826 protein-coding genes, 21 tRNA genes, 6 rRNA genes, 1 other RNA gene, 17 pseudogenes and 2 riboswitches (2 of these 873 running past the window's edge) are annotated in these 897796 nt (G+C 71.5%); of the genes and pseudogenes, 422 read left to right on the top strand and 449 right to left on the bottom strand.

Going from position 1 to position 897796, the window contains the following annotated elements:
* The 4 genes in view from OG509_RS15850 to OG509_RS15865 are tightly spaced (at most 50 nt apart) and all read right to left on the bottom strand, a layout consistent with a single transcriptional unit that may run on beyond the window.
* Positions 1-757, bottom strand: partial view of a serine hydrolase domain-containing protein gene (locus tag OG509_RS15850; protein WP_406183201.1) — the 5' portion only. 413 nt of this gene lie to the left of the window's left edge; the window shows 757 of its 1170 coding nt (coding positions 1-757); the start codon lies at positions 755-757; its stop codon lies off the left edge, out of view.
* Positions 758-807: 50 nt separating this feature from the next.
* On the bottom strand, positions 808-1590 hold the full coding sequence (locus OG509_RS15855) for an energy-coupling factor ABC transporter ATP-binding protein (protein WP_406183202.1): 783 nt from the start codon (positions 1588-1590) through the stop codon (positions 808-810).
* Entirely contained in the window at positions 1578-2339 is a 762-nt protein-coding gene (cbiQ, locus tag OG509_RS15860) for a cobalt ECF transporter T component CbiQ (protein WP_385589369.1), read from the bottom strand. The genes OG509_RS15855 and cbiQ overlap by 13 nt, the downstream gene beginning before the upstream one ends.
* 1 nt (position 2340) lies before the next feature.
* The gene (locus tag OG509_RS15865; protein WP_406183203.1) at positions 2341-3438 is read right to left on the bottom strand and encodes an energy-coupling factor ABC transporter permease; all 1098 of its coding nucleotides are present in this window, start codon (positions 3436-3438) and stop codon (positions 2341-2343) included.
* 181 nt (positions 3439-3619) lie between these two features.
* On the opposite strand from OG509_RS15865, the gene OG509_RS15870 reads away from it, so the two are divergent.
* On the top strand, positions 3620-4051 hold the full coding sequence (locus OG509_RS15870) for an SsgA family sporulation/cell division regulator (RefSeq protein WP_406183204.1): 432 nt from the start codon (positions 3620-3622) through the stop codon (positions 4049-4051).
* Between the two features lie 95 nt (positions 4052-4146).
* On the opposite strand, the gene OG509_RS15875 is transcribed toward OG509_RS15870, so the two are convergent.
* Both OG509_RS15875 and OG509_RS15880 read right to left on the bottom strand, forming a co-directional pair.
* On the bottom strand, positions 4147-6348 hold the full coding sequence (locus tag OG509_RS15875) for an MMPL family transporter (RefSeq protein WP_406183205.1): 2202 nt from the start codon (positions 6346-6348) through the stop codon (positions 4147-4149).
* Between the two features lie 112 nt (positions 6349-6460).
* Positions 6461-7063 (bottom strand): TetR/AcrR family transcriptional regulator, encoded by a 603-nt coding sequence (locus OG509_RS15880; protein ID WP_406183206.1) that lies wholly within the window; start codon positions 7061-7063, stop codon positions 6461-6463.
* Positions 7064-7236: 173 nt separating this feature from the next.
* On the opposite strand from OG509_RS15880, the gene OG509_RS15885 reads away from it, so the two are divergent.
* Positions 7237-10566 carry a S41 family peptidase gene (locus OG509_RS15885; protein ID WP_406183207.1) on the top strand — a complete coding sequence of 1110 codons (3330 nt, stop codon included), beginning with the start codon at positions 7237-7239 and terminating at the stop codon, positions 10564-10566.
* Positions 10567-10660: 94 nt separating this feature from the next.
* Here OG509_RS15885 and OG509_RS15890 read toward each other — a convergent pair whose 3' ends face one another.
* The 4 genes from OG509_RS15890 to OG509_RS15905 all read right to left on the bottom strand — a co-directional run bounded on the left by OG509_RS15890 (position 10661) and on the right by OG509_RS15905 (position 14247).
* Positions 10661-10831 (bottom strand): hypothetical protein, encoded by a 171-nt coding sequence (locus OG509_RS15890; RefSeq protein ID WP_385589380.1) that lies wholly within the window; start codon positions 10829-10831, stop codon positions 10661-10663.
* Between the two features lie 76 nt (positions 10832-10907).
* Complete coding sequence (locus OG509_RS15895; protein WP_406183208.1) at positions 10908-11801, bottom strand: SDR family oxidoreductase; 894 nt, start codon at positions 11799-11801, stop codon at positions 10908-10910.
* Complete coding sequence (locus OG509_RS15900) at positions 11798-12730, bottom strand: alpha/beta fold hydrolase (RefSeq protein WP_406183209.1); 933 nt, start codon at positions 12728-12730, stop codon at positions 11798-11800. Before OG509_RS15900 ends, OG509_RS15895 begins: the two co-directional genes overlap by 4 nt.
* Positions 12727-14247: a flavin-containing monooxygenase gene (locus tag OG509_RS15905; RefSeq protein WP_406187594.1), complete on the bottom strand. Its 1521-nt coding sequence runs from the start codon at positions 14245-14247 to the stop codon at positions 12727-12729. Before OG509_RS15905 ends, OG509_RS15900 begins: the two co-directional genes overlap by 4 nt.
* 148 nt (positions 14248-14395) lie before the next feature.
* Here OG509_RS15905 and OG509_RS15910 point away from each other — a divergent pair, with 148 nt between their 5' ends.
* Positions 14396-15103: a MerR family transcriptional regulator gene (locus tag OG509_RS15910; RefSeq protein ID WP_406183210.1), complete on the top strand. Its 708-nt coding sequence runs from the start codon at positions 14396-14398 to the stop codon at positions 15101-15103.
* Here OG509_RS15910 and OG509_RS15915 read toward each other — a convergent pair.
* A complete protein-coding gene (locus OG509_RS15915) occupies positions 15085-15888 on the bottom strand; it encodes an exodeoxyribonuclease III (RefSeq protein WP_406183211.1) in 804 nt (267 codons plus the stop codon). The genes OG509_RS15910 and OG509_RS15915 overlap by 19 nt on opposite strands.
* A gap of 38 nt (positions 15889-15926) precedes the next feature.
* On the opposite strand from OG509_RS15915, the gene OG509_RS15920 reads away from it, so the two are divergent.
* From OG509_RS15920 to OG509_RS15940, 5 genes are all read left to right on the top strand, one after another.
* The gene (locus tag OG509_RS15920) at positions 15927-16421 is read left to right on the top strand and encodes a GNAT family N-acetyltransferase (protein ID WP_406183212.1); all 495 of its coding nucleotides are present in this window, start codon (positions 15927-15929) and stop codon (positions 16419-16421) included.
* An 88-nt stretch (positions 16422-16509) separates the two neighbouring features.
* Positions 16510-16920, top strand: coding sequence for an SseB family protein (locus OG509_RS15925; RefSeq protein WP_406183213.1), 411 nt, complete (start codon positions 16510-16512; stop codon positions 16918-16920).
* Positions 16920-17483 (top strand): hypothetical protein, encoded by a 564-nt coding sequence (locus OG509_RS15930; protein ID WP_406183214.1) that lies wholly within the window; start codon positions 16920-16922, stop codon positions 17481-17483. The genes OG509_RS15925 and OG509_RS15930 overlap by 1 nt, the downstream gene beginning before the upstream one ends.
* Positions 17483-22132 (top strand): putative T7SS-secreted protein, encoded by a 4650-nt coding sequence (locus OG509_RS15935; protein ID WP_406183215.1) that lies wholly within the window; start codon positions 17483-17485, stop codon positions 22130-22132. The genes OG509_RS15930 and OG509_RS15935 overlap by 1 nt, the downstream gene beginning before the upstream one ends.
* Entirely contained in the window at positions 22125-22856 is a 732-nt protein-coding gene (locus OG509_RS15940) for a hypothetical protein (RefSeq protein ID WP_406183216.1), read from the top strand. The genes OG509_RS15935 and OG509_RS15940 overlap by 8 nt, the downstream gene beginning before the upstream one ends.
* A gap of 144 nt (positions 22857-23000) precedes the next feature.
* Here OG509_RS15940 and OG509_RS15945 read toward each other — a convergent pair.
* The 7 genes from OG509_RS15945 to galU form a co-directional block, all read right to left on the bottom strand.
* Positions 23001-23074 (bottom strand) — tRNA-Ala (locus OG509_RS15945).
* A gap of 76 nt (positions 23075-23150) precedes the next feature.
* Complete coding sequence (locus OG509_RS15950) at positions 23151-24176, bottom strand: hypothetical protein (RefSeq protein ID WP_406183217.1); 1026 nt, start codon at positions 24174-24176, stop codon at positions 23151-23153.
* A 154-nt stretch (positions 24177-24330) separates the two neighbouring features.
* Entirely contained in the window at positions 24331-24921 is a 591-nt protein-coding gene (locus tag OG509_RS15955; RefSeq protein WP_406183218.1) for a GNAT family N-acetyltransferase, read from the bottom strand.
* A gap of 17 nt (positions 24922-24938) precedes the next feature.
* Positions 24939-25460: a molybdenum cofactor biosynthesis protein B gene (locus OG509_RS15960; protein ID WP_406187595.1), complete on the bottom strand. Its 522-nt coding sequence runs from the start codon at positions 25458-25460 to the stop codon at positions 24939-24941.
* 92 nt (positions 25461-25552) lie between these two features.
* On the bottom strand, positions 25553-26065 hold the full coding sequence (gene moaC / locus OG509_RS15965; RefSeq protein WP_387286252.1) for a cyclic pyranopterin monophosphate synthase MoaC: 513 nt from the start codon (positions 26063-26065) through the stop codon (positions 25553-25555).
* A 74-nt stretch (positions 26066-26139) separates the two neighbouring features.
* Complete coding sequence (gene glp / locus OG509_RS15970) at positions 26140-27480, bottom strand: gephyrin-like molybdotransferase Glp (RefSeq protein WP_406183219.1); 1341 nt, start codon at positions 27478-27480, stop codon at positions 26140-26142.
* Positions 27481-27484: 4 nt separating this feature from the next.
* A complete protein-coding gene (gene galU / locus OG509_RS15975; protein ID WP_385589401.1) occupies positions 27485-28387 on the bottom strand; it encodes a UTP--glucose-1-phosphate uridylyltransferase GalU in 903 nt (300 codons plus the stop codon).
* Positions 28388-28483: 96 nt separating this feature from the next.
* Between galU and OG509_RS15980 the strand changes: the two genes are divergently transcribed.
* Complete coding sequence (locus OG509_RS15980) at positions 28484-29098, top strand: 5-formyltetrahydrofolate cyclo-ligase (protein ID WP_406183220.1); 615 nt, start codon at positions 28484-28486, stop codon at positions 29096-29098.
* Here the strand turns inward: OG509_RS15980 and OG509_RS15985 are convergent.
* Positions 29088-31949 carry a penicillin acylase family protein gene (locus tag OG509_RS15985; protein WP_406183221.1) on the bottom strand — a complete coding sequence of 954 codons (2862 nt, stop codon included), beginning with the start codon at positions 31947-31949 and terminating at the stop codon, positions 29088-29090. The two genes, OG509_RS15980 and OG509_RS15985, sit on opposite strands and share 11 nt — an antisense overlap.
* Positions 31950-32238: 289 nt before the next feature.
* Here OG509_RS15985 and OG509_RS15990 point away from each other — a divergent pair, with 289 nt between their 5' ends.
* The 5 genes from OG509_RS15990 to OG509_RS16010 all read left to right on the top strand — a co-directional run bounded on the left by OG509_RS15990 (position 32239) and on the right by OG509_RS16010 (position 36848).
* Positions 32239-33696 carry a potassium/proton antiporter gene (locus OG509_RS15990; RefSeq protein WP_406183222.1) on the top strand — a complete coding sequence of 486 codons (1458 nt, stop codon included), beginning with the start codon at positions 32239-32241 and terminating at the stop codon, positions 33694-33696.
* A gap of 407 nt (positions 33697-34103) precedes the next feature.
* Positions 34104-35438 (top strand): MFS transporter, encoded by a 1335-nt coding sequence (locus OG509_RS15995; protein WP_406183223.1) that lies wholly within the window; start codon positions 34104-34106, stop codon positions 35436-35438.
* A 67-nt stretch (positions 35439-35505) separates the two neighbouring features.
* Entirely contained in the window at positions 35506-35811 is a 306-nt protein-coding gene (locus OG509_RS16000; protein WP_406183224.1) for an FmdB family zinc ribbon protein, read from the top strand.
* A gap of 84 nt (positions 35812-35895) precedes the next feature.
* Entirely contained in the window at positions 35896-36729 is an 834-nt protein-coding gene (locus tag OG509_RS16005; RefSeq protein ID WP_406183225.1) for an S-methyl-5'-thioadenosine phosphorylase, read from the top strand.
* Positions 36726-36848: a hypothetical protein gene (locus OG509_RS16010; protein ID WP_406183226.1), complete on the top strand. Its 123-nt coding sequence runs from the start codon at positions 36726-36728 to the stop codon at positions 36846-36848. Before OG509_RS16005 ends, OG509_RS16010 begins: the two co-directional genes overlap by 4 nt.
* Positions 36849-36873: 25 nt before the next feature.
* Here the strand turns inward: OG509_RS16010 and OG509_RS16015 are convergent, their stop codons facing one another.
* Positions 36874-37854, bottom strand: coding sequence for a zinc-binding alcohol dehydrogenase family protein (locus tag OG509_RS16015; protein WP_406183227.1), 981 nt, complete (start codon positions 37852-37854; stop codon positions 36874-36876).
* 113 nt (positions 37855-37967) lie between these two features.
* Here OG509_RS16015 and OG509_RS16020 point away from each other — a divergent pair, with 113 nt between their 5' ends.
* The 3 genes from OG509_RS16020 to mscL all read left to right on the top strand — a co-directional run bounded on the left by OG509_RS16020 (position 37968) and on the right by mscL (position 39621).
* Entirely contained in the window at positions 37968-38294 is a 327-nt protein-coding gene (locus OG509_RS16020; RefSeq protein ID WP_385589419.1) for an ArsR/SmtB family transcription factor, read from the top strand.
* Between the two features lie 148 nt (positions 38295-38442).
* Entirely contained in the window at positions 38443-38970 is a 528-nt protein-coding gene (locus OG509_RS16025) for a hypothetical protein (protein WP_406183228.1), read from the top strand.
* A 123-nt stretch (positions 38971-39093) separates the two neighbouring features.
* Positions 39094-39621, top strand: coding sequence for a large conductance mechanosensitive channel protein MscL (mscL, locus tag OG509_RS16030; RefSeq protein WP_406183229.1), 528 nt, complete (start codon positions 39094-39096; stop codon positions 39619-39621).
* A 4-nt stretch (positions 39622-39625) separates the two neighbouring features.
* Here the strand turns inward: mscL and OG509_RS16035 are convergent, their stop codons facing one another.
* Positions 39626-39856, bottom strand: coding sequence for a hypothetical protein (locus OG509_RS16035; RefSeq protein ID WP_406183230.1), 231 nt, complete (start codon positions 39854-39856; stop codon positions 39626-39628).
* 399 nt (positions 39857-40255) lie between these two features.
* On the opposite strand from OG509_RS16035, the gene OG509_RS16040 reads away from it, so the two are divergent.
* Both OG509_RS16040 and OG509_RS16045 read left to right on the top strand, forming a co-directional pair.
* The gene (locus OG509_RS16040) at positions 40256-41410 is read left to right on the top strand and encodes a low temperature requirement protein A (RefSeq protein WP_406183231.1); all 1155 of its coding nucleotides are present in this window, start codon (positions 40256-40258) and stop codon (positions 41408-41410) included.
* Positions 41411-41473: 63 nt separating this feature from the next.
* Positions 41474-42754: a cytochrome P450 gene (locus tag OG509_RS16045; RefSeq protein WP_406183232.1), complete on the top strand. Its 1281-nt coding sequence runs from the start codon at positions 41474-41476 to the stop codon at positions 42752-42754.
* 111 nt (positions 42755-42865) lie between these two features.
* On the opposite strand, the gene OG509_RS16050 is transcribed toward OG509_RS16045, so the two are convergent.
* Both OG509_RS16050 and OG509_RS16055 read right to left on the bottom strand, forming a co-directional pair.
* Positions 42866-43357: a DUF5949 family protein gene (locus OG509_RS16050; RefSeq protein WP_406183233.1), complete on the bottom strand. Its 492-nt coding sequence runs from the start codon at positions 43355-43357 to the stop codon at positions 42866-42868.
* Positions 43358-43413: 56 nt separating this feature from the next.
* Positions 43414-44022, bottom strand: coding sequence for a hypothetical protein (locus OG509_RS16055; protein ID WP_406183234.1), 609 nt, complete (start codon positions 44020-44022; stop codon positions 43414-43416).
* A gap of 164 nt (positions 44023-44186) precedes the next feature.
* Between OG509_RS16055 and OG509_RS16060 the strand changes: the two genes are divergently transcribed.
* Positions 44187-44627 (top strand): DUF6299 family protein, encoded by a 441-nt coding sequence (locus OG509_RS16060; protein ID WP_406183235.1) that lies wholly within the window; start codon positions 44187-44189, stop codon positions 44625-44627.
* Positions 44628-44688: 61 nt separating this feature from the next.
* On the opposite strand, the gene OG509_RS16065 is transcribed toward OG509_RS16060, so the two are convergent.
* The 5 genes from OG509_RS16065 to OG509_RS16085 form a co-directional block, all read right to left on the bottom strand.
* On the bottom strand, positions 44689-44910 hold the full coding sequence (locus OG509_RS16065) for a hypothetical protein (RefSeq protein ID WP_406183236.1): 222 nt from the start codon (positions 44908-44910) through the stop codon (positions 44689-44691).
* A gap of 54 nt (positions 44911-44964) precedes the next feature.
* Positions 44965-47052, bottom strand: a complete 2088-nt coding sequence (locus OG509_RS16070) for a SpoIIE family protein phosphatase (RefSeq protein ID WP_406183237.1) — start codon at positions 47050-47052, stop codon at positions 44965-44967.
* A gap of 12 nt (positions 47053-47064) precedes the next feature.
* Complete coding sequence (locus OG509_RS16075) at positions 47065-47367, bottom strand: hypothetical protein (protein WP_406183238.1); 303 nt, start codon at positions 47365-47367, stop codon at positions 47065-47067.
* Positions 47368-47385: 18 nt separating this feature from the next.
* Positions 47386-48660 carry an NAD(P)-binding domain-containing protein gene (locus tag OG509_RS16080; protein ID WP_406183239.1) on the bottom strand — a complete coding sequence of 425 codons (1275 nt, stop codon included), beginning with the start codon at positions 48658-48660 and terminating at the stop codon, positions 47386-47388.
* Between the two features lie 91 nt (positions 48661-48751).
* A complete protein-coding gene (locus tag OG509_RS16085; RefSeq protein WP_406183240.1) occupies positions 48752-50215 on the bottom strand; it encodes an ATP-grasp domain-containing protein in 1464 nt (487 codons plus the stop codon).
* Positions 50216-50365: 150 nt separating this feature from the next.
* Between OG509_RS16085 and OG509_RS16090 the strand changes: the two genes are divergently transcribed.
* Positions 50366-52018, top strand: coding sequence for a glycosyl hydrolase (locus OG509_RS16090; protein WP_406183241.1), 1653 nt, complete (start codon positions 50366-50368; stop codon positions 52016-52018).
* 5 nt (positions 52019-52023) lie between these two features.
* Here OG509_RS16090 and OG509_RS16095 read toward each other — a convergent pair whose 3' ends face one another.
* Genes OG509_RS16095 through OG509_RS16135 form a run of 9 tightly spaced genes read right to left on the bottom strand, consistent with a single transcriptional unit; the run spans position 52024 to position 62932 of the window.
* On the bottom strand, positions 52024-53166 hold the full coding sequence (locus tag OG509_RS16095) for a GNAT family N-acetyltransferase (protein ID WP_406183242.1): 1143 nt from the start codon (positions 53164-53166) through the stop codon (positions 52024-52026).
* Positions 53163-53918 (bottom strand): lipopolysaccharide biosynthesis protein, encoded by a 756-nt coding sequence (locus tag OG509_RS16100; RefSeq protein ID WP_406183243.1) that lies wholly within the window; start codon positions 53916-53918, stop codon positions 53163-53165. The genes OG509_RS16095 and OG509_RS16100 overlap by 4 nt, the downstream gene beginning before the upstream one ends.
* Entirely contained in the window at positions 53911-55140 is a 1230-nt protein-coding gene (locus tag OG509_RS16105) for a glycosyltransferase (protein ID WP_406187596.1), read from the bottom strand. The genes OG509_RS16100 and OG509_RS16105 overlap by 8 nt, the downstream gene beginning before the upstream one ends.
* A gap of 5 nt (positions 55141-55145) precedes the next feature.
* Positions 55146-55922, bottom strand: coding sequence for a polysaccharide deacetylase family protein (locus OG509_RS16110; protein WP_406183244.1), 777 nt, complete (start codon positions 55920-55922; stop codon positions 55146-55148).
* Complete coding sequence (murJ, locus tag OG509_RS16115) at positions 55912-57660, bottom strand: murein biosynthesis integral membrane protein MurJ (RefSeq protein ID WP_406183245.1); 1749 nt, start codon at positions 57658-57660, stop codon at positions 55912-55914. Before murJ (OG509_RS16115) ends, OG509_RS16110 begins: the two co-directional genes overlap by 11 nt.
* Complete coding sequence (locus tag OG509_RS16120) at positions 57657-59069, bottom strand: O-antigen ligase family protein (protein ID WP_406183246.1); 1413 nt, start codon at positions 59067-59069, stop codon at positions 57657-57659. Before OG509_RS16120 ends, murJ (OG509_RS16115) begins: the two co-directional genes overlap by 4 nt.
* Positions 59069-60574 carry an exopolysaccharide biosynthesis polyprenyl glycosylphosphotransferase gene (locus OG509_RS16125; RefSeq protein ID WP_406183247.1) on the bottom strand — a complete coding sequence of 502 codons (1506 nt, stop codon included), beginning with the start codon at positions 60572-60574 and terminating at the stop codon, positions 59069-59071. The genes OG509_RS16120 and OG509_RS16125 overlap by 1 nt, the downstream gene beginning before the upstream one ends.
* Entirely contained in the window at positions 60571-61788 is a 1218-nt protein-coding gene (locus OG509_RS16130) for a glycosyltransferase family 4 protein (RefSeq protein ID WP_406183248.1), read from the bottom strand. Before OG509_RS16130 ends, OG509_RS16125 begins: the two co-directional genes overlap by 4 nt.
* Positions 61789-61807: 19 nt before the next feature.
* Positions 61808-62932 (bottom strand): DUF3344 domain-containing protein, encoded by a 1125-nt coding sequence (locus tag OG509_RS16135; protein WP_406183249.1) that lies wholly within the window; start codon positions 62930-62932, stop codon positions 61808-61810.
* A 189-nt stretch (positions 62933-63121) separates the two neighbouring features.
* Here OG509_RS16135 and OG509_RS16140 point away from each other — a divergent pair, with 189 nt between their 5' ends.
* The 5 genes from OG509_RS16140 to OG509_RS16160 all read left to right on the top strand — a co-directional run bounded on the left by OG509_RS16140 (position 63122) and on the right by OG509_RS16160 (position 66135).
* Positions 63122-63349, top strand: a complete 228-nt coding sequence (locus OG509_RS16140; protein ID WP_406187597.1) for a chaplin family protein — start codon at positions 63122-63124, stop codon at positions 63347-63349.
* A gap of 143 nt (positions 63350-63492) precedes the next feature.
* Positions 63493-63903, top strand: a complete 411-nt coding sequence (locus OG509_RS16145; RefSeq protein WP_048474569.1) for a rodlin — start codon at positions 63493-63495, stop codon at positions 63901-63903.
* A 244-nt stretch (positions 63904-64147) separates the two neighbouring features.
* Positions 64148-64381 (top strand): chaplin, encoded by a 234-nt coding sequence (locus tag OG509_RS16150; protein WP_406183250.1) that lies wholly within the window; start codon positions 64148-64150, stop codon positions 64379-64381.
* A 117-nt stretch (positions 64382-64498) separates the two neighbouring features.
* Positions 64499-65620, top strand: coding sequence for a chaplin (locus OG509_RS16155; protein WP_406183251.1), 1122 nt, complete (start codon positions 64499-64501; stop codon positions 65618-65620).
* A 167-nt stretch (positions 65621-65787) separates the two neighbouring features.
* On the top strand, positions 65788-66135 hold the full coding sequence (locus OG509_RS16160) for a hypothetical protein (RefSeq protein ID WP_406183252.1): 348 nt from the start codon (positions 65788-65790) through the stop codon (positions 66133-66135).
* A gap of 121 nt (positions 66136-66256) precedes the next feature.
* Here the strand turns inward: OG509_RS16160 and OG509_RS16165 are convergent, their stop codons facing one another.
* Both OG509_RS16165 and OG509_RS16170 read right to left on the bottom strand, forming a co-directional pair.
* A complete protein-coding gene (locus OG509_RS16165; protein WP_229338917.1) occupies positions 66257-66496 on the bottom strand; it encodes a chaplin in 240 nt (79 codons plus the stop codon).
* A 167-nt stretch (positions 66497-66663) separates the two neighbouring features.
* Positions 66664-67239, bottom strand: coding sequence for a hypothetical protein (locus OG509_RS16170; protein WP_406183253.1), 576 nt, complete (start codon positions 67237-67239; stop codon positions 66664-66666).
* Between the two features lie 280 nt (positions 67240-67519).
* On the opposite strand from OG509_RS16170, the gene OG509_RS16175 reads away from it, so the two are divergent.
* Positions 67520-67930, top strand: coding sequence for a rodlin (locus tag OG509_RS16175; protein ID WP_406183254.1), 411 nt, complete (start codon positions 67520-67522; stop codon positions 67928-67930).
* 114 nt (positions 67931-68044) lie between these two features.
* Here OG509_RS16175 and OG509_RS16180 read toward each other — a convergent pair whose 3' ends face one another.
* On the bottom strand, positions 68045-68686 hold the full coding sequence (locus OG509_RS16180; RefSeq protein ID WP_406183255.1) for a vitamin K epoxide reductase family protein: 642 nt from the start codon (positions 68684-68686) through the stop codon (positions 68045-68047).
* A 192-nt stretch (positions 68687-68878) separates the two neighbouring features.
* Between OG509_RS16180 and OG509_RS16185 the strand changes: the two genes are divergently transcribed.
* On the top strand, positions 68879-69661 hold the full coding sequence (locus OG509_RS16185; protein WP_406183256.1) for a DUF6227 family protein: 783 nt from the start codon (positions 68879-68881) through the stop codon (positions 69659-69661).
* A gap of 4 nt (positions 69662-69665) precedes the next feature.
* On the opposite strand, the gene pfkB is transcribed toward OG509_RS16185, so the two are convergent.
* The 3 genes from pfkB to OG509_RS16200 form a co-directional block, all read right to left on the bottom strand.
* Positions 69666-70616: a 1-phosphofructokinase gene (gene pfkB / locus OG509_RS16190; protein WP_406183257.1), complete on the bottom strand. Its 951-nt coding sequence runs from the start codon at positions 70614-70616 to the stop codon at positions 69666-69668.
* On the bottom strand, positions 70613-71371 hold the full coding sequence (locus OG509_RS16195; protein WP_406183258.1) for a DeoR/GlpR family DNA-binding transcription regulator: 759 nt from the start codon (positions 71369-71371) through the stop codon (positions 70613-70615). Before OG509_RS16195 ends, pfkB begins: the two co-directional genes overlap by 4 nt.
* A gap of 123 nt (positions 71372-71494) precedes the next feature.
* Positions 71495-72988 carry an MFS transporter gene (locus OG509_RS16200; RefSeq protein ID WP_406183259.1) on the bottom strand — a complete coding sequence of 498 codons (1494 nt, stop codon included), beginning with the start codon at positions 72986-72988 and terminating at the stop codon, positions 71495-71497.
* Between the two features lie 64 nt (positions 72989-73052).
* Between OG509_RS16200 and OG509_RS16205 the strand changes: the two genes are divergently transcribed.
* Positions 73053-74003, top strand: a complete 951-nt coding sequence (locus OG509_RS16205) for a helix-turn-helix transcriptional regulator (RefSeq protein WP_406183260.1) — start codon at positions 73053-73055, stop codon at positions 74001-74003.
* Between the two features lie 105 nt (positions 74004-74108).
* On the opposite strand, the gene OG509_RS16210 is transcribed toward OG509_RS16205, so the two are convergent.
* Positions 74109-75086, bottom strand: coding sequence for a sigma-70 family RNA polymerase sigma factor (locus OG509_RS16210; RefSeq protein ID WP_406183261.1), 978 nt, complete (start codon positions 75084-75086; stop codon positions 74109-74111).
* Between the two features lie 461 nt (positions 75087-75547).
* On the opposite strand from OG509_RS16210, the gene OG509_RS16215 reads away from it, so the two are divergent.
* Positions 75548-76192: a Uma2 family endonuclease gene (locus OG509_RS16215; protein WP_406183262.1), complete on the top strand. Its 645-nt coding sequence runs from the start codon at positions 75548-75550 to the stop codon at positions 76190-76192.
* Between the two features lie 85 nt (positions 76193-76277).
* Here the strand turns inward: OG509_RS16215 and OG509_RS16220 are convergent, their stop codons facing one another.
* Both OG509_RS16220 and OG509_RS16225 read right to left on the bottom strand, forming a co-directional pair.
* Positions 76278-77816, bottom strand: a complete 1539-nt coding sequence (locus OG509_RS16220; protein WP_406183263.1) for an MFS transporter — start codon at positions 77814-77816, stop codon at positions 76278-76280.
* A 92-nt stretch (positions 77817-77908) separates the two neighbouring features.
* Positions 77909-78652 (bottom strand): TetR/AcrR family transcriptional regulator, encoded by a 744-nt coding sequence (locus OG509_RS16225; protein ID WP_406183264.1) that lies wholly within the window; start codon positions 78650-78652, stop codon positions 77909-77911.
* Positions 78653-78896: 244 nt separating this feature from the next.
* Between OG509_RS16225 and OG509_RS16230 the strand changes: the two genes are divergently transcribed.
* Both OG509_RS16230 and OG509_RS16235 read left to right on the top strand, forming a co-directional pair.
* Positions 78897-80174 carry a M6 family metalloprotease domain-containing protein gene (locus tag OG509_RS16230; protein WP_406183265.1) on the top strand — a complete coding sequence of 426 codons (1278 nt, stop codon included), beginning with the start codon at positions 78897-78899 and terminating at the stop codon, positions 80172-80174.
* A gap of 78 nt (positions 80175-80252) precedes the next feature.
* The gene (locus OG509_RS16235; protein ID WP_385582588.1) at positions 80253-80735 is read left to right on the top strand and encodes a RidA family protein; all 483 of its coding nucleotides are present in this window, start codon (positions 80253-80255) and stop codon (positions 80733-80735) included.
* Positions 80736-80744: 9 nt separating this feature from the next.
* On the opposite strand, the gene OG509_RS16240 is transcribed toward OG509_RS16235, so the two are convergent.
* Complete coding sequence (locus tag OG509_RS16240) at positions 80745-81617, bottom strand: FAD binding domain-containing protein (RefSeq protein ID WP_406183266.1); 873 nt, start codon at positions 81615-81617, stop codon at positions 80745-80747.
* A 39-nt stretch (positions 81618-81656) separates the two neighbouring features.
* On the bottom strand, positions 81657-82091 hold the full coding sequence (locus OG509_RS16245; protein WP_406183267.1) for a hypothetical protein: 435 nt from the start codon (positions 82089-82091) through the stop codon (positions 81657-81659).
* Between the two features lie 12 nt (positions 82092-82103).
* Here OG509_RS16245 and OG509_RS16250 point away from each other — a divergent pair, with 12 nt between their 5' ends.
* Positions 82104-83705, top strand: coding sequence for a hypothetical protein (locus OG509_RS16250; protein WP_406183268.1), 1602 nt, complete (start codon positions 82104-82106; stop codon positions 83703-83705).
* Here OG509_RS16250 and OG509_RS16255 read toward each other — a convergent pair.
* The 3 genes from OG509_RS16255 to OG509_RS16265 form a co-directional block, all read right to left on the bottom strand.
* Positions 83634-85703 (bottom strand): tetratricopeptide repeat protein, encoded by a 2070-nt coding sequence (locus tag OG509_RS16255; RefSeq protein WP_406183269.1) that lies wholly within the window; start codon positions 85701-85703, stop codon positions 83634-83636. The genes OG509_RS16250 and OG509_RS16255 overlap by 72 nt on opposite strands.
* Before the next feature lie 326 nt (positions 85704-86029).
* Positions 86030-87118, bottom strand: coding sequence for a helix-turn-helix domain-containing protein (locus OG509_RS16260; RefSeq protein ID WP_406183270.1), 1089 nt, complete (start codon positions 87116-87118; stop codon positions 86030-86032).
* Between the two features lie 72 nt (positions 87119-87190).
* Positions 87191-87823: a hypothetical protein gene (locus OG509_RS16265; RefSeq protein WP_406183271.1), complete on the bottom strand. Its 633-nt coding sequence runs from the start codon at positions 87821-87823 to the stop codon at positions 87191-87193.
* 125 nt (positions 87824-87948) lie between these two features.
* Here OG509_RS16265 and OG509_RS16270 point away from each other — a divergent pair, with 125 nt between their 5' ends.
* On the top strand, positions 87949-88446 hold the full coding sequence (locus tag OG509_RS16270) for an NUDIX domain-containing protein (RefSeq protein ID WP_406183272.1): 498 nt from the start codon (positions 87949-87951) through the stop codon (positions 88444-88446).
* Between the two features lie 127 nt (positions 88447-88573).
* Here OG509_RS16270 and OG509_RS16275 read toward each other — a convergent pair whose 3' ends face one another.
* A complete protein-coding gene (locus tag OG509_RS16275; protein ID WP_406183273.1) occupies positions 88574-89308 on the bottom strand; it encodes an SDR family oxidoreductase in 735 nt (244 codons plus the stop codon).
* A 71-nt stretch (positions 89309-89379) separates the two neighbouring features.
* On the opposite strand from OG509_RS16275, the gene OG509_RS16280 reads away from it, so the two are divergent.
* From OG509_RS16280 to OG509_RS16290, 3 genes and pseudogenes are all read left to right on the top strand, one after another.
* A complete protein-coding gene (locus tag OG509_RS16280; RefSeq protein ID WP_406183274.1) occupies positions 89380-90327 on the top strand; it encodes a LysR family transcriptional regulator in 948 nt (315 codons plus the stop codon).
* A gap of 110 nt (positions 90328-90437) precedes the next feature.
* Positions 90438-90569, top strand: a pseudogene (locus tag OG509_RS16285) (recombinase family protein); the annotation flags it as partial.
* 254 nt (positions 90570-90823) lie between these two features.
* A tRNA-Arg gene (locus tag OG509_RS16290) sits at positions 90824-90896 on the top strand.
* Between the two features lie 75 nt (positions 90897-90971).
* Here OG509_RS16290 and OG509_RS16295 read toward each other — a convergent pair.
* The 4 genes from OG509_RS16295 to OG509_RS16310 form a co-directional block, all read right to left on the bottom strand.
* Complete coding sequence (locus tag OG509_RS16295) at positions 90972-91601, bottom strand: sortase domain-bontaining protein (RefSeq protein WP_406183275.1); 630 nt, start codon at positions 91599-91601, stop codon at positions 90972-90974.
* Between the two features lie 38 nt (positions 91602-91639).
* The gene (locus tag OG509_RS16300; protein WP_406183276.1) at positions 91640-91882 is read right to left on the bottom strand and encodes a hypothetical protein; all 243 of its coding nucleotides are present in this window, start codon (positions 91880-91882) and stop codon (positions 91640-91642) included.
* 536 nt (positions 91883-92418) lie between these two features.
* Complete coding sequence (locus tag OG509_RS16305) at positions 92419-94350, bottom strand: MFS transporter (protein ID WP_406183277.1); 1932 nt, start codon at positions 94348-94350, stop codon at positions 92419-92421.
* Positions 94351-94503: 153 nt separating this feature from the next.
* The gene (locus OG509_RS16310) at positions 94504-97560 is read right to left on the bottom strand and encodes a hypothetical protein (protein ID WP_406183278.1); all 3057 of its coding nucleotides are present in this window, start codon (positions 97558-97560) and stop codon (positions 94504-94506) included.
* Positions 97561-97723: 163 nt separating this feature from the next.
* Between OG509_RS16310 and OG509_RS16315 the strand changes: the two genes are divergently transcribed.
* From OG509_RS16315 to OG509_RS16325, 3 genes are all read left to right on the top strand, one after another.
* Complete coding sequence (locus OG509_RS16315) at positions 97724-98470, top strand: GPP34 family phosphoprotein (protein ID WP_030156705.1); 747 nt, start codon at positions 97724-97726, stop codon at positions 98468-98470.
* Between the two features lie 239 nt (positions 98471-98709).
* Complete coding sequence (locus OG509_RS16320; protein ID WP_385582635.1) at positions 98710-99594, top strand: helix-turn-helix domain-containing protein; 885 nt, start codon at positions 98710-98712, stop codon at positions 99592-99594.
* A 211-nt stretch (positions 99595-99805) separates the two neighbouring features.
* A complete protein-coding gene (locus OG509_RS16325; RefSeq protein ID WP_030156708.1) occupies positions 99806-100018 on the top strand; it encodes a DUF397 domain-containing protein in 213 nt (70 codons plus the stop codon).
* Positions 100019-100175: 157 nt separating this feature from the next.
* Here OG509_RS16325 and OG509_RS16330 read toward each other — a convergent pair whose 3' ends face one another.
* Both OG509_RS16330 and OG509_RS16335 read right to left on the bottom strand, forming a co-directional pair.
* The gene (locus tag OG509_RS16330; protein WP_406183279.1) at positions 100176-101036 is read right to left on the bottom strand and encodes a hypothetical protein; all 861 of its coding nucleotides are present in this window, start codon (positions 101034-101036) and stop codon (positions 100176-100178) included.
* An 85-nt stretch (positions 101037-101121) separates the two neighbouring features.
* Positions 101122-101946, bottom strand: coding sequence for a helix-turn-helix domain-containing protein (locus OG509_RS16335; RefSeq protein ID WP_406183280.1), 825 nt, complete (start codon positions 101944-101946; stop codon positions 101122-101124).
* Between the two features lie 499 nt (positions 101947-102445).
* Here OG509_RS16335 and OG509_RS16340 point away from each other — a divergent pair, with 499 nt between their 5' ends.
* Positions 102446-103228, top strand: coding sequence for an SDR family oxidoreductase (locus tag OG509_RS16340; protein WP_406183281.1), 783 nt, complete (start codon positions 102446-102448; stop codon positions 103226-103228).
* A 49-nt stretch (positions 103229-103277) separates the two neighbouring features.
* Positions 103278-105839 (top strand): bifunctional FO biosynthesis protein CofGH, encoded by a 2562-nt coding sequence (locus OG509_RS16345; RefSeq protein WP_406183282.1) that lies wholly within the window; start codon positions 103278-103280, stop codon positions 105837-105839.
* Positions 105840-105907: 68 nt separating this feature from the next.
* On the opposite strand, the gene OG509_RS16350 is transcribed toward OG509_RS16345, so the two are convergent.
* Entirely contained in the window at positions 105908-107038 is a 1131-nt protein-coding gene (locus OG509_RS16350; RefSeq protein WP_406183283.1) for a tyrosine-protein phosphatase, read from the bottom strand.
* A 254-nt stretch (positions 107039-107292) separates the two neighbouring features.
* Here OG509_RS16350 and OG509_RS16355 point away from each other — a divergent pair, with 254 nt between their 5' ends.
* The 4 genes from OG509_RS16355 to OG509_RS16370 all read left to right on the top strand — a co-directional run bounded on the left by OG509_RS16355 (position 107293) and on the right by OG509_RS16370 (position 110460).
* The gene (locus OG509_RS16355; protein ID WP_406183284.1) at positions 107293-108723 is read left to right on the top strand and encodes an ADP-ribosylglycohydrolase family protein; all 1431 of its coding nucleotides are present in this window, start codon (positions 107293-107295) and stop codon (positions 108721-108723) included.
* 73 nt (positions 108724-108796) lie between these two features.
* Positions 108797-109657, top strand: coding sequence for a TIGR03619 family F420-dependent LLM class oxidoreductase (locus OG509_RS16360; RefSeq protein WP_406183285.1), 861 nt, complete (start codon positions 108797-108799; stop codon positions 109655-109657).
* A 60-nt stretch (positions 109658-109717) separates the two neighbouring features.
* Positions 109718-109978, top strand: coding sequence for a hypothetical protein (locus tag OG509_RS16365; RefSeq protein ID WP_406183286.1), 261 nt, complete (start codon positions 109718-109720; stop codon positions 109976-109978).
* Positions 109975-110460 carry a hypothetical protein gene (locus OG509_RS16370; protein ID WP_406183287.1) on the top strand — a complete coding sequence of 162 codons (486 nt, stop codon included), beginning with the start codon at positions 109975-109977 and terminating at the stop codon, positions 110458-110460. The genes OG509_RS16365 and OG509_RS16370 overlap by 4 nt, the downstream gene beginning before the upstream one ends.
* 32 nt (positions 110461-110492) lie before the next feature.
* On the opposite strand, the gene OG509_RS16375 is transcribed toward OG509_RS16370, so the two are convergent.
* The 5 genes from OG509_RS16375 to OG509_RS16395 all read right to left on the bottom strand — a co-directional run bounded on the left by OG509_RS16375 (position 110493) and on the right by OG509_RS16395 (position 112548).
* Positions 110493-110897, bottom strand: a complete 405-nt coding sequence (locus OG509_RS16375; protein ID WP_406183288.1) for a PIN domain nuclease — start codon at positions 110895-110897, stop codon at positions 110493-110495.
* The gene (locus tag OG509_RS16380) at positions 110894-111139 is read right to left on the bottom strand and encodes a type II toxin-antitoxin system VapB family antitoxin (RefSeq protein WP_406183289.1); all 246 of its coding nucleotides are present in this window, start codon (positions 111137-111139) and stop codon (positions 110894-110896) included. Before OG509_RS16380 ends, OG509_RS16375 begins: the two co-directional genes overlap by 4 nt.
* A 159-nt stretch (positions 111140-111298) precedes the next feature.
* Positions 111299-111604 (bottom strand): hypothetical protein, encoded by a 306-nt coding sequence (locus tag OG509_RS16385; protein WP_406187598.1) that lies wholly within the window; start codon positions 111602-111604, stop codon positions 111299-111301.
* Positions 111601-112080, bottom strand: a complete 480-nt coding sequence (locus tag OG509_RS16390) for a hypothetical protein (RefSeq protein WP_385582661.1) — start codon at positions 112078-112080, stop codon at positions 111601-111603. The genes OG509_RS16385 and OG509_RS16390 overlap by 4 nt, the downstream gene beginning before the upstream one ends.
* Before the next feature lie 36 nt (positions 112081-112116).
* Positions 112117-112548, bottom strand: a complete 432-nt coding sequence (locus OG509_RS16395) for an ATP-binding protein (protein WP_406183290.1) — start codon at positions 112546-112548, stop codon at positions 112117-112119.
* Between the two features lie 127 nt (positions 112549-112675).
* Here OG509_RS16395 and OG509_RS16400 point away from each other — a divergent pair, with 127 nt between their 5' ends.
* Positions 112676-113512 carry a helix-turn-helix domain-containing protein gene (locus OG509_RS16400; RefSeq protein WP_406187599.1) on the top strand — a complete coding sequence of 279 codons (837 nt, stop codon included), beginning with the start codon at positions 112676-112678 and terminating at the stop codon, positions 113510-113512.
* A complete protein-coding gene (locus tag OG509_RS16405) occupies positions 113509-113754 on the top strand; it encodes a DUF397 domain-containing protein (RefSeq protein WP_406183291.1) in 246 nt (81 codons plus the stop codon). Before OG509_RS16400 ends, OG509_RS16405 begins: the two co-directional genes overlap by 4 nt.
* Positions 113755-114039: 285 nt before the next feature.
* Here OG509_RS16405 and OG509_RS16410 read toward each other — a convergent pair whose 3' ends face one another.
* The 3 genes from OG509_RS16410 to OG509_RS16420 all read right to left on the bottom strand — a co-directional run bounded on the left by OG509_RS16410 (position 114040) and on the right by OG509_RS16420 (position 116096).
* Positions 114040-115131 (bottom strand): hypothetical protein, encoded by a 1092-nt coding sequence (locus tag OG509_RS16410; protein WP_406183292.1) that lies wholly within the window; start codon positions 115129-115131, stop codon positions 114040-114042.
* A gap of 77 nt (positions 115132-115208) precedes the next feature.
* Positions 115209-115769: a hypothetical protein gene (locus OG509_RS16415; protein WP_406183293.1), complete on the bottom strand. Its 561-nt coding sequence runs from the start codon at positions 115767-115769 to the stop codon at positions 115209-115211.
* Positions 115770-115802: 33 nt separating this feature from the next.
* On the bottom strand, positions 115803-116096 hold the full coding sequence (locus OG509_RS16420) for a hypothetical protein (RefSeq protein WP_406183294.1): 294 nt from the start codon (positions 116094-116096) through the stop codon (positions 115803-115805).
* Between the two features lie 140 nt (positions 116097-116236).
* Here OG509_RS16420 and OG509_RS16425 point away from each other — a divergent pair, with 140 nt between their 5' ends.
* Both OG509_RS16425 and OG509_RS16430 read left to right on the top strand, forming a co-directional pair.
* The gene (locus tag OG509_RS16425; protein WP_406183295.1) at positions 116237-116608 is read left to right on the top strand and encodes a type II toxin-antitoxin system RelE/ParE family toxin; all 372 of its coding nucleotides are present in this window, start codon (positions 116237-116239) and stop codon (positions 116606-116608) included.
* The gene (locus OG509_RS16430) at positions 116605-116946 is read left to right on the top strand and encodes a helix-turn-helix domain-containing protein (RefSeq protein ID WP_406183296.1); all 342 of its coding nucleotides are present in this window, start codon (positions 116605-116607) and stop codon (positions 116944-116946) included. Before OG509_RS16425 ends, OG509_RS16430 begins: the two co-directional genes overlap by 4 nt.
* An 88-nt stretch (positions 116947-117034) precedes the next feature.
* On the opposite strand, the gene OG509_RS16435 is transcribed toward OG509_RS16430, so the two are convergent.
* The 6 genes from OG509_RS16435 to OG509_RS16460 all read right to left on the bottom strand — a co-directional run bounded on the left by OG509_RS16435 (position 117035) and on the right by OG509_RS16460 (position 125262).
* On the bottom strand, positions 117035-118615 hold the full coding sequence (locus tag OG509_RS16435; RefSeq protein WP_406183297.1) for an APC family permease: 1581 nt from the start codon (positions 118613-118615) through the stop codon (positions 117035-117037).
* A gap of 253 nt (positions 118616-118868) precedes the next feature.
* On the bottom strand, positions 118869-120341 hold the full coding sequence (locus OG509_RS16440) for an aldehyde dehydrogenase family protein (protein ID WP_406183298.1): 1473 nt from the start codon (positions 120339-120341) through the stop codon (positions 118869-118871).
* Positions 120338-122077, bottom strand: a complete 1740-nt coding sequence (locus OG509_RS16445) for an amidohydrolase family protein (protein ID WP_406183299.1) — start codon at positions 122075-122077, stop codon at positions 120338-120340. Before OG509_RS16445 ends, OG509_RS16440 begins: the two co-directional genes overlap by 4 nt.
* Positions 122078-122247: 170 nt before the next feature.
* The gene (locus OG509_RS16450) at positions 122248-123369 is read right to left on the bottom strand and encodes an LLM class flavin-dependent oxidoreductase (protein WP_406183300.1); all 1122 of its coding nucleotides are present in this window, start codon (positions 123367-123369) and stop codon (positions 122248-122250) included.
* A 105-nt stretch (positions 123370-123474) separates the two neighbouring features.
* Positions 123475-124272, bottom strand: a complete 798-nt coding sequence (locus tag OG509_RS16455) for an SDR family NAD(P)-dependent oxidoreductase (RefSeq protein ID WP_406183301.1) — start codon at positions 124270-124272, stop codon at positions 123475-123477.
* A gap of 42 nt (positions 124273-124314) precedes the next feature.
* On the bottom strand, positions 124315-125262 hold the full coding sequence (locus OG509_RS16460; RefSeq protein ID WP_406183302.1) for an LLM class F420-dependent oxidoreductase: 948 nt from the start codon (positions 125260-125262) through the stop codon (positions 124315-124317).
* Positions 125263-125457: 195 nt separating this feature from the next.
* Here OG509_RS16460 and OG509_RS16465 point away from each other — a divergent pair, with 195 nt between their 5' ends.
* The 3 genes from OG509_RS16465 (at position 125458) to OG509_RS16475 (ending at position 126816) form a co-directional block, all read left to right on the top strand.
* Positions 125458-125715, top strand: coding sequence for a hypothetical protein (locus OG509_RS16465; RefSeq protein WP_406183303.1), 258 nt, complete (start codon positions 125458-125460; stop codon positions 125713-125715).
* 5 nt (positions 125716-125720) lie between these two features.
* A complete protein-coding gene (locus OG509_RS16470; protein WP_406187600.1) occupies positions 125721-126089 on the top strand; it encodes a hypothetical protein in 369 nt (122 codons plus the stop codon).
* A gap of 76 nt (positions 126090-126165) precedes the next feature.
* Positions 126166-126816 (top strand): hypothetical protein, encoded by a 651-nt coding sequence (locus tag OG509_RS16475; protein ID WP_406183304.1) that lies wholly within the window; start codon positions 126166-126168, stop codon positions 126814-126816.
* A 12-nt stretch (positions 126817-126828) separates the two neighbouring features.
* On the opposite strand, the gene OG509_RS16480 is transcribed toward OG509_RS16475, so the two are convergent.
* From OG509_RS16480 to OG509_RS16490, 3 genes are read right to left on the bottom strand one after another with little or no spacing between them, the layout of a single operon-like run.
* Positions 126829-127800 (bottom strand): L,D-transpeptidase family protein, encoded by a 972-nt coding sequence (locus OG509_RS16480; protein WP_406183305.1) that lies wholly within the window; start codon positions 127798-127800, stop codon positions 126829-126831.
* A 25-nt stretch (positions 127801-127825) separates the two neighbouring features.
* Positions 127826-129076: a sensor histidine kinase gene (locus OG509_RS16485; protein ID WP_406183306.1), complete on the bottom strand. Its 1251-nt coding sequence runs from the start codon at positions 129074-129076 to the stop codon at positions 127826-127828.
* A complete protein-coding gene (locus OG509_RS16490; RefSeq protein ID WP_406183307.1) occupies positions 129073-129783 on the bottom strand; it encodes a response regulator transcription factor in 711 nt (236 codons plus the stop codon). The genes OG509_RS16485 and OG509_RS16490 overlap by 4 nt, the downstream gene beginning before the upstream one ends.
* Positions 129784-129885: 102 nt before the next feature.
* On the opposite strand from OG509_RS16490, the gene OG509_RS16495 reads away from it, so the two are divergent.
* Genes OG509_RS16495 through OG509_RS16520 form a run of 6 tightly spaced genes read left to right on the top strand, consistent with a single transcriptional unit; the run spans position 129886 to position 134583 of the window.
* Complete coding sequence (locus OG509_RS16495; protein ID WP_406183308.1) at positions 129886-130401, top strand: hypothetical protein; 516 nt, start codon at positions 129886-129888, stop codon at positions 130399-130401.
* The gene (locus OG509_RS16500; protein ID WP_406183309.1) at positions 130398-131519 is read left to right on the top strand and encodes a peptidoglycan-binding protein; all 1122 of its coding nucleotides are present in this window, start codon (positions 130398-130400) and stop codon (positions 131517-131519) included. The genes OG509_RS16495 and OG509_RS16500 overlap by 4 nt, the downstream gene beginning before the upstream one ends.
* Positions 131516-132253: an ABC transporter ATP-binding protein gene (locus OG509_RS16505; RefSeq protein WP_403728944.1), complete on the top strand. Its 738-nt coding sequence runs from the start codon at positions 131516-131518 to the stop codon at positions 132251-132253. Before OG509_RS16500 ends, OG509_RS16505 begins: the two co-directional genes overlap by 4 nt.
* A gap of 8 nt (positions 132254-132261) precedes the next feature.
* On the top strand, positions 132262-133464 hold the full coding sequence (locus OG509_RS16510; RefSeq protein ID WP_406183310.1) for an ABC transporter permease: 1203 nt from the start codon (positions 132262-132264) through the stop codon (positions 133462-133464).
* Between the two features lie 35 nt (positions 133465-133499).
* The gene (locus OG509_RS16515; protein WP_406183311.1) at positions 133500-134135 is read left to right on the top strand and encodes a 2'-5' RNA ligase family protein; all 636 of its coding nucleotides are present in this window, start codon (positions 133500-133502) and stop codon (positions 134133-134135) included.
* 4 nt (positions 134136-134139) lie between these two features.
* Complete coding sequence (locus OG509_RS16520) at positions 134140-134583, top strand: NUDIX hydrolase (protein ID WP_406183312.1); 444 nt, start codon at positions 134140-134142, stop codon at positions 134581-134583.
* 18 nt (positions 134584-134601) lie between these two features.
* Here OG509_RS16520 and OG509_RS16525 read toward each other — a convergent pair whose 3' ends face one another.
* The 7 genes from OG509_RS16525 to OG509_RS16555 all read right to left on the bottom strand — a co-directional run bounded on the left by OG509_RS16525 (position 134602) and on the right by OG509_RS16555 (position 140941).
* On the bottom strand, positions 134602-134916 hold the full coding sequence (locus OG509_RS16525) for a hypothetical protein (RefSeq protein WP_406183313.1): 315 nt from the start codon (positions 134914-134916) through the stop codon (positions 134602-134604).
* 76 nt (positions 134917-134992) lie between these two features.
* Positions 134993-135274, bottom strand: a complete 282-nt coding sequence (locus OG509_RS16530; protein WP_406183314.1) for a hypothetical protein — start codon at positions 135272-135274, stop codon at positions 134993-134995.
* A gap of 346 nt (positions 135275-135620) precedes the next feature.
* A complete protein-coding gene (locus OG509_RS16535; RefSeq protein ID WP_406183315.1) occupies positions 135621-136262 on the bottom strand; it encodes a hypothetical protein in 642 nt (213 codons plus the stop codon).
* Between the two features lie 175 nt (positions 136263-136437).
* On the bottom strand, positions 136438-136815 hold the full coding sequence (locus tag OG509_RS16540; RefSeq protein WP_406183316.1) for a hypothetical protein: 378 nt from the start codon (positions 136813-136815) through the stop codon (positions 136438-136440).
* Positions 136816-137448: 633 nt separating this feature from the next.
* Positions 137449-138306, bottom strand: a complete 858-nt coding sequence (locus OG509_RS16545) for a helix-turn-helix domain-containing protein (RefSeq protein WP_406183317.1) — start codon at positions 138304-138306, stop codon at positions 137449-137451.
* A gap of 506 nt (positions 138307-138812) precedes the next feature.
* Entirely contained in the window at positions 138813-139640 is an 828-nt protein-coding gene (locus OG509_RS16550; RefSeq protein WP_406183318.1) for a trypsin-like serine peptidase, read from the bottom strand.
* 80 nt (positions 139641-139720) lie between these two features.
* Positions 139721-140941, bottom strand: coding sequence for an amidohydrolase family protein (locus OG509_RS16555; RefSeq protein ID WP_406183319.1), 1221 nt, complete (start codon positions 140939-140941; stop codon positions 139721-139723).
* Between the two features lie 132 nt (positions 140942-141073).
* Between OG509_RS16555 and OG509_RS16560 the strand changes: the two genes are divergently transcribed.
* Positions 141074-144232: a BTAD domain-containing putative transcriptional regulator gene (locus OG509_RS16560; RefSeq protein WP_406183320.1), complete on the top strand. Its 3159-nt coding sequence runs from the start codon at positions 141074-141076 to the stop codon at positions 144230-144232.
* 195 nt (positions 144233-144427) lie between these two features.
* On the top strand, positions 144428-144658 hold the full coding sequence (locus tag OG509_RS16565; RefSeq protein ID WP_406183321.1) for a hypothetical protein: 231 nt from the start codon (positions 144428-144430) through the stop codon (positions 144656-144658).
* A gap of 143 nt (positions 144659-144801) precedes the next feature.
* Here OG509_RS16565 and OG509_RS16570 read toward each other — a convergent pair whose 3' ends face one another.
* Positions 144802-145116, bottom strand: a complete 315-nt coding sequence (locus OG509_RS16570) for an IclR family transcriptional regulator C-terminal domain-containing protein (RefSeq protein ID WP_406183322.1) — start codon at positions 145114-145116, stop codon at positions 144802-144804.
* A gap of 86 nt (positions 145117-145202) precedes the next feature.
* Here OG509_RS16570 and OG509_RS16575 point away from each other — a divergent pair, with 86 nt between their 5' ends.
* A complete protein-coding gene (locus OG509_RS16575) occupies positions 145203-145934 on the top strand; it encodes a class I SAM-dependent methyltransferase (RefSeq protein WP_406183323.1) in 732 nt (243 codons plus the stop codon).
* 52 nt (positions 145935-145986) lie between these two features.
* On the opposite strand, the gene OG509_RS16580 is transcribed toward OG509_RS16575, so the two are convergent.
* Together OG509_RS16580 and OG509_RS16585 are read right to left on the bottom strand one after the other, a co-directional pair.
* Positions 145987-148743 (bottom strand): OmpL47-type beta-barrel domain-containing protein, encoded by a 2757-nt coding sequence (locus OG509_RS16580; RefSeq protein WP_406183324.1) that lies wholly within the window; start codon positions 148741-148743, stop codon positions 145987-145989.
* A 203-nt stretch (positions 148744-148946) separates the two neighbouring features.
* Positions 148947-150560, bottom strand: coding sequence for a FadD3 family acyl-CoA ligase (locus OG509_RS16585; protein WP_406183325.1), 1614 nt, complete (start codon positions 150558-150560; stop codon positions 148947-148949).
* Positions 150561-150646: 86 nt separating this feature from the next.
* On the opposite strand from OG509_RS16585, the gene OG509_RS16590 reads away from it, so the two are divergent.
* The 3 genes from OG509_RS16590 to OG509_RS16600 are packed head-to-tail and all read left to right on the top strand — an operon-like array spanning position 150647 to position 153034.
* Positions 150647-151798, top strand: coding sequence for a lipid-transfer protein (locus OG509_RS16590; RefSeq protein WP_383343105.1), 1152 nt, complete (start codon positions 150647-150649; stop codon positions 151796-151798).
* A gap of 4 nt (positions 151799-151802) precedes the next feature.
* Positions 151803-152258, top strand: coding sequence for a Zn-ribbon domain-containing OB-fold protein (locus tag OG509_RS16595; RefSeq protein ID WP_406183326.1), 456 nt, complete (start codon positions 151803-151805; stop codon positions 152256-152258).
* Positions 152255-153034: an enoyl-CoA hydratase/isomerase family protein gene (locus tag OG509_RS16600; RefSeq protein WP_406183327.1), complete on the top strand. Its 780-nt coding sequence runs from the start codon at positions 152255-152257 to the stop codon at positions 153032-153034. Before OG509_RS16595 ends, OG509_RS16600 begins: the two co-directional genes overlap by 4 nt.
* Positions 153035-153042: 8 nt before the next feature.
* On the opposite strand, the gene OG509_RS16605 is transcribed toward OG509_RS16600, so the two are convergent.
* Positions 153043-153543, bottom strand: coding sequence for a hypothetical protein (locus tag OG509_RS16605; RefSeq protein WP_406183328.1), 501 nt, complete (start codon positions 153541-153543; stop codon positions 153043-153045).
* Between the two features lie 188 nt (positions 153544-153731).
* Here OG509_RS16605 and OG509_RS16610 point away from each other — a divergent pair, with 188 nt between their 5' ends.
* From OG509_RS16610 to OG509_RS16620, 3 genes are read left to right on the top strand one after another with little or no spacing between them, the layout of a single operon-like run.
* Positions 153732-155042 carry a hypothetical protein gene (locus tag OG509_RS16610; RefSeq protein WP_406183329.1) on the top strand — a complete coding sequence of 437 codons (1311 nt, stop codon included), beginning with the start codon at positions 153732-153734 and terminating at the stop codon, positions 155040-155042.
* Between the two features lie 38 nt (positions 155043-155080).
* Positions 155081-155578, top strand: coding sequence for a hypothetical protein (locus OG509_RS16615; protein WP_406183330.1), 498 nt, complete (start codon positions 155081-155083; stop codon positions 155576-155578).
* A gap of 26 nt (positions 155579-155604) precedes the next feature.
* Entirely contained in the window at positions 155605-156090 is a 486-nt protein-coding gene (locus tag OG509_RS16620; RefSeq protein ID WP_406183331.1) for a hypothetical protein, read from the top strand.
* 98 nt (positions 156091-156188) lie between these two features.
* Here OG509_RS16620 and OG509_RS16625 read toward each other — a convergent pair whose 3' ends face one another.
* The 3 genes and pseudogenes from OG509_RS16625 to OG509_RS16635 form a co-directional block, all read right to left on the bottom strand.
* On the bottom strand, positions 156189-156683 hold the full coding sequence (locus tag OG509_RS16625; protein ID WP_406183332.1) for a peptidylprolyl isomerase: 495 nt from the start codon (positions 156681-156683) through the stop codon (positions 156189-156191).
* Between the two features lie 56 nt (positions 156684-156739).
* Positions 156740-159165: pseudogene (locus OG509_RS16630) on the bottom strand (serine/threonine-protein kinase).
* 193 nt (positions 159166-159358) lie between these two features.
* On the bottom strand, positions 159359-160162 hold the full coding sequence (locus tag OG509_RS16635) for a VOC family protein (RefSeq protein ID WP_406183333.1): 804 nt from the start codon (positions 160160-160162) through the stop codon (positions 159359-159361).
* Positions 160163-160546: 384 nt separating this feature from the next.
* On the opposite strand from OG509_RS16635, the gene OG509_RS16640 reads away from it, so the two are divergent.
* Complete coding sequence (locus OG509_RS16640; protein ID WP_406183334.1) at positions 160547-161194, top strand: TetR family transcriptional regulator; 648 nt, start codon at positions 160547-160549, stop codon at positions 161192-161194.
* Between the two features lie 138 nt (positions 161195-161332).
* Here the strand turns inward: OG509_RS16640 and OG509_RS16645 are convergent, their stop codons facing one another.
* Together OG509_RS16645 and OG509_RS16650 are read right to left on the bottom strand one after the other, a co-directional pair.
* The gene (locus OG509_RS16645; RefSeq protein WP_406183335.1) at positions 161333-161812 is read right to left on the bottom strand and encodes a nitroreductase family deazaflavin-dependent oxidoreductase; all 480 of its coding nucleotides are present in this window, start codon (positions 161810-161812) and stop codon (positions 161333-161335) included.
* Positions 161812-163011 (bottom strand): acyl-CoA dehydrogenase family protein, encoded by a 1200-nt coding sequence (locus tag OG509_RS16650; protein ID WP_406183336.1) that lies wholly within the window; start codon positions 163009-163011, stop codon positions 161812-161814. Before OG509_RS16650 ends, OG509_RS16645 begins: the two co-directional genes overlap by 1 nt.
* Before the next feature lie 143 nt (positions 163012-163154).
* Between OG509_RS16650 and OG509_RS16655 the strand changes: the two genes are divergently transcribed.
* Positions 163155-164372 carry an acetyl-CoA acetyltransferase gene (locus tag OG509_RS16655; RefSeq protein ID WP_406183337.1) on the top strand — a complete coding sequence of 406 codons (1218 nt, stop codon included), beginning with the start codon at positions 163155-163157 and terminating at the stop codon, positions 164370-164372.
* 865 nt (positions 164373-165237) lie between these two features.
* Here OG509_RS16655 and OG509_RS16660 read toward each other — a convergent pair.
* Positions 165238-165732, bottom strand: a complete 495-nt coding sequence (locus OG509_RS16660; protein WP_406183338.1) for a hypothetical protein — start codon at positions 165730-165732, stop codon at positions 165238-165240.
* Positions 165733-165938: 206 nt separating this feature from the next.
* On the opposite strand from OG509_RS16660, the gene OG509_RS16665 reads away from it, so the two are divergent.
* On the top strand, positions 165939-166619 hold the full coding sequence (locus OG509_RS16665; protein WP_406183339.1) for a pyridoxal 5'-phosphate synthase: 681 nt from the start codon (positions 165939-165941) through the stop codon (positions 166617-166619).
* Between the two features lie 11 nt (positions 166620-166630).
* Here the strand turns inward: OG509_RS16665 and OG509_RS16670 are convergent, their stop codons facing one another.
* Both OG509_RS16670 and OG509_RS16675 read right to left on the bottom strand, forming a co-directional pair.
* Positions 166631-167050 (bottom strand): Zn-ribbon domain-containing OB-fold protein, encoded by a 420-nt coding sequence (locus OG509_RS16670; RefSeq protein ID WP_406183340.1) that lies wholly within the window; start codon positions 167048-167050, stop codon positions 166631-166633.
* Positions 167051-167073: 23 nt separating this feature from the next.
* Positions 167074-167526 carry a DoxX family membrane protein gene (locus OG509_RS16675; RefSeq protein WP_406183341.1) on the bottom strand — a complete coding sequence of 151 codons (453 nt, stop codon included), beginning with the start codon at positions 167524-167526 and terminating at the stop codon, positions 167074-167076.
* A 192-nt stretch (positions 167527-167718) separates the two neighbouring features.
* On the opposite strand from OG509_RS16675, the gene OG509_RS16680 reads away from it, so the two are divergent.
* The 4 genes from OG509_RS16680 (at position 167719) to OG509_RS16695 (ending at position 173004) form a co-directional block, all read left to right on the top strand.
* Entirely contained in the window at positions 167719-168252 is a 534-nt protein-coding gene (locus tag OG509_RS16680; protein ID WP_406183342.1) for a hypothetical protein, read from the top strand.
* A 166-nt stretch (positions 168253-168418) separates the two neighbouring features.
* A complete protein-coding gene (locus tag OG509_RS16685) occupies positions 168419-169633 on the top strand; it encodes a flavin-containing monooxygenase (RefSeq protein ID WP_406183343.1) in 1215 nt (404 codons plus the stop codon).
* A 246-nt stretch (positions 169634-169879) separates the two neighbouring features.
* Positions 169880-172114 carry an acetate--CoA ligase family protein gene (locus OG509_RS16690; protein ID WP_406183344.1) on the top strand — a complete coding sequence of 745 codons (2235 nt, stop codon included), beginning with the start codon at positions 169880-169882 and terminating at the stop codon, positions 172112-172114.
* 98 nt (positions 172115-172212) lie between these two features.
* On the top strand, positions 172213-173004 hold the full coding sequence (locus OG509_RS16695; protein ID WP_406183345.1) for an enoyl-CoA hydratase/isomerase family protein: 792 nt from the start codon (positions 172213-172215) through the stop codon (positions 173002-173004).
* A gap of 15 nt (positions 173005-173019) precedes the next feature.
* Here OG509_RS16695 and OG509_RS16700 read toward each other — a convergent pair whose 3' ends face one another.
* Complete coding sequence (locus OG509_RS16700) at positions 173020-173814, bottom strand: VOC family protein (RefSeq protein WP_406183346.1); 795 nt, start codon at positions 173812-173814, stop codon at positions 173020-173022.
* Between the two features lie 152 nt (positions 173815-173966).
* The gene (locus tag OG509_RS16705) at positions 173967-174869 is read right to left on the bottom strand and encodes a hypothetical protein (protein WP_406183347.1); all 903 of its coding nucleotides are present in this window, start codon (positions 174867-174869) and stop codon (positions 173967-173969) included.
* 139 nt (positions 174870-175008) lie between these two features.
* Between OG509_RS16705 and OG509_RS16710 the strand changes: the two genes are divergently transcribed.
* On the top strand, positions 175009-175635 hold the full coding sequence (locus OG509_RS16710) for a flavin reductase family protein (RefSeq protein WP_406187601.1): 627 nt from the start codon (positions 175009-175011) through the stop codon (positions 175633-175635).
* 61 nt (positions 175636-175696) lie between these two features.
* On the opposite strand, the gene OG509_RS16715 is transcribed toward OG509_RS16710, so the two are convergent.
* The 3 genes from OG509_RS16715 to OG509_RS16725 are packed head-to-tail and all read right to left on the bottom strand — an operon-like array spanning position 175697 to position 178925.
* On the bottom strand, positions 175697-176764 hold the full coding sequence (locus OG509_RS16715; protein WP_406183348.1) for a Zn-dependent alcohol dehydrogenase: 1068 nt from the start codon (positions 176762-176764) through the stop codon (positions 175697-175699).
* Positions 176761-177990 (bottom strand): acyl-CoA dehydrogenase family protein, encoded by a 1230-nt coding sequence (locus tag OG509_RS16720; protein WP_406183349.1) that lies wholly within the window; start codon positions 177988-177990, stop codon positions 176761-176763. Before OG509_RS16720 ends, OG509_RS16715 begins: the two co-directional genes overlap by 4 nt.
* Before the next feature lie 14 nt (positions 177991-178004).
* A complete protein-coding gene (locus OG509_RS16725; protein ID WP_403729059.1) occupies positions 178005-178925 on the bottom strand; it encodes an SDR family NAD(P)-dependent oxidoreductase in 921 nt (306 codons plus the stop codon).
* Positions 178926-179044: 119 nt separating this feature from the next.
* Between OG509_RS16725 and OG509_RS16730 the strand changes: the two genes are divergently transcribed.
* Together OG509_RS16730 and OG509_RS16735 are read left to right on the top strand one after the other, a co-directional pair.
* Positions 179045-179971, top strand: coding sequence for a cyclase family protein (locus OG509_RS16730; protein WP_406187602.1), 927 nt, complete (start codon positions 179045-179047; stop codon positions 179969-179971).
* Positions 179972-180069: 98 nt separating this feature from the next.
* Positions 180070-180867, top strand: coding sequence for a VOC family protein (locus tag OG509_RS16735; RefSeq protein WP_406187603.1), 798 nt, complete (start codon positions 180070-180072; stop codon positions 180865-180867).
* Positions 180868-181030: 163 nt separating this feature from the next.
* Here OG509_RS16735 and OG509_RS16740 read toward each other — a convergent pair whose 3' ends face one another.
* On the bottom strand, positions 181031-182422 hold the full coding sequence (locus tag OG509_RS16740) for a sporulation protein (protein WP_406183350.1): 1392 nt from the start codon (positions 182420-182422) through the stop codon (positions 181031-181033).
* Positions 182423-182664: 242 nt separating this feature from the next.
* On the opposite strand from OG509_RS16740, the gene OG509_RS16745 reads away from it, so the two are divergent.
* Genes OG509_RS16745 through OG509_RS16760 form a run of 4 tightly spaced genes read left to right on the top strand, consistent with a single transcriptional unit; the run spans position 182665 to position 186251 of the window.
* Positions 182665-183687, top strand: coding sequence for a dTDP-glucose 4,6-dehydratase (locus tag OG509_RS16745; RefSeq protein WP_406183351.1), 1023 nt, complete (start codon positions 182665-182667; stop codon positions 183685-183687).
* Positions 183677-184690 (top strand): ATP-grasp domain-containing protein, encoded by a 1014-nt coding sequence (locus tag OG509_RS16750; RefSeq protein WP_406183352.1) that lies wholly within the window; start codon positions 183677-183679, stop codon positions 184688-184690. The genes OG509_RS16745 and OG509_RS16750 overlap by 11 nt, the downstream gene beginning before the upstream one ends.
* On the top strand, positions 184687-185820 hold the full coding sequence (locus tag OG509_RS16755) for a DegT/DnrJ/EryC1/StrS family aminotransferase (protein ID WP_406183353.1): 1134 nt from the start codon (positions 184687-184689) through the stop codon (positions 185818-185820). Before OG509_RS16750 ends, OG509_RS16755 begins: the two co-directional genes overlap by 4 nt.
* Positions 185820-186251 carry a low molecular weight phosphotyrosine protein phosphatase gene (locus OG509_RS16760; RefSeq protein WP_406183354.1) on the top strand — a complete coding sequence of 144 codons (432 nt, stop codon included), beginning with the start codon at positions 185820-185822 and terminating at the stop codon, positions 186249-186251. Before OG509_RS16755 ends, OG509_RS16760 begins: the two co-directional genes overlap by 1 nt.
* 9 nt (positions 186252-186260) lie before the next feature.
* On the opposite strand, the gene OG509_RS16765 is transcribed toward OG509_RS16760, so the two are convergent.
* Both OG509_RS16765 and OG509_RS16770 read right to left on the bottom strand, forming a co-directional pair.
* Positions 186261-187436 carry a UDP-N-acetylglucosamine--N-acetylmuramyl-(pentapeptide) pyrophosphoryl-undecaprenol N-acetylglucosamine transferase gene (locus OG509_RS16765; protein ID WP_406183355.1) on the bottom strand — a complete coding sequence of 392 codons (1176 nt, stop codon included), beginning with the start codon at positions 187434-187436 and terminating at the stop codon, positions 186261-186263.
* Positions 187437-187592: 156 nt separating this feature from the next.
* Entirely contained in the window at positions 187593-188183 is a 591-nt protein-coding gene (locus OG509_RS16770) for a hypothetical protein (protein WP_406183356.1), read from the bottom strand.
* Between the two features lie 149 nt (positions 188184-188332).
* Here OG509_RS16770 and OG509_RS16775 point away from each other — a divergent pair, with 149 nt between their 5' ends.
* Both OG509_RS16775 and OG509_RS16780 read left to right on the top strand, forming a co-directional pair.
* Positions 188333-189547, top strand: coding sequence for a sensor histidine kinase (locus tag OG509_RS16775; protein ID WP_406183357.1), 1215 nt, complete (start codon positions 188333-188335; stop codon positions 189545-189547).
* The gene (locus tag OG509_RS16780; protein WP_385590299.1) at positions 189544-190209 is read left to right on the top strand and encodes a response regulator; all 666 of its coding nucleotides are present in this window, start codon (positions 189544-189546) and stop codon (positions 190207-190209) included. Before OG509_RS16775 ends, OG509_RS16780 begins: the two co-directional genes overlap by 4 nt.
* Positions 190210-190378: 169 nt before the next feature.
* Here OG509_RS16780 and OG509_RS16785 read toward each other — a convergent pair whose 3' ends face one another.
* The 4 genes from OG509_RS16785 to OG509_RS16800 form a co-directional block, all read right to left on the bottom strand.
* Complete coding sequence (locus OG509_RS16785; RefSeq protein WP_385590297.1) at positions 190379-190813, bottom strand: ATP-binding protein; 435 nt, start codon at positions 190811-190813, stop codon at positions 190379-190381.
* A gap of 359 nt (positions 190814-191172) precedes the next feature.
* Positions 191173-192096 carry an acyl-CoA dehydrogenase family protein gene (locus OG509_RS16790; protein ID WP_406183358.1) on the bottom strand — a complete coding sequence of 308 codons (924 nt, stop codon included), beginning with the start codon at positions 192094-192096 and terminating at the stop codon, positions 191173-191175.
* 5 nt (positions 192097-192101) lie between these two features.
* The gene (locus OG509_RS16795) at positions 192102-193265 is read right to left on the bottom strand and encodes an acyl-CoA dehydrogenase family protein (RefSeq protein ID WP_406183359.1); all 1164 of its coding nucleotides are present in this window, start codon (positions 193263-193265) and stop codon (positions 192102-192104) included.
* Positions 193265-194461, bottom strand: coding sequence for an amidohydrolase family protein (locus OG509_RS16800; RefSeq protein ID WP_406183360.1), 1197 nt, complete (start codon positions 194459-194461; stop codon positions 193265-193267). Before OG509_RS16800 ends, OG509_RS16795 begins: the two co-directional genes overlap by 1 nt.
* Positions 194462-194646: 185 nt before the next feature.
* Between OG509_RS16800 and OG509_RS16805 the strand changes: the two genes are divergently transcribed.
* Together OG509_RS16805 and OG509_RS16810 are read left to right on the top strand one after the other, a co-directional pair.
* The gene (locus OG509_RS16805) at positions 194647-196233 is read left to right on the top strand and encodes a class I adenylate-forming enzyme family protein (RefSeq protein ID WP_406183361.1); all 1587 of its coding nucleotides are present in this window, start codon (positions 194647-194649) and stop codon (positions 196231-196233) included.
* A gap of 136 nt (positions 196234-196369) precedes the next feature.
* Complete coding sequence (locus OG509_RS16810; protein WP_406183362.1) at positions 196370-197641, top strand: acyltransferase family protein; 1272 nt, start codon at positions 196370-196372, stop codon at positions 197639-197641.
* A 57-nt stretch (positions 197642-197698) separates the two neighbouring features.
* Here OG509_RS16810 and OG509_RS16815 read toward each other — a convergent pair whose 3' ends face one another.
* Positions 197699-198217: an EF-hand domain-containing protein gene (locus OG509_RS16815; protein WP_385590287.1), complete on the bottom strand. Its 519-nt coding sequence runs from the start codon at positions 198215-198217 to the stop codon at positions 197699-197701.
* 302 nt (positions 198218-198519) lie between these two features.
* On the opposite strand from OG509_RS16815, the gene OG509_RS16820 reads away from it, so the two are divergent.
* Positions 198520-199098, top strand: a complete 579-nt coding sequence (locus OG509_RS16820; protein ID WP_406183363.1) for a sigma-70 family RNA polymerase sigma factor — start codon at positions 198520-198522, stop codon at positions 199096-199098.
* Entirely contained in the window at positions 199095-200354 is a 1260-nt protein-coding gene (locus OG509_RS16825; protein ID WP_406183364.1) for a maleylpyruvate isomerase N-terminal domain-containing protein, read from the top strand. Before OG509_RS16820 ends, OG509_RS16825 begins: the two co-directional genes overlap by 4 nt.
* Before the next feature lie 69 nt (positions 200355-200423).
* Here the strand turns inward: OG509_RS16825 and purU are convergent, their stop codons facing one another.
* On the bottom strand, positions 200424-201299 hold the full coding sequence (purU, locus tag OG509_RS16830) for a formyltetrahydrofolate deformylase (RefSeq protein WP_030156837.1): 876 nt from the start codon (positions 201297-201299) through the stop codon (positions 200424-200426).
* A gap of 28 nt (positions 201300-201327) precedes the next feature.
* Positions 201328-201774: a hypothetical protein gene (locus OG509_RS16835; RefSeq protein WP_406187604.1), complete on the bottom strand. Its 447-nt coding sequence runs from the start codon at positions 201772-201774 to the stop codon at positions 201328-201330.
* Positions 201775-201970: 196 nt separating this feature from the next.
* Here OG509_RS16835 and OG509_RS16840 point away from each other — a divergent pair, with 196 nt between their 5' ends.
* Positions 201971-203248: an ABC transporter substrate-binding protein gene (locus OG509_RS16840; RefSeq protein ID WP_406183365.1), complete on the top strand. Its 1278-nt coding sequence runs from the start codon at positions 201971-201973 to the stop codon at positions 203246-203248.
* 27 nt (positions 203249-203275) lie between these two features.
* On the opposite strand, the gene OG509_RS16845 is transcribed toward OG509_RS16840, so the two are convergent.
* Both OG509_RS16845 and OG509_RS16850 read right to left on the bottom strand, forming a co-directional pair.
* Complete coding sequence (locus tag OG509_RS16845; protein ID WP_406183366.1) at positions 203276-204721, bottom strand: hypothetical protein; 1446 nt, start codon at positions 204719-204721, stop codon at positions 203276-203278.
* Positions 204722-204801: 80 nt separating this feature from the next.
* Complete coding sequence (locus OG509_RS16850; protein ID WP_403729087.1) at positions 204802-206181, bottom strand: transcriptional regulator; 1380 nt, start codon at positions 206179-206181, stop codon at positions 204802-204804.
* Positions 206182-206401: 220 nt separating this feature from the next.
* Here OG509_RS16850 and OG509_RS16855 point away from each other — a divergent pair, with 220 nt between their 5' ends.
* From OG509_RS16855 to OG509_RS16865, 3 genes are all read left to right on the top strand, one after another.
* Entirely contained in the window at positions 206402-207082 is a 681-nt protein-coding gene (locus tag OG509_RS16855; protein WP_406183367.1) for a bifunctional DNA primase/polymerase, read from the top strand.
* Positions 207083-207221: 139 nt separating this feature from the next.
* The gene (locus OG509_RS16860) at positions 207222-208064 is read left to right on the top strand and encodes an ABC transporter ATP-binding protein (RefSeq protein WP_406183368.1); all 843 of its coding nucleotides are present in this window, start codon (positions 207222-207224) and stop codon (positions 208062-208064) included.
* Positions 208061-209731: a transporter gene (locus OG509_RS16865; protein WP_406183369.1), complete on the top strand. Its 1671-nt coding sequence runs from the start codon at positions 208061-208063 to the stop codon at positions 209729-209731. The genes OG509_RS16860 and OG509_RS16865 overlap by 4 nt, the downstream gene beginning before the upstream one ends.
* Before the next feature lie 85 nt (positions 209732-209816).
* Here OG509_RS16865 and OG509_RS16870 read toward each other — a convergent pair whose 3' ends face one another.
* Positions 209817-210701, bottom strand: a complete 885-nt coding sequence (locus OG509_RS16870) for an alpha/beta fold hydrolase (RefSeq protein WP_406183370.1) — start codon at positions 210699-210701, stop codon at positions 209817-209819.
* 304 nt (positions 210702-211005) lie between these two features.
* Complete coding sequence (locus OG509_RS16875; RefSeq protein WP_406183371.1) at positions 211006-211698, bottom strand: metal-dependent transcriptional regulator; 693 nt, start codon at positions 211696-211698, stop codon at positions 211006-211008.
* Between the two features lie 209 nt (positions 211699-211907).
* Here OG509_RS16875 and OG509_RS16880 point away from each other — a divergent pair, with 209 nt between their 5' ends.
* Positions 211908-212663 (top strand): SIS domain-containing protein, encoded by a 756-nt coding sequence (locus OG509_RS16880; protein WP_406183372.1) that lies wholly within the window; start codon positions 211908-211910, stop codon positions 212661-212663.
* 38 nt (positions 212664-212701) lie between these two features.
* Here OG509_RS16880 and OG509_RS16885 read toward each other — a convergent pair whose 3' ends face one another.
* A complete protein-coding gene (locus OG509_RS16885; RefSeq protein WP_406183373.1) occupies positions 212702-214033 on the bottom strand; it encodes a PAS domain-containing protein in 1332 nt (443 codons plus the stop codon).
* 397 nt (positions 214034-214430) lie between these two features.
* Complete coding sequence (gene pdxH / locus OG509_RS16890; protein WP_406183374.1) at positions 214431-215093, bottom strand: pyridoxamine 5'-phosphate oxidase; 663 nt, start codon at positions 215091-215093, stop codon at positions 214431-214433.
* 200 nt (positions 215094-215293) lie between these two features.
* On the opposite strand from pdxH, the gene OG509_RS16895 reads away from it, so the two are divergent.
* Entirely contained in the window at positions 215294-216400 is a 1107-nt protein-coding gene (locus OG509_RS16895) for a citrate synthase 2 (RefSeq protein WP_030156855.1), read from the top strand.
* A 107-nt stretch (positions 216401-216507) separates the two neighbouring features.
* Here OG509_RS16895 and OG509_RS16900 read toward each other — a convergent pair whose 3' ends face one another.
* The 7 genes from OG509_RS16900 to OG509_RS16930 form a co-directional block, all read right to left on the bottom strand.
* On the bottom strand, positions 216508-217143 hold the full coding sequence (locus tag OG509_RS16900; RefSeq protein ID WP_406183375.1) for a TetR/AcrR family transcriptional regulator: 636 nt from the start codon (positions 217141-217143) through the stop codon (positions 216508-216510).
* Positions 217131-217868, bottom strand: a complete 738-nt coding sequence (locus tag OG509_RS16905) for an enoyl-CoA hydratase family protein (protein ID WP_406183376.1) — start codon at positions 217866-217868, stop codon at positions 217131-217133. Before OG509_RS16905 ends, OG509_RS16900 begins: the two co-directional genes overlap by 13 nt.
* Positions 217869-217997: 129 nt before the next feature.
* Entirely contained in the window at positions 217998-219167 is a 1170-nt protein-coding gene (locus OG509_RS16910) for an acyl-CoA dehydrogenase family protein (protein ID WP_406183377.1), read from the bottom strand.
* Positions 219164-221137: a biotin carboxylase N-terminal domain-containing protein gene (locus OG509_RS16915; RefSeq protein WP_406183378.1), complete on the bottom strand. Its 1974-nt coding sequence runs from the start codon at positions 221135-221137 to the stop codon at positions 219164-219166. The genes OG509_RS16910 and OG509_RS16915 overlap by 4 nt, the downstream gene beginning before the upstream one ends.
* 8 nt (positions 221138-221145) lie before the next feature.
* On the bottom strand, positions 221146-222753 hold the full coding sequence (locus OG509_RS16920; RefSeq protein ID WP_406183379.1) for an acyl-CoA carboxylase subunit beta: 1608 nt from the start codon (positions 222751-222753) through the stop codon (positions 221146-221148).
* The gene (locus tag OG509_RS16925; protein WP_406183380.1) at positions 222750-224555 is read right to left on the bottom strand and encodes an acyclic terpene utilization AtuA family protein; all 1806 of its coding nucleotides are present in this window, start codon (positions 224553-224555) and stop codon (positions 222750-222752) included. Before OG509_RS16925 ends, OG509_RS16920 begins: the two co-directional genes overlap by 4 nt.
* Positions 224552-225352, bottom strand: coding sequence for a TIGR03084 family metal-binding protein (locus OG509_RS16930; protein WP_406183381.1), 801 nt, complete (start codon positions 225350-225352; stop codon positions 224552-224554). Before OG509_RS16930 ends, OG509_RS16925 begins: the two co-directional genes overlap by 4 nt.
* Positions 225353-225707: 355 nt before the next feature.
* Here OG509_RS16930 and OG509_RS16935 point away from each other — a divergent pair, with 355 nt between their 5' ends.
* Positions 225708-227321: an alpha/beta fold hydrolase gene (locus OG509_RS16935; RefSeq protein ID WP_406183382.1), complete on the top strand. Its 1614-nt coding sequence runs from the start codon at positions 225708-225710 to the stop codon at positions 227319-227321.
* A gap of 72 nt (positions 227322-227393) precedes the next feature.
* Here OG509_RS16935 and OG509_RS16940 read toward each other — a convergent pair whose 3' ends face one another.
* Positions 227394-227846 (bottom strand): hypothetical protein, encoded by a 453-nt coding sequence (locus OG509_RS16940; protein WP_406183383.1) that lies wholly within the window; start codon positions 227844-227846, stop codon positions 227394-227396.
* Positions 227847-227885: 39 nt separating this feature from the next.
* Between OG509_RS16940 and OG509_RS16945 the strand changes: the two genes are divergently transcribed.
* Positions 227886-228881 carry a helix-turn-helix transcriptional regulator gene (locus OG509_RS16945; protein ID WP_406183384.1) on the top strand — a complete coding sequence of 332 codons (996 nt, stop codon included), beginning with the start codon at positions 227886-227888 and terminating at the stop codon, positions 228879-228881.
* Positions 228882-228890: 9 nt separating this feature from the next.
* On the opposite strand, the gene OG509_RS16950 is transcribed toward OG509_RS16945, so the two are convergent.
* Both OG509_RS16950 and OG509_RS16955 read right to left on the bottom strand, forming a co-directional pair.
* Positions 228891-229850 (bottom strand): EamA family transporter, encoded by a 960-nt coding sequence (locus OG509_RS16950; protein WP_406183385.1) that lies wholly within the window; start codon positions 229848-229850, stop codon positions 228891-228893.
* Positions 229851-229897: 47 nt separating this feature from the next.
* Complete coding sequence (locus OG509_RS16955; RefSeq protein WP_406183386.1) at positions 229898-232669, bottom strand: FAD-binding and (Fe-S)-binding domain-containing protein; 2772 nt, start codon at positions 232667-232669, stop codon at positions 229898-229900.
* Between the two features lie 84 nt (positions 232670-232753).
* Here OG509_RS16955 and serC point away from each other — a divergent pair, with 84 nt between their 5' ends.
* Both serC and OG509_RS16965 read left to right on the top strand, forming a co-directional pair.
* Positions 232754-233875 carry a phosphoserine transaminase gene (serC, locus tag OG509_RS16960; RefSeq protein WP_403729148.1) on the top strand — a complete coding sequence of 374 codons (1122 nt, stop codon included), beginning with the start codon at positions 232754-232756 and terminating at the stop codon, positions 233873-233875.
* 133 nt (positions 233876-234008) lie between these two features.
* Positions 234009-237212, top strand: coding sequence for a sacsin N-terminal ATP-binding-like domain-containing protein (locus OG509_RS16965; RefSeq protein WP_406183387.1), 3204 nt, complete (start codon positions 234009-234011; stop codon positions 237210-237212).
* Here OG509_RS16965 and OG509_RS16970 read toward each other — a convergent pair.
* The 4 genes from OG509_RS16970 to OG509_RS16985 all read right to left on the bottom strand — a co-directional run bounded on the left by OG509_RS16970 (position 237209) and on the right by OG509_RS16985 (position 240868).
* Positions 237209-237652: a PIN domain-containing protein gene (locus OG509_RS16970; protein ID WP_406183388.1), complete on the bottom strand. Its 444-nt coding sequence runs from the start codon at positions 237650-237652 to the stop codon at positions 237209-237211. The two genes, OG509_RS16965 and OG509_RS16970, sit on opposite strands and share 4 nt — an antisense overlap.
* Complete coding sequence (locus tag OG509_RS16975) at positions 237649-237936, bottom strand: hypothetical protein (RefSeq protein ID WP_406183389.1); 288 nt, start codon at positions 237934-237936, stop codon at positions 237649-237651. The genes OG509_RS16970 and OG509_RS16975 overlap by 4 nt, the downstream gene beginning before the upstream one ends.
* 68 nt (positions 237937-238004) lie before the next feature.
* On the bottom strand, positions 238005-240473 hold the full coding sequence (locus OG509_RS16980; RefSeq protein ID WP_406183390.1) for an HAD-IC family P-type ATPase: 2469 nt from the start codon (positions 240471-240473) through the stop codon (positions 238005-238007).
* A gap of 110 nt (positions 240474-240583) precedes the next feature.
* Positions 240584-240868, bottom strand: coding sequence for a DUF2530 domain-containing protein (locus tag OG509_RS16985; RefSeq protein ID WP_385588919.1), 285 nt, complete (start codon positions 240866-240868; stop codon positions 240584-240586).
* Positions 240869-241017: 149 nt separating this feature from the next.
* Between OG509_RS16985 and OG509_RS16990 the strand changes: the two genes are divergently transcribed.
* Positions 241018-242472: an NCS2 family permease gene (locus OG509_RS16990; RefSeq protein ID WP_406183391.1), complete on the top strand. Its 1455-nt coding sequence runs from the start codon at positions 241018-241020 to the stop codon at positions 242470-242472.
* Here OG509_RS16990 and OG509_RS16995 read toward each other — a convergent pair.
* Positions 242465-242647 carry a hypothetical protein gene (locus OG509_RS16995; protein ID WP_030156886.1) on the bottom strand — a complete coding sequence of 61 codons (183 nt, stop codon included), beginning with the start codon at positions 242645-242647 and terminating at the stop codon, positions 242465-242467. The two genes, OG509_RS16990 and OG509_RS16995, sit on opposite strands and share 8 nt — an antisense overlap.
* Before the next feature lie 118 nt (positions 242648-242765).
* Here OG509_RS16995 and OG509_RS17000 point away from each other — a divergent pair, with 118 nt between their 5' ends.
* Together OG509_RS17000 and OG509_RS17005 are read left to right on the top strand one after the other, a co-directional pair.
* Complete coding sequence (locus OG509_RS17000; protein WP_030156888.1) at positions 242766-243203, top strand: MarR family winged helix-turn-helix transcriptional regulator; 438 nt, start codon at positions 242766-242768, stop codon at positions 243201-243203.
* A gap of 137 nt (positions 243204-243340) precedes the next feature.
* Positions 243341-244603, top strand: coding sequence for an MFS transporter (locus tag OG509_RS17005; protein ID WP_406183392.1), 1263 nt, complete (start codon positions 243341-243343; stop codon positions 244601-244603).
* Between the two features lie 10 nt (positions 244604-244613).
* Here OG509_RS17005 and OG509_RS17010 read toward each other — a convergent pair whose 3' ends face one another.
* Positions 244614-245621 carry a WD40 repeat domain-containing protein gene (locus OG509_RS17010; RefSeq protein ID WP_406183393.1) on the bottom strand — a complete coding sequence of 336 codons (1008 nt, stop codon included), beginning with the start codon at positions 245619-245621 and terminating at the stop codon, positions 244614-244616.
* Between the two features lie 76 nt (positions 245622-245697).
* Here OG509_RS17010 and OG509_RS17015 point away from each other — a divergent pair, with 76 nt between their 5' ends.
* Together OG509_RS17015 and OG509_RS17020 are read left to right on the top strand one after the other, a co-directional pair.
* Positions 245698-246381: a GDSL-type esterase/lipase family protein gene (locus OG509_RS17015; RefSeq protein WP_406183394.1), complete on the top strand. Its 684-nt coding sequence runs from the start codon at positions 245698-245700 to the stop codon at positions 246379-246381.
* A 107-nt stretch (positions 246382-246488) separates the two neighbouring features.
* Positions 246489-247076, top strand: a complete 588-nt coding sequence (locus OG509_RS17020; RefSeq protein WP_406183395.1) for a Uma2 family endonuclease — start codon at positions 246489-246491, stop codon at positions 247074-247076.
* 73 nt (positions 247077-247149) lie between these two features.
* On the opposite strand, the gene OG509_RS17025 is transcribed toward OG509_RS17020, so the two are convergent.
* A complete protein-coding gene (locus OG509_RS17025) occupies positions 247150-248004 on the bottom strand; it encodes an aldo/keto reductase (RefSeq protein ID WP_406183396.1) in 855 nt (284 codons plus the stop codon).
* A gap of 38 nt (positions 248005-248042) precedes the next feature.
* Here OG509_RS17025 and OG509_RS17030 point away from each other — a divergent pair, with 38 nt between their 5' ends.
* Together OG509_RS17030 and OG509_RS17035 are read left to right on the top strand one after the other, a co-directional pair.
* Positions 248043-249725, top strand: a complete 1683-nt coding sequence (locus tag OG509_RS17030; protein WP_406183397.1) for a recombinase family protein — start codon at positions 248043-248045, stop codon at positions 249723-249725.
* A gap of 249 nt (positions 249726-249974) precedes the next feature.
* Positions 249975-250325, top strand: coding sequence for a hypothetical protein (locus OG509_RS17035; RefSeq protein ID WP_406183398.1), 351 nt, complete (start codon positions 249975-249977; stop codon positions 250323-250325).
* Positions 250326-250869: 544 nt separating this feature from the next.
* Here the strand turns inward: OG509_RS17035 and OG509_RS17040 are convergent.
* The 6 genes from OG509_RS17040 to OG509_RS17065 all read right to left on the bottom strand — a co-directional run bounded on the left by OG509_RS17040 (position 250870) and on the right by OG509_RS17065 (position 256123).
* Positions 250870-251331 carry a DUF2199 domain-containing protein gene (locus OG509_RS17040; protein WP_406187606.1) on the bottom strand — a complete coding sequence of 154 codons (462 nt, stop codon included), beginning with the start codon at positions 251329-251331 and terminating at the stop codon, positions 250870-250872.
* A 332-nt stretch (positions 251332-251663) separates the two neighbouring features.
* The gene (locus OG509_RS17045) at positions 251664-251867 is read right to left on the bottom strand and encodes a hypothetical protein (protein ID WP_406183399.1); all 204 of its coding nucleotides are present in this window, start codon (positions 251865-251867) and stop codon (positions 251664-251666) included.
* Between the two features lie 63 nt (positions 251868-251930).
* Positions 251931-252761: a helix-turn-helix domain-containing protein gene (locus tag OG509_RS17050; protein WP_406183400.1), complete on the bottom strand. Its 831-nt coding sequence runs from the start codon at positions 252759-252761 to the stop codon at positions 251931-251933.
* Positions 252758-253282 carry a DUF6879 family protein gene (locus OG509_RS17055; protein ID WP_406183401.1) on the bottom strand — a complete coding sequence of 175 codons (525 nt, stop codon included), beginning with the start codon at positions 253280-253282 and terminating at the stop codon, positions 252758-252760. The genes OG509_RS17050 and OG509_RS17055 overlap by 4 nt, the downstream gene beginning before the upstream one ends.
* Positions 253266-253457, bottom strand: coding sequence for a hypothetical protein (locus OG509_RS17060; protein WP_404959443.1), 192 nt, complete (start codon positions 253455-253457; stop codon positions 253266-253268). The genes OG509_RS17055 and OG509_RS17060 overlap by 17 nt, the downstream gene beginning before the upstream one ends.
* 146 nt (positions 253458-253603) lie before the next feature.
* Positions 253604-256123 (bottom strand): NB-ARC domain-containing protein, encoded by a 2520-nt coding sequence (locus OG509_RS17065; protein WP_406183402.1) that lies wholly within the window; start codon positions 256121-256123, stop codon positions 253604-253606.
* Between the two features lie 986 nt (positions 256124-257109).
* Between OG509_RS17065 and OG509_RS17070 the strand changes: the two are divergent.
* Both OG509_RS17070 and OG509_RS17075 read left to right on the top strand, forming a co-directional pair.
* Positions 257110-257193: pseudogene (locus OG509_RS17070) on the top strand (ATP-binding protein); the annotation flags it as partial.
* Between the two features lie 146 nt (positions 257194-257339).
* Positions 257340-258329: an aldo/keto reductase gene (locus tag OG509_RS17075; protein ID WP_406183403.1), complete on the top strand. Its 990-nt coding sequence runs from the start codon at positions 257340-257342 to the stop codon at positions 258327-258329.
* An 87-nt stretch (positions 258330-258416) separates the two neighbouring features.
* Here OG509_RS17075 and OG509_RS17080 read toward each other — a convergent pair.
* The 5 genes and pseudogenes from OG509_RS17080 to OG509_RS17100 form a co-directional block, all read right to left on the bottom strand.
* Positions 258417-258566, bottom strand: a pseudogene (locus OG509_RS17080) (aldo/keto reductase); the annotation flags it as partial.
* Between the two features lie 209 nt (positions 258567-258775).
* Positions 258776-259327: an RNA 2',3'-cyclic phosphodiesterase gene (gene thpR, locus OG509_RS17085; protein ID WP_406183404.1), complete on the bottom strand. Its 552-nt coding sequence runs from the start codon at positions 259325-259327 to the stop codon at positions 258776-258778.
* A gap of 47 nt (positions 259328-259374) precedes the next feature.
* Positions 259375-260856, bottom strand: a complete 1482-nt coding sequence (locus OG509_RS17090; protein ID WP_406183405.1) for a flotillin family protein — start codon at positions 260854-260856, stop codon at positions 259375-259377.
* A gap of 138 nt (positions 260857-260994) precedes the next feature.
* The gene (locus OG509_RS17095; protein WP_385588903.1) at positions 260995-261213 is read right to left on the bottom strand and encodes a hypothetical protein; all 219 of its coding nucleotides are present in this window, start codon (positions 261211-261213) and stop codon (positions 260995-260997) included.
* A 70-nt stretch (positions 261214-261283) separates the two neighbouring features.
* Positions 261284-262192 (bottom strand): DUF3027 domain-containing protein, encoded by a 909-nt coding sequence (locus tag OG509_RS17100; protein WP_387288100.1) that lies wholly within the window; start codon positions 262190-262192, stop codon positions 261284-261286.
* Positions 262193-262572: 380 nt separating this feature from the next.
* Between OG509_RS17100 and OG509_RS17105 the strand changes: the two genes are divergently transcribed.
* The 4 genes from OG509_RS17105 to OG509_RS17120 all read left to right on the top strand — a co-directional run bounded on the left by OG509_RS17105 (position 262573) and on the right by OG509_RS17120 (position 266188).
* Positions 262573-263946, top strand: a complete 1374-nt coding sequence (locus tag OG509_RS17105) for an MFS transporter (protein ID WP_406183406.1) — start codon at positions 262573-262575, stop codon at positions 263944-263946.
* Between the two features lie 134 nt (positions 263947-264080).
* Positions 264081-264566, top strand: coding sequence for a DUF2771 domain-containing protein (locus tag OG509_RS17110; protein ID WP_385588897.1), 486 nt, complete (start codon positions 264081-264083; stop codon positions 264564-264566).
* Positions 264567-264579: 13 nt separating this feature from the next.
* The gene (locus tag OG509_RS17115) at positions 264580-265314 is read left to right on the top strand and encodes a futalosine hydrolase (RefSeq protein ID WP_406183407.1); all 735 of its coding nucleotides are present in this window, start codon (positions 264580-264582) and stop codon (positions 265312-265314) included.
* On the top strand, positions 265301-266188 hold the full coding sequence (locus tag OG509_RS17120) for a 1,4-dihydroxy-6-naphthoate synthase (protein ID WP_406183408.1): 888 nt from the start codon (positions 265301-265303) through the stop codon (positions 266186-266188). The genes OG509_RS17115 and OG509_RS17120 overlap by 14 nt, the downstream gene beginning before the upstream one ends.
* A 70-nt stretch (positions 266189-266258) precedes the next feature.
* On the opposite strand, the gene OG509_RS17125 is transcribed toward OG509_RS17120, so the two are convergent.
* Positions 266259-266642: a cold-shock protein gene (locus tag OG509_RS17125; RefSeq protein ID WP_030012939.1), complete on the bottom strand. Its 384-nt coding sequence runs from the start codon at positions 266640-266642 to the stop codon at positions 266259-266261.
* Positions 266643-266843: 201 nt separating this feature from the next.
* On the opposite strand from OG509_RS17125, the gene OG509_RS17130 reads away from it, so the two are divergent.
* Positions 266844-267095 (top strand): hypothetical protein, encoded by a 252-nt coding sequence (locus OG509_RS17130; RefSeq protein WP_030156909.1) that lies wholly within the window; start codon positions 266844-266846, stop codon positions 267093-267095.
* A 39-nt stretch (positions 267096-267134) separates the two neighbouring features.
* Here the strand turns inward: OG509_RS17130 and OG509_RS17135 are convergent, their stop codons facing one another.
* Together OG509_RS17135 and OG509_RS17140 are read right to left on the bottom strand one after the other, a co-directional pair.
* Complete coding sequence (locus OG509_RS17135) at positions 267135-267788, bottom strand: HAD family hydrolase (protein WP_385588890.1); 654 nt, start codon at positions 267786-267788, stop codon at positions 267135-267137.
* Between the two features lie 109 nt (positions 267789-267897).
* Complete coding sequence (locus tag OG509_RS17140) at positions 267898-268905, bottom strand: hypothetical protein (protein WP_406183409.1); 1008 nt, start codon at positions 268903-268905, stop codon at positions 267898-267900.
* A gap of 107 nt (positions 268906-269012) precedes the next feature.
* Between OG509_RS17140 and OG509_RS17145 the strand changes: the two genes are divergently transcribed.
* The 3 genes from OG509_RS17145 to OG509_RS17155 all read left to right on the top strand — a co-directional run bounded on the left by OG509_RS17145 (position 269013) and on the right by OG509_RS17155 (position 273705).
* Positions 269013-271478: a helicase-associated domain-containing protein gene (locus OG509_RS17145; protein ID WP_406183410.1), complete on the top strand. Its 2466-nt coding sequence runs from the start codon at positions 269013-269015 to the stop codon at positions 271476-271478.
* Between the two features lie 42 nt (positions 271479-271520).
* Positions 271521-272117, top strand: a complete 597-nt coding sequence (locus OG509_RS17150; RefSeq protein WP_406183411.1) for a DUF4291 domain-containing protein — start codon at positions 271521-271523, stop codon at positions 272115-272117.
* Positions 272118-272421: 304 nt separating this feature from the next.
* Positions 272422-273705: a hypothetical protein gene (locus OG509_RS17155; protein ID WP_406183412.1), complete on the top strand. Its 1284-nt coding sequence runs from the start codon at positions 272422-272424 to the stop codon at positions 273703-273705.
* 49 nt (positions 273706-273754) lie between these two features.
* Here OG509_RS17155 and OG509_RS17160 read toward each other — a convergent pair whose 3' ends face one another.
* Positions 273755-274078, bottom strand: coding sequence for an N-acetyltransferase (locus OG509_RS17160; RefSeq protein ID WP_406183413.1), 324 nt, complete (start codon positions 274076-274078; stop codon positions 273755-273757).
* 541 nt (positions 274079-274619) lie between these two features.
* Between OG509_RS17160 and OG509_RS17165 the strand changes: the two genes are divergently transcribed.
* Positions 274620-276275, top strand: coding sequence for a DNA repair helicase XPB (locus tag OG509_RS17165; protein WP_406183414.1), 1656 nt, complete (start codon positions 274620-274622; stop codon positions 276273-276275).
* Here the strand turns inward: OG509_RS17165 and OG509_RS17170 are convergent.
* Both OG509_RS17170 and OG509_RS17175 read right to left on the bottom strand, forming a co-directional pair.
* Positions 276229-277107, bottom strand: a complete 879-nt coding sequence (locus OG509_RS17170; protein ID WP_406183415.1) for a glycosyltransferase family 87 protein — start codon at positions 277105-277107, stop codon at positions 276229-276231. The two genes, OG509_RS17165 and OG509_RS17170, sit on opposite strands and share 47 nt — an antisense overlap.
* A 68-nt stretch (positions 277108-277175) precedes the next feature.
* Positions 277176-277361: a hypothetical protein gene (locus OG509_RS17175; RefSeq protein ID WP_030156930.1), complete on the bottom strand. Its 186-nt coding sequence runs from the start codon at positions 277359-277361 to the stop codon at positions 277176-277178.
* Positions 277362-277675: 314 nt separating this feature from the next.
* On the opposite strand from OG509_RS17175, the gene OG509_RS17180 reads away from it, so the two are divergent.
* Entirely contained in the window at positions 277676-279787 is a 2112-nt protein-coding gene (locus OG509_RS17180; protein WP_406183416.1) for a HelD family protein, read from the top strand.
* A gap of 109 nt (positions 279788-279896) precedes the next feature.
* On the opposite strand, the gene OG509_RS17185 is transcribed toward OG509_RS17180, so the two are convergent.
* On the bottom strand, positions 279897-280601 hold the full coding sequence (locus OG509_RS17185; RefSeq protein ID WP_406183417.1) for a copper homeostasis protein CutC: 705 nt from the start codon (positions 280599-280601) through the stop codon (positions 279897-279899).
* A gap of 117 nt (positions 280602-280718) precedes the next feature.
* Here OG509_RS17185 and OG509_RS17190 point away from each other — a divergent pair, with 117 nt between their 5' ends.
* Together OG509_RS17190 and OG509_RS17195 are read left to right on the top strand one after the other, a co-directional pair.
* Positions 280719-281435: a hypothetical protein gene (locus OG509_RS17190; RefSeq protein ID WP_406183418.1), complete on the top strand. Its 717-nt coding sequence runs from the start codon at positions 280719-280721 to the stop codon at positions 281433-281435.
* Between the two features lie 56 nt (positions 281436-281491).
* Positions 281492-282718: a Cmx/CmrA family chloramphenicol efflux MFS transporter gene (locus OG509_RS17195; protein ID WP_406187607.1), complete on the top strand. Its 1227-nt coding sequence runs from the start codon at positions 281492-281494 to the stop codon at positions 282716-282718.
* A gap of 40 nt (positions 282719-282758) precedes the next feature.
* Here the strand turns inward: OG509_RS17195 and OG509_RS17200 are convergent, their stop codons facing one another.
* Positions 282759-283028, bottom strand: coding sequence for a DUF4031 domain-containing protein (locus OG509_RS17200; protein WP_403729227.1), 270 nt, complete (start codon positions 283026-283028; stop codon positions 282759-282761).
* Between the two features lie 7 nt (positions 283029-283035).
* Positions 283036-283413, bottom strand: a complete 378-nt coding sequence (locus OG509_RS17205) for a hypothetical protein (protein WP_053690615.1) — start codon at positions 283411-283413, stop codon at positions 283036-283038.
* Between the two features lie 101 nt (positions 283414-283514).
* Here OG509_RS17205 and OG509_RS17210 point away from each other — a divergent pair, with 101 nt between their 5' ends.
* The 3 genes from OG509_RS17210 (at position 283515) to OG509_RS17220 (ending at position 286975) form a co-directional block, all read left to right on the top strand.
* Entirely contained in the window at positions 283515-284450 is a 936-nt protein-coding gene (locus OG509_RS17210) for a MurR/RpiR family transcriptional regulator (RefSeq protein WP_406183419.1), read from the top strand.
* Complete coding sequence (gene murQ, locus OG509_RS17215) at positions 284447-285415, top strand: N-acetylmuramic acid 6-phosphate etherase (RefSeq protein WP_406183420.1); 969 nt, start codon at positions 284447-284449, stop codon at positions 285413-285415. Before OG509_RS17210 ends, murQ begins: the two co-directional genes overlap by 4 nt.
* A gap of 69 nt (positions 285416-285484) precedes the next feature.
* Entirely contained in the window at positions 285485-286975 is a 1491-nt protein-coding gene (locus OG509_RS17220; RefSeq protein WP_406183421.1) for a PTS transporter subunit EIIC, read from the top strand.
* 22 nt (positions 286976-286997) lie between these two features.
* Here the strand turns inward: OG509_RS17220 and OG509_RS17225 are convergent, their stop codons facing one another.
* The gene (locus tag OG509_RS17225; protein ID WP_406183422.1) at positions 286998-288311 is read right to left on the bottom strand and encodes a helix-turn-helix domain-containing protein; all 1314 of its coding nucleotides are present in this window, start codon (positions 288309-288311) and stop codon (positions 286998-287000) included.
* A gap of 213 nt (positions 288312-288524) precedes the next feature.
* On the opposite strand from OG509_RS17225, the gene OG509_RS17230 reads away from it, so the two are divergent.
* The 4 genes from OG509_RS17230 (at position 288525) to OG509_RS17245 (ending at position 290734) form a co-directional block, all read left to right on the top strand.
* The gene (locus OG509_RS17230) at positions 288525-289292 is read left to right on the top strand and encodes a DUF4232 domain-containing protein (RefSeq protein ID WP_406183423.1); all 768 of its coding nucleotides are present in this window, start codon (positions 288525-288527) and stop codon (positions 289290-289292) included.
* 26 nt (positions 289293-289318) lie between these two features.
* On the top strand, positions 289319-289909 hold the full coding sequence (locus OG509_RS17235) for a GNAT family N-acetyltransferase (RefSeq protein WP_406183424.1): 591 nt from the start codon (positions 289319-289321) through the stop codon (positions 289907-289909).
* Positions 289910-290051: 142 nt separating this feature from the next.
* The gene (locus OG509_RS17240) at positions 290052-290324 is read left to right on the top strand and encodes a CopG family transcriptional regulator (RefSeq protein WP_406183425.1); all 273 of its coding nucleotides are present in this window, start codon (positions 290052-290054) and stop codon (positions 290322-290324) included.
* Between the two features lie 116 nt (positions 290325-290440).
* Positions 290441-290734, top strand: coding sequence for a PIN domain-containing protein (locus tag OG509_RS17245; protein WP_406183426.1), 294 nt, complete (start codon positions 290441-290443; stop codon positions 290732-290734).
* Here the strand turns inward: OG509_RS17245 and OG509_RS17250 are convergent.
* Together OG509_RS17250 and OG509_RS17255 are read right to left on the bottom strand one after the other, a co-directional pair.
* Positions 290724-291269: a hypothetical protein gene (locus tag OG509_RS17250; protein WP_406183427.1), complete on the bottom strand. Its 546-nt coding sequence runs from the start codon at positions 291267-291269 to the stop codon at positions 290724-290726. The two genes, OG509_RS17245 and OG509_RS17250, sit on opposite strands and share 11 nt — an antisense overlap.
* Positions 291266-291484, bottom strand: a complete 219-nt coding sequence (locus OG509_RS17255; RefSeq protein WP_030156956.1) for a hypothetical protein — start codon at positions 291482-291484, stop codon at positions 291266-291268. Before OG509_RS17255 ends, OG509_RS17250 begins: the two co-directional genes overlap by 4 nt.
* Positions 291485-291599: 115 nt before the next feature.
* On the opposite strand from OG509_RS17255, the gene OG509_RS17260 reads away from it, so the two are divergent.
* The 3 genes from OG509_RS17260 to OG509_RS17270 all read left to right on the top strand — a co-directional run bounded on the left by OG509_RS17260 (position 291600) and on the right by OG509_RS17270 (position 293425).
* Positions 291600-292436 (top strand): Scr1 family TA system antitoxin-like transcriptional regulator, encoded by an 837-nt coding sequence (locus OG509_RS17260; RefSeq protein ID WP_406183428.1) that lies wholly within the window; start codon positions 291600-291602, stop codon positions 292434-292436.
* A complete protein-coding gene (locus OG509_RS17265; RefSeq protein ID WP_406183429.1) occupies positions 292420-292674 on the top strand; it encodes a DUF397 domain-containing protein in 255 nt (84 codons plus the stop codon). Before OG509_RS17260 ends, OG509_RS17265 begins: the two co-directional genes overlap by 17 nt.
* 172 nt (positions 292675-292846) lie before the next feature.
* Positions 292847-293425, top strand: coding sequence for a Uma2 family endonuclease (locus OG509_RS17270; protein ID WP_406183430.1), 579 nt, complete (start codon positions 292847-292849; stop codon positions 293423-293425).
* A 1-nt stretch (position 293426) separates the two neighbouring features.
* Here the strand turns inward: OG509_RS17270 and OG509_RS17275 are convergent, their stop codons facing one another.
* Together OG509_RS17275 and OG509_RS17280 are read right to left on the bottom strand one after the other, a co-directional pair.
* Positions 293427-294824, bottom strand: a complete 1398-nt coding sequence (locus OG509_RS17275) for a PQQ-binding-like beta-propeller repeat protein (protein WP_406183431.1) — start codon at positions 294822-294824, stop codon at positions 293427-293429.
* A 65-nt stretch (positions 294825-294889) separates the two neighbouring features.
* Complete coding sequence (locus tag OG509_RS17280) at positions 294890-296071, bottom strand: S8 family serine peptidase (RefSeq protein WP_406183432.1); 1182 nt, start codon at positions 296069-296071, stop codon at positions 294890-294892.
* Positions 296072-296448: 377 nt separating this feature from the next.
* Here OG509_RS17280 and OG509_RS17285 point away from each other — a divergent pair, with 377 nt between their 5' ends.
* Together OG509_RS17285 and OG509_RS17290 are read left to right on the top strand one after the other, a co-directional pair.
* Positions 296449-296775: a protease inhibitor I9 family protein gene (locus tag OG509_RS17285; protein WP_406183433.1), complete on the top strand. Its 327-nt coding sequence runs from the start codon at positions 296449-296451 to the stop codon at positions 296773-296775.
* 89 nt (positions 296776-296864) lie between these two features.
* Positions 296865-298484 carry a serine/threonine-protein kinase gene (locus OG509_RS17290; RefSeq protein WP_406183434.1) on the top strand — a complete coding sequence of 540 codons (1620 nt, stop codon included), beginning with the start codon at positions 296865-296867 and terminating at the stop codon, positions 298482-298484.
* Between the two features lie 16 nt (positions 298485-298500).
* On the opposite strand, the gene OG509_RS17295 is transcribed toward OG509_RS17290, so the two are convergent.
* Positions 298501-299100 carry a phosphoribosylanthranilate isomerase gene (locus OG509_RS17295; RefSeq protein ID WP_406183435.1) on the bottom strand — a complete coding sequence of 200 codons (600 nt, stop codon included), beginning with the start codon at positions 299098-299100 and terminating at the stop codon, positions 298501-298503.
* Between the two features lie 212 nt (positions 299101-299312).
* On the opposite strand from OG509_RS17295, the gene OG509_RS17300 reads away from it, so the two are divergent.
* A complete protein-coding gene (locus OG509_RS17300) occupies positions 299313-299810 on the top strand; it encodes a Uma2 family endonuclease (protein WP_406183436.1) in 498 nt (165 codons plus the stop codon).
* Positions 299811-299894: 84 nt separating this feature from the next.
* Here OG509_RS17300 and groL read toward each other — a convergent pair whose 3' ends face one another.
* The 4 genes from groL to thrC form a co-directional block, all read right to left on the bottom strand.
* Positions 299895-301517 (bottom strand): chaperonin GroEL, encoded by a 1623-nt coding sequence (groL, locus tag OG509_RS17305; RefSeq protein ID WP_030156971.1) that lies wholly within the window; start codon positions 301515-301517, stop codon positions 299895-299897.
* A gap of 394 nt (positions 301518-301911) precedes the next feature.
* Entirely contained in the window at positions 301912-302115 is a 204-nt protein-coding gene (locus OG509_RS17310; RefSeq protein WP_005315736.1) for a cold-shock protein, read from the bottom strand.
* A 383-nt stretch (positions 302116-302498) separates the two neighbouring features.
* Positions 302499-302777 carry a MoaD/ThiS family protein gene (locus OG509_RS17315; RefSeq protein WP_030156974.1) on the bottom strand — a complete coding sequence of 93 codons (279 nt, stop codon included), beginning with the start codon at positions 302775-302777 and terminating at the stop codon, positions 302499-302501.
* A gap of 33 nt (positions 302778-302810) precedes the next feature.
* Positions 302811-304085: a threonine synthase gene (gene thrC / locus OG509_RS17320; RefSeq protein ID WP_406183437.1), complete on the bottom strand. Its 1275-nt coding sequence runs from the start codon at positions 304083-304085 to the stop codon at positions 302811-302813.
* A gap of 17 nt (positions 304086-304102) precedes the next feature.
* A riboswitch (SAM riboswitch) is annotated at positions 304103-304256 on the bottom strand.
* A 196-nt stretch (positions 304257-304452) separates the two neighbouring features.
* Between thrC and OG509_RS17325 the strand changes: the two genes are divergently transcribed.
* Positions 304453-305403, top strand: coding sequence for a glucosyl-3-phosphoglycerate synthase (locus OG509_RS17325; protein ID WP_406183438.1), 951 nt, complete (start codon positions 304453-304455; stop codon positions 305401-305403).
* A 45-nt stretch (positions 305404-305448) separates the two neighbouring features.
* The gene (locus OG509_RS17330) at positions 305449-306888 is read left to right on the top strand and encodes a trehalose-6-phosphate synthase (protein ID WP_406183439.1); all 1440 of its coding nucleotides are present in this window, start codon (positions 305449-305451) and stop codon (positions 306886-306888) included.
* A 55-nt stretch (positions 306889-306943) separates the two neighbouring features.
* Here the strand turns inward: OG509_RS17330 and otsB are convergent, their stop codons facing one another.
* The 3 genes from otsB to OG509_RS17345 form a co-directional block, all read right to left on the bottom strand.
* Entirely contained in the window at positions 306944-307792 is an 849-nt protein-coding gene (gene otsB / locus OG509_RS17335; RefSeq protein WP_406183440.1) for a trehalose-phosphatase, read from the bottom strand.
* Positions 307793-307882: 90 nt separating this feature from the next.
* Entirely contained in the window at positions 307883-308119 is a 237-nt protein-coding gene (locus OG509_RS17340; protein ID WP_385588825.1) for a DUF3263 domain-containing protein, read from the bottom strand.
* A gap of 103 nt (positions 308120-308222) precedes the next feature.
* Positions 308223-309524 carry an extracellular solute-binding protein gene (locus OG509_RS17345; RefSeq protein WP_406183441.1) on the bottom strand — a complete coding sequence of 434 codons (1302 nt, stop codon included), beginning with the start codon at positions 309522-309524 and terminating at the stop codon, positions 308223-308225.
* 211 nt (positions 309525-309735) lie between these two features.
* On the opposite strand from OG509_RS17345, the gene OG509_RS17350 reads away from it, so the two are divergent.
* The 3 genes from OG509_RS17350 to OG509_RS17360 all read left to right on the top strand — a co-directional run bounded on the left by OG509_RS17350 (position 309736) and on the right by OG509_RS17360 (position 312854).
* Positions 309736-310668, top strand: a complete 933-nt coding sequence (locus OG509_RS17350) for an ROK family protein (protein ID WP_406187608.1) — start codon at positions 309736-309738, stop codon at positions 310666-310668.
* The gene (nagA, locus tag OG509_RS17355; RefSeq protein WP_406183442.1) at positions 310668-311819 is read left to right on the top strand and encodes an N-acetylglucosamine-6-phosphate deacetylase; all 1152 of its coding nucleotides are present in this window, start codon (positions 310668-310670) and stop codon (positions 311817-311819) included. The genes OG509_RS17350 and nagA overlap by 1 nt, the downstream gene beginning before the upstream one ends.
* Before the next feature lie 117 nt (positions 311820-311936).
* Positions 311937-312854 carry a 1-phosphofructokinase family hexose kinase gene (locus tag OG509_RS17360; protein WP_406183443.1) on the top strand — a complete coding sequence of 306 codons (918 nt, stop codon included), beginning with the start codon at positions 311937-311939 and terminating at the stop codon, positions 312852-312854.
* A 25-nt stretch (positions 312855-312879) separates the two neighbouring features.
* Here OG509_RS17360 and OG509_RS17365 read toward each other — a convergent pair whose 3' ends face one another.
* Positions 312880-313896, bottom strand: a complete 1017-nt coding sequence (locus tag OG509_RS17365; RefSeq protein WP_406183444.1) for a CBM35 domain-containing protein — start codon at positions 313894-313896, stop codon at positions 312880-312882.
* Between the two features lie 68 nt (positions 313897-313964).
* Positions 313965-315734, bottom strand: a complete 1770-nt coding sequence (gene cdgB / locus OG509_RS17370; protein ID WP_406183445.1) for a diguanylate cyclase CdgB — start codon at positions 315732-315734, stop codon at positions 313965-313967.
* A 337-nt stretch (positions 315735-316071) separates the two neighbouring features.
* On the opposite strand from cdgB, the gene OG509_RS17375 reads away from it, so the two are divergent.
* Complete coding sequence (locus tag OG509_RS17375) at positions 316072-316617, top strand: flavin reductase family protein (RefSeq protein ID WP_406187609.1); 546 nt, start codon at positions 316072-316074, stop codon at positions 316615-316617.
* Between the two features lie 13 nt (positions 316618-316630).
* Here OG509_RS17375 and arfB read toward each other — a convergent pair whose 3' ends face one another.
* The gene (gene arfB / locus OG509_RS17380) at positions 316631-317056 is read right to left on the bottom strand and encodes an alternative ribosome rescue aminoacyl-tRNA hydrolase ArfB (protein ID WP_403729314.1); all 426 of its coding nucleotides are present in this window, start codon (positions 317054-317056) and stop codon (positions 316631-316633) included.
* 172 nt (positions 317057-317228) lie between these two features.
* On the opposite strand from arfB, the gene OG509_RS17385 reads away from it, so the two are divergent.
* Positions 317229-317804 carry a TerD family protein gene (locus tag OG509_RS17385; protein WP_030156998.1) on the top strand — a complete coding sequence of 192 codons (576 nt, stop codon included), beginning with the start codon at positions 317229-317231 and terminating at the stop codon, positions 317802-317804.
* Between the two features lie 75 nt (positions 317805-317879).
* Positions 317880-318395 (top strand): GNAT family N-acetyltransferase, encoded by a 516-nt coding sequence (locus OG509_RS17390; RefSeq protein ID WP_406183446.1) that lies wholly within the window; start codon positions 317880-317882, stop codon positions 318393-318395.
* A gap of 6 nt (positions 318396-318401) precedes the next feature.
* On the opposite strand, the gene OG509_RS17395 is transcribed toward OG509_RS17390, so the two are convergent.
* Both OG509_RS17395 and OG509_RS17400 read right to left on the bottom strand, forming a co-directional pair.
* Entirely contained in the window at positions 318402-319823 is a 1422-nt protein-coding gene (locus OG509_RS17395; RefSeq protein ID WP_406183447.1) for a M1 family metallopeptidase, read from the bottom strand.
* A gap of 42 nt (positions 319824-319865) precedes the next feature.
* The gene (locus OG509_RS17400) at positions 319866-320432 is read right to left on the bottom strand and encodes a heme-binding protein (RefSeq protein WP_406183448.1); all 567 of its coding nucleotides are present in this window, start codon (positions 320430-320432) and stop codon (positions 319866-319868) included.
* A gap of 304 nt (positions 320433-320736) precedes the next feature.
* Here OG509_RS17400 and OG509_RS17405 point away from each other — a divergent pair, with 304 nt between their 5' ends.
* The 4 genes from OG509_RS17405 to OG509_RS17420 all read left to right on the top strand — a co-directional run bounded on the left by OG509_RS17405 (position 320737) and on the right by OG509_RS17420 (position 324438).
* A complete protein-coding gene (locus OG509_RS17405; protein WP_406187610.1) occupies positions 320737-321915 on the top strand; it encodes a sensor histidine kinase in 1179 nt (392 codons plus the stop codon).
* Entirely contained in the window at positions 321912-322577 is a 666-nt protein-coding gene (locus OG509_RS17410; RefSeq protein ID WP_406183449.1) for a response regulator, read from the top strand. The genes OG509_RS17405 and OG509_RS17410 overlap by 4 nt, the downstream gene beginning before the upstream one ends.
* A gap of 156 nt (positions 322578-322733) precedes the next feature.
* Entirely contained in the window at positions 322734-323882 is a 1149-nt protein-coding gene (locus tag OG509_RS17415; RefSeq protein ID WP_406183450.1) for a M4 family metallopeptidase, read from the top strand.
* 52 nt (positions 323883-323934) lie between these two features.
* Entirely contained in the window at positions 323935-324438 is a 504-nt protein-coding gene (locus OG509_RS17420; RefSeq protein WP_406183451.1) for a hypothetical protein, read from the top strand.
* A gap of 26 nt (positions 324439-324464) precedes the next feature.
* Here OG509_RS17420 and OG509_RS17425 read toward each other — a convergent pair whose 3' ends face one another.
* On the bottom strand, positions 324465-325175 hold the full coding sequence (locus OG509_RS17425; protein WP_406183452.1) for a pentapeptide repeat-containing protein: 711 nt from the start codon (positions 325173-325175) through the stop codon (positions 324465-324467).
* Positions 325176-325264: 89 nt separating this feature from the next.
* Here OG509_RS17425 and OG509_RS17430 point away from each other — a divergent pair, with 89 nt between their 5' ends.
* Positions 325265-326257, top strand: a complete 993-nt coding sequence (locus tag OG509_RS17430) for a zinc-binding dehydrogenase (RefSeq protein ID WP_406187611.1) — start codon at positions 325265-325267, stop codon at positions 326255-326257.
* Between the two features lie 68 nt (positions 326258-326325).
* The gene (locus tag OG509_RS17435; RefSeq protein WP_406183453.1) at positions 326326-326829 is read left to right on the top strand and encodes an FBP domain-containing protein; all 504 of its coding nucleotides are present in this window, start codon (positions 326326-326328) and stop codon (positions 326827-326829) included.
* 27 nt (positions 326830-326856) lie between these two features.
* On the opposite strand, the gene OG509_RS17440 is transcribed toward OG509_RS17435, so the two are convergent.
* Together OG509_RS17440 and OG509_RS17445 are read right to left on the bottom strand one after the other, a co-directional pair.
* A complete protein-coding gene (locus tag OG509_RS17440; protein WP_406183454.1) occupies positions 326857-327336 on the bottom strand; it encodes a GNAT family N-acetyltransferase in 480 nt (159 codons plus the stop codon).
* A 9-nt stretch (positions 327337-327345) separates the two neighbouring features.
* Positions 327346-328053, bottom strand: a complete 708-nt coding sequence (locus OG509_RS17445; RefSeq protein ID WP_406183455.1) for a DsbA family protein — start codon at positions 328051-328053, stop codon at positions 327346-327348.
* Between the two features lie 180 nt (positions 328054-328233).
* Here OG509_RS17445 and OG509_RS17450 point away from each other — a divergent pair, with 180 nt between their 5' ends.
* Positions 328234-329616 carry an NAD(P)/FAD-dependent oxidoreductase gene (locus tag OG509_RS17450; protein ID WP_406183456.1) on the top strand — a complete coding sequence of 461 codons (1383 nt, stop codon included), beginning with the start codon at positions 328234-328236 and terminating at the stop codon, positions 329614-329616.
* A gap of 98 nt (positions 329617-329714) precedes the next feature.
* Here the strand turns inward: OG509_RS17450 and OG509_RS17455 are convergent.
* Both OG509_RS17455 and OG509_RS17460 read right to left on the bottom strand, forming a co-directional pair.
* Positions 329715-329789 (bottom strand) — tRNA-Thr (locus OG509_RS17455).
* 42 nt (positions 329790-329831) lie between these two features.
* On the bottom strand, positions 329832-330500 hold the full coding sequence (locus tag OG509_RS17460) for a hypothetical protein (protein ID WP_406183457.1): 669 nt from the start codon (positions 330498-330500) through the stop codon (positions 329832-329834).
* A 166-nt stretch (positions 330501-330666) separates the two neighbouring features.
* Here OG509_RS17460 and OG509_RS17465 point away from each other — a divergent pair, with 166 nt between their 5' ends.
* From OG509_RS17465 to OG509_RS17475, 3 genes are all read left to right on the top strand, one after another.
* On the top strand, positions 330667-331755 hold the full coding sequence (locus OG509_RS17465) for an ABC transporter ATP-binding protein (protein ID WP_406183458.1): 1089 nt from the start codon (positions 330667-330669) through the stop codon (positions 331753-331755).
* Positions 331756-331980: 225 nt separating this feature from the next.
* Positions 331981-332394: a hypothetical protein gene (locus OG509_RS17470; RefSeq protein ID WP_406183459.1), complete on the top strand. Its 414-nt coding sequence runs from the start codon at positions 331981-331983 to the stop codon at positions 332392-332394.
* Between the two features lie 54 nt (positions 332395-332448).
* Positions 332449-333228: an NDP-sugar synthase gene (locus OG509_RS17475; RefSeq protein ID WP_403729386.1), complete on the top strand. Its 780-nt coding sequence runs from the start codon at positions 332449-332451 to the stop codon at positions 333226-333228.
* A gap of 98 nt (positions 333229-333326) precedes the next feature.
* Here OG509_RS17475 and OG509_RS17480 read toward each other — a convergent pair whose 3' ends face one another.
* From OG509_RS17480 to OG509_RS17505, 6 genes are all read right to left on the bottom strand, one after another.
* Entirely contained in the window at positions 333327-334886 is a 1560-nt protein-coding gene (locus OG509_RS17480; protein WP_406183460.1) for a DoxX family protein, read from the bottom strand.
* 181 nt (positions 334887-335067) lie between these two features.
* Entirely contained in the window at positions 335068-336039 is a 972-nt protein-coding gene (gene rlmB / locus OG509_RS17485; protein WP_406183461.1) for a 23S rRNA (guanosine(2251)-2'-O)-methyltransferase RlmB, read from the bottom strand.
* 101 nt (positions 336040-336140) lie between these two features.
* A complete protein-coding gene (gene cysS / locus OG509_RS17490; RefSeq protein WP_406183462.1) occupies positions 336141-337541 on the bottom strand; it encodes a cysteine--tRNA ligase in 1401 nt (466 codons plus the stop codon).
* An 87-nt stretch (positions 337542-337628) separates the two neighbouring features.
* Positions 337629-338138 (bottom strand): 2-C-methyl-D-erythritol 2,4-cyclodiphosphate synthase, encoded by a 510-nt coding sequence (gene ispF / locus OG509_RS17495; RefSeq protein WP_385582941.1) that lies wholly within the window; start codon positions 338136-338138, stop codon positions 337629-337631.
* Positions 338128-338874, bottom strand: coding sequence for a 2-C-methyl-D-erythritol 4-phosphate cytidylyltransferase (gene ispD / locus OG509_RS17500; protein ID WP_406183463.1), 747 nt, complete (start codon positions 338872-338874; stop codon positions 338128-338130). Before ispD ends, ispF begins: the two co-directional genes overlap by 11 nt.
* A gap of 259 nt (positions 338875-339133) precedes the next feature.
* Positions 339134-339616, bottom strand: coding sequence for a CarD family transcriptional regulator (locus tag OG509_RS17505; protein WP_003953493.1), 483 nt, complete (start codon positions 339614-339616; stop codon positions 339134-339136).
* Between the two features lie 638 nt (positions 339617-340254).
* On the opposite strand from OG509_RS17505, the gene OG509_RS17510 reads away from it, so the two are divergent.
* Positions 340255-340929 carry a DUF461 domain-containing protein gene (locus OG509_RS17510; RefSeq protein ID WP_406183464.1) on the top strand — a complete coding sequence of 225 codons (675 nt, stop codon included), beginning with the start codon at positions 340255-340257 and terminating at the stop codon, positions 340927-340929.
* Positions 340930-341198: 269 nt separating this feature from the next.
* On the opposite strand, the gene OG509_RS17515 is transcribed toward OG509_RS17510, so the two are convergent.
* Both OG509_RS17515 and OG509_RS17520 read right to left on the bottom strand, forming a co-directional pair.
* Positions 341199-341879, bottom strand: a complete 681-nt coding sequence (locus OG509_RS17515) for a response regulator transcription factor (protein ID WP_007265514.1) — start codon at positions 341877-341879, stop codon at positions 341199-341201.
* Positions 341880-341931: 52 nt separating this feature from the next.
* Entirely contained in the window at positions 341932-343158 is a 1227-nt protein-coding gene (locus OG509_RS17520) for a sensor histidine kinase (protein ID WP_406183465.1), read from the bottom strand.
* Between the two features lie 225 nt (positions 343159-343383).
* On the opposite strand from OG509_RS17520, the gene phoU reads away from it, so the two are divergent.
* Positions 343384-344061: a phosphate signaling complex protein PhoU gene (phoU, locus tag OG509_RS17525; RefSeq protein WP_406183466.1), complete on the top strand. Its 678-nt coding sequence runs from the start codon at positions 343384-343386 to the stop codon at positions 344059-344061.
* Between the two features lie 120 nt (positions 344062-344181).
* A complete protein-coding gene (locus tag OG509_RS17530) occupies positions 344182-344334 on the top strand; it encodes a hypothetical protein (RefSeq protein WP_199809224.1) in 153 nt (50 codons plus the stop codon).
* Between the two features lie 153 nt (positions 344335-344487).
* Here OG509_RS17530 and OG509_RS17535 read toward each other — a convergent pair whose 3' ends face one another.
* Together OG509_RS17535 and OG509_RS17540 are read right to left on the bottom strand one after the other, a co-directional pair.
* Positions 344488-345396, bottom strand: coding sequence for a hypothetical protein (locus tag OG509_RS17535; RefSeq protein ID WP_406183467.1), 909 nt, complete (start codon positions 345394-345396; stop codon positions 344488-344490).
* A 263-nt stretch (positions 345397-345659) separates the two neighbouring features.
* Positions 345660-346418, bottom strand: coding sequence for a phosphoglyceromutase (locus OG509_RS17540; protein ID WP_030858623.1), 759 nt, complete (start codon positions 346416-346418; stop codon positions 345660-345662).
* Between the two features lie 152 nt (positions 346419-346570).
* Between OG509_RS17540 and OG509_RS17545 the strand changes: the two genes are divergently transcribed.
* Complete coding sequence (locus OG509_RS17545; protein ID WP_406183468.1) at positions 346571-347905, top strand: MDR family MFS transporter; 1335 nt, start codon at positions 346571-346573, stop codon at positions 347903-347905.
* Here the strand turns inward: OG509_RS17545 and OG509_RS17550 are convergent.
* Together OG509_RS17550 and mshA are read right to left on the bottom strand one after the other, a co-directional pair.
* The gene (locus tag OG509_RS17550) at positions 347902-348399 is read right to left on the bottom strand and encodes a YbjN domain-containing protein (protein ID WP_406183469.1); all 498 of its coding nucleotides are present in this window, start codon (positions 348397-348399) and stop codon (positions 347902-347904) included. The two genes, OG509_RS17545 and OG509_RS17550, sit on opposite strands and share 4 nt — an antisense overlap.
* On the bottom strand, positions 348392-349774 hold the full coding sequence (gene mshA, locus OG509_RS17555; protein WP_387284568.1) for a D-inositol-3-phosphate glycosyltransferase: 1383 nt from the start codon (positions 349772-349774) through the stop codon (positions 348392-348394). The genes OG509_RS17550 and mshA overlap by 8 nt, the downstream gene beginning before the upstream one ends.
* A 196-nt stretch (positions 349775-349970) precedes the next feature.
* Between mshA and OG509_RS17560 the strand changes: the two genes are divergently transcribed.
* From OG509_RS17560 to OG509_RS17570, 3 genes are all read left to right on the top strand, one after another.
* Positions 349971-350783, top strand: coding sequence for a class I SAM-dependent methyltransferase (locus tag OG509_RS17560; protein ID WP_403729416.1), 813 nt, complete (start codon positions 349971-349973; stop codon positions 350781-350783).
* Between the two features lie 281 nt (positions 350784-351064).
* Entirely contained in the window at positions 351065-352126 is a 1062-nt protein-coding gene (locus tag OG509_RS17565) for an NlpC/P60 family protein (protein ID WP_406183470.1), read from the top strand.
* 297 nt (positions 352127-352423) lie between these two features.
* Positions 352424-353746, top strand: coding sequence for a PP2C family protein-serine/threonine phosphatase (locus OG509_RS17570; RefSeq protein ID WP_406183471.1), 1323 nt, complete (start codon positions 352424-352426; stop codon positions 353744-353746).
* Between the two features lie 5 nt (positions 353747-353751).
* Here the strand turns inward: OG509_RS17570 and OG509_RS17575 are convergent, their stop codons facing one another.
* The 8 genes from OG509_RS17575 to OG509_RS17610 all read right to left on the bottom strand — a co-directional run bounded on the left by OG509_RS17575 (position 353752) and on the right by OG509_RS17610 (position 358922).
* Positions 353752-354099: a DUF2516 family protein gene (locus OG509_RS17575; protein WP_030157060.1), complete on the bottom strand. Its 348-nt coding sequence runs from the start codon at positions 354097-354099 to the stop codon at positions 353752-353754.
* A gap of 123 nt (positions 354100-354222) precedes the next feature.
* The gene (locus tag OG509_RS17580; protein ID WP_406183472.1) at positions 354223-354789 is read right to left on the bottom strand and encodes a hypothetical protein; all 567 of its coding nucleotides are present in this window, start codon (positions 354787-354789) and stop codon (positions 354223-354225) included.
* Between the two features lie 26 nt (positions 354790-354815).
* On the bottom strand, positions 354816-355241 hold the full coding sequence (locus OG509_RS17585; protein ID WP_406183473.1) for a helix-turn-helix domain-containing protein: 426 nt from the start codon (positions 355239-355241) through the stop codon (positions 354816-354818).
* Between the two features lie 51 nt (positions 355242-355292).
* Positions 355293-355712 (bottom strand): VOC family protein, encoded by a 420-nt coding sequence (locus tag OG509_RS17590; RefSeq protein WP_406183474.1) that lies wholly within the window; start codon positions 355710-355712, stop codon positions 355293-355295.
* Positions 355713-355722: 10 nt separating this feature from the next.
* Positions 355723-356160, bottom strand: coding sequence for a helix-turn-helix domain-containing protein (locus OG509_RS17595; RefSeq protein ID WP_406183475.1), 438 nt, complete (start codon positions 356158-356160; stop codon positions 355723-355725).
* A gap of 63 nt (positions 356161-356223) precedes the next feature.
* Positions 356224-357000 (bottom strand): putative protein N(5)-glutamine methyltransferase, encoded by a 777-nt coding sequence (locus OG509_RS17600; RefSeq protein WP_406183476.1) that lies wholly within the window; start codon positions 356998-357000, stop codon positions 356224-356226.
* A 5-nt stretch (positions 357001-357005) separates the two neighbouring features.
* Positions 357006-358250, bottom strand: coding sequence for a GNAT family N-acetyltransferase (locus OG509_RS17605; protein WP_406183477.1), 1245 nt, complete (start codon positions 358248-358250; stop codon positions 357006-357008).
* Positions 358251-358313: 63 nt separating this feature from the next.
* Entirely contained in the window at positions 358314-358922 is a 609-nt protein-coding gene (locus OG509_RS17610; protein ID WP_406183478.1) for an AmfC protein, read from the bottom strand.
* Between the two features lie 161 nt (positions 358923-359083).
* Between OG509_RS17610 and dtd the strand changes: the two genes are divergently transcribed.
* Positions 359084-359509 (top strand): D-aminoacyl-tRNA deacylase, encoded by a 426-nt coding sequence (dtd, locus tag OG509_RS17615; RefSeq protein WP_030157071.1) that lies wholly within the window; start codon positions 359084-359086, stop codon positions 359507-359509.
* A 7-nt stretch (positions 359510-359516) separates the two neighbouring features.
* Here the strand turns inward: dtd and OG509_RS17620 are convergent, their stop codons facing one another.
* The 13 genes from OG509_RS17620 to OG509_RS17680 all read right to left on the bottom strand — a co-directional run bounded on the left by OG509_RS17620 (position 359517) and on the right by OG509_RS17680 (position 369610).
* Positions 359517-360485, bottom strand: a complete 969-nt coding sequence (locus OG509_RS17620) for a YgfZ/GcvT domain-containing protein (RefSeq protein WP_406183479.1) — start codon at positions 360483-360485, stop codon at positions 359517-359519.
* Between the two features lie 10 nt (positions 360486-360495).
* Complete coding sequence (locus tag OG509_RS17625) at positions 360496-360951, bottom strand: Fur family transcriptional regulator (RefSeq protein WP_385582881.1); 456 nt, start codon at positions 360949-360951, stop codon at positions 360496-360498.
* 77 nt (positions 360952-361028) lie between these two features.
* Positions 361029-361601, bottom strand: coding sequence for an FABP family protein (locus OG509_RS17630; protein ID WP_030157076.1), 573 nt, complete (start codon positions 361599-361601; stop codon positions 361029-361031).
* Positions 361602-361877: 276 nt separating this feature from the next.
* A complete protein-coding gene (locus tag OG509_RS17635; protein ID WP_406183480.1) occupies positions 361878-362777 on the bottom strand; it encodes a hypothetical protein in 900 nt (299 codons plus the stop codon).
* Positions 362774-363595: a hypothetical protein gene (locus OG509_RS17640; protein ID WP_406183481.1), complete on the bottom strand. Its 822-nt coding sequence runs from the start codon at positions 363593-363595 to the stop codon at positions 362774-362776. The genes OG509_RS17635 and OG509_RS17640 overlap by 4 nt, the downstream gene beginning before the upstream one ends.
* The gene (locus OG509_RS17645) at positions 363592-364422 is read right to left on the bottom strand and encodes a hypothetical protein (protein WP_406183482.1); all 831 of its coding nucleotides are present in this window, start codon (positions 364420-364422) and stop codon (positions 363592-363594) included. Before OG509_RS17645 ends, OG509_RS17640 begins: the two co-directional genes overlap by 4 nt.
* A gap of 113 nt (positions 364423-364535) precedes the next feature.
* Positions 364536-364799 (bottom strand): DUF3099 domain-containing protein, encoded by a 264-nt coding sequence (locus OG509_RS17650; RefSeq protein ID WP_406183483.1) that lies wholly within the window; start codon positions 364797-364799, stop codon positions 364536-364538.
* Positions 364800-364910: 111 nt separating this feature from the next.
* Positions 364911-365201, bottom strand: a complete 291-nt coding sequence (locus tag OG509_RS17655; RefSeq protein ID WP_030030422.1) for a DUF1416 domain-containing protein — start codon at positions 365199-365201, stop codon at positions 364911-364913.
* A gap of 64 nt (positions 365202-365265) precedes the next feature.
* The gene (locus OG509_RS17660) at positions 365266-366111 is read right to left on the bottom strand and encodes a sulfurtransferase (RefSeq protein WP_406183484.1); all 846 of its coding nucleotides are present in this window, start codon (positions 366109-366111) and stop codon (positions 365266-365268) included.
* A 227-nt stretch (positions 366112-366338) separates the two neighbouring features.
* Positions 366339-366428 (bottom strand): Ms5788A family Cys-rich leader peptide, encoded by a 90-nt coding sequence (locus tag OG509_RS17665; RefSeq protein ID WP_350875872.1) that lies wholly within the window; start codon positions 366426-366428, stop codon positions 366339-366341.
* Between the two features lie 155 nt (positions 366429-366583).
* Positions 366584-367294, bottom strand: coding sequence for a DUF2993 domain-containing protein (locus OG509_RS17670; RefSeq protein ID WP_406183485.1), 711 nt, complete (start codon positions 367292-367294; stop codon positions 366584-366586).
* A gap of 137 nt (positions 367295-367431) precedes the next feature.
* Positions 367432-368820: a hypothetical protein gene (locus OG509_RS17675; protein WP_406187612.1), complete on the bottom strand. Its 1389-nt coding sequence runs from the start codon at positions 368818-368820 to the stop codon at positions 367432-367434.
* A gap of 535 nt (positions 368821-369355) precedes the next feature.
* Complete coding sequence (locus tag OG509_RS17680; RefSeq protein WP_030157092.1) at positions 369356-369610, bottom strand: MoaD/ThiS family protein; 255 nt, start codon at positions 369608-369610, stop codon at positions 369356-369358.
* Positions 369611-370075: 465 nt separating this feature from the next.
* On the opposite strand from OG509_RS17680, the gene OG509_RS17685 reads away from it, so the two are divergent.
* From OG509_RS17685 to OG509_RS17705, 5 genes are all read left to right on the top strand, one after another.
* Positions 370076-370903, top strand: a complete 828-nt coding sequence (locus OG509_RS17685) for a response regulator transcription factor (RefSeq protein WP_385582860.1) — start codon at positions 370076-370078, stop codon at positions 370901-370903.
* A 24-nt stretch (positions 370904-370927) separates the two neighbouring features.
* On the top strand, positions 370928-371950 hold the full coding sequence (locus OG509_RS17690; RefSeq protein ID WP_030157095.1) for a LacI family DNA-binding transcriptional regulator: 1023 nt from the start codon (positions 370928-370930) through the stop codon (positions 371948-371950).
* A 236-nt stretch (positions 371951-372186) separates the two neighbouring features.
* Complete coding sequence (locus OG509_RS17695; RefSeq protein WP_406183486.1) at positions 372187-373320, top strand: S1C family serine protease; 1134 nt, start codon at positions 372187-372189, stop codon at positions 373318-373320.
* 63 nt (positions 373321-373383) lie between these two features.
* Positions 373384-374136 (top strand): response regulator transcription factor, encoded by a 753-nt coding sequence (locus OG509_RS17700; protein WP_406183487.1) that lies wholly within the window; start codon positions 373384-373386, stop codon positions 374134-374136.
* A complete protein-coding gene (locus OG509_RS17705) occupies positions 374133-375575 on the top strand; it encodes a sensor histidine kinase (RefSeq protein ID WP_406183488.1) in 1443 nt (480 codons plus the stop codon). Before OG509_RS17700 ends, OG509_RS17705 begins: the two co-directional genes overlap by 4 nt.
* Here OG509_RS17705 and OG509_RS17710 read toward each other — a convergent pair.
* Positions 375555-376430 carry a phosphatidylinositol-specific phospholipase C gene (locus tag OG509_RS17710; RefSeq protein WP_385582848.1) on the bottom strand — a complete coding sequence of 292 codons (876 nt, stop codon included), beginning with the start codon at positions 376428-376430 and terminating at the stop codon, positions 375555-375557. The two genes, OG509_RS17705 and OG509_RS17710, sit on opposite strands and share 21 nt — an antisense overlap.
* A 102-nt stretch (positions 376431-376532) precedes the next feature.
* Positions 376533-377105, bottom strand: a complete 573-nt coding sequence (locus OG509_RS17715; RefSeq protein ID WP_406183489.1) for a TetR/AcrR family transcriptional regulator — start codon at positions 377103-377105, stop codon at positions 376533-376535.
* A 156-nt stretch (positions 377106-377261) separates the two neighbouring features.
* Here OG509_RS17715 and OG509_RS17720 point away from each other — a divergent pair, with 156 nt between their 5' ends.
* Positions 377262-378044: an alpha/beta fold hydrolase gene (locus OG509_RS17720; protein ID WP_406183490.1), complete on the top strand. Its 783-nt coding sequence runs from the start codon at positions 377262-377264 to the stop codon at positions 378042-378044.
* Positions 378045-378140: 96 nt separating this feature from the next.
* Here OG509_RS17720 and OG509_RS17725 read toward each other — a convergent pair whose 3' ends face one another.
* The gene (locus OG509_RS17725; protein WP_406183491.1) at positions 378141-379955 is read right to left on the bottom strand and encodes a bifunctional metallophosphatase/5'-nucleotidase; all 1815 of its coding nucleotides are present in this window, start codon (positions 379953-379955) and stop codon (positions 378141-378143) included.
* A 175-nt stretch (positions 379956-380130) separates the two neighbouring features.
* On the opposite strand from OG509_RS17725, the gene mshD reads away from it, so the two are divergent.
* The 7 genes from mshD to pstB all read left to right on the top strand — a co-directional run bounded on the left by mshD (position 380131) and on the right by pstB (position 389062).
* A complete protein-coding gene (mshD, locus tag OG509_RS17730) occupies positions 380131-381063 on the top strand; it encodes a mycothiol synthase (RefSeq protein WP_385582838.1) in 933 nt (310 codons plus the stop codon).
* A gap of 301 nt (positions 381064-381364) precedes the next feature.
* Positions 381365-383647: an RNA degradosome polyphosphate kinase gene (locus OG509_RS17735; RefSeq protein WP_406183492.1), complete on the top strand. Its 2283-nt coding sequence runs from the start codon at positions 381365-381367 to the stop codon at positions 383645-383647.
* On the top strand, positions 383628-384584 hold the full coding sequence (locus OG509_RS17740; RefSeq protein ID WP_406183493.1) for a CHAD domain-containing protein: 957 nt from the start codon (positions 383628-383630) through the stop codon (positions 384582-384584). Before OG509_RS17735 ends, OG509_RS17740 begins: the two co-directional genes overlap by 20 nt.
* A 332-nt stretch (positions 384585-384916) precedes the next feature.
* Positions 384917-386056: a phosphate ABC transporter substrate-binding protein PstS gene (pstS, locus tag OG509_RS17745; protein ID WP_406183494.1), complete on the top strand. Its 1140-nt coding sequence runs from the start codon at positions 384917-384919 to the stop codon at positions 386054-386056.
* Positions 386057-386183: 127 nt separating this feature from the next.
* A complete protein-coding gene (gene pstC / locus OG509_RS17750) occupies positions 386184-387173 on the top strand; it encodes a phosphate ABC transporter permease subunit PstC (protein WP_406183495.1) in 990 nt (329 codons plus the stop codon).
* Positions 387173-388255, top strand: coding sequence for a phosphate ABC transporter permease PstA (pstA, locus tag OG509_RS17755; RefSeq protein WP_406183496.1), 1083 nt, complete (start codon positions 387173-387175; stop codon positions 388253-388255). Before pstC ends, pstA begins: the two co-directional genes overlap by 1 nt.
* Positions 388256-388285: 30 nt before the next feature.
* Positions 388286-389062, top strand: coding sequence for a phosphate ABC transporter ATP-binding protein PstB (gene pstB / locus OG509_RS17760; RefSeq protein WP_406183497.1), 777 nt, complete (start codon positions 388286-388288; stop codon positions 389060-389062).
* Positions 389063-389198: 136 nt separating this feature from the next.
* On the opposite strand, the gene OG509_RS17765 is transcribed toward pstB, so the two are convergent.
* Positions 389199-390200: an anion permease gene (locus OG509_RS17765; protein ID WP_406183498.1), complete on the bottom strand. Its 1002-nt coding sequence runs from the start codon at positions 390198-390200 to the stop codon at positions 389199-389201.
* Positions 390201-390205: 5 nt separating this feature from the next.
* Positions 390206-390826: a DUF47 domain-containing protein gene (locus tag OG509_RS17770; RefSeq protein WP_030157116.1), complete on the bottom strand. Its 621-nt coding sequence runs from the start codon at positions 390824-390826 to the stop codon at positions 390206-390208.
* A gap of 205 nt (positions 390827-391031) precedes the next feature.
* Here OG509_RS17770 and OG509_RS17775 point away from each other — a divergent pair, with 205 nt between their 5' ends.
* A complete protein-coding gene (locus tag OG509_RS17775; RefSeq protein WP_406183499.1) occupies positions 391032-391418 on the top strand; it encodes a metal-sensitive transcriptional regulator in 387 nt (128 codons plus the stop codon).
* Positions 391419-391433: 15 nt separating this feature from the next.
* On the opposite strand, the gene OG509_RS17780 is transcribed toward OG509_RS17775, so the two are convergent.
* The gene (locus OG509_RS17780) at positions 391434-391586 is read right to left on the bottom strand and encodes a hypothetical protein (protein ID WP_165937309.1); all 153 of its coding nucleotides are present in this window, start codon (positions 391584-391586) and stop codon (positions 391434-391436) included.
* Positions 391587-391727: 141 nt separating this feature from the next.
* Positions 391728-392570: a hypothetical protein gene (locus tag OG509_RS17785; protein ID WP_406183500.1), complete on the bottom strand. Its 843-nt coding sequence runs from the start codon at positions 392568-392570 to the stop codon at positions 391728-391730.
* Between the two features lie 424 nt (positions 392571-392994).
* Here OG509_RS17785 and OG509_RS17790 point away from each other — a divergent pair, with 424 nt between their 5' ends.
* The gene (locus tag OG509_RS17790) at positions 392995-393228 is read left to right on the top strand and encodes a hypothetical protein (RefSeq protein ID WP_406183501.1); all 234 of its coding nucleotides are present in this window, start codon (positions 392995-392997) and stop codon (positions 393226-393228) included.
* A 138-nt stretch (positions 393229-393366) separates the two neighbouring features.
* On the opposite strand, the gene OG509_RS17795 is transcribed toward OG509_RS17790, so the two are convergent.
* The 5 genes from OG509_RS17795 to OG509_RS17815 form a co-directional block, all read right to left on the bottom strand.
* On the bottom strand, positions 393367-394065 hold the full coding sequence (locus OG509_RS17795; RefSeq protein ID WP_406183502.1) for a phosphatase PAP2 family protein: 699 nt from the start codon (positions 394063-394065) through the stop codon (positions 393367-393369).
* Positions 394066-394282: 217 nt separating this feature from the next.
* Positions 394283-395293, bottom strand: a complete 1011-nt coding sequence (locus tag OG509_RS17800; RefSeq protein ID WP_406187613.1) for an NlpC/P60 family protein — start codon at positions 395291-395293, stop codon at positions 394283-394285.
* Positions 395294-395369: 76 nt separating this feature from the next.
* Positions 395370-396887 (bottom strand): serine/threonine-protein kinase, encoded by a 1518-nt coding sequence (locus OG509_RS17805; protein WP_406183503.1) that lies wholly within the window; start codon positions 396885-396887, stop codon positions 395370-395372.
* Positions 396884-397012, bottom strand: coding sequence for a hypothetical protein (locus tag OG509_RS17810; RefSeq protein ID WP_406183504.1), 129 nt, complete (start codon positions 397010-397012; stop codon positions 396884-396886). Before OG509_RS17810 ends, OG509_RS17805 begins: the two co-directional genes overlap by 4 nt.
* A 75-nt stretch (positions 397013-397087) precedes the next feature.
* Positions 397088-397882, bottom strand: a complete 795-nt coding sequence (locus tag OG509_RS17815) for a thioesterase family protein (RefSeq protein ID WP_406183505.1) — start codon at positions 397880-397882, stop codon at positions 397088-397090.
* Positions 397883-397960: 78 nt separating this feature from the next.
* On the opposite strand from OG509_RS17815, the gene OG509_RS17820 reads away from it, so the two are divergent.
* The gene (locus OG509_RS17820; protein ID WP_406183506.1) at positions 397961-398806 is read left to right on the top strand and encodes a pentapeptide repeat-containing protein; all 846 of its coding nucleotides are present in this window, start codon (positions 397961-397963) and stop codon (positions 398804-398806) included.
* 48 nt (positions 398807-398854) lie between these two features.
* On the opposite strand, the gene OG509_RS17825 is transcribed toward OG509_RS17820, so the two are convergent.
* Complete coding sequence (locus OG509_RS17825; protein ID WP_406183507.1) at positions 398855-399481, bottom strand: hypothetical protein; 627 nt, start codon at positions 399479-399481, stop codon at positions 398855-398857.
* A 502-nt stretch (positions 399482-399983) separates the two neighbouring features.
* On the opposite strand from OG509_RS17825, the gene OG509_RS17830 reads away from it, so the two are divergent.
* From OG509_RS17830 to OG509_RS17860, 7 genes are all read left to right on the top strand, one after another.
* Entirely contained in the window at positions 399984-400292 is a 309-nt protein-coding gene (locus OG509_RS17830; protein WP_136213834.1) for a hypothetical protein, read from the top strand.
* A gap of 76 nt (positions 400293-400368) precedes the next feature.
* Positions 400369-401217 (top strand): hypothetical protein, encoded by an 849-nt coding sequence (locus OG509_RS17835; protein WP_406183508.1) that lies wholly within the window; start codon positions 400369-400371, stop codon positions 401215-401217.
* Positions 401207-402532, top strand: a complete 1326-nt coding sequence (locus OG509_RS17840; RefSeq protein WP_406183509.1) for a hypothetical protein — start codon at positions 401207-401209, stop codon at positions 402530-402532. The genes OG509_RS17835 and OG509_RS17840 overlap by 11 nt, the downstream gene beginning before the upstream one ends.
* On the top strand, positions 402529-404091 hold the full coding sequence (locus OG509_RS17845; RefSeq protein WP_030157139.1) for an SCO6880 family protein: 1563 nt from the start codon (positions 402529-402531) through the stop codon (positions 404089-404091). The genes OG509_RS17840 and OG509_RS17845 overlap by 4 nt, the downstream gene beginning before the upstream one ends.
* Before the next feature lie 19 nt (positions 404092-404110).
* On the top strand, positions 404111-405529 hold the full coding sequence (locus OG509_RS17850) for an ATP-binding protein (RefSeq protein WP_030157141.1): 1419 nt from the start codon (positions 404111-404113) through the stop codon (positions 405527-405529).
* Positions 405530-407074, top strand: a complete 1545-nt coding sequence (locus OG509_RS17855; protein ID WP_406183510.1) for a type VI secretion protein — start codon at positions 405530-405532, stop codon at positions 407072-407074. It begins immediately after the preceding gene.
* A gap of 39 nt (positions 407075-407113) precedes the next feature.
* Entirely contained in the window at positions 407114-407581 is a 468-nt protein-coding gene (locus OG509_RS17860) for a hypothetical protein (RefSeq protein ID WP_406183511.1), read from the top strand.
* 9 nt (positions 407582-407590) lie between these two features.
* On the opposite strand, the gene OG509_RS17865 is transcribed toward OG509_RS17860, so the two are convergent.
* The 5 genes and pseudogenes from OG509_RS17865 to OG509_RS17885 form a co-directional block, all read right to left on the bottom strand.
* A complete protein-coding gene (locus OG509_RS17865) occupies positions 407591-408145 on the bottom strand; it encodes a GNAT family N-acetyltransferase (protein WP_406183512.1) in 555 nt (184 codons plus the stop codon).
* A gap of 87 nt (positions 408146-408232) precedes the next feature.
* Positions 408233-408349 (bottom strand): 5S ribosomal RNA (rrf, locus tag OG509_RS17870).
* A gap of 76 nt (positions 408350-408425) precedes the next feature.
* Positions 408426-411548, bottom strand: a 23S ribosomal RNA gene (locus OG509_RS17875).
* Positions 411549-411830: 282 nt separating this feature from the next.
* Positions 411831-413354: ribosomal RNA gene (locus OG509_RS17880) — 16S ribosomal RNA — on the bottom strand.
* Together the 16S, 23S and 5S rRNA genes form the textbook arrangement of a ribosomal RNA operon.
* A 716-nt stretch (positions 413355-414070) precedes the next feature.
* Positions 414071-414426 (bottom strand): annotated as a pseudogene (locus OG509_RS17885) (IS110 family transposase); the annotation flags it as partial.
* A 610-nt stretch (positions 414427-415036) separates the two neighbouring features.
* On the opposite strand from OG509_RS17885, the gene OG509_RS17890 reads away from it, so the two are divergent.
* Positions 415037-415252, top strand: coding sequence for a hypothetical protein (locus OG509_RS17890; protein WP_406183513.1), 216 nt, complete (start codon positions 415037-415039; stop codon positions 415250-415252).
* 77 nt (positions 415253-415329) lie between these two features.
* Positions 415330-415968 (top strand): hypothetical protein, encoded by a 639-nt coding sequence (locus tag OG509_RS17895; RefSeq protein WP_406183514.1) that lies wholly within the window; start codon positions 415330-415332, stop codon positions 415966-415968.
* 461 nt (positions 415969-416429) lie between these two features.
* Here the strand turns inward: OG509_RS17895 and OG509_RS17900 are convergent, their stop codons facing one another.
* The 6 genes from OG509_RS17900 to OG509_RS17925 all read right to left on the bottom strand — a co-directional run bounded on the left by OG509_RS17900 (position 416430) and on the right by OG509_RS17925 (position 423415).
* Positions 416430-416720 (bottom strand): hypothetical protein, encoded by a 291-nt coding sequence (locus OG509_RS17900; protein ID WP_385591788.1) that lies wholly within the window; start codon positions 416718-416720, stop codon positions 416430-416432.
* Positions 416717-417073 (bottom strand): DUF6247 family protein, encoded by a 357-nt coding sequence (locus OG509_RS17905; protein WP_403743254.1) that lies wholly within the window; start codon positions 417071-417073, stop codon positions 416717-416719. The genes OG509_RS17900 and OG509_RS17905 overlap by 4 nt, the downstream gene beginning before the upstream one ends.
* A 109-nt stretch (positions 417074-417182) precedes the next feature.
* Positions 417183-417299, bottom strand: a 5S ribosomal RNA gene (gene rrf, locus OG509_RS17910).
* 76 nt (positions 417300-417375) lie between these two features.
* Positions 417376-420498, bottom strand: a 23S ribosomal RNA gene (locus OG509_RS17915).
* A 283-nt stretch (positions 420499-420781) separates the two neighbouring features.
* Positions 420782-422306: ribosomal RNA gene (locus tag OG509_RS17920) — 16S ribosomal RNA — on the bottom strand.
* Positions 422307-422878: 572 nt separating this feature from the next.
* Positions 422879-423415: a MarR family winged helix-turn-helix transcriptional regulator gene (locus tag OG509_RS17925; protein ID WP_134073164.1), complete on the bottom strand. Its 537-nt coding sequence runs from the start codon at positions 423413-423415 to the stop codon at positions 422879-422881.
* A 113-nt stretch (positions 423416-423528) separates the two neighbouring features.
* Between OG509_RS17925 and OG509_RS17930 the strand changes: the two genes are divergently transcribed.
* On the top strand, positions 423529-424824 hold the full coding sequence (locus tag OG509_RS17930) for an MFS transporter (RefSeq protein ID WP_406183515.1): 1296 nt from the start codon (positions 423529-423531) through the stop codon (positions 424822-424824).
* 65 nt (positions 424825-424889) lie between these two features.
* On the opposite strand, the gene OG509_RS17935 is transcribed toward OG509_RS17930, so the two are convergent.
* Together OG509_RS17935 and OG509_RS17940 are read right to left on the bottom strand one after the other, a co-directional pair.
* Positions 424890-426668 (bottom strand): SpoIIE family protein phosphatase, encoded by a 1779-nt coding sequence (locus OG509_RS17935; protein WP_406187614.1) that lies wholly within the window; start codon positions 426666-426668, stop codon positions 424890-424892.
* Positions 426669-426781: 113 nt separating this feature from the next.
* The gene (locus OG509_RS17940) at positions 426782-428200 is read right to left on the bottom strand and encodes an NAD(P)/FAD-dependent oxidoreductase (protein ID WP_406183516.1); all 1419 of its coding nucleotides are present in this window, start codon (positions 428198-428200) and stop codon (positions 426782-426784) included.
* Positions 428201-428542: 342 nt separating this feature from the next.
* On the opposite strand from OG509_RS17940, the gene OG509_RS17945 reads away from it, so the two are divergent.
* Together OG509_RS17945 and OG509_RS17950 are read left to right on the top strand one after the other, a co-directional pair.
* Entirely contained in the window at positions 428543-429313 is a 771-nt protein-coding gene (locus OG509_RS17945; protein WP_406183517.1) for a TetR/AcrR family transcriptional regulator, read from the top strand.
* Between the two features lie 259 nt (positions 429314-429572).
* Positions 429573-431570, top strand: coding sequence for a sigma-70 family RNA polymerase sigma factor (locus OG509_RS17950; protein ID WP_406183518.1), 1998 nt, complete (start codon positions 429573-429575; stop codon positions 431568-431570).
* Here the strand turns inward: OG509_RS17950 and OG509_RS17955 are convergent.
* Positions 431557-435291 (bottom strand): AfsR/SARP family transcriptional regulator, encoded by a 3735-nt coding sequence (locus OG509_RS17955; protein ID WP_406183519.1) that lies wholly within the window; start codon positions 435289-435291, stop codon positions 431557-431559. The two genes, OG509_RS17950 and OG509_RS17955, sit on opposite strands and share 14 nt — an antisense overlap.
* Positions 435292-435783: 492 nt before the next feature.
* Complete coding sequence (locus OG509_RS17960; RefSeq protein WP_406183520.1) at positions 435784-437982, bottom strand: asparagine synthase-related protein; 2199 nt, start codon at positions 437980-437982, stop codon at positions 435784-435786.
* Between the two features lie 750 nt (positions 437983-438732).
* Here OG509_RS17960 and OG509_RS17965 point away from each other — a divergent pair.
* The 4 genes from OG509_RS17965 (at position 438733) to OG509_RS17980 (ending at position 444174) form a co-directional block, all read left to right on the top strand.
* Positions 438733-440412 carry a sporulation protein gene (locus tag OG509_RS17965; RefSeq protein WP_406183521.1) on the top strand — a complete coding sequence of 560 codons (1680 nt, stop codon included), beginning with the start codon at positions 438733-438735 and terminating at the stop codon, positions 440410-440412.
* A 140-nt stretch (positions 440413-440552) separates the two neighbouring features.
* Entirely contained in the window at positions 440553-441806 is a 1254-nt protein-coding gene (gene lhgO, locus OG509_RS17970; RefSeq protein ID WP_406187616.1) for an L-2-hydroxyglutarate oxidase, read from the top strand.
* 195 nt (positions 441807-442001) lie between these two features.
* Positions 442002-442790, top strand: coding sequence for a tRNA (guanosine(46)-N7)-methyltransferase TrmB (gene trmB / locus OG509_RS17975; RefSeq protein ID WP_406187617.1), 789 nt, complete (start codon positions 442002-442004; stop codon positions 442788-442790).
* Between the two features lie 52 nt (positions 442791-442842).
* Positions 442843-444174, top strand: a complete 1332-nt coding sequence (locus OG509_RS17980) for a PrsW family intramembrane metalloprotease (protein WP_406183522.1) — start codon at positions 442843-442845, stop codon at positions 444172-444174.
* On the opposite strand, the gene OG509_RS17985 is transcribed toward OG509_RS17980, so the two are convergent.
* The 9 genes from OG509_RS17985 to OG509_RS18025 form a co-directional block, all read right to left on the bottom strand.
* Positions 444083-445108 carry a M23 family metallopeptidase gene (locus OG509_RS17985; RefSeq protein ID WP_406183523.1) on the bottom strand — a complete coding sequence of 342 codons (1026 nt, stop codon included), beginning with the start codon at positions 445106-445108 and terminating at the stop codon, positions 444083-444085. The genes OG509_RS17980 and OG509_RS17985 overlap by 92 nt on opposite strands.
* Positions 445109-445401: 293 nt before the next feature.
* Positions 445402-446619 carry a PP2C family protein-serine/threonine phosphatase gene (locus OG509_RS17990; RefSeq protein WP_406183524.1) on the bottom strand — a complete coding sequence of 406 codons (1218 nt, stop codon included), beginning with the start codon at positions 446617-446619 and terminating at the stop codon, positions 445402-445404.
* A gap of 159 nt (positions 446620-446778) precedes the next feature.
* A tRNA-Met gene (locus OG509_RS17995) sits at positions 446779-446852 on the bottom strand.
* A 121-nt stretch (positions 446853-446973) separates the two neighbouring features.
* A complete protein-coding gene (locus OG509_RS18000; protein WP_406183525.1) occupies positions 446974-447300 on the bottom strand; it encodes an AzlD domain-containing protein in 327 nt (108 codons plus the stop codon).
* A complete protein-coding gene (locus OG509_RS18005; protein WP_406183526.1) occupies positions 447297-448172 on the bottom strand; it encodes an AzlC family ABC transporter permease in 876 nt (291 codons plus the stop codon). Before OG509_RS18005 ends, OG509_RS18000 begins: the two co-directional genes overlap by 4 nt.
* Positions 448160-448657: a GNAT family N-acetyltransferase gene (locus OG509_RS18010; protein WP_406183527.1), complete on the bottom strand. Its 498-nt coding sequence runs from the start codon at positions 448655-448657 to the stop codon at positions 448160-448162. The genes OG509_RS18005 and OG509_RS18010 overlap by 13 nt, the downstream gene beginning before the upstream one ends.
* The gene (locus OG509_RS18015) at positions 448657-449433 is read right to left on the bottom strand and encodes a 2OG-Fe dioxygenase family protein (protein ID WP_376089364.1); all 777 of its coding nucleotides are present in this window, start codon (positions 449431-449433) and stop codon (positions 448657-448659) included. The genes OG509_RS18010 and OG509_RS18015 overlap by 1 nt, the downstream gene beginning before the upstream one ends.
* Before the next feature lie 46 nt (positions 449434-449479).
* On the bottom strand, positions 449480-450094 hold the full coding sequence (locus tag OG509_RS18020) for a DinB family protein (protein ID WP_406183528.1): 615 nt from the start codon (positions 450092-450094) through the stop codon (positions 449480-449482).
* A 91-nt stretch (positions 450095-450185) separates the two neighbouring features.
* Entirely contained in the window at positions 450186-451433 is a 1248-nt protein-coding gene (locus OG509_RS18025; protein ID WP_406183529.1) for an MDR family MFS transporter, read from the bottom strand.
* Positions 451434-451655: 222 nt separating this feature from the next.
* Here OG509_RS18025 and OG509_RS18030 point away from each other — a divergent pair, with 222 nt between their 5' ends.
* The 12 genes from OG509_RS18030 to OG509_RS18085 all read left to right on the top strand — a co-directional run bounded on the left by OG509_RS18030 (position 451656) and on the right by OG509_RS18085 (position 465345).
* Positions 451656-452930, top strand: coding sequence for an ATP-grasp domain-containing protein (locus OG509_RS18030; protein ID WP_406183530.1), 1275 nt, complete (start codon positions 451656-451658; stop codon positions 452928-452930).
* Positions 452927-454207, top strand: a complete 1281-nt coding sequence (locus OG509_RS18035; RefSeq protein ID WP_406183531.1) for an acetyl-CoA carboxylase biotin carboxylase subunit family protein — start codon at positions 452927-452929, stop codon at positions 454205-454207. The genes OG509_RS18030 and OG509_RS18035 overlap by 4 nt, the downstream gene beginning before the upstream one ends.
* Positions 454208-454341: 134 nt before the next feature.
* A complete protein-coding gene (locus tag OG509_RS18040; protein ID WP_406183532.1) occupies positions 454342-455877 on the top strand; it encodes an ABC transporter substrate-binding protein in 1536 nt (511 codons plus the stop codon).
* Positions 455874-457217: a lysine N(6)-hydroxylase/L-ornithine N(5)-oxygenase family protein gene (locus OG509_RS18045; protein WP_406183533.1), complete on the top strand. Its 1344-nt coding sequence runs from the start codon at positions 455874-455876 to the stop codon at positions 457215-457217. The genes OG509_RS18040 and OG509_RS18045 overlap by 4 nt, the downstream gene beginning before the upstream one ends.
* A gap of 21 nt (positions 457218-457238) precedes the next feature.
* Positions 457239-458657: a diaminobutyrate--2-oxoglutarate transaminase family protein gene (locus OG509_RS18050; RefSeq protein ID WP_406183534.1), complete on the top strand. Its 1419-nt coding sequence runs from the start codon at positions 457239-457241 to the stop codon at positions 458655-458657.
* A complete protein-coding gene (locus OG509_RS18055) occupies positions 458654-459970 on the top strand; it encodes a SidA/IucD/PvdA family monooxygenase (RefSeq protein WP_406183535.1) in 1317 nt (438 codons plus the stop codon). The genes OG509_RS18050 and OG509_RS18055 overlap by 4 nt, the downstream gene beginning before the upstream one ends.
* A gap of 15 nt (positions 459971-459985) precedes the next feature.
* Positions 459986-460429, top strand: coding sequence for a cupin domain-containing protein (locus OG509_RS18060; protein ID WP_406183536.1), 444 nt, complete (start codon positions 459986-459988; stop codon positions 460427-460429).
* Positions 460426-461634: an NAD(P)/FAD-dependent oxidoreductase gene (locus OG509_RS18065; RefSeq protein WP_406183537.1), complete on the top strand. Its 1209-nt coding sequence runs from the start codon at positions 460426-460428 to the stop codon at positions 461632-461634. The genes OG509_RS18060 and OG509_RS18065 overlap by 4 nt, the downstream gene beginning before the upstream one ends.
* Positions 461621-462259, top strand: coding sequence for a serine O-acetyltransferase EpsC (gene epsC / locus OG509_RS18070; protein WP_406183538.1), 639 nt, complete (start codon positions 461621-461623; stop codon positions 462257-462259). Before OG509_RS18065 ends, epsC begins: the two co-directional genes overlap by 14 nt.
* On the top strand, positions 462256-463899 hold the full coding sequence (locus tag OG509_RS18075; protein ID WP_406183539.1) for a methionine--tRNA ligase: 1644 nt from the start codon (positions 462256-462258) through the stop codon (positions 463897-463899). Before epsC ends, OG509_RS18075 begins: the two co-directional genes overlap by 4 nt.
* Complete coding sequence (locus OG509_RS18080) at positions 463896-464915, top strand: hypothetical protein (protein WP_406183540.1); 1020 nt, start codon at positions 463896-463898, stop codon at positions 464913-464915. The genes OG509_RS18075 and OG509_RS18080 overlap by 4 nt, the downstream gene beginning before the upstream one ends.
* Complete coding sequence (locus OG509_RS18085; protein WP_406183541.1) at positions 464860-465345, top strand: rhodanese-like domain-containing protein; 486 nt, start codon at positions 464860-464862, stop codon at positions 465343-465345. Before OG509_RS18080 ends, OG509_RS18085 begins: the two co-directional genes overlap by 56 nt.
* Before the next feature lie 7 nt (positions 465346-465352).
* Here the strand turns inward: OG509_RS18085 and OG509_RS18090 are convergent, their stop codons facing one another.
* Entirely contained in the window at positions 465353-466336 is a 984-nt protein-coding gene (locus tag OG509_RS18090; RefSeq protein ID WP_406183542.1) for a DUF6879 family protein, read from the bottom strand.
* Between the two features lie 192 nt (positions 466337-466528).
* Between OG509_RS18090 and OG509_RS18095 the strand changes: the two genes are divergently transcribed.
* Entirely contained in the window at positions 466529-466819 is a 291-nt protein-coding gene (locus OG509_RS18095) for a hypothetical protein (RefSeq protein WP_406183543.1), read from the top strand.
* A gap of 49 nt (positions 466820-466868) precedes the next feature.
* Here OG509_RS18095 and OG509_RS18100 read toward each other — a convergent pair.
* The 6 genes from OG509_RS18100 to OG509_RS18125 form a co-directional block, all read right to left on the bottom strand.
* Positions 466869-466941 (bottom strand) — tRNA-Lys (locus OG509_RS18100).
* A 137-nt stretch (positions 466942-467078) separates the two neighbouring features.
* Positions 467079-469358, bottom strand: coding sequence for a DEAD/DEAH box helicase (locus OG509_RS18105; protein ID WP_406183544.1), 2280 nt, complete (start codon positions 469356-469358; stop codon positions 467079-467081).
* A 281-nt stretch (positions 469359-469639) separates the two neighbouring features.
* Positions 469640-470146, bottom strand: a complete 507-nt coding sequence (locus tag OG509_RS18110) for a hypothetical protein (protein ID WP_406183545.1) — start codon at positions 470144-470146, stop codon at positions 469640-469642.
* A 215-nt stretch (positions 470147-470361) separates the two neighbouring features.
* Positions 470362-470736 (bottom strand): fluoride efflux transporter FluC, encoded by a 375-nt coding sequence (locus OG509_RS18115; RefSeq protein WP_406183546.1) that lies wholly within the window; start codon positions 470734-470736, stop codon positions 470362-470364.
* Positions 470733-471233, bottom strand: a complete 501-nt coding sequence (locus OG509_RS18120) for a FluC/FEX family fluoride channel (RefSeq protein ID WP_406183547.1) — start codon at positions 471231-471233, stop codon at positions 470733-470735. The genes OG509_RS18115 and OG509_RS18120 overlap by 4 nt, the downstream gene beginning before the upstream one ends.
* Positions 471230-471580 carry a metallopeptidase family protein gene (locus OG509_RS18125; protein WP_030160118.1) on the bottom strand — a complete coding sequence of 117 codons (351 nt, stop codon included), beginning with the start codon at positions 471578-471580 and terminating at the stop codon, positions 471230-471232. Before OG509_RS18125 ends, OG509_RS18120 begins: the two co-directional genes overlap by 4 nt.
* 128 nt (positions 471581-471708) lie before the next feature.
* Between OG509_RS18125 and OG509_RS18130 the strand changes: the two genes are divergently transcribed.
* The 3 genes from OG509_RS18130 to OG509_RS18140 all read left to right on the top strand — a co-directional run bounded on the left by OG509_RS18130 (position 471709) and on the right by OG509_RS18140 (position 471993).
* A tRNA-Glu gene (locus tag OG509_RS18130) sits at positions 471709-471781 on the top strand.
* A 39-nt stretch (positions 471782-471820) separates the two neighbouring features.
* Positions 471821-471894: transfer RNA gene (locus OG509_RS18135), tRNA-Asp, on the top strand.
* Between the two features lie 22 nt (positions 471895-471916).
* Positions 471917-471993: transfer RNA gene (locus OG509_RS18140), tRNA-Phe, on the top strand.
* A 36-nt stretch (positions 471994-472029) separates the two neighbouring features.
* Here the strand turns inward: OG509_RS18140 and OG509_RS18145 are convergent.
* Positions 472030-472875, bottom strand: coding sequence for a cytochrome c biogenesis CcdA family protein (locus OG509_RS18145; RefSeq protein WP_406183548.1), 846 nt, complete (start codon positions 472873-472875; stop codon positions 472030-472032).
* Positions 472872-473576 (bottom strand): DsbA family protein, encoded by a 705-nt coding sequence (locus OG509_RS18150; protein WP_406187618.1) that lies wholly within the window; start codon positions 473574-473576, stop codon positions 472872-472874. Before OG509_RS18150 ends, OG509_RS18145 begins: the two co-directional genes overlap by 4 nt.
* Between OG509_RS18150 and OG509_RS18155 the strand changes: the two genes are divergently transcribed.
* Entirely contained in the window at positions 473539-473682 is a 144-nt protein-coding gene (locus tag OG509_RS18155) for a hypothetical protein (protein ID WP_406187851.1), read from the top strand. The genes OG509_RS18150 and OG509_RS18155 overlap by 38 nt on opposite strands.
* A gap of 26 nt (positions 473683-473708) precedes the next feature.
* On the opposite strand, the gene OG509_RS18160 is transcribed toward OG509_RS18155, so the two are convergent.
* Positions 473709-474143 (bottom strand): hypothetical protein, encoded by a 435-nt coding sequence (locus OG509_RS18160; protein ID WP_406183549.1) that lies wholly within the window; start codon positions 474141-474143, stop codon positions 473709-473711.
* Between the two features lie 119 nt (positions 474144-474262).
* Here OG509_RS18160 and hrpA point away from each other — a divergent pair, with 119 nt between their 5' ends.
* A complete protein-coding gene (gene hrpA / locus OG509_RS18165; RefSeq protein ID WP_406183550.1) occupies positions 474263-478198 on the top strand; it encodes an ATP-dependent RNA helicase HrpA in 3936 nt (1311 codons plus the stop codon).
* A 69-nt stretch (positions 478199-478267) separates the two neighbouring features.
* Positions 478268-478341, top strand: a tRNA-Asp gene (locus OG509_RS18170).
* Positions 478342-478821: 480 nt separating this feature from the next.
* On the opposite strand, the gene bldC is transcribed toward OG509_RS18170, so the two are convergent.
* Together bldC and OG509_RS18180 are read right to left on the bottom strand one after the other, a co-directional pair.
* Positions 478822-479028: a developmental transcriptional regulator BldC gene (bldC, locus tag OG509_RS18175; RefSeq protein WP_003949541.1), complete on the bottom strand. Its 207-nt coding sequence runs from the start codon at positions 479026-479028 to the stop codon at positions 478822-478824.
* A 499-nt stretch (positions 479029-479527) separates the two neighbouring features.
* Entirely contained in the window at positions 479528-480382 is an 855-nt protein-coding gene (locus tag OG509_RS18180; RefSeq protein ID WP_406183551.1) for a hypothetical protein, read from the bottom strand.
* Between the two features lie 230 nt (positions 480383-480612).
* Here OG509_RS18180 and OG509_RS18185 point away from each other — a divergent pair, with 230 nt between their 5' ends.
* Positions 480613-481737: a Leu/Phe/Val dehydrogenase gene (locus OG509_RS18185; protein ID WP_406183552.1), complete on the top strand. Its 1125-nt coding sequence runs from the start codon at positions 480613-480615 to the stop codon at positions 481735-481737.
* Between the two features lie 282 nt (positions 481738-482019).
* Positions 482020-482286: a DUF3073 domain-containing protein gene (locus OG509_RS18190; protein WP_030292353.1), complete on the top strand. Its 267-nt coding sequence runs from the start codon at positions 482020-482022 to the stop codon at positions 482284-482286.
* A gap of 98 nt (positions 482287-482384) precedes the next feature.
* Here OG509_RS18190 and purM read toward each other — a convergent pair whose 3' ends face one another.
* Together purM and purF are read right to left on the bottom strand one after the other, a co-directional pair.
* A complete protein-coding gene (gene purM, locus OG509_RS18195) occupies positions 482385-483455 on the bottom strand; it encodes a phosphoribosylformylglycinamidine cyclo-ligase (protein ID WP_406183553.1) in 1071 nt (356 codons plus the stop codon).
* A gap of 109 nt (positions 483456-483564) precedes the next feature.
* Positions 483565-485082 carry an amidophosphoribosyltransferase gene (gene purF / locus OG509_RS18200; RefSeq protein ID WP_030160137.1) on the bottom strand — a complete coding sequence of 506 codons (1518 nt, stop codon included), beginning with the start codon at positions 485080-485082 and terminating at the stop codon, positions 483565-483567.
* A 146-nt stretch (positions 485083-485228) separates the two neighbouring features.
* On the opposite strand from purF, the gene OG509_RS18205 reads away from it, so the two are divergent.
* Positions 485229-485324: a putative leader peptide gene (locus OG509_RS18205; protein WP_385588274.1), complete on the top strand. Its 96-nt coding sequence runs from the start codon at positions 485229-485231 to the stop codon at positions 485322-485324.
* Positions 485325-485439: 115 nt separating this feature from the next.
* Positions 485440-486864, top strand: coding sequence for a sulfatase (locus tag OG509_RS18210; RefSeq protein WP_406183554.1), 1425 nt, complete (start codon positions 485440-485442; stop codon positions 486862-486864).
* Positions 486865-486891: 27 nt separating this feature from the next.
* Here OG509_RS18210 and OG509_RS18215 read toward each other — a convergent pair whose 3' ends face one another.
* The 5 genes from OG509_RS18215 to purS all read right to left on the bottom strand — a co-directional run bounded on the left by OG509_RS18215 (position 486892) and on the right by purS (position 491862).
* On the bottom strand, positions 486892-487707 hold the full coding sequence (locus OG509_RS18215; RefSeq protein ID WP_406183555.1) for an META domain-containing protein: 816 nt from the start codon (positions 487705-487707) through the stop codon (positions 486892-486894).
* A 78-nt stretch (positions 487708-487785) separates the two neighbouring features.
* Complete coding sequence (locus OG509_RS18220) at positions 487786-488577, bottom strand: sterol carrier family protein (protein WP_406183556.1); 792 nt, start codon at positions 488575-488577, stop codon at positions 487786-487788.
* A gap of 104 nt (positions 488578-488681) precedes the next feature.
* Complete coding sequence (gene purL, locus OG509_RS18225) at positions 488682-490931, bottom strand: phosphoribosylformylglycinamidine synthase subunit PurL (RefSeq protein ID WP_406183557.1); 2250 nt, start codon at positions 490929-490931, stop codon at positions 488682-488684.
* Entirely contained in the window at positions 490928-491608 is a 681-nt protein-coding gene (gene purQ, locus OG509_RS18230) for a phosphoribosylformylglycinamidine synthase subunit PurQ (RefSeq protein WP_132761431.1), read from the bottom strand. The genes purL and purQ overlap by 4 nt, the downstream gene beginning before the upstream one ends.
* A gap of 2 nt (positions 491609-491610) precedes the next feature.
* Positions 491611-491862 (bottom strand): phosphoribosylformylglycinamidine synthase subunit PurS, encoded by a 252-nt coding sequence (gene purS, locus OG509_RS18235; RefSeq protein WP_008740952.1) that lies wholly within the window; start codon positions 491860-491862, stop codon positions 491611-491613.
* Between the two features lie 358 nt (positions 491863-492220).
* Here purS and OG509_RS18240 point away from each other — a divergent pair, with 358 nt between their 5' ends.
* From OG509_RS18240 to OG509_RS18265, 6 genes are all read left to right on the top strand, one after another.
* Positions 492221-492538, top strand: a complete 318-nt coding sequence (locus OG509_RS18240) for an Lsr2 family protein (RefSeq protein ID WP_406183558.1) — start codon at positions 492221-492223, stop codon at positions 492536-492538.
* Positions 492539-492660: 122 nt separating this feature from the next.
* A tRNA-Gly gene (locus OG509_RS18245) sits at positions 492661-492732 on the top strand.
* 80 nt (positions 492733-492812) lie between these two features.
* Positions 492813-492885: transfer RNA gene (locus OG509_RS18250), tRNA-Gly, on the top strand.
* Between the two features lie 107 nt (positions 492886-492992).
* Complete coding sequence (locus OG509_RS18255) at positions 492993-494219, top strand: sensor histidine kinase (protein ID WP_406183559.1); 1227 nt, start codon at positions 492993-492995, stop codon at positions 494217-494219.
* Entirely contained in the window at positions 494216-494827 is a 612-nt protein-coding gene (locus OG509_RS18260; RefSeq protein ID WP_030160152.1) for a response regulator transcription factor, read from the top strand. The genes OG509_RS18255 and OG509_RS18260 overlap by 4 nt, the downstream gene beginning before the upstream one ends.
* Positions 494828-494851: 24 nt before the next feature.
* Positions 494852-494927: transfer RNA gene (locus OG509_RS18265), tRNA-Gly, on the top strand.
* Between the two features lie 43 nt (positions 494928-494970).
* Here OG509_RS18265 and OG509_RS18270 read toward each other — a convergent pair.
* The 6 genes from OG509_RS18270 to ffs all read right to left on the bottom strand — a co-directional run bounded on the left by OG509_RS18270 (position 494971) and on the right by ffs (position 503311).
* The gene (locus OG509_RS18270; RefSeq protein WP_406183560.1) at positions 494971-495873 is read right to left on the bottom strand and encodes a phosphoribosylaminoimidazolesuccinocarboxamide synthase; all 903 of its coding nucleotides are present in this window, start codon (positions 495871-495873) and stop codon (positions 494971-494973) included.
* 108 nt (positions 495874-495981) lie between these two features.
* Complete coding sequence (locus OG509_RS18275) at positions 495982-497463, bottom strand: N,N-dimethylformamidase beta subunit family domain-containing protein (RefSeq protein WP_030160156.1); 1482 nt, start codon at positions 497461-497463, stop codon at positions 495982-495984.
* A 210-nt stretch (positions 497464-497673) separates the two neighbouring features.
* Positions 497674-499293 carry a hypothetical protein gene (locus OG509_RS18280; RefSeq protein WP_406183561.1) on the bottom strand — a complete coding sequence of 540 codons (1620 nt, stop codon included), beginning with the start codon at positions 499291-499293 and terminating at the stop codon, positions 497674-497676.
* Between the two features lie 298 nt (positions 499294-499591).
* On the bottom strand, positions 499592-500845 hold the full coding sequence (gene purD / locus OG509_RS18285) for a phosphoribosylamine--glycine ligase (protein ID WP_406183562.1): 1254 nt from the start codon (positions 500843-500845) through the stop codon (positions 499592-499594).
* Positions 500846-500905: 60 nt separating this feature from the next.
* On the bottom strand, positions 500906-503146 hold the full coding sequence (locus tag OG509_RS18290; protein ID WP_406183563.1) for a DNA polymerase III subunit gamma and tau: 2241 nt from the start codon (positions 503144-503146) through the stop codon (positions 500906-500908).
* 66 nt (positions 503147-503212) lie between these two features.
* An RNA gene (gene ffs, locus OG509_RS18295) (signal recognition particle sRNA small type) lies at positions 503213-503311 on the bottom strand.
* Positions 503312-503454: 143 nt separating this feature from the next.
* On the opposite strand from ffs, the gene OG509_RS18300 reads away from it, so the two are divergent.
* Positions 503455-503542 (top strand) — tRNA-Ser (locus OG509_RS18300).
* A gap of 79 nt (positions 503543-503621) precedes the next feature.
* Here the strand turns inward: OG509_RS18300 and OG509_RS18305 are convergent.
* Positions 503622-503912 (bottom strand): annotated as a pseudogene (locus OG509_RS18305) (site-specific integrase); the annotation flags it as partial.
* Here OG509_RS18305 and OG509_RS18310 point away from each other — a divergent pair.
* On the top strand, positions 503865-504104 hold the full coding sequence (locus OG509_RS18310) for a hypothetical protein (protein WP_406183564.1): 240 nt from the start codon (positions 503865-503867) through the stop codon (positions 504102-504104). The pseudogene OG509_RS18305 and the gene OG509_RS18310 overlap by 48 nt on opposite strands.
* A 282-nt stretch (positions 504105-504386) precedes the next feature.
* Here OG509_RS18310 and OG509_RS18315 read toward each other — a convergent pair whose 3' ends face one another.
* Genes OG509_RS18315 through OG509_RS18325 form a run of 3 tightly spaced genes read right to left on the bottom strand, consistent with a single transcriptional unit; the run spans position 504387 to position 505694 of the window.
* A complete protein-coding gene (locus OG509_RS18315) occupies positions 504387-504746 on the bottom strand; it encodes a GntR family transcriptional regulator (protein ID WP_406183565.1) in 360 nt (119 codons plus the stop codon).
* 1 nt (position 504747) lies between these two features.
* Positions 504748-505233, bottom strand: a complete 486-nt coding sequence (locus tag OG509_RS18320) for a hypothetical protein (protein ID WP_406183566.1) — start codon at positions 505231-505233, stop codon at positions 504748-504750.
* Positions 505230-505694, bottom strand: a complete 465-nt coding sequence (locus OG509_RS18325; protein WP_406183567.1) for a DUF1648 domain-containing protein — start codon at positions 505692-505694, stop codon at positions 505230-505232. Before OG509_RS18325 ends, OG509_RS18320 begins: the two co-directional genes overlap by 4 nt.
* A 251-nt stretch (positions 505695-505945) precedes the next feature.
* Here OG509_RS18325 and OG509_RS18330 point away from each other — a divergent pair, with 251 nt between their 5' ends.
* The 4 genes from OG509_RS18330 (at position 505946) to OG509_RS18345 (ending at position 508819) form a co-directional block, all read left to right on the top strand.
* Complete coding sequence (locus tag OG509_RS18330) at positions 505946-506608, top strand: sporulation delaying protein family toxin (protein ID WP_406183568.1); 663 nt, start codon at positions 505946-505948, stop codon at positions 506606-506608.
* A gap of 119 nt (positions 506609-506727) precedes the next feature.
* Positions 506728-507327: an SdpA family antimicrobial peptide system protein gene (locus OG509_RS18335; RefSeq protein ID WP_406183569.1), complete on the top strand. Its 600-nt coding sequence runs from the start codon at positions 506728-506730 to the stop codon at positions 507325-507327.
* Positions 507324-508334 carry a sporulation-delaying protein SdpB family protein gene (locus OG509_RS18340; RefSeq protein WP_406183570.1) on the top strand — a complete coding sequence of 337 codons (1011 nt, stop codon included), beginning with the start codon at positions 507324-507326 and terminating at the stop codon, positions 508332-508334. The genes OG509_RS18335 and OG509_RS18340 overlap by 4 nt, the downstream gene beginning before the upstream one ends.
* A 77-nt stretch (positions 508335-508411) precedes the next feature.
* Positions 508412-508819 carry a thiol-disulfide oxidoreductase DCC family protein gene (locus OG509_RS18345; protein WP_406183571.1) on the top strand — a complete coding sequence of 136 codons (408 nt, stop codon included), beginning with the start codon at positions 508412-508414 and terminating at the stop codon, positions 508817-508819.
* Positions 508820-509106: 287 nt separating this feature from the next.
* Here OG509_RS18345 and OG509_RS18350 read toward each other — a convergent pair.
* From OG509_RS18350 to OG509_RS18370, 5 genes and pseudogenes are all read right to left on the bottom strand, one after another.
* Positions 509107-509289 (bottom strand): annotated as a pseudogene (locus OG509_RS18350) (site-specific integrase); the annotation flags it as partial.
* A 70-nt stretch (positions 509290-509359) separates the two neighbouring features.
* Complete coding sequence (locus OG509_RS18355; protein WP_406183572.1) at positions 509360-511951, bottom strand: FtsX-like permease family protein; 2592 nt, start codon at positions 511949-511951, stop codon at positions 509360-509362.
* On the bottom strand, positions 511948-512673 hold the full coding sequence (locus tag OG509_RS18360; RefSeq protein ID WP_053692490.1) for an ABC transporter ATP-binding protein: 726 nt from the start codon (positions 512671-512673) through the stop codon (positions 511948-511950). Before OG509_RS18360 ends, OG509_RS18355 begins: the two co-directional genes overlap by 4 nt.
* An 81-nt stretch (positions 512674-512754) precedes the next feature.
* Positions 512755-513084, bottom strand: coding sequence for a hypothetical protein (locus tag OG509_RS18365; RefSeq protein WP_406183573.1), 330 nt, complete (start codon positions 513082-513084; stop codon positions 512755-512757).
* Positions 513085-513990: 906 nt separating this feature from the next.
* Entirely contained in the window at positions 513991-514416 is a 426-nt protein-coding gene (locus OG509_RS18370) for a hypothetical protein (protein WP_406187619.1), read from the bottom strand.
* 155 nt (positions 514417-514571) lie between these two features.
* On the opposite strand from OG509_RS18370, the gene sigJ reads away from it, so the two are divergent.
* Complete coding sequence (gene sigJ, locus OG509_RS18375; protein ID WP_406183574.1) at positions 514572-515489, top strand: RNA polymerase sigma factor SigJ; 918 nt, start codon at positions 514572-514574, stop codon at positions 515487-515489.
* On the opposite strand, the gene OG509_RS18380 is transcribed toward sigJ, so the two are convergent.
* Complete coding sequence (locus tag OG509_RS18380) at positions 515486-515998, bottom strand: PadR family transcriptional regulator (protein ID WP_406183575.1); 513 nt, start codon at positions 515996-515998, stop codon at positions 515486-515488. The two genes, sigJ and OG509_RS18380, sit on opposite strands and share 4 nt — an antisense overlap.
* A gap of 100 nt (positions 515999-516098) precedes the next feature.
* On the opposite strand from OG509_RS18380, the gene OG509_RS18385 reads away from it, so the two are divergent.
* Positions 516099-516668 (top strand): hypothetical protein, encoded by a 570-nt coding sequence (locus OG509_RS18385; protein ID WP_406183576.1) that lies wholly within the window; start codon positions 516099-516101, stop codon positions 516666-516668.
* A gap of 9 nt (positions 516669-516677) precedes the next feature.
* Complete coding sequence (locus OG509_RS18390; RefSeq protein WP_385591076.1) at positions 516678-517082, top strand: molybdopterin-binding protein; 405 nt, start codon at positions 516678-516680, stop codon at positions 517080-517082.
* Positions 517083-517099: 17 nt separating this feature from the next.
* Here the strand turns inward: OG509_RS18390 and OG509_RS18395 are convergent, their stop codons facing one another.
* Complete coding sequence (locus OG509_RS18395) at positions 517100-518563, bottom strand: PucR family transcriptional regulator (protein WP_406183577.1); 1464 nt, start codon at positions 518561-518563, stop codon at positions 517100-517102.
* A gap of 234 nt (positions 518564-518797) precedes the next feature.
* On the opposite strand from OG509_RS18395, the gene OG509_RS18400 reads away from it, so the two are divergent.
* From OG509_RS18400 to OG509_RS18410, 3 genes are all read left to right on the top strand, one after another.
* The gene (locus OG509_RS18400) at positions 518798-519682 is read left to right on the top strand and encodes an FAD binding domain-containing protein (RefSeq protein ID WP_406183578.1); all 885 of its coding nucleotides are present in this window, start codon (positions 518798-518800) and stop codon (positions 519680-519682) included.
* Entirely contained in the window at positions 519679-522471 is a 2793-nt protein-coding gene (locus OG509_RS18405) for a molybdopterin-dependent oxidoreductase (protein ID WP_406183579.1), read from the top strand. Before OG509_RS18400 ends, OG509_RS18405 begins: the two co-directional genes overlap by 4 nt.
* Before the next feature lie 80 nt (positions 522472-522551).
* On the top strand, positions 522552-522998 hold the full coding sequence (locus OG509_RS18410; RefSeq protein WP_406183580.1) for a molybdopterin-dependent oxidoreductase: 447 nt from the start codon (positions 522552-522554) through the stop codon (positions 522996-522998).
* A 15-nt stretch (positions 522999-523013) separates the two neighbouring features.
* Here OG509_RS18410 and OG509_RS18415 read toward each other — a convergent pair whose 3' ends face one another.
* From OG509_RS18415 to OG509_RS18430, 4 genes are all read right to left on the bottom strand, one after another.
* Positions 523014-523433, bottom strand: coding sequence for a molybdopterin-binding protein (locus tag OG509_RS18415; protein WP_406183581.1), 420 nt, complete (start codon positions 523431-523433; stop codon positions 523014-523016).
* Positions 523434-523584: 151 nt separating this feature from the next.
* The gene (locus OG509_RS18420; protein WP_030160209.1) at positions 523585-523776 is read right to left on the bottom strand and encodes a DUF1059 domain-containing protein; all 192 of its coding nucleotides are present in this window, start codon (positions 523774-523776) and stop codon (positions 523585-523587) included.
* 67 nt (positions 523777-523843) lie between these two features.
* A complete protein-coding gene (locus OG509_RS18425; RefSeq protein WP_406183582.1) occupies positions 523844-524086 on the bottom strand; it encodes a DUF397 domain-containing protein in 243 nt (80 codons plus the stop codon).
* A complete protein-coding gene (locus OG509_RS18430) occupies positions 524083-524940 on the bottom strand; it encodes a helix-turn-helix domain-containing protein (protein WP_385591063.1) in 858 nt (285 codons plus the stop codon). Before OG509_RS18430 ends, OG509_RS18425 begins: the two co-directional genes overlap by 4 nt.
* Positions 524941-525296: 356 nt before the next feature.
* Here OG509_RS18430 and OG509_RS18435 point away from each other — a divergent pair, with 356 nt between their 5' ends.
* Both OG509_RS18435 and OG509_RS18440 read left to right on the top strand, forming a co-directional pair.
* The gene (locus OG509_RS18435) at positions 525297-526151 is read left to right on the top strand and encodes a helix-turn-helix domain-containing protein (RefSeq protein WP_406183583.1); all 855 of its coding nucleotides are present in this window, start codon (positions 525297-525299) and stop codon (positions 526149-526151) included.
* A gap of 55 nt (positions 526152-526206) precedes the next feature.
* Positions 526207-526794 (top strand): Uma2 family endonuclease, encoded by a 588-nt coding sequence (locus OG509_RS18440; RefSeq protein ID WP_406183584.1) that lies wholly within the window; start codon positions 526207-526209, stop codon positions 526792-526794.
* 48 nt (positions 526795-526842) lie between these two features.
* On the opposite strand, the gene OG509_RS18445 is transcribed toward OG509_RS18440, so the two are convergent.
* A complete protein-coding gene (locus OG509_RS18445) occupies positions 526843-527661 on the bottom strand; it encodes a VOC family protein (RefSeq protein WP_406183585.1) in 819 nt (272 codons plus the stop codon).
* A gap of 105 nt (positions 527662-527766) precedes the next feature.
* On the opposite strand from OG509_RS18445, the gene OG509_RS18450 reads away from it, so the two are divergent.
* Positions 527767-528363, top strand: a complete 597-nt coding sequence (locus tag OG509_RS18450; protein ID WP_406183586.1) for an HhH-GPD-type base excision DNA repair protein — start codon at positions 527767-527769, stop codon at positions 528361-528363.
* A 4-nt stretch (positions 528364-528367) separates the two neighbouring features.
* Here the strand turns inward: OG509_RS18450 and opcA are convergent, their stop codons facing one another.
* Both opcA and OG509_RS18460 read right to left on the bottom strand, forming a co-directional pair.
* Positions 528368-529306: a glucose-6-phosphate dehydrogenase assembly protein OpcA gene (gene opcA / locus OG509_RS18455; protein ID WP_406183587.1), complete on the bottom strand. Its 939-nt coding sequence runs from the start codon at positions 529304-529306 to the stop codon at positions 528368-528370.
* A 91-nt stretch (positions 529307-529397) separates the two neighbouring features.
* A complete protein-coding gene (locus OG509_RS18460) occupies positions 529398-530978 on the bottom strand; it encodes a helicase HerA-like domain-containing protein (RefSeq protein WP_406183588.1) in 1581 nt (526 codons plus the stop codon).
* 88 nt (positions 530979-531066) lie between these two features.
* Here OG509_RS18460 and OG509_RS18465 point away from each other — a divergent pair, with 88 nt between their 5' ends.
* Complete coding sequence (locus OG509_RS18465; RefSeq protein WP_030160221.1) at positions 531067-531366, top strand: type II toxin-antitoxin system VapB family antitoxin; 300 nt, start codon at positions 531067-531069, stop codon at positions 531364-531366.
* Positions 531367-531518: 152 nt separating this feature from the next.
* Entirely contained in the window at positions 531519-532181 is a 663-nt protein-coding gene (locus OG509_RS18470; protein ID WP_406183589.1) for a LytR C-terminal domain-containing protein, read from the top strand.
* A 103-nt stretch (positions 532182-532284) separates the two neighbouring features.
* Here the strand turns inward: OG509_RS18470 and upp are convergent, their stop codons facing one another.
* Positions 532285-532920 (bottom strand): uracil phosphoribosyltransferase, encoded by a 636-nt coding sequence (gene upp / locus OG509_RS18475; protein WP_030160225.1) that lies wholly within the window; start codon positions 532918-532920, stop codon positions 532285-532287.
* Between the two features lie 236 nt (positions 532921-533156).
* Between upp and OG509_RS18480 the strand changes: the two genes are divergently transcribed.
* The 10 genes from OG509_RS18480 (at position 533157) to OG509_RS18525 (ending at position 539845) form a co-directional block, all read left to right on the top strand.
* A complete protein-coding gene (locus OG509_RS18480) occupies positions 533157-534101 on the top strand; it encodes a universal stress protein (protein ID WP_406183590.1) in 945 nt (314 codons plus the stop codon).
* 127 nt (positions 534102-534228) lie between these two features.
* Positions 534229-534423, top strand: a complete 195-nt coding sequence (locus tag OG509_RS18485) for a hypothetical protein (RefSeq protein WP_387283583.1) — start codon at positions 534229-534231, stop codon at positions 534421-534423.
* Between the two features lie 347 nt (positions 534424-534770).
* A complete protein-coding gene (locus tag OG509_RS18490; RefSeq protein ID WP_406183591.1) occupies positions 534771-535316 on the top strand; it encodes a hypothetical protein in 546 nt (181 codons plus the stop codon).
* Entirely contained in the window at positions 535316-535807 is a 492-nt protein-coding gene (gene tadA / locus OG509_RS18495) for a tRNA adenosine(34) deaminase TadA (RefSeq protein ID WP_134073040.1), read from the top strand. The genes OG509_RS18490 and tadA overlap by 1 nt, the downstream gene beginning before the upstream one ends.
* 57 nt (positions 535808-535864) lie before the next feature.
* Positions 535865-535949, top strand: a tRNA-Ser gene (locus tag OG509_RS18500).
* A gap of 150 nt (positions 535950-536099) precedes the next feature.
* A complete protein-coding gene (locus tag OG509_RS18505) occupies positions 536100-536387 on the top strand; it encodes a hypothetical protein (protein ID WP_403739296.1) in 288 nt (95 codons plus the stop codon).
* A 373-nt stretch (positions 536388-536760) separates the two neighbouring features.
* A complete protein-coding gene (locus OG509_RS18510) occupies positions 536761-536922 on the top strand; it encodes a hypothetical protein (protein ID WP_159046037.1) in 162 nt (53 codons plus the stop codon).
* 220 nt (positions 536923-537142) lie between these two features.
* Positions 537143-537985: an RNA polymerase sigma factor SigF gene (locus OG509_RS18515; RefSeq protein ID WP_406183592.1), complete on the top strand. Its 843-nt coding sequence runs from the start codon at positions 537143-537145 to the stop codon at positions 537983-537985.
* 220 nt (positions 537986-538205) lie between these two features.
* Positions 538206-539072 (top strand): RNA polymerase sigma factor SigF, encoded by an 867-nt coding sequence (locus OG509_RS18520; RefSeq protein ID WP_053692469.1) that lies wholly within the window; start codon positions 538206-538208, stop codon positions 539070-539072.
* 536 nt (positions 539073-539608) lie between these two features.
* Positions 539609-539845, top strand: coding sequence for a hypothetical protein (locus OG509_RS18525; RefSeq protein ID WP_406183593.1), 237 nt, complete (start codon positions 539609-539611; stop codon positions 539843-539845).
* A gap of 6 nt (positions 539846-539851) precedes the next feature.
* Here OG509_RS18525 and OG509_RS18530 read toward each other — a convergent pair whose 3' ends face one another.
* Positions 539852-540085 carry a hypothetical protein gene (locus OG509_RS18530; RefSeq protein ID WP_385586838.1) on the bottom strand — a complete coding sequence of 78 codons (234 nt, stop codon included), beginning with the start codon at positions 540083-540085 and terminating at the stop codon, positions 539852-539854.
* A 178-nt stretch (positions 540086-540263) separates the two neighbouring features.
* Between OG509_RS18530 and OG509_RS18535 the strand changes: the two genes are divergently transcribed.
* The gene (locus tag OG509_RS18535) at positions 540264-540716 is read left to right on the top strand and encodes a MarR family winged helix-turn-helix transcriptional regulator (protein WP_406187620.1); all 453 of its coding nucleotides are present in this window, start codon (positions 540264-540266) and stop codon (positions 540714-540716) included.
* Positions 540717-540729: 13 nt separating this feature from the next.
* Positions 540730-542406, top strand: coding sequence for an MDR family MFS transporter (locus OG509_RS18540; RefSeq protein WP_406183594.1), 1677 nt, complete (start codon positions 540730-540732; stop codon positions 542404-542406).
* 93 nt (positions 542407-542499) lie between these two features.
* On the opposite strand, the gene OG509_RS18545 is transcribed toward OG509_RS18540, so the two are convergent.
* The 9 genes from OG509_RS18545 to OG509_RS18585 form a co-directional block, all read right to left on the bottom strand.
* Positions 542500-543162: a TetR/AcrR family transcriptional regulator gene (locus OG509_RS18545; RefSeq protein WP_406183595.1), complete on the bottom strand. Its 663-nt coding sequence runs from the start codon at positions 543160-543162 to the stop codon at positions 542500-542502.
* A gap of 90 nt (positions 543163-543252) precedes the next feature.
* The gene (locus tag OG509_RS18550) at positions 543253-545496 is read right to left on the bottom strand and encodes an ArnT family glycosyltransferase (protein ID WP_406183596.1); all 2244 of its coding nucleotides are present in this window, start codon (positions 545494-545496) and stop codon (positions 543253-543255) included.
* Complete coding sequence (locus OG509_RS18555; RefSeq protein WP_406183597.1) at positions 545493-546761, bottom strand: glycosyltransferase; 1269 nt, start codon at positions 546759-546761, stop codon at positions 545493-545495. Before OG509_RS18555 ends, OG509_RS18550 begins: the two co-directional genes overlap by 4 nt.
* Before the next feature lie 25 nt (positions 546762-546786).
* Positions 546787-548409 carry a sensor histidine kinase gene (locus OG509_RS18560; RefSeq protein WP_406187621.1) on the bottom strand — a complete coding sequence of 541 codons (1623 nt, stop codon included), beginning with the start codon at positions 548407-548409 and terminating at the stop codon, positions 546787-546789.
* Between the two features lie 11 nt (positions 548410-548420).
* Positions 548421-549188, bottom strand: coding sequence for a response regulator transcription factor (locus OG509_RS18565; RefSeq protein ID WP_030160256.1), 768 nt, complete (start codon positions 549186-549188; stop codon positions 548421-548423).
* A gap of 86 nt (positions 549189-549274) precedes the next feature.
* Positions 549275-550153, bottom strand: a complete 879-nt coding sequence (locus tag OG509_RS18570; protein WP_406183598.1) for an amidohydrolase family protein — start codon at positions 550151-550153, stop codon at positions 549275-549277.
* Entirely contained in the window at positions 550137-550475 is a 339-nt protein-coding gene (locus OG509_RS18575; protein ID WP_403739268.1) for an antibiotic biosynthesis monooxygenase family protein, read from the bottom strand. Before OG509_RS18575 ends, OG509_RS18570 begins: the two co-directional genes overlap by 17 nt.
* Before the next feature lie 84 nt (positions 550476-550559).
* Positions 550560-551441 (bottom strand): DUF2797 domain-containing protein, encoded by an 882-nt coding sequence (locus tag OG509_RS18580; RefSeq protein WP_406183599.1) that lies wholly within the window; start codon positions 551439-551441, stop codon positions 550560-550562.
* Positions 551438-551872, bottom strand: coding sequence for an Lrp/AsnC family transcriptional regulator (locus tag OG509_RS18585; RefSeq protein WP_053692458.1), 435 nt, complete (start codon positions 551870-551872; stop codon positions 551438-551440). The genes OG509_RS18580 and OG509_RS18585 overlap by 4 nt, the downstream gene beginning before the upstream one ends.
* 109 nt (positions 551873-551981) lie before the next feature.
* Here OG509_RS18585 and OG509_RS18590 point away from each other — a divergent pair, with 109 nt between their 5' ends.
* The gene (locus OG509_RS18590; RefSeq protein ID WP_406183600.1) at positions 551982-552893 is read left to right on the top strand and encodes an SMP-30/gluconolactonase/LRE family protein; all 912 of its coding nucleotides are present in this window, start codon (positions 551982-551984) and stop codon (positions 552891-552893) included.
* A 5-nt stretch (positions 552894-552898) separates the two neighbouring features.
* On the opposite strand, the gene OG509_RS18595 is transcribed toward OG509_RS18590, so the two are convergent.
* The 3 genes from OG509_RS18595 to OG509_RS18605 all read right to left on the bottom strand — a co-directional run bounded on the left by OG509_RS18595 (position 552899) and on the right by OG509_RS18605 (position 553868).
* Entirely contained in the window at positions 552899-553264 is a 366-nt protein-coding gene (locus tag OG509_RS18595) for a PH domain-containing protein (protein ID WP_053692457.1), read from the bottom strand.
* Between the two features lie 188 nt (positions 553265-553452).
* Positions 553453-553525, bottom strand: a tRNA-Arg gene (locus tag OG509_RS18600).
* 252 nt (positions 553526-553777) lie between these two features.
* Positions 553778-553868, bottom strand: a tRNA-Ser gene (locus tag OG509_RS18605).
* Between the two features lie 221 nt (positions 553869-554089).
* Here OG509_RS18605 and OG509_RS18610 point away from each other — a divergent pair.
* The 3 genes from OG509_RS18610 (at position 554090) to OG509_RS18620 (ending at position 558685) form a co-directional block, all read left to right on the top strand.
* Positions 554090-554527, top strand: a complete 438-nt coding sequence (locus tag OG509_RS18610) for an SSI family serine proteinase inhibitor (protein WP_406183601.1) — start codon at positions 554090-554092, stop codon at positions 554525-554527.
* Between the two features lie 119 nt (positions 554528-554646).
* The gene (locus OG509_RS18615; RefSeq protein ID WP_406183602.1) at positions 554647-558087 is read left to right on the top strand and encodes a PAS domain-containing protein; all 3441 of its coding nucleotides are present in this window, start codon (positions 554647-554649) and stop codon (positions 558085-558087) included.
* Between the two features lie 13 nt (positions 558088-558100).
* Positions 558101-558685 (top strand): antibiotic biosynthesis monooxygenase, encoded by a 585-nt coding sequence (locus OG509_RS18620; protein WP_406183603.1) that lies wholly within the window; start codon positions 558101-558103, stop codon positions 558683-558685.
* A 3-nt stretch (positions 558686-558688) separates the two neighbouring features.
* Here the strand turns inward: OG509_RS18620 and OG509_RS18625 are convergent, their stop codons facing one another.
* The 9 genes from OG509_RS18625 to OG509_RS18665 form a co-directional block, all read right to left on the bottom strand.
* Positions 558689-560350, bottom strand: a complete 1662-nt coding sequence (locus OG509_RS18625; protein WP_406183604.1) for a long-chain fatty acid--CoA ligase — start codon at positions 560348-560350, stop codon at positions 558689-558691.
* 161 nt (positions 560351-560511) lie between these two features.
* Complete coding sequence (locus tag OG509_RS18630; protein WP_030153345.1) at positions 560512-561045, bottom strand: SigE family RNA polymerase sigma factor; 534 nt, start codon at positions 561043-561045, stop codon at positions 560512-560514.
* Between the two features lie 169 nt (positions 561046-561214).
* Positions 561215-562381: a lipid-transfer protein gene (locus OG509_RS18635; protein ID WP_406183605.1), complete on the bottom strand. Its 1167-nt coding sequence runs from the start codon at positions 562379-562381 to the stop codon at positions 561215-561217.
* On the bottom strand, positions 562378-562779 hold the full coding sequence (locus OG509_RS18640; protein WP_406183606.1) for a MaoC family dehydratase: 402 nt from the start codon (positions 562777-562779) through the stop codon (positions 562378-562380). Before OG509_RS18640 ends, OG509_RS18635 begins: the two co-directional genes overlap by 4 nt.
* Entirely contained in the window at positions 562776-563825 is a 1050-nt protein-coding gene (locus OG509_RS18645) for an acyl-CoA dehydrogenase family protein (protein ID WP_406183607.1), read from the bottom strand. Before OG509_RS18645 ends, OG509_RS18640 begins: the two co-directional genes overlap by 4 nt.
* Complete coding sequence (locus OG509_RS18650) at positions 563825-564805, bottom strand: bifunctional MaoC family dehydratase N-terminal/OB-fold nucleic acid binding domain-containing protein (RefSeq protein WP_406183608.1); 981 nt, start codon at positions 564803-564805, stop codon at positions 563825-563827. The genes OG509_RS18645 and OG509_RS18650 overlap by 1 nt, the downstream gene beginning before the upstream one ends.
* Positions 564802-565953 carry an acyl-CoA dehydrogenase family protein gene (locus tag OG509_RS18655; protein WP_406183609.1) on the bottom strand — a complete coding sequence of 384 codons (1152 nt, stop codon included), beginning with the start codon at positions 565951-565953 and terminating at the stop codon, positions 564802-564804. Before OG509_RS18655 ends, OG509_RS18650 begins: the two co-directional genes overlap by 4 nt.
* A gap of 184 nt (positions 565954-566137) precedes the next feature.
* Positions 566138-566443, bottom strand: coding sequence for a hypothetical protein (locus OG509_RS18660; RefSeq protein ID WP_406183610.1), 306 nt, complete (start codon positions 566441-566443; stop codon positions 566138-566140).
* Positions 566444-566978: 535 nt separating this feature from the next.
* Complete coding sequence (locus OG509_RS18665; RefSeq protein ID WP_406183611.1) at positions 566979-567335, bottom strand: DUF6344 domain-containing protein; 357 nt, start codon at positions 567333-567335, stop codon at positions 566979-566981.
* A gap of 154 nt (positions 567336-567489) precedes the next feature.
* Between OG509_RS18665 and OG509_RS18670 the strand changes: the two genes are divergently transcribed.
* Positions 567490-567996, top strand: a complete 507-nt coding sequence (locus OG509_RS18670; protein ID WP_406183612.1) for a GNAT family N-acetyltransferase — start codon at positions 567490-567492, stop codon at positions 567994-567996.
* Positions 567997-568064: 68 nt separating this feature from the next.
* On the opposite strand, the gene OG509_RS18675 is transcribed toward OG509_RS18670, so the two are convergent.
* The 6 genes from OG509_RS18675 to OG509_RS18700 form a co-directional block, all read right to left on the bottom strand.
* A tRNA-Ser gene (locus OG509_RS18675) sits at positions 568065-568154 on the bottom strand.
* A gap of 39 nt (positions 568155-568193) precedes the next feature.
* Complete coding sequence (locus tag OG509_RS18680; protein WP_406183613.1) at positions 568194-569153, bottom strand: trypsin-like serine peptidase; 960 nt, start codon at positions 569151-569153, stop codon at positions 568194-568196.
* A 190-nt stretch (positions 569154-569343) separates the two neighbouring features.
* Positions 569344-570402: a YeiH family protein gene (locus OG509_RS18685; protein WP_406183614.1), complete on the bottom strand. Its 1059-nt coding sequence runs from the start codon at positions 570400-570402 to the stop codon at positions 569344-569346.
* Positions 570402-570956, bottom strand: coding sequence for a cysteine dioxygenase (locus OG509_RS18690; protein ID WP_406183615.1), 555 nt, complete (start codon positions 570954-570956; stop codon positions 570402-570404). The genes OG509_RS18685 and OG509_RS18690 overlap by 1 nt, the downstream gene beginning before the upstream one ends.
* A 99-nt stretch (positions 570957-571055) precedes the next feature.
* Positions 571056-571961 (bottom strand): LysR family transcriptional regulator, encoded by a 906-nt coding sequence (locus OG509_RS18695; RefSeq protein WP_389009180.1) that lies wholly within the window; start codon positions 571959-571961, stop codon positions 571056-571058.
* Between the two features lie 115 nt (positions 571962-572076).
* Positions 572077-573576, bottom strand: a complete 1500-nt coding sequence (locus OG509_RS18700) for a S1C family serine protease (protein ID WP_406183616.1) — start codon at positions 573574-573576, stop codon at positions 572077-572079.
* Positions 573577-573800: 224 nt separating this feature from the next.
* Here OG509_RS18700 and OG509_RS18705 point away from each other — a divergent pair, with 224 nt between their 5' ends.
* The 3 genes from OG509_RS18705 (at position 573801) to OG509_RS18715 (ending at position 576432) form a co-directional block, all read left to right on the top strand.
* Positions 573801-574598 carry a glycerophosphodiester phosphodiesterase gene (locus OG509_RS18705; RefSeq protein ID WP_406183617.1) on the top strand — a complete coding sequence of 266 codons (798 nt, stop codon included), beginning with the start codon at positions 573801-573803 and terminating at the stop codon, positions 574596-574598.
* 85 nt (positions 574599-574683) lie between these two features.
* On the top strand, positions 574684-575286 hold the full coding sequence (locus OG509_RS18710) for an ATP-binding protein (protein ID WP_406183618.1): 603 nt from the start codon (positions 574684-574686) through the stop codon (positions 575284-575286).
* Between the two features lie 171 nt (positions 575287-575457).
* Complete coding sequence (locus OG509_RS18715; RefSeq protein ID WP_406183619.1) at positions 575458-576432, top strand: DUF5926 family protein; 975 nt, start codon at positions 575458-575460, stop codon at positions 576430-576432.
* A 181-nt stretch (positions 576433-576613) separates the two neighbouring features.
* Here OG509_RS18715 and OG509_RS18720 read toward each other — a convergent pair whose 3' ends face one another.
* Together OG509_RS18720 and OG509_RS18725 are read right to left on the bottom strand one after the other, a co-directional pair.
* On the bottom strand, positions 576614-577237 hold the full coding sequence (locus OG509_RS18720; protein WP_406183620.1) for a hypothetical protein: 624 nt from the start codon (positions 577235-577237) through the stop codon (positions 576614-576616).
* Positions 577238-577351: 114 nt separating this feature from the next.
* A complete protein-coding gene (locus OG509_RS18725; RefSeq protein ID WP_406183621.1) occupies positions 577352-578050 on the bottom strand; it encodes a bifunctional DNA primase/polymerase in 699 nt (232 codons plus the stop codon).
* Positions 578051-578458: 408 nt separating this feature from the next.
* Here OG509_RS18725 and OG509_RS18730 point away from each other — a divergent pair, with 408 nt between their 5' ends.
* Positions 578459-580108: a PP2C family protein-serine/threonine phosphatase gene (locus tag OG509_RS18730; protein ID WP_406183622.1), complete on the top strand. Its 1650-nt coding sequence runs from the start codon at positions 578459-578461 to the stop codon at positions 580106-580108.
* A 105-nt stretch (positions 580109-580213) separates the two neighbouring features.
* On the top strand, positions 580214-581680 hold the full coding sequence (locus OG509_RS18735; RefSeq protein ID WP_406183623.1) for an aminopeptidase P family protein: 1467 nt from the start codon (positions 580214-580216) through the stop codon (positions 581678-581680).
* A 125-nt stretch (positions 581681-581805) separates the two neighbouring features.
* Here the strand turns inward: OG509_RS18735 and OG509_RS18740 are convergent, their stop codons facing one another.
* Positions 581806-582297 (bottom strand): ATP-binding protein, encoded by a 492-nt coding sequence (locus OG509_RS18740; protein WP_385586743.1) that lies wholly within the window; start codon positions 582295-582297, stop codon positions 581806-581808.
* Between the two features lie 219 nt (positions 582298-582516).
* Here OG509_RS18740 and OG509_RS18745 point away from each other — a divergent pair, with 219 nt between their 5' ends.
* The 9 genes from OG509_RS18745 to OG509_RS18785 all read left to right on the top strand — a co-directional run bounded on the left by OG509_RS18745 (position 582517) and on the right by OG509_RS18785 (position 592278).
* Entirely contained in the window at positions 582517-583341 is an 825-nt protein-coding gene (locus OG509_RS18745) for a hypothetical protein (protein WP_406183624.1), read from the top strand.
* 109 nt (positions 583342-583450) lie between these two features.
* Complete coding sequence (locus OG509_RS18750; protein WP_387283524.1) at positions 583451-584158, top strand: YcnI family protein; 708 nt, start codon at positions 583451-583453, stop codon at positions 584156-584158.
* Positions 584159-584265: 107 nt separating this feature from the next.
* Complete coding sequence (locus tag OG509_RS18755; RefSeq protein WP_406183625.1) at positions 584266-584919, top strand: SCO family protein; 654 nt, start codon at positions 584266-584268, stop codon at positions 584917-584919.
* Complete coding sequence (locus OG509_RS18760; protein WP_406183626.1) at positions 584916-585401, top strand: copper chaperone PCu(A)C; 486 nt, start codon at positions 584916-584918, stop codon at positions 585399-585401. The genes OG509_RS18755 and OG509_RS18760 overlap by 4 nt, the downstream gene beginning before the upstream one ends.
* Positions 585402-585423: 22 nt before the next feature.
* Positions 585424-587406 carry a copper resistance CopC/CopD family protein gene (locus tag OG509_RS18765; protein WP_406183627.1) on the top strand — a complete coding sequence of 661 codons (1983 nt, stop codon included), beginning with the start codon at positions 585424-585426 and terminating at the stop codon, positions 587404-587406.
* Complete coding sequence (efeB, locus tag OG509_RS18770) at positions 587403-588686, top strand: iron uptake transporter deferrochelatase/peroxidase subunit (protein ID WP_406187622.1); 1284 nt, start codon at positions 587403-587405, stop codon at positions 588684-588686. Before OG509_RS18765 ends, efeB begins: the two co-directional genes overlap by 4 nt.
* A gap of 42 nt (positions 588687-588728) precedes the next feature.
* Complete coding sequence (pheA, locus tag OG509_RS18775; RefSeq protein WP_030153292.1) at positions 588729-589664, top strand: prephenate dehydratase; 936 nt, start codon at positions 588729-588731, stop codon at positions 589662-589664.
* 527 nt (positions 589665-590191) lie between these two features.
* Positions 590192-591469 (top strand): serine--tRNA ligase, encoded by a 1278-nt coding sequence (gene serS / locus OG509_RS18780; protein WP_053687894.1) that lies wholly within the window; start codon positions 590192-590194, stop codon positions 591467-591469.
* Entirely contained in the window at positions 591466-592278 is an 813-nt protein-coding gene (locus OG509_RS18785) for an HAD family hydrolase (protein ID WP_406183628.1), read from the top strand. Before serS ends, OG509_RS18785 begins: the two co-directional genes overlap by 4 nt.
* A 142-nt stretch (positions 592279-592420) precedes the next feature.
* Here the strand turns inward: OG509_RS18785 and OG509_RS18790 are convergent, their stop codons facing one another.
* The 5 genes from OG509_RS18790 to OG509_RS18810 all read right to left on the bottom strand — a co-directional run bounded on the left by OG509_RS18790 (position 592421) and on the right by OG509_RS18810 (position 596677).
* On the bottom strand, positions 592421-593089 hold the full coding sequence (locus tag OG509_RS18790; protein WP_406183629.1) for a rhomboid-like protein: 669 nt from the start codon (positions 593087-593089) through the stop codon (positions 592421-592423).
* An 85-nt stretch (positions 593090-593174) separates the two neighbouring features.
* The gene (locus OG509_RS18795; RefSeq protein ID WP_030857813.1) at positions 593175-593894 is read right to left on the bottom strand and encodes an ABC transporter permease; all 720 of its coding nucleotides are present in this window, start codon (positions 593892-593894) and stop codon (positions 593175-593177) included.
* A gap of 14 nt (positions 593895-593908) precedes the next feature.
* A complete protein-coding gene (locus tag OG509_RS18800; protein ID WP_385586716.1) occupies positions 593909-594820 on the bottom strand; it encodes an ABC transporter ATP-binding protein in 912 nt (303 codons plus the stop codon).
* Positions 594817-595704, bottom strand: a complete 888-nt coding sequence (locus OG509_RS18805; protein ID WP_385586713.1) for an ABC transporter permease subunit — start codon at positions 595702-595704, stop codon at positions 594817-594819. The genes OG509_RS18800 and OG509_RS18805 overlap by 4 nt, the downstream gene beginning before the upstream one ends.
* Entirely contained in the window at positions 595694-596677 is a 984-nt protein-coding gene (locus tag OG509_RS18810; RefSeq protein ID WP_406183630.1) for an ABC transporter ATP-binding protein, read from the bottom strand. The genes OG509_RS18805 and OG509_RS18810 overlap by 11 nt, the downstream gene beginning before the upstream one ends.
* Positions 596678-596940: 263 nt before the next feature.
* Between OG509_RS18810 and OG509_RS18815 the strand changes: the two genes are divergently transcribed.
* The 4 genes and pseudogenes from OG509_RS18815 (at position 596941) to OG509_RS18830 (ending at position 600665) form a co-directional block, all read left to right on the top strand.
* Positions 596941-597798, top strand: a complete 858-nt coding sequence (locus OG509_RS18815) for a M24 family metallopeptidase (RefSeq protein WP_406183631.1) — start codon at positions 596941-596943, stop codon at positions 597796-597798.
* Positions 597795-599585, top strand: a complete 1791-nt coding sequence (locus OG509_RS18820; protein ID WP_406183632.1) for an SDR family oxidoreductase — start codon at positions 597795-597797, stop codon at positions 599583-599585. Before OG509_RS18815 ends, OG509_RS18820 begins: the two co-directional genes overlap by 4 nt.
* Before the next feature lie 20 nt (positions 599586-599605).
* A pseudogene (locus tag OG509_RS18825) lies at positions 599606-599740 on the top strand (metal-dependent hydrolase); the annotation flags it as partial.
* 10 nt (positions 599741-599750) lie between these two features.
* Positions 599751-600665, top strand: a complete 915-nt coding sequence (locus tag OG509_RS18830) for a MerR family transcriptional regulator (protein ID WP_385586701.1) — start codon at positions 599751-599753, stop codon at positions 600663-600665.
* A gap of 150 nt (positions 600666-600815) precedes the next feature.
* Here the strand turns inward: OG509_RS18830 and OG509_RS18835 are convergent, their stop codons facing one another.
* Positions 600816-601604 carry an aquaporin gene (locus tag OG509_RS18835; RefSeq protein WP_406183633.1) on the bottom strand — a complete coding sequence of 263 codons (789 nt, stop codon included), beginning with the start codon at positions 601602-601604 and terminating at the stop codon, positions 600816-600818.
* 144 nt (positions 601605-601748) lie between these two features.
* On the opposite strand from OG509_RS18835, the gene OG509_RS18840 reads away from it, so the two are divergent.
* The 3 genes from OG509_RS18840 to OG509_RS18850 all read left to right on the top strand — a co-directional run bounded on the left by OG509_RS18840 (position 601749) and on the right by OG509_RS18850 (position 607332).
* Complete coding sequence (locus tag OG509_RS18840) at positions 601749-602288, top strand: RNA 2'-phosphotransferase (protein ID WP_030153271.1); 540 nt, start codon at positions 601749-601751, stop codon at positions 602286-602288.
* Between the two features lie 119 nt (positions 602289-602407).
* Complete coding sequence (locus OG509_RS18845; RefSeq protein ID WP_406183634.1) at positions 602408-604312, top strand: HSP90 family protein; 1905 nt, start codon at positions 602408-602410, stop codon at positions 604310-604312.
* Positions 604309-607332, top strand: a complete 3024-nt coding sequence (locus OG509_RS18850; RefSeq protein ID WP_406183635.1) for a tetratricopeptide repeat protein — start codon at positions 604309-604311, stop codon at positions 607330-607332. The genes OG509_RS18845 and OG509_RS18850 overlap by 4 nt, the downstream gene beginning before the upstream one ends.
* Before the next feature lie 47 nt (positions 607333-607379).
* On the opposite strand, the gene OG509_RS18855 is transcribed toward OG509_RS18850, so the two are convergent.
* Positions 607380-608285, bottom strand: a complete 906-nt coding sequence (locus tag OG509_RS18855; RefSeq protein WP_406183636.1) for an LLM class flavin-dependent oxidoreductase — start codon at positions 608283-608285, stop codon at positions 607380-607382.
* Between the two features lie 148 nt (positions 608286-608433).
* Between OG509_RS18855 and OG509_RS18860 the strand changes: the two genes are divergently transcribed.
* Positions 608434-609318, top strand: coding sequence for a Cof-type HAD-IIB family hydrolase (locus tag OG509_RS18860; RefSeq protein WP_406183637.1), 885 nt, complete (start codon positions 608434-608436; stop codon positions 609316-609318).
* A gap of 28 nt (positions 609319-609346) precedes the next feature.
* Here OG509_RS18860 and OG509_RS18865 read toward each other — a convergent pair whose 3' ends face one another.
* Genes OG509_RS18865 through OG509_RS18880 form a run of 4 tightly spaced genes read right to left on the bottom strand, consistent with a single transcriptional unit; the run spans position 609347 to position 617237 of the window.
* Positions 609347-611083 (bottom strand): GAF domain-containing sensor histidine kinase, encoded by a 1737-nt coding sequence (locus OG509_RS18865; RefSeq protein ID WP_406183638.1) that lies wholly within the window; start codon positions 611081-611083, stop codon positions 609347-609349.
* Between the two features lie 24 nt (positions 611084-611107).
* Entirely contained in the window at positions 611108-614692 is a 3585-nt protein-coding gene (gene cydD, locus OG509_RS18870; RefSeq protein WP_406183639.1) for a thiol reductant ABC exporter subunit CydD, read from the bottom strand.
* Between the two features lie 21 nt (positions 614693-614713).
* Complete coding sequence (cydB, locus tag OG509_RS18875; RefSeq protein WP_406183640.1) at positions 614714-615715, bottom strand: cytochrome d ubiquinol oxidase subunit II; 1002 nt, start codon at positions 615713-615715, stop codon at positions 614714-614716.
* A gap of 16 nt (positions 615716-615731) precedes the next feature.
* Complete coding sequence (locus OG509_RS18880) at positions 615732-617237, bottom strand: cytochrome ubiquinol oxidase subunit I (RefSeq protein ID WP_406183641.1); 1506 nt, start codon at positions 617235-617237, stop codon at positions 615732-615734.
* A 190-nt stretch (positions 617238-617427) separates the two neighbouring features.
* On the opposite strand from OG509_RS18880, the gene OG509_RS18885 reads away from it, so the two are divergent.
* A complete protein-coding gene (locus tag OG509_RS18885; RefSeq protein WP_385585824.1) occupies positions 617428-617796 on the top strand; it encodes a cyclophilin-like fold protein in 369 nt (122 codons plus the stop codon).
* A 29-nt stretch (positions 617797-617825) separates the two neighbouring features.
* Here OG509_RS18885 and hisC read toward each other — a convergent pair whose 3' ends face one another.
* Positions 617826-618908: a histidinol-phosphate transaminase gene (gene hisC, locus OG509_RS18890; RefSeq protein ID WP_406183642.1), complete on the bottom strand. Its 1083-nt coding sequence runs from the start codon at positions 618906-618908 to the stop codon at positions 617826-617828.
* Between the two features lie 362 nt (positions 618909-619270).
* Here hisC and OG509_RS18895 point away from each other — a divergent pair, with 362 nt between their 5' ends.
* From OG509_RS18895 to OG509_RS18905, 3 genes are all read left to right on the top strand, one after another.
* The gene (locus OG509_RS18895) at positions 619271-620386 is read left to right on the top strand and encodes a LacI family DNA-binding transcriptional regulator (protein ID WP_099890691.1); all 1116 of its coding nucleotides are present in this window, start codon (positions 619271-619273) and stop codon (positions 620384-620386) included.
* Between the two features lie 214 nt (positions 620387-620600).
* Positions 620601-621818, top strand: coding sequence for a metallophosphoesterase (locus OG509_RS18900; protein ID WP_385585849.1), 1218 nt, complete (start codon positions 620601-620603; stop codon positions 621816-621818).
* A 150-nt stretch (positions 621819-621968) separates the two neighbouring features.
* Positions 621969-622790, top strand: coding sequence for a hypothetical protein (locus OG509_RS18905; RefSeq protein WP_406183643.1), 822 nt, complete (start codon positions 621969-621971; stop codon positions 622788-622790).
* A 120-nt stretch (positions 622791-622910) separates the two neighbouring features.
* On the opposite strand, the gene thiC is transcribed toward OG509_RS18905, so the two are convergent.
* Complete coding sequence (gene thiC, locus OG509_RS18910) at positions 622911-624698, bottom strand: phosphomethylpyrimidine synthase ThiC (RefSeq protein WP_406183644.1); 1788 nt, start codon at positions 624696-624698, stop codon at positions 622911-622913.
* A riboswitch (TPP riboswitch) is annotated at positions 624693-624838 on the bottom strand. It overlaps the preceding gene by 6 nt.
* Positions 624839-624910: 72 nt before the next feature.
* Here thiC and OG509_RS18915 point away from each other — a divergent pair.
* A complete protein-coding gene (locus OG509_RS18915; RefSeq protein WP_406183645.1) occupies positions 624911-626320 on the top strand; it encodes a YibE/F family protein in 1410 nt (469 codons plus the stop codon).
* 94 nt (positions 626321-626414) lie between these two features.
* Here the strand turns inward: OG509_RS18915 and OG509_RS18920 are convergent, their stop codons facing one another.
* From OG509_RS18920 to OG509_RS18935, 4 genes are all read right to left on the bottom strand, one after another.
* A complete protein-coding gene (locus OG509_RS18920) occupies positions 626415-626864 on the bottom strand; it encodes an SsgA family sporulation/cell division regulator (RefSeq protein ID WP_385585807.1) in 450 nt (149 codons plus the stop codon).
* A gap of 97 nt (positions 626865-626961) precedes the next feature.
* Entirely contained in the window at positions 626962-627699 is a 738-nt protein-coding gene (locus tag OG509_RS18925) for an IclR family transcriptional regulator (RefSeq protein ID WP_406187623.1), read from the bottom strand.
* 292 nt (positions 627700-627991) lie between these two features.
* Positions 627992-628219, bottom strand: coding sequence for a DUF5326 family protein (locus OG509_RS18930; protein ID WP_403739107.1), 228 nt, complete (start codon positions 628217-628219; stop codon positions 627992-627994).
* A 145-nt stretch (positions 628220-628364) separates the two neighbouring features.
* Positions 628365-628682 carry a cupin domain-containing protein gene (locus tag OG509_RS18935; protein WP_030153240.1) on the bottom strand — a complete coding sequence of 106 codons (318 nt, stop codon included), beginning with the start codon at positions 628680-628682 and terminating at the stop codon, positions 628365-628367.
* An 89-nt stretch (positions 628683-628771) separates the two neighbouring features.
* On the opposite strand from OG509_RS18935, the gene OG509_RS18940 reads away from it, so the two are divergent.
* The 5 genes from OG509_RS18940 to OG509_RS18960 all read left to right on the top strand — a co-directional run bounded on the left by OG509_RS18940 (position 628772) and on the right by OG509_RS18960 (position 632500).
* Positions 628772-629152 (top strand): phage holin family protein, encoded by a 381-nt coding sequence (locus tag OG509_RS18940; protein ID WP_030153238.1) that lies wholly within the window; start codon positions 628772-628774, stop codon positions 629150-629152.
* A 10-nt stretch (positions 629153-629162) separates the two neighbouring features.
* Positions 629163-629654, top strand: a complete 492-nt coding sequence (locus OG509_RS18945; protein ID WP_406183646.1) for a low molecular weight protein-tyrosine-phosphatase — start codon at positions 629163-629165, stop codon at positions 629652-629654.
* Entirely contained in the window at positions 629651-630865 is a 1215-nt protein-coding gene (locus tag OG509_RS18950) for a cystathionine gamma-lyase (protein WP_406183647.1), read from the top strand. Before OG509_RS18945 ends, OG509_RS18950 begins: the two co-directional genes overlap by 4 nt.
* Positions 630866-631040: 175 nt before the next feature.
* On the top strand, positions 631041-631946 hold the full coding sequence (locus OG509_RS18955) for a LysR family transcriptional regulator (RefSeq protein ID WP_406183648.1): 906 nt from the start codon (positions 631041-631043) through the stop codon (positions 631944-631946).
* A 74-nt stretch (positions 631947-632020) separates the two neighbouring features.
* Positions 632021-632500 (top strand): NUDIX domain-containing protein, encoded by a 480-nt coding sequence (locus tag OG509_RS18960; protein WP_030153230.1) that lies wholly within the window; start codon positions 632021-632023, stop codon positions 632498-632500.
* A gap of 69 nt (positions 632501-632569) precedes the next feature.
* Here the strand turns inward: OG509_RS18960 and OG509_RS18965 are convergent, their stop codons facing one another.
* On the bottom strand, positions 632570-633973 hold the full coding sequence (locus OG509_RS18965; protein ID WP_406187624.1) for a globin domain-containing protein: 1404 nt from the start codon (positions 633971-633973) through the stop codon (positions 632570-632572).
* A complete protein-coding gene (locus OG509_RS18970) occupies positions 633895-634545 on the bottom strand; it encodes an HAD family hydrolase (RefSeq protein ID WP_387283454.1) in 651 nt (216 codons plus the stop codon). The genes OG509_RS18965 and OG509_RS18970 overlap by 79 nt, the downstream gene beginning before the upstream one ends.
* A 219-nt stretch (positions 634546-634764) precedes the next feature.
* On the opposite strand from OG509_RS18970, the gene OG509_RS18975 reads away from it, so the two are divergent.
* The 3 genes from OG509_RS18975 to OG509_RS18985 are packed head-to-tail and all read left to right on the top strand — an operon-like array spanning position 634765 to position 637379.
* Positions 634765-635658 carry a GNAT family N-acetyltransferase gene (locus tag OG509_RS18975; protein WP_406183649.1) on the top strand — a complete coding sequence of 298 codons (894 nt, stop codon included), beginning with the start codon at positions 634765-634767 and terminating at the stop codon, positions 635656-635658.
* A gap of 29 nt (positions 635659-635687) precedes the next feature.
* Entirely contained in the window at positions 635688-636149 is a 462-nt protein-coding gene (locus OG509_RS18980) for a GNAT family N-acetyltransferase (protein ID WP_406183650.1), read from the top strand.
* A gap of 54 nt (positions 636150-636203) precedes the next feature.
* The gene (locus OG509_RS18985) at positions 636204-637379 is read left to right on the top strand and encodes a winged helix DNA-binding domain-containing protein (protein WP_406183651.1); all 1176 of its coding nucleotides are present in this window, start codon (positions 636204-636206) and stop codon (positions 637377-637379) included.
* Between the two features lie 34 nt (positions 637380-637413).
* Here OG509_RS18985 and OG509_RS18990 read toward each other — a convergent pair whose 3' ends face one another.
* Together OG509_RS18990 and dnaB are read right to left on the bottom strand one after the other, a co-directional pair.
* Positions 637414-638799 carry a serine hydrolase domain-containing protein gene (locus OG509_RS18990; protein WP_406183652.1) on the bottom strand — a complete coding sequence of 462 codons (1386 nt, stop codon included), beginning with the start codon at positions 638797-638799 and terminating at the stop codon, positions 637414-637416.
* A 9-nt stretch (positions 638800-638808) separates the two neighbouring features.
* Positions 638809-640272, bottom strand: coding sequence for a replicative DNA helicase (gene dnaB / locus OG509_RS18995; RefSeq protein WP_053687861.1), 1464 nt, complete (start codon positions 640270-640272; stop codon positions 638809-638811).
* Between the two features lie 452 nt (positions 640273-640724).
* On the opposite strand from dnaB, the gene OG509_RS19000 reads away from it, so the two are divergent.
* Positions 640725-642062 carry an MATE family efflux transporter gene (locus OG509_RS19000; RefSeq protein WP_406183653.1) on the top strand — a complete coding sequence of 446 codons (1338 nt, stop codon included), beginning with the start codon at positions 640725-640727 and terminating at the stop codon, positions 642060-642062.
* Positions 642063-642192: 130 nt separating this feature from the next.
* Here the strand turns inward: OG509_RS19000 and rplI are convergent, their stop codons facing one another.
* From rplI to rpsF, 4 genes are all read right to left on the bottom strand, one after another.
* Positions 642193-642639, bottom strand: coding sequence for a 50S ribosomal protein L9 (rplI, locus tag OG509_RS19005; protein WP_030153214.1), 447 nt, complete (start codon positions 642637-642639; stop codon positions 642193-642195).
* Between the two features lie 18 nt (positions 642640-642657).
* Positions 642658-642894, bottom strand: a complete 237-nt coding sequence (gene rpsR / locus OG509_RS19010) for a 30S ribosomal protein S18 (protein WP_005315025.1) — start codon at positions 642892-642894, stop codon at positions 642658-642660.
* Between the two features lie 43 nt (positions 642895-642937).
* Positions 642938-643534: a single-stranded DNA-binding protein gene (locus tag OG509_RS19015; protein ID WP_030153211.1), complete on the bottom strand. Its 597-nt coding sequence runs from the start codon at positions 643532-643534 to the stop codon at positions 642938-642940.
* Between the two features lie 72 nt (positions 643535-643606).
* The gene (rpsF, locus tag OG509_RS19020; protein ID WP_004950685.1) at positions 643607-643897 is read right to left on the bottom strand and encodes a 30S ribosomal protein S6; all 291 of its coding nucleotides are present in this window, start codon (positions 643895-643897) and stop codon (positions 643607-643609) included.
* 247 nt (positions 643898-644144) lie between these two features.
* Between rpsF and OG509_RS19025 the strand changes: the two genes are divergently transcribed.
* The 3 genes from OG509_RS19025 (at position 644145) to OG509_RS19035 (ending at position 646810) form a co-directional block, all read left to right on the top strand.
* Entirely contained in the window at positions 644145-644459 is a 315-nt protein-coding gene (locus OG509_RS19025) for a hypothetical protein (RefSeq protein WP_030153201.1), read from the top strand.
* A 130-nt stretch (positions 644460-644589) separates the two neighbouring features.
* Positions 644590-645708, top strand: a complete 1119-nt coding sequence (locus OG509_RS19030) for a peptidoglycan bridge formation glycyltransferase FemA/FemB family protein (protein WP_030153200.1) — start codon at positions 644590-644592, stop codon at positions 645706-645708.
* A gap of 70 nt (positions 645709-645778) precedes the next feature.
* A complete protein-coding gene (locus tag OG509_RS19035) occupies positions 645779-646810 on the top strand; it encodes an alanine racemase (protein ID WP_099890647.1) in 1032 nt (343 codons plus the stop codon).
* Positions 646811-646814: 4 nt separating this feature from the next.
* Here OG509_RS19035 and OG509_RS19040 read toward each other — a convergent pair whose 3' ends face one another.
* Positions 646815-648275: a glycosyltransferase family 87 protein gene (locus tag OG509_RS19040; protein ID WP_406183654.1), complete on the bottom strand. Its 1461-nt coding sequence runs from the start codon at positions 648273-648275 to the stop codon at positions 646815-646817.
* 87 nt (positions 648276-648362) lie between these two features.
* On the bottom strand, positions 648363-650960 hold the full coding sequence (locus OG509_RS19045) for a transglycosylase domain-containing protein (RefSeq protein WP_406183655.1): 2598 nt from the start codon (positions 650958-650960) through the stop codon (positions 648363-648365).
* Positions 650961-651233: 273 nt separating this feature from the next.
* Here OG509_RS19045 and OG509_RS19050 point away from each other — a divergent pair, with 273 nt between their 5' ends.
* The 3 genes from OG509_RS19050 (at position 651234) to OG509_RS19060 (ending at position 654339) form a co-directional block, all read left to right on the top strand.
* Positions 651234-651836 carry a PadR family transcriptional regulator gene (locus OG509_RS19050; RefSeq protein ID WP_030292615.1) on the top strand — a complete coding sequence of 201 codons (603 nt, stop codon included), beginning with the start codon at positions 651234-651236 and terminating at the stop codon, positions 651834-651836.
* A gap of 49 nt (positions 651837-651885) precedes the next feature.
* The gene (locus tag OG509_RS19055; protein WP_406183656.1) at positions 651886-652968 is read left to right on the top strand and encodes an inositol-3-phosphate synthase; all 1083 of its coding nucleotides are present in this window, start codon (positions 651886-651888) and stop codon (positions 652966-652968) included.
* A gap of 105 nt (positions 652969-653073) precedes the next feature.
* On the top strand, positions 653074-654339 hold the full coding sequence (locus tag OG509_RS19060) for an MFS transporter (protein WP_406183657.1): 1266 nt from the start codon (positions 653074-653076) through the stop codon (positions 654337-654339).
* A gap of 71 nt (positions 654340-654410) precedes the next feature.
* Here the strand turns inward: OG509_RS19060 and OG509_RS19065 are convergent, their stop codons facing one another.
* Positions 654411-655853: a CCA tRNA nucleotidyltransferase gene (locus OG509_RS19065; RefSeq protein ID WP_385585752.1), complete on the bottom strand. Its 1443-nt coding sequence runs from the start codon at positions 655851-655853 to the stop codon at positions 654411-654413.
* Between the two features lie 185 nt (positions 655854-656038).
* On the opposite strand from OG509_RS19065, the gene OG509_RS19070 reads away from it, so the two are divergent.
* The 7 genes from OG509_RS19070 (at position 656039) to trxA (ending at position 665583) form a co-directional block, all read left to right on the top strand.
* A complete protein-coding gene (locus OG509_RS19070; protein WP_406183658.1) occupies positions 656039-658306 on the top strand; it encodes a DUF6049 family protein in 2268 nt (755 codons plus the stop codon).
* A 46-nt stretch (positions 658307-658352) separates the two neighbouring features.
* Complete coding sequence (gene murJ, locus OG509_RS19075) at positions 658353-660527, top strand: murein biosynthesis integral membrane protein MurJ (protein ID WP_406183659.1); 2175 nt, start codon at positions 658353-658355, stop codon at positions 660525-660527.
* A gap of 117 nt (positions 660528-660644) precedes the next feature.
* A complete protein-coding gene (locus tag OG509_RS19080) occupies positions 660645-662372 on the top strand; it encodes a protein kinase family protein (protein WP_406183660.1) in 1728 nt (575 codons plus the stop codon).
* Positions 662373-662472: 100 nt separating this feature from the next.
* The gene (gene sigM, locus OG509_RS19085) at positions 662473-663174 is read left to right on the top strand and encodes an RNA polymerase sigma factor SigM (protein ID WP_406183661.1); all 702 of its coding nucleotides are present in this window, start codon (positions 662473-662475) and stop codon (positions 663172-663174) included.
* On the top strand, positions 663171-664100 hold the full coding sequence (locus OG509_RS19090; protein ID WP_406183662.1) for an anti-sigma factor family protein: 930 nt from the start codon (positions 663171-663173) through the stop codon (positions 664098-664100). The genes sigM and OG509_RS19090 overlap by 4 nt, the downstream gene beginning before the upstream one ends.
* A gap of 125 nt (positions 664101-664225) precedes the next feature.
* Complete coding sequence (gene trxB, locus OG509_RS19095; protein WP_359170007.1) at positions 664226-665185, top strand: thioredoxin-disulfide reductase; 960 nt, start codon at positions 664226-664228, stop codon at positions 665183-665185.
* 53 nt (positions 665186-665238) lie between these two features.
* Positions 665239-665583, top strand: coding sequence for a thioredoxin (trxA, locus tag OG509_RS19100; protein ID WP_406183663.1), 345 nt, complete (start codon positions 665239-665241; stop codon positions 665581-665583).
* 84 nt (positions 665584-665667) lie between these two features.
* Here the strand turns inward: trxA and OG509_RS19105 are convergent, their stop codons facing one another.
* The 9 genes from OG509_RS19105 to rpmH all read right to left on the bottom strand — a co-directional run bounded on the left by OG509_RS19105 (position 665668) and on the right by rpmH (position 672134).
* A complete protein-coding gene (locus OG509_RS19105) occupies positions 665668-666285 on the bottom strand; it encodes a GNAT family N-acetyltransferase (RefSeq protein WP_385585731.1) in 618 nt (205 codons plus the stop codon).
* Positions 666286-666390: 105 nt separating this feature from the next.
* The gene (locus OG509_RS19110) at positions 666391-667506 is read right to left on the bottom strand and encodes a ParB/RepB/Spo0J family partition protein (RefSeq protein ID WP_406183664.1); all 1116 of its coding nucleotides are present in this window, start codon (positions 667504-667506) and stop codon (positions 666391-666393) included.
* Positions 667503-668588: an AAA family ATPase gene (locus tag OG509_RS19115; protein ID WP_406183665.1), complete on the bottom strand. Its 1086-nt coding sequence runs from the start codon at positions 668586-668588 to the stop codon at positions 667503-667505. The genes OG509_RS19110 and OG509_RS19115 overlap by 4 nt, the downstream gene beginning before the upstream one ends.
* Before the next feature lie 246 nt (positions 668589-668834).
* Positions 668835-669575: a 16S rRNA (guanine(527)-N(7))-methyltransferase RsmG gene (gene rsmG / locus OG509_RS19120; RefSeq protein ID WP_037835282.1), complete on the bottom strand. Its 741-nt coding sequence runs from the start codon at positions 669573-669575 to the stop codon at positions 668835-668837.
* Positions 669576-669687: 112 nt separating this feature from the next.
* Positions 669688-670200 carry a R3H domain-containing nucleic acid-binding protein gene (locus OG509_RS19125; protein WP_030153171.1) on the bottom strand — a complete coding sequence of 171 codons (513 nt, stop codon included), beginning with the start codon at positions 670198-670200 and terminating at the stop codon, positions 669688-669690.
* 15 nt (positions 670201-670215) lie between these two features.
* Positions 670216-671319, bottom strand: coding sequence for a membrane protein insertase YidC (yidC, locus tag OG509_RS19130; RefSeq protein ID WP_406183666.1), 1104 nt, complete (start codon positions 671317-671319; stop codon positions 670216-670218).
* A gap of 3 nt (positions 671320-671322) precedes the next feature.
* A complete protein-coding gene (gene yidD, locus OG509_RS19135; RefSeq protein ID WP_078613072.1) occupies positions 671323-671604 on the bottom strand; it encodes a membrane protein insertion efficiency factor YidD in 282 nt (93 codons plus the stop codon).
* Complete coding sequence (gene rnpA, locus OG509_RS19140) at positions 671601-671975, bottom strand: ribonuclease P protein component (RefSeq protein ID WP_078621799.1); 375 nt, start codon at positions 671973-671975, stop codon at positions 671601-671603. Before rnpA ends, yidD begins: the two co-directional genes overlap by 4 nt.
* A gap of 21 nt (positions 671976-671996) precedes the next feature.
* The gene (gene rpmH, locus OG509_RS19145) at positions 671997-672134 is read right to left on the bottom strand and encodes a 50S ribosomal protein L34 (RefSeq protein WP_018547628.1); all 138 of its coding nucleotides are present in this window, start codon (positions 672132-672134) and stop codon (positions 671997-671999) included.
* Positions 672135-672531: 397 nt separating this feature from the next.
* On the opposite strand from rpmH, the gene dnaA reads away from it, so the two are divergent.
* The 11 genes from dnaA (at position 672532) to OG509_RS19200 (ending at position 686800) form a co-directional block, all read left to right on the top strand.
* Complete coding sequence (gene dnaA, locus OG509_RS19150) at positions 672532-674283, top strand: chromosomal replication initiator protein DnaA (protein ID WP_406183667.1); 1752 nt, start codon at positions 672532-672534, stop codon at positions 674281-674283.
* Positions 674284-675179: 896 nt separating this feature from the next.
* Positions 675180-676310 (top strand): DNA polymerase III subunit beta, encoded by a 1131-nt coding sequence (gene dnaN / locus OG509_RS19155; RefSeq protein ID WP_030153167.1) that lies wholly within the window; start codon positions 675180-675182, stop codon positions 676308-676310.
* A gap of 253 nt (positions 676311-676563) precedes the next feature.
* Positions 676564-677439, top strand: coding sequence for a phosphogluconate dehydrogenase (NAD(+)-dependent, decarboxylating) (gene gnd, locus OG509_RS19160; RefSeq protein WP_406183668.1), 876 nt, complete (start codon positions 676564-676566; stop codon positions 677437-677439).
* A gap of 94 nt (positions 677440-677533) precedes the next feature.
* Positions 677534-678691, top strand: coding sequence for a DNA replication/repair protein RecF (gene recF / locus OG509_RS19165; RefSeq protein ID WP_406183669.1), 1158 nt, complete (start codon positions 677534-677536; stop codon positions 678689-678691).
* Positions 678688-679245, top strand: a complete 558-nt coding sequence (locus OG509_RS19170; RefSeq protein WP_406183670.1) for a DUF721 domain-containing protein — start codon at positions 678688-678690, stop codon at positions 679243-679245. Before recF ends, OG509_RS19170 begins: the two co-directional genes overlap by 4 nt.
* A gap of 285 nt (positions 679246-679530) precedes the next feature.
* Complete coding sequence (gyrB, locus tag OG509_RS19175; protein WP_406183671.1) at positions 679531-681591, top strand: DNA topoisomerase (ATP-hydrolyzing) subunit B; 2061 nt, start codon at positions 679531-679533, stop codon at positions 681589-681591.
* A 41-nt stretch (positions 681592-681632) separates the two neighbouring features.
* Positions 681633-684227 (top strand): DNA gyrase subunit A, encoded by a 2595-nt coding sequence (gene gyrA / locus OG509_RS19180; protein ID WP_406183672.1) that lies wholly within the window; start codon positions 681633-681635, stop codon positions 684225-684227.
* Positions 684228-684230: 3 nt separating this feature from the next.
* Complete coding sequence (locus tag OG509_RS19185) at positions 684231-684923, top strand: DUF3566 domain-containing protein (RefSeq protein WP_406183673.1); 693 nt, start codon at positions 684231-684233, stop codon at positions 684921-684923.
* A gap of 94 nt (positions 684924-685017) precedes the next feature.
* Positions 685018-685091 (top strand) — tRNA-Ile (locus tag OG509_RS19190).
* Between the two features lie 145 nt (positions 685092-685236).
* The gene (locus tag OG509_RS19195) at positions 685237-685371 is read left to right on the top strand and encodes a DLW-39 family protein (protein WP_208809277.1); all 135 of its coding nucleotides are present in this window, start codon (positions 685237-685239) and stop codon (positions 685369-685371) included.
* 121 nt (positions 685372-685492) lie between these two features.
* The gene (locus OG509_RS19200) at positions 685493-686800 is read left to right on the top strand and encodes a hypothetical protein (RefSeq protein WP_406183674.1); all 1308 of its coding nucleotides are present in this window, start codon (positions 685493-685495) and stop codon (positions 686798-686800) included.
* A 39-nt stretch (positions 686801-686839) separates the two neighbouring features.
* Here the strand turns inward: OG509_RS19200 and OG509_RS19205 are convergent, their stop codons facing one another.
* Entirely contained in the window at positions 686840-688066 is a 1227-nt protein-coding gene (locus OG509_RS19205) for a serine/threonine-protein kinase (RefSeq protein ID WP_406183675.1), read from the bottom strand.
* Positions 688067-688118: 52 nt separating this feature from the next.
* On the bottom strand, positions 688119-688667 hold the full coding sequence (locus tag OG509_RS19210) for a transcriptional regulator (RefSeq protein ID WP_030292665.1): 549 nt from the start codon (positions 688665-688667) through the stop codon (positions 688119-688121).
* 164 nt (positions 688668-688831) lie between these two features.
* Here OG509_RS19210 and OG509_RS19215 point away from each other — a divergent pair.
* Positions 688832-688904 (top strand) — tRNA-Ala (locus tag OG509_RS19215).
* Between the two features lie 82 nt (positions 688905-688986).
* Here the strand turns inward: OG509_RS19215 and OG509_RS19220 are convergent.
* Positions 688987-689511 (bottom strand): GNAT family N-acetyltransferase, encoded by a 525-nt coding sequence (locus tag OG509_RS19220; RefSeq protein ID WP_406183676.1) that lies wholly within the window; start codon positions 689509-689511, stop codon positions 688987-688989.
* Between the two features lie 139 nt (positions 689512-689650).
* Here OG509_RS19220 and OG509_RS19225 point away from each other — a divergent pair, with 139 nt between their 5' ends.
* Positions 689651-690061 (top strand): LysM peptidoglycan-binding domain-containing protein, encoded by a 411-nt coding sequence (locus OG509_RS19225; RefSeq protein WP_387290672.1) that lies wholly within the window; start codon positions 689651-689653, stop codon positions 690059-690061.
* 66 nt (positions 690062-690127) lie between these two features.
* On the opposite strand, the gene OG509_RS19230 is transcribed toward OG509_RS19225, so the two are convergent.
* Entirely contained in the window at positions 690128-690811 is a 684-nt protein-coding gene (locus tag OG509_RS19230; RefSeq protein WP_406183677.1) for a DUF5324 family protein, read from the bottom strand.
* A 174-nt stretch (positions 690812-690985) separates the two neighbouring features.
* Here OG509_RS19230 and OG509_RS19235 point away from each other — a divergent pair, with 174 nt between their 5' ends.
* Positions 690986-691513 (top strand): peptidylprolyl isomerase, encoded by a 528-nt coding sequence (locus OG509_RS19235; RefSeq protein ID WP_406187625.1) that lies wholly within the window; start codon positions 690986-690988, stop codon positions 691511-691513.
* Positions 691514-691641: 128 nt separating this feature from the next.
* Positions 691642-692517 carry a rhomboid family intramembrane serine protease gene (locus OG509_RS19240; RefSeq protein WP_385587046.1) on the top strand — a complete coding sequence of 292 codons (876 nt, stop codon included), beginning with the start codon at positions 691642-691644 and terminating at the stop codon, positions 692515-692517.
* Between the two features lie 142 nt (positions 692518-692659).
* On the opposite strand, the gene crgA is transcribed toward OG509_RS19240, so the two are convergent.
* Positions 692660-692914 (bottom strand): cell division protein CrgA, encoded by a 255-nt coding sequence (gene crgA / locus OG509_RS19245; RefSeq protein ID WP_030153143.1) that lies wholly within the window; start codon positions 692912-692914, stop codon positions 692660-692662.
* 91 nt (positions 692915-693005) lie between these two features.
* On the opposite strand from crgA, the gene OG509_RS19250 reads away from it, so the two are divergent.
* The 6 genes and pseudogenes from OG509_RS19250 (at position 693006) to OG509_RS19275 (ending at position 696943) form a co-directional block, all read left to right on the top strand.
* The gene (locus tag OG509_RS19250; RefSeq protein ID WP_385587049.1) at positions 693006-693794 is read left to right on the top strand and encodes a DUF881 domain-containing protein; all 789 of its coding nucleotides are present in this window, start codon (positions 693006-693008) and stop codon (positions 693792-693794) included.
* Positions 693751-694503 carry a class E sortase gene (locus tag OG509_RS19255; RefSeq protein WP_406183678.1) on the top strand — a complete coding sequence of 251 codons (753 nt, stop codon included), beginning with the start codon at positions 693751-693753 and terminating at the stop codon, positions 694501-694503. The genes OG509_RS19250 and OG509_RS19255 overlap by 44 nt, the downstream gene beginning before the upstream one ends.
* An 89-nt stretch (positions 694504-694592) precedes the next feature.
* A complete protein-coding gene (locus tag OG509_RS19260; protein ID WP_030153138.1) occupies positions 694593-694769 on the top strand; it encodes a hypothetical protein in 177 nt (58 codons plus the stop codon).
* Complete coding sequence (locus OG509_RS19265; RefSeq protein ID WP_403733932.1) at positions 694766-695404, top strand: aminodeoxychorismate/anthranilate synthase component II; 639 nt, start codon at positions 694766-694768, stop codon at positions 695402-695404. The genes OG509_RS19260 and OG509_RS19265 overlap by 4 nt, the downstream gene beginning before the upstream one ends.
* Positions 695386-696213: pseudogene (locus OG509_RS19270) on the top strand (class E sortase); the annotation flags it as partial. The gene OG509_RS19265 and the pseudogene OG509_RS19270, both read left to right, overlap by 19 nt.
* 13 nt (positions 696214-696226) lie before the next feature.
* Positions 696227-696943, top strand: a complete 717-nt coding sequence (locus OG509_RS19275; protein WP_406183679.1) for a class E sortase — start codon at positions 696227-696229, stop codon at positions 696941-696943.
* Between the two features lie 93 nt (positions 696944-697036).
* On the opposite strand, the gene pknB is transcribed toward OG509_RS19275, so the two are convergent.
* From pknB to OG509_RS19305, 6 genes are all read right to left on the bottom strand, one after another.
* A complete protein-coding gene (gene pknB / locus OG509_RS19280; protein ID WP_406183680.1) occupies positions 697037-699067 on the bottom strand; it encodes a Stk1 family PASTA domain-containing Ser/Thr kinase in 2031 nt (676 codons plus the stop codon).
* Positions 699068-699280: 213 nt separating this feature from the next.
* Positions 699281-700756, bottom strand: coding sequence for a peptidoglycan D,D-transpeptidase FtsI family protein (locus OG509_RS19285; RefSeq protein WP_406183681.1), 1476 nt, complete (start codon positions 700754-700756; stop codon positions 699281-699283).
* Positions 700753-702177 (bottom strand): FtsW/RodA/SpoVE family cell cycle protein, encoded by a 1425-nt coding sequence (locus OG509_RS19290; RefSeq protein WP_030153129.1) that lies wholly within the window; start codon positions 702175-702177, stop codon positions 700753-700755. Before OG509_RS19290 ends, OG509_RS19285 begins: the two co-directional genes overlap by 4 nt.
* A gap of 34 nt (positions 702178-702211) precedes the next feature.
* Positions 702212-703672 (bottom strand): PP2C family serine/threonine-protein phosphatase, encoded by a 1461-nt coding sequence (locus OG509_RS19295; RefSeq protein ID WP_030153128.1) that lies wholly within the window; start codon positions 703670-703672, stop codon positions 702212-702214.
* A gap of 141 nt (positions 703673-703813) precedes the next feature.
* The gene (locus OG509_RS19300; protein ID WP_406183682.1) at positions 703814-704323 is read right to left on the bottom strand and encodes an FHA domain-containing protein; all 510 of its coding nucleotides are present in this window, start codon (positions 704321-704323) and stop codon (positions 703814-703816) included.
* A 10-nt stretch (positions 704324-704333) separates the two neighbouring features.
* Entirely contained in the window at positions 704334-705149 is an 816-nt protein-coding gene (locus OG509_RS19305) for an FhaA domain-containing protein (RefSeq protein ID WP_385587076.1), read from the bottom strand.
* Between the two features lie 292 nt (positions 705150-705441).
* Between OG509_RS19305 and OG509_RS19310 the strand changes: the two genes are divergently transcribed.
* From OG509_RS19310 to OG509_RS19335, 6 genes are all read left to right on the top strand, one after another.
* Positions 705442-705524: transfer RNA gene (locus tag OG509_RS19310), tRNA-Leu, on the top strand.
* Between the two features lie 262 nt (positions 705525-705786).
* Positions 705787-707463: a sensor histidine kinase gene (locus OG509_RS19315; protein ID WP_406187626.1), complete on the top strand. Its 1677-nt coding sequence runs from the start codon at positions 705787-705789 to the stop codon at positions 707461-707463.
* 8 nt (positions 707464-707471) lie between these two features.
* Positions 707472-708131: a response regulator gene (locus tag OG509_RS19320; protein ID WP_406183683.1), complete on the top strand. Its 660-nt coding sequence runs from the start codon at positions 707472-707474 to the stop codon at positions 708129-708131.
* A gap of 92 nt (positions 708132-708223) precedes the next feature.
* Positions 708224-709669 carry a DUF2252 domain-containing protein gene (locus tag OG509_RS19325; RefSeq protein ID WP_406183684.1) on the top strand — a complete coding sequence of 482 codons (1446 nt, stop codon included), beginning with the start codon at positions 708224-708226 and terminating at the stop codon, positions 709667-709669.
* A 125-nt stretch (positions 709670-709794) separates the two neighbouring features.
* The gene (locus tag OG509_RS19330) at positions 709795-710604 is read left to right on the top strand and encodes a J domain-containing protein (RefSeq protein WP_385587085.1); all 810 of its coding nucleotides are present in this window, start codon (positions 709795-709797) and stop codon (positions 710602-710604) included.
* 36 nt (positions 710605-710640) lie between these two features.
* A complete protein-coding gene (locus tag OG509_RS19335; protein WP_385587088.1) occupies positions 710641-710985 on the top strand; it encodes a rhodanese-like domain-containing protein in 345 nt (114 codons plus the stop codon).
* A gap of 6 nt (positions 710986-710991) precedes the next feature.
* Here OG509_RS19335 and OG509_RS19340 read toward each other — a convergent pair whose 3' ends face one another.
* From OG509_RS19340 to paaA, 6 genes are all read right to left on the bottom strand, one after another.
* Entirely contained in the window at positions 710992-712134 is a 1143-nt protein-coding gene (locus OG509_RS19340) for an acyl-CoA dehydrogenase family protein (protein WP_406183685.1), read from the bottom strand.
* 114 nt (positions 712135-712248) lie between these two features.
* Positions 712249-713376 carry a 2Fe-2S iron-sulfur cluster-binding protein gene (locus OG509_RS19345; protein WP_406183686.1) on the bottom strand — a complete coding sequence of 376 codons (1128 nt, stop codon included), beginning with the start codon at positions 713374-713376 and terminating at the stop codon, positions 712249-712251.
* Entirely contained in the window at positions 713377-713862 is a 486-nt protein-coding gene (gene paaD, locus OG509_RS19350) for a 1,2-phenylacetyl-CoA epoxidase subunit PaaD (RefSeq protein ID WP_385587195.1), read from the bottom strand.
* A gap of 68 nt (positions 713863-713930) precedes the next feature.
* Complete coding sequence (gene paaC / locus OG509_RS19355; protein ID WP_406183687.1) at positions 713931-714686, bottom strand: 1,2-phenylacetyl-CoA epoxidase subunit PaaC; 756 nt, start codon at positions 714684-714686, stop codon at positions 713931-713933.
* A complete protein-coding gene (gene paaB / locus OG509_RS19360; RefSeq protein ID WP_030153111.1) occupies positions 714683-714967 on the bottom strand; it encodes a 1,2-phenylacetyl-CoA epoxidase subunit PaaB in 285 nt (94 codons plus the stop codon). Before paaB ends, paaC begins: the two co-directional genes overlap by 4 nt.
* On the bottom strand, positions 714964-715983 hold the full coding sequence (gene paaA, locus OG509_RS19365; protein ID WP_385587097.1) for a 1,2-phenylacetyl-CoA epoxidase subunit PaaA: 1020 nt from the start codon (positions 715981-715983) through the stop codon (positions 714964-714966). The genes paaB and paaA overlap by 4 nt, the downstream gene beginning before the upstream one ends.
* Before the next feature lie 137 nt (positions 715984-716120).
* Here paaA and OG509_RS19370 point away from each other — a divergent pair, with 137 nt between their 5' ends.
* The 3 genes from OG509_RS19370 to OG509_RS19380 are packed head-to-tail and all read left to right on the top strand — an operon-like array spanning position 716121 to position 718863.
* Positions 716121-716897: a DUF5819 family protein gene (locus OG509_RS19370; protein WP_406183688.1), complete on the top strand. Its 777-nt coding sequence runs from the start codon at positions 716121-716123 to the stop codon at positions 716895-716897.
* Between the two features lie 11 nt (positions 716898-716908).
* Entirely contained in the window at positions 716909-718090 is a 1182-nt protein-coding gene (locus OG509_RS19375) for an HTTM domain-containing protein (protein ID WP_406183689.1), read from the top strand.
* A gap of 14 nt (positions 718091-718104) precedes the next feature.
* Positions 718105-718863: a TrmH family RNA methyltransferase gene (locus OG509_RS19380; protein WP_406183690.1), complete on the top strand. Its 759-nt coding sequence runs from the start codon at positions 718105-718107 to the stop codon at positions 718861-718863.
* Here the strand turns inward: OG509_RS19380 and OG509_RS19385 are convergent.
* Both OG509_RS19385 and paaN read right to left on the bottom strand, forming a co-directional pair.
* Positions 718847-719890 (bottom strand): MerR family transcriptional regulator, encoded by a 1044-nt coding sequence (locus OG509_RS19385; protein ID WP_406183691.1) that lies wholly within the window; start codon positions 719888-719890, stop codon positions 718847-718849. The two genes, OG509_RS19380 and OG509_RS19385, sit on opposite strands and share 17 nt — an antisense overlap.
* Positions 719891-719970: 80 nt before the next feature.
* Positions 719971-721653, bottom strand: a complete 1683-nt coding sequence (gene paaN, locus OG509_RS19390) for a phenylacetic acid degradation protein PaaN (RefSeq protein WP_406183692.1) — start codon at positions 721651-721653, stop codon at positions 719971-719973.
* Between the two features lie 167 nt (positions 721654-721820).
* On the opposite strand from paaN, the gene OG509_RS19395 reads away from it, so the two are divergent.
* The 3 genes from OG509_RS19395 to OG509_RS19405 all read left to right on the top strand — a co-directional run bounded on the left by OG509_RS19395 (position 721821) and on the right by OG509_RS19405 (position 725755).
* Positions 721821-723353 (top strand): 3-hydroxyacyl-CoA dehydrogenase, encoded by a 1533-nt coding sequence (locus OG509_RS19395; RefSeq protein ID WP_406183693.1) that lies wholly within the window; start codon positions 721821-721823, stop codon positions 723351-723353.
* Positions 723350-723940 carry a TetR/AcrR family transcriptional regulator gene (locus OG509_RS19400; protein ID WP_406183694.1) on the top strand — a complete coding sequence of 197 codons (591 nt, stop codon included), beginning with the start codon at positions 723350-723352 and terminating at the stop codon, positions 723938-723940. Before OG509_RS19395 ends, OG509_RS19400 begins: the two co-directional genes overlap by 4 nt.
* Before the next feature lie 240 nt (positions 723941-724180).
* Entirely contained in the window at positions 724181-725755 is a 1575-nt protein-coding gene (locus OG509_RS19405; RefSeq protein WP_406183695.1) for a PKD domain-containing protein, read from the top strand.
* A gap of 78 nt (positions 725756-725833) precedes the next feature.
* Here the strand turns inward: OG509_RS19405 and OG509_RS19410 are convergent, their stop codons facing one another.
* Positions 725834-726415 carry an Lrp/AsnC family transcriptional regulator gene (locus tag OG509_RS19410; protein WP_406183696.1) on the bottom strand — a complete coding sequence of 194 codons (582 nt, stop codon included), beginning with the start codon at positions 726413-726415 and terminating at the stop codon, positions 725834-725836.
* 176 nt (positions 726416-726591) lie between these two features.
* Here OG509_RS19410 and pdhA (OG509_RS19415) point away from each other — a divergent pair, with 176 nt between their 5' ends.
* The 3 genes from pdhA (OG509_RS19415) to OG509_RS19425 are packed head-to-tail and all read left to right on the top strand — an operon-like array spanning position 726592 to position 730051.
* The gene (gene pdhA / locus OG509_RS19415; RefSeq protein ID WP_385587124.1) at positions 726592-727728 is read left to right on the top strand and encodes a pyruvate dehydrogenase (acetyl-transferring) E1 component subunit alpha; all 1137 of its coding nucleotides are present in this window, start codon (positions 726592-726594) and stop codon (positions 727726-727728) included.
* Complete coding sequence (locus OG509_RS19420; RefSeq protein ID WP_406183697.1) at positions 727725-728723, top strand: alpha-ketoacid dehydrogenase subunit beta; 999 nt, start codon at positions 727725-727727, stop codon at positions 728721-728723. Before pdhA (OG509_RS19415) ends, OG509_RS19420 begins: the two co-directional genes overlap by 4 nt.
* On the top strand, positions 728723-730051 hold the full coding sequence (locus OG509_RS19425) for a dihydrolipoamide acetyltransferase family protein (RefSeq protein WP_406183698.1): 1329 nt from the start codon (positions 728723-728725) through the stop codon (positions 730049-730051). The genes OG509_RS19420 and OG509_RS19425 overlap by 1 nt, the downstream gene beginning before the upstream one ends.
* A 65-nt stretch (positions 730052-730116) precedes the next feature.
* On the opposite strand, the gene OG509_RS19430 is transcribed toward OG509_RS19425, so the two are convergent.
* From OG509_RS19430 to OG509_RS19475, 10 genes are all read right to left on the bottom strand, one after another.
* Complete coding sequence (locus tag OG509_RS19430; RefSeq protein WP_406183699.1) at positions 730117-731094, bottom strand: NAD(P)H-quinone oxidoreductase; 978 nt, start codon at positions 731092-731094, stop codon at positions 730117-730119.
* 35 nt (positions 731095-731129) lie between these two features.
* The gene (locus OG509_RS19435; protein WP_406183700.1) at positions 731130-732230 is read right to left on the bottom strand and encodes a potassium channel family protein; all 1101 of its coding nucleotides are present in this window, start codon (positions 732228-732230) and stop codon (positions 731130-731132) included.
* A complete protein-coding gene (locus OG509_RS19440) occupies positions 732218-733525 on the bottom strand; it encodes a molybdopterin molybdotransferase MoeA (RefSeq protein WP_406183701.1) in 1308 nt (435 codons plus the stop codon). Before OG509_RS19440 ends, OG509_RS19435 begins: the two co-directional genes overlap by 13 nt.
* Complete coding sequence (locus tag OG509_RS19445; protein WP_406183702.1) at positions 733522-734385, bottom strand: NTP transferase domain-containing protein; 864 nt, start codon at positions 734383-734385, stop codon at positions 733522-733524. The genes OG509_RS19440 and OG509_RS19445 overlap by 4 nt, the downstream gene beginning before the upstream one ends.
* Before the next feature lie 120 nt (positions 734386-734505).
* On the bottom strand, positions 734506-735039 hold the full coding sequence (locus OG509_RS19450; RefSeq protein WP_406183703.1) for a bacterial proteasome activator family protein: 534 nt from the start codon (positions 735037-735039) through the stop codon (positions 734506-734508).
* 93 nt (positions 735040-735132) lie between these two features.
* The gene (locus OG509_RS19455; RefSeq protein ID WP_406183704.1) at positions 735133-737955 is read right to left on the bottom strand and encodes an FtsX-like permease family protein; all 2823 of its coding nucleotides are present in this window, start codon (positions 737953-737955) and stop codon (positions 735133-735135) included.
* On the bottom strand, positions 737952-738719 hold the full coding sequence (locus OG509_RS19460) for an ABC transporter ATP-binding protein (RefSeq protein ID WP_406183705.1): 768 nt from the start codon (positions 738717-738719) through the stop codon (positions 737952-737954). Before OG509_RS19460 ends, OG509_RS19455 begins: the two co-directional genes overlap by 4 nt.
* Before the next feature lie 28 nt (positions 738720-738747).
* Complete coding sequence (locus OG509_RS19465; RefSeq protein WP_403733826.1) at positions 738748-739404, bottom strand: PadR family transcriptional regulator; 657 nt, start codon at positions 739402-739404, stop codon at positions 738748-738750.
* 108 nt (positions 739405-739512) lie between these two features.
* Positions 739513-740067 (bottom strand): hypothetical protein, encoded by a 555-nt coding sequence (locus OG509_RS19470; RefSeq protein ID WP_406183706.1) that lies wholly within the window; start codon positions 740065-740067, stop codon positions 739513-739515.
* 185 nt (positions 740068-740252) lie between these two features.
* Positions 740253-741947 (bottom strand): protein kinase domain-containing protein, encoded by a 1695-nt coding sequence (locus tag OG509_RS19475; RefSeq protein WP_406183707.1) that lies wholly within the window; start codon positions 741945-741947, stop codon positions 740253-740255.
* A 229-nt stretch (positions 741948-742176) separates the two neighbouring features.
* Here OG509_RS19475 and OG509_RS19480 point away from each other — a divergent pair, with 229 nt between their 5' ends.
* Positions 742177-743766, top strand: coding sequence for a protein kinase domain-containing protein (locus OG509_RS19480; RefSeq protein WP_406183708.1), 1590 nt, complete (start codon positions 742177-742179; stop codon positions 743764-743766).
* 13 nt (positions 743767-743779) lie between these two features.
* On the opposite strand, the gene OG509_RS19485 is transcribed toward OG509_RS19480, so the two are convergent.
* Together OG509_RS19485 and OG509_RS19490 are read right to left on the bottom strand one after the other, a co-directional pair.
* On the bottom strand, positions 743780-744196 hold the full coding sequence (locus tag OG509_RS19485) for a pyridoxamine 5'-phosphate oxidase family protein (RefSeq protein ID WP_385587160.1): 417 nt from the start codon (positions 744194-744196) through the stop codon (positions 743780-743782).
* Between the two features lie 138 nt (positions 744197-744334).
* Positions 744335-744997: a response regulator gene (locus tag OG509_RS19490; protein WP_406183709.1), complete on the bottom strand. Its 663-nt coding sequence runs from the start codon at positions 744995-744997 to the stop codon at positions 744335-744337.
* Positions 744998-745323: 326 nt separating this feature from the next.
* Here OG509_RS19490 and pdhA (OG509_RS19495) point away from each other — a divergent pair, with 326 nt between their 5' ends.
* The 5 genes from pdhA (OG509_RS19495) to OG509_RS19515 all read left to right on the top strand — a co-directional run bounded on the left by pdhA (OG509_RS19495) (position 745324) and on the right by OG509_RS19515 (position 750888).
* Positions 745324-746538, top strand: a complete 1215-nt coding sequence (gene pdhA, locus OG509_RS19495) for a pyruvate dehydrogenase (acetyl-transferring) E1 component subunit alpha (RefSeq protein ID WP_406183710.1) — start codon at positions 745324-745326, stop codon at positions 746536-746538.
* 5 nt (positions 746539-746543) lie between these two features.
* Positions 746544-747524 (top strand): alpha-ketoacid dehydrogenase subunit beta, encoded by a 981-nt coding sequence (locus tag OG509_RS19500; RefSeq protein WP_385587169.1) that lies wholly within the window; start codon positions 746544-746546, stop codon positions 747522-747524.
* A 34-nt stretch (positions 747525-747558) separates the two neighbouring features.
* Positions 747559-748983 (top strand): dihydrolipoamide acetyltransferase family protein, encoded by a 1425-nt coding sequence (locus tag OG509_RS19505; RefSeq protein WP_406187627.1) that lies wholly within the window; start codon positions 747559-747561, stop codon positions 748981-748983.
* Positions 748984-749113: 130 nt separating this feature from the next.
* Entirely contained in the window at positions 749114-750046 is a 933-nt protein-coding gene (locus OG509_RS19510; protein WP_406183711.1) for a GNAT family N-acetyltransferase, read from the top strand.
* 77 nt (positions 750047-750123) lie between these two features.
* Positions 750124-750888, top strand: a complete 765-nt coding sequence (locus tag OG509_RS19515; RefSeq protein ID WP_406183712.1) for a hypothetical protein — start codon at positions 750124-750126, stop codon at positions 750886-750888.
* Positions 750889-750906: 18 nt separating this feature from the next.
* Here the strand turns inward: OG509_RS19515 and OG509_RS19520 are convergent, their stop codons facing one another.
* Together OG509_RS19520 and OG509_RS19525 are read right to left on the bottom strand one after the other, a co-directional pair.
* The gene (locus OG509_RS19520; protein WP_385587178.1) at positions 750907-751323 is read right to left on the bottom strand and encodes a PPOX class F420-dependent oxidoreductase; all 417 of its coding nucleotides are present in this window, start codon (positions 751321-751323) and stop codon (positions 750907-750909) included.
* A 74-nt stretch (positions 751324-751397) separates the two neighbouring features.
* Complete coding sequence (locus OG509_RS19525; protein ID WP_406183713.1) at positions 751398-752600, bottom strand: DUF1266 domain-containing protein; 1203 nt, start codon at positions 752598-752600, stop codon at positions 751398-751400.
* Positions 752601-752852: 252 nt separating this feature from the next.
* Between OG509_RS19525 and OG509_RS19530 the strand changes: the two genes are divergently transcribed.
* The 3 genes from OG509_RS19530 to OG509_RS19540 all read left to right on the top strand — a co-directional run bounded on the left by OG509_RS19530 (position 752853) and on the right by OG509_RS19540 (position 756383).
* Positions 752853-753977 (top strand): hypothetical protein, encoded by a 1125-nt coding sequence (locus tag OG509_RS19530; RefSeq protein WP_406183714.1) that lies wholly within the window; start codon positions 752853-752855, stop codon positions 753975-753977.
* 165 nt (positions 753978-754142) lie between these two features.
* Complete coding sequence (locus OG509_RS19535) at positions 754143-756032, top strand: C1 family peptidase (RefSeq protein WP_406183715.1); 1890 nt, start codon at positions 754143-754145, stop codon at positions 756030-756032.
* Positions 756033-756050: 18 nt separating this feature from the next.
* On the top strand, positions 756051-756383 hold the full coding sequence (locus tag OG509_RS19540; RefSeq protein ID WP_406183716.1) for a protease inhibitor I42 family protein: 333 nt from the start codon (positions 756051-756053) through the stop codon (positions 756381-756383).
* Here the strand turns inward: OG509_RS19540 and OG509_RS19545 are convergent.
* Positions 756349-757545: a DUF418 domain-containing protein gene (locus OG509_RS19545; protein ID WP_406183717.1), complete on the bottom strand. Its 1197-nt coding sequence runs from the start codon at positions 757543-757545 to the stop codon at positions 756349-756351. The genes OG509_RS19540 and OG509_RS19545 overlap by 35 nt on opposite strands.
* Before the next feature lie 145 nt (positions 757546-757690).
* Here OG509_RS19545 and OG509_RS19550 point away from each other — a divergent pair, with 145 nt between their 5' ends.
* Together OG509_RS19550 and OG509_RS19555 are read left to right on the top strand one after the other, a co-directional pair.
* Positions 757691-758356, top strand: coding sequence for a GntR family transcriptional regulator (locus OG509_RS19550; protein ID WP_406183718.1), 666 nt, complete (start codon positions 757691-757693; stop codon positions 758354-758356).
* A 29-nt stretch (positions 758357-758385) separates the two neighbouring features.
* Positions 758386-759756: a nitrate/nitrite transporter gene (locus tag OG509_RS19555; protein WP_406187628.1), complete on the top strand. Its 1371-nt coding sequence runs from the start codon at positions 758386-758388 to the stop codon at positions 759754-759756.
* 42 nt (positions 759757-759798) lie between these two features.
* On the opposite strand, the gene OG509_RS19560 is transcribed toward OG509_RS19555, so the two are convergent.
* Entirely contained in the window at positions 759799-760959 is a 1161-nt protein-coding gene (locus OG509_RS19560) for a helix-turn-helix domain-containing protein (protein WP_406183719.1), read from the bottom strand.
* Positions 760960-761062: 103 nt separating this feature from the next.
* Complete coding sequence (locus OG509_RS19565; RefSeq protein WP_387285632.1) at positions 761063-761893, bottom strand: maleylpyruvate isomerase family mycothiol-dependent enzyme; 831 nt, start codon at positions 761891-761893, stop codon at positions 761063-761065.
* A 149-nt stretch (positions 761894-762042) separates the two neighbouring features.
* Between OG509_RS19565 and OG509_RS19570 the strand changes: the two genes are divergently transcribed.
* The gene (locus OG509_RS19570) at positions 762043-762822 is read left to right on the top strand and encodes a carbon-nitrogen family hydrolase (protein WP_385587522.1); all 780 of its coding nucleotides are present in this window, start codon (positions 762043-762045) and stop codon (positions 762820-762822) included.
* Between the two features lie 17 nt (positions 762823-762839).
* On the opposite strand, the gene OG509_RS19575 is transcribed toward OG509_RS19570, so the two are convergent.
* Positions 762840-763352 (bottom strand): LURP-one-related/scramblase family protein, encoded by a 513-nt coding sequence (locus tag OG509_RS19575; RefSeq protein ID WP_406183720.1) that lies wholly within the window; start codon positions 763350-763352, stop codon positions 762840-762842.
* 32 nt (positions 763353-763384) lie between these two features.
* Between OG509_RS19575 and OG509_RS19580 the strand changes: the two genes are divergently transcribed.
* From OG509_RS19580 to OG509_RS19615, 8 genes and pseudogenes are all read left to right on the top strand, one after another.
* Entirely contained in the window at positions 763385-764188 is an 804-nt protein-coding gene (locus tag OG509_RS19580; RefSeq protein ID WP_406183721.1) for a hypothetical protein, read from the top strand.
* A gap of 40 nt (positions 764189-764228) precedes the next feature.
* A complete protein-coding gene (locus tag OG509_RS19585; RefSeq protein ID WP_406183722.1) occupies positions 764229-764750 on the top strand; it encodes a DUF4240 domain-containing protein in 522 nt (173 codons plus the stop codon).
* Positions 764751-765005: 255 nt separating this feature from the next.
* Positions 765006-766571 carry a recombinase family protein gene (locus tag OG509_RS19590; RefSeq protein ID WP_406183723.1) on the top strand — a complete coding sequence of 522 codons (1566 nt, stop codon included), beginning with the start codon at positions 765006-765008 and terminating at the stop codon, positions 766569-766571.
* 426 nt (positions 766572-766997) lie between these two features.
* Positions 766998-767225 (top strand): hypothetical protein, encoded by a 228-nt coding sequence (locus OG509_RS19595; protein WP_406183724.1) that lies wholly within the window; start codon positions 766998-767000, stop codon positions 767223-767225.
* A 43-nt stretch (positions 767226-767268) separates the two neighbouring features.
* Entirely contained in the window at positions 767269-767712 is a 444-nt protein-coding gene (locus OG509_RS19600; RefSeq protein ID WP_406187629.1) for a DUF6879 family protein, read from the top strand.
* Between the two features lie 16 nt (positions 767713-767728).
* Positions 767729-768574: pseudogene (locus OG509_RS19605) on the top strand (helix-turn-helix domain-containing protein).
* An 87-nt stretch (positions 768575-768661) separates the two neighbouring features.
* Positions 768662-768862, top strand: coding sequence for a hypothetical protein (locus tag OG509_RS19610; RefSeq protein ID WP_406183725.1), 201 nt, complete (start codon positions 768662-768664; stop codon positions 768860-768862).
* A 293-nt stretch (positions 768863-769155) separates the two neighbouring features.
* Entirely contained in the window at positions 769156-771000 is a 1845-nt protein-coding gene (locus OG509_RS19615; RefSeq protein WP_406183726.1) for an NHL domain-containing thioredoxin family protein, read from the top strand.
* An 86-nt stretch (positions 771001-771086) separates the two neighbouring features.
* On the opposite strand, the gene OG509_RS19620 is transcribed toward OG509_RS19615, so the two are convergent.
* From OG509_RS19620 to OG509_RS19630, 3 genes are all read right to left on the bottom strand, one after another.
* Complete coding sequence (locus tag OG509_RS19620; RefSeq protein WP_406183727.1) at positions 771087-772379, bottom strand: M18 family aminopeptidase; 1293 nt, start codon at positions 772377-772379, stop codon at positions 771087-771089.
* A 101-nt stretch (positions 772380-772480) separates the two neighbouring features.
* Complete coding sequence (locus OG509_RS19625; protein ID WP_406183728.1) at positions 772481-773230, bottom strand: hypothetical protein; 750 nt, start codon at positions 773228-773230, stop codon at positions 772481-772483.
* A gap of 94 nt (positions 773231-773324) precedes the next feature.
* Complete coding sequence (locus OG509_RS19630) at positions 773325-775154, bottom strand: acyl-CoA dehydrogenase (RefSeq protein ID WP_406187630.1); 1830 nt, start codon at positions 775152-775154, stop codon at positions 773325-773327.
* 216 nt (positions 775155-775370) lie between these two features.
* On the opposite strand from OG509_RS19630, the gene OG509_RS19635 reads away from it, so the two are divergent.
* The 4 genes from OG509_RS19635 to OG509_RS19650 all read left to right on the top strand — a co-directional run bounded on the left by OG509_RS19635 (position 775371) and on the right by OG509_RS19650 (position 778427).
* On the top strand, positions 775371-775832 hold the full coding sequence (locus OG509_RS19635; protein WP_099890461.1) for an SseB family protein: 462 nt from the start codon (positions 775371-775373) through the stop codon (positions 775830-775832).
* Positions 775833-775857: 25 nt separating this feature from the next.
* Complete coding sequence (locus OG509_RS19640) at positions 775858-776817, top strand: helix-turn-helix domain-containing protein (RefSeq protein ID WP_406183729.1); 960 nt, start codon at positions 775858-775860, stop codon at positions 776815-776817.
* Positions 776818-776945: 128 nt separating this feature from the next.
* Entirely contained in the window at positions 776946-777314 is a 369-nt protein-coding gene (locus OG509_RS19645; protein WP_406183730.1) for a hypothetical protein, read from the top strand.
* Positions 777315-777440: 126 nt separating this feature from the next.
* Positions 777441-778427, top strand: a complete 987-nt coding sequence (locus OG509_RS19650) for a pirin family protein (protein WP_406183731.1) — start codon at positions 777441-777443, stop codon at positions 778425-778427.
* 4 nt (positions 778428-778431) lie between these two features.
* On the opposite strand, the pseudogene OG509_RS19655 reads toward OG509_RS19650, so the two are convergent.
* The 3 genes and pseudogenes from OG509_RS19655 to OG509_RS19665 all read right to left on the bottom strand — a co-directional run.
* Positions 778432-778572: pseudogene (locus tag OG509_RS19655) on the bottom strand (ABC transporter permease); the annotation flags it as partial.
* Positions 778573-778618: 46 nt separating this feature from the next.
* Positions 778619-779662 carry an AI-2E family transporter gene (locus OG509_RS19660; protein WP_406187631.1) on the bottom strand — a complete coding sequence of 348 codons (1044 nt, stop codon included), beginning with the start codon at positions 779660-779662 and terminating at the stop codon, positions 778619-778621.
* A 71-nt stretch (positions 779663-779733) separates the two neighbouring features.
* Positions 779734-781893: a SpoIIE family protein phosphatase gene (locus tag OG509_RS19665; RefSeq protein WP_406187632.1), complete on the bottom strand. Its 2160-nt coding sequence runs from the start codon at positions 781891-781893 to the stop codon at positions 779734-779736.
* Between the two features lie 136 nt (positions 781894-782029).
* Between OG509_RS19665 and aspS the strand changes: the two genes are divergently transcribed.
* Positions 782030-783847 carry an aspartate--tRNA ligase gene (gene aspS / locus OG509_RS19670; protein ID WP_406183732.1) on the top strand — a complete coding sequence of 606 codons (1818 nt, stop codon included), beginning with the start codon at positions 782030-782032 and terminating at the stop codon, positions 783845-783847.
* 76 nt (positions 783848-783923) lie between these two features.
* On the opposite strand, the gene OG509_RS19675 is transcribed toward aspS, so the two are convergent.
* On the bottom strand, positions 783924-785759 hold the full coding sequence (locus OG509_RS19675; protein ID WP_406183733.1) for a VWA domain-containing protein: 1836 nt from the start codon (positions 785757-785759) through the stop codon (positions 783924-783926).
* Between the two features lie 353 nt (positions 785760-786112).
* Between OG509_RS19675 and OG509_RS19680 the strand changes: the two genes are divergently transcribed.
* On the top strand, positions 786113-788206 hold the full coding sequence (locus tag OG509_RS19680; protein WP_406183734.1) for a PhoX family protein: 2094 nt from the start codon (positions 786113-786115) through the stop codon (positions 788204-788206).
* Between the two features lie 116 nt (positions 788207-788322).
* Here OG509_RS19680 and OG509_RS19685 read toward each other — a convergent pair whose 3' ends face one another.
* The 4 genes from OG509_RS19685 to OG509_RS19700 all read right to left on the bottom strand — a co-directional run bounded on the left by OG509_RS19685 (position 788323) and on the right by OG509_RS19700 (position 793417).
* Positions 788323-789636 (bottom strand): sensor histidine kinase, encoded by a 1314-nt coding sequence (locus OG509_RS19685; RefSeq protein ID WP_406183735.1) that lies wholly within the window; start codon positions 789634-789636, stop codon positions 788323-788325.
* Positions 789637-789652: 16 nt separating this feature from the next.
* A complete protein-coding gene (locus tag OG509_RS19690) occupies positions 789653-790375 on the bottom strand; it encodes a hypothetical protein (RefSeq protein ID WP_406183736.1) in 723 nt (240 codons plus the stop codon).
* A 93-nt stretch (positions 790376-790468) separates the two neighbouring features.
* Positions 790469-792469 carry an FUSC family protein gene (locus OG509_RS19695; RefSeq protein ID WP_406183737.1) on the bottom strand — a complete coding sequence of 667 codons (2001 nt, stop codon included), beginning with the start codon at positions 792467-792469 and terminating at the stop codon, positions 790469-790471.
* Between the two features lie 120 nt (positions 792470-792589).
* Positions 792590-793417, bottom strand: coding sequence for a hypothetical protein (locus tag OG509_RS19700; RefSeq protein ID WP_406183738.1), 828 nt, complete (start codon positions 793415-793417; stop codon positions 792590-792592).
* Positions 793418-793563: 146 nt separating this feature from the next.
* On the opposite strand from OG509_RS19700, the gene OG509_RS19705 reads away from it, so the two are divergent.
* Entirely contained in the window at positions 793564-793977 is a 414-nt protein-coding gene (locus tag OG509_RS19705; protein ID WP_406183739.1) for a hypothetical protein, read from the top strand.
* Between the two features lie 61 nt (positions 793978-794038).
* Here the strand turns inward: OG509_RS19705 and OG509_RS19710 are convergent, their stop codons facing one another.
* The 5 genes from OG509_RS19710 to OG509_RS19730 form a co-directional block, all read right to left on the bottom strand.
* Entirely contained in the window at positions 794039-794215 is a 177-nt protein-coding gene (locus OG509_RS19710) for a hypothetical protein (RefSeq protein WP_406183740.1), read from the bottom strand.
* A gap of 57 nt (positions 794216-794272) precedes the next feature.
* On the bottom strand, positions 794273-794659 hold the full coding sequence (locus tag OG509_RS19715) for a hypothetical protein (RefSeq protein WP_406183741.1): 387 nt from the start codon (positions 794657-794659) through the stop codon (positions 794273-794275).
* A gap of 113 nt (positions 794660-794772) precedes the next feature.
* Positions 794773-795354 carry a hypothetical protein gene (locus tag OG509_RS19720; RefSeq protein ID WP_406183742.1) on the bottom strand — a complete coding sequence of 194 codons (582 nt, stop codon included), beginning with the start codon at positions 795352-795354 and terminating at the stop codon, positions 794773-794775.
* 276 nt (positions 795355-795630) lie between these two features.
* The gene (locus OG509_RS19725) at positions 795631-796386 is read right to left on the bottom strand and encodes a CbtA family protein (protein ID WP_406183743.1); all 756 of its coding nucleotides are present in this window, start codon (positions 796384-796386) and stop codon (positions 795631-795633) included.
* 30 nt (positions 796387-796416) lie between these two features.
* Positions 796417-796629 (bottom strand): CbtB-domain containing protein, encoded by a 213-nt coding sequence (locus tag OG509_RS19730; RefSeq protein ID WP_030857499.1) that lies wholly within the window; start codon positions 796627-796629, stop codon positions 796417-796419.
* Between the two features lie 190 nt (positions 796630-796819).
* On the opposite strand from OG509_RS19730, the gene OG509_RS19735 reads away from it, so the two are divergent.
* The gene (locus OG509_RS19735; protein ID WP_406183744.1) at positions 796820-797272 is read left to right on the top strand and encodes a histidine phosphatase family protein; all 453 of its coding nucleotides are present in this window, start codon (positions 796820-796822) and stop codon (positions 797270-797272) included.
* Between the two features lie 3 nt (positions 797273-797275).
* On the opposite strand, the gene pucL is transcribed toward OG509_RS19735, so the two are convergent.
* Positions 797276-798193 (bottom strand): factor-independent urate hydroxylase, encoded by a 918-nt coding sequence (pucL, locus tag OG509_RS19740; protein ID WP_406183745.1) that lies wholly within the window; start codon positions 798191-798193, stop codon positions 797276-797278.
* 230 nt (positions 798194-798423) lie between these two features.
* A complete protein-coding gene (locus tag OG509_RS19745) occupies positions 798424-799776 on the bottom strand; it encodes an aspartate aminotransferase family protein (protein ID WP_406183746.1) in 1353 nt (450 codons plus the stop codon).
* Positions 799777-799912: 136 nt separating this feature from the next.
* Here OG509_RS19745 and OG509_RS19750 point away from each other — a divergent pair, with 136 nt between their 5' ends.
* Both OG509_RS19750 and OG509_RS19755 read left to right on the top strand, forming a co-directional pair.
* Complete coding sequence (locus tag OG509_RS19750) at positions 799913-800809, top strand: sigma-70 family RNA polymerase sigma factor (protein ID WP_406183747.1); 897 nt, start codon at positions 799913-799915, stop codon at positions 800807-800809.
* 66 nt (positions 800810-800875) lie between these two features.
* Positions 800876-802144 carry an ATP-binding protein gene (locus tag OG509_RS19755; protein ID WP_406183748.1) on the top strand — a complete coding sequence of 423 codons (1269 nt, stop codon included), beginning with the start codon at positions 800876-800878 and terminating at the stop codon, positions 802142-802144.
* Between the two features lie 8 nt (positions 802145-802152).
* Here the strand turns inward: OG509_RS19755 and OG509_RS19760 are convergent, their stop codons facing one another.
* The 4 genes from OG509_RS19760 to OG509_RS19775 form a co-directional block, all read right to left on the bottom strand.
* The gene (locus OG509_RS19760) at positions 802153-802428 is read right to left on the bottom strand and encodes a hypothetical protein (RefSeq protein WP_406183749.1); all 276 of its coding nucleotides are present in this window, start codon (positions 802426-802428) and stop codon (positions 802153-802155) included.
* 55 nt (positions 802429-802483) lie between these two features.
* On the bottom strand, positions 802484-802750 hold the full coding sequence (locus OG509_RS19765) for a hypothetical protein (protein ID WP_406183750.1): 267 nt from the start codon (positions 802748-802750) through the stop codon (positions 802484-802486).
* Between the two features lie 95 nt (positions 802751-802845).
* The gene (locus OG509_RS19770; RefSeq protein ID WP_406183751.1) at positions 802846-803034 is read right to left on the bottom strand and encodes a hypothetical protein; all 189 of its coding nucleotides are present in this window, start codon (positions 803032-803034) and stop codon (positions 802846-802848) included.
* 5 nt (positions 803035-803039) lie between these two features.
* Positions 803040-803615, bottom strand: a complete 576-nt coding sequence (locus OG509_RS19775) for a DUF5994 family protein (RefSeq protein ID WP_406183752.1) — start codon at positions 803613-803615, stop codon at positions 803040-803042.
* A 263-nt stretch (positions 803616-803878) separates the two neighbouring features.
* On the opposite strand from OG509_RS19775, the gene OG509_RS19780 reads away from it, so the two are divergent.
* Entirely contained in the window at positions 803879-804379 is a 501-nt protein-coding gene (locus OG509_RS19780; protein WP_406183753.1) for a DUF5994 family protein, read from the top strand.
* Positions 804380-804406: 27 nt separating this feature from the next.
* Here the strand turns inward: OG509_RS19780 and OG509_RS19785 are convergent, their stop codons facing one another.
* Positions 804407-804607, bottom strand: a complete 201-nt coding sequence (locus OG509_RS19785) for a hypothetical protein (protein WP_406183754.1) — start codon at positions 804605-804607, stop codon at positions 804407-804409.
* A gap of 469 nt (positions 804608-805076) precedes the next feature.
* On the opposite strand from OG509_RS19785, the gene OG509_RS19790 reads away from it, so the two are divergent.
* Positions 805077-805940 carry a helix-turn-helix domain-containing protein gene (locus tag OG509_RS19790; protein ID WP_406183755.1) on the top strand — a complete coding sequence of 288 codons (864 nt, stop codon included), beginning with the start codon at positions 805077-805079 and terminating at the stop codon, positions 805938-805940.
* A gap of 237 nt (positions 805941-806177) precedes the next feature.
* Here OG509_RS19790 and OG509_RS19795 read toward each other — a convergent pair whose 3' ends face one another.
* Positions 806178-807848 (bottom strand): ice-binding family protein, encoded by a 1671-nt coding sequence (locus OG509_RS19795; protein ID WP_406183756.1) that lies wholly within the window; start codon positions 807846-807848, stop codon positions 806178-806180.
* A 1566-nt stretch (positions 807849-809414) separates the two neighbouring features.
* Here OG509_RS19795 and OG509_RS19800 point away from each other — a divergent pair.
* Positions 809415-810146 carry an ANTAR domain-containing protein gene (locus OG509_RS19800; protein ID WP_406183757.1) on the top strand — a complete coding sequence of 244 codons (732 nt, stop codon included), beginning with the start codon at positions 809415-809417 and terminating at the stop codon, positions 810144-810146.
* Between the two features lie 5 nt (positions 810147-810151).
* Positions 810152-810880 (top strand): ANTAR domain-containing protein, encoded by a 729-nt coding sequence (locus OG509_RS19805; RefSeq protein ID WP_406183758.1) that lies wholly within the window; start codon positions 810152-810154, stop codon positions 810878-810880.
* A 66-nt stretch (positions 810881-810946) separates the two neighbouring features.
* Here OG509_RS19805 and OG509_RS19810 read toward each other — a convergent pair whose 3' ends face one another.
* Positions 810947-811663 (bottom strand): maleylpyruvate isomerase family mycothiol-dependent enzyme, encoded by a 717-nt coding sequence (locus OG509_RS19810; RefSeq protein ID WP_406183759.1) that lies wholly within the window; start codon positions 811661-811663, stop codon positions 810947-810949.
* Positions 811664-811734: 71 nt separating this feature from the next.
* On the opposite strand from OG509_RS19810, the gene OG509_RS19815 reads away from it, so the two are divergent.
* Positions 811735-812640, top strand: a complete 906-nt coding sequence (locus OG509_RS19815) for a LysR family transcriptional regulator (protein ID WP_406183760.1) — start codon at positions 811735-811737, stop codon at positions 812638-812640.
* Between the two features lie 130 nt (positions 812641-812770).
* Positions 812771-814408, top strand: coding sequence for a TauD/TfdA family dioxygenase (locus tag OG509_RS19820; protein ID WP_406183761.1), 1638 nt, complete (start codon positions 812771-812773; stop codon positions 814406-814408).
* Between the two features lie 3 nt (positions 814409-814411).
* Here OG509_RS19820 and OG509_RS19825 read toward each other — a convergent pair whose 3' ends face one another.
* Positions 814412-815227, bottom strand: a complete 816-nt coding sequence (locus OG509_RS19825; protein ID WP_406183762.1) for a GntR family transcriptional regulator — start codon at positions 815225-815227, stop codon at positions 814412-814414.
* Positions 815228-815772: 545 nt separating this feature from the next.
* Positions 815773-816753, bottom strand: coding sequence for a LuxR C-terminal-related transcriptional regulator (locus OG509_RS19830; protein WP_406183763.1), 981 nt, complete (start codon positions 816751-816753; stop codon positions 815773-815775).
* 264 nt (positions 816754-817017) lie between these two features.
* Between OG509_RS19830 and OG509_RS19835 the strand changes: the two genes are divergently transcribed.
* Positions 817018-817230, top strand: coding sequence for a hypothetical protein (locus OG509_RS19835; protein WP_406183764.1), 213 nt, complete (start codon positions 817018-817020; stop codon positions 817228-817230).
* 320 nt (positions 817231-817550) lie between these two features.
* The gene (locus tag OG509_RS19840) at positions 817551-818171 is read left to right on the top strand and encodes a DNA-binding response regulator (RefSeq protein WP_406183765.1); all 621 of its coding nucleotides are present in this window, start codon (positions 817551-817553) and stop codon (positions 818169-818171) included.
* 73 nt (positions 818172-818244) lie between these two features.
* Here the strand turns inward: OG509_RS19840 and OG509_RS19845 are convergent, their stop codons facing one another.
* The 4 genes from OG509_RS19845 to OG509_RS19860 all read right to left on the bottom strand — a co-directional run bounded on the left by OG509_RS19845 (position 818245) and on the right by OG509_RS19860 (position 823288).
* On the bottom strand, positions 818245-818847 hold the full coding sequence (locus tag OG509_RS19845) for a hypothetical protein (RefSeq protein ID WP_406183766.1): 603 nt from the start codon (positions 818845-818847) through the stop codon (positions 818245-818247).
* A gap of 90 nt (positions 818848-818937) precedes the next feature.
* Positions 818938-820485: a long-chain-fatty-acid--CoA ligase gene (locus OG509_RS19850; RefSeq protein WP_406183767.1), complete on the bottom strand. Its 1548-nt coding sequence runs from the start codon at positions 820483-820485 to the stop codon at positions 818938-818940.
* Positions 820482-821690: a 5-aminolevulinate synthase gene (gene hemA / locus OG509_RS19855; RefSeq protein ID WP_406187633.1), complete on the bottom strand. Its 1209-nt coding sequence runs from the start codon at positions 821688-821690 to the stop codon at positions 820482-820484. Before hemA ends, OG509_RS19850 begins: the two co-directional genes overlap by 4 nt.
* A gap of 29 nt (positions 821691-821719) precedes the next feature.
* Positions 821720-823288: a class I adenylate-forming enzyme family protein gene (locus OG509_RS19860; protein WP_406183768.1), complete on the bottom strand. Its 1569-nt coding sequence runs from the start codon at positions 823286-823288 to the stop codon at positions 821720-821722.
* A gap of 436 nt (positions 823289-823724) precedes the next feature.
* Between OG509_RS19860 and OG509_RS19865 the strand changes: the two genes are divergently transcribed.
* From OG509_RS19865 to OG509_RS19920, 12 genes are all read left to right on the top strand, one after another.
* Positions 823725-823880 carry a thiazolylpeptide-type bacteriocin gene (locus OG509_RS19865; protein ID WP_266575931.1) on the top strand — a complete coding sequence of 52 codons (156 nt, stop codon included), beginning with the start codon at positions 823725-823727 and terminating at the stop codon, positions 823878-823880.
* A gap of 116 nt (positions 823881-823996) precedes the next feature.
* A complete protein-coding gene (locus tag OG509_RS19870; protein WP_365951120.1) occupies positions 823997-824155 on the top strand; it encodes a thiazolylpeptide-type bacteriocin in 159 nt (52 codons plus the stop codon).
* 138 nt (positions 824156-824293) lie between these two features.
* The gene (locus tag OG509_RS19875; RefSeq protein ID WP_406187634.1) at positions 824294-825310 is read left to right on the top strand and encodes a hypothetical protein; all 1017 of its coding nucleotides are present in this window, start codon (positions 824294-824296) and stop codon (positions 825308-825310) included.
* Positions 825307-826236: an ABC transporter ATP-binding protein gene (locus OG509_RS19880; protein WP_406183769.1), complete on the top strand. Its 930-nt coding sequence runs from the start codon at positions 825307-825309 to the stop codon at positions 826234-826236. The genes OG509_RS19875 and OG509_RS19880 overlap by 4 nt, the downstream gene beginning before the upstream one ends.
* A complete protein-coding gene (locus tag OG509_RS19885; protein WP_406183770.1) occupies positions 826233-827138 on the top strand; it encodes an ABC transporter permease in 906 nt (301 codons plus the stop codon). The genes OG509_RS19880 and OG509_RS19885 overlap by 4 nt, the downstream gene beginning before the upstream one ends.
* Entirely contained in the window at positions 827135-829732 is a 2598-nt protein-coding gene (locus tag OG509_RS19890) for a hypothetical protein (RefSeq protein WP_406183771.1), read from the top strand. The genes OG509_RS19885 and OG509_RS19890 overlap by 4 nt, the downstream gene beginning before the upstream one ends.
* Positions 829723-831447 carry a hypothetical protein gene (locus OG509_RS19895; protein WP_406183772.1) on the top strand — a complete coding sequence of 575 codons (1725 nt, stop codon included), beginning with the start codon at positions 829723-829725 and terminating at the stop codon, positions 831445-831447. Before OG509_RS19890 ends, OG509_RS19895 begins: the two co-directional genes overlap by 10 nt.
* Positions 831444-833363, top strand: a complete 1920-nt coding sequence (locus OG509_RS19900) for a TOMM precursor leader peptide-binding protein (RefSeq protein WP_406183773.1) — start codon at positions 831444-831446, stop codon at positions 833361-833363. Before OG509_RS19895 ends, OG509_RS19900 begins: the two co-directional genes overlap by 4 nt.
* A 17-nt stretch (positions 833364-833380) precedes the next feature.
* Positions 833381-834850 (top strand): hypothetical protein, encoded by a 1470-nt coding sequence (locus OG509_RS19905; RefSeq protein ID WP_406183775.1) that lies wholly within the window; start codon positions 833381-833383, stop codon positions 834848-834850.
* Position 834851: 1 nt separating this feature from the next.
* Positions 834852-835778 carry a thiopeptide-type bacteriocin biosynthesis protein gene (locus OG509_RS19910; RefSeq protein ID WP_406183776.1) on the top strand — a complete coding sequence of 309 codons (927 nt, stop codon included), beginning with the start codon at positions 834852-834854 and terminating at the stop codon, positions 835776-835778.
* Positions 835775-836980: a JmjC domain-containing protein gene (locus OG509_RS19915; protein ID WP_406183778.1), complete on the top strand. Its 1206-nt coding sequence runs from the start codon at positions 835775-835777 to the stop codon at positions 836978-836980. Before OG509_RS19910 ends, OG509_RS19915 begins: the two co-directional genes overlap by 4 nt.
* Before the next feature lie 116 nt (positions 836981-837096).
* The gene (locus OG509_RS19920; protein ID WP_406183780.1) at positions 837097-837285 is read left to right on the top strand and encodes a hypothetical protein; all 189 of its coding nucleotides are present in this window, start codon (positions 837097-837099) and stop codon (positions 837283-837285) included.
* Between the two features lie 315 nt (positions 837286-837600).
* On the opposite strand, the gene OG509_RS19925 is transcribed toward OG509_RS19920, so the two are convergent.
* The 3 genes from OG509_RS19925 to OG509_RS19935 are packed head-to-tail and all read right to left on the bottom strand — an operon-like array spanning position 837601 to position 840174.
* Positions 837601-838368: an FAD:protein FMN transferase gene (locus tag OG509_RS19925; RefSeq protein WP_406183782.1), complete on the bottom strand. Its 768-nt coding sequence runs from the start codon at positions 838366-838368 to the stop codon at positions 837601-837603.
* Positions 838361-838801, bottom strand: coding sequence for an FMN-binding protein (locus OG509_RS19930; protein ID WP_406183783.1), 441 nt, complete (start codon positions 838799-838801; stop codon positions 838361-838363). Before OG509_RS19930 ends, OG509_RS19925 begins: the two co-directional genes overlap by 8 nt.
* 11 nt (positions 838802-838812) lie before the next feature.
* Positions 838813-840174 carry a ferric reductase-like transmembrane domain-containing protein gene (locus OG509_RS19935; RefSeq protein ID WP_406183784.1) on the bottom strand — a complete coding sequence of 454 codons (1362 nt, stop codon included), beginning with the start codon at positions 840172-840174 and terminating at the stop codon, positions 838813-838815.
* A gap of 169 nt (positions 840175-840343) precedes the next feature.
* On the opposite strand from OG509_RS19935, the gene OG509_RS19940 reads away from it, so the two are divergent.
* The 3 genes and pseudogenes from OG509_RS19940 to OG509_RS19950 all read left to right on the top strand — a co-directional run bounded on the left by OG509_RS19940 (position 840344) and on the right by OG509_RS19950 (position 843103).
* A complete protein-coding gene (locus OG509_RS19940) occupies positions 840344-841078 on the top strand; it encodes a response regulator transcription factor (protein WP_406183785.1) in 735 nt (244 codons plus the stop codon).
* Positions 841075-842499, top strand: coding sequence for a sensor histidine kinase (locus tag OG509_RS19945; RefSeq protein WP_406183786.1), 1425 nt, complete (start codon positions 841075-841077; stop codon positions 842497-842499). The genes OG509_RS19940 and OG509_RS19945 overlap by 4 nt, the downstream gene beginning before the upstream one ends.
* A 391-nt stretch (positions 842500-842890) precedes the next feature.
* Positions 842891-843103: pseudogene (locus OG509_RS19950) on the top strand (DUF4287 domain-containing protein).
* 36 nt (positions 843104-843139) lie between these two features.
* Here OG509_RS19950 and OG509_RS19955 read toward each other — a convergent pair.
* The 5 genes and pseudogenes from OG509_RS19955 to OG509_RS19975 all read right to left on the bottom strand — a co-directional run bounded on the left by OG509_RS19955 (position 843140) and on the right by OG509_RS19975 (position 849307).
* Complete coding sequence (locus OG509_RS19955) at positions 843140-843940, bottom strand: alpha/beta fold hydrolase (RefSeq protein ID WP_406183787.1); 801 nt, start codon at positions 843938-843940, stop codon at positions 843140-843142.
* Positions 843937-844796, bottom strand: a pseudogene (locus OG509_RS19960) (RNA polymerase subunit sigma-70). The gene OG509_RS19955 and the pseudogene OG509_RS19960 overlap by 4 nt, the downstream one beginning before the upstream one ends.
* Positions 844797-845096: 300 nt before the next feature.
* Positions 845097-846809 carry a glycerol-3-phosphate dehydrogenase/oxidase gene (locus OG509_RS19965; protein WP_406183788.1) on the bottom strand — a complete coding sequence of 571 codons (1713 nt, stop codon included), beginning with the start codon at positions 846807-846809 and terminating at the stop codon, positions 845097-845099.
* 48 nt (positions 846810-846857) lie between these two features.
* Complete coding sequence (glpK, locus tag OG509_RS19970) at positions 846858-848375, bottom strand: glycerol kinase GlpK (protein WP_406183790.1); 1518 nt, start codon at positions 848373-848375, stop codon at positions 846858-846860.
* A gap of 83 nt (positions 848376-848458) precedes the next feature.
* Positions 848459-849307: an MIP/aquaporin family protein gene (locus tag OG509_RS19975; RefSeq protein ID WP_266671970.1), complete on the bottom strand. Its 849-nt coding sequence runs from the start codon at positions 849305-849307 to the stop codon at positions 848459-848461.
* A gap of 312 nt (positions 849308-849619) precedes the next feature.
* On the opposite strand from OG509_RS19975, the gene dhaK reads away from it, so the two are divergent.
* On the top strand, positions 849620-850624 hold the full coding sequence (gene dhaK / locus OG509_RS19980; protein WP_406183791.1) for a dihydroxyacetone kinase subunit DhaK: 1005 nt from the start codon (positions 849620-849622) through the stop codon (positions 850622-850624).
* 854 nt (positions 850625-851478) lie between these two features.
* Here the strand turns inward: dhaK and OG509_RS19985 are convergent.
* A complete protein-coding gene (locus tag OG509_RS19985) occupies positions 851479-851817 on the bottom strand; it encodes a MerR family transcriptional regulator (protein ID WP_319722718.1) in 339 nt (112 codons plus the stop codon).
* Between the two features lie 821 nt (positions 851818-852638).
* Between OG509_RS19985 and OG509_RS19990 the strand changes: the two are divergent.
* Both OG509_RS19990 and OG509_RS19995 read left to right on the top strand, forming a co-directional pair.
* Positions 852639-852833 (top strand): annotated as a pseudogene (locus tag OG509_RS19990) (ATP-binding protein); the annotation flags it as partial.
* A gap of 28 nt (positions 852834-852861) precedes the next feature.
* Positions 852862-853046, top strand: a pseudogene (locus tag OG509_RS19995) (hypothetical protein); the annotation flags it as partial.
* A gap of 104 nt (positions 853047-853150) precedes the next feature.
* Here the strand turns inward: OG509_RS19995 and OG509_RS20000 are convergent.
* From OG509_RS20000 to OG509_RS20015, 4 genes are all read right to left on the bottom strand, one after another.
* Positions 853151-853465 (bottom strand): SCO5918 family protein, encoded by a 315-nt coding sequence (locus OG509_RS20000; RefSeq protein WP_406183793.1) that lies wholly within the window; start codon positions 853463-853465, stop codon positions 853151-853153.
* 49 nt (positions 853466-853514) lie between these two features.
* Complete coding sequence (locus OG509_RS20005) at positions 853515-853931, bottom strand: CBS domain-containing protein (RefSeq protein ID WP_406183794.1); 417 nt, start codon at positions 853929-853931, stop codon at positions 853515-853517.
* A gap of 46 nt (positions 853932-853977) precedes the next feature.
* Positions 853978-855492, bottom strand: a complete 1515-nt coding sequence (locus tag OG509_RS20010; RefSeq protein WP_406183795.1) for a DEAD/DEAH box helicase — start codon at positions 855490-855492, stop codon at positions 853978-853980.
* Positions 855493-855809: 317 nt separating this feature from the next.
* On the bottom strand, positions 855810-856013 hold the full coding sequence (locus OG509_RS20015; protein WP_403733636.1) for a cold-shock protein: 204 nt from the start codon (positions 856011-856013) through the stop codon (positions 855810-855812).
* 1119 nt (positions 856014-857132) lie between these two features.
* On the opposite strand from OG509_RS20015, the gene OG509_RS20020 reads away from it, so the two are divergent.
* The 4 genes and pseudogenes from OG509_RS20020 to OG509_RS20035 form a co-directional block, all read left to right on the top strand.
* Positions 857133-857873 carry a helix-turn-helix domain-containing protein gene (locus OG509_RS20020; protein WP_406183796.1) on the top strand — a complete coding sequence of 247 codons (741 nt, stop codon included), beginning with the start codon at positions 857133-857135 and terminating at the stop codon, positions 857871-857873.
* Positions 857874-857875: 2 nt separating this feature from the next.
* Positions 857876-858649 (top strand): hypothetical protein, encoded by a 774-nt coding sequence (locus tag OG509_RS20025; RefSeq protein WP_406183798.1) that lies wholly within the window; start codon positions 857876-857878, stop codon positions 858647-858649.
* 730 nt (positions 858650-859379) lie between these two features.
* Entirely contained in the window at positions 859380-861305 is a 1926-nt protein-coding gene (locus tag OG509_RS20030; RefSeq protein WP_406183800.1) for a multicopper oxidase family protein, read from the top strand.
* A 108-nt stretch (positions 861306-861413) separates the two neighbouring features.
* Positions 861414-861624 (top strand): annotated as a pseudogene (locus OG509_RS20035) (site-specific integrase); the annotation flags it as partial.
* 93 nt (positions 861625-861717) lie between these two features.
* On the opposite strand, the gene OG509_RS20040 reads toward OG509_RS20035, so the two are convergent.
* A tRNA-Gly gene (locus OG509_RS20040) sits at positions 861718-861788 on the bottom strand.
* 486 nt (positions 861789-862274) lie between these two features.
* Between OG509_RS20040 and dcd the strand changes: the two genes are divergently transcribed.
* Together dcd and OG509_RS20050 are read left to right on the top strand one after the other, a co-directional pair.
* Positions 862275-862862, top strand: coding sequence for a dCTP deaminase (gene dcd, locus OG509_RS20045; protein WP_030870952.1), 588 nt, complete (start codon positions 862275-862277; stop codon positions 862860-862862).
* Positions 862859-863359 (top strand): phosphoribosyltransferase, encoded by a 501-nt coding sequence (locus tag OG509_RS20050; RefSeq protein ID WP_030152914.1) that lies wholly within the window; start codon positions 862859-862861, stop codon positions 863357-863359. Before dcd ends, OG509_RS20050 begins: the two co-directional genes overlap by 4 nt.
* A 69-nt stretch (positions 863360-863428) precedes the next feature.
* On the opposite strand, the gene OG509_RS20055 is transcribed toward OG509_RS20050, so the two are convergent.
* The gene (locus OG509_RS20055; RefSeq protein WP_406183802.1) at positions 863429-864355 is read right to left on the bottom strand and encodes a Yip1 family protein; all 927 of its coding nucleotides are present in this window, start codon (positions 864353-864355) and stop codon (positions 863429-863431) included.
* A gap of 268 nt (positions 864356-864623) precedes the next feature.
* On the opposite strand from OG509_RS20055, the gene OG509_RS20060 reads away from it, so the two are divergent.
* Positions 864624-865703 carry a hypothetical protein gene (locus OG509_RS20060; protein ID WP_406183803.1) on the top strand — a complete coding sequence of 360 codons (1080 nt, stop codon included), beginning with the start codon at positions 864624-864626 and terminating at the stop codon, positions 865701-865703.
* Positions 865704-866283: 580 nt separating this feature from the next.
* Here the strand turns inward: OG509_RS20060 and OG509_RS20065 are convergent.
* Together OG509_RS20065 and OG509_RS20070 are read right to left on the bottom strand one after the other, a co-directional pair.
* A pseudogene (locus OG509_RS20065) lies at positions 866284-868527 on the bottom strand ((Fe-S)-binding protein); the annotation flags it as partial.
* 110 nt (positions 868528-868637) lie between these two features.
* A complete protein-coding gene (locus OG509_RS20070; RefSeq protein ID WP_406183804.1) occupies positions 868638-869249 on the bottom strand; it encodes a sugar transferase in 612 nt (203 codons plus the stop codon).
* A gap of 257 nt (positions 869250-869506) precedes the next feature.
* Between OG509_RS20070 and dnaK the strand changes: the two genes are divergently transcribed.
* Genes dnaK through OG509_RS20090 form a run of 4 tightly spaced genes read left to right on the top strand, consistent with a single transcriptional unit; the run spans position 869507 to position 873704 of the window.
* A complete protein-coding gene (dnaK, locus tag OG509_RS20075; RefSeq protein WP_385573893.1) occupies positions 869507-871354 on the top strand; it encodes a molecular chaperone DnaK in 1848 nt (615 codons plus the stop codon).
* A complete protein-coding gene (gene grpE / locus OG509_RS20080) occupies positions 871354-872019 on the top strand; it encodes a nucleotide exchange factor GrpE (RefSeq protein WP_406183805.1) in 666 nt (221 codons plus the stop codon). The genes dnaK and grpE overlap by 1 nt, the downstream gene beginning before the upstream one ends.
* A gap of 39 nt (positions 872020-872058) precedes the next feature.
* On the top strand, positions 872059-873249 hold the full coding sequence (dnaJ, locus tag OG509_RS20085; RefSeq protein ID WP_385573889.1) for a molecular chaperone DnaJ: 1191 nt from the start codon (positions 872059-872061) through the stop codon (positions 873247-873249).
* Between the two features lie 2 nt (positions 873250-873251).
* Positions 873252-873704: a heat shock protein transcriptional repressor HspR gene (locus tag OG509_RS20090; RefSeq protein ID WP_385573886.1), complete on the top strand. Its 453-nt coding sequence runs from the start codon at positions 873252-873254 to the stop codon at positions 873702-873704.
* Between the two features lie 91 nt (positions 873705-873795).
* On the opposite strand, the gene OG509_RS20095 is transcribed toward OG509_RS20090, so the two are convergent.
* Positions 873796-874809, bottom strand: a complete 1014-nt coding sequence (locus OG509_RS20095) for a helix-turn-helix transcriptional regulator (protein ID WP_385573883.1) — start codon at positions 874807-874809, stop codon at positions 873796-873798.
* Positions 874810-875135: 326 nt separating this feature from the next.
* Between OG509_RS20095 and OG509_RS20100 the strand changes: the two genes are divergently transcribed.
* A complete protein-coding gene (locus OG509_RS20100) occupies positions 875136-875450 on the top strand; it encodes a hypothetical protein (protein ID WP_030299141.1) in 315 nt (104 codons plus the stop codon).
* Between the two features lie 172 nt (positions 875451-875622).
* Here OG509_RS20100 and OG509_RS20105 read toward each other — a convergent pair whose 3' ends face one another.
* Positions 875623-876036, bottom strand: a complete 414-nt coding sequence (locus OG509_RS20105) for a pyridoxamine 5'-phosphate oxidase family protein (RefSeq protein ID WP_053692745.1) — start codon at positions 876034-876036, stop codon at positions 875623-875625.
* A gap of 128 nt (positions 876037-876164) precedes the next feature.
* Between OG509_RS20105 and clpB the strand changes: the two genes are divergently transcribed.
* Together clpB and OG509_RS20115 are read left to right on the top strand one after the other, a co-directional pair.
* Complete coding sequence (clpB, locus tag OG509_RS20110) at positions 876165-878765, top strand: ATP-dependent chaperone ClpB (RefSeq protein WP_406183806.1); 2601 nt, start codon at positions 876165-876167, stop codon at positions 878763-878765.
* Between the two features lie 140 nt (positions 878766-878905).
* On the top strand, positions 878906-879451 hold the full coding sequence (locus OG509_RS20115) for a YbjN domain-containing protein (RefSeq protein WP_406183808.1): 546 nt from the start codon (positions 878906-878908) through the stop codon (positions 879449-879451).
* A 10-nt stretch (positions 879452-879461) separates the two neighbouring features.
* On the opposite strand, the gene OG509_RS20120 is transcribed toward OG509_RS20115, so the two are convergent.
* Positions 879462-880592: a hypothetical protein gene (locus OG509_RS20120; RefSeq protein ID WP_406183810.1), complete on the bottom strand. Its 1131-nt coding sequence runs from the start codon at positions 880590-880592 to the stop codon at positions 879462-879464.
* 214 nt (positions 880593-880806) lie between these two features.
* Complete coding sequence (locus OG509_RS20125) at positions 880807-881997, bottom strand: pyridoxal phosphate-dependent aminotransferase (RefSeq protein WP_385573873.1); 1191 nt, start codon at positions 881995-881997, stop codon at positions 880807-880809.
* A 617-nt stretch (positions 881998-882614) separates the two neighbouring features.
* Here OG509_RS20125 and OG509_RS20130 point away from each other — a divergent pair.
* From OG509_RS20130 to OG509_RS20175, 10 genes are all read left to right on the top strand, one after another.
* A complete protein-coding gene (locus OG509_RS20130; protein ID WP_406183812.1) occupies positions 882615-883157 on the top strand; it encodes a DUF2617 family protein in 543 nt (180 codons plus the stop codon).
* A gap of 139 nt (positions 883158-883296) precedes the next feature.
* Positions 883297-884937 (top strand): polyamine aminopropyltransferase, encoded by a 1641-nt coding sequence (locus tag OG509_RS20135; RefSeq protein WP_406183814.1) that lies wholly within the window; start codon positions 883297-883299, stop codon positions 884935-884937.
* A gap of 81 nt (positions 884938-885018) precedes the next feature.
* Positions 885019-885903, top strand: a complete 885-nt coding sequence (locus tag OG509_RS20140; protein WP_406183816.1) for an SRPBCC family protein — start codon at positions 885019-885021, stop codon at positions 885901-885903.
* 76 nt (positions 885904-885979) lie between these two features.
* Positions 885980-886765, top strand: a complete 786-nt coding sequence (locus tag OG509_RS20145; protein WP_406183818.1) for an aldose 1-epimerase — start codon at positions 885980-885982, stop codon at positions 886763-886765.
* A gap of 29 nt (positions 886766-886794) precedes the next feature.
* The gene (pyrE, locus tag OG509_RS20150) at positions 886795-887334 is read left to right on the top strand and encodes an orotate phosphoribosyltransferase (protein WP_030152877.1); all 540 of its coding nucleotides are present in this window, start codon (positions 886795-886797) and stop codon (positions 887332-887334) included.
* Between the two features lie 271 nt (positions 887335-887605).
* Positions 887606-888628 (top strand): class II fructose-bisphosphate aldolase, encoded by a 1023-nt coding sequence (gene fbaA / locus OG509_RS20155; RefSeq protein WP_030152875.1) that lies wholly within the window; start codon positions 887606-887608, stop codon positions 888626-888628.
* 112 nt (positions 888629-888740) lie between these two features.
* A complete protein-coding gene (locus OG509_RS20160; RefSeq protein ID WP_229337660.1) occupies positions 888741-889154 on the top strand; it encodes a DUF3151 domain-containing protein in 414 nt (137 codons plus the stop codon).
* A 195-nt stretch (positions 889155-889349) separates the two neighbouring features.
* Positions 889350-890195, top strand: a complete 846-nt coding sequence (locus OG509_RS20165; RefSeq protein ID WP_406183820.1) for a tryptophan 2,3-dioxygenase family protein — start codon at positions 889350-889352, stop codon at positions 890193-890195.
* Positions 890188-891411, top strand: a complete 1224-nt coding sequence (gene kynU, locus OG509_RS20170) for a kynureninase (protein WP_406183821.1) — start codon at positions 890188-890190, stop codon at positions 891409-891411. Before OG509_RS20165 ends, kynU begins: the two co-directional genes overlap by 8 nt.
* A 166-nt stretch (positions 891412-891577) precedes the next feature.
* Positions 891578-892462 carry an alpha/beta hydrolase family protein gene (locus OG509_RS20175; protein WP_406183823.1) on the top strand — a complete coding sequence of 295 codons (885 nt, stop codon included), beginning with the start codon at positions 891578-891580 and terminating at the stop codon, positions 892460-892462.
* Here the strand turns inward: OG509_RS20175 and OG509_RS20180 are convergent.
* Positions 892387-892863: a hypothetical protein gene (locus tag OG509_RS20180; RefSeq protein ID WP_406183824.1), complete on the bottom strand. Its 477-nt coding sequence runs from the start codon at positions 892861-892863 to the stop codon at positions 892387-892389. The two genes, OG509_RS20175 and OG509_RS20180, sit on opposite strands and share 76 nt — an antisense overlap.
* Positions 892864-892988: 125 nt before the next feature.
* Here OG509_RS20180 and OG509_RS20185 point away from each other — a divergent pair, with 125 nt between their 5' ends.
* From OG509_RS20185 to OG509_RS20200, 4 genes are all read left to right on the top strand, one after another.
* The gene (locus OG509_RS20185; protein WP_406183825.1) at positions 892989-893840 is read left to right on the top strand and encodes a Scr1 family TA system antitoxin-like transcriptional regulator; all 852 of its coding nucleotides are present in this window, start codon (positions 892989-892991) and stop codon (positions 893838-893840) included.
* Positions 893837-894022 (top strand): DUF397 domain-containing protein, encoded by a 186-nt coding sequence (locus OG509_RS20190; RefSeq protein ID WP_406183826.1) that lies wholly within the window; start codon positions 893837-893839, stop codon positions 894020-894022. The genes OG509_RS20185 and OG509_RS20190 overlap by 4 nt, the downstream gene beginning before the upstream one ends.
* Positions 894023-894103: 81 nt before the next feature.
* Positions 894104-896878 (top strand): PKD domain-containing protein, encoded by a 2775-nt coding sequence (locus tag OG509_RS20195; protein ID WP_406183828.1) that lies wholly within the window; start codon positions 894104-894106, stop codon positions 896876-896878.
* 239 nt (positions 896879-897117) lie between these two features.
* Positions 897118-897796 carry the 5' end (the start) of a PKD domain-containing protein gene (locus OG509_RS20200; protein WP_406183829.1) on the top strand. Its footprint extends 1016 nt past the window's final position, so only the first 679 of its 1695 coding nucleotides appear in the window; it begins with the start codon at positions 897118-897120; its stop codon lies off the right edge, out of view.

The following is an 897796-nucleotide window of genomic DNA, read 5'->3' on the forward strand; positions in this document are numbered from 1 at the left end:
GCGGAGTGATCGCCGCGAACGCCCGCCGGGTCAGCGAGGACGGGTCCGCCCAGGCATCCGAAACGTTTCTCCGCGGACGCGTCCTGAGCCCGCCCGCCCTCTCCGCAGGCGGCTCCACCGGCCCCACCCGGCCCACGCGCCCCGTCTCCCCCGCCGGCAGGCCGATCCAGAACTCCAGCCCCCGCGGGCCCGTGACCTCCTGCGCCAGCCACTGGCCCAGCGAGGCCCCGGTCACCCGCAGCACCAGCTCCGACAGCAGCCAGCTGTACGTCTGCGCGTGGTAGCCGTGCGCGGAACCCGGCTCCCAGAAGGCCCGCTGCCCGGCGACCGCACGCGCCCCGGAAAGCCCGTCCGCAGCCTCCACCGGCGTCAGCGGAACGTCCAGTGCCGGCACGGCCGCCCGGTGCGCGAGCAGGTCCCGTACCAGCGCCCGCTCCTTGCCGCCCGCCTTGAACTCCGGCCAGTACGCCCCCACCGGGGCGTCCAGGTCCAGCAGCCCCCGCTGGTGCAGCAGCAGCGGTACGACGGCGGCCACGCCCTTGGTGGCCGAGCGCACCACCTGCGCGGTGCCGGCCGCCCAGGGCTCGCCTGCGTCGCCGCCCTCCACGTCCTTCGGGCCCGCCCACAGGTCCACGACCTTCCGGCCGTCCCGGTACACGGCCACCGCCGCGCCCCGGTCCCCGAGCACCTCGAAGTTGCGTACGAAAGCGTCCCGGACGGCCTCGAAGCCCGCCGCCACCTCACCCTGGATCTCCACGAGCGGTCCAACAATCACCTGGTCGGACTTATGCCACCGCCACCGACGGCCTATGCCACCGACACCGAGCGCGGGTCGAACCCGAACGGCAGCTCCAGCCGGTGCGCCCGCATCAGCTCCTCGTCGCACAGCAGGTCCTGCGTGCGCCCGTCGGCCGCGATGACCCCCTCGCTCAGGATCACGGACCTCGGGCACAGCTCCAGCGCGTACGGCAGGTCGTGGGTCACCATCAGCACCGTCACGTCCAGCGAGCGCAGGATGTCGGCGAGCTCGCGCCGCGAGGCCGGGTCCAGGTTGGACGAGGGCTCGTCCAGGACCAGGATCTCCGGCCGCATGGCCAGTACGGTCGCCACCGCGACCCGGCGGCGCTGACCGAACGACAGGTGGTGCGGCGGCCGGTCCGCGAAGGCCTCCATGCCGACCTGCTCCAGCGCCTCGCGGACCCGCGCCTCCAGCTCCGCGCCCCGCATTCCGGCGGCAGCCGGGCCGAAGGCCACGTCCTCCCGCACCGTCGGCATGAACAGCTGGTCGTCCGGGTCCTGGAAGACGATGCCGACCCGGCGCCGGATCTCGGCGAAGTTCCGCTTCTCGACCGGCAGCCCGGCCACCGTCACGGTGCCGACCCCGCCGCCGAGGATGCCGTTGAGGTGCAGCACCAGCGTGGTCTTGCCGGCGCCGTTCGGGCCGAGCAGGGCCACCCGCTCCCCCTGTCCCACGGTCAGGTCCACGCCGAAGAGGGCCTGGTGCCCGTCCGGATAGGCGTACGCGAGGCCGGAGACCTCAAGGGAGGCAGGAAAAGCGGGGGCAGGGGGAGAGGCAGTCACAGGATCCATCCCATCAGACAGACGGCGAGCGCCGCCGCCGGGAGTACGGCCGCGTACGCCCACTGGGCGCGGGTGGCCACGACTTCGTCGATCACCGGCATCGAGCCGGCGTAGCCGCGGCTGACCATTGCGAGGTGGACCCGCTCGCCGCGCTCGTAGGAGCGGATGAACAGGGCTCCGGCGGTCTTGGCCAGCACGCCCCAGTGCCGGATCCCGGCCGCCTCGAACCCGCGCGAGCGCCGGGCGATCGACATCCGCCGCAGCTCGTCGGTGATCACGTCGCCGTACCGGATCATGAAGGAGGCGATCTGCACCAGCAGCGGCGGCAGCTTCAGCCGCTGGAGCCCGAGCAGCAGCGCCCGCAGCTCGGTGGTCGAGGCGAGCAGGACGGACGCGGCGACCCCGAGCGTGCCCTTGGCCAGTACGTTCCAGGCGCCCCACAGGCCCGAGACGCTGAGCGACATGCCGAGCACCTCCACCCGCTCGCCCTGCGCCACGAACGGCATGAGCACGGCGAAGGCCACGAACGGGACCTCGATCAGCAGCCGCCGCAGGAGGAAGCCGGCCGGGATCCGGGCCGCGGCCGTGACCGCTGCGATGAGGACGGCGTACAGGCCGAAGGCCCACACCGCCTCGCGCGGTGTGGAGACGACGACCACGACGAAGGCGAAGGCCGCGGCCAGCTTGCAGTGCGGCGGCAGGGCGTGGATCGGCGAGTGCCCGTGCCGGTAGAGCTTGTGGGCGTGGCCCGCGCCCATCTCAGACCGCCGTGGAAGCGGTCGAGGTGGTGGAGGCGGCCGTCAGGTCCTCCGCGCGCCGGCGGCGTACGGTCCAGAAGATCCCGGTGCCGACGGCGACGGTCGCGCCGACGCCGATGACCCCGGCGAGGCCGCCGGAGAGACGGGCGTCGTCGACGTCCTTGACGCTGTAGTCGGCGAGCGGGGAGTCGGCGGTGGCGTGCTCCTTCACGTTCTGGTCGATGCCCTTGTCGGCGGCGACCTTCTCCAGGCCGTCGGGGCTGCCGGAGGCGTAGAAGGAGACGACGCCGGCCAGGACGAGGGCGGTGACCAGGCCGGTGATCCACACGGGCTTCGTGGAACGGGCGGCGGCGGGCGCCGCGACCGGAGCCGCCACCGGGGCGTCGACCAGCTCGCCGCCGACGCGCAGTTTCAGCGGCGCGGACAGCCCGCGCGCCCCGTGCACCAGGTCCGGCCGTACGGCCAGTACGGCGCCCACGGTCGCGGCGGTGATCGCGGCCTCGCCGATGCCGATCAGCACGTGCACGCCGACCATGGCGGTGAACACCTTGCCGAGCGGGACGTCGGTGGTCCCGCCGAGGGCGTACAGGAGGGTGAACATGACGGCCGCGCCGGGCACCGAGAGCAGTGCTCCGGCGAAGGCGGCGACGGTGACCGAGCGCCGGGTGTCGGGCAGGAGCTTCAACAGCCCGCGGAAGACGGCGTACGCGACGACCACGGTCACGACGGCCATGGTCATGACGTTGACCCCGAGGGCGGTCAGCCCGCCGTCGGCGAACAGGACGCCCTGCATGAGCAGCACCACGGACACGCACAGCACACCCGTGTAGGGGCCCACGAGGATCGCGGCGAGCGCCCCGCCCAGCAGGTGCCCGCTGGTGCCTGCGGCGACCGGGAAGTTCAGCATCTGGACGGCGAAGATGAACGCGGCGACGAGCCCGGCCAGCGGCGCGGCTCTTTCTCCCCCAGAGCCTTCGGCCTGGGAGGTGCCCCCGAGCTCCCGGCGGGCGCCGCGCAGGCTCACGGCCACCGCGCCCGCGGCGGCGACACCTGCGGCGATGGAGACGGGGGCGTCGATGAAGCCGTCGGGCACATGCATGGGGCTGCTCCGCTTCCTGCGGTCTTTGAGCTGGCAAAATCTTTAACCGCTCAAGAATAGTGCCCAATTGCGAACCATTGGCAAGAGCGTCGACGCCACAAGTACCTCCGCGCGGATTCGTGGGAATGTGCGAGGCTGGGGGCAATACGGACTTGTATGTTCCGATTCGAGGAGTCTTGTCGTGTCAGCCACCGCCGAGAATCCCCCCGCGGCCGCAGCCGCCACCGCCGTCGCCACAGCCGTCGCCGCCACCGCAGTCGCCTCCGTCGAGGACCGCGTCACCGCCCGCGTGATCAGCGACGACCCGCTCTTCCGGAAGATCCCGGTCGCCCTGCGCTTCGCCGCCGCGGAGCCGCTCGCCGTACGGATCGTCTTCCCCGCCGGGCTCTCCCCCGAGGGCACCGACAACGAGTGGGTCTTCCCCCGGGCCCTCCTCGAAGCAGGCCTGCAGGCTCCGACCGGCACCGGCGACGTACGCGTCTGGCCCTGCGGCCGCGTCCAGGCGGTCGTCGAGTTCCACTCCCCCGAGGGCGTCGCGGTGATCCAGTTCGACATCGCCGCGCTGCGCCGCTTCCTGCGCCGTACGAACGCCGCCGTCACCCGGCAGGCGTAACGGGCCCGGACGAAACGGGACCTGCGCACAGAACGGGCCCGGCCCCGCACCTGGGATCAGGTGCGGGGCCGGGCCGATGCGGAGCGGGGCCGGGGTCAGGCGTTGACCAGCTCGCGGTCCTTGTCCGGGCCCTCCGAGGAGTCGGCGGAACCTTCGAGGTGCTTGCGCAGGCTCTCGCCCTCCACGTCCACGTTGGGCAGCAGCCGGTCCAGCCAGCGCGGCAGCCACCAGGCCTTGTGGCCGAGCAGCGCGAGCACCGCCGGGACGATCGCCATGCGGACGACGAAGGCGTCGAAGAGGACGGCGATCGCGAGGCCGAAGCCGATCATCTTGATCATCTGCTCGCTGGCGCCGATGAAGCCCGAGAACACCGCGATCATGATGACGGCGGCCGCCACGACCACCCGCGCGCTGTACTGGAAGCCGGTCACGACGGCCTGGCCCGGGCGCTCGCCGTGGACGTACGCCTCACGCATGCGGGTGACGAGGAAGACCTCGTAGTCCATGGCCAGACCGAAGACGACGCCCACCATGAAGATCGGCATCATGCTCATGATCGGACCGGTCTGCTCCACCCCGAAGAGCGAGCCGAGCCAGCCCCACTGGAAGACCGCGACGACGGCGCCGAGGGCGGCGACCACGGAGAGCAGGAAGCCGAGGGCCGCCTTGAGCGGAACCAGGATGGAGCGGAAGACCACCATCAGCAGCAGGAAGGCGAGACCGACCACGAGCGCCAGGTAGGGCAGCAGCGCGTCGTTCATCTTCTGCGAGAAGTCGATGTTCATCGCGGTCGCGCCGGTGACCATGACGTCGTCACCGCTGCCGGCACGGATCGTGTGGACCAGGTCCTCGGTCTGCGTGGAGGACGGACGGTCCTTCGGGATGACGGTGATCATCGAGGCGTCGCCGGCCTCGTTGGGCATCGGCGGCATGACCGCGGCCACGCCCCCCAGGCCCTTGATCCGGTCCACCGTCTTGTCGGCGAGCGCCTTGTCCCCGTCCACGACGACCATCAGCGGGCCGTTGAAGCCCGGGCCGAAGCCGTCGGACAGCAGGTCGTACGCCTTGCGCTGGGTGGTGGAGACGGGCTGGGCGCCGTCGTCCGGAAGGCCCATCTCCAGCTTGCTCGCCGGGATGGCGATGGCGCCGAGGCCGATCACGCCGACCAGCAGCACCATGACCGGGCGGCGCAGGACGAAGCGGGCCCAGCGGGTGCCGCCGTTGGCCTTGGGCTCGGCACCGGCCGGCTTGCCCTTGCCGAACAGCTTGCTCTTCGTACCGGCGGGCAGGACCTTCTTGCCCGCGAAGCCCAGGATGGCCGGGACCAGCGTCAGCGCGACGAGGACGGCGATGACCACGGTGCCAGCGGCCGCGAAGCCCATCTTGGTCAGCATCGGGATGTTGACGACGGCCAGGCCCACGAGGGCGATGACCACGGTGAGACCGGCGAAGACGACGGCGGAGCCGGCGGTTCCGGCGGCCCGGCCCGCGGCCTCGTCCCGCTCCCGGCCCTCGGCGAGCTCCGCGCGGTAGCGGGAGACGATGAAGAGGGCGTAGTCGATGCCGACCGCGAGGCCGATCATCATCGCGAGGGTGGAGGTGGTGGAGCCGAGGTCCAGCACGTTGGCGAGCGCGGTGATGGAGGAGACGCCGATGCCCACGCCGATGAGCGCGGTCAGCAGCGGCAGCCCGGCCGCGATCAGCGAGCCGAAGGTGATGACGAGCACGATCGCCGCGATCAGGATGCCGACGATCTCGCCGGAGCCCGTCTCGGGGGCCGTCATCAGGGCGTCGCCGCCGATCTCGACGGTGAGCCCGGCGGCCTTGGCCGCGGTGCCGGAGTCCTTGAGCGCGTCGCGCGCCTCGTCCTTCAGCTCCATGCCGCTGACGGTGTACTTGACGCTCACGTACGCGGTGGAGCCGTCCTGGCTCACCGCGTGGGCCTCGTACGGATCGGTGACCGAGGCGACCTGGGCCTTGCCCGGACCGTCCTTCAGGTCGGAGACGATCTTCTCGACCTCGGTCTTGTTCTTCCCGTCGTTGACCGAGGAGCCCGCGGGCGCCTTGACCACGATGCGGGCGGTGGCGCCGTCGGCGGCCATGCCCGGGAACTTCTTGTCCAGCACGTCGAAGGCCTTCTGGGCCTCCGTGCCGGGTATCGAGAACGATCCGGAGCTGGGTGCGGACGCCGTCGCCGCGCCGAAGCCGGCGGCGAACAGCAGTGCCACCCAGAGGAGTGCGACCAGGCCGCGGCGCCGGAAGGCGCCCCTGCCGAGTCGGTAGAGGAAGGTAGCCACGGAGGCGGTTCTCCCGTTCAGGTCGTGGTGGATCCGGGACGGATCAGGGCGTGGAGAGCCGGCCCGACGACGAGAGCGGCGTGTCAGGAGCAGCGGGAAGGAGTCGCGGGACTCAGACGCCGAGGGCGGGGAAGACCACGGCGTCGATGAAGTGACCGAGGAAGGCGCGGTCGACGGACCGGTCCTCGATCAGCGGGAGCGCGATGAACGCGCCGATGAGCATGTGCGGTACGAAGGCAAGGGCCGGACAGTCCGGGGCGATCTCTCCCCGGTCGACGGCCCGCTGCAGCATCGCCTGGAGACCGGTGATCTCCGGGTCGACCAGCAGTTCGCGCAGTGCCTTGTGGAGTTCCGGGCTCTCGTGGACCGCATGGGTCAGGCCCCGCATCAGTGCGGTGTCCTTCGCCATCTGCGCGTCGTCGGAGTGCTGGACCATGAGCCCGAAGTCCCCGCGCAGGCTGCCCGTGTCGATCTCCCGCAGGGACATCGGCTGGGTGCAGCGCAGCGCCTTGGCGACCAGCTCGGGCTTGCTCCCCCACTGGCGGTAGAGGGTGGCCTTGCTGGACTTGGTACGGGCGGCGACCGCGTCCATGGTCAGCGCCTCGTAGCCGACCTCGCGCAGGAGGTCGAGGACCGCCTCGTGGAGCTCGGCCTCCCGCTCGGGGGTGATCCGGCTGCGTCGCGACGAGACCTCCGGCGAGACTTCTTCGGACATCTCCGGCACCTCCCATCCGAACGAAACTGTTTCGTACACCGATGACGATACCCCTGCCGCCAACGAAACGAAACCGTTCCGTTTCGTTTCGGCGCGTGGCGTGGGTCACCTGTCGCGGGCATGGATCACCTGTACGAGTTGCCAGGCCCCCTCGGCGCGGAAAGCATTGTGGGGTGAGTCACGACGGCGCGTACCTCCGCTTCCCGCACCTCCACGACGATCTGCTGTGCTTCGCGACCGAGGACGACCTCTGGGTCGCCCCGCTGGTCCCCGAAGACGAAACGCCCGGCCGGGCCTGGCGGATCACCGTCGACCGGACCAGGGTCGGCCACCCCCGGTTCTCCCCCGACGGCCGGCACATCGCCTTCACGAGCTGGCGCAGCCTCGACCCCGAGATCCACCTCGCCCCGGTGGCCGGCGGCCCGGCCCGCCAGCTCACCTACTGGGGCGCCACCGACACCCGGGTCTGCGGCTGGACCCCGCCCGACAAGGACGGCCACAGCGACATCCTCGCCGTGTCCTCGCACGGCCAGCCCTTCTCCTACTACGCCTGGGCCTACAGCGTGCCGACCGACGGCTCGCCCGGCGGCAAGCTCCCCTGGGGCCCGGTCTCCGACATCGCCGTCCACGAGGACGCCCCCGACGGGGAGGGCGCGGGCGAGCGGCGCACCCTGCTGCTGACCGGCAAGCCCCCGCACGAGCCCGCCGCCTGGAAGCGCTACCGCGGCGGCGCCACCGGCCGGCTGTGGCTGCACGGCAAGCGGCTGCTGGAACACATCGAGGGCCACCTCGACGCCCCGATGTTCGTGGACGGCCGGATCGCCTTCCTCTCCGACCACGAGGGCATCGGCAACCTCTACTCCTGCCTGCCCGACGGCACCGACCTGCGCCGGCACACCGACCACGCGGAGTTCTACGCCCGGCACGCCTCCAGCGACGGCTCCCGCGTCGTCTACCAGTGCGGCGGGGACCTCTGGCTCGTCGACTCGCTGGCCCCCGAGGCCGTCCCGCGCCGGCTCCGGATCCGGCTGGGCGGTCCGCGGGCGGGCCGCCGTACGTACCAGGTCCCGGCCGCCAGCCACGTCGACTCGCTCTCCGTCGACGCCACCGGGCGGGCCAGCGCGGTCGTCATCCGCGGCAGCCTGTACTGGCTCACCCACCGCGACGGACCGGCCCGGACCATCGCCGACACCCCGGGCGTACGGGTGCGGCTGCCCGAGATGCTCGGCAGCAGCGGGCGCGTCGCGTACGTGACGGACGCGGAGGGCGAGGACGCGATCGAGATCGCCTACCTCCCGCGGGCCTCCGGGGACCGGGAGCCGCGCCGGCTGGCCTCCGGCGAGCTGGGCCGCGTACTGGAACTGCTCTCCGATCCGGACGGGGAGCGGCTCGCGATCGCCTCCAACGACGGGCGGCTGCTGCTCATCACCGTGTCCGACGACGAGGCGGACGCCGCGGGCAGCGAGGGGTCCGACGCGGAAGTCACCGAGCTGATCCGGTCCATCAACGGGCCCGTCACCGACCTTGCGTTCTCTCCCGACGGGGACTGGCTGGCCTGGTCGCACCCGGGGATCGGGCGCTCGCTGCGGCAGATCAAGATGGCCCGGATCTCCGGCCCCGGTCCGCGCTCCGTCGTGGACGTCACCAACGGCCGCTTCGAGGACGAGAACCCGGTCTTCACCCGCGACGGCCGCTACCTGGCCTTCCTCTCGTGGCGCGGTTTCGACCCGGTGTACGACGTGCACACCGGCGACCTGTCCTTCCCGCTGGGCTGCCGCCCGTACCTGGTGCCGCTGTCCTCGGCGACCCCCTCGCCGTTCGCGTTCACCCCCGACGGGCGCCCGGCGGCGGGCGGACTCGACCCGGGCGAGGGCGAGCCCACCGAGGGCGAGGGCGCGGTCATGGTGGAGGTGGAGGGGCTGGAGAGCCGCGTCACCCCCTTCCCGGTGACGGCGTCGAAGTACTCGGCCCTGTACCCGGTCAGCGGCGGCGGACTGGTGTGGCTGCGCTGGCCGATCTCGGGCGCGCTCGGCGAGACCTTCGCCAACCCGACCGACACCAGCGGCAAGCCCACGCTGGAGCACTTCGAGATCACCAAGGCACGCAAGAGCGAACTGGCCTCCGGGCTGGACTGGTTCGCGGTCAGCGGCGACGGCACCCGGCTCGTCGTCAACGACGACGGCGACCTGCGCGCGGTCCCGTCGACCGAGTCCGGCGACAGCGACTCCACCGTCTACCTGGACCTGCGGCGCATCCTGCACGAGGTGGACCCGGCCGCCGAGTGGCGCCAGGCCTTCGAGGAGGCCGGCCGGCTGATCCGCGCGTACTTCTGGGAGCCGGGCATGTGCAACATCGACTGGGACGGGGTGCTGCGCCAGTACCGCCCCCTGGTCGAACGGGTCGCCTCGCCCGACGAGTTCGCGGACCTGCTGCGCGAGGTGCTCGGCGAGCTCGGCACCTCGCACGCGTACGTCTCCCCCGCGCGCCGCAACGAGGGCCCGCCGCACTACCACCGGCCCATCGGGCTGCTCGGCGCCAACCTCGTCCCGCGCGAGGAGGGCTGGGTGCTCGCGCGGATCCTGCCGGGCGAGTCCTCCGACTCCAAGGCCCGCTCCCCGCTCGCCGGCACCGGCATCCGGGAGGGCGCCGTCCTCACCCACGTCGACGGGCGGCCGGTGGACCCGGTGGCCGGGCCCTATCCGCTGCTCTCGGCGGCCGGCGGCACCACGGTCGAGCTGACCTTCAAGCCCGCCGAGGGCGAGGGCCGGGGCCTGGCCCGGCGGGTGGCGATCGTGCCGCTGATCGACGAGCGGCCGCTGCGCTACCAGGACTGGGTGTCCAAGCGGCGCGCGGTGGTCCGCGAGGTCAGCGGCGGCAAGTGCGGCTACCTGCACATCCCCGACATGGGCGGCTCGGGCTGGGCGCAGTTCAACCGGGACCTGCGGATGGAGATGTCCCGGCCCGCACTGATCGTGGACGTACGCGGCAACGCGGGCGGGCACATCAGCGAGCTGGTGGTGGAGAAGCTGACCCGTTCGATCCTCGGCTGGGACCTGACGCGCAACGCCCAGCCGGTCTCGTACGCCTCCAACGCGCCCCGCGGTCCGATCGTGGCGCTGGCCGACGAGGCGACCTCCTCGGACGGGGACATGATCACGGCGGCCTTCAAGCTGCTCGGGCTCGGGCCGGTGGTCGGCCAGCGCACGTGGGGCGGGGTGGTCGGGATGACCGGCCGGCACACCCTGGGCGACGGCACGGTGATCACGGTGCCGATGAACGCCGCCTGGTTCCCGGAGTACGGGTGGTCGGTGGAGAACCACGGCGTGGAACCGGACCTCGCGATCCTGCGGACCCCGCTCGACTGGGCGGAGGGGCGGCACGCGCAGCTGGACGACGCCGTGTTCCTGGCGCTGGAGCTGCTGGAGCAGGAGCCGGCCGCGGTGCCGCCCGGGTACGCGGACGTACCGGACCTGCGGCGTCCGAAGCTGCCGCCGAGGCCGTAGGGCCGCCGGGGAAGTAGGGGCATCGGGACACGCAGGAGGGGCGCGGTCCGTGGATTCACGGACCGCGCCCCGTCCCGCTCAGGACGTCCGGGCGTCAGAAGTCCCAGTTGTCGTCGAGCTCGTCGTGGACCTTGTCCTTCTTCTTGGCCGGCTCGGAGGCGTGTGCACCGCGCTTGGACGCCTCGTCCTTCGCGCTCCTGCCGGCCTCGTCGGTCTTGTCCTTGAGCTCGCGCGCCTTGTCCTGGAACTGGTCTTTGATGCCCATGCTGTTCACTCCTGGAGGGGTGTAGGGGACCGGGCTGCGACCAGATTTGCACGAGGGGACAAAGCGCGCATTTCGATCAATGACGCTCCGTGCCCAGCGTCCGCTCCTTCTCGTCGGCGGCGCCCCCGGCCCCCACCAGTCCCCGGGAGACGCTCGTCAGCCTGGGCTCGAAGCGCTTCATCTCCCGCTGCCCGACCGTCGCGATGATCCCGGGCAGGTAGCCGCGCACGCCCTGCATCCCGCGCAGCCACCACTGCGCGTACACGTGCGGCGAGCGCCGCTCGATGCCGGCGACGATCCGGTCCACGGCCGGGCCCAGCGGGTACGTGCGGTTCGACGGCCACGGCAGCCGCTGCCGCAGCTCCCGCATGACCTCGTCCTGGTCGGCCCCGCGCACCATGTCGGTGTCGGTCCAGGAGAGGTAGCCGACGCCCACCTCGACGCCCTTGTGGCCGACTTCGGCGCGCAGGCAGTGCGCGAAGGCCTCGACGCCGGACTTGGAGGCGCAGTACGCGCTCATCATCGGCGCCGGCGTGATCGCGGCGAGCGAGGCGATCTGGAGGAAGTAGCCGCGGCTCTCGGCCAGTACGGGGAGGAAGGCGCGGGCGGTGACGGCGCCGCCGATCAGGTTGACCTCGATCACCCGGCGCCAGGCCTCGGGGTCGGAGTCGGCGAACGGACCGCCGGCGGCCACGCCCGCGTTGGCGACGACGATGTCGACCTTGCCGAAGCGCTGCTTGACCTCCTCGGCGACCCGGGCCATGGCCTCGTGGTCGGTGACGTCGGCGTGCCAGTGGTCGCTGTCGGTGTGCAGCCGCTCGGAGACCTCCTTGAGGGCCTCGGGCTCCAGGCCCACCAGCGCCACCTTCGCGCCGCGCGCGGAGAGCTTGCGGGCGAGGAGTTCACCGACCCCGCGTGCCGCACCGGTGACGACGGCGACCTGGCCTTCCAGACTCCTGCTCGCGCTCACGGCGTCTTCTCCTTCAGCTCGTTCGTCGGGGTCGTCAGGTGGACGGTCAGCTCGCGTACGGCGGCGGTGACGGCCTCGGGGGCCTCGATCGGGGTCATGTGCCCCATGCCGGTCAGCTCGGTCAGCCCCACGCAGTGCGGCAGCGCGGCGGCGAGCCCCCGGGCGTGCACGATCGGGGTGAGCCGGTCGTTCTTGCCGCCGATCACGGCGGTGGGCACGGTGAGCGCCGCGAGGTTCGCCTCCAGGTCCAGCCCGGCCAGCACTTCGGACCAGGCGTACCGGACGCCGGTGGGGCAGGCGTGCACGATACGGGCGCAGGCCTCGACCTTGTCGGGCGCGGAACCGGGGCCCATGGTGGCGTACTTCAGCACCCGCTTGGCGACCGGCGTGACGGGCCCGAGGGGGGCGCGTGCTCCGAGGACCGCGCCGGTGATACGGGTCCGTACGCGCCCGGGGCGCAGGGGCACGACCAGCGCCTCCGCGACCAGCCGGGCGCTGCCGGTGCTGCACAGCAGCGCGGCGGCGGTGTGCTCGGCGAACTCCGGCCGCCCGGCGGCGGCCATGATCGTCATCCCGCCCATGGAGTGCCCGGCGACGACCGCCCGCTCTCCGGGGGCCAGGGTGGACCGAAGGACGGCGACGAGGTCGTCGGCGAGGGCGTCGGTGCCGTAGCGGGAGGCGGCGGGGCTGCGCCCGTGCCCGCGCTGGTCGTAGGCGATGACCCGGTGGTCCTTGGCGAGCTCCCGGATCTGCGCGGCCCAGAAGGCGGTGGAGCAGGTCCAGCCGTGCGCCAGCACCACGGCCGGTGCGCCCTCTTCCCCGTGCTCCTCCACGTGCAGCCGCGCCCCGTCGGCGGAGACCGCGACCAGCTCGCGCCGAGCGACGGGCGGGGCGTACCGCCCGGAGGTGACGTACGCGGGCCGGCTCACGCGGCGCCCTCCGCGTGTGCGGCCGCGCCGGGGACGCGCTCGGCGTCCCGGAGCCGGATGACCTCGTACTCGGACAGGTCCACGCTCCGCGTCTCCTTCCGGAACTCGCCGGTCGTGCCCGGCCAGACCGTCGTGTTGCGCCCCTGCGCGTCCAGGTACCAGCTGGTGCAGCCGCCGGTGTTCCACACGGTGCGCTCCATGCGGGTCTGGACCCGCCGGTTCCACTGGTTCACGGCCGAGGGCCGGGGTGCGAGCGCGACCTGCCCACCGAGCACATTGAGCTGACGCAGGTAGTCCGCCATGTAGTTCAGCTGCGACTCGATCATCAGGATCATCGAGCTGTTGCCGAGCCCGGTGTTCGGCCCGATGATCGTCATCCAGTTCGGGAAGCCGGCCGCCGTCGCCCCGCGCAACGACTGCATCCCGTCCTTCCAGTGGTCCGCCAGCGTCCGTCCCTCCGCGCCCACCACCCGGTCCGCGATCGGCATGTCCGTGACGTGGAAGCCGGTGCCGAAGACGATCGCGTCGGCCTCCGTCTCCGTCCCGTCGGCGGCGACCAGCGTGTTGCCCCGGATCTCCCGGAGCCCGGAGGCGACCACGTCCACATTGGGCCGGGCCAGCGCCGGGTAGTAGTCGCTGGAGAGCAGGATCCGCTTGCAGCCGATCCGGTACGAGGGCGTCAGCTTGGCCAGCAGCGCCGGGTCCTTGATCGAGCGCGCCATGTTGGCCTTGGCCAGCGATTCGATGAGCCCGAGCTGGTTCGGCCGCTTGGTGAAGGCGCTGACCTGGAGTTCCCGGATCCCCCACAGCAGCCCCCGGCGGGCCGTCCGGGTGAACGGCAGCTGCCGGTGCAGCCAGCGCTCCGCGCCGCTGATGGCCCGGTCGGTGCGGGGCATCACCCACGGCGGGGTCCGCTGGAACAGCGTGAGCCGCCGTACGTCGGGCGCGATGGCCGGCACGATCTGGATGGCCGAGGCGCCGGTGCCGATCATGGCGACGCGCTTGCCGCGCAGGTCGTAGTCGTGGTCCCAGCGCGCGGAGTGGAAGACCTTGCCGGGGAACTCGGCGAGCCCGGGGATCTCCGGCATCTTCGGGTCGGACAGCGGCCCGGTGGCGGAGACCACGACGTCGGCGGTGAGCTCCCCGGCCGAGGTCTCGATCTCCCACCTCAGCCGGTCGGCGTCCCAGCGCATCAGCCGGACCTCGGAGTTCAGCCGGACGTGCGGGCGCAGCCCGAAGGTGTCGGCGACGTGCTCCAGGTACGCCCGGATGGCCGGCTGCCCGGAGAACGTCCGGGGCCAGTCGGGGTTGGGCGCGAAGGAGAACGAATAGAGATGGGAGGGAACGTCGCACGCGCACCCGGGATAGCTGTTGTCGCGCCAGGTCCCGCCCACGGAATCGGCCCGTTCCAGGACGACGAAGTCCGTGATCCCCTCGCGCCGCAGCCGTACGGCCGCGCCCAGCCCGCCGAACCCGGACCCGATCACCGCCACTCGTACGTGCTCGCGCCCACCCATGCCACCGCTCATGCCCGCCGCCTTCCGCAGCCCCACAGCGCAACACTGCCAGCAATCACTGGCACAATCGGGAGACTAGAGCAGCTCCGTACTCATGGGTAGAGGTCGCGCCCGGAAAGTTACTGTCGGTACGCCATAGGCTGCGCCTGTGGAAGACACGGAAGCGGGGACGACAGTGCGTGAATACCGTACGGAGGAACTGGCCGAGGCGGCCGGCATCCCCGTCCGCACCCTGCGCTTCTACCGCGAACGCAAGCTCCTCCCGCCGCCGCGCCGCGAGGGCCGGATCGCCTGGTACGACGACCACCACCTGGCCCGGCTGCGCACCATCGCCGCCCTGCTGGAGCGCGGCCACACCCTCGGCGGCATCGCCGAGCTGACCGCCGCCTTCGAGAACGGGCGCGACGTCGGCCAGCTCGGCGAACTGCTCGGCATCGGCTGGTCCGAGGAGACCCCCGTACGACTGACGCCGGAGGCCCTCGCCGACTACTTCGAGGGCGAGGTCACCCCGGAGAACCTGGCGGCCTCCCTGGACCTCGGCTACCTCGCCACCGACGGCGACGAGATCGTGCACGTCAGCCGCCGCCTGCTGGACGTCTCCTCGGCGCTGGTCCGCGAGGGGATCCCGCTCTCGGCGGTGCTGGAGACGGGCCGCCGGGTCCGCGAGCACGCCGACGAGATGGCGGTCCTGTTCACGGAGCTGATCTCGACCCACCTGAGCGAGGAGGCACTGGCGCGGCTGCGCCCCCTCGCCAAGAGCGTGGTGGAGGCGGAGCTCACCATGGCGATGGACCGCCTCCTGGCCTCGGGGGCTCCGGCCGGGGCCCCGTCGGGGGCTCAGGACCCCAGCTCGTAGACCACGGTCACGGGCGCGTGGTCGGACCAGCGCTCCGGGTGCGTCTCGGCCCGCTCGACGAACGCCTTCACGGCCCTGGCGGCCAGCCCCGGGGTCGCGACCTGTAGGTCGATGCGCCACCCGGCGTCGTTGTCGAAGGCCCGCCCGCGGTAGGACCACCAGGAGTACGGCCCCTCGGTGTCGGGGTGCAGACTCCGTACGACGTCCACGTACCCGGCAGTGCCGTACACCTCCCCGAGCCACTCCCGCTCCTCCGGCAGGAAGCCGGCGTTCTTCCGGTTGGTCTTCCAGTTCTTGAGGTCGGCTTCCTGGTGACAGATGTTCCAGTCGCCGCAGACGACGACCTCCCGCCCGTCCGCGGCCGCCCGCGCCCGCAAGGCGCTCAGATAGGGGAGGAACTCCCCCATGAACCGGTACTTCTCGTCCTGCTTCTCGGTCCCGGCCTCGCCGGAGGGCAGGTAGAGGCTGGCGACGGTGACACCCGGAAGATCGACCTCCAGGTAGCGCCCGCTCGTGTCGAACTCCTCGCTCCCGAATCCCACCTGCACCCGCTCGGGCTCGCGGCGCGTGTAGAGCGCGACCCCGGCCCGCCCCTTGGCGGCGGCCGGCGCGAACACGGTGTGCCAGCCGTCGGGCGTGCGGACCTCCTCCGGAATCTGCCCCTCCTCGGCCCGCACCTCCTGCAGGCAGACCACGTCGGCGTCCGACCCGGCCAGCCACGGGGAGAACCCCTTCTTGGCGGCGGCACGGATCCCATTCACATTCACGGAGGTCACAGTGAGCATCCCCGCACCATAACGGGAGCGTTCCGTACGATGTTCTGATGTCTCACGGGATCCAGCTCCGCGCCCTGCCGTACGACCACCCGGACGCGCTCGAACTCAACGACCAGGTCCAGCTCGAATACCAGGCGCGCTACGGCGGTGAGGGCGATGTCACACCGCTCGACCCGGCGATGTTCGCCCCGCCGAACGGCCTGTACCTGCTGGCGTACGACGCCACCGGCGCACCGATAGCCAGCGGCGGCTGGCGCGGCCAGGAAGAGAACGACGAGGGCTACTCGGACGGCGACGCCGAGCTCAAGCGCATGTACGTCGTCCCCGAGGCCCGCGGCCTGGGCCTGGCCCGCCGCATCCTGGCCGAACTGGAAGCCGATGCCCGCACGGCCGGCCGCACCCGCATGGTCCTGGAAACGGGAGACCAGCAGCCGGAAGCGATAGCCCTCTACTTCTCCTCGGGCTACGCCCTCACCGGAAAGTTCGGCCACTACCGCACCTACGACTCCAGCCGCTGTATGGCCAAGCCGCTCCAGCCGTAACCCGAGCCCGCCCCGCGCGAGGAACCGGTCAGGGGGCGGGGGACGTGTCCTTCTGCGAGATCCGATCTCGCGAAGGGGGTTGTGCGTCGTGGAACTGACCGCAGAGATTGCCGCGATTCGTGGGGGTGGGGGCGACCCGGCGCGTCTGGTGGGCGAGTTCCGCCGTGCCGCCCTGTTCGTCCCGATCGCGGTGGGCGACGACGGATCCCACGACGGCCTGATGTCGGCCGTCATGGGCGGCATCCGCTGGTTCTACGCCTTCACCGACGAGGATGCCCTGGCCCGGTTCGCGATGGCGCGCGCCGACGCCGACCGCCCGTGGGAGTACCTCTCGATCCTCGGTGCCCGTCTCACCGACGCCGTGGTGCCGATGGTCGACGGACCGGCGGGCGTGGCCGTCAACGTGGCCGACGAGGACGGCTCGATGTTCTTCCCGCCGGTGTCGGGCATCGTCCCCGACGCCTACGCCGTGGACATCGACCGCAAGGGAGCCGCCTGATGGCGGGCGACGGGGACCTCGAAGTCTCCCCCGACGCGGTCAAGGCGGTACAGGACGGCCTGCGCTCGGCGATCTCGGAGCTGCGCGAATCCTCGGACGCCGCGGGCGCCTCCCAGGGCGCGGGCTTCAGCGACCTCGCCATGACGGGGATGGAAGCGGGCCACATGGGCCTGTCCAAGGACTTCGAGGACTTCTGCGAGCGCTGGGAATGGGGCGTGCGGAGCCTCGTGCAGAACGCCAGCACCCTCGCGCAGTCCCTCGGTATCGCGGCCGGCACGGTGTGGGAGGAGGACCAGTACGTCCAGGGCGCCTTCAAGGTCGCCGTGAACGCCGCGTACGGCAACCCGCACGCCACCGACGAGGAGATAGCGCAGAAGGGCTGGGGCGACATCTTCTCGGCCGACGTCTACAAGCCCGACTACAGCGCCGAGTCGTTCGAGAAGGGCGCCGAGGACATCAAGAAGACCTGGTCGGATACGAAGGACACGGTGACCTCCACCGGGAAGATCGGTTCGCTGAAGGACCTGCTGGACCAGGCCGACGGCAAGCGGGGCGACGGCTGATGGGGATCGGCGACTTCATACCCGATCCGGTCGAGGACTGGGTCGAGGACCGCGCCGAGGACGTCGGCGACGCGATCGAGTGGACCGGCGACAAGCTGGCCGGACTCGCCGACGAGGTGGGCCTGGACGAAGCGGGCGACTGGATCCGCGACAAGAGCCGCTCGGCCGCCAACCAGCTGGGAGCGGACGTCTCCGAGCTGGAGCTCGGCCAGACCGACGACCCGAAGAAGCTGGTCTACGGCAGCGTCTCCAAGATCCGGGCGCAGGTCTCGCACCTGAGCGACTTCGAGCGCTCGTTCACGCTGGTCGGCAACGGTCTCAAGGGCATTGCGGAACCCGACGGGCTCAAGGGCAAGACCGCGGACACCTTCCGGGAGAAGGTGGCCAAGGAGCCGCCGCGGTGGTTCAAGGCCGCGGAGGCCTTCGGGAAGGCCGCGGACGCGATGAGCCGGTTCTCGGACACGGTGGAGTGGGCACAGGGCCAGGCCAAGGAGGCCCTGGAGGACTACGAGAAGGCCAAAAAGGTCTCCACAGACGCCCGCAACGCGCACAACGACCAGATCGAGAGCTACAAGGACGCCGTCAAGGCGAAGAAGGACCCGCTGCCGCCGAAGCCGACCGGGGAGTTCCAGGACCCCGGCAAGGCCATGGCCACGGCCGCCCAGGACAAGCTCGACAGCGCGCGCAAGCAGCGCAACGAGGTCGCGCAGACGACCGGTACGGCGGTCCGCGCGGCCCGCGACGCGGCTCCGCCGAAGCCCTCGTACGCCAAGCAGCTCGGCGACGGCCTGGACTATCTGGACCTCGCCCGGACCCACCTCGCGGGCGGTGTCGTCAAGGGCACGGCCGACATGGTCAACTTCGCCCGCGCGCTGAACCCGTACGACATCTACAACATCACCCACCCCGCCGAGTACCTCACCAGCCTGAACTCCACGGCCGCGGGCCTGGTCACCGCCGTCAACGATCCGTGGGGCGCGGGCAAGCAGATGCTCGACGAGTTCATGAAGGACCCCTCCGAGGGCGTCGGCAAGCTGATCCCGCAGCTCCTGGCCGACAAGGGCCTGGGCGAGCTCGGCGCGGGCGCGAAGGGCGTCAGGGACCTCGAACACCTCGACGACGTCAAGAAGGGCCCGGGCCGCACCGGTCTGGGCGAGCACGGCCCGCACCCGGGCGAGCGGCCCGACCTGGAGAAGCCCAGCAAGTACACCGACCCCGTCGACCTCGCCACCGGCCGGATGTTCCTGCCGCAGACGGACGTGGTCCTGCCCGGCGCCCTTCCCCTGGTCTTCACCCGCCGCGCGGAATCCGGCTACACGGCGGGCCGGTGGTTCGGTCCGGCCTGGTCGTCCACGGTCGACCAGCACCTGGAGATCGATGCGGAGGGCGTCGTCCTGGTGACCGAGGACGGCCTCGTCGTCGGCTACCCGCACCCGGCGCCCGGCCTCCCGGTCCTGCCCCTGTCCGCGTCGGCGCCGCACCACCCGCTGGAGCGGACCCCGGACGGCGACTGGACGCTGACCGACCCGGCGACGGGCCACACCCGCCGCTTCGGCCCGCCGGCGGACGGCGCCGAGAACGGCATCGCGCCGATCTCCCAGCTGGAGGACCGCAACGGCAACCTGATCGCCTTCGAGTACGACGCCCACGGCACCCCCCTGGGCATCGCCCACTCCGGCGGCTACCGCCTGCGCTTCGAGACCGCCGGCGGGCGGATCACCGCCCTGCACCTGGGCGGCGGCCCGCGCGTCCTCTCGTACGGCTACACCGACGGCCACCTGACCGAGATCACCAACTCCTCCGGCCTGCCGCTGCGCCTGGCCTATGACGACCGTGCCCGCATCACCTCCTGGACCGACACCAACGGCAGCCGTTACGAGTACGCGTACGACGACCGGGACCGCTGTGTCGCGGAGGCCGGCGAGGCGGGCCACTTCGCCCTCACCTTCGGCTACGACGAGGTGGACACGACGACCGGCCTGCGGGTGACGCGCATGACCACCGCCGACGGCCACACCCGCCGCTACCTCTTCGACGAGCGCTGCCGCGTCCTCGCCGAGACCGACCCGCTCGGCGCGGTCACCCGCTACACGTACGACAGCCGGGGCCGCCAGACGTCGAGCACCGACCCGCTCGGCCTCACCACGCACAGTACGTACGACGACCAGGGCCTGCTCGTCTCGGTCGTCCGCCCGGACGGCCGGGAGGCGCGAGCGGAGTACAACGCGCTGGGCCGCCCGGTGAAGGTGATCGCCCCGGACGGCACCGTGACCCGCCAGACCTTCGACGAGCGCGGCAACCGCACGTCGGTCACCCGGCCCGACGGGTCCGTCACCCGCATCGCGTACGACGAGCGCGGCCACGTCAGCGAGGTCACCGACGCGCTGGGCGCGGTGACCCGGGTCCGCACCGACCGGGCCGGGCTGCCCGTCGAGGTCACCGACCGGCAGGGCGGCACGACGGCGTACGAGCGCGACGCCTTCGGACGCACGACCGCGGTCACCGACCCGCTCGGTGCGGTCACGCGCATGCGGTGGTCGGTGGAGGGGAAGCCGCTGCACCGCAGCACCCCGGACGGCGGCCACCGCTCCTGGACCTACGACGGCGAGGGCAACTGCCTGACCCGTACGGACGGTCAGGGCGGCGGGCCGGTGCGCTTCGAGTACAGCCACTTCGACGTGCTCACCGCCCGTACCGACGCCGACGGCACGCGCCACGAATACACGTACGACGCCGGGCTGCGGCTCACGGGAGTACGCAACCCGCAGGGTCTGACCTGGGAATACGCGTACGACGCGGCGGGGCGGCTCGTCGCGGAGACGGACTTCGACGGCCGCGCGCTCGGGTACGCGTACGACGCCGCCGGCCGGCTGATCGGCCGCAGCGACGGGCTCGGGCAGACGATCGCGTACGAGCGCAACGCGCTGGGCCAGGCCCTCCGCAAGGACGCCGCCGGCGAGGTGACGACGTACGAGTACGACGTCTTCGACCAGCTCGCGGTCGCGGTGCGCGGGGACTCCGTACTGACCCGGCTGCGCGACCGGACGGGCCGGCTGCTGGAGGAGACGGTCGACGGCCGCAGGCTCACCTACGCCTACGACGCCGCGGGCCGCCGCACCGGCCGGACCACACCGACGGGGGCCACCGCCGCCTGGTCGTACGAAGACACGGGCCGCCCGGACGCCCTGACCACCGCGGGGCGGCGGATCGGCTTCACCCACGACGCCGCGGGCCGCGAGCTCACCCGTACCTACGGCGACGTGGTCACCCTGAGCAACGCCTGGGACGGGGCGGGCCGGCTGACGGACCAGCTGCTCACCGGCGCCGGCCGCGGCGTCCTCCAGCGCCGCGGGTACACCTACCGGGCCGACGGGGTCCTGACCGCGATCGACGACCTGCTGGCCGGTCCGCGCACCTTCGGCCTCGACCCGCGCGGCCGGGTGACGGCGGTGCGGGCGGAGAACTGGACCGAGCGCTACGCCTACGACGAGGCGGGCAACCAGTCCTCCGCCTCCTGGCCCGGCTCCCACCCCGGCGGCCAGGACGCCACCGGCCCCCGCTCCTACGAGGGCACCCGGCTGATCACCGCGGGCCGGGTCCGCCACGAGTACGACGCCCTGGGCCGGGTGGTGCTGCGCCGCAAAGCCCGGCTCTCACGCAAGCCCGACACCTGGCGGTACGAGTGGGACGCCGACGACCGCATCACGGCCGTGACCACCCCCGACGGGACCCGCTGGCGGTACACCTACGACGCGCTGGGCCGGCGCACGGCGAAGGAGCGGATGACGGTCGACGGCCTGGGGGTGGCCGAGCGCACGGTCTTCACCTGGGACGGGAACGTACTGTGCGAGCAGGCCACCACCACGGCGGACGGCGCCCACGAGGTCACCGTGACCTGGGACCACCGGGGCCTGCAGCCGCTGGCGCAGACGGAACGGATCCTGACGGCCGCCCAAGAGGTGGTGGACGAACGGTTCTACGCCATCGTCACCGACCTGGTGGGCACGCCCACCGAACTCGTCGACGAGCGGGGCGGGCTGGCCTGGCGCAGCCGGTCGACCCTGTGGGGGTCCACGGCCTGGAACCGGGACGCCACCGCCTACACCCCGCTGCGTTTCCCCGGCCAGTACTTCGACCCCGAATCAGGTCTGCACTACAACTACTTCCGTACGTACGACCCCGAGACCGCCCGCTACCTGAGCCCCGACCCGCTGGGCCTCGCGCCGGCGCAGAACCCTTCGGCGTACGTCTCGAACCCGCACCAGTGGTGCGACCCGTTCGGGCTGGCTCCCTACTCGGACAGCACCCGGACGGCGCAGGGCGTCGACCACCAGCTCAACGAGGCGGAGAGCGGCAAGGAGAACCACTACCTGTCGGGCATCGGGGGTGACGAGGCGAAGCTGGAGAAGTACCTGAAGGGCCAGCTGAGCGCGCCGGCCAACTACGTGGACGATGCGTCGGGGGCCCGGATCATCATCGACCGCGGCCTCAGGGACGGGGACGGCAACCCGGTGGTGATCATCCGCCAGGACCATATGATCCACGCCTACCACGTCGAGGAGAAGGACATCTCGAACTACATCACTCCGCGAGACGGCAAGGACGCGGCGAAGTGGCGAACCCCGAAACCGGATGAGGTCAATGAGTAGCGAAGACCCCACCGGGGCGCAGCAGTGGCCGGGCTACCGCTCGAAGCCGTCCTACGACCCCGGTCAGAGCCTGGTCTTCCCCGCCCCGGTGCCCGCGGAGCTGCGGGCGCTCGGGCAGGAGGTCCGGGCGGCCGACTGGCCGGTGCGGCTGGCCTTCCGCGCCTCGCGGATCGCCCAGCTGGACACCCTGTGCCGCTGGCAGACCCTGCGCGCGCTCGCCTACGTGCACGCGCTGGCCGCCGGGGCGGCGGACGCCCGGCTGCTGAGCGACCTGCGGGTGGTCCCGGGGCCGGAGACGGCCGCCGATCCGGCGCTGTCCGAACTGCCGGCCCGGCTGGAGCGGTACGCCCTGGCCCTCCCGCCGGACCTCGTGGACGCCGTCGTCCGCGACGCCGGCGGGCTGCTCACGGACAACCGGTTCACCGCGTCCGTACTGGCGGCCGGGCTGTCCGCCGATTCCCGTCCGGCCGACACGGACGAGGCGGTCTCCCGCGCCGTGGTGCTGACCAGCTATTGGTACGAGACCCCGGCCCAGCACGGTGCCCTCGCCCTGGCGTGGAGCGCCAACCTGTTCGTCCGCTCCTGGCTGTGGTGGTCGGCGAGCTTCACGTACGGCGATCCGGCGGGCGGCATCGGCATCACGACGGACCCGCGCCCGGCCCGCCCGTCGCCGTCCGCCCTCCCGGCCTGGGCGGCCCCCCTGCTGGACCGGGCGGCCGGCTGATCAACCGGCTGCCGGGCAGGGCCCGTTCGGGCCCTGCCCGGGGCGCGCCCCGCAAACACCCCGCAAACGCCGAGATCCCGCCCGGTCTTTCGACCGGACGGGATCTCGGGACGTTTCCGAGAGCTACTCGGAAACTGTCGTTTGTGGACCTGTGGGGATTTGAACCCCAGACCCCCTCGATGCGAACGAGGTGCGCTACCAGACTGCGCCACAGGCCCTTGCGACGTGTGAAACATTAGCATCCCCGCGCTGGTGCTCCAAAACCGATACCGGGGAGCGTCCGCGCAGGTCCGGTCACTCGTTCGCGGCGCGGGGGCGCTCGTCGCTCTCGTACTGGTCGAACAGCGGCGTGCGGCCGCGGCCCTGGCCGCGGGGGCGGGCGTTGGGGTGCGGCTTCTGGTCCGGCTTCGCCTCGGGCTTCGCGGCCGGCGAGGGCTGGGCCCGCAGCCGGGGGTCCGTCGGCTCGGCCGTGCTGGAGCGGGTCGCGCTCCAGGCGTCCGGGGTCACCGGGCCGGTGGCGCGCGGGGCGACCGGGGCCGTCACGTACGTCGGCAGCGGGACCGGGACCGGCTCCCAGCTGTCACCGCGGGCGGGGCCGCGTTCGCGCTCGCGCTGCTGGTCCACCCACTCGGCGTGGTCGGTCTGCTCGACCAGCGCGCGCCGTCCGGCCTCCTGCGGGGAGACCGGTGGCGCGGGGTCCGGTTCGGATCCCGCGGCCGCCTCGGGCTCGCGGCGGCGCGGACGGTTCTCGCGCAGCTGCCGGGCGGCGGCCTCGGCGCGCCGCCGGTCCATCGTGAACTCGTAGCGGCGCCGCTCCTGGACCCGCAGGTGCACGATGTACGCGCTCAGCAGCAGGGCGGGCACGGCGGGCGCCCAGAGGTAGCCCAGGCCGCCGACCGCGGCGACGATCGCGCCGAGCGTGAAGATCAGGAAGAGGAGCGCGGTGGTGCGCCGGCGGCGCGCGAGCACCTGGAGGCGCTGCTCGCGCCGGTGCCGCTCCGCGACGGCCGACCTCGGCTCCGCCCTGGTCGGGGGTACGGCGACGGCCCGGGCGTCGGCGTCCACGGAATTCACCGTTTCCGTCGCGGCGTCCGGGTCCGCGCGGTGCTGGGGACCGGCCTCTTGGTCGCCGCGTTCACGCAGCCCCTTGGCGTAACGGCGCTCCATTCCCGCCCGGCCGGAAAGCAGCCGAATGGCAGTGGAGAAGCGTTCCGTCGGACGGGCTTCGTTCAGCTCGTCCTGCCTCCGGAGCCACATGGGCACCAAGTAGGCGGCCCAGGCCCCGACAATGACTGCGTAGATGAGGCCGCTGCTGCTCACACCTCACACCGTAGAGGGGCGCGGCCGGGCGGATCCGCCAATTGGGCCGGTGTGTCGCGCGAACCGGCTGATATCACGGACTTTTTTTGTGATTCTTCGGATCAGGTTATGGGCGAATCGGTTCCGCCCCCCGATAATTCGAACAGATATTCGTTTATGCGCGAGCCCGGTGCCAGCGGCGCAGCAGCCCCTCCGGGACCTCCTCCGCCGTCAGCGCGTACACGAGGTGGTCGCGCCACGCGCCGTCGATGTGGAGGTAGCGGGGCCGCAGCCCCTCCTCGCGGAAGCCCAGCTTCTCCACGACCCGCCGGCTCGGCCCGTTCTCCGGGCGGATGCACACCTCGATCCGGTGGAGCCCGACCTTCGTGAAGCAGTGGTCCACGGCGAGCGCGACCGCCGTCGGCATCACGCCCCGGCCCGCCACCTCGTGGTCGACCCAGTAGCCGACGTGGCCCGCGCACATCGAGCCCCAGGTGATCCCGGCGACCGTCAGCTGGCCGACCAGCCGCCCCTGGTACTCGATGACGAAGGGCAGCATCCGCCCCGCGTTCGCCTCGGCCCGCAGATGGCGGACCATCTGGCGGTACGTCGGGCGGTGGATCACCGGCCCCCAGGGCGCGGGCGGCGGAATCGTCGCCTCCCACGGCCGGAGCCAGTCGCGGTTGCGCCGGTTGACCTCGCGCCAGGCGCCCTGGTCCCGCAGTTTTATCGGCCGGAGCGTGACGTCGCCGTCGCTGAGCACCACCGGCCAGGAGGGTCCGTTCAGCTCGCGCTCCCGTAGGGCTGCGCCGGTCTGGGGTGGTCGCCGCCCCGGATCTGGTCCACGGCGTGCGGCAGGATCCGGGCCAGGACGGCCAGGCCGTCGCGCACCCCGCCCGTCGAGCCCGGCAGGTTCACGATCAGGGTGCGCCCGGCCACGCCCGCCAGCCCCCGGGACAGGGCCGCGGTCGGTACCTTCGCCAGGCCCTCGGCGCGGATGGCCTGCGGGATGCCCGGGATCTCGTAGTCCAGCACCCGCGCCGTGGCGTCCGGGGTGCGGTCGGTCGGCGAGATGCCGGTACCGCCGGTGGTCAGGATGACGTCGTACCCGGCGGCCACGCCCTCGCGCAGCGCCCGCTCGACCGGATCCCCGTCGGGGACGACCCGTGGGCCGTCCACCGCGAAGCCGAGCTTCTCCAGCCCCTCGGCCAGCAACGGCCCGCCCCGGTCGGCGTACACGCCCGCCGAGGCACGGTTCGAGGCGGTGACCACGAGCCCGCGCGGGGCGCGCTCGGGCTCCCGCACCCCGCCCGCCGCATCCGGTCCCGCGGCCGCGACTGCCCCGCCCCCGGCCGGTACGGGCACGTGGCTGAAGGCGTCTCCGCCGCGCGGGGCGTTCACGCGCGCGTCCAGTCGCCGGACTTCCCGCCGGTCTTCTCCTCCACCCGGACGTCCGTGATGACGGCGCCCTTGTCGACGGCCTTCACCATGTCGATCACGGTGAGCCCGGCGACCGCGACGGCCGTCAGCGCCTCCATCTCGACGCCCGTACGGTCGGTCGTCCTGACGGTGGCGAGGATCTCGACGGCGTCGTCGGCGACCGACAGGTCCACCTTCACGCCGGACACGGCGAGCGGGTGGCAGAGCGGGATCAGGTCGGGGGTCTTCTTCGCGCCCATGATCCCGGCGATGCGCGCGGTGGCGAGGGCGTCGCCCTTCGGCACGCCCTCGCCGCGCAGCAGCTCGATCACCCGCGCGGAGACGAGCACGCGCCCGCTGGCCCGTGCGGTCCGCGTCGTGACGTCCTTCTCCGAGACGTCCACCATCCGGGCCGCGCCGGCCTCGTCGATGTGCGTCAGCCTGCTGTGCTCAGGGGGTCCGGGGGTCTCCCCCCGGGAAAACGCTGCCATAGGTTCGTGCCGCTCCCGCTCCGGGCCCCGCAAGGGCCTGTGTGGTGCAACACGCTACCCGCACCGGCCGTACTTCAGCCGAGCAGGACCACTTCGAGCTCGGCCCCCGGCTCCACCGAGGTGACGTCCTCCGGTACGACCATCAGGGAGTCGGCGTGGGCCAGTGCCGCGATCAGGTGGGAGCCCGATCCGCCGACCGGGCTGACCGTGCCGCTCTCCGCGTCGTACTTGCCGCGCAGGAACTGGCGGCGGCCGGCCGGGGAGCCCAGCGCCTTGTCGGCCTTCAGGGCGGCCCGCACGCTGGGCCGGCTGACGTCCGCCAGGCCCATGAGCGCGCGGATCGCGGGACGCACGAACAGTTCGAAGGAGACGTACGAGGACACCGGGTTGCCGGGCAGGGCCAGCAGGGGGGTGTGGTCCGGGCCGATCGTGCCGAAGCCCTGCGGCTTGCCGGGCTGCATCGCGAGCTTGCGGAAGTCCATCCGCCCGCCGTCTGCCTCCTCGTCGGTAGCGCCCACCGAGGACAGCGCCTCCTTGACCACGTCGTACGCGCCGACGCTCACGCCGCCCGTGGTGACCAGCAGGTCCGCCCGGATCAGCTGGTCCTCGATGGTGGAGCGCAGGGTCTCGGCGTCGTCGGCCACGGCCCCGACCCGGTAGGAGATCGCCCCGGCGTCGCGCGCGGCCGCGGCCAGCGCGAAGCTGTTCGAGTCGTAGATCGTCCCCGCGGCCAGCGACTCGCCCGGCTGGACCAGCTCGCTTCCGGTGGACAGCACGACCACGCGCGGGCGTGGCCGCACCCGTACGGTGCCCCGCCCGATGGCGGCGAGCAGCGCGATCTGCGGCGGCCCGAGCACCGTGCCCGCGGCCAGCGCGAGGTCCCCGGCCTGGACGTCGCTGCCGCGCGCGCGGACGTGGGCCCGCGCCTCGGCGGCCCGGTGCACCCGCACCTCGCCGCCGGCGCCCTCGGGGGCCGCGCTGGCCGGGGTCATGCCGGCGGCCGCGCCGCCGCCCGTACCGCCGTCGGTCCACTCGACCGGTACGACGGCTTCCGCGCCCGGGGGCAGCGGGGCGCCGGTCATGATGCGGGCGGCCTGGCCGGGGCCGACGGTGGGCAGCTCACCGCTGCCCGCCGCCACGTCCCCGATCACCGTCAGCACCGCGGGGAACTCCTCGCTCGCGCCCTGGACATCGGCCGTGCGGACGGCGTACCCGTCCATGGAGCTGTTGTCGAAGGGCGGGAGGGCGACGGGCACGGTGACGTCCTCGACCAGGACACAGCCCTGGGCGTCGAGCAGCTGGAGCTCGATGGGCTCCAGCGGCCGGATCGCGGCGAGGACGTCCGCGAGGTGCTCGTCGACCGACCACAGGCGCTGGGCGGCCCGGCCGGAGTCCTGCGGTGCGCGGCTGCTCAAGGTCCTACATCTCCTCCGTGACGTAACGGTGAAGCCAGGTGCGGAACTCCGGGCCCAGGTCCTCACGCTCGCACGCGAGGCGGACGATGGCCCGCAGGTAGTCCCCGCGGTCCCCGGTGTCGTAGCGGCGGCCCCGGAAGACCACGCCGTGCACCGGGCCGCCCACGGTCTCGTCGGCGGCCAGCTTCTGCAGGCCGTCGGTGAGCTGGATCTCCCCGCCGCGGCCCGGCTCGGTCTCCCGCAGTATGTCGAAGATCGCGGGGTCGAGGACGTACCGACCGATGACCGCGTAATTGCTGGGCGCGTCCTGCGGGTCGGGCTTCTCGACGAGCCCGGTGATCCTGACGACGTCCTCGTCGTCCGTGGCCTCGACGGCTGCGCAGCCGTACAGGTGGACGTTGGCGGGGTCGACCTCCATGAGGGCGATGACCGTGCCCCCGCTGCGGGCGTGGACGTCGGTCATCTGGCGCAGCAGCGGGTCGCGCGGGTCGATCAGGTCGTCGCCGAGGAGGACGGCGAAGGGCTCGTCGCCGACGTGCGGCTCGGCGCACAGGACGGCGTGGCCGAGGCCGCGCGGGTCGCCCTGGCGGACGTAGTGCATGGTGGCCAGGTCGCTGGACTCCTGGACCTTCTTGAGCCGGTCGTCGTCGCCCTTGGCGATGAGGGCCGATTCCAGCTCGTAGTTGCGGTCGAAGTGGTCTTCGAGTGCGCGCTTGTTACGTCCTGTGATCATCAGGACGTCGTCCAGGCCGGCCGACACGGCCTCCTCGACCACGTACTGGATGGCCGGCTTGTCCACGACCGGGAGCATTTCCTTGGGCGTCGCCTTGGTCGCCGGAAGGAAGCGGGTGCCGAGACCTGCGGCCGGGATCACGGCCTTCTTGATCACAGGGTGCAACTGAGTCATGGGCAGAACGATAGTGGGTCGCGCAGACCACTTCGGGTTTGATTCCGGTAAATAGATCCGGCATTGCCCCGATTTGAAAGGAAATCAGAGTCAGCTGTGGTAGAGAACCCGCCCCACTCGTCCGAAAAGGCCCGGCTGCGCCGGGAACTCCTCGCCGCCCGCCGGGCCCTGTCCCCCGGTTCCTTGCGTACGTCGGCCCGCGCGCTCTCCCGCTCCGCCTGTGAACTGCCCGAGCTGGCCGATGCCCGGACGGTGGCGGCGTACGTCTCCGTCGGATCCGAACCCGGCACCCGCGATCTGCTGGACGCCCTGCGCGCCGCCGGGAAGCGGGTGCTGCTGCCCGTCCTGCTGCCCGACAACGACCTCGACTGGGCCGCGTACGAGGGCCCCGGCAGCCTGGCCGAGGCCGCCCACCCCGGGAAGATGCGGCTGCTGGAGCCGTCCGGGCCCCGGCTCGGGCCGGACGCGGTCACCGGCGCCGACGCCGTCCTGCTGCCCGGGCTGGCCGTCGACGGGCGCGGGATGCGCCTGGGGCGCGGCGGGGGCTCGTACGACCGGGTGCTGGCGCGCCTGGCGCGCGCCGGGGCGCATCCCGCGCTGGTCGTGCTCCTCTACGACGAAGAGGTGGTCGCGCGGGTCCCGGAGGAACCGCACGACCACCCCGTTCAGGCGGTGGCCACCCCGTCGGGGGTGGTCAGATTCACGGCTTGAGCGTCAACGTCTCCGTCGTCGCCTTGTCCACGGCCTCCTTGCCGAACGGCCAGTCCAGCAGCTCGCCCTTGGCCCACATCGTCGTCTGGTCCGTGTAGTTGTCGTGGTACGCGTGGCCCGAGGCGCCGGTCAGGTTGATCCAGCGCGACTTGTCCAGGTCGTTGAGGTTCACGACCATCCGCATCGACGGGACCCAGGTGACCCCGTACCCGCTGGAGGCGTTCCAGCCGGTCGCGTTCACGGTGGCCTCGCCGCCGCCCAGGTTCCACGGGCCGCGGTTGAGGAGCCACTGCATGAAGCCCGGGCCACCGGTGCCGATGGTCTGGTTCTTCAGCGTCAGCTGGTGCAGGCGCCCCCAAGTCCAGGTGGACTGGTCCTTGCCGAGCTTGGCGGTCAGCTCCCAGCGGGCGTCCTTCATGGCCCGCGCGAACAGCTGGTCGCGGGTGGCGGTCGCCGGCTGGTTGCGGGCGGCCGGCGTCTGCCACCACGCCGACTTCTCGTCCTTGACCAGGCGGCGGACCACCTCGAACCAGCGGTCGCCGCCGTCCGGCTGCGCAGAGTCGGCGTCGCGCGCACCGCACTCGCGGACCGTCTTGGCCAGGTCGTCGACCGGACCGCTGCTCTCCTCCTGGACGTTCATGCAGCTGCCCTCGATCCGCAGCTCCTTCGGCATCTTGTCGCCGAAGGACAGCTTGAGGATGTTGCGCCAGACCGCGTTGAAGTACGCGGCCGCCGCCGAGTCGGGCTCCTGCGTGTAGTTCCAGCCCTCCAGCAGCTTCTGCGCGGAGCGCACGTCGGGGTCCGAGACCTCGATCTTGGCCAGCATCGGGGTGAGCAGCGCGGCGATCTCGCTGCTGTTGTCCATCTGCATGGTGCGCATGTCGTCGGTGGAGATCTTGCCGTTGTCCTTGGTCTTCGCCTCGATGAGGTCGTTGATCCGCTGGCTGCGGGCCCCGTAGCCCCAGTCGGTGGTCAGGACGTACGGGTACTTGCCCGCGCCGGTCCCGCTCTCCACGACCGCCTGGTTCGCGGTGACGATGTAGCCGCGCGCCGGGTTGTAGTCGTACGGCATCTCGTCCTGCGGGATGTAGCCCGCGTTGCCGTCATTCCCGCCCTTCCAGGCGTACTTCGAGTCCCAGCCCGGGGCCGGCATGCGGCCGTCGCCGGCGCCGCGGATCGGGATGCGGCCCGGGGCCTGGTAGCCGATGTTGCCCGCGGGGCCCTTGTTGTCGGCGTAGATCAGGTTCTGCGACGGCACCTCGAAGTCGCGGGCGGCGGCGCGGAAGCCCGCGAAGTCCTTGGCCCGGTCGAGCGCGAAGACCGCGTCCATCGACTTGCCGGGGTCCAGGGCGGTCCAGCGCAGGGCGACGGCGTAGCCGTTGCCGCGGTCGGGGGCCGAGCTGGAGACGGGGGCGCGGCTGCCGACCGTGCCGAGCTCGTCGCTGCGGTCGGAGATCAGCGGGCCGTTGTTGGTGGTGCGGACGGTGATCTTCTTGCTCTTGCCGCCCGCGATCTTGATGACCTCTTCACGGGTCGTGAAGGGGACCACCCTGTTGTCGTAGACGTAGCCCTCGGGCTTGACCTGCTCCAGGTAGAGGTCGGTGACGTCGGCGCCGAGGTTGGTCATGCCCCAGGCGATGTCGGCGTTGTGGCCGATGACCACGCCCGGCATGCCGGAGAAGGTGTAGCCGGCGACGTCGTACTTGCACTGGTTGGAGACCGTGCGGCAGTGCAGGCCCATCTGGTACCAGACCGAGGGCAGCTGCGGGGACAGGTGCGGGTCGTTCGCGAGCAGCGGCTTGCCGGTGGTCGTGTACTGGCCGGAGACGACCCAGGAGTTCGAACCGATGCCGCTGCCGTTGGGGCCGAGGATCGCGGGGACCTTGTCCAGGGTCTTGGCGAGGGAGGTCAGCGAGTTGCGCAGGCCCACGCTGGCGCCCTGGGCGGTGGTGTCGTCCGCGAGGCCGGTGGGGTTGGCGGGGGCGGTGGAGCCCTGCGCGCCGGTCGAGGCCTGCGAGCCGGTGGCGGCGGAGCCGCCGGAGCCCTTGCCGGATCCCGAGCCGGTGCCCGTGGAGCCCGCGGCCGCGCCCTGGGGGGCGTACTTTCCGCCGTCGATCTTGCCCGCGTCCACGATCGGCTTGTTGCGGTCGAAGGGGTACGGCGGGTACAGCTCGTCGATCTGCGCCTGCGTGAGCTTGTTGGACATCAGCGCGCGGTCGATCTCGTCCTGCATGTTGCCGCGCAGGTCCCAGGCCATCGCCTTGAGCCAGGCCACCGAGTCCACCGGCGTCCACTGCTCGGGCTGGTAGTCGTCACTGAGCTTGAGGGTGGAGTGCTCGACGGAGAGGTCCTTGCCGGACTTCCCCTTCAGGTACGCGTTGACCCCGTCGGCGTAGGCCTGGAGGTACTTCTTCGTCTCGGGCGAGAGCTTCTTTTCGTACTCCGCCTGCGCGACCTGGCGCCAGCCGAGCGTGCGCAGGAAGGCGTCGGTCTCGACCTGGTCGGGCCCGAACATCTCGGAGAGCCGGCCGGAGGTCATGTGACGGCGGACGTCCATCTCCCAGAAGCGGTCCTGGGCGTGGACGAAGCCCTGCGCGCGGAAGAGGTCGTCGTCGTTGTCGGCGTAGAGCTGGGGAATCCCGTGGGAGTCGCGCTTGACCTCGACGGTGCCGGTCAGGCCGGGGACCTTGAGGGTGCCGGTGGCCTGGGGGAACGAGGCGCGGACGTTGTCCATGCCCCAGTACGTCCCGTAGCCGAAGCCCGTGAGGAGAGCCAGGACCAGCACGAGCACGATCAGACGGGCGCGTCGTCCCCTCTTCTTGGCGGGAGGAGCGGTTTCGTTGGCGGGCATCGCTGTCCTTAGAGGGGCAGGGTGGTCCTGGGAGTGCTGGGAGCAACCATAGGCGCAGGACCGGGTCCGTTGATCCGCCAGGGGTCGAGGTGACGAGGACAGGGCCGAGCAGGGGTTTCACAATGTGGTTATCGCGTAAAGGGCGCGTCAAATATTAGGTAAGGTAACGAAGTACCTGCCGATCTTGCCGGACTTGTCGCCTGGAGGAACGTTCCGCCGGGCGACTTGAGGAAAGGGCCGCCCGCTGACCGTCCACACGCTCAATGAGCTCCTGCTGGTCTGCTCGCTCGTGCTGCTCGTCGCCGTCGCGGCGGTACGCATCTCTTCACGCAGCGGCCTCCCCAGCCTGCTCATCTACCTCGGCATAGGCATAGCGATAGGCCAGGACGGCATAGGCAACGTCGTTTTCGACAATGCCGAGCTGACCCAGGTCATCGGCTACGCCGCGCTCGTCGTGATCCTCGCCGAGGGCGGTCTGGGCACCAAGTGGAAACAGATCAAACCGGCCCTGCCGGCCGCGATCGTGCTGTCGCTGGTCGGCGTCGCGATCAGCGTCGGCGTCACGGCCGCGGGCGCGCACTACCTGGTCGGACTGGACTGGCGGCAGGCGCTGCTGATCGGCGCGGTCGTCTCCTCGACCGACGCCGCGGCCGTCTTCTCCGTCCTGCGCAAGGTGCCGCTGCCCTCCCGGATCACGGGTGTGCTGGAGGCCGAGTCGGGCTTCAACGACGCCCCCGTCGTCATCCTGGTCGTCGCCTTCGCGACGGTCGGCCCGGTGGACCCGTGGTACGTCCTGATCGGCAAGATCGCCCTTGAGCTGGCGATCGGCGTCGCGATCGGCCTGTCGGTCGGCTTCCTGGGGGCGTACGGCCTGCGGCACGTGGCCCTGCCCGCCTCCGGCCTCTACCCGATCGCCGTGATGGCGATCGCGGTGACGGCGTACGCGGCCGGCGCGATGGCGCACGGCTCCGGCTTCCTCGCCGTGTACCTGGCCGCGATGGTGCTGGGGAACGCGAAGCTCCCGCACTGGCCGGCGACCCGGGGATTCGCGGACGGGCTCGGCTGGATCGCCCAGATCGGCATGTTCGTCCTGCTCGGGCTCCTGGTCACCCCGCACGAGCTGGCCCAGGACTTCTGGCCCGCCGTGATCATCGGGCTGGTGCTGACCATGGTGGCGCGGCCACTGGAGGTCTTCGTCAGCCTGCTGCCGTTCCGGCTGCCCTGGCAGGAGCAGGCCCTGATGTCGTGGGCGGGGCTGCGCGGCGCCGTGCCCATCATCCTGGCGACCATCCCGATGGTGACCGGGATCGAGGGCAGCGACCGCGTCTTCAACATCGTCTTCGTGCTGGTCGTCGTCTACACCCTGGTCCAGGGGCCGACCCTGCCCTGGCTCGCGCGCAAGCTGGAGCTCGGCGACTCCGACGCGGGCGCCGCCGATCTGGGGATCGAGTCGGCGCCGCTGGAGAAGCTGCGCGGACACCTGCTGTCCTTCGCCATCCCGGAGGCCTCGCGGATGCACGGCGTCGAGGTGAGCGAGCTGCGGCTGCCGCCGGGGGCGTCGGTGACGCTGGTGGTCCGGGACGCGAAGAGCTTCGTACCGCTGCCGTCGACGGTGCTGCGGCGCGGGGACGAGCTGCTGGTGGTGGCCACGGATCCGGTACGGGACGCGGCGGAGGCCCGGCTGCGGGCGGTGGCGCGGGGCGGCAAGCTGGCCGGATGGCTCGGGACGGGCTCGAACGGGGGCTGAACAGCGCCTTCGCGGCCCGCACCCGACTTCAACAGAGCGTTAGAGTGTCGTTCTAATTCTGTGTTTTCGGGGTTTGCGGGCCGTTTCACCCCGCTTCCATGGGCCCCGGAATGCGAACTTCCAGTTAATCGCAGGTGAAGACACCGGATGTCGCCGGAATCACAGGACACATACCCGGTCTGCCTGTACGATAAAGGCACACCACATCGAACCAACTCTGCCTGACGCAGAGCTGGCGCGACCGCAAAGCGGCCGTGGCTCCCTCCCGCAGTGGGCGCCCAGGTATCACTCGGTTCTGCGCAAGAGGACAGCTCTCGGGGCTCCCACATGTACGGGTGCGGTCGCTCACGAGGCGGCACACCGTCCGCAGACGGGGACGCTCTACCAGGCAGCGGAAAGGCCAGGCCGTGACATCCGCGGTCACGACCGACAAGTCCGCCCGCCCCGGTTACGGGCAGCTCCTGCGCACGCCCGGCGCCATCGGCTTCGTCCTCCCGGGATTCGCCGCACGACTCCCCTTCGGGATGCTGACCATCAGCATCCTGCTCCTCGTCCAGCACACCAGCGGTTCCTACGGCAGCGCCGGCATCGTCGCCGCCGTCACCGGCGTCTCGATGGCGCTGTCCGCCCCGGTGATGGGCAAGCTCACCGACCGCCGCGGCCAGAGCGCCGTCCTGGTCCCCGTCGTCCTCATGCACTCCGCCGCCGTCAGCACCCTCGTGGCGCTCGCGCTGCTGGGCGCTCCGGTGTGGGCGCTGGCCCTGGCCGCCGTCCCGGCCGGCGCCTCCGTCCCGCAGGTCGGACCGATGGTCCGGGCCCGCTGGGCCGCCAAGCTCGAAGGCTCCCCGCTGCTGCCGACGGCCGCCGCGTTCGAGTCCGTCACCGACGAGTTCACCTTCGTCGTCGGCCCGGTGCTGGCCACCGCGCTGTGCACCGGCGTCCACCCGGCCGCCGGCCTGATCACCGAGGCCGCGCTCACGCTGGCCGGCGGTCTGGTCTTCGCCGCCCAGCGCGCCACCCAGCCGAAGGCGCACGCCGCCCCGGCCGGGGGCGAGAAGCACGCCTCCGCGCTGTCCTTCCCGGGCCTGCGCGTCCTGATCGTGGCCTTCCTGGGCATCGGCGCCGTCTTCGGCGGCATGCAGGTGTCGCTGGCCGCCTTCTCGAACGAGATCGGCAACCCGGGCGCGAACGGCCTGCTGTACGGCGTCTTCGCGGCCGGCAACATGACCGCGGGCATCGCCTGCGGCGCCATCGCCTGGAAGATCGGCCCGCGCCGCCGGCTGCTGCTCGGCTACGCCGGCCTCACCGTGGCCGCCTCGGTCCTGTGGACCGCGCACTCGATGATCCTGCTGGGCGCGCTCGGCCTGGTCGTCGGCCTGTTCATCGCCCCGGCCCTGATCACCGGCTACACGATGATCGAGTCCCTGATCCCGGCGAACGCCCGGACCGAGGCCTTCACCTGGCTGACCGGCGCCGTCGCCTTCGGTCAGGCCACCGCCGTGACCCTGGCCGGCCGCCTGACGGACGCGCACGGGTCCTCGTACGGCTTCCTGGTGCCCATGGCGGGCACCGTGCTGGCGCTGGCGACCCTGCTCGCGCTGCGGTCGAGCCTGGCCCCGAAGGCCCCGAGCCGGATCATCAACTCGTCGGCGGCATCGCCTGCCGCCGCTGCTCCGGAGGTCCCTGCTGCGCGGGTGAACGAGCGTGGTGTCGGTCACCGCGTGCCGGTGACGGTGGACTGATCGGCCGGAATACGTCACCATGGAACGTCGTTAGCACTCATCGAGTCAGAGTGCCAGGAGGAAATTCGTGCCGACCTACCAGTACCAGTGCACCGAGTGCGGTGAGGGCCTTGAGGCCGTGCAGAAGTTCACCGATGACGCACTGACCGAGTGCCCGAACTGCCACGGACGCCTGAAGAAGGTGTTCTCCGCGGTCGGCATCGTCTTCAAGGGTTCCGGTTTCTACCGGAACGACAGCCGCGGCGCTTCGTCGAGCAGCAGCCCTGCCGCCTCGAAGCCGTCGACGCCCGCCGCCGCCCCGGCCGCTTCGTCGTCGTCCTCGACGTCGAGCACGAGCACCGGCTCCAGCTCCAGCTCCACGTCGGCTGCCTGATCTCTGATCTCGTCCGCTTTTCGTAAGGCCCCGCAGCCCCTTCCGGGCGGCGGGGCCTTACGCATGCCCGGTTAGGGTGGCCGCATGGCTAACGCAGAGATCGGTGTCATCGGCGGCTCGGGCTTCTACTCCTTCCTGGACGATGTCTCCGAGGTCCAGGTGGACACCCCGTACGGGCCCCCGAGCGACTCCCTCTTCATCGGCGAGCTGGCCGGGCGCCAGGTCGCCTTCCTCCCGCGCCACGGCCGCAGCCACAAGGTCCCGCCCCACAAGATCAACTACCGGGCCAACCTGTGGGCGCTGCGCTCGGTGGGCGTGCGCCAGGTGCTCGGCCCGTGCGCGGTCGGCGGCCTGCGCACCGAGTACGGTCCGGGCACGCTGCTCGTTCCCGACCAGCTGGTCGACCGTACGAAGTCCCGCGCCCAGACCTTCTTCGACGGCGAGCCGCTGCCCGACGGCAGCGTGCCGAACGTCGTGCACACGACCTTCGCCGACCCGTACTGCCCGGTGGGCCGCTCGGCGGCGCTGGCGGCGGCGCGGGGCCGGGAGTGGGAGCCGGTGGACGGCGGCACGATGGTCGTGGTCGAGGGCCCGCGCTTCTCGACCCGCGCCGAGTCGAAGTGGCACGCGGCGATGGGCTGGTCGGTCGTTGGCATGACGGGCCACCCGGAGGCGGTCCTCGCCCGCGAGCTGGGGCTCTGCTACACGTCGATGGCGCTGGTCACCGACCTGGACGCGGGCGCGGAGACGGGTGAGGGCGTGTCCCACACCGAGGTCCTGAAGGTGTTCGGCGAGAACGTCGGCCGCCTGCGCGAGGTCCTCTTCGACGCGGTGTCGGCCCTCCCCGCGACGGAATCCCGCGCCTGCCTGTGCACCCACGCCCACGACGGCTGGGACCTCGGCATCGAACTGCCGTGACCGAGGACGCCTTCGTCTTCGCGAGCGGCGGCGGCGGCGGAACCCTGTACGCCATCGGCCCCGACGGCGGCGTGCACCGCCAGCGGGCCGCCGACCCGGTGCCGCGCTGCGCCGCGTAAGGACCGGCGCGTAGCGACCCGGTGCTCACTCGCCCGCGACCCGCAGCAGCAGCTTGCCGGTGGTGGCGCGTCCGGCCAGCAGCCGGTGCGCCTCGGCCGCCCGGTCGAGCGGGAACTCGGCGGTGACCGGCAGCTCGATCCGGCCGCTCGCGGCGAGGCGGAAGGAATCGGCGGCGAGGGCGCGCAGCGCTTCGGGGTCGTCCTGGGCGAGGGTGAGGACGGAGAAGCCTCCGACGGAGAGCCCGCGCGGGTTGAGCTCGGACTGCCCGATCTGCCACGGGGCGGCTGCGCCGGCGTTCCCGAAGGCGACGAGGCGGCCGAACCGCGCGAGGGAGTCCAGGCTGCGGCGGAAGGTGTCGCCGCCGACGGGGTCGAGGGCGAGGTCGACTCCGCGGCCGCCGGTGGCTCGGCGCACGCCCTCGGTGAACCCGTCGCCGACGAACACCTCGTCGTAGCCGTACTTGAGGGCTTCCTCGGCCTTCTCGGGGCGGGAGACGACCCCGTAGACGGCGCTCGCCCCGGCGAGCCGGGCGAGCTGGCCGGCGACCGTGCCGACGCCGCCCGCCGCGCTCTGGACGAGTACGGTCTCCCCGGCGCGCAGCCGGCCGACCCGGTGCACGAGGCCCTGGGCCGTGGGCAGGACCGTCGGCAGGGTGGCGGCGGTGCGCAGCGAGATGCCTTCGGGAAGCGCGAAGACGGTGGCGGCGGGGGCGACGGCGACCTCGGCGTAGCCGCTGTGCGAGGTGAGGGCGGCGACTTCCAGGCCGGGGCGCAGGCCGTCGACGCCGGGGCCCACGGCCCGGATCCGGCCGGAGATCTCCAGGCCGGGGCGGAAGGGAAGGGCCGGGACGCGGTAGCCGTCGGCCCGGGCCAGGACGTCGGCGAAGTTGACTCCGGCATAGGCGACGTCGATGCTCACCTCGCCCGGGCCCGGCTCCGGTACGGGGACCTCGGCGATGTGGAGCACCTCGGGTCCGCCCGTCTCCTGGAACTCGATTGCGTGCATGGCTGGTACCTCCGGCTAGACTGTTCAATGAAATGCGAACACTGCGCACCACGAATGTACGGTTTTCATCGAACATTCCGCAAGGTCGCGCCGACATCCAGGGAGGGACCGCGATGGGACACCGGGCCGAACCCGAGCACACCCACCCCGACGAGGTACCCGTCCAGACCGCCCTCGCCGCCCTCGCCGACCCGGTGCGGCTGCGGCTGGTACGGGAGCTGGCGGGCGCGGCCGACTGGGAGCGCAGCTGCGGCACCTTCGACGTGCCGGTGGGCAAGGCGGCCCTCAGTCACCACTTCGCGGTGCTCCGCGCGGCGGGGCTGCTGGAACAGCGCGACCAGGGGCGGGGGCGCGTCAACCGGCTGCGGCGCGCGGAGTTCGACGCGCGGTTCCCCGGGCTGCTGGCCCTGGTCCTGCGCGAGGAGATCGCCGGAGCCTGACGGCGGCCCACTCGTGTGGGTGACGAGGTTTTCCACAGGCTGGGGATTGTCCACAGGCGTGAGCGGGGTTTCGCGGGGCGGCGGATCGTGAGGGGTGTCCGGGCGCAGGGTCCGGGCATCGGAACTCGATTCGCCGGTGGTGACCGTCATGTCCAAGACCTCGTGCTTCTCCCCCTCTTCCCCCTCTTCCCTCTCTTCCACGTGTCCCCCCGCGCGCCCCGTACCGGCCTTTCCCCCGCTTCGCTCGGGCCGGGGCGCAGACCGGCTGCGCCGCGCCGTACGGCGTCGGCGGCGGGCCGCGTCGGCCGGCCTGGCCGTCCTGGCGGCCGCGCTGGCGGTGGTGGGCGCGGCCGAGGCCCAGGCTTCGCGGGGCGCCGCGCCGCCGGAGGTGAAACCGGCGCCGGCGGCGGTGCGGTGGGTGTCGGCGCCGGTGCGCATCGCGGACGCGGCGACGGTGCGGCTGTTGCGGCCCGGGGACCGGGTGGACGTGGTCGCGGCGGAGCGCGCGGGCTCGCCCCGGGTGGTGGCCGCGGGCGCCCGCGTGGCCGAAGTGCCCGATCCGGAGAAGGGTGCGGGGGACGCCGGGGCACTGGTGGTCCTGTCGGTGCCCCGGGATACCGCGCGAGCCCTCGTCGGGGCGGGCGCGGTGGCACGACTGGCGGTGACGTTGTGCTGAATCGGACTGAAGTGCAGTCAAGTCACCTCAAGTCAGGCCCCGATTGGACACGCCGTGCCCGGACTGCCGTAGCTTTCGGAACCGTTGGCTCCATGTTCGGCGGATTCGAAGAGAGGCTCAGTGGTGAGCGAGAAGAAGAAGGAGAGCGTCCTGGCAGGCTTCAAGGCCTTCCTGATGCGCGGCAATGTGGTCGACCTGGCGGTGGCGGTCGTCATCGGCGCCGCGTTCACGAACATCGTGAACTCGGTGGTGAAGGGGATCATCAGCCCGCTGGTCGGCGCCGTCGGCACGAAGAGCCTGGACGGTTACACGTCCTGCCTGAAGGGCCCCTGCGGCATCGACGCGAAGGGGGATGCCATCGGCGTGAACATCCTCTGGGGCTCGGTGCTGAACGCCGCCCTGACCTTCCTGATCACCGCCGCGGTCGTCTACTTCCTGATGGTGCTGCCGATGGCCAAGTACCTGGCCAGGATGGAGCAGCGCCGCCGGGCCAAGGAGGGCGTCCAGGAGACCATGGAGATCACCGAGCTGGTGGTCCTCAAGGAGATCCGCGACGAGCTCATCGCCCAGCGCAGCCGGAATGGCCAGGGCGGCCAAGGCGGGTATGGCGGTCAGGGCGGCCCGTACGGCAACCCCGGGCAGGGGTACTAGCAGGTCAGACGTGGTGCGGCGGCTTCTCGTCGAGGAAGCGGGCCAGATCGGCCGCGCTCCCGGCGGAGGCCGGCCGCTCGCCCCACCCGCGGTCGGTGTCGTCCGAGGACTGCTGGTCCAGCGGGTCGTCGAAGACGAGCCGGGGCTTGGGCCGCGCCGCGGGAGCGGCCTCGGGCCGGGGCTCGGGCTGTGAGGCCTGCGGGGGCTGCGGGTCGGAGGCGGGGGCGCTGCTCATACCTCCAGGGTACGGCCGCCCCCACCCGGGCCTGCGACTCCGCTCCCGCCCTGGCCCCGGCCCCGGCCCCGGGTCAGCTGGGAGCCTCGGCGCCCGGCCGGGCGTGGAACCACCGGCACACGGCCAGGCAGGTGGCGTAGGAGCCGATGAAGAACGCCCAGAAGCTGCCAGCTCCTGCGTCGCGGAACTCATGGCATGTCCGGGGGGTTTGAGAAGACTCCTGAGGGTCCTGACCCCTCCAGGCTCCGCCCCGCCCGCCCTCCGGCGTCAGAGGAGAACCTCGCGCGGGCGTCAAGGACAAGTCCCCTCGCCCACAGTCCGTAGGTCAGGGGGGACGCTGCCCCGTCGGCGCCGCGCGCCTCGCCTGCCGACCGGCGTACGGCTGCTGTCCTGTGCGGTATGACCTACGTACCGATGACCTCCCGCAGCCGGGACGAGGGCCACCGGGCCTCGACCCCGCTGGAGCTGTTCTTCGACCTCTGCTTCGTCGTCGCCGTGGCGCAGGCCGGCCGGCAGCTCGTCCACGCGCTCGCCGAGGGCCATGTCGGCGCCGGCATCACCGGCTACCTCTTCGTGTTCTTCGGGGTGTGGTGGGCCTGGATGAACTTCACCTGGTTCGCCTCCGCCTACGACGTCGACGACGTGCCGTACCGGATCGCGACCCTGGTGCAGATCTCCGGTGTGCTCATCTACTCGGCCGGGATCCCGCGCGCCTTCAACGACAACGACTGGACCATCTCCGTCCTCGGCTACGTGGTGATGCGGCTCGCGCTCACCGCGCAGTGGCTGCGCGCCGCTGCCGGGGAGCAGGGCCCGGCCCGGCGCACCGCGCTCACGTACGCGATCGGCCTGCTGGTCTGCCAGGTCGGCTGGGTCGCGCTGCTCTGGGCGCCCGAGCAGTCCCGCAGATGGCTGTTCCTGGTGCTCGTGATGGTGGAGCTGCTGATTCCGCTCCTCGCCGAGCGGAGCTACCAGACCCAGTGGCATCCGCACCACATCGCCGAACGGTACGGCCTGTTCACCATCATCGTGCTCGGCGAGACCATCGCCGCCAGCACGGTCGCGGTCCAGTCGGCGATCGACGAGCACGAGGCGCTGGGCGAGCTGCTGCCGATCGCCGCCGGCGGGCTACTGCTGGTCTTCGCGGCCTGGTGGATCTACTTCGCGGTCCCCGCGCACGACCGGCTGCAGAGCAACCGCGAGGCCATCCCGTGGGGGTACGGGCATTACGTGATCTTCGCGTCGGCCGCGGCCATCGGCGCCGGCATCGAGGTGGCGATCGAGCACGCGGTCGGCGAGGCCCACATCTCGGCCCTGTCCGCGAACCTCTCGGTGTGCATCCCGGCGGCGCTCTTCCTGGCCTTCGTCTGGCTCCTGCACTCCCGCCACTTCAAGCGCGGTATCGCCCAGCAGCTGGTGCTGCCGCTCACGGCGCTGGCGATCCTCGCCTGCGCGTGGACCGGCGCGCACGCGGTGCTGTGGGCCGGGCTGGTCGCCGCGGCCTCCGTCGCGGTGGGCGTGACCTTGGCCCACCGCGAGCGTTCTGGTGCGTGAGGACGGCGGGCTCCGCGGCCGCGGCGGCCACGGCGAGCGCGCCGGCGACAGGGAGAAGAAACGATGAACGTCCCGGTACAGCGGTACGCGGACACGGGCGCGACGGTGGCGGAGTACGGGGAGCTCGCCGACCCGGCGTTCTGGCAGCAGCCCCCGGCGGCGCGGCTCGCGGCGTTCGCCCGGCTGCGGGCCCTGGACTCCCCGGTCTACGTGCCCGAGGGGAAGGGCCGCGGGCACTGGGCCCTCGTACGGCACGCGGACGTGCAGGAGGCGAGCCGGCTACCCAAGGTGTTCGCCAGCGCGCCCGGGGTGACCACGCCCGAGCCGGCCCGGTGGGTGCGGGCGCTGTTCGGGGACTCGATGGTCAACCTGGACGGCGCGGACCACGCCCGGCTGCGCAAGATCGTGCAGCGGGCGTTCACCCCACGGCTGCTGGCGGCGGCCGAGGCGGACATCCACGCGGTGGCCGCCCGGATCGTGGACGACGTACTGGCGCAGGAGCCCGACGAGTTCGTCACGGCCGTGGCCTCCCGGCTGCCGCTGGAGGTCATCTGCAACATGATGGGGATCCCGGAGCGCTACCGCGCCGAGATCGCCGACCGCGTCAACCACGCCTCGGAGAACATCGGCGTCGAGCGGGGCCTGGCCTCGCGGCTGCGGATGCCCGGGCGCGGGCTGCGGGCCCTGGCCAAGATGCAGCGGATGGTCGCGGGCATCGGCCGGGAGCGGCGCAAGAACCCCACCGGTGACCTGATCTCGGCCCTGGTCAGCGCGAACGTCAACGGGGCAGCCGGAGATCAGGCGCTGAACGCCCGCCAGCTCGGCGCGTTCTTCTCGCTGCTGATGGTGGCCGGGGTGGAGACCACGCGCAACGCGATCACCCACGGGCTGACCCTGCTCACCGACCACCCCGCCCAACGGGACCTGCTGCTCGGGGACTTCGAGACGTACGCGGACGGCGCGGTGGACGAGATGATCCGCCACTCGACGCCGATCATCCAGTTCCGCCGGACGGTGGCCGCCGAACACACCCTGGGCGGGCACCTGTTCCGGCCCGGCGACAAGGTGGTGCTGTACTACGCCTCCGCCAACCGCGACGAGGCGCTCTTCCCCGACCCCGACGCCTTCGACATCACCCGCTCGCCCAATCCGCACCTGGGCTTCGGCGGCGGCGGCCCGCACTTCTGCCTGGGCGCGCACCTGGCCCGGGTGGAGATGAAGGCCCTGTTCCGCGAGCTGCTGACCCGGCCGGTGGGGCTGCGGGCGGTGGGGCTGCCGGACCTGGCGGGCTCGAACTTCGACAACCGGGTCCGCTCGCTGAAGTTCGCCTTCGAGCGCCCCTGAGGGGCGCGGCCGGCCACCGGGCGGGCTGGGAGCCCGGCGGCCGGAGCAGGGAGTGGGATCCCCGGGGATCCCGGGAAGCGGACCCCCGGGAGCGGATCCCGGGAAGCGCCCCTACTGGAGGCGCCGCACCGCGAGCACGCAGTGGGCGCTGCCCGTGAGCACGGACTCGTCGCCCGCGAACTCCTGGAGGGTCTTCGGGTCGACCGGCTGGCCCGGGACGGCCTCGGGCCAGGCGCGCGTGGCGAACAGGAAGTACGCCTGGCCGCTCTCGTTGGCCGCAGCGACCCACTCGTCCGGGGCGGTGCAGGTCGCGTTCAGCCCCGGCAGGGTCAGCGCGACCTGGTTGTCCGCGAGCACGATCTGCACGGGGAAGCCGGCCGGGTTGCGGGTGCCGTCCATGACCACGTCACCGATGGGCAGGCCGATCTCCTCCAGCAGCCCGCGGGCGGCCGCCTCGCCGGCCTCGCGCCCCTGCGGCCCGTCACCGAGGGTGTAGGCGAGCAGGTACGGGATGTCGTGGCCCTCGGAGGGGTCACCGATCCAGGCGAGCACGGAAAGGGTGCCGAGATGGGACCGGTCGGTTTCGGCTTGAGTTGAAGTCATGCGCCGCACCCTAGTGCTCTCTCCGCCGCGCCTTTTCGGCCTTTCACCCGGGCGGGCTAGACGACCCAGAATCCTTCTCCGGAATTCGCCTGCACGTTCGCGTCCTGGTACCGGAGCCGCACGATGCGCGCCTTTTCCGGGATTTCGAACACCACCCATCCCTCGGCCCGCTGGCCGACGGCGAGGGAATCGAAGACGAGCGGTTTTCCGGTGGTCAGTTCACCGGTCGGCACCACCCCGTGGCGACCGCCCGCGCTGTCGTAGGCCCACATCTGCCCGAGGTCCCCGTACGAGTCCCCGCCGACGTTGACGAACGACATCGAGGCGGCCACCCAGCGCTTGCCCGCGGGCGGGGCGTAGTCCTTCTCCACGCTGACCGCCGGGTCGACGTACGCGTTGAGCACGGCCTGCAGGTGTCGGCCCACCTGGCGGCCTCGCACCCGTACGGAGTCGCCCACATGGGCATCCTTCGAGGCGGCCGGGGCCGCCCCCGGGGCCCCGGCCGCCGGATCCTCCGCGGCCCCGGGCGCCCCGTCGTCGACCGGGACGGCGGGCGCAGCGGCGGGGGCGAGCGCGGCCCCCTCGGGGGCGCCGGAGCAGGCCGTGGCACCGAACAGCAGCAAGGGCAGGAGAGCGGCGGCGAGGACGGAAGCGGACTGACGCATGCGTGATCCCTTCGGGGACCTTCGGTGAGGTATTCCGGCCAGTCTCACGCGCCCGAGCGGGCAATTGCACACACCGACACGAGTGTGCGGAAGGAGTTGCCCGCCATCTGCCAGCACAATGCGTTTCGGCGCTTTTGTGTCGACCCAGCCCCCATGGAGGATTCATGCGAGTTTCCGCCCGCCGCCTGGCCGTGACGGTGCTTTCCGCACTGACCGCCGCCACCGCATTCACCGCACCGGCCAACGCCCACTCCCACGAAAATCAGATTTCCGTACGGGAAATCGGTCACATTTCCGAAAGCGGCCACGTCACCCTTTTCGGGACCTACAGGTGCGAGCCCTCGTCACCCCGTGGAGTGCAGATCCAGGTCACGCTCACCCAGGACTCGACCCGCCTGGGCTTCGGCGGCGAGGAGGCCGTCTGCGACGGAGTGGAGCACGACTGGTCCGCGTCCGCCTCGCTGGAGCTGGTGAACGTGCACCCGGGCGCGGCCGGCGCGCAGGCCAGGCTCCAGGCGGCGAGCCTGCACTCCGGGTTCAAGCTGAGCGTGGCCTACCTGGCGGAGACCGGGCGGGACATCTGGCTGGAGGAGAAGCACGGCTGAGCCACCGCGGAGCCGCAGCCGAGCCGAGCCGACCCGGCCCACCCGCGGCCGGTAGCCGCCGCTACCGGCAGGCGGGGGCCACGCCGGTCATCGACATGAACGCGACGGTCCGGCAACCGGGATCCGCGTGCGGGCGTCCGGCCGTACGGTGCACGGCCGTCGGTACGCCGACGGCCAGCAGGAGCAGCGTGAGGAGAGCGGTCGTGGCCCCCCTGCCCGGCCGCTTGTTCAGCCGGTGCACGGCGGGATCCCGGTCCGTGTGGTCGTCGGTCGTCCGTTCCATGGACCGCATCATCACTCCGGACCCGACATCCCACAACTCGGGGTGATCGCGCGATCACCCCATGCTGCGCACGCTGCCCGCGACGTCGAATTCGCACCACACCGCCTTGCCGTCGCCCCGGGACTCCACGCCCCAGTGCGTGGCCAGCGCGTCCACCAGCAGCAGCCCGCGCCCGGTGGTCGCGGCCTCCCCCGGGGTGCGCCGGCGCGGCCAGACGCTGGAGCGGTCCTTGACCCACAGCCGGATCCGCCGGACCGGCTCCGGCAGCACCTCCATGGTCAGCACCGCCCCGCCGTCCGTGTGCAGCAGGGCGTTGACCAGCAGTTCCCCGGCGGCCAGTTCCACGTCGTCGGCGAGCTCCGGCATGCCCCAGTCGCGCAGGGCCTGGCGCAGGGCGTAGCGGGCCTCCGAGAGGCCCTCCGGGTCCGCCTGGTGGATGTACTGGTGGATCCGCGGGGCCCGGTGGGTGCCCGGGTCGGGGGCCCGGCGCAGCACCAGCAGGGCCACGTCGTCCCCGGAGCCCCAGCGCTCCCAGAGCCGGTCCGACAGGTGGTCGGCGAGCGCCCCCGCCTCCTGCGGGCCGCTGCGCACGGCGTGGGCGAGGGCCTCCATGCCCTGGGTGATGGCGGTGCCGGGCTCCTCGACCAGGCCGTCGGTGCACAGCACCAGCGTCTCCCCGGGGACCAGGTCGAGCCGGGTCTCGGGGAAGTCCTCCTGTTCGAAGACCGAGGCCAGCCCGAGCGGCAGACCGCCCCGTACGTTGGGCCAGCCCGTACGCCCGTCCGTGTGCCGGATCAGCGGCCCGAGATGGCCCGCGCGGACCGCCCGTACGCCGCCGGTCTCCAGGTCCACCTGTGCGTACATGCAGGTCGCGAAGCGCTCGGTGTCCAGTTCGGCCAGGAAGCGGGAGGCCCGGGCCAGGACGGTGGACGGCGGATGGCCCTCCCCCGCGTACGCCCGCAGCGCGATCCGCAGCTGGCCCATGATCGCCGCCGCGTGCGTGTCGTGGCCCTGTACGTCGCCCACGACGATGCCGACCCGGTCGCGGGGCAGCGCGATCACGTCGTACCAGTCCCCGCCGACCTCCCGCCCGCTCCACGCGGAGTGGTAGCGCACCGCGATCTCCCCGCCGCTGATCTCGGGGATCCGGCGCGGCAGCATCGAGGCCTGCAGGCCCGTGGCGAACTCCCGCTCCTGGTCGAACAGGAGGGCCCGCTGGAGGGACTGCGCCACGATGCCGGCCAGGCCGAGGCACAGGTTGCGCTCCTCCGGGCTGAACTCGCTGCGCCGCCGGTAGAACAGCACCAGCCCGCCGATCGCCTTGGCCTGCGCGATCAGCGGCAGATAGGCGGCGGCGTCGAAGCGGATCCGGCGCAGGTAGTCCGCGAGCAGCGGGAACTCGCCCGCCAGTTCGGTGAGGGAGGTGACGAACCGCGCCTTGCGGGTGAGCACCGCCTGCGACAGCGGCAGCGAGCCGTCCAGCCGGGTGAACTGCCGCTCGCTGAGGATCTCCAGCGACTCCCCGCTCAGCGCGATGATCTTGATTGCGCCGTTCTCGACCAGCCCCAGGGCCAGCCCGTCCGCGCCGAGCCGCTCCAGCGCCCCCGCCCCGGTCAGCGTGGCCGTGACGTCGTCGACCGTCACCGCCCGCGACAGGGCCTCCGTCGTCCGCTGCACGATCGTGGCCTGCTGGGCCCGCGCCGACTCCAGCTTCCGCAACACGGTGGCGTGGGCGAGCTCGGCGGTCGCGTCCCGGACGATCCCGACGATCCGCCGGGGCCGCCCGTCGGCGTCGCGCAGGATCCGGCCCTGCGTGTGCGTCCACTGGTCGACGCCGTCGCGCCGCTGCACGGTGAAGTACGAGCCGTACGTCTCCATGCCGCCGTCCAGGGCCGCCTGCGTGGACTCCGCCAGCCGGGCGCCGTCGTCGGCCGGGATGCGCAGCCCCAGCCCCTCCGGGGTGTCGTCGAACTCCCCCCGCTCCAGGTCGAAGACCACGAGCCCGGACTCGTCGAGCGTCAGCGTCCCGGCGGCCAGGTCCCACTCGAAGCTGCCCATGCCGTTCAGCGCGAGCCGCTCGCCGGGCCCCGTCACCGGGTCCCGGCTGCCCTGCCCGGATCTGTCGCGCTCCGCCGCTGCCACGAGACACACCACCTAACGGCCGGGCCAGCACGGCTGGGAGATCAGCCGCTCCCACTCCTCGTCAGGATGCCCCGGAAGGGTGCGCCCGGCCTCCTGCCAGCGCTTGACGAGGGAGAGGTAGATCGTCGGCTGGTCCGGTGCCGCGTGCCCGGGAGGGGTGTGGGCGGGAGGGGCGTACGGCGAGGCGGCGGCGGCCCTGGCCGAGGGCCTCGGCGCGGGCCTCGCACCGGGCCTGGCCGCGCCGGGCTGCTCCGCCCGGCTCGCGGGAATGCGCACCCAGCCACGGCCGCCCTGTGCTCGCTGCTCCGCACTCATCGCGGTCCCCTCTCGACCTCACCGCAGAGACGTCTTCGGATGCCCGGCACCGGCCCGGTCGGGCCGTACGGTCCCGGTGGAGCCCGCCGGCCCGCCCGGGGAGCCGAGGCGCTTTCGGACTCCTGCGACCAGTCTCCCCGCCGTGAACCCCGCACCGTGCACGAATCGCATGGAAGGGCCGAATGAGGGAGCCGTCAGCAGCCCCGCGAAGAACAGCCCCGGCCACGAGGACTCGAAACCGGCGCTCAGCTCCGGCGTGCCGCCGTCCCCGACAGTGTCCAAGGCGGCCCGCAGCCGGGCGTCCAGCAGCTCCAGGCGCCCCAGGTCCGGGGTGAACCCGGTGGCCGCGACGACGTGCGCGACGTCCAGTACGACGGACTCCCCGGCCGCGGTGGTCAGCCCGAGCCGGGTCCGCTCGCCCACCGCCACCGCCCGGTGCAGCCGGTGCCCCAGCAGCACCGGGACGCTCCGCTCGAAGCGGTCCCGCAGCCACCAGGCCCCGGCGGGCCCGAGCGCGGTCGCCGCGATCCGCTCCCGGGTCGGCGCGGGCAGCCGGCGCACCGCCCAGGGCAGCTCCGACCACACCCAGCTGCGCCAGCCGGTGCCGAGGCCGCTGTGCGGATCGCGCAGGGCGCGCAGCACCGGGCGCTGAAGCGGCTGGGGCGCGGTGTTCCAGTTCAGCCGGGACCGGCGGGCGACCAGGCAGGGCCGGGCCCCGTTCTCCGCCAGCAGGGCGGCGGTCTCCAGGGCCGCCTGCCCGGCCCCGATCACGGCGACCTCCCGGCCGGCGAACCGGGCCAGGTCGCGGTGACCGCTGCTGTGCGAGCAGTGCCCGGGGGGCAGCTCCCGCAGCGGCCCGGGGAGGTGGACGAACGGCATCACCCCGACGGCGAGCGCGACCGTCCGGGCGAGCAGCGGCGGCCCCTCGGCGGTGCGGACCAGGAAGCCGTCGCCCTGCGGGGAGACCTCGGTGACCGTCACCTCCTCCACCTCGGGCACGGCGCGGCGGGCGAACCACATGCCGTACGAGCTGAACACGTCGATCGGCAGCGGGCTGCCGTGCTCGGCCGCCATACCGCGGCCGGCGCAGTACGCGGCGAGGGTGTGCCGGCCGCCGGGCGCGGACAGGTTGGAGGACCAGGGCTCCGATTTCAGGTACATGCCCTCGGGCATGTGGTCCCGCCACGAGGCCATGGGCCGTCCGAGCACCCGTACGCCGAGCCCGGCCGCCGCCGCGTGCGCGGCGATCGACAGCCCGTACGGTCCGGCGCCGACCACGACGAGATCGTCCATCCGCGTCACCGCTGTCCCTCCAGTCTCATGGGCCCCGAGCCCCTGCCCGAGCCTCCAGCGGTGGGCGGGGGCGGAGGCGGGTGGCGGGGCGTCATCGGGTCACCAGCTCGTCCGGTTCGGCGGAGGCGGCCGGGGTCCCCGGGGCGGCCGGGGCGGCCGGCGGGGTCAGATCGCGGGCGCGCTGGCGCGGGGCGCGCACCACGGCGCGTGCCGTGCGCCGGCCGTGCGCCGGGACGCCGCGCAGGGCGCGCGCGCCCTTCCCCGCGCCCCGGCCGAGGAACGCCGCGAGCATCGCGAAGAACGGCATCGGGTCGTCGGCGGCGAACCAGGCCGCCTCCACCCGCCCCCGCTCCGCCCGCGGAGCCACCCGTGCGGGCCCGGGCCGCTCGCCCGCGGTGCGGCCCTGCCCGGCCCCGGCCCCTGCGTCCTCGGCCCGCGCCGGAGCCGGGACGGCGTCCCGGCCGCCCGCCGAGGAGCGCCACGGGAGTTGGCGGCCGCGGACCGCCGCCAGCAGGGCGTAGTTCTCCGCGACGAACACCCGGCCCGGACCGCCCGCGGACTCCGGGACCCGTTGCCCCGTCAGGTCCAGGTACATCGCCTGGACCACGTCCAGCCCGCCCGCATCCGTGAACAGCCGGAACTGCGCGCCCGGCCGGGGGTTGAAGTCCACCAGCCGGAAGCAGCCCTTCTCGTCCCGGCGGAAGTCCAGGTCCAGGATCCCCTGGTAGCCCAGCCGCCGGGCGAGCCGCAGCGCCGCCTCCTCCACCGCCGGATCCGGCAGCCAGCGCCCCACCGCCGTCAGCCCCGTCCGCACCGGCCAGGACAGCTCCTTGCGGCCCGACCCCGCGAGCAGCGGGTGCCCGCCCCGGCCGAACGCGCCGTGGAAGAACCAGTCGGTGTCCGTCCCGGCCGGCAGGAACCGCTGGAGCAGCAGCCGGCTCCCGGCCTCCTCCGTGCGCTCGTACAGCCGGCGCGCCTCGGCGGCGGTGTGCACGAGCGTGGTGCTGCGCAGTCCGGCGCCCGCGGGCAGCAGCCAGGGCCGGCTCCACTTGGCCACCACCGGCAGGCCGAGCCGCCACGCGGCCTCCGCCGCCTCGGCCCCGCTCGCCGGGATCACCGTCTCGGGGTGCGGAACGTCCCAGCGCGCGCACAGCCGCGACAGCTCCGCCTTGTCCGCCACCCGGGCGGGCAGCCCGTCGGGCTGATGGGGGATCCGGAACCGCCCGTCGAGCATCGGCGCGATCCGCGCGACGGCGATGGCGCTCAGGTCGTCCATCGCCACGAGCACCGCCGGCCTGCCGATCCGCTCCGACACGCCGACGAGGCACTCCAGCAGCGTCTCCGGGGCCTCGGGGTCCAACCCCCCGGTCGGCCCGGGATGTACGGCGCGCAGGTAGCGCGAACGCCCCATGGGACCTCCCCCGGCCTCGACGACGGCATGGACCTCCACGCCCCTGCGCCCGAGCGATCTGACGGCGCCGAGGGTTCCGTGGTGGAACGGATTCCGATCGAGTCTGAGCACTACTGCGGGCACATGGCCGTCGAACGCGTGCATGGGAACGGTGTCTTTCACCTAGTCGGACCAAGCGGGGAGGATACGCAGCTGCGAATGGCCTAGGCGGCGGTCACCGGACAGGCCATTCGTCAGATGTGATGCCTAACGTCTTTGACAAGCACACCGATTCAGGAAAGTTCGGGAGACGCCATGCCCAGACCACACCGCCGACTGGCGAGCACCTGCATCGGTACGGTGACGGCCGGACTGCTCGCCACCGGGGCCGCGCTCGCGGCCCCCGAGAAGGAGCAGCCCAAGGGTTCCGACATCGCCATGGGCGCGTTTCTCGACTCCGGCCAGACCGGAGTCGCCCGGATCCCGCAGCTGTCGCGCTGGCTGGGCGGCAAGGAGATCCGGGTCGGGCACACCTATCTGCCCGGAGACCGGTGGGCCCGCATCGAGAACCCCGACTTCCTGGAGGCCTGGGCCCAGTGGCGCCGGGCCAAGCCGGAGCGGCTCTTCGTCCTCAACGTGCCCATGCAGCAGCACAACGAGGACCGCGTCCCCGACCGCGAGGTGGCCCGGCTGATCCGGGCGGGCGCGGAGGGCGAATTCGACCACCACTTCGAGAGGCTCGCCCACCGGCTGGTGGAGCTGGGCGTCCCGGACACGGTGATCGTGCTCGGCTGGGAGATGAACGGCGCCACGTACACGCACCGCTGCGCGCCGGACCCGGAGGGCTGGAAGGAGTACTGGAACCGCATCGTCAACACGATGCGGTCCGTCCCCGGACAGGAGTTCAAGTTCGATTTCGCCCCCAACCGCGGGTCGGACGCGATCGGCTGGACCAAGTGCTACCCCGGCGACGACGTGGTCGACATCGTCGGCATGGATTCGTACGACCAGGCTCCCGGCAAGACCTTCGACGAGATGGTCAGCCAGCCGTACGGGCTCCAGCAGCACGTCGACTTCGCGAAAGCGCACGGCAAAGAGATCTCGTACCCGGAGTGGGGGCTGTTCCGGCACGGGGACAACCCGGTGTACGTACAGCGCATGCTGAAGTGGATCGAGCAGCACAAGCCGCTCTACCACACCATCACCGACTACTGCCCGCACGGCGTGTGGCAGTGCAAGCAGAACCCCCGGTCCGCGAGGGCCTTCCGGGCGGCGCTCGCACCCGAGCGGCCGGGTCCGGTGATCCCGACCCCGGTGGTTCCGACGCCGGTCATCCCGACGCCGGTGGTTCCGACGCCCGTGATCCCGACCCCGGTCGTGCCGACCCCCTCGATCCCGACGCCCGAGATCCCGACCCCCCAAGTCCCCGTGCCCTCGCCGGTGGTCCCGAGCCCGCAGATCCCGGTGCCGGTCCCGTCGCCCGAGACTCCGAGCACGAGCCCCGGCCCGAGCCCCGTGCCCGAGCCCGCCCCGGTGCCCGTCCCCGAGCCGGTGCCCGTGCCCTCGCCGGCCGTACCGTCGCCCGAGGTCCCGGTCCCCGTCCCCGTTCCGGTGTCCCCGGAGCCGGTCGAGCCGAGCCCGCAGGTCCCGGCTCCCGAGAGCCCCTCCCCCGAGCCGGTTCCCGATCCCGTGCCCTCGCCGACGGTCCCGTCGCCGCAGACCCCGCAGGACCCGAGCCCGAGCCCGGACCCCGTCCCGGTCCCCGTCCCCGTCCCGGAGCCTTCGCCGGTGCTGCCGCCGGTCCCGGTCCCGGTCGTGCCGAAGCCCGAGCCGACCGATCCGCCCGCCAACACCACGGAGTGGTGCGTGCCGATCAACTTCGGCGAGTGGCTCTCCAAGCTGGTCGGCAAGCAGTCGGTCTGCATCACGATCGGCTGGGGCAAGGACTCCGGCTTCTGGCCCTGGTAGAACCGTCATCGGACCCGCAGTTCGTTGAGCCGCGCCCGCCAGTCCCTGGCGGCCGGCAGCGCCTCGCGCAGCGCGTCCACCGCCCGCTCGCGCCCCGTCACCTGCGATTCGTGCAGGCGGAGCAGGGGCCCGAGCGCCGTCCTGGCCAGCAGGAACCGCTGGTTGACGACGGTCTCGGGCCGCCAGTGGTTCTTGTACGGCTCGTTGCCGCGCAGGAAGCTCACCACCGGTCGGCCCTCCGCCAGGGCGCGGCCCGCCTCGTAGCGCAGCAGCAGCGTGGCCACGTCCACCTTCCGGGTCCGCAGGTCCGGATCGGCCCCGTACAGGTAGCCGCCGCTCAACGCCCCCGACAGCAGGGTGACGTTGGCGGCCACCACCTTCCCGTCCAGCCAGAACTCGGTCAGCCGGCCCTCGCCGACCCGCACCATCCGCCGGGTGGCCCGGGTCAGGTGCTCGGCGAAACGGGGCCTCAGGTGCTCCGGGGTCACCCCGCGCCCGCGCCACTGCTTCTCGTGGAGCCGCAGCAGCGTCCGTACGGCGCACGGCACTTCCTGCTCGGTGACCTCGCGCTCCTCGATCCCGGCCGCGTCGGTCTTGCGCAGCTTGGCCCGGACCCGCTGGGCCCCGGAGGCCGGCATCCGCTTCACGAGCTCGTCGAAGGGCAGCGCGGGCAGCTCCATGCAGGTGGAGTCGGTGAGCTTGCTCCGGATCCCCGGCCACTGGCCGTACAGCGCCTCGGCGGCGGCCCCGGGCCGTACCTCGCGCAGGTCGACGACCGCGCCGCGGGCGGCCCGGTGCAGGCCGTGGGCCAGCGCCGGGACGACCTGGTCGGCGTACTCGGCCGCCACCAGGACGTCGAAGTAGTCGGTGATGCCGCCGCCGAGCGGCACCAGGAGCGGCAGCGGCCGGTGGACGAGCATCAGCGCGCACGCGCCGACGAGTTCCTCGCCGCGCCGTACGAGCACGATCCGCAGCCGCCCGTCCCGGCCGTACGAGAGCCACCAGGAGTGCAGCCAGGCATGGCTCTGGAAGGGGGTGGCGGTGGGACAGGCCCGGAAGAGCCGGTTCCACGGCTCTTCCAGCGCGGCGAACTGCCGGGGGTCGCGGCACAGCGTCACCGACAGGGCCCCGGTGGAGCCCGTGGTCATCGCACGGACTCCTTCTCCTTGGTCTCGGTGTGGTCGCCCTGCGCGGGCAGGGAGGCGTACTCCTCGACGACGCGCCCGGAAACGGGCTGCTCCTCGGGCCGCCGGGTGCGGCCGGCGGGCCGGGTGAGCAGCCACAGCCCGCCGAGCAGTCCGCCGGCGCACAGCCCGACGGCCCCGCTGATGGCGGCGGACGGCGAGGCGGGCTCGCTCGGCGCGACGGCCTGGTTGAACAGCAGCAGCTGGACGCCGGTGTTCTTGGCGGCCTGATTGCTGCTCAGCGAGAGCGCGTCGGCGACGGCGTTGGCGATGTCGGCGGCCTCGGTCGCGCTCTTCGACATCCCCGTGATGGCGATCATCGGCGATTCGGGGGAGGTCTCGGCGCGAACCTGCGCACGGAGCCGGCCGGCGCTGATGCCCGCGCGCGGCTGGGCGTACGCGAGGGTGGAACTGCTGGTGGCGATGCGGGCGTACGCCTGGGCGAAGCCGAGGGCGGTGGCCGGCTCGGTGGTCTCGTTCGGGACGGCGACGACGTAACTGGTGGCGGCGTACTCGGGGGCCTTCAGCACCCCGTACGCCCCGCCCGCGGCCAGCCCCAGCACGGCGGCGGCGGGCAACGGCCACCACGCGGGCGGCGGCAGCAGCCGCACCTTGCGACGGCGGCGGTCGGACTTCCTCTGATCGGCCTTCCTCTGATCGGCCTTCTTCTGGTCGGCCTTCTTCTCGGCCTTCGTCTGATCGGCGGTGTCAGCCATGTACGTGCCTTCCTGGAGGGATGGGAGTGGTTTCGGGCCCCGGCTCGGGGGACCCCGTCGGTGGTGCGTCGATCAAGGCGCCCCCGGGCGCAGGGGCGGGCCGGGACCCCGACAGGGCCAGGGCGTAGACCGCGAGGAGGCGCTCCGCGCTGCGGGCGATGTCGTAGCGGCGGGCCACCGGGGGCTGGGGCAGGCGCCGCGCGCCCGCCTCCATGTGCCCGCGCAGGGCGGCGACCAGCTCCTCCGTCCCGGTCCCGATCCGCCGCGCCCCCGGCGCCTCCGCGGCCGGGAGGTCGTCGATCGCCGGGCAGGTGACGTGCAGCACCGGCAGCCCCGCGGCCAGCGCCTCCACCACCGCGAGCCCGAACGCCTCCTCCCGCGACGGCGACACGAACACGTCCATGGCGGCCAGCAACGCCGGGATCCCGGGCGTCCGCCCGTCCGCGCTGTCGCCCAGCGGGTCCCGCTCCCCCAGCAGGTGGATCCGGCTCTGCGCGCCCAGCTCCGCGGCCAGCCGCCGCAGCGCCGCCCGCTCCGGTCCTTCCCCGGCCAGCAGCAGGTGCGCCCCGGGCAGCGCCGCCACCGCCCGCACGAGCGAGTCGAACCGCTTGCCCGGCACCAGCCGGCCGACCCCGCCGACCACGAAGGCCCGCTCCGGCAGCCCGGTCCGGGCCCGGGTGGCCCGGCGCACCCCCTCGTCGAAGCGGAAGCGGACGGCCTCGATCCCGTTCGGTACGACGTGCACGCGCGCGGCCGGCACCCCCCACCCCTCCAGCCGCGCCGCCACGGTGTCCGACACGGCCACGGTCGCCGCTCCCAGCCGCTCACTGGCCAGGTACAGCGCCCGAACCCCGCCCGTCAGCGGCCGGCCCTCGATCTCGCCCTCGCCGAGCGAGTGCTCGGTGGCCACGGTCGTCCCGACCCCCGCGAGCCGGGCCGCGAGGCGCCCGTACACGCAGGCCCGGTACAGGTGCGTGTGCACGAGGTCGTACTGCTCGCGCCGGATGAACCGCACCAGCCTCGGCAGCGCCCCCAGATCGCGGTTGCCCCGCATCCCCAGGTGCACCACCCGGATCCCGTCGGCCCGCAATCCCTCGGCCACCGGCCCCGGGTTGGTCAGCGTCAGCACGTCGCAGCGCATGGGCATGTGCCGCAGCAGCAGCCGCAGCTGCTGCTCGGCGCCGCCGACCCCGAGCCCGGTGATGATGTGCAGCGCCCGCAGCGACTTCACGGGCGCACCGCCCGCCGCAGCTCCCGCACCCGGTGCCGCAGCTGCTTGATCCACAGCCGCCCGGGCCCGTCCGCCTGGCTGACGTGGGTGCGCGGCAGGGCGTGCGGCCCGGCCAGCCGGCCGGGGTCGATGGCGCACGCGTACCCGTACCCGGCGGCCCGCGTCGCCTCGACGACCCGCGCGTCGAGGTGCCCGTACGGGTAGCAGAACCCCTCCGGCAGGGTCCCGGTCAGCTCCCGGATCAGCTCCCGGCTGCCCCGCAGCTCCTGCTGGAGCATGTCGTCGGCGGCCGCGGTGAGGTCCTGGTGGAGCAGCCCGTGCGAGCCGATCTCCTGCCCGGCGGCGGCGACCTCGCGGATGCCCTCGGCGGTCAGCAGGGACTTGCGCGGGCCCAGCGGGTCCCACACGTTGTCCACCCCGAGCCGTCCGGGCAGCACGAACAGCGTGGAGGTGCAGTCGTGGCGGCGCAGCAGCGGCAGCGCCCGGGTCAGGTAGTCGGTGTAGCCGTCGTCGAAGGTCAGCCCGACGAGCCCGGCGCCGCGCCCGGCCGCGCAGGCCCGGAGCAGTTCGCCGACGGACACCCCGCGCAGGCCCCGCGAGCGCAGCCACAGCAGCTGCGCCTCCAGCGTGGCCGGGGTGACGGTGATGCCGTACGGGTCCTCGGCGGGGTCGGTGAACTCGGCGACCGAGTGGTACATCAGGACCCACGGCGAGGCGGTCCGGCGGGCGGGGACCGTCGCGGCGGCCTGCGCCGTGCGGGTGTCAGCGGGCATTGCGGAACCTCTGGGTCATCTGGGTCATCTGGGCGGGGAGGGCGGTGATTTCCAGCGCCCGTATGGCCATGCCGCAGGCGCCGAACATGGCGGGGACGAGCAGGCAGCCGAGCGCGGCGCTGAGCAGCGGGTCGGGGATCATCGGCCCGGCGATCCAGCCGGTGCCACAGGCGCCGACGGCGGCGACGGAGAGCCGGCCGATGCTGAGCGCGACCCGGCGGACCTGGATGGCGATGATCCGGGAGCCGAGCCCGGTGAGCAGCAGGGCGGCGGCGGTGGAGATGCCGGCGGCGTTGGCGGCGGCGATGCCGTACGTGCCCCACCAGCGGACGGCGAAGGCTCCGGCCACGATGTTGACGAGGAGTCCGGCGCCCATCGCGAGCGCCGGGAACCAGGTGGGCCGGGCGGTCGAGAAGAAGGGCCGGGACAGCGCCCCGACGAGGCAGTGGCCGAGGAGTCCGAGGGCGTAGACCCGCATGACGGAGGCGGTGGCCAGGGTGTCGCGGTGGGTGAACGCGCCGCGTTCGAAGAGCACCTGGATGATCTGGGGCGCGTACCCGATGACGAGGGCGCTGCCCATGAGGACGGCGAGGGAGGCCAGTGCGAGGTCCTGTTCGACGCGCCGCCGGGCCTTCTCGCGCTCTCCGCCGGCCATGGCCTGGGCGACGACGGGGAAGGTGACGGTGCAGATCATCAGCGACAGCACCATCGGCATCTGCGCGACCTTCTGCGCGTAGTTCAGGTGCGAGATGGCCCCGGGCGGCAGCGAGGCGGCCAGGAACCGCTCGACCAGCACCTGCGACTGCCGGAACACCGCGAAGAAGATCACCGGGGCGATCAGGCCGAACGCGATGAGGGTGGGCCGGTCCCGGTCGCGCTGGCTGCGCGGCGCGCCCTTGGCGCGGGGCGGCCCGAAGCCCACGTTCCGGATGAACGCGGGCAGTTGGACGAGCACCATCAGCAGCCCGCCCGCGGCGACCCCGGCCGCGGCGGCCCGCACCCCCCACACCGCGTGCAGGGTGATCATCGTCCCGATGATGCCGACGTTGTACGACACGTAGATCGCGGCCGGCGGCACGAACGAGCGGTGCGCCCGCAGCGCGGCGCTGAAGTACCCCGCGACCCCGAAGGACAGCACGGTCAGCGCGGTCATCCGGGTGCACTCCACGGCCAGCGCCGGGTCGGGCAGTCCTGGCGCGAGCACGGCTACGACGAGCGGCGCGGCGACGACGAGCAGGGACGCGACGGCGGCCAGGAGCACCGTCAGCCGCGGCAGGGTCGCACCCACGAGGAGCCGTACGGGGTCCTGCGCGCGGGCCTCCTTGCGGGTGAGCCCCGCGCGGGCGGCCGCCCGCCGGGCCAGGGCCTGGCTGAACGCGGGCACCATCAGCAGCGCCATGGCGTCCTCGATGAGCAGCGTCGAGGCCATCTCGGGCACGGTCCAGGCGATCAGGAAGGCGTCGCTGTCGTGCCCGGCCCCGAAGAGGTGCGCGATGGTCTGGTCCCGGAACAGCCCGAACACCGCCCCGGCGGCGGTCAGTCCGGCGGTGACGGCGGCGGCCTTGGCCAGGAACCGCCCCAGCGGAGCCGGCCCCGACCCGCCCTGCGAGGCTCCGCCGGCGAGGGCCCCGGGGAGGCCTGCCGCGCGCGAACGGGCCGGGCGCGGCGGACGGCCCGCAGCCGCGGCGACTTCGGTCGCCGCGGCCGCGGGCCGCCGCCAGGGCGTCGTGTCCGTCACCGGCCGGCCGCACCCGGTACGGCGCGCAGGCCGGCCGCGAGGCCGGTGCGCCCGCCCGCAGCCGGTCCGGAGCCGGCGGCGTCCGGACCCACGTCCCCCCGGGACGGAAGCGCCCACCAGCCCGCGAGGCCGATGATCACCCCGGTCAGGACGGTGGACGGCCCGCCGATGTCCGCGTACAGGAAGTCGGTCAGCTGCCAGACGAACAGCCCGATCGCGACCAGCCCGCAGTCCCGCAGCGCGGAACCGCCGGTGACGCACCGCCGCAGACCCGCGACGAGCAGCGCCGCCCAGCCGCCCGCCAGCGCGGTCAGCCCGATCAGCCCCTGCTCGCTCAGCACCAGCAGGTACATGTTGTGCGGGGAGAGCAGCGGCTGGCGGATGTACGCCTGCCCCGCGCCGGCGGTGTCGCTGCCGGAGGAGAGCCCCAGCGAGGAGTGCCCGTCCCGGTTGGCTGGGAAGCCCTTGAGGCCCACCCCGACCGCCGGCCGCTCGCGCCACATCGACTCGGCGGCGGCCCACATCGTGTAGCGGTCGGTCACCGACTGGTCGGGGGCGCTGGAGACCTGCGTGATCGAGGTCAGCCGCTCCGCGACCATCTCGGAGCCGACCCCGAGCCCGCCCACCAGGACCACCCCGGCCGCGGCCAGCGCGAGCAGCACCTTCAGCGCCCGCCGGATCCCGGCGAGCAGCATCACCAGCACCGCCGCGCCGACCGTGGCGATCCACGCGCCCCGGCTGAACGACAGCACCAGCGGCACCACCAGCACCAGGGCCGCGCCGCCCGCCATCCGCCGTACCCTGCCCGGCAGTCCCGGAGCCAGCGCCGCCGCGGTCGCCACGACCAGCCCGTACGCCACCACCGTGGCCATGCCCATCACGTCGCCCGGCCCGAAGGTGCCGACGGCCCGGATGTCCTCGCCCTGGTACGAGGCCCCCGTGTGGGTCGCGAACTGCACGACCCCCACCGCGCCCTGCACCAGCGCCAGCACCACGAAGCACCCGGCGGCCAGCCGGAACTCCCCGGCGTCGCGCACCAGCAGCACGATCGCCGCCGGGACCAGCACGAACACCTGGAGGTAGCGCACGAACCCGGGCAGCGCCGCGTACGGGTCCCCGGCGGTCGCGGTCGCCACCGCCAGCCCCACGGCGGGCACTCCGAGCACCAGCACGCCCAGCGGGGTCAGCTCCCGCACCCGGCCGCGCAGCGCCTGCACCGCGCAGACCAGGACCAGCAGCAGCGAGGCGGCGTCGGCCGGGCCGACCTTGCCGGAGGTGCTCGCGTCGCCCGCCGCGATGGGGGCGAGGAGCAGCAGGACCGTCGCGGCGAGCGGCAGCAGCGGCCAGTGCCGCCGCAGCAGCCCCGACGCGTCGGGCCGGGCGCCGAACGGCGATACCGCGAGGCTCATCAGCTGCCTCCCAGCCGGAAGCGGAAGAAGGAGGCCGCGGTGCGGGCGAGGATCCACAGGTCCTGCCACAGCGACCAGGTGTCGATGTAGTGGTTGTCGAAGCGGGCCCGGTCCTCGATGGAGGTGTCCCCGCGCAGGCCGTTGATCTGGGCGAGCCCGGTGATGCCGACGGGCATCCGGTGCCGGGCCTCGTAGCCGGGGTGCACGCTGCTGAACTTCGCCACGAAGAACGGCCGTTCCGGCCGCGGTCCGACCAGGCTCATGTCACCCCGTACGACGTTCCACAGCTGCGGCAGCTCGTCCAGCGAGGACTTGCGCAGGAAGGAGCCGATCGGGCTCATCCGGTTGTCGCCCGCGACCGTCCACCGGGTGGCGGACTCGTGCTCGTCGGCGCGCAGGGTGCGGAACTTCAGCAGCGTGAAGGAGCGCCCGTACAGGCCGACGCGCTCCTGCCGGAAGATCACACCGGGCCCGTCGGAGATCCGTACGGCCAGCGCGCACACGCCCATGACGGGCGCGGCGGCGATCAGAGCGAGCGCGGCCAGCAGCCCGTCGATGGCCCGCTTCACCCAGCGCTCCACCGGCCGCGACAGGCGCGGCAGCAGCGGCTGTACGGCATGCCCCCACAGCTGGTCGGCGGGCTGGGCCACCCGCATGCCGGTCACCTTGGCGGTGCCGGCCGGGTCGGCGAGCCAGAGCCGGCAGCCGTGGTCGTGGAAGAGGCGGACCAGGGCGGCGGTGCGCTCGTCGGCCTCCGGCGGGCGGGTGAACACCGCGTGCCGGACCGAGTTCTGGATGACGGCGCGCCGGATGTCCTCGTGCGTGGCGAGCACCGGTACGGCGCCGCCGCCCTCCTCGGGGTCGGCGGTGGCGGCGAGCCCGACGGGCCGCAGCCCGTACTCGGGGCGCCCGTGCAGGGCGGCGGCGACCGCGCTCGCCCCGGCGCCGGGGCCGACGACGAGGGCCGAGGCGGGCCGGCGGCGGGCCGCGCGGCGGCGCAGCCGGTTGGCGAACCCGCGCCCGGCGCAGGCCAGTACGGTCTGCAGACAGACGGCGGCCAGCAGGGCCGGCCAGCTCAGGGCCCGGCCCGGCGCCGCGGCGGCCACGACGGCGGCGAAGGCGCACCACAGGACGGCGGCCCGGCCGGCCAGCGCGGGCAGCTCCAGCAGCGCGGAGGGCGCGAGCCGCGGCCGGTACAGCCCGGCCTGCGCGTGCAGCGCGGCGGCCAGCACCGCCATCGGGGCGGCCGCCCCGGCCGGCACCGCCGTCCCGGGCGCGGACAGGGCCGTCGTGGTGAGTACGGCGGCCAGCGCGTCGGCGGCCAGCAGCGGGAGGATCCCGTCGCGGCGCCGGACCCGCTGTGGCCGCAGCAGGGGCCTGGCCTGGTCGGCCCGGGGCCGGCGTGGGGGGTGGATGGCGGTCACGGACCGTCGGACGGCTGCGGTGCCGGCGGGCCCCGTGCCGCCCTGCCCGGTGTGCCGGGCGGGTGCGCTGTCCATCGTCATCGGCTGATGCGCTCCTGGTTCAAGGGCCGGGGCCTGCCCAGCAGTTCGTGGTACAGGCCGGTGACCGCGTCCGTGGTCCGCCGCACGTCGAAGTCGGTCCGGGCGTGCTGCCCGGCCTGCTCCCCGAGTTCGGCGAGCAGCCGCGGATCGGCGAGCAGCCGCCCCAGGGCCTTGGCCAGGGCCGTCGGATCCTCCGGCGGCACCAGGCAGAGCCGTCCCTGGCCGGGCGGCAGGCTCTCCCGGGCACCGCTGACGTCGGAGACCAGGACCGGTCGACCGCAGGCCATGGCTTCGAGCGGGGCGAGCGCCATGCCCTCCCACCGCGACGGCAGTACAACGAGATCGGCGGCCCGAAGCCACGGTCGGATGTCGGGGGCGGTCCCCGCGAAGAGCACTCCGGGCGGGGCGCTGCGACGCAGCCGCTCGGTGTCGGGGCCGTCGCCGACGAGCGCGAGACGGGCCTCGGGGACGTTGCCGAGCACCTCCCGCCAGGCCCGGAGCAGGATGTCCTGGCCCTTCTGCTGGCAGAGCCGGCCCACGCAGACGGCGAGCGGCCCGTCGCCCACGAAGGCGGCGGGCAACGGGAGTTCGGTACGCGCCCGGGCCCGGTCGGCGTCGCGGTCGGGGTCGCCCGGGCGGAAGTGGTCCAGGTCCACACCGTTGCGGATCACCGACCAGTGGGCGGTGATCCCCTCGGCCTCCCCGGCCCGGCGTTCGGCCTCGCTGACGCAGAGCACCCGATCGGCCCAGCGGGCCCCGAACCGCTCCCAGCGCAGGGCGAGCGCGGCGGTGGCCCCGCCGACGGCGTCGAAGGACCAGGCGTGCGGCTGGAAGACGGTGGGCACGGCCCCGCGCACGGCGAGCCGCCCGGCGAGGCCCGCCTTGGCGCTGTGGGCGTGCAGGACGTCGGGCCCGAACAGGCCGACGACCCGCCGGGCGCCGAGGACTTCGGCGGGCAGGTCGGGACCGGGGGCCCGGCCGGCGCGCCAGGTGAGCACCTCGGCACCGGCCGCGCGGGCGGCGTCGGCGAGCTGTCCGCCGCGCGGGCAGCCGACGGCGGTCCGCAGGCCGGCGGCCGTCTGGGCGCGGACGAGGTCGACGACGACACGGGCGACACCGCCGTCGACGGGCTGGACGAGGTGCAGGACGGACAGGGGGCGGGGAATCGGAGCCTGCGCGGGGGAGGGCTGCGCAGGGGAAGGCTGTGTCGGCACGCGGAGTGGTCTCCTACGTTCAGCGGCGGGCGTCTGTCTGAACGAAGAGCACGCCGAGGAATTGACCCTGGCTTTCGCCCGTGAACCTGAAGCTCAGGCTGTGGGCGCCACCGGACAGGGCGGGACTCAGGTCGAACACGTCCGCGTCATATCCGAGATTATTCATATGTTCGGGCTGTCGCACGAACGAGGGATCCCCGAATTCCGTGATCGTGGAATTCATGACATCATTAAAAGGATTTTCAGCATCGCTGATGTTGACCCGGCGGCCACTGTCGGACGTCACGGTGAGTGAGTCACCGAGGGTCCCGCGGTCCCCGTCGTACGCGACCACGCCGGCCTTCCCGGCCGACCCCGCCGCCACGTCCAGCCCGGCGATCTCGACCGTGTCCCCGGCCCCCGCGCCGGCGCCCGCGGCGATCGACTCGAAGCCGTCCCACAGCGAGATCCGGCGCACCGGCTCCTGCGGGTGCTCGTACGCCACGACCAGCGTCCAGCCGCCCCAGGCACCCACCTCGGAGTGGCCCATCGCGATGTTCAGCTGGGCCACCGTCCACATCCCGGCGCCGCCCTTGCGGACCAGCGGGGTCACGTCGGCCGAGGCCTGGTAGGCATCGCTGCCCGCGTCCGTCCGGTGGCCGATCACCGTGTCGGCGAGGACCTCCTTGTAGGCCCCGCCCGGCTCGGCGAGCAGCACCCGACCGTTGTCCTCCGGCGGCTTCTGCTCGCCCACCCGCAGGTTCCCGCCCCAGTACAGGCGGGCGTACGAGACCTTCGCGCCCTGCGGGACCTTGAGGTCGGCCCGGGTGGAGTTGTAGGTGTCCGGGTCCTTGTCGACCTCGCTGTAGAACATGTCGAAATCGCTGTTGACCCCCGCCGCGCCCCGCTTCACCTCGGCGCACGGCTCGACGTCCGGCGTCTCCTCCCGGAGGCAGGCGATGGAGGAGTTGGAGGCGCGGACCAGTCCGCCGCGCTGCACGGCCTGGTAACGCTGAGCGAAGGGGATCTTGGCCATTTCCCGTGCGGCCGGAGTGGCTGGGCCCGGTGGTGCGGCCGCGGCCTCGGACGCCGCGGGGACGTTCACCGAAAGTACGAGGCAGGACAGCAGACCGAGCACGCCGAGGATTCTGCGGGACGAACCCATGACCCTGTCTCCATTTTCGATCAAGGGGACAAAACAGGAGTGAACTTTGTCAGAAATCGAGCCGGAAATCACGCCGGACTCGCTCGTACGGCCTTTTGGGCGATAACACGCACCCTCGCAGGCGGCGGGTCGTTATGCGGTGCACCATCGTTCGACCCGAAAGGAAAAACGGAGATGAACAAGAGGCTGATGCGCGCCACCACCCTGGCGGTCGCCGGCGCCGCGGCGCTGATGGGCGGCGCGGGCCTCGCCTCCGCGGACTCGGCGGCGGCGGGCATCGCGGCAGGGTCCCCCGGCGTGGCGAGCGGCAACCTGGTCCAGGTCCCGGTCAACGTCCCCGTGAACGTCTGCGCCCTCACGGTCAACGTGGTCGGCGCGCTGAACCCGGCGTTCGGCAACGCCTGCGTCAACGCCTGACCATCCGTCCGACTGTCAGCCCAAACGTCAATCGGATCGCTCGAAACCCAGGCATCCGGGTGAAGCCACGCAACCCGAACGCGGGCCCGGCCGTTGAGCCGGGTGCTCCACTACCGGGCATTCCAGCAAAAATAGGGACGACAATGATCAAGAAGATGATGGCCACTGCGGCTGCCGCAGCCTCGGTCGTGGGCATCGGTGCGGCCATGGCTCCGCAGGCGATGGCGATCGGCAACGACAACGGCATCAACACCGTCAACGGCAACGGCGCCTCGCAGATCTACGGCAATCAGGCCACCTACGGCAACATGAGCCCCCAGATGGCGCTCATCCAGGGCTCGTTCAACAAGCCCTGCATCGCGCTGCCGGCCAAGGTCAACGCCCAGTCGATCCTCGCGCTCGTCAACGTCGGCGTCCAGGACATCCCGATCCTGTCCAACCCGATGAACCAGCAGTGCACCGAGAACTCCACCCAGGCCAAGGGCGACGAGCCGCTCTCGCACATCCTGGACAACATCCCGGTCCTGTCGGGCAACGCCTCCGCCGGCAGCTGACAGCAGCCCGCGCAAGCGAGGCCGCCGCACCCTCCGGGTCGCGGCGGCCTCGCCGCTTGTCCACACGGCTCGGCTGCACGGCTCGGCTGCACCGCGAATAACGCGTAAATCCTCCGAGAATTCCGGGCGGCGTACGCGTGGGTGAATTGCGGAGCCGCCTGCGAAAATCTCCGGTTTCTTTTCCCGGACCCACTCGTTGTTATTTCTGCAGTGGACACGCCCCTGCGGGAAGGATCGAAAACAAATGACGTACAAGAAGGCAGTGGTGCTGGCCGCCGGCGTTCTCATGGCCGCCGGTGCCGCCTCGCCCGCCATGGCCGACTCGGTCGCCGATGGCCAGGCCATCGGCTCCCCCGGCGTGCTCTCCGGCAACCTGGTCCAGGTTCCCGTGCACGTCCCGGTCAACGTCTGCGGCAACACCGTCAACGTGGTCGGCCTGCTGAACCCCGCGTTCGGCAACACCTGCGTCAACGCCTGACGAAGCGCCTGCCCGCCAGGGCAAACCTCCTCGGGGTGGCCTCGGAGTGCACGGCGGTGCACTCCGAGGCCACCTTCGATTCAGCACCGGCGGGAGCCGGTAGACAGGGAAGGACCCATGCGACAGGTACTGAGCCGACAGGTACTGGGCAAGGGGGTGCTCACGGCGGCGGCCGCCTCGAGCCTGCTGTCGATCGTGACCGGCGCGGCCTACGCGCACCCGGGGGCGATGGCCGAGGCCTCGCATTCACCGGGCGTGCTGTCCGGCAACAGCGTCTCGGTACCGATCACCCTCTCGCCGAACGTGTGCGGCAACAGCGTGGACGGCGGTGCGGCGCTCAACCCCGCGATGGGGAACACCTGCGCCACCACGACCGGCTCCGACACCCACCACGCGGGCCAGGACTACGAGCGCTACGTCAGCCCCGAACACGCCGAGGCCTTCGAACGCTACCTCGAAGAGCACCAGGGCGGCCGGCACGCGCTGCCGGAGCAGCGCCGCGAGGAGCCCCGCCACGAGGAGGCCCGCCGCCATGTTCCCAGGCACGCGGCCCCCCGGCACGAGGAGTCGCGGCACGAGGGCGGGTACGGAGGCCCGGACGAGGAGGAGTGCGACGACCATCCGCACGCCCTCCCGGCCCCGGCGCCGGTGGCCCACCACGCTCCCCCGGCGCCCCAGCGGCCGCAGCCGCGGCCCCACCCGGCCCCGAAGCCCATCCCCCACCCGGCCCCGAAGCCCCCGGTCCACGAGGTACCCGCGCCGCCGCAGCCGGCGCCGGCCCCGGCGCCCCTGCCGGCCCCGGTCCACGAGGCGCCCGTACCGCTCCCCGCGCCGGCTCCGGGGCCCGCCCCGGTCGAGGAGGCGCCCCGGCCGCTCCCGGCCCCGGCGCCGGTCGCCGAGGAGGCCCCCGTACCGGCGCCGCCGCACGGCAGCCAGTTCGTGGAGCACCCGGCTCCCGCACCCGCGCCGGCGCCCGAGGCCGTCCGTCCCGCCGACCAGCCGCCGGCCGCCCCCGCCGGTGACACCCCGATCCACCTGGCGCCGGCGCCCGCACCGGCACCCGTCCCGGTGACGCCGGCCGCTCCGGCGCCCGTACCCGCTCCGACGCCCGCCCCCGCGCAGGTGTCGGCGCCGGAGCTCGCCGAGACCGGCGCGGGTCAGCCGGGTGCGGCGGCGGCCCTCGCCTCGGCGCTGATCCTGGGCGGCGCCATTCTGTACCGGAGGTCCCGGGCCGCCTGACGGGCAATACCGGTAATCGGAAGAAATATCGGCCGGAGAATCCCTCGTCGGATTCTCCGGCCGTTGCCGTACGCGTTTCCGGAGCGGCGGGGAATCGTTACGCAGGGCGAAAGCGGCGCGACGGTCGCCGCCGACGCCTCTGTCCACGAAAGAAGAGGATTTCGATAATGAAGCTCACGAAGGTCGCCGCGGTCATCGCCGGCTCCGTTGCCGCGCTCGGTGCCTCCGCCCCCGCCTTCGCGGCCGCCGCGCCGGCCGCGATGCCCCCCATGAGCCTGACGAGTGGGGCCACCGAAACCGTCAACTCGCTCGCCCCGGTCACCGAGTCGCTCCCGCAGACCCTGAGCAACGGGGTGGCCGAACAGGGCGAGACCGTCACCCAGGTCGTGGACACCGCGCAGCGCGTCAACAAGGTCCGCAACGATGCGCCGGGCGAGGTGCTCAAGGTGGCGGACGGGGCCACGCAGGCGTCCCCGCTCCTCGGCGGCGTGAAGCTCAACGGCGGGGCCCGCTGAGCCGGTCGGGTCCCCCGCCCCCGGCGGGATCCGCGGGATTTGCGGGAACCGTGGGAACGAAAAAACCGTGGGCGCCACCGGCGAGGCCGGTGGCGCCCACGGTCAGGTGCGCCGACTGACGTCAGTCGTTGACGCAGACGTTGCCGAACGCGGGGTTCAGCAGGGCGATCACGTTGACGGTGTTGCCGCAGACGTTGACCGGAACGTGAACCGGGACCTGGACCAGGTTGCCCGAGAGGACACCGGGGGAGCCCACGGCCGCGCCCTCGGCCGACGAGTCGGCCATGGCGGAGCCGGCGGCACCAGCCGCAGCGAGACCGGCGGAGGCCAGGACCAGGGCGGCCTTCTTGGCAGAGTTCATGGGAAGTGCACCTTCTGTTCGATGTTCTGCCCCGACGCGGGGCTCACACCGAGCGAAACGGTCCAGCCTCCCGGACGACACGGCCCCGCGCGCAATCAGACCTGTTCAGCTCAATAGTCGTAACCACGCACGGTTTTCGGGCCGTCATCTGCTATTAGGCCCGCCCGCTACGGGAGGCCGGGGACCTCCGGCACGATCTCCACCGGCGTCAGGACCGGGTTGGCCGGCAGTACCGGTGCCGGCTTGACCACTACCGGCTTTGCCGGGACGGCGGGCGCCGCGGGCGCCACCGGCACCGCCGGAACGGGAAGCGCCGGCTTGGAGACCGGGGTGGCCGGCTTGGAGACGGGGATCTCGGGGATCTCGGGGATCTCCGGAATCCCGGGAATCTCCGGGATCTCGGGGACGGAGGGGATCGGCAGTGCCGGGATGTCCGGGATCGCCGGAAGACTCGGCAGGGTCGGCAGCTTGATCGGCGGGAGCGTCACCCCGGGCAGGAGGGTCTGGAGGGACTTGAGGAGTCCGTCCAGGGTCGCGTTGAGCCCCGCGAGGAGGTCGTCCAGCGGGCCGGCAGCCGCCGCGCGGCGGTCGATCTGCTGCTGGGCGGCCGCGATTCGTTTCGTGACGGCGGCGGCCGTGTCACCGTCCGCGGCGCCCGCGGGGGCGGCCGCGCCGGAGAGTATGACGACGGCGAGGGCCGACGGGACGAGGACGCGGATGCGTGACGGCTTCGTGGGGTGCATGGCGGTTCCTTACGGTGGTCGCACAGAGGCGGACCCGAGCGATCCGCTTCCTCACCCACCGTGCGAACACCTCCTACGGAGCGCAACCGGAACGGAGCGGCCCGGCCGTCCCTGGGCGCTTCGTACGGGCTTCGCGCACGCGTCCGCAGAAGACTCACCCGGGGCGGGGAAATCCTCGGACCGAACGGGCCGTTTGAGTGAAGCAGCGGAACCAACCGCCGGGAAGGCAGTTGACCAGGGCGCTCCACTAGCGGGCACTCGTGCGACAAAAGGACCAATGATGCTCAAGAAGATCATGACTGCTGCCGCGGTCACCGCCGCTGCCGTCGGCGCGGGCGCTGCTGTTGCGGCCCCGGCCATGGCCATCGGCAACGACAACGGGATCAACACCGTCAACGGGAACGGTGCCTCGCAGATCTACGGCAACCAGAAGACCGCCGGTGACATGAGCCCGCAGCTCGGCCTGGTCCAGGGCACCCTCAACAAGCCCTGCATCGGCCTGCCGGTCAAGGTCAACGCGCAGTCGATCCTCGCGGCCCTCAACGTCGGCGTCCAGGACATCAATGTCCTGTCCAACCCGATGAACCAGCAGTGCACCGAGAACTCCACCCAGGCCAAGGGCGACGAGTCGCTCTCCCACATCCTGGACAACATCCCGGTCCTGTCGGGCAACGGCTCCATCGGCAGCTGATCTCCGCTCCCCTGCTCTTCCGCGGTCCGGGCCCCTTGCGCCCGTGGAGCGATGTGACGAGGGCCCCGGCAGCCTCCAGCTGCCGGGGCCCTCGGGCGTGCCGGGCGGCCACGGTCACCCGGTCCAGAACTCCCACCACCGCGTGAGGATCAGCATCCCGATCACGCCGATGTGCAGGGCGGGCGGGGCCCAGCCGAACTCGGTGAAGAAGGTCCGTACGGGGCCGGGCGCGGGCAGCGCACCCGTACGGATGTTGTACGCGGTGACCGCCCAGAACATCAGCAGGGTGGCCGCCCAGGTCAGACAGCACCACAGGCAGAGCGCGTTGATCTCGTACAGGGACTGGACCATCAGCCAGGTGCAGAAGCCGACGCCGAAGAGCATCCCGGCATTCAGTCCCAGCCAGAACCAGCCGCGGTAGCGGGCGCCGGCCAGCAGGCCCGCGCCGACGCACACGACGGCCCCGAACGCGACCAGCCCCAGCAGGGGGTTGGGGAAGCCGAAGGCCGCCGCCTGGTCGCTCTTCATGACGCTGCCGCAGGAGACCACGGGGTTCAGACTGCAGGCGGGCTTGAAGTCCGGGTCCTCCAGCAGGAGGAACTTGTCGAGGGTGATCACCCAGGAGGCCAGCACCCCGGCGGCCCCGGTGAGCGCCAGCAGCCAGGCCAACGCCCGCGGGCCGGCCTCCGGTTCGCCCTCGTGTCTGCTGTGGGGCAGCCCCTGCTGGCGGGGAAGGCCCACTGTTTTCGTTGCCATACGGGCCATGTTCCCGCGCTCCGGCACAGACCCGGCCGAACCATGCTCATCCCGGGACAAGTTGACCTGAAGGGGTGGCGGGAACCCCGGATGCTTCCCGGACGTTTTACCGAACCCCGGACGTGATGTCAGAGCCAGGGGCTACGTTGAGCTTCCGCGAAGTCACAAGCTGCGACGGCCTGGAGACCCACCTTGAGCGATCCGTACGAGACAACCGAGGCGCACCTCGAGCGACTCCTGGGCCGCGCCCTCAACTCTTTCGACCTGCCGGACCGGTTGGTCGAGCGCCTCGGCTCGGCGCTCGCCCACAGCTCCTCGCTGTACGCCACCCACCACAGCCCGGCGGCGGGACTGTGGCGGGAGACCCACCGGCACACGTACCTGCTGTCCGACGGCGGTTCGGCGTCGCTGTGGGAGCTGGTGTACCGGCTGGTGGGCGACCGGACGATCCGGCACGAGGTCTTCATGAGCAAGGCGGAGGCCTGCCTGGCCGTGGCCCGACTGTTCGGCGAGGCCCCGGCGGAGGCGGCCTTCGACCCGGCGCTGGATCCGGCGCTCGCCGCCGCCGAGGAGGAGCCGGACACCGATGTGGTGGGGCTGAGCGCGCTGTTCGCGACGACCACGCCGGCGCAGCGGCACCGGGAGTACGCGGTGGAGGAGTCCGCCGACCACGCCCGCCGGGTGCTGCGGCGGGCGGAGAACCCGGACCGTCCCGGCGAGGGGACGGCGCTGCTGCTGAGGTCGGCGTACGCGCACCAGATCACCCAGGCGTTCGGCACCCGGCCGTTCACGGCGGACGGGCGGGGAGCCGGATTCAACCTGTACGAGCACTCGTTCGTACTGCTGGACGGGAGCGAGCTCAGCCTGTGGGAGGTCGAGCACACGGCGACTCCGGACGGGAGACACATGTGCGAGGTGTACGAGAGCGAGGCGGCCGCCCGCGGGGCGATGGAGCTGCGCGCGCGGGTGAGATGACGGCCTAGGGGACGGCGGGAGCGGAGAGACGGAGGTCGGGGGACGGGTTCCCGGTGATGCGGACCGCCTCGGGGCGCAGGTCCGCGGGCGTCGGCATGGCGCTGCCGGGGAGCTGGACCGCGGCCGCGCCGTGGGCCAGGGCCGAGGCGAGGGCCTTGGGGCCGGTCCCGCCCGCGATGAGGAAGCCGGCCAGGGAGGCGTCGCCCGCCCCGACGTCGCTGCGGACGACGGCCACGGGGGCCGTGCCGTGGAAGGTGCCCTCGGCGCTCACCAGGAGCTGGCCGTCCGCGCCGAGCGAGGCCAGCACCGCGGCCGCGCCCCGGGAGCGGAGCTCCTGGGCCGCCCGGGTGACCTCGCCGAGGGTGGCCAGCGGCCGGCCGACCGCTTGGGCGAGCTCCGAGGCGTTGGGCTTGACCAGGTCCGGGCGGGCCGGCAGGGCGGCGGTCAGCGCCGGGCCCGAGGTGTCCAGGGCGACCCGGGCGCCGGCCTCGCGGGCGCTGGCGACGAGCTCGGCGTACCAGTCGGGTGCCAGGCCGCGCGGGAGGCTGCCGCAGGCCGCGATCCAGTCGGGGTGGCCGGCGGCGGTACGGACGGTCTCCAGCAGGAGGGCCGATTCCTCCGCGGTGAGTTCGGGGCCGGGTGCGTTGATCTTGGTGAGGGTGCCGTCCGGTTCGACGAGCGCGATGTTGGAGCGGGTCTGGCCGGCGACCGTCACCGCCGTGACGTCCACGCCCTGTACGCCCAGCAGTTCGGCGATCAGTGCGCCCGGGGTGCCGCCGAGCGGGAGGACCGCCGTCGTGAGGACTCCCGCGGCGGCCACCGCGCGGGAGACGTTGACCCCCTTGCCCCCGGGGTCGACGCGGTCGCCGGTGGCGCGCAGCACCGCGCCGCGCTCCAGCGGGGGGACCTCGTACGTCCGGTCGAGGGAGGGGTTCGGGGTGACGGTGAGGATCATACGAGCACGACTTCCGTACCGGCGGCCTCGATGGCCGCCTGCTGGGCAGGGGCGAGCCCCTGGTCGGTGATCAGGAGGTCCACGTCCGTGAAGGAGCCGAAGCGCGCGAAGTGCTCATGGCCGGCCTTCGAGGAGTCTGCGAGCAGCACCACCCGGCGGGCGGCTGCCATCGCGGCCCGCTTGACGGCGGCTTCCGCGAGGTCGGGGGTGAAGAGGCCGTGCGCCGAGAAGCCGTTCGCGGCGAGGAAGGCGACGTCGGCGCGGATCTCCGCGTAGGCGCGCAGGGCCCAGGCGTCGACGGCGGCCCGGGTGCGGTGGCGGACGCGGCCGCCGACGAGGTGGAGGTCGATGCCTGCGTGGTCGGCGAGGCGGGAGGCTACGGGCAGCGCGTGGGTGACCACGGTGAGGGCGGAGTCGACGGGGACGGCGGCGGCGAGGCGGGCGACGGTGCTGCCCGCGTCGAGGACGATGCTCCCGCCCTCGGGGAGTTCGGCGAGTGCGGCGGCCGCGATGCGGTCCTTCTCGTCGGCTCGGGTGGCCTCGCGTTCGGTGAGGTCCGGTTCGAAGTCGAGGCGGCCGGCCGGGATGGCCCCGCCGTGCACGCGACGGACCAGGCCGGCTCGGTCCAGGGCGTTGAGGTCGCGGCGTACGGTCTCGGCGGTGACCTGGAAGCGGTCGGCGAGGGAGAGGACGTCGATGCGGCCCGCCTCCTGGGCGAGCCGGAGGATCTCCTGTTGGCGTTCCGGTGCGTACATGTGGATTCACGCCCGTTTCTGCGGATTACGCCCCACTGTACGACGCAAACAGCATGAACCAAAGCAAACGGGCATGCCCGCCAACAGAAGCGGACATGCCCGTCGGAAAGGTGCCGGAGCCGGCTAGCCGGCCGGGACCGCCTCGGGCGCGGCCGGGGCGTCCTGCTCGCCGCCCTCGCGCTGGTCCATCGGGATCTGCTTGCGCGGCAGCACGAACATCACCGCGAAGATCGCGACGAGCACCGCCACGACCCACCACAGCGCGCCGCGGAAGGCGTCGACGTACGGTGCGCCGAGGACCCTGTCGTCCTCGATCGACCCGAAGAAGACGACCGAGGTCAGGGCGAGGCCGAGCGCGTTGCCCATCTGGCCGGTGGTGTTGATCAGGCCGGAGGCCGAGCCGGCGTGCTCGCGCGGCACCTGGGACAGGATGGTGTCGTTCAGCGGGGCGACGATCAGACCCATGCCGATGCCCATGACGACCAGCGGGGCGGCCATCTGCCAGGAGCCGATCCCCATGCCGTAGCGCGAGGACTCCCAGATGTAGAGGAGCAGGCCCGCGGCCATGACCAGCGCGCCGGCCTGGAGCACCTTGCGGCCGAACCGCGGGACGAACTTCTCGACCGAGAGGCCGGCGGCGACGGAGACGGCGATGGAGAAGGGGATGCCGGTGCTGCCCGCGTGCAGGGGGGTCCAGCCGAGGCCCATCTGCATGTAGAGCGTCCACACCAGGAAGAAGATGCCGGTGGCCAGGCCGAAGGCCAGCTGGACCGCGATGCCGCCGGCGAAGCTCTTGACCCTGAAGAGGGAGAGCTCGACGAGCGGGGAGCCATCCTTCTTGATCTTGTACTTCTCGTACGCGATGAAGGCGGCGAAGACGAGCGGGGACGCGATCATGCAGACGAAGCCCCACAGCGGCCAGCCGTTCTCCCGGCCCTGGGTGAGCGGGAAGATCAGCAGGACCAGCGCGAGGGTGGCGAGCACGACGCCGACCAGGTCCAGGCGCAGCGCCTGGGGGGCCTTGGACTCGGAGATGAACTTGCGGCCCAGGATGACGGCCGCGATGCCGACGGGCAGGTTGATCAGGAAGATCGTGCGCCATTCGAGGCCGAAGAGGTTCCACTCGGTGAGCAGCGCGCCGAGCATCGGCCCCGAGACCGCGCCGAGGCCGACGATCGCTCCGAACATGCCGAAGACCTTGCCGCGCTCCTGGGGCGGGAAGGTGACGTGGATGATCGCCAGGACCTGCGGGACCATCATCGCCGCCATGCCGCCCTGGAGCAGGCGGGAGGCCACGAGCATGGCGGGGTCGGCCGCGATGCCGCAGAGCAGCGAGGCGGCGGTGAAGCCGGCGACGCCGACGAGGAAGAGGCGCCTGCGGCCGAAGATGTCACCGAGACGGCCGCCGGTGATCAGGCCGGCGGCGAAGGCGAGCGCGTAGCCGGCGGTGATCCACTGGATCGCGCTGGTCGAAGCGCCGAAGTCCTGGCGCATGCTGGGTATCGCGATGTTGACGATCGTGACGTCGACCAGGTCCATGAAGGACGCGGTCATCACGATGGCGAGCGCCAGCCAACGGCGGCGGTCGGCGGTCGGGCTGGGTGTCTCGGTGGTCATGGAGAGAAACTTAGACGGGATCTAGGTCAGATGGTGTCCTATTTCCCATGGCAATGTGGATCGTATGACCGACACCCCGGCACGGCTGCTGACCCTGCTCTCCCTGCTCCAGACCCCGCGCGAATGGCCCGGGAGCGAGCTGGCGGAGCGGCTGCGGGTGAGCCCGCGCACGATCCGGCGCGACATCGAGCGGCTGCGGGAGCTGGGGTACCCGGTGGAGGCCACGCTGGGCGCGGAGGGCGGGTACCGGCTGGTGGCGGGGGCCGCGATGCCTCCGCTGCTGCTGGACGACGAGGAGGCGGTGGCGATCGCGGTGGGGCTGCGGGCGGGCGCCGGGCACGCGATCGAGGGGGTCGAGGAGGCGTCCGTACGGGCCCTCGCGAAGCTGGAACAGGTCCTGCCGGGGCGGCTGCGGCGCCGGGTGGGCGCCCTGCAGTCGGCCACGATCGCGGTGACCCGCGGGGACGGGGCCAGCATCGATCCGCGCACGCTGACCACGATGGCGGCGGCCGTGGCGGGGCCGGAGCGGCTGCGCTTCGCGTACCGGGCACGGGACGGGGCGGACTCCCGGCGGCTGGTGGAGCCGTACCGGCTGGTGAGCACGGGGAGCCGGTGGTACCTGGTGGCGTACGACCTGGACCGGGGGGACTGGCGGACGTTCCGGGTGGACCGGGTGGCGGAGCCGTTCGCCACGGGCGCCCGGTTCACTCCGCGGGAGCTGCCGATGGACGCGGCGGAGTTCGTTCGGCGCGGGCTGCACGGCGGGGAGACGTACGCGGTGGACGTGTCGTTCGCGGCCGCGGCCGAGGTGCTGCCGGGGTGGCTGCGCCAGTACGCCGAGCCCGTGGACGGGGGCTGCCGGGTGCGGTTCTCCAGCGGGGATTCCCCGGAGTGGGTGGCGGCCCGGCTGGCGCTGACCGCACTCCCCTTCACGGTGCACACCCCGGACTTCCTGGCCGCCGCGGCCCGCGCGCTGGCGTCCCGGCTCACCGCGGCCGTGCCCCCGCAGGGGTGAGCGGGGTCGGGTAGGACACGAGGGAGCCCCCGGCGCCTGGGGGGGATAGGCACCGGGGGCTCGTTCAGGGGGCGGCCGCGCCGCGGGGCTCGGCCGCGGGCCGGATCAGGCCACCGCGTCGAAGCCCGTGTCGCGGGCCATCCGCTTCAGCTCCAGCAGGGCGTGCTTCTCGATCTGGCGGATGCGCTCGCGGGTCAGCCCGTGCTGCTTGCCGACCTCCGTCAGGGTCCGCTCGCGGCCGTCGTCGATGCCGTACCGCATCTTGATGATCGAGGCCGTGCGCTGGTCCAGCTTGCCCAGCAGGTCCTCCAGCTCCTCGCTGCGCAGGAGGGACAGGACGGACTGCTCCGGGGAGATCGCGGAGGTGTCCTCCAGGAGGTCGCCGAACTGCGTCTCGCCCTCGTCGTCCACGGACATGTTCAAACTGACCGGGTCGCGCGCCCAGTCCAGTACGTCACCCACGCGCTTCTCCGTCGAGTCCAACTCGGCGGCGATCTCGGCGTGCTCCGGGTCCCGGCCGTTCTCGCGGTTGAACTCGCGCTGGACGCGGCGGATCCGGCCGAGCTCCTCGACCAGGTGGACGGGGAGGCGGATGGTGCGGGACTGGTCGGCGATGGAGCGGGTGATGGCCTGGCGGATCCACCAGGTGGCGTACGTGGAGAACTTGAAGCCCTTGGCGTAGTCGAACTTCTCGACGGCGCGCACCAGGCCGGCGTTGCCCTCCTGGATCAGGTCGAGCAGGGGCAGGCCGCTGCGCGGGTAGCGGCGGGCGACGGCGACGACGAGGCGCAGGTTGGAGCGGATGAAGATCTCCTTGGCCCGCTCCCCTTCCGCTGCCAGCGCTTCCAGCTCCTCGCGCGCCGGGCTCTCGCCCTCGCGTTCCGTCTCGCCGTCGAGGATCTGCTGGGCGTACACGCCCGCCTCGATGATCTGCGAGAGCTCCACTTCCTTGGCCGCGTCGAGCAGTGGGGTGCGCGCGATCTCGTCCAGGTACATGCCCACCAGGTCGCGGTCGGCGATCTCCCCGCCCACAGCGCGGGCGCTGCCCCTGGACTGACGACGGGCGACGGCGCGGGTTGCCATGCGTGCTCCCTTGCAATGAGTTAGGTCGCGGTGCGGCTGCTGGAACGCGGCTCTGCGTCCCTGGACACTCTCCCGAGTGCCCGCTTCCGAAGGAAACAACGACTGGAATCGGGACAGAATTCCCACGCTGGTCCCTCTTTTTGGGGATCTTGCAGTATCCTGCTCCGCCACCGCGCTCACGTGACCGTCATCACACTCCGCGGTACGTGCCGTGACCTGCGCACTCCGCCCTTGAAGACGACCCTCGCCCCCTTCTGGTTGCCTGCCCCGGCCAGCGAATCGCTCGATACGCGACAAGTGACCCATCCAGCCCAAACCCGCACCCGCCCTCGCAGCCTCGCCTCACCCGTCCGAATGAGGGGTGGGCATATCCCTGCGGCATGGTCGGCCGCCTCCTGGCTTCGGAGGGTCGCTTGTGCCGCCCGGTCGGCGACGCCCAGACTGAGAGGAGGTGCTGCACCATGACCGCTCTCGCACACGAGACGCTGGAGGCCGTAATGCCGAAGGTCACGACGTCCCCGTCGGGCCTGGACGACGTCCTGTGGCAGGTATGGAAGGCCATGGAACTCCCCGAGGGCTACCACGCCGAGATCGTCGAGGGGTTCATCGAGGTGTCACCCACGGGTCGCTACTCACACGGCCGGATCGCGAACCGGCTTCGCCGCGCCTTGGACACGTTCCTGCCACGAGGCGAGTTCGCCGCGTACCAGGACATGAACGTCATCCACCACCGCAAGGCGTGGATCCCCGATCTGTTCATCTCCCTGGACGACGCAGAGGAACACGTGACCGAGGACGGCCTCGGGATCGATGCCACCGCGGTCCAGCTGATCGTCGAAGTCGTCTCCCCTGGGAGTGACAACATCACGCGCGACCGCACCCGCAAGCGGCGCGAGTACGCGCGCGCGGGGATCGCGGTCTACGTGCTCATCGACGACTACGACGCCGGCGGCACCGTCACCGTGCTGAGTGCGCCCGACCCCGAGAGCGCCGTCTACCAGGACGAGGTCAGGGCCTCCTACGGAACCGGGACCACCATCCCTTCAGGGCCCGCCAAGGGGTTCACCATCGGCGAGGACGTCACCGGGCCCGGCGGGACGGGCTGAACGCGGACAAAAAAGACCGACCCCGTGCCGTTCGCATGCGAACGGCACGGGGTCGTCAGTCATTCCCGGGGTTCCCCGAGCCGCGTCAGTGGGCGATCACCGGGATCTTCACGTCGGCGTCCGCACCCGCGCCGTCGCCGGAGGCGACCGGACCGCCGGCGCCCGGCCGGCCCGTGGTGATCAGCGTCAGGGCGATGGTCGAGCTGGCGACGAGGATGCCGACCGCCCACCAGATGGCGGAGGAGTAGCCCTCGACCATCGCCTGGGCCTGGATCAGCTTCGCCGCCGGGCCGCCCGCCGCGGCCTCGGCCGCGTGGTCGGTCAGGTACGCGGTGGTCGCCGAGGCGGCGATCGTGTTCAGCAGGGCGGTGCCGATGGCGCCGCCCACCTGCTGCGAGGTGTTGACCATGGCGGAGGCGACACCGGCGTCGGCCGGGTTCACCCCGTGCGTGGCCAGCGACATGGCCGGCATGAACGCCGTACCCATGCCCAGGCCCAGCAGCAGCTGCGCCGGCAGGATCAGCGCCGGGTACGAGGACCCGACCTCCAGCTGGGTCAGCAGCAGCATGCCGGTGGCGGCGAGCAGGAAGCCCGGGCCCATCAGCAGCCGGGGCGCGACCCGGGTCATCAGGCGGGCGCCGATCTGGGTGGAGCCCGTGATCATGCCCGCGATCATCGGCAGGAAGGCGAAGCCGGTCTTGACCGGCGAGAACCCCTTCACGACCTGGAGGTAGTACGTGAGGAAGAGGAACAGGCCGAACATCGCGATGACGGCCAGGCCGAGCGAGAGGTAGACACCGCCGCGGTTGCGCTCCAGCAGGACGCGCAACGGAAGCAGCGGGGACTTCACGCGGGACTCGACGAGCACGAAGGCGGCGAGCAGCACCGCCGAGGCGACGAACATCGTCACGGTGAGGGCGTCCGACCAGCCGGCCGACTCGGCGCGGGTGAAGCCGTAGACCAGCGCGACGAGGCCGGTGGTCGACAGGATCACGCCGGGGATGTCGAGCGGCGCGCGGTTGCGGCCGCCGACGGGCTCACGAATGATCATCCAGGCACCCACGGCCGCGATGATCGCGAACGGGATGTTGACGAAGAAGGTCCAGCGCCAGTTCAGGTACTCGGTGAGGAAGCCGCCGAGGATCAGGCCGACGGCGCCTCCGCCGCCCGCGATCGCACCGTAGATGCCGAAGGCCTTGGCCCGCTCCTTGGCGTCGGTGAACATGACGGCCAGCAGGGAGAGCGCGGCCGGGGCCAGCAGTGCGCCGAAGGCACCCTGGAGGGCGCGGGCGCCCAGCATCATCGCCTCGCCGTTGGCGGCGCCGCCGAGCGCGGAGGCCAGGGCGAAGCCGATGAGGCCGACGATGAAGGCGTTCTTGCGGCCCCACTTGTCGGCGATGCGGCCGCCGAAGAGCAGCAGTCCACCGAAGGCCAGCGCGTACGCGGTGATGACCCACTGCCGGTTGCCGTCGGAGATGCCGAGGTCGGTCTGGGCGGACGGGAGGGCGATGTTCACGATCGTCGCGTCGAGGACGACCATCAGCTGGGCCAGGGCTATGAAGACGAGTGCCTTCCAGCGACTGGGATCGGCAGCCAGCGGCGCGGGCGCGGCTGTTTTCGGCATGGGGGTACCCACTTACTGTGTGGAATGACTGAAACGTGATCTTTGAGACTGTTTAGACGGGTTTACGACGCTAGCGGGCGCGACCCGGGGCGTCACATGGTTTTCTGCCGCAGGTCTTCGAGCGTGGCCGCCTCGCCCGGAAGTTCGGAGCGGGCCGGCGCCCGCAACCCGTCCAGGAACAGCTGGAGATGACGGTGGACGAACCCGTCCACGTCCATGCAGGTGATGCCCGGCAGCGGCCGGCTGAGCTGGGAGAGGGCGATCATCAGGTCGCCGACGCCGATGTCCGTGCGGACCAGCCCGGCCCCCTGCCCCGCGGCCACCAGCTTCTCGACGGCTTCCGCCAAGGCCTCGCGGGCCGCGATGAGTTCGGGGTGCTCGTGGTCGAAGTCCCCTGCGAGCATGGGACACAGGGCGCCGATCCGCTCGTCCGCCGCGGCGTGCGTGAAGCGGCACAGCGCGGCGAAGGCGTCGGCCTCCTCGACGAGGGAGTCCTCGGCCTGGACGGTGACCCGGTCCATGACGAAGAGCACGACGTGGTGCACCAGGGCAGCACGGTCGGGGAAGTGCCGGTAGAGGGTCGCGTTGCCGACTCCCGCCCGGCGGGCGATCTCGTCGAACGGCGCCACCGCGCCCTGCTCCACGAGCACCTCGCGCGCCGCCACCAGGATCCGCTCGCGGTTGCGGACCGCGTCCGCGCGCGGCCGCGGGACCCGGGCGGGTGCCGTGGCCGACGGGTCCGCCCGGTCCACCTGGTCCGCGGACGGGTCCGCCGGCAGGTCCAATGCCGCCGCCGGGGCGGACAGGACCGCCGCCGGGGTGGTGGGGCGCTTCATGCGAGGCCTCCTGGCCTGGGTCTCGTACCCGCTCCCCAAACGGGGAGTCGGTCCCCGCTTTGCGGGACTCACGTACAAACGGGGATTGCGTCCCCGGTTATTTCACTCTCTTGTGTGACCTGGGCCACAGCACGGTTCCCGTTCGGACGTACTCGACGCGCGGGCGCGCCGCAGCCGACGGAGGGTGATCGCACAGAGCGCAGTCCGGGCCCGGCCGGCTGCCGCGGACCCGAAGGCGATCTCCATGCCGCAGACCCGCCACCGGATACGCACACCACGCCGCGCCGGCGCGTACATCGGCCTCACCGTGCTGGCCCTCGGTGTCACGGCCACTGCGAGCACCGGGATATCCAGCCGCAGCCACTCCGCGGCCGGGCCCGTGGCCACGAGCGCCGAGTCCGCTCTGGCGCCCTGCCGGATCACCGGCGCGATGGGCGTCCAGATGTCCGAGGGACTGCCGACCCCGCCCGGGTACTCCCGCTCGACCGGCGAGATCCGCGCGCTGAACCTGATGATCGACTTCCCGGACGCCAAGGGCGAGGGCACCGCGCTGGACCGCATGGCGGAGTTCTTCCCCCAGACCTCCGACTGGTTCCGCGCCAGCTCCTACGGCCGGCTCACGTACCGGGCCGAGGCGCCGATAAGGACCTGGCTGCGGATGCCGATGCCGTTCGCCGCGTACGGGATCGAACGCGGATCCGCGTACGAGCCGGGCTACCGGCAGCTCGTCGAGCACATCGCGAAGGCCGCCGACGCGGAGGTGGACTTCAGCCGCTACGACCTGGTCAACGTCCTGGTCACGCCGAACGCCGGACCGTCCGCCCTGGACACCGTGCTCTCGGTCACCTTCTCCGGCAACGCCGAGGCCCCGATGGCCGACGGCGTACCGCTCGCCAACACGTCCTTCGTCTACAGCCGCCAGGACGACGGCTCGGGCACCTACCGGGAGACCGGCTACCGGGTGCTCCCGCACGAGAACGGGCACGTCTTCGGGCTGCCCGACCTCTACACCACCGACGGCGGAGGCACGGTCGGGCACTGGGACATCATGAGCGAGGACTGGGGAGCCAACAACGACCTCCTGGGCTGGCACAAGTGGAAGCTGGGCTGGCTGGACAGCTCGCAGATCAGCTGCGCCGCGAAATCCGGCGTCAGCGACCACACCCTGACCCCGCTCGCCGTGGAGGGCGGCACGAAGCTGGCCTTCGTACCGCTGTCGGAGACCTCCGGGTACGCGGTGGAGGTGCGCACCCGGGCCGGGAACGACGAGGCCGTCTGCAAGCCCGGCGTACTGATCTACAAGGTGGACTCCCAGGTGGACACCGGGCGCGGGCCCGTCACCGTCTCCGACAGCGCGATCGGCAGCGGCGGCTGCACCCGGCGGCCCAACGTGCACGGGGAGCTGTCGGACGCGCCGTTCCGGCCGGGCGAGACCTTCACCGACGAGCAGGCCGGCGTCAGCATCTCGGTGGTGGGCGAGCTGCGCAACGGCAGCTTCCAGATCCGGATCACCCGCCCCTGAGACCGCCCGGCCCCGCACGACCGCCCATGGCCACACGACGACGAGCCGACCGAGCCGACGAGACCCAGGAGACACAGGATGACGACCGGCACCCCCGAAGAGCGGCTCGCCGCGGCCGGGTTCACCCTCCCGAAGACCCTCGCCCCGCTGGGCGCGTACGTGCCCGCCCTGGTCAACGGGCATTACGTGTACACCTCCGGCCAGCTCCCGATGGCCGACGGCGCGCTGCTGCTGACCGGGAAGGTCGGCGCCGAGGTCACCGAGGAGCAGGCCAAGGCGCTGGCCCGGCAGTGCGCGCTGAACGCGCTCGCCGCCATCGCCTCCGTGGCCGGTGACCTGTCCGCCGTCAAACGGGTGGTCAAGGTGGTCGGCTTCGTGGCCAGCGATCCGCGGTTCACCGGTCAGCCGGGCGTGGTCAACGGGGCCAGCGAGCTGTTCGGCACCGCTTTCGGCGACGCGGGCATCCACGTGCGGAGCGCGGTGGGCGTGGCGGTGCTGCCGCTGGACGCGCCGGTCGAGGTGGAGGTCGTCGTGGAGCTGCACACCCCGATGGGCGTCTGAGGCCTGCCGTTACGCGGTCCTGCCGCGGTACTCCTCCCAGGTCCACAGGAGCTGGCGGCGGGCCAGGACACCCACGGCGTACCGGCGGTACTTGGCGGTGCCGCGTACGTCGTCGATGGGGTTGCAGGCCGCGGCCGCGAGATCACCGAACTGCTTCGCGATCGACGGGGTGATGACCTTGCGGGACTCCCAGAACCCGCCCTCGTCCAGGGCCGCGGCCAGGAACTCCTCGGCCGTCTTCGCCCGGACCGGCGTGGGCGCCGCCGAGCCGATGCCCGTACGGACGCTCCGGGTCGCCGGGTGCAGGGCCAGGCCGAAGGCGCAGACGGCGATGACCATGGCGTTGCGCGTGCCGACCTTGGAGAACTGCTGGGGCCCGTCGGCGGTGGCCACGTGCACGGTCTTGATCAGCTCGTCCGGGGCGAGGGCGTTGCGCTTGACCCCGGTGTAGAAGGCGTCGATCGGGATCAGCCGGGAGCCCCGTACGGACTCCACCTCCACCTGCGCGCCGGCCGCGAGCAGCGCCGGGTGGGCGTCACCCGCCGGGGAGGCCGTACCGAGGTTGCCGCCGACGCTGCCGCGGTTGCGGATCTGCGGGGAGGCGACGGTGTGCGAGGCGAGGGCCAGGCCAGGGAGCGGGATCCGCAGGTGCTCCATGATCTGCGTGTACGGGACGGACGCGCCGAGCCGTACGACGTCCTCGCCGACCTCCCATTCCCGCAGCGGACCGATGCGGTTCAGGTCCATGAGGTACTCCGGCCGGCGGTGGTCGAAGTTGATCTCGACCATCACGTCGGTGCCGCCGGCGATGGGCACGGCGGTGGGGTGCTCGGCCTTGGCGGCGAGCGCCTCCTCCCAGCCGGCGGGGCGAAGGAATTCCATGGGTGTCCCATGGACCGGGGTGTTCGACCTCAAACCGAATCAGGCGGAATTCCCCCGGCCATCGGGCCGTCCGGAGACGTTGATGTTGAAATCCCGGCCGCCCTGGAAGACCTTGTCGTTGAAGGTGCCGCCGCTGATGCTGATCGAGATCGACGGGGCCTGCTCGGCATCCCGCCAGCCCGGGTTCACCTCGTCCAGCAGCTCCGTGAGCTCCCGTACGGCCCCCTGATCGGCCTCCAGGACCGTCCTCAGGCGCTCCCGCCAGCCCTCTTCGAGCTGCTCCACCGCCGCCTCGTCGCCGTCGGCGCGGGCCAGCAGCAGCTCGGCGCGCGAGGAGCGGAGCTCGGTGTCCGTACGCCCGAGGAGGCGGGCCAGTCGCCCGCCCAGGCTAGCCGTAGGCTGGCGGCGGCGGGAACGGATCGGGGAAGTGGGGGCAGGGTGCGGGTGGGGACGGAGCGGGGGCTCCCGGAGCACCGGTGGCTCACGGTGCCGGCCACGCGCACGGTCCTCGGCGTCATCCACAACGTCACCTCGGCGACGCGGCTGCTGGACGTGCTCACCGTCTTCGAGGGCGACCCGCGCGTGCGCGTGGTGTTCACCTGCACCGGGTCATCGCAGCTGGACGGCGGGGTCGCGGAATTCGCCGCCGCGCACGAGCTTTTCCTCATTCCCTGGGAAAGGGCACTGGCGGAGAAATTCGATCTGGCGGTGAGCACCAGTCGCGGTGGAGATCTGGAGGAGATCTCCGCACCACTCATAGGCGCCCCGCACGGGGCCGGATACAATAAAAAGCTCAGCAGGAATCCGGAATCCGAGGCCGTGTTCGGGCTGTCCGCCGAATGGCTGCTCCACGACGGGGAGGTCGTCCCGTCCGCCATCGTCCTCTCGCATGAGGAACAGCACGCCCGCCTGCTCCGCGACTGCCCCGAGGCCGCCCCGTACGCCCACGTCGCCGGCGACCCCTGCGCGGACCAGCTCGACGCCTCCGCGCCCTTCCGTACGGAATACCGCGAAGCCCTCGGAATCCGACCCGGGCAGAAACTCCTCCTGATCACCTCCACCTGGGGGCCGGATTCCGTCCTGGGTGCCGCCGCCGATTCCGTACGCCGGGCCCTCGCCGAATTGCCGTACGACGAATACCGCGTCCTGGCCGCCGTCCATCCCAATGCCTGGTACGGCCACGGCGGCTGGCAGATCCGGAATTGGCTGGAGCCCTGCCTGCGCGCCGGGCTCCTCCTGCCGCCGCCCGCCGGGGACACCTGGAAGGCGGCGATCTGCGCCGCGGACGCCTTCCTCGGCGACCACGGCTCCCTCTCGCTGTACGCTGCCGCCCGCGGGCTGCCGGGGCTGCTCGCCTCCTTCGGCGCGGACACCGTCGCCCCCGGCTCCCCCATGGCCTGGCTCGGCGAGCGGCTCCCCCGCCTGGATCCGGTCACCCCGCTGGCCGCCCAGCTGGACGGGGCCGTCGCCCTGCCGTCGGCGGCGGCCCGCATCACCTCGCGCCCCGGGCGCTCCCTGGCCCTGCTCCGCGCCCTCTGCTACCGCCATCTCGCCCTGCCCGAGCCGGAGTCCGCCTGCGTGCCGCGGCCCGTCGCGGTACCCGAACCCGGGCCGCCGCGCGCGCCGTTGGGTCCCGCGCTGTACGTCGACACCCGGGTCACCGGCCGGGAGGTGGCCGTACGCCGCTACCCGGCCGAGCTGCAACGCGGGGCCGCCGCCCACCTCGGCCCCGACGTGCACGCGGTGGCCGACGCCGCCGAGCCGGATCCCCGGCTGCGCCGCCTCGCCGACGTGCTGGTGGCGCGGGTCGGGACGGATCCGGCGGCGGTGCTCGCCCGGAACCCGGGATGCGCCCTGGTCGCCGGGCCCGGGGCGCGGCTGCTGCTGCGGGACGGGAGGCAGTTCGAGGTGCCGGGCGGGGTGGATCCGGCGCCGGCGGGGTCGGCGCTGCTGGCCCTCCTCGGCGAAGGACTCGACCCGGAGGCGGAGTTCACGCTCCGGGTCGGCGGCGCCGGCTCAGTCCTGCGCCTGCGCCGCGCCCCGGGCGAGGCGGATCCGGGCCTCCTCGGCCCGGATGCTGCGCAGTGACCCGTACAGCTCAAGCGCCTCCTGCCAGTCGGCCCGCGCGGCCGCCGGGTCGCCGAGGGCCGCGCGTACGTCTCCCCGTACGAGCACGGCGTCGGCCCGGTTGAGCGTGGGCGCGGCGAAGGCCTCCAGGGCGGCCGTGAGCGGTTCGACCGCCTCCTCGGGGCGCCCGGCCGCGAGGCGTGCCATGGCCTGGCGCAGCCGGGTCTTCGCCGCGTTCCCGGTGTCCGGCACGGTGAGCGCGAGGAAGCCGCGCAGGGCCTCGGCCAGGTGGGCGGCGGCCTGTTCGTGCCGGCCGGCCGCGCTCGCCGCGTTGCCCTGGTGGTACTCCAACAGGGCTCGGCCGCGCGGGTGTTCCAGGTCTCCGAGGGCCGCCAGGGCCTGCCCGTACAGTTCGGCGGCCGTCTGCGGATCGCCCTGCAGGGCCGCGATCCGGCCGAGCCCCTCCAGGGCGGAGGACTCGGTCCGGGCGTGCCCTCCGGCGCGGCGGGCGCTCTCGCGGGCCGCGTCGTAGTGCGTGCGGGCCTCTTCGAGGTCCTCGGCGGAGCCGCGGTCGGTGAGGGCGAAGGCCAGCTCGAAGTGCATCCGGGCGAGGAGGAGTCCGTCGCCGGTGCGGCCGGCGGCGTCGGCGGCGAGCCGGGCGATGCGGATCCACAGGGCGTGGTGGCCGCGGTCGAGGAACAGCCCGTGGACGGCCTCGGCGAGCAGGCAGAGCTGCACCGGTTCGATCCCGGGCAGTTCGGCGACGGCGAGGAGGTTGTTCCGGTCGGGCTCCAGCGCCTCCAGGGCCTCGCCCTTGTCGCGGAACACGCCGGTGAGCGGGCCGGGTTCGGCGAAGAGGGCGCCGGTCCGCCAGCGCCCGGAGATCCGCAGCTCGGCGGCGACCGCCCGGCGCAGGTACCAGTCGATGACGCGCGGCACGTCGGAGGGATCGGGGGCGGCCAGGATCTGGGCGTGGCCGTGGACGACCCCGTTCAGCCTGGAGCGCCGGGGCCCGGACCGCTCCAGCAGGCCGGCCGCGTACAGGGGGCCTCGTACGCCGGGCGCCAGCTCATCGAGGAGCGCGTCGGCGAACTCGGGACCGGGGTGGACCCCCAGGAGGCGGAATCCGCGCTGCACTTCGGGGTCGAGGGCCTCGTAGGCGAGGTCGAAGAGGCGGCGGGGCATTTCGAGCGCCTCCAGGATGTTCTCCCGTGCGACCCGGGCCGCCAGCCCCTCGACCCCGTCGAACGCCGGATCGGCGGCGCTGGCCGCGGCGATGCGGACGACGTACGGGAGCCCGGCCGAGGCCCGCAGCACCGTACGCAGCGCGTCCCCGGCCGGTACCGGTACGTCCTCCCCCGCGACGGTACGGAACAGCTCGGCGCACGCCTCCTCGTCCAGCTCGGGGACGACGAGCCGCACCGGCAGCCGCCCGCCGAAGGCGCCGAGCCGGAACCTGCTGGTCAGCACCACCATGCTGCCGGGATGGCCGGGCAGCAGCCGGTCCACGTCCACCTGGGCGGCGGAGAGGACCCCGTCTAGGACGACGAGCGAGGGCAGCTCGGCGGTCAGGCTGCGGAAGCGGGCGGCCAAAGTGTCCTCGGTGGCCGGGAGTTCGGCGCGGGGCGTGCCGAGCACCCCGATGAACGATTCGAGCACGGCGGCGGTGTCGGTGGGGGCGGCGAGCCCCCGGGGGCTCATGTCGGCGTAGAACACCCCGCCGGGGAAGGCATCCTTGTGCTGCTGGGCCCAGTGCAGGAGCAGCCCGGTCTTTCCTACGCCGACGGTGCCGTGCAGCAGTACGAGGAGCGGCGCGCCCTGGCCGTCCCGCCCGGCGAGGAGCCCGTCGAGCCGCTCCCGCAGGGCCTCGCGGTCGACGAACCCGTCGGGGCCGAAGGGCAGCATGCGGGGCACGGGCGGGGCCATGGGCCCATGGTGAACCACCTTGACGTCCCGGCCCATGAAGACGGGGCCGTTGAAGGTGCCGCCGGAGATGGTGCTGCTCACCGAGTCGTCCACGCTCGCAGTCTCCCAGCCCGCCCCACCCGGACGCCCCCCTTCCGCCGGATCATGGCCGATAACCACCGCCGCCCGCCCCGGTATCGACGCCCGGCTCGCACCGATCGCCACCTGCGTGGAGGACTGCGGCGCCTTCGTGGGGCTTGACGGAAACCCTGGAAGCCCAGGTCAGAGGCTTAGCGCGGAAGCTACCGAAAACGCTCCGCTCCCCTTCTCGAAACGCTCAGCCCATCGCTGCAGCTCAGAGCCCCATCGTCGACACCGTCGACACCCAGGTCACCGGATGCCCGAGACAGCGCTGTCAGCCCGTCTCGGGCATCGGCCATTCAGGGCACCAGGGACAAGGCACGCCGAGGCTCCGATGCGGCCCGCTGGCCGCCGCCGTCGACCATCGTCATGGTCAGGCCGAAGAGCATCTTGTTCATCTCGTCCGGCGTGAGGCCCAGCTCGGCGGCCACCGCCGCCGGCTTCATTCCCGTGGACCGCAGGCCCTGGAAGACCTTGGTGAGCACCTGGGATGTCTCCCGCTTCTTCATACCTTCTGGCTCCGCCTTGCGGTAGCCCCGCTGACTCAGCTCGGTGCAGGCGGAACGGTACTGCCAATCGGTGAGCAGTCCGAGGTCGTGCATGCGGTAGGTCAGGGCCATCGCGGACACGTTCCAGATGGCCTTTCCCTTGAGGATCTGATCGACGTGGGCCCCGGCCGGCATGTGGCCCAGCACGCTCGAAGCGGGCATGAGGAAGGCGCTGGCGAAGTCGTTCGCCTGCCGCTCGGCCTCAGGACCGGCACACTCTCTGTCGGTGCCGTGCATGACGAGGTGTCCGAGTTCGTGGGCGGCGTCGAAGCGGCTGCGCTCGGCGGACTTCATCGTGTTCAGGAAGACGAAGGGAGTCCTCCCGCGCCAGACGGCGAAGGCGTCGACTTCCGCGTAGTCGGGCGCGAGCGAGAAGACTCGGGCGCCGTGCGCCTCCAGGAGGTGCACCATGTTGGGTGCCGGGGAGCTCCCCAGCCCCCACGTCGTGCGGACCATCTCGGCCGCGGTCTCGGGGTCGGGCTTGCCGAGAGAGGGAATGTCGGCGACCGGCAGACGGAAGCGCTCCTCGATCCAGTCGTAGAGCAGCGCGGCCAGCGTTCCGGCCGCGCGCGCGGCGTCGAGAGTGCGGGCCGGAGTCTTGCTGCGAGCACGCCACGAGATGCCCTCGGCGGGCAGCTCGTCGATCTCCGGACCGGTGAAGAAGTCTCCCGGGAAGTCGAGCGCGCCTGCGAGTCGCTCCACGGTGGTACTTCGGGGTGCCGTCCGGCCGGTCTCATAGTTGGACAGGCTCTGAAGCGAGACCCCCGCGAGTTGAGAAAGCTCGGCGAGCGTCAGGCCCCGGCGCTTTCGGGCCAGCGTGATGCGGGACGGGGTCACCATGGTGAGACTGCCTCGGGATCCGGATGGTGCGGGTGGGGCGGCCAGTATCACGGCCACCCCACGTGATGGGCCTCAGCGAAACTCGACGGAGATGTCGATCTCGTCGGGTCCATCTTCGTCCGACAGTTCGATTTCGTCCATCTCGATGACCGGCAGCAGTATCCGCTGCTCCCACTTCACGACGAACCCGCGATCGACCTGGCCGGGCAGCGACAGCTCGCTGTGGATCCGCACCCCACCCTCGGCCTTCACCCGGTACGAAACCAGGAACCAGGTCTTGAGCTTCAGGGCCTCGTCTTCGTCGAGGAGGACCTCGTTCGGATCGACGGGCGGCGGGAAGAGCCCGAGCTGCACGTTGTGTTCGGCGGCGCGCTCCGTGGCGGCGCCCCTCTTGTGGAGGTTGGTGGGGCGGAGGCTCGCGCTACCGGTGGCCGCGTCGCCGACCATCGTGCCGATGGCGAGCGTCTTCTCCGGGTTGCAGACGAGTTCGAGGTGGTCGTGGAGAAGCCGCTTCCACCCCTGGTGGCGAATATGCGCTTCCCGCAGCATCCGCACGTGCTCCTGATAGGCGCGCGTCCCGGCAGTGTTCGCCGGGTGGTTGGGGGTGGCCGTTCGCCGCGCCGCCTCGCCGGCGTACAGAGCCGGATGCAGGTACTCCAACTTCGTTCCGAGCGCCGCCAGCTGGGCATGGACGCCATAGGACACGGAGCCTCCGGTGACTGGACTGGAAGTTATAAGGAGGCTACCGCAAACGAGGCGTCAGTTTTATAAGTTTCGCTCCACGAGCCTTAAGATGATGCGTAGTTGCTGCACGCCGACGAAGGAACCCTGTGACTCAGCAGACCAACGGCCCCTCCCAGGCCCTCAAGCCGGCGTTCGCCTCGATGACCCTGCTGGTCGCGGCGGTCATCGTCCACGACCGGGCCGCCAATCGCGTCGTACTCCTCCAGCGCGGCGAGAACGCCAAGTTCGGCCACGGCCTGTGGGACCTACCCGTCGGCAAGAGCGAGCCGGGCGAACCCATCACCGAAACCGCGGTCCGCGAGCTCTACGAAGAGACCGGCCTCACGGTGAAGGCCGACTCGCTCAAGGTCGTTCACGTCATCCACGGCGCCTGGGGTGTCGAGGCTCCCAACGGCTACCTCACGGTCGTCTTCGCCACTCATGAATGGACCGGCGAGCCCGAGAACCGCGAACCCCACAAGCACTCCCAGGTCCGCTGGGCCCACGTCGATGACCTGCCGGGCGAATTCGTCCACACGACGGGCAGCGCCCTACTGGCCTTCCTGCACGGCGGCCCCCAGGTCACGCTCAGAGGGTGGTCGTAGCCCCCGGAGGCAGGAGAGAGCCATCTCCGATTCGCCCTGGGACGCCGCTCTCTCGCCCATCCAGCCGTTCCACGCCTTCAACTACGTCGGCGAGCCCGTCGCTCTGCACCCGCGCAAGAGGTCAGTCTCACCAGGGAATCGGCCCGTCCTCGGCCCGAAAGGTGCCCGTCGGGCCGTCCTCGCCCGCCGTCGCCAGGTCAACCGCCACGGTCGCGCCCTCCTCCGCCGTGCGCATCCCGGTGTGGCGGTTGAGGTCGGTCGCGCAGTAGCCGGGACTCACCGCGTTGACCAGGATCCCTTCGGCGCGCAGTTCATTGGCGTAGAGCACGGTGATCGCGTTCAGCGCGCTCTTCGAGGTGCAGTAAGGGAGGAGGATCGAGTAGTAGGCGGACCACGGGCTGCCCGGGTCGGCCATGTGGGTGAGGGAGCCGAGTTCGCTGGACATGTTGACGATGCGTGCGGCGGCGGAGCGGCGGAGCAGGGGGAGCAGGGCGTGGGTCACCGCGATGACGCCGAACACGTTGGTCTCGTAGACCTGCCGGACGGTGGCGGCCGGGGCTTCACTCGGCTTTTGCGGTCCGGCGGCGATCGCGGCGTTGTTGACGAGGATGTCGAGGCGGCCGAACGTGGCGTCGATGTGCTTGGCGGCGGCTTGGACCGAGGTCTCGTCGGTGACGTCCAGCGGAACGAACCGTACGTCGGCGCCGCCCGCGCGAAGCTCCTCGGCCGCCGCCTCGCCACGCTCGGCGTTGCGGGCGCCGATCAGCACGGTGATGCCGAGGGCTGCGAGCCTGCGCGCCGTTTCCTTGCCGATCCCCTTGTTCGCGCCGGTGATCAGAGCAGTCTTCTGCGAAGTCGTCATGGCACCCAGCCTCCCCTCACCCACCGGCGGCAGGGAAAGACCAGAAGACTCTGGATCTATAGTCCACGGATATGAGTGAGCTAGAGGTGCGGGAGCTGAGGTACTTCATCGCGGTCGCCGAGGAACTGAACTTCAGCCGGGCCGCGCAACGCCTGGGGATGGCGCAGCCCCCGCTGTCGAAGGCGATCGCTCAGATGGAGTCCCGGCTCGGGGTACGCCTGCTGGAGCGCACCACCCGGCAGGTGAGGCTGACCAACGCCGGTCAGGTGCTGCTCGACCAGGCCCGGATCGCGGTCGACGCGGTGCACGCGGCGGCCCGGCGAGCACGCCGGGCCGGTCAGCCGACACCCCAGCTCGTCGTGGCGGTCAAACCGGGAGGCGATGCCGGGCTGCTGCGGGAGATCCTCGCCGCCTACCGGGGAACGGGTTCGCATCTGCCGCCGCCTGAAGTCGTCGTCGGCGGCAGCGGAGAGCCGATCGCCATGCTGCGGGACGGCCGTGCCGATGTAGCGCTGCTGCGCAGCCCGTTCGACGGTCAAGGGCTGGATTCCCAGACACTCGTGGTCGAGCCGCGACTGGCCGTCCTCCCCGCCGCGCACCGCCTGGCCGGACGCCGGCGACTGCGGCTGACCGACCTCAAGGGCGAACCGATCCCACGCTGGAAAGGGGCCGCCCCCTCAACCACCGCCTACTACACCGGATGCGACGGAGCGGAAGCAGGCGATGGCCACACAGGCTTGGCGCCGACCGACCCTCCTGAGGGGCCGCTCGTGGCCAGCGTCGAGCAACTCCTGGAGGTGGTCGCGCTGGGCCAGGCGGTGGCGTTCCTGTCACTCTCCACCACCGAGCGGCACCAGCGCCCGGACATCGCGTACCGGCCGGTCACCGGCCTCAGCCCCAGCGCGGTCATGGTCGCCTGGCCGGAGACCTCCCGATGCGCAGCCGTCGCCGCCTTCGTCCAAGCCGCCCACGACGTCGCCGCCCACCACCCCGACCACTTGACCTCACTGGCCTACTGACCGGGGGCACTCACCCCTCGCCAGGACGATCACCGCTGGACCGATTTCAGACAACCACCAGCGCGAAGAAGGGCCAGCACCCCCCTCACCCGCCATCGCCATGCGCATGCCGTCTCGTCTTCCACGTCTTCACCGCCCCCGCCGAGTTCATCCGCGAGCTCATCGTCTCCGGCACCCGCGAAGGCCTGGACGCCGCACGCGCCCGCGGCCGTGTCGGCGGCCGACCCACCGTCGCCACCCACCACCCCAGACGCTCAGAAACCCCAGGTCGCGACCATGCCTTCGTCTCAACCCCGCGACCACGACAATCCATGCGACCACTCCCAGCACGATCCGCTAGGCTGTCAGCGGTCAGACGACTACCAGGCGTGTGCCCGGGAAAGTGTCCGCGAGGGCATCTCCACCTGGGTGTGTGCACGTCATCTGACCAGCATGTTTGTCGAGGCAGTTCGCGCGATCCCTCCGGGATTTCCGGCAACGTTTCCGACAAGCCCCCGCCTTCGTAGCTCAGGGGATAGAGCACGGCTCTCCTAAAGCCGGTGTCGCAGGTTCGAATCCTGCCGAGGGCACATGGGAAAAGGGCACCTACTGGATCAGTAGGTGCCCTTTCGCGTGCCGCGGTGGTGGTGGGGGTCAGGCCACGGTCAGGCCACCAGGTCGGCGTAGAAGATGACGTTGTTGGTGCGGTGGCCGTCCTTGATCTCGCCGCCGCAGGTGAGGAGGCGGAGCTCGGGGCGCCGGGTCTCGCCGTAGACCTTGTCGGTCGGGAAGTCCTTCTTGTTGACGTCCTCGATCTCGCGGATCTTGAACTTCGCGGTCTTGCCGTCCTCGCGCGGCACCTCGATCAGGTCACCGAGCTTGATCTTCTTGACGTCCTTCATCAGCGCCGGGCCGTGCTTGGTGTCGAAGTGGGCGACGAGGACGGAGACGCCCTTCTCGCCCGGGGTCGCGCCCTCGGTCCACCAGCCGGGGTTGTCCGCGTCCGTGTCGGCGTTGGGGACGCCGAGCTCGCCGGTGGCGGGGTCCACCTTGAGGTCGACCATCTTCTTCGCGTCCACGCCCGCCGCGTCGATCTTCATGCCGGTCGGCTTCGACGGAGGTAGGGCGGTTGTCGTGCCGGCCACGGGGGCCGCCGCGGACGCGTTGCCGACCTTGGGGTCCGGCGGGAGCTCGGTGCCGCCGGCACCGCAGGCGGCCAGGGCTCCCGTGACGGACAGCGTCAGGGTCGTCGTCACGATCGCGCGGCACGTGCGGGGCATGAGGGTGCTGGGCATGGTGTTCTCCGGGACGGGGAAGGGCGGTGCGGGCGCGATCAGCCCTCGGTGCGGCGGCGGCGCAGCGTCGAGAAGCCGAGGCCGGCGGCGCCCGCGGCGGCCAGGCCGGCCCCGCCCGCCATCAGCACGACGCCGTCCGCGGAGGGCTTCACCCCTTCCGCGCCGGCAGAGGGACCGGACGGCGCGGCGGGTGCGCCGGCAGCGAAGGCCTGGGCGGTCGGGAGGGCCAGTGCGGTGATGGCACCGGCGGCGACGGCAGCGGTACGGAAGGTGGCGCGCATGGTGGGTTCCCCTCGGGTCGGCGTCGCCCGCGGTCTCGGTCCGGTCCGGTCCGGCCCGGCCCGTCCCGGCGACAAACCCGACGTTGCGAGGGTCATGTTTTGGTCATCCGTCGGCAATGTAACGGTTGTCCGGATACTTGGGCGCGACCCCATGAAGGACCAAAGTCCCTGGTGAAGGGCGTACGAAAGCCCTCCCGGCCGGAACCGGGAGGGCTGGCGACGTGGGTCGTGGGATCAGCTCAGGCCTCTGCTGCGTTCCCCGATGCGGTCACCCTGTGGGGCGCCGGCCCGCTTCAGGGCTGCCTTCGTGTGCGCTCCGCCCTTGACCTTGCTCCGCACGAGACCGTCGAAGCCGTGGCCTGCCGGACGCGGCGGCCGATCCGGCTCCTGGCCCTGGAAGGCCTCTCGGAAATCCTGCCTCTGCTGCTCTTTGCTCATCCCGTCGTCAACTCCCTCGGGAAGCACCCAATCGGACTATTGGGATGGTATGCAGATATGCGGAGCAACGCACCCGGACCGACCGTAAAAACTCCCGATCAAGGACGCGGCGGAGCCGGGCGCTCCAGCGGCCCCGCCAGCCACCGGGTCAGCTCCTCCGGGCACGGCGTCCCCCGCGGCAGCTGGTACTTCGCGGCCACCCGGTACACCCCCGGCCCCGGCGCCAGCAGCTCCGTCCACACGTCGCCCGCCGTGTCCGGAGCCGCCTTGAACAGGCACCCCGCCGTGTTCGCGTACTCCTTCGGCAGCGTGCCCGAGCCGCCGCCCCCGCCCCCGCCGCGCGCCTTCGACGCGAACGTCTCCTGCGGCGGCGGCACCGGCTTGCCCGCCCCGTCCACCAGCCCCAGCCACGGCGAGTGCGGGATCCGCACGAGCACCCGCCCGGCCGCCTTCACGTCCACGACCAGCTGGTCCGCGCCCGCCCGCACCACGGTGGCCGGCCCGGACACCAGGTCCGTCGGCCCGTCGACCTTGTACAGCCGCCAGTTCCGGTCCCCCCACACCTGCTGGAGGTACGGGAGCCCCTCGCTCACCAGCTTCGCCTCGTCCTCGCCGCCCGAATCGGGTTTGTCGGCCGGCAGCACCACGTAGTGCACGGCCCAGCGGTCCAGCCACTCCCGGTAGCTCTCGGCCGTGAGGGTGTCGTCGTAGAAGAGCGGGTTCCGCTCCAGGTCCGCCTGCCGGTTCCAGCCGCGCGCGAGGTTGACGTACGCGGGGAAGGCGGAGGACTCGCGGTGGCTGCTGGCCGGGACCACCTCGACCCGGCCGCGCTCGGCGCCCGCCTTCTTCAGCTGGTCGACCAGCGGGGCCAGCTCCCGGTTCCAGGCGGCCACCGGGGTGGTGCGGACGATGTCCGTGATGCTGTTGGCGGTGATCCAGACGTTGATCCCGATGAACGCGAACAGCACCGCGTACCAGTGCCGGCTGCGCGGGACCGCGTACGGGAGCGCCGCGAGCAGCACGGCCCCGCCGAACAGCATGACCAGCCGGGTGACGTTCGAGCCGACCTGCGAGTCGATCGCCCAGGTCAGCAGTACCCCGAAGGCGTACACGGCGGAGGCGATCCGGACGGTCTTCCACCGCTTCGGTACGAGGAACAGGACCGCCAGCCCGAAGAGGAACGGCGGCGCGGCCGAGCCCAGCTTCATCGGCTGCGTCCCGGAGAACGGGAACAGCCAGGCCGACAGCCCGACGACCGCCACCGGGGCGAGGCCCAGCGCGTACGCCCCCGGGCGCCGCCCGCTCAGGAACAGGGCGGCCGCGATCACCCCGAGGAAGAGCCCCGCGACCGGGCTGGAGGCGGTCGCGAGCCCGGCCAGCGGCGCCGCCACGGCCGCCTTGGCCCAGCGCCGCTCCGCCCATTTGCGGGGCCAGCAGAAGACGGCGGCGACGGCGGCAAGCGCGAACATCGCGCCGAGCCCGAAGGTGACGCGGCCGGACAGGGCGTTGCACAGCAGCCCGTACACCCCGGCCAGAGCCGGCCACAGGGGCTCGCGGACGGTGCCCCGGCTGCGGGTCAGGATCAGCGCGAGCAGCCCGGCCGAGACCGTACCGGCGACCATCATCGTGGTCCGCACGCCGATCATGTGCATCACGTACGGGGACACCACGCTGTACGAGACGGGGTGCATGCCGCCGTACCAGGCGAGGTTGTACGCCGAGTCCGGATGGCGGCCGACGAACTCGGCCCAGGCGTCCTGCGCGGCCAGGTCGCCGCCGCTGTTGGCGAAGCTGAAGAACCAGATCACGTGCAGGAGCGCCGCCACGGCGGTGGCGACCAGCACCGGGTGGTGGCGCAGCCCGCCGAGGGAACGGGAGACGAGGGAGGCCGGGGCGGCCGTCGCGGCCGGGGCCGCCCCTATGCCGCCGGGCGCGGCTTCGGGCAGGTCACCGGCGCCGGACGCACCGGATCCGGCGGCGGCCGCCGGTGTACTCCGGTCGCCCTGGCTCTGCTGCTCGGCGGTGGTCACTGCACTACTCCCCGGATTCCCTGGACTCCCCGGACTCCCCGGGTTCACCGGAGCATCGATCGAACTTCTGCGTACCGTTCCCGGGTCGCTAGACGCGCGGCGGCGCCCCGGGGTTGCCCGGGGCGCCGGAATCACGCGGTATCGCGGGGGCGATCAGCCGACACGGGTCAGTTTGCTGCCGATGCCCGGCGCGGCGAGGTCACTCTGCAGTGCCACCGGCACCTTCACCTGGCTGGCCCCTTCGCCGACGGTCAGCACGCCGATCTCGGTGCCCGCCTTCGCGGTCTGCGGGAGCTTGCCGTCCCCGGCGGTGAGCTTGACGTTGACGGTGAGCGACGGCCAGCCGACCGCCTCCACGTCGGCGGTCGCGACGACCGGGGTGTGGCCGCCGAGACCGTCGTCCACGTACCCGACGACGTCGCCCTTCTTCACGACGGGCGCGTTCACCAGCAACTTCTGCGTGGCCAGCATGACCTGCTTGCTCGCCGCGATCGCCGTGTCGAGGATCGGGACGCCGTACTGGCCGAGCACCGCGCCGACGATCAGCTGCCTGGTGTTGCCGACCTGCTTCTCGGCGGCGAAGAGCAGGTTGCCGCCGGCCTTGGTGGTGGAGCCGGTCTTGATGCCGAGCGCGCCGTTGCCCGGGATGAGGGTGTTGTAGTTGCGCCACTTCTTGCCGTACTGGTCGGTCCATTCCGGCAGCTTGGTGATCGCGACCAGCTCCGGCATCTCCACGACCTTGAGACCGAGCTTGACCTGGTCCTCGGCGGTGCTGACCGTCGTCGCGTCCAGACCCGAGGGGTCGGTGTACGTCGTGTTGGTCATGCCGAGTTCCTTGGCGGCTTCGTTCATCTTCTTGACGAACGCCTCCTGGTCTCCGCCGGAGTCCCAGCGCGCGAGCAGCCGCGCGACGTTGTTGGCCGAAGGGATCATGATCGCGGCGAGGGCGTCGTACTCATTGATCTTGTCGCCCGCCTTGAGCGTGCCGACGGTGGACTCGCCCTCGGAGCTCTTGGCGCCGTCGTCGACCGCCGTCTTGTCGATGTCGATCAGCGGACCCTTCTCCCCCTTCTTGAGGGGGTGGTTCTTCAGGATCACGTACGCCGTCATGGTCTTCGCGACGCTGCCGATGGCGACCGGCTTCTGCTCGCCGAAGCTGCCGACGGTGCCGAGGCCTGCGGCGGCCATGTAGCCCTGGCCCTCCTTCGGCCAGGGCAGGACCGGGTTGCCGCCGTCGAAGGTGTACGAGGACTTCGCGGTCATCGTGAGCTTCGGCTCGGGCATGGGGCGCACGAGCTGGACGACGGCCAGGACGATCACGAGGAGCGCGACGAGCGGGGCGTAGATCTTGACCCGCCGGACGGCCGTGCGCATGGGGCTCGGCGGCGGGGGCGGGTTGTTGGTGAGGTCCGCGAGCATGTCGAGCGGCGGCTTGGGCGGCAGCGGCTGCTGCGTGGTCCGCTCGCTTCGCTCGGGTACGGGTACGGGGGCCGCGGCGGGGGCCGGAGCCGGAGCCGCTGCCGCGGGGGCCGCCGGTGCCGGCTTCGGAGCCTGGCCGTCTTCCTTCCGCAGCGGCACGAACGTGCTGGCCCGCTCCCCGCCGACCGCCTTCGGCGGCACCGGCGGGGAGCCCGCGGGCTTCCGCGACGCCGGGGCAGGGGCCTTGGCGTCGGGCTTCACGGCCCGGAACACGGCAGTGCGCTCGCTGTCCGCGGCCTCGTCGGAACCCTTGCCCGCGCCGCCGGACGCGGACCCGGACCCGGAGTCCACCTTCGGCGCCCGGAACACGGCGGTGCGCTCGCTGTCGTCCGCCGACGGCTTGGCCGACGCGTCGGCCGCGGACGCCGAACCGGAACCCGCGGCCTCGGAGCCGGAACCACCCTTGGCGGGAGCCGAACCCGGCTTCACGGCGCGGAACACGGCAGTGCGCTCGCTGTCGTCCGCCGACGGCTTGGCCGGCGCGTCGGCGGCGGCAGCAGGCTTGCGCGCGGAATCAGAACCTGAACCCGGACCAGGCCTTTCGGCCGATCCGTCACCAGCGGCCGGCTTGCCGGCGCCCGACTCCGAAGCGGAATCCGGGCGTGCGGCTCCGGCCGACGTGGCTGCGGAAGCCGGATCCGGCTCACCCGCCGGGGCATCGGCGGAAGCCGGCTTCGCAGCGGCCGCCGCAGCACCGGAACCGGAACCAGAACCGGAACCTGCGGCGGCAGCACCCGAGCCACCCTGCGCCGAACCGGGCCGCACGGCCCTGAACACGGCGGTGCGCTCACTGTCATGCGCCGGTGACGGCTTGGCCGGCGTATCGGCGGCGACCGGCGCGTCCGCGCCGGAGGGCTTGACGGTGGAGGCCTGATCCGGCCTCCCGGCCGGGCGATCGGAGCCGGCCGAAGCGGCACCGGAACCGGAACCCTTGGCGGTGGTGCCGTCGTTGGCGCCGTCCGAAGCGGAACCTGCTGCGGGGCCTCGCCCGCCGCCGACCGGCTTCCCGGCGGCGGACGCCGGGGCCTGCGTACCGGCCCCCGGCCGCACGGCCCGGAAGACGGCGGTGCGCTCACTGTCGTGCGCCGGCTTCTCGGCCGAAGTCCCGGCAGCGGCGTCCGGCTTCGCGGCCGTCGGCTTCGCAGCGGTCGGCTTCGCAGCGGTCTCGTCGCCCTCGTCGGAGGCCGGAGCCGAGCCCGACTCGGGAGCGGTCGGCGCTGCGGCGTCCGTACCGGCCTTGGCCGGAGCCGAGTCCGGCTTCGGAGCGGCGGCCGGCGCCTGAGTGTCCGTACCGGCCTCGGCCGAGGCCGCAACGGACTCCGGCTCCTCGGCGGCCGGCTCCGGATCCTCGGCTGCAGGCTCCGGCTTCGGCTCCGCGGCAGCAGGCTTCGGCTCGGCCGGCTTCCGCTCGGCCGGCTTCGGGGCGCGGAAGACCGCCGTCCGCTCGTTGTCGGCCGGCGTCGCGTCCGAGTCCACCCTTCCGGAGGACCCGCCGGCCTCGTCCTCGGTCGTGGCCACCCACGCCGCCACCGCCTCGCGCAGCGGATCCCGGCCCTCGGCCGGGGGAGCGGAGGAGGCGGCAGCGGAGGTCCCGGACTCGGGTTCCCGCGGCCGCAACACCGACAGCCTCGGGTCACGCTCCGCGGAGGACCTCGCCGCCCCCGACGCTCCTTCATCAACCGACTTGTCGGGGGACTCGCCCGCCACCAGTTCCTCCTCGATCGCCACCACGTTCGGCTGTCCGAATGTCTAACAGTGTCCCGTCTAGGGGGCATCGCCCCCGTGCTAGACGAGAACGACATAGTTGCCGGTTCCCCCACAAAGCGACCAGGCGCTCTCGACAGATGAATGTGAGAGGCGTCACCCTGTCACTCATCCACGCGGGGAGGCATGGATGGGCAGGAGCCGCAGAACAATTCCGGAGGAGCTTCTGCTGCTCGCTTTGGACCCGACCACGGGTACCACGGCGCAGCCGCAGTCGCTCGACCTCGGCCTGGCCGGGGCACAGCTAGTAGAGCTGGCTCTGGCAGGACGGATAGCCCCTGACGGGGATCGTATCGCCGTGGTGATGCCACGGCCGACAGGAGATCCGACCCTGGACTCCGCACTGGAACTGCTGCGCAGGCGCGGCAGCCCGGTACGGGCCGTCCACTGGATCGGCGGACCCCGGCTGGGGCTCCGCCAGATTTACCTCGCTCATCTGGAGCGTTGCGGCATGGTCCATGCCGTCGCGGGCCAGATGTGCGGAGTGCTGCCGACGACTCGCTACCAGGCGACCGACACGGCGATCAGCCGGGAGATCCGTGCCCGGCTCGACAGTGCGATCCGCACCGGCGTACCGCCGGACCCGCGGACCGCGGCGCTCGCCGCACTGGCCCACGCGGTCGGACTCGGCAAGCACCTGTACCCCGGCAACGAGGGGCGGTCGTCCAGGTCCCGGCTGCGGGATCTGATCCGGCACGACCCGATGGGTGGTCTCGTGGCGCACGCCGTCATGGACGTCCAGAACGGTGTGGCTGCACAGCCGCGCCGTGACCGCGCACCGGCGGCCCCGCCGGCCGCCCGGGCCACGGCGAACGGCGTACCGATGCAGGCGCGCCGGACGGGCGCGATGGCACGCGCCGGTGTGGCCGCGCACTGAACCACGGCTTTACCGATTCACCGCTCCACCGAACCGCCATCGCCGCAACCGGTGTCCCCGATGACCCGGTTCGGAAGCCGCCAGCGCGCGGGATGGCGGGGCCGGTCCGCCGGCCCCGCCATCCCGCGCGTCTGCGTTTCCGTGCCGTTCTCCGGCGCCGCCCCGCCCTTCGGTGGCAGTCTGCTCACCATCAGACACGCAGAGAGACAGAACCAGAAGAAGGCGGAGGTGCCGTTCAAGTGGCGTCCAATGTCAATCCCACCGTCCGACGCCGCCGACTGGGCATGGAGTTGCGCAAGCTCCGCGAGGACAAGGGCATGACGGCCGAGCAGGTCGCCGAACGCCTGCTCGTCTCCCAGTCGAAGATCAGCCGGCTGGAGAACGGCCGCCGTTCCATCAGCCAGCGCGACGTCCGCGACCTGTGCGACGTGTACGAGGTCGAGGACCGCCGGCTCGTCGACTCCCTCATGCAGATGGCCAAGGACTCCCGCCAGCAGGGCTGGTGGCACGCCTTCGGCGACATCCCGTACAGCGTGTACATCGGCCTCGAAACCGATGCCGCCAGCCTGCGCACCTACGAACCCCAGATGGTGCCCGGCCTGCTCCAGACCCCGGAGTACGCCCAGGCCCTCATCCGCGGCGCGCTGCCCGAGACCGCTCCGGCCGATGTCGAGAAGCGCGTCCAGGTGCGCATGCACCGGCAGAAACGGCTCTCCGAAACGGACAACAACAATCCGGAAGTCGGGCCGTTGCGGCTGTGGGCGGTCATCGACGAGGCCGCGCTGCGCCGGCACGTGGGCGATCCCCAGCTGATGATCAAACAGCTTGAGTACTTGATAGAGCAGTCCGAACAGCCTTACATCACCGTGCAGGTGATGCCGTTCTCGATGGGTGCCCACCCGGGCGTGAACGGCCAGTACGCGATCCTCGAATTCCCCGACGCGTCGGACTCCACGGTGGTCTACATCGAGGGCGTGACGAGCGACCTGTACCTGGAGAAGGCCAACGACGTCCAGAAGTACAGCGTCATGTACGAGCACCTGCGCGCGCAGGCCCTCAACGTGGAGCAGACGCGCCAGTTCATCGCGGAGATCATCGGCCAGTACGCGAGCAAGGGGAAGTAGGTAAAAGGGGAGAAAACCGGGCAGGTGGCGAGGGGGGTCGGTACCGTACACCGTCACTCCCCAGCCACAGAAGTCCTGAATGGAATATGCCACTCGGTCGGGTGAATGACCCCTTCACCTGTCGGAAGGTGCCGGTAGCGTCGATCACGTCGGTCAGGGAAGCGAAATGGCCGACACCTCACTGGCACAACTCGCTGAACCGGAGAGAAACATGGCTATTCGTCAGGGCGCCACGGACAACTGGATCAAGTCCTCCTACTCCGGCGGAAACGGCGCTTGCGTCGAGGTCAAGTCCCCCGTCGTGGAGGCCATCGCGGTCCGCGACTCGAAGGTGCAGGACGGTCCGTCCCTCACCTTCGCGCCGGGTTCCTGGACCTCGTTCGTCGCCGACGTCACCGAGGGCCGGCTGGGACGCCTCGTCTGAACGTCACGACGTACGGCCCTGCTGATCCCTCCTCTGCACCACGCGCAAGGACTGCATTACCCGCACCACTGACTGAAGCCCTCTCGACTGGCCCGCCGTCCCGGCCGAGGGGGCTCGGTCATGTCCGGGGCCGGATCCCGCCCGTCCCGGACACCCCCTAGCGGAGCTCCCCCACGTACCGGTCCGTTCCCGGCACCGTCGGGATGAACGGCGCCACCAGCTCCACCCGCCCCACTCCGGCCTCGGCCACCTCGGCGTCCAGGCCCTGGAACCGGTCCCAGCAGGTACGCGGATCCGCCTCCAGGAACCACAGCAGCGTCAGCCGGGTGTCGACCCCCTCGACCTGCTTGACGTACGTCATCCGGTCGCCGGGCAGCGGGGTCGGCCGGAAGACCGTCACCATCGCGGCCGGCGAGCCGTGCAGCCGCTTCGGCAGGGCGCGCGAACGCAGCCACTCCAGCAGCTCCGCCCGCTGCTCGGGCCCGTCGGCGTCGACGACCTGGAGGACCAGACCGGCGTACGGATGGTCGAGGGCGTGGAAGTCCCGGGGGCCCGCCGCCCCGTCGCGGTAGACCGTGGCCTCGTGGTCCTGGAAGGCCGTGAAGACGTGGGTGCGGTCCTGGTAGACGCGGCCGTCGCGACCCAGCCGCTTGTTGATGCCGACCGTCCACTTCATGTGCTCGTCGTAGCGGCCCTCGGTGACCCAGTACGTGGAGATGTAGCACCCGGCGGTGACGGGCTGGGCGACCGCCGATTTCTCCGGGTAGCGCAGCTGCTGGAGCTCGCGGGTGGCGACCCAGCGGCGGCCCGCGTACATCCAGGGCATGGCCATGGCGCCGGCGTAGTAGTGGTCGTCCTCGTACCAGCGGTTGTACGCGTACTCGTGGCCCGGGTGCGGTTCGACCATGGTGATCAGCGCATGGCCGGGGCGGACCCCGTACGGGCCCACCGCCGCCAGGTCGGCATAGGTCTCGGGACGGGTGTCTCGGCTCTGGTGTTCCGTCTGTTCCGTCGTCATGCCGAACGGTCTAGCTGATGTGACGTCAGATAGGGAGGGGGCGTGCGGAGTTCCATCCTTTGACGCATGGGTGCCCCGTGCACCTTCAGGCGGCCTTCGCCTTCGGCGGGTCGACCGCGCAGTCCCGGCAGCGGCCGGGTGCCGGGGCGCGGAAGGCGCGTTCGCAGCCGTCGCAGGTCTGGAAGGGGTACCGGGGGCTGTCGGGGGGCGGCGGGCCGCCGGGTGCCCCGGTGTGCGGGGGCAGCGGGGGCAGTGGGGCCGGGACGCAGGAGCGCAGTCGGTAGGCGACCAGTCCGGCCGGGTTCCGCAGGTCGGACGGCACGTCGGCGGTGAGGGCGCGCCGTACCGCCTCGGGCGCGGCCCCGCGTTCCAGCCACTCCACGACACCGGGCACGAGCCGTTCGACGTCCCGCTCGGCGAGCAGCAGGCGCGGTTCGCGGATCCGCAGTCCGGCCAGCAGCTTCGCGGCCTCCCGCCGGGCCCCCGGGGCGGGCTGCGATTGCCGGACGGGCTCCGGTACCGGCTCCCGTACGCCGTCGCGGTCGCCCGGCGGCCCGACGACGGGCTCCGGGCCGGGCGCGGGCGGTACGGGCGCGGGCGGTACGGGTTCCGGGTCGGGCTCCGGCTCCGGATCCAGCTCCAGCCCCGGCGGGGTCTCGGCCCGCGGGACGTTGTACGACACGGTGCGGGTGACCACCCTGCCGTCGGCCGTCCGCAGCCGCGTGCGGCTCAGGAATCCCGCCGCCTCCAGCTCCCCCAGCGCCCGTCCGATGCGGTACTCGGAATCGGGGAAGCGCTCGGCCAGGGCCCGGATGCTGACCTGGGCGCCCTCGGGGAGCGACTGGATGTGGAGGCCGGCACCCACCGTGAGGAGCGACAACTGCCCGTGCTGGGCGAGCTGGTTGCTCACGACGGTGAAGTTGCCCGGGAGGGGGAGCTTGTCGTGCTTGACGCCGGAAAAGCCACTGGATCGGGCGGTTCCGCGCGGAGTACGGAGTGATGCGGGCATGCCCGCGCTAAGCTTCTGGAAGGCCATCAGGAAGGGATCGCTTCCTCGTGGATCAGGCCCTCGGCCGGGATTCGCTGTCCCGCCGGGGGCCGTCTCATGTCTGGAGTTGTCGCGGCGAGCATATGCCAGCCAACCCCACGTAAATCCAGTCGAGTTGGACAGATTCACCCGACCGAGCGATGGCGCTCGAACGGGGAGGCTGGAGGGGTTTGGTCTGGTTCTTTCCCCCGGTTCTTTGGTCTTTGACCACGAGCGGAACCGGCTCTCGCGCCACCGCGACGCACGTTTCCGGGAGCCGGTCCGAACAGCACGGTTGTGGCGCCCACCCCTTCCCTCCCCCGCGGCAACGCCCTAATCTGACGCAGCGTCAGACAGAGTCGGCCCGCCGGGAGGCACGCGCATGCTGCTGCAAGGGAAGACCGTCCTCGTCTCCGGCGTCGGGGCCGGGCTCGGGCACCAGGTGGCCGCCGCCGTCGTACGGGACGGCGGGAACGCCGTGCTCGGGGCGCGGACCGAGGCCAACCTCGCCAAATCCGCCGCCGAGATCGACCCCGACGGCGCGCACACGGCCCATCTGCCGACCGACATCCGCGACGAGGGGCAGTGCGCGGCGCTCGCCGCCCTCGCGCAGGAGCGGTTCGGGGGGATCGACGCCGTCGTGCACGTGGCCGCCTGGGACTCGTACTTCGGGGGGCTCGAAGACGCCGACTTCGGGACGTGGTCGCAGATCATCGACGTCAATCTGCTGGGGACGCTGCGGATGACCCGGGCCTGCCTGCCCGCGCTCAAGCAGCGGGGCGGATCCGTGGTCATCGTGGGCACGCAGTCCGCGGTGGCCGCGCCCAACGAGGTGCAGCAGGCCGCCTACGCCGCCTCCAAGGGGGCTCTGACCTCCGCCATGTACTCCATGGCCCGCGAGCTCGGGCCGCACCGGATCCGGGTCAACACGGTGCTGCCCGGGTGGATGTGGGGGCCGCCCGTGCAGGCGTTCGTCACCTTCACCGCGCACACCGAGGGGGTTCCCGAGGCCGAGGTGCACGCGCGGCTGACCGAGCGGATGGCGCTGCCCGACCTGGCCACCGACGGGGACGTCGCCGACGCCGCCGTGTTCTTCGCCTCCGACCGGGCACGGGCGATAACCGGCCAGTCCCTGCTGGTCAACGCCGGTGAGCTGATGCGATGACGGCCCGCAGCCCCCTCGGCGGCCTGGCGTCGGATCGTATGCTCACCGCATGACTCCGACCGACAACGCGATGCGCAGGGCGCTCCGCCGGGCCCGCGACGGCGTCGCGCTCGACGCGGCCGAGGCGGCCGTGCTCCTCCAGGCGCGCGGCGAGGACCTCGAAGACCTCGCCGCCTCCGCCGCCCGGGTCCGCGACGCCGGCCTCGCGGCCGCCGGGCGGCCCGGCGTCATCACGTACTCGAAGAGCGTGTTCATCCCGCTGACCCGCCTGTGCCGCGACAAATGCCACTACTGCACCTTCGCCACCGTCCCCGGCAAGCTCCGCCGGGCCGGCCACGGGATGTACATGTCCCCCGACGAGGTGCTCGACATCGCCCGCCGGGGCGCCGCGCTGGGCTGCAAGGAAGCGCTCATCACGCTCGGCGACAAGCCCGAGGACCGCTGGCCCGAGGCGCGGGAGTGGCTGGAGGCCCAGGGCTACAGCGACACGATCTCCTACGTACGGGCCATCTCGATCCTGATCCTGGAGGAGACGGGGCTGCTGCCCCATCTGAACCCGGGTGTGATGTCGTGGGCCGACTTCCAGCGGCTCAAGCCCGTCGCGCCCTCGATGGGCATGATGCTGGAGACCACGGCCACCCGCCTGTGGTCCGAACCCGGCGGCCCCCACTTCGGCTCCCCCGACAAGGAGCCGGCCGTACGCCTGCGGGTGCTGGAGGACGCCGGACGGTCCTCCGTGCCCTTCACCTCCGGGCTGCTCATCGGGATCGGGGAGACGTACGAGGAGCGGGCGGAGTCGCTGTTCGCGCTGCGCCGGGTCGCGCGCTCGTACCACGGCGTGCAGGAGCTGATCATCCAGAACTTCCGCGCCAAGCCGGACACGGCGATGCGCGGCATGCCCGATGCCGAGCTGGACGACCTCGTCGCCACGGTCGCCGTCGCCCGGCACATCATGGGCCCCTCCGGCTGCCTGCAGGCGCCGCCCAACCTGGTCGACGGGGAGTACGCGCGGCTGATCCGGGCCGGCATCGACGACTGGGGCGGCGTCTCGCCGCTGACCCCCGACCACGTGAACCCCGAGCGGCCCTGGCCGCAGATCGACGTACTGGCCGAGCAGTCCGCTGCGGCCGGCTTCGAGCTGCGCGAGCGGCTCTGCGTGTACCCGGAGTTCGTGCAGCGCGGCGAGCCGTGGCTGGACCCGCGGCTGCTGCCGCACGTACGGGCCCTGGCCGATCCCGAGACGGGTCTCGCGAACCCGGACGCCGAGGTCGTCGGCCGTCCCTGGCAGGAGCCGGACGAAGGGTTCGGCTCGTACGGTCGCACCGATCTGCACGCCAGCATCGACACCGAGGGCCGGACCTCCGACCGGCGCGAGGACTTCGACCACGTCTACGGGGACTGGGAGGCGCTGCGCGAGGCGGCGGCCCCCGGCATGGTCCCCGAGCGCATCGACACCGACGTGCGGGCGGCGCTCGCGCAGGCCGCCGACGATCCGACGCGGCTGACCGACGCGCAGGCGCTGGCGCTGCTGCACGCGGACGGCCCGGCGCTGGACGCGCTGTGCCGGATCGCGGACGACCTGCGCAAGTCGGTGGTGGGCGACGACGTCACGTACATCGTCACGCGGAACATCAACTTCACGAACGTCTGCTACACCGGCTGCCGCTTCTGCGCGTTCGCGCAGCGCCGTACGGACGCCGACGCGTACACGCTGTCGCTGGACCAGGTCGCCGACCGGGCGCAGCAGGCGTGGGACGTGGGCGCGGTCGAGGTGTGCATGCAGGGCGGCATCCACCCCGACCTGCCGGGGACGGCGTACTTCGACATCGCGCGGGCGGTGAAGAAGCGGGTGCCGGGGATGCACGTGCACGCGTTCTCGCCGATGGAGGTCGTCAACGGGGCCACGCGGACGGGGATGTCCGTACGGGAGTGGCTGACGGCCGCCAAGGAGGTTGGGCTGGACTCCATCCCGGGCACGGCGGCGGAGATCCTGGACGACGAGGTCCGCTGGGTGCTGACCAAGGGCAAGCTGCCGACGGCGGACTGGATCGACGTGATCACGACGGCGCACGAGCTGGGCATCCGGTCCTCGTCGACCATGATGTACGGGCACGTGGACCAGCCGCGGCACTGGCTCGGGCACTTCCGTACGCTCGCCCGGATCCAGCAACAGACTGGCGGCTTCACGGAGTTCGTGACACTGCCGTTCATCCACACCAACGCGCCGGTGTACCTGGCGGGCATCGCCCGGCCCGGTCCGACGGTCCGCGACAACCGCGCGGTGACGGCGATGGCCAGGATCCTGCTGCACCCGCACATCACCAACATCCAGACGAGCTGGGTGAAGCTGGGCGCGGAGGGCGCGGCCGAGATGCTGCGGTCGGGGGCCAACGACCTCGGCGGCACGCTGATGGAGGAGACCATCTCCCGGATGGCCGGATCGAGTTACGGCTCGTACAAGTCCGTACGGGACCTCATCGCGGTCGCGGAGGCCGCGGGCCGGCCCGCGAAGGCCCGTACGACGCTGTACGGGGAGGTGCCGCAGGAGCGCCAGGAGGCGGCACGCGCCTCGGACGGGCACCTTCCGGAGCTGCTGCCGGTCCTGGAGTAGGAGTGGGGGTGGGGGAAGGGCCCGGTCGGGGGTGATCCCGGCCGGGCCCTCTTCCCGCTCGGATCGGCTCAGCCGACGAGGAGGTCCTTCTTGAGCTGCTTCAGTTCGCGGGCGTCGATGCCGAGCCCGTCCTTCAGGTAGCGGTCGAAGGTGCCGTACTTCGCCTTGACCTCGTCGTAGCCGGAGTTCAGGTACTCGGCGCGCACGTCGAGCATCGGCTTGTAGACGGCGGCCTGCGGGGCCGGCAGGTGCGACAGGACGGCGTCGTTGGCGGCCTTGCGGTAGTCGTTGCTGGCCAGGTAGTCGGCCATGACGGTGTCGCTCGGCACGCCGAGGGCGGTCAGCAGGCTGGCATTCGCCCAGCCCGTACGGTCCTTGCCGGCGGTGCAGTGGAAGAGGACGGCGCGGTCGCGGTCGCGCTCCAGGCCCTCGAAGACCTGGCTGTACGCCTTCTTGCCGCCCTCGCCGCTGACCATCGCCTTTTCGGCGTCGACCATGGCCTTGACGGCCTCGTCGGGGGACTTCGGCAGGGTCTGGAAGGAGCCGGAGCCCGCGAAGACGTCGGCGACGGTGTACTTGGCACCGGCCGGGACCTTGTCGGGGTCGGTGGTGCGCTCGCTCTCCATGCGGAGGTCGAAGACGTTCTTGACGCGCAGGCGCTGGAGCTTGGCCAGGTCGACGGCGGTCAGCCTGTTGAGGGCGTCGGAGCGGTAGACCTCGCCCATCTTGACCCACTGGCCGGTGGTGGTGCGGTAGCCGCCCGCGTCGCGGAAGTTGACCGCTCCGTCGAGCTTGATGAGGCGGTCGGCGAGGCGCAGGCCCTCGCCGCGGTCGGGCTTGAAGTCGAACCACTGGCGGTCGGCGGCGGGCAGCCCCGACACGACGGCGGTGCCCTGGGCGCCACCCTTGGCGACGACCTTGCCGTTCGCCTTGATCTCGACCCGCTTGGTGCCCGGGGCGTTCCACTTCAGCGTGAACCGGCCGTCGGCGCCGGCGGTGACGGTGGCCTCGGTGAAGGGTATGGAGGTGCGGCTGTGGTGGTGGCCGGTCCAGGGGAGGTCCCAACCGGTGGAGGCCGAGGCGGCGGTGGCGGCGGGGGCTGCGACCAGGAAAGCGGTGAGCGCGGAGGCGACGGCGGTCGCGGCGAGGAGTGCCTTCTTCATGCCCTTGAGGCTGTTGGCCGCCGGAGAACTCTGCATGAACGAGACATGGCCTGAACCGACCGGCTCCAAGGCGAGTGGCAAAACGTGCCACTTGTCGATCAAGGGGCACCACCTGGGCATCTGTCGGCCGTTTCGGACCGGATGTGAACGAGATGTCAGGGGAACGCGGTACGGATTCCAGCCGTTCTCCGCGCGCATACGGCCTGCTGGACGCCCTGGTTCCGGATTCGATCAGACGTGTCCATTACAGTGCGCGCCAGAGCATGCCGGGGCGGGGCAGGGGGATCGCGATGGACGACACGACGACCGAGAAGCACTCGATACCGGCCGGCACCGGGACCGGGCTCGGGAACGGGACCGGCACCGGGAGCGGCCCCGGGACCGGGCTCGGCGTCGAGCCCGGAGTCCGGGCCGGGGACGGCACCGGAGCCGGCACCGGCACCGGAGCCGGAGCCGGAGCCGCGGGCGCGGCCCGAGTCGTGGGCGGGGCAGCGGCCGCGGCCGGGATCGCGGCCCGCGTCGGGCGCGGCCCCGAGGCCGTGAGCGGCCGCGCTCCCGGCGGGACGCTCGGGGGGCGGGCCACATTCGCCGGGCTCTGGGGCCGGGCCGAGCAGCAGGACTTCCGCAGCCGCGTCCGCGGCGCGCTCCTCGGCTGCGCCGTCGGCGACGCCCTCGCGGCCCCCGTGGCCAAGCTCCCCCTCGACGCCATCCGCGAAGCCCACGGCCCACAGGGCCTGACCGGACCCGCCCCCGGCCCGTACGGACCCCGCGGCACGGTCACCGCCGCCACCCAGCTCACCCTGTTCACCGTCGACGGGCTGATCCGTGCCCACGTACGCCGGGACACCGGCGCCTGGCACCCGCCGACCGACATCCACCGCGCGTACCTGCGCTGGGCCGCCACCCAGCACGACTGGGGCCCCGACGAGCGCCGCCTGGACAACGGCTGGCTCGCACAGCAGGAGTGGCTCTACGTCCGCCGCGGCCCCGACCGCGCCTGCCTGACCGGCTTCGCCGACGACGCCCTCGGCACCCTCGACCAGCCGAAGAACCCCACCGCCCGCAACGCGGCGGCCGCCGCCCGCTCCGCCCCCTTCGGCCTGCTGGTCGGCTGGGAGCCCGGCCTGGTCCTCCAGCTCTCCACCGAGTGCGCGGCGCAGAGCCACGGCCACCCCGCCGCCTACCTCACCGCCGGTGCCTTCGCCGTCATCGTCCACGGCCTGACCCGCGGCGACTCCCTCGACGCGGCCGTCCAGCGCGCCCTCGGCCTGCTCGGCGCCCGCCCGGGCCACCAGGCCGTCACCGACGCCCTCCAGCGGGCGCTCGCGGCCGTCCCGCAGGGCCCGCCCTCCGCCGACTCCGTCGCCGCCCTGGCCCTTGCCCCCGGCGAGGCCGGGGGCGACGGCCACCGCGCCGAACAGGCCCTCGCCGTCGCCGTCTACTGCGCGCTCGTCGCCGAAGACATCCCGCACGGCCTGCGCCTCGCCGTCAACCACGGCGGCGACTCCACCGCCGCCGGCGCCCTCTGCGGGGCCCTGCTCGGCGCCCTGCACGGCGAGACCGCCCTCCCGGGCGCCTGGCTCGCCGACCTCGAAGGCCGGGCCGCCCTGCTGGAACTCGCCGACGACTTCGCCCTCGAAATGACCCAGGGCCCCTCCCTGCACGGCCCGAAGGTCTCCTCCCCCGGCTGGCAGACCCGTTATCCCGTCGGCAACGACTGACGCCCCCTCAACAATCCGACGCGCAGGCCGTAGCGTGGCCCTCCACCGAAGAGCCACGGAGGTGCCCCCAACCATGCGGATCGCCACGACCGTCTTCCTGACCGACCAGACCGTCTCCCCCGTCCGCCTCGCCCGCGCCCTTGAGGAGCGCGGGTTCGCCGGGCTCTACCTCCCCGAGCACACGCACATCCCGGTCGGCCGCGACACCGCCGCCCCCATGGGCGGCGAACTCCCCGAGATGTACGGACGCACCCTCGACCCCTTCGTCGCCCTCGGCCAGGCCGCCGCCGTCACCGAGCGGCTCGCCCTCGGTACCGGCATCACCCTCGTCACCCAGCACGACCCCATCGCCCTCGCGAAGCAGATCGCCACGCTGGACCACCTCTCCGGCGGCCGCTTCACCCTCGGGATCGGGTACGGCTGGAACGTCGAGGAAGCCTCCGACCACGGCGTCGAGTGGCGCACCCGCCGCGAGCTGGTCCGGGACCGGATGGCCCTGATGCGCGCCCTGTGGGCCCCGGAACCCACCGCGTACGTCGGCGAGTTCTCCTCCGTACAGCCCAGCATGGCCCACCCCAAGCCGGCCCTGCCCCCGCGCGAACTCGGCTCCGGCCACCTCCTCCACGGCCCCCGCACCCTGATCGGCGGCTCGGCCGGCCCGAAGCTCTTCGCGGCCATCGCCGACCACGCCGACGGCTGGCTCCCCATCGGCGGGGGCGGCCTCACCGAATCCCTGCCGGTGCTGCGCCAGGTCTGGGAGACCGCGGGCCGCGACCCGAAGAACCTCCAGGTGGTCCCGTACGCGGTCCACCCGAACCCGGGCAAGCTCGCCCACTACGCGGACCTCGGCATCGAGGAGGTCGTCGTCCAGCTCCCGCCGGCGCAGGAGCCCGAGATCCTGCGCGTACTGGACGACATGGCGCAGTACCTGTAAATCGTTCGACGAGGGCGCGCACCCGGCCCGACGATGGCCCCCGAAAGGGGGCTGATCCACATGCCGGGCCAGCAGAAGCGCAAACGGAGCCGGGAACGCGCCCACCGCCGGGCGAAGGCCGTCCCCGGCCACTGGGAACCGCTGTTCTCGACGCAGGAGCACGCGGAGATGAAGGAGTACATCCACCGCCTCATCGCCGACGGCGAGGTCACCGACCCCGAGACCCTCCGGATCGACCAGTTCTGCGGCCGCCTCACCCACCCGACGTCCTACCGGGTCAGCGTCTTCGTCCCGGACGGCGTCCCGGACGGGTCCGCATGAGCATCCACTGGGAGAGCCTCCCGGCCGGCGTCCGCGAACAGGCCGACGGGTACGTCCTCCAGGACCGGTACATGTACGCGGTCCGGGCGGTCTGGGAGGCCGGCCGCGCTTCGGGGCTCGGCCTCAAGGAGACCCAGGACCTGGTCGGCGCCCGCTACGAGCACTTCGGCGACCGGGTGGCCCGCACCCCCGACTCCCCGGTCGACCTCGACTCCCTGACGGCCCGCGCCGCCGGATTCCCCGGGCGCGTGGTGGCGATCGAGGCCGTATGGGACGGGGACACGGTCCACGACTGGTTCGTGGTCCTGCTGGCCGTCACCGACGCCCCGGCCGGGGAACACCAGCTGGCCACCGTCTACCGGGGCACGGCCGCCGCGGTGGCCACCCGCTCCGGCACGGCCCTCGCCGACCACCTGGGAGTCCCCTTCCACTTCGCGAGCCCGGACCACCCGGACGACACAGCTCCCCGCTGGCGCCCCTGAAGTCGGCGGCACGCATGCGAGCGGCGGCGCTCTCAGTCCGCGATGCGCCGCACGGGCTGCCCCGTGATGCGGGTGATGGTCTCGAAGTCCGCGTCTTGGTGGAGGACGGTCAGTTTGTGATGCTGCGCGGTGACGGCGACGAGCAGGTCGACCGGGCTCGCGCACTGGTGGCAGCCCTCGTCGGCCATCCTCTGCTGGAGTGCCGCGGTCTCCTCCCACACGGAGTCGCGGGCCACGAAGTACGGAAAGGTCTCCCGAAGCAGACCATCGGCCTCGTAGTAGGCCGGGCGACCCCCGACGGCACGCAGGAACTCCTGGCGAACCGGTTCGCACAGCCCCACCACTCCCGAGGTGACCACCTCGTCCCATGCGGGAGCGGCCTGCCGGCGGTAGAAACGGATGAGCGCGCTCGTGTCGATCAGGAAGCTCTCGCTCACGCGGCCGATCGCCGTCCCGGCTCGGGCACGCCGCCCGCGTCGTCGCCGCCCTCGATGCCGGAGAAGTCGATCTCGCCATCGACCACCATCTGCCGCATCCGCTCCACCGCCGCTGCTCTGCGGCGTCGATCGGCGATCTCCCGCAGAGCGGCGTTCACGGTGTCCCGCTTGGTCGTGGTGCCGAGGTGCCGGGCGGCTTCCGCCAGGGCTTCGTCGTCCAGGTCGATCACCGTTCGGGACATCACGGCCTCCAGGCTGGGCGTATATACGATTCCCAAAAAAGATATCACCGTCGCCCGAGCTCGGCCCAGACCGTCTTGCCGATCACGCGGCCCATGGCTGCCGTCCACGATCAGGCCGCCGAGGCCCCGGGCCGGCGGGCCTGAGCGAACCCTGCCCGTTCACCGGGAATCGGTGGCCCGCGGGTGCCCGGTGCCGGCGACCGTGATCCAACAGGTGTCGCGGGCCATGTCCACGAGGTACCAGATTCGTCCGCCACCGGTCACTTCGATCTGCCACTGTTCGCAGGTCTGCTCGGCGAGCGGCATGGGATCCGTGCGCATGAGGATCCAGGCGCGGTATGTGTTCTCGCAGGCCTGCTGGGTCAGGCTCTCCCAGCCCTTGGCCGACGCCGCATCGGCGAAGCGCACTTCCCACTGGCCCAGAGGTGCAGGCGGTGCGGCACGGTCACCACGACCGGCGGTCATGCGCACGCTCGCGGGTCGGGTACCGGGCCGTAGTCGGCGTCATGATCCCGGGTCAGCGCGGCCAGGAGTTCGGGGTCGGAGTAGACCTCGGCCGTATGCTGCCACGCGGTGAGCATCTGCGCGACAGACGCACTGTTGCCGAGGGAATCGGCGGCGCGCATGGTGTCCACGAGCTCGACGGCGAACGCGTGGACGTCGGACTCGGGCAGGAAACGGACCCAAGGAAACGCGTCCGGCAGTATGTCGAGGAGCAGCTCCATACTGCCTGGCTCCCGCCGCGCCATCGCGACCAGCATTCGGGTGGCGGCCGACACCACAGTCTGGTCCTGCTCGGCCCGCGCGGCGGTGGTGAGGACGAGGTCCTCACCATCTCTGCGATGCAGCAGCAGACGCGGCGATTCCTTGAGCCGGGCAAGGGTCTGCTTGTTCTTGTTCACCAGTTCGGAGAAGTTCACGGCAGCGTTCTCGGTGGCCATAACTTTGAAGTTACTTCGAAACTAACGAGACCGCCATCACCCGGAAGAGGTGCGCAGCTCGGCCCAGACCGTCTTGCCGATCACGCGGTCCGTGACCCCCCAGTCGGCGGCGACGGCATCGACGATCCGCAGGCCGTAGCCGCCCTCGGCCTGGTACGCGTGCGGCTGCAGCGCGGGCCGCCGCTCCCGGCGGGCGTCGGACACCTCGATCCGGAGCACGCCCCCGAGGAGCGTCAGCCTGAGCTCGAAGTCCCGGCCGGCGGCGTGCCCGTGGATGACGGCGTTGGCGGTGAACTCGGCGACGATCCGCTCCGCGTCCTCGGAGAGCGGGGTGCGGTGCGGGATCCCCCAGTCGTGCAGCTCGACCATGGCGAGACACCGCGCGAGGCGGGCACCCCGCCGGGTGCTGCTGAAACGCTGAGTGAACACGCGTACGAGAGTCTGGGCGGAGCCCGAGGGTGCGGTCATGGGAGCAACGTGCCGGGTGAGCGGGGCAGTTCCCAGAAAGTCGACCGCTACTTTTCATCTGTACGAGTTCACGATCTGGACAGTAGCGGTCACCGCCCGTGAACCTGGCGTCCGGGAGGTGACCGCGATGGCGAGCCATGAGGACAGCGGTGACGGCGAGGCCGAGCCGGACAGCGACCTGCGGAACTTCGGGGCAACCGTAAAGGCCTTCCGCAAACGCGCGGAACTCACGCAGGAGCAACTGGCCGAGCGAGTCCGGTACTCGGTCCAGTACGTCGGCTCGGTCGAGCAGGGCCGACGACACCCGTCGGTGAAGTTCGTGAACCGGTCGGAGGAGGCCCTGGACGCCTTCGGCGTCATCCTCATCGCCGCGAATCGGCTGAATCGGAAGCGAGGTCTGGCGAAGTGGTTCACGAGGTGGGCGGAGTTGGAGGACGTCGCCGTCGCGCTCAATACGTATGAGTGCCGGTCGATTCCCGGACTGTTACAGACAGAGGCCTACGGCCGCGCCCAGATCGACAACGTCCCTCCGCTGGCCACGTCGGCCGAGGCGGAGGCGCGCATAGCGGCCCGCGCCGACCGACAGAAGCTTCTCCACCGAACCCCGTACATCGCTTTCAGCTTCATCATCGAGCAGGCGGTGATCGAACGGCAGACCGGCGGACCGGATGTCACACGCGAACAGATCGACCACCTGCTGGAGTGCGCGAAGCTGCCCAACGTCGACATCCAGATCATGCCGACGATCCAGCCGTTTCACGCGGGCACCGATGGCCCCTTCCAACTCCTGGAAACCGACGACAACGAGTGGCTGGGCTACAGCGAGGGACAGCAGTCAGGCCTCGTCATCTCATGCCCAAAAGACATCAGCCTCCTCCATCAGCGGTATGCCAAACTTCGTATCCAGGCCCTCAATCCTGCTGACAGCGTGGGCCTGTTGATGCGAATGCGAGGATCCCTGTGAACAGCTCCCCGTTGCGATGGTTCAAGAGCAGCTACAGCGGAAGCCAGGGCGACGACTGCGTGGAGGTCGCCCTCTCCTGGCACAAGTCGACGTACAGCGGTAGTCAGGGCGACAGCTGCGTCGAGGTCGCCGCATGCGCCGACGCCGTCCACGTCCGGGACTCGAAGCTGACCGCGAGCCCGGAGCTGGCCGTACACCCCGCGACCTGGACGGCATTCCTGAGCGGGGTCACCGGAGCCTGAGCTCCGGCCGGACGGCATCAGAGGGAGTCCGGGGGTTTCCCGACAGTCCACTGTCCTTCCGGTGCGGTCCGGCCCGTCAAGGGCGCTCACTTCGTTCGCGTCGCTTCGCGATGTCGCTACGCTCCACCCTTGACTGCCCGGCCCGCCCCGGAATGCCATAAGACTGACGGGACGCCCCCGGACACACCACCGACCCCGAACCAGGGGAGCCCGACCCCGGCATCCCGGTCGACCTCACCCGACCCCGAGCCGCGAAGTCCCGCCCCCGAAGCCCCCACCCAGCCCCTATTTGAGGATCGACTCGTCGAAGGTCGTTTCCGACCAGGCCATCGTGTTCAGGTCCATCGTCCAGGCCCTGCGCTGGAGTCCCGTGGTGGCGGCGGTGTGGAAGTCCTTTCCGTCGATTCGGAACTCCGTCCTGTGTACCTCGCCGTCCTGCCCCCAGACGATCTCCGGGACCCAAACGCAGTCACAGGCGCGGGTGCGGACCCTGAGGTCGATGTGGAGCGTTCTGCCGTCCACCAGTTCCTGGGGCAGCGAATCGCCCTCCGTCACCCTCACGGTGGCGAAATCGGCCGTCCCGTCGAGGTCGGCCGCGGCTTCCAAGGTCGCCGGGCCCTCCCCGCACTGTCCGTTCTGCAGGCCGACCAGTGTCGCCGTGGTGGCGGCAGGCGCCGGGCGCCGCTTGAGGATCTTGACGCGGAGTTCCTTGACCAGCATCGGCCTGCTGTCGACGGGCTGCACATCGATGACCAGGTGCGTGATGCCCGGGTCCGCGGCGGTGCGCTCGTTGATGAGGGCGGGATCGGGCCGATTGTCCTTCCCCACGGGAAGCGTCCCGAAGGCGCTGGGCGGCTTGTTCACCACCCACGCCTGCCACGGGCACAGGTACTCCTGCTGATACGTGATGCCCTGCTTCTCCGCCTCCGGCTGCCCGGCCGACGGCACGGCCGAAGGCGTCGGCGAAGGGGCAGCCGCCGCGGCCGCGGGCGGCGAGGAGGCTGCGGACGGCTGAGTGGCCGGCATGGTGGTGACGGCGGCCAGGGGCGATCGGGTACCCGATACGTACAGGGGCGGTTTCTCGTCCTTGAACAGGTCGCCGATCCAACCGAAGCCGGCGGCTATCCCCAGTCCGATGGCCGCCACCAGCACCGGGGCGACGATGTACGTGGCGGTGAAGTTCCCGTCGCCCAGCGGCAGGAAGCGTCTCCACCGGGCGCCGTCGCCCGATGCCTGCGCGGGGGCGGGCGGGTCCGCCTGCGGGTCCGGACTTTCCGGCGCACCTCCGGATGGTTCCGGTGGCTCCGGTGGCTCAGGTGATTCCGACGGCTCCGACGGCTCCGGTAATCCCGGTGGTGGGGCAGAGTTCTCTGGCATGCGCACCTCCTGGGTGGCCGAGATTACAACCGGCGGCCGGATCGTGGTGGCCGATCGGAGGCACTCGGCCACGCCGTCTACCGCGGCCAGAACTGGGCCAGCGCCGCGACGTCGTTGAGGCGGCCGGCGGCCTCCCCGTAGAAGGTCTCGCTGCGGGCGCCGGTGGGCTCGTACGCCTGGAGCGCCTGGTAGAGCTGGTGCGTCTGCTCGGAGGTCGCGTCGTAGCTGGGCCGGCCTTCCCGCATCATCGGCCACTGGACGTCGACGACGGCGTGTACGTAGTCGCCCACCGCCCGCTCCACGCGGGTGCGTTCGACCGGCGGGAAGGCCTCGGCGCTGCGTACGACGAGGGCGAGGTCGGTGGCCTCGGTGGCGACGACGGTCTGGGTGTTCTCCAGCTGGGTCCAGAGCGTGACGACGACGAAGGCGAGGATGATGCCGTAGATCGCGCCGAACATGCCGAGGGCGACGCCGACCATCTCGTTGTGCTCGCCGCCCGCCAGGTGCGGGAAGCGGCGGCGGGCGGCGAGGCTGCCGGCCACGGCGAGGGCGACGAAGCCGCCGACGAGGAGGACGCCGAGGGTGAACGTGCTGAAGGTGTTGAGCAGCCACAGGATCATGGCCTGCTCTACGATCAACTTCCCCTGAGGGCCCGCCGCGACGGGCCGCTGTCAGCGCACCGACGGGGTCTTCGGGAGCCCGTCGAAGGCGTTGCCCGCGCCCGCGAGGGAAGTGTCGGTGGCGTGGGTGGCGGAGCCGGCGGCGGAGGTGGTCACGGCCAGGGCCGTCTTCGTGTCGTCCACCGCCTGGCCGGGGTGGTTGGCGATTTCGGTGATGCGCTTGGTCACGGGCTGCCCCTCGATGGTGGGGCCCTTCGTGTCTGCGTGGGCGGCGAGGGGACTCAGGGCGAAGGCGGCGCCGCTGGTGAGGACCAGGGCGGCGAGGCGGCGCTTCATGACGTTCATGCAGTACCCAACGACCCGCCGCCACCCCGGGTCACCACCGGGCCCCCCTTTGGGGTGACCGTCCAAGCTTTCCACGCTCCCCCGGTATGACGCTTGCGTAATATGCCACACCCGTCATACTGGAAGGGGATCGTCGGTCCATGGACTGGGAAGTGATCATCGTGGAGCCTGTTCTGTCGTGGCTGCACCAGCTGCGCCAGCACGACCGGCCCACGCTCATTCAGATCAGCAAGGCCATCACTGCCCTGCAGCGGGAAGGCCCTGCTACAGGCCGCCCCCTTGTGGACACCGTCAAGGGGTCCCGGCTGGCCAACCTGAAAGAGCTGCGCCCCGGCTCTGCCGGAGGCAGCGAAGTCAGGCTGCTGTTCGTCTTCGACCCGTTGCGCCGCGCCGTGTTCCTTGTCGGCGGGGACAAAGCCGGGGAGTGGCAGGGTTGGTACCGCGTTGCGATCCCGCAGGCCGAGGCGGCGTACGAGGATTACGTGACACAGCTGGAGGAGGACCCGCAGTGAGCCAGACACCCGACCGACCTTCCAAGGCCGCCCGCTGGGACGATCTCGTCGAGGAGTTCGCCTTCTCCCCCGCCGAGAAGGCCGAGATCGACCGGGGCGCAGCGCAGATGGTCGCCGCTGTCCGCGCGCACCGCCTGGCCGAGGTTCGCAAGCGGCAGCATGCCACGCAGGTCCAGGTCGCGGAAGCCATGGGGGTCACTCAGGCGCGCGTCTCCAGGATCGAGAGCGGCGAGCTCGAACGCAGCGAGGTCGAGACCCTCGCCGCCTATGTGCGGGCACTCGGCGGCAAGCTGAAGATCGTTGCCGAGTTCGGCGACGAGCAGTACGTCTTGGGCTGAGCCGCCGGTCCGCGTTCCTTGGGTCCGCGGCCCGGATCGGGGGGATCGGTCCGGGCCGCGGGGGGGACGACCTCAGTGTGGGGCAGGGTCAGCCCTGGACCACCAGGGCCGGAGTGGACTTTGTCAGGATCTCGCCGCGGAAGAAGGCCGGGCTGCGGCGTTCCGTGACCAGCATGATCACCAGGCCGAGGGCCAGGAGGCCGACGCCGATGACGAAGACGCTGCCGACTCCGAGGACGGTGGAGCCGGAGCCGTACGACGGGTTCCACATGTCGATCAGGGTCTTGAGGAAGACGGCGGCGAGCAGGAGGCCGCCGAGGACCGGGAAGACGCCCTTGAAGAACAGGTCCCGGGTGGAGCGGCGCAGCTCGCCTCGGAAGTACCAGGCGCAGGCGAAGGCCGTCAGCGAGTAGTAGAAGCAGATCATCAGGCCGAGCGCGAAGATCGTGTCGGTCAGGACGTTCTCGCTGACCAGGGTCATCACGGTGTAGAACGCGCCCGTCGCGACGCCCGCCATGACGGTGGCGCGGCCCGGGGTCTTGAAGCGCGGGTGGACCTTGGCGTAGGAGGCCGGCAGGGCCTCGTACGTGGACATGGCGAGGACCGTGCGGGCGACCGGGATGAACGTGGTCTGGAGCGAGGCGGTCGCCGAGGCGAGGACCGCGACGAAGAGCAGGATGCCGAGCATCGGGCCCATGACCGGGCCGGCGAGGGCGGCGAAGACGTTGCCGGAGGTCTCCGGGTTGCCGAGGCCGAGGCCGGCGGTGCCGGAGCCGACGGCCATCTGGGCGGCGATGCCGGTGGCCAGGTACGAGCCGACCAGGACGACCATCGCGATGAGCGAGGCGCGGCCGGGGGTCTTGGCGGAGCCGGTGGTCTCCTCGTTGGTGGCCAGGCAGGCGTCCCAGCCCCAGTACATGAAGATCGAGAGGGATAGTCCGGCGGTGAAGGCGCCCATGGACTCGACCGCGAAGGGGTTCATCCACTGCCAGGAGAAGTCCAGGCCGGTGTCGAAGCTGCCGGCCGAGGCCTTCTGGAAGGCCATCGCGACGAAGATGGCGAGGACCGCGAGCTGGAGTGCGACCAGGGTGTACTGGACGCCCTTGGTGGCGGTCATGCCGCGGTAGCTGATGGCGGTCGCGGCGGCGATCAGGGTGAGACAGGTGGCGATGTGGACGAGTTTGTCGTCGTCCAGGGCCGCGATCGACGGGTTGTTCGTGATCTCGCCCGCGAGCAGCCAGAAGTAGGACGTGGCGACGCCGGCCAGGTTGGAGAGCACGATGATCGTGGCGATCACGAGGCCCCAGCCGCACATCCAGCCGATCCGCGGGCCGAAGGCCTTGACGGTCCAGGTGAAGGAGGTTCCGCAGTCCGGTACGGCCTTGTTGAGCTCGCGGTACGCGAAGGCCACGAGCAGCATCGGCAGGAAGCCGGCCAGGAAGACCGCCGGCATCTGGACGCCGACCTCACCGGCGGTGGAGCCGAGGGTCGAGGTCAGGCAGTAGACGGGGGCGACGGTGGAGATGCCGATGACGGCGCTGCCCACCAGGCCCACGGAGCCCTTGCCGAGGCCCTTGCCGCGTACGTCGTCGCCGGCTTCACCGCCCTCGCCGCCGGCGACGCCGTTCACCGTGTCTCCGACCCGAGGCCGCACGTCCAGCTGTGTCATGGGTCAGGACGTTAGAGGCTGCGGTTTCCATATCCGGAGGGATTGAGTCCGACCCGCTACCGGCGGGAACACCTTGGATTACCGAGGTTGTCGCCGTTAACTGGCATGCAATTCAAGGTTCACATACGCGTCCGCCCCCTGTGTAACAGGGGGCGGACACCGTGTTCCGGAATGCGGAAACCGCAGGTGTACCCCTTTTGTGCCACTTTGAACTTTCCCGTGTGACCCGCGTCTCAGGTCGTCTCAGGCCGTCTCAGGTCGTCCAGACGATCGACTGCATCTCGCTGTACGCGTGCAGCGCGTACGAGCCCACGTCCCGGCCGACCCCCGAACGCTTGAAGCCGCCGAACGGGGCCTCCATGTTCCGGCCGATCGTGTTCACGCCGACCCCGCCCGCCCGCAGCCGCCGCGCCACCCGGAAGGCGCGCGCCGCGTCCCCGGACCACACGTAGCTCAGCAGCCCGAAATCGCTGTCGTTCGCCAGCCGGACCGCTTCTTCCTCATCGCCGTCGAAGGGCACGACCACGACCACCGGGCCGAAGATCTCCTCCCGGACCACCCGCATGTCGTTCGTGCAGTCCACCAGCAGCGTCGGCGCCACGTAGAAACCGCGGCCGTCCCCGACCACCGGCCGCTCGCCGCCGTAGGCGATCCGCGCGCCCTCCTTGCGGCCGAGCTCGACGTACGACTCCACCCGGTCCCGGTGCGCCGCCGAGATCACCGGGCCCACCACCGTGCCCGCCACCGCCGGGTCGCCGACCTTCATGAAGGCCAGGTAGCCGGTCAGCTTCTCCACCAGCCGCTCGTACACCGACCGGTGCACGATCACCCGGGTCGGAGCCGTGCAGATCTGGCCGGAGTAGAAGGAGAAGGTGGTGCCGATCCCCATCACCGCCGCGTCCAGGTCGGCGTCCTCGAAGACGATCGCCGCGCCCTTGCCGCCGAGCTCCATCAGCTGCCGCTTCATCGAACGGCCGCAGACCTCCGCGATGCGCTGCCCGACGCCCGTGGAGCCGGTGAAGGACACCATGTCCACGTACGGGGAGTCCACCGCCGCCTCGCCGACCTCGACCGAGGCACCGCAGACCACGTTCACCACGCCGGCCGGGGCGCCCGCCTCGTGCAGGGCCTCGGCCATCTTGAACACCGACAGCGGATCCTGCGGGGCCGGCTTCACCACGACCGTGTTGCCCATGGCCAGCGCCGGGGCCACCTTGCCCGCCGGGTTCGCCCACGGGTTGTTGTACGAGGTGATGCAGGTGACCACGCCGACCGGCTGGCGCACCTCCAGCGCCCCCAGGATGCTCGCCTTCCCCATCGGCCCGGCCTCGGTGACCTGCGGCGCCAGCCCGCGCTCCACCGGTTCGAGTGCGCCCTTCGCGTACCGCCTGAAGCGCGCGACCCCGACCCCGACCTGCATCCCGCGCGCGATCCCGGTCGGCGCGCCCGTCTCGGCCCGGGCGAGGGCCGACCACGGCTCGTACTCGCGCTGCATGATGTCCGCGGCCCGGTCCAGGACGGCCGCACGCGCCTCGGGAGCCGTACGGGACCAGGTCTCGAAGGCCTCCGCCGCCGCGCGCGCCGCCTCCTCGACCTGGGCGCGCGAGGCCTCGGGCGCGAGCCCGACCACCGTTTCGTCCGCCGGGTTGACCACGTCGTAGTGCCCGCCGGCGGGCTCGACCCACTCTCCGCCGATGTAGAGCTTCTGCTGCCGGGGCTCGCTCAACGGGTGCTCACCGTCCTCGTGTCTCGGCCCGAGCGGAGCACGATCCCGGGGATCGCCCCCGTGACCTGGTCGTCGCGGATGGTCTCCACGCCGTTGACGCGTACGGACGCGATCCCGATCGCGCGGGCGTCCAGCCGCGGGCTGTCGCCGGGCAGGTCGTGGACGAGCGTCGCGGGCCCGGCCTCGATCCGCTCCGGGTCGAAGAGCACCAGGTCCGCGTGGAACCCCTCGGCGATCCGGCCGCGTTCGCGCAGCCCGAACAGCTGCGCCGGGTCGTCGGTGAGCATCTTCACCGCCTGCTCCAGCGGCACCAGCTTGCGGCCGCGCAGGCAGTCCCCGAGGAAGCGGGTCGTGTACGGGGCCCCGCACATGCGGTCCAGGTGCGCGCCGGCGTCGGAGCCGCCGAGCATGACGTCCTCGTGCTGCCAGGTCTCGGCGCGCAGGGCCCAGCTCGCCGGGTCGTTGTCGGTGGGCATGGGCCAGAGCACCGTACGCAGTTCGTCGTTGGCGCAGATCTCGACCAGGCACTGGAAGGGGTCCTGGCCCCGCTCGGCGGCGATGTCGTTCACGACCCGGCCGGACAGGCCCTCGTTCTCCTTGCTGTACGTGTCCCCGATGACGTAGCGGCCGAAGTCGGCCAGGCGCCGGAAGACCCCGGCCTCCTTGCTGTCGGCGCGGCGCAGCATCTGCGCCCGCACGCCGGCGTCGCGCAGCTTCGCGATCCGCTCGGGTACGGGCAGGGCGAGGACCTCGCCCCAGCCCGGGATCAGGTTCAGCGCGCAGAAGGTGCCGAGCGACATGTTCATGGGGGTGAGGATCGGCATGGTCAGCGCGACGATGCGGCCGCCGGCCTTGCGGGCGCGCTCGCTCGGTATGAGCTGGCGCGGGACCCGTTCGGGGACGGCGGCGTCGATGGTGAGGACGTTCCAGTTCAGGGGGCGGCCGGCGGCGGCGCTCATCTCTACGAAGAGGTCGATCTCCTCGTCGGCGAACTGGTCGAGGCAGCCCGCGACGATCGCTTCGAGCTGGGTGCCCTCGTGTTCGGCGACGGCCTTCGACAGCGCGAGGAGCTCGGCGGGCTTGGCGTGGCGGGAGGCGACGGGGGCGCCGTCCCCGTCGGAGTGGGTGGCGGACTGGGTGGTGGACAGGCCCCAGGCGCCGGCGTCCATGGCGTCGTGGAAGAGGTCGAGCATCTGCTGCATCTGCTCGGGGGTGGGCTGTCCGCCGACCGCGTCGGCGCCCATGACGTGCCGGCGCAGCGCGCAGTGGCCGACCATGAAGCCGGCGTTGACGGCGATCCGGCCCTCCAGGGCGTCGAGGTACTCGCCGAAGCCGGACCAGGTCCAGTCGACGCCTTCCTCCAGGGCCTTGAGGGCCATGCCCTCGACCTTGCTCATCATGCGGCGGGTGTAGTCGGCGTCCTCGGGGCGGTCGGGGTGCAGCGGGGCGAGGGTGAACCCGCAGTTGCCGCCGGCGACGGTGGTGACGCCGTGGTTCATGGAGGGGGTCGCGTACGGGTCCCAGAAGAGCTGGGCGTCGTAGTGCGTGTGGGGGTCGACGAAGCCGGGGCACAGGACGAGCCCGGTGGCGTCCTCGGTGGTCCGGGCCTCCTCCGTGAGCGTGCCCGGCTCGGCGATGACGGCGATCCGCCCGTCGCGCAGGCCGACGTCCGCCGCGCGGGCGGGGGCGCCGGTGCCGTCCACGACGGTGGCGCCCTTGATCAGGTGGTCGAGCATGACGTCCCTTCACGCTGTCAGCCCCGCCGGCGGCGGTGCCGCCTGCGGGGCCGGATCTGGTGCCCCGGCCGGGGGCCGCCGGGTCGGCCGCGGCCCGGTTGCCTCCGGCCGGGGCCGGTGTGGGACGGCGGTCCGGGAAGACGCCGTCCCCGTTCGGGTGCCGCCGGAGGTCAGACGGCCTCGCGGAAGCGCGTCGTGCGGTGGACCGGGTCGGTGTCGATCTTCGGGATGACGTGCTCGCCGATGAGCTTGATGGTGGTCATCGTGTCCTCGTACGAGACCCCGGTCGGCAGGCCGAACGACAGCTGGTCGGCCCCCGCCTGCTCCCAGCGCTTGCACTGCGCGAGCACCTCGGAGGGGTCCCCGCAGATCAGCAGCTCCTCGGCTATCAGCAGCTCGATGATCTCCGCGTTGTACTCGGGCAGCGTCTCGGGCCACTGCGGGATCGCCTCGGGCCGCGGGAAGGTGTCGTGGTAGCGGAAGACCAGCGACTGGAAGCGGTTCATGTTCGCGTTGACCGCGATCTCCACCGCCTTGTCGTGCGTCTCGGCGCAGATCGCGGTGGAGGTGACCATCACGTTGTCGTTGACGAACGCGCCGATGGCCTTGGCCTCCTGGATGGCCGTCTTGTACTGCTCCAGCACCCACTCCATGTCGGAGACCTTCTGGACGCTGAAGCCGAGGACGCCGAGGCCCTTCTTCGCGGCCATCGCGTACGAGGAGGGGGAGCCGGCGGCGTACCACATGGCCGGGTGGGCCTTGCCGTACGGCTTGGGGAAGATCTTGCGCGGCGGCAGCGACCAGTGCTTGCCCTGGAACCCCTCGTACTCCTCCTGGAGGAACATCTTGGGGAACTCGGCGATGGTCTCCTCCCAGATCTCCTTGGTGTGGTTCATGTCCGTGATGCCGGGCAGGAACCCGAGGATCTCGTGGCTGCCCGCGCCGCGGCCGGTGCCGAACTCGAAGCGGCCCTTGGAGAGGTGGTCGAGCATCGCGACCTTCTCGGCCACCTTGACGGGGTGGTTGACCGGGGCGAGCGGGTTGAAGATGCCGGAGCCGAGGTGGATGCGCTCGGTGGCGTGGGCGAGGTAGGCGAGGAAGACCTCGTTCGCCGACAGGTGCGAGTACTCCTCCAGGAAGTGGTGCTCGGAGGCCCAGGCGTACTTGAAGCCGGACTTGTCGGCCTGGATGACGTACTCGGTCTCCTCGATCAGCGCCTTGTGCTCTGCCTCGGGGTCGACCTTGGACCGCGCCTCAGGCACGTATCCCTGCACGAAGAGCCCGAATTCCAAGGGGGTTCACCGTCCTTTAATTTCTGACGTGTCGTCAGATTCGATGAGTCGACTGTTCCACCGCGGAAGCGGGAGCGTCAATACCTGACACTCCATCAGATACCTCTAGAGGATGCTGACGCCCGCCATCCAGCCGCCGTCGATGACGAACGGCTGGCCGGTGATGTACGAGGAGTCCTCGCTGCTCAGGAACAGGGCCAGCCTGGCGATCTCGTCGGCCCGGCCCACCCGCCCCATCGGCACGACCCGCCCGTAGAGCTCCGCCATCGCGTCCCGGGCCTCGTCGCTCATGTTCGCCGGGTCCAGCAGGCCGGGATTGGCCATCGGGGTGTCCACCGCGCCCGGGCACATCGCGTTGACCCGGATGCCCTTGGCGGCCAGCTCCAGCGCGGCCACCCGGGTCAGGCCGACGATCGCCGCCTTGGTCGCCGCGTACGCGCCCACGTACGCCATGCCCGTCAGTCCGGTGTACGAGGAGGTGTTGACGATGGTGCCGCCGCCGGCCGCCTCGATCTCGGGGGCGAAGGCCTTGATGCCGAGGAAGGTGCCGACCTGGTTGACCTGGATCAGCTGCTGGAACTCCTCCAGCGGGGTCGAGACCAGCTCGTTGAAGCGCAGGATCCCGGCGTTGTTGACCAGGCCGTCCACCGGGCCGAAGGCCTCCTTCGCGGTGGCGACGGCGGCGGCCCAGTCCTCCTCCCGGCTCACGTCCAGCCGTGCGTACCGGGCGCGGTCCTCGCCCGCCTCCCCGGCTATCTCCTTGGCGACGGCGGCGCCCTGCTCGTCCAGCACGTCGCAGAGGAGCACCTTGGCGCCCTCGGCGGCGAAGAGCCGGGCCTCCTGCTCGCCCTGGCCGCGCGCCGCGCCCGTGATGACGACGACGCGCCCGTCCAGCTTGCCCATGCCCGTACTCCCAGTCGTCGAGGCGTTCAGTCGTTGAGGCGTTCAGTCGTTGAGAAGCGGGGCCACCTCGGCCCCGAAAGCGGTGATCTGGTCGGTCAGTTCGGCGCGGTCGCGGCTGCGGAAGCGGACCTGGATCTGGTCCACGCCGAGGGCCTTGTACGCGCGCAGGGACTCGGCGAGCGCCTCCGCCTTGCCGGTGAGGGTGCGCCGGCCGGTGTCCCAGCCGGGCTCGCCGACGTACAGCGCCTCGGTGATCGCGCCGAACTCGATGGGGTCGGCGACCCCGGCCGCCGCGCGGAGCTCCTTGATCCGGGCGATCTGCGCGGGGAGCTTGTCGCGCGGGTCTCCCTGCGGGAGCCAGCCGTCGCCCCGCACGGCCGCCCGGCGGACGGCGGCGGGCGAGGAGCCGCCGACCCAGACCGGGATGCGGGCCTGGGCCGGGCGGGGCAGCTGGCCGAGGTCCTTGAAGGAGAACAGCTCGCCCTCGAACTCCGGGTACTCCTCGGGCCCGAGGGCGGCGCGCAGCGCGTCCAGGGTCTCGTCGAGGACGGCCCCGCGGCCGGCGAAGTCGACGCCGAGGACCTCGAACTCCTCCTGTACGTGGCCCGCGCCGACGCCGAGGATGAGCCGGCCGCCGCTGAGGTGGTCGACGGTGGCGTACTGCTTGGCGCTGAGGAGGGGGTGGCGCAGGCCGAGGATCGCGACGTGGCTGAGCAGCCGTACGTGCTCGGTGATCCCGGCGAGGAAGGCGAGGGTGGCGACGGGGTCGTACCAGACGGTGCTCATGGGGCCGGCGAGGCGGCGCGGGATGGCCACGTGGTCGCAGGTGGCCAGGTACCCGAAGCCGGCCCGGTCGGCGGCCCGCGCCACCTCGGCGAGGTCGGCGGCGGTGGCCGCGGCCTCCCAGGGCTCGGCGTAGATGGTGCTCTGCGACTGGATCGGGAGCTGCATCCCGTAGACCAGCCGGCCCTCCGCAAACACGCGCGCCATGCCGCCTCCGCTTCGTCTTCCGCCCTCGCCCGCCGAGCGGGCCGCGGCCGCCGGTCCGTCTCCCGCCGGCGCCGGGGGCCATCGTCGTAGCTGACGGACCGTCAGGCAAGGGGTTCGGCGGAGCCCGGGCGCACCACTCGCTTGCGGGTACGGGTACGTACCCGTACCTTGTGGGGTATGGGAAGGAGCACGACCATGCCCGACGCAAACATCCGCATCCCCGAGGAAGCCAAAGACAGACTCGCCGCCATAGCGGCTGCGGAGGGATTGTCCCTGCGGGCCTACCTCGCCCGCCTTGCGGAAACCCTGCTGACCCCGGCCGAGCGGGCGGAGCGCGCCGAGCAGGCCCGTGTCGCGTTGCAGGCCTGGAATGGCTACGCCCCCTCGGACGCCGAGCAACGGGATCTGGACAGCGAGCTCGACCGGCGCCTGGCCGAGGCGAGGAGGCGGTGACGGAAGTGCACATCGTGCTGGACGAGACGGCGATGGTAGCGGCAGGTCAGGGCAACGTGCTGGCATCCCGTCTCATCCACCGCGCGCATGCCGAAGCGGGCTGGTTCCTGTACGCCCCTTCCTGCGCGCTGGTCGAGGCCGACCGTGCCCGGCCGGGCACGGCGGAGCACCTCGCCGCCCTGCCCGGCATCACGATCCTCGACCTCGACCTGCCGGCCGCCCTGGCCGTCGCACGCCAGGAGACCTGGGCAGCAGCCCACAGCCAGTTCGCGGCCCAGCCCACCCCCGACCGCCCGGAAGGAGCGGTCGTCGCCACGACTTCGCCGAAACGTTGGGAAGGCGAGCCGGTGCGCATCCTGGACCTCAACCCATGACCCCGGAAACGGGCTCGGCGAGCGAGTGGTCCGGAGGGGATGTGCCGGGGGCGGCTGGTTGGTTAGGGTGCCGCGGGTGGATCTTTTTCTGACGCTGGTCAGCGGAGTGGCGTGGACCGTCGTGTACGTCGAGGCGATCCGGGTCGGGCTGCGGGACCGGACGTATGCCATGCCGGTGGCCGCGCTCGCGCTGAACTTCGCGTGGGAGGCGACCTACGCCGTGGGCGAGTTCCGCGCCGGGGTGTCCCCCCAGGGCGTGGTCAACGTGGTGTGGGCCCTCGCCGACGTCGTCATCATCTGGACCTACCTGCGCTTCGGGCGCGCCGAGCTGCCCGAGTTCGTGACGCGGCCGCTCTTCGCCGCGTGGAGCCTGCTCGTGTTCGCCAGCGGCTTCGCCGTGCAGTGGCTGTTCCTCGCGCAGTTCGGGACGCACGACGCGACCCGGTACGCGGCGTTCCTGCAGAACCTGCTGATGTCCGGGCTGTTCATCGCCCTCTACGCCGACCGGCGCGGGCCGCGCGGACAGTCCCTCGTCATCGCCGTCGCGAAGTGGCTCGGGACGCTCGCCCCGACCCTGCTGTTCGGGGTCGTCGAGGACTCGCCGTTCATCCTCGGGCTCGGGATCATGTGCAGTGTCTTCGACCTGGCGTACATCGGGCTGCTGCTGCGGGGGCGGCGGGTGGCCGCCGCCCCTGTGCTCCGGCCGGTCGCCGACCGGCCCGTCTGACCGTCATCCGCGTCAGAAGCCCGCCGGGCCCATCACGACGACCGGCTTCGCCGCCGGGTCCAGGGTGGTCAGCAGCTTCTTCATGGCCTCCTTCGAGATGCCGATGCAGCCCTGCGAGGGGCCGTTGTGGTCGACGTGGAGCCAGATGCCGCCGCCCTTGTCCTCGCCCTCCGGCTTGACCAGGTCCAGCGGGGAGAACCCCTTGCGACGGTTGTAGTCGATCGCGATGACGTACTCGAAGGCGCCCGCGAGGGACTCGCCGTTCACGCCCCGGCCGGTGGGGACGAAGAGCCGGTTGTGGTCGTACGGGAACTTGGTGCCCGGCGGCTTCTCCAGCAGACCGCCGGCGTCGCCCAGGGTGAACACGCCCGCGGGAGTGGTGAGGTCCCCGTCCTCGCGCTCGGCGGAGTTCCAGCCGCTGGCGCCGTTGTGCGCGGGCCAGCTCTCGGTGGCCCGGACCCAGTCGGCGCCGGCCGCCGGGCGGCTGTACAGGGTCGCCGTGGACTCCGAGGAGTCCCTCGCCTTGCCGGAGACGAGGAGGAGCTGGCGGGCGTCGGCCGGGATCCGGGCCCGGGTCTCGTCGCTGACCTCGGACAGGCCGTCGTCGGGATCGGAAGCCGCGGGCGCTCCGGACGCTCCGGCTGCTCCGGAGGCCGCGGGTGCTCCTGGGGCGCCAGGTGCCCCGGGGGCGCCGCGGGCCCCGCGGGTGGCGTGCGTGGTTCCGCCGGCCGGGGCGGAGTCGGAGGTGGCGGAGTCGGAGGTGGCGCCCGAGGACGGAGTACGGGCCGCGTCCCCCGGGCGGTCCCCGGTCCGGGCCGAGGCAGTGGCGGCGGGGTCGTCCTCCTGGACCGTGAAGACCCAGCCGGCCCCGAAGGCCAGCAGGCCCACGGCGGCGGCGAGGGCGACGCGCCGGGGCGTACGAAGGCCGCGGAGCGTACGGAGCGAGTGGGGAATGCGGGAGCCGGCGCGGGGGTGCTTGCTCATACCTCCGACGGTACACACGCGATCATCAGGATTCCTGAGGCGACGCCGTCCGGTGCGGCGCAGGTGTGACCGAAAAGCGCACTCGGACCGTCAATCCCCCGCCCTGCCCCCGATTGGCCCGCACGACCAGCTTCGCGCCGTGCGCCCGCGCGATCGAGGCGACGATCGAGAGCCCCAGCCCGGCGCCCTCCCCCGCGGTGTGCTGCCGCTCGGCGCGCCGCCGGAACGGCTCCAGCAGCCTCGGCACGTCGGCGGGCTCGATCACCGGCCCGGTGTTGGACACCGTCAGCGCCCCGTCGGCGGAGGTCTTCACGCTGATCCGCCCGCCCGGCCGGTTGTGCCGTACGGCATTGGCCAGCAGGTTCCGCACCAGATGGCCCAGCAGGGCCCGATCGCCGACCACGCCCAGCGGCTCAAGGCTCCGTACGACGGTCGGCCCGGCGCCCCGATCGCCGGCCAGGCCCGCCTCCGACAGCTCCGCCTCCGCGAGGGCCGCGAGGTCCACCGCGGCGGTGGTCTCCAGGCCCTCCTCCGATACCGCGAGCAGCAGGAGCGACTCGACGAGGTGCTCGCTGGACTCGGCGACGCCGATCAGTTTGGACCGGATCCGGGCCACCTTCTCCGGCGGCGGATCCCCGGCCAGTCCGATCTCGGCGGCCGCCCGCTGCACGGCCAGCGGGGTGCGCAGCTCGTGGGCGGCATTGGCGGCGAACCGGCGCTGCGCGCCGACCAGGCTCTCCATCCGGTCGAGCATGCCGTCGAAGGTGTCGGCCAGCCGCTTGAGTTCGCCGGGCGGGGCCTTGAGGCCGATCCGCTCGTGCAGGTTCTCCCCCGAAAGGCGGCGGGCCGTCTCGGTGATGACACCGACGGGCCGCAGCACGCGGCCCGCCATCCACCAGGCCAGCCAGATCGACGGTACGGCGAACACGGCGAGGGCGATGAGCGAGACGACCAGCAGTTCGTGGAGGGTGGCGGCCTCGACGGCGGTGGAGAGGTTGCGGGTGGCGGCCCACGTCCGGAGCTGCTCCTGGGTGGGCGTTGCGGCGCCGGGCGGGAGCCGCTGGGCGGGGACCGCCTTGAGCGGATGGCCTTCGACGGCGGCGCGCTCGAAGGCGGTGCCGGGGACGGCGGTGGTGACGGCCCCGCTGATGCGGGTGTAGAGGCCGCCCCGCAGCAGGACGTTGATCAGGGCGATCAGCCCGCCACCGGCGAGGACGAGCAGGGAGCCGTAGAGCGCGGTGAGACGGGCGCGCTCGGAATGGAGCACTGCTCTCATCGCGGATCGGTGATCAGATCGGTGCGACCGCCGGTCGGACCAGCGCCCGGACCCGCGATCCGGTAGCCGGCCCCCGGCACCGTCTCGATCAGCTGCGGCTCGCCCAGCTTGGCCCGCAGCTTACTGAGGGTCACCCGTACGGCATTGGTGCTGTACGAGGTGTCCTCCTCCCACACCTGCTCGATCAGGTCGTCGTTGCCGAGCACGGCCCCCTCCGCCCGCAGCAGCGCCTCCAGCACCGCGAACTCCTTGCGCGACAGCGCGAGCCGGTGCCCGTCGCGGCTCGCGCTCCGGCGGGCGGTGTCCACGGCGATCCCGCACCGCTCCAGCACCGGCGGCAGGGCGGGCCGGGTGCGCCGGCCCAGCGCCAGGACGCGGGCGAGGAGCTCGTCGTACGCGAAGGGCTTGGTGAGGTAGTCGTCGGCGCCGAGGCCGAGCCCCTCGACCCGGTCCCGTACGGTCCCGGAGGCGGTCAGCATCAGGACGCGGGTCAGCAGCCGCTCGCGCACCACCTGGCGGCAGACCTCGTCCCCGTGCAGGCCGGGCAGGTCGCGGTCGAGGACGAGGACGTCGTACTCGCCGAGGCGCAGGCGCCGCAGGGCCTCCAGGCCGTCACCTGCCTCGTCGACGGCCAGCGCGTCGCGGCGCAGCCCGTCGGCGATCATCTCCCGGAGGAATTCCTCGTCCTCCACCACCAGAACTCGCATGCCGCCCTCTTTACCGGAATCTCGTATTTCCTCGTCATAAGCAAGATCGGAGAGAGAAGCGAAACCCGCCTCGGGTGGAGGGTCTGGCGCATGAATCGATCCATGACCATGACCACGGCCGCGGCGCTCACCGGCCTGACCCTCTTCGTCACCGCGTGCACGGGCGGTGTCGGCTCGGACGCGGAGGACGGCAAGGACGGGAAGAAGAACGACACGTCCTCGAACGCGTCGAGCGGCAGCGGCGGTGGCGGCGGGCAGGCCGGCGGCGCCGACGCCGACAAGGCGCTCAAGACGCGCAAGTGCCTGCGCGAGCACGGCATGGACGCGCCCGACCCGGAGCCCGGCCAGGACCCGCGCGGGATGACCCTGGGCTCGGGCAGCGAGGACCCGGAGGCGCTGAAGAAGGCCTTCGAGGCGTGCGGGATGCAGGCCCCCGGGACGGGCCAGGTCTCGCAGGAGGACAAGGACAAGGCCCTGAAGTGGGCCAAGTGCATGCGGGACAACGGGGTGAACATCCCCGACCCCGAGTTCAACGGGAGCGCGATGAGCGCGACCAAGATCCCCGAGGGCCAGGAGCAGGCCTTCCAGGACGCCCAGAAGAAGTGCGAAACCGCGTGAGGCGGCGCGGCAGGTGGCTGCTGGGCTCGCTGGCCGTCGTACTCGCCGTCTCGGGCGGCGGGTACGCGGTGACGGCCGCCCAGCCGCGGTCGGACTCCGACGGTTCGAAGGACCGGCGCGCGGACGGGCTGCCGCAGGCGACGGCCCCGGTCACGCGCGGGGACCTCAGCTCGGGCCACACGGTCGAGGGCACGCTCGGCTACGCACAGGAACGCAAGCTCGCCGCGGGCGGCCCCGGCGTGCTGACCTGGGCCGCGGGCGCGGGTACGGCGATCGAGCGGGACGGGAGGCTGTACGAGGTCAACGGCAAGCCGGTGCGGCTCATGTACGGGAGCACGCCCGTGTACCGGCAGATGAAGACCGGGGACAAGGGCGAGGACGTCAAGCAGCTCAAGCGGAACCTCCAGGCCCTCGGGTACGGAACCGGGCTCGACCCGGAGGACGGCACCTTCACGGCGGGTACGGCGACGGCCGTCAAGCGCTGGCAGAAGGCGCACAAGGCGGCGGAGACGGGCGAGGTCGGCAAGGAGGACATCGCCTTCGCGGCCGGGCCGCAGCGGGTGCAGAAGAACGACACGGCGGTCGGCGACGAGCCGGCCCCCGGCAAGCCGGTGATGACGCTGACCGGGACCGAGCGGATGGTCCGCTTCCAGCTGGACGTGGCCAAGGCGGGCGCGGCGAAGACGGGCGACAAGGTGACCGTGAACCTGCCGGGTGGCGGTACGGCCACCGGGAAGATCGACTCGGTGGGCAGCACGGCGAACCCGGACGACCCGGGCGGCGGCGGCCCCGGGGGCGGTGGAGGGGGCGGCGGAGGGGGCGGTGGCGGGAAGCCGAAGGTCGAGGTGAACGTGTCCCTGGACAACGCCTCCGAGATCAAGGGCCCGGACCAGTCCCCGGTGTCGGTCCGGCTCACCGGCGAGACCCGCAAGGGGGTCCTCTCCGTACCGGTCAACGCACTCCTCGCGCTGTCCGGCGGGGGCTTCGGCGTGCAGGTGGTCGAGGGCGGCGCGGTCCGCGAAGTCCCGGTCGAGCTCGGCATGTTCGGGCAGGGCCGCGTCGAGGTCAAGGGGGACGCCCTCAAGGAGGGCATGCAGGTGGGGATCCCGAAGCAATGACGACGGCAGTGGCCACGGCCGAGAACAGGCACGCGCGCGCCGTCGTGGAACTGGCGGGCGTCACCAAGGAGTACCCCGGCGGGGTCAAGGCCCTGCGCGGGGTGGACCTCACCGTCCTGAACGGTGAACTCCTCGCCATCGTCGGCCCGTCCGGCTCCGGGAAGTCCACCCTGCTGCACATCGTCGGCACCCTCGACCGCCCGAGCGCCGGCGCGGTCGCCATCGCCGGGCACGACATCGCGACGCTGTCCGACCGCGCCCTGTCGGCGCTGCGCTCACGCCATGTCGGGTTCGTCTTCCAGTCCTTCCACCTCGTACCGGGCATCAGCGCGCGGGCGAACGTGGCCGAGGGGCTGCTGTACTCCGGCCTCTCGCGGGCCGAGCGCGGCCGGAGGGCGGCGCGGGCCCTGGAGCGGGTGGGCCTCGGCGACCGGATGGAACACCGGCCGCACGAGCTGTCCGGCGGGCAGAAGCAGCGCGTGGCGATCGCGCGGGCGGTGGCCGGGGAACCGGACCTGCTGCTGGCCGACGAGCCGACGGGCGCGCTGGACTCGGCCTCGGGGCAGTCGGTGATGGAGCTGCTGCACGAACTGAACGCGGACGGGGCCACCATCGCCGTGATCACCCACGACCACGAGATCGCGGCGAGCCTGCCGCGGCAGGTGCGGATCCGGGACGGGGAGATCGTGGCGGACGTGTGGAACACGGCGGGGGCGGGGGCGAGGGAGCAGTGAGGGCGTCGGTGAGGGCCTCTCGAAAGCTGACCCCGGCCCGCCTCGGCCCGCGGGACGTACTGCACGTCGGCTCCGCCGGGCTGCGCTCGCGCCCGATGCGGGTGTTCCTGTCCGCGCTCGGGATCGCGATCGGCATCGCGACGATGATCGCGGTGGTCGGGGTGTCCTCGTCCAGCCAGGCCAAGCTGCTGCGCGAGCTCGACAAGCTGGGCACGAACATGCTGGTGGCGACGGAGGGCCAGTCGATGTTCTCGGGGCAGGACACGAAGCTGCCGAAGGAGGCCCCGGGCATGATCTCCCGCATCGAGGGGGTCGAGTCGGTCGGTACGACGGGCGACGTCGCGCAGTCCGTACGGCGGTCGGAGAACATCCCGAAGGAGGAGACGGGCGGCATCGGCCTGAAGGCGGCGAAGGACGACCTGCTGGAGGTCCTGCGCGCCCGGATGCAGAAGGGGACCTGGCTGAACGGGGCCACCGGACGCTACCCGTCGGTGGTGCTCGGGAACGTCTCGGCGCAGCGGCTGGGCATCACGGAGCCGGGGCAGCAAGTGTTCATCGGCGGCCGGTACTTCACGGTCATCGGCATCCTGGACCCGATCCCGCTGGCCCCGGAGATCGAGCGCTCGGCGCTGATCGGCTGGGAGGCGGCGGAGCAGCTGCTCGGCTTCGACGGCCATCCGACGGCGATCTACGAGCGCTCGGCGGACGACCGCGTCGGGGCGGTCCGCGGCCTGATCGCCCCGACGGCCAACCCGCAGTCGCCGAGCACGGTGTCGGTGACGGACCCGTCGGCGGCACTCCAGGCGAAGGCCGCGACGGAAGGGGCCTTCAGCACCCTTCTCCTCGGCCTGGGCGGGATCGCCCTGCTGGTGGGCGGGGTCGGGGTCGCGAACACCATGATCATCTCGGTGCTGGAACGCCGCCACGAGATCGGCCTGCGCCGTTCGCTGGGCGCGACCAAGGGCCAGGTCCGCATCCAGTTCGTGACGGAGTCCCTGCTCCTGTCGGGCCTCGGCGGCCTGGCGGGCATCGCCCTCGGCGCGGCGGCCACGGCGGCCTACGCCCGAGCGGGCGACCTCCCCTGGGTGGTCCCCCTCTGGGCGGTGACGGGCGGCTTCGCCTCAACCCTGGCCATAGGCACCCTGGCCGGCCTCTACCCGGCAGTCCGCGCAGCCCGCCTCTCCCCGACTCTGGCCTTGCAGGCGGCGTAGAGCGGGGCGGGCACCGGATGGCACCATCCCGTGTCATGGCACCCGACACCACCGACACCACGTCCGACACCGGCCGGTACGAGGCGGGCCAGACGGGCCTCATCGTGAAGATCCCCGCGGCCGAACCAGCCGTTCACGCATGGCGCGAACGGCTGGACCCCTCGGCCGCCGCCGGGATCCCGGCACACGTGACGGTGCTCTTCCCGTTCCTCCACGAGCACCTCATCGACGCGACCGTCCAGGCGGCGCTCGCCGAGATCGTGGGCAGCCACCGGGCCTTCGACGTCCGGTTCGCCGAGAGCCGCCGCTTCCCGGACGTGCTGTACCTGGCCCCCGAGCCGGCTACGACGCTGCGGCAGCTCACCCGGGCGATCGCCGACCGCTGGCCGCAGGCCCAGCCGTACGGGGGCCGGTTCCCGGACGTCGTACCGCACCTGACGGTCGCGCAGCGACAGGCGGCGGACGTCCTGGACGAGATCGAAGCCGACCTGGCGCGCTCGCTCCCCCTCAAGACCCGCATCTCGTCGGTCGACCTCATGGTCCACGACGGCGTGGCGTGGCGGGACCGCACGTCGTTCGCACTGCGGGGTCAAGGGACGGGAAGCCCGGGGCGCGGTGGGCCGGGAGAGCCGGTCGGGGTGCCGGGGTCGGCCCCTCCCGTCGTACGCTGAGGTGATGCGAACTCCTCGGCAGGCAGCGCGGATTGTCGTCCTCTCCCCCACCGGGTCGGTGTTCCTCTTCCGGGAGAACAACATCGAGGTCGGGATTCACTGGCTGCCGCCCGGTGGGGGGATCGATCCCGGGGAGACTCCCGAGGAGTGCGTGCGGCGGGAGTTGCGGGAGGAGACCGGGTGGACCGATCTCGTGCCGCAGCGGCTGCTGTGCACCTGGGAGCACGACTTCACCCATCAGGGGATTCCCGTACGGCAGCACGAGCACATCTACGTCACCACCGGCCCGCACCGCGATCCCGTACCCGAGTCGCCCGACGCACACTGGCGGTGGCTCTCGCAGCAGGCCCTGGCTTCGCTCGGGGAGCCCCTGTGGCCGCCGCGGCTCGCCGAGCTGCTGGCCGACGCGCCGGCCGAGCCCGTCCACCTCGGCCTGGTGGGCAACTAGACCGTACGGTGAGGCGAGTCATCGGGCGCAGGAGATCCATCGTCGGACGGCCGCGTTGGTGACGCCGTCCAGTGCGGAGACGACTTCGATGGCGTGAAGGTCTCCGGCGACCGGGGGGATGCCGGCCGCGGTCAGCGCGGCGTGCAGGGCCAGGCGCCGGTGGTGTGCTGCGCTGATTCGGCCGCGAGGCCGCTCCTCCGCATCCGCATCCGGGTCCGGCTCCGTGTCGGGGTCCGGGTCCGGGACGTCATCGAAGTTCCGTACGCCGGGGAAGCGGTAGGGGTCGAGTGCCTCCTGTGGTTTCGGAGTTTGCGAGGAATCTCGCCACTTCATGCAAGGACCTCCTGAAGTCCGCCTGGCAGTGGGGAAGTTGCGGTGGGTCTGTACGAGGCGCGGTGCGGGACCGGACTCACATCCGCTGCTCCTGCAGGGTGTGGGCGCCCGCAGCGATCACCTCGGCGAGTTGGTTGGCGACGTCGACGCTGCATCCGCCGAGCCGGACGAACCCACGGGCCCCCACGGGCCCGTCGTTGGCCAGGGAGGGGAGGACGATTCCTGCCAGCGCGAGGGCTGCCTGGAGATTGGTGACGGCGTCCAGGCCTGCCTGGTAGGCGGCGTCCTGGAGCCGCTTGTACCGGATTCGTTCAGCGTATGAGGGCTCGTACGCCATGGCTGCTGTCCTCTTCTCCATGTGTGTAAGTGAGGTGTCCGGGCGGGCTTTCGCGTGCACGGGACGGTGCTCGAAGGCCGTCGCGACCGGATTGCGGACCGCCCGTGACTTATCGGATTCGGTTGTCGTTCCTCAGGTGTAAACGATCACTACGGCGGGCTCTGGGAAGGACCACGTTGTCCATGCGGTCAGAGACTGTCGCGCGTTCGTTCCCGGCCCCGTACGCCGTAGCGCCGACTCCCTCCCTGTCGGCGCAGACGTCGTCACGGCGTGCACCGTCCTCGACCGCGCCCGGCGACCGTCCGCCAGGCGCGGAACCTCACACGGGCGGCGGACCGATGCCGGCCGGACGTCCCGGACGTGACCGTCATGCCCCGTAGTGGAGTCTGGGAGCGGGGGCGGGCCTGGAGTTGCGGTGCCGCGGCGCCCGCTGGCGGGGCGGTCGGGTGAGCGTGATCTGACGGACGAGCTGTTGGAAGCAGGCGAGCGCGGCGATGGCGGGCAGGGTCGCCGCCGCCTGGGCGGGGAGCGTCCTCGGCGCCTGGGCCACGCACAGGAGCGTGGCCAGGGTCGAGAACAGCAGGACGATCGACCAGGAGTGGACGGCACGGCGCTGATGCAGGGCCGCTCTGAGGATGGACAGAGAGGCGACCATCCAGGGGCCGTAGATCAGCAGCGGCCACCAGCTGACGACGTCGTGGCCGGTGTGAGGTACGGCGCTGTGCCGTAGGGCGTCGCAGATGGCGAGCCCGCTGAAGATGCTCACGACGGCGGCGATGAGCGCGACCAGCACGGATGTGCACAGGCTGCCCGTTCGGATCAGGGCCACGGCCGACGCCTTCGCCCGGGCGGTCCGGCGGTGGTGTCCGCCGGACGCCGCCGCCTCCGTCGACCCGATGCCCTGCGGCCCGATGCCCGGCTGTCCGGCCACCAGCCCGGTGGTGCTCATCGCGTCGTCTACTTCGCCGAAGCCGACCCGGTCGAAGTGCTCCGTCTGGTCGCCGGCCATGCCTCCCTGAAGCAGACAGGCGAGCTCCTCCGCCGGATCCCATGCGCCGTTCTCCTGGGCCGGTCCAAGCGGTGGGTACCCGATGCCGATGTGCTGTTCGGGTTCCGGCCCCGGCCGAAACAGGCGGGCATCCGGCTGGATCGGGAAGGCGTTCCAGCCGAGATGGTCATATGCCTCATACACGGGAGTCCTGCCTAAAACGGTCGTCCGCACACATCCCGGACATCGCCACGCCGTGCGACCGTCGGTTGAACTCGTGGTGGATCGAGCTGATCACTTCCAGGAAATCCTCGAAGATCGAGGACGAGTCATTCAGCTCGATTGTCAGACCTTCATGATGTAGAGCCGCAGTCTCGCTCTGGGTACGGTCCGTTGAAGCCGGTGTGAATGTCCACTTACCCATCCGGGCCGCCACCACGGGACGAACGGCGAGATCATCCCCTTCCGGAAACCGCCGAAAGATTGCACTGAGGTTTGCTGTTGTCATAGTCCAACCAACGCTTCCGGCACCGGGTCGGGTGTGAGCCATGCGGGTGATGATGGCGGAGCGCACGCGTACGGACCGTTTCCTTTTATCACTTCGGCAGTCGCGCCGAACCGTCGGAACCACGATTCGCCGCAGCTCAGGGCAGTGATGACGAGGGTTGGGTCGGGGTGGGGACGGCGACCACGGTGCCGTCGGGCCGCCAGTTTTCCCTCCGGCCCGCCGTCACCGGGCCACCTCATGGAAATAGGAAAGTACTGCAACCCGACAGGGTGCTGCACATGGCTTGAATGAGAGCGCGGGGCATAACTCTGCATATGCCGCTGCGTTATGTGGAGATGTTGCCGAGGGCCCGACCGCGGGCCCCGTTGCGCGAATCCGTCACCGGAAGGGACCCGCTGTGGCAGACATGTTGGTGAAGCTCGTGCTGATCTGTGCAGTACTAGGTGCGTTCTGGAGCGCATTGGCGTCGTCGGGCGTGGGCCGCATGCGACACAAGGACGCCCTCGAACTGAGGCGCCAGCAGCACTTCAGGTACGTCTTGGACCGGAACGCGAATGCCCCCTGGCTCTTCCAGCAGGAAGTCCCGGAGCCTGCCGCACCGGTACGAGAACCCGTCGGCAGCGCGACGTGCACTGCCTGCGGAGCCCTGGCCGGATGGGAAGGCGGGGCTCCTGGCTGAGCGTCGACGCCGCCCGCCGCTCACGAGGGTCGCGCGTAGATCGAGATGGTGTCGCGGATGAAACGGCGGCTCTGTTCGGGACCGAGTGCCTGTGCTTGGAGGTGGTCGTACATCAAGTGGTAGGGCCGGCGGTCCGCGGGCTTCTCCAGGTAGAGATCGCTGGTGAAACGCTCCAGGTACACGACCCCCGCGTCGTCGGGAAACGTGAGGATGGAGAACTGCCCCGAGAGACCGGGGTGGGCTCCCGCGGTGTGCGGGAGGATCTGCACGGTGATGTGCGGCTGGGTGCTGATGCAGTTCAGATGTTCGAGCTGTTCGCGCATGACGTCGGCGGTGCCGACGGTGCGATGTAACGCCGATTCGTCCAGGATGACCCATAACCGAAAGGGGCGGGCGGGGTGGTGGGCGCGATGCTGGCGCCGTAGCCGCACCTCAAGACGGGTGGCGGCCTGCTCGGCCGTGATGTGGGGATTCGTTTCCCCGATGACCGCCGCGGCGTAGGCCGGGGTCTGCAGCAGACCGGGCATCACCAGTGGCTCGTACGAGTGAATGGAGGCGGCCTCCGTCTCCATCCCGACGAACACGCCGTAGGGGACGTCTCCGTAGGCGACCCACCAGCCCTGCCGGCCCGATTCCTTCGCCATCCGCATCAGCGAGGCGACGAACGACTGGTCGGTGACCCCGTAGAGTTCGCACAGGTCGCGCACGTCACGGGGGTTGATGGCGCGACGGCCCGTCTCCAGAAGGCTGATCTTGGACTGGGATACCAGTAACAGACCCGCCACTTGCTGGGACGTCATGCCCGAGGCGCGACGCAGCCGGCGAAGTTCCGCACCCAGGCGGAGCCTTCTGACGGTGGGGCTTCCATTCGCCGCCATGGGCGGTCTTACCTCCAACTGCACGAACTCACACAGAGATTCAGGGCCCACGGCACGCGGCGAACGCCGGGCGGCAAAAGCATTCTGCGTACGCGAACCGGCGAGGAGTACACCCGGATCACGAAGATCACCTATCCGGCTCAACAAGCGACGCCCGGACCGACTCTCTTGATGGCAGGCGGCCGCGTCCCGCCGCCTCGCGGGCGCCGTGCGAGGTGATACCGATCCAGCCCTTCGGGCGGTTGAGTGGCCGATTGTTTACGGCCACGCGCCATCGCACCGAACCCGGTCCTACTTCATCGACGGACCGTCAGTTCCGTGGTGCGGTACGGGTCGTGGCCCCGATGGAGCGAATTTCGAGCTTTCCCCAGGTGGCTGGTCTTGGCCGGTGACCGGGCGCGGCCGAGGGCCGGCCCTCGAAGCGGTGTTGACGGAAGCGGACGTGCATGATGCCGACCGACCCGACCGCATCGCGGTCACCTCCGTCTCAGCGCGTCACGGCCGGCTCAGCGCGTCGCCGTTGTCGCCTTCGCGTACAGCGTCGCCGCGTACTCGCCCAGGATCGTGCTCGTCGAGACGTCGTCCGTGTCGCCGCCCGTCAGGATCCCGATGATCTTGCCGTCCTTCGCGAGCCAGGCGCTGCCGCTCGTACCGCCCGGAAAGTCCGCGCAGTCGAAGCGCTGCTCCGCCGGGGTCTCGCGGATAGCCGACGCCGTGCACGTACGCGGGACCTTGCGGTCCGCCGGGTAGCCGGTGACGGTGATCTCCTCGCCCGAGCGGCCCGAGGTGTCCAGGGTCGCGGCGCCGGTGACGTCCTCGATGTTGCGGCCCGAGGCGTCCGGGGCGAGGCGGGCGAAAGCGAGGTCGTAGTCGTCGTCCGAGCCCTCGGACCAGCGGGGGTCCTCGAAGACCTCCTCGATGGTCCAGGCGCCGTACGGGGCCCCGCCGTTCGCGTACGCGGGTGCGAAGACCGCTCCCCCGCCATCGGGCTTCCCGGCGAGCAGGCAGTGCCCGGCGGTGACGATCATGTTCTTGCCCGGGCTGTGCACGACGGTGGCGGTGCAGAAGTGGTCACCCTGCACGCCGCCTTCGAACAGGGCGCCGGTGAAGGCGGCGGGGCTGCCCGGCCGGGGTGTTCCCGAGGTGTTCAGCTGCGGCTGCTTCGCCGCTTGCGATCGCGAAGGTGCGCTCGGTGAGGGGTTCGCCGGGGCCGCCGCCTTGACGTGCGCCTCCGGCCGGCCCTCCGCAGCCGGCACCACCTTCGTCATGACAGCGGACGCGCCCAGCGCCGCCACCGCGCACAACACCCCGGTCACCACGGTCCGCTTGTCCACCGCCACCGCCCCTCCCACTTTGCTCCGGCGAAGCATGCCTTGATGTTCGCCTTCGCCGCAAGGGGACCCCGGGGTGCCCCCTACGCTCCCGGCCACAGCCCTTCCGGCGTCAGGCCCAGCAGGTCGATCGCGTTGCCGCGGACGATGCGGTCCACCACGGCGGGGTCCAGGTGGGACATCTGGGCTTCTCCCACCTCCCGGGACTTCGGCCACGTCGAGTCCGAGTGCGGGTAGTCGGTCTCGTAGAGGACGTTCGCGACGCCGATCGAGTCCAGGTTCTTCAGGCCGAAGGGGTCGTCGAAGAAGCAGCCGAAGACGTGCTCCGCGAAGAGCTCCGACGGCGGGCGGTGCACCTTGTCCGCGACCCCGCCCCAGGCGCGGTTCTCCTCCCACACCACGTTCGCGCGCTCCAGGATGTACGGGATCCAGCCGATCTGGCCCTCCGCGTACATGATCTTGAGGTTCGGGAAGCGCTCGAACTTGCCGCTCATCAGCCAGTCGACCATCGAGAAGCAGCAGTTGGCGAAGGTGATGGTGGAGCCGACCGCGGGCGGGGCGTCCGCCGAGGTGGACGGCATGCGCGAGGAGGAGCCGATGTGCATCGCGATGACCGTGCCGGTCTCGTCGCACGCCTGGAGGAAGGGGTCCCACTCGTCCGTGTGGATGGACGGGAGGCCCAGGTGCGGCGGTATCTCCGAGAAGGCGACCGCGCGCACGCCGCGCGCCGCGTTGCGGCGCACCTCGGCGGCGGCCAGCCGGGCGTCCCAGAGGGGGATCAGGGTGAGCGGGATCAGGCGGCCGCGGGCGTCCGGGCCGCACCACTCCTCCACCATCCAGTCGTTGTACGCCCGTACGCCGAGCAGCCCGAGCTCGCGGTCCTTGGCCTCGGTGAAGGTCTGGCCGCAGAAGCGGGGGAAGGTCGGGAAGCAGAGGGCCGACTGGACGTGATTGACGTCCATGTCCGCGAGGCGTTCGGGAACCGAGAAGGAGCCCGGGCGCATCTGCTCGTACGTGATGACTTCGAGCTTGATCTCGTCGCGGTCGTAGCCGACGGCGGTGTCGAGGCGGGTGAGGGGTCGGTGAAGATCCTCGTACACCCACCAGTCGCCGATCGGACCGTCGTCACCCTTGGTTCCCATGACGGGAGCGAACTTCCCGCCGAGGAAGGTCATTTCCTTCAGGGGCGCGCGGACGATCCGGGGGCCGGTGTCCTGGTACTTGGACGGGAGCCGGTCCCGCCAGACGTGGGGAGGCTCAACCGTGTGGTCGTCCACCGAGATGATCTTCGGGAAGGTCTCCATGCGGACTACGGTAGCGCCGATCTGACGAACCGTCAGCTAGTTGGCGAGTGATCGGTCCGACACGGGCTGACGGGTAAGCGCAAGACAGGGCAGACTGGCCCTTACACCGACGGAAGGCAGGGGGGACGACAGATGGACGGCATACCGGCCATCCCGCACCAGCGGAACCACCCCGAGGCAGCCCGGCGCCACTCCGCTGCCGCGCCGGACGCCACGACCGGGGTTCGGCCTGGCTTCACGACCACTCGCACCGCGGACGCCCGGGCCGGCACGCAGGCCCCGGACACCCCCGTCGACGCGCCCGTCACCGGCTCCCCGGCAGGCACGCCCGCCGCGCCCACCCCTGCCGACGCACACGCCCCGGCTGCCGACGACTCCGCCGCGCCCGACCCCTGCCGCTTCGCCGTCCTCGGCCCCATCCGCGCCTGGCGCGACGGCGAGGCCCTGCCCTCCGGAACCCCCCAGCAGCGCGCCCTGCTCGCCGCGCTCCTGCTGCGCGGCGGCCGCACCGCCACCGCGCCCGAACTGATCGACGCCATCTGGGGCGAGGACCCCCCGCAGCAGGCCCTCGCCACGATCCGTACGTACGCCTCCCGCCTGCGCAAGGTCCTCGCGCCCGGCATGCTCGTCACCGAGTCCGGCGGCTACGCCATCCACACCCCCGCCGACGCCCTCGACCTCGGCGTCGCCCGCGGCCTCGCCGCCGACGCCGACCAGGCGCGCGGCGCCGGCGACCGCATCCTCGCCCGTACGCTGCTCGGCCGCGCCCTCGACCTGTGGGACGGCGAACCGCTCGCCGGGGTCCCCGGTCCGCACGCCGAGACCGAGCGGACCCGGCTCGCCGAATGGCGCCTCCAGCTGCTGGAGACCCGCCTCGACCTCGACCTGGAGGTCGGCCACCACGCCGAGGCCGTCTCCGAGCTCACCGCCCTCACCGCCGCCCACCCGCTGCGCGAACGGCTGCGCGAGCTCCTCATGCTCGCCCTGTACCGCAGCGGCCGGCAGGCCGAGGCACTCGCCGTGTACGCCGACACCCGCCGGCTCCTCGCCGACGAACTCGGCGTCGACCCCCGGCCCGAACTCTCCGCGCTCCAGCAGCGCATCCTGCGCGCGGACGCCGAACTCGCCTGCGCCGAGGACCCGGCCCCGGCCGCCGCGCCCGCACTCGTAAGGCCCGCCCAATTGCCCGCCACCGTAGCCGACTTCACCGGCCGCGCCACCTTCGTCAGTGAGCTCGGCGAGATCCTGTCCGGCGCCGGTGGCCAGGTCATGGCCGTCTCCGCGCTCGCCGGCATCGGCGGCGTCGGCAAGACCACCCTCGCCGTGCACGTCGCGCACGCCGCCCGCCCGCACTTCCCCGACGGTCAGCTCTACGCCGACCTCCAGGGCACCGAGCCGCGGCCGGCCGAGCCCGTCGCCGTCCTCGGCTCCTTCCTGCGGGCGCTGGGCACCCCCGACACGGCCATCCCGGACTCCGCCGCCGAACGGGCCGCCCTGTACCGCTCCACGCTCGACGGCCGCCGCGTCCTGGTCCTGCTCGACAACGCCCGCGACGCCGCCCAGGTCCGCCCGCTGCTGCCGGGCACCGCCGGCTGCGCCGCGCTCGTCACCAGCCGGGTGCGCATGGCGGGCCTCGCCGGGGCCCATCTCGTCGACCTCGACGTGATGAGTCCCGAGGAGGCCCTCCAGCTGTTCACCCGGATCGTGGGCACGGAGCGCGTCGGCGCCGAACGCCAGGCCGCCCTCGACGTGGTCGGTGCCTGCGGGTTCCTGCCGCTCGCCATCCGCATCGCCGCCTCCCGGCTGGCCGCCCGCCGCACCTGGACCGTGTCCGTCCTCGCCGCGAAGCTGGCCGACGAGCGCCGCCGCCTCGACGAGCTCCAGGCCGGCGACCTCGCCGTCAAGGCCACCTTCGAGCTCGGCTACGGGCAGCTGGAGCCCGAGCAGCAGCGGGCGTTCCGCCTCCTCGGCCTCGCCGACGGGCCCGACATCTCGCTGGCCGCCGCGGCCGCTGTACTCGACCTGCCCGAGTACGACACCGAGGACCTCCTCGAAGCCTTAGTGGACTGCTCCCTCCTCGAATCGGCCGCGCCCGGCCGCTACCGCTTCCACGACCTCGTACGCCTCTACGCGCGCGCCTGCGCCGAACGCGACGAGCAGCCACCGACCGGCCGGGACGCCGCCCTGGACCGGCTGCTGGACTTCTACCTCGCCACCGCCTCCGCGGTGTACGCGGTGGAGCGCCCCGGCGACCGGCTCCCCGCCCACCTGTCCGCCACCCACTACCCCGGGCTGCGCTTCGCCGAACCGCGCGCCGCCCTGGACTGGCTGTACGCCGAGGCGGACCCGCTGCTGGCGTGCGTCCGGCAGGCCTCCGTACGCACGACCGGGCAGGCGGACGTACTGCGCCGGGCCGTCGACCTGCTGTGGGCGGCCAAGGACCTCGCCGAGTCGGGCGCCAACTCCAAGCAGTACGAGTCCGCCGCCGTGGCCCTGCGCGACGCCGCGCACGCCGCGAAGGACCCGCACGCGGAGGGCCGGGCCCGGACCACCCTCACCAACGTCCACCTGGTCGCGGGCCGCTTCGGCGAGGCCGACGAGGAGGCCCGCCAGGCCATGGACCTCGCCCGCGAGGCCGGCGACCCGCTGCCCAGCTGCTGGGCGCCCAACGACCGCGGGATCATCGCCCTCTACCAGGGCCGGCACGCCGACGGCGAGCGCTACCTGCTGGAGGCCATCGAGAACTTCCGCGCCGACGGCAACCACATCGGCGAGGCCAGCGCGCTGTGCAACCTCTCCCGGATCCACGTCGAACTGGGCCGGCTGACCAGCGCCATCGACCTCGCCGAGCAGGGCATCGCCATATACGACCGGATGGGCCTGACGCTGCGCCTGGCCAACGGCCGCTACGCGCTGGGCATCGCCCTCACCGAGGCCGGCCGGCTCGGCGAGGCGCAGGAGCAGCTCACCGAGGCGCTGTCGCTGTTCCACGACAACCGGCAGCCGCTGTGGGAGGGCGTGACTCACTTCCGGCTCGCCGTGGCCCATCTGGCCGCGCACCGGCCCACGCTGGCCGCCGCGCACGCCGAGCAGGCCATCGCGCTGCGCGGGATCGGCGGGGAGTGGCGGCGGGCGACGGTGCTGACGGTGCTGGGCAAGGCGCTGCGCAGGCTGGGGCAGCGGGACCGGGCGCGGGTGTGCTGGCTGGACGCGGAGGTCGTGTTCAAGCAACTGAAGTCGGCGGAACTCGCCGAGGTGCAAGCCCTGTTGGCCGCTGAGATAGCGGCCTGAGCTGCGCCCATCTCCCGCCGATCGACCGCTGATCGGCGGATGAACGAGGCATTCATCGTTCGTTTATCGCCGCCCGCCACGATAGGTACATCGACTCACCGCGTCGGGGGGCGCGAGAGTCGGCTGGAGGACCACCCGTTCGGCGGTCCGCGGGGGAATCGCCGAACGGGCCCGACCCATCCATCAGGAGAACCGATGACGACGAACGAGAACATCCTGCCGAACGACGGCGACATGAGGCCGATGGACAATCACGCGTCCGGCATCGAGATCAAGCCGCTCGACGACAGTCTTGCACCGGGCGTCGACATCACGCCGATGGACAACCACGCCTCCGGCATCGAGATCAAGCCGCAGGAGAAGAAGCCGACTTCGGCCGAGGACATCGTGGCGATGGACAACCACGCGTCGGGTCCGCGTCCGTAAGACGTCCCACGGGGGATAACGGGGGACGGGGGGGCCGGTTCCACGGGGGATACGGGGGACCGGTAGCAACGGGGGAGCACAGGGGCCACGGTGGGATTCGGGGGAACCCGCCGTGGTCTACGGGGGAGCACGACCCGCTGGGGTCACGGGGGACCCACGGGAGCACGACCAACGGGGAAGCACAACAAGGACGGCGGCCGCGGTGGCCCGGAGGGGGAGCCACCGCGGCCGCCGTCGCATGCCCGCGTCCGGGCAGGGGGGCAGGGCGCAGGGGCCGGGGTTCCGGCGGCCCGCAGCAGCGCCTCCGCCTCGTCCGGCGGGAGGTGGGCCAGGACGGACCGGCCGATGGCGGTGGAGTGCAGGGCGGCCCGCGCGCCGATGCGGGCGGGGCTCCGGAAGGACCGGCCGCTCTCGATCTTCCGGATGTATGTGAGGGCCGTGCCGTGCCGCAGCGCCACGTGGACGGCCTGGCCGTGCCCTTGTGCAGGAACTCCAGCAGCTCGGTGATCCGCAGGGTCTTCCCCCCTCTCACTAGGCTGGGCCCGTGTTCACCTCACAGGGACCCACCGTCCGCGAGCTCGCCGTCCAGGCCCTCTCGTCCGTCGAGCGCGGGTACGACCTGCTCTCGCCCAAGTTCGACCAGACCCCGTTCCGCACCCCCGACCGCATGCTCGACGCCGTCGAGGAGACGCTCGCGCAGCGGGAGGGCTCCTTCGGGGCCGGGCTCGACGTGTGCTGCGGGACCGGCGCCGGGCTCGGGATGCTGCGGCGGCTGTGCCGGGGCCGGGTGACCGGGGTGGACCTGAGCGCGGGCATGCTGGCCGGGGCCGCGCGGGCCCATCCCGACGAGCGCGTCGATCTCGTACGGGCCGACGCGCGGGCACTGCCGCCCGAGCTGGCGGACTCGTACGACCTGGCCGTCAGCTTCGGGGCCTTCGGGCACTTCCTGCCGGCCGAGCGGCCCGCCCTCTTCTCCGGCGTCCACACCGCACTGCGCCCGGGCGGCCTCTTCGCGTTCCCGATCGGGGCGCCGATCCCGCCGACCTCCCCCGCGTGGTGGGCGGTGACGGGCTTCGACGCCGCGATGCGGGTGCGCAACGCCGTGTGGCGGCCGCCGTTCGTCATGTACTACCGGACCTTCCCCCTGGGCGGTGTCAGCGCCGACCTGCGCACGGCCGGCTTCACGGTGGAGACCGCCCCCCTGGACCACTTCGGCCGCCGCGCCGACGGCACCCCCCGCTGGCGCCTCCTCCTGGCCCGCAAGCCGGCCGCCTGACGCACGTCGGCCCGGCCACCGCAGCGGGGGCCGGGCCGACGGGTACCGCGGGTCAGCGCAGGGTGAAGGGCGCCACGTGGGTCGTGGTGTCCGCTCCGCTGATGGTGAATTCAAGGTTGTAGTTGCCGTTGGGCAGGCCGTTCGTGCTGACGGGGAGGCTGTAGCCGGAGGCCAGCGGGGAGTAGAGCATCCGGGTTCCGACGGTCCTCGTGACGGGGCCGGTGATCCGGGTGGCCGTCACGGTGATGCCGGAGCTGGAGAGGTTGTTGCCGTTCGCGTCGCAGATCCGCAGGGAGATCACGACCTGGCCGAGCAGGCGGACCGGCCGGGCCGGGTCGTAGAGCAGGCAGATCCGGTACGCGACGGTGTAGTTGACGCTCTTCGTGGCCGGGTTCGTGGCGACGTCCTTCGCGTTCACCGTGAACGTGTGCGAGCCGAGGGTGGAGGTGTCGACCGGGCTGCCGTTGGGGACCGTGCCGACGCAGCTCGCCACGCCGGAGGTGGCGTCCGTGCAGGTGTAGGACGCGGTGACGGACTGCCGGTACAGGTACGTGCCGGCCACCGGACGGACGATGGCGATCGCCGGAGCCACCGTGTCGAGCCGCACCGTGATCGTCTGCGGCGCGGAGGTGTTGCCCGCGTTGTCGGTGGCGGTGTACGTCACGGTGGTCACGCCGTTCACCGTGATCGGGACGGCCGCGTTCGCTGCGGACACGACGGTGGACGCGATGGGCTGAGCGCCGCTCGCGCTGTAGGTGATCTTCTGGATACCGGAGCCGCAGGACCCGTCACCGGCCGTGATGTTGACGGTGGCCGGGCTGGCAGTGTTCCAACCTGCCCCGTTCGGTGCCGGTGAGGTGCTCGCGGAGACGGTCGGCGCGGAGGTGTCCGCGTCGTAGGTGAAGCGGTCGGCGGCGGTGACCGGACTGGTGCCGTTGGGCGTGGTCACGGTGACGTCCACCGTGCCCCGTACCTGCGGGGGCACCTGCGCGGTCAGCTCCTCCGGCCCGGTGACGTTCACGTTCGTGGCGGCCACGGAACCGAAGGCGACGGTGGTGCCGCTCGTCGGGAACTCCGTGCCGCGCACGGTCACGGTGTTCACGCACTGCGCCAGTTCCGGCGCGTGGTTCGGGGTGACGCTCGTGACGGTGGGCGGGGACAGCGTGACGCGGTCCATGGCGGTGCCCCAGTCGCCGCCGAAGATCCCGGTGTTGCCGGTGGCTCCGATCTGCTGGACCGTCCAGACGTCCTTGGGGTTGCTCGGGTCGCGCGCGGTGCCCGAGTAGTCGCCCCAGCGGGGGTCGCCATTGCAGGCGCACGTGTAGGCCTGCGTGCCCGCGGCGTAGAAGTCGCCGAAGGTGGTGGACGGGAAGTTCCCGCCCGGCACTCCGATCGCGACCCCGCCCGCGAAGAGGGTGGACGAGGAGGCGGTGAATCCTGCGAACAGGTCGTCTTCGTCGTTCAGGGTCAGCGAGCCGTAGTAGATGTCTCCGCCCACGAGGCCGAGGTTGAGGTTGGTCGACAGGCTCTGGGTCCCGCCGGTCGCGATCTGGATGAAGCGCTGGCAGGCGTGGACCGCGGTGTCTCCGACGGGGGTGCAGCTGACGTTGAAGACGCCCCAGAGACGGTTGTTCTGCCAGGCGACCGACAACATCCGGTCGTCGTTGGTCTCGATCGTGGCATCCCCACCGGGCGGCTGGGCCGCTGCCGGCGGCGGGTCGGCCGCTCCGATGGCGATGGTGTTCACGGTGCGGTTGACCGCACTGACGCCGGGCACGCCCGTGATCGTGGTCACCATCACGTCGGTGCCCTCGTGCTTCATCGAGAGCTGGTCGTTGATCGCCGACAGCGAGGTGGCCGGTACGGCGTCGTCCAGGGTGGTGTCCTGCGCGAATGTCGTGAAGCTGATCGTGCCGCCGGCCAGCAGGTCCGCCTTGTTGACAACGACGTTCACCGCGCCCAGGAACGGCAGCGGCTCAGGCTGATTGCGGTCGAAGTTGTTCCAGCCCAGCGTGACCTTGTCGTTGGTGTAGCCGAGCAGCGGCCGGTCCTGCAGCACGTTGGAGGTGTTGCTGCCGATGTTGTAGACGGTCCAGTGTCCCCGGGGGTCGGAGGTGTCGCTGACTGCGACGTCGTTCTCGTCTCCGCCGGCCAGGAGCCCCTCGTACGAGGCGAAGAACCGGCCGGATCCCGCGTCGTAGTGCACGCGCGGGTCACCGCCCGTGTCCGCCGCGAACCCGAAGAAGGTGCCCAGGTCGAACGGGGATCCCACCGCGTTGCCGGCCTTGTCGTAGATCTGGCCGGCGCGGTTGACGAACTGGACGATGTACGTCGGTCCGACCGCGAGATTGGTGTCGGAGGGTGCGGTTTGGGACGCGACGTCGTTGTCGCCGTTCCCGAGCGTGGGGAAGGTCTTCAGCCGCTCGACCACGGCCGAGGAAGGCACCGCCTTCGGTGACGTCGCGCCCTTCGGGGTCAGCAGCGCGGTGGTGACCGGCAGACTCGGCTGGCGCATCGGTCCCACGGGCGTCCGCCGCTTCGGAGGCGCGAGGTAGGGCCGCACCTGGGGCTCGGTGGTGCGCCGGGGACGGGGCAGCGCGCTCACGTCCACGCGCTGCTTCACTTCGGCCCGCGACAGCGTCCCTTCGCCCCCCGAAGGCGAGGGGACGCCGACCGAGGCCGGTGCGCTGGGGCGCGGTTCGGCGGGCGCCGCGGCGGCGGCCGGCGCAGCCGCGGTGAGGGTCACGGTCAGTGCGAGCAGGAGCGCACGCGACCAGCCGCGCGCGGTACGCGTCCTGCGCTGCGTCATACATCGGTTCATTCGGAGGATCCGTCTCGTCGACACGGGCTCCCCCCTTCATGCCTTGTCGGAGATACGGTCCCGCCGGCGGATCGGCAGCGGGCGGTCGTGGTCCTGCGGTAGCCGATGATCACGACCGGCTACCTATCGGATGGACCCACCGTGGGACTCCGGTCTGCGGCAGGAATTGCCGGTGTTTTCCCCCGTACGGCCTACTTCGTGGCGCGGAGTTCGCGCTTCACGACCTTTCCGCTCGCGTTGCGCGGGAGTTCGGTGACGAACTCGACCTCGCGCGGGACCTTGTAGTTGGCCATCTCCCGGCGGGACCAGGCGATCAGGTCGTCGGCGGTGAGGGTGGCGCCCGGGCGGCGCACCGCGTACGCCTTGCCGACCTCGCCGAGGCGCGGGTCGGGGACGCCGACGACGGCGATGTCGGCGATGTCCGGGTGCAGGCCGAGGAGTTGCTCTATCTCGGCGGGGTAGGCGTTGAACCCGCCGACGATGAACATGTCCTTGATCCGGTCGGTGATGCGCAGGTTGCCCTCGGCGTCGAGGACCCCGACGTCGCCGGTGCGCAGCCAGCCGTCGGGGGTTACGGCCTCGGCGGTCTCGGCCGGGTCCTCGAAGTAGCCCTGCATGACGTGGTGGCCGCGGACCCACACCTCCCCCGCGGTGCCGGCGGGCGAGGCCTGCCCGTGCTGGTCGGCGACCCTCACCTCGGTGTCCGGGATGGCCCGCCCCGAGGTCGAGGCGATGACCTCGGCCGGGTCGCCGCGGCGGCACATCGTGACGATGCCGCTGGCCTCGGAGAGCCCGTACGCAGTGAGCACGGTGGAGATGTGCAGCTCGCCGCGGAGCCGCTCCACGAGCTGGAGCGGGACGACGGCGGCGCCGGTGACCACCAGGCGCAGCGCCGACAGGTCGTGGTGGTCGCGCTGCGGGTGGTCGAGGAGGGACTGGTGGAGGGTGGGCGGGCCGGGGAGTACGGAGATCCGCTCGGCAGCGATGTTGGCGAGGACGGTGTCCACGTTGAAGACGGGCTGCGGGACCATCGTGGCGCCGCGCATCAGGCAGGCGATGATGCCGGCCTTGTAGCCGAAGGTGTGGAAGAAGGGGTTCACGATCAGGTAGCGGTCGCCCTCGCGCAGGCCGGCGAGCTCGCTCCACACGTCGTAGCAGCGCAGCGACTGGGCGTGGGTGATGACGGCGCCCTTGGGGCTGCCCGTGGTGCCCGAGGTGAAGATGATGTCGGAGGGGGCGTCGGGGCGGATCGACTCGGCGCGCTCGCGCACGGTCGGGGCGCCGACCCCGTCCCCGCCGGCCAGGAACTCCTTCCAGGTGCGGAAGTCGTCCGGGGCGTCCTCGGCGAGCACGACGACCTGTTCGAGGTGCGGCAGCCCGGGCAGCGGCCCGTGCCCCTCCCCTTCGGCGGCGGCGCGGCGCAGGGAGGCCACGTACGAGGTGCCGAGGAAGGTGCCGGTGACGAACAGGAGCCTGGCCCGGCTGCGCCGCAGGACGTACGCGGCTTCGGAGCCTTTGAAACGGGTGTTGAGGGGGACGAGGACGGCGCCCGCCGAGACCGCGCCGAGCGCGGAGACGATCCACTCCAGGGTGTTGGGGGCCCATACGGCGACGCGGTCCCCCGGCTCGACCCCGGCGCCGATCGCGGCGGCCGCGGCCCGCTCCACGCGCTCGCCGAGCTGCGCGTAGCTGATGCGCACGCGCCCGTCGACGACGGCCTCGCGGTCGGCGTACCGTGCGGCCGCCGCGCGTACCAGTCCCGCGATGCTGCCCCAGCGCAGATCCCCCCGCGCGGCTTCGGTCATCGCACACCCCTCCCGATAGCTGACTATCCGTCAGATTAGCTGTAGCCTTCGCGGCTGTCAGTACTGGTGCAGCTCCGGAGGTGGCGATGGCGGCAACACTCAAGGACGCTACGGCGATAGTCGGGATCGGCCAGACCGCCTTTGCCAAACGACTCCCCGAGTCCGAGAAGGAATTGGCCTGCCGCGCCATCCTCGCGGCCCTCGCGGACGCCGGAATAGCGCCCTCCGAGGTCGACGCCTTCTCCTCGTACACGATGGAGGAGACCGACGAGGTCGAGGTCGCCAAGGCCATCGGCGCCGGCGACGTCACCTTCTTCTCCAAGATCGGCTACGGCGGCGGCGGTTCCTGCGCCACCGTCGGCCACCTCGCGGCCGCCGTCGCCACCGGGCAGGCGAGCGTGGGCGTCGCCTGGCGCTCGCGCAAACGCGGCTCCGGCCCGCGCCCCTGGAAGAACACCGCGGTCCAGCTGCCCACCCCCGGCCAGTGGACCCGCCCCTTCGGACTGCTGCGCCCCGCCGACGAGATCGGGATGCTGGCCCGGCGCTACATGCACGAGTACGGGGCCACCCGCGACCACCTCTTCAACGTCGCGATGGCCTGCCGCAACCGGGCCAACGAGAACCCGGCCGCGATGATGTACGAACGCCCGCTGACCCGCGAGATGTACATGACCTCCCGCATGATCAGCGATCCGCTCTGCCTCTTCGACAACTGCCTGGAGACCGACGGGGCGCTGGCCTGCGTGATCGTCTCCGCCGAGCGGGCCCGCGACTGCCGCCGGAAGCCCGTGTACGTCCACTCCGTCGCCCAGGGCCTGCCGGCCCAGCACCACGGCATGGTCAACTACTGGAACGACGACCCGCTGTCCGGACCCGCCTGGACCGCCGCCCGGCACCTGTGGAAGCAGGCCGACTTCGGGCCGCAGGACGTGGACGTGGCCCAGATCTACGACGCCTTCACCCCGCTCATCCCGCTGTCCCTGGAGGGCTACGGCTTCTGCGGGCGCGGCGAGGGCGCCGCGTTCACCGAGGGCGGGGCCCTGGAGATGGGCGGCCGGCTCCCCATCAACACCGGGGGCGGCGGGCTGTCCGAGGCCTACGTACACGGCTTCAACCTGATCAACGAGGGCGTCAAGCAGCTCCGGGGGATCTCCACCGCCCAGGTGCCGGACGCCGCGACCTGCCTGGTGACGGCGGGCGAGGGTGTCCCGACGTCCGCGATCCTGCTGAGGAGCTGACCCCATGACCACCACCTCCGCTTCCGCGGACGAGCTGCTCCTGCCCGTCCCCGACGAGGACGGCGCCCCCTTCTGGGAGTACGCGGCCCGGGGCGAACTCCGCGTCCAGGCCTGCACCGACTGCGGCCGGCTCCGCTTCCCGCCCCGCCCGTGCTGCCCGCACTGCCAGTCGTTCGACTCCGAGTGGCGGCCGATGTCGGGCCGGGGCCGGATCTGGTCGTACGTCCTGCCGCATCCGCCACTGCTGCCCGCGTACGCCGCGCAGGCCCCGTACAACGTGATCCTCGTGGAGCTCGCCGACGCCCCGCACATCCGCCTCGCCGGGAACCTGGTCACCTCGGCCGACGCCCCGCTGAACTCGATGGACCCGGCCCGGCTGCGCATCGGCGCCCGCGTCCAGGTGGCGTTCACCAAGGTCGGCGGGGCGTCCGTGCCGCGCTGGGTCCTGGAGAAGCCGTGACGCTGCGGGTGGAGCGGGACAAGGCGAGCGGGGTCGCGGTCGTCACCCTGGACCGGGAGCGCAAGCACAACGCGATCGACCTGGCGACGGCCGCCGAACTGGGCGCGGTATGGCGGGAGTTCCGGTACGAGGACGACGTACGGGCGGTGGTGCTGACCGGCGCCGGGCGGGCGGCCTTCTGCACGGGCATCGACCGCGGGGTGGAGGTCCCGCAGCCGTCCTCCCCGTACTCGGTGGACGACCCGCTGGTGGCCATCGGCCCGAAGGCGAACGACCTGTGGAAGCCGGTGATCGCCGCCGTCAACGGCATGGCGTGCGGCGGGGCCTTCTACCTGCTGGGCGAATCGGAGTTCATCGTCTCCTCCTCGGCCGCGACGTACTTCGACCCGCACACGACGTACGGGATGGTCAGCGCGTACGAGGCCGTCTACATGGCGCAGCGGATGCCGTTCGGGGAGGCCGCCCGGATGTCCCTGATGGGGACGGCGGAACGGCTCTCCGCGCGGCGGGCGTACGAGATCGGCCTGGTCTCGGAGCTGGCCGAGCCCGGGGAGCTGCTCCCGGCGGCGCTACGGGCGGCGCGGACGCTGGCCGGCTATCCGACGGAGGCCGTGCAGGGCACCGTACGGGCCCTGTGGTCGGCGAAGCAGGCCGCGCTGGCGCAGGCGCTGGCGCAGGCTCCGGCGCTGATCGCGCTGGGGAACCTGCCCCCGGAGCGGCAGGCGGACCTGTTCACGGGGCGCCGGGCGGCGGCGCCGGAGCCACGGGTGCGCTAACGGGTGCGCTAGTTGATCGTGCCGAGGACGCAGCTGGTGACCTCGGCCGCCTTGTCCTTCTGGACCATCGCTGCGGTGACCGTCTGGGTTTCGCGGGCCTTGAGCGAGACCCGGACGGAGGTCCGCTCCACGACTCCGGACGCGCCCTGGAAGACGACGGGGACGTCGATGAGGCGCGAGGTGTCCACGTCCGAGGTGACCTTGAGGACGGCCTTCGGGCTGCCGGGCCCGGCGCAGGTGACGACCTGGGCGTGTGCGGGCGGGCCGGCGCTCTTGCTCGGCGAGGGGGTCGACTTCCCGCCGCCGTTGCTGTTGTTGGTGCTGCTGTTGTTGGTGCTGCTGTTGTTGCTGTTGTAGCTGCTCCGCTTCTTGGAGCTGGAGCAACCACCGCCACTGCCGCTGCCGCTGCTCTTCGAGCCGTGCCCGTGCCCGCTGGACGAAAATCCCGTGAGCGCGAACACGACGGCGACCAGCACCGCGGTGAACCTGATCCGACGTCCAGCCACCATGGCTCGAAACCCCTCCCCTGGACAACGGCGGGCCACGCTATCACCGCTTGCCTCGTTCACAGTTGCCATGCATATGATCAAACCCGGCCAACGGGGAGGCGCACCATGTCCGGTTCCTTGCGGCGCAGTCGATGGTGAAAACACTGTGAAAGCTGTGAGGGGATCCGGTGCTGACCTACTACGAAGTCATGACCACGGACCTGGGCCTGCTGACGACGGCAGCCGGCAAATGGGATGAAATGGCGGGCGAGCTGAAGAAGGTCGAGACCCGCTACGGCGACACCGTCCAGAAGATCGCCGTGGGCGGGGAGACCTGGAACGGAGTCAGCCAGCAGACCGCCCATACGAACTTCGCGGCGACCCGCTACGAGTACACGGCCGCGCAGGCCCAGGCCAAGGCGATCGCGAGCCTGATGCGGGACGCGCACACCCAGTTCGCCGACCTGAAGAAGAAGCTGGAGAGCGCCCGCGACGACGCGATAGCCGCCGGCATGACGGTCTCCGAGCAGGGCCACGTCGCCTTCGACTGGGGCAAGCTCACGCCCTCCGAACGCAGCGCGTACCACCACGACCCCGACGGCCAGAAGACGATCAGCGACGCCGTCACCAAGTGGCAGAAGCACATCGACGACCGCGTGAAGGCCGTCTCCGAGCTCGACACCAACGTCAAGACCGCCCTCAGCGCCGCCGTCATCGACAGCAACCGGGACATCTTCGGCAAGGGCAACGACGAAACGCTCAACGGGTTCAACCGCTACGCCGAGGGCGACCTGGACAAGGCCGCCAAGAAGCTCGACGACGGTACCGGGGACAAGCCCAAGGAAGACGACGGCTTCACCTTCACCGGACCCGACGCGGGCCTGAAGCTCACCGGCACCAAGTACGGCAAGGAGGGGTCGATCAAGCTCTACGCCGACCTCTTCCACATGAATTACAAGGGTGAGTACAACAACGGGTCGCTCACGCTCGCCGGGGTCGACGACATGTACCTGGGAGCCAGGGCGTCCGCGAACTACGGCTTCACCGACAAGGGCCTCGTCGGCAAGGTGGAGGCGTCCGCGGGCATCCGGGCGATGCTGGAGGGGCACGCCAACTACGGGATCGTCGGCGGCTACGGGCGCGCCGAGGGATTCGCGGGCGGCGAGGCCTCCGCCGGCGTCACGCTGGGCAAGACGGGCTTCAACGGCAACTTCAAGGCGTTTGCGGGCGAAAAGGGCAGCGTCGCCACGGGCGGGGAGGTCGCCGGGCTCGGCGCCGGCGCCACGGCCGAGGGCTGGTACGGCGCGGGCGCGGAATTCAAATGGGACTTCGGCAAGGGGGAGGACGGCAAGTACCACTTCGGCGGCAAGGCGGGCCTCGCCCTCGGGCTCGGCGGCGCCGTGGGAGGCGAGTTCACGGTCGACCCGGGCAAGGTCAAGGACGCCGCGGTCGACGCGGCCGACTGGGTGGGTGATACGGCCGGCTCCGTCAAGGACGAAGTCACCAGCTGGTTCGACTGATCGACTGTTGTACTCCCCCTGTGGAAGGAGGGCCTGAAATGCCCACGACCCTGCCGGTGCCGATCGAGTTCAGCCTGCCCGAAGGCTGGCAAGCCGCCCCTCCGGACGAGGTGGGCGCGCCGGGCGTGGCGTTCATCGCGCTGTACGAGCGGCCGGACGACGGGTTCACCGCCAACATCACCATCGACGGGGACTTCCGCCCGGACGAGGCGACGCTGACCGACATGGGCGACGAGTCCGTGGAGCGGCTGCGCCAGGCCGCCGAGTCGGTGGTGGTGACCAGCCGCCGCGAGCTCGGCTCCGAGGCCTCGCCCGGCCTGGCCCAACGGCTGACCCTGTCGGCCGTCGGGGCCGGCGTGCGCCGCGACCTCGTCCAGTCGCACGTCTACCTGGCCGTGCTGGACCGGAAGGACACGCACCGGCGTGCGGTGATCCGGCTGATCCTGACCTCGACCGCGGCGCAGGAGGAAGGCGTCGTGGGCGACTTCCAGGAGTTCCTGCGCACGGTCAGCCTCGACACCGGGACAGGGGCCTAGCGATGGGCCGTCTCTGGGACAGGTACATGGGCACGGTCCGGGCCGACGCGGGAGCCACCGCGATCCCCACCACGGAGCTGCGGGCCGCGCTGCTCGCGCTGAACGGCACCGGTGTGGTGTTCAGCGTCCACGAGGCAGGCAGCGGGGGCGCCGATCTGGTGGCGGACTGGAAGGTCATGGAACCCGCCACCGGCACGGGCCTGAACCGCCGGCAGGTGGAGCGGACCTTCAAGGTCTGGATGCGCCTGCTCCCCGAGGTGCGCGAGGTGCGGGCCATGGACGAGCAGTGGGCGGTGACCCGGGCCGGGGCCCCGCCGGGACGGACCGTGCAGCGCGAGCACGGCCGCGGGCCGATCCGCCACAGGCAGAAGCAGTGGACCTTCGAACGCGGACCCGACGGCCAGCGGCAGAAGGTCGAGTCGTTCCGCCTCGACACCCGCGACCTGAAGGACCCGCTGCGCAAGACGGTCCTCGGGGCGGGCTGGAGCTGGCACGGGGTCCGCAGGCTCTGACGGCCCCGCCCTGTCCGTGTACCCGGACATGGCGGCGGCCCCGACCCCCGGTGAGGGGGCGGGGCCGACCAGCCGGTACGGCGGTGGTGCGGGGTGGATCAGGCCTCGACGACGCCCGAGGCGGCGATCTCGATCTTGCCGCGGGTGGAGCCCGAGGGGGAGCCGAGCTTCTCGATCGCGTCGACGATCTCGGAGCCCTCGACGACCTCGCCGAAGACGACGTGCTTGCCGTCCAGCCACGGGGTGACGACGGTGGTGATGAAGAACTGCGAGCCGTTGGTGTTGCGGCCGGCGTTCGCCATCGACAGCAGGTACTTGCGGTCGTGCTTCAGCTGGAAGTTCTCGTCCTCGAACTTCTCGCCGTAGATGCTCTTGCCACCGGTGCCGTTGTGGTTGGTGAAGTCGCCACCCTGCAGCATGAACTGCGGGATGACGCGGTGGAAGCCGGAGCCCGCGTAGCCGTAGCCGTTCTGGCCGGTGGCCAGCTCACGGAAGTTCCGGGCCGTCTTCGGGACGACCTCGTCGAAGAGGCTGAAGACGATGCGGCCGGCGGGCTGGCCGTCGATGTTGATGTCGAAGTAAACGTTGCTCATGGGGTCCATCCTGTCACTCCCGGTGCCGCACGCGACCCGGAGGGGCCCGAAAACCCTCACCCGGCCGTACGGGTGCCCGTGCCCTTGGCCGCATCCAGGGCGTACACGCAGCGGTCCTTGCTGCACGCGTAGACCACGCCCGCCTCGGCCACCGGGGCGCCCGTGATCTCCCCGCCCGTGGCCAGCTTCCAGCGCAGCTGGCCGCCCGCCGCGTCCAGGGTGTACAGGCAGTGGTCGGCCGAGCCGAAGTGCACCCGGCCGTCGGCGACCGCCGGCAGGCCGGTGATCTCGCCACCCGCGGCGAAGCGCCACTTGGGGGTGCCGGTGACCGCGTCCAGCGTGTAGAGGGCGCTGCCGGCACCCAGGTGGACGTTGCCGTTCGCGACCACCACCGGGTCCGAGGACTGCCGTGCCTCCGTCGCGATCCGCCAGCGGTCCTGGCCGGTGGCCGCGTCGAGGGCGTACACGGTGCCCAGGTAGTCGGCGAGGTAGACCCCGCCGCCCGTGACCGCCGCGCCGGGCGCGAACGCCGGGGCGGCCAGGAAGACCGCCGGGGCCTCGAAGTGCCAGCGGACCCGGCCCGAGGCCCGGTCCACGGACAGCACGCGGGTGCCGGCGGCGATGTAGACGTTGCCGTCCGGGGCCGGGGTGACCCGTACCGGGACGTTGCCGCAGGAGGCCGCGTCGCCGACCGGGTACGACCAGGCCTCGCGGCCGCTGCGGGCGTCCAGGGCCCGCAGCCGCGCGTCCTGCCACACGTACACCGTGCCCTCGTGGAGGACGGGGGCCGCCTCCGGGGTCTCGAAGTCGCTCTGGGCGCCGGTCAGCTCCCACAGCTTCTGGCCGTTGGAGGCCTCCCAGCCCTGTACGCCGCCCCCGCGCGTGGCCGTGACGACGGTGCCCCGGTCGGCGCGCAGCGCGTACACCCAGGCGTCGGTGTTCAGCCGCCAGCGCTCGGAGCCGTCGCCGGCGTCGAGCGCGTAGAGGGAGGGCCCGTCGGAGGCGTGGATGCGGCCGTCCGAGACGGCCATGGACCAGGCGACGTCGCGGGTCTTGAACTGGCGCCGGCCGCTGGCCACGTCCAGCGCGTGCACCTCGAAGGAGGTCACGTACAGCAGGTCTCCGGCGACGGTCGGGGTGCCCCAGACCTCGTTCGACATGCGGAAGCGCCAGGGCCGCCAGCGGCCGCTGTCGGGGCCCGCGCTCGGCGAGGGCACCACGGCCGACGCGGAGGAGGACGCCGGGGCGTGGGCCTGGGAGGAGGCGGCCGCGCCACCGCCCGGCGGGCGGACCCAGCCGGTCGCCGAGTCGGCGGCGGCCGCGTGCGCGGCGGGCGCCGCGGCGGCCGCGCGCGGCCCGGGCCCGATCGGCACCGGGGAGCCCCGATCCGGACCGGCTCGCCGGACGGCGCCGGGGAGACCGGCCGCGGCGGGTGCTGCGGACGCTGGGGCAGGGCCTGGCCGGTGCGCGGGTCGACCCAGGGGTCGGCGGGCCCACCGGCGCCGCCGCGCGGCTCCCGGCGGTGCGTCGCCGCGTCGGAGCCGCGCCCCGGGGAACGGCCGGGCGCCGGGACCGGCGCGGCCGCCGTACGCTGCCCGGCGCGCCGGGCCTCGATCATCGCGACGGCCCGGCCCGGCAGCCACGCCGAGGCGGTACCGCTGTCGTCGCCGCCGTCGAAGAGGTGCGGGGCGAGCTGCGCCTGGAGGTCGGCCGGGGTCGGGCGCTGGGTCGCGTCCATCTGCATGCAGGAGTCGATCAGCGGCCGCAGCTCGTCCGGGAGCCCCTCCAGGTTGGGCTCGTCGCGCAGCAGCATGAACACCGTCTCCACCGGGTTGGCCCCGTGGTACGGCGGATGCCCGGTCGCGGCGAAGACGAGGGTCGAGCCGAGCGAGAAGACGTCGCTGGCGCCCTTGACGCTGCGCGAGTCCTTCGCCTGCTCGGGCGACATGTACGCGGGCGTGCCGACGGCGACGTTCGTCATGGTCAGGCGGGTGTTGGAGACGCCGCTCGCGATGCCGAAGTCGATCACGCGCGGGCCGTCCTCGACGACGAGCACGTTGGACGGCTTCAGGTCGCGGTGGACGAGGCCCGCCCCGTGGATGGACTGCAGGGCCTCGGCGATGCCGGCGGCGAGCCACCGTACGGCCTGGGCGGGCATCGGCCCGCACTCGTTGACGATCTCCTCCAGGGAGGGCGCCGGGACGTACGCGGTCGCCAGCCACGGCACGGCGGCCCGCGGGTCGGCGTCGACCACGGCCGCGGTGTAGAAGCCGGACACGGCGCGCGCCGCCTCCACCTCACGGGTGAAGCGCACCCGGAACAGCTGGTCCTCGGCGAGCTCGGTCCGCACCGTCTTGATCGCCACCCGGCGTCCGGATGCCGACCGTGCGAGATAGACCAGCCCCATGCCGCCGGCGCCGAGCCGTCCCAGCACCTCGAAGGGGCCGATCCGTCTCGGGTCGTGCTGCGTCAGCTGCTCCACCACTCGCCTCACAATCCCCGTACGGGCCTTTGCCGGGCCCGTTCCCACCTGCACGCGCGCCGGCACGGCGGTCGGCCCCGTGCAGCGTCTCACCCCGGGCGCCGCCCGGAGTCGCGCAACCCCGATTCTGTCAGGCCCGCGCGCAGGGCGCGTCGTCACAGTCCAGGAGGACCCGGGAGGACCCGGGAGGGCGTCACTGACCGAGCGGACCGGTACGGGGCTCCGAGAGCAGGGCGAACACCGCGCCCTGGTTGTCGGCGACGACCGCGATCCGCCCGTGCGGCGTGTCGAAGGGGTCGGCGGTGACCCGGCCGCCGAGCCGCTTGACCGTGGCGACGGACTGGTCGACGTCCGGGACGGCGAAGTACACGAGGAAGTGCGCCGGCATGATCTCCGGGAACGCGTCGGTGATCAGGCTGCGCCCCATGACGGCGGTCTCGGCCCCGGGCCGGCTGCCGGGCGGGGACCACAGGCGGTACTCGACGCCGCTGCCCGCGTCGTCCTGGTCCTCGGGGACGTAGCCGAAGACGTTGGCGTAGAAGACGTCGACCGCGTCGCGGGCGCGGGTGTAGAGCTCGCTCCAGCAGTACGTGTACGGCTCCTGCTGGGCCTCGAAGCCGTGGTGGGTGCCGGGCTGCCACAGGCCGAAGACGGCCCCGCCGGGGTCGGCGGCCAGCGCGGCGCCCCCGTACGGGCCCACCGGCTGGGGCTCCATGACCATCTGGCCGCCGGAGGCGCGGATGCGGGCGGCGCAGGCGTAGGCGTCGGAGGTGTAGAGGTAGATCCCCCAGACGGTGGGCATGCGGCCGTCGGGTTTGGGGGCGAGGGCGGCGACGTTGCGGCCGCGGCTGTAGGCCTGGGTGTAGCCGCCGTACTCGGGGCCGGCTCCGGCGGCGAAAGTCCACCCGAAGAGCTCACCGTAGAAGCGCTTGCCGGCCTCGACGTCCGGCAGCGAGGCGTCCACCCAGCAGGGTGTTCCCTCCGCGAATGCGGCCATGGCCCGGTTCCTTCCGTTGTGCCCCTCTGTGTCCCTCAGCCATGATCTGCCCGAAAACTTGTCCACAGCCTGTTGATAAGACTAATCGGGGGATTTCGAGAGGAAGCGGGCGGGGTGGGTCCGAGGCGAATTCGCCTCGGAATCGGCCCGGAACCGGCCCGGAACCGGCCTTGACGACGGCTTCGCCCGCGCGGAATTCGCACCGGATCTGTGCGGGATGAGCCCGGAACCGGCACGTCCATCGCCCGGAACCGGCACGTCCGTGACCCGGAAACCGCCGCCCGCGGCGGCCCGGGGCGCGGCCTTCACCCAGGCCAGGGGTCACGTAACCCCATTTGCAGGCGGCCGAATCGCGCGCAGATCACCCCTCGGTAAGCTGACGGCATGACAGGACAAGTACGCACCGTCGACGGCCGCGTTGCCGGCCGGCGCGGTCAGGCGACGCGGCAGAAGCTGCTCGACTGCCTCAGCGAGATGCTCAGCTCCTCGCCGTACCGCGACGTCAAGGTGATCGACGTCGCCCGCAAGGCCGGCACCTCCCCCGCGACCTTCTACCAGTACTTCCCGGACGTCGAGGGCGCCGTCCTGGAGATCGCCGAGCACATGGCCACGGAGGGCGCGCAGTTGACGGCGCTCGTCGAGGGCCGCAACTGGGTCGGCAAGGCCGGCTGGCAGGCCGCCGAGGAACTCGTCGAGGGATTCCTCGACTTCTGGCGGCGCAACGACGCGATCCTGCGGGTCGTCGACCTCGGCGCGGCCGAGGGCGACAAGCGCTTCTACAAGATCCGCATGAAGATCCTGAACTCCGTCACCAACTCCCTCACGGAGTCGATGAAGGAGCTCCAGGCCAAGGGCAAGGTCGACAAGGACGTCAGCCCGGCGGCGATGGCGGGTTCGCTGGTCGCGATGCTGGCCGCGGTCGCCTCGCACCAGAAGGGCTTCCAGACCTGGGGCGTCAAGCAGGCCGAGCTCAAGCCGAACCTGGCGCTGCTCGTCCACCTGGGCATCACCGGGAAGAAGCCGACCAAGTAACGGCGGACCCTCCCCGGGGTCCGCCGCCCTCCCACCCCTCGCTGTCCCCGCACCTGCCCCTGCCCGCACTTCCCGGTCCCGCGCTACACCCCTTCCCCCGCACCCCTCTTCCGCTCTCTCACCGGCCGCCCGCCGCAATCAGCGACGCTCCAGGCGGAACAGCCGGATCTCGCGCTCGATGCGCGCCTGGTACGTCGCGTACGGCGGCCAGAACCCCAGCACGGCCTGCCACGCCGCCGCGCGCTGCGCCCCCTCCAGCAGCCGGGCCCGTACGGCGATGTCCTGACCCTTCCAACTCACGTCCGCGTCAGGGTGCTTGAGCAGGTTCGCGGTCCACGCCGGGTGTCCGGGGCGGCCGAAGTTGGAGCCGATCAGGAGCCAGCTGACGCCCCCCTCCTCCGGCATGCAGGCGAGCGGCGTGGTGCGCGGTTCGCCCGTCTTGGCGCCCTTGGCGGTCAGGATCACGCCGGGGAGCATCTGGGCGCTGAGGATGACCTTGCCGCGGGTCAGCCTGTGCACCGCCTTGTCCATGGCCGGGATGAAATGCGGAGCGATCTTGGCGAACAGCATGGTCGAGGAGACCTTCTGCATCAGCTTGACGCCGACTGCCACTGCCATCAGACGGCCACCTTCTCTTGTGGGGTGGTGAACAGGCCCGCGCGGTGGGCGGCGTGCGCCCGCAGCCGGTGGACGGGGCCGAACAGCAGCTCGTCGGCCGCCGCCCGCTTGAAGTACAGGTGCGCGTCGTGCTCCCAGGTGAAGCCGATGCCGCCGTGCAGCTGGATCGCCTCGCCCGCCGTGATCCGCAGGGCCTCCAGGGCCTGGGCGAGGGCGAGGCCGCCCTGCTGCGGGTCCCAGGCGGCGTAGTAGGCCGCCGAGCGGGCCGCCTGGACGTGTACGTAGAGGTCGGCGAGCCGGTGTTTGACCGCCTGGAACGAGCCGATGGGCCGTCCGAACTGCTCGCGCTGGCGTACGTACTCCACCGTGCGGGCCAGCGCCTGCCCGGCCGCGCCGACCGCCTCGGCGGCGAGGACGGCGGCGGCGGTGCGCCCGGTGGACGCCAGCGCGGCGAGGACTGCCTCGTCGGTGGCGTTGTCGGTGTCGGCGCCGAGCAACTCGGCCGGGGTGTCGCGGAGTTGGACGCGGCCCTGCGACCGGGTCTCGTCCAGGGTGGTCTGCCGCGACCGGGCCAGTCCGGCCGCGTCCTCCCGTACGAGGAACAGCAGGGTCCGGCTCCGGGCGAACCCTCCGGTGTGCGCGGCGACCAGCAGCAGGGAGGCGCTGTGCCCGTCGAGCACCTGGGCGGCCTCCCCGTACAGCCTCCATCCGCCGTCTTCGCCGGGCCGGGCCTGAACCCCGCCTGCGCGTCCCCCGCCGGCCCACTCCCCGGGGGCGTTGTCGCCGGTCAGCGCGAGGGCGGTGGACAGCGCCGGGCCGGGGACGGCGAGGGCGGCGGTGAGCCCGCCGGCGGCGAGCGCCGGGAGCAGCGCGGAGCGCTGGGCGGCGGTGCCGAGGGCGGTGATCAGCGGTACGGCGAGCGCGGCGGTGGCCAGCAGCGGCGAGGGCAGCAGCGCCCGGCCGGTCTCCTCGCAGGCCAGCGCCAGGTCGGCGGGGGTGCAGCCGACGCCCCCGTACTCCTCGGCGACGGCGATGCCGGGCAGGCCGAGCTGCTGCGCGAGCTGCTGCCAGAGCTCTCGGTCGTGTCCGGCGGCGGTGCGGACGGCGGCCTTGACCTCGTCCGGGCCGCAGCGTTTGCCCAGGATCTCGCGCAGGGTGCGGCGCATCTCGTCCTGCTCCGCGGTGAAGGCGGCATCCATCGTCGGGCTCCTCCCCGTATCTGACGGGCCGTCATGTTAGGGCGGGCGGCGGCAGATGCACAGGGGGCGGGGCGCGCGGGTATCGCGAGGGGTGTGCGGCGCGGCCTAGAAACTGACGCTATGTCAGATGTACGGTCTGACGCATGCCTGGACCCACGCCTGGACCCACGACCGGACCCCGCACCGGACCCCGCACCGGACGCCGCCGGGTCGCCGTCGTCGGCGTCGCCCTCTCCGACTGCGGCCGGGTGGACGGCCCCACCCCGTACGCGCTGCACGCGCAGGCAGCCCGCCGCGCCCTGGCCGACTCCGGCCTGGACCGCTCCGTCATCGACGGCTTCGCCTCGGCCGGCCTCGGCGTCCTCGCGCCGGTCGAGGTGGCCGAGTACCTGGGGCTGCGCCCCACCTGGGTCGACTCCACCTCGGTGGGCGGCTCGACCTGGGAGGTCATGGCGGCGCACGCGGCGGACGCGATAGCGGCGGGCCACGCCAACGCCGTGCTGCTGGTCTACGGCTCGACGGCCCGGGCCGACATCAAGGCGCGGCGGCGCACCTCGAACCTGTCGTTCGGGGCCCGGGGGCCGCTGCAGTTCGAGGTGCCGTACGGGCACACGCTGGTCTCGAAGTACGCGATGGCCGCGCGACGCCACATGCACGAGTACGGGACGACGCTGGAGCAGCTCGCCTCGGTGGCGGTCCAGGCGCGGGCGAACGCGGCGACCAACCCGGACGCGATGTTCCGCGACCCGATCACGGTGGAGGACGTCCTGTCCGGCGAGATGATCGCGGACCCGTTCACGAAGCTGCACTGCTGCATCCGCTCGGACGGCGGCTGCGCGGTGCTGCTGGCGGCGGCGGACTACGTACCGGACACGGCGAAGGAGCCGGTCTGGATCCTGGGCTCGGGCACGTCGGTCTCCCACACGACGATGTCGGAGTGGGAGGACTTCACGGTGTCCCCGGCGGCGGTCTCGGGCCGCACGGCGTTCGAGCGGGCGGGGGTGACCCCGGCGGATGTCGACGTCGCGCAGATCTACGACGCGTTCACGTACATGACCCTGGTCACGCTGGAGGACCTCGGCTTCTGTGCGAAGGGCGAGGGCGGGGCCTTCGTGGAGAAGGGCCGCCTGCTCCGCGACGGCGAACTCCCGGTCAACACCGACGGCGGCGGCCTGTCGGCCTGCCACCCGGGCATGCGCGGCCTGTTCCTGATCGTCGAGGCGGTCCGCCAACTCCGCGGCGAGGCCGGCCCGGACCGCCAGGTCAGCAAACCGGGGGGCCGACGCCCCGAGGTGGCCCTGGCGTCGGGCACGGGGGGCTGGTTCTGCTCGTCGGGGACGCTGATCCTGGGGCGGGGGTAGGGGGGAACCGGGCGGGGTGGGGTCGGGTGGGCGGGGGCTGTCGGCTCGGGGTCGGGTGAGGTCGACCGGATGCCGGGGTCGGGACCCCTGATTCGGGGTCGGGTGAGGTCGACCGGGACGCCAAGGGCCGGGCTCCTGTCATTCGGGGTCGGTGGCGTGTCCGGGGGCGTCCCGTCAGTCCACTGTCCTTCCGTGTCGGGTCGTTCCGTGGGCGGGTTTTCGGGCGTCTGCACGCTCTCTGGGCTGGAAAGAGAGCGAGAGGGGGCGGAAAAGGGGGTGTGAGGGAGTCTGATGCCGGATTTCTCAACCTCCCACTCCGACAAGGCCCTTTGAGGGTCCGGATTGGCCACCAAAAGGGACAAATGACCTGCTGTCGCAGGCCAACGGCCCTCCATGCCGGCCGTGGGCGGCTTATGTCCAGCCACAGGCGGTCGTCGGACGCTATGCCGGGCGAAGCGCGTAGCGATTTGATGCGCATCCCGCCCGACCGGGACGGGATGGGCATCTCGTCGCTGTCTGGTGCAGGTTGGGCTGCCGGGGTGCGGGAAGGGGTGCACGGTGCCCCTTGGAGAGGACGGCTGAACCGGGTGGTGAGATCGGCATCCCTGAGGGACCCGAACCTGGACCTGCCCCCCTGACCGTTCCTTCGGGGGCTTCCCGACAGTCTTATGGCATTCCGGGGCGGGCCGGGCAGTCAAGGGTGGCCGAAGGCCATCGCGAAGCGACGCGAACGAAGTGAGCGCCCTTGACGGCCCGGACCGCACCGGAAGGACAGTGGACTGTCGGGAAACCCCCGGACTCCCTCTGATGCCGGTTGCCGGGACCCCGCCCCTCCCGACCCCGGCCAACAGACCGCCCCCGCCGCTCAGTACTGCCAGCGCGGCTGGCTTCCATCCAGGCGGCAGTAGATCAGGCGCCCGTTCTCGGCGTGGGTCGAGCGGCCCAGGTCTGCCTTGCGACAGAACTGGCCCGCCTTGTAGCAGTTCCCGGCGTTCGAGACGATCTCGCACGTGCCGCTCGCCGGATGGCTCGCCTCCTTCGTCGGCGCCTGCGTCGGCGCCTTCGTGGCGGGCGGCTTCGGCGTGCTGCCGGTCGAGCCGGAGGAGAGCGTACGGGTCGGAGCCGGCTTGGCGTCCGCCGTCTGCGCGGCGGGAGTGGGCGTGGGGGTCGGGGTCGGTGTCGCGGTCGGGGACGGTGTGGCCGTCACGGCCGGGGACGGCGTCGGTGTCGACGTAGGCGAGGCCGACACGCTCGCCGATGGTCTCGGCGGCAGCGACACCGCCGGGCCCCCGCCCTCAGCCGGGCCGCAGGCCGCCGCCGTGCAGGCGACCAGGAGGGCCACCACGGTGCGCCGGAGCACCCCGCCGCGCCCCCTCCCACCTATCCCGCTCGCCCCGCTCGTACCGCTCGCCCCGCTCGCCCCGCTCGCCCCGCTCGCTCTACCACTACCGCCGTTGCGCATGATGGGCCCCCACCTCAAGTCGTTGAAGGCTGCACATCATAGGAAGAGCGGAGGCTCCGAATCCGGCGAATGCCGAAGCTGGTCCCCATGGTTCGATGGGCGGTATGACCAGTGAGACCAGCAGCAGCGACGACTTCCACGCCACCCTGCACTCGCTGCGGGTGTGGGACGGCCCGCTGCCCGGCTTCGATCCGGACGCCGCGCCCGCCGAGCCGCTGGCACTGTTCCGGGAGTGGTTCCTGCACGCCGCCGCGGCCGGGCAGCCGGAGCCGCACACGATGAGCCTGGCCACCGTGGACGCCGACGGGCGGCCCGACGTACGCACCCTGATGCTGCACGACGCCGACGGGCACGGCTGGCACTTCGCCTCGCACGCCACCAGCGCCAAGGGCCGGCAGCTCGCCGGGCACCCGGACGCCGCGCTCGGGTTCTACTGGCCGGCCGTGGCCCGGCAGGTCCGGATCCGCGGCCGGGTCACCGCCCGCGGGCCGCAGGAGAGCCGGGCGGACCTGGCGGTCCGCTCGCGGGGCGCGCTCGCGGCGGCGCTGACCGGCCGGCAGAGCGAGGTGCTCGACAGCGTGGACGAGCTGCGGCGCGTCTCCGAGGCGGCCTGGGAGCGGGCCGGGTCGGAGCCGGACGCTCCGGCCCCGACCTGGACCCGGTACGTACTCGACCCGACCGAGGTCGAGTTCTTCCAGGGCGACCCGGCCCGCCGCCACATCCGGCTGCGCTACCGCCGCTCGCCGGGCGCCACCGCCTGGACCCGCGAGCTGCTCTGGCCCTGAAGGCGACTGCGTCAGGCGGCGTCCGGGCGGAACACCGCCACCCACACGCCCTCCGCCGCCTCGCGGAAGGCCACTTCGAGCGGCATGCCGATCCGCAGTTCCGCCGGGTCGCAGTCGACGACCTCCGTCATCATGCGCGGGCCCTCGGCCAGGTCCACCACGGCCGCGGTGTACGGGACGCGCGTCCCGAACGGCGGGAGGTCGTTGCGGTGGATCACCGACCACGTGTAGAGGGTGGCGCGGCCGCTCGCGGGCTCCCAGGCCACCCGCTCCTCGCCGGCCCAGCAGTACGGGCAGAACTCGCGCGGGTAGTGGTGCACCCGCCCGCAGTCCGCGCAGCGGCGCAGCAGGAGCCGGCCCTCGGCGGCCGCGTCCCAGTAGGGGCGGGTGAAGTCGTCGGTCTCGGGGAGGTCGTAACGCGGCGCGGCCACAGGACTCACAGCACTCACAGAACTCACAGGAACAGTCCGATCGCCGCATCCACGGACCACGTCTGCCACGCCATCGCGAAGAGCGCGACGAGCGAGATCAGGGCCATCATCGCGTTCTGCCCCTGCTCGGCCCAGTCGTGGATCATCAGCACCAGATACAGCAGGTTCAGCAGCAGCCCGCCGACGAGCGCGATCGGGGTCAGGAATCCGATCACCAGCCCCAGCCCGAGGGCGAGTTCCGCGTAGACGACGACGTACGCCATCAGCCGCGGGCGCGGCTGGACGACCTTCTCGAAGCCGCCCTTCACGAACGGCCAGCGGTGCTTGCCGGCGACGTCCGCGGCCCAGGCGATGCCGGTGCCGCGTTCGAACCAGCCCTTCTTGTCCTTGTGCCGCCAGCTCTCCAGCCACCACAGGCCGAGCCCTATCCGGAGCACGGCGAGCCACTCGGCCCCACTGAGCCAGATGGTCTGCATCGGCCCACCCCTTCCTCGATCTGACGGTACGTCAGTTCACCGGATCCCCGCCGATCCCGCAAGGCCCCGAACCGGAACCACGCGGAAGCGCGCGCAACCACGCGGCACCACCCGGAACCACCCGGAACCACCCACCCCTTCGTGGGCGTCCCCGACGTTGAACGTGTTCGAAATTTCGAGGAGAGTCGCACGATGAGCCACGACGCCCGACAGACCACGGGGCAGCAGCCCGCCTGGGGCGCCCACGTACCGCCGTCGCCCCCGATGCGGCGGAGCACGAAGCGGCTGATCGGTCTCGCCCTGCTCTCGGGCCTCGGGCCCCCGCTCGTCTGGTTCGGGGTGTTCCTGTGGGCGTTCGCCGGCGGCGGCACCTGGGGAACGCAACCCGCCCCCTGCTCCGAAGCGGTGTCGCAGTTCGGCGCCGCCCTGCCGTCCGGGACGGCCGGGGAGGCCTGCATCGAGATACTCGAAGGCGGCTACATCAGCCAGTGGGAAGGTTCGTTCGACATGCCGCGGAGCGAGGCCCGGGCGTGGCTGGTCTCGCTCCCGGGGGACCGGTGCAACCCTGCCTGCCGGCCCAGCCCCGACGGCGTGACGGAGGATTCGTACGGGCTCCAGCTCAACACCTACCGCCCCGACCGGCGCGGGCACGACTCCCTGGACGTGCGCGTCCTGTGGACGGACGAGCAGCGCGCCAAGGTCACGTTCCGGACGTACCCCATGTGAGGCGCGCCGCCGGCAGCCACCCCGGGGCCGCCCGCCCCTCTCCCCCGGCCCGCCGTCCAACCGCCCCGTGATCGATCCGCAATCGATTCCCTCCTTGTCCGAGACCCATCAACGCTGTGTGTCGATACGCTCACTCCTCATGCCCGGAGTCCCCACACCCCCCGACATGTCCTCCACCCAGCCCCGCCCGGTCTACGTGATCGGCGCCGGGCCCGGCGGCCTCGCCGCGGCCGCCGCGCTGCGCGCCCGCGGGGTGCGCGCGGTGGTCGTCGAGAAGTCCGATGCGGTCGGCGCCTCCTGGCGGGGGCACTACGACCGGCTCCACCTGCACACCACCCGCCGGCTTTCCGCCCTCCCCGGGCTGGCCATGCCGCGCCGGTTCGGGCGGTGGGTGTCGCGGGACAACGTGGTGCGGTACCTGGAGAGGTACGCCGAGTTCCACGGGCTGGAGGTCGTCACCGGCGTCGAGGTGACCCGGATCGACCCCGCCCCCGGCGGGGACGGCTGGCTGCTGCACGCCACCGGCGGGCGGGTGCTCGACGCCCGGGCCGTCGTCGTCGCCACCGGGTTCAACCACACGCCCGCGCTCCCCGACTGGCCGGGCCGGGGCACGTACACCGGGCAGCTGCTGCACGCCCGCGAGTACCGCAACGCCACCCCGTACGAGGGCCGGGACGTGCTCGTCGTCGGCACCGGCAACACCGGCGCCGAGATAGCCGTCGACCTGGTCGAGGGCGGGGCCGCCCGGGTGCGGCTCGCCGTGCGCACCGCCCCGCACATCGTGCGCCGCTCCACCGCGGGCTGGCCCGCGCAGCGCAGCGGGATCCTGGTGCGGCGGCTGCCGGTACGGCTCGTGGACCGGCTCTGCGCGCTCATCGCCAAGGCCTCCGTCCCCGACCTGACGGCGTACGGACTCCCCCGCCCCGGCACCGGCCTCTACAGCAGGGTCAAGGAGGGCGCGGTCCCGGTCCAGGACGTCGGCCTGATCGACGCCGTACGCGCGGGCCGGGTCGAACCGGTCGCCGCCGTGGCCTCGTTCGACGGCGCGGACGTGGTTCTCGCCGACGGCTCCCGCATCACCCCGGACGCGGTGGTCGCGGCCACCGGATACCGCCGCGGCCTGGAGGGCCTGGTCGGGCATCTGGACGTACTCGACGGGCACGGCCGCCCCCGTACGCACGGCACCCGCTCCCCCGCGCAGGCCCCAGGCCTCTACTTCACCGGCTTCACCAACCCCATCAGCGGCATGTTCCGCGAGATGGCCCTGGACGCGGAGAAGATCGCCAAGGTGGCCTCCCGCCGCCTCGGCCCCCGGACCGGGCTGCCGCCGGTCACCCCCCTCCCGGACACGGGCCTGCGCCCGGTCGACCCCCTCGCCTGACCGTCCGGGGCCGTCCGGGACCGCCCAGGCTCAGGCCCGGGCGGCCCCGGCCCGTACTTCACCGGCTTCACCGACCCCGTCAGCGGCCGAAAACGCGCCCTGGACCCCTCCCGGCGGGATCTGTCACCGTTCCACACACCACCTCCACCAGCTTTCCTGCGCAGCACTGTTCCTGACGGCACGTCAGTTCAGTAATCTGACTACGCGTCAGTTATTGAGGTTCATCGAGCAGGAGCGGGCGGAACGATGCTTGGATCTACTCACGGCACCCTCACCACCGACTTCCGCGCACGTGTCGAGGCCTGCGGGGAGACCCCCAGGACGGCCGTCCACTCCACGGCGGCGCCGTCCGCCGCGGACGCGGTCGCGGTGGACGTCAGCGGACGGCCCCTGCACGCCGATGTCCCCGACCTCGACCGGTTCTTCCGGCCCGGGTCCGTGGCCGTCATCGGCGCCTCCGACGCAGAAGGCAGACCGAACACCGGGATCACCCGCCAGCTCATCGCCTGGGCGGAGCGCGTCGGCGCCCGGATCCACCCCGTGCACCCCACCCGCCCCACCGTCTTCGGGCTGGCCTGCCACGCCTCCGTGGCCGAGCTGCCCGAGCAGGTGGACCTCGCCGTCCTCCTGGTCGGCGATCCGCTGCCCGTGATCGAGGAACTGGCCGAGGCCAAGGTGAAGTTCGCCGTCGCCTTCGCCTCCGGCTTCGCCGAGACCGGCGACGCGGGCGCCGCCGCACAGGAGCGGCTCGCCGCCGCCGTCCGGCGGTCGGGCCTGCGCCTCCTCGGCCCCAACACCAACCTCAACGCCTTCGAGAAGTTCCGCGAGGACCTCGACGGCCCGGCGATCGCGCTGATCACCCAGTCCGGCCACCAGGGCCGGCCCGTCTACACCCTCCAGGAGCTGGGCATCCGGCTCTCCCACTGGGCCCCCACGGGCAACGAGGCCGACCTCGAAACCTCCGACTTCATCTCCTACTTCGCCGAGCAGCCCGAGGTCGGCGCCATCGCCTGCTACGTCGAGGGCCTCAAGGACGGCCGCCAGTTCCTCCTGGCCGCCGACCGGGCCGCCCGCAACGGCGTCCCCGTCGTCGCCGTCAAAGTCGGCCGCACCGAGACCGGCGCCCGGATGGCCGCCTCCCACACCGGGAAGCTGACCGGCGCCGACACCGTCGTCGACGCCGCGATGCGCCAGTTCGGCGTCATCCGCGTCGACGGGCTGGACGAGCTCCAGGACACCGCCGCCCTCCTCGCCCGGGCCCGCAGACCGCTGGCCGACGGGGTCGTCGTGTACTCCATCTCCGGTGGCACCGGAGCCCACTTCTCCGACCTGGCGACCGAGGCCGGGCTCAGCCTGCCCACCCTCTCCCGGGCCAAGCAGGACGAGCTGCACCAGTGGATACCGCCGTACCTGAACGTCGACAACCCCGTCGACAACGGCGGTCACCCGGTCGGCGACTGGCGCGGCCGCAAGATCATCGACGCCATCCTCGCCGACCCGGCGGTGGGCGTGCTGATCTGCCCGATCACCGGCCCCTTCCCCCCGATGAGCGACAAGCTCGCCCAGGACCTGGTGGACGCGGCGGAAGCCACGGACAAGCTCGTCTGCGTGATCTGGGGCTCCCCGGTCGGCACCGAGGAGGCATACCGCACCACCCTGCTCGGCTCCTCCCGCGTGGCCACGTTCCGTACGTTCGGCAACTGCATCACCGCCGTCCGCGCCTACCTCGGCCACCACCGGTTCACGGCCGCGTACCGCTCCCCCTTCGAGGACGCGCCGCGGACCCCGTCCCCCTCGTACCGCAAGGCGCAGGCACTCATGCGCCCGGGCCAGCAGCTCAGCGAGCACGCGGCGAAGCAGCTGCTGCGGGCGTACGGGATACGGGTCCCCCGCGAGCAGCTCGTGACCAGCGCGGCGGCCGCGGTACGGGCGGCGGGGCTGGTCGGCTACCCGGTGGTGATGAAGGCCTCGGGACCGCAGCTCGCGCACAAGACGGAGCTGGGCCTGGTCAAGATCGGCCTGACCTCGGCGAGCCAGATCCGGGACGCGTACCGGGAGCTGACGGACATCGCCCGCTACGAGAACGTCCCGCTGGACGGCATCCTCGTCTGCCAGATGGTGGAGCGGGGGGTCGAGATGGTCGTCGGCGTCACCCAGGACGACCTCTTCGGCCCGACGGTGACGGTGGGCCTGGGCGGGGTCCTGGTGGAGGTCCTGCACGACGCGGCGGTACGCGTCCCGCCGTTCGGCGAGGACCAGGCGCGGGCGATGCTGACCGAACTGCGCGGGCACGCGCTGCTGGAGGGGGTGCGGGGGGCGCCGCCGGCGGACGTGGACGCGCTGGTGGAGGTCGTGCTGCGGGTGCAGCGGATGGCGCTGGAGCTGGGGGGTGTGCTCTCGGAACTGGACATCAACCCGTTGATGGTGCTTCCGCGGGGGCAGGGGGCGGTGGCGCTGGACGCGCTCGCCATCTGCCGCTGAGCCGCCGCCGCCGTTTCAGCCCCGCCGGCGTTCGAGGCGCGGCTCCGCGCAGCGGTTGCCCGTACTCGCCCCATCACCACCGAACGGGAGTGCAACCCATGTCCGACGAAGTCCTGCACCGCATCGAGAGCGGCGTCTCGTGGATCACCCTCAACCGGCCCGAGGCCATGAACGCCGTCACCTGGGACCAGCGCGAGCGCGTCATCGGGCTGCTCGGCGAGGCCTCCGCCGACCCCGGCGTGCGGGCCGTCGTCGTCACCGCCACCGGCAAGGGCTTCTGCGCGGGTGCAGACCTCCGCGGCGCCCCCGCGACGCCGGGCGAACGCATCGCCGGCGACGTCGCCCGCATGATCCGGCTCGGCGCGCAGCGCCTGATCACCGCCGTGCTCGACTGCGAGAAGCCGGTCCTCGCCGCCGTCAACGGCACGGCCGCCGGCATCGGCGCCCACCTCGCCCTCGCCTGCGACCTCGTCATCGCCGCCGAATCGGCTCGCTTCATCGAGGTGTTCGTACGCCGCGGCCTGGTCCCCGACGGCGGCGGCGCCTACCTGCTCCCGCGCCTCGTCGGCCCGCAGAAGGCCAAGGAGTTGATGTTCTTCGGCGACGCCGTCCCGGCGGCCGAGGCCGAGCGGCTCGGCCTGGTCAACCGGGTGGTCCCGGCCGAGGAGTTGGAGGCCACCGCCCGGGAGTGGGCGGAGCGTCTCGCGCAGGGCCCGACCCGCGCCCTCGCCCTGACCAAGCAGCTGGTCAACGCCTCCCTGGACGGTGGCCGGGCGGCCGCGCTGGCCGCCGAGGCCACCGCTCAGGAGATCAACATGTCCACCGCCGACGCGAACGAGGGTGTGGCGAGCTTCGTTGAGCGCCGCTCGCCCAAGTACCTCGGACGTTGACGGTCAACCGACGCCTCACATCTGGGGGTTCGGCTTCAGCAGGGCGAACACGGCGCCGGACGGGTCCGCCGCCCACGCGATCCGGCCGACGTCGGGCACGTCCGCGGCCGGCATGAGCACCGACCCGCCGTTCCCGCTCGCCGCGGAGACGGTGGCGTCGACGTCCGCGACGTTGAAGTACGGCACCCAGCGCGGCTTCTCGACCCCTTCGCCGCCCGCGCCGTCGCCCATCGGCGCGACCCCGCCGAACGAGGTCTGCTGCTGGTCGCCGTCCTTCAGGCTCAGCACGCGGTACGTCATCCCGGGCGCCTCCATGTCCTGGCTGCGCCAGCCGAAGACGCCGTTGTAAAAGGTGACGGCCGTGGCCGGGTCGGGTACGTGCAGCTCCGCCCAGACCAGGGTGTTCTCCTCGGAGACCATCCCCAGCCCGGCGGTCTTCCCGGGCTGCCAGAGCGCGAACTCGGCGCCCTGCGGGTCGGTGGCCTGCGCGAGCCAGCCCTCGCCCATGACGTCCATGGGCTCCATGCGGATCTTCCCGCCGCCGGACTTCACGGCCGAGACGGTGGCCTGGATGTCGTCGGCCTTGAAGTGGATCATCCAGGCGGAACGCGCGCCCTCCTCGGTAAGCGGCCCGAGCGCGGCGACGGTCTTCCCGTCCGCGTGGAAGAACCCGTAGCCGCCGGCGTCAGGCCCGGCGGAGACGAACTGCCAGCCGAAGACGGCGCCGTAGAACGCGGCGGCTCCGTCGGTGTCGGGGCTGCCGAGGTCGAGCCAGACGGGCGATCCGAGACGGAAGTCGGTGCCGAGCATGGGAGTCCTCCTGGGGGACGGGTGGATCGGGCCGGGGGCCACGATGCCCACCTCCCGCGGGGCTGTCCGCCGTACGGGTCCCGGCGGGGCGACGGATTCACCCGTACGGGCGAACGGCGCGACCCCGGCCCGGGCCGCCCGGCCCGCCATCGCTATACGCGGTGCAGGGTGACGGCGTAGCGGGGGTGGAGGTCGTCCGGATCGCCGATGACGCAGAACAGCTCGGGCCGTTCGGCCGTGCCGGCCACCTGCCAGGCGTCGAGGCGGCCACAGCCCGGGATCGTGAGCGTGACCCGGTCCCGCGGCCCGCGGTGGAAGAGGCCGCCGGACTCGCGCTTCGGCTCGAACTTCCACGTCCCGGTCCCCGAGCACATGTCCCACGGCCCGGCGTTCGGATCGGCCAGCGGCATGTTGTCGGCCACCGCCTCGCCGTTCTCGCTCAGCCGCAGCTTTCGCGCGCCCCCGTCGCCGATCCATTGGCCCACGTACCGGTCCCGCTCCAGCCGGGGCGGCTCGTACGCGGCGAACCCGGTCCGCTCCTGGAGGAACGCGCCGACCCCACAGACGAGCAGGGCGATCCCGGTGACGGCGCCGACCCGGGCCGCCATCCCGGTCCACCCCAGCGACCGGTGGTGCGCGTACGAGGCCGCCGCCACGGGGAGCACCCCGGGGCCGGCGATCCAGAGCGCCGTCCAGCCGTACGGCAGGTCCAGGCCCGAACCGGCCCACAGCGTGTAGCCCGCGGTGATCACGGCGGCCCAGGGCACCGCCCACCACGGGCTGCCCAGGGGCCGCGTCAGCGCCATCACCGGCAGTACGAACAGCACCCGGTGCAGGTACGCGGCGAGGACCACTGCGAGCAGCATCAAAGGGATCGCGGCGAAGACGGCGGAGCCGATGCCGAGGCCGTGGTCGTCACGCATGCCGGAGGTGGCGAGGAAGACCGCCCCCGCCACGATGAACTGCGCCGCGAAGGCCAGCTCCGACCCGGTCGACAGGCGCGTCCGGGTCCCGCCCCGCGCGTCCGGTGCGCCCTGCACCTCTGGCATCGCCATGACCCCCACCCCCACAAGAATTGAACATGTTCAATCGATGGGGACGATACACCCTTCCCATTTCCGAGTCACCCGCCCACACCCCTTCCCATCTGACGGACCGTCAGCTTCAATCGTTGACGTGATGGGACACGCAGGGATGGCGGCCACCGTCGTCCGATACCTCAGGTCAGTCGGCTCCCCCACCTCCGCCCCGTCGGAGCAGGACCCGGACGCCGGCCACGTCGACGCGCTGCCGCGCCCCGATCTGCGGGCGGTCGGCGACGACGAGCGTGCACCCGTCAGCCCCGCCGAGTTCCGGGCCGTGCTCGGGAACTTCGCCAGCGGGGTCACCGTCATCACCGCCCCGGCCGCGGAGGGCGAGGACGGCCCGGCCGGATTCGCCTGCCAGTCCTTCGCCTCGCTGTCGCTCGACCCGCCGCTGGTCACGTTCATGGTGGCCCGTACGTCGACCACCTGGCCGCGGATCGCCCGCGCCGGGGTGTTCTGCGTCAATGTCCTGGGCGCCGAGCAGGGCGAGCTGTGCCGGGCCTTCGCCGTCAGCGGCGCCGACAAGTTCGCCGGGGTCGCGCACACCCCCGCCCCCGTGACGGGGTCACCTCAGCTCGACGCCGTTCCCGCCTGGATCGACTGCCGCATCCACGCCGTGCACACCGGCGGGGACCACCTGATCGTGGTCGGCCGGGTGGAGGCCATGGGCGCCGCCGGGGAGGACGGCCCGCTCCTCTTCCACAAGGGCCGCTTCGGCCGCCTCACCACCGAGTAGCCCCGCGTACGACGGGAAGGCCCCGCCTCCGGCCGGAGGCGGGGCCTTCCCGTCGTACGCGTCAGAACGTGAGCACTCCGCGCGCCACCCGGCCGTGCCGGGCGTCGTCCACGGCCTTCGCGAAGTCCTCGATCGGATAGGTCTCCGTGACGAGTTCGTCGAGCAGCAGCTTGCCCTGCCGGTAGAGCTCCGCGTACAGGGCGATGTCCCGCTGCGGGCGGGAGGAGCCGTACCGGCAGCCCATGATGGTCTTGTCCAGGTACATGGACGAGACCATGAACGACGCCTCCTCCTTGAACCCCGGGACCCCGAGCAGGATCGCCTGCCCGTGCCGGTCCAGCAGGTCGATGGCCTGGCGGATCAGCTTGACGTTGCCCACGCACTCGAAGGCGTGGTCCGCGCCCGTCGGGAGGACCTCGCGCACCGCCGCCGAGGAGTCGGGTACGGCTGACGCGTCGATGAAGTGCGTGGCCCCGAACTGCCGGGCCACGGCCTCCTTCGCCGGGTTCGCGTCCACCGCCACGATGGTGCCCGCGCCCGCGATCCGCGCGCCCTGGATCACGTTCAGCCCGATGCCGCCCGTGCCGATGACGACCACCGACTCGCCGTGGTCGACCCGGGCCCGGTTCAGCACGGCCCCCACGCCGGTCAGGACACCGCAGCCGATGAGCGCCGCCGACGTCAGCGGGATGTCGGCCGGGATCTTCACCGCCTGGACGGCCTTGACAATGGTCCGCTCGGCGAAGGCCGAGTTGGACGCGAACTGGAACAGCGGCTTCCCGCCCCGCGAGAACGGCTGCCCAGGCATTCCGATCGCCTTGCGGCACATGGTCGGCCGGCCCCGGTCGCAGTCCGCGCAGGCCCCGCAGTTCGCGAGGGTGGACAGGGAGACGTGATCGCCCGGCGCCACATGCGTCACACCGGCCCCGACCGCCTCCACCACCCCCGCGCCCTCGTGGCCCAGGACCACCGGCGGCGGAAACGGTATCGTCCCGTCGATCACCGACAGGTCGCTGTGGCACAGCCCGGCCGCCGTGATCGCGACCAGCACCTCCCCCGGCCCCGGATCGCGGATCTCCAGATCCTCGACCACCTGGGCCTGCTTGCCGTCGAACACGACGCCTCTCACCTGGACTCCTTAGGCAGGCCGAGCACGCGCTCGGCGATGATGTTCCGCTGGATCTCGTCCGAACCGCCGTAGATCGTGTCGGCGCGGGTGAACAGGAACAGGCGCTGCTCCTCGTCGAGTCCGAGTTCGTACGGGGTCCCGGGCGCCCAGTCCGCCGGCCCGGCGCAGGCCCCGGCTCCGCGGACCGCCACCGCCAGCTCGCCGAGCCGGCGGTGCCAGCCGCCCCACAGCAGCTTGGCCACGCTCGGCGCGCCCGGGTCGCCGGTGGAGCCGAGGGTCCGCAGGGCGTTCCAGCGCATCGTGCGCAGCTCGGCCCACTGCCGTACGAGGCGTTCGCGCAGTACGGGGTCCGGTGTGCCCGAAGCCGCGTACGCGCCCCCCGAGGAGACGTACGCCCCCACCACCCGCTCCAGCTCCGCCGCGAACCCGATCTGCTGGACGAGCGTCGAGACCCCGCGTTCCAGGGCGAGCAGCCCCATGGCCACGGTCCAGCCGTTGCCCTCCCCGCCGACGACCTCCGCCGCCACCGCCCCGTCGAAGAACACCTCGTTGAACTCGCTCGTCCCCGACATCTGGCGGATCGGCCGGACCTCGACCCGCCCCGGCTGGTCCATCCGTACGAGCAGGAACGACAGTCCGCGGTGGCGCCGCGAGCCGGGCTCGGTCCGGGCCAGGACGAAGCACCAGTCGGCGTCCTGGGCCAGCGAGGTCCAGATCTTCTGCCCGGTGACCCGCAGCAGGCCGTCCGTTTCAGGACGATGTTCCCGTACCGCCGTCGTACGGATCCCCGCGAGGTCCGAGCCGGCTCCCGGCTCGCTGTACCCCTGGCACCACAGCTCCTCGCCGCGCGCGATGCCCGGCAGGAAGCGGTCCCGCTGCTCCTGGGACCCGTACGCGATCAGGGTCGGCGCGAGGAGGTTCTCGCCGATGTGGCCGACCCGGCCGGGTGCGCGCAGCGCCGCGTACTCCTCGGCCCAGACGACCTGGCCGGTCAGCGAGAGCCGCTGCTGCCCGTACGCCCCGGACGGCAGCTCCCAGCCCTGGCCGATCCAGCCGCCCCGGCCCAGCTCGCGCTCCCACGCGCGCCGGGCTTCGACCCCCTCGTGCTCGCTGCCGGGCCCGCCCAGGCCGAGGGCGTCCGCGTACGGACCCACCAGGTGCCCGGTGAGCCATGCGTGGGCGCGGGCGCGGAGCTCCTCGTCCCCGGCCCCGAAGCTGAAGTCCATGTCGTCCGGGCTCCCTACGCGTTGGGGCGGTCCTTGGCGGCCGCCGCCTTGGCCATGGCCTCCAGCTGCGCGAGCATCGGCATCGGGTCGGTGCCCACCGTCCCGGGCAGGAAGTCGGCGATCTTCTCGGGGGTCCAGGAGCCCTCGGCGTAGCCGGCGCGCAGCTCGCGCGGCTGCGCCCAGACGGCGATCTTCGGGCCGGCGATCGTGTAGACCTGCCCGGTGATCTTCTCGCCGCCGACGGCGACGGCCTTGTCGGAGAGCAGGTAGGTGACGAGCGCCGCGACGTCCTCGGGCTCGCCGATCTCCTTCAGCTCCATGGGCACGTTGGCCGACATCCGGGTACGGGCGACGGGTGCGACGGCGTTGGCGGTGACCCCGTACTTGGCCAGCCCGAGCGCGGCGGAGCGGACGAGGGAGATGATCCCGCCCTTGGCGGCGCTGTAGTTGGCCTGGGCGACGGACCCCTGGTGATTGCCGCTGGTGAAGCCGATGAGGGTGCCGGAGCCCTGGCGGCGCATGACGGCGGAGGCTGCGCGGAAGACGGTGAAGGTGCCCTTGAGGTGGGTGGCGACGACCGGGTCCCATTCCTCCTCGGACATGTTGAACAGCATCCGCTCGCGCAGGATGCCGGCGACGCACACGACGCCGTCGATACGGCCGTACCGGGCGAGGGCGGTGTCGACGATGCGCTGGCCGCCCGCCATGGTCGAAATGTCGTCGGCGACGGCGACGGCCTCGCCGCCGGCGGCCTGGATCTCCTTCACCACGCCGTCGGCTATCTCGCTCGTCGGCTCCCCGCCCTCGATGCCGACGCCGTAGTCGTTGACGACGACCTTGGCGCCCTCGGCGGCCGCCGCGAGTGCCACGGCCCGCCCGATGCCCCGGCCCGCGCCGGTGACGGCCACGACCTTGCCGGCCAAGAAGTTCCCCACGCCCGACCCCTTCCCGCGTTTTCTGACGGTCCGTTAGATTCTATGACCAGTCAGATGCCCAGGCACAAGCCCTAGTTGCCGTTAGTTGCCCCAGCGCACCCCAGGAGCTGATGGAAGCCATGACCCTGCCCGCCGAGTTCCACGACATCGCCAAGCGCATCAACAACTGGGGGCGCTGGGGCGCCGACGACGAGATCGGCACCCTGAACCTGATCACGGCGGAGGTGGTGCGGGCGGCTGCCGCCGAGGTCCGCACCGGTCTGCGGATCCCGCTTGCGCTCCCCCTGAAGGAGGACGGGGTGCAGGCGGGTCTGATCCCCGGGCGGGTCAACCCGCTGCACACGATGGTGCAGATCAACCAGGAGCTCTTCGGGCCGGGCACGGTGGCGTGCAGCGACGACGCCGTGACGATGGGCCTCCAGTCGGCCACCCACTGGGACGCCCTGACGCACGTCTCGCACTCGGGCCGCATCTACAACGGCCGTCCCGCGTCCACGATCACCGCGCACGCGCGCGCCGAGTTCAGCGGCATCGACAAGGCCACCCCCATCGTCTCGCGGGGGGTCCTGCTGGACGTGGCCCGCGCGAAGGGCCTGGACCGGCTGCCGGGGAGCCACGCGGTGACCCCCGAGGACCTGGCGGAGGCGGAGGAGTTCGGCGGGGTCACCGTCCGGGCGGGCGACGTCGTCCTGGTCCGCACCGGCCAGATCCAGGTCTACCTGGCGGGAGACAAGCACGGCTACGGCTTCCCCTCGCCCGGGCTGTCCGTCCGTACGCCGGAGTGGTTCCACGCGCGGGACGTGGCGGCCGTCGCCAATGACACCCTGACCTTCGAGATCTTCCCGCCGGAGATCGAGAACCTGTGGCTGCCCGTGCACGCGCTGGACCTGGTGGAGATGGGCATGCACCAGGGCCAGAACTGGAACCTCGAAAGGTTGTCCACAGCCTGTGCAGAAGAGAACCGTTACAGCTTCCTGCTGTCGGCCATGGCGGAGCCCTTCGTCGGCGGCGTGGGCACCCCGGTCGCCCCGGTGGCCGTCCTCTGAACACATTCAGCCGTACGGCCCGATTCGGCCGCCGGGGGCAGGGTAGGGAGGGGCCGTCCAACCCCTCATCGCCAGCCCCGGAGGCATCCGTGCCCGAAATGAACGGCCCCTATACGTCCGGCACCCCCTGCTGGATCGACCTGATGGTCCCCGACCAGCAGGCCGCCCTCGACTTCTACCGCGACCTCTTCGGCTGGCAGGGGGAGGTCGGTCCGGCGGAGACCGGCGGCTACTCCGTCTGCACCCTCAAGGGCAAGCCGGTGGCCGGGATCATGCGCGCCTCCAACCCGGACGGGACGGTGCCGGACCCGATGCCGCCGACCGTGTGGACCACGTACCTGGCCACCGACGCCATCGACTCCACCCTCAAGTCGGTCACCGACGCGGGCGGCACCGTGATGATGGGCCCGATGGACGTCATGGACCTCGGGCGGATGGCCGTCATCACCGACCCGACCGGCGCCGCCGTCGGCCTCTGGCAGTACGGCACGTTCGCGGGCGCGGGCATCGTCAACGAGCACGGCGCGCTGATCTGGAACGAACTGAGCACCGGCGACACCGAGGCCGCCGCCGCGTTCTACTCCGCCGTGCTGCCGATCAGCACGGAGAAGTCGCAGATGCCGGGCGCCGAGGGGTACACGGAGTTCAAGGTCGGCGGTCGCGCGGTCGGCGGGATGATGGACCTCGCCGCGCTGCCGGCCGAGGTTCCGCCGCACTGGCTTCCGTACTTCCACGTCGACGACGTGGACAGCGTCCAGGCGGCCCTGGTCCGGGCCGGCGGCAGCGTCAGGGCCCCGGCGTTCGACATGGCGGCCGGCCGGATGGCGGTCCTCGCCGACCCCCAGGGCGGCACCTTCGCGGTGATCACCGCAACCACACCGGAGCAGCCCGCGTAAGCGAGCCCGCCCGTCGCCCCGGCCCCCGGCCGGGGCAACGGCCCCGAACCCGCGCCCGCTCGACCAGCCCCTCCAGCCTCGCCGCCCGCAGGACCAACCGCTGGCGGCAGCGCCACGGACACCTGCCGTGCGCTGTGATCCACCCAGCGGTCGTCCGCCGGAATCATGCTGCGGCGGGCAGCCCGGTGCGGGTGCGCTGGATGAGGTCGGCAACCTCGGGGTGCCCCTTCCAGGGTGTGAGGGCGCGGGTGACGTCGTGGAGGTAGCTGTGGGCGCGGGAGGAGTGGACGTTGCTGAGGATGCGCAGCGAGGTGTTCGCGGCGGTGAGGCCGCGTTCGAGTTCGCGGTTCTGGAGGTGGCTGGTGGCCAGGACGGCCATGCGGATGCCGGTGGCGCGGGTGAAGCGGTCCGCCGGCATGGGCTCGGCGAGCTCGTTCCAGGCGAAGGCGCCCTTGGGGTCGGCGAGGTCGCGGTGTACTTCTGTGGCGTCGGCGGCGAGCCGGGCGTGGGTCATGTAGGCGAGCTGCTCCGGGTCGTGACTGCCCGGTCGGATGGAGTCGAGTAGCTCCTCGGTCCGGCCGAGTGCGGCTTTGGCCGCTTTGGCGTTTCCGGTTCGCCCGTGAGCGCGGGCCTCGGCCAGCTTCGCGAAGGCCAGCACTCTGGGTGCGGCGTGTCCGAGACCGCGCTCGTAGGCGCCTTCGGCCATGTCAGCGGCTTGGTCGGGGTAGCCTCGCAGGAAGGTCTGCAGGGCCATGGTGGCCAGCACGTAGCAGCCGCTCTCCACGTTGCCGCCGACCCGTGCCAGGCGCAGGGCCTGGACGAAGTGGCGCTGGGCGACATCGTGGTGGCCGGTGTCGACCGCTGACCAGCCCACGACCCGGGACAGCTCAGCGGTCGCCGCGAACAGCTCACGCCCGATAGTCTCGGTGTAGGTGCCGGTCAGCAGCGGTGCGGCGTTCAGGCGCAGGCATTCGGTGACGGAGCTGGCCTTCCAGTTCCCGCCGCCGAAGCGAGAGTCCCACAGCCGGGCTTCATCGGCTGCCTTCCACAGCTCAGCGAGGTCGCTGCGTCCGACCTGTCGGCCGCCTTCGTGCGCGGTCGCGGCGTCGGTCGGCTTGGCCAGCCAGCGGGTGACCGGGGTGGCAAAGGCGGCGATGGCGAAGCCGTTGCTGATGAGCTGACGGCGGGAGCGGTCCACGGTTCTCCAGTAGGTCGCGGCGACACGGATCGCATCGACGGGGTCGCGGGCGAAATCCAACCCCACGTCAGGGTTTCCGCCCGACCTGCTGTACATGCCGATCTCGGTCACGCTCACCGCTCTGCCGAGGCGTTCGCCCAGCGCAGCGGCCAGGAACTCCGGCGTCCGGCCGCGCGGAATCATTCCGAGATTCACCCATCTGGCGACACTGGTGTGTTCGTACTTGAGCGGTACACCGGCCGCGGCTCCGAGCTTGTTGACCTGCGCGGCCAGGGACTTGTGGCTCGCTCCCGCCTGTTTGACGAGCCGGGCCAGATCCTCGTTCGGATGGCCCTGGCGGTCCTTCGTGGGCGCCACCGAGCCCCCTCATGCCAGCCGGTGTCCTGCGGCGTGGATGCCGCGGGTGCGGGATCCGAGCGTAGGACGCGAGGGCGACGCGCGGGAACCGGATGTGCGTTGTTCGCCCCCCTAGTTCGCCTCCCGCGCACCTGAGGTCCGGCGGTTCTCTGGATGCAGGCGGCGGCTCGCCGAAAGGCACGCACCCCGCAGTCGCGGGGATCCGCCGTCCCTTCCCGGTCCACGACCAAAGTGGGTGTCAGATGTACGAAGTCCTCGTCACCGGCGGTGCCGGCTTCATCGGTTCGCACTTCGTCCGGCGGATACTGCGCCGGGACGACGTGTCCCGGGTGACCGTGCTGGACGCGCTCACCTATGCGGGGCACACCGAGAACCTGGGGGAGGCCTTCCTCGACCCGAGGCTGGCATTCGTCCATGGCAACATCCTCGACGGGCCGCTCGTGGACGAGCTCATGGCCCGGCACACGGCCGTCGTCCACCTCGCCGCCGAGTCCCACGTCGACCGCTCTCTCACCACGGCCGCCAACTTCCTCACGACGAACGTCTTGGGCACGCAGACCCTCGCCGCCTCCGCCGGACGCCACGGGATCGAGAAATTCGTGCACGTCTCGACGGACGAGGTGTACGGATCACTTCCCGAAGGCTCGGCGAGCGAGGACAACCTCGTACAGCCCAGCGTCCCGTACGCCGCGTCGAAGGCTGCCAGCGACCTCGTGGCCCTGAGCCACTTCCAGACGTACGGCCTGCCGGTCTGCGTGACGCGCAGCTCGAACAACTACGGGCCCCACCAGTTCCCCGAGAAGATCATCCCCCTCTTCATCACCCGACTCCTGCGGGGCGAGAAGGTGACCCTGCACGGCCAGGGTCAACACGTACGGAACTGGCTGCACGTCGAGGACAACTGCGCGGGCGTCGAACTCGTGCTGTGCGAAGGGGAGCCGGGCGAGATCTACAACCTGGGCGGCGGCACGGACCTCACGGGTCGGGACCTGACCGCCAAACTCCTGGCCCTGTGCGGCAAGGACTGGGACTCGGTGACCTACATTCCCGATCGGCAGGCCAACGATCTGCGGTACTCGATGCTCTGGGACAAAGTCGCCCTTCTCGGCTTCCGGCCGGCCCGCGACCTCGACGAGGGTCTGGCCGAAACCGTCGACTGGTACCGGCGCAACCCCGACCGCTGGGCCCCGATGACGCGCACCCCGTACGCCGCCCGAGCCACGGACACGGCCGCACCCGCAGGCGAGGAAGCCCATGCCCACTGACCGGCACATCCCGCGCAGGATCCTGGTGACCGGTGTCGGCGCCAACCCGGGCTTCGGGCTGACCCGCAGCCTCATGCGCCTGGGCCACACGGTCGTCGCGGCCGACGCGAACCCGCTGGCCCCCGGGTTCCTGCTGCCCTCCGCAGTACCCCGGGTCATCCCTCTCGCCAGTGACCCCGACTACCCCGGCGTCATGGCCCGCCTGTGCCGGGAGCTTGCGGTGGAGGCAGTGGTGGCCGGTATCGAGCCGGACCTGGCGCCTTTGACCAGCATGGTGGACCAACTGGACGCCCAGGGCGTACGCCTATGGCTCCCGGATGCCTGGTCGGTGAGCGCCTGTACGGACAAGGCCCTCTTCCACGAGGTGCTGAACGAGCACGGCATCGCGACCCCGCGCACCTGGCGGCCGCAGGAGATCGACCAGGTTCCGGACGGCACCCAGCTGGTCGTCAAGCCCCGGCACGGCCATGGCGCGCAAAACGTCCACTTCGTCCGTCGCCGGGAGCACGCGCGCGTTCTGTGCGAGCTCGTCCCCGAGCCCATCGTGCAGGAGCGGATCTACGGCTGCGAGTTCACGGCGGACTGCCTGGTGGACCGGACAGGACGCGCCTCGGTCATTCTGCGCCGCCGGGATCTGGTCAAGGCGGGCCTCGCCGCGGTGTCCACCACGTTCGATGACCTGAACGTGCGCGACCTCGTGGTGCAGACGCTGAGCGCCGTCGACGCCTCAGGGGTCTGCTGCGTCCAGGGATTCGTCTGCGGCGACGGCACGATCACGATCACCGAGCTGAACCTGCGTATCGCCGGCGGCTTCCCCCTGACCGAGGCAGCCGGAGCGGACCTCGTCGGACAGATGGTCAACGGCCTGTTCGGCTTGCCGGTCGACCACAGCCGCCTCACCTACCGGGCCGGCGTGTTCCTGACCAACTACATCGAGACCCTGGCCGTCGGCGACGTCGCCGAGCTTGAGCGCACGACCGCAGTGAAGGGAGAAGCACGATGACCGCATCAGCGAGGCCCGATGCCCGGCGCAATGCCAGCCCGCACCTGTACGGGCGGGAGACCGCAGCGATCGCGGGCGTCTTGGAAGGTGGGCAGTACGGACACAGCGACGTCACCGAGGAGTTCGAGCGGCGGATCGCCGACTTCCTGGGCGTCCCCGAGGCCGTGGCCGTCGCCTCCGGCACCGCAGCCCTCCACACCGCCCTGCTCGCCTCCGGGATCGGCCCCGGCCGCGAGGTGATCGTGCCGTCCATGACGTTCTGCGCGACCGTGCAGGCCATCCTGGCCGTCGGGGCCACCCCGCGGTTCGTCGACATCGATCCCGCCACCCTGTGTGTCAGTGACCAGCTCCTCATGGATGCCGTCACCGACAAGACGGCCGCCGTCCTCCCGGTCCTGTTCGGCGGCCGACCCATCGACCTCCGCGTCATCCGGGAGGAGCTCGATGAACGAGGCGTCGTCGTCATCGAGGACGCGGCGCACGCCTTCGGCTCCCGACACGGCACACGCCGTGTCGGGGCGGACGGGGCGCTGACCTGCTTCTCGTTCGGGCCTGTCAAGAACCTCACCTGCGGCCAGGGCGGCATGGTCATCCCCCGCACGCCCGCGGAAGCCGACACGATCCGGCGGATCCGGCTCCTGGGCGTGGTCCAGTCCCAGGGCGAGCGCGCGAACACCACCAGCTACCGCGTGGACGGCTTCGGCCTGCGCTACCAGCTCTCAGCCATCAACGCCGCCGTCGGCCTGGTCCAGCTCGACGGCTTCCAGGCCACCGAGGACGCCCGCCGGCACTTGTGGCGTACCTACCGGGACGCACTCGCCCCGCTGGACGGCGTGACGCTCGTCGATGTCGACGTGGAACACGCCGTGCCGCACCTGTGCCAGGTCCGTGTGCCCAACCGGGACGAGGTGTTCGCCAACCTCCGGGGCCGGGACATCGGAGTGGGTGTCCACTACCCGCCCAACCACCTCCAGCCCGCGTTCGCCGCCTGGCACCGCTGCCTGCCGGCCACCGAGCAAGCCGGTGAGGAGATCCTCAGCCTGCCGTTCCACCAGCACCTCACCGAGACGGACATCGACCGTGTGGTGACCTCGCTCGAACAGGCCCTCAAGTCCGTCGGAGGATCGTGATGCGCAAGATCCTGACCGTATGTCTGGGGAACCACTGCCGAAGCCCGTTCGCTCAGGTCGCGCTCACCCGCAGGGGCGGGGCGGCGGTAACCGTCCGTTCCGCCGGGCTGATCGGCAAATGGCAGGACCAGCCCGCCAACCCGTCCATGATCAACGCCGCCCGCCGGTTCGGGCACGACCTCACCCACCACCGCGGACAGCAGATCACCCTGGAGGACCTGGACTGGGCGGATGACGTCCTGGCGATGGACGCCGCCGTCCTCGGCACGCTCCGCGCCATCGACGGCGGCCAGAACACCCACAAACTCCGCCTCTACCTCCCCGGCCGCGACGTTCCCGACCCGATGAGCCAGGACGAGGACACGTTCAACGACTGCGCCGTGATGATCGAGGCCGGCACAGCCCTGCACATCGGACGACGCCGCCCGTAATGCGGATGATCAGCCGGATGCGGCGGACAGCACCACGTCCACGAGCCTGTCCGCCGCATCCGGCCGCCCATGCGCCCGAGCCCGCTCCGCCATCGCCGCCCGCAGGGCGGGGTCGGTCAGGAGCGGGCCCACCGCGTTCTGCAGAGCCTGTCCGGTGACCTCGCCGAGCAAAGCGAGTGCCGCACCCGCGTCGGCCAGATGACGGGCATTGTGCGCCTGCTCATTGCCGGCCGACGTGGCGAGCGGGACGAACACCGCCGCCTTGCCGAGTGCGGTCAGCTCAGCCAAAGTTCCGGCCCCGCTGCGGGACACCACGATGTCGGCCAGCGCCAGCACGTCCGGCAGCTCCGGACCGACGAACCCGGTCAAGTGATACCGGCCCGCGAGAACCGGGTCCAGCCCGGCAGAGGCCACCCGCAGCTCATCGACGTTCCCCGGACCACACTGGTGGATCACGTTCGCGTGACTCAGCAGCCAAGGCAGCACGTCCCGGATCACAGCATTGATCTGCTGCGCGCCCTGCGCCCCACCGGTGACGTAGACCGTCGGCAGACGCCGGTCGAACCCGTACAGGTTCAGTGCCTCGACCGCCTTGTCCGCCTGGCCGCCCAGCACTTCCGGCCGCACCGGGTTCCCGGTGACGATCGCACGCTCGCGCACGTTGGCAGGCAACACCGCCAGCGAGGACTCCGAGGACACCGCGATACGCGTCGCTGAACTCGCGAGCTTGCGGTTGGCCAGGCCCAGCCGGACGGTCTGCTCGTGCAGGACCAGCGGACGGCGGCACAGCCGCGCGGCCAGCCCGGCCGGGACCGCAACGTACCCACCCGTCGCGAGAACGACGTCCGGCTGGAATTCGGACACGATCGTCCGGGCCTGGGCCACACCGAGCGGCACCCGGGCCATGTCCTTCACATTCGAGGCGGACATCATCTTGAGCGGGTTCGCCGAACGACGGATCTTCCCCGTGGCCACCGTCCTGAACGCGATCCCCTCCGCCGGAGCGACACGCGCCTCAAGACCCTCCGCAGTTCCGATCCACAGGACGTCCAGCGTGCTGCCCGCATCCGCGAGGCGGCCCTGCAAAGTCCGGATCGCCGTAAGGGCCGGGTAGGTGTGACCGCCAGTCCCACCGCCCGTCACGAGGAGACGGAACGAACGCGGCAGCGCGGAGGAAGTGTTCACCCCACGCACCCTACTGGCTGCCCAGCCGCTCACTCTGAAGGGTGCAGCGTCGTGCTCCGCGACGGGCTCCACCCCGAATGGCGCGTACTGCTCGTACGCCACCTCCACCTAGCCCCCCCTGCGGCACCCGGCCACCCCCAGCCCGTAGCCGGCGTCTCAGCGGTAGCGGGCGGCGGCGGCTGCGAAGGCGGGGGCCTCGGCGGGAGTCTGGGCCACTACGGCGACCCAGGAGAGGTCGGCGAACTCGATGTGCATGCGGCCCTTCTGGTGCAGGCCCGTCGCGTTCGCGCGGACGACGGTGACCGCCGACCGCGGGACCTCCCAGAACTGCTTCATCGTGGGCGTCGACTGCCACAGCGGCGAGACGTCCGTCAGGCCGAACCAGCGCCGGTCCGTCACGACGAGGACGTCCGTCGCCGCGCCCCGCGCGTTGGCCCGGCCGATCAGGAACCGGCCGGCCGCGCTCTGCCAGCCACCCTCCATACCGGGGCCGTCCGCCGGGTCCGGGCGCCGGTCGGCCGCCGGGTCGTCCCGGCGTTCGTCGTGCGCGCGGGCCTTGAAGAACTGCTGGAGGGGGCGCGGGAGCTTCTCCTCGATCCGCCGGCCGAGCGCCGCCGGCTCCGGCGGCGCGAGCAGGTCCTCCGGCGGGCTCGGCACGCCCGGACCCGGTTCGCAGGCACATACGGCGATCAACCGCTCGTCCGGCTGCAGGAAGTCCTCGGCCTGGCGGCGCCTGTCCTGGTTCAACGCGCTTGCTCCTACTGCTCAGTAACGTCGAGTGCGTCCCCAATTGTCCTCGAAGCGGAATGCCGCGTTACCACCGGCCCCCACACCCCCCTGCGGGATGCATCCCGCAGGCCGATGTCCGTACCCGGAGCGGCCGTTAGGGTCGCGGCATGGACATCTCATCAGGGCAGGTGGGCGGGGGTCGGCCGGCCTTTCGGTGGCGGGTCGCGGCCCTGTGGACGGGCGCCGCGCTCGGCACCCTCGTACTGTGGAACCTCGCATTCCGCGTCCCCCTCGGCGTCGGGGACCGGATCTTCGAAGTGGGGCCGCTCCTCGCGATCGCCTTCGCGCTGACCGGCGCCCTCCTGGTGCGGCGGACGCCGCTCACCGCCCTCTCCCTGATGCTCCTCGGCACGTACCTGGTGCTCTTCCTCGGCCGGAGCCCCGAGCTCACCCTCGTCACGGTGCTGCCCGCCGCCGTGGCGCTCGGCGCGGTCGCGGCCACCCGCTCGCGCCGGGTGACCCTGTCGGCCGTGAGCATCACCGTCCTGCTGCTGCTCACCGCCCAGTTCGCGCTGCCCGCGACCGGCTCCGCCGGCGTCCTCACCCAGAGCCAGCTGCCGATCGTCGTCCTCGCCTGGCTGATGGGCGACTCCGTACGGCGCGGCCGCGAGGCCGCCGCGCAGGCGCAGGCCCGGGCCACCGAACAGGCCCTGACCGACGAGCGGCTGCGCATCGCCCGCGAGTTGCACGACATGGTCGCCCACAGCATCGGCGTCATCGCCATCCAGGCCGGGGTCGGCAGCCGGGTCATCGAGACGCAGCCCGCACAGGCCCGCGAGGCGCTCCGGGCCATCGAGGCCACCAGCCGCGAGACCCTCGCGGGGCTGCGCCGCACGCTGGTCGCCCTGCGCCGCAGCGAGCCCGCGTCACCGGAGCCCGCGTCGCTGGCGCCCGCGCCGGGCCTGGACGGCGTCGACCGGCTCGCCGCGGCCACCGCGGGCGATACGGGCGTACGGGTGGACGTGGTGTGGTCGGGGGAGCGGCGGCCGCTGCCCGGCGACATCGAGCTGGCCGCGTTCCGCATCGTGCAGGAGGCACTGACCAACGTGGTCCGGCACGCGCGCGCCGACGGCTGCCGGGTGGAGATCGCGTACGGACGGGACGAACTGGCCCTGGAGATCACCGACGACGGGCGCGGCCTCCCGGAAGGCGCCGCACCCGGCCCCGGGTTCGGCCTCACGGGCATGCGGGAGCGCACCGCCCTGCTGAACGGCCGCTTCGAGGCCGGAGCCCGCGACGGCGGAGGTTTCCGCGTCACGGCGGCCCTCCCCCTCCCGCAGCCGGAACGACCCGCACCGCAGGAACGGAAGGAGAAGGCATGAGCGGCATCGGCAACGTCCGGGTACTGCTCGCCGATGACCAGCCCCTGGTCCGCTCGGGGCTGCGCGTCCTGATGGCCGACACCCCGGACCTGGAGGTGGTGGGCGAGGCCGCGAACGGCGCCGAGGCGGTCCGCATGAGCGCCGAGCTCGCCCCCGACGTGGTGGTGATGGACATACGGATGCCGGAGATGGACGGCATCGAGGCCACCCGCCGGCTCACGGCCGCCGACCCCGGCGGCGCCCGCGTGCTGATCCTGACCACCTTCGACGAGGACGAGCACGTGTACGGGGCGCTGCGCGCCGGCGCCAGCGGTTTCGCCGTGAAGGACATGGCGCTGGACGACATCCTCGCCGCCGTCCGCGTGGTCGCGGCGGGCGACGCCCTCATCGCGCCGGGCGTCACCCGCCGCCTGATAGCCGACTTCGTCGCGGGCCCGGCGCCCGCTCCCGAGCGCGTCCCGGCGATCACGGGGCGGGAGCAGGAGGTGCTGACCCTGGTGGGGCGGGGCCGGTCGAACGGCGAGATCGCGCAGGACCTGTTCATCACGGTGGCCACGACGAAATCGCACGTGGCCCGGCTGCTGACGAAGCTGGACGCCCGGGACCGGGTGCAACTGGTGATCAAGGCCTACGAAATGGGCCTGGTCGCGCCGCCCCGGTAGGGCCGCACGAGAACCAGTGGGTGGCGGCGTACGGTCGTGCACGCCCCGAGCGCGGCACGGCAGCCGCCACCCCACGACCCGCACTCGTCAAGGTCTGCCCTTGGCGTCCCCTCGCGACGAATCGCTCAGTACAAGGGTGATCAACAGTTGACGAACCGTCAACACCTCGTTAGAGGTACACGCGCGGTTCCCACGTCGACCGGCAGTCCGCGGGCTTGTCGGCGCGGTCGATCTCGCACCAGATCCGTTTGCCCGCTCCCTCGCGCTGCCACCCCCAGCGGTCGGCCAGTCCGTCCACCAGCTCCAGCCCGCGCCCGCCCGTGTCGTCCCCGGCGGCCTGCCTGCGGGCCGGACCGCGGGCGCTGGCGTCGGCGACCTCGACCCGAACGCCCGGCTCCCCGAAGAGCATCCGCAGGACGGCCGGACAGCCGGTGTGCACGACCGCGTTGGTGACCAGCTCGGAGATCAGCAGGATCAGCGTCTCGGCGAGCGGTTCGTCGTCCCCTATGCCCGACCCCGCCAGCCGGGACCGCGCCCAGCGGCGGGCCCGGCCGACCTCGGCGGGGTCCGGTCCTACCTCCAGCTGTACCTGAAGCACCTGCACCGCTCACACCATCCGAACCGGCGGACACTTCGCCTCGCGACAGGATGGGATCACCGAGTGTGATCCCCTTACGAAGCAGCATGGTTGACATACAGTCACCACAACAAGCGCTTCGGGCATATTCCAGCGCGAAGGAGTAGGCGTGGTGCATACTGCGCGTCGCTCGCGCTGCTGGGCCGCTCGCATTCCCGGGAGCGTACCGGAGCAGGCCCCGGAGTCCGGGCCGCAATGAGCCGGGCCAAGGACACAAACCGATATCAACTCTCCGTAATCGGACATGCGTCCCGGGCTGTCCCGACCGTGCCCCACCCCGCTCCCGTCCCGCGCCATTTCGTGACAGGGAGCTACATGCCAGGGAGCTACATCGAAGCCGCCGCCGGCTCCGCCCCCGGCCCCGCCGCCAGTTCGGCCGCCAGCAGCTCCTCCGCCTCCCCCGCCGTCCGCCACTGCTCGGCGCGCACCCAGGCCCGCTTGAGGTGCAGGTGCACGTCCGCCTCCCACGTGAACCCCATCCCGCCGTGCACCTGGAGGCAGTCGCGGGCGTTGCGTACGGCGGCCTCGTCGGCCAGCAGCTTGGCCCCGGCCACCTCCGCCGGGTCCGCCGTCACCGCCGCCGCGTAGACCGCCGTACGGGCCACCTCGGCCCGCACCAGCATCTGCGCGCACAGGTGCTTGACCGCCTGGAACGCCCCGATCGGCTGCCCGAACTGCTCGCGCTCGCGCCCGTACCGCACCGCCAGCTCCACCGTGCGCAGTGCGCTGCCGACCTGGAGGGCGGCCGTCAGCAGCGCGCCCTCGTCGCGGTACGCCTCCCCGCCGGCCGCCCGCGAAGCCACCCTGTACAGCGGGGTGAGCGGGTCCGCCGAGGGCACCGGCTCACCCGAAAGGAGCAACGGCGCGGCGAGCACCGCGTCCGCCTCACCGAGGTGGGCCACCAGCGACCCGCCCAGGTCGAACGCCGTGACCACCGCCCGCCCTTCGGCCGCCCCCGCGACCGTCCCCGCCGCCAGGTGCGTGGCGACCAGCGGCCCCGGCAGCAGCGACCGGCCCGCCTCCTCGAAGACGAGGACCGCCTCGGGCAGCCCCAGCCCGACCCCGCCCCGCTCCTCCGGGAGCCGCAGCGCGAAGAACCCGGCCTCGCCGAGCTCCCGCCACAGCCCCCGGTCCAGGGCCCCGCCCGCGTCCACCGAGGCCCGCAGCGCCTCGCGCCCGTACCGGCCCGCCAGCAGCTCCCGTACACCGGCCCGCAGGTCGCGCTGCTCGTCCGTCAACCGGAAGTCCACGGCCCTCACCGGCCCTTCGGGAGGCCGAGGATCCGCTCGGCGACGATGTTCCGCTGGATCTGCGAGGTGCCCGCCGCGATCGTGTACGAGAGGGACGAGAGCCGGTCCAGGGCCCATTCCCCGTCCAGCGCGAGGGAGTCCGCCCCCAGCACCTCGGCGGCGGCGTCGTACAGCTCCTGGCGCGCGTGCGAGTAGGCGAGCTTGAAGACGGAGCCGCCGACGCCCGGCACCCCGCCCGAGGCTTCGGACTCGCTGACGTTCCACTGGGTGAGCCGCCACAGCGCGCCGAACTCCCCGTACAGCCGCCCGAGCCGGCGCCGCAGCACCGGATCGTCCCAGCGGCCGTTCGCCTTCGCGGTGCGCGCGAGCTCGCCCAGGGTGCGGCGGCAGGCCACGACCTCGCCGACGAAGGCCGTCCCCCGCTCGAAGGAGAGGGTGACCATGGTGACGCGCCAGCCGTCGTTCTCCTCCCCGACCCGGTTCGCGACGGGCACCCGGACCTCGTCGAGGAACACCTCCGCGAACTCGGTCGATCCGGCGAGGGTGCGCAGCGGCCGGACGGTGATCCCGGGCGCGTCCATGGGCATGGCCAGCCAGGAGATCCCGCGGTGCTTGGGGGTCTCCGCACTGATGGGATCCGTCCGTACGAGCAGCTCGCACCAGTCGGCGGCCTCCGCGTGCGAGGTCCAGATCTTCGAGCCGGTGATCACGTAGTCCTCGCCGTCGCGCACGGCGCGCGTGCGCAGCGCGGCCAGGTCGGAGCCCGCGTCGGGCTCGCTGAACCCCTGGCACCACACCTCGTCCCCGCGCAGTACGGGCGGCAGCCAGCGCGCCCGCTGCGCGGCCGTGCCCTCGGCGGCGATGGTCGGGCCGGCGTGCAGGAGTCCGACGAAGTTGGCGCCGACGTACGGGGCGCCGGCGCGCTCGGTCTCCTCCAGGAAGATCAGGTGCTGGGTGGGGGTGGCCCCGCGCCCGCCCGCGTCCGCGGGCCAGTGCAAGCCGGCGTACCCGGCGTCGTACAGCCTGCGCTGCCAGCCGCAGTCGTAGGCGCGCCGGCCGGGCCAGTCGTCGGGGGACGGCTTGGCGGGCAGCTCGGGCAGGGTCTTGCCGAGCCACTCGCGCAGCCGGGCCCGGAAGTCCTGCTCCTCCTGCGTGTACGTCAGATCCATCAGCGGTTCTCGTCCATGGACAGGCCGAGCATGCGGATGGCGTTCCCGCGCATCAGCTTGTAGACGGTTTCCTCGTCGAGGCCCTTCACGTGGTCGAGGGCGACCTCCTTGGTGTGCGGGAAGGTCGAGTCCACGTGCGGGTAGTCGGTCTCGAAGGTGGCGTTGTCGCGGCCGACGACGTCGAGCGAGGCGATGCCGTGCTTGTCGCGGAAGAAGCAGCAGAACATCTGCCGGTAGTAGTACGTGGACGGCGGCTCGGGGATGAGGTCGCGGACCCCGCCCCAGGCGCGGTGCTCCTGCCAGACGTCGTCGGCGCGTTCGAGGGCGTACGGGATCCAGCCCATCTGACCCTCGCTGTACGCCAGCTTCAGCGTCGGGAACTTCACCAGTACCCCGCTGAACAGGAAGTCCATCATCGAGGCCATGGCGTTGTTGAAGCTGAGCGAGGCCTGGACGGCGGGCGGGGCGTCGGGCGAGGCGGCGGGCATCTGGGAGCTGGACCCGATGTGCATGTTGACGACCGTGCCCGTCTCCTGGCAGACGGCGAAGAAGGGGTCCCAGTAGCCGGAGTGGATGGAGGGCAGCCCCAGGTACGTCGGGATCTCGGAGAAGGTCACGGCGCGCACCCCGCGGGCGGCGTTGCGCCGGATCTCGGCGACGGCGAGGTCGATGTCCCAGAGCGGGATGATGCAGAGCGGGATGAGCCGGCCGCCGCTGTCGCCGCACCACTCCTCGACCATCCAGTCGTTGTACGCGCGCACGCAGGCGAGGGCGACCTCCTTGTCGTGGGCCTCCGCGAAGGTCTGGCCGCAGAAGCGCGGGAAGGTCGGGAAGCAGAGCGAGGCCTCGACGTGGTTGAGGTCCATGTCGGCGAGGCGCGCCTTCGGATCCCAGCAGCCGCGCCGCATCTCCTCGCGGGTGATCCCCTCCAGGGTCATGTCGTCGCGGTCGAAGCCGACGGCGGCGATGTTGCGCTTGTACGGGAACTTCAGGTCCTCGTAGATCCACCAGTCGGTCGGCGGGCCGTCGGGGTCCATGGAGATCACGTACTTGCCGCCGGTGTACTGGAGCTCGCCGATCCCGGCGGTGAGCGCCTTGGGTCCGCGGTCGCGGTACTTGGCCGGCAGCCAGACGTCGAAGAGGTGCGCGGGTTCGATGACGTGGTCGTCGACGCTGATGATCCGAGGCAGTTCCATGGTTTCCCCTCGCCGCAAGCCGGATGAGTGCCTGAGTGGATCCTGAGTGGATCCGAGCGTGAATCTGATGGATCGTCAGAAACGATTTCGCCTCCAAGCTAGCTCCGCCACCCCTGGACCGACAAGCGCCGGAGGCCTACGCTCTGCGCTGCATCTGACGACACGTCAGTTACGGGAGGCTGGGGATGGCGGACACCAAGGACACGGCGATACGGCTGAGCCACTCCCCCACCCTGTGGGAGCTGGTCGCGGCGCGGGCCGCGCTGAGCCCCGGCGCCACCGTGCTGATCGAGGCGGCCGACGACCCAGCCGACGACCCCGCCCACGCCTCCGCCGACGACGACCGCAAGCTCACCTTCGCCGAGCTCCGCGACCGCTCCGAGCAGGTCGCGGCGGGGCTGTACGAGATGGGCGTACGCCCCGGCACCGTCGTCGCCTGGCAGCTGCCCACCCGGATCGAGACGGTGCTGCTCTGCCTCGCCCTGGCCCGGATCGGGGCCGTCCAGACCCCGGTGATCCCCTTCTACCGCGACCGTGAGGTGGGCTTCGCGCTGCGCGAGTCCAAGGCCGAGTTCTTCGCCGTCCCGGGCGTCTGGCGGGGCTTCGACCACACCGCGATGGCCGAACGCCTCGGCGCGCGCGGCGTCTTCGAGGCCTACGACTCCCTCCCGGCCGCGGACCCCGCCGTACTTCCCGCACCCCCGTCCGAAGGCACGTCCGTCCGCTGGATCTACTGGACCTCCGGGACCACCTCCGACCCCAAGGGCGTCCTGCACACCGACCGCTCACTGATCGCGGGCGGCTCCTGCCTGGCCCACGCCCTGCACCTGGGCCCGGCCGACGTCGGCTCGATGGCCTTCCCGTACGCGCACATAGGCGGCCCGGACTACCTGGTGATGCTGCTCCTGTACGGCTTCCCCGCGGTCCTCTTCGAGAAGTTCGCGATGCCGGACGCGCTGGCCGGCTACCGGCGCCACGGGGTCACGGTGGCCGGCGGCTCGACGGCCTTCTACTCGATGTTCCTGACGGAGCAGCGCAAGGAACCGGGGTCCAAGCTCATCCCCACCCTGCGCCTGCTCGCGGGCGGCGGCGCCCCGAAGCCGCCGGAGATCTACCACGCGGTCGTCCGCGAACTGGGCTGCCAGCTCACCCACGGCTACGGCATGACCGAGGTCCCGATGATCACCATGGGCGCCCCGGACGACACCCCGGAGCACCTGGCCACGACGGAGGGTCGCCCCCCGGCCGGCATGTCGATCCGCATCACGACGCCCGACGGCGAACCCCTGCCCCCGGACACGGACGGCGAGGTCCGGCTGCGCGGCGAGGCGGTCTGCCGGGGCTACCTGAACCGGGAGGCCCGCCCGGCGGAGGTCTTCGACGCCGACGGCTACCTGATCACCGGCGACCTCGGCCACCTGACACCGGACGGCTACCTCGTCCTCACCGGCCGCAGCAAGGACGTGATCATCCGCAAGGGCGAGAACATCTCCGCGAAGGAGATCGAGGACCTCCTGCACCTGCTCCCGGGCATCGGCGACGTGGCCGTGATCGGCCTCCCGGACCCGGAGCGCGGCGAACGCGTCTGCGCGGTCGTGGAACAGCCACCGGGCGCGACCCCCCTGACCCTCCCCCACCTGACGGCCCACCTCCGCGCCCAGGGCCTGTCCCCCCACAAGCTCCCGGAACAACTGGAACTGGTCGAAGCCCTCCCCCGCAACGAAGCCCTCCGCAAAGTCCTCAAATACAAACTCCGCGAGCGCTTCGCGTAGGACACCCCCTGGACCGTCAGTGGCGGATGTCTCATTCAGGACGACCCATCGGTGCGCACACGGGCCGCGTGTCACAATTATTTGTCCTTTTCACACAAGCAGAGCGCCCCTCCGGGTCCCGTTCGCGAGAGGCGTCATGCGAGTCCGCGATACCCCCCTGAGCCGTGTCCGGTGGTCTCACGGCACCGTCGCCGAACTGTTCTCCGGCCGGGACAACAGCCTGGGGCTGCTGCGGCTGCTCCTCGCGTCCGCCGTCGTCCTGTCCCACGCGCGCATCCTCGGATTCGGGTCCCGCGAGTTCGGCTACAGCTTCGCCTCCGGACAGACCGACCTGGGCAAGATGTCCGTCTTCGGCTTCTTCATCCTGTCCGGCATCCTCGTCACCCGCAGCGGCAACCGGCTTCCGATCGGGCGCTTCCTGTGGCACCGGGCACTGCGGCTGCTGCCGGGCCTGTGGGTATGCCTGCTGGTGACGGCCTTCGCCGTGGCGCCGTTCCTGTACTGGCGCCAGCACGGCGGCCTGACGGACTTCTGGAACCACGGCGAGAGCCCCTTCGACTACATCCGGGCCAACTTCGCCATCCGGGTGCACCAGTGGGGCATATCGGGTGTGCTGGACGGCGCCATGAACAAGGGGCTGACCCACAACCGCAGCTTCGACGGTGCACTGTGGTCGCTGGAGTACGAGGTCCTCTGCTACCTCGGCGTCGCCCTGCTCGTCCTCGCCGGGGCGCGGGCCGGCGGAGTGGTCCGAGCACGGCGCGCCGTCCTCGCGGTCGCGGCGGTGCTGGGCTGGTTCGTCCTGACCGAGGCGCTCACGGACCCCCTGACCAACGCGACGGAGATCCCGATGCGCAACGGGATGCCCGACGTGCCGATCGTCGGCGGCTTCGTCGTCAACTGGGTCTTCTACCTCGGCTTCGCCTTCGTCCTCGGAGCGCTCATCGAGGGGTACAAGGAGCGGATCCCGGTCAGCGACCCACTGGGCGTCCTCGCCGGCCTGACCCTGCTGGCCACCCTGCACTACGGCTGGTTCTACGTAGTCGGCGTGCCGGCATTCGCCTACCTGCTGCTGTGGCTCGCGATCCGGCTGCCCAAGCCGTTCCGGCGGGTCGGCAGCAAGCACGACTACTCGTACGGGATCTACATCTACGGCTTCGTCGTGGAGCAGGCGGTGGCCGCGCTCGGCGGTGCCCGCTGGGGCTTCGGCGTCTACCTCGCACTGGCCGCGGGCGGCACCCTGATCGCGGCGGTGCTCTCCTGGCACCTGGTCGAACGCCCGGCCATGCGGCTGAAGGACATCGGCCGCGCCCGCCCGGCTCCGCCGCTGCACTCGGGCGGAGCCGCGGGAGCCCCGGCGGCGGCCGCGGACCAGGATCTGGCCCGCGCGGGCACGGCGGCCCCGTAACGCGCGGCCCCGCAGCGCCGGCGGGGCCGCGGCTGCGGACTACGGCTCCGGCCGCGGTTATGCGTCGGGGGCTTCTACGCCGCAGTACGCGGCGAAGGCCGTCAGGATCTCGTCCTCCGTGATGCGGCCGTCGGCGTCGGCGTCCAGGGTCGTGGCGATCTGGGCGGCCAGTTCGGGCGGGGTGCCCAAGACGCGCAGGACGCGGGCCGCCGCCGTCGGGGTCGTGCCGCGGCCGTCCTCGTCCGCCACCGCGATCACCCCGTGCAGGAACGGCCGCGCGATCTCCGCGAACCTCTGCGGGTTGTCCCGCAGCCGCTTCGCCGCCCCGGTGATGAACTCCTCGCGGGTCACCCGCTGGTCCCCGTCGACGTCCGCGATGCCGGCCATCCCCTGCCAGAAGGCCTCCGCCCCCGCGAAGAGGCCCTGGCCCCTGTCCGACCGCGCGGCGGTGCCGAATTCGGCGAGCACGGCCCTCGCGGCCGCGCTGAAGTCCTCGCGGTCGATGTATCCGTTCCCGTCCTGGTCGAACGTGGCAAACCGGGCGGCGATCTTGCGCTCGTATTCTGCGCTGTCCATATGCGGCGTTCCGCCTTCACATGTGCGGTGGAGTTCAGTTCAAGACAAGGCAGGAGCGTAAGGCCTACGTGGCCTGCTCGTTAAGCGAAGTCGGCAAGCAGGTGGCCGCATCGAACCCGCGCACGGGAAGCGTGGCGGGGCGCGCACACCTGTGCCCATGTGCCGCACCCGGCCCCACCGTTCACACCCCGCACCGCGCCTATCACGCAGAGCGCTCTTCCAGGGCCGCGTTCCCCCAAAACGGGCGCGAACCCGCCTCCGGCGACTACATTCGAGGCGTCGACACACGGCTGGGGGCAGTTATGCCGAAGGACGTACCACCTCGCTGGGACCGCCGTATGCAGCAGCGCCTCGCCCGCGGCGAGGCCGCCGCGCTCGGAGAGCTGTACGACCGCTTCGCCTCGCTCGTGCACAGCCTGGCGAACCGGGTCCTCGGCGACGAGACGGCGGCGGACCGGATCACCCGCGAAGTGTTCGGCTACATCTGGGAGAACCCCGACGCCTACGACCCCAAGCAGGGCTCCATGCGCTCCTGGGTCGCCCGGATCACCCAGGGCCAGGCGGTGGCCCGGCTGCGCCAGGCCGAACTCGGCCGCGGCTCGCGCGAGGAACTCGAACAGAAGGTGCGCAGTGCCAGCGCCGCCGCCCGCGCGGACTACATCGTCACGTCCATGCCCGCGCCGCTGCGCGCCGCGCTGGAGCTCGCGTACTTCAAGCGCCGCGACTACCGGCAGGCCGCCGCCGACCTCCGCATCAGCGAGGACGAGGCCCGGCGCCGGCTGCGCCTTGGCCTCCAACTGCTGTCGACCGCCAACGTCCTCCCGCAGGAGGACACCGCTCCGCCCGGATACGGCCCGCCAGGATATGGAACGCCCCGATGAACGGCCCCGCAGACCCGCCCCACGAGGGATACGAGGAGCAGCGCCGCGGCGGTCCGGCGCGCATACCGGGTCCGCGCGGGGCCGCCGACGACCTCGATCCGCGGCACGCACCGGAGCCGCTGCCCGAGCCTCCCGCCGTACCCGAGCCGCCCCAGCCGCCGCGCACCCACGCCGTACTGAAGTCCCTGCTCGGCGCCTGGGCCCTCGCGGCCTGCTCCGCCGAGGAGACCCAGGCCGTCGAGGACCACCTCACCGAGTGCGCGCAGTGCGCCGAGGAGGCGCTGCGGCTGCGCGACGCCGTGGGCCTGCTGCACCCCGAGGACAACCTGGACCTCAAGCCGCTGCTGCGCTCGCGGGTGCTGGAGGACTGCCTCGGCAGGCGGCCCGCCCGCATCCCGGTGCCGGCGTGGGCGAACCCGTACGACACGGAGACCGCGCGGCTCGACGCGCTGCTGCGCGACTTCGGCGACTCGGAGTGGCAGACCCCCGTACGGCTGAAGTGGTTCGAGGAGGAGCGGCGGCAGTCGCGCCGGACGACGGTGGCCGGCGTGATCGGGCACCTGCTGACGGTGGACGGGCTGGTCGCGACGGCGCTGGGCCTGGACGACCCGCTGGGCCCGGAGGCACCGTCGGGCGCGACGGGCCGCACCGAGCACTTCTGGAGCTCCGCCGAGCAGCCCATCACCCGCCAGATCCGCGAGCCGTGGCGGGAGCAGGGCCACACGCTCGTGCGGACGGTGTCGTTCGCGGGCCGGGGCGTCGGGGAACTGTCGGTGGACTACGGGCCCTTCGCCCTGCCGCTCGGGGACGCGTTCCTGGAGCGGGCCTTCGAGTGCTGGGTGCACGCGTGGGACATCGCCGAGGCGGTGGACTACCCGTACGACCCGCCGTCCGGGCCCCACCTGAACCGGATGATCGACCTGGCGGCGCGGCTGCTGCCGAGCGCGCTGGCCCACCGGCGCCGGGCGGGCCTGGCGGCACCGGCCCGCGGGCTGGTCGCGGCGGGCGCACCGGGGCGGACCCTGCACCTGGAGATCGAGGGGGCGGGCGGCGGCAGCTGGGACATCGCCCTGGACTCCCCGGCGGCGAAGCCGTCGCCGGAGCACACGGTGGCGCAGATCGCGCTGGACGGCGCCGAGTTCTGCCAGCTGGCCGCCGGGCACATCTCCCCGGAGGAGGCGGCCGTGGGCCAGCACGGCGACCGCGAGGCCATCCGCGACGTCCTCTTCGCGGCGGCCTCCCTGAGCCACCTCTAGGCCGCGTCGGCAAGGTCCCGCACGGCTCCGCCGGTTCAACCCGGCGGAGCCCCGGGGCCTAGGGGCCCCCTACGCGAAGACGACCGTACGGGTGCCGTTCAGCAGCACGCGGTGCTCGCTGTGCCACTTCACGGCCCGCGCCAGCGCCTGGCACTCCACGTCGCGCCCGATCGCCACCAGCTGGTCCGGCGTCACCTCGTGGCCCACCCGCTCGACCTCCTGCTCGATGATCGGGCCCTCGTCCAGGTCGGCCGTCACGTAGTGCGCGGTGGCACCGATCAGCTTCACACCGCGCGCGTGCGCCTGGTGGTACGGCTTCGCACCCTTGAAGCTCGGCAGGAAGGAGTGGTGGATGTTGATGATCCGCCCGCTCAGCTCCTTGCACAGGGTGTCCGACAGCACCTGCATGTACCGGGCCAGCACCACGAGCTCGACGTTCTCGGCCCGGACCAGTGCCAGCAGCTGCGCCTCCGCGTCCGCCTTCGTCTCCTTCGTCACCGCGATGTGGTGGAAGGGGACGCCGTACGAGCGCACCAGCTCGGCGAAGTCGGTGTGGTTCGAGACCACCGCCGCGATCTCGACCGGGAGCGCTCCGATGCTGGAACGGAACAGCAGGTCGTTCAGGCAGTGCCCGAACTTCGACACCATCAGCACGATCCGCATGCGCTCGTCGGAGCGGTGCAGCTGCCAGTCCATCCGGAACGAGTCGCCGATCGCGGCGAAGCTGGCCCGCAGCTTGTCGAGCGTCACCGGAGCGTCGGCGGAGAAGTGGACCCGCATGAAGAAGAGGCCGGTGTCGTGGTCGCCGAACTGCCGGCTGTCCTCGATGTTGCATCCGGTCATGAACAGGTAACTGGACACGGCGTGCACGATGCCCTGCTTGTCCGGGCATGACAGGGTCAATACGTACTGCTGGGGGGCCTGGGCCTGCGGGTCGTCGCTCATGACCCCACAGCCTTTCACACCCCGCGGCTCACGCCGCGCGGGTCAGGATCCTCAGCACTTCCAGCGAAGTCGGCGGCTCGTCCGGTTCGTCCCCGTCCGCCGTCGCCAGCCGTACGTGCGCCTCGCGCGCGGCACGTACCGCCTCGGGCCAGGCGTGGTGCTCCAGGTAGGCGGAGACGGGGGCGTCGGGCCCGACCTGGTGCAGGATCCGCAGCACCCGCAGCACCGCGAGGTCCACGAGCGTGGCCTCCTGGGGGTCGCGGAATATCGTGCCGACGTACTTGTCGGCCGACCAGCTGTCGAGCCACGTGTCCTCGACGAGGCGGTACACGGCGTCGGTGACGTCCCCGTACCCCTCGACACCGGCGAGCCAGGTCTCCTCGTGGAAGACCGGGTCGGAAAGCATGTGAAGCGCCGAGCGCACGTTGCTGCGCCAGCGCCACCACGGCATGTCGTTCAGGGGCATGCCGCCCATGGTGGAGGAGCGGCCACCGCGGCGGGAAGAGTTCTTCGAACCTTGGGCGAATGTCACGCTTGCGATGTTACGTTCACGGCTTGCGCGATCTTGAAGCACCTGTGCGCAATCCATCCCCGGCAATTCACCTTCCCGTCACCCCGCGTTGTGTCCATCTCACTCTCCAGTTACCCCTGGGGCGGAAGCGTGCGTGGACATGACCGAATGGCGACGCACGGCTTCCCTGACCCGCACCTTGGCGGCAACGGCGATGGGCACCTGTCTCGTCGCCGGATGCGGGGTACTCCCCGGGGGCTCGGGGGGCTCCGGAAGCACCATCACGGTCATGACCTTCGCGCCACAGGACACCAAGGCGACCAATATGCCCGGAATGCCGGGAATGGCCAAGGCCTATGAGGCCTGGGTCAATTCCAAGGGCGGTATCAACGGGCACAAACTGCGCGTACTGACCTGCAACGAGAAGAACACCCCGAACGGCGCCGCCGACTGCGCCCGCAAGGCCATCGACGAGAAGGCCGTCGCGGTCGTCGGCTCGTACAGCCAGCACGGACGCGCCTTCATGGCCCCGCTGGAGGCGGAGGGCATCCCCTTCATAGGCGGGTACGGAGTCTCCTCCGAGGAGTTCCAGAGCACCCTCTCCTACCCGGTCAACGGCGGCCAGCCCGTCCTCCTCGCCGGTGCCGGACACCAGCTGGGCAAGGCGTGCAGCCAGGTGGCCATCGTCCGCCCGGACACCCTCGCGGGCGACTCCATGCCCATCCTTCTCAACGCCGGCCTGAAGCTCAACAAGGCGCCCGAGGCCAACGACATCCGGGCCGCCGAGGACTCCGCGGACTACATCGCACAGGCCCGCGAGGCCCTGGCCAACTCCTCCGGCGGCAAGGACCGGGGCTGCGTGACCGCCGTGCTCGGCGAGCGCACGGAGACGTTCTTCGACGCGTTCCGGCGCGAGGACAGCAAGCACAAGAACCCGCAGATCTCCTCGGTCCTCGGCAGCGTCAGCCAGGCCGTGGTCGACCGCACCGGCGGCAGGGAGAGCCCGTTCGAGGGCGCGTACGTCACGAGCTGGTACCCGGTGTCCACGGACGCGCTGTGGGAGCCGATGCGGAAGGTGATCTCCGACCACGCCTTCGGCAACGACGCCGTGGACCCGGACGACAGCGGGACGCAGACCACCTGGATCGCGTACACCGTCCTCAGCGAGACCCTGAAGCGGTTCAAGCCCGACGAGGACATCACGGCGCGCAAGATGTCGCGCATGCTGAACCAGGCGGAGCCGGTCAGGACCGGCGGGCTGACCCCGGACCTGAGCTGGCGCTACGGGGACATGCGCGCCGTCGCCGGCTTCCCGCGCATGGTGAACGGGCGCGTCAACTTCCAGGTCGTCCAGTCGGGCCGGCTGGTCGCCCAGCAGGGCGGCGAGCAGTCGATGGACATGACGGAGACCCTGGAGCAGGCGCCCCGCGCGGCGTGACGCCGCCGCGGAACGCCCTGCGTCCGACTACAGCTGGGACTTGTCCCGCTTGGTGAGGCCGTACTTGGCCGCGATCGCGTTCCACAGGCCCGCGGACGACTCCTTCGCCCTGGTCGCCTCGCCGCTCGCCTTGTTGCCCTCGTTGGCGTTGCCGGTGCCCTTGGCCTGCCCGTCCTTGCAGCCCTTCTTGTCGCCGGCGGTGTCGTCCGCCCAGGCCGCGTAGCTGTTGTCGGCGGCCGCGGAGGACTGCCAGGCCTTGGTGAGCGAGGCGGCCAGCTTCACGTTGTCGGGGAGCTGGTCCATCTTCAGGTCCTGGAGGCGGGTGACGAGCTCCTCGCGCTGGCGGGCGGCGTCGCGCAGGTCGGACGCCGCCTGGCCGAGGTTGCGGCAGCCCTTGATGTCGTCGACGGCGCGGATCACGGCGGCGCGGCTGTCGTTGCTGTCCGCGAGGAGCTTGTCCAGCTGGACGGCCTGGGAGCGGGCCGGATCCACGGGTGCCTCGGCGCCCGCCGCGGCCGAGCTTCCGGCGCTGGGGGTCGCGGCCGCGGCCGCGGGATCGTTGTTCTGCTTCTTGCCGTCGCTGAGCAGTGCGCCGACGCCGAGCCCGACGACGGCCAGGCCGATGACGACGGCGGCGATCACCCAGGCCGGCACCCGCCGGGTCGCCTCCGGCGGGGGCGGGGGCGGGGGCGGGGCGTACTGCGGCTGCTGCTGCGGTTGCTGGGCCTGCGGCTGGGGCGGTCCGGGCCGCTGCCCGCGCGGCGGGTACCCCCGCGGCGGCGGCTGCCGGAGCACCGGCTCCTGCACGGGCGGCAACTGCCGCGTGTGCCCGGCATCGGCGCCGCCCTCCTCGCGGAACAGCGCGTCGAACCCGTCGGTGACGGGCGGGATGTACTGCGTGGCGGCCTCATGGTGCGCGGCCCCGCCCGGTACGGGCGGAATGTACTGGGTCGCACCCTCGTCCGGCCCGGGTCCGGCCGGTACGGGCGGAATGTACTGAGTCGCACCCTCGTCCGGCCCGGGTCCGGCCGGTACGGGCGGAATGTACTGCGTGGCGGCTTCGCCATGCGCGGGCGCAGCCGGTACCGGCGGGATGTACTGGGTCGCGCCTTCGTCCTGCCCGGGCCCGGCCGGGACCGGCGGGATGTACTGGGTGACCGCCTCGGGCAGCGGCGGGTAGCCGTGCCCGTGCGGATCCCCCGGTCCCTCGTAGCCGGGTCCCACCACGTGCCCGGGCACCGCCTCGCCCGACACGGGCGGATACCCGTACGCGGGCCGGCCCGGCCCGCCCGGCTGGGCCTGGTCCGGATGCGGCTGCCCCGGCGCGGGCGGGTAGCCGTACGCCGGCGCGGGTGGCGGGGGGTAGCCGTCTGCGGGCGGCGGCGGGTAGCCGTCTGCGGGCTGCGGGTACGCCGGGTCGGGGCCCCATGGCGTACCCGCCTGCGGGCCGCCGCCCTGTCCGCTCTCCGTCACCGGGACTCCTTCGCCGACTACTCCGGTATTCCGAATCGTCGGCTCACGCTACCCGGTCACCCCCCGCCACCGGAGGTCACCTACGCCACCACCTCCAAGCGAGCGGTGAATTCGCGGGCCGCCGGCTCGTCGCGGTACGGGGCGAGCCGGCTCCGGAAGTCGTCCAGGTACTCCGCGCCCCGGTTCGAGCGGAGCCCCGACAGCAGGTCGGCCGCCTTCGCGGCCGTCTGGCACGCCTGCTCCACCTCACGCTGCTGCACCTGCGCCACCGCCAGCAGCAGCAGCCCGATCGCCCGGCGCCGCGCCTTGCCCGCCGGGAGCCCCCGCAGCGCCTCCTCCGCCTGCCGGGCCGCCGCGTCCGCCTGCCCCAGGTCCCGGTGGCAGTGCGCCAGCTCGTCCGCGAGGTACGCCGCGTCGAAGTGCCGGATCCACACCGGGTCGTCGCCCGACTCCGGCTCCGCCCGCTCCAGGGCGGTCACCGCCCGCGAGGACAGCACCGCCGTCGCCCGGGTGTCGCCCAGCAGCGCGTGCCCGCGCGCCTCGGCGGCGTAGAACATCGCCTCCACCCGCGGCGTGACCTGCCCGCGGGTCCCCTCCTGCGCGGCCCGCGCGAGCTGCGCGATCTCCCGCGGATTGCCCAGTTCCGCAGCGAGGTGGCTCATGGACGCCGCGAGCACGTAGCCCCCGTACGCCCGGTCCCCCGCCGCCTGCGCCAGTCGTAGCGCCTGGATGTAATAGCGCTGCGCCAGGCCCGGCTGGCCGGTGTCCACCGCCATGTAGCCGGCCAGCTCGGTCAGTCTCGCCACCGCCGCGAACAGCGCCCGCCCGACCGGCTCCCGGTACGAGCCGCCGATCAGCCCGGACACCACGGAGTTGAGGTAGTGCACGACGACGGGCCGCACGTGCCCGCTGCCGAAGCGGTGGTCGAGGTCCTTGAGGGCGTCGGTGGTCGCCCGTACCGCCTCCACGTCCGGCATCCCGACGCGCGAGCCGCCGCTGCGCGCCACCTGCGCGTCGGCGCCGGTGATCAGCCAGTCGCGGCTCGGCTCGACGAGCGCCGAGGCCGCCACGCTGGAGCCCGAGAGGAAGTCGCGCCGGCCGACGTCGCTCCGCCACAACTCGCTGACCTGCTCGATGGCGCCGATGACGGTCGGGGAGAACTGCAGGCCGATGCCGGAGGCGAGGTTCTTGCCGTTGGCCATGCCGATCTCGTCGATGGTGACGGTCCGGCCGAGTTTGCGCCCCAGCGCCTCGGCGATGATGCCGGGCGCCCGGCCGCGCGGCTGCTGGCCGCGCAGCCACCGGGCCACGGATGTCTTGTCGTAGCGGAGATCGAGGCCGTGTTCGGCCCCGCACATGTTGACGCGCCGGGCGAGCCCGGCGTTCGAGCACCCGGCTTCCTGGATGAGCGCCTGAAGCCGTTCATTCGGCTGGCGCGCGACGAGAGGCCTGGCTGCCATGAAAACCCCCAGTAGCCGCGGGTGATCGTTGGAATGATCACTTCCCGCCTGAGTTGCGGAGAATCATCCGCTCTGCGTCGTATCGCTACCCAACTGCGGCGCCTCGACCTCCTACGCGCCCCCATGCGTGCTCCAGTGCGCCCCGTATGCAGGATCGATGCTCCGCCCACCGGCCGGTTTACGCCCGTAACCCCGAGTGACGCCGGGAGTTGTGATGGGCGTGGAAGAGACCATCGGAGTCACGGAGACCGCACCCATCCCCAAGCAGCGCGGCGAGCAGCTGCTGGACCATGCCGTGCGGTACGCGGAAGAACGGCACTGGGACGTCTTCGCCGGCACCTGGCTGGAGTCCGCGGACGGGCGGGAGGTGTGCTCCTGCGGGGCACAGGACTGCCCGGCGCCCGGCGCGCACCCCACGGTGAAGGACTGGGCGGCGCTGGCCACGGGCAGCGCGGTACAGGTGCGGCGGATCTGGGCGAAGCGGCCCGAGGCCTCGATCCTGCTGCCGACGGGCCGGACGTTCGACGCGCTGGACGTGCCGGACTCGGCCGGGTTCCTGGCGCTGGCGCGCCTGGAGCGGATGGAGCGCACCCTGGGACCGGTCGCCCTGACGCCCGACCACCGGATGCTGTTCTTCGTCCTGCCGGGCGCCGGGGCGAAGGTGCCGGACCTGGTGCACAAGCTCGGCTGGTCGCCGGCCTCGATCGATCTGGCCGCGCGGGGCGAGGGCGAGTACGTGGCCGCCCCGCCCACCCGCTTCGGCGGCCGGGGCTCGGTCCAGTGGGCGCGTCGGCCCACCCCCGCCAACCGGTGGCTGCCGGACACGGAGGAGCTGATCGCGGCGCTGGCGTACGCCTGCGGGCGCGAGGCGGCGGCGGACCGGGACCGGCGGGGCGCCTGACCGACATCCCCGGGATCGCAGGTCAGGGCCGGGACGTTCATGCCCGGAAACTCATGACATAAGTAACTGCCCAGCCTCTCCCCGCCCTCCTATCGTGAGGAGGGCAAGACCACGGGGACAGGACGAGAGGCAGGCGCACATGCCGGACCAGGCAGTTGCGACGGGTGGGGCGGACGGACCGGGCGGCGCGCGATCCGCGCCGGCCGCCGGACGGGCGGCGGTACGGGTCGAAGGCCTGTGGAAGCGCTTCGGCGACCAGGTCGCGGTCGCGGGGATCGATCTGGAGCTGCCCGCCGGCCAGTTCATCGGCCTGGTCGGGCCGAACGGCGCGGGCAAGACGACGACGCTGTCGATGGTGACCGGGCTGCTGCGCCCGGACATGGGGCGGGTCCTCGTCGCCGGGCACGACGTGTGGAGCGACCCGGTCGAGGTGAAGTCGCGGATCGGCGTGCTGCCGGAGGGCCTGCGGCTCTTCGAGCGGCTGTCGGGCCGCGAGCTGCTCGGCTACATGGGCCGGCTGCGGGGGCTGCCGGGCGATGAGACGGACAAGCGGGCCACGCAGCTGCTGGACGTCCTGGACCTCGCGGGCTCGCAGCACAAGCTGGTCGTGGACTACTCGACGGGCATGCGGAAGAAGATCGGCCTGGCCGCCGCCCTGCTGCACAACCCCGAAGTCCTCTTCCTGGACGAGCCGTTCGAGGGTGTGGACCCGGTGTCGGCGCAGACCATCCGCGGGGTGCTGGAGCGGTACACCTCTTCGGGCGCCACGGTCGTCTTCTCCTCCCACGTGATGGAGCTGGTCGAGTCGCTGTGCGACTGGGTGGCCGTGATGGCCGCCGGCCGGATCCGCGCCGCGGGCCCGCTGGCCGACGTACGGGGCGACGCGCCCTCGCTGCAGGCCGCGTTCCTGGAGCTGGTCGGTGCGGGCGGGCGCGACGCGGGCGACTCCCTGGACTGGCTCGGCGGGCAGGCGGCCCGATGAGCGCCGCATCCGCCTCCGCCTCCGCCCCGGCGGACGGGCACGCCCCGGCAGCGGCCCCGGCCGCCGCTCCCGCGGTCGACCTGACCTCGGTCTTCGTCCGCCTCAAGCTCTCGCTGATCCGCAACGGGCTCAAGGGCTCGTCGAAGCGCAAGGCCGCGTACTTCACCTCGCTGGCGCTGTCGCTGGCGGTGGCCTGCCTCGCGATGATCGGCCTGGCCGTGCTGCACGGGAACGCGCACGCGGGCACGGTCGTCGTGCTGCTCGCGGCGATCCTGGCGCTGGGCTGGACGTTCATGCCGCTGTTCTTCCCCAGCGGGGACGAGACCCTCGACCCGAGCCGGCTGGTCATGCTGCCGCTGCGGCCGCGGCCGCTCGTACGGGCCCTGCTGGCCTCCTCGCTGGTCGGCATCGGCCCGCTGTTCACGGTCTGCCTGGCGGTGGGCTCGGTGGTGGCCGTCGCGCGGGGCGCGGCGGGCATCGTGGCGGCCGTGGCGGCCGTGCCGCTGCTGGTGCTGGGCTGCGTCGCGCTGGCCCGCGCGGTGGCCACGGCCAACGTCCGGCTGCTGACCAGCCGCAAGGGGCGCGACCTCGCACTGCTCAGCGGTCTGCTGATCGCGATCGGCGCGCAGCTGGCGAACTTCGCCAGCCAGCGCCTGTTCCAGTCGGGCGGGCTGGCGCAGCTGGAGCCGGCCGAGGCCGTGGTGCGGTGGCTGCCGCCCGCGACGGCCGTCGGCATGGTGGACTCGGCGAGCAAGGGCGCGTACGGGGTGGCCGCGGGCCAGCTGGCCCTGACCGTCCTCGCGCTGGTCCTGCTGCTGCGGTTCTGGGAGCGGAGCCTGACCACGCTGATGGTCACCCCGGACGGGTCGACGATCGCGGCGGCGAAGCCGGCGGGGAAGCGGGAGTCCGCGTCGGGCGCCGGTGCCTGGGCGTTCCTGCCGGGCGGGCGGACGGGCGCGGTCATGCAGCGCACGCTGCGGTACGTGGTGCGCGACCCGAAGACGAAGTCGGCGTGGGTGACGGCCCTGGCGGTCGGCGTGATCGTGCCGGTCTTCAACGCCCTCCAGGGCACGGGCTCGCTGTACCTGGCCTGCTTCGGCGCGGGCATGCTCGGCATGCAGATGTACAACCAGTTCGGGCAGGACACCTCGGCGTTCTGGATGGTCGCGCAGACCATCTCGACCCCGCGGGAGGCGTTCGAGGAGCTGCGGGCCCGCGCGTACGCCCTGGCCCTGGTGACCGTCCCCTACACGGTCGTTCTCATGGCGGTCACGGCGGCACTCGTGCACGACTGGAGCGGCTTCCCGGCGGCTCTCGGGGTGGCTCTGGGGCTGCTCGGCTCGATGCTGTGCACGGGCGCGCTGGCCTCGGTCCGGTTCCCGTACTCGATCCCGACGGACGGCGCGTTCAAGAACGTGGTGCCGGGTCAGGCCGGGCTCGCCTGGGCGGGCATCTTCGGCGGCATGCTCGCGTCGGCGGTGATCTGCTCGCCGGTGATCGCGCTGACGGTCTTCCTCAACGTGACGGACCAGCAGTCCCTGACCTGGATCCTGCTGCCGCTGGGCGCGGCCTGGGGCACGTTCGCGGCGTGGGCGGGCCTGCGCCTGGCGGCGCCGACGGTGGCCAGGACCCTTCCGGAGATCCTGCTGGCGGTCAGCAAGGGCTGAGCGGCGTGGGCTGAGCGGCGGGCGTGCGTGATCCGCGTACGGGAGGGGGTGACGGGCTGCTGCCCGCCACTCCCTCCCGCGTTATTCAGCGGGCGGCGCTCCTGATCCGGTCCAGGAAGGGTTCCAGGGCGGCGCGCCAGGCGGCCGGCTGGTCGTAGTGGAGGTAGTGGCCGGCGTCGGGGATCTCGGCGTACTGGCCCGCCGGGAGGACGCGGACCATCTCCTGGGCCTCGGCGCGGCCCAGTTCGCCGTCGAGGCCGCGGACGACCAGGGTCGGGCAGCGGACCTGGGCCAGCTCCTCCCAGTGCGCGTCGTGGACCCAGGTCTCGCGGGCGGTCAGCATCTGGCGGCGGGAGAACAGGGGGCGCCAGCCGTCGGGGGCCTGGTGCATCACCTCGGCGAAGAAGGAGCCGCGGCCGGGGTCGGGGCGTTCCACCCGGGGGTCGTCCTCGCCGAACCAGCGGCGGGCGGCGTCCTGGGTGGGGAAGGGGAGGGGCCAGCGGCGGAACCATTCCTCCCATTCCTGCTGGGAGGCCTCGCCGAGGGCGGAGGCGCGCATATCGCAGATGACCAGGGCCTCGACCAGGTCGGGGCGGCGGGCGGCGAGCTGCCAGCCGGTGAGGGCGCCCATGGAGTGGCCGATCAGCGTCACGGGGCCCAGGCCGAGCTGCTCGATGACGGCCTCGGCATCGGCCACGAAGGCGTCGCGCCCCAGGGGGGTCGAGGCGCCCGGGCCGGCGGCGGGGCGCTCGCTCTGGCCGTGGCCGCGCTGGTCGAGGGCGACGACGCGGCGGTGCTCGGAGAGCCAGCGGGCGGTGCCCGCCCAGTGGAAGGCGCGGCCCATCAGACCGTGGAGTAACAGCACCCGGGGCACGTCGGGATCCGGGGGCGCGGTGGGGGGCGATTCCCGGAACTCCCAGGCGGCCAGGCGCACACCGTCGGCCCCTGTCACATCGATGCGCTGTACCACGGCAGATGCACCCCCTTCGCTCGCGGTCAGACTATCGAACCCGTATTCGAAAACGGGGTTCTCGTCTTCAACACCGCTCTTTCGAGTGACCTTGCTCAAGGATTGGCCCCCGCCGCCGATGGAGATCCTTTCAACAGGGAGGCGGGCCGCTCGGGGAAGACGGTCCGAGGGGATGACCTTGAGAGCTCGGGGCTCCAGGTCAGCAAAGGGGAGGATCGGTCCCGGCGCCGCAAGGCGCCGGGACCGCCCACTTCCACCCCCGTCTACCACCGACAGTGCCGCGTGACGGCCTGCGCGCAGGCCGTCAGCGCTTGGCCACGAACACGTGCGAGGCGATCTCCGTATCCAGCTCGGCGGCCTCGCCACCGCTGCCGACCAGCACCCCGCCCGGCGACTCGGTCACGCTGACCACCGAGCCGGGCTGCACGCCCGCCCGCCGCAGCGTGTACATCAGCTGGGCGTCCGTCTGGATCGGCTCCCCGATCCGGCGCACGACCACCGTCTTGCCGTCCGCACCCGGGTCCAGCTCCGACAGGCTGACCATGCCGTCCTCCAGGAACGGGTCCGCCTCGGCCTTCTCGCCCAGCTCCTCCAGCCCCGGGATCGGGTTCCCGTACGGCGACTCCGTCGGGTGGCGCAGCAGCTCCAGCACCCGCCGCTCCACCGCTTCGCTCATCACGTGCTCCCAGCGGCAGGCCTCGGCGTGCACCTGCTCCCACTCCAGGCCGATGACGTCGACGAGGAGGCATTCCGCGAGCCGGTGCTTGCGCATCACGCGCGTCGCCAGCCGCCGCCCCTCCTCCGTCAGCTCCAGGTGGCGGTCGCTCGCCACGGCCACCAGGCCGTCGCGCTCCATGCGCGCCACGGTCTGGCTCACCGTCGGACCGCTCTGGTCGAGCCGCTCGGCGATGCGGGCGCGCATGGGGACCACGCCTTCCTCTTCCAGCTCGAGGATGGTGCGGAGATACATCTCCGTGGTATCGATCAGTCCGGACATTCGTGCCCCTCGGATATCGTGCGCTGGCCCTGGACCCAATTCTGACGCATCGCGCCGACAACCGTCCCGTGCCGGACGTCAAGCCCGCCCAGGACATCCCCGGGCGGCCCGGCCCCAGGATTGACGTTCGTATTGACACGCCCTTGGTCCAGACCGCACGGTGAGCGGCGGACACGGACGAACCCCACCTCTGGAAGGGCCATCGGCGTATGAGCGAGAGCAAGCTGGCCGGTCAGTTCCTCGACGCCGCGATCGGACTCCTGGAGCGGGTGCGGGACGAGGAGGCCGCGCACATCGCCGAGGCCGGCGCCGTCATCGCCGAGGCCGTCGCCGCCGGGAACCGGCTCTTCGCCTTCGGCGCCGGACACTCCTCGCTTCCGGCGCAGGACGTGGTCTACCGGGCCGGCGGGCTCGCGCTGGTGAACTTCCTCGCCGTCCCCGGCACCGTAGGGATCGACGTCATGCCGGCCACCCTGGGCAGCGCCCTGGAGCGCGTCGACGGCCTCGCCGGCGCCGTCCTCGACAGCAGCCCGGCCACCGAAGGCGACGTGCTCGTGATCATCTCCCTCTCCGGGCGCAACGCGCTGCCGGTCGAGATGGCCATGAACGCCCGCGCCATCGGCCTCAAGGTGATCGGCGTGACCTCCGTGGCGTACGCGACGGGGACCAAGTCGCGGCACGTCTCCGGCACCTTCCTCAAGGACCACTGCGACATCGTCCTCGACAGCAAGATCGCGGTCGGCGACGCCGAGCTGAGCCTCGACGGCATCGACGCGCCGTTCGCGCCCGCCTCCACCGTCGTGACCAGCGCGATCATGCAGGCCGTGATGGCGGCGGCGGCCGGCGAGCTCGCCGCCCGCGGCATGGAGCCCCCGCTGCTGCGCTCGGGCAACGTGGACGGCGGCCACGAATGGAACGGCCGCGTCCTCAAGGAGTACGGCGACCGGATCTTCTTCCGCCACTGAGCGACACCTCCCACGGGCGTCCGGGGCGTCCGGGGCTCTTACGGGGTGTCCTCGTCCCGGCCCGGCCTCGGCCGGGCCGCCAGGTCGAGGTCGGCCGCCACCCGGGCCGCGACCTCCTCCGCGTACGCCGCGTCCGCCTGCTCGAAGGCCGCCCGCGAGGCGGCCCGTACGAAGGTCAGCGCCCCCACGGTCCGCCCGCGGCTGCGCAGCACCGTACACAGCACGTGCGCCGCGTCCTGCGGCCACTGCCGCTCCCGCGCCCAGCTCCCGGCCGCCTCACCGCGCGGAGCGCTCGTACGGACCGAGCCGATCCGGTCCAGCGCCTGGAGCGCCGGGTGCCCGGGCGCGTACCGGGCCGGAATCGCCTCCGCCCCCGGCAGCAGCGGCGGCGACGCCGCCATCCGTACGAGCCTGCGCCGGTCCGGGTCGCCCGACTGCTCCAGTACGTCGAGCAGCGCGTGCTCGGCGAATCCGGCGAGCGCGAAGTCCAGCCGTACGGCGGCCGCCTCGGCCGGGTCCTCGCACTCGGCGGCCGCCCGGCCCGAGCGGTGCAGCTGGCCGGCGCGGAACCGCAGCTGCGCCGTGTCCAGCGCGGCCTGGCGGGCCTCGGTGATGTCCTGGAACAGCCAGCCGACCCCGAGCGGCACCGGCTCCTCCGCCAGCGGGGAGCCCAGCCGCAGGAACCCGGACCGCCAGCACCGCCGCCGCACCCCCTCCGGCGTGCGGACCGACACCCACAGCTCCATGGGCGCCGGCGGCGAGCCCTCGGCGAGCACGTGCTGCAGCGCCCCCTCCAGCTCCTCGACGCCCTGGGCCAGCAGCTCCCCCAGGGGCCGGCCGAGCAGGGCGGTGCGCCCCGAGCCGAAGGCCCGGGCGGCGTGCGCGTTGACCACGGCGGGCCGCAGGTCCACGTCGACGAGGACGACACCCCAGGAGGCGTCGTCCATCAGCGCCTCGCTCAGCGCGATGGACCGCTCCAGGTCGATCTGGGCGTGCACCTCGCTGAAGGCGCAGTACACCCCGGCGGGCTTCCCGTCCGCCCCCGGCACCCCGGCGGACTGGGTCCGTACGAGCACCCGCCCGCCCTCCTTGGTCAGCAGCGCGAACTCGTGCACCTGCCGCCCGGGCACGTCCTGGGCGGCCATGAGCCGCTCCTCCACGTCCTGCGCATCGGCGGCGCGCACGGCCCATCCGGCGAAGCCCTTGCGCCCGACCGCCTCGGCGGCGCTCCAGCCGAGGATCCGCTCGGCCTCGCGGTTCCAGTGCGTGATCACGCCGTCGGAGTCGAACGCGCACAGGGCGGCGTCCATCCCGTCGAGCAGCGCTGCGAGCAGATCGTCGGTGGTCTCACCACGTCCGGAAGCACTCACCTGGCACCCCCTGCAGGTGTTCGCGTGTGCGGCACGTCAGATCATTCAACTGGAACGTGACGCAGCCCACACCGCATTCCCTGAATCGCCCCGAAATAAATCACTTGAGGACCTCGGGGAGCGGTTCTAGGCTCTGCTGTACACGAGAAGGGAGGTGGTTCCCGAAATGTACGGAAACCGGACGCGTGAGGTGGCTGCGGGCTAAGGGCCCGTCGTCGCACGCACCCAGTGCGGTGCCCGGCGGGTAGCCAGGCGCCAATCCCAAGCAGTCACCCGACCCGCGAGCTCGCCGGTACGTCCGGCCGGCTTCTCTCACTGCAGGAGAGAAACCCGAGCTCGCGGGTCGTCTGCGTTTTCTGCGCGTCTCTGCGCGTTTCAGCGCGGGTGACGGCGGCCGCTACGGGCAGAGGCGCTCCAGGCGCCACTTCCCGTCCTCCAGGACGTAGCGGAGCCGGTCGTGGAGGCGGTTCTCGTGGCCCTGCCAGAACTCGATCCCGTCGGGGACGACCCGGATGCCGCCCCACTCGGGCGGGACCGGGACCTGCTCGCCCTCGGGATAGCGCTCCGCGAGCTCGGCGTAGCGGCGGTCGAGCTCGGCGCGGGAGCCGATCACCCGGGACTGCTCGCTCGCCCAGGCGCCCAGCTGCGAGCCGTGCGGGCGGGAGCGGAAGTACGCCGCCGTCTCGTCGCGGCCGATCCGCGAGGCCGTGCCGGTGACGATGACCTGGCGGGAGATGGGGTGCCAGGGGAAGAGCAGCGCGACGTGCGGGTTCGCGTCGATCTCGCGGCCCTTGCGCGAGCCGTAGTTGGTGTAGAAGGCGAATCCCCGCTCGTCGAACTGCTTCAGCAGCACCGTGCGGGAACTTGGGCGGCCGTCGGGGGTTGCGGTCGAGACCACCATCGCGTTGGGTTCGAAGAGGTGCGAGTCGGCGGCCTGCTGGAACCACTCGGCGAACTGCCGCATGGGGTCCTCGGCGAGGCCGTCCTCGTGGACGATCTCCGAGCGGTACTGCTTGCGCATCGTGGCGGGGTCAATGTCCTGGTCGGTCACGCGTGCCATCCTGCCGCAGGAGGGCTCGCGGCAGTGTGCCGTATGTCACGCTTCCGCCTGCCATCCGGAACAGCCAAAATCTTGGGGCCGGTCCGGAGGTCCCCATGCGGGTGACCGACGGCCGTGCCGGGCATCAACGGGGATGACCGCGCCGGACCGCGAGTCACGCCGGGAGCCGCGCGTGTTCGCACTATCTGAGGAGCCGCCTGATGTCCGACTTCGTACCCGGGCTCGAAGGGGTCGTCGCGTTCGAGACCGAGATCGCCGAACCGGACAAGGAAGGCGGATCGCTCCGCTACCGCGGGGTCGACATCGAGGATCTCGTCGGGCACGTCTCGTTCGGCAATGTCTGGGGCCTGCTGGTCGACGGGGCGTTCAACCCCGGCCTGCCCGCCGCCGAGCCCTTCCCCATCCCCGTGCACTCCGGTGACATCCGCGTCGACGTGCAGTCCGCCCTCGCCATGCTCGCCCCCGTGTGGGGTCTGAAACCGCTGCTCGACATCGACGAGCGGACCGCCCGCGACAACCTCGCGCGCGCCGCCGTGATGGCCCTGTCGTACGTCGCCCAGTCCGCGCGCGGGCAGGGCCGGCCGATGGTGCCGCAGAGCGAGATCGACAAGGCCGAGTCCGTGGTCGAGCGGTTCATGATCCGCTGGCGCGGCGAGCCCGACCCGAAGCACGTCAAGGCCGTCGACGCGTACTGGACCTCGGCCGCCGAACACGGCATGAACGCCTCGACGTTCACCGCGCGCGTGATCGCCTCGACCGGTGCGGACGTGGCCGCCGCGCTGTCCGGCGCCGTCGGCGCCATGTCCGGGCCGCTGCACGGCGGTGCGCCCTCCCGCGTCCTCGGCATGATCGAGGAGATCGAGCGCACCGGCGACGCCGTGGCGTACGTGAAGAAGGCCCTGGACAAGGGCGAGCGGCTGATGGGCTTCGGGCACCGCGTGTACCGGGCCGAGGACCCGCGCGCCCGGGTGCTGCGGCGTACCGCCAAGGAGCTGGACGCGCCGCGCTACGAGGTGGCCGCCGCACTGGAGAAGGCCGCGCTGGAGGAGCTGCACGCGCGCCGCCCCGACCGGGTGCTGGCGACGAACGTGGAGTTCTGGGCCGCGATCATGCTGGACTTCGCGGAGGTCCCGGCGCACATGTTCACCTCGATGTTCACCTGCGCCCGGACCGCCGGCTGGTCGGCGCACATCCTGGAGCAGAAGCGCACGGGCCGCCTGGTGCGGCCGTCGGCGCGCTACATCGGCCCGGGGCGGCGCGACCCGCGCGAGATCGAGGGGTACGCCGACATCGCCGACACGGCCTGAGTCTTCCTCGTACGCCAGGTACACCTCGTACGCCACGTACGCCGGTCAGGGCGTCGCCTCCCGTATGCGCGGGAGGCGACGCCCTCGTTGTTCCGGGGGTCCCGGCCTCAGCCGAGGGCGGCGTCCAGGATCCGGGACCACTGGGCGACCACGCGGGCGCGGCGGGCCGTGTCGTCGGTGAGGACGTTGGCCAGACCGAGGCCCCGGGCCATGTCGAGGAGGCCCTGCACGGTCTCGCGCACGCCGGGGACGGACTCGTCCGCGCCGAGGAGTTCCACGGCGATGCGGTGGGTCTCGCGGCCCACGCGGGCCTCCAGTTCGGTGACCTGGGGGCGCAGCTGTTCCTCGTTGGAGGCGGCGACCCACAGCTGGAGGGCGGCGCGGAAGAGGGCTCCGGTGTAGAGGTCGACGAGGGCCTCGACCACGGCGGGGCGGGCGGCGGGGCCGGCCTGGAAGAGATCGCGCAGGGCGGCGGAGCGCTCCTCGGAGACGTACGCGACGGCGGCGGTGAACAGGTCCTCGCGCGTCGGGAAGTGGTACTGGGCCGCGCCGCGGGAGACCCCGGCGCGTTCGGCGACGACGGCGACGGTGGAGCCGGCCCAGCCCTGTTCGGCGAGGCAGGCGACTGCCGCCTCCAGGAGGTGGCGGCGGGTGACGCGGCTGCGGGCCTGCTTGGGGCCGGGCTGGGACTCGGCCGCGGGCCGGTCGTCCTCGGTGGACCGCGCGTCGGTCACAGGGCCCATGACGGGTCCCGGCGCTCGAAGCGGGCGGTGATGCCCTCGCGGGCCTCGGCGGAGCCGAAGTGGTGTGCGGACAGCTCGGTGAGCGCGGCGCCGTCGGCCGCCAGGACGGCCCGTACCGGGGCGGTGAGCAGTTCCTTGGTCGCGGTGAGGGCCTCCGGGCCGGCCTTGCGCAGGCCCGTGAGCACGGGGGCGAGGACCTGGTCCACGTCCTCGCCGTGCAGGGTGAGCAGGCCGATCCGGGCGGCTTCGGCGGCGTCGAAGGCCTCGGCGGTCAGGAAGTACCGGGCCGCGGCGCGCGGGTCCAGGCGCGGGAGCAGCGGCGCGGAGATCACGGCCGGGACCACGCCCAGGTGGGTCTCGGTGAAGGCGTAGGTGGAGGCGGGCCCGGCGGCGGCGATGTCGCAGATGCCGAGGAGGCCGAGGCCGCCGGCCCGGACGTGTCCGGTGACGCGGGCCACGACCGGCTTGGGCAGCTCGGCGATCTCGCGGAGCAGGGCGAGGAAGTCGGCCGGGTCGCAGGGGGACTTCAGGTCGGCGCCGGCGCAGAACGTGTTGCCGGTGTGGGTGAGGACGATCGCCCGCGTCTGCGGGTCCGCCGCCGCCGCGGCGAGGGCCGCGCGCAGCTCGCCGACGAGGTCCGCGGAGAGCGCGTTGCGGTTGGCCGGGGAGTCGAGCGTGAGGGTGGTGATGCCGAGCGCTCGCGCGGCGCCGACGGGGCGGGTCATGCCATGTCCTCCGGAGGTTGTGCGGATCGTGGGCGCCCCCGGCGGCCCGGCGGGCTACCCGGGTGCCGGGGGCGGGGCCGACGGGGTCGGGCGGCCGGGGGCGGTGCCGGGGAGCTTCGGCCGCCCAGGTTAGTAAGACTTGGGTAGGCCCAGGGTTTGGTGCGAGACGAAGTTGAGGATCATCTCGCGGCTTACGGGGGCGATGCGGGAGACGCGGGAAGCTGTGATGAGGGAGGCCAGTCCGTACTCGCGGGTGAGGCCGTTGCCGCCCAGGGTGTGGACGGACTGGTCCACGGCCTTCACACAGGCCTCGGCGGCAGCGTACTTGGCCATGTTCGCGGCCTCGCCGGCGCCCATGTCGTCTCCCGCGTCGTACAGGTGGGCAGCCTTCTGCATCATCAGGCGGGCGAGTTCGAGGTCGATGTGGGCCGCCGCGAGGGGGTGGGCGATGGCCTGGTGGGCACCGATCGCCTCCTTCCAGACCTGGCGGGTCTTCGCGTAGTCGACGGCCTTGGCGAGGGCGTAGCGGCCCATCCCGATGGCGAAGGCGGCGGTCATGATGCGCTCCGGGTTGAGTCCCGCGAAGAGCTGGAGCAGGCCCGCGTCCTCGTCGCCCACCAGCGCGGATGAGGGCAGTCGTACTTCGTCCAGGGTTAGTTCGAACTGCTTTTCCGCTGCTTGGAGTTCCATGTCGATTACAGAGCGGGAGAAGCCGGGGGTGTCGCGCGGAACGATGAACAGGCAGGGTTTGAGGCTTCCGGTCCTGGCGTCTTCGGTGCGTCCGACGATGAGCGTCGCGTCGGCGATGTCCACGCCGGAGATGAAGACCTTGCGCCCGGTCAGCACCCACTCGTCACCGTCGCGGCGGGCGGTGGTGGTGATGCGGTGGGAGTTGGAGCCGGCGTCGGGTTCGGTGATGCCGAAGGCCATGGTGCGGCTGCCGTCGGCGAGTCCGGGGAGCCAGGCCTGCTTCTGGGCCTCGGTGCCGAAGCGGGAGATGACCGTGCCGCAGATGGCGGGCGAGACGACCATCATCAGCAGGGGGCAGCCCGCGGCGCCCAGCTCCTCCAGGACGATGGAGAGTTCGGCGATGCCGCCGCCTCCGCCGCCGTACTCCTCGGGGAGGCTGACGCCGAGGTAGCCGAGCTTGGCGGCGTCGGCCCACAGCTCGTCGGGGTGGCCGCCCTCGCGGGCTACGCGGGAGAGGTACTCGCGTCCGTACCGCTGCCCGAGTGCCGCGACGGCGGCGCGCAGGGCCCTGTGTTCCTCGGTCTCGACGGTGCTGGTGGCGGGGCTCATGCTGGCGATTCCTCCTGGACTACGGCGAGCAGGGCGCCGAACTCGACCTGGTGGCCGAGGGTGGCGTGGAGCGCGGTGAGCGTGCCGGAGGCGGGCGAGACGATGCGGTGCTCCATCTTCATGGCCTCCAGCCAGAGCAGGGGCTGCCCGGCGGTGACGGCGGCGCCGGGGGCGAGGCCCTCTGCGACGCGGACGACGGTGCCGGGCATGGGGGCGAGCAGGGAGCCGGGTTCGGTGCGGTCCTGGGGATCGGCGAACCGGGGGACGGGGGTGAGGGTGAAGGCGCCGAGCGGCGAATCGACGTAGATCTCCGCGCCGTTCGATTTTTGTTTCACGTGGAACCGGCGCCGGATCCCGTCGACTTCGAGGGTGACCAGGTGCCGTTCGGCGGACAGGACCCGGGTGCCGGGGTGGTTCACGGGGTGGTACTGGACCTCGTACTCGGTGCCGGCCACCGTGTAGCGGCGGGTCTGGGGCTGTGAGCGGACGTTGCGCCAGCCGCCGAGGCGGGCGGCGAGTGGTGCGCCCGGTGCCGGGGCGGCTTCGGCGAGGGCCGCGGCCAGGGTGGCGAGGGTGGCGTCCGGGGTGTGCTCGGTCAGGGCGGCGAGGTGGCGCTCGTAGAACCCGGTGTCGAGCCGTGCCTCGGCGAACTCCGGGTGCCGCAGGGAGCGTACGAGGAGCTCGCGGTTGGTGGTGAGCCCGTGGATGCGGGCTCCGGCCAGGGCGTGGGCGAGGGCGCGGACGGCCTCGGCCCGGGTGGGGGCGTGGGCGACGACCTTGGCGAGCATCGGGTCGTAGTGGACACCGACGGTGTCCCCGTCGGCGAAGCCGGTGTCCACGCGGATCTTCCCCCTGGCTTCGCCGGGGGGACCCCCACCGGGCACGGCGAGGGTGTGCAGGACACCGGTCTGGGGACGCCAGTCCTGGGCGGGGTCCTCGGCGTACAGGCGGGCCTCGACGGCGTGCCCGGCGGGCTCGGGGGGCGTCAGCGGCAGGGCCGCGCCCTCGGCGATGCGCAGTTGCAGGGCGACGAGGTCGAGGCCGAAGACGGCCTCGGTGACGGGGTGTTCCACCTGGAGCCGGGTGTTCATCTCCAGGAAGTAGGGGCGTCCGTCGGCGGCGACGAGGAACTCGACGGTGCCCGCGCCCTCGTAGGAGACCGCGCGGGCGGCCGCCACCGCGGCCGCGTGGAGACTCTCGCGCAGGCTGTCCGGCAGGGCGGGTGCCGGGGCCTCCTCGATGACCTTCTGGTGGCGCCGCTGGAGGGAGCAGTCGCGGGTGCCGAGCGCCCAGACGGTGCCGTGGGAGTCGGCGAGGATCTGGACCTCGACGTGGCGGCCGCGCTCGACGTAGGGCTCGGCGAAGACCTCGCCGTCGCCGAAGGCGGAGGCCGCCTCGGCACAGGCGGCGTCGAGGGACTCCTTGAGGGTGTCGAGGTCACGTACGACGCGCATGCCGCGCCCGCCGCCGCCCGCGGCGGCCTTGAGCAGGAGGGGCAGGTCGGCGACGGTGGCGGCCGCGGGATCGATGGGGTCGAGGAGCGGGACCCCGGCGGCGCGCATCAGCTCCTTGGCCCGGGTCTTGGAGGCCATGGCCTCGATGGCCTCGGGCGGCGGGCCGATCCAGGCGAGTCCGGCGGCGGCGACCTGGCGGGCGAAGCCGGCGTTCTCGGAGAGGAACCCGTAGCCGGGGTGGACGGCGTCCGCGCCGGCGGCGAGGGCGGCCTCGATGACGAGGTCGCCGCGCAGGTAGGTGTCGGCGGGGGCGGCGCCGGGAAGGCGCACGGCCGCGTCGGCCTCCCGTACGTGCAGGGCGTCCGCGTCGGGGTCGGAGTGGACGGCGACGGTGGCGAGGCCGAGGGCGCGGGCGGTACGGAAGATCCGTACGGCGATCTCGCCGCGGTTGGCGACGAGGAGGGAGGTCAGCGGCCGCGGGGTCAGGGGCTGCTGGTTCAAGGGCTGCTGGGTCATGTGCGGGCTCACATCCGGAAGACGCCGAAGCCGCCACGGGCGCCCTCGACCGGGGCGTTGTGGACGGCCGACAGGCACAGGCCGAGGACGGTGCGGGTGTCGCGCGGGTCGATGACGCCGTCGTCGTACAGCCGCCCGGACAGGAACATCGGCAGGGACTCCGACTCGATCTGCGCCTCCACGAAGGCGCGCATTTTGGCGTCGGCCTCAGCAGCGCTTTCGTCGTATGGCTGCCCCTTCGCGGCGGCGGACTGCCGGGCCACGATGGAGAGCACCCCGGCGAGCTGGGCCGGTCCCATGACGGCGGATTTGGCGCTGGGCCAGGCGAAGAGGAAACGGGGCTCGTAGGCGCGGCCGCACATTCCGTAGTGGCCGGCTCCGTAACTGGCGCCGATGAGGACGGAGAGGTGGGGGACGCGGGAGTTGGAGACCGCGTTGATCATCATCGAGCCGTGCTTGATGATGCCGCCCTGCTCGTACTCCTTGCCGACCATGTAGCCGGTGGTGTTGTGGAGGAAGAGGAGCGGGATGTCGCGCTGGTTGGCGAGCTGGATGAACTGGGCGGCCTTCTGCGACTCGGCGCTGAACAGCACGCCTTGGGCGTTGGCGAGGATGCCGACCGGGTAGCCGTGGAGGGTGGCCCAGCCGGTGACCAGGCTGGTGCCGTAGAGGGGCTTGAACTCGTCGAAGTCGGAGCCGTCGACGATGCGGGCGATGACCTCGCGGGGGTCGAAGGGGGTCTTGAGGTCGGCGGGGACGATGCCGAGGAGTTCTTCCGGGTCGTACTTCGGCTCCTCGGCGGGCTGCGGATCGGGGTGGGGCTTGCAGTGGTTCAGGCGGGCGACGACGCGGCGGGCCTGGCGGATCGCGTCGTGCTCGTCGAGGGCGTAGTAGTCGGCGAGTCCGGAGGTGCGGGCGTGCATGTCGGCACCGCCGAGGGACTCGTCGTCGCTCTCCTCGCCGGTGGCCATCTTGACGAGCGGCGGACCGCCGAGGAACACCTTGGAGCGGTCCTTGATCATGATGGTGTGGTCGGACATCCCCGGGATGTACGCGCCTCCTGCGGTGGAGTTGCCGAAGACGACGGCGACGGTGGGGATGCCGGCGGCCGAGAGCCGGGTCAGGTCGCGGAAGATCGCGCCGCCCGGGATGAAGATCTCCTTCTGGGAGGGGAGATCGGCGCCGCCGGACTCGACGAGGCTGATGCAGGGGAGGTTGTTCTGCCGGGCGATCTCGTTGGCCCGCAGGGCCTTCTTGAGGGTCCAGGGGTTGGAGGCGCCGCCGCGGACGGTGGGGTCGTTGGCGGTGACCAGGCACTCGACGCCCTCCACCGTGCCGATGCCGGTGACCATGGAGGCGCCGACGGGGTAGTCACTGCCCCAGGCTGCGAGCGGGGACAGCTCCAGGAACGGGGTGTCCGGGTCGAGGAGCAGCTCGATGCGCTCGCGGGCGAGCAGCTTGCCGCGGTCCTTGTGGCGGGCCGTGTACTTCTCGCCGCCGCCGAGTAGGGCCTTGGCGTGCTCGGCGTCCAGCTCGGCGAGGCGTTCCAGCGCGGCGGTACGGGCCTGCGCGTGCTCGGGGGCGTGCGGGTCGACGGTGGTGCGGAGGCGGGTCATGGGCCGGTCCCCTCCGGGGCGGACAGTAGGTGCGTCGGGATGTCGAGGTGGCGGGCGCGGAGCCATTCGCCGAGTGCCTTGGCCTGGGGGTCGAAGCGGTGGGCGGAGGCGACGCCGTCGCCGAGGATTCCGGTGATGGTGAAGTTCAGGGCGCGGAGGTTGGGGAGTGCGTGCCGGGTGACGGGGAGACCTGCGGTCTCGGGGAGCAGCGCCTTCAGGGTGTCCACCGTGAGGGTGGCGTGGAGCCACTCCCACGCCCCGTCGGATTCCACCCACACCCCGATGTTGGCGTCGCCGCCCTTGTCGCCGCTGCGGGCGCCGATCAGCGTGCCGAGGGGGACCCGGCGGGTGGCCTGCCCTGCCGGTGCCTCCGGCGGTGTGGTGCGGGTGAGCACGGCCTCCGCCCCCGGACCCCCGTCCCCGGGCTCCGCCCCGGACCCGGCCGGGGCCCCGCCCCCGAACCCATGCGCCTCGGACGCCGACGGGGCTGACGAGACCGGGGGGACCGGTTGGCGGGTGCCGTTGGGGAGGACCGCCACATGGGGGACCGCCGTCGACGGGATGGTCGACGAGGTGAAGACCCCGTACGGCTGGGCCGGGCCCGGCGGGGACGTCACGTGGAAGCCCGGATAGCTGGCCAGGGCCAGTTCGATGGCCTCCGAGGTGAGGGTGCGGCCCACCCGGTCCGGCGACGGGTCGCGGACCACCAGGCGCAGCAGCGCGCTCGCCGTCTCCTCCGTCCCTGCGTCCTCGTGGTCCGTGCGGGCCAGCGTCCAGTCCGCCGTGGCCACTTGGGAGAGGGCGTCCGCCAACTGCGCCTGGACCAGCGCCGCCTTCTCCTCGATGTCCAGGCCCGTCAGGACGAAGACCACCTCGTTGCGCCAGCCGCCGATGCGGGTCACCCCCACCTTGAGGGTGGGCGGCGGGGGCTCCCCCACGACGCCCGTGATCGCCACCCGGTCGGCGCCGAGGTCCGACAGCCGGACCGTGTCCAGGCGGGCCGTGACGTCCGGGCCGAGGTAGCGGGGACCCTGGGTCTCGTACAGGAGTTGGGCCGTCACGGTGCCCGCCGAGACGACCCCGCCCGTGCCCGGGTGCTTCGTGATCACCGACGAGCCGTCCTCCGCGATCTCCGCCAGCGGGAACCCGGGGCGGCGGACGTCGTGCGCCGTGAAGAAGGCGTAGTTGCCGCCGGTGGCCTGGGTTCCGCACTCCAGGACGTGCCCCGCCACCACCGCCCCCGCCAGCCGGTCGTGCTCGTCCGGCGCCCAGTCGAACCACCAGGCCGCCGACCCGCTGACCAGGGCCGCGTCGGTGACCCGCCCGGTGACGACCACGTCCGCGCCCGCCCGCAGGCAGGCCGTGATGCCGGCGCCGCCCAGGTAGGCGTTCGCAGTCAGCGCGCCCTCCGCGAACGGCATCAGATCGTCGCCCTCGACATGGGCGACCGACACCGCCAGCCCGGCCTTGGCGGCGAGCAGGCGGATCGCGTCGGCCAGTCCCGCCGGGTTCAGGCCGCCCGCGTTGGCGACGATCCGTACGCCCCGCTCGCGCGCGAGGCCCAGGCCCTCCTCCAACTGCCGCAGGAAGGTCTTGGCGTAGCCGAGGTCCGGGGACTTCAGCCGGTCGCGGCCCAGGATCAGCATGGTCAGCTCGGCGAGGTAGTCGCCGGTCAGCACGTCCAGCGGCCCGCCGGTCAGCATCTCCTCGAAGGCGCTGAAGCGGTCCCCGTAGAACCCCGAGGCGTTGCCGATGCGCAGCGGCCGCCGGGTGCCCGCGCCCGCGCCGCGGCCGCCGCTCATCGAGCCGCCCCCGGTGCGCGGCCGGGGCCCGCCGGTCCGGCGAAGGCCTGGGCGATGTCGAGCCAGCGGTCGGCGTCCGGGCCGGTGGCGGTCAGGGCCAGGTCGGCGCGGTGGGCCCGCTGGGTCACCAGCAGGCAGAAGTCGAGTGCCGGGCCGGTGATCCGGTCCGCCGCGCCCTGCGGCCCGTAGGTCCAGGGCTCCCCGCCGTCCGGCGCTTCGAGTTCCACCCTGAACTCCCCGGCGGGCGCGGGCAGTCCCCGTACCGCGAAGGCGTAGTCGCGGGCCCGTACGCCGATCCGCGCCACGTGCCGCAGCCGCGCGGTCGGGGTGCGGCGTACACCGAGGGCGTCGGCGACGTCCTGGCCGTGCGCCCAGGTCTCCATGAGGCGGGCGCTGGCCATGGAGGCGGCCTTCATCGGCGGCCCGTACCAGGGGAAGCGGGCGTCGGGCGAGGCCGCGGCGAGCGCCTCGTCGAGGGCGCTGCGCCCGGCCCGCCAGCGGGTCAGCAGCTCGGCGGGCGGCAGCGCGGCGCCCTCCGCCGCGCCCTCGTCCACGAAGGAGTCGGGGGCCTTGACCGCCTCCTCGACCAGGGCGGCGAAGCCCTCGGGGTCGGTGAGGGAGACCAGCGCGGCCCGGTCGGTCCAGTGCAGGTGGGCGATCTGGTGGGCGATGGTCCAGCCGGGTGCGGGGGTGGGCTCGGCCCAGCCGGCGCCGGGCAGGTCCCGTACCAGGGTTTCGAGCGCGAGGCCTTCCTCGCGCAGATCGGCGAAGACGGCGACAGCTGACGGATCGAGCACGGCGGGCTCCCCTTTCGGCGTGAGGGGAAGACTGGCAGCCGCGCGCAAAACAATCAAGCATGCTTGCATGATTTGGCCGGGGAGCGTCCCCTTCGCGCCACCGCCGCCAACCGGCGCGGAGGGAAGGCGATTTGGCGTTCGCCGCCGGCCCGGCGCTGGTCGGCGGGCAGAACCGCCGCGGGCCCGGAGGGGGCGATTCAGGCCGTATGCCGGAAAGCGGCGGAACCCGGCCGATGTCGCCTCGATACTGAACGCTTCGTCCCCCGCGAAGTCCCCCCGCGCCGAAGGCACTCGCGAAGCAGGCACTCGAAGAAGTCACTCGCCGAACGTCACTCGACGAAGAGGATGAACCGACGTGATCTCAGCCGCTTTCTCGCTCTATCCCGAACTCGACGCGACCGCCCTCACCGCATTCGTCGCCGCCCTGGAGACCGGCGACGTCACCGGCCTCGCCCCCGCCCGCGCCGCGGAGGTCGCCGACACCCGCTCCGTCGCCGTCTTCGGCCGGATCAAGGTCGCCGGCTCCGACGGGGACCTGCTCGACGCCGCGCTGTGGCGGCACAACGGGGTCCAGCCGCGGCCGGTGATCGTGATGCCCTCGCCGTGGACGAACCACGGCTGGCTCCCGTACGCCGTCCAGGCCAGCGTCTTCGCGGCCCGCGGCTACAACGTCCTCGCGTACAGCGCCCGCGGTTTCGCCGGCTCCGAGGGGCAGGTCGACGTGGCCGGCCCGCTCGACGTCGCCGACGGCAGCCGGGCCCTGGACCACCTCATCGAGCGCACCGCGGGCCCGGTCACGAAGATCGGCTTCCTGGGGGACTCGTACGGCTCCGGCATCGGCCAGCTCGTCGCCGCGCACGACACGCGCGTGGACGCGGTGGTCGCGCTCAGCACCTGGGGCGACCTCGGCGAGGCCTTCTACGAGAACCGGACCCGGCACGTGGCCGCCGTCGAGGCGCTGCTCAAGGCGGCCTCGAAGGCCCGGCTGAGCCCGCAGACCCAGAGCGTGTTCGAGAACGTCCTCGCCAACCGCGACATCCAGGGCACCCTGCGCTGGGCCGAGCAACGCTCGCCGTTCACCCACATCAAGGAGCTCAACCGGCGCCAGGTTCCCGTCTACTTCTCGCACGCCTGGCACGAGACGCTCTTCCCGGGCAACCAGACGCTGAGGCTGTTCAACGAGCTCACCGGCCCCAAGCGCCTCGACCTCTCCATCGGCGACCACTCCGGGCCCGAGATGACGGGCATGATCGGGCTGCCCAACCGGATCTGGACCAACGCCCACCGCTGGTTCGACCACCATCTGAGGGGGATCGACAACGGCATCGCCGACGAGGGCCAGGTGCTCAGCGAGGTCATGTGGGGACAGACCCTGGAACCCCGCCCCACCTGGGACTCCGTCACCGAACAGGTGCGCCGGCTGCACCTGGTGAGCGGCGGGGAGCTCACCGAGCGGCCCGAGGCCGGCTGGAGCGCGGGCGTGCTGTGCGGGGTGGACACCCCGGCGACCGTCGCCGACGAGATCGTGCGCTCCGGGTACGACGAGATCGCGGGCCGCCCGAAGGCGTACCGGACCGGCGACATCGACCGCACCGTCGCCGCGGTCTGGACGGCGGACCCGGAGGCGGAGACCGCCCGGCTGCGCGGCACGCCGCGGCTGCGCGTCACGTACCGGGCCGCGAACCCCGACTCGTCGTTCGTCGCGTACCTGCTCGCGGTGGCGCCCGACGGTACGGCGCACATCGTCACGCACGCCCCGTACGCGGACCTCGACTCGCCGCCGGACAGTCTGGTCAGCGCGGACATCGAGCTCCAGGCGACGGCGTACGACGTCCCGCGCGGGCACCGGCTGATGCTGGTGATCGACGCCCGCGACCCCTTCTACGGGGACGCCAACCTGCCGCGCTCGACGCTGGCCTTCACCTCCCCGGAGGCCACGCCGTCCTACCTGGACCTGCCGCTGGGCTGAGCGCCGGGCGCGCGCCAGCCCCACGCCCGCCCCGCCGAGCACCCCCGTGGCCGGCGGGGCGGGCGTGCGAGGTCACGCGTGACGGGCGAAGTCCATCGTCCAGTTGAGGAGCCAGGTCGCGCCCTCGTCGAGCGAGAAGAACTGCTCCCAGCTGGGGGAGCCGGAGGCGGTCCCCGACCACACGAACCGGACGCGGACCGTCTTGCCGGCATGCGTGTCCTCGCCCTCGAAGACGCCGGCGCCGTCCGCGAAACGGCCCGTGACCGGCGGGAAGAGGGTTCCGGTGCGGCGGCTCGCCCAGTACAGCGACCACTGCTCGCTCGCCGGGTCGTACAGGCGCAGGGTCAGACCGGCGAAACCCTTGGTCGGGAACTCGATCTCGTCGAAGCTCGCGGCGCCGTCGAAATGGCGGGAAGCCCGGGACACGGCCGGGAACTCCTCCCACTCGCCGTCCGGGTCGAGGAAGTCGGTGCGCCATCGGTTGGTGACGTCCCAGGTGCCGAGGAGAAAGTCGAAGTCGTTCATGCGAGGACCGTAGGACCGCTTCACTGACATCCTGTGTCAGTGAAGTCGAGCCGCTTGCTGTCGATCCTGCTGCTGCTCCAGACCCGGGGACGGATGACCGCCGCCGAGCTCGCGGAGGAACTGGAGGTGTCCGTACGCACGGTCTACCGCGACGCGGAGGCGCTGGCCGCGGCGGGCGTCCCGCTGTACGGGGACGCCGGGCACAGCGGCGGCTACCAGCTGCTGGCCGGCTACCGGACCCGGCTGACCGGGCTGAGCACGGGCGAGGCGGAGGCGCTGTTCCTGACCGGAATGCCGGGGCCCGCGGCGGAACTCGGGCTCGGGCGCGCCCTGTCGGCGGCGCAGCTGAAGCTGCGGGCGGCGCTGCCGGCGGAGTTGCGGGAGCAGGCGGACCGGATGAGGCTGCGGTTCCACCTGGACGCGCCGGGGTGGTACGCGGAGCACGAGGAGACCCCGTACCTGGCGCAGGTCGCGGACGCGGTGTGGCGGGGGCGGGTGATCGAGGTCCGCTACCGGCGGTGGCAGGAGCCGCGGGAGGTGGACCGCCGGCTGGAGCCGTACGGGCTGGTGCTGAAGGCGGGGCGCTGGTACCTGGTGGCGGGGGCGCAGCGGCCCGAGGGCGCGGCGGAGCCGCGGACGTACCGGGTGGACCAGATCCTGTCGGTACGGGAGACGGCGCGGGAGTGCCGGCTGCCGGAGGGCTTCGAGCTGGCGGAGCACTGGCGCAGGACGCAGGAGGAGTTCCATGCGCGGCTCCGTCCGGAGGAGGCGCTGGTACGTCTCTCCCCGCGGGGCGCGGCGCGGCTGACGGGGGTCCAGGCGCGGGCCCTGGCCGCCGGGGGCGCACCGGATCCGGACCTGGCGGGGTGGACCCGGGCGGTACTGCCGATCGAGTCGCACGCCCAGGCGGAGGAACAGTTCCTGGCCCTGGGCGCGGAAGCGGAGGTCCTCTCCCCACCACCCCTGCGGACCCGCATCCGGAACACGCTGGAGGCGATGTCGGCCCGGTACGGAGCCGGGGACCTCCACCCCTAGGGAGTGTCCCTAGACGGCGGCGGCCTTTCGGGTCTGGGAGCGGACCGCGCCCATGCTCGCCGCGATGACCAGCGCTATCGCCAGTGCGTCGATCGGCGACATCGCCTGGTTCAGGACCAGGAACCCGGCCGTGGCCGCGATCGCCGGTTCCAGGCTCATCAGGATCGCGAACGTCGGGGCGGGCAGGCGGCGCAGCGCCAGGAGTTCCAGGGTGTACGGGAGGACGGAGGACAGGACGGCGACGCCGAGGCCGAGCGCCATCGTGCTCGGCACCAGGAGCGCGGAGCCGGCCTCGATCACGCCCAGCGGGAGCGAGAGCACCGCCGCCACCGCCATGGCCAGGGCCAGCCCGTCCGCCTGCGGGAAGCGGCGGCCCGTGCGCGCGCTGAACACGATGTACGCCGCCCACATCGCGCCCGCTCCGAGCGCGAAGGCCGCGCCGAGGAGGTCGAGGCCGCCGAAGCCGCTGCCGCCGCCGTGGCCGGCGAGCAGGACGACACCGCCGAGGGCCAGGGCGGCCCACAGCAGGCTGACCAGGCGGCGCGAGACGACGACCGACAGGACGAGGGGGCCGAGCACTTCGAGGGTGACGGCCGGGCCGAGCGGGATCCGGTCGATGGACTGGTAGAAGAGCCCGTTCATGCCGGCCATGGCGATGCCGAAGGCGACGACCGTGCCCCAGTCGGCGCGCGAGTACCCGCGGACCTTCGGGCGGCACACGAGCAGCAGCACCAGCGCGGCGGCCGCGAGCCGCAGCGTGACCACGCCCGCGGCGCCCGCTCCCGGCATGATCATGACGGCGAGGGCGGCGCCGAACTGCACCGAGACGCCCGCGGCGATGACCAGTGCGACGGGGCCGAAACGGGACGAGCCCAGACGGGACGTACCGGCGGTCGTCGGGAGTGCCGGGGCCGTCGTGAGGTCGGCGGGCGCCGGGGCGTGGTCGGACTTGGGCGAGGTTGCGGGCATTCATCCAGACTAAGGGGTGCGTAAGGGCCACGGCGGCGTGTGTTGGCTTACAGGCCCTCCGCGAGGAGCTCGGCGAGGTGGCGGGCCCGGCTCCCGTCGGGAACCCCGGCGAGCTGGGCGATCTGCGTACGGCACGAGAACCCGTCCGCCAGGATCGCGGCCCCGGGCGGGGCCGCGCGCAGGGCGGGGAGCAGCTGTTCCTCGGCGCAGGCCTCGGACACCTCCTCGTGGCCCGGCTCGAAGCCGAAGTTCCCGGCGAGGCCGCAGCAGCCGCCGCTGAGCTCGCCGCCGAGGCCGGCCCGCTCGCGGAGCCGGCGGTCGGCGGCGTCGCCCAGGACGGCGTGCTGGTGGCAGTGCGTCTGGCCGACGGCGGGTCGGTCCAGGCGGGGCGGCTGCCACTGCGGGGCGCACTCCTCCAGGGTCTCGGCGAAGGTGCGGACGGCTGCCGCGAGGCGCTCCGCGCGGGGGTCGTCGGGGAGGAGGGCGGGCAGGTCGGTACGGAGGGCGGCGGCGCAGCTGGGTTCGAGGACCGTTACGGATCCTCGTACGTCTCCCACGGCGTCGAGGGTGCGGCGCAGGACGGTACGGGCTCGGTCGAGGCGGCCGGTGGAGATGTAGGTCAGCCCGCAGCAGACCCCCTTCGGGGGGAGGGACACGGTGAGGCCTGCGTCCCGCAGGACCGCGACGGCCGCTCGTCCCACCTCGGGAGCGAGGTGCTCGGTGAAGGTGTCCGGCCAGAGCGTGACGCGGGCGCATCCAGCCCCGCCGGCGTTTGAGGCGCGGGGGCTCGGGGGCAGAGCCCCCGACAACGGCGCCGCACCATGGCGACCCGTTCGGCGCCACCAGCGGGTGAAAGGTTCGCCTGCCAGCGGAGGCAGCGGGCGTTCCCTCGTCAGGCCCGGGACCGGGAAGCGGCGGGCGGCCGCGTTCACAACGGGAGGCAGCCGCAGCGCCGCGATCAGGCGGAGCCACGCAGGCAGTCCGCCCAGGGTGTAGTGGGCCAGGGGGCGGATCCGGCCCGCCCAGTGGCGGTGGAGGAACTCCGCCTTGTACGAAGCCATGTCCACGCCCACCGGGCAGTCGCTGCGACAGCCCTTGCAGGCCAGGCAGAGGTCGAGCGCCTCCGCGACCTCCCGCGAGCGCCAGCCGTCCGTCACGATCTCCCCGGCCAGCATTTCGTGCAGCAGCCTCGCCCGGCCGCGCGTGGAGTGCCGCTCCTCCCCCGTGACCCGGTACGAGGGGCACATCACCTGCGGACCGGCCGCCGCGGTCGACCGGCATTTCGCCACGCCCACGCAGCGGGCCACCTCCCCCGCGAAGGGCGTCGCCGGCAGCACCGCGAAGCGGAGGTTCTCGTCCGACCGGTCCGGGCGGACCAGCATCCCGGGGTTCATCCCGCCCGCCGGGTCCCACACGTCCTTGTACGCGCCGAAGAGCCGGATGACCTCCGCCCCGTACATCCTCGGCAGGAACTCCGCCCGCGCCTGCCCGTCCCCGTGCTCCCCGGAGAGCGAGCCGCCGTGGGAGACCACCAGGTCCGCCAGGTCCGAGGAGAACGCCCGGAAGCGGGCCACCCCCGCCCCCGACGCCAGGTCGAAGTCGATCCGTACGTGGACGCAGCCCTCGCCGAAGTGCCCGTACGGAGTCCCCCGCAGTCCGTGCTCGGCCAGCAGCGCCCGGAACTCCCGCAGGTACGCCCCCAGCCGTGCCGGCGGCACCGCGCAGTCCTCCCAGCCCGGCCACGCCATCGAACCGTCCGGCATCCGCGTCGCCGTGCCGGCCGCGTCCTCGCGGATCCGCCACAGCGCCCGCTGCCCCGCCGGGTCCGTGATCACGACCGAGTCCACCGCGTCGGCGGCCCGTACGAGCGAGCGCGCCGCCCCCTCGTCCCGCATCTCGACGAACAGCCACCCCCCGCCCCGGGGGAGCCCGCGAGCCGAGCCCACCAGGTCGGCCGCCATGCCCTCCACCGTCAGCGGCCCGAACCCCAGCAGCCCGGCCGCCGCGTCCGCCGCCGCGCTCTCGTCGGCGTACCCGAGGACCGCGAGCGCCGGGGCGCGCGGCGCCTCCACCAGGCGTACGACGGCCTCGGTCACCACCCCGAGCGTGCCCTCGCTCCCGCAGAAGGCCCGGGCCACCTCCACGCCCCGCTCGGGCAGCAGCGCGTCCAGCCCGCCGTATCCGGAGATCCGCCGCGAGAAACCTCCCGCCATCCCCGTACGGAGCACCGCCAGGTTCCCCGACACCAGCTCCCGCAGACCCGCCGGGGCTCCCGCCCAGCCCGTCCCGAGCCGGTACGCCGCGCCCCCGTACGCCGTGACCGCGAGCTCCGCCACGTTGTCCGCGGTGGTCCCCCAGGCCACCGAGTGGGCCCCACACGCGTTGTTGCCGATCATCCCGCCCAGCGTGCAGCGGGAGTGCGTGGAGGGGTCCGGGCCGAAGGTCAGCCCGTACGGGCGGGCCGCCTCGCGCAGCCGGTCGAGCACCAGCCCCGGCTGGACCACGGCGGTCTTGGCGGCCGGGTCCAGCGACACCAGGGCGTTCATGTGCCGGGTCAGGTCCAGCACCACGCCGATGCCCGTGGCCTGTCCGGCGATCGAGGTCCCGCCGCCGCGCGGGACGACCGGTACGCCGGCCTCCGCGCAGATCCGCAGCGCGGCCGCCACGTCCTCGGCGTCGCGCGGCCGGGCCACCCCCACCGGCACCCGCCGGTAGTTCGAGGCGTCCATCGTCACGAGGGCGCGGGCCGCGGCCCCGAAGTCCACCTCCCCGCGCAGGTTCTCCCGCAATGACCGTTCGAGTTCCCCGGGTGACGTCACGGCCCCACCCTGCCACCGGCCGGACTCGTCTCATCGGGTGGACGCGCCTCCAAGGCGTGGACCGGGACCGGATACGCTCCGCTCGTGGCCGAGATCCAGATTCCCGCTGACATCAAGCCCGCCGACGGACGCTTCGGCGCGGGCCCCTCCAAGGTGCGGACCGAGGCGCTGGACGCCCTCGCCGCCACCGGTACCTCCCTGCTCGGAACCTCCCACCGCCAGGCCCCGGTCAAGAACCTGGTCGGCTCGGTGCGGGACGGCATCCGGGACCTCTTCTCCCTCCCCGAGGGCTACGAGGTGATCCTGGGCAACGGCGGCTCCACCGCCTTCTGGGACATCGCGACCGCCGGGCTCATCGAGCAGAAGTCCCAGCACCTCACGTTCGGCGAGTTCTCCTCCAAGTTCGCCAAGGCAGCGAAGCTCGCGCCGTGGCTGGACGAGCCGACCGTGATCTCCTCCGAGCCGGGCACGCACCCCGAGCCGGTGGCCGAAGCGGGCGTCGACGTGTACGCGTACACGCACAACGAGACCTCGACGGGTGTGGCGGCGCCGGTCAAGCGCGTCGCGGGCGCCGACGCCGGTTCACTCGTACTGGTGGATGCGACCTCGGGCGCCGGCGGTCTGCCGGTGGACATCACCGAGAGCGACGTCTACTACTTCGCCCCGCAGAAGTCCTTCGCCTCCGACGGCGGCCTGTGGCTGGCGGCGTTCTCCCCGGCGGCCCTGGAGCGGGCGGCGCGCGTGCACGCCTCCGGCAGCCGGCACATCCCGGAGTTCTTCTCGCTGCCGACGGCGATCGACAACTCGCTGAAGAACCAGACGTACAACACCCCTGCCCTGTCCACCCTCTTCCTGCTGAACCAGCAGCTGGAGTGGATGAACAGCCAGGGCGGCCTGGAGTTCACGACCGGCCGTACGGCGGCCAGCGCGCGCCACCTGTACGGCTGGGCGGAGGCGTCGAAGTACGCCAACCCGTTCGTCGTGGACGCCGACAAGCGCTCCGCCGTCATCGGCACGATCGACTTCTCGGACGACATCGACGCGGCCGCCGTCGCCAAGGTGCTGCGCGCCAACGGCATCGTGGACACCGAGCCGTACCGCAAGCTCGGCCGCAACCAGCTCCGTATCGCGATGTTCCCGGCGATCGACCCGGCGGACGTGCAGGCGCTGACCGCGTGCATCGACTACGTGATCGAGCAGCTCTGATCACGCCCTGACCGGCAGCGTACGAGCCCCTGGCGACCCCGCGTCGCCAGGGGCTCCGCCGTGGGCCCGGCCGCCCCGACCGCCGGGACCCGCACGCGATACCTTCAGGGCCTCGGCATTCGGCACTCGGCGAATGCGGTGCGGTGCAGGACAGCATGGAGGCAGCGGCGTGAGCGTGCGAGTGACGGCGGCCCAGGGCGGCGCGGACCCCTTCGGCACGGCCCGGCTGCGGCGCGGGGTGCTCGACTCCTGGGGCGCGGGCCCGGCCCGCTTCCGCGAGGACGCCAACGCCGAGGAGGACCTGGCCCTCGGCGGCTACCGCGACCGGCTCGTCGTCGAACTGGCGCAGAACGCCGCCGACGCCGCGGCCCGGGCCCAGGTGCCCGGCCGGCTGCGGCTCACCCTGCACTCCGGCGAGGGCGGGCACGGCGTGCTGGCCGTCGCCAACACCGGTGCCCCGCTGGACGCGACGGGCGTGGAGTCGCTGAGCACCCTGCGGGCCTCCGCGAAGCGGGAGCCCGCGGCTTCGACCGGCGCGAGCGGCTCCGCCGACACCGTGGGCCGCTTCGGCGTCGGCTTCGCGGCCGTCCTCGCGGTGTCCGACGAGCCCGCCGTACTCGGCCGCCACGGCGGGGTCCGCTGGTCCCTGGCCGAGGCCCGCGAGCTGGCCCGCGACGCCGCCAACGGCAGCCCCGGCCTCGGCGACGAACTGCGCCGCCGCGACGGGCACGTCCCGCTGCTGCGGCTGCCGCTGCCCGCCGAGGGCACCGCCCCCGAGGGCTACGACACCGTGGTCGTCCTCCCGCTGCGCGACGCCGCCGCCGGGGACCTGGTGCAGCGGCTGCTGGCCGGCATCGACGACGCGTTGCTGCTGACCCTGCCGGGGCTCGCCGAGATCGTCGTGGAGACCCCGCAGGAGGGCACCCGTACGCTCCGCCGCCGCGACGAGGGCCCGTACACCGTCATCGAGGACGCGGCGGGAGGCGCCGGAGTGGCGGGCGCCAAGGGCGAGACCCGCCGCTGGCGCACCGTCCGCCACAGCGGCCCCATCGAGCGGGCGCTGCTCGCCGACCGACCGGTGGAGGAGCGGCTGCGGCCGGTCTGGACGGTGTCCTGGGCCGTTCCCGTGGACACCGAGGGCGCTCCCGTACGGCCGGCCACCGCGAGCGTGGTGCACGCGCCGACCCCGACCGACGAGCCGCTGGGCATTCCGGCCCTGCTCATCGCGACGCTGCCGCTGGACACCGCGCGCCGGCACCCCGCGCCGGGGCCGCTGACCGACTTCCTGGTGGAGCGCGCGGCCGACGCGTACGCCGAACTGCTGGGCGTCTGGGACCCGGTGGGCACCGAGCTGGTGGCCCTCGTACCCGGGCCGCTCGGCAAGGGCCCGCTGGACGGGGCGCTGCGCGCGGCCGTGCTGCAGCGGCTGCCGCGTACGGCGTTCCTCGCCCCGGCGGCCCCCGCCGAGCACGCCGAGGAGCGCTCCGCCCTGCGCCCCTTCGAGGCCGAGGTGGTGGAGGGCGCGGGCGCCGACACCGTACGGGTCCTCGCCGAGGTGCTGCCGACCCTGCTGCCCGCCGGGCTGGAGCGCCGGCCCGAGCTGCGCACGCTGGGCGTGGGCCGGCTGCCGCTGGGCGACGCCATCGAGCGGATCGCGGGCATCGAGCGCACCCCCGAGTGGTGGCACCGGCTGTACGACACCCTGGCGGGGGTGGATCCGGACCGGCTCTCGGGCCTGCCGGTGCCGCTGGCCGACGGGCGGACCACGATCGGCCCCCGGCACGTACTGCTGCCCGACGCGGACACCCCGAAGGACCTGGCCCGGATGGGGCTGAAGGTGGCCCACCCGGACGCCGCGCACCCGCTGCTGGAGCGCCTCGGTGCGCTCCCGGCCACGCCGCGCGCCGTTCTGACGACCCCGCAGGTGCGGGCCGCGGTGGCCGCCTCCCTCGACGCCGGGGAGATCTGGGACGAGGACGCCCTCGACGCCGACGAGCTGGCGGAGGTGGTCCTGGGCCTGGTCCGCGACGCCGACCTGGCGCCGGGCGACGAACCGTGGCTGGGCGCGCTGGCCCTGCCGGACGAGGACGGCGAGCTCACGCCCGCGGGCGAGCTGCTGCTGCCGGGCTCGCCGCTGGCCTCGGTGATCCGTGAGGACGAAGTCCCGTACGTGGACGGCGAGCTGGCGGGGAAGTGGGGCGCGCAGCCGCTGACCGCCTGCGGGGTGCTGGCCACCTTCCAGCTGGTCCGCGCCACGGACGTGGTCCTCGACCCGGACGAACTGGAGCCGCGCGACGGGGACTTCGCCGAGCCGGACGACGCGGGGCTGCTGGACGCGGTGGACGTGTGGTGCGAGGACGTACTGGACCAGCTCCCGGACACCCCGCTGCCGCCCGTGGCCACGGAACTCGTGGCGGTCCGCGACCTCGACCTGGTCGACGACGACTGCTGGCCCCAGGCCCTGGCCATGCTCGCGCAGCCGCCGCTGCGCGACGCGCTGACCCAGCCCGTACGGGTGCTGCTGCCGGACGGCACCACGCAGTCGGTGCGCCCGTACACCGCCTGGTGGCTGCGCGACCACCCCGTGCTCGACGGCCGCCGCCCGGCCGGCCTGCGCGCGGCGGGCGGCGACCCGCTGCTGGCGGGCCTCTACACCCCGGCGGACGCGACAGGCTTCGAGGACGAGCAGGTCCTGCGGGCGCTCGGCGTACGCACGACCGTGCCGGCCCTGCTGGACGAACCCGGCGGCGCCGCCGAGCTCCTGGGCCGGCTCGCCGACCCGGACCGCGAGGTGTCGGACCGCCAGCTGCACGCCCTGTACGGGGCCCTGGCCGAGCTGGACCCCGAGCAGGTCACGCTCCCGGACGAGCTGCGCGCGGTGGTGGACGGCGAGGCCGTCGTGGTCGACGCGACGGACGCCGTGATCGCGGACGCCCCGGACCTCCTGCCCCTGACCGAGGGGCTCCCCCTGCTCCCGGTGGCCCCGGCCCGCGCGGCCGACCTGGCGGAGCTGCTCCAGGTCCGCCGCCTCTCGGAGACGGTCCCGGCGGAGGTCACGACGCCGGGCGAGGAGCACGAGGTCCCGGAGTCGGTACGGATCCTCCTGGGCCCCTCGACCCCGGCGACCTACCTGGAGCACGAGGAGCTGATCGCGGGCGGCGTGGAACTCGACTGGCGCCGCACCCCGGACGGCACCCTGCACGCCGCCACCCTGGAGGGCGTGGCCGCGGGTCTCGCCTGGTCGGCGGCCCAGTGGCCCCGCCGCTTCGAGGTGGCCGCCCTCCTGGAAGACCCCTCCCGCACCCCGGAACTGGCCCGCGACCGCTGGTTCGACTAGACGGGTGCAACGACGACGGGATGCCCCGCCAGGAGCCGCTCCAGGTCGTCCACGTCCGAGGTGAGGACAGTCACCTGGCCGCCCCTCCTGGCTTGGGCCAGGGCGACGGCGGCCAGCACCGCATCGATGGCGTACTTGTGGCCGTGCAGGCCCGCTCCCTTCAGGAGGGAGCGGGCCTCCGCGATGATCGTCTCGTCGGTGTGGACGACCGCGATACGGGACATCGCCCGCTCCCAGAGCCGCGCCATCCTGGCCTGTCGTGGGTCCCAGGCCTCCAAGGTCGTCAGTGCCGACGTGACGACAGGGGACTTGGACTGCCAGGCCTTGTTGATGCGGGCAAGCATGACCCGGTCCCCGCCAACAGCCTTGGACAGAGCCTCGGAGTCAAGGACGAACAACCTGCGCTCATGAAGCACCTCGGGTCGGGGGCGTGGCGTCATGCTGCTGCCTTCCCCTGACCGCGGGCCTCCTCGCCTCCGGATCTCAGCGCCTCGTGCTTGGCGTCCATCTCGTCGAGCCACGCGTCTGCGGCGCGCAGCTCTTCTGCGGTCAGAGGCCCGTACTCCTCTTCCAATGCGGCCGACAGTTCGCCGAGCTTGTCCATCGCATCCGCGTGCGCTGCGGCTTCCGCGATGTAGGCCGACACCCCGCGCGAGTCGACCCGGGTCCGGATGGACTCCAGGAGCTCCTCGGGCACGGTAATCGTGATCTTCTTTGTAGCCATATAAACAGTATGGTCAGCATGGGGAGCGCCCGCCCATCCCTCGCAAGCGTGAAGCCGCGCCCCGCGCGCTACGCCGGGAACCTGTGGTTGACCCAGCGGAAGGTGAACTCGATCAGGGCCGAGGCGGCGACCGCGATGGCGACCGCGGTCCAGGGGAGTTCCGTGCCCACGAGCTTCAGCTGGAAGAAGTCCTGGAGCCAGGGGACGACCAGGACGATCAGGAAGGCGCCGCCCATCGCGCCGACCAGGGCCACCCGCCACCACGTGTACGGGCGGGCGATGATCACCAGGACCCACATCGAGGTCAGGAACAGCGTCAGCGTCGCCGCGCTCGTCTCGGCCTGGAGGGCCTCCGGGCCCGTGTAGTGGTGGCGGGCGATCATGTACGTCACGAAGGTGGCCGCCGCCGCGATCACGCCGCCCGGGATCGCGTACCGCATCACCCGTTTCACGAAGTGCGGCTTCGCGCGCTCCTTGTTCGGCGCCAGGGCCAGGAAGAAGGCCGGGATGCCGATGGTGAGGGTGGACAGCAGAGTCAGGTGCCGGGGCAGGAAGGGGTACTCGACCTGGAAGCAGACCACCAGGATCGCCAGCAGCACCGAGTAGACGGTCTTCGTGAGGAAGAGGGTGGCGACGCGGGTGATGTTGCCGATGACCCGGCGGCCCTCGGCGACCACCGAGGGGAGGGTGGCGAAGCTGTTGTTCAGGAGGACGATCTGGGCGACCGCGCGGGTGGCCTCCGAGCCCGAGCCCATGCTCACGCCGATGTCGGCGTCCTTGAGGGCCAGGACGTCGTTGACGCCGTCGCCCGTCATCGCGACCGTGTGGCCGTTGGACTGCAGCGCGCCGACCATGTCGCGCTTCTGCTGCGGGGTGACCCGCCCGAAGACGGCGTTCTCGTCGAGGACCTTGGCCATCTCGGCCCGCTCGGCGGGCAGCCTGCGTGCGTCGACCGTGTTCTCGGCGCCCGGCAGGCCCAGCTTGCCGGCCACCGCGCCCACCGAGACCGCGTTGTCTCCGGAGATGACCTTCGCGTGGACCTTCTGGTCCTCGAAGTAGCGCAGGGTGTCGGCCGCGTCGGGGCGCAGCCGCTGTTCCAGGACGATCAGGGCGGTCGGCTTGACCCCGTCGCCTACGGCCGGGTCGTCGAGCTCGCGCGCGGCCCGGGCGAGCAGCAGGACGCGCAGGCCCTGCTCGTTGAGGCCGTTGATCTCGTCGAGGGCCGGGTCGCCGGCCGGGAGGAGCACGTCGGGGGCGCCGAGCAGCCAGGTGTTGTTCTCGCCGTCGCCCTCGCTGAAGCTGGCGCCGCTGTACTTGCGGGCGGAGGAGAACGGCAGGGACTCGGTGCAGCGCCACTCGGCGCTGTCCGGGTAGGCGTCGATGATCGCCTGGAGGCTGGCGTTGGGGCGGGGGTCGGACTCGCCTAGCGCGCCGAGCACCCTCTTGACGTACGCGGGCTCCGCGCCGCCGAGCGGTCGGAGCTCGGTGACGTCCATGCCGCCCTCGGTGAGGGTGCCGGTCTTGTCGAGGCAGACCACGTCGACGCGGGCGAGGCCCTCGATGGCCGGCAGCTCCTGCACGAGGCACTGCTGGCGGCCGAGCCGGATGACGCCGATCGCGAAGGCGACGGAGGTCAGCAGGACGAGGCCCTCGGGGATCATCGGGACGATGCCGCCGACCGTGCGGGCGATGGCGTCCTTGAGGTTGTTGTCCTTGACGACGAGCTGGCTGATGATCAGGCCGATCGAGGTCGGGATCATCATCCAGGTGACGTACTTGAGGATGGTGGAGATGCCGGAGCGCAGTTCGGAGTGGACGAGCGTGAAGCGGGTGGCCTCTTCGGCCAACTGGGCGGCGTAGGCCTCGCGGCCGACCTTGGTGGCGGTGAACGCGCCCCCGCCGGCGACGACGAAGGACCCGGACATGACGGGGTCGCCGGGCTTCTTCAGGACGGGGTCGGCCTCGCCGGTGAGCAGGGACTCGTCGATCTCCAGGCCCTCGGCCTCGCCGACCGAGCCGTCGACGACGACCTTGTCGCCGGGACCGAGCTCGATGACGTCGTCGAGGACGATCTCGGAGGTCGAGATCTCGGCGGTCCGGCCGTCGCGGCGGACGCTGGGTTTGGCCTCGCCGATGACGGCGAGGCCGTCCAGGGTCTTCTTGGCCCGCATCTCCTGGATGATGCCGATGCCGGTGTTCGCGATGATCACGTAGCCGAACAGGCTGTCCTGGAACGGCGCGACGATGAGCATGACCACCCAGAGCACGCCGATGATGGCGTTGAACCGGGTGAAGACGTTGGCGCGGACGATGTCTGCGGTGGAGCGGCTGCTGCGCACGGGCACGTCGTTGACGGCTCCGCGGGCGACGCGCTCGGCGACTTCGGCGGTGGTCAGGCCGGCGGGCTTGAACCGGGGTGCGGGCGGCCGGACCGGGTGTACCGGATCCAGCTCGGCTCCCGCGTCGATGGCCGCGCCGCCGGGCCCGCCGGCTCCCGGCTCGGAACCGCCCGGTTCGATGTCTGCCCGCTGCGTCATGCTTTCGACGGTAAAGGGGGTTCTAGCGCTTCACCCGCCGAGAAGTCCGAAGATCCGACTTCGGGATGACCCGAATCGTCCCCTGGTCCCTCTGGTCACCCCGGGCCCCCTCAGTCGGAGGTGCCGCTCTCCTCGTCCTGCGCGGCCAGTGCGGCGGCGTGCCGCTTGAGCGCGGCGTCGCGGCCCCGGACGTACCAGAGGCCGATCAGGCCGAGGAACCCGCCGGCCGCGCAGCACCAGACCCACCACAGCAGGTCCCGGTCGGCGAACCAGCCGTAGAACGGGAGCTGGACCAGGAACATGACGAACCACAGGATCGTGCCGCCGGTGACGGTCGCGACGATCGGGCCCTCAAGGGGCGCGGGCGCCTCGTGCTTCGCAATCCATTTCGCCATGCCCCCAAGTCTAGGTGCGCCGAAACGGGGTCTACGCGCGGAGATGGACGGGCTTTCGTTCATGTGTTCATACTGAAACGGTGTGGGCATGGCCCATTTTCTTCGTATGAATCACCCAATGCCCCCGCGATGAAGACCCAGAGGACCGCATGAGCACGTCGGCCCCCGCCCCCGCGCCCACCCTCCCGGACCCCGCCCCCCGCGGCGGGTCCGCCCTGGACCGCCACTTCAAGATCTCCGAGCGCGGCTCCACGATCGCCCGCGAGGTCCGAGGCGGTTTCGCCACCTTCTTCGCGATGGCCTACATCATCGTGCTGAACCCGATCATCCTGGGCAGCGCGAAGGACATGTACGGGCACCAGCTCGACAGCGGCCAGCTCGTGACCGCCACCGTCCTGACGGCGGCCTTCACCACGCTCCTCATGGGCGTCATCGGCAACGTCCCGATCGCGCTCGCCGCCGGCCTCGGCGTGAACACCGTCGTCGCCCTCCAGCTCGCCCCGCGCATGAGCTGGCCCGACGCCATGGGCATGGTGGTCCTGGCCGGGTTCGTCGTGATGCTGCTGGTCGCGACCGGCCTGCGCGAGCGGGTCATGAACGCCGTCCCGATCGGCCTGCGCAAGGGCATCGCGATCGGCATCGGCCTGTTCATCATGCTGATCGGCCTGGTCGACTCGGGCTTCGTCACCCGCATCCCGGACGCCGCGCACACCACCGTGCCGCTCACCCTCGGCACCGGCGGCCACCTGCACGGCTGGCCCGTCCTGATCTTCATCGTCGGCGTCCTGCTGACCCTCGCCCTGCTGATCCGCAAGACGCCCGGCGCGATCCTGATCTCCATCGTGGTCATGACCGTCGTCGCCGTCGCCGTCCAGCTGATCGCCGGGCTGCCCGACTCGGGCTGGGGCCTGACCGTCCCCGAGTGGCCGGGCAACCCGGTGGCCGCGCCCGACTTCGGGCTCGTCGGCCAGGTCAGCCTGTTCGGCGGCTTCGGCAAGGTCGGGATGCTGACCGGCATCCTCTTCGTCTTCACCGTGCTGCTGTCCTGCTTCTTCGACGCGATGGGCACGATCCTCGGCGTCGGCGACGAGGCCAAGCTGATCGACAAGGACGGCAACTTCCCCGGCATCAACAAGGTGCTGCTCATCGACGGCCTGGCCGTCGCCTCCGGCGGCGCCACCTCGTCCTCGGCCACCACCTGCTTCGTGGAGTCCACGGCCGGCGTCGGCGAAGGCGCCCGTACGGGCCTGGCGAACGTCGTGACCGGCGGCCTCTTCACCGTGGCGCTGTTCCTGACCCCGCTCGCCACCATGGTCCCGTCCCAGGCGGCCACCCCCGCCCTCGTGGCGGTCGGCTTCCTGATCCTGGCGGGCTCGGTCAGGGACATCGACTGGAGCGACTTCACCATCGCCGTCCCGGCCTTCCTGGCCATGGTGATGATGCCGTTCACGTACTCGATCACCAACGGCATCGGCTTCGGCTTCATCGCCTTCTGCGTGCTGCGGCTGGCGACCGGCCGGGGCCGTGAGGTCCCGGCGGCCCTGTACGTCGTGTCTGCGGTGTTCGTCTTCTACTACGCGATGCCGGCGCTCGGCCTCACGTAAGCCCGTAGAACTTCTCCGTCTCGTCGACGGCCGCCTTGAAGCGCTCGTCGAAGTCATCGCGAATGAGCGTCCGGACGACATAGTCCTGGACGCTCATTCCGCGTTTCGCGGCATGAGTCCGGAGGCGGTCGAGCAGCTCCCCGTCTATGCGCATGCTCAGCACGTGTGTCCCCATGCCGAAAGGGTCGTGGCACAGGACGTGGACGCGTGTCACTTTCCGCCGCCGACTCACCCGTACGAGTGACACGCTTCAGTGGCGTTCCTTAGAGAGAGTAATGAGGTAGTCTAAAGAGATGCTCGACCTTACCCATGGCGACGACGCTGCCGCCGTGAACGACCTCCGCTCCGCCGTCATGCGGCTGGGCCGGCGCCTCAAGCACCAGCGCGTCGACGAATCGCTGAGCCCGACCGAGATGTCGGTCCTCGGCACCCTCGCCCGCTGCGGCCAGGCCACCCCCGGTGAGCTGGCCCGGCGCGAGCACGTCCAGCCGCCGTCGATGACGCGCATCGTGGCGCTGCTGGAGGCCAAGGGTCTGGTCAGGCTGCAGCCGCACCCGGACGACCGCCGCCAGAAGGTGGTCACCCAGACCGAGGAGGCCGAAGCGATGCTCGAAGAGAGCCGTCGCAAGCGCAACGCCTTCCTGGCCGGGCTCGCGGCCGAGCTCACCGAGGACGAATGGGCCAAGCTGCGCGAGGCCGCGCCCGTCCTGGAGAAGCTCGCGCACTTGTAAGGAACGACGCCAGGAGGCGAACGCTTTTGAGTACGGGAAACGGAGCAGATTCCGCACCCGGCCATACATCCACCACTACCACCGGGCGCGCCGCGCGCTCCACATGCTCCACACGCTCCACGGGCAAGAACAACTCGATGTTCAGCTCTCTGAAGATCCGGAACTACCGGCTCTTCGCCACGGGACAGGCCGTATCCAACACCGGCACCTGGATGCAGCGCATCGCCCAGGACTGGCTGGTCCTGTCCCTGACCGGCTCGGCTTCAGCCGTCGGCATCACGATCGCGCTGCAGTTCCTGCCGATGATGGTGTTCGGCCTCTACGGAGGCGTACTCGCGGACCGGCTGCCCAAGCGGCCGCTGCTGATCGCCACGCAGACCCTGATGGGCCTGACCGGTGTCGCCCTGGCCGCGCTCACCCTCGCCGGACACGTCCAGGTCTGGCACGTGTACCTCGCGGCCTTCCTGCTCGGCCTCGTCACCGTCGTGGACAACCCCGCACGGCAGACGTTCGTCTCCGAGATGGTCGGCAAGGAGCAGCTCGCCAACGCCGTCAGCCTGAACTCGGCGAACTTCCAGTCCGCGCGGCTGGTCGGCCCGGCGATCGCCGGTGTGCTGATCACCGCCGTCGGCGTCGGCTGGGCCTTCCTGCTGAACGGGCTGTCCTTCGCCGCGCCCGTCGCCGGCCTGCTGCTGATGCGGACCCGCGAACTGCACCCGGTCGAGCCGCGGCCGCGCGCCAAGGGGCAGCTGCGGGAGGGTCTGCGGTACGTCGCCGGGCGCCCCGAGCTGATCTGGCCGATCGTGCTGGTGGGCTTCATCGGCACCTTCGGGTTCAACTTCCCGATCTGGCTGTCGGCGTTCGTCAGCGACGTGTTCCACGGGGACGCGGGCACGTACGGGCTCTTCAACACGCTGATCGCAGCGGGCTCCCTGGCGGGTGCGCTGCTGGCGGCCCGGCGCGGGCACTCGCGGCTGCGGCTGCTGGTCGCGGCGGCGGTCCTGTTCTCCGTACTGGAGGTCGTGACGGCCTTCGCGCCCGGGTTCTGGCTGTTCGCGGCGCTGCTGGTGCCGATCGGGATGTTCGGCCTGACGGTCAACGTCACCGCGAACGCGAGCGTCCAGATGGCCACCGATCCCGAGATGCGGGGACGGGTGATGGCGCTGTACATGATGGTGTTCACGGGCGGCACCCCGATCGGTGCGCCGGTCGTCGGCTGGGTGACGGACACGTACGGGGCCCGGGTCGGCATGGCCGCGGGCGGCCTCGTCTCCCTGGCCGCCGCCGCGACGATCGCGGTGATCCTGTCCCGGGTCGGCAACCTCCGCCTGAGCGTGAGCCGCAACGGGGTCACGTTCGTCCCGTCGCCCCGCCCCCGCGAGCTGGTGACGGCGGCCTGAGGCCCTGTCGTCAGTCGCGCGGCCTGCGGCGCAGGAGCCGTTTGGCTCCGAGGACCAGGACCGTGCCCACGGCCAGGACGGCCGCGCCCTTCGTGAAGCCGCCCCCGCCCTGCTCACCCGCAGGGCCGGGGGCCCCGGCGGCCGGGGTCGCGCCCGGCTTCGCCGGGGCGGGGGTACCGGAACCACCGGACGCGGGCTTCACCGGGACCGCGACCACCCGGCTCGACTCCCCCTCCGATCCGAACAGCAGCGTCGAGCCGTCCGCGGAGTACGTCACCGACTCGGCCTGGCCCTGCCACGGGGCGTCCACCCGCTCGCCCTCGCCCTCCGGCTTCCCGTCCTTCCAGGGATAGGTCTTCGCGAAGAAGTAGCCGCGCAGCGTCAGCCGGCCGCCGTCCGGGGAGAAGGCCCCGTCCGTCACCCACGGCAGGTCCGCGACCCGCCGGAAGACGTTCGTCCCCGAAGCCGACAGCTTCTCCGGCCCCTCGTACAGCCCGCCCTTGTCCTCGCTCTTGCTCGCGATGTACACCCGGCCCGTCACCGGATGCACCATCAGCGCCTCCGCGTTGCGCGCCCCGTCCGCGTACTTCACCGTGAACTGCTCGGCCTTGACCGTGACATCGGCCAGCTGCTTCGGCTCCGGGAAGCGGTAGATCCAGACGTGGTCCCAGGTCCCGTTCAGGTTGTCCCCGATGTCGCCGACGTACAGCTGCCCGTCCGGGCCCAGCGAGATCGCCTCGACGTCGCGCGGGGTGCCGATGCCCGTCAGCGTCACCCGGGCCACGGTCCTGCCGGTCGCCGAGTCCACCGCGTAGACGTACGGGCCGTCGTCGCTGTCGTTGTGCGTCCAGTACACGCCCGGGTGGATCCGGCTCGCCGCCAGCCCGCTCGACTCCTTGATCCGCGGATCGGTGATCGTGAACCCGGAGGCGCCGGCGGGCGCCGACTCGGCGGCCGCGGCGGCCGAACCCGGCAGCACGACAAGGGCAATGACGGCGGTCAACGGCAGCAGGCGCATACCCCAAGCGTGCCAGCCCGCCCCGCGTGTCCGGCATCACAGGGGCTCCCGGCGCGTGATCCGCGATGATGACCGGATGCGTTTCATGTTCGTCGGCGATTCCATGACCATCGGACGCGCCGGCGACTACACCTGGCGCTACCGGATGTGGCAGCACCTGGGTGCCGTCCCGGGCGGCCCGTACGAGATCGTCGGCCCGCGCACCGCGCTCTTCGACACCGGCTCGAACGAGCCGACCAGCCACGCGTACGCCGACCCCGGCTTCCCGGAGCCGGCCCGCCGCCACCTCGCCGGCTGGGGCGAGGGCTGGCAGCACATGGCCCCCCTCATCGGCTCCGCCGTCCGCTCCGGCGAGCCCGACGTCCTGCTCGTCTCCCTCGGCCTGATCGACCTCGGCTTCTACACCGGCGCCGAGGAGACCGCGGCCAACGCCCGCCGCTTCATCGCGGAGGCGCGGGCGGCCCGGCCTGACATCCGGATGGTCCTGCTCCCGGTCATCCCGAACGTCCGGGCCGAGTCCGACGCGCCGTTCGCGGCCGAGGTGGCCCGATTCAACGAGCTCCTCGCGAAGGCCGTCGCCGACCTGTCGACCGACGCCTCGCCGATCCTGCTGGCCGCGCGCCCGGCCTCGTACGAGATCGCGCACGACACGTACGACGGCACCCACCCCAACGCCTCGGGCGAGCACCGCCTGGCCGGGGAGTTCGCGGCGGTCCTGCACCAGGCCTGGGGCATCGGCGGCCCCTACCGACCCCTCTGACACCCCGTAGGGCCGCACCCGGCGTTCCCGCCGTGACCCGCTCCCCGTGCGTATCGTTGTACCAGGCGGCTGCCCGCGACTGCGCGGCAGCGCGGAGGAGCGCCACGATGACCGTCGTAGAGACCGACAGGATCGAGATGGCCGACATCAGCAGCGAGCAGACCTTGGACCAGATGTTCGAGGCGCTTGAGCCCGTCCCCGAGGGATTGAAGGTCGAGATCGTCGAGGGGACCGTCTACATGTCGCCGCAGCGGGACACGCACTGGGAGATCATCCGCAGGATCGTCCGTGCACTGGAGGACGAGTTCGGCATGGGAGTGAAAGCCTTCTCGGACGTACGCATCGACTTCCCGGGCCACCTGAACGGGTTCGCGCCGGACGTCGCGCTGCTCAGTACCGATGCCGCGAAGGACGACGCGGCCCACTGGCGCCACGAGGACGTGGAATTCGTCGCCGAGGTGATCTCCAAGGGCACCGCGGCGAACGACTACGGCCCCAAGAAGGCCGCGTACGCCACCGCCGAAGTGCCCGCGTACCTCATCGTCGATCCGTACACCCGCCGCTGCGTGCTCCACACCCAGCCCAAGGACGGGGACTACGCCACGGAGACGAAGATCGCCTTCGGGGGCGAGATCGACCTCACGGACGCGGTGGAGGGCCTGAAGCTCGACACCTCCGAGTTCCCCCGTGACTGATCCGCGCCCCGGTCCGTGACCGGTCCGCACCCCCACCGGGGCGCGGACCGGTCGTGCCGTCACCTCGGCCGGATCACCAGGCGAAGGCCTCCGGCGAGGCCCCCGGGCCGGGGAAGATCTCGTCCAGGCCGGAGAGCACCTCGTCCGACAGCTCCAGCTCCAGTGCCCGCAGCGCGCTCTCCAGCTGCTCCGCCGTACGGGGACCCACAATCGGCCCCGTCACCCCGGGCCGGGTCAGCAGCCACGCCAGCGCCGTCTCGCCGGGCTCCAGGCCGTGCTTGTCGAGCAGGTCCTCGTACGCCTGCACCTGCGCCCGTACGGAGCTGTTGGCCAGGGCGTCCGCGGAGCGACCGGAGGCGCGGCGGCCGCCCTCGACCTCCTTCTTGATGACGCCGCCCAGCAGCCCGCCGTGCAGCGGGGACCACGTGACCACCCCGAGCCCGTACTCCTGCGCCGCCGGGACGACCTCCATCTCGGCGCGCCGCTCGGCGAGGTTGTAGAGGCACTGCTCACTGACCAGCCCGACCGAACCGCGCCGGGCGGCCGTCTCGTTGGCCTGGGCGATCTTGTAGCCGGGGAAGTTCGACGACCCGGCGTACAGCACCTTGCCCTGCTGGATCAGCACGTCGACGGCCTGCCAGATCTCCTCGAACGGAGTCCGGCGGTCGACGTGGTGGAACTGGTAGAGGTCGATGTAGTCCGTCTGGAGCCGCTTGAGGCTGGCCTCGACGGCCCGGCGGATGTTCAGCGCCGAGAGCCGGTCGTAGTTGGGCCACGGGTCGCCCTCGCCGGCCATGTTCGCGTACACCTTGGTGGCCAGCACGGTCTTGTCCCGCCGACCGCCGCCCTGGGCGAACCAGGTGCCGAGGATCTCCTCGGTGCGGCCCTTGTTCTCGCCCCAGCCGTAGACGTTGGCGGTACCGAACAATCCATTTTGACGCCACGCCCACGCGGGCCCTAGCGTCGATGCCCAAGTACCACAGGGGATGGGGAGAGCAAGTGGCAAGAGTCTTGGGCGTGGTCCGCCTGTCGAAGATCTCGGACGAGACCACATCGCCGGAGCGCCAGCGCCGATCGATTCAACGATGGGCCGACCAGGAAGGGCACGTCGTCGTCGGGTGGGTCGAGGACATCGATGTATCCGGCGGTGTCGAGCCGTGGAAGCGCCCGGAGTTCAGCAAGTGGCTGCCGTCCACTATCGGCAAAGAGGTCAGCTCGATCGAGCACCGGATTGCGCTGGACGAGTCCCGGGCCGACGAGTACGACATCATCTGCGCGCTGAAGCTCGACCGCCTCTCACGGCGTGTACTCCACGTACACACGCTCGTGGAGTGGTGCGAGAAGCACGGCAAGGAGGTCGCCACCGTCGAGGACGGGATCAACCTGAACACGCAGATGGGCAAGCTGCTGTTCAGCCTGATCGCTTCCTTCGCGGAAGGGGAGCTCGAAGCCATCAAGGCCCGGGCGAAGTCCTCATACAACCACTTGGTGAAGGAGGGGCGCTGGCGCGGCGGCCGGATCCCGTACGGCTACCGGGCGGAGAAACAGGACACCGGTGACGGCTGGCGGCTGGTCCTGGACGACTACGGAACGGACACCGCCGGGACGCTGCGCGAGATCGTCCGCAGGCTTATCGAGGGCGAGTCGGCGAACAGCATCGCCCAGTGGCTCAACGAGGACCCGACCAAGACTCCGGTATCGCTCGACGCTCAGCTGATCAGGAACGGCAAGCCCCCGAAGGGCGGCCGGTGGACCGCCGCGAACACAGCCAAGGTGGTGCGCTCCCTGAACGTTCTCGGTCAGATGGAGGTGACGGAGGAAGTTGTCATCGGCGGCCAGAAGACGAAGCGAGCCCGCGTCGTCCGTGACGCGGAGGGCCGCCCTCTCCAGCGCGCGGAGCCGCTGATCACTCAGGAGGAGTGGGAGCTGGCGAACAAGAAGCTGGACGAGAACACCAGCAAGCGCAACGGCAACCGAAAGGGCGGCTCCCCGATGCTCAGGGTCGCCTTCTGTACCTGCGGAGAACCGGCGTACCTCGGCCCGGGGCGGAACTGGCCGTACTACCGGTGTGCCTCGCGGACCACGCACAAGCCGTGTCCCACGGGCAGTAAGGGCATCGCGGCCCATGTCCTTGAGGGGGCCGTGGAGGAAGTCTTCCTGCGCGCAGCCGGCAACGTCGAGATCGTACGGAAGGTCTTCCGCCCTGGCGTCGACTTCACGCGGGACATCGAAGAGGTCAACCGCGCTCTGGCAGAACTCCGGGAGGACCGCGAAGCCGGTCTCTACTCCAGCGAGCTGGGCAAGCAGGAATACCGGGAGACGTACAGGCGGCTGGACGCACGGCGCGAGCAACTCATGGCCCAGCCCACCCGCCCCGACACCTGGGAAGAGATCCCGACAGGCGAGACCTACCGGGAACGCTGGGCGAAGCTGTCGACCCAACACGAGAAGGGCAAGGAACTTCGGGCCGCTGGCATCAAGGCGGTAATCCACGCCGAGAAGCTCCCACCCATGACCGCCGTGGCAGCCATGTCCCCGGAGGGCCATGACGGCATGTGGCAGGAGGGGAAAGGCCGCGTGCAGATCCTGATCCCGATGGACTTCAAGCGCCGCGTCCGCGACTTGGCGGCGGTACACAGCGAAAGCTGACCGCCTCGCCGCTGTACGACAAGGAGGGCCCCATCCCGGGCCCTCCTTCGTTCTGTAGGATTCCTGCCAGGTCGCCGCCGTCGCTCCCGACTGCACGAAACCGAGTCCCAGGCCTGAGTCCTTGGACGCCCTGTGAGGACCGTGCCGATGTGGCCGGTCCACCCCCGCGAAGAAAGGGAGGCACATGTCCCGCCGTCCGGCGGGGGTTACTGGCGCACCCGTGCGCCGCACAGGAAGGAGCCGCGCTCAGTGGCTATCCACTTCGGCACCGGCCGCCCTTGGGGCGGGATCTCCCAGCACGAGTACCGGCGCATGGCCCAGGACTCCCGGCACCAGCTCGCCTACCGCGTCCACTTCGCCGCCCTCGGGTGGGCCGACTGCCAGGGCCACGCGAGCTTCGGTCCGGGGAAGTTGGCCGCTCTACTGGGCAAGGATGACCAGCCCCTGTCGGACCAGAGCGCGACCAATGCCGTCATCCGAGCGAAGCGGTTGGACCTCGTGTCACCCCGGTCCGGAGCCGCTTGCCTCGTTGTCCCTCCTCACCTCTTCCAGAAGAGGAAGGGCGCCCCGGTGCCGTGCCGCATCCACCAGGACCGATAGGCGCCGCTCCCGCGTGTAGCCCACACACGTCTCACGTGTACCCACAACGCCTCTGAACTGCGGAAACGTACGTTGCCTCTCTTATCTATTTGGCTTCACAGTGCGGCCCCTGCCGGGGCCGCCAGCAGAGAGCGGCATGAGGAACAGCGGCGAAGAGGAGCGGGGCGCGGCAGCGCCCTCAACGCCAGAGGCAATGGGCGGCTGGCAGGCCGCCATCGTCCGAAGCTGCTTCTACCGAGCGGCTCCGCAGGGGACCAAAGACGAAGCCCAAGGGCTAACCAGGTGGGGCGCGACGCGCCCCCAAGAAAGCGAAGCCACGAAGGACCAACTCAAAAGACTTCGCTCTTGTGCGGTCTCCGACCGCCAGCGGGACCGGGCGGGGCGACTTGACCTGCATGTTCTTCGCCCCTGCCTCGCGTCGCTGGTGCCTGACGGCCTTCGAAACCATGGCAGGATCTCAGCTGCCAAGACGTGGCGGTCTGCCTTGCCAGGCTCAGGGAGTCACACCCCACCCCTTCGCCGCCGACCCGAACAGCTTTGTCGGTCAGCCGTTCTCGCCGTCTCCATGGAGGACGGCTTCGGCAATCTGACGTACGCGATCGAGAGTGATGCCGGTGCGCTGCTCGACTGCGAGAGGGTGGTCAGTGGGTTCGAGCTCGATGAAGGGGCGCTGGCCGACCGGGCGGGTGTGAGCGTTCGTCTTCAGGTTGATAGTGCTGGGCGAGTAGATCGGAAGCTCGGTGGTGAGCCAGCCGAAGTACGGCTTCTCCGCTTCGCGTCCCGGCGTGTTCCACATGTCGGCAGCCTGGGAGAAGTTGTCCCGACTGAGCGAAACCCAGACCCCCCACGAGAACACCTCATCGCTGCCGATGACCGGTATCTCGATCAGACCCCTGACGAAGTAGTGCTCGGCGTTGATCACGCACTGGTCCGAGGAGAGCAGGCTGTCGGGCCGGCCCTCGAAGCTCTCGTCCCATATATCGGGAGCTGTGGTGCTGTAGCCCATCGGAAGCTCCGCGTGGAACTCGCCGCAGCATGAGCAGGTGTAGCCGAGATCGTTGGTCATGCGCGGGAGCCTAGCTTCGCCGCGAAGCACGGCCTCCCACGATGAGACCGTGGGCTATCCCGTGCGCTCGACCCACGCGAAGGACGTGCACCAGCGGCGGAAACCCTGGTGCCCCGTTCGGCCTGTGTGGCTCATGCACTCGATGTCCACCGCTGCCCCGTCATCCGATGCCGGCGCCTGCCAGCCGCAGCGCAGGCACTCGGCCTCGAAGGTCACGTCAGTCCCCAGGTGCCGACTGATGCGGTGTTCCACGTACCGCACGACCGAACGCGTCATCGCAGCCTCCGGGTCCGGTGCGGATGGTCGCGGATTTCCACGTCGGCGTCCGTCGCCGCCGACAGATCGCCCAGATCCCGAGCCTTCTGCCGCTGCGCGACCAGGGCCCTACACACGCCACACCCGTCCGCCGGTTTCGGCGGCACGTTCGGCAACGACAGGTACATCGGCCCCGACATCGTCGTCTTCGCTCTGCTCACGCCGTGCGCCTCCCCGCTCGCTCAATCGGTGGAGACGATGGTCCAGCCGCTGACCAGCGGGATCTAGCCCGTTTCCCGTTCACGCAAGAATCCGTCCCGGATGTCAGCGAGCATCGCTCGCATTGCGTCGCCGACGGTGGCCACTGAGGCGAAGCGCTCGTACTTGTCGACGTACAGGGCGACATCTCTGGGATCGGTCACGATCACCTCGGCGTGCGTGGTCTCGACCGTCACCATGCGGTCGTCCCGAATGACGAAGGAGTGCCCCGGGACGTCGGTCTGCGGACGGTCCAGGGGGACGACTCGGACGTCCACATTCGGCAGGCGGGAGACGGAGGCGATGCGGTCCAGTTGTCCGGCCATCATCTCGGGCGGGAGAAGACGCCAGCGCAGCACGGGTTCCGTGATGACGAAGCGGAGCTGTTTGCCAGTGTCGTACAGCACCCGTTGACGCTCGATCCGAGCTCCGATGGTGCGGGCAAGCTGGTCCTCGCTCAGTCCCTTGCCTTGCAACACGGCGCGTACATATTCGGGTGTCTGCAACAGCCCAGGGACCAGGGACGGCTGGAACAGCCGCAGGAGCTTCATCGAGGCTTCCAGAGCCCGGATCTCCTCCTGCTTCCGGTGGAATCCCATACGCCGGAACAGCCGCCAGGCCGTCGCCTCCGTGGCCTGAGCCCGCGCCACAGCCATGTACTCGGCCTTGACCTGCTCGGACACATCCAAGGCCGTAAGGATGCGCTCCACGTCCACCACGCTGGGCGCCACGTGGCCGTTCTCGATCTTCGACAGCTTGGCGGTGGACATGACGGCGCTGCGTGCGACGGCCTTGGCTTCCTTCCCGGACGCCTGCCGGAGCGCCCGCAGCGCCGATCCCAGTTCGGTTCTGTTCACCCGCCGTACTTCGCCCACCATTCGGAAAACGGCTCGGCGTGAGCGAGAGCCGTATCCCGGTAGCGGACGAAGTCCGCCGCACGCCCGGCATCAAGGAAATCCGGCCCGATGAACGCACCCGTGTCGTCGTAGTTCATGACGACCGGGGAAGTCTCGTCGAACAGCCAGAAGTCCGGCACCCCTTCCAGGGGGTTCGGCTTCTCGGTGATGTCCAAGATGAAGAACTCCTCACCGCCCGTCATGTTCTTCATGTACCCCCAGCCGAGCTCGTAGCGGAGGTAGTCCGTCAGCGGTCGGGAGACGGTGTGCACCCGGTACATCCGCTTGCCGGCCTGCGTGGCGGATCGGACGGTCTCGACCCACCCCTCGTTGTAGTCCTCCGGCTGCGCCTCACCCGCGAGGAACGAGCGCAGGTTCTCTGCGCTCGACGGCACGTTGTAGTCGTCCAGGATCTCCAGCCGGAACGCTTCTCGCTCGAAGGTCTTGAACCGCTTCGTCAGGTTGCTAGATGAGCTGATCACGGATGGCCTTCCGGATGAGTTCCATGGGGATCTCGACCAACGTCTCGTGCGCGGGGACTGCCAACCCGTGGTCAGTCGGCGTCTCCCCCTGGACAAGGAGTGTCCCCCTGTCCGTCGCGTACAGCGTTGGGCAGTCCCCGTTCTCACAGCTCGTTACAAGCTTCCTGACCTTCACGCCGTGTCCCCTCGCTGTGCCCGTCTGTGGTCAGATCCCATGCTCTCGACCATCACTGGGTCGGTGCAAGGGCTGGCAGTTTCCAGAACGGGAAAGCTGGGATCGCAGTAGAAGGACCTGAAAGGAAGCTGCAGAGCCCAAAAAACTCAAGCCTCTAGGTCCTCTATGTGCTCCAGAGTGTGAACCGCATCCGGATGCCCCTGTCCCATCAGGCGGACCTGATCCGCATATAGAGCACGGAAAAGCGCCAGCGCCTGCTCAGACTCCCCCATCAGAAGCACATGAAAGGCAAGGCAATCCCGAGCATGCAAGGTTCGACTATCGTCTTTCCCATGCACCCGAGCACGATCTTCAGCAAGCCGCCTGTAGGCCAGCAGAGCAGACGCCATATCCCCAGAGCTACGCAACCACGAGGCGAAACGCATAACCGCTGAAATGGTTTGGGGATGATCTCGACCGAGGGTCATTTCACAATCCACAAGCAGTTTTGAGAAGCCAGATACCGCCACATCGATTTCGCCGCTTCGCCCCTTCCAGTGCCACAGGAGCCCTTGCGCATCAAGAGTATTAGGGTGTCGCGGACCCCTTTCTATCAGATTCACCTTTAGGATCTCCTTGCTGATCACAGCAGCTGCCGCCGGGTCCCCACCTGCACCAATAGCATCCGCCAAATGAGCTTGGATCTCCAGCACACTTGGATGCCCAGCCCCCAACGCTTTCCTCTGGTCCACTAGAAGCGACTCGAACACTCCAACGGCTCGCGCAAATGACTCGGCCTCCGCATAAAAGTCACCCAGACGATGACGCGCAGCGAATGTTTCCTCGCTACACTCCCCATGAATTCGAGCAACGTCTCGTATAACCTCGCACAGCAGGATGATCGCACCATCCATGTCACCTGATGCAGCAACCTCATCCGCGAGATGCATCCGAGTATGGTGTGTATGTGGATGATCTCGACCATAGAGTCGAATTTCATCTTCTAGCAATTCCTCGCAAGTCGCGAATGCGCCAGCCAAATCACCTGCGCGACTGCGAGCCGCAACCAACCTTCGACGGGTGTCGAGGGTCCACTCGCTATCAGCCCCCTGGACCCGAATTCTGTCGCGAAGGAGTTCCTCGAAAGCTCGAACAGACGCAATCGAATCACCGACACCACCCAGGAACTCGGCTATTACGCTCCGCACATGGAGGACATCTTCGGCGTCATCGTCTTGCTTCCTAGTCTCATCCACTAGGAGTGATTCATATTCTGCCAAGGCACCGGGCAAGTCACCAGCCTGGTCCATAGCGTCTGCCTGGTGAAGCCGTATGCAATACAAATCCGAGTGATCGGGATCGATTGCTTCGACTGCCGCCCGCAGATCGGTAAAGTGATCAATAGCGGAAGCTGCCAGACCTGCTTCAAGGAGGCTCTGACCATGCCGGAAGAGAAGTTCGTGACACCACTCATCAATAAGTACCGAACCGTGGTTACGACGCAATATTTCCGCACTAGAGCGCAGCGCTTGGACATCACCCGATTGAGCTGAACCATCGGGCCAAAGTTCCAGCAGGCCATCAGCCATAGCCAGGGCCGCCTCAGCGAGCGCCTCCGGCTCTAATTCCTCAATGACTACGCGCTGAACGAGGGCGTGCACTCTGATCAGAGCAGACTCACCATCCACGCCATCACCGATTTCTATCAGGCTAAGCTTGCGCAGATTTTGGAGTGCACCCCGAGCATCATGGACCTCAATTTCCCCGTCCTGCGCATTGCCAGAGATCGTGACAGTCCTGTTCCTGGACAAGTATTCCAGGCCAGCCCGAGTAACAAAAACATCCCCAAGAAAACCACTGGGGTCGAGAATGGCTGCAAGATGAAGCGCAGGACGGGCCAACCCGGACGGCGATAGGGAATCTGCTTGCTCAATAGAAAGCGACCACGTAGCGGCAACAGTGGTTTGGTGATCATCCGGAAGACTAGTTGAGTCCGGAAGCAATTTACTGAGCGAGCGCCTCTTATCAGCAAGGAGCGAACGGTAGCTCGCGCATTCCATGTTTACATCGACGAGGTAGGCGGCGCATTGAGCGAGTGCCAATGGCAGATGGCCGAGATCTAGCGAAACGAGAGAAGCCTCTTCTAGGTCAATCTCTCGGCCATGAGCCGCTAGTTTACTCGTTAGATACCTGACCGCTTCTGTCGGCTTGAAAAGGCCCACATCAATACGCTTGCAGGACGGGCCAGACAGTGCCGAATCTCGACGACGAGTAGTTGCTAGAACCTTGCCGGTTGCGCTACTCGGAGGCCACAGGCCACTGAGGGTACCCGGTCCAGCTACATTATCAAGTACAACCAGCCACCTAAGAGAAGTGGTCTGCGCCCAGCTCAGGAATCTGTTAGCGGTGCTCTCAGGATCACTACCGTCCACCCCCGAGATATCGCAGATCGCCCGACTGTAAGCGGATTGAACGCTCTCGCGACTGGCCGCAGAGGCCCACACAATAACATCGAATAGATTCTCCGCCAAAGCCTGCCTGGCGTAGTATGCGGCGAGTTGGGTTTTCCCCACTCCACCCGAACCCATCAAAAACTTCACCTGAATGTCGCCATTGGACGCGTTCAACAGATCAAGTTGATCGCGCCGCTGAAAACATTCAGCCTCGCGCGGAATGTTACCAACCAAAAGGGGCCAGCGGTTTGTCTCACGTGGCTGACCATTGAGAACAACTTGAGCTATATAACCCGCTGCGAGACTGCCTGCGTTAGCGAAGATCGAAGTGTCCGCAGCGACTTCTAGGCCTTGTGTACCGCCGGCAGCAGTCAGCCCTGATCCGCCGCCGGCTGCTGAGGGAGTTCCATGTGCAGGCCGCCTTCAACGTTGAGCACACCGCCCGCCACTGAACCGTGTTGGGCCTGCACTTGGAGGTCTCCACCGACCGCCAGACCTTGCTGCCCCGCGGATGTACTCCCACGACCAAGTCCCCCGAGAGCCACGACGTCACGCAAGCTCTGTAGGGCTTCGTTCTGTGCCTCCGGGGGCAGCTCGTCCAGGAAGTCCTCGAACCGAGTCCGCCAGGAGTCTTCGAGCCGCGTATGGATAGCGTCGTGTCCGTCGGGCGCCTGCTCCAGCTCGCCAGCTGTACGGTCCAAGCGAGTCAAGACTGCTTGTTCGCGGGTGGCGTCACCCCTTCCCAGCAAGACCCCAACCCGACCCCGCACAAGCATCCACACATCTGTACCGATGGCCTGTACGACTGCCGTACCGCCTGCCGCTGCAATGGCGGTCAAAGCCTCGTTCAGCATGCAGTATCCCCTCCCGCTGCGCCCTCAATGAACGATAGACGAGCACGTGGCAAAGCACTCGGAGTCGGCACAACTGCCCACAGCAACGGGGCTTCTGGGGGTTGTGGGCAGCCATGAACCGTGTCGCGGTTGGTGAGGCAGAGACAGCACGCTGAAACAGGCAGACCCGCGACTCCCCCTGGGTCGCGGGTCTGCAGCGCAGCTTCTGGCGCCTACGGCGTGGGTCAGTCGGCCAGCGGGAGGTAGACCCGGTTGCCCGAGGCTGCGAACTCGGCCGACTTCTTGAGCATGCCCTCGGCGATCTGTTCCTCCGACGCCGCCAGCTCGACACCGCCGAACTACTCAGCGATGCTTCTGCTGATGTCCATCGACCTGATCATCGTCGACGACATCCGGCTCCTGCTCGTCTCCCCGGACGCCGCCGAGGGCTTCTACCGGCTGGTCGATGCATGTATGAGGGCCGACCACCAAGAGCGTACGGACGGCGGTGGTCAGCCGTACATGAGTCAACGCGACTATGCGCGTTGTCGCATAAACCGAGGGCTGCGCGGGCCGCTCTTGCCTGGAGTGGACTCGAAGCAGTTGGCTTGGGTCTCATGAAGTACACGCAGCTCGGACGCACCGGACTCAAGGTCAGCCGACTTGTACTCGGCACGATGAACTTCGGTCCGCAGACAGACGAACCGACCAGCCACGGCATCCTGGACGCCGCCCTCGACGCGGGTCTGAATTTCGTGGACACGGCCAATGTGTATGGGTGGGGTGAGAACAAGGGCCGTACCGAGGAGATCATCGGCACCTGGTTCGCCCAGGGCGGTGGCCGCCGGGAGAAGACGGTCCTCGCGACCAAGGTCTACGCCTCCATGTCCCGCGAGGGCGAGACCTGGCCGAACGAGGACCGGCTGTCGGCGCTGAACATCCGCCGGGCCGTCGAGGCCAGCCTCAAGCGGCTCCAGACCGACCACATCGACGTCTACCAGTTCCACCACATCGACCGCCGGACCCCCTTCGAGGAGATCTGGCAGGCCGTGGACGTGCTGATCCAGCAGGGCAAGATCCTCTACGCGGGCTCTTCCAACTTCCCCGGCTACAAGATCGCCCAGGCCAACGAGACCGCCGCCCGGCGCGGGATGGTCGGCCTGGTCAGCGAGCAGTGCCTCTACAACCTCGCCGAGCGGCGGGCCGAGATGGAGGTCATCCCGGCCGCGCAGGAGTACGGCCTCGGGGTCATCCCCTGGTCCCCGCTCCACGGCGGGCTGCTGGGCGGCGTCATCAAGAAGGAGGTCGAGGGCGGCCGCCGCGCCTCCGGTCGCTCCGCGGACGCCCTGGCCAACAGCTCCGTACGGGCGCAGGTGCAGGCGTACGAGGACCTGCTCGACAAGCACGGCCTGGAGCCCGGCGAAACCGCCCTGGCCTGGCTGCTCACCCGGCCGGGCGTGACGGGCCCCATCGTCGGCCCGCGCACCGCCGAGCAGCTCGACAGCGCCCTGCGCGCGCTGGAACTGGAGCTGGGCGAAGAGGTGCTGGCCGGGCTGGACGAGATCTTCCCGGGCCCGGGGCCGTCCCCGGAGGCCTTCGCCTGGTGATCAGGCAGCTGTACGTACGGTGGTCGTCGTCCCTTCGTCCTGGGCGGCGACCACCTCCGACTCAAGCTGGCGTTAAAGTGCCTGCTTGGCGGTGTCGAAGAAGTTCAGGCCAGCGCCGTGCGCGGCATCCATGATCGAGTGGCTGGTGGGTTCGTCTGTCTGCGGACCGAAGTTCATCGTGCCGAGTACAAGTCGGCTGACCTTGAGTCCGGTGCGTCCGAGCTGTGTGTACTTCATGAACCCCAAGCCAACTGCCTGGAGTCCACTCCAGGCAAGGCCCCGCGCGGACGGGCTGCCGCCCGGGGCGCGGCTACTGGCCCACGGCGGCTGCCACGGCCACGACGACGAACATCAGCACGAGTACACCGGCCATCACACGGTTTCGGGTCTTGGGATCCACCCGTCGAGCGTAACGCGGGCGCCCGGGGTTCCCGTACCGAGGGGCGTCAGGCGGCCAGGGGCCAGGCCTCGACCACCTCGTAGCGGGGCTGCTCCCCGGGGACGCCTCCCGTCGGGAGGTTGCTGCGGACCAGGCTGAGCTCCCCGACCTGCCAGGGCGTGCCCTCGAAGCCCGCCAGGGCGTCGACGTACGGGTGCATGTCGGCGCCGGTGCGGCTGCGGGCCAGGGTGAGGTGGGGGGTGTAGCGGCGGTGGTGCTCCATCGGCACCCCGGCCCGGCGGGCGGCGGCGTCGGCGCGCTCGGCGAGCATCCGCATCGGGTCGAGCCCGCCGGCCGCGCCGACCCACAGGGCGCGGTCGCCGAAGTGCCCGGAGCCGTGGATGCGCAGGCCGAAGGGTGCGGTGCGGTGGGCGGCGCGGGCCAGGCGGGCGTGCAGGTCCACCAGGAGCTCCTCACGCACCTCGCCCATGAAGGCGAGGGTGAAGTGCCAGCCCGCCTCCCCCGTCCAGCGCAGCCGGTCGTCCCGGAGGGGCGCCACTGCTTCGCGCAGCTCCTCGACGGCCTGCTGGGGCGGCATCAACGCGGCGAACAGCCTCATGGGCGCGAGCCTAACCCGGACGACGGGTCGGGCTCGCGCCGGGCGGGTTACGCGTCCGCGATCGGGATCTGGTGAGCCGCCGACGACGCCGACGCCGCCGTCATGCCGTTCACCGGGGTGGTGTCCGGGGCGGCCGGCTGGGACATCGACGAGAGCAGCTGGCGGGCCAGGCCCAGGCCCGTGCCGCCCATGGTCAGCGCCTTGGCGAACATCTCCGACATGCCCTCCGCGCCGTTCAGGAGGACCATGTGCTCCACGTTGCCGAAGGCACCCGCGCCCGCCTCCACGATCGCCGGCCAGTTCTCGGCGAGCTGTTGGGCGACGACCGCCTCCTGGTTCTCGGCCAGTGCGGCGGCCCGCGCCTTGATGGCGTCGGCCTCGGCGAGGCCCTTCGCCTTCGCCGACGCCGCGACCGCGAGGCCCTTCGCCTGGGTGGCGGCGGCCTCGGCCTCACCGGTCGCCCGGGTGGCCTTCGCGGCCGCCAGACCCCGGGCCTCGGTGGCCGCCGCGTCCGCGGTCGCCGCCGTGGTCACTCGCGTGGCCTCGGCCGCGGCCGCCAGCTCGGTCTCCTTGGCCTTGGCCTGCGCCGCCGAGATGCGGGCGTCGCGCTCGGCCTCGGCGCGGGTGCGGGTCTCGTACGCCGCCGCGTCCGCGGGCTTGCGTACGTCCGCCTGGAGCTGCTGCTCGCGCCGGTGGGCTTCGAGCTCGGCGACCCGGGTCTCCTGTACGACGACCTCCTGGCGGGCCGCCGCCTCCGAGAGCGGGCCCGCCTGGCGGGCGGTCGCGGCGGCCTTGTCGCGCTCGGCCTGGTAGCCGGCCTGGAGGATCTCGCTGTCGCGGGTGGCCTCCGCCATCCGCGCGAACGCGGTCTGCTCGGCCTCGGTGGCCAAACGGTTCGCCTCGGCCTGCGCGATGCGCGCGTCCCGCTGGACGGCGGCCGCGTGCGGCATCGCCAGGTTCTTGATGTAGCCGGTCGGGTCCTCGATCTCGTGGATCTGGAGCGAGTCGACGATGAGGCCGAGCTTCTCCATCTCCGTACCGCAGGCCGCCCGGGTCTGCCCCGTCAGCTTCTCCCGGTCGCGGATCATGTCCTCGACCGTCAACCCGCCCACGATGGACCGCAGATGGCCCGCGAAGACGATGTGCACCCGCTCGGGCATCATCTTCTGCTGGTCCAGGAAGCGGCGTGCCGCGTTCGCGATGGACACGAGGTCGTCGCCGATCTTGAAGATCACGACGCCCTTCACCCGCAGCGGGATGCCCTGGTGGGTCACGCAGTCCACGTTCAGCTGGGTCTCGTTGAGGTCCAGCGAGAGCTTGCGCACCGCCTGCACACCGGGGACCACGAGGGTTCCGCGCCCGGTGACGATCCGGAACCCCATGCCCTCGCCGATGCCCTCGGTGCGGTGCGTGGAGCCGGAGATGACGAGTGCCTCGTTGGGTTCGGCCACCCGCCACATGAGCTTGAACAGGCCGATCAAAGCCAGGATTGCGGCGAGAACGATTCCCGCCACGACGCCGATAGCCATCGGCAACGCCCCCTTATCGCAGTGCCGTTCGACACTGACGAGGGCGAGTGTGCTCCTGTGGCGGGCCGTTAAGAAGACGCTGGTGCTTTCTTGTCGCCATCTTGATACGAACCACATCCGCGCAGGTGGCGCCGGGGCTCAGTTGTCGTACGCCGCCATCACGTACACCGTGCGCGGCGGCAGGTACTCGACGACGGTCACGACCGTCCCGACCTCCAGCCGGCCCGTCCCGTGCGCCGGATGGGCGAGGAAGTGCTCCGCGCCGCCCCGGATGCGGACGATCACCTCGCCCACGAGCCCGGGGCCCACCGTGCCGGTCACCCGGCCGTCCAGCCCCACCATGCCGTCTTCCCCCATGCGCCGAGGGTACGCCGCCGGTGCGGGGCCGGCGCCCCGCCGTGCGGCCCGCACTCCTCGCCGCGTACGGCTACGAGTGCCCGAGGTCCGCGGCCGGGAGGTCCGCCGAGGGGACCGAGCCCGTGTCGGGGGCCGGGCGCAGCGGGAACTCGTCCGTGGCCATCGAGTCGAGCACCGGCGGCGCCGGGCGCAGCGGCTTCGGCATGACCGCGGCCTCCGAGTGGCCGCCGCAGCCGTACGAGAGCGAGACGAGGTGTCCGTCGGCCGGGCCGAACTCGTTGGCGCAGACGCCGAAGGCCTGGCCCAGCGAGCCGCCGATGGCGACGAGGAACCCGCAGGAGACGCAGGAGGCGGGCGCGGCCTGCGCCATCGGGGTCTTGGCGCCGAAGGACTCGTCCCAGCGGTCGGCGGCGCTGTGCAGCCCGTACCGGGACAGGACCCGGGCGCGCCGCATGCCGAGCTCCTCGGCGACGGAGGTGATGGAGCCCCGTACGGGGACCACGGCGCGGTCGGTGACGTCGGCGTCCTCGGCCTCGACCAGTTCGGCCATCTCGGTGGAGACGACCGAGTTCGGCGGCGGCGCGTCCTCGCCCGACCAGCCCGGCTCCAGCCGCAGGTCCTCGGCGTCGGTGGGCAGCAGGTCGCCGGGGCCCATGTCACCCGGGCGCAGCCGCTCGCTCCACGGCACCCACTCGGGTGCGAGCAGCGCGTCCTCACCGGGAAGCAGCACCGTTTCGTCGAGGGTGACGTTCTTGGCGCGGGAGGCGCGCGTGACGGTGACGGCCCAGCGCCAGCCCCGGTAGCCCGGGTCCTTGCACTCGAAGAAGTGCGTGACGACCCGGTCACCCTCCGCGACGGCGGAGACGTGCTCGCCCACCACGGAGGGAGCGGCGGCTTCCTCGGCCGCCGTGCGGGCGAGGTCTACCGCCTCGGCGCACAGGCGGTCGGGGGTACGGCTTCGCGTCGTCGCAGCACTCACAGGTCTCGTTCTCTCCTACGCCGTCTCACGAGTGCGCCGTCCGTACTGTCGTCCTGAACGACCCGTCGGTCCTGTCCGTACGTGGTGCGGGCGGAGCGGACCAGAGGGCCGCGTCGACGTCCGCACCCGATCGGCCTCGGGCGCACCCACCTGCCATCCATTCTGCGGGACGGCGAAGAGGCGCGCGGCCGAGAGCAACCGCCGGTGGCGCGCTACGCACGCTACCTCCTTCGACGCCTTGGGCCCACATGCAAGGTCCGATTCGCGGACGCGACCCTGTGCCGACATCGCCCCTACGACCTCCCGACGCCGGCCCGACGGCGATCCGTCGGGTGCCCGTAACGCGCCGGGACGGGACCGTGAGGGGCGCGTGGGGCACTATGGCGGGTGTGGCACCCGTACGGTCGTCCCGCGACGGCTCGGGACCGGCCAGGCGGGCCGGCCGGGCCGTCGGGCGTGCCCTGCAGCGCCCCTTCACCGGTACGGCGCGCGGGATCCGGCGGGCCACGCACGCGCACGGGGCCGGCGAATCGGGTCTCGGCAAGCTGATCGAACTGCACGCCATCAACGGCGCCGGCGATGTGATGATCACAGTGGCGTTGGCCTCGACGGTGTTCTTCTCGGTACCCACGGACGAGGCACGCGGCCGGGTCGCCCTGTACCTGGCGATCACCATGGCCCCCTTCACCGTCCTGGCCCCGGTGATCGGCCCGGCGCTGGACCGGCTGCCGCACGGCCGGCGGGCCGCGATGGCCTGCGCGATGCTCGCGCGGGCGCTGCTCGCGGTGATGATGTCGGGCGCGGTGGCCACGGGAGGGCTGGAGCTCTACCCGGCGGCGCTGGGCGTGCTGGTCGCGTCCAAGGCGTACGGGGTGGTCCGCAGCGCGGTGGTGCCGCGGCTGCTCCCGCCGAATTTCTCACTCGTCAAGGCGAACTCCCGGGTCACCCTGGCGGGCCTGCTCGCCACCGGCGCGGCGGCGCCCGTCGCGGCGGGGCTGCACACCATCGGGCCGCCGTGGCCGCTGTACGGGGCCTGCGCCATCTTCGTCTGGGGCACGTTCGCGGCGTTCTCGCTGCCCCACAAGGTGGACGAGGCCAAGGGCGAGCGGCGGGCCCGGCTGTCCACGCACGAACCGCACTCGCGCAAGCCCGGCCTGCGCACGGTGAGCCCGTCGGTGCTGTGCGGTCTGCTGGCGAACGCCTCGATGCGCGCACTGTCCGGGTTCCTGATCTTCTTCCTGGCGTTCCTGCTGCGCGAGCACCCGCTCGCCGGACAGAGCGCGGCCGTCTCCCTGGGCATCGTGGGCGTCTCGGCGGGCGTCGGGAACGCCTGCGGGACGGCGGCGGGTGCGTGGCTGCGGGCTCGGGCACCCGAGACGATCATCGCGGCGGTGCTGTCGGTGACCCTGGGGGTCGCGATCCTGGCCGCGGTGTTCTTCAGCGGGCTGTTCATGGCCGTACTGGGGGCCACGGCGGGCTTCTGCCAGGCGCTGGCCAAGCTGTCGCTGGACGCGATGATCCAGCGGGACGTGCCCGAGGCCGTACGGACGTCCGCGTTCGCCCGTTCGGAGACGCTGCTCCAGATGGCGTGGGTGCTGGGCGGCGCGATCGGCATCGTGCTGCCGCTGAACGGGGTCCTGGGGATGGCCGTGGCCGCGGCGATCGTCGCGGCGGGCACCGTGATGGCCCTGCGCGGCCGCCTCTCCGCCCCCCGGCACCACCCGTCGGGCTCCGCCCGCCCCCGAGTGGCGTAGGGCGTGTCCGGCGGGGATTTCCAGTGGGTTCATGCCGGGCAAACCGGGCCGGCCGGGCCGGCCGCGCGCCGCGCGGCAGGCCACGGACACCCCCGTGCGGCGGCGGAGCGGGGTGGCCCGATAGCCTTCGGCTCATGACCGCACCGCTTTTCTCGGGTAGGGGCCGCCGCAGCGTCGCGGCCCTCGGAGCCGTGTCCGCCGGCCTCCTCCTTCTCTCCGCCTGCGACAAGCCGACGCCGCTGGCGACCGTGACGGTCGGCACGTCGTCGGTGTCCACCGAGGCCGTCTGCTCCGACTCCAAGGAGCTCTCCATGGACAAGGTCCAGGAGTGCCTCACCGACATGAAGGACGCCAAGACCATCGACTACGGCCGCGGGGACACCCTGCGTCTCGGCGTCGAGCCGGAAGTCGTCGAGGACGGCAAGCGGTGGCAGGCGGTCCTGGACGGCCAGCCGATCACCGAGCCCTCCTCCAACACCTACCGCAGCTTCCCGGGCGCCGACCTCTTCGCCACCGGTGGCCAGGGCGAGGCCCCGTCCTCCAAGAAGCTGAACATCGTCCAGGTCGGCGAGGACGGCAAGCCGCTCGCCGTCTGGGCCTACAACGTCAAGCTCAAGTAGCCACGTACCGACGGTGCGCGCGCTCATCGTGACCGCGGTGGCGGCGGAGGCAGACTCCGTCGCCAGTGGCCTGACCGGGCCCACCCCTCATCCGGACCCGGTGACGCCGGAGCCGCGCGCCCTACCCGGCGGATACCTCCTCTCCCGGCGCGATCTGCCCGGTCTCGCCGTCGACGTCCTCGTCGGCGGGGTGGGGCCGGCCGCCGCCGCGGCCGCCACGGCCACCGCCCTCGCGCTGGCCGAGTACTCCCTCGTCGTCTCCGCCGGCATCGGCGGCGGGTTCCAGCCCGCCGCCCCGGTCGGCTCCCTCGTGGTCGCCGACGCCGTCGTCGCCGCCGACCTCGGGGCCGAGACCCCCGACGGCTTCCTCGACGTACAGCAGCTCGGCTTCGGGCACAGCGTCCACCTGCCGCCCGCCGAGCTCGCCGCCCGCGCCGCCGAGGCCACCGGGTCGCTGCTCGCGCCCGTGCTGACCGTCTCCACCGTCACCGGCACCGCCGAGGGCGCGGCCCGGCTCGCCGCCCGGCACCCGCTCGCCGGGGCCGAGGCCATGGAGGGCTTCGGCGTCGCCGAGGCGGCCGCCGCCCACGGGCTGCCCGTACTGGAGATCCGCGCCGTGTCCAACGCCGTCGGCCCCCGCGACCGCGACGCCTGGCGGATCGGGGACGCGCTGGCCGCGCTCACCGCCGGATTCCGCGCCCTGGGGCCCGTACTCGTCACCTGGGGAGAACGCCATGAGCACCGCTGAACGGCCCGCTGCACAGCCGTCCGAACGGCCCGCCGAACCGCTCGCCATCGCCTATTCGCCCTGCCCGAACGACACGTTCGTCTTCGACGCCTGGGCCCACGGCCGGGTGCCGGGCGCGCCCGCCCTCGACGTCACCTTCGCCGACATCGACATCACCAACGGCATGGCCGAGCGCGGCGAGCTGGACGTGCTGAAGGTGTCGTACGCCGTGCTGCCGTGGGTGCTGGAGGAGTACGCGCTGCTGCCGTGCGGCGGGGCGCTGGGGCGCGGCTGCGGGCCGCTCGTCCTCACGCGTGAGCCGGGGGTGGACCTGGCCGGCAGGACCGTCGCCGTGCCCAGCGAACGCTCCACCGCCTACCTGCTGTTCCGGCTGTGGGCCGCGGACGTGCTGCCCGAGGGCGTGGGCAAGGTGGTCGTGCTGCCGTTCCACGAGATCATGCCGGCCGTCCGCGACGGCCGGGTCGACGCCGGACTGGTCATCCACGAGGCCCGGTTCACCTATCAGGAGTACGGGCTGCACTGCCTGGCCGACATGGGCGAGCACTGGGAGTCCACGACCGGCCTGCCCATCCCGCTCGGCGCGATCATCGCGAAGCGCTCGCTGGGCGCCGGGACGCTGCGCGCGCTGGCCGAGTCGGCCCGTACGTCGGTCCGGATGGCATGGGAGGACCCGGAAGCTTCCCGCCCGTACGTCCGCGCCCACGCGCAGGAGCTGGACCCGGCCGTCGCCGACCAGCACATCGGGCTGTACGTCAACGAGTTCACCGCCGACCTGGGCGATGCCGGGTACGCGGCGGTGCGCGGGCTGTTGACGCGGGCCGCGGCGGAGGGTCTGGTACCGGCCATCGCGCCGGGTTCACTGGACTTCCCGTAGGCCGTTTTCACGTACCTACGACGGTGCCCCGGCCCTCTCGGAGGGCCGGGGCACCGTCGTGCGTACGGGCTCAGACGTCGAGCTGGTCGGCCACCGCGCGCAGCAGGCCGGCGATCTTCGTGCCGTGCACCTTGTCGGGGTAGCGGCCGCGCTCCAGCATCGGAGTGATGTTCTCCAGCAGGGTCGTGAGGTCCTGCACGATCGAGGCGAGCTCGTCGGGCTTGCGGCGCTGAGCGGCCGCGACCGAGGGCGCCGGGTCCAGCACCGTCACGGAAAGCGCCTGGTCACCGCGTTGTCCGGCGACGACGCCGAACTCGACGCGCTGGCCGGGCTTGAGGGCGTCGACCCCGGCCGGGAGCACCGACGAGTGGACGAAGACGTCTCCGCCGTCGTCGCGGGAGAGAAAGCCGAAGCCCTTCTCACTGTTGAACCACTTGACCTTGCCGGTAGGCACGTCCGTCCTCTGTCCTTGTGCTCGTCGGGGTCCGGTACGCCGCGCGGCGGGTCCGGACAACAGCGCAGCGGGTCATGGTGACCCGCCGTATCCAGGCTAGTGGGCGTTTCACAGGAGACAAGACGTTCCCCGGTCCTTCGCCGGCTCTTCGCATTTCGGCTGCGCTGTCGGCTGCTTCGGCCAGGGAACTACCCTGGTGAGGTGACTGTTACTCCTCATTCCGACGAAGCGCGGCCGGGCGACGGCCTGGTGCGCGCCGGTGGCATCGTGTTCATCGTGGGCGCCGTGGCGACCCTCGCGACGATGGCCCCGCTGTTCCTGGACGTCGACCCGTTCCCGTCGTACGCGTGGGCCGTGTGCATGCTGATGGGCGTCGGCTTCCTGATCTCGGCGGCGGGCGTACTGCGCTCGGCGGCGGCCCAGCGCCGGGCCGCCCGCGCGTCCCAGGCCTGACGCCCCCTCGGGTCGGACCTGCGGGCTCAGGCCTGCGGGTCAGACCGCGTGCGTGCGGACGTACTCCGCGAGCCACTGCGGCAGCGCGGTGAGGTCCGGCAGCACCACGTCGGCGCCCGCCTCCCGCAGTTCCGGCTCGGGGCACGGGCCGGTCGGCACCGCCACCGACAGCGCGCCGGCCGTACGGGCGCCGCGTACGTCGCCCACGTGGTCGCCGACGTAGACCTGCGCCCCGTACTCGCGCAGCGCGCCCGCCTTGGCCTCGGCCCACAGCCAGCCGATGACCGCGTCCGGCTCGATGCCGAGGTGCGCGAGGTGCAGCCGGGCGTTGGGCTCGTGCTTGGCCGTGACGACGATCGCGCGGCCGCCGAGCGCCTGGACGGCCTCGATCGCCTCGCGGGCGCCGGGCATCGCCGGGGTCGGCTCGATGGCGTGTGTGGGATAGATCTCGCGGTAGCGGTCGGCCATGGCGGGGATCTCCGCCTCCGGGAACCAGTACGCGAGCTCCTCGTCCAGCGGCGGACCGAGCCGCGTGACCGCCTCGTCGGCATCGATGAACGTACCCGTCTCGGCGGAAAGCGCCTGGTAGGCGGCCTTGATTCCGGGGCGGGAGTCGATGAGGGTCATGTCGAGGTCGAAGCCGACCGTCAGCTGGGCGGACGCGGCGGGCACGGCGGGGGTCTCGGAGCTCATGCACCCATTGTGCCGAGCCGGGGCCGACGGACGGGAACAGAGACTTAGCCTTGCCTTACCGGACGGTGAAATCCGGTGACATGTCAGCGCCTGCCCGCCCGCACGAGCTTCAGCGGCGGCGGGAGCGCCAGGCCAGGTAGAGGGCCGAGGCGACGGCCGCGCCCCGGGCCAGCCAGGGCCACATGCCCTGGAAGACCCCGCCCAGCCCCTCGTCCGTCAGCGGCGCGCCCCAGCGGCCCTCCAGGCGGCCCCACAGCCACACCACCGCACCCGCGAAGACGGTCCCGGGCAGCCCGAACACGACCGCCTTGCGCTCGGCCGGCCCCAGCACCCGCGAGGCGTACGCGAGCAGCCAGCCGCCGATCAGCAGCAGCCAGGAGCCGGTGACCGCACCCGCCACGAGCACGGCCGCGGCCAGCAGCAGGAAGGCGTGCGGCTTCGGGCGCGGGGCGGCGGCCGCCGCCTGCGGATCGGCCCCGGGCGCGGCCGCCGCCTTGGCCTGCGCCCTGGCCTGCCGGCGCTGCTTCAGGAACCGTACGAGGCCCCGTACGGCCGAACCGCCCTCGGCGGCGGGCGCACCGGCGGGACCGGCCGCGGCCTCCGGCTTCTCCTCCACCGGGTTCCTGAACAGCTCCGGGATCTCGATCCCGCCCGCGAAGCCCTCCACCTGCGGCCCCGCGCCGAACGGGCCCGGCGCGACGCGCCACCAGTCGGGCTCCGCCCCGCCGTCGGCGCCGAGTTCGTCGACCCCCGCCAGGTGCGGCGGCGCGGGCGCGCTGTCCGCCGGGCGCGGCTCCGGCACGACCTTGCGGCGCAGCCGGCCGGGCCCCCGCTGGGTCGGCACCGACGGAGCGGGTTCGGGGGTCGCCGCCCGCGTCTGGGGGGCCGGCGACGCGCCCATGCCGTCGAGGACCTCCTCCGGCGTACCGATCCGCTCCAGGATCCGCCGTACGGCCGCCGGGGTCTCCGGCTCGTACTTGGCGCGCCGCCGGTCGATCTCGTCCCGCAAACCCGCCACCAGCCGCATCCGGTCCCCCGAGGACAGCTGCCGCCGCTGCGCCAAGTCCCCGACCCGGCTCAGATATTCGTAGACCAGATGGTCGCTCTCGATCCCCATGCCCGGCTCCTCCCGTACCACCCACCGGAAAGGTAGCGCGTGCGCCCGTGGAGCGGCCGAGGGCTCAGCGGATACCGTTGGCCGGATGGGGACCGGCCGACGCGACCATGGAGGCGACCGTGCCTGAGCTGCCTGAGCCCAGCAGTGCTGCGGGAAGCGCCACAGCGAGCAGCGCCCCGCGCTCCCTCGCCGAGGCGCTGCGCGCCCGCGACGACGCGTCGCTCGCCACCCTGCTGCACGCGCGCCCGGACCTGCTCGGACCGGTGCCGGGTGACATGACGCAGCTGGCCACCCGGGCCGGCACCCGGGCCTCGGTGGTGCGCGCGCTGGACCGGCTCGACCGGTTCGCCCTGCAGACCGCGGAGGCCCTCGCGGTGGCCCCGGACCCGTGCCCGTACCCGGTGCTGGAGTCGCTGCTGGCCGGCGAGCACGGCACCACCGGGGGTGGGGACAACGGCGCCCGCGCCGAACTCCCGCGCGCCGTGACCACCCTGCGCGACCAGGCCCTGGTGTGGGGCGACGACGAGCGGCTGCGGCTGGTCCGCACCGCCCGCGAGCTGCTCGCGCCGTCCGCCGGCCGGCCCTCCCCGACCGGCCTCGGGCCGACCGTCGCGGAGGCCACCGCCGGGATGTCGCCGACGCGGATCCAGGAGATCGTGGCGGCCGCCGGGCTGCCCGCCACGCACGACCCGGTGTCCGCCGTGACGGCGCTGACCGGCCTGTTCACCGACCCGGAGCGGATGTCGGCGCTGCTGGACGAGGCCCCCGCGGAGGCCCACCAGGTGCTCGGCCGGCTCGTGTGGGGGCCTCCGTACGGGGAGGTCACGCCGAACCCGACCCCGCCCGTGCGCTGGCTGCGCGACCGCGGGCTGCTGCTGCCCGCGTCGGCGCGGACCGTTGTACTGCCCCGCGAGGTGGCGCTGCACCTGCGCGGCGGCCTCGCGCACCGGGAGACGGAGCCGCTGGCCCCGGAGGTGCCGGCGGACCGCGAGCACCGTCCACAGCTTGTGGACGCCAACGCGGCCGGTCAGGCGCTGGCCGCGCTGGCCACCGTCGAGGAGCTGGTGAAGTCCTGGGAGCACGCCGGCCCGCCGGTGTTGCGGGCCGGCGGACTGTCCGTACGGGACCTGAAGCGGACCGCGGCCACCCTGGACGCCACCGAGCCGGCGGCCGCGTTCTGGATCGAACTCGCCTACGCGGCCGGGCTGCTGGCCAGCGACGGGGAGGCGGACGAGCGGTACGCGCCCACCCCCGCCTTCGACGACTGGGTCGAACTCCCGCCCGCCGAACGGTGGACGGCCCTCGCCGGCGCCTGGCTGGCGGCCACCCGGACCGCCGGCCTGGTCGGCGATCAGGACGCCAAGGGCCGCACCCTGTCCGCGCTGGGCCCCGAACTCGACCGCTCCGCCGCCCCCGAGGTGCGCCGGCGCGTCCTCGAACTCCTCGCCGCCCTGCCCGAGGGCGGCTCCGCCGACACCGACACGCTGCTCGCCCGGCTCGGCTGGGAGCGGCCGGTACGGGGGACGAGCGCGCTGCGCGCCCACCTCGCGCGGTGGACGCTGACCGAGGCCGAGGTGCTCGGCGTGACCGGCCGCGGCGCGCTCGCGGCGCACGGCCGCGCGCTGCTGGAGCACCGCGACCCGGCGCCGCTGCTGGCGCCGCTGTTTCCGGAGCCGGTGGACCACGTACTGCTCCAGGCCGACCTGACGGCGGTGGCCCCGGGGCCGCTGCGCCGGGCCCTCGGCGATGTGCTGGCCGTCCTCGCGGACGTGGAGTCCAAGGGCGGGGCGACCGTCTACCGCTTCACGCCCGGCTCCGTACGGCGGGCCCTGGACTCCGGGCAGACCGCCTCCGACCTGCACGCCTTCCTCGCCGAGCACAGCATCACGCCGGTTCCGCAGCCGCTGGCGTACCTGATCGACGACGTGGCCCGGCGGCACGGGCACCTGCGGGTCGGCGTGGCCTCCTCGTACGTGCGCTGCGACGACGACGGCATGCTGAACGAGATCCTGGCCGACCGGCGCTCCGCCGGGCTGGGGCTGCGGCGCCTCGCCCCGACGGTGCTGGCGGCGCAGGCCGAACCGGGCGCGCTGCTCGACGGGTTGCGGGCGATGGGCTACGCGCCGGCCGCCGAGTCGCTGACCGGGGACGTGGTCGTGGCGCGGGCCGACGCCCACCGGACGCCGGCGCGGTCGGCGCCGGTCCCGGTGCCGGACGGGCCGCCGGTCCCGGACGCGACCCTGCTGGGGGCGGCCGTACGGGCGATCCGCGCGGGCGATCTGGCCGCGACGGCGGTGCGCAAGGAGCCGGCCGCGGCATCCGTCGTCCCGGGCGAACTCCCGCGTACGAGCGCGGCGGAGACCCTGGCCACGGTGCAGGCGGCCGCGCTGACCGGGTCGGCGGTGTGGATCGGGTACGTGAACGCGGACGGCGCGGCGAGCCAGCGGGTCATCGCCCCGGTCCGGGTGGAGGGCGGCTTCGTCACCGGCTACGACCACACTGCGGACGAGGTCCGGACGTACGCCCTGCACCGGATCACGGGGGTCGCGGAGCTGGCGGAGGAGCACCTGTAAAACGGCTCGCGGCGAGGGGCTCCCACCGAGCACCCTTGCCGCATGCAGGAAGTACGAGCCGACCACCGGCAGATCAGGGCCGCCCACACCGACACCACGGTGACCGTCTACCAGGCGTACGCGCCCGCGCTGGGGCTGCCCGCGGCCCGCGACGGCCGGTTCCCGCCCGCCTGGAAGCGGGAGCGGATGACGTGGATCAAGCCGTCGTTCCTGTGGATGATGTACCGCTGCGGCTGGGCCACCAAGGCCGACCAGGAGACGGTGCTGGCCGTCGAGATCACCCGCGAGGGCTTCGACCACGCGCTGCGCCACGCCTGCCTGTCGCACTACGAACGCGGCACGCACACCGACCACGAGGCCTGGCGGCGGGCCCTGCGCGACGCCCCCGCCCGCGTCCAGTGGGACCCGGAGCGCGACCTGCACCTGAACCCGCTGGCCCACCGCTCGCTCCAGCTGGGCCTGTCCGGGCCGGCCTCGCGCGCGTACGCCGACGAGTGGACGGTCTCCATCCGCGATGTGACCCCGCTGGCCCGGGAGATCCACGGCCTGGTCCGGTCGGGCGAGGAGGCGGCGGCGCGGGCTCTGCTGCCCGTGGAGACGCCGTATCCGGCAGGGTCGCTGGAGCACCTGGGCGCGTAGCGGATCCGCACCGCCAAAGCGGAATGCGAGCCATCGTTTTCCCAGTTCAAAAGGGGTGCGCGGGTCTCCGGTTCCTGTTGCAGAGCGGTGACAGACGGACGATGGATTGGTGATCCACGGTGTGTGAAGATCAGTTCATCGCAGCAGCGGCCGAGGGAATACGAACCGGCGCGAGAGCGACACCCAGCACCACCCGCCCCGGCGCTCTGCCGCGGCATCTCGCACGCCTCTTCCGTCTGTTCCGCCGGCCGCCACCGCTCTGCGCTGCTCGCCTGCCTTCGTGATTCCTTGGGGGGAGTCCACCATGTCCGCTCGCACCGCCACCCACCGCACCCTCCGCTCCGCGGCCGCCACCGCCGTCGTCGCCGCCGTCGCCGGTACCGTCCTGATGCCGCTGTCGGCGTACGCCGCCCCGGCCGCCGAGAACCTGCACGCGCTGACGATCACGATGGGTGCCCCGGCGCCGAGCGGCCCGCTGACCCGCGGCGGTGCGACGGAGACCTTCGAGCTGACGGTCGCCAACCCCGCGGACAAGCCCAGCTCCTTCCACCCGTGGATGCTCCTGGAGGGCGCGGGCGCGAGCCCGCTCCAGCAGAGCGACGTCGTCTTCAAGGTCGAGGGCGTGACCGCGCCGGCGACCGAGTCCTTCATCGGGCACCAGGACGGCGAGTGGCAGGGCATGTTCCACCCGGCGGGCAAGCCGACCGGCGAGGGCTTCGAGATCCCCGCAGGGGCCAAGATGACCTGGAAGGTCACGCTCGGCCTCGGCAAGAGCTACCCGACCACCAACGGCGACTTCACGCTGACGGCCACGAGCTACTCGGGCGAGGTGGCGGATGGCCACACCGCCTCCCTGACCTTCAAGACGGACCCGTCGGTCAAGAAGGGCAAGCTGGAGACCTCGTTCAAGAACGCCGGCGACTGCAAGGGCGTCCCGGCGCTCCAGTGCCGCGAGATGGACCTGAGCTACCGGCTCACCGGCGACGGCGAGTTCGGCACGGCGCTGCGCACGTCGCTGGGCGTGAACTTCGGCTCCAACGTCAAGGTGCCCAACCTCCAGCTTGAGATGCTGGTCGACGGCAAGTGGCAGGGCGTGAACACCTCCGACCCGTACAACTTCGACCTGCCGACGATCCCGAAGGGCTTCAGCGCCGCTGCCGGCGAGCGCGTCGTGCACCTGCGGACTTCGCTCGGCCCGAACACGGACTTCAAGAAGGCCACCGACATCACCCTGCAGGCCGGCATCGGACTGGCCGAGGGCAACACCTACGAGTTCGCGGGCGCCGAGACGAAGTTCCAGCTCGCCCCGGCCACCGCGACCACGTCGCCGGCGCCGACCCCGAGCAAGTCCGCCACGACGCAGCCGTCCACGAGCCCGTCGCCGTCCGCGTCCGCGTCCGCCTCGGCCTCCGCCACCGCGGTCGTAGCGAACTCGAACACCAAGGCCACCGGCGCCACGGGCTCCCTGGCGCACACCGGCGCCGACTCGAACACCGGCCTGTACTCCGGCCTGGCCGCCGTCCTCGTCGCCCTCGGCGGCGGCGCCGCCTGGCTCGGCGCCCACCGCCGCCGCGCCGTCCGCGGCTGACACCGACGCAGGAGGGGCCCGGCACACAAGTGCCGGGCCCCTTCGGCGTTCACCGGGCCGCGTAGTCGATCCGCCCGGCCTCGAAGGGCCACACCTCGGCCAGCCAGCGCGTGACGGCCCCGTACAGCACCTTGTCGAGCGGCGCCCGGTCCGCCCGCACCCAGGAGCTGACGCCCACCCGCTCCGGCGCGTCCTTCCCCGGGTAGATGTAGAGGCAGCCGATGACCTCGTCCCCGTCCAGGACGCTGTACGTGAACCCCTTCCGGTCCGCGAAGTCCCGCGCGTGCCGCGCCAGATCGGCCAGGTTCGCCTCGGCGGACATCCCCTCGACCGGCGGCCACCCCCGCCCCTCGAACCCGGGCGTGGCCCGCACATGCGCGATGCTCCCGCTCCAGGCGGCGAGATCACGCGCATTGTGCCGCTCCCCCAACGGCTCCAACCGAAACCCGTCGCCAACGAACGTGAGCGGCACGTCGAACCCATCCGGCACAAAACCAAGTCGATCATCCATCCCCCGACCCTACGAACCGTCCCGCCCACCGTCGCCCGGATTTCCGCCCCGTACCTGCCCGTGCAGTTGACTGCGCAGACCGGCGTTCTGCTCGACCACGCCCTCCAGATCGCCGCCCCTCCACGCCAGCTCTCGGTCCCGCACCAGCAAGGTCGGTCATGACCGCGAGCTGGTCAGCTCGGCCGAGAGCGGGTGCCGGGTGCGGTTCGCCGCGCACGCGGTCGTCGTCCTCCGCGTCTCCGACGAGTCCTTCGAGGTCGACGACTGGCCGGCGGGCCGCAGTCGCGCAGCGGCTCGTACGCGGCCCTGCGGCGATGGCTGTCCCCCCACCGGGCGGATACGGCAGACTGGAGGTTTGGCCGTCCGCGTTCGGGCGGGCACCCCCCGCAGGAAAGGGACGTTTGTGAACGGGCCTCTCATCGTCCAGAGCGACAAGACACTGCTTCTCGAGGTCGACCACGAGCTCGCCGGGGCGGCGCGGCGGGCCATCGCCCCCTTCGCCGAGCTGGAGCGGGCCCCCGAGCACATCCACACGTACCGGATCACCCCGCTCGGCCTGTGGAACGCGCGGGCCGCGGGGCACGACGCCGAGCAGGTCGTCGACGCGCTCGTCGAGTTCTCCCGCTACCCCGTCCCGCACGCGCTGCTCGTCGACGTCGCCGAGACCATGGCGCGCTACGGCCGCCTCACCCTCTCCAAGCACCCCGTGCACGGGCTGGTCCTGACCAGCACCGACCGGCCCGTGCTGGAGGAGATCCTGCGCTCCAAGCGGATCGCCCCGCTCGTCGGCGCCCGGCTCGACCCCGACACCGTGGCCGTGCACCCCTCCGAGCGCGGGCAGATCAAGCAGACCCTGCTGAAGCTGGGCTGGCCGGCCGAGGACCTCGCCGGGTACGTCGACGGCGAGGCGCACGCCATCGACCTCGTCGAGGACGGCTGGGCGCTGCGGCCGTACCAGCAGCAGGCCGTCGAGGGCTTCTGGCACGGTGGCTCGGGCGTGGTCGTCCTGCCCTGCGGCGCCGGAAAGACGCTGGTCGGCGCCGGGGCCATGGCGAAGGCCAAGGCGACGACGCTGATCCTGGTCACGAACACCGTCTCGGCCCGCCAGTGGAAGCACGAGCTGGTCAAGCGGACCTCGCTGACGGAGGAGGAGATCGGCGAGTACTCCGGCACCCGCAAGGAGATCCGGCCGGTCACCATCGCCACGTACCAGGTCCTGACGACGAAGCGGAAGGGCGTCTACCCGCACCTGGAGCTGTTCGACTCCCGGGACTGGGGCCTGATCCTCTACGACGAGGTGCACCTGCTGCCGGCGCCGGTGTTCAAGTTCACCGCCGACCTCCAGGCCCGGCGGCGGCTCGGCCTGACCGCGACGCTGGTCCGGGAGGACGGCCGCGAGTCGGACGTGTTCTCGCTGATCGGCCCGAAGCGGTTCGACGCGCCCTGGAAGGAGATCGAGGCGCAGGGCTACATCGCGCCGGCGGACTGCGTCGAAGTCCGGGTGAACCTGACCGAGAGCGAGCGGCTGGCTTACGCGACCGCCGAGACGGAGGAGAAGTACCGCTTCTGCGCGACGACGGCGACGAAGCGGAAGGTCACCGAGGCGCTCGTCGCCAAGCACCGGGGCGAGCAGACCCTGGTCATCGGGCAGTACATCGACCAGCTCGACGAGCTCGGCGAGCACCTGGACGCGCCCGTCATCAAGGGCGAGACCTCCAATGCGCAGCGGGAGAAGCTCTTCGACGCCTTCCGCGAGGGCGAGATCAGCGTGCTGGTCGTCTCGAAGGTGGCGAACTTCTCCATCGACCTGCCGGAGGCGACCGTCGCCATCCAGGTGTCCGGTACGTTCGGCTCCCGCCAGGAGGAGGCACAGCGACTCGGCCGCGTACTGCGCCCGAAGGCGGACGGCCACGAGGCGCGGTTCTACTCGGTCGTCGCGCGCGACACGATCGACCAGGACTTCGCCGCCCACCGCCAGCGCTTCCTGGCCGAACAGGGCTACGCCTACCGCATCATGGACGCCGACGAACTCCTGACGACCGACGGCCCGACGGACTGACCGCCCGGTCGACGACACGGACATCCTGCTGCCCGAGGGGTGATCTGCGGACCCGGACCGGGATCAGGACGAGGTCCGGCGGGGGCTTCGGGCGGTGGCGGGCCGCCGTCCGGGCCAGGAGGGCGAGCAGCGGGACGGACCAGACCCACAGGTGCGGCGAGTCCGGCAGCAGGGCCCGGCCGGAGGCGGGCAGGTGCCGGGCCCAGAACTCGGCGGAGGCCTGCGGGAGAACCAGCAGCCCGAGCAGGGCGGTACCGGCGAGGGCGCCCAGTGCCGTCAGCCCGGCCCGGATCCGGCCGGTCAGCAGCAGGTACGGGATGAGCAGCGCCGGGGTCAGGGTGATCCCGGCGGCGGTGCCCAGCGCGAAGCCCTTGCCGAGGGCGGCGCGGGGCCGGCGCAGGTCCCACAGGACCAGGCAGGCCAGCGCCAGGTTGATCTGCCCGGCGAGCAGGCTCTGGAACAGCGGCTCCACCCAGAGCCCGGCGATGGTGGCGGCCAGGACGGGCCCGGGCCGGGCCCGCAGTCCCGCGAGGCGGCAGGACATCAGGATCAGCAGGGCGAGCAGGCCGGCGTTGCCGAGCACGAAGACGGCCTTCAGGACGCCCGCGGGCAGCCAGGCGGCCGGGGTGAACAGGATCGCCGCGAAGGGCGGGTACGCGGCGGGAGGCCGCCACTCGGCTGCGCTGAAACCGGCACTGAAACCGGCGGCGAGGCCGTCGGCGATCGGGATCCGCACCACGATGCAGAGCACGCCGAGCACGAGGAGCGAGCCCGTGACCAGCACGCCGACCAGGGGCGACGTCGGGGGGCTGGAATGGAGACTCCGGGTCACGCGCGTGACCCTAGTGGATCACCGCGGCCGCCCCGCCGCTATCCGGCCAGGCGGAGCGGGGCCGCGGGTCAGCGGCGTATGACGCCTGCGTCCTCGGCGTACTCGCCCAGGACGACCACGCTGACGGCCGCAGCCGCGAAGACTTTCGCGGCGCGCAGGGCATTGCCCACCAGGTGGCGGGGAGGGGAATCGGAAGTGGCGGTGGCGCCGCTAGGGCGGCCGCCCCGGATCGGGGTGAAGGTTGCGGTGCTCATGTATCCATGGTGCGTTCTCTTCCCGGATATCACATCGGTCTGCAGGTGGAACCGCAGGCCCTCCCGCCTACTCCTCCCGGCCCATGCCGTCCCCTAGTGGCTCTGCCCGAGGTCTGACACTCCCCGGTATGACACCCGTACGGGCCTACCCCTCCGGAGGGACCTGCACCCGGTTGAATCCGTTCGCGTCCCGGCCACCCGCTGACTACAATCTCCGCTCTTGCCGCCTCCCGCCGCCGTTTCGGGGAGAGCCGCCTTCCGGTCGGAAACCGGCGGGCATCGTTCCGTACCGATCAGCAGCTGGAGGCATTTCCGTGTCCGCGCACGCCCCCGAAGCCGACTCCGAGACCGAGACCGAGACCGACCCAGAAACCGGCACCGCCACCCACCCCCTCGCCCGCGAGCAGGCCCACCTCACCGCCTCCCGCGCCGCGCTCCGCGCCATGCGCGAGGACGTCGAGGCCCTCGACATCCGCGACGTCACCGCGAACTGGGTCAACGCGATCGTCCTCCAGGCCCAGATCGACGACCGGATCAAGGCCCTCGCCGACCTCGCGCACACCCCGCTCTTCTTCGGCCGCCTCAACTACCTGCACGCCCCCGGCGCGGACCTCGCCGAAGGCGCGGAAGGCGAGCAGTTCTACATCGGCCGCCGCCACGTCCACGACGCCGACGGCGACCCCATGGTGATCGACTGGCGCGCGCCCGTCTCCCAGCCCTTCTACCGGGCCTCCAAGAACGACCCGCAGGACATCGCGCTGCGCCGCCGCTTCGGCTACACCGGCGGCGAACTCACCGCGTACGAGGACGAGCACCTCTCCGACCCCTCCGAGAGGGCCGCCGTCAGCAAGCTGCTCCAGCAGGAGATCGAGCGCCCGCGCGTGGGCCCCATGCGCGACATCGTCGCGACGATCCAGCCCGAGCAGGACGAGATCGTCCGCTCCGGCCTGTCCGGTTCCGTCTGTGTGCAGGGCGGCCCCGGCACGGGTAAGACGGCGGTCGGCCTGCACCGCGTCGCGTACCTGCTGTACGCCCACCGCGAGCGGCTCGCCCGCACCGGCACGCTGGTCATCGGGCCGAACCGTTCCTTCCTGCACTACATCGAACAGGTCCTCCCGGCCCTCGGCGAGCTGGAGGTCAAGCAGGCCACCGTCGAGGACCTCGTCTCCCGCGACGGTCTGGAGATCCGCGGCGCCGACGCCGCCGCGACCGCCGTCGTCAAGGGCGACGCCCGCATGGCGGAGGTACTGCGCCGCGCGGTCCGCTCGCACGTCAGCCCGCCCGCCGAGCCGCTGATGGTGGTGCGCGGTTCGCGCCGGTGGCGGGTGCCGGCGTACGAGCTGGAGGAGATCGTGGCGGAACTCCTCGACCGCGACATCCGCTACGGCGCCGCCCGCGACGCGCTGCCGCAGCGGATCGCGCACACCGTGCTCGTACGGATGGAGCAGGCGGGCGAGGCTCCGGACGACCGCGTCCAGGACGCCGTGGCCCGGGGCGCCGCCGTGAAGGCGGCGGTCAAAGCGATGTGGCCGGCCGTGGACCCGGCGAAGCTGGTGCTGCGCCTGCTGTCCGACCCGGAGTTCCTGGCGGAGCACGCGCAGGGGGTGCTCTCGGACGAGGAGCAGGAGCTGCTGCTGTGGGCGAAGCCCTTCCGCAGCGTGAAGTCGGCGAAGTGGTCGGCGGCCGACCTGGTCCTGATCGACGAGGCGGCCGACCTGGTGGAACGCACGCACTCGCTGGGCCACGTCGTCCTCGACGAGGCGCAGGACCTGTCGCCGATGCAGTACCGGGCGGTCGGGCGGCGCTGTACGACCGGCTCCGCGACGGTCCTGGGCGACCTCGCGCAGGGCACGACCCCGTGGGCCACGCGCGGCTGGGACGAGGCGCTGGCGCACCTGGGCAAGCCGGAGGCGGTGCTGGAGGAGCTGACGGCGGGCTTCCGCGTACCGCGCGAGGTGATCGCGTACGCCTCGCGGCTGCTGCCGTCGATCTCGCCGGGGCTGGCCCCGGTCTCGTCGGTGCGTGAGACGCCGGGCTCGCTGGTCGTGGCACCGGCGGCGGACCCGTCGGACCTGGCCGCCTCGGTGATCGACGCCTGCCGCGCCTCGCTCGGCCACGAGGGCTCGATCGGCCTGATCGCGGCGGACGCCCGGATCCCGGAGCTGGCGAAGGCACTGGAGGCGGCCGGGATGGCGTACCTGTCGCCCGGCGAGGAGACGACGGCGCAGTCGCGCCTCACCCTCGTTCCGGCGTCGCTGGCGAAGGGCCTGGAGTACGACTACGTGGTCCTGGACGAGCCCGCCGCGATCGTGGCGGGCGAGCCGGACGAGCGGACGGGCCTGCGCCGCCTGTACGTCTGCCTCACCCGAGCCGTCTCCGGCCTGACGCTGCTCCACGCGGAGCCGCTGCCGGCGGCGCTGGCGTAGCCGGAGCCCGAACGCCGGCGGGCCCACCCCGCCGGCGGTCCAGGCCCGGGCCGTCAGGACAGGGCCGTCAGGACAGGGCCGTCAGGACAGGGCCGTCAGGACAGGGCCGTCAGGACAGGGCCGCGCGCCAGTCGGCCACCGCCGACGCGGAGACCGGGGCCGACCAGCCGTCGGGGCGGGCCGCGCCGCCGATGTGGAACGCGTCGATCCCCGCCGCGCGCAGCTCCGGCAGATGGGACAGCGCCAGCCCGCCGCCCACCAGGATCTGCGCCGTGTACCCCGGCTCCCCCCGCCGCGCCGCCTCGGCCAGCAGCACCGGCAGCCCGGCCTCGACCCCGGCCGGCGACCCCGCCGTCAGGTACGTGTCCGGCCCGGCGGACCCCGGCAGCTCCGCGAGCGCCTTGCGCAGCTGGTCCCGGTCCGCGGCCCGGTCGATGGCCCGGTGGAAGGTCCACTTGCAGCCGCCCAGCTCCGCCACGACCGCCTCGATCGCGGCCAGGTCCGGGCCGCCTGCCCGGTCCAGGAACCCGAGGACGAACTCGTCCGCCCCCTCCGCCCGCAGCGCCCGCGCCTGCCCGGCCAGCAGTTCCACATCCGCGGCCGAGCCCGCCGCGAAACCGTCGGTGGTACGGAGCATCACGCGCAGCGGGATGTCGACCGCCGCCCTGATCGCCGCGAAGGTCTCGCGCGGCGGGGTGAGCCCGTCGGCGGCCATGTCGGTGACCAGTTCGAGGCGGTCCGCCCCACCCACCTGGGCCGCGACCGCGTCCTCCGCGTCGAGGGCGATCACCTCCAGGACTGCACGGTTGCTCATTGGGCCCCACTCCTCCGGAAAGCTGCTGGTATGGAAAATAGGTCTAGTCCAATATCTAGAGTACGGGCCTCCGCCCACCCTCCACCAGCACAATCACGCCACCCGCACAATGTGCGCATGGACACCGCGCCCGACACCGCCCCCGATGCAGCGCCCGACACCGCCCCGCTCCGCGCCCGCTGGCACGCGACCACCACCGCCGCCGGCGCCGCCGCCGATCGCGACCCCGCCCCCTACGCCGACCGGCTCCTCGCCGCCTGGGCGGAGCCCCAGCGCCGCTACCACACCACCGCCCACCTGGCCGACGTACTCGCGCGGATCGACGTACTGGCCGCGCACGCCGCCGACCCCGCCGCCGTCGAGCTCGCCGCCTGGTTCCACGACGCCGTCTACCGCCCCGACCGCTCCGAGAACGAGGAGCGCAGCGCCGCCCTCGCCGAGCGCGCCCTGCCCGAGCTCGGCATCGACGCGGCCCGCACCGCCGAGGTGGCACGCCTGGTCCGGCTCACCGTCACCCACGACCCCGCCCCGGGCGACACCGACGGCGAGGTGCTCTGCGACGCCGACCTGGCCGTGCTCGCGGGCGCGCCCGACGCGTACGCGGCGTACGTCGCCGCCGTCCGCGCCGAGTACGGCTTCGTTCCCGAGGAGGCCTTCCGTACCGGCCGGGCCGCCGTACTGCGCCAGCTGCTCGGCCTGCCCCGCCTCTTCCGCACCCCGTACGGCACCGCGCACTGGGAGGCCCCGGCCCGCCGCAACCTGGCCGCCGAGCTCGCCGTTCTGAGCGCCGACCCGGCCGCCGATCCCACCGCCGACCCGGCTGCCGGGGAATGAGATCCGCTTCGCGGCGGTTCGTGCAGAACATGCCCTCCGCCGCCGCACGCTCCCGCATGCCCGTCGCCGTGTACGTCCTCGGCCTGTCCGTCTTCGCGCTCGGGACCAGCGAGTTCATGCTCTCGGGGCTGCTGCCGCCCATCGCGCAGGACATGGACGTCACCATCCCGCAGGCCGGCCTGCTCATATCGGCCTTCGCGATCGGCATGGTCATCGGGGCGCCGCTGCTGGCGGTGGCCACCCTGCGGCTCCCGCGCCGCACCACCCTCATCGCCCTCATCAGCCTCTTCGGCCTCGGGCAGGTCGCGGGCGCGCTGGCCCCCTCGTACGAGCTCCTCTTCGCCTCGCGCATCGTCTCCGCGCTCGCCTGCGCCGGGTTCTGGGCGGTCGGCGCGGCCGTCGCCATCGCGATGGTGGACAAGGACCAGCGGGCCCGCGCCATGGCCGTCATGATCGGCGGCCTGTCCATCGCCAACGTCCTCGGCGTCCCCGCCGGCGCCTTCCTCGGGGAGCACCTGGGCTGGCGGTCCGCGTTCTGGTCGGTCGCCGCGGCCTCGGCGGTCGCCCTCGTCGGCATCCTGGCGCTGATCCCGGACATCCCGCGGCCCGCCGTACGGCCCACCCTGGCGCGGGAGCTGCACATCTACCGCGACCGCCAGGTGTGGCTGTCGATCGGCGTGACGGCGCTGGCGGCGGGCGGGGTCTTCTGCGCCTTCAGCTACCTGTCGCCGCTGCTGACGGAGGTCGCCGGGCTGGACGCGGGGTGGGTGCCGTGGATCCTCGGCCTCTTCGGGGTCGGCGCGCTCGTCGGCACGACGATCGGAGGGCGGATCGCCGACGCGCACCTGTTCGGCGTGATGCTGTGGGGGATCACCGCGTCGACGGTCTTCCTCGTCGCGCTCGCCCTGTTCGCGTCGTCGGCGGTGGCGGCCGTCGGGCTGTCGTTCCTGATGGGCGTCTCGGCGTTCTTCACGGCGCCCGCGCTCAACGCCCGCATGTTCAACGTGGCGGGCGCGGCCCCGACCCTGGCCGGAGCCACCACCACCGCGGCGTTCAACCTCGGCAACACGGGCGGCCCGTGGCTCGGTGGCACGGTGATCGACGCCGGCCGCGGCTTCGCCGCCACCGCCTGGGCGGGTGCGGCGATGACGGTGACGGCCATCGCCCTCGCCGCGATCGCACTGCGCCTCCACACCCGCACACCGCAGCCCCCGACCCGGGTGATCGCGTCGTCGACCCCGCAGGCACCGGACGCAGCCACCGCACGGGCCGCCACCCGCTGACCCCTGACCCGGCCGGGCACCGCCGAGCCGAGCCCGGCCGCTACGCCGCCGGGCGCCCCTTCGGCCGGCGCAGCCCCGCGTCCGTCAGGCGGCGTACGAGCTCCTTGCTGCCGATCTCCACCGCGCCCGCGCCCACCGCGTCCGCGTAGCGGTGCGACGGCACGTCGTAGTGGTCGCGCTCGAACGCCTTCGCCGGGCAGCCGATCGACGCCGCGAAGGCGTGCAGTTCCTCGTACGAGACGTCGCTGACCAGGTGCGACCACATGCGGCCGTGGCCCGGCCAGGTCGGCGGGTCGATGTAGAGCGTCACCGGCGGCTCACCGGCCGGCGCCGAACACGGGGCCGAGGGCGCCGACCGCGGCGACCTTCACCCCTGCCTTGGCGCACACCCAGTGCGGATCGGGTCCCAACTCCGGGTCCACGTCCAGCGCGTGCGGATCGCCGTGCGAGCAGACCGGGCACAGCGGCCAGCGGCCGTACTTCTCCAGCAGCGCGTCCTGTACGTCCTGGGCGACGAGTCCGGGAAGGTAGTCGACCCCCTCCGGCCACTGCTCCACCCACCACCGACGGTGCGTGACCGAGTCCTCGACGAGGGAGACGACATCGGCGTCGGCGACCTCGCCGGCGGCGAGATCGGCGAGAACAAGTGCACGGGCGACGTGCAGCGCCTGTTCCAGTGGGGTCGCGTGGTCCATGGGCCCATTGTGGCCCCGTATGGGCCAAGTGGTGAAGGTCCTTCCACACCGGTACCGAATGGTGCCTTGACCCCCACCCGGGCCGAAAATAGATTTCAAGAATGAGCGCCGACCCGAAAGTAACTTTCAGCGACGCCGTGGAAGGCGGCGCGACCGCCTCCGCAGTCCCACTGCGGGCCCGCGTCCGCAGCCTCGGCCCCTCCATGACCCGCTCCGTCCGGGCCGTCGCCGAAACCGTCGCCGCCGACCCCGCCGGCTGCTCCCGCCTCACCGTCAGCGCGCTCGCCGCGCGCACCGGCACCAGCGAGGCCACCGTGGTCCGCACCGCCCGCCTCCTCGGCTACCCCGGCTACCGCGACCTGCGCCTCGCCCTCGCCGCGCTCGCCGCGCAGCAGGAGTCCGGCGCGGCCCCGGCCGTCACCGCCGACATAGCCGTCGACGACCCCATCGCCGACGTCGTCGCCAAACTGGCCCACGAGGAGGCCCAGACCCTCGCCGACACCGCCGCCGGACTCGACCTCGCCGCGCTCGCCGCCGCCGTCACCGCGCTCGCGACCGCCCGCCGGATCGACATCTACGGCGTCGGCGCCTCCGCCCTCGTCGGCCAGGACCTGGCCCAGAAGCTCCTGCGCATCGGCCTCGTCGCCCACGCCCACGCCGACCCCCACCTGGCCGTCACCGGCGCCGTCCAGCTGCGCCCCGGCGACGCCGCCGTCGCGATCACCCACTCCGGCGCCACCGGCGACGTGATCGACCCCCTCCGTACGGCCTTCGGGCGCGGCGCCACCACCATCGCGCTCACCGGCCGCCCGAACGCCCCCGTCTCCCACTACGCCGACCTCGTACTGGCCACCTCCGCCGCCCGCGAGACCCGGCTGCGCCCCGCAGCCATGTCCAGCCGGACCAGTCAACTCCTCGTCGTCGACTGCCTGTTCGTCGCCGTCGCGCAGCAGACGTACGAGACCGCCGCCCCCGCGCTCGCCGCCTCGTACGAGGCGCTCGCCCCCCGCCGATCCGCCAGGAGCCCCCGCCCATGACCGGCTCGTACACCGACAGCTCGCACGCCGGCAGCTCGCACGCCGCGCTCCGCGCCCAGCTCGACACCCTGACCACCGAGGCCTTCCGCCCCGAACTGGCGGAGATCGACCGGCAGTCCACCCTCGACATCGCCCGCACCATGAACGCCGGTGACGCCACCGTCCCGGCCGCCGTCGCCGCGCAGCTGCCGGGGATCGCCGCCGCGATCGACGCCATCGCCGTACGGATGGCCCGTGGCGGGCGGCTCGTGTACGCAGGCGCCGGCACGGCCGGCCGGATGGGCGTACTGGACGCCAGCGAGTGCCCGCCCACCTTCAACACCGACCCGGCGCAGGTCGTCGGCCTGATCGCGGGCGGGCCCGGCGCCATGGTCCGGTCGGTCGAAGGCGCCGAGGACTCCGAGGAGCTGGCCGCCGAGGACCTCGCCGCGCTGGACATCGGCCCGGACGACACGGTCATCGGCGTCTCCGCCTCCGGCCGCACCCCGTACGCGATCGGCGCCGTCGAGTACGCCCGTACGCGCGGCGCGCTCACCGTCGGCCTGTCCTGCAACGCCGGATCGGCGCTCGCCGCGGCCGCCGAGCACGGCATCGAGGTGGTCACCGGGCCCGAGCTGCTGACCGGGTCCACCCGGCTGAAGGCGGGTACCGCGCAGAAACTCGTACTGAACCTCATCTCGACCATCACCATGATCCGGCTCGGCAAGACGTACGGGAACCTGATGGTCGACCTGCGCGCCTCCAACGAGAAGCTGCGCGCCCGCTCCCGCCGCATCGTGGCGCTGGCCACCGGCGCGCCGGACGAGGAGATCGAGGCCGCGCTCGACGCCACCGGCGGCGAGGTCAAGCAGGCCGTGCTCGTCCTGCTCGGAGGCGTGGACGGCCCGGCGGCGGCCGGACTGCTCACGGCCGCGGGCGGCCACCTCCGCGAGGCCCTGGCCCTGGCCCCGACTTCGGCTCGCTGACCAACTGCCCCTCCTGCCCTTCCCGCCCCTCCTGACTGCCCCGTTTCCCCGACGCAAGGCGATCACCACATGTCCACTGACAAGAACCGCGCCACCGCCGCCGCGATCCTCCCCCTGGTCGGCGGCCCGGACAACATCAGCTCGATCGCACACTGCATGACCCGGCTGCGCATCGCGCTGCACGACCGCTCCCTGGTCGACGACGAGGGGCTGCGGGCGCTGCCCGCGGTGCTGGGCGTCGTCGAGGACGACACGACGTACCAGATCGTGCTCGGACCGGGGACCGTCGCCCGGGTGACCCCGGAGTTCGAGGCGCTGGTCGAGGAGGGCCGCGCGGCCGGGCACCCGCCGCGTACGGCCGTCACCGCCGAGGAACTCGCGGCCCAGGGCGCCGCGTTGAAGCAGGCGCAGAAGGCCCGCAACAGCACCCCGGTCAAGCTGTTCCTGCGCCGGATCGCGAACGTCTTCGTCCCGCTGATCCCGGCGCTCATCGGCTGCGGCATCATCGCGGGCCTGAACGGCGTGCTGCTCAACACGGGTTGGCTGCCGGCCGTCGTCCCGGCGCTCGCCGCGATCGCCTCCGGGTTCATGTCGCTGATCGCGGTGTTCGTCGGCTACAACACGGCCAAGGAGTTCGGCGGTACGCCGATCCTGGGCGGGGCCGTCGCCGCGATCATCGTCTTCCCGGGCGTGGCGAAGATCGACGCGTTCGGCCAGCACCTCTCCCCCGGCCAGGGCGGGGTCCTCGGGGCCCTGGCGGCCGCGTTCCTCGCCGTCCACGTGGAGCGGCTGTGCCGCAGGTGGGTCCCCGAGGCGCTGGACGCGCTGGTCACCCCCACCCTCACCGTCCTGGTCTCCGGACTGGTCACGATCTTCGGCCTGATGTTCCTGGCCGGTGAGGTCGCCACCGCCATCGGCTCCTTCGCCACCTGGATGCTCGCGGGCGGCGGCGCCTTCGCCGGGCTGGTCCTCGGCGGCCTGTTCCTGCCTCTGGTGATGCTGGGTCTGCACCAGGCCCTGATCCCCATCCACACCACCCTCATCGAGCAGACCGGCCACACCGCCCTCCTGCCGATCCTCGCCATGGCGGGCGCGGGCCAGGTCGGCGCGGCGCTCGCGGTGTACTGCCGCCTCCCGCGCAACCGGTCCCTGCGGACGACCATCAAGTCCGCGCTCCCGGCGGGCTTCCTGGGCGTCGGCGAGCCGCTGATCTACGGGGTCTCGCTCCCCCTCGGGCGCCCCTTCGTCACCGCCTGCGTGGGCGGCGCGGCGGGCGGCGCGTTCGTCGGGCTCTTCAACCAGCTGGGCGTCGCCTTCGGCTCGACCGCCATCGGCCCCTCGGGCTGGGCCCTGTTCCCGCTGCTGGACGGCGAATCCGGCGCGGGCGTCACCATCGCGATCTACGCGGGCGGCCTCGCGGTCGGCTACCTGGTGGGCTTCGCCGCCACCTGGTTCTTCGGCTTCACCCGCCAGATGCTGACGGACCTCAACACCGACCCGCAGCCCGCGGCGGACGCCGCCCCGACCGCGGACGCCGACAAGGAACCGGCGATGACCTGACGGCGTGGCGGTCCGGGGCGGGTCAGGAAGTCGTTCCCGCCGGGACCCAGCCGTCGCCGCCGAGGGGGAACTCGTAGCCGGGCCGCCCGTTGTGACCACTGGTACGGAAAGGTTTTCCGTTGTTGTCGATCGTGACGGTGCCGTGGCGGGACCCGCTGGACCAGGCGAGCTCCAGGTACCAGCTCACGTCGTACGCGGAGGCGCCTGCCTTGACGTAGAACACCTCCGGCTCGGACTCGCTCACCTTGAACGGGAAGTTCGGCTGCCCCGCCTCGGGTACGACGGCCGGGCGCACGGCGTCGAGGGCGACGGTGAAGGAGCGCGTCGGCACGCCGGCGCCGCAGCCGACGCCCGGGTAGCCCATGGCGTAGTCGTTCCAGGCGAGCGGCGCACGCTTGCCGGCCATACGGACGGTCAGGCTGTCCAGGACCACGGTTTCCTTGCCGGCGCCCTGGAGGGTCAGCGTGACGTACTGCTCGCCCGCGGACACGGCTCCGACCGCCCCCACCCACGCGGGTGCGTCCCGTTCCAGGGGCGGCGGGGCCACCTGGGCCGGAGCCCTCTCGATCAGGTAGTGCTGGCCGCACGGTGCTTCCCAGGTGTAGGGCTGGGTGGTCACCTTCACCGGCGTACCGGACGCGGTGTCGCCGCCGCGACCGGCCGAGGACGGGCTCGCGGTGGGGGCGGTCGGGGCGGTGCCGGCCGCGGGCGCGGAGTCCGAGGGCGAGTCCGACGGCGAGGCTCCCGACCGTGCCGCCTCGGGCGCCGCCGTCGTCCCGCCGTCCGTACGCTGCCCGGCGCCGTCCGCGAGGGACACGGCACCGGCGGGGCGCTCCCGGACGTCGCCGTCGCGTGTCGGCAGGTACGCGGTGAGCGCCACCGCCCCGGCCACGACGGCCACGGCGATCCCCGCGAGGACGGCCGCACGGATCCGGCGGCGCCCGTGCGGCGCGGAAGGGCCGGCCGACTCGGCAGGCGGCTCGGCCGGGTCCTCCGACTCGGCCGACTCCGCCAACTCCACCGGAAGCGTCTCTACAGGCGCCTCCGCGCTCGGTGTCCTGACGCCCGGCTCACCGCCCTTGCGCGGCCGGTTGGCGTCCGCCAGCACCCAGGCCCGGTGCAGTTCGACGAGTTCCTCGGGCGATGCCTTGCAGAGGCGGGCGAGCCGTTCGACCGGTGCGTAGTCCGCGGGGACGACGTCGCCGATGCAGTACCGGTGCAGGGTCGACGTACTCATGTGGAGCCGCTTGGCGAGCGTTCCGTAGCTGAGCCCGGACCGGTCCTTCAGCTCTCGCAGCAGCCGGGCGAACCCGGCATCAGCAGTGTCTTCCGACACTGTTCCTCCCACCCCGTGTCCCGTCCCGCATCCCAGCAACAGGCTGTTCCAGCAGCTCAGAGCCCATTCAGCATCCCAGCGTCCCTGACCGCCCCTCGGGTGTCGCGGCTGGGACGGATCACCGCACAGGCTGAGGTCATCCAAGCACACGGCTCCCGGCGCCGGTCCCGACGGACCGCCGCCCCTGCCGGGCCATATGAAAGGGAATCAGCCATGACCGCGCTCCGCACCGCCCGCACCCCCCGCACCACCCGACGTCTCGCCGGTGCCGCCGCCGTCGCCCTCGCCGCGCTCGCCCTCACCGCGTGCCAGAACGGCACGGGCCTCAAGGACGGAGGAGCCGCGACCGCCTCGGACTCCACCACGGCGACCCCCTCGCCGACGGGTGCCACGAGCAACGCCCCGAGCACCCCCGCCCCGGGCTCCACGAAGACCGGTACCGGCACGGGCAAGGGCACCGGCTCCGGGTCCAACACCGGCTCCAACTCCGGCTCCGGCTCCGGCTCCGGAGACGCGAAGGGCGGCTCGTCGGACCCGGCCGCCGCCGCGGGCAGCCGCGTCCTGTGCAACGGCTCCAACACCGAAGTGACCGTCCAGCAGGTCGCCCGCCCGCTCAACCACATGCTGATCTCGGTGAAGAACACCGGCTCGAAGCCCTGCGACCTGACGTACTACCCGGTCCTCCGCTTCGACGAGATGCAGTGGGCCCCGGCCCCGCGGCAGGAGACCCACCCCCAGGCCGTGGTGTCCCTCGCGCCCGGCCAGTCGGGCCACGCGGCGGCCATGCTGGCGGCGGCCGACGGCAGCGGCGAGGGCGGAACGACCGGACAGAAGCTCACGATCGCCTTCCAGGGCCGCACGCCCAACAGCAGCGGCGGCGCGCCCGCCACCCCGTCCCTGCCGGCCAAGGGCGTCTACTACGACAGCTCGCTGACGGTCACGTACTGGCAGCAGAACATCGAGGACGCGCTGGGCTCTTGAGCAGGAGCCTCGGCATACTCTCCGGCATGGAGATACCCCCCGTCGTCCCGCCCGGCCGGATGAGCGCGCTGCCCCGGACCGTGCTCGGCCTCCCCGGCGGGTGGCTCCTGCGGCCCTGGGAGCCGTACGACGCCCCCGCGCTGGTCGCCTCCGGCACGGACCCGGACATCCAGCACTGGAACCGCACGGGCGGGTTCACCGAGGCCCGGGCCGAGGAGCGCATCGCGCGCTACCGCGCCAACTGGGAGGCTGAGAAGGCCGCGATCTGGGCGGTCGCCCCCGCCGCCGGCGTCCCGGCCGCCGGCCTGATCGGCCTGGCCGACCTCGATCTGCCCGGCGGAAGCGGCGAGATCCTTTACTGGCTGCTGCCCGCGGGCCGCGGCAGCGGCGTCATGGCCGGGGCCGTGGCCCGGGTCAGCCGCTGGGCCTTCGAGGAACTCGGCCTGCACCGCATACGCATCACCCACTCCGTGGCCAACCCGGCCTCCTGCCGCATCGCGGAAAAGGCCGGATTCCCCCTGGAGGGCACCATGCGCGGAGCCCTCCTCCACGCGGACGGCTGGCACGACGAACACCTCCACGCCCGCCTGCGCACGGACGGCCCGGTCCCCGCCTGAAGCTCGGCGCATGATCACACCATCGAGCTAACACACTGCGATGACCGCTTCAGGAGTCCGCATATGCCAGCAGCCTATGCACATGTATTCCCTCACCCCACACGCCGGGCACGGCGGTGGCATCGGAAGTTGCATGGGTGGCATGAGCGAGCCCACCCAGAAGTACTCGATCTCGATGCCCCGCCACGTCGCCGAGGCCGCTCGCGCCCGCAGCGGCCCCTCGGGCCTGTCCGCCTACGTCACCGCCGCCGTGGCCCGCCAGATCGAGCGCGACAACCTGGCCGAGCTCATCGCCGTCGCCGAGGCGGAGCACGGGCCCCTCACCGAGGAAGAGATCGAGGCCACGCGCGAGATCCAGCGGCGTGCCCGCGCCGAGCAGACGGCCGACAGCGAGCCGGAGAGGAAGGCCTCATGACCCGCCAGGCGGCAACACCGGCCGGCACGCTCGTGCTCGACAGCGAGGGACTCGCCAAGGCCGTATTGCGGGACCGCATGATCACGCGGTGACTCGCCCTCGCCCTCGCCGACGACTTGCGCGTCATCACCAGCACGGCCACCCTCGCCGAAGTGATCCACCCTCAGATCAACGTGCCGGCACTGAAGTGGGCACTGTCCCGCGTGGTGGTCGAACCCGTCACGGAGGAGATCGCCCACCGTGCCGCCGATCTGCTCCGCGAAGCGGGACTGCACGGGCACAAGCACGCCATCGACGCCATGCTCGCCGCCACCGCGCTCGCGGCGCCCGGGCCCGTCACCGTCCTGACCTCCGACCCGGAGGACCTGACGGCCCTCTGCGGCAAACGCCTCGCCACGGTCAAGGCCTGACCACCCCCGCGGGGCCCGACCCGTCACGGCACGACCCGGCCGCGGTCCGCAGGAAACGGACCAGGTCATCGACGCCGTAGCCGAGGCGCGGGCCCCGCTCGGCGGCCATCAGGAGCAGCTGGCCCACGATCTCGGCGCCCCAGCCGTCCGTGCCGTCCGCCGACCACTCCCACAGCTTCTCGATCCCGAGGTCGGTCATGAGCAGCCCGTACTCGGCCCGGATCTCCCCGCACAGCTCGCCCACCGCGTCCAGCAGCCGCGCACCCGGCCGCTCGCACCGCAGCCCGAAGCGCCCGCCGATCTCCTCGACCGCGCAGCCCTGCGGCGGCCGCGCCTTCAGCCCGTCGTAGCGGGCATCCTCGAACCGCGCGCTCTCCCCCACCGGCCAGTGGATCAGCGTGAACCGCTGCACGCCCGAAGCGGACGGCCTCGGCCGCCCGTCACGCTTCCATCCACTGCCGAGCAGGACGTGCTCCAGTCCCCGGAGCTTCCAGCCGAGTTCGAAGCCCCACTCGGCGGCGGCGTCCCCGATCACGGGTTGGCCCGCTCGTGGAGCACGGCGGCCAGCCGGAGCGCGGTGTCCAGGTTGCAGCGGCCCAGGTCGACCAGCGGCAGACCGTACGTACCGGCGGCCGAGACCCGCTCCACGTCCAGCGAGGGGAACAGCACCCCCACCCCGGCCAGGGACTCCTTCAGCTGCCGGACGGCCTCTTCGGCCGCCTGCATCCGCTCCTGTGGAGAGAGCACCATGACATGTCACCTTTCTACTCTGAGTGTTCAGCTTCGACACACAGAGTGGCGGCGGTCTCGCTAGCCTTTCCATACGGACACCTCAACAACGGCACGTGTTGCCAGGAGAGTTGCCATGGCAGGCAAGAACCTAGACCCATCCTCCTCACCCCGCGCCCTGCTCGGCGCCGAACTGCGCGTGGCCCGCGAACGCGCCGGCCTCAGCCAGGCCGAACTGGGCGAACCCCTCTTCGTCAGCGGCTCGTTCATCGGCCAACTCGAAGCGGGCACACGGCGCATGCACATCGAATTCGCCCGGCAGATCGACGAGATCCTCGACACGAACGGCTTCTTCGCCCGCAACTGCGGGGCCTTGGCCAAGTCCAAGTACCCGGACCACTTCGCGGCGGCGGCCGAGGCCGAAGCTCTGGCGAAGGCCATCCGGGAGTACGCCCCGCTGATCATCCCGGGTCTGTTGCAGACGGAGGCGTACGCGCGGGCCGTATGCCGCGCCTACCAGCCAACGGCGACAGTGGAGACCATCGAAGAGTTGGTCACGAACCGGCTGGCCCGCGCAGCCCTCCTCACTGATCCAACAACACCATTGTTTTGGTGTGTGGTTGACGAGGCGGTACTCCGACGGACGGTCGGCGGCGCGGCGGTGATGGCCGAAGCCCTGAGGCACATCGCGAACCTGATCCGGTCACACCGGATCATCGTGCAGGTACTCCCGTTCAGCGCGGGCGCCCACGCCTCCACCGGCGGTTCCATCAAGCTGATGGCCTTCGAGGACGCGCCCCCACTCGCCTACTCTCAAGGCAACGGAACGGGGCTTCTATTTGATGATCCAGCCGAGGTCAACCGCCATTCCCTGACCTACGATCTGCTCACGGCCAGTGCGCTGCCACCACACGAATCGCTGGCCTTGATCGAGTCTGTAGCGGAGGATTACGCGCATGACCAGCATGCCTGAGTACGACCTGTCAGTCGCCATCTGGCACAAGTCGAGCTACAGCGACGGCAGCGGCGGCGACTGCCTGGAGATGGCGACCTGGCGCAAATCCACGTACAGCGACGGCAGCGGCGGCAGCTGCCTGGAAGTCGCCGACGGCCACCCCGACCTCGTCCCCGTCCGGGACTCCAAGGTCCCGGACGGCCCCCACCTCACCTTCAACGGCCCGGCCTGGACGGCGTTCATCACCAGCCTCTGACCCGTCGAACCTGCCGGTCACACCATCGGGCTAACCATCTGCGACCGGGCGGACACGATCTGGCATATGCCTCTAGCGTATGCCAGGCCGTAGCTGAACGGAGTCACACATGGCGCTTCACAAGGTCCTTCGCCGGGCGTGCAAGGCACCATGGAGTCGAGGAGGCGATCCCATGTCCGCTCGCTCCACCAGGCGTCCCCAGATGACCCTCGATGACTTCGAAGCACTTGAGCACGGCGCACCCGAAACCGTGACGCTCGAATTCATTGCGGGAAGGCTAGAGGTCAAGCCAGTGCCCGACGGTGACCACGGAGCCATCTTCATGTGGCTGCTCCGCCAGTGCATGCAGCAGCGGCCCGAACTCGACCTACACCCCGAGCAGGGTCTGGTAGTCGAGCATTATCGCGCCGGACGTGCCCGCCCCGACGGCGTTCTCGCACCCGTCGCGCACTTCGCCGGCCAGGGGGAATGGGCCGATCCCGCAGGCACCCTGATGGTCATGGAGGTGACCTCCCCCGATGCGGACACCGACCGGCGTGACCGCAGCGAGAAGCGCGACGGGTATGCGGCGGCCGATATCCCGGTCTACCTACTCATCGACCGGCAGAACTGCGCGGTGACCGTCCACAGTGATCCCAGCGGTGGCTCGTACCGCGAGAGCCGCTCCTTCCCGTACGGCGAAACGGTCAAGATCCCGGACCCGGTCGGCATCACGCTCAGGACCGAGGCCCTGAAGGACTACGCGAGCTGACTCACCAGCCGATCGTCGGGGCCACGTCGAAGATCGGCGGGAGACGGGCGTCGTCGTCGAGGTTGACGAACGTCCTGCCGTAGAGGGCGAACGACTCGCCCAGCCGGAGCCCTCGCAGGACCGTCGACTCTCCGGCCGGCTTCCCGGTGCCCGGATCGAGGTGCCAGAGGTGGGTGTACGCGCCCTCCGTGACCACGGCGATCCGGCCGGTCCGGTCGGCGGCCAGGGCGCGGATCCGCCAGTCGTGGTCGAAGGCGCGGGTCCACAGGTGGCGGCCGTCCTTCAGCGAGAACGCCGCCAGAAGCTCCCGCTGCTCCCGCTCCGGGACCGACGCGTACAGGACGTCGCCCGCGACCAGCCACTCCGCCCCACCCGTGGTCGGGACGTACGGCGCCTCCGACTCCCCGCGCGGGCGGCCCGCGTCGTCGAACACCAGCAGGCGCCCGTCACCGACGGCGGCGGCCGGGGACGCCGACACGATCCTCGGGGACTCGTACCCGACCGGCATCACGAACCGCCAGGTGAGGGCACCGCTGCGGGCGTCGAGCGCGAACAGCTCGACCCCCTTGTCGGTCCGGGCCAGGAGCAGGACCCGGTCGGGGCCGGCCGCGACCTCCATGGCGGAGGCGCCCGCAGGCAGCGGGGAGCGCCACCGCTCGGCACCGGTGACCAGGTCATACGCGACTACGGCGTCTGCGGTCGCGGTCACGGCCAGGGAGCCGCCCGCTGACGGCTTGCCGACGAGCTTCGGGATGTCCTTGGTCCAGCGCTGCTTGCCCGACGTGATGTCCACCGCGACGAGGCGGTTGCCGCAGCCGCTCCCCGCTGTGGTCAAGGTGAGCAGACCGGTGTCCGAGGGGGTGTCCGTACTCATCGCGCACACCGCGCCGCCGGCCGGGGCGGGGAGGCCCCAGCCGTGGCGGCCCTCCCCGTTGTAGCCGGTCACGCCGTCCGCGCGGGCCCGGATCACGAACCCCGTGGCCGGGTCCCCCGCCCAGGAGCCGAGCGGCTTCCCGGCTTCCGCGCTCTGCGGGACCTGGTACGAGAAGAGGTCCATGTGCGGGCCGCGCAGCCACGAGAAACCGAGCCAGCCGGGCCACAGCGCGACGAGCGCAACGGCGACGGCCACGGTCCAGCCGACGCCGGAGCGGTACCCGCGGCCCTTCACGGCCGACCACCACAGGCCGCCCGCGGCCAGCCCGGCGGCCAGCGCCCACAGCACCAGCGAACCCAGCCCGCGCGGGCAGCCGCCGAAGTCGCACACGCCGTCGGTCATGTCCACGACGGTCAGCTTCACGCACAGGACGGCGTACAGCACCGCGACCGCGCTGAACGCGCAGGCCGCGGCGAGCCGTACGTGGTCCCGGAGCCGCTTCACGAGCGGCAGTGGCGTGTCCATGATCCCCCCGGCCCGCAGCCTATCCGCGATCGGGCCAGGGCCGAGTTCGCCGGAACCTCTGCCGGTCAGAGACCGCCGGTGTTCAGCAGCACATTCGGGCTGGTCTTGCTGATGCTCTTCAGGACGTCCTTGGTGGCCTCGGTGTCCAGGAATTCGTTGAGCTCCGCCGGGTCCGCGTTCGGGTGTGCCTGCTTGTAGAGGACGGCGACACCGGCGACGTGCGGCGCCGCCATCGACGTGCCGTCGAGCGCCACGCTGCCGCCGCCCAGCTTCGCGGAGACGATGGCCTGCCCGGGCGCGTAGAGGGAGACGCAGCTGCCGTAGTTGGTGAAGTCGGTCTCCTCGTCCCACTGGTTGGATGCAGCGACCGTGATCACGCGCGCGGCGGACGCGGGCGAGACGAGGCAAGCGTCCTTCGCGGAGTTGCCCGCAGCGATCACCGGCAGCACACCCGCGTCGGAGAGCGCGGTCGCGGCGTCGTTGACGGCTTGCGACAGGTCCCCGCCCAGGGAGCCGTTCATGACGGCCGGCTGCTTGGCGTTCTTCGCCACCCAGTCCATGCCCGCGATGATCCCCGACCACGTGCCCTTGCCGTCACAGCCGAGGACGCGGACGCTGACCAGGTTGGCCTTGCGCGCGACCCCGTACGTCTTGCCGGCAACCGTGCCCGCAACGTGCGTGCCGTGGCCCTGGCAGTCCGCGCCGAGCCGCCCGTCGCCGATGGCGTCGTAGCCGAAGGTGGCGCGCCCGCCGAACTCGGTGTGGGCGTAGTCGATGCCGGTGTCGAGGATGTACGCGGTCACCCCGGCGCCGTTGCCCTGGGTGGTGAAGGTGTTGTCGAGCGGCAACTCCTTCTGGTCGATCCGGTCCAAGCCCCACGTCGAGGACGGCGCCCGCGTACCCGGCGTCCGGGTCGGCTGCGGCACGGACTGGACCGCGGCGTCCTCCTCGACCGACTTCACACCGAGGCTCACCCGGACGATCTGCAACTGGAGCTGGGTCAGCGGGACCGCGAAGCCGGTCATCGCCTTCGAGTAGACGAACGTCGGCTTCAGGCCCAGCTTCGTCGCGACCTTCGCCGCGTCCTGACCCTTCTCCAGCGTCACGATGTACTGGCCGGGCACGGCGCTCGCGGAGGTGTGCAGCGGTACCGGCGTCGGCTCCGGGGTGTCGGCGGCGGCCGTACCGGCGGCGACAGGGGGCACGGTGAGCAGGGCGGCAGCGGCCAGGCGTGCGAGCAGGCGCATGGAAGGAACTCCCTGAAGGGGGGCTGAGGATCGGCATGAGAGAGCCGCCCCGACGACGACGAGTGCTTCTGTGGGGGCGGCCTTCTCTTCCATCGGTGCCACCCCGGTGCGTCTTGAACCGCCGCCGCCCGCCCGGCGGATCGTCCGCCGCCCGCGCCCGTACGGCCTGTCGCACAAGCTACAGAAAGGGTTGTTCCCTTGTGCCGTCAAGGCCGCGCCCCGCGCGGTCCCGGCCCGTGCGGCCCGCGGCCCTCCAGCAAGATCACCCGTATGGCCCGCCCCCACACCAGCGAGCGCACGACCGCTGCGCCCCCGGTGCCCCCGCCACCCCCGTAGACGTCGTTGACCTGCGCCGTTGTACGTGATGGCCTCGCCCCATGCGCACCCGCCTGAGCCGGGCCCTGCCCGCAGCCGTCGTCGTCCTGGCCGCCTTCGCCGCCCTGCCCGCGTCGGCGGCCACGGCCGCCGTGCGCGAGCCGGTCCCGTACGCGGCCCCCGCCGACCACCCCACGTACATCGTCACCGTGAGCAGGGACCTCGACCCGGCCGACGTGGCGCGGCAGGTCGGTGTCACCCCGGTCCACGTCTTCGACTCCACCCTGCACGGCTTCGCCGCCCCGCTCAGCCCCGCCCAGCTCGTTGCCCTGCACGCACTGCCGGGCGTCGAGGCCGTCGAGGAGGACGGCACCGCCTCGGCCGGCTGACGGGCGCCCGGCCGCTTCGCCTCCCTGCCCGCCTCTTAGGGTGAGGGCGATCAACTCATCGGTTGATCGGGGGAGTCGGGGGGAGACCGATGAACAGCGCGACCGAGGTGTTCCAGCCCCTGCGGGAAGACGATCCGCAGACCGTTGCCGGCTACCGCCTCGCGGCCCGGCTCGGCGCGGGCGGCATGGGCCGGGTCTACCTGTCGCACACCCGGGGCGGCCGCCCCGTGGCGATCAAAGTGGTGCGGCCGGAGCTGGCCGAGGACCCGGCGTTCCGGCGGCGGTTCCGCCGGGAAGTGGAGGCGGCCCGGCGGGTCCGGGGTGCGTACACCGCCGAGCTGATCGACGCCGACGTGGACGCGGCGCCGCCCTGGCTGGCCACCGTGTACGTGCCGGGGCCCTCGTTGTCGGAGGCCGTGGCCCGGCGCGGACCGCTGCCGGTGCCCGCTGTGCTGTGGCTGGTGGCCGGGGTGGCCGAGGCCTTGGAGGTCATCCACGCTGCGGGGATCGTGCACCGCGATCTGAAACCGTCGAACGTACTGCTGGCCGCCGACGGGCCCCGGGTCATCGATTTCGGCATCTCGCTGGCGTCCGGCACCACCTCGCCCACCGCCACGGGCAGCGCCATCGGCACGCCCCAGTACATGGCCCCCGAGCAGGCGCTGGCGGGCGAGACCACGGCGGCCACCGATGTCTTCGCGCTGGGCCAGACGGCGGCGTTCGCCGCGCTGGGCGAGCCGTTGTACGGAGACGGCCCCTCCGTCAGCGTGCTGTTCCGGATCGTGCACTCCGACCCCGACCTGTCCCGGCTGCCGGAATCGCTGCGCCCGCTGATCGCCCGGTGTCTGGCGGCCGATCCGGACGATCGCGCCACCCCGGCGGAGATCGTGGCGTGGTGCAGGCAGCGGCTGGGCAAGGACGCGGACGCGGGCGGTGGTCCCGCCGTCTGGCGGGAGGTGGCGGGGCCGGAGCCGGTGGTCCCGGCTCCGGTACCGCACCCCACCTCGGTCCACACGCGGGCCCTGGATCAGCAGCCGCCGCAGCCGTCCCCGATGGCCTGGCAGCCGCCGATCACGACGCCCCTCACGCCGGAGGAGGAGCGTAAGCGCAGACGGCGTACCGCTCTGATCGTCACCGCGGCGGTGACGGCGTCGGCAGCCCTGCTGACCGGTCTGGCCTGGACGGTCATGGACGCGGCGGACCGGGCGCGCGAACGGAGCGCGGCCGCGGCCACGTCCCCCGGCCCGGCGAGCGGCGGCAAGGCCACCGCCGGATCCACCGGAGCCGGTGGATCCGCATCAAGTACGCCCAAGGCTTCCAAGCCTCCGGCGCCCGTTCCCTACCCCCAGGTCTGGCTGGACGAGAAGAACTCGATCGGCATCAAGGACCCGGTCAAGCGGGAGGACCGTACGGGGGACATCCGCCTGGACTGCGAGAAGAAGAGCTGTGAGCTGGCGAGCGACGCGAGCGTACTCGTCCAGCTGTACGCCGACCCCGGCACCGGCAACCTCGACACGTGCAGCCTCCTCACGAAGGCCTCCACCCAGCACACGCTCCCGCTGGCCGCAGTGGCGCCCGGCACCCAGATCTGCGTGCGGCACCCCTCGGGAGACATCGCGCTGCTCGTGATCCAGATCAAGTCGGTCGTGCGGCTGAACGGCCTGCCCGACTGGATCTCCGCGGACATGACGGTCTGGCGCGCGTCCTGACTGCGGCGTACCGGCGTCAGCCGCGGGCGGCCTCGATGAAGGCGCGGATCAGGGCGGGGTCCTTCACCCCGCGCTCCCGCTCCACCCCGCTGGAGACGTCCACGCCCCAGGCGCCGGTGGTCGCCACGGCCTCCCGGACGTTCCCCGGGGTCAGCCCGCCGGCCAGCAGCCAGCGGCCCTCGGGCGCGGCGAACTCCTCGGAGCCCCAGTTCCACGGCTTGCCGGAGCCGGGGTCGGGGGCGTCGAGCAGCAGCAGGTCCTCGCCGTACTCCCCGCAGCGCTTCACGTGCTCGGCGGTGGCCCGCAGCAGGGTCCGGCCCTCGGCGCGCAGCGCCTCGTAGTACTCGGGGCCCTCGTCCCCGTGCAGCTGCACTCCCCGTACGCCGCTCTCCTCGGCCAGCCGCCGCACCTCGTCGACCGGCTGCCCCCGGAACACCCCGACGGTCAGCACCGAGTCCGGTACCCGCGCCGCGAGCTCGCGTGCCTCGGCGGCGCCGATCGTACGGGGGCTCCCGGCGGCGAAGACGAACCCGACGGCATCGGCCCCGGCCGCCACGGCCACGTCGACGTCCGCCCCGGTCTTCAACCCGCAGATCTTCACGAACAGCTCGCTCATCCCCCCAGTCAACCAAACCGCCCTGTTGGGTGGTGATCCGTCTCGGCACCCGGGCGCGGCCACCCACGCGCCGCTAGCCTGGAACGGGGCTCACGCCCAGTGCACGGCACGCCACGCGGAGGACAACGGTGACGATCATGATTGAACGGGCCACACCGATAGAGCAGGCGGCACCGCCGACATTCGAGACGCTCCTGCGCACGGTTGCGGAGATGGACACGCCAGACGGCTATAAGGCCGAGCTCATCCGGGGGAAGATCATCGTGTCGCCGTTCTCCAAGCTGCGCTACTCCCGCCGCATGCGTCTTTTGCGCGAGCAGCTCCAGGCCCACGTTCCCGAGGGACAGTTCGCGGACACCTCGCCCTTCCTCTTCCGGTTCCCGGCAGCGCAGCGCGGCTACGGACCAGACCTGTACGTCGCGGACGAGGCGGCCTTCGAAGAGGAGGGGCTGCACGCGGACGGAGCGGCGCTGTCGCTGGTCGGGGAGTTCACGTCCGTCTCCACCAGGGACGCGGACTGGAACGAGAAGCTCGACGTGTACGGCCGGCTCGTGCCCGTCTACCTGGTCGTCGACATGCAGGACTCGGAGATCACCTGCTTCTGGGACCCCTCCGCGCACGGATACCGCTCCCGTACGACGGTGTCCTTCGGGGAGCCCTTGCAGATCCCCGAGCCGTTCGGGTTCGCGCTCGACACCACCGGCTTCTAGCGCTCCGGAAGCGACCGAGGGCGGCACCCCCCGTACGGGGAGTGCCGCCCTCGGTCGAAGAACAGCCGATCAGCCAGGGGCCGATCAGAAGTCCATGTCACCGCCCGGCATGCCGCCGCCCGCGGGGGCACCGGCCTTCTCGGGCTTGTCGGCGATGACGGCCTCGGTGGTGAGGAAGAGGGCCGCGATCGACGCCGCGTTCTGCAGCGCGGAGCGGGTGACCTTCGCCGGGTCGATGATGCCCTCGGCGATCATGTCCACGTACTCGCCGGTCGCGGCGTTCAGGCCCCAGCCGACGGTCAGGTTGCGGACCTTCTCCACGACGACGCCACCCTCAAGACCACCGTTGACGGCGATCTGCTTGAGCGGGGCCTCCAGGGCGAGCTTCACGGCGTTGGCGCCGGTCGCCTCGTCACCCGACAGGTCGAGCTTCTCGAAGACCGAGGAAGCCTGGAGCAGGGCCACGCCACCACCGGCGACGATGCCCTCCTCGACGGCCGCCTTCGCGTTGCGAACGGCGTCCTCGATGCGGTGCTTGCGCTCCTTGAGCTCCACCTCGGTCGCGGCGCCGGCCTTGATGACGGCCACGCCGCCGGCCAGCTTCGCGAGGCGCTCCTGGAGCTTCTCGCGGTCGTAGTCCGAGTCGGAGTTCTCGATCTCGGCGCGGATCTGGTTGACGCGACCCTGAACCTGGTCGCTGTCGCCCGAACCGTCGACGATCGTGGTCTCGTCCTTGGTGATGACGACCTTGCGGGCGCGGCCCAGCAGGTCCAGGCCCGCGTTCTCGAGCTTGAGGCCGACCTCCTCGGAGATGACCGTGCCGCCCGTGAGGATGGCGATGTCACCGAGCATGGCCTTGCGGCGGTCACCGAAGCCCGGGGCCTTGACGGCCACGGAGCGGAAGGTGCCGCGGATCTTGTTGACGACCAGGGTCGACAGGGCCTCGCCCTCGACGTCCTCGGCGATGATCAGCAGCGGCTTGCCGGACTGCATGACCTTCTCAAGGAGCGGCAGCAGGTCCTTGACCGAGCCGATCTTCGAGTTGACGATCAGGATGTACGGGTCGTCGAGCGACGCCTCCATACGCTCCATGTCGGTGGCGAAGTACGCCGAGATGTAGCCCTTGTCGAAGCGCATGCCCTCGGTGAGCTCAAGCTCCAGACCGAAGGTCTGGGACTCCTCGACGGTGATGACGCCTTCCTTGCCGACCTTGTCCATGGCCTCGGCGATGAGCTCGCCGATCTGGGTGTCGGCGGCGGAGATGGAGGCCGTGGAAGCGATCTGCTCCTTGGTCTCGACATCCTTGGCCTGCGCCAGCAGGGCGGCGGAGACGGCCTCGACGGCCTTCTCGATGCCGCGCTTGAGGGCCATCGGGTTGGCGCCGGCGGCCACGTTGCGCAGGCCCTCGCGGACGAGCGCCTGGGCGAGCACGGTGGCGGTGGTCGTACCGTCGCCCGCGACGTCGTCCGTCTTCTTGGCGACTTCCTTGACCAGCTCGGCGCCGATCTTCTCGTACGGGTCCTCGAGCTCGATCTCCTTGGCGATGGAGACACCATCGTTGGTGATCGTGGGGGCGCCCCACTTCTTCTCAAGGACGACGTTGCGACCCTTGGGGCCAAGGGTGACCTTGACGGCGTCGGCGAGCTGGTTCATCCCGCGCTCGAGACCGCGCCGGGCCTCCTCGTCGAACGCAATGATCTTGGCCATCTGAAGTGGTCCTCCAGGACTGGGGTTCCCCCTGCACCGTCGGTACGAGGGGAGGGTTGGATTGCTCCGGACCGCGCCCGCGCCCGCGACGGACGGCCTGCGTGCCCGGCGGTTCCTTCCCGCCGGACCCTGCGGGCCTCACCGACCCGGTCCTGTGTAGTAGCACTCTCACCAGGAGAGTGCTAACGCCAATGATTAGCACTCGACCCCCGAGAGTGCAAGCGGCTTCGAAGAAGCCTCGTTGAGGGGTGGCGGTCGGGCGACGGGCGGGCGCAAGCGGCTTCGGGCACACGGCCCGGGGGGGGGCGGGGCCGGACATGCGTCGAGGGTCCACATCCCTCCTCCAGGATGTGGACCCTCGTACGTAATGCGTCGCTGGTCGATCGCGCCGGGGCTAGACGGCGAGCTTGACCATGTCCGCCTGCGGACCCTTCTGGCCCTGCGAGATCTCGAACTCGACCCGCTGACCCTCTTCAAGGGTGCGGTACCCGTCCATCTGGATGGCGCTGTAGTGGACGAACACATCCGCACCACCGTCGACCGCGATGAAGCCGTAGCCCTTCTCCGCGTTGAACCACTTGACGGTGCCCTGAGCCATGCCTAACTCCCCTATTACTGGCCCTTGCGCAGGACCGCACTTCGCGGTCCCGGGTCAGAACTTGCGCCGGAACGCCTCGACCGGGGCTGAATGTATCCGCACCGCTGCTGTCTGCAACAGGTCAATCCGACGAGAAATCTGGACACGGGGATACATTGAAATAGAGTGAAAAGTTGGCATATTCCCGGGCAACTCGGACCCGGCATATCTCGCCAAAGCCCCATACCGCACTTGCACATTGACTCAATGTCAACCATCACGCGACCCGCTCATATGCGGCGGGCAAGAACAGCGGAGGGGACTTCCCCAACTCTACCGCGCCCAACCAAGCAGAATTACCCCCTCCGCTTTTACCGGAGGGGGTAATTCTGGGCTTTCGCGTGTCAGCAGCCGCCTGCGACGGCGGGAATGATCGAGACGCCCGCGCCGTCCGGCGTCACCGCGTCCAGACCGCCCTCGAAGCGCACGTCGTCGTCGTTGACGTAGACGTTCACGAAGCGGCGCAGCTTGCCCTGGTCGTCCAGGACGCGGGCGGCGATGCCCGGGTGGCTCGCCTCCAGGGAGGCGATGACCTCGGAGAGGGTCGCGCCCTCGGCGGAGACCTCGGCCTGGCCGCCGGTGTAGGTGCGCAGGATGGTGGGGATGCGGACGTTGACGCTCATGGCGCTACTGCCTTTCCGGGTGTCAGGGGGAGATCAGGCCAGGTTGGCGGAGCGGAACGCGTCCAGGCTCGGGCGGATGGTGGCGGTCTGCCCGCTGTCCGCGGCCACCGCCTCCAGGGTCTTGAGGCCGTCACCGGTGTTGAGGACCACCGTGGTCAGCGCCGGGTCGAGCTGCCCGTTCTCGATGAGCTTCTTGGTCACGCCGACGGTCACGCCGCCCGCGGTCTCGGCGAAGATGCCCTCGGTCTGCGCGAGGATCTTGATGGCCTCGACGACCTGCTCGTCGGTGACGTCCTCGACGTAGCCGCCCGTACGGCGGGCGATGTCCAGGACGTACGGGCCGTCGGCCGGGTTGCCGATGGCGAGCGACTTGGCGATGGTGTTCGGCTTCTGCGGGCGGACCACGTCGTGGCCGGCCTTGAAGGCGGTGGAGACCGGGGAGCAGCCCTCGGCCTGCGCGCCGAAGATCTTGTACGGCTTGTCCTCGACGAGCCCGAGCTTGATCAGCTCCTGCAGACCCTTGTCGATCTTCGTCAGCTGCGAGCCGGACGCGATCGGGATCACGATCTGGTCGGGCAGCTGCCAGCCGAGCTGCTCGCAGATCTCGTACGCGAGGGTCTTGGAGCCCTCGCCGTAGTACGGACGGAGGTTGACGTTGACGAAGCCCCAGCCCTCGCCGAGCGGGTCGCCGATGAGCTCGGAGCAGAAGCGGTTGACGTCGTCGTAGTTGCCCTCGATGCCGACGAGGTCGCCGCCGTACACACCGGCCATGACGACCTTGCCCTGCTCCAGGTCGTGCGGGATGAACACGCAGGAGCGGAAGCCGGCCCGGGCGGCCGCGGCGCCGACGGCGCCGGCCAGGTTGCCGGTGGAGGAGCAGGACAGGGTGGTGAAGCCGAAGGCACGGGCGGCCTCGACGGCGATGGCCACAACGCGGTCCTTGAAGGAGTGGGTCGGGTTGCCGGAGTCGTCCTTGACGTACAGCTTGCCCGTGACGCCGAGCTCCTTGGCCAGGTTGGCCGCGTCCACGAGCTTGGTGAAGCCGGGGTTCAGGCTGGGCTTGGAGGCCACGTCCGCGGGGACGGGCAGCAGCGGGGCGTAGCGCCAGATGTTGTTGGGGCCGGCCTCGATCGCGGCGCGCAGGGCCTCGGGGTCACCGGCGGGAAGGTCGTAGGCGACTTCCAGCGGACCGAAGCACTCGACGCAGGCGAAGATGGGTCCGAGTTCGAAACGGGTACCGCACTCACGACACGAGAGGCCGGTGGCAGGTCCGAGATCGACAGAGGTGGCAACAGTCTGTGCAGCCATGATGGCGAGGCCCTTTCTCCTCATCTTCCCCATGGCGCACTTCGCCATGAGACGGAATTGGCACCTTCCCTAGCCGGGGACCTCGCTGCCGCAAGCAAGCAAGCGCGAGAACCGACTGGAGGGTTGCCGGGGCTTCAACGGGCCGTGTCCCTCTGCCCCTCTGGATGAGCGGTATGGCACCGGGCCGCGCGCTCTGCGGCGCGTCCGGGCGTTTGTGCGCGGGGACCCCCGGCATGCGGTGGTCCTTCGCGTTGTTCAAGACTGTAACTGAAGGTCCGGGTGGTTGAGACAGCCGTCCGAACCGCGAGATGGATCACTTTTCGGCCGAAACCGCCGGGGAGCGAGCGACGACCAGGGAGTGCTGAACGTGCTGGAAGAGGTGGAGCGCTGGTTCGCGGACCGCTCCTGGTCCGCGGCCGACCGACCGCTCGACCAGCTGCTTTCCGCCAAGCGGGCGGCGGGCACCACGGTCAGCGTCGTCCTGCCCGCGCTCGACGAGGAGGAGACGGTCGGCGCGATCGTCGAGGTGATCCGGCGCGATCTGATCGACGGGCTGCCGCTGCCGCTGGTCGACGAACTGGTCGTGATCGACTCGGGCTCCACCGACCGGACCGCCGAGGTGGCCGCCAAGGCCGGCGCCCGGGTGGTGCACCGCGACGACATCCTGCCGCGGATTCCGGCCGTGCACGGCAAGGGCGAGGTGCTGTGGCGCTCGCTGCTGGCCACCACCGGGGACGTCGTCTGCTTCGTCGACGCGGACCTGCGGGACTTCTCCTCCGCCTTCGTGTCCGGGATCGTGGGCCCGCTGCTGACCGAGCCCGACGTGCAGTTCGTCAAGGCGATGTACGACCGCCCGCTCGGGGACGCTCCCGGCCAGGGCGGCCGGGTCACCGAGCTGGTCGCCCGTCCGCTCCTCAATCTCCACTGGCCGCAGCTGGCCGGCTTCGTCCAGCCGCTGGGCGGCGAGTACGCCGTGCGCCGGGCCCTGCTGGAACGTTTGCCCTTCCCCGTCGGGTACGGAGTAGAGCTCGGCCTGCTGGTGGACGCGCTGCACACCGTCGGACTGGACGCGCTGGCCCAGGTGGACGTGGGCGTACGGCTCCACCGCCATCAGGACGGCCAGGCGCTGGGCCGCATGGCCGCGGCGATCTACCGGACGGCGCAGCTGCGGCTCTCGCGCGGGCATCTCGTACGGCCGGAGCTGACGCAGTTCGAGCGCGGCCCGGAGGGGTTCACGCCGCGCACGTACGCCGTGGACACCGAGGAGCGGCCGCCGATGGCCGGGGTGAAGGAGTACTCCGGCCGCCGGGTGGCGTGAGGGAACTGACGTTTGAGCGGGCGGGCCCCGGGCTAGGTTCGCCGCATGGCTTCCCAGGTACTCGTTGCAGCGAACCGCGGCCCGCTCTCCTACGCACTCGACGACGACGGCACCCTCACGGCCCGGCGCGGCGGGGGCGGACTCGTCTCCGGCCTCTCCGCCGCCCTCGCCCGCCAGCCGGAGGCGCTGTGGATCTGCGCGGCGCTGTCGGACGCGGACCGAGAGGCGGTCCGCCGGTGCGTCTCCGAGCCCGGTGTCCGGATGTTGGACATCGATCCCACGACGTACGACGACGCGTACAACGGCATCGCGAACTCGGTGCTGTGGTTCACCCACCACCACCTGTACGACATCCCCCGCGAGCCGGTCTTCGACGCGGAGTTCCGCCGTCAGTGGGATTCGTACGTCGCGTACAACCACGCCTTCGCGCTGGCGCTGGCCGAGGAGGCGGGCGAGGGCGCGGCGGTGCTCGTGCAGGACTACCACCTGGCGCTGGTCCCGGGTGAGCTGCGCGAACTGCGGCCCGATCTGAAGATCAGCCACTTCACGCACACCCCGTGGGCCTCGCCGGAGTTCCTGGAGATGCTCCCCGACGACATCCGTTCGCAGCTGGTGTGGGGCATGCTCGGTGCGGACATCGTGGGCTTCCACACCTGGGCGTGGGCGGACAGCTTCTTGGCCGGCGCGCACATCGACGACACGAGCGGCATCGCCCGCCCGATCGGGGACCCGCGGCGCAGGGTGCAGCACCAGAGGAGGGGCGCGCACATCCGGTACACGGACGTGGCCGTGTACCCGCTGGGCGTGGACGGGGACGAGCTGCGGGCGCTGGCGCACCGGCCGGAGGTGAACGACAAGCTGGCGGCGCTGCGCACCGACGTCGGGGACCGCAGGACGATCGTCCGGGTGGACCGGACGGAGCTGTCGAAGAACATCGTGCGCGGGCTGCTCGCGTACCGGGAGCTGCTGACGGTGCACCCCGAGTGGCGCGGGCGGGTGGTGCACCTGGCGTCCGCGTACCCGTCCCGGCAGGACCTGGCGGTGTACCGGTCCTACACGGAGGCGGTACGGGAGCTGGCGGAGCGGATCAACGAGGAGTTCGGTACGGCGGACTGGCAGCCGGTGCTGGTGTCGGTGAAGGACGACTTCGCCCGCTCCCTGGCGGCGTACCGGCTGGCGGACGTGGCGCTGGTCAACCCGGTACGGGACGGGATGAACCTGGTGGCGAAGGAGATCCCGGTGGTGTCGGACGCGGGGTGCGCGCTCGTGCTGTCGACGGGGGCGGGGGCGTACGGGGAGCTCCGCGAGGACGCGCTGACGGTGAACCCGTACGACGTGACGGCGACGGCGCAGGCCCTGCACGCGGCGCTCTCCATGCCGGCGGGTGAGCGGCTGGAGCGCACGAAACGCCTGGCCGCCGCCGCCACGGCCCTCCCCCCGACGGACTGGTTCACGGCCCAGCTCTCCGCCCTGCGCGAGGCTTAACGGCAGCCGCTGTGCGGGGCCCTCCCGGGTAGGGGACCGGCCCTGCGGGGCCCTGTCAGCCGCGGATGGCTTCGGCCAGGGCGGCCAGGAAGCCGACCACCTCGGACGGGCCGTTCAGGACCAGGTCGGCCCGGGCGGCGAGCTCGGGGACCTCCACCGAACCACTGGCCACCAGCAGCCCCGGCAGACCGTCGGCCCGGCGCTTCTCCACCGCGGAGTACGCGGCGAGGTCGCCGAGGTCGTCGCCCGCGTAGAGGACCGCCTCCGCGTCCCGTTCCGCCAGGAACTCCGTCAGGGCGACGCCCTTGTCCATGCCCGGCGGCCGCAGCTCCAGGACGGCCCGGCCCGGCTCCACCATGAGCCCGTGGCGGGCGGCCAGTTCGGTCAGGGGTTCGCGCAGCGCCGCGAAGGCCGCCGCCGGGTCGTCCGCGCGCCGGGTGTGGACGGCCAGCGCCCGGCCCTTCTCCTCGATCCAGGTACCGCGCCAGGCGCCGATGGAGTCCAGGAACCCGGGCAGCTCGGCCCGTACGGCGGCGACTCCCGGGTGCTCGGCCGGCGCGTGGACGATGCCGGTCACCGCGTCCCACCGCTCGGCGCCGTAGTGGCCGAGGACGACGAGGTGCTCCAGCCCGGGGACACCGGCGAAGCCTCCGTAGCGGACGGCGACACCGGCCGGCCGGCCGGTGATCACGGCCACCGAGTCCACCTCGGGGGCGAGTGCGGAGAGGGCCGGGACGGCACCGGGGTGGGCCCGGGCCTGGTCCGGGTCGGGGACGATGTCGGCGAGGGTGCCGTCGAAGTCGAGCGCGACGACGGAACGGCGGGGTGCGCGGAGCAGGGCTTCGAGGCCCTCGCGTCCGGCAGCGGTGACGGGCATCGGCAAGTCGTGCGGATGGCTCCCCATACGGACGACCCTAACGGCCCCGCCGGGCCACGGCTACGGCGCGCGAGGGCCTCGCGAAGGCCTGGGGTGTCCGTCCCGCGGCGCCGTCCCTCAGCGCCGGGCCCGCTGCGCCTCGCGGATGCGGCGGAGCCGGTTGACGGTGCCGGGGGCGTGGGCCAGCGCCCGCGGGTCGTCCATCAGCACGTTGAGCAGCTGGTAGTAGCGGACCGGGGTCAGCCCCAGCCCTTCCCGTATCGCCCGCTCCTTGGCCCCGGGCCCGGGCCAGGTGCGTCCCTCGTACGCGAGCACCGCGGCCTCGGTGGCCGTCAGCCCCACGTCGTCCGTCATACCGCCAGATTAACGCCGCCCTGTGACACCCACCCGGCCCACGCCCCTCGGCGCCGGCCACGCGGCCGACGCCCCGCGGCCGATGCCCCTCGGCCGACGCCTCTCAGTGCGCGTCCGCCCTGCGCGCCGACTCCGCGATGTCCTCCAGGACCTTCGCCGGCTGCCCGCCCGGCTGCACGCTCTTGCCGATGTTCTGCTTGACGTCCTCGCTCACCCCGGCCCAGGACTTCTTGCCGACCGGGTAGAGCCGCGCGTTCGGCAGCGCCTGCAGGAACGTCTTCAGCTGCATGGCCGAGCCGCCCGTACTGGCGTCCATCGCCCGGTAGCCGGTCGTCGTGACCGGCAGCAGGTCGTACTTGTTGGTGAAGGCCGTCACGTTCTTCGCCTCGTACAGGTAGTCCAGGAACTTCCCGGACTCCTTGCGGTGGCCGTTCTTGAAGGCCATCACCCAGTCCGCGACGCCCATCGTCGGGTGGTCGGTCCCGTCGGCGGTCGGCATGGCCACCATGCCGAACTTCACGCCCTTCTCCGCCGCCTGCTTCAGCAGCGTGGGATGGCCGTTGAGCATGCCGACCTCGCCCCGCGTGAAGGCGTCGAACGCCGCCTGCCGGTCGGTCTTCGCCGGTTCCAGCGGTCCGGTCAGCCCCTGGCCGACCATCTTGTCGCGCAGGAACTCGAACGTCTTGACGTTGTCCGGGGAGTCGATCGAGTAGGCCTCTTCGTTGTCGGTGTAGCCGCCACCGCCCGCGAGCATCCACATCATCGTCTCGGCCTGCGCCTCCTCGCGGCCCAGCGGCAGCGCGAGCGGCGTCGGCACGCCCGCGGCCTTGAGCTTCTTCGCGGCGGCCTCCAGGTCGGCCCAGCTCTTCGGCTGCCAGCCGCCCTTGGCGTCCTTCGGCATGACTCCGGCGTCCGTCAGCAGCTTCTCGTTGTAGAAGAGCAGGCGGGTGCTGGCCACGAAGGGCATCCCGTACTGGACCCGCCGGACCTTGCCGGCGTCCGCGAGCGGCGCCAGGAAGTCGGCCTCGGTGCTGACGGAGAGCAGCTCCTCCGCCGTGTAGAGCTTGCCGGCGGCCGCGTAGTCGGCGTAGGCGCCGATCTGCGCGATGTCGGGGGCCTTGCCGGCCTTGACCATCTCCGCGACCTTGGCGTCGACCTCGGACCAGGAGTAGACGCTGACCTCGACCTTGACGCCGGGGTGGTCCTTCTGGAAGCCCGCGGCGAGGTCCTTCCAGTAGCCCGCCGAGGAGTTCTGCGGATTGTCCCCGTAGTCGGCCGCCACGACCCGCAGGGTCACCTCGTTGTCCCCGGTGAGGTTCCCCACGGCTCCGCAGCCCGTCAGTGCCGCGGCGGTCAGGCTCAGCGCGGCGCCGGTCGCGGCCAGGCTCAGGTAACGGCCCTTCACAGTTCTCGATCCACCCCTTGTTGTACGTACGATCCACGTAAGGTCTACACCACTTTGGCGGCTCGTCCACATCCGGAACGCACGGCGCCCGGTTCGTGGCCCGACCAAGGGCTTCGATTTTGTATGGCCACTCAACAATCCCTTCCAATGGACTAGACCTTTCCCCGCCGAGCACGCGAGACTGTCACCTGTGAAACCCGTGAAACACGCCGTGAAGCACGTCATCGCCCTCGATGTGGGCGGCACCGGGATGAAGGCCGCCCTCATCGCCGACGACGGCAGGCTGCTGTACGAGGCGCGCCGCGCCACCGGCCGCGACCGGGGACCCGACGCCGTCGTCGAGACGATCCTGGAGTTCGCCGCCGAACTGTCCGGGGTCGGCCGCGAGCGCTTCGGCGTACCCGCCAGCGCGGCCGGCGTCGCCGTCCCCGGCATCGTCGACGCCGAGAACGGGATCGCCGTCTACGCGGCGAACCTGGGCTGGCGCGACGTACCGATGCGCGAGCTGCTCAGCAGACGGCTCGGCGGCATCCCGGTGGCCCTGGGCCACGACGTCCGCACGGGCGGACTCGCCGAAGGGCGCATCGGCGCCGGCCGGGGCGCCGACCGCTTCCTGTTCGTCCCCCTGGGCACCGGCATCGCCGGCGCCATCGGCATCGCCGGCCACATCGAGGCCGGCGCCCACGGCTACGCCGGCGAGATCGGCCACATCGTGGTCCGCCCCGGCGGCCCCGCCTGCGGCTGCGGCCAGTACGGCTGCCTGGAGACCCTCGCCTCCGCGTCCGCCGTCAGCCGCGCCTGGGCGGCCGCCTCCGGCGACCCGTCCGCGGACGCCGCTGACTGCGCCAAGGCCGTCGAGTCCGGCGACCCGCGCGCCCACGAGGTGTGGCTGGCCGCGGTCGGCGCCCTCGCCGACGGCCTGGTCACCGCGATCACCCTGCTGGACCCGCGCACGCTGATCATCGGTGGCGGGCTCGCCGAGGCGGGGGAAACCTTGTTCACACCACTACGGACGGCCGTCGAGGAGCGCGTGACGTTCCAGCGGCTGCCCGACATCGTTCCGGCGGCCCTCGGGGACACCGCCGGATGCCTGGGCGCAGGGCTGCTCGCCTGGGACCTACTCGCCACGGAGGTACCTGCCTGATGTCCGGAAGCGCACACAGCACCGTCCTCTCCGGCGCCAGGGTGGTCCTGCCCACCGGGACCGTGGCGGGCGGCCGCGTCATCGTCGACGGCGAGCGCATCGCCGGCAGCGCCGGCGAGGGCGCGCGGATCGTCGACCTGACCGGACACTGGCTCGTCCCCGGCTTCGTGGACATGCACAACCACGGCGGAGGCGGCGCCTCCTTCACCTCCGGCACCGCCGAGGAGGTCCTCAAGGGCGTACGGACCCACCGCGAGCACGGCACCACCACGCTCGTCGCCTCCACCGTCACGGGCGACCTGGACGAACTGGCCCGCCGTGCCGGGCTGCTCGCCGAGCTGACGCAGGCGGGCGAGATCGCCGGCATCCACTTCGAGGGGCCGTTCATCAACCCCTGCCGCAAGGGCGCGCACAAGGAGGACCTGCTGCGCGACCCCGACCCGGCCGAGGTCCGCAAGCTGATCGACGCCGCGCACGGCGCCGCCCGGATGTTCACCCTCGCCACCGAGCTCCCGGGCGGGCTGGACTCCGTACGGCTGCTCGCCGAGCACGGGGTCATCGCCGCGATCGGCCACACCGACTCCACGTACGAGCAGACCCGCCAGGCCATCGACGCGGGCGCGACCGTGGCCACCCACCTGTACAACGCGATGCCCGGCATGGAGCACCGCGCCCCCGGCCCGATCGCCGCCCTGCTGGAGGACGAGCGGGTCACCGTCGAGCTGATCAACGACGGCACCCACCTGCACCCGGCGATGCTGGAGCTGGCCTTCCACCACGCGGGTGCGCACCGCGTGGCGCTGATCACCGACGCGATGGACGCGGCGGGCTTCGGCGACGGGATCTACCACCTGGGGCCGCTGGAGGTCGAGGTCAAGGAGGGCGTGGCCCGCCTCGTCGAGGGCGGTTCGATCGCCGGCTCCACGCTGACCCTGGACACCGCGTTCAAGCGGTCGGTGACCCTGGACAAGCTGCCCGTCGAGTCCGTGGTCCAGGCGATCTCGGCCAATCCCGCCAAGCTGATCGGACTGTACGACGAGGTCGGCTCGCTGGAGCCGGGCAAGTACGCCGACCTGGTCGTCCTGGACGCCGCGTTCGACGTCAAGGGCGTCATGCGGCGCGGCGAGTGGATCGTCGAGCCGCCGGTCTGAGGGCGGCTCCGGCTGCTGGTCCGAGCAGGTACGGAGGGAAACGGGCGGCCCGCGGGACTGGGCCGCCCGTACTGCTGTTTGGCATGATCCCGGCACATACCGAGACCGGGGCCTGCCATGATCCTCACAGTGACGCTCAACACCGCACTCGACGTCACCCACCATGTACCGAAGCTGATTCCACACACCTCGCACCGGGTCACCGCCGTGACCGAGCGGCCCGGCGGCAAGGGCCTCAACGTCGCCCGGGTGCTCGCCGCGCTCGGTCACGAGGTCACCGCGACCGGCTTCGCGGGCGGGCGCACGGGCGCCGTCGTACGCGAACTGCTCGCCGACACCGCTCGGCTGACGGACGCTCTGGTCCCCTGCGCGGGCACCACCCGGCGCACCCTGGCCGTGGTCGACGCGGCCTCGGGCGACACCACGCAGTTCAACGAGCCGGGCCCGCTGATCGGTTCCGCGGAATGGGCCGCCTTCCTCGACCGCTACGAGGCGCTGCTGGCCGGGGCCGCCGCGGTGGCCCTGTGCGGCAGCCTCCCGCCGGGCGTGCCGGTAGGCGCGTACGCGGTGCTCGTACGGACCGCCCGCGCGGCCGGGGTCCCGGTCCTCCTGGACACCAGCGGCGAGGCCCTGCGCCGCGGGGTCGCCGCCCGGCCCGAGATGATCAAGCCGAACGCCGCCGAACTCGCCGAGCTGACCGGCTCCCGCGAGCCGCTCCAGGCCACGCGCGACGCCCGCCGGCGCGGCGCGCACGCCGTGGTGACCTCACTCGGCCCAGACGGACTGCTGGCGGCCACGGCCCAGGGCACCTGGCGGGCGGCCCCGCCGCGCGCCCTGACGGGCAACCCGACCGGAGCCGGCGACTCCGCGGTGGCGGGACTGCTGTCGGCCCTCACGGAGGGCCTGGACTGGCCGGCCCGCCTGACCCGAGCGGTAGCCCTCTCGGCAGCCACGGTCCAAGCCCCGACGGCGGGAGACTTCGACCCCCGCACCTACGATGAGGTACGGGGGTCGGTGAAGCTGACGGCGTGCTAGGTCGTGTCGCCGCGGGGAAGGCTGATCAGCCCTTCTCAAGCCAGAGCTGGTCGAGGTTGACCTCGCACTGGTTCCCGGCCTCGCACGAGATCTTGACCGTGTTCGTGCCCTGCTTGAGCGTCACGAGCGACCAGGTGTTGGTCCAGCCCTTGTCCCACTCGCCCGGCTTGGCACCGGAGAAGTTCTTCATGTTGATCGGCCGGGACTGGGCCTCGCCGTTGATGGTCAGCGTGGTGCTGGCGTCCTTGCCCGGCACCCCGTAGACCATCTTCAGCTTGTACTGGCCCGCCTTGGCCACGTCCACGGTCCAAGTCGCCGCCGCTCCGGCGGCGTTCAGGCCGCCCACGTACTGGCCGCCCGCGCTCTTCGCGCCCGGGACCGTGGCCTCCAGGTGCGCGCCACCCGTGAGGGACATGCCCGCGCCCGAGGCGTCCGCCTTGGGCAGCGGGGCCTCCGGGGACTGCGAGGGGCTCGGCTGGGCCGACGAGGAGTTCTGCGGCTGCGCGGACTGCTGCCCGCCCGCCGCGCCGCCCTTGTCGTTCTTGTCCTTGTCCTTGTCGCCGAAGGTCACGGCCGCACCGATGCCGATCGCGACCGCGGCGACCACCGCGACCGCCGCGATGAGCATGCCCTTGCGGCTGGAACGGCCGCCTCCGCCGCCGTGGCCGCCCGGCGCCGGGATCGTCGCCGTGGTCTGCCCCTGCTGCGGCGGAACCCCGTAGCCGCCCGCCTGGAGCGCTTCCGGGGCCTGGTACTGGGCCTGGTAGGCCGGCTGCTGCGGCTGGGGCGGAACCTGGGCGCCGCGCTGGCCGCCGTACGTCCGCTCACCGACCGTGCGCACCTGGTTGTACGAGGTACGGGGGACACCGGGCTGCACGCCGGGCTGGCCACCGACCGTCGGGCCGGGGTAGCCGTATCCACCGCCCGACTGGGGCGGGGTGGCTCCGGCGGCCTGGCCGTCCGCGTAGAGATAGCCGAACGGATCGTCGTCCTCGGGCTTGTTCGCCCCACTGTTCGGGCCGTGGTTCGCGGGCGTCGTCATCGCAGGTCACTCCTTTCGACCCACGGGAGCCTACCCCGAACACGTGCACCCACGAGCGGCCGATCGCCTCAGCCGGCCCGGCGATGCGCCTTGGAACGGGACCTTTTCTCGATGTACATCCGCTGGTCGGCGGAGCGCAGCACCTCGTCCGCCGACATGCCGCAGCTGGCCCAGCCGATCCCGAAACTCGCGCCCACACGGACCGCGCGGCCGTCCACCCGGATCGGCGGGATGATCGCGTTGCGCAGCCGGACGGCCAGGTCGGCGGCGTCGGCCGCGCCCAGTCCGTCCGCGAGGACGACGAATTCGTCACCACCCAGCCGAGCGACGGTGTCACCGTCCCTGACGCCCGTCGTCAGCCGCCGGGCCACCTCGATCAGGACGGCGTCACCCGTGTGGTGCCCGAACCGGTCGTTGATCGACTTGAATCCGTCGAGGTCGCAGAAGAGCACCGCGAGCCCCTTCGTCCCGTCGTCGATGTCCGTCGCGGGAGCCACCGTGTGCACGTGGTGGTCGTACGGTCCCGCGCCGGGCCCGCCGGGCCCGGGCACCCCCGGGACCCCGGGAGCGGGTACAGCCGGGGCTCCGGGGTACTCGAAGGGCTCGGGGTAGGCGTCGGGCCGAAAGCCGTGCTCCCCGACGGCACCACCCGCCTCGATCCCGCCGCCCGCGTGCCCGCCGTGGCCCCCGTGCGCCCCGTTCGCCCCGTGCCCCTCGTACGCCGCGTCGAGCGCCTCCACGGCGGTCGCGCGGACCGACTGCGGCCTGCGGCACAGCCGCGCGCCGAGGCGGGAGCGCAGCTCGGCGCTGTTGGGGAGGCCGGTCAGCGAGTCGTGGCTGGCCCGGTGGGCGAGCTGGAGCTCGTGGCGCTTGCGCTCCTCGATGTCCTCGACGTGCGTGAGCAGGAAGCGCGGCCCGTCGGCGGCGTCCGCGACGACGGAGTTGCGCAGCGAGACCCATACGTACGTGCCGTCGCGCCGCCCGAGCCGCAGCTCGGCCCGGCCGCCCTCGGCGGAGGTCCGCAGCAGGGTCCCGATGTCCTCCGGGTGGACCAGGTCGGAGAAGGAGTACCGGCGCAGTACGGAGGCGGGCCGGCCCAGCAGCCGGCACAGCGCGTCGTTGGTCCGCAGCAGCCGCCCGTGCTGGTCCCCGCCCATCTCGGCGATCGCCATGCCGCTGGGCGCGTACTCGAAGGCCTGCCGGAAGGACTCCTCGCTCGCGCGCAGCGCCTGCTGTTCACGCTCCAGCCGGACCAGGGCCCGCTGCATGTTCGCGCGCAGCCGTGCGTTGCTGATCGCAATCGCCGCTTGGAAGGCGTACATCTGGAGCGCCTCGCGCCCCCACGCGCCGGGGCGGCGTCCGTTGCGCGGTCTGTCCACAGAAATGACACCCAGAAGTTCCCCGCCGGACGCGTACATGGGGGCGTAGAGGCGGTCCTCGGGGTGCCACTCGTCCGCGAAGCGCGGGTCGGGGCCGTCCGTGTGCCACTGGGGCACGTCGTCCTCCAGGAGGACCCAGCCCTCGGTGTGCGGGATGAAGCGGAGCCCGTCCCAGCTCTCACCCATCGTCAGACGGCGCTCCCAGGAGGCGCGGGAGCCGACGCGGCCGGTGATGAGCGCCTCGGCGGCGGGGTCGCCCGCGAGGGCGGCGACGACGAGATCCCCGTCAGGGCGTACGAGGTTGACACAGGCGAGTTCGTAGCCGAGGCCCACAACGATGCCGTCCACGACGGTCTGCAGGGTGTCCGCCAGGCTCCTGGCCGTGTTGAGCTCGGCCACCACCTGATGGAGCTGCCGCAGGGTCGCAAGACGGACGTACGGCTCCGACTCGGTCTCCATTGCTCGCTCTCCCCGAGACCTCGACAGCAACTCCAGGTTTGTCATCGGCGTTTCGTTGCGGTGTCCCGTCCACTGAATCACAGTGAGCTGTGCGGCAGGTACACAGGGTCAACAAATCTTGCCCTCTGTGACTCAAGTCACATGAGATGAATAAAGATGGACGGTGGGGGTTGTGTCACCTGGAGGCGCTCCCCTGCATTCCCGGGAGCAAACGATACGCCCGGGCCCGGGGAGGCCTAGGTCGACGGGCCGGGACGCGGATCGGACTCGGGCCCGATGTGCGGCGCGGGAGGGCGAGACTAGCGTTCCGAACGTGCCGAAGACGACCCCTGTACCCATGCCGCCCCCCGCCACCCTTCATTCTGAGGGCGTGAGCAACGACGAGTTCCGGGCCGCGATGTCCCGACTGACGGCGGGCGTGTGCCTGATCACCGCGCACGAGCCGCCCCTGACGCCGACCGGACCGGCCGGCGAGGACATCGGCATGACGGCGACCGCCTTCATGTCCGTGTCCCTGGACCCGCCGCTGGTGCTGGTGAGCCTGCGCGAGGGCTCCCGGATGGACGACCTGCTGGCCGAGCAGCCGCTGTGGGCGGTCTCGGTGCTCGCCGACCACCAGGTGCAGGTGGCGAGCCGCTTCTCGATGAAGAACCGCATCAGCGACCGGCTGCTCTTCGCGGACCTGCCGCACGGGCGCGGCGAGGTCTCGGGGGCCCCGCTGCTGACGGGCGCGCTGGCCACCCTCGAATGCCGTACGGAGAACCGCGTCGAGGCGGGCGACCACACCCTGGTCATCGGCCGCGTCCTGACCGCGGCGCTCCCGTCCCCGGACTCCCCGCCGCTGACGTACTTCCGCGGCCGCTACCGCCACCTGGCGGGCTGAGGCTCAGGCTGGACTACCAGTCGCGGCCGGTGCGGCCGCGCTTGGTCTCCGCCCGGGCCTTCTTCTCGCGCAGCCGACGCTCGTTGATCCCCCGGGGGATCTTCGTGGCGCGGCGCGCCTTCGGCGGCGGGGCGGTGGCCTCCGCGAGCACGGACGCCATCCGGACCAACGCCATCTCCCGGTTGCGGAACTGCGAGCGGTGCTCGGAGGCCCGTACGGTCAGCACCCCGTCCACCAGCCGGCCCGCGAGCCGCTCCAGCGCCCGCTCCTTCCAGACGTCCGGCAGCGCCTTCGTCGCCGCCACGTCGAACAGCAGCTCCACCCGCGAGTCCGAGGTGTTCACGTGCTGCCCGCCCGGCCCCGAGGACCGCGAAAAGCGCCAGGCGAGCTCCGCCTCGGGGAGCACGACCGAACCGCGAATGACATGGGGACCAGGCATGCTCCCTATGATCGCGCCCCGCGCGATGCCCGTCACCCGTATTTCACCGCGCGATTTCACCGCGCGTATTTCGCCGCGCGGAACCTACCGGCCCCCTCCCCGCGTTATGTAGGTCAGCGGTACCTTGGCCACGATCTCGCGGCCACACGAAGAGGAAGGGACACCAGTCAAAATGGCAGTAAGCCTGTCCAAGGGCGGCAACGTCTCGCTCACGAAGGAGGCCCCCGGCCTCAGCGCCGTCACGGTCGGCCTCGGCTGGGACGTCCGTACGACGACCGGTGTCGACTTCGACCTGGACGCCTCCGCCATCGCGGTCAACGCGATGGGCAAGGTCGTCTCCGACGGTCACTTCGTCTTCTTCAACAACAAGTCCACCCCGGACCAGAGCATCGTCCACACCGGTGACAACCGCACCGGCGAGGGCTCCGGCGACGACGAGTCCATCAACGTCAACCTCGCCACCCTCGCGGCCGACGTGGACAAGATCGTCTTCCCGGTCTCGATCTACGACGCCGACGCCCGCAGCCAGAACTTCGGCCAGGTCCGCAACGCGTACATCCGCGTCGTGAACCAGGCCGGCGGCGCCGAGATCGCCCGCTACGACCTCTCCGAGGACGCGGCCACCGAGACCGCCATGGTCTTCGGCGAGCTCTACCGCAACGGCGCGGAGTGGAAGTTCCGCGCGGTCGGCCAGGGTTACGCCTCCGGCCTGACCGGCATCGCCCAGGACTTCGGCGTCAACGTCTGAGCCCGACCGGCCGAAAGCGCCGCAGCCGAAGCCCCCTCCCGGCCGTCCGGGGAGGGGCTTCGCTACGTTCAGCGGGTGATCCTGCAACCGCTCGCACCCGTGGACGGCGCCCTGCCGGGCCCGGTCCTCACCGAGATCGCCGCCCTCTACGCGACCAACCGCGCCTTCTTCGAGCTCAGCGGCGATTTCCCCGACCCGGACCGCATCACGGTCGACCAGGTCGCCGCGGCCCTCGCCGACGAACTCGCCCACGACGGCGCCGAGGTGCTCCTGGCCCGCTCCGCCGGCCGGCTGGTCGGCCTGGCCGCCACCCTCGCCCACCACCCGGACCCGGCCTCCGGCGACCCGGACCCGTGGATCGGCCTGCTGCTCATCGACGCCACCGCGCACCGCGCGGGGTACGGGAGCGCCGTCGCCGCCCTCGTCGAGAATCGCTTCCGCACCGCGGGCCGGACCGGCGTACGGCTCGCCGTACTCGACAACAACCCCGCCGCCCTGGCGTTCTGGCAGTCCCGGGGCTACACCGCGCTGCGCCACGCCCGGGACCGCGAGCACGGCCGCGACTGCACGGTGCTGCGCAAGGCGCTGTAGCAGCGCCTACTTCGGCCGGTCCTCCCCGTACAGCCAGACGTCCCAGACCTTCTTCAGGTCGTGCCCCGTCGACCGCTCCGCGTACGCGGTGAAGTCGGCCGTACTCGCGTTCCCGTACCGGTGGTCGGTGGCCCAGCCCCGCAGCATGGCGAAGAACTTCTCGTCGCCGACCTCCTGCCGGATCCGCTGGAGGACCATCGCGCCCCGGACGTACACCGGGGTCTCGGAGATGTCCTTCGCGCTGGGCGGGTCGGCGGGCGGGAAGGCGGCCCAGTCGGAGTCGGCTTCCTTGTCCACCGCGGTGTCGCCCGTGCGGAAGGCATCGAAGTGCTGCTGGGCGGTGGTGCCGCCGTGGTCCTCGGACCACAGCCATTCGGCGTAGGTCGCGAAGCCCTCGTTGAGCCACATGTCCTTCCAGGACTTCGGCGACACCGAGTCGCCGAACCACTGGTGGGCCGTCTCGTGCAGGACGAGATTCTCGTCGGGCGCTCCGGAGAAGACGGGTTTGGTCTGCGTCTCCAGCGCGTACGTGAGGGACTCGGCCGGCAGCACGATCGCCCCGGCAGTGCCGAAGGGGTACGGGCCGAACCTGCGGCTGCCCCACTCCACGATCTCCGGCAGCCGCGCCAGCGCCGGGGCGCTCGCGGCCGCCTCGGCCGGCGCGACGGCCTCGTACAGGGCGACCCCGGAGGGGGTCCGGCCGGTGGTCACCTTGAACTTCCCGATCGCGGCGGTGGCCAGGTAGCTCGCCATCGGCTGCGGGCTGTGCCACACGAATTCCGTCTGCCCGCCGGGGGTGTCGGTCCGGGAGGTCAACTCGCCGTTCGAGACCGCCTCGTAGCCCTTGGGCACGGTCAGGGTGATGTCGTACGTGGCCTTGTCGCTGGGGTGGTGGTTCCCGGGGAACCAGGCCATCGACCCGATCGGCTCGCCGACCCCGACGGCCCCGTCGGCCGTGCTGATCCAGCCCTCCTTGGAGCCGTCCGCGTCCGCGATGGGCCTCGGCCTGCCGCGGTAGTCGATCTCCGTACGGAAGACCTCGCCCTTCTTGAGGTCCTTGGCGGGACGCACCGTCAGCTCCCGGCCGGTGCGGTTGTACCGGGCGCCCTCGCCCTGCACGGTGACGTCCTCGACCTCCAGGCCCGCGAGGTCGAGGTTGAAGGAGCTGAGCCCCTGCTCCGCGCGGGCCGTGATGACGGCGGTGGCGTTCAACTCCCCGTCGGCGGGGTCGTAGTCGAGGTCCAGGTCGTAGTGCTCGACCTGGTAGCCGCCGTTGCCGGCCTTGGGGAAGTACGGATCGCGCAGCCCGGACGCACCGGGCCGCCCCTGCACCGTGCCGGCCGTACACGCCGTGGTGAGGGCGAGCAGGACGGCAGCGGCGGCTGCAGGGGCGGCGGCGAGGCGGGAGGGTGCGCGGCGGTGTTCCACGCGCCCGATCCTATGAGGGCCCGATGCCTTGCTTCGGGGTGATTACTTCTCCAGGGAGTCGACGCCGGCCTTGGCGTACTTCTCGTCCAGGTCGCCGCTCGGGGCGCCGGCCACGCCGATGCCGGCGACCGGGGCGCCCTTGGCCTGCACCGGGGTGCCGCCGCCGAGGAAGAGGGTGCCGGGGATGTCCTTCAGGTTCGGGGTCTGGGCGAGGCGGCCCGCGAGCACCGAGGTCGGGGCGTTCCAGGACACGGCGGTGAAGGCCTTGCGCTGCGCCGACTCGTAGGACTGCGGGCCCGCGCCGTCGCCGCGCAGGGTGACGATGGTGTTGCCGCCCCGGTCCACGACCGCGACCGTCACCTTCTGGTTCTCCTTCTGCGCGGCGTCCAGCGCGGCCTGGGCGGCGCGGGTGGCGGCGTCGACGGTGAGGTGGGTCGTGGTGGTGAAGTTCTTCTCGTCCGCCCCGCCGTCCTTCTTCGCGGTGGCGACGGCAGCGGCGGCCGGGGCGGTCTCGGCCTGCGCGGCGCCGGCGCTGACCGCGCCGAAGGTCCCGGCGCCGAGCGCGACGGCGAGAGCGGTACCGGTGAGAACGCGGGTGCGGGTGTTCATGTCTGCTGCTCCTGGGTGCGTCGGCTGAGTACGTCGGCTCGTTCTGCTGCTCCAAGCCTGGGGCCGCAGAAGGCCCCGGCCGGTCCCCGTACCGGCTCGCGACGGCTGCCGCACCGGTTGACCCCGGGGTCAACCGATCGGTCGATGCGGAGCGGGTACGGGTGCGGATTGGCTGGTCGGCGCCATCGCGTACGACCAGGCACGATGGAGGAGCCAGACACCGACCCGGGAGCCCGCTGTGAGCCACGTGAGCCGCGTACCGCCACAGGCGCCGGGGGTGCCGGGTACGCCCGGGGTGCCGGGGATGCCGGGTGCGGCAGGTACGCCCGGGAAGGCGGACACGCGGGCCCTGGCGGCCGTCATGCACACGGCGTTCTTCCTGCTCCTCGGCGCCTCGGTCGCCCGCTTCCTGCTGCGCCACCCCGGCTCGCCCAGCACCCCGTGGATCCTCGCCCTCAGCATCACGCTCGCCCTGCTGTACGTACTCGGCCCCGCGCTCGGGGCCGCGCCCACGGTGCGCCGGCTGCTCTGGCTCGGGCTGGTGGTGGCGGTCTGGGTGGTCCTGGTCGTCCTCGCGCCCAGCTTCGCCTGGTGCGCCGTCCCCCTCTTCTTCACCGCCCTGCGCACGCTGCCGCCCCGCGCGGCGATCGTGCTGGTGGCCCTGCTGACGGTGTTCGTGGTGGCGGCCCAGCTCCAGCTCTCGCGCGAGTTCGACCCGAACCTGCTGCTGGCCCCGCCCGCGATCGCGGCCCTGGCCACCGCCGTCTTCGTCCACATGGAGCGCCAGGCCGAGTCCCAGCGCGCCCTGATCGACGACCTGATCCGCACCCGCCGCGAGCTGGCCGCCACCGAACGCCGCGAGGGCACCCTCGCCGAGCGGCAGCGGCTGTCGATGGAGATCCACGACACGCTCGCCCAGCACCTGTCCAGCCAGCAGATGCTGCTCCAGGCCGCGGACCGCACCTGGGACAGCGACCCGGCCACCGCCCGCGCGCACGTCCGTACCGCCACCGGCATCGCGGCGCGCGGGCTGGCGGAGGCGCGGCGCCTGGTCCACGACCTGGCCCCGCCGGAGCTCGAAGGGGGCGGCGGCCTCGCGGACGCGCTGCGCGCGCTCGACGCGGGCCCGGACATCGAGGTCCGCTTCCACCTGGAGGGCGCGCCGGCCCCGCTCCCGGACCGGGTCCAGTCGGCGCTGCTGCGGATCGCGCAGGGCGCGCTGGCCAACGTACGGGAGCACGCGCACGCCCGGACCGCGGCCCTGACCCTGAGCTTCCTGGGCGATCAGGTGGTCCTGGACGTCGCGGACGACGGCGAGGGCTTCACCGAGCCGCGCGGGGCGGGAGCGACCGGGGACCGCGGGCACGGGCTCCCGGCGATGCGCGCCCGCGTCCGCCAGCTCGGCGGCACCCTGACCCTCGAATCCACCCCCGGCGAGGGCACGGTCCTCTCCGCGGCCATCCCCCTGGAGCCCCCCGCATGACGACCGTAACCGGAACCGGCCCGAGCCCGAGCCCGAGCCCGATGACGACGATCCTGCTCTGCGACGACCACGCGGTGGTCCGCGCCGGCCTGCTGGCGCTGCTCGGCAGCGCGCCCGACATCGAGGTCCTGGGCGAGGCGGGCAGCGGCGAGGAGGCCGTGGCCCTGGCCGCGAAGCTGCGCCCGGACGTGGTGCTGATGGACCTCCAGCTGGGCGAGGGCATCGACGGGGTCGAGGCCACCCGCCGCATCACGGCGGTGACCGACCCGCCGCACGTACTGGTCCTGACGACGTACGACACGGACGCGGACGTCACCCGGGCCATCGCGGCGGGCGCCACGGGCTACCTGCTGAAGGCGGAGCGCCCGGAGGAGCTGTTCGCCGCGATCCACTCGGCGGCGGCGGGCCGCACCACGCTCTCCCCGCCGGTGGCGAGCCGCGTGATGGCCCACATGCGGGGCTCGCGCCCGACGCTGACGGACCGCGAACTGGACATCCTGGGCCAGCTGGCCCGGGGCCTGGGCAACCGGGACATCGCCCGGGCCCTGTTCATCAGCGAGGCCACGGTCAAGACCCACCTGGGCCGCATCTACGACAAGCTCGGTGTGGACACCCGGGCGGGAGCGGTCTCGGTGGCCAAGGAGCAGCGCCTCCTGCCGTAACGGGCCTGCCGGGGGCGGGATCCGGACACCGTGCGGGGCGTGTTCGGTCAACCGTCCCGGGATCCCCGGGAATCCTTGTCGTAGACCTGCCAAAGACAGGCCGCGCCCTGTCACGCTCTCTCGCGCCGCCACCCCGGCCACCGCGAAGGAGCCCGAGTGACCCACCCCACGTCCTCTCGCCGCACCCGCCTCGCCGTCCTCCTCGGGACGGCCGCCGTCCTGACGGCCACGGCGGTGACGGCCCCGGCGACGGCCGCGACCGCGGCCGAGCCCCCGTACGCCGCCGTCGGCGCCGGTGTCGGAACGGGAATCGGCCCCGGACCCGTCGCCGCCACCGGCACGGGCCACAGCCAGCACGCCGGCACCGTCCCCCTCACCACCTACTTCACCGGCAGCGCCTACCAGCTCCGCGACACCACCCGCGGCAACCAGCGCACCCTCGACGCCATGAACCGGACCGGCGGCGGCACCCTCTTCACCGACCCCGACAACGACTGGGGCGGCACGGGCACCCCCGCCGACCGCCAGTCCGCCGGCGTGGACGCCCACTACGCCACCGCCGTCACCTGGGACTTCTACAAGGGCGTCCTCGGCCGCAACGGCATCCGCGGCGACGGCACCGGCGTCACCTCCCGCGTGCACTACGGCAGCAACTACCCCAACGCCTTCTTCGACCCGAGCTGCTTCTGCGCCAACTACGGCGACGACCCCGCCACCGGCAGGACCCTCGCCACCCTCGACATCGTCGGCCACGAGCTCACCCACGGCGTGATCGCCTCCACCGCCGGCCTCGGCTCCTCCGGCGAACCCGGCGGCCTGAACGAGGGCACCGCCGACATCCTCGGTACCGCGATCGAGTTCTTCGCCGACAACACCACCGACGTCGGCGACTACTTCATCGGCGAACGCGTCTTCACCGACGGCCCCCTGCGCCGCATGGACCACCCCAGCCTCGACGGCCACTCCCGCGACTACTGGTCACGCGACATCGGCACCCTGGACCCGTACGCCGCCTCCGGCCCCGCCCGGCACTTCTTCTACCTCCTCGCCGAGGGCAGCGGCCCCAAGGAGATCAACAAGATCTCCTACGACTCCCCCACCTACGACGGCTCCAAGCTGCTCGGCATCGGCCGGGACAAGGCCGTCCGCATCTGGTACCGGGCCCTGAGCACCTACATGACCTCCACCACCAACTACGCCCGCGCCCGTACCGCCACCCTCACGGCCGCCGCCGACCTCTACGGCCCCGCCAGCGTGGAATACGGCCGCGTCGCCGCCGCCTGGACCGCCGTCAACGTCCGCTGACCGGACCGCACCGGTAACACCATCGGGTCGCACCCGTGACACCATCGGGTACGTGCTCGACATCGGCTACTCCCTCTCCCGGCGCTTCCCGGACCCCCCGCAGACCGACTACCGCTCGGCGGACGTCCACTCCCTGCGCCACGACCTGTTCTGCGGGGACGTCTACCTCGCCGACACCATCAAGGACCGGGAAGTGTCCACAGCCTGGGGATGGGTGCCCGTACTGGACTTCGCCTGGGCGCTCTGCGACATCGTCGAGCAGCTCGACCAGGACCCGCGAGGCAGCCGCTCCGCCCACCGCCAGTACGCCGAACTCGACTTCACCGAGTCCACCGACCGCATGCTCTTCGAGCGCCGCTTCGGCTGGGTGGACATCGAGGCCGACTGGATGCCGCCGGAGGAGGAGCCGCTGACCTTCAGCCACCGCCTGCTGCGCCGCGAGGCCCGCGACTTCCTCCACGACCTGGTCGCCGACCTCGTCGACATGCACGACGGCCTTGCCGACAACCCCGCCATCTGGACCCTCCAGGCCCGCTTCCCCCGCGTCCCGGCCTGAGTCGTCCCCCGCCCCCGCGGGGGGGGCTACGCGAGCACGCGCAGGCCCAGCTGGGCCGCCAGGGCCGGGGCCAGGTCGAAGAGCTGAGGCGGGCTGATCACCGCACCGGACAGCGCTTCCACCCCGCGCGCGATGTCCAGCTCCGCGGCCCCCCTCAGGTCCACGTCCGCCATCCGCGCCCCCGTGAAATCGGCTCCCCGCAGCGCGCACCCGCGGAACTCCACCCGCTCCAGGACCGCACCCGCGAAGTCCGCCTCCACCAGCACGCACCCGTCGAAGACCACGTCCTTGAGCCGCGCCTGCCGCAGGTTCAGGTAGTCGATCTTGCCCCCGCGGAACACCACCCGCTCCAGCACGGCCCCGTGCAACTGCACGCCGCCGAGCCGCGCCTCCACCAGCTCCACGTCCCGCAGCGAAGCCCCGGACAGGTCCGTCCCCACCCCCCGGACCCCCTCCAGCACCGAGTCCAGGATCCGGGCCTTCCCCAGCCCCGTCTCGTCCAGCGCGCACCGCCGCAGCGCGCAGTCCATGAACCGGGCCCCGATGCCCTCCTGCCCCGCCAGGTCCAGGTCCGCGAACTCCAGCCCGTCGTAGTCCCCGTCCGGCTCCAGCTCACCGCCCTGCCACGGGCTCAGCTCCGGCAGCCGCACCTCCGGCCGCCGCGCCGCCTTCACCGTGTCCCGCCGACCCTGCAGGCCCGGCTGCTCCTGCTGCCCCTGCTGCTGTTTGCGCGCCATCCCCCCATCGTCCCCCGCCCCACTGACAACGCCCGCCGGGGCCTTGACCTCAACCGCGCTTGAGGTCAGAGCCTGTCGGCATGGACACCATGCGCGCCATCCGCCTCCACGCCTTCGGCCCCGCCGAGAACCTCGTCCACGAGCGCACCGAGACCCCCGTACCGGCCCCCGGCCAGGTCCGCATCGCCGTGGCCGCCGCCGGAGTCCACCTCCTCGACACCGCCCTGCGCCAGGGCATGGACTCCCCCGTCCACGCCCTGCCCGAGCTCCCGACCATCCCCGGCCGCGAGGTCGCCGGCACCGTCGACGCCCTCGGCCCCGGCACCGACCCCGCCTGGCTCGGCCGCCAGGTCGTCGTCCACCTCGGCTTCGCGCCCGGAGGCTACGCCGAGTACGCCGTCGCCGACGCCGACCGCCTGCACCCCGTACCGCCCGGCCTCGACCCCGCCCAGGCCGTCGCCATGATCGGCACCGGCCGCACCGCCCTCGGGATCCTCCAGTTCGCCGACCTCGGCCCGGACTCCACCGTCCTCGTCCCCGCCGCCGCCGGCGGCATCGGCACCCTGCTCGTCCAGTACGCCCGGGGCGCCGGCGCCACCGTCATCGCCCTCGCCGGCGGCCCCGCCAAAACCGCCCTGGCCGCCGCCAACGGCGCCCACCTCGCCCTCGACTACACCGCCCCCGACTGGCCGCAGGCCGTACGCGAAGCCCACCCGGCCGGCGCCACCGTCCTCTTCGACTCCGTCGGCGGCCCCACCGCCCGCGCCGCCCTCGACCTCCTCGCCCCCGGCGCCCGCCACCTCGTCTTCGGCTGGTCCGCCGGCCCCATCCCCCTCACCGAAGCCGACCGCGCCCGCCTCACCGCCCGCGCCGTCACCACCGAGAACGTCCTCGGCCCCGCCATGCTCCGGCGCGCCGGCGGCGAAAACCCCCTGCGCCTGCTCGAAACCCGCGCCCTCGCCGAAGCCGCCGCAGGCCGGCTCCGGCCCGCCCTCCAGCGCTACCCGCTCGCCGAAGCGGCCGCCGCCCACCACGCTTTGGAGACCCGCGCCACCACCGGCAAGGTCGTCCTCGAACCCTGAGGGGCACCGGACCCACGCCGCTAATATCGGATGACAGCGGGCCGTATCCGCACGTACCGTCCACCGACGTGGACCCGCTCACCGAAAAACAGATCCGTTCGTCCTTCGTGAACTGCACGAAGGGTGAGGCAGCGCGCCTCAAGCTCCCGCTGGACTTCAGCGAACTCCCCTGGGAAGACCTCGACTTCCTCGGCTGGGTCGACCCCGGCGCACCGCTGCGCGCCCACCTCGTACGCCAGGACGCCGACGGCACCCCCGTCGGCATCACCCTGCGCGTCCCGGGCACGAGCCGCACCAGCGCCCTCAAGTCCAGCGTCTGCCAGATCTGCCTCACCGGCCACGCCGCCTCCGGCGTCTCCCTCCTGGTCGCGCCCCTCGCCGGGGCCCGCGGCCGCGAGGGCAACACCGTCGGCATCTACGTCTGCTCCGACCTCGCCTGCTCCCTCTACGTCCGGGGCAAGCGACAGCCGAAGCTGCGCGCGGGCCGGTACGAGGAGACCCTCACCCTCGCCGAGAAGATCGACCGCACCCGCACCAACCTCGACTCCTTCACGGCCAAGATCACCGCCTGAGCCGTACCCCGGCCCGGCGCAGCGGCATCAGCCCTGCGCCGAGCCGAGCCTCTTCAACGGCTCATCGGTCAGCCGGTACACCGACCACGCGTCCTGCGGCCGCGCGCCCAGGGCCTCGTAGAACGCGATCGTCGGCGCGTTCCACTTCAGCACCGCCCACTCCAGGCGCTCGTACCCGCGCTCCACACAGATCCGCGCCAGCTCCGCCAGCAGCGCCTTCCCGTACCCGCCGCCGCGCGCGCCGGGCCGTACGTACAGGTCCTCCAGGTAGATCCCGTGCACCCCGCGCCACGTCGAGAAGTTCAGGAACCAGACCGAGAACCCGACTGCCTCCCCGTCCTCCGTCTCCGCGATGTGCGCGAACGCCGCCGGCCGCATCCCGAACAGCGCCTCCCGCAACTGCTCCTGCGTGGCCCGCGCCTCGTGCGGCACCTTCTCGTACTCCGCCAGCTCGCGGATCATGGAATGGATGACGGGAACGTCTTCGACGACGGCGCTACGGATCATGCGAGCACCCTAGGGGGCGTCCGCCGGGCCGATACCGACGGCCTTCAGCGTCTGCGCGAACGCCGCCGCGTCGAACATCGCCCCGTCCTTCGACCCCACCGGCCGGCCGTCCACCAGCACCATCGGCGTCCCCTGCGCCCCCGTCGCCTCGAACGCCTTCTCCGCCTCGCCGACCCACCCCTCGTACGTCCGCTCCGCCACCGCGCGGTCGAACGCCTCCCCGCGCAGCCCCGGCACCGCGGCCGCGATCGCCAGCAGATGCCCGTCCGTGAACTTCGCCTTCGGCCGGCTCGCGAACACCGCCGCCTGGTACTCCGCGAACTTCCCCGCCTCCACCGACGCCCGCAGCGCGTTCACGGCCCGCACCGAACCACTGGCCCCGCCCCGGTCCAGGAACGACGCCAACAGGTACTCGACCTTGACCTTCCCCTCCGCGGCCAGCTTCAGCAGCACCTCACCGCCCGCCCCCTCGAACTTCGCGCAGTACCCGCACCGCGGGTCCACCAGCACCTGCGCCGTACGGGGCGCCGCCGCGTCCCCGACCACGATCTTCGCCCCGTCGACCCGCGCCGGCAGCTTCGCCAGCCGACCGGCGATCGGGCTCGTCCGCACCACCCCGGCGGCGCCGGAACCGGAACCGGCCCCCGACCCCTCCCCGGCGCCACACCCGGCCACCGCTCCGCCGAACAGGGCCGCCGCCGCGACCGCCCCGACCACACGCCCTGTCCTACGTATGCCCACCATCAACCAAACCTCTCACAACCGGTACAAACTCCCCACCGGCACCCTACGGACCCCACCACCCCCGCCACATCAGCCAAAAGGCCACCTCCCCCACCCCAAAACCCGACATCCGGTACCTGGACACCCCTCCACAACGCCCTGTACCAACTCCCCATGACGATCAACGGCGGCATCTCCTTCTGGTACGCGACGGACCGCACCGCCACCCAGCAGCCACCCCGTGCCCCCCTCACCGGCCACGCCACGGCCGACGTCGTCATCGTCGGCGGCGGCTACACCGGCCTGTGGACCGCCTACTACCTCAAGACCGCCGCCCCCGACCTCCGCGTCACCGTCCTGGAGCAGAAGTTCTGCGGCTACGGGGCCTCCGGCCGCAACGGCGGCTGGCTCTACAACGGCATCGCCGGCCGCGACCGCTACGCCGAACTCCACGGCCGCCAGGCCGCGCTCCGCCTCCAGCAGGCCATGAACGAGACCGTCACCGAGGTCATCGACACCGCCGCCAAGGAGGACATCGACGCCGACATCCACCGCGGCGGCGTCCTCGAAGTCGCCCGCACCCCCGCCCAGCTCAGCCGCCTCAAGGCCTTCCACGCCGCCGAACTCGCCTTCGGCGAGAGCGACCGCGAGCTCTACGACGCCACCGACACCCGCGCCCGCATCGACATCGCCGACGCCGTCGGCTCCAGTTGGACCCCGCACGGCGCCCGCATCCACCCCCTCAAGCTGGTCAAGGGCCTGGCCACCGCCTGCGAACGCCTCGGCGTGGTCATCCACGAATCCACGCCCGTCACCGAAATCGCCCCCCGCCGGGCCATCACCCCGTACGGCACCGTCCGCGCCCCGTACGTGCTGCGCTGCACCGAGGGCTTCACCGCCGCCCTCAAGGGCCAGAAGCGCTCATGGCTCCCGATGAACTCCTCGATGATCGCGACGGCCCCGCTTCCGCCCGAGGTGTGGTCCCGCATCGGCTGGTCGGACGCCTGCACCCTCGGGGACATGGCCCACGCCTACATGTACGCCCAGCGCACCGCGGACGACCGCATCGCGATCGGCGGCCGTGGCGTCCCGTACCGCTTCGGCTCCCGCACGGACACGGACGGCACCACGCAGCAGTCGACGATCGATTCCCTGACCGCGCTCCTGACGTCCTTCTTCCCGATCCTCACGGGAGTGGAGATCACCCACGCCTGGTCGGGCGTCCTCGGCGTCCCCCGCGACTGGTGCGCGACGGTCACCCTGGACCGCACGACGGGCCTCGGCTGGGCCGGCGGCTACGTCGGCTCGGGCGTCGCCACCTCGAACCTCGCGGCCCGCACGCTCCGCGACCTGGTCCTGGGGAGCTCCACGGACCTCACCACCCTCCCCTGGGTCAACCACCGCGTCCGCCGCTGGGAACCGGAACCCTTCCGCTGGCTCGGCGTCCAGGCCCTCTACGCGGCCTACCGCGAGGCCGACCGCCACGAATCGGCGACCCACACCCCGACCACAACCCCCCTGGCCCGCCTGGCCAACCGCATCTCAGGCCGCCACTGACGCCTCCGCGCCCATACGAAAGGCCCCGGACCACAAGAGCCCGGGGCCTTCCACTTCCATCCGATTCCCTCGACCAGAAACCCTCTGACCTGGGACGGAGCCCCCTGTCGGATTCGAACCGACGACCTACGCATTACAAGTGCGTTGCTCTGGCCGGACTGAGCTAAGGAGGCGTAACCGCCCTCACTTTACACAGCGCCCCATCCCCCGGGCCATCACGTTGTCCCGCCCACGGGGTACCCGATACGGCCGACCAGGGAGGCCGCCCGGGCGGGGGTGAGGTCCGGGTTGAGGGCCTTCAGGACGGTCTCCGTGAGGGGGCGGAGGTCCCAGACGTGCCGGACCGCCGCCGGGTCGAGGGCCCTTTCGTAGTAGGCCTCGGCGAACTCCCGGTAGGCCTCCGCGGTGCCCGCCGCCAGGACGCGGAAGAGGTGGCCCGTACCGTCGTCCGTGTCCGCGGGGATCTCCACCGGCCCCGCCCGCCAGGCGGTGTCGGCGCTCTCCCGCCAGAACACCACGGTCGCCACCTGCACCTCGTCGTCACAGAAGGCGGGCTCCGCGAGCAGCGGCCGGAACACCTCGGGCAGGGTGTCCACGAGTCCGGGCCACAGCTCCATGTCCTCGTTCGTGTAGGGGCTCATCCAGGACTCGTGGTCGAACCCGCGGCCGAAGACCCCGTCGGGCGTGAAGAGGATCGCGTACTCGTCACCCGCGCCGTTGTTCATGAGAGCGGCCTCGACCCCCGGGCCCCACACGGTGTCGTACGAGAAGTAGCGGTACTCCGTTTTGCCGCTGATCAGCAACTCCAGTGCCGCCATGGCCCGGCAGCGGGCGCGGAGGGCGGGGATGTCGGGCAGGACGCGGATCAAGTCGTGGACGTTCATGGGCGCAGCCAAGCAGACGGCTCCGACAGAGGCGGAAGTCACGGTCGCCGGGGTGCTGACAGGACGGGGAACGGGGAGGTAGCGTCGGGCGGAGTCCTCGTATCTGGACTAGACCTTCCACTCGGATCGTCCGGCACGTTCCTGCCGGTAGAAGGGATTCATCACCATGGCTTCTGTCACCTTCGACAAGGCGACCCGGCTGTACCCCGGCGGCGACAAGCCCGCCGTCGACGAGCTGGAGCTGCACATCGAGGACGGCGAGTTCCTCGTCCTCGTCGGGCCCTCCGGCTGCGGCAAGTCCACCTCGCTGCGCATGCTGGCCGGCCTGGAGGACGTCAACGGCGGCGCCATCCGCATCGGCGACCGCGACGTCACGCACCTGCCGCCCAAGGACCGGGACATCGCGATGGTGTTCCAGAACTACGCGCTCTACCCGCACATGACCGTCGCCGACAACATGGGCTTCGCGCTCAAGATCGCCGGCGAGGACAAGGCGACCATCCGCAGGAAGGTCGAGGACGCGGCGAAGATGCTCGACCTCACCCAGTACCTCGACCGCAAGCCGAAGGCGCTCTCCGGCGGCCAGCGCCAGCGCGTCGCCATGGGCCGTGCCATCGTGCGCAAGCCGCAGGTGTTCCTCATGGACGAGCCGCTGTCGAACCTCGACGCCAAGCTCCGCGTGTCCACCCGCACCCAGATCGCGGCGCTCCAGCGCGACCTCGGGATCACCACCGTCTACGTCACCCACGACCAGGTCGAGGCCATGACGATGGGCGACCGGGTGGCGGTCCTCAAGGACGGTCTGCTCCAGCAGGTCGACACCCCGCGCAACATGTACGACCGCCCGGCCAACCTCTTCGTCGCCGGCTTCATCGGCTCCCCCGCCATGAACCTGGTCGAGGTCCCGATCGCCGAAGGCGGCGTGAAGTTCGGCGACCGCGTCGTCCCGGTGTCGCGCGAGGCGCTGTCCGCCGCCGCGGACGCGGGCGACCGCACCGTCACGGTCGGCGTGCGCCCGGAGCACTTCGACATCGGCACCGAGGGCGGCCTGACGATCGTCGTCAACGTCGTCGAGGAGCTCGGCGCCGACGGCTACGTCTACGGCCGCACGACCGAGGCCGAGGGCGCGCAGGACATCGTGGTGCGCGTGGGCGGCCGCCAGGTGCCGGAGAAGGGCTCGACACTGCACGTGGTGCCGCGGGCCGGCGAGATCCACGTCTTCTCGACCTCGTCGGGCGAGCGTCTCTCCGACTGACCCCGTGCGCGAGTGAGTCGCGAGCGAGTCGCGAGTGAGTACGGACAGGGGCGCTCCTTCCCGGGGGCGCCCCTGTCCGCGTCCCCCATCCGCGTCCGCCATCCGGGGCAGACCGGGCCATTCGGGCCCACCCGTCAACCCTTAATTCGAAAAGCCACGTCGAACCATCCCCCGACCGGGTGACTAAATGTCGCCAAATCTTCACCGAGCGCTACTCTCGCCCTCGTGACCCATTCTGCCCGCCGTATCGGCCGTTCCCTCGCCCTGGTCCTGCCCGTCGTCCTGGTCCTGTCCGGGACCCTCGCGGTCACCATGGTCCCCTGGGCGGACAACACGCCTTCCCAGATCCTGACCGCCTCCGCCGAGGACGTGTCCGTCCCCGCGAAGCCGCGCGCCGCGCAGGACGTGCTGCGCGAAAAGCTGCTGGGCGAGCTCCAGCAGGGCGAGACCCCGGGCGACGTCCTGACGCACCTTCAGCAGGAGGTGGACCGGCGCCCGTCGCTGGCCGAGCACTGCGTGGGGATCGCGCGGGCGCTGGGGCGTGCCGCCGTGGACGTGTACGGCCCGACGAAGGCGCAGTCCTTCGCGCGTCCCGTCTGCGACACCGCGTACGCGACCGGCGTCGCCTCGATGGGCTGACGGCTGCCGGGCGTCGCCGTTCTCCCCCGCGCCGGGGCCTCTACCCTGACGGCCATGACCGACGCACCCCCCGTGTCCCGCTCCTCCGTTTCCGCGGCCGCGTACCCGGCCTCCCTCGCTCAGGCGCCTGTTCAGGCGGTCGTGCTGGCGGGCGGCCAGGGTTCGCGGCTGCGTCCGTATACGGACGACCGGCCGAAGCCGATGGTGGAGATCCCGGGAACCGGGGTGCCGATCATCGGGCACCAGCTGGCCTGGCTGGCGGCCGAGGGGGTGACGGACGCCGTGGTGTCGTGCGGGCACCTCGCGGAGGTGCTCCAGGACTGGCTGGCGAAGGCGGACCTGCCGTTGCGGGTGACCACGGTGGTCGAGGAGGAGCCGCTGGGGCGCGGCGGCGGGCTGAAGTACGCGGCTCGCCATCTGCCGTACCCGGACCGGCCCTGGTACGCGACGAACGGTGACATCTGGACGCGGTTCTCGCTGCGCGAGATGGCTGAGTTCCACGCCGAGCGGGGGGCGACGGCGACGCTGGCGCTGGCCCGGCCGCGGATCCCGTGGGGGGCGGTGGAGACCAACGAGTTCGGGCAGGTGCTGGACTTCATCGAGTCGCCGCCCTCGCCGTATCTGATCAATGCGGGCGTGTACGTCTTCGGTCCCGAATTCGCGGCGCTGCTGCCGGATTTGGGCGACCACGAGCGTACGACCTTCCCGCGGCTGGCCCGGGAGCGGCGGCTGGCGGGCTTCCCGCTGCCGCAGGGGGCCTACTGGCGGGCGATCGACACGGCGAAGGACCTGACCGAGGCGGCGCGGGAGTTGGCCGCCCAGAGCGGCTCCTGAGGCCCTCGTACGGCAGAAGGCGCAGAAGACGCAGAAGGCGGAGTACGGAGAAGGGCCCGGCGCGCTGTGTGCGCGCCGGGCCCCTTTCCGTACCGTCGTCAGCCGAGGAGGCCGCCGACCAGTCCGGGCTTCTTCGGCGGGGCGTCCCCGCCGCCGCTGCCGCCTCCGCTGCCGGTGCTGGAGGACGGCGGCTTCGGGGTGGACTGCTTGGGCGTGCTGCCCGAGTTCTGGCCGCTGCCGGAGCCGCGGGTCGCGGTCGGCGACTGCGAGCCGGTGCCGGCCGTCTCCTTGGCGGTGGAACCGGTGCTCCCGCGCCCGGACTTGGCGGTCGGCGCCGAGGCGCTGGCGGTGGGTTCGGCCGCCTTGGAGGGCTGCTGGGTGGCGGGCTGCTGCTGCGGCCGCTGCTGCTTGCCGGCCGGGGCCTGCGGGAGCGGGGAGCCGGGCAGGTAGTTGCTGGGGGCCTGGCCGGGTCCGGGGACGGTGACCACGGTGGTGGAGCGGACGGCGCCGCCGAGGAGCGAGCCGGTGAGCAGGGTGAGTCCGCAGACGACGGTGGCCATGATGGTTCCGCGGCGCAGGACGCGGCGGCGCAGCCGCCAGATCTCCGAGCGCGGTCCGAGGGTCCGCCAGGCCTCGCCGGCGAGGCGCCCGTCGAGGGAGTAGACGGGGGCGCCGGCGATGATCAGCGGGCTCCAGGCGGCGAGGTAGATGATGTCGGGGGCGTCGTAGGCGGGGACGGTCTTCCAGCTGACGGTCATCAGCAGGGCGGCCGACAGCAGGGCGCCGATGCAGGCGGCGAACCGCTGCCACAGGCCCAGGACGGTCAGTACGCCGACGATGACCTGGAGGAAGGCCACGCTGAGCCCGGCCCCGACGGGGTGGGCGAGGGCGAAGTCGCGCAGGGGTTCGGCGAGTGCCCAGGGGTGGAGGGTGCGCAGCCAGGTGACCATGGAGCCGCGTTCGCCGCCGTCGAAGTAGACGGGGTCGCACAGCTTGCCCATGCCGGCGTAGATGCAGATGAAGCCGAGGAAGACGCGCAGCGGGAGCAGTACGACGCCGAGGTTCATCCTGCGGCCGGGGTAGTACGAGGACTGCCCGCGGGTGTCGGAGGGGTTGCGGCGGGAGTCGGCGCCGGGGCCGTCGTACGGTCCGCCGCCGCCCGCGTACCGGGGGTCGTAGGGGAGGTCGCGTACGGGGGTCAGCGGACGGGTCTCGTCCGGGTCTCCGTACGTGCGCTGGCCGATGACGGTCGGCGTGGCCAGCGTGTCCTCGGCGAGGTCGCGGGCGAGGTCGACGCGGGGAATGGTCTGGGTGGCGCCGGCATCCACGTCGTCGAAGCCGCCGTGTCCGCGCCCGTGTTCGCGTACGGCCTGGAGGAGTCCGCCCATGGCGGCGGTGTCGCCGGGGGCGGACTTGCCGCTCCAGACGACGGGGGCCCGGCGGCGGCCTGCGCCGGCAGCGGCGGCGACCACGGCGCCGCCGAGGACGGGCACGCGGCCGGGGGCGTTCGCGGGCTTGGAACGCGCGCTCGGGCTCGGTGCGAGCCGCACGCGGAAGCTGGCGTGGTTGACGATGACCTGTGCGGGGTCGCACGGCACCTTGACCATGCTCAGCGCGGGCTGGTCGTCGAACCCTGACGTTCTGGTGTCCACACTCATCTAACCGAGTGATCAGTGTTTAGGACACTGCCTTGACGGGAGGGATGTGTCCGAGACCCGTCAAGATCAAGCCACCCCGCCCGAAACGGGCGGGGTGGCACGCTCACGGGTCACGCCCGATGAGCCAAGTGGATCAATGGATCCCTGGATCCGCGGGCCCGCGGCCCCGTGGATCCGCGGATCAGGTGCGGGGCGTCGTCGCGCGGCGGCGGGCCGCCTCGTAGAGCACGACGCCCGCGGCGACACCGGCGTTGAGCGACTCGGCGCCGCCCGGCATCGGGATGCGGACGAGGTAGTCGCAGTTCTCGCCGACGAGGCGGCCGAGGCCCTTGCCCTCGGAGCCGACGACGATGACGACCGGGCCCGCGAGCTCGGCGAGGTCGTTGACGGTGTGCGTGCCCTCGGCGGCGAGGCCGACGATGGTCATGCCGGCCTTCTTGTAGTCCTGGAGGGCGCGCGTCAGGTTGGTGACGCGGGAGACCGGGGTACGGGCGGCGGTGCCGGCCGAGGTCTTCCAGGCACCGGCGGTCATGCCGGCTGCGCGGCGCTCGGGGATGACCACGCCGTGGCCGCCGAAGGCGGAGACGGAGCGGACGATCGCGCCGAGGTTGCGGGGGTCGGTGACGCCGTCGAGGGCGACGATGAGGGGGTCCTCGCCGTTGTCGTACGCGGCGGTCGTGAGGTCCTCCGGGTGCGCGTACTCGTAGGGCGGGACCTGGAGGACCAGGCCCTGGTGGTTGAGCCCGTTGGTCATCCGGTCGAGCTCGGGGCGCGGGGCTTCCATCAGGTTGATGTTGCCGCGCTCGCCGGCGAGCTGGAGGGCCTCGCGGACGCGCTCGTCGTTGTCGATGAACTGCTGGACGTAGAGGGTGGTGGCGGGAACGCCGTCGCGCAGCGCCTCGAAGACCGGGTTGCGGCCGACGACCATCTCGCTGGTGCCCTTGGGGCCGCCGCGGCGGGGGGCGGGGCGGCGCTTGGCGGCCTGGCGGGCCATGGCGTTGCTGATGCGGTTCGCCTTGTGCTTCTTGCGGTCCTCGGCCTTGGGCGTGGGGCCCTTGCCCTCCAGGCCCTTGCGCCGCTGGCCACCGCTGCCGACCGTGGCGCCCTTCTTGTTGGACGTGCGGCGGTTCCTGCGCTGGCTGTTCCCGGCCATGACCTCTACCTGTTTTCGTTGATGCTGCGATATGTACGTATGAAGAGTGTGCCGCCCGGGACGCCGGGCGGCACAGTCGGACTGCTCCGGGCGGCGGCGGCTCAGCGCGGGCCGAGCGACCAGCGCGGTCCCGTGGGGCTGTCCTCGATGACCAGGCCCGACTGCTGGAGCTGGTCGCGGATGGCGTCGGCGGTCGCCCAGTCCTTGCGGGCCCGGGCGGACTCGCGCTGCTCCAGGACGAGGCGTACGAGGGTGTCGACGGCGCCGTGGAGGTCCTCGCCGCGGTCGGACTCCCCGGCCCAGTGCGGGTCGAGGGGGTCCAGGCCGAGGACGCCGAGCATGGCCCGTACCTCGGACAGCCGGGCGATGGCGGCGTCCTTGTCGTCGGCGGCGAGGGCGCTGTTGCCCTGGCGGACCGTGGTGTGGACGATGGCGAGCGCCTGCGGCACGCCCAGGTCGTCGTCCATGGCCTCGGCGAAGGCCGGCGGGACCTCGGAGGCCGGGTCGACGGTCTTGCCGGCCTTCTCGATGACGCGCTGGTAGAAGCCCTCGATGCGCGCGAAGGCGGACTCGGCCTCGCGCAGCGACTCCTCGCTGTACTCGATCATCGAGCGGTAGTGCGGGGTGCCCAGGTAGTAGCGCAGGACGATGGGGCGCCAGACCTTGAGCATCTCGGAGACGAGGACGGAATTGCCGAGCGACTTCGACATCTTCTCGCCGGAGAGGGTGACCCAGGCGTTGTGCATCCAGTACTTCGCGAACTCGTCGCCGAAGGCCTTGGCCTGGGCGATCTCGTTCTCGTGGTGCGGGAAGATCAGGTCGAGTCCGCCGCCGTGGATGTCGAAGGCGCTGCCGAGGTACTTGTGCGCCATCGCGGAGCATTCGAGGTGCCAGCCGGGACGGCCGCGGCCCCACGGGGTCTCCCAGTCGGGCTCGCCGGGCTTGGAGGCCTTCCACATGGCGAAGTCGCGAGGGTCGCGCTTGCCGGTGATGCCCTCCTCGGCGGGCTGGCGCAGGTCGTCGATGTTCTGGTTCGACAGCTCCAGGTACCCGGGGAAGGAGCGCACGTCGAAGTAGACGCTGCCGTCGGCCTCGTAGGCGTGACCGCTCTCGATGAGGCCGCGCATCATCTCGATCATCTCGGGCACGTGGCCGGTGGCGCGCGGCTCGTACGTGGGGGGGAGGCAGCCCAGCGCGTTGTAGCCGTCGTTGAAGGCGCGCTCGTTCTCGTATCCGATGGACCACCAGGGGCGGCCCTGGTCGGCCGACTTCCAGATGATCTTGTCGTCGATGTCGGTGACGTTGCGGATGAAGGTGACGTCGAGGCCGCGGTAGGTGAACCAGCGGCGCGCGATGTCGAAGTTCAGGTACGAGCGGACATGCCCGATGTGCGGGGCCGCCTGGACGGTGGCGCCACAGAGGTAGATCGAGACGCAGCCCGGAACGAGCGGGGTGAAGTCGCGGATCTGCCGGGCGCTGGTGTCGTACAGGCGAATAGTCACGGCATCCAGGGTAGTGGGCCTGTAGCAGTGCCCCGCGACCCTTTCGGGGCGCGGGGGTGCTTTGTTGCGGAAGCGGTGTCCTCCGCTTTACGGATTCGTCCGGTACACCAGTGCGGTGGCGATGGCGGCGAGGCCTTCCGCGCGGCCGGTGAGACCGAGGCCGTCGGTGGTGGTGCCGGAGACGGAGACCGGGGCTCCGGCGGCCGCGGAGAGGGTCTTCTGCGCTTCCTCGCGCCGCTTGCCGATCTTCGGGCGTACGCCGATCACCTGGATGGCGATGTTGCCGATCTCGAAGCCCTCGGCGCGGACGATGCGGGCGGCCTCCGCCAGGAGGGTGACGCCGGCGGCGCCGGACCACTCGGGGCGGGAGGTGCCGAAGTGCGCGCCGAGGTCGCCGACGCCGGCGGCGGAGAAGAGGGCGTCACAAGCGGCGTGGGCGGCGACGTCGCCGTCGGAGTGGCCGGCGAGGCCGTCCTCGCCCTCCCAGAGCAGCCCGGCGCACCACAGCTCGCGCCCGGCCTCGAAGGCGTGCACGTCGGTGCCGATCCCGACGAGCGGGATCAGCGGGGCGGCGGAACCGGCGGGGCTAGTAGGCATCGGTGGCCCTCCTGCGGGCGAGTACGGCCTCGGCGAGGACCAGGTCGAGCGGGCGGGTGACCTTGAAGGCCTCTTCGTGGCCGGGGACCACCATGACGGTGACGCCGAGCTGTTCCACCATTCCGGCGTCGTCGGTGGCGCCCTCGCCGTTGACGGCGATGGCCTCGTGCGCCCGTACGAGGGTCGCGAGGTCGAAGCCCTGCGGGGTCTGTACGGCGCGCAGCCGGGCCCGCTCGGGGGTGGCGACGACCGGCTCGGCCTCGCCGGGCCTGCCGGGCTCGACCTCCTTGACGGTGTCGGCCAGCGGCAGCGCCGGCACCACGGCGGGCGAGCCTTCGCGCACGGCCTCGATGACGGAGTCGACGGTGTCCACGGGGACGAGCGGGCGGGCCGCGTCGTGGATGAGGACGGAGGTGACGTCCGCCGGGAGCGCGGCGAGGCCGGCGTTCACGGATTCCTGGCGGGTCTCGCCGCCGGGGACGACCAGGATCTCGGTCCGGTCGGGCAGCGTGTGCTCGTCGACGAGCCGGCGCACCTCGGCGGCGCCGTCGGACGGGGCCACGACCACCACGAGGGAGACGGCCCGGGAGCGGGCCATGGCGCGGACGGCGTGGATGAGCATGGGGGTGCCGCCGATGGCCCGAAGGGCCTTGGGGGCGCCGGGGCCGAGGCGTACCCCCCGGCCGGCGGCCGGGATCACCGCGGCGGTGCGGTGGGGGCGCGATTCGTCAGACATCAGTAGCTCCGAGCCAGGTTTGTGACTTCGGCCGACATGGGTATGGCCTGAAGGGTGCCGGGTGCGACGCCCTCGCCCCTTCCGTGACGACCGGTCGAGCAGGCTGGTCGGGCAGGCTGTCAGGACCCGGCACGCCGGTGGGAAAAGTGCAGAAAAGGTGTGGGTACAGACATGCCGCAGCGCCCGGCAACAGCCCTCCCGTGGAGGAGAGGGCATGTCATCGGGCACCGCGGCACAACTGTGTGAAGGATTTCTCGCGTCAGGACGCGAGAACCTCGTCGAGGAGGGCCTCTGCCTTGTCCTCGTTGGTGTTCTCCGCGAGCGCGAGCTCGCTCACCAGGATCTGGCGCGCCTTCGCGAGCATGCGCTTCTCGCCCGCGGAAAGCCCGCGCTCACGCTCACGACGCCACAGGTCACGCACCACTTCGGCGACCTTGATGACATCGCCAGAAGCGAGCTTCTCCAGATTTGCCTTGTAGCGCCGGGACCAGTTCGTCGGCTCTTCGGCATACGGTGCACGAAGCACCTCGAAGACCCGGTCCAGCCCGTCCTGGCCGACTACGTCGCGAACGCCGACGAACTCCGCATTGTCCGCAGGCACACGAACCGTCAGGTCGCCCTGGGCGACCTTGAGCACCAAGTAGGTCTTGTCCACGCCTTTGATCTGGCGAGTTTCGATGGCCTCGATCAGCGCGGCCCCGTGATGGGGATAGACCACGGTGTCGCCAACCTTGAACGTCATGTGACAGGTACCCCTTCCGTGGCTATCCAGGGTAACACGAGAACTGACTGTTATGAATGGCGTTTTCGCAGGTCAGGGCACATCTCGGGGCTTGACAACAGCGACAGGAACGTGCTGCGAAGGGCTTCCGGAGGGGGGTATTCGCAGGTCGGAGGCGCTGTGCGGACCGGGCGAAACGGCCACGCTACACCCGGGCACGGGTCCCACCAGTGTGACGTACGTCCCGTTTTGCCGGTTTCGAAGCCGGGAAACCGAACTACTCCGTTCGACTGGCGACCACCCGTACGGAGCGGTTCCGGCCCAATCGGGAATTGATCACCGAGGGCCGTTCGAAGGAATCCCGGAATTTGATCACCGAGGGTCCTGCGGGCGATATGCGGGCGGCACATGATCGGCAGATGAACGGCGCGGGAAGTGCCGAGCGGAAGGGCGGGGTGAACGGCCGGGGCGAACGGTCGGGGAATGCAAGATCGCGGGGCCGGTGCAGGGCGGCCCGTGCGCTGCGGAGGGTCGGGTGCGGGGGCGGGGCGGCGGCTCGGTAACCTAAGCCCGCTGACACACCCTTAGGGCGGCTTTACCTCGGCCGCTCCGAGACTGCCCACCCTTCCGTTCCGTACGTCCAAGGAGTTGCCGCCGCCGTGAGCCGCAGCCTTCGACGCGGCGCCCTCGCCGCCACCGCCATCGTGTTCTCGATCGCCTCGCTGGCCGCTTGCGGTGCAGGCAGCAACGCGGAGACGCTCCAGATCAAGCCGGACAACGCCGCCGTCACCAAGGGCAACATCAAGATCCAGAACGCGCTGGTGATCACCCAGGGCGAGAAGGAGAAGAAGGCCGTCGTCTCCGCGACGCTCTTCAACACCGGCATCAAGCCGCAGACGGTTGACGCCATCACCCTCCCGGGTGGCAGGGGCAAGGTCGTCCTGAAGCCCGCCGAGGGCGCGGCCAAGATCACCGTGCCGGCCGGCGGCTCGGTGGTGCTGGGCGGCAAGGGCAACGCCTCCGCCGTGGTCGAGGGCGGCGACGCCGTGCAGAACGGCAACGCGCAGCCGGTCGTCTTCCAGCTGAGCAACGCGGGTGACGTGGAGATCGCCGCCTTCGTCGTCCCGGCCACCGGCATGTACGCGGGCTACGGCCCGACCGAGGCCCCGGTCGCCGCCCCCGGCGCCACGCCGTCGGGCAGCGCCTCGGGCACCCCCTCCGGCAGCCCGTCCGGCTCCCCGGCCACGACCCCCTCGGGCGCCGCTTCCGGCACCCCGTCGGGCGCGGCCTCGGGCACCCCGTCGGGTTCGCCCTCGCACAGCGCCGGCCACTGAGCCCGCGGCACCACGTACGAAGGGCCCCGTCCGCTGAAGCGGACGGGGCCCTCTCGTTTGTGTCTGCACCGTACGTGCACCCGTTTGCGGTTTACGGCTCGAACTTGTAGCCCAGGCCGCGGACCGTGACCAGGTAGCGCGGCGCACCCGGGTCCGGCTCGAACCCCTCCCCCGTGCGACCCTCACGCGGCGAGGCCCTGGGGGCCTCACCGGCTTCGGGCCGCTGCGCCGGCCTCCGGCCGGCCCCGGGCCGGGGCGACACCGTCGGTTTACGGCTCGAACTTGTAGCCCAGGCCGCGGACCGTGACCAGGTAGCGCGGCGCACCCGGGTCCGGCTCGATCTTGGCGCGGAGGCGCTTCACGTGGACGTCCAGGGTCTTGGTGTCACCGACGTAGTCGGCGCCCCAGACCCGGTCGATCAGCTGCATGCGCGTCAGCACGCGGCCCGCGTTGCGCAGCAGCATCTCCAGCAGGTCGAACTCCTTCAGCGGGAGGTCCACCTTGGCTCCGGCGACGGTGACCACGTGGCGGTCGACGTCCATCCGTACGGGGCCGGCCTCCAGCGCGGCCGGGGTGACCTCCTCCGGCTCGCCGCGGCGGCGCAGGACCGCGCGGATGCGGGCGACCAGCTCCCGCGAGGAGAAGGGCTTGGTGACGTAGTCGTCGGCTCCTATCTCCAGCCCGACGACCTTGTCGATCTCGCTGTCCTTGGCCGTCACCATGATGACGGGCACGTTGGAGCGGCCGCGCAGCTGCCGGCAGACCTCCGTGCCGGGCAGGCCGGGCAGCATCAGGTCGAGGAGGACGAGGTCGGCGCCGTTGCGCTCGAACTCGTCGAGCCCGTCGGGCCCGGTCGCGGCGATCGCGACCTCGAAGCCCTCCTTGCGGAGCATGTAGGACAGGGCGTCGCTGAAGGATTCCTCATCCTCGACGACGAGCACTCGGGTCACGGAAGGACCTCCGGGGCAGGAATGGCTGGCGTGGTTCTTTGGGAAGCGTGGTTCAGGCGGGGGTGGGGTGGCTTGGTGCGGTGGCGGGATCCGCGGCCGGGGCGACCGCGGGTGCAGGTGCCGGAGCGGCTGCTTCCGGCAGGCGCAGGGTGAACGTGGAGCCCTGACCCTCCGAGCTCCATACGGACACCTCCCCGCCGTGTGAGGCCGCTACGTGCTTCACGATCGCAAGGCCGAGGCCGGTTCCTCCCGTGGCACGGGAGCGGGCCGGGTCCACGCGGTAGAAGCGCTCGAAGATGCGCTCGCGGTCCTTTTCCGGGATGCCGATGCCCTGGTCGGTCACGGCGATCTCGATCAAGTCTCCCCCAGGTGCCGCGACCTTGCGTCCGGCTATGCCGACGCGGGTGCGGGCGGGGCTGTAGTTGACGGCGTTCTCGACCAGGTTCCCGAGGGCCGCCGCGAGCTGGCCGCGGTTGCCCCAGACGCGCAGGTCGGCGGTGCCGCCCGCGGCCATGGTGATCTGCTTGGAGGACGCCGTGTGGCGGCATCGGTCGATGGCCTCGGCCACCAGCGTATCCACCCGTACGGGCTCCGCGTCCTCCAGCGGGTCGTCGTTCTGCACCCGGGAGAGGTCGATGAGCTCCTGTACGAGGTTGATCAGGCGGGTGGCCTCGATCTGCATGCGGCCGGCGAAGCGGCTGACCGCCTCGGGGTCGTCCGCGGCGTCCATGACGGCCTCGGACAGCAGGGAGATTGCTCCCACCGGCGTCTTCAGCTCGTGCGACACGTTCGCGACGAAGTCGCGCCGTACGGCCTCGATGCGGCGGGCCTCGGTGAGGTCCTCGACCAGGAGCAGGACCAGCCGTGAGCCGAGCGGGGCGACGCGCGCCGAGACCGCGAGGGCCTCGCCGCGGCCGGTGCCGCGCCGGGGCAGGTCGAGCTCGACCTGGCGTATTTCCCCGTCGCGGCGGGTGTCGCGGGCCATGTGGAGCATGGGTTCGACGGCCAGTTTGCCGCCGCGTACCAGTCCGAGGGCGTACGCCGCCGAGCTGGCCTTGACCACCGCGTCACCCTCGTCGAGTACGACGGCGGAGGAGCGGAGCACGGAGAGGACGGTGTCCACGCCGGGCGGGAGCACCGCGTTGATGTCGGGGCGCATGGAGCTCCGGGTGGGGCGGGCCTGGTCGCGCTCGCTCCAGCGGAACGCCAGCATCGCGATCACACCGGTGCAAAGACCGGCGATCGCTGCAGCTGCGGCGACCGCCGCGTTCACGTCCATGCCTCAAGGTTAAGCAGGCTCGACGGCACTTCCACAGCCGTTCGGGTGGCACCTCGAACACTCGTCGCCCAGAGTTCACCGTGGCGACGGGGTTGATTCACTTGTGATGCCGGAGTCGGACGCGTTTGCGCCCCAACGTGTCAACGTGGGGGCACGAGGCCGCCCCGGCCCGTCCCACACGGGCAGCAGAGGCAGCAGAGGCAGCAGGCAAGAGAGGGACAACCCATGCGTGACGCGTACCACGAGGAACTGGACTCGATCGGAGAAGGCCTGGTCGAGATGGCCCGGCTCGTCGGTTCCGCGATCGGGCGGGCCACGACGTCCATGCTCGACGCCGACCTGAAGCTCGCCGAGAGCGTCATCGCCGCCGACCAGAAGGTGGACGACCTCCAGCACGACCTGGAGGCCCGCGCCATCGCGCTGCTGGCCCGCCAGCAGCCGGTCGCCACCGATCTGCGCATCGTGGTGACCTCGCTGCGCATGTCGGCCGACCTGGAGCGCTCGGGCGACCTGGCCCAGCACGTGGCGAAGCTGGCCCGGCTGCGCTTCCCGGACACCGCCGTACCGCGGGACCTGCACGCGACCATCCTGGAGATGGGACAGCTGGCGCAGCGCCTGATGGCGAAGGCGGCCGAAGTCATCATCACGAAGGACGTCGACCTGGCCCTCCAGCTGGAGCAGGACGACGACGAGATGGACCAGCTGCACCGCACCCTGTTCCAGCACCTGATGGACGACCGCTGGAAGCACGGCATCGAGACCGCGGTGGACGTGACCCTGCTGGGCCGCTACTACGAGCGCTTCGCGGACCACGCGGTGTCGGTGGCCAAGCGCGTGGTCTACCTGGTGACGGGCGAGCACGCGGACGAGCTGCAGACGCCGACGGTGGTCGAGGGCGTCTGAGCCGTTCTGCACCAGTGCGCCGTTGACGCGCCGGTGCGGCTGGGCATGAATGAGGGCGAAGGCAGTAAGAGGCTCTGAGAAGCAGTAAGACGCCACGCACGCCGCCTGCGAGGAGGATCCATGCCCGATTCCCCCGTCCCCATCACCCCGGAACACGAGCAGCAGCAACCGCGGCCTGAACCGCTGCGGCTCCCGCTGCTCGCGGCTTGCGGCTGCGGCTCGGGCTGCGGCTGCGGCTGCCAGTCCGGCGCGCCCTGCCAGTGCGGAGGCTGACCCGGCCGAACCGGGCCGGCACGGCACAGGAACAGGGAGAGGCCCCCTGCCCGCGGAGATCCGCAGGCAGGGGGCCTCTCGCAGCTTTCTCGGCTTTCTCGGCTTTCTCGGCTTTCTCGGCTTTCTCGGCTTTCTCGGCTTTCTCGGCCGGACCTACCAGAACACGACGAGGTAGCCGTTGCCGCCCAGGCCACCGGGGCTGCCGGGGCCGCCTACGGTGCCGCCGCCCGTACCTCCGGCACCGCCGTTGCCACCCGCGCCGGTGTTCGTCGACGGCAGCTGCACGATGCCGTCGACGGCGGACCCGCCCGCACCGCCCTGGGCGCCGCTCTGACCGTTCGCACCGCTGCGGTTCGTCACGTCGAGGCTGCTGCAGGAGCCGGTGCCGCCGGCGCCGCCCGTACCCGGGGTGCCCGTCGTGGCGGTGCCGCCGCCACCGCCGCCACCGCCGGTGCCGCCCGTGGCGCTGAGCTGGATGCCGCCCGATGAGGTCAGCGTCGTCGGGCTGCCGGTCCCGCCGGTGCCGCCCGGCCCTCCGTTGGTGTTGGCGACGGGCGCACCGGGACCGCCGGTGCCTGCCGCGCCGCCGGCGCCCACGTCCACCGTGTAGCTCTGGCCGGGCTTCACCTTGATGACGCACCAGGTGAACCCGCCGGCGCCGCCGCCACCGCCCTGGCCTCCGTCGCCCGTCAGCTCCGAGCTCGCGCCGCCACCGCCGCCGCCCCCGCCGCCACCGGCGCCCCAGGCCTGGACGTGCACCGAGGTGACGCCCTCGGGCGGCGTGAAGAACCCGTCCGCGGTGAAGTCCCGCAGACCGTGGATGACGTGGGGCGCCTGCGGCTCCTTGGGCTTGGGCCAGTCGTCGCCCCCGCCGTGGGGCCGCTCGCTCTCGCCTGCGCCGTGGGGGCGATCGCTGTCGCCGGCGCCGTGGGGGCCGTCGTACGCGAGTGCGCCGGGTGCCATCGTGAGCATCTGGCCGGAGAGGGCGACCGCCGCCAGGGCGGAGGCGAGGAGCACCCGGCGGGTGGCACGGGAGCGCTGGGAAACGGGCTTCTTCTTCACGGAGCGAGTTCCTTCCCCGCGGGGAGCCGAGGCTCTCGCGGAGGACGAGGGAATGCGGGACCGGTCGGCCCGCGAGCCCATCGGACCCTCACCCTCCGCACTCCGCACCCCGGCGAACCGATAATGAGCCCGCGCAGGTGACCGGTTGGTCCACCCGAGCGACCAAGATCCCCGCTCCGCCCCCGCCTGCCCCGCCCCCGAACGCCAACAGGCCCCCCACCCGCCGAAAACCGGCGGGCAGGGGGCCTGTTCGTGCGTGAGGACTACTTCTTGCCCTGGTTCTTGACGGCCTCGATGGCGGCGGCCGCAGCGGCTGGGTCGAGGTAGGTGCCGCCCGGCTTGAGGGGCTTGAACTCGGCGTCCAGCTCGTAGGCGAGCGGGATGCCGGTCGGGATGTTCAGGCCCGCGATGTCGGCGTCGGAGATGCCGTCCAGGTGCTTGACCAGCGCGCGGAGGCTGTTGCCGTGCGCGGCGACCAGGACCGTGCGGCCCGCGAGGAGGTCCGGGACGATGCCGTCGTACCAGTACGGGAGCATGCGGACGACGACGTCCTTCAGGCACTCCGTCTTCGGGCGCAGCTCCGGCGGGATGGTCGCGTAGCGCGGGTCCTCGGACTGGGAGAACTCCGTACCGTCCTCAAGGGCCGGCGGCGGGGTGTCGTACGAGCGGCGCCACAGCATGAACTGCTCCTCGCCGAACTCGGCGAGGGTCTGGGCCTTGTCCTTGCCCTGGAGCGCACCGTAGTGGCGCTCGTTCAGGCGCCAGGAGCGGTGGACCGGGATCCAGTGGCGGTCGGCGGCCTCAAGCGCCATCTGCGCGGTGCGGATCGCGCGCTTCTGGAGCGAGGTGTGCACGACATCGGGGAGCAGGCCGGCGTCCTTGAGCAGCTCACCGCCGCGGACCGCCTCCTTCTCGCCCTTCTCGTTGAGATTGACGTCCACCCAGCCGGTGAACAGGTTCTTCGCGTTCCACTCGCTCTCGCCGTGGCGGAGGAGGATCAGCTTGTACGGTGCGTCGGCCATGCGTACGAGCCTAATGGACGTACGGGAGCGCTCGCGCGCGCGTCCACGGCCGCGGATTGACGGTGCGCGTCAATCCGGTGGCCCTCTCGGACCCCCCGCCCGTAGGGTGCGGTGAGCAGCAGAGCCACTTACATCACCGGGGGGAATCCGTCATGTCCGTTGCCAGTCTCAGACGGGCGGCACGTGAGAGCGTGGCCGGCCTCCCCCGCGAGTTCTGGTGGCTGTGGACCAGCACCCTGGTGAACAGGCTCGGGGCCTTCGTCGCCACTTTCATGACCTTGTACCTGACCGTGGACCGGGGCTATTCGGCCTCCTTCGCGGGACTGGTGGTGGCCCTGCACGGGCTCGGCGGGGTCGTCTCCTCGCTCGGCGCGGGCGTGATGACCGACCGCCTCGGCCGACGCCCCACGCTGCTGGCGGCCCAGGCCTCGACGGCGTTCTCGGTGGCGCTGCTCGGCTTCATGGAGCAGCCGGCCTCGATCGCGGCGGTGGCGCTGCTGGTCGGCATGACCTCGAACGCCTCGCGCCCGGCGGTGCAGGCGATGATGGCGGACATCGTGCGGCCGGAGGACCGGGTCCGCGCCTTCGCGCTGAACTACTGGGCGATCAACCTCGGCTTCGCCGTCTCGGCGACGGCGGCGGGCTTCGTCGCCGAGTACAGCTACCTGGCCGGCTTCCTCGGCGAGGCGGCGCTGACGCTGGTCTGCGCGGTCCTCGTGTACGTGAAGCTGCCCGAGTCGCGGCCGGAGCGGACCGCCGCGGAGCGGGCGGCCGCCGAGCCGGAGATCGGGCTCGGGACGGTGCTGCGGGACGGGCGCTTCATGGGCGTGGTCGGGCTGTCGTTCCTGATCTCGCTGATCTTCACGCAGGGCTCGTTCGGGCTGCCGCTGGCGATGGGCACGGGCGGCTTCTCCACCGGGGACTACGGTCTGGTCATCGCCGTCAACGGGGTGCTGATCGTGCTGCTCCAGATCCCGGTCACCCGGTTCCTGGAGAAGGGCGACCCGCAGAAGCTGCTCGTTCTCTCGGCGCTGCTGGCCGGGTACGGCTTCGGGCTGACGGCCTTCGCCGGGTCCGTGTGGAGCCTGGGGCTGACGGTCTGCGTGTGGACGCTGGCCGAGATCGTCAACTCCCCGACCCAGATGGGCCTGGTCGCCCGGCTCTCCCCGCTGCACGGGCGCGGCCGCTACCAGGGCATGTACACGATGTCCTGGGCGGTGGCCTCGCTGGTGGCTCCGCTGATGGCCGGGTTCATGATCGACCGGTGGGGGGCGGGCTGGCTCTGGGCGTCCGTGGCGCTGCTGGGCACGGTGGCGGCGGTGGGCTACTGGCTGCTGATGCGGAGACTGGCGGAGAGCGAGCCCGGGTCCGTGGTCACGGCACCAAAACCGGCAGCGGCACTGGCACCGGTATCGACACCCGCACCGGCACCGTCTGCCGCGCCGGCCGTCCCGGCCCCGGCCGCCCCGGCCGTCGTCGAGGTCTAGGAGGACGTCCGCGTCGGCTGCGTCAGGTGCTTGAAGGCGTCCAGGTTGCGGGTCGGCTCGCCGCGCGAGACGCGCCACTCGTACTCGCGCCGGATCGCGCTCGCGAAGCCCAGCTCCAGCAGCGTGTTGAACGCGCCGTCCGCCGCCTCCAGGACCGTGCCGAGCAGCCGGTCCAGGTCCTCCGGGGTGACGACCGAGAGCGGGAGCCGGGCCGTCAGGTAGATGTCGCCGAGCGGGTCGACCGCGTAGGCCATCCCGTACAGCTTGAGGTTGCGTTCCAGCAGCCAGCGGTGGACGCCCGCCTCGTTCTCGTCCGGGTGGCGGATCACGAACGCGTTGACCGACAGCGAGTGCCGCCCGGCCCGGAGCGAGCAGGTGGTGGACAGCTTGCGCGTGCCGGGGAGCTGGACGACGTACGAACCGGACTCGGGGCTCTCCCAGCCCAGTCCGGCCTCGGTCAGCGTGCTCTCGATGATCGCGGCGGTGTCAGCCATGGTGGGAGCGTACGCGACGGCGGTGATCATGCATCGCCGCTGTGTACACGTCCGCCGTGCCGCTCGCCGCCGTGTCCCAGCCGAAGAACTGCGCGTGCCGCGCGGCCTCGGCGCCCATCCGGTCCGCGAGCCCCGGCTCGTCGACGAAGCGCCGCAGTTCGCGCGCGTAGTCCACCGGGTCGTGCCCGGGTACGAGGATCCCCGTCACGCCGTCGTTGACGGCGACCGGCAGCCCGCCGACCTCGGCGGCCAGTACCGGGGTGCCGGTGGCCTGGGCCTCGATCGCTACGAGCCCGAACGACTCGCTGTACGAGGGCATGACCAGCACGGACGCCGCCCGGAACCAGTCGGCGAGCGCGTCCTGGCGGACCGGCGGGTGGAAGTGGACGATGTCGGCGATGCCGAGCTTCGCGGCGAGCTTCTGGAGCCCCTCCGGCTTGGCGAGCCCGCTGCCGCTGGGCCCGCCGACGACCGGGACGAAGAGGCTCCGGCGCAGCGAGGGGTCGCGGTCGACGAGCTCGGCGACCGCGCGCAGCAGGATGTCGGGGGCCTTGAGCGGCTGGATCCGGCCGGCGAAGAGCGGGATGACGGCGTCCTGCGGCAGGCCGAGGCGGGCGCGGGCGGCGGCGCGGCCGTCGCCGACGGTGAAACGGTCGAGGTTCACGCCGGGGTGGACGACGGCCACCTTGCCGGGGTCGGCCTCGTAGTGCCGGACGAGTTCGTCGGCCTCTTCGGTGGTGTTCGCGATGAGCCGGTCGGCTGCGGCCACGATCTGGGTCTCGCCGATGACGCGGGCGGCGGGCTCGGGCGTGTCGCCCGCGGCGAGCGCGGCGTTCTTGACCTTGGCCATGGTGTGCATGGCGTGGACGAGGGGGACGCCCCAGCGCTCGGCGGCGAGCCAGCCGACGTGGCCGGAGAGCCAGTAGTGGGAGTGGACGAGGTCGTAGTAGCCGGGCCGGTGGCCGGCCCAGGCCTGCATGACGCCGTGGGTGAAGGCGCACAGCTGGGCCGGGAGCTCCTCCTTGGCGAGGCCTTCGTACGGGCCCGCGTCCACGTGCCGTACGAGGACCCCGGGGGCCAGCTCGACCACGGGCGGCAGGCCGCCCGCGGTGGCGCGGGTGAAGATCTCGACCTCGATGTTGATCGCGGCGAGGCGCTTGGCCAGCTCCACGATGTACACGTTCATGCCTCCGGCGTCGCCGGTGCCGGGCTGGTGCAGCGGTGAGGTGTGCACGCTGAGCATGGCGACGCGGCGCGGCTTGCGGTGGTGGCCGACGGCCGGCAGCCGCAGGCGCGGCGGGTCGTGGCGGGTGCCGCGGGCGGCGGCGATGCGGCCGCCGATGCTGCCGCCGAGGCGGGACACGTACTGGCTCAAGGGAGCAGTTCCTCTCGCGGACAGGGCACGTGCAGGGCATGACGGAAGGAGCGCACGGGGCGCCCTTCAAGGAGTGCAACCCGGATGGCCGCGTCCCGCATTCCGGGGGAGCGCGCCTTTTTCCCCGGCGTTTGCGTCGAGGGCCTGCCCGGGGGCGGATTCCGTCAGGTGGGCGGCCTCCGCTTACGCTCGGCGCATGTCCTCCCGCTCCGCCGCCCCGCCCCCGCGCCGCCCTGTGGGCACGGTGACGCGCGGGACGACGAATCCGAACCGGCTGCGCCGGATGGACCGCTGGATCGCGGCCACGCACGGACCGGTGCTGCGGCGCTCGGAGGCCCCGGTCGCGGTGGACCTCGGCTACGGGGCCGCGCCGTGGACGGCGGTGGAGCTGCTGGCCCGGCTGCGGGAGGCGGCGCCGCGGGTGCGGGTGGTCGGCATCGAGATCGAGCCGGCGCGGGTCGCGGGGGCGAAGCCGTACGAGCGGGAGGGGCTGAGCTTCCGGCACGGCGGGTTCGAGGTGCCGCTGGAGGGCGGGGCCCGGCCGACGCTGATCCGCGCGGCGAACGTACTGCGCCAGTACGACGAGGAGCAGGTGGCGGCGGTGTGGGAGCGGCTGTGCGCCCGGCTGACCCCGGACGGGCTGCTCGTCGAGGGCACCTGTGACGAGATCGGACGCCGCCATGTGTGGGTCGCCTTGGGGCCCGAGGGGGCGCGCACGGTGACGTTCGCGACCCGGCTGGGCTCCCTGGAGCGCCCCTCGGATCTGGCGGAGCGGCTGCCGAAGGCGCTCATCCACCGCAATGTGCCGGGGGAACCGGTGCACGCGTTCCTGCGTGACTTCGACCGCGCGTGGGCGGCGGCCGCCCCGTACGCCTCGTACGGTGCGCGCCAGCGCTGGATCCGGACGGCGCGGGCGCTGGCCGCGGACTGGCCGCTGGCGGACGGGCCGGGGCGGTGGCGGCAGGGGGAACTGACGGTGCGCTGGGAGGCGTTGCGCCCGGCGGGGTGAATGTGGCGGGGCGGGGAACCGGATGCCGGGGTGGCCCGTTGAGTCGTCGGGGATGGGTCTGGGGGACTGGGCGGGGCCGGCAGCCGGGGCCGCGGCCGGTAGCCGCGGCCGGTAGCCGAGGCCGTAGCCGTGGCCGAGCCAGGACAAGAGCCAAGATCGGGACGACATCCGCGAGGGTGTTGGAATTCACCCACTCGTGGCACCATCCCGAAGGCAGGGCAATGTTACTGACGAATAGTCAGATCTGATACGGATCCGACTCGGGGCACCTTGGGGGGACCATGGGGACCGTGGAGCGCAGGCGATGGAGGGGCGCGTCCGCTCTCACGCTGCTGTGTGCGACGGCGCTGCTGGCGGTGTCGGCCATGACGGGCGTGGCGCAGGCGGCACCGATGCCCGAGCCCGGCGCCAAGTCCCTTGAGCAGGTGCGCCAGGAGATCGACGAGCTGTACCGCCAGGCGGGCACGGCGACGGACGCGTACAACCTCGCGGAGAGCGAGGCCAAGGCGCAGTCCGCCAAGATCGTCGAGATCGCGAAGCAGGTGGTGGCCGGCCAGGACCGGATCACGGCGCTGAAGAACCGCGCGGGGGCCGCCGCGCGCGCCCAATACCGCTCGGGCGGGATGCCGGCCGGCGCCCAACTGGCGCTGAGCAACAGCCCGAGCCAGTTCCTCGACGGGGCGGACCGGATCCGCCAGGGCGAGAAGGCGACCGCGGACCTGCTGTCCGAAATGAACCGCACGCAGAGCGACTTGCAGCAGTACGCGAAGGACGCGACCGCGCAGTGGGAGAAGCTCGAAGCCAACCGGATCAAGCAGGAGACCTCGAAGAAGCAGATCGAGGAGAAGATCAAGTCGGCCGAGTCGCTGGAGAGCAAGCTGGAGGCCGAGGAGAAGGCCCGGCTGATCCAGCTGGAGCAGGAAGCCCAGTACAAGGCCCAGACGGCGTGGCTCTCGACGGGCGTGCTGAAGGAGATCAACAGCTCGGCGTCGGAGTCGGGGAAGAAGGCGCTCCAGTACGCCACGGCGCAGATGGGCAAGCCGTACGTGTGGGGCGCCGAGGGCCCGGACTCGTTCGACTGCTCCGGCCTCACCTCGCAGGCCTGGCGGGCGGCGGGCAAGGGCATCCCGCGCACCTCGCAGGAGCAGCTGCGGCTGCTGCCGAAGGTCGCGATCAAGGACATGCGGCCGGGTGACCTGATCATCTACTTCGACGACGCGAGCCACGTCGGGATGTACGTCGGCGACGGCGCGATGATCCACGCCCCCCGCCCGGGCCGCAACGTCACCCTGGCCGGAGCCGGCTCGATGCCGATCAAGGCAGTGGTCCGCCCCGACGCGTAACCGCTGCTCACGGCCGTAACGGGCCCGGAGCCCCGCCCGCCGGGGCGCGGCCCCGGAGCACGGGCCCGGCCCCGCGGTGAGGGAACCCCGGAGGGGCGGGCTGCGTCTCGTTGGTCGGGACGGCGATCACCGACGCCGTGACGTTTCTCATTCAGTGGGCACCCAGTGAGGCGGACTTTCCCCCGCGATAACGGCATATGACAGCGGCCCTGGCCCGGAACGCCATTCCGCTCCCCGGCCACGGCCCGCTAGGGTCTGCCGGACGCACCCTCGGGGGGAGGGAAGGAACCGGAGACGATGGCCGTACCCGTACCGCGGCAGAGGGACACCCCCGCCACGGAGAGCGCTCAGGCAATCCCGCAGGCGACCCCTCAGTCGATCCCGCAGGCAACCCCGCCGCCGGCCGCGCACGCCACCGCACCCCAGGCGTCACTGACCCTGCTGGTGATCGAGGACGACCCCGCGGGCGGACTCACCGTCCCCGAGATCCTCGACGCCGACCGGCACCGCATCCGCCTCCGCACCGCCCGCAACCTCACCGAGGCCGCACGCCTGCTCACCCACGACGTGCACTGCATCCTGCTCGACCTCTCCCTCCCCGCCACCGGATCCACGACGGCGGGCGGCGCGCGCACCGCCGTCGTCGACCAGCTGGACACCCTCCGCGAGGTGCTCCGGATCGCGCCCCGCCACGCCGTCCTCGTCCTCACCGCCGAGGCCGACGCCGAGCGCGCCGCCGAGGCCGTACGGGTCGGCGCGCAGGACTTCCTCTTCCGCGACGAGCTCGACGGCCGCCTGCTGAGCCGGGCGATCCGCTACGCCGTGGAGAGAAAGCGGGCGGACATCGCCCAGTACAAGCTCGCAGAATCGAAACTTCGGGCCCAGGAGAACGCCCGCCTGGAGCGGGGCCTGCTCCCCAACCCCCTCCTCGAAGGCTCCGATCTCCGCTTCGCCGCCCGCTACCGCCCCGGCCGCAGCCGCGCCCTCCTCGGCGGGGACTTCTACGACACCGTCCGCACCCCCGACGGCACCGTCCACGCCATGATCGGCGACGTCTGCGGCCACGGCCCCGACGAGGCCGCCCTCGGCGTCGAGCTGCGCATCGCCTGGCGCGCCCTGACCCTGGCCGGCCTCTGCGGCGACGACCTGCTGTCGACCCTCCAGGAGGTCCTGGAGGTGGAGCGCCCCGGCGACGAGATCTTCGCGACCCTGTGCACGGTGGACATCTCCCCCGACGGCCGCCGCGCCGGCCTGTGCCTGGCCGGCCATCCGGCCCCGCTGATATCCCGGCCGGGCCGCCGCGCGCGGCTCCTCCCGTACGAGAACAGCGGCCCGGCGCTCGGCCTGCTGCCCAAGGCCCGCTGGCCACGCCGCCAGGTCGAGCTTGGCGGCACCTGGAGCCTGATGCTCTACACGGACGGCCTGATCGAGGGCCGCATCGGCGAGGGCAAGGAGCGGCTGGGGCAGGACGGGATGGTCGAGATGATCAACCGGCACCTCGACCGCGGCCTGAGCGGCGAGGGCCTGCTGGAGGCCTCCGTCACCGAGGCCCGGCACCTCAACGGCGGCGAGCTCACCGACGACGTGGCCGTGGTCCTGCTCTCGCGCAACGAATCCTGACGGGCTCAGCGCCCGCCGTTGTACGGGCCGTACGGACCGTCGCTGCTGCTCCCGCCGCTGCGCCGACCGCCCCGGCCGCCGCCCGAGACCTGCTTGAGGGCGGGGCGCACGTCGACGAAGAACACGATGGTGGCCACGAGGCCGGCGATCTCCAGGAACAGCATCCCCAGGAAGAAGTCCACCAGCACGGTGACCCCGAGGATGACCAGCCAGAACGTCTTGGTCTGCTTGTCGGCGGCGCGGTACGCGTCCTCACGCGCCAGCAGCGCGAAGACGAAGGCCACGACGGCGAGCGCCAGCATGGCGAACCCGAGCAACGGAAGCACTCCGTTATCGAACCCGTTCATCAACATCGCCTGACCGCCTTCTCACGCTTGCACGCCTGATGCCGCCTGCCTCCACGCTACCGGCAGAGCGGCCTTCGCAAACAACAACGGGCCGGACACCGCACTGGTGCCCGGCCCGCCGTCACGGTTTCAGCTCTCGTCGCCGGCGACGACGGCGGCCTTCTTCACGTTGTTCTTGCGCGCCGTGTTCCGCCGGGCGGCGGGCTTCTCATCGGCCGAGAAGTCGGCGGCGGCGGCCTCCTGCTCCGGCTGCTGCTCCTGCTTGGGCTCGACGGCGACCGCGATGTCGACGATCTCCTCGGAGACCTCGCCGCGCCACGTCCGTACGGCCTGCTCGCCGTGCTCGGCGACCTTGTCGTACGTCTCCTTGGCGCGCACCGCGTACTCGGCGGCCACGCCGACCCCGCGCAGCGCCAGGTCCTGCGCGCTCTCCCCGAGCTTCTTCGGGTCGATCGCGGTCATCACCTCGGCGAACTTGGCGGCGACCGCCTCCTGCGCCTCGCGCGCCTTGTCCTGCACGATCTTCGGGTCGGTGTTCTTCACGGCCTCGATGCGCGCGGGGGCCTCGGCGCGCAGCTGCTCGATGAGCCCTGGCACCTTCTTGGCCTGCTGCACCGCGAGGTCGGCGGTGCCGGCGGCGAAGTAGAGCGGCGTCGGGTCGGTGAGGGTCTTCTTCAGGTCATCGGCGATGGCCATGGTGGCTGGTCCTCCCGGATCACAGTTCAGTTCGTAGGGTGCATCGCGTCGTCCCCGCCGGACGGGTCGGACGGATCGGCCGGGTCGGCCGGGTCGGCCTCGGTCTCGGCCGCGTTCTCCTTGCGGAACGAGTCGTAGATCTGGAGCAGCACCTGCTTCTGCCGCTCGTTGATGGACGGGTCGCCGAGTATGACGGCCCGCGTCTCGACCTCGTCGCGATCGCGCTCGTCGAGGATCCCGGCCTGCACGTACAGCGTCTCCGCGGAGATCCGCAGCGCCTTGGCCAGCTGCTGGAGGATGTCCGCGCTCGGCTTGCGCAGCCCGCGCTCGATCTGGCTCAGGTACGGATTCGACACCCCCGCCGCATCGGCCAGCTGCCGCAGCGAAAGCTGGGCCTGCCGCCGCTGCTCACGGAGGTATTCGCCGAGATTTCCGACGTTGAGCGATGCCATGCCCCGATCCTGCCCGACCCTGCTAACTATTGCAAGCACCTGCTTGCAAAATCACCCACGGGCGCGGGGCTGGCTGAAGCGGAGCATGTTGCCGGCCGGGTCGCGGAAGGCGCAGTCGCGCACCCCGTACGGCTGGTCGGCCGGCTCCTGGAGGACCTCGGCGCCGGCGGCCCGGATGCGTTCGAAGGCGGCGTCGACGTCGTCGGTGGAGAAGATCACGCCGCGCAGCATGCCCTTGGCCAGCAGCTCGGCCATCGCCCGCTTGTCGGCGGGCGCGGCGTTCGGGTTGGCGGCCGGCGGTTCGAGGACGATCTCCACGTCCGGCTGCGCGGGCGAGCCGACGGTCACCCAGCGCATCCCCTCGAACGCCACGTCGTTGCGCACCTCAAGGCCTAGGGCGTCGCGGTAGAAGGCGAGCGCCTTCTCGTGGTCGTCGACCGCGATGAAGCACTGGGACAGCTTGATTTCCATGCCACCGACGCTAAGCGCGGGAGACGGATTCCGCTTCCGGGCCGCTCTCGGCCGGGCCGTTCCTGACCGGCCGCGTGAGGATCTTGGCGATGCACGCCGGAATGGCCGCGCCCGGTTCATGGCTGCGGGCCCGGTACGCGCTCGGGCTCTCGCCGACCAGCTCGGTGAAGCGGGAGCTGAACGACCCCAGCGAGGTACAGCCGACCTCGAAGCAGACCTCCGTCACGGTCAGGTCTCCCCGCCGCAGCAGCGCCTTGGCCCGCTCGACGCGGCGCGTCATCAGGTAGCTGTACGGGGTCTCCCCGAAGGCGGCCCGGAAGCTGCGGGAGAAGTGCCCCGGCGACATCAGGGCCACCCGCGCGAGCTCGGCCACGTCGAGGGGCCGCGCGTACTCGCGGTCCATCATGTCCCGAGCCCGGCGCAGCCGTACGAGGTCCTCAAGCGTCACCCGGCCAGCGTACGGCGCCACCCCCACCAACGGGACCCCACACCCGAGCCGCCCCCGGCCCCCCTAGGCCGCGCGGGTGCCGATTGCCAGGGTTGCGTGCAGGTCTTCCGAGGTGGTGGCGCGGACTGCCAGGCCTGCCGCCGAGAGGGCCGAGGCCGTGCGGGGGGACTGGCGGGCGCTCGTCTCGATCAGCAGGCGGCCGCCCGGGGCCAGCCACGGCAGGGCCCCCGCCGCGACCCGGCGGTGGATGTCCAGGCCGTCCGGGCCGCCGTCCAGGGAGGTCAGCGGCTCGTGGTCGCGGGCCTCCGCCGGGAGCAGCCCGATCTCCTCCGTCGGCACGTACGGGGCGTTGACCAGCAGCAGGTCCACCCGCCCGCGCAGCGAGTCCGGCAGCGCCGCGTACAGGTCGCCCTCGTGGACCTGCCCGCCGTACGGGGCCACGTTCAGCCGCGCGTACGCCAGCGCCGCCGGGTCGATGTCCGCCGCGTGCAGTTCCACCCGGGGGCCCAGCTGCGCCGCCACCGCCGCGCCCAGCGCGCCGACCCCGCAGCACAGGTCCAGTACGACGGCGTCCGGCCGGCCCAGGGCCACGGCCTCCTGCACCAGGAATTCGGTGCGCCGGCGCGGTACGAAGGCCCCCTCGCCCACCCGCATGCGCAGCCCGCAGAACTCCGCCCAGCCGACGACGTGTTCCAGCGGTTCGCCGCCGGCCCGGCGGGCCACCAGGTCCGCCAGGTGCCCGCCGTCCTCGGCGGCGGCCGTCAGCAGCTCCGCCTCCTCCTCCGCGAAGACGCAGCCCGCCGCCCGCAGGGTTTCCACAATCGAAGTCATCGGTTCCATCGCTCTCAGAAGACGTCCGGGCACCACGGGCGGCGCGCCGTGCGGAACACCGCGTCCGCGAGCGCCAGCGCCCCCGGCCGCTCCTCCGCGATCCGCCCGAGCGCGCCGAGCCGCACCGCCGACTCGTCGCCGAGGTACAGGGAGCCCAGCGCCGACGCGTCGAGCCGCAGGTCGGCCGGCTCCTCCGTGGTCGTGCACTCCCCCGTGCCCGCGTCCAGACGGTAGCGCCCGGCGGCCGGACCCGCCGGATCCGTCACCTCCAGTACGAGCACCCCGGGCACGGCGTACGTCCGCGCGCCCAGCGCCCGTACGACGTCCAGCACGCGCACCCACAGGAAGTCCGAGGCCGTCACGATCGCGGCCGCACGCGGGTCGGGCAGCAACCGGGCGACGAGGTCGTCGGGGGCCCGGAAGCCGGTGCGCACCTTCAGCACCCAGTCGATCGAGCACAGGAAGTGCCACAGCGCGCGCTGCGCCTGCGGCGTGACCGCGATCAGGTCCTTGACCTGCACGGTGTTGAGCGGCACCTTCGCGTCCGTCCAGTGCGCGTCGGACGCATACACGGCGAGGCCGGCCGGCTCGCCCTCCGCCGTCCGGTACACGGCGTAGAACTTGTCCTTGTACGGGCGGGAGGACACCTCCTCCAGCCCGGTGGTCAGGCTCCACCAGCGCGCGTTCCGGTCGACCGTGCCGGGCGAGACCGCCCGCAGCCGCTCGTGCAGCCCGGGGCCGATCGTGCGCGCCCCGGCCGCGTCCACCAGCTCGATCCGGCCGCCGTCCGCGGGCCCGGACCAGCGCGGGTCGAGCCCGGTGCGGCTCACGTCGATCTCCCACTCGGCGATCGAGGCGGCCGGCCCGTACCCGTACCGCCCGTAGATCGGGTACTCGGCGGCGATCAGCGTGGACACGACGTCGCCGCGCGCCTGCGCGGCCGCCAGCTCGGTGGCCATCATCCGGGTCAGCAGGCCGCGCCGGCGGTGCGTGGGCAGCACGGCGACGTTGGTGACGGCGCTCGCGGCCACGGTCGCCCCGCCCGGGACGGTCAGCTCCTGGGCGAAGGACCGCAAGGTGGCCACGCAGCGGCCGGTGGAGGCGTCGAAGGCGCCCAGCGTGCGCCCGAGGTCGCCGTGCTTGGCGCGCTGGGCGATGTCGGACTCGGTGACGCGGTCGGGGCGCAGGAAGCCGGTGTTCACGGCTCCGAGCCACTCGGGGAGTTCGGATTCGGCGATCGGCCGCACGTCAGCACTCATAACCGGCCACGCTAATCGCCGCCCCGGCCCCCGTCGCCCGAATTACGGTCCCGGGCCGCCTGGCTACACCAGCAGGTCGTCCACCTGTGCCTCGCCCTCCCGGTAGCGCCGGGTGATCTCCGCGCTGCAGTCGTCCGCCGTGCGCTGCAACTGCTGCCGCCGCCGCGAGACCTGCTGCTCGTACCGCACCAACCGGCCCATCGCGTCGTGCAGTTCGCCGTCGGTGCGGGCGGCCAAGTCCGACAGCTCCACATCGGAGAGCATCTCCGCCGCCAGCAGCCGGAACTCCTCGCTGTGCGGAGTGCAGAGCGTGACGTGCCGGGCCGAGGCGCTGCGTCTGGACGGCGCGTCGGCGAGGATCTCCGAGAGCCGGTCGACCACCGGCGGCTCCGGGGTCACCGGTGCCTCCGGGTCGCTGCGCCGGGCCAGTTCGGCACGCAGGATGTCGATCCGGCCCTGGAGAAGTCTGCGTACGTAGCTCAGATCGGCCTCGTCGCGCTGCGCGTCGCGGCGCAGCGTGCGCAGCTCCGGCAGCCCGAGCGCGGTGGCGGGCGTGGTCGGCGCCTGCTCCCCGCCCGTGCGCTGCGCGGGTGGTCTGACCGCGCCCGTCGGAGTGGCCGCGGGTGATGCAGGTGCGGGTGATGCAGGTACGGAGGTACCAGAAGAATTCATGTGAACATGTCCGTCCCCTCGACCGGTGCATGGGGTCTCCCCGGCCCGTGGGACCGGAGGGAAGCACCGCCTGCGTGCATCGTGCCACTCTCCGTGGTGCCGGTGCAGTCCCACGCCACCCGATCGGCCCCTGATGGGTGCACGCCTGGTACACAGGTGGTATGCGAGCAGTGGTGCAGAGGGTGGACGGCGCGAGCGTCGTCGTGGCCGGCGAGACCGTGGGCGAGATCGTCGGCGAGGGGCTGTGCGTGCTGGTGGGGGTGACCCACGACGACACGCCGGAGAAGGCGGCGCAGCTGGCGCGCAAGCTGTGGTCCGTACGGATCCTGGAGGCGGAGAAGTCCTGCAGCGACGTGAACGCGCCGCTGCTGGTGATCTCGCAGTTCACGCTCTACGGGGACGCCCGCAAGGGCCGGCGCCCCACCTGGAACGCGGCGGCGCCGGGCGAGGTCGCCGAGCCTCTGGTCGACGAGGTCGTCGCGCAGCTGCGCGCGCTGGGGGCGACGGTGGAGACGGGCCGGTTCGGCGCGGACATGCGGGTCTCCCTCACCAACCACGGCCCGTTCACCATCGTCATCGACATCTGAAACGCGACTACGGCGCTACGACGACCTCCTGCGCGGCGGCCGTCTTCCCGGCCAGCAGCGGGGCGTCGACCGGCACGTTCCGCTTGACCAGCGCGAGCGCGATCGGGCCGAGCTCGTGGTGGCGGACCGCGGTGGTCACGAAGCCCAGCTGGCGGCCCTCCTCCCCGTCGGCGGCGAGCCGGATCGGCGTGCCGTGCCCAGGGAGGAGCACCTCGGAGCCGTCCAGGTGCAGGAAGACCAGCCGACGGGGCGGCTTCCCCAGGTTGTGGACGCGGGCCACCGTCTCCTGGCCGCGGTAGCAGCCCTTCTGGAGGTGCACGGCGGTGCCGATCCAGCCCAGCTCGTGCGGGATGGTGCGGTGGTCGGTCTCCAGGCCGACCCGCGGCCGGTGCGCCTCCACGCGCAGGGCCTCGTACGCGAGGAGCCCGGCGGCGGGCGCGTGCGCGGCGGCGAAGGCCTCCAGCTCGGCGCGGGGCAGGAAGACGTCGCGGCCGTACGGGGTCTCCCGTACGGGGTGCTCCTTGGCGAGCTCGGCGATGGAGCCGGCCGGCAGGTGGACGACGGCGAAGTCCGCGGTCCGGTCGGCGATTTCGACGCGGTAGAAGAACTTCATCGACTCCAGGTAGGCGATCAGCGCCTCCTGGGTGCCGGGCTCCACGTGCGCCCACACGGTCTCGCCGTCGTCGACGAGGTAGAGCGCGTGCTCGATGTGCCCGTTGGCGGAGAGGATCAGCGCCTCGGTGGCCTGCCCGGGCGGGAGTTCCGTCAGGTGCTGGGTGAGCAGCAGGTGCAGCCAGCTCAGCCGCTCCGGTCCGGTGACGGTGACGACTCCGCGGTGCGAGAGGTCGACGAAACCGCGGCCGTCGGCGAGCGCGCGCTGTTCGCCGTACAGCTCTCCGTAGTGGGCGGCGACGCCCTCGTCGCGGCCTTCGGCCGGTACGGCGCCGGGGAGATGGAGCAAGGGGCTGCTGGTCATGCCACCAAGCCTACGACGGGGCGTCCTGCTGCTTGGCGGCGCACTTCTTGCAGAGCCCGAAGATCGCGAAGTGCTTCATGTCGGTCTCGAAGCCGAAGGTGGCGCGCAGCTTCGCGGTGAACTCGGCGGCGATGTCCACGTCCGCCTCGATCACCTCGGTGCACTCGCGGCAGACCAGGTGGATGTGGTGGTGCCGGTCGGCGAGGTGGTACGTGGGGGCCCCGTGCCCGAGGTGGGCGTGCGAGACCAGCTTCAGCTCCTCCAGGAGCTCCAGCGTGCGGTAGACGGTGGAGATGTTGACCCCGGAGGCGGTCTTGCGCACCTGGGCGAGGATCTCGTCCGGCGTCGCGTGCTCCAGGCTGTCGACGGCTTCCAGCACGAGCTGGCGCTGCGGGGTCAGCCGGTATCCGCGCTGCCGCAGGTCGGTCTTCCAGTCGGCACTCTCGGTGTCTCCGATGCTCCCCACCCGGCCAGTGTAAGCGCGCGAAGGGGACCGCGGGCCGAGCCCGCGGTCCCCTTTCACGCTGTTCCCGCCGGTTTCCGTCAGCGGAAGAAGGCGATGCCGTCGTCCGGCATGTCCGGGAGGTTGCGCGCCATCTCGGCGACCTCCTCCGGGGTGACGACCTTCTTGAGCTGGGCCGACATGTACGGGCGCAGCTCGACGTCCGGGGTGGCCTTCTCGCCGACCCACATCAGGTCGCTCTTCACGTAGCCGTAGAGCCGCTTGCCGCCGCTGTACGGGCCGGAGGCGGCGGTGCGGGCGACGGCGTCCGTGACCAGGTCGATCTGGGGCTTCTGGTCGGCGAGCTCGCCGTACCAGACCTCGACGACGCCCTGGTCGCGGACCATGACGATCTCGACCTTGCGGTCCTTGTCGATGCGCCAGTAGCCGGACTCGGACTCCAGCGGCCGCACCTTGTTGCCCTCGGCGTCGAGGACCCAGCTGTGGGAGGTGTACTCCAGGAAGTCCCGGCCGTCGTGGCTGAAGACGACTTCCTGGCCGAAGTTGCACTTCTCTTCACCGGGGAAGTCGAAGACGCCCGCGCCCTCCCACGTACCGAGGAGGAAGGCGAGGGGGACGAGGCCCGGGTTCAGGTCGGACGGGATCTGGATCATGTGTGGCTGCTCAGGCGATCTGTGGGGAGGGGTTCCGGGTCCGGGAGGGCGGCCGATCGGACGATCAGCGCTGGCCCTGGTACAGCTTCTTCACTGCGAGGCCGCTGAAGGCGAGCACGCCGACGCAGACCAGGACCAGCAGGGAGGTGAAGATTGCCTCAAGCACGGGGTGCTCCTCGAAGTGATGTGGGCGTGTACGGGGCCGGCCCCCAAGCCTACTGGCCCGGGGACCGGAGCACTCCGTGAGGTAGGCCGCACGGCCTTTCCCGCAGGTGGTCAGCCCAGCAGCTGGTTCTGCAGGATCACCGTCTGGTGGAGGGGGACGGTGGGGACCTCGCCCTTTCGGACCTGGAGGATCACGGCCTGCACGTCGCCCGACTGGATGCAGCCGGCCTTTGTCTGCTCGTCGCCGAAGGGGGTGGACTCCTTTCGGACCGAGACCCTGCGGAGGTCCGGCTGGGCCTTGCCGGTCTTGGCCTTGGCCCAGGAGCTGTCGACCTCGAACCGCTTGACGCCGTTCAGGTTCATGTCGGCGGCGCAGCCCTTGAAGGCGTCCGCGAACCCGGAGGAGTGGAAGCGCAGCAGGTAGATCCGGGTACGGACGCCGTCCGGGGTGGTCCAGCCGCGGGCCACGATCTGGCGTAGACCGTTGTCGGTGAAGCCCTGCTTGAGCTTCTCGCGGGCGGCGGGGTCGTACTCCTCCAGGAAGGTGTCCGGGGACACCACCGAGTCCTTCTCCAGCTTCAGCGCGGAGTCGGGCGAGGAGCCCTTCGGGGCCGGCAGGAGGAACTCGGTCAGGCCGGCGTAGTGGATGCCGTCCGCGTTGTCCTTGGCGAAGGGCAGCGGCGCGCCGGGGGGCGGTGTGGGCTTGGCCAGGGCCGGGTACTCCCAGCGGCCGTCGTCCTTGGTGGAGAGCCCCGGGATGTCGGTGCGCTCGGGCCGGGCGATCGCATACGCGGTGCCCGCGCCGAAGCCGGCGAAGGCGACGACCGCGGCCGTCCAGCGCAGGGCGGTGTACAGCTTGCGCCGGTCCTTGGGCGCGGCGGGCACCTCGGGATCCGCCGCCCGGGGGGCCACGGGGGCCTGGGGCCCGGGAGCCATGGCGGTCCGGGGCTCGGCGGCCTCGGGGGTCCGGGCCTCGGGGGCGGCTTCGGTGCTGGTCTGCTGCTCGGTCACGCGGACTCCCCGGGGGACTTCAGGTGGCTCAGCTGGTCCTTGAAGAACCCGACGGCTTCGGAGGTCGGCAGCGGCATCCGCCCGTACGCGCGGAAATTGACGAGCACGTCGCCCTGGACCGCCACGCAGTAGACAGAGTCGATCTTCTCCTTCTTCTCCTCGCCGACGGCCACCAGCGAGCACTTGGCGTCGGCGAAGCCGTCCACCTTCGGCGCCTCGCGGCCGTCGCCGGTGTATTCGAGGAGTTTCTTGGTGACCTCGGAGAAGGCCCCCAGGGCCTGCGGGTCGGCCTGCATGATGCGGACCTCCATCACCAGGTCACCTTGGCGGCCGGTGTACCCGCGCCCGGCCAGGCCCTTCAGCTTGAGGCCGGCCAGCATGTCGCCGCGCTTCTTGCGCTCCGAGGTGGAGAGCCCTTCGCGGGCCTCGTCGAGGCTTTCCACGGCCTGCGCGCCGGAAACGTAGAAGTCGTTGCCGTCGGCGTCGAGGTCCGGGCCCAGGGAGAAGCCGCTCGGGACCGGGAGCAGCTTGCCGGTGAGGGCGTTCGGCGGCACCTGCGCGCGCTCCTCGGTCTTCGGCATCCGCTCGCCGTCGGCGACCCAGTAGGCGGTGGGCGCGTCCCGGTCGGCCTGCGCGAGCGCGGAGGCCGCCCAGATGCCGCCGCCCGCGAGGACGGCGACGGCCACGCCCGCCGCGACGAGAGAGGCCTTCTTGCGGCCGGCCGTGCGGGCGTGCTCCGGCGCCTCGTGCGACGCCGTGGGCGAGGGCTCCGGAGCCGGGGCCGGGGCCGGGGCCGTGTCGTTCTGCGGCTCGTTCACAGTCGCTCCAGCTGTCGCTTGGCCAGGTCGATGACATCGCTCTCGGGGATGCTCCTGCCGCGCTGGTCCTCGTAGAAGATGTCCATGACGATGTCGCCGCGGCGAACGATGGCCCGGGACTTGCGCTGTGGGAGGTACCCCGGCTCCTCGTCGAGCTCCGAGTGCACCCAGACGTGCCCGATGTCCGCGGGAACGCCGGGAAGGCTCACCCCGCTGTTGCCCGCGTACCTCTTCTCGGACATGTACGCCGACTGCTCCTTCTGGAACTCCTCGGCGCCGGCGAAGGTGTTGAACTGCACCAGCCGGATCTCCGTGAACCGGTCGTTCTCCTCCCACACCTCGGTCGCGAGGCGGCGGAAGCCGTCGTGCGCGAAATCACTGAGGGCCGCGTCCGGCCGTTCGAAGGTCGTCGCGAAAGAGTCGAGCGTGTCGTAGCCGGGCCCCTGGACGACCTTCGCCCCGCTCGGCACCCCGATCAGCACCTTGGTGAGGTCGTCATCGCTCTGGTGCCAGCGGTTGGCGTTGATCGTCTTGTGCGTGGTCGCCTCGTCGGGCGCCACGGGCTTGGGCTCGGGGAGCTTCTGCTGGGCCAGCGGCGGCAGCGGGGTCGGCTCGCGGTCGTACTGGATCGCGTAGCCGGTGACCGTGCCTGCCAGGACACCGAGTACGACGGCGCCGGCGATCAGCAGCGGGGTACGGCCCCGGCGGCGCGGTGCGGCCGGGGTGGCGGGCAGGTCGGCCGGAGCCGGGGCGGGGTCCGAGGTGCCCGAATCCGGGCGGCTCTCCCCCTCTTTCCACCGCTCAGGGATGTTCTGTTCGTCTTCCAAAGGTTCCCCCCGCAGGACGTGGCATGCGGGTGCGATCACCCGCGCGTAGCCATGACCCACCCCGGGGGAGAGCGGTTGTAAGGAATTCGATCACGTTTACGTCTCGCGAGGTTTCAATCCTCGTGGCGCCGTTTTCCGTCCAGTTCGTCCCACCACTCGTCGGACTTCGGGTCGCCCGAGGGGTCGTCCCACCAGCGGTCCTCCGGGCCGCGCCGGTTCGCGATCATCGCGGCGACCGGCGGGATGACCATGGCGACCACGCACAGGGCCACGGCCGCCTCGACCGAGAACAGCCGTACGAAGGACCAGGCGGATACGAAGAGGAAGATGCATCCGCCCATGAGGACGAAGTAGATGCGGCGCCGCCGGGCGTACATGCCTCAAGGGTAGGACCGGGAGGCGGACGGCGCGAAGGGCCGCACCCCGTTCCAGTGGCGTCCAACCCCCTGGGGTGCGGCCCTTCGGCCGGTCATTCAGGCGTGCGGTGCTCAGACCGCGATCGCCACGTCCGTCACGCCGCCGGCCTCGGCCACGACCACGGCGCGGTCCGCCTGGGCGCCGGGAACCAGCGCGCGCAGGGTCCACGAGCCGGTCGCCGCGTAGAAGCGGAACTGGCCGGTCGCCGAGGTCGGGACCTCGGCCGTGAACTCGCCGGTCGAGTCGAGCAGGCGCACGTACCCGCTGACGGGCTCGCCGTCCTTGGTCACCTGACCCTGGATGGCGGTCTCACCGGGCTTGAGCGTGGCGAGGTCGGGCCCGCCGATCTGTGCTCCACACATGTTCTCTGTCCTGTCCTGAGAGGTCGTACTACGGAGGGCGTCGCGTACCCGGCCGTGGTGGTGGTTACTTGTTGGCGCCGAGCTCGATCGGCACGCCGACCAGGGAGCCGTACTCGGTCCAGGAGCCGTCGTAGTTCTTGACGTTCTCCTGGCCCAGGAGCTCGTGCAGCACGAACCAGGTCAGCGCGGAGCGCTCACCGATGCGGCAGTACGCGATGGTGTCCTTCGACAGGTCGACCTGCTCGGCCTGGTAGAGGGCGGTGAGCTCCTCGTCGGACTTGAACGTGCCGTCGTCGTTCGCGTTCTTCGACCACGGGATGTTGCGGGCGCTCGGCACGTGGCCGGGGCGCTGCGACTGCTCCTGCGGGAGGTGCGCCGGGGCGAGCAGCTTGCCGGAGAACTCGTCGGGCGAGCGGACGTCGACCAGGTTCTGGACGCCGATCGCGGAGACGACGTCGTCGCGGAAGGCGCGGATCGAGGCGTCCTGCGGCTGGGCCTTGTACTGGGTGGCCGGGCGGTTCGGGACCTCGGTGCCGTCGACCAGGTCGCGGGAGTCGAGCTCCCACTTCTTGCGGCCGCCGTCGAGGAGGCGGACGGTCTGGTGGCCGTACAGCTTGAAGTACCAGTAGGCGTAGGAGGCGAACCAGTTGTTGTTGCCTCCGTAGAGGACGACCGTGTCCTCGTTGGAGATGCCCTTGGCGGAGAGGAGCTTCTCGAAGCCCTCCTGGTCCACGAAGTCGCGGCGGACCGGGTCCTGGAGGTCCTGCTTCCAGTCGATCCGGACGGCGTTGGTGATGTGGTTCTTGTCGTAGGCGGACGTGTCCTCGTCCACCTCGACGATGACGACGTCGGCGTCGTTCAGGTGGGCCTCGACCCAGTCGGCGTCTACGAGGACGTCGCTGCGGCTCATGGTGATCTCCTCCGGGGCAGTGTGCGGCGGGGCGTGCTGTGCAGGTGCAGGTGGCGCGGGGCGGTCTGCGGGTTCTGCAGGTTCTGCGGATTCTGCTGGTGCGTACCGCTGCGGGCGGCTTCCTCGGGCACTGCGCGGGGAGGCGTCAGTGGGCAGGAGGGGGCGGCTGCGGTGCGGTCACGCGGGAAGGACGGTCGTCCGGCTGATGGAGCGGAAGCGCTCACAGGTCACATGGATCGACAGAGCATGGCGGCGACGCGACACAGGTCTACTGCCCGTCGCTTCGTGAGGTCCGCCTGCTGATGCTTCATAGCCATGGATCGTAGGGACGAATCGGCCGCCCTGTCACCGGTGTGTCATATACCGAGACAGGATCGTCCGAATAGTGGGATGACATGCCCCCGGGCGGCTGCCGCACCGCCTCCGGGGGCCCTCGTGCGGCCCGCCCTTCTGCGGATCGGACCGCAGCGTCTCACGATCCGGCCAGCACCACGTCCGAGCCGCTCAGCGTGAGGTGTACGCCGGACTCGTCCGAGGTCAGCGCGGTCAGCTTGAGCCCGGACGGCAGGCCGCTGTCGAGCCGGCGGTCGAAGTCGGTCTTCTTGCGGACCGCGCCCTCGATCCCGGGCAGGCCCCCGCCCGGTACCTCGTCGGCCCGGACGCGGACCATCTTGCCGCCGCCGGGGGCGTCCACGAGCGTGACCGTCGACACCACGCTGGGGGCGAGTCGCTTGCCGAGGACCTCCACGGCCGCCGTCACCTTCACCTTGCCGGGCGCCCCGCCGTACGTGACCGTCACGCCGGTCTGCGAGGCCTCGGTCAGGTCCCGGTACGTGACGAGGGCCGTGCCCTCGGCCTGCTTCGCGGTGCCCCCGCTGTAGTTCCCGTTCAGCTTCACGCTGCGGAAGCTGGCGTCGAGCTCCGAGAGCCGCGTCTTACGGCCGTCCGACACGGCCTCCACGCCCTTGAGCCGCACGTCGACGCGGTCGAGGTCGCGGCTGAGCGCCTGGGTCAGGAACGGGAACCCGTGGATGTCCACCTCCGTGGACCCCGCGAGCCCCTGGTGGGCCTGGATGCGCTCGGCCAGCCGGTTCTCGGCGTAGTTCACCGCCCAGCGATCGGCGCCGGCGAACAGCGCCCCCAGCACCACTCCGATGATCACAACGACGCGCAGGAACCGCACGTGCCCCTCCCCCTGTAGACCAGTACGTGTGTTCCAGTTGACCATGGCCGGCCGTCAGGGGGCCGTCAGGCCCGGAGAGTCGGGCCTGACGGAGGGGCCGGCGGAGGGTCGGCGGAGGCCCTGGCGGAGGCCCTGCCTCAGCCGACCACCCGGCCGATCAGGTAGACGGCGGGAGCGGCGGCCGCCAGCGGCAGCGCGACACCGGCCGTCATGTGGACGAACTTGGACGGGTAGTCGTACGCGGCCACCCGCAGCCCGATCAGCGCGCACACCCCGGCGGCCAGGCCGAGCAGCGCCCCGCCGACCCCGACCGAGGTCAGCCCGCCGACGGCGATGCCGGCTCCGGTGGCGGCGGCCAGCGAGACGCCGACGGAGGCCGGTGTCGGCAGCGGCAGCGCACGGGTGAAGACGGCGACCGCGACGGACGCGGCCCCGACGCTGACGGCGGCGGAGTCGGCGGCCAGGTAGCCGGCGCAGACGATGGCGAGCGCGGCGGAGGCCACGGAGGCCATCAGCCCGTACATCCGCTCGTCGGGGTCGGCGTGGCTGCGCAGCTGGAGGACCAGCGTGAGCAGCACCCAGGCGCCGAGGGTCCCGATGATCGCGCCGGGGCCGTACGTGTCGTCCACGGCGAGCACGGCCGCGTCGGCGACGAGGGCACCGAAGAAGGCGAGGGCGATGCCCTGCCGCGCGGGCCACATGCCGTTGAGCCGGAACCAGCCGGCCGCGGTGAGCCCCTGCAGGACGATCAGCGGCGCGAGGAGACCGAGATCCCCGACGGCGGCGGCACCGGCCAGCAGCAGCCCGAGCGCGGCGGTCAGTATGGCCGGCTGCGGGCCGGGATCGATGATCGGCGACCGCCCCTCGGCGCGCGCCTGAGCCGGATCGACGGCCCGCAGGGTGTTCCCCCCGAGGGTGGGCGGAGAGTACGAGGGATCCTCGCCCTCGGCGGGAGCCGCCGGGGCAGCGGCGGGGGCGGGGGCGGCGACGGGCCCCTCGGAACCTGGGCCGGGGTACGGCGGCAGGAAGGAGGTCTCCGCCGCGTCGGCGGCCCGCCGGGGCTCGGCCGCGGCCGGGCCCGGGTACGGCGGCAGGAAGGCGGTCTGCTCGGCGGCGGCGCCCGCCGGGGCGGCGGCCTGCGGCGGGAGGTACGCCGTCTGCTCGGCGGCGGACCCCTCGGCCCAGGCCGCGCCGGAGCCGCTCTGCGCCCAGTCGCCGGCCGGCGCGGGGGCCGGGGCCGGGGCGGCGGGCGCCTCGTCCCGGAACCACCCCTCGGGAGCCACGGGCTGCGCCTGCATCTGCATCTGCGCCTGCATCTGCGCCTGCGCCTGCGCCTCGGCCTGGGCAGGGCCGGGGTAGGGCGGCAGATAGGCGGTCTCGGCCGCAGCGGCGGCGCCCTGCGGCTCGGCCCCGCCCGGGCCGGGGTACGGCGGGAGGTACGTCGTCTCGGCGGCCGGCGCGGCGGCGGGCCTCTCACCCGCAGCGGAAGCCGGGTACGGCGTACCGGCGGGGTGACGGTCGTCCACGACGAAGCCCTCGTACGGCGTACCGGCGGCCGGCTGGGGCGCGGCCGGGCCCGGGTACGGCGGGAGGAAGGCCGTCTGATCGGCGGCGTCGGCCGCCGGGGCGGCGCTCTGGGGCGGGAGGTAGGCCGTCTGCTCCGCGGCGGAGCCCTCGGTCCACGACCCGCCGCCCGGCGCCCAGCCGGCGGCGGGCGCCTCGTCGCGGACGCCGCTCGGCTGCCAGCCGGTCGCGGGGGCCTCGTCGCGGAACCAGCCCTCGGGGGCGACCGGCTGCGGCGCCGACTGCGCGGCCGGCGGCTGGTACGCGGGCTGCTCGGCCGCGGCGCCGGAGGCCTCCGGCCACGACGCGGCGGGCTGCGGGGCCTCGTCGCGGTACCAGCCCTCCGGTGCCACCGGCTGGCCCGGCAGCGCACCCAGCGGCGGCTGCACCGGCTGGTAGCCGGTTTCCCAGGTGTCCGACTGCCAGGTCTGGGTCCCGTACGGGTCCTCCTGCCGGCCCTGCTGCTGTTGTTCCTCGGGAGTGCTCATCGGTTTCCGCTCACCCGCCCGCGAACGGCGGGAGCACCTCGACGGTGCCCCCCTCGGTCAGCGGAACGGCATCGTGCGGGCGCTTGCCCACGGGCTCTTCGTTCACGAGGAAGGAGCAGCGCTGCAGGACCCGGGTCAGCTCACCGGGGTGGCGCTCCCGCACGGCGTCGAGCGCCTCGGCCAGTGTCCGCGCCGAGTACGGCTCCTCCGCCGTCTTGGCCGCGGCCTTGGCCGCCGCCCAGTAGCGGATGGTTCCGGTTGCCACTGCAGCTCCTATCGTCCGCTCTCTACCGTCGGCATCCATGATGAACCCTCCGGCCCCCGGATCCGGTGTGCCTCCACGCGCCCCGCATGCGCCCGGGCGGTCGCCCGTACATCCATCGATCCGGTGAAAACGGGGCATACGCTGGTCGTAAGGGTGGCAGGAACCACAGGAGCGAGAAGGTCCGAGCCTCTGCCATGCAACGGCGGGTGGGCTATTCTGCTGGCGAGAGGATCCGGGCAACGTTGCCCCCGGGTCCTTTTGTGCTTTCAGAACGTTGAACGGACCGAGAACAGTGGTGTCCGTACGGACCTCAGGGCGCGGGGACCGGCGAACCACCACACCGCACCAGCACCACGCACCACGTACGAAGCAGTACCGCGAAAGTCCTCGACGGGACCGAGGAGGAACCGACGTGATGGACCAGCGAACCGTGCACGAACGCCCGACCTGGGCAGGTGGTCGGGCATGAGCTCTCTCCTGCTGCTGACCAATGCCCTCCAGCCGTCCACCGAGGTGCTGCCCGCCCTCGGCCTGCTCCTGCACAGCGTCCGGGTGGCGCCCGCCGAGGGCCCGGCCCTCGTGGACACCCCCGGCGCGGACGTCATCCTCGTCGACGGCCGCCGCGACCTGCCGCAGGTGCGCTCGCTCTGCCAGCTGCTGCGCTCCACCGGCCCCGGCTGTCCGCTGATCCTCGTCGTCACGGAGGGCGGCCTCGCGGCCGTCACCGCCGACTGGGGCATCGACGACGTCCTCCTCGACACCGCGGGCCCGGCCGAGGTCGAGGCGCGGCTGCGCCTCGCCACCGGCCGCCAGCAGCTCGGCTCCGACGACTCCCCGATGGAGATCCGCAACGGTGACCTGTCGGTCGACGAGGCGACGTACTCGGCGAAGCTGAAGGGGCGGGTCCTCGACCTCACCTTCAAGGAGTTCGAGCTGCTCAAATACCTGGCCCAGCACCCGGGCCGGGTCTTCACGCGCGCCCAGCTGCTCCAGGAGGTATGGGGGTACGACTACTTCGGCGGCACCCGGACGGTGGACGTCCACGTACGGCGGCTGCGCGCGAAGCTCGGCCCCGAGCACGAGTCGCTGATCGGTACGGTCCGCAACGTCGGCTACCGCTTCGTCACGCCCGAGAAGGTCGAGCGGGCGGCTGCGGAAGCGGCGGCCCAGGCAGCGGCCCAGGCGGCCGCCAAGGCCGCGGCGCAGGCGGCGGCCCAGGCCCCGGCCGGCGTCCCCCGTATGGAGGAACCTCCTGTGATCGCCCAGTCGGCAGGACGGCCTGCCCAGAGGTAGGTCACCCCGCGTAGACTCCCGAGCGTGGCCAAGGTGACGCGGGATGACGTTGCACGACTTGCGGGTACGTCTACCGCCGTCGTGAGCTACGTCATCAACAACGGACCCCGGCCGGTCGCCCCGGCCACGCGCGAGCGTGTACTCGCCGCGATCAAGGAGCTGGGCTACCGCCCGGACCGGGTCGCGCAGGCGATGGCGTCGCGGCGCACGGACCTCATAGGCATGATCGTCCCCGATGCGCGGCAGCCGTTCTTCGCGGAGATGGCGCACGCGGTCGAGCAGGCCGCCGCCGAGCGCGGAAAGATGGTCCTGGTCGGGAACTCCGACTACCGGGACGAGCGCGAGGTGCACTACCTGCGGGCCTTCCTCGGGATGCGGGTCTCGGGCCTGATCCTGGTCAGCCAGGGCATGAGCGAGCGCGCCGCCTCGGAGATCGAGGCGTGGGACGCGCGGGTGGTGCTGCTGCACGAGCGGCCCGAGGCCATCGACGACGTCGCGGTCGTCACGGACGACATCGGCGGAGCGCAGCTCGCCACCCGGCACCTGCTGGAGCACGGCCACGAGTACGTCGCCTGCATCGGCGGGGTGGAGAACACCCCGTCGGTCGGCGACCCGGTCGCCGACCACGTGGAGGGCTGGCGCCGGGCGATGCAGGAGTCGGGCCGCTCGACGGAAGGGCGCCTCTTCGAGGCCCCGTACAACCGCTACGACGCGTACCGGGTGGCGCTGGAGGTCCTGTCCGGGCCGGACCGGCCGCCGGCCATCTTCTGCGCCACGGACGACCAGGCCATCGGCGTGCTGCGGGCGGCGCGGGAGCTGCGGATCGACGTACCGGGGGAGCTGGCGGTGGCCGGCTTCGACGACGTCAAGGAGGCGGCCCTGACGGACCCGCCGCTGACGACGATCGCCTCGGACCGCCCGGCGATGGCCCGCGCGGCGGTGGACCTCGTCCTGGACGACGCCCTGCGCGTGGCCGGCTCCCGCCGCGAACGCCTGAAGCAGTTCCCGTCGGCCCTGGTGATCCGCCGCTCCTGCGGCTGCCGCTGACTCCTCCTTCACGCGCCCCTCGCACCACTCGGCCCTGGCGGGCCTCCCGGGCTTCGGGCCGCTGCGCTGGGGGCACCTCCCAGCGGTAGCTGGGGGAGACTCCGTCCGTCGGCTCCTGGCCGGGCTACCGCAGCCCTGGCGGGCCCGTGCGGGCTTATTTCGGGCATACGCGGTTCTGTCGGGCTTCTCAGGGGGGACTCAGGAAGCTCTCATGATCCGGGGACAGAGTCGTAGTCATGACCGAGAGCTTCCGCCGCGACGGCGAGTACCCGCAGGAGAACCGCCCGACCCCGCGCGCCGGCCACGGGGACTACCCGCCGCCGCCCGCGTACCCGCCGCCGGCGGCGCCCGCGGCGGCCGCGCCCGGGTGGCACGAAGCGCACCAGCCGCCGATGGCGATGGCACCCACGCCCCCCGCGGGGCCCGCGCACGCGGCCCGGGCCAAGCGGCCCGTCGCACTGCTCGCGGCCGTGGCGCTGGCCGCCGCCATCATCGGGGGCGGCACCGCCGCCGGCGTGCAGCAGCTGCTCGCCGGCCAGGACCGCACCGGCGGCGGCATCAACGGCACCAACGTCTCGCAGTCCAGCACCGGCACCGTCTCCGGCGTCGCCGAGCAGGTCAGCCCCTCCGTCGTCCGGATCGACACCAGCACCGGCTCCGGCCAGGGCACCGGCTCCGGCATCGTGGTCACCGCCGACGGCGAGATCGTCACCAACAACCACGTCGTCGACGGCGCCACCGAGATCCAGGTGACGATGAGCGACGGCAAGAAGTACTCCGCCAAGACCGTCGGCACCGACCCCGACAAGGACCTCGCCCTCATCAAGCTCCAGGGTGCGAGCAGCCTCAAGCCGGCCAAGCTCGGCAACTCCGACAACCTCAAGGTCGGCGACCAGGTCGTCGCCATCGGCTCCCCCGACCGCCTCACCGGCACGGTCACCAGCGGCATCGTCTCCGCCCTGAACCGCGAGGTCAACGTACCCAAGTCCGAGCAGCAGGCGCCCCAGCGCCAGCGCGGTGGCGGCGGCGGCAGCTGGCCGTTCTCGTACGATGGTCAGCAGTTCAACGGGAACACCGGATCGAACACCACCTCGTACAAGGCCATCCAGACGGACGCCTCCCTCAACCCGGGCAACTCCGGCGGCGCCCTCGTCAACATGAACGGCGAGATCGTGGGCATGCCCTCCGCGATCTACTCCCCCTCCAGCGACAGCTCCTCCGCCGGCAGCGTCGGCCTCGGCTTCGCCATCCCGGTGAACACGATCAAGGCCGACCTCGACTCCCTCCGCAAGGGCGGCCCCGGGGGAGCCGGAAACAGCAACAGCAACAGCGGCAACAACGGCACCAGCGGCTTCGGGACGTCGTTCTAAACGGCCCAGGCCTCGCATGCGAGCCTGGTACGACCGACCACGAACACTCCTGGGGGAGCGAAGATGAATCCGGCCGAAGGCGACCCGCACCGCATCCTCGTCGTCGACGACGAGCCGGCCGTGCGGGAGGCCGTGCGCCGCAGCCTCGCCTTCGAGGGGTACGCCGTGCAGACCGCCGTCGACGGGCTCGACGCCCTCGACAAGGCGGCCTCGTACGATCCCGGCCTGATCGTCCTCGACATCCAGATGCCCCGGATGGACGGCCTCACGGCGGCCCGCCGGCTGCGCGCCTCCGGCAGCACCACCCCGATCCTGATGCTCACCGCCCGCGACACCGTCGGCGACCGCGTCACCGGCCTCGACGCGGGCGCCGACGACTACCTCGTCAAGCCCTTCGAGCTCGACGAGCTCTTCGCCCGCGTCCGCGCCCTGCTGCGCCGCAGCGCCTACGCGACCGCGCGCCCTGGCGCCGACGACCACGAGGAGACGGACACGCTCGCCTTCGGCGACCTTCGCATGGACCTCGCCACCCGCGAGGTCACCCGCTCCGGGCGCCAGGTGGAGCTGACCCGCACCGAGTTCACGCTGCTGGAGATGTTCCTGGCGCACCCGCGCCAGGTCCTGACCCGCGAGCAGATCCTCAAGAGCGTCTGGGGCTTCGACTTCGAACCCAGCTCCAACTCCCTGGACGTGTACGTCATGTACCTGCGCCGCAAGACCGAGGCCGGGGGCGAGCCCCGCCTGGTGCACACCGTGCGCGGGGTGGGTTACGTCCTGCGCACCACCGGGGCGGGCGACTCCGGGGGGCCCGAGTGAGCCCGGCCGCCAGATTCCGCGCGCTCCCCCTGCGCTCCCGCATCGCCCTGCTGGTGAGCACGGCCGTGGCCCTGGCCGTGGCCACCGTGTCCGCGGTCTCGTGGGTGATGGTGCAGGCGCAGCTGGGCAACCAGCTGAACCAGTCCCTGATGGCCACCAACCCGACCGCGCAGGTGCTGGAACGGCTGCGCCAGGGCTGCCCGGCCCGCCCGCCGACGCAGGCCCAGCAGGACATCGCCGAAAACCTGAACGCCACGGTCCAGATCGTCACCGCGGACGGCAGCCACTGCTGGGTGAGCGGGCAGACCGACCTGCCGGTGACCGATACGGACAAGCAGGTCGCGGCGGGCCGCAAGGCCAAGGCGCTGCACGACGCGACGACCGACAACGGCGTCGGGATGCGCGTCTACACCTTCGCGGCGCAGACCCAGCCCGGCGCCCCGGTCTTCGCGGTCTCGGTGGCCCGGCCGCTGGCCGACATCGACAAACCGCTGTCCACCCTGGCCTGGGTGCTGATCCTGGTCTCCGGCATCGGGGTGGCCGGCGCGGGCGTCGCCGGCCTGTGGGTCGCCCGTACGGGGCTGCGGCCGGTGGACGAGCTGACGGGCGCCGTCGAGCACATCGCCCGGACCGAGGACCTGACCGTACGGATCCCCGACGAGGGCGACGACGAGATCGCCCGCCTGTCGCGGTCCTTCAACTCCATGACGGCGGCGCTGGCCTCCTCCCAGGAGCGGCAGGCCCAGCTGATCGCGGACGCCGGGCACGAGCTGCGCACCCCGCTGACCTCGCTGCGCACCAACATCGAGCTGCTCGCGCGCAGCGAGGAGACCGGCCGGGCCATTCCGCCCGAGGACCGCAAGGAGCTGCTGGCCTCGGTCAAGGCGCAGATGACGGAGCTGGCCGCGCTGATCGGGGACCTCCAGGAGCTGTCCCGCCCGGACGCGGCCCCGCCCGCCAAGCTGGAGGTGGTGGCCCTGCACGAGATCGCGCAGAGCGCGCTGTCCCGCGCCCGGCTGCGCGGCCCCGAGCTGCACTTCACCGACGAGGTGGCGCCCTGGTACGTACGGGGCGAGGCGGCGGCGCTGGAGCGGGCGGTGGTCAACGTCCTGGACAACGCGGTGAAGTTCAGCCCGCCGGGCGGCACGGTCGAGGTCTCGCTGCGGGCGGGCGAACTGACCGTACGCGACCACGGGCCCGGCATCCCGGCGGAGGACCTGCCGCACGTGTTCGAGCGCTTCTGGCGCTCCTCCTCGGCCCGCGCCCTGCCCGGCAGCGGGCTGGGCCTGTCGATCGTGGACCGTACGGTGCGCCGCGCGGGCGGCAGCGTCGAGCTGCGGGCGGCGCCGGCCGGCGGCCCGGGCACGGAGGCGGTGCTCCGCATCCCGGGCGCTCCGGCGCCGCCGCCGGAGCAGCCGTCAGTTGTGCCGGATCAGTGAGGCGACGAGCCCGGAGCGGGTATTGGGGAAGTCCATCGGGACGATCCCCAGCCCGGTCCGGCCGGCCAGCTCCCCGCCGTCGACGAACGAGTGCACCTGCGGGTTGAGCCGGTCGGAGTTCCAGCGCGGCGGCATGTAGGCGGACGTGCTCACGTAGTTGACGAAGAGCTTGCCGGGCTGCTGGACGGCCCGGCGGAACTGGTCTTCGATCTTCCCGCGCTTGGCGAACGGCTCGGCGTTCCAGTCGTCCTGGATGTCGAAGACGTTGCCGTCGCCGTAGCGCAGTCCGGGCAGACCGCCGTTGTCGGCGAGCAGGACCACCTTGCCGCGGGCCTGGCCGAGGGCGGGCAGCGAGTCCGCGATCCGGAAGAGGGGGCGCCAGCCCCGGTTGTCGAGGTAGTCGTCGAAGACGGCGCGGAAGGTGGCGTCGCTGTCCTCCGAGTACTCCTGCTTCAGGCGCATCAGCACGGTCTCGGAGGGGTGCGCGGCGAGGAAGTTCCAGCAGGCGACGAGGACGTCCCCGAACATCAGGCCCTGGTAGAAGGAGCCGTGGTGGATCGCGAACGATCCACCGGTGACTCTGCACCGGACGTCGAGGAACCGGATGCCCGAGTCGAGCTGTTCGGCGATCGAGGTGTTCTGGCAGGCGACGAAGAGCCCGCCCTGGCGGGCGCCGGAGTCATGGGTGCCGGGGATGGTCATCCGCTGGAGGGCGGTGGAGTCCCCGAGCCCGGCCATCCAGTCCTGTGTGCCGAGCGTACGGGCCGAGGCCGGCCCCGCCGCTCCGAGTCCCACGGCCGCGCCGGCGCCCGCCGCCATCGCCCCGACCAGAAATGCCCGACGATCCAGTGCCATGCCCGCCCCTTTGCCGACCCGGTGACGGCTCCCAGCCACCGTCGGCTGGTGCCCCCGGGATTCTGGCGTGCGGGACGCGGGTTTACTACCCTCCGGTAGCCCCTACCTTTCGAGCAACTCGGCCATGGCGCGCAGGCCTTGGGCGAGCTCCCGGCCCGTCGGCGCCTGCTCCGGGTCGGTCAGCGTCTGCACCATCACCCCGCTCAGCAGCGCGATGTGCACCGACCCGAGGGACCGTACGTCCTCCTCGGGGACCGCGTCCTCGGGGACCCCGCGCAGCTGCGCGGCCACCATGCGGCGGGCCTGACGCTGGTTCTCGGCGAGGGTGGCGAGCAGCGCGGGCGAGGACTGGGCGTGGACGAAGGCCTCGACGGAGGCGGTCCAGAGCCAGCGCGTCTCGCCGAAGTCGCGGATCTTGCGGTCCCACATGTCGGCGTAGCGCGCCTCGGTGGTGTCGCCTTCCCCCGCGAGCCGGGCGGAGGCCGTGGCGGCCCACTCGTCCATGGCGGCGAAGAGGGCGAGGTTGAGCAGGGCCTCGCGCGAGCCGAAGTGGTAGCCGATCGCGGCCATGCTCACCTGCGAGGCCGTGGCGATGTCGCGCACGGTCGTGCGCAGGTAGCCCTTCTCCTCCAGGCAGCGGCGCGCTCCGGCCAGCAGGTCCTCGCGATTTCCCATGCCGGGATCGTATCCGCGCGCCCTTTGCGCACCCCGGCCCCGCGCCCCATTTTGGGCAAGCGCCCAAGACAAACGTATTGCGCACTTGCCCAAATCCTGGCAGGCTCGTCCCCGTACCGCACCGTCACCGCATGACTCACAGGGGAGATCCAAGCCATGCGCCACACGCTGACGATCGACGGCCGCGCGCTGTCGTACCTGGACTTCGGCGGCCCGGGCCGCCCGCTGCTCGCCCTGCACGGGGGCATGTCCGAGGGCCTCGCCTTCGCCGGCCTCGCCGACACCCTGGGCGACGGGTGGCGGGTCATCGCCCCCGACCAACGCGGCCACGGCGACTCCGACCGGGCCGCCGAGTACACCCGCGAGGGCTACCTCTCGGACGCCGTCGCGCTCCTCGACCACCTCGGCCTGGACGCCCCCGCGGCCCTCCTCGGCTACTCCCTCGGCGGCTTCAACGCCTACCACCTGGCCGCCGCCCACCCCGACCGGATCGCGGCCCTCGTCGCCGTGGACGCCACCGTGGAGATCGAACCCGACACGGCGGGAGCGCTCTTCGGATTCCTTCACGGCATGCGCTACACCGCCCCCACCCGCGAGGAACTCCTCGCCGCGGCCGGGCCGGTGGGCTCCCAGTTCGTCGAGCGGGCGCTGCGTCCGCTCCCCGACGGGGGCTGGCGGCTGCCGTTCCACCCGCAGGACATGATCGACTCCGCCGAGGCCTGCCGCGGCGACCACTGGGACGCCTGGCTCGGCAGCCGCTGCCCGGCGCTGCTGGTCCACGGCACCCGCAGCCAGACGCTCCGCCAGGAGACGGCCGACGCGATGGTCTCCCGCCGGCCGGGGACCTCGTACACACCTGTGGACGGGGACCACTTCCTGCCGTTCACCCACCCCGAGGAGTTCCACGAGGCCGTCCGCAAGTTCCTCGCGGACCTCTGACCGCTCCGCCCCGGTACGGGGGTCCGGGGCGGACACGCCGAAGGGGCGGCGGGCCGGGAAGGCCCACCGCCCCTTCGGGCTGACTGCGCGCAGGTGTTACTTGATCACGGTGATGCGGTCCGCCGCCGGCGGGGCGAGCGGGGCCGCCTCCGTCGACTTCCCGAGGTAGGCGTTGAAGGCCTCCAGGTCGGGCACGCCGACCAGCTTGTTCTTGTGGTCCTTCAGGACGGTGAAACCGTCACCGCCGCCCGCGAGGAACTCGTTCATCGCGACCCGGTAGGTCTTGGCGGAGTCGATCGCCGCGCCGTTCAGCTTCACCGAGTCCACGACGATGCGGTCCGCGCCCGTCTTCGTCATGTCCAGGGTGTACGTGAAGCCCTTCGAGACCTGCAGGATCTTCGGGTTCGGGCCGTTGACCGGGCCGCTGACCTGCTGCTGGAGCGCGGTGATCAGCTGCGCGCCCGTCAGGTCCACCACGTTCATCAGGTTGTTGAACGGCTGGACCGTGTAGGACTCGCCGTACGTCACGACGCCGTCGCCCTCGCCGCCCGCGGCCTTGTAGGCCAGGTCGGCGCGGATGCCGCCCGGGTTCATGACGGCCAGCTGCGCGCCGCCCTTGGCGGCCGGAGCCGTGGCCTCCAGCTGCGAGTCGGCGATCACGTCGCCGAGCGGCTTCTCGGGCGCCTCGGAGCCGCGGCCCGCGATGTCCGCCGAGATGTAGCCCATCGGACGGCTCGCGACCGGGGCGGCCAGCGCGTTCCAGCGGGTGATCAGCTCGGTCATGTCCGGGGCCTTGGGCTGGTCCCGGGTGACGGCCTTGGTGACCGGCTTGGGCGCGAGGGCCGCGGTGCGGACGATGTCCTTGGTCTGGCGGTCGTACGTGAGCGTGGTGTCCGTGAACGCGCGGCCGTAGGAGGCGGCCGAGGTCACCATGCGCGGGTTGCCCGCCGGGTCCGGGATGTTGCAGGCGTACGCCTGGTGCGTGTGGCCGGTGACCAGCGCGTCGACCTTCGGATCGATGTTCTTCGCGATGTCCACGATGGCGCCCGAGACGCCGGCGCCGGCACCCGGGACGTTGCAGTCGTAGTTGTACGCGCCGCTGGCGGGCAGGCCGCCCTCGTGGATCAGCGCGACGATCGACTTCACGCCCTGCTTGTCCAGCTCGGCGGCGTACTTGTTGATCGTCTCGACCTCGTCGCCGAACTTCAGGCCCTTGACCCCGTCGGCGGTCACGACGTCCGGAGTGCCCTCCAGGGTGACGCCGATGAAGCCGATCTTCACGTCGCCCTTCTTCCAGATGAAGGTCGGATTCAGCAGCGGACGCTTGGTCTTCTCGTCCGTGACGTTCGCCGCGAGGTACTTGTACTCGGCGCCCGTGTAGTCCTTGCCGGACTCGAAGCAGCCGTCGACCGGGTGGCAGCCGCCGTACGCCATGCGGCGCAGCTCGGTCTTGCCCTCGTCGAACTCGTGGTTGCCGACGCTGCTGACGTCCAGCTTCAGCTTGTTCAGCGCCTCGACGGTGGGCTCGTCGTGGAAGAGACCGGACAGCATCGGGCTGCCGCCGATCATGTCCCCGGCCGCGGCGGTGACGGAGTACTCGTGGCCCTTGCGGGCCTCGCGCAGGCTGGTCGCCAGGTACTCGACGCCACCGGCGGGTATCGCCTTGGTGGTGCCGTCCGCCTGACGCTCGGTCACGGTGCCGGACGAGCCCTGCGGGGGCTCCAGCGTGCCGTGGAAGTCGTTGAACGACAGCATCTGCACGTCGACGGTGCGGCTCTTGCCGGCACCGCCACCACTCGCGGCACCGGCCGGCAGTGCGGCCGCGACCATCGCTCCGGCACCGGCCGTGACGGCGAAGGCGGCGAAGGTCAACCGGCGGGTTCGGCGGTGCCGTTGTGGCGTCGCTGACATTTAGTCCCCTTTTGGACAGCGGTAAAACTCGGGAGGTCTGCGGCAGCCTATGGTCAACGCGCGTAGCACGACAGGGGGTACGGGTGTCGGCCTGGTTACACGTAGGAGACGGCTCACCGTCGGCCCGCTGCACGCACACCACCGCGGGCGCCTCCCGCGGTCGTAGGCTCGACGCATGACTGACGACGCAGCAGCGGCCCTGGAGCCGGGACGCCAGATTGAGACCCTCGACGAGCTGACGGAGGAACAGGCCGACGCCGTGCTCGCCCTCATCGAGGACGCGGCGCGGACGGACGGCACCACCGCCGTGTCCGAGCAGGGCCGCCTCCAGCTGCGCGGCGGGCGCCGCGAGGGGATCCGGCACTTCCTGCTCACCGAGAAGGGCCGGCTCGCCGGATACGGGCAACTGGAGGACACCGATCCGGTGGAGGCCCCCGCCGCCGAGCTCGTCGTCCACCCCGCGCTGCGCGGGCGCGGGCACGGGCGGGCCCTGGGCTCGGCCCTGCTGGCCGCCTCGGGCAAGCGGATCCGGGTGTGGGCACACGGCGGCAAGTCGGCCGCCCGCCACCTCGCGCAGGTGCTCGGCCTGACCCTGTTCCGGGAGCTGCGCCAGCTGCGCCGCCCGCTCGGCCCGGACGGGCCCCCGCTGCCCGAGGTGGTGCTGCCCGCCGGGGTGACCGTACGGACCTTCGTGCCCGGCCAGGACGACGCGGCCTGGCTCGCGGTGAACTCGGCCGCCTTCGCCCACCACCCCGAACAGGGCTCGCTGACCCAGCGGGACCTGAACGACCGGATCGCGCAGCCCTGGTTCGACCCCAAGGGCTTCTTCCTCGCCGAGCGCGACGGGGAGCTGATCGGCTTCCACTGGACGAAGGTGCATGCCGAGGAGCGGCTCGGGGAGGTCTACGTGCTCGGCGTCCGCCCCGGCGCCCAGGGCGGCGGCCTCGGCAAGGCCCTCACCGCGATCGGCCTGCACCACCTCGCGGGGGCCGGCCTGCCCACCGCGATGCTGTACGTGGACGCCGACAATCCGGCGGCTCTCGCCGTGTACGAGGGCCTCGGCTTCAGCACCCACGAGGTCGACCTGATGTACCGCACGGAAAGCTGACGGAGGGCGGGCGGAGCGCTCCGCCCGAGGGCGGTCGGGTGACACGGAGAGCGAGGGCCTGTCCACGGACAGGCCCCGCGCTCCGGGCGCACACCGGGGACACAGGGGACGTGCCGGAGCATTCCGGGCGCGGAAACGACGTAAAAGACGTACTCGTGCACCACCCGGAGCCTGGAAGCCATGCGCCATTCACCGGACCTTCATGCGCGCTTGCGACTCTCCCCGCATGCAGCCCCGACTCCGACTGACGGCGACCCCGTCCGACGCGCCTGTCCTGCCCCCTGCGCGGAACAATGGAGTCATGAGCCCCCAGCCCAGCGCAGGCCCCGCCGAGGTCCCTGCCCAGCACCCGTCTCACACCTCCGCCGAAGCCTCCGCGGCCACCCCCGGCCCGGCGGCCAAGCCCGCGCGGATCGGCTCCATAGCCGCGCACCGCCCGCACTCCGGTCTGGAGCCCGGCCTCGCGCCCGATCTCGACGCCGACCTGGACGCCTACGACGACAAGGACGGCGACGAGCTGCCCCCGGGGCGCTTCCTCGACCGCGAGCGCAGCTGGCTGGCCTTCAACGAGCGGGTCCTGGAGCTGGCCGAGGACCCGGCGACCCCGCTCCTGGAGCGCGCCAACTTCCTGGCGATCTTCGCGAGCAACCTCGACGAGTTCTTCATGGTCCGCGTCGCCGGCCTCAAGCGGCGCATCGCGACCGGCGTCGCCACCCGTTCGGCCTCAGGCCTCCAGCCCCGTGAGGTGCTGGACCTGATCTGGACCCGCTCGCGCGAGCTCATGGCCCGGCACGCCGCCTGCTTCCAGCAGGACATCTCCCCCCAGCTCGCCGAAGAGGGCATCCACCTCATCCGCTGGCCGGACCTCACCGAGAAGGAGCAGGCCCGCCTCTTCACGCTGTTCCGGAACCAGATCTTCCCGGTGCTCACCCCGCTGGCCGTGGACCCCGCGCACCCCTTCCCGTACATCTCGGGGCTCTCGCTGAACCTCGCGGTCGTCGTCCGCAACCCCGTCAGCGGCCACCGCCACTTCGCGCGCGTCAAGGTCCCGCCGCTGCTCTCCCGCTTCCTGGAGGCCTCCCCGCAGCGCTACGTCCCCCTGGAGGACGTCATCGCCGCGCACCTGGAGGAGCTCTTCCCCGGCATGGAGGTCCTGGACCACCACATGTTCCGGGTGACCCGCAACGAGGACCTGGAGGTCGAGGAGGACGACGCGGAGAACCTGCTCCAGGCCCTGGAGAAGGAGCTCATGCGGCGCCGCTTCGGCCCGCCGGTGCGCCTGGAGGTCGAGGAGTCCATCGACCCCGCCGTCCTGGACCTCCTCGTCCAGGAGCTGAACGTCTCCGCCGCCGAGGTCTACCCGCTGCCCGGCCCGCTGGACCTGACCGGCCTCTTCGGCATCGCCTCCCTGGACCGGCCCGAGCTGAAGTACCCCAAGTTCGTCGCCGGCACCCACCGCGACCTCGCCGAGGTCGAGTCCGCGTCCGCGCCCGACATCTTCGCCGCGCTGCGCGAACGGGACGTGCTGCTGCACCACCCGTACGACTCCTTCTCCACCTCGGTGCAGGCCTTCCTGGAGCAGGCCGCCGCCGACCCGGACGTCCTCGCGATCAAGCAGACGCTGTACCGGACCTCCGGTGACTCCCCGATCGTGGACGCCCTGATCGACGCCGCGGAATCCGGCAAGCAGGTCCTCGTACTCGTCGAGATCAAGGCCCGCTTCGACGAGCAGGCCAACATCAAATGGGCCCGCAAGCTGGAGGAGTCCGGCTGCCACGTCGTGTACGGCCTGGTGGGCCTCAAGACCCACTGCAAGCTGTCGCTCGTGGTCCGCCAGGAGGGCGACACGCTCCGCCGCTACTCCCACGTCGGCACCGGCAACTACCACCCCAAGACCGCCCGCCTGTACGAGGACCTCGGCCTGCTCACCGCCGACCCGCAAGTCGGCGCGGACCTCTCCGACCTCTTCAACCGGCTGTCCGGCTACTCGCGCCGCGAGACCTACCGCCGCCTGCTCGTGGCCCCGCGCTCGCTGCGCGACGGCCTGATCACGCGGATCGACAAGGAGGCCGCCCACCACCGGGCCGGCCGCCCCGCGTACGTGCGCCTCAAGATGAACTCGATCGTCGACGAGGCACTCATCGACTCGCTCTACCGGGCCTCCCAGGCGGGAGTGCCCGTCGACATCTGGGTCCGCGGCATCTGCGCCGTGCGCCCCGGGGTCCCCGGGCTCTCGGACAACATCCGGGTCCGCTCGATCCTCGGCCGCTTCCTGGAACACTCCCGGGTCTTCGCCTTCGGCAACGGCGGCGAGCCCGAGGTGTGGATCGGCAGCGCCGACATGATGCACCGCAACCTCGACCGCCGCATCGAGGCACTGGTCAGGGTCGCCGACCCGGCCCACCGCGCGGCACTGGACCGGATGCTGGAGACCGGCATGTCCGACGCCACGTCCTCCTGGCACCTGGGCCCGGACGGCGAATGGACCCGGCACAGCACGGACCACGAAGGCCAGCCGCTGCGGCACGTTCAGGAGATGCTCATAGACGCCCGGAGGCGCCGGCGTGGCTCTGCCAAACCATGACCTGACAGCGCGTGGAGAGGGCTCCGCGGGTGACGTGCTCGGCACGTACCTGCGGGCCCAGGCCACCGCCTTCCTGCGCGGGCTGCGCCTCCACGAGGAGAGCGGGGCCGACGCCGCGGAGGGCAGCGATGCGGCGCGCAGCCTGCGGGGGGCTGCGCGCCGGATCAGCGGGTCCCTGTCCACCTTCCGAGTGGTGACCGAGTCCTCATGGGCCGACGGGCTGCGCACCGAGCTGGTGTGGCTGTCCTCGACCCTGGCGGACGAGCACGCGTACGCCGCCCGGCTGACCCGGCTGCTGGACGCGCTGCACCGGCTCTCGGGCTCCCCGGAGGTGCCCGCACCCCGGGGCGCCGCGGGCTCGCTCACGGTGGGCTCGGCGCGCGCCGGCGCCCTGCTGGAGCGGCAGCTCACGCTGGCCCGGACCCGCGCCCACTCGGCGACCCTGCAGGCGCTGGGCTCGTCCCGGTTCCACGCGGTCGCGGACGCCGTGGCCGTACTGGCCTCCGAGGTGCCGCTGGACCCGGTCGCGGCCCGCGGGCGGGTGGACGAGGTCCTGATCCCGCTGGCGGAGGTGGCCCACACCCGGCTGGCGGGGGCCGTCTCGGCGCTGCCGCACGCCGCCGAGTCCCAGCCGTACAACGCCGACCACGACGGCTCCTGGCACGAGGTGCGCCGGCTGCTGCGGGTCCACCGCTACGCCCGGGAGGCCCTGGGCGAGGACGTGGCCCGGCTGGCGGCGGCCGGGGAGGCCCTGGACCGCCACCGCGACGCCGCCGAGGCCGCGGCCGCATCGGCGACGGCGGCCCGCACCCCGCGCATCGCCCCGGCGACGGCGTACGCCCTGGGCGTCCTCCACGCCGACCAGCGACACGAGGTGGAGGCGGCCCGCTTCACCTTCCAGGGCCTGTGGCAGCCCGTGACGGTCGCCGCCCCCTAACCGGGTGGCGACCGAAAAGATTCAGCCACCCCCGGGTCCGCGCCGGACCCGGGGAACCGCCCAGGCGGGGGTCACATAACGGTAACGACGGGACAACGGCGGATGACACTCCGGAGCAAACCCGACCATCCACACCAGGCCGTCCGCCACGGTTCACCGTCCGTTCACTTGCCCCGGTCGGCCGCTTCACCTGATCTGCCTAATTTCGGTGGTGCACGGAGCGCGTCGTCCACCAGATCGAATGACACGCCGTGCAATCCGACGTAGTCCTCTTCGCACGCCGCCCCGATTGCAGAAAGCGGCCGGCGGCTTCTGGAAGGAACACCCGAAAAGTGAAGCTTCAGCGCAAGAACATGCTTCGTGCCTCCGCCCTCGGGGCGCTTGTCGTGTCCGGCGCCCTGGTCCTCACGGCGTGCGGCTCGGACAACAACACGAAGGATGGCGGCGCCGCCAGCGGCAAGCCGTCGGCCGCCGCCGCGGGCGACATCAAGTGCGACGACGCCAAGGGCAAGCTCCTGGCCTCCGGCTCCTCCGCCCAGAAGAACGCCGTGGACCTGTGGGTCAAGAACTACATGGCCGCCTGCTCCGGCGTCGAGGTCAACTACAAGTCCTCCTCCTCCGGTGAGGGCATCGTCGCCTTCAACCAGGGCACCGTCGGCTTCGCCGGCTCGGACTCCGCGCTGAAGCCCGACGCCGTCGAGGAGTCGAAGAAGGTCTGCACCGGTGGCCAGGGCATCAACCTGCCCATGGTCGGCGGCCCGATCGCCGTCGGCTTCAACGTCGCCGGCGTGGACAAGCTGACGCTGGACGCCCCCACCCTCGCCAACATCTTCAACGACAAGATCAAGAAGTGGGATGACGAGGCGATCAAGAAGCTGAACCCCGGCGTCACGCTTCCCTCCACCGCCATCCAGGCCTTCCACCGCTCCGAGGACTCGGGCACCACCGAGAACCTGGGCAAGTACCTCAAGGCCGCCGCTCCCGAGGCCTGGACGTACGAGGCCGCCAAGAAGTGGCCGGCCCCCGGTGGCCAGGCCGCGACCGGCTCCGCCGGTGTCGCCTCCCAGGTGAAGGCCGTTGACGGCGCGATCGGCTACTTCGAGCTGTCCTACGCCTCCTCGCAGAGCATCAAGACGGTCGACGTGAACACGGGCGCCGCCGCCCCGGTCAAGGCCTCCTCCGAGACCGCCTCCAAGGCCATCGCCGCCGCCAAGATCGCCGGCACCGGCTCCGACCTGGCGCTGAAGCTCGACTACACCACCAAGGCCGAGGGCGCCTACCCGATCGTCCTGGTGACGTACGAGGTCGTCTGCGACAAGGGCAACAAGCCCGAGACGCTCGCCACCGTCAAGTCCTTCCTGAACTACACCGCCTCGGACGCGGGCCAGAAGGTCCTCTCCGAGAACGGCTACGCGCCGATCCCGGCCGAGATCAACGCCAAGGTCCGCGAAGTCGTCAACTCGCTGGCCTAATCGCTGAAACCCCGGTGCCGGGCAGTTCCCGTCCGAACTGCCCGGCACCCGGGGACCCTCCCCTCCACCCAGGGGATCCGGTGCACCGCCGCCAGGGGGCCTTCCCCCCACCCAGACCGGAAAGATCATGGCTTCCACCACACCCACCCAGATAGACCAGGCTCCGCCTGTCGCCAAGAGCGCAAGGTCCACCGGCCGAGCCGGTGACAAGATCTTCGCCGGGCTCTCCAAGGGCTCCGGCATCCTGCTCCTGGTGATCATGGCGTCGATCGCCATCTTCCTCACCTACCGCGCCTCGATCGCACTGTCGAAGAACGAGGGGAACTTCCTCACCACCTTCGACTGGAACGCGTCGGCCAACCCGCCCGTCTTCGGCATCGCCGTCCTGCTCTTCGGCACCGTCGTCAGCTCGATCATCGCGATGGCCATCGCGGTTCCGATCGCTGTCGGCATCGCCCTCTTCATCTCGCACTACGCGCCGCGCAAGCTGGCCGCGCCCCTCGCGTACGTGGTCGACCTGCTGGCCGCCGTGCCGTCGATCATCTACGGCATCTGGGGCGCGCTCTTCCTCGTCCCGCAGCTCGCAGGCCTCAACCTCTGGCTCGACGAGTACATGGGCTGGACCTACGTCTTCGACAAGACCCAGGTCGGCGTCGCCCGCTCGCTCTTCACCGTCGGCATCCTGCTCGCGATCATGATCCTGCCGATCGTGACCAGCGTCAGCCGCGAGGTCTTCCTCCAGGTCCCGCGCATGAACGAGGAGGCCGCCCTGGCCCTCGGCGCGACCCGCTGGGAGGTCATCCGCCTGTCGGTGCTGCCCTTCGGCCGCTCCGGCGTCATCTCCGCCTCGATGCTCGGCCTCGGCCGCGCGCTGGGCGAGACCATGGCCGTCGCGACCGTCCTCTCCCCGAGCTTCCTGATCAACGGGCACATCCTGGACCCGGGCGGCGGCACGTTCGCGCAGAACATCGCCGCGAAGTTCGACGAGGCCAACGAGTTCGGCCGCGACGCGCTGATCGCCTCCGGTCTGGTCCTCTTCCTGCTCACCCTGCTGGTCAACGGTGCAGCTCGCCTGATCATCGCTCGCCGCAAGGACTTCTCGGGGGCGAACGCCTGATGAGCCACGCAATCCAGGACCAGCGGCCCGCCCCGGCCCGCAAGTCCGCCGCTCCCGCCGGCCTCACCCGAGGCGGCCTCCCCCGCTGGGCCCCGGCCGGCACCGCGGTCCTCTCGATCGCCCTCGGCTGCGGCATCGGCGTCGTCGCCGACCTGCACAGCAAGGTCCAGTGGGGCCTGATCGCCTCGATCCTGTTCGTGGTGATCACGTACACCTCCAGCGCGATCGTCGAGAACCGCCGCCAGGCCAAGGACCGCATCGCGACCTCCCTCGTGTGGGTCAGCTTCGTCCTCGCGGTCATCCCGCTGCTCTCGCTGATCTGGACCACCGTCAGCCGCGGCGTCAAGGCCCTCTCCGGCGACTTCCTCACCCACTCGATGAACGGCGTGACCAGCTTCGAGGAGGGCGGCGGCGTCTACCACGCGCTGCTCGGCACCATCGAGCAGGTCGCCCTGGCCGCCCTGATCGCGGCGCCGATCGGCCTGCTGACCGCCGTCTACCTGGTCGAGTACGGCAAGGGCTCGCTCGCCAAGGCCGTGACCTTCTTCGTCGACGTCATGACCGGCATCCCCTCCATCGTCGCGGGTCTGTTCATCCTCACGACCTGGAACCTGGCGCTCGGCTTCGGCCCCTCCGGCTTCGCCGGCTCGATGGCCCTGTCGATCCTGATGATGCCCGTCGTGGTCCGCTCCACCGAGGAGATGCTGAAGCTCGTCCCGAACGAGCTGCGCGAGGCCGCCCTCGCCCTCGGCGTGCCGAAGTGGCGCATGATCCTCAAGGTCGTGCTCCCCACCGCCATCGGCGGCATCGCGACCGGCGTCATGCTGGCCGTCGCCCGCATCGCCGGTGAGACCGCGCCGATCATGCTGCTGGTCTTCGGTACCCAGCTGATCAACCCGAACCCCTTCGAAGGTGCTCAGTCCTCGCTCCCGCTCTACATCTGGGAGCAGTACAAGGTCGGCAGTGACGCCTCCTACGACCGGGCATGGGCCGCAGCGCTCGTCCTGATCGCCTTCGTCATGATCCTCAATCTGGTGGCCCGCGGCATCGCCCGCTGGAAGGCCCCGAAGACCGGTCGCTGACGCGACCCCCTGAAAGCGAAGTGACCCCTCATGGCGAAGCGAATCGACGTCAGCGGACTGTCCGCCTTCTACGGCAACCACAAGGCCATCGATGACATCTCGATGACCGTGGAGCCGCGCTCCGTGACCGCCTTCATCGGCCCGTCCGGCTGCGGCAAGTCCACCTTCCTGCGCACCCTGAACCGCATGCACGAGGTCACCCCCGGTGGCCGCGTCGAGGGCAAGGTGCTCCTGGACGACGAGAACCTGTACGGCACCGGCGTCGACCCGGTCGCGGTCCGCCGCACGGTCGGCATGGTCTTCCAGCGTCCGAACCCCTTCCCCACCATGTCGATCTTCGACAACGTGGCGGCGGGTCTGCGTCTGAACGGCAGCTTCAAGAAGTCCGAGCTCACGGACATCGTGGAGCGGTCCCTGAAGGGCGCGAACCTCTGGAACGAGGTCAAGGACCGCCTGAACAAGCCGGGCTCCGGCCTCTCCGGCGGCCAGCAGCAGCGTCTGTGCATCGCCCGCGCCATCGCGGTCGAGCCGGAGGTCCTGCTGATGGACGAGCCCTGCTCGGCCCTGGACCCGATCTCCACCCTCGCGATCGAGGACCTGATCGGCGAGCTCAAGGAGCGCTTCACGATCGTCATCGTGACGCACAACATGCAGCAGGCCGCCCGCGTCTCCGACCGCACCGCGTTCTTCAACCTCTCGGCGGTCGGCCAGCCCGGCAAGCTGATCGAGATCGACGACACGGACCGGATCTTCTCGAACCCGTCCGTCCAGGCGACCGAGGACTACATCTCGGGCCGCTTCGGCTAAACCGAAGCCCGGATGTGAACAACGTCCTGCGGTGCTGCATGGCGGTGCCACCGCAAGGCGAAAGAAAAGGGCCGGCTCCCCCTGGGTGGGGGGAGCCGGCCCGCTTTCGTTTCCGATCGCCGCCGGAAGAGACGGCCTAGCCGACGAAGGCCAGGTCCACGATCCAGAAGCTGAGCGCGGCGACCAGGGCCGCGGCCGGCATGGTGATGAACCAGCCCATCACGATGTTCTTGGCGACACCCCAGCGGACCGCGTTGACCCGCTTGGTCGCGCCCACGCCCATGATCGCCGAGGTGATCACGTGGGTGGTGGAGATCGGCGCGTGGAAGAGGTACGCCGAGCCGAACATGATCGAGGCACCGGTGGTCTCGGCGGCGAAGCCCTGCGGCGGGTCCAGCTCGATGATCTTGCGGCCGAGGGTCCGCATGATGCGCCAGCCGCCCGCGTACGTACCCAGCGAGAGCATCACGGCACACACGATCTTGACCCAGACCGGGATCTCGGCGCCTTCGGTCTGCAGCTCCGCGATGGTCAGGGCCATCATCACGATGCCCATCGTCTTCTGCGCGTCCTGGAGGCCGTGGCCGAGGGCCATGCCGGCCGCGGACACCGTCTGCGCTATACGGAAGCCGCGCTTGGCCTTGTGCGGGTTGGCCCGGCGGAACAGCCACAGGATGGTCAGCATCACGAGGTAGCCGACGAGCAGACCGACGACCGGCGAGACGAACATCGGGATGACGACCTTGTCGACCACACCCGACCAGATCACCTCGGTGCCACCGGCCAGCGCCGCACCCACCATGCCGCCGAACAGGGCGTGCGAGGAGGACGAGGGGAGACCGAAGTACCAGGTGATCAGGTTCCAGACGATCGCGCCGACCAGCGCCGCGAAGAGGATCCACATGCCCCGGGTGCCGGTGGGCGTCTCGATCAGCCCCTCGCTGACCGTCTTGGCGACCCCGCTGCCCAGGAAGGCACCGGCGAGGTTCATCACCGCGGCCATCGCGAGGGCGGCGCGCGGGGTCAGCGCGCGGGTCGAGACCGAGGTCGCGATCGCGTTCGCCGAGTCGTGGAAACCGTTGGTGTACGTGAAACCGAGCGCGACACCGATGGTCACGATCAGAGCGAAGGTGTCCACGAGGTTCAGGACTCCTTGACCGCGATGGTCTCCACCGTGTTCGCGACGTGCTCGAACGCGTCGGCCGCCTCTTCGAGCACGTCGACGATCTGCTTGAGCTTCAGCACCTCGATGGCGTCGTACTTGCCGTTGAAGAGCTGTGCGAGCAGCTTGCGGTGGATCTGGTCGGCCTGGTTCTCAAGGCGGTTGACCTCGATCCAGTACTCGGTCAGGTTGTCCATCGTCCGCAGGTGCGGCATGGCCTCGGCGGTCAGCTCGGCCGCGCGCGCCAGCACCTCGATCTGCTGCTCGACACCCTTGGGGAGCTCCTCCACCTGGTACAGGACGACCAGGTCGACGGCCTCCTCCATGAAGTCCATGATGTCGTCGAGCGACGAGGCCAGGTTGTAGATGTCCTCGCGGTCGAACGGCGTGATGAAGGAGGAGTTCAGCTGGTGGAAGATCGCGTGGGTGGCGTCGTCCCCCGCGTGCTCGGCTGCCCGCATCCGCTCCGCGATCTCGGCCCGGGCGGAGGAGTCCGCTCCGAGCAGTTCCATCAGGAGCTTGGAGCCCGTGACGATGTTGTCCGCGGATGCGGCGAACATGTCGTAGAAGCTCGTCTCCCTGGGGGTCAGACGAAATCGCACGTGAGGTCCTCGGGGTGCATTGGATTCGGTCAGGCTGATGCTAGGCGCAACCCCCGGCCAGGGCTAACCGGCGGTTCCGGGCGATTACCCAGTCTCCTCCATCAGGCAGAGTGAGGACCACGGGCCCCTGCCGCTCCGTCCGGGGCCCAGTACCCTATACCCATGAGGGGTATGCACCCCCTCGATCCGGACCACGGGAGGACTCATGACTGCCATCGAGGCGGAGGGCTCCGGAGCCGACGTCACCACCGGCCCGGAAACGGCGATCGGTACCGGTACCGGTCCCGGTACCGGCCCCGGTACCGGCGTGGTGCACGGCTACCACCACCAGAAGGACGAGCACCTCAAGCGGCTGCGCCGCATCGAGGGCCAGATCCGCGGTCTGCAGCGGCTCGTCGACGAGGACGTCTACTGCATCGACATACTCACCCAGGTCTCGGCGAGCACGAAGGCCCTCCAGTCCTTCGCGCTCCAACTGCTCGAAGAGCACCTGCGGCACTGCGTCGCCGACGCGGCCGTCAAGGGCGGGGACGAGATCGACGCCAAGGTCGAGGAAGCGACGAAGGCGATCGCCCGCCTGCTGCGCACCTGACCGGTACGGCGGCGGCTACAGCCCGAGACCCATCAGGACCTCGTCGATCCGGTCCTGGCTGAGCCGCTCCTCGTCCGCCGCGGACGCCGCGATGATCAGCTCGCCGCACAGCTCGATCTCGGCGAGCGCCACGTGGTCCTGCACCGTCGTACCGCCTGCGGGAGTCACGCGTGTCACCTCGATCTGCCGTCATCGGTCAGGGGCCGTCTCAGCGTAGGGAGGGCGGGGCGCTGTGCGCATGACACGGATGGACCATTTCCGGATACCGGGCCATGGCCCGATCGCGCCGCCCCGGCACCGCCCGGCCGGCTATTCGGCGATCTTCCCGGCGTAAATGTCCCCGCTTGCGGGCAATACGACCTTCACCGGCGTCCCGAACCCGTAGAGCAGCGTGGTCGAGGAGACATCGATCACGCCATTGTTGACGTAGCTGAAGCGGTGCCGGACCTTCCGCAGCCGGCCCTCCTCGTCGAGGTAGACGTCGAACGGGACCGCGTCCTTGGTGAACCCTTTCGCCGCCGCCTCCAGTGCCCCCTTGACCGCCGGTGAGGCGTTCTTCGCGGCCTGGCCGATGTCGATGGTCCCGCGGTAGTGCCGCACCTTGGTGCCCGCCACCTCGGTCTCGCCCACGTACGTCGCCTCCAGTACGCCGCGCAGCAGCTCGGCCGCGGCCAGCGGATCGGTGGCCCCGCCCGTGACGAGGTTCCCGTCGGCGAGGGTCGTCGTGTCGACCCGCACCCACTTGTCGTCGGGCACCCCGGCGCCCCTGTTCTTCATGTACAGCGCCCCGGGGACGAGCAGCTCGGTGATGGGCCGGTGCTCGTCCTTGCCGGCCGCGTCCGCCGGGAGCATCACCAGGAGCTGGCCCATCCGGTTCTTGAAGTCGACCCCGCCCTCGCCGCGGATCGTGACCCGGGTCCCGCCCGTGGCCATCTCCATGGCCGTACGGGCCTGCGCGCTGCCGGTCTTCGCCAGCCGGTCCGCGGCTCCCCGTACCGTCGCGGCCGGGTCTGCGGGGGGCCGGTCGTCGCCCTTGGCCGCGCCCGCGCACCCACTGGCCGCGGCCAGGATCGCGGCCGTGCCGAGGGCGAGCACCACCTCACCCGCGCGTCCGCGCCGCCGCCCGCGCCGCCTGTGCTGGTGCACCACCATCGCCTGCCAACCCCCAACGCATGACCGCTGCTTGCCCGAGGCCCCCACCCGCTCCGGTTAACGAGGTCCGGGGTTTCCCGTCACGGCCGCCTCGGTCCCGGGGCCCTGCGCGGTCCGGGTACCGTGGTGGTGTGGATTCGCAGAGCAAAGCGTCGCTTGTCCCTCCGCTTGACGTCGCGCCGCACTCCCGTCCCACGGAGCGGCCACCCACCGGGCACACCGGGCACACCACAAGCACCGCCGAACGCGGGTCGTTCTGCCTGGCCGCGTGCACCTGCGGCTGGAGAGGCCCGGCCCGCCGCTCCCGCGATCTGGCCCGCAAGGACGCGGACCGGCACACCACCACCTGACCGGGAAGCCCGGCGGGTCGCCCGTTCGGACGGCCCGGCTGGCCGGGCCGTCCGGGAGCGGATGCCCTGGATGCATGCCAGGACCCGCACCCCGCGTCGCCGCCCTCCTCTGGGCCCTGCTCATCGCGCTCACGCCCGCCGCCGCGGCCTCGGCCCGCCCGACGGGTTCGGCGGACGGCCCGGCCGACGTGGCCCTGGCCATCGGGGCGACCACCACGGCGGCCGTGGCCACCGGCTTGTGGCTGCGCTCGCGGTACCGCCGCGAGGAGGACCCGGAGGGCCACGGCGCGGAGAGCGGCGAGCCGTGAGCCCGCGCAGCCGGCCGAGGGCGGTCCGCCTGTGCTTCGGCGCGGCGGGCCTGTGCCTGCTGGCGGCGGTCCTGGTCTCCGTATGGCACGCGTACGGGTGGCCCTGAGACGGGTGGCCCTGAGCCGGATCCGGGACCGCTACGCGGCGAGGTCGCTCTCGTGCGGGGCCGGCGGCTGCGCGAGGTCCACCGGGCGCGGCAGGGCCCGGCGCTTGGCCCGGACCAGCCGGCCGGCGCGCGGCGAGCGGGCCACCGCCCGCACCACCGGGGTCAGCAGCGCCATCGCGAGCGGGGCGAGCAGCAGGACGACGGCGGTGCCGAGCGCGAAGCCGCCGATGACGTCGGTGGGGTAGTGGACGCCGAGGTACACCCGGCAGAGGCCCTCGGCGAGGGCCAGCCCGATCCCGATGAGCCCGAGCTTGCGATGGGCGATGAACAGGCCGACGCCCAGGGCCATCGCGAGGCCGGCGTGGCCGCTGACGAAGGAGAAGTCACCGGGACCGGAGTAGGGGGCGAGCACGTCCAGGCCGCTGTGCGCGACGAACGGCCGCGGCCTGGCGACGAACGCGCGCAGCGGGACGTTCACGAGGAGGACGAGCGCGGCGGCGAGCGGAGCCCAGACGAGGGCGGCGAACGACTCGGCGGCCGTGGCCTCGTCCTGCCGGCGCGTACCGTGCCAGCACCACAGGAAGAGGAGCACCAGGGCCAGCGGGATCCCGTACGAGCCGACGAGGCCGACGGCCCGGTCGACCGCGGCCGGAGCGTGCCGCGCCAGTCCGTTGATGTCGTACAGCAGGCTTACGTCCACGTTCGGCCCACCGGTTGTGAGTCCAGCCATGGCGATACGGCCCCTTAGCCCTTGCTCGGTTCCCCTCGGGCGCACGCCGGTGTGCGCCCCTGAACCCCCCCGTTGATCAAGCCTGCGCCCATGGAACGCCCGTTCTGAACATCACGTTCCACTCTCCACGGAATGATCACGGCAACGTTACCGAAGAGAGACTCGTCGTCGCAGCTCAGGGCCTTGGGTTAACTCAGCGTGGGCAAGGGGGCTGCGACTAGGAAGACTTGGCGTCGGCGCTCCGGTCGGGAAGGGCCGCGGCCCCGTCCTTGGTGACACGCGTCGCCCCGAAGTAGTCCGGGGTGTCGATCTTGTCGAAGCGGATCACGGCACCGGTGTACGGGGCGTTGATCATGTATCCGCCGCCCACGTAGAGGCCGACGTGGTGGATCGCCCGGGAGTTCGTCAGATCATCGGAGAAGAACACCAGGTCGCCGGGGAGTAGTTCATCGCGCGACGGATGCGCCCCCGCGTTGTACTGGTCGTTGGCGACGCGCGGCAGCTCGATCCCCACCGACTCGTACGCGGCCTTGGTCAGCCCCGAGCAGTCGAACCGCCCGTCCTGATCCGGCGTCCCGTTCCCGCCCCACAGGTACGGGGTCCCCAACTGCTTCTGCGCGAAGTAGATGGCCCCGGCCGCCTGCTGCGAGGGCGCGACCCGACCGATGGGCCGCTCGAAGCTCTTCGCGAGGGTCGTGATGGCCTTCACGTACCCCTGGGTCTCGTTGTACGGAGGCACCCCGCCGTACTTGATGACCGCGTACGCCCCCGCGTTGTAGGCCGCGAGCATGTTGCTCGTCGCGTCCCCCGGCACACCCGCCACGTCCTTGGCCAGCTCGCAGTCGTACGAAGCCGCCGAGGGGATCGCGTCGTTGGGGTCCCAGATGTCGCGGTCGCCGTCACCGTCCCCGTCGATGCCGTGCCCGGCCCAGGTGCCCGGGATGAACTGGGCGATACCGCGGGCGTCGGCGGGGCTGACGGCACTCGGATCCCAGCCGCTCTCCGAGTACAGCTGCGCGGCCAGCAGCGCCGGGGTCATGGCCGGGCACAGCGTTCCCCACTTCTGCACCAGGCTCTGGTACTTCGCGGGTACGGCCCCCTTGGCCAGCCCGAGCGCGCGGCCCCCGGCCGCCCCGGCTCCGGCGAGGCCGGCCGCGGCCGAGTACGTCCCCACCACGATCAGCACGAGGAAGCTCAGACAGAGCCCGATCCCGATCCCGCCTGCCATCCAGAATCTGCGCACCCGTCAACACTCCCCCATCCCCGTCGCTTTAACGTGTGATTCGCCCGTGTCGTCGGATCCACTAGGCCGCTTGGAAGCCCGTGCAGTGGATACTCGCGTACTTCGCAGGGTCATCCTCGACGTGGTAGAAGACCACCGTCCAGTCCCCCGGGTCGTTCGCCAGAGGCACACCGGGGCGCGTCTTGCCGTTCACGTGCTCCGAGAAGTCGTCCGGGTACCTGAGCGTCAGGAACTCGCCCGTGTTCCATTTGCCGTAGATGTCGATGGGCTTGCTGGTGAAGCCCACGGCCCGGTTGTCCATGGGGAAGGGCTTCCCGGTCTGCGGATCGAGGTCGTGCGGGGACCGGATCGCCACCGACACGTAGTACGGATCGGGTTTGGTCCGGCTGGTCTCGGCGTACTTCACGCGCATGCTGATGGTCACGGACTTCCCGGAGACCTCGGCGCCGGTCTGCAGGTCCGCGCCGGGCGGCTTCTGCTCCGCCCCGATGTTGCAGGCGCCGGTACCGTGTGCGGCGCGTTCCGGGTCGGTGGAGGGCAGCCAGAAGTAGTGCGAGATCTGATTGCCCTCGATGTACTCGGCGGGCGGCTTGGCGGCGGCGCCCTGCGGCACCGAGGGCGCGGCAACAGCGTCCTTGCCCCGGTCCTGCCCCCGGCCCTCCTCGCCCTTCCCGTCGGACGGAACCAGCATCCAGGCGGCCAGGGACAGGGTTGCGACCACTGCCACGGACGCCGCGGCCCGCGGCGAACGCCACCCCACCCGCCGCCCCGGTACGGGAACCGCGGCGTGCGTCGGGGTGTAGCCCGGGGGCAGGCCCGGGCCCCTCGTCCGCATCTCGTGCACCGGCACGGCCTCGCCCAGCGCCCCCAGCAACGGGTACACCGGATCGTCGATCAGCGCGTCCCGTACCCCGCACCTGGCGATCACCTCCGCCGGAGCGGGCCGGGCCGCCGGGTCCTTCGCCGCGCACGCCTCGATCAGCGCCGCCAGCCCCGGCTCCACCCCGGCCACGTCGATCGGCTCGTGCACCGCCCGGTAGCCCACCGTCGCCGCCACGCCCGTACCGAACGGCGGCCGCCCGGTCGCCGCGTACGCGAGCGTCGCGCCCAGCGCGAACACGTCCGCGGCGGCCCCCGCCCCGGCCCCGAGCAGCACCTCGGGCGCGGTGTACCCCGGGGTCCCGGGCGCCTGGCCGTCCTGGGTGAGGGCCGTCTCGCCCACACCGCGCGCGATGCCGAAGTCGATGAGCTGCGGACCCTGCGCGCCCAGGATGACGTTCTGCGGCTTGAGGTCCCGGTGGGTCACCCCGTACGCGTGGACGCTCGCCAGCCCCTCCGCGAGGGCCGCGAACAGCCGCCGGCAGGTGTCCGCGGGCAAACCGCCGCGCTCCGCCACGGCATGAGCGAGCGTCGGCCCCGCCACGTACTCCGTCGCCAGCCAGAACGGCGGCGCCGCCAGCGAGGCGTCGATCAGGTTCGCCGTGTACGCCGACCGCACCGCCCGTACGGTCTCGGCCTCGCGCCGGAACCGGGCGAGGGCCTCCGGGTGCCCGGTGATCTCGTCCCGGATCACCTTCACCGCCACCAGGCGGCCGCCGGGCGAGCGCCCCCGAGGTACACCTGGCCCATCCCCCCGGCACCGAGCCGGGCCAGCAGCGCGTGCGCCCCGATGCGGGCGGGGTCGACATCTCTCAGGGGCTCCACCGGCACGAGCCTGCCACACCGACTCCCTTGCCCCGCAGGCGGGTTGACCCCTCTCGCGGGGTCAGGAACGCGAGGTCAGGAACGCGGTGCGACGAACAGGCTCTGCGCGCTGCGCCCGATGGGCCCCTTCTCGTCGTGCAGCCGGGCGTCGGCGAGCCCGATCCCGCCCGCGTCCACGCTCGTACGGGCCTCCACGCAGGCCCACTCGCCCACCGGGTGACGGTGCAGGTGCACGGTCAGGTCGCTGTTGACGAACACGTACCGGCCGAAGTCCATCACCGAGCTGATCCCGTTGCCCGAGTCCGCGGCGACCAGCACCCGGTCCAGGGGCCTGGGCTCCTCCCCTGCGACGAGCGGCACCTTCATCCGCATCCAGCAGGTGCCCGGCCCCAACTCGACGAACGCGCCCTCGGTGAACCGGGTCTCCATCGCCGAGTGGTAGCCGGTCTCCCACGGCACCGGGAAGAACGGCGTCGGCCCCACCTCCCCGGGCGGCGGCAGCTGCGGCCCCGGCGCCACGCCCGGTACGGCCTCCCCGGCCACCCGGATCCGCAGCGCCCGCGCGAGCATCACCGGCGCGGCCCCGGCCGGGGCGAGGGCGGCCTCGACCACCTCGGTGCTGCGGCCGGCCCGGAGCACCGAGGTGGTGACCTCCAGCACGCCGATCGGCACGGGCCGCAGGATCTCGTACGTGATCCTCGCGATCCGCATGTCCGCGCGGGCGCCCTCCCGCTCCTCCACGGCCCGCCCGAGCAGCGCGGCCGGCGGCCCGGCATGCTGCGAGCCCGGGTCCCACGGCCCGCGCGTGTACTCGGTGGCCAGGAAACGGCCGGCATCGACCCGCTCGTAGAACGCCTCGGTGATCGCCATGGCCGGCACGCTACCGATAGGTAACCCGTCCCGCCAGGCCCCTGGGAACCCGGCGCCCCGACCGGTCACAATGGAGGGGTGTCCGCCAAACCCGCCATACCCGGCACCCCCGCACTCCCCGTCCTCCCCGTCTTGCAAGCAGACTGCTCGAACTGCTTCGCGCTCTGCTGCGTCGCCCTGCCCTTCGCCAAGTCCAACGACTTCGCCGTGAACAAGGCCGCCGGAACCCCCTGCAAGAACCTCCAGGAGGACTTCCGCTGCGGCATCCACACCCGGCTGCGCGACAAGGGCTTCCAGGGCTGCACCGTCTTCGACTGCTTCGGCGCGGGCCAGCAGGTCTCCCAGGTGACCTTCGGCGGCCGGGACTGGCGTACGCACCCCGGCACGGCCGGCGCGATGTACGAGGTCTTCCCGGTCCTGCGGCAACTGCACGAGCTGCTCTTCTACGTCACCGAGGCACTCGCCCTCCCCGCGGCCGCCCCGGTCCACGCGGACCTGCGCCGCGCGCAGACCGAGACCGCCCAGTGGACCGCGGCCGACGCGGACGCCCTCACCACCCTGGACGTCGGCGCCCTCCGGCAGCGCATCAACACGCACCTCCTGCGCGCCAGCGAACTGGCCCGCGCCAAGGCCCCGGCCCGCAAGAAGAACCACCGCGGCGCCGACCTCATGGGCGCCCGCCTCGCAGGTGCGGACCTGCGCGGCGCCAACCTGCGCGGCGCCTACCTGATCGCCGCGAACCTCAGCGGCGCCGACCTGCGCCTCGCCGACGTCATCGGCGCCGACTTCCGCGACGCCGACCTGCGCGGGGCGGACCTGCGCGACGCCCTCTTCCTGACCCAGCCCCAGCTGGGCGCGGCCCGGGGCGACGCGGCGACCAAGATCCCGTCGACCTTGGTCCGCCCCGCCCACTGGGCCGCCTGAGCCGGCATCGAGGCCGGTGCCGGCACCGTCACCGGTACCGGCCTCGACTCACGGCCTGATGATGGCCGTCCAGCCCGACGGGCAGGTGAGCACGGCCTCCGGCGTGTACGTGCACTGGTTCTCGAAGACGTCGCCCGTGGTCGTCAGCACCTTCACGTACACCGTGAAGCCCACGGTGCCGACCGACACCCCGCACGCGTTCCGCGGATGCCCCGGGTTCAGCTGCGTCGTGAGGTCCCTCCAGGTGTACGAGCCGACCGGCGCGGTTCCCCGTACGCCCAGGAAGGTCCTCCCCCGGTGGAGCACGGCGCTGAACTCCGTGTCGCTCGCCCCCAGGGTCGTGTCGATGTCCTCGCACGGCCCGTGCGGACCGTGCGGCCCGCGGTCGCCCTTCGGCCCCTGCGGCCCCTTCGGCCCCTGCTGCCCCTTCGGCCCCTGCTGCCCGTGGTCACCCTTGGGCCCCTGCGGTCCCCGGTCGCCCTTGGGTCCCTGGGGACCCCGGTCGCCCTTCGGCCCGGCGCACGGGTTCGCAGGCTTGGCCGCCTTCCTGGCCTTCGCGGCCTTCGCCGCCTTGCCGGGGGCCTTGGCCGGCAGCGTCCTCGCGTCCGGCTCCGGACACCTGCTGCTGCTCCAGCCGGGCGCGATCGCCGCGCCCGTCCCCTCAGTGGCAGCCATCGCCGGAACCGAGGTGCCCGCGAGCGCGATCACCAGCGGAACTGCGAAACCACCGGCAAACCACGCACGCCGACCGGCCTTTACTGCGGAACCCATCCGTCCACTCCTCGCGTCGCCCTACCGAACGGCCTGGAGCATCCCCCGCAACCCGCCGTCTGGATGGAACGACTGACGGAATGTCGGACGAATGTCAGCGACTCGGCCCAACGACACGCCCGCACGCTGCGCCGAACGGCGGCCACCCGGGCAGCCCCCCGCACGCCGAGTGGGCAATCATGTGCCCGGGGTCACCCCTCGTGATACACAGAGTGACCATATGTTCTCCCGCGTACCCGCCGCCCGTGCCCAGGTCAGAGCGCGCGGGCGGGTCAAAGGGCAGGAGATCGAGTAAAGAGAGCCGTCAAGTCGACGTACGACGGCGGTTTCATCAGCGAAGATAGTGCGTGACCCCTGCCGTCGGGCACGGGCTACCGGAACTACCCATACAGGGGCGGTGAGTTACATGATCCTGGCAGCCGAAAAGGGCGACATCACCACCATCATCGGCGGAATCGCCCCGAACTGGGGGCCGTTCGGCAGTCTCGGCAATGAAGCAAAGGTCATGGTCGAGGTGGTCATGGCCGTCGCGATCCTCCTCTGCCTCGGCATCGCCATCTGGGGCGCGGCCAAGCAGCGCATCGGCGCGACCGCACTGCGCGACACGTTCAGCGCGGAGCAGGGCAAGGGCCTGATCGTCGCCGGCCTCACCGGCGTGTTCATCATCGGCTCCCTCGGCACCCTCTTCACGATCGTCTACGGAATGGCCGTCTAGCCGGGCCGCCCACCGGCTGCCGGACCTGATGACAACCAGCGCTACCGTCGTACGAGGCGGAGGGGGCGGACACGGAATGAGCAACGACGACCAGTACGGCGGCGGCGCCGGCGGCAGCGGGTACGGCGAGATCGGCGGCACGGGCCAGACCCGCACCCGCCTCCCGGAGTCCGCCTCGGACCCCTACGGCACCCCGCCCCGCCGCACCCCACGCGCCTCCCGCGGCCTGGTCACGGTGGTCGGCGTGGTGGTCCTCCTCATCGCCGCGATCGCCTTCGCCAACCAATCCGGAGACACCCCCGAGACCCCGGCCGACCAAGCCCCACCGGCAGCCTCCTCCACGGCAGCCACGGGCACCCGCCCGGTAGACGGCAAGAACGGCGAAATCCCCTCCGGGTTCGCACAGAACGAGCAGGGAGCCCAGTCCGCCGCCGCCAACTTCGCGGTGGCGCTGGGCTCTGACGGCATGTTCGACAGCGCCCGCAGAAAGGCAATCGTCCAGGCCGTGTACGTGCCGAACGTGGCCGCCGCGCGCCAGAACGACCTCGACCAGGTCTACACGGACGGGCAGTTCTTGGCGCGCATCGGGCTCGATGCCGCCGGCAAGGCCCCGAAGGGCTTCCAGTTCATCTCCCGTACGAGCCCTGTCGGGACCAAGGTGGAGAAGTTCTCCACCAACGCCGCGACCATCTCCGTCTGGCACTCGACCCTGTTCGGTCTCGCGGGCGAGGGCTCGAAGAACCCGGTCGCGGAGAGCTGGTACACCAACACGTTCGAGCTCCGCTGGATCAACGGCGACTGGCGCGTCGCCGACTTCACGCAGAAGGACGGCCCGGCCCCGGTCGGCCGGGACCAGAGGGCTGCCTCCGCCGAGGAGATGGCCGCCGCCGTGTCGCAGTTCGGGGGGCTCACCTATGCACGCTAGCCGTCGCGGCTTGTCCTTCGCAGCCGTCGTAGCCGCCTTGCAGACCACCGCGGTCCTCCTGGCCACCCGCGCGGTCGCCGCTCCCACACCCGACCCGACCGCGCCGCCCAGCCCGCAGCCGAGCAACGACCCGTGCGACCTGATCCGAGGCCCGGCCAAGGACTACTGCGAACGCGGCAGCGGCGCCACCGGCGCCCCCCGCACAGGCCTGGCGCCCAGCGACCCGGCCGATGCCCTCAACCCCCTCGCCTCCCTGGCCAAGGGCTGCGCCGACGCTGCCGCCTGGATCGTCACCGAGCTCAGCAAAGCGATCAACGGCACGGCCAACGTCGACTTCACCAACGGCGCCTTCCTCAAGCAGTACGCCGTCGTCTTCGCCGCCTCCACCATCCTCACGCTAGTGCTGTGGCTCTTCGCCGTCGCCAAGCGCGCCATCCGCGGCGTCCCCCTCACCACCGCCATCTCCGAAGCCGTCGGCTTCCTCTGGCTCACCGTCCTCGCCTCCGCCTTCACCCCCCTGATCCTCTACACCGTCGTCTCCGCCACCGACGGCGTCACAGAGGTCATCGCTTCGGCGAGCGGCGGCCAGACCGACGTCTTCTTCGGCTCCTTCATCGAGGCCCTCAAGAAGGGCGACTCCATCGGCGGCGGCCCGATCATGCTGATCGTCGTCTCCCTCGTCACCGTCCTCGCCGCCGGCGTCCTCTTCCTCGAACTCTTCATCCGGGCCGCCCTCCTCTACGTCGGCGCCCTCCTCGGCGTCGTCGTCTACGCCGGGCTCGTCGACCGCAACCTCTGGGGCCACGTCCGCCGCTGGGCCGGCATCATGATCGCCGTCATCCTCGTGAAGCCGGTCATCGTCATCGTCCTCGGCCTCGCCGGAGCCCTCGCCGGCGAGAAGGGCCCCAATGCCTTCTCCGCCGTCGTCTCCGGCCTCGCGATCATCCTCCTGGCGATCTTCGCCTCCGCGATGATCTACCGCTTCGTCCCCGGCTTCGGCGACGAGATCGCCTCCGCCCGCTCCAACCGCAGCAAGGCCACCGACGGCGCCCAGGCCGCCGCCGTCATCAGCTCCCCGGCCACCCTCGTATCCCAGGGCATCAAGACCCACAGCAGCCGCGGCGCCCACCGCGGCGGCGGTGACGGCGGCGGCTCCAGCGCCCCCCGCCCCGCCAACCCCCTCTCCGGAGGCGTGGCCGCCCACAGCAGCCGCCCCACCTCCGGCGGCGGGGCCGGCGGCGGATCCATCCCCTCCGCCACACCCCCGCCCCGCACGAGCTCGAGTACGAGGAACACAGGAGGTGACGGGCGTTGACGACCCAGTCACACCAGCTGCACCCGATCGCGCCCCGCCGCACGTATCTCATCGGCCGGGCCCGGCCGAACGCGATCGTCGGCAAGAACCGCGAGAGCGGCGAGATCGCCCTGATCATCGTCGGCGCGTTCCTCGGCATGATGAGCGGCCTGCTCGTCCCCGGCCTCACCCTGCGCATCGTCAGCCTCGCCGGCTTCCCCATGCTCGCGCTCGCCGCCGTGTACGTCCCGTACAAGGGCCGCACGTTCTACAAGTGGTTCGAGATCAACCGCAGCTACAAGCGCACCCTGCGCCGCGGCACCACGTACCGCTCCTCCGCCATGGAGGCCGGCGTCCGCGCCGCCGACGGCCGCGAGGTCGAGGTCGGCCCGCCCCCCGGCATCGGCCGGATCAACTGGCTCGCCGCCCCCTTCGGCCCCGACGAGATCGCCGTCCTCCTCCACGCCGACCGCAGAACCGTCACCGCGGCCATCGAGATCGAGGGCCCCGGCGTCGGCCTGCGCGACAGCGAGGACCAGGAAGCCCTCGTCGACCGCTTCGGCACCCTCCTCAAGCACGTGGCCAACGGCGACGGCTTCGTCACCCGCCTCCAGATGCTCGCCCGTACGCTCCCCGCCGACCCGGACGCCCACGCCAAGGACGTCGCCCAGCGCGGCGACACCCACGCCCCCGTCTGGCTGCGCGACTCGTACGACCAGCTCCAGTCGATGGTCTCCACCTCCTCCGAGCAGCACCGCGCGTACCTCGTCGCCTGCATGCACTACACGCGCGAACTCGCCGCCGAGGCCCACACCATCGCCCGCGCCGGCACCCCCCACAAGGGCCGCAAACTCGACCGCGACGCCGGCCTCGCCATCGTCATGGCCCGCGAACTCACCGACATCTGCGCCCGCCTCGCCGAGGCCGACATCCGCGTCCGCCAACCCCTCGGCCAGGGCCGCCTCGCCTCCCTCGTGCACTCCATGTACGACCCGGACCACCCCATCGACCACATCCAGGCCATGACCAAGCGCAACGCCTGGCCGGCCGAACTCGACGCGGTGGAACCCACCTACCTCCAGGCCAAGACCCGCGAGTCCTCCACCCGCGCCCCCTGGTGCCACGCCACGGCCTGGGTGAAGGAGTGGCCGATGACCCCGGTCGGCGTCAACTTCCTCGCGCCCCTCCTCGTCCACACCCCGGACGTGATCCGCACCGTCGCCGTCACCATGGATCTGGAGCCCACCGAGGTGGCCATCGAGCGCATGCTCACCGAGAAGACCAACGACGAGGCCGACGCCAGCCGCGCCGCCAAGATGAACCGCACCGTCGACCCCCGCGACATCGCCGCCCACGGCCGGCTCGACCAAAGAGGTGAAGATCTCGCCAGCGGTGCGGCAGGAGTCAACCTGGTCGGGTACATCACGGTGTCCTCGCGATCCCCGGAGGCCCTGGCCCGCGACAAGCGCACCATCCGCGCCTCGGCGGGCAAGTCCTACCTGAAGCTGGAATGGTGCGACCGCGAGCACCACCGCGCCTTCGTCAACACCTTGCCGTTCGCCACCGGCATCCGACGCTAGCTGGAGGGAAGTGCCGCCCATGCGAGATCCCATGTCCGCTCTGACGGACGCCTTCACCAGCTTCCTGTTCGGCAAGGTCGAGACCACCCGCCTGCCCGTACGCACCTCCACCGGGCAGGCGCAGGCCGTCTACCTGCCCACCGCCGCCCCCGGACTCGGCGACTCCGGCGTCATCATCGGCCGCGAGGTCTACAGCGGCAAGGGCTACATCTACGACCCCTTCCAGCTGTACGGCCAGCAGCTCCCGGCCCCGCACTGGCTGGTCCTCGGCGAGTCCGGCAACGGCAAGTCCGCCCTGGAGAAGACGTACGTACTGCGCCAGCTCCGCTTCCGGGACCGCCAGGTCGTCGTACTCGACGCCCAGGGCGAGGACGGCGTCGGCGAGTGGAACCTCATCGCCCAGCAGCTGGGGATAACCCCCATCCGCCTGGACCCCATCGCCGCCAACGACGACGGGATCCGCCTCAACCCCCTCGACCCGGCCATCACGACGACCGGCCAGCTCGCGCTGCTCCGGACCATCATCGAAGTCGCCATGGGCCACGGCCTCGACGAACGCTCCGGCTTCGCGCTCAAGGTCGCGCACGCGTACGTCGTCGACACGATCCGCGACCGCCAGCCGGTCCTCACGGACATCGTGGAACAACTCCGCCACCCGGAGGCCGAGTCCGCGGAGGCCATGAACGTCGACATAGACGATGTCCGGGCCTGGGGCCTCGACGTCGCGCTCGTCCTCGACCGCCTGGTCGACGGCGACCTCCGCGGCATGTTCGACGGCCCCACCACCGTGGGCATCGACCTGGACGCCCCCCTCATCGTCTTCGACCTCTCCCACATCGACCGCAACTCGATCGCCATGCCGATCCTGATGGCGATCGTGGGCGTCTGGCTGGAACACACCTGGATCCGCCCGGACCGCAAGAAGCGCATCTTCCTGGTCGAAGAGGCCTGGCACATCATCAACAGCCCCTTCGTGGCCCAGCTGTTCCAACGCCTCCTGAAGTTCGGCCGCCGCCTCGGCCTGTCCTTCGTCGCCGTCGTCCACCACCTCTCGGACGTCGTCGACGGCGCGGCCGCCCGCGAGGCCGCGGCCATCCTCAAGATGGCCTCGACCCGCACGATCTACGCCCAGAAGGCGGACGAGGCCCGGGCCACGGGCCGCGTACTCGGCCTCCCGCGCTGGGCGGTGGAGATCATCCCCACCCTCACCCCAGGCATCGCGGTCTGGGACGTCAACGGCAACGTCCAGGTGGTCAAACACCTGATCACGGAGGCGGAACGCCCCCTGGTCTACACGGACCGCGCCATGACGGAGTCCTCGTCCGGGCCCCAGCTCCCCGACGACCTGCTGGCAGCCGAACTGGAGGCGGAGGAAAGAGCCCTCCTGATGGAACGCCACCGCAACGGCGGCCCGGGCTCGGCAACAACGGTGGCGTAAATGCACGACGAACGGAACGGCAAACCAGGCGGCATCCCGGACGCCCTCCTGATCGCCCTCCTGGCGTTCCTCCTGGGCCTGGCGACCCTGGTCTGGACGTCCACGGGCCTGGCCGCGCTCTTCTCGAAGGGCGCCTGGCCGGACACGGTCACGTTCACCCGCACCGCGGGCGCGGTGCGCTCCCTGATAGCTCAACCGCACGACATCCCAGGCGCCTGGCCGGACACGGCCCCGTCGGCCCTCTCGGGCTGGGGCCTGTTCTGGGGTCTCTTCATCAGCCAACTCCTGATCCTGCTCGTGCTGACGATCTTCGTGATGGGCGTGATCGCCCGCACGAAGTCCCGCCGCACCAAGCCGGGCCACCCTGCTGAGCCGGCCAACCCAGCCGATCCGCCCGGCCCAGCCAAGCCGGCAAATCCAGCCCCGCCGGCGTTTGAGGCGCGGGGGTCTGGGGGCAGAGCCCCCAGCAGCTCCGGCCCCACGATCCCGACCCCGGCCGAGCCGTACCTCCGGCCCGGGCCGCACCACCCCACCACGCTGCCCATCCCAGCCCCGGCCGCACATCCAGCCCCGCCGGCGTTCGAGGCGCCGGGGCCCGGGGCCAGCACCCCCAGCACCCCCAACAGCAACACGCACATGGCCTACGGCCTCCCGGCCCAACGCCACCCCCTGGCCCTCCAAGCCCTGGCGGCAGCGGAAGGTGCGGCCCTCGTCCTCACCTCCTCCCCCGCCCTCTGGGCGGAAACGAAGGACGCCCGCGCCAAACTCGGCCCGGTCCTCCTCTACGACCCCTCGCACCTCTGCGACACCCCGGCCCGCATGCACTGGAACCCCGCCGACGCCTGCGCCGACCGCGACACCGCCGCCGCCCGCGCGATCGCGCTCCTGGCCCCCGTACGCCCCCAGGCCCGCATGGACGCGGCCATCGCCGACACGGCGGAAACGCTCCTGCGCAGCTGGCTGCAAGCCGCGGCCCTCGACGACCGCCCGTTCAAGCAGCTGCACCGCTGGGCCCAGGGCAACAGCGCCCAGGACCCGGTCCGCATCCTCCGCACCCACCCCCAAGCCGCCCCCGGAGCCGCCGGCGAACTGGAGAGCGCCCTCACCGCCCACCCCGAACGCCGCGAGCAGGCCCAGCACCTGACGGCCCGTGCCCTCTCCTGCCTCACGTCGATCCACATCCGCGAGGCCTGCAACCCGAACCGAACAGATGCACTGACCCTCGCATCGTTCGTGGCCGAAGGGGGCACCCTCTACTTGGTGGGCGAATCGCTGGAAGATCCCCGTACCCACCCGGGTGCGATGCCGCTGCTCACCGCACTCGCCGCGAGCGTGGTCGAGCACGGCCGCCGCATGGCCGCACGGTCATCCCACGGCCGGCTCGACCCACCACTCACGCTGGTCCTGGAGGACGTCGCGGCCGTGGCGCCGATCCCCCAGCTCCCCGAGCTCCTCCAGGAAGAGACCCTCCCCCTGCTCGCCCTGTGCCGCAGCCGCGAACAGGCCCGCGCCCGCTGGCCGGAGGCAGCCGCGCTCCAGCACTAGAGCGCGCACTTGCTGGTGATCAATCATGGGGGGACCGCGTTGGAACGACGGAAGCTGATCGGGATAGGCGCAGGGCTGGCGGTCCTACCCGCCTGGTGGGCCCTGCGTCAGGTGCCGAACGGGGCCAAGAAGGACTGGCACACCGACACCGCACCGCTGGAGCAGGCGTTCCCGCTCCTCGGCCCGCTCACCGACGCCAAGTGGGTGAGCAGCCGGGACAACGACCGGAGCGGCATACCGTCACCGGAGCTCGTGATCTCGGGCTTCGCCCGGTTGGCGCCGGGGAAACTGGCCGAACTGACGGCGGCCCACGCCTTCGTCTCCCAAGAGCCGGCCGATGGCTTCTCCTCGTGGTTCGAGAAGCCCCTCAAGGGCGAAGGCCCGAAGAACCCGCAGTGGATCCGGTCGCAGGAGCTGGACCGCGACGGCGGCGGCCATCACACCACCCTCTGGTTCGACCGTCGCAGCCAAACCGTCCGCTTCCGGGCACTCAACCCGTACGGTTAGACGCGCTCCCTACGGACGTGGCACCACGTACTCGAACTCCTTCGCCCCCGGATCAGCCGGCACCGGCAGGACCTCCCCGGTCGCGCGGAACCCGAAGCGCCGATAAAAGGCCGCGGCCCGCGCGTTGTCCTCGTGCACGAAGAGCCGTACGCGCTCCAGCGCCGGCCCCTCCAGCGACCAGGCCCAGTCCAGCGCGGCAGCGAAGAGCCCCTCGGTCAGCCCGGTACCCCGCTGCTCGGGACGTACGAACACACCCACCAGGTGCCCCTGGGTCTGCTCGACGGCACGCTCGAAGAAGTCGGTGGTCCCGCCCTCCTCGACGAGCACGGTCACGGACCCGACCCACTGCCCGTCCGGTGCCTCGGCCACGAATTGCCGTGCATTCCGCCCGTGCGAAGCCCCGCTCGCCCGGTCCTGCCAGAATTCGTCCGTCCTGGCCTCGGCCTGGTCCAAGGTCTCCAGGAAGGCCACCGGTGCGGCCGGGTCCTTGAGCGCGGTGATCCGCAGCTCCTTGACCTTCTCCCACTCGTCCGCCCGTACCGCACGCATCACATACTCACTCATGCCCCGGATCCAATCACAGGTCGGCATGCCCGTGAACGCAGAAAAGCCCCGTACCGGATACCCGGTACGGGGCTTTCTACAATGATTGTTCGGCGGCGTCCTACTCTCCCACAGGGTCCCCCCTGCAGTACCATCGGCGCTGAAAGGCTTAGCTTCCGGGTTCGGAATGTAACCGGGCGTTTCCCTAACGCTATGACCACCGAAACACTATGAAATTTGAACGCTGGCATGAACACAGCTGTTCGTTATTTCAGAACTAACACAGTGGACGCGAGCAACTGAGGACAAGCCCTCGGCCTATTAGTACCAGTCAGCTCCACCCGTTACCGGGCTTCCACATCTGGCCTATCAACCCAGTCGTCTACTGGGAGCCTTACCCTCTCAAGGAGGTGGGAATACTCATCTTGAAGCAGGCTTCCCGCTTAGATGCTTTCAGCGGTTATCCCTCCCGAACGTAGCCAACCAGCCATGCCCTTGGCAGGACAACTGGCACACCAGAGGTTCGTCCGTCCCGGTCCTCTCGTACTAGGGACAGCCCTTCTCAATATTCCTACGCGCACAGCGGATAGGGACCGAACTGTCTCACGACGTTCTAAACCCAGCTCGCGTACCGCTTTAATGGGCGAACAGCCCAACCCTTGGGACCGACTCCAGCCCCAGGATGCGACGAGCCGACATCGAGGTGCCAAACCATCCCGTCGATATGGACTCTTGGGGAAGATCAGCCTGTTATCCCCGGGGTACCTTTTATCCGTTGAGCGACGGCGCTTCCACAAGCCACCGCCGGATCACTAGTCCCGACTTTCGTCCCTGCTCGACCCGTCGGTCTCACAGTCAAGCTCCCTTGTGCACTTACACTCAACACCTGATTGCCAACCAGGCTGAGGGAACCTTTGGGCGCCTCCGTTACCCTTTGGGAGGCAACCGCCCCAGTTAAACTACCCATCAGACACTGTCCCTGATCCGGATCACGGACCGAGGTTAGACATCCAGCACGACCAGAGTGGTATTTCAACGGCGACTCCACCCCAACTGGCGTTGGGGTTTCAAAGTCTCCCACCTATCCTACACAAGCCGAACCGAACACCAATATCAAACTGTAGTAAAGGTCCCGGGGTCTTTCCGTCCTGCTGCGCGAAACGAGCATCTTTACTCGTAGTGCAATTTCACCGGGCCTATGGTTGAGACAGTCGAGAAGTCGTTACGCCATTCGTGCAGGTCGGAACTTACCCGACAAGGAATTTCGCTACCTTAGGATGGTTATAGTTACCACCGCCGTTTACTGGCGCTTAAGTTCTCAGCTTCGCACACCCGAAAGTGCACTAACCGGTCCCCTTAACGTTCCAGCACCGGGCAGGCGTCAGTCCGTATACATCGCCTTACGGCTTCGCACGGACCTGTGTTTTTAGTAAACAGTCGCTTCTCGCTGGTCTCTGCGGCCACCCCCAGCTCACGGAGTAAATCCGATCACCAGTGATGGCCCCCCTTCTCCCGAAGTTACGGGGGCATTTTGCCGAGTTCCTTAACCATAGTTCACCCGAACGCCTCGGTATTCTCTACCTGACCACCTGAGTCGGTTTAGGGTACGGGCCGCCATGAAACTCGCTAGAGGCTTTTCTCGACAGCATAGGATCATCCACTTCACCACAATCGGCTCGGCATCAGGTCTCAGCCTTAACGAGGGACGGATTTGCCTACCCCTCGGCCTACACCCTTACCCCGGGACAACCACCGCCCGGGCTGGACTACCTTCCTGCGTCACCCCATCGCTTACCTACTACAAGTCTGGTTCGTCGGCTCCACCACTTTCCTTTCCCCGAAGGGTCCGGAACGGCTTCACGGACTTAGCATCGCCTGATTCGATATTGGGCGTTTCAAAGCGGGTACCGGAATATCAACCGGTTGTCCATCGACTACGCCTGTCGGCCTCGCCTTAGGTCCCGACTTACCCTGGGCAGATCAGCTTGACCCAGGAACCCTTAGTCAATCGGCGCACACGTTTCTCACGTGTGTATCGCTACTCATGCCTGCATTCTCACTCGTGAACCGTCCACAACTAGCTTCCGCTGCTGCTTCACCCGGCACACGACGCTCCCCTACCCATCACAGCGGGCGTTGGCCCTATTGCTGCAATGACACGACTTCGGCGGTACGCTTGAGCCCCGCTACATTGTCGGCGCGGAATCACTTGACCAGTGAGCTATTACGCACTCTTTCAAGGGTGGCTGCTTCTAAGCCAACCTCCTGGTTGTCTCTGCGACTCCACATCCTTTCCCACTTAGCGTACGCTTAGGGGCCTTAGTCGATGCTCTGGGCTGTTTCCCTCTCGACCATGGAGCTTATCCCCCACAGTCTCACTGCCGTGCTCTCACTTACCGGCATTCGGAGTTTGGCTAAGGTCAGTAACCCGGTAGGGCCCATCGCCTATCCAGTGCTCTACCTCCGGCAAGAAACACACGACGCTGCACCTAAATGCATTTCGGGGAGAACCAGCTATCACGGAGTTTGATTGGCCTTTCACCCCTAACCACAGGTCATCCCCCAGGTTTTCAACCCTGGTGGGTTCGGTCCTCCACGAAGTCTTACCTCCGCTTCAACCTGCCCATGGCTAGATCACTCCGCTTCGGGTCTAGAGCGTGCAACTCAATCGCCCTATTCGGACTCGCTTTCGCTACGGCTTCCCCACACGGGTTAACCTCGCTACACACCGCTAACTCGCAGGCTCATTCTTCAAAAGGCACGCAGTCACGACCCATTGGGTAAACCCAATGAGCGACGCTCCCACGGCTTGTAGGCACACGGTTTCAGGTACTATTTCACTCCGCTCCCGCGGTACTTTTCACCATTCCCTCACGGTACTATCCGCTATCGGTCACCAGGGAATATTTAGGCTTAGCGGGTGGTCCCGCCAGATTCACACGGGATTTCTCGGGCCCCGTGCTACTTGGGAGATGAGCAAGCAAGCCGCTGATGTTTCGTCTACGGGGGTCTTACCCTCTACGCCGGACCTTTCGCATGTCCTTCGACTACATCAACGGTTTCTGACTCGCCGACCGGCCGGCAGACCGATCAAGCTCATTCCCACAACCCCGCATGCGCAACCCCTGCCGGGTATCACACGCATACGGTTTGGCCTCATCCGGTTTCGCTCGCCACTACTCCCGGAATCACGGTTGTTTTCTCTTCCTGAGGGTACTGAGATGTTTCACTTCCCCTCGTTCCCTCCACACTGCCTATGTGTTCAGCAGTGGGTGACAGCCCATGACGACTGCCGGGTTTCCCCATTCGGACACCCCCGGATCAAAGCTCAGTTGGCAGCTCCCCGGGGCCTATCGCGGCCTCTCACGTCCTTCATCGGTTCCTGGTGCCAAGGCATCCACCGTGCGCCCTTAAAAACTTGGCCACAGATGCTCGCGTCCACTGTGTAGTTCTCAAACAACGACCAGCCACCCATCACCCCACCAGACAAGCTGGCGAGTTCACTGGGGCCGGCACTGAAGACATGACCTCACGGCCGTACCTTCAGGACCCAACAACGTGCCAAGCACGATCACCGCCACCTCACTGTGTTCCACGCCGAAGCAGTACTTACAGAGGGTTTAGGAAACCGTGCCAACTAATCAACGTTCCACCCATGAGCTGACCGTGCAGAACGTTTGTCTGCAATCGGTACTGTGCTCCTTAGAAAGGAGGTGATCCAGCCGCACCTTCCGGTACGGCTACCTTGTTACGACTTCGTCCCAATCGCCAGTCCCACCTTCGACAGCTCCCTCCCTTACGGGTTGGGCCACCGGCTTCGGGTGTTACCGACTTTCGTGACGTGACGGGCGGTGTGTACAAGGCCCGGGAACGTATTCACCGCAGCAATGCTGATCTGCGATTACTAGCGACTCCGACTTCATGGGGTCGAGTTGCAGACCCCAATCCGAACTGAGACCGGCTTTTTGAGATTCGCTCCACCTCACGGTATCGCAGCTCATTGTACCGGCCATTGTAGCACGTGTGCAGCCCAAGACATAAGGGGCATGATGACTTGACGTCGTCCCCACCTTCCTCCGAGTTGACCCCGGCGGTCTCCTGTGAGTCCCCATCACCCCGAAGGGCATGCTGGCAACACAGGACAAGGGTTGCGCTCGTTGCGGGACTTAACCCAACATCTCACGACACGAGCTGACGACAGCCATGCACCACCTGTATACCGACCACAAGGGGGCACTATCTCTAATGCTTTCCGGTATATGTCAAGCCTTGGTAAGGTTCTTCGCGTTGCGTCGAATTAAGCCACATGCTCCGCCGCTTGTGCGGGCCCCCGTCAATTCCTTTGAGTTTTAGCCTTGCGGCCGTACTCCCCAGGCGGGGAACTTAATGCGTTAGCTGCGGCACCGACGACGTGGAATGTCGCCAACACCTAGTTCCCAACGTTTACGGCGTGGACTACCAGGGTATCTAATCCTGTTCGCTCCCCACGCTTTCGCTCCTCAGCGTCAGTAATGGCCCAGAGATCCGCCTTCGCCACCGGTGTTCCTCCTGATATCTGCGCATTTCACCGCTACACCAGGAATTCCGATCTCCCCTACCACACTCTAGCTAGCCCGTATCGAATGCAGACCCGAGGTTAAGCCTCGGGCTTTCACATCCGACGTGACAAGCCGCCTACGAGCTCTTTACGCCCAATAATTCCGGACAACGCTTGCGCCCTACGTATTACCGCGGCTGCTGGCACGTAGTTAGCCGGCGCTTCTTCTGCAGGTACCGTCACTTTCGCTTCTTCCCTGCTGAAAGAGGTTTACAACCCGAAGGCCGTCATCCCTCACGCGGCGTCGCTGCATCAGGCTTTCGCCCATTGTGCAATATTCCCCACTGCTGCCTCCCGTAGGAGTCTGGGCCGTGTCTCAGTCCCAGTGTGGCCGGTCGCCCTCTCAGGCCGGCTACCCGTCGTCGCCTTGGTGGGCCATTACCCCACCAACAAGCTGATAGGCCGCGGGCTCATCCTTCACCGCCGGAGCTTTCAACCCCCGCCCATGCAGGCAGGAGTATTATCCGGTATTAGACCCCGTTTCCAGGGCTTGTCCCAGAGTGAAGGGCAGATTGCCCACGTGTTACTCACCCGTTCGCCACTAATCCACCCCGAAGGGCTTCATCGTTCGACTTGCATGTGTTAAGCACGCCGCCAGCGTTCGTCCTGAGCCAGGATCAAACTCTCCATGAATGTTTACCGGTAATCCGGTACACACACACTTAGAGCGGGTCAGTCATGTCGGAATATGACCGACTGACCACTGCGTCCTCGCTGTGTTGTTGCCTGCAAGCACCACCCGAAGGCGACCTCACAGGTCTTTTTCAAAGGAACCTCATCCACCGAAGTGGACGGGGTATCAACTTCTGGCGTTGATTTTTGGCACGCTGTTGAGTTCTCAAGGAACGGACGCTTCCTTTGTACTCACCCTCTCGGGCTTTCCTCCGGGCTTTCGTTCTTTCGTTCTTGCGTTTCCGACTCTATCAGATCCTTTCGGGCCTGACTCCCGGTCGAAGCGGGATTTGCTTTCCAGGTCTTCGCTTTCGCGTTTCCCTTTCCGGCGAGTCCGACTCTATCAGAAGTTTTCCACCGGATTTCCCGGCTTCAGATTCCTGGATGAGGAGTCGAGTACGCACCCGCAGAATTCGATTCCGTGGGTACGAGGGGGGTCTTGCTGATGGCTGCCGAACTTGTGCAGTTCCAGGCAACCGTTCGACTCTACAACTGGCCCTCCGAGGTGTCAAAACGAGCGCGGCCCAGGGCCCGTGACCGGGCCCCGGGCTCCCCAGCAGTCGCCGCGCCCGTTGAGCCAACCGCGGGAACGTCAGCTGCCTGAGCCTCACGCCGACCTTGTCCGCCACCCAGGTTGTTCCGCCGGCCGAAGGACTCCTCCAGCCCCCAGCACCGTTCGAAAGAGGGTGAGCCTTCAGGAGTTCCTCGATCTGTCCGGCCGACAGTTTCCGTTGGTCAAGCACCGAGGTCAGGGACCCGGCCAGGCCCGGGACGATCAGCGCTGCCGCCTCGGTCCGGCAACGATGACGGTCTGCTCGTCCAGAGCGGCGAAGACGTCTTAGACCAGCCGCTCGGCCATCCGTGGGGCCTGCGGCCTCAGCAGCGTGGCCAGGCGGCGCCGGCCGCCCTTGCGGATCTGGGCCGGTGACCCGAACCGCTCCAGCAGGGCCAGCACCGCCGGGTGCTGCAACTGCGGCCCCCGCACCCGCTCCAGCGACGGATGGATCTGGGTCACCAGGCCGTGGAGCCGGTTCGCCTCACCGTTGATTCCCCGCAGGGTGTGAGGCATCGCGGGGGCCGCGTCTCCAAGCCGAGGAAGACGTCGATGGCGCCGGTACCGATCACGTGCACGCCCCTCCATCACGCTTTCGTCCTCGGCACCGAGCTGCCGCATCCACGTTACGGAGAGCTCTTGCGGCCCGGGTGATGCCGTCGATGCATCGTTCTGGGACTCGCTCGTGTTCAACGGTATCGGCGAGGTGGAGGTCGAGGCGGAGTGTCCGGACTGCAGCCGCTTCTCGTTTCCGCTTCCTGAGCAGGGCTTCGTGATCCGATCGGTGGTCCGGCGTTTCATCTGTGGGGCGGCGGACTGCCCGCGCCGGATGTTCGCCGAGCCGTTCTCACGGTTGACCGCCCCGTACGCACGGTTTACGACCCGGCTCAACCGCGCCCGGGAGCGGGTGGGGCTCGCACTGGCCGGGCGGGCAGGCTGTCGGCCCAGCTGGGCTTCGGCGCGGGGCGGATGACCTTGTTACGCAGGGGCATGGCATTGCCCGATCCACGGTTCAGTACTCCGCGTGTGCTGGGCATGCACGACCTCGCGATCCGTCGCGGCCAGACCTACTCACCGACCGGTTCCATCTGTGGCAGGGCCTCGGCCGGACGTGGAGGCCTGCGACGCCGCCCACCGCGACTACCTGCGGAGCCCGTCGCCCAGCGGCACGCTGCTGGAGGCGATCGGCCCGGAGACCCGCCTGTCGGCGGGCCGAGCGCAACCGGAGCGGCGATTCGCCGCAGGATGCACCGGTGTCACCCGACTGCACGGCGAGCTGGTCGCCGAGCACGCTCGTGTCACCTAGGCATGGTCCGCGCGCACATTGCCACTTTGCGCGGGGCTCCATCCGGTGCACCGCCACTGCCGCCGACAGTGCGGCAGGTGACCGGCTGCCTCACCCGTCCCCCCGCGACCCTGACCGAGGAAGCCCGGACCGGCCTGAAGGAGATCCTGGCCCGCTGCCCCGAACTGGACACGGCAGCCGGACATGTCCGCGACTTCGGCGAGATCCTCACCGACCGCCTCGGCTCCGCTCTCCACCTGGATCGATGCAGTCAACGCCAGTCGGCTACCCGGTCTCACCGGCTTCGCGCTCCAAGGGCGATGCCGCGTAGGCGTCCCAAGGCCGTCCGCGCAGAGCGGTGGCGGCCACGATGGCAGTATCCGGCCCTGAGGGTCCACGGTGTCTCCGCGCGAACTCGTACAGCGATCCGTCGGGTCGAAGACCAGGAGATGTGGCCCAACTCGGTCGCGAATGCGCTCTCTCGCTTCGAGTGGGCCTTCAAGCAACCTGGCCGCTATATGAACGCCTCCGAGGCCTGCTCGCCTGGGATAGAGGTGGAAGACGCTCGTGACGATCTGGAGCGGGCGATGCTGCACCTTCCTCCTGGAGCCAAACGGGACTTGGGTCGACTGATCACGCGCATCGATGAGGAATTCGAGCGCCGCACCTTGCCGGAGCCCGACTACATCGAGTGGGCAATGGACGGCTGGTGGTGGACCAGGATGCGTGAACGCTGACGGACCCGGCCTCGTGCCCCGCGACAGCTCCCCAAGGTCTGTGCCGGAACCCCGAACCCATCAACATTGATCATGTGCCGGACCTCCGATGTGCCTCCCCTACGGCTCGGGTCGATGGGCAGATGAGGCGGGCCAGGCGGGCCTACAGACACGGCAACTGTCACATGGCATGCGTGGCCGCGAGCGCAGCCGGCCGCGGCCGGTACGGCGTGCCAAAAGACGGCCAGCGGCAGGGGAGGGGCGGCCTCTTGCGCACGGTCGGCCGACTGCCGGGCCTGAGTCGGCCGGGGCGCCGTACCCCCGCCGTCACGAATGACGGGTGCGTGAGGCGAACACACCACCGGGCATGGGCGGGCGGGGGAGCAGCTGCTGCCGCGATGTGGTGCCGGCCGGTGTGGTCGCTCCGCGTCCGTACCGGTCTCGCTGTGGCTGATGAGCGCGCCGGTCAGTGAACTTCGAGGTCAGAGGTTGACGCGCTTCAGGTAGACGCGGCTGCGGTGGGGGATGGTCTGGTACCAGAGCATCAGGTGCTCGTCTTCGTACGTACGCAGGCGCATGGGGCTGGGGTCTTCGTAGAGGCTGCCGTCCTTGGGGTCGATGGCCATCGACGCCAGGTCGACCAGGCCCTCCATGACGACGGCCACCAGCTCCTGCTGCTCCGCGGGCATGTCTCCGAGTACCCACAGCCGGCTCGGATCGCACTCCCAGGCCCAGCCGGCCTCGTTCTCCACTCCCTCACCCCGCAGGGTCACTGACCGATCTCCCGCTGGGCCTCGGCGAGGATGCGGCTGCTGGTCTCCATGGCCGACCGGAACTGTTCCTCCGTGGCGGCCGGGTCGCCGGCGGTGCGCTCGGCCTCCAGCAGCGCCGCGGCGCGGGCGGGCCGGCGGTGGATGGCCACGTGCGTGGCCCACTTGATCAAGAAGAAGCGGAGCGGGTTGATGGCACCCGTCTCCGCGGCGCGGTCGAACGCCGCATGGCATTCCCTGTCGAACTCGGCGAGGTGCGCCATGTCGATCCGGCGCACGGCGTCCCGCAGGGCTTCGCGCGTCATGGCCGGCTGGGGGATGAGCGGACCGTCGTCTTCGAGGTGCTGTGCTGTCATCGTGCCTCCAGGGGAACGTGGCCAGGATAGCGACCGGCTCTGTCGGAAGCCCCGTGAACGCAGAAAAGCCCCGTACCGGATACCCGGTACGGGGCTTTCTACAATGATTGTTCGGCGGCGTCCTACTCTCCCACAGGGTCCCCCCTGCAGTACCATCGGCGCTGAAAGGCTTAGCTTCCGGGTTCGGAATGTAACCGGGCGTTTCCCTAACGCTATGACCACCGAAACACTATGAAATTTGAACGCTGGCATGAACACAGCTGTTCGTTATTTCAGAACTAACACAGTGGACGCGAGCAACTGAGGACAAGCCCTCGGCCTATTAGTACCAGTCAGCTCCACCCGTTACCGGGCTTCCACATCTGGCCTATCAACCCAGTCGTCTACTGGGAGCCTTACCCTCTCAAGGAGGTGGGAATACTCATCTTGAAGCAGGCTTCCCGCTTAGATGCTTTCAGCGGTTATCCCTCCCGAACGTAGCCAACCAGCCATGCCCTTGGCAGGACAACTGGCACACCAGAGGTTCGTCCGTCCCGGTCCTCTCGTACTAGGGACAGCCCTTCTCAATATTCCTACGCGCACAGCGGATAGGGACCGAACTGTCTCACGACGTTCTAAACCCAGCTCGCGTACCGCTTTAATGGGCGAACAGCCCAACCCTTGGGACCGACTCCAGCCCCAGGATGCGACGAGCCGACATCGAGGTGCCAAACCATCCCGTCGATATGGACTCTTGGGGAAGATCAGCCTGTTATCCCCGGGGTACCTTTTATCCGTTGAGCGACGGCGCTTCCACAAGCCACCGCCGGATCACTAGTCCCGACTTTCGTCCCTGCTCGACCCGTCGGTCTCACAGTCAAGCTCCCTTGTGCACTTACACTCAACACCTGATTGCCAACCAGGCTGAGGGAACCTTTGGGCGCCTCCGTTACCCTTTGGGAGGCAACCGCCCCAGTTAAACTACCCATCAGACACTGTCCCTGATCCGGATCACGGACCGAGGTTAGACATCCAGCACGACCAGAGTGGTATTTCAACGGCGACTCCACCCCAACTGGCGTTGGGGTTTCAAAGTCTCCCACCTATCCTACACAAGCCGAACCGAACACCAATATCAAACTGTAGTAAAGGTCCCGGGGTCTTTCCGTCCTGCTGCGCGAAACGAGCATCTTTACTCGTAGTGCAATTTCACCGGGCCTATGGTTGAGACAGTCGAGAAGTCGTTACGCCATTCGTGCAGGTCGGAACTTACCCGACAAGGAATTTCGCTACCTTAGGATGGTTATAGTTACCACCGCCGTTTACTGGCGCTTAAGTTCTCAGCTTCGCACACCCGAAAGTGCACTAACCGGTCCCCTTAACGTTCCAGCACCGGGCAGGCGTCAGTCCGTATACATCGCCTTACGGCTTCGCACGGACCTGTGTTTTTAGTAAACAGTCGCTTCTCGCTGGTCTCTGCGGCCACCCCCAGCTCACGGAGTAAATCCGATCACCAGTGATGGCCCCCCTTCTCCCGAAGTTACGGGGGCATTTTGCCGAGTTCCTTAACCATAGTTCACCCGAACGCCTCGGTATTCTCTACCTGACCACCTGAGTCGGTTTAGGGTACGGGCCGCCATGAAACTCGCTAGAGGCTTTTCTCGACAGCATAGGATCATCCACTTCACCACAATCGGCTCGGCATCAGGTCTCAGCCTTAATGAGGGACGGATTTGCCTACCCCTCGGCCTACACCCTTACCCCGGGACAACCACCGCCCGGGCTGGACTACCTTCCTGCGTCACCCCATCGCTTACCTACTACAAGTCTGGTTCGTCGGCTCCACCACTTTCCTTTCCCCGAAGGGTCCGGAACGGCTTCACGGACTTAGCATCGCCTGATTCGATATTGGGCGTTTCAAAGCGGGTACCGGAATATCAACCGGTTGTCCATCGACTACGCCTGTCGGCCTCGCCTTAGGTCCCGACTTACCCTGGGCAGATCAGCTTGACCCAGGAACCCTTAGTCAATCGGCGCACACGTTTCTCACGTGTGTATCGCTACTCATGCCTGCATTCTCACTCGTGAACCGTCCACAACTAGCTTCCGCTGCTGCTTCACCCGGCACACGACGCTCCCCTACCCATCACAGCGGGCGTTGGCCCTATTGCTGCAATGACACGACTTCGGCGGTACGCTTGAGCCCCGCTACATTGTCGGCGCGGAATCACTTGACCAGTGAGCTATTACGCACTCTTTCAAGGGTGGCTGCTTCTAAGCCAACCTCCTGGTTGTCTCTGCGACTCCACATCCTTTCCCACTTAGCGTACGCTTAGGGGCCTTAGTCGATGCTCTGGGCTGTTTCCCTCTCGACCATGGAGCTTATCCCCCACAGTCTCACTGCCGTGCTCTCACTTACCGGCATTCGGAGTTTGGCTAAGGTCAGTAACCCGGTAGGGCCCATCGCCTATCCAGTGCTCTACCTCCGGCAAGAAACACACGACGCTGCACCTAAATGCATTTCGGGGAGAACCAGCTATCACGGAGTTTGATTGGCCTTTCACCCCTAACCACAGGTCATCCCCCAGGTTTTCAACCCTGGTGGGTTCGGTCCTCCACGAAGTCTTACCTCCGCTTCAACCTGCCCATGGCTAGATCACTCCGCTTCGGGTCTAGAGCGTGCAACTCAATCGCCCTATTCGGACTCGCTTTCGCTACGGCTTCCCCACACGGGTTAACCTCGCTACACACCGCTAACTCGCAGGCTCATTCTTCAAAAGGCACGCAGTCACGACTGCATGTGCAAGCACATACAGCGACGCTCCCACGGCTTGTAGGCACACGGTTTCAGGTACTATTTCACTCCGCTCCCGCGGTACTTTTCACCATTCCCTCACGGTACTATCCGCTATCGGTCACCAGGGAATATTTAGGCTTAGCGGGTGGTCCCGCCAGATTCACACGGGATTTCTCGGGCCCCGTGCTACTTGGGAGATGAGCAAGCAAGCCGCTGATGTTTCGTCTACGGGGGTCTTACCCTCTACGCCGGACCTTTCGCATGTCCTTCGACTACATCAACGGTTTCTGACTCGCCGACCGGCCGGCAGACCGATCAAGCTCATTCCCACAACCCCGCATGCGCAACCCCTGCCGGGTATCACACGCATACGGTTTGGCCTCATCCGGTTTCGCTCGCCACTACTCCCGGAATCACGGTTGTTTTCTCTTCCTGAGGGTACTGAGATGTTTCACTTCCCCTCGTTCCCTCCACACTGCCTATGTGTTCAGCAGTGGGTGACAGCCCATGACGACTGCCGGGTTTCCCCATTCGGACACCCCCGGATCAAAGCTCAGTTGGCAGCTCCCCGGGGCCTATCGCGGCCTCTCACGTCCTTCATCGGTTCCTGGTGCCAAGGCATCCACCGTGCGCCCTTAAAAACTTGGCCACAGATGCTCGCGTCCACTGTGTAGTTCTCAAACAACGACCAGCCACCCATCACCCCACCAGACAAGCTGGCGAGTTCACTGGGGCCGGCACTGAAGACATGACCTTACGGCCGTACCTTCAGGACCCAACAACGTGCCAAGCACGATCCTCCGTCAGTGACTCACTTTCCACGCCGAAGCAGTACTCGTGATCCATCCGGAAAACCGTGCCAACTAATCAACGTTCCACCCATGAGCTGACCGTGCAGAACGTTTGTCTGCAATCGGTACTGTGCTCCTTAGAAAGGAGGTGATCCAGCCGCACCTTCCGGTACGGCTACCTTGTTACGACTTCGTCCCAATCGCCAGTCCCACCTTCGACAGCTCCCTCCCTTACGGGTTGGGCCACCGGCTTCGGGTGTTACCGACTTTCGTGACGTGACGGGCGGTGTGTACAAGGCCCGGGAACGTATTCACCGCAGCAATGCTGATCTGCGATTACTAGCGACTCCGACTTCATGGGGTCGAGTTGCAGACCCCAATCCGAACTGAGACCGGCTTTTTGAGATTCGCTCCACCTCACGGTATCGCAGCTCATTGTACCGGCCATTGTAGCACGTGTGCAGCCCAAGACATAAGGGGCATGATGACTTGACGTCGTCCCCACCTTCCTCCGAGTTGACCCCGGCGGTCTCCTGTGAGTCCCCATCACCCCGAAGGGCATGCTGGCAACACAGGACAAGGGTTGCGCTCGTTGCGGGACTTAACCCAACATCTCACGACACGAGCTGACGACAGCCATGCACCACCTGTATACCGACCACAAGGGGGGCACTATCTCTAATGCTTTCCGGTATATGTCAAGCCTTGGTAAGGTTCTTCGCGTTGCGTCGAATTAAGCCACATGCTCCGCCGCTTGTGCGGGCCCCCGTCAATTCCTTTGAGTTTTAGCCTTGCGGCCGTACTCCCCAGGCGGGGAACTTAATGCGTTAGCTGCGGCACCGACGACGTGGAATGTCGCCAACACCTAGTTCCCAACGTTTACGGCGTGGACTACCAGGGTATCTAATCCTGTTCGCTCCCCACGCTTTCGCTCCTCAGCGTCAGTAATGGCCCAGAGATCCGCCTTCGCCACCGGTGTTCCTCCTGATATCTGCGCATTTCACCGCTACACCAGGAATTCCGATCTCCCCTACCACACTCTAGCTAGCCCGTATCGAATGCAGACCCGAGGTTAAGCCTCGGGCTTTCACATCCGACGTGACAAGCCGCCTACGAGCTCTTTACGCCCAATAATTCCGGACAACGCTTGCGCCCTACGTATTACCGCGGCTGCTGGCACGTAGTTAGCCGGCGCTTCTTCTGCAGGTACCGTCACTTTCGCTTCTTCCCTGCTGAAAGAGGTTTACAACCCGAAGGCCGTCATCCCTCACGCGGCGTCGCTGCATCAGGCTTTCGCCCATTGTGCAATATTCCCCACTGCTGCCTCCCGTAGGAGTCTGGGCCGTGTCTCAGTCCCAGTGTGGCCGGTCGCCCTCTCAGGCCGGCTACCCGTCGTCGCCTTGGTGGGCCATTACCCCACCAACAAGCTGATAGGCCGCGGGCTCATCCTTCACCGCCGGAGCTTTCAACCCCCGCCCATGCAGGCAGGAGTATTATCCGGTATTAGACCCCGTTTCCAGGGCTTGTCCCAGAGTGAAGGGCAGATTGCCCACGTGTTACTCACCCGTTCGCCACTAATCCACCCCGAAGGGCTTCATCGTTCGACTTGCATGTGTTAAGCACGCCGCCAGCGTTCGTCCTGAGCCAGGATCAAACTCTCCATGAATGTTTACCGGTAATCCGGTACACACACACTTAGAGCGGGTCAGTCATGTCGGAATATGACCGACTGACCACTGCGTCCTCGCTGTGTTGTTGCCTGCAAGCACCACCCGAAGGCGACCTCACAGGTCTTTTTCAAAGGAACCTCATCCACCGAAGTGGACGGGGTATCAACTTCTGGCGTTGATTTTTGGCACGCTGTTGAGTTCTCAAGGAACGGACGCTTCCTTTGTACTCACCCTCTCGGGCTTTCCTCCGGGCTTTCGCTCTTCGTTCTTGCGTTTCCGACTCTATCAGATCCTTTCGGGCCTGACCCCCAGTCAGCGGGGTTTGCCTTCCGGGCTGTTGGGCCCTTCCGACTCCCAGAACTCTAGTGGATTTCCCGGCCGATTCATAATCGGCCTTCGGAAATCAATTCGGGCATGCCGAATTCGTTCCCGGTGGGAGATCGTGCTGAGTTGGGTGCCGCAACGAGGCGGCGGGAGGTGCCGTCGCCAAAACCTTCCGGCTCTGGGACAACTCGAAGAACCTTACGGATCCACGGGGTCGGTGTCAACCCCACAGCTCAGGCGCCGGTCAGCTCCGCGACTGGAGGTCCTCCACGCGGTCCAGGAGCCGGGTGAGCATGTCGCCCAGCACTCCCCGTTCCGCCGTGGAGAGGTCCTGGAGGAGGTCCTCCTCGAAGACCGTGGCCGCCCGCATGGCGTCGAGCCACTTGCTGCGGCCTTCGTCCGTGAGCTCCACGATCACGCGGACCCGGTTGGACTCGTCCCGCTCGCGCGTCACCAGTCCCTCCGCCGTCATGCGGTCGATCCGGTGGGTCATCGCCGCCGGCGTGAGGCCCAGCTGCTTCGCGAGTTCGCTCGGGCCCATCCGGTAAGGGGCTCCGGAGATGACGAGGGCCTTGAGGACCTCCCATTCCGCGTTGCTGATGCCCAGAGCGGCGGTCTGCCGTCCGTACGCGACGTTCATGCGGCGGTTCAGCCGGCTCAGGGCCGAGACCACCTTCTCGACCTGCGGATCGAGGTCCTGGAACTCGCGCTGATAGACGGCGATCTGCTCGTCGAGGCTCGGCTCGTGGACGGGCGCGGTGCCGTCGGGGGTGTCACCCATGGTTCGAAGTATCGCACGGGCCCGTTGGCGTCTAACTCCTTCGATGTGTAGAGTTAAGGATCGAAGTTTAGGTATGAAGTCTTCGGGCTTCAGTTCTCAAAGGCAGGTGAGAAGTGACCAAGGTGATGGGCGCTGCGATGCGGCGGATCCAGGCCGGCAACGCGTTGACCGCGTTCGGCATCGGTTTCACGGTTCCGTTCCTCTACATCTACGTGGCGCAGGTGCGAGGTCTGGGCTCCATGGCGGCCACGAGCGCGTTCGTGGCCTTCGCCGTCAGTGCCCTGGTCGCGCTGCCCCTCACCGGTCGGGTCATCGACCGCCGAGGTCCCGTCCCCGTGGTCATCGGTGCGGCCGTCGCCGCCTCGGCCGGCGCCCTCTCGCTCGGGCTGTCCACCGGGATCGTGCCGATCCTGCTGTCCGCCCTGGCGCTCGGCGCCGGGCAGGCCGTCATGCAGCCCGCGCTGGCCACGATGATCGTGTGGTGCTCGACGCCGGGCACCCGGACGCGTGCCTTCGCGCTCCAGTTCTTCATGCAGAACCTGGGTCTGGGCATCGGCGGCCTCATCGGCGGCCAGATCGTCGACGAGAGCCGGCCCGCCAGCTTCACCCTGCTGTTCGGCATCGAGGCCGTGATGTTCCTGGTCCTGGCCGGGGTCATCCTCACCGTACGGATGCCGCACGCGCCGAGCATCAAGGACGCCGTGCCGCGGGACGAGTCCCGGTCGGGCAGTGCGTGGAAGCGGCTGCTCGAACACAAGGCCATGGTCAAGCTGCTGGTCCTGGGCTTCGTGATCTTCTTCGCCTGCTACGGGCAGTTCGAATCCGGTCTCGCCGCCTTCGGTACCGAGGCCGCCGGGATCTCCCCGTCCACCCTCGGCTTCGCGCTGGCCGCCAACACCGGTGCGATCGTCGTGGCGCAGTTCGTCGTGCTGAAGCTGGTCGAGAAGCGCCGCCGGTCCCGGGTGATCGCGCTGGTCGGCCTGATCTGGACCGTGGCGTGGGTCATCGCCGGGTTCTCGGGGCTGGGACACGGCAGCGCGATGATGGCCGCCGCCGCGTTCATCACCACGTACGCGCTCTTCGGCATCGGCGAGGCGATGCTGTCGCCGACCCTGGCCCCGCTGGTGGCCGACCTCGCGCCGGAGGGTTCGGTGGGCCAGTACAACTCGGCCTTCGCGCTGGTCAAGCAGATGGCGCTGGCTCTCGGGCCGCTGGGCGTGCCGCTGGGTGCGGGTGTGCCGATGCTCTACATCGGGGTGTTCGTCGTGGTCTCGCTGGGGATCGCGTGGCTGTCGCTGCGGCTCGGCAAGCAGCTGAGCGCGGTGCAGGACAAGCCGTCGCTGCTGAAGGGCGAGGCGGTGCCGGCGGTGGTCGTGCCGGCCGCCGAGCCCGCGCGCGTGCCCGCGTAGGAGCGAAGCGATACGAGATACGCGAAAGGCCCGGTCCCCCGTGGACCGGGCCTTTCGCGTATCCGCTACTTGTCCGGCAGGGCGAACTCGCACCAGACGGCCTTGCCGCCGCCCGGGGTGCGGCGCGAGCCCCAGGAGGAGGCGATGGTCGCGATGATCGAGATGCCGCGGCCGGTCTCGTCGGCCGGTTCGGCGCGGCGGCGGCGCGGGAGGTGGTCGTCCCCGTCTGTGACCTCGATGATCAGGCGGCGGTCGGTGCGGCGCAGCCGCAGCCGCATGGGCGGGGTGCCGTGCTGGAGGGAGTTCGCCACGAGCTCGCTGGCGGCGAGGACGCCGAGGTCGCACAGCTCGACCGGGAAGCGCCAGGAGGCGAGGACTCCGGAGGCGAAGGCACGGGCGCGCGGGGCGGCCTCGACTCCGCCGAGGAGTTCCAGCGCGGCGTTGTGGAAGAGCTCGGCGTCGGCCCCGGTGCGGCTCGGCTGCTGGAGGACCATGACGGCGACGTCGTCGTCGTGGTCGGCGTCCACGCCGAGGGCGCGCATCAGGCGGTCGCAGATGACCGCGGGGGTGCCCTGGGCGCCGGAGAGCGCGCGTTCCAGGGCGGCGACGCCCTCGTCGATGTCCTCCCCGCGCCGTTCGACGAGGCCGTCCGTGTAGAGGACGGCGGTGGAGCCGGGGCCCAGCGCGATGGTGCCGGAGGTGTGCAGCCAACCGCCGGTGCCGAGCGGTGGCCCGGTGGGGTCGGCCGCCCGGCGTACGGTGCCGTCCTCGTCGCGGACGAGGATCGGGAGGTGGCCGGCGGAGGCGTACGCGAGCAGGCCCTCGTTGGGGTCGTGGACGGCGTAGACGCAGGTGGCGATCTGGCTGGCGTCGATCTCGGCGGCGAGCCCGTCGAGGAGCTGGAGCACCTCGTGCGGGGGCAGGTCGAGGCGGGCGTAGGCGCGGACGGCGGTGCGCAGCTGGCCCATGACGGCGGCGGCGCGGACGCCGCGGCCCATGACGTCGCCGATGACGAGGGCGGTGCGGCCGGCGCCGAGGGTGATGACGTCGTACCAGTCGCCGCCGACGGCGGCCTCGGTGCCGCCGGGCTGGTAGGTGGCGGCGATGCGGAGGTCGTCGGGCTGTTCGAGTTCCTGCGGGAGGAGGGAGCGCTGGAGGGTGACGGCGGCCTCGCGCTGGCGGCGCTCGCTGGCGCGCAGCCGTTCGACGGCTTCGGCGTGGTCGCTGACGTCGGCGAGGTGGATCAGGACCCCGGTGTGGTGGGGGTCGGCTTCGCCTTCGGTGGCGGCCTTGGGGAACTCGACGGGGGTACAGGTGACCGTGTACGAGCTGGTGCCGCCGGGGGCGGTGCGGTTCTTGGCGGTACGGGGCTTGCCGCTGCGCTGGACCTGGTCGAGGAGCGGGAGGAGGCCGAGCTCGCCGAGTTCGGGGAGGGCGTCGTGGGCGGGTGCGCCGGTGGGGCGGGGGCCGAATCCGGCGGTGTAGGCGTCGTTGACGTAGGCGACGCGGTGTTCGGGGCCGTGGACGAGGGCGACGAGGGCCGGGAGCCGGCCGAGGACCTCCCGTACGGAGAGCTCGTCGAGGGAGGGCACGGCGGCGAGGACGCCGCTGCCCGGGCCGGTGCTCGGGCCGGTGCCCGGGCCGTTGCCCGAGCCCGTCCCGGTGCCGGAGACCGTGGGGTCCGCGGGGCCGCCGTCCGGCGCCGTGGCCGGGCGGGCCGCGGCGCCGCGGGCTGCCGGGACGGCGCCCTCACCCCGTTTGGCCTGGGCGGCGGCGTGCTCGGACCGGGCGGCGGCGCGGCGCTGCGTTCCGGGAAAACGGGCGCTCCAGCGCGTGAAGTTCACTGCGTTCAAGCCTCGTGGTGTCGCAAGTGGTCGCTGTGCCGTGAATGTCACTGTGTGCAGGCGTGGGCCCACCTATGGTCACACGTCCAGTGTGGCCGAGCGCACTGACAACGTCAGCCCTGGCTGCCTTTCGGGGGGTTGGGGGCGGGTGGGGGCGGGGGGAATCTGTGGCCGTGTCCGGCGGCGAGTTCGAATTCTGCCCTGGGGTGTTCGAGTGAGCCGAGGGAGACGATCTCACGCTTGAAGAGGCCCGAGAGGGTCCATTCAGCGAGCACGCGCATTTTGCGGTTGAAGGTGGGGATCCGGCTGAGGTGGTAGGTGCGGTGCATCAGCCAGGCGGGGTAGGCCTTGAGCTTGCGCCCGTAGATGTGGGCGACGCCCTTGTGGAGGCCGAGGGAGGCCACGGAGCCCGCGTACTTGTGCGCGTACTCGGTCAGGAGCTCGCCGCGCAGGGAGGCCACCAGGTTGTCGGCGAGGACCTTGGCCTGGCGGACGGCGTGCTGCGCGTTGGGGGCGCATTCACGGTCGGCCTCCTTGGCGGTGATGTCGGGGACGGCGGCGGCGTCGCCGGCGGCCCAGGCGTGTTCGACGCCGTCGACGGTGAGGAAGGCGGTGCAGGCGAGGCGGCCGCGTTCGGTGCGCGGGAGGTCGGAGGCGGCGAGGATCGGGTGCGGTTTGACGCCTGCGGTCCACACGACGGTACGGGTGGGGAAGCGGGCGCCGTCGCTGAGGACGGCGACGCGGTTCTCGCAGGAGTCGAGCCGGGTCTCCAGGCGTACGTCGATGCCCCGGCGGCGCAGTTCGCGGACCGTGTAGACACCGAGTTCGGGGCCGACCTCGGGGAGGATGTGGTCGCTGGCCTCGACCAGTACCCACTTCATGTCCTCGGGCTTGATGTTGTGGTAGTACCGGGCCGCGTAGCGGGCCATGTCCTCCAGTTCGCCGAGGGCCTCGACGCCCGCGTAGCCGCCGCCGACGAAGACGAAGGTGAGGGCGGAGTCGCGGAGGGCGGGGTCGCGGGTGGAGGAGGCGATGTCCATCTGTTCGATGACGTGGTTGCGCAGGCCGATGGCCTCTTCCACGGTCTTGAATCCGATGGCGTAGTCGGCGAGTCCGGGGATGGGCAGGGTGCGGGACACGGATCCGGGGGCGAGGACGAGTTCGTCGTACTCGATCTCCAGCGCGCCGGTGCCCTCGTCCTCGGTGGCGAGGGTGGCGACGGTCGCGGTCCGCTTGGCGTGGTCGATGCGCTGGGCCTCGCCGATGACGATGCGGCACTTGTCGAGGATGCGGCGGAGCGGCACGACGACGTGGCGCGGGGAGATGGAGCCCGCGGCCGCCTCGGGGAGGAAGGGCTGGTACGTCATGTACGGCTCGGCGCTGACGACCGTGACCTCGGCTTCGCCGGCTCTGAGCTTTCGCTGGAGCCGGAGCGCCGTGTACATGCCGACGTAGCCGCCGCCGACGACGAGGATGCGCGTGCGGGGCGGGGTACCGGGGGTCGTGCCCCGGGAGTTAGCAGCCTTCACCATCCCATGACGCAACGTGGCCGGGAGTTTGTCCACAGGCCTGACACATTGTGTGACCGGAGGGGGTGCCGGTACGGGGCTGCCGGATGGCTTGAGTGGGGGTGGAGTTCCGCAGGTCAGGTGGTACGGAAGGGGTGATTCCGGGGGCTTGGATCGGAAAAGTGGGGGTGAATGCTCCGATCGGGCGGTGGTCCGTCCGGGGCTGCCTCTTCTGAATTGACTCTGGCTCAACTATGTTCGTATCTCGTCGAGGAGTAAGACCGGGGCCCACATGACCGTGGCCCACCTCGACACGAAGGCGGGGAGTGTCTCCGGGGGGAGACAAATGATCACCGGGGGATACATATGCATATTTCCGATTTCCATGGTTCTGCGACCGCGCTCTCGGGTGAGAGCGACGGCCGCCTGATGACGGGCGCCACGACGCACGGCGTGGGCCGCTCCACGCCGCTGCGCGTCGACGCCCAGCGCAACCTCGAACACGTGCTGCGCGCGGCCCGCGAGGTGTTCGGCGAGCTGGGCTACGGGGCTCCGATGGAGGACGTGGCGCGACGCGCACGCGTCGGCGTCGGCACCGTGTACCGGCGCTTCCCGAGCAAGGACGTCCTGGTCCGCCGGATAGCCGAGGAGGAGACCGCCAGGCTGACCGAGCAGGCCCAGGCCGCGCTGGGCCAGGAGGAGGAGCCGTGGCAGGCGCTGTCGCGCTTCCTTCGCACCTCCGTGGCCTCGGGCGCCGGGCGGCTGCTGCCGCCGCAGGTGCTGCGGGTCGGGTCGGCGGCCGAGGACGAGGTCGAAGAGCCGGCGGCGCGGGTTCCGCACCAGCGCCAGGCCGGCGTGACCGGCGGGGCCCCCGAGCTGCGGGTCGTGGGCTCGCGGACTCCGACCGAGGACGAGCCCTCGGAGGACGCGGGCGCGGGCGCGCTGCTGGAGGTGGTCGGCCGGCTGGTCGACCGTGCCCGGGAGGCGGGTGAGCTGCGCGGCGATGTCACGGTGGCCGATGTGCTGCTGGTGATAGCCACGGCCGCTCCGGCGCTGCCCGACGCGGCGCAGCAGGCGGCGGCTTCGTCCCGGCTGCTCGACATCCTGCTCGAAGGGCTGCGGTCCCGGACGGCCTGAGCCGTACGGGGCACGGTCCTCGCGGACGCCCCTGTGGGGGTGCCTGCCGCTGCCCGTCCCACCCGCCGACCGGTTCGCCGACCTGTTCGTCGAACGGTCCTCCGAACGGCCTCTGTCTCGAAAGAGTGAGGGTCGGTACGGGGTTTCACCGGATGCTGCCCGGACGAGTGGATGGTGGGAAGACGGGTCCGGCGCGCGCCCCCCGTGTGACACGCTTGAACGGTGTACCGGTTGAGTGTGGCGTGCGGGGGCTTCCGCGATGGGCGTTGACGGTCGGGAAGAGCCGCTCGGCGGTGCCGGCGGCGAGGTCGAGGCGCAGAGCCCGGCCGCACGCCAGGTCCCTGCGCAGCGCGAGCCGCGGCGCGGGCGGCACGCGGGCTCGGGGTATTCCGGTGCCGATCTGCCTCCGTCCGACGGGGACTTGATCGCCCGGATGCGCGGGGGCGACGACGGTGCGTACGAGGAGCTGTTCCTCCGGCACGCGGATTCCGTACGGCGCTACGCGCGGACCTGCTGCCGCGATGCGCACACGGCCGACGACCTGACCGCCGAGGTGTTCGCGCGGACGCTGCAGGCGGTACGGGGCGGGGCCGGGCCGGACCAGTCGGTGCGGGCGTACCTGCTGACCACGGTGCGCCGGGTCGCTGCGGCGTGGGCGAAGACCTCCCGGCGGGAGCATCTCGTCGAGGACTTCGCGGTGTTCGCGGAGCAGGCTGCCGCGGGGACCGAGGTCGGCGGTGGCATGTCCGGCCTGTCCGGGGACGACACCCTCGAACTGGGCGCGGAAGTCCGGGCGATGCGCGAGGCGGAGCAGTCGCTGGCGATGCAGGCCTTCCGGAGTCTGCCCGAGCGCTGGCAGGCCGTGCTGTGGCACACCACCGTCGAGGACGCCTCGCCGAGTGCGATCGCCCCGCTGTTCGGGCTGAGCGCCAATGCGACGGCGGTGCTGGCCAGCCGGGCCCGGGAGGGGCTCAAGCAGGCCTATCTGCAGGCGCATGTCAGCTCGGCGCTGAGTGCGGGCGGGGACTGCGCGCGGTACGCGGACCGGCTGGGGGCGTATGCCCGCGGCGGGCTGCGGATGCGGGCGGAGCGGGGGCTGCGGGGGCACCTGGAGGAGTGCGCGAAGTGCCGACTGGCCGCCGGGGAGCTCAAGGACGTCAACGCGGGCATTCCCGCGCTGCTGCCCGTCGCGGTCATCGGCTGGTTCGCCGCCGGGTACGCGGCGAAGGCGGCCGGTGTGGTGGCCGGCGGGGCCGTCGTCGCGGGGGGCGCGGGGGCTGCCGCCGCGGCCGCGGGCGGGTCGACGGCGGGGGCCGGGGCGGGGGCTGCGGGTGGTGCCGGGGCTGCCGGTGGGACTGCGGGAGCTGGAGCTGCTGGTGGGGCTGCCGGGGGTGCCGGGTCCGGGGTCGGGGGTGCGGTGGCTTCCGAGGTGCTCGGGCTGCCGGTCAAGGCCGCCATCGCCGCCGGGATCGCGGTCGCCGCAGCCGCGGGGGTGGTGTTCGCGCTGGCCGGGGACGATCCCGGGCCGGGGGCCGCGGCGCAGCTCGCGCCGAGTGTGGCGGCGCCCGTCGTGCCGCTGGTCCCGGCTCCGCGGACACCGGCGCCGACGCGTGCGGAGCCGCCGGCCGCGCAGGGCTCCGTACCCTCCGAGCCGGGCAGGACTCCCGCTGCGCCGACCCCCTCACCCTCGAAGCCGAAGGCCCCGGCTCCGGCTCCGGCTCCGCCCGAGTCCTCGGCGCCGAAGCCCTCGCCGACTCCGTCCCCGACCCCGAGCCCGGCCAAGCCGTCCCCCTCGCCGTCGCCGTCCGTACCGAAGCCGCCTCAGGGGTTCCGGCTGGCGGGGCTCGGGCACGCGGCGTTCGGCGACCACAGCGGTCCCGAGCTGCAGACCGGGCGCAGCAGCTGGGTGTGGCAGCGGTGGGGGCTGCGGATCGCGGACCGGCGGTTCGCGCAGGGGATCACGGTGAACTCCCGTTCCTCGGTGGAGATCACCCTGAACCGGCAGTGCACCGCGTTCTCGGCGCGGGCCGGGGTGGACGACCTGTCGTTGTTCACCGACGGCACGGTGCGGTTCTCCGTGTACGCCGACGGGCAGCGTCTGTGGCGGTCGGACGCGCTCGGGTTCGGGGATCCGGCCGCCGCTGTCGACGTCTCCCTGGCCGGGCGCAAGACGCTGCGGCTGGTGGTGGAGCAGGCCGGGCAGGGCAGCCTGCCGACCCTGGCGAGCTGGGCCGACGCCGTGATCAGCTGCCGGTGACCCGGGTGGTCTCGGTGGCTTGGGTGGCCTCGGTGGCCTGGGTGACGAGGGTGGCGACCTCGGCCGGGGAGAGCTTCGCGCCCGCCGCCTCCTCCGCCGTGTAGCGGTCGGCGCCGAGCACGGAGCGCGCGGCGGCCGGGAGTCCGCCGACGGCGGCCTGTTCCGGGACCGAGCGCGGGTGGCCCGCGCGCCAGGCGGTGGCCGCGGCGAGCACCCGTACTCCCTCTGCGGTGCGCCCCGAGGCGGACAGCAGCACGGCCGCGGTGTCGGTGAGCGAGGCAAGGACGCGCTCGGCGCAGCGTGCGGCGACGGCGGTGGCCAGGGCCGGTGCGAGCTTGGCGAGGCCGGCCTGTGGGCCGTGCTCGCGGCCGGTGAGGACGGCGTCGATGTTGCCGAGTCCGGCGGCGAGCTGCGGGGGTCCGGACATCTTTCCGGCAGCGGCGCGCGCGAGCTCGCACTCGGTACGGGCCCGCCCGAGGTCGCCGGCGACGAGGGCGACGAGCGCCGTGAGCATGCCACCGTACGCCTGGATCTCGTGCATCCCGCCGTAACGCTCGGCTTCGCGGGCCGCCTCGGCCAGGAGTTGCTCGGCGCCGGCGAAGTCTCCGGAGCAGAAGGCGGACTCGGCGATCCGGGCGATGGCGAAGGGCGTCTCCATGTGGGCGCCGACCTCGCGGGCGAGGCGCAGGCACTCCTCGTACTCGCTGCGGGCCCAGTCGTAGCGGCCGCGGGAGAGCGCGACCTCGCCGGCGGCGCTGGCCACTTGGGAGCGGGTCCAGCGGTCGCCGACGCGGTCGGCGATCTCGTGCAGTTCGGCGAGGTCGGCGTCGACGGTGGACAGGCCGCCGGTGATGTCGATCCCCATGTGGGTGCGGAGCATGAGGGAGACGCCGAGTTCCCAGTCCTCGCCGTGGCGGCGGCAGTTGTCGACGGTCTCGTCGAGTCCGTCGCGGAAGTCGACGGAGTTGCCGGTGAGGAGGCTGGTCATCGGCCAGAGCATGCCGGGGAAACGGGCGGTCTCGGGGCCGCCGGCGCGGAAGATCTGGCGTACGCGCTCGGCGAGGGCGATGCTCTGCGGGGTCCGGAGGTCCTTGGGGGCGTTGCCGTCGGCGATGAGGAAGACGTGCAGCATGCGCAGGCGCATGAAGCGCCAGTAGGCGGGCGTGCCTTCCGGTGGCTCGGCGGAGCTGGTCTCCAGGAGCCGGGCGGTCCATTCGGCGCCCTCGGTGCGGTAGTTGCGCAGCCACCAGAACCAGCCGAGGGCGAGGGCGAGGCGTTGGCCGGTTTCGACGGCGCCTGTGTGGACGGTGTGGAGGAGCGCGGCGCGGAGGTTGTCGAGCTCGGTCTCGATGCGCCGGATCCAGGGCAGTTGGGCGGCGCCGCGCAGGAGGGGCTCGGCCTCCTCGGCGAGGGCCAGGAAGTGCGCGGCGTGGCGGTGGGCGGCGGCGCGGCGGTCGGCGGGGTGCGCGGCCGCGCGTTCGGCGGCGTACTCGCGGATGGTCTCCAGGAGGCGGTAGCGCATGCCGTCGGGGGCGGGGGCGGCGACGACGAGGGACTTGTCGACGAGGGAGCCGAGGAGGTCCAGGACGTCGGGGGTGTCGGCGGCGTCGGGGTCGGCGCAGACGGCTTCGGCTGCGGCCACGTCGCAGCCGCCGGCGAAGACGGAGAGCCGGCGCAGGACGGTGCGCTCGCTGTCGTCGAGCAGGTCCCAGGACCAGTCGACGACGGCGCGCAGGGTCTGCTGGCGGGGCAGTACGGTACGGGCGCCGCCGGTCAGGAGCCGGAAGCGGTCGTCCAGCCGGTCGGCGATCTGCCGCGGGGTGAGCAGCCGCAGCCGCGCCGCCGCCAGCTCGATGGCGAGCGGCAGCCCGTCCAGGCGGGCGCAGATCTCGGCGACTGCGGCCGGGTCGTCGGCGGGGGTGAAGCCGGGGCGGACGGCGGCGGCGCGGTCGGCGAAGAGGCGGTGCGCGGGGTCGGGGGGCAGGGGGTCGACGGGGCGAACCGTTTCACCGGGTACGCCGAGGGGTTCGCGGCTGGTGGCCAGGATCCGGACGCCGGGGCAGTGGGTGAGGAGGTGTTCGGCGAGTTCGGCGGCGGCGCCGATGACGTGCTCGCAGTTGTCGAGGACGAGGAGCAGGCTGCGGTTGGCGCAGTGCTCGACGAGCTGGGCGGCGGGCTCGTCGGCGGGGGCCTTGTCGCGGGCGACGAGGGTGCTCTCGCGCAGGCCGAGGGCGCTGAGGACGGCGCCGGGCACGGCGGCGGGGTGGTCGAGGCGGGCGAGTTCGACGAGCCAGCCGGGTTCGGGGTGGTCGGCGGCCGCGTGCTCGGCGAGCCGGGTCTTCCCGGACCCGCCGGGCCCGGTGAGGGTGACGAGCCGCAGCCGGGCCATATCCCGGCGAAGCCCCGCAAGCTCGGGCTCTCGCCCGACGAAGGAGGTAAGCCGAGGCCGAAGGTTCCCGGCGCGCTCGCCGGGCTGGGCGGGGGGTGCGGTTGCCGCCGGGGGCGCGGGGCGCGCGAGCGCCGGCGGCTCCGCCGGGAAGGCAGGGTGCATGGGCACCGCCGGGTGCACGGGGTCCGCGGACGCCGAGGGCACGGACACCGCTCGGGGTGCGGGCGCGGTTGCAGGCGGCGCCGCCCTGAACGCTGGGGGTGCGGGATGCGCCGGAGATGCGGGCGCGGCTGGAGGCACCGGCCGTACCGGGGGCGCGGATTCGGCCGGAAGCGCGGGTACGGGTGGAGGCGCCGGTACCGCGGGAGCGGCAGGGGATGCAGGGTACGCCGGCGTCTCGGCGAGTGCCGGGGAGGCGGGCGCTGCGGGACGCACTGCGGGCGCGGCCGCCTCTGTGGCCAACGGAGTTGCCGGGTACGCGGTTGGCACTGGGGACCCGGGGTGCAGCGGGGGTGGGGGCGTCGCCGGGTGCGCCGGAGGCGCGGGCGCGGCTGGCGCCGGGGGTGGGGGCGTCGTGGGGGGTGTCGGGCTTGGGGGGTCGAGGAGTTCTGTGTGGAGGGCTGTGAGTTCGGGGCCGGGGTTGGTGCCGAGGGCTTCGGCAAGGGTGCGGCGGGTGTCCTCGTACGCAGCGAGGGCGTCGGCGGGACGGCCGGACGCGCGGAGGGCGCGGAGCTGCTGGGCGCGCAGGGGCTCGTCGTACGGGTGCTCCCGGATCAGTGCCTCGATCTCCGGGAGGAGGGACGCCGGGTCGGCGGCCCCGCTGCGGAGTTCGGCGTCGATCCGGGCGCGGAGGGCGGCCGCGCGGTGCGCTTCGGGGGTGGCGGCGTAGGCGGTGCGGGCGGGCTCGGGGAGGTCGGCGAGGGCGGGGCCGCGCCAGAGGGCGAGGGCGGTTCGGAGGGTTACGGCGGCGGTCGCGGGGTCGGCGGCCAGCTGCCCGGCGCCCTGGCGGGCGAGGCGGGTGAACCGGTGGAGGTCGACTTCGTCGCGGTCGGCGACGGCGAGGAGGTAGCCGCCGGCGGGGCCGGCGGGGACGGCGTCCCGGCCGCCGAGGGCCCGGCGGAGCCGGGCGACGAGGGCCTGGAGCGCGGCGGGGGCGTCCTGGGGCGGATCGTCGCCCCAGATGTCGTCGACGAGGTCGGCGACGGTGGCGGCCGGGCCGCCGGCGCGGAGCGCGAGGGCGGCGAGGAGCGCGCGCAGGCGGGCGCCACCGATGGGGAGGGGGGCGCCGGTCTCGTCGCGCGCCTCGGTGACGCCAAGGATGAGATACCGCACCGGGCAATTCTGCCTTGCCCCTGCCGGGGGTGCCGGAGGGTTTTCCCGGAGCCCGCGCCTCAGGCGCCGGCGGGACTGCCGGTGGGCGGGTGCCGCGCCGCGCCTGGGACTCAGCACCGGAGTCACCAGCGGCGCTGGCGCGACGGGCGCCGGTAGGTGGGTGCCGCGCCGCTGCCGCGGGCAGGCCCCCGCGCCTCAGACGGCGACGGGGCTTGGACCAGCGGACTGGCGGTGGGCAGGCGAGCGCCTGGTACGCCGCTGCGGGGTGGCGGCCGGGCCCCGGCCGGGAGCGGGTGCCGCTGCGATGGTGGGGCACCGCCCCGGGCCTCACGTCCCAAAGGGGTGCCATGTGCCCTCGCCCGTGGGGCCGTTCAGGGGATAGATGTGCGGCCGGGGTGCCGGATCCGCCGGGGCTTGGGGGTGCCGCGCCGCTGTTGGCGGGGGCCCGATCGCGGGTTGGCGGTGGGCAGGTGCCGGACACGCGCCGGTGGGTCAGGACAGGGCGGGGCGGGGGGTGGGGACTCCTTGGGGGACCGCTCTGCGGCGGGGGGTGGACGTGCCCGTCCAGCACGTGCCTCGGCGGGACAGGAGGCGGCCCAGCCACAGTTCCATCGAGACGAGTTCCGCCAGGCCGTCCAGGGGGACCGGGTGGCCCTCCGCCGCGTCCAGCAGGGCCTGTTGGACCACCCGGGCCTCGATCAGGCCCGCGTCCGCCAGGAGCGGGGCGGTGAAGAGGGACAGCAGCGAGGGCAGCGCCGCCCTCAGGCCCACTCGGGTCGCCGTTTCGTTCGGGGTGTGGGTCGGGGCGCCCCAGCCCGGCGGGAGTTCGCGTACGCCCGCCGAGGAGAGGACGGTGCGCAGGATCGCCGCCCGGGCGCCGGGCTGGACCCGCAGGGATTCCGGGAGGGCGCGGGCCGCCCGTACGACCTGGTTGTCCAGGAACGGGGCGTGCAGGCGCTGGCTGCGGACCTCCACGGCCTGTTCGAAGACCCGGTGGTCCGCCGCGTGCCGGGTCAGCGCGGCGCGGGCCCGGGCCTCGCCGGGGCGCAGGGAGAGGGGCGGGCGGCCTGCGGCGGTTGCCAGACGGATCGATACTTCCGCCAGCGCTTCCCCCGTCAGCCAGCCCGCCGCCGGGCCCGGGCGGGACCAGGTCAGGGCCGCCAGCGAGGCGTCCACCGGGTTCGACGCGCCGCCCTCGACGGCCCCTTCGCGCAGCCGGACCGCCGCCGCCTCCATGCCCGCGCGGTACGGCGTACGGGCGAGGCGGCGGGCCGCCGAGTAGACGGAGAACGGGACCAGCAGGGACAGGGCCGAGTCGCCCGGCGCCGAGCGGGCCAGCGCGGCGACCGGGCGCAGCAGGTGGCGTCTGCGGCGGTCCATCAGGAGGTCGGCGAGCCGGGCCGGGTGCGCGTCGAGGACCTGGCGGGCGCCGTGTCCGACGAAGTGGTCCGCCGAGCCGGCCGCCAGCCGGCGCCGCTCGCGGGCGGCGGTGACCAGGGAGGGGCCGGGTTCGTCGGTGAGGGGGCCGTCGAGGTCGGCGTACGGGAGGGCCTCCTCGGCGGCGGCCACGACGACGTGGTGCAGCCGGGGGTTGGCGGCGATGGCCCGGGCGCGTTCGAGTTCGGCCTCGCGGCCCTGGGGGGTGGCCAGGTCGTTGAAGGTGACGGCCAGCAGCCGGCCGCCGGACTGCCTCGTCACCGTGCCGGGCGCCCCGGGCAGGCCGGCGGCGAGCAGCGCGAGTGTCGCGGAAGCGCTGCCTCCGGAGAGGTCGGCGCCCACGCCGGGCGCGGGCGCGGGTGCGCCCCGGGCCGCGCGCCGGTCGGCGGGGCCCATTCCGGGCACCGGGCCGGGGTCGTGGGGCGGCGTGTCGGGGGCATGCCGCGGAGCCGTGAGCCGGGCGCGCACGGCATCCACCAATGCTTCGCGTACGCCCTCCACCGCGTGCTCGGGGTCGGCCGTGGGCGCCGCCACCGCGAGGGAGGCCACCGGCTCGTACCCGGTGATCTCGCGCGAGCCCTCGCGCAGGATCAGCGCGTGTCCGGGCGGGATGCGCCGCACGCCGACGTACGGTGTGCCGTCGCCCAGTGCCTCCGGGCTGTCGGGGCAGGCCAGCAGGGCCGCGAGGTGGCCGATGTCGAGCTGCGCCTCGATGAGGTCGGCGAGCGGCAGCGCGGCGGTGGCGTACGCCGTCCCGCCCGCCCAGGGGGTGTAGAAGACGGGCCGGGCGCCCGCGAGGTCGCCGACGACCGTGATGCGGCGGCCGGTCTGGACTACGGCGGTGTAGCTGCCGGACCACTGGGTCAGGTGGCGCAGGGCTCCGCCGCGGGCGGCGAGGAGCGCGCTGCGCAGTTCGGTGTCGGTGGCGCCGCAGCAGCCGAGGACGGCGAGCCGGGTGAAGGGGTCGGCGGGGTCGGCGGCGAGGGTGCGGATCTCGTCGGGGCGCCAGTCGCCGACGGCCCAGAGGGGGTCGGGGTCTCCCCAGAGCAGTTGGGCGCCGACCGGGACGACGGTGCGTTCGGCGGCGGGGTCGTCCGGGTGGGCGGCGTCGGCGTCCGCGAGGCCGCCGCTCACAGGGCCGCCGGGACCGCCGGGGCCGTAGGAGCCGGCGGGGCCGGATCCGCCCTGGCCAAAGACGCGGCCGGCCGTGCCGAAGCTCGCGGCGATACTGCTCCAGCCGACCAACCAGCGCACCGCCGCCTCCCCAGCCTGTGGGCAAATGACCGGGGCGGGAACGTCGTGGTCAGCGCTGAGGGCGCGGCCGACGGGACCCCGGGTGGCTCGGGGTCCATGCTGCCACGAGACAGGCGTGCGAGAGTGATCCATGAGGGCGCACATGCAAACGAACACGCCGCGGACACGCGGTATTTGGCGTTCCGTTCCCACCGCCCCATAGGTCGGTTTCGGCCATTCTTCGGCCGTACTGAGGCCACGCCGAGGCCGCACCGCGACGGCACCTCGACCGCACCGCGGCCGCACCGCGGCCGCACCACGAGCACACTGCGGGCGCACCGAGCCCGCACGTGGCGCCGCCGCACGCCCTTGGGGCGCCCGGCCGCGCCGGCCCGCGGGCGCGGTCCGGGAGGCGGGAATCGCCCCCCGGACCGTTCCGCCACCCGCGGGGATTGAGGCGGCGGCATCCCCCGGCCCGCCGGATCCACGCAGCGGGCCGACCCACGCAGGGCACATCGAATCGCCGGGCCCGCTGACCGGCCAGAGCGCACGGGCGGGCGCACGGCCACACGCACGGAGCACGGGAGGGGGCGTGCGCCCGCGGCGCGGGCCCCGCCCCGACTGTGCGGGCGGACAACAATCCCGCCATACGGAAGTCGGGGCCTTAACGCTTGGGAGGCGGGGAACTACGCTGGGTTTACGAAATGCCGGGCAACTATGCCCCGGCGGCGTATGCGTTGTGTGCGTTCCGCGTGTGACGAGGGGTGGCGCATGTCCAGGGAGCTCCGCGAGCCCAATGAGAAGCTCGGCGCCGTCCTCGCCCTCGCCGGCATCAGCAACGCCGGGCTGGCCCGGCGGGTCAACGACCTCGGCGCACAGCGCGGCCTGACGCTTCGTTACGACAAGACGTCGGTGGCCCGGTGGGTGTCGAAGGGGATGGTGCCGCAGGGCGCGGCCCCGCATCTGATCGCCGCCGCCATCGGCGCGAAGCTGGGGCGGCCGGTGCCGCTGCACGAGATCGGGCTGGCGGACGCGGACCCCGCGCCCGAGGTCGGCCTGGCCTTCCCGCGGGACGTGGGCGAGGCGGTGCGCTCGGCCACCGATCTGTACCGGCTGGACCTCGCGGGCCGCAGGGGCGGTGCCGGCGGCGGTGGCGGGATCTGGCAGTCGCTGGCCGGCTCCTTCGCGGTGTCCGCGTACGCGACGCCCGCCTCGCGCTGGCTGATATCTCCGGCGGACGGTTCGGTGGCGCGCGAGCCCGCGGCCCCGCCCCGCGAGACCGTGGCGCCGCGCGAGCCGGCGGCGGCGGGCACGGCGTCGCCCTCGCCGATGTCCTCGTCGCCTTCCTCTTCGTCTTCGCCGTCTTCTTCGTCTTCGCCGTCTTCTTCGTCTTCGCCGTCTTCTTCGTCAACGGGTTTGCCCGCGCAGTCTTCGGGTGAAACGCCGCACGCCCCGCCCGGGCAGGCGGCCGTACCGGCGGCAGTACCCGCCTCCGCGCCCGCCGCGGCCGTGGGGCTGTACGACCCGGCGCCGCAGCGCGTGGGCCACAGCGACGTGACCAAGCTGCGCGAGGCGGCCGAGGACGCGCGCCGCTGGGACTCCAAGTACGGCGGAGGGGACTGGCGTTCGTCGATGGTCCCGGAATGCCTGCGCGTCGACGCGGCGCCCCTGCTGCTCGGCTCGTACAGCGACGACGTGGGCCGCGCGCTGTTCGGCGCGACCGCCGAACTGACCCGGCTGGCCGGGTGGATGGCCTTCGACACCGGCCAGCAGGAGGCGGCCCAGCGCTACTACATCCAGGCGCTGCGCCTGGCCCGCGCGGCCGCCGACGTACCGCTGGGCGGGTACGTACTGGCTTCCATGTCGCTCCAGGCGACGTACCGGGACTTCCCGGACGAGGGCGTGGACCTGGCGCAGGCGGCCGTGGAGCGCAACCGCGGCCTGGCCACGGCGCGCACCATGAGCTTCTTCCGGCTCGTCGAGGCGCGGGCGCACGCGAAGGCGGGCGATTCGGCGGCCGCCGGGGCGGCGCTGCGGGCGGCGGAGGGCTGGCTGGAACGGGCGCGCGAGGGCGACCCGGATCCGACCTGGCTGGGTTTCTACTCGTACGACCGGTTCGCGGCGGATGCGGCGGAATGCTACCGGGACCTCAAGCTGCCGCGGCAGGTACGGCGCTTCACCGAGCAGGCGCTGTCGCGCCCGACGGAGGAGTACGTGCGCTCGCACGGGCTGCGGCTGGTGGTGAGCGCGGTGGCGGAGCTGGAGTCGGGCAACCTGGACGCGGCGTGCGCGGCCGGCACCCGGGCGGTGGAGGTCGCGGGCCGGATCTCCTCGGCGCGGACGACCGAGTACGTACGGGACCTGCTGCACCGGCTCGAACCGTACGGGGACGAGCCGCGCGTGGCGGAGCTGCGGGAGCGGGCACGGCCGCTGCTGGTGGCGCAGGCGTAGAGCAGTCGGTGGCACGGGCGTAGGGCTGCCGACGGCTCGGGCAGAGAGCCGCCGGCGTCGCAGGCGGAGACCCGCGTGGCCGCATTGTCAGTGGCGGGGTGCAGTATGCAGGGGTGGGAGGTGGCGGCTTGGGCGGCGGCATGGGCAGCGTGGGCAGCGTGGGCAGCGCGGGCAGCGCGGGCAGCGCGGGCAGCGCGGGCAGGGTCGACTGCGATGTGCTGGTGATCGGCGGTGGCATCGTCGGCCTGTCGACGGCGCACGCCCTGGCGCAGCTGGCTCCGGGGACGCGGGTGGTGGTGCTGGAGAAGGAGTCCGGCCCCGCCCGGCACCAGACGGGCCGCAACAGCGGGGTGATCCACAGCGGGATCTACTACCGGCCGGGATCGCTCAAGGCGCGCTTCGCGGTGCGCGGGGCCGCCGAGATGGTGAAGTTCTGCGCGGAGCACGGGATCGCCCACGAGGTCACCGGGAAGCTGATCGTCGCCACCGGGCGTGACGAGCTGCCGCGGCTGCACGCGCTGGTGCAGCGGGGCCGGGAGAACGGCATCCCGGTGCGCGAGCTGGGCCCGGCGCAGATCTCGGAGTACGAGCCGGAGGTGCAGGGCCTGGCCGCGATCCATGTCGGCACCACCGGGATCGTGGACTACGGGCAGGTGGCGCGGCAGCTCGCGGAGTCCTCGGGCGCGGAGATCGTCTACGGCGGGGCGGTGGACCTGATCTCGCGGCGCGCGTCGGGGGTGGCGGTCCGCACCACGTCCGGGCTGGTGGTCCGCTCGCGCGTCCTGGTGAACTGCGCGGGCCTGCAGTGCGACAGGGTCGCCCGGCTGGCCGGCGACGACCCGGGCATGCGGATCGTGCCGTTCCGCGGGGAGTACTACGACCTGGCGCGGCCTTCGCTGGTCCGGGGGCTGGTCTACCCGGTCCCGGACCCGGCGTTCCCCTTCCTCGGCGTGCACCTGACGCGCGGGATCGGCGGCGGGGTCCACGTCGGGCCGAACGCGGTGCCGGCGCTGGCGCGCGAGGGGTACGGGTGGGGCGTGGTCCGGCCGCGGGACCTCGCGGACGAGCTGGCCTGGCCGGGATCCTGGCGGATGGCCCGGCGGCACTGGCGGTACGGGGTCGGCGAGATCCGCCGCTCGGTGTCGAAGCAGGCGTTCACGGAGGCGGTACGGCGGCTCCTGCCGGCGGTCTCGGCGGCGGACCTGGCCCCGGCCGGGCCCGGGGTGCGGGCGCAGGCCGTGCTGCGGGACGGGACGCTGGTGGACGACTTCCTGATCAAGGAGGGCCCGCGCACGGTGCACGTCCTGAACGCGCCGTCGCCGGCCGCGACGGCTTCGCTCCCGATCGGCCGCGAAATCGCCCGCCGGGCCTTGTCGTCGCTCCGCACGTCGTAGGGCGGCGCAGTCCGCCGGACCGCTGCCTCCGGGCTCCGCTCCGGACCCCGCTCCCGGCTCCGCCCCGGCCCCCCGCGCAGGCCCCGCCCCCGACCCCGCGCCGCACACGCCGGCGCGGCCGGTCCGGGGCCGGGGCCGTAGAATCTGGGCATTGTGTCTGAGTCCCTCACCCCCCAGCCCAGCGCCCCGGAGACCGTGCCGGAGGCGAATTCCTACGTGCCCCCGAAGTGGCGGACCGAGCCGCGGTTTCCCGACGGCCCCGCCCCCGATCCGGCCGGTTCGCACCACGAGCGGCGGATCCGGAGCTTCCAGCCGCGGCGCAGCCGGGTCACCACCGGGCAGGGCGAGGCCCTGAAGCGGCTCTGGGGGACGTGGGGTCTCGACATCGACGGACACTCCGTCATCGATCTCGACCAGCTGTTCGGCGGGCGCGGGCTGCCCGTCGTCCTGGAGATCGGCTTCGGGATGGGCGAGGCCACCGCGCAGATGGCCGCCGCCGACCCCGCGACCGGGATCCTCGCCGCCGACGTGCACACCCCCGGCCAGGGGAACCTGCTCGCGCTCGCCGAGCGGGGCGGGCTCGACAACGTCCGCGTCGCCAACGGCGACGCCATCATCCTGCTCCGCGAGATGCTGGCGCCCGACTCCCTCGCCGGCCTGCGCGTGTACTTCCCGGACCCGTGGCCCAAGGCCCGCCACCACAAGCGGCGGCTGATCCAGCCCGAGTTCCTCGACCTGGCCGCGACCCGCCTGGCCCCCGGGGCCGTACTGCACTGCGCGACCGACTGGGAGCCGTACGCCGAGCAGATGCTCGAAGTGCTCACCGCGCACCCGGAGTTCGAGAACACCCAGGCGGACGGCGGCTACGCGCCGCGGCCCGATTTCCGGCCGCTCACCCGGTTCGAGGGACAGGGCCTCGACAAGGGGCACGTCGTGCACGATCTGCTCTTCGCCCGCCGGGGCAACGTTTCCCCGAACGAGTAGAGAAACCGGACACGTCACTCCGCGTGTCAGAGCGGCTCGCTAGAGTCATCGTGTGTTCCGAGCGCTCCCTGCTGTCCGCGGCGTCCGCGCTGTCCGCGGTGTCCGTGCGTGCGTGCTCGCCGTGCTGTCGCTGTCGGGGCCGGCGATCCTCGAACTCGTGCGGGAGCAGACCGGTACCGCGGGGTTCTTCGTCGGCCTCGGGCTGGCCGTGCTGCCGGTGCCGCCACTCCTGGCGGCCTTCCGGTGGCTCGGCCGGGCCGCGCCCCGCCCCTGGGCGCAGTTGCTGTCCTGCTTCGGCTGGGGCGCCTGCACCGCGGCCCTGATCGCGATACTGGCCAACAACTTCGCCACCGAGTGGATAACGGCGGCCACCGCCGATGCCTCGGCCGCCGACCGGCTCGGCTCGGTGGCGATCGCCCCGGTGGTCGAGGAGAGCGCCAAGGCGGTGGCCCTGCTGCTGGTGTTCGTGTTCCGAAGACGCCAGTTCACCGGCCCCGCCGACGGGTTCGTGGTGGCCGGGTTCACCGCCACCGGCTTCGCGTGCACCGAGAACGTCCTCTACCTCGGCAACGCGTTCGGCGAGGACGTGGAGAGCGGCGCCGCCGCCCTGGACTCGGTGACGGCCGCGACCTTCTTCGTACGGATCGTGGTCTCGCCGTTCGCGCACCCGCTGTTCACGGTGCTCACCGGGCTCGGCTTCGGCGCGGCCGCGCTCGCCGCGGGCCGGGTGCGCCGGATCGGGCTGCCGCTGCTCGGGCTGCTGGCCGCGATGGGCCTGCACGCGCTGTGGAACAGCTCGTCGCGGTTCGGGGAGTACGGGTTCTACGTGGTCTACGGCTGCGTGATGGTCCCGGTGTTCGGGCTGCTGGTGTGGCTGGCCGTGCGGATAAGGCGGCGCCGGCTGCGGGCCGTGGCCGGGGAGCTGGCGGTGTACGCGGCCGCGGGCTGGCTGCGCCCGGCCGAGGTGCCGGCCCTGGTGTCGATGCCGGCCCGGTCGCTGGCCCGGGCACTGGCCCGGTCCACCGGGGGCCGGGCGGCGGGCCGGGCCGTCGCCCTGTACGAGGCGGACGCGGCCGCGCTGGCCCTGCTGCGGCACCGGGCCCGGCACGGGGGACCTGCGGGGGTGCCCGATTTCGCCTGCCGGGAGCGGGAGTTGCTGCGCCGGCTGTGGCTGCGCAAGGCGACGGCGGGGCCCGCGCTGGCCCGGGCCGCGGTCCTGGAGGATCTCCTTCCGCCCCGCCCGGTCCCCCTCGCGCCCCTGGAACCCCTGGAGCGGGTCTTCGTACCGCCCGCTAGACGCTCAGGCCCTTGGACTCCAGCCACGCCAGGGGGTCGATCGTCGAGCCGCCCGTGCGTACTTCCAGGTGGAGATGGGGTCCGGTGACGTTGCCGGTGGCGCCGACGCGGCCGATGGTGTCGCCCGCGGCGACCGAGCCGGAGGTCACCGACATCGAGGACAGGTGGCAGTACCAGATCTCCGTACCGTCCTCCAGCTCCAGCACGATCCGGTATCCGTACGCCCCGGACCAGCCCGCCGAGGTGATCTTCCCGGTTCCGACGGCCTTGACGGGGGTGCCCGTCGGGGCGGCGAAGTCGAGCCCGGTGTGGTGGCCGGAGGACCACATGGAACCGGCGTCGCCGTAGTGCGAGGTGAGGGTGTAGGCGGAGGTCGGGAGGGAGTAGCTGCCGGCGAGCTTGGCGGTCCGCTCCTGCTCGGCCTTGGCGTCGGCGGCCTCCTTGGCCTCCTTCGCCGCCTTCTCGGCGGCCAGGCGGGCGTCCTCCACCTCCTTCTGGGCGGCCTCCCGCTTTGCCTTTGCCTCCGCCGCGGCGGCCTCCTGCGCCTCCCGCTCGGCCTGCGCCCGGATCTGGGCCTCGGCGGCGCTCTCCTGGGACTCGGCCTGCTGGAGGATGCGGCCCACCAGGGTGGTGCCTGCGTCGGTGTGCTGAGCCGCCTGCTGCGCGATGATGCCGGTCGACTTCGCGGAGGCCCCGGTGCCCGCCGCGGGGCCTTCGGCCTCCGCGTGCCGGTGCCCGTCGCCCCCGCCGCCGCCCATGCCGAAGTCGGGCAACGAGGGCATCGAGATGGCGACTTGGGGCCGGTCCTGCGCGGTGGCGATCCCGCCGGCGCCGACGGCCGCGATCACACCGACGCCGAGCACGGTGGAGCTGCGGGCAAGTCCCCCGCGCTGCTTGGCGACCCGGTGCTTGCCGCGGGGCGGGCGGGCCGAGTCCTCGGTGGGGTTCCACTCACCCCAGGCGCCCGCGGTGGGCTCTTCCTGGAGCTCTATGCCTTCGGGGGCAGGCGAGTTGGAGGCCACCGGGCCACACTCCTCAGGGGGACACGCACGCGCACGGCGCCGTCTCTTGCGACGGCTGGGACGACCGCGCTGCGTTATCGAACGGTAATATACGGAGGGGAGTGATTCCAAGCTGTTGCGATGGATCGGTGGCACTAATCAGCCACCCTCAGCGCAGCCTTGGCCATGACTAAAGCCGCCTATATGGATCAACTCGGGCAAAAATCAAGCAAGATCCACATCTCTCCAGCCAGGCCAGCACCTTGACGGGCCGTCATAAACCTTTCAGGGCACACCTTTTCCATTACGCACCGTCACGGAGCGACCACGGGAACGGTACGTCTCCGCTCCGGCTCGCCCGCCCCCGGCCGGCCCACCGCGAGCAGCGCCATGTCGTCCGTCGCCCCGCCGCCCGTGTGCCGGCGCACATCGCTGCTGAGCGCACCGAGCAGCTCGCCCGGTCCGGGGAAGACGCGGCCGGTCAGCCGGGCCGCCGGGTCGTAGAAGGCCCCCGCCGCGTCGCGGGCCTCGGTCAGCCCGTCCGTGTAGAGGAGCAGAGTGGTCCCGGCGGGGAACGGCCACTCCTCGGTCCGGTCCGGCCGACCCTCGGCCAGCTCCCCCATGCCGAGCGGGAGCGCGGGCTCCGCCGGGGCGAGGACCGCCAGACGCCCGTCGGCGTGCAGCAGCAGCGGCTCGGGATGGCCGCGGTTGACCAGCCTCAGCACCTGCGCGCCCGTCGGGATCTCGCCGAGCACGCAGGTCGTGAACCCCTCCACCGAGTCCAGGCCGTCGCGCCGGGTGCCCTCGCGGGCCAGCGCCCGCTCCAGCCGCTGGGCCAGTCCCTCCAGCGTGGGCTCCGTCTCCGCCGCCTCCCGGAAGGCCCCGAGGACCACCGCCACGGCCTCCACCGCCCCCAGCCCCTTGCCCCGTACGTCTCCCACCGCCAGCCGCACTCCGTAGGGGGTGTCCTGGACGGCGTACAGGTCCCCGCCGATGAAGGCGTCGGCCTGCGCGGCCTCGTACCGGGCGCAGACGTGCAGGCCGGCGATGCGCTCCGCGGGCTTCGGCAGGACGGCGCGCTGGGCGGCCTCGGCGATCCCGCGCGCCGAGGCGAGCCGCTCACCGCTGCGTCGCACGACCCGGTTGATCAGAATCGCGAGCCCGGCGACGGTGATCACGGTGACCAGCTCGGTCAGCGCCTCGACCTTCCAGGTGGTGCCGTTGAGGAGGTGCAGCAGGACCACCGCGAGCGAGGCCAGTACGCCGGTGAGGACCGTGCCCCGGAGGGAGGACACCGGAGCGGCGATCAGCGGGGCCGCGGAGAAGAAGGGGGACCCGGTGTAGCTGGGCGGGGTCAGCAGGTCGAAGGCCAGTCCGACCGCGATCAGCACGGCCGGGAGCGCGCGGACCACCTTGCGGGCCGCACCGCTGCCGGTGCCGCCCGGGTCCTCGTCGCCGCCTTGCTGCCGCCCCAGCCCCAACACGCTGCTCTCCTGCCCGGTCCCTCGCGCGGGTGCGGGCCGCCGCCGCATCGCCCCTCAAGGCTGGCGGCAGCGGGGACCCGACGGCGACCCGGCCGGGGCCGATCGGGTGAGGGCGGGGAAGAGGGCAGCAGGACGGGGACGAGGGCGGCAGGACGGGCGAGAACGACGAAGGCCCGGTTCCCAAGGGAACCGGGCCTTCGTACTGAGTAGCGGGGACAGGATTTGAACCTGCGACCTCTGGGTTATGAGCCCAGCGAGCTACCGAGCTGCTCCACCCCGCGTCGGTAAACACAACTCTACGTCATCGCGGGGAGGGGCTACGCCAATTAACCTTCCCGCCACCCTCAGGACCTACATATCCGCAGGTCAGAGCGGTATGGAAGGCTGGAAAGACGGCTGGCATCAGCCCGTGGCCAGGCGGAGCAGGGCCAGGGACCCGATGCCGAAGGCGATGGTGAGGTAGAAGTTCCGGGTGCGCCAGGCCAGCAGCAGGGTCGGCACGGCCAGCCAGAGGCCGTAGTTGCCGGGGCCGAGGTCCAGCGTGCCGGAAGGTGCGAACAGGGACGGGGCGAGCAGGGTCGCGATCACCGCGGGCGGCACCTGCCGCAGCCAGACCACGACGGGCCGGGGCAGGGCGGCCGCGGCGAGGAAGAGGGTGGGCACCAGGCGGGGGCCGAAGGTGACGGCCGCCATGCCGGCGATGGTCAGGGCGAGCGCGAGGTCGCTCATCGGCCCGGTGCTCCTTCCTCTTCGCGATGGTCCGGGCCGTCGGCCGCGGCGTCCGTGTGTCCCTCGCGGGGTGCGATGGCCAGGCCGAAGGTGGCCGCGACGGCCGCCGCGACGAGCACGGCCCAGTACTGGAGGCCGAGCAGGGTCAGGCCCACCGCGCCGGCGCCCGCGACGGCGGCGACGGCGAGCCCGCGCCGGTCGGCGATGATCCCGGCCGCCAGCAGGGCCATGAACATGGCGGGCAGGGCGTAGTCCAGGCCCAGCGCCTCCACGTCGGTGACCAGGTCCCCGGCCAGCACGCCCGCGAGCGTGCCCGCCACCCAGGAGGCGTGCACGGCGGTGTTGAAGGTGAAGACCTCCGCCTTGGGGCGCTCCGCGCGGTCCGCGTACTGGGCGGAGTGCACCGCGAAGGCCTCGTCGGTGAGCTCGTACGCGAAGAGCGCCTGCTCGCGTCGGCGCCACCCGGCGAGCCGGGGCGCGATCGCGGCGGACAGCAGCAGATGGCGCAGGTTGACCACGAAGGTGGTCAGGACGATGGCGTACGGGGCGGCTCCGACGGCCAGCAGCTGGAGGGCCGCGAACTGCGAGGAACCTCCGTACACGAAGGCCGACATGGCGACCATCGCCCACCAGGGCAGGCCCGCGGTGTGGCCCAGCACGCCGAACGCGAAGGCCACCGGCACGTATCCGAGCATCACGGGGACGGCCTGCCCGAAGCCCGCGGCCCAGGCTCCCCGGGGTGTGTGGGGCGCCCGGGGCGCGCCGGCCGGCCCGGCCGGGGCGGGGGCGGCCGGTCGGACGGCCCCCGCCCCGGCGGCCCCGGCCGCGGCGTGGTGCGCCGGGGCCGGGGGGTCGGTCGCTACAGATCGCACTCGAAGGTCCTCTCTCCCAGGGCCGGGCGGAAGCCCACACCCGTCCAGAGGGCGGTCGCGGCCTCGTTCCCGTCGAGGACGGCGAGGAAGATCCGGTTGACCCCGCGGCGGCGGAAGGCCGCGAGAGTGTCGACCGCCAGCACCCGGGCCAGCCCCAGCCTGCGGTGGCCTGGGTCGACCACGGCGTGGCTGATGCTTCCCCGTACGCCGAACGAGCCGGCGAGCAGCGCCGCGACGACCCGGCCCGAGGGGGTGCGGATCACCCGGCAGAGGTCGCAGGAGTGGGCGAGGTGCCCGGAGAGCAGCCGCTCGTCCTCCCATTCGCAGTACGCGGCCTGCGGCGCGGCCCGCAGCAGCTCGATCACCTGCGGGATGTCGGCCGCCGTCATGGGCTCGGAGACGGCCGGTGCGGCGGCAGGAGCATCGGACCCGTACGGCCCGACCAGTACGTGCGGCTCGTCGAGCGCCAGAGCTGCGGCGCTCATCAGACCAGCGTCTCGTACGGGGAGCCGGGCAGGGAGAAGGAGATCGCGAGGACGTCGCGGTAGCCGCCCTTGTCCTCGGCCGCGCTGAGGCCGGTGACGTGGTGCTTCATGGCCCGGTCCTCGAAGATCAGCGAGTCGAGCGGGGTGAGGAAGGTGCCCTTGGCGAGCGGCTCCTCGTCCCAGGTGAAGACGGTGCTGTGGCCGCCCTCCACGTCGACGCGGGAGATGAGGTGCAGGCCGGCCCAGGGGTAGCCGTCGGAGTGGATGCCCTCCGGGACCAGCTCGTTGTACTTGCCCGGGTTGATCTCGATGCGGATCTGGTGGATCTGGCAGACCCAGGCTCGGTCGCGGTACTCGTCCTCGATCGGCAGGTTGTCGAAGTCGTAGCGGACCAGGGCCTGGAAGAGCGGGTTGCGGTACGTGGCCTCCTCGACGTCGCCGAAGTGGCGCTCGATGCCGCCGACGAAGGCGTTCATCGCCTCGCTCTGGTAGTACGCGACGTGGTCGAGCGGGGCGAGCTCGCCGGTGGCGGGCACGTACGTGAAGTCGCTGTAGCGGCGGGTGCGGACGGCGCGGTCGCCGCCGCCGAAGTGGGTGTCGGGGGTGAGCCGGCCCCAGGAGGCCTGGAGGCCGTCGAAGGCGGCGGCGAGCTCGGGGGACAGGGTCAGGTCGGCGGCCGACACGAGGGCGTAGCGCTGTTCGCGCAGGGTGTCGCGGAGGTCGGGGCCGACGGAGGTGATGGTGTCGGGGGCGGGCTTGTGGGCGACGGTGGTCACGACGGTGTTCTCTCTCTGGAGGCGGTGGACGGAAGGAGACGCGGGCTCAGCGCAGGCCCAGCGACTCGTACGTGGCGTCCAGCTCGGCGACGTCGAGGCCGGCGGCCTCGCGGACGAGGCGGATGGCCCGGTAGATCTGGTTGATGTGCGCGATGTCGTGGCCGATGACCTTGCGGATCATGACCTCCATCGTTTCCCCGCCCTGCTCGCCGTGGCGGCCGGTGCGCTGCCAGTCCTCGGGGGAGAGCGCGGCGAGGAGGGCGACGTTGGAGGCGCGCAGGCCGGTCCAGGCGTCGAGCATCTGGCGGAACGGGAGCCGGGGCAGCGGGGCCCACAGCTGCTCGTCGTAGCCGGGGTAGACGGGGTTGTCCTCGGTGGCCACGAGGCGCCAGCGGAAGCCGTAGACGATGTCGACGTCGAAGAGGTGGCCGACGATGAACGCGGCGGGCCACTCGCCCGGCTCGGGGACGGTCTCGGCGAGCTCGGTGGACAGGTCGGCGAAGAGCCGCGCCGCCCAGACGGGGGTCTTGGCGAGCACGTCGAACGCGTCGCGTTCGCCGGCGACTTCGAGGAGCGCGGAGACGTACGCGGCGGGGTCCTCGGTGGCGGAGGGGATGTCGATCCGGTGGACGTCGGTGCCGGCTGCGGTGCGGGTGGTCATGCGGAGGTGCCTTTCGCGTGGGCTGGGCGGGTACGGGTGTCGCAGGTGCGGGTGTCGCGGGTACGGACGGCGGATCCGGTGCCGGAAGAGGTCAGGCCGCCGGGGCCGGTTCGTGGGTCTCGGCGGGCTGCGGGGTGCTCACCTCCCCGCGGTTGCCCGGGTCGGCGCCCAGGATCAGGAGGGCGCCGAGGGCGGCGACGGCCGCGCAGGCCGTCCAGTGCAGCGGCGGCGAGATGCTGTAGAGGAGGCCGCCGACGGCCGGGCCGAGGGCGCCGCCGAGGGTGTGGGCGATGCCTTCCGCACCCTGGTAGCGGCCGCGCAGGTGGGCCGGTGAGAACTCGGCGGGGTACGCGTTGGCGATCGGCGTGTACACGGTCTCGGCGACCGTCCACACCACCACGGTCAGCGCCAGCAGCCAGACGGCCTGCATCGCGCCCGTGAGGGCCATGCCGACGCCCAGCAGGGCGAGCCCGGCGGCGATCACCCGGCGCGGGTTGCGGCGCTCGGTGTGCTTGGTGAGCGGGAGTTCGATGACCACGCAGAGCAGGGCGTTGAGGCCGAGCAGCAGGCCGTACACCTTGTTGTCGAACCCGGCGTCGGTCACGTGCAGCGGGAGGGTCGCGGTGGACTGCCCGTACACGAAGGTCGCGGCGACCATCGAGCCGAGGAAGAGCAGGTACGGGCGGTCGGAGAGCACCTCCCGGTAGCCGCCCTTGCCCTTGCCCTCGGCCGCCTCCGGCGCGGGGGCTTCCACGGGCGGGCGCCCGCCCGGCAGCGTGCTCAGCGCGAGCACGCCGAAGGCGAAGGAGAACAGCGCGTCGCCGAGGAAGACGTACGTGTACGAGGCCCCGCTGAGCAGGCCGCCGACGAGCGGGCCGACCGCCATGCCGACGTTGATGGCGAGGCGCAGGACGGCGAAGGCCGTCACCCGCTGCTTCTCGGGGACCACGTCGACGAGCAGCGCGCCGGCCGCGGGCCGGTACAGCTGGGCGAAGACGCCGACGAGCCCGACCAGCGCGGTGGTCGCGAACAGCCCGTCCGTCAGCGGGACGAGGGCGGTGGCGGCGCTGCTGCCGAACATGGACACGGCGATGGCGGTGCGCCGGCCGAACCGGTCGGCGACCGTGCCGCCCACGGCGTTGCCGATGAAGGCGCCGACTCCGACGACGCCGAGGGCCACACCGGCCTGGAATGCGGAGAATCCCTGGGCGACCAGGAAGAGCACCAGGAATACGTTCAGGAAATTGCCGAATTTGATGAGGAACATTCCGGAGAAGATCACCCAGGCGCTTCTGGGCAGGTCTTGCAATCGTCGGCGCAAGGGGTCCTCGCCGGCCATGGGGGGCTCCTTCTCGATCGGGGGATGCATCACCGATGCGGTGGCGATCACCATGAAACCCGCCGGTCAAGGCCGTGCCCAGGGCTGAGTGCTGGCACAAAGGGGGCTGGCACATTCCTGCCTGAGCATCCGGAGGGCGGCTGCTGCGTCATTCGTGCCGGGCATGCTTGTGCCAGCCAGAATCCATTTCTCGGCCCGGAATTCTGCTGCAGTGTTCTGGCCATGACCGAACACATGCTTCTCGTCGTCGGCGGACGGATACAGACGCTGCGCAAGGCGGCGGCCCTCGGAATCCGCTTCGTGCTGATCCAGCACAAGGACCAGTTCGTGCCCGAGGCCGCCGAGCTGGCCGAGGCCGTCCTCATCGCCGACTACACCGACTGGGACGTCACCCGTCCGCTGGTGGAGGCCGCGCAGCAGGCGTACGGGTTCACCCGGGTCGCCTCGATCACCGAGCCGGGCCTGGTCCCGGCCGGCCGGATCAGCGACCACCTGGGGCTCGGCAACACCTCCGAGGAGGTCGCCGAGCTGCTGCGCGACAAGCACGCGATGCGCCGCCACCTGGCCGCGTCCCCCTCCCCGCAGGTGCGGGCCCTGTCGGTGGCCGCCGCCGAGGTGGACAGTGCCGAGGCGCTGACCGGCTTCGGCGCCGAGCACGGCTACCCGTTCGTGCTCAAGCCCGTGGACGCCACCGCCAGCCTGGGCGTCGTACGCATCGACGGGCCGGAGCAGGCCGCCGAGGCCTGGGCCGGGGTGGAGGCCCTGCGGGCCCGCACCGACCTCCAGTGGGGGGCGTTCTTCACCATCGGCCGGTTCATCGCCGAGCAGTACATCCCCGGTCCCGAGTACAGCGTCGAGAGCTTCTCGTTCGCCGGCCGGCACATCGTGCTCGCGGTGACCGAGAAGCTCACCGGCGGCGGGTTCATCGAGCTCGGCCACGCCCTGCCGGCCCGCCTCGACCCGGCGGACGAGCGGCGGGTCGAGGAGGCCGTCGCCCGCTTCCTGGACGCGATGGGCCTCACCGACGGGGCCGCCCACACCGAGCTGCGGCTCTCCCCGACGGGTCCGCAGATCATCGAGAGCCACAACCGCATGGGCGGCGACCGGATCTTCGACCTGCTGGTCTCGGCCTACGGCATCGACCTCGAAGAGTGGATCGTGGCCTGGCAGTTCGGACTGATCCCCGCCCTCACCGAGCGCCCCGTCCCCCGCCACGCGGCGGCCACCCGCTTCCTGTCCGCCGAGCCGGGCACGGTCGTGGAGATCCAGGGCGCGGACGATGCCAGGGCGCTGCCCGACGTCATCGACGTGGAGACCACCGTGCGGCCCGGCGACACCGTCGGGGAGCTGCGCGGCAACTGGGACCGGGTCGGCCAGGTGCTGGTCACCGGGGCGGACACCGAGGCCGCCGTCGCCACCGCCGAGCGGCTCACCGAGAAGGTCACCGTCGTCACCACCACCGCCCCCTCCGTCTCCCATGGAAAGACCGCGTCATGAAGATCCTGCTGATCATGCGGAACACGTACGCGTGGCACCGCGAGCACATCGAGACCCTGGAGCGGATGGGTCTGGAGATCCACCTGGCGACCCGGGTCGCACAGGCCGCCGACGACGGCCGGTTCGCGAACGTCGTACCGATCCCGGAGGAGCTGGAGGGGGCGGAACTCGCCGAGTTCTGCGCGACCGCGGCCCGCCGGCTGGGCATCGCCTCGGCGATCACCTTCTACGACAGCGACATCGCCGTCACCTCCCGGGTCAACCAGCTCCTCGGGCACGCCTGGCCGCGCCCCGAGGCCGACCTGATCTCCCGCGACAAGCAGCTCCAGCGCTCCTTCCTGGAGCGGCACGGCCTGCCGGGCCCGAAGTTCGCGGGCGTCACCGGGGTCGAGGCGGGTCTCGCCGCCGCGGAGGCCTTCACGTACCCGTTCATCGTCAAGCCGAGCGCGCTGGCCGCCAGCATCGGTGTCAGCCTGGTCCGCGACCGCGCCGAGCTGGAGCGGGCGCTGACCGACGTGGCCCGTCTCGCCGAGGAGTGGGGCGGCTACTTCCCCAGCGACGGCCCCGAGATCGCGCTGCTGGAGGAGTTCCTCCCGGGCAAGGAGGTCACCCTCGACGGGGTGGTCCTGGACGGCACGTTCCACCTGGTCGGCGTCACCAACAAGATGCAGATGCCGGGACCGTACTTCGAGGAGGACTTCTACACCCTCCCGTTCCGCACCCCGGAGGAGGAGCCGGAGCTGGTCGCGGTCGCCGAAGGCATCGTGGCGGGCCTGGGCGTGCGGCACTGCCTGTTCAACGCCGAGTTCCGGCAGGACTCCGAGGGCCGCTACCGGGTCGTGGAGTTCGCCACCCGGATGAGCGGCGGCCAGAACTACCGCAACCTGCGCGAGGTCCACGGCATCGACGCGGTCCGCCTCTACGCCAAGGCCGTGCTGGCCGGGGACGATGCGTCCGCCCTCGGCGCGCTCCTGGACGGCGAGGTGCTCCGGGCCGCGGCCCCGCGCGCCGCCACCTGCATCAAGTTCGCGTACCGGACCGGGACCCTCGTCCGCAACAACCCCGGCGACGCGACGCACTCCCCGTACTTCCGCTCGTACATCCCCGCCTCGAAGCCGGGCGACCGGCTGCGGCGCGCCCCCGAGGGGTGGTACGAGATCGCCGGCTCACTCGCGGTGGCCGCGCCCTACCGGAGCGCCGCCGACATCGACCGGGTGGAGCGGATCGCCGCCGACCTGGACGAGCGGCTCGACGTGGTCGTCGTACCGGCCGCCTGACCGGCGCGCCCCGACCGGGGCGGTGTTTCACGTGAAACATCGCCTGCCGTTTCACGTGAAACATCGCCCACCGCCCGGGACTTCGCCCGGCACCCCTCCACTCCACACTCCACCGACCGCGGAAAGAGCCCCACGTGCACGCCAACGACCCCGTGTTCCGGATGGGAATCACGGAGCCCACCGCCATCGACCCGTACAAGGCCCAGGAAGGGGAGGGCATCCTCGTCTGCAAGGCCCTGTTCACCGGACTCCTCGCCCTCGACGAGGACGGCGCGCCGATCCCGGCCACCGCCCGGTCCTGGGAGAGCGACCCGACCGCCACCACCTGGACCTTCACGCTGCGCGCCGGCACGGTGTTCAGCAACGGCGAGCCGGTCACCGCGCACAGCTTCGTACGCGGCTGGGCGCGGGCGCTGGACCCCGAGGCGAACACGGAGACCGCGTACCACCTGGCGGGCGTGCGCTCCTTCACGGCGGTGGACGACACCACGCTGGTGGTCGAACTGACCGAGCCGGACGTGCAGTTCGATCTGAAGACCCTCCAGCCGATCTTCAGCCCGGTGCCGGAGTGCGCCGGCCCGGCGCTGAACCCTCAGTACAACGACCTCCCGGTCGGCAACGGTCCGTTCAAGATGGCCGGTCCCTGGGAGCACGGGGTGGCCATCCGGCTGGAGCGCAACGACCTGTGGGCGGGGCCCGCGCCCGAGGTGCGCGAGGTGCACATCGACATCCTCGACGCGGTCACCGGCCTGGACGACGAGTACGCACGCTTCCTGGCCGGCGACTACGACTACGCCCGGATCCCCCCGGCGCGCACCGCCGGGGCGGCCGCTCTCGACGGGTTCCTGGAGCAGGAGGGCGCCGGCCTCTTCTACCTGATCCCGTTCTGCCACCAGGCGCCGATGGACTCGCTGGACGCCCGCCGGGCCCTGTCCGCGGCCATCGACCGCCAGGGGCTGATCGACACGTACTTCCAGGGGCGGCGCAGCGCGGCCCACTCCCTGCTCTCCCCCTGGTTCGGCAAGGCCCACACCCCGCTCGCGGAGCTGAGCGCCGACGCCCCGGACTCCGGCTCCGACTCCGGCTGGTCGGTCTTCGACCCCGCGCGGGCCCGCGCGGCCGCCCTGCGGGCGGGCCTCGGACCGGGCAGCCGCGTCGAGTTCGCGTACAACACCGGCGCCGGACACGACGACTGGGTCAAGGCGCTGGCCCGCGGCCTGGAGGAGGTCCTGGGCTGGCGGATCGAGCTGCTGCGCACCGATGCCCGCGGGCTGGTCGACCACCGCACCTCGATCGCGGCGGCCGGGTTCTGCCGGGCCGGCTGGGCCTGCGACTACCCGACCCCCGACAACATGCTCTTCCCGCTGCTGCACTCCTCGTGCACGGCGCCCGACGCCGAGGGCACGGCCCACGGCGACAACGAAGGCCGCTACGTGAACCCGGAGTTCGACGCCCTCGTGGCACGCGCCCGGGCCTCCACGGACCCCGCCGAGCGCGCCGACGCCTGGCGCCGCGCGGACCGTACCGCGATGGCGGACCTGGCGCTGATCCCGCTCTGGTACCGGACCGACCAGCGGGTCCACGCCGCGGACCGGATCACCGGCCTGCGCATCGACTTCGACGGAAACCCCACCCTCACCACTGTCAAGGCAAGGAAGACCACCCGATGAGTGCGAGCACGACTCCCGTCCACGACATCCTCGGCATCGGCTTCGGCCCCGCGAACCTGGCCCTCGCGATCGCCCTGGAGGAGCGCGAATCGCCGCTGACGGCCCGCTTCCTGGAGGCCCGCCCGAGCCCCGAGTGGCAGCCCGGGATGCTGCTGGACGGCTCCGACATCCAGAACCACCCGAGCCGCGACCTGGTGACCCTGCGCAACCCGCGCAGCCGCTACACCTTCCTGAACTACCTGCACGAGCAGGGCCGGCTGCTGCGCCACCTCAACCTCCCCTCGGAGTTCCCGCTCCGCAAGGAGTACGCGGGCTACATCCGCTGGGCCGCCGGGTTCTTCTCGCACCTGGTCGACTGCAACCAGCGGGCCGCGCGCGTCGAGATCGTCGAGGAGTTCGGCGAGCGCCTCTACGAGGTCACCACCATGTCGGGCGGCCGCTACCTCGGCCGCACGCTGGTGATGGGCCCGGGCCGCACCCCGTACGTGCCGGCCCCGTACGACACGCTGCGCACCCCGCGCGTGTTCCACCTGACCCAGTACCTGCCGAAGCTGGCGGAGCTGACCGGCGAGGGGCCCGCCCCCGAGTCGGTGGCCGTGATCGGCGGCAGCCAGAGCGCCGTCGAGCTCGCCCTGGACCTGCACCGCCGGTTCCCGCGCACCAAGGTGACCACGTACACCCGCTCACACTCGCTGCGGCTGAAGGACACCAGCCCCTTCAGCGAGGAGGGCTACTTCCCCGAGTTCACCGAGTACTACTTCCGGGCCTCCCGCGAGGGCAAGAAGGCCCTGGACGCGTACATGCACGGCACGAACTACTCCTCCGCCGACGGCGACGTGCTGCGCGATCTCTACATGACGATCTACGAGCAGGAGCTCGACGGCGACCAGAAGGTGTTCGTCCGCGGCAACCACGAGGCCGTGGGCGTGACCCCGGAGGGCGGGGACCGGATCGCCCTGGACTTCGTCGAACGGACCACCGGCGAGCGGATCAGCGAGAGCGTGGACTTCGCGGTCCTCGCCACCGGCTTCCGCAACATGGGCCCCGGCCCGCACGAGGAGCTGTGCCCGCCGCTGATGGCCCCGATCGCGAAGCTCTTCTCCACCGAGCCGGACGGGCGCCTGCAGGTGTCCGCCGACTACGCGCTCGAACCGGTCGCCGACGGGACCCCGCCGCTCTTCCTGAACGGCCTGTGCGAGTCCAGCCACGGCATCGGCGACGCGGGCTCCTTCAGCCTCCTGTCGCTGCGCGCCGCGACCCTCACCGACGCCCTGACCGCCCGCCTGACCGGCGCCGCCACCACCGCCGCCGACCGCAGCGCCGTACTCGCCGCCGCCTGACCGGAAAGGTCCCCGTTCCCCATGACTGCCACCATCGACACCCCGGTCGCCTCGGCCCCGCGGGTCTACACCGCCCCCGTGATCACCGGCCCGCTGCCCGGTCCGCGCAGCGCCGAGCTGCTGGACCGCCAGGCCGGCCGCGAGTCCAACTCCCGCTCCTACCCGCGCAAGCTGCCGATGGCGATCCGCCGCGGCAAGGGCTCCTACGTGGAGGACCTCGACGGGAACGTCTTCCTCGACTTCCTCAGCGGCGCCGGCGTGCTCTCCCTGGGCCACAACCACCCCGAGCCGCTCGCGGCCGCCCACCGCCAGCTCGACGAGTTCGTGCACGGGCTGGACTTCCCCACCCCGGTCAAGGACGAGTTCACGGACCTGACCATCGGGATGCTGCCGGAGCCGATGCGCGAGCGCACCCGGATCCACTTCTGCGGGCCGACCGGTGCCAACGCCGTCGACGCCGCCCTCAAGCTGTGCAAGACCGCCACCGGCCGCGAGGAGATCATCACCTTCCAGGGCGGGTTCCACGGGGCGACCCTGGCCGCGCTGAGCGTCACCGGGCTCGTCGAGCAGAAGGAGCCGGTCCGCGGCCGGATGCCGGGCGTGCACTTCTTCCCGTACTCCAACTGCCACAACTGCCCGCTCGGCCTGAAGCGCGACAACTGCCAGGTCAACTGCGCGGCGTTCCTGGAGAAGGCGCTGACCGACGTCAACGGCGGGATCACCCTGCCGGCCGCCGTGATCATGGAGCTGGTGCAGGGCGAGGGCGGGGTGATCCCCGCCGAGGTCGAGTTCGTCCAGCGGATCCGCGAGGTCACCCGGCGGCTCGGCATCCCGCTCATCGTCGACGAGGTGCAGAGCGGCTGCGGCCGCACCGGCACCTGGTTCGCCTTCGAGCAGTACGGCATCGAGCCCGATGTCGTGTGCGCCTCCAAGGCCCTGTCCGGCATGGGCCTGCCGGCCTCCGTGATCCTCTACGACGAGAAGCTGGACGTCTGGAAGCCCGGCGCCCACTCCGGCACCTTCCGCGGCAACCAGCCCGCGTTCGCCGCCGGCGTCGCCACCATGAAGGTCGTCAAGCGCGAGCGCGTCCTGGAGAACGTCCGGGCCCGCGCCGACCAGCTGATGGTCCACCTCCAGGGCCTGCGCGAGCTCAGCCCGTACGTGGCCGACGTACGCGGCCTCGGCCTGATGACCGGCGTCGAGCTGACCGACCCGAAGACCGGGCTGCCCGCCGACAAGCTGGCGAAGCAGGTCCAGTGGGAGGCGGTCAGCCGCGGCCTGATCATCGAGCTCGGCGGCCGTGACGACTGCGTCGTACGCATGCTGCCGCCGCTGAACTGCTCGGCCGGCGAGATCGACCAGGCCGGCCGGATCATCCGCGAATCCCTGACCGCGGCCCTTGCCGCGCTCGGCCTGGCGACGACGGCGGGTGTCCGATGACCACGCACGACACCACGGTCCAGGACCTGGTGGTGGCCGGGTTCGGCCCCTCCGGGATCGCCCTGGCCGCCGCCGTCGAGGACCACGACGACGCCACCGGCGCCGCCCCGCTGGCCGCGCGCTACCTGGAGAAGGCCGCCGACTCCGCCTGGCAGCCCAACCTGGTCCTGCCCGGCACCGACATCCAGCACCACTTCCTGCGCGACTTCGCCACCCCGCGCGATGCCCGCTCCCGCTTCACCTTCCCCCACTACCTCCAGCAGAGCGGCCGCTTCTACCCGTTCACGCTGATGGGCGGCTACGTCAGCCGCCTGGAGTGGTCGGACTACGTGCAGTGGGCCGCCGGCCAGGTCCGAAGCCCCGTCGAATACCACCGCGAGGTGCTGAGCATCGAGCCCGTCACGGGCGCCGACGGCCGCGTCCGCACCGCCCGCGTGCTCTCCCGGGACACCCGCGACGGCTCCCTGCACACCGTGGAGGGCCGCAACATCGCGCTCGCCACCGGCCACGAGGCGTACGTACCGGAGCTGCTGCGCCCGCACCTGGGCGAGCGGGTCTTCCACGCCTCGAAACTGCTGCCGGGACTGGCCGCCCTCGACGACCGCCCACTGCGCAGCATCGCCGTCATCGGAGCCGGCCAGACCGCCGGAGAGATCGTCCTGCACCTGGCGGCCCAGCACCCGGACGCACAGATCCACTCGGTCGTACGGCACGCGGGCTTCCGGATGTACGAGCTCGGCCACTTCAGCAACGAGGTGTACTTCCCCGACGAGACCGACTACTTCTACGGGCTCGAAGGCGAGCAGCGCGAACGCGCCCTGGACCAGGCCCGGGCCACCAACTACGCGGCCGTGGACCCCGACGTCTCCACCGCCCTCTACCAGGCCGTCTACCAGGACCGGTTCACCGGCCGGCAGCGCCTGCACATGCACAAGCGCACCGAGATCACCGCCGTCGACCAGACCCCGGACGGCCGGGTGCTGCTGCGCACCGGCGAGGTGTTCACCGGCGAGAGCGGCCTGATCGAGGCCGACGCCGTGATCGTCTGCACCGGCTACCGCGAGACCGCCCTGCCCCGCAAGCTCGCCGCCTTCGTCCCCCACCTGCGCCTGGACGCGCAGGGCCGCCCCGAGGTCACCCGCGCCTACCGCGCCCGTACCACCGACGACTGCGAGGTCGGGATCTACCTCGACGGACTCACCGAGTGGCGGCACGGCATCGGCAGCGCCACCTCCTTCAGCCAGATGGCCGCCAAGGCCGACACCATCCACCGCGACCTGCGCACCCGCCTGCGCCGGCCCGTCGCCGCCTGATTGGACCCGTACGCGATGCACATCTTCACCGCCCACGAGGACGACATGGTCTTCGAGGAGCCGTACAACGTCAGCGGCCGGCGGATCTTCCCCTGGCCCGAGGCCGTCGAGGAGCCCAACTGGGGCGGCGCCTGGGTCGACGTGGCGCCCGGCGCCACCTCCACCCCGCACGACCACGACGAGAACGAGATGTTCTTCATCGTCGAGGGCAGCGGGGTCATGCGGATCGGCGCCGAGACCCGCCGGGTGCGCGCCGGCGAGACCGTGTTCATCACCCCGCTCCAGGACCACGACCTGACCAACGACGGCGACGTCCGGCTGCGCTTCGTCACCATCTGGTGGGGCGGCTCGGACGCCGTGGCCCGCGACCGCGCCAAGTGGGCCGCCGAGTTCGGCATCACGGACCCGGGCTCCGGCCCTGCCACGGCCGCGGCCGCGGACCGGCAGGTGGACGCATGAGTCCCATCGTCCACGCGCACGCCGACGCCATCGTGGTCGGCGGCGGGGTGATCGGCGCGGCCATCGCGCACCAGCTCGCCCTCGCCGGCATCGGCCGGATCGTCCTGTGCGACCAGGGCCGGGTCAACGCCCAGGGCGCCACCTCGCGCTCCGGCGGGCTGCTGCGGCTGCACCACACGGCCGTCGCCGACACCCGGCTCGCCGCCCGCAGCCTGCCCGTCTTCGAGCAGTGGTCGGACGTCATCGGCGGCGACTGCGGCTACCGCCGCACCGGCTTCGTCATGATCGTCGGCGAGAACCACGCCGAGGACCTGCGCCACAACGCCGCCGCCTCCGCGGACGCCGCCGGATACCGCCGCGTCGAGGTCATCGACGCCGCCGAACTGAAGGAGATCTACCCCGGCCTGCGGACCGAGGGCGTCGCCCTCGCCGCGTACGAGCCCGAGGGCGGCTACGCCGACCCGATGGCCGCCTCCGCCTCGCTGCTCACCGCCGCCTACCGGCTCGGCGTGTCCCCCTCCGAGGGCATCCGGGCCATGAAGGTGCTGGAGAGCGCGGGCACCGTCACCGGCGTCCTCACCTCCATCGGCCGCATCGACGCCCCGCTGGTCGTCCTCGCCGGCGGCGCCTGGGGCTCCGCCCCGGCCGAGCACCTCGGCATCCACATCCCCGTCACCGCGCGCCGGATCGGGCTGGCCCAGGCCGAGCTCCCGGGGGCCGGCCGGCGCGGGTCGGCGGCCTCCGTACCGACCTGCATCGACGACACCACCGGCAGCTACTTCCGGCCCGACGGCCTCAACCGCTTCTACTTCGGCGTCCCCAGCAAGCCCGACACCGAACTGGGCCGCGACGTGGAGCCGCTGACCGAGGCCGAGCTGGAGTCCGCGATCGCCGCGATCGCGGACCGCGTCCCGGCCGCCGCCACCGCCCCGCTCGCGGGCACCCGCTCCGGACTCGACGGCTACACCCCCGACAAGCGCCCGGTCGTGGGCGCGGCCGGCCCCGACGGGCTGTACCTGGCCCTCGGGTTCAGCGGCGGCGGCTTCAAGCTGGCGCCCGCGGTAGCCGAGCTCGCCGCCAAGGAGATCGTCGAGGGAGGGGCCGTACCCGGCAAGGCCGTGCAGGAGCTGCTGGAGCCGTACCGGCCACAGCGCTTCCTCGCGGGCCGCCCGATCCGTCCGGAGGCCCCGTATGACCACATGTGAGACCGGCCCGGAGACCGAAGTGCGGCGGCCGCTGCGCGAGGTGCTGCGCGAGGACGTGCGGACCGTCCTCGCCAAGGACCCGGCCGCCACCTCGCGCGTCGAGGTACTGCTCTACCCGCACATCCACGCCCTGTGGACCTACCGCGTCGCGCACTGGCTCTGGGGCCGCGGCCACCGCGTCAGCGCCCGCGCCCTGTCCCTGCTGGCCCGCGCCGTCTCCGGCATCGAGATCCACCCCGGGGCCCGGATCGGCCGCCGCTTCTTCGTCGACCACGGCACCGCCGTCGTCATCGGCGAGACCGTCCGCATCGGCGACGACGTGATGCTCTACCACCAGGTCACGCTCGGCTCGGTCGGCTGGTGGAAGGACCTGCGCCGCCCCTCCGGATCCCGCCGCCACCCCGTCGTCGGCGACCGCGTCGTCATCGGCACCGGGGCCAGCGTCCTCGGCCCCGTCACCATCGGCGCCGACTCCCGGATCGGCGCGCACTCGGTCGTCCTCGACGACCTGCCGCCGCGCAGCCGCGTCGTCGCCGCCGCCTCCGCCGCCCTGCCGCCGCTCGACACCGCGGCCCCCCTCGACTCCTCCGCCCTGACCGTCCCCGAAGGAACCCACGCCTCATGACCTCGTACGTCGTCACCAGCGCCCCGCCGAACCCGAACGGCGACCTCCACCTCGGCCACCTCTCCGGCCCCTTCCTCGGCGCCGACGTCCTGACCCGCCACCTGCGCCAGCGCGGCCACGACGTGCGCTACGTGGGCTACTCCGACGAGCACTCCTGCTACGTACCGCGCCGGGCCGCCGAGATCGGCTCCACCGCGTACCCGACCGCGAAGCTCTTCGGCGACCGCATGGAGGAGACCCTCTCGCTGGGCGCCATGCACCACGACTGGTTCACCCGCCCCCTCACCGACTCCACCCACACCGAGTTCGTGCAGCGCTTCTTCCTCGAACTGTGGGAGTCCGGCGCCCTGGAGGTGCAGGAGCTGCCCGTCTTCCACTGCGCGCCCTGCGAGCGGTACCTGTACGAGGCCGAGGTGCGCGGCGAGTGCCAGTTCTGCGCCGCGCCCTCCGACGGCGTGTACTGCGAGGCCTGCGGACTGCCCCAGGACCCGGCCGGGCTCGCCGCCCCCCGGTGCACCGCCTGCTGGAACGCCCCCGAGACCACGACCATGCGCCGCATCGTCTTCCCCCTGGAGCGCTACCGCGAGCGCCTCCGGGCGTACTACGCCGACGCGCAGGCCAAGGCGGAGTGGCGGCCCCGCCTGATCTCCTACCTGGACGGCCTGTTCGAGCGGGATCTGCCCGACACGGCGATCAGCCGCGAGGCGGACTACGGCATCCCGGTCCCGCTGCCCGGCTGGGAGGGCCACATCCTCGACACCTGGTTCAGCGGTATCTGGGGCTACGCGGCGGGCACCGCCCGGGTCGCCGAGGCGAACGGCGACCGCTCGCAGTGGGAGCGGCTGTGGACCGACCCCGAGACCCGGATCGTCAACTTCATCGGCTTCGACTGCTCGTTCTCGCACGCCGTGCTGTGGCCGGCGCTGCTGCTCGCCCAGGGTGAACTGACCCTGCCCGCGCAGGTGGTCATCAACGAGTTCTACCGGCTGGAGGGCGACAAGTTCTCCACCAGCCGCGGCCACGCGATCTGGGGCGGCGAGTTCCTGCGCCGGGTCAACGCGGACGCGCTCCGCTTCCACCTGTGCCTGACCGGCCCGGAGCGGGCGCAGAACAACTTCTCCATGAAGGAGTTCGCGGACACCCTCAGCACCGTCCTCGCCGGCGGCCTGGAGCGGTGGACCGACACCGTACTGGACCTGCTCGCCCAGGACTTCGACTCCGTCGTACCGGCCGCCGGGCCCGCCGACGGCCCGCTGGCCGCCGAACGCGCCGCGCTGCCCGGGCAGATCGCGGCCGCCCTCGGCGCCGAGGCCTTCTCCCCGCAGCGTGCCGCCGACGTCCTGGCCACCGTGATCGAGCGGGCCGACGCCGACCTGCGGCAGCTGGCCCTGCTGCGGGCCGCCGGACCGCGCGCCGAGTACGCCGGGCGGCTCGCGGTGCACGTGGAGCTGCTGGCCGCGGTAGCCGTCACCGCGGCGCCGCTGATGCCGGGCTGGTCCGCGTTCCTCGCCGGGCACCTGGGCCTGCCGGTGGACCTCGGCACGCGGATGCCCGTGTGGGACGGCGTGGAGGGGCGGCTGCTGGCGCCGGGCGCGGCGCTGCCGGCGGCCACCCCGCTGTTCTTCCACGAGTTGTCGTGACGCGTAGGGACACCTGGTCCGGCGGCGCCGCGAAGGTGCTGGGGGCCGTCCTCGGGGCCGGGGCCCTGCTGCTGCCGGCGGCCCTCGGCACGCGGCCCGGCCCCTGGACCGGGGTTGCCGTGGCGGGGGTGCTGGCCGGCTGGTGCCTGCTGGTCTCCGCCGCCGGCGGTACGGAGGATTCCGGGCCCGTGGCCTTCGTACGGGACCGGCTCGGCCCGGGGCCTGCCCGCGCGGCCACCGCGCTCTACTTCGGCGGCTTCGCCACCGGGCAGGCGGGAGTGGCCCTGGGGGCCGCCGAGTTCGCGCTCGGGGACTCCGGCTGGCGGGCGTACGCGGTCGCCTTCGGGGTGCTGTGCAGCGCCGCCGCGTACGCCTGGTGCGTCCCGCACGGGCTGTCCCCGGCGGGGCGGCGGCTCCGGCTGGCCGCGGTGCTGGCGCTGGCCGTCTCCTGGCGGGCGCTGGGCGGGCCGCTGCCGGGGCCGGGCGGCGAAGGGTGGGGCGCATTCCTGGTGGCCGTGCCCCTGCTCTTCGGCTGGGTCGGCCTCGAAGGGGCGGTCCCCGCCCTGCCCCGGCGGCGGGCCCTGGGCGGCACCCTGCTCGGCATCGCGCTCGCGGCCGCGCTGTACGCCGTACTGCTGGCTCCGCCGGCCACCGCCGCGCAGGCGCCGCCCCCGGCCGCGGCGGCCGCTCTCGGGCTCGGCTCCGCCGCGCTCTGCTGGACGTACTGCCGCACCAACCTCCACGCCACCGCCGCCCGTTGGACCGAGCTGACCGGCCGGACCCGGCGCGGCGGGCTCGTGGCCGCGGGACTGATCGCCCTCGCGGTGCTCGCCCTCGGGCGGGCCGCCCGCTGGGACCTGCCCGTCCTGCTCATCGGCCCCGGTGCAGCCACCGCGGCCCTGTTCACCCTCATCGCCGTGGCGGCCGTACGCCGCCCCCGTCCTCAGGAGCACACCGACCATGACCACTCAGACCGTCTCCGTGTCGTCGAAGGTGCTGCGCGTTCCGCCGGCTGACCCGGCCACCGCCGCGGCCCACTTCCACCGCCGCTTCACCTTCGAGGCCGACGTCGCCGACGTGCACGCGGACGTGGAATCCGGCGCCGGGGGCTTCGTCCTCGTCGACAGCCGCAGCGCCGAGGCCTGGGCCCAGGGCCACATCCCGGGCGCCGTGCACCTGCCCACCGACGAGATCGGGGCGCGGGCCGCCGAACTGGTGGCGCCCGGCAGCGTGGTGGTCACCTACTGCTGGGGCCCGGGCTGCAACGGCGCGACCCGGGCGGCGTACGCCTTCGCGAGCGCCGGGTACCAGGTCAAGGAGATGCTCGGCGGCTTCGAGTACTGGTCCCGGGAGGGCTTCCCGGTCGAGGACTCCGCCGGCACCCGCCAGTCGCCGCCGGACCCGCTGACGGCCCCGGTCGGGGAGGGCGCGGCCTGCGGCTGCTGAACCGCGGTCAGAGCAGCCCCTCCTCCACGGCCCGCTGCCCGAGCTGGAAGCGGCTCTGCGCGTCCAGCTTCTCCATCAGCTCCGAGATGAGCCGCCGCTCGCTGCGCAGGGAGATCCCGAGCCGGCGCGCGGCGGCCTCGTCCGTATAGCCCTGGGCCAGCAGGCGCAGCAGCTCGCGCGGCTGCGAGCCGGGGTCTTCGAGGCTGCGCCGGGGCGGCTCGCCGAACGGGGTGGCCGTCTCCCACACCGAGTCGAACAGCGCGCAGAAGGCGGCGACGGCGCCCGGCTCGCGCAGCAGTACCGCGCCCTGCGCGCTGTCCGCCGGGTCGATCGGCATCAGCGCGAACTCCCGGTCGGCGATGACCATGCGCATCGGCAGCGAGGGGGCCGTCCGCACCTCGCCGCCCCGCTCGGTCAGCCAGCGGGCGTGCTCCAGGCTGCCGGCGTCGTTGCGGATGGCGTCCTGGTAGACGGTCCGGATCTTCACGCCGCGCGCGATGAGGTCCTCGGTGATCGGCTCGCTGGCCTTGAACTGCGCGGCGGGGACCGGCCCTCCGGGATGGAAGCTGATCGACTCGCGGCGGGTCCGGGCGGACATCTCGCTGAGCTTGGCGCGGACCGCCTCGACCCCGAGGAACCGCTCGGCCTCGTGCGCGGGCTGGGCCGGATGCAGTTCGGCGTACTGCGACAGCAGCGCGCTGGCGGCGGCCTGGCTCTCGGCGAGGGCACGGTGGCGCTGGGCGATCTCCGCCTGCTGGTGGGCGAGCAGCGAATCGAGCGCGGCCTTCGGGTTCACCGCCCGCAGCCGCCCGTCGGTCCCCCAGGAGGGCGCGAGGAGGGAAAGCCGCGTCAGCTCCTCCAGGTCCGCGCGTACGTCGTCCTCGGACCGCGCGAGTTCGGCGGCGACGTCGGCGACGGCGATGTCCGGCCGTCGGAGGACGAGGCGGTAGAGCGCGTCGGAACGTTCGGTCAGCCCAAGAGAAACCAACAAGAGGAGCCCCCCAGCTCGCGGTTCGGAGCGGCAGCACGACTGTGAACCTGAACCGACAACGCTGGCGGTCTGCGGCCCCTCCGACGGGCCGATCTTGCACCCTGGATTGTCCATACCGGCCAGCGCCCGCACAAACACCGTCCATCACGCGGACACGGCGAGCGGGCTGGCACGGATATGTCAGATCGCTTTGTGCCAGCTCAAACCGGCGACACGGCCCTGCCCGGCTCGGCACGATGGCGGCACGCCGGAACGAGAGATCCGGCCAACCACCCCCGCCCCGCCCGCATCCGCATCCGCATCGGCCCGATAAGAGGCACCGTCACCATGCGTCGCAAGTTCGTCACTCTGATCACCGTCACCGCCGCCGCCCTGATCGCCGTGATCGCCACCGGCACCGCCGGCCAGGCCCAGAGCCTCGCGTCCCCGCCCAAGGACCCGGGCTGGTCGGTATCAGCCCCCCAAGACCCGGGCTGGTCCTGAAACCCGAAGCGCCCCACCCGAGGGATCGGGTGGGGCGCTTCGTGAGCTGTAGGCCATGTCGGACTCGAACCGACAACCAACGGATTAAAAGTCCGCTGCTCTGCCAATTGAGCTAATGGCCCGCGTGTGCTCACCCCAGAGCATAGCCGGAGACCAACCGTCAGCCGATCGAGTATCGGCTGACCGGGCCCGGCGCGGGTCGCAAAACGCGGACAGGGCCCCCACGACGGTGTCGTGGGGGCCCTGTCAGTCAGTCAGATCAGCCGTTGCGCTTCCAGCGGGGCTTGTCGTCGCGGCGGCCGCCGAAGGAGCCGGTCGAGCCGGAGCCGGAGGGGCGGTTGTCGTCGCGGCGGCCGTACGGGCGGTCGCCGCCACCGGAGCGGAAGCCACCGGACGGACGGTCGCCACCGGAGCGGAAGCCGCCACGGTCGCCACCGCGGTCGTCACGGTTGAAGCCGCCCGACGGACGGTCGTCGCGACGGAAGCCGCCGGAGGGACGGTCGCCACCGGAGCGGAAGCCACCGGACGGACGGTCGCCACCGGAGCGGAAGCCGCCACGGTCGCCACCGCGGTCGTCACGGTTGAAGCCGCCCGACGGACGGTCGTCACGGCGGAAGCCGCCACCACGGTTGTCGTCACGACGGTCGCCACCGGAACGGAAGCCACCGGACGGACGGTCGCCGCCGGAGCGGAAGCCGCCACGGTCGCCACCGCGGTCGTCACGGTTGAAGCCGCCCGACGGACGGTCGTCACGGCGGAAGCCGCCACCACGGTTGTCGTCACGACGGTCGCCACCGGAGCGGAAGCCACCGGACGGACGGTCGTCGCGGCGGAAGCCGCCACGGTCGCCACCGCGGTCGCCGCCACGGTCGTCACGACGGTTGTCGCGGCGCTCGTAGTTGCCGCGGTCGTCGCGGGCCTGGAAGGACGGACGCTCCTCGGCGGCCGGCGTGGCCGCGACGGCTGCCGCGACCTCGGCCTCGGCGGCCTCGACCACCTCGGCCACAGCGGCCTCCGGGTCCTCGCCGCGCTCGCGGGCGGAACGGGCGACCAGGCGGTCGGCCTCCTCGCGCAGCTCGGCGGCACGGCGCGTCAGACGCTCCAGCTGCTTGGTGAGGTCGGCGACCTCACGCTCGGCCTGCTTGGCGGCGTTGTTCGCGGAGTCGGCCTGGACCTCGGTGAGCGAACGCGCACCGGTGATCTCGGCGACCTCCGGGTCGAAGGCGCCGGCGCCCTGGACGATGTGGCGCGAGGCGTCGACGCCCGCGTCCTCCATCAGGCGGAAGATCTGGCGGCGCTGGTGCGGCAGGGCCAGGGAGACCACGACGCCCGACTTGCCGGCACGGGCGGTACGGCCCGAGCGGTGCAGGTAGTCCTTGTGGTCGCCGGCCGGGTCCACGTTCAGGACCAGGTCGATGCCGTCGACGTGGATGCCTCGGGCGGCGACGTCGGTCGCGACGAGCGCGTTGACGTAGCCGTCCTTGAAGTCCGCGAGGACGCGGGTACGGGCGCCCTGCGTCATGCCGCCGTGCAGCGCGTCGGCCTTCACGCCGGCCTCGACGAGCTGCTCGGCGATGCGGTCGGCGCCCAGCTGGGTGCGGACGAAGATGATGGTGCGGCCCTTGCGGGCGGCGATGGCGGCCGTGACCGGCGCCTTGTCCTTCGGCTTCACGACGAGGACGTGGTGCGTCATGGTCGTGACGTTGCCCTGCGCGCTGTCGACCTCGTGCGTGACGGGGTTGGACAGGTAGCGCTTGACCAGGGTGCCGATCTCGTTCTCCATGGTGGCGGAGAAGAGCATGCGCTGGCCGCCGCCGGGGATCTGGTCGAGCAGCTCGGTGACCTCGGGCAGGAAGCCCAGGTCGGCCATCTGGTCGGCCTCGTCGAGGACGGCCACCTCGACGTTCTCCAGGGAGCAGGCGCCGCGGTTGATGATGTCGCGCAGACGGCCCGGGGTGGCGACGAGGACGTCGACACCGCGCTCCAGGGCGTAGATCTGGTTGCCCATCGAGGTACCGCCGCAGACGACCTTCATCTTCAGGCCGAGCACGTCGCCGTACGGCTGGAGGGCGTCCGCGACCTGCATCGCGAGCTCACGCGTCGGCGTGAGGATGATCGCGCGGGGCTTCTTCTTCTCGGTGTGGCCACCGGCCAGGCGGGCCAGGGTGGGCAGACCGAAGGAGAGGGTCTTGCCGGAGCCGGTGCGGCCGCGGCCGAGGATGTCCTTGCCGGCCAGGGCGTCCGGGATGGTCGCGGCCTGGATCGGGAAGGGGGCGGTGACACCGTTCTGCGCGAGCTTGCGCACGACGCCCTCGGGCAGACCGAGGTCGCCGAAGGTGATGGTGGGCTCGGCGTCGGCGTCGTCCGCCTCGGCGTCGATGGACTGGTCGGTCGTCACGTCGGCCTCAAGGGCCTCGATGATCTCGTCCGCTTCAGCGGCCTCGATCGCCTCGGTGACCACAAGGGCCTCGACGGCGTCGACGATCTCGTTCGAGTCGTTCTCGGGCATGACGGCACGGTCAGAACTGGAAATGGACATGCGAAATGCGAAACCTTCCGGAGTCTCGGCACGCGCCCAAACTCCGTGAATCGCAAATCGACCGCCTCAATGCGGTCAGCCACGGCTAGGGAGAGTACGCGCCACACGGCGCTCTTCGGATTCGGCGCCGGGCAATGGGATCAAACGATCTATAACCATACGCACCCTCCCCCGGGTCTGGCAAGTCGCTCCGACCAGAACCCCCCTGACCTGCGACGATCCCCCAGATCCGGAGGACCGGCACCCGTCCGGCACCACCCCCCGGGAGCCGTCGGCCGCCCTTAGGTGGCCGACGCGGAGGGCTCCGGAGCCGGGGGCGTCGGGGCCGGCGGAGTGGGCGAAGTCACTGGCGGCGGGGTCGGCGACTGGGCGGGCGGCGGAGTGATCTGCGTCCCACCGGAACCACTGCTTCCGGATCCGCCCGAGGTCGGCTGCTGCCCCTGGCCGCCGGGTCCGCCTCCCGGACCGGCCGACGGCGAGGGAGCCCCGGGCCGACCGGCGGGCGCGCCCGGGCTGGGGGAGGCCCCGGTGGCACCGGACGCCTTGCCGTCCTCGGCCGGCTTCCCTTCCGCACCCGTCGCGCCCGGCTTCGAACCGTGGCTGTTGCCGCGGACCCCCGAACCCCTGCCGGAAGCGGAACCTCCGGCCGCCTCCGCGGCCGCCTTGCGGTCCGCCGACGAGGAGGGTCCGGGCCTCGCGCCGTCCTCGCCGACGCTCATGCAGCCCGCCGTGGCCGCGACCGCGAGCACGGCGGCGGCCAGCCGGAGGGAAGCGGACAACTGGCGCACGGGGCACCTCCTGGGGGTCCCACGGCGGCAGCCGGGGGTGGACGGTCAGGGTCCGCGGAGAGCGGGTCAATGTGCCCAACTCCCTTTGCCCCGTAAGGGACACGCCCTTGGGGACACCGCCTGTCCGCAATCCGCCGGCCACGCGCGCCCGCCCACCACCCATGCACCCACCCGCCCGCCGGCCCACCGGCCGGCCGGCCGGCCGGCCGGCCGGCTCAGGCGAACAACTGCCGTGCCACCTGCGACCCCAGCGTCACCGCGCCCAGCCCCGCCAGCACCGAGGCCGCCACGTTCGCCGCCGCCAGGAACCGCCAGCCGCGCTCGTACAGCCGCAGCGTCTCGTACGAGAACGTCGAGTACGTGCTCAGCGCCCCGCACAGCCCGGTCCCCAGCAGCAGGTTCAGCCGCGCCGAGGCCGCACCGGCCAGCACCGCCCCCGTCAGCAGCCCGAGCACCAGGCAGGCGGCCGTGTTCACCACGAACGTCCCCCACGGGAACACCGAGTCGTGCCGCGCCTGCACCGCACGGTCCGTCAGATAGCGCAGCGGCGCCCCGACGACCGCACCCGCCACCACCAGCAGCCAGGTCACGCCCGCCCCCGCAGCGCGAGGCGGGCCGCGAAACGGGTCGCCGAGGCCGCCGCCCACACCGCGCCCAGCGCCGCGACCACCGTGAGCCCGGCGTACGCCAGCGCAGTCCCGGGCTCCCCCTCCTCCAGCAGCCGCGAGAAGTCCACCGCGTACGTGGAAAAGGTGGTGAACCCGCCGAGCACTCCGACCCCCAAGAACGGCCGGACCAGCGGATGCGGCGCCGACCGGCCGCCCTCGCTGATCAGCACCATCAGCACCCCGATCAGCGCGCAGCCGATCGCGTTGGTCCAGAACGTCGCCCACGGGAAGCCCCCCGGCCCGGCCGGCCACAGCAGCGCCGTCCCGTACCGCGCCGAGGACCCGAGCGCGCCGCCCGCGGCGATCGCGGCGAGCACCGGGCCGGGCCGTTCGGCGCGCTGCCCGGGCACATGGAGGTCGACGTCCGGATCGATCGCCTCGGCGGGGTCGCCCCCGCCACGCCGCTGCGGCCCGGTCACCCGTAGCCCAGCGCGTGCAGCCGCTCGTCGTCGATCCCGAAGTGATGGGCGATCTCGTGCACCACGGTGACCTCCGTCTCCGCGATCACGCTCTCCCGGTCCTCGCACATCCGCAACGTGGGGTTCCGGTAGATCGTGATCCGGTCCGGCAGCACCCCGGCGTACCACTCGCCGCGGTCGGTCAGCGGGGTCCCCTCGTACAGACCGAGCAGCTCGGGATCGTCCGCCGGCGGTTCGTCCTCGACGAACACCGCCACGTTGTCCATCAGCCGCGTCAGCTCCGGCGGGATGCGGTCCAGGGCCTCTGCGACGAGCTCTTCGAACTCCTCGCGCGTCATCTCCAGCACCGGGCCATTGTCCCTCCGGTGGGGGCACCTGCCGCATGCGGGGGAGAAACCGTTTTGGCGATAGCTCCCCGGATCCCATATGCTTCTCACGTCCCCGACGCGCTGGAAAGCGCCCAGGCGGGCCTTTAGCCCTCATCGTCTAGTGGCCCAGGACGCCGCCCTTTCAAGGCGGTAGCACGGGTTCGAATCCCGTTGGGGGTACGCATTACCGTGTGCAAGACTTGGTCTCGCACACTGCAAGGTCCTGTGGAGCAGTTGGTTAGCTCGCCACCCTGTCAAGGTGGAGGTCGCGGGTTCAAGTCCCGTCAGGATCGCTGAGGCCGGAAACGGTCTCGTGGCTGGGTAGCTCAGTTGGTACGAGCGATCGCCTGAAAAGCGATAGGTCGCCGGTTCGACCCCGGCCCCAGCCACCACAAGAAGGCCCCGTCCATCGGACGGGGCCTTCTGCGTTACCCGTTCTCCCCCTCCCGGCGCTCGCCGCGGCGCCACTGCGCGACGCCGACCGCCGCCGCGCCCGCAGCCACCAGCCCGAGCAGCGCCCAGTCCGGGACCGCGTCCGCGAACGAGCGGACCCACTGCTCCACCGCGTACGAGTCGTCCACGTCGAGCAGCCCCGGCAGCGCGCTCGCCCCGTCGTACGCGAGGAACAGCGCGCCGAGGGCGATGAAGAACAGCCCCGACAGCAGCGAGGTGGTGTGCAGCTCGAAGCGGCCCACCCGGACGGCCCGCCCGCGCAGCCAGCGCCGCCGGCCCAGGTCGAACCGCTCCCACAGCAGCGCCAGCAGGAACAGCGGTACGGCCATCCCCAGCGCGTACACCGCCAGCAGCAGGCCGCCGTAGACCGGGCTGCCGCTGACCGCCGCCACCGTCAGGACGCTGCCGAGGATCGGGCCGGCGCAGAACCCGGCCAGCCCGTACACCGCGCCCAGCGCGTACACCGAGACGGCGGTGGTCGGCCGGATACGCCCCGACAGCTCCGAGATCCGCTTCGAGGCGAAGCCCAGGCCCAGGATCTGCGCGACCCCGAGCGCGATGATCAGCCAACCGCCGGCCAGGACGAGCCCGTCGCGGTTGCCGTGGAAGAACCGTCCGGCGTACGAGCCGGCCGCACCCAGCGGTACGAGGGTGCTCGCGAGGCCCGCGTAGAAGATCCCGGTCCGCGCCAGCAGCCGCGAGGCCGAGTCGATCGAGTACGCGAAGAACGCGGGGAGCAGCAGCGCGCTGCACGGGCTGAGCAGCGCGAGCAGCCCGCCCAGCAGCGCGGCCAGGTACCCGATGTCGCCGACGCCGGTCACTGCGCAGCCTGCGGCTCGGCCTGCGCCTTGGCCTTGGCGATCGCCGCGGCGAAGGCGTCGAGCGGCTGGGCGCCCGCGATCGGCTGCCCGTTGACCAGGAAGGACGGGGTGGAGGTGACACCGATGCGGTAGCCCTCCTCCTGGTCCTTCTGCAGGGCGGCCGCGGCGGCCTCGCCGGCCATGTCCCGCTGGAACCGCTCCAGGTCCGGGACCCCGGCCTCGCGGGCCAGCTCCAGGAGCCGCGCCTGGCCGAAGCCCTTCTCCTTGGCTCCGTCGGCGTAAGCGGCCGCGTGGAACTGCGCGAAGCGGTCCTGCTGCCCGGCGGCCCAGGCGGCCTTGGCGGCGGCCTCGGAGTCGGCGCCGAAGATCGGGAAGTTGCGCCACTCGATGCGCAGGGTGCCGTCCTCGACGTACTTCTTCACCAGTGCGGGCTCGGTGTCGCGGGCGAATTTGCCGCAGTAGCCGCACTTGAAGTCGGAGTACTCGATCAGCACGACGGGGGCGTCCGCCCGGCCTGCGGCCAGCTTGTCGCCGGACTCGCGGCGGGCCAGCTTCGCCAGCTCGGCATGGACGTCGGAGCCCTTGGGCGCGGCCGCGGCGGAGGAGGAGGTCCGGGCGGGCCTGTCCTCGGGCGCGGTGGCCTGCCAGGACACGATCCCGAGGGTGACGGCGGCGACCGCGACCCCGGCGGAGATCAGCAACCGCTTGCGCGCGGAAGCGGAGGAAGAGGAGGACGGGGAAGAGGAAGAGGACGAGGAACGCGGACGGGAAGAGGACATACGGGTGCTCCAGAGCTACGGGTGGTGAATCGGACCGGCGGCGGGGCCGGTCCTCTACACCCGCATCACGGACAGCTCCACCGGACCCGGAGCCGGCTGGTCCGGCCCCCGTACGAGTACCCGCACCGGCGGCGCCCGGTCCGCCCAGGCCTGTTCCACCGCGAGCCGCCCCACCGGGGCGTGCGCGTGCTCCCCGGCGCCGCGCGGCGGCACGCCCGGGGCCCGCCCGTGGTCCCGGCTCCCGGGATCGCACGAGGGCCCCCTCTCGGCGGAGGCCAGGGAGGCCACGGAGGCCACGGCGTGCGCCGGAGCAGCCGTCGCGCCGGAACCCGAAACGGGCACCGAAACGGACACCGAAGCGGCCACCGCACCCGAGACCGGAACAGAAACGGAACCCAGAACCGGAAGCGCCGCCGCGGGCACCGCACACCCCACCAGCACCGCGAGCACGGCAGCGAGCAGCCACCACACACCACGGGCGCGGGACATGGCGGTCCTCTCACTCGGTCGGCTGGTCGGGTTCAGGCGATCTCGTCCCGAAATGGTACGGGGAGGGGGCACAAATGCGTTCGCCACCCGGCGCCCGCGGGTGAGATCCTCGATCAGGTATGTCTACTTCCTTCGCCGCCCTGCAGACGCTTCTCGGTGAGATCTCCCTCCGTGACGCGCACCGCCTCGGCCGCCGCCTCGAAGGCGCCCGCCGCATCCGAAAGCCCGAGGCCAAGCAGGCCGTGCTCGACGAGATCGCCGCGGAGGCCGAGAAGGCCGCCGCGCGACTGGCCGGCCGTGCCTCGCGGATGCCGGAGGTCACGTATCCCGAGAACCTGCCCGTCAGCCAGAAGAAGGACGAGATCGCCGAGGCGATACGCGACCACCAGGTCGTGATCGTCGCCGGTGAGACCGGTTCCGGCAAGACCACGCAGATCCCCAAGATCTGCATGGAGCTGGGCCGCGGCGTCCGGGGCATGATCGGCCACACCCAGCCCCGCCGGATCGCCGCCCGCACGGTCGCGGAGCGGATCGCCGAGGAGCTGAAGTCCGAGATCGGGCAGACCGTCGGCTGGAAGGTCCGGTTCACCGACCAGGTGGACCAGGACGCGACCTTCGTGAAGCTGATGACGGACGGCATCCTGCTCGCCGAGATCCAGACGGACCGCGAGCTGCGCGCGTACGACACGATCATCATCGACGAGGCCCACGAACGCAGCCTCAACATCGACTTCCTGCTGGGCTACCTGGCCACGCTGCTGCCCAAGCGCCCCGACCTCAAGGTGATCATCACCTCGGCGACCATCGACCCGGAGCGGTTCTCCCGGCACTTCGGGGACGCGCCGATCGTCGAGGTCAGCGGCCGTACGTACCCGGTCGAGGTCCGCTACCGCCCGCTCCTGGAGGAGGAGGGAGACGACAGCGACCGCGACCAGATCACCGCGATCTGCGAGGCCGTCGACGAGCTCCAGTCCGAGGGCCCCGGCGACGTCCTGGTCTTCCTCTCCGGCGAGCGCGAGATCCGCGACACGGCGGACGCCCTGAACAAACGGAACCTGAGGTTCACCGAGGTCCTCCCCCTCTACGCCCGCCTCTCGCACGCCGAGCAGCACCGGGTGTTCCAGCAGCACACGGGCCGCAGGATCGTTCTCGCGACCAACGTCGCCGAGACCTCCCTCACCGTCCCCGGCATCAAGTACGTGATCGACCCGGGCACCGCCCGGATCTCCCGCTACAGCCACCGCACCAAGGTCCAGCGGCTGCCCATCGAGCGGATCTCCCAGGCCAGCGCCAACCAGCGCAAGGGCCGCTGCGGCCGTACCAGCGACGGCATCTGCATCCGGCTGTACTCCGAGGACGACTTCGACGCCCGTCCCGAGTTCACGGACGCCGAGATCCTGCGTACGAACCTGGCCTCCGTCATCCTCCAGATGACCGCGGCCGGCCTCGGCGAGATCGAGAAGTTCCCCTTCATCGACCCGCCGGACCACCGCAACATCCGCGACGGCGTGCAGCTGCTCCAGGAGCTCGGCGCGCTGGACCCGAACGAGAAGGACCACACGAAGCGGCTCACCCAGATGGGCCGCCAGCTCTCGCAGCTCCCCGTGGACCCGCGCCTGGCCCGCATGGTGGTCGAGGCGGACAAGAACAACTGCGTCCGCGAGGTCATGGTCATCGCGGCGGCCCTGTCCATCCAGGACCCGCGCGAGCGGCCCTCGGACAAGCAGACGCAGGCCGACCAGAACCACGCCCGCTTCAAGGACGAGACCAGCGACTTCCTCTCGTTCCTCAACATGTGGCGCTACGTCCGCGAGCAGCAGAAGGAGCGCGGCTCGTCCTCGTTCCGCCGAATGTGCAAGCAGGAGTACCTGAACTTCCTGCGGATCCGCGAGTGGCAGGACATCTACTCGCAGCTGCGTACGGTCGCCAAGGGCATGGGCATCCACGTCAACGAGGGCGACGCCCCCGAGACGAGCGTGCACATCTCGCTGCTGGCCGGCCTGCTCTCGCACATCGGCCTCAAGGACACCGACAAGAACGAGTACCTGGGAGCCCGGTCCGCCAAGTTCGCGATCTTCCCGGGCTCGGCGCTCTTCAAGAAGCAGCCGAAGTTCCTGATGTCGGCGGAGCTGGTGGAGACCTCGCGGCTGTGGGCCCGGGTCAACGCCAAGGTGGAGCCGGAGTGGGTCGAGCCGCTCGCCCAGCACCTGATCAAGCGCACGTACAGCGAGCCGCACTGGGAGAAGGACCAGGCGGCCGTCATGGCGTACGAGAAGGTCACGCTGTACGGCGTGCCGATCGTCGCCCAGCGGAAGATCAACTACGGCCGGATCGACGCCGAGGTCTCGCGCGAGCTGTTCATCCGCAACGCGCTGGTCGAGGGCGACTGGCGCACGCACCACAAGTTCTACGCCGACAACCGCAAGCTCCTCACCGAGGTCGAGGAGCTGGAGAACCGGGCGCGCCGCCGCGACATCGTGGTCGACGACGAGACCCTCTTCGACTTCTACGACCAGCGGATCCCCGACCACGTGGTCTCCGGGGCGCACTTCGACTCCTGGTGGAAGCACAAGCGGCGCGAGGAGCCCGAACTCCTCGACTTCGAGCGCGAGATGCTGCTCACCGAGAAGGCGGCCGGGGTCACCAAGGCCGACTACCCGGACTCCTGGCGCCAGGGGCAGCTCAAGTTCCGGGTGACCTACCAGTTCGAGCCCGGCGCGGACGCGGACGGCGTGACCGTCCACATCCCGCTCCAGGTGCTGAACCAGGTCACCGACGAGGGCTTCGACTGGCAGATCCCGGGCCTGCGGGAAGAGGTCGTCACCGAGCTGATCCGGTCGCTGCCGAAGCCGATCCGTCGGCACTACGTGCCCGCGCCGAACTTCGCGACCCGCTTCCTGGACACGGCAGTGCCCCTGCAGGAGCCGCTGCCGGTGACGCTGGCGCGCGAGCTCCAGCGGATGGTCGGGGTCCCGGTCACCGCCGAGGACTTCGACCTCAGCCGGATCCCGGACCACCTGAAGATCACGTTCCGGATCGTCGACGAGCGCCGCAAGAACCTCGCCGAGGACAAGGACCTGGAGGCCCTGCGGCTGAAGCTGAAGCCGAAGGCCCGCCAGGCCCTCTCCAAGGCCGCCGCGGCCACCGCAGAGCGCGCGGGCGGGGAGTCGCTGGAGCGCACCGGGCTGACCGACTGGACGATCGGCACGCTGACCAAGGTCTTCGAGACCCGGCGGGCGGGCCAGCCCGTGAAGGCGTACCCGGCGCTGGTGGACGAGGGCACGAGCGTGTCCGTACGGCTCTTCGACACGGAGGCCGAGCAGCAGCAGGCGATGTGGCTGGGCACGCGGCGGCTCATCCTGCTGAACATCCCGGTGAACCCGGCGAAGTTCGCCTCGGACCACCTGACCAACCAGCAGAAGCTGGCCCTGTCCCGCAATCCGCACGGCTCCATCCAGGCGCTGTTCGACGACTGCGCGACCGCCGCGACCGACAAGCTGATCGCCGACCACGGCGGCCCGGCGTGGGACGAGGCGGCCTTCCGTGCCCTCTACGAGGCCGTCCGCGCCGACCTGGTGGACACGACCGTGCGGACGGTGGCCCAGGTACAGCAGGTGCTGGCCGCCTGGCAGGCCTGTGAGCGCCGTCTGAAGGCCACGAACAGCCTGGCCCTGGTGGCGAACGTGCAGGACGTCAGGACGCAGCTGGCGGCCCTCGTACCGGCCGGCTTCGTGACCCTCACGGGCCTGCGCCGGCTGCCGGACCTGATGCGCTACCTGGTGGCGGTGGACCGGCGCCTCCAGCAGATGCCGACGGGCGCCCAGCGCGACACCACGCGCATGCAGAAGGTGCACGAGATGCAGGACGAGTACGCGTGGCTGCTGGAGCAGCTGCCGAAGGGCCGGCCGGTGCCGTCCGCGGTCACCGACATCCGCTGGATGATCGAGGAACTCCGGGTCAGCTACTTCGCGCACGCGCTCGGGACGGCGTATCCGATCTCCGACAAACGGATCGTGAAGGCGGTGGACGCGGCGGCCCCGGGCCCGGCCCGCTGATCGGGTTCGACTGCACCCCCTGAGCTGGGGTACAGTCTGATTCGCAGCCGCCCAGCGGCCGCAAATCAAGGACCTGTGGAGCAGTTGGTTAGCTCGCCACCCTGTCAAGGTGGAGGTCGCGGGTTCAAGTCCCGTCAGGTTCGCAAGAAGAGCAGGGCCCGCATCCCAAAGGATGCGGGCCCTGCTGCGTTTGACCCTCCGGGAGGCGCAGCAACCCCGGGCCCCCCGAGAACCCCGCCCCCCTGGACGCCTGCCGGGAAAATCCCCCGTCCGCATGAGGCACTCTGCGACGCACGTCCCCTTACGGGTGCATTGCGGGTTGTACAAGAGTCACAGCCTGTGACGGGAGTCACCACATGAGTTTTTGAGACTCGCACATTTATCGCACCCATACGCGTGCTCAATTTAATATGTGCAATGGCACCCACCCTGCCGGCCTCCCGCGCGCGCCCGATTCCACCCCTCCCCGGGCATGAAAAAAGGATCGCGCTGGACCCGGCGGAGTCCAGCGCGATCCGACGACAAGGACCTGTTGGGGCAGGTCCAGGCGTTTGAAGCCCTGTGGGTTTCATCGGATTGGGGGACCCGATTCAAGCCCGGTAAAGCGGGGTGCTTGCGCGACCTCAGGCCTCGCTGCGCTGCTGCGGAATACCCGCGAGCAGTGCGCGAACCTCGGCCTCGCGGTAACGGCGGTGTCCACCCAGGGTGCGGATGGACGTGAGCTTGCCAGCCTTGGCCCAGCGAGTGACCGTCTTCGGGTCCACGCGGAACATCGTGGCAACCTCAGCCGGGGTCAGCAGCGGCTCGGCATCAGGGGTGCGAGCGGTCATGAGCGGCCTCCTCGGGAGAACCGAACCATCTCGGTTCTTTCCTCTAAATTCTGCACCTTGGCCCGCGTTGCCCGAAATGGACATACGCGGGCCGAGTCGGTTATAGGACGAACGGCTTGTCCTCGGCACTACAACTACACCATCCGTCCAGCCTCGACGGCCAAACCGATGGAATTGCCCTCCGAGGTGTTCATCAGCGGCGGAAGCCGATGGACCGTCCCATAACGGACAGTCACCCCACTGTGACGATCAGTCACAGAGCGATCAGGAGTCATCAGGACCCCCCGTAGAGTGCAATGCCGAGCATTCCGCCCAAAGTTGGGTGGAAGGAACCCTCCCCGGACTCCTTGTCCTATTTTGGCACGAGGGTAGGGGAAGGGCGCAAGGGTGTAGATAGTGCGGTCCGTCACGCTTGAGCCAATGGCCCGTATCGGGACGTAGGTCCTGGAACTAAGGCCCGAATGCGTCGCGATCAAGAACCTGGGGGATCGGTCCGGGGTCAGTTCGCGAACAGTCTCTCCCGGACCTCCCGCCAGCGCTCCGCCAGCTCCGCGTAGACCGCCGCCGCCGCGGCCTCGTCCCCGGCCCGCAGCGCCGCGATCCCCACCGCCACGTCCCGGGCCGAGCGGTCGGCGCGCAGCCGGTCCGCCGGCAGGGCGTGGACCAGCCCCGCGTAGTCCAGCTCGACCATCGAGCGCGGGTGGAACTCCTCCAGCCAGCTGCCGACGTCCACCAGCCCCTCCGCGAGCCCCGCGTACCCCTCGGCGGCCCGCAGGATCCGCAGCGCCCGCGCGAGCCGCCGCCGGGCCTGCACCATCGGCGTCCGGTAGCGCATCCGCTCGCCCGGCAGGTACTCCCGCTCCTCGTCGGCCACCAGCACGAACCAGCGCAGTGGCACCTGCCACACCGCGGTACGGATCCACGGGCGCGCGTCCGGATTCCGCTCGCGCCAGCGCTCGTACTCCTCGGCCGCCCGCCGCCGCGCCCCCGGCGGGAGCGCCGCGTCCAGCACCGGCTGCGGGAACTGGTCGGCCAGCTCCTGGAGCGCGAGCCAGCCGCGCAGTCTGGTCCGCCACGGGCAGACCAGCAGCACCCCGTCCACCTCCGCCGTGAAAGCGTCCGCGCTCTCCTGCGCCGGCACCCCGACCACCGGGACCCGGACCAAGTCGGAGAGGGAGCGACGCAGTTCGTCCTGGGCCGTCGCCACCACGCCGCGCCTCGCGTACGAGGCCCAGTGCGTGCGCTCCGGCTCCGCGAAGGCCGCCAGGGGCTCGTAGACGCGCAGGTAGGAGGCGTACGGGACGGTCGGCGCCGAGCGCGCCGCGGGCAGCTTGGGGTCGGAGGATTCGCTCACGCTCTCGTACTCCCCCGCCCCGCCGGGAGCTACTCGCCGGGCCGCCCGCCGACCCCGCGCCAGGCCCGCGCCGGGGCCGCCGCGGGAGGCTCCCGTACCCCCGGAGTGTTCCGATCTCCGGACAGGTCGCCTACGCGCGGCCCGCAGGTCTTACTCTGCTCCCAGCACGCCCTCCCCCACCCGCAGGGCGGGCGTCATTCCGCCGCATCTCTTCCATGGGAGTCACCACCGTGACCGAAATGACCGACGGCGTCCTGCACACCCTGTTCCGCACGGAACAGGGCGGCCACGAGCAAGTCGTGCTGTGCCAGGACCGAGCCTCCGGCCTGAAGGCCGTCATCGCGATCCACTCCACCGCCCTGGGCCCCGCCCTCGGCGGTACGCGCTTCCACGCGTACGCCTCGGACGAGGAGGCCGTCCTCGACGCGCTGAACCTCTCGCGTGGCATGTCGTACAAGAACGCCCTCGCCGGTCTCGACCTCGGCGGCGGCAAGGCCGTCATCATCGGCGACCCCGACGTACTGAAGTCCGAGGAACTGCTGCTGGCGTACGGCCGGTTCGTGGAGTCCCTCGGCGGCCGCTACGTCACGGCCTGCGACGTCGGCACCTACGTGGCGGACATGGACGTCGTGGCCCGCGAGACCCGCTGGGCGACCGGCCGCTCCCCCGAGAACGGCGGCGCCGGCGACTCCTCGGTCCTCACCGCCTTCGGCGTCTTCCAGGGCATGCGGGCCAGCGCCCAGCACCTGTGGGGCGACCCGACCCTGCGCGGCCGCAAGGTCGCCGTGGCGGGCGTCGGCAAGGTCGGCCACCACCTGGTCGAGCACCTGCTGGAGGACGGCGCCGAGGTCGTCATCACGGACGTGCGGGAAGAGTCCGTGCAGCGGATCCTCGACAAGCACCCGGGCAAGGTCACCGCGGTCGCCGACACGGAGACGCTGATCCGCGTGGAGGGCCTGGACATCTACGCCCCCTGCGCGCTCGGCGGGGCCCTGAACGACGGGACGGTGAACGTCCTGACGGCGAAGGTCGTCTGCGGCGCCGCGAACAACCAGCTCGCCCACCCGGGCGTGGAGAAGGACCTCGCGGACCGCGGGATCCTCTACGCGCCCGACTACGTGGTGAACGCGGGCGGGGTCATCCAGGTCGCCGACGAGCTGCAGGGCTTCGACTTCGACCGCTGCAAGGCGAAGGCCACGAAGATCTTCGACACCACGCTGGAAATCTTCGCTCGTGCGAAGGCGGACGGGATCCCGCCGGCCGCGGCGGCCGACCGGATCGCCGAGCAGCGGATGGCGGACGCCCGTGCGGCGAAGGCCTCGAAGGGCTCGTCCCCGGCTGTCGACCCGTCATAACGACCCCTGACGTGCGCCCGCCGGGGTTGCGGCGAGACGGAACTCACTGCACTTCGGCGGGTCGCCCGCCAGGAAAGGGTTAAAATCGCAGCTGACCAGCGAGGACGGGGCGCCTCATTGGTCCTGCACCGGGGCACGTCATGCGGGCGGCGTACCGTATGGCCGCGGAAGCAGGTACCGTTAAACCCCTACGGACGGTCTCTCCACGGAGAGCCCGATCCGAACCATGAACGCGTGTCAGACTCTGGGGCCGTCGAGCCCCGTCACCGAGGGGGTCGAGCCATGGGGCGCGGCCGGGCCAAGGCCAAGCAGACAAAGGTCGCCCGCCAGCTGAAGTACAACAGCGGCGGGACTGACCTCTCGCGTCTGGCCAATGAGCTGGGCGCATCGCCGACGGAACCGCTGCTGCCTGTCAGCGAGCCGGTCGAAGTCGATGACGATCTGGACGACGACGACCCGTACGCCAAGTACGCGGATCTGTACAACAGCGATGATGACGACGACGAGGACGAAGAGTCCGGCCCGTCGGCACAGCGTCGCGGCGCTTGACGCTCTCCCGCGTCTCTTTCGCGTCTGCACGAAAGCCATAAACGCAAAAAGCACTGAACCCGGTCCGGGGCATCGCCCCGGACCGGGTTCAGTGCTGCTCAGCTCGCGTAGGAACCGGTGAGGGTCGCGCCCTCGGTACGGTCGCCCCGGTCGAGGATCTCGCCGGCGACCCAGGCGTCCACGCCCCGGTCGGCCAGCGCGGTCAGCGCCACGTCCACCGACTCCTGCGGGACCACGGCCATCATGCCGACGCCCATGTTCAGGGTCTTCTCAAGCTCCAGCTGCTCCACCTGACCGGCCTTGCCGACCAGGTCGAAGATCGCGCCGGGCGCCCAGGTCGTGCGGTCGACCGTGGCGTGCAGGTGGTCCGGGATGACCCGGGCCAGGTTCGCCGCGAGTCCGCCGCCGGTGATGTGCGAGTAGGCGTGGACCTCGGCCGTACGGGTGAGAGCCATGCAGTCCAGCGAGTAGATCTTGGTCGGCTCCAGCAGCTCCTCGCCGAGGGTCCGGCCGAGCTCGTCCACGTGCTGGTCGAGCGACATGCCGGCGCGGTCGAAGAGGACGTGCCGGACCAGCGAGTACCCGTTCGAGTGAAGGCCGGACGATGCCATCGCGATGACGGCGTCACCCGTACGGATGCGATCCGCGCCGAGCAGGCGGTCGTACTCGACGACGCCGGTTCCGGCGCCCGCCACGTCGAAGTCGTCCGGGCCCAGCAGACCCGGGTGCTCGGCGGTCTCGCCGCCCACCAGGGCGCAGCCGGCGAGGACGCAGCCCTCGGCGATGCCCTTCACGATCGCCGCGACACGCTCCGGGTGGACCTTGCCCACGCAGATGTAGTCGGTCATGAAGAGCGGCTCGGCGCCGCAGACGACGATGTCGTCCATGACCATCGCGACGAGGTCGTGGCCGATGGTGTCGTACACGCCCAGCTGGCGGGCGATGTCCACCTTCGTGCCGACCCCGTCGGTCGCGGAGGCCAGCAGCGGGCGCTCGTAGCGCTTGAGGGCGGAGGCGTCGAAGAGGCCGGCGAATCCGCCGAGGCCGCCGAGGACCTCGGGGCGCTGCGTCTTCTTCACCCACTCCTTCATGAGCTCGACGGCGCGGTCCCCGGCTTCGATGTCGACGCCCGCGGCTGCGTAGCTGGCACCGGTGGTCTTCTCTGTCATGACAGGAGAGAGCTTTCGTGTCGTTACTGCGGGTGGTGCCGGGCCCTGGGAGAAGCACTCGTAAAGACAGGGCCCGGCGCAGGTGGAGCCGGGGTCGCGGGTCGCGGCGCTACGGGCGCCGGAGCGCGTCGGCGGCGTCGGTGCCGCCGGCCAGCTCGCTCTCCAGGAGCTGCTTGCCCAGGAGCTGCGGGTCGGGCAGCTCCATGGGGTACTCGCCGTCGAAGCAGGCACGGCAGAGGTTGGGCTTCTGGATGGTCGTCGCCTCGATCATCGAGTCGAGCGAGATGTACGAGAGCGAGTCCGCGCCGAGCGACGTGGCGATCTCGTCGACCGTCATGCCGTTGGCGATCAGCTCGGCCCGGGTGGCGAAGTCGATGCCGAAGAAGCACGGCCACTTCACCGGCGGCGAGGAGATCCGGATGTGGACCTCGGCCGCGCCGGCCTCGCGGAGCATCTTGACCAGGGCGCGCTGGGTGTTGCCGCGGACGATCGAGTCGTCGACGACCACCAGGCGCTTGCCCCTGATGACTTCCTTGAGGGGGTTGAGCTTCAGGCGGATGCCCAGCTGGCGGATCGTCTGCGAGGGCTGGATGAAGGTCCGGCCCACGTAGGCGTTCTTGACCAGGCCGGAGCCGTACGGGATCCCGCTGGCCTCGGCGTAGCCGACGGCGGCGGGCGTGCCGGATTCCGGCGTCGCTATCACCAGGTCGGCGTCGACGGGGGCTTCCTTGGCCAGGCGCCGACCCATCTCGACACGCGAGAGGTAGACGTTCCGGCCGGCGATGTCGGTGTCCGGGCGCGCCAGGTAGACGTACTCGAAGACACAGCCCTTGGGCTTTGCTTCCGCGAAGCGAGAGGTACGCAGACCGTTCTCGTCGATCGCGATGAGCTCGCCCGGCTCGACCTCGCGGACGAAGCTGGCTCCGCAGATGTCGAGGGCGGCGGTCTCGCTCGCGACCACCCAGCCGCGCTCAAGGCGGCCGAGGACCAGCGGGCGGATGCCCTGCGGGTCACGGGCGGTGTAGAGGGTTCCCTCGTCCATGAACACGAGCGAGAACGCACCCTTGACCTTCGGGAGGACCTTGGTGGCCGACTCCTCGATGGTCAGGGGCTTGCCGTCGTCGTCCGTCTGGCCGGCCAGCAGGGCGGTGACCAGGTCGGTGTCATTGGTGGCCGCCACCTGGGTGGCGCGGCCGTCCTGACGGGGGAGGTCGGCGACCATCTCGGCGAGCTCGGCGGTGTTCACCAGGTTGCCGTTGTGACCCAGGGCAATGGAGCCGTGGGCGGTCGCGCGGAAAGTGGGCTGCGCGTTCTCCCAGACGGAGGCTCCGGTGGTCGAGTAGCGGGCGTGACCGACCGCGATATGACCCTGGAGCGAGCCGAGAGAGGTTTCGTCGAAGACTTGGGAAACGAGGCCCATGTCCTTGAAGACGAGGATCTGGGAACCGTTGCTCACAGCGATTCCCGCGGACTCTTGTCCACGGTGCTGCAGCGCATACAGTCCGAAGTAGGTGAGCTTGGCGACCTCTTCACCCGGAGCCCAGACACCGAAGACGCCGCAAGCGTCCTGGGGGCCCTTTTCGCCGGGGAGCAGGTCGTGGTTGAGTCGTCCATCACCACGAGGCACGCTTCCGAGTGTAGGCGAGATCGACCACTGGTCCGAATTGGGGATGGCCGGGAAATCTCACAGCACAGAGGGTGACTGTACGACTCTGTCTCGCTATTCGGAGCTTTGTTGACATCTACGAAGGTATTCGTACAGGCTCTCGCCCCATGCAGCCTCTCGGTGACCACTCCGTCACCCTCGTCGAGCGCCGCCACGTAGACCTGGTCCGTGTCGCGAGCGCCATCTGTCGCTGTTCTGCGTAGTCACAACTCTCCCTCTCCTTTTTCCCTTTCGCTCCGCCCAGCCCCGCCCTGCCGTGCCGCGCGCCGTCCCGCGCCCGCCCGGGGCGGGGCCGCCGAGCCGTGTCTTGGAGTACCTGTGTCTTCGTACAACAGCAGTCTGTCCCGCCGGGCGTTCGGAAGCGCCGTCGGAGTGAGTGCGGCGGCCGCCGCGGTGGGGCTCGGGGCCGGCCCGGCCGCGGCCTCCGACGCCGCCGGGACCGGCCCCGAGGAGCGCCCGTTCCAGGCCGCCCGCGGCCGGCGTTCCCGGCGCCCGAACATCCTGTTCATCCTCGGCGACGACCTGGGCTGGGCCGACCTGTCCTCGTACGGCTCCCCGCACATCAAGACCCCGAACCTGGACCGGCTGGCCCGCCAGGGGGTCCGGTTCACCGATGCCTACTCCGGCTCCGCCACCTGCTCGCCGACCCGGTTCAGCCTGTACACGGGCCGCTACCCGGGCCGGACCGAGGGCGGGCTCGCCGAGCCCATCGCCGACAAGAGCGCCGGACTGGAGCCCACCCACCCGACGCTGGCCTCACTGCTGCGCGCCTCCGGCTACGCGACCGCGCTCATCGGCAAGTGGCACTGCGGCTACCTGCCCGACTACAGCCCGACCAGGTCGGGCTGGGACGAGTTCTTCGGGAACTTCGGCGGGGCCCTGGAGTACTACTCCAAGCTGGGCCTGGGCGGCGAGTACGACCTCTACGAGGGCGACGCCACCTACAAGGACCTGCGCTACTACACGCGGATCATCACCGAGCGCGCCGCCGAGTACGTCTCCCGCGACCACGGCGGCAAGCCCTGGCTGCTGAACCTGAACTTCACCACCCCGCACTGGCCGTGGATCGCCGACGGGGACACCGCGGAGAGCGCCGAGGTCGAGCGCCGGATCAAGGCGGGCGACGCCCGGGCGCTGTGGCACGAGGACGGCGGCTCCGTGGAGAAGTACCGGCAGATGGTGGAGGACCTCGACCGCTCGGTGGGCGAAGTACTGAAGGCCCTCAAGCGCTCCGGTCAGGAGGACGACACCCTGGTCTTCTTCTCCAGCGACAACGGTGGCGAGCGCTTCTCGTACAACTGGCCGCTCTCCGGCAACAAGGCCTCCCTCCAGGAGGGCGGGATCCGGGTGCCGAACATCGTGCGCTGGCCCGCCCGGATCGACGGAGGCCAGGTCAGCCGGGTCCCGGTCTTCACCCCGGACTGGACGGCGACCTTGCTGGAGCTGGCCGGGACCCGGCCGGACCCGGCCCACCCGCTGGACGGGGTGAGCCTGGCCGGATACCTGCTGCGCGGCGAGAAGACCGCCGAGCGGAACCTGTTCTGGCGGGTGCGCGGGGAGCGGGCCCTGCGCCGCGGGGACTGGAAGTACTACCGCGGCAAGACGGGCAAGGACCAGCTGTTCAACCTGGCCGGGGACGTCCGCGAACAGGCCGACAAGGCGGCCCTGGAGCCGGCCCGGCTGGCGGAGCTGCGCGCGGCCTGGGAGAAGGTGGACGCGGGGCTGCTGCCGTACCCGGGCTGACCTGCGGATTCCGGGTGTCGCGCCGGGTCACTCCGCGGCCGAGCCGGCCGTCGCGGTCAGGCCCGTGCCGTCCGGCGCGGTGAGGGTGAGCGTCCCGCCCTTGATGCGCCAGGTGAGCGGGGAGGCTGCGAAGAGCTCGGTCAGCTTCCGCTCGACCTCGCCCACCGGGCCCTCGCAGGCCATCCGGGTCGTGGTCAGCGGCCCGAAGGTGAGCTGGGCTCCGTCACCGGCGGCCTTGGCGCTGAACCGGTTGCAGCCGAGGCTGCCGCTCGCGGCCAGGTCGGCGCTGATGGTGAAGACCGCCTTGCCGGCCGCCTCGGCCGGCAAGGAGGCGGCGCTCTCGCCGCTGACCAGGGAGGTCACGGTCCACGCGGTGGTGGTGAGCGGGGCGTCCGGGGCCGGGGGCTCTGAGCTCATCGCGATCGTGCTCCCGTCGGCGGTCTTCAAGGTGAGCCGGTTCGGCTGCCGGTCGACCGTCAGCCGGCCGGTCAGGAGCTTGGCGAAGGCCGTCTCGAACTCCGTGTTCTCGCAGGCCATGGCGGTGGTGGAGCCCGGTTTCACGGTGATGGCGCTCGCGCCGTCGTGGGTGACCGCGGCGGTGAATCCGTTGCAGCCGTAGTTGCCGGTGGCCTGGTCGGGTTCCGCCTGCGGGAAGGTGACCCGCGCGGTGGAGGGCGCCGTGAGGGTCTTCCCGCCCACGGTCAGGCTCTGCACGAACCAGGTCCCGGCCGAGCCGTGTCCCGGGTGGGTGCCGCGCGTACCACCGCCGTCACTGCAGGCGGTGGCGGCGGCCAGGGTCAGGAGGGCGACGAGGGCAGCGGGGAGGTGCCGTAGCGTGCGCATACCCCTGGGACGGATCCCCCGCGGAGGCGGTTCCATGCGGAGGCCGTTCCCCTCGGAGGCGGTTCCCCTCGGACCGGCTCAGCTCATGACGGGGAGCAGCGCCGACAGGTCGGCCCGCTCACCACTGGCCCTGACCTGCGCGTCCTCCACGGCCGCGGTCCAGTCCGTACGCCCGGTGGCCAGCCGGATCCAGGTCAGCGGGTCCGTCTCCACCACGTTCGGCGGGGTGCCTCGGGTGTGCCGCGGCCCCTCGATGCACTGGACCACCGCGAACGGCGGGATCCGCACCTCCACCGAGCCGCCCGGGGCCTTCAGCGCGAGGGCGTCGGCGAGCAGCCGGGTGCAGGCCGCCAGGGCCTGCCGCTCGATCGGGACGTCCAGGCCGGCGGCCCGGTTGAGGTCGTCGGTGTGCACCACGAGCTCCACGGTCCGGGTGACCAGGAAATCGGCCAGGGTCATGTCCCCGATCCACAGGTCCAGCACCCGACTGCCCGGGTTCGCCGCCAGCTCCTCGGCCATACGGGCGCCTGCGCGCTCGTACAGCTCGGGCAGCGGGGCGCCCTCCAGGGTCTCCCTGGCCGCCTCGGCGATCTTCCCCGCGAGCGAGGCGGTGGCGGAGGGCCATTCGACGGCCGTCAGCTCCGGTACGGCGGCCGGGGAACGGGTCAGCCCGACCGCCAGCGACTCGGCGATCCACGCGATGTGCGCGGCGAGTTCGGCGACGCTCCACGCGCCGACCCCGCTGGGCCGCGCGAGCTGCTCGTCGCCCAACTCCCTTACTGCATCGGCCACATGCCCGAACTGCGCGGTGACGGCTGCACGGATCTTCGCGGCGTCGTAGGTACGCGCCCTCTTCTTGGCGGGTGGCATGGCCCGACCCTATCCGCCGGGGCCGACAGCGGGCCGGGGCCCGAGCGCCCGAGCCCCCGCCCGGAGGACTCCGGACGGGGGCTCGGGTACGAGCGCGGGCGGGATCAGGCGAGCAGCGCCGGGATCGTCGCCTCGTGAGCGGTACGCAGCTCCGCGAGCGGAATCGTGAACTCGCCCTGGATCTCGATCTCCTCGCCGTCCACCACGCCGATGCGGGTGGCGGGCAGCCCCCGCGCACCGCACATGTCGGTGAAGCGGAGCTCCTCGCTGCGCGGGACGGCCACGATGGCCCGGCCCGCCGACTCGGAGAACAGGAAGGTGAACGCGTCCAGGCCCTCGGGCACCACGATCCGCGCACCGTTGCCGCCGCGCAGGCAGGACTCGGTGAGCGCCTGGATCACGCCGCCGTCGGACAGGTCGTGCGCCGCGTCGACCATGCCGTCGCGGGACGCCGAGATCAGGATCTCGCCGAGCAGCTTCTCGCGGCCCAGGTCCACCTTGGGCGGCATGCCGCCGAGGTGGTCGTGGACGACCTGGGACCAGGCCGAGCCGCCGAACTCCTCGGCGGTGTCGCCGAGCAGGTACAGCAGCTGGCCGGCCTCCGCGAACGCCATCGGCGTACGGCGGTTGACGTCGTCGATCACACCGAGGACCGCCACGACCGGGGTCGGGTGGATCGCGATGTCACCGGTCTGGTTGTACAGCGAGACGTTGCCGCCGGTCACCGGGGTGCCCAGCTCCAGGCAGCCGTCCGCGAGACCGCGGGTGGCCTCGGCGAACTGCCACATGACGCCCGGGTCCTCGGGCGAGCCGAAGTTGAGGCAGTCGGAGATCGCCAGCGGCTTGGCGCCGGTCGCGGCGACGTTGCGGTACGCCTCGGCCAGCGCGAGCTGCGCACCCGTGTACGGGTCGAGCTTCGCGAAGCGGCCGTTGCCGTCGGTGGCCATGGCCACGCCGAGGTTGGTCTCCTCGTCGATGCGGACCATGCCCGCGTCCTCGGGCTGCGAGAGCACCGTGTTGCCCTGGACGAAGCGGTCGTACTGGTCCGTGACCCAGGACTTCGAGGCCTGGTTCGGGGACGAGACCAGCGCCAGGACCTGCGCGCGGAGCTCATCGGAGGTCTGCGGCCGGGGCAGCTTGCCCGCGTCGTCGGCCTGGAGGGCGTCCTGCCACTCGGGGCGCGCGTACGGGCGGTGGTAGACCGGGCCCTCGTGGGCGACGGTGCCCGGGGGCACGTCCACGATCTGCTCGCCGTGCCAGAAGATCTCCAGGCGCTCGCCGTCGGTCACCTCACCGATGACGGTGGCGATGACGTCCCACTTCTCGCAGATCTCCATGAAGCGGTCCACGTACTGCGGCTCGACGATCGCGCACATGCGCTCCTGCGACTCGCTCATGAGGATTTCCTCGGGCGAGAGCGTCGCGTCGCGCAGCGGGACGGTGTCGAGCTCGACGCGCATGCCGCCGCTGCCGGCGGAGGCCAGCTCGGACGTGGCGCAGGAGAGCCCGGCGCCGCCGAGGTCCTGGATGCCCGCGACCAGCTTCTCCTTGAAGATCTCCAGGGTGCACTCGATGAGGAGCTTCTCCTGGAAGGGGTCGCCGACCTGCACGGCGGGGCGCTTGGTGGGCTTGGAGTCGTCGAAGGTCTCGGAGGCGAGGACCGAGACGCCGCCGATGCCGTCGCCGCCGGTGCGGGCGCCGTAGAGGATGACCTTGTTGCCGGGGCCGGAGGCCTTGGCGAGGTGGATGTCCTCGTGCTTCATCACGCCGATGCAGCCGGCGTTGACCAGCGGGTTGCCCTGGTAGCAGGCGTCGAAGACGACCTCGCCGCCGATGTTCGGCAGGCCCAGGCAGTTGCCGTAGCCGCCGATGCCCGCGACCACGCCCGGCAGGACGCGCTTGGTGTCGGGGTGGTCGGCCGCGCCGAAGCGCAGCGGGTCGACGACCGCAACCGGGCGGGCGCCCATGGCGAGGATGTCGCGGACGATGCCGCCCACGCCGGTGGCCGCGCCCTGGTAGGGCTCGATGTAGCTCGGGTGGTTGTGCGACTCGACCTTGAAGGTGACCGCGTACCCCTGGCCGACGTCGACGACGCCGGCGTTCTCGCCGATGCCGACGAGCATGGCGTCGTTCTGCGGGACCTTCTCGCCGAACTGCTTCAGGTGGACCTTGCTGCTCTTGTACGAGCAGTGCTCGGACCACATGACCGAGTACATGGCGAGCTCGGCGCCGGTGGGCCGGCGGCCGAGGATCTCCCGGATGCGGGCGTACTCGTCCTCCTTGAGGCCGAGTTCCTTCCAGGGCTGGGAGGCGTCCGGCGTCTCGGTGGCGTTCTTGACGGTGTCGAGGCTCATGCGGAGACCAGCTTCTTCAGGACCGAGGTGAAGAACGGGAGGCCGTCGGTGCGGCCCGTCCCGATCAGCGGCTCGACCGCGTGCTCGGGGTGCGGCATGAGCCCCACCACGTTGCCCGCGGCGTTGGTGATGCCGGCGATGTCGCGGAGCGACCCGTTCGGGTTCACGTCCACGTACCGGAAGGCCACGCGGCCTTCGGCCTCAAGCTCGTCGAGGACGCGCTCGTCGGCCACGTACCGGCCGTCCACGTTCTTGAGCGGTACGGAGATCTCCTGGCCGGCGCTGTAGTCGCCGGTCCACGCGGTCTCCGCGTTCTCCACCCGCAGCTTCTGGTCACGGCAGATGAAGTGCAGGTGGTTGTTCCGGAGCATCGCCCCCGGCAGCAGGTGGGCCTCGGTGAGGATCTGGAAGCCGTTGCAGATGCCGAGGACCGGCATGCCGGCCTTGGCCTGCTCGATGATGGTCTCCATCACCGGCGAGAACCGGGAGATGGCTCCGGCGCGCAGGTAGTCCCCGTAGGAGAAGCCGCCCGCGAGGACGACCGCGTCGACCTGGTGCAGGTCCTTGTCGCGGTGCCACAGCGAGACGGGCTCGGCCCCCGCGAGGCGGACGGCGCGCAGCGAGTCACGGTCGTCGAGCGTTCCGGGGAACGTGACGACTCCGATGCGAGTGGTCACCGTCAGGCCTCGACCTTCACGGTGAAGTCTTCGATGACGGTGTTGGCGAGGAACGTTTCGGCCATCTTGTGGATGCGGTCGAGGGCGGCCTGGTCGACCGGTCCCTCCACTTCCAGTTCGAAGCGCTTCCCCTGGCGGACGTCGGCGATGCCCTCGAATCCCAGGCGCGGCAGTGCACGCTGCACCGCCTGGCCCTGAGGGTCGAGGATCTCCGGCTTGAGCATGACGTCGACTACGACGCGTGCCACTGGCACTCCCGATGGGTGGTTGGTGCGAAGGCGGTTCCCTCAGCGTACCCGGCCGAAATTTCTACGCGGGTAGATATCTCCGGGGCGCGTTCGGGTGCGCGATCACACACCCGTTTCGGCTTCACCAACGCTTCGCAAAATCCACCGGAAAACCACGCGCCCGGCATTGCGGCGGGACACGCGGAGATAATTAACTGGGCTTCGCAATGCAATGAGAATCAAGGTACAAAGGATTCCACCGGGGCAGCGGCTTTTTTTGCCGTACGACCCGGGACGGAATGAGGCATTGCTCCGAAACATCCACACAGGCGACATCACCGCACGTCCAACGGGTGAGCGGCGTCGCACGAAGGGACCGATATCCGTGGCGCAGCGCGTAGTAGTCACGATCTCCGACGACATCGACGGCGGAGAAGCGGCGGAAACGGTCACGTTCGGCCTGGACGGTAAGTCGTACGAGATCGACCTCAATCTGGCGAACGCAAAGAAACTGCGGAAGAGCCTGGAGCCCTTCGTGGCCGCAGGACGCCGGCAGGCCCGTTCCGGGAAGGCGTACAAGCACACCTCCCTGGCCCCCGACCCGGCGGTCGTCCGCGCCTGGGCCCGGTCCAACAACCTCGACGTGCCGCCGCGCGGCCGCATCCCGAAGCGGGTGTACGCGGCGTACAACGAGGCCCACTGAGGCCTGCCCGGGGCCCTCTAACGGGGCCCGCCGGGGGCCGATTTGCCATCCACCCCCTCCGGTCCGCTAGTGTGTGGATCACGCCGAGGGGCCAGACCGCAGGTCAAAGCCCCGAAGGTCGTGCGGGTGTAGTTCAGTAGCAGAACATCCCCCTTCCAGGGGGAAGGCGCAGTGTGCGATCCCTGTCACCCGCTCTGCAACGCTTTACAGACCACTCCGGTGGATCGGGTAGAGTGATGCACGCATCGCGACGGCATTCATGTCGGAGCAGCATGCGGACGTAGCTCAGTTGGTAGAGCACCACCTTGCCAAGGTGGATGTCGCGCGTTCGAGTCGCGTCGTCCGCTCAGCGAGCAAAGGCCCTGATCGATGATCAGGGCCTTTGTCGTATGCGTTTACCGTGGACGTGTGGACGTCGGCTGGTGTCGACCAACGTCATCGGGGGGCTGGGACCGTGTCGAAGCTGACGGGGTGGTGGAGGAACCGCAGCAGTGCGGCCAAGGTCGAGCTCTACACCCGCTGGTCCTTGCACTTCTTCATGCTCCTCGAATCCTTCGCGGTGCTCTTCGGCCTCGCCCCCGAGGGTCCCGGCGCCGTCGCGGGCGCCCTGCTCCTGCCCCTGTGCGCACAGATCGCGCTGAGTGGATTCGTGGCTTCCAGGGCGCTGGACTGGGTGCTCGGCCGGCGCGAGCGGCCCGTACGCCTGGCGGTGGCCCTCGCCGCGCTGACCGCCGCGCTGGCGGTCGCCGTACTGGTCCTGCGCTCGGCCGGCGCGCTCTCCCAGGCGGGCGTCGCCCCCGCCCTCGTGGTCAACACGGTCGCGTTCGCCTCGGGTTCGCTGACGCTGGCCCTGACCCGGGTCCGGCACATGCTCTGCGTGGCCCCGGCCGCGGGCGCCGCGGCGGTGGCCGTGGCCCTGGCGGTGGGCCATCCCGTCGGGGAGGCGACCGGCTACGGGATCGGCGTCCTCCTCACCTGCGGCCTGCTCGTCCTGGCCTGCGGCTTCTCCTCATGGCTGCTGAAGACGGTGTACGAGCTCGACCGGGCCCGGGAGCTCCAGGCACAGCTCGCCGTCGCCCAGGAGCGGCTGCGCTTCGGACGCGACCTGCACGATGTGATGGGCCGCAATCTCGCGGTGATCGCGCTCAAGAGCGAGCTGGCCGTCCGGCTCGCCCGGCGCGAACGCCCGGAGGCCGTGGACCAGATGATCGAGGTCCAGCGGATCGCGGCCGAGTCCCAGCGCGAGGTGCGCGAGGTCGTACGCGGCTACCGCGAGGCGGATCTCACCGTGGAGCTGGAGGGCGCCCGCGGGGTGCTCGGCGCGGCCGGAATGGACTGCCGCGTCGAGGTGGAGGCGGGCAGTGCGCTGCGCCCCGAAGTGCAGTCGGCGCTGGGCTGGGTGGTCCGGGAGGCGACCACCAACGTCCTGCGGCACGGGGACGCCCGCAGCTGCGTGATCCGGCTCACGGCACCCGACGGCGGCGCGCTGACGCTGGTGGTGGAGAACGACGGGGCCCCCGAGGTGCCGGCCGGACCGCCGGGCTCCGGACTCGCGGGCCTGCGGGAGCGGCTCGCGGCGCTGGACGGGACCTTGGAGGCCGGCCCGGTCGGCGGCGGCCGGTTCCGGCTGCTGGCCCGGATCCCGGACGGACGACTGCGAGGACTGGAGGCGCGGGCATGAGCCCCGTACGCGTACTGCTGGCCGACGACGAGCACCTGATCCGCGGCGCGCTCGCCGCGCTGCTGGCCCTGGAGGACGATCTGCTGGTCGTCGCGGAGGCGGCCTCGGGGCCGGAGGCCCTCGCGATGGCGCGCGCCCACCGGCCCGACGTGGCGGTGCTGGACCTGCAGATGCCGGGGGCGGACGGTGTGAGTGTGGCCACATCGCTGCGGGCCGAACTCCCGCACTGCAAGACCATGATCGTGACGAGCCACGGCCGTCCCGGGCACCTGAAGAGGGCCCTCGCGGCGGGGGTGCGGGCCTTCGCGCCGAAGACGGTGTCGGCGCAGCGGCTGGCCGAGCTGATCCGCACCGTGCACGCCGGAGGCCGTTACGTGGACCCGGAGTTGGCGGCCGACGCGATCAGCGCGGGGGACTCCCCGCTGACCGCGCGCGAGGCCGAGGTACTGGAACTCGCGGGGGACGGGGCGCCGATCGCGGAGATCGCGGAGCGGGCCTCGCTCTCGCCCGGGACCGTACGGAACTACCTGTCGTCGGCGGCGACGAAGCTGGGCGCCGAGAACCGGCACACGGCAGTGCGTCTCGCACGCGAGCGAGGTTGGGTATAGTAGTTCTCGCGTTACGGCGCACCTGCGGACATAGCTCAGTTGGTAGAGCACCACCTTGCCAAGGTGGATGTCGCGCGTTCGAGTCGCGTTGTCCGCTCCATCGAAGAAGCCCCCGGTCCTGTGACCGGGGGCTTCTTCGTGTCTCAGGCCCAGGAGAGGCCGGTGAGCCGCTCGTACGCCTCGATGTACTTGGCGCTGGTCCGCTCGGCGACCTCCTGCGGGAGGGCCGGCGGCGGGAGTTCGCCCGTGCGGTCCCAGCCGGAGGCGGGGGAGGTGAGCCAGTTGCGGACGAACTGCTTGTCGAAGGAGGGCTGCGCGCGGCCCGGCTCCCACTGGTCGGCCGGCCAGAAGCGGGAGGAGTCCGGGGTCAGCACCTCGTCGCCGGCGACGAGGGTGCCCTCCTTGTCGAAGCCGAACTCGAACTTGGTGTCGGCCAGGATGATCCCGCGCTCGCGGGCGATGTCCCGGGCCCGGCCGTACACGGCCAGGGTGGTCTGGCGCAGCAGCGCCGCCGTCTCGGCGCCGGTGGTGCGCGCGACCTCCTCGTACGAGACGTTCTCGTCGTGCTCGCCGACCTCGGCCTTGGCGGCCGGCGTGAAGATCGGGGCGGGCAGCTCGGAGCCGTCCACGAGCCCCTCGGGGAGGGCGAGTCCGCAGACCGTACGGGTCTTCTCGTACTCGGCGAGGCCGGAACCGGTGAGGTAGCCGCGGGCCACGCACTCGACCGGGACCATGTCGAGGCTCTTGCAGATCAGCGTGCGGCCGGCCCAGTCGGCGGGGGCACCCTCGGGCAGGTCCGTGCCGATCACGTGGTTCGGGACGAGGTCCCTCAGCTGCTCGAACCACCAGAGGGAGAGCTGGGTCAGGACGCGGCCCTTGTCCGGGATCTCGGTGGGGAGCACCCAGTCGTACGCGGAAATGCGGTCGCTGGCGACCATGACGAGGTTGCCGTCGCCGCCGCGGTAGAGGTCGCGCACCTTGCCGGTGTGGAGGTGGACGAGGCCGGGCACCTGAACCGGCTCGGGCTTTTCGACGAATCCGGACACGGGGTCTCCCTGTGGTTCTGTACGAGCGCAGCCCCATTCTCCCGCACGAGGGCAGGTGCCCGGTTCAGGGGGTGCGCGGCGGGGTGCCCTGCGGAGTGTCGGCCCGGCTCAGTCCCGTTTGCAGATCCGGTCGAGGAGGTTGGCGGTGGCCCGCTGGACCCGTTCGTCGACGTGGCCGGGGCGGTCGAGGGCCGGGGACCAGGCGAAGGTGCCCGAAGCGAAGACCAGGGCGCCGCTCGGGGCCCGGTACAGGGAGGTCTCCTGGTGGCGCTTCGCGCCCTCGCTGTCGCGGTACGGGGAGTGCGCGAGCAGGATCCGGTCCTGGTGCTCGGGCAGCTGGGTGCGCGGGAAGTACCGGTCGGCCTCGCCGGCGACCAGTCCGGGGAGTTCGTCGTTCTCGACGGCGCCGGTGGAGTCCCAGAGCCAGTGCGTGGCATTGCGCACGATCAGGGGCGCGGGCTCGGGGACCCGCCCCGCGTACTGGATGCCGAGCAGCTGCTGCTCCGGGCGGTCGACCTCTCGCCAGAGGCTGGGGCGGCCGGGGCCGCGGCGTTTTCGGCAGGTGAGGAGCCGGTCGTCGACCCCGGAGGGGGAGGGGCCCAGCTCGACCTGCCAGTACATGGTGTTGGCGGAGAGGAAGACGAGCGAGGTGCCGTGGTCGCGGGCGCGCTCGACGGTGCGGCGCATGGGGGCCGACCAGTACTCGTCGTGGCCGGGGAACACCAGGCCGCGGTAGCGGGTGGGGTCGACGCGGCCGGCGTGCAGATCGCGGGTGTCGGCGTAGGCGAGGTCGTAGCCGTAGCGCTCGGCCCAGCGGATGAAGTCGTAGGCGTGCCCCACGTGCAGGGGCAGGCCGGCGCCGGCGTAGGGCCGGTCGAAGGAGACGGTGATGGCCGCGTCCTGCTCGCCGAGCAGCCGGCCCGCTTCGTCCCAGGCGTGGTAGAGGCTCGCGCCGGTGTGCCCGTCCTCGGGGTAGAGGTTGTAGGCCTGCCAGGTGATGTCGGGCAGCAGCAGGAGCAGATCGGCGGGGTGGTCGTCGCGGACGGTGAAGGGGATGTGGGACCGGTACCCGTCGGCGGTGGTGAGGACGGCGACGTACGCCCCGACGCTCCAGTAGGAGGGGACCTGCAGCCGCCAGGAGAGCCACCAGTGGTGGCAGGAGACGGTGCGGTCGGCGGTGAGGGGGGCCGGCTGGACGATGCCCGAGAGCCGGGGACTGGTGGTGATCTTGGAGGCGCCGTCGCCGCCGTAGTGGCCGATGCGGTAGACGTCGACGGAGAACTGCTGGGGCGGGTCCACGGTGATGTGGAAGTCGATGGCCTCGCCGGGTGCGACGGCCCCGGTGGAGGCGAAGCCCTTGATCTGCCGGTGCACGTCGTCGGCGGTGCGCGGGCCGCCGTTGCCGCGGGCGCGGGGGATCTGGCCGGGGGCGAGCGCCGGGTCCACGTACCAGGGCACGACCTGGCCGGTGTCGTCGAAGTACAGCTCGCTGCCCCGGAACCACGGCAGCGGGCCCTGGCCGAAGGGATCGGTCACCGCGTGCGCGAGCGCACCTGATTCCCAACGCCGGATCTGGTCCGCACCACCCATGTCGCTCCCCTCCCTCGCTCCCCCGAACGGTCCCTGAACACGCTGACACGGCAGGGTTTCAGGACATCGAACCGCTACCGGTCCCAGCACATCACATAACGCACTCATTCCGTCACCGTTCGCCACATCCGGAGGCGCGGAGTGCAGGGCCCGCCGGGCCGGCCGCGGGCGCGGTGGCGGGCGCGGCCGCGGTCGCGGCGGCCGGCCCGGTCAGAGCAGGCGGACCGGCTTCTCCGGGCGGACGCCGAGCTCCGCGAGCCAGTCGCGCAGGGGCTCCGGGTCCCCGTCCTCCACCAGGCTCAGCACCCGGGGGGCCAGGTCCGCGCGCCGCTCGCCGCCGACCAGGAGGACCGGGCCGTCCAGCCAGTCCAGCCCCGGCGCGGCGTCGGCCGAGTCGACGGCCGCCGCGCACACCATCGCCGTCACGTGGTCGGCGAGCAGATCCCGCCCGCTGCGGGGCGGCTGGAGCGGGAACAGCGGCACGGCGTCCGCCCCGCGCGCCACCGCGGCGCCACCGCCGTCCGCGCCTGCGCCGGCCCCTGCGGAACGTTCCTCCCTGGCCAGGTCACCGCTGAGCCGGCCGGCCAGCGCCTCCGCGGCCGCGCACTCCCCGGCGTCGTCCGTCAGGTGGCGCAGCACCCGGTCCAGCGTCGGCCCCGGGCCGGCCGGTACGGCGAGGGCGTCCAGCGCCACATGGAGCCGGGCCGCCTCCGCACGCCATTTGCGGTCCACGACCTCCTCCGGATACGCCGCCCAGTCCACCGGCGACCAGTCCGGACCGGTCTCGGCCGGACCGCCGTGGAACAGCCGGGCGGCGAGCAGCGAAGCCGCCTCGTCGATCACCCCGGGCCGCTCCAGCAGATCGCAGGCGGGCCGCTCGCCGAGCCGCGAGGTGAAGCCCTCGGCCAGCCGGTCCCGCCGGGACAGCTCGGTCAGCGCGGAGACCACCCCGGCGTCGAGGTGCGCCGGCCAGCGGCCCATCCGCCACGCGGGCAGCGCGACCCGGGTCAGCAGCCGGTCCCAGCCCGCGTAGGCGAGGCCGACCTGCTCCTGGGCGACGATGCGCAGCCCGTAGTCCACACCCTGTGCGCGATCCGAGGCGGCGGCCGCGACCCCGCGCTCCATCTCGGCGGCATCCGCCTGGCACAGCCTCAGCAGCAGCCGGGCCGGACGGCCGATCCAGCCGAGGCCGGGCCGGCTGCCCACGTCCACCGCGGCGTCGAGCCCGCGCACGAAGCCCCGGGCATCGGCTATGTCCGGATGCGCCGAAGGACCCGTACCGGCGACGACCGGCGCCAGGACCGCCCGCAGTTCGGCGACCCGCATCCACCACAGGAACGGCGAGCCGATCACCAGCACGGGAGCCGCGCCCGGCTCCGCCTCGCGCCCGCCCGATATGCCGCTGCGCCGGTGCGCAGCATGCGTACGGTCCTCCAGCCAGCTGTCGCAGTCCGGAGTCAGGGCTATCGCCGAGGGCGCCGGCACGTCCATCCGGTCGGCCAGATCCCGCACCATCCGGTACAGGTCGGGCGCGGCGGACTCCGGCAGCGGCACCGTCGGCGTCACGGCCGGGCTCGCCCGCAGCACCACCGCGGCGAACACCCCGCCGACGAGCAGCACCAGTACGGCGACCACGCACACGACGAGCGTCACCGCGGGCCAGGGGTCACCGGCCAGCCGGCCCGTCATCCGGGCGCTCAGCAGCACCACCGCGAGGGCGGCGGGCAGCACCCCGAGGGCCAGTGCCCGGCTGCGCACGCGCAGCACGGCCAGGGCCCGGGAACGCGCGGACGGCGCGCCCCCTTCCACGATCGAACCGGTTCCGGACACGGCCGGACCTCACCCCCTCTGCCCTGCGGCGGTTTTGCTCACTCCCCCACTGTGACACCCGCCACTGACACCGCAATGCCGGTGGGCCAAGTGCCGGAATGCTTGGCATCGCACCCTAGTTGGGGAGCGAGCGGCAGTCAGCCGGACCGGGTGACCATCACCCGATGGAATGGCTTTGGGTAAAGGTGGCTGCGTTCGAACGAGGCCGGATGCACTCGCGCCCGGACATGCGCGCGGGCCCGGGCGCACCTGGGTGCGCACCGGGCCCGCGGGGCGGAAGTCCCGCCGCTCGGCCTGCTCAGCGGCCTTCGGCCGCCTTGGCGGCGATGTCCGTACGGTGCTGGGAGCCGTCCAGCCGGATCCGCGCGACGGCCTTATACGCCTTCTCGCGGGCCTGTGCGAGATCGGAACCGGTCGCCGTCACCGACAGCACGCGGCCGCCCGCGCTGACGACCGCCTCGCCCTCGCGCCGGGTCCCGGCGTGCAGGACGTACGCGTCGGGACCGTCCTCGGCGGCCACCTCGGCCAGGCCCTCGATCGGGTCCCCGGTGCGCGGGGTCTCCGGGTAGTTGTGGGAGGCGATCACGACGGTGACGGCCGCGTCCGCGCTCCAGCGCAGCGGCGGCTCGGTGTCCAGGGTGCCGTTGGCGGCGTGCAGCAGCACGCCCGCGAGCGGGGTGCGCAGCCGGGCCAGGACCACCTGGGTCTCGGGGTCGCCGAAGCGGGCGTTGAACTCGATGACGCGGACGCCGCGCGAGGTGATCGCGAGGCCGGCGTACAGGAGCCCGGAGAACGGGGTGCCGCGGTGGCGCAGCTCGTCCACGGTCGGCTGGAGGACGGTCTCCATGACCTCGTCGACCAGCTTCGGGTCGGCCCAGGGCAGGGGCGAGTACGCGCCCATGCCGCCGGTGTTGGGGCCCTCGTCGCCGTCGAGCGCGCGCTTGAAGTCCTGCGCGGGCTGGAGGGGCAGCACGGTGACGCCGTCGGTGATGGCGAAGAGGGAGACCTCGGGGCCGTCGAGGTACTCCTCGATGACGACGCGGTCGCAGCCGAGCGCGTGCGCGCGGGCGGCGGCCCGGTCCTCGGTGACCACGACGCCCTTGCCGGCGGCGAGGCCGTCGTCCTTGACGACGTACGGGGCGCCGAAGGCGTCGAGGGCCGTGTCCACCTCTTCCGGGGTGGTGCACACGTAGCTGCGGGCGGTCGGGACGTCGGCCGCGGCCATCACGTCCTTGGCGAACGCCTTGGAGCCCTCCAGCTGCGCCGCTTCCGCGGACGGGCCGAAGACGGGGATGCCGGCGGCGCGGACGGCGTCGGAGACGCCGGCGACCAGGGGCGCCTCCGGGCCGACGACGACCAGGTCGGCTTCGAGTTCGGTGGCGAGGCGGGCCACGGCCGCGCCGTCGAGGGCGTCGACCGGGCGCAGCTCCGCCACCTCGGCGATGCCGGCGTTGCCGGGAGCGCAGTACAGCGCGTTGACGTCGGGGTCGAGGGACAGAGAGCGGCACAGGGCATGTTCGCGGGCGCCGCCGCCGATGACGAGGACCTTCACGCCCTGCAGCCTAGCCCGCGTGGCGCGATGCCCTTCGTGCGGCCACCCAATGAGACGGCCCTACTCGTTCGTATATTCCTCTATGACGGTGGCTCCGAGCTCGCGCACGATGAGGTCGTGTCCGGTCAGGGCGCTGTCGACCAGGTCCGGATCGTCCTCCTCCGGTACGTCGTCCTCGGGCGCGACCGGCGGCGGTGCCTGCCGTACGGGGGGCTGCGGCGCGGAACCGCCCTGCTGGGCCGGGGGCTGCGGCGGCTGGTACGGCTGCTGCTGCGGGGCGGGACCCGGCTGCTGGGCGGGGGCCGGGGCTGCGGGCGGCGGGTTGTAGGCGGGGGCGGCCGCGGCGGAGTACGAGGACGGGGCCGAGGCGGCTGCGGGCTGACCGCCGCCTCCGCCCACCACGGCGTCGATCTTCCAGTTGACCTGGAACTGCTCGGCGAGGACCGCCTTGAGCACGTCCTCGCTGCCGCTGCTCGCGAAGTTGTCGCGGGCTCCGGGGTTGGGGAAGCCCAGCTGGAGCGTCGTCCCGTCGAAGCCGGTGACCTGGGCGTTCTGGCTGAGCAGGATCCAGGTGAAGCGGCGGCGGTTCTTGACGGCCTCCAGGATGCCGGGCCACATCGCCTGGACCTGCCCGGCGCCGGCGGCCATGCCGGGCGAGGGGGCGGCGGCGGGAGCGGCTGCGGCCGCGGCCGCGGGGGCCGGGGCGGCCGGAGCCGGGGCGGGGGCGGCCGCAGCGGGCTGGCCCGAACCGGGCGCGGCGGCACTCGGCCAGGCACCGGCGGCGGGTGCGGGGGCCGGGGCGGGGGTGGCAGGGGCGGCGGCAGCGGCTCCCGGCCAGGCGCCGGGGGCGGCTCCGCCGCCGGGCTGCGCGGCCCCGGGCCACGCCCCGGCCGCGGCGGCGGGAGCCTGCGCGGGAGCGGGAGTCGGGGCGGGAGCCGGAGCCGGAGCCGGAGCGGGCGCCGGCGCGACTGCGGGATCCGGCTCGGGAGCCCGTACGACGCCGGCGGCGGCCCGCGCGGCGGCGACGCCCCCGCCGGGGCCTGCCGGGGCCATGCCGTGGGCCTCGGGCCCGGGCACGTAGCCCATGGCGGGCCCGCCGGCCGGGGCGACGGCCATGCCCGCGGCGCCGGCGCCGGGGGTGAACCCGCTCCGCTCCAGCCGGTCGAGCCGGGCCTGGAAGGACCGCTCGTCGTCGAAGGCGGCGGGCAGCAGCACCCGGGCGCAGATCAGCTCCAGCTGGAGCCGCGGCGAGGTGGCCCCGCGCATCTCGGTGAGCCCGGTGTTGACCAGGTCGGCGGCGCGGCTCAGCTCCGCGGCCCCGAACACCGACGCCTGGGCCTGCATCCGCTCGACGACATCGGCGGGGGCGTCGATGAGCCCCTTCTCCCCGGCGTCGGGCACGGCGGCCAGGATCACCAGGTCCCGCAGCCGCTCCAGCAGGTCGGCGACGAAGCGGCGCGGGTCGTTGCCGCCCTCGACCACCCGGTCGACGACCTCGAAGGCGGCCGCCCCGTCCCCGGCGGCGAAGGCGTCGACGACGGAGTCGAGCAGCGACCCGTCGGTGTACCCGAGCAGGGAGGTGGCCATGGCATACGTCACACCCTCCTCACCGGCACCGGCGAGGAGCTGGTCCATGACGGACATGGAGTCACGCACGGATCCGGCGCCGGCCCGCACGACGAGTGGCAGCACGCCGTCCTCGACCTTGGCCCCCTCGCGCCCGCAGACCTCACCCAGGTATTCGCGCAGCGTTCCGGGCGGCACGAGCCGGAACGGGTAGTGGTGCGTCCGGGACCGGATGGTCCCGATGACCTTTTCCGGCTCGGTGGTCGCGAAAATGAACTTCAGATGCTCCGGAGGCTCCTCGACCACCTTCAGCAGGGCGTTGAAGCCCGCCGAGGTGACCATGTGGGCCTCGTCGATGATGTAGATCTTGTACCGGCTGGAGGCGGGCCCGAAGAAGGCCTTCTCCCGCAGGTCACGGGCGTCGTCCACGCCACCGTGCGAGGCGGCGTCGATCTCGATGACGTCGATCGACCCGGGCCCGTTGCGCGCCAGGTCCTTGCAGGACTGGCACTCGCCGCAGGGCTCGGGAGTGGGACCCTGCTCACAGTTCAGGCAGCGCGCCAGGATGCGCGCACTGGTGGTCTTGCCGCAGCCTCGCGGCCCGCTGAACAGGTACGCGTGATTGACCCGGTTGTTCCGCAGGGCCTGCATCAGGGGGACAGTGACATGCTCCTGTCCGATGACCTCGGCGAACGACTCGGGGCGGTAGCGGCGGTACAACGCAAGGGACGACACGTCTACGAGGTTATCCGGGTCCACCGACAAAGACGCCCCGCCGACGGCCGCGCAGGCCGCCCCGGAACGCAAAGCGCCCCCCACGCACCCGCCAGAGCCCACTTACCCTTGCTGCCTTCCGGCCCTGGGGGAGTTGGGTGAGATAGCGCCACGTGAGGGGCTGGGCCCCACCCTAGCGGATGAAAGCCCCCGGAATCGACCCCGCCCCCGCCCCGGACCCGACCGGGAACCCGCCCAGGTCGCCGCCCGGATCCCCCGCCGGCGATCACGTTCGCGAGCACCCCTCAACGTCTTGTATTGTTTGCGGCGGAGGATTCGCCTAGTGGCCTAGGGCGCACGCTTGGAAAGCGTGTTGGGGGCAACCCCTCACGAGTTCGAATCTCGTATCCTCCGCCAGTGCCTCACCGGGCACGTTGTCGAAGGGCCCCACCGCTTGCGGTGGGGCCCTTCGCGTCTCTCCGTCTCAGTTTCCGTCTCAGTTGGGGTCTGCGGCCCCCGCAGCGGGGTCCGAGCCGGTGGCCGGGGCCGCCTCCTCGGTAGCGCCCCAGAGCGCGTCACCGATCTGCTTGGCGACGTTCTTCAGCATGGGTCCGGTCACGTGCATGTACCGGGCGCGCATCCGCGCCGAGCCGCCGGGCTCCCAGCCCATGATCGCGTCGACCACCACATCGGGGACTCCCAGAAGCAGGAGCACGGTCCCGGCGGTGTGGCGTGCGTCATGGAGACGGCCGTCTCGCACGCCCGCGTCGTCCAAGAGTTTCTTCCAGATCCTGATGAAGAAGACCCAGCCGACCGCAGGGACTCAGTCGTCATCGAGTACACCAGTGGCGACGCCGGTCAGCGCTGCACCGCGATGCGGGCCTTGGCTGGGACCGAGCACGGTGTCATCGCTTACACCCCGACCGGGATGGCGGTGGACTCGAACGACTGCCTCAGCGTGAAGCTCGGTACACCCTGATCAACCACGCTTCCCTGGTCTCATTCGGCCCCGTCCAGGGCTGTCCGGGCGGGGCCCCGCTGCCCGAACCGCCTCCGTGTTCCACGTGGGTCCCTCGACGTCTCCTGGCCAGCGTGCGGTGATCGTGAGGCCGCCGGGCCGCCTGAGGACCCGGCTCAGTCAGGCGCTCCTTCCGATCGAGCCTTCCTCGTCGACGCGGCAGGTGAGGCGAGCCCTGGTCGGGTCTGTCCAGCCGACAGACCCGACCGATGCCGTGTTCGCTGCGGACAGGAACGCCTCTGTTCAGGTGGTCGGATCGAGCTGTTCGGCGATGAGTTGGAGGATGTCGGGCCTTGTCATGCCTGTTCCTCTAGCGAGGGAAATGAAGTGTCGGCATGCGTCGATGACCAGGGCCTGACCGGAGGCTTCGGCGGTGACGACTGCGCCGCGTCCGGGGCGGAGTTCGATGAGCCGCTCGTCCCTGAGAATCTGGTAGCCGCGTAGGACGGTGTGCATGTTGATGTCCAAGGTGCGGGCCAAGGCGCGGGCGGAGGGCAGGCGGTCGCCCCTGCGGACCTTGCCGTCGGCCATGCTGCGGCGTACGGAGGCGGCGATCTGCTCCGCGAGGCTCTGGGGTGAGGACGGGTCGATGGTGACCAGCATGTCAGGGACCTTTGCGTCCGTGAGCCAGGAGATCGTTGGTGAGTTCAGCGGCGGTGCCGGCGTCGTCGATGGTGATCACGAACTGGTTGCCGCCTGTCAGGGTGAGCCATAGGGCGTCACCTTCGCGCAGCGATATGGAGCTGAGGCCCGGGTTCCAGCGGTAGCCCCATCCCCCGATCTCAGTGGGCCGGGTCCAGCGGGCGGAGGCGCTCTCGATGCGTTCGAGGGGAAATCGCCGGCGCAGGAAGGGAAGCACAGCGGAGCCGGCGGTGACGCCGTAGGCAGAGACGGTGACGCGGATGGCTCCGGTCGCCAGGAAAGCCGCGGAGACGATCAGGAGCCACAGGGCGATGGCCCTGTGCGGGCGGTCGACGACCGCGACGACAGTCAGGCCGACAGCCGAGACAACGCCGGTGGCGAGCATCCAGCCGCTGGCCAGGAAGCGATGCCAAACCATTACCGGGTGCGAAGCAAAAGGGCGGTTCATGCCCGCCTCCGGGAGACAAGCCAGACCACAGCGCCCACTGCTGCACCGACTGCGATGGCTACAGGCAGTTGATAGAAGGGCAGTTGGATGCCGTGTCCGTCGGAAACGCTGACGGCCCGCATGACGGCAACCAAGGCGTAGGCGGTAGCGGCGGACAGGCCGGAGGCGAAGACGGCCAGCGACCTGACCGTCGTCAGGGCCGACCTGGAGGAGAAGCCCGCGGCCATCGTGCCGACGGCTTCGATCACGAACAACAGCATGTATTGGCCAAGTGTTGTGGCGGGTGAGCTGTAGCCGTCGGCGGCGCCGTCGAGGGTGAAGTGAGTGGCGATCTTGTCGGGGAACGAGTCCCGGAGCAGCAAGAACGCGATTGAGGTGGCCAATGCCCCGACGGCGAAGGGCGCGGCGACTAAGGCCGCGCGTCGCGTGAGGCTGGCAGACGGCGCGGGATGCGTCGACATCGACATCGATCCTCTCTGTGGATCACGTCACTGGATTTGTTTGCATCGAGATAGAACAACCATATCGGTTGGTGATCCGTATGCCCAGGCTGCTGTCAGCTACACGCAACTGTGGGCACTTGGCTTGATCGCCTGACGTCGCCCCATAAAGAACGTTGCCCTGCCATCGAACACTTGTAGCTTTCACTCGTTCATGATCCACGGTTGCGATGAGTAACCACTGGAACATCACGAGAAACAGGGAGCTATACATGCACAGGCGCACAAGCGTCGCCATCGCCGCCGTAACCATCCTCGGGCTCGGCGGTGTCGTAGCCCAGCAGGCCGTGGCCACACCCGTAGCGAGCCAGGCCGGTTCGTCCTTAGCCTCCGCGTCCACCGCCGAGGCCGCCCAGGACGGCCGGGCCCTCTTCGAAGGCCTGGCCTTCGCCCAGGGCTCCGTAGCAGCAGAACTTGCCGACTCCGGCAAGTTCGTGGATGTCGCGGCGCTCCGCGAAAAGAACAGCACTGCCGAGCAGCGGCAGGCCGTATCCGGGGTCCTGGACCGGATACAGAGGGAGCGGCCGGAGTTCTTCGGTTCCTTCTCGGCGAAGCTTCGCTCCGGCGACCCGCGACAGGTGGAAAGCGGGGTCGCCGAGGCCGGCAAGATCCTGCAGTCGCTGGCATCGTCGAAGGCGGCCAACGCCGGCGACATCGGAACCGGAACCGCTCAGTGCGCGACCGTGGTGCTCGCCGTCAACGTCCTGGTCGCCGTGAACCTCGGTGGCGCGGTCAACGTCGCCGTCGCCGTCAATCTCCAGGCGGCGGGCAACATCGTGAACGCGCTCAACTTCTGGTCCTCGCCGGCCAACGGCGGGAGTTCCCTGACGAAGGACGAGCAGATCGCCGGGCTGACGCAGGTCCTGGCGGCCTAAGCGCGGCGCACAGCGGCGGGCCGGCCTCCAAGGCGCCTGGCGGCCGGCCCGCCGCCCCTCGTCCTCCGCTTCCCGCAGGCCACAAGGCTTCGCCGACCAGTCAAGGGCACGCCCGTCCCATGCGTCTCACCAACAGAATTCAGCTGCACTCCCACTCTCCCGACCACTCGGTCACGGTGCCCCGCACCTGGGTCACGGCGACGACCGCGGCTTGGGTCGTCATCTGCCTCTACGTGGCCCAGAGCTTCCTGCCGCACAACACCATCTCCCTTCCCGGGCAGGGCAAGACCCGGAAGGTGGCGACCGTGATTGCTCCCCAGGGCTGGGCCTTCTTCACCAAGTCCGCAAAGGACCCTCAGTACGCCCCCTACCGCATGACCGGCGGCCAGTGGCACAGTGCGGCGCTCACCCCGCACTCCAAGCCGTCGAACGCCTTCGGGCTCGACCGCGCCTCCAGATCCCAGGGCATCGAGGTAGCCCTGCTGCTCCACCAGGAGAACGTCACGTGGACCCTGTGCGCGGAAGCGCGTTCGGTGACGGACTGCCTGAAGAGAGCAGCAGCCCAGGCAACGGCGACGAGCAACCCCTCGCCGGACCCAACCCTGTGCGGACGCGCCGCCGTGGCGGAGATGCGGCCGGTCCCCTGGGCCTGGCGTCACCTCTCCCCTGAGCCTCACACCCCCGAGCGCATCGCTGTCTGGGATGTGACGTGCCCGTGAACCAACGACGCATCCCGCTGCCCTGGACCAACGTCTACGGCCTCGCCCGCACCCTCGTTGCCCTGGGCACCGCCGGAACCCTGGCTGCGTCGAGTGCCGAAACCCTGTTCCGGCCCGTGGCCACCATCGGGGACTACCCGGCCTGCACCTCCACCACCGCAGCCAGCATCTTCTGCCTTTCTCCGGACAACTACACGCACCTGACCTGGATCAAATGGGCGTGCGTCATCGCCCTCTTGGTCGTCGCATCGGGCTGGCGTCCCCAGCTCACCGCACTGCCTCACGCCTACATCAACTACAGCGTCTTCTCCGGCATCGCGATCGTCGACGGCGGCGACCAGATCGCCCTGATCCTCTCCGTCCTGTTCGTCCTCCCGGCCCTCGGGGACAGGCGGCGCTGGCACTGGGCACAACCTCAAGCGCGGACGCCGCAGACGCGCGCCACCCAACTGCTCGCGCTCATCGGCACCGGCGGCCTGGTCATGCTGCGCCTCCAGATGATCGTCGTCTACTTCCAGGCCGCCGTCGCCAAACTGCCCCACGGCGAATGGCAGGACGGAACCGCCATGTGGTACTGGGGCACCAACCTCGACTTCGGCCCCGCCCCATGGCTGGACACGCTTGTCACACCTGTCATTGGCACCCCGCTCGGAGTGGCGCTGATGACCTGGCTGCCTCTGGTTATCGAGGGCTCCCTCGCCATCTCCCTGCTGCTGCCGCAGCGCCTGCGATGGTGGGCCATGGGCGCCGGCCTCCTCTTCCACCTCTCCATCGCCCTGATGATGGGTCTGTGGAGCTTCGCCCTCGCCATGGCCGGAGGAATTCTCCTGCTGTGCCTGCCACTCGGCTCCACCCTCCAGTTCCACATCACCAAACCAGCAGTCCCCACACCCTCCACGCCCGAACAGGAGGCCGAGCCGGTGCACGTTGGCGAGCAAGCCGGGGCGGCCGCACTCCGACGGCGCGGGCAGATGGACGAGACGGGACTCACACAAAGTCGGCAGTAATGCCGACAGGAAGCCGCACACGAGGGTGCGCACGCCGAAGGCGGCGTCAGCAGCTCAGGAGGCAAAGGAGAATCCCTATGGCCGAACGTCCAATCCTGCTTTTCGACGGCGACTGCGGCTTCTGCACCAAAGCCGTCAACACCGCCGTGCGCCTGCTGGACACCGACGCCGACATCACCCCCTGGCAGTTCGCCGACCTGGACACACTGGGCGTCACCGCCGAACAAGCCGACCGCGAGGTCCTGTGGATCGAGCCCCGCACTGCGGTCGTGCACGGCGGCGCGGATGCGGTGGCCGACCTGATGAAGCAGAGCCCGCGCCGTTCCTGGCGGCTCGCGGGACAGACCATGGCAATGCCCCCGCTCAACTGGACCGCCCGGCTCGTGTACCGGGCCGTGGCCATGAACCGCCACCGCCTCCCAGGCGGAACGGCAGCCTGCTCCCTGCCCGCCCATCTGCGGCCCGCGACCCGTGACGGCGCCTGACACCACACTCGAGCGGGCTTGGGGGCACAGCCACCAGCCGATCGCTTGGTAGCCGGTCTCAGTTCTGGTCTCATTCGCCCCCATCCAAGGCTGTTCGGACGGGGCCGAGTCGAACGCTCCGCCGCAGGTCAGGACAAGTACGACCTCAGCCGGACGGGCGGACGAACATTTGGAAAGCGTGTTGGGGGCAACCCCTCACGAGTTCGAATCTCGTATCCTCCGCCAGTGCCTCACCGGGCACGTTGTCGAAGGGCCCCACCGCTTGCGGTGGGGCCCTTCGACGTTCCTCAGGTCTCGTTGTCCTGCGTCTTTGTCCGCAAGACCTTCTCCGCGGGCCCCCAGATGGCCTCCGCGATCTTCTGCGCCACGTCCTTCAGCATGGCGTCGGGCACGTGCAGGTACCGCGCACGCATCCGGGCAGACGTTCCCGGCTCCCAACCCATGATCTGGTCGATGACGCGGTCCGGAACCCGGCCTTCCGGCCGCACGGATCAGCCTCCTTGCACCCGTGCGCGCATCCAGCGGGCACTGTTGCCTGGATCAGGCTTGCCGCTGCGCTCGGGCGTGGCGGGGTACCAGCGCTCCTCCCATGACGGCGGCTGTGACCACGGCCGCGACAACGGTGAGGGCCAGCCATCCCGCGGGGATGGAGATGTCGGTCTCCATTCCGGTGAGGAAGGCCACGGAAGCCGCAATGCCCCATCCAGTTCCGATGATTCCACTCGCCACGATCAGCAAGGCGGACATGGAGGAGGCCAGTCGACGGCGCCACCAGGCGCTGGCGCCCACCGCGCCAAGCATCTGGTACTCGCCCCTGAGGTCGGAGGTCCAGAGGCTGACCATCGCAGCGACGATCACCATCGTGGTCAGCGCGGAGATGGCTGCCACGATCGGCTGGAGCCTCTGCACCGCGCTGACGACCGAGGGACCGGACTCCACTGCGACTGTCGAGTCCGCTTGCGTGTCCGCAGGAAGGCCGCGGAGGACCTCCTGCTGCTTGAGCTTGGAGTCGCCGTGGAGAAGGTAGGTGTCGGGGCCAACGGGGATGATCTTCGACTTCCGTGCACCTGCCGGGCTGACCAGGACCGCGGGGAGCTGCTGATACTCCTCGCCTCCGGTGCTCTGCGGTCGAATCAGGGACAGCGTCGCAGTCGTCTCAAGAACGAAGCCGTCCTTCTTGCGGGCCTGGGCCACCAGGTCCACTGTGTCCTTCAGTCCCGCCGGGGTGACCGCGACGGCCGCCTCCCCGCTCTCGTACCGGCTTCGCTGCTCATCGGTCAGCGTCCCGGCCAGAACCTGCGCGGCTGCGGCATCCGCGATCCCGACCGTCGGGAAGGGGATCTGCGAGGCCGAGGCCGCGTAGCAGGAGTGCCAGTCGTTCTGCCCGTACTTCAACAGCCCGCGGTCACTGATGCAGCCGAGGAAGTCCGTCCGGGGAGATACCGCGACCTGCTTCCCGTCCCGCCCGATGGCCGCGCGTTTGTAGCTGGTCGACACCTCGGCAGCCCCGGCGGAGCCCCTCAGCGCAGCCCGCTCCGCATCGCTCAGAGCCCGAGGGGTCACGATGAGAGCGGCGTTCTGCGGCAGCGACGCCTGATATTCGTCCCGCTGCTTCTGGGCCACGGAGGATGAGGCCACCAGGACCGTGGTGGAAACGGCGGCCACGACACCCAGCGCAATCAGCGTGGTGGCGGCCCGAACGGGAAAGGCGAGCAGGGACCTCAGGGCGGACCGCAGCAGTGTGGGCAGGGGCAGGTACGCGGTGTCCGCGCGGCGGGTGGCCGCCGCAGACAGGGACATGGCCGTGCCCGTGATACCGAAGATGAAGACCGCGACCCCCAGGACTGCGGTCAGCGCGCCGGCACCTGCCACCGCCGCGGCCAGACCGGTAACCGTCGCTGCCACAAGGCAGCCGGCAGCAGCCGTACGCAGGTGCAACTGACGATTGCTGTGAACCGGCGGAACCGCCTTCAACAGGGCGGTGGGATGTTCCTTCAGGGCCGCACGCGCGGGCAGCGTCGATACGACGACCGTGACAGCCACGGCCGTCACGACGAGGATCAGCGACGTGAGCCACGCGCCGTCCACTGCCCCCCAGTCAGCGCCCGCGCGCTCCGCCAACGCCGGCGCAGCCACGTGGGCCACGCCCTGCCCGACCGCGACGCCGACGAAGGATCCCAATACGGATACGCACAGCGCGTGCGATCGGAAGAACGCGGAACTCACTTGGACCGGAGCGCCGAGGGCGGCCAGCAGACCCATGTGCCGGCGCTGACTTCGCACGACGACGGCGAAGGCTGCGGTCACCAGGAGGCTGATCTCTGCCAGCAGCCCAAATCCGACGAGCAGAGCGGTGGAATCCGTGGCGTCGCTCTGCTCGGCGATGGCCGCGGCTTGGCTACTGGGCGTGTACGCGTAGCCGGTGCTCCGCAGCTTTCCGGACGCCGAAGGCAGGTCGGCTTGCGGCGGCAACCCGACGAACCATCGCGGGCTCCCCACATCTTTGGCCGATGACAGCGCCGCGGCGGTCCGGGCTCCGCCCGGTGGCAGGGCGAACAGCCGGTGACTCAGACCGTTGCGGTCGGATACCAGGCCCGAGACCGTGAACCGCGTTTCGCCCACCGAGACCTGCTGTCCGACGTCCGTGACGCCAACCGCCTTCGCCAGCGCGGACGACAGCACGATGGTCCCGTCCTGGGTGGAAGGAGCACCACGGTCCTTGCGGTACAGGCCGGCAGTGAGCGGATCAGCCAGGTCGACCGCCCGTCCGTCGACGGTGCTCTGCTGCCCCTCCGGGCCACGAACCACGAGGCCGATGACGTCGATGTCGTAGGCGAGGCGTGTGTCGTCGGGTAACAGGGCCGCCACCTGCGCGGTGGAAGCAGCCGGGTCGGCCGCGTTCTCCTTCTGCTCTCCCGAGAGAGTGCTGATCCGCCCATCGGCGGTGCCGTATGCCACGGCCCTGGCCTCGCTGATCGAGACACGGGAGGTGGCACTCAACGCGGCCACCGCCGAGCCGACGGCGACGGGCAGAGCGATGGCCAGGCAGACGAGAAGCGTGCGCAATCGGCTACGGCTCGCCAGACGCCAGCCGAGCATCCACGCCAGGCGGCGGTGGCTGACGCGGCTCAAGGGGCACCTGCCGCGACGATACGGCCGTCCTGTAGACGGACCACCTGGTCCGCTGCGGCCGTCACCTCCGGGTTGTGGGTGGCGATCACACAGGCGACGCCACTGGCCGCGACCTCCCGCAGCAACCCGATGACGTGCTCGCCATTCGCCGAGTCCAGGGCCCCGGTGGGCTCGTCGGCCAGTACCAAGGGCCTATGGTCGGCAATGGCCCTCGCAATCGCCACCCGTTGCTGCTCACCGCCGGACAGCTGATCCGGGAACTTCCGGGTGTGGCGGGGGACGCCCGTCCTCTCCAGTGCCTCGACCGCGCGCTTGCGCGCCTCCTTCCGCGGCATCCCTGACAGTTCCAGCGGAAGGCAGACGTTCTCCAGCACCGTCATAGTGCGGATCAGGTTGTACTCCTGGAAGACGTAAGCCACGAGACCGGCCCGAGTCCGGGTCAGCTCAGCGGGCCCCATCTTGGTCAGAACATGTCCGGCGAGCGTGACGGTCCCGGACGTTGCCTGCTCCAGGCCACCCGCGATGTTCAGCAGTGTGGACTTCCCCGAGCCGCTGTGACCGACCACTGCGGCCAGCGTCCCGGCGTGAAAGTCGACCGTGGCGGCATCGAGCGCGACATGACGCGTCTCGCCTGCCCCGTATATCTTGTGAACGCCCTCAAGCCGGAGGACCGGTTCGAGCGGCCCTCCGGCTTGAGGTGCAGTGGAAACCGCAGTGCGCATGTTCCGGAAACAACCTCTCTTGGGATCTGCGGAGTTGTCATCGCGGAGCGCCCCGCGGTGAGCTGCGGTTCCGGTCAGGAACTAGGAGGCGCGGGTCTCCATGATGGCGCCCCGCATGCTGAACCAGCACCACCCGTTCTGGGACGACTGCCAGCCCGAGACCCAGCTGGTGTAGATGTCCGGCGCGCCCGTGCAGTCGCCGCGGCCGCGAGCCTGACCGCCCACGACGTCACCGCAGGAGATCCACACGCCGTCCGAGTTCTTGCCGTACGAGCCCACTGAACAGTCGGCGTACACCGTGTTGGCACCGGTCGGCGCCGCCTGGGCCGGCGCTGCGGCTGCTACGCCGGCGAATGCGATGGCACTGATGCTGAGCGCCCCTACCTTGCGTCCGAGCTTGCCTCGTAACACGAGATGTTCCCCCTCCGGGAAGTTGGTGCGGAAACGGATCTTCGGTCGTGCAGCAAGAACTCAACCGTCCGGAAAGCGGTGGGAGGAACCGTAGATCTCGCCACCCTCGGGGTCCTGGCGCTCCCTGATGCCAGAGTGGCGGCTTCGGGCATAGGACACGCGCGATCCTCCGGGAACGACTGGAAAACTACGCCCGAGCCTGCGATACCCGCCCGATCATTGCGAACGCGATACGCAACGGACACCGATCACGGCCGATCACCACCTGCACGGATACCGATCACCCGTTGCTCTGCCTCCAGGTGCCGTATCTCGACTACTCGTACCGCCGTAATCACAGGGCAATCAGCAGTTCAGAGCAGATACGGCCAAGGCCCGAGGATGCCGTGATTCCGGCACGCCCTCCATCAGCAATTACGGGCGAGAGGTGTCCAGATCCTGGAGGGACAGGGGCCTCGTCCTGACCGGCCGAGGACAGCAGGAGCCCAGCCGACGGCCGAACCGATCGGCTGCGCCCTGTGATTGTCGATTTCCAATCGCTCAGCTCGGTGACTGAGGTGAGCAACGCGCATAGGGTCGCGGGGCGCTCGCCGAGATCGACGGCAACCGCCGGAGCGACCAAGCGGCGCACACCGCACTCACGGGGATGATCGAGGCAGCCGCACCGCTGAGGCACGCCGGCTTCTCGGCTGACGTCGTGGTCCGCCACGGCTCGGGTCCCTGAGCTGGCTCCGGACCCGAGACCGGTCTCAGTTCCGGTCTCATTCGTACTCGTACGAACATTTGGAAAGCGTGTTGGGGGCAACCCCTCACGAGTTCGAATCTCCTATCCTCCGCCAGTGCCTCACCGGGCCCTTCGACGTTCCCCGTGCCGACTTTCAGCCGGACGCCCCCGGAAGGGACGGCCTAGAGCCCCCGCTCCCGGCGCTGCGAACGGCGGGCGGTCGGCAGTGCCCGGCCCAGCGCTAGCACGCTCAGGCCGAACATCAGGACGCCCAGGGGTACATGGAGCGACGGTATGTGCGCGATGCCCAGCACCACCTGCACCGAGGCGAGGACCAGGAAGCCGGACGCGTACAGGATGGGGCGGGGAGTCCCGCCGCCCGGGCGCCAGGCCAGGATCGCGGCGAGCACGTACAGCATCGATGCGCCGTACATCACGCGCGCTCCGACGCCGTGCAGTGTCTCGCCGTAGGACGTGGACAGCAGCAGTCCGGCGGTGGCCGCCTGGAAGAAGACGGCCAGGGTCTGCAGGGCGATCGCGACCCGCAGGAAAGTGCGGGTGCGCCGGTCCGCGGTCGTCCGGTCCGCGCTCGTCCGGTCTGCGGTCATCTCGTCCGTGGTCTTCCGGTCTGCGGTTGTCCCGGTGGCCATGGTGCGGTCCCCTCTTCTGCCTCGCGGCGGTGGCTCGGTACTGTCTCGACAGTCCGACGACGTGGGCCCGCGAAATGTGAGGCGAACCAGAGGAACAGGGAGCGGTCGCTGCCGTGAGCACCTCCGATCCGGACCCGCGCGCGATCTTCGGCGAGCGGCGCCACCTCATCGCCCTCGCCTACCGGCTGCTCGGGTCGCTGACCGAGGCCGAGGACGCCGTACAGGAGACCTACGCCCGCTGGTACGGGCTGTCGCCGCGACAGCAGGAGGCCGTCGAGTCGCCCGGCGCCTGGCTGACGACGGTGGCCGGCCGCATCTGTCTGGATCTGCTCGGCTCCGCGCGGGTCCGCCGCGAGCGCTACGTCGGCGCGTGGATACCGGAGCCGCTGCCCGACCGTACGGAGTGGATCGGCGGGCCGGCCGACCCCGCCGACCGGGTCGCCCTGCACGAGTCGGTGAACATGGCCTTCCTCGTCGTACTGGAGTCGATGACACCGGCCGAACGCGTGGCGTTCGTCCTCCACGACGTCTTCCGGTACCCCTTCGCCGAGATCGCCGAGATCATCGCCCGGTCACCGGCCGCCTGCCGGCAGCTGGCGACCTCCGCACGACGACGCGTTCGCGCCGCACAGGCCCCCGCGGAGACGGCCGCGACCGCGACGGCCGGGCAGGCCGGCCTGGTGCGGCGTTTCAAGGAGGCGTGGGAAGCCCGGGACATCAAGGCCCTCGTCGGCCTCCTCGACCCCGACGCCACGATGGTCGCCGACGGCGGCGGACTGGTCGGCGCCGCGCTCCGCCCGGTCGAGGGCGGCGAGCGCATCGCCCAGTACCTGATCCACATGGCCGCCAAGGCTCCCGGGCTGATGCTCCTGGAGCGGACGGTCAACGGCCGGCCGGGCCTGGTGGCCCAGTACGCCGGCACCACCGTGACCGTGGCGGCGTTCGACCTCGCCGCCGACCGCATCACGCACATCTGGGCGGTCCGCAATCCGGAGAAACTCCGTGCGTGGAACCGGGAAGACACCCCCTAACGGATCTGGCCCGCCGCCCACTCGGCCCACTCCCGGCGCATGGCGTTGAAGCGCAGGCCGTACTCCAGGGCGATCCTGCCGTGGACCGAGAGCGGATCGTCGCCCCAGTCGATCGACGCGTCCAGCCGCCGCAGGTCCTCGTACTCCTGCTCGGACAGCTCCGCCAGCTCGGTCAGGTAGCCCCGCGCCTGCTCGGGGGTGAGCACGCCGAGGAAGAAGACCCTCAGCAGGATGTCACTGCGGGTGTTGCGCTGGGGCTTGATCTCCGTCAGCCAGTGGCGCAGTTCGGCCAGGCCCTCGTCGGTGAGGGTGTACTCCTTGCGCCCGCGCGGGCCTTCCGCCGAGACGCTGATCATTCCGGCGTCGGCGAGCTTGGCCAGCTCTGTGTACATCTGGCTCTGGGTGGCGGGCCAGACGTTGGCCAGCGAGGTCTCGAAGCGCTTGAGCAGGTCGTAACCGCTGGCCGGGCGCTCTGACAGGAGTCCGAGGAGGGCGTGTCGAAGGCTCATGGTCTTCACCTTACATTCCATCCTTGACATATCAGTACTGGAACATCTACTTTCGACATGTCAGAACAGGAATGTCAGCAGCCAAGCCCGGGGGTTTCCGATGTCGTACGTACGCACCTTCCTTCCGTGGATCGTCTTCGCGGTGGTTCCGTCCGCCCAGTGGCAGTGGGGCGCGCTCGCCGGTCTCGTGGCGGCCGTCGCGGTGACCGTCGAGCAGCGCCTGGCCGGTGCCGGGTTCGACGCGCTGATCATCGAACTCGGCTCGGCGCTGTTCTTCGCGGCCCTGACGGTCATCGCCTTCGCCGACCCGCACTCGGGCGTGCACGACTACTCGGCGGCCCTCTCCTCGGCCACCCTGGCCCTCATCGCCGGGGGTTCGCTGCTCGTGGGCAAGCCGTTCACGCTGGGCATCGCGAAGCGCACCACCCCGCGCGAGGTCTGGGGCCTGCGGCCGTTCATCCGGACCAACGTCGTCATCACCGCCGTGTGGACCGCGGCCTTCGCGGTCACCGCCGGCGCGCTCGCGGCCCTCGCCCACGCCGGCCACGGCCACTCGACGTCCGCCACGCTCGTCCAGGCCGCCGGGTTCGTCGTCCCGATGCTCTTCACCGTCCGCTACTCCGCCGCCGTCCAGGCCAAGGCCAAGGCCCAGGCCACCGGGCAGCTGTAGGGTGCGGGCGTGTCGTCGTACTCCATCGGGCAGGCCGCCGGGCTGCTGGGCGTGAGCGCCGAAACCGTCCGCCGCTGGGCCGACGGGGGGCGGCTGGCCGTGCGCCGCACGGCCGACGGGGCGCGCTCCTTCGACGGGGTGACGCTCGCCGCCTTCGCCAAAGCGCGGGCCGGTGAGCCGCGGCCGCAGCCGCCGGCGGGCAACGGAACGGCCACCTCCGTACGGAACTCCTTCGTCGGGATCGTCACCGCGGTGCGGCTCGACGACGTGGCCGCCCAGGTGGAGATCCAGTCGGGCCCGCACCGGGTGGTGTCCGTGGTGACGCGGGAGTCGGTCGAGGAGCTCGGGATCGCGGTCGGGGTGTGCGTCACCGCCCGGGTGAAGTCGACCGAGGTGTACGTCGACGTCCCCTGAGCCCGGGTCATGAACCGCTACGTGCAGCGCAGCGCCGCGTAGAGGTCCAGCTTGTGGTCCAGGCGGGACAGGTCCCGGCCCGTCAGGGACTCCACCCGCTCGATCCGGTAGTGCACCGTGTTGACGTGCAGGTGCAGGGCCTCCGCCGTGCGCGTCCAGGAGCAGTTGTTGGCCAGGAACACCTCCAGCGTCTCGCGCAGCATCCCGTCCCCGAGCGCCCCGAGCGTCCGCGTCGCGTAGACCGACCGGACCTCCTGCGGGACCCCCGACAACAGGGCGGACAGGGTGTCCAGTTGTTCCACCGCGCGGACCGGAACGGTCTCGTCCGTCGCCGTCAGGGCGAAGCGGGCCTGGTGCATCGACGCGCGTAGCGCCTCGGCGCCCGAAGCCGGCGCACCCGCACCGAGCCGGAGATCGGCTTCCGGGCCGCCGCACGCCTGGATCAGCGGCCAGACCGGGCGGAGCCGGCCCGGGACGTCGACCGCCGCGTCCTGGTCCTCGTACAGGACCGCGACCGAGCGCCCCACCGCGTACGGGACGTCCTCCAGGTGGGCCAGCGCCTCGGCCAGGGCGTCCCCGTCCGTCGCCGTGAGCACCCGGTACGGGCCCCCCGCCGGGAGCCCGGCCGCGGCCAGTGCCTCCTCCAGGGCCCCCGGGTCCGTGGCCTGCTCCTCCGCCTCCAGCAGTACGGCCAGCTCCCGGCCGGCGGCGGCGCGCACCGTGTCTGCGCGCCGGGCCCGGCCGTCGCGGTACTGGGCGAAGACCTCGGCGATCTCGTGGAGCACCCGCGGGGGCGCGGCGTCCGCGTCCGGCACGTGCAGCAGCCAGGCGTCGTACGGGGTGCGCTCGGACTCGATGCGCAGCGAGAGCCCCTCGCGCAGCGCTCCGCCGCCCGCCCGCTGGGCCGGGATCGCGGGCGCGGAGGGGGTGCGGGCGACGGTGCGGCCGCTCGCGGTCAGCAGGTAGCAGGCGACCTTGCCCAGGTGCGCGCAGGCCCGGTCCAGCAGTTCGGCGGGCCCCGCGCCGCCTTCGAGGAGGCGGCTGAGCTCGGCGCGCACGTTCTCGGGGAGCGCGAAGAGCCGGGTCGGGCGGCGGCTGAGGTCGCCCCACTGGCGCAGGTAGACCGCCTCGGTGACCGCGCGGAAGCTGGTCTGCGCGGGCACGGCCACGAGCGGTACGCGGTGGGCCCGGCAGGCGGCCACCAGTTCGTCGGGGACCCGGCCGTGGGTCTCCTCGCCGGCGAGGAGGGCGGTGGCCCCGGCCTCGGCGAGCGCGGAGACGAATCGATCCGCCTTCACCAGGTCGCCGTCGGTCCACCACACCAGGCCGCTGAGTACGAGCTCGCCGGGGCCCAGGAAGCGGCGCGGGTCCTCCAGGTCGGTGGCGGTGACCCCGCTGACCTCCTGGCCGAGAAGGGCGTCCTCGCCCCAGAGCAGGGTGAGGCCGAGGTTGTCGGACTGGAGCAGGTCGAGGACGTGCATGCGGGGCTCCTTGCGGTGGGTGGTAACCCACATTCGCGAGGCGAATACGAGAGTCACCATCGTAAATGCAAGGGCAAGACCCCAGTCAGCCTCTTGGTTGATCCTCCAGGACGAACCGTCCTGAGTCCAGCGGTTTCCGTGCTCGGCCACAGTCGTCCCGGGCCCGCCCCCGTTGCTTCACTGACTGGAAACGCTCGGTTCCCCGGGTGTCCCGAGTGGAGGGGGTGGCTCACCTTGGATCTCAACACCGTGCTCGACGTGCGCGACGCACGCCGCCGCGAACCCTGGCGCCCCGGCGACGCCTGGCTCGGTGGCGGCACGTACCTCTTCTCCGAGCCCCAGCCCCACATCCGCCGGCTGATCGACCTCTCGCGCATGGGCTGGCCGCCCCTGTCCTGGCAGCCCGACGGCGACCTCGACATCGCCGCCACCTGCACGATCACCGAGCTGTCCCGGTTCGGCCGCTCCCAGCCGGCGACCGCCGCGACCACCACCCCCGCCGCACCGCTGATCGAGCAGTGCTGCCGGGCCTTCCTCGCCAGCTTCAAGATCTGGAACATGGCCACCGTCGGCGGGAACCTCTGCAACGGCCTCCCGGCCGGCCCGGTCATCTCCCTGGCCGCGGGCCTCGACGCCACCGTCCTCCTCCAGGGCCAGGACGGCGCCACCCGCCGCATGCCCGTCACCGACTTCATCCGCGGCGCGGGGGTCAAGGACCTGCGCGAGGGCGAGCTGCTGCGCTCCGTACGCGTCCCGGCCCGCTCGCTGACCTGCCGCACGGCCTTCCGACAGGCCTCCCTCTACGGGCTCGGCCGCTCCGGCGCCCTCGTCATCGGCACCCGTGACCCCCAGGACGGCTCCTTCGCCCTCACGGTCACCGCCGCCACCACCCGCCCCTTCCGCTTCTGGTTCGCACTGCCGCCGACCGCCGCCGAGCTGCGCGAGGCGATCGACACCGCCGTCAGGCCGGACGAGTGGTTCGACGACATCCACGGACTGCCCGACTGGCGGCGCCACATGACCCTGCGCCTGGCCGAGGAGATCCGCCGCGAACTCACGTCGGCGTCGCCGGAGCTGGAGCTGGAGCCGGAGGAGGAGGAGGAGGAGGTTTCCCGATGAGCTTCGAGATCGAGATCAACAAGGAGCGCTTCGACACCGAGCCCCGCGCCGGCCAGTGCCTGCGCACCTACCTGCGCGAGCGCGGCTGGTTCGGCGTGAAGAAGGGCTGCGACCAGGGCGACTGCGGCGCCTGCACCGTCCACGTCGACGGCCGGCCCGTGCACAGCTGCCTCTACCCGGCCGTCCGCGCCGAGGGCCGCTCCGTCACCACGGTCGAGGGCCTCGCCGAGCCGGGCGGCGAACTCCACCCGGCGCAGCAGCAGTTCCTCGACGCCCAGGGCTTCCAGTGCGGGTTCTGCACGGCCGGCTTCCTGATGACCACCGCCGCCCTCCAGGCCGAGCAGGGCACCGACCACGACGACGGCAAGCTGGAGGACCTCCCGCGCGCCTTCAAGGGCAACATCTGCCGCTGTACGGGCTACCGCGCCATCGAGGACGCCGTACGCGGGGTGAAGCACACCGAAACCCCCGAACAGGGTGCGGCCGTCGGCAGGAGCCTCGGCGCCCCCGCCGGCCCCCTCGTCGTCACCGGAACCGCCCGCTACACCTTCGACGTCGAGGTGCCCGGGCTGCTCCACATGAAGCTGCTGCGCTCCCCGCACCCGCACGCCCGCATCGTCGACATCGACACCCGCGACGCCCTCCAGGTCCCGGGCGTGCACGCCGTCCTCACCCACCACGACGCCCCCGACAGGCTGTACTCGTCCGCCCGCCACGAGCATCCGACCGAGGACCCGATGGACACCCGCGTCCTGGACGACGTGGTCCGCTTCGTCGGCCAGCGCGTGGCGGCGGTCGTCGCCGACAGCGAGCAGGCCGCCGAGGAGGGCTGCCGCCGCGTGGTCGTCACGTACGAGGAGCTCCCGTACGTGATCGACCCGGAGGAGGCGATGCTTCCGGGCGCCCCCGTCATCCACCCCAAGGGCCCCGAGTCGGGGATCTTCCGCGCCGAGAACAACGTGTGCGGCGAGGTGCACGGCACGATCGGCGACATGGAGAAGGGGTACGCGGAGGCGGACGTCGTCTACGAGGAGACCTTTCAGACCCAGCGCGTGCAGCACGCCAGCCTGGAGACGCACGGCAGCGTCGCGTACTTCGAACCCAAGGAGGAGGGCGGCGGCGAGCGGATCACCGTCCGCTCCTCCACCCAGGCCCCGTTCCTGACCCGCCGGGCGCTGTGCGCCCTGTACGACCTGGGTGAGGACGAGGTCCGCGTCGTCGCGGGCCGCGTGGGCGGCGGGTTCGGCGGCAAGCAGGAGATGCTCACCGAGGACATCGTGGTCCTCGCCGCCCTGAAGCTGCGGCGCCCGGTGAAACTCGAATTCACCCGGGCCGAGCAGTTCTACGGTGCCACCACCCGCCACCCCTTCAAGATCACCATCAAGATCGGCGCCAAGGCCGACGGCACCCTCACCGCGCTGCGCATCCGCGTGCTCTCCAACACCGGCGCCTACGGAAACCACGGCCCGGCGGTCATGTTCCACAGCGTCGGCGAGTCCTTCGCCGTCTACAAGGCGCCGAACAAGGAGGTGGAGGCGTACTCGGTCTACACCAACGGCGTACCGGCGGGCGCCTTCCGCGGCTACGGCCTCGGCCAGGTCCTGTTCGCCCTCGAATCGGTGATGGACGAGCTCGCCGTCAAGCTCGGCATGGACCCGCTCGTCCTGCGCGAGAAGAACGTCATCGGCGCCGGCGACCACATGGTGACCCCGATCGGCCACGAGGAGGACCTGTTCATCGCCTCGTACGGGATGAAGCAGTGCATGGACGTCGTGCGGGGGGCCATCGCCGAGGACCGCAGCCACGAGGACGTGCCGGAGGGCTGGCTCACCGGCACCGGATCGGCCGTCGCCATGATCGCGACCGGCCCGCCGGGCGGCCACTTCGCCGACGCCCGGGTCAGCCTGCTCCGCGACGGCACGTACGACATCGCCGTCGGCACGGCGGAGTTCGGCAACGGCACCACCACCGTCCACAAGCAGATCACCGCCGGCGCGCTGAACACGACGGTGGACCGGATCGCGGTCCGCCAGTCCGACACGGACGTGGTCCGCCACGACACCGGCGCGTTCGGCTCGGCCGGAACGGTGGTGGCGGGCAAGGCGGTGATGCTGGCGGCGAACTCGCTCGCGGAGCGGCTCCAGACCTTCGCGGCCCGGCACACGGGCGTGGCCCGGCACCTGTGCAAGCTGTCGGCGGAGTCCTTCGACTGCGCGGGCCGGACCGTCACGCTCAAGGAGCTGTACGAGGCCGCGTACGACAAGGGCAAGCTCGACGAGATGGCCGCGGACGGCCACTGGGGCGGCTCGCCGCGCTCGGTGGCCTTCAACGCGCAGTGGTTCCGCCTCGCCGTGGACCCGGACACGGGAGAGATGAAGATCCTCCGGTCCGTCCACGCCGCCGACGCGGGCAAGGTCATGAACCCGATGCAGTGCCGCGGCCAGGTGGAGGGCGGCGTGGCCCAGGCGCTGGGCGCGACGCTGTTCGAGACCGTACGGGTGGACGAGCGCGGGGAGGTGACCACGGCGGCCTTCCGCCGTTACCGGCTCCCGCAGTACGCGGACGTCCCGCGTACGGAGGTGCACTTCATGGAGACCTCGGACGCGATCGGCCCGCTGGGCGCGAAGTCGATGAGCGAGAGCCCCTTCAACCCGGTGGCCCCGGCGTTCGCGAACGCGCTGCGGGACGCGACCGGGGTGCGGTTCACGGAGATGCCGGTGACACGCGACATCGTCTGGCGGAAGGTGAACCAGAGATTGCAGGACCTACAGGGGCAGAACACGCGATGAAGCCACATCTGCGGGTTGTATCAAGCCATCAACCTTGCAGATGAGGTTCCGGAATGACGGGCCCCGGGCACAATCCGCACATGGCCAAACTCATGCTGCACGGAGATCTGGACCACCCGGCGACCCTGAGCGTCGCGGACCTGCGGGACTGGGCACAGCACCGGGCCGAGGTCACGTTCGACTGCGCGACGAACGGTCCGCAGCACCATGTGTTCGAAGGTGCGCTGCTGCGCGAGGTGGTCGCGGGCGCCGGGCCGTCCTTCGACGCGCGCCGACGCAAGGACCGCAGCCGCTTCCTACTGGCGGTCAGCGGCGGGGACGGGCACCACACCGTCCTGTCCTGGGCCGAGCTCGACGCGGACTTCGGCGACAGCCCGGTGCTGCTGGCGACCCGGCTCGACGGGGAGGACCTCGACGAGGCGGGCGCGCAGCTGGTGGTCCCGTCGGACCGGTGCGGGGCGCGCTACGTCAGCGCCGTCACGCACGTGTGGTTCGGCTCGCTGTCGCCGCCGAACCTCGGGCTCTAGGCGGCCCTCCTCGGCTCAGGCGGTCGCGAGCGAGATCTCGGTCGACTTGATCAGCGCGACGACGGAGGACCCGGCGGCCAGGCCGAGCGCCTCGACGGCGTCCTTGGTGATGGCGGCGGTCAGCCCGCCGCCGTTCACGTCCACCTTGACGGAGGCCATGGCACCACCGGTGGCGACGTCGGAGACGGTGCCGGCCAGCTGGTTGCGGATGCTGATGCCGTCGACGGCGCCGGTGGCCAGCGCGACCTCGGTGGCCTTGACGAGCGCCTTGACCGAGGACCCCTCGGCGATGCCGAGGTCCTTGACGGCATCGGTGGTGATGGCGGCGGTGATGTCCTGCCCGCCTTCCAGACGGACCTTGACCGTGGCCATGGCCTCCCCGGCGGTGACGGCGGTGACGGTACCGGCGATCTGGTTGCGGATGCTCAGGCTCATGGGGTTGCTCGACCTCTTCGGTAGTGACCTCGCGCGGTCAGGGGGAACCGCTCAAGATCGACCGTAGGCATCCCGGCCCCGACCTGCATCCCACCCGTCGCATCCGCCAGCCGGAACCACCCGTGCGGCTCGCCTCTGCGGGTTTCGTGTGTCACGCGTGCTGCGGCACCTCGGGCTTCAGCATGCCGCGCAGCGCGTCGCGGAACTCCTGAGTGTCCTCTTCACCATGTACGGCGACCCCGTGCTGGACGGCCGCCCCCATGACTTCGTCTTCCTCACCCGTGATCGTCAGGGTGCACCCGATCTCACTGGGGTACTCCCTACAATCCATGACCTTGCGCATGACGCGCCTCCCGGTATGGAGAAGGTTCACTCCCCACGATCCTCCGAATGTCCCGGGGGCGAAAGTCCTAACCCTGGCGCGCGTACGAAACGAAGCCCGCCCAGGCCTGGGGCGTGAGGGCGAGCTGCGGCCCGTCGAGGACCTTGGAATCCCGCACCCGCACGGCTTCGGGACAGGCGGCCACCTCGACGCAGGAGTCACCCTCGGACCCACTGCTGTAGCTGCTCTTGACCCACGCCACCTCGACGCAGTCGTTGATGTCGTTGCTACTGCTGTAGCTGCTCTTGGACCAGGCCAATTCGTGGATCATGTCTCTCCCAGCAAATGCTCGACAAAGGCCCGCGACTCCCGTGGCGGGAGAGCCTGGGCCCGGATCATTCCATACCGCAGTTCAAGGATCCGGAACCGCTTGGCGTCGGACACGGGCCGCCCGTAGAACGCGCCTTCAGAGCGCCCTACCGCCGAGCCGTCCCCGAACTTCAGCATTTCGATCCCGCCGTCCATCCCCGCGTGGACCTCACAGTCCATCGGCATCACCTGAAACGCAAGGTTCCGCAACTGGACGACTTCCAGCAGGTGTTCAAGTTGCTGCCGCCAGACCATTGTGCCCCCGATGCGACGGCGCAGCGTGGCCTCTTCCTGGACGAAACTGAGCGCCGGAGCTGGATCACGGTCGAAGATCGACCGGCGCGCCATACGTGCGGCCAGGAACCGTTCGACCTCGGCTCGCGAGTACGCCGGCTGCCGCATCTCGAACATGGCGCGCGCCCACTCCGGGGTCTGAAGCAGGCCATGAACGGCATGAACGCTGTACACACCGATCTCGACGGCCTTCTCTTCCATCTGCGCGAGGTCCCGGACCTTCTTCGGGTACCGGACCCGAGAGAGATCCTCCGCCATGGCCCGGACCAAGCCGCCGGCCCTCAACGCGTCATCCAGCTTGTCCAAGTACTCCGGCTTGGCGATCCGCTTGCCGCCCTCGACCTTGTAGATCAGGGCCTCGCCGTACGTGATCGTCGCCGCCAGGTCGGCGACCCGTAGACCCATCGCCTCGCGCCGCGCCCGCATCTGACGGCCGAGCGCCGCTACCACCGCCGCGCCCTGTTCGTCCTCGGGGTCCACGGACCAGCTGTGTTCTTCCGTACCGTCACTGTCCACGCCCATGCGCACCCACCTCCTCAACGCGCCTTACCCGTCACTCACGTTGAGGCAGTCTCGACAGCTTTGGACAAAGTCGTGGACATACGTGCGGGCTGCTCGCGCCGCCGGGTCGCGCCCGGGCGCGACCCGGCGCGTCACGATGCTTTTCTTTGGAAGAACCAAGAGAAAGAACTCCGGCCCTACCCCTCCAGCCTCCCCGTAGCGCCGCTCACTCACACGGGTGAACCGACCCAACTCGGCTGGATTTCAGGCGGGTTGCCTGGCATATGCTCGCCGCGACAACTCCAGACACAGGACGGCCCCCGCCGGGACTCGCAATCCCGACGAGGGCCTGACCACGAGAAGGATCCAGCTTCCCAATGGCTTTCCAGCACTCTAACGCGCCCTCGCGCGCCGCGTACGGCGTTCAACACGCCAACGTCCGACAGACCCGCAATTTCACGGTCGTCAGCAACGACCTGATCCGGCACCCGCACTTGTCGATGACCGCGCGGGCCCTCGCCTCGTACATCCAGTCGGTGCCCCGTGGCACCCCGGTCGGCATCAAAGCCCTGGCCAAGCAGCTGCCCCTCGGGGAGAAGGCGATCGGCAAGGCGCTGGGCGAGCTGGAGGCGTACGGGTACCTGCGGCGGCTCCAGGAGAAGCTCCCGGACGGGCGGATCGTCACCCGTACGGTGTTCTGCAACGACCCGAAGGCCGTCACCCCACCCGAGCGAATCCCCGCCCCGAAGCCGGAACCCGCCGCGGAACCGGAACCTGCCCCGGCTCCCGCCCCGGAGCCCGAGCCCGCCCCGCCACCGCGGGCCCAGGCAACCCTCCCGGCGCCCCGCAACGCGGACAACCCGGCCCGTCGCCAGCTGGCCGAGGAGCTCCTGGCCGAACTCCGCCGGGCCGACCCCCGCCTGCTCCTCGGCGCCCGGGACGTCCGACGCCTCGCGGGCGGCGTCGAGGCCTGGCTGGAGCGCGGCGCCACCCATCAAGCGGTGACCAGCGCCTTGGCGGCGAACCTCCCGGACCACCCCCGCAACCCGGCGGGCCTGATCGCCCACCGCCTGAGGACCCAGCTCCCGCCCGTCCTGGCACCGCCGGCCCGCAGAGACCCCTTCGTCCCGCCGGACCCCTTCCAGACCTGCGAGAAATGCGACCGCGCCTTCCGCGCCCCGACCCCCGGCACCTGCAAAGGCTGCCGGACGCACCCTGAAGGGGCGGCCTAGCATGAAAGCGATGACTCGGACCCGGACCACAGGGCACAGACGAGGAGTGGGCTCTATGACCATCGCTCCGCACGATGTACGGCGGGAAGTGCACTGGTACCCGGCCATGCGAAATGCCGTTCAGTCGCTGGACGACACCGTTCCTGGCAAGTTCGAGATCACCAAGGAAGGCATTGTCCACGACATGATGGCGCCCAGCAGCCCCCATGAGCTGACAGCGGCCCGGGTCAGCCGACGTCTGGAAAAACTCATGCCGGATGGGCTGCTCGCCCACACAGGAGCCCCGGATGTCGAGGACGAGCCCCAGGGCATCCTGCGGCTACCGGACATCATGCTGATCGCCGAGGTGGACATGGAAGGTCAGGGTTCCTTCGACCCCCGGACCCTTATCGCCGCCATCGAGGTCGTCTCCCGGTCCAACCCGGACAACGACTGGATCGGCAAGATGCGGGACTACCCCTTGCTCGGCATCCCCGTATACGCGATCTTCGACCCCCGCACCGGGACGGGCGCCGTCCTGTCGGACATCCACCCGACCGCCGCCGGACCGCGCTACGCGACCCGCAAGGATTTCGTCTACGGCGAGGACGTCACCGTCGCCGAATGGACCATCTCCACCGAGGGCCTGCCCCTCTACGCGTAGGGAGGCGGGGCCGCCCGTCGGGTGGCCCCGCCCGCCCGGAGGGGTCGGCTAGGCGTCCGACATCTGCGGCATCTCGCCCGTCGTCTTCGACATGTCGATGACGGCGAACGCCGCGCCCTGCTGGTCCGTCACCGCCGCGAAGCGGCCGAAGGGGCTGTCCATCGGGCCGAAGTGGAGCTTGCCGCCGTGCTTCTTGGCCTTGGCCACGGCCTCGTCGCAGTCCGGGACCGAGAAGTAGACCTGGATGTACGGGGGGATCTCGGGCGGGAACTCGTCGCCCATGCGCATCCGGCCGAGGACCGGGTTCTCGCTGCCGGCGACGCTGAAGATCTTGAAGTCCATCCCGGCCGCCTCCGGGTCGTCGCCGGGCTCCATCTTCTGGGCGGAGTACGGGAAGACCTTCGGGAGGAACCCGTCCGCCTTGGCCGGGTCGCGGGTGAAGACCTCGGCCCAGGCGTACGCGCCCGGCTCGCCGATCTTCTCGAAGCCCTTGTGCTCGCCCGGCTGCCAGACGCCGAAGACCGCGCCGCTCGGCTCCTTGGCGATCGCCATCGTGCCGAAGGTGCCGACCTTCATCGGCTCCATCATCAGCTCGCCGCCGGCCGACTTGATCTTCTCGGCGGTGGCCGCCGCGTCGGGCGAGGCGAAGTACAGACACCACTGCGACGGGGCGTCTGCGCCCGGCATCGGCGGGACCACGGCCGCCACCGCCTTGCCGTCGGAGTACGCCTGCGTGTAGTTGCCGTACTCACTGGACGACTCGCCGAAGGTCCAGCCCAGCACGTCGGAGTAGAAGGTCTTCGCACCCTCCACGTCCTTGAACATCGCGTCCACCCAGCACGGAGCGCCTTCCGGGAACTCAGCCATGATCGATCGACTCCTGTGTCGTTTCGTCGGTTTTGCGCGGTTCTCACGCTAGGGCCGCGGTGTGCCGACCGCGCGGGGAAGGCGGCCGCGCGGGAGGCTGGATCCATGGACATCACGATGCGGCTGGCCCAGCAGCCGGAGGCCGACGAGCTCCTCGGCCGCAGCCCGCTCGCGGCGCTCGTCGGCATGCTGCTCGACCAGCAGGTGCCGATGGAGTGGGCGTTCTCAGGCCCGTACACGATCGCCCGGCGGATGGGGGCGGACGACTTGGACGCCCATGCCATCGCCGCTGCCGATCCCGAGGCCTTCGCCGCGCTGCTCTCCGAGAAGCCGGCCGTGCACCGCTACCCCGGGTCGATGGCGAAGCGGGTGCAGCAGCTGTGCGCGTACCTGGTGGAGCACTACGACGGGGACGCTGAGGCCATCTGGCGCGACGTACGGACCGGGGACGAGCTGCTGAAGCGGCTCAAGGAACTGCCCGGGTTCGGCGAGCAGAAGGCCCAGATCTTCCTGGCGCTGCTGGGCAAGCAGCTCGGCGTACGGCCCAAGGGCTGGCGCGAGGCGGCCGGCGGCTACGGCCCGGCGAACGTCTACCGCTCGGCGGCGGACATCACCGGGCCGGAGTCCCTGGCGAAGGTGCGGGCCCACAAACAGGAGATGAAGGCCGCCGCCAAGGCCGCCAAGGCGGAGAAGGGCGGCTAGCCGGTCAGAGCGCGGCCGCGGCCGGGGACGGGGCCGGGCGCTTGCGGAGCGCCGACGCGTAGACCTCGTCCGCGTCGAGCCGGCGCAGCTCCTCCGAGATCAGCTCGGCCTTGCTGCGGATCTTCAGGGCCACCTTGCGGTCGGGGCTGCCCGGCAGCATCAGCGTGGCCAGCGCCCCGTCGGGGCGGTCCACCGTGATCTCGCCCGCCGCGGTCGCCAGCCGAACCCGGGTGATCACGGGCCCGTCCGTGGTGATCCGCTCCACCGGCACCCCGAGCCGGTCGTGCAGCCAGCGCGCCAGCAGCTCGGCGCTCGGATTGTCGGCCTCGCTCTCCACCGCCGCGCCCGTCACCGGCAGCGGCTTCTGGTCCATCGCGGCCGCCAGCAGCGCCCGCCACGGCGTCAGCCGGGTCCACGCGAGGTCGGTGTCCCCGGGGGCGTACGCGGCGGCCCGCCGGTCCAGCACCTCCACCGGGTCGGCGACGGCCTCCGCGTCCGTGATCCGGCGCTGCGCGAGCGCGCCGAGGGGATCGCGCGCCGGGTCGGCGGGGGCCTCGGCCGGCCACCACACCACCACCGGCGCGTCCGGCACCAGCAGCGGGAGGACCACGGAGCCCGCCTGCTCGGTGAGCGCCCCGTGCAGGCGCAGCAGCACGATCTCCCCGGTCCCGGCATCCGATCCGACCCGCAGCTCGGCGTCCAGCCGGGTCTGGCGGAGTTTGTGCGAGCCGCGCGAGGTGCGCTTGATCACCACGATGATGCGGCAGGGGTGTTCGCGCGAGGCCTCGGAGGCCGCGCGGACGGCGTCGTACGCGTTCTCCTCGTCGGTGGCGATGACGAGCGTCAGCACCAGGCCCATCGTGGGGCTGCCGATGGCCCGGCGGGCATCGAGCAGGGCCCGGTCGATCTTGCTGGACGTGGTGTCGGTGAGTTCGGTCCGCATGGGGCGAAGTCTGTCAGCGCCGAAGCCTCCGGCGGCACCCCGGCGGCGGATCCGGCCGCCGGAATCCGTCACGTACCAAGCAGAGGGTGCCTCACCTGCGCCGCTTCGCCGTCCCGAACAGCGACCGCGAGATCTCCCGCCCCACCTGGGTCCCGATCGACCGGGCCAGCGAGCGGAACAGCCCGCTCCCCACCACCTGCTGAGCGAGCGACGGATCCGGCTTCGGGGCGCTGCGCGCCGCCTTCGCGGCCTCCTTGGCCTGCTTCTCGGCCTCCGCCCCGGCCGCGGCCGCCTCCGCCGCCGCCTCGGCCGCAGCCTGCTCGGCGCTGATCTTCTCGTACGCCGACTCACGGTCGACCGGCTCCGCGTACCGCGGATAGAGGAGCGAGGACTTCACCGCCGCGTCGAGGGCGGCCGCGTCGATCGGGCCCATCAGCGACTGCGGGGCGCGCAGCCGGGTGGCCGCCACCGGGGTCGGGGCGCCCTTCTCGCTGAGTACGGTGATCACCGCCTCGCCCGTGCCGAGCTGGGTCAGCAGCTCCTCCAGGTCGTACGCGGAGTTCGGGAAGGTCTTCACGGTGGCCTTCAGCGCCTTCGCGTCGTCCGGGGTGAAGGCGCGCAGCGCGTGCTGCACCCGGTTGCCGAGCTGCGCGAGCACGTCCGCCGGCACGTCCTTGGGGGTCTGCGTCACGAAGAAGACGCCGATTCCCTTCGAGCGGATCAGCCGCACGGTCTGGGTGATGGACTCCAGGAAGGCCTTCGAGGCGCCGTTGAACAGCAGGTGGGCCTCGTCGAAGAAGAAGACGAGCTTCGGCCGCTCCAGGTCCCCGACTTCCGGCAGGTCGCCGTAGAGGTCGGCCAGCAGCCACATCAGGAAGGTGGAGAAGAGCTGCGGTTTGTCCTGGACGGCCGGGAGTTCCAGTACGGAGACCAGCCCGCGCCCGTCGGCCGCCGTCCGCAGGAATTCGCCGGTGTCGAATTCCGGCTCGCCGAAGAACTCCGAGGCGCCCTGCTGCTCGAATGCGGTCAGGGAGCGCAGGATCACCCCCGCCGTCACCGTGGACAGCCCGCCGATGCCCTTGAGCTCGGCTTTCCCCTGGTCGGAGACAAGGAAGGCGACGACCGCCCGCAGGTCCTTGAGGTCGATCAGCTCCAGTCCCTTGGCGTCGGCGTAGTGGAAGATCAGGCCGAGCGACTGCTCCTGGGTCTGGTTGAGCTGGAGCACCTTCGACATGAGCACCGGGCCGAAAGCCGTCACGGTGGCCCGTACCGGAATGCCCGGTCCGATCCCGCCCAGCGAATAGAACTCGCTCGGGAATCCGGTCGCCTCCCACTGCTGGGCGACTTCCTTCGCCCGTTCCCCGACTTTCTCGTTGGCCGTGCCCGGTACCGAGATCCCGGATACGTCCCCCTTGATGTCGGCGAGGAACACCGGGACGCCGCCCGCCGACAGCTGCTCGGCGATGAGCTGGAGGGTCTTCGTCTTGCCGGTGCCCGTGGCGCCCGCGACCAGGCCGTGGCGGTTGAGCATCGACAGCGGGATGCGGATCTGCCGCTCCGGCAGACAGGTGCCGTCCCAGAGCAGGGCACCCAGTTCGAGCGCGGGTCCGGTGAAGGCGTACCCGGCGGCGATCTGGTCGGCCGGGGACGCGGGGTCGGTGCTCTCGCTCATACATCACTCCCGAAATAGCCCTGCATGTCACTTTTGCACCTGCTTGGCAAGGCTGCGCCCGCAGGCACCGGCCCGGTAGGCTTTCCGTGTGATCTTCAAGCGCATCGGAAACGGGCGGCCGTACCCCGACCACGGCAGGGAAACCACCCGGCAGTGGGCGGATGTCGCCCCGCGCCCGGTCCGGCTCGACCAGTTGGTGACGACCAAGGGGCAGCTGGACCTCGAAACGCTGCTCGCCGAGGACTCGACGTTCTACGGGGACCTCTTCGCCCACGTCGTGAAGTGGCAGGGCGACCTGTACCTGGAGGACGGGCTGCACCGCGCCGTGCGCGCGGCCCTGCAGCAGCGCCAGGTGCTGCACGCGCGCGTACTCGAAATGGACTACTGAGCCGGAACACGCCGTAGGCGAGCCCGAGAAGCGCTACAGCCCGGGCGCCGCTTGGGTTTCCGGTTCGCCAGAATTGCGCCTTTCGGGTCGGTCTTGCCCTATCAACAGATCATTTGGTGGGCATCACAGGCGGGCGGTATTACGCTGCGCCCATGAGCATGCTCACTCCCCCCGGCATGGGCGGAAAGTACCGCGTCACGGGAGCGGCTTACCCCCGCATGAGGCGACCGCGGCGACGCCGCCGCATCGTCTTCACCGTGCTCGGAGCAGTCCTCGGTCTGGCCCTGCTCGGTTACGGATCCGTGCAGCTCATGAACGTGTTCCGCGGTGAGGGCGGCAGCGGCAAACACCAGGCCGCCGCGGGCAAGGACTGCGCCACCCCGAAGCCCAGGGCGGGCGCCGCGGCGGCCGCCAGCCCCGCCGCCGCCAAACCGGCCGTGGCCCTGCCCCAGCCCGGCGAGATCACGGTCAACGTCTACAACGCGACCCCGCGCGCCGGGCTCGCCAAGGCGGTCGGCGACGAGCTGAAGAAGCGCGGCTTCACTGTCGGCAAGGTCGGCAACGCGCCCGCCGACTTCGACAAGAAGGTCCCCGGGACGGGGATACTGCTCGGCTCGCCCAAGACCGACAAGGCGGCCTTCTCCGTGCTGGGCACCCAGCTCGAAGGCGATACGCAGCAGACCGACGCCCGCGACGGCGCGGACATCGACCTGATCCTCGGCGACGCCTTCAAGGAGCTCAGTCCGAAGGAGGCCGCGGACAAGGAGCTGTACCTGCTGGCCAACCCGCAGCCCGCGCCCGCCAAGACCTGCTGAACCTGAACGCGAAACAGCCGGCCGCCTCGGAAAAAGGCGGCCGGCTGTTCGGCATCCGTACCGGCGTCGGCGTCGGTGCCGGGTCCTGCTCCTGGCCCGGGTCCTACTCGGCCGAGCCGTACATGCGGTCGCCCGCGTCGCCCAGGCCCGGAACGATGTAGCCGTGCTCGTTGAGCCGCTCGTCCACCGCGGCCGTCACGACCGTCACCGGGGTGCCCGCGAGGTCGCGCTCCATGACCTCGACGCCCTCGGGCGCGGCCAGCAGCACCACGGCGGTGACGTCGTCGGCCCCGCGCTTGATCAGTTCCTGGATCGCCGCGACGAGCGTGCCGCCGGTGGCGAGCATCGGGTCGACGACGTAGACCTGCCGCCCTGAGAGGTCCTCCGGCATGCGCGTCGCGTACGTGGAGGCCTCCAGGGTCTCCTCGTTGCGGACCATGCCCATGAAGCCCACCTCGGCGGTCGGCAGCAGCCGCATCATGCCGTCCAGCATGCCGAGGCCGGCGCGCAGGATCGGCACGACCAGCGGGCGCGGGTGCGAGAGCTTCACGCCGGTGGTCGGGCCGACGGGCGTGACGATGTCCGCCTGCTCGGTGCGCACGTCGCGCGTGGCCTCGTACGCGAGGAGGGTCACCAGCTCGTCGGCGAGCCGACGGAAGGTGGGGGAGTCGGTGCGCTTGTCGCGCAGGGTGGTCAGTTTGTGCGCCACCAAGGGGTGATCGACGACCTGCAAACGCACAACATCCTCCAAGGCTCAGCTGCCGGGTTTCGACCTGCGACCTGCAAAAACGGCCGCACTTTTTCGCGACCCACGGTCAAAAGGCTACGCGGTGCGCGCACCCCCGTGCGTCCGAACCGGCAGCCGCGCCCACGGATCCGCTCCGGATGCTCTCCGGATCCGCTCCGGCCGCCCTGCGGTTGCCCTCCGGTCGCCCTGCGGATGCGACCCGCCCGGGCGCCCAGCACGCTGGACGGATGAGCAACGCACCGGTGGTCGCGGCGGTCGACGGATCCGAGGACAGCCTCAGAGCGCTGGAATGGGCGCGGACCGAGGCGCTCCGGCACACCGCCGCCCTCGTGGTCGCGCACGTGCTGCCCGACAGCGCCCAGCTGTACGCGGCGCGCCGCTCCTCCCTCGCCGACCCCTCGCAGCCGGAGCAGTACGCCGACCCCGTCGGCGAGCGCGTACGGGACATCCTCGCCGGGGCCGCCGAACTGCCGGCCGAGGTGCGGTACGAGTCGCTGGAGGGCTCCGTGCCGGAGGCCCTGCGGGTGTCGGGGGAGGAGGCCCGGATGCTGGTGATGGGCTCCCGGGGCCACGGCGGCTTCGCGGCGCTGCTGCTCGGCTCGAACAGCCGCGCCGTGGCCTCTTCGGCGGCGTGCCCGGTGGTGGTGGTCCCGCACGCGGCGCGCAGCGCCGGGGCGGATGCCACTACCGGGCCGTCCGCGGGGCGGGTGGTGCTCGGCCTGCACGCCGCGGAGACGGCGGACGACGTCGTGGCCTTCGCCTTCGCGGAAGCGGCCGCACGGGGGACCACCGTCCAGGTGGTCTCGGCGTACGCGATCCCGCCGGCGCCGAACATGGTGGTGGACAGCCCCTTCCAGGTGATCCCGCCCGAGGGCCTGGCCGACGACGGGGACGCGGTGCCCGCGGAGCGGGAGATGCTGCGCTCCCAGACGGAGCGGCTGGAGCCGTTCCGGGCCCGGTGGCCGCAGGTGCCGGTGGAGCAGGCGGCGGTCCCGGGCGACGCGGCGGAGCGGCTGGTGACGGCCTCCCGGTCGGCGGCCCTGGTGGTGGTGGGCCGCCACCACCCGCGGCGCAGCGTCGGGTCCCTGATGATCGGCTCGGTGGCCCACGCGGTGCTCCACCACGCGCACGGCCCGGTGGCGGTGGTCCCGACGCTGTCGGACGATGCCTGACAACGCAGCAACCCTTCTGAGCTGCGAAGGGGTGGCATCAATCGCCCCATCCGGGGGAAGGTGGGGTGCGGGGGGTCTGCTTCGCGCCGGCGGAGGAGGACGACCGGACCAGCCGGGGTGGTGGCGGATGCCCGACACGCAGCCGAGCCGAGAGAACGACGCGCCGCAGCAGCCGGAGACCGCGGCGCAGCGCAGGGCGCGCCGCGCGCAGTTCCTGCGCGACCTGATGGAGGCGCAGGCCCTGCGCGACCGCGTCCAGCCACGCCGCGCCCGCGCGGCCCGCATGCGCCAGCAGATGCGCATGCGCACGTTCCGCTGGTGACCGCCCGCCCGCAGCCCCGGCACCGGACGGCACCTGCTCGGCACCCGGGCACCATCCGGCACCCCCTCGGCTCGCAGGCACCGGAGGGCGCCGCGCCGAGGAGCCGGCCGGGATCCCGTGCGTGCCGCGAGGCCGCCGTAGCGCGCCGCGGCAGCCCCCGTACAACCCGCTGAGCGCACGGCGCGGAACGACGCAAGCGCCGAAGACCTCTCGCAAAGCCGCGCTTTCTGCCACGATGCCGATTGGGCGGGGTACGAAACGGCGAGCAGGACAGCCGTTCCAACCCTCCCCACCTCCGGCCGGGGGGACCTCCAACCGGCACGCCTATGACCAGTGGGAGAGTCACGGTGTATTTCGCCGCACTGCTCGCGCGCACCGAAGACGGGTGGGAAGCGAGCGACATGGAACTCGACGACGTCGAGTCCCTCAGTGATCTGATCGATCTCGCCCGTGCCGCCGCTGTCGACGACGACACGGTGGTCGCCCTCATCGAGCAGGAGGACGCCTGGTTCGGCGTCGTCCGCGTGGACGGCGAGGAGGACCCGCGGTACTACGTATCGAACGCCTCCGCGGCCTCCCGCAGCTCCTACGGCTCGATGCTGACCGACGAGCTGCTGGGCAGCGACGAGGAGGACGACGAACTCGACGAACTGGACCTGGACGGCACCGAGGACGGCGAGGAGGACACGACCACCGCGTTCACCGATGCCGACGACGAGGACGAGGAGGAATCGCCCGGCGCGGAACCGGTACCCGCCGGCCCGCTCGGCGACCCCCGGCTGCTGGACGACCTCGGCGTCAGCAACAAACAACTGATGACCCTCGACGGGGACGCCCTCTCGGAGATCGCCGAGTCCCTCGGCGCCACCGAGGTGCTGGAGGCCGTCCGCTAGTGATCACCACGCACCACCCCTTGCACGGCCCCGATCCCGTACGGGACCCGTGGCGGGACTCCATGCGCCTGGCGCTCCAGGAGGCCGCCCGGGCGGTGCCGGCCGGCGACGTGCCGGTCGGCGCCGTCGTGCTGGGCCCGGACGGGGAGCTCCTCGCCACCGGGCACAACGAGCGCGAGGCCACCGGCGACCCCACGGCGCACGCGGAGGTGCTGGCGCTGCGCCGGGCGGCCGCCCGGCTCGGGGAATGGCGGCTTCCGGGGTGCACCCTCGTGGTGACCCTGGAGCCGTGCGTGATGTGCGCGGGCGCGCTCGTGCAGTCGCGGGTGGCCCGGGTCGTCTACGGCGCCGACGACGAGAAGGCGGGTGCCGCGGGGTCGCTCTGGGACCTCGTACGGGACCGCAGGCTCAACCACCGCCCGGAGGTGATCCGCGGCGTGCTCGCGCAGGAGTGCGCGCGGCAGCTGACGGACTTCTTCCGCGACCGCTGAGGGACCCCTCGGGGGCCGATTTCATTTGATGCCGATCCTTAGGCTAGGATCCATCTCGGTAGTGTGTCCGAGTGGCCGAAGGAGCTCGCCTCGAAAGCGAGTATGGGGCAACCCATCGGGGGTTCAAATCCCTCCACTACCGCTTCGTTCGAGAGCCCCGCCCCGCAAGGGACGGGGCTCTCGGCGTTTTCCCGGCACACCTCGGTGCGTCCCGACGCGCCCCGCCGCGCCCCGACGCGTCTTTACGGATGACGGCCGCGTGACCGGGTGCCCGCTCGGCCGTTGTCACGGCATGACCAAGACCCAGCGCATGCTCGCCGCCTTCGCCCTCGCGGGGGCCGCCGCGGGCCTCGCCGCTCCCGCCGCCTCCGCCGCCCCCATGGCCCCGATCACCCTCCCGGACCTGCCGCAGGCGGCCCCGGGCATGCCGCAGGGGGCCACGCCCGGTTCCGTCCAGGAGATCGGCGGGAAGCTCAACGAGCTGGACAAGCTCGGCCGGCTGACGGAGCTGCCGAACGACCTGGCACCCGTGATCGCCCCCGCGGAGCCCGTCCTGGGCCTGCTCGGCGCCATCCAGTAGCCGAAACCGGAAGAGCCTCAGAACCCGAAGAAGGCCCCGACCAGGGGTCGGGGCCTTCGACGTACGGGCGGGGGAAGTGGCATCGGGGGGACAAGCCACTTCCCCCGACGAGGACGGAACCTGCCAGTCCGAACCGCAGTCAGGGGGAAGCTTGCGGCCCGGACCCCGCAGTGAGGCCCTGTCCCTCACCCACCGATTTCCTGCCAGAACCGGTGGGCTCGTCTTCAATACTGCGCCACCCCCGCCCTCCCGGGCCGCGGCAAAGGACCCGGACCGCCGGGCCATTGGTCCATAAAGGCCTGGTGAGTGTCCGAAGACAAACGGATAGACTCACCGGACTTTGCAGGACCGGTTGGGGAGGCCGACACCGCTCGTGGACACCAAGAAGATGATCATGGGTGGGCTCGTCGTGTTCGTGCTCTTCGTGATCATCACCCAGCCGGTGAAGGCGGCCGACATCGTCAAAATAGGCTTCCAGGGGATATCGGACGCGGCCCACGGCATCGGCGCGTTCATGACCGAATTGGTGCGCTGAACCCGTACGCTGACGCGGCCTTCCGAAACGACCGGCCCCCCACTCCGACGGGTGGGGGGCTTTCGCGTTCCCGCGCCCCGCAATACCCTCACCCAAAACACCCCATTATGCCCAACTTGCCCTCAACACGGCGATATACGGTGCTTGCACACAGTGCACATGTCTTGTGATGCTATGACCGCTTTTGACGGATGAGTTGACATGAAGGGGTGGCGTGACCGTGCCGGCCAGTACTGCGCCTCAGGTGCCACCCCAGCAGGAGCCCCCTGAGGAGCCTCCAGCGCCCCCGAGACCGCAGAGCCGGGGCGCGGACACCCGGGCTCTCACCCAGGTCCTGTTCGGGCAGCTGAAGGGCCTTCAGCCGGGTACGAGCGAGCACAACCGGGTGCGCGGGGCCCTCATCGAGGCGAACCTTCCGCTCGTCCGGTACGCGGCCGCCCGCTTCCGCAGCCGCAACGAGCCGATGGAGGACGTGGTCCAGGTCGGCACGATCGGCCTCATCAACGCGATCGACCGGTTCGACCCGGACCGCGGGGTGCAGTTCCCGACCTTCGCCATGCCCACCGTCGTGGGCGAGATCAAGCGGTACTTCCGCGACAACGTCCGCACCGTCCACGTGCCGCGCCGGCTCCACGAGCTGTGGGTCCAGGTGAACGCGGCGACCGAGGACCTCACCACCCTGCACGGGCGCACGCCCACCACCCCCGAGATCGCCGAGCGGCTGCGGATCACCGAGGACGAGGTGCTGTCCTGCATCGAGGCCGGCCGCAGCTACCACGCCACCTCGCTGGAGGCCGCCCAGGAGGGCGACGGGCTGCCGGGGCTGCTGGACCGCCTCGGCTACGAGGACCCGGAGCTGGCCGGGGTCGAGCACCGCGACCTCGTCCGCCACCTCCTCGTACAGCTGCCCGAGCGTGAACAAAGGATCCTGCTCCTGCGGTACTACAACAATCTGACGCAGTCCCAGATCAGCGCGGAGCTCGGCGTGTCCCAGATGCACGTCTCGCGACTGCTCGCCCGCAGCTTCGCCCGGCTCCGATCCGCAAACAGGATCGAGGCGTAGCTGGAACGGGTGGAGCCCGCTCCGCCGTTTCCCCACAGAATGGGCTCATTCCACTCTGTCGCTGGAGATATATGTCGACTTGGCGCTACAGCGTGTTGCCGACATGTGACATTCTGCTGGAACCGCGTTTGCCGCAGCCCCGCCTCCGGTATTCAGGTGGAGGCTGCGTTCCTCCGACGGGCGCGCCGTACGCGACCGTCCGCGACCTCAAGGGGGTGGCATGTCCGTAGACCAGGGCAGCTCCAAGGTGCTCACGCTCGAAAAGAGCGAAGCGCCGGCAGCACTTGCAGCGCCTGTTGTGCCTGCAGCGCCTGTCCGCTCGGAAGCCATCGACACCCGCACCCTCTCCCGCTCCCTCTTCCAGCGACTTGCCGCCCTGGACGCGGACAGCCCCGAACGGGCGTACGTACGCGACACCCTGATCGAGCTGAACCTGCCGCTGGTGCGGTACGCGGCCGCCCGCTTCCGCAGCCGCAACGAGCCGATGGAGGACATCGTCCAGGTCGGCACGATCGGCCTGATCAAGGCGATCGACCGGTTCGACTGCGAACGCGGCGTGGAGTTCCCGACGTTCGCGATGCCGACCGTCGTGGGCGAGATCAAACGATTCTTTAGGGACACCTCCTGGTCCGTGCGCGTCCCGCGCCGCCTCCAGGAGCTGCGCCTCGCCCTCACCAAGGCCAGCGACGAGCTCGCCCAGAAGCTCGACCGCTCGCCTACGGTGCCGGAACTGGCCGCCGTACTCGGGGTGTCGGAGGAGGACGTCGTCGACGGCCTCGCCGTGGGCAACGCGTACACCGCCTCCTCGCTCGACTCACCCTCTCCCGAGGACGAGGGCGGCGAGGGCTCGCTCGCGGACCGGCTCGGGTACGAGGACACCGCGCTGGAGGGCGTCGAGTACCGCGAGTCGCTGAAGCCGCTGCTCGCCAAACTCCCGCCCCGGGAACGGCAGATCATCATGCTGCGGTTCTTCGCGAACATGACGCAGTCGCAGATCGGCGAGGAGGTCGGCATCTCCCAGATGCACGTCTCCCGGCTGCTGACGCGCACGCTGGCGCAGCTGCGGGTGGGCCTGATCGGCGAGTAGCCGCGCGCAAGAGGGTTCCCACCTGACGCAGGGTCAGTAAAACTACGGCGATGCGAGTGGACCGCCGAACGCTCACCCTCATCACCCTGTGCTGCTCTCTGGCCGCCGCATGCCTGACGGGATGCGGCGGCCCGGCACGAGACGGCTACGCGGCCGCGGGCGCCGTGGCCCCGGGCCCGGAACGCCGGGCGGGCGACAACGTGGCGCCGCGGTCACCGCTGGAGCTCCAACAGCTGAGCGACGGCTCCCCTCCCCCGACGAGGATTACGTCGCCCGGTACCCCGGACCCGAGGAGCCCCGCGGCCTCCGCCCAAGGCGGATCCCCGAGCTCCCCGCCCGGGATCACACAGCCGCCCCAGCCCCCGCCGGCGCAGGCATCGCCCACCCCACGACCCCCCGCACCCGACCCTGGGACGACACCGGGGACGGCACCGGGGACGGCACCCGGGACGACAGCCCCGAGCGCTCCGGCGAGCCTGACCCTGAGCCCGCCGACGCGCACCCAGGCGGCGGACCGCTGGTGCGAGAAGGTCACGGTGGCGTTCACCAACACGGGAACGAAACCGGCCACTTCCGGCACGGTCACGTTCTCGACGCACATCATCGGCGCGCTGGGCATCGACTGGGCCACGATCACCACGACCCAGCCCCTCCCCGCCCCCATCCCCGGGGGCACGGCGAAGACGCAGACCTACACGGTCTGCGTCGACTCCTGGCGGGTCCCCCTGGGCATGCACGTAGAAACCCAGAAGGCCACGGCGACCTGGAGGTAAGGGCCCCTACAGGGCCAGCCAGGCCACCACCCCGATCAGCACCAGGGCGGCGATCCCGACCCCCAGCCACAGCCCGGTCTTCGACCCCGAGCCCTGCGCGGCCTGCCGCCGCCGAGACCCCGGAGCCACCGGCCCCGGCCCGGCCGGCGCGGCCTCTTCGACGAACGCCCGGAACATCTGAGTGCTGCCCGCGGGGTCGTAGTTGCCCTCGGGTCCCTGTGAGTTGTGGTTCGCAGCCATGGCTCAGGACCCTAGCGGGTTTTCCGATTCCTTTACCGCCCCCACCCCCTTATTCATTTGCCTGTAGCAACCAATCGCTTCTATGGTTGCCCTAAGCAACAACATGAGGAGGGGAGGGAGCCCCATGACCGCCGAAGCCCAGACGCTGCAAGCGCCACCCGCAGCACCTGCGTCACCTGTGACACCTGCACCACCGGCGCCGCACGCGGCGCACACCCCCACCAGCCGCTACGAGGAGCTGGCCCGCCAGCTCACCGGCATCGGCGCCGTCAAACGCGACCTGGCCCGCCGGCTCCCCCCGGACTGCCCTCCCGGCTCGGCCGCCGTCCTCACCCTGCTCGACCGCCACGGCGAAATGCGGCTCAGCCGCCTCGCCGACCTCATGGCCATCGACATCTCGGTGACCAGCCGCCACGTGGCCCACGTCGCCGACCGCGGGTGGATCACCCGCGACATCGACCCCGGCGACGGCCGCTGCCGCATCCTGCGGCTCACCCCGGCCGGCCACGCCCTCCTCGCCGAACTCGGCGCCCGCTACACCGACGCGCTGGAAAAGGCACTGGCCGACTGGTCCCCGCACGACATCGACGTACTCAACACCTTGCTGACCCGGCTCCGATCGAGCTTCTAGACAAAGGAAACACATGGCGACCACCGCACCCACCGGTGTGCAGGGAGGCAGCCGGTCGGAGACCACGTCCGACCCCGCGTCCACCCCCGGCTCCGGCTCCGGCTCCCCCGCCCCCATGACCCACCCGCAGATCATGAAGGCGCTGTCCGGGCTGATGCTCGGCATGTTCGTGGCGATCCTGTCCTCCACGATCGTCTCCAACGCCCTGCCCCAGATCATCAGCGACCTCGGCGGCACGCAGTCCTCGTACACCTGGGTCGTCACGGCCGCCCTGCTGTCGATGACCGCCGCGACCCCGCTCTGGGGCAAGCTGTCCGACCTCTTCAGCAAGAAGCTGCTGGTCCAGATATCCCTGGTGATCTACGTCCTCGGCTCGGTGGTCGCGGGCCTGTCCCAGAACACCGGCATGCTGATCGCCTGTCGCGTCGTCCAGGGCATCGGCGTCGGCGGCCTCTCCGCCCTCGCCCAGATCGTGATGGCCGCGATGATCTCGCCGCGCGAGCGCGGCCGGTACAGCGGCTACCTCGGCGCGGTGTTCGCCGTCGCCACCGTCGGCGGCCCGCTGCTCGGCGGTGTCATCACCGACACCTCGTGGCTCGGCTGGCGCTGGTGCTTCTACGTCGGCGTGCCGTTCGCGATCATCGCCCTGATCGTCCTCCAGCGGACCCTGCACCTCCCGGTCGTCCGCCGCGACGTCAAGGTCGACTGGCTCGGCGCGTTCCTGATCAGCGGGGCCGTGTCCCTGCTCCTGATCTGGGTCACGCAGGCCGGCGACTCGTACGACTGGGTGTCCTGGACCACCGCGGCGATGACCGGCGGCGCCCTCGTACTCGGCCTGCTCTTCATCCTCGTCGAGTCCAAGGCGAGCGACCCGATCATCCCGCTGCGCCTGTTCCGCAACAAGACCATCACCCTCGCCTCGGCCGCCTCGCTGTTCGTCGGCATCGCGATGTTCTCCGGCACGGTGTTTTTCAGCCAGTTCTTCCAGTTGGCCCGCAACGAGTCCCCCACGATGTCCGGAATCCTCACGATTCCGATGATCGGCGGGCTCTTCGTCTCCTCCACGGTTTCCGGTCAGGTGATCACCAAGACCGGCAAGTGGAAGGCCTGGCTCGTCTCCGGCGGCGTCCTCCTGACGGCCGGCCTCGGACTGCTGGGCACCCTGCGGTACGACACCCCGTACTGGCACATCGCGATCTACATGGCGCTGACCGGCCTCGGTCTCGGCATGATGATGCAGAACCTCGTCCTCGCCACGCAGAACCAGGTGGCCCCCGAGGACCTGGGCTCGGCCAGCTCGGTCGTCACCTTCTTCCGCTCGCTCGGCGGCGCCATGGGCGTCTCGGCGCTCGGCGCGGTCATGGCCAACCGGGTCACCCACTACGTCAAGGACGGGCTGGCCGCACTCGGCCCGAAGGCGGCGGCGATGGGGCACGGCGGCACCGCCGGCGGCGGGATCCCCGATCTCGACAAGCTGCCCGCGCCGTTCCGCACGGTCGTCGAGTCCGCGTACGGGCACGGCGTCGGTGACGTCTTCCTCTACGCGGCGCCGTTCGCGCTGCTCGCGCTCGTCCTGGTGGTGTTCATCAAGGAGGTCGCGCTGAAGTCCAAGCCGGCCGCCCACGCCCCGACGGCTTCGGCATCCGCTCCGACGTCGTCGGCATCCGTGGCGACGGCCCCGGCCGAATAGCGGCGGCTTCAGCGCGATAGCGACACCGCGCGGTACCCGCAGACCCCCGCCGGGCTGCCCCTCCCCCGGGGAGCGGCTCCCGGCGGGGGTTTTCTACGCCCCCGGCCGGGCCGGCCGGGCGGCGGCCTGCGCCTCGATGCCCGCGATCAGGACGTCGAGCGCGAGCACGAAGTCCCCGTCGGGCGCCCGCCGGGCGGCGCCCCCGCAGCCGTGCAGGAACTGCGACACCGCCAGGTGCGCGCCGGTCCGGCAGCCACCCGCCAGACCCGTGGCGTCGAGCACCCTCTGCAGGGCGGAGTCGAAGGCCCGCGCATGCGGGCCGATGTTCGGGTACGCGGCGGTCAGCGGCGCCACCCACGGGTGCTCCGCCAGCAGCCGCCGGTAGCCGCAGGCCAGCGACCGCAGCCGGCCGGCCCAGCCCTCGTGGACCGGAGCTACCGGGGCGACCGGCTCGGCCGGGGCGGTGCGGGGCAGCGGGAGCTCGCCCAGGGCCCGGTCCAGGGCGAGTTCGAGCAGATCGTGCTTGGTGTCGACGTACCAGTACAGGGACATCGCGGTGACCCCGAGCCCGGCCGCGAGCCGCCGCATCGAGAACCGGGCCAGCCCCTCGGCATCGAGCAGCCGGACGGTGGCTCCGGTGATCCGGTCCCGGTCGAGGCCGGAGGGCGCCTCACTGCGGCGCCTGGCGGGTGCGGAGTGCCCGGGAGCCAGCCACACGCTGGTCCGGATATCGCCGGGATCGGCCGCGGTCACCATGGAGGCACCCTCCTCACAACAGCTGGATCAGCCCGGAATGCCCGGTCCGCCCACTTGATGCTAGAGGGTGCCTCTCGCGTTTCGGCAGGTTCAGGACGGGGCGGACGTGCCGTTCAGGGGGGCGGTCAGGTCGTAGAGGGTGGCGCCACCGACCGTCGTGGACCGGTAGTTGGCCTGGATCCAGCTCGTGATGGCGCTGCTGGTGCCGCCGCCCGGGCCTCCGCCCTGGCCGCCGCGCGCGGCCTGTCCGGTCTGCCCCTCGCCGCCGGCGCGGGCGCCCTCGCCGATGAAGTAGTGGATCTTGCCGGAGCGTACGTACTCCTGGAACCGGGCCAGCGTCGGGGACGGGTCGCTGCCGTTGAACCCGCCGATCGGCATCACCGGCTCGCCCGAGGCCAGCTGGTAGCTCGCCGCGTTCTGCGCGCCGACGGCGGCTGCCGCCCAGGTGTACTTCCCCGCGTCCTCGCGCAGGGCCGCCGTGGCCTCCTTACTGGCCTTCGTACCGCCCAGCAGGCCGCCGAAGCCGCCGCCACCGGGGCCGCCCGCGGAGTTCTCCGTCCCGCGTGCACCGCGCCCACCGACGGCCCCCTGGCCGCCCTGGCCTCCGGGGAAGCCCTGGCCGCCGGGGAACTGCCGGGGCCCGCCCTGCTGGCCGCCGCCCTGCTGGCCGCCGCCCTGCTGCCCCTGCTGCGGGCCGCCCTGCTGCGCACCCTGCGGGGCCATGCCCGGCGGGAGTTCACCGCCGCCGAAGCGCATGCCCATGCCCATGCCGCCCCGGCCGCCCGCGACCGCGGGCCCGGCCGTCACGATCGACCCGCCGCGCGTGGAGTCCACCGTCGTCAGGCAGTACGCGAGCGGACCGGCCAGCGCGGCCGCCAGCCCGAGCCCCGCCGCGCCCAGCGCGAACCGGCGGCCGAGCCGGGCGCCGAGCAGCAGCCCGGCGGCCGCGAGGAGGCCGGCCACGAGGACGGTCCAGCGCAGCCACGGCAGGTATCCGGTGGACCGGCCGAGCAGGACGTACGACCACCACGCGGTCAGGGCGAGGGTGCCGGACAGGGTGAGCGCGGCGGCCTTGCTGCCCCGCTCCTCCCAGAGCATGGCCGCGCCCATGCCGACCAGCGCGGCCACGAACGGCGCCAGCGCCACGGTGTAGTACTCGTGGAAGATGCCCTGCATGTAGCTGAAGACGAGCGCCGTGATCAGCAGGGCGCCGCCCCACACCAGGAACGCCGCCCGGGCCATGCCCTCCAGGGAGTCGGCGGCCCGGCGGGCCCGCCAGGTGATCACGAGTCCGGCGACGAGCATGACGAGGGCCGCCGGAAGCAGCCAGGAGATCTGTCCGCCGATGTTGGCCGAGAACAGCCGGTCGATGCCGGTCTCTCCCCAGCCCCCGCCGCCTCCGCCGCCACCGGGGCGGGCACCTCCGCCGACGCTGCCGGTCTCGTTGCCGTTGATCCGGCCGAGGCCGTTGTAGCCGAGGGTGAGCTCCAGGAAGGAGTTGTTCTGCGAGCCGCCGATGTACGGGCGGGAGGACGCGGGCCAGAGTTCCACGATCGCCACCCACCAGCCGCCGGCCACGACCATGGCGGCTCCGGCGAGCAGCAGTTGACCGAGTCGGCGGCGCAGCCGGGTCGGCGCGCAGACCGCGTACACGAGGGCGAGGGGCGGCAGGATGACGAAGGCCTGGAGGGTCTTGGTCAGGAAGGCGAAGCCGACCGCGACGCCCGCCCAGACGAGCCACTTGGTGTGGGCGCCGTCGAGGGCGCGCAGGACGCAGTAGACGGTGACGGTCAGCAGCAGGGTGAGCAGCGCGTCCGGGTTGTTGAAGCGGAACATCAGCGCGGCGACCGGGGTGAGCGCGAAGACCGTGCCGCTGAGCAGCGCGGCCGCGGGCCCGAAGTGGCGGCGCACGGCGGCGTAGAGCACGGCGGTGGTGCCGACGCCCATCAGGGCCTGCGGGACGAGGATCTGCCAGCCGCCGAGCCCGAACAGCCGGACGGACAGGGCCATGGGCCACAGGGCGGCCGGGGGCTTGTCGACGGTGATGGAGTTCCCGGCGTCGGAGGAGCCGAAGAAGAAGGCCTTCCAGCTCTCGCTGCCCGCCTGGACGGCGGCGGAGTAGAAGGAGTTGGCGTAGCCGTTGGCTCCCAGGTTCCACAGCAGCAGGACGGCGGTGGCCAGCAGGAGCGCCACGTACGCGGGCCGCTCCCAGCGGGGGCGCCCTGCGGTCGCGGCACTGGCTCCGGCCGTGGCGCTCTGAGCGGTCGGGTCGGTCGGGGCGGTCGGGGCCCGTTCGGGGAACGGGGAGTCCATGGGTGGTACGGCGGTGGTCATCGGGTGTCGTCCTTCGCGGGAATGGCTCGCCGCTCGGGGAAGACCCAGGCGCGGAAGAGCAGGAACCTCAGCACGGTCGCGGCGAGGTTGGCCGTGATCAGTACGGCCAGTTCGGTGCTGTGGGAGGGGTCGGCGGTGGCGGCGCCGAGGGCGGCGAGCGATCCGCTGGTCAGGGCCAGTCCGACGCCGAACACGACGAGGCCCTGGGCCTGGTGGCGCACGGCCCGGTCGCGGCCGCGGACCCCGAAGGTGAGCCGCCGGTTGGCGGCCGTGTTGGCGACGGCGGAGACCAGCAGGGCGCCGGCATTGGCGAGCTGCGGTCCGGCGCCCAGCCTGAAGAGGGAGTACAGGGCGAGGTAGGCGAGCGTGGACAGCACCCCGATGACGCAGAAGCCGAGGAGCTGGCGGGCCAGCCCGCGCGGCACTCCGGGCAGGGCGCTACGGTCGCGCGGGTCGTCGCCGAAGGGGCGGGCGAGCCGGTCGAGCGGCAGTGCGCCGACGGCCAGGGCCCGGCCCACCCGCCACATGCCCTTGAGGTCCTCGGTGGCGGTGCTGACGATGTGGACGGTGGAGTCAGGGTCGTCCACCCAGTCCACCGGCACCTCGTGGATCCGCAGCCCGGCCCGTTCGGCGAGCACCAGCAGTTCGGTGTCGAAGAACCAGCCCGAGTCCTCCACCAGTGGCAGCAGCCGCTCCGCGACCTCCCGCCGGATGGCCTTGAACCCGCACTGGGCATCGCTGAAGCGGGCGGCGAGGGAGGAGCGCAGGAGCAGGTTGTAGGCGCGGGAGACGAACTCCCGCTTGGCACCGCGCACCACGCGCGAGGAGCGGGCGAGGCGGGTGCCGATGGCGAGGTCGGAGTGCCCGGAGATGAGCGGGGCGACCAGCGGCAGCAGCGCGTTGAGGTCGGTGGACAGGTCCACGTCCATGTACGCGAGGACGGGCGCCTCGGAGCGGGACCAGACGGTCCGCAGGGCGCGGCCGCGGCCTTTCTCCTCCAGCCGGGTGCTGCGTACGCCGTCGACGGCGGCGGCGAGGGCGGCCGCGACCTCGGGGGTGCGGTCGGTGCTCGCGTTGTCGGCGATCGTGATGCGGAACGGGTACGGGAACGTACGGGTGAGGTGGTCGTGGAGTCGGCGCACGCACGGGCCGAGGTCCTTCTCCTCGTTGAAGACCGGGATCACCACGTCGAGTACGGGCTCGCCGGGCACGGGCGCGAGGTGCGCCCGTGCCGGAAGGGCGCCGGAGGAGGTGTCGGTTCGCATGGACCGACTCTCTCCGGCCGGGCTGTCACCGCTGTGTGGTGAGCCTGTGCCCCGTCTGTGAGTGCCCCGGCTGTGAGTCCGTCGGCGAGTCCGCCTGTGAGTCCCTCCGGGGGGCCGACCGGGGGCCCGTCTGCGGGGGCTGGTCCGGGGCGAGCGGGAGCAGGACCTCGAAGCGGGTGCGCCCCGGCTCGCTCTGAACGTCCACCTGTCCGCCGTGCGCCGTCACTACGGCCTCCACGATGGCCAGCCCCAGGCCGGTGGAGCCCGCGGCCCGGGAGCGGGAGGCGTCGCCGCGGGCGAACCGTTCGAAGACGTGGGGGAGCAGGGCGGGCGGGATACCGGGCCCGTCGTCCTCGATCCGCAGCCGGACGGCGGATGTTTCACGTGAAACATGGGCGGTCACGGTGGTGCCGGGCGGGGTGTGCGTGCGGGCGTTGGCGAGCAGGTTGACCAGGACCTGCTGGATCCGGGCCGGGTCGGCGCGGATGGGCGCGGGCTCGTCGGGCAGCTCAAGGCGCCAGTGATGCTCGGGTCCGGCGACCCGGGCATCGCTGACGGCGTCGACGACGAGCGGGGCGAGGTCGGTGTCGGCCGAGCTGAGCGGGCGGCCGGCGTCGAGCCGGGCGAGCAGCAGCAGGTCCTCGACGAGTCCGGTCATCCGGGTCGCCTCGGACTCGATGCGGCCCAGGGCGTGCCGGGTGTCGGGACCGGGCTCCTCCCGTCCCCGGCGGGTCAGTTCGGCGTACCCGCGGATGGAGGCGAGGGGAGTGCGCAGTTCGTGGCTGGCGTCCGCGACGAACTGCCGGACCCGGGTCTCGCTCTGCTGGCGGGCCATGAGGGCGGAGGAGACGTGCCCCAGCATCCGGTTGAGGGCGGCGCCGACCTGGCCCACCTCGGTACGGGGGTCGGCCTCGGCCTCCGGGACCCGCTCGTGGAGAGCGGGTTCGCCGCTGTGCAGGGGGAGTTCGGAGACGCGGGTCGCGGTGGCCGCCACCCGGCGCAGCGGGCGCAGGGCGACCCCGACCAGGGCCTGTCCGGCGAGGGAGGCCGCGATCAGTCCGGCGAGGGTGACGAAGACCTCCACGGCGATCAGCGTGCTCACGGTGGAATCGACCTCGGCGAGCGGGAAGCCGAGGACGAGGCTCCCGTCCGGGGCGGTGAGCACCCGGTACGCGCCGAGGTCCGGCAGGTCCAGGTTCACGGGGCCGGGCATCCGGTGTGCAGCGGCCTCGCCGCCGGCTCGGGCCAGAGCCGCGGTCTGGGCCGCGGTCAGGCGCTGGATGTGGTCGTACCCGGGCCCGCCGATGGCGGCGCTGCGTGCCGTGCTGGCGACCGTGCCGTCGGCGAGGAGCCGGATCCCGGCGGCGCCCAGCGGGGACCCGGGGGCCAGGACGAACTTGTCGTCCTTGTCGCGGATCGCCTTCTCCCCGAGGGGCTTGCGGGTGCCCATCTCGACGGAGACCCTCAGCTGGTCGTCGAGCTTGTCGACCAGGTACGAGCGCAGCGCGAGGGTGGTGACGGCTCCGATGGCCGTGCCCACCACGGCGATCAGCGCCACCGCCGAGACGACGAGCCGGGCCCGCAGGGACCAGGTGCGGACCGGGCGGAAGAGGCGGGGTGGGCGGAAGGCGCGAACCGGCCGGGGCAGGCGGAGGGCCACTACTCGGCCGGCTTGATCAGGTAGCCGGCGCCGCGCCGGGTGTGGATCATCGACGGGAGGCCGGGGCCGCTCTCCAGCTTGCGCCGCAGGTAGGAGATGTACAGCTCGACGACGTTGGCCTGGCCGCCGAAGTCGTACGACCACACCCGGTCCAGGATCTGCGCCTTGCTCAGCACGCGCCGCGGGTTGCGCATCAGGTAGCGCAGCAGCTCGAACTCCGTGGCGGTCAGGTGGATCTCCCGGCCGCCCCGGGACACCTCGTGGCTGTCCTCGTCGAGCCGCAGATCGCCGACGGCCAGGACGGATCCCCCGCGGGCGGCCTGCGCCGCGCCCGAGCGGCGGACCAGGCCGCGCAGCCGGGCCACGACCTCCTCCAGGCTGAACGGCTTGGTCACGTAGTCGTCGCCGCCCGCCGTCAGGCCCGCGATGCGGTCCTCGACGGAGTCCTTGGCGGTCAGGAAGAGCACCGGAAGCTGCGGGATCTCCCGGCGCAGCTGTCCGAGGACGGCGAGTCCGTCCATGTCGGGCAGCATGATGTCGAGGACCACGACGTCCGGCCGGAACTCCCGCGCGGCCCGGACCGCGCCGGCCCCGTCGCCCGCGCTGCGGACTTCGCAGCCCTCGTAGCGCAGGGCCATGGAGAGCAGCTCCGAGAGCGAGGCCTCGTCGTCGACGACGAGCACCCGGCAGGGGCCGCCGTCGGGCCGGACGAGGGCCGTCGGGTTGCTGGTGGACGTGGACGCATGGGAGGTGGTCGTCGCAGTCATGCGACCACGCTGGCCGCGGCCTCTGAGAGCGTTCTTGTCCCTACCTGTGAATTCCCTGAGAAACCCCGGGCGCCCCCGGCCGGCCCTCAGACCAGGTGGAACAGCCGGGCTCCGTTGTCGTGGCAGACCGCGCGCAGCCAGTCGTCGCCGAGGCCGAGCCGTTCCAGGGCCTCCAGCTGGTGCTCGTACGGGTAGGGGATGTTCGGGAAATCGGTGCCGAGCAGGATCCGGTCGCCGAGGTCCGCGAGCCGCCCGAGCTCTGCCTGCGGGAAGCCGCGGAACCGCTCGGAGAAGTCGGTGAAGGCCATGGTGGTGTCGAGGCGCACCGCGGCGTACCGGTCGGCGAGGTCCAGGAAGTCGGCGTACTCGGGCATGCCCATGTGCGCGATGATCAAGGGCAGCCGGGGGTGGCGGGCCAGCAGCCGGGCGACCGGCTCGGGGCCGGTGTGCTTGGCCGGGACCGGCCCCGACCCGCAGTGGATCACGGTCGGGATGCCCGTCTCGGCGAGCAGCCCCCAGACCGGGTCGAGCCGGTCGTCGTTCGGGTCGTACCCGCCGACCTGCAGGTGCGCCTTGAAGACCCGGGCCCCGGCCTCGACGGCCTGCCGTACGTAGGCCTCGGCCCCGTCCTCGGGGAAGAAGGTCGCGGTGTGCAGGCAGTCGGGGGTACGGGCGGCGAAGTCGGCGGACCAGGAGTTGAGCCAGGCGGCCATCGCCGGCTTGTGCGGGTAGAGCATGGACGTGAAGGCCCGGACCCCGAACTCCCGCAGGAGCGCGACCCGCTGCTCCTCCTCGTGCCGGTAGGTGATGGGCCACTCGACGCCGTTCAGCGGTCCGAACGCGTCGAAGTAGTCCCACACCTTCGCCAGGACCCGCTCCGGCATGAAGTGCGTGTGGACGTCGACCAGTCCGGGCAGCCCGAGCCGCTCGCGGAAGGCGCGGACCGCGTCAGCCGTTGCGGGCAAAGCCGTGGCTCCGCTCGACGGTCGCGACGTGCAGGGTGTAGCTCTCGTACCAGTCGGCGCGGCCCTTCTTCATGGCCGCCTGGTGCTCCAGGTCCTGCCGCCACTCGGTGAGCGACTCGTGGTCGCGGAAATAGGCGACGGTGATGCCGAGGCCGCCGGGGGTGCGGGCGGACTCGTAGCCGAGGAAGCCCGGGTTGGCGGTCACGATCTCGTTCATCCGGTCGAGGACTTCCGGGTATCCGGTGTCGTCAGGGGTGCGGACGTTGCTGAAAACCGCCATCACGTACGGCGGTTCGAAAGCGGGTACGGGCTGGATGCTCATGCCCACCACCCTCGGCGGCTGGCCCCCGGCATGTCCACCGGAAAGGGGCCCGGGAGCCCAAAGGGATCCAAGTTTTGACCTTGGTCAGAACAGCCCGTCCTGCCCGCCGGGGGCGGCGAGCGGCGGCAGTTCGGCGACGGGCACGGCGGTCGTGTCATCCGCGGCGGGGGCGGTGAGCTCCCAGCCGGCGAGCAGCCGGGTGTCCACCACGAGCCCGTCCTCGAAGTGGAGATCGGGACCGGCCGCGCCGGCGAGCCGGCCCACGACGGCCCCGCCGGGGACCATCGCGGTGACCACCCGCGCGGGGGCGGGCAGCCCGTCCAGCCCGAACGGCCCGGCGTGATCGGCGGTTTCGCACTCCAGCCGCTCCAGCGACTCCGGCCACCCCGGCAGGGCCGCGGCCCGGGCGTGCAGCTCGGCGACCTCCCGGGCCCGGTCGGCCGCCGCCGGCAGGTGCCCCCGTACGGCGCGCTTGCGCGCGTACGCGATCCGGTCCGGCACCCCGAGGGCGGCCCGCAGCAGCTCCTCGGTACGGCGGGTGGCCATCAGCGGCCCCCGCCCCAGCCAGGTCCAGGTCACCGCCCCCTGCTCCAGCAGCCGGGCCGGGCCGCGCTCCTCGGCGGTGATGCCGACCTTGACCATCTCTGGCCCGAACCAGGCCAGGTAGACGCGATAGGTGCGCGGATCGGCGGCGTTGGTGTCGGCGGCCACCGAGAACGACCGGTCCAGGCGGGCGCATTCGGGACACTGGGCGTTCGCGGCCCGGCCGGGCACGGTCGCGCCCGTGGGGCACGGGGTCCGCTTCCCGGCCCGCCGCACACCGAGGCAGTGCCGCTCCCCGCGGGCCGCGAACGCCAGCCGCTGCCCGTAGACGAGCGGGCTGCTGCGCTCACCGCGTCCCTCGGCGCACCACCCGATGGCGGGGAGGCCGTCATGCCACCGGATCCCGGTGCACCGCCAGGTCACAGCGGGAGGGGCCGCTCGAAGAAGGTGTCCAGCACGACGGTGGCGTGCGTACCGCTGACGCCGTCGATGGCGTAGAGGCGGCGCAGGACGTCCTGGAGCTGCCCGGTCGTGGCCGTGCGCACCTTCACCAGGACCGAGGCGCTCCCCGCGATGATGTGCGCCTCCTGGATCTCGGCGATCGCCTCGAAGGCCGCCTTCGAATCCCCCATCCAGGCGTTGGAGTCGACCATCACGTAGGCGAGCACCCCGCTCCCGACGGCCGCGGGATCCACCTCGACCGTGGTGCGCCTGATGACCCCGCGCTCGCGCAGCTTGCGTACGCGCTCGTGGGTGGCCCCGGCCGACAGCCCCACGGCGGCGCCGAGGGCGGCGTACGACTGGCCCGCGTCCTGCTGCAAGCGCAGGACGAGCGCCCGGTCGATGTCGTCCACGCGATCTTCCTCCCACATCCCCTGGAATCCCTTGCGCTGACGGTACAGGATCCTGCAATGTCATCAGAAGACCGAACCACATTCGGCACGTAACTCAGCAGGGGGAAGAATGTCATCCATAGCCGACCTCAGCCTGTACGAGATCCTGGACGAACGATTCCGCACCGGCCGCTGCGCCAACGGCGACATGCGGCTCGAACGGCTCCACGACGACTGCCGCTGGGCGGAGGGCCCGCTGTACCTACCGGCCTGGCGGCAGCTCGTGTGGAGCGACATCCCCAACGACCGGATGCTGCGCTGGGACGAGGAGACCGGCGCGGTCTCCGTCTTCCGGTCCCCGGCCGGCCACCCGAACGGCAACACCCTGGACCGCGAAGGCCGCCTGATCACCTGCGAGCAGGGCAACCGGCGCGTCACCCGCACCGAACCGGACGGCACCCTCACGGTCATCGCCGACCGCTTCGACGGCAAGCGGCTCAACAGCCCGAACGACGCGGTGGTGCGCTCGGACGGCTCGATCTGGTTCTCCGACCCGGACTTCGGCATCACCAGCGACTACGAGGGCCTGCGCGCACCGAGCGAGATCGGCGCCTGCAACCTCTACCGCGCCGACCCGGCGACCGGCGAGGTGCGGCTCGCGGCGGACGGGTTCCTCGGCCCGAACGGCGTGGTCTTCTCCCCGGACGGGGGCGAGCTGTACGCGGCGGACACCCGCGCAGGCCACATCCGCGCCTTCGAAGCGTCCGCGGACGGCACCCTCACATCCGACCGCGTCTTCACGCAGTGCCCCGGGGTGGACAACATCCGCTTCGACGACGAGGGCCGCCTGTGGGCGGCGGCGATGGAGAGCGGCGTGCACTGCTACGCCCCGGACGGCACCCTGATCGGGCGCATCCGCGTCCCCGAACCGGTCTCGAACATCGCCTTCGGCGGCCCGAAGAACAACCGCCTCTTCATCACCGCCACCACGTCCCTCTACGCCCTGACCCTCTCGGTCACGGGCCTCCCCCGCGTCCTGTGACCCTGCTACCGGGCGACGAACTGGGTCAGGATGGCCTGCACCTCATAGATGTCCACACCCTTGGTGAACGTCTTCTCGATCGGCGCCGCGCTCCCGGAGAGCCAGATCTTGAGCTCGGCGTCGAGATCGAAATGCCCGGCGGTCTCCACGGAGAAGTGCGTGATGCTCCGGTACGGGATGGAGTGGTACTCCACCTTCTTCCCCGTGAGCCCCTGCTTGTCGACGAGCACGAGCCGCCGGTCGGTGAACAGGATCGTGTCGCGTATCAACAGGTACGCGGCATGCACCTGCTCCCCCTGCCCGAGCAGCCGCGCGTAGTCCCGCTGCGCCGACATCGGATCGACCGTGTGCGCGTTCCCGAACAGTCCCATGACAGTCCCCCTCTCGCGGCCCGACCCGTTCCGGACCGTCTCCGAGGACCGTATCCACCCCCGGGCCGCCGCTCATCCCCCACAGGACCGACCCCCACCCCGGAACATCCCCGAGACCCCCCTCCCCACCAAGAAGGACCGGGACAACGCAAGAGGCCCCCCGGTGAACCGGGGGGCCTCTTCGGCTGTGCACTCGGCAGGATTCGAACCTGCAACCTTCTGATCCGTAGTCAGATGCTCTATCCGTTAAGCTACGAGTGCTTGGGCTTCCCGGGGTTTTGCGCCCCGCTGGCCTTGCGAGAACAACAATACATGGACCTCGGCGGGACGCGAAATCCATTAGCCAAACCACGCCTGACCTGCGAAAACGCCCCAGACGAAGATCATCTGAATGGGTTCGCACGGATGTCGGGGCGGGGTTGGGGCGCAGCTCGCCATGGCCGGAAGGCGTCAAAGCAAGACCCCGGAACGCACCGAAGCCCCGGTCCGTGAGGACCGGGGCTTCGGCAGGTGCGGAGGCGGAGGGATTTGAACCCTCGATGGGCTTTAAGACCCAAACCGCATTAGCAGTGCGGCGCCATAGACCGGACTAGGCGACGCCTCCAGCACACCCTCGCGTACGAAGGTGCGTGCAGATGATGACACAGCCACCGGGCCGCTCACCAATCCGCTCCCACGGTACAAGGACAGCCGCCACCAGAGCAAAGCCTTAAGCCTCCCGGCACGCCCCTTCCCACGCAGGCGTCCGTACGCCCGCCCGTACGCAACGTCGGCGGGCGCGCGTCGTTGGTCAGGCGTACGACGTACGGACGACCTGGAGTGCCCATGCTGCGTCTCGCCGCCTTCGCCGTCACCTCCGCCCTGGCCGCCTCGGCGGCCACGGCCGCCGGGCCGCTGCCCCCGCTGACACCGCTGAGCCGGCTGCTCGCCACGCCCGACCGCCTCACCATCACCGTGTCCGCCACCGGCAACCCCCGGGCGAACGGCGAGTACCTGCTGGAGTGCAACCCGGTCGGCGGGAACCACCCCGAGGCGGAACGGGCCTGCGACCGGCTCGACGCCCTCGCGAAGCAGGACAAGTACCCCTTCGCCCCCGCCGCCAAACGGGAGATCTGCACCATGCAGGACGGCGGCCCGGCCACCGCGCACATCACCGGAACCTGGCAAGGCCACAGGGTGGACGCGACGTTCCAACGGACCAACGGATGCGAGATCACCCGCTGGAACAACCTGGAACCTGTGCTTCCGGGTGGGCGCTCCTGACCTGGGAGGATGCGAAGGATGCACGGTATCCACCGAACATCCGCCACCTCAGGCCGGGGCCGTGCCCTTAGACTCCTCCCGTGACATGCCGGTAGTTGTGGTCAGGGAGGAAGCTCGTCGTGAGCAGCAGGCCATCCCGAGGCGCTGCTCGCCTCGCAGCAATACTCGACGCTCTTCCGGACGCGCTGTTGCTCGTCAACGCCAACGGCACGGTCGTCAACGCGAATTCGATCGCCCTCGAGGTCATGGAGAGCCCCGGCACCGGGCTCGTCGGCCGCGGCGTGCTGGACCTCCTCCCCGAGTTCGACTCCAAGCTGATCCCCGGCTCCATGCGCCGGCCCGGCGAGGACGAGGGCGGCCGGGCCAAGCCCAAGCGGATGGTCGCGCGCCGCACCGACGGCACCGAGTTCCCCGTCGAGGTCACCGCGGCCCATCTCGACGGCCGCGACGCCTACCGCGAGCCGCAGCCCGCGTACACGGGTGACGAGCTGCTGATGCTCGTCGTACGCGACCTCTCCGAGACGGTGGACACCGAGGCCGAGCTGGCCCGCTCGCAGCGGCAGACCGAGATGATCCTTCGGGCCGCCGCCGAGGGCGTCGTCGGCACGGACACCGACGGACGGGTCGTCCTCGTCAACCCGGCCGCCGCCCAGATCCTCGGGTACCGCGCCACCGACCTCGGCAACCGGGAGCTGCACGGGCTGATCCAGCACTCGCGCGCCGACGGCTCGCCGTTCCCCTTCGAGGAATCCCCGCTCGCCGACACCCTGCGCAGCGGCCGCAAGCACCGGGTGCGCGGCCAGGTGCTGTGGAACAAGGCGGGGCAGCCCGTCTCCGTCGACCTGACCACCTCGCCCGTACGGGACGGAGAGCTGCTCGTCGGCGCCGTCATGACCTTCACCGACCGGCGGCCCTACGACGCCCTGGCCGCCCGACACGCCCAGCTGCTGGCCGTCCTCGGCGAGTCCCTGCGCGGGCCCCTGGAAGAGCTGCGCGGGGAGCTGGCCACGCTGGCCGCCGACGACGCGGGACAGCTGTGGCCCGAGGCCAACCAGCTGCTGCACCACCTGGCCGCCGGATACTCCCGGATGACCGCGCTGGTCGACAACGTGCTCGGCTTCCAGCGGCTCGACGCCGGCACCGAGAAGCTCAAGAAGAAGAAGGTCCTGATCGACGGGGTCGTCGCGGCCGGCATCGACGGCGCCGTCGAGCTGATCGGCCCGGGCCGCGTGCAGTTCGCCGTCCACGCGCCGACCATCGAGGCCGAGGTGGACGCCGAGCGGATCGCGGGCGCCCTCGCACACCTGGTCGCGGACGTCGCCGGGGTGGACGCCACCGGCAAGACCCGCCAGGGCAGCGGGTACAGCGACTCGACGATCGTCGTGGCCGCCGCGCAGCGGGGCGACGTCGTACGGATCGAGGTGCGCGGACCGTACGAGGGCGGCAACCCGGTGCACGAGCCGATCGTGCGGGGCGTCGTGGCCGCGCACGGGGGTGTGCTGCAGACGGTGGAGGTGCCGGGCGCGCCCGGCGGTGCGTACGTACTGGAGCTGCCGCTGGGCGCGGGAGCCGGAACGGTGACGCTGCCGGAGCCGAAGCCCGAGCCCGAGCCCGCGAAGGAGCCGGCGGCCGCCGAGGGCGCGGGCAAGGGCCCCGCCGGCCGGCGGGCCCGGCGCGGTGTGGACGCGTTCCTGGAGGACACGGCCGAGGAGGCGAAGGCGAACGGCCCCGCCGAGGGCGGGAGCGCGCTGGCGCTGCCTTCCGGGCGACGGCGGGCGGGCGAGGCCGGTGCCGTCGACGCCGCGGCTCCCGAGCTCGCGCAGTCCCCGGTGAACCCGGCGGGCCTGGGCACCGGGCGCCGGCGCGGCCGCGACGGCGACGGCAGCGGAACGGGCAGCGGCGAGGGCGGCCCCGGCCGGCCCGTGCCCCCGCAGGGGACCGCCATGCCCGCACTCCCGCCGGTGCCGCAGGGGCCTCCCGGATCCGGTCGCGGTCCCGGTGCGGCCCCGGTGCCGCCGGGCGCGCCGGTGCCGCCCGTACCGCCGATGTCCGCCGTACCGCCGATGTCCGCCGTGCCGCCGGTTCCGGTGACCGAGCATCCCGCCGGGCGGCGGCGTGCGCTGGGTGCGGCCGCCGCGCCGCAACCCGGCGGTCCCGTACCCGCGAAGGGCCTCGGCCCGGCTCCGGCCGCCGCCCCGCAGGCCCCCGTACGGCCCATCGCCCCCGAGGGCGGCTTCGCGCTGCCCGCCGGCCCGACCCCGGCCCCGACTGCGGCCCCCGCGCAGAGCCCCGCCATGGCCGGTCCGGCCCCCGCTCCCGGTGAGGCCGAGGGCGATGCCCCGGCCGGGCGGCGCGGGCGCCGGGTCCTGGGTGCGCCCGCTGCCGAGCCCGCGGACCCCGACGCGCAGCCGGCCGCGGCCGCCGAGGAGCCCGTACCGCCGACCGGTCGGCGGCGTGGGCTGCCCGCCACTCCGGCCTGGCCGGTCCCGGCGGCCCGAACCGCTCCCGAGGACGAGGAAGCCGCCGGCCCGGCTGCCGTGCCCGGGGCCCGGCAGCCCCAGGACGCCCCGGCGGAGGCCGCACAGCCGATCAGCGTGCGCGCCCTCGGCACCCTCGGCCAGGGCATCTCCATCGACTCCGGATCCACCAACGGCGCGGGCGGTACGGGCGGCTCCGGCCGCCGTCGCCGGCTCGCCGAGCCCGCGCCCCAGGGACGGGCGTTCGCGATAGGAGCCCCCGAGGCGGGCGCCGACGAGGGCCCCGAGCCCCTGGACGGGCCCGGGGGCGCCGTCGAGGTCGTCAACCGGCCCGTACCGCTGCCCGTGGACGACGAGCTGCCTCCGGAGCCCCTGGACAACCCGCGCCGCCTGCTGGTGTGGCCGGCGCCCGATGTACAGACCCAGCAGGCGCTCAGCGACCGCGGCTACCGCCCTGTGATCGTGCACTCCCGCGAGGAGGTGGACGCGCAGATCGCCGCGTTCCCCGCCGCGCTGTTCGTGGACCCGCTGACGGGGCCGATCACCCGGACCGCCCTGCAGTCCCTGCGCCAGGCCGCGGTGGCCGCCGAGGTCCCCGTACTGGTCACGGCCGGGCTGGGGCACGCCACGCGCGAGGCGGCGTACGGGGCCGACCCGGCCGTCCTCCTCAAGGCGCTCGCGCCGCGCGACAGCGAGCAGCACCCTTCCCGGGTGCTGCTGATCGAGGAGCGCGACGAGATCGCGACGGCGCTGACGGCCGCCCTGGAACGGCGCGGCCTCCAGGTCGCACGGGCGGGCGCGGACACCGACGCGGTGGAGCTGGCGACGCGGATGCGGCCCAACCTGGTGGTCATGGACCTCATGCAGGTCAGGCGCCGGCGGGCCGGGATCGTGGACTGGCTGCGTGCCAACGGGCAGCTCAACCGGACCCCGCTGGTGGTCTACACGGCCACGGGGATCGACCCGGCCGAACTGCCGCGGCTGGCCTCCGGGGAGAGCGTGCTCTTCCTCGCCGAGCGGGCCACCACGGCGGACGTCCAGGGCCGCATCGTGGATCTGCTCGCCAAGATCGGCACGAACTAGTCATCCTGGCCCGATGGCCATCATCGACACGAGCGAGCAGACCGTCCCCGCCGACAACGGGGAGGTGAACCTGCTCATAGCCCGGCAGGTGGAGCCGGGCCACGAGGAGACGTTCGAGGCCTGGGCCCACGGCATCCTGGAGACGGCCGCGACCTTCCCCGGGCATCTGGGGTACGGGCTGTTCCGTCCGGCGGCGGACGGCGGGCCGTGGTTCCTGGTCCACCGCTTCCAGGACCACGAGGCCTTCCAGCGGTGGCAGGACTCCGCCGAGCGGGCCCAGTGGTTCTCCAACTGCCTGGGCCACCACCACACCGAGATAGCCCGGCGCGAACTGCACGGCATGGAGACCTGGTTCGCCAAGCCGGGTACGACCCGGCCCGCGCCGCCGCGCTGGAAGATGGCGATCAGCTCGGGGCTGGCCATCTTCCCGATCTCGCTCGTCGGCAACGCGGTGCTCGGGCCGTACCTGGTGAACGTGCACTTCGTCCTGCGGACGGCCGCCTTCGCCGTCGTGTTCAGCACGCTGATGACCTACCTGGCGATGCCGGCCGTCAGCAGGCTGCTGCGGCCCTGGCTGACGAAGGCCGGCCAGGGCTGAGCTTCAGTCCAGCTTGGTGACGTCCAGCTCGCCGTCCGCGTACTGCTTCCTTATGACCTTCTTGTCGAACTTGCCGACGCTGGTCTTCGGGACGGCCGCCACGGTCGTCCAGCGCTCGGGCAACTGCCACTTGGCGATGGACTGGCCGAGGAAGACGCGCAGCCCGTCGTAGTCCACGGTCGCGCCCTCCTTGAGGACGACGGTGGCCAGCGGGCGCTCACCCCACTTCTCGTCCGGGACGGCGACGACCGCCGCCTCGGCGATCTCGGGGTGCGCCATCAGCGCGTTCTCCAGCTCCACGCTGGAGATCCACTCGCCGCCGGACTTGATGACGTCCTTGGCCCGGTCGGTCAGCGTGAGGAACCCGTCGGGGCTGATCACACCGACGTCGCCGGTCTTGAGCCAGCCGTCCGCGCTGAACTTGTCCTCGGGGCGCAGCGGTTCGCCGGCGGCTCCGCCGTAGTAGGAGCCCGCGATCCAGGTGCCACGTACTTCGAGCTCGCCCGCCGACTCGCCGTCCCAGGGCAGGATGTCGCCCCCGGGGCCCACCAGGCGCGGCTCGACGCCCGCCGGGAAGCGGCCCTGGGTGATCCGGTACGGCCACTGCTCCTCGGCGCTCAGGCCGGCCGGCGGATGCGCCATGGTGCCCAGCGGCGAGGTCTCGGTCATGCCCCAGGCATGGCAGAGGCGGACGCCGAGCTTGTCGTAGGCCTCCATCAGGGAGGGCGGACAGGCCGCGCCGCCGATGGTGACCTGCTTCATCGAGGTCAGGTCACGCGGGTTGGCGGTGACCTCGGCGAGCAGGCCCTGCCAGATGGTGGGGACGGCCGCGGCGTGCGTGGGCTTCTCCCGCTCGATCATCTCGGCGAGCGGGGCGGGCTGGAGGAACCGGTCCGGCATCAGCATGTTGATGCCCGTCATGAACACCGCGTGCGGCAGGCCCCAGGCGTTGACGTGGAACTGCGGGACCACGACGAGGGTGGTGTCGCGGTCGGTCAGGCCCATCGACTCGGCCATGTTGACCTGCATGGAGTGCAGGTAGATCGAGCGGTGGGAGTAGACGACGCCCTTGGGGTCGCCGGTGGTGCCGGAGGTGTAGCACATGGCGGCGGCCTGGCGCTCGTCCAGCTCCGGCCAGTCGTACGAGGTCGCGCGGTCCGCGATCAGCTCCTCGTAGTCGTGGACGCGGAAGCCGCGCTCCTGCGCGAGGGCTTCGAGGCCGGAGCGGTCACCGATGCCGGAGACGACCACGTGCTCGACGGTCGGCAGGTGCGGCAGCAGCGGGACCAGCAGCGGCAGCAGGGTCCCGTTGAGCAGCACGACCCGGTCGACCGCGTGGTTGACGATGAAGACCAGCTGCTCGGGAGGCAGGCGCAGGTTGAGGGTGTGGAGTACGGAACCCATGGAGGGGATCGCGAAGTACGCCTCGACGTGCTCCGCGTTGTTCCACATCAGGGTCGCCACCCGGTCGTCCTGCTGGACGCCCAGTTCGTCGCGCAGGGCGTTGGCGAGGCGGGTGGCGCGGGTACCGATCTCGGCGAAGCTGCGACGGTGCGGCTCGGCCTCCCCGGTCCAGGTCGTGACCTGGGATTTCCCGTGGATCGTCATCCCGTGCTGGAGTATGCGGGTGACGAGGAGCGGTACGTCCTGCATGGTGCTCAGCAAAGCGTCCTCCCGGTGAGCGCTGCGGCGCTGCGGCGGCTACGGATGCTGCCGATTCTGCGCACGTACCGGTCGGCATGTCACTACCCGGGGGTACAAACACGGCAACCAATCGCCGACGTTTCACGTGAAACACCGATGTTTCACGTGAAACATGGGCTGGTTCAGCGGACCGGGGTGAGCTCCGGGTCCTCGCGGAGCTTGACCAGGGCGCGCGAGACGGCACTCTTGACCGTGCCGATCGAGACCCCGAGCAGTTCGGCGGTCTGCGCCTCGCTCAGGTCCTCGTAGTAGCGCAGGACGACCATCGCGCGCTGCCGGTCGGGAAGCCGGGTCACCGCTCGCCACATCGCGTCGCGCAGCGCCTGCGCCTCGGCGGGGTCGGATGCGGGCGTCTCCTCGGGTTCCGGGAGCTCGTCGCAGGCGAACTCGTCAACCTTGCGCTTGCGCCACTGGGAGGTACGGGTGTTGACCAGGGCCCGCCGGACGTAGCCGTCGAGGGCGCGGTGGTCCTCGATGCGGTCCCACGCGACGTACGTCTTGGCGAGGGCCGTCTGGAGCAGGTCCTCGGCATCACACGGGTTGGCGGTGAGCGAGCGCGCGGTGCGCATCAGGACCGAGCCGCGGGTCCGGACGTACGCCGAGAACGACGGGTACGGCGTCGGGTTCGAGGCGAGCGTGCACACAGGCGTGGTCATGGCTCCACGCTAGAAGCGCGGTCCGGACCTGGGATCGGCCGCAAGTGCCGAAGCTGGATCCATCTCAGGTTGTAGGGGTGGGGCCTGCCCCACCTCCTGAAGGTGGAGGAGGGGGCAGGCCGCGGGTCCCGGCCGAGGGCCGGCGGGGGACCGGCGCGCGGCTCCGGGCTCAGCCTTCGGAGCCGAGGATCAGACCGGACGTCGGTACCCCCGTCCCTGCCGTGACCAGGGCACGGGCGGCGCCCGCCACCTGGTTCACGGAGGTGCCGCGCAGCTGGCGGACCGCCTCGGCGATGCCGTTCATGCCGTGCAGGTACGCCTCCCCGAGCTGGCCGCCGTGGGTGTTGAGCGGCAGCGCGTCCGCGGCCACGAAATCGGCGGCCTCGCCGGGCTTGCAGAAGCCGAACTCCTCCAGCTGCATCAAGACGAACGGGGTGAAGTGGTCGTAGAGGATGCCGACGTCGATGTCCGAGGGCCGCAGTCCGCTGGTCCGCCACAGCTGCCGGGCGACCACGTCCATCTCCGGCAGCCCGGTGAGGTCGTCGCGGTAGAAGGAGGTCATGGCCTCCTGGCGGCGGCCGGCGCCCTGCGCGGCTGCGGTGATCACGGCGGGCGCGTGGCGCAGGTCCCGGGCGCGCTCGGTGCTGGTGACGATCAGCGCCTGGCCGCCGTCCGTCTCCTGGCAGCAGTCCAGCAGCCGGAGCGGTTCGACGATCCAGCGCGAGGCGGCGTGGTCGGCGAGGGTGATGGGCTTGCCGTGGAAGTACGCGGCGGGGTTGTTCGCCGCGTGTCGGCGGTCGGTGACCGCGACATGGCCGAAGGCCTCGGGGGTCAGGTTGTAGGCGTGCAGATAGCGCTGGGCGGTCATGGCCACCCAGGAGGCCGGGGTCAGCAGCCCCCAGGGCAGCGACCAGCCGAGCGCCGCGCCCTCCGCCGAGGGCTCGCGCTGCTGGACGCCGGAACCGAAGCGACGGCCGGAGCGCTCGTTGAAGGCGCGGTAGCAGACCACGACCTCCGCGACCCCGGTGGCGACGGCGAGGGCGGCCTGCTGGACGGTGGCGCAGGCCGCGCCGCCGCCGTAGTGGATGCGGGAGAAGAAGGAGAGGTCCCCGATGCCGGCCGCCTGGGCCACGGTGATCTCGGGGCTGGTGTCCATGGTGAACGTGACCATGCCGTCGACGTCGGTGGGGGTCAGCCCGGCGTCGTCGAGGGCGGCGTGCACGGCTTCGACGGCGAGCCGCAGCTCGCTGCGGCCGGAGTCCTTGGAGAACTCGGTCGCGCCGATGCCGGCGATGGCGGCGCGCCCGCCGAGCGCGTCGCGGTGCCGGACGCTCATTCCACCACCTCCGCGGTGTCCGCGACCGTGGCCGTGACCGTGCCGGTGACGTGGTGGCCGATGCCGTTGGCGCCGACGACCCGGATCTCCACCCGGTCCCCATCGACGGCGACCACGGTGCCGGTCAGGACCATGGTGTCCCCGGGGTAGTTGGGGGCGCCGAGCCGGATGGCCACCTTGCGCAGGACGGCGCCCGGCCCCAGGCGGTCGGTGATGTACCGGCCGACCAGACCGTTGGTGGTCAGGATGTTCATGAAGATGTCCGGGGAGCCCTTCTCGCGCGCGAGCGAGGCGTCGTGGTGGACGTCCTGGTAGTCGCGCGAGGCGATCGCGCCCGCGACGATCAGTGTGCGCGTCACCGGTATCTCCAGCGGCGCCAGTGTGTCGCCGACGTTCATGCGTCGTCCCCCTCGGGTGCTGCGTGGTCGGACAGGAGCGCGCCCAGCTCGGCCAGCAGCTCGCTGCCGCAGCCCAGGTACGCGTCCAGCTGGCGCCCCCAGAGGAAGTGCCGGTGGACGGGATGGTCCAGGTCGGCGCCCATCCCGCCGTGCAGGTGCTGGCCCGCGTGCACGACCCGCGTGCCCGCCTCCGAGGCCCACCAGGCCGCGGTCAGGGCGTGCTCGCCCGCCGGAAGTCCCTCGTCGATCCGCCAGGCCGCCTCGTACGCGGTGACCCGGATCGCCTCGGTGTCCATGTAGGCGTCGGCCGCGCGCAGCATGACCCCCTGGTTCGTGGAGAGCGGCCGGCCGAACTGCTCGCGGGTGGAGGTGTACGCGACCGCACGGGCCAGGGAGCCCGCGCAGACCCCCGCCTGGAGCCCGGCGAAGGCGGTGCGGGCGGTGGCCAGGACCTCTTCGTAGGCCCGGCCGTCGCCGAGCCGTTCGGCCTCGGTCCCGGCCAGGGTGAGCCGCCCCGCCGACCAGGGGGCGGTGGTCTCCACCTCGGGCGTCCCGACGCCGGGTGCGTCCGTCCGTACGAGCCACAGGGTCCGGTCGGCGTCCGGAACCAGCACGTGGGTGGCATCGCGCAGCCAGGGCACGACGGGGGCGGTCCCGGTCAGCCGGCCGTCCGGCGAGGCGGTGATGCGGCCGCGGGCCGGAAAGGCGCCGGTGGCGACCGCCTCTCCCGAGCCCAGGGCGGGCAGCAGCCGGGCGCGCTGCTCAGCGCTGCCGTGCGCGGCGACGGGCAGGATCCCGTACGCGCAGGTGGCGGCATACGGGACCTGCGCGGTGGTGCGGCCCTGCTCCTCCAGCAGCAGCACCAGGCCGAGCAGGCCGACGTCCTCCACGGCGGCGGTCAGTCCGGCGGCGGTGAGGGCCTTCCACAGCTCGGCGTCGCTGCCGGTGCCGGCCGCGGCGAGGCGTTCGTGCGTGGCGAGATCGCGGAAGATCCGCGCGGCGAGGCCGGCCGCCGCGGCCTGCTCCTCGGTGGGGTGGAAGTCCATCAGCCCTCGCTCCCTCGGAAGACCGGCAGTTCCAGGTCCTCGTCGGCCCGCAGGAACTCCAGGTGCACGGGCATCCCGATGCGGACCTTGTCGTACGGGACGCCGGTGATGTTGCTGACCATCCGGACGCCCTCGGCGAGTTCGACGAGGGCTACCGCGTACGGCCCCACCACGGCAGCGGCATCTTCATGCGCGGTGAAGGCGGGGAAGGGCGGGTGGTGCATGACGACGTAGCTGAACACCGTGCCGGCGCCGGAGGCCTCGACGGTGTCCCAGTCCAGGCTCGCGCAGCCGTTGCAGCCGGGCAGCCAGGGGAAACGGAGGGTCCCGCAGGCGGTGCAGCGCTGGATCAGCAGCTTGTGGTCCGCGACCCCGTCCCAGAAGCCCTGGTTGTCGCGGTTGACCACCGGGCGGGGACGCCGGGCCGCGGGCTTCTTCTCGCGCGGGGCGGCGGGCGCGTACTTAAGGATCCGGAAGCGGTGGGTTCCGGCGAGTTCGCCGTCCGCGCGGACGTCCATGCGTGTGGTCACGAAGTGGCCGGTGCCCAGCTTGGTCGTCTTGCGCGGGGAGACTGACTCGATGACGGCGTCGTAGGTGACCGCGTCGCCGGGGCGCAGCGGTCGCAGGTACTCCTGCTCGCAGTCGGTGGCCACGACGGAGGTGCAGCCCGCGCCGTCGAGCAGGGCGAGGAGCTCGTCGTAGGCGGAGGAGCGGTCTCCGTGCCCGGAGAGCCCGCCCATCGTCCAGGCCTGGAGCATGGTGGGCGGGGCGATGGCGTCCGGGCCGGTGTAGGCGGGGTTGGCATCTCCCATCGCCTCGCACCAGTGGCGGATCATCGGCTGGTTGACGGGGTCCTTGCCCTGGCCCGCGGTGGCGGCGGGCCGCCCTTCGAAGGACGTGAGCAGTGCGTGGAACCGGGCGGCCTCCTCGGTGCCCGCTCCCGCGTCCGTACCCGCTGCCTGCTCCGGCGTGGCGGTCATCGCTTCCTTCCCTTCATGCCGAGCCGCATCATGGCGACGATCTCCCGCTGGACCTCGCTGACCCCGCCGCCGAAGGTGTTGATCTGCGCGGCCCGGTTCATCCGCTCCAGCTCGCCGCCGGCGAACGCCGCGGGCCCCCGTACGAGCGCCTCCTCGCCCACCACCTCCTGGCACATCCGGTACACCTCGACGGTGGACTCGGTGCCGAGGAACTTCACCCCGCTGGCGTCGCCGGGGGCCAGGGTGCCGGCGCCCACGTCCTGGACGAGGCGCCAGTTGAGGAGGCGTACGGCGGCCAGCCGGGCGTGGGCCTCGGCGAGCCGGGACTGCACCCACAGCCGGTCGGCGGGGCGCTCACCGGTGGCCGGATCGGGGGTGCGGGCGTGGCGCAGCGCGCTCGTGTAGAAGTCCTCGGCCTGCATGCCGATGGCGGCGAGGGCCACGCGCTCGTGGTTGAGCTGGTTGGTGATCAGCCCCCAGCCGCCGTGCTCGGGGCCGACGAGGTTCCCGGCGGGCACGCGGAGCCCGTCGTAGTACGTCGACGTGGTCGTGAGACCGCCGACCGTGTCGATCGGGGTCCACGAGAAGCCGGGGGCGTCGGTGGGCACCAGGATGATCGAGATGCCCTTGTGCTTGGGGGCGTCGGTATCGGTGCGGCAGGCGAGCCAGATCCAGTCGGCGTTCTGGGCGTTGGAGGTGAAGATCTTCTGCCCGTCGACGAGCCAGTCGGCTCCGTCGCGTACGGCGCGGGTGCGCAGCGAGGCCAGGTCGGTGCCCGCCTCGGGCTCCGAGTAGCCGATGGCGAACACGATCTCGCCGCTGAGGATCCGGGGGAGGAAGTAGCCCTTCTGCTCCGCGGTCCCGTACTTCATCAGGGTCGGGCCGACGGTGTTGAGGGTGACCATGGAGACGGGGGCGCCGGCCCGGTAGGCCTCGTCGAAGAACACGAACTGCTCGTCGGGGCCGCGTCCTTGGCCGCCGTACTCGACGGGCCAGCCGAGGCCGAGCAGTCCGTCGGCGCCGATGCGGCGTAGCAGTGCGCGTTGGCCGGCGGGGTCCTCGGGGGGCCCGTCCGGCAGCAGATCGTGGAAGTACTCCCGCAGTTCGGCACGGAGCCGCAACTGGCCTTCGGTCGGGGCGAGGTGCACGGCGCTGGCCTCCCGGCATCACATCATCGAGTGAACCTGACTGTCCGTCAGATTCACTGTGGATGTCAAGGTCGGGAGAGTCCGGGAGGGGCTGCGCACGGACGCGCGAGGGCGCCTGCCCCACCGGACCCCAGCCGGTCCGGTGGCACAGGCGCCCTCAAGACTCAGAGGACCCGGGGAGCGTCTACCACCAGGGGTGGAAGTTGAGCGCGACGTTGCCCTGCTGGATCGCCGTGAAGGCCGAGCCGTTGACCTGCGCGGTGTTGTTCTGGTTGGACGCACCGGAGCCGGTGGCCACCTGCTGGGAAGTCGACGAGTTACCGCTGTTGTTCCCGCCGACACCGCTGCCGATGATGCTGGCGACACTCGCATTCGATCCGTCGTTCGCGAAGGAGCCGTTGTCGGCCGAGGCCACGCCACCGAAGAGAGCAACGGCGAGGGGGAGAGCGGCGACGGCGGCGATGACGCGGGCGGTACGGATGCTTGCCATGTCTGAATCCTCCAGAAAAGCGAAGTGGGACTTGCTCCAAGGCAGTTGGCCGACCGCCTCGTTCGTTGCGTGGTGACGACGTCGCGACACCAGAGTTGCCCACCGAATCCCCGCCGAACCAGCCCGGAGTCCACGATTCCCCCGCAAGTATGAGCAACATCGGATAAACCTCAATCGCAGCCCAACGCCGCTGGTCAGCGCGCCGGAGGCCGCCGAAACCACCGCCAGATCTGAGCTGAAACGTTCCTTCAAACTCATGTACGCCGGACATGCCGAAAAGGGCCGCTCCGTCCGGGAACCCCACCGTCTCCCGGGCCTGCGACCCTGCAATGCCAGGCTTCACGCCCCCTGCACGCCCCCGGCGCCCGCCGGGGCCATCCCACCGTGCCCCACTCCGGGGGCACACCTCCGGCGCGATCCGCGGCCGCGACCTGCCGACCGGGCTCCAGCGCCTGCTGCTGCCGTTACTGGTCTCTACCGCCTACTGCCTACCGCCTACCGCCTACTGCGCGTAGCGCACGACGCCGTACGGGCGCTACGCGACCAGGTCGAGCTCTTCGCGGCCGACTCCGGCGGTGCTCCCGGCCAGGGACGCGGCGGCGGTGGTCGAGCGGCGGACGGACGGGGCCTTGCCGTGCGCCTCGGCGTGGATCCGCTGCTTGATGGTCGGCGGGAGCGAACCGCCCCGCATCATCGCCCGCCAGCTCCGCCGGCCCATCGGCCGGGCCGTCCGGCGTACGGCCACGGCCGCACGGCGGGAGGGGGCGGGAGCGGAGGCGGTGGAGGCGGCGGCCGGCGCGGCCTTGGCGCCGAACCCGAGGGAGGCGAGGAGCGCGACGACGACGGCGACGACAGCGGTCCAGATCGACGTGACGGTGATGCGGTGAGCCATGACGAGGTCCTTCGTTTCGCGATGTTCCGACGGGCGGATCTGCATACATTCGTCATGATGTGGTCGCAACCGCAGCGCCCCCACCACCCGCGCCGATCTTCCGACAAACACCACTCAAAGGGCCTAGCGAGCGTCTTGCGCCTACCGTGGCGGCATGGACACCACCCTGGAACTCGTGCCCTGGGCAGAAGGCGACTTCTGGCTGCTGCTGCGCAAGAACGAGCCCGTCATGACCGAACATCTCGGTGGCCCGGAGACCGAAGCCAAGCTCAAGGACCGCCATCAGCGGTACCTGGCGCTCAGCGCCCGCGAGCCGGCGGCCGGACGGGTGTTCCGGATCGTCGCCGAAGGCGAGAGCGTGGGCACGATCGCCTTCTGGGAGCGCGTATGGAAGGACGAGAAGGTCTACGAGACCGGTTGGGGCATCCTCCCCGAGTTCCAGGGCCGCGGCCTCGCAGCGAAGGCGGCCCGCGCGCTCATCGCCCACGCGGCCGCGCACGGCACGCGCCGCCACCTGCACGCCTTCCCGTCCGCCGAACACGGGGCGTCCAACGCCGTCTGCCGCACGGCCGGCTTCGTACTGCTCGGCGAGACCCGCTTCGAGTACCCGCCCGGCCAGTGGCACATGAGCAACGACTGGCGGGCTGTGCTGCCGGGGTGAAACAGGCCGTATGACGAAGGGGCGCCCCTGGTGAGGGGCGCCCCTTCTGATCAGCGCGTTCGCTGAGCTGGCGGTGGGTGTGGGATTTGAACCCACGGTGACATCGCTGCCACGACGGTTTTCAAGACCGTTCCCTTAGGCCGCTCGGGCAACCCACCTGGCCGGTACAGAGTACCGGCAGGTGGGGGGCGGCTGGGTCAGGAATTCTGGGCCTTGTCGTAGGCTGCTTTCGCCTCGTTGCCGAAGTACGGGCCGAACATCCGGTTCGGCAGGAACGTGTAGCCGAAGCTGTTCACCGAGACCTGGGTGCCCAGACCCGTGGCCTCGTCGAAGTCCTGGAACCAGGGGCCGCCGCTGGAGCCGCCGGTCATGTTGCAGCCCAGGCTGTGGTCCTTGGTCAGCAGGAAGTCCTTGCCGGTGTTCCCGCTGCAGTAGACCAGCTTGGTGCCGTCGTACGGGGCGGCCGCCGGGAACCCGAAGGAGTACATCTTCTTGTTGTAGCCGCCGTTGAACAGGATCCCCTGGGCTCCGACGACCTGGCTGAGCTTCTGGCCGTTCAGCGGGGCCACGACGGCGAGGCCGACGTCCATGTTCATGTCCTCGCTGGCAGCCCACTGGTCCGTCGCGAAGGTCTTCGTGGCCGACCACTGCCCGTAGGGCGCGTTCCCATTCTCGTACGCGGGTACGAAGATCCAGTTGGTGTGCCAGGCGCCCTGGTACTTCACGCAGTGGCCGGCGGTGATGACCGTGCTGCCGTTGGCGCTGGTGATCGAGTCGCCGGAGCAGGACGCCGTGCGGTCGCCGAAGGTGAAGAAGACCCGGCCCGAGGTCTTGACCACCCCCCCGCCGCCCGTCCACGCGCCGCCCGCCTGCGGGAACGACGTCGGGGAGGCCGCTGCGGCGGATGCCGCCGTCGGGGCGACCACCGTGGGCCCGGCGGCGGCCGCGGCCGGCGCCCGCCCGGTCCCCGGCGCCGCCGTCACGTCCAGCGGGGTGGCGCCGCGCATCCGTTCGGCGGTCCAGAAGCCCTGGGTGTGCTGCGGCTTGAACGAGGCCGGGGAGTCGGCTGCTGCCGAAGGGGCGGCCGCCGTCAGCGCGCCCGCGATCAGGGCGCCCGCCGCCATGAGGACCGATGCTGCCGTGCGATGACGATTCACGCAGGACTCCTTCTGCCGTGCCCGGTCCCGTCGGAACGGGCAGGGTGGGGGTGAAGAGCTGTCGGTGCGGATCGGCCGCAGGGTCGCACGTGCGGCACGAGAAGTCAGGAGACGGTCAGAACGTTCGGTCGGTTCCGGCCAGGAATTGGCCAACTCCCTTCGATGGACCACAGGAGCGCACCCGCTGGCGTCATACCGTCAGCAGCACGCCCGCGTACGAGACCCCGGCCACCACCAGCCAGGCCCCGAGCCCCAGCACCGCGGCCCGCCCGCCGGTCCGGGCCAGCCGGGGGAGGTCCACCGCGCTGCCCAGCCCGAACAGGGCCGCCGCCAGCAGAAGTTCCTGCGCCGTGTGTGCCCAGTCGAGTGCCGCGTCGGGCAGCACCCCGGTGGCGCGCAGCCCGGCCGCGGCCAGGAACCCGACCACGAACAGCGGGACCGGCGCCGGGCGGCGTCCCGAGGGCATGCGCACGCCCTGCCGGCGCGCCCGTACGGAGAAGGCCACCGCGGCCACCAGCGGAGCCAGCAGGGCCACCCGCATCAGCTTGACCAGGACGGCCTCGCCGAGCGCGCCCGGGCCCGCGGTCTGGGCGGTGGCCACTACCTGGCCGACGTCGTGGACGCTCGCGCCGACCCAGCGCCCGAAGGCCGGGTCCGAGAGCCCCAACGGGCCCTGGAGGAGAGGGAGGACCGCGATGGCCAGGGTCCCGCACAGGGTCACCAGCGCCACCGACGCGGCCACGTCCTCCTCGTCGCTGCCCGACACCTGGCTCACCGCGCCGATGGCCGAGGCCCCGCAGATCGAGTACCCGGTGGCGATCAGCAGTGGCTGGTCGCCCGGGAGCCCGAGCCGGCGGCCCAGCCAGAGGGTGCCGAAGAAGGTGGCGGCGACCACCGCGGCCACCATCGCCACCGTGGCCCAGCCCAGCCGGAGCACCTGGTCCAGACCCAGGCCGAGGCCCAGCAGGACGATGCCGATCCGCATCAGCCGTCGACCCGCCAGCGAGAGACCCGGGCGGGCTGCTCCGCGTACGACCTCGCGTATGCCCGGGAGGTGGGCCACCGCGATGCCGAGCACCACCGACGCGGTCAGCATGGGCACTGCGGGCACCAGTCGGTGCACGCCCCACGCCACCAGCACTCCGGCCGCCGCCATCCCCAACCCCGGCCAGGACGAGGATGTTTCACGTGAAACATGCCCGGCACCTTCGGCGTCCGCCCCGCGTACGGGGCGGTTGAGCAGCGCCATCAGTCTGTGGGAAGCGTGTAGACGCGGCGGACGCTGCTGCCCAGGCGGATGACATCGGCTCCGTAGACGTGCAGGGATATCGCCGTGGTGCGACAGGAGTTGTAGACCTTGTGGATATCGCCGGGCGGGGCGAATCCGCAGACTTCACCCGGGCCGTTGACCACGTGCTCGGTCGCCACCAGCCGGGCGCAGGTGTCCCCCGTCGCGGGGGCCAGCCGGTAGCGGAGCTCGCTCTCCTCGCCCTCGTGCACCCCGGCCACGCACCAGGAGACGTGGTCGTGGATGGCGGTCTCCTGACCGGGCATCCACACCAGCGCGACCACCGAGAAGCTGCCGTCCGGCTCGGCGTGCAGGACGTGCTGCCGGTACCGGTCGGGGTCCCCCTCCCGCTGCTCGGGAGTGAGCAGATCGGGCGTGCCCAGGTGCGGGGCGACGCGCTCGCCGACGAGGTAGGCGGTCAGGTCCGGGGCCAGCCCCCGGTCCACGACCGTACGGATCTCACTGACGAGGGCGGCCATCCTCGCGGTCGTACGGGCCGGCGTGGTGGTGGTCATATGGGCAGCGTCGAACAGCCAACCCATCACGTCCAACGACAGTTCTCACCTGAAATCCCAAGCACTGCTTATGAATTCGGAGAAGAGACCGCCCGGCGGTCAGCAGCCGACGCGGTTCGAAGCCACCTGCTTGAGCGCGTTGAGGACCACGGAGGTCGCCGGGATGCGCAGATGATCGCGGTAGACGTACGCGGCGATGTGCCGGCGGGCGGCGGGCTGGAGCGGCCGCCCGCACACCTTGCTCAGGGAGAGGGAGGGCAGCACGAGCGCGGGCATCATCGCCACGCCGAGCCCTTGTCCGACCATGCTCTGCACGACCAGGTTGTCGTCCGTGGCGAACCGGATGTCGGGCACGAAGCCCAGCTCGGCGCACTCGTGCAGCAGGTTCGCCCGGCAGCGCGGGCAGCCGGCGATCCACCGCTCCTCCGCGAGGTCGGCCAGGTGCACGGCCCGCCGCCGGGCCAGCGGGTGCCCGGTCGGGAGCAGCACGGTCAGCTGGTCCTCCAGGAGCCGGACCTCGGCGACCTCCTCCGGGATCTCCTCGTGGAGCCCGGGATAGGTGAAGGCCAGGGTGATGTCACACTCCCCGCGCTCCAGCCGGCGCAGCGACTCCGGGGGCTCCCCCTCCAACAGCTCGACCTGGATGCCCGGATGGTCCTTGGCCAGGTCACTCAGGGCCTCGGGGACCAGGGTGACGTTGGCGCTGGGGAAACCGCAGAGCCGGACCCGCCCGGTGCGCAGGCGGGCGTACGCCTTGAGCTGCGCCTCGGCGGCGGAGAGACTGCCGAGGATGGACTCGGCGTGCCGGGCCATGGACTCGCCGGCCTCGGTGAGCTGCATCTTGCGGCCGACCCGGGTGAAGAGCGGGGTGCCGACGGCGCGTTCCAGCGCCTTCATCTGCTGGGTGATCGCGGGCTGGGTGTACCCCAGAGCACGGGCGGCCGCCGAGTAGGACCCGGAGGCGACCACCTCGTGGAAAGTGCGTATGTGCCGCGAATCGAACACATGGGAAGCATAAGCGGACGTTGGGAGGGGCCGTAGGCGTATTCGCGCCCACGGCCCCTCTCCATCAAGCCAGCGATCCCGGTCCCTCGCGTACCGGGGCAGCCGTTGGCCGTCGTTACTTGTCGCCGACCCGAGAGCCGAGGGTGATGTCGACGGTGTTCGGCTTGCCGTCGCGCAGGTAGGTCAGCTTCACCACGTCGCCCGGCTTGTGGGTCCAGATCTCGCTGATGAGGGTCGGCCCGCTGTCGATCGGCTTGTCGCCGAACCGGGTGATGACATCGCCGGGCTTGAGGCCCGCCTTGCCGGCCGGACCGTTGGGGTCGACCAGGTCGTTGGCGGGCGCGCCCTGCTCGGAGATCTTGGCGCCGTCGGTCTTGGACTGGAGGTCCACGGAGACGGAGATGATCGGGTAGACCGGCTTGCCGGTCTTGATCAGCGACTCGGCGACGTTCTTCGCCTGGTTGATCGGGATGGCGAAACCGAGGCCGATGGACCCGGCCTGGCCGCCGCCGAAGCCGCCGTTGCCGGCCGACTGGATGGCGGAGTTGATGCCGATGACCGCGCCGCGCCCGTCGAGCAGCGGACCGCCGGAGTTGCCGGGGTTGATCGAGGCGTCCGTCTGGAGCGCGCTCATGTACGAGTTCTTGCTGCCGGAGCCGTCGCCGGAGGCCACCGGGCGGTTCTTGGCGCTGACGATGCCGGTGGTGACCGTGTTGGACAGGCCGAAGGGGGCGCCGATCGCGATGGTCGAGTCGCCGACCGCGACCTTGTCGGAGTCGCCGAGCGCCAGCGGCTTGAGGCCGGACGGCGGGTTCTTCAGCTTGAGCACGGCCACGTCGTAGCCCTGGGCCCGGCCGATGACCTCGGCCTCGTACTTCTTGCCGTCGGAGAAGGTCGCGGACAGCTTGCCGCCGTTCGCGGCGGAGGCCACCACGTGGTTGTTGGTGAGGATGTGGCCCTGCTGGTCGTAGACGAAGCCGGTGCCGGTACCGCCCTCACCGTCGCCGGCCGAGGCCTCGATGGTGACGACGCTGGGCAGCGCGCCCGCGGCCAGGCCCGCGATCGAGCCGGCCTCCCGCTTGAGGTCCTTGGGGGTGTTGCCCGCGGTGACCGTGGTCGAGCCGACGCCGTTCTCGCTGCGCTCGGCGGCCCAGAAGCCGATGCCGCCGCCGACGCCGCCGGCGAGGAGGGCCGCCACGAGCACGGCGGCGATCATGCCGCCCTTGCCCTTCGGCTTGGCCGGCGGGAAGCCGTCGGCGGTCGGGGGCACACCCCAGGTTCCGCCGTCGTGGCCGCCGCCCGAGCCGTATGCCGGGACCGCCGGCGGCGGGGGCGGCCAGCCCTCGGCGCCGTGAGCGGCCGGGGCCGGGGCCTGCGGCGCGGGAGCCTGGGCGTAGCCCGGGGCCGGTGCGGGGGCCGGGGTGGGCGGGATCTGCTGGGTCGGCTCCGTGCCGGGCGCGGGCGTCGGCGGGATCTGCTGGGTGACCGGCTCCGCCGCCGGGGCCTCCGCGGCCGGTGCGGGTGCAGGCGTCTCGGGGGCAGGAGCGGCCACCGGGGGTGCGGACGGGGCCGCGGGGGGCGTCGGGGCCGCGGTGCCCTCGTTCTCGGTGCTCACAGCGCTCTTCTCCTCGTCACACACGGCTTCAGAAAAACTGGCGATTCGGCCCGACTGAACGTTCGACGTGCCGCACAAGTTCCTGGGAAAAGCCTTCCCCATGACCCGTCAGAGCACTGTAAGCCGGACCTGTGCGTCCTCCTCATTCTTTATGTCCGGCATTCCGGGCGCATCCGCACGGCGGAGCCCGACATCCGGGGGCCTCTCGGTGGCACCATGACCCGGTGACCCACGCACTGCCGCCCATCCAGGTCGTCGCCCACCGCGGCGCCTCGGAGGATGCCCCCGAGCACACCCTGGCCGCCTACCGCAAGGCCATCGAGTACGGCGCCGACGCCCTCGAATGCGATGTCCGGCTCACCGCCGACGGCCATCTGGTGCTGGTCCACGACCGCCGGGTCAACCGCACCTCCAACGGCCGCGGCGCCGTCTCCGCCCTCGAACTGGCCGACCTCGCCGCGCTCGACTTCGGCTCCTGGAAGGACCGCGAGGAGTCCCCGGACTGGGACGCCGACCCCGAGCGCACCTCCGTGCTCACCCTGGAGCGGCTGCTGGAGCTGGTCTCGGACGCCGGCCGGCCGGTGCAGCTCGCCATCGAGACGAAGCATCCGACCCGCTGGGCCGGACAGGTGGAGGAGCGCCTCCTCTTCCTCCTCAAGCGGTTCGGGCTGGACGCGCCGCCCCCCGAGGGTCCGCACCCCGTCCGCGTCATGAGCTTCTCCGCGCGCTCCCTGCACCGGGTGCGGGCCTCCGCGCCGACGATCCCGACCGTGTACCTGATGCAGTTCATCTCGCCTCGGATGCGCGACGGGCGGCTGCCGGCCGGGGTGCGGATCGCGGGTCCCGGGATGCGCATCGTGCGCAACCACCCCGGGTACATCCGCAAGCTCCAGAGCGCGGGCCACTCCGTACACGTATGGACCGTGAACGATCCGGAAGACGTTCAGCTCTGCGCTGATCTGGGTGTGGAAGCAATCATCACGAACAGGCCGCGACAAGTTCTGTCACAGCTCGGGCGCTGACGTCCCCTTTTGCCCACCCGTCCCGCGCGTCACGTGCGTGACAGGGTGTGCACCGGCGCATCCGCTCCGCAATCGACCGACATGAATGCGTCAGGGGCCTCCGCCTGGTCGGTTTCCGGTCCAGGCCATTGGGGCATCCAGACCATGGCGTGGGGCTAAGGAGGTTCCGGGGGTGGCGTTGGTGGTGGCACAGGAGGTGCCCACGTCTTCGCGCATGGACGTATGCCATGGTCCTGCGGGCGTGGGTGAGGCAAGACGCCGCATGCGTGAGCAATTGCGTATGAGCGGGGTGTCCGAATCGGTCGTGGACGACGCCGTCCTGATCCTTTCCGAACTGCTCAGCAACGCCTGCCGGCACGGCAGACCACTGGGCGCCGGGGAGATCGGGGACGGGGAGATACGCGCCGCGTGGCGCATCGACAAGGCGGGGCGGCTGACGGTCGAGGTCACGGACGGGGGCGGTCCCACCCGCCCGGTTCCGGCCACGCCCTCGGTCACCGCGCGCGGCGGCCGGGGGCTGAACATCATCAGCGCCCTCGCCCAGGACTGGGGTGTCCGGGACGGTGCGGCAGGCGAGGTCACCGTATGGGTGACGGTTGCGTGCGGGGCCCGGCACGAGGATTTCGCTACGCGCGTTGCGCCCCCGGCGATCGACTTCAGCACGGCCTTCGACGACCTCCATCCGTGACCGGATCCCTGACCCGGATCCCCGACCGCAACACCGGCCATCCGAACGAGCGGCCGCCGGGAGCGCACGCCGACCGTGCTCCCGGCCGCACCCTCCCGGTTGCGGCGGTACGAACGGCTAGGCTCGCGCCGAGACACAACGCCGTACCGCCGCAACCGGGAGACACCCACGATGGCCAAGAAGCGCCCCGCAGCGAAGACTGCAAAGCCGCAGCTCAAGAACGGGGAGATCCCGGTGGTGGGCGCACGCGAGCCCTGCCCCTGCGGATCCGGGCGCCGTTACAAGGCCTGCCACGGCGCAGCCGCCGCACACGCCGTCACCGAGCACGTGGCGCGCCCCTTCGAGGGCCTGCCCGGCGAGTGCGACTGGGTGGCGCTGCGCGAGCTCGTGCCCGCGGCGACCATCCCGCTCACGCTCAAGGGTGGCCTGCCCGAGGGCGTCCCGTCCGTCACGCTGGTGACCGTACTGCCGATGGCCTGGCCGGCGCTGCGCCGCGAGGACGGGTCCGTCCTGCTCGGCCTCCAGAACGACTCGACCACCGGGGACCTCGCCCGGGACATGGCCGACACCCTGGAGCGCGCGCTCGTCGCCGAACCGGGTACGCCGGTCGCGGCCCGGCGCGTTCCCGCCGAGGGTCCGCGACTTCAGGATCTCTTGGACACGGACGGCGTTTTCGAGCCGGTTGTGCACAGCGGCTTCGAATTCTGGATTCCGGATGCGGAGAGCGCGCAGAACGCCTCCCCGGAGATCGCTGCCTCCCTTGAGCGGGCCAACGCCGCCGCCATCCCCACCGTCAAGCTGGCCGGCGTGGACGCGGCCTACTGGTGCGAGACCCCGGACAAGAACCACCTGCGCTGGGTCATGCCGCACCCCGAGGAGAAGCTGCTCGACGCCCTCGCGCGGCTGCACGCCGCGGGCACCTCCTCGCTCGGCGAAGGCACCCGACTGGTCGGTTCGTTCCGGGCGCACGGTCTGATGGTCCCCGTCTGGGACCTGCCCACCGGAGTGACCGCCGACGACGTGGAGAAGCCCGCGGCGGAGTTCGCGGAGCGGCTGGCCACGGCCCTGGCCGCGGACGCCCCGCTGACCGCGGATGAGCGCCGGGCGCGCGGCGGACTGACCAACCGCCAGGTCACGCTCAGCTGACCGCCGAGCACCCGCAGGGCCGGTGACTGGGGTCACAACTCCCGCTAATCGCCTGCAAATCGGTGTCTGAATATCAGAGATCGAATTTGCGAACAGGCGATCTCTTGTTACCGTTCTTGTAGCCCGGTCGCTGGTGCATCCCCCGTCGCCAGCGACCGGGCCCTTGCTTTTCCGCCGTCGCTCAACCGTCGGCCGGTGCCGGTGAGTTGCTCCCGGACCTCAGCAGCAGCTGGCCTTCATCATCCGGAACTGCAAACTCCGCAACTGCCGAGTAGGCGTCCGGCGCCCCTGCAGAGTCCTCACGCGGCGTCTCGCACAGCCCCGGCTCGTCGCCGGCCCCGACCGCGCAGCGGATCTGCACCGTGCGCCCCGCGGGCCCCATCACCGTCAGAACAGCGTCCAGTGCGCGCCCGCTGGTGTTGCGGTAGTAGCTGCGGCCCCAGGTCCGGCCCTCGCCCGCCAGGACGCAGGTCTGCGCCTCCAGGCCTTGCGGGGAAGAGAGTTCGGGTCCGCACCGGGAATCCGTACGGGGCTGCGCGGACGGGCCGGGCCGCGGCTGCTGCGCGTGCGGCTGCCCCGCCTGCGGCTCCCCGGCCCGCGGCGGCTCGGCCTGCCGCGCGGACCCGGCGGCAGGTTTCGGCGTACGCGATCCGCCCTCCGGATCGGTCAGTCCGAGCGAGGAGAGCAGCCCACCGCCTTTTCCGTCATCCTGACCGGCGAAATCCGGTCCGGCGATCGCTCCCGCCAGCGGGAGCGACAAGATGATCAGCACACCGGCGCTGATACCGATCAAGCGGAGATTCATTCGGCGAAGATAGCGATCCCGGAATGGGGCGCGGAGATCCCCGCGCCCAATTCCCTTGTAAACGCGTCGCGCTGACACCCGAACGAGTGATCGGCGGGTGCCCGGAGCACCGGATCAGTACGCGAGTCGGCTGCCGCCGCCAGAGGCCCCGCTGCTCGCCTCGACCAGCGCGTGCACGACCGCCTCGACCTCCGGCAGCCAGAGGCCGTCGGCGTCCGCGGGGTCGCGCTCCCACCGCACCTGCCCGCCGCCGGAGGCGGGGGAGGGTGGGAGCAACAGGTAGCCGCCCTCGCCGTGGAAGCGCAGCGCGGAGGGCACATGGTCCTTGGCGTACAGGAGTTCGCCGAGCCGCTCCAGCGAGTAGGGCGCGACCAGCAGCGCCCAACGGGTGGGCGTGGCCACGATCGGGCCGAGCCGCATCCCCTGCGCGTCCAGCCGTACGACGGCCCGCGCGGCCGCGTTGGCCGGCAGGCTCACGGCACAGGGTGCGGACCCGCCGGTGGCCAGCAGTACGGGAGCGGTGGGCCGGTTGGTCCACCACCAGGACACCATCCGGGGGTCGGTGGTGGCCGCGAGCAGCCCGGGGTCGAAGGGGTGCGCGCCGGGAACGACGCAGTCGGGGTCGGGGCAGGCGCACCGGTTGCTGTCGGCGCCGGAACGGCCGACGCCGGGCAGCACCGGCCACTGCCAGTCGGTGGCGCAGGTGAGCGCCGCGTCGAGGAGGGCCGGATCACCGCTCTGCCCGGGGGTGGAGCGAAGGGTTTTCAAGCGATTGCGGAGCCGCTGGAGACGCCTTCCGAGGATCTCGCGCATGAGCGCTCGTTCCTTTCCGTTGAACGCCGAGGGCCACATCACACCATGTAACCGGTGTTTCACCACACGTACACGTTTCGCGTCACTGTCCGCCTTGAAGCAGGTTCACACGGTTCGTGCAGTTTTCTTACGGGTCCATGAAACGTCCGGCGGGGGCGGAACGCGACCCGCGCCGATGCCGAGACCGGCTGCCGCCGCTAAGGACGACGGACCGCGCCGAGCGGTTCCCGGCGACCGCCGGGCTGCGCCAACTCTCCCCGGGCACCACCGATTAGGTACCCGAAGCCACTCCGGCGCCCGACCAGTCGATCGCAAAAACCGTCCGCTTCCGGCTTTTTCCAGCCAAGTTCTAGCCTTGGCTGGACAGTGAGTTGCCGTCCCACGGACACCAGGATTCCCACCTGGGCAATGCTGGACATCGATCCTCGTGTGCGTGTAGATGTGGATTCATTGATGGCGGCGCAGCACGATCTGGGGGTTTGCGATGCTATATGGCGAATCGCACCAGGTGGAAAGGCGGACGCCATGAGCGCCCCGCATCTGCCGAAAGTGGCTGGAATCGATCCAGCAGTTACCGCGGCCCCGCAAACTGCGGCGCCCACGCCCGCCCGAACCGCCCCCGCACCGGCTGCGGCAGCGGTACCCGGACCGAGCACGCTGATCCAGGACCGGCTGGCGGGGATGGTCTCCGACCTGACCACCCTCCACGAGCTCACCGAGCGCCTCGCCCGCGCCAGTGATCTCGACTCCTCCCTCCAGGAGTTCCTGCGCGCCGGAGCCGTACTCGTCGGCGCCCGCCGCGGCCTGATCGTCCTGGAGCCCTCCGACGGCCTCGGCCCGACGACCACGATCGGCCTCGGCCTCGGCCGCGCGGACCTCGGGCACATCGAGACCATCCCGCGCGCCGCAACCTCGTACGGCCGGATCCTCGACGGACTCCCCGACGCCCGGGGCGGCTCCGAGGTGCTCCCCGAACCCGAGCCCGAACCCGACGCCGCCCCCGGCCCGGGCGGGTACGGCACCCCGGTCGACCCCCGCCACCGCGAGGTCGCCGCCCGGCTCGGCTATGCCGCGAGCTACGCGCTGCCGCTGACCGCCGAGGCCACCGGCCGGCTCGGCGCGGCCGTCTGGCTCTACGACGAGCAGGCCGAGCCGAGCGAACGCCAGCGCGATCTCGCGGGGCTCTACGTCCGGCACGCCGCCGAGCACCTGGCCCGGATGCTGGAGGTGGAGCGGTCCCGCAGCCGCCTGGCCACGGTCGCCGAGGAGCTGCTGCCCAGCCGGCTCCCCCGGATCCCCGGGGTCCAGCTCGCGGCCCGCCACCACACCGGACCGCTCGGCGGCGGTGACTGGTACGACGCGCTGCCGCTGCCCGAGGGCGCCCTGGGGCTGGCCGTCGGCTCCGTCACGGGCGCGGGGCCCAGCGCCGTCGCCGCCATGGGACGGCTGCGGGCATCGCTGCGCGCGTACGCCGTCATGGAGGGGGAGGACCCCGTGGCGGTCCTGTCCGACCTGGAACTGCTGCTGCGTCTGACCGAACCCGCGCGCTGCGCGACGGCGCTCTTCGCGTACTGCGAACCCGCAGGGACCTCGCACGCGGGCAGCCAGGGGAGGAAGATCATTCTGGCCGGGGCCGGTCACGCCCCGCCGCTGCTCATCGGCGAGCACCGCACAGAGTACGTGGAGACCACGCTCTCCGCGCCGCTCGGGATGCTGTCGTGCTGGGAGGCGCCGAGCGTGGAGATCGAACCTGCACCTGGAGAAACGGTGCTGCTGTACACCGACGGGCTGCTGCGGCGGACCGGCGACCCCATGGACCGGGCCTACGCACGGCTGCACGCCGCCGCCGCGGGGGTGCCCCGGAGCATCCGGGACGACCCGGCGGCCATCTGTGACCACATCCTGCGGACGGTGCTGCCCTCGGACGATCCCGCAGTCGCACCGGTCGGCCGGACCCCCGCCCCGGAGGCTTCCGCCGTGTCCGCCACCACCGCCGCGATGGCCGCCACGGAGGACGGAGTGGAGGACATCGTCCTGCTCGCTGCCCGTTTTGACTGATTCATCACACCCGCTGCCGGGCGTCTTCCCCTCGCACATACGATGGATACGGTCCGTACCCGGTCCTGTAGTAGCTGTCGTACGTGTCGTAGCTGAGGAGAAGACGTGGCTGACGAGCTCACCCCGGAGACCCCGGAAGAAGAGCAGCCCCAGAAGAAGCACAAGCAGCGCAAGAACGGGCTGTACCCGGGCGTCAGCGACGAACTCGCGGAGAGCATGCGCACGGGCTGGGCCGACACCGAGCTGCACGGGCTGGAGCCGATCGCCCAGGCCGCGCACACCGCCGCCCGCCGCGCCGCGCTGTCCGCACGCTTCCCCGGCGAGCGTCTGGTCGTGCCCGCGGGCCGCCTCAAGACGCGCTCGAACGACACCGAGTACCCCTTCCGCGCCTCGACCGAGTACGCGTACCTGACCGGCGACCAGACCGAGAACGGCGTACTGGTCCTCGAGCCCTCGGGCGAGACCGGCCACACCGCCACCATCTACCTGCTGCCCCGCTCCGACCGCGAGAACGGCGAGTTCTGGCTGTCCGGCCAGGGCGAGCTGTGGGTCGGCCGCCGCCACTCCCTCACCGAGGCCGAGCAGCTGCTGGGCATCCCGGCCCGGGACGTGCGCAAGCTCGCCGACGAGCTGGCCGAGGCCGAGGGCCCGGTCCGGGGCGTCCGCGGCCACGACTCCCTCATCGAGACGGCCCTGACCGACAAGGTCACCAAGGAGCGCGACGAGGAGCTGCGCGTCTACCTCTCCGAGGCCCGCGCCGTGAAGGACGAGTTCGAGATCGGCGAGCTCCAGAAGGCCGTCGACTCCACCGTCCGTGGCTTCGAGGACGTCGTGAAGGTCCTGGACAAGGCCGAGGCCACGTCCGAGCGCTACATCGAGGGCACCTTCTTCCTGCGCGCCCGCGTCGAGGGCAACGACGTCGGCTACGGATCCATCTGCGCCGCCGGCCCGCACGCCTGCACCCTGCACTGGGTCCGCAACGACGGCGACGTCCGCTCGGGCGACCTGCTGCTGCTCGACGCCGGTGTGGAGACCCACTCCCTCTACACCGCCGACGTCACGCGCACGCTGCCGATCAACGGCACGTACACCGACATCCAGCGCAAGATCTACGACGCGGTGTACGAGTCCCAGGAAGCCGGCATCGCCGCCGTCAAGCCGGGTGCCAAGTTCCGCGACTTCCACGACGCCTCGCAGCACGTGCTCGCCGAGAAGCTCGTGGAGTGGGGCCTGCTGGAGGGCCCGGTCGAGCGCGTCCTGGAGCTCGGCCTGCAGCGCCGCTGGACCCTGCACGGCACCGGCCACATGCTCGGCATGGACGTCCACGACTGCGCCGCCGCGCGCACCGAGGCGTACGTCGACGGCACGCTGGAGCCGGGCATGTGCCTCACCGTCGAGCCCGGTCTGTACTTCCAGGCCGACGACCTGACCGTTCCCGAGGAGTACCGGGGCATCGGCGTCCGGATCGAGGACGACATCCTGGTCACCGAGGACGGCAACCGGAACCTGTCGGCCGGGCTGCCCCGGGCGTCGGCCGAGGTCGAGGCGTGGATGGCGCGCCTCAAGGGCTGACGCCCTGCCGGTCCTTCACAGCCGGCTTCCGGGCCGGCTTCCGGGCCGGCCCTGAGTTCGCCTCCGATGGGCGGGATCTCGTACGCGAGTCCCGTCCATCGGCGTATCCGGGAGCCCCTCCGCCGCTACGACACCTTCAGCAGCGCTCCCTCACGCCATTTCAGGATCTTGTCGAAGCTGACCACCGCGCCCTGGCCCGGCCGGTTGCGGAATCTGACGTGGTCGGCGAGCTCCGCGATCAGCCACAGGCCCCGGCCGTGCTCGCTCTCCGAGGGTTCGGAGGGGCCGGCCGGCGGGGGTCTGCGCCCCGAGACCGTCGCCGCCGGGAAACCCGGGCCCGAATCGGTCACCTCGATGCGGCAGCAGTCCCCGTCCAGGTACGCCGTGACGCGGTACGCCGCGCACGCCTCCGGGACGGATTCCGCGCCGGCACCGGCTTCGGCCGCCGGACCGCCGTGCTCCACCGCGTTCGCGCAGGCCTCGCTCAGTGCCACCGAGAGATCGAAGGAGATGTCCGGATCCACCCCCGCGGTCTCCATCGTCCCCAGCAGCAATCGCCTGGCGAGCGGCACGCTCGCGGCTTCGCGCCTCAAGTGGAGAGACCACCAGATGCTCATACGGTTACGTATTGCCGCCCGCGGCGGGGCGTAAGCCCCCGGCGGCCGCCGCAGCCCTCATTCGGCCGATGCGGCACTCCGAAGCAGCGGTGTATGCGGCGGCGTACGGGCCTCCGCCCGGGCCGGGACGCCCGAGGTGAAGCCCTCGTACAGGGGCACTCACGACCTTCCGGACCTGCCGTATGGACGCTGTGAGGGCAGTGCGATGATGGCCCGGCCATGACTGTCCCCCACGCGACGCCCGCCGGAGCCGGCCTCCGGCTGATCCGGGCCGCGGTGTTCACCGCGGTCTGCGTCGTGCTGTCCGCGGCCGGGCACGCCCTGGCGTCCTGCGCCGCGGTGCCCTGGTGGGCCCTCGTCATCGCCTTCCTCGCCGTGTTCGCGGTCGCCGCCCCGCTGGCGGGCCGCCGGCGCTCGCTGCCCGGCATCGCCGCCGGGCTCGCCTTCGGACAGCTCGGGCTGCACGCGGTGTTCGGCCTCGGCCAGCACAGCGCCGCCGCGGCCCAGGCACCCGCCCCCGCGGACACCTCGCTCGCGGCGCTCGCCGCCCGGCTGGTCTGCGGGGGCAACTCCGTACCGCTGAGCCCGGCCGACGCCCGGCAGATCCTGGAGACCGCCGGACTGGATCCGGCCGCCATGGCCGCCCAGGCCGCGGCGCAGGGAGCGGCAACGGCCCATGCCGGCCACGCGCATCTCGCGCAGGCCGCCGCGGCGCCCGCCACCGGCCTGTTCAGCACCGGCATGCTCGTCGGGCACCTGCTGGCCGCGCTGGCCGCGGGCTGGCTGCTGGGGCGCGGCGACGCCGCCCTGTTCCGGCTCGTGGAGCTGTCCCGCAGCTCCGCCGAAGCCGATCCGGTACGTCCGCTGCGGGCCGCGCTGGCCTTCGTACGGGCCCTCGGCTCCGGGCTCGCGGGCACGCCCGCCGGTGCCCCGCGGGTCGTCCGTACCGCTGCCGAACCCGCCGCGCACACCGGCCGGGACGCACTCCAGCACACGGTGATCAGGCGCGGGCCGCCCCGTACGGCGCTCGCCCTCGCAGCCTGACGCGGCACCCCCTCCCCGGAGCAACCGGCGGAAGCACCGGTGCCGCGAACTCCGCGCGCACCCGCACGCGGAGCCACCGTCACCCCTGCCTCTGTGGAGTGTTTCCGCCATGAAGACCTCTCGCGTCTCCTTCGCCGCCGCCGTTGCCGCCGGCGCCGTCCTCGTCCTGTCCGGCACCGCCTTCGCGCACGTCGGCGTGCAGCCCATCGGCGAAGCCGCCAAGGGTGGTTACGCGACGCTCAACTTCAAGGTTCCCAACGAGCGCGACAACGCCTCGACCACGCAGCTGGAAGTCAACTTCCCCGTCGACCAGCCGCTGACGTCCGTCATGCCGCAGGAGATTCCCGGCTGGACCTCCAACGTCGAGAAGACCAAGCTCGACAAGCCGCTGACCGTGCACGGCAAGCAGGTCAACGAGGTCGTCACCAAGGTGACCTGGAGCGGCGGCAAGATCGAGCCCGGCAAGTTCCAGCAGTTCCCGGTCTCCGTCGGCAAGCTGCCCGACAACGCCGACCAGATGGTCTTCAAGGCGATCCAGACGTACGACAACAACGAGGTCGTCCGCTGGATCGAGGAGACCAAGGCGGGCGCGGCGGAGCCGCAGAACCCGGCTCCCGTCCTGAAGCTGACCGCGGCCAAGGCCGCCGACGACCACCACGACGACAAGAACGCCGCTGCGGCGAAGGACGACAAGGCCCACGACGAGGCCGCCAAGAGCACCTCCGACACGACCGCGCGGGCCCTCGGCGTCGCGGGCATCGTCGTCGGCCTCGGCGGTGTCGCCTTCGGTGTCGCCTCGCGTCGCCGCGCCTCCTGACCCGGAACGGCCGCAGGCCGTATCCCCTTGTCCAGAACGCGCGCAGCCGGCCCTCCTTCGAGGCCGGCCCGCCCGCACCGCATCCCCGATCCCAGGGACATCTCTCCATGCGCACCACTCGTGTGACGATCTCCGCCCTCGTGGCGGCGGCCGCGCTCACCCTCACCGCCTGCGGCGGTGAGACCGCCAAGCCGAACACGGTCACCCAGATCGCCGGCGGCCAGACCAAGGCCGGCAAGGCCACGGTCCTCGACCGCCCCTTCGACAAGCCGGAGCTGGTCCTGACGGACACCAGCGGCAAGCCGTGGAACCTGCGCGAACAGACCAAGGGCAAGCCGACGCTCATCTACTTCGGCTACACCCACTGCCCCGACGTGTGCCCCCTGACGGTGAGCAACATCGCCGTCGCCAAGAAGGCACTGCCAAAGGCCGACCAGGACAACCTCCAGGTCGTGTTCGTCACCACCGACCCCGAACGGGACACCCCCGACTCCCTCGGCGCGTGGCTCAAGGCCCAGGACCCGTCCTTCACCGGACTGACCGGGGACTTCGCCACCATCCAGGCAGCCGCGCGCAAGCTCGGCATCGGTATCGAGGCACCGAAGAAGGAGGCCGACGGCACCGTCGTCTCCATGCACGGCGCCCAGGTCATCGCGTTCTCGCCCAAGACCGACGAGGGATACCTCCTCTACGGCGAAGGCACCACCGTCGACGACTACACCAAGGACCTGCCGAAGATCGCCAAGGGAGAGAACCCGTGAACACCCGCACCACCCGCACCCTCGCCGCCGCGCTCTCCCTGACGGCAGCGCTCGCCATATCGGGCTGCTCCTCGGATTCCGACGCCAAGGCCGGCGCGGACAAGCCGAAGATGACGGTCAGCGGCGCCTTCATGCCGGAGCCCGTGAACGACCAGATGGCCGGCGCGTTCATGGTCATCAAGAACGAGTCCAAGACGGCCGACAAGCTCACGGCCGTCACCAGCCCGATCTCCGACGATCTGCAGATCCACGAGACCAAGGACCAGAAGATGCAGCAGGTCGCGGCCATGGACGTGCCTGCCAACGGTGAGCTCCGGCTGGAGCGCGGCGGCAGCCACGTCATGCTCATGGGGCTGAAGAGCACGCCGAAGGTCGGCGACAAGGTCACCGTCGAGCTGCGCTTCGAGAAGGCCGACCCGGTCAAGGTCGAGCTGGACGTCAAGGAGCGGACGTACAACGCCCAGAACACCAGCGCCCACTGACGGACCGAGGTACTGACACGCCATGACGGCCATCGCCCCCTCCCCGGCCCGCGTCCGGGCCCCGGCACTCCTGCCGCGGCTCGCGCTGGTCCTCGCAGCCCTGCTGGCGGCCCTGTTCACCGCGGCCGGCCCGGCCTCGGCACACGCCGCACTCACCGCGAGCGACCCCAAGGACGGGGCGGTGGTCGCGACGGCCCCCGCCCAGGTCACCCTCTCCTTCTCGGAGCAGGTCGCCATGGGCGACGACTCCATCCGCGTCATGGACCCGCAGGGCAGGCGGGTGGACACCGGCGAACTGCGCGACATGTGCAGCGGAACCACCATCCGCTACGGCACCGCGCTGCACTCCGGGCTGCCGGACGGCACTTACACGGTCGCCTGGCAGGCCGTATCCGCCGACAGCCACCCCGTCTCCGGCGCCTTCACCTTCTCCATCGGCGCCCCCTCGGCGACCAGCGTGGCCCTGCCCACCGCGAAGGCGGGCGGCGGACCGGTCGGCATCGCGTACGACATCGCGCGCTACGCCGCCTACGCCGGTTTCACCGTCCTCGTCGGCGGCGCGGCCTTCATCCTGCTGTGCTGGCGGCGCGGCGCAGCGCAGCGCCCGCTGCAGAAGCTCATCGTGCGCGCGTGGGTCACGCTCACCGCCGCCACTCTCGTGATGCTGGTGCTCCGCACCCCGTACACGGGGTCGGGGAAGTTCGCCGATGCGCTGGACCTCGATGGTCTGAAGGCGGTCCTGGAGACCAAGACCGGCGCCTCCCTCGTCTCCCGCCTGCTGCTCCTCGGCGCCGCCGCGCTGTTCATCGCCGTGCTGTTCGGCGCCTATGCCCGCAGGACCGCCGAGGCCGGGGAGACGGACAAGCGCAAGGGCAAGGAGAAGGACCGCGGGGCGGACAAGGAGCCGGGGGCGGACAAGGAGGCCAACGACCTGCTCTTCGGCCTCGGCATCGGCGGGACCGTCGTGGCCGGCGGCATCGCCGCCACCTGGGCCCTGTCCGAGCACGCCTCGACCGGCATCCAGCCCGGTATCGCCATGCCCGCCGACATCCTGCACCTGCTGGCCGTCGCCGCCTGGCTCGGCGGACTCACCGCGCTGCTCGTCGCCCTCCACAAGGTCCCCGGCATCGAGCGCGAGGCGGTCCAGCGGTTCTCGCGGGTGGCGTTCGTCAGCGTCCTGGTCCTCGCCGTCACGGGCGTCTACCAGTCCTGGCGCCAGATCGGCAGCTGGTCGGCCCTCACCGGTACCAGCTACGGACAGCTCCTGCTGCTGAAGGTCGGGCTCGTCGCCGTCCTCGTCGCCGTCGCTTACGTCTCCCGCTCGTGGACCGCACGGCTCACCGATGCCCCCGCCGGGAAACCGGCCAAGATCGCCCGGCAACGCGATGTTTCACGTGAAACATCGCCGGCCTCGGTCACCGTACCCGCGGACCCCAAGCGGGCCGCCCAGCTCGCCCGGCAGCGAGCCGCCCGGGAGAACGCCCGTGAGAAGCAGGTCCGCGACGCCGATCCGGCCCGGGCGGGGCTGCGACGCTCCGTCCTCGCCGAGGCCGGGGTCGCCGTCGCCCTTCTCGCCGTGACCACCGTCCTCACCAGCACCGAACCCGGCCGGACCGCCGAGCAGGCGAGCGGGCGGGACTCCGCGGCCACCGCCGTCCCCAACCGCGCCATCAAGATCACTCTGCCGTTCGACACCGGCGGCCAGAACGGCAAGGGATCGGTCCGGATCGAGTTCGACCCGGGCCGGGTCGGCGCCAACTCCCTCCACGTCTGGGTCGACGACCCCGAGGGGCAGCCTCTCGACATCCCGGAGATCAAGGTCGCCTTCACCCTCCCCGCCAAGGACATCGGCCCCCTGCCGCTCCTTCCGGAGCGCGCGGCCCCCGGACACTGGAGCGCGTCCGGCGTCCAGCTGCCGCTGGCCGGGGAATGGCGGCTCGACGTGACCGTCCGTACCTCCGACATCGACCAGACGACCGTGCAGAAGAACGTGAAGATCGGCTGACCAGCGTGACCGAGAGCAACCCCGACATCGAGATCTCCCGGCGCCGGCTGCTGGGCACCGTCGGCGCCGCGGGCGCCGCCGGGCTCGCGCTCGGCGCCACCGGCGGTGCCCTCGTGCACTCCGCATTCGACGACTCCCCTCCCGGCGCCTCCGGGTCCGCCGGGAGCCTCTCCTCCCTGGGCGCCACCCACGTCGCCTTCCAGGGCGAGCACCAGGCCGGCATCACCACCCCGCTGCAGGCCAAGGGCCACGTCCTCGCCTTCGACCTGGCTCCCGGGGCCGGCCGCAAGGAGGCCGCCGCCCTGATGCGGCGCTGGTCCGACACCGCCCGCCTGCTGATGGCGGGCAAGCCCGCCTCGGGCGAGGACTCCGGTATCGCCCTCGACGCCGGGCCGTCCTCCCTCACCATCACCTTCGGCTTCGGCCACTCCTTCTTCGAGCGCACCGGGCTCGCCGCCCGCCGCCCCACCGCGCTCGACCCGCTGCCCGACTTCTCCGCCGACCGGCTCGACGCCCAACGCAGCAACGGCGACCTGTGGGTCCAGATCGGCGCCGACGACGGGCTCGTCGCCTTCCACGCCCTGCGCGCCCTCCAGAAGGAGGCCGGGGAGGCCGCCCGGGTCCGCTGGCAGATGAACGGCTTCAACCGGTCCCCCGGCGCCACCGCCGCACCTATGACCGCCCGCAACCTCATGGGCCAGATCGACGGCACCGGCAACCCGAAGCCCGCGCAGCCCGACTTCGACAAGCGGATCTTCGTCCCCGCCGCCGGCCCCGGGCCCGCCGAGCAGGCCTGGATGGGTGGGGGCTCGTACGCCGTAGTCCGGCGCATCCGGATGCTCCTCGACGACTGGGACAAGCAGTCCCTGGCCCAGCAGGAGCAGGTCATAGGCCGTACGAAGGCCACCGGCGCGCCCCTCACCGGCGGCACCGAGACCACCAAGATGGCCCTCGACAAGATCGGCCCCGACGGCAAGCCCGTCATCCCGTCCAACGCGCACGCCCGGATCTCCGCCCCCGAGCAGAACGGCGGGGCGGCCATGCTCCGGCGCCCGTTCTCCTTCCACGACGGGATCGCCGCCGACGGCACCCCGGACGCGGGGCTCCTCTTCATCTGCTGGCAGGCCGATCCGCTGCGCGGCTTCGTCCCCGTCCAGCGCAAGCTGGACCGGGGGGACGCCCTGTCGGCGTTCATCCGGCACGAGTCCAGCGGGCTGTACGCGGTTCCGCCCGGCCCCCGCGACGGGGAGTACGTGGGGCAGCGGCTGCTCGAAGGATGAACAGCAGCCCGGCGGTCGGGGACCCGGCATTAGGCTGATCACATGTCGGCCACCCGCTTCACCTATCTCGGTCCCGAGGGCACCTTCACCGAAGCCGCCCTCCGCACACTGCCGGAAGCCGCGACCCGGGAGCTCGTCCCGATGGTGTCGGTCCCGGCCGCCCTGGACGCCGTACGCAACGGGGAGGCCGCGGCCGCCCTGGTGCCGATCGAGAACTCGGTGGAGGGCGGGGTCACCTCCACCCTGGACGAGCTGGCCTCCGGCGAACCGCTGATGATCTACCGCGAGGTGCTGCTGCCCATCGCGTTCGCGCTGCTGGTGCGGCCCGGGACCAAGCTGTCGGACGTCAAGACCGTCACCGGGCACCCGGTCGCCCAGCCCCAGGTGCGCAACTGGCTGCGGGCGAACCTGCCCGACGCGGTGTGGGAGTCGGCCGCCTCCAACGCAGACGGGGCCCGGCTGGTCCAGGAGGGCCGCTTCGACGCCGCCTTCGCGGGCGAGTTCGCGGCCGCCACGTACGGGCTCGTCCCGCTGGTCACCGAGATCCACGACGCGGAGAACGCCGAGACCCGGTTCGTGCTCGTCGGTCGGCCCGCCCGGCCGGCCGCGCCGACCGGCGCCGACAAAACCTCCGTCGTGCTGTGGCTCGGCGACGACCACCCCGGTGCACTGCTGGAGCTGCTCCAGGAGTTCGCCGTCCGCGGGGTCAACCTGATGCTGATCCAGTCCCGGCCGACGGGCGAGGGCATCGGCAACTACTGCTTCGCGGTCGACGCCGAGGGCCACATCTCCGACCGCCGGGTCAGCGAGGCGCTCATGGGGCTCAAGCGCACCTGCCCCCAGGTCCGCTTCCTCGGCTCCTATCCGCGCGCCGGTGTCGCTCAGGGTGATGTGCGCGCTCCGCGGCCCGGAACCTCCGACGGGGACTTCATGGCCGCTTCCGACTGGCTGACGCGCTGCCTCGACGGCCGGGCGTAGCCCTTCATCCACTGTCCACAGAGTTATCCACAGGCAGAGATGGGGACCTGTGGACTAGTCGACATCACGACGCGACAAGGTCGACAAATCGGTCGGGGCACCCAGGTTTCGCGCTGGGGAGCGGAAGGTGAACGGCGTCACCCCCGCATCGCCGATCAACTCTTTGGAGCGAGCCATTCCCACCCGAATGAGTGTGTGAGGGTGGTTTGAACCCTGAATCGCCCCGACGGGCAGCGGGTGGGGATTGATCTATTTCCGTGTCCACAGATCCGGCACACAGCCTGTGGACAAGTCCCCGCGGTGGACAATTTCTGTGGACAAGGGAGGCCTTCCCGCCCTGCTCAGAGGCTGCCCGGATACCGCACCTGTGCCCCTTTTCAGGGAATGGGCCGCTTTTATTGACCACCCCGGAAGGGTCACTTCCAGCCAGCGGGTTCCAGGTTTTCCATTCTCCACAATTGGGACATAGCGACACGCAGCGTGATATCGGTGTGAGCCCAGGAAGCCCAGCCCGGTAGCCTGGAGGGGTGATTGACCTCCGGCTGCTCCGTGAAGACCCTGACCGTGTCCGTGCCTCGCAGCGCGCCCGTGGAGAGGACGTCGACCTCGTCGACGCACTGCTCTCCGCCGACGAGCGTCGCAGGTCCTCCGGAATGCGCTTCGACGAACTGCGCAATGAGCAGAAGTCGCTCGGCAAGCTCATCCCCAAGGCCTCCCCGGAGGAGCGGGCAGAGCTGCTGAAGAAGGCCGAACAGCTCAAGACGGACGTCAAGGCCGCCGAGGCCGAGCAGAACGAGGCAGACGAGGCCGCCAAGCGGCTGCTGCTCCAGCTGGGCAACATCGTCCACGAGGACGTCCCGGTCGGCGGCGAGGAGGACTTCACCGTCCTCGAGACGCACGGCACGATCCGCGACTTCGGCGCCGAGGGCTTCGAGCCCAAGGACCACCTGGAGCTCGGCGAGTCGCTGGGCGCCATCGACGTCGAGCGCGGCGCCAAGGTGTCGGGCTCGCGCTTCTACTACCTGACCGGTGTCGGCGCCCTGCTGGAACTCGCCCTGGTCAACGCGGCGATCGCCCAGGCCACCGAGGCCGGCTTCATCCCCATGCTCACCCCGGCGCTGGTCCGCCCGCGCGCCATGGAGGGCACCGGCTTCCTCGGCCAGGCCGCGGAGAACGTGTACCACCTGGAGAAGGACGACTACTACCTGGTCGGCACCTCCGAGGTCCCGCTCGCCGCGTACCACATGGACGAGATCATCGACGCCGACAAGCTGCCGCTGCGGTACGCCGGCTTCTCGCCGTGCTTCCGCCGCGAGGCCGGTACGTACGGCAAGGACACCCGCGGCATCTTCCGCGTCCACCAGTTCGACAAGGTCGAGATGTTCTCGTACGTCGCGCCGGAGGACGCCGAGGCCGAGCACCAGCGCCTCCTGGAGTGGGAGAAGCAGTGGTTGACCAGCCTGGAGCTGCCCTTCCAGGTGATCGACGTCGCCACCGGTGACCTGGGCGCCTCCGCCTCGCGCAAATTCGACTGCGAGGCGTGGATTCCGACGCAGGGCAAGTACCGCGAGCTGACCTCGGCCTCGAACTGCAACGGCTTCCAGGCCCGCCGCCTGTCGATCCGCTACCGCGACGGCAAGAAGACCGCTCCGCTCTCGACGCTGAACGGCACGCTGTGCGCCGTACCGCGCACGATCGTGGCGATCCTGGAGAACCACCAGCAGGCCGACGGTTCCGTGCGCGTGCCGGTGGCGCTCCGCCCGTACCTGGGCGGCCGCGAGGTCCTGGAGCCGATCGCCAAGTGAGTCCGGCCCCGTTCCCGTACAAGCTCGTCGCGACCGATCTCGACGGCACGCTGCTGCGTGGCGACGACACCGTCTCGGAACGCACCCGTGAAGCGCTCGCCGCGGCCACCGCGGCGGGCGCGGCGCACATCATCGTCACCGGCCGGGCCGTGCCCTGGACCCGGGGCGTGCTGGACGATCTCGGCTACAAGGGGATCGCGGTGTGCGGGCAGGGCGCGCAGCTCTACGACGCGGGGGCGCACCGGCTGCTGACCTCGGTGACGCTGGACCGGCAGCTGGCCGGTCTGGCGCTGTCGAAGCTCGAGGCCGAGGTGGGTCCGCTGGCGCTCGCGGCCAGCCGGGACGGGGTGGACGGCGACGTGCTGTTCGGCCCCGGCTACCAGGTGCAGGAGGGCCTGCCGGCCGTCTACCTGGCGGACACCGCGGAGGTGTGGACGGCTCCGCTGAACAAGCTGTACATCCAGCACCCGGAGCTCGGCGACGACGCGCTGGTCAAGGTGGCCCGGGAGACCGTGGGCTCCCTGGTCGACATCGTCATGGCCGGTCCGGGGATAGTGGAGATCCTGCCGCTCGGGCTGACGAAGGCCACCGGCCTGTCGCTGGCCGCGCGCCGGCTGGGTGTGAAGGCGGCGGAGACGATCGCCTTCGGCGACATGCCCAACGACATCCCGATGTTCGGCTGGGCGGCCCACGGGGTGGCCATGGCCAATGCCCACGCGGAGCTCAAGGCGGTGGCCGACGAGGTGACGACCTCCAACGAGGAGGACGGCATCGCGGTGGTGCTGGAGCGACTGCTGGGCGCCGCCTGACGGCCCGCCCGGGAACGGGGAAGGTCCGGAACAGCCCGCGCCGTGAGGCGCGCTCGAAGTGGCTGCTCCGGACCTTTTTGTTGCTCCCCGCACGACTCACTCTGCCCGGGGCGCAGGTCCCGTACCAGTCAATTTCCGCGGGTCAGCCGTCGTCGGCCCGGTGCTCTGTTTCACGTGAAACATGCCTGGGGTGCGGGTGGCGGGTGAGTGGCCAGGCGAGCAGGCCGACGGAGAGCGAGATGGCGTGCCCGAAGTCGGTGAAGGTGCCTCCGGTGAGGAGCGGCAGCCCGAAGAAGGCGACGACACCGGCGAGGTAGAGCCAGCGCAGCGGGTTCGGGAGCCGGTACGTGAGGACCCCGATCGAGGCCGCGAGGCCATAGCTGACGCCGACGTCGACGACGTGGACCATGCTGTGCGGGGCCCGGTGGTCCTGAATGGCCATCAGGACCATCTTCTGGCTGACCAGGGTGGCCGTGATGTGGGCGGTCGCGACGATGGCGAGCCAGCGCAGGGTGCCGAGCCAGCGTTCCACTGGCGCGTGGAAGAGCTCGAAGAGGACGGCGTACAGGGCGAGCGAGGCCGGGTTCTCGATCCAGAAGGCGCTGGAGAGCAGGGCCCGCACGGGGTGCCGGGTGAGTTCGTGGATGTTGCTGCTGTGACGGTGGAGCAGGACGTGTTCGAGGTGGTCGGGCGCGATCACGACGATGATGCTCGTGACGGCGAGGAGCAGCAGCCATATGTGCGTACCCGGCGAGGAGCGTATCCAGGACCGTACGGGCCTGGACGGCTCGGGCTCGACGTGCTCGACCATGCCCTGATTTTGCCCCGTACGACGGTGCCCCGCCCGGCCTGTGGGCCGGGCGGGGCACCGGGCGTGAAGCCCGTACGGCCGGGGTCTACTCCTCGCCCGCCAGGGTGAGGCGGCGCAGCTTCTGGCCGGCGTAGACGGTGGCGCCCACGGTGACCACGCAGAGCAGGATCACCGCGGTGGGCAGGCCGACGGTGGCGTCGACGTAGCCTTCGCCGGCGACCTTCTCGGCGAGGGCCAGGGCCCACTGCTGGACGCTGAGGGTCTTCGCGCCGGAGACCAGGCTGCCGAAGAGCGACTCCCAGATCAGGGCGTAGACCAGGCCGAAGACGACCGCGTGCCGGCTGACGGTGCCCAGCAGCAGGAACAGGGCGCTGTAGGCGATCGAGGCGACGAGGGCCGCGACGGTGTACGCGACGGCGATCTGCTGGCCGTTGCCGTTGAGGATGAACCCGGCGATCAGGGTCGGGATGGCCGAGAAGGCCATCGTGACGCCGATGGCGACGATCAGCTTGGTCATGATGATCGTCGGGCGCTTCACCGGCTTGGAGAGCAGGTAGACGATCGAGCCGTCGTCGATCTCGGGGCCGATGGCACCGGTGCCGGCGATGACGCCGATCAGCGGAACCATGGTGGCGAGGGCGAAGCCGCCCAGCAGGTCGGCGGCGACCTTGTCGTCCAGGCCGGTGAAGGCGCGGACGGCGATGGAGATGACGATCAGCAGGACGGGCAGCCCGCAGAGGATCAGAGCGCGGCGGCGGCCGAGCAGCGCGCGGTAGGTGAGCCGGGCGACGGTGGGGTTGTACATGGGTGCCAGCTCCTTCAGGCCGCGACGAGGTAGGAGAAGACCGACTCGAGGGACTCGTCGGAGGGCGAGACCGTCAGCAGCCGGATGCCGTGCGCACGGGCGACCTGTGGCAACAGCTCGGTGAAGCGGCCGAAGTCGACGGCCTGGATGCGCAGGGCGCCTTCCTTGAGGTCGACCTCGATGCCCGCGGTGGAGGGGTCGGCGATCAGGGCCGCGGCGAGGGCCCGGTCGTCGGAGGAGCGGACCACGTAGCGGTGCGGGCGGTCCGTCATCAGGCGGCGGATCTTGCGGAAGTCTCCGGAGGCGGCGTGCCGTCCGGCGACGACCACCTCGATGTGGGAGGCGAGCTGTTCGACCTCCTCCAGGATGTGGGAGGAGAAGAGCACGGTGCGGCCGTCGTCGCCCATGCGCCGCAGCAGCTCCATGAGCTGCATGCGCTGGCGCGGGTCCATGCCGTTGAACGGCTCGTCGAGGAGCAGCACGGACGGGTCGTGGACGAGGGCCGAGGCCATCTTCACGCGCTGCCGCATGCCCTTGGAGTAGGTGGAGATCTTGCGGTCCTGGGCGTACTCCATCTCGACGGTGGCGAGCGCCCGCTGGGCGGCCGCGTCGTCGAGGCCGTGGAGCTCGGCGTTGGCGACGACGAACTCCCGGCCGGTGAGGAAGTCGTACATGGCCTCGCGCTCCGGCACGACGCCGATCTGCTTGTAGACCTGCTCGTTCTGCCAGATCGGTGCGCCGTCGAGGGTGACGGTGCCCGTGGAGGGGGCGAGGAAGCCGCCCATCATGTTGATGAGGGTGGACTTCCCCGCGCCGTTGGGTCCCAGGAGTCCGGTGACGCCGGGGCCGACGTGCATGGTCACGTCGTTGACGGCGACGACGTTCCCGAACCAGCGGGAGGTGTGGTCGATGTCGATGGTGGTCACAGCCCGGCCTTCCGGTAGCGGGCCATCAGGGCGGCGTAGGAGCCGGCGATGAGGGCGAGGACGACGAGCAGGTAGACGAAGCCGACGCCGGCCGAGGGGCCGTCTCCGCCGGGGAACGCGGAGGTGGCGCCGAGGAAGGCCGTCTGCACGCCGTCGATCAGGGTGATCGGGGAGAACAGGCCCATCCACTCGATGGCACCGGTCGACCCGGTGTTGTACGCGATGCCCTGGACGGCGGTCACCGCGCCGTAGGGGATCAGGAGCAGGGCGATGATGGCGGCGACGCCGAAGCCGCGGCGCGGGGTGAGCGCGGCCATGATCAGACCGAGGCCGGCGAACAGCACCGAGAGCAGCAGCACGGAGACCAGTCCTTGGGCGAACCCCTTGGTCTGGTCCGCGAAGTCGAATTTGGCCAGCAGCGAGCCGATCCACATGATCAGCAGCGGGGTGGCGGTGAGGATGAACAGCGCCGAGGCCATCGCCGCGAACTTGGCGAGGACGTAGTCGACGCGCTCGATGGGCCGCGAGAAGTAGAGCGGCACGGTCTTGAAGCGCAGGTCACGGGAGACCGACTGCGGTGCCTGCGAGGCGAGGTAGAGGCCGATGATCACCTGGGTGGTCAGGGCGTACGTCGTGTACTTGATCGGCAGGCTGGTGGAGCCGGGCACCGCGATGGCGACCGCGACGATGATCAGCGCGGGGACGCACATCACCGCGAAGAGGAGCATCGGCAGGACCTTGGACTTGGCGGACCTGCCCAGTCCGTAGGCGCCGCGCAGGGACTGCGAGAACAGCGACTTGCGGGCGTAGGCGCGGCCGAGCCGGGCTCCCTCGTAGGACCGGTAGCCGATGTTGTGGATCTGGGTCGAGGTGTCAGGCGCCATCGGAACCGGCTCCCTTCCGGACGAGCTGCTGCTGGTCGTTGTCGCGGAAGACCTCCGCGATGTGGTGGCGGCGCTGCTCCATGCGGACCAGGCCGAGGCCGAGGTCTGCGACGGTGTCGCGCACGATGTCGTAGGTCTGCTCGCCGGTGGCTTCCAGAAGCAGGATGTGGCCGGCTCCGGGCAGGCCCTGCTCCTCGCCCGCGTGCAGGGTCAGGCCGGCTTCGGCGAGCGCCTTGCGCAGGGCGGCGGTGCCGTCCGGGTAGGTGTCGGTGTCGGTGACCTCGACCGCGAGGGTCGTGGTGATCTGCGTGAAGTCGCTGGTGGAGCTGGAGCGCAGCAGCTTGCCGCCGTCGACGACCACGACGTGGTCGCAGGTCCGCTCCAGCTCGCCGAGGAGGTGGGAGGTGACCAGGACGGAGATGCCGAAGTCCGTGTAGACCCGGCGGATCAGGCCGAGCATCTCGTCGCGGCCGACGGGGTCGAGGCCGTTGGTGGGCTCGTCGAGCAGGACCAGCTGGGGGTCGTGGACGAGCGCCTGGGCCAGCTTGACCCGCTGCTTCATGCCCGTGGAGTAGCCGCCGATGGGGCGGTAGCGCTCCTCGTACAGGCCCACGTGGCGCAGGGTGTCGGCGGTCCGCTCGCGGGCGGCGGTCGGCGGGAGCCCGGACATGCGCGCCATGTGCACGACGAACTCGGTAGCCGAGACGTCGGGCGGCAGGCAGTCGTGCTCGGGCATGTAGCCGACGCGTTCGCGGATGGCGCTGCCATGGGTGGCGACATCGAGTCCGAGCACGGCGGCGCGGCCCTCGGTGGCGGGGGACAGTCCAAGCAGGATCTTGATCAGCGTGGACTTGCCGGCTCCGTTGGCACCCACGAGGCCGGTCACTCCGGGCCCGATGTCCAGGGAGAGCCGGTCGATTGCGGTCACTCGGGGGTACCGCTTGCTCAGGCTTTCGGTCGCGATGACAGTCACGGCTTCGACGTTAGTGGCGCGGACCGCGCCGATCGTCAGACCTGGAGCGTCATCCCGTCTCCGCCTTCAGGACTACACACCCTGACGAAAGGCTGATGCGGACCGGTCATAGAGGCCCGACGAAGCGGACCGTACGCGGTGGATCGGACAAGTTGTCCACAGGTCCGTGCACGACCCTTGACGTGATCTCCGGTCATTGTCACATTCATCAGTGTCAAGTTACGGGCGCGTAGCGCGTACGGCTCTACGGACGGACGGCTGTCATGGCTGCGGACACCAGGCAACGCACCGCGCAACTCTCGCCGTACCTGCGCGGGTTCAGGGAAGTGCAACGCCTCTCGTACGAGTGCGCGGAGACCGTCGCGGCGCAGCTGCGGCCTGGGGTGACCGAGCGCGAGGCGGCGCGGATGCAGCGCGAATGGCTGCGCGAGCGCGGGGTGCGGGACTGGTTCCACCTGCCGTTCGCGTGGTTCGGGGACCGCACCGCCTTCGCGAACTTCAAGATCCCGCTCCAGTTCTTCCCGACGAACCGGAAGCTGGAGCCGGGGATGCCGTTCATCCTCGACATGGCGCCCGTGTACAAGGGGTACGCGGCCGACATCGGTTACTCGGGCAGCCTCGGGCTGAACCCCGTGCAGGACCGGCTCATGTCCGATCTGCGGGTGCACCGCGAGCTGATCCTGGAGCAGGTCCGCGAGCGCCGCCCGCTGCGCGAGATCTACGAGAACGTCGATCGGCTGATGATCCGCCAGGGGTATGCCAACCGGCACCGCGCCTACCCCTTCGGCGTGATCGCCCACAAGATAGACCGGGTCAGGGAGCGGCGCTGGTCCCCGACCGCCTTCGGGTTCGGGACGCAGTCCCTCAAGGGGCTGGCCTCCGACGCCCTGCACGGACACCGCGAGGGCTGGTCCCCGCTGTGGAGCCCGTACCGCTTCTCCGACCACCCGCCGCAGCCCGGGCTGTGGGCGGTGGAACCGCACCTGGGGTTCCGGGGCACCGGCGCGAAATTCGAGGAGATCCTCGTCGTCACCGACTCGCGGGACCCCGGGGAGAGCGCGTTCTGGCTGGACGACGATCTGCCGCACGTGCGGCGCTGGGCCGAGGAGAAGGCAGCATGAGCGGCATGAGCGGGAGCAAGGGGCCGGGGCTCACGGGGGCGCGCGAGCGCCGGGTGAGCACCGGCGGCATCGAGCTGTGCGTCGTCGAGCTCGGCGAGGCGGACCGGCCGACCGTGGTGCTCGTGCACGGGTACCCGGACAGCAAGGAGGTCTGGTCGGAGGTCGCGGAGCGGCTGGCGTCCCGCTTCCACGTGGTGCTCTACGACATACGCGGCCACGGGCGCTCCACGGCGCCGGTACCCCTGCGCGGCGGCTTCACCCTGGAGAAGCTGACCGACGACTTCCTGGCGGTGGCGGACGCGGTCAGCCCGGACCGCCCGGTGCACCTGGTCGGCCACGACTGGGGCTCCGTACAGGGCTGGGAGTTCGCGACGGTCGCCCGTACGGAGGGCCGGATCGCCTCCTTCACCTCGATGTCGGGCCCCTCCCTGGACCACTTCGGGCACTGGATCAAGAAGCGGATGACCCGGCCCACCCCGCGCCGGGCCGCGCAGCTCCTCGGCCAGGGCGCCAAGTCCTGGTACGTGTACATGCTGCACACCCCCGTCCTGCCGGAGCTCGCCTGGCGCGGGCCGCTCGGCAAGCGGTGGCCGCGGATGCTGGAGCGCGTGGAGAAGGTCCCGGCCGGCTCCTACCCGACGGCCTCGCTGCCCTCGGACGCCGCGCACGGAGCCTGGCTCTACCGCGACAACGTACGGCCCCGGCTGCGCCGGCCGCGTCCCGACGCGTACGCGCACGTACCCGTCCAGCTGATCACCCCGACCGGGGACGCCTTCCTCTCCGAGCGGCTCTACGACGACCTGGAGCGGTGGGCCCCCGACCTCGTGCGGCGCACCCTGCCCGCCAAGCACTGGGTGCCGCGGACCCGGCCCGACCAGCTGGCCGCGTGGATCACGGAATTCGTCACCGCCCGGGAGGAGCCCGCCACCCGGGCGCCGGAGCAGAAGGCTCCGGGCAAGTACGCCGATCGGTTCGGCGGCCAGCTGGTACTGGTCACCGGCGCCGCCAGCGGCATCGGCCGGGCCACCGCGTTCGCGTTCGCCGAGGCCGGGGCCCGGGTGGTGTGCGTGGACCGGGACGCGGAGGGCGCGGCCCGCACGGCCGACATGGCACGGCTCGTCGGAGCCCCCGAGGCCTGGGGCGAGTGCGTCGACGTCAGCGACGAGCAGGCGATGGAGAAGCTCGCGGCGAAGACCGCCGCCGAGTACGGCATCGTGGACGTCCTGGTCAACAACGCCGGGATCGGCCTGTCTGGGCCCTTCCTGGAGACCACCTCGCAGGACTGGAAGAAGGTCCTTGACGTCAACCTGTGGGGTGTCATCCACGGCTGCCGGATCTTCGGCAAGCAGATGGCCGAGCGCGGCCAGGGCGGGCACATCGTCAACACCGCCTCCGCCGCCGCCTACCTGCCCTCCAAGACACTGCCCGCGTACAGCACCTCGAAGGCCGCGGTCCTGATGCTGAGCGAGTGCCTGCGCGCCGAGCTCGCCTCGCAGTCGATCGGGGTCTCCGCGATCTGCCCCGGCATCGTGAACACCAACATCACCGCAACCTCGCGCTTCGCCGGGGTGGACGCGGCGGAGGAGAAGCGCCGCCAGGAGCGCTCCTCGCGGCTGTACGGACTGCGCAACTTCCCGCCGGAGAAGGTCGCCGAGGCGATCGTGCGGGCCGTGGTGCGCAACGAGGCCGTGGTGCCGGTGACCCCGGAGTCCAAGGGCGCGCTGTGGATGTCCCGGTTCGCGCCGGGCGCCCTGCGGCGGCTCGCGAAACTGGAGCCCCGGCTGTGAGCGCGACAGGGCCCCGCACGGCCATATCCCGCTCCTTCCGGCGGTCGTACCATCCCTCGCAGGAGGGCTCGCTGCGCAGGGCGGTCGAGTACCTTGCGGCTTCGCCTGCCGCCCGGGCCGCGGCGGCCGCGGTCGGCCGAGCCGCCATGTCGTAGGGAGCCGGGATTGTCAGAACAGGCGGTGGCCGAGTACCGGATCGAGGATCTCGCGCACCACAGCGGGGCGACGGTGCGCACGATCAGGGCGTACCAGGACCGTGGGCTGCTGCCGAAGCCTGAGCGGCGCGGTCGCTCCAACGTCTACCGGGACACGCATCTGGCGCGGCTGCGCCAGATCGCCGATCTGCTGGACCGCGGCTACACCCTGGCCTCCATCAAGGAACTGCTGGAGGCCTGGGACGCCGGCCGCGGGCTCGGCGGGGTGCTCGGGCTCGTCGCCGAGGTGCACGGGCCGTGGACCGACGAGGAGGCCGCCCGGATCAGCCGGGCCGAACTGAACGAGCGGTTCGGCGGCCGTCCCGATGACGACGCCGTGGGCGAGGCGTGCGAGCTGGGGGTGCTGGAGGCGATCCCGGGGCGCCCGGACGAGTTCCTTGTGCCCTCCCCGCAGGAGCTGACCGTGGCCGCCGAGCTGTACGCGGCCGGGGTGCCGCTGTCGGCGATCACCGGGCACCTGCGGGAGCTGCGCGGGCAGGTGGAGCACATCGCCTCGCGGTTCCTGGAGTTCACCACCGAGCACGTCTTCGCCCGCTACCTCGGAGAGGTCCCGCCGACGGACGCGGACGCGGCGGAGGCGGCGACGATGGTACGGAGACTGCGCCCCCTGGCCCAGCAGACGGTGGACGCCGAGCTGGCGCGGGCGATGCGGCTGTTCGCCACCCGGCACCTGCAGCGCCACCTGGGGGCGGCCGGAGCCCCGCAGCCCTCGGGACCCGCGCCGGTGGCCCTGCCGGCGGAGACCGTACGGGCGGTGCAGGATCTGGTCGGCGCCGAGCACGTGGGGGAGTTCGTCCGGGCCGCGACGGAGCGGGAGCTCCAGGCCCGGACGATGAACGAGCTGGCCCGCCGGGGCGGCGGGTAACGGCTGCCGGCACCCGGTCAGTAGTCCACAGGGCGGATCGCTCGTTTGCCCTCAAATCCGACCCAACCAGCTGTGGACAAGTCGGTGTTGCCTGTGGGCAACTCTGTGGACGGCTCTGTGGACGGCTCTGTGGAAGCTTGTGCGGGCAGCTCAACCGATGGCCTCGTACGCGGGGTTCACGGGGCCGGTGCTGCCGATGGTGCCGGTGGGGCCGGCGACTCTGACGGGACCGGCCGGCGACTCCTGCGCGCCGCGCCGGGTGCCTCCGTACAGGAGCGCGGCGAGGGCCAGGCCCAGCACGCCGCCGACCAGCTGGGCCGCGACGAATCCCGGCAGCGACTGCGGGGCGATCCCGGTGAAGGAGTCGCTGAAGGCGCGCCCGATGGTGCCCGCCGGGTTGGCGAAGGAGCCGGACGAGGTGAACCAGATCGCGGAGGCGACGTACGCGGCGACCGCGGCCGGAATCAGCTTCGGACGCCCGATCCGCTCCAGCCCCTGGATGACGAGGACGAGCCCGGCGGTGGCGACGATCTCGCCGACGAGCAGGTGGCCGCCACCGCGGACCTGCGTGGAGAAGGTGCCGGGGGTGCGGCCGAACATCACCTCGGCGAGGACGGCCCCGCCGATGGCGCCGGCGGTCTGGGCGGCGGTGTAAACGAGGGCCTCCCGGCCGCCGAGCCCCTCGCCACCGGTCCGGCGCGCCCACCAGGAGGTGAGGGTGACGACCGGGTTGAGGTGGGCTCCGGACAGCGGCCCCAGGAGGGTGATGATCAGGCCGAGGCCGATGGCCGAGGCGAGCGAGTTGGCGACGAGGGCGACGCCGGTGTCACGGCTGAGGTCGGCGGCTTGGATACCGGAACCGATCACGACCACGAGAAGGCCGGCGGTGCCGACGAGCTCGGCGACCGCACGGCGCGGCAGGGAAGCGTGGATTGTCATGGGTTCTCCCCCTGGGGCAGCAGTACAGCGGAAAATGTATTCCGTATCTTGGAAACGCGATAGAGGGTGTCCCACCGTGCCCCGCTCCGGCGGAGCGCCGATAAATCCCTGCTCGACCCCTGCCCGAGCGGGCAAGCTGGGCTCATGGACGACAGACGCACCGTGAAGGTGTCCAAATACGTCTCGAAACATCTGCGGCATCAGCCGGAACGCATCGGACTGGTGCTCGATCCCCAGGGCTGGGTGGAGATCGACGATCTCCTCCGCGCGGCCGCCGCCCACCGCTTCCCCATCAGCCGCGCCGAGCTCGACCACGTCGTCGCGGCCAACGACAAGCAGCGGTTCGCCGTCGACGGCACCCGCATCCGCGCCAACCAGGGCCACACCGTTCCCGTGGACCTGGACCTGCCGGAGGCCGAACCGCCCGCGTACCTCTACCACGGCACCGTGGCCGCCGCCCTGGACGCGATCCGCGCCGAGGGCCTGCGTCCCATGGCCCGCCACCACGTGCACCTGTCCCCCGACCGGGAGACCGCCACCCGCGTGGGCGCGCGGCGCGGCCGGCCGGTCGTGCTCGCCGTGGACGCGGGGGCGATGCGCGCGGCCGGGCACGTCTTCCGCGTCAGCGCCAACGGGGTGTGGCTGGCGGACGCCGTACCGCCGCAGTTCCTGCGCTTCTCCTAGCGCGGGAATTCAGGACGAGATTGTCAGATCATCCCCCTACTCTGTTCCTCATTCCGATCCGTGAGGGGGGTACCTCGCGATCGCCGAACCATCCATGCGAGCACGCGAGGTGACGCCCCGTGACGTCCACATCCCCTTCCTCCACCCACTCCGACCCTTCCGCCAACAGCTTCCAAGTCGATCTGCGCGGCCTGGTCGACCTGCTCTCCCACCACCTCTACTCCAGCCCGCGCGTCTACGTCCGCGAGCTGCTGCAGAACGCGGTGGACGCCGTCACCGCCCGCCAGGCACTCGACCCGGAGGCGGAGATCCGCATCCGCCTGTCGGCGTCCGCGGGCCGGGTGACCATCGAGGACAGCGGTATCGGCCTGACCGCCGCCGAGGCCCACTCCCTCCTCGCCACCATCGGCCGCAGCTCCAAGCGCGGCGGTGACCACGGCCTCGAGACCACCCGCCGGGAGTTCCTCGGCCAGTTCGGCATCGGCCTGCTCGCCTGCTTCGTCGTGGCCCGCCAGATCCGCGTCATCACCCGTTCCGCCCGCGACCCCCAGGCCGCGCCCGTCGAATGGCTGGCCACGGACGACGGCTCGTACACCGTCCGCGAACTGCCCGACGAGGCCCGCCGGGAGCTCGGCACCACGGTCATCCTGCAGGCCCGCCCGGGAGCCGAGGAGTGGACCGTCCCGGCCAAGGTCGAGCAGCTGGCCCGTGACTACGGTTCCCTGCTCCCGTACGACATCACCTTCACCGAAGGCGAGGGCCAGGGCGACGAGCGCGGCGAGGGCGGCGAGGGCGGCGAGGGCGGCGAGCCGCGGAGCATCACCGACCGGCCCGCCGTGTGGGACCGCCCCTTCCCCACCCCCGCCGCGCGCCGCGTCGCGCTCGCCGGCCACTGCGCACAGCTCTTCGGCTTCACCCCGCTCGACAGCATCGACCTCGACCTGCCCGTCGCCGGGGTGCGCGGAGTGGCGTACGTCCTGCCCGAGCCGACCAGCCCCGCCCACCGGGCCGGACACCGCGTCCACCTCAAGGGCATGCTGCTCACGGACCACGCCGACAACCTCCTGCCGGACTGGGCGTTCTTCGTCCGCGCGGTCATCGACACGGACACGCTGCGGCCCACCGCTTCCCGCGAGAACCTGTACGACGACGAGACCCTGTCCGCGGTACGCGAGGCCCTCGGCGCCCGGGTCCGGGCCTGGCTCGCCGAGCTCGCCGCGAGTGAACCGGAGCGCCTGGCCGCCTTCCTGAGCGTCCACCACCTCGGGGTGAAGTCCCTCGCCCGGCACGACGCCGAACTGCTCGGCCTGATGCTGCCCTGGCTGCCGTTCGAGACGAGCGAGGGCTCGATGAGCCTCCAGGAGTTCACGGCCGCCCACAGCGAGATCCACTTCACGCGCACCGTGGAGGAGTTCCGCCAGATCGCCCCGATCGCGGCGGCCCACGGCCTCGGCGTCATCAACGCCGGATACACGTACGACGCCGATCTGCTCGCCCTGCTGCCCACCGTGCGGCCGGACCTCAAGGTCGCGGAACTGGACGCCGGAGCCGTCACCGAGCGGCTCGACCCGGTCCCCACCTCCGCCGAACTGGCCCTCGCGCCCTTCCTGTCCACGGCGCGCACCCGACTGGAGGCACAGGGCTGCGACGTCGTGCTGCGTGCCTTCCAGCCCGTATCCGTCCCCGCGCTCTACCTCGACGACCGCCAGGCCCGCCAGGAGCGCGACCGTACGGCGGCGCTGGACAGCGCCGACTCCCTGTGGAGCGGAATCCTCGGCGCCCTGCGCGGCTCCGCGCCGCGCGCCCGCCTGGTGCTCAACCACAACAACCCGCTGATCCGCCGGATCTCGGCCCTGCCCGACGAAGCCTTGACCGGCACGGCCGTCGAATCGCTGTACGGGCAGGCGCTGCTGATGTCCCAGCGGCCGCTGCGCCCCGCCGACTCCACGCTGCTCAACCGGGCCTTCCTCGGGCTCCTGGAATGGGCGACCCACTCCACCGACTCCCCGGAGGGACAGAAGTGACCATGCTGACGCGCGAGGAGATCGAGCAGGGCCTGTCCGAGAACAGGAACTCCCCGAACGGAGCCGCCCGCAACGCGCATGCCGAGGCGCTCGTGGGTGCGGCGGAGGCGATCGGTGACGGGGCGCTGTTCCGCACGGCCCTGGACAACCTGATCAACGCCTATCTCTGGAGCGCCGAGTCCTCCAAGATGCTGGTGCCCTTCGCCCGGCTGCTCCAGGAGTACGACAAGGACCCCGGCGCCTTCGGCCGGTGGGACGCCCATTCGCTGTTCTGGCAGTTCAAGTGGGTGGCCACGGCCATCAGCGATTCCCCCGAGATCCCGCTGGAATCCGCCGTCGGCTGGCTGGACGAGATGGAGCGCCGCTACCGGATCGCCGGCTACAGCGAGCGGCCGGTCCGCGAGGCCGAGCTGTGGCTCGCCGACGCGATCGGCCAGGACGACCGGGCCGAGCGGGCCCACCAGGCCTGGCTGGCCGCCGACCGCGACGACATGAGCGACTGCCACGCCTGCGAGCTCAACGGCCAGGGCGCGTACGCCGTGCTGCGCGGGGACGACGCCCGGGCCCTGGAGCTCTGGCAGCCCGTCCTGGCGGGCGAGCGGACCTGCGCCGAGGAACCCCACCGGCTGCTCGCCACCTCGCTGCTGCCGCTGCTGCGCCTGGGCCGTTTCAACGAGGCCCGTGCGCACCATGTACGCGGCTACCGCATGGCCCGCGGCAACGAGAGCCTGCTGCCCTCCATCGCCAAGCACATCGAGTTCTGCGCCCTGAGCGGCAACGAGTCGCGCGGCCTGGAGATCCTCGCCGAGCACGCCGCCCACATGAATCCGCTGGTCAACGTCGACGACCAGATGGCCTTCCACGGCGGCATCCTCGTACTGCTGCGCCGGCTGACGGAGCTGGGGCACGGCCAGAGCCCGGCCGTCCCGTACGACGGCGTCCCGCACACGGTCTCCGAGCTGTACGACGTGCTGCGCGCGAGCTCCCTGGAGATCGCCCGGCGCTTCGACGCCCGCAACGGCACCACCCGGGTATCCGACCGCTTCCTCGCCCGGATCGGGCGGGAGCCGCTGGTCGGCGTACTGCCGCTGGGCGTGCGCAGCACGGCGCTGCCGCAGCCGGCCGCCGCTGCGGACGCCCCTGCGGCCGCGATCGTGCCGGCGCCGCCCGCGGCCGATTTCGAGGAGCTGGTGGAGCGGGCCCGACAGGCTCGGGAACAGCGGCATCCGGCCGCGGACGTGCTCTGGGCCGAGGTCGGCGCACGGGTGGACGCGCGCCCGGAGGACGAGGTGGACCTGCTGCTCGCCGCCGATGTGGCGGACCAGCGGGCCCTGACTGCGGCCCGCGGCGGGGCCGGGAACGCCGCGGAGCTGCTGGAGGCGGTCCGCGACCGCTACCGCTCGCTCGGCCAGGCAGAGCGCGCAGCGCTGGCTGAGCTGCGGCTGGCGAGCGCGGCCGCGCAGTCCGGGGCCGAGCCGCAGCGGATCCGGGAGCTGCTGGTGGTGGCCCTGAAGGCCGCCGAGGCGCTGGACGCGGACGAGCCGCTGCGCGGGCGCCGGATCGCGCTGGCGGAGCTGTCGTCGATCCGCGTGGAGTCGTACCTGCGCTCGCTGGAGGCGGGCCCCGAGCACGAGCACCTCCACGAGCCCGGCCAGGACCACGGGCACGGCGAGCTGGCGGCCGAACTCGGCGCCTTCGTCTCTGCGTACGCGCAGGATCTGCCCGATCTGGCGGCCGAGGCCGAGGAGATGTTGGGCCGCGTCGCGCTGTCGCAGGGCGAGCCCGAGCGGGCCCTGCCGCTGCTGGCCGCGTCCGCGGCGCGGGCGGTGTCGGCGGGCCTGCCCTGGCAGGCGGTGGACGCGTTGGTGCTGCGGGCCGGTGTGCTGATGTCGGTGGAGCGGCCCGAGGAGGCCGAGGAGGCGGCGCGTTCCGCGTTGGAGCACTCCGCGGAGGTGACGGAGGCCGAGACGCAGGGCGTCGTACGGCTCACCCTCGCGGACATCCTGCTGCGCCGGGCCGACGCGGCGGCGGAAGCGGCCGAGCACGCCCTCACCGCGGCGCACTGGTTCGACCAGGCGGGTCTGACCGCCGACGGCGGGGCGCAGGCCCGGCTGGTGCTGGCCCGGGCGTACGCGCGGGAGGGCCGGCACGCCGACGCGGCGGAGGTGTTGCAGTCGACCCTGCCCGATCTGCTGGAGCACGGCGAGGGACAGGCCGTCTCCGTACGGGAGTTCCTCGGCGATCTGCTGCGGCAGCTGAACGACTCCCGGGCGGCGGCGGAGCAGTACCTGCTGGCGGCGGAAGTGGCCAAGGGGTGGGAGGACCCCCGCCCGCAGGCCGCCTTGGCGCAGGCGGCGGCGGAACAGCTGTCCGCCGCGCGCCTGGACCAGGAGGCACTCGCCGCGTACGAGCGGTCCCTGGAGCTGTTCCGGGTGACGGGGGATGCCCCGATCGCCGAGGTGCGGATCCTGCGCTCCCTGGCCTGGATGGCGCCTCGCGGAGACACCGGTGCGGCGGCGTGGGCGCGGGCACGGGACCTGATGGACCAGGCCGCCGGGGTTCTGGAGACCGCGCTGGCCGAGAACGCGGAGACGGGCGAGGCCGGGGCCGTCCAGCAGCTGCGGGCCGAGCTCGCCCAGACCTGGCTGCAGCTGGCGCAGGTGCTCGACTGGCGGGTCACCTCGCACGAGCAGGCAGCGGACGAGGATGACGGCGGCGAGGACAGCGGGGACGGTGAGGGCTCCGACCGCGCCGAGGTGGACACCGAGGCGCTGCGGCTGGAGGAGATCGAGCTGACTGCCCGGGCCGGCGACCTGTACGCGGAGCTGGGTCCGGACCATCTGGGGGACCGGCTCCAGTGCGTGCAGTACGCCGCCTGGACCGAGGAGGAGATCGGTCGCGCCGAGGCGGGAGCCGCTCGGCTCTCGGTACTGGTCGAGGAACTCCGGGCCATGCCCGAGGGGGTTCCGGAGGATCTGCTGGAGCGCGCCCAGTCCGCCCTCGACAACCTGCGGTCCTGAGTGCGATGCCCCCGTCGCCCGGCGGCGACGGGGGCATCCTCTCCGTTTCAGCTGTCCAGCTGGGCCAGGCCCTCGGTGGCGATCTGTTCGAAGACGTTCTCGTCGGCCGCGAACTCGGAGTCCGGGATCGGCGCGTGGATCACGATCTCGGTGATGCCGAGCGCCTGGTGACGGCCGGCGAAGTCGACGAACGCATCGACGGAGTCGAGCATCGTGTTGCGGTCCGGGGTGAAGCCGGTCAGCAGGATCTTCGCCATCGGCTCGGACGCGCGGCCGATCTCCGCGCAAGCCTTGTCTAGCCGGGCCAGCTGGCCGCGGATGGCCTCCACCGACTGCTCGGTGGTGCCCTCTTCGAAGAGCTTCGGATCGCCGGTCGTCACCCAGGCCTGGCCGTGGGCGGCGGCGAGCTTCATGCCCCGCGGGCCGTTCCCTGCGACGGCGAAGGGCAGTCGCGGCTGCTGCACACAGCCGGGGAGGTTGCGGGCCTCGTCGGCGGAGTAGAAGGTGCCGCGTTCGCTGACCGCATCCTCGGTGAGCAGCCGGTCCAGCAGCGGTACGAACTCCGCGAAGCGGTCCGCGCGCTCACGCGGAGTCCAGGGGTCCTGTCCCAGGGCGGAGGCATCGAACCCGTTGCCGCCGGCGCCGATACCGAGGGTGAAACGGCCGCCGGAGATGTCGTCCAGCGACATCAGCTCCTTGGCCAGCGTCACCGGGTGCCGGAAGTTCGGTGAGGTGACGAGCGTGCCCAGACGCATCTTCTCGGTGGCGGCGGCCGCCGCGGTCAGGGTCGGGATCGCGCCAAACCACGGCCGGTCGCGGAAGGACCGCCAGGTCAGGTGGTCGTAGGTGTATGCGGTGTGGAATCCGAGCCGCTCGGCTCGCACCCACTGGTCACGGCCGCCCTCACGCCACGGGCGTACCGGGAGGATCACAGTGCTCAGACGCAGACTCATGCGTTCGAGACTACGGCCCCGCTCATGTTTCACATGAAACATCGCCCGTCGCCGGCTCACCCCGGGCACCCGCCCGCCGGCGCCCGGGGGAGAAACATCGCCATCCGGTGCAGGAGCCCGGCTCACTCTGGTCGGCTGTCGCAAGGCCATGGGTGAAGATGGATCCGTGACCTCGGCTCCCCAGCGCCCGGACGGGCAGACCCCCACTCCCCGGCTCATCGCCACCGACCTCGACGGCACCCTGCTGCGCGACGACAAATCCGTCTCGCTCCGCACGGTCGCCGCGCTCGCCGCTGCCGAGGAGGCCGGGGTCGAGGTCTTCTTCGTGACCGGCCGCCCGGCCCGCTGGATGGACGTGGTCAGCGACCACGTCCACGGCCACGGCCTGGCGATCTGCGCGAACGGGGCCGCGGTGGTCGATCTCCACGCGGGTCGGGAGTTCGTGCAGGTCCGCGCGCTGCCGCGGGCCACGGCGCTGACGGTCGTGGAGACGCTGCGCGCCGCCGCGCCGGGCACCTCCTTCGCGGTCGAGATGACCACCGGCATCAACTACGAGCCGCTGTACCCGCCCTTCTTCCAGGACCCGGGTGCCCATGTGGCCACCGCCGAGAAGCTGCTGGAGGAGGAGGCGGACGACACCTCCGCTCCGGTCCTCAAGCTCCTCGCGCACCATGCCGAGCTCGCCCCGGACGAGTTCCTGGCGCTCGCCCGCTCGGCCGCCGGCGCCTACGCGTCGATCACCCGCTCCAGCCCGACCGCTCTGCTGGAGATCAGCGGACCGGGGGTCTCCAAAGCCAGCACCCTGGAGCTGTGCTGCGCCGAGCGCGGTATCTCACCGGCCGAGGTCGTCGCCTTCGGGGACATGCCGAACGACGTGGAGATGCTCCGCTGGGCGGGCACCTCGTACGCGATGGGCAACGCCCACCCGGACGTGATCGCGGCCGCCTCCGGCCGTACGGTCGCCAACAACGAGGACGGCGTTGCCGTCGTCATCGAGCGCATCCTCGCGGATCGCGCCGCGCAGCGGCGCTAGGACGAGCGCCCGGACGAACCCAGGGACGTCAGAGCGGGGCCTCCCACACCAGGGTGGTCCCGGTGCCGTCCTCCCCGATGCCGGGGCCGTACGAGCTCGACCCGCCCAGCGATTCGGCCCGCCGGCGCAGATTCCGCAGCCCGCTGCGCCGGCCGCCCTCGGGGATGCCCACCCCGTCGTCGGCGACCTCCAGCCGCACCCCGGGCCTCCCGTCGGCCAGAGTGCCGGTGCAGTCCACGACCACCTCGATCCGGGACGCCTCCGCGTGCCGGAAGGCGTTCGACAGGGCCTCGCGCAGCGCCGCGATCAGGTTCTTGCCCACCAGTTCGCCGACCACCGTGTCGATCGGCCCGAGGAAGCGGTGCGCCGGCTTGAAGCCCAACGGCACCGCGGCCATGTTGATCTCCCTCAGGACCCGGGTGCGCAGCCCCGACGGAGCCTCGGCCGGTCCCTGCTGAAGCGCGAAGATCGCGGTGCGGATCTCCTGGATCGTCACGTCCAGCTCGTCCACGGCCTTTCCGACTCCGTCGACGACCTCGGGGACGACGGAGCGCCGCTGGGCGCCCTCCAGCATCATCCCGGTGGCGAACAGCCGCTGGATGACCAGGTCGTGCAGGTCCCGGGCGATCCGGTCACGGTCCTCGAACACCGCGAGCCGCTCCCGGTCGCGCTGTGCCTCGGCCATCATCAGCGCGAGCGCAGCCTGGGAGGCGAACTGGGTGGCCAGTGTCCGCTCGGCCTCGCTGAACGGCCTCTTGCCTCGGGCCCGCGGGGTGACCAGCGCGCCCAGCACCCGCCCGCCGCTGTGCAGCGGCAGCATCATGCAGGGCCCGTACTGGCTGGTCAGCCGACTGATCATGCGCGGGTCGCCGGCAGCGTCCTCCACGAAGACCGGCTCGCCTTCGAGCAGCTTCGCCACCACCGGGCTCTCGGCCGGGATCACCAGGCCGAGCGAGGTGGCCGCGCTCTCGGCGGAGACGGCGACGATCTCCATGCCGCCCTCCTCGGCCGGCAGCATCACGATTCCGGCGGCGGAATCCGCCAGGTGGCGGGCCTGCTCGGCCACCACCGAGAGGGCGTCGTCCGCGTCCCCGCCCGACAGCAGGGCGGTCGTGACGGCCACCGAGCCGTCGATCCACCGCTCCCGCTGGGTGGCGGCCTCGTACAGCCGGGCGTTGCCGATGGCGATGCCCGCCTCGGTGGCCAGGACCCGGACCATGTGGACGTCGTAGTCGTTGAACCGGCCGCCGCCGTTCTTCTCGGCGAGGTACAGATTGCCGAAGATCTCCCCCTGCACCCGGATCGGGACGCCGAGGAAGGTCTTCATGGGCGGGTGGTGCGGCGGGAACCCGGCCGAGCGTGGGTCCTTCGTGAGATCGGCGAGCTGCACCGTGTCGGGATGGGAGATCAACGCGCCGAGCAGGCCCCGCTTCCCGTCCGGCCGGTGTCCGATGTTCCGGGCCGTCTCGGCGTCGATGCCGAAGGTGACGAAGTCCGACAGGCCGCGGCCCTCGGTGTCGACGACCCCGATCGCCGCGTACCGGGCGTCCGCGAGCTCGGCCGCCGTCTCGCAGATGCGGTCCAGGGTGGAGTGCAGTTCGAGGCCGGTGCCCACGGAGCGCATGGCCTCCAGCAGTTGTGGCACCCGTGCAGTGAGCTCGGTGGAGAGGCCCTGCAGACTCCGGGTGGCCTGGGTGGCTGCCTCCAGCGGGTCCGGTGTTCCGGGGGGTGACTCCGGCGGTTCCTGCGACTCCTGCGCTGACATGCCCTTGAGACTAGTTAGTCCGTTTTACCGGGGAAAGTCGGCCAGGGCTCGGTCGGCCGACCGCTCCCGCTCCAGCAGGTTGCGCAGCGGACCCTCGGCTGCGGCCAGCTCGGCGTACGTGCCGCGCTGTACGACCGCTCCGCGCTCCAGTACGAGCACTTCGTCGACCGCTTCCAGGCCGGCCAGCCGGTGCGTGATCAGCACGGTGGTGCGGCCCTCGGTCGCGGCGAGCAGGTCCGCCGTCAGGGCGTCCGCGGTGGCCAGGTCCAAGTGCTCGGCCGGCTCGTCGAGCACCAGGACGGGGAAGTCGGCGAGCAGCGCCCTGGCCAGGGCCAGCCGCTGGCGCTGGCCTCCGGAGATCCGCTCGCCGTGCTCGCCGACCAGGGTGTCCAGCCCGTCCGGGAGGCCCTCGGCCCACTCCAGCAGCCGGGCCGCCGCCAGGGCCTCCCGCAGCTGCTCCTCGCTCGCCCCGGTCCGGGCCAGCCGCAGGTTCTCCCGTACCGAGCTGTCGAAGAGGTGCGCGTCCTGCGCGCACAGGCCCACCATCCGGCGGACCTCGTCGCTGTCGAGCGTGCGTGCGTCGGTGCCGCCGAGGCTGTACGTGCCTTCGTGCGGGTCCAGGAACCGCAGCAGGACCTGCGCCAGCGAGGTCTTGCCCGCACCCGAGGAGCCGACGACGGCGATCCGCCGGCCGGCCTCCAGGGTGAGGTCCAGTCCGCGCAGCGCGTCCTGCTCCTGTCCGGGGTGCCGGGCGGCGAGTCCGGTCAGCCGCAGCGGGAACGGGGAGGCCGGTACCGCGGCCGGCCGCTCCGGCTCGGCGACCGGTACGGGAGCGTCGATGACCTCGTAGATCCGCTCGGCGCTGCGGCGCACCCGCTGCCGGTACTGGACGGCCTGCGGAAGCCCGTTGACCGCCTCGAAGGCGGCGAGCGGGGTCAGCACGGCCACGGCCATGGCCACCCCGGACAGCCGTCCGTCGTGCACGGCGTCGGCGGCCAGGGCCGCGGCTACCACCACGGTCAGCCCGCACACGAGGGCGGTCAGCCCGCTCCCGAGCCCGGTGGCGGCGGCCCCTCGCGCGGAGATGCCGGTCAGCGTCCGGTCGCTCTCCTTCGCGGTGTCCTTCCGCCCGGCCAGCGCGCCGGCGACGGTCAGCTCGGCGGTCCCCGTCAGCAGATCGGCAACCCGGGTGGCGAGTTCTCCCCGGGCCAGCGCCAGCCGCCGCTCCGCACGCCGGGCGCAGGCCCCGCTGACCAGCGGCACCCCGACCCCGGCCGCGAGCAGCCCGACGGCGAGTGCGGCCCCCGCCCCGGGCAGCAGCCAGGCGGTGAAGGCGACCGAGCCGGTGCCGACGAGTACCGCGGTCCCGACCGGCAGCAGCCAGCGCAGCCAGTAGTCCTGGAGGGAGTCGGCGTCGGCCACCAGTCGGGCCAGCAGGTCTCCGCGCCGCTGCTCGCGCAGCCCGGCGGGCGCGATGCGCTCCAGCCGGCGGAACACCGACACCCGCACGTCGGCGAGCATCCGCAGCACGGCGTCGTGGGAGACGAGCCGCTCCGCGTACCGGAACACGGCCCGCCCGATCCCGAAGGTCCGGGTGGCCGTGACGGCCACCATCAGGTAGAGCACGGGCGGCTGTTGCGAAGCCCGCGAGATGAGCCATCCGGAGACGGCCATCAGCCCGACGCTGCACCCGACGGCCAGTGCCCCGAGCAGCAGGCCGAGCCGGAACCGCCCCTGCCACGCCTTGGCCACCGCCCGCACCCGCCGGAGCGGATCGCCCCCGCCCGAGTCGGCGCCGCCGGTCCTGGCCGCCCTCTCGGGGGCGCTGCCGAGGATCCACTCCCCGGGGCCGGAGGGCCCGTTGCGCTCCCCGCCGAGGCCGTCGGAGGCCCCGGCCGTGGTCCTCCCGGGCCGGACGCCGGACGAAGTCGGCTGCACCCCCGACGCGCTCGGCAGGACCCCCGTCGCGCCCACACGCACCACCCGGTCGGCCACGGCCAGCAGCGCCGGCCGGTGGACGACCAGCAGCACGGTCCGGCCCACCGCGAGGCGTCGTACGGCCTCGACCACGGCAGCCTCGGTCTCGCCGTCGAGAGCGGCGGTCGGCTCGTCCAGCAGCAGCACCGGCCGGTTCGCGAGGAACGCCCGCGCCAGTGCCAGCCGCTGGCGCTGTCCGGCGGACAGCCCGACCCCGCCTTCCCCGAGCTCCGTGTCGACACCGCGCGGCAGCGCGGCCACGAACTCCCATGCCCCAGCGTCCTTCAGTGCCTCGGCCACCGCGTCTGCGGACGCGTCCGGCCGTGCCAGGCGTACGTTCTGCGCGATCGTCCCGGCGAACAGGTGCGGCCGCTGCGGCACCCACGCGATCCGCTCCCGCCACTGTTCGAGCGACAGCGAGGCGAGGTCCACGCCCCCGATCCGCACCCGCCCCGCGGTCGGCTCGACGAAGCCCAGCAGCACCCGGAGCAGCGTGGACTTGCCCGCCCCGCTCGGTCCGGTGAGTGCGACGCACTCACCGGGTCCGACCGCCAGCGAGACCGGTCCTGGTGAGTCCTCGCGCCGGCCCTCGTAGCGGACCGCGACCCCGTCGAACTCGATCCGCAGCCCCACGGCCGGCACCGGGGCCACGCCGCCGGAAGCGGCGACGGGGGTCTGGAGCACCTCGAAGATCTCCTCCGCGGCCGCCAGCCCCTCCGCCGCGGCGTGGTACTGCGCCCCGACCTGGCGCAGCGGCAGATACGCCTCGGGCGCCAGGATCAGGATGACCAGCCCGGTGTACAGGTCGAGCTCCCCATGGACCAGCCGCATGCCGATGGTCACGGCGACCAGCGCCACCGACAGCGTCGCCAGCAGCTCCAGCGCGAAGGAGGACAGGAAGGCGATGCGCAGCGTCCGCACCGTCGCCTGCCGGTAGTCGTCGGTGATCTTGCGGATCGACTCGGCCTGGGCCTTGGCCCGGCCGAAGACCTTCAGCGTCGGCAGCCCGGCCACCACGTCCAGGAAATGCCCCGACAGCCGGGACAGCAGCCGCCACTGGCGGTCCATCCGGGACTGGGTGGCCATGCCGATCAGCACCATGAACAGCGGAATGAGCGGCAGCGTGACCACGATGATGGCCGCCGACACCCAGTCCTCGGTGACGATCCGGGCGAGGACCGCCACCGGGACGACCACCGCGAGCCCCAGCTGCGGCAGGTAGCGGGAGAAGTAGTCGTCGAGGGCGTCCACACCCCGGGTGGCCAGCGCCACCAGCGACCCGGTCCGCTGCCCGCTCAGCCAGCCGGGTCCCAGATCCGCGGCCCGGTCCAGCAGCCGGCCCCGCAGCTGCGATTTGACCGCCGCACTGGCCCGGTGGGCCGCCAGCTCCGTGAGCCAGGCGAGCAGACCGCGCCCCAGCGCGACCGCCGCGAGCAGCAGCAGCGGCGTCCGCAGCGCCTCCCCGTCCAGCCCCTGCTCGAAGGCGCCGACCACGATCTCGGCGATCAGCATCGCCTGACCGACGACCAGCCCTGCCCCGGCAAGTCCCAGGGCCACCACGGCCGCCAGGAAGAGGCGGGTGGAGCGGGCGTACCGAAGCAGGCGCGGGTCGATCGGTTTCACGTGAAACATCCCCCAGAGCAGGGTCAGGGATCAGTGCGCATCGACGATGTGCTGCGTACCGATCCGCTTGCGGAACACCCAGTACGTCCAGCCCTGGTAGAGCAGGACGAGCGGCGTGGCCACTCCCGCGCACCAGGTCATGATCTTCAGGGTGTACGGGCTGGACGAGGCATTGGTGACCGTGAGGTTCCAGGCCTCGTCCAGCGAGGACGGCATCACGTTCGGGAAGAGCGTCAGGAAGAGCATCGCGACCGCGGCCGCGATGGTGATCCCGGACAGGGCGAACGACCAGCCCTCGCGGCCCGCCAGGTTGAAGCCCAGGGCCCCGAGCAGTGCGAGGACCGCGACGGCCATGGCGATCAGGCTCTTGCCGTCACCGCGCGAGACCTGGGTCCAGATCAGGAAGACGAGGGCCAGCACGGCGGTGAGCACGCCCAGTCGCGTCGCCAGCGTGCGCGAGCGCTCCCGGATGTCCCCGACCGTCTTGAGCGAGGTGAACACCGTTCCGTGGAAGGTGAAGAGGGTGAGGGTGACGAGTCCGCCGAGCAGGGAGTAGACGTTGAGCAGGTCGAAGAGGCTGCCGACGTACTCCATGTGCTCGTCGATCTTCACTCCGCGCACGATGTTGGCGAAGGCCACGCCCCACATGAACGCGGGGATCAGCGAGGTCCAGAAGATGGCGTGTTCCCAGTTGGTCTGCCACCGCTCCTCGTCCCGCTTGTGCCGGTACTCGAAGGCGACACCGCGGATGATCAGGCAGACCAGGATGACCAGGAGCGGCAGGTAGAACCCGGAGAAGAGGGTCGCGTACCACTCGGGGAAGGCGGCGAAGGTGGCACCGCCCGCGGTCAGCAGCCAGACCTCGTTGCCGTCCCACACGGGCCCGATCGTGTTGATCAGGACCCGCCTCTCGGTGCGGTCGCGGGCGAGCAGCTTGGTCAGGACGCCGACTCCGAAGTCGAAGCCCTCCAGGAAGAAGTAGCCGGTCCACAGGACGGCGATGAGCACGAACCAGACGTCATGGAGTTGCATGGTGCGGTCCCCTCCCTCAGTACGAGAAGGCCATCGGCCGGTCGGGGTTCTTGTCGTCCCCGCCGATCTTGGTGGGCGGGTTCAGGTCGGCTTCGGTCAGCTCGGGCGGACCGAGCTTCACGTACTTCACCAGCAGCCGGACTTCGATCACCGCGAGCACGGCGTACAGGAGCGTGAAGCCGATCATCGAGGTGAGCACCTCGCCCTGGGACACGTGGGGCGAGACCGCGTCGCGTGTGCGCAGGACTCCGTAGACCACCCAGGGCTGACGGCCCATCTCGGTGAAGATCCAGCCCCAGGAGTTGGCGATGAGCGGGAAGCCCATGGTCCAGAGGGCGACGATCCAGTACCAGGTGGTGAACCGGGGGCTCAGCGCCTTCTTGAAGAGGACCAGGTACGGGACCTCGTCCTCGCCGGTGCGCAGCCCCGGAGGCAGCATGAACTTCTTCCGCGTGAGCCAGAGCCCCAGTACGCCGACGCCGAGGGAGGCCATGCCGAAGCCGATCATCCAGCGGAAGCCCCAGTAGGCGACCGGGATGTTGGGCCGGTAGTCGCCGGGCCCGAACTTCTCCTGTTCGGCCTTGTTGACGTCGTTGATGCCGGGGACGAAGGAGGTGAAGTCGTCGTTGGCCAGGAAGGACAGCAGGCCGGGGATCTCTATCGCGACCTTGTTGTGGCCCTTTTCGACGTCTCCGTAGGCGAAGACGGAGAAGGGCGCGGGCGCCTCGCCGTCCCAGAGCGCCTCCGCGGCGGCCATCTTCATCGGTTGCTGCTTGAACATCACCTTGCCGAGCAGGTCACCGCTGATGGCGGTGCCCATGCCGGCGATGATCAGCGTGATCAGGCCGAGCCGCAGCGAGGTCCGCATCACGGGGATGTGCTTCTTGCGGGCCAGGTGGAAGGCGGAGATGCCGACCATGAAGGCGCCGCCGACCATGAAGGCCGCCGTGATGGTGTGGAAGAACTGGGTCAGCGCGGTGTTCTGCGTGAGGACCAGCCAGAAGTCGGTGAGCTCGGCCCGGCCCCGCTCCTCGTTGATCCGGTAGCCGACCGGGTGCTGCATCCAGGAATTGGCCGCGAGGATGAAGTACGCGGAGAGGATGGTGCCGATCGAGACCATCCAGATGCAAGCCAGGTGGATCTTCTTCGGCAGCTTGTCCCAGCCGAAGATCCACAGGCCGATGAAGGTCGACTCGAAGAAGAAGGCGATGAGCGCCTCGAAGGCCAGCGGCGCCCCGAAGATGTCACCGACGAAGCGCGAGTAGTCGGACCAGTTCATGCCGAACTGGAACTCCTGCACGATGCCGGTGACGACACCCATGGCGATATTGATCAAGAAAAGCTTGCCCCAGAACTTGGTGGCCCTGAGGTACTTCTCTTTCCCCGAACGCACCCAGGCGGTCTGAAGGCCTGCCGTGAGCGCGGCGAGCGAGATCGTCAGCGGGACGAAGAGGAAGTGGTAGACGGTGGTGATGCCGAACTGCCATCGGGCCAACGTCTCTGGCGCCAAAGCTACGTCCACGTCGTCGTCTCCTTCGGTGCGCCGTGGTCACTGCCGCAGTTTGCCTGGCGTGTTCCGCCCAATACGGGATGAAGCAGGACACGCTTGTGAACGCGTTCACATTCACAAGCATTATGTCGCACCGGCTTCGACGCGTTTCAGGCGGGGGTCCCTCTAGCCAACACATTCAACAGATTGTTGAATGCCGCTCATGAGGATTCGTATCTCCTGGCCCGCGGGCCAGCTCACGGCAACCCTTGACGAGACCCCGACCAGCAAGGCGCTGGCCGAGGCCCTTCCGATCTCCGCCTCCGCCAACACCTGGGGCGAGGAGGTCTACTTCGACACCGGCGTCTCCGCGGCGCTGGAACACGACGCCCGGCAGGTCGTCGACCCGGGCACGGTCGCGTTCTGGACCGAGGGCGACGCACTCGCGCTGCCCTACGGCCCCACACCCATCTCGCGCGGAGGCGAGAGCCGCCTGGCGAGCCCGTGCAATGTGCTCGGCTCGTTCGACGGCGACCCCCGCCTGCTGTCCACCGTCCGCGACGGCGACCCGATCCGCGTGGAACTCGCGTAGCCGCTCAGAGCCCGCGCAGTCCCCGATGGCTACATCTCCTTGAAGAAGGCCTCCGCCGTGTGCAGGAAGATGTCGTTCGCCTCGGGCTCACCGATCGTGACCCGCAGGCCCTCGCCCGCGAAGGGCCGGACCACCACACCGGCCTTCTCGCAGGCCGCCGCGAACTCGGCGGTCCGCTCCCCCAGCCGCATCCACACGAAGTTCGCCTGCGTGTCCGGCACCATGGTCCAGCCCTGGCCGAGCAGCGTCTTGTGGACCCGGGCGCGCTCGCCCACCAGCGCCCCGACCCGGCCCATCAGCTCGTCCTCGGCGCGCAGCGAGGCGACCGCCGCGTCCTGCGCGAGCTGGCTGACACCGAACGGCACCGCCGTCTTGCGCAGCGCCGCAGCCACCGGCTCGTGCGCCACCGCGAAGCCCACCCGCAGGCCGGCCAGGCCGTACGCCTTGGAGAACGTACGCAGCACGCAGACGTTCGGGCGGCTGCGGTAGAGCTCGATGCCGTCCGGCACCTCGATGTCGCGGACGAACTCGCGGTACGCCTCGTCCAGCACCACCAGGATGTCCGAGGGGACCCGGTCCAGGAACCGCTCCAGCTCGGCGCGGCGGACCGCGGTGCCGGTGGGGTTGTTGGGGTTGCAGACGAAGATCAGCCGGGTCCGATCGGTGATCGCGTCGAACATCGCGTCGAGGTCGTGCACGTCCCCGTCGGTCAGCGGCACCTGAACGGACTTCGCACCCGAGATCTGCGTGATGATCGGGTAGGCCTCGAAGGACCGCCAGGCGTAGATGACCTCGTCGCCGGGGCCGGCCGTCGACTGGATCAGCGACTGGGCCACACCCACCGAGCCGGTGCCGGTGGCGATGTGCTCTACCGGCACCCCGAACCGCTCGGCGAGCTCGTTCACCAGGCCAGTGCAGGCCATGTCGGGGTAGCGGTTGAACTGTCCGGCCGCCGCGATCGCGGTCTCCAGCACCCCGGACAGCGGCGGGTACGGATTCTCGTTCGAGGACAGCTTGTACGCGACGGGCCCGCCCGCGGCAGCGGGCTTCCCGGGCTTGTAGGTGGGAATGCCGTCCAGCTCGGCGCGCAGCTTCGGGCTCTTCTCGCTCACCGCAGGTCCTCCTCGACCGTCCCGTACGACGTCGCCGTCGACTCAATACTGCTCACCTTATGAGGATTCCGCTCTCCCGAAAATGGGCGGCGCCAGGATTGCGGGGGAGCGCACGCATATATGCGTGCGCCGGTGGCCCGCGCCGTGGCGCGCATCCCTCGTACAGGTGAGTTGAGACCGTCCCGAGACCACACCGTTTTGGCATGCCCGTACCCGCCGACAAACGCCCTGCTTACTCTCCGCACTCAAATTTCTTCATTTCCAAGGTCATTGGGGGTGGCGAACCATGCAGAATCGTGCCTGTCAACGCGTGCATATGCACCCGGACCACCCACCCCGCCGAGCCCTACTATCGGCTCGCCATGACAGCAGCAGGGAAGCATCAGGTGAGCCGGACCGAGACCACCCGGCGGGCCGCCGGCCGACAGGGCCGGGCCGGCATCAGGGACGTGGCCGCCGCGGCGGGCGTCTCGATCACGACCGTCTCCGACGCGCTCAATGGCAAGGGACGGCTGCCGGACGCCACCCGCCGCCACGTTCGCGAGGTCGCCGATCGGCTGGGCTACCGCCCCTCCGCCGCGGCCCGCACCCTCCGTACCGGCAAGTCGGGCCTCATCGGCCTGACCGTGACCACGTACGGGGATGAACCTTTCACCTTCACCGAATTCGCGTACTTCGCCGAGATGGCCAGGGCCGCCACCTCCGCCGCGCTCGCCCGCGGCTACGCCCTCGTCATCCTCCCCGCCACCTCCCGACACGACGTGTGGTCCAACGTGGCCCTCGACGGCACCGTCGTCATCGACCCCTCCGACCACGATCCCGTCGTCAGCGAACTGGTCCGCCAAGGCCTCCCCGTCGTCTCCGACGGCCGCCCGGCCGGCTCCCTCCCCGTCACCGCCTGGGTCGACAACGACCACGAGGCCGCCGTACTCAACCTGCTCGACCACCTCGCCGCCGCCGGCGCCCGCCGGATCGGGCTGCTGACGGGCACGACCACGGACACCTACACCCGGCTGTCCACCACCGCCTACCTCAACTGGTGCGAGCGCGTCGGCCAGGACCCCGTCTACGAGTCCTACCCCGCCCACGATCCGTGCGCGGGCGCCGTCGCCGCGGACCGGCTGCTCGCCCGGCCGGACCGGCCCGACGCCGTCTACGGGCTCTTCGACCCCAACGGGACCGATCTGCTGGCCGCCGCCCGGCGCTACGGCCTGCGCGTCCCCGAGGACCTGCTGCTCGTCTGCTGCAGCGAGTCCACCGTGTACGCGAACACCGAACCGCCCATCACCACCCTCTCCCTCAAACCGCGCCGCATCGGCACCGCCGTCGTACAGCTGCTGATCGACGCCATCGAGGGGGTCGACACCGGCCGCCCGGTCGAACAGGTGGTCCCGACCGAGCTGATCGTCCGTACGTCCTCGCAGCGCAGGCAGCCCCGTACGACCGTCAGCCCGCCCCGTTCACCGGCCAAGGACTGACCGCCGCAGCGCGATACCGGCGGGGCCAATGGCCCCGCCGGGGATTTTCGCAACACCCATTTCGGTAGAAAGCGGCAGGAACTGTTGGTTCCGCCCAGGATTCACCACCCCTGGTGCGTCACAGAGCGCGAGCCGCATTCCTATGATGGGCGCACGACATCACGGACCCTCCGCCCAGGAGGCCAGGGGTCCGCAGGTGTACGGCAGCGCGACGGTGGTGGAGGGGTCGATGACTCAGGGGGCCGGTCAGGGACCCGCGATGCGGACGGAGACGCTGCGGGACTTCCGAGTTCCGGTCACCGAGCCCGTCCCGTACGGAGTGCCCGGCGCGCTTCCCGAAGAGGCCCCGGTGTACGGCGAGTACCCCGCGTACTACGGGGAGGGCGCGCCGGTGCCCCCTCACCCGCCTCTGCCCCCACAGCCCTCCGTACCCCCGCAGCCGCCCATGGGCCAGGACCCCGCCGCTGGCGGACCGGCCCCGGCGGACGGGGACGATCTCGACGAGGGCTACACCCCCACCCACCGCGATCTGCCGATCATCGGCCGCGGCGGACCGGGCGACACCGTCCAGGTCCAGTACGTTCCCCAGGAGTCCCCGGCCGCGGGCCCCGGACCGCTGTACGTGGTCGGCGACGTGCACGGCTATCTGGACGAGCTCGTCCACGAACTCCAGGCCCAGGGGCTCATCGACGCCGACCGCCGCTGGTCGGCCGGTAACGCCCGCCTCTGGTTCCTCGGCGACTTCACCGACCGCGGCCCCGACGGCATCGGCGTGATCGACCTCGTCATGCGACTGTCCGCCGAGGCCGCCGCCGCGGGCGGCTACTGCAAGGCCCTCATGGGCAACCACGAACTGCTGCTCATCGGCGCCAAGCGGTTCGGCGACACCCCCGTCGCCTCGGGCGCGGGAACCGCCACCTTCCAGGCCGCCTGGCTCCTCAACGGCGGCCAGCGCACCGACATGGAGCGCCTGGAGGACGTGCACCTGCAGTGGATGCAGCGGCTGGACGCGGCCGTGCTGGAGGACGGGCACCTGCTGCTGCACTCCGACACCACCGCGTACCTCGACTACGGCGACTCCATCGAGGACGTCAACGACACCATCCACGAGCTGCTCAACCGCAACGACGCCGACATCACCTGGGACCTGTTCCGCAAGTTCACCAAGCGGTTCGCCTTCCGCGACGAGGAGACCGGCCCCCAGGCCGTACGCGAACTCCTCGACACCTACGGCGGTGGCCGCGTCGTGCACGGACACAGCCCGATCCCGTACCTGCTGGGCGAGGTGGGCACCGAGGACGGCGACGAGTCGCGCGGACCGGAGGCCGTGAACGGCCCCCACGTGTACGCGGAGGGACTCGCCATCGCCATGGACGGCGGGGTCACGATGGCGGGCAAACTGCTGGTCGTGCAACTCCCGTTGAACGACTGAGGGTTATCAGAACGGGGGTAATTTCAGGAAAGCCCCTGTCACGGCGTGGCATGGGCGCTCTACCATCGCCCTATCCGTAGCAGGCTCTCCTCCGTTTGTGCCGGCGCCCGGGTCTACGCGGGCAAACCGGTCCCTACGGAGCATCGGGGGATGCACATGAACAGCGCTCCGCACCTGCTGACCGAAGACCGACCCGAGTTCGATCGGCTCCTCGACGAGGCGCTGCGCACCGCGCACGAACGGCCCGAGCTCGCCACCCTCGGCGAGCGCCTCAACGCCGAACAACTGCGCACGATGGCCATCGGGGCCAGCGCGCTGCTGACGGCCGCGGCCGCGGCCGAGTACGACCACTACGTGAAACTCCGCGGAGAGCGGCGCGATGAAGTCCTGTCCACCCCCGGTTCGGCCGGGGACCAGGGTGCCGGTCAGCAGGGCGAGGACGGCGCGGGCGTCAGTGCCGTGGTCGCGGTACTGGCACCGGTCCTCGCCGGCACCGCCATGCTGATCTTCCTGCTCGTGGGCTACGTCTTGAAGGCGGTCGAACCCGAACCGGCCTTCGCCAACACGATGCTGACGGCGGGTTGGCTGTTCGGCGCGCTGACCGTGGTCTCGCTGCTGTTCGCGGTGATCGGACTGCTGGTGACGGCCGTCCGCAACCGGGCGACCGAGGTGGTGGCCGAGGACGAGTCCGACGCGATACCCGACGAGGTCGCGCGGGCCCGCGAGGCCTGGCGGCATGCCCTGCTGGAGCGGGGCATCCTGCCGTTCCTGCGGGACGCGCTGGCCGATCCGAGCACGGCGCCGGCGTATCCGGCCCCGCACACGCCGAAGGCCGGGCGCATCCCCAACCTGGGATACACCCGGCCCGACTTCACCAGCCCGGGGTCCCCCTCACAGGGCCCCCGCCCCGGCTACACCCCGCCGGACTTCACCAGCCCGGACTTCAGCAGCCCGGACGGCGGCACGCAGTAGCGCCGCGGCCCGCAGTGGGCCGTCCGTCCTTGTTTCACGTGAAACATCGCGTCACGCCGGGACACTGCCCTGGGAAGCCCCCTCAACCTCCCCAGAGCAGCGCCGGCCGCCACGGGCGGGTCAGTCGGCCAGCGGGAGGTACACCCGGTTGCCGCTCGCCGCGAACTCGGCGGACTTCTCCGCCATGCCCGCCTCGATCTCATCGGCCTTCAGGTCGCCGCCGTGCTCACGGCGGATGTCCTGGGAGATCTTCATCGAGCAGAACTTGGGACCGCACATGGAGCAGAAGTGCGCGGTCTTGGCCGGCTCGGCCGGGAGCGTCTCGTCGTGGAACTCACGGGCCGTGTCCGGGTCGAGGGCCAGGTTGAACTGGTCCTCCCAGCGGAACTCGAACCGCGCGTCCGACAGGGCGTCGTCCCACTCCTGGGCGCCCGGGTGCCCCTTGGCCAGGTCCGCCGCGTGCGCAGCGATCTTGTACGTGATGACGCCGGTCTTCACGTCGTCGCGGTTGGGCAGGCCCAGGTGCTCCTTCGGCGTGACGTAGCAGAGCATCGCGGTGCCCCACCAGGCGATCATCGCGGCGCCGATGCCGGAGGTGATGTGGTCGTACGCCGGGGCGACGTCCGTGGTCAGCGGGCCGAGCGTGTAGAACGGCGCCTCCTCGCAGATCTCCTGCTGAAGGTCGATGTTCTCCTTGATCTTGTGCATCGGGACATGGCCCGGGCCCTCGATCATGGTCTGCACGTTGTGCCGCTTGGCGATCGTGTTCAGCTCGCCCAGCGTCTTCAGCTCCGCGAACTGCGCCGCGTCATTGGCGTCCGCGATGGAGCCGGGACGCAGGCCGTCGCCCAGCGAGTACGTGACGTCGTACGCCGCGAGGATCTCGCAGAGCTCCTCGAAGTTCGTGTAGAGGAAGTTCTCCTTGTGGTGCGCCAGGCACCACGCGGCCATGATCGAGCCGCCGCGGGAGACGATGCCGGTCTTGCGGCGGGCGGTCAGCGGTACGTACGGCAGCAGCACGCCGGCGTGGACCGTCATGTAGTCGACGCCCTGCTCGGCCTGCTCGATGACCGTGTCCTTGTAGATCTCCCAGGTCAGGTCCTCGGCACGGCCGTCGACCTTCTCCAGCGCCTGGTACAGCGGCACGGTGCCGATCGGGACCGGGGAGTTGCGCAGCACCCACTCGCGGGTGGTGTGGATGTTGCGGCCGGTCGAGAGGTCCATGACCGTGTCGGCGCCCCACTTGGTCGCCCAGGTCATCTTGTCGACCTCCTCCTCGATGGAGGAGGTGACGGCGGAGTTGCCGATGTTGGCGTTGACCTTCACCAGAAACCGCTTGCCGATGATCATCGGCTCGATCTCCGGGTGGTTCACGTTCGCCGGAAGCACCGCTCGGCCGGCGGCGATCTCCTCGCGGACGACCTCGGGGGAGACGTTCTCGCGGATCGCGACGTACTCCATCTCCGGGGTGATCTCACCGCGGCGGGCGTACGCGAGCTGCGTGACGGCTGCGCCGCCACGGCCTCGGCGGGGCTGGCGCGGGCGGCCCGGGAAGACCGCGTCGAGGTTCTTGAGGCCACCGCGCGGCGAGGTGTGCTTGATGCCGTCGTCCTCGGGGCGCACGGGGCGGCCCGCGTACTCCTCGGTGTCGCCGCGGCCGATGATCCAGTTCTCGCGCAGCGGCGGCAGCCCGCGCCGTACGTCGGTCTCGATCTGCGGGTCGGTGTACGGCCCGGACGTGTCGTAGAGCGTCACGTCCTTGCCGTTGGTGAGGTGGACTTGGCGGACCGGCACCCGGATGTCGGGGCGGGAGCCCGCCACGTAGCCCTTGTGCCAGCCCGGCTGGCGCTCGGTGTGGCCGTCGCCGTCCTGGCTGACGGCAGGCGTGCGTGCGTCATGAATGGTCATGAGACCTGATCTCCCTACGCCGGCATTACCCGGTAACAGGTTCGGCGGTCGACGCAGCCTCTTCCCGTACGCATATGTGCTGCGCGTACGGTGATCAGCGCCCTCTCAGCCCGGTGCTCCGAGCTCCCGCGTTGTGCAAAGGTGCCCCCACGCTAGCGTCATCTGTGGCGTGCTGAACAGTGGGCCCCCTCAACTCTTGCGATGATCTGCCGGTGACGTCCTCGCCGCAGCCTCCCACCGAGCCCACCGAGCCCACGGGTCACACCGACCACGCACACGTGGGCCACGGGCATGACCACGAGCATGCCCGGATCCCGGACCAGGGCCACTCCCACGGTCATTCCCACGGCCACGGACCGGCGGCCCCCGTCTCGAAGCACCTGCGCAAGGTCATCGCGGCGGTCCTGATCCCGTTCGCCGTCGCCGTCTTCGTCGGCATGGTGGTGCTCTGGCCGGGCGGTGCCCCCGCCCACGAGCGCTCCGGGGTGGGCTTCGACCGGCAGACCCAGCAAGGCGTCGTCACCGCGCTCGAGCAGGTCGACTGCAAATCCGTGAACGCCTCGCAAGTGCCGGCCACCGGCAGCGTCTCCACCCCGGAGGGACGCGAGGCCAAGGCCGCGCAGACCGGCGAGTGCAAGAAGGCCACCATCGAGGTCACCACCGGACCCGACAAGGGCCGCACCTTCTTCGAGATCATCCAGCCGGGCGCACCACGGCAGCTGAAGGACGGCCAGGAGGTGGTCGTCGCCTACGCGCCGGACGCCCCGCGGGATCTCCAGTACTCCGTGGTCGACGTGAACCGCAAGCTGCCCCTGGCGGTGCTGGCCGCGTTCTTCGCGGTGGCGGTGGTCGTCGTCGGGCGGATGCGGGGCCTGTTCGCGCTGATCGCGCTGGTCGTCAGCTTCGGCGTGCTGACCCTCTTCATCCTCCCGGCGATCCTGCAGGGCTCGAACCCGCTGGTCGTCGCGGTCGTCGGAGCCAGCGCCATCATGCTCATCGCGCTCTACATGTGCCACGGCCTGAGCGCCCGTACCTCCGTCGCCGTTCTGGGCACGCTCGTCTCGCTGCTGCTGATCGGGCTGCTGGGCTCGGTGTTCGTCGACTGGGCGTTCCTCAGCGGGAACACCGACGACAACACCGGGCTGATCCACGGGCTCTACCCGGAGATCGACATGAGCGGCCTGTTGCTCGCGGGCATCATCATCGGATCCCTGGGTGTCCTGGACGACGTGACGGTCACCCAGACCTCGGCGGTCTGGGAACTCCACCAGGCCGACCCGTCGATGGGGTCCCGCTCCTTGTACCGTGCGGCCATCAGGATCGGCCGCGACCACATCGCATCGGTGGTCAACACCCTGGTCCTGGCCTACGCGGGCGCGGCGCTGCCCCTGCTCCTGCTGTTCTCGATCGCGAACAGCAGCATGGGTTCGGTGGCCAACAGCGAGCTGGTCGCGGAGGAGATCGTACGGACCCTCGTCGGGTCGATCGGCCTGGTGGCCTCGGTTCCGGTGACCACGGCGCTGGCCGCGCTGGTGGTCTCCGCCGACCGGCCGGGATCCCCGGCCGGAGCAGCGGCTTCGGGGCCGGTCCGCGGCGGCCGGGGGCGGCGGCGCAAGCGCTGAGAGACCCGGGTGGCTCGGGGGCCCGGGGCGACTCGGCGCGTACGGTCCGCTCGGCTCGTACGGTCGGTCCGCTCGGCTCGTACGGCCGACCCGCTCAGCCCGCGTTCTGCTCGTTCTGCTGGGACTCGGCCAGGATCCGGTCCAGCGCCTCGTCGAGGTTCTCCTCGAAGTCGCCGAGGTTTCGCTCCTGACCGAGCGGAACAAGCCGGTCTGTACGGTCGAGGAACGCGACGAGCGGCGCGGCGCCGGCGCGGAACAGCGCCCGGTCACAGCCGACCTGGAGCCGGATGTGGACGTCGGACAGGTCCTCGGGATCGGTGGGGGCGATGTGCACATCACCGTCGCCGCACGGCTTGTTGATGCCGTCGAGGAGTAGCTCCCGCCCGAACGCCCAGGTCACGGGGGCGTCTCCGGGAAGGTGGAACGTCAGGCGCACTGCGTAGGGGTCACGGGTGTCGTACCGGAGTTCCACCGGGATCCGGAAGGAGAGCTCCTCGGAAACGAGGAAGCTCATCATGACCTCTGCCTGTACCGACTCGCGCATGGACTACCCCGCTGTAGTGGAAGTGGCCAGGAATGAACCCCCAGGGCCCTCTTGACAAGGGTGGTGGAAGCTCATGCAGATCACAAGGAGTGAGTTTTCAGATACTGATAGAGAACGAGAGGGTGCTCAACAGCGCGCCTACTTCACTCCGTAGCCGATCGACCACATAAAGCAACCGTTCCTCCTGGTGCAAAGGGAGGGAAATCGCCATGGTTGCGGCGGTATCGCCCGCGGTGATGGGGATGGCTGCACAGACGGTGCCCAGTGCGTACTCCTGACGCTCCGTAACCGGCTCCATGCGTCCGAGGGAGCCGATGCGGTGTTCGAGGGCGCTCTGGTCCCGGACGGTGTACCGGGTGACGGCCTCGACCGGGTGCCGTTCGTAATAGTCCCTGCGCGTCTTCTCGTCGAGCTGGGCCAGCAGGCACTGTCCGATGGCGTGCGCATGGCCGGTCGCGCGGAAATCGGCCCACTCCTCGACGGCGGGGCTGGCCGGGGTGTCCGAGACACCCACGAGCTCGATCTCACCCTCACGGAACACCGCGAAGTAGACGGGGGCCCCGACTGCGTCGCGGAAGTGCGCGAGGGAGTCGACGATCATGCTGCGACGTTTCTGCTGCAGCCCGCCGCCCGCCAGCCGCCCGGCGGCCGCGCCGAGCACGAACACGCCGCTCTCGCGCCGCAGATAGCCCTCATGGGTGAGGGTACGCAGCAGGTGGTACGCGGTGGGGAGCGGGAGCCCGGCCTCGCGCGCCAGTTGTTTCGCCGGGGCTCCCTCGCTATGGGAACCCGCTGCTTCGAGCAGCCTCAACGCGCGCTGCACCGAACCGATCAGCGTCGGCACACCGGCATTGTGAACCGAAGACAAAGCTCACCCCCAGGCGTGGCGGCGGGCCTGGGGAGGGCCCGCCCTGCGGGGGCCGCCCCCGCACGCGCCGCGGCTCCTGGGGGTCGCACTCGGCTGACACTGGAGAAAACCGCAGGTCAGGGCGGCATAACCGGCGTCCGATACCCAGGGAACGGCACAGATTGCCACTCTATCCGCCGATTCCCGCGGTGTGGGCGGTTTGCCACCTCACGTTCCCCCGCCCGGGTTAATCCCCGGGATTGACCCGGGGCCCGGGGACCTACCAGTCGCGGGAGGACGACTTCGTACCGCTGCCGGTGAACTTCTTCACGATGAAGACCAGGCCGCCTACGAGGGCTGCGAAGAGCAGCAGCTTGAAGACGAACGAGATCAGGGCACCGAGGATGCTGGTGATGACGCCACCGAAGACGAAGAGCACCAGAAGCGGGATCGCGACCCACTTAACCCACCAGGGCATGCCTGCGAATGTCTCTCGGATCCCGTCCATGTCCTCAACCTCTTCCTGAGCCGTGACTTCCTGCTCTCGATGCTAGGAGGCCGCCCAACCGCCCGGGGGCCCGCGAGCCCCCGGACTCCCCTGATCCGCCCCCTAGGGGAATCGGGGCGGCCGACCCTGGGACGGGGTCTGCCGGCTAGGCCTCCGGAGGGGAGAACACCACCAGGACCCGCAGGTCCTCGGTGATGTGGTGGAACTTGTGCACCACCCCGGCGGGGACGTAGACGACGCTGCCGCGCGCCACCGTCGTCGTCTCCTCCCCGACCGTGATCGAGGCTCGGCCGCTCACCACGAAGTACACCTCGTCCTGGCGGTGCGGCTGCTGCGGGTCGCTCTGGCCGGCGTCGAGCGCGTACAACCCGACCGACATGTTCCGTTCGCGCAGGAACTGCAGATAGGCGCCGTCGTTCGCGAGCCGCTCCGCCTCGAGCTCGTCCAGCCGGAAGGCCTTCATCGTCGTTGTGCCCCTTGTTCTCTCACGTTCCCTGGCATCCGCTGATCTGCTGATGTCCCACCGGGATCTTCTCTGCCACGATCAGACACATGACGAATTTCGTAGTCAAGACGCTCGCGAACGCGGCGGCCCTGGCCGTCGCCATCTGGCTGCTCGCCGGCATAACGCTCGACGACCACAGCTCCCTGGGCCGCAGGGCCCTCGCACTGATCCTGGTCGCACTGGTCTTCGGCCTGGTCAACATCATCGTCAAGCCCGTGGTGAAGTTCTTCTCGCTGCCGCTGTTCATCCTCACCCTCGGGCTGTTCACCCTCGTCGTGAACGCCTTGATGCTGATGCTGACTTCGTGGCTGGCCGGCAAGCTCGACCTCAGCTTCCACGTCGACGGCTTCTGGACGGCCCTGCTCGGCGGCCTGATCATCTCCGTCGTCTCCTGGGCCGTGAACATGGCCCTGCCCGACAAGAACTGAGCGCACCGCCATGTACCGCGTGTGCTTCGTCTGCACGGGCAACATCTGCCGCTCCCCCATGGCCGAATCCGTCTTCCGCGCCCGCGTCGCCGAGGCCGGTCTCGACGCCCTGGTCGAGGTGGACAGCGCCGGCACCGGCGGCTGGCACGAGGGGGACGGCGCCGATCCGCGCACCGTCACCGTCCTGGAGGCCGCCGGGTACGAGCAGAGTCACCGGGCCCGGCAGTTCCGGGCCTCCTGGTTCGCCGGCCTCGATCTCGTCATCGCGCTCGACGCCGGGCACCTGCGGGAGCTGCGGAGTCTCGCACCCACCCCCGAGGACGCCGCCAAGGTACGGCTGCTGCGCTCCTACGACCCGGCGGCGACGGCCGCGGAGGCCGATGTACCGGATCCCTACTACGGCTCCCTCGACGGATTCGAGCAGTGCCTGGAACTCGTCGAGGCGGCGAGCGCGGGCCTGTTGGACGCCGTACGCGAGGCAGTGAAGGAGCACACCGCATGACCGAACACGCCGACGATCCGACGGCGGCCGGAACAGGAGCAGGAGCAGGAGCAGGATCGGGGTCCGGAGCCGCCACGGCGGACGGGATCGGCGACGGCACGCGAGCCGTGCGCGCCGGGCTGCCCGAGCCCGTCAAGAACGAACCGCCCCTGCCCGGCCCCGTCTTCGCCGCCCACTTCCACCTCCCCGGCGATGTGGCGGGCCCGTACACCTACGGCCGCGACACCAACCCCACCTGGACCCTGCTGGAGCGGGCCATCGGGGAACTCGAAGCGCCCGGCCAGGACGGCGTCGACACCGTCGTCTTCGCCTCCGGCATGGCCGCCGTCTCCGCCGTCCTGCTCTCCCAGGCCCGCACCGGCGACACCGTCGTCCTGCCCGACGACGGCTACCAGGCCCTGCCACTGGTCCGCGAGCAGCTGGAGGCGTACGGGATCCACGTCCGCACCGCCCCGACCGGCGACGACGCGCAGCTCGCCGTCGTCGACGGGGCCAGGCTGCTGTGGATCGAGACCCCGTCCAACCCCGGGCTCGACGTGTGCGACATCCGCCGCCTGGTCGAGTCCGCTCATGCGGGCGGCACCCTCGTCGCCGTCGACAACACCCTCGCCACCCCGCTCGGCCAGCGGCCCCTGGAACTCGGCGCGGACTTCTCCGTCGCCAGCGGCACCAAGGGCCTCACCGGCCACGGCGACCTCCTGCTCGGCTACGTCGTCTGTCGCGACCCGGGGCTCGCCGCCGCCGTCCGGCGCTGGCGCAAGATCGTCGGCGCGATCCCGGGCCCGATGGAGGCCTGGCTGGCCCACCGCTCCCTGGCCACCATCCAGCTGCGCGCCCAGCGCCAGTGGGCCAACGCGCTGGCCGTCGCCGAGGCGCTGGCCGACCGTACGGACGTCACCGGGCTGCGCTACCCCGGGCTGCCCGCGGACCCGTCGTACAAGACGGCCGCCCGGCAGATGCGGGGCTTCGGCTCCGTCGTCTCCTTCACCCTGCCGGACCGAGCGCACGCCGAACGGTTCATGGCCGCCCTGCACCTGGTCGAGGACGCCACCAGCTTCGGCGGCGTACGGTCCACCGCGGAGCGGCGCGGACGGTGGGGCGGCGACCCGGTGCCGGAGGGATTCATCCGCCTGTCCGCCGGGGCCGAGGACACCGATGACCTGGTCGCGGACGTGCTGCGGGCCCTCGACGCGGCGGGCACGGGCGTCTGAGCAGCCGGAACAAGGACGGTCCGAGCCTCCCCCCTAGTGGCTCGGACCGCCCCGGGTTCCGCGCGAAGAACCACGCGCACAAGGCTAGTTGACTCAACGTCAGAGTCCAATCACGGTAACGACAGGGGCCTATCGGCATATTTATAGTTGAAGGCCCCCACCGAGAGGGGCCTTCATGGACCTGGCCCTGTTGCGCACCTTCGTCGCCGTGCACCGGGCGGGCTCGTTCACCCGGGCCGCCGCGCTCCTCGGGCTGTCGCAGCCCGCCGTCACCTCGCAGATCCGCACCCTCGAACGCCAGCTGGGCAGACCGCTGTTCCACCGCAGGGCCCGCGGGGTGACCCCCACCGCCGTCGGCGACGAACTCGCCCACAAGGCCGCCCCGCACCTCGACGCCCTGCTGCGGATAGCCGAGGCGGAACGCGAAGCCGCCGGCGCGTTACGCACCCTGCACCTCGCCGGTCCGCCCGAGTTCCTGTGCGTACGCGTCCTGCCCGCCCTCGCACCGCTCGTCGGCCAGGGCCACACCCTGCGCACCGTGCTCCAGGCCGGCGCCGAGGAGGCCCTCGACGGGCTCGCCGCCGGGCACCACGACCTCGTCGTGACCACCGCCCGCCCGCGCGGCGGACTCTTCAGCGCGACCGCCCTGTGCGACGAGGAGCACGTCCTGGTCGCCGCGCCCTACTGGGCCGCCCTCGTCGATCCGGACCGGCTGCGCGAGGCCGGCCCGGCCGCCCTCGACGGCATTCCGCTCGTCGAGGTCCACGAGACGCTGCCGCTCGTCGCCCGCTACTGGGCCGCGGTCTTCGAGACCCGGCCCGGCACCCGGCCCGAGGCCGCCACCGTCGTCGCCCCCGACCTTCGGGCCGTACTGGAATGCGTCCGGGCCGGAGCCGGACTGGCCGTCCTGCCTCGGTACCTGTGTCAGGACGCCCTCGACCGCGGGCAGATCGTCGCCCTGCTGGAGCCGCCCGTACCGCCGCTGCGCACCTGGTTCCTCGTCGTACGGACCGGCAGTCTCGCCCTCGCCCACCTCGCCCGTGCACACGACCGGCTGCTGCGCGCCGCCGCCCACTGGTGAGCCTCCGCTTCCGGTGTGCGGCGCGTTTCGCCGACACGCGTTTCAGACACCGCAGTCTGGGCCACTCTTCTCCCATGACCGAACGTCCCGTGGTCAAACGCACCGCCCGCGCGATCCTGCTCGACGGTGGCGACCTGATCCTCATCAAGCGCACCAAGCCCGGCGTCGATCCGTACTGGCTCACCCCCGGCGGGGGAGTGGAGCCCTCGGACGCCACCGTCGTCGACGCCCTCCACAGAGAGCTCCACGAGGAACTCGGCGCGAAGATCACCGATGTGGTGCCCTGCTTCGTCGACACCGTCGAGCACATCGCCGACGGCGGGGTGACCGGAGTGAAGGTGCAGCACTTCTTCGTCTGCCACCTCGAGTCCATGGACCCCAGCCAGCGGCACGGCCCCGAAGTCGACGAGCCCGCCGGCGAGTACGAGATCGTCCGCGTGCCCTTCAGCCGGGTCGGCATCGCCGCCGTGCATCTCGTCCCGCTGTCCCTGCGCCACTACCTCGACGGCAACATCGAGGGCGTACGCGCCATGCACGCCCCCGACCTGGGCTGATCCCGGCCCGGTCTTCGGTCTGTTCGGCCCGGGTCGCTTCGGCCCGGGCCCCGGCAGGTCGCCCTGGTCTCAGCCCCCCGCGCCCACCAGCTCCTCCACCGCGTCGAAGCGGATCCGGTCGCCGGGTATGCCGATCCGCTTGAGCTCGCTCACCCCGCTGCGGATCATCGCGGGCGGCCCCGAGACGAACGCGTCGTACGAGCTCCACGGCCCGTGTGCGCCGATCGCCTGGGGCAGCTGGCCCGCGAGTCCCTCTCCGACCACCGGGCGCACCGACAGCCAGGGATGCGAGCGCTGCAACCCCAGCAGGGTGTCCTTGTCGTAGAGGTCGCCGTCGCTGCGCGCCCCGAAGAACACCTCTACCGGGCGGCGCTCACCGTGCACCGCCACGTCCTCGATCAGCGCCTTGATCGGGGCGATGCCGGTCCCGCCGCCCAGGCACAGCATCCCGTTGTCGGTGGTGTGGTCCACCACCATCGACCCGGTCGGCGGCCCGAGCCGCAGCACGTCGCCGGGCCGGGCGTGCCGCACCAGCGCGTTGGAGACCCAGCCCGCAGGAACGGCCTTGACGTGGAAGGACAGCAGCCCGTCGGCGCGCGGCGCCGAGGCGAACGAGTAGTGCCGCCACACCCGGGGCCACCACGGGGTCTCCAGGCTCGTGTACTGGCCCGCGAGGAAGGGGTACGGCTGGTCGGGGCGGACCGTCAGCACCGCGATGTCCGGGGTGCGCAGATCGTGCGAGACCACCTCCGCATGCCACCAGGCGGGGCTCTTCACCTCGTCCTCCGCCGCGGCGTCGATCATGGTCTGGGACATCACGGTGTACGCCCGCACCCACGCGGCCTGCGTTTCCGGCCCCCAGGTCTGCTGCGCGTACCGGGACAGCGCGCCGATGAGGGCCTCACCCACCACCGGGTAGTGCCCGGTCATCGTCCCGTACTTCCGGTGCCCGGTACCCAGCCGACGCAGATACGGGACGAGCACTTCCGGGTCGTCGATGTGCTCGGCGGCGGTCAGCAATGCCTTCAGCAGCCGGTCTCGCTGTGCGTCCATGGCGGCCGGGAACATGCCCCGGACCTCCGGGTGCCCGGTGAACACCAGGGCGTAGAAGTACGAGGTCACCCTGTCGGCGATGGGTGCGATCTCTTGAAGGGTGCGGCGGATGAGCACCGCGTCCGGGGAGGGCTCGACCGCACCGCCCCCGGACGGTATCCGGGCCGTCCGTCTGGCCGATCTGGTGGGCAGAGCGTCCATGCGATGCCTCGCTTCGAACATCTCGGTCGGTAAGCACGCCACGGCCTTCGAATCCGTGGTTCCGGGCCTCAGAGCCTGCCAGCCGCCCCAACTACTCGCGGGAAAACCCGGAAAGTCCGCGTTTCGAACCCGCTTTCCTCTTAAGATGCTTGGACTTCCGGGCGTGCCGCCCCGACGAGCTGATACGCCTCTCGCAGGTCCCGGCCCTCGTAGACGTATGTCGCCCGCTCCGCCAGATACGGCCGTGCGTTGACCGCAACGGACACCGGAACGGCGTCGAAGAGCACCGCGTCGGTCGCCGAGTCCCCGTACGCGACACAGTCGGCCCGGCTCACCCCGAACTGCGCGCAGAGCCGGTCCGCCACCGTGACTTTTCCCTCAGGCGTCATGATCCCGGCCGCCTCCACGGGCCGGGTGAAAGGCACCTCCGGGAAGACCGATCCGTGTGCGGCATGAGCGCCCCACTCCAGCAGCAGCTCCACGAAGAACGACGGCGACAGCGAGACCACCGCGCAGTAGTCCCCGCGCTCCCTGATCTCCCGCCACACCTCGCGGATCCCCGCCAGCCACGGGGCTCCGTCGAACGCCGCCCGGACGTGCCCGGGCGTCAGCTCCGCCCACAGCGCATGCGCCGCCACCGAGAACTCGTGCGGCCCCATCTCTTGCGCGCCGAACGCCCGCTCCAGCTTGGCGATCTCCGCGCTCAGGCCGAGCTGTCGGGAGATCTCGACCGGCGCCGCCGATCCGTACATCAGCGTCCCGTCGAGATCGAAGAGGTGAAGGAGGGTCATGGCAGACGAGGCTAGCCCGTTCATTTCGCCGAAGGCACCTCCCGGCGGGGCGAAGCGGATGCAGATACAGATGCAGCGAATGTTTCACGTGAAACATCGCCCGGTCCCACCAAGCCACCTCGCCATGGAAGCCCCGGGGAGAGGCTTGGCGATGTTTCACGTGAAACATCGACCCCAAATCCTCTGGACGCCCCCCGGCTGATGATCCAGTCTGGGCCCGTGACACCACCACACCTCACCGACCTGCCGATCCGTGCGTTGACCGTGGATGATCTCCGCAGCTGCGCTGACCTTTCCGAAGACCGCGGGTGGCCGCGCGAGGACCACAAGTGGGGGCTGCTTCTCGCCGCGGGCAGCGGCTACGGCATCGATGCACCCGATGGACACGGGCTCGCGGCCGCCTGCGTCGTCACCTCGTACGGGCATACCCACGCCGGCCCGGAGCTGGCCGCCATCGGAATGGTCCTCGTCGCCGAGCGCTATGCCCGTCGCGGCCTGGGTCGCCGGCTGATGACGTACATCTGCGACGACCTACTCAAGGGCATCCCGCTCACCCTCCACGCCACTCCCTACGGCCGTCCCCTCTACGAGGAGCTCGGCTTCGACACCACCGGCCGTGCGGAAATGCTCCGGGGTACCTTCCGCCGAGGGCCGTCGGACCCGGTGCCTGAGGCGGGCTCCGTGGCCGTCCGGCCGGCTACCGGCGAGGACATCCCGCGGATCGTCCGGCTGGACACCGAGGTCTTCGGCACGGACCGGACGCACATGATCACGCGGCTTCCCGCCTTCGCGGACCGGCTGCTGGTAGCCGAGGACAGCCGGGGCGAGCTCGTCGGCTATGCCGCGATCTGGCCCAACATGGAGACCCATGTGATCGGGCCACTGATCGCCCGCGACACGGCAGGCGCCCAGGCACTCGTCACCGCACTCGCCGCGGCCACCGACCGGCCGCTGCGGACCGACATCGACGTACGCCACGAGGAGCTGCTCGCCTGGCTCAAGGACCGCGGGCTCGGCTCCGTGGCGTTCAACGCCGTCATGACCCGCGACATCCCGGGACTGCCCGGCGACTGGACGCGACGCTGGGCCCCGCTCACCGTGGCAGCGGGCTGAGAGCGGCGGGCCGAGAAAGGAACCTTTCCATGACCGATCCCGACGAGCCGGCGATCCGCCCCGCCACCGAGGAGGACCTGCCCGCCATCGTCGCCATGCTGGCGGACGACCCGCTCGGCGCCACTCGCGAGTCGCCCGACGACCTGACTCCGTACATCACTGCGTTCAAGCGTCTGGCCGCCGACCCCCACCAGCAGGTGGTCGTCGCGGTCCGCGAGGGACGCGTCGTGGGCACCCTCCAGCTCACCATCGTCCCCGGGCTGTCCCGCAAGGGAGCCACCCGCTCGATCATCGAAGGCGTTCGGGTCCACGCCGACGAGCGCGGCAGCGGCCTGGGGACCCGGTTCATCCAATGGGCCATCGAAGAGTCCCGCCGTGAAAACTGCCAGCTCGTGCAGCTCACCTCCGACGTGACCCGCACCGACGCCCACCGCTTCTACGAGCGGCTCGGGTTCACCGCGTCCCACGTCGGGTTCAAGCTCTCCCTCTGATCGCCCACACGGCAGGCCGGGCCGGTGTCGGCGGCCCGGCCTACGATCGGGAGGATGAGCCCCAGCCTCCCCCTCGTGACCACCGCCGAGCGCCGCCACCGGCTCGGGCGCAGACACCGCCTGGCTCCCTCGGTACATGCCGCCACGGTGGCCGAGGCCGCGGACGCCGTCGTCGCCCTGCACGCCACCGACGCCGCGACCCTGTTCCTCTCGGCCCGCGCCCGGCTCGCGGAAGGCGGCCCCGCCGTCGTCGAGCAGGCGCTCTACGAGGACATCTCTCTCGTCCGGCTGCTCAGCATGCGCAGGACCCTCTTCGCCGTCTCCGGCGAACTCGCCCCGTACGTGGACTCCTCCACCGCCCGGGGCATCGCCGCCAAGGAGCGGCGCACCCTGCTCAAGCACCTCGACGAGGACGGCCAGGGCCTCGACGCCCACTGGCTGGCCGGGGCCGAGGCCGCCGCGCTCCACGCCCTCGACGCCCATGGCCCCTGCACCGGCAGCCAGCTCTCCGCGGCCGTGCCCGCACTACGCCGGAAGATCACCGTTGGCCGGGGCAAGAAGTACGAGGCCGAGACCGGCGTCGCCAGCCGTGTGATCCGGCTCCTGGCCGCCGACGGCCGGATCCGCCGTGACCGGCCGCGCGGATCGTGGACCTCCAGCCAGTTCCGCTGGGTGCACACCGAGCCCTGGCCCGCCGTACCGCCTGCCGAGGCCCGCGCCGAGATCGCCCGCCGCTGGCTGCACGCCTACGGACCGGCCACGGAGGCGGACCTCAAGTGGTGGACGGGCTGGACCCTCACCGACGTCCGCAAGGCCCTCGTCGCCGTCGGCCCCGACCAGGTCCGCCTCGACGACGGCAGAACCGCCCTGGTCGGCCCCGGCGACACCGCTCCCGAACCCGCTCCGGAACCCTGGGCCGCGCTGCTGCCCGGCCTGGACCCCAGCGCGATGGGCTGGGCCGACCGGGGTTTCCACCTCGACCCCGCCCACCGGCCCGCACTCTTCGACTACGCCGGCAATATCGGCCCCACGATGTGGTGGAACGGTGAGATCGTCGGCGGCTGGGCCCAGCGCGCGGACGGCGAAATCGTCTGGCGGCTGCTGGGCGACCCCGGCTGCGCCGCCGAGGAGGCCGTCGCCGCCGAGGCCGCCCGCCTCGCCCGCTGGGTGGGCGACGCCCGGATCACCCCGCGTTTCCGCACCCCGCTGGAACGCGAACTCGTGGCCTGAGCCTGCCGGCCCGGCCTGATCCGAAAGACACGGCCTAGCCGATGCCCCGCCAGCCCTGCGGGTCCACCCCGCCCGGCACCGGGGCCTGTGCGTCGTACGGCTCCCTCGTGAACACGAACGAGCCCAGGTCGAGATGGCTCACCGAGCCGTCCTCGCGCCGGACTGCCCGCAGGGTTTCCCCCGCGTAGTAGCCGGAGAGTCCGGTCCAGCTGCCGTCGGGCTCCGCCCGGAACCGGGCCGCCCGACCCATCGCACCCACCGGCGCGAGCTCCAGCAACCCGTCCGCCTTCAGCCGCAGCACCTGCGGCGACGTACCCCAGTACCAGGGGCCGCACAGTTCCAGGGCGACCGGATCGGCCTCCCTGAACGGCCGCCACGGCTGCGGGAACGGCGGCTCCGCGTCCGCGACGATCGCCACGAGCTCCGCGGCCACCGTCGAGGCGGGCAGCCCCGACGTGCAGTTCGCCAGCACCACGGCCGCCACGTCGTCCGCCTCGCTCAGCCACAGCCCCGCGACGAACCCCGGCAGCGAACCGCTGTGGCCAGCGAGCCTGCGCCCACCGGCGTCCGTCAGCTGCATGCCGAGCCCGTAGCCGAGCTCGGCGAGACCGGGCTCCGGCGGCGCGGCCGGCGTCCGCATCTCCCGTACCGACTCCGCGCTCAGCACCCGCTCGTCACCCCGGGCGAGGAACACCGCGAACCGCGCCAAGTCTCGTGTCGTGGACCAGAGTTGTCCGGCCGCGGCCATCAGCCCCAGGTCCTCCGGCGGCTCGGCCATCATCACGTCGGCCCACGGGTGCACCGCCCAGCCGCCCGCGTGCGGGGCATGCGGCTGCGCCGTCGTACGGTCCAGACCCAGCGGCTCCAGCACCTCGGCCCGGAGCACCTCGTCCCACGGCTTCGCGCGCACGGCCTCGATGAGCGAACCCAGCAGTGTGTAGCCCGGGTTGGAGTAGTGGTGGCGCCGGCCGGGCCGGAAGCGGAAGGGATCCTCACCGAGCACGTCCGCGAGCTCGGGCCGCAGCGCCGCGGGCGAGCGCTCCCACCACTCGCCCGGCGTCTCCGCCGCCAACCCACCGGTGTGGGCCAGCAACTGGGTGATCGTCACCTCTCCGGCGCCCGTCCCCGGCAGGTGCTTCTCCAGCGGGTCCTCCAGGTGCAGCAGGCCCTCGTCCCGCAGCCGCATCACCAGAACCGCCGTGAAGGTCTTGCTGATCGACCCGATCCGGTACTGCACGTTCCCGTCGGGCCCGTGCCCCTCGACGGAGGTCCGGGAGCCCTCCCAGACCACCTCGCCACCGCGGGCCACGGCCGCCACCACCGACGGCGCCCGCCCCTCGCTCTGCGCGACGGCGATCCGGTGCCTCAGCGCACGCCGGGTCGCGGGGAGCAGATCCAGGTCTTCAGATACGGCATCCATGATCGGATGCTACGTGTTGGCCATGTCCACGAACCGCGAATAATGGCCCTGGAAGGCGACCGTGATCGTCGCCGTGGGGCCGTTACGGTGCTTCGCCACGATCAGGTCCGCTTCACCCGCGCGGGGCGACTCCTTCTCGTAGGCGTCCTCGCGGTGGAGCAGGATGACCATGTCGGCGTCCTGCTCGATCGAGCCCGACTCACGCAGGTCGGAGACCATCGGCTTCTTGTCGGTGCGCTGCTCGGGACCACGGTTCAGCTGGGACAGCGCGATCACCGGCACCTCTAGCTCCTTGGCCAGCAGCTTGAGGTTTCGGGACATGTCCGAGACTTCCTGCTGGCGGCTCTCGGGGCGGCGCGAGCCGCCCGACTGCATGAGCTGGAGGTAGTCGATGACCACGAGCGAGAGGTCGTTGCGCTGCTTGAGGCGCCGGCACTTCGCGCGGATCTCCATCATCGACAGGTTCGGGGAGTCGTCGATGTAGAGCGGGGCGGCGGAGACGTCCGGCATCCGGCGGGCCAGCCGGGTCCAGTCGTCGTCCGTCATGGTGCCGGAGCGCATGTGGTGCAGGGCGACCCGGGCCTCCGCCGACAGGAGGCGCATCGCGATCTCGTTGCGTCCCATTTCGAGGGAGAAGATCACGCTGGGCAGGTTGCTCTTGATGGAGCAGGCCCGGGCGAAGTCGAGCGCGAGGGTGGACTTACCCATGGCGGGGCGGGCCGCGATGACGATCATCTGGCCCGGGTGCAGGCCGTTGGTCAGCGAGTCGAGATCCGTGAAGCCGGTCGGGACGCCCGACATCTGGCCGCTGCGCGAGCCGATGGCCTCGATCTCGTCGAGCGCGCCCTCCATGATGTCGCCCAGCGGCAGGTAGTCCTCGGAGGTCCGCTGCTCGGTGACGGCGTAGATCTCGGCCTGGGCGCTGTTGACGATCTCGTCGACGTCGCCGTCCGCCGCGTATCCCATCTGCGTGATCTTCGTACCGGCGGCGACCAGGCGGCGCAGTACCGCCCGCTCGTGGACGATCTCCGCGTAGTACTCGGCGTTCGCCGCGGTCGGCACGGACTGGACGAGCGTGTGCAGGTAGGAGGCACCGCCGACCTTGCTGATCTCGCCCCGGCGGGTCAGTTCGGCGCCGACGGTGATCGGGTCGGCCGGCTCGCCCTTGGCGTACAGGTCGAGGATCGCCTGGTAGATCGTCTCGTGCGAGGGCCGGTAGAAGTCGTGGCCCTTGATGACCTCGACGACGTCCGCGATCGCGTCCTTGGACAGCAGCATGCCGCCGAGCACCGACTGCTCGGCGTCGAGGTCCTGCGGCGGGACGCGCTCGAAGCCGCCGCCACCGCCGTCCCAGGAGCCGCCCTCGCGGCCCCGCTCGTGCTGTTCGTCCCCGCGGCCCCGGCTGTCGCTGTTACGGCGCGGACGGGCGGGCAGACGGTCACCCGGACCGCTGTCGGCCCAGGGGTCGTCCATGGGCTCGGGCATACTCACCGGGCCGCCTCCTCCCGTCCGCAACGCGGACCTCGCCGTGCCACTCTTTCTACGACACGGCTCTGACATGTGGGGCACCCGAATCCGCTGTCGGCGAGTCGGGCAACGCACAACGGTAGGGCCGAGAGCGACGTCAGCCAATCTTGTTATCCACAGGCTGTGTGGATGAGATGTGGATGACCGACCCAATGCTGTGGGTAAGTCGCCGGAAGCTGTGCACGGACCGGGGGACGGCGCTGTGGACAAAATCACCTGCCCCACCCAACCACCCACCCTGACCTGCAGTTTCTTCCTCCACGGGCTGTGGGGGAGAAAATTCTTGGCCCCAGTTTCGAGAACGCCTCCAACGGGGTGCCGAGAACGTGTGAACCAACTCATCGGTAAGGATCCAAAGACCATTGCATCCATTACCTGTGGAAGATTAGATTGAGCGCATGACACAGGCCCTCGCCCCGCTGAAGGCTGCCCCGGGACGGCACGACCGCGAGATACTCGCGCTCGCCGTCCCGGCTTTCGGTGCGCTCGTCGCCGAACCCCTGTTCGTGATGGCCGACAGCGCCATCGTGGGGCACCTCGGCACTCCCCAGCTGGCCGGCCTCGGCATCGCCGCGGCCCTGCTCACCACCGCCGTCAGCGTCTTCGTCTTCCTCGCCTACGCCACCACCGCGGCCGTCTCCCGACGGGTCGGCGCCGGAGACCTCCGGGCAGCCATCCGGCAGGGCACGGACGGCATCTGGCTCGCCCTCCTGATCGGCGCCGCCGTCGTCGCCGTCCTGCTGCCGACGGCGCCCTGGCTGGTCTCCCTCTTCGGAGCCTCCGACACCGTCGCCCCGTACGCGGTCACCTATCTGCGGATCTCCGCCCTGGGCATCCCGGCCATGCTGATGGTGCTCGCCGCCACCGGCGTCATCCGCGGCCTCCAGGACACCCGTACACCGCTCTACGTCGCCATCGGAGGCTTCGCCCTCAACGCGGGCCTGAACGCCGCCCTCGTGTACGGAGCCGGCTTCGGCATCGCCGGTTCCGCCTGGGGCACGGTGATCGCCCAATGCGCCATGGCCGCCGCCTACCTCTTCGTGGTCGTCCGCGGAGCCCGTACGCACGGCGCGTCCCTGCGCCCCGACCCCGCGGGCATCCGGGCCTGCGCCCAGGCCGGTGTACCGCTGCTGGTGCGCACGCTGTCCCTGCGCGCCGTCCTGATGATCGCGACCGCCGTGGCCGCGCGACTCGGCGACGCGGACATCGCGGCCCACCAGATACTGCTCTCCCTCTGGAGCCTGCTCGCCTTCGCCCTCGACGCGATCGCCATCGCCGGGCAGGCCATCATCGGCCGCTACCTGGGCGCCGGCGACACCGAAGGGGCCAAGGCCGTCTGCCGCCGCATGGTCCAGTGGGGAATCGCCTCCGGCATCGTCCTCGGCGCACTGGTGGTCGCGGCCCGCCCGCTGTTCATCCCGCTCTTCACCGGCGACCCCGTGGTAGAGGACGCCCTGCTGCCGGCCCTGCTGGTCGTGGCCTTGTCCCAGCCCGTGTGCGGCATCGTCTTCGTGCTCGACGGGGTGCTGATGGGCGCGGGCGACGGTCGCTACCTGGCCTGGGCCATGCTCCTGACGCTCGCCGTGTTCACCCCGGCCGCCCTGCTCGTCCCGACCCTCGGCGGCGGTCTCACCGCGCTCTGGTGGGCCATGACGCTGATGATGCTGGTCCGGATGGCCACCCTCCAGCTGCGGGCCCGCTCAGGCCGCTGGCTGGTCGCGGGGGCGACCCGCTGACTGCGGACCAATGTTTCACGTGAAACACGCGAGGGAGCGTCCGATGTTTCACGTGAAACATGGAGCGGCGATCCCCGGGAACGACGAAGGGCCGCACCCCCACAGGGGTGCGGCCCTTCGCTCGCAGCACTTAGGCGGCGACGACCTCGACGCCCACGTTCGCAGCGACCTCGGCGTGCAGACGCACGGAGACCTGGTACGAACCGAGGGTCTTGATCGGGGCAGCCAGCTCGACGCGGCGCTTGTCGACCTTCGGACCACCGGAAGCCTCGATCGCCGTGGCGATGTCAGCCGGGGTCACGGAGCCGAAGAGACGGCCGGCGTCACCCGAGCGGGTGGCCAGACGGACCTTCGTGCCCTCGAGCTTGGCCTTGACCTCGTTGGCCTGCTCGATGGTCGCGATCTCGTGGATCTTGCGGGCGCGGCGGATCTGCGCCACGTCCTTCTCGCCACCCTTGGTCCAGCGGATCGCGAAACCACGCGGGACCAGGTAGTTGCGAGCGTAACCGTCCTTGACGTCGACGACATCGCCGGCGGTGCCGAGGCCAGAGACCTCGTGGGTCAGGATGATCTTCATTAGTCGGTCACCCTTTCCTTATCGCGCGGTGGACGTGTAGGGCAGCAGCGCCATCTCACGGCTGTTCTTCACGGCCGTGGCGACGTCACGCTGGTGCTGCGTGCAGTTGCCGGTGACGCGGCGGGCACGGATCTTGCCGCGGTCGGAAATGAACTTCCGCAGCATGTTCGTGTCCTTGTAGTCCACGTACGCGGTCTTGTCCTTGCAGAATGCGCAGACCTTCTTCTTAGGCTTGCGCACAGGCGGCTTCGCCATTGTGTCTCTCCTGTGTGATCAAGAAGTGGGGATGCGAGCTTCCCTAGAAGGGGGGCTCGTCCGAGTAGCCACCGTTGGAGCCGCCGGAGCTTCCGCCCCAGCCGCCCCCGCCGCCCTGCTGCTGCTGGCCGCCGGCCGGCGCGCTGGACGCCCACGGGTCGTCGGAGGGAGCTCCGCCGCCCTGCGGGGCGCCGCCGCTGGGGGCTCCGCCCCAGCCACCGCCGCCGCCCTGCTGCTGCTGGCCGCCACCGCCGTATCCACCCTGACCGCCGCGACCGGTGGTCTTGGCGACCTTGGCCGTGGCGTTCTTCAGGCTGGGGCCGACTTCCTCGACGTCCAGCTCGTAGACCGTGCGCTTGACACCCTCACGGTCCTCGTACGACCGCTGCCTCAGCCGGCCCTGCACGATGACGCGCATGCCTCGCTGAAGGGACTCGGCGACGTTCTCGGCCGCCTGCCGCCACACCGAGCAGGTCAGGAACAGGCTCTCGCCGTCCTTCCACTCATTGGTCTGACGGTCGAAGGTGCGGGGGGTGGACGCGACACGGAACTTCGCGACCGCCGCACCCGAGGGGGTGAAGCGCAGCTCGGGGTCGTCGACGAGATTGCCGACGACCGTGATGACGGTCTCGCCTGCCATGGATGAACCTCTCGGCGGGGATTGCTGCTGGGCTGCTGTGCTACTCGGTCCCGATTACCGCTGAACCGAAGTTCAGTGGGTCTCGGGGCGAAGGACCTTGGTCCGGAGAACCGACTCGTTCAGGTTCATCTGTCGGTCAAGCTCCTTGACGACCGCAGGCTCGGCCTGAAGGTCGATGACCGAGTAGATGCCCTCGGGCTTCTTCTTGATCTCGTAAGCGAGACGACGACGGCCCCAGGTGTCGACCTTCTCGACCTTTCCGTTGCCCTCACGGACGACAGAAAGGAAGTTCTCGATCAGCGGGGAGACAGCGCGCTCCTCGAGATCGGGGTCGAGGATGACCATCACTTCGTAGTGACGCATGTGGAACCCACCTCCTTTGGACTCAGCGGCCACGGTCGTTCCGTGGCAGGAGGGTCGTGATGCGTGCGCACGGCGTCTGTGAGCAGACACCGCGCAGCTGTACAGACTACCTGCTCGACTCCTTCCGGTTGAAATCCGGCGGGAGGAGGCCACACTCTGTATTCATCGGGTGTGCTCGGTGCTATGCCCCCGGCCCCTGCCGGAGGCGCCCGTGCACCGCTCTGCTTCAGCCAGGAGGTGCCTTCCGATGGCACAGGCAATGCGATCCCAGTCCTCCATCTCGCTCTTCGCGACCGATGGCAAGCCCCACCCCCTGCAGGACACCCTCATGGTGGCCACGGTGGTGCTCGGCGCCGTGGCGTTCGTCACGGGGTTCTTCGACAATCTGCACCTGCTCAGCTCGTGGACCGGGCTCGTCGGCATCCTGACCGGCGCGTACGGACAGTTCATCTCGGAGACGACACGCGAGCGCTTCGCACTGATCATCGGGCTTGGCGCCTCGGCCGTGGGCTTCTACCTCGGCATGGCGCACGGCGGTCTCTTCGGCGGCTGGGCGGGCTGACCGCGGCACCTCGGCGACAGGGCGCCGGCCACACACCGGCCCGGGCCCGGCCCGTCCCCCAGATGGGTGGCGCCCTTGTCGCAGTAGGCTTCGCGCCATAGCCAGCGAAGCCGCCGAGGAGACGCCCCGCATGAGCCTGTCCCTGAGGACCATCAGCCGAGAGCAGCATCTGGGATACCTCCAGAGCCTGCCCTCGGCTAGCCACTGCCAGGTCCCGGCGTGGGCCGACGTGAAGAACGAGTGGCGTTCCGAGAACCTCGGTTGGTTCGACCAGAACGACGAACTGGTCGGTGCCGCCCTCGTGTTGTACCGGCAGCTGCCCAAGGTGAAGCGGTACCTCGCGTACCTTCCCGAGGGCCCGGTCATCAACTGGTACGCCCCGAATCTGGAGGAGTGGCTCCAGCCGATGCTGGCCCACCTCAAGCGCCAGGGCGCCTTCACCGTGAAGATGGGTCCGCCCGTCGTCATCCGCCGCTGGAACTCCGCCGCCATCAAGGCCGGGATCCAGGACCCGGAGGTCAAGCGCCTGCGGGACGTGGAGGCCTCGCACATCGAGCCCCGCGCCTTCGAGGTGTCCGACAAGCTGCGCCGCATGGGCTGGCAGCAGGGCGAGGACGGCGGCGCCGGCTTCGGCGACGTGCAGCCGCGCTACGTCTTCCAGGTGCCGCTCGCCAACCGTTCGCTGGACGACGTCCTCAAGGGCTTCAACCAGCTGTGGCGCCGCAACATCAAGAAGGCCGAGAAGGCCGGTGTCGAGGTCGTCCAGGGCGGCTACGAGGACCTGCCGGTCTGGCAGGAGCTGTACGAGATCACGGCCGAGCGCGACAAGTTCCGCCCGCGCCCGCTCAGCTACTTCCAGCGCCAGTGGACGGCCCTCAACTCCGAGGACCCGAACCGGATGCGGCTGTACATCGCGAAGCACGAGGGGGAGCCGCTGGCCGCCGCCACGATGCTCACCGTCGGCCAGCACGTCTGGTACTCGTACGGAGCATCCGCCAACCACAAGCGCGAGGTGCGGCCCTCGAACGCGATGCAGTGGCGCATGCTGCGCGATTCGTACGCGCTCGGTGCGAGCGTCTACGACCTGCGCGGCATCAGCGACACGCTGGACGAGAACGACCACCTGTTCGGCCTGATCCAGTTCAAGGTCGGCACCGGCGGCGAGGCCGTCGAGTACGTCGGCGAGTGGGACTTCCCGCTCAACAAGATGCTGCACAAGGCGCTCGACATCTACATGTCGCGCCGCTGACCCGCTGCCGCATCCCCCACACACCGCACCGCTGCACAGGCAGCTTTTTCGAGAGAGGCTCCGGACGGGCATGGCGCTCACGCTCTACGTCGACACCGCGCGCTGGCGTGCGCACCAGAAGCAGATCCAGGACCAGTTCCCCGGGATGATCCCGGTCTGCAAGGGCAACGGCTACGGCTTCGGCCACGAGCGGCTGTGCGAGGAGGCGACCCGGCTGGGCGCCGACGTACTGGCCGTCGGGACCACGTACGAGGCCGCCAGCATCAAGGACTACTTCGGCGGCGACCTGCTCGTCCTCACCCCGTTCCGGCGGGGCGAGGAGCCGGTGCCGCTGCCGGACCGGGTGATCCGCTCGGTGTCCTCGCTGGACGGGGTCCGCGGCCTGGTCGGCGCCCGCGTGGTCATCGAGTGCATGAGCTCGATGCGCCGCCACGGCATCTCCGAGCAGGACCTGGGCCAGCTGCACGCGGCGATCGAGGACGTACGCCTGGAGGGCTTCGCCCTGCACCTGCCGCTGGACCGCCCGGACGGCTCGGACGCCGTCGAGGAGGTCATCGGCTGGATGGACCGGCTGCGCGCGGCCCGGCTGCCGCTGCACACCATGTTCGTCAGCCACCTGCGGGCCGAGGAGCTGGCCCGGCTCCAGCAGCAGTTCCCGCAGACCCGCTTCCGGGCGCGGATCGGCACCCGGCTGTGGCTGGGCGACCACGAGGCGACCGAGTACCGCGGCGCCGTCCTGGACGTCACGCGCGTCGCCAAGGGCGACCGGTTCGGCTACCGCCAGCAGAAGGCCGCCTCCGACGGCTGGCTGGTCGTCGTCGCGGGCGGCACCTCGCACGGGGTGGGCCTGGAGGCCCCCAAGGCCCTGCACGGGGTGATGCCGCGCGCCAAGGGCGTGGCCCGGGCCGGTCTGGCGACCGTGAACCGGAACCTGTCGCCGTTCGTGTGGGCGGGCAAGCAGCGCTGGTTCGCGGAGCCCCCGCACATGCAGGTGTCGATCCTGTTCGTGCCGTCGGACGCCCCCGAGCCGAAGGTCGGCGACGAGCTGGTGGCACACCTGCGCCACACCACCACGCAGTTCGACCGGGTGCTCGACGCCTGACCGGTCAGTCCTTGCGGGCCATGCCCCACTCCACCCGCTGTCCCTCCGAGGGCGCCGCGTCCTGCGGCGCCCTCGCTGCGTCCGAGAGCACGAACACGTCCTCGGCCCCGTCCAGGACGCCGCCGGACGGGTCGTCCGATCCGTCGCGGCGTACGACGTCCCGATCGGGCAGCAGGATGTCGCGGACGACGACGGCGCAGAGGTAGAGGGTCGCCAGCAGGTGGGCGGCGATCGCCAGCTGGTAGCCCTCCACGGGCAGGCCCTGGTGCTTGTCCCCGCTGGTCGTGTAGGCGAGGTACAGCCAGATCCCGAGGAAGTACACGACCTCGCCGGCCTGCCAGATCAGGAAGTCCCGCCAGCGCGGGCGGGCCAGCGCCGCGAGCGGGATGAGCCACAGCACGTACTGCGGCGAGTAGACCTTGTTGGCCAGGATGAAGGCCGCCACGACCAGGAAGGCCAGCTGCGCGAAGCGGGGGCGGCGGGGGGCGGTCAGCGTCAGCACGCCGATGCCCGCGCACAGCAGCAGCGTCAGGCCCGTCGCGTACGTGTTGGCGTCGTGCAGGGGGTTCCCGGAGCGCTGGGAGATGAGCAACCACACGGAGCCGAAGTCGATCGGGCGTTCCTGGCTGAACGTGTAGAACTTCTTCCAGCCGTCCCAGGCGTAGATCATGACGGGCAGGTTCACCAGGAGCCAGGAGACGGCCGCGCCGAGGGCGGCGGAGCCGAACGCCCGCCACTTCCCGGCCCGCCAGCACAGCACGAACAGCACGCCGAGCAACAGGACGGGATAGAGCTTGGCGGCGGTGGCCAGGCCGATGAGGACGCCGAAGAGCAGGGTGCGGCCGCGGGACCACATGAGCATCCCCGCGGCGGTCAGGGCGATGGCCAGCAGGTCCCAGTTGATCGTCGCGGTGAGCGCGAAGGCGGGCGCGAGGGCGAAGAGCAGCGCGTCCCAGGGCCGGCGGCGGTGGGTGCGCACGACGCAGACGGCGATGACCGCGGTGCAGGCCATCAGCATCCCGGCGTTGACCATCCAGTACATCTGTTCGCGGTGCTGCATGGAGCCGCTGCCCGGGGTCAGCCAGGAGGCGACCTCCATGAAGAGGCCGGTGAGGACCGGGTACTCCAGGTACTCCATGTCACCGGGGAGGCGGTCGAAGTAGGGCGTGAGCCCGTCGGCGAAGCCGCGTACGGAGAACAGGTGCGGGATGTCGGAGTAGCAGGCGTGCGTGTACTGGGAGCCGGCTCCCCGGAACCACGCCCAGTCGTAGCAGGGCAGCTTCTGCACCATGCCGAGCGCGAACATCCCGAGGGCCACGAGGACCACGACGCGGACCGGGGTCAGCCAGTGGCCGCCCAGCCGGGCGTAGCGGCCCATCGGGCCGCCGAGGAACTCACTGCCCGCCGCGGCGACCTCGTCCTGCTGGGTGGGCAGTACGGGTCGGTCCTCGTGCACCTTCGTCATGCGCTCATCCTGCCGTACGGGGCCGGACATGCGGGAGGGCCGCCGCACGGTGTGCGACGGCCCTCGTCGGAGCAGGGGGAGGCGGGGTCAGCCCGAGGTTCCCATCGAGGTCCCCCAGCTGGTGCCGCCGGGACGGCCCGGTTTGCCCGATGGCGTCCCCGACGGTGAACCGCTGGGTCCGCCGGTTCCGCCGGGGCCCCCGTTGGTGTTGCCGCTGTTGGTGCCGCCGCTGGTGTCCGGGATGCAGTACAGCTCCCACGGCTTGCAAGTCGGCTTGCCGCCCTTCGACGGGGAGGGGGAGACCGGCGGAGAGGAGCTCGCCGAGGGCGAGGGCATCGACGGGGAGGGCGACGGTGCGAAGGACGGAGACGGCGAGGGGGCACCGGAGGCGTCCGCGGTGACGCCGATCTTCTCGGCCTCCGGGAACTCCTTGACCGGGGCGCCCTTGAGGGCTTCCTTCATGTACTCGGTCCAGATCGCGGCCGGGATGTCGCCACCGTGGATGGAGTCGACGCCGCCCACGCCGTTCATGGAGATGAGCTTCTTGTCCTTCGAGTTCGGGTCGGTGCGGAACAGGGCGACCGAGGTGGACAGCTCCGGGGTGTAGCCGACGAACCAGGCCGACTTGTTCTGGTCGGTGGTTCCGGTCTTGCCGGCGGCGGGCCGGGTGAAGCCGAGCTTCCTGACCTTGGTGCCGGTGCCGTTGTCGACGACGTTCTCCAGCACCTTGGTGACGTTGTCGGCGATGGAGTCGTCCATCGCCCGCTGCTCCTTGGGGGCCCCGAAGCCGGGCAGCTCCTTGCCGTCCTTCTCGACGCTGGTCACGGAGAACGGATCGTGGTGGGTGCCGGAGGCGGCGAAGGTGGCGTACGAGTCGGCCATGCGGATGGCGCTCGGGGTCGAGGTGCCGAGGGCGAACGAGGCGTCGTTGTTCGGGTTCATCGAGTCCTTGAGGATGCCCGTGGCCTCGGCCACCTCACGGACCTTGTTGTGGCCGACGTCGAAGACGAGCTGCGCGAACGGCACGTTGATGGACTTCTCCATCGCCTCGTTGAGGGTCACGTAGCCGTAGGGGTAGGTGCTCTCGTTCTTCTGCTTGAACGGCTTGCCCGAGGCGTCCCGCAGCGGCTTGCCGTCGCGGTTGTTGATGACGGTCAGGTCGTTCGCGTTGTACTTGCTGTCGGCCGAGATGCCCTGGCTGTGCGAGTTCTGGGTGCCGTACTGCATCGCGGCCGCCAGGACGTACGGCTTCCAGGTCGAGCCGACCGGGACACCGAGCGTGTCCGCGTTGTTGCTGAAGTACTTCTTGTCCATGCCAGGCCCGCCGTACAGGGCGACGATCGCCCCGCTCTTCACGTCCACCGAGGCGGCCCCGAACTGTACGAAGGTGTCGTACTCAGGCCGGGCCTTCTCGTCCAGGAAGTTGTTGCGGGTGTCCTCGACGGCCTTGACCAGGGCGTCCACCTTGGGCTTCTGGAAGGTGGTCTTGATCTGGTAGCCGCCGCGGGCCATCTCCTCGGCCGTGAGGCCGGTGACCTTCATCACGTACTTCTTGGCCGTGTCGACGAGGTAGCCGGTCTGTCCGGACAGGCTGCGGGCCTGTTCGGAGTCGACGATCTTCGGGAACTCCGTGAACTGGTCCCGATCGGCCTTCTGCATCCGGCCGACCGCGACCTCGCGGTCCAGGACCCAGGCCCAGCGCTCCTTGGCCCGCTCGGTGTTCTTCTCGGGGGTGGCCGCGGTACCGACGCCGCCGTCCGGGTTGTAGAGGTTGGGACCCTTGAGCACGGAGGCCAGGAAGGCGCTCTCGGACGGGGTGAGGTCCTTGCAGTCCTTGCCGAAGTAGGCCCGCGCGGCCGCCTGGATGCCGTAGGCGTCACGGCCGTAGTAGGCGGTGTTGAGGTAGCCGGCGAGGATCGTGTCCTTCTCCTCGGACACACCCAGCTTTATCGAGATGAAGAGCTCGGTGACCTTCCGCTTCAGCGTCTGGTCGGAGTCCAGGTACGTGTTCTTCACGTACTGCTGGGTGATGGTCGAGCCACCTTGGGTGGAGCCGCCCTTGGCCATGTTCCACACGGCGCGGGCGATGCCCATCGGGTCGACGCCCTTGTCCGTCTCGAAGGACTCGTTCTCCGCGGAGATCACCGCGTTCTGCATCGACTTGGGGATCTTGTCGATGGGAACGATCTGGCGGTTCATCGAGCCGCCGGTGGCCACCATCTGGGTGCCGTCCGCCCAGAAGAAGACGTTGTTCTGCGCCTGGGCCGCCTTGTTCGGGTCGGGGGTGTTCACCGAGGCGATGCCGATGCCGGCACCCGCCGTGACGACGGCGAAGAAGCCGAGGGCCGTGCCGCAGACCAGCTTCCAGGACGGTACGAACCGCTGCCAGCCGTTCTTGTCGGAGCGCGGGTAGTTGATCAGCCGCTTGTCCGGGCGGCCCGCGCCACGGCCCGCGCCGGCGCCGGCGGCGCCGCGTCCGCGCCCCCCGGATCCGCGGGAGGTGGCCCGGCGTGCGTCGGCACGGCCGCTGTGGCCGGGCGGCTCTGCGTACGGTCCGCTGGGCGACGCGGTGGGTACGTCGCGTGCGGGCCCGGCACCCCGGCCAGGGCGCTGCTGGGCGGCCCGACGGGTCGCGGCACGTCCGCCTCCCTCGGGCTGCGGCGGTTTGCGGCGGTGCTCGCTCATCGAACGACTACTCCTCGGGCAGGCGAGTGGCCTGGAAGCGGCAGGTGAATTCCGGTTCCCCCGTTGTCATGGCCCACAGACTACGCACGCTCAAAACCCGAACAGTGCCGAAGTTCACCCCAAATCAGGCAACTCGCCTAGTGCGAATTGGTGATGTGATGCCGGTCACCACGTCACCCCTTGTCGCCGAAGACGGCCCGTTCTATCGTCTGGATGTATCGAGTCGATACATCAGCTCGGTATAAAACTCAGGGGCGAGGGAGAGGCAGGCGGATGAGCAGGCGCTCAGGCATCCTCGAGTTCGCCGTCCTCGGCCTGCTCCGCGAATCCCCCATGCACGGGTACGAGCTCCGCAAGCGGCTCAACACCTCGCTTGGGGTGTTCCGGGCATTCAGCTACGGAACGCTCTATCCCTGCCTCAAGACGTTGGTCGCCAACGGCTGGTTGATCGAAGAACCGGGCAACGCCCCGGAAGACGCTCTCGCCACTTCACTCGCAGGGCGCCGCGCCAAGATCGTCTACCGGTTGACGGCAGCGGGTAAGGAGCACTTCGAGGAGCTCCTGTCCCACACGGGCCCGGACGCCTGGGAGGACGAGTCCTTCGCCGCGCGCTTCGCCTTCTTCGGTCAGACCGAGCGGGAAGTGCGCATGCGGGTCCTTGAGGGCCGCCGCAGCCGGCTGGAGGAGCGCCTGGAGAAGATGCGCGCCTCACTCGCCCGTACGCGGGAGCGCCTCGACGACTACACGCTTGAGCTGCAGCGGCACGGCATGGAGTCCGTGGAGCGCGAAGTGCGCTGGCTGAACGAGCTCATCGAGAGTGAGCGGGCGGGACGGGATCAGAGACGACCCGGTCCGCCCGACGAAACTGCAAAGTGAGGCCTGCATCTCGCAGGCCTCGTCCGAGAACAAACAGGGAGCAACCGGAATGGGTTCGGTTCGCGTAGCCATCGTCGGCGTGGGCAACTGCGCCGCCTCGCTGGTGCAGGGCGTCGAGTACTACAAGGACGCCGACCCGGCGGCCAAGGTCCCCGGTCTGATGCACGTCCAGTTCGGCGACTACCACGTGGGCGACGTCGAGTTCGTCGCCGCGTTCGACGTCGACGCGAAGAAGGTCGGCCTCGACCTTTCGGACGCCATCGGCGCCAGCGAGAACAACACCATCAAGATCTGCGACGTCCCCAACGCGGGTGTGACCGTGCAGCGCGGCCACACCCTGGACGGCCTGGGCAAGTACTACCGCATGACGATCGAGGAGTCCGCCGAGGCCCCGGTCGACGTGGTCCAGATCCTCAAGGACCGCGAGGTCGACGTTCTGGTCTGCTACCTGCCCGTCGGCTCCGAGGCCGCGGCGAAGTTCTACGCCCAGTGCGCCATCGACGCCAAGGTCGCCTTCGTCAACGCCCTCCCGGTCTTCATCGCCGGCACCAAGGAGTGGGCCGACAAGTTCACCGAGGCCGGTGTCCCGATCGTCGGCGACGACATCAAGTCGCAGGTCGGCGCCACCATCACGCACCGCGTGATGGCGAAGCTGTTCGAGGACCGCGGTGTCCGACTCGAGCGCACCATGCAGCTCAACGTCGGCGGCAACATGGACTTCAAGAACATGCTGGAGCGCGACCGCCTGGAGTCGAAGAAGATCTCCAAGACGCAGGCCGTCACCTCGCAGATCCCCGACCGTGAGCTCGGCGAGAAGAACGTCCACATCGGCCCGTCCGACTACGTGGCGTGGCTCGACGACCGCAAGTGGGCCTACGTCCGCCTCGAAGGCCGCGCCTTCGGCGACGTCCCGCTGAACCTCGAGTACAAGCTTGAGGTGTGGGACTCCCCGAACTCCGCCGGTGTCATCATCGACGCCCTGCGCGCCGCGAAGATCGCCAAGGACCGCGGCATCGGTGGCCCGATCCTGTCGGCTTCGAGCTACTTCATGAAGTCCCCGCCGGTGCAGTACTTCGACGACGAGGCCCTGGCCAACGTCGAGAAGTTCATCAAGGGCGAGGTCGAGCGCTAAGTCGGAACCCACGGGTCTTCGGACACCTGGTCTTCGACTGTTCTTCCGCGGAGGGTCCCCGGGCAATGTGCCCGGGGACCCTCCGCGTATGTGACCCTTGCCCTCATGCCTGTCGTACGTGATCTGCGCGTACTCCTGCGCCTGAGGGACTTCCGCAACCTGCTCGCCGTACGGCTGCTCTCCCAGGCCGCCGACGGCGTCTACCAGGTGGCGCTCGCCACGTACGTGGTGTTCTCCCCCGAGAAGCAGACCTCGCCCGCGGCCATCGCCTCGGCCATGGCGGTCCTGCTGCTGCCCTACTCGGTGATCGGCCCCTTCGCCGGGGTGCTGCTCGACCGCTGGCGCCGCCGCCAGGTCTTCCTCTACGGCAACCTCCTGCGGGCGCTCCTGGCCTGCGTCACCGGTGTGCTGATCGTCGCGCACGTCCCCGACTGGCTCTTCTACGCCTCGGCCCTGTCGGTCACCGCCGTCAACCGCTTCGTCCTGGCCGGGCTCGCGGCCTCCCTGCCCCGCGTCGTCGCCCCCGCCCAGCTGGTCACCGCCAACTCGCTCTCCCCCACGGCCGGGACGCTCGCGGCCGTTGCCGGCGGGGGGCTCGCCTTCCTCGTCCGGCTGCTGGCCTCCGACTCCAACGCCCTGGTCGTGCTGCTCGGCGCCGGGCTCTATCTGTGCGCGGCCCTGGTCTCGCTGCGCCTGGCCGTGGGCCTGCTCGGCCCGGACCACCCCGCCGGACGGGTCCACCCCTCGGTCGTCCAGGGGATAGCCCTGACCGTCCGGGGCATGGTCGAAGGACTGCGGCACCTGGCCTCGCGGCGGGAGGCGGCCCAGACACTCACCGCCATGACCCTGATGCGCTTCTGCTACGGGGCCCTGTTCGTGATGCTGCTCATGCTCTGCCGGTATTCCTGGTCGGACAGCGAGTCCGCCGGCCTCGCCCTGCTGGGCATCGCGGTCGGCGTCTCCGGGGCCGGATTCTTCGCGGCCGCCGTCGTCACCCCCTCGATGGTGGGCCGGCTGGGCACCCGCGGCTGGATCACGGCCTGCTCCGCCGGGGCGGCGGTCCTGGTGCCCCCGCTCGGCCTGTTCTTCACGCCCGGTCCGATGCTGGCCGCGGCCTTCGTGCTGGGCCTCGCCACGCAGGGCGCCAAGATCTCCACCGACACGGCCATCCAGTCCCATGTGGACGACGACTTCCGCGGCCGGGTGTTCTCCGTCTACGACGTGCTCTTCAACATCGCGTTCGTGGGTGCGGCCGCCGTGGCCGCCCTGGTGCTCCCCTCGGACGGGCGCTCCGTCACGCTGATCGTGAGCGTGGCCGTCCTCTACGCGCTGACCGCGGTCTACCTGATGCGGCGGGGCGCGCAATCGTGACGCGTCAGACACCTCGGAAGCGTCGGCCGGGTCGATGTTTCACGTGAAACATCGACCCGGCCGACCGCGGATCAGGCCTGCGTCGCCCACCATTCCTTGAGGGCGGCGACTGCGGCGTCGCGCTCCATCGGGCCGTTCTCCAGCCTCAGCTCCAGCAGGAACGCGTAGGCCTTGCCGATCACCGGCCCGGGACCGACGCCCAGGACCTGCATGATCTCGTTGCCGTCCAGGTCGGGCCGGATGGCGTCGAGCTCCTCCTGCTCCTGAAGCTGCGCGATGCGCTCCTCCAGGCCGTCGTAGGTGCGGGAGAGGGCATTGGCCTTGCGCTTGTTGCGCGTGGTGCAGTCGGACCGGGTGAGCTTGTGCAGGCGGTCCAGGAGCGGGCCGGCGTCGCGGACGTAGCGCCGCACCGCGGAGTCGGTCCATTCGCCGTCCCCGTAGCCGTGGAAGCGCAGGTGCAGCTCCACCAGCCGGGACACGTCCTTGACCATGTCGTTGGAGTACTTCAGCGCGGTCATGCGCTTCTTGGTCATCTTCGCGCCCACCACCTCGTGGTGGTGGAAGGAGACCCGGCCGTCACTCTCGAACCGGCGGGTGCGCGGCTTGCCGATGTCGTGGAGCAGGGCCGCCAGCCGCAGCACCAGGTCCGGGCCGTCGTGCTCCAGCGCGATGGCCTGCTCCAGCACGATCAGCGAGTGGTCGTAGACGTCCTTGTGCCGGTGGTGCTCGTCACTCTCCAGCCTCAGGGCGGGCAGCTCGGGCAGCACGTGGTCGGCCAGCCCGGTGTCCACGAGCAGACCCAGGCCCTTGCGGGGGTTCGCGGACAGCAGCAGCTTGTTCAGCTCGCCCTGCACCCGCTCCGCCGAGACGATCTCGATCCGGTCCGACATCGCCTTCATCGCCGCCACGACCTCGGGGGCGACCTCGAAGTCGAGCTGGGCGGCGAAGCGCGCCGCACGCAGCATCCGCAGCGGGTCGTCGGAGAAAGAGTCCTCCGGGGTGCCGGGAGTGCGCAGAACGCCCGCCTGGAGGTCCTCCAGGCCCCCGTGCGGGTCCACGAACTCCTTCTCCGGCAGCGCGACCGCCATCGCGTTCACGGTGAAGTCACGGCGGACCAGATCCTCCTCGATCGAGTCGCCGTAAGAGACCTCCGGCTTGCGCGAGGTGCGGTCGTACGACTCCGAGCGGTACGTGGTCACCTCGATCTGGAAGCCGTCCTTCTGGGCTCCGACGGTGCCGAAGGCGATGCCGACGTCCCACACCGAGTCGGCCCACGGCCGGACGATCTTCAGGACGTCCTCGGGGCGGGCGTCGGTGGTGAAGTCGAGGTCGTTGCCGAGACGCCCGAGCAGCGCATCGCGTACGGACCCGCCGACCAGGGCAAGGCGGAAGCCGGCCTCCTGGAACCGGCGGCCGAGCTCGTCGGCGACAGGAGCGACCCGCAGCAGTTCACTGACCGCGCGGAGCTGCACCTGACTCAGGGCACTGGGGTTGTCTTCGTTGGCGTTCGGCACAACAGAAAAGGGTACGTGCCCCGCCCGGCGAGGGCTCCCGCGTTTACGGCCGCCCCGGCATGCGGGGCCCCCGGGGCGGCCCCGATCATGTGGAGCAAGGCGCGGCACTCGCGCACAGCGGGTCTCGTTACCATTCGTGGACGCACGAACGACGACCACTGACACTTCGAGGGACGGGCTAGCGCGTGGCCGAGGCGGCAGACATCCAGGGGGCACCCCCCGCACCTGCCCGGCGTCGCTGGCTGCGGCGGGCAGTCGTTCTGCTCGCCGGGACCCCCGTGCTCGCCGCTCTGGTCTACTCGCCCGCCCCGCAGACCGCCCAGGCCGCCGAGGCGGGCACCGTCGACGTACAGCTGGACGGGATGGCCCCCGCGGCCCCGGTCAAGGGCGACACCCTCACCATCTCCGGCAGCGTGGTCAACAACGGCCGCGAGACGATCACCGGCGCGCATGTGGGTCTGCGGGTCGGGCCCGCCCTGGGCGACCGTGCCTCCATCGACGAGGCGGCGGAACGCGCCGGGTTCCGGGCCGGCACGGATCCCGGCGAGATCGACCCGGCCTATGCCGTGAAGATCCCCTCGCTGCCGTCCAAGGTCAAGCAGGACTTCACCCTCACCATCCCGGTGAACAAGCTGGAGCTGGACAAGGACGGCGTCTACCAGATCGGCGTCTCGCTGTCCGGGGAGACCGAGAGCCGCCAGTACGAGCAGGTGCTCGGCATCAAGCGGACCTTCCTGCCCTGGCAGCCCGAGGCCGCCGCCAAGCGCTCCCAGCTCACGTACCTGTGGCCGCTGATCTCCACCACGCGCCTGACCGCGGAGACCGGCTCGGACGAGCTGCAGACCCCCGTCTTCCTCGACGACTCCCTAGCCGAGGAGCTCAAGCCCGGCGGGCGCCTCCAGCAGATGGTCGCCCTCGGCAAGGACCTGCCCGTCACCTGGGTCATCGACCCCGACCTGCTCTACACGGTCGACGCCATGACCAAGGGCTACCGGTACCGCGCACCCGACGGCCGGATCGTCCAGGGCAAGAACAAGGCCGTCGCCGAGCAGTGGCTGAGCTCCCTGGAAACCGCGGTCCAGGGCAAGAAGATCGTCGCGCTGCCGTTCGCCGACCCCGACATCGCCTCCCTCGCCCACCAGGGCAAGGACGTCTCGGGCACCCTGGGTCAGCTGCGGCCGGCCACCGACAAGGCGAAGCAGGCCGTGGAGACCGTCCTGCACGTCACCCCGTCCACCGACTTCTCCTGGCCCCTGGACGGCGCCATCGACCCGTCGATCGTCAACGTGGCGACCTCGGCGGGCGCCCACAACGTCCTGACGCGCAGCGACAGCCTCCAGGAGACCGGCGCCCTCGGCTACACGCCCTCCGCGGCCCGTCCCATCGGCGCGGGCACCACCGCCGTCGTCGCCGACGCCGACCTGTCCACCGCCTTCGAGGGCGACATGCTGAACGCCGGGAACGCCACGCTGGCCGTGCAGCGCTTCCTCGCCCAGAGCCTCGCCCTGAACCTGCAGAAGACCGACAACCAGCGCAGCTTCGTCGTCACCCCGCAGCGGATGCCGTCCACCAGCCAGGTACAGACGATGGCGGCCGCCGTACGGGGCCTGCAGGCGGGCCGCTGGACCCAGCCGGCCGACCTCGACGCCGCGGCCGCGGCCAAGCCCGACGCGGGCGTCAACACCCAGGTCCCGGGCGCCGGCCAGTACCCCGAGGCGCTGCGCAAGACGGAGCTGCCGGTCTCCGCCTTCGAGAAGATCCGCACCACCCAGAACACCCTGGACCACTTCAAGGTGATCCTCAGCGCGCCCGACCGCGTGGAGATCCCCTTCGGCAACACCACCAACCGCGAGATGTCCACCTCCTGGCGCGGCCGCCCCGAGGAGGCGCGGCTCTACCGGGACCAGGTGCAGGAGTACTTGATCGGTCTCACCGAGAAGGTCAAGGTCGTCCCCAAGTCCGATGCCACCCTGTCCGGACACAGCGCGACCATCCCGGTCAGCGTCCAGAACAGCCTCGTCCAGGACGTGCACAACCTCGTCCTGCGAGTGAAGTCCGCCAACCCCACCCGCCTGATGTTCGGCGACAGCGGCCAGGCCGAGCAGGAAGTGACCGTCACGGGCGGACACAGCCAGACGGTCAAGTTCACCGCCAACGCCACCGCGAGCGGCCCCGTCGAGGTCACCGCACAGCTCTTCACCACGGACGGCGTGCCCTACGGCAAGGCGCGCAAGTTCACCGTGGAGGCCACCGAGATCACCCCGACCGTCATGCTCGTCATCGCCGGTGGCGTGCTCCTCCTCGTCCTGGCGGGCATCAAGATGTACGCCAGCCGCAAGCGCGTCGCAGCCCGTGCGGCCGCCGAGGAGAGCACGCAGCCGAGTGACGAGACCACGGACACCGGACCGCAAAGCACCGGGCCGTCCGGCACGGGTGAGACAGTGGACCGTTGAGCGATGCCGTGGCCGGTCGGCCTGGGGACGATGAGGTGGGGTTTCGATGAACGCGCCGTACGACGGTGACCGCGCGCAGGGCACTGGTGGGCCCGCGCCCTACCAGGGCGCTGTCCCGGGCACCCCGGTGGCCGGGCAGGTCCCCGTGCCTGCGCCCGCGCCGGACCGTGACCCGTACGTCCAGGACGCGTACGACTACGACCCGTACCGGTCCCAGGACCTGTCGGCCCAGGACCCCGTCGCCGAGGTCCTCTACGACCGGGCCTCGCACCCTCCGCCGCCGCCCGGCACCTACCAGGAGCCCGGACCGCTCTACGCGGCCCCGCAGGCCCCCGCGCACGCCCCCGACCCGCAGGTCTGGGCCCAGACCCCGCCGCCCGAGCCGGACGGGCCCTCCAGGCACCTGCCCTACGGCGACCACGCGACGACCACCCAGTTCGTCGGCGTGGACTCCCTGGTCACCAAGGCGGCGGACGAGAAGCCCGCGCCCGACGCCTTCGCGCACCTCTACCGGGACCAGCAGGGCGCTTCCGGCACTCCCGTGGAGGACGCCCCCGTCGCGGCCCCGGCGCCGAGCAAGCCCGCCGGCCGCGCCTCGGGCCTCCTCAAGTCCAGCGCCGTCATGGCCGCCGGCACGATCGTCTCCCGCATCACCGGTTTCCTGCGGACCCTCGTCATCGCCGGTGCCATCGGCGTCGGCACGTTCAACGACACGTACCAGATCGCCAACACCCTGCCGACGATGATCTACGTGCTGGTCGGCGGCGGCGCGCTCAACGCCGTCTTCATCCCGCAGCTGGTGCGGGCCATGAAGCAGGACGACGACGGGGGCGAGGCCTACGCCAACCGCCTCCTGACGCTCGTCGTCGTGCTGCTGGCCGCCATCACCACGATCTGCGTCCTCGCGGCGCCGGTGTTCATCACGATGATGTCGCCGAAGCTCGCGTCCGACCCCCAGCAGATGGAGGTCGCGGTCGCCTTCGCCCGCTACTGCCTGCCGACCATGTTCTTCATGGGCGTGCACGTGGTCCTCGGTCAGATCCTGAACGCACGCGGCCGGTTCGGCGCGATGATGTGGACCCCCGTCCTCAACAACATCGTCGTCATCGCCACGTTCGGCGCCTTCATCTGGGCCTTCGGCGGCTTCACCACCTCGGGTGTCAGCGCGACCACCGTCACCCCCGAGGGCGTCCGCCTGCTCGGCCTCGGCACCCTCCTGGGCCTCACCGTCCAGGCCCTCGCGATGCTGCCCTACCTGCGCGACGCCGGGTTCCGGCCGCGCCTGCGCTTCGACTGGCGGGGCCACGGCCTCGGCAAGGCCGCCGGCCTGGCCAAGTGGACGTTCTTCTTCGTACTGGCCAACCAGATCGGCCTCGTCGTCGTGACGCAGCTGGCCACCTGGGCCGGATCCGTCGCGGAGAAGCAGGGCCACCCCGGCACCGGCATCACCGCCTACAACTACGCGCTGCTGCTGTGGCAGATGCCGCAGGCCATCATCACCGTCTCCGTCATGACGGCCGTGCTGCCGCGCATCTCCCGCTCCGCCCACGACGGGGACGCGGCCGCCGTCCGCGACGACATCTCCTACGGACTGCGCACCTCGGCCGTCGCGATCGTGCCCTGCGCCTTCGCGTTCCTCGCCCTCGGCGTCCCCATGGCCACGCTGCTGTACGCCGGTTCCGGATCCGGAGCCCAGAACATCGGCTACGTCCTGATGGCCTTCGGCCTCGGACTCATCCCGTACTCCGTCCAGTACGTCGTCCTGCGCGGGTTCTACGCCTACGAGGACACCCGGACGCCCTTCTACAACACGGTCATCGTCGCCGGCGTCAACGCGGCCGTCTCCACCGCCGCGTTCTTCGTGCTCCCCGCACGCTGGGCCGTCGTGGGCATGGCCGCCGCCTACGGCCTCGGCTATACCGTCGGCGTCGGCGTCGCCTGGCGGCGCCTGCGCACCCGGCTGGGCGGCGACCTCGACGGCGCCCACGTGATGCGCACCTACGCCCGCCTCACCGGCGCCTGCGTCCCCGCGGCCGCAGTGGCGGGCGCAGCCGCCTACGCGGTCACCCAGTGGCTCGGAAGCGGAGTCACCGGCTCCCTCGTCGCGTTGGTCACCGGCGGAATCGCCCTGGGCGCCGTGTTCCTCGTGGCAGCCAAGCGGATGCGCATCGAAGAGCTCAACGCCATGGTCGGAATGGTCCGCGGGCGCATGGGGCGCTGATGCGCACAACCGTCGGGGCCCTTCGCGTGTCGTGCATAGCGCCGGACTGTGGGCACAATTGGCATGGCTTCGCAGACTGGCCGACAGCGCGTAACGGATGGGGAGGCAGGAACGACGGTGGCGGAACGTAGCACGGCTGCCGTCGACGTGGCCGACAACGGCGGCGACAAGCCGCCGGCCGCAGATGCGGCACAGGCCATGGCCGACGGGGTGGACACCCAGAACGGACGAGCCGCGGACGGACCCATGCCCGAAAAGGACGGCGAACGCAGGAAAGCGGCCCCTGCTGCCGCCCCCGAACTCCACAGCGGCCACAAGCTCGCCAGGCGCTACCGCCTCGAAGAGTGCGTCACCCGTCTGGACGGATTCAGCAGCTGGCGTGCCATGGACGAGAAGCTGCGCCGTGCCGTGGGCGTCCACCTGCTGCCCGCCGACCACCCCCGGGCCCGCTCCGTCCTGGCCGCCGCCCGCTCCTCCGCGCTGCTCGGCGACCCTCGGTTCGTCCACGTCCTCGACGCCGTGGAGGAGAACGACCTCGTCTACGTCGTCCACGAGTGGCTGCCCGACGCCACCGAGCTGACCGCGATCCTCGCCGCGGGCCCCCTGGAGCCCCACGAGGCCTACCAGCTCGTCACGCAGGTCTCCCAGGCCATGGCCGCCGCACACCGCGAGGGCCTGGCCCACCTGCGGCTGACGCCCAGCGCCATACTGCGGACCTCCACGGGCCAGTACCGCATCCGCGGGCTCGCCGTGAACGCCGCCCTGCGCGGCATCACCAGCGACACCCCGCAGCGCGCGGACACGGAGGCCATCGGCGCACTGCTGTACGCCGCCCTGACCCAGCGCTGGCCGTACGAGGACGACGCGTACGGACTGACGGGCCTGCCCAAGGGCGTCGGCCTGATCGCGCCCGACCAGGTCCGTGCCGGAGTGCACCGCGGGCTGGGGGAGCTCGCCATGCGCGCCCTCGCCAACGACGGGGCCACCGCTTCCCGGCAGGAGCCGCCCTGCACCACACCGGAGGAACTGGCGAAGGCGGTCGCCGCGATGCCCCGCATCCGGCCGCCGGAGCCCGCTTTCACCGCTCCGCCGGATTACCAGCACACCACCTACCAGCAGGGCAGCTACGGCCGTCCGCCGACTCACCCGGGCGCGTCGGCCACCCGCCCCATCGTTGTCCCGCCGCCCCCGCTGCAGAGCCGCACCGGTCGCGTCCTGAAGTGGGGTGTGGCCGCTCTGCTCATCGCCGCCCTGGGCCTGGGCAGCTGGCAGCTCGCCGACACCCTCCTGGACCACGTCAAGGGGGGCAGCGGCGGCACCGGCAACTCGCAGTCCACCAAGACCAAAGAGGACGAGAAGAAGCCGAAGGAGAGCAAGCCGCTGCACATCGCCGGCGCCTTCGTCTTCGGCAAGGAACCGATCAAGGCCGAGGATGCCGACAAGGCCGTCGACGGCAACCACGACACCGCGTGGGTCACCAAGATCTTCTACGGCTACGAAGGAAAGTTCGGCAACCTGGACGACTACGAGGACGGCAGCGGCATCGTCGTCGACCTCGGCAGCGTCCAGGACGTGACGGGCATCGACGTGGACATGCGCAGTGCGGGGCACAAGGTCGAGGTCCGCGCCGCAGCCCCCGAGGCCACCTCGCCGCGCGGCATCTCCGGCTTCCCCCAAGAACTCGTGAAACTGGGCAACGCGGGGAAGAACCTGCAGGCCACGCGGGACACTCCGATCAAGACCCGCTACGTGCTGGTCCACATCACCGCACTGCCCTCCGAGGGTGGCGGGGACGGCTACCGGGGTGGCATCAACGAGATCAAGGTGCTCGGTACGGCCGAATAGGACCAGACCGCCACCGATACGGGACCGCTGCGCCAACTGCGCAGCGGTCCCTCGTATTCAGCCCGCCCGACCCGTACGCTCCCTTCCGGAGGGAGGTGTGATGCACTCAGCCAGGGGAGACGACCGGAGCGACCAGGAGCTGCTGGCGCTGCATGCCGCCGGTGATCCCGATGCCTTCGGGGAGCTCGTTCGGCGGCACCGCGACCGGCTGTGGGCCGTGGCCCTGCGCACCCTCGGGGACCGCGAGGAAGCCGCCGACGCGGTGCAGGACGCCCTCGTCTCCGCCTACCGGGCCGCCCACACGTTCCGCGGCGAATCGGCCGTCACCACCTGGCTGCACCGCATCACCGTCAACGCCTGCCTCGACCGGGCCCGCAAGGCCGCCTCCCGCAGGACCTCGCCCCTCGACGACACGGAGCGCCTGGAGCGCCTCCTGGAGCCCCACGAGTCCGCCGAGGCACCGGCGGAGCGCCAGGACCTCCACCGGCAGCTCCTGGCCGCCCTCGGCACGCTCCCGGCCGAGCAGCGGGCCGCCCTGGTCCTCGTCGACATGCAGGCATACCCCGTCGCCGAGGCCGCCCGTATCCTCGACGTCCCCACCGGCACCGTGAAGAGCCGGTGTGCGCGCGGCCGGGCGAAGCTCCTCCCGATGCTCACTCATCTGCGCTCGAATGCCGGGGATAACACCGCCGCCGAGCGGGGAAGGAACCGGACGCCGGGGACACCCGTCCCACCAGCGGCAGACCCCAGTCAGCCAGCGCCAGACGCAGACACGGTGAAGGGCGGAGGTGGACGAACGTGACTCCCGCAACCGGCACGATCCGGCACCCTGACGTCTCGGAGATCTCCGACCTGACCGAAGGGCTCCTCTCCCCGGTCCGGAGCGCCGAGGTACGCCGCCATCTGGGCGACTGCCCGCTGTGCGCCGACGTCCACGCCTCCCTGGAGGAGATCCGCGGGCTCCTCGGCACCCTGCCGGGACCGCCCCGGATGCCCTCCGACATCGCCGGGCGCATCGACGCGGCCCTCGCCGCCGAAGCCCTCCTCGACTCCACCGCGCCCAGAGCGGAGCCCGTCCCGGACCCCGATGTTTCACGTGAAACATCGCCTGCCGCGCCCTCGGGTCCGGGCTCCGGGCGGCCCGCCGGTCACCCGGCCGGAGCAACCGGTCCCGGGCGCCGTCGCGCCCGCCGCCGGATCGCCGTCATCGCCGGCCTGGCCGGAGCGGCCGCCTGCGCTCTTGGGATCTTCCTCGCGGGCAACCTGCTCGGGACCGGCTCCCCGGACACCGCCGCCCGCAGATCCGCGACGAGCACGGCAGCCGCGACCCCCGTCGACGGCACGTACACCGCGCAGGGGCTCCAAGACAACGTGCACCGGCTCCTGGCCTCCGGATCCGGCGCCAAGACCGTCCCGCAGGAGGAACAGCCGAACAACACGTACGGATTGGAGAACACCACGCCCTCTCCGGGCCTGGCCCCCGGTGACGGCAACCGCACGACCGCCTCCTCCGTACCGGCCTGTGTCCAGGACGCCACCGGTCGCCCCGACACCCCGCTCGCGGCCGAACGGGGCAGCTACCAGGGCACCGAGGTCTTCCTCCTCGTCCTGCCGCACCCCGGCGACTCTGCCCGGGTGGACGCCTACCTCGTGGGCGTCCAGTGCACGAACACCCCGTCGACCGCCCCCGATAAACCGTTGCTGACCAGGACATATCCTCGAAGCTGACACCTTCGGGACCGCGAGGGAGCGGGCCGGGAATGCATGCGCCGTAGGATCCGTTGGGTGGGGTGAGACAACACACGGCCCCTTCGGCAAGCAGCGTGCAGTCCACAGAGACGAGGAAGAAACCCGTGAGCGACGTACGAAACGTGATCATCATCGGTTCCGGGCCGGCCGGCTACACCGCCGCCCTGTACACCGCACGCGCTTCGCTCAAGCCGCTGGTCTTCGAAGGCGCGGTCACTGCCGGTGGCGCGCTGATGAACACCACCGAGGTCGAGAACTTCCCCGGCTTCCAGGACGGCATCATGGGTCCGGACCTCATGGACAACATGCGCGGCCAGGCCGAGCGCTTCGGCGCCGAGCTCGTCCCCGACGACGTCGTGTCCGTGGACCTCACCGGTGACATCAAGACCGTCACCGACACCGCCGGCACCGTGCACCGCGCCAAGGCCGTGATCGTCACCACCGGCTCCCAGCACCGCAAGCTCGGGCTCCCCAACGAGGACGCGCTGTCCGGCCGCGGTGTCTCCTGGTGCGCCACCTGTGACGGGTTCTTCTTCAAGGACCAGGACATCGCCGTCGTCGGCGGTGGCGACACCGCGATCGAGGAGGCCACCTTCCTCTCGCGCTTCGCCAAGTCCGTCACCATCGTGCACCGCCGTGACAGCCTGCGTGCCTCCAAGGCCATGCAGGACCGCGCCTTCGCCGACCCGAAGATCAAGTTCGCCTGGGACAGCGAGGTCGCCGAGATCCACGGCGAGCAGAAGCTCTCCGGTCTGACCCTGCGCAACACCAAGACCGGTGAGACCTCCGAGCTCCCCGTGACGGGCCTCTTCATCGCCGTCGGCCACGACCCGCGCACCGAGCTGTTCAAGGACCAGCTGGAGCTCGACGAGGAGGGCTACCTCAAGGTCGAAGCCCCCTCGACGCGCACCAACCTCACCGGCGTGTTCGGCGCAGGCGACGTCGTGGACCACACGTACCGTCAGGCCATCACCGCCGCGGGCACCGGCTGCTCCGCTGCCCTGGACGCCGAGCGCTTCCTCTCCGCCCTCGCGGACGCCGAGAAGGCGCACGCCACGGTCTGACCCCTCGCCCATCCCCACACCCCACACCCCGCAGCAAGAATTAGGAGGCCGCAGTGGCCGGCACCCTCAAGAACGTGACCGACGCCGACTTCGACGCCGAGGTCCTCAGCAGCGACAAGCCTGTCCTGGTGGACTTCTGGGCCGAATGGTGCGGCCCGTGCCGCCAGATCGCCCCGTCCCTGGAGGCCATCGCGGCCGAGTACGGCGACGAGATCGAGATCGTCAAGCTCAACATCGACCAGAACCCGGACACGGCCGCCAAGTACGGCGTCATGTCCATCCCGACCCTGAACGTCTACCAGGGCGGCGAGGTCGTCAAGACCATCGTGGGTGCCAAGCCGAAGGCCGCCATCCTGCGTGACCTCGATGGCTTCGTGACCATCAAGCCGACCGTCTGACGGTTGGAAGCTCCACCCGGCTGCCGCCGGGAATGTTTCACGTGAAACGGGGCCGCCCCCTTGAGGGGCGGCCCCGTTCGCACATCACAGCGGGCGCAGCGCGGGTTCCTTGCGTGCCGCACCGAGCAACCGGTCCAGCGCGAGCTCCACGTCTTCCTTCCACGAGAGCGTCGAGCGCAGCTCCAGCCGCAGTCGCGGGTGGACGGGATGCGGCCGCACCGTCTTGAAGCCCACGGCCAGCAGGTGGTCCGCCGGCAGCAGGCATGCCGGGCCCTCCCAGCGCGCGTCCCCGAACGCCTCGATCGCCCGGAACCCGCGCCTCAGCAGGTCCTTGGCCACCGTCTGGACCATCACCCGCCCCAGACCCTGACCCTGATAGCCCGGCATGATCCACGCCGTGATCAGCTGGACCGCATCCGGGGAGACCGGACTCGTCGGGAAGGCCGTGGCCCGCGGTACGTACGCCGGCGGCGCGTACAGCACGAATCCCACCGGGATCTCGTCCACGTAGACCACGCGTCCGCACGAACCCCATTCCAGCAGGACGGCGGAGATCCACGCCTCCTTCTCCAGCGCCGGAGTCCCCGCCTTCACGGCGGCCTCACCGCTGACGGGATCCAACTCCCAGAACACACAGGACCGGCAACGCCGAGGTAGGTCCTGAAGGTTGTCCAGCGTGAGTGGTACCAACCGACGCCCCATGAGCGCATCGTATCCACAGCCCGAATCAGGCGAAACCGCAACAAGGCAAAGGGGCGGACCGCGCCGGTTCACACCGGCACGATCCGCCCCTCGGCGGCCGGGGAGTCACTCCCCGGACAGACCCTGCTCCAACACCCGGCCCTCGCCCGGCGCCAATGTCCCCAGAATCCGCTCCAGATCCTCCATCGAGGCGAACTCGACGGTGATCTTGCCCTTCTTCTGGCCCAGATCCACCTTCACGCGCGTCTCGAACCGGTCCGACAGCCGCGTCGCCAGTTCACTGAGCGCGGGAGCCACCCGGGCGCCGGCCCGCGGACCCTTCGGCTTCACGGGGCCGTCAGGCTCCGAGCCCATCAGCGAGACGATCTCCTCGACCGCACGCACCGACAGGCCCTCGGCCACGATCCGGTGCGCCAGCTTGTCCTGGGCCTCGGAGTGCTCCACCGACAGCAGGGCTCGCGCATGTCCGGCGGACAGCACACCCGCGGCCACCCGGCGCTGAACCGGCGGCGAGAGCTTCAGCAGGCGCAGCGTGTTGGACACCTGCGGACGCGAACGCCCGATCCGGTCCGCCAGCTGGTCGTGCGTGCAATTGAAGTCCTGGAGCAGCTGGTCGTACGCGGCCGCCTCCTCCAGGGGGTTCAGCTGCGCCCGGTGCAGGTTTTCCAGCAGCGCGTCCAGCAGCAGCTTCTCGTCGTCCGTCGCCCGGATGATCGCCGGAATCCGCTCCAGACCGGCCTCCCGGCAGGCCCGCCAGCGACGCTCGCCCATGATGAGCTCGTAGCGGCCCGGAGCCGACTGCCGCACCACCACCGGCTGGAGCAGACCCACCTCCTGGATGGAGGTGACCAGCTCCGCCAGCGCGTCCTCGTCGAACACCTCACGGGGCTGCCGCGGGTTCGGCGTGATCGAGTCCATCGGGAGCTCGGCGAACGTCGCCCCGGCCACCACATTGGCCTCGGGCTCCACCGCATCCGGCTCATCCGCCACCGCAACCGCAGTCATCGCCGCAAGCGATGTTTCACGTGAAACATCGGCCTGCGCATCGGCCTGCGCCAGCGAAGCCAGCTTCGCCGCCGCGACCCCGCGTTCCGAAGGCAACATCGGCACCGCCGACGGAGACGTCGAGCCGGCACCGATCACCGGCGGCGTCTTCTCCTGGGGAGCGGCGGGGATCAGCGCGCCGAGCCCCCGCCCCAGACCCCTACGTCGCTCACTCACTGGATCCCCTCCGCCACACTCTGCGTGCTGTTCATGCCCGCGCCCAGATGGGCGTGCTGGGCGTCGTACGAAATTCCGGCCCCCCGCAGCGCGATCTCTCGCGCAGCTTCCAGGTAGGAAAGAGAACCACTCGAACCCGGATCGTAGGTGAGCACCGTCTGGCCGTAACTCGGCGCCTCGGAAATGCGCACCGAACGCGGGATGCTCGTGCGGAGCACCTCCTTGCCGAAGTGGGTGCGCACCTCCTCCGCCACCTGCGAGGCCAGGCGGGTCCTGCCGTCGTACATCGTCAGCAGGATCGTCGACACGTGCAGCGTCGGGTTCAGGTGGGCCCGTACCAGGTCGACGTTGCGCAGCAGCTGGCCCAGACCCTCCAGTGCGTAGTACTCGCACTGGATCGGGATCAGCACCTCTGCGCCGGCCACCAGGGCGTTCACCGTCAGCAGCCCCAGCGAGGGCGGACAGTCGATCAGGATGTAGTCCAGCGGCTGCTCGTACGCCTGGATGGCCCGCTGGAGCCGGCTCTCGCGAGCCACCAGAGACACCAGCTCGATCTCCGCACCCGCCAGGTCGATCGTGGCCGGAGCACAGAAGAGCCCCTCCACGTCCACCACCGGCTGGACGACCTCCAGCAGCGGCCGGCTGTCCACGAGCACGTCGTAGATCGAGGGCACATCCGCGTGGTGGTCGATCCCGAGCGCCGTGGACGCGTTGCCCTGCGGGTCGAGGTCGACCACCAGGACCCGCGCACCGTGCAGGGCCAGCGAGGCCGCCAGGTTCACGGTCGTCGTGGTTTTGCCCACGCCGCCCTTCTGGTTGGCGACCACGATGACCCGCGTCTGCGCCGGGCGGGGTAGCCCCTCACCAGCGCGCCCCAGCGCCTCGACCGCCAGCTGGGCGGCACGGCCGATGGGCGTGTCATTGTCTACAAGGGGCGACGATGTTTCACGTGAAACATCGTCGCTCGCTGATTCAGAGCGGGGACCGGGGACCGGGTCGGCCATCGGCCCCGCGAGGTTGGCGTCGGACCGCACGGTGTCACTCTCCTCGACTTCAGGCTCGCGATGAACAGAGCCTGCCATGACACCCGGGTCGCGAACCAGCGGGGCCCGTACTCCTGTGGATGAATCCACCGTTGTGGACAACTCCGTCCCCCCTTCGCCCTTACGGTGACGAGGGGACGCAGCCGCACGACCGCGGCTGATGATTCCGTGCAGCAGAGAGCGACGTTTCACGTGAAACACGATGCCCGGACACTGCCCAGCCAGGGTCTTCGGGCCGCTACGACACTCCGAAATCCATACCTATAGGGCTCAATGCCCCGGAAATCAGCGACGCCGACGGGTCCGGCTGGTACGAGCGGCCTTAGCCCGCTTGGCCGCGAACCTCACCCCGCCGGGGCTTTCTCCGACCTCGACCCGCACGACGGTGGACAGGGGATCCACCACGCCCTCGCCCACCTGCAGCACCGAGGTCTTCACCACACCGAGCTTCGCCAGTGCGGTCTTCGCCGCCACCAGCTCTTCCTCGGCGGTGTCGCCCTTGAGCGCCAGCATCTCCCCGTACGGACGCAGCAGGGGCACGCCCCAGCCCGCCAGCCGGTCCAGCGGAGCCACGGCTCGCGCAGTCACCACGTGCACCGGCTGCACCTTGCCCAGCATCTCCTCGGCCCGGCCGCGCACCACCGTGACATGGTCCAGGCCCAGCAGCTCCACGGCCTCCTGCAAGAAGGTCGTCCGCCGCAGCAGAGGCTCCAGCAGCGTGATCTTCAGATCCCGCCGCACCAGAGCCAGCGGAATGCCGGGCAGGCCGGCGCCCGAACCGACATCGCAGACGGTGACGCCCTCGGGCACCACCTCCGAGAGCACCGCACAGTTCAGCAGGTGCCGCTCCCACAGGCGCGGCACCTCACGCGGGCCGATCAGGCCGCGCTTGACCCCCGCGTCCGCCAGCAGCTCCGCATACCGCACAGCTTCCGGGAAAAACTCGCCGAACACCGCGCGCGCCTCTTCAGGCGCCGGGGGAAGCTCCGCTGCCTCCGTCACGGGGACCGTCCTTCCGTACCGCATGGATCGTTGAAAACGCACTGCTCGAACTGGCACCGCCCAGGCCGGCACTGCCAGGCTGACAAACTTCGGCCCCGTCTGCGACACAGACGGGGCCGAACACTCAGGCTTGCGGTCAGGCCGGGAGCACGACGACGAAGCGCTGCGGCTCCTCGCCCTCCGACTCGCTCTTCAGACCGGCAGCCGCCACGGCGTCGTGGACGACCTTGCGCTCGAAGGGCGTCATCGGCGCCAGCTTCAGCGGCTCACCCGACGCCTTCACGTCCGCCGCCGCCTGGGCACCGAGCGCCGCCAGCTCCTCGCGCTTCTTCGCACGGAAGCCCGCGATGTCCAGCATCAGCCGGCTGCGGTCCCCGGTCTCGCGGTGCACGGCGAGGCGGGTCAGCTCCTGCAGAGCCTCCAGGACCTCACCGTCGCGCCCCACGAGCTTCTGGAGATCACGGCTGGCAGAGTCACTGACGATCGACACCGCGGCCCGGTCGGCCTCGACGTCCATGTCGATGTCCCCGTCCAGGTCGGCGATGTCCAGCAGACCTTCCAGGTAGTCGGCCGCGATCTCACCCTCCTGCTCAAGGCGGGTCAGGGTGTCGCCACTCTCAGCGGCGGCGGTGGTGGTGCCTTCCGTCACGGGAGGGACTCCTTCTTACTTCTTGGAAGAGGGCTTGGGGGGCGTCTGGCGCTGCGACTTCGTCTGCCGCTTCGGCTGCTGCCGCTTGGCGGCACCGCCGCTCGCCGCGTCCGCGTCGGCCGTGGCCTCGGCACTCTTGATCACAGACCCGTCCGCCTGCGCAGCCAGTCCCTGCTTCGTGAGAGCCGTGATGAACTTGCGCTCGTTGTCGTTGCGGTCCGGGCCCTTGGCCACGATCGCCGCGACGATCTTCTTCTTGCCCCGGCCCTTGACGTCTCCGTGCGTGCTGACGTGCTTCAGCAGACGGGTCAGGTACTGGTCCTGAGCCTTGCTTCCCGGGGTCGGGTTCTGGTTGATCACGTACATCTGCTGGCCCATGGTCCACACGTTCGTGGTCAGCCAGTAGACGAGAACACCCACGGGGAAGTTGATGCCCATGACGGCGAAGATCAGCGGGAAGATGTACATCAGCATCTTCTGCTGCTGCATGAACGGCGTCTTGACCGAGAGGTCGACGTTCTTCTGCATGAGCTGGCGCTGGGTGTAGAACTGCGACAGCGACATCATGACGATCATGACCGCGGTCACGATGCGGACATCCGTGATCGAGGCGCCCAGGGAGGCGGCCTTCTCGGCGCTGTCCGTGAACTTCGCCGCCAGCGGGGCGCCGAAGATGTGCGCCTGACGCGCGCTCTCCAGCAGCGACTGGTTGATGACACCGATCGTCTGACCGTTGGCGATGGCCGAGAGCACGTGGTACAGCGCGAAGAAGAACGGGGACTGCGCCAGGATCGGAAGGCACGAGGAGAGCGGGTTGGTACCCGTCTCCTTGTACAGCTTCATCATCTCTTCGGACTGGCGCTGCTTGTCGTTCTTGTAGCGCTCCTGGATCGCCTTCATCTTCGGCTGGAGCGCCTGCATGCCACGCGTCGCTTTGATCTGCTTCACGAAGAGCGGGATCAAGCAGATGCGGATCAAGACCACCAGGGACACGATGGACAGGCCCCAGGCCCAGCCGCTGTCCGGGCCGAAGATCGCACCGTACAAGCTGTGGAACTGGACGATGACCCACGACACGGGCGTGGTGATAAAGCTGAACAGACTGGCAATCGTGTCCACTAATCAGGCTCCTTGAGCATTGCGAGATCTACGCAACGCACTGCGCAGCTGCTCGTGCCAACGCGGGCGTTTACGGGGTGGGACGTGATCGACACCACCGGCGGACCACGGATTGCACCGCAGGATCCGCCAGCCGGTCAGAACCGTCCCCTTCACCGCACCATGCCGGTCGATGGCCGTGAACCCGTAGTGCGAGCACGAGGGGTAATAACGGCACACCGGCCCGAGCAGCGGACTGATCGTCCACTGGTACAGCTTGATCAATGCGAGCAGCGGGTACTTCATCGAGCCACGCCTCCCAGGAGCCGCGTCAGAGCGGCATCCAGGTCCCGGGCCAGTTCGTCGGCACCGGCGTCACCCGCTCCGGGCAATGCCCGCACCACCACCAGGCTACCGGCGGGCAGCTGGGAGAGCCGCTCGCGGACAAGATGGCGCAAACGGCGCTTCACCCGGTTACGGACGACGGCGCCACCCACGGCCTTGCTGACGACGAAACCCGCACGCGTCGAGGGATCGATCTCCCCCGGCTCGTGCGGGTCCGTTGCACCGCTTGTACGTAGGTGGACGACGAGGAGCGGGCGACCTGCCCGCCTGCCTCGGCGTACCGCGCTCGCGAAGTCCTCACGCCGCCTCAGCCGATTTTCGGGAGACAGCACGACGTCACGACCTGCGCGTTGTTACGCGGAGAGGGCGGCGCGGCCCTTGCTACGGCGGTTCGCCAGGATCGCGCGACCGGCACGGGTACGCATCCGGAGACGGAAGCCGTGGGTCTTGGCACGACGGCGGTTGTTCGGCTGGAAGGTGCGCTTGCTCACTCGGGGGCTCCAGAGAATGAATCGTTGTGGCGGGACATCGCCTGGCTGTCACCGTGCGCCCACGAGGAAACTCGCGTGTTCGCCCGAGTGGCACCGCTAAACGATCACAAAAGGTGATCTTCGCCCATCGGTAGGCAGGCGGCAGCAGCCATCGACAACTCGACCTCGTTACGGTACGCGCGGCTACGCCATCCGGTCAAACCGAGGCGACGTGCCCCCACACTGTGCACAGGCTGTGGACAACGACTTGAACCGTACCCGTCGGCCTGACTACCGTTGTCTGATCCCGGATTTTTTGTCCCGACCGTCCCAAAGAACCACACATTCGTGGGACCCCTGTGAGAGAGCGTGCTCTGTGGCTGACGTACCTGCCGATCTTGCCGCAGTGTGGCCAAGGGTGCTCGAGAAGCTCCTCGGGGAGGGACAGCAGTCGATCGAGCCCAAGGACAAGCAGTGGGTCGAGCGCTGCCAGCCCCTGGCCCTCGTCGCCGACACCGCGCTGCTCGCCGTCCCCAACGAATACGGCAAGCGCGTCCTGGAGGGCCGGCTCGCCCCGCTGATCAGCGATGCGCTCAGCCGTGAGTGCGGCCGACCCATCCGTATCGCGATCACCGTGGACGACTCCGCCGGCGAGCCCGCGCCCCTGCCCGCATCCCCCCAGCAGCGCCCCGAGCCGTACGAGCCGTACGGCGGCCCGCGCGGCGGCGGCCACAACGGCGCCGGCGGACCCTCCGACGACCAGCTCCCGACCGCCCGCCCCGCCTACCCGGACTACCAGCAGTCGCGCCCCGAGCCCGGCTCCTGGCCCCGCGGCGGCCAGCAGGACGACTACGGCTGGCAGCAGCCGCGCCTCGGCGGCTTCCCCGAGCGCGATCCGTACGCCTCCCCGCAGCCGGGCTACCTCCAGCAGTCCGACTCCGGCGGGTACGAGCAGGGCTCCTTCGACCAGCAGCAGTACGAGCAGCAGCAGTACGAGCCCCGCCAGACCCAGCAGTCCCACCAGTCCCACCAGTACGAGCAGCAGCAGTACGAGCAGCCGGCCCCGCGCCCGGCGCCCGGCCGGCCCGCGCCGCCCCCGTCCCCGTCGGGCGGCTCGACCTCGGGCCCGCTGGAGCCGACCGCCCGGCTCAACCCCAAGTACCTGTTCGACACGTTCGTCATCGGCGCGTCCAACCGCTTCGCGCACGCCGCCGCGGTGGCCGTCGCCGAGGCGCCCGCCAAGGCGTACAACCCCCTCTTCATCTACGGGGAATCGGGCCTTGGCAAAACGCATCTTCTGCACGCCATCGGGCACTACGCGCGGAGCCTGTACCCCGGCACCCGGGTGCGGTACGTGAGCTCCGAGGAGTTCACCAACGAGTTCATCAACTCGATCCGCGACGGCAAGGGCGACGCGTTCCGCAAGCGCTACCGCGAGATGGACATCCTGCTCGTCGACGACATCCAGTTCCTCGCGAGCAAGGAGTCGACGCAGGAGGAGTTCTTCCACACCTTCAATACGCTCCACAACGCCAACAAGCAGATCGTGCTGTCCTCCGACCGGCCGCCCAAGCAGCTCGTCACCCTGGAGGACCGGCTCCGTAACCGCTTCGAGTGGGGCCTGATCACCGACGTCCAGCCGCCCGAGCTGGAGACCCGTATCGCGATCCTGCGCAAGAAGGCCGTACAGGAGCAGCTCAACGCCCCGCCGGAGGTACTGGAGTTCATCGCCTCCCGCATCTCGCGCAACATCCGCGAGCTGGAGGGGGCGCTGATCCGGGTCACGGCCTTCGCGAGCCTGAACCGGCAGCCGGTCGACCTGGGCCTGACCGAGGACGTCCTCAAGAACCTGATCCCCGGCGGTGAGGACTCCGCCCCCGAGATCACGGCCACGGACATCATGGCGGCCACCGCGGACTACTTCGGCCTCACCGTGGACGACCTGTGCGGTTCCTCGCGCAGCCGCGTCCTGGTCACCGCCCGGCAGATCGCCATGTACCTGTGCCGGGAGCTCACGGACCTGTCCCTGCCCAAGATCGGGGCGCAGTTCGGCGGCCGCGACCACACCACGGTCATGCACGCGGACCGCAAGATCCGGGCCCTGATGGCGGAGCGGCGGTCCATCTACAACCAGGTCACCGAGCTCACCAACCGCATCAAGAACGGCTGAGCCAGGGGCCTCTTCAGCCGGGCCGGCGGGCCCGGCTGAGCCTCTTCAAACGCTTCCAGAGGGCGCTCCCGGGGTACTTCGGGGGCGCCCTTCTTCGTCCGCGCGCCCCTGGTCTGTTCGAATACGCCCCCTGTGGAGCAACTCATCCACAGATTTCCCGACTTTCTTCCGTCCACAGGCTGGGGACTGCTTCCGTCACCCACAATTTGTCCACAGGGCTGCGGGATGAGGCACCATCAGCACTGGTCAGCCCCCTGTGGATTTGTGCGCAAGCGTCATCCACAGGCTGTGGACAGAACTTTCGTCCACAGGGTCGTCCACTCCTCTGTCCACCGCCGACCCACAGGTTCCCGCACTCTGTGCACAGGATCCGACGAGTTACCCACACCGCTGTCCACTGTTCGGCAACGTTCCACCTCCCGTCACCACCCGGAGTGAAAGCCGTCACACGGAAGTCGACGTTTGGGCTGTGGAGTACTGGGGGAAACCTGGGGACACACCTGTGGAGTAGTCGGGGTCACCTGGGGATGGCCTGTGCAGAAGTTTTTGTTCTCCACAGAGACACGGGGTTGTCCACCGGTGTCACCCACAGGGTCGGTGGATAAAAAACGCGGGTTGACCTGCGAGAACGGGCTTATCCACCGTTTCCACAGGCCCTACTACTACCCCCATAGAGAGTTAGCCCGGTTTCGGTTTTCAAGCGGGTCCTGTGCACAACTCGGTGGGGACGCCTCCCCGACACCTCGCTCCCGACTTGACCTCCGGCAGCACCGACTGTCGGCGCCGTACGTCAGACTGGTGCCCGGCACCGAGGCTCCGAGCCATCGAGGGCATCGAGGCATCGGGCCGAGAACGAAGGCCGGCAGACGAGCGAGCAACAGCAGGAGGCGGTTCCGGTGAAGATCCGGGTGGAGCGCGACGTACTCGCGGAGGCGGTGGCCTGGGCTGCCCGTAGCCTCCCGGCCCGGCCGCCGGTGCCCGTTCTCGCGGGCCTGCTGCTGAAGGCCGAGGAGGGCACGCTGTCCCTCTCCGGCTTCGACTACGAGGTCTCGGCCCGCGTCTCCGTCGAGGCGGACGTCGAGGAGGACGGCACCGTCCTCGTCTCCGGCCGGCTGCTCGCCGACATCTGCCGCGCCCTCCCCAACCGCCCGGTGGAGATTTCCACAGACGGTGTACGGGCGACCGTGGTCTGCGGCTCCTCGCGATTCACACTCCACACCCTGCCTGTGGAGGAATACCCGGCGCTGCCGCAGATGCCGACCGCGACCGGCACGGTGCCCGGTGAGGTCTTCGCCTCCGCCGCCGCCCAGGTCGCCATCGCCGCCGGCCGCGACGACACGCTGCCCGTGCTGACCGGTGTCCGCATCGAGATCGAGGGCGACCGCGTCACCCTGGCCTCCACCGACCGCTACCGCTTCGCGGTCCGCGAGTTCCTGTGGAAGCCGGAGAACCCGGACGCCTCCGCCGTGGCCCTGGTGCCCGCGAAGACGCTCCTGGACACCGCCAAGTCCCTGACCAGCGGTGACACCGTCACCCTGGCGCTGTCCGGCTCCGGCGCGGGCGAGGGCCTCATCGGTTTCGAGGGCGCCGGCCGCCGCACCACCACCCGCCTGCTCGAAGGCGACCTGCCGAAGTACCGCACGCTGTTCCCGACGGAGTTCAACTCCATCGCCGTCATCGAGACCGCCCCGTTCGTCGAGGCCGTCAAGCGCGTGGCCCTGGTCGCCGAGCGCAACACCCCGGTCCGCCTCAGCTTCGAGCAGGGCGTGCTGATCCTGGAGGCCGGCTCCTCCGACGATGCACAGGCTGTGGAACGTGTGGACGCCAAGCTTGAGGGCGACGACATCTCGATCGCCTTCAACCCGACCTTCCTGCTGGACGGCCTGAGCGCGATCGACTCGCCGGCCGCGCAGCTGAGCTTCACCACGTCCACCAAGCCGGCGCTGCTGAGCGGCCGTCCGGCGGTCGACGCCGAGGCGGACGAGGCGTACAAGTACCTGATCATGCCGGTGCGTCTGTCCGGCTGACGCACGCTTACGTCGGGCCCGGTCTCGCAGGCGCGGGGCCGGGCCCGACGGCGTTCGCCCCCCGTACGCACAGCCCTTACGCAGAACCCGTACGACGAGTCGGCCGCACAGCCGTCCGGCGCCTCGTACGGCCGTCCTTGGAGCGCCCGTGGCGCCCCGCGGCAGCGCCCGGCGTAGGCTCGGAGCCTGGGTGTGCCCCCGGTGATTCAGGGGAACCCGGCACAGACGGCCACAACGCTTAAGGAACCACCTGATGGAGCTTGGTCTCGTCGGTCTCGGCAAGATGGGCGGCAACATGCGCGAGCGCATCCGCCGCGCAGGCCACACCGTCATCGGATACGACCGCAACCCGGACCTTGCCGATGTCCACAGCCTGCGGGAACTTGTGGACAGCCTGCAGGCCCCCCGCGTCGTGTGGGTGATGGTCCCGGCAGGTGCGGCGACGCAGTCCACCGTCGACGAACTCGCCGAGCTGCTCTCGATCGGCGACGTCGTCGTCGACGGCGGCAACTCGCGCTGGACCGACGACGAGAAGCACGCCGCCGAGCTGGCCGCCAAGGGCATCGGCTTCGTCGACTGCGGTGTCTCCGGCGGCGTGTGGGGCCTGGAGAACGGCTACGCGCTCATGTACGGCGGCGAAAAGGACCACGTCGCACGCGTCCAGCCGATCTTCGACGCCCTCAAGCCCGAGGGCGAGTTCGGCGCCGTGCACGCCGGCAAGGTCGGCGCGGGCCACTTCGCGAAGATGGTCCACAACGGCATCGAGTACGCCATGATGCAGGCTTACGCCGAGGGCTGGGAGCTCCTGGAGAAGGTGGACTCGGTCACCGACGTCCGCGAGGTCTTCCGCTCCTGGCAGGAGGGCACCGTCATCCGCTCCTGGCTGCTGGACCTGGCCGTGAACGCCCTCGACCAGGACGAGCACCTGGAGCAGCTGCGCGGATTCGCGCAGGACTCGGGCGAGGGCCGGTGGACGGTGGAGGCGGCGATCGACAACGCCGTGCCGCTGCCCGCGATCACCGCCTCGCTCTTCGCGCGGTTCGCGTCCCGCCAGGACGACTCGCCGCAGATGAAGATGATCGCCGCGCTGCGCAACCAGTTCGGTGGCCACGCGGTCGAGAAGGTCTAGTCCACAGCCGCTCCACAGCTGCTCCACAGGGGCACATGGCGGTACACAGAAGCACAGAGCAGAGCAGCAGGAAGCCGGGGGAGGTCGGCGCCGTATGCATGTTTCGCATCTCTCACTGGCCGACTTCCGCTCGTACGCCCGGGCCGAGGTCCCCCTCGACCCGGGCGTCACGGCTTTCGTGGGCCCCAACGGCCAGGGCAAGACGAACCTGGTCGAGGCCATCGGCTACCTGGCCACGCTCGGCAGCCACCGCGTCTCCTCGGACGCCCCGCTGGTCCGGATGGGCGCGGACCGCGCCGTCATCCGGGCGGCCGTCACCCACGGCGCGCGCCAGCAGCTGGTCGAGCTGGAGCTGAACCCGGGGCGAGCCAACCGCGCCCGCATCAACCGGTCCTCGCAGGTCAGGCCCCGGGACGTGCTGGGGATCGTACGGACGGTGCTGTTCGCGCCGGAGGACCTGGCGCTGGTGAAGGGGGACCCCGGGGAGCGCCGGCGGTTCCTCGACGAGCTCGTCACGGCCCGCTCGCCGCGGATGGCGGGGGTCCGGTCGGACTACGAGCGGGTGCTCAAGCAGCGCAACACCCTGCTGAAGTCGGCGGCGATGGCCCGGCGGCACGGCGGCCGCTCCATGGACCTCTCCACCCTCGACGTGTGGGACCAGCACCTCGCGCGCGCGGGCGCGGAGCTGCTGGCGCAGCGCCTCGACCTGATCGCGACGCTGCTGCCGCTCGCGGACAAGGCGTACGAGCAGCTGGCGCCCGGCGGCGGCCCGCTGGGGCTCGCGTACAAGTCCTCGGCCGCCGGCGAGGCCGGGGACGCCGTGGAAGGCGTGGAAGGCGGCGGGGCCCGGACCCGCGAAGCCCTGTACGAGGTGCTGCTCGCCGCCCTGGCCGAGGTGCGCAAGCAGGAGATCGAGCGCGGCGTGACCCTGGTGGGCCCGCACCGCGACGACGTGCTGCTGCGCCTGGGCGACCTCCCTGCGAAGGGGTACGCCAGCCACGGCGAGTCCTGGTCGTACGCGCTGGCGCTGCGGCTGGCCTCGTACGAGCTGCTGCGCTCGGAGGGCGCCGAGCCGGTGCTGATCCTGGACGACGTGTTCGCCGAGCTGGACGCGCGGCGCCGGGAGCGGCTCGCGGAGCTGGTGGCCCCGGGCGAGCAGGTGCTGGTGACGGCGGCGGTGGACGACGACGTTCCGGGGGTGCTGGCGGGGACCCGGTTCGGGGTGTCCGGCGGTGAGGTGACCCGGCTGTGAGCGGCGGCGACGAGCAGGAACCCCGTACGACGGAGCCTCGTACGACGGAACCCCGCAAGGTCCCCGAGCCCTCGGGCGTGGACCTCGCCCGGCAGGCACTGGCCGCGGCCCGCGAGCAGGCGCGGGCCCGGGGCAACGCGGCCGGAGGGAAGAACAAGTACCGCCCCGGCCTGCGCTCGGGCGCCCGCGCGGACGGCCGCGACCCGATGCCGCTGATGGCGGCGCTGGACCGGCTGCGCACCGAGCGCGGCTGGGAGATGCCGATGGCGGTCGCGGGCGTGATGGAGCGCTGGCCGGAGATCGTCGGGCCGGAGATCGCGGCGCACTGTGAACCGGACCGGTACGAGGACCGTGAACTGGTCGTGCGCTGTGATTCCTCTGCCTGGGCGGCGCAGCTCAAGCTGCTGGCCCCGCAGCTGGTGGCGCGGCTCAACGCGGACCTGGGCCAGGGCACCGTCCGGATGATCAAGGTCCAGGGCCCGGGCGGGCGCCCGAAGCGGTACGGACCGCTGCGCGCGCCGGGCAGTACGGGTCCGGGGGACACGTACGGATAGCCCCGGATCGCGTGGCGTCCCTCACGGTAGCGGGAGGTTGACAGGCCGAAGCGCTGGACGCCCGCGTGAGCCTCTTTGAGCCCCTTCCCGGATATGGGGAGTCGGAGAGAGGAGGTTCAGGGCGGCACATGCGGACTCAGGTACCGGCAAACCCCCATTCATGTCCGTGGTACCGGTAGACTGAAGCGAATCCCGCCCTCGGGCGGGATCTCGCTGACAAACGCTGACAACGCAGATCGACGCAGCCGCTCCTGCTTGCATGCCTGCTGGCCCGGAGTACGGCCTGTGCTGTGCCAGAAAGGGCGCTTCGTGGCCGATTCCGGCAACCCCAACGACAACCAGTCCACAGCCGGCGAGAACGGCGAGGTCACCGCCTCGTACGACGCCAGTGCGATCCAGGTCCTCGAGGGCCTGGACGCGGTCCGCAAGCGGCCAGGCATGTACATCGGCTCGACCGGTGAGCGCGGGCTGCACCACCTCGTGTACGAGGTGGTGGACAACTCGGTCGACGAGGCCCTGGCCGGGCACGCGGACACCATCGACGTCACGATCCTCGCCGACGGCGGTGTGCGGGTCATCGACAACGGCCGTGGCATCCCGGTCGGCATCGTGCCGTCCGAGGGGAAGCCGGCGGTCGAGGTCGTACTGACGGTCCTGCACGCGGGCGGCAAGTTCGGCGGTGGCGGCTACGCCGTCTCCGGCGGTCTGCACGGTGTGGGTGTGTCCGTCGTGAACGCCCTGTCCACGAAGGTGGCGGTCGAGGTCAAGACCGACGGCTACCGCTGGACCCAGGACTACAAGCTCGGTGTCCCGACGGCGGCCCTCGCGCAGAACGAGGAGACCGACGAGCACGGCACGTCCGTGACCTTCTGGGCCGACGGCGACATCTTCGAGACGACCGAGTACTCCTTCGAGACGCTCTCGCGCCGTTTCCAGGAGATGGCCTTCCTCAACAAGGGCCTGACCCTGACGCTGACCGACGAGCGCGAGTCGGCGAAGGCGACCGTCGGCGCGGACTCCGCCGAGGCCGAGGCCGAGGAGCCCCAGGCGCGCACGGTCAAGTACCACTACGAGGGCGGCATCGTCGACTTCGTGAAGTACCTGAACTCGCGCAAGGGCGAGCTCATCCACCCGACCGTCATCGACGTCGAGGCCGAGGACAAGGAGCGCATGCTCTCGGTCGAGATCGCGATGCAGTGGAACTCGCAGTACACGGAGGGCGTGTACTCCTTCGCGAACACGATCCACACGCACGAGGGCGGTACGCACGAGGAGGGCTTCCGGGCCGCGCTGACGGGTCTGGTGAACCGTTACGCGCGCGACAAGAAGCTGCTCCGCGAGAAGGACGACAACCTCGCCGGCGAGGACATCCGCGAGGGTCTGACGGCCATCATCTCGGTCAAGCTGGGCGAGCCGCAGTTCGAGGGCCAGACGAAGACCAAGCTGGGCAACACGGAGGCCAAGACCTTCGTGCAGAAGGTCGTCCACGAGCACCTCAACGACTGGTTCGACCGCAACCCGGTCGAGGCCGCGGACATCATCCGCAAGTCGATCCAGGCGGCCACGGCCCGCGTCGCGGCCCGCAAGGCCCGCGATCTGACCCGCCGCAAGGGCCTGCTGGAGAGCGCCTCGCTGCCGGGCAAGCTGTCGGACTGCCAGTCGAACGACCCGACCAAGTGCGAGATCTTCATCGTCGAGGGTGACTCGGCCGGCGGCTCCGCGAAGTCCGGCCGCAACCCGATGTACCAGGCCATCCTGCCGATCCGCGGCAAGATCCTGAACGTCGAGAAGGCCCGTATCGACAAGATCCTCCAGAACACCGAGGTCCAGGCGCTGATCAGTGCCTTCGGTACCGGTGTGCACGAGGACTTCGACATCGCCAAGCTCCGCTATCACAAGATCATCCTGATGGCGGACGCCGACGTCGACGGCCAGCACATCAACACCCTGCTGCTGACCTTCCTGTTCCGCTTCATGCGGCCGCTGGTCGAGGCCGGGCACGTGTACCTGTCGCGCCCGCCGCTCTACAAGATCAAGTGGGGCCGGGACGACTTCGAGTACGCGTACTCGGACCGCGAGCGCGACGCCCTGGTCGAACTGGGCAAGCAGAACGGCAAGCGGATCAGGGAAGACTCGATCCAGCGCTTCAAGGGTCTGGGCGAGATGAACGCCGAGGAGCTGCGCGTCACGACCATGGACGTGGACCACCGCGTGCTCGGCCAGGTCACCCTCGACGACGCGGCCCAGGCCGACGACCTGTTCTCGGTGCTCATGGGTGAGGACGTCGAAGCCCGGCGCTCCTTCATCCAGCGCAACGCCAAGGACGTTCGGTTCCTCGACATCTGAGTCGGCCTCCGCTGACCGCCTGAAAGGACTTCTGACCAGCAATGGCCGACGAAACCACCCCCACCGCAGAGAATCCCGCGGAGGAGCAGCCCGTGCTGCGCATCGAGCCCGTCGGGCTTGAGACGGAGATGCAGCGCTCCTACCTCGACTACGCGATGTCCGTCATCGTCTCGCGCGCGCTGCCCGACGTACGGGACGGCCTCAAGCCGGTCCACCGCCGCGTGCTGTACGCGATGTACGACGGCGGCTACCGGCCCGAGAAGGGCTTCTACAAGTGCGCCCGCGTCGTCGGTGACGTCATGGGTACGTACCACCCGCACGGCGACAGCTCGATCTACGACGCCCTGGTCCGCCTGGCCCAGCCGTGGTCGATGCGCATGCCGCTCGTGGACAGCAACGGCAACTTCGGCTCCCCGGGCAACGACCCGGCGGCCGCGATGCGCTACACCGAGTGCAAGCTGATGCCGCTGGCCATGGAGATGCTCCGGGACATCGACGAGGAGACCGTCGACTTCACGGACAACTACGACGGCCGCAACCAGGAGCCGACCGTCCTGCCGGCCCGCTTCCCGAACCTGCTGGTCAACGGCAGCGCCGGTATCGCGGTCGGCATGGCCACCAACATCCCGCCGCACAACCTGCGCGAGGTCGCGGCCGGCGCCCAGTGGGCGCTGGAGCACCCGGACGCCTCGCACGAGGAGCTGCTGGACGCGCTCCTGGAGCGGATCAAGGGCCCCGACTTCCCGTCGGGCGCGCTGGTCGTGGGCCGCAAGGGCATCGAGGAGGCGTACCGGACCGGGCGCGGCTCGATCACGATGCGCGCGGTGGTCGAGGTCGAGGAGATCCAGAACCGCCAGTGCCTGGTGGTCACGGAGCTTCCGTACCAGACGAACCCGGACAACCTGGCGCAGAAGATCGCCGACCTGGTGAAGGACGGCAAGATCGGCGGCATCGCCGACGTGCGCGACGAGACCTCGTCGCGGACGGGCCAGCGCCTGGTGATCGTGCTCAAGCGCGACGCCGTCGCCAAGGTCGTGCTGAACAACCTGTACAAGCACACCGACCTCCAGACGAACTTCGGCGCGAACATGCTGGCGCTCGTGGACGGCGTGCCGCGCACGCTGTCGGTCGACGCGTTCATCCGTCACTGGGTGCAGCACCAGATCGAGGTCATCGTCCGGCGTACGAAGTTCCGCCTGCGCAAGGCGGAGGAGCGGGCGCACATCCTGCGCGGCCTGCTCAAGGCGCTGGACGCGATCGACGAGGTCATCGCGCTGATCCGGCGGAGCAACACCGTCGAGATCGCGCGCGAGGGCCTGATGGGCCTGCTGGAGATCGACGAGATCCAGGCCAACGCGATCCTGGAGATGCAGCTGCGGCGCCTGGCGGCCCTGGAGCGGCAGAAGATCGTCGCCGAGCACGACGAGCTCCAGGCGAAGATCAACGAGTACAACGCGATCCTGGCCTCGCCGGAGAAGCAGCGCTCGATCGTCAGCGAGGAGCTCGCGGCCCTCGTCGAGAAGTTCGGCGACGACCGGCGCTCCAAGCTGGTCCCCTTCGACGGCGACATGTCCATGGAGGACCTGATCGCCGAAGAGGACATCGTCGTCACGATCACCCACGGCGGCTACGTCAAGCGCACCAAGACCGAGGACTACCGCTCGCAGAAGCGCGGCGGCAAGGGCGTACGCGGCACGAAGCTGAAGCAGGACGACCTGGTCGACCACTTCTTCGTGTCCACGACGCACCACTGGCTGCTGTTCTTCACGAACAAGGGCCGGGTCTACCGCTCCAAGGCGTACGAGCTGCCGGACGCCGGCCGCGACGCCCGCGGGCAGCACGTGGCGAACCTGCTGGCCTTCCAGCCGGACGAGAAGATCGCCCAGATCCTCGCGATCCGCGACTACGAGGCCGCCCCGTACCTGATCCTGGCCACCAAGGGCGGCCTGGTGAAGAAGACTGCGCTCAAGGACTACGACTCGCCCCGTTCGGGTGGTGTCATCGCGATCAACCTCCGCGAGACGGAGGACGGTGGCGACGACGAGCTGATCGGCGCCGAGCTGGTGTCCGCCGAGGACGACCTGCTGCTGATCAGCAAGAAGGCGCAGTCGATCCGCTTCACGGCGACCGACGACGCGCTGCGCCCGATGGGCCGCGCCACCTCGGGCGTGAAGGGCATGAGTTTCCGCGAAGGTGACGAACTGCTCTCCATGAGCGTGGTGAGGCCGGGTACGTTCGTCTTCACCGCGACCGACGGCGGCTACGCCAAGCGGACGCCGGTCGACGAGTACCGCGTCCAGGGCCGTGGCGGTCTGGGCATCAAGGCCGCCAAGATCGTGGAGGACCGCGGATCGCTCGTCGGGGCGCTCGTCGTCGACGAGACGGACGAGATTCTCGCCATCACGCTCGGCGGTGGTGTGATTCGTACGCGAGTCAACGAAGTCAGGGAGACCGGCCGTGACACCATGGGCGTCCAGCTGATCAACCTGGGCAAGCGCGATGCCGTGGTCGGTATCGCTCGTAACGCCGAGGCCGGTCAGGATGCTGACGAGGTCGAGGAGACCGAGACAGCCGAAGGACAGGCCGCCGAGGCCGCCGAGGGCACGCAGCCCTCGGCCGGGGAGCACGAGGAGTAAGTCGTGAGTGGAGCCACGGGCGCCGGACCGGCCAAGACTGGGGAGGACGGTACCCGTGGCCCCGCCGCGGACTCCCCGGACGGGGGCGCCGAGTCCGCCGAGGTCAAGGGGAGGACCGTGACGGACACCCGCAAGCCGAAGCAGGAGAAGGCCGCCCCGGCGCCCGCGCCGGCGGCGCCGGCCGCCGCGCCGGCCGGCCGGCCGACGGAGCAGCCGTACCACCCGCCGCAGGCGTACGCGGCGCCCACGGCCCCGGGCGCGCCGCGGGGCGCCGGGGACGCCGCTGCGCAGCGCAAGCCGCGTACGGGGGCCCGTACGACGCCCAGGACGCGCAAGGCGCGGCTGCGGGTGGCCAAGGCCGACCCCTGGTCGGTGATGAAGGTCAGCTTCCTGCTGTCGATCGCGCTGGGCGTGTGCACGATCGTGGCGGCGGCGGTGCTGTGGATGGTCATGGACGCCATGGGCGTCTTCTCGACCGTCGGCGGCACCATCAGCGAGGCGACCGGGTCGAACGAGAGCAACGGCTTCGACCTCCAGTCGTTCCTGTCGCTGCCGCGCGTTCTGATCTTCACGTCGGTGATCGCGGTCATCGACGTGGTGCTGGCGACGGCGCTGGCGACGCTGGGCGCGTTCATCTACAACTTGTCGGCGGGCTTCGTCGGCGGTGTGGAGCTCACGCTCGCCGAGGACGAATGACCGCTGATTGACCTGCGGGGACTGCCCCGGGGAACGGATTTTGGCGGGACCGTGTCTGTGCGCTAATCTTCAGGAGTCAGCGCGCAGCGCGGATGGGGCTATAGCTCAGTTGGTTAGAGCGCATCCCTGATAAGGATGAGGCCACAGGTTCAAATCCTGTTAGCCCCACAGTGAAGAAGACCCCCAGGCCCCCGGCCTGGGGGTCTTCTTCGTAGGGTCAGTTGAGGGCTTCCCAGGTCACCGAACGGTATCGGTGCGTGTGTATTGTTGGCCGTCAGAAGTCCCCAACGTCAATGAAAGACGAGGTCGCGCGGTGAAGAAGCTGCTCCTGGTCGCACTGGCCGCCATCGGCGGGCTCCTCGTGTACCGCCAGATCCAGGCGGACCGCGCCGAGCAGGACCTGTGGACGGAGGCAACTGACTCCGTGCCCTCTGGTTCCGGTGTGTGAGACCGAAAGCTGATCTCATGAAGCCCCGGCTGCCGCTGCGGCCGGGGCTTTGTGCTGTTCTGTGACGAAAAATTACGTTCTGCAAAGATTTGGCTTGCGCTAGCAAAATCGGGGTGGCGTGATGGGGCGGGTACGGACGACGGTGCTGGTGGGGGCGGCGGCCCTGGCGCTGGCCGGGGGCCTTCCGGGGGCGGTGCAGGCCGCCACGGCGCCTCCGCAGCCGGCGGCGGGGTATCAGGGCGCCGAGGGCGCCAAGAGGATCGAGGGCAGTCCCAGCAGCGCGGACGCCCCGCTCGTGGCGGCCGGGCAGGCCTACGCGGACACCATCGGGCCGGGCGAGCGCGTCTACCGGCTGAATCTCGACGACGCCTCCAGCGCCTACTTCTCGGCCGTTCTCCAGCCCCCGCGCGGCGCCAAGGTCGGCTACGGCGACGGCCTGGAGGTCGAGATCATGACCAAGGAGGGCGGGCGCTGCCCGAACAACCCCGGCCGGGCGGGCTTCGGCTACGACCCGGTCCCCCTCGGCGCGGTCGGGGTCCGGCGGCTGGCGGAGGACGCCGAATGCCAGGGCGCCGGTGTCTACTTCGCGAAGGTCACCCGCACCGCCGCCAAGGACTCCGACCCGGGCGCGTGGCCGGTGGAACTGCTGCTCCAGCGCGAGCCCGGCCTCGCCGCCGGCAGCACCCCCACCACCGCGCCCAGCGTCTGGCCCTCGGCCTCGCCGACGCTGCCCGGCAGCGAGCCGGTGGCGCGCAGCGGGGGCACCGGCTTCAACGACGCCCGGGCGCTGGGCAGCGGGGTCTGGCGGGACGACCTGCGGCCCGGGCAGACCCGCTTCTACCGGGTCCCGCTCGACTGGGGACAGCAGCTGGGGCTCAGCGCCGAGCTCGCCGGCGCCAGGATGACCAAGTCGTACGGGTCGGCCTCGGGCGGGCTCAGTGTCGCGCTGTACAGCCCGTACCGGGGCCTGGTCGAGGACAAGGACATCCCGTACGCCGGCAAGCAGGCGGGCGTCACCCTGCCGAAGACGGCGCCGGTGGCGTACGAGAACCGCTTCTCGGACACCGGCGAGGTACGGGGGGTCCGGCTGGCGGGCTGGTACTACATCGCGGTGACCCTGGGCGCGAAGGTCGGCGAGTTCACGGAGGACGCGAGCCCGGTCCCGCTGACGCTGCGCATGGACGTGACCGGCGGCCCGGCCAAGGGGCCCGCGTACAAGGAGAGCCTGACCGCGGCCGGGTTCGGGGTCGGCGCGGACGAACGGGCGGCCGCCAGGGACGGGCTCACCGCCCCCGAGGCCGCGGCGGCGGCCGACGGGCGCTCGGTGATGCGGGTGGTGGCCGGTGCGGGCTTCGGCACCGGGACCGTACTGCTGCTCGTACTCGGCGGATGGTTCCTGCTGGGCCGGCGTCACGGGCGGACCGCGTAAGGCGAACCGGATCCGGATCGGATCCGGGTCCGGTCCGGATCAGATCCGGGTCAGCGCCCAGACGCCCACGGCGAAGCAGAGCAGTGCCGCGGTGAGGATCCCGGCGGCGGCCTTCGCCGACGGCGGGCCGATCCGGCCGGACCGCGGGGGCGCCGCGTACGGGGTGGCGACGGCGGTGGCGGCGGTCGTGCCGGGGGCGCCCGGGGCATCGGAGCGCACCGGCGGCGGGAGGTGGAAGCTCCCCGTCTCCGAGGGCCCGAACACCCCGGCCGGCGGCGGCGGCCCGAACCCCGCCGGGGTGGCCGGCACGGGCGCAGCCGCGGCCGCCTGTGCCTGCGCCGGGACCCCCGCCGCGGTCGGCGACTCGGGGGTCACCGCGGCCGTGCTCTGCGGCCCCTGGGGCCCGAAACCGGCGGGGAGCGGGCCGAGTTGGTCGAACACCTCCACCGGGTCCTCGCCCGGCGCGGGCTGCGGGAGCAGCTCCACGGCCTCGGCAAGGGCCTTGCGGGCCCCTGTGGCGGTCTTGAAACGGCTGTGGGGGTCCGGCTGGAGGAGGTTCGCGATGACGTCCCAGAGCGGCGCCGGAACGCCCTCGGGGGCGCCTGGGGTGCCGTGGGCGAGGAAGTGCTCGACCAGGGCCCGGGAATCGGGCTTGCTGCCCCGTAGGAGGTAGAGGGCGACCAGCCCGACGGCGAAGAGGTCGGCGGGGAAGTCGGGTTCGGAGCCGAGCAGTTGTTCCGGGGCGAAGTAGCCGGGGGTGCCGACCACGTAGTCGGTCTCGGTGAGGCGCGGCTCGCCCTTGCGCATCGAGATGCCGAAGTCGGACAGCCGCAGGTGCGGCCGTCCGGATCCGGTGGCCTCCATCAGGATGTTGGCGGGCTTGATGTCGCGGTGGACGACGCCCTCCGCGTGCACCGCCGCCAGCCCCGACAGGAGCTGGTCGAGCAGCGCGCACACGAAACGGGGCGGCAGCGGGCCGTAGTCCCCGATCACGTGGGCGAGGGAGCCGCCTGCGACGAGGTCCATCGTGAACAGGACCTTGTCGTCGTCCGCCGCCCAGCTGGCGGGGGCCAGCACGTGCGGGTGGTCGATGCGCAGGGCCTGCTCGCGGACGAACCGCAGCAGGGTGTGGGCGTCGCTCTGCCGGAGCACCTTGGCGGCGACGTACCGGCGGCGCCGGTGGTCCCAGGCCCGCCACACGGCGCCCGCGCCACCGCGTCCGATCGGATCGATCAGCTCGTACCGACCGGCGAAGATCTCACCCATCGCTGCGCCCGTCCCCCGTCTCGTGCGTGCGTCTCGTGCGTGCGTTCCCGCGTCAGTTCTGGTGGGACTCGTAGTGGGCGACCGCGTCGGCGGTGCGGCCCGCGCCGTAGACCCGGAGGAACTCTGCCAGTTCGGGATGGCTGGGGGCGAGGGAGTCGGCCGCGTCGATGATGTCGCCGGCCGCGGAGACCGAGCGCAGCAGCGACTGGATCTCGCGGACGACGCGCTTGACGGTGGGCGCGCCCGAACTGGTCGTGGTCTGCCCGCTGTTGCTGAGGACGGAGCCTCCCTGGGTCTTCTTGATCTCGTCCATCCGGTCGGTGGCCTCGGCCGCGCTGACGCTTCCGTCCGCCACCTGGCCCGCGAGATCCTGGAGGGCCTGTACGCGCTGCACCACGGCCGGGTTCCCGATCTTGGCCCGCTGGCCGCTCATCAGCTGGGACAGCATGGGCGCCGACAGTCCGAGGACGGCAGCGAGGCGGGCCTGGTTCAAGCCGAGGTCATCTATGAGCCGGCGGAAGAGAGCGCCCAGCGGCTCCCCGTACCAACTGCGCTGAAGCTCTCTGGCTCTGGCCGTGGCCTCTTGCTGAACAGCGTCCACTCTTACTACTCCCCTACTTCGCTGGTGCGAACCTCGCGAGCATCTTACGGAGCGTGGTCGCGTGGCGGGAGCCCCCATAATTTTGCGAGATGCGGGGGTACACCCGGTACTCTGTTCTGCGGAACGGCCACACCTTCACGGGAGGCGGTCGCGTCCATCTTTTCGGGGCTTTAGCTCAGTTGGTAGAGCGCTGCCTTTGCAAGGCAGATGTCAGGAGTTCGAATCTCCTAAGCTCCACAGCACCAGAGGCCACCTGACCAGCGGAAACGCAGGTCAGGTGGCCTCTTTGCGTGGTGTGGTGCGCGCGTCGGCGCCCCGGCTAGAGGTCGATCCAGTACCGGCGCTTGGGGCCCACGAGGGTGTCGCGTACGTCCTCCAGGACGCCGCCGGACCGCTCGATCGTGCGCACCGACCCCGTGTTGCCGGGGTCGCACGTCAGGAGTACCCGGTCCATCCCCAGGAGCCGGGCCTCGTACAGGACCGCGCGGAGGGCCCAGCCGGCCAGGCCGCGGCGGCGCGCGGAGGGCCGGATGCCGTAGCCGATGTGGCCGCCGGCGTCGAGGAGGAAGCCGTTCAGGTAGTGGCGCAGGTCGATGGCACCCAGATAGGTGTCGTCCTCGGCGATCCACCAGTACGTGGCGTGCACGCGGCCCTGCTCGACGGGGCGGGTCCGGTCCCCGTACCCGCGCAGCCGCTCCGTCCAGGCGGCGAAGCCCTCGGGACTGTCCACGTCGTCCTCCGAGCCGAGTCCGGCGCCGTCCATGTGGGCGTCGGGGCCCCATTCCTCGCGGGCGGCGAGCCAGGAGGCGTGCAGGCGGGGGGAGGGGAGGACGAGCTCGGGCATCCGTCGACGGTAACAGCAGGGCGGGCCCCGCCGGGGTCCCCCGGTTGGCCCTGTCACAGGGCCGGGCGGCCCCGACTGTCCGACAGTGGGGGAAGGCACCGAGCCAGGGGGCGACACCACGCCGGAGGCGTACAGACCAATGGGACTCTTCGACTTCCTCAAGTCCGACAAGAAGAAGCACGAGGCCGCGGAGAAGGCCGCGGCGGCCGCGTCCGCCGACTACGCGGCGAAGTACACCGACGCCGTCTCGGCCACCAAGGCCGCCGCCGAGCGCATGGCCGCCGCGGCCCCGCCGAAGCCCGCGCCGCACACCCCGACGCCCACGTCCGCCGCGCACAAGGCGGTGCCGGCGGCTCCGGCGCCCAAGCCGATGCCGGCCGCCAAGAAGCGTACGTACACCGTGCGGGAGGGCGACTCGCTCTCCGCGATCGCCCGCCGGGAACTGGGCAACGAGGCCCGCTGGCGCGAGCTCTACGCGATGAACAGGGGGGTCATCGGCTCGAACCCCGAGCTCGTCCACCCCGGCCAGGTGCTCACCCTCCCCCACTGACCGCAGACGGCGAGAGGGCCCGGATCCCACGGATCCGGGCCCTCTCGCCATGCGGTCAGAGCCGGCTCACTCGTCCGCCGAGCCGTTGGAGACCTCGCGCTCCTTCGCCGCCAGCTCGTCGTCGAAGCTGGCCTGCTCGCGCTCGCGCGACAGCTCCGTGGCGGCCGGAGGCTCGACGAGCCAGTCCGGGTTCGACTGCTGGTCCCACCACCGCCACGCCATGTACGCGGCGCCGGCCACCAGGCCGACCACGGCCACGTACTTGAACGCCCGGCCGGTCCGGCACCGCCGCTCGTGGCGCTTGACCAGCTTCTGGATCTCCTTGGCCGACACCTGGCCGCGCAGCGCCGCCAGGGCCGCGGTCGACCGGGACGCGGCCTCCTCGGCCACCGGCTGGGCCGCCGCCAGCGCGCTCTCCAGCCTCGGCTGCGTGTAGTCGGCCGCCTGCCGCGCCGCACGGCGCGTGTGGTGCACGGCCATCGTCGCCGCGCGGTCCACGTTCGGGGGCACGTGCGTGCGGGCCGCCCTCATCCTCGGGTGCAGATGCGCGTCGTACGCCGTACGGGCCTGGCGGGCCGCCTCGGCGGTCGCGTACGAGACCTTCGGTGCCAGCCGCTCGTTCGCCTCGGCCGCGTACTGCACGGCGGCTTCCCTGGCGGCCGCTGCGTACGGCGCCACCGCTTCCGCTGCGTGCCTCGCCGTGTCCCTGGCGCTTTCGGCGGCCAGGTGCACGCTGTCCTTGCGGGTCACAGGATCCTCCTCCTCGGTGGCGGACACAGTTCACCTTTCCACCCTTTGTCGGATCATGCCTGCCATACCGCTGGGCGGCATGCGTGACAGGGCATACGGGTGGAGGATTTCTGTGCCGCGCAGCGCTCCGTGGGAGGATCTGGACCGACAGTGATGACTATGGAAGGCAGATCCGTGGCCGAGAAGCTCTACGCCACCCTGAAGACCAACCACGGCGACATCGAGATCGAGCTCCTGGCGAACTTCGCTCCGAAGACGGTCAAGAACTTCGTGGAGCTGGCCACGGGCGCCCGCGAATGGACCCGTCCGACCGACGGCCAGAAGACCACCGATCCGCTGTACGACGGCACCGTCTTCCACCGCGTCATCAGCGGCTTCATGATCCAGGGCGGCGACCCGCTCGGCAACGGCACCGGCGGCCCCGGCTACCAGTTCGCCGACGAGTTCCACCCCGACCTGGCCTTCACCAAGCCGTACCTGGTCGCCATGGCCAACGCCGGCCCGGGCACCAACGGGTCCCAGTTCTTCATCACCGTCGCGCCCACCGCCTGGCTGACCCGCAAGCACACCATCTTCGGCGAGGTCACCGACAAGGCCAGCCAGAAGATCGTGGACGACATCGCCGGCCTGGGGACGAACCCGCGCACCGAGCGCCCCCTCGACGACGTGATCATCCAGTCCGTCGTCGTCGAGAAGCGCTGACCCCCGAGCCGTCGCCCCGGGAACCTTTCCGCCCCGCCCGTCCGTCCTGCATGCGTGGCAACCGATGGGGCCACAGCCGGACGACCGGCGGGGCGCACCGCCCGTCCCGCCGCTGACCGAGGGGACCGATGGACACCGACCGTCTGCCGGGCTGCTACCGCCACCCGGACCGCGACACGGGGATCCGCTGCACGCGCTGCGAGCGCCCCATCTGCCCCGAGTGCATGATCAGCGCCTCGGTCGGCTTCCAGTGCCCCGAATGCGTCCGTGACGGCTCCGGTACGGGGCACGCCCCGGCCGCGAACGCGCCGCGGACCGTCGCGGGCGGGGTGGTCGCCGCCGATCCGCACCTGGTCACCAAGATCCTCATCGGGATCAACGCCGCGGTGTTCCTGGTGGGCCTGCTCGCTCCGGCGGTCGTGGTCCAGCTGGAGCTGCTCGGGCGGTACGTCGAATACTTCGGCGGCCCCGTCGAAGGGGTCTCCACCGGCCAGTACTACCGGCTGATGAGCTCGGTGTTCCTGCATGTGGAGTGGTGGCACATCGGGGGCAACATGCTGGCCCTGTGGGTGATCGGCGGCCCGCTGGAGGCGGCCCTGGGCCGGGTCCGCTACCTCGCCGTGTTCCTGCTGGCGGGTCTGGGCGGAAGCGCCCTCGTCTATCTGCTGACGGCGCCGAACACGCCGACCCTCGGCGCCTCCGGCGCGATCTTCGGTCTGCTCGGCGCGACCGTCGTGCTGGTGCGCCGCCTGCGCTACGAGATGCGGCCGGTCATCACCATGGTCGTGCTCATGCTCGTGCTGACCTTCGTGCCCTTCGGCGGCAGCCTGTCCGTGTCCTGGCAGGCCCACATCGGCGGCCTGGTGACCGGCCTGCTGGTCGGTCTGGGCATGGTCGGACCGGCCGCCGGCAGGACGCGCACACTGGTCCAGTGGGGGACCTGTGGAGCGGCGTTCCTGCTGGCAGCGGCGGTGGTACTGGTGCGTACGGCCGAACTCACCTGATCACACCGGCGTCAACGCTCCACAGAGTTATCCACAGATCTTCTGTCTTTTCCTCAGGTGTGGATGACGCTGTGGATAACTCATGGGGAGAGCTTGTCGGACCCGGTGCGCCTGTGCTTGCCGGCGCGTGATCAGGGGCCGGTCACTTCCACTGCGTGGACACGCCGAATCCCGCCGCGATGAAGCCGAATCCGACCACGATGTTCCAGTTGCCCAGTGCCTCGATCGGCAGCTGGGTCTCGGTCACGTAGAAGACGACGATCCACGCGAGACCGATCAGGAAGAACGCCAGCATGACCGGGGCGACCCAGCTGCGGTTGGTCAGCCTGATGGTCTGCGCCTGCTTCGCCGGCGGCGGCGTGTAGTCGTCCTTCTTGCGGATACGTGACTTCGGCACGAGGGGCTCTCCTGTCGATGCGCTGGGGACCTTGCCTGCCCCGGGCGTCCGTTAGCGTAGTGGACCTGTGGCGTTGAAGGAGAAGGGTACGTTGAGCAATTCCGACGACTCCTCCGCGGGTCCCCGTCGCCGGGCCAGAGCGGTCCGGCTGCTGACGGCCGCCGTTTTCGCCCTGGCCGGTCTCATCTTCGTCACCAGTTTCAACACCTCCAAGGGTACGAACATCCGGACGGACGCCTCGCTCCTCAAGCTCTCGGACCTCATCCACGAGCGCAGCCAGAACAACGCGCTGCTCGAACAGAGCACCGCGGCCGCCCGCGGCCGGGTGGACGCCCTCGCCGACCGCGACGACGGCAGCACCAAGGCCGAGGACGCGAAACTGGCCGCCCTGCGGGTCGCCTCGGGCACCGAGCCGCTGTCCGGCAAGGGGCTCACGGTCACCCTGAACGACGCCCCGCCGAACGCCACCGCCCGCATCCCCAACGTGCCCGAGCCGCAGCCCAACGACCTGGTGATCCACCAGCAGGACCTCCAGGCCGTGGTGAACGCCCTGTGGCAGGGCGGCGCCGAGGGCATCCAGGTCATGGACCAGCGGCTGATCTCCACCAGCGCGGTGCGCTGCGTCGGCAACACGCTGATCCTCCAGGGCCGCGTCTACTCGCCCCCGTACAAGGTCAGCGCCGTCGGGGACCCGGCCGCGCTGCGCAAGGCGCTCGCCGCCTCCCCGGCCCTGCAGAACTACCAGCTGTACGTGTCGGCGTACGGACTGGGCTGGAAAGTGGACGAGCACAAGGAGCTGACACTCCCCGGCTACTCCGGCACAGTGGACCTCCACTATGCGAAGCCGCTGGACGCCGCCTCCGCGAGCAGTACGCCGTGACGTCGTACTGCGCCTGGTGGTGCGGACGTTCAGCGAGGTGTGCCTGACGGCCGGCACGCTGATCGTGCTGTTCGTGGCGTACGTCCTGCTGTGGACCGGGGTCAAGGCCGACCGGGCCATGGACGGGGAGATGGCCCGGATGCGCGACCGCTGGGCCTCGGCGGGGGCGCCGGCCCCCGCGCCCGCCGCCACCCCGCAGCCCGCGCCACCGGAGCAGGAGCAGGAGCAGCCCGGATACCCGCCGGGCCGGGCCTTCGCCGAGATGTACGTCCCTCGCTTCGGCCCGGACTGGAACAAGCCGGTCCTGGAGGGCACCGGCACCGAGCTGCTGAAGAAGGGCCTCGGCCACTACGCGGGCACCGGCCGCCTCGGAGGCACCGGGAACTTCTCGGTCGCGGGCCACCGGCGGACGTACGGCGACCCCTTCAAGGACTTCCCCGAGCTGCGCCCCGGGGACGCCGTGATCCTCAAGGACGCGACCACCTGGTACACGTACACGGTCCGCGGCGAGCCGCTGCGCACCCTGCCCACCGACATCGGGGTGGTCGACCCCGTGCCGCGCCGGTCGCCCTTCACCGGACCCGGACGGTACCTGACGCTCACGACCTGCGACCCGGAGTGGGGCCACAGCCACAGGCTGGTCGTCTGGGCGGAGCTGACCGGGACCCGCACGCTCGCCCAGGGGCGGCCGGAGGGTTTGCCGAGCTGACCCACCCGGCCGGGCCGCTGCCTTTAGTCTGTTGGCGTACCGCCCCCGCGGTGCGGTGGTCGATCGTGGACGGATAGGAAACAGACGGCATGTACGGCTGGATCTGGCGGCATCTGCCGGGCAACGCGTGGGTTCGCGCGCTGATCTCTCTCGTACTGGTCCTCGGAGTGGTCTTCGTGCTCTTCCAGTACGTCTTCCCGTGGGCCGAGCCGCTCCTCCCGTTCAACGACGTAACGGTGGACGAGGGATCGGGAGCCACTCCGTGAGCGCGCGCATTCTGGTTGTCGACAACTACGACAGCTTTGTCTTCAACCTGGTCCAGTACCTGTACCAGCTCGGCGCGGAGTGCGAGGTGCTGCGCAACGACGAGGTCGAACTCGCCCACGCACAGGACGGCTTCGACGGCGTGCTGCTGTCGCCCGGACCGGGCACGCCGGAGCAGGCGGGCGTCTGCGTCGACATGGTCCGCCACTGCGCCGACACCGGTGTCCCGGTCTTCGGCGTGTGCCTCGGCATGCAGTCCATGGCCGTGGCGTACGGGGGCGTCGTGGACCGGGCTCCCGAGCTGCTGCACGGGAAGACCTCGCCGGTGGTGCACGAGGGCCTCGGCGTCTTCGCGGGGCTGCCGTCGCCGTTCACCGCGACCCGCTACCACTCGCTCGCGGCCGAGCCGGGGACCCTGCCGGACGTGCTGGAGGTGACCGCGCGCACCGAAGACGGGATCATCATGGGGCTGCGGCACCGGGAGCACGACGTCGAGGGCGTGCAGTTCCACCCCGAGTCGGTGCTGACCGAGTGGGGCCACCGGATGCTCGCGAACTGGCTGGTGCGCTGCGGGGACGCGGGGGCCGTCGAGCGCTCGGTGGGGCTGGCCCCGGTGGTGGGCAAGGCCGTCGCGTGACCGCGGTCGCGCCGTCCGCGCCCACGGAGGGCCGGGCCGCGCGGCGCAGAGCAGCTCAGGAGGCGGCGAAGCGCACGCGCAGGCGCAGCGGGGGCCGTCGGCGCAGGCGGCCCGCGTCGGGCGGCCCGGTGGTCGCCCTGAGCCGGCTCGCCGGGGAGCTGTTCATCACGCTGGGCGTGGTGATGCTGCTGTTCGTCGCCTACCAGCTCTGGTACACGAACGTACTGGCGGAGCGGACGGCGAACGGGGCGGCCGGCTCGCTGCAGAAGAACTGGGAACGCGACCCCGGCGGGGCCGCCGCCCCGCAGATCTCGGCGTTCGAGCCCGGGGAGGGCTTCGCGATCCTCCACATCCCGAAACTGGACGTGAAGGTGCCGGTGGCGGAGGGGGTCAGCAAGCCGAAGGTGCTCGACAAGGGGATGGTCGGGCACTACGGGGACGGCGCGCTGAAGACGGCGATGCCGGCCGACAAGCAGGGCAATTTCGCGCTGGCGGGCCACCGCAACACCCATGGCGAACCGTTCCGCTTCATCAACCGGCTGGTGCCGGGGGACCCGGTCGTGGTCGAGACGCGGGACGCGTACTACACGTACGAGATCACCTCGTCGCTGGCGCAGACCCCGCCGACGAACGTCTCGGTGATCAAACCGGTGCCGGAGGGCTCGGGCTTCACCGCCCCGGGCCGGTACATCACGCTGACGACCTGCACCCCCGAGTTCACGAGCACCTACCGGATGATCGTATGGGGCAGGATGACCGACGAACGCCCCCGCAGCCAGGGTGCTCCGCCCGCGCTGGCCAGCCCGTAAGGACGAACAAGCAGTGTCACGTGCCGCGTCGCCGCCCCCGAGCCGCAGTGTGCTCGCCGGGTTCCTGAGCCTGCTGGGCGAGTTCCTGATCACCGTGGGCCTCGTCCTCGGCCTGTTCGTCGCGTACTCGCTGTGGTGGACGAACGTGCTCGCGGACCGGCAGGCGTCGGCGCGCGGCAACGAGATCCGCCAGCAGTGGCAGACCGGCCCGGGGGCGAACGGGGCCGCGGCGCCGGGGGCGCTGGACACCAAGGACGGCATCGGCTTCCTGCACGTACCGGCCATGAAGAACGGCGAGGTCCTGGTCAAGCAGGGCACGGCGCCGGACGTCCTCGACGACGGCGTGGCCGGGTACTACACGGACCCGGTGAAGGCGGCCCTGCCCTGGGAGGCGTCGGGGAACTTCGCCCTGGCGGCGCACCGGGACGGGCACGGCGCGAAGTTCCACAACATCGACAAGGTGAAGAACGGCGACGCGGTCGTCTTCGAGACGCGGGACACCTGGTACGTGTACAAGGTCTTCGCGGAGCTGCGCCAGACGTCGAAGTACAACGTGGACGTGATCTCCGCGGTCCCGAAGGAGTCGGGCCGGACGGCGCCGGGCCGCTTCATCACGCTGACGACCTGCACACCGGTGTACACGTCGAAGTTCCGCTACATCGTGTGGGGCGAGCTGGTGCGCACGGAGAAGGTGGACGCGCAGCGCACGCTCCCGGCGGAACTGCGCTGACGGCGCCGGTGCGCTGACACGGGAAAGCCCCTGTGAGCGGCCTCAGAGCCGCTCACAGGGGCTTTCCCGTGTCTCCGCGGGGAAAGGGGCCTACTAGCTCCGGCCGCCCGTCAGGCCGTCGAAGATGCTGCCGCCGCCGTTGTTGCCGCCGTTCTGCTGGCCGGCCACCGTCTGGACGTTGATGACCCGGCCCGCTTCGACCGGGGTGCCCGCCGGCGGGTCGGTGATCATGACGATCGCCTTGTCGTCCGTCGGACCCGCGATGACCTGGAGGCTCAGGCCCCGGCTCGCCAGGTCCGCCTTGGCCTGGGCGACGGTCTTGGTGATCAGCTGCGGGACCTGGGTCTGCTGCGAGGCCTTGGCGATCTGGACGTTGACCGTCGTGCCCACCGCGAGCTGCTCGCCCGGCTGGAACTGCTGCTGGACGATCGTCTTCGGCGCGGCTCCGGGGGAGTCGACCTCCGTCTGGCTGCCCAGCTTGAGCTTGGCGTCGTTCAGCGCCTTGATCGCCTGCTCCCGGGTCTTCCCGAGGAGGTCCGGCATCTCGGACTTCGCCTGTTCCTTGGCGACGGTCACCGTGACGGTCGAGCCCTTCTGGGCCGTGCCGTTCTTCGGGTCCTGGTCCAGGACGGTGCCGGCGGGCCGCTCGGACTCCTGGGTCTTCTTCTCGACGGCGAAGCCCTTGTCCTTGAGCGCCTTCTCCGCGTCCTCGAACTTCAGGTTGAGGACGTTGGGCACCGGAAGGTCCGGCGCGCCCGAGGAGACCTTGACCTTGACCGTGAAGCCCTTGTCGACCTTGGTGTCGGGCGCCGGGTTCTGCGAGCAGATGTTGCCCTTGGGCTGGTTGTCGCAGGCCTCGTCGGCTTCCTTCTCGACCTTGAGCCCGACGTTGTCGCCGGTCTTCTGGGCCTGCTCCAAGGTCTGGCCGATGAGCTTGGGCACGCTGGGCCGGTTGTCGGCGCCGCCGCTGAAGAGGGAGCGCCCGATGAGGATCGCGCCGACCAGGACGAGGATGCCCGCCGTGACCAGCAGGATCGTCGAGGCCCTGCTCTTCTTCTGCGGGCGCCGGCCGTGGCCGCCCTGGTCGTAGCCGCCCTGGCCCTGGTCCCCGTACCCGTATCCGCCGCCTTCGCCCGGGGGCATCGGCGGGAGCATCGAGGTCTGGCCCGCGTCGGCCGTGCGCAGGGCCGTGGTGGGCTGGTCGTAGCCCTGGTGACCGTAGCCGTGGCCCTGATCGGGGTAGCCGTAGCCGGGCGCGCCCATGGCCACGGCGGCCGCGACGGGCTGGCCGTCGAGGCAGGCCTCGATGTCGGCGCGCATCTCGTCGGCGGACTGGTAGCGGTAGTCGGGGTCCTTGACCAGCGCCTTCAACACGATCGCGTCCATCTCGGGCGTGATCTCGGGGTCGAAGTTCGACGGCGGCTGCGGTTCTTCCCGTACGTGCTGGTACGCCACGGCGACCGGGGAGTCGCCGATGAACGGCGGCCGGACGCTGAGGAGTTCGTACAGCAGGCAGCCCGCGGAGTAGAGGTCGGAGCGCGCGTCGACCTGCTCGCCCTTGGCCTGCTCCGGGGAGAGGTACTGGGCGGTGCCGATGACGGCCGCGGTCTGCGTCATGGTCATGCCGGAGTCGCCCATGGCGCGGGCGATGCCGAAGTCCATGACCTTGACCTGGCCGGTGCGGGTGAGCATCACGTTGGCGGGCTTGATGTCACGGTGCACGATGCCGGCGCGGTGCGAGTACTCGAGGGCCTGGAGGATGCCGATGGTCATTTCCAGGGTGCGCTCGGGCAGCAGCTTGCGGCCGGAGTGCAGGAGCTCGCGCAGGGTGGAGCCGTCGACGTACTCCATCACGATGTACGGGATGGAGATGTTGTCGACGTAGTCCTCGCCGGTGTCGTAGACCGCGACGATCGCCGGGTGGTTGAGCGAAGCGGCCGACTGGGCCTCGCGCCGGAACCGGGCCTGGAAGGACGGGTCGCGGGCGAGGTCGGCGCGCAGGGTCTTGACGGCGACGGTACGGCCGAGCCGGGTGTCGTGGGCGAGGTAGACCTCGGCCATGCCACCGCGGCCGAGCACGTGGCTCAGCTCGTACCGGCCGCCGAGGCGACGCGGCTCTTCCATAACGTTGCAGCCCTCTCCGTCAGTCCCGACCGCACCCGTGTGTGGTCCGGCGGTGTGCTGTTCGCGCAAAGGCTACCGGCCGATCGTCGGTGATCGGTTCGTGACCACAGGCTGATACCGGACCGGTACCGTACGCTCGGATCCGGGCGGGAACGGTGATGTGGATCACTCCGGTTCGGCTCTTGCGCTGCTGTCGGCCCTTGCGCTCCTCCGTCAGCCCTTGTTCTGGTTCTTCAGCACGGCTTCCATGACGGCCTTCGCGACGGGGGCCGCGAGGCCGCCACCGGTGATGTCCTCGCGGGAGGCTTCGCTGTCCTCGATGACGACGGCGACGGCGACCGGGGAGCCCTTGTCGGTCTTGGCGTAGGAGATGAACCAGGCGTAGGGGCGCTTGGCGTTCTTCTCACCGTGCTGGGCGGTGCCGGTCTTGCCGCCGACGGTGACGTCCTTGATCTTGGCCTTGCCGCCGGTGCCGTTCTCGTTCTCGACGACGTTGACCATCATCTGCTGGAGCTTCTGCGCGTTGGCCGCGGAGAGCGGGCGGCTCATCTCCTGCGGTTCGTGCTTCTCGATGACGTCGAGGTTCGGCGCGGTGAGCTGGTCGACCATGTACGGCTTCATCAGCTTGCCGTCGTTGGCGACGGCTGCGGCGACCATCGCCATCTGGAGCGGGGTGGCGGCGGTGTTGAACTGGCCGATCGCGGAGAGCGAGTTGCCCGGCCGGTCCATGTTCTTGTCGTAGACGCTGGCGAACGCCCGGACCGGGGTGTCGATCTTGTCGTTGTTGAAGCCGAACTTCTGCGCGGTCTCCAGCATCTTGTCCTTCGTCACCTTGTCGGCGATGTTGGCGAAGACGGAGTTGCAGGACACCTGGAGCGCGAAGTTGAGGGTCGCCTTCTCGCAGCCCTTGGCATGGTTGACCATCGGCGTCTGCGTCGTCGGCAGGAGGAACGGCTCGGGGGTGTCCGTCGGCGCGTTGATGTCGGTGACGACGCCGTGCTCCAGCGCGGCCGCGGCGGTGACGACCTTGAAGGTCGAGCCGGGCGGGTACGTCTCGCGCAGGGCCCGGTTGACGAGCTTCTTCTCCGGGCTGTCCTTCAGCTCGACCCAGTTCTTCTCGTCGGTCTTGGAGTTGCCGGCGAAGACGGAGGGGTCGTACGAGGGGGTGCTGACCAGCGCGAGGATGGCGCCGGTGCGCGGGTCGATGGCGGCGACGGCACCGGTCTTGTCGCCGAGCTTCTCGAAGGCGGCCCTCTGGGCCTCGGGCAGCAGAGTGGTGACGACGTTGCCGCCGGCCTTCTTCTCGCCGGTGAACATGCCGACGGTGCGGTCGAAGAACAGCCGGTCGTCGTTGCCGGTGAGGATCTTGTCTTCGAGGGATTCGAGCTGGGTGGAGCCGAAGGCCTGGGAGGCGTAACCGGTCACCGGTGCCCAGAGTGCGCCGTCGTTGTAGACCCGCTTGTACTTGTAGTCGCTGCCGTCGGTGGCGGCGGAGCCCGTGATGGCCTGGCCGCCCGCGACGATGATGTTGCCGCGCTGGGTGGCGTACTGGGCGATCTGGACCCGGCGGTTCTCCTTGCGGGTGCTGAGTTCGTCGGCCTGGACGTACTGGAGCCAGTTGGTGCGGATCAGCAGCGCGAGGACGAGCAGCCCGCAGAAGATCGAGATGCGACGCAGGGGCTTGTTCATGACGGGCGGACCACCTGGGTCATCTCGGAGTCGGGGGACGGAGCCGGGGCCGGGGCGGGGCGGCGTGCGGTGTCGCTGATCCGGATGAGGATCCCGATGAGGGCCCAGTTGGCGAGGACGGACGAGCCGCCGGACGCGAGGAAGGGCATGGTCATACCGGTCAGGGGGATGAGGCCCATGACTCCGCCGGCGACCACGAAGATCTGCAGGGCGAAGGCGCCGGAGAGGCCGATGGCGAAGAGCTTGCCGAAGGGGTCGCGGGCGGCGAGTGCGGTGCGCACACCGCGCTCGATGATCAGGCCGTAGAGCAGGAGGAAGGCCATGACGCCCGCGAGGCCGAGCTCCTCGCCGACCGTGGAGAAGATGAAGTCGGAGTTGGCGGCGAATCCGATGAGGTCGGAGTTGCCCTGGCCCCAGCCGGTGCCGAGCACCCCGCCGGAGCCGAAGCTCATGATCGACTGGCCGACCTGCTCGCAGGCGCCCGACTTCGTGTAGCAGGCGAAGGGGTCGAGCCAGGCGGTGACACGGGCCTTGACGTGGCTGGCGGTCGCGCCGACGACGGCCGCGCCGGCCACGCTCATGACGAGGCCGATGACGATCCAGCTGGTGCGCTCGGTGGCCACGTACAGCATGATCACGAACATGCCGAAGAAGAGCAGCGAGGTGCCGAGGTCGTTCTCGAAGACGAGGACGAGCAGGCTCATCGCCCAGATCATCAGGATCGGGCCGAGGTCGCGGCCGCGCGGCAGGTAGAGGCCCATGAAGCGGCGGCTGGCCAGCGCGAGGGCGTCGCGCTTCACCATCAGGTAGCCGGCGAAGAAGATCGCGATGACGATCTTCGCGAACTCGCCGGGCTGGATGGAGAAGCCGGCGACGCTGATCCAGATCTTCGCGCCGAAGACGTCGGCGCCGAGGCCCGGGATGACCGGCAGGATCAGCAGGACCAGCGAGGCGGCCATCGAGATGTACGTGAAGCGCTGCAGGGTGCGGTGGTCCTTGAGGAGCAGCAGCACGGCGGCGAACAGGGCGATCGCGAGCGCCGTGTACATCATCTGGCGGGGGGCCGACTCGGAGAACTGGCCGAACTGGCGCTTGGCCAGGTTCTGCAGCCGCTCCGACTGGTCGAGCCGCCAGATCAGGACGCAGCCGAGCCCGTTGAGCAGCGTGCCGATCGGCAGCAGCAGCGGGTCGGCGTACTTCGCGTAGCGGCGCACCACGAGGTGGGCGATGCCGGCGAGGACGGCCAGGCCGCCTCCGTACGCGATCATGCCCGGCGGCAGCTTGCCGTGGATCGACAGGCCCACGTTGGCGTAGGCGAAGATCGGGATGACCACGGCGAACGCGAGCAGCAGGAGCTCGGTGTTCCGCCGGCTCGGCAGCTCGATGGCGCCGATGGTGGTCGTGTTGGTGACTACGCTCATGGTGTGGCAGGCCCCCTGTGCCCGCGGGTGTGTACTACTGCTTGCCGCAGAGGCCGACCAGCGACTGCTCCGTGGGAGTCAGGCTGGGGCCGGGTGCCGGTGGGTTCTGCGCTTCCGCGGCGCGGCGCTCCTCGTCCTTCTTGCACGCGGTGACCTGGACGCCGAGTTCGTCGATCTTCTGACGGGCGCCGTCGAGGCTGGTCTCGGTGATGGTGGCCTCGACCAGCTTCCGCTTGAAGGGCGGCAGGTACTTCAGTTCGATGTCGGTGCGGTCGGTCTCCACCTTGGAGAGCTCCAGCGGCCCGAGGTTCTGGCTGATGCCGCGGAAGAGCGCCACGTGCTCGCCCTTGACGCCGATGTAGAACTGCGTCTGGGTCCAGCGGTGGGCGGCGTAGAGGCCGCCTCCGACCACACCGGCGACGATCAGCAGGATCAGGGTGCGGGTGGTCCACTTGCGCCCTTTGCTGCGGCGCCGGCGGGGGTGGTCGTACGTGTCCTCGTAGCGCGAGTCGTCGTCGTACGGGTCGGGTTCGCCGAAGCTGCCGTACGCGCCGCCGCCCTGGCTCTGGTCGGGGTATCCGTAGCCGGGGGCCTCGCCGCTGCCGGGGGGCCCGAAGGCGCCGGCCGGCGGGGGGGCCTGGCGGCCCAGGCCGGAGGCGCGGCCCGCCGGGGTCTGCATGGCGTTGCCGTCGAAGAGCTGGTGCTGGTTCTCGGCGACCGCGCCGACGACGACCGGGGTGTCGTTCAGCTGGGCGGCGAGGGTGTCGCCGCTGTCGGTGTCGAGGACGTCCGCGACGATGCAGGTGATGTTGTCCGGTCCGCCGCCGCGCAGGGCGAGCTGGATCAGGGCCTGCACGGTCTCGTGGGGGCCGTGGTAGCCGGCGAGGGTCTCTTCCAGGGTCTGGTGGGAGACGACGCCGGACAGCCCGTCGGAGCAGATGAGGTAGCGGTCGCCGGTACGGACCTCGCGGATGGAGAGGTCGGGCTCGACGGTGTCACCGCTGCCGAGCGCCCGCATGAGGAGCGAGCGCTGCGGGTGGGTGGTGGCTTCCTCTTCGGTGATGCGGCCCTCATCGACGAGGCGCTGCACCCAGGTGTGGTCCTGGGTGATCTGCGTGAGGACGCCGTCGCGGAGCAGGTAGGCGCGGGAGTCGCCGACGTGGACGAGTCCGAGGCGCTGGCCGGTCCACAGGAGCGCGGTCAGGGTGGTGCCCATGCCCTCAAGCTGGGCGTCCTCCTCGACCATGACGCGCAGCTGGTCGTTGGCGCGCTGCACGGCCGTGGCGAGCGACGTGAGGATGTCGGAGCCCGGGACATCGTCGTCGAGCTGCACGAGGGAGGAGATCACCTCGGAGCTGGCGACCTCGCCGGCGGCCTGGCCGCCCATGCCGTCGGCGACCGCGAGGAGACGGGGACCGGCATAGCCGGAGTCCTCGTTGCCCTCGCGGATCATGCCCTTGTGGGATCCGGCGGCGAACCGCAGGGACAGACTCATGCGCACCTGCCCAGTCGATTCCTCCGGGTACAACCGGTCTCGAGCCACACTGCCCACCCTCCGGTCGGGAGCGCGCTCGGGTCCGTGTCCTGGGTGGTCCGGACTGCCGCGGCTCGCTCGCTCCGCTCGCTCATTCTCGTACTACTTCCGCAGCTCGATGACGGTCTTGCCGATGCGGATCGGGGCGCCCGGCGGAATGGGCGTCGGGGTGGTCAGCCGGGTCCGGTCGAGATACGTGCCGTTGGTGGACCCGAGATCCTCGACGATCCACTGGCCGTCACGGTCGGGGTAGATCCTGGCATGGCGGCTGGACGCGTAGTCGTCGTCCAGCACGATCGTTGAGTCATGTGCCCGGCCGAGCGTGATCGTCTGCCCCGCGAGGGCGACCGTGGTGCCCGTGAGGGTGCCCTCGGAGACGACGAGCTTGGTAGGCGCTCCGCGGCGCTGGCGCTGCTGTGGCGGCGCGGCGGCCTGGCGGCCGCCGCCGCCCTGCGCGGGCGCTCCGGGCGCGTTCCCGCCGCGGCGCGAGCCGCGCTGGGTGACGCGCGTACCGAAGAGGTCGCTGCGGATGACCTGGACGGCCACGATGACGAACAGCCACAGAACGGCCAGGAAACCCAACCGCATGACCGTCAGGGTCAGCTCTGACATTGCCCCCGCTTCACCCTTCGGCTTGCCGGTAAATGATGGTGGTGCTGCCCACGACGATCCGCGAGCCGTCGCGGAGCGTAGCGCGGGTGGTGTGCTGCCCGTCCACCACGATGCCGTTGGTGGACCCGAGATCCTGGATCGTCGAGGGCGTTCCGGTCCGGATCTCACAGTGCCGGCGCGAGACGCCGGGGTCGTCGATCCGCACATCGGCTTCGGTGCTTCGGCCGAGTACGAGCGTGGGGCGCGAGATTTGGTGGCGGGTGCCGTTGATCTCGATCCAGTGGCGCCGGGTGGCGCCTCCGGCGGCTACGGGAGCCGGCCCCGCGGCGCCCGGCCGGCGCGCGGGTGCGCCTGGGGGCGGTCCGGCCGGCATCGGCGGTGCGGCGACGGGCGGATAGCCGTATCCGCCCTGCTGGTTCTGGGGGGCGGCCTGCGGCGCCGCCTGGGAGGTGCTGGAGGCGAGCGTGCGGCTGCGGACCCGGTAGAGCCCGGTGTCGAGGTCGTCGGCCTTCTCCAGGTGGACCTTGATCGGTCCCATGAAGCTGTAGCGCTGCTGCTTGGCGTAGTCGCGGACGAGGCCCGCGAGCTCGTCGCCGAGCTGCCCCGAGTAGGGGCTCAGACGCTCGTAGTCGCCGGTGCTGAGCTCGACGATGAAGTCGTTGGGGACGACCGTCCGCTCCCGGTTCCAGATCGTCGCGTTGTTGTCGCACTCGCGCTGGAGGGCGCCGGCGATCTCGACGGGCTGGACCTCGGACTTGAACACCTTGGCGAAGGTGCCGTTCACCAGACCTTCGAGTCGCTGCTCGAACCGCTTCAGGACTCCCATGGGGCACCTCCTCCGTCGTTGTCGCCCTGTACTGCTTACTGATCGTATCCACGCGTGGCGGATTCGGCTGGTTCCCCCTGGGTCCCATGCGCATGAGTGTTGGTACTCACAAGGGATCGTAGGGGCGCTCAGGGGACAGTGTCCCGCACCGGGAGCGCGGTGCGGGAGGGGCAATCGGAACCGGGTCCGGGGGTGCCGGGAAAGCGATGTGAATCCACCCCGTCCGACGTGCTAATGTTTCGACGTCGCCAGGGGAACGGACCGAAAGGGAAGATCCACTGGGGAGCTGCTCGGGCGAGTGGCGGAACGGCAGACGCGCTGGCTTCAGGTGCCAGTGTCCTTCGGGACGTGGGGGTTCAAATCCCCCCTCGCCCACATCGACGAAACGGTCGTCATCGCGAAAGCGGTGGCGGCCGTTTCGCATTTCCCGTGCGCCGGTGGGGTGTTGATCGCGGGCGGGGCGATCCCGTGCCGTGTTCGGGGAGTTGGGAGTCCCGCCACCGGTCTCGGTCACGGTGACGGGTGGAGCGGCCTTGGTGTCCGCCGGACGACTTTCGTCGGGCAGGGCGCGACGAAAGAGGGCGGCCCGGCGGGGGCGGCGGTGTCTAGGGTCGGGCGCGTGGATGCGACGGCGAGGATGCGGGCGGGCTGGGACTGGCTGAAGGGGCCCGAGCCGTGGACCCGGCGGATGCTGGCGGGCGATCTGGTGATCGCCGGGGTGATCGCGCTGCTCGGGCTGGGTGTCGAGGAGCTCGACAACGGCAGCGTGGAGCGGATGGCGGCCAGCGCCGCGGTTGTGGTGCTGCTCACGTTGGCGAGGCGCCGGCTGCCGGCCACGACCCTGATCGTCGCGTCGGCGGTCTCCCCGTTCCTTCCCGGCTCGTTCCTGATCACCATCCTGCTGGGCTGGTCGGCGGGGCGCCGGATCGTCGGGGTGGGCCGGGCGCTGACCGCGTTCACCGTGGCCTTCCTCGCCGCCGTCGGCTTCGGCGTGGTGCAGGCGTGGTCCGACCAGCGGCCCGTCCTGGTGATCGTGTTCTCCACGCTGATCTTCCTCGCGACGACGGTGATGCCGGGTCTGGCCAGCCGCTACTGGTCGCAGCGCCGGACCCTGCTCCAGGCGCTCCAGGAGCGCAACGGGCAGCTGATGCGCGAGCGCGTGATGGTCGCCGGGCAGGCCCGGCTGCGGGAGCGCCAGCGGATCGCCCAGGACATGCACGACAGCCTGGGCCACCAGCTGGCGCTGATCGCCGTGCACACCGGCGCCCTGGAGGTGGACCCGCAGCTCACCGAGCGCCAGCGCGAGGCGGTGGGGGTGCTGCGGCAGGCCTCGGTCGCGGCGATGCACGAGCTGCGCGAGGTCGTCGGGATCCTGCGGGACGGCGTCGAGGCGCCGCTGCCGGCCGAGGAGGCGCAGCCGGCGGCGCGCGGGGTGGCCGGGATCGCCGGGATCGTGGAGGCGGCGCGGGGCGCGGGGACCGACGTACGGATGACCGTGTCGGGGCGGCCGAGGCCGCTGGTCGCGGCGTGCGACCACGCGGCGTACCGGATCGTGCAGGAGGCGCTGACCAATGCGTACAAGCACGCTTCGGGGGCGCCGATCTCGGTGGAACTGCGGTACGAGGACGACTCGCTGGTGGTGGAGATCGCCAACGGGCCGGCGGCCGGGCCGGGCGTCGGCGCGGTGGTCTCGGGTGGGCAGGGGCTCACCGGGCTGCGGGAGCGGGCCCGGCTCGTCGGCGGGATGGTGCACGCGGGCGGGACCGAGGGCGGCGGCTTCCGGGTGGCCGGCGTGCTCCCGTACGGGGCGGAGCCGGCGGGGATCGAGGACATCGCCGACGACTTCGGGCAGCAGGCACAGGCGCAGGCCCAGGCCCGGGGGTTCGCGGTGGCGCCGCCGCCGATGGACTGGGCGGCGGTGGACAAGGAGCTGGCCGTGGGGGGCCGCAGCCGGGCCGGGGGCGTCGCGATGGGCTGCGGGATCGCCGTCGCGGCGGTGGTGCTGCTGGTGATCGTGATCGGGGCCGGGGTGGTGCTTCTCGTGGGCTCTGCGGGCAGCGCGATGATCAGCCAGGCCGACTACGACAAGGTCCGGGTGGGCGAGTCGGAGGAGGCGGTCCGCAAGAAGCTGCCCGACGGCGAAAGCTTCATGACCGAGGGTCTGGACCGGAAGGGCCCGGAGCGGCCGGCGGGCTCGGACTGTCTGGCGCTGCTGTCCTCGGACGACTCGGGGCTGACCACCGATACTGTTTTCCGGTTCTGCTTCAAGGACGGCAAGCTGATCGACAAGCAGGCGTACCAGTCCGAGCAGTAGGAGCGCGGGTGACAGCCAAGGTGATCCGAGTGGTGATCGCTGACGACGAGCCGCTGATCAGGGCCGGGATCAGGATGATCCTGACCTCGGCACCGGACATCGAGGTCGTCGCGGAGGCGTCGAACGGGCGCGAGGCCGTGGACCTGGCCCGCGCGCACGTGCCGGACGTGATGCTGCTGGACATCCAGATGCCGGTGATGGACGGGCTGACCGCGCTCGGCGAGCTGGGGCGGGCGGTGCCGGAGGTCAGGGCGCTGATCCTGACCACCTTCGGGGAGAAGGAGAACGTGCTGCGGGCGCTGGGCTCGGGCGGCGCGGGGTTCCTGCTGAAGGACACGGCGCCCGGCGAGCTGATCGGCGCGGTCCGGGCGGCCGCGGCCGGGGACGCGTACCTCTCGCCGGGGGCGACCCGGCACGTGGTCGACCAGCTGGCCTCGGGGCGGGGCGCGGCGCGCGGCGAGGAGGCCCGGCGGCGGGTGGCGGAGCTGAGCGAGCGGGAGCGCGGGGTGCTCGCGCTGCTGGGTGAGGGGCTGTCGAACGCGGACGCGGGCCGGCGGCTGCACATGAGCGAGGCGACGGTGAAGACGTACGTGAGCCGCATCCTCTCGAAGCTGGGCTGCGAGAACCGGGTTCAGGCCGCCCTGCTGGCCAGGGACGCCGGGCTCTAGATACGGTCGGGCCGAATCGATGTTGGTGGAGCCGGGCGGATCGATGCCGTCGGGCCGGGACAGTACGACGGGTACGGGCGGGGGCGGCACGGATGGTGTTGGTACCGGAGCAGCGAGTGGCGGAGCCGGCAGGGGCGCTGGGCGCGCCGTCCGGCGGGCGGATCCCGTCCGTCGACGGGTTCGCGGCGCGGGCCGTGGCGGGTTCGCCCAAGGAGGCGGGCAAGGCTCTGCGGCTGCGGGTTCCGCGCTCGGCGCACGCGCACTTCGAGGCCCCGGCCACACGGCCGGACGCGGTGCGGGCGGTGGAGGAGTCCAACGTCGGGCGGGTTCCCGAACTGGCGCCGATACGGGTCGGCCGGATGGCCGCGAACCCCTTCGCGTTCCTGCGCGGGGCGGCCGGGCTGATGGCGCACGACCTGTCCGGGGGCCCGGTGACCGGTGTCGGCGCACAGATCTGCGGTGACGCCCACGCGGCGAATTTCGGTCTGTACGGGGATGCCCGCGGCCGGCTCGTCATCGACCTGAACGACTTCGACGAGACCGTGTTCGGCCCGTGGGAGTGGGACGTGAAGCGGCTCGCGACCTCGCTGGTCCTGGCCGGGCGGGTGGCCGGCGCGGACGAGGACACCTGCCGGGCCGCGGCGCACGACACGGTGGGCGCGTACCGCCGGACCATGCGGCTGCTGGCCAAGCTGCCGGCGCTGGACGCCTGGAACGCCATCGCGGACGAGGAGCTCGTCTCGCACACCGATGCCCGGGACCTGCTGGGCACCTTGGAGCGGGTCTCGGAGAAGGCCCGCAACAACACCTCGGCGCGGTTCGCAGCCAAGTCCACCGAGGCGGACGCAGGCGGGGCCCGTCGCTTCGTGGACGCGTTGCCGGTGCTGCGCCGGGTCGGCGACGGCGAGGCGGCGGCCGTGGCGGCCGCGCTGGGTCCGTACCTGAAGACCCTCCAGGGCGACCGGCTGCCGCTGCTGGCCCGGTACGCCATCCATGACGTGGCCTTCCGGGTGGTGGGCACCGGGAGCGTCGGCACCCGCTCGTACGTGGTGCTGCTGCTGGACCACCGGGGCGAGCCGCTGGTGCTCCAGGTGAAGGAGGCGCGGCCGTCGGTGCTGCTGCCGTACCTGCCCGGGCTGGGCTTCGAGAGCGCGGTCGAGGAGCACGAGGGCCGCCGGGTGGTGGCCGGGCAGAAGCGGATGCAGGTGGTCTCGGACATCCTGCTGGGCTGGACCACGGTGGAGGGGCGGCCGTACCAGGTACGGCAGTTCCGCAACCGCAAGGGCAGCGTGGACCCGGCGGCGCTGGCCCCCGACCAGATCGACGACTACGGGCGCATGACCGGCGCCCTGCTGGCCCGGGCGCACGCGCACAGCGCCGATCCGCGGCTGCTGGCCGGGTACTGCGGCAAGAATGACGAGCTGGACGAGGCGATGGCCACCTTCGCGGTGGCGTACGCCGACCGGAGCGAGGCCGACCACGCGCACCTGGTGGCCGCGGTGAAGTCCGGGCGGATCGCGGCGGAGGCCGGGGTCTGATCGGGGCGGGGCCGTGGGCCCGGGTCCTGAGCCACGGTCGTGGAGTCACGGGCCCGGGGTCACGGTCGCGGGTCGATGTTTCACGTGAAACATCGACCCGGGCCGACCGGCCGTAGGCTGGCCGGGTGAGCGAGCAGCAGACTGAAGAGACGGGCGACGAGCGTCCCGAGGCACGCCTGGAGCGGGCCGTTCGGGCCGCCGAGCAGGCGCTGATCGAGTTCGAGATCGCGGTGGAGACCTTCCGGGTGGAGGTGGAGAACTTCTCCCGGCTACACCACCAGAAGCTCGGCCCGATGTACTCGCGGCTCGACGAGCTGGATGCACTGATCGCCGAAGCGAAGGCGGAGCGCAGCGGGGACGCCGAGGATCTGCGACGGGCCCGGGACGCCCGCTCGCTGGTGATGCCGATGCCCGGGGTGGACGAGCTGTTCCACGACTGGATGGACTCGGAGGGCATTTCCGACGACGCGTCGGCGATGCTCACCGACCGGCCGGTGCGGCCCCCGCAGCGGGTGCGGCCGACGGAGGAGGTACGCCGCCTCTACCGCGAGCTGGTCCGCCAGGCACACCCGGACCTCGCCCGGGACGAAGCCGAGCGCGAGCGCCGCGATGCGTTCATCGCGCGGGTCAACGCGGCGTACGGGCGCGGCGAGGAGCAGTTGCTGCGCGAGCTGGCCGAGGAGTGGGCGGCGGGTCCCGTGCCGGAGGCCGTACGGCGGCTGAACGAGAGCGAGGAGCTGTACGCCCGGCTGGAGTGGCTGGCGCGGCGCAAGGAGCTGCTGTCGACGGTGGCGCGCGAGCTGGAGGACAGCGCGATCGGATCGATGCTGCGGATGGCGCCGGAGGATCCGGACCGGCTGCTGGAGGAGATCGCGGAGCAGCTGCTCGCGGATGTCGCGAAGCGTGAGGCGGAGCTCGCCGCGCTCGTTGGATAGGTTGGGACACAGATCTGCGATGAGAGAAGGCGACGTATGAACTTCGGACCGCTTCCCTCGGTGGACGCCGCCGCGGTGCCCTCCGAAGGCTTTGTCCTCGACGTCCGTGAGGACGACGAATGGGCTGCCGGACATGTGGAAGGTGCCCTGCACATCCCGATGAGCGACTTCGTGGCCCGCTTCGGTGAGCTGACGGAGGCCGCCGAGGACGGCCGCCGCGTGCACGTGATGTGCCGGGTGGGCGGGCGCTCCGCGCAGGTCACCCAGTACTTGGTGCGCCAGGGCATCGACGCCGTGAACATCGACGGCGGCATGCAGGCCTGGGACGGCGCCGGGCGCCCGATGGTGACCGACAACGGGAACCCGGCCTTCGTGCTCTAGCGAACCTCAGGCGAGGGCGTGGGCGGCCAGCAGGTCGCCCAGCGCCTCCTCGTGCGCGGCGGCCGGGCCCAGCTGGAGCTCCAGCTGCTTGGCCCACGCGTGGTAGCGGTGCAGCGGGTAGTCGGTGTCGGCGCCGAAGCCGCCGTGCAGGTGCTGCGCGGTCTGCACGACCCTTCGTACCCCCTCCGAGGCCCAGATCTTGGCGACGGCGACGTCCCCGGCGCTCGGCAGCGGGCCGCCTGCTCCACCGGTCGCCGCGTCGAGGCGCCAGGCGGCCTGCCAGAGGGTGACCTCCATGGCGCGCAGGTCGATGTAGCGGTCGGCGGCCTGGACGGCGACGGCCTGGAACGTGGCCACGGGGAAGCCGAACTGCTCGCGCTTGCTGGTGTATTGGCTGGTCATGGTGAGCACGCCCGTGCCCAGGCCGAGCGCCAGGGCGCAGGTCCCGGTGGCGAGGAGCTGGCGCAGCCGCTCCCAGGCGCCCGGGGCGTCGATGAGATGGCTCGCGGGCACCCGTACGCCGTCCAGGGCGAGTTCGGCCAGCCGCTCCCCGCTCGTGGAGACCTGACCGGCCAGGGTGAGCCCCTCGGCGGTGCGCGGGACGAGCGCCATGACGGCCTCCCCTTCGCCGGTGTGGGCCGGTACGGCGATCCAGTCGGCGCCGTGCGCCCACGGGACGGCCGTCTGCACCCCGTCGAGGGTCCACCGGGTGCCCTCGCGGCGGGCGGTGACGGCGAGTTCCGCAGGATCGTGGCCGCTGCGGCCGTGTGCGGCGGCGGTGAGGACGAGCGTCCCGCGCCCGGCACCGGGCAGCAGGGCGGCGGCCAGTTCGGGGCTGCCGTGGGCCTGGACGGCCATGGCGGTGGCGCAGTGCTCCAGCAGCGGCACCCGGGCCAGCACCTTCGCCGCCTCGCGCAGCACCAGGCACAGGGCGATCGCGTCGAGCCCCGCGCCGCCGTGCTCCTCGGCGAGGACCAGGCTCAGCAGATCGGACGCGGCGAGCTTGGCCCACAGCGGCCGGTCGAAGTCCTCGGCGACGGCCCCGGGGGTCAGCGCGGGGCTGGGCACGCCGTCCGGGGCGACGTCCGCGAAGACGGCCTTCGCCGCCTCGACGGCGGCCTGCTGCTCCTCGGTGAAGGTGAAGTCCACTGCCTGTCCTCCCGCGCGCACCGGATCCCGGCCAGGCCCGGCCGGTCCGGACCTGACGGTGCGTCAAGATAGAGCACGCGGTTGAAAATGCACAGGGTGAGGAAAGGGACGGCCTCAGCGGTCGAAGTCGATCTCCACTTCCTCGGTCACCGCGTGCGACTGGCAGGCCAGCACGAACCCGGCCTCCGTCTCCTCCGACTCCAGCGCGAAGTTCCGGTCCATCCGGACCTCGCCCGTGACCAGGAACGCCCGGCAGGTGCCGCAGACCCCGCCCTTGCAGGCGTACGGGGCGTCCGCGCGGTTGCGCAGCACGGCGTCCAGCAGGGACTCGCCGTCCTGGACCGGCCAGGTCCCGGAGCGGCCGTCGAGGCGGGCCGTGACCCGTACGTGGGACGGGGCCGCGGCGGGGGCCGGCGCCGCCGAGTCCTCGACGTGGAAGATCTCCTCGTGGATCCGGGTCCGGACGACGCCGAGCGTGCCCAGCGCCCGCTCCGCGCCCATGACCAGCCCGTACGGGCCGCACAGGAACCAGCCCGTCACCTCCGCGACCGGCAGCAGCGCGGGCAGCAGGGCCTTCAGCCGCTCCTCGTCGAGGCGGCCGGACGGCAGCCCGGCCTCCTGCTCCTCGCGGGAGAGGACGGTCACCAGCTGGAACCGGTCCGGGAAGCGGTCCTTGAGGTCGGCGACCTCGTCCAGGAACATCGTCGACGCGGCCGTACGGTCGCTGCGGACCAGGCAGAACCGGGCGTCGGGCCGCTCCGCCAGCAACGAGGCGGCGATCGAGAGCACCGGGGTGATCCCGCTGCCGCCGACGATCGCCGCGTAGTGCCCGGCGGCCGGGGCGGCGGCCGGCTCCAGGACGAAGCGCCCGGCCGGGACCATCACGTCCAGCACGTCCCCGGCGGCGATCTCCTTGTGGGCGAACGTGGAGAACTCGCCGCCCTCCACCAGCCGCACGCCCACCCGCAGCGCCGCCGGGCCCGGGCCCGCGGGGGCCGGGGCGGGCGAGCAGATCGAGTACGTACGGCGGACCTCCGTGCCCTCGGGGGTACGGCGGCGCAGCGTGAGGTGCTGGCCGGGGGCGTGCAGGTACTCGCCGCGCAGCTCCTCGGGGACGCGCAGGGTCAGCGCCACCGAGTCGTCGGTGAGCCGGTCGACCGCCGCCACCGTCAGCGGGTGGAAGGCGCCGTGGCGCGCGGGGCGCCCGGAGCCCGACGTGGGCGACGGCGTGGACGCGGCCATCTACAGCTCCTTGAAGTGGTCGAACGGTTCACGGCAGGCGGTGCAGCGGCGCAGCGCCTTGCATGCGGTGGAGGAGAACCGGCTGAGCAGTTCGGTGTCGGTCGATCCGCAGTTCGGGCAGCGGACCGAGAGGGCGACCGGGACCGGCCCGCCGGCCGCGTGCGGGCGGGGCGGGGCGATGCCGAACTCGGCGAGCTTGCGCCGCCCCTCGGCGCTGATGTCGTCGGTGGACCAGGCCGGGGCCAGGACGGTGCGCACCCGCACGTCCGGGATGCCGTGGCCGGTCAGGACACGCTCGATGTCGGCGGACATGGCCTCGATGGCGGGGCAGCCGGTGTAGGTCGGGGTCAGGGTGACCTCGACGTGGCCGTCCTCGTACATCCGCACCCCGCGCATCACGCCGAGCTCGGTGAGGCTGATGACGGGCAGCTCGGGGTCGGGAACGGAGCCGGCCAGCTCGGCCAGCTCCGCCTCCAGGCGGGTCATCGCCTCGGTGGCCTCCGGTGCCGGTGCCTTGGGCCCGCCCGCAGGGGCCGCGGCACGGGGCGTGTCCGTCACCATGACGCCCCCGGATGGCTGCGGTGCAGGTGCTGCATCTCGGCGAGCAGTCTGCCGAAGGACTCGGTGTGCAGGCCCTGGCGGCCCGCCCCGGCGGCCCAGGCGCCGGTGCGCGGGCCTTCGGGGAGCGCGAGCCCGGCCCGCTCCAGCACGCCGCCCACGGCGGCCAGCCAGCGGCCCTCCAGGGCGGCCCAGTCCACTCCGTCGACGCCGTCCACCGGCTGGAACATCTCGCCGGTGTACTTCCACAGCGCGTCCAGGGCGGCCCGCATGCGGGCGCGGCTCTCCTGCGTGCCGTCGCCGAGCCGCAGGGTCCACTGCTCGGCGTGGTCGCGGTGGTACGCGGTCTCCTTGACGGCCTTGGCCGCGAGCGGGGCGAACGGGCCGTCGCCGGCCGCCAGTTCCGCGTAGAGCTCGTGCTGGTGGAAGGAGAAGTAGAGCTGGCGGGCGATGGTGTGGGCGAAGTCCCCGTTCGGCTGCTCGACCAGCTGGAGGTTGCGGAAGGACCGCTCCTCGCGCAGGAAGGCCAGCTCGTCCTCGTCGCCGGCCATGGACAGCAGGACGCGGGCCTGGCCGAGCAGGTCGAGCGCGATGTTCGCGAGGGCGACCTCCTCCTCCAGGACGGGGGCGTGACCCGCCCACTCGCCGAGGCGGTGGGAGAGGATCAGCGCGTCGTCCCCGAGCACGAGGGCGGCCGACCGGACGACCTCGGGCGCAGCGGCATCGGACTGAACGGCATCGGTGCTGGTCACAGGTGGTTCACCCCCTCGGGGATCTCGTAGAAGGTCGGGTGCCGGTACGGCTTGTCGGCCGACGGGGCGAAGAACGGGTCCCGCTCGTCCGGCGAGGACGCGGTGATCTCGGTGGAGGGCACCACCCAGATCGAGATGCCCTCGCCGCGCCGGGTGTACAGGTCGCGGGCGTTGCGCAGGGCCATCTCCGCGTCGGGCGCGTGCAGGCTGCCCGCGTGCGTGTGCGAGAGGCCGCGGCGCGAGCGCACGAACACCTCCCACAGTGGCCAGTTCTGCGTCATACCCCTGCCTCCTCGTTCGTCGCCGTGCTCTGTACGGCGTGGTGTGCGCTGTGCTTCTCCGCGTACGCCGCGGCCGCCTCGCGGACCCAGGCGCCTTCCTCGTGGGCCCGGCGGCGCTGGCCGATCCGCTCTTCGTTGCACGGGCCGTTGCCCTTGAGCACGTCCCAGAACTCCGCCCAGTCGATCGCGCCGAAGTCGTGGTGCCCGCGCTCCTCGTTCCACTTCAGGTCCGGGTCGGGCAGGGTCAGGCCCAGCGCCTCGGCCTGCGGAACGGCGATGTCCACGAAGCGCTGGCGCAGCTCGTCGTTGGAGTGCCGCTTGATCCGCCAGGCCATGGACTGCGCGGAGTGCGCCGATTCGTCGTCCGGCGGGCCGAACATCATCAGCGAGGGCCACCACCAGCGGTTCACGGCGTCCTGCGCCATCGCGTGCTGCGCCTCGGTGCCCTTGGACAGGGCCATGAGGAGCTCGAAGCCCTGGCGCTGGTGGAAGGACTCCTCCTTGCAGATCCGCACCATCGCGCGGGCGTACGGCCCGTACGAGCAGCGGCAGATCGGCACCTGGTTGGTGATCGCCGCGCCGTCCACGAGCCAGCCGATCGCGCCGACATCGGCCCAGGTCAGGGTGGGGTAGTTGAAGATCGAGGAGTACTTCTGCTTGCCGGAGTGGAGCTTGTCGAGCAGCTCGTCACGGCTGGTGCCCAGCGTCTCGGCGGCGCTGTACAGGTAGAGGCCGTGCCCGGCCTCGTCCTGGACCTTGGCCATCAGGATCGCCTTGCGGCGCAGCGAGGGCGCGCGGGTGATCCAGTTGGCCTCGGGCTGCATGCCGATGATCTCGGAGTGGGCGTGCTGGGCCATCTGGCGGACCAGCGAGGCGCGGTACGCCTCGGGCATCCAGTCGCGCGGCTCGACGCGCTCCTCGGCCGCCACGGCGGCGTCGAAGGCCGCCGCGAGCTGTGCCCCGAGGTCAGCCCCGAGGCCTGAGTCCTGCCCCGTTTCCGGGGTCACTGCCACCATCCCGGCCCCCTGCCAGAGATTGTTGACCGCCCGACCGACCGATCGTTCGGTTCGTACTCTTCAATGGTGGGTCGGCGGCCCGTAGGGTGTCAACCTCTGAGGTCAAACCCTGTGGACGCCGGACGATCGGGGGCGGGATGGAATCGAACGAGCGCGAGCCCGCGGAAGCAGCCGCTCCGCCGGTCGCCGCAGCCGCCGTCCCGTCGGCCCGTCCCCCGGCGGATCCGCCGGTCGAGCCCCTGGCCAAGCCCCCCGTCGACCCGGCGGCCGAGCTGCCCGTCGACCCGGCGGAGCCGGCGCTGGCTCCCGGGATCGCGGGCCTGTCCGCCCCGTACCGGGTCGTCACGGCCCTCGCCCTGGCGGCCGTGGGCCTCGCCGCCTGCGGACACCTGGCGCTGGTCTTCCTGCACGTCGCCCCGTCCAACACGGTGAGCAAGCAGCACGCGCAGACGGTCGACGACTGGATCTATCCGGAGTTCGAACAGAACTGGAAGCTCTTCGCCCCCAACCCGCTCCAGCAGAACATCGCGGTGGAGGTACGGGCGGAGGTCCGCCCGCCCGGCGGCGCACCGGTCGCCGGCGGCTGGCGCGACCTGTCCGCGCAGGACGGCGCGGCGATCCGGCACAGCCTGCTGCCGAGCCACACGCGGCAGAACGAGCTGCGGCGGGCCTGGGACTTCTTCACCGGCTCGCACGACGAGGACAACAAGCCGATCGGCGAGCGCGGCGAACTGTCGGAGCAGTACCTGCGGCGGATAGCGCTGAACCGGCTCGCGGACGACGGGATCGCCCGGGGCGAGATCGTACGAATCCAGCTGCGCTCGGCGACGCGGGCGGTCGCGGCGCCGCCGTGGAGCGACGAGAAGACCGACACCCAGACGTACTACCGGGAGCTGCCGTGGTGGACGGTGTGAGGCGGGCACCGGTGGCCGCGCGAGCGGCTGCGCGGGCTGCGGTCCGGGCCCGGGCCGCAGCCGGCCGGGCGGTCGCCCAGGTCAGCGGGCGGGCACTTGGCCCGTACCAGAGCGCCGTCGTCCGGATCGGCTTCTCGGCGACCTGGCTGTTCTTCCTGCTCCGGGAGTTCCCGAACCGCGGCGAGCTGTACGGGCCGGACGGACCCTGGAGCTTCGGGCTGGCGGAGCGGCTGATCGCCTCGAACCACGCCTTCTCGGTGCTGATGTGGTCGGACTCGGGGCTGTGGTTCCAGACCGTCTACGCGGTGTCGGTGCTGTCGAGCCTGCTGCTGATGCTGGGCTGGCGGACGCGCGCGACGTCCGTGGTGTTCATGGTCGGAGTGCTGTCGCTGCAGAACCGCAGCGTGTTCATGGGCGACGGCGGGGACAACGTCATCCACCTGATGGCGATCTACCTGGTGCTGACCCGGTGCGCGCAGGTGTGGTCGCTGGACGCGCGGCGCGCGCGGCTGCGGGGGTCGGCCTCGGCGGGGGCGGCCGGGCCGGTGCTGTGGGGTGTGCTGGGCGCCCTGTTCGCGTACGGGGCGGTGACGGAGCGGTTCAGCTACGGCTGGCTGGCGGCCTTCGCGGCGCTGTGGGTCGTCTGCGCGCTGTGGTGGATGGTGGACCGGTACGAGCCGGAGGGCGAGGGGCGGGCGGTCTTGGACGTCCTGGCGAACCTGGTCCACAACGCCGGGCTGCTGGTGATCATGGCGGAGGTCTGCCTGATCTACGCGACGGCCGGCTGGTACAAGATCCAGGGGTCGCGGTGGCAGGACGGGACCGCGCTGTACTACCCGCTCGGGCTGGACTACTTCACGCCGTGGCCGGGGCTGTCCGGGGTGCTGGCGGGGAGCGGGACGCTGGTGATGCTGCTGTCGTACGGGACGGTGGCGGTGCAGGTCGCGTTCCCGTTCACGGTGTTCAACCGGCGGATCAAGAACGTGCTGCTGGCGTTGATGATGCTGGAGCACGCGGGGATCGCCGTGCTGCTGGGGCTGCCGTTCTTCTCACTGGCGATGATCGCCGCCGACGCGGTGTTCCTGCCGACGGCGTTCCTGGTGTGGCTGGGAGCCAGGGCCTCCGGCGGGGTGGGGCGCCGGTGGGCGGCTGCCGCGGGCGGAGGCGGGTCCGAGCGGGCGCTGACCGGCTGACTACGCTCAGCGGTATGAGTGAGCTGGAGCAGAGCGGGCGGGAGTGGCGGGAGGCCGCCGGGCGGGAGGACCTCGTACTCCTCGACGGGTTCCACGCGTTGAAGCACGCCCTGCGGTTCGGGGCCGATGTGCGGATCGTCGTGGCCGACGATCCCGATGCCGTACGGGCGCTGGCCGGCGAGCTGGCTCCGGACGTTGCGGGTGAGGTGGGGCGGCTGGTGCGCGGGGGCGAGCTGCGGGCGCTCGTGAACCGGGTGCACCCCACCGGGGTCGCGGCGCTGGCCGTGCGGCCCGACCGGGCCGAGGGGCGGGCCCGGCTCGACCGACAGCCCCGGACCGCGCCCGTCGTCGTGCTCGACAACCCCCGCAACCTCGGCAACGTCGGCGCCGTCGTCCGGCTCGCGGCGGGGTTCGGCGCCACCGGCGTCGTCACCCGCGGCGATCTCGACCCCTGGCACCCCAACGTGGTTCGCGCCGGAGCGGGGCTGCACTACGCCACCACCGTGGACCGGGTGGAGATCGACACCCTGCCCGCCGGGCCGCTCTACGCGCTCGACCCGGAGGGCGAGGACATCCGCGCCCTCACCCTCCCGGACGACGCCCTGCTCGCCTTCGGCTCGGAGCGGCACGGCATCTCACCCGAGCTGCGCGAACGGGCCGACCACCTGGTCGCCCTGCCGATGCGCCCGCAGGTCTCCAGCTACAACCTGGCCACCAGCGTGGCCATGACCCTCTTCCACTGGGGCGGGCCGGAGGTCATGCCTCAAGACTGACCGGCATCAGGAGCGAGAAGGCGTCCTCGACGTCGGGGCGCAGGAGGACGAGGGGGGCCTTCGGGCCGACGTACTCCAGCAGCATCTCCTCCCCGGCGGCGAGCGCGTCGAGCAGGAAGGCGGGGTTGACCCCCACCCGGTCACCGGCGGAGTCTTCGTCGCCGACGGTCACGGTGTCCGTCAGGACGAGGACGCACACCTCGCCGTCCTGCGCGCCGAGGGCCCGGCGCAGGGCCGGTACGTCCAGGGTGAGCCGGCGGCCCTCGGGCAGCCGGGTGAGGCGGCGGTAGTCGGGGAATTCCTCGCCGAGGCCTTGCCCGGCGACCTGGCGGCCCTGGGTCTCCAGCCCCACCTCGTCCCCGTCCACGGTGAGGCGGGCCGGGGCCTCGCCGGTCAGCAGGGCGCGCATCGCGTCCGCGAGCGGGGTGGGCACGGTCACCCGGACCCGTCCGCCGCCGTGGCCGGTGGCGGACGTACGGGCGACGGCCATCCGGTAGCGGTCCGTGGCCACGAGGTGCAGGGCCCCGCACTCGATGTCGAAGTGGATCCCGCCGAGCATCGAGAGCTCGGGGTCGGTTCCGGCGGCGAAGCGTACGGCGTCCAGTGCGGCCGCGAGCTCGCTGCCCGGCACGGTCAGCCGGGCAGTGGCGGTGGCGGGGGCGGTGGTCATGGAGGTCTCCTGGTGTCCGAGTAGGGCTCGTACCGTGGAGAGCTCCTCGCGCGCTTCGGCCAGCCCGCGTTCGAGCCGCCGCAGATGCCCGTCGAGCAGCCGGGGCACCAGACCGGTTTCCCCGCCGGCCCAGCCGGCCAGCACCAGCCGGATGTCCGCGAGCGGCATCCCCGAGCGCCGCAGCCGGGCCAGCAGCCGCGCCTCGCCGAGCTGCTCGGGCGCGTACCAGCGGTATCCGGTCACCGGATCGACCCATGCCGGTACGAGGACGCCCGCGCGGTCGTAGAACCGCAGGGCGCTCACCCCCAGCCCGCTGTCCCGGGCCATCTCGCCGATGCTGCGCATGTCGCTCTCCACGCCCACGACTCTGGGACCTCCACCAGGTCGAGGGTCAAGCGGGCCCGGCGCCGCCACGCCGGGCCCGCCCGTCCGCGGCCTCAGGCCTGGCGGCGGACCTCCACCACGCGGAAGCGGTTCGAGACGAAGGCCCCGTCACAGAGGGCCGCGTTGGCCGCCGGGTTGCCGCCCGAGCCGTGGAAGTCCGAGAAGGCCGCGGTCTGGTTGACGTAGACCCCGCCCGTCAGGTTCAGGGAGAGCTGCGCCGACTCCTCCAGGCAGACCTCCTCGATGGCCCGCTCGGTGTCGGCCGACGTGGTGTAGGCGCCGACCGTCATCGCGCCCTTCTCCCGCACCGTGCGGCGCAGGAGGTCCAGGGCGTCCGCCGTCGAGTCCACGGCCACCGCGAACGACACCGGCCCGAAGCACTCCGACAGGTACGGGGCCTCCGGATCCGGCTTGGAGGCGTCCAGCTTCACCATCACCGGCGTACGGACCACCGCGTCCGGGAACTCCGGGTTCACCACCTCGCGCGAGGCCAGTGCCACCTCCCCGAGGCCGGCGGCCGCCTCCAGGCGGGCCTTGACGTCCGGGTTGACCAGCGCGCCGAGCAGCGCGTTGGCCCGGGCGTCGTCGTCCAGCAGGCCGCCGACCGAGGCCGCGAGGTCCGCGACGACCTCGTCGTACGACTTGTGGCCGGCGTCCGTCTCGATGCCGTCCCGCGGGATCAGCAGGTTCTGCGGGGTGGTGCACATCTGGCCGCTGTAGAGGGACAGCGAGAACGCCAGGTTGGAGAGCATCCCCTTGTAGTTCGAGGTCGAGTCCACGACGACCGTGTTGACGCCGGCCTTCTCCGTGTAGACCTGGGCCTGGCGGGCGTTGGTCTCCAGCCAGTCGCCGAACCCGGTCGAGCCGGTGTAGTCGATCAGCTTGATCTCGGGGCGGACGGCCAGGGTCTTGGCGATGCCCTCGCCCGGCCGCTCCACGGCCAGCGCCACCAGGTTCGGGTCGAAGCCCGCCTCGGCGAGGACCTCGCGGGCCACCTTCACCGTCAGCGCCAGCGGGAGCACGGCGCGCGGGTGCGGCTTGACCAGCACCGCGTTGCCCGTGGCCAGGGAGGCGAACAGGCCCGGGTAGCCGTTCCAGGTCGGGAAGGTGTTGCAGCCGATCATCAGGGAGATGCCGCGCGGGACGGCCGTGAAGGTCTTGCCGAGCTCCAGCGGGTCCCTCTTGCCCTGCGGCTTCGACCAGTCGGCCTGGCCGGGGACGCGGGTCTGCTCCTCGTACGCGTAAGCCACCGCCTCCAGGCCGCGGTCCTGCGCGTGCGGGCCGCCCGCCTGGAACGCCATCATGAAGGCCTGGCCGCTGGTGTGCATGACCGCGTGCGCGAACTCGTGCGTCCGCGCGCCGATGCGGGCCAGGATCTCGATGCAGACCAGGGCGCGCGCCTCGGGACCGGCGTCCCGCCAGGCGCCCATGCCGGCCTTCATCGCGGGCAGCAGCACGTCCGGGTCGACGTGCGGGTACTCGACGCCCAGCTCGGGGCCGTACGGGGACACCTCGCCGCCGGTCCAGCCGTCGGTGCCGGGCTGGCCCAGGTCGAACCGGGTGCCGCGGACGGCCTCGAAGGCGGCGAGCCCGTCGGCCGGCGCGGTCTCCCCGTAGGCCTTGGGGTGCTCCGGATGCGGGGACCAGTAGGCGCGGCTGCGGATGGCCGCCAGGGCCTGGTCCAGGGTGGACCGGTGCTTGTCGGACAGCAGGGGGACGGTGAGCTCGGCGGCCATCAGGGACCAACTCCTCGTTGAGCCGGGCAAGATCAGGCTGGGTCGCAGACTGAGATCAGGCAGGGGCGGGTGAAGAAGAGCAGACTGGAGTTAGAGTAACCGAACGATCGGTCGGGACAAGAGGGCCCGGCAGGGCTGTGGATAACCCGGTGCGGGAGGATCAGGACATGACAGCAATCGAGCGGTCCCGCACTGTGGCGGTCGTCGGCGCCGGCACCATGGGACAGGGCATCGCCCAGGTCGCCCTCCTCGCAGGTCACCGGGTGCTGATCTACGACATCAACGCCACGCTCGCCGCCGGCGGCGTCGGCATCGTCCAGGACCGCGTCGACCGCATGGCCGCCAAGGGCCGCCTCGATCGCGCCGAGGCCGAGGACGCGATCGGCCGGATCGAAGCGGCTTCGGCCCTCGCCGACCTCGCGGACGCCGCGCTCGTCATCGAGGCCGTCGTCGAGGACGTCGCCATCAAGCGCGCGCTCTTCGAAACGCTCGAAGAGGTGGTTTCGCCGGACGCCCTGCTGGCCACCAACACCTCCTCCCTCTCCGTCACCGAGCTCGCCGCCGGCCTCGCGCACCCCGGACGCTTCCTCGGCCTGCACTTCTTCAACCCGGCCCCGCTGCTCCCGCTCGTCGAGGTGGTCAGTGGTTTCGCGACCGACCCGGCCGCCGCCGAGCGCGCGTACGGCACGGTCCTGGGCTGGGGGAAGACGCCGGTCCGCTGCGCCGACACCCCGGGCTTCATCGTCAACCGGATCGCCCGCCCCTTCTACGCCGAGGCCTTCGCGGTGTACGAGGAGCAGGGTGCCGACCCGGCCACCATCGACGCCGTGCTCCGCGAGAGCGGCGGCTTCAAGATGGGCCCGTTCCAGCTGACCGACCTGATCGGCCAGGACGTCAACGAGGCCGTCACCCGCTCCGTGTGGGAGTCGTTCTTCCGCAGCCCCAAGTTCACCCCGTCCCTCGCGCAGCGCCGGCTGGTCCAGTCGGGCCGCCTGGGCCGCAAGTCGGGGCACGGCTGGTTCCCGTACGGCCCGGACGCCGAGGCCGCGGCCCCGCACACCGCCGGTCCCGAGGAGGCCCCGGAGAAGGTCACCGTGGTCGGCGACCTCGGTCCCGCCGCCGGGCTCGTCGAGCTGCTGGAGGAGGCCGGGATCGCGGTCACCTCCACCGAGCACGGGGGCCCCTACATCCAGCTGCCCGGCGAGGGCCAGCTGGTGCTCGCGGACGGCAAGACCTCGATCGAGTTCGCCGACGTCGTCTACTTCGACCTCGCGCTCGACTACCGCGGGGCCACCCGGATCGCCCTCTCCGCCGGCGAGGACACCAGCGAGCGGACCCTCGCCGAGGCGGTCGGCCTCTTCCAGAAGCTCGGCAAGAAGGTCTCCGTCATCGGCGACGTGCCCGGCATGATCGTGGCCCGTACGGTCGCGATGCTGATCGACCTGACCGCCGACGCCGTCGCGCGCGGCGCGGCCACCGCCGAGGACATCGACACGGCGATGCGGCTCGGCGTCAACTACCCGCTGGGCCCGTCCGAATGGCACGACCGGCTCGGCCGCGACTGGGCGTACGACCTGCTGCACCACCTCGACGAGCGCTGTCCCGGCGGCCGCTACGCGCCCTCGCTGGCACTGTTCAAGCTCGGCTACACCGAGGGCGAAGACGACGGCGACGAGAGCACCGCGGAGGAGACCGCGTGACCACCGCCAAGCGGGACACCTACACCCCCGAGACGCTCCTGTCCGTCGCCGTCCAGGTCTTCAACGAGCGCGGGTACGACGGCACCTCCATGGAGCACCTCTCCAAGGCGGCGGGCATCTCGAAGTCCTCGATCTACCACCACGTGGCGGGCAAGGAGGAGCTCCTGCAGCGCGCCGTCAGCCGTGCGCTCGACGGGCTCTTCGCCGTATTGGAGGAGTCCGGCGCGGTACGCGGCCGGGCGGTCGAGCGGGTCGAGTACGTCACGCGCCGCACGGTCGAGGTCCTGGTCGCCGAGCTCCCGTACGTGACGCTGCTGCTGCGGGTACGGGGCAACACCCGGACCGAGCGCTGGGCCCTGGAGCGCCGCCGCGAGTTCGACCACCAGGTCGCGGAGCTCCTGAAGGCCGCGGCGGCGGACGGGGACCTGCGGGCGGACGTGGACATCCGGCTGGCCACCCGCTTGCTGTTCGGCATGGTGAACTCGCTGGTCGAGTGGTACCGCCCGCACCCCGGTACGACGGCGGACCAGCTGGCCGACGCGGTGGTCCACATGGCCCTGGACGGCCTGCGGACGGTGCGCGGCTAGCTCCCCGTCATGAGCCGTACGATCTTGCCGAATATTTTCTGATGAATTGCTGTGCGAACTCTGTACGATGAGCGGGCTTTCGAACGCGTTCAAGCAGTAACAGAAAATGGGGGGCCGGTGCGCAGTCGCCGTCTTGTAGTTTCCGCTGCCGTTGTCGTCGCGGCCAGCGTTGGTTTCATCCCGGGCCTGGCCCAGGCGGCCGGTCCGGCCGGGGGGCCGTCGGCGCCGGTGGCCAAGGGCGTGACCGCTCCCGAAGCGGACCTGGCCAAGCTCGGTACGGCCGAAGCCAAGACCTTCCACAGCCCGAAGGAACGCTCGGTCCGCAAGGTCCTGCCCGCAGCCAAGGGGAAGGCTGCCGCAAGCGCCACCGCGCAGGGCGCGGAGACCGCCGCCGCGGGCAACCCGGAGCTGGGTCTCGTCCTCGACGCGAAGAGCGTCTCCGCGCACGGCATCGAGCTGCGCGCCCAGGTCGTCAGTGTCGCGGGCGCCACCCTCAAGGTCACCTACGACTGGGGCGACGGCACGACCGACGGCACCGACGCCTACCCGGGCCAGGAGGTGTCGCTCAAGCACAGCTACGCCGAGCTCGGCGAGTACAACGTCAAGGTCACCGTCACGGACACCGTGAACCAGGCCGAGTCCGTCAACGAGCTGCCGCTCTCGACGGTCGGCTCGGACTTCACGCCGTACGCCCCGACCCGCCTCCTGGACACCCGGGACGGCACCGGGGCCCCGCGGGGCATGGTCCAGGCGTACTCCTCGGCCAAGGTGAAGATCGCCGGCAACGGCAAGATACCGGCGGGCGTCACGGCCGTGGCCCTGAACGTCACCGCGACCAACACCTCGAACCCCGGTCACGTGACGGTGTTCCCCGGCGGCACCACGCGTCCGACGACGTCCAACGTCAACTTCGTGGCCGCGCAGACCGTCCCGAACATGGTGATCGTGCCGGTCGGCAAGGACGGCACCGTCGAGCTCTACAACGGCAGCTGGACGGCGATCGACCTGATCGCGGACATCACGGGCTACTTCACCCGCACCGCGGCCAGCGGCTACACGCCGATGACCCCGGTCCGCGCCGTGGACACCCGCTCCGGCCAGGGCGCGCCCCAGGGCCAGCTCGGCGGCCGCAAGTCCATGGGCGTGCAGCTGGGCGGCTGGTACGTGCCGGGCAGCGCCACCGCCGTGGCGCTGAACGTGACCGTCACCAACCCGCGCGAGGACGGCCACCTGACGGCCTACCCGAGCGGCCAGCAGCCCCCGAACACGTCCAACGTGAACTTCAAGGCCAAGCAGACCGTCGCCAACTCGGTGATCGTCCCCGTCGGTGCCGACGGCAAGGTCAACATCTTCAACGGCGCCTGGGCGGGCACGGACGTCATCGTCGACGTCGTCGGCTACTACAGCCCCGACAGCTCGGGGGCCTTCATGCCCCTCGCGCCGCGCCGCATGCTCGACACCCGCGCCTGGGGCCACGGCCCGATGTACGCCCGCGGCTACATCTGGATGCCGATCTCCACGGACGAGGAGGGCATCGCGGGGTACGTCCTGAACACGACGGTGACCAACACGAAGCAGGACGGGTTCCTGTCGGTCGCCCCGGACCCGAACCACCCGGAGGCCTACGACAAGGGCACCGACGTCACCCCGGCGCGGCCCACGTCGTCCACCCTCAACTGGACGGCCGGCCAGACCGTCCCGAACCTGGTCCAGGCGAGCTCCGGCGGCGTCAACGGCGTCGTCGACTTCTGGAACCAGAGCTGGGACACCACCGACCTGATCGTCGACATGTTCGGCTACTACGAGACCAAGTAATCGCGGAACCGGTCTCGTAAAGAGCCCCGGGAAGGCCCTCACGGCCCTCCCGGGGCTCTGTCGTCTCCCGGGGGCCCGCTACTCCTCGGAGATCGCCGGGGCGCCGCTCGGGCCGGGGCCGGAATCGAGCAGATCCGTTTCCTCGAACACCAGCAGCGTGCGTGTCGACAGGACCTCCGGGATGGACTGGAGGCGGGTCAGGACCAGCTCGCGCAGCGTGCGGTTGTCCGGGGTGTGGACCAGCAGCAGGACGTCGAAATCCCCGCTGACCAGGGCGATGTGGGCCGCGCCCGGGAGTTCGCGGAGCTTCTCGCGGACCGTGCGCCAGGAGTTCTGGACGATCTTCAGGGTGATGTACGCGGAGGCGCCCTGGCCCGCCCTTTCGTGGTTGACGCGGGCCGTGAACCCGCGGATCACGCCGTCGTCGATCAGGCGGTTGATCCGGGCGTAGGCGTTCGCGCGCGAGACGTGGACCTGCTCGGCCACCGACCGTATCGACGCGCGGCCGTCCGCCTGGAGCAGACGCATGATCGAACGGTCGATGGGATCCAGGGGGCGCGGCGGGGTCGGCGGGGTCTGTGGGGCCGAAGACACACCGCCAGGTGGCACCGGCGCCGAACCCGGCGTGGAACCCGGTGCGGCCATTTGTTCATCCGGCATTGCCCACTGCCTCCCTCTCCTGGACGTCCTGCATCCATCCCAGGGCCCCGGCGTCACTTTGTCCACAGCCTGGAGCCGCCTGTAGCCAAATTGCGCCATCGACCGAACAATCGGTTGGTGAGGCGCCTCACAGCCGAGTCGCCCTGCCCGCTTCCCACGAGGAGGTGTACGCCGCCATGACGGTCCAAGAGCTGCCCGGTGCCGGTGCATCCCACCGCTCCACCCCGCCGCCCGCCTGGAGGCCCCGTACGGATGCCGCCCCGCTGCTCCCGGACCCCGAGCCGTACCGGGTGCTGGGCACGCCGGCCGCCGAGAAGCTCGACCCCGAGCTGATGCGCCGCTGCTACGCCGAGCTGGTGCGCGGCCGCCGGTACAACGCCCAGGCCACCGCCCTCACCCGGCAGGGCCGACTGGCCGTGTACCCGTCCACCGTCGGCCAGGAGGCCTGCGAGATCGCGGCCGCGCTGGTCCTGGAGGAGCAGGACTGGCTCTTCCCGAGCTACCGCGACACCCTCGCGGCCGTGGCGCGCGGACTCGACCCCGTCCAGGCGCTGACCCTGCTGCGCGGCGACTGGCACACCGGGTACGACCCGCGCGAGTACCGGATCGCCCCGCTGTGCACCCCGCTCGCCACCCAGCTGCCGCACGCGGTCGGCCTGGCGCACGCGGCCCGCCTGCGCGGCGACGACGTGGTCGCGCTCGCCCTGGTGGGCGACGGCGGCACCAGCGAGGGCGATTTCCACGAGGCGCTGAACTTCGCGGCCGTCTGGCAGGCCCCGGTGGTCTTCCTCGTCCAGAACAACGGTTTCGCGATATCGGTCCCGCTGGCCAAGCAGACCGCCGCCCCCACCCTGGCCCACAAGGCCGTCGGGTACGGGATGCCCGGCCGCCTCGTCGACGGCAACGACATCGCCGCCGTGCACGAGGTGCTGTCCGAGGCCGTCCGGCGGGCCCGGGCCGGCGGCGGACCGACGCTGATCGAGGCGGTCACGTACCGCATCGAGGCCCACACGAACGCCGACGACGCGACCCGCTACCGCGGTGACGCCGAGGTCGAGGCATGGAAGGCGCACGACCCGGTGGAGCTGCTGGAGCGCGAGCTGACCGCCCGCGGGATGCTGGACGAGGCGGGCATCCAGGAGGCCAAGGACGCCGCCGAGGTGATGGCCGCGACCCTGCGCGAGCGGATGAACGCCGAGCCCGTGCTCGACCCGATGGACCTGTTCGAAAACGTCTACGCGGAGCAGACCGGCCGGCTCCGCGAGCAGGCGGAGATGCTGCGCGCCGAGCTCGACGCGGAGGAGCAGTCGTGACCACGGTGGCCGTGAAGCCGGCGACGATGGCGCAGGCCCTGCAGCGGGCCATGCGCGACGCCATGGCGGAGGACCCGACGGTCCACGTCATGGGCGAGGACGTCGGGACGCTGGGCGGGGTCTTCCGGATCACGGACGGCCTCGCGAAGGAGTTCGGCGAGGAGCGCTGCACCGACACCCCGCTCGCGGAGGCCGGGATCCTGGGCGCCGCGGTGGGCATGGCCATGTACGGGCTGCGGCCGGTCGTGGAGATGCAGTTCGACGCGTTCGCGTATCCGGCGTTCGAGCAGCTGATCTCGCACGTGGCGAAGATGCGCAACCGGACGCGCGGCGCGATGCCGCTCCCGATCACCATCCGGGTGCCGTACGGCGGCGGGATCGGCGGGGTGGAGCACCACAGCGACTCCTCCGAGGCGTACTACGTGGCCACCCCCGGCCTGCACGTGGTGACCCCGGCGACCGTGGAGGACGCGTACGGGCTGCTGCGCGCGTCGATCGCGAGCGACGACCCGGTGATCTTCCTGGAGCCGAAGCGGCTGTACTGGTCGAAGGCGCAGTGGAACCCCGAGACGCCGGCGGCCGTGCCGGGGATCGGGAAGGCACTCGTCCGGCGTACCGGCACGAGCGCCACGCTGATCACGTACGGGCCTTCGCTGCCGGTGTGCCTGGAGGCGGCCGAGGCGGCGCGCGAGGAGGGCTGGGACCTGGAGGTCGTGGACCTGCGCTCGCTCGTCCCGTTCGACGAGGAAACGGTCGTGGCCTCCGTACGCCGTACGGGGCGCGCGGTGGTGGTCCACGAGGCGAACGGCTTCGGCGGACCGGGCGCGGAGCTCGTCGCCCGCATCCAGGAGAAGTGCTTCCACCACCTGGAGGCGCCGGTGCTGCGGGTGACGGGCTTCGACATCCCGTACCCGCCGCCGATGCTGGAGAAGCACCATCTGCCCGGTGTGGACCGGATCCTGGACACCGTGGCCCGCCTGCAGTGGGAGAACTGATGCCGCAGGTAATGGAGTTCAAGCTCCCCGACCTCGGGGAGGGACTGACCGAGGCCGAGATCGTCCGCTGGCTGGTGGCGGTGGGCGACGTCGTCGCCATCGACCAGCCGGTGGTCGAGGTCGAGACGGCCAAGGCGATGGTGGAGGTGCCGTGCCCGTACGGCGGTGTGGTCACCGCCAGGTTCGGGGAGGAGGGCACGGAACTCCCCGTCGGAGCACCGCTGATCACGGTGGCGGTGGGTGCGGGGGAGGCCCCGGAGGCGGAGCCCGAGGATTCCGGCTCGGGCAACGTCCTGGTCGGCTACGGGACGGACCACTCGCGCACGGCGCGTCGGAGGCGGGTGCGACCTGGCTCCGCAGCGCCGGCCGGTGCCGCTGCTCCCGCTCCCGCTCCCATCGCGACCGCTCCCGTCGCCGCTGCTCCCCTGGCTACCGCTGCTGCCGCTCTCCCGGCGACCGGCCCCGTCGCCGTGATCTCGCCGCTCGTGCGCAAGCTGGCGCGGGACCACGGGATCGACCTGCGCGGGCTGAGCGGGTCCGGGCCCGAGGGGCTGATCCTGCGTTCGGACGTGGAGGCGGCGCTCCGGGCGCCGGAGCCGGCTCCCGTCGCCGCCCCCGCCCCCGTGGCGGCCGCGCCGGCGGGTGAGCGGGTGCCGCTGAAGGGTCTGCGGGGCGTGGTGGCCGAGAAGCTGTCGCGCAGCCGCCGGGAGATCCCGGACGCCACGTGCTGGGTCGACGCCGATGCGACCGAGCTGATGGCGGCGCGGGCCGCGATGAACGCCGTGGGCGGGCCGAAGATCTCGGTGCTGGCGCTGCTGGCCCGGATCTGCACCGCCGCGCTGGCGAAGTACCCCGAGCTCAACTCGACCGTGGACCTCGCGGCGAACGAGATCGTACGGCTGCCGTCCGTGCACCTGGGCTTCGCGGCGCAGACGGAGCGCGGGCTGGTGGTCCCGGTGGTCCGGGACGCGCAGGCCCGCAACCCGGAGTCGCTGTCGGCGGAGTTCGCCCGCCTGACCGAGCTCGCCCGGGCCGGGAAACTGGCCCCGGCCGACCTCACCGGGGGCACGTTCACCCTGAACAACTACGGGGTGTTCGGTGTGGACGGCTCCACGCCGATCATCAACCACCCGGAGGCGGCCATGCTCGGCGTCGGCCGGATCGTGGCGAAGCCGTGGGTCCACAAGGGTGAGCTGGCGGTCCGTCAGGTAGTCCAGCTGTCCCTCACCTTCGACCACCGGGTCTGCGACGGCGGCACGGCGGGCGGCTTCCTCCGCTACGTGGCGGACTGCGTGGAGTCCCCGGCGGTGCTGCTGCGGTCGCTGTAACGGGCGCCCAGCGCTGCGGGCTCTCTCCCGACCCGGGGAGAGAGCCCGCAGCGCTGACCGGCAGGTCAGGTGGTCAGCAGGAGCTTGCCCACGTGGGTGCTGGATTCCATCGTGCGGTGGGCCTCGGGGGCTTCGCCCATCGGGAACGTTCCGTGCACCACCGGGTTCACCCGGCCCGCGGCCACCAGCGGCCAGACGTGTTCCCGTACGGCGGCGACGATGGCCGCCTTCTCCTCCAGCGGGCGCGCCCGCAAGGAGGTGGCGGTGATGGCCGCCCGCTTCGCCAGCAGCGCGCCCAGGTTGAGCTCCGCCTTCACCCCGCCCTGGAGCCCGATCACCGCGAGCCGGCCGTTCACGGCCAGCGCGTCCAGGTTCCGCGCCAGGTACTTCGCGCCCATGATGTCCAGGATCACGTCCGCCCCGGCGCCGCCCGTCGCGGCCCGCAGCTCCGCCACGAAGTCCTGCTCGCGGTAGTCGATCAGGATGTCCGCGCCCAGCTCCTTGCAGCGGGCCAGCTTCTCAGGGCCCCCCGCGGTCACTGCCACGGTGGCGCCCACCGCCTTCGCCAGCTGGATGGCCATCGTGCCGATGCCGCTGGAGCCGCCGTGCACCAGCAGCGTCTCGCCGGGGCGCAGGCCCGCCACCATGAACACGTTCGACCACACCGTGCAGACCACCTCGGGCAGCGCCGCCGCCGTGACCAGGTCCACGCCGGCCGGGACCGGCAGCAGCTGGCCCGCCGGGACGGCCACGCGCTCCGCGTACCCGCCGCCGCCGAGCAGGGCGCACACCTCGTCGCCCACCGCCCAGCCGGACACCCCCGGGCCGAGGGCGGAGATCCGCCCCGAGCACTCCAGGCCGGGGTAGGGGGAGGCGCCGGGCGGGGGATCGTAGAACCCCTGGCGCTGGAGGATGTCGGCGCGGTTCACGGCGCTCGCCGCGACGTCGACGAGGACCTCGCCCTCGCCGGCCACCGGATCGGGTACCTCGGCCCAGACGAGGGCCTCGGGGCCGCCGGGCTGTTCGATGGTGATCGCATGCATGGCCCGGAGGGTACGCCAACTCCGTGACGGGACAGCTACTCCGCGGGCCCCAGCGTCACCGTCGGCGAGGCGGGCGGCGCCGCCCGCACGATGGTGATGAGACGGTCCGTCAGCTGGAGCGGGCTCGCGTGCGGATCGTCGTACGCGAGCAGCCGGTGCCCGCGCAGCACGCTCACCACCAGGTCATCCGTCTCCCGTACCCCCTTGCCGACCTCGGCCTTCCGCACGGGCCGCTCGATCAGGTCCAGCCCGCTGCCCTGATGGATCAGATCCTCCATCACCGTGCCCGCGCTCGGGCTCAGCACCGAGAGCCCCAGCAGCCGGCCGGCGGCGCTCGCGCTCGTGATGACGGCGTCCGCGCCCGACTGGCGCAGCAGCGGCGCGTTCTCCTCCTCGCGGACCGCCGCGACGATCTTCGCTCCGCGGTTCATCTGCCGCGCCGTCAGCGTGACGAGCACGGCGGTGTCGTCCCGCTGGGTGGCGATGACGATCTGACGTGCCTTCTGGAGCTCGGCGCGGAGCAGGACATCGGAGCGGGTGGCATCGCCGACCACGCCGGTGAAGCCCTCCGCGTTGGCCGTGTCGATCACCTTGGCGCTCGGGTCCACGATGACGACCTGCTCCTTCCGGAGGCCGGTGGCCAGCAGCGTCTGCAGGGCCGAGCGGCCCTTGGTGCCGAAGCCGACGACGACCGTGTGCTCACGCAAGTTCTTCCTCCAGCGGTTCAGCCGCCACTCCTCCCGGGTCTTCTCGGTCAGGACCTCCAGTGTGGTTCCGACCAGGATGATCAGGAACAGCACGCGCAGGGGAGTGATCAGCAGGATGTTGGTCAGTCGTGCGCTGTCGCTGTACGGGACGATGTCGCCGTAGCCGGTCGTCGACAGGGTCACCGTGGCGTAGTAGACGCAGTCGAGGAAGTCGACCTGCTCGTTCGCGTTGTCGTGGTACCCGTCGCGGTCGAGCCACACGATCATGACCGTCAGGAACAGCACGAACAGGGCCATCAACAGGCGTTTGCCGACCTGCCGGAGCGGCTTCTCCACGACGCGCCTGGGCAGTTTGATGCGCCGTGAGACGAGTTTCTCGTCGGCGCCCCGGGCCATCGCGTCGTGGCCGTGAAGTTTCACGTGAAACATCCTCCGGAGACCCACGGCAGATCCAGGATCTCCAGGTCCTGTCCGTCGCGCGCGCCGTGCGGCGGTACGACGGCCAGCCCGTCGGCGGCGGCCACGCCGCGCAGCATCGCGGGACCGTTGTAGCGCAGCGGTACGGCGTGCTCGTCGGTCAGCAGGACGGGCACGAGCCGGGTGTCGTACGGGTGGCCGGGTACGTCGCCCTGCACCGGGACCGTGTACCGGGGCCGCTGGCGGCGGCCGGCCAGGGCGCGCAGCAGCGGTTCGGCGAGGGTCAGCAGCCCGGAGACGGCGGCGAGCGGGTTGCCGGGCAGGCCGACCAGATGGCGGCCGCCCGTGCGGTCGCCGAGCCGGGCCAGCAGCATGGGGTGCCCGGGGCGTACGGCGACCCCGTCCACCAGCAGCTCGGCGCCGGCCTCCCGCAGGACGGGATGGACGTGGTCGACGGGGCCGGAGGCGGTGCCGCCGGTGGTGACGACCAGGTCGGCGTCGGAGTCCGTGATGGCGGCCAGCAGGGCCTTGGCTCCGGCCGGGTCGTCGCCGAGCCGCCGGGTGGCGGTGACCTCGGCGCCGAGCCGGGTGAGCCAGGGGCCGAGCATCGGGCTGAGGGCGTCCCGGATCAGGCCGTCGTGCGGGCGGCCTTCGGTGAGCAGCTCATCCCCGAGCACCAGGATCTCGACGCGGGGCCGGGGCCGGGTGGTGAGCTCGTCGTACCCGGCGGCCGCCGCGAGGCCCAGGACGGCGGGGGTGACGAGGGAGCCGGCGGGCAGCAGCAGGTCGCCGGAGCGGCATTCCTGGCCGCGCGGGCGGATGTCCTGGCCGGTGAGGACGGCCCGGTCGGCGTGGAGCTGGGTGCCGGACTCGCGCGAGTGCTCGCTGCGGATCACGGCGGTGGTGTCGGCGGGGACCCGGGCGCCGGTGGCGATCCGTACGGCCTCGCCGTCGGCCAGCGGCTCGGGGCGGTCGGAGCCGGCCAGCACCCCGCCGCCGGGGCGGACGGTCCAGGGGCCGGGGCCGGCGACGGCCCAGCCGTCCATGGCGGAGCTGTCGAAGGACGGCAGGTCGGTGAGCGCGTCCAGGGACTGGGCCAGCACCTCGCCCAGCGCGTCGGCGAGGGGGACCCGGTGGGTGCGGGGCCGGATGCCGGAGCCGGCCCGGGCGGCGGCCTCCCGGGCCTGAGGCCAGCCGGTGGCGCGGTGGCCGCCGCCGGGGGCGTCGGCGGTGCGGGGGTCGCGGCTGACCAGGGCCAGGGCCTCGTCGAGGGCCCGGAGCGCGTGGTCGGCATCGGTGGGGGTCATCCTGAGCCGTTCTCTCGGGTCTCGGCCTCGGCTTCGGCGGCCCAGCGCAGGGCCAGGTCGGCGGCCTTGCGGGAGGCCTCGGCGACTGCGGTGGCGGGGTCGGCGCCGGCGGCTTCGGCCCGGGCCGCCGCGTAGCCGACCAGGAAGGTGGTCAGGGGGGCGGCGGGCCGGGCGACGCCGTGTGCGGCGTCGCGGGCGAGGTCGAGCAGGATCTTGGTGTCGACGGCGACGTCGATGCCCAGCTCGGTCTTGACGGCGGTGATCCATTGGTCCAGCACGTTTCCATGCTCCCTGATCCGGGCTCGGGCGGCCGCGAGATCCTCCCAGGTGTCGCAGTCGAAGGAGGCGAGTGGCGCAGAGTCCGTCACCTTGGCCAGGTCGAGATCGGCGGTGAGGGCGCGCAGGGGGAGGCCGGAGAGGGTGCCGTGCTCGGTCGCCAGGAGGGCGATCTCGCGGCGCAGTGGTTCGGCGCGGTAGGCGGCGACGAGGGGCTGGTCGCGGCCGGTGGGGTCGCGCAGCAGGGCGCCGTCGCCTCCGGCGGAATCCAGCAGCGTCCGGACCGTGGCCCGGTCGAGGAACGGCAGGTCGGCCGAGAGGACGAGGACCAGCTCGGCGGTGGTCGCGCGCAGCCCGGCGCCCAGGGCGGCGACGGGTCCGGCGCCGGGCGGGTCCTCCCGGGTCCAGCGGACCGGGCGGGCGGTGGGCCGGCGGCCGCCGACCACGACGGTGGTGGCGGCGTCGGCGCAGGCGTCCAGGACGCGGTCGAGGAGCGCGCGCCCGCCGACCTGGAGGGCGGGTTTGTCCGCGCCGCCGAGTCGTCTTGCGGCGCCGCCGGCCAGCACGATCGCGTCGTAGGTCATACCTCCGAGTATGCGCGGCCCATGTCCCCTGCGGTGAGCCGTACTTACCGGGTGCTTATACGGGCCCGGGGTCCCGGGGCCGAAGCCCCCGGGACCCCGGGTCTCACGTCACGTCGCCGCTTACAGGTACGGGCCCGAGCGGATGGCGCCGTGGCCTTCCTCCTCGTCCGTCGGGGCGCCCGGCGGGAGGGCGCGGCGCATCTGCTCCAGCTGGGCCCGCGCGGCCATCTGCTGCGCGAACAACGCCGTCTGGATGCCGTGGAACAGGCCCTCCAGCCAGCCCACCAACTGGGCCTGGGCGATCCGCAGTTCCGCCTCGGAGGGGATCGCCTCCTCGGTGAACGGGAGCGACAGGCGCTCCAGTTCCTCCACCAGCTCCGGAGCCAGACCGTCCTCCAGCTCCTTCACGGACGCTGCGTGGATGTCCTTCAGACGGACCCGGCTGGCCTCGTCCAGAGGTGCGGCGCGGACCTCTTCCAGAAGTTGCTTGATCATGCTGCCGATCCGCATGACCTTGGCGGGCTGTTCGACCATCTCCGTCACCGGGACCTCGCGCGACTCGTCATCGGCGCCGCCGACCGGCATCCCGTCCTGTCCCACGATCAGGCCGTGCGGGGGGCTGTCCTGCGACCGTTCACTCCTCGGCATCTCCATGCCGTCATTCTCTCGCACACCGTCTTACTCACACGGTGTGCCCCCGTACGGGCGTGATCCACCCTGTACGGGGGCGAGAACGCACAGTGACCGTCAGCCCGCCTCGCGCCGCGCCATGGCACCGCTGGACTTGGTGACCAGGGCGGCCAGCAGGGCCGCGCCCAGCGGGACCACGACGAGCAGCTCGCCGAGGGTCTCCCACGGCACCGCGATCGGCACGTACAGCGAGTCGTTCACGAAGCCGCTCATCTCCATGAGGTGTTCGGTCTCCCGCCGCTGGACGAGCCGCAGGCCCACCGCGGGCAGGATGCCCGCCGCCGAGCCCAGCACCACGCCCATCAGGGCCACCACTCCGCACTGGAAGCCGCTGAGCGTGCGCCGCACCCGCGGCGGCGCGCCGACCGCCGCCAGGGTCTTCAGATCGGCCTCGGCATCGGCCTGCGCGAGTCCGGTGGCGATGCCGGCCGCGCCGATGGTGACCAGGCCCGCGAAGACGGTGAGGGCCAGCTTGGCGATGTCGGCCTCGGACTGGTAGCCGGCCTCGATGGTGACGGGGGCCTCGACGCCGATCTGGTCGATCCGCGCGGCCACCCGCTGCTTCTGCTGGCTGGTGGCCTTGCCCTCCTGGGTGAAGTACGAGGCGTACGGCAGGACCGTCAGCCCGGCGCTCTTGGCCGCGGCGGGCGGCAGGACGAGTTGGAGGCCGTAGCCCTCCGTCGTGTCGGGCGTCTGGTGGACGGCGAAGACCTTGTCCTCCCCCTTGGGGTCGACCCCCCGCTCGTAGATCTCGTCCTTGTTGTCGATCAGGCGGACGGTGACCTTGCCGTCCTTGACGTTGCGCTTGTCGAACGAGACGCCCTTGCCCTCCTTCAGGGCGGACACGGCGCCGGGATCGGTGACCGCGAGCACCGCCAGCAGCTTCTCGTCGGCGACGACCACTGCGAACCGAGTGGAGTGGCGGTCGTACGCGCACCGCGGGTCCTGGCGCAGCTCCTTCTTCCGCGCGGGGCTGAACGAGTCGGGCCCGTCCGTGGCTTCGTACAGCGGGCAGCGCTGTTCCTTGGGCCGCATGATCTCGGCCCGGCCGCAGCCCTCGGGGCCGGTGAACCGCTCACAGCCGGGCTTGCCGAAGGAGATGTGGTCCACGTCCGCCCGTACGGCCAGCGGGAGTTCCTGCGTCAGGGCCTCGCGGACGGCGGGCATGTCCTTGCTGCGGCCGAGCTCCTGGAGCGCCACCATCCCGGCGCCGTCCGGGAGGTCGGCGATGTACTCGTGGCGGGCCTGGAGCTCCATGCTGTGCTGGTACGTGGCCACCGCGACGGTGCCGGCGACGGCGGCCAGGACGGCGGCCACGGCCGGGGCCGTACGGCCCCGGTTGCGTACGGCGTCGCGCAGCGCGAGCCGCGGCGACAGCGGCAGCCAGCGCCCGAGCCGCCCGAACAGGCCGACCAGTACCGGAGTGAGGGCGACGATGCCGAGCTCGGCGATGGCGCTGCCGCCCGCGACGACCGTGGAGCCCATCCGGGAGGCCGTGCCGTAGAGGGCGATGGCGGCGCCGGCGGCGAGGGCGATCAGGCCGAGGACGGGCAGCACCCGGTTGGCCCGGCGGACCCCGCGGCGGCCGGTCAGGGAGGCCAGCACGGTCTGCCTGGAGGCGGTGACGGCCGGGGCGATCGCGGCCAGCAGGCCGGTCACGACGGCGAGCAGGGCGATGCCGAGGATCTCCAGCGGGCGCAGCGTGAAGCCGCCGAAGCGCGCGCCGAGATTCTGCTCCAGCCACGGCCGCAGCCCCACGGTGAGGGCGATGCCGATGGCGGTGCCGGTGACGGCGGCCGCGGCGCCGATGACGAGGCCGCCGGAGAGCACGATGGCCCGGATGTGGCGCCGGTCACCGCCGTTGGCGCCGACCAGGCCGAGCTGGCGGCGCGAGCGCCGGGCACCGACCGCGAAGGCGGGTCCGGCCAGCAGGCAGATCTCCAGCATCGCGAGGCCCACGACCGTGGCCAGGACGGCCAGTTCGGTGGCGGGGAGTCCGTTCCTCGCGGTGTAGTAGCCCAGTTCCTTCTGCTGGGCGATGTACGGCACCTCGGACTCGGCCGGCGGGTCGAGCAGCACGGCGCGGGAGACGACCTGCACGCTCTTCGTGTTGAGCGCCTTGACCATGTTCCACGTGAAACCATCGCCGCCGACCTTGACCAGGTAGGTGTCGGTGGCGACCACGCCGGGGACCCCGGCGGCCTGGAAGGTCTTGTCGAGCGGGGCCAGCAGGGTGCCGGGCGGGGCGAGGACCTCGCTGTTCCTGAGCTCGGAGGGCAGCTCGTACGCGCCCACGATCCGGTACCACGTCTCCGAGCCGCGGGCGCGGAACTCGGAGCCAACGAAGAACCCGGACTCCTCCAGGAAGGCGGTCGTGGCGATGACCTCGCCCGCTTCCCGGGCCAGCCGCCCGCGCTTCATCTCGATCATGCCCTTGACCAGCGGGCTGGCCGCGTCGATCTCCCGCAGGTCGGTGTCCAACAGCCCGTACCGGGTGCGGATCTTGGTGTGCGCGGTGCTGTCCTTGAGGGACTGGGCACCCGCCGGGATCGCGGAGGGCAGGCGGTTCGGATCCGCCTCCGACCTGGGGTTGTACTTGTCGTAGCCGCCGACGGGCATGGAGTTCTTGCCCTCGACGTCCTGGTAGACGGGCCCGCTCAGCTCCGAATCCTTCAGCCGGGCGTCGGCCGCGCCGATCGCACGGGAGACCTTCTGCTCGGGCGAGAGCTCGGCGCTGCGCAGGGTGAGGTCGGCGGCGCTCACGCCGACGATCGGCAGGGCGATCATCGCGAGGACGAGGGCGCTGCGGCCCTTGGCGCGCCAGGCGTCGCGGCGGGCGATCCGGATGGCCGCGATCCAGGAGTGGTACGAGGACTTCACCGGCCGGCCTGCCCGGAGAGCAGGGAGTCGGCCTGGCTGCGCAGGGTCTCGTCGACCACGCTGCCGTCGCGCAGGAAGACCACGCGGTCCGCCCAGGCGGCGAACCGCGGTTCGTGGGTGACGAGGATTCCTGCTGCGCCCGCGTCGCAGCGCGAGCGCAGCAGGGCGAGGACGGATTCGCCGGTCTCGGAGTCGAGCGCGCCGGTGGGCTCGTCCGCGAGGACCAGGCGGCGGTCGCCGACGAGGGCGCGGGCGATGGCCACCCGCTGCTGCTGGCCGCCGGACATCTCGTCGGGGAAGCGGTCGGCGAGCTGCCCGAGGCCCATCTCGTCCAGGGCGGCCAGGGCCGAGGCCCGGGCCTTGCGGGCGGAGGTCCCGTCGAGTTCCCGGGGCAGTGCCACGTTCTCGGCGGCGGTGAGGGCCGGGATCAGGTTGTAGTCCTGGAAGACGTACCCGATGCTGCGGCGGCGCAGCGCGGCCAGCTGCTTGCGGCTCGCGGTGGTGATGTCGGTGCCCTCGACGATGACGCGGCCGCTGGTGGGCGTGTCGAGGCCGCCGGCCAGGGTGAGCAGCGTGGACTTGCCCGAGCCGGAGGGGCCCATGACGGCGACGAGTTCGCCGGGGTACACGGACAGGTCGATGCCGCGCAGGGCGTGCACCTCGGTGGCGCCGCTGCCGTGCGTGCGGACGAGCTTGTCGAGCTGGAGCACCGGCCGTGCGGACGGTGCGGACGGTATGTGGGGTGCGGACTGCTGGTCGGGCATGGAGGTCCCCCCTGGGACGGTGGTGGCTTCAGCCCCGCGGCGTGCGGAAGGTGCGGGGCTTCGGTGCGGCGGCGGTCGCGGGGCCGGCGGCGCCGGTTTCTGTGGCCTGGGGCGGGTCGGGCTCGGCTCTCCGGTCGGCCGGCAGGGAGAGCCGTACGAGGCGTGCTTCGGAGTGGTCGAGCCAGCGGGCCTCGGCCTCGGTCTGGAAGATCAGCTGCTCCAGGACCAGTAGCCAGGCCACGTCGTCGCGTTCGCGGGACTTCCCGCTCTCGATCGCGGCGAGCGCCTGCGCCTTGAGCCGGGTGTAGTCCTGCATCGCCTTGATCGTGGCGTGCCGCTGGGCCTGGATGACGGCGCGGATGTCCACGCCGGGGGCGCCCACGGCCATGGCGAGCTTGATGGACAGCTCGTCACGGGGCGGGTTGGTGCGGTCGACGGGGCGCTCGTACCACTGGTGCAGTTCGGCGCGTCCGGAGTCGGTGATGGCGTAGAGGGTGTGCCCGGCGGTGTCCTGGCCGCCGGGTGCGACGAGGCCGTCGCGTTCCAGGCGGGCGAGGGTGGTGTACACCTGCCCGACGTTGAGCGGCCAGGTGGAGCCGGTGCGGGATTCGAACTCGGTACGCAGCTGAGAGCCGTACCGAGGACCCCTTTCCAGCAGGGCGAGGAGGCCGTGGCGGATCGACATACTCAGTATGTATACCGAGTATGCAGGGCCGCGACAACCACCCTGAGGCGTAGGCCGGAAGGGGGACGGGCGGCCCCGTCTCCCGCTCGGGACGGGGGTGCGGGGGCGTCAGAGGCCCTTGCGCAGCCGCATCCCGAGGTAGCCCAGACCCAGTCCCATCAGGGCGAATCCGGTGCCGAGCGGCAGTATGTGCGCGGCCAGGTCGGCGGCGCGCTCGTTCGGCCCGGTGCCGATCGCGGTGACCACGGGCGGGGGGCTCGGCGGGGGCGGCGGAACCGGCTGCGGGCTGGCCGGCCGGTGGCGCGGGCGCGCCGGGAGGGGGCGGGCGGCGAGCACCGTCTCCGGGTTCGCGGGCTCGGCGGCGGGCCGCCCGGGCCGCTCCCGCCCGACTCCGGCGGCGCTGCCGGCGAGCTCCTCGTACGCCTCGTGCGGTACGTCGGCCACCGGCTCGGCGTCGGGATCGTCGGTCTTCGGCGCGGCGGCGGGAGCCCTGCCCGGCAGTGCCGCGGCGGGGGGCCGGACGGCGGCGACGCGACCGGCCGGGGACGAGGCGGCGGCGGACGTGGCGGACGCGGCGGAGGCGACAGGGGTGGCGGGGGACAGCGCGGCGGCGGCCACTGCGGCCCCGGCCAGCCAGCGGTGCGCGCGGAGGCGTTGAGTCACGGGGAGCCCCTCCCGTCCCGAGCAGCCGAGATGTTGTGCTCAGGTTCACATAATGGGGCAAAACAGGCATCCCGGGCGGCCCATCAGGGTCGCCCGGGATGCCGGGTGTGTCGCGCGGGGGCCTGCTCGTGCCGCGCGGGGGGCCTGCTCGTGCCGCGCGGGGGCCTACGGGTGGAGCGAGGGGCCTACTCCGGATTGCCGGTCGACACGGTCAGCGTGTACTCCGTGCCTTCCTTCTCGATCTTGTCCCCGGGGCGCGGGCTCTGGTCCAGCACGGTGTCCTTGCCGTACACGGCCTCGTCCTTGTCGACGATCTTGTACTTGCCGCCGGAGGCCTGGATGCACGCCTTGACCGAGAGCAGGTTCTTGTAGCGCAGGTCGGGCGCCGTGTACTTGGTGGCATCGCTGTAGTGCTTGCTCGGGTCCTTGCACTTGGCCGCGTCGATCGTGCGCGAGGTGTCCGGACCCTTGTAGCCGGTCTTGGCCGAGCCCGAGGCGGACGTGGAGGGCCCGGAGGACGCGGCCGTGTCGCCGGTCTTGCCCTTGTCGTCCTCGCCGTTCATCGAGATCGCCGCGATCAGACCGCCGACGGCCAGCAGCGCCACCACGATCGCGCCGACGACCACCGGCGTGTTCCGCTTGTCGCCGCCCCCGCCGGACGGGGCCGTGGAGGTCGCCGGGGAGATGGTGAACGGCGGCGGAGTCTGCGGCGCGTACTGCTGCTGGTGCTGCTGGTGCGTGACCGGCTGCTGCTGCGGCGGGTACGCGTACCCGCCCTGCCCGTGCTGCTGCGCCACCGGCGGCGGGGTCTGCGGTGCGTACGGGGACGGCGCCGGGGTCGGCGCGTACGGCTGCTGCAGGCCTTGCGCCGGCGGGGCCTGGAACCCGGAGTCCACCGGCGGGAACACGGCCGAGCTCACGCCCGCCCCGCTCGCGCCCGTGTGCGCGCCGGGCACGATGGCCGGCGCCCCGGTCTGACCGGCCGACATCACCCGCGCGACCTCGTCGCGCATGGCGGCGGCCGTGGGGAAGCGCTCGTTCGGGTTCTTCTTCAGGGCCCGAGCCACCAGCGCGTCCATCGCCGGGGTGACCGAGCGGTTGATGGAGGACGGAGCGACCGGCTCCTCCTGCACGTGCGCGTACGCGATGGCCAGCGGCGAGTCCGCGTCGAACGGGATCCGGCCCGTCAGCAGCTGGAACAGCATGATGCCGACCGAGTACAGGTCGGACCGGGCGTCGACCCCGCGCCCCAGCGCCTGCTCGGGCGAGAGGTACTGGGGGGTGCCGACGACCATGCCGGTCTGCGTCATCGAGGTGACCCCCGACTGCATGGCGCGGGCGATGCCGAAGTCCATCACCTTGACCAGGCCGCGCTTGGTCATCATCACGTTGCCGGGCTTGATGTCGCGGTGGACCAGGCCCATCTCGTGGCTGACCTCCAGCGCGGCCAGCACGTCGGCCGTCACCTTCAGCGCCTTGTCGGCCGGCATCGCCCCGTACTGGCGGATGTCCGCCTCCAGGACCGAGCCGAGGGGCTGGCCCTCCACGTACTCCATGACGATGTACGGCATCACCGCGGCGTCGCCCGCCCCGGGACCGCTGAACGTCACTTCGCCTTCGCCGGTGTCGAAGACCGAGACGATGTTCGTGTGCGACAGTTTCGCAACAGCCTGCGCTTCACGGCGGAAGCGCTCGCGGAACGACTGCTCCCGGCCGAGGTCGCTGTGCAGGGTCTTGATGGCGACCTGCCGGTCGAGCGCCGAGTCGTACGCCAAGTAGACGGACGCCATACCGCCCGCACCCAGCAAGTCCCTTAGCTGGTAACGGCCACCGGCCAGAGAGCCGCCCGCGTACTGGCCCTGAGTGCCGTCCTGGCTCATGACTGTTGCTTCCCCTCGGGATGTGTCCCAACGCCTCTGGCTGAGCGCATGTGGCGCCCAGTCTGCCGGAGGGCAAGCACACGTCAAGCCAGGTGCCCGTTCCGTGACCACGGGGCCACGGCGCGCCATTGTCCGAACGGCGACCTGTTCCGAGGCTGTAGCGTTCATCGGAGCACCCGAAATGGACCTACCGCTGAGCGGCGGCCGAGAGAGACGACGGCGAGGACTGATGGCACCCGAACCCGAGGGAAACGGCGCCGGGATGGCCGACGGTCCTGAGCATTGGGGCGCCGGCGGCCTGGTCGGCGACGGCCGCTACCGGCTCACCCACCGCCTGGGCCGCGGCGGCATGGCGGAGGTGTTCGCCGCCGAGGACGTCCGGCTGGGCCGGACCGTCGCCGTGAAGCTGCTGCGCGCCGACCTGGCGGAGGACCCGGTCTCCAAGGCCCGCTTCACGCGTGAGGCGCAGTCGGTCGCCGGGCTCAACCACCACGCCGTCGTCGCCGTGTACGACTCCGGTGAGGACAAGGTCGGCCCCAATACCGTCCCGTACATCGTCATGGAGCTGGTCGAGGGCCGCACCATCCGCGATCTGCTGATCAGCGCCGAGGCCCCGGGCCCCGAGCAGGCGCTCATCATCGTCTCGGGCGTGCTGGAAGCCCTCGCGTACTCGCACCAGCACGGCATCGTGCACCGCGACATCAAGCCCGCCAACGTCATCATCACGGACGCCGGCGCGGTCAAGGTCATGGACTTCGGCATCGCGCGCGCCCTGCACGGTGCCCAGTCGACGATGACCCAGACCGGCATGGTCATGGGCACCCCGCAGTACCTGTCGCCCGAGCAGGCGCTCGGCAAGGCGGTGGACCACCGCTCCGACCTGTACGCGACGGGCTGCCTGCTGTACGAACTGCTCGCGCTGCGGCCCCCGTTCACCGGCGAGACCCCGCTGTCGGTGGTCTACCAGCACGTGCAGGACGCACCGGTTCCGCCCTCGCAGCTGCCGGAGGGCCACCACATCCCGCAGGAGCTCGACGGGCTCGTCATGCGCTCCCTCGCCAAGGACCCGGACGACCGGTTCCAGAGCGCCGAGGAGATGCGCGGGCTGGTCCAGTACGCGCTCCAGATGCTGCACGACCAGGGCGCGAACACCGGCACCTGGAACACCGGCCCGGTCACCATGGCCCTGCCCCACGGGCGCGGCGGGGCGCAGACCACGGCGATGCCGATGGGCCAGACCGGCGGGCAGCAGCCGTACGCGGCGCACGCCACGACCTCGCAGTTCCAGCAGCCGATGGTGCCGCCGCTGAACCCGGACGACGGCTCGGCCTTCCCCGGCGGGAGCGGGTACGACAACCGCGGCCACGGCGGCGGGCAGGGCGGCCACGACGGGTACGACGGCTACGACGACCGCGGCAGCAGCCGCTGGAAGCTGTGGCTGTTCGCGGTGCTCGCGATCGTCGCGATCGCGGGCGGCGTGGCGTACGCCGTCAACTCGGTGTCGGACAAGAACAAGGACGACAGCACTCCGCCCGCCGTCCAGAGTTCTTCGAGCGGCCAGCAGACCACTCCGTCCGAGCAGCAGAGCCCGCCCTCGCAGGAGACGCCGTCGTCGCGTTCGTCGGAGGACCACGTGTCCACGTCGCCGAGCCGCAGCAAGTTCACTCCGAGCACCAGCCCGTCCACGTCGCCTTCGACGAGCCCGTCGACCTCGCCGTCGAGCAGTCCGTCGAAGTCCTCGTCGAAGCCGTCCTCGTCGCCGTCGAAGAGCGTGAGCCCGCCGGTGGAACCGCCGAATAACCCCCTGGGTGACCAGTAGGGGAATTCGCAGCTCAGAGGACGTGCTGATACTCCCTGACCGGATTTCCGGCCAGGGAGTGCACGGTGACGAACTGGGGCTCGATTCGCATGTGGACGGGGTCGAAGACCGCGCCGTCCACGAAATGCGGCCCGGGCCCGAATAGTTCGAGTTCCCGGGTGGTCGGCTCGACGATCCGAGCCGTTCCGGTGAACTGCACGGACCACAGGCGGGGGTCCGCGGAATTGAAGTTGTCGGCGCCGTAGGCCACCACGCTGCCGTTGCACGCCTGGTGGTGGCCGAAGCCCGCGTGCATTCTCAGCACGACCTTGCCGTCCACCACGATGTGGCGGGCGAGGGCGAGGAAGGGCAGCGCGCGCATGCTGGTGGCCACCCTGCCGTACGGCACCCGGCCCAGCAGTTCGATGGCGTGGAGTTCCTCCGGAGACATGCGTCTACTCTCCGGTACGGATGATCCGGCCGAAAAGAGGAGGCCGCCCCGATGATCGGGGACGTTGGTCCCGAGTGAACGGACCGTCCCGCGGAACGGCCGGGTCACGAGGTCACGCCGTACGAAGGCGGCGCGGGCTCAGGCGCGCCTCTCGGCCTGCAGCCGGGCCACGTACGCCGCGGCCTGGGAGCGGCGCTCCATGCCCAGCTTGGAGAGCAGGCTGGAGACGTAGTTCTTGATGGTCTTCTCGGCCAGGTGCAGCCGCTCGCCGATGACGCGGTTGGTCAGGCCCTCGCCGATCAGGTCGAGGATCTTCCGCTCCTGCTCGGTGAGGTTGGCCAGGCGGTCGTCGCCCTTGCCGTTGTTGCCGTCGCGCAGCCGCTCCAGCACCCGCGCCGTGGCGACCGGGTCCAGCAGCGACTTGCCGGCCGCGACGTCCCGTACGGCGCTGAGCAGCTCATTGCCGCGGATCGCCTTGAGCACGTACCCCGAGGCCCCGGCCATGATCGCGTCGAACAGCGCCTCGTCGTCGGCGAACGACGTCAGCATCAGGCATTTGATGTCCTCGTCCTGGGAGCGCACCTCGCGGCAGACCTCGACGCCGCTGCCGTCCGGCAGGCGCACGTCGAGCACGGCCACGTCCGGACGGGTGGCGGGGATGCGGACCAGGGCATCCGCGGCGGTACCCGCCTCGCCGACGATCTCGATGTCCTCTTCGACCGAAAGGAGCTCATGGACGCCGCGACGTACCACTTCGTGGTCGTCCAGGAGGAATACCTTGATTTTTCCGTCTTCGCGCACGAACTCAGTTTCACACACTCACCCCTTCCCTGACGTCGTTACCCGGGATAACGTGCCGTTGTTCCGGCCCCCTGCAAGGCTGTGACCAGTGGTTGTTCCCCGCCCGGCCGATTTACTTGGAAATCCAAGCAAAAACGCAGGTCAAGTGGGGTTTCGCAGTTATGCGGCGCACTGGGTAACGTGCATTGCGCAGGGCACTTGCCGGGGCACCTGTCACGCCTGAATCCGTACACGACGCGCACCCACCCTTGTGCGCTGGTACAGATCCAGGTGAGCCGCACTGGACCCCGGAGAACCCGGGAGCCGGACCGACGGAGGAGCAACACGTGACCGTGGAGAGCACTGCCGCGCGCAAGCCGCGACGCAGCAGCGGCACCAAGCGGGCGGCAGGCGCGGCGAGCGCCGCCAAGGCCCCCGCTGCCAAGGCTGTCGCCACCGCGCAGAACGCCGAGCCCCAGCTCGTACAGCTGCTGACGCCCGAGGGAGAACGGGTCAGCGCAGCGGACAATCCCGACGCTGCGGAGTTCCTGTCCTTCGTCGAGGACATCACCACCGAGGACCTGCGCGGGCTCTACCGCGACATGGTCCTGACCCGCCGCTTCGACGGCGAGGCGACCGCCCTCCAGCGCCAGGGCGAGCTGGGCCTGTGGGCCTCGCTGCTCGGCCAGGAGGCCGCCCAGATCGGCTCCGGCCGCGCGCTGCGCGACGACGACTACGTGTTCCCGACGTACCGCGAACACGGCGTGGCCTGGTGCCGCGGCGTCGACCCGACGAACCTGCTCGGCATGTTCCGTGGTGTGAACCACGGCGGCTGGGACCCGAACATCAACAACTTCCACCTGTACACGATCGTGATCGGCTCGCAGACGCTGCACGCGACCGGTTACGCGATGGGTGTGGCCAAGGACGGCGCGGACTCCGCGGTCATCGCCTACTTCGGCGACGGCGCGTCCAGCCAGGGCGACGTCGCAGAGGCGTTCACCTTCTCGGCGGTCTACAACTCCCCCGTGGTGTTCTTCTGCCAGAACAACCAGTGGGCGATCTCCGAGCCGACCGAGCGCCAGATGCGCGTGCCGCTGTACCAGCGCGCCCAGGGCTTCGGCTTCCCCGGCGTCCGCGTGGACGGCAACGACGTCCTGGCCTGCCTCGCGGTCACCCGCTGGGCGCTGGCGCGGGCCCGCGCGGGCGAGGGCCCGACCCTGGTCGAGGCGTTCACGTACCGCATGGGCGCGCACACCACCTCCGACGACCCGACGAAGTACCGGCGGGACGAGGAGACGGCGGCCTGGGAGGCGAAGGACCCGATCCTGCGCCTGAAGACGTACCTGCTGGCGAGCGGCGGGGCCGACGAGGCCTTCTTCGAGGCCCTGGAGGTCGAGAGCGAGGCGCTGGGCAAGCGGGTGCGCGAGGTCGTGCGCGCCATGCCCGACCCGGACACCATGGCGATCTTCGAGAACGTCTACGCGGACGGGCACGCGCTCGTCGACGAGGAGCGCGCCCAGTTCGCCGCCTACCTCGCTTCCTTCGAAGGCGGGGAGTGACCGTCATGGCCGTACAGAAGCTCACCATCGCGAAGGCGCTCAACGATTCGCTGCGCAAGGCCCTGGAGCAGGATCCGAAGGTCCTGATCATGGGCGAGGACGTCGGCAAGCTGGGCGGTGTCTTCCGGATCACCGACGGCCTGCAGAAGGACTTCGGCGAGGAGCGGGTCATCGACACCCCGCTCGCCGAGTCGGGCATCGTCGGCACGGCGATCGGGCTCGCGCTGCGCGGCTACCGCCCTGTGGTCGAGATCCAGTTCGACGGTTTCGTGTTCCCCGCGTACGACCAGATCGTCACGCAGCTCGCGAAGATGCACGCCCGCTCCCTGGGCAAGATCAAGATGCCGGTCGTCATCCGCATCCCCTACGCGGGCGGCATCGGCGCGGTCGAGCACCACTCGGAGTCCCCGGAGACGCTGTTCGCGCACGTCCCGGGCCTGAAGGTGGTCTCGCCCTCGAACGCGAGCGACGCGTACTGGATGCTCCAGCAGGCGATCCTCAGCGACGACCCGGTGATCTTCTTCGAGCCGAAGCGGCGCTACTGGGACAAGGGCGAGGTCGACACCGACGCGATCCCGGACGCCCTGCACGCGGCGCGCGTGGCGCGGGAGGGCTCGGACATCACCCTCGCGGCGTACGGCCCGATGGTGAAGGTCTGCCTGGAGGCGGCGGCCGCGGCGGCCGAGGAGGGCAAGTCGGTGGAGGTCGTGGACCTGCGCTCGATGTCCCCGATCGACTTCGACGGGCTGCAGGCCTCGGTGGAGAAGACCCGCCGGCTCGTGGTCGTCCACGAGGCCCCGGTGTTCCTGGGCACGGGTGCGGAGATCGCCGCTCGCATCACGGAGCGGTGCTTCTACCACCTGGAGGCGCCGGTGCTGCGCGTGGGCGGTTTCCACGCCCCGTACCCGCCGGCCCGCCTGGAGGACGAGTACCTGCCGGGCCTGGACAGGGTGCTCGACGCCGTCGACCGCTCGCTTGCGTACTGAGGAGAGCGTTCCCGTGACGATCCGCGAATTCAAGATGCCCGATGTGGGCGAGGGCCTCACCGAGGCCGAGATCCTCAAGTGGTACGTCCAGCCGGGTGACACGGTCACCGACGGGCAGGTCGTCTGCGAGGTCGAGACGGCGAAGGCGGCCGTGGAGCTGCCGATCCCGTTCGACGGTGTCGTGCACGCGCTGCTGTTCGAGGAGGGCACCACGGTCGATGTCGGCCAGGTGATCATCTCGGTGCAGACGGGTGCGGCGGAGGAGGCCCCCGCGGCTGCCGCCGCTGCCCCGGCCCCCGTTGCCGCCCCGGCTCCGGCCGAGGCCGCCGAGGAGCCGGCCACCACGGCCCGCCAGCCCGTCCTGGTCGGCTACGGGGTCTCCCAGGCCTCGACGAAGCGCCGCCCGCGCAAGGCCGTGCCGGGCGCGGCGGCCGCGCAGAACGGCACCGCCGCGGTGGCCCTGCCGGCCGTACCGGCCCAGCCGGAGGCGGCTCCGGCCGCCGCCGCCGGGCTGAACGGCAGTGGCAGCGGCCACGCCGTCGGGGAGCGCCCGCTGGCGAAGCCGCCGGTGCGCAAGCTCGCCAAGGACCTCGGCATCGACCTGGCCTCCGTGGTGCCCACCGGTGAGGGCGGGGTCGTGACCCGCGAGGACGTGCACGCCGCCGCCGCGGCCGCGATCACCCCGCAGGCGGCGGTGCCCGCGCCGGCTCCGGCCGTACCGGTACCCGTCCAGCCGGCGGCAACGGCGGCCCCGGAGGCCCGGGAGACCCGTATCCCGGTCAAGGGCGTCCGCAAGGTCACCGCCCAGGCGATGGTCGGCTCCGCGTTCACCGCGCCGCACGTCACCGAGTTCATCACCTTCGATGTGACCCGCACGATGAAGCTGGTCCAGGAGCTCAAGGACGACCCGGACCTCGCCGGTCTGCGGATCAACCCGCTGCTGCTCATCGCCAAGGCGGTGCTGGTGGCCATCCGCCGCAACCCGGACGTCAACGCGTCCTGGGACGAGGCGGCCCAGGAGATCGTGCTCAAGCACTACGTCAACCTGGGCATCGCGGCCGCCACCCCGCGCGGTCTGATCGTCCCGAACATCAAGGACGCGCACACCAAGACCCTCGGCGAGCTGTCGACGGCCCTGTCCGAGCTGGTCGGCACGGCCCGCGAAGGCAAGACCTCCCCGGCCGACATGCAGAACGGCACCATCACCATCACCAACGTCGGCGTCTTCGGCGTCGACACCGGTACGCCCATCCTGAACCCCGGCGAGTCCGCGATCCTCGCGGTCGGCGCGATCAAGCTCCAGCCGTGGGTCCACAAGGGCAAGGTGAAGGCGCGCCACGTCACCACCCTGGCGCTGTCGTTCGACCACCGCCTCATCGACGGTGAGCTCGGCTCGAAGTTCCTGGCGGACATCGCGGCCGTCCTGGAACACCCGCGCCGCCTCGTCACCTGGTCGTAGCGGTACCCGGCCGCAGTCCGGCACCCGAAGCCCCCCTCGCCACCGCACCGCGAGGGGGGCTTCGGCGCGAGCGGCGTGTGAGCGGCAAATGCCTGGCCGGACGTACGGTTCCTCGGCGATGATCACCGACATGAGATTCCGCGCTGCCACCGCAGACCCCGCCGACATCGACCGCGCCCTCGCCTACCCGGCCGACGGGCCCGTCGAGGCCCTGTCCGCCGAGAAGATCCGCGAGGAGCTCGCCGGGAACCAGTTCCGGCCCGAGTGGATCTGGTTCGCCGAGGACGAGGACGGCGAGGTCCTGGGCCGCGCGCTGTGGTGGGGCCGCGCCGACAGCGAGCGGCCCATCGCGCTCGACTGCCTCCAGATACGGGACTCCGTCGCCGACCCGGCCGCACTCGCCGCCGGGCTGCTCGCCGCCGGGCACGAGGCCTTCGGGAACCTCCCGCTCTACAACGTCTCACTGCCCGGCGACTGGCGGACCCGCCCCGAGCTCGTCGACGCCGTCGCCTGGCGCCAGAAGGCCGCGTACGAGGCGGGGCTGACCCGGGAGATCGAGCGGCTGCGCTACGAGTGGACCCCGGCTGCCGGGACTGCCGAGCCGACCGGGCGGCTGGTCTTCCGCGAGGGCACCGACGAGGAGTTCCTCGACGCCTTCACCCGCCTCTCGGCCGGCAGCCTGGACCTGCACACGCAGAACGAGCTCCGCTCGATGGAAGCCGGGCAACTGGCGCGCGCGGACATGGAGTTCTACCTCGACTGCCCCGGCGAGCGCTCCTGGTGGCGGCTGGCCCACCTCCCGGACGGCACGCTCGCGGGCATGGCCATCCCCTCCGCGACCCCGTACCACCGCAACGTCGGCTACCTGGGCGTCGTCCCGGAGCAGCGCGGCCGCGGTCTGATCGACGAGGTCCTGGCGGAGATCACCCGCTTCCACGCGGCCGCCGGCGCCGAGCGCATCACCGCGACCACGGATACCGTCAACGCCCCCATGGCCGCCGCCTTCGACCGCGCCGGCTACGAGGTCACGGAGATCCGCCTCGTCCTGGAGCCGGAGGCGTAGCCGCGTCCGGTTGGGGCTCCGCGGGGCGCTCTGACACCGGCAGGGGGTAGCCTCCCCGCCGGGGAAGGGGGGCGGGAGTGGCCATCGCCGAGTTGCAGGTGTACTCCGTCGAGGAGGCCGACGTCACGGGCGGGGTGTGCGTGGTCCGCTGCCTCGGCGGGGTCGCGCGCGCCGGGCAGGTCTACGCCGTCGGGGAACTGCGGCTGGGGCTGCGGCGGATCGAGCGGTACGGGCGCACCGTGGCCTTCTTCGACGCGGGGCACGTGGCCAAGGTCCACCTCACCGGCGCCCTGGTCGCGCTGCTCACCCGGGGCCAGGTGCTGACCGCCGTCCCGCCCGGCGGGCACGCGCTGGAGGACATCGAGGCCTGGCTGGCCACCGGCCCCCCGCTGCTGGACGAGCCGCATCCGCTGACCCTGCGGACGCTGGCCGTGGGCCGGATGCAGGGTGACTGGCTGCCCGAGGAGATCCGGCTGCGCTGGGGCACGGTGGCGCTGGCCGCGACGCACCGCAAGGCGGACTGGGAGGGCTCGCACGCGCTGGACCGCGCGGTCGAGGTGGCCGCCGTACGGGGCTACCTGATCGGGCAGTTCGGCCCGGGCCGCGGCGGCGACCCGGCGGCCCTGTGCCGGGACGCCCTGGCGCTGATCGACCTGACCCCGGCGGAGGCGGCCGCGGAGGCCCGCACCTGGCGCGACCTGCCGCGACCCCGCATCCAGCACCTGCGGCGCATCAAGCTCCTGCTGCCGTGGATGGCCCTCGTACGGCCCCACCTCGCGGACGGCGACCCGCTCGCGGCGGCGGTCGACGCCTGGTCGGAGGTCCGCCCGCAGCTGCCGTGACCGCGGCCGGGTAAGCGGCTATCCGGCCTTGGTGGCGTTGCCGAGCACCTTGGTCGGGGTGATGCGCACGACGAGGCGGACGTTCTCGGCCGGGGCCTCGGCGTACTCCTTGCCGGCGCCCGGCCCCAGGTACTCCTCCGAGATGCGGACGGCGACCTCGCGGCCCGTGTCCTCGGTGACGGTGGCCGTGCCGCGGATCTCCACGTACAGGAAGGGGTTGGCCGTGTCGAAGACGGTCAGCCCGACGCGCGCGTCACGGGCGATGTTCCGCTGCTTGCGGCGCCCCTGCTCGGTGGAGATCAGCACGTCGGCGCCGTCCCGGGTCACCCAGACCACCGAACTCTGCGGACCGCCGTCGGGGTTGAGGGTGGTGAGCACCGCCGGGTGCGGGGAGTCGAGAAGCTTGCGTACCGTGTCGTTCAGCACAATGGTCATGCGGGCGAGGCTAGTTGGGGTCTTCCGGCCCCGTCCAAGGATTCGCCGCTACTGGGGAAGGTCGGCGGCTTCCCTCACTTCCAGGGGATGTTGAGCCATGGGCTGGCCGGCTCGGTGGTCAGCGTGAGGTGCGTGGCGAGCGAGCTGTCGTACCACTCCCCGAACTCCTCCTCGTCGAAGTGCAGGCACCGGCCGAGGAGGTACCCGGCGGAGAACTCCTGCCAGGAGCGGTACGTCTCGCCGGCCGCCTCACCGGCGCGGAGCACGGCGCGTTCCACCTCCTCCACGGCGCCGTAGCGGGTGCCGAGGCCCCAGCGGGCCATCTGCGAGGCCCGGCCGATGTCCCAGCCCTCGACGGACCGAACGTATCCCCCGTCGGGGAGCAGCCCGTCGGCCCGGAAGCGCTGCTCGTACCGGGCGATGCGGCCGATCAGGCGCTGTACGCCCGCCACCTCGCCCTCGACCTCGGCGGTGGGGCGCGGCTGGGCGACCGTGACCCCGTCGGGGGTGAGCTGCGGTTCGGCGGCCCGCTCGGCGCTGCGGCGCAGGCTGGCCTCGGCGGCGTGCCGCCAGTGCTCGACGTCGACGGGCCCGGCGAAGTCGGAGGCGAGCATCCGGCGGACGCGCAGGACGAACTCCCAGACGGGGCTGACGATCTCGGCGTTCAGCATGCGGTGCAGGACGTCGAGCCATTCCTCGCGGGTGGTGATGCCCCACAGACCGCGCAGGCGCTCGCGCTCGCGGGTGTAGCCGGAGCCGTGGTAGGCGAGCGCGTTCCAGAACTCTCCGTTGGTGACGGCGAGATGGGCGCCGACGGCCAGCCCGCGGGCGACGGGCCCGTGCAGGGGCCCGCCGGTGTGCAGGGCGTGGACGGCGCCGGGGGCCAGGCCCCAGCTGGTGGCGGCGTCCCAGTGGGCCCGCCAGCGGGCGAGGTCGGCGGGGCCGGTGGTGAGGTAGGCCTCGGCGGGGCTGCCGGGGTTCACGGCCAGGTACGGGGGGTCCCGGTGGTCCCAGGCGTTGGCGAACCAGGCGAGGCTCTGGCGCACGAAGACGGTCTCGGGAGTGGGGACGGGCAGCATCCCGCAGGTGTAGACGGGCAGGCTGTGGCCGACCGGGTAGAAGCGGGCCTGCGTGGGCTCGGCATCGATCTGGGCGCGGGGCTGGGGGAGGAACAGCTCGGCGCGGGCGAGCGCGTCGAGATACCGCCCCCACTCACCGGCGTTCTTCGCCTCGTACAGCTCTCTCTCGACAGCGCTCGGCGCGATCCAGGTCCCCATGGGGGAACCCTAACGGGGCCCTCCGACGCCACCGCCGATGGTCACGCAGGGTGATGGTTTCACGAGGGTGCAGCACCGTCGGCGCAGCCGATGGGGTGAAGGGATCCGTGCAGGTCGTGGCGGTGGGCAGGGCGTGAGTGGGGGTGTTTCCGGGATCCGCGGGCCGGTTTCCGGTTGCCGAATGTGACCGGGTGGCGGTGAGTGGACAGGGGCACAACCCCTGCCCCATCCACTCTGAACAGGAGAGAGATCTTGCACCGCATCACCCGCTACACCCTCCCCGCCGCCCTGTGCGTGACGCTGCTGTCCGTTTCCCCCGCCCTGGCCGGTGCGGCCGTCGCCCCGACGCTTCCGTCGGCGCCGGTGGCGAAGAAGGCCGTCCCCGGTGCCGAGGCGCTCACCGCGCAGGTGGCCTCCCTGGGGTCCGCCGGCAGCCTGATCACCCCGGTCACGAACTTCCTCGGGGAGGTCCTGAAGTCGCCTGACGGGAAGCTCCCGGAGGCGGACCTCGCCGCGCACAAGCAGAAGATCGACGCGGCGCTCGCCGGCCTGAAGCAGACCTTCGCGGCGGCCGCCCCGGCGGCGCCCGCGGCGCCGGCGGCGCCCGCCGTGCCGGAGGCCGTGGCCAAGCCGCCGGCGAACGTGTCGGTGACCCCGGTGGTCCTGCCGAACCCGCCCGCGGACGAGCCCCCGGCATCGGTGGCGAAGCCCCCGGCGGACGCTGCGAAGCCGCCGGTGGACGCTGCGAAGCCGCCGGTGGACGCTGCGAAGCCGCCGGCGGACGCTGCGAAGCCGCCGGTGGACGCCGCGAAGCCGCCGGTTGAGGTGGCGCAGCCGCCCGTGGAGGTCGCGAAGCCGCCGGTGGAGGCTGCGAAGCCGCCCGTAGAGGCTGCGAAGCCCCCGGTGGAGGCTGCGAAGCCGCCCGTCGAGGCCGCCAAGCCGCCCGTGGAAGCGGCCAAGCCGCCCGTGGAAGTGGCGAAGCCCCCCGTCGAGGTGGCGAAGCCGCCCGTGGAGGCCGCCAAGCCGCCCGTGGAAGTGGCGAAGCCGCCCGTGGAGATGGCCAAGCCGCCGGTCGAGGCCGCCAAGCCGCCCGCCGCCGTCGCGCAGCCCGTCACGCTCCCGGCCGTCGCTCCGGTCGTCGCCGCGAAGCCCACGGCCGTGGACCCCGCCCGCGTGGACCTCGTCACCGCCGTCGACCACCTCAAGGCCTCCGTCGACGAAGTCGCGAAGGCGGCCGGTCCCAACGGCCGCGCCACCGACGCCAAGACCAAGGCCAACGACGTCGTCAACGACCTCGGCGCCACCGTGGTCGCCCTGTTCACCGGCCTCGGCCTGCCCGGCATGCCGGCCGCCGCCGCCCCCGCCCCGGCGGAATAGGCCCCACCCCCCGCCCCCGGCGTCCCTCCGACGCCGGGGGCGGACGGGCGTCTCGTACGACCCCCCGTGCGCCCGCGCGACCGTGCAGACACCCTTGACGCGCCCCGCCACCCGATGGACGCTCCCGGGTCTCGCATACGAACGGTGTCAGCTGGGGGGCCGGTCATGCCGGAGGAGTCTGTCCAGACGGTGGGGGAGCTACGCGCGCAGCTCGTATCGCGGCGAGCGCGCTGGTCCGTCATCGAACATCTCGCCGACGAGGAGCCCGTACCCCGGCCCTCCCTCGGCCTGGAACCCGGGGCGAACCTCACGCCCGCCGAGCAGATCGGTGCCATCGACCTGCGGGCCCTCATCGGCCACGAGAGCGCCAATCCGCACCTCACCCGCCGCCGCGCCGCCCACGGCCTGCTGTCCGACACGCCGCCCGCGGGGCTCGGAGCCCGCCCGGCCGCCGTCGACTGGCGCACCCGCTGGGGCTGGCCCTGGATCACCAAGGTCAAGGACCAGGACCCGTGCGGCTCCTGCTGGGCCTTCGGGGCCGCGGGCCTCGTCGAATCCATGGCCCGCATCGAGCACAACGTCTGGGCCAAGCGCTCCGAGGGGGACGTCCACGACGGTCTGAAGTTCACCTGCGGCCAGGGCTCCAACCCCGAGACCGCCCTCGACTGGGTCAAGGACAACGGCGGTCTCGCCGATCCCGACTGCTGGCCCTACTCCCCGCCCCCGCCCACCGTCCCGGCCGACCGCCGCGACGCCTGGCGCGCCGAGTACACGCCCAGCTGGGACCGGTCCGGCCGGACCGTCCGGATCACCGACTACGTCCGCCTCGGCGACGTCGGGCAGCAGAAGGTCTGGCTCGACACCGTCGGCCCGCTCACCGCCTGCTTCGACGTGTACGACGATTTCTTCGGCCTCGGCTCCGGCGTCTACCACCGCACGAGCGAGCGCCTCGCGGGCGGCCACTGCGTGCTGATCGTCGGCTACGACGACGCCGCCGGCTGCTGGCTGTTCAAGAATTCCTGGGGGACGGGCTACCACGTCGGCGGGTACGGGCGCATCGCCTACGGCGAGGTCAACATCGACTACTGGGCCAAGTGCGGCCTGCGCGGCACCAACATCGACCCGTGGAGCAAGCGCCGCCTGCACGCCGGCAACGTCTACGAGAGCGGCAACGGCCGCGCCCACCGTAATTTCGAGCTGTGCGCCACCGCCGGCGGCGGCCGCCTCCAGCACTGGTGGCGCGAGGGCGACGCCCCCTTCCCGTGGGCCCGCGCCCGGTCGTACGCGAACGACGCCTCCGGCCAGCCCGCCTTCACCGGGACCACCTACAACCGGAACATGGAGTCCCTGCACGTGACCATCGGCGGCCGGCTGCGCCACTGGTACTACGAGCAGTCCGCCGGCGTCTGGCGCGACGGCGGAGCCTTCGGGCCGGGCGACGCCGCGATCGGCTCGACCCCGGCGTTCATCCAGAGCGACTACGGCAAGCCGGGCAACTTCGAGGCGGTCGTCCGCACCGCCGACGGCCGTCTGAACCACTGGTGGCGGATCAACGGCGCCCCCTGGACCTGGAACGACGGCGGCCGCTTCGCCTCCGCCATCGCCCACTTCGGGCCCGCCCTGGTCCAGACCCGCAGCCGCCACCTCGACCTCGTCGCCACCCGTACGGACGGCCGGATGCAGCTGTGGTGGCGCGACGACCCGAACGGCTTCGCCTGGCGCCCCGGAGAGGTCTTCGGCATCGCGATCACCTCCGCGCCCTGCCTGATCGAGGCCCAGTACGGGGCGGCCGACGAGGACACCGCCGGGAACTACGAGCTCTGCGCGGTCGGCGCCGACGGGCGCGTCGAGCACTGGTGGCGCGGCAACGCCTCCGGCTCCGCCTGGAGCCGCAGCGCCGTCTTCGGCCACGACGCGCTCGCCGTCACCGGGATGCTCCAGGGCAGTTTCGGGTTCAACCTGGAGGTCATCGTCCTGCGCACGGACCGGCAGCTGCAGCACTACTGGCGGGACAGGGCGGGCTGGCACGAGGGGCCGGTGATCGGCCCCGCCTGAGCCGGGAGGTCTTCGCGGGTGGAGGTACGCCAGATCGTCCTCGGCGCCGGTGAGTCGTACGAGCTGCGGCTCACCGGCCGCGGGGCGCGCGGGTACGTGTGGACCTGGCAGGTCACCGGGGACGCGGACGCCGTCTCCGTCAGCGATGTGAGCGGGCCCGCGCCGCCCGTGGAGATCCTGCCCGGCGCCCCGCTGGAGCGGGCGTACGTGGTCCGGGGCCGCTGCCCGGGCGGGCGGGCCCGGATCCGCTTCGCGCAGATCCGGCCGCCGTATCCGCAGGAGGCCCCGTACGACGAGTTCGTCCTGGAGGTGGAGGTCACGGGCGCGGCCGACGGGGCCCGAGGGAGCTGAGCGCCCAGTGCTGTACGGCCTCCAGCGGGCCCCGCTCGAAGCGGCGCAGCCAGAGCCGCGACGCGGCGACCAGGACGAGGCCGACCCCCGCCCACAGGCCCATCACCCACCAGGGCCCGCTCCCGCCCAGCCGGTCGGCGAGCCCGAGCCCGATGCCGTAGCAGAGCAGCATGCAGAGCAGGTTCTGGCCGACGTAGCAGGACAGGGCGGTGCGCCCGACGGAGCCGAGGGCTCCGGCCCCCGGGACCCGGAAGCGGTCCAGGGCGCAGCCGATCAGGCCGATGTACCCGACGGCGATCAGCGGGGCGATCCCGTAGCGCCCCAGGACGAAGAAGTCGGGGCCGCCCAGCGCGGCGGCGGCTCCCAGCGGCAGCCCGAGGCCGAGACCCCACCCGGCCATCCGGACCCGGATCCGGCGCCCGTCGGCGCTCGCGGCGAAGGCCCCGGCGCGGTGGAGCCGGACCCCGAGGAGGAAGAGGAAGACCAGCAGCCCGAAGGAGAAGACGGGCTCGATGCGCAGCGCGGGGGCGTGGCCGAGCCGGAAGGCGATCTGGTCGAGGTAGCCGCCCTCGGCGTACAGCCGGACGGCGGCCGGATCGAGGCCCGCGGCAGGCCCGGATTCCGGCCGGGCCAGGCTCCTGAGCGTGAGGAGACCGATCAGGGTCAGGTGCAGACCGCCCGCGGTCCACATCGCGGCCCGCCGCACCTTCTCGGAGCGGGCCAGCAGCCGGGCCACCAGCAGGGCGGTGACGGCGTACCCCATCAGCACGTCCCAGGCGAAGACCAGGACGAAGTGGACGGTCCCCTCCAGGAAGAGGAACGCTGCCCGCCGCGGGTAGCGTCCGGGCCACGGCTCGCCGCGGCGCGCGGCGGAGTCGTACTGGATGGCCAGGCCCACCCCGAACAGGATCGTCAGCAGGGAGAGGAACTTCCCGTCGGCGAGGAAGCGGAAGAGGCTCTCGGCGATGTTCGCGGCGGAGGGGTCGGCGACCGGGTCGGGCGGGTTCAGGCCGCCCTGGAGCACGCCCCACTCGGAGCCTGGGGACGCGAAGATCCAGACGTTGGTCATGAGCGTGCCGAGGATGGCGGCACCGCGCAGGACGTCGAGGAGGGGCAGTCGGGTCTCGGTCACATCGGGCGAGGCGAGGGTGGTGTGGGCCATGACCTCAGCGTCCCGGCGCGCGGGCCCGCCGGCGTCCTGCGGCCGGACGAAGCCCGGGTACACCCTTCGATGCAGCGGTGCGGAGTTGACGTCCACATCCCGGACGGGGTGACCGGTGCACCCTTCATGTATCTATCCTGTGCGCATGCCGTCAGCCGCACCCCCCGTCCAAGCCGCCGCCACCGCCGCCGAGCGCGTGTACCGACACGTCAAGCAGGCCGTGCTGGTGGACCGCCGCTACGAGGGCGGCACCCTCCTCACCGAGGGCGAACTCGCCGACGCCGTAGGGGTGTCCCGTACGCCGGTCCGCGAGGCGCTGCTGCGGCTGGAGACCGAGGGGCTGCTGAAGCTGTACCCGAAGAAGGGCGCGCTGGTGCTGCCGGTCTCAGCGCAGGAGATCGCCGACGTCATCGAAACCCGGCTGCTGGTCGAGGAGTTCACCGTACGCAGGGCCGTGCCGACGGCGCCCGGCCTGCTGGAGCGGCTCGCCGAACTGCTGGAGGAGCAGCGCCAGCACGCCGCCGAGGGCGACCTCGCGGCGATGATGGCCGCCGACCGGGGCTTCCACGCCGAGATCGTGCGCAGCGCCGGCAACCAGATCCTGAGCCGGCTGTACGACCAGCTCCGCGACCGGCAGCTGCGGATGGGCGTGGCCCTGCTGCACGCGCACCCCGAGCGGGTGGAGCGGACGCTGGCCGAGCACGCGGAGATCCTTCGGGCGCTGCGGGCCGGGGACGCGGAGGCGGCGGCCGCGGCCGTACGGGGCCACGTGGGCCGGGTCGAGGCGCTGGTGCGGGGGACGGGCCGGTGAGCGGGAACGGCGAGAGCGGCGTCAACGGCGTGAACGGAGTCAGTGGCGGCACCGGCGTCTTCCGGGATCCCCCGGGCGGCCGGAAGGCGGTGGCCGTCTGGTCCATCGGCGTCGCTGTCTACTTCGTCGCGGTGATCTTCCGTACGAGTCTGGGCGTGGCCGGGCTGGAGGCGGCGGATCGCTTCCACGTCAACGCCTCGGCGCTCTCGACCTTCTCCATCCTCCAACTGCTGGTGTACGCGGGCATGCAGGTGCCGGTGGGACTGATGGTGGACCGGCTCGGCACCAAGAAGGTGCTGACGCTGGGCGCGGTCCTGTTCACGGCCGGCCAGATCGGCTTCGCGCTCTCGCCCTCGTACGGGATGGCCCTCGCGGCCCGCGCCCTGCTGGGCTGTGGCGACGCGATGACCTTCATATCCGTCCTGCGGTTGGGCACCCGGTGGTTCCCGGCCCGGCGCGGCCCGCTGATGGCGCAGCTGGCGGGGCTGGTCGGCATGGCCGGCAACCTGGTCTCCACGCTGGTGCTGGCCCCCGTACTGCACGGGGTCGGCTGGGTCCAGGCGTTCGCGGGCAGCGCGGTGGCCGGCGTGGTGGTCCTGATCCCCCTGACGCTCTTCCTCCGGGACCACCCGGAAGGCCACGAACCTTCGTCGGCGGGGCTCGTGGGCCGGGGCTTCGTACGCCGCCAGATCCGGGACTCCTGGAGGGAACCCGGCACCCGCCTGGGCCTGTGGGTGCACTTCACGACGCAGTTCCCGGCGATGGTCTTCCTGCTGCTGTGGGGCATGCCGTTCCTGGTCGAGGACCAGGGGCTGGAGCGGACCACCGCGGCGGGGTTGCTGACCCTGGTGGTGGCCTCGAACATGGGCTTCGGCCTCGTGTACGGCCAGCTCATCGGCCGCCGCCAGTCGGCCAGGATCCCGCTGGCCCTGGGCACGGTCGCGCTGACCGCCACCCTGTGGGCCTCGGCCCTGGCCTACCCCGGCCCGCACGCCCCGATGTGGCTGCTCGTCACCTTGTGCGTCGTCCTGGGCACCTGCGGCCCGGCCTCGATGATCGGCTTCGACTTCGCCCGCCCGGCGAACCCGCCGGAGCGCCAGGGCACCGCGTCGGGCCTGACGAACATGGGCGGCTTCCTGGCCTCGATGACGACCCTGCTGGCGGTCGGCCTCCTCCTGGACGCCACCGGCGACAACTACCGGATCGCCTTCTCGTCGGTCTTCGTCGTGGAGCTCCTGGGCCTCACCCAGATCCTCCGCCTGCGCCCCCAGGCCCTGACCCGCGAGCGCACCCGCCTGACCGCGGTCCCGGCCGCATCCGCATCCCCGGCCGCATCCGCATCCCCGGCCGCATCCGCGTCCCCGGCCCCGGCCGAATCCCCGCGGCGGGCGCCCGCGTAGTCCCGGAACGGGCAACGCCGACTCGGCGGCCCGTACGGAACTTCATGGAGTCCCCTTGTCGTTCTGTCCGGCTTGCCCGCCGCCGCCGGCGACGGGCGGGAGGGACCCCCGTACCCCCCGGCCCGCCGGCGATGGTGGCATCGTCGACCGGCCACCGGCTGCCGAATCTACGGCCGGACCAAGCCCCGCGGATGTGCCGGGAGCGCAGGGCTCGTTGATCTTGCGCGCACCTGCCTCCCCGACCGCCCACTGCCGGAAATCGGTGGGGCTGACCCCGTACGCCTCCCGGAACGTCCGGCTGAACACGGCGGGGTTGGTGAACCCCCACCGCCTCGCCACGGTGTGGACGGGGCTGGTCAGGAGCCCCGGGTCCGCGAGATCGGCCCGGCACCGCTCCAGCCTGCGCTGCCGGATCCCGGCCGCGACGGTCTGCCCCTGCTCCCGGAACACCAGCTGGAGCCACCGCAGCGAGATGCCGTGCCGGGCGGCGACGGCGGACGGCGTCAGCTGCGGGTCGCCGAGGTTGTGGTCGATGAACGCGTTGATCCGCTCCAGCAGCGCGCGGCTGCGCGCCTCGGCGGACAGCTTGTCCTCGGCGCCAAGCTGCCCGGCGAGGCAGGCGCCGACGAGGTCGAGGGCGACCGTTCCCAGCCGGTTCAGCTCCGCCTGCCCGCAGTCCGCGCCGTGCGCCGCCAGCGAGAGCATGTACTGGGCGAGGATCGCCCCCAGGCCGTGGCCGCCGGGGATGCGCTGCGCGAGCAGCCGCTCGACCCGGGCGCCGCGCAGGGGCATCGCATTGCGCGGGAACGACAGGGTCACGGCCCGGATCAGGCCGCCGTCCCCGGGAAGGGCCAGCGACTCCATGGGCAGCGAGGTGTCCCAGAGGACCATGTCACCACTGAACAGACCCGAATCGCGGCGGTTCTGCGCGAGCGACATGGTCCCGTCGGCGACGAGCCCGAGCTGGTACTGCTCGGGGTCGCTGCGCCGGACGTGGGCGGCCGTGCGCAGCGAGTGCAGCGAACTGAAGTCGAAGGTGGACACCTGCACACCGCCGAGGTCCAGCACGGAGGCCTCGGCCCAGAACTTCCCCGGCTGCCCGCTCCGGATCGCGAGGGAAACGAGTTCCTGCGCGATGACGTCGGTGAACCAATCGAGTCGTTCCGCCTCCGGCACGGCGGCGGACGACAATCTGGACCACACCTCTGGAACCTCCTGCTGCTGCGCTGTCCCGCCCGTGACAGGGACGAGAAACCGCGCACGCCGGTTCTCAGGAGGCCGAGGGGGGGGGCTACCCGCCCGGCGGCTACGGCGTGACGGCGAAGTGGGCCAGGATCGCGTCCGCCAGCTCGGCGTCGCCCTCGACCTTCACCCGGTCCGCGACGGCGCCCGCGCGGACCCGCCCCGCCGCGAGGCGGACGTACGTCTCCCAGTCCATGGTCAGCGTTACGGCCGGCCCCAGCGAGGGCGTCCCGTCCACCGTCCCGCGTCCCTGCGCGTCCACGCGTACCGTCCGCATGAACTCCACCGGCCCGTGCACGTCGATCACGACGGCCGAGTTCGCCGGCGCCCCGGCCAGCTTCGCGACCACCTTCGGCAGTCCGGCCAGCAGGATGTCCCGTGCCACGTACGCCCCCGGCGAGTCCCAGTTCCCCGGCACGCCCAGCGCCGCCCGCAGGTCCTGCTCGTGGATCCACACGTCGAACGCCCGCAGCCGCAGCGCGAACTCCAGGGTCACCTGGTCGCCCAGCGGCCCCCGCACCATGGTGTCCGGATCCCGCTTCTCGTTCCGCAGCTGACGCGACCGCCGGATGATCGTGTATTCGAGCTCCGAGGTCATTTCCGGCGCGGTGTGGTGCCGCCGGACGTCGACCTGGACCTCCATGTACCGGCTGAACTCGTCGACCACGTGCCGCAGGTCCCTCGCGACGGTGTGGATCGGCCGCGGATCCCCCAGCTGCTCGCACTCGATGCCGATGATGTGCGACACCACATCACGGACGGACCAGCCGGGGCACGGGGTCGCCCGGTTCCACTCGCCCTCCGCCAGGGGGAGGACCAGCTCGGATATCGCCTCGATGGAGTGGGTCCACGCGTCGGCATAGGGCTGGAGGCTGGGATGCGGCTGGACGGTCAACGGGACCCCTCGCGTGCTGTTCAGTGGCGCGTTTTCTGGAAGCGTGTGGACTGCTTCCAAAACTACGCTGCCGGTGAGCGCCCCGGCAGTGCTTTCGTGTGACGATCGTAGGCCCGAGTTGACGGCTTGAATGCCAGGACGGTGGTACTGTGCGCGCCTCGCTGATCCAAATCGCGGTGTCCGACGGGGAGTCGGTCACCTCACGCCGTGCCCGAGCGGCCGATCTCGTACGGGAGCAGGCCGGCTCGGACCTGGTCGTGCTGCCCGAACTGTGGACGGTGGGCGCCTTCGCGTACGAGCAGTTCGAGACCGAGGCCGAGCCGCTGGACGGCCCGACGTACGAGGCGATGTCGAAGGCGGCGAGCGACGCCGGGGTCTGGCTGCACGCCGGCTCGGTCGTGGAGCGCGCGGGCGACGGCTCCCTCTACAACACCGCCCTCGTCCTGTCCCCGTCGGGCGAGCTGGCCGCCACGTACCGCAAGATCCACCGCTTCGGCTTCGACCAGGGCGAGGCCGTCCTGATGTCGGCCGGGGACTCCCTGACCACCGTGACCCTGCCGGAGCAGGTCCTCGGCATCGCCACCTGTTACGACCTGCGCTTCCCGGAGCTGTTCCGCGGCCTCGTCGACGCCGGGGCCACCACGATGGTCGTGGCCGCGGGCTGGCCGGCCCGCCGCCGGGCCCACTGGACCCTGCTCAACCGGGCGCGGGCCGTCGAGGACCAGTCGTACGTGCTCGCCTGCGGGCTGGCCGGTACGCACGCGGGCGTCGAGCAGGCCGGGCACAGCCTGGTGGTGGACCCCTGGGGCGAGGTCCTGGCCGAGGCGGGGCCCGGCGAGGGAGTCCTCACCGTCGACCTGGACCCGGCGAAGGTGGCCGAGACCCGGGAGCAGTTCCCGGCCTTGAAGGACCGCCGCCTGGGCCGCTGACCGGCGGCTACGAGGCCTCAGTCCTCGTCGGGCTCCTCGCGCCCCTCGCGCTCCTTCTCGGCCATGCGGATCACGCACACGGCGACGGCGATCAGCAGCGCCGCGTCCGCGTCCTCCCGGATCACGTCCACGGCGTACGTCTCGCGGATCCGGTACCACTGGCGGGAGATCAGCGCGAGGAGCTCCCCCTCGTACTCGATCTTGAACTCCCGGTCCAGGAGCCGCCCGCTCACGTCCAGTTCGGTGCCCTCGACCAGCGTGACGAGGTAGTGGCCCCGCAGCAGCGAGAGCCGCTTGCGGCGGATCACGGCGAGCCGGCGCTCGTCGCGCTCCAGCGTCATCGCGTCGCGCAGGCGCAGCAGCTTCTCCCGCAGCGTGATCAGGATCTGCCCGTCCGGGTCCTTCAGCTCCAGCGTGTCCCGGAAGCGCAGCGCCTTGCCGTCGACGAGGAAGGCGTGCCTCCCGTCCTCGTCCTCGATCCAGTAGTCGTCCCCCAGGGCCAGCATTTTGTCCCGAACCAGGTATTTCATGCCCGGATCGATGCCCGCGATAGGTTGCCGCCATGCCTCTGCTCTATGTGACCGACCTGGCGTACCCGGCGCGCGGCCGCCGCTACTGCGACGAGGACATCTTCCTCACCTCCCGGCTGCGCGAGCACTTCCCGCTCGCCCTGTGCCATCCGCTGGACGCGGCGGCCATGATGGCGGACTTCGACGCGGTGATCGTCCGCAACAGCGGGCCTGTCCTGCACTACCAGGAGGCGTACGACGCCTTCCGCGCGGCGGCCCTCGCCGCCGGCACCCGCGTCTACAACCCGCTCACGGGCCGCGGCGACATGGCCGGCAAGCAGTACCTCCTCGACCTGACGGCCGCCGGGCACCCCGTCATCCCCACGATCGACGACCCCGCCGACCTCGCGCTGCTCCCCTCGGTGCCCTCGTACGCGGTGAAGCCCAAGCAGGGCGCGGACTCCATAGGCCTGACCTTCACCCCGCACCCGGCCGGACCGGCGGGGGTCAACCTCATCCAGCCGCGCATCGACTTCGCGTACGAGGTCTCCTTCTACTTCGTCGATGACGCCTTCCAGTACGCCCTCCACGCCCCGGACCCGGCCCGCCGCTGGGAGCTGAAGCCGTACGAGGCCACGGCGGCCGACCTCGACTTCGCCCGCGGCTTCATCGCGTGGAACACGCTGTCGCACGGCATCCAGCGGGTGGACGCCTGCCGCGCCCCCTCCGGCGAGCTCCTCCTCGTCGAGCTGGAGGACCTGAACCCGTACCTCTCCCTGGACCTTGTGTCCCCGGAGGCGCAGGAGGCCTTCATCACCGCTCTGACAGAATCCCTCCACTCCTTCCTCACCGTCTGACGGCACGTCCGATGTCAGAGGGGGATGCCAGGCTTCCCCCATGGACAAGCACACGTTCTGGAAGCTGATCGCCACGGCCCGTACGGAGGCCGCTCCGGACCAGGTGGCGGCGCGCGCCTCGCAGTTGCTGGCGCTCTGCCCCGAGGCCGAGATAGCCGCCGCCCAGCAGGTGCTGTGGGACCTGCTGGCGGAGTCCTACCGCAGCCCCCTGTGGGCCGCGGCGTATGTGATCAACGGCGGCTGCTCGGACGACGGCTTCGACTACTTCCGCGGCTGGCTCCTGACCCAGGGCGAGGAGGCCTTCGCCCGGGCCCTGGCCGACCCCGACTGCCTGGCGGACCACCCCGCGGTCCGCGAGGCGGCGGCGGAGGGCCTGGAACTGTGGGACGAGGAGGCCCTCTCGATCGCCTGGGCCGCCTACGAATCGGCCACGGGCCGCGAGCTCCCGGCGGACTCCTTCACGATCAGCTACCCGGCGCTGGACCCGTCCTGGGACTTCGACTTCGACGACACGGCGGAGACCTCCACCCGCCTCCCCCGCCTGAGCTCCCTCTTCGACTAGGCCGTGTCCGGGCGGGACGGCCGTGAGGGGGCGTTCGCGGGCGGATGGCAAGCTTGAAGGATGAACGATGCTGCCCCGGCGCCCACCCCCGCGCCCCGCCGTGCCCGTCTCCGTGCCCCCGAGCTGGTCGGGAAGGGGGGCTGGCTGAACACGGGTGGGAAGGATCTGAGCCTCGCCGAACTGCGCGGCCGGATCGTGATCCTCGATTTTTGGATTTCCTGAACCAATGTGCGCACTCCTCGCTAGCGTGGGGACGTGCACCAACACACCACTGCTGACCTGTACTTGCGTCTGTCCCTTGACCGGGAAGGCAAGACCGCGATCGACCGCCAGGAAGCCGACTGCCGTGCGTGGGCGGAGCGCAACGGACTGACCGTCCGCAAGGTCCACATCGACCGTGGACGTTCCGGCTACAAGAACGTCAGCCGCAAGGGGTTCGACGCGGCGATCACAGCCGTCACGGCCGGCGTCGTGGGCGTGCTGATCGTCTGGAAACTCGACCGTCTGTCCCGCAAGGGCATCGGCGAGGTCGGAAAGGCGCTGGACGACATAGGCCGGGTCGGCGGGCGGCTGGTCTCTGTCATGGATGGCCTCGACACGCAGAACGACAGTGCCCGCGTCACCATCGCGATGTTGGCGGAGCTCGCGCGCAATGAGTCACGCAATCTCGGGATGCGCGTGGGCAGTGCCAAGCGGTACCTGCGGCAGCGAGGGCAATGGATCGGCGGGCAGCCGCCCTACGGGCTCCTGGTGGACCGGGAGACGAAGAAGCTCGTCCACGACCCCGAGACCGCCGTCTACGCCCGTCTGATCGCCGACGAAGCACTGTCCGGGAAGGCCCTCGTTCACATCGCCCGACTGCTGAACGAGCACGGGGTGGAGTCGGCCCGCGGAGGCGAGTGGAACTCGTCCAGTGTCATGCAGCTCCTTCGCTCACCGGCCTTCGCCGGACTCATGCCGCAGACCGAGTACGAGGAGCAGGCGGACGGGACACGCAAGTACATGAACCGGGTCTCCCCCTACCGAGACCCGGAGACGCTCGAAACGGTGAGCATCGGCGAGGGGATCATCACGGTCGGGGAGCGCGAGCTCATCCTCCGCCAGCTCGAAGCGCGCACGTTCCCTCTGGCGGGAAAGCGGCACGGCCACAAGCAGGGCAAGTCGCTTCTCACTGGCATAGCGCGCTGTGGGCTCTGCGGCGCCCGGATGAGCAAGGCCGGCACGTCGTACCAGTGCTCCAGCCACCGGATGGGGCGAGGATGCTCCGGCGTCTCCGCCCGGGTGGAGAGCATCGACGACTACGTGACCCGGGCGTTCCTGTCACGCCTGCCGTCCCTGGAGCCCCAGGACCCGCTGCTCGCCGTGATCGCCGATCGCTGGGTGCAGAGGGAGGACCCGGAGGTTTTCGCGAAACGGGACGCGATCGAGGCGGAGATCGTGGACGAGGGAGCCCGTCTGGCGGACCTGGAGGAGGCCAGGTACGTCCGTGGCGAGTTCACCGGCGCAGACGCGATCGACCGGTACAACCGGCTCGCAGGACGACTTCGTACCCGGATCGAGGGGCTGCGCGCGGACCTACTGGGGATGCCGACCCCTTCCGTGGACATCTCTCCTCTCCTGGATGCCGGCCTGCTATGTGAAGCTTGGGAAGCCGACGATGCGGCCGGAAGACGTGAACGCCTTGGCCTCGCAATCGATCGAGTGGAAGTCCGGCGAGGCAGGGTGGGCGTCAGGTTCGACGGTAACGAGCGCTGCCGGATCGTCTGGGCGACAAAGGGCAGCGCTGGGGTGGAGGCAGCAGGTGACGAAGTGACGGAATGACGATCGAATTCCATTACTTCCTTAAGAGATGATCTGAGTCCCTATAGGTGGAATAGAAGCTGAACGTCATTCCGTCACTTCGTCACCGGGAACCGCGGAAGGTCGGTGCGAAGTTGCGTTGTGGCCGCCAGCCCGCCCCCGGCCTCAGCTCGCCTTTCGCGCCCGGGGTGTGGCCCCGATTTTGGCATCGGTTCCGCACTGACCTGCGGTGACGTGGTCCACAAGGTGGAAGAACGACCCTGTTAAGGCTCCCTCGAAGTCCGATGAACACCCCTGAGCCCCGTGTCTGCCGCCCTTGCGAGGGTGGCGGCACGGGGGCATTTCCGCTCCCCGGCCCGTAGAAGTTCGTGCAAGTTGCTGGCACGCCCGGGTGATCCGGAGCAAGCTCGTTCATGTTGATCGCCACCAGAGCGACCGGAGGACACCATGACGTTGCACCGGCTTGGCAAGGATCCGGAGAGCCCCAACAACGGGTCCCCGACCGTCTACTTGGACGACGAGACCGGGAACTACATCCTGCAAGGGTGGCGCGTGACGGACGCGGAACGGCTGGCCCAGCTGGACGTCCCCGCCCATGAGACCGTCATCGAGTTCCCGAAGCGCATGATGCAGTTCTTCCCGGAGGTGAACGGTGGCGACGGAGCCGACGTTTGAGGACCTGTTCCGCGCCGCGAGGCACAGCGCGTACCACCTGGAGATGAGGGACGCCTACGCGCTGGATCGGGACTACGCCGAGTGGACTTCGGGCAGCCGATTCGACCCGGCGGAACGTTGGCCCTGGTGGATCGAGCTGGTCTCCGGGTCCGTGGCGCGGGGCGTCGATGTCCGCCGAGCGCGCATCGTCTCCGAGCCGATCTCTCCGTACGTGCGCTACGAGTACGAGCTGACCAGCGGCCACAACATCAAGGCCGGGGAGAGCGTGCGCTGGCTGTCCCGCCGGGAGGCTTCCGGCCTGGCACTGCCCGGCAACGACCTGTGGCTCTTCGACGGCACGTCTGTGCTCTTCAACCACTTCGACGGCAACGGAGAGATGACTGGCGAGGAGTTGGTCACAGACCCCGCCGTAGTGGAACTGTGTGCGTCCGCGTTCACGGCCGTGTGGGCACGGGCTACCCCGCACGAGGACTACCAGCCGGTCTGATCCAGAGCAGTCGAACGTGACGTCATCGTCCAGCGTCCAGCAAGCCCGGGAGTCCCTGGGTAAGCGCCTGCGCGAGATCCGGAAGGACTCCGGTCTTACCGCCCGGGAGCTTGCCTCCCGGGCCGGCTGGCATGAAAGCAAGTGCAGCCGTATCGAGAACGGGCGTACGGCGCCCTCCGACGGTGATCTCCGCGTCTGGACGCTGCACTGTGACGCAGAGGAGCAACTTGCCGACCTGGTCGCCACAGCACGCAACATCGACGGCGCCTACGTCGAGTGGCGACGTATGGAGCGGTCCGGCCTGCGGCGCGCTCAGGAGTCGGTCCTCCCGCTGTGGTAACGGACCCGGAATTTCCGCGCCTACTCCTCCTGGCTGATCCCCGGCCCCTTCCAGACGCGTGCGTACATCGAAGCGTTGCTCACAGCGATTCGCGACCGTCGCGCGCTGCCCGATGACCTGGAAGCAGCCGTTCAGGTCCGCGTGGACAAGCAGCGGATTTTGCAATCCGGTCCCCACCGTTTCGCCGTTCTCCTGGAGGAGAGCGTCCTGCGCCACCGGATCGGAGGCGCCGACACCATGGCTGGGCAGCTGGGCCACCTTCTGTCCCTGGCGACTCTGCCGAACGTCAGCCTGGGCGTGATACCGATGACTGCCGACCGCACGGCGCTGTGGCCGGTAGAGGATTTCTGGATCTTCGATGAGGCGCAAGTCAACGTTGAGCTGGTCTCTGCGTTCCTCACGATCACTCAGCCACACGAGATCGGCATGTACGCCCGTACCTTCGCTGACCTCGCAGAATTGGCTGTCTACGGCGCCCCGTCCCGCGCTTTGATCACAGCAGCCATAGACGCCCTCGGGTGACCGGACGCAAGTCCCCGCAAGTTCATTGAGGCCCGATCCCCGGCCTTCCTAGCGTGGTCGCCGTACGGACGACACGAGGAGCGGGCCGTGAAGCCGATCACCTATGCGCAACCCCCGGTAGAGCTGCCGTTGCGAACAGATCCGGAGCCCGTACCGGCAGCCGGCTGCGGAGTCTGCGCCGCCCTGGCCGCGCAGCGTCGAGAGGGCCGCCTCGAAGGCGACGGCTCCGTGGTCAGTGACTGCAACGTGGAGCTCAGGAACCACCCGCACCCCGGGGAGTCGACGTGAGCGTGAAAGCCGTGCTGCGGTACGTGAGCTACGTCATGCGCCGCCACCCATCGGCCGAGACCACCGCAACCGCGCGGTGCCTGAACCCGGACTGCCGGTGGACCTCCGAACCGACCGGGAACGCGGACGTGTGCACCGACATGTGTATACAGCACACTGGCCGGACCGGGCATATGACCTACCTCCGAGAATTCTCGGAGGTCGCCCTGGTGGAGCGGATCCCATAGCTGCGCAGGGCAACCGCGTCGTACGGCTGTGATCCGGTGTTCATGGGCCAATGGCAAGCTTGAAACATGAACGATGCTGCCCCGGCGCCCACCCCCGCGCCCGCGACCCGCCGTGCCCGTGTCCGTGCCCCCGAGCTGACCGGCAAGGGCGGCTGGATCAATACTGGCGGGAAGGACCTGAAGCTCGCCGACTTCCGAGGTCGCACATTGATCATCGATTTTTGGACCTTCTGCTGCATCAACTGCCTGCACGTCCTGGACGAGCTGCGCGAGCTGGAGGAGAAGCACCGCGACACCGTGGTGATCATCGGCGTCCACTCGCCGAAGTTCGTGCACGAGGCCGAGCACGCGGCCGTCGTCGACGCCGTCGAGCGGTACGAGGTGCACCACCCCGTCCTCGATGACCCCGAGCTGGCCACCTGGAAGCAGTACGCCGTACGGGCCTGGCCGACGCTCGTCGTCATCGACCCCGAGGGGTACATCGTCGCGCAGCACGCCGGCGAGGGGCATGCGCACGCCATCGCGCGGCTCGTGGACGAGCTCGAAGCCGAGCACGCGGCCAAGGGCACGCTGCGCCGCGGTGACGGGCCGTACGTGGCGCCCGAGCCGGTCGCGACCGACCTCCGCTTCCCCGGGAAGGCGCTCGTGCTGCCGGGCGGGAACCTGCTCGTGTCGGACTCGACGCGCCACCAGCTCGTGGAGCTGGCCCCCGACGGCGAGAGCGTCGTACGGCGCATCGGCAGCGGCGAGCGCGGCTTCACCGCCGACGGCTTCAGCGAGCCGCAGGGCCTGGCGCTGCTCCCCGACGGGTCCGTGATCGTCGCCGACACCGTCAACCACGCCCTGCGCCGCTTCGACCCCGCGACGGGCGCCGTCGAGACCGTCGCCGGGACCGGCCGGCAGTGGTGGCAGGGCTCCCCGACCTCCGGTCCGGCCCTTGAGGTGGACCTGTCCTCGCCGTGGGACGTTGCGTGGTGGCGGGGCAAGGTGTGGATCGCCATGGCGGGCGTGCACCAGCTGTGGACCTGGGACCCGCGGACCGGGACCGTCGAGGTCTCCGCCGGGACGACCAGCGAGGGCCTGCACGACGGCCCCGCCCTGGAGGCCTGGCTCGCCCAGCCGTCCGGGCTCGCGGCCGCCGGGGACCGGCTGTGGATCGCCGACTCCGAGAACAGCGCCCTGCGGTACGTGGAACCCGCGGGCGAGGAGGGTGACGGATACGCCGTACGGACCGCCGTCGGGACCGGCCTGTTCGACTTCGGGCACCGGGACGGCGACGCCGCCCAGGCCCTGCTCCAGCATCCGCTCGGCGTGACCGCGCTGCCGGACGGCTCGGTCGCGGTGTGCGACACGTACAACCACGCGCTGCGCCGCTTCGACCCGGCGACCGGTCAGGTCTCCACCCTGGCCACCGACCTGCGGGAGCCCAGCGACGCGGTGCTGGTCGGCGAGGACATCGTGGTCGTCGAGTCCGCCAGGCACCGGATGACCCGGCTGCGCCTGCCGGAGGAGGCGGTACGGGTCGACGCCGTCGCCCACCGCACGCAGCGGGCCGCCACCGAGGTCGCCCCGGGCACGCTCCGGCTCGACGTGGTGTTCCAGGCGCCGACCGGCCAGAAGCTCGACACCCGCTACGGGCCGTCGACGCGGCTGCTGGTGTCCTCGACCCCGCCGGAGCTGCTGGTGGGCGGCGAGGGGGCCGGGACGGACCTGTTCCGGGAGCTGGCCCTGAACCCGGAGGTCACGCAGGGCGTGCTGCACGTCTCGGCGATGGCGGCCTCGTGCGACGACGACCCGGCGAACGAGTACCCGGCCTGCCACGTGCACCAGCAGGACTGGGGCGTGCCGGTGACCGTCACGGCCGACGGCGCCACCCGGCTGCCGCTCGTCCTCGCCGGAATGGACGCCTAGGGGCATCCGCCGGGACGACGTCGTACGGCCGGGGCCCGCCGGGGGGTCCCGGCCGTACGGCTCCGGCTCGGCCCGTACGACGGGCGTCAGCCCTCCAGGAACGCCACCAGCGCGTTCGCGAGCAGGTACGGGTCATCCGCACCGCACAGCTCGCGGGCGCTGTGCATCGACAGGATCGCGACGCCGATGTCCACCGTCTGGATCCCGTGCCGGGCGGCCGTGATCGGGCCGATCGTCGTCCCGCACGGCATCGAGTTGTTCGAGACGAACGTCTGCCACGGCACTCCGGCCCGCTCGCACGCCGCCGCGAACACCGCGCGCCCGCTGCCGTCCGTCGCGTACCGCTGGTTGACGTTGACCTTCAGGATCGGGCCGCCGTTGGCGCGCGGGTGGTGCGAGGGGTCGTGCCGCTCCGCGTAGTTGGGGTGCACGGCGTGGCCGGTGTCCGAGGACAGGCAGATGGTGCCCGCGAAGGCCCGCGCGCGGTCCTCGTACGTACCCCCACGTGCGAAGACGGAACGTTCCAGCACATTCCCCAGCAGCGGCCCGTCCGCGCCCGTGTCCGACTGCGAGCCGTTCTCCTCGTGGTCGAACGCGGCCAGCACCGGGATGTGGTCCAGCTTGTCGGCAGTCGAGGCGGCGGCCAGCGCCGCGACGCCCGCGTGCACCGAGACCAGGTTGTCCATGCGCGGGCCGGCCACGAGCTCGCGGTCGCGCCCCAGGTACGACGGCGGCTCGATCGAGTGGACCATCAGGTCCCAGCCGGCCACCGAGCCCTGCGGCAGGCCCTCTTCCTCCTCCAGGAAGGCGATGAGGTCGCCCTCCTGGACCTCGCCCAGACCCCAGATCGGCTGCATGTGGCGCTGCTTGTCGAGCTTGAGCCCTTCGCTGTTGACCGACCGGTCCAGGTGCACGGCCAGTTGCGGGACGCGCAGCAGCGCGCGGTCCACGTTCACCAGCCGCTCGCTGCCGTCGCGCAGGCTCAGCCGACCGGCCAGGCCCAGGTCCCGGTCCAGCCAGGTGTTGAGCAGGGTGCCGCCGTAGATCTCGACCGCGATCTGCCGCCAGCCCTGTGAGCCCGTGTCAGGAAGCGGCTTGACGCGGAGGTTGGGGGAGTCGGTGTGCGCACCGACGATCCGGAACGGCATGTGAGCGGTCGCGCCCTCCGGGACGAACCAGGCGATGAGCGCTCCGCCGCGCAGGACGAACCGGCCCCCGCTGCCCGAGTCCCAGGCGTCCGTTTCCGACAACTGCCTGAAGCCTGCCTTTTCCAGCCGCTCGGCCGCGTTGGCCACGGCGTGGTACGGCGACGGACTGGCCGTCAAAAAGGTCATCAGATCGTCGGTGTGGCCGCGGTCGAAGCGGGCGGGAGAGCTCATGTGGTTCACCTTAACGACGGTCGTGTTCGCCATGGTCGGACTGCGGCGGATAGCCGAAACGCCGGGACCGCGGGCTGTGTGGTCCACTTCCCGGCGGCTTCTCAGCCCGGCGGGCGCTCGAATCTGCGCTGCAGCTGCCTGCGCTCGCCCCGGCGGATGCGCGGGAGCATCTCCGGGGTCGTCGCGGAGCGCTGCGCGCGTCTCTTGCGTCCGGCGCAGAAGATACAGGCCTCACCGGGCGGCGCGTCCGGGTCGATGGGCGCGCCGGGGTGTTCGGAGCAGCCGGAGGCGTTGCGCGGCCGGGACAGCTCGCGGGCCACGATGAACGCCCGGTGGAGGTCGTCCGCTATCCGGACGAACTCTTCGGGCGGAGAGGAGAAGCCCAGGTGGAAGCGGCGGTCCTCGACCGTGCGCAGGTGCTCGCGCAGGGACTGCAGCGTGTACGGGGGGTCCGGCACGGGATAGCCCAGCCGGCGTTGCTCCCCCGCGGGCGGGGCGGCGGCCGCCGCGCGGGCGCCGCGGGCGCCCTGGGCGCGCAGCCCGAGGCGGCGCCGGTCGTTGCAGATCAGGCAGCGGCCCCAGCCGTCGGGCGCCTCGGGGTCCAGGGCCCCGTTGGGGTGCTCGGAGCAGCCGGTGTAGCTCTTGGCGGGCGCGAGCCCGGCGGCCGTCTGGAAGGCGGTGTACAGGGCGTCGGCGACGGTCTCGTACTCGGCGGGGTGGGCGCCGTCGTACAGCTCCCGCATGTGGTCGCCGAGGCTGCCCAGGGCGGCCTGCAGCTCCTTGAGGGCGTACGGCCGCCCGGTCGGGACGGAGTACCCCCTGCTGTGGCTGTGCTGCTCTGCCGGGCTCATGCCTACGAGCGTCCCACGAACCACCGACAACCTGTGAATGCCGACGGCCGGACCCCTCAGTGGGGCCCGGCCGTCGGGCGGGTGACCGTAGAGGCTAGAACGCGGCCTCGTCGAGCTCCATCAGGGAGTTGTCGACGGCCTCGGCCAGCGCGCGGGCGACCGAGACGTTCGGGAGCACCTGCGAGGCGAAGAACTTCGCCGCCGCGATCTTGCCGGTGTAGAAGGGGACGTCCTTCGCGGGGGCGTCGGCGGCCAGCTTCTCGGCGGCCACGGCCGCGCCCTTGAGCAGCAGGTAGCCGACGACCACGTCACCGGAGGCCATCAGCAGGCGGGTGGTGTTCTGGCCGACCTTGTAGATGTTCTTGACGTCCTCGCCGGTGGCGGTGAGGTCGACGATCATCTGGCCGACGATGGCCTCCAGGTCCACGGCGGCCTTGGCGAGCGCGTCGCGGGCGCCGGCCAGCTCCTCGCCGCCGACGGCCTCGGCCAGGAACTTCTTGATCGTCTCGGAGAGGACGTTCAGCGAGGCACCCTGGTCGCGGACGATCTTCCGGAAGAAGAAGTCCTGGCCCTGGATCGCCGTGGTGCCCTCGTAGAGGGTGTCGATCTTGGCGTCGCGGATGTACTGCTCGATCGGGTATTCCTGCAGGTAACCGGAACCGCCGAAGGTCTGCAGCGACTGCGCGAGCTGCTCGTACGAGCGCTCCGAGCCGTAGCCCTTCACGATCGGCAGGAGCAGGTCGTTCAGGCCGATCTCGGCGGAGGCGTCCTCGCCCTCGGCCTGCTTGAGCTGGATCGCGTCCTGGACGGAGGCGGTGTACAGCACCAGGGCGCGCATGCCCTCGGCGTACGCCTTCTGCGTCATCAGCGAGCGGCGCACGTCCGGGTGGTGCGTGATGGTGACCTTGGGGGCCGTCTTGTCCATGAAGTTGGCCAGGTCCGGACCCTGCACGCGCTCCTTGGCGTACTCCAGGGCGTTCAGGTAGCCGGTCGAGAGCGTCGCGATGGCCTTCGTGCCGACCATCATGCGGGCGAACTCGATGATCATGAACATCTGGCGGATGCCGTCGTGCTTGTCACCGATCAGCCAGCCCTTGGCGGGGTGCTGGTCGCCGAAGGTCATCTCGCACGTGTTGGAGGCCTTGAGGCCCATCTTGTGCTCGACGTTCGTCGCGTAGACGCCGTTGCGCTCGCCCAGCTCGCCGGTCTCCCAGTCGAAGTGGAACTTCGGGACGAGGAAGAGGGACAGGCCCTTGGTGCCCGGGCCGTGGCCCTCGGGGCGCGCGAGGACGTAGTGGAGGATGTTCTCCTCCATGTCGTGCTCACCGGACGTGATGAAGCGCTTCACGCCCTCGATGTGCCAGGAGCCGTCCGCCTGCTGGATCGCCTTGGTGCGGCCGGCGCCCACGTCGGAACCGGCGTCCGGCTCGGTGAGGACCATGGTGGAGCCCCAGCGCTTCTCGACCGCTATCTGGGCGACCTTCTTCTGCGCCTCGTTGCCCTCTTCGAAGAGGATGCCGGCGAACGCCGGGCCGGAGGAGTACATCCAGATGGCCGGGTTCGAGCCGAGCAGCAGCTCCGCGTAGGCCCAGATGAGGGAGCGGGGCGAGGTGGTGCCGCCGATCTCCTCGGGCAGGCCCAGACGCCAGTACTCGGAGTCCATGAAGGCTTCGTAGCTCTTCTTGAAGGATGCCGGGACCGGCGCGGTGTTGGTGGCCGGGTCGAAGACCGGCGGGTTGCGGTCGGCGTCCGCGAAGGATTCGGCCAGCTCGTTCTCGGCGAGCCGGGTGATCTCGGACAGGACGCTCTTGGCGGTCTCGGTGTCCATCTCACCGAACGGTCCGGTGCCGTACAGCTTGTCGCGGCCGAGTACCTCGAAGAGGTTGAACTCGATGTCGCGGAGATTCGACTTGTAGTGCCCCATGGCGACGGCTCCGTTAAGGCTCGGGAAGACAGGTTCCTCGTACATACCAATCGGTAATGTCATGATGCTACCCGCGGGTAATAAGAAGCAACCCCTGATGTGGCGACTGTGACCAGGGTCAAGCCGCGCACCAGCGGGCCGCCGGTCCGCGGCCCTGCGGAACCCTGGCGGGAATGCGCGTCCACGGCGCCGGGGGTGCTCGGTAGGCTTCGCCCTATGTACGGCTACGACCAGAACGTGAGCGCAGGGCAGCAGCAGTACGCCGCCCCGCAGCAGATGGCCGGCGGGTACGGCGAGCAGCCGCTGTACCCCGAGCCCTCGCCGCCGTCGCTCGCCGACGCGGTGCGGGCCTTCACGACCGGGTCGCTGTCCGCCGAGGACTTCCAGCAGATCTTCGCCACGTCGAAGGTCTACTGCCCGCGCGGTGAGACCCCGGGCTTCCTGGCGCTGCACAACACGCAGCAGCCGGTGATCCCCATGTTCACCACGCTCAAGGAGCTCCGCCGGTACGCCGGCAAGGAGTCCAAGTACTTCGTGATCACGGGCGCCGAGGTGATCGACCTGCTGCCGACCGGCTACGGCTTCGTCCTCGACATGGAGGGCGACCACCGCATGGTCTTCGACGCGAAGGCCGTGGAGCAGATGGTCGACTACGCGATGCGCCGCATGTACGGCTGATCGACGCCGTAGCCGGGGGCGGATCGTGCTGCGAGTGCATTTCACGGCGGAGGACCTGCTCAACATCACCTTCGCGCGCGAGCCGTTGCCGCTGGTGGAGCTGTCGATGGCGCTGATCGCCTGGCAGCGCGTGGACGAGCAGGCCGTTTTCGGCCGCTGGCGCGGCCGGATCAGCCGGGAGTTACCGGACCGGGCGCGCCCGCTGCTCGATCTGCTGCGGCCGGACGGCGACAATCCGCAGTTCGTCGAGCCCCTCGCGCGGAGCCTGGAGGAGGGGCTGGCCGCCGTACGGGACGCGGGTCCCCTGCTGACCGCGGACCAGCTGCACCGCACGGCCGCCCGCGCCCCCGGCCGGGCGTCCTGGCTGCGGGCGCTGTGGGGCCAGGACCGCGAGGCGTGGGACCTGCTGGACGGCGCGATCCGCTGCGCGTACGAGGTGGTCGTGGCCCCGAAGTGGCCGCAGATCCGTCAGTCCTTCCGGGCGGACGTCGCCTGGCGCACCCGGCTGCTGGCGGCCCACGGCATCAAGGCGTGCCTGGCGAGCATCCATCCGGCGGCGGCCTGGTCGGACACCGCCTTCGAGGTGGGCCTGCCACCGGACTACGAGGTCCGGCTCGGCGGCGGCGGTCTGATGCTGATGCCCTCGGCGTTCTGGACGGGGCGCCCGCTGCTGGCCGACCTGCCGGACGGGTCGCACGTCCTGCACTATCCGGCGATGACCCCGCTGCCCCTGGTCGAACCGGGCCGGGCGGAAGGTGCGCTGGACGCGCTGCTGGGCCGGACCCGGGCGGCCGTACTCCAGCTGTTGATCGAGCAGCGGACCACGAGCGAGCTGGCCCGGGACCTGGACATCAGCCTGCCGTCGGTCTCGGAGCACACCCGCACGCTGCGCGCTGCCGGGCTCATCACCACGGAGCGGGACGGCAAGGCGGTCCTCCACGCGGCCACCGGGCTGGGCGTGGACCTGCTGCACGGCGGCGGCTGACCACGGATCCTTTCGGGCACGCCCGAAAGGATCGCGCCCGACGCCGGGGGTCTCGAATATCAGTGCTGCGGGGGACGGACACGGGGGCCCCGCTCCACCGATCGGACCAGGGAGACGCGATGTCACGCATGTCGATCCGCACGAAGCTCGCCGCGCTGGCGGCCACCGGGGTCCTGGCGCTGGGTACGGGGGTCCTGGCGGCATCGCCGGCATCGGCTTCGGACCAGACGTTCTACGGCTGCCGGTCCGGCGACGCCTGCATCTGGGGGGCGGGCGCGGCGCTCGACACCGGCCCGACCAACTCCTACCGGGAGGCGCGGACCTACAACCTGAGCAACCAGAACAACTACCACTACGTGAAGAACAACCAGACCGGCGGCTGGAAGTTCAAGCTGTGCACCGGGTGGAACGGTACGGGGACCTGTTACACCATGTATCAGGACGAGCTCTGGTGGGTGAACCTGACACCCATCAACTCGGTCGTCGTCACGCCGTAACCGCATATGTGCAGGTGAGAGGCGTCGGGCCCCGGGGGGAATGTCCCCGGGGCCCCTTCTGTTCTGTGAGGGTGTGGCAGAAAGTTCGAGTTTCAACTAAACTCGACGCAGAAGGAGGTTCCGACCATGCCTGCAGTGACTGTGGAGAACCCGTTGACGCTCCCCCGCGTCGCCGAGCCCGCCCAGGAGACCGCCGCCCGCAAGGTGCTGGCCGTCACGACCGCCCCTGGTGGGTTCGAGGGCGAGGGGTTCCCGGTGCGCCGCGCGTTCGCCGGGATCAACTACCAGCACCTCGACCCGTTCATCATGATGGACCAGATGGGCGAGGTGGAGTACGCGCCCGGCGAGCCCAAGGGCACCCCGTGGCACCCCCACCGCGGCTTCGAGACCGTCACGTACCTGATCGACGGAACCTTCGTCCACCAGGACAGCAACGGCGGCGGCGGAGTCATCAACGGCGGTGACACCCAGTGGATGACGGCCGGCTCCGGCCTCCTGCACATCGAGGCCCCGCCGGAGTCCCTCGTCGTGTCCGGCGGGCTCTTCCACGGCCTCCAGCTGTGGGTGAACCTCCCCGCCTCCGACAAGATGATGCCCCCGCGCTACCAGGACATCGGCGGCGGCCAGGTCCAGCTGCTGTCCACCCCCGACGGCGGCGCCCTGCTCCGCGTGATCGCCGGTGACCTGGACGGCCACGCCGGCCCCGGCATCACCCACACCCCGATCACGATGATCCACGCGACCGTCACCCCGGGCGCGCAGGTCACCCTCCCGTGGCGCGAGGACTTCAACGCCCTCGCGTACGTCATGGCCGGCCGCGGCAGCGTCGGCACCGACCGGCGGCCCATCCACACCGGCCAGACGGCCGTCTTCGGCGAGGGCGGCTCGATCACGGTGCGGGCGGAAGAGGCCCAGGACTCGAACACCCCGGACCTTGAGGTCGTCCTCCTCGGCGGGCGTCCGATCCGGGAGCCGATGGCGCACTACGGGCCGTTCGTCATGAACAGCCGGCAGGAGCTCCAGCAGGCCTTCGACGACTTCCAGGCGGGCCGGCTGGGGACCATCCCCACCACCGCCCGGGAGCGCACGAAGTCGGCGGACCAGCACTCCTGACCCAGCGGCACAGGGCCTCCGCCGGTTGTGTACGGGAGGCCCGCCACGCCGGGTACAGGCCGGCCAGGACCCCGGTGACCAGTCCGATCAGCGGCGCCACGGCGACGATGAGCGGCGACATCACCGGGGTCCGGTCGCGCAGCGCCCGGTGCCGCTGGGCGACACCACCGTACGGTCCGCCCCGGTCGCGCCTACTCGGCGCGCTCGGCACCCGCGTACCGCCTGCGGATCTCCGAGACCACACCGAATGCGGCGGCGGTCAGCGGTACGGACAGCAGCATGCCGAGGATCCCGGCGACGCTGGCGCCGGCGGTGATGGCGAGCATGACCACGGCGGGGTGCATCTGGACGGTCCGGCTCTGGATCACGGGTTGCAGGATGTGCCCCTCCAGCAGCTGTACGGCGAGCACCACGCCCACGGCCCACAGGCCGATGACCCATCCCCGCTCGGCGAAGGCGACGAGGACGGCCACCGCGCCGGAGATGAAGGCGCCCAGGTACGGGATGTACGCGCCGACGAACACCAGGGCGCCGAGTCCGACGGCGCCGGGGACGCGGAGCACGAGCAGCCCGACCGTGATGCAGACGGCGTCGATCAGGGCGATGAAGGTGGTCCCGCGCATGAAGCCCGCGACGGCCTCGAAGGCACGGCGGGCCATCGCCTCCACGGTGTCGCCGCTGGCGCGGGGCGCGAGCGAGCGCAGGGTGGCGGCGGCGCGGTGCGAGTCGCGCAGGAAGAAGAACATCAGCAGGAGGGCGAGGAGGGCGGTGGCGAGCATCTCGCCGACGACGCTGATGCCGGTGATGACGCCGGAGGCGGCCGTACCGCCGAACTTCGCCAGCAGCGCCTTGGCGTTCGAGGCCAGGTCCTCCAGGGAGGTGCCGGCGGGCCCGAAGCGCTCGGCGAGGTCCTGTCCGGCCTGCTTGAGGGAGTCCAGGATCTGGTCTCCGGTGCCGATCAGGGCGTGGACGACGACGTACCCGGCCCCGCCGAACACCGCGACCACGCCGAGGCAGGTGAGCGCGGCGGCGAGGGAGCGGTGCACCCCCATCCGTACGAGGCGCCGGTGCATCGGACCGAGCAGGGCGACCCCGAGCAGCGCGAGGAGGACGGGCGTGACGGCGGCCTTGAAGGTGATGCACAGCCACACGCCGACGGCGACCACGCCGGTGACGAGCAGGGCGACCACGCACCAGGCGGCCAGCCGCCTGACCGGCGGGGGAAGCAGAGTCAGCACCCGTGCATCCAACCACGGCGCTCCGGTGCCGCCTTGTCGCCGGGGTCGCTCCTCCCGGTCGCCGGGGCTCAGCCTTCCTTGGCCTGTTCGTCCATCTCGAACCAGATCGACTTGCCCTCGCCGCGCGGGTCCACGCCCCAGGTGTCCGCCAGCATCTCCATCAGCAGGACGCCCCGCCCGCTCGACGCCATCTCGCCCGGGTGCCGCTTGTGCGGCAGCTCGTCGCTGGAGTCCGCCACCTCGATGCGCAGCCGCCGCGTCCCCAGCTCGCCCACCGCCTCCGCGACCAGCAGCGCGTCGCCGTCCGTGTGCATGAGGACGTTCGTGACCATCTCGGAGACCATGAGCACCGCCGAGTCCACCTGCTCCGCGTCCGCCCAGTCGTGCAGCAGCTCCCGGATCTGCCGGCGCGCGCCCGCGATCCGCTCCGGCTCCGCCTGCGCCACGGTCAGCATCGTGCGGCGCGCCGGTCGCACCGGGTGCGCCGCCGGGGCCCCGCAGCCGCAGTCCGCGCCCTCCCGGCACAGCAGGACGACGGCTATGTCGTCCTCGCGCCGGTCGGCCAGCGGGCCGGTGGTGTGGTGCGAGGAGGGGCCGTGCACGGCCTGGACCAGCAGGTCGGCCAGTTTCTCCAGGCCGTCGGACCCGTGGGTCCCGTCCGGCTCGTTCGTCTCGGACTCCAGGATCGCCCGCAGCCGCGCCCAGCCCGTGTCCAGGTCGTGCCCGCCGGTCTCGATGAGCCCGTCGGTGCAGAGCATCATCGTCTCGCCGGGCTCCAGCGTGAACCGCGTCGTCGGGTAGTCCGTGTCCGGGACGATGCCGAGCGGGAGGCCCCCGGCGGTCGGGCGCATCAGCACCGTGCCGTCCGTCATCCGGATCACCGGGTCGGGGTGGCCTGCGCGGGCCACCTCCAGCAGCCCGGTCGCCGGGTCGCACTCCACGTACAGGCAGGTCGCGAAGCGCGGGCTGCGGAAGTCGGAGTCCTCGTACGAATCGGCCCCCTCCGAGGAACACAGCCCGGCCAGGAAGTGCGAGGCGCGGGAGAGCACCGCATCCGGCCGGTGGCCCTCGGAGGCGTACGCGCGCACCGCGATCCGCAGCTGGCCCATCAGCCCTGCGGCCCGTACGTCGTGCCCCTGCACGTCCCCGATGACCAGCGCGAACCGGCCCGACGGCAGCGGGATCATGTCGTACCAGTCGCCGCCGACCTCCAGCCCGCCGCCGGTCGGGACGTACCGCGCGGCGATCTGCATGCCCGGGATGTCGGGGCCCAGCGTCGGCATCATCGACCGTTGCAGGCCGGAGGTGAGTTCCCGCTCGGATTCGGTCACGCCGGCCCGCTGGAGGGCTTGGGCCAGCATCCGCGCCACCGTGGTCAGGACGGACCGCTCGTCCGGGGAGAAGGACACCGGGTGCTTGAACGCGGCCATCCAGGCGCCCATGGTGCGCCCGGCGACGATCAGGGGGAGGAAGGCCCAGGAGGCCCGGCCGAAGCGCTGGGCGAGCGGCCAGGTGGCCGGGAACCGCCGTTTGTACTCCTCGGGGCTGGGGATGTAGATCGCCCGTCCCGTACGGACGACGTCGGCGGCCGGGTAGTCCGTCTCCAGCCGCATGTCCGTGAAGGGGGCCTCGTCCCCGGGGCCATGCCCGTGGTGCCCGATGATCGACAGCCGGTCCCCGGCCACCCCGAAGACCGCCAGCCCGTCGGGGCTGAAGCCGGGCATCGAGAGCGAGGCGGCGACCCGCAGCACCTCCGCCGTGGAGCGGGCCTCGGCGAGCGCCCGCCCCGCGTCCAGCAGGAACGCCTCGCGGGAGCGCCGCCAGTCGCCGGTGATCGGGGTGTGCGCGGCGGTGGTGCCGGGCTGCGGCTCGGCGATCTCCTGGATGGTGCCGATCAGCTCGTAGTCGACGTGGCCCTCGGCGGACCGGTTCTCCACGGGCTTGGAGCGGCTGCGTACGGTCCGCAGCACCCGACCGTCCTCGTCCATGATCCGCAGCCGGGCCTCCGCGAGGGTGTCCTCGGCCACCGCGAGATTGACGATCCCGTTGATCTCGTTCCAGTCCACCGGGTGAAACCGTGACCGTACGACGACCTCCGGCAGCACGACGGGCTCCGCGGGCAGCCCGAGCAGCCGGGCGGCCTCGCCGTCGAGGGTGACCGTCCCGGAGGCGTTGTCCCACCGCCACAGGCCCGTCGCGATGGCGGCCAGGACGTCCTCGGTACGCACCCGGTCATCTTTACAGGTCATCCCCCCGGCGTGCCTGTTCGAGGGGGGTGCCGGGCACGCCAGCACGGTCCCCGGCCCGGACGGTAACCTTGTGAGGGTTGAATCCACCCTGGTATCGCGAAGAACTGGATGACTGATGCATCGGTACAGGTCCCACACCTGCGGCGAGCTCCGCGCCTCTGACGTCAACGCCGACGTCCGGCTGAGCGGCTGGCTGCACAACCGTCGAGACCTGGGCGGCATCCTCTTCATCGATCTGCGCGACCACTACGGCATCACGCAGCTCGTCGCCCGCCCCGGCACCGCCGCGGCCGCCGTCCTGGACAAGCTTTCCAAGGAGACCGTCGTCCGCGTCGACGGCAAGGTCGTCTCGCGCGGCGCCGAGAACGTCAACGCCGACCTGCCCACCGGCGAGATCGAGATCGAGGCCGTCGAGGTCGAGGTGCTCGGCGCGGCCGCCCCGCTGCCCTTCACGATCAACACCGACGACGGTGTGAACGAGGAGCGGCGCCTGGAGTACCGCTTCCTCGACCTGCGCCGCGAGCGCATGCACCGCAACATCATGCTGCGCTCGGCCGTCATCGCGTCGATCCGCTCCAAGATGGTGGCCCTCGGCTTCAACGAGATGGCGACCCCGATCCTCACCGCGACCTCCCCCGAGGGCGCGCGCGACTTCGTCGTCCCGTCCCGCCTGAACCCGGGCAAGTTCTACGCCCTGCCGCAGGCCCCGCAGCAGTTCAAGCAGCTGCTGATGATCTCGGGCTTCGACCGGTACTTCCAGATCGCGCCGTGCTTCCGCGACGAGGACGCCCGCGCCGACCGCTCGCCGGGCGAGTTCTACCAGCTCGACGTCGAGATGTCCTTCGTCGAGCAGGAGGACGTCTTCCAGCCGATCGAGCGCCTGATGACCGAGCTCTTCACCGAGTTCGGCAACGGCCGCGAGGTCACCTCTCCGTTCCCGCGGATCCCGTTCCGCGAGTCGATGCTGAAGTACGGCAACGACAAGCCCGACCTGCGGGCCAAGCTGGAGCTCGTCGACATCACCGACGTCTTCGAGGGCTCGGAGTTCAAGGCGTTCGCCGGCAAGCACGTGCGTGCGCTGGCCGTCCCGGACACCGCCGCGCAGCCGCGCAAGTTCTTCGACGGCCTCGGCGAGTACGCGATCTCGCTGGGCGCCAAGGGCCTGGCGTGGGTGCGCGTGGGCGAGGACGGTGCGCTGACCGGCCCGATCGCCAAGTTCCTCACCGAGGAGAACGTCAAGGTCCTCACCGAGCGCCTGGGCCTGGTCCCCGGCCACGCCGTGTTCTTCGGCGCGGGCGAGTTCGACGAGGTCTCCAAGATCATGGGCCCGGTCCGGGTCGAGGCCGCCAAGCGCGCCGGCCAGTTCGAGGAGAACGTCTTCCGGTTCTGCTGGATCGTCGACTTCCCGATGTACGAGAAGGACGAGGAGACCGGCAAGATCGACTTCTCCCACAACCCCTTCTCCATGCCGCAGGGCGGCATGAAGGACCTGGAGGAGAAGGACCCGCTGGACATCCTGGCCTGGCAGTACGACATCGTCTGCAACGGCATCGAGCTGTCCTCCGGCGCCATCCGCAACCACGAGCCCGAGGTCATGCTGAAGGCCTTCGAGATCGCCGGTTACGAGGCCGAGACCGTCGAGCGCGAGTTCGCCGGCATGCTGCGCGCCTTCCGTCTCGGCGCCCCGCCGCACGGCGGCATCGCCCCGGGCGTCGACCGCATCGTGATGCTGCTCGCCGACGAGCCGAACATCCGCGAGACCATCGCCTTCCCGCTGAACGGCAACGCGCAGGACCTGATGATGGGCGCGCCCACCGTCCTGGAGGAGACCCGCCTGCGCGAGCTGAACATCGCGCTGCGCAAGCCGGTCGAGACGAAGGCGGCCGACGCCAAGCCGATCGCGGAGGCCGTCCACCCGGACGCCGCGCGGTAATAGCCCGTACGCAAGACGAGGGGCCCGGGATCCGATGGATCCCGGGCCCCTCGTCCTGTGCGGGCGGCTACAGGGCTCAGAAGCTCTGCAGCAGCCCCTTGGCCAGCGCGGCGGAGGTCAGCCCGGCGGGGGCCGGGCCGGCGTGGAAGAAGCCGGCGTTCTCGGCGTCCAGCTTGCGCAGGAAGTCGAAGGCCTTGGCGTCGTGGTCGCCGAAGGCGACGAACTGCCAGTACACGCCGGGTGCCGAGGCCGCGGCGTCAGCGAGGGCCTGCTTGGCGGGCCGGACGCTGTCGGGGGCGCCGTCGGTCTGGAACACGACGAGGGCGGGGTGGTCGCCGCCGTCCTTCTGGTGGCGCTCCAGGACCTGCTCCACGGCGCGGTGGTAGCTGGTGCGGCCCATGTGCCCGAGTTCGGCGTGGCGGGTCTCGACCCAGGCGCCGTCGTGGGTGTCGAGGGTCAGGTCGGCGGTCCCGTCCACGTCCGTGGAGAAGAACACCGTGTGCACGGTCGCCTCGTCGTCGAGGTGCGCGGCGAGGGCGAGGGCGTGGTCCGCGAGGTGCTGGGCGCTGCCGTCCTTGTAGAACGGGCGCATCGATCCGGACCGGTCCAGGACCAGGTAGACCTTGGCCCGCGCACCGGCCTTGCCCTTGCCCCGGAGCACCTGCCCGGCGGCCTTGTAGGCCGCGGCCACCCCGGGAGCCGCCCGCTTCACATCGGCGAGCGCGTGGGCCGGCCCCTCGGGCTCGGCCGCGGGAGCTTCGGCATCGGCGGCGACGACTTCGGCCTCGGGCTCGACGACGACGTCGACGACGACCTCGACCACCGGCTCAGCCTCGACCTCGGGTTCGGCGACGACCTCGGCCACGACCTCGGGCTCGGGTTCGACCTCGGCCACGACCTCGGCCACGACCTCGGGCTCGACCTCGGGCTCGACCTCGGCCACGACCTCGGGCTCGACCTCGGGCTCGACCTCGGCCACGACCTCGGGCTCGACCTCGGGCTCGACCTCGGCCACGACCTCGGGCTCGACCTCGGGCTCGACCTCGGGCTCGACCTCGGCCACGACCTCGGGCTCGACCTCGGCCACGACCCCGGCCACGACCTCGGCCACGACCTCGGCCACGACCCCGGCCACGACCTCGGCCACGACCTCGGGCTCGGGCTCGACCTCGGCCACGACCTCGGGCTCCGCCTCGACCTCGGCAACGACCTCTGCCTCGGGCTGGGCGACGACCTCGGCGACCGGCTCTGCTTCGGCGACGACCTCGACGATGACCTCTGCCTCGGGTTCGGCGACGACCTCGACCACAGGCTCCGCCACCGCCTCGACCTCGGGCGCGGTGACGACCTCGGCTGCGGGCTCTGCCACGGCCACGGCCGCGACCTCGACGGCGGCTTCGGCCTCGACCGCGGGCTCGGTCACTTCGACCACCGGCTCCGCCGCCGAGGTCTGCACCTCGGCCGCCAAGGGCTCCACGGCGACCTCGGGTTCGGGCTGAACCTCGGGCTCGGCCACGACCTCGGCCACGACCTCGGCCACGACCTCGGCCACGACCTCGGCGACCGCCTCGGCCACCGGCTCCGGCTCCGCCTCGGGGGTCTCGGCCTCGGCCGCGACGACCTCCGCCGCAACCTCGACCTCGGGCTCCGCCACAACCTCGGCCGCCGGCTCGGCGACCGGCTCGGCGACCGGCTCCGCGACCGCCGGACGCTCCGGCTGGGGGCGCCGGGCCTCCGGGACCGTGGGGTCCGGTGCCGGAGCGGTGAGAAGCGTCCCCGGTTCACGGTCCCGCGGAGCGGACTGCGGGGGAACCGTCGGATTGTCGAAGGAGGCGGCGACCAGCTCGGCCGCCACGTCCAGGGGGGTCCGTTCCGCCTGGCTCGGGACGGCGGCCGAAGTGGCATCCGTCATCTCCGGAACCGGCTCGGCAGACCGTCCGAACACCTTGCGCAACAAGCTCCGAATACCCATGGGCCAGGCCTTTCGCATGAGTGCGTGCGTCATTTGTCCGTGCTGCGCGGTTGATCCCTGCCCAGAGTGGACACGTAAGGTTATCGGCCGCTTGGCTGGAACTTCGGCAGGGGCGCCCTTCGTGGCGCCCGGCCCACCCAGCACACACCCCATCTTGCCGAACTCCCGCACCGACGTGCCCGGTTCACCGGGCGTTCATTCCAGCGCCGCCGCTTCGGCGCAACCCGCGCCTACCGTCACGGCTGGATTCGACCGACATGCTGTCGGCACCCGTGCATCTACGGAGGAAACTCGTGCGCAAGCTTCTGCCGCTCATAGGCAACTCGCATGGGGGCGGTCGTTCCGCCCTCACCTGCCGCTTCCGCTGCGGCGACGCCTGCTTCCACGAGGTGCCGAACAAGAGCGACAACGAGTACGTCGGCGACGTCATCGCCCGCGCCTACTCGCGCCGCTCGATGCTGCGCTCTGCCGCCGTCGTCACGGTCGCGTCCGCCGCCGGTACCGCGATCACCCTCGGCAGCAACGGCTCCTCGGCCACCGCTGCCCCCGCCGCCGACGCCCAGGGCGCCGCAGCCGACGCCGCGGGCGCCCGCGGTCTGCGCTTCAAGGCCATCGCGCCGAACACCGACGACCGGGTCACCGTCCCCGAGGGCTACGAGCAGAACGTGGTCATCCGCTGGGGCGAGCCCATCGTCAAGGGTGCTCCGGGGTTCAACGCCGACAAGCAGACCGCCGCCGCCCAGGCCGGTCAGTTCGGCTACAACAACGACTTCCTCTCGCTGCTCCCGCTCGGCGGCGACTACGAGCGCCAGCAGCTCCTCGTGGCCAACCACGAGTACACCGACGAGATCCTCATGTTCAAGGGCTACGACCCGGCGAACCCGACCCGCGAGCAGGTCGAGATCGCCTGGGCCGCGCACGGCCTCGGCGTCGTCGTCGTCCAGGAGGACCACCGCAGCGGCAAGCTGACCGCGGTCAACCGCCACCAGCTCAACCGCCGCCTCACCGCGACCAGCGAGTTCAAGCTCACCGGCCCGGCCGCGGGCAGCGCCCTGGTGAAGACCTCCGTCGACGTGACCGGCACCAAGGTCCTCGGCACGCTCAACAACTGCTCCGGCGGCACCACCCCGTGGGGCACCACGCTGCACGGCGAGGAGAACTTCAACCAGTACTTCGCCAATGCCGGCCAGGTCACCGACGCCACCGAGGCCGCCCGCCTGAAGCGCTACGGCGTGACCACCGGCGCCACCGAGCGCAAGTGGGAGCGCTTCGACAAGCGCTTCGACGTGCTCCAGGAGCCCAACGAGTCGCACCGCTTCGGCTGGGTCGTCGAGCTCGACCCGTACGACCCGCACTCCACCCCGCGCAAGCGCACCGCGCTGGGCCGTTTCAAGCACGAGGGCGCCCAGCCCCGCCTGACCGAGGACGGCCGCCCGGTCGTCTACATGGGCGACGACGAGAAGTTCGACTACTTCTACAAGTTCGTCTCGTCGAAGCAGATGAAGAAGGGCGACTCGCGCGCGGCGAAGGAGCACAACCTCACGCTGCTCGACGAGGGCACCCTCTACGTCGCCAAGCTGACCGGCGACTCCCCGGCCGCCGAGTTCGACGGCACCGGCAAGCTCCCCTCCGACGGCCAGTTCGACGGCTCCGGTGTGTGGATCAAGCTCCTCACCTCCTCCCCTTCCGGCAACATCTCGCACGTCGAGGGCATGACCGCCGAAGAGGTGGCCGTCTTCACGCGCGAGGCCGGCGACAAGGTGGGCGCCACCAAGATGGACCGCCCCGAGGACATCGAGCCCTCGCCGCGCACCGGCCGCGTGTACGTCGTCCTCACCAACAACAGCGACCGCGGCAAGGCCGGCAAGGCCGGTGCGGACGAGGCCAACCCGCGCAACCTGAACAAGCACGGCCAGATCCTGGAGCTCGCCGAGAACTTCGACGATCCGGCCGGTGACGGCTTCGCCTGGCGCCTGTTCCTGGTCGCCGGTGACCCGAAGGACCCGTCCACCTTCTTCGCCGGCTTCCCGAAGGAGAAGGTCAGCCCGATCTCCTGCCCGGACAACGTGACCTTCGACCCGCACGGCAACCTGTGGATCTCCACGGACGGCAACCAGCTCGGCTCCCACGACGGCCTGTTCGGCGTCGCCACCGCCGGTGAGCGCCGCGGTGAGCTGAAGCAGTTCCTGACCGTCCCCCGCGGCGCCGAGACCTGCGGCCCGCTGGTCCAGGACAAGCGCGTCCTGGTCGCCGTCCAGCACCCGGGCGAGATCGACGGTGCGTCCGTCGAGAAGCCCCAGTCGGTGTGGCCCGACGGCCCCGGCAAGATCGTCCGCCCGGCGGTCGTGTCCGTCTGGCGCAAGGACGGCAAGAACATCGGCGTCTGATCGGGCCGGTAGGCACGGTCAGTTGACCGGTTGAATCCACCAAGGCGGTGGGTGTTTCACGTGAAACATCCACCGCTTATGGGCGTTTCACGTGAAACGTCCTTCGTCGGGTGTGCTCAGCCTGCGTCCGTCAGGCGTCCGACGGGGAGCCTGAGCGTGGTCATCGCCCCGCCGTCGGGTGCGTTGGCGAAGCTCAGGGCGATGTCCAGGACCGCCGCCTGGCCGACCACGATGGTCAGGCCCAGCCCGTGGCCCCGGCCGCGGCCCGGGTCCCCGGTGCGGAACCGCTGCGGGCCCTGCTCGATCAGCTCGGACGGGTAGCCGGGCCCGTGGTCGCGTACGACCACCACCGGGCCCTCGACGGTCACCTCGACCGGCGGTTCCCCGTGCTTGTCGGCGTTGACCAGCAGGTTGGCCAGGATCCGGTCCAGCCGCCGCCGGTCGGTGAGCACGACCACGTCCCGGACGACCCGTACGGAAGCCTCCGGGCGGGTCGCCGCGACGGCCCGCCGTACCGCCAAGCCGAGTTCGACCCGGGCCAGGTCGGCGCGCTCGACACCCGATTCCAGCCGGGAGATCTCCAGCAGGTCCTCGGTGAGCAGGTGCAGGGCCTTGAGCCGGTCGTTGATCATCTCCTTGGGGCGTCCCTCCGGCAGCAGGGCCGCCGCGGCCAGCGAGCCGGTGAGGGGGGTGCGCAGCTCGTGCGCGACGTCGGCTGTGAAGCGCTTCTCCGCCTCGATCCGCTTCTGGAGGGAGCGGGCCATCGAGTCGAGTGCCTGCGCGACGTCGCGCACCTCGTCGCGGTAGCGCGGCCGGCGCCGGCCGCCGTCTTCGGCGGAGTCGTCCGTGCCCTCCGCCCCGTCCTTGCCGTCCTCGCCGTCGTGTTCGGCGGGGAACCCCACGCGCGCGTCCAGGTCTCCGGCGCTGATCCGGCGGGCCACGGCGGCCGTGGTGGTCAGCCGGCGGCTGATCCGGTTGGCGAGGAACAGGCCGGCCAGGGCCACGACTCCGGCGGCGAGCGCGGCGGAGGCGAGGATCGCGGTGTCGATGTCCCGCAGCCGGTGGCGGGTGCTCTCGTACGGGAGCCAGACGGCGAGGGTCTTGCCGTCGGCGGGCGACGCAGCCCACATGACGGGTTTGCCGGCGTGCTCGCCGACCATGCTGCCGGTGCCTCCCCGCGCCACGAGTTTCCGCAGCTGCTCGGGGAGCTCGGGCGGGTCCAGGGCGACGTTCACATCACCGTGGGAGGTGCCGTACTGGTACTGGGCGAGGGCGTAGTCCAGGTCCCGGTCCACGTCCTTGCGGACCTCCCCGACGATCTGCCGGGCGACCACGTTGTGCACGAGGATCCCGAGGACCGCCGCGACGGCGCAGCACACGGCCGTGGTGGTCAGGGCGATCTTCCAGCGCAGACTGCTCGTCACCCGCATGGCCGCCCGGCCCCTCTCAGCCCCGGCTCGGGGAGGCGCACGGAGTGGAGCCGTCCTTCGTGCCGGGGCACTCGTCGAGGGTGAGCTGGGACAGGTTCATGATCCCGGCCTTGGGGTCCCACACGTAGTCGGAGACGGAGACCTTCTCCGGATTCGAGGTCGGCTCGCGGACCGCCAGGTGTTCGGCGGCCACCTCCACGCCCTCCAGCACCCCGCGCCGGGACAGGATCCGGGCGATCGATCCGTCGTCCTGGACGGTGTAGACGCGCAGCTCGCTGACCCGGCCGTCGATGTCCAGGGCGGTGATCAGCTCGTCGCGGCCGTTGCCCGTCACGTCGCGCAGCACCGCGGGCCGCACCGGGCAGTCCGGGCCTCCGTCCACAGCCTGTGTACACAGTGCGAGCCGCTGCACCGCCCGGGGGTCGACGAGGCGCCCGGTCCCGCCGTCCTGGGCGGTGGCGGCGGTGATGTCGGCCCGTACGACCTCCACCGCGTTCACACCCCGCATGCTGAGGCCGGCGACCTTGGGCAGCCCCGGGACCACGGCGGCCGTACCGGGCTCCTGGCCCGGGCCGGGCGGGTCCGGGTGGATGTCCGCCCACAGGGACTGCGGGGCGTGCACCGTGCCCAGGTCGCCGTCGTCGTGCAGCCCGTCCACATCGGCGCACCCGGCCGCCGCCGCGAGGACGGCGGCGAGGACCGGGGCCGCTGCGCGGCCGCGCCGGGAGAGGGGCCTCATGCACCGATGCTCTCCCGCCCGGGCCGCGCGGGCCCGGCCCCGGGGCCATCCGGGTGACGCGAGATAGCCGGACCCACGGGGGCCGGGGGCGCGTCAGTGCTCGTCGTCGGCGGCGATCGCGCGGGCCGCGGCGAGCTCGTGGCGCACCGGGGCCAGGACGGAGGTCTCGTCTCCGGGCGGCAGCGCCGCGGGGTGCAGCTGGGCCGGCGTCCGGACCCTGCGCACCCCCTCGGCAAGGGCCCGCAGATCGGTGATGACGATCTCCACCTCCTCGGCGCGGGGGGCTTCGGCTCCGTGGTTGACCCGGACCCGGGCGGCGGTGGTCGCGTCCACGATCCGCTCGACGGCGACGACCAGCGGCCACCAGGCTGCCGCCCGAGCCCCCGTCGGCGGCGGCTCGGTCAGCGCCCGCTGGAACTCGTTGCGTACGCCCGACATCTCGCGGTAGATCCGCCGCCGGGCCTGGAGCCGCGCGGTCCGCGCCGCCCGCTGCCCGGCTTCCGTGTCGGGATGGGACCCGAAGGCCCGTTCCACGTACCGGGCCGCATCGTCCACCGTGTCGGCGAGCCGGTCGCCGATCCGGGTGTGCCAGCTCTCGGGCCACAGCAGATAACCGGCGACCAGGGTGATGGCGCAGCCGATCAGGCTGTCCAGCAGCCGGGGCCGGATCAGGTCGAAGCCCTGGTGGTTGAGGAGGTCCGAGAGCAGCAGGATCACCGGGGTGATCGCAGCGGTCTGGAAGGCGTACCCCCTGGTGGAGAACACGGGAATCAGCGCGGCGAGCACCACCATCACCGGCACGTCCCACCAGCCGCGCGGTACTTCGGCGAGCACGGCGGCGGCGATGACCAGCCCGGCCGCCGTGCCCAGGGCGCGCAGCACGGCCCGGGAGAACACCGAGCCGAAGTCGGGCTTGAGGACGAAGGTGACGGTCAGTGCGACCCAATAGGACCGCTCGACCGGCACCACGGAGACCAGTGTCTGGGCGAGTCCGATGCACAGCGCGAGGCGCAGCCCGTACCGCCAGGAGGCGCTGGACAGCATCATGTCGCGCACGGCCCGCCGGGCGCGGACCGTCAGTGCGGCGGGCCGGCCGAGCCGGTCGTCGACGTTGTGCAGGTCCGGATCGGGCAGGTGCACGATGGCCGCGGCGTGCCGCAGCGCCGCGTCGAGGGCCCGTTCGGCGGGGGTTTGAGGCGCGGGCAGCTCCAGTACGGGCTTTCCGGTGCTGCCGCGTTCCACGGTCTGTGCCAGGTCTCGTACGGCCGCCGGGATCTCGGGCGGCAGCGCTCTGCCCCGCAGGTGCATGGCGGGGGCGGCCTCCACCAGCGGGATCACCACGTTCAGCTGGGCCAGCAGGCGTACGAGCGCGGGACTGCGGCCGTGCACCCGGGCGCGGCGGCCCAGGATCAGGTCGTAGGCCTGGTTCAAGGCGTGCGTGACCTGTCGGCGGCGCTCGTCGTAGTCCGGTCCGCCCGCGGCCTCCAGTGCGTCGGCGAGCGCCCGGTAGGTGGCCGCCACGGCGACACGCTCCGGCTGCCGTCCGCGCAGCGGCCAGCCCAGCAGGGTCAGCAGCAGGACGAACAGCCCGCCCGCGCTGAGCAGCAGCGGGGCCGTCCACCAGGGCCGGGGGAGCGGCAGGCCGGCGCCGACCACGGCGTTGAGGAGCAGCAGCAGTCCGGACACGGACGCGACCGTGCCGATCGAGGAGATCATCCCGGAGACGAGGGCGATCAGGGTGAGGGCGCCGACGGCGAGCCAGCCGTGGCCGAAGACCAGGGTGCCCAGGGCGACTCCGATCGCGCCGAAGAGCTGCGGCACGGCGATGTTCAGGAGCCGCATCCGGTAGGCGTCGGCGGTGTCGCCGATGACCCCGGACAGGGCGCCCATCGAGACGAGGGCCCCGTACTCGGGCTCGTTCAGGGCGAAGCCGACGGCGAGCGGGACGGCCATCGCGATCCCGGCGCGCGCGGCGGCGGCCCAGGGGATGGGGGCGCTGCTCGGCCGCAGTCCCTTGAGCAGCCAGGCGGGCGGAGCCAGTGGACGGTGCCGGGGGCGCCCGGAGGGTATCTGTTCGGTGCGTTCGGTGCTCATTCAGCTTCCGTGCGGCCGCTCGTGAATCGGTTCTTCTGCGCTGTTCCGGGGTCTTGCGTTCTTCTTGGGTTCTTCTCGGCTTCTTCTGGGGCGTTCTGCGCGCGCTGGTACGTTCCGAGCTTATGGGGTGCGGCGTAGTCGGCCCGTCAGCCAGGCGGCGAGTGCGGCGGCGAGCCCGATCGCCAGCACCACCCATGCGGTGGTGCGCAGGAACGCGGTGAGCGCGTCGTACACCGCCGCGGCGGCCGCCCGGTCGACGTCCGCGGGCAGATCGTCGAGGGTGAGCCGGCGGCAGACGGCCACCGCGATCCACAGCAGTACCGCGCCGACGGCGATCCCCAGCCCGGTGGCGATCACGGCGCGGCGCCGGTGGACGGCGACGGCGATCGCCGTCGCGGCGAGCACCACGGTCAGCACGGGGAGCCAGATGCCGGCGATCTGCAGCATGCGGAAGCCCTTCCGGAGCGCGCCGAGGTTGTCGTACTCCATGACCTTCACCGATACGCGGGTCACCGGGATCCGGTCGGCGAACGGCACGCCGTCGGCAACGAGGTCCCCTTTGACCTGCCCGATCACGGGCGCGAGATCGATGGTGACGGCGTCGCCGTCGCCGGTGGTGAGCGCCTTGAGGAAGGCGGCGTGCGCGGCGCGGTTGGCCGCGTCCCAGGCGGTGCGGTAGGCCGGGGTCCCGGCGAAGGAGCGCAGGGCCTCGCCGAGCAGGGCGTCGACCCCGCCCTGGAAGGGCCCGGCGTCGATCTGCCCGGCGAGGGCGCGGGCCGCCTGGGTGACGACGACGCCCTGGACGGCCGGGTCCTCGGCCAGCGGGGACATCGCCGCGGTGTACCGGTCGGCGTCGCCCAGCTCGTGGTCCGCCCAGTACGCGACGGCGCCGGCGGGCACGAGGAGGGCCACCAGCACGATGAGTACCGCCGAGAGGAAGGTGCGCACGTCACCAGGGAAAGCCGCGGCGGCGAGCGGCGCGAGCGGTGCTGCTGCGGGCGGGTGGCGGGCGGGTGCCGGGCACTGATCCACTGATCCACTTGCCGGTCGGGAGCGGCGGGTGTGCCCTGGATGATGGAGAGAGGAGCCCTGTCATGGCACATGCGGCACCCACCGCCCCGAGGCGGCACTGGCAGGCGACCGGGACGACCGGCACGGACGACGCGATCAAGGGCCAGCTGACGCGGGCACTGCTCCTCGGACTCGTCTACGGAGTCTGGGCGGCCTTCATGAGGCGAGACACGGACGGGGTCGACGCGGGCAACGTCTTCTACGGGATCCTGTGCGGCGTCGTCTTCGCCGCCATCATGTTCACGCTCGCCCGTGTCGGCCCCCGGCTGATGCAGGAGTTGCACGCCGCGGCGTACGGCGCGTTCGGCGGGATCGCCGTGGGTTACCTGTACAGCCTGGCCGACCACTCGATCCTCCGCTCGTGCTGGGTCGGCTTCGTCACCGGCTTCTGCATCGGGCTGGCGGCGTTCTACCGCTACCACACGCGCGAGCCCTGACCGGAGATCCGGGGCGGGCGCCGGTCCCCGGGAGGACCGGCGCCCGCTCGCGTTCCGGGGCTCAGGCCTCGGTCGAGGACTCGGAGCCGGTGGCCGGGGTGGCCACGGCCGCCACGGATGCGGTGGTGGAGCCCTCGCCGTCGGTCCCGCGGGCCGGGGGCTTCGGGGCCGTCGGGGTGGAGCGGGTGACCTCGGCGCGGAGCATGGCGTTCAGGGCGGCGTACGGGTCGATGGGCATGCCGGAACCTCACGGTGTTCGGGAGTGTGTGGGGGTGTGCGCTGCTGCTCGGCCCGCTCAGCAGCGCAGGACCACATTCCGCTCCGTCCACGCGGACAGCATCGGCCCGTACGTCCCGTAGGCGTCGGCGCGTACGGCCTGACCGGCATGTTTCACGTGAAACACCGGACGCGGCAGCTGCCGTACTCCCGGCAGCCCGCGCACGACGAGCCGTACGGCGACCCGCACTTCGGGATCCGCGGCGGGATCGGACTCCCCCTCGGCGGGGGTGCCCGGCTCGCTCGGCGCACCGGAGGCGGTGCGTTCGACCGCGGCGGCCGCTGCCGCCGACGCCGCCGCGGCCGTCGTGACGGCGGGACCGGACGCGAAAAGGCACAGCAGCACGACACAGGCTGCCGAAAGGGCCCTGGCCAGTGCCGTGCGTGCGTGCCGCGTCCCGCTCATGCGAGGGGTCTGCCCCGACACGCCGGACAACTCCCCGATCGGACCGGAGAAGCCCCCGACCGGGGGACGAAGACACCCCCCTCGGCTGACAGGAGGCCGCGGCGGCGGCCGGCTCAGTCGGTGCGGCGCTGGCCGGTCAGCCGGGCCAGAACGGTGGTCTCACCGCTGACCAGCCGGAGTTGGGCGCGTCCGGGCCGCTGCCCGCGACCGCTGACCCCGGCGGGCGAGACCCGGTCGACGGTGAACACGGCGGTACGGCGGTCCGCACGCGCGATCTCGATGGTCAGCCCCCGCCGCAGCTCGGCGAGGCGCAGATCGTCGGCGGTGACCACTGCGATGCCGGCCGAGCCCGGGGCCGGGCTGCCGTGGTCCCAGGAGGCCTCTTCCGCGTCCCCGCCCAGCGGCAGGTCGACGCCCAGGCTCGGGATGTGCAGCCGCAGCGGCCGCGAGACGCGCAGCGGTCTGATGGCGGCGGCGCGCGCGGGCCGGGCCCCCTTGCCCGGTGCGTGCTGCCCGGCATGCTCCAGCTGCTCGACGAGCCGGCGGTGGCCGGACAGACCCAGCGCCCGGGAGGGCAGCGCGTCGGCGGCGGTGGCCGCCGCGGGCCGGGCGCCCTCGGTGCTCCGCAGCATGCCTACGCCGACTCCCAGCAGAGCCACTGTCAGCACGCCGACCACCCACTTGGCGCGGGGCATGGAATTCCCTCCTGGTCCGATGCCCGGCTCCGGCGGCCGGGACTCCTGAGAGCAGTGGAACCCCTCCTTGCCCCTCAGTACCGCTTACAACGCCGAAGACTGACGCCGCGTCACAGGCGTGTCGCCACCCCACCGCGGACGTCTTCCCAGCTGGCGACGGGTGGCCCACCGCCATTGCGTGGATTGCGCAAGATACGACCGAACGAGTGGACCGGAGAAATGACCACGGCCCTGGCCGCCGGGGCGGTCAGGGCCGTGGGGTTGCCGGGCTCGGCGTCAGCTCACGGGCTGCGCTTCCTGGCGGGGGGCGGCGGCCGGGGTGAGGGAGCGTTCGGCGAGGACGCCGAAGGCCAGACCGAAGGTCGTCCACATCACGGCCTGGATGGCCAGGGTGGCGAGGCGGAACTGCCAGATCAGGGCGGCCGGGAAGTCCGCCGGGACCTCGTTGATGCCGGGCAGGGACGCGTAGGCGACGGCGACCGCCACGACGAAGGCGACCGAGGCCACGATCGACGCGTTCCAGTTCCCGAGCTTGGGCGCCAGGCGCCGGCCCAGGATGAGCGCGGCCGCGGACAGCAGCACGCTCAGCGCGATCATCAAGACGTAGAGGGTGGTCCTCCGGACGACGGTGTCGGGGTCTCCGACGGCCGGCGGGTTGGAGGGGTACTTGAGGAACGGCACCAGGTTGAGGGCGACGAACAGACCGCCCGAGACCAGCAGGGCCGTGACCCGCGGGCCGAAGCGGCCGATGCGGCCCAGGGCGTAGCAGAAGACGAGCGCGGCGATGCCGCCGAGCGCGATCCCGTACAGCAGCGTGCCGGTGCCGAGGCCGGCCGTGGCCTGGAGGGCCCGGCTGACCGGGGCCGCCTCCTCGCCGTGGCCGTGGGCGGCGTGGCCCGCTTCCTCGATGGCGATGGCCGCGTCGACCTTGGATTCACCCAGGACGTACGCGACGAGGAAGGCGGCCACGCCTGCGAGCAGACCGGCCAGCATGCCCCGGACCAGCAGCACGCGGGGGGAAATGGGGTTCATGGTTCGGTTCTTCCCTCGCTGAGGTGGAGATCAGTGGCAGGGGAAACCGAGGAGGTGGCGACCGTCGTGCATCCACTCGTGGACGGTGTCGCCCTCGAAGAGCGCGGTGGCGCCCTGTTCGGCACCGACGAGGTAGAGCAGGACCAGCATCAGGACGCCGACGAACACGGCCCAGGGGGCGAGCGCGGAGAGCGAAATCGGGGCGACGGCAGGGGCCGTCGTGGGCACGGCGGAGTGAGCCATGGCAGTACCTCCAGAGGGAACACGCGTCCCGGTCAGTGGTGCTCGCGACGACATGGCGGGTCTGACTTTCCCTCCCCCTCCGGGAGGATTCACAGTGGCGCGACCGTGCCGGATTTTCACCGGTACTTCCGTCATACCGTCGTCTTTTTTAGGTTGTCGTCCGAGACCGTACCGCGTTTACGCTCCCCTTATGAAGAGTGCCGTGGTACGAGTTCAGTTCGTCACACGCCCGTTCGACGCCGCCTCACGGCAGATACGTTTCGGCCACGGCGCTCCCTGCCCCGGCCACGAGGGCCTGAACGGCCCGGACACGGGGGAATGGGCGGGCCGGACCCTGGACGAGGTCTCCGCCCGGAATCCGGCCGCCGTACAGCGATGGCTGACCGACCCCGACTACGCGCCGCCCGGCGGGGAGTCCGTCACCGCGCTGATCGCCCGCGTCGGCTCGGCACTCGCCGGCCTGGCTCCGGGCACGCATCGCGCCGTGGTCGACCAGGCCGTCGTACGGGCGGGCGTGGTGCACGCGCTGGAGCTGCCGGCGGCCGCGTTCTGGCGCCTCGACGTACGGCCGGACACGGTGACCACTCTCACCGGGCGGCTCGGCAGGTGGAACCTCCAGATCGGCCAACCACTCGACACGTAGCCGCTACGCGACGATCCAGTCGCTCGTGGCGATCACCGGCTGCACGCCGTCGCGGTGGATGGTGCCCTCGATCAGGCCGTACATCCGGTCCGCCGCGAAGTAGACCTCGTTGTCGTTCTTGAGGCCGAAGGGCTCCAGGTCGACGAGGAAGTGGTGCTTGTTGGGGAGGTTGAGGCGTACCTCGTTGACCCGCGGGCAGTTGTCGAGCACCCGCTCGGCCATCTGGTTCAGGGTCTGCTGGAGCGAGTACGAGTAGGTCTCGGCGAACGCCTCCAGCATGTTCTTGCGGACCTTCTTGTACGACCGGTCCCAGTCGAACGCGGCGTCGTCGGCGGCCAGCGCCGAATGCGCCCAGCGCGCGGTGACCTTGGTCGCCAGGATGCGGTCGTACGCCTCCTTCAGCGTCGTGTACTTGTCCTTGATGTAGCCGTGGAACTCGGAGTTCGTCGAGTTCATCACGGTCAGGTCCTTCAGACCCGAGATGACCTGGAGGCCGGTCGTCTCGCTGTACGTGATCTGCGCCGTGCGCACCTCCTGGCCCTTGCGGACGAAGGAGTGCTGCTCCTTGCGCGTCGGGACCGGGATCCGCTCCCACGCGTACTCCTCGATCCGGATCTGCGCCTCGCGGATCGGGGACTGGGAAGAGACGAAGTGCTTGGCGAGCAGGATGCCGAAGGCCTCGGGCGAGGCGATGCCCTGCTCCTTGCCGAAGGCGTACACCGTGTTCTTGGTGGTGTCGGTCGGCAGGCAGTTGGCGTTGTCGCCGGTCAGGTGGACGTCGCGGAACTCGCCGCGGAGCGCGACCGAGACGTTGAGGTCGCGGATCTCGTGCCACGACCCGTCGGATCCCTTGCGGGTGACCTTGACGATGCGGTTCTCGGCCTTGCCGTACTGGTTCTGCGCGAGGACGTGCTTGCTCATGGCTGTATTCCTTCGGGTACACGGAGTCCGACTGACTGGATCCCGTACGCCCGGCGTCCAGCGGTCGGCCCGCTCCCCGCCGTTCGGTCACGGAGGACCGCCCCGGGACTGACGTGCATCCCGGTCCGTAGGTGCTCTGTCGGATTCCAGCACGTTCACGTGGTGTTCGGAACGGCGCGGAACGTCCAAGACAGGCACCCACGGATTGGGCGACCGTGCGTCCGTACAGGTCAGGCCGTGTGCGCATCCGCGACGGACAGGGCCTCGTCGAGGATCTGCAGGCCCTTGGCCACGTCCTCGGGGGCGATGTTGCAGGGCGGGGCGACGTGGATGCGGTTGCCGGCGATCAGCGGCCACAGCCCGCCCTTCTTGCAGGCGGCCCCGAACTCGGCCATCGGCGCGTTGTCCGCCCCGGACGCGTTGTACGGAACGAGCGGCTCGCGCGTCTGCCGGTCCCGTACGAGCTCCAGGGCCCAGAAGGTGCCCAGACCACGGACCTCCCCGACCGACGGGTGCTTCTCGGCGAGGGCGCGCAGGCCCGGCCCCAGCAGCTCCGCGCCGGTGCGGGCGGACTGCTCGACGATGCCCTCCTCCTCCATGACGTTCATCGTCGCCACGGCGGCTCCGCAGGCCAGCACGTGCCCGGAGTACGTCAGCCCTCCCGGGTAGGGCCGGCGCGCGAACGTCTCGGCGATGGCGGCCGAGATGGCGACCCCGCCGAGCGGGACGTATCCGCTGGTCACGCCCTTGGCGAAGCAGATCAGGTCGGGGGTGACGCCCCAGTGCTCCGAGGCGAACCACTTTCCGGTGCGGCCGAAGCCGACCATGATCTCGTCGAGGATGAAGACGATGCCGAAGCGGTCGCAGAGCTCACGGACCCCGGCGAGATAGCCGTCCGGGTGGACGAGCACGCCCGGAGCGCCGCCGACGGTCTCCAGGATGATCGCGGCGACGGACTGCGGGCCCTCGAAGACGATCGTGTCCTCAAGGTGGCGCAGTGCGCGCTCGCACTCCTCGGCCTCGGTGGCCGAGTAGAACGGCGAGCGGTAGGTGAACGGCCCCCAGAAGTGCACGACGCCGGCGGTCGCGCTGTCGTTGCCGAAGCGGCGCGCGTCACCGGTCAGGTTGATCGCGGTGGCGGTGGCCCCGTGGTACGAGCGGTACGCGGACAGCACCTTGGGCCGGCCGGTGTGCAGGCGCGCCATCCGTACGGCGTTCTCGACGGCCTCGGCGCCCGCGTTGGTGAAGAAGATCTTGTCGAGGTCGCCGGGTGTGCGCTCGGCGATCAGCCGGGCCGCCTCCGAGCGGACGTCGACGGCGAAGCCGGGGGCGACGGTGCAGAGCTTGGCCGCCTGCTCCTGGATGGCCGCGGTCACCTTGGGGTGCTGGTAGCCGATGTTCGTGTAGACGAGGGCGCTGGAGAAGTCGAGGAAGCGGTTGCCCTGGTAGTCCCAGAAGTACGAGCCCTCGGCCCCGGCCACGGCGAGCGGGTCGATGAGCTCCTGCGCCGACCAGGAATGGAAAACGTGCTTCCGGTCGGCGTCTTTCACGGCGGCGAGCGCGTCGGCGGCTTCTGCGTTCATGTCCCGAGCGTAGTTGTCCATGATGTGGACCCCCGGGAGGGTCGGACGATGTTTCACGTGAAACACCGCTCCGGCGCTGCGGCATCCGGCTAGCGTCTTCGGGTGCACTGACGATCGCGAAACGAGGACGTGACCGGTGAGCGAGCAGGACACCCTGGCCCGGCGCTTCGAGGAGTACCGCCCCCACCTGCGGGCCGTGGCCTACCGGATGCTGGGTTCGCTCAGCGAGTCCGAGGACGCCGTACAGGAGGCCTGGTTGAAGCTCAGCCGCTCGGACGTCTCCGCCGTGGAGAACCTGGGCGGCTGGCTGACCACCGTCGTCGGCCGGGTGTGCCTGGACATGCTGCGCTCGCGCACCTCGCGGCGCGAGGATCCGCTGTACGACCAGGACGGGTACGTCCGGCTGCCCGACCCCGTCGTGACGGGGCTCGCCGGCATCGACCCGGAGCGCGAGGTACTCGTCGCCGACTCCGTGGGCATCGCCCTGCTGGTCGTCCTGGAGACGCTGGCCCCCGCCGAGCGGCTCGCCTTCGTCCTGCACGACCTCTTCGCGGTCCCGTTCGTCGAGATCGCCCCGGTGCTCGGCCGTACCGCCGCCTCCACGCGGCAGCTCGCCAGCCGCGCCCGGCGCCGGGTCGAGGGCGCCGCGCCCACCCCCGACCTCGACCTGGTGCGCACCCGCGAGGTCGTGGACGCCTTCCTCACCGCCGCCCGCGGCGGAGACCTCGACGCGCTCGTCGACCTCCTCGACCCCGATGTCGTGGCCCGCTCCGACGGCGGCACGCTGCGCCGCAGCGGTGTCCGGCGCGGTGCGACCGACGTCGCCTCGAACGCGATCACCTTCGCCCGCTTCGCCGCGGCCGCCGTACCGGTCCTGGTCAACGGCACCCCCGGGGCGCTCGCGATGGCGGACGGCAAGCCCATGTCGCTCATGGCGTTCACCGTCAAGGACGGAAAGATCGTCGCGCTCGACATCCTCACGGACCCTGAGCGCCTCGCCCAGATCAACCTGGGCCCTGCCCTGCACGACTGACGTCGCGCGCGCGGACCGCGTACATCGGCCGATGATGGGAGTACGGCCGAACAGTCGGAGCTGATCATGACGGGTTGGCGTGTCAGGGACTACACCCAGGACGATCTCGAAGCGGTGATCCGAGTCGATGCGGAGAGCAGCAGGGTCGAGGAGCCACCCCTCTTCCCGCTCTCGGACGCCGTGGCGGCCCTCCAGGCTCTCCACCCGGCGGTGGTGGCCACCGCGGACGAGGTGGTGGTCGGCGCTGCGGTGAGCAGGGTGGAGGGTGACCGGGCGTGGATCCTGCGCATCAGCCTGGCGCCTGCCTGGCGGCACCAGGGGCTCGGCAGCGACCTGATCACGGCTCTGGAGCACCGGCTGTTCGCCGGTGGTGTGCGAACGGTGCAAGCGGTCCTGCCCGACGGCGAGACCGGTGCCACCGCCCTGCACAACTGCGGCTTCGGCGCCCGTCCGGGCCTGGTCTTCTTCGAGAAGCGCGGGCGAGTGACCCCTCAGGCGGTCAGCATGCTCTCCTCGCTCGGAGCCGAGCTGCCGCCCGGGGGACTGTGGCAGAAGGTCGTGGGCATGCAGAGGGAGAAGCAGCTCATCGAGCGGCGCCTGGTCCTGCCGCTGGCCCATCCCGAACTGGCCACCCAGCACGGAGTGGAGCTGCCGCGGGCGGTCATGCTGTTCGGTCCGCCCGGGACCGGCAAGAGCACGTTCGCGCACGCGGTGGCCAGCCGTCTGAGATGGCCCTTCCTCGAACTGTTCCCCGCCCGGCTGGCCGCCGAGTACGGGCTGGCGAGCGGGCTGAACCGGCGATTCGACGAGATCGCCCGGCTCGACCACGTCCTGGTCTTCATCGACGAGGTCGAGGAGATCGCGGGGACCCGGAGCGGCGCGGACGCGACCGCGGTCGGCGTCGTCAACGAACTGCTCAAGGCGATCGTCCGGTTCCGGAGCCAGGACGGGCGGCTGCTCGTCTGCGCCACGAACGACGTGACCACGCTCGATTCCGCGTTCCTGCGGCACGGCCGTTTCGACTACGTGCTGCCGATCGGCCCGCCCGATGACCGCGCGAGGACCGCGCTGTGGGAGAGCTACCTGGCCCGAGCGGGCGCGGAGGCCGACAGCGCGGTGCTGGCGACCGCCAGTGAGGGGTTCACCCCCGCGGACATCGGCCACGTGGCGCGTACCGTCTCCCAGGTCCAGTTCGAGCGCACCTTCGACACCGGAACCCGGGCCCGCCCCACCACCGAGGACTACCTGGCCACCATCGGCGACACCAAGCCCACGGTCAGCGCGGCCATGGCCCAGGAGTTCGCCCACCAGACCGAGACGTTCGCCCGCATCTAGGCCGTGTCTTACGCCGTCCCCTCTTCCTCCTCGGACTCCATGTGCCGGATTCCCTCGTGGGTGAGGGTGACCATCGCGGGGGTGTTGCCCGGCTCCCAGTCCACGGTGATCAGTCCTTCGCCCGCCAGGTAGGTGCAGGCGGCGGCCAGGTCCTGTTCGGGTACGCGGAGGTCGCGACGCAGCTGCGCTCCGGTGACGCCGAGGAGGCGGTTGCCCTCGACGGCTTCGTACAGGACCCGGAGCACCTGATCGCGGTAGGTCTTGCGTTCGCGCAGCGTGGCCATGACCGCGTCCTTTCGTACGTGTGCGGGGTGGGCTCCGGGGCCGGTCGGGGGCTTCTCAGATCTCGTCGGAGTGGGCGCCGGTGCCGACGGGGGTCCTACTGGCGGCCAGCCAGGAGCGGGCGGGACCGGCGGGTGTCGCCGTGTCCACGGTGAGGTGGAGGCGGGTGGCGCCGTCGAGACCGGGGTAGCTGCGCTGCTCCGCTCCGGCGAAGCAGTGGCGGAGCGCCTCCGCGACCGCTCGGGCGGCTTCGGGAGTGTGCGCGATGATCCGTACCTCCGCGTGCCCGAGCGAGGGCAGTGACTGGGTCTCGATGTACTTCACGTGGGCGTGGTTCCCTTCGGGGTGGGCGAGAGGCCGGCGGGTCGGGGCGCCGTGGCGCCCCGACCGCTGCCCCCGGTCGGAGGAAGGTCCGTTCCTCACCGGTCGGCATCCGTGTGGTGGGCTCGACGACCGGTGTCGTCCGGCAGGCCAGGAGGCCTCGGCAGGGGGGCACTGAAGCGGTAGGCCTCGATCCGCGCGTCGTGCTGGGCGTTCAGCAGGTGGATCCAGAACATTCCGATGCCGATCATGAGGATGATCACCGCGCTGAGGATGACGGTCTCCACGGAGCTCACCTCCAGCCGTTTGCGGGCTGCGGCAGGGCGGATCGGCCCATCGGGCTCCCGAAGGGGGACATGCAGGCCCCGCCTTCGCTCTCCCAGGTGGCTTCCCGGCGGCGGGCATCGCGGATACCGCGCCCGATGACGGTTTCGTTGGCCATCAGGACGCCTGCTGTGAGGATGCTGCCCGGAATCGCGGCGGCGACCATCAGACGGGCCGCGGCGGCGGGTTCGGTCTCGGGCGGGATGACGAGAAGGTCCCAGCGGCCGGTGCCGTAGGAGAGCAGGATCAGCTTGTCGGGGTCCTGTTCGGTGAACCAGCCCACGTGCAGCTTGTGCCCGTCCACGGCGACCGTGTGCGGTACGACGGGCCAGCGGGTGGGGTTCACGGTGACACGGGTGACGCGGCCCCAGGGTTCCTCCAGGGCGGCGATGAGCAGTGGGAGCTCGGCTTCGAGGTCGCGGGAGCAGGGCCACCAGGCCCCGTCCAGCTGGCCGGCGAGCGTGGTCTTCGGGGTGAGGGACAAGCGAGCCGGGACTTCTGCGGCGAGGTCGCGGGGCGCGGTCCGGTCGAGGGTGCTGGTCATGGTGTGGACCTGCCCCCGGACTGCCCGTCGGCAGCCCGGTTTTTAGGCGATCGCCGGAAATGACACCCGCGTGAAAGCCGGTGTGCGAAATACTCCCGGTGCATTCACTGTACGCCTGTTCGGTGGGCCCTGACCGATCTGACCAGGTATTTTCCGGCGGGCGGTGGAGCGGGCGGCGGGAGTACCGTGAAAGGAAGAAAGCCCCGCGCACGTCGCCCGACCTGCGACGCAGTACGGGCGCACCCGTAGACGGGCGAACCCACATGGCTGATTCCGACATCCCCCACACGCCCCCACTGCTCCTGCCGGATGCGATCCACGAGGCGATCAAGCCGGGCACGGCGCTGTTGCGGCTGGAGACCACGCGGTCCCGGGAGGGGCTCCTGGACGGCGCGTGGTGGCCGCGCACGCGCGACATCGAGACGGAGCTGCCCGCGCTGATCAGCGTGTTGACCGGGCACCTCGGGCCGATCACCCGGGTGGGCGTGGACGCGTCCGCCTGGAACGGCCTCCCTACCCGCCTGGTCATCGACGACCAGGTCGTGCACCTCGACTCCGACCCGGTCGGCGACGACACCGTCCTCATCACCCGCGGCCACAACGACCACTTCGCCCTGCTGGTGGTTCCCCCGGGCACCACCGCCGACGCCGCCCGCGAAGCGATGGCCCGCGCCGTCGACGCCGACAACATCACGCAGGCCGCTCAGATCCTCGTCGCCACCACGCCCGAACCCGAGGACACCGCCGCCGATGCGGCAGGCTGACCTCGGATCGGGTGTGTGGTGCGCTGGTCAGAGCCCTTCGTCGTGCAGGTCCTCTTCGCGCAGCAGGTCGTCCTCGCGGCGGCGTGAGGTCTCCTGGCCGGGCTTCTGGCCCTTCTCGCGGGACTGCTTGCCCGGCTGGGGCTGCGCGGGGTCTCCGGGGCGGCGATGGTGCTCCTGCGCCCCGCGGCCCTTGCCCGGCTCCTGACGCTTGTCCTGCGTACCGTCCATGACGGCGACTCCTCTTGATGCGTGGGGTACGGATTCCTCTCGGATCACGCTGACACGCACAGCGACGCCCCGCATCATGTCGCCCGCGAAGCGAGGCACACGGATGACGCCCACAGAGACGGCCGCGACACAACGACCCCGGCACATTCACACGCCGGGGTCGCCCTTCCGGGCCGCCACACGTGAGAGTGCGATGACCCACCTGCCATGGTATGCCCGTGGAGCATCTATGACATCAGGGACTTTTCTCGGTAATGCGGGCGGTCTCTCTGCAGCTGGCATATTGCGCGGAAATCTGCACTGGCTTTGGGTCTCGTCGGGGAACTTCTGTGCAATCCGATGCGAGCCGAGGCCGCTCTTCGCCCGGCGCTCAACGCCGTGCACGACACGGCGCCAAAGCGGATCCAGCCGACCCGGGCCGTGCCAATCTGCTCGCCTTGGCAAGGTTTCGAGCGGAGGTACGCGTCCTGTGGGCGTCAACGTCAATCCCACCGTCAGCAGGCGCCGACTGGGGTCCGAGCTACGTCGGCTACGGGAAATCAGCGGTATGACGACACAACAGGTGGCGGAGCGCCTGTTGATCTCCCAGCCCAAGATCAGTCTGTTGGAGAACGGCCGCCGCCTCGTCAAGCCGCGCGACGTGCGCGATTTCTGCGGGCTGTACGGAGTTCAGGATCAGCGGCGGGTCGACCATCTGATGCAGTTGGCCAGGGAATCGGGTCAACAGGGTTGGTGGAACTCCTACGGAGACATCCCGTACGGCGCCTACATCGGCCTGGAGGCCGAGGCGGACGCGATCCGGCTCTACGAGCCGCTGGTGATCCCCGGCCTGCTGCAGACCCCGGCTTATGCCCGGGCGGTCATTGCAGGAACGATCCCTCGTGTCACGGCCGAACAGGCCGCCGCACGGCTCCAGGTGCGGCTGCGGCGCCAGGACCGGCTGGGAGCCCCGCGCAACCCGCTTCGCTTGTGGACCGTACTGGACGAATCGGCGCTGCGGCGGGTCGTGGGCGGCCGCGAGGTCATGCGGGACCAGCTGGACCATCTGACCCGGCTCAGCGCCCAGCCGCACATCACCGTGCAGGTCCTCCCTCACGATGTGGGTGCGCATCCGGGTGTCTCGGGGCAGTTCTCGCTGCTGGAGTTCGCCGACGCCACCGATGCGAGCGTGGTGTATCTGGAAAGGTTCACCAGCGACCTCTATCTGGAGAAACGATCCGACGCGCGGCTCTACGGCGACATGTACGCGCATCTGCAGGCCCAGGCGTTGAGCCCGGGCAGTACCCGGCATCTCATCGACGAAGCCATCGAGGCGTACGCCGGCCCGGGATGACGTGAGGGCCGGTCTCGGAGCTGATCGCTCGCGAGTGCCGCTGAGCCCCTGGACGATGTGTCCAGGGGCTCAGTGGCCGAACGGCGGACGCGACTTCCTATGCGCTTGACCGGGCTTCAGCCCCTGCCGCCGACCCCGAGGCGGCAGTCGGTGACGGGAGGACGGATCGTTCGCCGATCCGGCCGAATGCTCGTAACCGAAGGGTCAGGGGCGTGAGACGGTCGCGTCTGCGATGGGCTAGTCCTGTCGGGTCGCCGTACCTCGCCGCATCTTCTTCCTGGTGAAGAGGACAGAACCTCCGACGAATGCCAGCACTGCCGCAGAGGCCGCCATGATGCCGGTCCCGCTGCTTGAGTCGACCGCCGCCGCCGGCTGCTGAGCGGTGGCGGCGCTCACGTGGGTGAAGTTGACGCTCTTGGCCGGTTGGCCGGGAGCCTCTTGGCCGGGGGCACCGTTCTGGCCGATCGGCAGGAAGTCGGCCCACGGCGGCTTGCCCTCGTCGTGGTCGTCCTGACCGTTGTCGCCTTCGCCCTTGTCGTGGTCGTCGTCGCCGTCCTCGTCCTTGTCCTTGTCGTGGCGGCCGTGTTCGCCCTTGTCCTTGTCCTTGTCGTGGCGGCCGTGTTCGCCCTTGTCCTTGTCCTTGTCGTGGCCGTGAGGGCCGTTCTCGTCCTTGTCGTGGCCGTTGTGCCCCTTGTCACCGTGAGGCCCCTTGGGCCCCATGGGCCCTACGGGTCCTGCGGGTCCGGTGGGTCCGACAGGTCCTGCCGGTCCTGCGGGTCCGGTCGCGCCAGGGGCGCCAGGGGAGCCGGGGGCGCCGGGGGAGCCGGTCGGGCCGGGAGCGCCGGGAGCGCCAGGGGCACCGGGGGCGCCGGGGGCGCCGGGGGAGCCGGTCGGGCCAGGAGCGCCAGGGGCACCGGGGGCGCCGGGGCTGCCAGTCGGGCCGGGAGCACCGGGGGCACCAGGGGCACCGGGAGCACCGGGGGCGCCGGGGGAGCCGGTCGGGCCGGGGGCACCGGGGGCACCAGGAGCGCCGGGGGCGCCGGGGGCGCCGGTCGGGCCGGGGGCGCCGGGGGCGCCAGGGGCACCGGGGCTACCGGTCGGGCCGGGGGCGCCAGGGGCGCCAGGGGCACCGGTCGGCCCGGGGCTACCGGTCGGGCCGGGGGCACCAGGGGCGCCGGTCGGCCCGGGGCTACCGGTCGGGCCGGGGGCGCCCGTGGGGCCGGGCGCGCCGGTCGGGCCGGGGCTACCGGTCGGGCCGGGCGCGCCGGTCGGGCCGGGCGGGCCAACGACGCAGTCCGGCCTCGTAATGGTGTTGTTGTCCATCGTGACCGCGGCATTACGCGCCAGGGCGCGGCCTTCGATCACGGCGCTGTTGTTCAGCGTGATGGACTGCATGGCCAGGATGGTGCCCTTGAACTGGGTGGTCGTGCCGAGGGTGGCGGAGCTGCCCACCTGCCAGAACACGTTGCAGGCATTTGCTCCGTTGATGAAGGCCACGGAACTCGACGAAGCCGTGGTCAGGGTCGTGGGGATCCGGAAGATGAAGACGGAGTTGGGGTCGTTCTGGCCGTCGAGGGTGACCGTTCCCGTGAGTTGCAGGGACGGCGGGGACGCCGGGGCCGTGTAGACGCCGGGCCCCAGCGTCAGTCCGCCGATCTCGTCCGAAGCGAGAATGGTCCCGGGCCCCCGGCCTGCCGCGTCGTCGTAGGCGACGACGAGGTCGGACTTCGCCTGAGCGGCGGCAGCGTTGGGGGCTACGCGAATCACCCCGTTGACGATGCCGGGCGGGAAGCCGGTCACCGATGTGCCCGGATAGAGGCCCACGTCGCCGTTGATGACGGTGGGGTTCGTGTTGGTGACCGTCGAACCGGCCAGGACCCCGTAACTGGCGGTGGTCCCCAGCAGCACGGGGGCTTCTGCGGCGTGGGCGAGTGTCGGAACCAGGGCGGCCGACGCCAGGAGCGCTGCGGGGAGCAGGACAAAGACTCCGCGTTTGAGCAGACTGCGTTGAGGGCTTGCGTCGGGTGGAGCCGACCGGATGACATTCAAGGCCATAACAGGACCTTCCTTGTTGCTTCGATCCTCAGTCCTCCCGAAGGAGGATTCCGAGCGCCCGCGACGATGACTGCTCAGGGCCGCAAGCTCCCTAGCTGCGCTAGCTGCGCCGGCGCGCAGGCTCACCCTGAACGGGGCCGCAGAGCGACTCCCTGCCCGGGGCGGTGATGCGCCGTCACCCGGCAGTATTGACGCATATTTCACAGTAATAGCCCACATATCGGAAAAAGCGTCTGCATGGGTGACGGGGCGTCAGGAATGCGCGCGTATCGCACGCCCGTGCGAGTCGGTTGTGCTGTCGCAGGGGGCGCGCCGACAGGCTGGATCTGATCCGCTCGACACGCGAGATCAGCGGCTCAGGTGCCCCGAGGCCGTCGACGCGGGCGGACGTGACGGGGTGGGGGCCGGCCGGCGGGCATTCGTGGGCGGCCACGGTCCGCGGGGCCAAGTCCGAAGTCTCGTGCAGACGCGATGCGTTGCCGGGTCCTACCCCATGGCGGCGGGCCGCCCGGGGAGGTGCGTGCCGGCGCCGTCCCTCAGCGTGCTCCCGGGCCGCCGTCGGAGGCCGATTCGACTCCGGACTCGTACGCCGCGATCAACTTCCGTACCTCGCGCTCCCGCTCCGCCACCCCCGTCAGCGGGGGCCGGCCCCCGGCCGCGGTGAGACCGGGTTCGTCGTGGACGAGGATCCGGAACGAGCCCCGGAACCCGAGGTGGGGTCGAACCAGGGCCCGGGCCGTGGAACACCCCGTCCGCCGCCGGTGGCCCCCGCGCCCACACCCCGAGGGTGGGCGCGGGAACCACCGGTCGACCGTGCCCGGGCCTGACGGCCCGGCCTGCTCCGCCGGCCGTCCGGCGGGGCATGACCGTGGTCCGGCGCGGTGGCCGGCGCCGCACGACGGGTACGGGGGCGCGCACCACGGGGATGCGGACCGAGGCACGGCACCGGCCCTTCACGCAGGCCGGTGCCGCACGGAGAGTCCACAGCCGTCGGGCCGTGCACGCGTACGGGCGGGGCGATCACGGGGTCTGGGTGATCGGTGAGGCGCCCTCTGCAGCCACGGGTCCGGGTGACAGCGAGGACCGAATGATCACGGGGCCCGGGTGATCACGGACGGCCGGGTCGGCGTCCCGGATCCGACTGCGACGGCCCGGGCAGGATGCGCGGTCGGACAGCGGTGACGGGCCGCGAGCGGCTGGCCGGGACCCATGGTGCAACACATATGGCGTACCGGAAGCCGTGACGCAGCGCATTCACCCGATCGCTGAGGGAGTGACGTTTCTCCGTGCGGACGGACACACACCGGTACGGCCCGCCCCGGGCCCGGCGTTCCGGAAGGCTCCGCCGGGGGTGTTGATCAGGTCTACGCTGGAGATGACCTCGCGGCCTGCGGGATCCGGGGCGGGGAGGTGTGACGCATGGCAGGCAGCGCGGAGATGGCCACCGTCCTCGCCGACCTGCGTCCCGACGCGGGCAGCGCGGACTTCTTCGGCGGCGACCCCACCCGGTGCGCGATCGTGCTCGGCTTCGACGGGATCGCGGTCTCCCTCACCACGTCGCAGGGCTTCAGCGAGCTGGTCTGGTCCTCGCCGGGTGTCAGCGCCCAGTTCGAGGACCTGCAGTTCACCCTCGGGCAGGGGCCCGCCTGGGACGCGGCCGCCGGCCTCACCTCCGTGACCGAGCCCGATCTGCACACGATGACGGCGGACCGTTGGCCGGTGCTGGTGTCGGAAGCCGTCGCGCTCGGTGTCCGGATGGTGTTCTGCATGCCCCTGCACCTGGGCGGCGCCTGCCTGGGCACGGTGACCTTCCAGCGCGCCACGCCCGGTCCCGTGACGGCCCCGGCCCTCCTGGACGCCCGGCTCCTGGCGGCCGCCATGCTTGCAGTCATCCTCGACAGGACCCCCACGGACCAGGGGTCGGCCACTGCCGGGAAATCCTCGAACTTCCACCGGGCGGCCGTGCACCAGGCCACCGGCATGATCAGCGTGCAGGCCGGTGTCACCCTCGCCCAGGCCCTGCTGCTCCTGCGCGCCTACTCCTACCGCCACGACCGCCCGGTGGCGGACGTCGCCACCGACGTGGTCGCCCGACGAGTGCATTTTCGAGAACAACCGGAGCCGGACGCATCTGGCCGAACGAAGGAGTGAAGGCCATGAACCGCGAGACCCGCGTCCTGGAAGTCGTCGTCGAGGCCGTCGACACCATGCTCGACGACTACGACCTGATCGATTTCCTGCAGCGGCTGTGCGAGCGCTGCGTCGAGCTCCTCGACGTCTCCGCCGCGGGCGTCATGCTCGTCGACCACAGCGACACCCTCCAACTCATCGCCGCTTCCGACGAGCACACACGGCTGCTGGAACTCTTCGCCCTCCAGCACGACGAGGGCCCCTGCGTCGAATGCCACCGCACCGGGCAGACCTGGCTCAACGTCGACCTCAACACCCCGGCCGCCACCGCCGGTTTCCCCGCGTTCGCGGCCCGCGCCCGCGAGGTCGGCTTCGCCACCACGCACGCCCTGCCCATGCGCCTGCGCCACCACGTGATCGGCGCCCTCAACCTCTTCCACGAGCGCACCCGAACCCTCACCCCCGCCGACGTACGCCTCGCCCAGGCCCTCGCCGACGTCGCCACCATCGCCATCCTCCAGCAGCGCACCATCGACCGCCAGACCGTCGAACACCAGCAGCTGGAAGCGGCGCTGAACAGCCGTATCACCATCGAACAGGCCAAGGGCATCCTCGCGGAACGCTGGCAGACCGACCCCGACGACGCCTTCACCGCCCTGCGCCGCCACGCCCGTGCCCACCGGATCAAACTCTCCGACCTCGCCAGCCGCATCACCTCGGGCGCGCTCGACACGAACACCATCGACCGGACCTGAGCGGGCTCCCGCACCGCACCCGCCGCAGATCAGCCGGGCGCCCGCTGAGCGACGATCGTTGGACGGTCACGGGCGGTCGTCGTGTTCCCTCGGAGGTCTCCGACCACGTGGCGGCCGACCACCATCGCCGCTCGTCCGCACAGCGAGGAAGCGATCGCACGGTTCGCCGCGGAGGTGTCCCGGGGGGAGCCGTCGGCCGTATGCGAGCAGGAGGAGATCCTGTGCGGCGCCGAACAGAGGCGTTCCGGTGCCGAAGGACCAGTCGAGGTCTTCCGCCCGGAGTTCGATGCCGCCCAGGCCGGCTCCGAAGAACTTGAGGGTCCTGGCGTCGACCCTCTCCAGGAGGATGCGCACGCGGTCCTCGGGAACCCGGCGGCCGAGGCCCAGCGCGACCGTGATGTCCAGGCCGTGGATGACGTCGTGGCCCAAGGCCGCCTCGAACCCGCCGACCGGCGGCTTCCAGGGGTGGTCCGCGTTGGCGCCGAGGAATGCGGCGAGCTCACGTGTCGAATGGGCGGCCGCGTCCTTGCGGGCGCATCGATCGGTCATACGGTCGAGGCTGCCTCGCGCTCCGATCAGTTCCCGCGCCATCCTGGGGAGCGAGTACCGGAACCCCAACGTCATGTGGGCCGCGACCTCCCGGACCCGCCACCCGCCGCACAGGGTCGGCGCGTCCCACTGCTCGTCCGACAAGCCGTCCAGTACGGCCGCCAGCTCCAGGCGTTCGGCCGCGATCGCGGCTCTGATGTCCGCCTTCGGTCTCCGGTGCGTCGTATTCCCCATGGCTTCAAGGCTCTGGGCCGGCCCGTCATAAGTCCAAGAGTTTGCATGTCTCGCAACTAGAATGATCAGTTATGGACGTTCGGCAGCTGCGGTACTTCGTCACCGTCGCGGAGGAAGCCAACTTCACCCGCGCCGCCGCCCGTCTGCACCTGGCGCAGCCGGGCGTGAGTGCCCAAGTCCGCCGGCTCGAAAAGGAACTCGGGCATCCGCTGCTCGACCGCTCCGGCCGGTCGGTGACCCTGACGGAGGTGGGCGAGGCCGTACTGCCGTACGCGCGGGCCGCGCTCGCCGCCGTCGAAGCGGTACGGCAGACCGCGGAGGAGTTCACCGGGCTGCTGCGCGGCCAGATCACCCTCGGCCTCGTCTCGGGCGCGGCCGCGGCAGCCCACGAGTTCGGCCTGGCCGCCGTCTTGGCCGGCTTCCACGAGGACCACCCCAAGGTCGAGATCGCCCTGACCGAGGACACCTCGGAGCGGATGCTCGCCGCGCTGCACCGCGGAGAACTCGACATCGCCGTGATCGGACTCGCGGACGAGGAGCCCCTGCCCGGCGTCTCCCTCCACGTCGTGGTCGACGTACCCCTGGTCGCGGCCGTTGCCCCGGACGACCCCGTGCTCACGCCCCCGGATCGCGCGAGCATCCCGTTGCGCGAGCTGCGCGATCGCCCGCTGATCAGCCTGCCGCGCGGCACGGGCATCCGCGGCGTACTCGACCGTGCCTGCGCGCAGGCCGGATTCCAGCCCCGCATCGCCTTCGAGGCAGCCGCTCCGCTGGCCCTCGCACAGCTCGCTGCCCGGGGTCTCGGCGTGGCGGTGGTTCCCGCCGGCACGGCGTCGCCCTTCGGGCTGCGGACGCTGGAGATCGCCGAGCCGCAGCTACGCGGCCGGGTCGCTCTGGCATGGCGTACGAACGGCCTGTCCAGCCCCGCAGCCACCGTCCTCCTGGACCTGCTGCGCACCACCCTCAGCCCAACCTGACCCACGGCGGGTGCGCCCCATTCGAACCCCAGCGGACACGGACGGGAACGCTCGGCTTCACCTGAGGGCCATCTGCGGCTGAGACCTTCACTCCGCCGGAAAAGTTGGCTATACAACTTAGGAGTGAGTGATGGCCGAGCCGCCTTCCGTCCAGGACCTGCCCGTCATGTGGCTGCGGGACAACTGCCGCTGCCCCCGGTGCGGGGACCCGCGCAACGGGCAGAAGCTGTTCCAGATCACCGAACTGCCCGCCGACCTCGCGTTCGGGGCCGTCCGGCGGACAGCCGAGGGAGTCGAGGTGGACTGGGCACCCGACGGGCACCGGTCGGTGTACTCCGCGCAGTGGCTGGACGCGAACAGGCCCGGCGCACCAGGTCCCGGGGACCGGCGCACCGAGACCGGCAAGACGTTGTGGACCGCGGCCGATCTGCACGGCCGGCTGCCTGAGGCGGCTTGGGCGGAGTACCTCGGCGATCCGGAGGCCAAGGCCCGGGTGCTGGAGTCCGTCGTCGGACTCGGCTTCGCCCTGCTGCGCGACGTACCGTGCCGCGAGGGCCAGGTCCTCGACGTGGCACAGACCTTCGGGTACGTCCGCGAGACCAACTACGGGCGGCTCTTCGACGTACGGGTCGAGCCGGATCCCAACAACCTGGCCTTCACCAGCGCGCGGATCACCCCGCACACCGACAACCCGTACCGCGATCCGGTGCCCACCCTCCAGCTGCTGCACTGCCTGTCCAACGAGGCGGTCGGCGGAGATTCCGGTCTGGTGGACGGGTTCCAGGCCGCGGCGACGCTGCGTGCCGAGGACCCGGAGGCGTTCGCGGTGCTGACCCGCACCCCCGTACCGTTCCGCTTCGACGACGCCCGCACCGTGCTGGCGGCGGACCGTCCGCTGATCGACGTGGACGCGTACGGCCGGATCCGCGAGGTGCGCTTCAACAACCGCTCGATCTCCACCCTCCGGCTGCCCGCCGGCGAACTGGACGCCTTCTACCGGGCCTACCGCACCTTCGCCGGGATCATCCTGCGCCCCGAGCTCCAGCTGGACTTCCGGCTCTCGCCCGGCGACTGCCTGATCTTCGACAACGTCCGCCTGCTGCACGCCCGTACCGCCTTCGAGGAGAGCGGCGCCCGCCACCTGCAAGGCGCGTACGCCGACCTCGACGCCTTGGCCGGCACGCTCGCCGTACTGCGGCGCGAACGGGCCGCGGCCGGAGAGGAGTTCCTGGACGAGCTGGCGGAGCTCTTCGCGGGCGAGGGCGCGGGGGCCTACCTCGGCGAGCGGGTGACCATGGCGGAGCACATGCTCCAGACCGCGGCGCGAGCCGAGCGGGCGGGGGCGCCGGACGCACTGGTGGCCGCCGCGCTGCTGCACGACATCGGTCACTTCCAGGGGCCGGTCAGCGGCACGGAGTTGATGGCCGGCACCGACAACCGGCACAGTCACACCGGGGCGGACCGGCTGGCCGGCTGGTTCGGCCCCGAGGTGACCGAGCCGATCCGGCTGCACGTGGCGGCCAAGCGCTACCTGTGCGCGGTGGAGCCCGAGTACCTCGGCCGGCTCTCCGAGGCCTCGGCATACACCCTCCAGGTGCAGGGCGGTCCGATGTCCGCGCCCGAGGCCGCCGCGTACGAGGCGGACCCGTACGCCGCGGAGGGGGTGGCGGTGCGCCGCTGGGACGACGAGGGCAAGGACCCCGAGGTGTCGGCCCCCGGCTTCACGCACTTCCGGCCGCTGCTCGCCGCCCTGCTCAGGACCGTCTGAAGATCAGTCCTGGTCGGCCGGGCGGCGGGCCAGCGAGCCGGCGGCGGCCGAACTGTGGACGGTGAACGCCACGGTCTCCGGCAGGTACCGGTCCTCGGACCACTCGATCGGGGTGCCTGCCGGATCCGTGCTGCACCGCCGCTCGCGCAGCAGCGGGTCGCCGGGCCGGCAGCCGAGCAGCCGGGCGTCCTCCTCGTCGGCCCGGCACAGATCGATGGTGTGCTGGGCGTCCGCGAACAGCACACCCCGTTCCTCCAGGCCGCGGGTGTACGACACCGTGTCGTGCGGCAGCCCGGCGATGAGCTCGCCGATGGCCGGCGGGTAGACGGTGCGCTCCACCATCGCCGGGCGCCCCGACAGCGTGCGCAGCCGCCGTACCTGGTGGACCTCGGCTCCCTCGGGCAGCCGCAGGTGCGCGCGCTCGGCCGCGTCAGCGGGCCGGGTGCCCGAGGCGACCACCAGGCCGCCGGGCTCCTCGCCGGTGGAGTGTGCCCAGCGGGTGAAACTGAGCAGTTCGCCGAAGCTCTGCGGCCGGGACGTCCCGATCACGACCCTCCGGGTGCCGCGCCGTGAGGCGACGAGTCCCTCGGTCCGCAGGAGGGCCATCGCCTGGCGGACCGTACCCCGGGAGACGCCGTACTGTTCGGCGAGCTCCCCCTCGGCGGGCAGCCGCCCGCCGGATCCGTACCGGCCCTCGCCGATTGCCCGGCCCAGGTCCGCCGCCACCCTCCGGTACAGCGCCTGCCCCTTCGCCGCGCGCTCCCCGCCACCGGCCGCGCCCTGCGTCACGTATCCCTCTCCGTCCTGCTCCACCACCACGACCCCGTCCTGCCAAGGGAGCCTAGCCGGGCCCGGTGGGCGCGCAGGCGCGCGGCGAACCGGCACCGCCGTGCCGGACACCGTCAGCGGGGTCCGGATCTACGTGGGCCAGGTCAGCCCGGCATCCCCGGACGGGGGCACCCCGGACCGTGGTCACCTCCTCGCCTCGGATCTCCCGGACGCATTCGCCCCAGAGGGGACCGACCCGCTGGCTGTGAGGATGCTGTTGCTCGGCCACGCCTACCGCACACCGGTCACGGTCACCGGTGCCGCGCTCGCCGAGGCCCGGCGGATGCCGAGGCACTGGCGGCAGCAGGTGGCCGACTGGGCGCAGGAGCCGTCCAGGCCGATCCCCGCCGACGTGTTGCGACAGGCCCGTGCCGCGCTCGCGGATGATCTCGTCGTCCTGCGGCACGCCGAGTCCGCCTGGCCGCAGGACGTGGAGGACCCCGAGCGGCCACTCGCCCCGCGCGGCCGAGTTCGGCGCCGGCATTGCGGTGATCCACGAGGAAGACAGCGAGTTGGTCAGGTCGCGCGGCGGAGGGTCAGATCCACTCCCGCTGCGCCGCGCGCAGGCCCGCCTCGAAGCGGCTGCCCGCGCCGAGGCGCTTCATCAGCTCGGCCATCATGCGGCGGACCGTGCGCAGCGAGAGGCCCAGCTGGCGGCCGGCGGCCTCGTCGGTGAGGCCGCTGCCCAGCAGGCGCAGCAGCTCCTTCTCCTGGCGGGTCAGGCCGCGGTCGTCCCGGTCCTGGCCGGTACCCAGGGGCGCGGCCGACTCCCAGATCTGGTCGAAGAGCGCGGAGAGGCCGACGACCACGCCCGGCTCGGTCAGCTGCACCGCGCCCTTGCGGGTGTTCTCCGGGTCGGCCGGCACGATGACGGTCTTCCGGTCGAAGATGAGCATGCGCACGGGCAGCGAGGGCGCGGTGCGCACCTCACCGCCCAGGTTGGTGAGCCACTCCGCGTACTCGGTGGTGACCGAGTCGTTGCGGACGCTGTCCAGGTACACCGTCCGCATCCGCACCCCCCGGTCGAGGGTCTGGCGGTCGAGGGGCTTGCTGGCCTCCAGGCTGGCCCGGGACTGGGCGCCGCCCGGGTTGAAGGTCAGGCACTCGGAGGTGGCCTCGGAGGCCAGCTCCCTGATCCGGTTCTGTACGGATTCCACGCCCACGAACTGCTGGGCCACGCGTTGGGTCTGGCCGGTGTAGAGCTCGCTGTAGGTGTTGATCAGCACGGCCATGTCGGCTTCGCAGCGCGCCACGGCCTCCTGTCGGCTCTCCAGTTCCCGCTTGCGCTGGTTGAGCAGCTCCCGCAGGCCCAACGCCGGGTCGCTCGGCTGGAGTTCGTTGCCCGCGGCCGAGCGGTGCAGAAGCCGCAGATCGGTCAGTCTCTCCAGTGACTCGCGTACGTCGACGGTCGATACTTTGAGCCGCCGCGCGATCTCGGCGACACCCCATGCGTGGTTCGCCAGCATGAGTTCGTACACATCCGCCGTCTGCGCGTCCAGTCCCAGTAGTTCCAGCATTGGTGTCCTCGTTCGGTCCCCCGCCGCTCACTCTTCGTCGAGCCGCGCCGATGTGATCAACATATGAGACGTCGCAGGTGGATGGCTACTTTGGGCCCAGTCTGTTGCGAGGTTGGCACCGACCTGCCACGTGGATCTTCCTGCCAGCCGATCCGCTTCCGGATTCCTCCTTCCGTAAAGCAAGCTGGATGCAGAACGAAGGAGCACCCCGGGCCGAACAGCCGGGTGATTCACGCTCCAAGCACGCTTTTCAGGGGGATTCTCATGCTGGTCTTTCGTCGCTTTTCCCGTGCCGCTTCCCTGGCCGGTCTGGCCGCCGCGCTGATCGCCTTCGGCGCTTCCCACATCGAGCAGAACCGGGAAATCCGCGACACCGCCTCCATCGCTCCCAACCTCAACTGGGACGTGGTCGCACCCGACGCCGACGCGTCGCTGGGCACCGCCGAGGCGACGCTGTACAACCTCAACTGGGACTGACTCAAACTCGCATGTATATGACCACAGTTGTCATGCGCTCGCCATATGTGCAGACGGGTGGCCAGCCGGATCCGCTCCTCCTCGCCTCGCTGCTGAGGGCCGTGGCGTCGCCCACGGACGGTCTGGAGCATGTCGCGGTCCGCCCTTCCGGCGAGCAGGTCGAGCTCGTACTGTTCCAGTCCGTCCCCGACGTGACGGAACCTCCGGCCCCGGCAATCGCTATTTGCCGCAGGGCACTTGAAATAACCCGACAGCTCAGTGGCTGGACCGTGGAAACCGGGCGGTAGAACACGGCTCCCAGAGCCGCGCAGGGGGATTCAATGGCTATCAGCGTCATCGTCGGCGGCAGCCGCGTTCTCTTTCTCGACGCGCTCGTCGAGGCGCTCCGATCGGTCGACGGCATCGACGTCATCGCCGCGGACACCGATCACCAGCACGTCCTATCACTTGTGCACCGGCATTCGCCGGATGTCCTTCTCCTGGAAGACACCCCGGTGGGTGACGACGTACTGCGTCTCGCATCAGCGGTACGGGCCCGAGTACCGGCATGCGGCATTGCGCTGATGATGTCCGGTTCACGGCCGGCGGCGGTCGGCCGGGCCGTTGCGGCGGGCGTGCACGGCATCGTTCCCATGGATACGGGCCTGCCCCGGCTGATCGCGACGCTCAAGGGCGTGGCGGCGGGCTGCGTGACCATGGCCCCGTCCCTGGCGAACAGCGCCATGGCCCTCGTCACCACGGGGGCCTCCGCCCCGCTGAGCACCCGGGAGTCCCAGGTGCTGCGGCTCACGGCGGGCGGAGCCACCGTCAAGGAGATCGCGGCGGAGCTCTACCTGGCCGCCGGCACGGTACGCAACGTCACCTCGGCCTCGATCAAGAAGCTCGGCGGCCGCAACCGCTTCGACGCGGCGCGCATCGCCGTGGAACAGGGCTGGATCTGAGCAGTACGCGAAGGAGCGCCCGGGGACCGACCCCGGGCGCTCCTTCGCGTACGTTGTCGCGCGCGCGGCGGCGCTACGCCTTCCGGCCCGCCCGCAGGCCGGTGTACGCCGCCCCCGCCCACAGCACGGCCGCGCAGCCGATGCCCGGTACGGACCGCCAGACGTCTTCGGTCGCACCCGGCAGCAGTGTGGCCAGCGCCGCGAGGCCGACGGTGGCCAGCATCGCGGCGCCGACCCACCGCAGCATCGGGGCGCGCAGGCTCTTGGCCATCGGGAAGAAGTGCGCGCCGACCACCAGGGCCGACCACGTCAGCATCAGCTCCGGGCGGTGCAGGCCGGTGCGTATGTAGTTGTTGCCCGCCCCGAGGACGGCGGCCTCGATCAGTACGACGGTGAGGAACTTCGGGCCGCCGCCACCCGAGGCCGGGGGCGCGCCCTTCTCGGTGGCGGGAGTGCGCCGGGCCAGGAGGAAGAGGCGGATCACCGCTGCCGCGCTCGCGGCGAACAGGAGCAGGCTGCCGGCGAGCACGGCCGGGCGGGCGGCCCCCTGGACGGCGGACTGTCCCAGGGCGAACCACATCAGGCCGAAGGCGGTCCCGATCAGTGCTCCCCGGCCACCGTTGCGGAGCTGGTCCCGCCGGGTCGTGAAGACGGGACGGGCGGCGGTCTTTTCCACGGGTGTTGCCTCCTGGTGTGCGTGGTCCATGCATCTTCTCGCAGCCGGCGCGGGGATCCTGCCACACGCCCGGACGGTCCGCCGGGTGATCTACCCGAAGAGTCCGGCCAGTTCGCCCTTGAGGACCTTCCCCGTGGGGCCCACGGGAAAGGCTCCGGTGAAGGCGACTTTGCGCGGACACTTGTACCGCGCCAGCCGCTCCCCGCTCCACGCGGTGATCTCCTCGGCCAGCCGCGGGTCCGGCCGCACCTCCGGCACGGTCCGCAGCACCGCACAGACTTCCTCGCCGAGCCGGTCGTGGGGGACGCCGATCACCGCGGCCTGGGCCACCGCCGGGTGGCCGAGGAGGACTTCCTCCACCTCGCGCGGGTAGACGTTGTAGCCGCCGCGGATGACCACGTCCTTCTTGCGGTCCAGGACGCGCAGGTAGCCGTCTTCGTCCCGCACCCCGATGTCCCCGGTGCGCAGCCAGCCGTCGACCAGCACCTCGGCGGTGGCCTCCGGGCGGTTCAGGTAGCCGGCCATCAGGCCGTGCCCCCGGACGACGATCTCCCCGCGCTCGCCCGCCGGCAGCAGACGGATCTGCTCCGCCGCGTCCACCGGAGCGATCCCGACCTCGACGCCGGGGATCGGCAGGCCGACCGTCCCGGGCCTGCGTTCCGTTCCCGGCTTGTTGTAGCTCACGCTGGGGGAGGTCTCCGTGAGCCCGTACCCCTCGTAGACCGGGGCGCCCAGCAGCTCCTCGACGCGCCGGAGCACCGCCGGGGGCAGCGAGGAGCCGCCGGAGTAGGCGCGCTTCAGCGGGGGTCTGCGCGGATCGCGCCCGGCCGCGTCCAGCAGGGCCAGGTACATCGTGGGCACGCCCATGACGACCGTGCACCCGTGGGAGGCCATGAGGTCCAGCGCGCGCGTCCCGCAGAAGCGGGACATCAGCACCAGGGTGGCGCCGGCGTGGAAGCACACGCCCATCCCGCAGATCTGGCCGAAGGTGTGGGACAGCGGCAGCGTGCCGAGGAGCACGTCCTCCTCGTCGAAGGCGAAGGGGGTGCGCGCGGTGGTCGTGATGTTCATGAGCACGCTGTGGTGCGTGAGCATGACGCCCTTGGGCGCGCCGGTCGTACCGGAGGTGTAGAGGACCACCGCGATGTCCTCGGGGGCGCGCGGGACGATCCCGGCGAGGGGCGGCACCTGCTCGGCTTCCCGGTCGAGCCAGGGGAGTTCCTCCGCGCTGTCGCCCTCGTCGCGTACGCCGAGCAGCAGGGCCCCCGCCGACCGGGCGCCGACGGCCGCCTCGGGCAGCAGGGACCCCGCGCAGATCAGCGCCCTGGCGCCCGAGTCCCTTAGTACGTGGCCGATTTCGGGAGCCCGGGAGTGCTCGTGGACCGGTACGGCGGTGCAGCCCAGGGCGAGTGTCCCGTAGTAGGCCATGGGGAAGGCCGGGGTGTTGGGCAGCAGCAGCGCAACCTTGTCACCGGGCCCCAGACCCCGGGCGCGCAGCGCGGCCGCGTACCGCAGGGCGCCGTCCCAGAGCTCCCCGTAGGAGTACGAGCGGTCCCCGAAGACCAGCGCGGGATGCGCGGGCCGCCGGGCCGCCGACTCGGCCAGGACGGACGCCACCGATGAGGAGGAGGGGTTCATTCGCCGGTCCGCGACAGGCCGAGTTCGAGCCAGATCGTGTCGAGCGCCTCGACGAACTTCTCCACGTCCGACGGCTCGTGCACCGCCCCCGGCGCGATGCGCAGGATCTCCTCGCCGGTCCGCACGCTCGGCGCGTTGATGGCCTGCACGTAGATCCCGTACCGCTCCAGCAGTAGCGCCGAGGCCTTCTTGCAGGCCGCGTCCTCGCCGATGAGTACTGACACGATGTGCGACTCGTCCGACAGGAACGGGATCCGCCGTTCCTTCAGCAGCCCGTGCAGCAGCCGCGCGTTGCGGTGCAGCGCGGTCCGCTCGACGTCCGAGCCGACGAGGTGGCGTACGGCGGCCAGCGCGCCCGCCGCGACCGCGGGCGGCAGCGAGGTCGTGAACACGAACGGCCGCGACAGGGTCCGTACGGCGTCGATGAGCGCGGCCGGTCCCGCGATGTAGCCGCCGGCGGTGCCGAAGCCCTTGCCCAGGGTGCCCATGACCACGTCGATCTCGTCGGCCAGCCCCTCCCGGGCGGCTATGCCGGCGCCCTGCGGCCCGTACATGCCCACCGCGTGGACCTCGTCGAGGAAGATCGTCGCCCCGTACTTCCGGGCGATCTCGGTGACCTCGCGGATCGGCGCCACGTCACCGGACATCGAGTACACCGACTCCAGCACGATCAGCTTGGCCCGCTCCGGCGCCTCGCCCGCGATCAGCTCCTCCAGGTGGGCGGCGTCGTTGTGACGGAAGATGCGCTTCGCGGCGCCGCTGTGCCGCAGGCCGTCGATGATCGAGGCGTGGTTCAGCTCGTCCGAGAAGACCACACAGTCCGGGACCGCCCCGGCCAGCACCGTCAGGGCGCCGTCGTTCGCGGTGTAGCCCGAGGTGAACAGCAGCGCCGCCTCCTTGCCGTGCAGGGCGGCGAGCTCCGCCTCCAGCTCGACGTGGACGTGGTTGGTGCCGCCGATGTTGCGGGAGCCGCCGGAGCCGGCGCCGAAGCGCGCCACGGCCTCCCGCATCGCCGCCATGACCTGCGGCTGCTGGCCCATGCCGAGGTAGTCGTTGCTGCACCAGACACTGATCTCGGCCGTGGCGTCCGCCGGGTCGGCGGAGGTGGAGGCGCTGGGGAAGCGGCCGGCCCGGCGGCCCAGCTCCAGGAACTCCCGCTTGCCGTCCGCGATCGCGGCGGCGGCGCGGTCCGTGAAGAACGCCAGATGGGCCTGGGGGGACGTGAGGGAAGTCGTCACGATGACAGCTCGCTTTCTTCGAGGGTCGAGGCCGCGCCGGCGACCGCCGCGCCGCGCAGGCGTCTGAGGTCGGGTTTTCCGGATTCGGTCAGGGGGAGTTCGGGCCACCGCACGATCCGGGTGGGTGCGTGGGCGGCGGAGAGGGCTTCGGTGACGTGCCGGCCCAGGGCGTCCGGCTCACAGGGGACGCGGAGCACCACGGCGGCGTGCACGGCCTCGCCGGTGTCGGGGTCCGGCATCCCGAAGACGGCGCAGTCGGCCACGGCGGGGTGGGTGAGCAGGGCGCGTTCCACCTCGGCGGGACGGACCTTGACCCCGGCCGCCTTGACGACCCGCCCGATGCGATCGACGAGGTGCAGGTAGCCGTACGCGTCCCAGTGCCCGAGGTCGCCGGTCCGCAGCCAGCCGTCCGGCAGCAGGGCGGCGGCGCTCTCGGCGGGAAGGCCCTGGTAGCCGCTCATCGCGTACGGGGAGCGCACCTGGACCTCGCCGGTGGCGCCCGACGGGACCCCGCGGCCGGTGTCGGGGTCGCAGACGCGGACCTCGACCCCGGGGAAGGGCCGGCCCACGCTGGGCAGCAGTTCCTCCTCGAAGTGGTCTAGCTGGTCCAGCAAGGTGATCCTGCCCGCCTCGGTGGAGCCGTAGCACTGCACGAGGCGGGGGCCGAAGACCCTTACGGCGGAGGCCAGTCGGGCAGGTGAGGCCACGCAGCCGCTGTAGATGAGCTGGCGCAGCCCGGACAGGTCGGTGCCGGCCGCGTCCGGGTGGTCCAGCAGCCGGTACAGCTGCGGCACGGTCAGGTAGACGCGGGTGATCCGCTCGGCGGCGAGGGCGGCGAGCACCTCGGCGGCGTCGAAGCGCTCGTGGACGACGAGGGAGCCGCCGGAGGCGAGGACCACGTCGGCCATGACGGCGACGGTGTGGCTGGTCGGGGTGACGATCAGCATCCGCTCCGGGGGCCGCCCCGCGAGCGAGGCGGCGTCGAGGAGCACGAGCCGGTTCCAGGCGGTGAAGGACTGGCGCACGCCCTTGGGGCGGCCGCTGCTCCCACTCGTGTACGTGACCAACGCGCAGTCGGGGGCCCGGGGCGTCAGCGCGGCCGGGGTGTCGGAGCCGGCCTCGGTCTCGATGTCGAGCACCGCGACGGCCGGCGACTGCGGCAGCAGGCGGGCGAGTTCGGCGCCACGCTCGGCGTGGGCCGGATCCACCGCGAGGACGGTGACCTCGCATTCCGCGAGCAGCGCGGCCTGTTCGGCGGGCGGCAGCGGCAGGTCCGAGCCGGGGTTCACCGACCGTACGTACATCACCCCGGCGCCCAGGAGATGGGCCGCGTGGCGTGCGGTGAAGGTCAGCGGGTGGTTGGGCCCGGTGAGGATCCCGACCATGGCGCCCGGCCCGGCGCCCGCCGCACGGAGCGCGTCGTGGGCCCGGTGCACGGAGCGGACGAGCGCGGCTCCGTCGAGGGAGCCGGCCCGGCCCTGGATGCGGGCCTGCCGTGGAGCCCGGGCGAGTACGTCGAGCATCCGGGTGACGTAGTGCCCCTGCGTAGTGGATCGTCCGGTCACGCCATTCTCGTTCCCTGTGAAGACGGGTCCCTCGCATGCTCGGTCGGGGGCGGGGGCCCGGACAAGGCTTTCCGGAGAGACGCTGACACGGATCACGCGAGGTCGTGACATGTGTCATTCCGGCAGCCTTTCCGGGCCGGCCGGGGCCCGGCCTTCCGGGGAACCGCCCCGGGAAACCGCCCCGGGAAACCGCCCTGGGAAACCATCGACGAGCCGCGCTGCGAACAGGCCAGGGACAGGCCTGGGAAGGGCCCCGGGAATCAAACTCCCTTCGCGCGCGCGTACACGTACAGGGGTCTCATGACGAATGTCACGCAGCCCCGTTACCTGTGTCAGGGGAAGCTCTCAAGCCCTTCCGGAAGCCGATTCGAACCGGCCATGATTCTTCTTGTCCGGCCGACCGGTCGGAAAACAGGAAACCTGAAAGGGAATTCACATGGACAAGAACCTGGGCACCGAGGACTTCGCTTCCTTCGAGCTGGAGGAGATCGAGGTCCTGGACGTCGCCGACGGTGTCGCCCTCCCCGAGGTCGGTGCCTCCAGCGGTGACTGGCTGTGCTGCTCCTCGTCGTCCTCCTCGTCCTGCTGCTGAGCTGACGACGGCAGTACGCCTCAGGCGCATCTGAGCAAGGCGCTCCGCCCTCCGTCGAAAGACGGGGGCGGGCGCCTGCCCCGCAATATCCGTGAGCGTAATGAAAGGGAATTCGGATGGACAAGCTGAGCGCCGAGGACTTCGCTTCCTTCGAGCTGGAGGACCTTGAGGTCCTCGACATCGTCGACGGTGTTGCCCTCCCCGAGATGGGTGCCTCCAATTTGGGTGGCTGGCTGTGCTGCTCGTCGTCGTCGTCCGGTTCATCCTGCTGCTGACGGCGGACTCAGGAGCACCCGAGCAGGGAGCTCCGCGAACGAGAGGTGACACACATGGAAGGCGCCCCGGACGAGCGCACGATCGGCATGCGCTTTCATGCGCAATCACCGATCGAACCCGCATGGCTTTCGCAGGTGATGGTACCCGTGGTGCGATCTCTGCGCGTCGAGCACAACGCCACCGTGGCCTATCTGGCCCGCGGCTGGAAGCACGGCCCCCACGTCGAACTCATCGCCCACGGCCCGGACGGAATTCCGTGGCAGGAAATAGCCGGCTCCATCGACTGGCGGCTGGACGAACTCCCCCAGCTCATGACCGGCGAGCAGTACCTCGCCCAGGCCCGTGAACTGGGTCGGCTGGAGCGCGTGGAGCCCCCCTATCTCCCGCTCCACCCGCGCGGCACCGTCGAGTTCTTCGACCGGCACCCCGGCATGACCTGGCCCGCCGCCCTGGAAGCCCCCCGCGACCTGGCCCTGACCCGAATGTTCACCCCCCTGGCACGGCTGCTGGACCTCGCAGCCGGCCGGGACGCAGGCGTTCCCGTGACAGCTCTCGCCGAGGCCTTCACCGCGCTGTGCACGGCCCACCCCGGCGGCCCCTCCTACGGGGTGTTCTCGCTGCGCTCGCACGCCGAGGCCTTTCTGCACTGGGCGAGCTCCGTCAAGGACCCGCGCCCCTCCTTCGCCCGCAGGCTGGAGGCCGACGCGCCCGCGCTGCGCGCGGTCGTCGAGCGGGCCCGGGACGGCGCGGAGAGCGCCGAAGCCGCCGAATTCCGGGCGGCTTTCGCCTACGGCATGGGGGTCTTCGACACCGCGGCGGCCCGCGGCGACCTCAGTGCCGACCTGCTCGACGGGCTGGCGCCCGCCATGGACCGCGAGGCCACGGCCCCGCCCGGACACCGCGGACCCGTCGGCGAGGGCCGCAGTGAGTTCCACGCGACCGTCGCCGAGAGCCGGGTCGCGGACCGGACCCCGTCCTGGTTCGCCTCGTACCGGACCCTGATCAACCTGTTCTACAGCCGGCTCCCCCTGCTCGGCGTGACACCCATCCAGCGCTACTACCTGTGCTTCGCCATCGCCGAGACCGTCGACGACGTGTACGGGGAGAGCTGGCGCGAGCGGCTGCGGCGCGCAGCGGAGAGGAAGGCGGCGTGAGCCCGCTCAGCTGGCCCGCATCCGATACGGCGGCGAAGGCCGAGGGCGACGCGGACGGCCTCGCCATCCGGACCACCGGCCTGCACAAGGCGTACGGCGCCCATGTCGCCGTCGAGTCCGTGGACCTGGAGGTGCGCCGCGGCGAGGTGTTCGGCGTGCTCGGCCCCAACGGCGCCGGCAAGACGACCACCATCGAGATCCTGGAGGGCTTCCGGCACCGCTCCGGCGGCTCCGTCACCGTCCTCGGCGAGGACCCCGGCCAGGCCGGGCGCGCGTGGCGCAACCGTATCGGCATCGTCCAGCAGAGTGGCACCGACCACGAGGGCTGGCGGGTCGGCGAACTCGTCGAGCAGATCGGCCTGTGCTACTCCGACCCGCTTCCCGTCAGGGACGCGCTGGAGCTGGTGGACCTCGCCGACCGCCCCCAGGCCGTCCTGGGCTCCCTCTCCGGCGGACAGCGCCGGCGCCTGGACCTGGCCCTCGCGGTCGTGGGCCGGCCCGAGCTGCTGTTCCTCGACGAGCCGACCACCGGCCTGGACCCGCAGGCCCGGCGCGACTGCTGGGCCATGATCGAGCGGCTCCGCGACGAGGGCACCACCGTCCTGCTCACCACCCACTACCTCGACGAGGCCGAACGGCTCGCGGACCGCGTGGCGGTCCTCGCGGGCGGCCGCGTACGCGAGGTCGCACCGCCCTCCGAACTGGGCGGCGGCGACGCAGGGACCGAGGTGTCCTGGCGCGAGGACGGCCGCACCCGCACCGTCGCCACCACCGAGGTCGGACCGGTCCTGGACGAACTGCGCGCCCGGCTGGGCACGGACGTGCCCGGACTGGAGATCCGCCGCCCCTCCCTGGAGAGCCGCTACCTGCGGCTGATCGAGGACGCCAAGACCGACGACACGTCCGAAAGGAGCAGGACCCGATGACGACCGCCATCACCCTCCATGACGCGGCCGACGCACCGCGCCAGGCCCAGGCCCAGGCCCAGACCCCGGCGCCGATCGGCGCCCCGGCCGCCCGCGGTCCGCTGCCGGGCGTCTTCCGCACCGGCGTCCTGCGCGCTCGCGCCGAGCTGCGGGTCTTCTTCCGCAACCGCACCGCGGTGGCCATGAACATGGCCCTGCCCGTGGCCCTGATGCTGCTCTTCGGCTCGATCTTCACGATGAAGGCGGGCGACCACACCGTCCCCATGCACGACGTGGTCGTGGCCGGCGTCCTCGCGTCGGGCATCATGTCCGCCGCGTTCGGCGTCCTCGCCACCGGCATCGCCCTCGAAGGCGGCGACGGCTCGCTGAAGCGGCTGCGGGGCACCCCGTTCGCGACGGGCGGCTACTTCCTGGCCAAGACCGTACTGGTCGTCGTGCTGGCGCTGCTGCAGTCGGCCGCCGTCCTGGCCCTGGCCGTGGCCGTGTTCGACTTCCCGCTGCCCACCACCGCCGACCGCTGGGCCACCCTGGCCTGGGTGTTCCTCCTCGGCACCGCGGCCACCGCCCTCCTGGGCATAGCCGTGGGCTCCCTGATCACCGACCGGCGGACGATCACGGCGGCCGTCCAGTTCCCGTTCGTGCTGCTCCAGTTCGTCTCCGGCGTCTACTACTCCTTCTCCGGCCTGCCCGACACGGTGCAGCGGATCGGCGCCCTGTTCCCGCTGAAGTGGATGGCCCAGGGCATGCGGGCGGCGCTGCTGCCCGACGACATGGCCGCGCTGGAGCCCGCGCACAGTTGGGAACTCGGCCGGGTCGCCCTGGTGCTGGGCGCCTGGATCGTCGGCGGACTGCTGCTGTGCGTCGCCGCGCGCACGCACCGGATCCGGAAGGACTTCCGGTGACCGTCACAGAAGAACGCCCGGCGATCGTCCTGCCGGACACTGCCGCCGGCACGGGCACGGGCACGGTCTCCGCGAACACCCCGGGGCGCCCCCCGGCGGAGCGGACCGAGCCCGTCTGGATGCTGCGCGTCAACCCCCTGCGGCGCACCCGGCTCGCCGACCCGGCCCTCGCCGGCGTCCTCGACGAACTGGCCCGGGTGGAGGCCGAACTGGCCTTGCGGGCCACCGCCTGCACCGACGCCCTGTACGAGTGGATCGGCGCGGCCCCCGCCGACGAGCGGGCCGCACTGGTCGCCGTACGCAGGGCCGTGCACAACGACCGGGTCCCGGCCACGCTGCCGGACCCGGCCCCGGCCGAGTTCCTCGCCTGGCTGGAGCTGCGCGTCCTGCGCGACGGCCTCCTCGCCGAGGCGGCCGAGGAACACCCCCGGGCGCTGGCCCGCGAGCGCGGCACCCTCTCCGGCCTCCTCGGGGACGAGGACCTGCTGCGCTCGCTGGCGCTGCTGGCCCCCGAGGTCCACCGGGCGGCCGTCCGCTACCGCGAGGGCACCCTGTCCCGGGCCGCCAAGTCCGAGCGCGGGCTGCTCCAGTACGTGACCCGGGCCATGATGCGCACCAGCCCGCTCGCCCGCTTCACGGCGGTCGGGCTGGCCGTCCCCTCACCCGACGGCGCTCGCCCCGACGAGGTCGCCTTCACCGGAGCCCGGTCCTTCCCGCACCTCGACCAGGCGATGCTCGGCTACGTCGCCCGCACCGCCGACCAGGGGACCCCGCCGGGCCCCGACACCTGGGTCCGGCAGTCGCCCAGCCTCTCCCCGGGCCCCGGCCCGGACAGGATCTCCTTCGTGAAGCTCGGCGACGACAGCAGCCGGCTGCTGTCGACCTCCCTCACCGAACCCCTGCGCCGGCTCCTCAACGCCACGGACATGGGCCCCCGAACCGTCGGCGCGATCGCCGGCGATGTCGCCCGTGCCCTCGGCACCACCCCCGAGCAGGCCACCGGCGTCGTCCTGGGCTCCCTGAACGCCGGGCTCCTGTGCACGACGGACGGACCGGAGGACTGCGCGGACGACCCGCTGGCCGCCGCTCCCCACGCCGCCCTGCGGGCCGCCGTGGCCGGCTTCGCCGACGCCGGGCACGCCGAGCGCGCCGACGCCCTGCGCGGCATCGGCGCCCTCACCTCTTCGCTGACCGAGGAGGCCCGCCGCCCCGCCGCGTTCACCGTCTCGGAGAACTACCTCCTGGCCCCGGCCGAGGTCGCCACCAGCGGCCTCGACCGGCAGCTGCGCGACCTCGCGCACGCCATGGAGTTCCTGTCCGCCTTCGACCGGCTCCACGACATCCGCGCCGTGCTCACCGACGTGTTCGTGGAGCGCTACGGCCGCGGTGCCTCCGTACGCCTCACCGACCACGCGCGCCACCTGGTGCGCACGGTCAACGAGCGGGTGGTGTCGGGCAGCGACAGCCTCACCCCGCTGCGCCTGTTGCGCACCCGTCTGCTCGGCGAACTCCGCGCCGACCTCGCCGGCCGCCGGGACGACACCGAAGTGGTGTGGCCCGCCGAGTGGCTGGCGGAGCTGGCCGCGCCGCTGCCCGACCGGTTCCGGCAGGACGCCATCGCCTACAGCGCCCTGGTCCAGCCGGCCGGCGAGCGGCTGGTGTTCAACGACTCCTACCCCGGCCACGGCATGCTCTACGGCCGCTTCCTCGGCCACGACGCCGAACTCGGCGGACACGCCCTGCCCCGGCTGCGCCGCCGCCTCCAGGAACGGCACGGAGCCCACGGCACCGTCCTCGCCGAGGACCGCGGCCTGCACGGGGTCAGCGTCAACGCGCACGCGCCCGTCCTCGACCGGCGGCTGCGCGCCGACGACTGGTACGGGCTGCGGCTCGTCCACGACCCGGACCTCGACCGGCTGTACGTGGCCGACGCCGACGGCCGCCGGCTGCACGTCCTCACCCTCGGCACCGGCCACCCCGAGCTGCTGCCGCCCCCGCTGCGCCTGGCCAACTGGCTGGTCATGGGCGGCCGGCTGCTGCCCGACCTGGGCATGCCCGGCGGCCTGGGCGGCCCCGGCCCCGGCGGGGTGCCCACCGCGCCGGACACACCCCGGCTGTGCGCCGGCTCCGTCGTCCTCCAGCGCCGCCGCTGGTACCCGGGCGAGGAGTTCGAGCAGGCCGTCCGGCAGGGGCCCGGCGAGGCCGACCGGATGCTGGCGCTGACCCGCTGGCGCGCCCGGCACGGGGTGCCGGCCGAGGTCGTGCTCAAGCCCGCCCCCTTCCTCGGCGGCGGCGCGGAGCCGGGCTCCGGCCGGTCCACCGCCAAGCAGCGCAAACCGCAGTACGTCGACCTCACCAGTGCGCTGCTCACCAGGGCTCTGCCGCGCTTCCTCGACCGCGACGGCAGCGGCTTCGTGGAAGAGGCACTGCCCGCCGCGGGCGCGTCACCGCACGCCTACGAGTGGGCGGTCGAGATCAGCAGACCGTCCGGTGGACGGTTCACCTACACACGGCCCGGCGACGGGTCCACCGACGACCGGGAACCCGAACGGCACCGGCACTTCAAGGACCAGGGAGAGCAACAATGCGGATGAAGCTGCGCCCCGCCCTGCACTACGCACCGGTGCGGGACGGCGTCTACTTCGGAGCCGAGGGGACGTCGTTCGTGGTGCGAGGGCCGGCGGCACTGTTCAAGGTGACCGACGTGTGCGTCCCGCTGCTGGAGGACGGCGCCAGTGAGAACTCCCTCGTCGCGGCGCTCGGCAGCGAGGCCGCCCGGCCCGTCGTGGCCAAGCTGCTGGAGACCTGGCGGCGCAACGGCCTGCTCCTCGACCTGGACGCCCTCAGCGTCCCCGAACCGGACGCGGACACCCGCGCGCGCCACCGCGACGTGCTCGCCGACCTGGAGATGCTGCACGAGGACCCGTACGCGGCGTTCGAGCGGCTGCGCGCGGCCACCGTCCTCGTCTCCGGTCCCGCCGCGTCCGTCCTGCCCGCCGCCCGCGGGCTCGCGCGGACCGGAGTCGGCCGGCTCGTGCTCGCCGTACCCGATGGGGACGCGGACGCCGTCGCTGCCACCGCCGACCGGCTGGGCGCCCGGCGCCTGCCGCTCACGGCCGAGGGCGTCGAGGTGGCGGCCGATGCCGCGATCGTCTTCGCCCCGGGCGAGCTGCTCGACGGGGTGGTGGCCCGGCAGGCCGCGCTGCTGCCGCCGGACTGCGCGATCGTCCCCGTACGCGAGGACGGGCGCTTCCACCTGGTCGGCCCCCAGACCAGCGGCGCCGCCGGGCGCCTGGAGGCGGTGGCCGCCCGGGTCGCCGGCTGGGTGAAGACCCCCTCCGCGCCCCTGGGAGCGGCGGCCGGCGCGCTGGCCGGCGCGCTCGCCGGACAGCTGGCATACCGGGTGCTGACCGGCACCGCCGGAGCCCCCGGTGAGAGCGCGTACGTGGTCCACGGCGCCGAACTGAACGCCACCCGCGTCGACCTGACGCCCGCCCGCCCGGCCGCCCCCGCCGCCGACCTCGACGAGGCCGTGGCCCACGTCCAGGCCGTCACCGCGAAGTGGACCGGCCCCTTCGAGCTGGTCACCCCCGAGAACCTGCCGCAGCTGCCCCTGGGCATCGCCGAGGCGGAGCACCGGGAGGGCACCGGCGGCTCCGTCGCCGCCTGGGGCGGCAACCAGCGCTCCTCCTCGGTGTCCGTCGCCCTCGCCGCGCTGCGCGCCCAGGCGGCCACCGTCGACGGCCAGGTCGCCGCTGCCGGCACCACCGAGGAGCGGTGGCTGCTCGACGGCACCCTGCGGCTGCTCGCCGAGCGGGCCGAACCGGCCGCGGACGCCCCCGCCTTCGAAGAGCTGGACAAGGCCGCGCAGGTGCTCTGGCGCACCCTGGAGGACCACGAGTTCCTCAACGTCGAGCTGCGCCTGTTCCGGGTACCGGACGTGGACTGGCCGCTGGTCCTGGTCCGCGACCGCGCCACCGGCCAGGACGTCGCCTCCGCCTGGGGTTCCGGCCCTGCCCGTGCGGCCGTCGCCGCCCTCAGCACCGCGCTGGCCCGCGTCCAGACGCGCAGGGTGCGCGGGCGCGAGCTCGTCGCCTCCGGACCCGACACGACCGCGCTGCTGCACGCCACCGACGCCGAGCTGGCCGAGCTGACCGCGCAGACCCGGCTGCGGCTCGTCCCGCACGGCGAGCGCGCGGCCGACCCGGTCGTGGGCGAAACCCCGCTGTGGTACGGCGCGGTGACGGGCCTTCCGGCCGTCGACGCCCCCGCCGACACCGACTCTCTTCTGAAGGAGGCCGTGGCATGACCACAGCGCTGGACGTCCCGCACGTCCCGGACCTCCTGGGGCTGCCGGACCTCCCCGGCCTCCTGGACCGGTGCGCACGGGCCGTCGGCCTGCCTGCCGGCTCCGTCGCCGTCCACCCCCGGTGGGACCTCGGCCGCGAACGCGCCACCCATGAGTGGGCCCGTGACGCGCAGGAGCCGTACCTCTCCGTCCGGCTCGCCGGCAACGAGGCCTACGTCGGCCCCCTCTGGATGCCCGGCACCGACTCCGGCTGCCCCGGATGCGCCGAGACCCGGGCCCGCATCGCCGTCGACCACCCCCTGACCGACCGCCTCGACGAGCCCTGCCGCGCGGCGCGCCCGCCGTTGCCCTTCCTCGCCGAAGCCGTCGACGCCGCGCTGGACTCCCTCACCGCGAACCCGCTCGCCCCCGGCGAGCTCCTCGCGGTGAGCGCCGGCGGCGTCTCCCGCCACCGGGTCCCGCGCACCTTCAGCTGCCCCGTCTGCGCGGAACCCGCCGCCGCTCCCGATCCGGCCGCCCGGCCGCCCCGGTTGCGCCTCGACGACCCCGCCGCCTCGCCCGACGACCCGGTGCGCGGCACCGGCGGCGACGAGCTGCTCGCCCCCGGCGCGCTGCGCCGGCGCCTGGTCGACCCGCGCTACGGGCCGGTCCTCCAGATCATGCGCGACATCGACGCCCCGTACGCGATGAGCAACGCGGTGCTGCCCGAATCGCCCGCGCACGGCTACGGCCGGGCCCTGACCTTCGGCCGCGCCGAGTCGGTCGCGGTCCTGGAGGCGTACGAGCGCATGGGCAGCTTCCCGCACCACGGGCAGGTCCTCACCAACCTCGCCTACCGGGACATCGCCGACCACGCCCTCGACCCTGCCTCCCTGGGCACCTACACGGATGAGCAGCTCGCCCACCCCCTGTCGCGGGTCATCCCGAGCACGGCCGACACTCCCATGGACTGGGTGTGGGGCCACGACCTCGACACGGGCGAACCGGTCCTCGTCCCCGCCGAAGTGGGCTTCTACCGGTACGAGTACCTGCACCGCCACGACCGCCACGGCGCCCGCCGCGACCACAGCGCCGAGCGCCGCCGCAGCCACTTCCCGGACTCCTCCAGCGGCTGCGCCCTCGGCTCCGGGCTCACCGAGGCGGCCCTGCACTCCCTCCTCGAACTGGCCGAGCGGGACGCGTTCCTGCTGTCTTGGCACCGGGCCGAGCCGCTGCCGGCCATCGACCCGGCGAGCCTGCGCGACCCGATCTCGCGCCGGCTGCTCGACACCATCGACATCCACGGCTACGACGCCCACCTGCTGGTGGCCACCCAGGACATCGACATCCCCCTGGTGTGGGCACTGGCCGTCAACCGGACCGGCGGCCACCCCGCCAGCTGGTCCGCCGCCGGCTCGGGCGCCGACCCGGAGTCCGCCGTGCGCGCCGCGCTGTGGGAGCTCACCCAGATGGTCACCCGGCCCCCCGGCGACCCCGAGGTGGGCTCGCCGATGGTCGCCGACCCTTGGCAGGTCGACCTGCTGGAGGACCACGTCGACCTGTACAACCGGCCCGAGACCCTGCCCCGGGTCACGGCCGTCCTCGGTGGCCCCCGGGTCGCCCTGCACGAGGCCTTCCCGGACTGGCCGGACCGCCTGGTACGGGCCGCCGGCGGCACCGTACGGGGCGCCCTGGACTTCGTACGGGCGCGGTTCGCCGACGCGGGCCTGGACCGGATCGTCCTCGTCGACCAGTCCACCCGCGACCACACCGACCTGGGCGTGGCCGTGGCCAAGGCGGTCGTGCCCGGGATCCTCCCGATGTGCTTCGGCCACAGCCAGCAGCGCCTCGCCGGCCTGCCCCGGCTCACCGCCGCGCTGCGCGGCACTGCGCAGGAGCACCGGCAGGCGCCCTACGACCCCCACCCCTTCCCATGAGAGGAAGCACGCACCCGATGACGACGGACACCCTGTCCCGCCGCGTGCTGCGCTACGCCCACGCGCAGGGCACCGGCCGGTCCCAGTTCCCCACCCCGGCCCAGGTCGCCGAGGCCTCCGGCCCGCTCCCCGACGGGGTGGACAGCGGGGCCGCCGCCCCGCTGCCGTACGGCACGACCGAGCTGCTTGAGCTCGCCGCGTTTCCGGCGGGGCGGGTGCCGCAGGCGGCGGACCGGGCAGTGGAGCGGGCGCTGATCACCGCGTTCGGGCTCCAGCGGGCCGAGCTGACCAATCCGTACTTCGAGCACCGCTCGCTGCCCTCCGTACGCAGCCTCTTCCCGGTGCACGCCTTCGTCACCGGCGCGGGCCGCCCCCGGGTGCTCGACGTGCACCGGCACGCGTTGGCGGAACTGGCCGGTACGGCCTCTGCCGGTACGGGCGGCGCCCGGCGGATCCTGCTGGCCGGCCGGTACACCCGGCTGCCGGCCTTCTACGGTCCGCTGCGCGGCACCCTGACCGAGCTCGAGCTGGGCATCTCGCTGCGCTCGCTGGCGGCGGCGCTGGAGCTGTTCGGCCTGGAGGCGCGGCTCACCCTGCCCGCCTCGGGCGAGCTCCTCGGCGAACTCGGGCTCGCGGACCGGGAGTGGAGCTGGCCGCTCGCCGTGGACCTGGCGGACTCCGCAGCCCGGGCGGGCGTCCCCGCCCCGGCGGAGCCGCTCACCCCGGCCGCGGCCGTCGGGCCGCCCGCAGGGCCGGTCCACCCCGACCCGTCCTTGGACGAGCTGCTGGCCGTCAACCGGGCCCAGGCCGCCGCAGGCGACACGGGCTCCGTCCCGCTGGGCCCCGCCATCGCCGGCGGCGCCGCCGCCCGGGACCTGTCCTGGGCCGAGGTGCTGTGGGAGCGCGGCTCCGGCCGGATGCCGCGCGGGCTCACCGGCATGGCGGGCCGGCCGCGCCGGGTCCCGGAGGGCTCCCTGACCGGAGCCGCCGCCTGGGCCGCCGTACCGCCGCCGGGCGAACTGCTGCGCCGGGTGGCCGAGAAGGTGAACGTCACCGTTGCCATCCAGGCGACGGACGGCTTCGAGGACGGTGTCCACCGCCTCGCCGGAGACCGGCTGCTGCCGCACCGCCCCGGCCCCGGGGCCCTGGCCGCCCTGGAACGGGACTACGGCTACAACCTGGCCCCCGGCAACGGCTGCGACGTCCGCCACGCCTCCGCCGTCTGGTTCTGCTCGGTCCGCCAGCACGAGCTGGTCGCCGAACTCGGGCCGGCCGCCTGGACCCTCGCCCAGTACGTGGCGGGCTGGATCACCCAGGGCCTGTGCCTGAACGCCGCTGCCCACGGGCTCTACGCCCGCCCGGCGCGAGCCTTCGACGGGCTCGCCGTCCAGCGGCCGCTGGGCCTCGCCCCGGACGAGACCGTGCTGCTGTCGGTCATCAGCGGCACCCCCCGCTTCAACGGACTCCCCCTGGATCTGAGGTTGTGACATGACGACGTGGACCTCCTGGCACCTGCACCTCGCGTCCGCCGAGCGGTCGCTGGGCGACCGGGCCGTCACCGACGTGGTGGGGCCGGCCACGGCCGAAGTGCCGTCGGGCAGCTGGTTCTTCATGCGTTACTGGCAGGGCGGGCCGCACATCCGCCTGCGCGTGCGCGACCTGCCCGCCGGGGCCGCCGCCGCACTGACCCGCACCCTTGAGCAGCGGCTCGCCGCCGCGAACACGCTCCTGCCCGGTGAGAAGCCCCTGGACCCCGCCCGGTTCGCCGTGCAGTCCCAGCGACTGGCCACGGCGGGGGAGGGCGGCGTCCCCGTGGAGGAGCGGGACCTGATGCCGCCGGGCGTGTACGAGAGCCCGTACGTCCCCGAGTACGAGCGCTACGGCGGCGCCTCCGTCATCGCAGTCTCCGAGTCCCTCTTCGGCACCTCCAGCGAGCTGTGCCTGGCCTTCCTGCGCACCCGGCCCTCCGACAGGGCGCGTACGGCGCTCGCCCTGCGGGCCACCGCCGTCGCGGCGTCCGTGCTCGAGGTCTCCCCTTTCACCGCGTTCGGGGCCACCTCCTGGAAGGACTGGGCGGGGCGGGCCGGCTACCCGGCGGCGGCGCTGAGCGCGCTGGAGGCGGAGTGCGTCCTCGCGGCCGACCGCCTCACCGCCGACGGCCACGACCTCATCGCCCGCGTCGCCGCCGCGCCGGGCCCCCTGCGCGCCTGGCAGGCCGCCCTGTCCGAGGCGGCTCTGCACCAGCTCGGTCCGGAGCAGGTGTACACGGCCCGGATCGTCTTCTCCCACGTCCACATGCTTCACAACCGGCTCGGCCTGAGCACGCTCGACGAGCTGCGCAGCTACCTCCTGCTGGCCCGCCAGGCCGGCCCCGAAGTCCCCACCCCCCTCCCGACCGCAGCGAGGACGGTATGACCACGCCCAGCACCTCCCCCCTCTCCCGGCCGGCCTTCAGCGCGCTCGGCAGGCTGACCGCCGACCCCGAGGCCTTCCGCACCAACCCCCCGGCCGAACCGGTGGTGTTCCGCGCCTTGGACCGGTTCTCGGACCTGTTCGGCTGGGAGGCCCTGGACGCCTCGCTGGCGGCGTCCGGCCGCCGGCTGCCCGACTTCCGGGTGATCCGCGACGGCGCCCAGATCGCCGACCAGCGCTACACCCGCGCCACGCTCATGTACGCGGACGCGCCGGACGTGCGCAAGACGACCGGCGAACTCGCCGAAGGCGCCTCCCTGGTGATGCAGGGCCTCCAGGAGTACAGCGAGCCCCTCGCCCGCTTCACCCGCGAGCTGGCTCACGACACCTCGCGCCCCGTGCACGTCAACGCGTACATCACACCGCCCAAGTCCCAGGGCTTCGCCGCCCACTTCGACCCGCGCGACTCCTTCGTCCTGCAGGTCGAGGGGACGAAGGTCTGGACCCTCCGGGAGCCCGTACTCCCGTCCCCCCTCGCCCACGAGTCCTGGGACCGGCTGCGCGAGCGCGGCGAGTGGACCACCGAGCGCCTGGACGCCATCGAGCCGTGGAAGGTCCTCACCCTGGAGCCCGGCGACGTGCTGTGGCTGCCGCGCGGCTGGGTCCACTCGGCGCGCAGCGAGGGCGTCTCCTCCCTGCACCTCACCCTCAGCCTGACGGCGTGGACCGAGCACTGGGCGGTGGGCGAGCTCCTCTCCCGCGTCGTCGAGGTGCCCGGCCGTACGACGTTCCCCGCGGACTTCGTGCGCGATCCCGGGACTGCCGTCGAGGCGGTGGCCGCCCTGCGCCGGGGGCTGGCCGACTGGTTCGCGGAGTCCTCCGACGAGGAGCTCGCCGCGGTCCTGCGCAAGGCCGCGATCCGGGAGTTCCCGGCGCCGCTGCGCCAGGTCTCGGCGGTCCTGGCCGACGACCGCCTGACCCCGGACACCGTTTTTACGGTCCACCGCGAGATCGTCCTCAGCGCCGTCGAGGACGGCAAGCACCTCCTCGTCCACCTGGCCGACCGGGTCCTGACCCTCCCCGCGGCCGCCGCCCCGGTTCTCGCCGAACTCCTGGGCCGCACCCGGTTCACCCTCGCCGAGCTGCCCGTGGCCGAGGACGTCGTCCGCCTGCTGTGGCGCGAGGGCCTCCTCTCCAGCGCCTGACCGACCCACCCCCTCAGCCTCCGCGCGCCTGACCGACCACCCCGCCCGGCTCCGTGAGCCGTGCGCCCTCACCCGGCGCACGGCTCACGGACCGCCCCCTCCCAAGGAGCCCCACAGTGAAACCCCGCGCCCTGATCACCGCCGCCCTGATCGTGGCCCTCACCCTGGCCGCCGTCGTCGCCATCGGTGCCCTGCCGCACGACATGCAGCCGATGCCCCGCATCCTCGTCCTGGCCGCCGGCATCACCACGGTGATCCTGGCCCTGCGCCGCCCCGCCGCACCGGACCGTAGAGCGCCGCAGTAACCAGGTCCGGTCGACGACGCGGTCGACGCGGCAGGCTGATCCTCAAGCGAGTTGGGGCATGGCGAGGGTCGAGAGGTCTAGACAATGAAGAAGGCCCAGGTCTGTGACCTGGGCCTTCGTTCGAGAGCGGAAGGCGGGAATCGAACCCGCGCCACAAGCTTGGGAATCACTCGGCACATGGACCCGTGCGTGGCGTCTGACCTGCACGTCAGAGCATCCGGTTGGGCGAGCCCCCGACCCTCCTCGCCCTCACTGGCTACGAGCAGGTCCGCACTATCGCCGCCGCCCTGGGCGGCCACGCTTCAGAGTCCCGTCTCATGGCCCATACCGGCAGAACCCCGGTGTGCGCCATTCCCGGCCGTCGGGCAGGACCGCGAGGGCTTCGTAGCCGTCCAGTGCTTCCACCCAGTCCCTTGCGCCGTCGCCTCTGGCGAACGCGGCGGTGGCGTACGTGTCCGTCAGGGTCAGGGCGGGTCCGACCAGGGTGAGGGAGGCGAACGCGGTGACCGGGGTGCCGGTGTGCGGGTCGAGGATGTGGGCGCCGCGTTCGGCGGTGCCGGAGGTGGCGACGGCCAGTTCGTGGTCGGCGGTGATGACGGTGGCCAGCCTGCCGGGGTGCAGCGGGTGGGCGATGCCGATGCGCCAGGGGGTGCCGGGGCTCGCCTGGCCGCGGAGCTGGATGTCGCCACCGCCGTTGACGCAGGTGTGGTGCGCGCCGGCTTCGTGGAGAAGGCGCGATGCGGCTTCGGTGGCCCAGCCCTTGACGAGTCCCGAGGGGTCGAGGGTGCCCGCGGGGATGACGCTGAACCAGCCGTCGGTGACGTGGGCGGCCTGGGCGCAGAGGGACATGACTTCGTGGACTTCGGGTGGGCAGTCGTCGAGGTGGATCTCGCCGCGGTCGAGGCGGCTGATGTGGCTGTCGGGCCGGTACGTGGAGAACACGGCGTCGATCTCGTGGAGTTGCCGTACGGCTTCGGTGAGCGCGCGGTGGATGGCGGGGGTCGGTTGGTCGCGTATGTCGAAGGAGAAGACGGTGCCCATGACGTGTTCGGCGTGGCGCAGGCCCCGTGCGGTGTCAGGCATGGGCCTGGTCCAGGGCGCTCTGCAGGGATTCGATGTAGCCCTGGCTGGTGTAACTGGCTCCGGAGACGGCGTCGATCTGCGCGCTCTGGGCGCCGATCGCCTCTTCGGTCAGGCGGGGCAGGGCGTAGGAGGAGATCTGCTGGTCGCGTCCGCCCCGGTCGGGGGCTCGGAGGACCGTGATCGAGGTGATCTTCCCCTGGCTGAGGGTGGCGGCGACCTGCACGGTTCCGTAGCGGGTGTCGATGGGATCCCCGGTGAACGTGCCCGTGGTGGACGTACCGGGGGCGGAGGTCCCCGGGGTACGCGGGGACGAGGAGGCGGTGGGGGAACGGGGTGGCATCCCGACGAGGGCGGGAGCCTGGTGGGGTTTGAGGGCGAGCAGTGAGACGACGAGGGTGCTGATCCCGGTGGTGGCGAGGACGGCTCGGCGCATGGTGGTTCTCCTCAGAACGCGAAGGACTCGTGGTGGATGCGCCGGGCCGGGACGCCCGCTTCGCGCAGGGCCTGGATCGCGGCGCGTGCCATGCCGGGCGGCCCGCAGAGGTAGACGTCGTGCGCGGCCAGGTCCGGCACCAGGGCGGCCAGGCCCCGGGCGGTGAGGGGCGAGGAGTATGCGGCCGGTTCGTCGACGACGTAGTGCACGGTGGCCCGGCGGTGGGCGGCTATCGCATCGAGTTCACCGCGCAGGGCGAGGTCGTCGGGGCGGCGGGCCCGGTAGACGAGGGTGACCTGGCCCGGCAGTGTCTCGAAGAGCATGCGCAGGGGGGTGATGCCGACGCCGCCCGCCAGGAGCAGGACCTTGGGGGAGGTGCGCCGGTTCACGGTGAAGCCGCCGTACGGTCCCTCCGCCCACACCCGGGTACCGGGTGCCAGGCGGGCGAGCGCGGCGCTGTGGCCGCCGGCGGTCTTGACCGTGATGCGCAGGTGGTTCGGGTGCGCGGGGGCGGAAAGGGAGTAGGGGTTCGCGGTCCACCACAGTCCGCGCGTCAGGAAGCGCCACCGCAGGAACTGCCCCGGCAGGCCGCCCAATTCGTCCAGGTGCTCGCCGGTGAGGTGGACGGAGACCACTCCGGGGGCCTCGGCGTGGACCGCTGCGACGCGCAGGCGGTGGCGCAGTCCGAGCCGCACCGGGACGGCGAACCGGTACCAGGCGAGCAGCGCGGCGACGCCGAGGAAGAGCGCGTACCAGGCGGCCTGTGCGGAACGGTTGCCGACGAAGTCCGCCCCGTTGGAGAGCTGGTGGCCGAATACGAGGAAGACCGCCAGGTAGGTGGCGAAGTGCAGGTAGTGCCAGGTCTCGTAACTCAGCCTGCGGCGGGCCGCGCGGGCCGATAGGACTCCGGTGGCCAGGAACAGCAGGAACCCGGCCGTGCCCTTGAGGAGGTCGGGGTAGTGCAGGACGAGCGTGGTGGTCTGGCCCACCACGTTCGCGTGCGAGGTCAGCGAGTACCCCCAGATGATCAGCAGGGTGTGGGCGAGGGCCAGGGACACGGTGCAGCGGCCGCCCCAGGCGTGCCAGCGGGCGAGCCGGTCGGTGCCGACGGTGTGGTCCAGGAGCGGCACGCGGGCCATGAGGGCCAGCAGGACCGCGCAGGCGTAGCCCGCCAGGAGTCCTGTGATGCGTCCTGCCCCCGTGAGCCAGCCCGCCGGGCCGACGACCGAGGTCGTGTCGCTCCACCACAGGACGAGCACCCCGGCGGCGCCCGCCCAGAGGGCCAGCTGAGCAAGGAAGGGCACGGCATTGCGGTACGGGCGCCGGCGGCGCGTCCCGCGGCCGGCGCGGGTGCCGGTGAACGTGGTGGTCATGGCTGCTCCGGGTGGGCACTCGCTCCGGCGATGGGCGGCCAGCCTCACAGCCCAACCTCTGAGTACCTTCTGAAACGGCCCCGCCGACCCCTCTCGGCGCGGATTCAGAGCAAACTCAAAGACTCGGTGCGCCCTGCCCCGGCCCTGGCCGGGGGATCCTGAAGGAACCATGAACGAGCCTCGCACCACTTCGCTCCTGCACCGCCCCGACGGTGAGCCCGTGCGGATCCTCGTCGTCGACGACGAACCCGACGTCACCGACGTCCTGGCCGGGGTCATGACCGGTGAGGGCTGGCAGGTGCGCACCGCCGCCGACGGCGCGACCGCGCTCGCTGCCGCCCGCGCCTTCCGGCCCGACGCGGTGGTCCTGGACTGGATGCTGCCCGACCTCGACGGCCTCCAGGTCCTGCGCGACCTGCGGCGTGAGGAGCCCCGCGTGTGCGTGCTGTTCCTGACCGCCCGCGACGCGGTCGAGGACCGCATCGCCGGCATCACCGCGGGCGGCGACGACTACGTCACCAAGCCCTACAGCCTGGAAGAAGTACTGGCCCGGCTACGCGGGCTGCTCCGGCGCGCCGGCATGACCGCCGAACCGGGCGCGAACCTGCTCACCGTCGGGGACCTCACCATGGACGAGGAAGCCAGGGAGGTCAGACGCGGCGGAGCCATCGTCGACCTGTCCCGGACCGAGTTCGAACTCCTGCGCTTCCTCATGCGCAACCCGCGCCGGGTCCTGTCCAAAGACCAGATCCTCGACCGGGTCTGGGCCTACGACTTCGGCGGCCGCGCCCACGTCGTCGAGCTCTACATCAGCTACCTGCGCAAGAAGATCGACGCCGGACGCACCCCGATGATCCACACGGTGCGCGGCGTCGGCTACGTCCTCAAGCCGGACACCCCGTGAGGCGGCCGGTACCCCGCACCCTGCGCGGCCAGCTCACCGCCGGGCTCGTCACCCTGCTCGCCCTCGCCTGCCTCGCGGTCGGCATCACCACCGCCGTCGCCCTGCGCGGCTTCCTCATGGACCGTCTGGACGAACAGCTCGCAGCCTCCGGAGGCCGGTTCGCCGCCAGCCTGGAACACGAGGCCAAGCCCGACGCCGACAACCGCCCCGACACCCGGGGCCAGGCCGAGGCGACCTTCGGCGCCCGCCTCCTGAGCGGAACGGTCACCCAGGCCGCCGTCGTCGATCAAGCGACCGACCGCTCCCTCCAGCTCACCGCCGGGGACCGGCGCACCCTGGCAGGGGTCCCGGCCGACGGTCACGGACACAGCATCCGCCTTTCGGCTCTGGGCAAGTACCGTGTCACGGCCGTCGAGGGTGATGACCAGGACGTCCTGATCACCGGCCTGCCGCTGCACCCGGTGGAGGAGACCGTTCACCGCCTCGAAGCGGTCGAAGCCGCGCTGTTCGGCGCCGCCCTGGTGGCCACCGGCATCGCCGGAGCCCTGTGGGTACGGATCTCCCTGCGCCCCCTCCAACAGGTCACCGCCCGGGCCGCGGAGGTCGCCAGGCTACCGCTCGCCAGCGGTGAGGTCGCCATGCCGGGACCGCTCCCCGACACCGACCCCCGCACCGAGGTCGGCCAGGTCGGCAGCGCGCTCAACCACATGCTCGGCCACGTCGAGGACGCTCTCACCCGGCGCCAGGCGAGTGAGGAGCGGCTGCGTCATTTCGCCGCCGATGCCAGCCACGAACTGCGCACCCCTGTCGCCAACATCCGCGGTCACGCCGAACTCGCCCTGCGTCACCACGGCCCCGTGCCGGCCGAAGTCCGTCACGCCCTGGAGCGCATCGACGGCGAGTCCCAGCGCATGACGCGCCTCGTCGACGACCTGCTGCTCCTCGCGCGCCTGGACGCCGGACGTCCCCTCGAACACGAGCCGGTCGATGTGACCCTGCTGATCCTGAACGCGACGGACGACGCCCGCGCAGCGGGCCGCGGCCACCGCTGGATCCTTGACCTCCCCGAAGAACCCGTCACCGTCACGGGCGACGCCCACCGTCTCCAACAGGCCATCGGCAACCTCCTCGCCAACGCCCGCACCCACACCCCGCCCGGCACCGAAGTGACCATCACTCTCACCACCGATCGGACCGGCGTCTGCGTCGACGTGAGCGACAACGGACCAGGCATCCCCGAAGGCCTCCAGTCCGAGGTCTTCGGACGCTTCGTCCGCGCCGACCACGCCCGCTCCCGCAGCACCGGAAGCACCGGCCTCGGCCTCGCCATCGTCCACGCCGTCCTCACCGCCCACGGCGGAACCGCAACCGTCACCAGCAGCCCCGGACACACCACCTTTCGCCTCACCCTCCCCGGCTGAGCCCCTGGTCCGGCTGCGCCGATGTATCTGGCGGGCGAGCGGATTTGGCGTCCTCGGACAGCGGGTGAAGGTGCAAGTGGTGCGCGGAGGGCACGGCGAGGGCAGATAGGTCTAGACAACGACGAAGGGTCAGGTCTGTGACCTGGGCCTTCGTTGAAGAGCGGATGACGGGAATCGAGCCCGCGCCATAAGCTTGGGAATGTATGGCGCGTGGACGCCTCCCATGCTGCCTGACCGCGGGAGCCGGACTCGGCCTCGCGTGGCTGACTGCGGTGACGGCCAGGCTGGTCACCGAGGTGCGTGTGCGTGCCTCGAACCGCTGGTCAGCCGGTCATCTATCGGCCATCATTTACATAGTCAAGATCATTTCATTCAGGAGGCGGGACACCACATGGCCGACACCGTGAAGGGCCCTGCCGGCTACTTTCCCTCGATCGAGAAGAAGTAGGGCCGCCCGATCGTGGAGAGGAACGACCTCATCCGTTCCTCGCCGCTGACCAAGCACATGGAGCTCGTCTCCTGACTCAAGTCCGAGCACCGCCTGGGATACGGGCACGCCAACACCTTGGTTGCGCACACGCTTGTTGAGAACAGCGGTCAGTGAGCAGGATCTTGATCACGCCATCCGGCTGATGGCAGATCATGTGACTTCTCCAAGGAACCCGCGGAGTACGTGCCGCAGGACCTCCGGTCGCTCCAGGTGAACGTCGTGCCCCGTCCCGGGGATGCTCACGGCCGCCGTCTCCGGCCGTCGCCGGAGCATCTCGTCGATCTCCTCCGGCGGGATGATGCCGGACTGGCCGAGGACGGCCAGGGTCGGGCAGGTCACCTTCGACCACTCGTCCCAGAAGGACCGTTGGGCGTTCTCCTCCAGTGACCCGACCATCACGTCGCAGTCGAAGCGCGGCCACCAGCCACCGTCCCCCTCCACAAGGCCGGCAGCCCAGCCCTCGCCGACCGGACCGCCGCCGAAGAACCTGACGGCAGCTTCCCGCGACGGGAACGGCCTGGGCCAGGAATCGAGCCATCCGGCGATCTCCGCCTGCACGTTACGGTTCGATCCGCCGGGGCCGGCCTCCATCAGGACGAGCGCACGGAAGAGACCGGGGTGCGCGGCGGCGGCGAGCATGGCGGCGTGGCCGCCCAGCGACTGTCCTGCCAGGACGGGCTGTTGGAGGCCGAGCTGTTCGACTACGGCGACGGTATCCGCGACATACGCGGCCCGGGACACGTCCCGCGGGCGGCGCTCGCTGGCACCGTGGCCGCGCTGGTCTACGGCGACGACCCGGTAGCGGGGGCTCAGGTCTTGTGCGATGGCGTCCCATTCGCCCGCGTGCCCGGCCAACCCGTGCAGCAGGACGACGGGCGGCCCCGATCCACCCCAGTCACGGCAGGAAATGCGGACGCCCTCGCGGACGACGGTGCGTTCTGACCACGTCATGCGGATTCCTTGAGGCGGGGGGGCGGGCTGGTGAGGTGGCGTCGTTCGGGGACGGTGCCAGAAGAGGAATCCGCGCCTATGTGTGCAGGGAGGCCGAAGAGCGGGAACAGGCGCCCGGTGTCACGGAAGGCGTTGATGCCAGTGATGCGGTCGCCGGATACCTCGATGACCTGGAGTGCCCAGGGTTCGTAGCCCGTTCCGTCGGCGCTGGGCCGGTACTGGCCGAACAGAAGGCCGCGGCGTACCGCGAAGCGAGCACCTGCTGGACGGAGTCGGACGGCGGGGTAGCCGCCTCGCGGCGGACAGCCAGCGTGGCACGCGCGCGCTGCAGTGCGCTGTTGACCGAGGCGACCGTGCAGCTGTGCAGGTCAGCGACCTCGCGGGCGGAGAAGGCCATGACGTCCCGCAGAAGCAGAGTCGCCCGTTGCTTGGGTGGCAGGTGCTGCAGCGCGGCGACAAAGGCCAAGCGCACGGTCTCGGCTGCTTCCGCTGCCTCGGCGGGATCACCGGTTGCGGACGCCGGACTGCCCGGGCACGGTTCGATCCACAGGGCGGCCTCCAACGGAGCGCCTGGTGAAGTGGCGCCGCTGGTCGGGCCGGAGAGGTCCATGGGGCGGGCTCGGCGCTTGTCGGCGGCGAGTGCGTCCAGGCAGACGTTGGTGGCGATGCGGTAGACCCATGTCCGCAGTGACGACCGCTCCTCGAACCGGTCGAAGTTCCGCCACGCCCGGACCATCGTCTCCTGTACGGCGTCTTCCGCCTCGAAGAACGAGCCCAGCATGCGGTAGCAGTAGCCGGTCAACTCGGCCCGGTGCTCCTCCAGCCGGACCGCCGCCGCACGCTCGTCGCCGCCCATGAAAAGATCTTTCATCCTTGATTCCGCCCCCCGACGCGCACCGGATCCAAGGCCACTGAGCAGGTGCTTCCAGTGATGTCCTCGGCAGCACGAAAATACTGACCAGCAGGGCGCAAAGCCAGTGATCAAGGTTCGGACCGTGCGGACGGCCGGGCAGGAGACTGACGGCCCGGACAACGAACAAGCCCCAGGTCGTGGGTTCCAGCCGCTGTTGACCGTACTGAAGGGCATGGTTGGGGCACGGACGCGTCGCCGCCACCCGGCGTCCGCCGTGGCGGCCGCCCCCCGGCGTGCGGCCGTTCAGTTCACCGGGATGATGTCGGGGGCGCCGAGCCGCACCGCGTCGGCGGTCCGGTCGTCCGGCTGCTGCTGGGCCTCGCGCTCGGCGGCCACGCGCTTGAGGTAGTGGTCGACCTCGCGGTCCTGCTGCGCCCGGTCCCATCCCAGGTGGGGCGCCATCAGCCGGGCCACGGTCGGCGCCGCGTCCACCCCGCGGTCCCAGGACTCGATGGAGATCCGGGTGCGCCGGGCGAGGACGTCCTCCAGGTGGCGGGCTCCCTCGTGGGTCACCGCGTACACGGCCTCGACCCTCAGGTAGTCGTCGGAGCTCGGAAGTGCCTCGCCGAGTGCGGGGTCGGCCGCCACCAGGGCGAGCAGTTCGGGCGCCAGGGAGCCGTAGCGGTTCAGGAGGTGCTCGATGCGCGCGACATGGAGCCCGGAACGCCCGGCGAGCCGGTGTCGGGAGTTCCACAGCGCCGGATAGCCGTCGGCGCCCAGCAGCGGGACGCGGTGCGTGATGCAGTCGGGAACCTTCTCGTCCAGGCCTCGGACGGCCTCGTCGACCGCGTCCTTGGCCATCACCCGGTACGTGGTGTACTTGCCGCCCGCCACCACGACGAGTCCGGGCACGGGATGGGCGACGAGGTGCTCCCGGGACAGCTTGCTGGTCTCCGCCGCCTCGCCGGACAGCAGGGGGCGCAGGCCGGCGTAGACGCCCTCGACGTCCTCGGGGACCAGTGGGGTGGCCAGGACGCTGTTGACGTGTTCCAGCAGGTAGGTGACGTCCTTGGAGCTGAGCGCGGGGTGGGCTTTGTCGAGCGTCCAGTCCGTGTCGGTGGTCCCGATGATCCAGTGCCGGCCCCAGGGGATGACGAACAGCACGCTCTTCTCGGTGCGCAGGATCAGACCGGTGCGGGAGTTGATGCGGTCACGGGGGACGAGCAGGTGGACGCCCTTGGAGGCGCGGACGTGGAACTGGCCGCGGGTGCCGGCCATGGCCTGGGTGTCGTCCGTCCACACCCCGGTCGCGTTGATGACCTGCTTGGCCCGCACCTCCGTCTCGTCGCCGCTCTCCAGGTCCGTGACGACGGCGCCGACCACCCGCTCGCCCTGCCGCAGGAAGCGGCTGACGCGGGTGCGGTTGGCGGTCAGTGCCCCGTACGAGGCGGCCGTACGGGCGAGGAACAGGGTGTGGCGGGCGTCATCGACCTGGGCGTCCCAGTACTGGATGGCTCCCACCAGGGCGTCGGAGCGCAGCGCGGGCGCCTCGCGCAGGGCCCGGTGCTTGCTCAGGTGGCGGTGGATGGGCAGGCCTCCGGAGTTGCCGGAGGCCCTGGCCATCGCGTCGTACAGCAGCACGCCGCTGCCGACGTACGGGCGCTCCGTGACGCGGTGTTGCAGGGGGTAGAGGAACGGCACCGGACGTACCAGGTGGGGGGCGAGGAACCGGAGCAGGAGGCCCCGTTCCTTGAGTGCTTCGGCGACGAGGCGGAAGTCGAGCATCTCCAGGTAGCGCAGGCCGCCGTGGATGAGTTTGCTGGAGCGGCTGGAGGTACCCGAGGCCCAGTCGCGGGCTTCGACGAGTCCGACGCTCAGGCCCCGGGTGGCGGCGTCCAGGGCGGCCCCGCTGCCGACGACGCCGCCGCCGACGACGAGGACGTCGAGTTCGCCCCGTCCCATGTCGGCGAGGGACTGCGTGCGGGCTTGGGGTGAGAGGGCCACCGGATCGACCATGGTCTCCTCCTCAGTGCTGCGGGCACGTGTGGCCGGATCGGCCGGAACCTATTCGACCTTGGCCCAGTCGAGCGTGCGTTCCACCGCCCGCTTCCAGCCCTCGTACCCTTCCGCGCGCCGTTCCTCCGACCACTCGGGCGCCCAGCGCTTGGACTCCTGCCAGTGGGTGCGCAGTTCGTCCGTGTCGCGCCAGAAGCCGGTGGCGAGCCCGGCCGCGTAGGCGGCGCCGAGCGCGGTCGTCTCGGCGACGACCGGACGGCTGACCGGCACGCCGAGGACGTCGGCCTGGGTCTGCATGCACAGGTCGTTGGCCGTGACTCCGCCGTCGACCTTGAGCACGTCGAGGTGGACGCCGGAGTCCTGCTCCATGGCTTCCACCACGTCGCGGGTCTGGTAGCAGATGGCCTCCAGAGTGGCTCGCGCCAGGTGTCCGTTGTCGTGGTAGCGGGCCAGACCGACGATCGCGCCGCGGGCGTCGGAGCGCCAGTACGGGGCGAACAGGCCGGAGAAGGCGGGGACGAAGTACATGCCGCCGCTGTCCTCGACCGTGCGCGCCAGGCGTTCGCTCTCGGCGGCGTCACCGATGATCTTCAGCTGGTCGCGCAGCCATTGCACGGCGGAGCCGGTGACCGCGATGGATCCTTCGAGGGCGTAGATCGCGGGGCTGTCGCCGAACTGGTACGCCACGGTGGTCAGGAGGCCGTGCTGCGAGCGGACCAGTTCCGTCCCGGTGTTGAGCACCAGGAAGTTGCCGGTTCCGTACGTGTTCTTCGCCTCGCCGGGCGCGTAGCAGACCTGCCCGACGGTGGCCGCCTGCTGGTCGCCGAGGACACCGGTGATGGGAATGGCCTCGCGCAGCGGCCGGGAGGTGCGGGTCTGTCCGTACGCCTCCGGGTGGGAGGACGGGTTGATGGTGGGCAGCATGGCCCTGGGTACGCCGAAGAAGCCGAGCAGTTCGTCGTCCCAGTCGAGGGTCTCCAGGTCCATGAGCATGGTGCGGCTGGCGTTGGTGACGTCGGTGGCGTGGACGCCGCCGTCGGGTCCGCCGGTGAGGTTCCACAGCACCCAGCCGTCGGTGTTGCCGAAGAGGGCATGGCCCTGCTCGGCGGCCTCCCGCACGCCGTCGACGTTCTCCAGGATCCATTGGATCTTGCCGCCGGAGAAGTAGGTGGCCGGTGGCAGCCCCGCCTTACGGCGGATGACGTCGCCCTGGCCGCCGCGCTCCAGTGCCGCGGCGATGGAGTCGGTACGGGTGTCCTGCCAGACGATGGCGTTGTAGTACGGGCGTCCGGTGCGGGGGTCCCAGACGACGGTCGTCTCGCGCTGGTTGGTGATGCCGACGGCCGCCAGGTCGGAGGCGTCGAGGTTTCCGTGGCGCAGGGCGTTCTGGATCACCGAGTTGGTGCGTTCCCAGATCTCCACCGGGTCGTGTTCGACCCACCCCGAGCGCGGGAGGATCTGGGAGTGCTCCAGCTGGTGCCGCGCCACCTCGTTGCCGGCGTGGTCGAAGATCATGAAACGGGTGCTCGTGGTCCCCTGGTCCACTGCGCCGACGAAGTCAGCCATGGGGTGCCGCCTCCTCTTGGGATGCCGTGTGTGGGGCTGTCGTCCGGGACGGGACGGGCGGTGCCCGGCCGTCCCGGATCAGGTCAGCTCTCGTCCGGTGCCGGTACGCGTCCGGGAGGCTCCGGTTCGGCGGTCGGCAGGAACCGGCCGATGAGGAGCTTGTAGATACCCGCACCCAGCACACCGCCGATGAACGGGCCGATGATCGGCACCCAGAAGTAGAAGTTCCCGTACTGATCTCTCCATGCCCCTCCGTACCCGGTGAGGAAGCTGGCCAGACGGGGGCCGAGGTCACGGGCCGGGTTGATCGCGTACCCGGCGTTGGTGCCCCACGCCATGCCGATCGCCACGACGATCAGGCCGACGATGAACGGGGCCAGGTTGGCGCCGGGAGGCGTGCCCAGCAGGTCCGTGACCGCGAAGATCAGCAGGAGCAGGATCGCGGTGCCGATGATCTGGTCGCGCAGTGCGCCCCACTCGGTCACCGGCAGGTTCGTGTTTCCGTTGGCCGGGAGCGTGGAGAAGACGCCCTGCGTCTTGATGGTGTGACCGGGGTCGGCCTTGGCCAGCGCCTCGGTGTAGTTCCAGCGGACGATCAGGGCCGCCACGAAGGCTCCGGCTACCTGCGCCAGCGCGTAGGGGGCGACTCTCTTCCACGGGAAGCCCTTGAAGGTCGCAAGGGCGACGGTCACCGCGGGATTGAGGTGGGCGCCGCTCAGCCTTGCCGCGACGTAGACGCCCAGGGTCACGCCGAGACCCCAGGCCCAGGCGATGCTGTCGTGGTTTCCGAGGCCGCCCGCGGGGTCCGTCAGGGCTCCGCCGGCGACCACCTGGGCCACGACACCACAGCCGAAGAGGATGAGGATCATGGTGCCGGCGAATTCGGCAGAGAGTTCGCCGATCAGCCCATGCGCTTTGAGGCGCTCCTTCATGGGTGCCCGCTTCCCGCCGGTCCGAAGACCGGCATTCGACTGCCCCGAGCCCCCCGGTTCAGCGTAAGACGGGTCGCCCGTACCGGAAAGGCGAGGGCGGTCCGGTCCTGCGGAGGCCGGTGCCCGCTTCGGATTCCCGGTCCTCCTCCGAGGCGGCCGCCCGAGCTCTCGCGGATGACCGCGGCGTGGCAGCACACTGTTCGTATGGCGTGCCCTCGCTGACGCGCTTGCCCGGCGCTCGGCGTTCCGTGACGGCGTTCCGTGACGGCGCCGGACCGCTGACCCGCCGCTGCTCCGACCGGGAGGCACACGATGAAGATGCTGATCAACAGTCCGCAGACCGTGGTCGCCGACGCCCTCCGGGGGCTGGCCGCGGCCCACCCGGACCTGGACGTGGACGCCGAGGCCCGGGTCGTCGTACGGCGGGACGCACGGCAGGGCGGGCGGGTCGGTCTCGTCTCCGGCGGCGGCTCCGGACACGAGCCCTTGCACGCGGGCTTCGTCGGACCCGGAATGCTGTCCGCCGCCTGTCCGGGCGAAGTGTTCACTTCCCCCGTGCCCGACCAGATGGTGCGGGCCGCCAAGGCCGTGGACTCCGGCCAGGGGGTGCTGTTCGTCGTCAAGAATTACACCGGGGACGTGCTGAACTTCGACATGGCCGCCGAGCTCGCCGAGGAGGACGGCATCCGGGTCGAGCGGGTGCTGGTCAACGACGACGTCGCCGTGACCGACAGCCTCTACACCGCCGGGCGCCGGGGGACGGGGGCCACGCTCTTCGTCGAGAAGATCGCCGGGGCGGCGGCGGAGGAGGGCGCTCCCCTGGAGCAGGTCGCCGCCATCGCCCGGCGGGTCAACGAGGCCTCGGGCAGCTTCGGCGTGGCGCTGAGCGCCTGCACCACGCCTGCCAAGGGCAGTCCCACCTTCGATCTGCCGGACGGCGAGCTTGAGCTGGGCATCGGGATCCACGGGGAGCCGGGCCGGGAGCGGCGTCCGATGATGCCGGCGGGGGAGATCGCGGAGGTCGCGGTGGGCTCCGTGCTGGACGACATGGCGAACGCGGCCCCTGTCGACGGGCCGGTACTGGTCCTGGTGAACGGGATGGGCGCGACGCCGTTGCTGGAGCTGTACGGATTCCACGCGGAGGTGGCCCGGGTGCTGGCGGCACGGGGCGTACAGGTGGCCCGGACCCTCGTGGGGAACTACGTCACCTCGCTGGACATGGCGGGGTGCTCGGTGACGCTGTGCCGGGCCGACGAGGAGATGCTGCGGCTGTGGGACGCGCCGGTGCAGACGGCAGCGCTGCGCTGGGGCCGCTGACCCCCCGGGCGGTCTCCCCCGGCGCATCCGTCGGGAGCCGGACACGGGCTCCGACGGTGTGCCGGATCTTCCGTCGAACGGCGGGCGCCGGAGCCCGTCGTCGCGAACCGGCGGGGCTGGGTGGGCGGTTACGTGCCCGGCTTCGTGGAGCGATGCAAGACGCCCTCACGTTCACGTGGTGCACGGCGCGCGAAAGACCCTCCGAGCAGGGCATTCCTGCGAGTTGGCGTGTGCGGAGGGCACCGCAAGGCTGAATGGGTCTAGACAACGAAGAAGGCCGGCCCAGGTCTCTGACCTGGGCCTTCTTGTAAGAGCGGATGACGGGAATCGAACCCGCGCTATAAGCTTGGAAATCTACTGCGCGGAACTCGCCAATATGGCCGTTGACCTGCGTAAATATGCCATGGCCAGCGCCTTGTGAGGCCCTTCCCGGATCCGGTTCTGACCGCTGTTGACCGTCCTTAAGGGCACGGTTGGGGCACACCCTTCGCGGGTGCCTCGCGGTCGGCGTGAGTAGCCCGCATCGCCCGCGACTCGTCGCCGCCGGTGGAGCGCTGACATGGAGGATTGCTGCCGCACTTGAGCGCCGCGCCGTGGAGGTCGACCTGGCTTCCCTGATCGTGGGCACGGGCGATCTCCACCCCTGCGAGGCCTCCCGCGCTCTGGTCGCGGAGATTCTTCACGCCCACGGCGGCCGTCTCCAGGACGACGCGACGGTCATGTGCCTGGACTGGCACGGTACCCACCAGGTCATACGCAGCGCTGACGCCGGGGCGGACCTGGCGGAGGCGTCCGCGCCCGAGCAGCACTCTCTTGACGACCGAGGCCCGCCGATCCCGACGGGCACGCTCGGTTCAGGCCGAGGGCGGCGGCGCGGATGATTCGGCGGCGCGGCGGTACTCGGCATTGATGCGCTGGGCTTCCTCGAGCTGGTCCTCGAGGATGATGATGCGGCAGGCGGCCTCGATGGGGGTGCCCTGGTCGACGAGTTCCCGGGCGCGGGCTGCGATGCGCAGCTGGTAGCGGGAGTAGCGGCGGTGGCCGCCCTCGGAGCGGAGCGGGGTGATGAGGCGGGCCTCTCCGAGGGCGCGGAGGAAGCCCTGGGTGGTGCCGAGCATGTCTGCGGCCCGGCCCATGGTGTAGGCGGGGTAGTCGTCGTCGTCGAGACGGCCGAACGAGTCGTCTGCTGTCATTGAACCTCTCTCATGGAACGCGTGGAGGGGCCCTGGTGCCGTACGGCACCAGGGCCCCGAAGGAACTACTACACCATCTGTCGGCCCTGATACTGCGCCGACCCTGTGTTGCCGCCGACCCGGCCGACACGCTGCCGGGAGCGCGGGGATCGCGGTTGCTTGACCGGAGACCACCTCACTATCGATGTCCTGCGGTACCCGGGCTCAAGGTTTCCGCCCGGGCGATCCTGATGGTGCTCGGCTCCTCCGTTCTTCCCTCGGTGATCAACTGCTTACTGCTGGTACTGCTCGTACTGCGTACTGCTCGTGGCCTGCGTCAGCGCCACTCTTCGGCAGCCAGCCCCGTTGCCCGTCCTGCATCTGCTCTGGCTTAGAACCCCACTGCCGAACTTCCCGGTGCGCGCGCCCGCAGCCGACGCCTTCACCGAGGTGCTGCTCACGACTTCACTGCTGGTACTGCACTTACAGGTACTGCCACTGCGTTGACTGCCGGTACTGCTCACGGCGGCCCCTGATCACTGCGGGCCACCCGGTCCGGTCGTCAGCCCCGTCGCCGTCCTGCAACAACCCTGGCTTCGGAACTCCACCACCGCACCGTCCTGCGCACTGCACTTGCCGGTATTACTGCCCGGCAGTTCGTCTCTGCCGGGCCCTGCGGTCTCTCTGGGCTACGAGAGAAACCATAACTACCCCACCGCCCAATGTCTACTCTGGCCGTCATAGATTTTCCGGCCCGTCGGTGAGAGGTAGACCTACATGGTCGGTCCAGGATGTGCACAGCGGCCTGCACAGCAGGTCAGCAGCGGGAAGCTCTCCGCCGGGTCTTGGTCGTGTCCGAGCTCGTGACGAACGCCGTGCGCCATGGCGGAGGAACCTGCATCTTGCAACTGACGGCCCACACGGAGAGCATCGAGGTGGCCGTCGGCCGGCGCATGGTCAACCGCTTCGCCCGAGCGACGGCTGTCACTCGTCGGTCCTCCGGCGGGAAGACGGTGAGTGCTCTTCTCGACCGGTAGCGCTACCGGTCGAGAGGACGGGACGACCGGTGCACAAAGTGCGATCTTCACCGCCACGACACCCCAGGAGGGGCCACCACTCACCTGCACTTCCATGTGGCCCGCATTCTTCAGGGCACGGTGGGGATCCCGGAGACGGGTGGGATGTACCGCGTCTCGATCGCGGATGTCAGCGCCTGCTCAGTGGGGGACTTCAGCTACTCCGACCACTGAACCGGCCCTGCGTAAGAAGCCCTGGGTACGCGAAAAGGGCCCGACCGGCGTGTGCCGGTCGGGCCCTTTTCGCTCATCGGGTGGCGGCATCGCCGGGCCACCCGTCAGGCGGTCACGGGGGTGCCGAGCATCGCGGAGGCCTGCTGGAGGGGGCTGAGCACGCGCGTCGTCACGGCGGTCCGGGGAAGGCCGCCGCGGCACGTGAAGCCGAGCTGGGTCATGGCGCGGAGGACTTCGCCGGCACTGAAGTCGCGGCGGTCCTGGCGGGTGATGACCTGGCCGACCTGCTTGACGGGGTAGGTGCGGCGGCCGATGGTCACTGACTCGCCGATGACCTGCTCGGGCTTGATGCCCTTCATCGATTCCAGGACACCGCTTTTGGTCAGGTCGAACGGGAAACGGGCGATGACACAGCGCATGGATGCCTCACAGGGTGAAGGGGAAACGGGCCGACCACGGTGCGGTGGTTCAGCGGCTGAGGGCGAGGACGCCCAGGGCGCCGCCTTGTTCGTCCACGACGGGCAGGGCGGTGAGCCTGCGGTATCGCATCGCGTGGTCGGCCTCGGCCATCGTCGTCATGGGCGAGGTGAACGGCCCGCGGTCGCCGAGGACATCGCGCAGACGGGTCCGGTCCGTGTACGCCGCGCTGTCGCGGACGGTGGTGAGCTGGGCACGGGTGACCAGCCCGGTGCACAGGCCGTCCTCGTCGCAGACGAGCAGATGGTCCGCGCGGGCGCTGGCCATGACGGCCAGGGCCACCTCGACGGTCATGTCGTCGCAAAGCTGTGGACCGGCCGCTTCCATGGCGTCGTCCACCGTCGGGTGGACGAGGTCGGCATGGGCATCGGCATGTGCCGGGCGGGGCTGCATCTGGACCAGCGTCAAAAGGTGCCTCCTGTAGAGGTGGGTCAGTGTCCTGATCACGTGGTTCTCAGGCCGCCGCGTCAAAGGCGGTCTGTCGCAGGCTCGCGCGCCGGGCAGCCGACATGGGCCCGCGTCGACCGCGGGAGGCCGTGCTGCGCTTGGGCCGCTCGGAGACCGGTGCGGTGATGGTGACCGGGATGCCGGAGGGGGCCTGGGCGCCGGTGATGCGGTTCAGGGCCTCGTCGCCCGAGCGGACCTGGGTGGTCAGCGGGGTGATGCCCGCGGCCTGCATCAAGCGGGCCATCTCGCGGCGCTGGTTGGGGGTGACGAGGGTGACGACGCTGCCGGACTCGCCGGCCCGCGCGGTGCGGCCGCCGCGGTGGAGGTAGTCCTTGGGGTCGGTCGGCGGGTCGACGTTGACGACGAGGTCCAGGTTGTCGACGTGGATGCCGCGCGCCGCCACGTTGGTGGCGACCAGCACGGTGACGTGCCCGGTCTTGAACTGGGCCAGGGTCCGGGTCCGCTGCGGCTGGGACTTCCCGCCGTGCAGGGCCGCGGCGCGGACCCCGCTGTCGAGGAGGTCCTGGGTGAGGCGGTCCACGGCGTGCTTGGTGTCCAGGAACATGATCACCCGGCCGTCGCGGGCCGCGATCTCCGTCGTCGTCCGCTGCTTGTCGGCGCCGTGGACGTGCAGGACGTGGTGCTCCATCGTGGTCACCGCGCCCTGCGAGGGGTCGACGGAGTGCACGACCGGGTCGGTCAGGTAGCGGCGCACCAGCAGGTCGACATTGCGGTCGAGGGTGGCGGAGAACAGCATCCGCTGCCCCTCGGGACGTACCTGGCCGAGGAGAGCGGTGACCTGCGGCATGAAGCCCATGTCGGCCATCTGGTCGGCCTCGTCGAGGACGGTGATGGCGACCTGGTTCAGGCGGCAGTCACCACGGTCGATGAGGTCCTTGAGGCGGCCGGGCGTGGCGACGACCACTTCGGCTCCGGCGCGCAGCGCACCGGCCTGGCGGTGGATCGGCATGCCGCCGACCACGGTGGCCAGGCGCAGCTTGACCGCCCGGGCGTAGGGGGTGAGCGCGGCGGTGACCTGCTGGGCGAGCTCTCGCGTCGGTACGAGGATCAGCGCGAGCGGCTGACCCGATTCGGCGCTCTGGCCGGCCGTACGGGCCAGCAGCGCGAGGCCGAAGGCCAGGGTCTTGCCGGAGCCGGTACGGCCGCGGCCGAGGACGTCACGGCCCGCGAGGGTGTTGGGCAGCGTCGCGGCCTGGATCGGGAACGGCGTGGCTATGCCCTCACGGGCGAGCGTGGTGAGCAACTGGGCCGGCATGTCGAGGTCGGCGAAGGCCGCGACGGCGGGCAGCGCGGGGGTGATCGTCTTCGGCGGTGCGAACTCGCCCTGGATCGCGGCGGGCCGGCGGCCGTATCCGCCCGAGCGGCTCGGGGCGCCGGAGCGGCTCGGGGTCGACGAGCCGAAGCGGCTGCCCCGCCCGGAACCGGCGCCGGTGCCGAAAGCGGGGCCGCCGGTGCGGCCGCGGGTGCGAGAAGAGCGCTCGTTCGTACGTGTGGGGTTCATGCGGAACCTTCCTTGATGCGGCACGTATCAAGGAATTCCCGCAGCCTCTGAGCGGCGCACGGAATTGCGAGAACGGGCCGAATGGAATGCGATAGCGGATCTGGCGGACAGGAATCTGTTCGGGCTCAGACGCTGAAATAAGGTGGCGTCATGTGGACGCGACAACCAAGAGGTGAAATCGGGTGCAACTCCGAGAGAGCCAGTCGATCGGATCTCTCAATGCTCAATACCGCGGGTGAACGCACCGCGGGAAATGCATGCAGCTGGGGCCCGCACCCCGAGGGATGCGGGCCCCAGCTGCAGAATGCGTGTCAGCGTCAGGCGGGAACGATGTTCTCGGCCGTCGGGCCCTTCTGGCCCTGCGCGATGTCGAAAGTGACCTTCTGGCCCTCGTTCAGCTCGCGGAAGCCCTGGGCGGCGATGTTCGAGTAGTGGGCGAACACGTCAGCGCCGCCACCGTCCTGCTCGATGAAGCCGAAACCCTTTTCCGCATTGAACCACTTAACGGTACCAGTAGCCATGTCATATCTCCTTTGGGGCAATACATCAACGTCCGCACTGTGCGGACGCCGTGTCGCCGCGATGATGCCCCGCCGGAAATTGACCGGGAAATACAAAGCGCTTCCTGCGGTCCGAAGTCCGACTGGAGGAGCTTGAAGTTCTTGGGTACCAAAACTGCAACCGAGATCGACAGTAGCACGCTGCAGCGGCTTGTGTGCGTTGAATATTTCCGGCTGTCGTGTGGCGGTAGAAACTCTCCCTGCGGGATCCGTTAAATTCTTAGGTCGCGGTGACAGATATTGATTCACCCCGAGCGCAGCGTTTTTAAGTGCTCGCCGTCGGCTGCAGGATGCTGCAGCGAGGTCGTCGCGAAGTTGGCTGGTTGAGGAGGCATTTGGGGGCGGGTGCCGACACGGCGGACCGCTGGAGCGGTCCTCGCGGTGGTGAGGTCCTGTACGACAACGAACGCGAAGTCGTTGCGGTGGAGGCGGCCCGGGTGCCTGGAGCGGGCTTGCCGCTACGCCGTTCTCCCTTGCCCCACTGGTTGATGGGGCAGCCTCCGGCAGCTGGGGCGCCTGGGGTCGGTGGGGGTGCTGTGCCCTCGCGAACTGGGGAGCGCGGGCGGGGTGGTTGATCGTCCGCGTTACAGGGTGCGAACGGGCGAATCCGAGCGGGCCTGTGGCGCGGGCAAGTGGCGTGTGAAGGGCCTTCTGGCCAGGGAATTCAGCCGAGTTGGGGCACGCGGAGGGCACGGCGAGGACCGAGAGGTCTAGGCAACGACGAAGGCCCAGGTCTGTGACCTGGGCCTTCGTTCAAGAGCGGATGACGGGAATCGAACGGGCGCTATAAGCTTGGGAATCTATGTTGCCTAGGGTGTCCATATGGCATCTGACCTGCGGAAACAGTCTTCCGGAAGGGCTGCCTCGAGGGTCCGCCGGTACCCGTATTGACCGCTGTTCGCCGCTCAGAAGGGCACGGATGGGGCACGCGTCCGTTGGCCTGGGTCGTGCGGCACGTCCCTGCCTCGGCAGTTGCGCCTTGGCTCCTGAAAGCGTGAGGCTTGACGCAAGGGGGTCTGGGTAGGAGACTGCTTGCGTGTTCCCTCCTGGTTTCGTGAGGGGAGGCGCAAGGAGATGCTCATGGAACTGCTGTCGGTGAAAGAGGCTGCGGCCCTGCTCGGGGTGGATGATTCCCGTGTCCGTCAGTTGCTGCATGACGGGAAGCTTCAAGGGCAGCGAGTCGGTGGTCGTTGGCTGGTTGCCGGGGACAGTGTCCGGGATCGCAAGGACCGGGGGCCTAGTTCACGGAGACCGCTGTCGGCCCGCAATGCATGGGGCGTTCTGGCAGTGCTGGACGGCCATCAGCCGGTGAGTCTGTCCGATGCCGAGAAGTCCCGGGTGAGGATGCGGTTGCGGAATCTCCTTGCCCACGGGCAACTGGCTCCGGCCCTGCTCCAGGAGCTTCTTGCCGCCCGCGCCGAGGTTCGCTCGTACCGCGTTCATTCGGGCGTACTGCCGGTTCTGCTCGCCGCTCCGGATGTGGTGAGGGGGGGAGTGAGCGCCGCGGTGAAGGCAGGGGCGGACTATATCGCTCTCGGCCGTGCGGAGATTTACGTACATCCCGACAGGGTCGACAAGCTGGAAGCTGAGTTCGGCATGGTCCGTGATGAAGAGCGGGGCAATGTCTCAGTACGTATCCCCCCGGCGGAGATGTGGTCGTTCCTGACCTCAAGGCCTGAAACGCCCGGGCAGGGCCGTGACGTCCCCGTCTCAGTAGTGGCGGCCGACTTGCTGGACCGCCATGAGGGCCGAGCCGACGCTGCCGCAACTGGGTTGCTTGAGTCTCTGCTGACTCGCTACGCGCAGCCTCGGAAGGTGTGATCATGGCGGCTGATTTGCCCGGCGTACGACTGGAGTCGGACCTGTTCACCGGTCCGCTGGTGGAGTTGTGGGGCGTGCTGTTCGACCTTTCGGAGCAGGTGCCGAATGCCTGGTCGCTGATCGGTGGGCAGATGGTGCTTCTGCACGGCCTGGAGCACGGTCGGACCCCACCGGCCGCGAGCGCCGACTTGGATGTCCTGGCTGACGTGCAGTCGGACCAGCAGAGCTTGCGCCGTTTGGTTGAGGCGCTGGAACGGCTCGGATTCTCCCCCGCCGGCATGTCGCCGCAGGGCAACTTGTTGCACCGCTATCAGCGCGGTGTGGAGCCGCAGCGGTTGGTGGTGGATCTGCTGGCGCCTGACAACCTCGGCCCCCGTGCAGACCTCACAACGACGCCGCCCGGCCGCACGCTGGAGGTGCCGGGCGGTCGGCAGGCTGCGCAGAGAACCGAGGCTGTGAGCGTGCAACTGGGGTCGAGGGCGGGCCGGATCCGACGCCCCAGCCTGTTGGGGGCGATCGTGGCGAAGGCTGCAGCGGTGAGCATCAAGACCGCTTCGCCGGAGCGCCACTATCGCGATCTGGCGTTCTTGCTCTCGTTGCCCGCCAATCCGTTGCAACTCAGAGATCAACTCGACAAGGGCGACCGTAAGAAGCTCGCGTTCGCGAAGGCCTTGAGCGATCCGCAGCATGCAGCTTGGCGCCAACTGGCCGACGAGGGCGCCCGGGCGGACGGCCAGGCCATGTACGCGTTCTTGTCTCCGCCTGTGACGACGTGAGAACAGCCGAAGGCCCGCGACCTCGTCGCCGCCAAGGTGGTGCACAAGTGGTGCGGGACTCATGAATAGGTCTAGGCAGCGCGAAAGCCCCAGGTCGCTGACCTGGGGCTTTGTCGTGGAGCGGATGACGGGAATCGAACCCGCGCTATAAGCTTGGGAATCACCCGGCACTTCGGGGTGCGTATGGCTGCTGACCTGCGGAAACGGCTGCGAAAGACGCGGGTCGCGTTGCCGTGCCGGATCCTTTGCCGACCGCTGTTCACCGCCCCTACTGGCACGTTGTGGCACGGCCCCTGACTCGACACAGCTCCTGTCCGACGTGAGAACACCCTTGGCGCGCGTCGATTCGGTACCCGGTGGTCCCTGCACGACCTGGTACGCGCCTGGCATGACCTCTTCGTCTTCGTCCCGAACGTGATCAGGAGCACGAACCTGTAGCCCGGGGGTTCATCACCGTTGGCTGTTCCGATTGCTGGACGAGCCATGTGCCGCCAACGGATTTTTGGCCGGCGCTCCGCCGATTGTCACCCGCACGCCGTTGGCTCCGACGGTTCGAGGACACGCCGGGCTTCATGCGATCGCTCACTGTGAGTAAACCATAACATTCGGTGACGAAACGATCGGCGCCCTCGGGCTGCGGAAAGCGGGAGAATTGATCGCGCGAAGAGAACTTCTCGTAGCCGGGGCCGTTGGTGGGGCGGCCCTGGTCCTTCCGGCACCCAGTGGGGCGGTGGCACTCCCGAACGGGACCGCGGTGGCCCCGGGGGCCGGGTCTGCCCGTACATTCCCAGTCCCCACCCTGGACCCCACCACCATCCCGAAATACGTCACCAACCTGGTGATCCCGCCGGTGATGCCGAAGGCTCGCCACCCGCAGCGGCACGGCATCGACACGTACGTCATCGGCGTCCGGCAGTTCAGCCAGCAGGTATTGCCGCCCACTCTGCCGCCCACCACCGTGTGGGGATACGGCTCGCTCGGGGACAAAACCACGTTCAACTACCCCTCGTTCACCATCGAGGCCAAGGCCGACCGGCCTGTCCGGGTCACCTGGGTGAACGATCTCGTCGACAGCCAGGGCGGATTCCTCCCGCACTTGCTGGCGGTCGATCCCACCCTGCACTGGGCGAATCCGCCGGGTGGCAAGACCGGGCGCGATTCCCGGCCGACGTTCACGTCGACGCCGGGTCCGTATACCGGACCCGTGCCGCTCGTCACTCACCTGCACGGTGGGCATTCCACCGAGGAGAGCGACGGCTACACCGAGGCGTGGTACTTGCCGCGCGCGAACAACATTCCCGCTGGATTCGCCACCGTGGGCTCGTTCTACAACGAGTTCCGGGAGAAGTTCGCCGAAGCGTACGACCTGAAGTGGGAGCCGGGTACCGCGACTTTCCAGTACGCCAACGACCAGCGGGCGTCGACCCTCTGGTTCCACGACCACACTCTGGGGATGACCCGGCTCAATGTCTACGCCGGCCCCGCCGGGTTCTACCTGCTGCGCGGCGGCGAGTGCGACCTGCCCGAGGGGGTTCTGCCCGGACCGGCGCCCGCCTTCGGTGATGCGCCGGGCACCCGGTACCACGAGATCCCCCTGGCCATCCAGGACCGGTCGTTCAACTCGGACGGCTCGCTGTTCTACCCCACGAGCCGGGAATTCTTCGACGGGTTCGCGGGTCCCTACGTCCCCACCACCGATGTACCTCCCATCTGGAACCCCGAATTCTTCGCCAACACGATGGTGGTCAACGGCCGGACATGGCCGAAGTTCGAGGTCGAACCGCGCCGCTACCGGCTGCGCTTCCTCAACGGATGCAATGCCCGGTTCCTGATCCTGAAGATCGCGGACAGTCCGACCGCCCGGCCGGCCCGGTCGGCCGTACCGTTCTGGCAGATCGGCAACGAAGGCGGATTCCTGCCCGAACCGGTGCAGCTGGAGCGGCTGCTGTTGGCCAACGCGGAGCGGGCCGACGTCATCGTCGACTTCACCGGTATCGCGGAAGGTACCGAGCTGTACCTCATCAACGAGGGCGCGGACGAACCCTTCGGCCGGGGCGAACCAGGCGTGGCCTTCCCCGTGGCGGATCCGGCCACCACCGGGCAGGTGATGAAATTCGTGGTCGGCCCGCTGGTGGGCGAAGACGCGAGCGTCCTGCCGGATCGGCTCCGGCTGCCCAGGATCAGGCCGCTCGGCTCGTCGAGCGTCACCCGACGGCTCTCCCTCAACGAGGTGAACTCCAGCAATCCCCTGGTTCCGCCGGACACGCCGGTCCAGGCCATGCTCGGGACGGTCGACTCCGCCGGCAATCCGGTGTTGCTCGGCTGGGCCGACCCGGTCACGGAGAACCCGAGGCTGAACGCGACCGAAACATGGGAGCTGCACAACTTCACTGTGGACGCCCACCCGATCCACATCCACGAGGTGGCGTTCGAGGTGGTTGACCGGCAACCGTTCAACGGCTCGCCCGTTCCGCCGGAGAGCTGGGAGCGTGGCTTCAAGGACACCGTGATCGCCTACCCGGGAGAAATCACCCGTGTGAAGGCCCGGTTCGACCACCCTGGCCGCTTCGTCTGGCACTGCCACATCGTCGAGCACGAGGACAACGAGATGATGCGGCCCTACCAAATCGGAGGCAGGCGCAAGAAGGACCACTGACAGGTCAGCGCCCGAGGTGTCTTCGGCAGCCCGCGACGGCCAAGGCGAGCATGGAGTGCGCGGGCCTCGTCGTGGGTGCCCGCGTCGACGGTCGGACGGCCTGCTCTTCGTGGGTTCTACGACCTTCGTCACACCGGGCACACCCCCTCCACCAGGTCCGGGGCGACGCTGAAGGACACGATGGTGCGGGCCGGCCGGTCCTCCGAGAAGGGCCGCGTTGATCTACCAACACTCTGATCACGAGCGGCAGAAGGAGGTGGCGGCCGGCCTTGACGGGATGGTGCAAGCGGCTCGGCAGAAGGCCGCCGAGCGCGCCTGACGGGGAGGATGTGGTGCGTAAGTGGTGCGCGCCTACCGGTCAGGCCTAGACAACGACGAAGGCCCAGGTCAGCGACCTGGGCCTTCGTTCAAGAGCGGATGACGGGAATCGAACCCGCGCTATAAGCTTGGGAAGCTCATGTTCTACCATTAAACTACATCCGCATAGCGTTCCAGTTGCCTGGATCGGTATCTTTGGACACTCTACCCCATGATCGACCCCCGGTGAATCTGCCGCGGGGTCGTCGTTGTTTGCGGGGTGCACCGAGGGTCGTGGGGGCGGGAGTTGGGGCGTAACGTACCCGTGCGCCGTGGTGCGGGAGCGGTGCTGGAGTGGCGGCTGGAGCAGGTCGCGATCATCCCCTAATGTGGCGATTCGTCGCAGTACGGCAGGTTGGGGAAAGGGACTCGATGGAGAACACCGTCGTCCGTTGTGCCGAAGGGCACGTTTTCAGTACCGCTTCGTTTCCGCTGCAGCACCTCGGTGCCGGCCGGATCGGGCCCGGGCGGCTGTTGCGGTGCCCGCGGTGTGCGCGGCTGAGGCATGCCGTGCCCGTCGGGGTGGCGGCCGTCAAGCGATAGACGGTCCGCGAGGCGCGCGGGGCCGCTCTCGATTGGGGGTGGTCCGCGCGCACTGCGTATCCTCGGGACGTGCTTCTCTCAGACAAAGACATCCGGGCCGAGATCGACAGCGGACGGGTTCGCATCGACCCGTTCGAGGAATCGATGGTGCAGCCCTCCAGCATCGATGTACGTCTCGACCGCTTTTTCCGGGTGTTCGAGAACCACCGCTACGCCCACATCGACCCCGCCGTCGAGCAGCCCGACCTGACCCGCATGGTCGAGCCGGAGGGTGACGAGGCCTTCATCCTCCACCCGGGTGAGTTCGTCCTCGCCTCGACGTACGAGGTCATCTCGCTGCCCGACGACATCGCCTCCAGACTGGAGGGGAAGTCCAGCCTGGGCCGCTTGGGGCTGGTGACGCATTCGACCGCCGGGTTCATCGACCCCGGGTTCTCGGGCCACGTCACGCTCGAGCTCTCGAACCTCGCCACCCTCCCCATCAAGCTGTGGCCCGGGATGAAGATCGGGCAGCTGTGCATGTTCCGGCTCAGCTCGCCCGCCGAGTTCCCGTACGGGAGCGAGCGGTACGGATCGCGGTACCAGGGCCAGCGCGGCCCGACGGCCTCGCGCTCCTTCCAGAACTTCCACCGCACCCAGGTGAGGCACGAGGCATGAGCGACGTCGTACGAGAGAACCTGAACTACGAGGGATTCGGGCGGGCGGTGCGCGAGCTCGCGCAGACCATCGCCGATGACGGCTACGAGCCCGACATCATCCTGAGCATCGCCCGGGGCGGGGTCTTCGTCGCCGGCGGTCTGGCGTACGCGCTCGACTGCAAGAACATCCACCTGGTGAACGTCGAGTTCTACACGGGTGTCGGGACCACGTTGGAGATGCCGGTCATGCTGGCGCCCGTGCCCGAGGCGATCGACTTCACCGACAAGAAGGTCCTCATCGCCGATGACGTGGCCGACACCGGCAAGACGCTGAAGCTCGTCCACGACTTCTGCCTGGGCCACGTCGCCGAGGTCCGCTCCGCCGTGATCTACGAGAAGTCCCACTCGCTCGTGAAGTGCGAGTACGTGTGGAAGAAGACCGACGAGTGGATCAACTTCCCGTGGTCGGTCGAGCCGCCCGTGGTGAAGCGTGAGGGTCAGGTTCTCGACGCCTGACATGACATGTGAGAAGGGCCCCGGCGCGTTGCGCCGGGGCCCTTTCTCGTGGGTCGTGGGTCCTGGGCTCTACAGCGTGCCCAGCTTGATGATCGACAGCAGTGCGACCAGCTGGATCGCGGAGGCGCCCAGCGCCTTCGGCCACGGCAGGTCGTGCGACTTGCTGACGAGCGACGTGAACAGGGCTCCGGCCGCCACCCACGTGGCCCAGCCCAGCGCCTGTACGAACATGTTGTCCCCGCCCAGGAACACGGCGAAGAGCAGGCGCGGAGCGTCCGTGATGGACATGACCAGCATCGACAGGCCCACGGTCGGCTGCCACGCGCCGTCGCCGCCCAGCTGGCGGGCCAGGGTGTGCGTGACCGCGCCCAGGATCAGGCCGCAGATGACGAAGGCCACGCCGGCGCTGAGGACGATCGGGACGGCGTTGGGGAGGGTGGCCTTCATGACGTCCTCGCGGGCGTCGTCGAGGCCGAAGACCGCGAGCAGGCCGTACAGGAAGGTCACGATCAGCGCCGGGCCCCAGACGGCGTAGTCGCGCATCTGCAGGAACGTCGGCCCCGGCCGCATCACGATGCCGCGGAGGAGTTCCTTCCACGGCAGCCGCGGGCCCGTCGGCGCGGCGGCCGCGGCGCCCGCGTGGTACGTCGCGCCCTGGCTGTACGGGTCCTCGCCGTACGCGAAGACCTGGGTGTGCCCCGGGTTGTCGTTCGCGTACGAGCCGCCGCCGGGGCCGCCCTGGCCGCCGGAGCCGTACGGGGGCTGCTGCCGGCCGTACGACTGGCCGTGCTGCTGCTCGTGCGGGTCGAAGTACTCGGGCTCGCCGTGGCCTCCGGCGGCGGGCTGCTGAGGCCACTGCTGCTGGGGAGGGTAGGGCTGCTGACCGTACGGTGCCTGCGGCGGTTGCTGCTGCTGCTGACCGTACGGCTGCTGCCGCGGGGGTTGTTGGGGAGCGCGGTTGTTGTCCCGGCCGCGTCCGATCCTGAATCCAGCCACGTGATCGAACGTACCTGGTCCCGCGGGTCGTGGTGGGCGGGCTGCCGGAATAGGGGCCCTTTGCGGCTGAGCTGTGACATCCCCTAGGGGATCCCGGATGGGTCGGTTTAGGTCGGTATTGGTGAGTTACCTGGTTGGTGGGGAGTCTGCGGGGGTTCGTTACGTCATCGACGGAATGCGTAGATATCGCGTCCGTAGCTTCGTATCTGTCGCCTCGACGAGACATGAGTCACGAACCACGAACCACGAGCACGAGAAGAGTCCCCACATGCGCAGCACCACCCGTCGCACCACCCTTCGTACCGCCGCCGTCTTCGCGGGCGCGGCTGCCGTACTGGCCCTCCCGGCCGGATCCGCGTTCGCGGACTCGCCGGCCGGAGCGGAGCAGGAGGTTCTGCCGGGGGTCGAGCAGCCGGTGGAAGGGAAGTCGGCGGAGGAGAAGTCGGCGGAGGAGAAGTCGGCGGAGGAGAAGGCGGCGGAGGAGAAGGCGGCGGAGGAGAAGGCGGGTGAGGGTACGTCTCGTGAGGACAAGTCCGTTACGGAGCCGGTCGTTGATCCGACCGCGCCGTCGGTCGAGCGGGCCTTCGTGACCACGGTCAAGCTGGCGGACGGCTCGATCGCCAAGGTCTACAAGATCGGCAACGGCCACTTCGAGGCCGAGATCTTCTCCGGGTCGACGAAGCTGGACACGCTGGTCAGCAAGGGCGGCAAGCCGGCGTACGGGCAGAACAACGGGCTGCACGTCGTCCTCCAGCCGAACGGGACCGTGACCTCGTGGGTGGAGGGCGAGCCGAAGCCGACGCCGACGCCGAAGCCGGTGGAGAAGCTGGTGGAGAAGCCGAAGCACGAGGTCAAGAAGGAGACCTCGGTCCGGATCACCATGCCGGACGGGCGGATCGCGAAGCTGATCGACGGCCCGAACGGCAAGCGCGTCGAGATCTCCATGCCGAACGGGAACCTGCTCGGGACGATCGACCTGAAGCACCCCAGCGCGCAGAACGACGGCTGGACGTACCGGGTCGTCCAGGACGGGAAGCGCGTGAAGTTCGTCGTCATCGACGGGAAGGGCGGCGGGAGCAGCTGGGTGTACGGGTTCGACGGGAAGCTGATCGAGAAGTACGTGGCCGAGCGGCCGAAGGCGGCTGCGAAGCCGGCTGCGAAGCCGACAGGGGATCGGGTGGTCCCGAAGGGCGGAGTGAAGGCCGGGGCGGAGGGGGTCGGGACCGGTGCCGGGGCTTCGACGGGTGACGCGCCGATGCTCGTTGCCGCCGGCGGGGGGATGGCTGCGGTGGGGGCGGCTGGGCTGGGCTTCGCTCTGCTGAAGCGGGGGCGGGCCGACCAGTCCTGACGGGGTGGGGTGGGGTGGCTGGGTGGGCCGCTGCGCGGGGCCTTTCCCCCACCCCGCCCCTTCCCGAAACCGGGGGCTGCGCCCCCGGACCCCCGAAACGCCGGTACGGCCGGCCCCCTGAGCAGGGGCCGGCCGTACCGGCGTTTCGTTGCGGGCTGCGGCCCCGCTAGGCCTTGGCCTCCGGCTTCGCCTCGGCCTCGGCAGGGGCCTTGGCTTCGGTCCCAGCGGCGGCGTCCGCCTCCGGCTCGGCCTCGGCCCCAGCGGTGGCGTCGGCCTCGGTGGCGGCTTCTGCTTCCGGCTCCGCCGGGGACTCGGCCGTCGCCTTGGCGTCCGCCTCGGTCTTGGCCGTAGCTTCGGCCTCGGCCGCAGCTTCTGTTCCTGCCGAAGCCTCTGCCTCTGCCTTCGCCTCGGCTCCCGCCTCTGCCTCGGCCTTCACGTCTGCTTCTGCTTTGGCCTTGGCTGCGGCTTCCGCCTCGGCCTTCGCCGCTGCTTCCGCCTTCGCCTTGGCTTCGGCTTCTGCCTTGGCCTTCGCCTCGGCCTCCGCCTTCGCCTTCGCCGCTGCCGCCTCCGCCTCGGCGGCCGCCGCTTCCGCCGCCAGTTCGGCTTCCGTCGGGGCCGGGGCCTTGACCGACTCCAGGAGGAGCTGGGCCACGTCCACGACCTGGACGGATTCCTTCGCCTGGCCGTCGTTCTTCTTGCCGTTCACCGAGTCCGTCAGCATGACCAGGCAGAACGGGCAGGCCGTCGAGACGATGTCCGGGTTCAGGGACAGCGCCTCGTCCACGCGCTCGTTGTTGATGCGCTTGCCGATGCGCTCTTCCATCCACATCCGCGCGCCACCGGCGCCACAGCAGAAGCCCCGCTCCTTGTGGCGGTGCATCTCCTGCTGGCGCAGCCCCGGTACGGCCGACATGATCTCGCGCGGCGGCGTGTAGACCTTGTTGTGCCGGCCCAGGTAGCACGGGTCGTGGTACGTGATCAGGCCGTCCACCGGGGTGACGGGCGTCAGCCGGCCCTCGTCGATCAGGTGCTGGAGCAGCTGCGTGTGGTGGATGACCTCGTACTCGCCGCCGAGCTGCGGGTACTCGTTCGCGATCGTGTTGAAGCAGTGCGGGCAGGTGGAGACGATGCGCTTCGCCGACTTCGGCTTGCGCGTCGACTCGTCCTCGTCGTCCTCGCCGAACGCCATGTTCAGCATGGCCACGTTCTCCTGGGCCAGCTGCTGGAACAGCGGCTCGTTGCCCAGGCGGCGCGGGGAGTCACCGGTGCACTTCTCGTCGCCGCCCATGATCGCGAACTTGACGCCCGCGATGTTCAGGAGCTCGGCGAAGGCCTTCGTGGTCTTCTTCGCCCGGTCCTCAAGGGCGCCCGCGCAGCCGACCCAGTACAGGTAGTCGTACTCCGAGAGGTCCTCGGCGTCCTTGCCGACGATCGGGACCTCGAAGTCGACCTCCTTGGTCCACTCCACGCGCTGCTTCTTGGCGAGGCCCCAGGGGTTGCCCTTCTTCTCCAGGTTCTTGAGCATCGTGCCCGCCTCCGACGGGAACGCGGACTCGATCATCACCTGGTAGCGGCGCATGTCGACGATGTGGTCGATGTGCTCGATGTCGACCGGGCACTGCTCGACACACGCACCGCAGGTCGTGCAGGACCAGAGGACGTCCGGGTCGATGACCCCGTTCTCCTCCGCCGTGCCGATCAGCGGGCGCTCCGCCTCCGCCAGCGCCGCCGCGGGAACGTCCGCCAGCTGCTCCGGCGTCGCCTTCTCCTCGCCCTCCATGGTCTTGCCGCCACCCGCGAGCAGGTACGGCGCCTTGGCGTGGGCGTGGTCGCGCAGCGACATGATCAGGAGCTTCGGGGACAGCGGCTTGCCCGTGTTCCACGCCGGGCACTGCGACTGGCAGCGGCCGCATTCCGTGCAGGTGGAGAAGTCGAGGATGCCCTTCCAGGAGAACTGCTCGACCTGGGAGACGCCGAAGACGTCGTCCTCGCCCGGCTCCTCGAAGTCGATCTCCTTGCCGCCGCTCGTCATCGGCTGCAGCGCGCCCAGCGCCGTGGAACCGTCCGCGTTCCGCTTGAACCAGATGTTCGGGAAGCCGAGGAAGCGGTGCCAGGCGACACCCATGTTGGTGTTGAGCGAGACCGTGATCATCCAGGTGAAGGACGTGACGATCTTGAGCGCCGCGAAGAAGTACGTCAGGTACTGGAGCGTGCTCAGGCTCAGCCCGTCGAACGCGGCGATCAGCGGGTACGAGGCGAAGAAGCCGGGCTCCCAGCCGTCGACGCCGTGCAGGGCGCCCTCCAGCCCGCGCAGCGTCATGATGCAGACGCCGACGATCAGGATGACTGCCTCGACGAAGTACGCCTGGCCCGTCTTGGAACCCGCGAAGCGGGACTTGCGGCCCGCCGCGCCCGGCCGGCTCAGCTGCCGGATCACGATCAGGGTCACGATGCCGAGGACGGTCATCAGGCCGAGGAACTCGGTGAAGATCTCGTACGGCAGCCAGTCGCCGATGATCGGGATCAGCCAGTCGGCCTGGAAGAGCTGGCCGAAGGCGTTGACGATCGTCAGCAGCAGCGAGAAGAAGCCCACCGCCACGAACCAGTGCGCGACGCCGACGATGCCCCAACGGTTCATGCGGGTGTGGCCGAGGAACTCCTTGACCAGGGTGATGGTGCGCTGCGTGGGATCGCCGGTGCGGGTGCCCGCGGGCACTGGCTGGCCGAGGCGCACGAAGCGGTAGATCTGCGCGATGGCGCGGCCGAACAGCGCGACGGCCACCACCGTGATGACCAGCGACACGATGATCGCGGCGAGTTGCATGGAAGGGCTCCTCGGGCGGCACTTACTAAGCGGTAACTTATGAAGTCAAGGCTTGAGGTTACCCATTCCCCGCGCCGCAATGTAGGTGGGCGAGCGGTGATCTGTGTCGCTCAGGCATGCCTGTGTCGGTAGGCCGCCCGAGGGGTCTGAGCCAGGATCGCGAGATCCATCCCCAGCCAATGGCTCTCCACATAGTGCCGGTCCAACAGCGCCATCTCTTCCCAGGGGAGGTCGGATCGCGCGCTGACCTGCCACAATCCGGTCATTCCGGGCCGTACGAGGAGCCGGTCGGCCCGGTCCGTACGCGACTCGGGGCGCGGCCCGACCAGCGACATCTCGCCGCGCAGCACGTTCAGCAGCTGCGGCACCCCGTCCAGGGCGCACCGCTTCAGGGTCGCCCCCAGCCGGCCCGCCGCGTCCGTGCGCAGCCGCCAGGTCAGGAACGGCCGCCCGGCCAGCCCGGCCGCCGGCTCCCGTACGAAGACCCGCCCGCCCTGGGTCGCGTACAGCAGGGCGGCGGTGACCAGCAGCGGCAGTGCGAACAGCCCGGCCAGCGCGGCGGCCCCGAGGAGGTCGACCACCCGCTTCGCCGACAGGTCCGGCATGCGCGGTGGGGTCGGCAGGCGCACGAGGGGGTCCGGGCGCACGATGGGGTCCGGGCTCGCGGGGCGCCGTCGTACGAGGTGCCGGATCGGGGGGAGGGTGAGCGGCGGCAGCGGCATGGGGGCACCCTGCATGTGCCTCCGGCGGTTTCGGCGGTGCCGCGCAGTGGGCCCGCCCCAGCATCGCCCGCTCGGCCCCCGGGAGGCCGTGGGCGGCCCTGGGAGGCCTCAGGAGGCCACGGCGAGGCCTCCCGGCGCCGCCGTGAGCGTAAGACCCGGATAAAAGTTGAGCCCCCTCCGCTCACCTCTGTTGACGACAGCTCGGAGATGCGGCATGGTTGAGTCTGTTCCACTCAAGTCAGCTGGAGGAAATCAAAATGGCACGTGCGGTCGGCATCGACCTGGGCACCACTAACTCCGTCGTCAGCGTTCTCGAAGGCGGCGAGCCCACCGTCATCACCAACGCCGAGGGCGCCAGGACCACGCCGTCCGTCGTCGCCTTCGCCAAGAACGGCGAGGTCCTCGTCGGCGAGGTCGCCAAGCGCCAGGCGGTCACGAACGTGGACCGCACCATCCGCTCCGTCAAGCGCCACATGGGCACTGACTGGAAGATCAACCTGGATGGCAAGGACTTCAACCCGCAGCAGATGAGCGCCTTCATCCTGCAGAAGCTGAAGCGTGACGCCGAGGCCTACCTGGGCGAGAAGGTCACGGACGCGGTCATCACCGTCCCGGCCTACTTCAACGACTCCGAGCGCCAGGCGACGAAGGAGGCCGGTGAGATCGCGGGCCTGAACGTCCTGCGCATCGTCAACGAGCCGACCGCCGCCGCCCTGGCCTACGGCCTGGACAAGGACGACCAGACCATCCTCGTCTTCGACCTCGGTGGCGGCACCTTCGACGTGTCGCTCCTGGAGATCGGCGACGGCGTCGTCGAGGTCAAGGCCACCAACGGTGACAACCACCTCGGTGGTGACGACTGGGACCAGCGCGTCGTCGACTACCTGGTGAAGCAGTTCGCCAACGGTCACGGCGTGGACCTCTCCAAGGACAAGATGGCGCTCCAGCGTCTGCGCGAGGCCGCCGAGAAGGCGAAGATCGAGCTGTCCTCCTCCACGGAGACCACGATCAACCTGCCCTACATCACGGCTTCCGCCGAGGGCCCGCTGCACCTGGACGAGAAGCTCACGCGCGCCCAGTTCCAGCAGCTGACCGCGGACCTGCTGGACCGCTGCAAGACCCCGTTCCACAACGTCATCAAGGACGCCGGCATCCAGCTGTCCGAGATCGACCACGTGGTCCTGGTCGGCGGCTCCACCCGCATGCCGGCCGTCGCCGAGCTCGTCAAGGAGCTGACCGGCGGTCAGGACGCCAACAAGGGCGTCAACCCGGACGAGGTCGTCGCCATCGGCGCCACCCTCCAGGCCGGTGTCCTCAAGGGTGAGGTCAAGGACGTCCTGCTCCTCGACGTGACCCCGCTGTCCCTCGGCATCGAGACCAAGGGCGGCATCATGACCAAGCTCATCGAGCGCAACACCACGATCCCGACCAAGCGGTCCGAGATCTTCACGACGGCCGAGGACAACCAGCCGTCCGTGCAGATCCAGGTCTACCAGGGTGAGCGCGAGATCGCGGCGTACAACAAGAAGCTCGGCATGTTCGAGCTGACCGGCCTGCCGCCGGCCCCGCGTGGCGTCCCGCAGATCGAGGTCTCCTTCGACATCGACGCGAACGGCATCATGCACGTCACGGCCAAGGACCTTGGCACGGGCAAGGAGCAGAAGATGACCGTCACCGGCGGCTCCTCGCTCGGCAAGGACGAGGTCGACCGCATGCGCCAGGAGGCGGAGCAGTACGCGGACGAGGACCTGCGCCGCAAGGAGGCGGCCGAGTCCCGCAACCAGGGCGAGCAGCTCGTCTACCAGACGGAGAAGTTCGTCAAGGACAACGAGGACAAGGTCCCGGCCGAGGTCAGGACCGAGGTCGAGGCGGCCGTCGCCGAGCTGAAGGAAAAGCTCAAGGGCGAGGACACCGCCGAGATCCGCACCGCGACCGAGAAGCTCGCCGCGGTCAGCCAGAAGCTCGGCCAGGCCATCTACGCCGACGCGCAGGCCGCCCAGGGCGCAGCCGGTGCCGCGGGTGACGCGGGTCAGGCCAAGCCGGAAGACGACGTCGTCGACGCCGAGATCGTGGACGAGGACAAGCCGAAGGGCGGCGCTGCCTGATGTCGGAGGAGACCCCGGGCTTCGAGGAGAAGCCCGAAGTCCCCGCCGACGGCACGCCTGACGACGCCGCCGAGCCGAATGCCGCAGCTTCCTCCAAGGAGGAGGCCGCGGCCCCGGCCGGGGACTCCGCAGCAGCACAGGATGTCGCTCTGCTTGCGCAGCTGGACCAGGCCCGCACCGCGCTCGGCGAGCGCACCGCGGACCTCCAGCGGCTCCAGGCGGAGTACCAGAACTACCGCCGCCGGGTCGAGCGGGACCGGATCGCCGTCAAGGAGATCGCGGTCGCGTCCCTCCTGACGGAGCTGCTCCCGACCCTGGACGACATCGGCCGGGCGCGGGACCATGGCGAGCTGGTCGGCGGCTTCAAGTCGGTGGCCGAATCGCTGGAGACCGCCGCGGCCAAGATGGGGCTGCAGCAGTTCGGCAAGGAGGGCGAGCCCTTCGACCCGACGATCCACGAGGCCCTGATGCACTCGTACGCGCCGGACGTCACCGAGACGACCTGCGTCGCGATCCTGCAGCCGGGGTACCGGATCGGCGAGCGTACGATCCGCCCCGCGCGGGTCGCGGTGGCCGAGCCCCAGCCGGGCGCGGCCCCCAAGTCCGAGTCGGCCGAGGCCGACGCGCCGTCGGACAAGGACACGGATGCCCCCGACAAGGGCTGATGTTGAACCAGTAGCGGTACGAGAGGAGGGACACCGGGGATGAGCACGAAGGACTTCGTCGAGAAGGACTACTACAAGGTCCTCGGTGTCCCGAAGGACGCCACCGAGGCCGAGATCAAGAAGGCGTACCGGAAGCTCGCTCGCGAGTTCCACCCGGACGCCAACAAGGGCGACGCCGCGGCCGAGGAGCGCTTCAAGGAGATCTCCGAGGCCAACGACATCCTCGGTGACGCCAAGAAGCGCAAGGAGTACGACGAGGCCCGCGCCCTGTTCGGGAACGGCGGCTTCCGCCCCGGTCCCGGCGGGGGCGGCGGCTCGTTCAACTTCGACCTGGGCGACCTCTTCGGCGGCACCCAGCCGGGTGGCGGCGCGGCCGGCGGCTTCGGTGGTGGCGGCGGCGGTCTGGGCGACGTCTTCGGCGGACTGTTCAACCGCGGCGGCGCCGGCCCCGGGACCCGTGTCCAGCCGCGCCGCGGCCAGGACATCGAGTCGGAGGTCACCCTCTCCTTCACGGAGGCGGTGGACGGGGCCACGGTCCCGCTCCGGATGTCCTCCCAGGCGCCCTGCAAGGCCTGTTCGGGCACCGGCGACAAGAACGGCACGCCGCGCGTGTGCCCGACCTGCGTCGGCACCGGCCAGGTCTCGCGGGGCAGCGGCGGCGGTTTCTCGCTGACCGATCCCTGCGCGGACTGCAAGGGCCGCGGCCTGATCGCCGAGACCCCCTGTGACGTCTGCAAGGGCAGCGGGCGGGCCAAGTCCTCCCGCACCATGCAGGTCCGCATCCCGGCGGGCGTCTCCGACGGGCAGCGGATCCGGCTGCGCGGCAAGGGCGCCCCGGGCGAGCGCGGCGGCCCCGCCGGTGACCTGTACGTGGTCGTCCACGTCGACGGCCACCCGGTGTTCGGCCGCAAGGACGACAACCTGACGGTCACCGTCCCGGTGACGATCGCCGAGGCCGCCCTGGGCGCCGACATCAAGGTCCCGACCCTGAACGGCCCCTCGGTGACGCTGAAGCTGCCGCCGGGCACCCCCAGCGGCCGTACGATGCGGGCCCGCGGCAAGGGAGCGGTCCGCAAGGACGGCACCCGCGGAGACCTGCTGGTGACGGTGGAGGTCGCCGTTCCGGCCTCGCTGTCGGACAAGGCCCGCGAGGCGCTGGAGATGTACCGCGACGCGACGGAGTCGGAGGACCCGCGCGCCGTGCTGTTCGAGTCCGCGAAGGGAGCATGATCATGGACGGCCGCCGCAGGAGCCACTACCAGCTCAACGACGACACTCCTGTCTACGTCATCTCGGTGGCCGCCCAGCTCTCGGGCCTGCATCCGCAGACCCTGCGCCAGTACGACCGGCTCGGCCTGGTCTCCCCGGACCGGACGGCCGGCCGCGGCCGGCGCTACTCGGCCCGCGACATCGAACTGCTCCGCACGGTGCAGGCGCTGTCCCAGGACGAGGGCATCAATCTGGCCGGGATCAAGCGGATCATCGAGCTGGAGAACCAGGTCACGGCGCTCCAGCAGCGGGTGGCCGAGCTCTCGGCGGCGGTGGACGGCGCGGCGGCCGTGCTCCAGCAGCGCGAGGCCCAGGTGCACGCTTCGTACCGGCGGGATCTGGTCAAGTACCAGCCACCGGTGCCGGGCAACGCCCTGGTCGTCTGGCGCCCCGCGCCGAAGCGCCAGAGCGACTGACCGCAGGTACCACCGGCTGACCGCGGGTACCGAAGAGCGACTCTCGTGCGCACAGGCCCCGTCCGGGATTCCGGGCGGGGCCCGGCCCGTTTCAGTCGCCCTCGTCCTCCAGGATCCCGGAGCGGGCGATGAGGAAGCCGAGCTGGGCCCGGCTGCCGCTGCCGAGGGTGCTGGCGAGCTTCGCGATGTGCGCGCGGCAGGTCCGTACGTTCATGCCCAGCCGGCGGGCGATGGCCTCGTCCACGTGCCCCTCGATGAGGAGCTGCGCGATGGTGCGCTGGACGCCCGAGATGCCCCCGCGGGTGTGCTGGTACGTGACTTCCTCCTGGAGCGGCACGGCGCGGTGCCAGAGCTGCTCGAACACCTTGATGAGGTAGTCCACCAGCCCCGGGTGGCGCAGCTCCAGGGCGACCTGGCGGTCGTCGCTGGCCGGGATGAAGGCGACGGTCCGGTCGAAGATGATGAGGCGCTCGAAGAGCTCCTCCAGCGTGCGCACCTCGACCTTGCCGGCCTTGAGGAGGTCGACGTACGCGAGCGTGCCGCGGCTGTGCCGGACGGTGTGCTGGTAGAGGGTCCGGATCCGGACACCGCGGTCGGTCAGCGGCTGGTCGCGCTCCAGGGCCTCGGTGAGCTCCAGGCTGGGGCGGGCGCCGCCGGGCTGGATGGTCAGCATCTCGGTGTGGCACTCGGCCGTGGCGAGGTTGAGGGCCGCGTTGATGGGGTCGAAGCCCTCAAGGACGGTGATGGCGTGGGTGCTCGCCGGATTCTGCGCACTGATGGCGAGAAACGGCTCGAAAGCCTCGGACAGTTCGAGTGAGTCGCGGCGTCTGTCGCGGATCTCGCGTTCGATCGGATGCAGCCGCTGTGCGAGTGCCACCGCCGGTGGAACCGGACGGAGGGAATTAACGTCATCAGGATCTGGCTGCAACAACGCCAGATCGAGCAGGCAGGGTGCCGTTTTGACATCCCCACGTGCGATACGTCCCGTGCGCAGCGCGCTCGTGTAGAGCCGTGCCCCCTCGCTGCACAGCTCGGTGACCGAGTGGGGATGTGTCGCTTTTATTCTGTTTGTGGTCAAATCTCCACCCCCCAGGGTCCTGAACATGCAAGAACATGATGCATCGTCCCTGTGGCAGCGACGTGCCTGAATGAGCCATCGTCTGACAGGCGGGGGAGAGGATTTCATCAAGTGAGGACGAAGCCGACCATGAACAAGAGAATGCTTCGCTCGGCGCTTGCCACCGTCATCTTCTCGGCTGTGGCCGGTCTGGGACTTGCCGGGGTCACCCTGGGGGGAACTGAAGGGGGTGCCGCAGACCTCCAGGCGGCGCCGCTGGAGGACAGCGGATGGCGCGCGGCACCGTTGGACAGCGGATGGCGCTCGAACCCCGCAGACGCCGAAGCAGGCGCCGCTGGCGTGGAGAGCGCGGCATGACCCCCGACGACCGCGGTTTCCGTCGCGAAATGGCCTCTGCCTACCGCTCCGGCTGGCAGTTCATCGACCTCGCCACCGCCATCCCCCACCCCGGCGACTCGCTGATGGTCACCCTGTTCGGACAGCCCATCGTCATCACGCGCGAGGAGGACGAGGACGTCCGGGCGTACCGCTGCCTGCGCCGCCCCCGCGGCGCGCCGCAGCCCGTCCGCTGCGAGGTGCGCTACGGAATGGTCTTCGTCAACCTTGATCAGCGCGACCACCAGCTCTTCGAACCCGATATCACCACCGCCACCCCCCGCAGTGCCTGAAGCGATTCCCCCGTCGTTGCAGATCGCTCCAGGTGCTTCCCCCACACAACGGCGCCATCGTGGACCTGACCACGATGGCGCCGTTGTGATGTCCGCGTCCAGTGCTTGAACCGGACAAGGTGAAAACCGAACTGTTCCGCCGGTTCCGACGCGTCCGGTCGCCGGCGTCGGTTCAGGCCCGGCCCATCGCCCGGTCGAGGGTGATCTCCAGGACGACCCGGTCCGGATTGGGCGACGGCGTCCGCCCGTAGCGCTCCGCGTAGCGCGCCACCGCCTCGGCGACCGAGGCCTCGTCCGTACGGACCACCGCGTGCCCCTCCAGGGTCGCCCAGCGCCGCCCCGCCATCTGGCACACCGCGACCCGCGCCGGGCCCGCCTGCGTCCCCTGCGCCGCCAGCACGTTGCGGATCTTCTTGCTGTTCTTGTTGCTGATCACCCGGGCCAGGCCGGCCTCCGGGTCGTACGTGACGCCCACCGGCACCACGTGCGGGGTCCCGTCGGGGCGCGGGGTGGTCAGCGTGCAGACGTGCCGCTCCCGCCAGAAGGCGAGGTACTCGGGCGTCGGGTTGAGTACGTCAAGAGCCATGGCCCGAGGGTACGGGAGGGCGCCGATTCTGCCCTTGAGTGGAATAGACTCAACTTTGCGGACGCTGCCATACTCAAAGAGCGGGACTCAAACCCCGTGTCCGACCTGTCTGAGAGGAGAAGTCGCACGTGGATGCCGAGCTGACCAACAAGAGCCGGGACGCCCTGAACGCCGCCACCAGCCGCGCCGTGAAGGACGGCCACGCGGACCTGACCCCGGCGCACCTGCTGCTGGCCCTGCTGGCCGGCGAGGAGAACGAGAACATCACCGACCTCCTCGCGGCCACCGAGGCCGACCAGGCGGCGGTCAGGAACGGCGCCGAGCGGCTGCTGGCCGCCCTGCCCAGCGTCACGGGCTCCACGGTCGCGCCCCCGCAGCCCACCCGCGAGCTGCTCGCCGTACTCGCCGAGGCCGACCAGCGGGCCGGGAAGCTCGGCGACGAGTACCTCTCCACCGAACACCTCCTCATCGCGATCGCCGCCAAGGGCGGCGCGGCCGGTGAGGTCCTTTCCACGCAGGGCGCGACGGCGAAGAAGCTGCTGGACGCCTTCGAGAACGCACGAGGAGGACGGCGGGTGACCACCCCCGACCCCGAGGGTCAGTACAAGGCCCTCGAAAAGTTCGGCACGGACTTCACGGCGGCCGCCCGCGAGGGCAAGCTCGACCCGGTCATCGGCCGCGACCAGGAGATCCGGCGCGTCGTCCAGGTCCTGTCGCGGCGTACGAAGAACAACCCGGTGCTGATCGGCGAGCCGGGCGTCGGCAAGACGGCCGTGGTCGAGGGCCTCGCGCAGCGCATCGTCAAGGGCGACGTCCCCGAGTCCCTGAAGAACAAGCGGCTGGTCTCCCTCGACCTCGGTGCGATGGTCGCGGGGGCGAAGTACCGCGGCGAGTTCGAGGAGCGGCTGAAGACGGTCCTCGCGGAGATCAAGTCCAGCGACGGCCAGATCATCACCTTCATCGACGAGCTGCACACCGTCGTCGGCGCGGGCGCCGGCGGGGATTCGGCGATGGACGCGGGCAACATGCTCAAGCCGATGCTGGCCCGCGGCGAGCTGCGCATGGTCGGCGCGACCACGCTGGACGAGTACCGCGAGCGCATCGAGAAGGACCCGGCGCTGGAGCGGCGCTTCCAGCAGGTGCTGGTGGCGGAGCCGTCCGTAGAGGACACGATCGCGATCCTGCGCGGGCTCAAGGGCCGCTACGAGGCCCACCACAAGGTGGTCATCAACGACAGCGCGCTGGTGGCCGCGGCGACCCTCTCCGACCGCTACATCACCTCCCGCTTCCTGCCCGACAAGGCCATCGACCTGGTCGACGAGGCCGCGTCCCGGCTGCGCATGGAGATCGACTCCTCTCCGCTGGAGATCGACGAGCTCCAGCGCTCGGTCGACCGCCTGCGGATGGAGGAGCTGGCGCTGAAGAACGAGTCCGACCCGGCCTCGATCGAGCGTCTGGAGAAGATCCGCAAGGACCTCGCCGACAAGGAGGAGGACCTGCGGGGGCTGACCGCCCGCTGGGAGAAGGAGAAGCAGTCCCTCAACCGCGTCGGTGAGCTCAAGGAGCGTCTGGACGACCTGCGCGGCCAGGCCGAGCGCGCGCAGCGCGACGGAGACTTCGACACCGCCTCCAAGGTGCTCTACGGGGAGATCCCGACGCTGGAGCGCGAGCTGGCGGAGGCCACCGAGGAGGAGGAAGAGGCCTCCAAGACCGGAACCTCCAAGTCCGCGATGGTCAAGGACGAGGTCGGCCCCGACGACATCGCGGACGTGGTGGGTGCCTGGACCGGCATCCCGGCGGGCCGCCTCCTCGAAGGGGAGACGCAGAAGCTGCTGCGCATGGAGGACGAGCTGGGCCGGCGTCTGATCGGCCAGGGCGAGGCCGTACGGGCCGTCTCGGACGCCGTACGCCGCACCCGGGCCGGTATCGCCGACCCGGACCGGCCGACCGGCTCGTTCCTCTTCCTGGGCCCGACGGGCGTGGGCAAGACGGAGCTGGCCAAGGCGCTGGCGGACTTCCTGTTCGACGACGAGCGGGCCATGGTCCGCATCGACATGTCGGAGTACGGCGAGAAGCACTCCGTGGCCCGCCTGGTCGGCGCCCCGCCCGGGTACGTCGGCTACGAGGAGGGCGGCCAGCTGACCGAGGCCGTCCGGCGCCGTCCGTACTCTGTGGTGCTCCTGGACGAGGTCGAGAAGGCGCATCCGGAGGTCTTCGACATCCTGCTCCAGGTCCTGGACGACGGCCGCCTCACGGACGGCCAGGGCCGCACCGTGGACTTCCGCAACACCATCCTGATCCTGACCTCCAACCTCGGCAGCCAGTTCCTCATGGACCCGGCGACCTCCCCGGAGGAGAAGCGCGACCGGGTCCTGGACGTGGTCCGTGCCTCGTTCAAGCCGGAGTTCCTGAACCGTCTGGACGACCTGGTGGTCTTCTCCGCGCTGAACGAACAGGAGCTGGCGCGGATCGCCGAGCTCCAGATCGCGGGCCTGGCCAAGCGCCTGGCGCAGCGCCGCCTGACCTTGGACGTCACCCCGGAGGCCCTGGCCTGGCTCGCCGACAAGGGCAACGACCCCGCCTACGGCGCCCGCCCCCTGCGCCGCCTGATCCAGACCGCCATCGGCGACCGCCTGGCCAAGGAGATCCTGGCGGGCGAGGTCCGCGACGGGGACACCGTCCGCGTCGACGTGGCGGGCGAGGACCTGATCGTCGGCAAGGCGATGTAGCCGGCCGCGGGGCAGCGGGCACAGGTACCTCTTATCGGCGGCTTACTCCTGTCCGCCCTGCGCGGATCGTACGTGCGGGGGTGGACAGGGGGTGGGAGCCATGGGGGAGGATGACATCATCCGCACGAAGGGAAAACACGGTGAGCATCGACCCGGCCTCGATTCCGAACTTCGGAGGGCAGCAGCCCGATCCGCAGGCCACAGGACCGGCGGGCCCCGTCGTCCCCGACCAGGATCTGGTCAAGCAGCTGCTGGAGCAGATGGAGCTCAAGTACGTCGTCGACGACGAGGGTGACCTCGCGGCGCCGTGGGAGGAGTTCCGGACGTACTTCATGTTCCGCGGCGAGGAGGAGCAGCAGGTCTTCTCGGTGCGGACCTTCTACGACCGTCCGCACGCGATCGAGGACAAGCCCCAGCTCCTCGAGTCGATCGACGACTGGAACCGCCGCACCCTGTGGCCGAAGGTCTACAGCCACACGCACGACGACGGCTCCGTCCGCCTGATCGGCGAGGCGCAGATGCTGATCGGCACCGGCGTCAGCCTGGAGCACTTCGTCTCGTCCACGGTCAGCTGGGTCCGCGCCTCCATCGAGTTCGACAAGTGGCTCGTGGAGCAGCTCGGACTGGAGAAGGAGATCGACTCCACCGGCGGCGACGGTGACGACAAGGACGGCGACGACAACTAGTCGCCCCCGGTCACAGCGGTACGCGGGCGACCAGTAGCAGGTACAGCCCGTAGCCGTACGAGAGCCCGGCCAGCCCCGCGGTCACAGCGACCGCGGAGCGCGGCCGGGCTCGCGCCATTGCGGCCGCGACCGGCATGAGCAGCGGGAACGCGGGCAGCAGGAAGCGCGGCTTCGACTCGAAGTAGCCGGCCCCGCCGTAGGTGATCAGCAGCAGGACGGCGGTGTAGACGAGCAGCGCCGGCGGTATCCGGTCCAGCAGCAGGAGCGCCGCCAGGAACCCGGCGGCGGCCAGGATCGCCACGGTCACGACGGTGGCGAGCGGTACGTGCCCGCCGGTCAGCACCCGCCAGATGCTGCCCGTCGTGTACGAGCCGAAGTCGAAGCGGGAGCCCCAGCGCCGCTGCACGGTGAAGTACCCGGCCGGATCCCCCGTGCGCGTCCCGACGGCGAGGACGTACGCGGCCCAGCCCGCCGGGGCCAGCAGCGCGGCCGCCCACACCTCGGGTGCGCGGGACCTCCGCACGAGCAGCGCGTGCAGCGCGACGGCGGTCACGGCGGCGCCGACGGCGATCCCGGTCGGGCGGGTCAGCCCGGCGAGTATCGCCAGGCCCGCGGCCCACAGCCAGCGCCCGCGCAGTACGGCGTACAGGGCCCAGGCCGCCAGCGCGGCCAGCAGCGGCTCGGTGTAGGCGAGGGTCAGCACCACGGAGTGCGGGGTCGCCGCCCACAGGGCCACCAGCAGCACCCCGACGCGTCTGCCGAGCACCAGCTCCCCGACCCGGTACACCCCGGCGGCGGCCACCGCGGCGGCGGTCCAGGCCACCAGCAGCCCGGCCCAGGGGGTGGCTCCGGCCAGCCGTACGAGCAGCGGGTACAGCGGGAAGAAGGCGTAGTCGCTCTGGACCAGCCCGGACCCGGCCCACATCTGGGTGCGGCCGTAGCCGTGCACGGCGATGCCGAGGTACCAGACGGAGTCCCAGGAGTACCCGAGCACGCGGACGGGGCTCCGCCCGGCCCACCACGCCCCGACGGCGAGCACCACCGCCCCGCCGATCCGGACGGCGGCGAAGACCCCGAGCGCGACGAGGGCCGCGGGCACCCTGCCGGTCCGGAGTTCCTGCGGCCGCACGGAAACCGACACACTGCCCGTCGCCGTCATGAACCCCGTCTTTCCCGCGCGTGGTGTGGAAGCCGTCCGGTCGAGGAGGGCCTCGGGCACCCTAAAGCTCAGGGCCTTCCGGGGGGCGTGAATGCCCTCGGAATCTCCGGTGAACTCGGAGCCGTCCGAGCGCGGCTCCCCGGGCCCGGGGAGCCGCCCGGACCCGGAGCCGCCCGGACCCGGATGCCGTCCGGCCTCAGAGCCCGCGCAGCCGGGCGGCGGCCTCCTCAAGGACCTCGGTCTTCTTGCAGAAGGCCCAGCGGACCTGGGTCGCGCCCGCCGCGCGGTCGTCGTAGAAGACCTGGTTCGGGATGGCGACCACGCCGCAGCGCTCGGGGAGGGCGCGGCAGAAGGCGAGGCCGTCCTTTTCGCCGAGCGGGGTGATGTCCGTGGTGATGAAATACGTGCCCTGGGGGCGGAAGACCTCGAAGCCCGCGGCCGTGAGCCCGTCGGAGAGGATGTCGCGCTTGGCGGAGAGGGCGGCGCGGAAGTCCTCGTAATAGGCGTCGGGCAGCTGCAGCGCCTCCGCGATGGCGTACTGGAAGGGGCCGGAGGAGACGTAGGTCAGGAACTGCTTGGCGGAGCGGACCGCGGAGACGAGCTCCGGCGGGGCGGTGATCCAGCCGACCTTCCAGCCCGTGAACGAGAAGGTCTTCCCGCTGCTGGAAATGGTGACCGTGCGCTCGCGCATGCCGGGCAGCGAGGCCAGCGGGAGGTGGGCGCCCTCGAAGACCAGGTGCTCGTAGACCTCGTCCGTGACGACGAGCAGGTCGCGCTCCACCGCCAGTTCCGCGATCGCCGCGAGCTCGGCCGGGGTCAGGACCGTGCCCGTCGGGTTGTGCGGCGTGTTCAGCAGGAGCAGGCGCGTGCGCGGGGTGACCGCGGCGCGCAGTTCGTCGAGGTCGAGGGTGAACGCACCGGCGTGCGGGCGCAGGGTGACCGGGACGCGGGTGGCGCCGGCCATCGCGATGCAGGCCGCGTACGAGTCGTAGTACGGCTCCAGGGCGATGACCTCGTCGCCCGGTTCGAGCAGGGCGAGCAGGGAGGCTGCGATGGCCTCCGTCGCGCCCGCGGTGACCAGCACCTCCGTGTCCGGATCGTACGAGAGGCCGTAGAAGCGCTGCTGGTGCTGTGCGACCGCGGTGCGCAGCTCCGGGATGCCGGGGCCGGGCGGGTACTGGTTGCCCAGGCCGGTCAGGACGGCGCGGGCGGCGGCCTCGGCGATCTCGGCGGGGCCGTCCGTGTCGGGGAAGCCCTGGCCGAGGTTGATCGACCCGGTGCGGGCGGCCAGGGCGGACATCTCCGCGAAGATCGTCGTGCCGAAGGACGCGAGGCGGCGGTTCAGGAGGGGGCGGCTGCCGCCCACGGGTGCGCTCATGGGCGTCATCCTGCGGGGAACCTCTGGAGTTGCTCAAGTGTGCTTTGGCCCGGGTGGCCTGCGGGCATCTCCCTTTCACACCCGGGGGGACCGGGCGATGAACGGGGGTTTGAACTCATGTCTGTTTTCGGTTGGGTGCTTGCCGCGGCGGTCGTCGTTTGCTTCGTGGCTCTGATCAGGAAGGTGGGCCGTGCCTGGACCGGTGCCGATTCCGGCTCCGGTTCCGGTTCCCGCTCGGGCTCCTCGTGGTGGGTGGGCGGGGACGGAGGATCCTCCGGCGGGTGTTCGAGCGGTTCCTCCTGCGGTTCCTCCTCGTCCTGCGGCGGATCGTCGTCCTCCTGCGGCGGCGGAGGCTGCGGTTCCAGCTGACCCGGGGCGGCTGCCGCCACGCGCGTGGGACGCGCGTGGTTGAACACGTGAACTGTGTAGCCCCCGGGGGGATGTAAACCCAATCAAGTTGGGTAAAAACGCTGTGAGTGCCGTGCCTTTCATGATTCCCTCGGTTGAGTAGACCAGTCCTCGGACCTCCCTGGACTTCCTGTGGACCCGTGCCGGTGTCCCCCCACCCGTTGACTACCGCTGGCGGGCCCCGGCCCAACTCCCTCGCGCGTTTGCGGAGCCGACTCATGCTCACGACCCTCCAGACCACCTACACCGACACGCGTGCCGCCGATCTCGCCTGGGCCCTGGGTCGGGACCGGCTGCCCGCCCTGGCCGTACTGAACCTCGAACTGACGGGTGCGAAGCTGGAGTTGCGCCTCCTCGGAGCCTCGCACCAGGTGCTCCTGGAGGAGGGTGGGGTGCTCTGTTCGGAGACGGTCGCCTGTATGCCCGGCAGCCGTACGCCGCTGCCGCTCGGCGTGGCCAAGCGGATGGGTGACTGGGACTACGAGTTCGCCGCGCGGGTCGAGACCCTCTCGCAGGGCTCGTTCGCGGGGCGGGCGCAGGAGCTGCTCGCGCTGGTCGCGGATCACCCGAACGGATTGGCCGGAACCTTTCCCGGCAGCCCGTACGCCTTCACCGCCATGCTCGCGCAGCGCCACGAGGGGCAGGTGCGCTGGCGGACCTGGCACGCGTACCCGCAGGAAGGCCAGTTGGTGGCCACTCGTACGAGGGTCGGCGAGCGCACGGGCGCACCGGCCGGAGCCCTGGAGCCAGCAGCACGGTAGTGCGGGACTGGGCTGGGCCTTCCGGGGCGCGGAAGTCGCGAGCGTCCCCATTCGGTTACGCCAACCGGCTGGAACGGTACGCCACTTACACCCATGTGGGTGACGGGATGTGAGTGGGCGGTGACGTACGGTTCGCTTCATGATCGACCGTTCCGTCCCGCGCCGGGTGCTCCCGGCTCCGGAGCCGCGGGGCGTGGCGACCCTCCCGGCCGCCCTGCCCGTACGGCCCCGGACCGGCCGACTCCTCGTCCTGGCCACCGTGTTCGTCTGCGCCGCCTGCGGTCTCGTGTACGAGCTGGAGCTGCTCGCCCTCGGCTCCTACCTCATCGGCGACTCCGTCACCCAGGCGTCCGTCGTGCTGTCCGTCATGGTCTTCGCGATGGGGGTCGGTTCCCTGCTGGCCAAACGGCTGCGCAGTCGGCCCGCCTTCGGATTCGCCGCCATCGAGGCGGCCCTCGCGCTGCTCGGCGGGCTCTCCGCGATGTCGCTGTACGCGAGCTTCGCCTGGCTCGGTGAATCGCGGCCCGCGCTCGTGGCCTTCTCCTTCGCGATCGGCGTGCTCATCGGCGCCGAGATCCCGCTGCTGATGGTCCTCATCCAGCGCATCCGCAGACAGGACGCGGGCGGCGCCGTCGCCGACCTGTTCGCCGCCGACTACGTGGGCGCCCTCGTCGGCGGGCTGGCCTTTCCCTTCCTGCTGCTGCCCCTGCTCGGCCAGCTGACCGGCGCCATGCTGACCGGAACCGTCAACGCGGTCGTCGGCGCGGGCCTCGTCCTGTGGCTGTTCCGCCGCGACCTGAGCCGCCGATCCCGCTGGCTGCTGATCGCCGCGCACCTCACCGTGCTCGCCGTCCTCGCCTGCGCGACCGTCCTCGCCGACGACTTCGAGCGGGTCGCCCGCCGCGCCGTCTACGGCGCCGAGGTCCGGGTCGCGCGGCAGACCGGCGTCCAGGAGCTCGTCCTGACCGGCCCCGCCACCGGCTCCCCGCGCTCCCTCGACCTGTTCCTCGACGGCCGGCTGCGGGTCAGCGGCTACGACGAGTACCGCTACCACGAGGCCCTCGTGCAGCCCGCGATGACCGGCCCGCACACCCGGGTCCTGGTGCTCGGCGGCGGCGACGGGCTCGCCGCCCGCGAGGTGCTGCGCTACCGGGACGTCGCCTCCGTCACCGTCGTCGAGCTCGACCCCGGCGTGGTCCGCCTCGCCCGCACCGACCCGATGCTGTCCGCGCTCAACGGCCGGGCGTACGAGGACCCGCGCCTCGGGGTCGTCACGCAGGACGCGTTCCGCTGGCTGCGCGGGCCCGCCGCCCGGGACCGGTTCGACGTCATCGTCTCCGACCTCCCCGACCCGGGCATCACCCCGAGCACCAAGCTGTACTCGCAGGAGTTCTACGGGCTCGCCGCGCGGGCCCTGCGCCCCGGCGGGCGGCTCGCCGTGCACGCGGGACCGCTGGCCACCCGCCCGCGCACGTACTGGACGGTCGAGGCCACCCTGCGCGCGGCCGGTCTGCGCACCGCGCCCTACAGCGCCGGCGGCCGGCTCTCCGGCTTCGCCGCCGGCCCCGACCGCAGCCCCGGCACGTCGGACGCACCGCCGCAGGACTGGGGCTTCGTACTGGCGGGCCGGGAGCGGGTCCCCGAGCTGCGGGTGGACCGGGACACGCCGTGGCCGCGCTCGCTGTCCACGCAGTCCCTGCGGGACGCCGCGCGCGACGCCGAGCGGACGCGGGTGGCGGGCCTGCCGCCGTCGACGCTGCCACACCCGAGGTATTCGTGAGCACCGGCCATTCGTAACCACCGGCCATTCGTGAGTGCCGGACCGGGTACGGGAGGGTCTCGCCTCGGTAGGCTCGACCACATGGAGCATCAGGTGTTCGTTCCGGTACCGGCAGACGACCTCCGCGCCGTGCTGCGCGACCCCGCCCGGGTGGCCCGCTGCGTTCCCGGGCTCCAGCAGGACGCCGACGCGGCGTCCGGGCCCGTCTCCGGCCGCCTCAAACTGCGGGTCGGCGGGAACACCGTCACCTACCGCGGCGCCCTGACCGTCACCGAGCGGGATCCGGACCGCTTCACCGTGGCCGGCGAGGGCACCGAGATCCGCGGCAGCGGCACCGTCAAGCTGGCGCTCGCGCTGCTGCTGACCCCGGCCGATGACGGGACCCGGCTGGAGTTCACCGCCGAGGGCACCGCCGACGGGCGGGCCGCCGCCTTCCCGCCGGAGGCCACCGCCACCGCCGTACGCCGGCTCCTGGACCGGGCCGCCGAGCAGCTCGCGGCGCTGGCGGCCGGAGCGGGGGAGCCGGTGACCGACGTCATCGCCGAGGCGGAGGAGGCCGAGGCCGGCACGGACGGCGCTGACGGGGAAGACGGCGGTGTCACCGACGAGGTCACGGCGTCCGTCTTCGACACCGAGGTGCCGCCCCCGTCCCTGGACCCCTTCATGGACGGCGACTTCGAGGGCCTCCCGGAGCTCGACCGGATCGGGGAGATCGGCGACATCGGGGACGTAGACGAGTTCGCCGCCGCCGCGCAGCCCCCCGCCGAGGCCGCCCACGCCCGCCGCACCATGATCGGCCGCAGCGCCGAGGAAGTGGACCACGCGCCGCCGCGCGGCCGCTACGCCCCGGTCCCGGCCCCCGCTGCCTCGGGAGCCGGAGCCAGCCTGCGCTGGATCGCCCCGGCCGCCGCCCTGGCGCTGGCCTCGGCGGTCGTCGTGGGCCGAGCCCTGCGCCGCCGCCGCTGACCCGTCGGACACCCCCAGGGAGTGCGAGACCGCGCCGACCAGACGCAGTTCGACGACACGACCTAGAGTCGGCCGCATGAGTACGCAACTGAGCGCGGGCGGCGCCGAGGTGACCGTCGACCAGGAGAACGGCTGCCGGATCAGCAGCCTGCGCATCGACGGCACGGAGCTGCTGCGCCAGGGGGAGCACTTCGGCGCGTTCCCCATGGTGCCGTGGTGCGGGCGGACCGCGAACGGGCGGTTCCGGGACGGCGGAGTCCTCCACGGGCTGCCGCTCAACCACCCCCCGCACGCCATCCACGGCCTCGGCCGGGAGCACCCCTGGCGCAAGGTCCTCCACAGCGAGACCGAGGCGGCGTTCGTCTACGACCTCGCCGACCCGTGGCCCTGGCCCGGTCGGGTCACCCAGACCGTCGAGCTGACCGCCGAGGCCCTGACGCTCTCCATGGGCGTCGAGACGTACGGCGACTCCTTCCCGGCCCAGGCCGGCTGGCACCCCTGGTTCCGCCGCAACCTCGGCACCGGCGAGGACGCGCGGCTCGACTTCGAGGCCGAGTGGCAGGAGGAGCGGGGCGCCGACCACATCCCCACCGGGCACCGTGTCGCCCCCAAGCCCGGCCCCTGGGACGACTGTTTCGGCATGCCGAACGGCGTGGACGTCACCCTCACCTGGCCCGGCGTGCTGGAGCTCAGGGTCCGCAGCCGCGAGGAGTGGGTGGTCATCTACGACGAGGAGTCCGAGGCCGTCTGCGTGGAGCCCCAGTCCGGTCCGCCGAACGGCCTGAACAGCCTCCCGCGCCTGGTCACGCCGGTCGACCCGCTGGAGATCTCCACGACCTGGACCTGGCGGCGGCTCGGTTAGCACGCCCGCACGCCTTTAAGCTCGGGGTCATGACTGACGTACGCGATGCGCTTCTGCAGCAGATCAAGGACAAGGCCGTCGTGCACGGCAAGGTGATCCTCTCCTCCGGCAAGGAGGCCGACTACTACATCGACCTCCGCCGGATCACCCTGGACGGCGAGGCGGCCCCGATGGTCGGCCAGGTCATGCTCGACCTCACCGCCGACCTGGACTTCGACTGCGTCGGCGGTCTGACCCTGGGCGCCGACCCGGTCGCGACCTCGATGCTGCACGCCTCCGCCGCGCGCGGCGGACGCCTCGACGCGTTCGTCGTCCGCAAGGCGCAGAAGGCCCACGGCATGCAGCGCCGTATCGAGGGCACCGACGTGAAGGGCAAGCGCTGCCTGGTCGTCGAGGACACCTCCACCACCGGCGGTTCCCCGCTGACCGCCGTCGAGGCCGTCCGCGAGGCCGGCGGCGAGGTCGTCGCCGTCGCCACGATCGTGGACCGCGGTGCCGCGGACGCCATCGCCGAGGCGGGCCTGCCGTACCTCACCGGTTACCGGCTCGCCGATCTCGACCTGGGCTGACCCCGCACCCGTGCTGACCCCGCCTGATCGCATTTGATCTTGTTCGGTCTCGCATGCTGACCCCCGCAGAACTGGTGACTTAGGTCCCCGGGGCTCCGGGCACAGGTCCTGACCTGCTCTTTCCCGGCCGGGTGGAGTGTTTCACGTGAAACACTCCACCCGGCACGGGTGGAGTGCTGCGCGGAGTCTGGAAAGATGAGCGCGACGGTTACGTCGCCCCCAGGTCAGGGCCAGCAATCGCACACTCCCCGCACATCCAAGGAGCGGACAGATGCCCATCGCAACCCCCGAGGTCTACAACGAGATGCTCGACCGGGCGAAGGCAGGCAAGTTTGCCTACCCGGCGATCAACGTGACCTCGACCCAGACCCTGCACGCTGCACTGCGCGGCTTCGCGGAGGCCGAGAGCGACGGCATCATCCAGATCTCCACCGGTGGTGCGGAGTTCCTGGGTGGCCAGTACAAGAAGGACATGGTCACGGGCGCGGTCGCCCTGGCCGAGTTCGCGCACATCGTTGCCGCGAAGTACGACGTCACCGTCGCGCTGCACACCGACCACTGCCCCAAGGACAAGCTGGACGGCTACGTCCGCCCGCTCCTTGAGGTCTCCGCCGAGCGCGTGGCCCGTGGTCTGAACCCGCTCTTCCAGTCGCACATGTGGGACGGCTCCGCCGAGACCCTGGCCGACAACCTGGCCATCGGCCAGGAGCTGCTCGCCAAGGCCGCCGCCGCGAAGATCATCCTTGAGGTCGAGATCACCCCGACCGGTGGCGAGGAGGACGGCGTCACCCACGAGATCAACGACGAGCTCTACACCACCGTCGACGACGCGATCCGCACCGCCGAGGCCCTGGGCCTGGGCGAGAAGGGCCGCTACCTGCTGGCCGCCTCCTTCGGCAACGTGCACGGCGTCTACAAGCCGGGCAACGTCGTCCTGCGTCCCGAGCTGCTCAAGGACCTCCAGCAGGGCGTCGGCGAGAAGTACGGCAAGACCAGCCCGTTCGACTTCGTCTTCCACGGCGGCTCCGGCTCCTCCGAGCAGGAGATCGCCACCGCGCTGGAGAACGGCGTCGTGAAGATGAACCTCGACACCGACACCCAGTACGCCTTCACCCGCCCGGTCGCGGACCACATGTTCCGCAACTACGACGGTGTCCTGAAGGTCGACGGCGAGGTCGGCAAGAAGTCCACCTACGACCCGCGCACCTGGGGCAAGCTCGCCGAGGCGAGCATGGCCAAGCGCGTCACCGAGGCGTGCGCGAACCTGCGCTCGACCGGCACGAAGCTGAAGTAACACCCGCCGCATCACGCGCCGAAGGGCCCGGTCCACCGTCTCGCGACGGCGGACCGGGCCCTTCGCCGTGGGAGGCGCCGATACCCCGGACCCGATACCCCAGACTTGGGGCATGTCCATTCACCAGAACCTGCTCGGGGGCCCCGCCCCCACCCACCTCCCCGACGAGCCGGGCCGCGAGGCCATCGCCGCGGGCACGCCCGCCGTCGAGGTGGCCGCCGCGCACCCGACCTCCTCCCTCGCCTGGGCGGTCCTCGCCGACGAGGCGTTCGCCGCCGGCCGCACCGTCGAGTCGTACGCGTACGCCCGTACGGGCTACCACCGCGGCCTCGACGCCCTGCGCCGCGCCGGCTGGAAGGGCCACGGCCCGGTGCCGTGGGAGCACGAGCCGAACCGCGGTTTCCTGCGCGCCCTGCACGCCCTGTCCCGCGCGGCCGGGGCGATCGGCGAGAAGGAGGAGTACGAGCGCTGCTCGACCTTCCTGCGCGACTCCTCCGAGACGGCCGCTGACGTCCTCGGCGCCTGACGCATCCGGACGGCCGGGGCCCCGCGCGCGGGGCCCCGGCATGCCGTAGTGTCCGAAAAACACCTGTGACCCCAGTCACACCCCAATAGAGGGAGTCCGGCAACCGGTCCTATGATGCGAGCAGGGGACCGGGGCTCCACTCACCCATCGGAAGGGGCGGACCGCTACCCGGAAGCACGTGTCGAGGAGACAGCGATGTCGAACACCCTTGATGCCTCCGGAGCCGGTTCGGACACCCCGAACCTCGACTTCGCCGGCACGACCCCGTACGAGGACTACGTCCAGGCGGACGTCCTCACCCACCTCCAGCACCTCCGCTCGGACGACCCGGGCGAGATGGTCTTCCTGGTGACGACCCAGGTCATGGAGCTGTGGTTCACGGTCATCGTCCACGAATGGGAGACGGCCGCGAAGGCCCTCCGCGAGGACAGCATCCCCGTCGCGATGGATGCGCTGAAACGATCCCTCCGCGAACTGGAGGCCCTCAACGCCTCCTGGCGCCCGCTCGCCCAGCTCACCCCGGGCCAGTTCAACGCCTACCGCGCCGCGCTCGGCGAGGGCTCCGGCTTCCAGTCGGCGATGTACCGCCGCATGGAGTTCCTGCTCGGCGAGAAGTCGGCCTCGATGCTCGTCCCGCACCGCGGCGCCCCGCGCGTCCACGCGGAGCTGGAGAAGGCGCTCCAGGAGCCCAGCCTGTACGACGAGGTCCTGCGCCTGCTGGCCCGCCGCGGCCTGTCCGTCCCGCAGGCGGTCCTGGACCGCGACCTCTCGCGCCGCTACGAGCCCTCGCCCGAGGTCGAGGCCGTCTGGACCTCCCTGTACGCGGACCCCGACGCGCAGCTCGACCTGCACCGCCTCGGCGAGGTCCTCACGGACGTCGCGGAGCTCGTCTGGCGCTGGCGCAACGACCACCTGGTCGCCACCCGCCGGGCCATGGGAGCCAAGACCGGCACGGGCGGCTCGGCCGGCGTGACCTGGCTCGAAAAGCGCGCCACGAAGAACGTGTTCCCGGAACTCTGGACGGCCCGCAGCCATGTCTGACGCGACCCCCCCGTACGGCGCGAGGTCCTCGGCGGACCTCGCGGCCCGCGCCGCCGCCCTCGACACCGCCGACGAGCTCGGCAAGCTCCGTGACCGCTTCACCCTCCCCGACGGGGTCGTCTACCTGGACGGCAACTCCCTGGGAGCGCTGACGACCGGGGTCGCGGCCCGCATCGCCCAGGTCATCACCCACGAGTGGGGCACGGAGCTCATCCAGTCCTGGTCCACCGGCACCTGGTGGACCGCTCCCGAGCGGATCGGCGACAAGATCTCCCCGCTCGTCGGCGCGGCCCCCGGCCAGACGGTCGTCGGCGACTCCACCAGCGTCAACCTGTTCAAGGCCCTGGTCGGCGCTGCCCGCCTGGCCCGCCCCGGGCGCACGCAGATGCTGGTCGACGCCTCCACCTTCCCCACCGACGGCTACATCGCCGAGTCGGCCGCCCGGATGACCGGCCTCACGGTCGTACCGGTCGACCCCTCGCACGCGGCCGAGGCCATGGAGGAGGACACCGCCGTCGTCCTCCTCAACCACGTCGACTACCGCACCGGCCGCCTCCACGACCTCCCGGACCTCACCGCGGCGGCCCGCGCCGCCGGGGCCGTCACCGTATGGGACCTCTGCCACTCGGCAGGCGCCCTCCCCGTCGGCCTCGACGAGCACGGCGTCGACCTCGCGGTCGGCTGTACGTACAAGTACCTGAACGGCGGCCCCGGTTCCCCGGCGTACCTCTACATCGCCGCACGCCACCAGGGGGCCTTCGACTCCCCGCTCCCCGGCTGGAACGGCCACGCGGAGCCGTTCGCGATGACCCCGGACTACACCCCGGCGGCCGGCGCGGTGCGCGGCCGGGTCGGCACCCCGGACATCCTGTCCATGCTGGCCCTGGAAGCGGCGCTCGACGCCTGGGACGGGGTCTCGGTGGAAGCCGTACGGGCCAAGTCCCTCGCCCTGACCGACTTCTTCCTGGAGTGCGTGGCCGCGTACGTCCCGGCCGGGAAGGTCGAGTCGGTCACCCCGGCCGAGCACGACCGGCGCGGCAGCCAGGTCTCGCTGCGCACCGAGAACGCCCGCGCGGTCATGGACGACCTGATCTCCCGCGGCGTGATCGGCGACTTCCGCGCCCCCGACGTCCTGCGCTTCGGCTTCACGCCGCTGTACGTCGGTTTCGCCGACGCGGAGCGTGCGGCCCGGACACTGGGTCACATTTTCGGGTGATGTAGGGGCGAAACGTCACGGCAACCGGGCGGGCGGGGCTTCGGCCCCGTCCGCCCCCGCACATCCCGGCCAAGGCCCCCGCCCACCACCGACGCTCCCGTTCCGGCCTGATACGGTCCCGCTCTGCCGGAACACCAGTCCCACGCGTTACCGAGAGGTTGAGCCGATGACGGACCCCGCAGTCGAACGGGACGCCGCCGAGGCCGCCTCGGCCTTCTCCCACCCGCCGGTCGCCCCGGACGCGACCGGGGCGTACGGGGACCACCCCGACCAGGTGATCGACTTCTACGCCCCGCGCGGCGAGACCGCCAGGGGCGCGGCCCCGCTGGTCGTCCTCCTGCACGGCGGCGCCTGGCGCGCCCCGTACGACCGGCACCACATCACCCCGCTCGCGGACTTCCTGGCCCGCCGGGGTTTCGCCGTCGCCAACGTCGAGTACCGGCGCGGAAGTTCCCTTCCGCGCCAGCACGCCGAGGGGCACGTGGCCGGCCGCTGGCCCGAGACGTTCGACGACGTCGCCGCCGCGATGGACGCCCTCCCGGAGCTCGCCCCGGCCCACCTCCCGCAGGCCGACCTGCGCCGCACCGTCATCACCGGCCATTCCGCGGGCGGCCACCTCGCGCTGTGGGCCTCGGCCCGGCACGTCCTGCCGCCCGAGTCCCCGGCTGCCTGGAGGCTGCCTTCCCCGCCGCTGCTGCGCGGCGTGGTGGCGCTGGCCCCCATCGCGGACTTCGTGGCCGCGGAGGAGTTGGGTGTGTGCGGTGGCGCCTCCGCGCAGCTGCTGGGCGGCGCCGACCAGTGGGCGGAGCGCCTGCCGTTCGCGGACCCGGCGGTCCTGCTGCCGACCGGGATCGCCACGGCCGTCGTGCACGGGCGGGAGGACATCGTGGTCCCGTCGTCGGTGGCCGAGTCGTACGTGGCCGCGGCGGCCAAGGCCGGGGAGACCGTGGGCCTGACCCTGCTGGACGGGGTCGGTCACTTCCCGCTCATCGACCCCGCGGCCGACGCCTGCGCGGTGGTGGCCGAGGAGATCTCGCAGCTCGCCTGGTAGAGCCCGGCGGCGCGGTACAGCAGCAGCGCGTGCACGAACCGGTCCTCGCGCGTCGGCGGACACCGCCAGACCAGCGGCCAGGCGCCTTCGAGGGCCGGGACGGGGACGTACGTGGTCCTGCGCGGCCCCGACGCGAGCCGCGTGAATCCGGGCGGCCAGACCCGGTACGCGGCGCTCCCGACCGGGATCAGGAAGTACACGGGCCGCCGCCCGTTGGCCTGCGCGACGATCGGCCCGGGATCACCGCCGGTGAGCGTGACGAGGAGATCGGCGAGATCCCGTCCCATGTCACCGTCCACGCGTACGGCGTCAAACAGCACTCCTGCCTTGCGAATTCCGATACCGGTGGCCGGAATCCAGCTGGGCATGGGGGAGTTGGGCGAGTGACTTCCAGTGTTCATGGAACAAGCGTGACGGCTCAGGTCTACGGTTTTCTAGGTCTCGGACTTGATTGGTGAGAAGTCTGGGATATGGCGCCCATGCGCTGGAGACCATTTGAGTTCGTTTCAGCTCGGGGGTGTTCGCTATGCCCAAGGAAAACGGCAAGAAGAGCAAGGAAAGTTACGAAGGGCGGCCGATGACGCAGTTCATCGCCGAGATCGCCCGCCTCCTGCGGGTGCGGGAGAACCTGACCCAAGAGGCCTTGGGTGATCAGATCGGCTACACGGGCTCGGCGATCAGCGCCATGGAGACCTGTGCGCAACCGGTGAGCGACCGGATGCTGGAAGGCCTGGAACAGGTCATCGGCAAGGGGCTCGGCATCTTCGCGGCGAGCCGGAAATACGTTCTGATGGAAAAGTACCCGGTTCGCTTCAGGGAGTTCTCCCGGATGGAGGCAACGGCGTACACGATCTCGTCCTACGAGACCCTGGTGGTGGACGGCCTCTTCCAGACGGAGGCGTATGCCCGCGCGCTCATGAGCGCGGGATATCCGCCGGAGCCGAAGGCCAAGCTGGAGGAACTGGTTGAGGCGCGACTGGCGCGCCGGGCCCTGTTCGATCGCGACCCGACGGCGATGATCGAGCTGATCCTGGAGGAGTCCGTACTGAGGCGCCCCTTCGGCAGCCGGGAGATCATGCGCGGCCAGCTGAACTCGCTCGTGGAGGACGCCGAACGCATCAACGTCACCGTCCAGATCCTGCCCCTGGACAGAGGACTGACGGGAGCCTATGCGGGAGCTTGCGGCCCGATGAAACTGGTGGAGACCGAGGACCACGACCACGTGGTCTACCTGGAGGTGGAGGACGAGGGCATGCTGGTCAGCGACCGGGTCAAGGTGTCCCGACTTGCTCAGCGGTATGCGAAGATCCGCGCGCAGGCCTTGAGTCCGGATGAATCCTTGGGCCTCATAAGGCAGTTGGCGGGAGAGTGGAAATGAGAACCGACGCTCTGCGGTGGCGAAAGTCGAGCTACAGCGACAGCAGCGGCGGCAACTGCGTCGAGGTGGCCACCTGCCCGCACGCCGTGCACGTGCGGGACTCCAAGGACCTCGACGGCCCGTCGCTGGCCGTGGCCCCTGCGGCCTGGGTCGACTTCGCGGGTTGGGCTGCGGGGGCGTAGCGCCGAACCGGGGTGACATCGGCTTTCGGACAGCGGAAGATGGCCTCCTTGGTCATCTTTCCGCAAAGGAAACCCTTGCTGGTGCGCCCCACTCGTACGACCGTCCTGCTGACCGCAGGTCTGGTCACACTCCTCGGCATACCGGCGGCCACGGCCGCCGATGCCCCCGACTCCCTCTACGTGAACAATCAAGACGGTTCCAACTGCACCGACAGCGGACCCGGCTCACAGGCCGTACCGTTCTGCACGATCTCGACGGCCGTCAAGGCCGTGCAGCCGGGCCAGACCGTGCGGATCAAGCCGGGGAAGGCGTACGACGAAGCCGTCACGATCGACCGCTCCGGCGAGCCCGGCAAGCCCATCGGTTTCGTGGTCGACGCAGAGGGTCTCCCGCTCCGTGTGAGCCTCCGCTCCGGCAGGGGTATGACCATCAGCGGTGCGTCCCACGTAGTGGTCCGCGGCATCACGGTCGCCGCGCCCCTCCAGGTCGGCCGGTCCAGCGATGTCGAGCTGGACCGGATCATCGCCACCGCGGGCCGGGACGTCGCCGGGGGTACCGGGGTCGTGGTCGGCGAGGGGAGTGCCGACGTACGCATCACCCGGAGCTCACTGCAAGGCGTCCGGATCGACGGCGGCTCGCGGAACACCGTGCTCGCCCGCAACGTGATCTCGGGCATCTCCGCGTCGGCGCTCAGCATCACGGACGCGCCCGGCACTGTCGTCACCAACAACACGCTCCGGGGCCTCTGCTCGGCCACGCTGGCGCTCGGCGGGAACTCGACCGGCTCGGCCGCGTTCAACAACGTGGTCTCCACCTACGCCCGCAGCAGTTACTGCACGTCGGACGGTGCGCGCAACCCGTTCCTGGTCGCGCAGAGCGCGACGGCGGAAACCCGCGCCGACTACAACCTGGTCGCCGGCAACCCCGGTCCCGAGCAGGCGTACAGCTGGTCCGGTACCGCGTACAAGGACCCGGCCGCCTTCCAGGCCGGCACGGGGCAGGGCGCGCACGACATCCTGACCCCGACCCCCGAGGGCGGCGGCACGATGGACGGCTCTCCGGCCATCGACTCCGCCGACCCGACGGCGCCGGGCGTACTGCCCACCGACTTCAGCGGCTACCCGACCGCGGACGACCCGCGGGTCCCCAACACTGGGCGCAACGGCGGGTACCTCGACCGCGGCGCTCACGAGACCCAGGACGGCCTCAGCAGCGCCACGATGTCGATCGACCAGAGCTGGGCGCCGGTCGGGACCAAGGTGGAGGTGAAGGCCTCGTCGGACAGCAAGTGGCCCTCCGCGATGAGCTACCGCGTCGACTTCGGCGACGGGACGCAGCCGGTCGTCACTCAGCAGGGCAACGAGCCCCAGGCCCTCGCCTCCCACGTCTACGGCCGGCCGGGCGACTACGTGGTCAAGGTGACGGCGGTCAACGGCGTGGGCCGGACCGCCACCACGGAGAAGACGACCAAGGTGACCGCGGGAGACAAGCCGCTGGCCGCGGACTTCACCGCCCCGCCGGTCCTGCCGACCTCGGACAGTCCGGACGAGCACGTCCCCCCGCTGACCATGGGGCTCGACCTGAAGTCCACGGTGGCGCCGTGGCCGGTGCAGAGCATGCTGGTCGACTTCGGCGACGGAGAGGGCAGCGGCTTCGAGTCGCGTGACTACAACTCCCCCGGGCAGCACACGTACAGCGCGCCGGGCGAGTACAAGGTGACGGTCAAGCTCCAGGACATCAAGGGCGCCACGTCCACGGTGAGCAAGACGGTGCGCGTGGAGTACCCGGCGTCCGGGTACGTGGCCACCGAGCCCTTCCGCATCGTCGACACCCGGACCGACCTCTGGTCGCTGCGCGGCGCAGAGCCCTGGTCCACGCGCCTGCCGGCGGGCGGGTCGCTCTCGGGCGGAATGACGGCTGCGGTTCTCAACGTGACCGTCACCGGCGCGAGCGAGGACACCCACCTCAGCGTGTCCCCGAACCGCCAGGACCGTCCGGCGACCTCGAACGTCAACGTCCGCGCGGGCGGTACGTCGTCCAACACGGTGACCGTCCCCGTCGGTTCCGACGGTTCCGTGTGGTTCCGGCTCAACTCCGGCGAGGCGAAGCTGATCGTCGACTTCGTCGGCTACTACCAGCCGAACATCGGGCAGCGCTTCAGCCCGGTCACCCCGACCCGTCTCGCCGACACCCGTACGGGGACGGCCGGCGCGCTGGCCGGTGGCCAGACGCGCACCGTCAAGGTCGCCGGTGTGGGCGGGATCCCCGCCGACGCCACGGCGGTCGCGCTGAACCTGACCGGCACCGGGGCGACGTCGGACACGCACGTGATCGCCTACCCGGACCCGGCGAGGCGGCCCGTGACGTCGAACCTCAACCCCGAGCCGGGCAAGGACAAGTCCAACCAGGCCATCGTGCCGGTGGGCCCGAACGGGACGATCACGCTCTACAACAACGCCGGTTCCACGCACCTGGTCGTGGACGCGGTGGGCTACTACGGCAAGGACGGCAAGGCCCTCTTCACGCCGATCGCGCCCAAGCGCCTCGGCGACACCCGGACCACCGGCAAGCTGGCCCCGGGTGCGACCACGACCGTGGCCGGGCTGCCGGCCGGTGCGGTGGGCGCGGTGCTGAACGTGACCGCGACCGAGACCTCCGCCGCCGGCTTCCTGACCGTCCACGGGTACGGGAGCGCACGTACGGACGCGAGCAGCCTGAACACGCTGCCCGGCCTCACCGTCCCGAACCACGTCACGACTCCGGTCGGGGACGGCAAGGTGAGCGTCTTCAACAGCTGGGGCGGCAGCAACCACGTGATCACGGACCTGCTCGGCTACTTCACCGAGAGCCGCTGACCTGACCTGACCTTCTCGCGCAGCCGGAGCCGGCCATTCCTGGAATGGCCGGCTCCGGCTGAGTTGGCGGTGGCGGCCCAGCGGCCATCGACGCCCTGCTCGGCTCCGGACGAGAACCCTGTGGATCAAGCCACTGACCGGTCTGTACGCTGAACGGGATTTCGAACCCGTTCAGGGTTCTGCACCAGACCAAGGGGGGTACGGTGCTCCGTCGCCGTCTCATGTTTTCCGCCGCCCTCGTGGCAGCGAGCGTAGGCCTCGTCTCCGGTCCGGCCGTGGCGGCCGGTCCCGTCGCTCCGGCCGGCCACGGGGTGGCCGCGACGACCGGGGGGAACCCGGGCAAGGGCGGGTCGCTGCCGGGGGGCAAGACCTTCTCCAGCCCGGCCGACCGTACGGTCCGCACACCGCTGGCCGGATCCGCGTCCGGGGCGGGATCCGGGGCGGGATCCGCCGCCCGGACCGGGCCGGCCGCGCAGGCGCAGGGCGCGGTGGGGGACGCGTACCTCGCGATCGATCTGGAGGGCCGCGGCACCACCGCGCACTCGATCGAACTGCGGACCATCGTCACCGGCGAGGCCGCCGCGCTCGACGTCAGCATCGACTGGGGCGACGGCGCCAAGGACCAGGTCGCCGTCTCCAGTTCCGGCTCCGACCTCCGGTACACCACGCACAAGTACGCCAAGGTCGGCAAGTACGCCGTCACCGTCACGGTGAAGGACACGACGAACGGCGTCCAGGCCGTCAACCGGCTCGACTTCGTCACCTCGGGCAGCGAGTACACCGCCCACGCGCCCACGCGCCTGCTGGACACCCGCGCCGGCCTCGGCGCCGCGCAGGCCAAGGTCGCCGGGCGGGGCTCGGTGGTCCTGAAGGTCGCGGGCACCGCCGACATTCCCGCCGGGGTCACCGAAGTGGTCC

The sequence above is a fragment of the Streptomyces sp. NBC_01006 genome, from assembly GCF_045162725.1.
In the GTDB taxonomy this organism is placed as follows: domain Bacteria; phylum Actinomycetota; class Actinomycetes; order Streptomycetales; family Streptomycetaceae; genus Streptomyces.

What these genes read in the sequence shown, in the direction of transcription:
- OG509_RS17990 (WP_406183524.1), bottom strand. Translation starts at nt 446,619, where the DNA reads ATGCGGCGGCGGCCCGCACCCGCGCGAGGGACCGGGCAGGAGAGCAGC.
- OG509_RS20185 (WP_406183825.1), top strand. Translation starts at nt 892,989, where the DNA reads ATGCCCAAGGAAAACGGCAAGAAGAGCAAGGAAAGTTACGAAGGGCGG.
- OG509_RS17310 (WP_005315736.1), bottom strand. Translation starts at nt 302,115, where the DNA reads ATGGCTCAGGGCACCGTCAAGTGGTTCAACGCGGAGAAGGGCTACGGC.
- OG509_RS17075 (WP_406183403.1), top strand. Translation starts at nt 257,340, where the DNA reads ATGAAGTACACGCAGCTCGGACGCACCGGACTCAAGGTCAGCCGACTT.
- OG509_RS16340 (WP_406183281.1), top strand. Translation starts at nt 102,446, where the DNA reads ATGCTGCTGCAAGGGAAGACCGTCCTCGTCTCCGGCGTCGGGGCCGGG.
- OG509_RS20070 (WP_406183804.1), bottom strand. Translation starts at nt 869,249, where the DNA reads ATGCCGCTGCCGCCGCTCACCCTCCCCCCGATCCGGCACCTCGTACGA.
- OG509_RS19450 (WP_406183703.1), bottom strand. Translation starts at nt 735,039, where the DNA reads ATGGAGATGCCGAGGAGTGAACGGTCGCAGGACAGCCCCCCGCACGGC.
- OG509_RS19435 (WP_406183700.1), bottom strand. Translation starts at nt 732,230, where the DNA reads ATGTTTCACGTGAAACTTCACGGCCACGACGCGATGGCCCGGGGCGCC.
- OG509_RS18630 (WP_030153345.1), bottom strand. Translation starts at nt 561,045, where the DNA reads ATGACCACGCCTGTGTGCACGCTCGCCTCGAACCCGACGCCGTACCCG.
- OG509_RS17120 (WP_406183408.1), top strand. Translation starts at nt 265,301, where the DNA reads ATGAGCACCGCTGAACGGCCCGCTGCACAGCCGTCCGAACGGCCCGCC.
- OG509_RS16345 (WP_406183282.1), top strand. Translation starts at nt 103,278, where the DNA reads ATGACTCCGACCGACAACGCGATGCGCAGGGCGCTCCGCCGGGCCCGC.
- OG509_RS16940 (WP_406183383.1), bottom strand. Translation starts at nt 227,846, where the DNA reads ATGAACGACTTCGACTTTCTCCTCGGCACCTGGGACGTCACCAACCGA.
- OG509_RS16370 (WP_406183287.1), top strand. Translation starts at nt 109,975, where the DNA reads ATGAGCATCCACTGGGAGAGCCTCCCGGCCGGCGTCCGCGAACAGGCC.
- OG509_RS19225 (WP_387290672.1), top strand. Translation starts at nt 689,651, where the DNA reads ATGGGACTCTTCGACTTCCTCAAGTCCGACAAGAAGAAGCACGAGGCC.
- OG509_RS19635 (WP_099890461.1), top strand. Translation starts at nt 775,371, where the DNA reads ATGTACGGCTACGACCAGAACGTGAGCGCAGGGCAGCAGCAGTACGCC.
- purU (WP_030156837.1), bottom strand. Translation starts at nt 201,299, where the DNA reads ATGAGCGACGACCCGCAGGCCCAGGCCCCCCAGCAGTACGTATTGACC.
- OG509_RS20090 (WP_385573886.1), top strand. Translation starts at nt 873,252, where the DNA reads ATGGACGGCCGCCGCAGGAGCCACTACCAGCTCAACGACGACACTCCT.
- ispD (WP_406183463.1), bottom strand. Translation starts at nt 338,874, where the DNA reads ATGTCTGACGAATCGCGCCCCCACCGCACCGCCGCGGTGATCCCGGCC.
- OG509_RS17330 (WP_406183439.1), top strand. Translation starts at nt 305,449, where the DNA reads ATGGCTTCCCAGGTACTCGTTGCAGCGAACCGCGGCCCGCTCTCCTAC.
- OG509_RS17550 (WP_406183469.1), bottom strand. Translation starts at nt 348,399, where the DNA reads ATGGCTGACACCGCCGCGATCATCGAGAGCACGCTGACCGAGGCCGGA.
- OG509_RS19820 (WP_406183761.1), top strand. Translation starts at nt 812,771, where the DNA reads ATGGCCGAGCCGCCTTCCGTCCAGGACCTGCCCGTCATGTGGCTGCGG.
- OG509_RS18395 (WP_406183577.1), bottom strand. Translation starts at nt 518,563, where the DNA reads ATGCACGTCCTCGACCTGCTCCAGTCCGACAACCTCGGCCTCACCCTG.
- OG509_RS18065 (WP_406183537.1), top strand. Translation starts at nt 460,426, where the DNA reads ATGAGTCCCATCGTCCACGCGCACGCCGACGCCATCGTGGTCGGCGGC.
- OG509_RS17465 (WP_406183458.1), top strand. Translation starts at nt 330,667, where the DNA reads ATGGCTTCTGTCACCTTCGACAAGGCGACCCGGCTGTACCCCGGCGGC.
- dnaB (WP_053687861.1), bottom strand. Translation starts at nt 640,272, where the DNA reads ATGGACGACCCCTGGGCCGACAGCGGTCCGGGTGACCGTCTGCCCGCC.
- OG509_RS16775 (WP_406183357.1), top strand. Translation starts at nt 188,333, where the DNA reads ATGGACATCTCATCAGGGCAGGTGGGCGGGGGTCGGCCGGCCTTTCGG.
- OG509_RS16080 (WP_406183239.1), bottom strand. Translation starts at nt 48,660, where the DNA reads ATGGACGATCTCGTCGTGGTCGGCGCCGGACCGTACGGGCTGTCGATC.
- OG509_RS16560 (WP_406183320.1), top strand. Translation starts at nt 141,074, where the DNA reads ATGGACGGCATACCGGCCATCCCGCACCAGCGGAACCACCCCGAGGCA.
- OG509_RS16435 (WP_406183297.1), bottom strand. Translation starts at nt 118,615, where the DNA reads ATGACACAGCTGGACGTGCGGCCTCGGGTCGGAGACACGGTGAACGGC.
- OG509_RS18410 (WP_406183580.1), top strand. Translation starts at nt 522,552, where the DNA reads ATGGCCAAACTCATGCTGCACGGAGATCTGGACCACCCGGCGACCCTG.
- sigM (WP_406183661.1), top strand. Translation starts at nt 662,473, where the DNA reads ATGCACTCAGCCAGGGGAGACGACCGGAGCGACCAGGAGCTGCTGGCG.
- OG509_RS17815 (WP_406183505.1), bottom strand. Translation starts at nt 397,882, where the DNA reads ATGGCGATCACCGAGGCGTTCTACGAGCGGGTCGATGCCGGCCGTTTC.
- dtd (WP_030157071.1), top strand. Translation starts at nt 359,084, where the DNA reads ATGCGAGCAGTGGTGCAGAGGGTGGACGGCGCGAGCGTCGTCGTGGCC.
- OG509_RS16515 (WP_406183311.1), top strand. Translation starts at nt 133,500, where the DNA reads ATGGCACCCGACACCACCGACACCACGTCCGACACCGGCCGGTACGAG.
- OG509_RS18520 (WP_053692469.1), top strand. Translation starts at nt 538,206, where the DNA reads ATGTCCGTAGACCAGGGCAGCTCCAAGGTGCTCACGCTCGAAAAGAGC.
- OG509_RS18930 (WP_403739107.1), bottom strand. Translation starts at nt 628,219, where the DNA reads ATGGACGGGATCCGAGAGACATTCGCAGGCATGCCCTGGTGGGTTAAG.
- OG509_RS19205 (WP_406183675.1), bottom strand. Translation starts at nt 688,066, where the DNA reads ATGGGTGAGATCTTCGCCGGTCGGTACGAGCTGATCGATCCGATCGGA.
- OG509_RS18315 (WP_406183565.1), bottom strand. Translation starts at nt 504,746, where the DNA reads ATGCTGGTCACCATCGACCCGTCCTCACCCCAGAGCCTCGCGGAGCAG.
- OG509_RS18595 (WP_053692457.1), bottom strand. Translation starts at nt 553,264, where the DNA reads ATGGGACTGTTCGGGAACGCGCACACGGTCGATCCGATGTCGGCGCAG.
- OG509_RS16495 (WP_406183308.1), top strand. Translation starts at nt 129,886, where the DNA reads ATGACCATGACCACGGCCGCGGCGCTCACCGGCCTGACCCTCTTCGTC.
- OG509_RS19500 (WP_385587169.1), top strand. Translation starts at nt 746,544, where the DNA reads ATGGCCGTACAGAAGCTCACCATCGCGAAGGCGCTCAACGATTCGCTG.
- OG509_RS16090 (WP_406183241.1), top strand. Translation starts at nt 50,366, where the DNA reads ATGCCCAGACCACACCGCCGACTGGCGAGCACCTGCATCGGTACGGTG.
- OG509_RS19760 (WP_406183749.1), bottom strand. Translation starts at nt 802,428, where the DNA reads ATGGCCACGCTGCGCGAACGCAAGACCTACCGCGATCAGGTGCTCCGG.
- OG509_RS19940 (WP_406183785.1), top strand. Translation starts at nt 840,344, where the DNA reads ATGAACGAGCCTCGCACCACTTCGCTCCTGCACCGCCCCGACGGTGAG.
- OG509_RS20095 (WP_385573883.1), bottom strand. Translation starts at nt 874,809, where the DNA reads ATGTTCAGGACCCTGGGGGGTGGAGATTTGACCACAAACAGAATAAAA.
- OG509_RS19040 (WP_406183654.1), bottom strand. Translation starts at nt 648,275, where the DNA reads ATGACGAAGGTGCACGAGGACCGACCCGTACTGCCCACCCAGCAGGAC.
- OG509_RS16995 (WP_030156886.1), bottom strand. Translation starts at nt 242,647, where the DNA reads ATGGGGACACACGTGCTGAGCATGCGCATAGACGGGGAGCTGCTCGAC.
- OG509_RS16700 (WP_406183346.1), bottom strand. Translation starts at nt 173,814, where the DNA reads ATGCTCGGCACCGACTTCCGTCTCGGATCGCCCGTCTGGCTCGACCTC.
- OG509_RS17430 (WP_406187611.1), top strand. Translation starts at nt 325,265, where the DNA reads ATGCGCGCCATCCGCCTCCACGCCTTCGGCCCCGCCGAGAACCTCGTC.
- OG509_RS19290 (WP_030153129.1), bottom strand. Translation starts at nt 702,177, where the DNA reads ATGAGCGTAGTCACCAACACGACCACCATCGGCGCCATCGAGCTGCCG.
- OG509_RS16480 (WP_406183305.1), bottom strand. Translation starts at nt 127,800, where the DNA reads ATGAGCAAGCACCCCCGCGCCGGCTCCCGCATTCCCCACTCGCTCCGT.
- nagA (WP_406183442.1), top strand. Translation starts at nt 310,668, where the DNA reads ATGTCCGGAAGCGCACACAGCACCGTCCTCTCCGGCGCCAGGGTGGTC.
- OG509_RS16680 (WP_406183342.1), top strand. Translation starts at nt 167,719, where the DNA reads ATGAGCCACGACGCCCGACAGACCACGGGGCAGCAGCCCGCCTGGGGC.
- OG509_RS16140 (WP_406187597.1), top strand. Translation starts at nt 63,122, where the DNA reads ATGCGCGCCACCACCCTGGCGGTCGCCGGCGCCGCGGCGCTGATGGGC.
- OG509_RS17155 (WP_406183412.1), top strand. Translation starts at nt 272,422, where the DNA reads ATGTCCGCTCGCACCGCCACCCACCGCACCCTCCGCTCCGCGGCCGCC.
- OG509_RS18920 (WP_385585807.1), bottom strand. Translation starts at nt 626,864, where the DNA reads ATGCGCGAGTCGGTACAGGCAGAGGTCATGATGAGCTTCCTCGTTTCC.
- pheA (WP_030153292.1), top strand. Translation starts at nt 588,729, where the DNA reads ATGTCGGCCACCCGCTTCACCTATCTCGGTCCCGAGGGCACCTTCACC.
- gnd (WP_406183668.1), top strand. Translation starts at nt 676,564, where the DNA reads ATGGAGCTTGGTCTCGTCGGTCTCGGCAAGATGGGCGGCAACATGCGC.
- OG509_RS20015 (WP_403733636.1), bottom strand. Translation starts at nt 856,013, where the DNA reads ATGGCTACTGGTACCGTTAAGTGGTTCAATGCGGAAAAGGGTTTCGGC.
- OG509_RS19725 (WP_406183743.1), bottom strand. Translation starts at nt 796,386, where the DNA reads ATGAACCCCATTTCCCCCCGCGTGCTGCTGGTCCGGGGCATGCTGGCC.
- pstA (WP_406183496.1), top strand. Translation starts at nt 387,173, where the DNA reads ATGAGCCACGCAATCCAGGACCAGCGGCCCGCCCCGGCCCGCAAGTCC.
- OG509_RS16060 (WP_406183235.1), top strand. Translation starts at nt 44,187, where the DNA reads ATGCGAGTTTCCGCCCGCCGCCTGGCCGTGACGGTGCTTTCCGCACTG.
- OG509_RS15940 (WP_406183216.1), top strand. Translation starts at nt 22,125, where the DNA reads ATGAGTAGCGAAGACCCCACCGGGGCGCAGCAGTGGCCGGGCTACCGC.
- OG509_RS15915 (WP_406183211.1), bottom strand. Translation starts at nt 15,888, where the DNA reads ATGCTCACTGTGACCTCCGTGAATGTGAATGGGATCCGTGCCGCCGCC.
- OG509_RS16850 (WP_403729087.1), bottom strand. Translation starts at nt 206,181, where the DNA reads ATGGCAGCCAGGCCTCTCGTCGCGCGCCAGCCGAATGAACGGCTTCAG.
- OG509_RS17590 (WP_406183474.1), bottom strand. Translation starts at nt 355,712, where the DNA reads ATGGAAATCAAGCTGTCCCAGTGCTTCATCGCGGTCGACGACCACGAG.
- OG509_RS17340 (WP_385588825.1), bottom strand. Translation starts at nt 308,119, where the DNA reads ATGACGGACGACGTGGGGCTGACGGCCACCGAGGCCGCGGTGCTCGCG.
- OG509_RS19805 (WP_406183758.1), top strand. Translation starts at nt 810,152, where the DNA reads ATGAACCGCGAGACCCGCGTCCTGGAAGTCGTCGTCGAGGCCGTCGAC.
- OG509_RS19815 (WP_406183760.1), top strand. Translation starts at nt 811,735, where the DNA reads ATGGACGTTCGGCAGCTGCGGTACTTCGTCACCGTCGCGGAGGAAGCC.
- OG509_RS17360 (WP_406183443.1), top strand. Translation starts at nt 311,937, where the DNA reads ATGATCCTCACAGTGACGCTCAACACCGCACTCGACGTCACCCACCAT.
- OG509_RS18085 (WP_406183541.1), top strand. Translation starts at nt 464,860, where the DNA reads ATGACCACTCAGACCGTCTCCGTGTCGTCGAAGGTGCTGCGCGTTCCG.
- OG509_RS16225 (WP_406183264.1), bottom strand. Translation starts at nt 78,652, where the DNA reads ATGAAGCGCCCCACCACCCCGGCGGCGGTCCTGTCCGCCCCGGCGGCG.
- OG509_RS16380 (WP_406183289.1), bottom strand. Translation starts at nt 111,139, where the DNA reads ATGTCCCGAACGGTGATCGACCTGGACGACGAAGCCCTGGCGGAAGCC.
- OG509_RS16755 (WP_406183353.1), top strand. Translation starts at nt 184,687, where the DNA reads ATGACCGCATCAGCGAGGCCCGATGCCCGGCGCAATGCCAGCCCGCAC.
- OG509_RS16260 (WP_406183270.1), bottom strand. Translation starts at nt 87,118, where the DNA reads ATGGTGACCCCGTCCCGCATCACGCTGGCCCGAAAGCGCCGGGGCCTG.
- OG509_RS19735 (WP_406183744.1), top strand. Translation starts at nt 796,820, where the DNA reads ATGAAGAGTGCCGTGGTACGAGTTCAGTTCGTCACACGCCCGTTCGAC.
- OG509_RS17450 (WP_406183456.1), top strand. Translation starts at nt 328,234, where the DNA reads ATGACGATCAACGGCGGCATCTCCTTCTGGTACGCGACGGACCGCACC.
- OG509_RS16110 (WP_406183244.1), bottom strand. Translation starts at nt 55,922, where the DNA reads ATGCCCGCTGACACCCGCACGGCGCAGGCCGCCGCGACGGTCCCCGCC.
- OG509_RS20190 (WP_406183826.1), top strand. Translation starts at nt 893,837, where the DNA reads ATGAGAACCGACGCTCTGCGGTGGCGAAAGTCGAGCTACAGCGACAGC.
- OG509_RS17785 (WP_406183500.1), bottom strand. Translation starts at nt 392,570, where the DNA reads ATGGTGGTGCACCAGCACAGGCGGCGCGGGCGGCGGCGCGGACGCGCG.
- OG509_RS17560 (WP_403729416.1), top strand. Translation starts at nt 349,971, where the DNA reads ATGTCCTCCCGCTCCGCCGCCCCGCCCCCGCGCCGCCCTGTGGGCACG.
- OG509_RS19810 (WP_406183759.1), bottom strand. Translation starts at nt 811,663, where the DNA reads ATGGGGAATACGACGCACCGGAGACCGAAGGCGGACATCAGAGCCGCG.
- groL (WP_030156971.1), bottom strand. Translation starts at nt 301,517, where the DNA reads ATGGCCAAGATCATTGCGTTCGACGAGGAGGCCCGGCGCGGTCTCGAG.
- OG509_RS19900 (WP_406183773.1), top strand. Translation starts at nt 831,444, where the DNA reads ATGACCACAGCGCTGGACGTCCCGCACGTCCCGGACCTCCTGGGGCTG.
- OG509_RS18670 (WP_406183612.1), top strand. Translation starts at nt 567,490, where the DNA reads ATGGACACCACCCTGGAACTCGTGCCCTGGGCAGAAGGCGACTTCTGG.
- OG509_RS19525 (WP_406183713.1), bottom strand. Translation starts at nt 752,600, where the DNA reads ATGGGGACCTGGATCGCGCCGAGCGCTGTCGAGAGAGAGCTGTACGAG.
- OG509_RS18955 (WP_406183648.1), top strand. Translation starts at nt 631,041, where the DNA reads ATGGACCTGGCCCTGTTGCGCACCTTCGTCGCCGTGCACCGGGCGGGC.
- OG509_RS16035 (WP_406183230.1), bottom strand. Translation starts at nt 39,856, where the DNA reads ATGAGCAGCGCCCCCGCCTCCGACCCGCAGCCCCCGCAGGCCTCACAG.
- OG509_RS16605 (WP_406183328.1), bottom strand. Translation starts at nt 153,543, where the DNA reads ATGGTGGCTGGACGTCGGATCAGGTTCACCGCGGTGCTGGTCGCCGTC.
- OG509_RS17665 (WP_350875872.1), bottom strand. Translation starts at nt 366,428, where the DNA reads ATGGCTATGAAGCATCAGCAGGCGGACCTCACGAAGCGACGGGCAGTA.
- OG509_RS19935 (WP_406183784.1), bottom strand. Translation starts at nt 840,174, where the DNA reads ATGACCACCACGTTCACCGGCACCCGCGCCGGCCGCGGGACGCGCCGC.
- OG509_RS18740 (WP_385586743.1), bottom strand. Translation starts at nt 582,297, where the DNA reads ATGAGCATCTGGTGGTCTCTCCACTTGAGGCGCGAAGCCGCGAGCGTG.
- OG509_RS16985 (WP_385588919.1), bottom strand. Translation starts at nt 240,868, where the DNA reads ATGGCGAAATGGATTGCGAAGCACGAGGCGCCCGCGCCCCTTGAGGGC.
- OG509_RS17835 (WP_406183508.1), top strand. Translation starts at nt 400,369, where the DNA reads ATGAGCAACGACGACCAGTACGGCGGCGGCGCCGGCGGCAGCGGGTAC.
- OG509_RS16230 (WP_406183265.1), top strand. Translation starts at nt 78,897, where the DNA reads ATGCCGCAGACCCGCCACCGGATACGCACACCACGCCGCGCCGGCGCG.
- OG509_RS16330 (WP_406183279.1), bottom strand. Translation starts at nt 101,036, where the DNA reads ATGACGACGGAACAGACGGAACACCAGAGCCGAGACACCCGTCCCGAG.
- OG509_RS16360 (WP_406183285.1), top strand. Translation starts at nt 108,797, where the DNA reads ATGCGGATCGCCACGACCGTCTTCCTGACCGACCAGACCGTCTCCCCC.
- purM (WP_406183553.1), bottom strand. Translation starts at nt 483,455, where the DNA reads ATGACAGAGAAGACCACCGGTGCCAGCTACGCAGCCGCGGGCGTCGAC.
- OG509_RS16865 (WP_406183369.1), top strand. Translation starts at nt 208,061, where the DNA reads ATGAGCGCCGCATCCGCCTCCGCCTCCGCCCCGGCGGACGGGCACGCC.
- OG509_RS18485 (WP_387283583.1), top strand. Translation starts at nt 534,229, where the DNA reads ATGCCCGACACGCAGCCGAGCCGAGAGAACGACGCGCCGCAGCAGCCG.
- OG509_RS19380 (WP_406183690.1), top strand. Translation starts at nt 718,105, where the DNA reads ATGAGTGAGCTGGAGCAGAGCGGGCGGGAGTGGCGGGAGGCCGCCGGG.
- OG509_RS16390 (WP_385582661.1), bottom strand. Translation starts at nt 112,080, where the DNA reads ATGGCCACCGAGAACGCTGCCGTGAACTTCTCCGAACTGGTGAACAAG.
- OG509_RS17630 (WP_030157076.1), bottom strand. Translation starts at nt 361,601, where the DNA reads ATGATCCAGATCCCGTCCGACCTGAACCCGGGCCTCGTCCCCCTCGCC.
- OG509_RS20160 (WP_229337660.1), top strand. Translation starts at nt 888,741, where the DNA reads ATGTCCATTCACCAGAACCTGCTCGGGGGCCCCGCCCCCACCCACCTC.
- OG509_RS16180 (WP_406183255.1), bottom strand. Translation starts at nt 68,686, where the DNA reads ATGGCAACGAAAACAGTGGGCCTTCCCCGCCAGCAGGGGCTGCCCCAC.
- OG509_RS17945 (WP_406183517.1), top strand. Translation starts at nt 428,543, where the DNA reads ATGCATATTTCCGATTTCCATGGTTCTGCGACCGCGCTCTCGGGTGAG.
- OG509_RS18425 (WP_406183582.1), bottom strand. Translation starts at nt 524,086, where the DNA reads ATGATCCACGAATTGGCCTGGTCCAAGAGCAGCTACAGCAGTAGCAAC.
- OG509_RS16005 (WP_406183225.1), top strand. Translation starts at nt 35,896, where the DNA reads ATGGCTAACGCAGAGATCGGTGTCATCGGCGGCTCGGGCTTCTACTCC.
- OG509_RS17720 (WP_406183490.1), top strand. Translation starts at nt 377,262, where the DNA reads ATGCGCCACACGCTGACGATCGACGGCCGCGCGCTGTCGTACCTGGAC.
- pstC (WP_406183495.1), top strand. Translation starts at nt 386,184, where the DNA reads ATGGCTTCCACCACACCCACCCAGATAGACCAGGCTCCGCCTGTCGCC.
- OG509_RS18030 (WP_406183530.1), top strand. Translation starts at nt 451,656, where the DNA reads ATGACCGAACACATGCTTCTCGTCGTCGGCGGACGGATACAGACGCTG.
- OG509_RS16445 (WP_406183299.1), bottom strand. Translation starts at nt 122,077, where the DNA reads ATGCTCGACCACCTGATCAAGGGCGCCACCGTCGTGGACGGCACCGGC.
- OG509_RS19870 (WP_365951120.1), top strand. Translation starts at nt 823,997, where the DNA reads ATGGACAAGCTGAGCGCCGAGGACTTCGCTTCCTTCGAGCTGGAGGAC.
- OG509_RS19630 (WP_406187630.1), bottom strand. Translation starts at nt 775,154, where the DNA reads ATGGGGCACTACAAGTCGAATCTCCGCGACATCGAGTTCAACCTCTTC.
- OG509_RS17480 (WP_406183460.1), bottom strand. Translation starts at nt 334,886, where the DNA reads ATGAGTGTGGACACCAGAACGTCAGGGTTCGACGACCAGCCCGCGCTG.
- OG509_RS16760 (WP_406183354.1), top strand. Translation starts at nt 185,820, where the DNA reads ATGCGCAAGATCCTGACCGTATGTCTGGGGAACCACTGCCGAAGCCCG.
- OG509_RS17725 (WP_406183491.1), bottom strand. Translation starts at nt 379,955, where the DNA reads ATGTCAGCGACGCCACAACGGCACCGCCGAACCCGCCGGTTGACCTTC.
- OG509_RS18715 (WP_406183619.1), top strand. Translation starts at nt 575,458, where the DNA reads ATGGCCAAGAAGCGCCCCGCAGCGAAGACTGCAAAGCCGCAGCTCAAG.
- OG509_RS16385 (WP_406187598.1), bottom strand. Translation starts at nt 111,604, where the DNA reads ATGACCGCCGGTCGTGGTGACCGTGCCGCACCGCCTGCACCTCTGGGC.
- OG509_RS16585 (WP_406183325.1), bottom strand. Translation starts at nt 150,560, where the DNA reads ATGACCGAAGCCGCGCGGGGGGATCTGCGCTGGGGCAGCATCGCGGGA.
- OG509_RS16730 (WP_406187602.1), top strand. Translation starts at nt 179,045, where the DNA reads ATGACCCTGCCCGCCGAGTTCCACGACATCGCCAAGCGCATCAACAAC.
- OG509_RS18460 (WP_406183588.1), bottom strand. Translation starts at nt 530,978, where the DNA reads ATGAGCGAGAGCACCGACCCCGCGTCCCCGGCCGACCAGATCGCCGCC.
- OG509_RS18310 (WP_406183564.1), top strand. Translation starts at nt 503,865, where the DNA reads ATGGAGACGGCCGTCTCGCACGCCCGCGTCGTCCAAGAGTTTCTTCCA.
- OG509_RS19410 (WP_406183696.1), bottom strand. Translation starts at nt 726,415, where the DNA reads ATGCCGGATGAACAAATGGCCGCACCGGGTTCCACGCCGGGTTCGGCG.
- OG509_RS16950 (WP_406183385.1), bottom strand. Translation starts at nt 229,850, where the DNA reads ATGCCCGCAACCTCGCCCAAGTCCGACCACGCCCCGGCGCCCGCCGAC.
- OG509_RS16295 (WP_406183275.1), bottom strand. Translation starts at nt 91,601, where the DNA reads ATGCCCAGCACCCTCATGCCCCGCACGTGCCGCGCGATCGTGACGACG.
- OG509_RS18575 (WP_403739268.1), bottom strand. Translation starts at nt 550,475, where the DNA reads ATGAGCATCCAGCCCGTACCCGCTTTCGAACCGCCGTACGTGATGGCG.
- OG509_RS19720 (WP_406183742.1), bottom strand. Translation starts at nt 795,354, where the DNA reads ATGCCCCGCGCCAAGTGGGTGGTCGGCGTGCTGACAGTGGCTCTGCTG.
- OG509_RS19035 (WP_099890647.1), top strand. Translation starts at nt 645,779, where the DNA reads ATGGCGCTCACGCTCTACGTCGACACCGCGCGCTGGCGTGCGCACCAG.
- OG509_RS18835 (WP_406183633.1), bottom strand. Translation starts at nt 601,604, where the DNA reads ATGACAATCCACGCTTCCCTGCCGCGCCGTGCGGTCGCCGAGCTCGTC.
- OG509_RS16975 (WP_406183389.1), bottom strand. Translation starts at nt 237,936, where the DNA reads ATGGCTACAAAGAAGATCACGATTACCGTGCCCGAGGAGCTCCTGGAG.
- pknB (WP_406183680.1), bottom strand. Translation starts at nt 699,067, where the DNA reads ATGGAAGAGCCGCGTCGCCTCGGCGGCCGGTACGAGCTGAGCCACGTG.
- OG509_RS17400 (WP_406183448.1), bottom strand. Translation starts at nt 320,432, where the DNA reads ATGAACACCCGCACCCGCGTTCTCACCGGTACCGCTCTCGCCGTCGCG.
- OG509_RS18075 (WP_406183539.1), top strand. Translation starts at nt 462,256, where the DNA reads ATGACCTCGTACGTCGTCACCAGCGCCCCGCCGAACCCGAACGGCGAC.
- OG509_RS18445 (WP_406183585.1), bottom strand. Translation starts at nt 527,661, where the DNA reads ATGGCTGAGTTCCCGGAAGGCGCTCCGTGCTGGGTGGACGCGATGTTC.
- OG509_RS18275 (WP_030160156.1), bottom strand. Translation starts at nt 497,463, where the DNA reads ATGGGTGGTGCGGACCAGATCCGGCGTTGGGAATCAGGTGCGCTCGCG.
- OG509_RS19915 (WP_406183778.1), top strand. Translation starts at nt 835,775, where the DNA reads ATGACCACGCCCAGCACCTCCCCCCTCTCCCGGCCGGCCTTCAGCGCG.
- OG509_RS19520 (WP_385587178.1), bottom strand. Translation starts at nt 751,323, where the DNA reads ATGACCATTGTGCTGAACGACACGGTACGCAAGCTTCTCGACTCCCCG.
- OG509_RS20060 (WP_406183803.1), top strand. Translation starts at nt 864,624, where the DNA reads ATGCGCAGCACCACCCGTCGCACCACCCTTCGTACCGCCGCCGTCTTC.
- OG509_RS19620 (WP_406183727.1), bottom strand. Translation starts at nt 772,379, where the DNA reads ATGAGCTCTCCCGCCCGCTTCGACCGCGGCCACACCGACGATCTGATG.
- OG509_RS17230 (WP_406183423.1), top strand. Translation starts at nt 288,525, where the DNA reads ATGACCGCGCTCCGCACCGCCCGCACCCCCCGCACCACCCGACGTCTC.
- OG509_RS18795 (WP_030857813.1), bottom strand. Translation starts at nt 593,894, where the DNA reads ATGTACAACCCCACCGTCGCCCGGCTCACCTACCGCGCGCTGCTCGGC.
- OG509_RS18650 (WP_406183608.1), bottom strand. Translation starts at nt 564,805, where the DNA reads ATGACCGCCACGCCGGAGCAGGCAGCGGGTACGGACGCGGGAGCGGGC.
- OG509_RS18865 (WP_406183638.1), bottom strand. Translation starts at nt 611,083, where the DNA reads ATGTCAGCGCAGGAGTCGCAGGAACCGCCGGAGTCACCCCCCGGAACA.
- recF (WP_406183669.1), top strand. Translation starts at nt 677,534, where the DNA reads ATGCATGTTTCGCATCTCTCACTGGCCGACTTCCGCTCGTACGCCCGG.
- OG509_RS18440 (WP_406183584.1), top strand. Translation starts at nt 526,207, where the DNA reads ATGACCATCGCTCCGCACGATGTACGGCGGGAAGTGCACTGGTACCCG.
- OG509_RS19730 (WP_030857499.1), bottom strand. Translation starts at nt 796,629, where the DNA reads ATGGCTCACTCCGCCGTGCCCACGACGGCCCCTGCCGTCGCCCCGATT.
- OG509_RS17090 (WP_406183405.1), bottom strand. Translation starts at nt 260,856, where the DNA reads ATGGCTATCGGCGTCGTGGCGGGAATCGTTCTCGCCGCAATCCTGGCT.
- OG509_RS17905 (WP_403743254.1), bottom strand. Translation starts at nt 417,073, where the DNA reads ATGACAGCACAGCACCTCGAAGACGACGGTCCGCTCATCCCCCAGCCG.
- paaB (WP_030153111.1), bottom strand. Translation starts at nt 714,967, where the DNA reads ATGACGCAGAACTGGCCACTGTGGGAGGTGTTCGTGCGCTCGCGCCGC.
- OG509_RS16315 (WP_030156705.1), top strand. Translation starts at nt 97,724, where the DNA reads ATGGGCAGGAGCCGCAGAACAATTCCGGAGGAGCTTCTGCTGCTCGCT.
- OG509_RS18885 (WP_385585824.1), top strand. Translation starts at nt 617,428, where the DNA reads ATGAGGATTCGTATCTCCTGGCCCGCGGGCCAGCTCACGGCAACCCTT.
- OG509_RS16020 (WP_385589419.1), top strand. Translation starts at nt 37,968, where the DNA reads ATGGGACACCGGGCCGAACCCGAGCACACCCACCCCGACGAGGTACCC.
- OG509_RS17290 (WP_406183434.1), top strand. Translation starts at nt 296,865, where the DNA reads ATGAACAGCGCGACCGAGGTGTTCCAGCCCCTGCGGGAAGACGATCCG.
- OG509_RS19645 (WP_406183730.1), top strand. Translation starts at nt 776,946, where the DNA reads ATGTCGATCCGCACGAAGCTCGCCGCGCTGGCGGCCACCGGGGTCCTG.
- OG509_RS19255 (WP_406183678.1), top strand. Translation starts at nt 693,751, where the DNA reads ATGCGAAGCCGCTGGACGCCGCCTCCGCGAGCAGTACGCCGTGACGTC.
- OG509_RS19115 (WP_406183665.1), bottom strand. Translation starts at nt 668,588, where the DNA reads ATGGCAGGCTCTGTTCATCGCGAGCCTGAAGTCGAGGAGAGTGACACC.
- OG509_RS18430 (WP_385591063.1), bottom strand. Translation starts at nt 524,940, where the DNA reads ATGGGCGTGGACAGTGACGGTACGGAAGAACACAGCTGGTCCGTGGAC.
- OG509_RS16395 (WP_406183290.1), bottom strand. Translation starts at nt 112,548, where the DNA reads ATGACCGCACCCTCGGGCTCCGCCCAGACTCTCGTACGCGTGTTCACT.
- pdxH (WP_406183374.1), bottom strand. Translation starts at nt 215,093, where the DNA reads ATGGCACGCGTGACCGACCAGGACATTGACCCCGCCACGATGCGCAAG.
- OG509_RS18260 (WP_030160152.1), top strand. Translation starts at nt 494,216, where the DNA reads ATGAGCCCCGTACGCGTACTGCTGGCCGACGACGAGCACCTGATCCGC.
- OG509_RS18050 (WP_406183534.1), top strand. Translation starts at nt 457,239, where the DNA reads ATGACTGCCACCATCGACACCCCGGTCGCCTCGGCCCCGCGGGTCTAC.
- OG509_RS16965 (WP_406183387.1), top strand. Translation starts at nt 234,009, where the DNA reads ATGCGGTGCGGTGCAGGACAGCATGGAGGCAGCGGCGTGAGCGTGCGA.
- OG509_RS17685 (WP_385582860.1), top strand. Translation starts at nt 370,076, where the DNA reads ATGAGCTCTCTCCTGCTGCTGACCAATGCCCTCCAGCCGTCCACCGAG.
- OG509_RS19240 (WP_385587046.1), top strand. Translation starts at nt 691,642, where the DNA reads ATGGACACCGACCGTCTGCCGGGCTGCTACCGCCACCCGGACCGCGAC.
- OG509_RS16165 (WP_229338917.1), bottom strand. Translation starts at nt 66,496, where the DNA reads ATGAACTCTGCCAAGAAGGCCGCCCTGGTCCTGGCCTCCGCCGGTCTC.
- murJ (WP_406183659.1), top strand. Translation starts at nt 658,353, where the DNA reads ATGAACGCGCCGTACGACGGTGACCGCGCGCAGGGCACTGGTGGGCCC.
- OG509_RS17015 (WP_406183394.1), top strand. Translation starts at nt 245,698, where the DNA reads ATGCGTTTCATGTTCGTCGGCGATTCCATGACCATCGGACGCGCCGGC.
- OG509_RS17700 (WP_406183487.1), top strand. Translation starts at nt 373,384, where the DNA reads ATGAATCCGGCCGAAGGCGACCCGCACCGCATCCTCGTCGTCGACGAC.
- OG509_RS16690 (WP_406183344.1), top strand. Translation starts at nt 169,880, where the DNA reads ATGCTTGGATCTACTCACGGCACCCTCACCACCGACTTCCGCGCACGT.
- OG509_RS19050 (WP_030292615.1), top strand. Translation starts at nt 651,234, where the DNA reads ATGAGCAGGCGCTCAGGCATCCTCGAGTTCGCCGTCCTCGGCCTGCTC.
- OG509_RS16135 (WP_406183249.1), bottom strand. Translation starts at nt 62,932, where the DNA reads ATGGGTTCGTCCCGCAGAATCCTCGGCGTGCTCGGTCTGCTGTCCTGC.
- OG509_RS15930 (WP_406183214.1), top strand. Translation starts at nt 16,920, where the DNA reads ATGGCGGGCGACGGGGACCTCGAAGTCTCCCCCGACGCGGTCAAGGCG.
- OG509_RS18215 (WP_406183555.1), bottom strand. Translation starts at nt 487,707, where the DNA reads ATGCGCACGCTACGGCACCTCCCCGCTGCCCTCGTCGCCCTCCTGACC.
- dhaK (WP_406183791.1), top strand. Translation starts at nt 849,620, where the DNA reads ATGAAGATGCTGATCAACAGTCCGCAGACCGTGGTCGCCGACGCCCTC.
- OG509_RS19550 (WP_406183718.1), top strand. Translation starts at nt 757,691, where the DNA reads ATGCCGTCAGCCGCACCCCCCGTCCAAGCCGCCGCCACCGCCGCCGAG.
- rpsF (WP_004950685.1), bottom strand. Translation starts at nt 643,897, where the DNA reads ATGCGTCACTACGAAGTGATGGTCATCCTCGACCCCGATCTCGAGGAG.
- dnaK (WP_385573893.1), top strand. Translation starts at nt 869,507, where the DNA reads ATGGCACGTGCGGTCGGCATCGACCTGGGCACCACTAACTCCGTCGTC.
- cbiQ (WP_385589369.1), bottom strand. Translation starts at nt 2,339, where the DNA reads ATGGGCGCGGGCCACGCCCACAAGCTCTACCGGCACGGGCACTCGCCG.
- OG509_RS18550 (WP_406183596.1), bottom strand. Translation starts at nt 545,496, where the DNA reads ATGACCACCGCCGTACCACCCATGGACTCCCCGTTCCCCGAACGGGCC.
- OG509_RS20180 (WP_406183824.1), bottom strand. Translation starts at nt 892,863, where the DNA reads ATGAACACTGGAAGTCACTCGCCCAACTCCCCCATGCCCAGCTGGATT.
- OG509_RS18450 (WP_406183586.1), top strand. Translation starts at nt 527,767, where the DNA reads ATGGACATCACGATGCGGCTGGCCCAGCAGCCGGAGGCCGACGAGCTC.
- OG509_RS16635 (WP_406183333.1), bottom strand. Translation starts at nt 160,162, where the DNA reads ATGGCCGCATTCGCGGAGGGAACACCCTGCTGGGTGGACGCCTCGCTG.
- OG509_RS19445 (WP_406183702.1), bottom strand. Translation starts at nt 734,385, where the DNA reads ATGACCTACGACGCGATCGTGCTGGCCGGCGGCGCCGCAAGACGACTC.
- OG509_RS18720 (WP_406183620.1), bottom strand. Translation starts at nt 577,237, where the DNA reads ATGAATCTCCGCTTGATCGGTATCAGCGCCGGTGTGCTGATCATCTTG.
- OG509_RS20100 (WP_030299141.1), top strand. Translation starts at nt 875,136, where the DNA reads ATGACCCCCGACGACCGCGGTTTCCGTCGCGAAATGGCCTCTGCCTAC.
- cdgB (WP_406183445.1), bottom strand. Translation starts at nt 315,734, where the DNA reads ATGGAGACCGAGTCGGAGCCGTACGTCCGTCTTGCGACCCTGCGGCAG.
- OG509_RS18590 (WP_406183600.1), top strand. Translation starts at nt 551,982, where the DNA reads ATGTCATCCATAGCCGACCTCAGCCTGTACGAGATCCTGGACGAACGA.
- OG509_RS17185 (WP_406183417.1), bottom strand. Translation starts at nt 280,601, where the DNA reads ATGAGCAACCGTGCAGTCCTGGAGGTGATCGCCCTCGACGCGGAGGAC.
- OG509_RS20020 (WP_406183796.1), top strand. Translation starts at nt 857,133, where the DNA reads ATGGAACTGCTGTCGGTGAAAGAGGCTGCGGCCCTGCTCGGGGTGGAT.
- OG509_RS16820 (WP_406183363.1), top strand. Translation starts at nt 198,520, where the DNA reads ATGCCGAAGGACGTACCACCTCGCTGGGACCGCCGTATGCAGCAGCGC.
- OG509_RS19425 (WP_406183698.1), top strand. Translation starts at nt 728,723, where the DNA reads ATGCCGCAGGTAATGGAGTTCAAGCTCCCCGACCTCGGGGAGGGACTG.
- OG509_RS19780 (WP_406183753.1), top strand. Translation starts at nt 803,879, where the DNA reads ATGGCTGATTCCGACATCCCCCACACGCCCCCACTGCTCCTGCCGGAT.
- OG509_RS18360 (WP_053692490.1), bottom strand. Translation starts at nt 512,673, where the DNA reads ATGCGCACTGCGGTTTCCACTGCACCTCAAGCCGGAGGGCCGCTCGAA.
- OG509_RS17965 (WP_406183521.1), top strand. Translation starts at nt 438,733, where the DNA reads ATGTCCAGGGAGCTCCGCGAGCCCAATGAGAAGCTCGGCGCCGTCCTC.
- OG509_RS18060 (WP_406183536.1), top strand. Translation starts at nt 459,986, where the DNA reads ATGCACATCTTCACCGCCCACGAGGACGACATGGTCTTCGAGGAGCCG.
- OG509_RS20010 (WP_406183795.1), bottom strand. Translation starts at nt 855,492, where the DNA reads ATGAACCCCACACGTACGAACGAGCGCTCTTCTCGCACCCGCGGCCGC.
- OG509_RS18940 (WP_030153238.1), top strand. Translation starts at nt 628,772, where the DNA reads ATGACGAATTTCGTAGTCAAGACGCTCGCGAACGCGGCGGCCCTGGCC.
- ispF (WP_385582941.1), bottom strand. Translation starts at nt 338,138, where the DNA reads ATGCCTACTAGCCCCGCCGGTTCCGCCGCCCCGCTGATCCCGCTCGTC.
- OG509_RS17150 (WP_406183411.1), top strand. Translation starts at nt 271,521, where the DNA reads ATGCAGGAAGTACGAGCCGACCACCGGCAGATCAGGGCCGCCCACACC.
- OG509_RS17605 (WP_406183477.1), bottom strand. Translation starts at nt 358,250, where the DNA reads ATGAGTGCTGACGTGCGGCCGATCGCCGAATCCGAACTCCCCGAGTGG.
- OG509_RS17145 (WP_406183410.1), top strand. Translation starts at nt 269,013, where the DNA reads ATGGAGGCGACCGTGCCTGAGCTGCCTGAGCCCAGCAGTGCTGCGGGA.
- pfkB (WP_406183257.1), bottom strand. Translation starts at nt 70,616, where the DNA reads ATGATCCTCACCGTCACCCCGAACCCCTCCCTCGACCGGACGTACGAG.
- OG509_RS17105 (WP_406183406.1), top strand. Translation starts at nt 262,573, where the DNA reads ATGGCGGGTGTGGCACCCGTACGGTCGTCCCGCGACGGCTCGGGACCG.
- OG509_RS18990 (WP_406183652.1), bottom strand. Translation starts at nt 638,799, where the DNA reads ATGGATGCCGTATCTGAAGACCTGGATCTGCTCCCCGCGACCCGGCGT.
- OG509_RS19930 (WP_406183783.1), bottom strand. Translation starts at nt 838,801, where the DNA reads ATGCGCCGAGCCGTCCTCGCCACCACCGGGATCAGCACCCTCGTCGTC.
- OG509_RS16040 (WP_406183231.1), top strand. Translation starts at nt 40,256, where the DNA reads ATGACCTACGTACCGATGACCTCCCGCAGCCGGGACGAGGGCCACCGG.
- OG509_RS17790 (WP_406183501.1), top strand. Translation starts at nt 392,995, where the DNA reads ATGCCAGGACCCGCACCCCGCGTCGCCGCCCTCCTCTGGGCCCTGCTC.
- OG509_RS17925 (WP_134073164.1), bottom strand. Translation starts at nt 423,415, where the DNA reads ATGGGTGACACCCCCGACGGCACCGCGCCCGTCCACGAGCCGAGCCTC.
- OG509_RS16805 (WP_406183361.1), top strand. Translation starts at nt 194,647, where the DNA reads ATGGCGGACACCAAGGACACGGCGATACGGCTGAGCCACTCCCCCACC.
- OG509_RS16645 (WP_406183335.1), bottom strand. Translation starts at nt 161,812, where the DNA reads ATGGCAGTGGCAGTCGGCGTCAAGCTGATGCAGAAGGTCTCCTCGACC.
- OG509_RS19885 (WP_406183770.1), top strand. Translation starts at nt 826,233, where the DNA reads ATGACGACCGCCATCACCCTCCATGACGCGGCCGACGCACCGCGCCAG.
- OG509_RS16860 (WP_406183368.1), top strand. Translation starts at nt 207,222, where the DNA reads ATGCCGGACCAGGCAGTTGCGACGGGTGGGGCGGACGGACCGGGCGGC.
- OG509_RS18055 (WP_406183535.1), top strand. Translation starts at nt 458,654, where the DNA reads ATGACCACGCACGACACCACGGTCCAGGACCTGGTGGTGGCCGGGTTC.
- OG509_RS19485 (WP_385587160.1), bottom strand. Translation starts at nt 744,196, where the DNA reads ATGTCTCCGGAGGAACTCCACGCCATCGAACTGCTGGGCCGGGTGCCG.
- OG509_RS16825 (WP_406183364.1), top strand. Translation starts at nt 199,095, where the DNA reads ATGAACGGCCCCGCAGACCCGCCCCACGAGGGATACGAGGAGCAGCGC.
- OG509_RS17800 (WP_406187613.1), bottom strand. Translation starts at nt 395,293, where the DNA reads ATGGCAGGCGGGATCGGGATCGGGCTCTGTCTGAGCTTCCTCGTGCTG.
- OG509_RS18435 (WP_406183583.1), top strand. Translation starts at nt 525,297, where the DNA reads ATGGCTTTCCAGCACTCTAACGCGCCCTCGCGCGCCGCGTACGGCGTT.
- OG509_RS16840 (WP_406183365.1), top strand. Translation starts at nt 201,971, where the DNA reads ATGACCGAATGGCGACGCACGGCTTCCCTGACCCGCACCTTGGCGGCA.
- OG509_RS16215 (WP_406183262.1), top strand. Translation starts at nt 75,548, where the DNA reads ATGACCGCTCTCGCACACGAGACGCTGGAGGCCGTAATGCCGAAGGTC.
- OG509_RS16815 (WP_385590287.1), bottom strand. Translation starts at nt 198,217, where the DNA reads ATGGACAGCGCAGAATACGAGCGCAAGATCGCCGCCCGGTTTGCCACG.
- paaD (WP_385587195.1), bottom strand. Translation starts at nt 713,862, where the DNA reads ATGACCCGCCTGGAGGCGGAGCTGGCCGAGCTGGCCGGCTCCGTTCCC.
- OG509_RS16075 (WP_406183238.1), bottom strand. Translation starts at nt 47,367, where the DNA reads ATGAGTGCGGAGCAGCGAGCACAGGGCGGCCGTGGCTGGGTGCGCATT.
- OG509_RS16900 (WP_406183375.1), bottom strand. Translation starts at nt 217,143, where the DNA reads ATGGGCCCTGTGACCGACGCGCGGTCCACCGAGGACGACCGGCCCGCG.
- OG509_RS17620 (WP_406183479.1), bottom strand. Translation starts at nt 360,485, where the DNA reads ATGACCAGCAGCCCCTTGCTCCATCTCCCCGGCGCCGTACCGGCCGAA.
- OG509_RS19685 (WP_406183735.1), bottom strand. Translation starts at nt 789,636, where the DNA reads ATGCGGGTGACGAGCAGTCTGCGCTGGAAGATCGCCCTGACCACCACG.
- epsC (WP_406183538.1), top strand. Translation starts at nt 461,621, where the DNA reads ATGACCACATGTGAGACCGGCCCGGAGACCGAAGTGCGGCGGCCGCTG.
- OG509_RS20130 (WP_406183812.1), top strand. Translation starts at nt 882,615, where the DNA reads ATGCTCACGACCCTCCAGACCACCTACACCGACACGCGTGCCGCCGAT.
- OG509_RS18645 (WP_406183607.1), bottom strand. Translation starts at nt 563,825, where the DNA reads ATGGACTTCCACCCCACCGAGGAGCAGGCCGCGGCGGCCGGCCTCGCC.
- OG509_RS16170 (WP_406183253.1), bottom strand. Translation starts at nt 67,239, where the DNA reads ATGCACCCCACGAAGCCGTCACGCATCCGCGTCCTCGTCCCGTCGGCC.
- OG509_RS17565 (WP_406183470.1), top strand. Translation starts at nt 351,065, where the DNA reads ATGGGGACCGTGGAGCGCAGGCGATGGAGGGGCGCGTCCGCTCTCACG.
- OG509_RS17315 (WP_030156974.1), bottom strand. Translation starts at nt 302,777, where the DNA reads ATGAGCGTCAACGTCCGCATCCCCACCATCCTGCGCACCTACACCGGC.
- OG509_RS18000 (WP_406183525.1), bottom strand. Translation starts at nt 447,300, where the DNA reads ATGAGCGACCTCGCGCTCGCCCTGACCATCGCCGGCATGGCGGCCGTC.
- OG509_RS16880 (WP_406183372.1), top strand. Translation starts at nt 211,908, where the DNA reads ATGAGCGAGAGCAAGCTGGCCGGTCAGTTCCTCGACGCCGCGATCGGA.
- OG509_RS19535 (WP_406183715.1), top strand. Translation starts at nt 754,143, where the DNA reads ATGCCGGAGGAGTCTGTCCAGACGGTGGGGGAGCTACGCGCGCAGCTC.
- OG509_RS16160 (WP_406183252.1), top strand. Translation starts at nt 65,788, where the DNA reads ATGAAGCTCACGAAGGTCGCCGCGGTCATCGCCGGCTCCGTTGCCGCG.
- OG509_RS18985 (WP_406183651.1), top strand. Translation starts at nt 636,204, where the DNA reads ATGAGCCCCAGCCTCCCCCTCGTGACCACCGCCGAGCGCCGCCACCGG.
- OG509_RS16195 (WP_406183258.1), bottom strand. Translation starts at nt 71,371, where the DNA reads ATGTACGCACCGGAACGCCAACAGGAGATCCTCCGGCTCGCCCAGGAG.
- OG509_RS19650 (WP_406183731.1), top strand. Translation starts at nt 777,441, where the DNA reads ATGCCTGCAGTGACTGTGGAGAACCCGTTGACGCTCCCCCGCGTCGCC.
- OG509_RS17010 (WP_406183393.1), bottom strand. Translation starts at nt 245,621, where the DNA reads ATGCGCCTGCTGCCGTTGACCGCCGTCATTGCCCTTGTCGTGCTGCCG.
- OG509_RS16555 (WP_406183319.1), bottom strand. Translation starts at nt 140,941, where the DNA reads ATGGAGACCTTCCCGAAGATCATCTCGGTGGACGACCACACGGTTGAG.
- OG509_RS19850 (WP_406183767.1), bottom strand. Translation starts at nt 820,485, where the DNA reads ATGAACCCCTCCTCCTCATCGGTGGCGTCCGTCCTGGCCGAGTCGGCG.
- OG509_RS16780 (WP_385590299.1), top strand. Translation starts at nt 189,544, where the DNA reads ATGAGCGGCATCGGCAACGTCCGGGTACTGCTCGCCGATGACCAGCCC.
- OG509_RS16175 (WP_406183254.1), top strand. Translation starts at nt 67,520, where the DNA reads ATGCTCAAGAAGATCATGACTGCTGCCGCGGTCACCGCCGCTGCCGTC.
- OG509_RS19910 (WP_406183776.1), top strand. Translation starts at nt 834,852, where the DNA reads ATGACGACGTGGACCTCCTGGCACCTGCACCTCGCGTCCGCCGAGCGG.
- OG509_RS17530 (WP_199809224.1), top strand. Translation starts at nt 344,182, where the DNA reads ATGCCCGATTCCCCCGTCCCCATCACCCCGGAACACGAGCAGCAGCAA.
- OG509_RS16910 (WP_406183377.1), bottom strand. Translation starts at nt 219,167, where the DNA reads ATGAGCCCCGCCACCAGCACCGTCGAGACCGAGGAACACAGGGCCCTG.
- OG509_RS18950 (WP_406183647.1), top strand. Translation starts at nt 629,651, where the DNA reads ATGACCGAACACGCCGACGATCCGACGGCGGCCGGAACAGGAGCAGGA.
- OG509_RS16325 (WP_030156708.1), top strand. Translation starts at nt 99,806, where the DNA reads ATGGCTATTCGTCAGGGCGCCACGGACAACTGGATCAAGTCCTCCTAC.
- OG509_RS17600 (WP_406183476.1), bottom strand. Translation starts at nt 357,000, where the DNA reads ATGGAACCGATGACTTCGATTGTGGAAACCCTGCGGGCGGCGGGCTGC.
- OG509_RS19285 (WP_406183681.1), bottom strand. Translation starts at nt 700,756, where the DNA reads ATGAACAAGCCCCTGCGTCGCATCTCGATCTTCTGCGGGCTGCTCGTC.
- OG509_RS19575 (WP_406183720.1), bottom strand. Translation starts at nt 763,352, where the DNA reads ATGAAATACCTGGTTCGGGACAAAATGCTGGCCCTGGGGGACGACTAC.
- OG509_RS20125 (WP_385573873.1), bottom strand. Translation starts at nt 881,997, where the DNA reads ATGACGCCCATGAGCGCACCCGTGGGCGGCAGCCGCCCCCTCCTGAAC.
- OG509_RS17940 (WP_406183516.1), bottom strand. Translation starts at nt 428,200, where the DNA reads ATGGTGAAGGCTGCTAACTCCCGGGGCACGACCCCCGGTACCCCGCCC.
- OG509_RS19000 (WP_406183653.1), top strand. Translation starts at nt 640,725, where the DNA reads ATGACACAGGCCCTCGCCCCGCTGAAGGCTGCCCCGGGACGGCACGAC.
- OG509_RS16610 (WP_406183329.1), top strand. Translation starts at nt 153,732, where the DNA reads ATGACCACGGACCTGGGCCTGCTGACGACGGCAGCCGGCAAATGGGAT.
- OG509_RS16565 (WP_406183321.1), top strand. Translation starts at nt 144,428, where the DNA reads ATGACGACGAACGAGAACATCCTGCCGAACGACGGCGACATGAGGCCG.
- OG509_RS16640 (WP_406183334.1), top strand. Translation starts at nt 160,547, where the DNA reads ATGACAGGACAAGTACGCACCGTCGACGGCCGCGTTGCCGGCCGGCGC.
- OG509_RS18980 (WP_406183650.1), top strand. Translation starts at nt 635,688, where the DNA reads ATGACCGATCCCGACGAGCCGGCGATCCGCCCCGCCACCGAGGAGGAC.
- OG509_RS18480 (WP_406183590.1), top strand. Translation starts at nt 533,157, where the DNA reads ATGAGCAACGCACCGGTGGTCGCGGCGGTCGACGGATCCGAGGACAGC.
- OG509_RS15905 (WP_406187594.1), bottom strand. Translation starts at nt 14,247, where the DNA reads ATGGGTGGGCGCGAGCACGTACGAGTGGCGGTGATCGGGTCCGGGTTC.
- OG509_RS16410 (WP_406183292.1), bottom strand. Translation starts at nt 115,131, where the DNA reads ATGCCAGAGAACTCTGCCCCACCACCGGGATTACCGGAGCCGTCGGAG.
- OG509_RS18420 (WP_030160209.1), bottom strand. Translation starts at nt 523,776, where the DNA reads ATGCGCAAGGTCATGGATTGTAGGGAGTACCCCAGTGAGATCGGGTGC.
- pucL (WP_406183745.1), bottom strand. Translation starts at nt 798,193, where the DNA reads ATGAGCAAGCACGTCCTCGCGCAGAACCAGTACGGCAAGGCCGAGAAC.
- OG509_RS19695 (WP_406183737.1), bottom strand. Translation starts at nt 792,469, where the DNA reads ATGAGCACCGAACGCACCGAACAGATACCCTCCGGGCGCCCCCGGCAC.
- OG509_RS20175 (WP_406183823.1), top strand. Translation starts at nt 891,578, where the DNA reads ATGACGGACCCCGCAGTCGAACGGGACGCCGCCGAGGCCGCCTCGGCC.
- OG509_RS19615 (WP_406183726.1), top strand. Translation starts at nt 769,156, where the DNA reads ATGAACGATGCTGCCCCGGCGCCCACCCCCGCGCCCGCGACCCGCCGT.
- OG509_RS16365 (WP_406183286.1), top strand. Translation starts at nt 109,718, where the DNA reads ATGCCGGGCCAGCAGAAGCGCAAACGGAGCCGGGAACGCGCCCACCGC.
- OG509_RS18035 (WP_406183531.1), top strand. Translation starts at nt 452,927, where the DNA reads ATGAAGATCCTGCTGATCATGCGGAACACGTACGCGTGGCACCGCGAG.
- OG509_RS16595 (WP_406183326.1), top strand. Translation starts at nt 151,803, where the DNA reads ATGACCACCACCTCCGCTTCCGCGGACGAGCTGCTCCTGCCCGTCCCC.
- OG509_RS17540 (WP_030858623.1), bottom strand. Translation starts at nt 346,418, where the DNA reads ATGGCCGACGCACCGTACAAGCTGATCCTCCTCCGCCACGGCGAGAGC.
- OG509_RS18960 (WP_030153230.1), top strand. Translation starts at nt 632,021, where the DNA reads ATGACCGAACGTCCCGTGGTCAAACGCACCGCCCGCGCGATCCTGCTC.
- OG509_RS17950 (WP_406183518.1), top strand. Translation starts at nt 429,573, where the DNA reads ATGGGCGTTGACGGTCGGGAAGAGCCGCTCGGCGGTGCCGGCGGCGAG.
- OG509_RS17735 (WP_406183492.1), top strand. Translation starts at nt 381,365, where the DNA reads ATGAGCCCCCAGCCCAGCGCAGGCCCCGCCGAGGTCCCTGCCCAGCAC.
- pstB (WP_406183497.1), top strand. Translation starts at nt 388,286, where the DNA reads ATGGCGAAGCGAATCGACGTCAGCGGACTGTCCGCCTTCTACGGCAAC.
- OG509_RS18640 (WP_406183606.1), bottom strand. Translation starts at nt 562,779, where the DNA reads ATGAACGTCGGCGACACACTGGCGCCGCTGGAGATACCGGTGACGCGC.
- OG509_RS17585 (WP_406183473.1), bottom strand. Translation starts at nt 355,241, where the DNA reads ATGGCATCGCTCAACGTCGGAAATCTCGGCGAATACCTCCGTGAGCAG.
- rplI (WP_030153214.1), bottom strand. Translation starts at nt 642,639, where the DNA reads ATGAAGATCATCCTGACCCACGAGGTCTCTGGCCTCGGCACCGCCGGC.
- OG509_RS19030 (WP_030153200.1), top strand. Translation starts at nt 644,590, where the DNA reads ATGAGCCTGTCCCTGAGGACCATCAGCCGAGAGCAGCATCTGGGATAC.
- OG509_RS18415 (WP_406183581.1), bottom strand. Translation starts at nt 523,433, where the DNA reads ATGAGCCTGAGCATCCGCAACCAGATCGCCGGTACCGTCACCGCCGTC.
- OG509_RS17265 (WP_406183429.1), top strand. Translation starts at nt 292,420, where the DNA reads ATGACCAGCATGCCTGAGTACGACCTGTCAGTCGCCATCTGGCACAAG.
- OG509_RS17175 (WP_030156930.1), bottom strand. Translation starts at nt 277,361, where the DNA reads ATGAGCACCGCAACCTTCACCCCGATCCGGGGCGGCCGCCCTAGCGGC.
- OG509_RS15865 (WP_406183203.1), bottom strand. Translation starts at nt 3,438, where the DNA reads ATGCATGTGCCCGACGGCTTCATCGACGCCCCCGTCTCCATCGCCGCA.
- OG509_RS16085 (WP_406183240.1), bottom strand. Translation starts at nt 50,215, where the DNA reads ATGCACGCGTTCGACGGCCATGTGCCCGCAGTAGTGCTCAGACTCGAT.
- OG509_RS19905 (WP_406183775.1), top strand. Translation starts at nt 833,381, where the DNA reads ATGACGACGGACACCCTGTCCCGCCGCGTGCTGCGCTACGCCCACGCG.
- OG509_RS16990 (WP_406183391.1), top strand. Translation starts at nt 241,018, where the DNA reads ATGAGCACGTCGGCCCCCGCCCCCGCGCCCACCCTCCCGGACCCCGCC.
- OG509_RS19830 (WP_406183763.1), bottom strand. Translation starts at nt 816,753, where the DNA reads ATGCTGGAACTACTGGGACTGGACGCGCAGACGGCGGATGTGTACGAA.
- OG509_RS16300 (WP_406183276.1), bottom strand. Translation starts at nt 91,882, where the DNA reads ATGCGCGCCACCTTCCGTACCGCTGCCGTCGCCGCCGGTGCCATCACC.
- OG509_RS19440 (WP_406183701.1), bottom strand. Translation starts at nt 733,525, where the DNA reads ATGACCCCCACCGATGCCGACCACGCGCTCCGGGCCCTCGACGAGGCC.
- OG509_RS16465 (WP_406183303.1), top strand. Translation starts at nt 125,458, where the DNA reads ATGCCCGACGCAAACATCCGCATCCCCGAGGAAGCCAAAGACAGACTC.
- OG509_RS18220 (WP_406183556.1), bottom strand. Translation starts at nt 488,577, where the DNA reads ATGCCACCCGCCAAGAAGAGGGCGCGTACCTACGACGCCGCGAAGATC.
- OG509_RS17285 (WP_406183433.1), top strand. Translation starts at nt 296,449, where the DNA reads ATGCGCACCCGCCTGAGCCGGGCCCTGCCCGCAGCCGTCGTCGTCCTG.
- OG509_RS19505 (WP_406187627.1), top strand. Translation starts at nt 747,559, where the DNA reads ATGCCCGATGTGGGCGAGGGCCTCACCGAGGCCGAGATCCTCAAGTGG.
- OG509_RS18540 (WP_406183594.1), top strand. Translation starts at nt 540,730, where the DNA reads ATGGCGACCACCGCACCCACCGGTGTGCAGGGAGGCAGCCGGTCGGAG.
- OG509_RS19710 (WP_406183740.1), bottom strand. Translation starts at nt 794,215, where the DNA reads ATGCCCATCGACCCGTACGCCGCCCTGAACGCCATGCTCCGCGCCGAG.
- OG509_RS17695 (WP_406183486.1), top strand. Translation starts at nt 372,187, where the DNA reads ATGACCGAGAGCTTCCGCCGCGACGGCGAGTACCCGCAGGAGAACCGC.
- galU (WP_385589401.1), bottom strand. Translation starts at nt 28,387, where the DNA reads ATGACTCAGTTGCACCCTGTGATCAAGAAGGCCGTGATCCCGGCCGCA.
- OG509_RS17580 (WP_406183472.1), bottom strand. Translation starts at nt 354,789, where the DNA reads ATGGCCATCGCCGATGACCTGAAGAAGACCCTCACCGACCCGACGCCG.
- OG509_RS19370 (WP_406183688.1), top strand. Translation starts at nt 716,121, where the DNA reads ATGGAATCGAACGAGCGCGAGCCCGCGGAAGCAGCCGCTCCGCCGGTC.
- OG509_RS17475 (WP_403729386.1), top strand. Translation starts at nt 332,449, where the DNA reads ATGACCGACGCACCCCCCGTGTCCCGCTCCTCCGTTTCCGCGGCCGCG.
- OG509_RS18665 (WP_406183611.1), bottom strand. Translation starts at nt 567,335, where the DNA reads ATGGCTCACCGCATCACCGTCACGTCGATCTGGACCGCTGTCGTCGCC.
- OG509_RS18710 (WP_406183618.1), top strand. Translation starts at nt 574,684, where the DNA reads ATGCGTCAGGGGCCTCCGCCTGGTCGGTTTCCGGTCCAGGCCATTGGG.
- OG509_RS18790 (WP_406183629.1), bottom strand. Translation starts at nt 593,089, where the DNA reads ATGGTCGAGCACGTCGAGCCCGAGCCGTCCAGGCCCGTACGGTCCTGG.
- rpsR (WP_005315025.1), bottom strand. Translation starts at nt 642,894, where the DNA reads ATGGCGAAGCCGCCTGTGCGCAAGCCTAAGAAGAAGGTCTGCGCATTC.
- OG509_RS19510 (WP_406183711.1), top strand. Translation starts at nt 749,114, where the DNA reads ATGAGATTCCGCGCTGCCACCGCAGACCCCGCCGACATCGACCGCGCC.
- cydB (WP_406183640.1), bottom strand. Translation starts at nt 615,715, where the DNA reads ATGCAACTCCATGACGTCTGGTTCGTGCTCATCGCCGTCCTGTGGACC.
- OG509_RS17440 (WP_406183454.1), bottom strand. Translation starts at nt 327,336, where the DNA reads ATGATCCGTAGCGCCGTCGTCGAAGACGTTCCCGTCATCCATTCCATG.
- OG509_RS19295 (WP_030153128.1), bottom strand. Translation starts at nt 703,672, where the DNA reads ATGAGTCTGTCCCTGCGGTTCGCCGCCGGATCCCACAAGGGCATGATC.
- OG509_RS16095 (WP_406183242.1), bottom strand. Translation starts at nt 53,166, where the DNA reads ATGACCACGGGCTCCACCGGGGCCCTGTCGGTGACGCTGTGCCGCGAC.
- OG509_RS16655 (WP_406183337.1), top strand. Translation starts at nt 163,155, where the DNA reads ATGCCTGGACCCACGCCTGGACCCACGACCGGACCCCGCACCGGACCC.
- OG509_RS18750 (WP_387283524.1), top strand. Translation starts at nt 583,451, where the DNA reads ATGAAGACCTCTCGCGTCTCCTTCGCCGCCGCCGTTGCCGCCGGCGCC.
- OG509_RS18755 (WP_406183625.1), top strand. Translation starts at nt 584,266, where the DNA reads ATGCGCACCACTCGTGTGACGATCTCCGCCCTCGTGGCGGCGGCCGCG.
- OG509_RS16015 (WP_406183227.1), bottom strand. Translation starts at nt 37,854, where the DNA reads ATGCACGCAATCGAGTTCCAGGAGACGGGCGGACCCGAGGTGCTCCAC.
- OG509_RS18815 (WP_406183631.1), top strand. Translation starts at nt 596,941, where the DNA reads ATGGCTGCGGACACCAGGCAACGCACCGCGCAACTCTCGCCGTACCTG.
- OG509_RS15935 (WP_406183215.1), top strand. Translation starts at nt 17,483, where the DNA reads ATGGGGATCGGCGACTTCATACCCGATCCGGTCGAGGACTGGGTCGAG.
- OG509_RS17040 (WP_406187606.1), bottom strand. Translation starts at nt 251,331, where the DNA reads ATGGGCTACAGCACCACAGCTCCCGATATATGGGACGAGAGCTTCGAG.
- OG509_RS16835 (WP_406187604.1), bottom strand. Translation starts at nt 201,774, where the DNA reads ATGGGCGGCATGCCCCTGAACGACATGCCGTGGTGGCGCTGGCGCAGC.
- OG509_RS17255 (WP_030156956.1), bottom strand. Translation starts at nt 291,484, where the DNA reads ATGGTGCTCTCTCCACAGGAGCGGATGCAGGCGGCCGAAGAGGCCGTC.
- OG509_RS17110 (WP_385588897.1), top strand. Translation starts at nt 264,081, where the DNA reads ATGACCGCACCGCTTTTCTCGGGTAGGGGCCGCCGCAGCGTCGCGGCC.
- thiC (WP_406183644.1), bottom strand. Translation starts at nt 624,698, where the DNA reads ATGACCATTCATGACGCACGCACGCCTGCCGTCAGCCAGGACGGCGAC.
- OG509_RS16530 (WP_406183314.1), bottom strand. Translation starts at nt 135,274, where the DNA reads ATGGAGAAGAGGACAGCAGCCATGGCGTACGAGCCCTCATACGCTGAA.
- OG509_RS17410 (WP_406183449.1), top strand. Translation starts at nt 321,912, where the DNA reads ATGACGACCGTAACCGGAACCGGCCCGAGCCCGAGCCCGAGCCCGATG.
- OG509_RS19705 (WP_406183739.1), top strand. Translation starts at nt 793,564, where the DNA reads ATGGCACATGCGGCACCCACCGCCCCGAGGCGGCACTGGCAGGCGACC.
- OG509_RS19200 (WP_406183674.1), top strand. Translation starts at nt 685,493, where the DNA reads ATGGGGCGGGTACGGACGACGGTGCTGGTGGGGGCGGCGGCCCTGGCG.
- OG509_RS17655 (WP_030030422.1), bottom strand. Translation starts at nt 365,201, where the DNA reads ATGTGTGGAGCACAGATCGGCGGGCCCGACCTCGCCACGCTCAAGCCC.
- OG509_RS17840 (WP_406183509.1), top strand. Translation starts at nt 401,207, where the DNA reads ATGCACGCTAGCCGTCGCGGCTTGTCCTTCGCAGCCGTCGTAGCCGCC.
- OG509_RS16145 (WP_048474569.1), top strand. Translation starts at nt 63,493, where the DNA reads ATGATCAAGAAGATGATGGCCACTGCGGCTGCCGCAGCCTCGGTCGTG.
- OG509_RS17295 (WP_406183435.1), bottom strand. Translation starts at nt 299,100, where the DNA reads ATGAGCGAGCTGTTCGTGAAGATCTGCGGGTTGAAGACCGGGGCGGAC.
- OG509_RS18555 (WP_406183597.1), bottom strand. Translation starts at nt 546,761, where the DNA reads ATGCGAACCGACACCTCCTCCGGCGCCCTTCCGGCACGGGCGCACCTC.
- OG509_RS16650 (WP_406183336.1), bottom strand. Translation starts at nt 163,011, where the DNA reads ATGGATGCCGCCTTCACCGCGGAGCAGGACGAGATGCGCCGCACCCTG.
- OG509_RS19865 (WP_266575931.1), top strand. Translation starts at nt 823,725, where the DNA reads ATGGACAAGAACCTGGGCACCGAGGACTTCGCTTCCTTCGAGCTGGAG.
- OG509_RS19895 (WP_406183772.1), top strand. Translation starts at nt 829,723, where the DNA reads ATGCGGATGAAGCTGCGCCCCGCCCTGCACTACGCACCGGTGCGGGAC.
- OG509_RS17260 (WP_406183428.1), top strand. Translation starts at nt 291,600, where the DNA reads ATGGCAGGCAAGAACCTAGACCCATCCTCCTCACCCCGCGCCCTGCTC.
- OG509_RS19545 (WP_406183717.1), bottom strand. Translation starts at nt 757,545, where the DNA reads ATGGCCCACACCACCCTCGCCTCGCCCGATGTGACCGAGACCCGACTG.
- OG509_RS19025 (WP_030153201.1), top strand. Translation starts at nt 644,145, where the DNA reads ATGGCACAGGCAATGCGATCCCAGTCCTCCATCTCGCTCTTCGCGACC.
- hrpA (WP_406183550.1), top strand. Translation starts at nt 474,263, where the DNA reads ATGTCTACTTCCTTCGCCGCCCTGCAGACGCTTCTCGGTGAGATCTCC.
- OG509_RS16210 (WP_406183261.1), bottom strand. Translation starts at nt 75,086, where the DNA reads ATGGCAACCCGCGCCGTCGCCCGTCGTCAGTCCAGGGGCAGCGCCCGC.
- OG509_RS20025 (WP_406183798.1), top strand. Translation starts at nt 857,876, where the DNA reads ATGGCGGCTGATTTGCCCGGCGTACGACTGGAGTCGGACCTGTTCACC.
- OG509_RS18610 (WP_406183601.1), top strand. Translation starts at nt 554,090, where the DNA reads ATGCTGCGTCTCGCCGCCTTCGCCGTCACCTCCGCCCTGGCCGCCTCG.
- OG509_RS16625 (WP_406183332.1), bottom strand. Translation starts at nt 156,683, where the DNA reads ATGAGCAACGTTTACTTCGACATCAACATCGACGGCCAGCCCGCCGGC.
- OG509_RS16980 (WP_406183390.1), bottom strand. Translation starts at nt 240,473, where the DNA reads ATGACGCAGCGGGCAGACATCGAACCGGGCGGTTCCGAGCCGGGAGCC.
- OG509_RS17280 (WP_406183432.1), bottom strand. Translation starts at nt 296,071, where the DNA reads ATGCGCCTGCTCGCACGCCTGGCCGCTGCCGCCCTGCTCACCGTGCCC.
- OG509_RS20050 (WP_030152914.1), top strand. Translation starts at nt 862,859, where the DNA reads ATGAGCGACGTCGTACGAGAGAACCTGAACTACGAGGGATTCGGGCGG.
- OG509_RS16425 (WP_406183295.1), top strand. Translation starts at nt 116,237, where the DNA reads ATGGACTGGGAAGTGATCATCGTGGAGCCTGTTCTGTCGTGGCTGCAC.
- OG509_RS17005 (WP_406183392.1), top strand. Translation starts at nt 243,341, where the DNA reads ATGTTCAGCTCTCTGAAGATCCGGAACTACCGGCTCTTCGCCACGGGA.
- OG509_RS19800 (WP_406183757.1), top strand. Translation starts at nt 809,415, where the DNA reads ATGGCAGGCAGCGCGGAGATGGCCACCGTCCTCGCCGACCTGCGTCCC.
- OG509_RS17575 (WP_030157060.1), bottom strand. Translation starts at nt 354,099, where the DNA reads ATGTTGATGAACGGGTTCGATAACGGAGTGCTTCCGTTGCTCGGGTTC.
- arfB (WP_403729314.1), bottom strand. Translation starts at nt 317,056, where the DNA reads ATGCCTGGTCCCCATGTCATTCGCGGTTCGGTCGTGCTCCCCGAGGCG.
- OG509_RS19595 (WP_406183724.1), top strand. Translation starts at nt 766,998, where the DNA reads ATGACGTTGCACCGGCTTGGCAAGGATCCGGAGAGCCCCAACAACGGG.
- OG509_RS20165 (WP_406183820.1), top strand. Translation starts at nt 889,350, where the DNA reads ATGTCGAACACCCTTGATGCCTCCGGAGCCGGTTCGGACACCCCGAAC.
- purL (WP_406183557.1), bottom strand. Translation starts at nt 490,931, where the DNA reads ATGAGCCTCGACACCGTCAAGAACGCCACCGAGACGCCGGACGCCTCC.
- OG509_RS16915 (WP_406183378.1), bottom strand. Translation starts at nt 221,137, where the DNA reads ATGACCCAGCAGCCCTTGAACCAGCAGCCCCTGACCCCGCGGCCGCTG.
- dnaJ (WP_385573889.1), top strand. Translation starts at nt 872,059, where the DNA reads ATGAGCACGAAGGACTTCGTCGAGAAGGACTACTACAAGGTCCTCGGT.
- OG509_RS18935 (WP_030153240.1), bottom strand. Translation starts at nt 628,682, where the DNA reads ATGAAGGCCTTCCGGCTGGACGAGCTCGAGGCGGAGCGGCTCGCGAAC.
- OG509_RS19775 (WP_406183752.1), bottom strand. Translation starts at nt 803,615, where the DNA reads ATGACCAGCACCCTCGACCGGACCGCGCCCCGCGACCTCGCCGCAGAA.
- rsmG (WP_037835282.1), bottom strand. Translation starts at nt 669,575, where the DNA reads ATGCGGTACGGAAGGACGGTCCCCGTGACGGAGGCAGCGGAGCTTCCC.
- OG509_RS19840 (WP_406183765.1), top strand. Translation starts at nt 817,551, where the DNA reads ATGGCTATCAGCGTCATCGTCGGCGGCAGCCGCGTTCTCTTTCTCGAC.
- OG509_RS16280 (WP_406183274.1), top strand. Translation starts at nt 89,380, where the DNA reads ATGAGTGAGCTAGAGGTGCGGGAGCTGAGGTACTTCATCGCGGTCGCC.
- OG509_RS17850 (WP_030157141.1), top strand. Translation starts at nt 404,111, where the DNA reads ATGCGAGATCCCATGTCCGCTCTGACGGACGCCTTCACCAGCTTCCTG.
- OG509_RS16710 (WP_406187601.1), top strand. Translation starts at nt 175,009, where the DNA reads ATGGCGGCCACCGTCGTCCGATACCTCAGGTCAGTCGGCTCCCCCACC.
- OG509_RS18745 (WP_406183624.1), top strand. Translation starts at nt 582,517, where the DNA reads ATGACTGTCCCCCACGCGACGCCCGCCGGAGCCGGCCTCCGGCTGATC.
- OG509_RS17240 (WP_406183425.1), top strand. Translation starts at nt 290,052, where the DNA reads ATGAGCGAGCCCACCCAGAAGTACTCGATCTCGATGCCCCGCCACGTC.
- OG509_RS19475 (WP_406183707.1), bottom strand. Translation starts at nt 741,947, where the DNA reads ATGAGCCAGGACGGCACTCAGGGCCAGTACGCGGGCGGCTCTCTGGCC.
- OG509_RS18635 (WP_406183605.1), bottom strand. Translation starts at nt 562,381, where the DNA reads ATGAGCGTCCGGCACCGCGACGCGCTCGGCGGGCGCGCCGCCATCGCC.
- OG509_RS17375 (WP_406187609.1), top strand. Translation starts at nt 316,072, where the DNA reads ATGCCGCCCCCCGCCACCCTTCATTCTGAGGGCGTGAGCAACGACGAG.
- OG509_RS16795 (WP_406183359.1), bottom strand. Translation starts at nt 193,265, where the DNA reads ATGGATCTGACGTACACGCAGGAGGAGCAGGACTTCCGGGCCCGGCTG.
- OG509_RS16065 (WP_406183236.1), bottom strand. Translation starts at nt 44,910, where the DNA reads ATGGAACGGACGACCGACGACCACACGGACCGGGATCCCGCCGTGCAC.
- OG509_RS17140 (WP_406183409.1), bottom strand. Translation starts at nt 268,905, where the DNA reads ATGGGGATCGAGAGCGACCATCTGGTCTACGAATATCTGAGCCGGGTC.
- OG509_RS16400 (WP_406187599.1), top strand. Translation starts at nt 112,676, where the DNA reads ATGGCGAGCCATGAGGACAGCGGTGACGGCGAGGCCGAGCCGGACAGC.
- OG509_RS19715 (WP_406183741.1), bottom strand. Translation starts at nt 794,659, where the DNA reads ATGAGCGGGACGCGGCACGCACGCACGGCACTGGCCAGGGCCCTTTCG.
- OG509_RS19300 (WP_406183682.1), bottom strand. Translation starts at nt 704,323, where the DNA reads ATGTCAGAGCTGACCCTGACGGTCATGCGGTTGGGTTTCCTGGCCGTT.
- opcA (WP_406183587.1), bottom strand. Translation starts at nt 529,306, where the DNA reads ATGCGGACCGAACTCACCGACACCACGTCCAGCAAGATCGACCGGGCC.
- OG509_RS17385 (WP_030156998.1), top strand. Translation starts at nt 317,229, where the DNA reads ATGGCAGTAAGCCTGTCCAAGGGCGGCAACGTCTCGCTCACGAAGGAG.
- OG509_RS19015 (WP_030153211.1), bottom strand. Translation starts at nt 643,534, where the DNA reads ATGGCAGGCGAGACCGTCATCACGGTCGTCGGCAATCTCGTCGACGAC.
- OG509_RS17545 (WP_406183468.1), top strand. Translation starts at nt 346,571, where the DNA reads ATGTCCGTTGCCAGTCTCAGACGGGCGGCACGTGAGAGCGTGGCCGGC.
- OG509_RS17855 (WP_406183510.1), top strand. Translation starts at nt 405,530, where the DNA reads ATGCACGACGAACGGAACGGCAAACCAGGCGGCATCCCGGACGCCCTC.
- paaN (WP_406183692.1), bottom strand. Translation starts at nt 721,653, where the DNA reads ATGGCCGCCGAGCTCACCGTCCCCCTGCTGTCCGACAAGCACCGGTCC.
- OG509_RS17405 (WP_406187610.1), top strand. Translation starts at nt 320,737, where the DNA reads ATGCCGGGTGCGGCAGGTACGCCCGGGAAGGCGGACACGCGGGCCCTG.
- OG509_RS19395 (WP_406183693.1), top strand. Translation starts at nt 721,821, where the DNA reads ATGACAGCAATCGAGCGGTCCCGCACTGTGGCGGTCGTCGGCGCCGGC.
- OG509_RS16125 (WP_406183247.1), bottom strand. Translation starts at nt 60,574, where the DNA reads ATGACGATGGACAGCGCACCCGCCCGGCACACCGGGCAGGGCGGCACG.
- OG509_RS20145 (WP_406183818.1), top strand. Translation starts at nt 885,980, where the DNA reads ATGAGTACGCAACTGAGCGCGGGCGGCGCCGAGGTGACCGTCGACCAG.
- OG509_RS18320 (WP_406183566.1), bottom strand. Translation starts at nt 505,233, where the DNA reads ATGAACCGCCCTTTTGCTTCGCACCCGGTAATGGTTTGGCATCGCTTC.
- OG509_RS17425 (WP_406183452.1), bottom strand. Translation starts at nt 325,175, where the DNA reads ATGGCGCGCAAACAGCAGCAGGGGCAGCAGGAGCAGCCGGGCCTGCAG.
- OG509_RS18690 (WP_406183615.1), bottom strand. Translation starts at nt 570,956, where the DNA reads ATGACCACCACCACGCCGGCCCGTACGACCGCGAGGATGGCCGCCCTC.
- OG509_RS16905 (WP_406183376.1), bottom strand. Translation starts at nt 217,868, where the DNA reads ATGACCCGCCCCGTCGGCGCCGCGCGAGCGCTCGGCATCACCACCCTC.
- OG509_RS16925 (WP_406183380.1), bottom strand. Translation starts at nt 224,555, where the DNA reads ATGAGCGGCGGCCGCGGCGCGGGCGCGGGCACCCGGCGGCCGCTGCGC.
- OG509_RS19600 (WP_406187629.1), top strand. Translation starts at nt 767,269, where the DNA reads ATGAGGGACGCCTACGCGCTGGATCGGGACTACGCCGAGTGGACTTCG.
- rlmB (WP_406183461.1), bottom strand. Translation starts at nt 336,039, where the DNA reads ATGGCCGGGAACAGCCAGCGCAGGAACCGCCGCACGTCCAACAAGAAG.
- glpK (WP_406183790.1), bottom strand. Translation starts at nt 848,375, where the DNA reads ATGGCTGACTTCGTCGGCGCAGTGGACCAGGGGACCACGAGCACCCGT.
- OG509_RS17610 (WP_406183478.1), bottom strand. Translation starts at nt 358,922, where the DNA reads ATGAATTCTTCTGGTACCTCCGTACCTGCATCACCCGCACCTGCATCA.
- OG509_RS16675 (WP_406183341.1), bottom strand. Translation starts at nt 167,526, where the DNA reads ATGCAGACCATCTGGCTCAGTGGGGCCGAGTGGCTCGCCGTGCTCCGG.
- OG509_RS19315 (WP_406187626.1), top strand. Translation starts at nt 705,787, where the DNA reads ATGCGGGCGGGCTGGGACTGGCTGAAGGGGCCCGAGCCGTGGACCCGG.
- OG509_RS18895 (WP_099890691.1), top strand. Translation starts at nt 619,271, where the DNA reads ATGACAGCAGCAGGGAAGCATCAGGTGAGCCGGACCGAGACCACCCGG.
- OG509_RS20135 (WP_406183814.1), top strand. Translation starts at nt 883,297, where the DNA reads ATGATCGACCGTTCCGTCCCGCGCCGGGTGCTCCCGGCTCCGGAGCCG.
- OG509_RS19745 (WP_406183746.1), bottom strand. Translation starts at nt 799,776, where the DNA reads ATGAACGCAGAAGCCGCCGACGCGCTCGCCGCCGTGAAAGACGCCGAC.
- OG509_RS19785 (WP_406183754.1), bottom strand. Translation starts at nt 804,607, where the DNA reads ATGGACGGTACGCAGGACAAGCGTCAGGAGCCGGGCAAGGGCCGCGGG.
- OG509_RS19055 (WP_406183656.1), top strand. Translation starts at nt 651,886, where the DNA reads ATGGGTTCGGTTCGCGTAGCCATCGTCGGCGTGGGCAACTGCGCCGCC.
- aspS (WP_406183732.1), top strand. Translation starts at nt 782,030, where the DNA reads ATGCATCGGTACAGGTCCCACACCTGCGGCGAGCTCCGCGCCTCTGAC.
- OG509_RS19585 (WP_406183722.1), top strand. Translation starts at nt 764,229, where the DNA reads ATGGACAAGCACACGTTCTGGAAGCTGATCGCCACGGCCCGTACGGAG.
- OG509_RS19260 (WP_030153138.1), top strand. Translation starts at nt 694,593, where the DNA reads ATGTACGGCTGGATCTGGCGGCATCTGCCGGGCAACGCGTGGGTTCGC.
- OG509_RS16505 (WP_403728944.1), top strand. Translation starts at nt 131,516, where the DNA reads ATGACGACGGCAGTGGCCACGGCCGAGAACAGGCACGCGCGCGCCGTC.
- OG509_RS19955 (WP_406183787.1), bottom strand. Translation starts at nt 843,940, where the DNA reads ATGACGTGGTCAGAACGCACCGTCGTCCGCGAGGGCGTCCGCATTTCC.
- OG509_RS16205 (WP_406183260.1), top strand. Translation starts at nt 73,053, where the DNA reads ATGACCGACACCCCGGCACGGCTGCTGACCCTGCTCTCCCTGCTCCAG.
- OG509_RS19975 (WP_266671970.1), bottom strand. Translation starts at nt 849,307, where the DNA reads ATGAAGGAGCGCCTCAAAGCGCATGGGCTGATCGGCGAACTCTCTGCC.
- OG509_RS17710 (WP_385582848.1), bottom strand. Translation starts at nt 376,430, where the DNA reads ATGGCACTGGATCGTCGGGCATTTCTGGTCGGGGCGATGGCGGCGGGC.
- gyrA (WP_406183672.1), top strand. Translation starts at nt 681,633, where the DNA reads ATGGCCGACGAAACCACCCCCACCGCAGAGAATCCCGCGGAGGAGCAG.
- OG509_RS18345 (WP_406183571.1), top strand. Translation starts at nt 508,412, where the DNA reads ATGGCCGAACGTCCAATCCTGCTTTTCGACGGCGACTGCGGCTTCTGC.
- OG509_RS19305 (WP_385587076.1), bottom strand. Translation starts at nt 705,149, where the DNA reads ATGGGAGTCCTGAAGCGGTTCGAGCAGCGACTCGAAGGTCTGGTGAAC.
- OG509_RS17660 (WP_406183484.1), bottom strand. Translation starts at nt 366,111, where the DNA reads ATGAGCCGCAGCGACGTCCTCGTAGACGCCGACTGGGTCGAGGCCCAC.
- OG509_RS16665 (WP_406183339.1), top strand. Translation starts at nt 165,939, where the DNA reads ATGACCAGTGAGACCAGCAGCAGCGACGACTTCCACGCCACCCTGCAC.
- OG509_RS16455 (WP_406183301.1), bottom strand. Translation starts at nt 124,272, where the DNA reads ATGGGCAAGCTGGACGGGCGCGTCGTCGTCATCACGGGCGCGGCGCGC.
- OG509_RS18470 (WP_406183589.1), top strand. Translation starts at nt 531,519, where the DNA reads ATGAGCATGCTCACTCCCCCCGGCATGGGCGGAAAGTACCGCGTCACG.
- OG509_RS17775 (WP_406183499.1), top strand. Translation starts at nt 391,032, where the DNA reads ATGACTGCCATCGAGGCGGAGGGCTCCGGAGCCGACGTCACCACCGGC.
- OG509_RS19875 (WP_406187634.1), top strand. Translation starts at nt 824,294, where the DNA reads ATGGTACCCGTGGTGCGATCTCTGCGCGTCGAGCACAACGCCACCGTG.
- OG509_RS16050 (WP_406183233.1), bottom strand. Translation starts at nt 43,357, where the DNA reads ATGACTTCAACTCAAGCCGAAACCGACCGGTCCCATCTCGGCACCCTT.
- thpR (WP_406183404.1), bottom strand. Translation starts at nt 259,327, where the DNA reads ATGAGGCTGTTCGCCGCGTTGATGCCGCCCCAGCAGGCCGTCGAGGAG.
- OG509_RS16545 (WP_406183317.1), bottom strand. Translation starts at nt 138,306, where the DNA reads ATGGCGGCGAATGGAAGCCCCACCGTCAGAAGGCTCCGCCTGGGTGCG.
- OG509_RS17570 (WP_406183471.1), top strand. Translation starts at nt 352,424, where the DNA reads ATGGCCGTACCCGTACCGCGGCAGAGGGACACCCCCGCCACGGAGAGC.
- OG509_RS18025 (WP_406183529.1), bottom strand. Translation starts at nt 451,433, where the DNA reads ATGGCCGGCGAGGACCCCTTGCGCCGACGATTGCAAGACCTGCCCAGA.
- OG509_RS18530 (WP_385586838.1), bottom strand. Translation starts at nt 540,085, where the DNA reads ATGGCTGCGAACCACAACTCACAGGGACCCGAGGGCAACTACGACCCC.
- grpE (WP_406183805.1), top strand. Translation starts at nt 871,354, where the DNA reads ATGTCGGAGGAGACCCCGGGCTTCGAGGAGAAGCCCGAAGTCCCCGCC.
- OG509_RS18765 (WP_406183627.1), top strand. Translation starts at nt 585,424, where the DNA reads ATGACGGCCATCGCCCCCTCCCCGGCCCGCGTCCGGGCCCCGGCACTC.
- OG509_RS16810 (WP_406183362.1), top strand. Translation starts at nt 196,370, where the DNA reads ATGCGAGTCCGCGATACCCCCCTGAGCCGTGTCCGGTGGTCTCACGGC.
- OG509_RS16695 (WP_406183345.1), top strand. Translation starts at nt 172,213, where the DNA reads ATGTCCGACGAAGTCCTGCACCGCATCGAGAGCGGCGTCTCGTGGATC.
- OG509_RS17000 (WP_030156888.1), top strand. Translation starts at nt 242,766, where the DNA reads ATGCTCGACCTTACCCATGGCGACGACGCTGCCGCCGTGAACGACCTC.
- OG509_RS17205 (WP_053690615.1), bottom strand. Translation starts at nt 283,413, where the DNA reads ATGGACCACGCGACCCCACTGGAACAGGCGCTGCACGTCGCCCGTGCA.
- OG509_RS19675 (WP_406183733.1), bottom strand. Translation starts at nt 785,759, where the DNA reads ATGACGGATGCCACTTCGGCCGCCGTCCCGAGCCAGGCGGAACGGACC.
- OG509_RS19460 (WP_406183705.1), bottom strand. Translation starts at nt 738,719, where the DNA reads ATGCCCGACCAGCAGTCCGCACCCCACATACCGTCCGCACCGTCCGCA.
- OG509_RS18840 (WP_030153271.1), top strand. Translation starts at nt 601,749, where the DNA reads ATGGACGACAGACGCACCGTGAAGGTGTCCAAATACGTCTCGAAACAT.
- OG509_RS19105 (WP_385585731.1), bottom strand. Translation starts at nt 666,285, where the DNA reads ATGGGGCGTCGGTTGGTACCACTCACGCTGGACAACCTTCAGGACCTA.
- thrC (WP_406183437.1), bottom strand. Translation starts at nt 304,085, where the DNA reads ATGGCTGCACAGACTGTTGCCACCTCTGTCGATCTCGGACCTGCCACC.
- OG509_RS18725 (WP_406183621.1), bottom strand. Translation starts at nt 578,050, where the DNA reads ATGCGCGAGATCCTCGGAAGGCGTCTCCAGCGGCTCCGCAATCGCTTG.
- OG509_RS16155 (WP_406183251.1), top strand. Translation starts at nt 64,499, where the DNA reads ATGCGACAGGTACTGAGCCGACAGGTACTGGGCAAGGGGGTGCTCACG.
- OG509_RS19755 (WP_406183748.1), top strand. Translation starts at nt 800,876, where the DNA reads ATGACGGGTTGGCGTGTCAGGGACTACACCCAGGACGATCTCGAAGCG.
- OG509_RS16875 (WP_406183371.1), bottom strand. Translation starts at nt 211,698, where the DNA reads ATGTCCGGACTGATCGATACCACGGAGATGTATCTCCGCACCATCCTC.
- OG509_RS19625 (WP_406183728.1), bottom strand. Translation starts at nt 773,230, where the DNA reads ATGAGCCCGGCAGAGCAGCACAGCCACAGCAGGGGGTACTCCGTCCCG.
- OG509_RS18370 (WP_406187619.1), bottom strand. Translation starts at nt 514,416, where the DNA reads ATGACCGCAGACCGGACGAGCGCGGACCGGACGACCGCGGACCGGCGC.
- bldC (WP_003949541.1), bottom strand. Translation starts at nt 479,028, where the DNA reads ATGACCGCTCGCACCCCTGATGCCGAGCCGCTGCTGACCCCGGCTGAG.
- OG509_RS16615 (WP_406183330.1), top strand. Translation starts at nt 155,081, where the DNA reads ATGCCCACGACCCTGCCGGTGCCGATCGAGTTCAGCCTGCCCGAAGGC.
- OG509_RS16350 (WP_406183283.1), bottom strand. Translation starts at nt 107,038, where the DNA reads ATGCAGAGTTCTCCGGCGGCCAACAGCCTCAAGGGCATGAAGAAGGCA.
- OG509_RS16745 (WP_406183351.1), top strand. Translation starts at nt 182,665, where the DNA reads ATGTACGAAGTCCTCGTCACCGGCGGTGCCGGCTTCATCGGTTCGCAC.
- OG509_RS16590 (WP_383343105.1), top strand. Translation starts at nt 150,647, where the DNA reads ATGGCGGCAACACTCAAGGACGCTACGGCGATAGTCGGGATCGGCCAG.
- OG509_RS18020 (WP_406183528.1), bottom strand. Translation starts at nt 450,094, where the DNA reads ATGACCACCCGCACCGCAGCCGGCACCGACGTCCACCGGATCGACATC.
- OG509_RS17795 (WP_406183502.1), bottom strand. Translation starts at nt 394,065, where the DNA reads ATGGCTGGACTCACAACCGGTGGGCCGAACGTGGACGTAAGCCTGCTG.
- OG509_RS17715 (WP_406183489.1), bottom strand. Translation starts at nt 377,105, where the DNA reads ATGGGAAATCGCGAGGACCTGCTGGCCGGAGCGCGCCGCTGCCTGGAG.
- moaC (WP_387286252.1), bottom strand. Translation starts at nt 26,065, where the DNA reads ATGGCAGCGTTTTCCCGGGGGGAGACCCCCGGACCCCCTGAGCACAGC.
- OG509_RS18545 (WP_406183595.1), bottom strand. Translation starts at nt 543,162, where the DNA reads ATGGTGACCGCGGCCGATCCCGGCGATATCCGGACCAGCGTGTGGCTG.
- OG509_RS19345 (WP_406183686.1), bottom strand. Translation starts at nt 713,376, where the DNA reads ATGGCCGCGTCCACGCCGTCGCCCACGTCGGGCTCCGGGCGCCCCGCG.
- lhgO (WP_406187616.1), top strand. Translation starts at nt 440,553, where the DNA reads ATGGGCAGCGTGGGCAGCGTGGGCAGCGCGGGCAGCGCGGGCAGCGCG.
- OG509_RS17220 (WP_406183421.1), top strand. Translation starts at nt 285,485, where the DNA reads ATGTCCACTGACAAGAACCGCGCCACCGCCGCCGCGATCCTCCCCCTG.
- OG509_RS19925 (WP_406183782.1), bottom strand. Translation starts at nt 838,368, where the DNA reads ATGCCTGACACCGCACGGGGCCTGCGCCACGCCGAACACGTCATGGGC.
- OG509_RS15880 (WP_406183206.1), bottom strand. Translation starts at nt 7,063, where the DNA reads ATGTCCGAAGAAGTCTCGCCGGAGGTCTCGTCGCGACGCAGCCGGATC.
- OG509_RS18565 (WP_030160256.1), bottom strand. Translation starts at nt 549,188, where the DNA reads ATGACTGCGACGACCACCTCCCATGCGTCCACGTCCACCAGCAACCCG.
- OG509_RS16460 (WP_406183302.1), bottom strand. Translation starts at nt 125,262, where the DNA reads ATGGCGCGCGTGTTTGCGGAGGGCCGGCTGGTCTACGGGATGCAGCTC.
- OG509_RS18205 (WP_385588274.1), top strand. Translation starts at nt 485,229, where the DNA reads ATGCAGCCTCTCGGTGACCACTCCGTCACCCTCGTCGAGCGCCGCCAC.
- OG509_RS18860 (WP_406183637.1), top strand. Translation starts at nt 608,434, where the DNA reads ATGGGTGAAGATGGATCCGTGACCTCGGCTCCCCAGCGCCCGGACGGG.
- OG509_RS16220 (WP_406183263.1), bottom strand. Translation starts at nt 77,816, where the DNA reads ATGCCGAAAACAGCCGCGCCCGCGCCGCTGGCTGCCGATCCCAGTCGC.
- OG509_RS17650 (WP_406183483.1), bottom strand. Translation starts at nt 364,799, where the DNA reads ATGTACGCCCGGCGGCGCCGCATCTACTTCGTCCTCATGGGCGGATGC.
- OG509_RS17195 (WP_406187607.1), top strand. Translation starts at nt 281,492, where the DNA reads ATGCCCGTCGCCGTGTACGTCCTCGGCCTGTCCGTCTTCGCGCTCGGG.
- OG509_RS18685 (WP_406183614.1), bottom strand. Translation starts at nt 570,402, where the DNA reads ATGGCGCTGCTCAACCGCCCCGTACGCGGGGCGGACGCCGAAGGTGCC.
- OG509_RS18660 (WP_406183610.1), bottom strand. Translation starts at nt 566,443, where the DNA reads ATGGCAAGCATCCGTACCGCCCGCGTCATCGCCGCCGTCGCCGCTCTC.
- OG509_RS16970 (WP_406183388.1), bottom strand. Translation starts at nt 237,652, where the DNA reads ATGACGCCACGCCCCCGACCCGAGGTGCTTCATGAGCGCAGGTTGTTC.
- OG509_RS16735 (WP_406187603.1), top strand. Translation starts at nt 180,070, where the DNA reads ATGAACGGCCCCTATACGTCCGGCACCCCCTGCTGGATCGACCTGATG.
- OG509_RS18970 (WP_387283454.1), bottom strand. Translation starts at nt 634,545, where the DNA reads ATGACCCTCCTTCACCTCTTCGATCTCGACGGGACGCTGATGTACGGA.
- OG509_RS19835 (WP_406183764.1), top strand. Translation starts at nt 817,018, where the DNA reads ATGCTGGTCTTTCGTCGCTTTTCCCGTGCCGCTTCCCTGGCCGGTCTG.
- OG509_RS16895 (WP_030156855.1), top strand. Translation starts at nt 215,294, where the DNA reads ATGTCCGACTTCGTACCCGGGCTCGAAGGGGTCGTCGCGTTCGAGACC.
- OG509_RS16240 (WP_406183266.1), bottom strand. Translation starts at nt 81,617, where the DNA reads ATGGAATTCCTTCGCCCCGCCGGCTGGGAGGAGGCGCTCGCCGCCAAG.
- OG509_RS16535 (WP_406183315.1), bottom strand. Translation starts at nt 136,262, where the DNA reads ATGGCCGGCGACCAGACGGAGCACTTCGACCGGGTCGGCTTCGGCGAA.
- OG509_RS17300 (WP_406183436.1), top strand. Translation starts at nt 299,313, where the DNA reads ATGGACACGCCAGACGGCTATAAGGCCGAGCTCATCCGGGGGAAGATC.
- OG509_RS20105 (WP_053692745.1), bottom strand. Translation starts at nt 876,036, where the DNA reads ATGGCTCTTGACGTACTCAACCCGACGCCCGAGTACCTCGCCTTCTGG.
- OG509_RS16120 (WP_406183246.1), bottom strand. Translation starts at nt 59,069, where the DNA reads ATGAGCCTCGCGGTATCGCCGTTCGGCGCCCGGCCCGACGCGTCGGGG.
- OG509_RS15855 (WP_406183202.1), bottom strand. Translation starts at nt 1,590, where the DNA reads ATGGATCCTGTGACTGCCTCTCCCCCTGCCCCCGCTTTTCCTGCCTCC.
- OG509_RS18730 (WP_406183622.1), top strand. Translation starts at nt 578,459, where the DNA reads ATGCTGGACATCGATCCTCGTGTGCGTGTAGATGTGGATTCATTGATG.
- OG509_RS16525 (WP_406183313.1), bottom strand. Translation starts at nt 134,916, where the DNA reads ATGAAGTGGCGAGATTCCTCGCAAACTCCGAAACCACAGGAGGCACTC.
- OG509_RS15890 (WP_385589380.1), bottom strand. Translation starts at nt 10,831, where the DNA reads ATGGGCATCAAAGACCAGTTCCAGGACAAGGCGCGCGAGCTCAAGGAC.
- OG509_RS17830 (WP_136213834.1), top strand. Translation starts at nt 399,984, where the DNA reads ATGATCCTGGCAGCCGAAAAGGGCGACATCACCACCATCATCGGCGGA.
- OG509_RS17270 (WP_406183430.1), top strand. Translation starts at nt 292,847, where the DNA reads ATGTCCGCTCGCTCCACCAGGCGTCCCCAGATGACCCTCGATGACTTC.
- fbaA (WP_030152875.1), top strand. Translation starts at nt 887,606, where the DNA reads ATGCCCATCGCAACCCCCGAGGTCTACAACGAGATGCTCGACCGGGCG.
- OG509_RS19060 (WP_406183657.1), top strand. Translation starts at nt 653,074, where the DNA reads ATGCCTGTCGTACGTGATCTGCGCGTACTCCTGCGCCTGAGGGACTTC.
- OG509_RS19465 (WP_403733826.1), bottom strand. Translation starts at nt 739,404, where the DNA reads ATGTCGATCCGCCACGGCCTCCTCGCCCTGCTGGAAAGGGGTCCTCGG.
- OG509_RS16150 (WP_406183250.1), top strand. Translation starts at nt 64,148, where the DNA reads ATGACGTACAAGAAGGCAGTGGTGCTGGCCGCCGGCGTTCTCATGGCC.
- pyrE (WP_030152877.1), top strand. Translation starts at nt 886,795, where the DNA reads ATGACTGACGTACGCGATGCGCTTCTGCAGCAGATCAAGGACAAGGCC.
- OG509_RS16045 (WP_406183232.1), top strand. Translation starts at nt 41,474, where the DNA reads ATGAACGTCCCGGTACAGCGGTACGCGGACACGGGCGCGACGGTGGCG.
- OG509_RS16800 (WP_406183360.1), bottom strand. Translation starts at nt 194,461, where the DNA reads ATGGAACTGCCTCGGATCATCAGCGTCGACGACCACGTCATCGAACCC.
- OG509_RS17520 (WP_406183465.1), bottom strand. Translation starts at nt 343,158, where the DNA reads ATGGACGTGAACGCGGCGGTCGCCGCAGCTGCAGCGATCGCCGGTCTT.
- OG509_RS17135 (WP_385588890.1), bottom strand. Translation starts at nt 267,788, where the DNA reads ATGAGCTCCGAGACCCCCGCCGTGCCCGCCGCGTCCGCCCAGCTGACG.
- OG509_RS17030 (WP_406183397.1), top strand. Translation starts at nt 248,043, where the DNA reads ATGCCCAAGTACCACAGGGGATGGGGAGAGCAAGTGGCAAGAGTCTTG.
- OG509_RS19430 (WP_406183699.1), bottom strand. Translation starts at nt 731,094, where the DNA reads ATGCATGCGATCACCATCGAACAGCCCGGCGGCCCCGAGGCCCTCGTC.
- OG509_RS16100 (WP_406183243.1), bottom strand. Translation starts at nt 53,918, where the DNA reads ATGGCTGACACCGCCGATCAGACGAAGGCCGAGAAGAAGGCCGACCAG.
- OG509_RS18620 (WP_406183603.1), top strand. Translation starts at nt 558,101, where the DNA reads ATGGCCATCATCGACACGAGCGAGCAGACCGTCCCCGCCGACAACGGG.
- OG509_RS16685 (WP_406183343.1), top strand. Translation starts at nt 168,419, where the DNA reads ATGTCCTCCACCCAGCCCCGCCCGGTCTACGTGATCGGCGCCGGGCCC.
- OG509_RS17275 (WP_406183431.1), bottom strand. Translation starts at nt 294,824, where the DNA reads ATGGACACGCCACTGCCGCTCGTGAAGCGGCTCCGGGACCACGTACGG.
- murQ (WP_406183420.1), top strand. Translation starts at nt 284,447, where the DNA reads ATGACCGGCTCGTACACCGACAGCTCGCACGCCGGCAGCTCGCACGCC.
- OG509_RS16485 (WP_406183306.1), bottom strand. Translation starts at nt 129,076, where the DNA reads ATGAGAGCAGTGCTCCATTCCGAGCGCGCCCGTCTCACCGCGCTCTAC.
- OG509_RS19580 (WP_406183721.1), top strand. Translation starts at nt 763,385, where the DNA reads ATGCCTCTGCTCTATGTGACCGACCTGGCGTACCCGGCGCGCGGCCGC.
- OG509_RS18335 (WP_406183569.1), top strand. Translation starts at nt 506,728, where the DNA reads ATGCGTCTCACCAACAGAATTCAGCTGCACTCCCACTCTCCCGACCAC.
- OG509_RS17210 (WP_406183419.1), top strand. Translation starts at nt 283,515, where the DNA reads ATGAGCGCCGACCCGAAAGTAACTTTCAGCGACGCCGTGGAAGGCGGC.
- OG509_RS18385 (WP_406183576.1), top strand. Translation starts at nt 516,099, where the DNA reads ATGTCGTACGTACGCACCTTCCTTCCGTGGATCGTCTTCGCGGTGGTT.
- OG509_RS20140 (WP_406183816.1), top strand. Translation starts at nt 885,019, where the DNA reads ATGGAGCATCAGGTGTTCGTTCCGGTACCGGCAGACGACCTCCGCGCC.
- OG509_RS18160 (WP_406183549.1), bottom strand. Translation starts at nt 474,143, where the DNA reads ATGTCCCGCGCCCGTGGTGTGTGGTGGCTGCTCGCTGCCGTGCTCGCG.
- OG509_RS18855 (WP_406183636.1), bottom strand. Translation starts at nt 608,285, where the DNA reads ATGAGTCTGCGTCTGAGCACTGTGATCCTCCCGGTACGCCCGTGGCGT.
- OG509_RS16580 (WP_406183324.1), bottom strand. Translation starts at nt 148,743, where the DNA reads ATGACGCAGCGCAGGACGCGTACCGCGCGCGGCTGGTCGCGTGCGCTC.
- OG509_RS16355 (WP_406183284.1), top strand. Translation starts at nt 107,293, where the DNA reads ATGGACGACACGACGACCGAGAAGCACTCGATACCGGCCGGCACCGGG.
- OG509_RS18405 (WP_406183579.1), top strand. Translation starts at nt 519,679, where the DNA reads ATGAGCTTCGAGATCGAGATCAACAAGGAGCGCTTCGACACCGAGCCC.
- phoU (WP_406183466.1), top strand. Translation starts at nt 343,384, where the DNA reads ATGCGTGACGCGTACCACGAGGAACTGGACTCGATCGGAGAAGGCCTG.
- OG509_RS17460 (WP_406183457.1), bottom strand. Translation starts at nt 330,500, where the DNA reads ATGAACGTCCACGACTTGATCCGCGTCCTGCCCGACATCCCCGCCCTC.
- OG509_RS16920 (WP_406183379.1), bottom strand. Translation starts at nt 222,753, where the DNA reads ATGACCCGCCTCCGCACCACCGTCGACCCGCACGCCCCCGAGCACGCG.
- OG509_RS17190 (WP_406183418.1), top strand. Translation starts at nt 280,719, where the DNA reads ATGGACACCGCGCCCGACACCGCCCCCGATGCAGCGCCCGACACCGCC.
- OG509_RS18380 (WP_406183575.1), bottom strand. Translation starts at nt 515,998, where the DNA reads ATGAGCCTTCGACACGCCCTCCTCGGACTCCTGTCAGAGCGCCCGGCC.
- OG509_RS16705 (WP_406183347.1), bottom strand. Translation starts at nt 174,869, where the DNA reads ATGGCGATGCCAGAGGTGCAGGGCGCACCGGACGCGCGGGGCGGGACC.
- OG509_RS18190 (WP_030292353.1), top strand. Translation starts at nt 482,020, where the DNA reads ATGGGGCGCGGCCGGGCCAAGGCCAAGCAGACAAAGGTCGCCCGCCAG.
- OG509_RS16520 (WP_406183312.1), top strand. Translation starts at nt 134,140, where the DNA reads ATGCGAACTCCTCGGCAGGCAGCGCGGATTGTCGTCCTCTCCCCCACC.
- kynU (WP_406183821.1), top strand. Translation starts at nt 890,188, where the DNA reads ATGTCTGACGCGACCCCCCCGTACGGCGCGAGGTCCTCGGCGGACCTC.
- OG509_RS17365 (WP_406183444.1), bottom strand. Translation starts at nt 313,896, where the DNA reads ATGACGACGCCCGCGAACCACGGCCCGAACAGTGGGGCGAACAAGCCC.
- OG509_RS16025 (WP_406183228.1), top strand. Translation starts at nt 38,443, where the DNA reads ATGTCCAAGACCTCGTGCTTCTCCCCCTCTTCCCCCTCTTCCCTCTCT.
- OG509_RS20000 (WP_406183793.1), bottom strand. Translation starts at nt 853,465, where the DNA reads ATGCGCTGTGTCATCGCCCGTTTCCCGTTCGACCTGACCAAAAGCGGT.
- OG509_RS16620 (WP_406183331.1), top strand. Translation starts at nt 155,605, where the DNA reads ATGGGCACGGTCCGGGCCGACGCGGGAGCCACCGCGATCCCCACCACG.
- OG509_RS18325 (WP_406183567.1), bottom strand. Translation starts at nt 505,694, where the DNA reads ATGTCGACGCATCCCGCGCCGTCTGCCAGCCTCACGCGACGCGCGGCC.
- OG509_RS19965 (WP_406183788.1), bottom strand. Translation starts at nt 846,809, where the DNA reads ATGGTCGATCCGGTGGCCCTCTCACCCCAAGCCCGCACGCAGTCCCTC.
- pdhA (WP_385587124.1), top strand. Translation starts at nt 726,592, where the DNA reads ATGACGGTCCAAGAGCTGCCCGGTGCCGGTGCATCCCACCGCTCCACC.
- OG509_RS16750 (WP_406183352.1), top strand. Translation starts at nt 183,677, where the DNA reads ATGCCCACTGACCGGCACATCCCGCGCAGGATCCTGGTGACCGGTGTC.
- cydD (WP_406183639.1), bottom strand. Translation starts at nt 614,692, where the DNA reads ATGTTTCACGTGAAACCGATCGACCCGCGCCTGCTTCGGTACGCCCGC.
- OG509_RS19220 (WP_406183676.1), bottom strand. Translation starts at nt 689,511, where the DNA reads ATGCCCGAGCTCGTCCTCCCCTCCCCCCGCCTGCACGCCTCCTGGCTC.
- OG509_RS19985 (WP_319722718.1), bottom strand. Translation starts at nt 851,817, where the DNA reads ATGACAGCAGACGACTCGTTCGGCCGTCTCGACGACGACGACTACCCC.
- OG509_RS18045 (WP_406183533.1), top strand. Translation starts at nt 455,874, where the DNA reads ATGAGTGCGAGCACGACTCCCGTCCACGACATCCTCGGCATCGGCTTC.
- OG509_RS19045 (WP_406183655.1), bottom strand. Translation starts at nt 650,960, where the DNA reads ATGAGCGAGCACCGCCGCAAACCGCCGCAGCCCGAGGGAGGCGGACGT.
- OG509_RS19325 (WP_406183684.1), top strand. Translation starts at nt 708,224, where the DNA reads ATGGTGTTGGTACCGGAGCAGCGAGTGGCGGAGCCGGCAGGGGCGCTG.
- OG509_RS16720 (WP_406183349.1), bottom strand. Translation starts at nt 177,990, where the DNA reads ATGGACTTCAGCTTCGGGGCCGGGGACGAGGAGCTCCGCGCCCGCGCC.
- OG509_RS17020 (WP_406183395.1), top strand. Translation starts at nt 246,489, where the DNA reads ATGACCGTCGTAGAGACCGACAGGATCGAGATGGCCGACATCAGCAGC.
- OG509_RS19480 (WP_406183708.1), top strand. Translation starts at nt 742,177, where the DNA reads ATGGCACCCGAACCCGAGGGAAACGGCGCCGGGATGGCCGACGGTCCT.
- OG509_RS18945 (WP_406183646.1), top strand. Translation starts at nt 629,163, where the DNA reads ATGTACCGCGTGTGCTTCGTCTGCACGGGCAACATCTGCCGCTCCCCC.
- OG509_RS18905 (WP_406183643.1), top strand. Translation starts at nt 621,969, where the DNA reads ATGCACATGAACAGCGCTCCGCACCTGCTGACCGAAGACCGACCCGAG.
- paaA (WP_385587097.1), bottom strand. Translation starts at nt 715,983, where the DNA reads ATGGTGGCAGTGACCCCGGAAACGGGGCAGGACTCAGGCCTCGGGGCT.
- OG509_RS17865 (WP_406183512.1), bottom strand. Translation starts at nt 408,145, where the DNA reads ATGAGTGAGTATGTGATGCGTGCGGTACGGGCGGACGAGTGGGAGAAG.
- OG509_RS15920 (WP_406183212.1), top strand. Translation starts at nt 15,927, where the DNA reads ATGTCTCACGGGATCCAGCTCCGCGCCCTGCCGTACGACCACCCGGAC.
- OG509_RS17095 (WP_385588903.1), bottom strand. Translation starts at nt 261,213, where the DNA reads ATGGGGGAAGACGGCATGGTGGGGCTGGACGGCCGGGTGACCGGCACG.
- yidD (WP_078613072.1), bottom strand. Translation starts at nt 671,604, where the DNA reads ATGAAGTACCCGCTGCTCGCATTGATCAAGCTGTACCAGTGGACGATC.
- OG509_RS16275 (WP_406183273.1), bottom strand. Translation starts at nt 89,308, where the DNA reads ATGACGACTTCGCAGAAGACTGCTCTGATCACCGGCGCGAACAAGGGG.
- OG509_RS18820 (WP_406183632.1), top strand. Translation starts at nt 597,795, where the DNA reads ATGAGCGGCATGAGCGGGAGCAAGGGGCCGGGGCTCACGGGGGCGCGC.
- OG509_RS18105 (WP_406183544.1), bottom strand. Translation starts at nt 469,358, where the DNA reads ATGTCCATTTCCAGTTCTGACCGTGCCGTCATGCCCGAGAACGACTCG.
- otsB (WP_406183440.1), bottom strand. Translation starts at nt 307,792, where the DNA reads ATGGGGAGCCATCCGCACGACTTGCCGATGCCCGTCACCGCTGCCGGA.
- OG509_RS18010 (WP_406183527.1), bottom strand. Translation starts at nt 448,657, where the DNA reads ATGAGCGCCGCAGCTCTGGCGCTCGACGAGCCGCACGTACTGGTCGGG.
- OG509_RS16200 (WP_406183259.1), bottom strand. Translation starts at nt 72,988, where the DNA reads ATGACCACCGAGACACCCAGCCCGACCGCCGACCGCCGCCGTTGGCTG.
- OG509_RS18805 (WP_385586713.1), bottom strand. Translation starts at nt 595,704, where the DNA reads ATGGCGCCTGACACCTCGACCCAGATCCACAACATCGGCTACCGGTCC.
- OG509_RS19690 (WP_406183736.1), bottom strand. Translation starts at nt 790,375, where the DNA reads ATGAGGCCCCTCTCCCGGCGCGGCCGCGCAGCGGCCCCGGTCCTCGCC.
- OG509_RS16490 (WP_406183307.1), bottom strand. Translation starts at nt 129,783, where the DNA reads ATGCGAGTTCTGGTGGTGGAGGACGAGGAATTCCTCCGGGAGATGATC.
- OG509_RS16235 (WP_385582588.1), top strand. Translation starts at nt 80,253, where the DNA reads ATGACGACCGGCACCCCCGAAGAGCGGCTCGCCGCGGCCGGGTTCACC.
- OG509_RS16055 (WP_406183234.1), bottom strand. Translation starts at nt 44,022, where the DNA reads ATGCGTCAGTCCGCTTCCGTCCTCGCCGCCGCTCTCCTGCCCTTGCTG.
- mshD (WP_385582838.1), top strand. Translation starts at nt 380,131, where the DNA reads ATGACTGACGACGCAGCAGCGGCCCTGGAGCCGGGACGCCAGATTGAG.
- OG509_RS18505 (WP_403739296.1), top strand. Translation starts at nt 536,100, where the DNA reads ATGACCAAGACCCAGCGCATGCTCGCCGCCTTCGCCCTCGCGGGGGCC.
- OG509_RS15985 (WP_406183221.1), bottom strand. Translation starts at nt 31,949, where the DNA reads ATGCCCGCCAACGAAACCGCTCCTCCCGCCAAGAAGAGGGGACGACGC.
- OG509_RS16420 (WP_406183294.1), bottom strand. Translation starts at nt 116,096, where the DNA reads ATGAACGTCATGAAGCGCCGCCTCGCCGCCCTGGTCCTCACCAGCGGC.
- OG509_RS19335 (WP_385587088.1), top strand. Translation starts at nt 710,641, where the DNA reads ATGAACTTCGGACCGCTTCCCTCGGTGGACGCCGCCGCGGTGCCCTCC.
- OG509_RS17235 (WP_406183424.1), top strand. Translation starts at nt 289,319, where the DNA reads ATGGAGATACCCCCCGTCGTCCCGCCCGGCCGGATGAGCGCGCTGCCC.
- OG509_RS18330 (WP_406183568.1), top strand. Translation starts at nt 505,946, where the DNA reads ATGCACAGGCGCACAAGCGTCGCCATCGCCGCCGTAACCATCCTCGGG.
- OG509_RS17505 (WP_003953493.1), bottom strand. Translation starts at nt 339,616, where the DNA reads ATGACGTTCAAGGTTGGCGACACCGTGGTCTATCCCCATCACGGGGCC.
- OG509_RS17825 (WP_406183507.1), bottom strand. Translation starts at nt 399,481, where the DNA reads ATGGCTGCCACTGAGGGGACGGGCGCGGCGATCGCGCCCGGCTGGAGC.